Here is a 922,746-nt window from a genome sequence, read left to right as displayed (position 1 = left end):
TCCCTGTCTGGCCACGACGTCCATACCCATACGGCCGTCCGCTGTTAATCCAGCTTTCGTTATCGCTCAGCAAAATCGCACCGGCGAACTGCCGATGAGGCAGCCACTCGTTGGCCGCTTCCAGCGGCTTGGAACAATCGGTTCCGCCACCTCCGTAACGGGCAAGTCGATCTGACAAGCTCAAAATCGAATCGTCCGGATCGATCTTGGCTTCATATGCAGTCGTGTCGAAAGGAATGACAACGCTGTCAGGATTACGCCGCAAAATAGCCGCTGCGAAAAGTGCTGCAACGTCCACACACTTCATAGCCGAGGTTGCCCCTTGGCCACGATATCCTGTCACTGGACTATGCATCGAACCGGAAACGTCGAGACCAATCACCACTGGGCCAGGCAACTTTGGAATGTTACCGCACGCAATTTCTGCGGCGCGGTGCAGCGCCGACTTGATCGCCTGTGGCACATCCTTCGAGGCGTGCTTGTAGGCCGCAAGGAATTGGTAGGGGAACTGCTTGGACCGCTTGATTTCGTTCTCATCAGCCAATCGCTTGGCGACGATAGAAACCATGTGGGCATCAGGCTTACCTGATTCGGTACGCAGAACTCCATGACGCAGGAGCGTGTTGAGGTTCATGCGCAGAGCTTGTGGCCCCATTTGCTGAGCAATTGCCTTCCAGGCATGTCCATCTTGAGCTGCATCTGCCAGCAGATCCCAGCGAACTGGAAGCTCGCGGACAATCCGCGCTTGCTCGGCGCCCTTCTTCGCTTCACGATATGCCAGAAGCATGCGGATTTCTGCCGGTAGATCAGCGATTGTTGCTGGCGCCCACTGGGCCACCGACTTTCCCGTCAACCAACCATACAGCGCACGACGTTCGTTATTTTCAGGCTTAGGACGAGCCATACGCAGGATATCGCGCAACGAAGGGTCATTGCCAATCGAAGCGGAAAGCAGCTTTCGAGTTGAGGCTTCGTTGAGCCAACGTTGGAAGGCTCGCTTCAAACTTGAAGACAGACCGTTTCGCCCGAATTGTCCGCTACGTACCATCTGGAACACATTGCGTAGCATACGGCCGTTATCAACGACGCGATCGAACACACGATGGGTTAGATCGGTATCGCGAACCGACAACAGCACCAAAAGGGCAGCTGGCATATCCTTCATCATTCCGCGCTGCCGCGCGTAGATGGCAAGCTTTGCCAGGAAGTTGTCGTCATTGATCTTATCGACCAACTTAACGATTTGGTCCAACTGTTGTTGACCCGACGCGTAGAACGTTCCGTTCAAGCAGCCGGTTGTTGCCAGCTGGGCCAACGCATGCTTCGGCGAAAGTGCATAGGCAGGACCGCCTGCTTCATTGCGTGCGTTCGCGCGAGGCTGCTTGGACTTACCTGACTGAAATAGCTGCTTGTTGGCCATGGAATGTTCTCCTTGGCAAAGTTTAGGAAATGAAAATGCACACTCGACGAAGGGATGGCGAGAGCTTCGGCCCGTGAAAAATGCAAGTCGGGCCGTCAAGAATCGAACTTGAAAACCATGGACTCCCAACCGGCAGTCGAGAGTGTGCTTGAGATGTTTGAAATAAAGGAAAGATCGACGAGGAATTGATCAGAGGCACTACGTTGCTCTGCCATTGAGCTACACCCCCGGAGAAAAAAGTAGGGGTGACAGGACTCGAACCTGTAACCTACGGATCGTAATTCATGTACTCCAATCGGCAGTCGGTCTTTCCTTTCGCGGCATCCGCTAGGGAAGCGGCGAGGCTGCGGGAGTTGGAATTGAACCAACGACGCTTCGGTTCAAAGCCGAAGATCGCATGCCAGCAGCGAATATCCCGCAACGCAATAAAAAAAGGCTCCTCATCACATTTGACGAGGAGCCTTCTATCAAGAGACAGAGAGGTCGACGCATCAAATGCGAGGCCGTACAAGACGGGGACCCGACGGCTTGCTCACCTTCGGTTGACCAAGCGTGGTCGATGGTTGCTTCGGTTGTCGTTTAAGCAAGGATGACACGTGTTCTCTCCACAGGGAAATGCCAGAGGGCGAAGGCCTGCGTGGCATGGATTAATCGTTCTGGAAAGATAGACGGCATCTTTTGTGGCAGGTTCGCGGCGCAAAAAGAAAATTGCTACTACGGGAGCAGTTCGTGTCCCAGCAAGCCAAGAGCGAAACCAAGCACCGCGCCCAGTGCTGGAGCCCAGGTGTTTTCAAGTCGGGCTTGAGGAGCAATGTCTTGAAAGACGAGAAACAGAATGCCTCCGCCGGCGACAAGTTTGATGGCCGCAACAACCGCAGGAAACTTCGCGAGAAAGAAAAATCCGCCCAAACCAGCTACGGGGCCCAAGAGGGCAAGCAAGCCAAACACCATCACGATTCGAAAGCCAGAAATGCCAGGCCCTTCATTCATTTCTCGGTAGGCATTGAATCCCTCAGGTAAGTTTTGCAGCGCGATCAACAGGGCCAACAACAATCCTGTGTTGCCCTCTACGGCGAACGCAGCTCCAAGAGCCATCGCTTCGGGGATAAAGTCGGAGAGCATCGCAACCAACTGAGTCGTAGGACTGTGGTAGCGTGCCAACAAGACATCGAGCCCGCAAAAGATTAAGCCGCCGAGGACAAACCAAAAAACCGAATAGTGGGCCGGCAGTTCTTTGATGCCTTCGGGAACTAAGACCAACGCCACCGCCGAGAATAAGGCCCCTCCCCCGAATGCCATCACCGCATGACGGAACTCTTTTTCGAGCCAATCAGGATGGATATGTTCCAAGCGGGCCAGCAACGCACCAATTGGCATGGATAAGCCTGCCATCAACGTTAAAAGCGTTACGGTGATCCAAGTAGGCATGCGATGTTTTCTTAGAAGGAGGATGGACTCAGCAGACGACTTTTCTGCCGCTCGGCGCAAACTTTGCACTTTCAGCGTTACATCGTCCCAATGACCATTGATACAAGACTTTAGGAGCAAATCGCGATACCTGCGGAGGCCTCGCGATCAGTTTGGCTTTTTGCCAACCACATCAATGCTTCGAGTCGGATGCAGGAGATAATTTGCCATGGAACCCCAACTAATTCAAACGTTGTTAGAAGAGCCAAGCGAAATTTGTGTGTCAATTTATATGCCCATGTTTCGTTGGGGACGCGAAGTACGGCAGAATGAAATCCGCTACAAGAATTTGATCAAAGATGCATCCTCACTTTTGAGTAGCGACGAAGTTTGCAGCGAAGAGCAACGCTCAGCGATACTGCAGAAGTTGGAAGACCTGGGAAGCGACGAGAACCACGATGTTTGGAAGCATCCTACGGCAGGACTTGCGTTGTTTGTCACGCCTGATTCGATCGAGATTCAGCAGATGCATACAACGTTGATGGAACAAGTTCACGTTGGCGAACGATTTTACCTCCGCCCTCTGCTGCCGGCATTGCATGGCGACGGCCAGTTTGTACTGATCGCGGTGAGTCAGAAGCATGTTCGCTTGTTTGAAGGTAATTCGGAAGAGTTGCATGAGCGTGTGCCGGATGACATGCCGGAGAACCTGAAAGATGCATTGAACATCGATGACTACATCACATCGATTCAACACTTCAGTTATTCCACTGGCTCCGACGTCGACACGATGTATCACGGACAGGGGGCTGGGGAAGACGACCATAAAGCAAACATTCTGCAGTTCTTCCATCGCATCGACAAACCGCTGAGCGAGTTCATGGAAGGACGGACCGATCCGCTCGTCTTCGCGGGCGTCGAATATCTCTATCCAATCTTTAAAGAGGCGATCGACTATCCTCATTTGTTGCCAGACAGCGTCAATGGCAACTGGGACAACGCCACGCCAGAGCAGCTGCACGAAAAGGCTTGGGAGGTGGTTCAGCCTCACTTCGAGAAGGCCTCAGAAGATGCGATCTCGAATTACAATGATGCCTACGGACAGAATCGAGCAACGCACGACTTGGAGACGATCCTTCGGGCCTCCGAGATGGGGGCGATTGAAACGCTTCTCATCCGTGAGAACGCATCGCTATGGGGACATGTCGACGGAGACGGGCATGTACAAGACGACGGCGAGCCATGCGAGATCAGCCATGACTTGCTTGACGACGCGGCCGTGCAGACTCTAAAGAACGGTGGCGATGTGTTTGTGGTTCGAGAGAACGATTTCCCAGAAAAGAAGTGCCCTGCTGCTGCTCGTCTGCGATTTGAAATTGGCGCTGCCACTCAGTAATCGCTACTCCAGTAAAGATTTACCCTTACTTGCCAACAGGCTTTGGATGTGTTCGACCGCTTTGGTCGTGACCATCCGGCCTCGCGGCGTACGTACCAATAATTCTGTCCGCAACAGGTACGGCTCAACTTCATCCGCCAGTGTTTCTGGCGCCGCATTCATTGTGTGTGCGATTGCTTCAAGCCCAGCTGGTCCACCGGCGAATACGCGCACGATCGTGCTTAGATATTTTCGATCTTGATTATCGAGCCCCAGCTTATCGATCTCTTGCATACCCATCGCATCTAACGCTAATTGATGCGTGATATGTCCGTCTGCTTTGCTGGTAACGTAGTCACGAATCCACCGCAGTCGATTATTGGCCACGCGCGGCGTGCCACGGCTTCGCCGTGAAATCTCCATGGCGGCGTCATCGTCAATGGTTACGTCTAACTTGCGAGCATTGCGACGAATGATCTCGGCTAGTTCGTCGTACGTGTAGAAGTCGAGATGTTCGCGTAGCGGAAAACGGTCGCGCAGGGGAGCGGTTAGCATTCCGCTGCGAGTGGTTGCACCAATGAGTGTAAATGGCTTGACTTGCAGATTGATCGTTCTGGCGTTGGTTCCTTCCCCGAGGACGATATCGATTCGGAAATCTTCCATCGCCGTGTAAAGATACTCCTCGACCGCTTTGGGAAGGCGATGGATTTCGTCGATAAATAGAATCGATTTCTCGTCGGCGTTGGTGAGATAAGGAACGAGATCCTTCGGGGCCTGCAATGCTGGACCAGAGGTTAGCTGGAAGTTGACTCCCAGGTCTTTGGGAATACAAGTTGCAAACGTTGTTTTTCCCAGGCCAGGTGGACCATCGAAAAGGATGTGCCCTAGCGGTTCGTCCCGTTTGACGGCCGCATCGACGACCACTTTCAAGCGTTCACGAACCTCCAGTTGGCCGACCATTTCCGAGATGGACTGGGGACGAAGGCTCTTGTCTTCTTCATGAGGGCCCTCTTCGCCTTGTAAAATTGCTTCCCTGCCCATCCTGAAAACCTTTGTCCCTGAAAACGGCGCCGCTCGACACACGCGACGTTTGTTCGAAGTGGTAACTGAACAAGTGTTGACTATTGGCCTCCACTATAACAAATAGGAGAGGAGGTCGAAAAGTTCGGAATCAAGCCCCCTGGAGTCTCATCATGCAGACCGATTCAATGCCTAGTACCCCACTTTGGAAGCAGATTGCCGGTTTCCTCGGGTGGTTTGTCCTGTGCTTCGCTGCCGCGGGAATTGGTTCGGCATTTACCACACCACAAATCGCATCTTGGTATGCCGAACTGAATAAGCCATCGTTTAATCCACCGAATTGGATCTTTGGGCCAGTCTGGTCGACGCTTTACTTGATGATGGCAATTTCGGCGTGGCTAGTCTGGCGAACCGCTACTTGGAAACATGCCCCGATTGCTCTTGGCCTATTTTGCGTTCAGTTGGCACTTAATACGGCTTGGTCGATCCTGTTCTTCGGGCTGGAGAACCCCGAAGCGGCGGCCGTGGATATCGTTTTGTTGTGGGGGGCTATTGTGGCGACGATAGTTCTCTTCTGGAAGTACAGCCGCTGGGCAGCGATATTGCTGGTGCCGTATCTCGCTTGGGTGTCGTTCGCTTCCCTTTTGAATTTCACAATTGCAGCCATGAATTAGAAGCGATCTTGGCCGCGCTAAAATCGAATTGCCTGTCGTCAGACCACCATTGAACACGAAAAAGGAAATTTTGTTGGGTGTGGGACCATTGGCACCCTCTTTGCAATTGGATGGATCACCTTAACCCCATCCTCCTTCAATGCAAAGGAACCCTGACAATGACTGAAATCGTGATTCATGACATGGTTAATGATGTATCGGACCAACTTCACATGGATAAATGCGAAGCGGAAGTTGTGCTCGAAGGCATGCTGTACGACGAAGTGGTCGACGAGTACGAGTAGCAAATCCGAAGTCAGCGTCCGAGCACGGTGCCAAGTCCGCCACATAAAACGGCAATGATGGCGATACCCAATCCGACCGCTAGAACCGTTCCCATCACCATGTAGAGTCGGTGATAGGACGTGGGACCGTGCCCGGTCGATCGACCATTCTGACCATTGACGAGAAAACGATAGACTTCGTCTTTGTACTGATACGCCATGATCCAGATCGGCAGAAGCATGGGATCGCTTGCCATATTCTGAATCCGAAGATTGACCTGAACGTTGCGGCTTCGGGGCGGTACGAACTTCATATCGACGGCGTTTCTCTCTAGCGATTCTAAACCTGACTTAGCCATCGGACGTGCATATTTTCGCGCGACGTTGAATTGTTCGACCGTGTAGTCCTCAAGCTCGTCGTGGTCGGGCGGCACTGCTTGGCTCATGTCGAATGGACAAAGCTTGGAAGTTTCATTGGGCGTTAACGCCCCACTGGCGCCGACGAGCACCCCTTCATACCGAGCGCGATGCTCTCCCGAAAGCGGATACCAGTCTCCACTAGCACCAGATGGAGTTTGACTTGTATCTGCCGTCCAGAAAGTCACGACGTCAGCAGAAAAGACCCAGTACGGAACGTAAACAGGCACCATATTCTTGATGACTGCCTTTTGCGAAAGATCCGGCGGCCGCCAGAAGCCCTGTCCAATCGCTTCCCGCATTTCTTTCTTAGCTTCTTCTTCAGTAATGCGAAAAGGGATCACCTTGGTAGGGGCGATTACTTTGTGATCTTTCCCCTTTTCCAAATTGGTCGAGCCGCAGAATGGACAACGAAGTGCTTCGGCCTCTGCGGAATAACTCATTGCTGCACCACAGCCACTGCAGCTGAAGCTGTGTTTCGCCAACGTCGAGCTTGGAAGGTGTGCGTCTTCGCGATGTGGAGCTTCCGTACCGCAGTTGCCGCAGAAGAGATCTTCCTCGTCTATCAGGCCACCACAGACGGTGCATTTTTCCAGGAGGTCGCTCATCGAAGGTTCACTAGTTCAAGACTGCGGACAAGAGAAGCACGATCAGAATGAAAAGAATCAACAGACCGACACCACCACCGACGGCCGCCCAAATCCTTTTCCAAGATACAGGTTTATCGCCGTTGATCAGTCCGGTTTGGCCGTTCACGAGAAAACGGAAGACTTGATCTTTGTACCGATAGGTAAGGACATAAATTGGAAGCAGATACAAGTCAGAGTTTTCGTAGGAAAACTCGGTTTGGACCACTAAGCTACGACTTGTGTCGCCTGGCAAAAATTGTCGGATGTTTGATTGCTCGCGGCGGTAGAATTCCTCGTAGCAAACTTTCTGAGCGTCTGCGATTTCCATCTGATATTCTTCAGCCGCCCAGCCGGCGAGGAAATAAGGTTCGTACCGTTTGGCGGCGAGAGGAGAGAATGGCTTGATACGATCAGCATCGGCTTGCGTGAGACCTTTGCTGGCCGAAATCATGTAGCCGCTGTAGTACTTATGATGTCGACCGCTGAGGGGCCACCATTCGGTTTTTTGAACACGGCGCGTCTTACGAACCATCTTGCCATTTTCCATGGTGGTGTAAGACTCGGTCTTGTACCAATACTCGCCGATGGAGGCACGCCAATGGCTTTCGGCCAACATCGAGAAGCTCCAAAACGGCAAGTAAACACCGCGTAGCTTGTCTTCGATCTCTGCCAAGTGCAAGTCGCCGGGGCGATACCAGTCGTTGCCTTTGATCCACGCGCGAAACTTCTTCATTGCCATCTCAGGCGTCACGCGAAACGGAATCACGAACTCAGGGAGTTGTCTTCCGCTGACTTCGGGCGAGTATTCGACGACATAGGTCGAATCGCAAAATGGACAAACGTAGCTCAGCTCTTGTGGATCGATAGAAACATTGGCACCACAAGTTTCGCAGTGAAAGTACTTCTTGATGGTAGCCGCTGTGCCGGTCGAGCTTTTGGCAGGAACTTGTACCTCGTGAGGCGTTCCGCATGCAGGGCAAAACTTGTCGTTCGGTTCGACTGGACAACCGCAAGCGGGACAAGGCTCGCCATGCGGTTGAGGAATCTCCGCAGCTACTAACCCATCGTCCGCGACCGATTCGGCGGCAACCAAAGGTTCTTCGTTTTCGACGATGTCCTGCATGGTAGGCGGAGTGATGAGGAGTTAATGGCGAAGGACAGGCCAATTATCCTTCTTGATGAGCAATTTTGTACACTGCTTGGACCAAGGAATCCACGTCCTTGTAGTTCTTTTTCTCGGCAACGGCCGCATCCAGCAATTTTCGAGCTTGGGTTTCAGAGTGGCCCAACTGCAACAGTACTTCGAATGTTTCGGTGACAACATCTCGCGAAACGTCCGGGCTTTCGCCATCAGCGCCTGAGATCAGCAGGGCAAACTTTGGAACCTTGCGGCGCAGTTTCGCCACAATCCGATCTGCCGTCGCTGGTCCAATACCTGGAAGCGCGGACAAACCTTTGGCGTCCTGTTGTTCGATCTGATTGGCAACTTCTTGGACCGGGCGGACCATTGCTCGCAAAGCTTTTTTAACACCGACCCCATCGACGGAGCAAAAGAGCTCGAAAAACTCCCTTTCGATATGATTCGAGAACCCCACCAAACGAGGGCTCATGCGACCGCGAGAAGGGTCGCCGTCGAGATAGTTAATCGTATGGAAAGAAACTTTCTGGCCGATCTGCGACTGGACCTGGCGACGAACAAATTCTGGGACTAATACTTCGTACTCAAACGGCTCAGCGGCGATCGTAACGCTGGTAACGTCGACGGACACAAGCTTGCCGGTAATTTTGGTAATCAAAGGTGAATTCCGTTTCGAGGTAAGTCGCTAAATAGTCGTCGCGATCTTGCTGAGGTAATAATGACAAAGCGCTACGGCTAATGCGTCCGCTACGTCGGCAGGCTCAGGGACTTCCGCAAGGCCAAGCTCGCGGCGAATGGACTCTTGCATTTGGTTCTTGGGAGCTCGTCCGCTGCCGGTGAGAATTTTCTTAATCTGCGTCGCTGCATAGCTGTAGAACGTCAAATTATTCTGAGCGGCAGCCAGGCACAGCACACCACGAGCATGTCCCATGATGATGGCCGTCTTGGGACGCTCGTAGTGAGAGTACAACTCTTCCATTGCCATCACCGTTGGTTTGAGCGAAGTGATGACATCGGTAATTCCTTCATGGATCTCACGCACACGCGCCGGGACTTCTCCACGAGTTTTGCCTCGGACGACTCCTGCCTCGACAATAGAAATCCCAGATGGTCCCACGTCGATGACACCATATCCGGTGATGTTGAGGCCGGGATCGATTCCAAGAATGCGTTTCTTCATGTTAGTCCGGAGGCACAAAAAGTCTGACCCCCTCTCTCAATGCATGAGAGAGGGGGCAGGAATGGTTTAGCCTTTGCGCCAAAGAGTTCCGTCCTTACGGTCCTCCAGCGTGATACCGCATTCGGTTAGGCGATCGCGGATCAGATCGCTTGTCTCGAAGTCTTTCCTCTTGCGAGAGTTGGCGCGAATCTCGATGACCAGACTCATCAGCGAATCAACGAGCCCGGCATCTTCGCTCGAATCGGCTTCTGGTTTCTGAGCGAACAGACCCAAAATTGACGTCAGTTCACGAAGTGTTGCCATCGCTTGATCTAAGGAGGCGGTATCGGCTCCCTTCGTTTCTTCGAGCTTGTTTTGGTCGATAAACTTATTCACACCACGAACGATCTCGAACAACTCGCTGACACCACCGCCGGTGTTGAAGTCGTCGTCCATCTTTTCGAGATAGGCATCGCGATGCTTCTTGAGGAGTGCCAGAAGTTCGTCCCCCTCGGCGTTAAATTCACCTGCTTTACGCGTTTTGGCAGGTTCGATGTCGTAAAAGCTCTTGCCGGTGATACGTTCGTAACGCTCGAACAAGCGGGAGAACGTTTCCAGTCCTGTGCCAGCTTCTTCGATCGCCGGTTCGCTGAATAAAATCGTGCTACGGTAATGAGTTCGCAGCAGGAAGAATCGAATGCGTTCGCCGCCTTGACGATCGATCAGCGAGTGCAAGCCGCCGGCACCACCGCTTCGGCTCATTTTGCCGCCAGCTTCACCGGCGGACGCGTCTTTGTCGCGTTCCGCTTTGCCGCCGATCTTGCCGGCACTTGGATCGCTTCGCAGCAGTCCATTGTGCATCCAGTAATTCACCATCGGCTTGCCATGGCAGCATTCGCTTTGGGCGATTTCGTTTTCGTGGTGTGGGAATGTCAGATCGAGACCACCACCGTGGATGTCGAACGTTTCGCCGAGGATGCTTTTGCTCATTGCCGAGCATTCAATATGCCAGCCTGGTCGTCCATTGCCCCAGGGACTTTCCCAGGATGGTTCGCCAGGTTTGGCCTTCTTCCACAAAGCAAAGTCCCCTGGCGAGCGTTTGCTGGCAGCGGCGCCGCCCCCTTCTCCTTGCATCGCATCGACGCTGCGATTGGTGAGCTTGCCGTATTGTGCATCTTTGCTGACCTCGAAGAAGACATCGCCATCGACATCGTAGGCAAAGCCTTTGTCGACGAGGTCCTTGATGAACTGAATGATGTCGTCCATCGAAGAGGTCGCGCGTGGCATATCATCGATTGTCGTGACGTTGAGCGCTGCCAGGTTGTCGAGATAATCTTTGATATTTTCTTCGGCGACTTCGAGCATCGTCATTTTGCGCTCGTTCGCTTTATTGATTAGCTTATCGTCCACGTCGGTAATGTTGACCACCAGGCGAACGTCGTAGCCGCTGTGTTCCAGATAGCGTTTTACCGTATCGAAGATCACGGGGCCGACCATGTGACCAATGTGGGCTTCGGCATAAACGGTCGGACCGCAGAGGTAGATACCGACTTTGCCAGACTGGACGGTCTTAAACTCTTCCTTGGTACGGCTCAGTGTGTTGTAGACCCGGAGATTACTCATGATCTTCCTTTAGACCGCAATAGGTGCGGGTGGTTCGGCTAAGTTGGAGGGGGATTAGGCTCTTTTCAGCAGGCAAACGCATTGAACTTCGATCGCTTCTTCACGACCGACACTTCCAACGCCTTCACCGGTTTTGGCTTTGATACCGATATCTTCTGGCGAGACATGTAAGATTTCGGCGATACGAATTTGCATCAGCGACTTCAAATCGGCCAGCTTGGGACGCTGCGAGTGAATGACGCAATCGAGGTTGATGAGTGTCCAACCTTCGTCAAGGACTTTTTGATAGGCAAGCTGAAGAAATTCGCTCGACGCTCGGTCCTTGTTGAGGTCGTCCGTATTGGGAAAAAGCTGCCCAATATCTGGAAGATTCGCCGCACCGAGTAACGCGTCCGTGATGGCGTGCATCAAAGCATCGGCGTCGCTGTGTCCGACCAAGTGTTTATCGTGCGGAATTTCGAGGCCACCAAGAATCAATGGCCCCCCGTCGGCTAGACGATGGGTGTCGTGTCCGAGCCCAATACGTATCATCCCTAATATTTCCCGAAGCGATCGTTCCTCGCTGGGTCACGTTCCGATCTCCCTGACCGGAAAACACGCCCGAAAGCGCGGCGATTATAGCGAATACCCCATATTGCCACAACGCGAGGGGCCCCGGACAACTGTCCGGATTTACCCCCCTGGTCTATAATCTGCACATGGCACCGATCATCCAAATAGAAAAGCTGACTAAGACTTATCAGGTCTATCAGAAGCAAGAAGGCCTGCTTTCCTCGATTCGCGGGCTGTTTCACCGGCAATACAAGACGGTCGAGGCGGTCAAAGGAATCGACTTGACGGTCGACCAGGGGGAATTCGTCGCCTTCCTGGGCCCCAATGGGGCAGGAAAAACGACCACGCTGAAGCTGCTTTCAGGCGTCATTAATCCGACTTCTGGTTCCGCCGAGGTCATGGGGCACGTTCCGTGGCATCGAGATAACGCCTACCGACGCCGATTTGCGTTGGTGATGGGCCAAAAAAACCAACTCTGGTGGGATTTGCCAGCCCAAGATAGTTTCCGGCTTCATCAGAAAATATATCGGATCGATGCTGATCAATTCCAGCGAACGCAGGACGAGTTGGTTGATTTGCTAGGTGTTCAGGAATTACTTGCCCAGCCGGTTCGAGCGTTGTCTCTCGGCGAGCGAATGAAGATGGAGCTGATCGCCGCCCTGCTCCACTCGCCCGATGTTTTGTTCCTTGATGAACCGACGATTGGGCTGGACGTGGTCGCCCAGCACAATATTCAGCAATTTCTGAAGCACTATCAGCAGGAACGTAAAATCACTGTTCTGCTGACAAGCCACTACATGAAAGACATCGCCGCCCTTTGCCAGCGTGTGGTGGTCATCGCGCATGGGCTGATCATCTATGACGGCTCGCTAAGCGGCATTATCGATCGCTTTGGCGGTTATAAAATTCTGACGCTGACATTCAACGAAGATGCTGCTTCAAGCAATCTATCTCGATTCGGCGATCTGATTTCCGAGGACTTCCCGAAAGTCAAACTACGCGTCGATCGGGCTAAAGTCGGCGAGGTTTTGGCTTCCATCCTCGATCAGTACGAGCTTGCCGACGTTGGCGTGGAAGATCCGCCGTTGGAAGAAGTCATTGCCGATGTGTTCTCGTTGGCCCATCCCGGCGACACCTCGGACAACGAAAAGAAGATGGCCGAAGCGTCGAGCTAAGCACAGGAGAGGAACATGGCGGATCTCGCCGCAAGGGCCTCCACCTGGTGGGCCATTTTTCAGATCAATTTCTATGAGAAGCTCGTCTATCGTGGCGACTTCATGCTGGGAACGTTGATGCGATTCCTGCCGATTGTTACGCAGATCTTTCTGTGGTCGGCCATCTTTTCGGCTCGTGGCGAAGGAAGCACGGCCGGCGAAGAGATTGTTGGGTATACGTACTACAACATTGTTGCGTATTACTTGCTTTCGACGGTTTCGCGAGCTTTTTCGAGTATGCCTGGTTTGGCATCTGGAATCGCGCTGCAGATACGCGAAGGAGAAATCAAAAAGTACCTGATCCAGCCGTTGGACTTGATCTCGTTCTTTTTGTTAAATCGTATTGCCCACAAACTGACCTACTACATTGTCGCACTGATTCCATTCGCGATTGTGTTCTTTCTGTGCCGTGGCTATTTCGTCGATGGCTGGCCGCCAGCGAATGTTTTAGCGGCATATTTTTTCTCCCTCATCTTGGCATTCATGCTGGGCTTCTTTATGGAAGCCACGATCGGCATGATTGGGTTTTGGTTTCTCGAAGTTCGTTCATTGTTGTTCGTCTACATGCTGTTCACTTTTTTCCTGTCGGGGCATATGTTCCCGCTGGATATGTTGAACGAACTGGGTGGACCGTGGTCGATGATTGTTAAATCGTTGCCGCTGATGTACCTCGCCTATTTCCCCGCCGCAGTGTTTCTGGAGAAAATCACCGGAGCCGAGTTGATGTGGGGGCTGATCGTCCAAGTGGGCTGGGTCGTCTTTTTCATTGTCGCTTCACGGTTCGCGTTTCATTATGGCGTGAAGCAATATAGCGCGTACGGAGGTTAAGCCAGATGAACGAACGGCCTTCGTACGGCAGCGTTTTTTACATGTTCCTGCGGAACAGTTTGGTTCGAGACTTGAGCTTTCGCTCGAACTTTTGGATCGAATGTGTTTCGAGTCTGTCCTGGGTGATCATGAACTTGGGCTTCTATTTGCTCATATTCAGTTACACCAGTTCCATAGGAAACAACACCGGTTGGGGAAAGTGGGAGTTCTTTGTTTTCCTGGCGACCACATTGTTAGTGAATAGTCTGGTGCAGATGTTCTTCATGCCGAACATTCAAGAATTCTCCGAACTGATCCGAACTGGAAAGCTTGATTTTGCCCTGCTGAAGCCGATCGATACTCAGTTTTTAATCAGCTTCGAGAAAGTAAATTGGCCATCGACTGCTAACTTTCTGTTCGGCATTTTGCTGATGTCGATTAGTTTGTTTCAGCTGACGCATCGCGTGAACGAACCGATCGAGCTTACCGTCGGCATGATTGCTTTGTACTTGGTTTTCCTGGCATGCGGTGTCGCCATTCTATATAGCCTGATGATTGTGCTCGCCGCTTCCAGTATCTGGCTCGGCAGAAATACTTCGCTCTATGACTTCTGGTTTTACATCACCAGCTTTTCTCGATACCCGATGGAGATCTACAACGCCGGTACACTTGGCTTGACGTTGAAAATGATTTTCACGTTTGCCGTTCCGATTTTAATCGTCGTGAATGTGCCGGCACGAATATTGGCTCAGCCCATGGGCGTCGATCCCTACGACAAGTGGCTGCTGTCTGGCTACATGGTGATTGCCACAGCGATGAGCCTGTTGTTCTCTCGCTGGGTCTTTAAGATGTCGCTAAAGAGCTACCGAAGCGCTAGTAGCTAGACTTCGTCTTCGGGGTCGACATCCATTTCGCCATATTGAACGTGGTGTCCAGGCTCGTGACGCGGTTCGACGAGTGACCATGTCATAAGCCAGCCCCCAAACAAAATAACTGCGATTCCGCAGAAGACGACTTCAAAGCTTGTCAGGTCGATCAGTAAGCCAACCAGTGGTGAAAGCACCATGGGAACGGCAATGCACAGGCTTTGCGTGGCCAGGTAACGCGGATGCAATTCGGCGGGAACAAGTTCCAGCGTATAGTTGGTGAAAGCGCGAAACGTGATAGGCGTCACGCCGACAAACAGAAACAGCCAGTCGAACAAGTGTAAGCCGACTTCGCCGGAATGAACCAAGAGCACCGAGCCGAGCGGCAGGATCATCACGCCGAAAAGCATCGTTCTCAAGACCAGGCGATTCCCTTTCCAGTCTGCCAATGGACCGCCCAGTAGGCTAAAGACGGCTGTCCCCGCGTTCTGGATGATGACCCAGAAGATCATCCGCGATAAGTCGACATCTAAACGCTCGCGTGCGAGGGCTTGATAGTGCGGGAAAAGCATCAACGAAAAACCAAATGCACCTGCAATTAAGCAGACCCAACGGAAACGATGGTCATTTCGAACGACGAGAAACGATTCCCAAAACAATTTCTTCGGTGAGAAAGCTTTTTTTTCGGTGCGATCACGTTTCTCTTGTAGGCCAATAACCGTCATCGCGCTGAGTACAAACGACAATGCGGCGAAACCGAAAATCCAATTTACCTGAATCGCGTTTCCTTGCAGCCATCGCGGAAGTAATGTGGCAGCAAGTGATATGGCGATAATTGCACCGATAACATTCGACGCCAACATCAAGCGACCGCGCAGATGAGGCGGGATCAGTTTGCCCTGCGAGGTTCCAAAGCCAAGTTGATTGAGCCCCGTCGCACAGAAAAAAAGAAAGTAGAACCCCAGGAATCCAACAACCATAGCCGATTCGCCAATCGCCGAATCAACTCCAGGAATGAATAGCGAGGCTAGTCCCCCAAAGGCGACCGCCATGGCGAGCGACGTTCCGAAGAGAGACCACTTCTTCAGCGGCAAATTACGAAGGCGGTCTGCATATAACAGTGGTGGGCAGCTCTGACCAATTCGTCCGAGGATGGGCAGAAAGCCACGAATCCAACCTGAACCGGCGATCAAATCCAGCACGGCCGGAATAATGATGCTCTCGGTTTTAAAAATCCAGCCGCAACGTAGGACGACTTGATAGAGCGTCAAAAGCATAAAGTTACGAGAGACACCTTCATTCATCGGAAGGCCATGCTGGTGGTTGTCAGCATTCGAGATATTGCTCGGAGAATCCGCGATCGATTTAGCCGCCGGAGTAGAATTTGGGTGAATACTCATTAGGCCCCATTATAAAACGGACGTCATAAGGCGACGACGGGGGCCAAAATGGGCTAAAAGCAAGAAAAAGAGGAAGCCCCAGGCCGAGTGCGCGGTAACTTAACGACCCAGGGCTTCCTCAAACAATCGCTGCGTGAAAAGAGGTCCTTCACACAGAAAATTGTCGCGGTGAGAGGTAAAACCCCGGGGCTCGGGCAAGGTTTTGCCCGAAATGGAAATTTTCCCAGAAAGATCACAGGGAAAATTCGGCCCTAATCAGAGCCTAAGATCAGTTCCAGATAACTTCGGCGTTCACTTCCGGACAGCCCGAGTTGCTCCGCCAGTTTCGACAAAACTTCTTTTGCGGCTTCCATCTCTTCTTCGCCAGAAGTGATTTCTAGTTCCACAAACTTGCCTAGATTCTTTACTTCGTCCATGGCAACCAGTACGTCGAAACCTTCATACTGGATATGGGATTTGCGGCGATCTTTCGTGACTTCGGCAACCGGTGTGAAGCCGAGTGACTCGAACATGTCGACGATATTGGCCGCCCCAGTAGCCCCAGAAATGAGCGGAACCTCAATTTCTCGGCGAGTTTTTGTCGAATCGTCGACTTTGGGACCTTTGTAGGTAATAAAATTCTGGTCGCCAACTCGGCGAATTCGCAGGGCCTCGTCTGTTTCGGCGAAGTTTCGCGATGGATGGCTGTAATACCTGTCCGCCTGACGCTTGGGAACTTCAATGATTCCGCCCAGATCCTCCAATTGCGATTCAATGGGGGCTAAATCGTCGACGGGAAATTTTAGTTCGACCTCGAAATTCATCGTGAAAGTGAATCCTTCAAGCAGCGTTAAGCTTCTAAAACACAGAAGCAGTCCGCCGCTGTTTTACAACAGCCTGACGGGAACACAATATTCTATTATTTCCTTACGGGGGAATCGATACCAGAGTGATCTCGTCAGATGGCGATTTGGTCGCGGAAACTCGCTTTGGAATATGCCTGAGCAAGTTGCCACGAGCAGTCGGTGTGTCTCTAAAATAGAATCAAATGGCACGGTTCTGCCGCAACTTCATGCAACCTTAATTCGAGTCTGAAATGCCCCACTTCTCCATTCATTGCCCGGTTCGCGGTACACGTCGTCGGGGCAAGACAGTCCTTTTCGTTCTACTCTGTATTCTGGCCGGATTGGCCGTCATGTTGTTGGCTTGGCTGCTGGGGCCTGGCAGCGATGGCCCTTCTGCGTCTCATGCTTGGGTAGGAATGCCGGTGCCTGCTGCGGAATTAGAGGCCATGATCAACGCCGAGCAAGCCATTGATACGAGCGACCTGTCGGGCAAAGTGTCGCTGATCAACATCTGGGGACCGTGGTGTGGTCCGTGCCTGATGGAGTTTCCTGAACTGCTGGAAATTCGTCAGCGCTTTGCAGATGATCCTGATTTCCAGCTAATTGCCATCGCAGCTGATGGACGTTGGATGCCAGGGCAGATACAACCGTTCGAGGAAGGTGTCGAGGGGCTTAAGCATGACTCACAGATGGTGCTTGCCCAGTACAATTCTGACTTGCCCGTCTATTTAGATCGCACGGCAAAGCTGCGAAGTGAACTGGTCAAGTCTTCCCCTCAGTTTGGATACCCAACCAACTTTCTCGTGGGACGCGATGGCCAAATCAAGGCGGTTTGGATTGGATACAGCGGCGATCTCAGTGAGATGTCGAAGAAGATCCGAGAAGAGCTCGAGTCTACAGAAGGAAGCGATAATTAAATCGCTTCCGGGCCACGTTCGCCGGTGCGGATACGGATACAGTCATCCATTGGTACGACAAAGATCTTGCCATCGCCGATTTCGCCTTTGTCGCTGGACCGAGCCCCTTTAACGATCGCGTCGATCGTCGGCTCAACAAAGTCTTCGTTAACTGCGATTTGAAGCTGGACTTTGCGAAGTAGGTTTACTGTGAACTCGTGCCCGCGGTAGACCTCAGTTTGTCCTTTTTGGCGACCAAAACCTTGGCAATCCATCACCGTCAAGCGGAAGACTTCCACTTCGGTCAAAGCTTCTTTGACTGCTTCTAATCGGCTCGGCTGAATGATGGCAATCACAAGTTTCATGGGGGCGTCCAGAGAGAACGATCGATGGGGTTCCAAACAGTCGAATGTAAACCGAGTGCCGTTAACGGGCAAGTGCCAGCCAGATGGGCCGCTGGAGACTTACAGAAATTGACTAGGCCGTAGAGAAGTTTAGGCGTTCCGAATACAGCAAGAAGCTGAACAGCAGAATCCAAGTGCCACTTCCATTCCATCCGGCTAAGTACTTTTGGCTAAAGCATAGCGCATAAAAAAAACCCCGACTTGGAAGAGCGAGGCGGAACACCCTTCCAAGTCATTGGGGTAGAACTTCTGGCCCAGGCAAAGGCCGAAGTGTCTTCTTGAACTTCGCAGGCCATGCCAAAAGCACAGCCTGCGAGGTTGACTTTCAAACATGCAGCCTTAGGAGGCGACGTGGCCTGCTTGGCTGGTGCCTTCCGTGACCAAGTGTGCCGGGTAGGCGTACATGCCGTGCTCGGTGATATCGAGACCGGCCATTTCCTCTTCAGCACTAACTCGCAAGCCCATCGTGAACTTGATCAGATTGAAGATCACAAAGCTGACGCCGAAGGCCCAGACGAAGCCCGCAGCAATACCAATCAGTTGGATCACGAACTGCTTGGTGCCGCCGCCAAGTAGAAGACCGTTGTCCATGTGGAACAAACCAATAGCAAGCGTACCCCAGGCACCACACACACCATGGACCGAGACGGCACCGACAGGATCGTCAATTTTTAGTTTGTCAAACATGACGCAGGAAAGGACCACGAGAACGCCACCGATTAGACCAGACAGAGCAGCAAAGTGCGGAGCCATTCCGTCACAGCCAGCGGTAATGGAAACGAGGCCAGCAAGAGCTCCGTTCAAGCTGAACGAGGTGTCCGGCTTGCTGAACATGATCCAGGAGGTGATCATCGCACCGACAACGCCAGCCGCAGCGGCCAGGTTGGTAGTTACAGCGATGTAAGCGAACGAGCCGCCACCGACAGCGGTGGTCGAACCTGGGTTAAATCCGAACCAACCCAACCACAGGATGAAAACACCCAGGGCACCCAGTGGGATGCTATGACCAGGAATTGGCTTCACTTTGCCGTCAGCAGTGTACTTACCGATACGAGGACCGATGGTGATGGCACCAGCGAGAGCGGCCCAGCCACCAATCGAGTGGACAACAGTCGAACCAGCAAAGTCGTAGAAGAACCAGTTGTCGTCAGTCCCTTCGACTTTGCCGAAGGAGTTTTCAAGCCAACCTTCACCGGCGAACAATCCACCCCATGCCCAGCTACCAAAGATTGGATAGACAATGACAGTGATCAGGACGGTGTAAACCAAGTATGCGGAAAACTTGGTTCGTTCAGCCATGGCTCCAGAAACAATTGTTGCAGCAGTCGCACAGAAGACCGTTTGGAAGATTAGGAATGCCCAGTTAAATGCGGCGTTACCATTAACTGCAAGTGCTTCTTCACTGCCACCATCAAAAAGGAACATGTCGTGGCCGTAATAGCCATTCGATGCGCCAAACATGAGGCCGAAACCGACTAGCCAAAATGTCAACGAGCCGATGGAGAAGTCCATCAGGTTTTTCATCACGATGTTACACGCGTTCTTCGCACGCGTGAAACCAGCTTCGACAAGGGCGAAACCAGCCTGCATGAAGAACACGAGGAATGCTGCCAAGCAAGTCCACAACGCGTCGACGTCGCCCATGAGTTCTTCCGCAGTGAGCGGTTCTTCAGCTTCTTCGACAGCTTCGGTGTCGCCTTCTTCGGCGGCGGCTTCTTCAGCTCGTTCTTCGCCAGCTTCGGCCATCGGAGCTTCTTCCGATGCCGGGGTTCCAGCGTCTTGCGCTGAAAGCGGGTAAGAGATCATGAGGCCGAGGGCGATTGCGATCATCGCAAACCACACTCGGTTGGGGAGGGAGAGGGAACTTACCATGTGATTCGTACCTTTTTCAGAAGATGAAACAAACATCAGCCAGCTATATGCCAGGGCCAGGGATCGATCCGACGTGGGATATCTGTGAGTGCGCCTTCCCACGCAGGGTCGTGTGCACGGGAGCCCCTGTTTGCAAGCGTTGTGCCATTGATGATGACTATGCAGGCGAAAACCCCTGAAGACAAAACAACGACGATTTATGTCATGGCCAGGAAACGACTTAAGAGAAAGTGCGAATTTAGGTATTTCCTTAGAGGTTTTTGGCCGAGACGTGGCATGCAAAGAATGCGCGCATGACGCTTGCCACGATTCTCAGCACTTTTGCTTGGCGCACATCGCCACGCTTGAGACGCCCTTGGCAGGCTCTATCATGTACCTAAAGGCTTGCGAAACGGCGCAATGCAATTTGCTAGCAAGACGTCGTGGACGACGTTTTCATAAAAAAATGCGCATAGAAAAAGGGACCTGAGAGGTCCCTGGGAAGCTTGTTCGGACTTAACGAACAGGTGTCTACTTCGGTAACTCGCCCTTAACGATCTCGTCTTCCCACTCATCCATTAGCGGCCAATCAACAGCACAGGTGCCGAAGTCGGCCATGTGAAGATAGCTATTCAAGCGAGCGATAGTCTTGTCGAGAAGCTCGTCGTCTTTTCGGAAAATTGGTCCGTGACTCGGAAGGAGCCATTTCACATCACTCTTGCGGATGCGTTCAAGCGAACTGATGAATGACGGAATATCGCTCCCGTGGTGGGCATCAATGGCACCAACGCATCCGTCACGATAGATATTGTCGCCTGAGAAGAGCAAGTCGCCCATGCGAAAGCTCAGCTGACTGTTGGTATGGCCTGGCGTGTGCCAGACTTCGAGTTCCAGCTTGCCGACGGTAAGTTTATCGCCGTCGTTGACTTGATGCTCAATTTTAACAGGGGGCATGTCGAGGTGGATGTCTTGCAAGGCGATTTCAGCAAATGTCTGCAGCTTGTCGCCTGATTCAAGAGCTTTGACCGCCAATGGGTGGGAGGTAACCGTCGTGCCGAGAATCTGCTTTGCTTTCGCAAGTCCCTGGATGTGATCGACATCAGCATGGGTCGCAACAAGCGTTTTACAGTTGGCCAATGGAAAGTCGATGTTGCGGATCACATCGATATAGTCTTCCACGGTTTCATCAAAACCAATGTCAATGAGAATCCACTCGTTTCCGTCATAAACGAGGTAGACGTTGCAGCCGAGCAATTCACCGGCCTGGAAATTGAGTTCGATGACGTTGGGAAAGATTTCTTTTCGAGCCAGCATGACAGGCAGATTACCTTCGGCAAAATGGGGACTTGAAGACGCCCTCATTTTAACCGCCCCCCCAGGGCAGTCACAACCGGAGGTTGCCATCGGAAAAGCAGCCTGCACTCAGCCGGAATTGAGAAGCGGAGTGCGTTAGAACCGGGGAGCATTAACGTCGAGGACTTCGCGAAAGGTATGAGCCCATTTCGCGGATATCAACGCGATCAGGTGCATCTCCCATTCGTTGCCAGATGATGTTGGCATCGTCCCATGTCAGATTCGATTCGTCACAATTTGCGGTCTGGCAAATTGCTTCCAACGCACGCTCTTCATCCCCTTCTCGGAATGCCCAAACGTACGTCTGACCATCTTTCTCGTAAACCACTGCGTTCATCGTTACCATAGGTCGCCCTCCTTCGCGTCCTGCCTCTCTGTGCCTCTGTTCCAGCAAGTCGCGATGTTTAAGTGATTGTTGAACGAAACCTCGGTGAACCACTCCGACGCGATCAATCGAGTCGAAGTTCCGTCAGACCTTGTGAAAGAATACTCACTTCCATCCTGGGAACCAATCGCAAAAACCGTGTGGATGTCCGTAGCGAACTCTTTCAAGAGAAATCAGATGGTGCTATTCACATGCTTAGGTTAGATGAACCGCAACAAACTTTGTGTGAACAACCATCGTCTCGCCGAGGGAACATTTATTCTGATTGGTGACCACATCGTGCTTCGTAGTTGCACCATGCATCCTCGATGAAGTCGAGCAAATCCGATGCCGTCAGGCCGGGTTGCGAAGTCGACTCAACGGCGATATCGGCAGCCAAACCATGCATAAACACCGCCAAAACGGTTGCCTCGTAAGCGTTAAGAGATTGGGCTAAAAATGTCGCGATCATTCCGGTAAGGACATCGCCGGTTCCTCCCGTAGCAAGCCCCGGATTACCGGTGGTGTTTATCCACTCACGTTCGCCATCGGTAACAAGTGTTTGTGGTCCTTTCAAAACAACCACGACTTGCTGGTCTCCCGCAATTTCAACGGCTTGCTTTCGCGCGTCTTCCATGGTGAGCTGCGGATTGCCGACAAGCCGACGGAACTCACCCAAATGTGGTGTAATGACACGTGGTCCCGCACTATGAGAAAGAGGGTTGCTGCGTTGTGATAAAAGATTCAATGCATCGGCATCCGCGACCATCGGATTGCCGTATGACTGAAACAACTCTTCGACCAAGAGAAATAGCCCCCGCGACTTTCCTAGGCCAGGACCGATACCAATCGAGTCCGCTTCTCTTAGTTTTCCTTGAAGTCTCGCTTTGGCATGAAATGGAATTCGTCCCTCTCTGTCGGTTGGCAAGCTCCATGTCATGTAGGCCGCTTCAAAGTTTGCGACCGTGTTGATGATGGCGTCGGGGACAGCCACAGTAACAAGTCCACCTCCAGCTTTCAGCGCAGCTCGACCCGACAAACTGATCGAACCAGGCATGCCTTGCGATCCACCAACAAGCAGGACACGACCAAAAGAACCTTTATGCGATTGTTGATCACGCGGAGGCAGGATCGGAAGTCCGGCAGGAAGGCTTTGGTTAGGCATAATCGTTGAAGGGCCTTTAATGGCTTGCGGAAGATTGGGCCTGCAGGACTCTCAGTGAAATCAAACCTGCTAAGTAAGCGCCTTTGAATCCCGCATCGATGTTGACGACGGTAACGTTGGACGCACAACTATTGAGCATCCCTAGCAGCGCGGCAACTCCTTGAAAACTTGCGCCGTAGCCCACGCTCGTTGGCACCGCGATGACGGGACACGATAAGTGGCCGCCGACAACGCTCGGCAGTGCGCCTTCCATCCCAGCCACGACAATCACCACGTCGCAATCGGCTAACTTGTCTGCTTGTTCGACAAAACGATGCGGACCAGCGACGCCAACGTCTTGGATGAATACCGGTTCAATGCCCATCCAGCGAAGTGTTTCGCGTGCTTCTTCCGCGACCGGTAAATCACTGGTTCCGGCGGTTACCAGCCCTACGTTGCCCCAGGTCGATTCCTCAGAGGCAACGCGAAACGTTCGTGCTTTTTCGTTGTAGATGCCTTCCGGTAATGCTTGTTGAAGGGCATCGCCTTTCTCTGAGCTCACACGCGTAGCGAGTGATTTATCGCCGCGTTTTTGTTGAGCTTGGATGATCTGAAGAATCGTTTCGGCTGATTTCCCCTCACCATAAACGACTTCCGGAAATCCACAGCGCCGCGCGCGATCAATATCGAGTGTCGTGTCGGACAGTTCTTCAGACTTGGGCTGCAAAACTTGAGCGCAAAAGTCGGATAGGGTGACTTTGCCTGCACGGTAGTGTTTGGCTAGGCGTTCCAGTTCGTGGCGTTTCATGGACATGCAGAGACTAAATAGGATGACGGAAAGGAATTGGAGAACTTCGCATTATACGAAATAGACTTCACTTGGGACCGGCCTGAATTTCTTTTTGGACATCCCCTGTTCTTTCATGGTTAAATTGAGGGCTGACCTCTCTCGATTCATCCCCCACCCTGCCCTGTGTTGAATGTAAGGATCATGCTCGTGAATCACTCTCCACATGCATCTCGGCGAACGTTTCTTAAAACAGCTGGTACCGCGGCGGCAATTGCTGGGGTTGCCAGCTATGTTCCGCGGCATGTGCTCGGTGCCGAAGGTGTACCGTCCGCGAACGAGCGAGTTAACTTAGGCGTGATCGGTTTTGGAAATCGATGCAAGTACGTGATGGGAGGAACGCTACCCCACGCAGATGTTCAGTGTATTGCAATTGCTGACGTCTGGAACAAACGCCGCACCGATGGTAAGGCAATCGTTGACAAGCACTACGGCAACAACGACTGCGAAACCATGCGAGACTTTCGCGAACTTCTTGAACGAGACGATATCGACGCTGTGCTAATTGCCACCGGTGATCGCTGGCATGCCGCCGCGTCCATTTTGGCAGCTAAAGCCGGCAAAGATGTCTATAGCGAAAAACCTTGCGGCATCACGATTGAAGACTGTCAGCAACTAGCCGATACGATTACAGGCGAGCAAAAGGTTTTTCAGGCAGGTACACAGCGTCGGAGCGTGCCGAACTTTATAAAAGCGGTCGAACTGGCTCATTCCGGCAAGCTCGGGGAACTGCAAACGTTACATGCTTCCGTGTATCGGCCGGTCCTCGATAACAGTTGGCTTCCCGCTCAGGCTCAGCCCCCGCAAGATGAAATCGATTGGAATCTCTGGCTCGGCCCTGCCACATGGCGGCCGTTTAATTTGGCTTATGTTCAAGGGAAGTGGCGAGGCCAATGGGATTTCGATTCCGGCGCTCGACTTCTCGACTGGGGTGCCCATACGGTCGATCTCTGCCAATGGGCGAACAAAGCGGACGATACTATGCCGATTGAATTCGAACCGCGAGAGGATGGCATTAGCGGTCGTTACGAAAACGGAGTTAAGCTTGAAATCGATTTCTTAGACGATCCGTTTGGGGATCGCTCGCCACATTACATAACCCGTCTGGGAACTTGTCCTGTTCGATTCGTTGGAAGTGATGGCTGGGTCGAAACAGGAGACAGTGGAGAGATCGTTTGCTCATCCCCTTCTCTACAAAAAGAGATAACGGAAGATACAACGCGGGTTCGTGGTCTGGACGTTGCCAGCCACTCCCGAAACTTCCTCGATTGCATCCGTTCCCGTAAGCTAACCGCTGCCAACCAAAACGTGATGCGGAAGTCGCACATTGCCTGCCATGCGGCCGCTACGGCGTGGATCTTCAACCGCAAATTGACAATCAATCCGCGAAAGGAATCGTTTGTCGACGATCCTGCTGCCAACGGGTTGAGCAGGCGGCCAGATCGTGTCTGGAACGTCTAACACGTGCAATGCAACTTGGGGAAATCGCGTTTAGTCCGCTTCTTCCCCGAGTTCTCTTGAATTGATGACGGCAATTTCCCAGCTAATTCGACCTAGCCATAATGCATAGATAAAACTACCGCCAACGACGAGGACTCCGCCAGGCAAGGCTATATACGCCAAGCGTTCAATCCCAGCGAAAAAGTAGATTCCGTAACCCACTATCAGGATGACGGTGAAGAGGAGGAACGTCGCCAAGTAGAAGAGCGTCCATTTTCCAGCGATCCGAAAAAGTGAGCCAACAATCGGCGAACTCCACGGAACAAAGATCGAGCCTTGATCGAGAAGCGACAGGTAGAAAACAGGAAACGAAAAGAAGGCGAACGCTAACAAAGGTATCGCCATGGTGAAGTCGATTGTCACGACGATTCCAAATGGGATCATGCTGAACATGAGGGCAGCGACAAGGAAAAGGGCTTCCATCAAGCGATCGAAAATGCCGAGTTCCGGCCAGTCCCATTCATCGATGCCGCTGGAAATTGACATAATGAGAAACAGAAAGTTACTTCCCAGAAACACCAAGGTCGCCGAGCCGATAATAACAGCGGCGGCAGTACCAAGAAGACTGGCCACATAAGTAACAAGATTCTGCGTCGGCTGCATGCCGTAATACACCGCATTTGCGACGGCGTATATGGTGATGGCAGTAAAAATCGAAAGAAACACCCAACGCATCAACAAGCCAACATCCGAAAACAGGATTGCATCCCGCTTTAATTCGTGCGGAGTGAACGCCACGGGGAAATCAACGAGTTCTGCACGCGGATCGTAATCGATAGGCGTAAGCTGTTCTCGCGGCTTCTTCTCTTCGTCATCGGAATCTTGGTAGTTGCGAGGTTTTCGCTCCTCGAAGGCACCTTGGGTTCTTTTGTTCAGGTCTTTACGTTCTGCCTGCTCTTTGAGTTCTTTGTGGGCCTGTGACATGATGCTTTGGCCCATTTTTCGGCGCGCTTCATCATCGTCTGCGGAAACGTCTTTCAGGCCATACTCATCTTCCGGGATGATCGGATCTGGAATGTCGAGCTTGATCTCGGACTTCTCGATCGTGAACCGGTGACCACAATCGGGACATTCGGTTTTGCGGCCAACATCAACGGTACGCACCGACATCCGTGTGGAGCATATGGGGCATTTGACGATGTGTGTTTTGAAATTTGAGGAAGAGTGCTCAGTCACGAGTCGGACTTTCTAGCAATTGGCGGCATGGGCGTTCTTATCACTATTCTATCGTGATTCGAGCCGAACGTTGTTTTCAATCGGCATCTCCGGCATTTCGCACCATACACGCCAATCTTGTGGTTTTCGCCCCTGCTGGCCTCGGAAGAAACGCCGATTTATACCGATTGTCTCGATTTAACATCAATCTGCTAAGGAAGTTAGCTAGAATTCGGATGAAGCTTTGGTTGTCATTCGATAAGGAACGAAGCAAAATACGAGTTTTCCTTTGATCGGCCAAGCCATTTAGGCAGAACTTGTCGCCCTATCACAAAGACGAGCAGTGCAACTTTATCGGGACCTTGATTCGCTTTCCACTGAAATCCGCAATGGTGCGCTTACGATCGGCAATTTCGACGGCGTTCATTTAGGACACGCGAAGATTGCGCAACAAGTGCGCCAACGTGCTGATGAAGTTGGCGGTCCTGCGGTTGTTTTTACCTTCGATCCCCATCCGGTGCGACTTCTTCGCCCGGAGCTGGCACCGCCTCCGCTCACATGGACGCGACGAAAAGTTGAGCTCTTGGGACAACTTGGTATCGATGCTGTGATCGCTTATCCAACCACGTTGGATTTGCTGGAGTTGAGCCCAGAGCAGTTCTTCGAGCAGATCATCGTGGACAAGATGGCAGCCAAGGCAATGGTCGAGGGACCAAACTTCAACTTTGGAAAAGATCGTGCTGGCGACACGTCCACGCTTACCAGGCTTTGCGAGCAGCACGGCATTCGCTTAGATATTGTCAAACCATTTACCCGAACTGGCGAAAGCGAATACGTTTCGAGCAGTCGTATTCGTAAGTTGATTGCTGCCGGCGATGTTCAGACTGCCCGGCAGATGTTGACTCAGCCCTATCGAATTCGTGGCATGGTAACCCATGGCGCTGGCCGAGGGGCTTCGCTGGGATTTGCAACCGCAAACTTGGAAGCCGTAGATACGCTGGTTCCAGAGATCGGTGTCTATGCCGGCATTAGTTATCGTGGGCAAGATACGTTCGCCGCGGCGATCAACATTGGACCTAATCCAACGTTCGGCGAGAAAGCTCGTAAAATAGAAGTTCACTTGATTGATTATCGTGGTTCGCTTTACGGAGAACCACTCGAAGTCTCTTTCCTGTCCCGGCTAAGAGACGTCGTTACTTTTCCGGATGTCGATGCGTTAAAGCAACAGTTGGAACGCGACATCCAAGCTACCGTAAAAGCTTTTCAAGACTATCAGTCGCACGCTCCTCATTAGAGTGCACGACGCACAACGAGATTTCCCATGAGTATTGACTGGGCCGCATTGAAAGCGGCGATCGACGCCCCCCAACGTTTCGTTCTCACGAGTCACGTTCGACCCGATTGCGATGCGTTGGGCAGCGAACTGGGGATGGCCGCGATGCTTCGCCAGATGGGAAAAGAAGTCACGATTGTCAACGACTCAGAAACGCCACAGCATCTCGAATTCATCGATCCTGCTGGAGAGATCAAACAACTTGGTAAAGATATTTCGGCTGAAGAAATCGTTTCAGGCTTCGACGCCTTTATGGTGCTCGATACGAGTGCTTGGATTCAGCTCGGCGAAATGGCCGACGTGATGAAACAGTTCGACGGCGTAAAGCTCATTTTGGATCATCACGTCAGCCAAGACGATCTTGGCGGCGAGATGTTTAAGGATCCGAAATGCGAAGCCACCGGGCGTTTGGTGTACGAAGCAGCCAAGGCCTGGAATGTTCCTTTGACTCAAGAGATGGCAAGCGTATTGTTTACCGCGATTGCTACCGATACCGGCTGGTTTCGCTTTCCGTCGGTCAGTGGCGCTACCTATCGTGCGATTGGCGATCTGATCGATGTTGGCGCCAATCCGAGTGAGATCTACGGCAAGCTCTTCGAACAGGAACGGCTTCAGCGAGTTAATCTTCGAGGAAGGATTTTGTCCAGTGCCAAGATCATCGAAGAGGGCAAGTTAGCCTACAGTCTGGCGACGAAAGAAGACTTCGAAGCGACTGGAGCGACGCCTAGCGATACAGAAGATGCCATCAATAAAACAATGGCCGTGGCTGGTGTTGAGGTGGCGATACTTTTCATCGAACTACCCAACGGCGAAGGCGTCAAAGCAAGTTTTCGAAGCCGATCTGACGTGGATGTCGCTAAGCTTGCCCAGCAGTTTGGTGGTGGCGGTCACGTTGCCGCCGCGGGGGCATTGGTCCAAAAGCCATTGGACGAAGTCGTCCCGATGCTACTCGAAGCAACTCAAAAAGCGATGAATTAGTATCACAAAGCGAGTTTGCTGGCGGAATCTTTTTCCCATTTCGCCAGATCGTTTCAATCTGTATCCCCTTCGTATCCGATAACGAGAGAGACTGAACCCGTTATCGTTTACGAGTTGCTAGCAGATGTGGTGCCCCCAGTGTCAAACTCAAGTTGCCGGAATTGCCTCGTCTCGAGAGCAATCAGGCCTCGTTTGCGCCAAGTGCCAAACACGTCTGGAGGCAGGTGCTGAGAGCAAGCCATCCCGAAAAGCTGCTCACGGGTCTTCCCAAAGCGTCGTGTTGCCTGGACTGCGGTTTGATTCGTCGCGGATGCAAGCGACGCTTAGTCGCGTTGATAACTTGGTTCAGCGGCTCGGCGAGCCAGCTAACTTTGAAGAGGTTGGTTCGCAATCTTCTGGCAATCGAACATCGGCCAAACCGGCATCACTCAAGATGCTCTCAGATGCGAAAGCCGAAAACCGATTTCCCTGGTTGGCAGCGATTAGTTTAGCTGGCGGCGTGACGCTGCTGGTTTGCGGTTGCCTGCTGATTGTTTGGAGCGTCGTGGCAAAGCGTCCCGAGCTTTTTAATCTCGGCTTTCCTATTTCAGTCATTTCATTGGCCTGCATGGCCCTGGCCGCCTGTTTATTCTTCCAGGATGCCTCCGGTAAACAGGCAGAAACCCAGAAATGGATTGCCGATGTTCAAAGCCAACTTGGCGGCATCCGAGATATCGCTGAGAACAGCCGGCACTCACTCGGATCGATTCCAGAGTTGCCATCTTCGCTGGCTTCATCGACGAATGATCGACTCAGCAAGTCGGAAGAAAGACTCAATGCTCTTCGTCGCCGACTAAAAGACACCCGGTCTCACTAACGCGATTTCTCTCGAGTTGCGCTGGTGGAAGACACTGCAACTGAATTGAAGGTTCCCCGCAATGGAAGCGACGAACCTCGCCTGTTTTGAACTCATAATCGTTCTTGAGGCTACGTCGAGGGAAGATGACTTCCTTAACTACCGACGCAACTCATTTGGCGACTTTTGTCCGCATCGCAAGCGGAAATGCAGTGGAGTTTCGTTGCCAGTTTGGCGTTGAGTGTCTCTTGAGGCGGGAGCTGCACGAAAACCTGGCTTTCTTCGACTTTAACTTTAAATGTTTCCAACTTGAAGTCTTCGCCAGAGAGACATTCGCCCGATTCCAACGAGAAAGTCTTCTTGTGAAGTGGGCAGGCAACTTTGGGAATTCCGCCGGCATCACCGACAATTCCGCGCGACAAGACGAACGCGTTTTTGTGTGGGCACATGTTTTGGCAGGCATACCAATCACTGTGCGTTGTCGCTCGGAAAACGGCAATTTGAACGTCCCCGTATTTGATCGCGGCACCGCCGTTGGTCGGGAAATCGCCCTCGGATCCGACCGGTACCCAAGTCAAATCGGTTTCGGCTGAGAGGTCGTGCGAAATAGTTTCGCCATCCAGGCCTTTAAGCTCGACCAGCGATACCGCACCGTCTGGCCAATCGGCAGGGCGTTGCTGGTCACGCTCGGTGATGATTTCAATACCAAGTTCGCTCTCATCGGTATTTACAAACTGTTTGAAGAAGGCTCGCTTCTCAGGGTCGTCGACGACCGACTTCCATTCACATTGATAGGTGTCGACAAGCATCTGCATCCGTGCTTCTAGTTCGTCGCAAAGATTCAGCGAGTCATTCAAGACGACATCGCGGACGTGGTCGAGTCCTCCTTCTAATTTTTCCAACCAGACGCTGGTACGTGTCAGTTTGTCAGCCGTCATGATGTAATACATCAGTAGTCGGTCGATATACTTAATCGCCGTTTCTTCATCGATGTCGGCTACGAGTAGATCGGCATGCCTTGGCGTGGCGCCCCCGTTTCCGCAGACGTAGAGGTTGTAACCATTTTCGGTTGCAATTAAGCCAACGTCTTTGCTTTGAGCTTCAGCACATTCGCGAACGCATCCACTAACGGCAAACTTCAGTTTGTGAGGAGCTCGGATGCCGCGGTATCGGTTTTCGATCCGAATGGCAAACCCAACCGAGTCGCCGACACCGTAACGGCACCATGTGCTGCCGACGCAGCTTTTCACGGTTCGGACCGCTTTTCCATAGGCATGTCCACTTTCGAAACCGGCGTCGATCAATTCGGACCAGATATCTGGCAAGTCTTGTACTTTGGCACCGAAGAGATCGACACGCTGTCCGCCGGTAATCTTCGTATAGAGGTTATACTTCTTCGCGACTTCTCCCAGCACAATCAATTTGTCGGGCGTGATTTCTCCACCAGGAACTCTTGGGACAACACTGTAAGTTGCATCACGTTGGATATTGGCAAGAAATCGATCGTTGGTGTCTTGCAGTGTTTTGTGCGAGGTTTCCAGAATATGATCATTCCAGAGCGATGCGAGAATCGAAGCGACGGCCGGTTTGCAGATTTCGCATCCATCTCCTTTTCCATGAGAAGCAATCAAGTCATCGAACGACTTGATCTCTTTGATTTTGACGATCTCGAACAATTCTTGCCGAGAGTAGGCGAAGTGTTCGCAAAGATCTTTGCTAAGCGATTTGCCGGCCGCAGCCAGTTCTGCCGTCAGGATGTCGGTCACCATCGGCATGCAGCCTCCGCAACCACCTCCTGCGGAAGTACACTTTTTGACTTCACCTGGCGTCATTAGGTCGTTATCGCGAATGGCGGCACAGATCTGACCTTTGGTCACGTTGTTGCACGAACAGATCTGGGCGCTGTCCGGCATGCTTTCGGCACCACCTAACGCTGCTGCGCCTCCATCGCCGCTTGTTCCCATCAATTCGCTTGGGGAACAAGGTAACGCATCACCGCTTTTTGCGAAGACAGAAAGCGTTCCGTACTCTGACGCGTCTCCCACAAGGATGCCCCCGAGGAGTTTCTGGCCATCTTTACTGAACAGCAGCTTTTTGTAGGTGCCTTGAAAAGGATCTTCGACAACCAACGACGTGCTTACATCGTCACTCGACTCGTAGTTTCCAAAGCTGGCAACATCGACGCCCATCAATTTGAGCTTCGTGGAAAGGTCGGTGCCACTGAACTTCAGTTCTTGACCGCAAAGGTTACCTGCGACAATCTCGGCCATCTCGTATCCAGGGGCGACTAAGCCATAGATCATCCCCGAATGAAGAGCCACTTCCCCGATCGCGAAAATCTTGGCATCGGAAGTTCTGAGGTGATCGTCTACCGAAATACCACCGCGAGGCCCAATATCGAGTCCAGCGTCTTTTGCTACGTCATCACGAGGTCGAATCCCAGCCGAGACAATGATCATGTCGACGTCGAGACTGGTGTCATCGGTGAAGACCATGCGTTCGACTTTGCCATCCCCCTGGACCTCTTTGGTCCCTTTATTGAGATGAACGTCAACGCCTAGCTCTTCGATCTTACTGACGAGGACTTTGGAGCCTCGGTCATCTACCTGGCGAGGCATCAGGCGTGGTGCGAATTCAATAACGTGAGTTTTCATGCCGAGATCGAACGCAGCTTTGGCTGCTTCCAGGCCCAGCAGACCGCCGCCGATCACTGCACACGTTTTCGCCGTCTTCCCATGCTCGATGATCTTTTCCAGATCTTCGATTGTTCGATAAACATAAACGCCATGCTTGTTGATCCCTTCGACTGGCGGGACGAAAGGATACGATCCAGTGGCGAGGACCACGTAGTCGTAGGGAATCGCCTCACCTTTTTCAGAGTAGACGACTTGCTTTTCGCGGTCGATTTTGTGAGCACGGTCTCCTAGATGGAGTTCGACGCCCTGCTCTTGATACCACTCCATGCGAGCGATCATTAGCTTCTCGGCATCGCGGTGGGCGAAGAACGAGGTGAGCCCGACTCGGTCGTATGCCGCACGCGGTTCTTCGCAAAAGGTGACAATCTTGTACTGGCGGGCCTGGTCAAATTCGACAAGCTTCTCAACGAAGCGATGCCCAACCATGCCGTTGCCAATCACTACGATGGTTTGTGGATCGTCTGTCACCATGAGCTTGAGATTCCTCGTTTCGAATACACTTGCGCAGTTTGCCGAGATCGATAACGCAAGCGGTGTGCCCGGCGGAGATGAGGAATCTTTTGTCGATCAGCGATCCGTGTAACTACTTGCCAGGACACGGTTTAAGAGAGGGCGGTCAAAAAGTGGGCCAAATGAAGCCACATTTGGCAATGAAATGACCGAGGGTTCAGCCAAAGAATGCTGCGTCGATGCGCATGGCTTTGTAGATGTCGTCTGCACGATCGGGAAATTCCCAGACCGCGCAGTAGCCACGCGCGGTCTGACGTAATATTGATGAGGATACGAGGAATCGGCTTTAGTGTTTGATCTTTTCCCAGTATTCCTCGAATGCCCCTTTTGCGTGGAAGTCGGGGCTGTTGTCGAGATCGTGGCATTGAAGACACGTTTCCCGAGCACGTTCGAGCGGCAGACGCATTTTCTCGACGAACGAAGCCGTTTGCTCCTCAGTGAAGTCCCCTTCACCCATTTGCGAAGCCACATGGTGAGAGCCAGGGCCGTGGCAGTTTTCACAGCCCACACTCTTCATCTCAGGTGTCTTGTCGAGGCTGAGATAACCTGATTGAAATGGCATGTATAGACTTGGATTCCAACCAGTAACGTGGCAAGCCAAACATTCCGGATCGAAGTGGCGAGGCACTTCGTAGCGTTCCGGTGGATGAACCAAGGTTTCGGTAGCGTGACTATGCTTGGAGTTCTCCCAAACTTCGTATGCTTCCGAGTGACAGTCGGCACACGTTTCCGAACCCACATACGAGAAGCCGCTGGAGTGCGGTTGAGGGCGAATTCCTAGACCATCGAGACCCAGTGTTTCAAGTTGTTTCTGGTAGCTTGCCATCACGCGGAGCATTTCTTCCGAATCGGCAAACCTGGCATCCAACGCAACGCGTTCGTAGCGGAAAGGATTATCCGCGTCGTCGTAAATTCCCACGACTCCGACGTACATCCCTTTGGTACCGACCTGAATCATCTGGTTGTTCGAGCCTTCGATTATCTCCGGCTTTAGCGTTGGCTCCCCTGCTCCGCCGGCAGTGACAACAATTTGAAAGCCAGGAAATGCTTTCGCAAATTCTCGGCTCTCGTCCAGCGATGCATGGGCCAAAAGAACATACAGATCACAATCTTCTGCTTTCAAGGCATTCCAACTGGCTGCCAGCTCTTGCATCGGGTCGCCCATCTCTACTTCTGCGTTCGAGATGCGTTGTTGTTCTTTCGCTCCGAGAACCCCAGTAATCCCAATCTTCTTGCCACCAGCTTCGACAATGCGATGCTTCGGAGTAAAGCCAAGTAGGCTTGCGTTGCTGGAGATGTATTTGATGTCGTCAGGATCTTCGGAGGCAACGGCTGCGAAGACTTCGTCGACCGAAAGTCGCAGATCATCAGGGCCAAAGCTGATGGCCTGATAATCCATCTTTTTCAGGCCTTCTGCGGTCGTTTGGAATTTGATTTCCGCTTGGCGGCCAAAGCGACGTACCTGATTGCCGACGTCGAGTGCGACAACATCCCAGCCACGGTCGTTCTTCAGCTGATCGAGAAAAGTCTGCCGACGCATCAGGCCACCCTTTTGATTGGTCAGCCCTGTACAGCCACACGGTTCGATGTAGCCATGCTGTTGACCGGTCAAAAAGAGAGCGGCAACGGGCTTTTCCCAGCCTTCGAAGAGTTCCCGGCGTGGCAGTTTGGGTTTTGCCGAATCCTGCTCGGCACTTGAATCGGAAGTCGTGGGAGGGGGCTGCAGTTCCGCAGGCGAAGAAACCGGACGCAACTCCGACTGAGGCGAAGTGACGTTCCCTTGAACAGGGCCTTCCGCTCCGGCCTGGGTAACAACTGTTTGATCACGAACGAACGCACCATCGCTGGAAGAGTGTTCCACCGATTGAGGAATTGGCATGGGGTCGCTCTGCTGAGCAGTCTCAGGCGTTTGCTGGCTGGAATTGCAGCCGGAATGGACTGCTAAAGTGAAAGCCGCGATCGCGATAACGGAAGCGATGTAACCGAGTTCGTGACGCATACGTTTGAGGGGGTTGCTGGTTCGGCGAATGGCTGCCAGTCTCTCTAGGTCTGGAAAGATAGTCAGCTCGAGGTGAAAGATTCATGGGTGAATCTACTCGACTGAGAAATAAACACCAATATTGACCTCTTGGATCTCGGGATGTCCTTTCACAGATAACGCAATTTTTCCAAGATCCTTCCGTTCTGGACCCAGAAAATTACCTTCAGGCGATCCGGCAGGGATTTCGATAGAAAGCGGAATTTTTCGCACATTTCCCTGATTGATCGACTCTGCCTCGCCAACTTCCACATTCATGTAGCTAGGGCGAGTTTCGGCAAGTTCGATCTCGACGTTGTCTCGATGCGGCCCTTTGACAATCAAAAAGAGCTTGGTCGACGTGCCCTCCGATTTCTTCAGTTTATTGAGATAAAGGACTGACTTTTCCCGTTCGTACTTTTTCACAGCGATAACCGAAATGTCGCCGACGATGTAGCTTGTTACCGGGATTTCAAGTTCGGGGGCAAATTCGCTCGTCGTTTTAGCAATCACCTTGTGACGATTGGTACCCAGTGGCAAGCCTGGTTTGACTTCCACTTCAACCAAATAGCCGGCTAACGCTCCATTGGACTGTTCCAACTCTTCTTCATTAAGTGGACGCTGAGTCGCGGAGAGAAACTTGGAATCGTCTCCATCTACTTTTAGGTCTTCAATTTCAAATGAGGCCTCTTTGAAGCTCAGCACTTTGGTAGCAGCTTTTCTTGTTTCGCCGGCAGCCAAGTTGGTGAAACGGACTTCGGTCGGATCGAGGACAATGGCCTGAACGACACTTCCCGTGATACGAAGTTCCAGCATTGACAACCGAGGATCGTTAGTCGCGATGCGAGCGGTTTGAGCGAAATCTTCCTGATAAGCCTTGGGACGCCATTCGAGTTTGATTTCGGTCGATTCACCGGGAGCGACACTCAGCGTATCCCCTTCTTTTAAGTCGGCCATAGTGCACTTACACGTGGTGCCTTCCATGGTCAGCTCAAGTGTCCCCTGCCCAACATTTTTGACAATAAAGGTATGTTTCCCGACTGAGTTCAGTTCCATGCGACCAAACGCGTAGACGGTTCCCCCTTCCACTTCGACTTTGGGAGCGTCCTCGGAAATTTGAACTTCTTTCCAGGACTGATCGGGATCGGTCACAGGCCCAAAATGATTGGGAAGCGAAGCGTCACGATAAGCGAATCCAAAGCCCGCAGCGGATCCGATTAGTAGACAGACCAAGAGAAGTGCAATCGGTTTCATGAAGCGTCTATGGGAAAAGTAGTCAGTTGAGGGGAGGAAGTTGCATGATAGCTATCCTCCCATTGTACGCAAATTCTCAACAACTTGTTTGGCAGAAAGTTCCTGCGAAGGCCCTGCTTTTGCTTGATCATTAGGATTGAATGGCCCTGGATCATGAATTTTCAGCTTTTCAAGGCTTCGTTCGACATGGGGATTCAGGGCATCCAAGCGTAACGCCTCTTCTGCCTCCGCGGAACTTTCTTCATCGAGACCCGCCAGATGGAGGGCCCAGGCAAGCTGAGCATGGTGAATCGCTCGGTTAGGAAAAAGCTTAGCCGCTTGCCGGTAATGATCGGTTGCCTGCAAAAGATGCTGCGGATTGTTGGACTGCCGATAGATATCGAGATACCAGTTCCCAGCCGAAAAGTGCAAAGGAAAGGAACGGCCGGCTCTGCGAAACGTCATCGCCAGACTTTCGTCGAAGCTATCGAGCAGCGGCTTTCGTGCTTTCAACGGAGCATCCGAATTGTTCGTCCAGCCTTGGTAGTAAATGTTTGCCAGAGCCGATGGCCCTTCTTTGCTCCATGGGTCGGCCTGAGTTGCGAGCAAAGCATGTTGCTCCATCGCCTTCCAATTTCCTTGTCGAGCGGCGAGCGTCGACTGACCCATTTGAGTTCTACGCGCCTGAGATGGTTGGATTCCCCACAATGTGACAACGAGAAGCCCAACGGCACCAATGGCCAGCGGTAGCCCTTTTCCTCGCCAGTCGTCAAGCACCACGGTTGGTTTCGCCGGAGATGCGACTGCCGCCAAAAGGTATAGTGAACCTGCGACACTGGGAAAGCTAATACCGCCGGCAGCTAAAAGGTCGACAACCAGTGCCGATATCGCGACGATTAGATACAGCCGCAAGTTGCGAGCTTGTGATGTTCCCTGGCTCAGTGCGAACGCAACGGCAAGCGTCGGAATCAGGCCAACGATTTGTGGCATGAAGTCAGGTGAGACTTCCTGCATGATCATTTGCAGCATCGGTGCGAACGGAAATGCGAGAGCGGCACCAAGAGCAATCGGCGTGGAAGAATTCGGGACGTCTTCACTCTCTCGTTGCGGTGCAACTTCTTCCGGCGGATGGTCGTGAGATTTCGCAAGTCGAATCACCCAAAATGTCATAGCTGCTAGAAAGAGCAGCAATGCGGGGGTGCCAGCCGTCGCCCAGATTTCAAATACAAAGTTATGAGGATCGGCGACCGTTTCACTCGCCATCGGCAACATGAACTCTGGATAGTAGCCTTGGAAGTTCGCCAGTCCGCATCCAAAAACGGGATTGCTGGCAACAATCGCCGCAGCTCCTTGCCAGTATTGAAGTCGGTAGAGAACAGATTTGGGGGCTTCGCTGAGAACCTCTACATCTAAGACGCCGGTAGCAAACCCGAGCATGAAAATTCCGAGAATTGCCGTGAGGCCAGCTGCGGGAATGACCCACGATACCCGTCTGCCAATCCCACTCGCGTAGAAACCTAAGACAGTAAGACCGAACAAACTTGCCAGCCAAGCGGTTCGGCTCTTAGTCAACAGCAAACAGATACAGACAACCGTCACCGCCAGCGTGAGTCCACCGACACGCTTCCAATTTGGGCCATCACTGAAAGCGTTTTTCAGCCATCCGATCGAGAGCAAGAGCCACGGGACGAGAAATCCGGCCAGCGAATTCGTCAACGTAAATGTCGCCGTCGGTTCGGTACTGTCGAGACGGCTTTCAAACAAAGCTCGAACTGGATTATTCGGATCAGGATCGATTCCGTTCTCGATAAGCACTTGCTCGGGATTGGCATCGTAGGCCGCACGCTGTGCTGGAAGCTCGACTCGATATTGATAGATGGCGAACGTTGAGACAAACACTGCCAGGCAAATCATCGCTGACAGAATCGCACTTCGCTGTTTCTCGGTGACAATGCATTGCCGTATCAAAAAATAGGCGATCAATAAATGGGCATGATCCCAAAACCCATTGAATGCCGAGCGTAGATTTCCTTCACCAGCTACGAACCAGGTCGACAACGCGAGCCATAGCACAAATCCGAGAAGGCAAGTCTCTGGCCAACTCCAGCGAAGTTCGAGTTTTGGTTTCATGATAGCTGTGGCACCCCACAGCGTAAGTAAGAGAGACCAGCCTACGGCTAGCCAAAGTTCGGCACCGCGTTCGGGCGAACCTTCGCTCGAAACGAGCGGCGTGACAACGACAAGAAACGCGACTCCCCCTAAGACCAAGTGAGGTAACAGCGAGGATTGGGATTCGCCGTTGGAGGAATGTTTCTCGCGTTTAGTTTTCGCTGCCATCGATTCGATTTCGTTCTTTTCGTCGCGCGGCTTTTTCAATCAACGCAATCAAACAAAGCACGCAAAAAACCAGGAGCAGCACTAAAATAGCACCAACCAAGTCGACTTGATGTAATAGTAACGCTCCCAAGCCGCATGTCGCGGTAAGCAGATAAATTACCAAGACGGCGCTGGTCTTGCTGAATCCCATCTCGACCAGGCGGTGCGAAAAATGGCATTTGTCGGCTTGAAACGGGCTGCGACCTTCACGCAGGCGGATATAAAGCACCGTCACTAAGTCGTAGAGCGGGACCGCTAAGATACAAAGGGGGGCCAAAATCGCGTGTTGGCGATTCTCTTCATAGCTGCCAAACGTTGCCAGGATTGTCATCACGGCCATACAAAACCCAATGAGATAGCTACCGGCGTCGCCCATGAAGATTTTGGCGGGCGGACGATTGTGATACAAAAATCCAATGATCGAGCCGGTTAACACCAGCAGAAATCCTCCGACGAACAGTTGTGGTCCTGCTGTTGTGGGATCTGGGGCAAGCAACAATACCGAAGCCAACATGAAGGATCCGATTCCGGCAATTCCCGCGGAAAGCCCGTCCATGTTGTCGAGCATGTTAAACGAATTGATCAACGCCACAATCCAAAACAGCGTGACGACATCGGGCAGCCAGGGAATGTCAATGAAGAAGCTCAGTTTCCAGTCGAGAACCCAGACAACAACCGCCGCCACTGCAAACTGAACCGCCAACCGAATTTTCCAGCCAAGTCCGGTCAGGTCATCCAGCAAGCCAACCGTGGCCAAAACGGTTGCGAGCGTCAATAAAGTCCACAGCGAAAGAGCTTTGTCTTGATAGCCTGCCAAATGAGGCTGTGCGAATTCCCAGCCCCGCTGCAATAGGCCAGAACTGAACGTCATGTCGGGGTGATTCACCGCATGCCACACTACGCCTTGGGCAATGGCAAACGGCACAACAAGTCCCACCCAAATCCCAATTCCGCCACCAAGCGGGGTTGGAGTGACATGAACTTTTCGCTCGTTGGGGAGATCAACCAGGCCAAGCTTTGGGGCCCAGCGGCGAACTAAAGCTGTCGTAAGAAGCGATAAGAGCATCCCCGGCAGCATTGCCGCAACGACAAACGCAAAAGCAATGCTCGGGCTCCAGGTCACGATGTTTCCTACACTGGTGGTCGATCAAAGAAAAAAGGGAAGACTCCATTCTATTTAAAGTGGAGCCGATTCGTAGACCGTCTTCAGGCTTTCTAGGTATTGAGCTTTTGTCGAAGGTAGCTACGGCACTTGTCAAAAAAGGCGTGGTACTCACTTCGCTGATAGTCGGGATAGGTCCATTCCCATGAAGTCCAAGCCTTGCGGCGGTAATGCAGCGTTACTTCCGCATAGATCCCGTCGCGAAGAAAAAGCCGATGGTCACGGTCTTTGGTGGTCGCGAGAACTAACTTCGCTTCCGAGATATATCCTGGATCTAGATTCAGGGGCCGCTGCTCTGGCCATTCGCTTTCCTGGGCGTAGGTTTCCTCGAATTTGTTGGATTGAATTTTCCAATCCGGCAGCGTTCCAGGAGACAGCAATTCTGAAAAAGCCCAGAACTGTTTGTATTGTCCCGGTCCCATTTCTTTGTCGTAGTACGTCGTTTCAGTGAGCAGAAATGGTTCGCTTGTCAGGGCAATTTCACCCCATTCGGCTTCCGCTTTTTGCTTTCCCCATGCCAATGCTTCGGGGTAGCGGCTGAATGCGGCAATGATCGGCAGCACCAGGCGGGGATCTTGGATGGCTCCCAACGGGAAATACCTTTCAGAGAGAAAACGAACGACACGTTAGAATACGGACTATCTTACAAGAAATAAAAATGCCGCGGATGTTGCCACCCGCGGCATTTTTTATGTCGTCTTTCGACTGTCTACACCTTAGAAGGTGAAGATAGCGTCGAAACCGTACAGGACGATGTCGTCGTGGGTGCCTTCAGCGTAAGGCGTGCCACCGGCACCATCGAGGTCGTCGAACTTCTCGAAGCGAACTTCCGGACGAACGGTGATGTTCGCGGTAGGCTTCCAGTTCAGACCAACGGTCGTGGCGTAGTAGTTACCTGGGCCGAAGCCAACACGGCTACCATCTTCGTCACAGAACCATTCAGCACGGATACCAGCCGACCAGCAGTCGTTGATTTCCTTGAACAGGTACTGGTTAACACCGTACCAGTAGTTGGCTTCTGCAGCACCGAGGTTGGACTGAATGCCCAAGTCGTGCTGGAAGACGTAGCTGTAGCCACATCCGATGTCATGAGTCAGCACGAAGCTGTTCATGTAGATGTTACCACCGTTGGTCTTACCCCAGTCGCCGGCGTTGACAGCCCAAGTGACGGTCGTACGATCCGACAGGTCGCGGCTGATACCACCGAGGAAGGTCGCTTGAGCTTCCCAGTTGTCGAAAGCCGTGTCCCAACCTTGAACGTAACCGCCCCACAGGGTCGTGTCTTGGATACCGCTGTACGTAGCGAGCACACCACCGTGGGTGAATGGTTCGCCGTAGTTCATCGTGTAGGCGTACGAGGTGAAGAAGTTGTCAGGAGCCTGAACCACTTCGTAACCAATGATGGTGTAGAAGTGACCGACTTTGACTTCCCAATCGCCCCAAGCAGCCGTCACGTAAGCCTGTGGAATGGCCGAACCGTAAAGGTCTTCGCCATCAGCCGTGGTGGCCGAGTTCCAGCCGTTGTCCCAGCGATATCGATCGCCGTAACCGAAGGCTTGCGTGTCTGGACCGTCAGCACCGAAGACTGCGTCAACTCGGTAACCGAGATCGAAGCAGTAAGTTTCGGCGTCAGCAGCCTTTTCAGCGTAAATCCAAGCTTGGTTCAGCGTGGCAGCGTTCGAGATCTGACGGAAAGCGACAGGAGCGTTGCCGTTGTTGGTGTTAACGCCACGGAAGTTACCGTAGTAACCACCGGAGATCCAACCACCAATGGTCAGCCCGCAATCGTTTTCGCCGAACAGCGTCCAGGGATCGCCATGTTCGCAGCAACCAAACCAATCCATGCCACCACAGCAGCAATCGCTGTAGCAACCACAATCCGAAGCACAGGTCGGAGCTGCATCGCAGCCACAAGCTACGTCCGTCGCACAACCACAATCGGAAGCGATTGCGTTGTAGCTCACTTGACTGGCGTCGTAGTAGCCAGCTTCCTGAGCCGAAGCGACGGTCGAACCGCCGACCATCATTGCGGCTGCCAACATGGCGGCCTTCCAATCCATTTTCATCGTAAAACTCCCTCCAATTCCCAGGAATTCGTGAGCGTCCATAACGCGAATTACCCAACCCGCCGCTCGGAATGCTTAAACGCCCGTGTCCATCGGGGCGGGTAATAAAACTTACGCGTCCCATCGAACCTCTTTATTGATCTTCTGAATGACTTGCCTGTCAGGGCAAAACCAGAAGATCCATCGCCGCCAAGGGGCACGACAGGAGGTGCGTAGCTTCTCGCAGCTAGTCCAGGTTTAGTTGGTTTATCGAGACAGACGCCGAGGAAATTCACTCCGCTATTCTTCGCCCGGTATCTTTGCGATATCCGCAAAAGGTGCCTAAGTGCCCCTTTTTGACATTTGGACGAGAACTAAACCCTTATGTGGCGGTGGGTTTGGTCTAATGGTGGGGGTATTGGCCATGATTTAGTGTACAGATGTGCGTGCAAGTTGGCCTAAGTCGACAAATCACTTGAGTTATGTCGATGATTCGGTAACAATCAAATTGAAATACAAAGCAGCCAGCTTTCTTAGCCAACAACTCATCTGTGCCGGCTCTCGACTCGCCCGGAAGGTCTATTCGTATGAACAGTTATGTTTCTCGCGCGACGAGCGCACGTCGCGGTTTCACACTTGTGGAACTCTTGGTCGTTATTGCGATCATCGGAATTCTCGTCGGTTTGACGCTCCCAGCCGTTCAGATGGCTCGCGAAGCGGCTCGACGTGCTCAGTGTCAGAATAATCTGAAGCAACTGGGGATTGCTCTCAATCTCTACCTGTCAGAAAAAGGGAAACTTCCACCTGCTGTTGATGCGGCTAGATTTACTTGGCTCTCAAAGATTTTGCCAGAACTTGAACAAAGTGCGCTGTACGAAAGCCTGAACTTCGATGCGTATGCTGACGATCAAGCTTTTTTGAATCAACAGTTAGAAATCCTGCAGTGTCCATCTGATCCAGAAATGGGGGACTTTGCCTCGGTTCAGGAAGTTGGCATTACGAACTACGCAGGTGCCGAGGGCTGGCGTTCGCTTGTTGCTGGACAGCAATTTAATGCAAGTGACAACGATGCTGCCTCTGGTAGTTTCACGCGCCCTGCATTCGTCAATTCGTCCACTACGTATTTCACACGGCCGGTAGATCTTAGCGGCATGTTCCGTCCAGGTCCGACGCGTCAAACGTCCACGGCTAACGTGAAGGACGGTATGTCGAACACCGTGATGGTCGCCGAAGTTGCCGCTGCTGGATTTACGACTCCGTCTGGTGGAGATACAACGCAAACCAATGAAGGTTCACCGGCGTTTATCACTGCTGGTAGCGCTCGCTCTTCATTCATTGGTTACTACCCAGGAGCGACTTCAGCACCGACTGATTTGATTGACTCCGCTGGCTATGTGCCAACCTCTGGTACTCCAGCGTCTACGTTGTTTGCTCCACTGTTTATTTCGGTGGACGCCATCAATACGACGGCCCGATCGGCAAGCACGCGTCATGCTACGCTTCAGTGTGTGAACGGGGACGGTTCGGTCGCTTCCATTCCATTGACGATCGACAACACCGTTTGGATTCAGCGTACCGCCATGGCTGACGGTACCGTGATCAACTAAGTTGGCGCCGCTGGCAGCTAAGAACAAACAAAAAAACGGGTGCGATAAATCGCACCCGTTTTTATTTCTTGAGATGTCCGAACAACAATGCCTAATAGGCTTTGGCGATCACCATTCGCTTGGCAACGTCCTGTCCTGTGAAAAGGCATTTTCCTGGCTCTTCCTCGCCATCTACAGGAATACATCGCGCGGTGAGCTTAAGCTTTTTCAGCTCTTCTTCCACTTCTGGAACATCCGCGCAGTGGACGAACGCGAAGCCGCCATGGATTTCAGGTTTGTTGTCGCTTTTCGGCGTGAACCATTTCTTAAGTTCATCGACGCTATCGACTTTGCGCGAGTTGTCGTCGCGGAGCTTCTTTGCCTTTTCAAACAGGCCGTTTTGAATTTCAGCCAGCGTATCAGCAATTTCAGCAACAAACTGATCGACGGGGATTCCCTGCTTGTCCTTCGGGCTCTGATCGCGGCGACCTACGAAAACGCTGCCTGAGGCAACGTCGCGGGGGCCAACTTCTACTCGAATCGGCACACCCCGTTTAATGTGGTGCCAGGTTTTTTCGCCACCACGCAAATCGCGGTCGTCCATCATCACACGAACCGGCGAGCCATCGTAAGTCTGACCCTTAAGCTTCGATTCCAAATCGTCGCAGAACTGGAGCACGGCAGCTTTTTCTTCATCGCTACGGTAGATCGGCAAGATCACAACATGCTTTGGAGCCAATCGCGGTGGGACAACGAGCCCGTCGTCGTCACTGTGCGTCATGATCAGCCCGCCGACCAGACGCGTGGAAACACCCCAGGAAGTGGTCCAGGCGAACTCTTCGGTTCCTTCGGCTGATTGGAATTTGATTTCCTGGGCCTTCGAGAAATTTTGCCCCAGAAAATGGGAAGTACCAGCTTGTAGGGCTTTGCGATCTTGCATCATTGCTTCGATGCTGACCGTCATGTTGGCCCCTGGAAAGCGTTCCCAGGAAGGCTTTTCCCCTTTGATAACCGGCATGGCCATGTAGTTTTCGGCAAAGTCCGCGTAGACTTCGAGCATTTGTCGTGTCTCTGCGAGGGCTTCTTCTTCCGTCGCATGGGCCGTATGGCCTTCCTGCCAAAGGAACTCGGCCGTCCGCAGGAACATTCGCGTGCGAAGTTCCCAGCGCACTACATTGGCCCACTGATTAATCAGGATCGGCAGATCACGGTACGATTGAACCCATTTCGCGTACATAGCCCCAATGATCGTTTCGCTTGTGGGGCGAACGATTAGCGGCTCGTCCAGTTTGCCGGCAGGGACCAAGCCGCCATCGGGACCAGGCTCGAGTCGGTGGTGCGTAACAACGGCGCATTCTTTTGCAAAACCTTCCACATGTTCTGCTTCCTTTTCGAGAAAACTCATCGGAATGAAGAGTGGAAAGTAAGCATTCTCGTGGCCGGTGTCTTTAAACATGCCGTCGAGAACTTTTTGCATGTTTTCCCAAATGCCCCATCCCCATGGCTTAATCACCATGCACCCTCGCACGGGGGAGATCTCTGCCAGGTCGGCCGCTTTGATGACCTGTTGGTACCACTCGGGATAATCGACTTCTCGGGTCGGGCTAATTGCGTTCTTGGGCGCCTTGGCCATCGGGATGCCTATGCTTCTAGACGTTAATAAAGGCAGACTTTGACATTACGGAGGAACGGCATTCTAAAAAAATCTGCGATATGGGGACAGCCGAGGTGTCGGTGTGGATCCATGCAACCTGAAAGGCGGGTCCTTGTTGAGAATCTGGGGCGTCTCTAGAATCGCCAGCGTCTTACCTTTCGGGGGGACCGCAAAAAATTGAGCCGGGATGGCCAAACCAATATTAGATAGACAGGACTGAGGATGTCGCGACGAAGCGTTACGCAGCTGGGCGAGAACGAAAACATCAACGAAGTTTACGTGGCATCAGGCAAGCAATTGCGCCCCAACCGTCAAGGGAATCTTTACCTTCAGATGCAATTGTCCGACAAGTCAGGTTCGGTCAATGCAATGATGTGGAACGCCAGTGATGCGATCTACAAGCGTTTCGAGGATGGCGACTACGTCCGCATCCAAGGAACGTCGCAGTTCTACAACGGAGCGATGCAAGTGATCGTTTCGCACGTTGAACGTATTGAGGCCAAGGATGTCGACGAGTCTGACTTCATGCAGGTCAGCCCGCAGCGTATGGATGAAATGCTGAAGGAGCTGGGCGATCAATTGCGGGCAATCCGCAATATCCACCTGCGGAATCTGGCAGAATGCTTCCTGATTGACGAAGATTTGATCTCGCGATTTCGTAAGTCGCCAGCCGCGATCAAAAACCACCACGCCTATGAAGGTGGTTTGCTTGAGCATGTCGTCAGCCTAATCAAAGTCGCCAAAGCGATTGTCCCGTTTTATCCGCAGGTCGATGAAGACTTGTTGGTAATGGGTGTCTTGTTTCACGACATCGGCAAAGTCGATGAACTGAGCAGCGATAAGGGCCTGGCCTACAGTGACGAGGGGCAATTGATCGGGCATTTGGTCAGTGGTGTCAGCATTGTCGACCGTTTGACCGCCGAAGCGGAGAAGCTCTCTGGCGAGAAATTCCCCGAGGAATTGGCTTTGCGAATCAAGCACATGGTCGTCAGCCATCATGGCAAGCTGGAATTCGGTAGCCCTAAAGTTCCGATGACGGCCGAAGCTCTCGCACTTCATTACATCGACAGCCTCGACGCTCATATGCATGGCTTCGATAAGCTGCTCGCCGACGACATGAACAGCGATAGTAACTGGACGTCGTACAGTCCGCAGTTCGGTCGCAAGCTGTTCAAAGGAAGTGGCTCTTAACCGCTAATTGCGAGCAGTTTAGCGTTCGCGGATTTTCAGCGACATTTTATCCACGTGAGGCAATTGTCGATTCATTGTCGATAATTGCTGCGCTAATCGATATGAATTTCCGAATTCATTTAATCGGTTTTGTCACCGCCGAAATCGAGTTGTTGTTGCGCAAGTCATTTATGGGAAATGCCTTACGGCGATCACGTGGGTGGCAGTCTGCTGTCGTGGGGCGCCGCACAGTGGGCGAGTGAGGGTGTTTCAGATTTATGAGACCTTTATCACCGATTCACTACTTCTCAACGATCTCGTGCCATAACAGCTAATGTTCCGAAAGGTTTCCTTAAGCTATCGCTGAAACTTTTGCAGGATTGCAGCAAGTTTCGGCGGCCCGACGGCTGATTCCTTTCGAGTCCTCAGACCTTCGATCAGGATGGAGCCTGTCAAATTATGGGTGCCATGTCGCGAAATCGAGATCGGGTACGAACATTATTCTTCAGCGATCTGCATTTGGGTTGTCCCTATACTCGGGTCGAACCTTTTTTGGATCTGCTGAACGAACACGAACCACAGTACATCTATATTGTGGGGGACTTCATCGATGGCTGGCGGTTACGCAAGCGTTGGCACTGGGAGCCGGTGTATAACGCGATCCTCAGCCGGCTATTCGAGATGTCGCAGTCAGGAACCAAGATCTTCTATACGCCTGGGAATCACGACGATTTCCTCCGCAGCTTCCGATTCAAGTTCGACTTTGTCGACATCGCGGATCAGTTTATCCACCACTGTCCCAACGGTCGGCGCATTCTGGTAACGCACGGCGATAAGTTTGATCAAGTCGAGAAGAAAGCGAAGTGGATTTCCGTGCTCGGGTCGTTCCTCTATGACTCGATCTGCTGGGCAGACGAACGGATCAATCGCTGGCGACGTCATTACAACCTAAGCCGACTGCCGATTGCCGCTTCGATTAAAAAGAACGTCAAGTCAGCCGTTCAGTTCGTCAGCGATTTTGAAGATACGCTGATGCTGCATGCCAAATCGCTGCAGTGCCAGGGCGTCATTTGTGGCCATATTCATACGCCGATTGTAGTCGAAAAGCATGGCGTCACTTATTACAACACCGGCGATTGGATTGAAAACAGCACCGCCCTGCTAGAGTATGCCGACGGGCGATATGAGATAATCGAAGCACCCCATGAAACCAACCGGGATGCGGCCCAGGTAATCCCATTGGATCCGGCGGAAGTCGAGCGTCGCCGGCAGGAATTGATGGCTGCAGCACTGGGAGTCGATTTGCGGGGATCGGACGAGGCCCCCGTTTTAGCAGTTCCTTTTTCTGCGGATCAACCTGTCTGAGGACAGTTTTCGCGTATCAAGGATGAACCACCGAAACAAAGAAATTGTCTTGTTTCACAAGATATTCGCGGCTTATACATTACATTCACGGCGTCAGCGGTGATCGTTCCGCGAAATGGACTTGATAGGCATGAGGAGCATGCTCAAGTCGTTTCGCCTAAAGGATTCTTCCCAACTACCATGGCGAAAATCTTTTACAGCATGTCGGGTGAAGGGCGCGGACACGCAGCCCGAGTTCGTACGATGACGGAGCATCTTCGTCACGAGCACGAGTTGGTTTTGTTCGCTCCGAATGAAGCATACGACTTCCTCGCCCCGATTTATAACACTTCAGACTTTCCTGGAGTGGAAGTTCGCCGTTTGCCGGGCTTGAAGTTTTATTACACCAAACGTCGCTTGGATTTATCCAAGTCGATCTATCAAGGGCTCAAGTTCCTGGGGCAATTGCGACGGAATGTTCGCGAAACGTCGGAGATCCTCAAAGCAGAAAAGCCTGACTTGATCGTCTCCGACTTCGAGCCGATCTTGCCCAAAGCAGGCAAAGCGTGCGAGATTCCGGTCGTCAGCTTGAACCATCAAGACTTTCTGTTGGCGTACGACTTATCGTCGCTTCCGGCCAGTTTGCAGTGGTATGCGTGGGCGATGGGGTTTGTCGTCAAGGCGCATCATGTCGAGAAGCAGTCGACGGTCGTATCGTCGTTCTTCACCCCTGAGCTTCGGCCGGGTTACAAGGATGTGGTTCAGGTCGGCCCCCTGCTCCGCCCCGACGTGTGCAACGCCACGCCGTCGGAAGAAGGTTACATCCTCTCGTACGTGCGAAAGGCAACCACCGACGATACGCTGCAACTTCTCAAGTCGTGCGATCGACCAGTCAAGGTGTATGGTCTCGGAAAACGCCCCAGCGATGGTCCGCTGACGTTCCATGAAATTGATGAGCAGAAGTTCACCGAAGATTTTATCCACTGCGACGCGTTGATCGGCGCCGCAGGCAATCAATCGCTCGGCGAGGCGATCTACTTGGGCAAGCCAGTGTTGGCATTGCCAGAGTCGTCGCACCACGAGCAGATGATCAATTCCCACTTCCTGAAAGAGATGGGTGTGGGAAGCTGGACCGCGATCGAATCGTTCGCGAAGTCCAATCTCGTTTCGTTTCTCGACGGAATCTCAAAATTTCGCGAGAATCTGGCCGCATACCGTGGCCAAACCAACGGAAATCCGCCTGCTTTGGCGGCCATTCGTAGGCATTTGCCATCCGCGACGTTGGTCTAATCAATTCTCTCTAAATCGCCAGCAGGGCGGTTCTTATGATTGCTCGCTTCTTATGCGAGCCGTAAACTTGGAATATGGAAATAGAAGAAATCGAAGCAAAGATCCTTAGTCACGTTAATCAGCCGAATTATCAGCCGGTCAAGCCGAAAGTTATCGCCAAAAAGCTAGGCGTCACCGAGGATGACCGAAAACCGTTCAAGCGAGCCCTCAAGCGGCTCATTCGCAAAGGATTGGTCCGCTACGGCGCTAATCATCTAGTTAAAAAGCCATCGGTCGAAGATGGCGAGAAACGGATTACCGGACGCTTTCAGCGCAACGCCAAAGGGTTTGGGTTCGTACGGCCGCAGAACATTGCCCCCTCTAAGGGACGCGAGGCTGACGTCTTTATTCCTCCCCGGAGAGGAATGGATGCTGCCACAGGCGACTTGGTGTTAATCCGCACGTACCTCGGCCGTGGGCCAGGAGGCGATCAGCGTCTATGTGGCGAAGTGGTCGAGATCGTCGAACGCGAGACGCACCGTTTCGTGGGGACCTATTACGAAACGCACGGCATGGCGTTGGTTCAGGTCGACGGCAAGATCTTTGCCCAGCCGATCCCCGTCGGCGATCCCGGCGCAAAGAATGCCCAGCGGGAAGATAAAGTCGTCATCGAGATGGTCCGGTTCCCTTCGCATGCGCATGATGGCGAAGCGGTCATTGTCGAAGTGCTCGGCAAACGGGGCGAACCTGGCGTCGACTTGTTGTCGATTATCGTCGAATACGATTTGCCTCGCGAGTTTCCGGAAGATGCCCTCGAAGTCGCACGTCAGCAGGCCGATTTGTTTGACGAATCGATTCCGGAAGGTCGCCGAGACTTTACCGCCGACACGGTCATTACCATCGACCCGATCGATGCACGCGACTTCGACGATGCGATTAGCCTCGAGAGGCTCGACAACGGACATTGGGTTCTCGGTGTACATATCGCCGACGTCTCGCACTTTGTTCCCGAAGGTAGTGCGCTGGATGCCGAAGCGCGAAATCGCGCGACGAGCGTTTACCTGCCAGACAAAGTCATTCCGATGTTGCCCGAGACGATTAGTAACAACTTGGCCAGCTTGCAGCCTGACAAAGTTCGTTTCACGCGAACGGCCATAATCGAGTTCACGCCGGAAGGTGCGCGTGTCGGCACTCAGGTATGCAAGGGAGCCATTCGCAGTAAACGCCGCTTCGCCTACGAAGAAGTCGACGAATATCTGGCCGACCGCGAGCCCTGGAAAGAAAAACTGACGCCGAAAGTGTTCGACCTATTGGGACGCATGTACGAGCTTTCCATGATGCTTCGCAAACGACGGTTTGCTCGCGGCAGCATGGAGTTGAGCATGCCGGAAGTGAAGCTCGACATCAATAAAGATGGCGAAGTGACAGGTGCCCATACGGTCGAAAATACCGAAAGCCATCAGATCATCGAAGAGTTCATGCTCGCCGCGAACGAAGCAGTCGCGGAAGCACTTGCCGATCGCGAACTGTTTTTCCTACGCCGAGCTCATGCTTCTCCAGACCCGAAGAAGCTGGCTGACCTGACCGAATTCGTCCGTGACTTGGGAATCGAGTGCGAGAACCTCGAAAACCGTTTCGAGATCATCCGCGTGCTCGACCAAGTTAAAGGTAAGCCAGAGCAAGCGGCCGTCAATTATGCCGTACTCCGCAGCATGCAGAAGGCGGTCTACAGTCCGGAAGAGATCGGTCATTACGCGTTGGCGAGTGAGAACTACTGCCATTTCACCTCTCCGATTCGTCGATATCCAGACCTCACGATCCACCGGATGTTCGATCAGATCGAGCATGACGTCCGTCCGCCGCAAGATTTCGGGCAGATGCAAGTCGAAGGCGAGCACTGCAGCGACCGTGAACAACGAGCCGCCGATGCCGAACGCGAACTGATCAAGATCAAATTGCTCACCTACATGAGCACGCGAATTGGGGAGGAAGTCGACGCGGTCGTGACCGGGGTCGAGTCGTTTGGGTTGTTTGTTCAATCCTTGGAAGTCCCTGCGGATGGCCTGGTGAGAATTGATTCGCTGAACGACGACTACTACCGCTACGACGCAACGACCCACAGCCTGGTCGGGAATCACGAAGGGAATTCGTTCCGGCTCGGCGACGTGCTGACGGTACGGATTGCCCGAGTCGATCTCGATCGGCGGGAACTCGACTACCAGTTCATCGAGAAGACCGGCGAGCAAAGCACTAAGCAGCCTGCCAAATCGCTTGGTGGAAAGTCTGGCGGCGGCAAATATAAGCCGAAAGTTCAAAGCTCGAGCATGAAGTTCTCGACGCAGTCGAGCCGGCCTAAGAAGGGGGCTCGTGGGGGAAGCAAGTCTGGCAAAGGGACTTCTCCCTCGCGTCCAAAGAAGGATAAGCGATCTAAACGCCGCGGCCGATAAGCTTTGTCGATCGCGGTTCTTGTGGGTTTTTGCTGTGTCGGTAATACTTGCGGGTCGGTACTCGCACGTTTTCCCCATGCATAACGACCCATCCCATGACGCATCCTTGGATCGCCGAACGCACCGCATCTTTCGACTCAAGTGGCATTCGCAAGGTTTTTGATCTTGCGGCGAACATGACTGACCCGATCAATCTTTCGATCGGTCAGCCAGACTTCGATGTCCCACAGGAAGTCAAGGATGCCGCTGTCGATGCGATTCAGGGCGGAAAAAATGGCTATGCTTTGACCCAAGGGATGCCGATTCTGCGGGACAAGCTGCAAAGCCAGATTGACGACGAATATGGTCACGCTGACCGCAAAGTGTTCGTCTCGTCGGGGACGAGTGGTGGTTTGGTGCTAACGATGTTGGCGATGGTGAACCCCGGCGATGAAGTGATCATCTTCGATCCGTACTTCGTCATGTATTCTTCGTTGGTGAAGCTGGTTGGCGGCGTTCCTGTCGTGCTGAGCACCTATCCCGATTTTCAGATCGACGTCCAGAAAGTTGCCGACGCGGTCACCGATAAGACCAAGCTGATTCTTTTGAATACGCCCGCGAATCCAACAGGAGTCGTGGCTCAAAAGGAAGAAGTGCAAGCGCTTGCGAAGTTAGCCGAAGAGAAGAACATTGCGATTATCTCGGACGAGATCTACCGCGTGTTTACCTACGACGACAGTTTCTGTTCGCCGGCATCGTTCAACGAGAACACAATCGTCATCGATGGCTTCTCGAAAAGCTACGGTATGACAGGGTGGCGTTTGGGCTTTGTGCATGGTCCCGCGGCCGTCATCGATACGATGATCAAGCTGCAGCAATACACGTTTGTTTGTGCTCCGCAGCCAGTCCAATGGGCCGGTGCCGCGGCCATGGAAGTCGATATGTCTTCCCACGTCGATGCGTACAAAGCGAAACGTGATCGGTTGATCGATGGGCTTTCCGACTTGTACGAAATCGCCAAACCAGGCGGCGCGTTCTATGTCTTCCCGAAGGCACCTTGGGGAACAGGAACCGAGTTTGTTACCAAGGCAATCGAAAACAATTTGCTGATTATCCCTGGGAACATTTTCAGCGGTCAGAACACGCACTTCCGGATCTCGTACGCGGCGTCCGATGCAACGATCGATCGTGGGATCGAAGTCTTGCGAAAGCTGGCTCAAGCGGGCCGCTGAGATTAATGCTGTAGCGAGAACGGCTGCGATGGCTTTTCGGTTTCGATGCCATTCAGTCGGGCTAAGATGTCTTGCAGGATTCGTTGCTCCAAAAGCACATCACGGCAAAGCGGAATCCAGCCGTCGGTGCGTGGACCCAGCTCTGGTGTGCTTTCACCGCTTCGCAACGTTCCATCAAACCGGACGCCGTCCAGGGCCATCTGAGCATTCGATGGCCCAGTGACGTCTTCCATTTCTTTGTGGACTTCCACCCCAATGAAATAGCCGTCTTGTTCCGGCATCACGCGAACGATGCAGCGTCGGCGAATCGTTTGCAGCGTGCTTTCCAATTTCTCATAGCCACGCGTCGAATCGGTGTGCCATGGCTCGAGCATCGTGCTGCCGATGCGGGGGTAGGTTTCGAGATAGCCTTCGGTCAATTGTCCAGCGACGACACGAACACGTTGTTCCCGTTGAATTTTAAAATGGGTATCGACCGAGTCGACGATCTGTTCCCACATCAGTTCGTGGTCGCGGATCGGAACGAAGTGAGGATTCTGGACCGGCTCGCGAGGCGCACTTCCAGCGTGATGCAAAAGCGGCACGAAGCTGCTGCACCCGAGACTGCTGACGAGCAGGACACAAACTAGAGGAAACCACCTCACCAAGTCGAAACTCCCTTTCCGACGGAACTTTGGGAGCGGGAGTTTGACGAATCGCCCGCATGGTAGCAAGGTCAAATCGTTTTCGTGCTAGCACGCACCTTCGAAATGAAAAAGGCCGTGAGCATGCTCACGGCCAGATTCGCGTTTTCTGGTGGTATAGTTGGGAAACGCTTACCCGTAGTTCTCGTCCATGCCCAGTCGCATGCGCAGTTCCTCGAACTGTTGCTGATATCGCTGTGAGGAGGAATGAACATGTTCCGCTTCGGTGATGAATTTCATGTTCGGCGTCGGATAGACGTCGCGGTCGATGAAAGCACTCTCGAATGGCTTCAAGTCGTTGCCGTAGACGATCAACAGCTTGTGCTCGTCGAACTGGACCTCCAGGGGCGAATGAGGATTCAGAACCGCAATGCCAGTGCATCCGTCGTTGAGCAGTAGGTCTTCGTAGTCCCACAAAATGCTCTTCAGGACCGGCAAGTCGATATGTTCGCGATACATATCGCTGTTCTGAGCCATATCGTGGTGGTGGCTTGATTCCAAGACCACGTCCACTTCTGTACCCAGCGGGTCGAGCAAGTCCATGAAGGTTTCAAACAGGTTCGACCGCGTGGCGGAACCCATCAACACGGGAACCGTGCTGCCGGTTTGATCGTCGCGATACGTTTCGCGGCGAAAGCCTTGCGTGGGGACGACCTTCAGATCGAACGAAGGGCGAACCGCTTCGGTCAGCTCGAAACCGTTGTAACTCCCGACATCCAAGTGTGCTTCTAGTTGCTCTTCCGAGAGATGTTCGAAACTGTTTGCCATATGACCCAGCTCGTTCTCGTGAAAAACGCTCTTGAAAAACTGCTTCAAGAAGCCCATGAGTGACCTCTGCTCCGGTGTTCTTGCTCGTTTGGGAAGCCTCAGTGTCCCGCCCAAGCTGTTCTCTTTGTCTTTTGAAATCCTAGGTTGGATTTTTGGTGCGTGACGCCTTTTCTTGCGGATGCCTTCTCGACAAGTTGTGGCCGTCTTTGTCTTAGCCGTTGGCGGCGAAGTGCGAGACGTCTCACGCGAATCTAACGAGAGCATAGCACCGTAAAACGTGCCGTTTTTAGGTCTTAGGTGACAATCTTCGAAAACAACAAAGACAAAACTCTTGGCGCTCACGACACCGATTCGCAACCTATGCAGCGCTGCGGCATTAGTCTTTGATCGCTACGATCGTCGCAACATGTCTTCAGAAGGGGCGAATGGTGTGGGTAGCCGATTCTCGATGAATCGTTGGAGAAACATTGGTGGCGTTTGGTATACTTCCCGCTAGGAATGATGTCGCTTTTCCGCAGCCTTTTCCCCCCACCCCACCGATGCCTCTCCCTGATCAACGCATTGCATGGATGATTTCGTTTGGTCTGATCGTTGCCGCTTGTGCCGGTTGTAACACCGGCAAGCCATCTCAGCCCGACACCCAAACTGTGGAGAAACCAGTTTCCACGGAGGAAAAATGGGGAGCGATTGTCCTTCAGGGGGAAAAAATTGGCCACATGCGCGAGAAAATCGAGCATCTGACGCACGATGGCAACGCGTACGTTCGCACCACCCAAGTCAAAAACATGACAATTCAGCGAGCCGGGCAGCCATTAGAGTTGAAGGTCGAAGATGTCTTTCTCGAAACGCCCAGCGGCTTCCTGAAGCAGTTCATTACTAAGATGGGACAGGGTGGAGCCGTCACACGCTTCACCGGACAAGTCTCCGAAGATGGTCAAACTCTGCAATTGACGACGCAAAGCGGAACAAGCCCACGTATTTCGGAATCAATTGATTGGAAGCCGGAATATGGGGGAGTTCATGCCGTGCAGCGAATGCTCGAGGCCTCGCCGCTTGAAGTGGGAGAGACCCGCACGGTGATGGCATTGATGCCGACTGTCAATCGCGTGGCAAAGCAAACGGTGACGGGGCTGGGTAACGAAGAAGTCACAATGATTGACGGATCTCAGGTCAGTCTTCTCAAAGCCCGTCAGGTGATGGAAGCAGAGGGACAATCTCCGTTTGAATCGCTCGTATGGCTCAACGCAGATGGCGAAATCGTGAAAACGAAGTCAGTCGGGCAAGAGTTCGAGATCTATAAGTGCCCCAAGCAGTATGCGTTGAGCCCAAATAAGGCGGTCTCTTTCGATTTGGCCCTCGATACGATCGTCCCCGTAGAAGGAATGCCGAAGGAGAACTTCGATCAGCTTGAATCGATGGCGTACGAGGTATTCCTTAAAAACAGCGATCCGTCGCAGTTGTTTGTGAGTGGAGCGAATCAGGACGTCACCAAAATTGACGATCGTCACGCGAAGCTTCATGTCTGGCGCATTGCACCTAATGGAAAACTGCCGATGGCGTTGGCAAACGCTTCTAAGCCAACCGAGGCAGATCGCGCTGCGAGCCCTCTGGTGCAAGTGAATGATCCCGTAATTCAGCGATTAGCGTCCCAGGCAGCCATACCTAGTGGCGACACCGCAAGCCGGGCGATGGCGTTGGAAAAGTTCGTGCACCAGACGATCGAAGAAAAAAACTTCTCCCAAGGCTTTCTTTCGGCTGCAGAAGTCGCGCAAGTGAAGACCGGAGACTGCACGGAACATGCGGTGCTGTTGATGGCATTGCTCCGTGCGAAAGGGATTCCCTCGCGTGGGGCATTGGGACTTGTTTACGTCGATTACGGCGAGAAAAAAGGCTTCGCGTACCATATGTGGACGGAAGCCTGGATCGGTGATCGGTGGTTGCCGCTGGATGCTACTCGCGGCCAAGGAGGAATTGGCGTTAACTACATCAAAGTAACGCAGTCCGACTTAAGCGGTTCCGGAGCGTTTGCAGCATTCTTGCCGGTATCACAGGTCATCGGCCAGCTAGAGATTCGTGTGGCCGATTAACTTCTAGGCCGGCTTTTCTGCAACATATTGGGCAACGGCGGCCAGCAGTGGATTGATCGTTTGCTCCTGGATCTCATGCGGAGGGTCCCAGGCAAACCACTTTGCGTCTCCATGCTCGGTCAGGTTTAACTCGACATCTTTCTCGAGGCGAGCCAGGAAGTAGACCACCGTCTTCAGGGCATCCGAGCCACCGAACTTCTTCTTATAATTCACCACGTACTGAAGCTGGTAGCGAAAGCCAGGATCGACAGTGATGTCGTCGGCGTGAATCCCTGTTTCTTCTTCCAGTTCACGCAGGGCACATTCCATTTCCGATTCTCCTTTGTCGACGTGCCCCTTGGGCAGATCCCAACGTTTGGGATGCTTCATCAACAAAAAGGACTCGATCGGGTCACCCTTCACTATCAAAAAGCCGCACGCTTTGGTCTGCGGCAAAGAAAGATCCGTCATGGGATTAGCTACTTTACTTCCTTGGGTTCGTCGGTCGGAAAGATGAAATCGGCGATAAAGAGTTGGCTGCTGTGGTCGTCACTTCGCGTGCTGGTCCACATCAACTTTTTACCATCAGGAGAAAACACGGGTAGCACGTCCGCGGCCGGACTGTCGGTGATTCGCCAGATGGGGCCAGGCTTGATGGCGTCGTCGGTTTCTTCGTACTTCATCAACCACAAGTCATAATTCGGTCGGCCAGGCTTCGAGTGGTCTGCACCTGCCCAGATGATATAAGGCTTCGTCGGGTGCCAATAGGGTGCCCAGTTCACGCCAACGTTATCGGTTAGCTGAAATTCCTTTTCGCCATCGACCGAGATCACGTAGATCTGCAGGAAACCTTCTTCCTTGCGATCACTGCGGAAAACAATCCATTTTCCGTTGGGCGAAATGAATGGTCCGCCGTCGTAGCCTTTAGCGTCGGTCAATTGTTTCAAGTTGGAGCCATCGGCATCCATGATGTACAAATCAGGGTCGCCGTCACGATCGCTACAGAACGCGATTTTCTGGCCATCGTGCGAGTAAGCCCCTTCGGCGTCGTACCCTTGGGCAGTGGTGAGTCGTGTCATTTCGTTGGACTTCATGTCCTTTACGTAGATGTCGGTGTAAGGATCGAAGTCCCACGAGTATCGTCGACGCTTTCCGGTGCGGCGTTCCTCTTCCTGCTTGGCGATCTCCTCGTCTTCGGTCTGCTTCATATTCGGGTCGCGATGGCTACTCGCGAATAGAATTTTTTCGCCATCTGGGGTGAAGTAAGCACAAGTCGTACGTCCGCGACCGGTGCTGATAAGTTCCGGTTCGCCGCCAGACAGTGGCTGCGTATAGATCTGATAGAAAGGATACTGTTGCGGCACGGCCTGATAGACGATCTGCTGGCCATCAGGCGAAAAGTACCCTTCCCCGGCTTTTACCATGCCTGAGGTCACTTGTCGCACGTCGGTCAGGTATTTCGACTCCACCGAGGGTGTTTCGGCGGGCTCTTGGGCTTGAACAAGGTTTGTGGCAGCAAAAAGAATAGCGATCGCAGGCAGGAAAACGTGGTGCGAATGCGTCAGCATCGAGGCGGCTCCCTGAGAAATAGTCGGTGGGGTTTCGAACCGGTTGGTACGCACCATTATAGGCAGAAGGCAACCGGGCGTCCGAGTTTTACGGCGATACGCCAACTGAAAAAAGTTACCAGAACGGGACTTATCTACTTTACGTAGAGCTTGGCTCCCCCTATTTTTTGTACTGGCTCAATGCATATTCCGCATCAGGCAAAACGCTGGGGGCACCCTCTCCTGCTCTCAGCGGCGGATGGCGAGCTGATACGAGCGCGATGATTCAGGCAAATCATCAGGCGGCGCGCGTTGGATTCACAATCTGGTCATTCTTTGTACGAGGTGGAGATTCATGCGCACGTTTTTCCTTCGTGGGCGATTGTCCTGCGCGCTGATTGGTATGTTAGTCGGCTTTGTTCTGACCCAATCGGCGACAGCTCAACTTATTCCTGAAACCGACGACGATCCCGTAGCGGCTCCTGTCGAAGGGGGCAATGCGTCTGGCGTCGAAGTTCCTGAAGAGGAAACGCCAGGGCTTGATAGCGGTGATAACGCCTGGATGCTGACTTCCAGCGCGTTGGTTCTATTCATGACCGCACCAGGTTTGGCCATGTTCTATAGCGGTTTAGTCCGCAAGAAGAACGTGCTGGGCGTGATGATGCAGTGCTTGTTCCTGATGGGATTGATGACCGTCGTCTGGAGTCTTTGGGGCTACACGCTTTGTTTCGGTGGCTCCAATCCTTATTTTGGCGATCTTGAATACCTGTTTATGAACAACGTTCAGCCGACATGGGATGCCGAGTTGGGGGAACCAGTCACCCCAATGCACGACGGTAGTACGATTCCCGAGTACACGTTCATGCTTTTCCAGGGGATGTTCTTCATTATTACCCCGGCGCTGATCTGTGGTGCATTCGCCGAACGCATGAAGTTTTCCGCGATGGCGGTCTTTTCCGTTCTGTGGGGAACGCTCGTTTATTGTCCGCTTTGCCACTGGGTCTGGGATGAAGGTATTTTGGCCTATGATGCCCCGGAAGCGATCGCTGGCGGTGCTCTCGACTTTGCTGGCGGCACGGTCGTGCATATTAGCTCGGGTATCTCAGCCCTTGTTTGTGCGTTTTTTGTCGGCAAACGTTTGGGGTTTGGGCACGACGACATGCGTCCCCACAATCTTACGTACACGACACTGGGCGCGGCGATGTTGTGGGTTGGTTGGTTTGGTTTCAATGCCGGCAGCGCCGGGGCAGCGGATGGTGTGGCTTCCAACGCTTTTGCGGTGACTCACTTCTCGGCGGCAGCTGGAGCGGTTGCGTGGGCCATGATGGAATGGATACTACGTGGTAAGCCAAGCGTACTCGGATGTGCTTCGGGCGCAGTCGCAGGTTTGGTTTGTATTACGCCTGCGGCTGGTTTTGTCCTGCCGATGCCGGCGCTGGCAATGGGAGCCGCGGCTGGCATTTTGTGCTATTACACGTGTGCCGTCCTGAAACAGCAAATGGGTTACGACGACTCCTTGGACGCGTTTGGCGTGCATGGTGTCGGCGGAACGTTAGGTGCGGTGTTGACCGGCGTTTTTGCGTCGCGTCACGTCTGCGGCGATCTCTCGGGAGGCGAGCCAATGGGTCTCTATGAAGGGGGCGGTGTCTCGCTGTTGATCGGTCAAGTTGTGGCCGTTCTCGTGACGATCGTCTTCTCGGTGTTCGCAACGGTCATTTTGCTGAAACTGATCGACCTGGTGATCGGATTGCGAGTGACGCAAGAGAGCGAAATCCGCGGCCTCGATATCTCTGAGCATGGAGAAGAGGGCTACATTTTTAGCTAATGTCGCACGCCTGGAGCGATGCGTTTGTATATTCGCGGCCGAGCCTGGCAAGATGGGCTCGGCCCTGTGAGCAGAATTAGGGCGTACTAGGAGATAAGCCGATGAAAAAAGTTGAAGCGGTTATCCGCCATTTCAAACTAGACGACGTCAAGAATGCGTTGAGCGAACAAGGGGTGTTCGGTATGACGGTAACCGAGGTTGCCGGTTATGGACGCCAGAAGGGACATACCGAAACCTACCGCGGCACGGAATACTCGGTCGACTTTGTACCCAAGAAGAAGATCGAAGTGGTTTGCAGCGACGAGAATCTGCAAAAGGTGATCGATACCATTCTGCGGACCGCTCAAACCGGCCAAATTGGGGACGGTAAGATCTTTGTCACGAATTTGGAAGATAGTATCCGCATTCGTACCGGAGAAACCGGCCAAGATGCCATCTGAATCCCTTCGGTGGATTCTGACATGAAGTAAACTGGAAACGGCGCTGCGAAGACATGTCGGCGCCGTTTTTTGTATACCCCACGATAAGATTGAAGCGTTTCCATGGCAGCACTCCGTCTTCGTGAATCGGTCATCGAGGCAAAGCAAAAGCTGGCCAACGGCCGAGAGAAACTCAAACGGCAGCACGAAGCGGGAACTCCCGGCGTGCAACTGTGCGCCCAAATTACGGATTGCTTCGATGGGATTATTCTCGATCTGGTCAACGCCGCCGCGGACGACGTCCCTGGTTTTACGCCGGAGCGTGTGTTGTCCAACATCGCTGTCGTTCCGCATGGTGGATATGGACGTCGTGATACGGCCCCCTACTCCGACATCGACTTGATGGTGCTGCACGCACCGACGTTTCGTGAACCCGCCATTCAGTTTACCAAGCGGCTTCAGCAAGACGTCTTTGATGTTGGGCTAATCCTAGGGCACAGCCTGCGTACGCCATCCCAGGCAATCTCGGCGGCGCTTTCCGATGCGACTATTTTCACGTCGCTCGCCGAAAACCGTTACTTGGCAGGTAGTGTCGGGCTGTTCCGTGATTTTGCCGAGCCATTTCGCCGCAAAGCGAGACGTAGCTACCGTGGATTGTTTCACGCGATCATGAAGGCTCGCGACGAGGAACGTCAGCAGTATGGCGAAATCGTGCACTTGCTGGAGCCGAACATTAAACGTTCCAGCGGAGCCTTGCGTGGCATTCAGATGGTGCGCTGGCTCGGCTTTGCCAAGTTTGGTGAAAACGAACTCGACTCATTAAACCGCCTCGGGGCGATTTCTGACCGAGATCGCAAGATCCTGCGTGATGCTCGGGAGTACCTGTTGCGGTTGCGTAACGAGCTCCATTTTCATGCTGGCAAGTCCTCCGATCTACTCGATCGGGCCGAGCAGATCCGCATCGCGGAAATGTACGGCTTTGAAGGAACCGATGGTTTGCTGCCCGTCGAGCAGTTCATGCAAACCTACTTTCACCATACCAGCGGCGTGCGTGATGCAGCGAGACACTTTATCGCTTCGATTCGCCCTCAGTCGGTCGTAACGACCCTGTTGGGGCCGATCATGACGCGACGCGTTGATCGTGATTTTCACGTTGGGCCGTACCGCATCAGCACTTCGCGCCGCTGGAAACAGCATCGTGCTGGACAGCTCGATCAAGTGCTGGAACTGATGATCGCTGCCAGCCGCTTCGAGCGCCAAATCGATCATCCAACGTGGGAGGTCATTCGCGCTCGGTTCCAAGGCCAAGGCGAAATCGAGATGACCGAGGCAACCCGCAAGGCGTTCTTAACGCTCCTTTCCGAGCCTGGTCGACTAGGGCAATTGCTACGCCGCCTGCACGAGTTGCGACTGCTAGAGAAGATCGTCCCTGGCATGGCGCATGCTCGTTGCTTGCTGCAATTCAATCAGTATCACAAGTACACCGTCGATGCCCACTGCATTAAAACGGTTGAATGTGCGACCGAATTTTTGGAGCGAGAAGATACGCTGGGGGCTGTCTGTCGATCAATCAAGAAGCGTTGGCTGCTGCATCTTGCATTGCTCATTCATGATCTTGGCAAAGGCTTCCCGGAAGATCACAGTATCGTCGGGGCGGAAATTGCCGGCGAAGTGGCCGATCGTTTTTGGCTTTCGCCGCAAGACAAAGAAACGCTTGTGCACCTGGTACGTTATCACCTTTCGATGTCGCATCTGGCGTTCCGACGCGATACATCGGACGAACAACTGGTCCTGCGGTTTGCCATGGAAAATGGTCCTGCCGAGCGGATGAAGATGTTGTTCGTGCTGACGTGTGCAGACTTTGCCGGCGTCGGTCCTGGTACGTTAAATGACTGGAAGGTCCGCGTATTGACCGATCTTTATCGCCGGTCGATGCAAAATCTGGGCGGAGACGATACCGTCGATACGGTGGCGCTACGACGAAAGAAGCTGGATCGATTGGCCAGTCTGGTCCGTGGACACGAACACGAATCTTGGTTCCGCCGCGTGATCGATTCGTTGCCGGAAGGCTTCCTTCAGGAAACGCCAGCCTCGCAAATTATTGTTGATCTCGAGCAGCTTCATGCCATGCGTGACGATCTGCCGATGGTGAATTGCCAGTACCGCGAAGACCGTGGCGTGCTGGAGATTACCATTGGGACGCGGGAAGAACTCATGCAAGGCGTCTTCCATCGCTTAACAGGCGCCGTCACGAGCCAGCGGATGACGATTCTCGCAGCTGAGATCAACACGTTGGCCGACGGCTTGGTGCTTGATCGTTATTTCGTCCAGGACCAGGACCACGACGGCCAGACGCCAGAACAGCGGATGGAAGACATTTGTGGGCGAATTCGCAAGTACTTGACCGATCCTGACGACAACGTGCCGAAGTTTACTTCGACATGGACTTCCCGGAATCAGCGGATGGCAGAAGAAGCCATTCCAATTCCGACCGAAATCAAAATCGACAACGAGACCGCCGACAACTACACCATCGTCGAGGTCTTCACGCAAGATCGCCAAGGGCTTTTGTACAATATTTCCCGCCTGCTGTACGAAATCGGATTAAGTGTGCACGTGGCTCGCATCACGACGCATCTGGATCAAGTGGTCGACGTCTTCTACGTGACCGATTCGGATGGCAATAAGATCGTCGATGAAGATCGCCTGGCGACCATCAAGCAGACCCTCGGCGAGTCGCTGATCGAACAGAACTCGTAGCTCGCCTACGAGCCGAGTTGCCGGATGAACGTGACCCAATCGGCTTGCAATCGAGAAATCGATTCGCCGAATGTCTCTTCGACCGGCGGCGGCGACTCGTCCCGCAGAATGACGTAGCGATCCAGGCCATCCTCCGCGAAAAGATTCTTCTGGAATACTAGATACCAAGAGAGTCCCCACGCGACGTCGTAATCAAGACGCGCTCGATGCAGATTCTCGAACAGCAGGAAGCTGCCCGCTTCGGTTTGCAGCATTCGTTGCAAGCTCATGCCGTTGTCTCGTTCGACTCGTGCTTGAAGCTGCGACAAAAGTTCTTTCGGCGGCAGGTCGATTCGGAACGTGCCATTCTCGAACTGGGCGTGCTCGAACAGTTGGGCCAGGCCTTCATTCAACCAAACCGGCACTTCATACTCATCTTGAGGGTAAAGGTAATTCTCGACATACGCGTGAAAGGCTTCATGGCAAAGGTGCTGAGTGGCCTGATCCATTAAGCTGTCCAGCGTGGCTTGGTTGCGGCGATCGGTGACTTTGATCTGGCTCAATCGCTGCTTATAGTCGCGTTGCCAGGCTTCCCGTCTTGCTTGAACTTCGGGAGCAATTTCGTTAGGCGACCACCCTGCTTCTTTCAAGCGTTTTGCCAACTGATTTAAGTCGCCCGGCAATTGCTTTTCGATCTCGGTCCACTGCTGCAGAATTCTTTCATGTTGTTTCTGAACGACCGAAAGCCGATCTTGAAACGAACCTACGTCCGAGCCAATTAGTACCTGGTTGGTATGGGGAACATAGATCGCCGGATTATCGATTTGCAGGCCAATCTTCTTGAGGTAGGCCGAGTAGCTTCCCAACGAATGAAACACGACGATTTGAATATCGTGAGTCGGCTTGCGTTTCGGCGGCAGCCAATGTTCAAACGCTTGAAAGATCTGATCGACACGCACAGCTAAGCTGCGTGTCATGTCTTCACTCAGTGAAGTCGTTAAGACGAATCGATCGCTCTGATACTTCCATGCCTCGTCCGTTTCCAGTATCTCTGATGAAGTTTTTACTAGCTGTAACGAATCTTTTGCCGCGGCGCGAATCTGCGTGTGGTTGCGGAGTCCTTCGACCAGGTCTTCCAACCGCTGCCGATCTGTACCGGTTACTTTTTCGAGACGTCCTTTTTGGTTGGCGGATATCGTATGGATGACGGCGAACATCGGCTTGCCAGGCGGGCGGTTGATCTCTAAGAACTCGAGCCCGCGTGGCGATTCTTCCAGCAATAGTCCGGTCAGCTCCGTACCATCTTTCAGTCGCAACTTATCGGTTGGCACGTCGGCCAAAGGGCCGTCTGCGCATGCCACAAGCGGCCATGCAAATGTAAGCAGAGCCGCGAGCGTCAAAATAAATTGCCGTGATATCCGCGTCACGATCTGAAGCCTGTTCCTTAGCCGGCGTTGAAGGGTACGGTGTGCGAATCGGCGACGTTCACCCAGCAGTGGACGTGAGGATCGCCACGGAAGTACCAAACGAAGCTGGGACCTTCCAGTCGCCAATTTTCCCAGACGTTGTCTTCGCCAATGTCCGCATCGGCATAAAACGCCAGGTGACACGCATCGAGCCCGCCATACTTGTTCAAGCAAGCGACCACTTCGTCGCGGTCACTTTGGCGGTAGGGTTCAATCAATACTCGCAGCACTTCTTGCACCGCTTCCTTCTGGTCGTCTGAAAGATCGCCGACTTTGATGCCACTGAATTTTCCTTCAGGGCCTTGGAAGCTGTTTTCCTGCTCGATCGGGCTATCTTCGACCAAAGCAATCTTTTGCTGCTTGCCATCCAGAATTTGGTAAACGTTGTTGGCCGCTTTGGCTTGATGCCAGAAGACGTTACCGGGGTGGTCCGCTTTCTCGTTGAAGCCTTTCGCTGCGTGTCCGTAGAAGATAGGGCCACCGAATGCGACGTGCTCAGCCGAGTTGCCATCGCAGCGCATCGTCATGTGACGGCCGGTCATGACCAGTTCAAACTTTCCTTCCCCGGGCTTGCCAAAGATGGCGATGTTTTGCTGCTTGCCAAATCCGCCGGCGTCGTCTTTCAGTTGCCGATCAAAGCGTTCGACCCAGTCTGGGTTGACCATTCCCACGAAAATCTGACGAATCAGGTGCTGCTGCTCTTTGGTGAAGTAGTTGCCGTGGATCGTCTGATCGACAATGTGCCAGTTGTTTTCGACATGCGTCCGTAGTTTTCCGAGATGTGGATCTTCATGGTCCCAGTCGAAAGTGATCTCTTTCTTTTGTTTGTCACTGAGGGAATCGTACAGGACTTTTACCAACGATTCCGACGTGTCTTGCGGCTTGGTTTCATCCGCGGAAAGTATGGCAGGACCGCTCATCGCTAAACCGGCAGTTGTCGCCGCGGCCGTTTGCAGAAACTCACGACGGCTCGCGTTGGCCAGAGACAATCGACTAGGCATGGAAGGACCTCCGAAAGGGAGAAAACGTGAGGAGTGTGTCCCCCTATTTTTACCAGAGGAAACCCGCCCAGAACAATCGAAATGTTCAGCGGCGCAGCTTTTGGCAACGTGGACAAAAAAACGTGGCTCGTTGTGCTTGAACCGTCCGAACGATAACTCCTTTGCCACACGATCGGCAAACGTCTCCTTCTTTCGCATACACGCGGTGATGGTTCTGGTAACCGCCGTCCTGGTTTAACGCATTGCGATAGGTTCCATCGTTGAGCGTCGATCCTTCGTATTTGATGGCTAATTGCAATACTTCAAGCATACAAGCATGGATTCGCTTCCATGCCTGGGTGGAAATCTCGTGACATGGTTTTGCGGGGTGAACTTTCGCGAGGTGTAAGATCTCCGAGGCGTATAAGTTGCCGATGCCTGCGATCCGCCGCTGATCGAGCAAAGCGACTTTGACCGGCTGTTTCGTGGTCGCGAATTTGTTCTTCAGCGTGTTCCAGTCAACATCCAAAGCATCAGGCCCCAGTCGACCTTCATGAAATTCCTGCTCGAACTGCTTCTCAGAAAACCACCGAACCGATCCCAGTCCGCGGCGGTCCCAGTACAAGAGCTCCCGGTGGCTTGCCCCAGAGATCGCCAGGCGGACGCGTAAGTGTTCCAATGTGGGGGGATCGGAAATGAGAACGAGTCCCGTCATTCGCGGTTCAAACATCAAACGCGATTGGTCCTCCATCACCAGGAGAACTCGTTTGCCGAGGCGGTCGATTCGCTCAATGGTCAGCCCTGCGAGGCGTTTGTTCAGCGTGTCAGCAGGGGGCGTGATACCGATGGGGCGACGTTCACAGGCCAGTTTTTCGAACGATTCAATCCGACCGCCCACTAGGCCCAAAACCCCGCGACGCATGGTTTCAACTTCAGGAAGCTCCGGCAATTGGCTGTTCTCCGTTGTACGTTGGGCAGGCTCGCGGTTATCGCGTCCACTTGACCCCCTTTAAGGTTGCCCGGATACTCAAAGGTTTATCACGCAGGCACCTGCGTCGCATATTGGGAGCGATCCCGCTGCGACGTCATTCCCAAAATCGTGACACATGGATCCGCCGATGGAAAGTCTAGGTACCGCCAGTCGTAACGTGCCCGATCCCGCTGGCCGCTTTGGTCCGTTCGGGGGGCGATACGTCCCTGAAACGCTGACGCAGGCACTCGATCAGTTGGCGGCGGAATACGAAAAGGCCGTGCAAGATCCGACGTTCTTTGAGGAACTGAAGGGTTTGCTGCGTGATTTCGTGGGCCGCCCTTCCCCGTTCTATCATGCCAAGCGGCTGAGCGAACAAGTGGGTGGAGCTCAAATCTGGCTCAAGCGAGAAGATACCAATCACACCGGCGCTCACAAAATCAACAACACTCTCGGCCAGGCTTTGCTGACGCTTCGCATGGGCAAGAAGCGTGTGATTGCTGAAACCGGAGCTGGGCAGCATGGTGTCGCCACGGCAACCGCATGTGCTCACTTCGGCATTCCATGCGTCGTTTACATGGGCGAAGAAGACATCCGACGCCAGGCTCCGAACGTCTTCAGCATGAAATTGCTCGGCGCGGAAGTACGGCCGGTGACGACCGGGTCGCGAACGCTGCGTGATGCCATTAACGAAGCGATGCGTGATTGGATGTCCTCGGTCGAGGACACGCACTACATTCTCGGCAGCGTTGTTGGTCCCCATCCGTTTCCACGCATCGTCCGCGATTTCCAGGCAGTGATTGGTGACGAAGCCCGCGAGCAAAGCCTCGAGCGTCTCGGCAAGCTACCGAACAAAGTTGTCGCGTGCGTCGGCGGTGGCAGCAATGCGGCTGGTATGTTCTATCCGTTTGTGGAAGACAAAGAAGTCGAACTGATCGGCGTCGAGGCAGGCGGTCGCGGTCCCAACGCCGGCGATCATGCTTCGCCTCTTACCTACGGCGAGCCTGGCGTGCTGCATGGTAGCTACAGCTTTGTGATGCAGGACGAAGATGGTCAGACGTGCGACGTCCATTCGATGTCGGCCGGTCTCGATTATCCTGGCGTCGGTCCCGAGCACAGCTACTGGAAGGCAACCGGGCGTGTCGAGTACACCTGCTGCGAAGATGACGACGCGATGAAAGGTTTCGACGCGTTGGCCGCATCGGAAGGTATTCTGCCGGCCCTCGAGTCTTCGCATGCGGTCGCCAAAGCGATGGAAGTCGCCGCCAAGATGCCGAAGGACGAAGTCGTTCTTGTCTGTCTTTCTGGCCGGGGCGATAAAGACGCCGCCGAAATCGCTCGCTTGAAGGGCGTGAAATACTAAAAGCTATTGGCACACCAACGTAATTTTCAACCAACCACTTGAAGGCTGATAACCTGATGTCCGCAGTCGATCGAGCTTTTGAAAACCTGCGTCAGCAAAACAAGAAGGCCCTTGTGCCGTTTGTCACCGCTGGCGATCCATCGTTGGAAATTACCGCCGCGGCTCTAACCGAACTGGGCAAGCGTGGTGCTGCCGTTTGCGAAGTGGGTATTCCCTACAGCGATCCCATCGCCGATGGTCCAGTCATTCAGGCTTCCTATACGCGGGCTCTGGACAAGAAGATCAAACTCAAGTCCATTCTCGACACCATCGGCAGCGTCACGCCGACCCTCCCCTGCCCTGTCGTAACGATGATCAGTTATGCGATCATTCACCGTCACGGCCCCGAGCAGTTCCTCGATGCTGCTCAAGCTGCCGGAGTCAGTGGGGCGATTGTTCCAGACTTGTTGGTCGAAGAATCAGACGCGTTCGCCAAGCTTTGCAAGCAGCGAGATTTCAGCCTGATTCAATTGGTCACGCCAACCACCTCCAAAGAACGTGCCAAGAAGATCGTTGAAACGTCGACGGGGTTCATCTATTACGTTTCCGTCGCAGGCATCACCGGCGAACGCACCGAGTTGCCGCCTGATATCGTCGACAACGTCAAGTGGCTCAAAAGCCAAACCGATCTGCCGATTTGCATTGGTTTCGGAATCAACAAACCGGAACATGTCCATATGCTGAAGGAAGCATGCGACGGCGTCATCGTCGGTTCGGCCATCGTCCGCCGTCTCTGCGAAGCGGACAGCAAGCCCAAGGATGAAGTCATTCAGGAAGTAGGCGACTACGCAGACTCACTTCTCGATGCCCTCAATGGCTAGGCCATTCCGCGTTTCGGTACCATGCCGTGGTCCGCTTCGGCATGCTTACCTGGGAGTATTCTCGCCATTCAGCGATTTGGCTTCTGAAATCAAAAGCTACCTTCTGGCAGTTTCCGAGCTACAATTGTATTAGGCAAATTACTGAACTTGACTCAGACTATTAGCCGAAATTAATGTAGCTTTAGTGCGTTTGCGAGCCGACGGCCATCCGGCACGACGCTTGCAATCTTGCCCCATCATGCGTGTGGAAACGACTTCACCCTTCGGGCAACGACGATACCACCAATGCGGCATCGCTTGGCGTACGAGCCAAAAGCCTGACGGGTTTTGCTGACCGACATCAAACGTACGGGAGGGGAACCATCTATGCATGCCGACCATGACAGCACACCGATGCACCGCTTCTTTGCAGGCATCACCGAGCAAACGTTCCAAGCCAAGCTGGGCGTTCCGGATACCGATTTGATCGACTACCTGACCGGATTGTTGATGCGATTCGTACGCAGCGACATGGTTTTCAAAGTCCGCAGCCTGACCGGTCGTCCATTGACCGAAGTGGCCGATATGCTGATCGAAGCCGAGGCGCGAATCGGCGAGGCAAAACGATCTGTCCACCATCACGTGGGGGACTTCCTTTTGTTCTGGAGCGGTGTTTACCCGGAAAGTCTCGCCAGAATGCAGAAGGCGGATCGAAAAGATCACCTGCTCAATTACTGGGTCGTCGGCAAGCAGGCCTACTCGAAAGCGAGCGAACTGTCTGCCGAGGAGCACTCCGAGAGCGAAGCGGAACTGCTCAGCAAACTAAGCCACGAGTTCGAGTTGTGTGCTTACGGACTGGGCGAAGTTCGCCGCGAATGGGAACGCCGCGATCAGCAAGGCGATTCCCCGCAGATCATCGTCATGTAAGCCGACGACGACGGCCTAATCGCGGCGTTCGTCGTGAAGTATCTGATCGATGACGATGCACGCGCAAAGAATCGTGACATCGTCTTCCTCAGAAATGGTTTCGACGCCATAGGTGTCGTTCCATGTCCAAAACGGCTTAGAGACATCGGCGACCATCTGTCCTTTTCTCTTGAACTGATAATCGTGCAGCCAGAAACTGCCGTCGATGGTGTAGTCGTTCGGGCCAGGCACATCGAGCGTAAACTTCTGGTTCAGCCAGGTAAACTCTTTGTGCATCTCGGCGAACAGTTTACCGCCGTGATATATCTCGTAGCACGGCATGAACGACAATAGCCGCTGTTTGATGTAGGCAAGTTCTCGCCCTTGCATGTCGCAAAAAGCGAGCTGATCCCCCCACGAAAAGACTTTCCCTTTGATCTCGTAGATCGGATCCTGGTGTTCGTTGTAGACGTAAAATTCGTCGCCCCACGACGAGAATCGCTCACGGATAACGTATCGCATCCTACTTCCGTTGTCGGTTGAAGTGATCTTTTATGCAGCCATGGCCCCACACGAATCGGTAGTGGCCATCGCACGACAAAAGGTTGTTCGTTTTAAGTCACCAAACCTTTGGTCACCATCATAAAGACATCTTCCAGCGTCGGATCTTTTTCAGCGAACGTGCGAACGTTGATCTTGTTGTCGACCAGTTTCTTTAAGAGAGCCGCGACCCCTTGGTCGTCCGTTTGCAGTTCGCAAGTTACCTGGCCGCGATCGACATCGACATCCACGCATTCGGGCATGCTACGAATGATCGAAAGGCCCGCGTCCATACCATCGACGAACTTGATGCTGATAATGCGGTTCTTGCGAATACGGCGATAGACATCCTCGATGCTGCCACTCATCAGTAGCTCGCCTCGTTCGATGATCCCGATCGAGGTACAGCAGTCGGCCAGTTCGGTCAGAATGTGGCTCGAGATGAGAATCGTCTTGCCCATCTTGCGAAGTTCTTTGAGCAGCGCCTTCACTTCCAAACGTGCTCGAGGATCCAAACCACTCGCAGGTTCGTCCAGAATCAGCACCGGTGGGTCATGCACCAAAGTTTTGGCCAGGCACAACCGCTGCTTCATCCCGCGGGAAAGTCCGTTAACGAAATCGTTTCGCTTGTGGGTCAAGTCGAGCAGTTCCAGCACGTCGGTAATGACTGCTTTGCGCCGGCTGCGAGGAATCTTGTAGGCCACCGCGAAGAAGTCGAGGAACTCCCACACTTTCATGCCGTCGTACACACCGAAGTTGTCCGGCATGTATCCGACACTATGTCGCACGTCCATCGGTTGATCGGCGACGTTAAAGCCGTTGACGAAACCTTGCCCGCGCGAGGCACGCAAAAGGGTCGCGAGAAAACGGATGCTGGTACTCTTGCCGGCGCCGTTCGGACCGATAAAGCCAAACATTTCGCCGGCGTCGATCTTCAGGTTCAGGCATTTGACTGCGGTGAAGTCGCCATAGTCTTTGCCGAAATCGACTAGTTCAATCATCGAGGTTCGTCCTGAAGGTGCGTAAGCAATAGTTACAAATTGTCGATCGCGTCAAGTTCGATGGACTGCAATTGAGTTGGTTCCATCCCCAGGAAACGCCGCGTGTTGGCATCGCGACGTGGCGCCGGAAGGTTGGCATGTTGAAGGTGCCCCACGACCATCGTACGAATGGTTCGCTGATTGGCTGCCGGCGAAATGGAAAGGCCCGGCATGTCTTCCTCTGTCCAGCCAATCAAGCGTGTCTCGCCTTGTTTCAGTTGGCGAACATCTTTGACCGCATTCAACAAGTGACGCAGATTGACTTCGCCTGTGGTCGGCGTGACCGACAGAACCGGCGACTCGGACCACTGCTCGAACAGCTTCCATTCATCTTCTACTGACGTGAACCGAATGGCCTCTTCCGCTTCCGGTAAAAGATCACCAACCCAAGCCGCTTCCAGCTGATTCGTTTCCGGATTCCGCCGCAGAATCCCGACATCGTGCAGCGTTTGTTCCGAGTTGTAGCTCAACGTTCCATTCAGGTTTTCGTCAACCGACCAGGTAAACATCGGTTGGATCGACGCCGACAGGAAGTACTCGCTATGGATCATCGTCGACGAGTTCGACGCGACACGCACACCGCTCAGTTGAACATCGCCACCTTCCTGGTGGTACCGTACTTCGCTGAAGCCATCGCCAAAGCGGCGCGACTGATTGCTAAAAGCATCGGACCCGCGACCAAACGGCAACGCGACCGCCGACGATTCTGTGAACGTCATGTCGTACGTCGTGCTGAGCGAGGTGTAAAGCGACGTGAATCGCGTTAGATGTGCCCGGTGATAGCCGGCGTGTGCTTCGAGAAACGCAATCTCGGTACGGCTGCGCGCGAAGCCGATATCGAGTTCGGCCAGCTTGATCACGCAAACGGCCCCGACGATGGCAATGATCGGCGCTGCGATCCAAGCCCATTCGACACGTCCCATTATCCAGAAGACGAGCCAGTTGAGCGGCACAAGCACAAGCAAGTAGCCGGCGGTGACGCGGAGGACGAAGTTGCCGCTGGGAATGCTAATGCCAGCCGCTTCCCGGAGGCACTCTCGGGCGGCAGTCGAGATGCCACTTGCGTCGCTCCAGCCTGCGACGCCTGACTGATTGTCGTAAGTGTAGCCAGAGAAGTTTTGAATGTTCAGTTCACGTTCGCTCAGCTTCATTTCTGCTTCGACATCGGCAAGCCTCTGGGCTTCATCCTCATCAATGGCAATGTCGTTGGTCGTTTCCGGAGCGACTTCTTCTACCTCAGTTTCCGCGGGATCGAGACTACCCACTAAGTTGGCATCACGCTGCTGATAGACCGGCATCAAGTTGGCCAGATCGCGGCTCATAAATCGAAGCGAGGTCACCAGACGTGGATCGTTGACCGCATAAGAATCGGCCCAAGCGTTGACGGCCGTTTCGTCGTCGGTCTTGCGAAACTTGCGGGGAGGACGGCGTAGAAGCACATTGTTCAGAAACGAATCGAAGTTCTTCCAATTCCGCGAGATGTCGGGCGAACGAATTTGAAACGCCGTGACGGCAATGCGGCCCCGTCCCACGCGGCGTTCGGCTACCAAGTCGCCAGTCTTGGGAATAAAGCTTCCCTCGGGGCGGAGCTTCAACTCTGAACCCCGTAGTGCGCCAGCGCGGAGGTCAATTTCGTAGCGAAGGTTTTGCCACGTGTTACTTTCGTAAATGCGTTCGGTCGTGACGAACTCTTTGTTCCAGACGTCGAACCGATCTTGTCCCAGTTCTACGCTGCCGGCATCGTCTGCTGGAAGATAATCGCCCAGGAAGCTGAGCTTCAGGCGATCGAGTGAATCAGGGCCACTGATGATCAGTTGACCACCAAAGTGCAGCCAGTCGAGCATCGATTGTTGCTGGTCGAGCGACAACAATTCTGGATCGATACCATCCCAAAAGACATACGCGATCGATGTCCACGCCATGGGGTTTTCGGGAATCGAAACACGATCGACCGTTTTCGGAAGGACCAGGCGATAGTGCGGAGCCGTTTCCTGTTGTAGCAGTGGTGGATGCAGCGGGCGAACGACGTCGGTCACTTCCAGGAATTGGTACTCATCGGAGGCGCTCGCGAGCACCACCATGTAATATTCCTGGGGATACATTCGCGTTGTCGCCAAGCGATCGACTAGCACCGGACGGCCACCTCCGGTCGGGCGAAGATCGCATGCGAACATTCTCGACTGCGAACTGTTACGGGCAATCAGCGGCGGATAAAAGAGCAAGTCAGACCAGCGCTCTTGTCCTTTGGGGAGAGCTAACGGTCGCGTGGCCGTGAAGAAATAGTCGGTGTCGGTAATGGGGACCGGGGTGTTGTTCGAGTCAACCGTCCAAGCGTAAAGCTCGCCGCGGAAGTCGAAATTGTTGGCCTTCATCAGCGTGCTGACGTTGGTCCAGTGCCCTGGCTTTACGCGGTTAAGCTGTGTTCGCCGATCATCCGACGGTAAGACGTTCAGCTGGGGGGGCTCGAAGTCTTCTTTGGTTTCTTCTTTTTTCAAACGCTCTTGGCGTTCTTCCAACGTTTCGGCAGGCTCAAAACAACCAGAGCAACCGGTTGTCATCAACATGCCGAAAAGAAGAAACGCAGTAAGCCACCGGCGGCGCGAGGGAGTCGCCAACAGCGGAGTGAATTCGTTTCGCGCCGAGTCGATTGTTGATGCCATACTGGGAGAAGTCTTCAGAGCGTTGTCCGTGAAAGCTAAAGCGTAGCCAACGTCGGCCAGGCAAACCAGCCAACGCTGACATGTGCCGCCGCAGTCGGTCGAAACGCGACAGGTTAAACGAAACTGCTCAAGCCGCCGTTTCAGGAATCCATTTCGCCGAGCTAAATTCTGCTCGCGTCAGGCGTTATTTCTTTCTCGTAGCGTAGGAAAGTTAACGCCACGAAGCAAGCAGAAGGACAACTTTGGGGGGCAACTTGCCTGTCTCGATCAGAAATCGCCATGTCAAAGGGCCAACCGCCGAGGAGACGCTTCGCCTGCCCTCGGTAACCAGATCCTGAGAGAAGGCTTGATGATTGAGCCAAGCAAAAATTCGGAAGAATTACAGTCGACGCAGCGACTTCGCTTGAAACGGCTCGGTCAATCTCGCACCGATTCGGTAGCACTGATCGTTAACGCGGGTGCAGCGAACGACATGAAATCGGACGTTCTCTGGACCGCTGATCCAAAGGTTTCGCTCCGGCCCAGGCGCAAGCGGTTCGCTGTGCAGCAGACCGATTCCCAGTCGCGAGATGTCGGTGATCAGCACCAAGTGCCAAGCTGGCGCATCTTCTTCGCTGGGACGCTGCTCGTCACGCTTAAGCAGTCCGCGGCTCAACTTGTTGAACCGGGCAAACTGACGTTGATCGGCATAGCACGAAGCGGTGATCTCGTCCGGCGTTAGCAGCCCCTGAAGCGACCGAGGCACGCGGACGTTGATCGGTAGGCGACTGAGCACCTGCTGAAACGTTTGTTCGTCCATCTCGGGATGTTCTGGAGCCATGATGCCATCCAGCGAGTTCATATCGTCGGCCAAGCAGCAAGTGAAAGAAAGGTTTTCAGCGTTTCTCTAACGCGATATGAAAAAACTAGCTCGCGAATTGGTGTTGCTCTCCGCGTGGCTCGTAAATTGCCACACAAGCATCGGGTTGTGACGAACGTAACGATTGCTCAGGCTTGGCACTTGAGTACCACCTCGACCGCGAGAAGGCATTGCTGCAGATGCGGAGCGAAGATACGTACCAATTTCCCATCGGTACTGACTTGGGCCTGATGCTCGCGTAGAAGACTCCCCAGTACGTCGGCCAGTTTAGAAGAGTCCAGTGGCAATACGTCAAACGTCGCCAGCCAACCAGGGTTGTCGGTCGTTTCGATCCGAACCCCAAGTTTATGTTCCCATTGCCCGTCGCAGCGATCGGCATACCATCGTTCAATCTCTTCAGCTGCTCGGTCCAGGCTCATCGTTTCGACTTCCAGAAAGAAGGCTCCCAGAAAGCTGACTGGACACGCGAGCAAATGGCGTGGTTCGCAGCGGTGGACTAAAGCCCGATCAGTGTTTTCACGTCCAGCGGACGATCTCCTACGGCACCAATTTCGTAGCAGCGCGGGCCCAGCTTCTGGCATCGTGCCACGGTCAGTCGCAACAGTCCATATCCTTCAACGCGTAAATGAAAACGCTCTTTGGGATAAAGCTGTTCTTCGTGCAGCAGTCCGATTCCTTCCTTCGAGACATTGATGATCAACGCCTGAAACAGGTCGGCATGTCGAGGCACTTTGGGGTATGTTGCTTCGTAGCGAAGCAAACAACGTTTCAGCTGACGGAAACGAATGTGACGCCGCTGATCGGTCACCATCGGCGTCGAAGGGCCTGACTTGCCTAATGCTTCCAGCTTCGAGCGGGGAATCTGCACATTGAACGGCACGTTGCGAATCGCACGTTCAAAGGCACTGTCGCCCTGTCTCGGCAGGCCGCTTGCTATGGCATCATCAATGCTTTCCAGCATCGGACCATCTCCCCGTTAAGTTTTAGTGGAACCATCTGCTCCAAGATCTCGAACGCCTCTTTGCGGGTGTTCGGATTGCGATAAGGGCGATTGCTTGTCAGGGCCTCGAAAATATCGACGACCGTACAAATCTGGGCATAGAAATGGATCTCGTCGCCATCGATACCGACCGGATACCCAGATCCATCAAGCTTTTCATGGTGCTGATAAACCATCATCAACTGTTCGTACGAAAGCTCGGAACGCTCAGCCAAAGCGACAAAGCCATCAGTCGGGTGCCGCTGAATCAGCTTCCACTCGGCATCGGTCAATCGCTCTTTCTTCGTCAGCACGTGGTTGGGGATTCGCAGTTTTCCCAAGTCGTGCAGAAGTCCGCCGACAGAGATCGCCTTCAGTTCGGTTTCGTCCGCGATGCCCATTCCCTGAGCTAACAGCATGACGTAACTTGCGACGTTGTAAGTATGTGTGTAGGTGTGATAGTCATGCCGCAGCACGTCGAACATCTCGCTGGCGATGACCGAATCTTGCGAGATCAACGTGGTCATATGCTCGCTGAGGACCCCAACACTTTCGACCGTCTTGTCGAGGTTGTCGGCCCGAAACAACTCTTGCAGCATCGTGCGGCCGGTGTTGTTTAAGAAGTCGAGTCGCCGCTCGACCGGGATCTCTTCGTTGCTGATGATGTTGCGAACGTTGTCTTGCAGATACTTCTGAAAGATGTCGGCTTGATCGCGAGGAATGTAGACCGTCTCGACACCACTCTCCAGCAGTCTGGGAAACTCGTCGTCTGCCACTTCGACGTTACGCCGCCGCAGAAGAATTGGCTCGGAGCCTTGATGAAGACAACCAAATACATCCACCGGTAAATCTGCCGTCAGACACAATGTCGCTAACGGTACCGGAAGAAAGCTTTGTCGTGTTTTAGTCTCGACGGAAATCGCCATTGAACCCTGCCCGGAGCGATTGAATTCCATATCGATGGTAAATGCCGTTGAACATCTTCGGCATGACAAAGTTAGATCGCATACACTCATGTGCAAGAAAAATGGTTTTTAGAAGGAAACAGATAGACATGCGGATTCCCGCAGTGGTGCCTGTGTAAAGGCTTTCAATTAAAATGGGTTTGTTAGTAGTTACTATGCCACTGTAACGATTCGCCTACTAATGACATATAAACCCACCGTTATGAGGTGGTTGGGTTTATGCCGTAGATCTTTGACGTGCCGCGAACGATCGGATCGCAGCAAGTGATTGACCTTCTCTGGCGTCCCGCTTAGATTGCGAAAGACCTCTTTGACCGTTCCTGAATCTCTTGCGTGGAAAGTTATTTCGATGCGTTCTGTGGCACTTGCCTGTTGGGCTTTACTCTTGCTTTCTTCGGTTGCCGCATACGCTCAGGAAGTGGCCGCGCCTGAAAGTGTGAAGCCTGGGATCAACGAGAGATTCCTCGACCCCGAACTAGACGTCGAGGCTTGGGTGAATCGATTTGAAGTCGAAAGCCGCGAGGTGTTTCAGGCCAAGCAGGAGATTGTCGAACGGATGAAGCTTTCGCCGGGGGATCGGATCGCCGACATCGGCACAGGGACAGGGCTGTTCGTCGAACCCTTTTCGGCAGCAGTCGGCAACGAAGGCTGGGTCTACGCTCTCGATATTGCCCCGAAGTTTGTCGAGCGAGTCGAGAAGTTGGCCGAGATTCGCGGCCTTAACAATGTAACCCCGGTCCTATGCAGTGAAGACGACATCCGCTTGGCACCTGGCAGCATTAATGCGGCTTTCATCTGCGACGTCTACCATCACTTTGAATACCCTGAGCAGTCGCTCGCATCGATTCATAAAGCGATGAAGCCAGGCGGGAAGCTGGTCGTTATCGACTTCAAACGCATCCCCGGAGAATCGCGCGAATGGACGTTAGATCATGTCCGCGCCGGGCAAGAAGTCTTCCGCGCAGAAATTGAAAAAGCAGGCTTCCGTTTCGTCAACGAAGTCGAAGTGCCATCGTTTAAAGAGAACTACTTCCTGCAATTTGAACGGAAGTAGTAGGTTCTCGATGGCAGCTTCGAGAGTGGCCTGGCGCAGGGTCCGCGATTCATTCAGGCCGACCCTACGTTCGCCGTTTGTCTTAGGCTGGGGCTAAGACTTGAACTTTCATGTCGGTGACCATGTCTTTGACTTGGTCGCGGTAGTCGTTCATATGAGGCGCAACCAGGTGAGCTTGCAGGTGCTCGACCGATTCCCAGGCCTCGACGACGGTCACGACATGATCGCGGGGGCCGGTTTGAACGTCGCCCAAGTTGGCGTCGACGTCGATCGTCGGGCCGTAGGTGATGCAGCCATCTTCTTCCAGAACTTTGGGTACCAGTTCGTGGAAGAGCGCCAGGAAGGCATCGCGGGTATCAGGCTTCAGTTCGATGGTGGCGATGACGTGGATCATGGTGCGCATAATTTTCTCGGTTAGAGTGTTTCAGTTGTTTTAGCGTTGGCTTTTCGCGGCGGCCGAACGTTTTTCGGTAATCTCGATCGCTTTCAAGATGCCGCGCGCTTTGTTAAGCGTTTCCTGGTATTCCATCTGCGGATCGCTGTCCGCAACGATCCCCGCGCCGGCTTGAACGTACGCGGTGCCATCTTGGATGACAATTGTTCGCAGGGCGATACATGTATCCATGTTACCGCCGTAGTCGATATAGCCAACCGCGCCAGCGTAAGGGCCGCGTCGATGTGGTTCGATCTCGTCGATGATTTCCATCGCACGAACCTTGGGTGCGCCAGAGACCGTCCCGGCCGGCAAACAGGCCGCCATCGCGTCGAAAGCGTCCTTCCCTTCCGGCAACTCTCCGGTCACGTTCGAGGTGATGTGCATCACATGGCTATAACGTTCAATCGCCATCACGTCCGACAATTGAACGCTGCGGTACTTCGCGACACGGCCGACGTCGTTACGGCCGAGATCGACCAGCATGACATGCTCGGCACGTTCTTTGGGATCGGCCAGAAGTTCTTCGGCCAGGCGAGCATCTTCCGCTTCGGTTAAGCCTCTTGGACGTGTGCCGGCTAGGGGACGAACGGTTACCGTGCCATCCATCACGCGAACCATGATCTCTGGAGAACTTCCGACGAGTGTTGTCTCAGGCGATCGCAGGAAGAACATGAACGGGCTCGGATTCACGATCCGCAGCGTCCGATAGATCTCGAACGGATCGCTTTGAATGTCGACCGCCAGTCGCTGACTGAAGACGACCTGAAAGATATCGCCGGCTTCGATGTACTCGACACATTTGCGGACGGCCGCCTCGAAGTCTTCCTGCGTGAAGTTCGAGCGGTAGGGAATCGTTGGGTACCCTGCCAGGTCGATATCGGTGGGGGTTAGTGTCGGATCGTGCTTGGTCAGTTGGGCGACAATTTCTTCGGCTTGCTGGCAAGCGGCGTCGTAGATGGCCTGGCGGTCGGCCGATTCCCCCTGGGGGCATTTCGCCATCACGATCACGTAGGCAGTTTTCGTGACGTTATCGAACACGACCAAATTGTTATAGAACCCAAACGAAAGATCTGGCAGCTTGCGGTCGTCTTCCGGAGCGTTGGGCAGGTTTTCGACGTAGCGGACGACGTCGTACCCCGCGTAGCCAATCGCACCACCGTTGAACGGGGGGAGCCCTTCGATATGGGCGACGCTGCCGGTATCGAGTCGCTTACGAAGCTCTTCCAGCGGGTTCGCACTCGTGAAGGTCTCGGTGCTGCCATCTTTTCGGCTGATGGTGACCTGATCGCGCGTTGCGCTGATGTGGTATTCGGGATGGATGCCGATAAAGCTGTATCGGCCGACTTTCTCTCCGCCGACGACACTTTCAAACAAGCAAGCAGGCTCGCCAGTGTCCAGTTTGTGGAATGCCGAGACAGGGGTCATCGAATCGCTGATCAATCGCCGATAAACGGGAATAATCTCGAACTTGTCCGCGAGCTGATCAAACTCGGAAAACTCTGGGAGATACGGCATAAGTCAGTTGTCTGCCAAAGGGTAGTGCGTGGCCAATCCGTTGGAGGAGACCCCGCAGGCATCTGAAAAGTTCACGCCCGACAATTTTCGGTCTCTGGTAACATTGAACGGCATGGCGTCTAATCTTGACACCCCCCTTGGCGTCGATAGAATCCAGAATAATCCTCTCGCGGTATCTCTAATTGCGAATTGGATTTACGTTGATCGGCTTGCTGTCAGTGGGGCAAGCGATTCGGAAGCCGGCAAACCGGCCGTTTCCCACCTTGCGTGGAAGGAGGCGATTTTTCGTCATGAAGTGTCAACAATGCGAAAAGCCAGCCACGTTCCACATTACGGAACTTACCGGCGATAAACCGCACGAACTCCATTTGTGCGAGCAGTGCGCGCAGTCCTACTTAACGCAGAACCCCAGCGGTGGCTCTCCGATTCAGCCTTCGTTGGCCGGCATGCTGCATCATCAGCTGAAAGTGGCCGACACCGCCAAGGAACTCGCCAAGCTCGACGAACAGGTCTGTCCGATCTGTGGCATCAGCTTCTACGAGTTCCGCAACCAAGGCCGCCTCGGCTGTCCGCACGACTATACCTGCTTCGCCAGCGAACTCGATCCGCTGATCGTCAACATCCACGGCGATACCGAGCACAGCGGCAAACACCCCAAGCATCATCAGCAAACCTCGCAAGAGCAGACACGCTTGATCCAGCTTCATAACGACATGAAGGTGGCCGTCGAAAAGGAAGATTACGAGCGTGCCTCCCAAATCCGCGACGAAATCCGTAAGATTGAGGGAGGAGAAGCCTGATCGGCATCTCAGCCTGATAAGATAAGCAGGGCTCAAATGACTCCCGTAGGGCCCGCGTGTCGCGGGTCGAGCATAATGTCGGCTTCCTAACCCGCGACACGCGGGCCCTACGCGATGCCCATTGGATAGATTTACAGACACAAGCTGCGACCCCAAGTGGATGGCATTTACGGGTAGGCAAGCTACTGGAGAGTGAAGGTAAGACTTACGTGGAACTAAAAGAATTGGCATGTCGATCTGGCGAATGGATGCGTGGTAGCGGACCAGAGTCCGATATCGTGATCAGCAGTCGTATTCGCCTGGCTCGCAATCTGGCCGAGTTCCCCTTCATTCGCCGCTGCACTCCACAAGATCGCCAGTCGATCGAAAAGATGGTGCACGATCGTCTGCAAGCGATCCCCGGATTCAACACGCTCTACTACCTTCGCGTCGACGAACTCGCCCACGTCGATCGCCAGTTCCTCACCGAACGCCAACTGATCAGCCGCGAGCATGCGGAAGCGGAAGGGGCGCGCAGCGTCGCGATCGATAACGACGAACGCCTCAGCGTGATGATCAACGAAGAAGACCATCTCCGCATCCAAGTGATGAAGAGCGGCCTCGATCTCGACAGTGCCTGGCAGCAGATCAACGAAGTCGACGATCAGCTTGAAAGCAAACTGAGCTACGCGTTCCACGAACGCCTTGGCTATTTGACCGCGTGTCCGACCAACGTTGGCACCGGAATGCGTGTGAGCGTGATGCTGCACCTCCCTGCCCTGGTGATTACCAACCAGATCGAAAAAGTCTTCCGCAGCCTGCAAAAGATCAACCTGGCCGTGCGTGGTTTATACGGCGAAGGCTCTCAGGCCATGGGCGACTTCTACCAGATCAGCAATCAAATCACGCTCGGCAAGTCGGAAGAAGAACTCATCGGCCAGGTCAGCGGCGTCGTCCCGATGATCATCGAGTACGAACGGAAAGCACGCGACTTCCTGATCACCCAGAACCGCGAAGACCTGCACGACAAGATCAGCCGTGCTTACGGTATTCTGTGCACCGCGCAGACGATCAGCAGCGAAGAAACGATGCACCTTCTTTCTAGCGTCCGCATGGGGGTGAACCTGGGGCTGATCGACGATCTGGCCATTGCCGACATCAACAAACTGTTTGTCGAAACCCAGCCGGCTCACTTGCAGAAGCTCCGCGGTAACGAACTCGACACGGCCGGTCGTAACATCGAGCGAGCCCTCTATCTTCGTCGTTACCTGCAAGATCGCGGTAAAGAACATCGCGACGAACGAAACTAGCGATTTCGGTCGATTTTCGGGCAATATTTCTTTAAACTCGTCGAATACCTTTTCGAATCGACGACAGGTATTGCTCGTAGGGCCAGCATGTTGCGGCTCAGATGCGGCTACGCCAGTGCGAATAAAAGCCGCCGTCACGATTCGGCATCGGCAGTGCTAATTTTGCCTGGTATTCAACGACGGCTGGCACCTCTTCCTGCTCCTCTTCCCAAAGGGAAACCATGATCCCCCTGCTTGCAGATAGCTTCTTCTTATTTGGCGTTGGCGTCGAGGGAATTAGCTATTTGGTGGTCGTCATCTTCGTCCTAGGTGGCTTAGCGACCGAGCACTGGCATGGTGGACTTCGCAGCATCTCAACGATTCGATTGGGAGATAAAAAATCGAAACTCGGTCAGATGGAAGCCGCGCTGCAATCGATTCAAGAAGCCGATCCGAACTTCGATCTAAAAAACTTCAGCGTTGCCGCAGCCAAAGCATTTGTCGCGATGGAGCGTGCTCACGATACCGGCGATCTCAGCGACATCCGCGCGTTTGTTTCCGATGGGATCTTCCAGCGTTTGCAGTTTCGACTCGACGAAGAGGCGAGTCTCGGCCGGACTCGTAAGACGATCAAAATCGAACTGCATAAACTTTCGCCTGTCGAAATCACGTCGTCCAAGAACAATAAGAACGCATTTGAAGTGATCTCGATGCGTGTCACCGGGGCGGCCGTTCGCGAGTATCGCATCCAGCAGTCTGGAGCCGATGTTGTGATTAAAGAGACCGAGCCGATCGCGGAAGTCTGGACGTTCCTGCGTCGCCGCGGGGCGAAGACGACCTCCAAAGATTTCGGTTCGATCCATGGCAACTGCCCCAACTGTGGTGCCGACGTTTCGGTGAATCAGTTTGAAAAATGTCCTGCGTGCGAAAGTACCGTTCGCTCAGGCGAGCATGACTGGGTACTTTCCGAGATCTCCGATCAGTCGTCCTGGAAGGTGACCAAGCCGTTCAAGATGAGCAGTGCTACGCGGTACTGGATCAAGCAAGACCCTGGCTTCAGTTCGCATTACTTGGAAGACCGAGCCAGCGTGATCTTCTTCCGGAAGTTTCTGGCCGATCGTTTGGGCGTGATCGATCCACTGGGCAAAGTTGCCACCGACCGCTTCTGCGAAGGTTACGAAAAGAAGCTGAAGCCAGACGACTTTGGCAAACGCAACGTTTACATGCAGCCACGCATTCTGGCCGCCGATGTCTCTGGCGTGATTGCCGAAGAACCGTTCGATAAAACATTGATGCACATTCGCTGGTCGGCTCGCCGTGGAACGATCCGCCGCGGCGGCGAAATTGAAATCGAAAAAGATCCTGTGCAAGTCAGCACTATGATGGTCCTTGTCCGCAAGCATGGCTGCAAGACACGTATCGAACGGACGATCACCAGTTCGCATTGCCCCAAGTGTGGTGCCCCTGAGTCGAATAACGCTTCGCATGCGTGCGACTTCTGCCATACGGTTCTTAACGATGGCGAGCTGGAATGGACGCTTGCCGATGTGCTCCCCTTCACTTCCACGCCCGCGATGGCGCTGCGGAAGCGAGCCTACGAAGGGATCGAGACGAACGTTTCGGTCGTGAAAGTGAACACCATGGAGGACGAGCCGCTGGAACGTGTCGTGATGATGGAGCAGAAGCTGCCCGAGTTCACCAAGAGCGAGATGGATGGGGTGCAGATCGACGGTGCCGCCCCGAACGTGATCGTGCGCGAAGACGACGTCACGCTTTGCCGGCTTCTCGGCGAAGTCGCAGGCACGCTCCATATCTCGAAGGGAAGTGCCAAAGATTTCATTCGTGAAGTGGCCAAAAAATGCAACGTCCCGGACGAGACGCTGGTCAAAGCGATGCGCTCGAAAGAAAAGCTCGATCGAAATCGGATTCGTAATATGAATTCGCAAGTCATCAAGCGATGGCTGATCGCCCTGGTCGACGTGAGCTTGATCGATAGTCGAATCGAAGCGTGGGAAAAAGTTTTCATTCACGCCGCCGCCAAGGAATTGGGCCTGAGCAAATACGATGTCGAAGCTGCGTTTCGCAATCGAAAATTGCAGCTGGAAGAATGGACGGAAGGAATGCGTTCGGTCGATATGTTCTCGTGGGTTGTCTACATGGCAGCCGCCGATGGACGATTCGACCCAAAAGAGATCGAGCAGCTCAAGCAACTTGCCGCCGACTACGGAATCTCGCACAAGCAGCTGAAGCAGATGTGTGTTGCGGCAAAGAACAAGACACTGGAAGTCAGCGTGCCAAGCGATCCCACCATCGGGCAGTACTGGCTCGTGAAGATGATCGACATGGCATTCGCCGATGGAAACGTTTGCTCGAAGGAGCAAAAAGTGTTGGCCCACATCGGCAGTCAGATCGGCCTGACGCCGTACGATCTTCGCCAGCTGATTCGCCGTCGTCGAGCGGTGCTCTACAAACAGGCGCAAGAGGCGCTGCGTGGGAAACCTCCCAAAGATGACGGCGAGCTTCACTTGAAGTCAGACTGGAACGACTAAATAGCGATGCATTCGGCACCGCTATTTTGACAACCGCCGGCTGAGTGCCCCTCACGCGTTATTCTAACGAAGTATTGTCCAAGTGTACAAAAAGTTTGCGCGAAATGGCGTGAAGTGTGCGCCTGGACGAGGCGAGTTGTACCTCGAAATAAGGCTTCCGATCGCCAAAATAAGGGAAGCTATTTTCACACGATCCTGTTCCGCACGGTTCGCTTGGACAGCGTGATACAATGGATGATGCGTCTACTTGGTGGCTAGTTTGGCCCGCAAATCGGGGATGATCGAGCTCGGCACGAACTTCTCGAGCTGTTCGTCGTTGGCCAGCGGAGTGATCTGTTTCAGCAGCGAACTAGAGACGTGCCCGTACTGTTCATCAGCCATTAGAAAGATCGTTTCGATCTCGCTATCGAGCTTGCGGTTGGCCATCATCATCGTGAATTCGCCGGCGATGTCGGTCAGCGGACGAATACCACGAATCATCACCGTTGCCCCGCAGCTGCGGACGAATTCAACCGCGAGCCCGTCGAACGTTTTCGTCTCGACATTCGGCATGTCGGCCGTCACGCGTTGAACCAGCTCAATGCGTTCCTCTGGACTAAACAGGCCAGACTTTTCCGCATTGATACCGATACCCACAACCAGGTGATCGACCAGCGTGCTACTGCGTTCGATCAAGTTCAGGTGACCTAAAGTGATGGGATCGAACGATCCAACGTAAACGGCGATTCGTTTGCCATCCGCCATTAAATTGTTACCTAGGAGGAAAGTTGTCCGAGAGGAAAATCAGGTAGCCGTACGCGTCTTCAGGTAATGGCTGAGGATCCAATTCGCAATGCCGAAGTAAGCGAGCTTCAGCAGTTGGAACATGATCCCCATCACGACGCCTAGAAGCATGGAATAATACATGACGGTCTGAAAGACTTGGGCTTGTCGGGGGTTGCTGCCGGAAAAGTTCTCGGCACTAAACGCCGCATCGATCGCCTTCATGTTGGCCATTTGCAGTAGCGTGGTGAAGATCGTATTGGCAATGACCAACGCAAGACAGAACGTCGTCGTGTTGCGAAACAAGCGGTAGTCGCCGAGTTCATCGCGTCGCAAAACTTGAATAGAGGAATAAAGAAGCAGCACGCCGGCGACAAGCGAAGTGATCGAAAGCAGGAACATCGGCAAGATGTACTTTCGCGTGACTTCCCCCATTTTCTCCTGCATTTCGATCTGCATCTTCGCGCTGGGGTCGTCTCCTGGTGGTGCGAAGTTAAACGCATCTGGGGCGACCAACTGAATGACAAGACCGGGAATACTGCCGAGAAAACCGAGTACGTAGAGCCCACCAAAGATGATCGCAATCACCGCGATAACTGTGATCTTCTTGGGACGCATAGGGCGGTCGGCAACGACTTCGACGTAGTCGTCATCGCGGTCGGTGAAGTCAACCATCGTTGGTTTCGCTTTCAGCCAGGTTTACGAAGCGGGAAGCATCTACGGCCAGGCTTCCCGCACCAGGTTCGTCAGCTGAAAGCTTACTCGACCGAAGCGAGCGTTTCTAGCAAGCGATCGATATCGGCTTCGTTGTTGTAAGCATGCGGGCTCAGTCGAGCGAAGTCGCCGCGAACGCTGAAATTGACGCCCGACTTTTGTCCAGCGGCACGAAGCGCGGAGGGCTGCTTCCCAGGAATTTGAAACGAAACGATCCCCGAGCGTTCATCCCCTTGGCGGCTGGCCAAGATCTTCGCTCCGACAGCAGAGAGCTTTTCGCAAGCCATGTCGGTCACCGCGAGAACACGCTCGCCAACGGCAGAAGACTTGGACCCGGCCCCATATTCGAGAAGCAGATCGAGGCTTGCTCCGAGACCGATCAAGCCTGGCATGTTTTGCGAGCCCCCTTCGTAGCGAGCGGCGCTGTCGCGGAACGTGAGATCGATGTTGTCGAAGTTTTTCCGCCCGGCGACGCTGTTCCAGCCGATACCGATCGGGTGAAGCTGATCCAAAAGTTCGTGCTTCACAAAGAACAGCCCTGCCCCTTCCGGGCCAAGCATCCACTTGTGACCGTCGGCGGCAAGGAAGTCGACATCGGCGTCGTGAACGTCCAGCGGAAAGACGCCCATCCCTTGGATCGCGTCGAGAAAGAACAACGCTCCGGCATCGTGAGCGATTTTGGCGAGCGTCTTCGGATCGATTCGCCAGCCTGTTTTGTAACTGACCCAACTGATTGATAAGAGACGCGTTCGACTGTCGCACGCTTCGGCGATTCGGTTTAAATCAGGCTCGACGCCCTCGACCGGAATGACGCGGACTTCGACTCCTTTCGATTGCTGATGTAGCCAGGGATAAAGATTGGATGGGAACTCGTTGCCCAGCACGACCAGGTTGTCGCCAGGCTTCCAGTCGAGTCCCTCGGCGACAATATTGATGCCCTGCGTGGTGTTGTTGATCAGAGCGATCTCATCGGTTTTTGCCCCGATCAGCCTGGCTCCGGACTGCCGAGTGTTTTCCAAGGCTTGTTCCCATTCGAGCCAAACCGTATCCCCCTCGTGGGCTGCTTGTTCGCACCAAGCCTGGATTGCCTTGGATGTCGGCAGGGGCAACGGAGCAACGGCGGCATGGTCGAAATAAGCCCATTTTTGGGCAACGGGCATCGCTTCGCGAAACGACTGCCACCGAGAATCGTCAGAAAACGTCATGAAAAGCTTCTTTTAAGATCGACTGAAAGACTTGTTGGAAATATAGTTACGTCGTAAATTAGGACGTTTTTCACCGGGCCGGTATCGTACCAATTTAAAGACTTTTCCAATCGCCCAACACCGTCCAGGCGGCCAGCAAGGCTTGGCTGGATGCCCTTGAAACGGCAGAATTTGCACTCTAGGTGACATTGCCGAAGCTTGAGGTATACTGGATGGACTGGATAAATTGGTCAAAATTTGTCTTTTCACACACCGTAGCGTATCGCTGATTTGCTCCAGGAGTTGCCAATGTCGAAAGCGCTGACGATTGTGGGAATGGGTGTTTCCGTTCTCCTACTTCTGATATTCGCGCTCGACATGTTAGCAGGCGTCCCATTCGGCGGCGTCAGCATGACGATGGATATTGCCTTTGTCATCTGTGCTGCTGTCTTAGGATTCCTCTCGTATACGACGTTCGCCGAGCAGAAGTAGCCGCACGTGTAGCCCACAGGTGTGGAAAATGCCCGATTAATCGTGCGCATTCCCGCTTCTCGCCCCCTTCTATCGAGAAAGTTTGCTTTACGTGGTTCGCTTTGCCTGGAAAAATAGGAGTAAGCCACAGCAAATCAAGGGAGATAGCGAGTGCTGAACATGAATCGTCGACGGATGTTGGGAATGCTAGGCGGACTTTCCGCAGGAGCGATGGCTCCCCCTTTGTTGGCCGCCCCCCCGTCTGATTCACAGCGTCGCACGTGGGAGGCCTGCGTCGAGAAGGGCCTCGGTTGGGTTCAGCGAACCCAATCCCGTCTCGGTCACTGGACAGCTGCCAACTATCCCACGGCAATGACCGCGTTGGCGGGAACAGCCCTGTGTGCTTCCGGCTCGACCACCATGCAGGGCCCATATTCCGAGAATCTTCGCCGCGCGGTGGAATTTTTGGTTTCTAAAGCACGCCCCAATGGTTTGATCGGCGATCCTGTGACCGACAACCGCTACACGTATGGGCACGGCTTCTCGATGCTTTTTCTTTCGCAAGTGCTGGGAGAAGAAGAAGACTCGCTGCGACGTGAAGAGCTCATTAAGATCTTGGCCAATGCGGTGAAATTTAGTGTCTTCGCTCAAACCAAATCTGGCGGTTGGGGTTACGTCAGCGCCAAAGACGGAAACGACTTCGACGAAGGCTCGACCACGATCACTCAAGTCCAGGGCCTACGAGGCTGCCGGAACGCTGGTATTCCGGTTCCGAATGAGGTGATCGAGAACGCGAAGAAGTATATCTACGATTGCCAAAACCCGGACGGCGGCATCTCGTACAGCTCTAAGAATCGCGGCACTTCCCGTCCGGCAATCACGGCCGCTTCGATCTGCTGCCTGCAAAACGCCGGGGAAGCGAAGTCTGATGTCGTGCAGCAAATGCTCGACTACTGCAAAAAGAATCTCTACCAGATTCAAACTCAGGCCCAAAGCTTCAGCCACTGGCACTATTCGTACTTGTATTACTCGCAAGTCGTGTATCGCGAAGGGACCGACGACAAGACATTCTGGGAGGCTTTCCGGAATCGTCTCTACGATCGGATTACGACCGAGCAAAACAACGAAGGCTATTGGGACGAAACCAGCATCGGGCCGATTTATGTGACGGCTTGTAATCTGATTATGATGCAGCTCGATCTCGGCTACCTGCCGATTTATCAGCGTTAAGCGATGCCGCTAAACGGCGTTGTCTTGAGCATATTTGAGAATCGCTTCAACGATGCCATCCATGGTGAAAACTTCGGCTTCCACGGCCGGTTCGTAGCCAAGTTCGCGAATCGTGTCGGACGTAATCGGACTGATCGTGACGATCTTGCTGTTTGCTAAAGCGTCTGGAACCAGCGCCGCGGTTGCCCGGGCGATCGCGCTGCTGGTGACGATCACCCAGTCGAAGCCCTCCCCTTCCAGCCGTTTGATAACTTCGCTTGAAACTTCTGTGACGTCGGTACTTTCGTAGGTGGTTACTTCGGTCACGTTTGCCCCGAGCTCCGACAGTCCGACCGGAAGAACATCTCTACCGCGAGATGCCCGGGGTAAGAGCACGTTCTTTCCGGCGACACTTTCGCCCATCGCTTCGACTAGCGATTCGGCACGGTATTCTTCGGGTAAGATGTCGGCTTTGAAGCCATATTGCTCAAGTTGCTCTGCTGTGCCGGGACCGATGGCTCCAATTTTTAAGTGTCCAATCGCTCGGTAATCCCAATCAGACTGCAGCAGCCGATCCATGAAAAACGTTACGCCGTTTCGACTGGAAAATGCGATCCAGTCGAACGATTTCAGGTCTGAAATCGCTTTGTCCAGCGGAGCAGGATCGTCGGCGGAGCGGATGTCGATCGCCGGTTGTAGGTACACTTCCGCCCCAAGATCTTCCAGTGGCCGACGAAGCTCAGCCGCTTGATGTTCTGGGCGTGTGATCAAGAAAGATTGACCGAAAAGCGGACGCTGCTCGAACCAGTTCGGAATGCTGCGATCGGCCGCAACATCTCCCACGACGGTAATCACCGGCGGACGAATTTTGGAGCCTGAGTGCAGCAGGTTAGGGATTTCACCCAGCGTGCAACGAAACGTTTCTTGATCAGGCCAACTGCACCGGCGGATAATCGCACATGGCGTGTCAGCAGACTTACCATGTTGAATCAGTTGTGCTGACCACTGTGGAGCCGTGGTGACGCCCATGTAAAAGACCAGCGTTCCGGGGAAGCTGGCGAGTGCTCCGAAGTCGATCGCTGAGCCATCTTTGCCGGGCTTCTCGTGCCCTGTGACAAACGCAACGGCCGAAGCATGCTCGGAATGGGTCAAGGGAATGCCAGCGTAGGCGCTCGCGGCGAGTGCGGTTGTGATACCAGGGACGATTTGAAAAGGAACGTCTGCTGCTCGTAAGGCTTCGATCTCCTCCGCGGCTCTGGCAAAGACGGTTGGGTCGCCACTTTTCAGTCGCACAATAGTCTTACCCTGCTTCGCTTGAGCGACCATTTCCTCGTTGATGCGGTCTTGGGACCAAAGCTTGCGCTGAGCGTGGCTGCCGAGGCAATGCATTTCCTGTGCTGCGGTGGCATACTCCAGCAACTGTGGATTGGAAAGATAGTCGTACAAAACGACGTCGGCCTGTCGCAGGCACTGAATTCCCTTTTCGGTGACAAGACCAGGGTCGCCGGGACCGCTGCCGACCAGGTATACGGTTCCGGTTGGCTTGGCGGTTGTATCTTGAACATTGGGTGTCACGGCGGCCCCTCATCAGGAGGTTTAAGTCGCGGAAATGGTACTCTTCCGTGAATTTAAAACGAATCCGCCCCTTAACGGAAGCGGTTGATACAATAGGAGTAACGGATTATTGTGCTGGGCAAGCCCTGTAAATTCATCATGCAAGTCCGATAGATTTGGCACAGCTTATGTCTGACGGTGGAAGTTTCTCGGTTTCGGAAGATGCCGACTACGAAGTCTCGCCTGCGATGCGAAAACAGCTTCAGCGGTTGTTCGACCATGCAACGCAGATGATGAGTAAGCAGAAATACGACTATGACTACGCGCATAGTTTGCTCGGAGACTGCTGCAAGCGAGACCCTGCCAATCTCGTCTATGTCGAGAAAATGCTTGAAAATCTCGACCTCAAATTCAAAGGGAAAAAGAAGGGTTCGCTCTTTTCCGGTTTTGGTGGAAAGGGTGGTTTGAAGAAGGCCCTGTCTGCGAAAAAGTGGCAAGACGTCATCAAAGAAGGGGTCGATCTGCTGAAGAGCAACCCTTACGACAGCGTCGTGCTCAGGGCGATGGTCGATGCTTGTGAAGCGATGCGCTACAACGAAGTTGGCTTGCGCTACATGAAAAACGCGATGGACGGCTCGCCAGGCGATATGGAAGTGATGCGGCATTGTGCCCGTTACTTAGGTCGCGTTGGGCAGTTCGATCAGGCCATCTCGCTGTGGCATTTTATCGAGGACAAAAACCGCGGCGACAAAGAAGCGAATCAGATGATTTCGCAGCTGACGATCGATCGCGAACGTCGCGCGAAAGGCTTAGCGACGGTCACCAATCGAATCGACCCGGCCGATGCGGCGAAAGTTCGTCGGCGACAAGCGACGCAGCAAGGGAACGAATCGACCGAGGTCCAAGAGCGCCCTGCGACGAAGAAGATTGAGCTGAACGAGAAGCAAAAGCTCAAAGCCAAGATCGAAGACAATCCCGATCAAGTCGACAACTACATGAAGTTGATCGATTTGTGGGTCGAAGAAGGGAAATTCTTTGAGGCGGAATCGGTCTGGAAAGAGGCTCAGGCCCATTTCGGCGACTCGATGGAATTGACCGAAAAGCGGGAAGATCTGCTGATTCAGAAGGGTCGACACCGCTACCAGATGGCCCAGAATCAGGCCTCTTCGCAGTCGAGCCCGCAATTGCTGGAGTTGGTCGAGACGGCGAAGAATGATCTTAACCGACTCGAATTAGAGATCTATACGCGACGCAGCGAACGCCATCCGGACGATCTGAGCATCAAATACGAGCTTGGATTGCGGCTCAAGCGGATGGGAAATTATGAGGAAGCGGAAGCAATCTTCGATGAAATCGCGTTGGCAGACGAGAAACTTTTAGCAATTTGCTACCTCGGCAAAGGTGAGTGCCTCCAGGCTCGTAAGAAATTCATGACTGCCATGGAGATGTACGAAGAAGCGCTAAACTATGCTGACAACTTGAGTTCCGAGCGATTAAAGCTGCTTTTGTACCGAGCCGGCGTGCTCGCTCAGGGGCTCAAAGAGTGGTCTTCGGCCACTTCTTACCTCAAAAGACTGGAGAAAATGGATCCAGCGTACAAAGATGTCAAGCGACGGCTAGACAAACTCAAGTAAATGCGGCATGATGATTAGCTTCTATTAAGAGTCTGACAAAGGACTGTTCGTTTCCGATTACCCGGTTCAATCATGCCTAATACCAAGAGCGCCAAAAAACGTCTTCGCCAGAATGTGGTTCGCCGTACTCACAATCGTGCGGTTAAGTCCTCGATTCGTTCGTACATTCGCAAGGTTCGAGAAGCCGTTGCTGCGAACGAATTCGACAAGGCAGACGAATTGTTCGTTACCACGGTCAAGAAGCTGGACAAGGCTGGTGCCAAGCATGTTCTGCATCCCAAGACCACTTCGCGTCTGAAGTCGCGCCTGAATTACCACATCAAGAGCGCCAAAGACAAAGCTGCCGCCTAGTTCGCGGAAGCTGTTTGAATTCGCCTGATCGTTTTACGAAGCATCGCTAATCGATCAGGCATGCTCCCAAGCAATGTCACATGCGTTGAAGATTGGTCCTTCGACGCATGTTCGTTTATAGTCCCAGGTGCCGTCCTCTTGATGGACTGGGGCGACACACGTGAAGCAGATACCAATACCGCATGCCATGGGCGTTTCGAGCGAAACCTGGCACGGAATGTCTCGCTCGGTCGTCAGTTCGCTGACCGCTTCCATCATCTTCTCAGGGCCACAGCACAGCACGTGAGCTTGGCCGATGTCTTCTGCGAGAGCTTGATCTAAAAGCGAAGTCACCAAGCCATGATGTCCGGCACTTCCGTCGTCGGTGCAGATCTTTAGATCCATTCCGGTCGCTTTGAAGTCTTCCAGTCCGGCTAAATCGGAAACCGATCGGGCTCCGTAGCAGAGTGTGACCTTCTTAGGCTTTTTGGTCGTCGACTCCCCTGCCCCGTACGACTGTTGCCCTAGAACTTGTTTCGCAACGGCCAGGAATGGCGTCTGGCCGATTCCCCCGGCTACCAGGATCAAATGCTCGGTTTCCGGAAGGGTGAAACCGTTGCCCAGTGGGCCCCAGACTTCCAGATTCTGGCCTGGCTCAAGCTGTTTCAGTCGTGACGTCAGCTTGCCGTGGACTTGGTAAACGACGTCGACATACTTCGGTTGGCCGTTCTCGTCGGCAATGACGTCATACAATGCGAACGCTCGACCGAGCAGAGGGTCTAAGCAATCGGCAATGCGGACCATCACGAACTGCCCAGGACGAATCTTCGCCGCAATCTCGGGGGCTTCAAAGCGAACTCGGAAAATGCGAGCAGCCAACGGGACGTTCTCGACGATCGACGTCGCTTGAAATTGGAACTGGGACATCGGCTTCCAATCCTTTTCTCTTAGCTCTTCTTGCGGCGGCTCTGCTGTTTCTTACGCGATTCGGCCCGCTGTTTAACAACGCGTCCTTGGCCGCGACGAGATTCCGTAGCGAGCGGCTTCTTGGCGGTTTTCTTCTTGGTCTTCTTCTTGCCGCCGCGATAGGTGGGGCTCTTCTTGGTTGTTTTTTTGCCGGTGCGGAAAGTCGGACTCGTGCCGGCATCGCGTCGCCCTGCGGTTTTTCGTTTGGGACCGCCAGATGACGGTGCTTTGCCGGAGCTGTCGCGAAGCGATTTGACTTCCGCAGGCGTTAGTTCGCGAAATGCCCCTGCAGGGACTTCACCGAGCTTCAACGGACCAATGGCAACGCGCCGTAGGCGAAGGACTTTGTGGCCGATTTTCGCCAATAGCCGGCGGATTTCGCGGTTTTTACCTTCTCGCAGAATGATCTCGAGGATCGAGCTTTTGGGCAGCTTGCGTTTCAGTCGGCAGCTTTCCGCTTTGATGAAGCCTTCGGCAATATAGACGCCGCTTTGCACCATCTTGATTGCATCGACAGAAACAGCCCCGGCCACTTCCACGTGGTAGGTTTTCGCCACGCCATAACGAGGATGGGCCAATTGGTTGGCCAGTTCGCCGTCGTTGGTGACGATGATCAGCCCTTCGCTCTGGCGATCGAGTCGGCCAATCGTGAACAGCCGCTCTTCCTGAGGCAGCAGGTCGATCACCCTGGTTCGCCCATCCTGATCAAAGTTGGTGCTGATCACACCGACGGGCTTGTTCAGAATGAAGTACTGTTTGCGGCGAACGCGAATTCGCTGTCCATCGACGGTGATTTTCTGTTTCGCTGGATCGACGGTCGTCCCTAGTTCGGTGACGAACTCACCGTCAACTTCAACACGGCCTTCCTCGATGATCTCTTCGCACTTACGGCGCGAACCAATGCCGGCTTCCGCCAAAACTTTGTGAAGGCGGACCAAGGAAGACGATGACGATGAACCAGGCATAGGGCCAATAGACTGCGAAAAAAGGACTCAGGCGAATAGCACTATGATACGCCTTGAGATCGCAATCGCCCATGGGGAGCCGAGGCAAACCTGCTAAAACGCGGGGTTTCCGTAGGGGTCGAGAAAGCTGTACGGCTGGTTCTTAACCGCTTCCGGCAGCGAGGAGTTGTATTCCCGTGGACGAACGCCCACCATTTCCGGGCCTGCTTCGGTATCGGGATATGGGTCGCTATGCAGTGCCCGTAGTCGCTGCTGTTCGACCGTCCCGGGGTTGAACCAATTGGGCCTCGCCAACGACGCGCAGCCTGCTGAAGGTAGTAGCAGTAGGCCGAGAATGCATAGACGAAGCAACATAGGAAAACTCCAGGCAGGTCCGAACGCGTCCGAAAACGCTTCTTTTCGCGAACCTTACCGGTTTCCGTAAATTGCCGCAATGGAGAACTAATTTCCCCTTTTTTAGGGCAAATACATGTCCAGTAGCACGGTTGGTTCCAGCGCCCTTAGCGGCAGCGGGCCACATCCAGCGGGGACCAGGAATGTCGATCCCTTTCCAAGTGCCTGGTCTAAATGGGCGTGCGACGAGCGGACTTTGCCTTCGAGGACCGCCACGATATGGAAGCTGCGGTCGCTCCCGATCGACTTTCGGTCGTCAAACTCCCAGCGATCGAGGATGAATTTGTCGCAGGTGACAAGTCGTTCAATGTCCGGATCTGACGTTGGCTGAGGCTCTTGTGGCTGGACAGGGCCCTTTTCAAAGTCGATTGTGTCGAGCGACTCCTGGATATGAAGCTGCCGCGGCTTTCCATCGGCTCCTACGCGGTTCCAGTCGAAAAGGCGAAACGTAGTGTTGCTGGCCTGTTGGATTTCGGCAACCAAAAGACCTTTTCCCAGTGCATGAACGGTTGTCGCGGGAATGAACAAGCAGTCACCCTTTTGGGGTTCCAGCACGTGCATTGCGTCGATGACTTTGTCTTCGACAACCGCTTTAGCCAGGTCTTCTTGGGTGAGCCCTTCTTTCAGCCCGACGTAAACTTTCGCCCCTGGCTCGGCATCGAGGATGTACCAGGCTTCGGTTTTGCCTAAATCTGGTGGATCGAGCTTCGCGCCTTGGGTGTCATCTGGATGGACTTGGATCGACAAGTCGCGGTTGGCGTCCAGGAATTTGAACAGCAGCGGAAATGTCGCGGACGGTGTTTTGCTGCCGAAGAGATCTTCCGGGAACTCATTAACCAGTTGGCCAAGCGTTTTCCCGGCTTCTGGTCCATTGGCCACAATACTTTGGTCTTCGCCGTGATCGACCACTTCCCAGCTTTCCGCGTAGTCCCCTTCGTCTGGAATCGGTTTATTCAGTACCGTCCCCAGGCGTCGGCCTCCCCAGATATAGTCACGGAATGTTGGCTTGAAAATCAACGGGTAGTTCAACGGCACGGTGCGTCCTCTCAATTCCGGTCGTATCGAATTTGCTGAATGCGGAAGACTGAAAACGGTAAACTCGCCTGACGGGGCGCCGCCTCATTGTAACGAATCGAAGTCGTTGGTAGGATAAAACCAATGTTTGGTGGCAGGACCGGCCTTTTTCTAAGCCCCATTGCTGTCGCGCGAAGTGCTCTTTCGGGGTGCCGGGCAGGATCCACCAACATGGTAAGACAACCTGATCGCTTCGATAGGCGTGAAGCGGTTGCCTGACGAAGGCTTCCGTCGGTCACCCAGATCCGTTCAGGACTAAGCTTACCGCGACCTTCTGTCCCCCCGCAAACCCATGGCGATGCGCTTCCTGCACTGAGGTTCTAGGAATGAACAGCAAAATCAACGATGACTTCTTCGAAGGTTCCTCGATGTCCTTCGGCGATCACCTGGAGGAACTGCGTGTTTGTCTGTTTCGCGCCGTGATTTGGCTGATCGTCGGAGTTACCATCGGTTTGTACTTCGGTAGCGACGTGGTGAAGTTCATTGAAGAACCGATTCAGTCGGCGCTGATGCGATATTATCAGAAGAAATCGATCGCCAAGCTGGAAGAAAATCTCGGCATCAAGCTGACCGGCGAGCAAGAGACCGCGGTCGCCAAGCACTTACGCGACAAAGACTGGGTCGCCGTCGACATGTGGATCGAACCGGCTGAAGTGCGTCGTCTTGCGGAAAACTCCGCCGAAACGCCCGCCGAGGAGGAAGCCGATGCTGAAAAAGCGGAAGAAGATGCTGCGGCGCAGAAGGAAGAGGACAAAGCGACCTTAGAGGAAGAAGCCGAACTGCCAACCGATGAGTCGCTTGACGATGAAGACATCTTGAAGGCGCTGCGGGATGCCAAAGTTTTGCCGCAGGAAGAACCTGTTCGGATGCGAACCTGGCAGCGAATCGAGCCTTCGACTGAAGCACTTCGCGTGGAAGAAGTGTTTATGATTTGGCTGAAAGCTGGCATCGTGTTTGGCTTCATCATTGCCAGCCCAGGGATCTTCTGGCACTTGTGGCAGTTTGTTGCCGCAGGGCTTTATCCGCATGAAAAGAAATACGTTTGGATCTTCATGCCGTTCAGCTTGACGCTGTTCTTTGGCGGTGCGGCGGTTGCTTATTTCCTGGCCTTCGAGCCGGTGTTGGACTTCCTGTTCAGCTTCAACCTGATGACCGGGATCGATCCACGACCACGAATTAGCGAGTGGATGGGATTTGTGATCATGTTGCCGTTGGGCTTTGGGATTAGTTTCCAACTGCCGCTGGTGATGTTGCTGCTCAACCGCATCGGGCTGTTCAGTATTGAAGCGTACACCAACAACTGGCGAATCTCGGTGATGGTGATCTTCTTCCTGTCGATGATTCTCACGCCATCTGACCCGATCAGTATGCTGCTGCTGGCCGTTCCGCTGAGCTTGCTGTACGCCCTGGGGATTGGTCTGTGTAAATGGATGCCTGGAATCCGCAAGCCCTTCCCTGCGGCCAATTAGCCTCACCGCGTGAAACGTTGTAGGATGGCATCCGGCGCTTTCAGTGGATTCGCCATCCTACGACAATTTTCGTTGCTGCTCGGAAGGATCGACGCTTGGGATATCTCGTCCTTGAAAACGGAACCGTTCACGATCCGGCTAACGGTGTCGATGGCGAGACACGTTCGATCTGGATGAAGGATGGCAAGATTGTCCCCGCCCCGGCGGAAGAGAGTCGGGTTGTCGATCGGCGAATTGATTGCCGTGGCTACGTAGTCATGCCCGGCGGGGTTGATATGCATTGCCATATTGCCGGACCGAAGGTCAACATTGGTCGTCAGATGACGCCAGAGTATCGCCGCGACGAAGGCATCCCACGCAGCGAAGGTCGCCGAAGCGCGAGTGGCGGCCTGCTACCGAGTTGTGTCGGTACGGGGTACATGTTTGCCGGGCTGGGTTACACGACAGCGATGGATGCCGCCATTCCTGGTCTGCACGCGCGGCATGCCCACGAAGACTTTCTCGATACACCGCTGCTGGACAAAGGCTTTTATTTGCTGTTCGGCAACAACCAGTTCGTGATGGATCGGATTCGCGAAGAACGTAGCGACTGCCTCGATGCCTATCTGGCTTGGGCGTTGGGTTCGACGCACGCGTACGGCGTGAAAGTCGTGAACCCTGGCGGCGTCGAAAACTGGAAACAAATCAGTCGCAAAACGGTTCAGCAATTGGACGAACCAGTCCCTGGGTTCGGCGTCTCGCCCAGGGCGATCGTGCGAAACCTGGCCGCTTCGGTCGATCGCTTGAATCTTCCGCATGCGGTTCACATTCATTGCAACAATCTTGGTGTGCCAGGCAATAGCGAGACCACACTGCGAACGATGCAGGCCCTCGATGGGCATCGGGGGCACTTTGCTCATACGCAGTTTCACAGCTACGCGGGCGACGAAAACGATCCGAGCAGCTTTCGCTCGGCGGCGCCGATGCTCGCGGAATTCGTCAACGAGAATCCGAACATTACCATCGACGTGGGGCACGTGAATCCAGGCAAAACCTTAGGGGTAACCGGCGATGCGCCATTCGGCTACTTTCTTTCCAAGCTAAGCGGAAATCGGTGGTACGCCGCTGATAGCGAACTGGAAGCAAGCTGTGGCGTGATTCCGATGGAGTTTCAGCCACAGAAAGTGCTGGTACACGCCATTCAATGGGCGGCAGCGCTCGAGTGGTATTTGCTGGTGAAAGATCCGTGGCAGATCGCGATGAGTAGCGATCATCCTAATGGCGGCGCTATTTTCAGGTACCCCGAAGTGATTCACCTGTTGATGGATTCGGCATTTCGCCGCGAAGCGATTGCGAAGATGCATCAGCAGTTGGGGGATCGTACCACGCTGGCGGAACTTGATCGTGAGTATTCGCTGAATGAGATCGCCATTATTACCAGGGCCGGTCCTGCGAAGATGCTGGGTTTGAAGCAGAAAGGCCATCTCGGCCAAGGTGCCGACGCCGACGTTACCATTTACACGCCAAGTACCAATCGCACGGAAATGTTCCAGCGTCCGCGCTACGTCGTGCAAGCTGGACGTGTGATCGTCGAAGATGGAGAACTGGGTGGTGAAGTGTTCGGCAAGCTGTTCTCGGTTTCACCGAGCATGGACGACGGGCAACTGCCGGTAATCCAAAAATGGTTCGACGATGCCCACACGATCCGCTTCCGAAACTTTGCCATCGAAAAGCATCACCTCGGCGACGTGGAAACGGTGGCCAGTTCTTAGGGTGCGTCTTGACGCACCAGGGCAATCCATCGCAATTCGAAGCGAAAACGCGTGGCAATGCACTATGCACTGCCACGCGTTTTGTGTTTAGTCGAGTATTCCGTTCGTGGTGCGTCAAGACGCACCCTACTTGCTAACCGCCGGTAGCTTCCAGCAGTTTCTCTTGGCCTAGGCGGTCACAGAAGTCGCCTAAGGTTTCCCCTTCGGTGCGTTGTTCCTTGAATACGGTGAAGACTTTCACCAATTCCGGAACAACTTCATCGGCGGGAACCATGTCTTTGTAGATATAGTTCAAGCGATTACCGAGTCGGCGGCCGCCGAGGAACATCGTGTACTTTTCCTTGGCGCGTCCGACCAGGCCGATGTCACTGTTGTACGGGCGAGCACAACCGTTCGGGCAGCCAGTCATGCGGAGGGTGAACTTTTCGTCTTCCAGACCCAGCTTGGCGACTTCCTTTTCCAGATCGTCTACCATGCCTGGCAAAGCTCGTTCGCTTTCGGTAATCGAAAGTCCACAAGTTGGCCATGCTACGCAAGCCATCGACCACCGCAGCGTGTTGCTGATTTCGGAAGTCAGCACGACGCCATGCTTTTTGAGAATCTCTTCCAGCTTGGCTTTGTCGCCTTCTTCGATGCCACTGAAGATAATGTCCTGGTGGCCGGTGAAGTGAATGCCGGGATTCAGGGTCGTGCAGATTTCGCGAATGGCGGTCTTCAGCTTGCAGTCTTCAAAGTCGGCGATACGGCCGTTCTCGACATTAAGCCCATAGAACCATTTTCCGTCGCCCTGCTCGGACCAACCTTTATGGTCGTCGAATTCTGTGACGTCGGTTGGGTGTGGTTCTGGAAGATCACGGCCGAAGTATTCTTCGACTTTCTTCTTGAACTCTTCCAGGCCCATGTCGCGAACGGTGTACTTCAGGCGAGCCACTTTGCGGTCTTCGCGGTTACCGAAGTCGCGTTGAACTTTAACAACTGCTTCGCAAACCCCGATCAAGTCTTCCGGAGAGACGTAGGTCAGCTTCAGACCTAACGCTGGGTAGGTTTTATCTGCCGAAGGTGTACGACCCATGCCGCCACCGACAAGGATGTTGTAACCGACGATCTTGCCACCTTCGTGGACGGCGATCATGCCGAGGTCTTGGGTGTAGACGTCGATGCAGTTGTCTTCCGGCAGGCAGATGCCCATCTTGAATTTACGTGGCAAGTAATGCTTGCCGTAGATCGGCTCGACGACTTCGTTGCCGTTCTCGTCGACTTGGATCTTCTCGCCGGTTTCAGGATCTTGCAGGAAGATCTCGCGGTACGCTCCGGTGCGTGGAGCGAAGTGGTCGGCGATCTCGAAAGCCGTTTTTTGGATTTGGTCGTGCAGTTCGTTGTTTTTAAACGGAGCTGGGCAGCACATCACGTTACGGTTCACGTCGCCGCAAGCACCCAGGGTCGTCAGGCCAACCCCCTTCATTCGCTGCATCAATTGGCGAACGTCGTCCTTGCTGACCCCGTGAAACTGGGTCGATTGACGGCTGGTGATGCGAAGCGTGCCGTTGCCGATGTCGTCGCACAGATCCAGTTCTTCCATCAGCTGCTTCCCGGTCAGCAAACCGGCCGGCAGACGGGCCCGGATCATCATGATGTACTCTTTGCCGGCACCTTTGGCTCGGTTGGCGGCTCGTGCATCACGATCGTCCTGCTGATACATACCGAAATGCTTGATCAGCTGGATGCTTTCCTTACTGAAGTGGTCCGTTCCATCGGAAAACTCTTCAGCCAGGGTGCCACGAAGGTAGTTGCTTTCGTCTTTGATGCCCTCGACAGGGCTCAGCTTTTTCTCAGTAGAAGCCATGGAGCAAAGTTATTCGGGGAAAGTGGGTGGCAGGATGGAAAGGCCTGCGAAAATCGGTTTTCGGCATGCAACTGTCGGATTCCAAGCATGGCAATCCGGCCATTTCGTGGAATCACGCGCCTAATATACACATTCGGGCAATTCTGCGTAATGCGTCAATTTGACGCGGGTTACCTAGGCGATATTACCCATCTTTACATCCCGCAGCCGAATGTCTCGGTTTTCGTAGAGCAACGTCAGCGAGTGCGGCATGGGGTGGCCAGCAATCGCTTTTGATGTCGAAAACTGAAAACTACCCGGTGGTTACTAGTTGGGTTAGGGATATAAAATGGTCTCGTTTCCCATCATTCCCGCACGATTTGCCCGAGGCTCCCTGTGACTGCGACCATTCTGGACGGAAAAACGGTCTCTGCCGCTTTGCAAGAAGACATTGCCGATCGCGTGAAGCAGTTTCAAGCGAAGACGGACGTAACTCCTTGTTTGGCAGCCGTTTTGGTCGGCGAGGACCCCGCCAGCCAGGTGTACGTTCGCAATAAGGAACGAGCCTGTGAAAAGGTGGGAATGACCAGCGAGTTGTTTCGCATGCCGGAGGATATCTCGCAGCACGATCTGCTGGCTCTTGTCCAGCAGCTTAATCAGGACGACAAAGTCAGCGGCATTCTGGTTCAGCTACCTCTTCCGAAGCATCTGGATGCCTCGGAAGTGCTGGATGCGATCGATCCGCGAAAGGACGTCGACTGTTTTCATCCGAGCAATGTTGGATTGCTTTCGCAAGGACGACCAAATTTTCTTCCCTGTACGCCACATGGCGTCGTTCAGATTCTGAAGCACTTCGATCTGCCGACTGCGGGAAAGAATGTTGTTATTCTTGGGCGCAGCGACATCGTCGGCAAGCCCTTGGCGCTGATGTTAATGCAGCGGACGAGCGAAACGTGCGGTGCCGACTATGCCAATGCCACCGTTACCGTGGCTCATAGTCGCACGCCAAACTTGAAAGAGTTGACCCGGCAAGCTGACATTCTGGTCGCTGCTATCGGGGTTCCGAAGTTCGTCACCGCCGACATGGTCAAGCCTGGGGCGGTGGTTGTGGATGTCGGAATCAATCGAACCGACGACGGCTTGTGCGGCGATGTCGAATACGATCCGTTATTGGAAGTTGCCGGAGCCGTTACCCCAGTCCCTGGCGGCGTCGGCCGATTGACGGTTACGATGCTGTTGGAAAATACGCTGAAAGCGGCAATGATTCAGCAGGATACATAGCCTACATTTGAAGTAGGCTGACGCTGAGCGAAACGGAAGCTCTACCGTGTTCAGTACGACAGCACAGAGGGGACAGAGCCATCTGAAGCGATGCCCCTACCATTTTCTAGTTTCGACGGGTTACGTTCGTTGACGGAGTGCTTCGTACAAAAGCACCGCAGCGGTGGTCGAGACATTCAGGCTATCGGCAATCCCGTTCATCGGCAGATGAATATTGGTAATGCCCTCTTGGTGCCACTTTTCGCTCAGCCCATGTGCTTCGCTGCCAAGGACAATCGCGGTCGGCGTTTTCATGTCGATCGAGAGATACGGTACCGAACCATCAACACGAGCGGCGAGGATTTGTATCTTTCGGTCACGCAGGAACTGAATCGTTTCTTCCGAAGTTGCATCGACCAGGGGAACGGTGAAAATTGTTCCGGAACTTGCTCGAATCGAATTCGGGTTGAAGAGATCGGTTCCGCCGTCGGCAGAAATCAGTAGGTCCGCTCCTACGGCATCAATTGTTCTTAATATTGCTCCGACGTTGCCTGGCTTCTCGACTTTTTCCATGACAACGATCAGGGGATTCTCCGGCAATTGAACGTCCTGCAGAGATCGTCGTGGAATTTCGGCAATCGCCACGGCCCCTTCAATTCGTTCGCCGAACGCCAGCTTGGTCATCACATTCCGAGCGACATGGATAAATGGAAGGTCCCCATGCTTGGCAACAACGTCGTCAAACTCGTCCGCTTCAGGACCAGAGAACGCTTCCGGCAACACGAAGATCGATTCGACTGGGAATCCTGATTCCAGGGCCCGGCGAATCTCGCGGAGGCCATCAATAATGGTTCGTCCCTTTTGCATTCGCCCCCGTCGATCGCGCAGGCGGACTGCGGACTTGATCTGAGCATTCTGAAGTGAGCGAATGATTTCTGGCATCGATGTTTACGTCACGTTCTCGAAACTAGCGTAGTAACCGCTGGGAAGTTGACGCCCCTTCGTATCGGAAATAGTCAGCGGACCGGATCGGATCTGCCGGGTCGAAATGCTAGGGAATGCGTCGTCCAGCATCTGCTTCAGCGGGCCATCTTCGTAGCCTGGCGAATGGCAAGTCAGCAAAACCAGCTTGGGGCGTTCGTTTAACAGTTCGTTGAGATAGCCCATCAGCAGTGGCAGGTGCTTGCCGATTCGCCAAACTTCCCCTTTCGAGCCATGTCCGTACGTGGGAGGGTCGAGGATTACGCCGTCGTACGTATTGCCCCGTTTAATTTCACGTTTGACGAACTTTCGCGCGTCCTCGGCGATCCAGCGTATGGGGGCTTCGTTCATGCCGGAAAGTTCGGCGTTGGAGCGTGCCCATTTCACGACATTCGCTGCCGCATCGACATGGGCGACTTCTGCTCCGCCGAGGGCACATGCCAAGCTTGATCCGCCGGTGTAGGCAAACAGATTCAAGATCTTCAGTGGCTGCGGGCTTTTCCGGCAAGTCTCTTGCAGCCATTTCCAATTGGCGTACTGCTCGGGGAAAAGTCCTAAGTGGCCAAACTTGGTGGTCTTCAGGCGAAATTTCAGCGGGCCTGCCGCGACTTCCCAGTTTTGCGGGAGACGATCGGCATCGAGCCAGTCTCCTTGGGTTTCGGTTCGGCGAACATACTTGGCAGCCGCTTTCGACCAGTTTTGAGGCTGAGAGGCCTTAAATCCTTCCGCCGATGGAGAATACCGATCGAGCACTACCGATCCGAATTGCTCCAGCTTTCGACCAGAGCCGAAGTCGAGCAAGCTATACTGGAAGGAAGCCAGATCGGCGTCGGTCATATGGGTTGGCAGTGGTACGGCTAGGGGCGAGATTTTGGTTTTGCCCTGGAATAATTGGCAGTATCTTTCCACAATAACAGAACATGGCTCGCCTGTCGTCGTCCCCTGTTTCGAGATCGCTTGTGACACCTCGCCCAATTCTAAGTCTGTTCGCTTGCCTGATTTGGGTCGGCCACGTGTGGTGCTCGTTGGCTGCTGCCGCCGAGCCAGTCGCTGCTCCGGCTGCCGACGCTGCGGAAGCGCCAACGAAGGCTCAAATCGCGCAGTGGATCGATCAACTCGACAGCGACAAGTTTCTATTGCGCGAAAATGCCACCCAGAAATTGATTTCTGCCAAGCGTGAAGCGATCCAGCCGTTGGCCGATGCCGTGCGGACAGGAAGTCTTGAGAAAGCCTTTCGCTGCATTCACGTGCTACGGGCTTTTGCCATTGGGGATGACATCGAAACCGAAGTCGAAGCTAGTGCCAAACTGGCCCTCATTGCCGCGACCGAGCATGATCGGGTGGCAGCCTATGCTGGGGATGTGCTGAAGAAGATTCAGCCTGTTCAGCAGGAACGTGCGATTCGCATCCTAAGCAGTCTCGGTGTGAAGTTCACTAGTTTCGGCCCGATCCAAGGGTTTCAAACGGTCGACGAAGGCCCTGGCGTTTGGATTACGGACGCGTACACCGGAGATGCGAAACATCTGCATTACCTGCAGCACTTGTCGTTCATTGAAGATGTCCAGATCGAGAACGACAAAGTCACCGCCGACTGGTTTGCCGAGATCGCCAAGATGCCCAACGTTCGGCTTCTGACGGTGAAGGATGGCCCAGTCGATATCGAAATGCTTCGCGAGCTAGAACCGATCTTGCCAAAGCTGAACTGGATTCGACTTTATTACTTGAATCTGAAGGGGAGCCCTGCCCCGCTGTTTTCCAAGATGAATAGCCTCGGTAGTGCCGAACTTTACGGAATGGTGATCGACGGCGAAGAGCTTTTCCAGGATGAGAACGAGCAGCAAAGCATTATGGCTGCGTTGCCTGGACGCTTGCCAGAGAACATCAAGTTTCGCAGCGGTGGCTTTCTAGGAGTTCGCGGTTCCAATGATGCTACGCGTGGCCCGTGTGTCGTGCAAAGTGTCGATCAAGATACTGGGGCGTACAAAGCGGGGCTTCGTGGCGGCGATACCGTTACCGAGGTGAATGGAACGGAAGTCGAAAGTTTCATGCACTTGATCGAACTGCTGAAGGACAAAAAAGCTGGCGATCGGGTCGAAATGACGACCATTCGCGGCACTCAGACACGCAAGCTCGACGTGTTGTTGGGGAAGTGGCAGCTTCGCGAACTGTATTAGCGGGTGAACCTCTATTGCCCTCGCAAGGCGATTGCCCCTACGATACGGCTCGCCTTCGTGCCGCCAGAAGTGGCACGCGACAAAAGGAGTTGTCGGCCACATGCTATCACCTGCCCCTAGAATTCTTATTACGCGATTGAGTGCTCTGGGAGATACCGTCCTGACTCTGCCGGTGCTATGCGCACTGCGAAAGGAATTCCCCGCGGCACAAATTGGTTGGGTTGCCGAGCCGATGGCTGCCAAAGTGTTGGCCGATCGAACTGATCTCAACTTCCTTTTCACCGTTGAAAAAGGTTGGCTCACCAAGCCGGCCGAGATCAATCGCTTGCGTCGTGCCTTGTCGCGGCACAAGTTCGAGATCGTGTTGGACGTACAAGGCCTTACCAAAAGCGCCGCCGCTGGCTGGCTTTCCGGGCGAAAGCACCAAATCACCTTCACACGCGGGCAAGCGCGGGAACTCGCGCCGAATCTAGCCGGTAGGCACATCACGCCGAAATCAACCTACATCGCCGAGAAGTACCTCGAGCTTCTCCAACCGCTGGGAATCGAGAACCCAGGGCTTGAGTTTCAGATGCCGTACGATGCGGTGGCACACGAAACGATGGCCAGACGGATGCCGGTAATTGCCTCGGGACGTTATGCCGTGCTGAATGTTGGTGCTGGATGGTTCTCGAAGACCTGGGTTCCGGCTCGCTTTGGAGAAGTCGCCGCCGATCTGAGCATGCGGTACGAGATTCCCAGTGTCTTGCTGTGGGGAAACGACGACGAATACAAGTACGCCGAAGAAGCCGCCGAAACGGCTCGAGCCATCGCGCCGAATTCGGTCAGCATCCTACCGAAAATGTCGATCGCCGAAATGAAAGAAACGATTCGGCATGCGAACCTGTTAATCAGCGGCGATACGGGGCCGCTACACTTCGGAGTAGCCCTCGAAACGCCGACGATTTCCTTGTTCGGAGTGACCAAGTCAGAGTACTATAGTCCTTGTCGCGGCATTCACCGAACGGTTCAAAACGTGCACGATCCTCTTTCCTGCCGCAAGCGTCGCCGTGCTGGAAACGAGGCGATGCAAGCCATTGCCACGGTGGACGTCCTGAGCCAGGTAGACATCCTGCTCAATATGCGGCATCCTAAAGCTGCGTAACTTTTGGACTGTAACTGTGTCTTTACCGAGCTTGGCTTTGCCTTCCGATCCGCAAGAACAACCGATCCCTCGCTGGAGCAAAATGGTCGCCGGGTTTATTGGCGTGATCGCGATTGTCGTGATGATGGCATTAAACCGGGGCAATGAGGAGCAGCAGCCTCCAGCAGCGAATGTAAACGGCCCGGAAGATCTTTCACGCTTTCTCCCTTTCGACGGCGAAAAAGCTTATCAGCATTTGAAAGATATCTGTGATCTCGGTCCCCGCATCAGCGGTAGCCCGGCCATGCAAAAGCAGCAGCAGATGATTGAAGATCATCTGACCAAGCATGGGGCAACGGTCGTTAAGCAGTCGTGGGAAGTGCGCCACCCTGAAACAGGCCAACCGGTCACGCTAACCAATCTGTTTGGGCGGTTTCATCCGGAACGAACCGAACGGATCTTGTTGTGCTGCCATTACGACACTCGCCCTTATGCCGACGAAGATCCCGAGAATCCCAAAGCTCCTTTCCTGGGGGCCAACGACGGCGCGAGCGGAGCTGCCGCACTGATGGAGCTTTCTCGGCATCTGGCCGACTTGGATACCAAATACGGCATCGATGTTGTCTTCCTGGATGCCGAAGAGTTCATCTTCGATAAAGAACGCGATCCGTTTTTCCTGGGGTCAACTTATCTGGCTCAGAGATATCGCAGTGCCGACATCGACTTCCGCTATAAGTGGGGCATCCTGCTCGACATGGTTGGCGATAAGGACTTGCAGATTTACCAGGAACGCAACAGCCTGTCCTGGAAAGATACGCGGCCGCTGGTAATTGATGTCTGGCGAGTTGCGAATCGATTGAATATTCCCGAATTCGTTCGCAGGCCACGACATACGGTTAACGACGACCATGTCCCCTTGCACGATATCGGCGGCATTCCGATCATCGATATTATCGATTTCGACTACCCAAGTCCTGGCTATGGACCAAAATATTGGCATACGCAGCAGGACGTGCCTGAAAACTGCTCGGCCGATTCGTTGGCCAAAGTAGGCAAAGTGGTGCTGACATGGCTGCAGGAAGTCGAATAACTGCAAGTTGAATCCAATGCCATCTTAGTTTGGGGTGGAACTGACCAATGCTTTTCGCCACCGCGCTGATCGCTTTCATTTTGATCGTGGTTGCTTGGATGATGCACACACAGCATCTGCACACAATCAAGATGATCGAAAAGCACACCGAATGGGATGCTCAGAAGCGAGAGTATCTGCTCTCGCAAGTCAAGCGTCGCAAGAAAGTGACGAGCACCATCGTGATGATCGCCGTCGCGTTTTTGGTAAGCAACGCCATTCCGCACAACGTCTTCTTTGTTCTCTACTGGGCCTGCGTCACGTTGTTGCTGTTGCGGATTGTTGTGCTGGCCGGGATCGATGGTTTCGCGACGAAAACCTACATTCTTTCACTTCGTGACCAACGCATTGCCAGCCGTCGTGCATTGGAAGAAGAAGTCAAACGCCTGCGAGAAGAAAAAGCTCAAGCGAGCTCGAGCGGCGACGAATAACCGAGCGTAATTTCTTTCCGATTCGCGGGTGACATCGGCTACTTGGCTTGGGAGAATAAGGGACTCGACTCGTCTCTTGCTTACCCCGCCTCGGAGTTCCTGATATGTCACCCCGCATTTTGCTACTCTGCCCTGCCCTGCTTCTGTTGGTTGGTCCACTGAGGGCGGAAGTCCCCAAGGCACCAAGCTTCGCGAAGATTCAGCTCACCGAAGAATACTTCGCCGAAGGAGCGTCGGTCGGGGACTTCAATCAAGATGACAAGACCGACATCGTTTGCGGACCCTATTGGTTTGCCGGGCCTGACTTTCAAGACAAGCACAAGTTCTACGATGGCAAAGCATTTCCGAACGACCGAGGCTATTCCGACAATTTCTTCTCGTACGTCGCCGACTTTAACAGCGATGGGTTAGACGACGTGCTTGTTGTTGGCTTGCCAGGCACTCCTGCCCATTGGTACGAAAACAACACCTCCGGCGAACCTTGGAAGAAGCACTTTGCGTTTCCTGCCGTCGACAACGAGGCGCCTGCATTTCTCGACATCACCGGCGACGGTAAGAAAGAGTTGATCTGTCACTTTGAAGGTCAGCTTGGTTACGCACGTCCTAGTCAAGACGATCCAACTCAGCGCTGGCAATGGACGCCTATCTCCGAAAAGCAAGGCTGGGGGCGTTATCAGCACGGGCTAGGTATCGGCGACATCAACGGCGACGGGCGACAAGATTTCCTAATGCCGGAAGGTTGGTGGGAGCAGCCAGAGAATTGGGACGGTAATACACCATGGACGAAACATGCTTACCGCTTCGCACCTGGCGGCGCCGGCATGCACGCGGTAGACCTCGACGGAGATGGCGATAACGACGTTGTGACCAGCCTGCATGGACATGGCTACGGACTTGTTTGGCATGAACAAACGCAAGGCGAAAACGGCGAAATCCAGTTCAAGCAGCACGAGATCATGGGAACGCCAGACAAGTCGGCAAGCAAGTTGGTTTTCAGCCAACTGCACGCCGTCGAATTGGCCGACATGAATGGCGATGGCGTCGAAGATATCGTCACCGGCAAATGCTACTGGGCCCATAACGGCAAAGACCCTGGCGCCAAAGACCCTGCAGTGCTCGCCGTTTTTCTGGCCAATCGAAATGCTTCCAGTGAACTGACGTTTGTTCCAGTCGAGATCGACGACAATAGCGGCACCGGCCGGCAGATTACGCTTCACGATGTAAACGGGGATGGCAAAACCGATATCATCGCCGGCAACAAGAAGGGAACGTTCTTGTTTCTCGCGAAGTAAGTGGTTTTGCAAAAGAAGCGGCTCAAAGAATCGATAGCGGCCCAGATCGGCATTGACTCCCCCATTTCTACGTACCTAGACTTGGTTGTATCCCATCGCTGTAGCAATTCGCAACTTCGGGACAGGGGCACGACAACATGGGACGTCATACAACTGGGGTACACACCGTCGCGGGGCGGCTTTCGTTCTTCTTGGACGATTTGGATCTGACTCGTAAAGAGCTAGCCGACGCTGTCGGTGTCGACGTGCGGACGATTCACAACATCGAGCATGCTCGAAAACGAGTCAATCGTCGGACGATCGCAGCGTTAGCAGAAGTTCTCAATCGCTTTTCAGCTTATCGTTATCCTGCCGCGCCGCCGCTGCTGCTTAACGAGCATCACTTCATCGATCATCCCAACTCAATCGTCGATGTCGCGATGCAATCGATCACTTCGAATCGGCCTGACTTTTTGGTGAACGAAAACCCGCTGATCGATCCTTCGCTTCGCTGGTGGATCAACGGCGATCCAGAGCGACTCGGTTGGACTGGGTTGTTCGATTTGAGTTCGCTCGGCGGGCAGATCGAAGAGTTCTACCGCTGTTTTGAATACCTCGGCGTGGAAGGTTTGCGGAAGTTCTTCGCTCCGCGCGAAGATCTCATCGTGATGCGAACCGACAGCAATATCCGCCATCCCGATACCGGGGTAACGCTAAAGTACACCTCGTTCATCGAGTTCAAAATGAACCGCGGCCTCCTTCAGTCAATGGATGCCACGTTCAACAGCGAACTGGTCACCACGTTCCTGGAATCAGGACACCTACCACGACGCATCGCAGCGTAACTAAACAGTGTGACCAACGTTGCTAAATCTCTTTGGCTTAAGGATTTAATGTGGCAAGGGCAAAATCGCAGTAAAGCGGTATGAATTGACGATCCACCTTTTTGGGGTTATGGTTTAACAAATAAGCATGGGTTAATTGTTCATGCTTTACCCCCCCAAATATTTGCGACTTGCTCCACCGTCGCTTTCATTCTGCTTTCCTTACCCTACCCCATTTTCTGGATCGCCTGTCATGCCTGCCTCAAAACGTCCCGGCTTTACGCTGGTTGAGCTGTTGGTGGTGATTGCCATCATCGGTGTCTTAATCGCCCTCCTTTTGCCTGCTGTTCAGCAAGCTCGTGAAGCAGCACGGCGCATGCAATGCACCAACAACCTAAAGCAGTTGGGCCTCGCATTTCATAACTATCACGATACGTACAATACGCTTCCTGCGATGAACTACCGTCCTGGAGATCCAAACATCAGCATTTACCAAGGCTACAGTGCCCTGGTGCGTATCCTACCGTTTATCGAACAAGGTAATCTGTACGATCAACTTCAGGTTTCCTCGAACAATTTCTACGTTAGTTGGGCTGCTGGCAGCAACAACGCAGTCCGCGAAACCCGCATCGATGCGTTCCGCTGCCCTTCGGATAAAGACTATCCGACCAATCCTGCTGCATCGTGGGAAGATGGTGCCGGCTGTAATTATGCAGTCAGCTATGGCTCGTCCAACTCCTGGTCAAATCCCGACAATCAAAACGGAATGTTCCGTGGTCCAGTCAGGATTTTGAGCGGCGTTGAGCAAGGGGCTCCTGAGCTTGGTTTCAATGCCATTACCGACGGATTGAGCAACACGCTGATGATGTCGGAACATCTGACCGGCGATAACAACGACGATCAGTTGGCCAACGGAAACACTTCGGAACCACGCATTGGATCCGACGTCCCAACGTGGCAATACCCGAGTCAGGCCGACATCGATTCGTTCGGTTCCGCTTGTGCCGCAGAGACAGCCCACAACGGTGAAAATGGCCAGCACTGGATGATGCCTCTGCCGACCCAAACGGCCCTTAACACCATCGCCCCACCGAATTGGCGTTACCCTAATTGCCAGGAAAGCAGCAGCGGTATCGCATCCGACCGCGATGGTGTTTACACGGCAAGAAGTCAGCATCCTGGCGGCGTGATTGTCGTCAAGGGAGACGCTTCCTCTAGTTTCGTCGGCGAAACGATTGATCTCAAAATCTGGCAATACTTTGGTGGCCGCGACGACGGCCAAGTGATCCAGCTTCCTTAAGAAACTCATTCGCGAAAACGGTGCGTTTGATTTCTGAGTTCAGATCTCAAACGCCACGCGAAGGCTCACGTCATTGCATCGCCCACCATCTTTCATTTAGGTAACTCGCCATGTCTGCGTGGACTCATATTTCGTGGATTGTTCTTTTTTCCGCAGTTGTCGGATGCGGTGCCGGTAGCACTCCGGTTCCTCCCGATACCCGGCCGGTGACGGAGTTGATTCGTCAAGACTTGGAAGGCATCCTTAGCTCGAATCAGCTAGGTAGCGAGATGGTATCGATCGAGAATCGGATTACGAAACTGGCCGAGACAGAGCCTGAGAAAGCGGAAGAGCTGCGAGCTGAATATGAGAAGCTTCAGAAGTCAGCCAGCAGCCCTGCCCGTCAGGCGAAAAAGATGATGGAGAAGCTGTAAGTGATTCCGCACGGAGCTGCCTGCGGGTAAGTGTTTTTCGGCCTAAAAAGAAATAAATCTTATCTGGTTTTAGAAACTTGTCGGTCTTAGAGGTGTTAGATACTATGCAATAGGTGGTAGTTTTCTGCTGCCGCATGCCGATCGAATTGAGGCATTCGATCGGTGGGCTGTGTCCACCTCCTGTTGATTTGCCCGCCGAATTCTCGGCTTGGTATTTTCCTGCATTTCTCCTCTATCTTAACACCCCCGAGGAACAGAGTATGTCTACCATTGCGCTTCGCAAGCGTGGTTTTACGCTTGTCGAACTGTTGGTTGTGATTGCCATTATTGGTGTCTTGGTCGCCCTTTTGCTGCCGGCTGTGCAGCAAGCTCGTGAAGCGGCTCGTCGTAGCCAATGTACAAATCAGCTGAAGCAACTTGGCTTGGCTTTGCACAATCATCACGACACATTCCAGCAGTTCCCGCGATTGGCTTTCCTAGAAGGTCCTTATCACGAACGTGTAGGTGGGATGGTGATGCTGTTGCCGTTTCTGGAGCAGAACGCCCTCGCCGATCAGATTAAGAACTACGATACGTCGGTGTACACATCGCAGCCGCCGGAACCATGGGATCCGAACTTCGCCCCGTGGCAGCAGCGACTCGAAGCCCTTCTCTGTCCATCCGATACCGGGGCTACCAAGACCTATCGAACCGATCGTCCCATTGCTCCGAGTAGCTACCGATTTTCGATCGGCGACTCGTACGTCGATACGTACAATCCGCAGGACAACAACACCGAGTTCCGCGGGATTTTCAGTTCTGAACTCGATAAGAAGTTCCGTGATATTACTGACGGAACGAGCAACACCGTCATGATGGGGGAACGCTTGACCGACTTTCAGACGCCGTTCATCAATCAGACGCATGCCAACAGCGTCTCGCTTTCTGATCCGAGTACCTGCTGGGATGCCGTTTCGCCAACCGATCGAAAACGCTTTACCAGCGGCTCGAATCCTGCTGCAAGTCAGCGCTGGAACGACGGCTTGAGCACGTTTACTGGCTTCACCACGGTGATTGGACCGAATGGTCCTTCTTGCTGGAACGACACCAACGAAAACGCTGATCGAGCGTTAACGACGTTGTCCAGCAATCATCCTGGCGGCGTGAACGTGGCGTTGGCCGATGCTTCGGTTCGTTTCATTCCGGAAACCATCGACACCGGCGACCTGACGCAAGCTCAAGTCACTTCGGGACAAAGTCCCTACGGCGTTTGGGGTGCCATGGGAAGTAAGAGTGGCGGCGAAGTTGCCCAGCTGCCTTAGTACGCTTGGGCTGTCCAATCACGTTTTGTTCTTACCTTCCTGACTCGGCGGAAGCGTACCTGGTGCGTTTCCGTTCGGAGTTTCCCTAAGGAGTTCATCATGCGTTCGTTTACGCATTCTCTCTATAGCAGTGCCGTTTTGCTGTGTGCGTTGGTGGTTTCAGGCTGTTCCGAGTCGACCGTCAGCCGCAACCCTGGCGTCGATGTCTATCCGACTCAAGTCAAAGTGACCCAAAAGGGTTCTCCTGTCGAAGGGGCCAAAGTCTCGTTCAGCTCGAAAGGAGACCCACGCGGTGCGTCCGGGGTGACGAATGCTGAAGGGATTGCCGAGCTCACCACGTTTGATCTGAACGATGGTGCCGTGCCTGGCGAACACCGCGTCAAAATCACTAAGGAAGAAGTTCAAATCTTGAAAGAAGCCGACCCCGACGATCCTCTCTCGGTCGGCCAATCGAAAGTGATTCAGCATTTGCCTCAGCAATACAGTCGGTACCAGACGTCCGGCTTGACTGCGAATGTCGAGCCGAACGAAGAAGGTAACACGTTCGAGTTTGAACTGAAGTAACGCCGCTCGCGTTACTCGTAGAACCACTCGATTGGCAAGCGTTGTGTATTGGTGACCGCCAAACCGTTGTTCTCTTGGCGGTCGCCGGCACAGTAGGCCATCACAGCATGATCATCAACGAAGTCGATCGCCAGGTAGCAGTACCAGCCGGTCGGCTTATCTTCCAACGTCTTCACGTGCGTCCAAGTCTTGCCGTCGTCTTTTGAGATCGCGGAACGAAGCGGCGTTCGCTTGCCTCTCAGCTCGGTGGGAATGTCAGAGTGATCGTTCCACAGCAGCAGCAAATCGCCGGTCGAGGGAATCCGCTCGATCGTCGCCGGCGAAAGGGGGGACTTGATCTCCGAGGGTTCCAGCTGCGACCAGTTTTCGCCGCCATCATTGCTATACGAAACGAATTGGCTGCCGGCGTTGGTACGGCAGAACATCATCACACGGCCATCGGAAAGCTGAACGACGCCAGGCTCTTGGGTGACGATGTTCCGGTCGTTTTGCTTGGGGGGACGCGGGGCGACGGCACTTCGCTTCCATGTCTTGCCGGCGTCGTCTGAATAGTAGGCCAGCATCTGTGAAGCGATGTCCCACTTCGGCATCCCGGGGCCAATATGCTGTGCCAGCGGTGCGACCAGGCGACCATTTTCAAGCTGAATAACGCGATCGTTATTCAGCACGTAATAACCATTTTCGGCGTCCGGAATAATCGTCGTCGCTTCACTCCAAGTCTCTCCTTCGTCGGTGCTGATTCGCATCAGGGGACAGCAGTCGTTCGTCGAGTTTTTCCGCAGATAGAACATCGCCAGCCGCCCATCCTGCAGTCGCAGGAGCGACACTGACATGATGTTCATGCCTCCTTCGTTGGGAACTTCGATCTTGTCCTTCTTCGACCAAGTCTTGCCGCCATCGTGTGAAACGCGACTCGCGAGATGGGCCTTGGCGTGATCGCCGGCGCCGCCAACGAAGTGAGTGTAAACCAACAAAACGTCGCCGTTTTTCAGTTGCACGACGTCCCCTTCGCTATTGCGAGGGTTGCCAGGGCCAGGCGGCAACACAACTTGAGACGGTGGAGCATCCGCTTCCGCTCCGGCAACGATCAGGGAGTTAAGAAGCAGCCCCACAAACAGCAGCAGCAAACAGTTTTTCATCGAAGGTTCTCAGGCAGGAGGAATTTTCTTAGGCAGGCAAGCGAGACTTATCTTAACGCTTTTCGTCGGTTACGCAAATTCGTACAGCCAGCGGAGGGGCGAAAGAATTTTTTCCGCGTGATGTCACATCCCCAAGACGCTTCTCGTCTGGTTAATAGAAGCGGGCCACATGGCTTGCCCAGTGATCGACCCATATCGTTCCAAGGGGATAAACATGGACATGCTCGAAGCGAAAGAGACTCTTACCCAGTTCGGTCAGCACTACCACTACGACACCGGATATATCATTCAACTGTTAGAAGACTCGCCGGGCGCCTATGCCACGTTCGCAGCGGCTCAAGCGATGCCTAACTATCATCAAAAGCTGCCTGACGATGCTTACTTCGTCGCGAAAGTGGCCGTGATGAAAACCGAAGACTGCGGTCCCTGTATGAATCTAAGCTTGAAAATGGGAGTCGAAGCCGGCATCGACAAAGAGCTCCTTAAATCGATTGTGACTCAGCCGGAATCGCTTCCCCAGCCACTCCGCGATATCCACGACCACGCCGTCGCGGTGATTCGGAATGAAAACGACGACGCCGATCGCATGGAACGGATTCGCAACCATTATGGAATCGAAGCGTTCGCCGAATTGGCCGTTGTCATTGTTGGCTGCCGGATTTACCCTACGTTGAAGCGAGCCATGGGAATGGCGGCCCACTGCGAATTGGCGAAGCTCGATTTCTGAGCGATCGAAAGCAGTCCCACTGTTCTCGTCTGGCGTTTCTTTCCGCGGAGTTCACACATGGTTTCCGGCGACGAGTTTGAATCGTTACGCAAAGAGTTGATCGGTTTCTGTTATCGCATGCTTGGTAGCTTGCCGGATGCGGAAGATGTTGCCCAGGACGCATATCTCCGCTGGGAGCAAGCCGGGCGGCCGCAACTCGATTCGCCTCGCAGTTGGTACCTTCGTGTGTGTGCTCGCCTTTGTTTAGATCGGATCAAGTCGGTGCAGTACCAGCGCGAAAAGTACATCGGGCCATGGCTTCCCGAGCCGATCCTGGAAGATCATGCCGGCAAGACCGAGTTGGACGAAACGATTTCGATTGCGTTGATGCTGACGATCGAACGATTGAAACCAGCCGAACGGGGCGCGTTCATTCTGCATGACCTGTTCGGCTACGAGTTTGCGGAAGTCGCCGATATCTTGGGCCTGCAACCGGCCCATTGTCGTCAGCTGGCCAAGAGAGCTCGAGATCATTTGAAAGGAAACAAGCCGCGTTCGGCCGTCGATGTGCCAGGCATGCAGCGAATTTCCGACGCGTTCTTCCAAGCCGTCAACGCCGGCGACTTGGATCAACTGCGGACAGTTCTTTCCGAAGACGTCGTCATGCATACCGATGGTGGCGGCAAGATCAGTGCGGCGAAGGACTTGGTAGTTGGCTTCGACGCGGTGACAACGTTCCTTGTGCGTGTTGTCCGCAACGTGCAGCGTTTCGGCGAGCTGCGTTTCGAGCCGACATGGTTCAATGGTTCGCCGGGGATGATCTCTTGCCAGGGAGATCAAATCATCGCGGCGTACCAACTTTATGTCGTCGATGGAAAAGTTGCCGCCGTGTTTGTCTATCGAAACCCTGACAAGCTGGCCCTGTTCGACCGCACGCCGAGCGTCTAGCTCGACTTCACCTCGAATGAAAATTGATTTTCGTCGGACTTCTCGACGGTCGCGGTTAGCTCGGTGTTCTCGTTGTACTTTTTGGGAATGATGTTCACGTACGAAGGCTCGGCGTCAGGGCCGTACATCTTCGTGTTCCCTTCTTTGGCAATGTACGAACGGATTTCAACTTTGCGTTCGCCCGGCAATACTTCGCCGGTGAACTTGCCGTTCTCGACTTTGACCGTATCGCGAATTCCATCCGCGACCGATACGAAGATCACTTCGCCGGACGGCATCGGTTTGCCATCGAGGGTGACTTCACCCTGGACGGGATACGACTTGGGGATCGCTGGCCCGGAGTTACAACCGATCAGAATCGAGGCGCCCAGTAAAATGGCGGCACCCACAGAAAACATCGTGCGGTTCATGATTTGCTGCATACAAGAGAAGAAGAAAGAAGCCGAGCGGCATTTCGCTCCTAGGAAATGCCGCGGTAAGAACGGATTGGCAACAGGCTACGGCAGTTCGTTGACTTGACCGTCGTCGCGTGTGACCAAGCGAGCAAGCATGTCGAGCGTCATCGTTTCTGGCAGGAAGCGAACCGAACCGTCGGCCAGCAGTGTCATCACGCCGCCGGGATGAGCTGAGATCAGCGGCATGTTCGTGCTTGCGTTGTCGCATATACCATCGGAACCGCAATTACCAGGAGCATCGGGCCAGCCGGTGCCGGGGCGTCGCTTTTGGTTGATCGGGTACCGAATCGTTACCTGGTTGAACGTTCGCAGGTCGCCCCCGTTGCCAACTTTGGGAGGAGACAACGTCGAACGCCAGCCAATCATCCAACCGTGACGGTAGCCGTTGCGGTAGTCATGCTTCGAGCCGTTTGCGGTGATCAACGCGTCGCTGATTTCACCAATGATCGCGGTGTTGGACGTGCCATCAGTAATTGAAGCCAACCCTTGCTCGCCACTGGGAATCAGTACACCACCGCCGCTGGCAATGCCTCCGGAACAGCAACCGGTGGCGGATGAAGGTGTGTTGACACGCGACTCGGTGTAGCCAGGGATCAAGCCATCGACCGCTCCGGAAATGGCGGCATAGCTAGGAGCCATGATCGGTCCGTTGGAATTCGGATTGGCGGCCCATTTTTCGAGCGGTGACGATGGGCAAAGGTACGCATCGATGGTGACGTTTTGAGAGGCAGCCGTATTGGTTGCAGCATTGGTACCCCAGCCTGATCCTCCTCCCAAATTCATTCGATCAAACAAGGCATTCTGTTCGATGAACGGCAGCATAAAAACCATCCACGAGCTGCCCCAAGCGGCCCCGGACGCATGTGTTCCAAAGGGAGCTTGATCCGCCGCTCCACCGGCCGGCACAAGTCCAAACGTATCGTGGAAGTTATGGACGCCGAGCCCTAGCTGCTTCATGTTGTTGCTGCATTGCATGCGTCGCGCAGCTTCGCGGGCCTGTTGCACGGCCGGCAACAAAAGGGCGATCAAAACACCAATAATCGCGATAACCACCAGGAGTTCAACGAGGGTGAAACCTCGCTTTTGTCCCGATTCGCAAATTCGGGTAGCCATCAGAGAGCCTCGATTCAAGAAAAGAGCGGGGAAAATAAATGACTATTGCATAGCTGTTGTGGTGTTTTATCGCCCCTGGATGGGGTGGTCAATCAATGTTTCTGAATGGACTGAAAAGTTATCGTGTCGCTATTGCAACAATCTGCGCCGCAATCGCCCTATTTGCCATATCTAAGCGGTGATCGATTTGCGTAAAACGCGTAGCAATTCTTGCGTATATTTCTTGCCCTTTTGATCGAGAAACGCTCGAAGATCCCGTCGACGATCTTCGAGCGGAAAGTTTCCCCAATGACTACGGATCAATCGGTAGCGTATAGCTCATCGCACCGATCGCGCTGCCAGGCTTGGCGTCGTTGTAATGTTCGTGGCACATCGTGCATTTCTGCATGACGACGGGGACTGGGGTGGCGGAGCGAAGAAAGCGCTTGCCGTCTCGTTCCACTACTTCCTCGTAGCCAGGCTTGCCGGCCAAAAGGGCTTTGATGGCGGCTTTCTCGAACGAATCGGACGGGGCGTTCTCGAAGTTGTACGGTTCCCCGGTCGCGTCGAGCAGGCGGACTTCGTGCCATCCTTTCTTTGCGGCTGCTTCAAACAGTTTTTTGAAGGCGATGCCTGCCGGCAGATCGTCTTCGTCGTGCACGTAGTTTTCAGTGATCAGCACGATGCCACCTTTGTAGATGTCGTCGAGCATTTGCACCGTCTTGCGGGCCTGATCAACCGCGGCATCGGACGGAGGATCTGCTCCCCTGCTTCGCGACGACGCCAGACTAACCACCAATCCAAGAAGTAGCACGATCGGAAAGAACTTCGACTTACGCACGATGGGACTCCTGTTCGTTGTTGGGGCAAACATAGCCGAGCAAGGCCCGACCGGGTTAAAGTGGATGTGTTTATCCTGTTTGTGCGTTCAGTGTAGGCAGGTTTAAATTGGATGTCAATGTCCAGAAATGGGCGATCTGTCCTCAGGAAGTTGAAATTGACCCTTTCGCTGAAGATGGGCTAGAACAATGCTTCCCCGCATTTACCTCGCAAAGGACTCGTGCTGATGGATCGATTTCCTGCATTTTGGATTGGTTTAAGCCTCTTGTTCGGCATCGCAACGGCCGGACAACTCGATGCCCAATCGGCTGCTAAACCGATGGTGACGGTCTCGATCGGGGTCGTCGAAAAGGCGCCCCATTCAGGGCCTTCCCTGTTGATGCGACCGAGCATTATGTCGATTGTCGGTCAGCCATTTCGTTCGGACGTGAGCAAGCGTGAAACGTTCCGCCGCAGCGATACGGAAGTGCTTGTCGGGATGACTTGGAATGGAACGACCAAACCACTGACCGATGGCAAGTACCAACTGACGATGCAGATCGAGAGCGGCGCGATGACCGTCGAAGACTCCAAGACTGGAGATCAGGCCCATGCTGCTCAGGTCTTCACGATCGAAGGTGAGTTCACTCCAGGAGAGATCAAACGCTTTGATCTGGGCGCCCACCGCTGGTGCGAAGTCCGCTTCGACGATCAAGTCACCTTCAGCAACGCCGACGTCAAGAAATTTCAAGATCGCATACGAGACCAGGCTGGGCTGTAGAATATGCCTCGCGATCGTTCCTCATTCGCTCATGCTCTCGAATTTAGGGAAAGAGAAATGAAGGTTTATTCGTATCTCTGCATTTTGCTGAGTTTGGTTTTCGGGGTGATTATTGCCAATCAGCTCGATGCCGAGATGCACATCGACCCGACTTCCCTGCTGAAAGTGCGGATCTACGAGCAGGCTGACGCGGATGCTAAGCCAGAAGTTCATATCGACAGGTCGGTCGTTTGTCAGATCGACCATCCCATTCACTTCATAGAAGCGAGGGCTCGCCGTTCTCAAATCGATGGAGATCGCTGGGACGTCGGAACGAAGATCAGCGGCTATTGCTCAGGCGTGCTGCGTTCGCCGACAGAGATCGATTTGAAGATCGAACTTGGTGAACTGATTCGTCAAGAAGATCGGGAAACGACCGAGGTTTTTGCGAATCGTGTTTTCCATCTCCATACCGAACTGAAGCGAGATGAGGCTAAGCGAATTCCGCTCGGTAAAGGCGTTTGGTGCGAACTGACAATTCAGGGCAATCATACTACCCGCTTCTAATGTCGTCACAAAGCAGTCCGGCGACCAGTACCTGCTTCTGGTAGCCATCTTTCATATGCGATGCTGAGTTGAGACAAAACGAATCGGGCTTCCGACGCGTTGGTCTCTGTGGCAATAAAAAAAGAGACCGCACTGGGCGGTCTCTCTTCGTAATTCGCTTCGGTTCGACTACGTGAAGTTTTAGTCGTTCACGTAGGTTTCCAAGAAGCGGGCCAGCTTCTGGAAGTCGCAGCCAGGTTCGATGTGGCGAACGACGGTGACCAGGTTTTCCTGATCGACCAGTTCGGTGAAGTCGACGTATTGCAGCTCGAACTGACCCTTGGCGGAAACCATCACGCCGTTCAGTTTCTTTTCGACCAACGCTCGGTAAGCACCCACGCCCAGTTGGCTGCCGAGGATGACGTCGTAAGCCAGTGGCTTGGTGCAGCGAGCTTCGTAGCCGAGCTGGATGCCGGTCACTTTGCGGCTGCGGCCGGTCTTTTCTTCGTAGGCCTTGGCGACCCACTTGCTGAACGTTCGGCCGAGCTGAATGTCGGTGATGGCGATGTGCCCGTGATCGTCTCGGGCGACCCCTTCCAGGTACGATTCCGGCAGCATCTCGGCGAGGCCTTCGGCGAGAACGATCACGCCGAACTCTTTACCTTCCGCTTCGCGTGCCAGCATCGTTTTGACGATCCGATCGACCACTTTCGGGACGTTCATCGTCTTACGCTGCTTGCCGTTCTCGTCGGTGAATTCCTTCTCGACGTAGTCGCCGGTGATGTCTTCGACGCTGATCACCAAGGAAGCTTCGCCAGCGATCGCGGCACCGTAAGCCAACCAGCCGGCGCTGCGGCCCATTGCTTCACACAGGAAGTAAGCCTTGGAGGCTTCGCCATCGTACAGCAGCGTACGGATTTCGGTCGAAAGGAAGTCGACCGCGGTGAAGAAACCGAAAGTGAAGTCGATGCCGTTGTAGTCGTTGTCGATCGTCTTAGGCAAGTGAACGACCGGCATCTTCTTGCTACCTTCCGGTAGCGTGTCTTGGAACATCTTGAACTTGTTGGCGGTCTTCAGCGTGTCGTCGCCGCCGATCGAGATCAGTGCGTCGACGCCCAGCGAGTTCAACGCGTCGTAAGTGGTCTGAAACGCGGAGCAGCGTTCCTTGTCCTTCAAGTGATCAGGGTGCGAGATCGCTTTGCCAGGGTTGGCTCGTGCGGTACCGATCATAATCCCTTGCTTGGCACGGCTGCGGCTGAGGGCTTTGTGATCGAGGACGATGTAGTCGCGATCTTCTTCCATCGGACGGTCGTCGCCAAACTGCATCAAGTTCGAGTAGCCGTTCATGACGCCCAGCACTTCGATTCCCGCACGCAGAAACGAAACGGCCGCGGTCGAGATCACCGCATTCGCGGCTGGTGCAGGACCGCCGGAAAACAGAATTGCGACGCGCTTGAAGTTGTGGGCAGGCTGTTCAGGACGAGAGAGGCTATTGGCCATGGTCAAAATCCAATGGGTAATCTGATGCGGTAACTTGTCTGAACCGCTGATTTTATGCGTTACGGGGCGGTTTTCAACCTAACCAAACGGTCCACCCCCGGGGCAACTTGCCCATCGAAATGCAGTGGGGAGATAGAAAGCAGTACCCCTGTGGTAACGGATCAATCCTTGGCGTTGCCGTGAGAATCGTCGGGCTTTTGGGCAATTCCGTAACCAGGAAATCATCAAAACGCGAAAGCGATTCCCGCCCTTCCAAGGGGCAGCGAGTGGTTCAAATTACGCATCTCGATTTGTTGCTGCTTCCACCCCGTTTGCCGTCGTTATGCCAAGCTTTTTGGGGGCATGATAGATCACGATATCCGCTTGATATCTCGGCATTGTTGCTTGCATGCTGGGCACGTGAAATGTGCAAAATCCCACGTCTAGGGAGAAGGCAAAATAGTGATTTTTAAGCACCAAAAAAACTAGTTATTCGAGTTGGCGTCGAGAACGTACGGGTTTTTGTTCAATTCCTGAATGACTCCGCGGAGAGGCATACCAGCGAATGGCACATCCGCTGCTTTAAGTGGGGGTGTCTTAATTCTTCGTTGGATCGGTGGGCACGAAGTGTTCACGTCATTATCGCATTTCTCAGGAGTCCATGAATGCAGTTTTCGAGTTCTCAGAAACGTGGCTTCACGCTTGTCGAACTGTTGGTGGTGATTGCCATCATCGGCGTGTTGATTGCCTTGTTATTGCCGGCGGTGCAACAAGCACGTGAAGCGGCGCGACGTTCAGAGTGTTCCAATAACTTGAAGCAGTTCGGCTTGGCACTGCACAACTTTGAAAGCACGCATCAGCAGATTCCTGGCGGCGAATACACCGACGCCCAATACTTTTCGCCCCACGCAATGCTGCTTGATTTCATGGAGCAAACAGCGATCGCCGATCGGATCGATCTCGATATCGGCGTCTTCAGCGAACCAAACTTGACGCTCAGCTACGAACAGCCGCCAGGCTTCGCATGCCCAAGCGATCCGTTTCCTGCTGAAGGAATCGCCCAGGGATCGACCAGTTATCACGGCAACTGGGGAAGCTGGGTTCATTTCAATGGCTGGGATGGCATCTTCGGTCCCCAGGCCGACGGCCAAGGTGGATCGAGTGTTAAGAAGTTGCCGCCACTTCGCTTCGGCAAGATTGTCGATGGCCTAAGCAACACCGCTGCATTCGCAGAAGTGGTGATCGGAGCCGGCGATTCGGGCGGCGCTCCGACGCAGTTCGATGCCTTTGAAGTCAGCATGCCATCGGCGACCGACTTCGCCGGGGCTCGCGACGAATTCATGCAGCATGATTGGGAAGCTCTGAGCATTCCGTGGAGTGGCGATTGGCGTTATCGCGGTTTGCCCTGGATGGAAGGCTCTGTCTGGCGAACCGGGTACAACCACATTCTGCCACCCAATCGGCCGGCGTTCGTGCCTGGCGATTTCAATCTGATTGTTTCGCCGGCCAGCAGTTACCATCCCGGCGGTGCGATGGCCGTGCTGTGTGACGGCAGCGTGCAGTTCTTCCCAGAGACGATTGATGGTGAAACGTGGAAAGCGTACGGCACGCGACACGGAAACGACATCGTCACGACCAACTAATTGACTTACACGACTACCCTGCCCTTTCGTCCTGGAGATACCACGGCATGCCCACCATTTCGCGATTCGTTCGCCCATCGCATTTCATGCTCGGCCTATTGATGACGGTCGGCTTTCTCGGTTCTGTCGGCTGCAGTAAGCCAGTCGCCGAGCAAAAGGTGACGCCTGAGAACAAAGAGGAAATCCAAGCCAAGCTAAAAGAGATCGCCGAACGCGAACAGCAAGGCCTATAGTAAACAGCTCACTCTCAGCCAGGTAAACACACGAAACCTGCTCACGAAAAAAGCCCAGCCGAAAATTGGCTGGGCTTTTTGTTTTTTGTCCTTCTTGAAGTCGCGAGAATATCGCTCAGAGTACTACTAAGAGTACTCGACTTGGAGTCCATTCAGGAACGCTTGGAAATCAGCTTCGGGAGGTGCTCCTCCAGCGAAATAAATCTTCACGGACATCGTGTGCCCATCGTTGCTCACCAAGTGGATGGTTGCACAAATCTTTTCGTCAAGAGTTGCCATGTCGTCGGTAAACTTGGCTTTTTCCTTTCGCCCTTCACCTTGTCCCTGATATTCGAAGGTGGTTTGACTTGCGTCGAACCCAACGAACATCAGTTTCTCCATCTTCACGTCAGCATCCTGAGAGCCCGATCCGTCAATTTGGTCGGCGTCATAGACGAAGTCGAGAATGTAATCGACATCGCTATTATCTTCTGACATTTGGTCAGCATCGAAGACGAAAGTGTCAATGCTACCGTCACCCTTCAGGATGTCACTTCCTCTGCCGCCGGAAAGGACGTCGGCACCATGGCCGCCGCGGATCTTGTCGTCGCCCCAGCCACCGTCCAACTCGTCACGGCCGGAACCGCCGGAAAGCAGGTCCATTCCAGATCCGCCGAACATGTCGTCGCCGCCGGCACCGCCGATCAGTTCGTCATGGCCGTTGCCGCCGTGTAGATAGTCGGCGCCATATTCGCCAAACAACTGGTCGTTGGCTGCTCCACCGAACAGTTTGTCTTCACCGTCACCACCGTTGATGATGTCGTTGCCTTGTTCACCGTAGATGGTGTCGTCGCCAGTTTGTCCTTCCAGGATGTCTTCGCCGTCGCCACCATGGATGGTGTCATCGCCGCCGCTTCCCTGGATGAAGTCGTTACCGTCGTCGCCATACAGTTCGTCGTCGCCTTGGTTGCCGATCAGGAAGTCATCGCCGTCGCCACCAAACATGACGTCGTCACCGTCGTTCCCGGCGAGGCTATCGTTCCCCTTGTCGCCGTGAATTTCGTCATCGCCGCTGCCACCACGAACGACGTCGTCATCGCTGCCGGCTCGGATCAAGTCGTCGCCGTCACCGCCGTTGAGATTGTCTTCGCCGCCGTTGCCCAGGATTTCGTCATCCCCTGCACCACCAAAGACGGTATCGTCCCCATCGCCAGCGACGATGAAGTCGTCTCCTTCGCCCCCGTCAATGGTGTCGTCTCCGGTGCCGCCAACAAGCTTGTCGTCGCCGTCACCGCCAACGATGTCATCGTTACCGGCGCCGCCTAGGACTTCGTCATCGCCAAAGCTACCATCGAGCGTGTCGTCGTCATCGCCACCGTTGATGATGTCGTTGCCACTACCACCATGAATGAAGTCTTCGCCGGCGCCGCCGTTGATGGTGTCTTCGTTACCATCGCCGTAGAGCTGGTCGTTTCCTTCGCCGCCGTCGATCGTGTCGTTACCCACACCACCACGGATTAAGTCGTCGCCGTCACCGCCGTTGAGTTCGTCCCAGCCCTGATCGCCGAAGATTCGGTCATCACCGAAGCTGCCGTCAACGGTATCGTTGCCGTCACCGCCATGAATTTCATCGTCACCGCCGCCGCCATACAGGGTGTCGTCCCCTTCGCCGCCGTCGATCGTATCGGCTTGGCCATCACCATGAATGATGTCGTTTCCGCGTTCGCCGTAAAGATCATCCGGTCCTTGGCCACCGCGGATGACGTCGTTTCCGCCACCACCATGAATCTCGTCACCGCCGCCGCCGCCGCTCAGCAGGTCAACGCCGTTGTTGCCCAGCAGGAAGTCACCGCCACCACCGCCATAGATCTCGTCGTTACCAGCGTTACCGGCGATGGTGTCAGGTCCGCCGAGGCCTTCAATCTCGTCGTTTTCCGACGTACCAGAGAGATTGTCGGCGCCTTCGGTTCCAGTAATGATCGCGAACATCGCTCGTTCTTCCAGCAGCTGCCCCGAGTAGTCAGGGCGAAGCCGGTTGGATCGGCGTTCACGTGATATCGCTTGGTCGACGATGTAGTTCCAGAAAGTTCGCTTGCTCTTGCTCATCGGTCTCTTCTCTGTGGGGAGGATTGGTAAGCTGTTCCGCTGCCGGCGCGAGGTAGGTCAAACGCGTAGCAGGTTGTCTTGCGGACCACTCGTAGTGAGGGAAATCATTCGGTGTCACCTATGGTTCCCAAGACCCAGGCAATTAAAGCAGAACTTATAACGGTTACAATCGTTAGACAGCGAATAAACCGTTAAAACGCGCAAAAAATAGTGCGCATGGAGGGTGTGGTGATGGCCACAGGTTAGGCAGTATTCCCTAGATCAGGGTGAAAGAGGAAATAGGGAAGAATTTGCTACCGTTATTTTAGCGGCAGTGAGGCGATAAACAGCCATGGCCAAGGTGATGTATTAGCTGTTCTAATTATCGCCTGCGAGTGGTGGTTGAGCGAAAATGCATGCTTTGCGCAGGATACTGGCTTGGCGTGATTTACTTGTCCGCCAGCGTCACTTCATGCATTTTGGCCAGCTCGTCGGCGGAAAGAGCCCGTTTGAAAACTGCCAGCCCGGCCAGCTTGCCGCCGAAGCCTTGGCGAAGCATCGGCTTCTCTGCGTTGGGATAGTGCGGCCAGTTCGGCAGGCACTGACGCGCGACGGTGAAATCGGCCCCGTCTTTGCCACCCTCGAAGATCGGCTTGTCCCACGCAAACGGATTGAAGCCAGGTTTCTCGTCCAGCTCTCCATCAACATAGACGCGCAGAAACTCGTGATCGTAGGTGTAAGCGATCATCGTCCACTTTCCCTTGGGCAGTTTCGTTTCGCCAGAGGCATACGAGAAACAGAACGGCTTGCCAGGCGTTGCTCCGCCGACGTCCGACGCATAGCCATGCGTTTGATGCTTGGCTGGAATGCGGTCCATCGTCTCGAAGTTTGTCTGCCGGGCCGCACACGTGAACAATGCATACTGCCGCTTCGCGTCTCGTTCGTTCCACATGCCGGCAATGTACTGCCAGTCGGCGTCGCTCTTGCGTTGAATCCACGCGACGATCGTCACTTCATCTTGGCCATGCAAATTGAGCCCGGGACATTCGGCCCTGGGGATCATCAGCCATTGCCCTTGGCGAACTTGAAGGCTGCCACCAAAGACACCTTCTTCCGACGTAGTGATCGGACCATTCTTCGGCTGAAGTTTGTACGCGTAGGCACCACGGCTGACGTAGCCATCGTCTGCTTTCTGCTGAAAGTCCCAGAAGCAAAGCAGGCCAGGCAAATCGACCGCGGCGTTCGGTTTCTCTTGAGCGTCAACCGCTGCGGTCCACGAGACAACAAGGGCAAACGTGACAAGCGACAAACAGCAAGCGAATAGTCGGGGCATGATCTTCGGTGGGCAAACAGGCAGGAAGTAAGGAGGCGTTCGTTTGATCACCCATTGTAGTTGCTTGGGAAGGCCCAAGATACCTATCGCCAGATCGTATGCGAAGTTCGTTGACTTTGCATTTCGTGGCCACTAATCTGTTCGCAGCCAGTGGTGCTCGCAGGGCTGGCTGGCAGACCATCACCCTCCCCTTTTCTTTCATGCAGGAAGCTAAAAACGATCATGCAGCGCAGCTATATTTTGGTGGGACTCGCCTTCGCGATCATCGTCATGCTGGCTCTTTTAGCTTACGACTTGATGGAAGGCCCGAACTGGTATCGAACGTTCTTCGGCATGTCCATCGCGGCATTTGGTGTTTCCGTTGCCGTGGCCGTCTACGGACGTAGAGAGATCCGCCCCGGCGCCCTGGGAGCTTCCATTTTTGGCGGTATCTACATGTTGAATCTCTTGTTTTTTCGGTGGAATCTTGGTTACCCGACGCGTTCCAGGAACGATTTAAACAACCTCTTCTCTGAAATGAAGTTTGCCTTTCTGATGTGGCTCATCGCGGCGCTGGCAGCTCAGTTGGTCGTCATGATTTGCCAACCACCTCCGCCGCGCCAACCCGAAGACGAGGCAACGCGACCCCCTAAGCCACCAGAGAAACTTGGCCCGCTGGACGACTAGCAACAAAGCGGATTGAATTTGGCGGATTGAAATTGTCGGAAGGTTTGCCATTTCCTCCGGTCCCCTCGCCACATTGAGGGAGAGGACAAGGGGCGAACAAACGTAAACGCTTTCCAGCACAGCCAAGACATCACGCCGCTTAATGAAAGACGCGACGTTTGCTTACTTACCGACTTCGTCGCGCAGGCCATCCATTTTGCTGGCTTCGGCTCCTTGCGGTGCTTTCGGCCAAGGGGTTTCGCCTGGGGCCCATTCCTTGGGCTGCGTCGCACGAACCGCGTCTACTTTGTCGATCAGCCATTGAGGCGTTTCGGCTTGTTCGTCGGCTCCATAAACATACGGCAGCGGCGGATCCATCAACAGCGGTTTCTCGCCTAGCGGTGGACGTTCGAGTCCTACTTTAGCGACACGCTCGCGAAGCTTGGCGACCAGACGTGGGTGTTTCAGAGCAACGTCTGTTTGCTCGGCTGGATCGTTCTTGATGTCGAACAGCATGTCTCCCATCAACTTGAAGTCGCCTTGGCGAATGGTTGGCAACCGCACGCTGCCGGAGACGTCGAAGATGATCTCGTCGCGCGGGCTCGGCTCGCCAGCGAACAGAGCCTCTGTCATGTCGAGGCCATCGATCGGTCGAGGCTGCTCATGCTTGCCGCCGGCCAGCGTGATGAACGTTGGGAAGAAGTCCGCGATAAATACCAGGCCATCCTTGGTACTGCCTGGCGAAACGTGCCCTGGCCAGCGGATCACGCAAGGCTGCCGCACGCCACCTTCGAAGGTAGTGTTCTTCGTGCCACGGAACGGCTTGCTCATTTCTTCCAGCACTGGGCCGTTATCGTTGGCGAAGACAAATAGCGTATTGTCCTTAAAGCCGTTGTCTTCGATCGCCTTTTCAATCCGGCCGATCGCTTGATCGAGATGGGCGAGCATGGCGTCACGAATCGCCAGCGGATCGTTCGGATCGCCTTCAAAACCTGGCGGCGGATTTAAAGGGCCATGCACGGCATTGAATGCGACATACATGAAGAACGGCTTGTCACTTCCTCGGCGAGACTCGATCAGGCGAACCGTTTCGTCCGCGATCAGATCGGTCGCATAGCCATCTTCGTCGACTGGCTTTTGGTTGCGGTGCCAATCATAAACGGCGTAACGAGCGGGCGCATTGTGGACGATCGTTTTTGTGTAATAGTCGATTCCCCAGGCGTAATGGCCATATTGATAGTCGAAGCCTTGTCCCATCGGCAGATGCTCTGGCAGCCATTCCCCCAGATGCCATTTGCCAAGTAGCGCCGTGAAATAGCCAGCCTCTCGCAATGCTTCGGCGATTGTCCGCTCGTTGGTGTCGAGGGCATGAATCCGCCGCGTCGGTTCGCCACTTGGCGTGTGGGCTAATTCGAGACCCAGCTTGGCGAGATAGCTTGGTTTGCCGAAGTCTTCCGTTCGCCAATCGCTCCATGTACGAAACGCGTAACGCCCCGTCAGGAAAGCGGCCCTGGTCGGAGCACAGACGCTGTGAGTATAGAACTCGTTGAGTCGCATCCCTTCTTTGGCCAGCTGATCCATATTCGGCGTCAGCGACTTCTCTTCCGGGCGATTAAAACCAGGCTGATTCCAACCCATGTCATCGGCCAGAATGAACACAATATTGGGACGACTTCCCTGCTCTTTCGCCGAGGCAGATTCAACAGCGATCAACAGCAACGCAGGAGCGAACAGCGCGAGAAGGAAACGGTTCATGGGGCACCACCGATAAGGATGTCGAGTCGATGAGGAGGGGAACTAGATTGTCGCAGCTGAGTCGCCGCACGGCAGGCAAAAAATGGGACGTTACTTGATATTTACCAGGAACGTGGCGTTTGGTTACCCAGAAATTTGCTTTTGGTAGAAATGCGACATCGCTTGGCAAGATTCGCGGGAAAAGTGAGCGATCAACGTGACGGCGGCAGAGAATTTAAGGAGAAATCGATTCCCTAATTTGCGTCGCAGGGTGCCTCTTCTGTGTTGAACCTAAATTGTAACGAAGTATTGACCAAGTGTACAACAAAAACACGAGAATCGTTGTGGGGTCATGCGCCGGAAGATGCCCTGCTCTACCGGCGATTCGACAGAGCCGAGGCCTTGAAATAACGGTGCCTATTTCTGCACGTTGAAAGAGCGCAAAAAAGAAGTGCGTAACTTTCGGGAGTTACGCACTTCTTAAATATTCTTAGACAATGTACACGCTGTTATGGCATAATAGATCAAGACTATGCCGTAACGTGTTGCTGCCGTAGCTATTACGAGAACCAGGTTCGTTCGACAAACGTGGTGTCGATCTTCCCTTCGGCAAATGCTGAGTGGTTCAGCACTTTCTTGTGGAAGCTGGCGGTTGTCGTGACGCCGTCGGTGCGGATCTCGTCGAGGGCACGTAGCATGCAGCGGATCGCTTCCTCACGCGTATTACGATGCACCAGCAACTTGCCGATCATCGAGTCGTAGTGCGGAGGCACCGTGTAGCCGCTGTAGACGTGCGAGTCGAACCGAACGCCGGGGCCGCCGGGGACGATCAGTTGGTTGATCTTGCCGGGGCATGGCATGAAGTTCTTGTCGGCATCTTCCGCGTTGATGCGGCACTCGATGGCGGCGCCTTGCAGCTTGATGTCTTCCTGCTTCCACGGAAGTGGTTCGCCGGAAGCGACGCGGATTTGAGCTTGGATCAAGTCGACCCCAGTCACCATTTCGGTGACGCAATGTTCCACTTGGATACGAGCGTTCACTTCGATGAAGTAGAAGTTTTCGTCCTTGTCGACGATGAACTCGACCGTGCCGGCATTTTGATAGTCGGCCGCTTTGATCATTCGCACAGCAGCGGCACAGATTTCGTCACGTGTCTTCTGCGAAAGATTCGGAGCTGGGCTCTCTTCGATCAGCTTTTGGTGACGACGCTGCGTGCTGCATTCACGCTCGAACAAGTGGACCGCGTTGCCATGGTGGTCGGCGATGACTTGCACTTCGACGTGGCGTGGATGTTCGACGTACTTTTCGATGTAAACGCCAGCGTTGCCGAACGCGGCGCCTGCTTCGGTTTGGGCCTGATTCAACGCGTTCTTCAGAACCAAATCATTGGCGGCGACACGCATCCCACGGCCACCACCACCGGCGGTCGCTTTGATCAGCACAGGGAAGCCGATTTCGTGAGCGATCTTGAGCGCTTCGTCTTCGTCTTCAATCAAGCCGGCCGAGCCAGGCACGACAGGAACATTCGCTTCGCGAGCCATGCTGCGAGCGGTGTTCTTATCGCCCAGCTTTGCCATCGCTTCTGGCGTGGGGCCAATAAAGTCGATGTTACAGCTGCGGCAGATGTCGTTGAACTCGGCATTTTCGGCGAGGAAGCCGTAGCCGGGGTGAATCGCTTCAACATTGCCAACTTCGGCGGCGCTGATGACGCGATCGATTTTCAAGTAGCTTTGAGCACTTTTGGCAGGCCCAACGCAGTAAGCTTCGTCGGCCAGCTTCAAGTAAGCAGCGTCTCGGTCGGCTTCGCTGAAGATGGCGACCGTTTCGATGCCCAGCTCTTTACAGGCACGAATGATACGAAGAGCGATCTCGCCTCGGTTGGCGATCAAAATACGGTTGTACATGACGTCTCGTTCCTCGCCGCACAAGTGCGAGGCCGGTAGAGTGGGGAATTAACCTTGGGGATCGACCATGAACAGCGGTTGACCAAATTCGACCGCTTCTTCGTCTTTGACCAGAACTTTGACGATCTTGCCAGAAAGTTCCGCTTTGATTTCGTTGAAGACCTTCATCGCTTCGATGATGCAGACGACTGAATCGTCCGACACGTGGTCGCCAATTCGAGCGAATGAGTCGGCATCTGGCTTTGGTCGCGAATAGAACGTGCCGACCATCGGGCTTTTGATCGCCACCAGGTGCGAGTCGGCGGCAGGAGCAGCTTCGCCACCACCGGAACCGGCAGGAGCGGGAGCTGCGGCAGGTGCCGGAGCGGCCTGCATTGGGGCAGCCATCGGAGCCGGAGCGGCATAAATGGGGGCCTGGCTACCACGCTTGAGCGAGATTTTCTGGTCCCCTTCGCGAAGATCAAGTTCGCTCAGGTCGTGCTGCTTCATCAGTTCAACAAGCGAGCGAACCGTCTCGACGTTGAAAACATTGCTGGAAGTCGACTTGGAATCGGACATTCGTGCTCTCCCACGGGATCATCCGCTAGGGGAATATATGGTCGAATTGTATTTTGGCAAAGCTTTACAGCGTAAGGGATAACGGTAGGTCTCGTCCAGATGGGTAAACCGGCAGGAAATTTGACACGCCGACGAACGTTGGGGAAACTGATTAGCTCGTTAGCGGGGCGACAACTCAAGCTCAAGAGGGGTTTGCGATGCGAATGGACCAAATTGCCTTAGCAGTGCTGCCATTTCTGATGATCTGCGGCATCTGTGTGGCAGAAACGCCGGTTTTGGACGCTCAAGCAGCAATAGAAAAGTTGTTTGAAACGCGTGACAAGCTGGTCAGTGGGCGATGTTCGATTGCTGGAGTCACCGACGCCAAAAAAGGTACCCGTCGACATATGGCGGGAGAAGAGCGATTAGAGCTTGTATTCGATGACCGGATTCCGGCGTATTGGATTGAAGAGGGGCTCGAACGTGCTTTCCTGATTACTCCGGAGTTTCAATACCACGCGACGCATAGCCGATCCGACGTCTCACGATTTCCTTTGGGCTTCAACCTTAGCGGCCGAGGAGGACTCTTGCCCTTTCGCCCGCAATCTCTGGGCTTCTATGCCAATCCTGGTCGGCGACAAGATGTTTCTGATCCGACATATGACGAGTTGAAGGAGTGGTTCCAGAAGGCGGAGATTTTGGAATCGGAAATGCAGGAAGATTTGCATCGAATCAAAGTCAAACTGCCCCGTCGACATGAGTGGGATCGCGATATCACCATGCAGTTGTGGCTAAACCCCAAGCAGGATTACACAACGGTTCGTACTGAAGAGCTTTACCCTGATCGGGCCGGTTACGAATTTCGCTCAGACATGCTATGGGAGAAAGTGAATGACGTTTGGGTAATTGCCTATTTTCGGCAGTTTCAGGGATTCCGGGAGAAGTTTACCTGGAAGTTAAGCTGGACCGACGTGAATCAGCCGATCGACGAGAGTGAGTTCGTTGTGGAGAGAATCCCCAATCCTGGACGTGAAGCAAGCTTATTTGCCGAGCGATCGCTGGAAGGGGGCGAGTCGGGTTCTCTCCGGCCAATCATAAGCAATCTCCCCCAACCGGAAGGCGAGCCAGATTGGGATAGCGTATTGCCCCAAGAATAATCCTTTGCCGTACCCTTTGCTCGTCGGTGGCGGGACGCAGGAGATACAGTACTCAGATCTTGAATGGGGGCTCAGAGTGAAATCGTTGCCTCTTCGAACGACTTCGGCACGTTGGTAAGGACCTCGTGTCCATCTTTGGTGACGAGGATGTCGTCTTCGATGCGGACGCCGCCGAAGCCGGTCAGATAGATACCAGGTTCGACGGTGACAACCATGCCTGGTTCCAACGGACGATTGCTGAGTGATCCGAGTCGGGGCGATTCGTGAATATCGAGCCCGATTCCATGGCCCAACGAGTGCCGAAAATACTTACCCCAGCCAGCTTTGCTGATAATCGAGCGAGCTGCTTTGTCGACGTCGGCCATGATTGCCCCAGGTTTAATAGCATCGATGGCAGCCAGTTGAGCTTTTAGACAAGTCTCGTACATCTTCTTCATCTTGGCTGGAACTTTGCCATAGAAGAGGACACGCGTTAGATCGCTCTTATAGAACTGGTAGTCGGCACCCCAGTCGATCAGAACGAAGTCATCCTCTTCGATTCTGGTCATGTTCGGTTTGCAGTGAGGCAACGCCGCGCGGGGACCAACGCCGACAATTGGCGGAAAGCTCGGACCGCTCCCGCCGTTTCGTTGGATTTCGTAGGTGAGAATCGCCTCGATCTCTTTTTCACTTTGATCACCACGAAGCCCAGCTTTGGCGACCGCAAATGCCTTTTCGGCAATGGCCACCGATTCGCGGATTTGAGCGATTTCAGTTTTGTCTTTAATCTCGCGAAGGTCTTCGACCAAGCCGTTTACTGGTTTGATTTCGACTTTCGGTAGTTTGCCGCTGAGCTGACCGAGCATGTGAACGGTCATCGAGGTACCTTCGATTGCGAGTCGCTGAAGCTTCGCTTTAGTAGCGGCTTTGGCGACTGCCCCAAGAAGTGAAGTCCCAGGCTGACGAATGTCGATTTGAAAATCGGGACATTCCGATTCAAGCTGCTCCGCAAAACGAGGATCGCTGAACACGATCACTTCGCGTGAGGTCACCAACAGATAACTGTCCTCGCCAGTGAAGCCTGACAGGTAGGTTACGTTCTTAAAGTTCGTTACCAGAAGTGCATCGGCCCCACTTTGCTTGATGGCTCGACGAAGCTTCGAAATGCGAGGATTGGACTTGCTACGTGCTGGGGCCATGGCGTTCGTCGTATCGCGTGAAGAAGTTTCGAGGTTGGGAACGTCGACTAGGCGTCGCCGAAAACAAACCGGGTAATCGCGTCGGTGTCGGATAGGTTTGACAGCAACAGGTCTGGCTGGGTTGCCTCCAACTGTTCGATGGTGAACACGCCTGTCGCGACGGCGACCGCTTTGGCGCCAATGGCTCGAGCACATTTCACGTCGTTAGGCGTATCGCCGATGACATAGATGTCTTCAGGCGGAATCGCTTGCCCATGGAATGCCTCGGCTGCTTCCAAAGCAGCACGAGCCACATCGTCTCGATTCGGGTGATGATCGCCGAAGCCACCAAACGCGAAATAGTCGTGAATCCCGTAGTGCCCCAGCTTCAGGGCTGCCCCTTTTTCGACATTTCCGGTCAGCAACCCCAGCAAGACGTCGTCACGCTGCGAAAGTTTCGCCAGCAACGCGGTCACCCCTTCCAGCACAAGGCCCTGCCGTTGCGGCAAATTGGTAGCGAGTCCATGAAGGTAAAGATCGAGGAATTTATGCCAGGCTTCTTCGTTAAGAGACTTACCATGCAGTTCGTACAGTTCCGCAAAGATGCCGCGATCGGTCTTGCCGCTTACCTGAAAAATGTGCTCCAGTTCGGTTAACTCAGCCACCTTCAGGAAAGCCTCGATCATGGCATCCTTTCCTGCCATGCCGGTGGAGACCAGGGTACCGTCGATGTCGAAAAGACAAACTTTCATGGAGTTCCTTTAAATAGCTTATGGAGGCGTCAGGTCGATTCTTGTAACTCGATCGTAAGTTCGACTTCCCGCTGTTTTTCGGTGAATAGTCCGCGGACGACGGTCACTGTTACCTTATCTCCGACGTCGTGGTCGAATAGCTTCTGGACGATGTCGCCGAAGTTTTTGACTTTCTTGTCGTCGATTGCCACGATCAAATCACCCAACACAACTTGTTGTTGATCGGAAATAATGGTGGGCTGAAAACCGGCCGATTCGGCAGGACTTCCGGAAACGACTTCCGCTACGAGTGCCCCTTCGATTCCAAGGCGAGCGTTAATAGTGGGGGGCGCGATCCGGACGCCTAAATAGGGACGTTTGATCTGCCCGTGACGGATGAGTTCGGTCACCACGGAATTAACCGTATCGACGGGAATGGCAAAACCGATTCCGGCGTACGCACCGCTAGGGCTGTAAATGGCAGAGTTCACACCGATCAGCCGACCACTGCTATCCAGCAATGGACCACCGCTGTTGCCAGGGTTAATGGCGGCGTCGGTTTGGATCAGATCGTCGATCTGTCGGCCATCTTCCGCTTCGATCGAACGGCCAAGGCCACTGATCACCCCGGTCGTCAGAGTGTGATCGAAGCCGAACGGATTTCCGATGGCGAAGACCTTTTGTCCCACTTGAAGGTCAGACGATTGACCGATCAGGATCGGTTGAAAGGCATCCCCTTGAAAGTCGTTGACTTGAAGGACGGCTAGATCATGTTCTGGGGACGAGCCAACAATTGAAGCAACGTACGTCGATGCGTCGGCGAACGTGACCCGAGCGGTCCCTGAGCCATTCGCGATCGATTTGACAACGTGGTAGTTGGTGACGATGTGTCCCTGTTCGTCCCAGACGAACCCACTCCCCTGCCCTGTCGCCATTTCCGAGATCTTGGCACTGCCATACATCCGGACTTGCTGCGAGGTAGTAATGAAAATGACCGAAGGAGCCGAGTTCTCGAACAACTCGATGGTCGATTTCTCGTCTTCGGCCAAGTCGCCACGCGGGGTAATGGTGCGCGGCTCGGCGTCGGGGTTCAGGACCGGACGTTTGTCGGACGTGGTCCAATAGCTGATCACCCAAGCCCCGAAAAAGGCTGCCACTAAGCAGTAGAGAAACAGCCTAAGGAAAGCGACCGGGTTGGGCTGCGACGAACGTGGATTTGCGGCCTCTGGGGGGCCGCTGGAAGATGTTGGCTCCATGGAAGCACGCGGGGGCTTAGAGGTTCGGCGGGTTCGGAATTCAATTCCGCGCGAAAAAATGGCTCGCCAATCTTGCGAGCCAAACGGAAGCTGGGGAACTAGGATTTGAACCTAGACTAACAGAGTCAGAATCTGTCGTGCTACCGTTACACTATTCCCCACTAATTTTGCAGCGATTAAGGTTATTGCCTAAGTCGTCTGGCGTCAAGGGATTCAGACATCGAACTATAGTAGACGCCTGCCGAAATTGGTAGACTACCCCCTGCAGCCCCTGCGCGAGTTTTTTGCCAGCAGGGTCATTTTGCCTCGACTTTTCTGAGAAGGCGTCCTCAAGACGAGGACGCAGCACCACTGACGGGAGATCATCGCAAGGCATGTCCAGCTACCTCGTCGCACTGAATGGCCCAGATTCCGGCAAGAAATTTGTTTTGACCGGAGAAGAATACACGCTCGGACGCCACCCCGATTGCGATATCGTCGTTGAAGTGGGCGCGGTAAGTCGGTACCACGCTAAAGTAAGTAAATCGGACGCCGGTTATCGTGTTGCAGACCTAGGCAGTCGCAACGGAACATTTGTTAACGACGAGCAAATCGCCAAACCGCATCTCCTTCAGCCAGGCGATACCATCCGAATTTGTGATATCTCATTCGGATTCAAGCGTGAAGAAGAAAAACCATCGCCCAACGAGACGGTAGGGCTTCGTGCCGACGGTCCCGGCGCATTTGGCACCGTGATGGTCGACGACGACGGCGCGACTTCCACAATTATGTCGAAGTTCGAGGTTTCATCGCATTCCGGTTCCGTGCATCTAACAGCTAGTCCCGAGGTTAAGCTGAACGCGTTGTTAGAGATTACGCGGGGACTAACCGGCACGCTTTCCATGGATGAAGTGTTGCCACAAGTTTTGGACGGACTTTTCCGCATCTTCCTTCAGGCTGACCGCGGATTCATCATTTTGATGGACGATTCCGGCAAGATGGTTCCCCGCTGGACAAAGGCTCGGCGTGAGGGTGACGAGGAAGAAATTCGCATTAGCCGGACGATCGTCAAGCACGTAATGCAAACGCGTGAAGCGGTCCTTTCGGCGGACGCTGCTGCTGACTCGCGGTTTGAGATGAGTCAGAGTATTACCGACTTCAAGATTCGTTCGATCATGTGTGCTCCGCTGGTGAATGCGGATGATGAAGTGATCGGCGTGATCCAGATTGATACCCTCGATCAGCGCAAGCGATTCCAAAAAGAAGACCTGGAAGTTGCCGTCAGCGTCGGAATGCAAGCCGCAGCGGCGATTGAACGGGCCCAGTTGCACGATGCGGCGATTCGCCAGATCTCTTTTCAGCGAGATCTTCACGCGGCGAATCAGGTTCAGATTGGCTTTTTGCCCTCGGAAGAACCTAAGCTCGAGGGATACCGCTTCTATCACTATTATCTAGCAGCGAATTCGGTCGGCGGTGACTATTACGACTACATTCCGCTTCCGGATGGCGGCACGGCGATCTTGGTTGGTGACGTGGTCGGGCACGGGATTGCGGCTTCATTGATGATGGCCAAGCTGTCGGCCGAAGCCCGGTATTGCCTGGCATCCATGCCTGATCCGCAGCAGGCAGCATTTCACTTGAACAACAATTTTGCCGCCGCAACACCGGCAGATAAGTTCGTCACGTTAGCGATTGCCATCCTGCATCCGCAGTCGAACGAAATCACGCTGATCAATGCTGGGCATAATCCGCCGATCTTGCGAAAGCCCAATGGCGAATGCCAGATGATTGCGGAAGAAGAAATTGGGCTGCCGTTAGGCATCATGGAAGACATGGAGTACGAAATCGCCCGATTCACGCTTCAACCCGGCGAGATGCTCTTCATTTACACCGATGGGATCAACGAAGCGATGAATTCGCAAGGCGATCAGTTCGGTATGGATCGTATGCTTGAGTGTGTTTCTCGCCCTACCGATGACGTCGAGGTTTGCAGCAAAGCGATCATCGATGGCTGCCGCGAATTCATGGGCGACAGCCCGCAGTACGACGACATGTGCATGGTCACCATCCAGCGCCAAGCATAGGCGGATGATGTTCTGCCTCGGACGATCGAGGCAGAACGTATTCTTCACAGACCGTTATCGCTTGGCTGGAGTCGGAAGATTCTCGCTGGCGGAAGCGTCTTCCGATGTCACGGTATCGCCACCTAGGTATTCGATCCAAATGTTGCGAAACACCACAGGGTTTCCGTGGTCTTGCAACTTGATCGGTCGTGGCTCGGGAGTTTCCTGTTTGCCGGCGCCGGTCTTATTAGGGATCAGGAAATTGTCTTGAACTAGGATCCCATTGTGCTGAACGGTGATTCGAGCCGGAGCAATCTTTTTGCCTGCGTCATCAAAGCGAGCAGCGGTGAAGTAGACATCGTACGTTTGCCACGAGAGTGGAGGAAAGCACATGTTGACGTCAGGGCTTTTCGTGCGATAGAGCGATCCGCATTCATTGAATTCGCCAGGAAGCCCGAACGAATCGAGGATCTGAACTTCATAACTCTCTTGGATGTAGAGCCCGCTATTGGAACGTGCCTGCCCGGTCGCGTACGGCATGTAGGGAAGGCGAAACTCTAAATGCATGCGGAAGTCTTGGACAGGGTCCTTTGTGATCGTTCCGATCTGCAGTTCCCCTTTATCGTTGATCTTGGCGTTCAGGAAGCCTGTTTCAGGCTTGCCATCGAAGAGTACCGTGGCCCCTGAGGTCGGTTTGAGGCCAAGCAATTCGCTGCGTCGCTGAACTTTGTTGAGGACGCCCAACGTCTTTCCAGCGGCGTTGGTCACGACCGCTTTATCGTTAACGATCGTGACTTCGTAGCCGCCTTGGCTGAGCACGAGGATGTTACCGTCTCGCTTCCCGTTTAGGTCAATCTTCGCGTCGTTTCGCCAGCCGTTGCCTGGCAGCCCACCGCGTAGCTGACGAGCAACAAAATTCCCGCCACCCCGTGCGATCACCTGAATACCGGTTTTCTCGACGATACCGCCAGGCAGAATTAGCTTGCCGTAGTATTCCCCTTGGAACGCGAAATCTTCGTCCACTTCGCTCGGGTCGGTATAAGCCAACTTTTTGGGATCGGGCTTCGGTTGCGGTTTGGGCTGCGGCTTAGGTTCTGGTTTCGGGGCCGGTTTCGATTCTTCCTTGGGTTCTGGTTTAGCTTCTTCCTTCCGGTCCATTTGCGGAGGAATTCTCGGCTCTGGCTTATCAGCCGATTCCACTTCCTTTTTGTCTTCTTTAGGTTGCGGTTTCTTCGCCGGAGTTGGTTCGTTTTTCTTGGGGGCTTCCTTCTTGGGCTCCGACTTCATTTCCTTTTTCGGAGCAGCCTCTTGGGAGTCGTCTTTAGCGGCCGACTTTTTCTCTGCCGATTCTTTCTTTTGATCGCCTTTCTTCTCGGTGCGTTTCTTATCAACGTCCTTCTTTTCGGCAGGTTTGTCCGAGGGCGACATCCCTTCTTTGGCTTGTTTTTTTGGTGGCTTTGCAGGCTTGGCTTCTTTTGGGGAAGACTTTTGCGCAGACGGTTTATCCTTGTCTTTTTCTTTACGAGATGGCTTTGATGCTTCTTTGCTTTTGGCGTCTTTCTTTTCTTCTTTAGCAGCCGGCTTCTCATCCTTTTTAGGGGAAGAATCGAGTGCCCAAGCAGGTCCGACGACTAGTGAGGAAATGAGAAGGAAAGCAAGAAACGCACGATGCAAAGTCATGATGGCGGCTCCGGTGGTTAGCAGCAAACAACGTTGAGGGTAATGGGGCGAAACGACTGCTAGACCACGACGTCTTTGAGGTAAGGGAAAATTGGCTATGGAATTCTAGTTTGTCTCGAAGGGAAACAGGAATCAAGTTTGGAGAGAATCATTCTGAAATTCCTGTATGCGCACAAAAAAGCACCCAGCGGCAACTGGGTGCTTTTTGGCTCATGTCTCGGTTTTGAACCGATCGAACGGCAAAAGCGAGCTTATTCAGCTGGCTTTTCTTCTTCTTCGGCAGGTTTTTCTTCGGCATCGCCTTCTGCTGGGGCGCTGTCGCCTTCGGCCGGCATGGTGATATCTGGTTCGGACGTTTCTTCAACTGGTGGTTCGGCGGTCTTCGAGTCGCAACCGATGGAAAATACCATCAAACCCATTACCAAACAGGCCGAACACATCCACTTCAACATCGACATGGCAAAAATACTCCTAGGCATCAAAGGCAAACTATCGTGGCAGGAAAGCCATAACACGTATTGTAGGGGTTGTGGAAACCCGAAAAAACGAGTGACTTAACGTTTTCTAAATATTTTCGGGGAAGTAGGTGCGGATCAGATCAGTCATCTTGGTCACAGCGGATTTAGGACGTCCGCGCGGGTCAAGAAGGCCAGCATGCGGGAAGCGATGTGGCTGCGAATCGGAAACCTGGCTCCAAAAAACGCCCTGCACTTGCGGATGCGTGAGCAGCGCCGGCAGCACATGTTCGACAATTTCTCGTTGGGTACGGCGGCTAATACGTTCGAGGGGCTCTTCTTTTCGATTGGCGTTATAGAGTGCGTCGTCGTCGGGACGCCACGAGCTAGGCGCTGATAACGTCACAAACAGCGGCACGCCGAGAAGGCTCCAATAGTCGAGCATATCGACCACCTCGAAAAAGCCTCGGTAGTACGTTGCCGGAGACAATTCGCCAAAATTGAGTTCCAGCCCTATTCCCGTGACACCGACACGGGCGCGAACGAGTTCTTCCGCGAAATGAATAGGTGCCATTTCCCGATCGCGACTCGCCGTGTATTCGCCCCAAGGATTGGCGAAACTTACCAACAATGGCGCACGCAGCCCGCTTCCTCGAATCGTTTGAATGATATGCAGCAAGATTTGAAGTCGCTGCTCTTCTTTCAGGCTTAACGTCGTGTGATCGTTCAGGCCTGACGCGCAGTACCAAAGATCGACTCGATTTCGATAGTGCTGTAAGAGTGCCTCGGTATATTTCCCCACGGCACTTAAGATCTCGTCGAAGTCGTTTTCCCAAAGGTAAAGCCAATCGGGCGTTGAAAAACGATCCAAGCAAAACATGGGGCCAAGTACGGTCGCATGTCCTTGCTCACGAATGGCGTCCAATGTCGTGTCGACTTCCGACCAATTGAAATGCCCAACCTCTGGTTCGCAGTGCTTCCAATTTGGTTCGATCACCACCGTATTAAGGGTGTTGGTCAGCAGAGGCGTGATCTCCGCGGTCAATGGTTCCGTTAACGAAATCCCTCGGAGGAATGCCCGCTCGCCCGGTTGTTGATCGATGGCATGGTACGATGCGGTCGCGTAAACCAGCTCCAGTTGCGAAAGTCCGAGCAGTGATTGGCTCAGGCTTCGGTTGGCCATCGCATCTGCTTTCTCCGGATCATCTTTCGTTGTGGCCGCTCGCGCAAAATAACTGGTCGCGTCTTGAAGGAGTTTTTTCGTCGCATCGAGCAAATCAAGCTCGGCGTCGAGACAGGCATTCGTCAGCGTGCGGAAACGAAACAGAGTGCCGCGAGCAATCTCCAGAAGCAGATTGTAGGGTGTCTTGTTGTCGACTCGCAGAGAGCATGTCGAAAGAATCTGCGCAGAACGTCGCTCGTTGCGATACGGTATTTTTACTTTGACGCCGTCGGTTTCCAGCAATTCAAGAACGAGACGATCTTCCGAGTGTTTGATCGACGCGGTGCGTACCAATCGGTCGCTGCCTACCGCGTGAATCACGCGACAGTCATCGTCCGAGAGAGGCAAGTTGCTGGGAATTCGAAACGTTAGCTTAGGCAAAACCGCGGCTCACTTTGAAAGCTGGGGCTAATCGGGGTTGAAAATCATGGAGCTGTCCCCGCGTGATAGCACGCGCCTATCAATTCTAATCGTCGAAGATGCTCGGATGAACCACGAAAATCGACATCCAGCGGGGTATGTCGCTTGAAGCAACTGTGCCGGTAATCGAGCTCGCCGGGCTGTTTCCCGCGAAAGTCGTATGGCAAAATGCTCTGAGCGATCCGCTGCCGACGCCCAGGTTCGGGGGAGCGGAGATTTCTTTTTTGCCAAACATCTATCGAAAAACGCCTAGATTATGGGTCTTAATTATCCAGTCCGTCAGGGAAAAGTTCGCGACGTCTACGATCTGGGGGATCGCGTCTTATTGGTTGCGTCGGATCGAATTAGTGCCTTCGACTACATTCTGCCGACCCAGATTCCTGACAAAGGCCGCGTTCTGACGCAGATGAGCCAATATTGGTTCGAGACGCTGGGCATTGCCAATCATCTGATTTCAACCGATGTCCAGCAGATGGACTTGGAGGGTGATGCGGATCTTGCCGCGCTGGCTGGTCGTTCGACTTTGGCCCGCAAAACGGAAGTCGTGCCGATCGAATGTGTTGTTCGCGGATATTTGGCTGGCTCTGGCTGGAAAGAATATCAGCAGTCCCAAACGGTTTGTGGAATTAGCCTTCCGGAAGGATTGAATCAGGCTTCGAAGCTTCCAGAGCCCATATTTACGCCAGCCACCAAAGCAGAGTCGGGGCACGACGAGAACATCCCCTTCGAGCGGATGGTAGAAATTGTTGGAGCCGAGACGGCGAACTTGTTACGCGAAAAAAGCTTGGCCGTTTACGAGGCCGGAGCACAACGCGCCTTAGAGCATGGAATTATCATTGCCGACACGAAGTTTGAATGGGGCGTCGTCGATGGCGAGGTGATTTTGATCGACGAAGTACTGACGCCGGACAGCTCACGCTTCTGGCCGCAAGATCAGTATGCCGAAGGAATGAGTCCCCCATCGTTCGACAAACAGTTTGTACGCGATTGGCTGGAACAAAGCGGTTGGGACAAGAACAGTGACCCGCCGCAGTTGCCGGATGAAATCGTGCAGAAAACTCGCTCGAAGTACATAGAAGCCTTCGAGCGAATTACTGAGCAAAAGTTTCCCTGGTAGGAAGCGGAACGCGTCGCTATTTTTCGTCAGACTCTTCCGATTCGGTTTTCGCTTCGGAAGTCTCTGCTAGTGTGTCGGAAGGATTCTCCTGTTCGTTGCCGGCCGTTTCCGAGGCCGGATCTGCTTCCGCTGGCTCGGCAGGTTTGGATTTCTTTTCCAATAGCGGAAGACGTTCTGCAAGCAGTGCGTTACCACGACGGTATGGCGAGAGGACATCATCGTCATCGGTGTAGAAGTCGTATGCTTTCTGAGCCATTTCGGCGTCCTCATCATCTCGGGCCAAAGCCTCGGCGCTGCGGCCGATGCCATAGCTTGCCGCATATTTGAAGCGTGTGTCGGGGAACTCAGCCAGCGTTCGATTCTCGAAATAGTCGATGGCAGATTCATATTCATTGTCGCTGAGCGCGATCACGCCAAGATTAAAGCTGGCCAGTTCTCGCCAGAGGAGTACATTCTTACGGACGCGATCTAGAAAGAACTGCTGGACTTTCGGGTCGTCCGGAAGATCCATTCCAGCCGCTTTCAGCATTCCGAGTTGTTCGTTGGGAAGTGCGACGCGGAATTGCCGTTCCATGATGCGCGCATCCATCAGCATCGACCGAGCCCCTTTGCTTTGCGCCTCGTCTCGGAAACGACAGAGGAGCTGCAAATTGCGAGCAGTCGAAAATGGCGTCATGGTGTCGTAGATGAATCGTTCGACTTGATAGAGCGGCCCAAGCGTTGTGTCGGAAAGACGTTTGGCGATAGCCTGTTCCGCTTCGAACGGAACGGTCCACAATTGAACGTCGCTTACCCCCTTAAAGCTCGCTAGTCGATCTTTGATCGAAGACGGTTGAACGTGAACCTTTAAAGTCGAGTCACCAGACAGAACACCTTCCAGCAAGTCGGTTGCCTGGGTCAGAGACGTCGAAGGTGCTTCGATCAACAGCGTGACGTTCTTCAGGTCTTCCACAGTGACCGGATATTTGTAGTTCTCGGAAGCCATTGCCTGAAGGGCTTCCGGGTTATCAACAAGTTGCGAAAGCCTTTGAATACCGCTCCCATCGGCGAGTGAGATGGGAAGTGCGTATGCCATATCAAACAAAAACAGTTCTGATCCAATGGCAACACCAACAACTTGCGGATCCTTGTCGCCGAACTGAACCATCACTGCGTCGAGTCCTTGCTGGCGACAAAGGTGGATAAAAACCCGGGCTCGTTCCTGGGCGTCTCCTTCGTTCAGCTGAATGGCATTCCAAACATCGCGACTTGTGCCGCGCGCGAACTTGCCTTCCTCAAATTCCAAGGGACGAACCGGGTGAATGTGTCGGACTGTCCAGTCAAACAATAAGTAGGCCAACCCAAGATCGTTCGTTTGCCCCTCGTCGAGCGTCTGATTTTTTTGTGCATTTAGAAATGCCTGAATGTCGGCGGGAGGAATCTTCGTATCCCGAATCCAATCCGAGATCGTTTTCGCCCAGTAGGTACCTACGAGGAAATCGAACTCGCTTCCACGAAAAATCGCTTCGGGAAATTGCGCTGGCTGATCCAAGAAGTAGCGACTCTCTAAGTCTTGCATCCGCGGCAGGCTGCGGATCTCATCCGGGAGTTGCTCGACCATGGGATCAGGTTTCCAGGTCGGATCTAACTTTTGCGACATCAACCAGCGATTCATTCGCTGAAGCACTTCAACTTTGACGCGACCTGCGGGGTAACGATCGAGATCGCTCAGGTAGTTCAGTGCCTGATCGACGAACTGTTTCGAGCTTCCGGCATCGGTCGAGATATTCGCTTGAGTATTGTCGACTTGAGGGCGAATAACTTTGCGACTATCACAGCCAGCCATCACCATGATGGTCAGCAAAGCGATGACAGCGATTCGATGAGTGCAAGTCATGGGAGGATATTTAACCTTGGGCCGCGTCGCGAACCGCCAATACACGTTTGATTAAGGATTCCATTTCCGCCAGCGGCACCATGTTCGGGCCGTCGCTCGGAGATTGATCCGGATTGGGATGCGTTTCCAGGAACAAGCCATCAATGCCCATTGCCGCGGCAGCCATCGCAAGTGGCTTTACCATTTCTCGGTTACCGCCGGTTTGACTGCCAAGCCCGCCAGGCTCTTGGACGCTGTGCGTCGCGTCGAATACCACCGGAACGCCAAGCGATCGCATCTGCGGAAGACTTCGCATGTCGTTGACAAGCCGGCCGTAACCGAAGAATGTCCCTCGCTCGGTCAGCAATGTTTCGTGGGCACCAGCCTCACGAAGCTTTTCGACGACATGTTTCATGTCCCAAGGGGCCATGAATTGCCCCTTCTTCACGTTAACCGTTTTGCCGGTCTGAGCTGCGGCAACGAGGAGATCGGTTTGCCGAGCAAGGAACGCGGGCACTTGAAGGATGTCACACACTTCACCGACGGCCGCCGCTTGTTGCGACTCATGAAAGTCGGTCGTGACAGGGACATTGAATTCGTTACGAACGGCTTCGAGAAGTTTCAGGCCATCTTGCAGGCCTAAACCTCTATACGAATGAATGCTAGTACGGTTCGCTTTATCGAATGACGCTTTGAAAACGTATTGAACAGGATACCGCTGGGCGATTTCACAGATTTGTTCCGCGATTTGAAATGCCAAGTCGCGCGACTCAAGGACGCACGGTCCAGCAATAAGAAGCAGTTTCCCTTCGGTATTAAGGGAAAACGTCGAGGTTGTGGTGGCCGATGGGTTCAAGTGCGATCTCGTTCAAAGAGGGGAAGTATCCATCCTATTTTCCCGCCAAGCTTTCTCCCAGGGTGCCTCTGGTTAATTCTTCGCAAAGAGGAGGCCCGGTCAGCTCAGTCACTCTATTCTGACACGAGACGAGCAAAATTCCCATCACTAAGAAGGGAAGTGCTTGGGGATACGCCGGCCGGGGTGCCTATCGCGATTTCTGTTGCGGCACAATCAACGGCAAGTAGCTAGGCTGAACGGAAATGGTCGTATCGGTAAATCCGGCAGGATCGCCGTCGGTTTGCAGCGGAATAGGAATCGTTGGTGATGTAAGGATGGCGGACCGTGCCCGAAACGTCTTCACATCGCTCCGACGGCCGAGGGTTCCGGATAGAAGCGACGTGATATACGACCCTGTCGACCAAAATCCCTTTTGCGTTAAAACGCAGATATCGAGAATGCCATCGTCCGGCTTGGCGTTCGGAGCCATTTCCAGGCCGAGCGCGTAACGAGGCACATTGAACGCGAAGGCCCAGTATCCTTCGGTTTGCGTCCGCGTTCCATCTTCCAACTCGATATCGAGTTCTAACTGCGGATATTCATATTGTGCCAACATCTGAAACGTGGGGCGGACGTAGTGCAGTTTCGTGAGGTGTCCGTTTCGTTGACGATGAACTCGATGGACAACTTCGGCCTCGAATCCTGCCGAAAGCATCAACATAAACGTCCGGTCGCCGCACTTTCCGGCATCGATTCGCTGGACTTTTCGTTTGGAAAGCATCTTGGCAAACGCCCCGATGTCAGTCGGAATCTGCAGATACTTCGCCAGAACGTTTTCCGTGCCCGCGGGGTAGATTGCGATTGGGACTTTTCCCTCGGTTTGTCCCGCGATCATTGCGGCGGTCCCATCACCTCCGACCGAAACAATGAAATCTGGCCGTGGCTGGGAATCGTCGTTCCAGCAGTCGGTCAATCGCTGGGGAGAGTTCATCTCGACCGATTGAAGCCCCATGTCGCTGAGCAATGCGCGCAAACGAGCATGACGCTGAGGTTTGTCAAAGCCTCCGGCAATGCGATTAATAAACAGCCATGCCGTACCTGTCGAAGTTGCAGGAGGGCTTTCGGTAAATGTCACAGGAGCGACGTCCTTGGTGATTAACAACGCTATTCAACATTAAGAAGCGACACTCCATCCTATCGAGCCGCCCTTGAAAAACGAAGATTGAAGTTAAAACGTGTCATATTGAGACATTTTAGGGGCATCGTTTGACTGCGTATGGCGATATCTCAAAATGAAAATCTACGGTGATGACGTAAGTCTTTTGATAGATATGAGATAAGGGAAGCTGTCTCGATCCTGGACGAAAAGTAAGTAAATTTCGCGAGAAAAATGGTCCTGTGCGGGGGTGTGTATTATTTCTTTGTGGGATCTTGCTGCAGCTCTGCAAAATACCCATCGGTGTGGATTTATGTACGTTGCCGGTACTGATTTTTAAAGTGTTTGTATGCAATGACTTGGGGTAAATATGAAGATTTTCTCGTGGTTTGGTTCGCCAATTGCATCTAATGCGGGCATCGGCTCCTCGGAGGAGTCGGTAAGCTGGCCCGTGGGGCCGCTGTCGAACTTAAGCTGGATGGTTTGCCTTGCCCCTGACGATTCAGCTTCTCCAACGCGGGTTGGTACGACAGCGGTCCCTCGATTTTTTTTCTTGCCCAGACTTCCCTGCTTCACGACTCAGCGGAGCGTCTGAAGGAAGTCGCCCAATACCTGAGATCAATGTCCTGGCGCTCCTTTGGCAGGAAAGTCGGTAAATCCTTCAGATGATTCTAAAATCAATGGGTAGGGTAAGTTGACGCACCCCAAGAGCTTCTGTATCTTGGAGCGTTTTGATTCGCAGCCTGCGAATAAGCCAGCGTAGCTTCAATTGGCAGAGCACAGCATTCGTAATGCTGGGGTTACGAGTTCGACTCTCGTCGCTGGCTCTTCTTATTTCCCAAATGCGAACGGGTAATCGACTCGCTTCACGGCATTCAGATTGTATCAAGCGAGCTCTGAATCAGCCGAGGATTCGATTACCCTGGCCATCTCCCCCGAGTTTTCGCACTTGGGCGTCGAAAGAAAACGTTTGGAGCCCCGTTGATGATTCAAGGAATCGATTTCGATCTCAAGAGCGTTGTTCTCACGAATTCGTCCTTCGGTCCGGAGGAAATTCGTCAGATCCTGCGAACGGTGGGACGCGACTACAACGCTTATTCAACGCTTCGCGACAGCGTTTCCGAATTGGAAGGCCAATCGGAAGAACGTTCGCCGGCCACCAACGTCCGTTTGGGCGTTTGCCAGTTCATCATGGGGAATTACCCAGGTGCCGTTCAAACGCTCGCAGCCGCGGACGGAGGTGCATTGGCGCACTTCTATCTCGGTCGCAGCTACTTCTGCATGCAGGAATTCGATAAGGCAATCGAAGCCTTTCAGTCGGCTCAAACCGCTGGCTACAACAAGGATGATTGCCAGCTGGGCATTGTGGAATCGCTGCGAAGTAAGGGCGATTCGGAGCAAGCTCTGCAGATTCTGGACAACATGTTTGGTCCAATCGAATCGACCGCAAATTACCTGTATCAGCGTGGTGCCACGATTGCTTCGTTGGGTGGAAATCCTGATGAAGTCGTCGCGTTGTACGAACGTGCTGTCGAATCCGATCCTGGTCACGCAGGTGCATTGTTCGGCCTGGCATTGGAAAACGACCGCCGTGGCAACGATGTTCAGGCACTTCAGCTTTATCAAAACGCGGCTGCGGTGTTCCCAACGCACGTCGGAGCTTTGCTGAATCTCGGGCTTCTGCATGAAGACCGTGGTGAATACGACCGAGCGACCCACTGCTATCAGCGTGTGCTCGACTCGTACCCGACCGAAAAGCGGGCTCGCATGTACCTGAAAGATGCCCAGGCATCGGGGGACATGTACTACGACGAAGAAGAGCAAAAGAAACGCGATCGCATGTCGCAGGTGCTCAGCATCCCTGTGACCGACTTCGAGCTCTCCGTTCGCAGCCGAAATTGCCTGCAGAAGATGGGCATTATGACGCTTGGCGATCTGTGCCGCTGCTCGGAGCAGGAACTGCTCGCAAGTAAGAACTTCGGCGAAACGTCGTTGATCGAGATTCGTGACATGCTGCGTTCCAAGGGGTTGGAACTCGGTCAGATGTCGAACGAAAAGCCCTCTACTCCAGAAGTGGCTTACGACACTTCCGGGCTGTCGCCGGACGAGCAGGCTTTGCTCGATCGCCCGATTGCCGAACTCAGCCTGTCGGTTCGTGCTCGCAAGTGCATGGTTCGCTTGGGTATTTCGACCATTGGCGAACTGGTTCGTCGCACCGGTGATGAATTGCTGGAGTGCAAGAACTTCGGTGTTACTAGCTTGAACGAAGTTCGCGAAAAGCTGACTTCCTACAATCTGAAGCTTCGCGGCGACTAATTTTCGCTGCCTGGCAGAGACTGCACACTCAATGAACCCATGCGGTAAGCCGTGTGGGTTTTTTTCATGGAGCGTCGAGACACTTTGGAACAAACGACCCCCAATCGACCAGCGGAAAGCGACTGGTTCAAGTATCAGCTGAAGCATCAGGACGGAACCTCGAAGGCGCGCCGCGGTGAGTTTGTAACGCCCCATGGTGCCGTGCAAACGCCTGCGTTCATGCCGGTTGGTACTCAGGGGACGGTGAAAGGACTCGAGATCGGAATGGTTCGTGAGACCGGGGCCGAGATGATCCTGGGCAATACTTACCATCTGTCTTTGCGGCCGGGAGATGATGTTGTTGCCGACCTGGGCGGGCTCCACAAGTTCATGAATTGGCAGGGACCGATCCTGACCGACAGTGGTGGATTTCAAATATTCAGTCTCGCTCAAATGCGAAAGATCACCGAGAAAGAGGCGGTCTTTCAGTCTCATATCGACGGTCGAAAGATTCATCTTTCGCCAGAGCGAAGCATCGAGATTCAAGAAAACCTTGGTAGCGACATCGCCATGGTGCTTGATCACGTGGTGGAGTTGCCGAACGAAACCAAAGTCATTCGCGAGGCGATGGACCGCTCGATTCGCTGGGCCCAACGCTGCCAGGATGCCGCAACGCGAAAAGATCAGGCACAATTCGCCATCGTTCAGGGAGGTCTGGATGAAGGGCTACGTGTTGAATGTGCCGAGCGACTAGGTGAGCTCGAATTTCCTGGCTATGCCATCGGTGGGTTGAGTGTCGGTGAGCCACCCCCGGAAATGTACCGAATATTGGACGCGACTTGCCCTGCCCTGCCAGCGGAAAAGCCACGTTACTTGATGGGCGTGGGCCGACCGGAAGATTTGCTGGAGGGGATTCGTCGCGGGGTCGATCTGTTCGACTGCGTGATGCCCACGCGAAACGGTCGCAATGCGTTAGCGTTCACCGACCAGGGAACCGTTCGCCTGCGAAATGCTAAGTACCAGCGCGATTCGACGCCGCTCGATCCGAAGAGCGTGCCTCAAGTGGCTGGCTTGAGCAGAGCCTATTTTCGGCATCTCTTTATGGCAAAAGAGATGCTAGGGCCGATCCTGTTGTCGCTGCATAACGTGGCGTACTATCAGCGGTTGATGCGTGAGGCTCGTGCTGCGATTGAAGAAGATCGGTTCGAGTCTTATTACGAAGAGAAGATGCGAGGCTGGGCTTCCGGCGGCTAATTCTCTTCGATTCTTCATCAAGTTTGTGAATCCTTCGCGGTTATGCGGACTCTAAGAGAATGTACGCTGATTCTGCGCGCCCACCACGAAGGAGTTTCTTATGAGTGTCGCCTCGCTTGCTGCCCGTTGTTATGGGGCTGTTGTCGGGCTTTTGTTTCTGGTTGGACCGTTTGTTCTTAACGCTTTGGCAGATGACTGGCCGCAGTGGATGGGGCCCCAGCGAGACGACGTTTACCGCGAATCTGGCGTGATTGATTCTATCCCCGAAGAGGGGCTGAAGGTGAAGTGGCGAGTGCCGATTGCCGGAGGCTATGCTGGTCCAGCGGTCGCCGATGGCCGAGTGTTTGTGACCGATTACGTTGCCCAGACGAACGAAATTTCTAATAACCCTGGGGCTCGCCAAGATCGTCAGGGGAAAGAACGTGTTCTGGCATTCGATGAAGAGACCGGCGATAAGCTGTGGGAGTATTCCTACGATCGGCCCTACTCGATCAGTTATGCGGTAGGGCCTCGCTGCACTCCCACTGTGGATGGAGACCATCTGTATTGGATTGGTGCCGAGGGAGACTTGGTATGCCTGGAAGTTGAAACTGGAAAGCCGGTTTGGAAGCGAAGCCTTGTCGCGGATTTCGGGGCCGAGATTCCCATCTGGGGGGTGGCAGGTCATCCGCTTGTGAACGGTGAGATGCTTTACGTCATGGTCGGCGGAAAAGGCCAAGGGGTTGTCGCTCTGGATAAGCGGACCGGAAAAGTTCTTTGGAAGTCGCTTGATTCCAAGATGGGTTATGCCCCGCCAGTGATCGTTGAAGCAGGTGAAACGCGTCAATTGATCATCTATCACCCTGAAGGCGTGGCTTCGCTGAATCCCAAGTCGGGTGAAAAATATTGGGAGATTCCACTCACTCCTTCGTTTGAAATGTCGATTGCTCGACCAATGGTGGATGGTAATCGAATGTATGCCAGCGGCATTCAGGCGGAGTCGGTCATGATCGAGCTGGCCGATGATCAGCCTGCTGCGAAGGCTCTGTGGCGTGGCGAACGGAAAGAGGCCGTTTACAGTGGAACGTCCACGCCAATCTTTGTGGATGGTGTTCTGTATGGCAGCGACTGTAACGTTGGCAGTTTTATCGCGGTTAATGGCGAAAATGGTGAGCGATACTGGGAAACATTCGAGGCGACTCGGCCTGATGTGACCCGGTTTATTAAGCATGGAACCGCATTTGTTACTCGTTTGGGCGAGTCGAATCGCTATCTGATCTTTAGCGAAGTAGGAGATCTGCTAGTCGCGGAACTCTCCAAGGAAGGCTTCAGGTCTTTGGGGCGATTCCATGTGCTGGAACCGACAAGCGAAGCATTTGGGCGATCGGTGGTCTGGACTCACCCTGCCTATGCGAATCAAACAGGTTATTTCCGAAACGATAAAGAACTGGTCGCCGTCGATCTCGGCAGCAAATAAGTGTATCGGGGTGGTTTGGGCAAGCCCTGCCGCGATGAACCAAGAGGCGGAAGGCGAAAGGTGGTCGATGTGGCCACCTTTCGCTGTTTTTGGGGGGATTGGCCGCTATTGCCGGTATAGAACGAAACTCTTATCATGAGCGGTTTCCATGTGCTGTCACTTTGTGGACGGTACAAAACGAGTCCATTCTCGAGGTGGTTCTGACCTTCTTCAGGCATCGCTGTGGTGGCTATTAAGCCAATCAGGTGTTGTCTAAGCAGCGGAATGCTATCAGGGAACCAGGCAAGCGGTAGAAAGCGTCGGCGGAAATGTTTGATTTGACGGCATGGCCGGTTCACATCTTGGCACAAGACGGCGGTTTCGCGAATCCTCTTACTTGGCTGCCGATTATTGCGATTCTGGTGCTGGGTTATTTCATGCTGGTCCGACCCGAGCAGAAAAAAGCTTCGGATGTCCGGAAAATGCTGGACGGGATCAAGAAGAATGACCGCGTGGAAACGATCGGTGGGATCATTGCCACGGTGGTTAGCGTGAAGAAAGACCAGCAAGAGGTCGTACTTCGCCTGGACGATAAGTCGGGGACGGAGATGCGGGTTCGCATGCGAGCGATCGCCGGAGTTCTCTCGAAAGAGGGAAAGCCGAGCGATAACGCCGAATCCTGATTTCCCATGTCACCGACTTGAATGGATGATTCACGGACGAATTCCCCTTTCCATATTCAACCATACGACTTGCCTGGGAATAGCGAAAGTTCCAAGGCTTGGAGACACGCAATGCAGAAGAGTTGCACGATTTTTGCTGTCATGCTCGTGCTGACGCTGACGGTCACTATGTTGCCGGGCGTCGATTTCGGGCTGGATGCCGGCGGAAGTTCGTGGCTGGGCTCAACGGCAATGGCACAAGAAACGCCAGCCACCGAGGTCCCTACCCCGAGCACCCAAGTTGCTCCAGCGGAAACGCCGAGTTCTGGTACTTCTCAAACCTTAAACGTGCTGGGAATTATCTTCCTGACGTTGGTTGTTCCTTACGTCCTCGGCGTATGGTTGGCCAGCGCCATTCGGCTTCCCGACATGGGGAGAAAGCTGGGGGTGATTCTCGCCAGCTTGGTTTGTAGTGTCACTGTCTGCTTCCTGCTGTGGCCTCCGAAATTTGGTATCGACCTGCAGGGTGGTGTCATTCTCGTTTACGAAGTGGACGAGCAAGCCAGCTTGGATTTGTTGGCGGCTGACAGTTCGCCCGGCGAAACACCGTTCGACTTAACGCCGCAAAAGCAACTGGAACAAGGGACCGCTCAGCTGATCACTCAGCTGCAGAAGCGAATTAACCCATCCGGTGTTTCCGAAGTGGTTATTCGTCCTTACGGCGAAAACCAGGTCGAAGTGATCGTGCCGCAAGCCGAATCGTCCGACTTGGAATCGATCAAGCGACTGATCACCAAAGCGGGTGTTCTCGACTTTATGATCGTGGCCAACAAGCAAGACCACGACTATCTAATCACGCGTGCTCAAGACGAAGCTCAGATCGGCGTCACGTACGTGACCGACCGCGAAGGTAAGCGTATCGGTCGTTGGGTTCGCGTCGATGACGATGCTCGCGGATCGGTCGGCGAAAGCAACTTCTCCGATCCAAGCCTGACGCCCTACCTCAACAGCCAACGGCACCTCGTTCGTGGCGGTGGGCCTGGCATTCCGTTTGAGGTCCTCATGCGAGTCGAGCGACCTGAGTTCCGCCTCGGTGGTAAGCACCTTTCTTCGGCGGCAATCGCTCGTGATGAGTACAACAAGCCAGCCGTTGGTTTCGAGTTCGGCGTTGACGGTGCAAACCGTATGGGACGGCTTTCTCAGGAAAACCTGAGCGAACAAAACATTCCGCGAAAGCTTGGGATCGTGATGGATAACTATCTGATCTCGGCGCCGCGAATTAATGCGATGATCACCGACAGCGGTATCATCACCGGCGATTTCACGCAGCAGGAAGTTTCTGACCTGGTTCAGGTGCTTCGCAGTGGTAAGCTGCCGGTTGTCTTGCGAAAAGAACCGATCAGCGAACAGAAAATCAGCGCCACACTTGGTGACGACACGATCCGCAAAGGGACCGTCGCGATTACGGTTTCGTTGATCGCCGTGTTGGTCTTCATGGCTATCTATTACCGCGTCGCCGGTTTGGTGGCCTGCTTCGCGCTGCTGTTCAACTTGGTGCTGATCCTGGCCATCATGATCGCCATTAAAGCTGACTTGACGCTGCCCGGTATCGCCGGTTTGGTGCTGACGGTCGGTATGGCAGTCGACGCGAACGTGCTGATCTACGAGCGTATCCGCGAAGAAATCAATGGCGGAGCTTCTCTGCGAGTTGCGTTGTCCAACGGTTTCGGCAAAGCGATGTCGACCATTGTCGACGCAAATATCACCACGCTGATTACCGCCGCTGTGTTGTACCGAATCGGTACCGACCAGGTTCGTGGTTTTGCCGTGACGTTGTTCGTCGGTATTTTGATGAGTATGTTCACCGCGATTTACGTTTCGCGAGGCATCTTTGACATTCTGGAAAAGAAGCGAATTCTTACCACGCTGAGGTTCATGCCTTCTGCTTCCAGCATTGGCTTCGACTTCATCGGTAAGAAGCGTATCGCTGCGATGATCTCGTTGGTTGTCATCCTGGTCGGCATGATTGGGGTGAGTGTCCGCGGTAAGGATATCTTCGACATCGACTTCAACGGTGGTTCGTCGGTTCAGGTCTACCTGAAAGAAGCGATGCCAATTTCTGAAGTTCGTAGCAAGCTGACCGATGTTCTGCCTGACCTGTCGGTGAGTGCGGTGACGTTGGAAGGCCACGAAGATCGAATCTATAAAGTCGACACCTCGATGTCGGAATACGGTCAGTTGGGCAAAGTCCAATTGACTGACCGGACTGGGGCAACTGCCGAAGTTGATCTTGCAGGCGTCGAATCGCTGACCGAGATCATTAAGAAGTTGGCTGCGGCTGAAGTCGGCATCGCGGTTCTGCCAAATCCGGATGGCGATGGCGTCGAATTCCAGGACGAAACAGGAGCCGATTCTGGTTCCATGTCGGTCAAGAATGTCGACGACGACACCCAGACGGCCGATCATCTGCGAATGAACTTCAGTACCGATGCACTGCGTTACAACACCGGCCAAATTCCGGCGGGCGTGCAAGTGGTGCAGGATCGGATCGCCCAAGTCTTTACCGGACCAAACGGCGAGAGCCTGCTGATGATGCATAACATGGACTTTGCTCAGCCTGCTGCCGCTCCTGGGGCTTCGGCTTCGACGCCGGCTACTAGTGAAGAAGCACCGGCAACCGAAGAGCCCATGACATCTTCCGAGCCAGAGCCGATGACGGAAGAGGAACCAGCCTCGGATGAATCGGAAGAAAAGCCAGAAGGTGACATGCAATCGTTCATGGCTCCTGTTTCCAGCCGCTTGTTTGCCTTGTTGCCGTGGCAGGTGACTTTGGATGTCCTGCTGCAGGAAGATGGGGGCGAAGAAGAGCCTGCTTCGGAAGGTGAAGCTTCAGGGGAATCTCCTGCTGAGGAGAAACCTGCAGAAGAAACGCCAAGCGAGGAAAAGCCAGCGGAAGAGGCTCCAGCCGAAGATAAGCCTGCTGAGGAATCGCCGATGCAGGAACCTTCGGAAGAAGCCAAGCCTATGGAAGAATCGCCGGCACCTATGGAGGAAGCTCCCGCGGAAGAAACTCCTGCCGAAGAGTCTCCGATGACGCCGACTCCGATGGGAGAGGCTCCCCAGGCTTCCCCGGAAAATCCATTGGCGACGCCAGAAGCGGAGGCGGAAGCACCACGCTTCCAGACCGAAACGGAACTGACTTTTGACGAAAAGATCAGTGCTGATACGGTGCGAACGCTGATCAAGGATGCAGCCAATGCTCTTTCGGTTGTTCCGCCGGAGGTTTCACTCCTCGATGGCGAAGGGCAAACGCTGCCAGTTGATAGCCGCGTAAGCCAGGCGACTTGGACAGTTAAGCTTTCGACACAACCTGCGGAATCGGCCAAGATCTTGGAGCAAGCCAGCAAGAAGCTCGACTCGACGCCAGTCTGGCCCTCGTCCAGCAAGATCGGTAGCAAAGTGGCTGGCGACATGCAGACGATGGCAATCTTGGCGATTGCTTTCTGTTTGATCGGGATCGTGGGCTACATCTGGTTCCGCTTCCAAAGCGTTGCCTTCGGTGTTGCCGCTGTCGTGGCATTGGTTCACGACGTGTTAGTCACGCTCGGGTTTATTGCACTGAGTGTCTGGCTCGCTCCTGTCTTCGGTTTCCTTCAGGTGACCGAATTCAAGATCAGCCTGCCGGTGGTGGCTGCGTTCCTGACGATCATTGGTTACTCGCTCAACGATACGATCGTGATCTTCGACCGTATCCGCGAAGTCCGCGGTAAGAGCCCTGACTTGACCAGTGAGATGATCAACCTCAGCATCAACCAAACGCTCGGTCGTACGTTGTTGACCTCGATCACGACGTTGATCGTGGTGTTGATCCTGTACTTCATCGGCGGTGAAGGCATCCATAGCTTCTCGTTCTCGCTGGTGATCGGCGTCATCGCTGGTACGTACAGCACGGTGTTTATCGCATGCCCGGTTCTGCTGTGGCTGATGAATCGTGATAAGAGCGAAAAGAAAGCAGAAGCTTAATCGCGGCGAAAGCCCTCAGCTTTGCTAACCGTTAAACTTTACGAAGGCGGCATCTTGTGATGCCGCCTTCTTTTTTTGCGCCGGATTCGTCGACGGTCACTCGAACTGCGCCGCGCAAGCATCGCGTACTGGGATGTAGTGAGCATTGTTCCTTCTAGTTGAATCAGGTGCCGCTGCCGGCATGTGCTTGGCCCTTTGGTTTCCGTCGAGTCGGGCGACTGGTCTTCGCTCGTCTCTTGTGGCGGCGGCACCTTGTTTCAACTGGTATGTTCGCTCGGTTTTTCGCAGGCGTTAAAGCTTTCCAACGCAAAGTTTACCTGATGCGTGCGTCGATTATGTTCGTACCTTCGTCCTGCGAAAAACGTGAATGGGACCTCTAAAAACTAAGGAGCCCGACGCTAGCATGCGTCGATGAAGCGAAGTATCAGGATGGTCTTCGATAAGTAATGCAATGGAATGCGTACACGTGACTCCCCAAGACGACGGTACGCAAGATGAACGGCGATTCCAAGTTTCTTACCATGGCCGCACTAGGAGTGATTGGCCTTGGTTCCGCCATGCCCTATTGGTCGGCATGGAGTACTCCGCCTCAGGCACCGCCCGAGGCTAACACTGCTCAAGAGTCAACGGCTCAGCCATCGGTTGAAGCTCAGTTCAACTCGCAGCAGTATTGGGAGCAGCAAGTCTCCCGCCCTGACGTCGTGACGCTCACACCGCGCGGCGATCGCAGCATGGGTCTCGATAATCCGGCGAAGATTCCTTCTCTGTCGATGGACATGGAAGTAGCTCGGCCGATCGCGGCTCAACCAATTCTGGCCGATGTTCCGATCAACCAGGTCGGCAACGTCTCGTTGGCTTCTCGTGTAGAAGCCCCAGGAACTCCGCGCACGGCTAGCCATGCCGTGGTGCCAATCGAAATTCCTGGATCGGCCAAACCCTTGCCGCCAACGGTGACATCCCCGGTAATCGCCACGCGGCAAGTAATGAAACCTGAACTGCCGGCGACGCAAGTCCAGCAGCAGTTCACTCCCCTGCCCCGCATTGCTCCGCCGAATCATGGCACAAGCAACAGCGGTTCCAACATAACGCGGGAGCACCGCGTACGCGATGGTGACAGCTTGGAGTCGATCGCCGAGAAGTACCTCGGCGATCCGCTTCTCGCGGATACGATCTATCGTGCGAATCGAGGGCAACTCGATTCTCCTGACCTGTTGCCGATTGGAGTCACACTGACGATTCCAAGCACGCAAACAGCCGATCAGGCGCCGCAGCTAACCGAGAAAGTCCAGCCAATGACGCGGCTTCGTCCCGTTTCCACCGCCAGTGAGAATCGCGGTGGAAGCAATCCATGGACGACACTTTCGCCGCCGGGGACCTAAGCAGTCCCGGCGGCCATTGGCCGAAAAGAGATAGCGTCCGCTAGTTAAGCGGAGTCGTGCGATCGGTCCAAGGATCGCTCGATTGCAGCTCGGCGAGGTGGACCTTCGTGAAAAACAGGATGTCCTTCAGGCAGTTCGAGCGAGGATCGACAAGTAGGTCGGTCCCTTCCAGGCCTGTCGGTTTCGCGGCGAAAAAGACAGTACGATCTTTCGAGTCGGTAACCGTCTTCTGGCGAATCTTATCGATCGAGCTGAAAACACGCTTCGCATCGCTGAAGCTCGTGCGATCTTGCTGACCGGCAATGATCATGATCGACAGTTCGTTCTTCACCGCTGGCACTTGCAGGGCACGGTTTGCGTTGAAACCCTTGAAGGTTTTCGGTGGCGAAACCAGGATCAAGCCTTTCACGTCTTGCCCTTGCTTCATGGCCGGCAGGATGGGCCAGCTCCAGTCTTGAGCGGCAAAATTCAAAGCAGCCGTCGCACTGAAATCGCAGCCGACAATCGTCAGCATCTCGATGTTCAAATTGCCCTTGTTGTTCTCTTGCATCAGGAAGCCTTTCACGGCCTCCAGGTCTTGGGCGACGAACGCTTCAAAGTCGCTGGCGCGAATTCGGTCCAAGTCGATTTCCACGATCTGACCGCCGGGACCTTGGATCGACTTGCTGTTGCCGTGGCCGCGAAGATCGACCGTCAAAACGGCGAGGCCTTCTTTCTGCATTGCCAGCGCTAACCCGGTGAGATCTTTCTGGCTGCGTTCCCAGCCTGGAAGCATGATCACGGGGATCGCTTTCTTGCCGAGGTTGCTCCCGAAGTACGTACCGTGGATGATCATGCCATCCTTAGTCGAAACGGTGATCGCTTCCGGAGGTGGAATTTCCTTCTTGCTCTTGCCCTGAGCATGGACAAGGGAAGGTTCCAAAGCGAAAAACGCGCACAGGGCGACTGTCAGCGGGATTAATAGCAAACGCATCTTGGCCGGATGGGTTGAGAGGTTCTGTTGGAAAAGGGCGTCAAAGCGACGCAACGTAAGTCTGCAATTGACTTTACTAAATGGTAGACGCTGTTTTCGAACCGGTCAACTTTTCCGAACCTTCTGTTTGTGCCCTTAGTTGGACACAAACGACTGGTCCAGCATCAAGTCTTCGCGGACATTGTACTTGTAGAAATTGCGTGAAATGCGGTGCGAAAGCAGGCGGAGGAACGAGTTACGGAACTGACGTTCGCTGCTAACTTCCGAGGCCAACCCATTGAGCGGGAATTCGACAGGGCTCGGGGTGTCCTGGAAAACCAGTTTGCCGTCATGATTGATGTCGTAAACCGAGACCACGAATTCGGCGGTCCCTTTATAGACGCCTGGGTTGGGCTGGATCTCGAAGCGGGCCAGGTCGATGGCAATCACCATGTCCGCTTTCAGTGACTTACCGGCTTCACGGTAGTCCATGTTGTCCCAACCAGAAACGTCTTTCCAGTCGTCGATTTTCTGCTGTGGGATGATTTTGATTTCGTCGACGTGCATGACCAGTTGCGATTCGACCTGTTCAGCGAGCTGTCGCGAAGTGGAGTTCTCGGAATAGAACGACGGTCCCGCGACACAAAGCACGGCAACTTTCTTTTCTTCCAAGCCTTTGAACTTAGCCGGAGCGTACTCGGTATCTCGCAGTATGGCTGCCAGAAGTCCGACGCAGCCACTGTTGCTCAGCAGCAGCAGGCAAATCAAACCGAGGGGCAAAATGCCGGAAAACAGTTGCGGCGAAAGTCGATACCGTCCTTGGTTCATGACTTGATTCATCCGTGGTGATATGTCGTCTGGCTTGCGTCCTGCAAACCGTCGGTTGGTTACATGTTGATTCGTATCAGCCAGTCTCCCAGCGTCACGGCGACGACCAGCACAGTAATGCTGATCAACAGTCCGTCACTCGGAGCTGGAAGGGTGAGCCTGCCGATCACGGCCGAGCTCAACATCCAGGGGGCCAGGAATAGGGAAATCAGCCCTAGCAAGCAGCCTGCTGTATTCGCTTTAAGCGAACCCCAGACGTTTCCCTTCATCAAGTGCGACCAACTTGTTGTCATGCCGCATGAAGGGCAACGCGTTCCGGTCAACTGCACCAGCGTGCATGGGGGAAGCCCCAGTTGCTGATGCGTGCCGAGCCCCGCAGAGCTTGGCGTGAGCCAGGCAGCTGTCGCCAGTAAAATGGCCAAAACCAAGCCTCCCAACCCCATGAGGATTCGCTGATACCAGCGAAGCGGGGAAATTGGCGGGGACTCAGCCATGACAAAATTACTCTTCCATCGGGCGCGAACGATACTGGAATCCTGGAAACCAGACAAGACAGAATTCCTAACTCTCGATGCTATCACGGTTTTCTCCCTCGAGAAAGGTGCGTCAGATGCCGCTGCGGTCGCCATAATTAGACTCGTTAACAATTATACAAGAGTGTACAGGCGACCTTCACAAGAGTATCAGGCTGCCGACGCCGGTTCTCAGCAAGTCCAGGCATCGTTACCGGCGCCACCGTAATGGAGCCAGCCAAAGCATCCTCTGCCACGCGTGAAGTTGGTGAGTCGACGCGCAGACTTTTCAAGAAAAGGCGCAGACTTCGCGCAAACTTTGGCAGATTTCCAAAACCGAAAACTGCTCGTTCCGCGCAATTGATAAGTGAGGTAGTCTGATGCGAGACAGGCCGCTTTAGGCAAGCTGGCGACCACCTGGCCTGATCTCTGCCGGGTTGAGAGTCGTTGCGTCGGCTTCGATCATGGCTGGCTTTGGAGGTACGCGAACAGGTCGCGAATTTGATCTGCCGTTAAGTCTTCCAAAAGTCGATCCGGCATCAACGACTTGTCCAGCGCGAGCGGTCCCGCTTCAATCTCGTCGCGCGGGATCACCAAAGCTGCGTTGTCGGCATTTTGCAGCGTGATTGTTTTGTCGTCCTGGTTCTTCAGAAAACCAGACAGCACGCGACCGTCGACAGTCAGTACGCGATAGTTCGTGTACTCTTCACGAATCGCCGCGCTAGGGTCGACGATTGAAAGCAGCATGAAGTCGAGGTTTGTCCGCTCGTAGCCGGTCAGCTCCGGAGCGATGCTCGAGCCTTCGCCGAACAGCTTGTGGCACGTCCCGCACCGCTTGGTGAACAACAGCTTCCCTTCCTCGGCGGTCCCCTTGCCTGTCTTCAAAATGGTCGCGGTCTGTTCCAGTTGGGCGGCCAGTTCGTCTGGCGTGGCCCTGGTCGAGCCCCAGAGCTTTGCTAGTTTCGCGTTCAGTGACTGGTCGCCGTGCAGCTTGAGGTTTTCGACCAGGTCGACCGAGACCGCCGATCGAGGAATGCGTTGCGCTTCAATCGCGTCGAGCAGCGGCTTGGCGGGCGCTGGGCTGGTCGTGGCATAGTCGATGATCGCCGATTGAATCGCCTCTGGCTCGTTGGGATATCGTTTCACGAACTGTTCCGCCAATGTACTACTGGGGAACGAACTGAGCGCACCAATTGCAGCGATGCGGATTTCGTGCCGAGCGTTCGACTGGGCCAACGCTGCCAAAGCGTCGCGAGCCTGCTCGGAACCGACTTGGCCGAGAAGCTGAATCAGTTTCAATCGTTCGGCGCGAGGCGTTTTGTCGGTGGCCATTTTGGCGATGGCAGTCTGCTCAGCATCGTGTTGCCCGGCTCGTACCAAGAGGGCCAACTGGGCCGGCGAATTGCCTGCGGCCGAGGCGACGATTGCTTCGCGAAGTTCGCTCGGTAGATTGTCGATCTTGCGTCCACTGAATGCTTCATCGATCGACTGCAGCATGCGGCCACGTAACTTCGGCTTGGGTGTGCTTTCCAGGAGCAACGCCAACTGTTTGAGGCTTCGCGGGTCGTCTTCCGCGGCGAGACGTTGGGCTAATCTTGGCAGGACGATCTGCTCGCCAGTTTGGCTATTGGTAAGCGATGTAGCGAACTCGGTGACGTTGAAAGAGGAATCGTTTGCATGCGCTTCGACCGCCCACCATGTGAGCAGCGGCAAGTGAGGATCGTCGGCCAGATCGTCCCGCGTGGCCAACGTTTGAGCCATCGCCAGGCCTAGCGGCCCCGGAATTCGTTTCGCGGAGGAAGCTAGTTGGCTGCAAACTTCGGCGTGTGGTTCTTTGGCCGTTAGTGCCAATAGTTTGCTGCTTAGGGCGTTGGCTTGCGATTCGCTGAGAAGTCGTACGCCCCATAGCCGCACATAAGGATCGTCGTGAGCGAGAGCGACTTGGGCGACATCGCTAGTGTAACGATCGAGAGCATCGATGGCCCAAAGTGTTTCCAGGGCCAGTTGGCCGTTCGCGTCTGGCAGACTTTCGACAAGCGAGTCGGCGACGGAAGTGTCTTTACGTTCGCGGAGCATTCGCTGCACTAATTGCCGCTGCAGCTTGTTCTTGCTGGCCAGCATGTCGACGAGCTGCTGCGTTGAAAGCTGGCGAAGATCGATTGGCTGTCGCGCCGGAAAATCTGTTGGCTGCAATCGCCAGACGCGGCCCCGGGCACGGTCCCATGTATCTCGCGGATCGACATGCGTGAGCCGGGTGTCGCACCAGTCGGCGATGTAAATGCACCCGTCAGGCCCCACTTTGATATCGACAGGACGGAACCAAACGTCGTCGGTTTCGATGGCATGGAACTCATCTTCGGTCTGCCAGGTCGAACCATGGGGCGACATCTTCGAGACTGCCACGTAGTTATGCAGCGGCACCGGGGCGACGATGCGATCGTGGTAACGGCTCGGCAACGCGTCGCTTTCATACCTCACCAGCGTATGGCTGAAACGCTCGGCGGGGGCATGCTTCATGGCTGGGAAAAAACCATACGCGTGCGGATTGGTCAGTGCCCCATGTTTGCCCCAGCTCTTCTGATAGTAGCCGCCGGGAACGTAATGAAAGCCGCGGGTGTTGCCGCCGTTGTGGCCGGAGAAAAGACGCCCCTTGGCATCGAACTCGACGGCAAACGTGTTGCCGCCCCCTTCGGCGAAGATCTCGAACTGGTGTGTCTCGGGATGATAACGCCAGATCGCTTGCCCTTTGAAATGAACGGGATCGTGCGAAGGGTTCTTCGTCACTTGGACCGTTGCCCAACAGGTACTGCCCTGGGCACCATACAGCCAACCGTCGGGGCCCCATGTCAAGCTGTTGGCGACCGCGTGCGTATCTTCCAAACCGAAGCCAGATAGGTGAACCTCGGGATCGGCATCGGGAATGTCATCCTGGTTCTCGTCTGGATAAAACAACAAGTAGGGTGGGTTCATTACCCAGACGCCCCCGCGGCCAGGCAGTGCGCTGGTGGTGATGTTCAAGCCGTCGACAAACGTCTTGTGCGTATCGAAGATGCCGTCGCCGTTGGTGTCTTCGTGAATGGTGATCTTGTCCGCGCCACGATCATGGTTCGGCGGAGCCGGGGGGACTTTGTCGAACACGGCTCGAAGATGCTCATCGTACTTCACCACCTTCAGTCCAGCGGGAAATGGATATTGCAGATACTGCACGACCCACATGCGTCCCCGCTCGTCGAAGTTGACGCAAACGGGCTGTCGGACGTCGGGCTCGGCCAATGCGACTTGCATACGGACATCGTCAGGAGTGACAAACTTGGCTTCCGCTTCTTTGGGGGAGAGTGCCGGAATCGAGAAGTCGGCCGTTTGTCCACGCCCTTCGAAGTTGCGGATATGTTCGCGAACCGCTTCGTTGCTGGCCGAATTGAGCGACTTCGTTTTGTTGTCGTCAGCAGTCGCGTGCGAAGCAATTACAGCAGCGGCAATCAGAAGACCGGTCGCCGCGGCGGAAGATCGACGAAGATATGTCATGGCAGGAGTCAGGCAGGCAGGAGGATGAAAGCAGGCAATGCTGTTAGTTCTAGCGTGAGACCTGAGGTAAGTCTAGTTTTTCCTAGATAATTCGAGATATCATTTTGCCGCGGGATGACCCACTCGATTGTGCCACTGGGCAAAACTTACTCATACCGTTGAAACCATGTTCGGCGGCGGGGAAGATAGGAGCACCCTATTCTTTCAAGGAGCCCCCATGAAGACGATTCTTTGCTTGTTGATGGCGTTCGCCCCTGCCCTGTTGCTGGCCGACGAGCCAAACATTGGCGCGTTTGAGAAGATCAACGCGAAAGTTCAAATCCGCAATGGCGCCGTGCATTCCCTTTCGGCCAACTGCGACGGCTATACCGACAAAGAGTATCGCTTGATCGGCAATCTAAAGACGCTCCAGTCGCTGTCATTAAGTGGGAAGGACTTGAATGACGCACAGCTGAAAATGCTTGGCGGACTGAAGAACCTGGAAGCGATCATGATCAACGGTAGCGTCCTGACCGACGACGGTTACCGGCACTTCGCGGCGTTTCCGCAGCTGAAGAAGCTGTCGATTTTTCACCCGTCACGGAAGCTGGAAGCATTCAATGGTTCGGGGCTGGCTCACCTGAAAGATCTGCCATCGCTTGAAGCATTGACGTTCGCAGGGGCAACGGCCGGAGACGAGGCGCTGGCAGCGGTCGGCCAATTGACGCAGCTGAAAAGCTTCCGCGAGTGGCACAACACCGAAACCAGCGAAGGGCTGAAACATTTGGCGAAGCTACAGAACTTGGAATCGATCCGCTTAGGCCAGCGACTGCCAAGTTGGGGAAAAGATACGCCGGCCAGCTTCGATAACGAGTCGCTCGTTGTGCTGACAAAGATGCCGGCGCTAGAAACGGTGGAACTGACCGAGGCCCGGCTGAACTACGACGCGGTGTCGCAGCTGAAAGACCTGCCGAACTTGAAGACGCTGAAGATCAGCCAGGTCGACATCTCGGAAGCAGACGTCGCGAAACTGAAAGAAGCGATGCCGAGCGTCAATATCCAGTGGCAACCGCTGACTGAAGATCAAGCCGCGATGTTGGAAAAGAAGCTGCGGCTTTAACTGATGACTTTTATACTACATGGAGATGCCAATGATAAAATTTTCCTGCCCGTCGTGCGGTAAGAACTACACCATAGGTGAAGAGCTATTCGGGAAAAGGGTTCAGTGCAAGAAGTGTGGGGACAAGATCCGTCTACCGTCCAAACCGGAAGGAGACGACGAGACGCTTCCTGCATCGGCCACATTGGCTCCGCCGGTTAGCGATGGGATGGGCAAAAATGAGGGAGCTTATCGGCACCAGTCTTGCCAGGGAATAACGAGCGTTATGGGAGAAGACTTTTATTACGTAGCCAATATCTTCAGCCCTCCCCATACGACATTCTGCCAGAAATGTAACGATCATCTTCCCCTCGCTGAATTCGAGTGGGTTCACTCAGGAGAACCCATTCTCCACTTTCACGCTCGTCACCGGGCAAAGTTTCAAGGAATAGATCGCTGGCTAGGATGGGATAAATTTATCTTTGCCGGGATCGCACTAGGTGGGGGCGTTGGACTCATTTTAGGCGGCGCCATTGGAACCATTTGGGGAGGCACAGCCGTGACGGTTTGTGCGATTGGCCTGGCTGTTGTTGGCGCCGGCATTGGTTTTGCCGTTACCGGGACGATCGCGGTTCGCACGCTTGATCGCGTGCTGGGAACAAGTGATTTCACGAAGCTCACGTAGCGTTGTTGTGCAACGCGCCAAGATGCACTACTTGGACATGCCGGCTTTCAGCTGCTTCGCTTCTTCTTCAGTGACTTGCAGTCGTTCGATGGCAGTCGCTTTGCCGGTTTGAGAGTCGACGTCGACGATGGCTCCGTTCAAGCGAACATCATCTTTGGCGACGTCGAACATCGTCGGGCGGAACGTGACGGTGGTTTCCAGCACGCGGTCGATGCGGCGGCCGATGATGCTTTCGTGCGGGCCGGTCATACCGACATCGCACATGAACGCTGTCCCTTTCGGGAAGATCTGCTCGTCGGCGGTCGCTACGTGAGTGTGAGTGCCGAGGCAGTAGCTGGCGCGGCCATCGAGATGACGCCCCATCAACTGTTTATCGCTAGTCGCTTCGGCGTGGAAGTCGACGCAGCGGATTTTGATATCGGAAGGAATCTGCGAGAGGACACGGTCGATGGCAGTCCAAGGGCAATCGACCGGACGCATGAAGACACGCCCCATCACGCTGATCACCGCCACACGCAGGCCTTCTTTCGACTGCACAATGGCAAAGTCTTTGCCAGGCGCGGCCGAGGGATAGTTGGCCGGTTTGACAATGTTGGGCTGCGATTCGAGCGTCTTGTTGAGCTCTTTACGGCGATAGATATGATCACCCATGGTGATGCAATCGACGTGGGCATCGATCAATTCGCGATGGGCGGCCGGAGTGAGCCCGGAGCCGCCGCACGCGTTTTCCGCATTGGCCACGACCAGGGAGAGATTGTACTTCTCGCGGAGCGCCGGCACGACGTTGCGAACGATGTCGCGTCCGACTTTGCCGACGATATCTCCGATGTGCAGAATCCTCAAGGAAGTAGCCTTTCCGTGATAAGTAGTTACCGAGCGAATTCCGTGAAGCGGGACTCGCGGACCATGGTCACTTTGATTTCACCTGGGTAGGTGAGTTGCTCTTCAAATGCCTTGGCGATGTCACGGCAGATCTTCGCGGCCATCTCGTCGTTCACTTCTTTGGCGGAAGCGATCACGCGAAGTTCGCGACCAGCTTGAATGGCAAACGCTTGTTCGACGCCATGGAAGCCTGTGGCAATCGACTCGAGTTCTTCCATGCGCTTGATGTACCGTTCGAGCGTTTCTCGACGAGCCCCAGGGCGCGAAGCACTACAGGCATCGGCCGTGGCAACGAGCATCGTGTAGGGATACTCGGTGATGATCTCGTCGTGATGACCAAACGCGGCGTGAACCACCTCGGGCGATTCACCGTGACGTTTGAGAAGGTCGGCACCGATCTTCGGGTGACCCCCTTCCAGTTCGTGGTCGGCCGCTTTACCGATGTCGTGCATCAAGCCGGCACGGCGGGCGATTTGCGGATCCAAGCCCACCATTTCGGCAAGCAGTCCGGCAATGAAACCGACTTCAATGCTGTGTCGCAACACGTTCTGGCTGTAACTGGTCCGGAAATGAAGTCGACCGAGCATTTCGACCAGCCGCGGATGCAGGCCCATCACGTTGATTTCCGTGGTGGCTTCTTCACCCTTTTTGCGGATGGTGGTTTCGATGTCGGTGTGCGTTTCCTTGACCACTTCTTCGATCCGCGAAGGATGAATGCGGCCGTCAGCGATCAGCTTGTTGAGCGACTGCCGGGCGATCTCGCGGCGAACCGGATCGAAACCGCTGACAATCACCACGCCGGGCGTGTCGTCGATGATGACGTCGACGCCGGTTTCTTTCTCGAAGCTGCGAATGTTACGCCCTTCGCGGCCGATGATACGCCCCTTCATTTCGTCGCTGGGGATATCGACGGTACTGGTGGTCGACTCGGCCGTATGCGCTGCGGCAAAACGTTGCATCGCGGTAAGCAGCATGTCCTGCACGATCGGCCGGACTTCTTCTTCCATTCGTCGCTGATGCTTCAGGACGATGGCGCCGGTTTCCGACTGTAGCTGCTGATCGAGCAGTTTAAGCAGTTCGCTTTTGGCTTCTTCAGCGTTCATGCCGCTCATGCGGTGCAGGCGTTCCTGCTGATCGCGGATGATGCTTTCGAGATTGGTCGAACGCTTTTCGTTTTCTTCGATTTTCTCAGACAAGCGACGCTGGGTCGTTTCGACCATGTTCTCTTGCTTGCGAAGATGCGTTGCTTGTTGTTCGATGGATTCTTCGCGACGATCGAGCGACTTTTCACGCTCGCGAATTTCGTCACGTTGTTTGGAAAGTTCTTTCTCGGCTTCCGTCTTTTGACGCAGCGCTTCCTCTTTGGCTTCGAGCAAGGCTTCTTTCTTGAGGTTCTCAGATTCCTGTTTGGCTTTGTCCAGAATCTGTTGGGCCTCGGTCTCCACGTCCTTTTTGCGGAGCCGATCAATGAACTTGACGAGCAGAGCAGCTCCAATTGCTGCAACGGACGCCGTCAATGCGTAATACAACCCAGACACGTTCCACTACTCCTGTAGCTGGATGGAATAGCGTTTAACGATGCAAGGAATTTGGCAGACGAGATCAATTCGCGCACGAATGGGGTGTGAGCGAACGTTCAGAAAGCGATCGAATAGCCGTTTTTCGCGTATCGTTCCCCCGAACGACAAGACCAAGGACGTGTGTACGTTGGGCGCACAGCACTCCCTCAAGGGTCAACAGTCGTGTCGATTACCGGAAGAATTTCCGGAGCTTGGGCCTGCTCGTTTGGAAGAGCCTTGTCGGGCTCGTTGGCAGGCGTCGTGGGGAAGAAGACGGGCGTCAATTTCTAGCCAACCTAGCAGTGGCAGATAAACCGCTGCGGTTTCTCTTTGAGAAGATGCGTGTCGCTGATCCGTTCTCGCGCGAACGCGAGCCGGGCTCAAGATTTCTACCTTCCATGGACAGACCGCCAGTAGGAGCCGTATCAGGAAAAGAAGTAGTTGCACGCTATACTGCCCTCCGAAAAGCCAAAAGGGGCTAGAGGATTTACCAATCCGGCACATCGACTGAGCTTCCGGAACGTTTCGTCTGGCAATCAAGTTGCCGGGAATCGTTAAACGTTTGGTCAACACAATCGTCGGGCCAGGCGCACATTGGTAGTGTGCCTAGTCCGTTCACGCTATATTAACAGAGTTCCCCGTCAGAGGGAAGCATTCTATTTTTTCTTGCGGGAATCGGTCTTAACAATCGACGTTTGATCCTTAGTTTTTGCCTGATCCGCAGGATATGACGCATTTTTCGCAACAATTTCTCGAGCATTGGCCACAGGACGCTTGGGCGGGCAGGCCGATGTTGGTCGCCGTTTCCGGGGGTGCTGATAGCATCGCCCTGTTGCGACTGTTGGCCGATGCCCTCTCGGCTGAACAGCGCAAGCGACTGTTTGTTGTCCATCTGAACCATGGCCTGCGGGGCGACGAATCGGACGCCGACCAGCATTTTGTTCGCGAGACGGCCGAGCGGTTGGGCGTGAACGTAAGAACGAAGAAGCTTGCCGCCGGCACACTGGCAAACAGCGGTGACGGAGATGGTATCGAGGCGGCCGCGCGATCGGCACGGTATGCGTTCTTTCGGGAGATTGCCCAGGAGGTCGAGGCGCGATACCTGGTAACGGCCCATCACCGAAACGACCAGGTCGAGACCGTTTTGCACCGCGTGTTTCGAGGAACAGGGGTGGCCGGTTTAGCCGGAATTGCCGAAGCCAGGGAGTGGCTGCCAGGCGTTGGGCTGGTGCGTCCGCTGCTACCGTTTGCCCGGGAAGAAATCGTTGCGTATCTGAATGAGATCGATCAGCCTTGGCGCGAAGACGCCACCAACGCGGTTAACGACTTCACGCGAAACCAAATTCGGAACGAACTGCTTCCTTATTTACGCGAGATGTTTGGCGATTCAATCGACGCTTCGCTCTGGCGACTTTCGCAGCAAGCGGCCGATTGCCAGGAAGTGATTGACGAATGGGTATGTAACCAAATGGACAATGCGGTCATGTTTCCAGAGACCGCGGTGGTTCATGTCGACCTGCGAAAGCTGGCCGGAGAGCGTCCTTACCTGGTTAGGGAACTTCTGGTGGCGATCTGGCGAAAACAACAGTGGCCACGCCAAGAGATGACCCAGCAGCATTGGCAAAAGCTAAGCGATTTGGTCACCGCCGATGCCGATGGTGTGGCCGATGTGCTGCCAGGCACGATTCGCGCGGTTCGCGAAAACGATCGATTGATTCTAAGCCGTTAATACTTTTCTATGAGACTCATCATGCGGGCCTGTCTTCTTGCGATTGTCGCTTTTTTGTTTCCCTGGGACGCTTTGCTTTCGGCCGCCGAGCCGCTCCCTCCCCTGCCCTCGCAGGCGAAGTTGGTGCTCGAAGAAGATTGGTCGAGCGGCTCGATCGACGAAAAGAAGTGGTACGTCTATCGCAAGCGATGGGGCAACGGCAACCATGGCGTGGTGCCGGAGAATGTGACGGTTAAAACCGACGTGGTGAACGGCCAAAAAAAGAACGTGCTCGTTTGTACTGCCCATGGCGACCAATACGACGGCGATATAATTGGCTGGTGGGGCAACAAGACACGCGTCGGAGGTGTGATTGTTAGCCATCAACACTTCGCGTCCGGTCGATTCGAGATGGTCCTGAAAGTGGGTGATCAGACGCCGCACGAAGGTGGCCCAAAAGATCCTACGCAGCCGAAAGGATGTATTCCGGCGCTGTGGACTTATAGCTACCGCTGGGTCGAGGGAGATAAGAACCGCAAGGACGAGTTTCAAGCCGAGACGCCGATGTACAACCCCCACATTCCAGCTTATGGCCTGGCCGCGAATGAGTATTGGTCGGAGTTAGACTTCCCGGAGTTCGGCAAGCAAGGAAACTTCACCGATGCGATGTACAACACGTTTCTCCAAAACCGACATGACAATCGCTTCTTCAAGGTTCCCCAGGCCGTCGATGGCGAGTACCACACGTTCGTCACGGAATGGCGAACCCATCTGCAACCGATGCCTGGCATTAAGGACGACCAGGTGATCGAATCGGAAGGGTTCTACTGGATTCAAGACAAGTCGGTGCCGTTTGAAACGTATCTGGGCAACCCGCTGAAGAAGCTGGGCGAAAACGAATATGCGTTGTACGCAGGCAAGATCGCTACGCACTACATCGACGGCGAGAAAGTCGCGGAAAACGACAAGTGGGTGCCGGCTTTGTCGGCCCAATTGAGCATGGGGGTTTGGCTACCAGACTGGGCCGGCCCTGCCGATTGGAAGACCGCAAGTGTGAATATTGCCAGCGTTAAAGTGTGGCAGTATGGCGACGAAGGAGACGCGTTCGGCATCATGAAAGGACGTACGCCAGATAGCTTCGCGAAAGATGGCACTCCGTTCGATTAGTGATCTGAATCCATAAAAAAAGGCGAGCCTGAATGAGGCTCGCCTTTTTTTGTTTTTCAAACCGATGCGAAGGGCGTCGGTTGATCGACCGAGTCTTCTGTTCGGCAGTATCGACTACTCGACTGGGCCTTCGACGCCGCCGGTGTACTTCTCGGTTTCCGACTCTTCCCCATGCAGCACAACTTGCTTGTAACCACCCTGGGTCCAGAAGTAGATCACCAGCAACAGGTAACAAAGTCCCATCGTCGCGGGAACGATCGCCGTCCATTTCAGGGCCATACGACCACCGTAAATGTTCGCTTCTTCGACCGTTTCGAGTTCGTGCTTGTACTCTTCTTCGTTGGTAGGCTTGTTGGCTTCCCACCAGGCGTTCAAGGCCTGGGTTTCTTCCGACACGCCCCCTTCTTCCGATTCAATCTCGGTACGGCGAGCCAGTTCGGCACCGTCGTCCTTCAGCACGCCGACTTTGGCACCATCCAAAGCGTAAACTTCGGGGAAGAAGAGGAACGACTTCTTCTCTTTCGAGCGATACTCTTCAAACAGAGCGTCGTCGAGTTGTTCCATCTTCTGCGTCGCGAAGTAGTCTTGCTTGTAACCGATGCCAGGACCGCCCAGCAAACCAGCCGAAAGCATCCCGATACCACCCATCACACCCATGGTGATGGCGCCACCACGTGGGAAGCGTTCGCCAACGACGCCCAGCATGGTCGGCCAGAAGAACGTCTTACCCAAACCGTAAACGGTGGCAGCGGCGATGATGGCCCAACCAGTTGCCGCCGAACCAAGCCAGTACAAACCGGTGCAGCCAAAGATGGCACACACAAACAGCAGACCGAGCGGGTTGATCTTGTGCACGATCGGACCGGCGAAGAATCGCAGGACGAACATGATCGCCGAGGTGTAAATGAACAGGAGGAATGCCTGACCGGAGATGACGTTCTCCATGATGTTGGTGATCCAACTGTCGGTACCCAGTTCGACGTAACCAACCATTGCGTGAATCACGAACAGGAACAACAGCAGCGGCGAAAGGAATTGCAGCAGCATTTCCTTCGTCGTCACACCTGCCGCGGCCGCTTCCGAAGGCGGGAAAGCTTCCTTCAAAACCATGAAGCCGTAAATCAGCGTCGGCACCATGTAAAGTGCCAGTGGAATTTCCCATGGCAAGTGATTCACTTGGGCGTTCACGCCGCAGAACATGTAACCGATGATCCCACCGATGATCAGACCAGCCGGCCAGCCAGCGTGGAGGATGTTGAGGTAATGCGTTTTCTCTTTCGGGAAGAGGGTCGCCACAAGCGGGTTAATAACCGCTTCGCAGACACCGTTGGCCAGCGCGAAGATGAACACGCCGATGTACAAACACCAGTAGGTCGCATCTTTCCCGGCCAGGCCGTAAACTGGCGTCGCTGCCAACGTGATCACCACCGACAGCACGTGCAGCACGAAGGCGAGAACCAACAGCTTCTTATAGCCGAGAAGGTTATCGGCGAGGAAGCTGAAGAAGATGATCGTCACACCGAAACCGACTAGACCACCGCCGGTAATCGTACCGAGTTCGACTTTGGTGAAGCCGTAGCGAATGGCCCAGTCGTTCAAGATACCAGCTCGGACACCAAAACCGACGCCGGCGGCGATCAGGGTCATAAAGCTGGCAATCAAAAGCGCCATCCGGTGATACGTCGGACTGGCAGCGGAAGTATCATTCGACATGAGTAGAAAGTCTCCTACACGAAGCTGTGCATTTTGGGGGGCAGTATTGACGACTGCTCGTGGGTGAGCAGTGGTTGATCAGGTTTGGCCAGTCCCAGGGGGTGGAACGGGATAAGATAAGAATTCACTAAATTTGTTCCTCGCGCATGACGAGGCAGTCCGAGTATACCGACTCCAACTTGGAAGTAAACTATTGTCCTGGGGCGATTTCGGGCAAGATTTCCCCTAAGACCCTAATATTGCACAAGCACGCACAGCTTACCTGGCTTGCCAGTTTTCCCTTTTGCGAAATCGCATTGGGAATCGGAGGCAATGCCCACATGGCAACCTAAATGTCTAGTAACCAACAAGTTGCGGAGCATCAAAAGCGAGAATTTGGCTGGCTATTGCTGGCCATCCTGGTGATCGGCTTGTTGATTCGGCTGGCGGCTGCCGTTTGGTGGGAAACGCGAATCGCCGAGGGCGAGCGTTTTTTCTTTGGCGATAGTCTGAGTTATGAAGTCCTTGCCCGGCAGATCGCTCATGGCAAAGACTTCGTTTACGGCGATACCTACATCGCGCGCACGCCTGGCTATCCGCTGCTGTTGGCTCCCTTTTATTGGCTGTCGGACGAGCCGCCGACATTGCTGCTACGGTTGGTCGGTATTTTGTGCGGCACGCTCACGATCGGCCTCGCGGCTTGGCTTGGGCGGATGTTGTACGGACCGACTGCCGGAGTGATCGCAGCCGGGTTAGTCGCGTTCTACCCTGGCGCGATTGCCATGAGTGTGTTCGTGCTGAGCGAAGCCCCGTTCGTCCCGCTGATGTTGTTGAACTTAGGGTGGCTGATCGTGGCGCTGCGAAGCGATAGGACTGGTAGAACGTTACAGTTCGCGGCACTCTCAGGCATGGCGTTTGGGCTTGCGATTCTCATGCGGCCGAGCTGGTTGATGTTCCCCTTTTTCGCGGCTCCGATTGGGCTGATCTTCTACGCTGATCGCCAGCGACAACTGCTTAGCTACGCGGTCGCCGCCGTTGTTGCGGTAGCCGTCCTGATGCCATGGTGGGTGCGCAACTACGTCGTCGCTGGCAAGTTCGTGCCGACGACGCTTCAAGTCGGAGCGAGTCTGTACGATGGCATCAGCCCAATGGCGACTGGCGCCAGCGACATGCGTTACGTTCCCCAGTTCCGGGAAGATCTTCTCGCGGAAGAGGCAGAAACTGAGGCCGCACTGCCGGGGATATTTGAGTCGCGGCTGGACGACAAGATGAAACAAGCCGCCATCGATTGGGCCAGGCAAAACCCTGCCAAAGTGCTGTCGCTTGCCATGGTAAAGTTCTGGCGATACTGGACCCCGTTAGGAAACAACGCGAAAGTAAGTGGCAAGATGGGTGTCGTAACTGCTTTGGGCTATCTGCCAATCGTGCTTACAGGGTTATTGGCGGTCGTGCTGAGCGCGCGTCGAGTGTGGGTCACCATGTTACTCGCGTTGCCTATCTTCTATTTCTGCTGTTTGCACATGGTGTTTGTAAGTTCGATTCGCTATCGCCAACCGCCGATGCTAGCCCTGGCGGTCTTGAGTGCGGGGCTGTTGGCGGCGATTTGGCAGAAGTACGCCAACCGGGACGTAAGAAATCGTTCTGCTGAAAACTAGAAACTGACGGCGGAAAACGGCGCCACGCACCCAAACCGGCGTTTACCGAAAAGCGTGATTCTGCCAAGATTTAGCGACATATCTCCCTTTTGGAAAGGATTCCATCCCGGGTGAGTCGGTTTTTCTCTGTATCGTGTCGCTTCATCAAATGGTCCGCGTTAACCGTGGCCGTGCTTGCGTGCGCGCTGGGGTTGTATCTCTATCACAACCTGAACAACGAGATTCGTTCGTACGTCGAGAAGAAGTTCGCCAGCCATTATGACAACATGCTGGTGTCGGTCCGTTCGGCTCGTTTCATTGAAGGCAAGGGAATCGAGATCCGCGGCTTAACGCTTGCCCAGCGGTCGAGCGTTTATCAATCTCAGGAGGTCGTCACCGTCGACGAGATCATGGTCTACTGCACCACCGATCCACGTTCGTTGGCGTCAGGCGATTTTATGGTCGATAAGATCGTCGCGCGGCGGCCGAAGCTGACCGCGACGCTCGATGCCGATGGCAACACAAATTTGCAGCAGCTATTCCCACTGCCGAAATGGGGTGACGACAACCCGTCCGTCGAAGTCTACGACGGTTCGCTGTTGTTGGCCGATCGACGTGGCGGCAACGTTCGACGTTTGATTGAAGATGTCGACTTCCAAGTTAAAACGGAAGCTGCGCCTGGCATGGGTGCCTATGCCGGCCAGTCGCGCGAGCAGAAACGAATCAAAGCGACGCTGCAATGTCAGAACTGGGAATCGGCGACGATTACCGGATTGATCGATGAAGCGGCCCAAACATTTGCAGCCCAGGGAAACATCACCAATCTGCGGATCGACGACCATCTGTGGGAGCAATGCCCCGAAGATTGGAAGAAGCACATTCAGGACTTGATGCATTTAGAAGCGATTGCGGATGCATCGTTTCAGCTTTCCGGCAACGCCAAGGGGCTGAGCAATTACGTCGCCACGGTCGATCTACGCGAAGGGACTTGGAGCGATCCCCGCATCCCAGGTTCGGTCCAGCGAATTCAAGGACGCATTGTCGCTTCGCCGCCGGGGATTCAGGTCGAGAAGCTGGTCGCCTACTACGAAGATGGTTCCGTAAGTGCGTCGATGTCGCGAACCGGCTGGCGACGCGACAGTCCGATGCACGTATCGGCGACGCTCAAAAACATTACGCTGCACAAAGGCCTCGCTGGCATGTTGCCGTACAGCATGCAGGAAAGCTGGAAGCGTTATCAACCGTCCGGCAGGCTCGATGCTTCGGTGAAGCTCAATTTCGACGGTCACAAATGGACGCCTGAGATTCACGCGAATTGTCGCGGGATGAATTTCGTGTTCGAGAAGTTCCCTTACCCAGTGAACGATGCGCGGGGAAAAGTGAACTTCAAGAATCGCCTGCTCGAGATCGACTTGATGGCCCATGCCGGTAAGTCACGCATCGCGATTGTCGGTAGTGTGATGGATCCTGGTCCTAACAGCAGCGGTCCGATTCGTGTTCGCTCGCTCGACCCTGTCCACTGGGACGCGACGTTCGAGCATGCGTTGAAAGTCGCACAGGAAGACGTTTATAACGTCGCACGCGACTTCAACTTGCAAGGGGCGGCGAATGTCGACTTCACGATCGTTACCCACAGTCGGCCTGATGTGAAGCCTGATAAGTCGCTGCGGATGGAGGTGATCGATGCTTCGGTGCGGTACGAGAAGTTCCGCTATCCCATCTCAAAGATCAACGGGCACATCGTCTGGAAAGATGGCGTGGTCACGATCGAACAACTGACAGGATACAACGACAGCGGACACATCACGTGTCGAGGAAGCTGGCAAGAGGTGCCAGGCAACAAGCAAGGCAACTTGAACTTGTCGTTCACGTGTAAGGACATCCCGCTAGATGACGAATTGAAGATCGCCATCCCGCCGTCGGCCCAGGAAGGTTGGGATCAGCTTCGCCCGCGCGGATCGATCGATCACATGGATGTCCAGCTGCATTGGCCGAATCAAAATGGCGGCTGCGACTTGTGGGTGAACGCCCAGAAGTGGGAACGTAGCCGCAACTTATCGGGGCGAGCGATCTCCGTCGAACCGGTCGGTTTCCCTTACGTGCTGGATGAAGTGGTCGGCAGCGTCGAGTTTCGCAACGGGCAGATTTCGTTGAGTCAAGTCACCGCGCGGCATGGCGACGTTCGTGTCTCGACGAACGGCAGTTGCCATTTTCCGGAAGATCGTCGTTGGCAGATTCGCTTTGAAGACTTGCGAATCGAGAACGTGGTAATCGATCGCGACTTGCTTCTGGCCGTGCCGGAAAAGCTGGAGCGTTCGCTGCAGCAGCTGCAGATCGGACCGCTGTTTCATGCGGATGGTACCGTCGTGCTGTCTAATCCGAACCCAGGTCGGCAAATGCAAATGAACTGGGACATGACGGTGCATATGGCTGGCGGCAAGATCCGTCGCGGAACGCATATCGACAACATCTATGGCGCGATCCGCTTCGAAGGTCAGGCCGACGAGGCCGGCGCGCGTTCGTTTGGTGAGTATCACCTCGACAGCGTTACGTCGCGTGGTATACCTATCTCGAACGTACGAGGGCCGTTCTGGATTGATGAAAAGCAGTTCCTGATGGGACGCCATGTTCCTCGATCCGATGGACAGCCGCCGCGGCATGTGACCGGCAATTCGTTTGGTGGTGTGGTCTCGCTCGATAGCCGCATGGAACTGGCCGGAGCACAGCCGTTTCAAGCCGATGTGACTCTGTCCAATGGAACGGTCGGTCAGATGATGATCGACTTGGGGCAGCAAAATCGGACGCAGACTTCCGGCAGAATCTTCGGCCAGCTGAGCATGACCGGAACGCTGGAAACGACACAGTCGTACGATGGTACCGGGTCGCTTCAGCTGCGCGATGCCAATCTTTATCAGCTGCCACTTGCGGTGGCGATGCTCAAAGTGCTCAACGCGAGATTCCCTGACACCAGTGCGTTCAATACGGCCGACATCAACTACCGCGTCGCCGGCAACTATATCTATCTCGACGACATGCGACTCTCTGGCGATGCGTTGGCATTAAAGGGGAACGGCGAAGCCAATCTGGATGGTCAGATCAGCATGCGTTTCTATACCGAGTTCGGCAATCAAACGTTTGATATGCCCGTAGTGCGGCAGATGCTGGGGGAAGCGAGCCGCAGTTTGATGGTGATTCATGTGGGAGGTTCGATCGACAATCCAACGACCGAACAAGAAATTTTTCCCATGGTTAATGAAACCCTCGAACAACTTTTTCCCGCGAGATCCGTACGACTTCCTATCGGCGCGCCTCCTGTTCCGGAAGCACCTGCTGGCGTGCGGCGTGGGAACTCGATTCCTCGCTAGCAGCCAATGGTTCGCATGCGAACTCTCCTTAAGATGGGGGGAGGACGTGACGATGATATCAATTGGAAGCATTATTCCAGCGGAAAACACCTCGATGTGCCTGCATGGTTCCGTAGCCGTTTGACTTCAGCCATCGCTGACCCACGGTTCACGTTAGAGCACTCTCTTCATTGGGAAGACGAGTGTGCATGGGAAACGTCTTCCCAGAGCCTGGGGCACTACGAGGATCAACGTTATGAGCGTAGGACCGATGGGAGCATCCCTTGCCAGTTCGATCGCTGCGTCGAACCTGGCACAGCGTAACTCTTCCGACGTAGCCAACAATCAGCAGGCAACGGCGAATCAGGCCCGCGTGGTAGACTCGACCGAGAAGGCCGAAAAGGCGGCCGGTGTCGGCGACCCTGAAGAAAGCGAAAAGACATCCGACCGAGACGCCGACGGTCGCCGTGCCTGGGAACGCCTGGGGCACGATTCCGACGAGCCGGAACAAGAGCTCGAAGGGGACGCCACCTACGACGCCCCGCAACAAAAAGATCCCGCGACTGTGAAGGGACGCGAGATCGATCTAAGCGGCTAAGAGCTTTCTGGCTCGTTACTTCTTCAGCTCAAAGACAAATTCATTCGGGCCTTCTTCGGTGACCGATACGGCGATGCCTTTGTCGATGCGGCCGTACTTGTCTGGCACCAAGTCGATCGAGCCTGACTCGATGTCGTCGTCATAGATCGTTACTTTGTGGTCTCCGACGATAACCCCTTGCTTCTGGCCGTTGGTCCATAGTTCGACCACTTCTCCGTCGCGGACATGGCCGTTGGAGCTGGGGCCTGATTCTACGGGGCTGAACGCGATCAATGCTTTGGGGAGCGGCTTGCCATTGAGAGTGACCTTGGCCGAGATCGGTACCGTCGGCGGCAGCTTCGGGCTGGAATCACTACAGCCGACGCCAAGAGCCAGGCCGCCGAGCAATAGCAGTAATTTTGAATTCGAGAAGATCGTTAGTGGCATGGAGATACTCGCTTTGACATGGGCAAATTGGAAAGGCTTTACGCAAGTATCTGCCGACTACAGTTGACCTGGCGTTTCACCCCCGTTGCGAGTTCCGAAGGCCTGAAAGACCGCACGATCGACCGTTTCCGGGACGAAGCGAACCGAGCCGTCGCCGAGTGTCACATTCGCACCGCCGGGGTGCAGACTGCGAGCATGCATAATCATGTTGTCGGTCCCCTGCCCGTTGCATGGAGTGCGGGGCAAATTACGGCAACTGCTAAGCCGATCGCCGACAATCGTATTTGGACCTTCGCGGGCACTAAAGCAGCCAGCGGCGCGGCGACCGAAGTAGTACGACCCACGCAGGTCCTGATTGGTCGAGTTACGCGGAGCGATGTCGGGAACGACAAGGATTTCGCCCATCATCAACGTGTTGGTCGTGCCGTCGGTGACATCGGCGAAGTCGGTCTTTGACTTGGCGTAGAACATCCCGTTGCTGTTTTGCATGTAGGGATCGGCTGTTGTCGTGAAATAGCCAGACCCGCTGCAGGCGACGTAGTTCCCCGCGAAGCCGAAGTTGCCAGACCAGACGGCAGGCTCGATGTCGGTAATTTTTGGGGCGTTGGCATCACTAGGACATGTCAGGCCATCGATCACTGTGAAACGACCAGGGGCGGTCGCGGCTCGAAGGCCTTGATCGAAGTGAGACTGCATTTGTTCGTAAAGATTGCCCTGCTCGATGAACGGCAGCAGCATTTGCATCCATGTGGGTGGTGTGTTCTGGAAGTTCAGAGGATCGGTTGCGTCGTAATTGACCAATCCAACCACGCCGGGCGGAAAATGGCTGAACGTGTCGTGATAGTTGTGCATCGCAATGCCCAACTGCTTTTGGTTGTTCGTGCACTGCATGCGTCGAGCCGCTTCGCGTGCCTGCTGAACGGCCGGCAGTAGCAAAGCAATCAACACCCCAATGATGGCAATTACAACGAGAAGCTCGACGAGCGTGAAGCCGGAGCGCGGCCCAGGACGATATGGTTTCATGGGAGGCAATGTCCTTAGACAAGCAAGAAAAGCGTAGGCAAGACGAAGAGTGGATAATCCACCTGAATGAAGTAGATTAAGGATGCCATTTCGCCGGTCTGCTTGCAATAGAAATTTGGTTTATTGAGAAAAGTTTTTCTTGTTCAAAAGGACAAGCAAAATGTACTACGAGAAGATCGCGGCCGATTTCGACGATTCCTGGCCACCACGCGAACGGGCTTAACCAGTTGGCCCTCTTCACGGTAGGATAAAGGCTTCTTTGGTCTGACTTTGCGAGAATGGCAACCTGGTAATCTGATGTCGCAATTGCGTTTTACGAAAATGCACGGAGCCGGAAACGACTACGTGTACGTCAATTTGTTTGAAGAGCAGCTCCCCACCGCACCGGAGAAGCTGGCCCCGTTGGTTTCCGATCGCCATTTCGGCATCGGTGGCGATGGGCTGATTTTGATTACTCCGTCCGAAGTGGCCGACGCTCGGATGCGAATGTTCAATGCCGACGGTTCTGAAGCTGAAATGTGCGGCAATGGACTCCGCTGTGTTGCCAAATACGTCTACGACCATGGAATCGCGAAGAAAGAAAAACTCGATCTCGAAACGGGCGCCGGGGTTCTTTCGGTTGAGTTAGAAACCGATGGCAACCTCGCCAAGCGTGTGACGGTGAATATGGGCGAGCCGATCCTCGACGCCGCGAAGATTCCGACCACCTTTGGCCAGTCGCCGGTAGTCAATCAGAAGCTGGAAGCTGGCGGACGCGAGTTTGACGTAACTTGTGTTTCGATGGGCAATCCGCACTGCGTGATCTTCGTCGACAAAGCAGACGACGATTTGGTGCTGAAGATTGGACCGCAAATTGAAAAAGCGGCTCAGTTCCCTGCCCGGGTCAATGTCGAGTTCATCGAGATCATCAGCCCGACAGAAGTTCGTCAGCGAACATGGGAACGAGGCAGCGGTGAAACGTTGGCCTGCGGTACCGGGGCGAGCGCCGTTTGTGTCGCTGGTGTGCTGACAGGAAAGCTCGAGCGTAAGATTTTGAATCACCTCTTGGGTGGCGATCTCGAACTGCACTGGAACGAAGCGGACAATCATGTCTATATGACAGGACCTGCCGAAGAAGTCTTCCAAGGCGTTTGGACCGTTCCCCAAGGCGTTCCTTTGTATTCGGAACTGGCCTAACCGTTTAGGTTCGTCGAGGCACGGAAGCCATGCGAAAAACTCATCATCCTTGGATCGCACGCACCGGTGGTATGGCCATCGTGTCATCTTTGCGAACGTTGATGAGCACCCTCGACGTTCGAGCGATGTACGTCCAAGCGGAGAATGACCCCGCCAATCCGTTTTGCCAACGGCGCGGCATCTATATCTTCTGGCATGAATACATCTCGATTCCGTTTTGCTTGCGTGGGCACTGTAACATCTCGATGCTGCTAAGCCGGCATCGCGACGCAGAATGGTTGGCCCACGCGGCCAATCTGATGGGCTTTGGAACCGTGCGTGGTTCGTCGAACTGGGGAAGCATTGCCGCGCTGAAAGAGTTGATCCGTGTTTCGCGCCGGCAGCATTTGGCCATCACCCCCGACGGCCCTCGAGGTCCACGTCGTGAGATGGCACAAGGTCCGATTTACCTCGCCTCGAAGCTACAGATGCCGATCATTCCGATGGGCTTCGGCATGGATCGACCGATCCGCTTCGGAACGTGGGACAAGTTTGCCCTGCCCCGCCCCTTCACGCGGGCCCGGATGATCATGGGGGAAGCGATTCACATTCCCAAGAAGGTCACGAAGGAAGATGTCGAGTTTCATCGCTTGGATGTGCAACGCGTGCTGAATCACTTGACGGTGGCCGCCGAGAAATGGGCCGAGTCGGGCCTGCTCGGAGAGAACGAAGTCAGCTTCTCGGCAATGGCGACACCACTAAAATCGCAGAGCGAAACATCACTTCAGACGCACTTTTGGCGACAATCGGCTCAGCGGAATTTTAAGCCGGTTATCCAGCAGGACGAAGCAGCGCAAGAAGAAGCCGAGCCAACCATCTTGCGGTTTCGCTCGGCTTCCTAGTAGTTCGTTGCTTCTCGTAGATGCGAGTTAGCGGGAAACTTTTGGCGATCCCCAAACCGACCAGCAACTTCGGTTGTCTGATTCGCCGGTGTCGGCAATCAGCTCCAGTTCTTTCACGCCGCTAATATCGATCGAGACCGTTTCCGTGTTCGAGTCCTGTATCTTCGACGAGCGGTATAGCTCTTTGCCGTCTCCTTTAACGGTGAAGATCGCAGATACGTTGCCTCGAATGCCGGTTTGTAGGCCGACCACGGCTTCGAATCGTTTCCATTTGCCATCCAAGTCGAACGTATATCGCGACGGGGCGTGGGCATAAAAACCCTTGGCATGGAACTGCCCGCCAGGCTGGAGGAAGAAGCCGCTATCGTATCGGCTGACAGGCGTGATATAAGCGTTGCGTGACGGACGGCCGTAGCCAACTTTCGCCGAAGCAGGCTCGACATCGGAAAGAAAGACTTCCGGCTCGTTGACTTCCGCAAGCTTCGCCGGCTTGCTGTTGGCTTCGTAGGTCTGAACGAATTGAAGCATCGGCGCGATCTCGGTCTGCGGATTCTCTTGCAGGTACTTCGCAGCGAACTGTCGCGCTTCGCTGGTCTGGCCAGAGAGCATCTCTTTTTCGAGCGTGGCAACCGCCATGCCATCCTTCAATGCTTGAACGTTGGGTTCTCCCTTTTCGTTCGCTGTAAACGCATAGCTGACATCGCTCGTCGCCCCGTTGGCGTGACAAAAGCTGAGTCGCAAGACGTTGTTGCCCGGCTTATGGATATCGAGAGTCGCCTCGAAAGAACCATCGGGTTTAACTTCGTTGGTCCATTGGTAGGCGTCGTAGTTATTGCCCCCTTCGGCATCGCTGTATGCAATAACGGCAAAGGGTTCGACGTTCGATTCGACTTTACCACGAATGGTGACCGCTTTGCCGTTTCCGCTGAACTGGACGTCCGAGACTTTCAACTCGGTGCGATCGAAACGCTGCTTATTGCTTTGCGTGAGAAGCGGATGGCACATCATGCGCGTCGCGCTGGCGAGCGTCATGAAGCTTCCCTTCTTGCCGACAAGTTCCGCGCGGTAGGTATAGTTGCCAGATCCCATCAGCGCGGTTCCCTTGGAACGCTCTGACGGAAGTTCACGGTTATGCGGCAAGCTCAAGCCATGTCCCAGCTCGTGGGCCATGCCACCAATGAAGACCGTGTTGAAGTCGGCCAGTGAACGGCGTTGATTGCGGTTGTGTTCGTTGTAACGAAAGACTTCATCGGTCTTTGTCAGGTTCAGCGTGTCGAGCATTTCGCAGTCGGCCGCGAAGCAGATGCCACGAACCTGATTCGCGCCGCCCAGGCCATAGTACGGCGAATAAATCTTGTAGACGCCATCTTCCTGCTTGTCGCACAACGCACACAGGATCAGCAGGAACTCTCGTTCCGGGTCGACTTTGCCACGCAGCTGTTGACCGATCTCGCGCAAGATCTTGCGGCCATAGCGTGAGTCATATCCGTAACTGTCGTGGTTTTCGGCTCCCTGGACCATGTGGATCATGACCTGATCGCCATCCATCTCGACCGGTAGCGGCGAGTTTTCCAGTCCGATTCGAGCAAATTCGGTGTCGTAGAAGTCCTTGATATCGAGGACCATTCGGTTGACACGTTCCTTGTAATTGGCCTGAGGTTCGCGGTCGGCTGGATAGAAGTAAACCACGCGAAGTTGGTGTCCTTCGTTCGGGGCGCCTTCATGAAACGCTCGGACGCGGGCCTGAAGGGTTTTCGCGAGGGTTGCTGCGTCCGCCATCGCAGGCACAGCGGCACCGAGAAGCAGCAGCAACGTTACGGCAAGCTTGGTCATGGGGAGGGATTTCCAGGAAGGTGGGAAAGTGACTGCGCACATTTGTATGTTAGCATATTGCGCGGGATATGTCGCCCTGTTGGATGGGGCGTCCCTTTCGATTTCCTGAAATCTGTTCTATCATCGAGGCCTGCTAAATGGCGGGATGAATTGAAGTTTTTTCGAGAATTTAGGATCGACATGGACGGCGAGCACGCAGAGTGGGATGGACCAGGTGAGCAGCCCCCAGTCCTGTCTGTTTCGCAGCTGACCGCATTGATCCAAGGCACCCTGGAGATGGCAATTCCTGCCGTTTGGGTCTCTGGGGAAATCTCGAACCTCTCGCAGCCACGTTCAGGGCACGTCTATCTCACGCTGAAAGATGACGATGCTCAGATCCGAGGCGTAATCTGGCGAAACACGGCCGCCAAGCTTCCGTTCGACTTGGAAGATGGCCAGGAAGTGCTTTGCCATGGGCAGATTGATGTCTATCCGCCGCGTGGCAGTTATCAACTCGTGATCCGTGAGATCGAACCGCGCGGTGTCGGAGCCCTCCAACTCAAGCTGCGGCAATTGCAGCAGAAGTTGGCTGCCGAGGGCTTATTCGAAACCGATCGCAAGCGGCAAATCCCCAAATTCCCGAAGCGAATTGCCTTTGTGACGAGCCCGACTGGGGCGGCGGTACGCGACTTTCTGGAAGTGATGAACCGCCGTTGGCGAAACGTCGAAGTATTGATCATTCCGGCTCGCGTTCAGGGGGACGGAGCGGCGGCCGAGATTGCCTCAGGCATCAAAAAAGCGAATCAATTGGCCGAGCGGCCAGATGTGTTGGTCGTCGGTCGCGGCGGCGGCAGCATGGAAGATCTATGGTGTTTCAACGAGGAAGTCGTCGTCAGGGCGATTGCCGAGTCGAAGATTCCGACCATTTCCGCCGTGGGGCACGAGATTGATGTGACGCTGTCAGACTTCGCAGCGGATGTTCGTGCATTGACCCCCAGCGAAGCGGCTGAACTTGCGGTCCCTTCTCTGCCGGAAATTCAGGAACGGCTGACCGGCTTGCAAAATCGTTTGGCGACCGGCTTGCGGTCCACCTACGATCGAGCCGCTTCCAAGCTGGAGTTGTTGTCGCGCAGCCGAGTTTTTACCCATCCGTTCGAGATGGTTCACGATCATCAGCGACGATTGGATGAATTAGATGTCGCCGCGACAAGAGCCATGCGGCGACGGCTCGATCAGGCTCAAGAGGCGTTGGCTCGAAGAGCGGCACAGCTCGAAGCAATGTCACCGCTGGCCGTTTTGTCGCGGGGATATTCGGTCACGCTAAACGACCAGCAAGAGGTCGTTCGCGATCCGGCCCAACTGAATTCAGGGGACGAGATCGAAACCATTTTGGAAAAAGGACGTATTAAAAGCCGCGTCGAGTGAGCTTTGACGAAGAGGAATCCCAAGTTGGCGAAAAAGAAAACAAGTGAAGAAAAGCAGCCTCCCAAGTTCGAGGAAGGCCTGGAAGAGCTTCAGCAAATTGTCCAGCAACTGGAAACAGGGCAATTGGGGCTCGATGCGGCCTTGGAAAAGTACCAACGCGGGATCGAGGTCCTCAAGCAGTGCCATGGGGTGCTGAAAACGACCGAACGCAAGATCGAACTGCTTTCGGGCGTCGATGCCGAAGGAAATCCGGTGACTCAGCCGTTCGAGGACGAAGAGATGTCGCTCGACGAGAAGGCCCAATCCAGGGCCAAACGGCGGGGTTCTACCAAGAAATCGAGTCCGAAATCAGACCCGGATATCGTGGACGACGATCGCAAGTTGTTCTAAAATCGGACGTTGCAGCGGGATGCGGCTTGGAGGCCGCCATGATTCATGCCGCTTTCCCCTTAGATTCCCCCACGACGACCCAGGATTGAGCATGGCCGAAGTGTCGACTGAGACCTTTCGGGAAGTTTCCGAGCGATTACGACCCGAGATCGACGCTGCATTGACCCGACTAACGGAGTTCGATCAAGACTGCCCTGACCGACTGCGCGAAGCGATTCGTTACAGTCTTTTGGCGCCCGGCAAGCGTCTGCGGCCGGTGCTTGCGTTGCTCGCCGCCGAGGCATGCGGTTCGGATTGGAAGAAGGCGATCGCTCCGGCATGTGCCGTCGAGATGGTCCATGCCTATTCGTTGATCCATGACGATCTTCCGGCGATGGATGACGACGATCTTCGTCGTGGACGCCCGACTTGTCACCGCAAGTTCGACGAAGCGACCGCTATTTTGGCCGGAGATGCCCTGCTGACGCGTGCGTTTGAGATTTTGGCAACTGAAATCGTCGATGCTGAGCAATCTCGGCGTTGCCTTCGCGAATTAACCCATGCGGCAGGCGCCAGTCAACTTGTCGGTGGACAAGTCGACGATCTTCGCTTCGAGAAGCTGGATGGCACCGCTGAAGATTTGGCTGCTATTCACCGCCGAAAAACGGGAGCGATGATCACCGTTTCACTTCGCCTGGGGGGTATCGCCTCAGGTGCGGATGAATCGCTGCTTGGCTTGCTGACGAAGTATGGCGATTGCCTTGGGCTGGCGTTCCAGATTACCGACGATCTGTTGGACGTTCAGGGAGACGAGAAGTCGATGGGCAAACGCGTCGGGAAAGACGCCGACAAAGGCAAAATGACATTCCCTGGCGTATGGGGGATTGAAGAAAGCCGGCGCAAGGCGGAACAATTAATTCATCAGGCGTGTGAAGCCGCTACGAAACTGCCCAGTGGAGGCGACTCCCTCATTTCTCTGGCTCACTACGTGCTGGAAAGGAATCACTGATCGCCATGGCGGAACTACTCCCCAAAATCAAATCGCCGGAAGACCTGCAAGGTTTCAGCACTGCCCAGCTTAATCAGTTGGCGGACGAGATCCGGGAAGTGCTATGCAATTTGGTGGCGACACGAACGGCCCACTTCGCCTCCAACTTAGGCGTGGTCGAGCTTTGCATCGCGCTGCATCGCACGTTCGACTTCAAGAAGGATCGCCTGATCTGGGATACCGGACACCAAGTTTATCCGCACAAACTTGTCACCGGGCGATACGATCAGTTCAACACCATGCGAACCAAGGGAGGCCTGATGGGCTATCCTAATCCGCATGAGAGCGAATACGACTTGTTCATGACGGGGCATGCCGGCGCGAGTGTCTCGACGGTGATGGGGCTCGCCAGTGGCGACTTCCTGAACAACGATGACGACCGTCACTCGGTCGCGGTGATTGGCGACGGCGCGTTCCCCAGCGGGATGGTCTTTGAAGCCCTGAACAACGCCAAGACGCTCAAAGGCAATCTGATCATCATCTTGAACGACAATAAGATGTCGATCTGTCCGCGCGTGGGTGGCATGGCCGATTACTTCGACCGCCTCCGAATGAATCCGTTTTATACCGGGTTCAAAACCGAAGTGGTCAAAGCGCTGAACATGGTGCCGGTCTTTGGCGATCCGACCGAACGCTTCCTCGCTCAATTGAAAGAAGGCGTCAAAGCAGGCCTGCATGGTGGGATGCTGTTTGAAGAGCTCGGCATTAACTACATCGGCCCGATCGATGGTCACAACATTCCGCTGCTGCGGAAATACTTGGAGATGGTGAAGAGCCAGAAGGGCCCAACGCTGTTGCACGTGGTGACCGAAAAAGGACATGGCTACGATCCCGCCGCGGAAGATCCCGTCTACTACCACACCCCGCCGGCGATCTGCAAAAACGACGACGCGACCGAAGCACCGAAGCCAAGTGGTGGGGCGAAAGCGTTCACCAATTACGCTCGCGATGCCATCGCCGAGGTGATGCGAAAGAACGAAAAAGTCACCGTCATGACCGCGGCCATGTGCCAAGGCACCAAGATGGAGCCGCTGCGAGAAGAGTTCGGCGACCGCTTCTTTGATACCGGTATCTGCGAGTCGCATACGGTCGCGTTTGCGGCCGGTCAGGCCAAAGCAGGCCTCCGCCCGATCGTCAACATTTACAGCACGTTCCTGCAGCGCAGCTTCGATCAGGTCTTCCAGGAAGTCGCCCTGCAAGACTTGCCGGTCGTGTTCACGATGGACCGGGCAGGTATCACCGCCGCCGATGGTCCGACCCATCACGGGATGTACGACATCGGTTACATGCGAATGTTCCCGAACATGATCGTCATGGCCCCCGGCGATGCGGATGAATTAACCGAGATGATGAATTTCGCGGTGACCGCCGATCACCCGACGGCGATTCGTTATCCGAAGACCAACGCCGATAACATCCACCGAGATCGTACTCCGCTGGAGCTTGGCAAAGCGGAAGTCCTCAAGCGAGGTAGCGACGGCGCAATCATCTGCTACGGAGCCCAGCTTCCCGAAGCGAAAAAAGCGGCCGAATTGCTGGCCAAAGATGGTATCGATGTAACCGTTGTGAATGCCCGATTCGTGAAGCCTCTCGATACAGAAACGATGTTACCGATCGTGAACGACGCACCGTTTGTGGTGACTGTCGAGGAAGGGGCGTTGATGACCGGTTTCGGCAGTGCCCTGCTCGAAGCGGCAAATGAAGCCGGAATTAATGCCAGTCACGTAAAACGCCTTGGAATTCCCGATCTCTTTGTGCAACATGGAGATAGAGCGGAAATCCTGGCCGAGCTGCAACTCGACGCCCTGGGCATCGCGACTGTCTGCCGAGAGCTCTCCGCGGCACACGATCAGGTTTCTTCTCAGCATTAACGTCCCCGCCGGTTTCCTTGCCCTCTGCGGGCCGAGGACTTAGGTTAGGAGCAAAGCGTCGACGCGATTTCTACAAAGGCCTTGTAGAAGCATCCCTGTACGTTTGCTCCGACCCTGACGCCGAACACCAGAAACCCTCACCCTAACCCTCTCCCTTCAAGGGCGAGGGGACGCCAACGATGACCACCGTCGATCCTGCTTCGCCGAAGAAACCGCTTTGGGCTGGGAAAGAAAAGCCGCGTGTCATGCTGCTGGGGGCTGGCAATCGTCCGCACGTGGAAGAAGAAGCGGAACGTCTCAAACATATCTTGCCGCAGTATGCCGAAATTGTGCATACCGACTTAGAGTGGGAATCAGATCTCTCAAAGGTCGAAGCCGACTTTGCGATTGTCTTGGGGGGCGATGGATCGATTCTCGGCGCGGCACGCAGCATGGGATACAACCAAACGCCGATTATCGGCGTGAATATGGGCAAGCTCGGCTTTCTGGCGGCTTTCACGCCTGAGCATGTTGTCGATCAGTTGGCTTCGCTTTGTAGTGGCGAATGTCAGATCATCGAGCATATGATGCTGCGATGTCGGGTCTTTAAGGATGGCGAAGTGATTGCCGAGCGGATCGGGCTCAACGAAATGGCAATTCTCGGCGGTCCACCCTTCCAAATCCGCACGATTGATCTTTACGTAGATGATCAATTGGCGACATCATATAGCTGCGACGGCTTAATCATCAGTACGCCGGTCGGATCGACGGCTCATAACTTGTCGGCAGGTGGTCCCATTGTCCGGGCCGATTTGCGGGCATTCATCCTCAGCCCGATCAATCCGCATACGCTGACGATGCGAAGCGTTGTCGATACCGGCGATCGCTGTTTCGAGATGCACCTGCGTGGTGCCGACCGAAAGATGTCGGTCGTGGTCGATGGCCGCGTGCTGAGCCCGATCACCAGCGAACATCGCGTTCGCGTCGATCAAGCCGAACCCAGATTCAAGCTCGTCGCGACCCACGATTACAACTATTACCGCACCCTCCGCGAAAAGCTAGGCTGGGGCGGTCAAATCGATCACGGACGATAGGTCCGACTAGACACTCGACCCCCGAATGACCCAAGTGCAAGGATGCCAATCATGAAGACGCTCGCGACTCTCGCGCTGCTGGCCGCTACCGCAACGGTGGCGATGGCCGAAGATGCTAAGATCAAACTTGAATACAAATTCGCCGATGGCGACGTGATTCGCTCGAAGGTGGTCCACCTGTCGACCGTCGAAACGAAGATCAAAGGCTCGACGCAGACCGCTCAGTCTCGCAGCATCTCGACGAAGAACTGGAAAGTCGAAGGAGTCAACGCCGACGGCGAAGCGACGTTCATCCACTCGGTCGAAAACATCGACATGTGGCAGAAGGTTACCGATCGGCCCGAGCAGCGATACAACAGTGCTACCGATCAGATCCCACCGGCTATCTATTCGGAAGCGGCCAAGAGCGTCGGGATTCCGCTGGCCAAAATCACCGTCGACGCCCAAGGTCGATTGGTCAAACGCGAGCAGTTGGGCGGCGCACCGAGTGGCGAATCGCAGATCTTGCCGATTCTGCCTGCCGAACCAATTGCCGTGGGTGCCGCATGGTACTCGCCTGACGACATCACCGTTCGATCAGGTAACGGCAAACAAAAGCACATCAAGACGCGTCAGGTCTTTCGTCTGCAAAGCGTCAGTGGTGGAATCGCTACAATCACCACCGAAACGCAAATCTTGACGCCAATCGACGACCCGATGTTGAAGGTCGAACTGATTCAGAAGCTGACCAAGGGGACGGTCAAGTTCGACGTCGAAGCAGGTCAACTTGTTTCTCAGCAGTTGGATCTCGATGAAACGATTATTGGTTTCCAGGGTGAAACAAGCGTGATGAATTACCTCGGCCGCATGACCGAAGAGTTGATTCAAGAGAAGCAGCCGGCCAAAGTCGCGTCGGTGCCTGCGAAGCCCAAGAAGATGGAAGAGGCTCCAACTCCGGCCGATCCTGCAACAAAGCCAGAAGAAGAGGAAGCCACCAAGAGCCCCACGGAAACGGAAACCGTTTCAGACGAAGACACCAAGCCAGCGGCCAAGTTGGCGGAAGTACCAACGCTGGCCGACCCTTCGACGAAGCCAGAAGACAAACCGGCTGAGAAGAAGTAGCTTACGTCCTGCGGCATAGCAGGGCTCGATTGCCGTCCACGGTGGGAGTGAAAACGATCGTTCCCTCCCCTGCTCCACGCGGCTTCAACTGTTTACGCATGGCCTCGAGTTTCAGCTCGAGGCCTCTTTGTTTGAGCTCCAGCGTTCCCCAGTTCGCTTCGGCGACGGCTCGCTTCAATCGTTTTGTGTCGATCTTCTCGTCGCTCAAAACCTCAAATCGCTGAAGCAATGGGTGGTCTATTGCCCGGTCACTTGTCAGATAATGCGATTGTGGAGACACGCGGCAAAGCTCCAGTTCTTCCGCCAACGCGTCCACGAGGCCAGAAGCCCCCAGTGTCGGATCAGGGTCGAAAAGAAATTTCTGCACGGAGCCAACGGAGGCGTTAATGTCAGGCCTGCCGACAAAGCTATGGGCTTCGCCTGTGGAATCAATCTTCGTGGCACGACGCTGGCCTGGTGAATGGGCCAAGTCACCGAACCATACCATCAGCTGTTTGCATTCACGATGATGCGAGATCCATTCGCACTCACCTTCCTGCTCCCACGCTTCCGGAAGAGAACTTGCAGGGGCCAGCTTCATCGCCGCATTGCGGTTGCGCCGCAGCATGGCTTCCAAGTGCTGTAAGCTGGGGCTGAAACTGTCTAAGCGAATTGTACGGCGATTATCGTGCCGTCGATCTGGATCGATATGCCATGCCGCGAAGTCTTCGAGCTGTGTCTCTTCGGCCAATCCGCACTGAGTATCGTTAAGCTTTGCCCCGTGAGCATAAACGTTTGCCTCGGCGTAACAGAGATGTTCCGCCGAGGCATCCACCGCGGTGGCAGGACCTCGCTGAGCAAGTGCGATCAAGTCGCCACCGATACCACAACAAAGGTCGGCCAGCGGTTGACGTTCTGGAAAGCGAGACGACTTGTAGGCCGCAATCTCTTGGTCCGTCGATTGCTGGAGGCCGATCTCGGTGAAAAACATATCCGCCGCTGCTTTGAACTTTCGTTGTCCCCGCTGGCGCTGTTCTCGTTGATTGAGAAGCGCCTTGGTGCGTGCGGGATCCAATTCGTTGCGTAGTTTTGTCAGCGTACTGATTGCGGCGGTATCAACCGTATCGAGCCACGCAAACCATGTTTGGGCTTCCGGCGAGACAATCCACTGGGCAATGGCAAGTGGTTCCGATTGGTCAGGTTGTTCCATTTCTTCGATCTGCGAAAAGCATGGCAAACGCTCGGGTCCTAGCACGTGCTGGCATGTCTTTCACGCGGCGGCCGGGCTTGGTTCGATGATGTTGATGGATGAATCATTAAGGTAAGGAGTCCATCGTGTTTCGTCGAACGGTCATGTTCTGGGTAGCCGCAGCCGCCAGCTTTGGCGTGCCTTATAGCTATTACGATCCTTCCGTGCGCGAAACGGCCAATTCCTATTGGAACAAAGCAACCGATCTCTGGCCATCGGGTGAAGCAGCTCCTGCCGCATCGATTGATGGAGAAGGAAAGCCGCAAACGGCGAATTCTGGTCTTTCGGCACCGACAAACGTGGCTGCGAAGGGAAACAGCGGACCAACTTCTGCACCAGTCTTTCAGCAACTGGATCATGTGATTAACTTCCATGCCAATCCTCGCTGGGTCATGGATACCTGGCCGCGCGTCAGTACCACGTTGTCGGATACTCAATTGGAAGGGATGCGTGTCCCGTTGGTCAGTGGCTCGCGAATCGATGACATTGCCGGTTCATTGACGTATTATTTTGACAAAGACAAAGTACTGCAGCGGATCACATTTCACGGCAGCACCGGCGACGAACGCCGACTGGTGGCAATGCTGACGCAGCATTATAAGTTCGAGTCAGAACCAACGGTCGCTGGATCGCTTTACATGGTGAAGTGGAACGGCGACCCCGTGAGTGTGCTGCGAGTTGAGCCTGCTCCGGTCATCAATCAAAATCTGCCACACGCTCGGCTGAAGATCGATCTCGAGATCAATCGCCCCTCGCGCTACTACTCGCTGAGCCCCGAAATGGCTCAATTGGTCGAGCGAGACAAACACGCCGGCCGCTGGGGCTTCAAGTAAGTTTCTAAGGTCGCTTGCGAGCCATGTCGTTCTCTTCGTAGGCATGCACTTAGATCGCCTTCAATAAGCGAGCGACCGCAAGAATGGTCGCCTGAAGCGGCAAATAAAAGAATCTACCGGCTGGAACGCAATTCGGCTTCGGCCAACTCTATGGCCTCTTTGGCCTTCAACGATCGATCTGCGATCTGAACCACGCAGTCTTCCGACAGCCACTTGTTGACCTTCTTCTCAGCCGAGATGACGGTGCTATGGCTGCGTCGTTGGAAATGCAGGCAAATGTCTGAAAGAGCAGCCCCGGTATGCTTACGAGCCAACCACATGGCCAACATTCGAGGATTACTGGCACGACGCGATTTGGATTGCGACCGAAGCAATTTCGTGTCGACGCCAAACACGCGACAGACCGCGTTTTCGACATCATCCAAACGCATCATGCTGCTGCGCTGAGGGATCAAATCCGAAAGCAGGTTTTCGAGCACAGCAATCGAAAGTTCGTTGCCCTCGACGGCACAGTAAGCCCACAAGCGGTTGATTGCACCGGAAACGAGACGTCCTTCTCCTGGCAACTGACGCATCAGCCAATGGATTAGTGACTCGTTGAGTACGACACCACGCTTCTCGGCGAGGCGTTCGATCATGGCTTGCTTGCAAGTTTCGTCCAGAGGATCGACTTTGCAGATCAGACCGCTGGAGAAGCGTGCGACAAGCTCAGTACCGAGGGCTGAAAGTTCCGTCGGACGTTGGCTGCCTGCGAGGACGACCTGGCCACCGCGACGCGTGATCGCATCGAGCGTGTGGAGTAGTTCGGTTTTCGTGGCGCGTTTGCCCGCGAAGAACTGTACGTCGTCGATAATCAGCACACCGACATCACGATACTTTCGGCGGAAACTGGCCACCCCGGAAGACTGTAACGCTTCCAGGAAATAGGTCGTGAATTGCTCGGCCGATAGATAGACGACGCGCCCGAGCTCTTTTTTCTGCTGGGCAAGTCCATAGATACCTTCCAACAGGTGCGTTTTACCACTGCCGGAGGGACCATGGATATAAAGCGGTGAGATCTGTCCCGGCTGCTGCAGCACCATCGTGGCGGCAGTCTTTGCCATCGAATTGCAATCGCTGACGACAAAGTCTTTCAGCGAGGAAAAACGACGCCGCTGAATGATCGTCGAACTACTGGACGACGCATTGGAGCGAGCCGGTTTTGCTGGAGTGGGAGGAGGTGTCATCTTCTTTTCCGCGGCCTTGGTCGAAGCGGACGCCGCTTTAGGTGCGGATGCCGAACCTTCGCGGTAGATGACTTGATGTCCCGAGAGTTGCACGTCGGAAAGAGCCTGGCGAACTGCCTCGTGGAAGTTCTTACGGAGGAAGTCGAGATTCACTCGGCTCGTTGATTCGATCAACAGACACCCTTCGCTCAAGCGAAATTGAGTGTTGTTGGTACCGAACCAAAGATCGAAGCGATCTTGTCCTACCCTTTCGATCATTGCAAGACGCAATGCGGGCAGAATTTCGATGTCTTCCGTGACCACAGGCTGACTCTTTCAGCGAGTTGAATTCGCGATTTCCACTCCGAAAATCGTCCTTCAACCCCAGACGGGAGAGAGGCAAAAACAGGCGGCATCAACAGCCGCGTGGAGGATGATTGTAGGCACGCTAGCACTCCTGTCAAACCTCTCCGATGGACCGTGGTAGAAAAAAAGCGAAGGGGGAAATGGCCACCTGCGGAATGCCCGCGATTTCCCGGAGAATTGCGACGAGTAGCGGCTTTCCATTTTCTAACACGATCTGAACATGCCCGTGGATAATTTGTCGAATCCTGGCAATTCCGATTCAAGCTGCGAGCAATCTCGTGTCGTATCGCCTTGAAAAATAGCAGTTTACGAACATTTTTGCGTCGAGAATACCGTCTGACACGGTTGGTCACGCTTCGTGAAGAAAATAGGAAGAGCCGGTAAACCGGATGTCGAAACCGTTTTACGCAACGGCGATCGAGCTCGATTTTAAGGGCAGCAGAAACAACTCTTTCGCTTCCGCCTGCTGGAAACCGAAGCGGCGGTAGAGTGCCACCGCTGGGGAGTTCCGCTGATCGACCCCTGTAAGGATCGATTCGCAGCCAAGGAACGCCGCCACATTGATTGTGAACCGTAAGATCTCTGCCCCTAATCCCAAGCGGCGATACTTCGGCAGCAAACCAAAATAGATGAGTTCCACCTGATTGGTGACTTCGTGATGCGCCAGGATAACCATCCCCAGTGTTTCTTCGTCGGAATGGATTGTGTACCAGTTCTGCGTCGACTGGCTACTTGTCGCGTAGTAGCCATCTAAAACGTCGGAAGTTTGTCGAATACTGTCCAGTTCCGGGCAGTCGAGGCTATCTTGATACGTCGCGGTAACTAAGTCGCGGAACGCTTCAGCGCGATAGTCCTCGCAGCGAACGAAGCGAAGTTCTGGTCGAGGAGCCTCGGCGCTGATTTCGTCGATGTTCGCCTGCAGGTGACTAAGTTGAGTGATAGATCGAAATCCACTTTGGGCAAGTAAATTGCCAGCGGCCGGGTTTTCGAGACCGACAAGGCTTTGAATCAAGTGACTGCCGGCCTGACGAGCAAACTGAACGGATCGTTCCACCAATGCTTGCGCGGTGGTGTCTGGTTCGTTTGGCAAAAGTCCCGGTCCCCAGACTGTCGCAATCCGTCCCGGCTGCTGTAAACACCACAGTGCTGCGACGACGCGATTGCCTCTTGTGGCGGTTAAGAGTCCTTCGAAGCTGACGCGGCCCTGCTTTTCGGCGGCTAAAAGCGCGGTGACCCGGCCTCGGTTCGCATGCCGAGTGCGTCCACCGGTAGCTAGCCACAACGCAGCACCATAATGGCTAGGCGAAGCGGTGCCGATCTCAAGATTGTCGAGGTGCTCTGATTCCATACGTTCTAGCCTACCAACGCAGTAGATTTGTGTCTTTACGGATTTTGCCGACGTTGACTGCTGGAATTGCTTTTCTTCTTGCAGCGAATGCGGGACAATAGACCATGCAAGGCAACCTGCTTGGGGTACTGTCCCCTGAGTGTAATCAGAGAAGGAGGATCGGATGCAGTCACGAACACGATATGGAATCGCCCTGGTTCTGGGAGGAGTTCTGCTGCTCTCTCCCCAAGCAGCCATGGCACAAGGGGCATTGGAACGACTAGGAAACCTGCTAGATCAGGTTCAAGAAAACCGACCTGACCGTCCCAATCGCCCTCCTCCAACAGACACGATTGAACGTCCTTATCTAGGGGCGATGCTCGATTCGGCCGTGGCGGATGCTGATCCACAGCAAAACCAAGGACTTCTCGTCACCAACGTCAATCCAGGGGGACCTGCCGCGCAAGCAGGGCTGCAGCAAGGTGACCGCATCATGTCGATCGATGGCAAGATGTTCGGCTCGCTCGACGAACTTGCCGCTTGGATGGACGAAAAGAAGCCTGGCGATCGAATCGTCGTGAAAGCGATTCGAGACAACAGCAAGACTGTGGGAATGACGCTGGTGCTCGGTAGCCAAGAGGTTGAAGTGCCTGTACGACCAACTCGCCCTGATCGTCCGGTTCCGTACGATCCGTTAGGCGTGGAAGAAGAAATGCCTCTGCCTGCCGACCCGCTTCCACCGCCGGTTGATAACGCGCCGCGCGTTCTGGGAGTGCGCGTGGTACCGTTGACCGATCAAATTCGTGCTCAGACAGGCGTATCGGTACGCCGCGGCGCTTATGTCGAAAGCGTTAGCCGCGGAAGTGTCGCTGACCGAGCCAACATTCCTGTAGGTGCTGTGATTGTTTCATACGATGGCCGCCGCGTGGATGATGCTGTGGGATTGATCCAGATGGTCCGCTCTTCCCCGGCTGATCGGACGATTCCCGTAAATTACTATTACGGCAATCGAATGGAATCGACCCAACTCTATTATGGCAACCCACGCGACTTGCCACCGCCGAACGACCGAGATCTCGGCCCCGGTACTCCAGGAGCCAACGGTGATCGCCCTGCTCTGCGAATGTTGCAGAACGCATTGGAGGCGGTCGAAGGTGGTGAGATGCCGGCCGGAATGGTTTCGCAGGAACAAGTCGATTCGCTCAGCCGACGCGTACGCGACTTGGAACAAGAGGTCCGCGAACTCCGCGAAGAGCTCCGCGCAATGCGGAATGGCCGCGATCTTTAAATCGCCGCTCGCAACCATCTACAAAGGGCTTCCCACGGGAGGCCCTTTTTCATGCGCGAATCGCTGCATTTTAGATTGTGAAGATTTGATGAGCGTTCGGCATGTCTTGTGCTGCAAAACAAGTAGCTATTCATCCCTGAGGGACGCCACTTGCGAGGAAGCACGATGAATGACATTTCCCTGATTGCGATCGCATCGACATGGAGTGCCGAGTCGTTCGTACGGCTGTTGTTGGCAACGCTGTGCGGCGCGGCACTCGGCTGGGAACGGGAAAAGAAAGCCAAGCCGGCCGGGCTGCGGACGCACATGATGGTTTCGCTCGGTGCTGCCACGTTCGTACTTGCGGGACTGCACTACACCGAATCGCTCGGGCAAAACGAGCCTTCCTGGTTAGAGGTCGATTTGTTCCGGATTGTATCTGGGATCATCGGCGGTGTTGGATTTCTGGGCGCCGGATCGATCATTGAATCACGCGGTGATGTCCGCGGTTTGACAACCGCTGCTTCCATTTGGGTTGCCGCCGCAACAGGACTCGCGTGTGGCATGGGGTTTTACGGACTCGGCGTGATGGCGATTGGTTTGGCAATGATCACGCTGGTTTGCGTCGGGGCATTCGAGCGTATCTTCTTCGACGGAAAGTCTGACCCTGGCCCTTAGTCAGCCAACGCGTTGTAAGACTTTGAGAATTGCCGCACATGTTCCTTGAAGCGATCGATCAATTTGCATTGGAACCGATACGGATTCCAGATCATCGCAATTTTCCGCATCGGTTTCGTTCCATGCAACGATCGGTAAACGCGGCGAGGGCTGGAGTCGAGCTTCTTGGCCATCGTGGGAATCATCGACACGCCATGGTTCATCGAAACCAACTCTTGCACGGTCGCCAGTTGGCTTGTTCGTTCGACCGAAATCGGGTTGAACGAGCGATGGCGACAAAACGTGACGATGTTGTCCGAAAGGCAATGAGCTTCATCCAGCAAAATAAATGGATATGGTTCGATGTCGGCCAGCTTGATCTGCTTCTTTGCCCCCAGGGGATGATTGACGGGAAGCACTAACAGCAACTCTTCATCGAACAACGCCTCCACTTCCAAATGCTTGGCCGAAATCGGTAAGGCAAGTATCGCCAAGTCGATTTCTCCTTGTTGGCATCGCCGCAGAAGATTGTCGGTGGTGTCTTCCTGAACGGTCAGATGGGCCTTGGGAAAGGTTTCGGAAAACGGGCTCAGCATCTCCGGAAGTAAAAACGGAGCGATCGTCGGAATGGCACCCAGGCGAATCCGTCCACTCTCGCCGTCGTCAGAGATTTCGGCTTTGGTGTCTTCCACAAGAGAGACAATCCGATGCGCTCGCGGCAATAGAATCTGCCCTGCATCGGTGAGCGTGACTTTTCGGCTCTGACGTTCAAACAGCGGCTGGCCGAGCGTTTCTTCCAGCCGAGCAATCGAACGACTTAACGCCGGCTGAGACATGGCCAGACTCTCGGCGGCTCTGGTGAAGTTGCCAAGCTCGGCGAGCTTTAAGAACTGTTGGAGTTGTTCGATTTCCATGCTGCCGCAAACCGCGAAGATCCCAGGATGTTATGCATAGTCGTGTTCGCCATTATGCACACAACGCATGGTTCATGCGAGAGCATCCGCTACGGCTGGATCACCTCCGGCAGTGTCTCGCCTTCCGGAATAAAACGCATGGAGATCGAGTTGACGCAGTGCCGCGTGTTCTTTGAGGTAAAGCCTTCTCCTTCAAATACGTGGCCCAAGTGCCCGCCGCAGTTGGCGCAGACGATCTCGGTGCGGCGACCATCGGCATCCGGGACACGTTTCACCGAGTCTGGCAGGTCGTCATCGAAACTAGGCCATCCACAATGGCTCTCGAACTTGTCGTCCGAGCGATAGAGCGGCATGTTGCATTGCCGGCAAATGAACGTTCCTTTCGCTTTCAAATCGGTATATTCGCCGGTGAAAGGACGTTCGGTTCCTTTCCGCAGAATGACATGTTGCTCGGCATCGTTGAGGGAATTGAAGTTCGACGACATGGTGTTCTTCCTGACAAGCTCGAAGTTGATCGACTGGGGGTTTCTTCATTTTAAGAGGCATGCGGCGGGAACCAAGCGGTCGGTTCTTGGAAGGATAGGCAATGTGGCTATATCGGTGTTGTTTGATCTCTTTCTCGTTTTACGAACGTTTCCGAAAAAGATGGACAGAATGTTTGCAGCGTCGGAAAACATTGCTTAGATAGGGGGTGTTGGCCCCACTCGTGCGGCTACATAGAGCGCTTCGTGGAAGAAAGGGAATCAGATGAATCGTGTCGTGTTATGTCTCGTCGTCGGAATGCTGGCCACATTTTTTGCTTCACCGGCATGGGCCCAGTTCGATACGACTCCTGAAAAAATTGCCAAGGGCCGCGACCTCTTTGTCCATCAATGGCAGCCCAATGACAAACTCAGTCCGAACGGCGACGGACTTGGTCCACTTTACAATGCGAAAAGCTGCGCGGAATGCCATTCTCAAGGAGGCGTGGGAGGCAGCGGCACCAACGAGCATAACGCGCAGATGTTGGCGTTCCTTCCCGAACCAGGCAAATTTACGCAGCGTAACGCCGACGCAATCCGCAATCGGCTTAAGCTGATGCATCCGTTGTTTGTCGACGATCAAGGGCGTATTTCGACGGGCGTTCTACTGCACCGATACAGTACGAACCAAGACTATGATGAAGTCCATCAACGCATTACGACGCCACTGGAAGATAGCTTTGAATCTCGAGGTCGACTGCGTCGAATGCTGCGAGAGCGAAACTTGGCCGCGGCATCGAGTATGCCACTTCAGCTTGTCGCCTACATGAGGGAAATTCAATTTGCGACTGCGGATCGAAATCCTCCTCAACTATTCGGTGCCAATTTGATTGCGGATGGAATCAACGAGTCAGATATCGTTGCTATTGCCGATACGCAAAACAAATCGAGTTACCAGACTGGTATCTCAGGCAGAAAGTCAGGACGGTTCGGATGGCGAGGCCAACTGGACGATCTTGATCTGTTTGTCAAAGGTGCTTGTGCTGCCGAAGTTGGATTACAAGTTCAAGAGATGTTACAAGCCGAGGATCCCACGCAGCCTGATTATCGTTTGACCGGCGTCGATCTGGAGCCTTCACAAACAGACGAACTAGTTGCCTTTGTGCGATCCCTTCCGCGACCGCAGCAAGTCTTGCCGGAAGATCCGAATATGCGAAGTCACGTAAGTCAGGGCCAGATGCTTTTTAATTCGATCGGGTGTGCTCAGTGCCATGTCGAAGATGTTGGAGCGGTTAGCGGTGTTTATTCTGACTTTTTGCTGCATAACATGGGGGCTGAGTTCGAAGATCCCGTTCCTGCCGCTAGAATTCCTGTGACGGTGGTTACCGCCCGGAAATTGATTTCTATGCCAATGTACTACGGCGGCGAATATCATCGAGTCGAAACGTTTACGACTATCGAGCGGCGCGACGAATATCAGGAATATCGCACACCTCCACTATGGGGCGTAGCAGACTCAGCGCCTTATCTGCACGACGGCAGGGCCGAAACGTTGCGAGAAGCCATTGAATGGCATGGTGGCGAAGCAACGATATCGGCGGCAAGATTCATGCAACTGGATGAAGAGCAGCAGTTCAGTGTTCTCCAGTTTCTCAAGTCGCTGAAAGCCCCGGAAATTCCAAAGGAAGAAGCCCGGCAATTCACGGGCAATGAAGAGCATTTGAACGACAATAGGATTTCCAGTCTGGTACCAGGTACAATGAATTCGGTCGCGTCGCGGGAATAGTCGCGACTTTGATCGATTCCTTTTGCCTGGGTAGGCGTTCTGATGCCGATACTTTTTCAGCGACGTTTTTTGGGAGTGCCGTGGGTCTTGTTGACTGCCGCACTTTGCTTTGGGGCGAGCGGTTTTCTGGCAGCCCAACCGCCGAATCAAGTCGACGCAACGACCCTCGATGGCAAAGTGCTTTGCGGCTATCAAGCCTGGTTTCGCTGTCCTACCGATGGGACAAACTCAGGTTGGATGCATTGGAGCCGTCGCGAAACCATCTCGCCCACTTCGCTAACGTTCGAGATGTGGCCCGATCTGTCGGAGTTCTCTCAGAACGAAAAAGTTGCCGTGCCTGGTTTCACACATGCCAACGGTTCACCGGCGTACTTGTATAGCAGCGCAAACAAAGCTGTCATCGAGCGGCATTTTCAATGGATGCAGCAGTACGGAATTGATGGCGTCTTTGTGCAGCGATTTTTGGTGAACCTGCGACAACCATCCTTCGACGAGATTTTGGAGCATGTTCGCACCGCATCGAAGGATACTGGGCGAACGTTTGCCATCTGTTACGACTTGTCAGGCTATCCAACCGAACGGATTTATCGCCGATTGACCGACGATTGGCGGCAGCTTTGCGATCAACGCAAAGTCACCCGCGACGAACGCTACCTCGATCACGACGGACTGCCGGTCGTTTTCCTATGGGGGCTTTATCCTGATCGCTTCGATGGCGAGCTTGCGAGTCGACTCATCGAATTCTTCCACGAAGAAGGGCCGTATCGCGCGACGGTCATCGGAGGTGTGCCACCGACGTGGCGACAAGTGACCGACGAGAAATGGGCGGCCGCGTACCGTCAGTTAGATGTGATCAGTCCCTGGAATGTAGGCAACGTGCTCACGTCTGCTCAGGGCGAGAAAGTTGCCAACACGCGATCATGGCCGGAAGATCTCGCGGCCGCTCAATCGGTCGATGCCCGATTGATGCCGGTCGCGTTCCCTGGTTTCGGCTGGACGAATTTGAAGGGACCGTTAGCACAGCGAGATACCATTGCTCGCCGCGACGGCAAGTTCCTCTGGGAGCAGTTTGTCGCCGCCGCGAAACTTAAAACGGGAATGGTCTATGTTGCGATGTTCGACGAAGTGGACGAAGCAACGGCAATCTTTAAAGTCACCAACAATCCGCCTATCCAAGGCAACTTTCAGACCTACGACGGAATGCCGAGCGACTGGTACCTTCGCGTGACGGGAGAAGGCACCAAGATGATCCGTGGCCAAACACCGATTCAAGAGACGATTCCGATTTCGCCCTGACGTCAGCCACTAATTCGCTGGCTGCTTGATCCACCCCAACGAGGTGAGAAACTTGTCCATCTCTTTCACCGTTTCGTTATACCAGCGGTTTTTGTCTTTGCCATGGTTGAAGAAGCCATGCCCCTGCCCTTCATAAACGCGAAGCTCGCTGGTCACACCTTCGTCTTGCATTTTCTTCTGAAAATTCTCAGCAGTCGCAACGGGAATTAGCTTGTCGTTGGACCCCAGAAACACAATGCTCGGGGGATCATCGGCACTGATGTTATGGGCCGGCGAAAACTCTTGATAACGGTCTTTCACTCGCTGCGTTCCCCAGCCTTTCGGGCCGTTGTCGTAAACCGGATTGAACAAGACCATCGCGTTCGGTTTCGTTGAGATCTCTTGTTTCCCTTGATCAACGGTTCCGAGGTAAGCAGCCAAGTGACCGCCGGCCGAGCCGCCACTGGTGGCGATACGCTGCGGATCGATGCCTAGTTCCGTTGCGTGCATACGAACCCAACGCATCGCGTCCAAAGCATCTTCTGTACAAGTGACCGGCGGATCGTTGCTTTTTCGATCGAGCAAACGGTACTCGACTTGTACGGTCACCATGCCATGCTTGGCAAGATGCTTGCTATGTTCGGTAAATTGCCCTGGAGCCCCGCCGACCCAGCCGCCGCCATGAAAGAAGACAATCGCCGGACGTGTGTCCGACTTTTTCCAGTCGTCTGGCTTGGTGACATAGAGCTTCAGCTTGCGACCGTCGACTTCCTTGTACACCGATGGTTCTCCGACCGGAGGAGCCGCGAAGACGGACGAGGCGAAAAGTCCCAGGACGATCAGCGGCAGGAAACGAAAAGCAGTATGCATGGTGGTTCTCGGTGATAGGGAACGGTGGGAATCGAGTCTGCTTATCGTAATCGATTCCACGGCAACTCGCGAATAATCTTGTGTCACGGTGCGTCTTCGTTCACGCCGGCATGTTTCTCTCCAGGAAACGATGACCCCTTCGGCGAATTCGGTTACACTACCTCACGTAACCGTCACTCTTCCACTCATTGCTAAAGGGAAAGCACCATGAAGTTGACCGATTTCTACAACGAAGTTTCGCGCAACGTTGATACGGACAAGACAGAGATCTCGGTTTCGGAAACCAAGCGAGTCCTCAGCGAAGCGTTTCTGCTGCTGGCGAAGATGGACGCCGCTGATGCGGTCGACACGATCTCGAAGGGACTCAATACGGCTAAGAAGAAACTCGCGAAATAGATTTGCGATAATTGCCAATGCTCCTTCGCCGCGTGCTAGGGCGAAGAAGCATTGGTTTATTCCAGGAGCGAGCTTATTCGTTCTCGCCGCGATTTTTCACGTACGCATTCATCCAATCGAGAATGCGGTCGCCAGACTTCATCGAGAGCGAATGCCCTTCCCCGTGGTTATAAAGCCCCATGCGGACTGGGCCGGGATAGTTCGCCTGCCAGGCCTTTTGCCCCTCGTGCAGCGCCTTCCAGCTACGCTCGCCATCGGCACACCCGCGTCCTTCTTCCCCGCCGAGCACGAGAAATGGTCGCCCGGCAATCAAACGTACCAAATCGCTGTGCTTCAACTGGAAGTCTTTTGCGTTGACTTCGTCGCTGAGATACCAGATGGCGTCCCAGTTCGAGAAGCCAATCTCGATGCCCCCTTCGCTCGCCACCGCGGCACAAACGCGATCGTCCATCGCGGCCAGGTAAAACGCTTCCTTCGCCCCCAATGAATGCCCATACGCACCGATACGTTGGGGGTCGACATCTTCCATTGTCAGCAGCACATCGACCGCTCGCATGCAGTCGGCCAGCATCACCGCCATCCCTTTACTTTGGGGATGAGGTTTCAGGGCCGCTTCGGTCGACTTCTGATAAGAGCTTTGTTCCCACAGGAAGTTCTCAGGGCACAGCACGATGAACCCTTGTTCGACCAGTCGCAATGCCATGTGCCGAGCCGGTTCTGCAGCAAGTCCGACCAGCTTGTCGAACGTGTTGGTGCTCGTCCCATGGAAAGCGGCAATCGCAGGTCGTTTCGTGGGGGCATCGCCGTGAGGAATCAGCAAGTAGGCTCGAACGATTCGGCCTGGCTCCGCTTGATACCGAATCAAACGACGCGTGCAATGCTCCAGCTTTTCTTCCTGGACCGTTTCCATTTTCAAGGGAAGATCGGGATAGCTGTACGCACCGAGGAACTGCTTCCACTCGTCACGAATCGCTTCCCGCTGTTCAGGCCATGGCTTATCGATGGCCTGGCTACCGTTCGCTTTTAAAGCAAATTCTTCCGGAGGCGTGGCGACTTCCGCCAACCAGGTAACATCTTCCGCGGAAACAAACGATACCAACAGCGCGCATAGTGCGAGCGAAGCAAAACAACGAAGCATCGAAATCTTTCTGGCAGGATTCAAGAGGAAAGTTGGCGGGGCTACTTCTTCATTCTCGTCTTTTTTTTGCCAGAGTCCAGCGGCCAGAATTGATTTGGCTCGTGCGACTGCTGCATGATCGTAGCCATTTGCTGGACGACATCCGGATGGGCGTGGGCGACATTGCTCTTTTCGGCAGGGTCACTCGTCAGATCAAACAGCTCGATGGCACCCTCCGTGCCTTCGCGATACCCTTTCCATTTCCCCATCCGAACCGCTTGCTGCGAACGGACAGGAAACTCCCAATAAAGGTGCGAGTGCCCCGGCTGCGATTCGCCACGAAGCGTCGGCAAAACGGAAATTCCATCTAGATGCGAAGGTACCTCGATGCCGGCAATATCGCACGAAGTTGGGAACACGTCCCGCATGTCCCAAACGAAATCGCTCGTCTTTCCCGCCGGAACATGGCCAGGCCAGCGAACCGCCATAGCTGCCCGGATGCCTCCTTCCTTCAAGCTTCGTTTGCCGCCGCTGAAAGGAGCATTCGAGTTTAGGTGCTTCATAAATGGAGCGTTGGGACCGTTGTCGGACGTATAGAAAACAATTGTGTTCTCATCCAGGTCCAGTTCTTTCAGCAGATCCAAAATCTTGCCAACCGTCATATCGGCCCTGCTGATCATCGCGGCATAGTTCTTTACCTGTTGCGGCCAATCCTTGTCTGCGTAGAGCTTTGTCGCGGGATCGTCAGCAGGGATTTCGTATTTGCCATGCGGAAGCGTATACGGCAGATAAAGAAAGAATGGTTTCTTCTGGTTCTCGCGAATGAAGCGGAGCGTGTCTTCTTCGAAGAAATAGTGCGAGTATCGTTTGCCGGTTTCCATCCGCTCGCCATCGTTCCACAACCAATCGGTGTAATACGAATGCGCATGGACCTGATCCAGGTATCCCAGAAAATGATCGAAGCCTTGCTTGTCAGGCGAACCGTCAAAGCCGGGGTTGCCCAGGCCCCACTTGCCGATGCCGCCGGTCACGTAGCCTGCCTGCTTCATCACTTCCGCGACGGTGACATCTTCGTCCTTCAGAAAGACGAGTCCGTTCTGATCGGTCTGGTCACGATTGGCTTTGGCCTGATTGTCTCGGCGTCGGCAATGACCTGTGTGTAGCCCGGTCATCAGCACGCAACGTGTCGGAGCACAAACGGCCGAACCGCTGTAATGATCGGTGAATCGCATTCCTTCGGCACACATTCGGTCGAATACCGGCGTTTGCACGTGGGGCGAACCCATCGCACCGAAATCGTTGTAGCCCGCATCATCCAGCATGACGTAAATGATGTTCGGCCGCTTGGCGTCGGCAGCGAGCAGTGACGAAGCAAACAGCAGCAGAACGGAAACGGCAAACAGTGTCGATCGAATCATGGCAATCAGGCAAGTAAGTAGGCAATACAAAGAAAAAGCTCTCGAGGCTCAGCTTAACTCCCCTACTTTCAGCATGCCACTCGCTTTTCTGACGGAGGTTTCCGTGAGACATGCCGTTATCGATCCGACAACGATCGGCACCTTCCCAAACCTCTGGTCGACGCGAGGAAAATGAGCGTTCTGGTTAAGCCTCGATCATTGAACGACTTAGCGGCTGCAGCGCGGCATTGGAGCTTATCGTTGGCATCCGTGATGCATTGTTCATTAAACGAAGAAGCAACTCAGCGGCGTACGCAATTAATGGGAACGTCGCGAGCTAATAGTCGATGGGGATCGACATGGAAGAGCGTGCGGGACTGTCTCGCACGCTTTTTCTCTTTCTTGCTTTGGCGTTACGAGATCTTGCGAATCGTATCGCCGACGCGTGCGATGCCTGGTTTCACGATTTTGGCGTAGATACCGCGAAGATGCAGTTGCTTGCCAACCGGCGAGTTCACGAACTTAACGGCATCTTTCCCGAAGCGATCGGCGAACTTCTTGCAGCCGTTGTGAGGGATCTCGGTGATTTCCAGCACGACGTCACCAAGAGCAAGCTGCTGGCCGACTGGGAGGTTCTCGATGCTCAGGTTCATATCGACAAACAAGTTGTCGCCCGCCAATGCCCACCGGCCGGAGTCGCCGGCAATGAGATCGATGGCCCGAGAGTTCATGATGGTGACTTGCACGTCGGGATGAGGCGACCCATCCGGTAGAGACATCCAACAACCTAATGCCCAGTTGTCGCCGTGAACGCCTCCTTCAGGGCTGAGTTCACAAAACGCCAGACTATTTCGCTCGTCGGTTTTCGGGCGAATGACGATCGCCTTCAATTCACCTTCGTCGTGGGGCGACTTTTCGATCAGAGGAAGGCCCTCTTCGAGCTGCTCGAGTGACAAATGTTCCGGCATGGTTTCGCCTTGAATAATGGGCAAAGGGTGATTGTCAGGCGGGACAAACTGCTGCTTGGCCTGCCACGTCATGATACGCGATCGAGAGTAATACCGCCGCAGCACTCGCTTGTCGAGCAGTTCGGGATGCGCGTCGAGAAACAGTTGTGAAGACGCATGAGGTCCTGTCTTCTGATTCGCGCTGAAAATGAGCCTGAGAAATGCGGCTGTCATGGTTTCGTGATAGCCGCGATCAAGGGCTTCTGGTGTCGCGGTGGTCGCGTTGTAAGCTTGAATTCGCTGACGAATTTCGCGAAGAGAAGCGACCCAATCGCCGCGCGAAGCAATCAAAAATGCCACACGCACATGGGCTTCGTGTGTCCAGAGGTGGCGTTCGAGCGTGCCATCCTCAAAGGCGGCAAGCAACTGATGGTCGGTCATCCTTGGCTCTCGTTCTCAAGTGGTGTGAGACCGCCTCGGAAGACACCTCAGGCGTGAGAAGGTTCACGCCTGGAATAGGACAGAAGACTGACTCGTCTTGCTACTTCTTTTTCTTCTTGGCGACAAACTCGATCTCGCCGCTAGGCTTCAGCACGATGTGCTTGCTTTCCTTTTTGGCTTCTTTGAGCAGCTCGATGGTTTCGTTCGTAATCTTATAGGTTTGAGGGCCGCCGATGACTTTGCTGGGGACGGCTTCCAACTTCAACTGCTCTAGCACAGGGGCAACCATCGCCTGGTTTTCCGTAATGGCCCAAGCGGTGCCAGCGGTAATCAAAGCGAAAACTACGGCGAGTCCAAGAAACTTCTTCATCGTTCTTCCTTCATGCGATGGGGGAATTCTAGCGAGTGTGTCGACACACCCACAGTAAGGGTAGTGTGCTGAGGCGAAAGGGCAAGAGAAGTTGGACAACTTTCGCGACTAAGTCGCATTCAGCTTGCCCATGCCGCGAAACGTGGTCATCCCAGGCACCGAAAGCTGTTTGCCGTTGTCGCTCGGTTCGATCCCCAACACATACGGCACCGCCACTTTGGCCCACTCTTGCGGAGTCGGGTAAAGGCTCGCCGATTCACCGAAGGACGCCGTCAAAGTATCGGTTTGAATGATTCCAGGATGCAGCGTGACGACACCCATCGTTGGCGGCAGTTCTTCGGCGATGGCCTGGGTCATTCCTTCGACGGCCCACTTCGACGCGCAGTACGGAGAAACCTTCGCCGCGGCGGTGCGTCCCCAACCGGAACTGAAGTTGACGATGATTCCCTTCTTCTGCCGAATCATTGCCGGCAGCAAATAACGCAGCACGTAAAACGACCCCAGGACGTTGACCTGCATCACTTTTTGAAACTCGTCTGGTTCGATCCGCCAGACCTGTTTCAGCTCGTTCACCACGGCTGCGTTGTTCAAGATCAAGTCTGGCACCAATCCGGAAGCGGTGACATCGTCGGCCCAGGCTTTGACTTGTTCGCTGTTGGAAACATCGAGACTGTCGAAACGGTGTGTTCCTGGGAATTCGTTTCGCAAAGCCTCAATCGCCTCTTGGCTTCGCGCGACACCTACCACGGTGTGCCCAGCGTCGATCATGTGGAGGCATAGCTCGCGACCTAGCCCGCGACTGACGCCGGTAATCAGTACACAACGTTTCGGACCGGAAGGCAGTTCGGCGCGAAGTTGCTCGAGGACCGATTCATCCGGCCGATCGTTCGTGGCATTACGAATCCCGCTGTCGAAGCTACCCACCCCGGCACGCGTCGCTCGATCGACAATCGCATTGCCAAAAGGATGGCTGCCGCTGTAAAGGTTTTGTCCTTCGGCCGTATAACCGCCGTCAAGCACCATGACCGAGCCCGACATGAACTGCGAGTCATCGCTTGCCAGGAATGCAAACGCCGGAGCGATATGATCCGGGACGCCAGCGAAGCCAAGCGGCTGCGTCGCGGCGGCCGCTTCCATCATGCCGTCAGGGTCGATATTGCGATGCGTCAGCGACGACACAATTGCCCCGGGGCAAACGGCATTCACGCGGATGTTATGTTTGCCAAGCTGCGTAGCGGCGACTCGCGTCAACGAATCGATACCTGCTTTCGATGCCGAGTAGGCTGCCCCTCCTGCTCCTCCTTGATGGGCGGCAACCGAAGTGACGTTGATGATCGAACCCCCAGTCGCTTGCTCGATCATCATCTTCGCGGCATGTTTGGTCCCGAGAAACGCACTGCGGAGATTGATGGCTTGCGTGTTGTCCCAGTCGACCGCCGAGGTCTCCAGCAGCGATCCGAACGCCCCGCCGGTGCCGGCGTTGTTGATCATGCAGTGAACGGCACCGAACTTCGCTTGGGCATACTTCAACAGGTGAACAATATCAGACTCTTCGCGAACGTCGCACACCTCGAAGCCGAATCGATCGAGCCCCCAACGGTCGCGGACTTCGGTCGTCAATCGCGCCGCGGCCGCTTTGTCGATGTCCCCGACCACCACGTTCGCCCCGCGCTGTAGCATCAACCGAACCACCGCCGCCCCAATGCCATTGGCCCCGCCGGTGATAACGACGACACGATCAATCAGATTCGAGACGCGAGATTCGCTAGGCATCCGAACAAACTTCATCCCAAAACAGAGCTGGCAATCACAAGACGATCAGACTCTATTCTAATTCGCCCAATCCTGTAAAACACATCTCGTTGGCGAATATTCATCTGAATGCACAATCGTCCAGCGAGATGCACATGAAGTCTGGTCTTGTGGCCGAGCTTTACTTGGCGGCACCTTCTGCGTCTTGGCTCATCTCGTCGAACATTTTCATGGCCATCAGTCCGTTGCCGACCGCTCCTCCGGCGCGGAGCGCGGCGGCGATGAAAACCGCTTCGCCGATCTCCTCTTTGCTTGCGCCGGCATCGATCGCGTTTTTGATGTGGGCTTCGATGCAGTAAGCACATTGAGTCGTCATCGCGACAGCGACCGACATCAGTTCCCGGTACTTTACCGGAATCGCGCCATCGGAGCGTTCGGCGGTATGCTTCAGGTTTAAAAAAGCCTCGGCTTCCGGCCGCGCCGAGTCAATCAAGTCTTGCGTGTACGCGCGATCTTTCGGGGTTTGATATTCCTGCATGATGGCTCCTGAGGATGGAAAGGAACGGGGCGATGAATGCAGGCCTTACTTTTTAATGACCCGCATGTTGGGAAGACTGTAATACTGCAATGTTGTTTTTAGAATGTGCGTGTCATCGCCCACTTTGATCTTCGCGGTCAGGGGAAGATCGCCCGGAAAGTTATGCTTCCCCTTCAAACCGCTGTAGCTGACATGGTACGAGTCGAGCATCGGTGGCGGCGGATCAGAAATAGTCTTAGGACGTAAGTTGACGACCTTCGGTGCAAAGATCTCAATCACCTTCTTGTCGAACGCCTCGTCATGATTTTTCATGGCGTCTCTTACCGTCTTTTTTACAACGTACGAGAACTCAGCTCGGTACGCATTCATCTTCCGTTTTGCCTTTTCCGGGACAGGCAAGCCGAAGCGTAAATAAAAGACAAGATCCTCCGCCGAATCAATTAGGTATAAATACCCGTTGTCTGCACGTACGAAGGTGATGCGTTTGTTGCGGCCAGGAGGGAAGACGTAGAGTCTTTGAACACGAGAAAAAAGGTTGGTTTGTTTCTCGATGGCTGCCAGAATTTCGTCGTCGCTCAGTTCCTGAGAAACGCCCACAACCGGAACGCACAGCATCCCGAGCATGCCGACAAACGCCAACATCATACGACGGCGCACGGAAGAATAATTTCGCAGCATGGCTCCCTCGTTGCCCTGTCTCTATAGAGACTTCACCGAATCAATCGACAAATTAAAGATCAAGAATCAGCGACAGATTGTACCATCTTGCCGAGGGGGTGTTAAACAGCACTGCGAGAGGTGCGTGCTGAAGGCCTTTGCTGTCGTCGGCTTGCGCACTGCGGCAGTTGAATTGATAGCATTTGTGCGGACCGGGCTGTTGATGCTCTTTTTCTAGTTCACATGCCGACGAAGACGACGGCATGGCACCCGGGCCTAGGGGATCGCCGTTTGTGTTGTGTGGGCCTTCTTGCGGTTGAACTGTTGAATGCCTGTTTCGGTGATGTTGGTCTGATTGACAAAAACTATTTCGAGTGCGGGGTGCTTGTTCAGATGGCCAAGTCCTGCGTCACCGATCGAAGTGTGTTTGATGCTGAGATGCCTTAAGAGGGCAAGCTTGTTGATTGGGACCATCGCTTCGTCCGTGATCCCCGTTCCGTCGAGATGTAACATCCACAGAGGTGCGATTTTGGCAATGGTTTCGACGGCGCTGTCATCGATCGGACAGCGTTCAAGCGTCAGTACCTCCAGCGTTGGCAACTGGGCAATATGTGTGATTCCGGTCCGTGTGACCGACGTGTCGTCCAGTTCCAGTTGAACCAGGCTCGGCAGCGATACCAGCGACTGCATACCGTCATCGGTGACGGCCGTTCGATTGAGATACAGATGGGTCAGCCCCGTGAGCTTACCAATTTCGATCAAGTCGTCGTCGGTGACTTGGGTTCCGCTAAGATCGATCACTCCGATATACGACTGCCCTGCCTGGCCGCGACCTTCCAGTGACCCGCCCAAGGTAACTTGACCCCCAAGTTCGCGAACTCGCTGGGCAAGTTTCATTTCCTGCTGCGTTCGCAGCAATGGCGCACGCAGCAAACCAGTCGTCACGGCCACGACGGTGACCATGATCAGCAGTGCGAGCAGTCCGAATTGAAAGCGGCGACGTTGGTTGGGTTGGGAACTTTCCATGGCACCCGAAGCGGATTTTGACCAAAGCTGCCGTGAAGTGGCGATCGCTTAATAGTTATCGGTCCCCAGCAGTTTCTCTTCGACTTTGTCGGCTTGCCAGGCGATGGCGGTGATGGTTTTGGTGATTTCCAGTTGGTCGACAGCGTCGGCGAGTTGGTTGGCGCGGACGGTGATGACTTCGCCGGAGTCTCCTTTTTCGACCGCAAACGCTCCATGAATCATCTTGGTGTTGTACCGCAAGAGAGCCATCGCGTTGCGTTCGTTCGCCGGGCCGCAGAGGCTGTGGTAAACAACCAATTCGTTGCCGTCGTCATCTTTCTGGCCAAACGTGATATGCACGTTTTGCTTGCGGAGCGAACTGACAGGAACGTTGACGGTCCACTCCATTTCGCTCGTTTCGGTGAGGGGCCAGTTGCTGGTTTGGGCGACCGTTTTCACGATGTCTTTGGCGGTTAGCTTTGGCGAAGGAGCGGCGGCGGAGCCTTGCAGGTCGTCGAAGCTCATCGCGCCACCCATTGCCGCGGCGGCAGGAGCCGGGCCAGGGTTCGGCCCTGTCGGGGCACCCATCGGCTGCGTTCCGGGACCACCTTGCGGTGGCGCGCCAGGCTGCTGATAGCCTTGCATGGCGGCGTGCATCATGCCGGGCATCATCATCCCGAAGCCAGCCCCCATGCCCATCTGCATGGCGCCAGGTCCGGCACCTCCCCCTTCGCCCCCTTGCTCGGCCATCTTGCTCATGCTGTTGGCGGCCTGATACATGGTGAACGCACGCAGATCGCCAATGGCACCCATGCTGCTGCGAGCATCGATCGCTTTCTGCACTTCTTCCGGCGGCGTGATTGCGTTGATGAAGAAGTCGACAAGTTCCAAGCCATACTTAGCAAAATCGTCGGCAACTTTGATCCGCGTGCCAGCGGCGATCTCGTCGAACTTGCTCGGCAAATCCAACATGCTGATCTGCGACGTTCCGAGCAGGTCGGTCAGTCGGGCCACGATCAAATCTTTCAAGTAGCCGCTCACTTCATCGGTGGTGTATTTGCCTTGGCTGCCGACGATGGTGTTCAGCATCAGGGGGGCATCGACGACACGGAACGAGAACTTGCCGAAGCTGCGAAGGCGAATCATGCCGAAGTCGCGATCGCGGATGGTGATCGGCTGACGCGTGCCCCATTTCTGATCGAGGAACGTCTGTTTGCCGAAGTAATAGACCGATGCCTGAAACGGGGACTTCTCCCACGGCATCGTCAGTATGCTGGTGATCAGCGGAATGTTTTGCGTTTGCAGCGTGTAGCGACCGGGCCCGAACGAGTCCATCGCTTTGCCGTCCATGAAGAAGACGGCTTCCTGATTTTGCTGCACGATGAGCTGAGCCCCGTACTTGATCGCGGCCGAGCCTTCCGGCGGCATGCGATGCACGATGGAGCGATTCGAGTTATCGAAAAACTGAATGACTTCCAGTTGCAGGCTCATCAGGGTTTCTCTCTTTCTAGTTTAAATCTGGCGATGAGATGGTTGTTTTGTGTCGTCGATTGAGTCCGGGGCAGGTGCCATGCTCACGTCGGCGTGGGCATGTCTCTTTTCCTGGCCCTTCTCTTGATTCGTTGCATAACGGCTACCGATTATCTGTGACGGATAGCCCTTCTGTGAATTTATCTCGGTAAACTTGGCACGTTCCGCTTGGTTTCGCATGCCCACGCGGACGAGGGCATGGCACCCGAGATGGTAAACGCTGGTGTGGTTTACTCCGGCGCGTCCGGCCCGGCAGCAACCCCTTTGAGCATGTTCTCGCGGTGGTCGATCTTTCCGAGCAGACCGTCGATCTTGGCAGTAATCTCCGGAACCACTTGGGCTGGCGTCAGCTGCGACGTGCCTAGGTTCTGAATGTCGTTAGCCAACGTGTCGACTTGCTGGACGAGAGCCAAATCGTGTTCGTAAATGTCGGTCAGCAGTTCTTCATCGACTTGGACGAAATCGAAGAACCCGCTGTAGCCAGGCATCTGAGATTTCATGCGATTGATGGCCAAGTCCAACCGGCTGCGGAGTCGTTCCAGCATCGGGAGCTGGTCGATCGCTCCAAGGCTGACCAGCGTGTGGCCATATTCGTCGAGCCCCTTTTTCGACTTCTGCAATTTGTCGGCCAGGAAGTTTCGCGTCAGGCTATCGCTCTCGCGACGGTACTCTCGAGAAAGGTATCCGGAAAAGCCAGGAATGTACTGGAGGATCGACTCGACGAGTCCGCGATTCTTGGCATGTTGTTGAGGATCGATCACCGGAGGAACTCCCTTTGGGTGAAGAGCAGTAAACGTCGAACAAGTGGACGGCGAATGGGCAAAAGTATGCCCCAAGTCTGCGCGAAGTTTGCGCGTTGTGTTGATCAGGCATGCGTGCCGGTCCGCCAGTGTTTCGCTGAAACGCGCCCGATCTTGAAACAAATGGACCGGCAGCGAAGCCTAACGGAGGCAATCGGATGACGCTAAGCCGTTACGATATCAGTTTTTCGGACGAATGGAAAACATTCCCGAGAACTTTTTTAAGGGAGGATCGTAGGCACTAAAATCGGATCAAAATCCGCCTGGAACTGTGGCGGGAATTTTGGTAGCGTCTGCCCGCTTGAGTCGCAAGAAGTCTTTATTTTTAGGCCAGTTGGACAAATTTCATGGACCAGCAGTCCACGCTCTGCGGATTCTTGTTAGCCCTTATTTTAGGGCTCACCGGATGTGCCTCGAATGGTGCGATCGTCGACCCTATTATCTGGTGGGACAAAGAAGACCCAGCAGACTTAGCCAAGTACGGCCCCACCCCGGTCCAGCGGATCGAGTCGCTGGAGGGCTTGGCCAATAGCGCCCGAAGTCTTTCAGCAGAAAGACGTTCCGTCGAGGCAAACAAAATCGCGCAAGCTCTTCCCGAAGAAGAAAACGCCGTGATTCGTGTGCACATGTTACGCACTTTAGCCAAGTTGAACACGCCAGAAGCGTTCGCCGGGATGAAATCGTCTCTGTACGATTCCGACGCCGACGTCCGACGCGAGGCCGTAATTGCCCTAGGCGAAGCCGCAAACCCTGAAGCCGTAAGCCTTTTGGGCGATGTGCTGATCCGCGATCGCAACTACGACGTCCGTCTGGCTGCCGCAACAGCACTGGGTGAATTCCGTTCGGCCGGGGCCAAAGAAGCCCTCGTCCCAGCCCTGGACGCTCGCGACCCTGCCATGCGATTCGCCGCCATCGAATCGCTCCGCAAGACAAGCAACGTCGATTACCAAGGCGACACGGCCAAGTGGCGAGAGTTCGCCATGGGTGGCAATCCCGAGCCGCCATCGGCGTCGATTGCTGAGCAGTTAGTGCCAAGCTTTCTGCGATAGTCTGCTGCTTGTTCCGGTTGTCCTAAGCAGGACGACCATGCGTGAAATTCATGCCGTTACGGATTCCCATTTTGCGCCAATTGCCAAGCCGCAACTGGTTGCGCAAAAACTTGGAAGGACAACGGTTTCATTACAGTTGAACAGCCTTGGATGCCGTTTGCTATATGCGTGGCGGGCCGTATAACTGAAGTCAGAAACGGAATGACATGACCCTCGCAGCTACATCGCGGTACGTTTTCTACCTAATTGATCCGCGCGAGGTCGATAGCCACACCATGTTGTTCGCCCCACGTTTCTGCCGCAATTGCTTGATGACTCTCTCGCAGCCCACTGACCCATCCCACAGGCTGCCAAAGAACTAAAGATTTAGACGCATGCACAGACGGACTTCAATCCTCCTCAGCGCGGTGGCGTTCTGGAGTACCACAACTCTGACGGCTGGTTTCGCGGTTGCCCAGGAAGTAGTCGTAGCACCCATTTTGAATCCAGCAGACGGCTCGGAAGTGGCAGATGCCAGCGACGCTCCGATGGTTCGTGTCGCTGTGGTTCCTGCTGAAAAAAAGGACCTCTTCAAGCCAGAGCCTCCGATCGAAGAGCAAGCTGCTGACGAAACGATTGAAGTAGAAATGGACCTAGAGCCTGCCAATGGCACGAAGTCTGACGAAGCTTCTCCGAAAGAAAATCCAGCCAAAGAAGAAGCCGACCCTCAGCCAGCGCCTTCGCTCGACATTCCTGCTGGTACGCTAGAGCCAGCGTCTGAAAAGGAAGAGCCGAAGACAGATGAGGAACCTGCGACGGAAGAACAGCCGGCACCGTTAATGCAGGATGAAGACGCCAAGCCTATTAAGGAAGATGGCAAGTCTGAAAAGCCTGAAGACACCGCCGAAGAATCGCCTGCAGAGGAGCCTGAGGTAAAAGAGCCCCTGCCGCCACACGTTCAAGCTTTGCAGCCGCGAATTGCAAAAGTTTTGAACTACTATTACCGCACGCAGCCTTCCGATGCGACAAAGAACGACGTTTGGGAAACGATGCACGGTTTCTTGCCGTGGGGTGTCGATGCTCAGATCCGAACGTCGCAGTACCGCCAGCCTGTGAACACGATCGGTTGGATCTGTTGGAACAAGCCTTGTCGTGGGCATCGTCTTTTCCAAGTTAACAACGGTAAACTGGAAGCCAAGCAAGGCCCACGCGTCCAAGGGCATCATGGCCAGTTTTTGGCGATGCTTGCTCAAAGCTATGTTGCACCATCGTTCGAGATTCAAGTCGACGGTAAGACGTTCACCGTTCAAGATCTGATTGAATTCGAGAAAGAAACCTGCGTTCCTAAGTCAGAGCTCACGTTTAAGTTGATCTCGCTGTCTTATTATTTGCCGGCCGACGAAACTTGGACTGCACGTGATGGGCAGCAATGGGATATCGAACGTCTTCTAAAGGAAGAGATCACTCAAAAAGTGGTTGGTGCCGCTTGCGGTGGAACGCATCGTTTGACTGGGATCGCTTTCGCCGTGGCTAGCCGAAAGAAGGCAGGCTTGCCTATGGATGGCGTTTGGGCCAAAGCAGAAGAATACCTCAACGCGTATCATCGCCATTCGTTCCAGATCCAAAACCGGGACGGCAGCTTCAGCACCAATTGGTTTGAAGGGCGTGGCATGGATCGCGATATTGATCGCCGCCTGCAAACCTCCGGCCACATTTTGGAGTTCCTGATCTACTCGCTTCCACAAGAGAAGTTAACGTCGCCAGAGATCGTTCGTGCGGTGGATTACATTACGACCATTTTGGAACGCAATCCTCGACACGAGTGGAGCATCGGTCCCAAGGGTCACGCTCTGCACGCGTTGGTGCTGTACGACCAACTGGTGTTTGGAACGAAGCCAGGGAGCCGCGCGGAAGAGATTCTGCAGACTTCGCACGACTAACGTCACGAATCTCTAAAATTTGCGTCGCCTCCGGCTCGAAAAGCGGTCGCGGCGCTTGTCAGTGGGGCTTATCTAGCCTACGATTGTCGGCACATGCGCGTTATCGGTCGGCTTTCACATTTGGGAATGAAACTCCGCTGGGGATGAAGTATCAAAAGCTCTCGAATCAGTTCACCGAGTTCTTCAAGCTCGCGATTCGAATGCTCGAAATCGCGGAAGCGGATGCGGTCCTTATCTTTGTGGACGGCATGCCCGAGTGGGATAAGCTCAAAGCGATCGCAGAGAACCGCAAGGTAATCGTTGCAGCGGATCGTGAAGAATTCCTGCAAGGGATCGAAGAGACCGATCTGCATGGGGTGGTTGTTGAACTCGAAGAAAGCCCCATTCTCGAAAAGTTAATGCATGCTCTCGTCGAGGCGGTCGCCAACGACCAGCTTTCTACCGGCGCAAAAGTGGTTGCTCTTTACAGTGGTTTCGATGAAGAGCGTATCGACACGATCAGCTTCATTCGTCTTGATGAACGCTTGGGCCGACTGACGTCACGCGATCTGCGAAAGCTGGAGACAAGTGTCCCTCTGGAGACGCTTAAGATTGTCGTCGATCTGGCAGTGGAAATTGGTCGCGAAGGTCGCGAAGGCAAACCGGTCGGGACCTGTTTCGTGGTTGGTGATCATCGCAAAGTGCTCCTTAACAGCGCTCCGAGTGGCTTTGATCCACTCAAGGGCTATGCGAAGAAAGACCGCCATATCGCCGATCGAAGTGTCCGCGAAAACCTGAAAGAAATTGCTCAGCTCGACGGCGCCTTCGTGGTCAACGCCGATGGCACCGTTGAAGCGGCTGGGCGAATGCTCGATGTTGCCTCGGCTAGTGTCACGCTGAGCAAGGGATTGGGGGCACGTCACTGGGCCGCGGCCGCGATCAGTAAGAAGACAAAAGCTATTTCCATCGCGGTAAGCGAATCGAATGGAACGGTGCGGCTGTTCCAAGGTGGCGAAGTCGTTCTCCGCATCGAGCCATCGCGACGTGCGATGAAGTGGAAAGATCTCGACTTCGACAACATCCAAGGTGGTTCTGACTAGCCTCGCTCCGGCGAACTCTTTCAGAGGAGGCATGCGTGATGTCTACATTTAACGGCACGGTTTGCCGCCTCGATTTGAATAATCCCGCGCACGCCGACGCCCTGATCGCGATCTTGGATGACTACTCCCATGATCCGATGGGGAACAACGGGCCGCTGCCGGACGAGGTGCGTAAGAATCTCGTGCCACGATTGAAGCAGATCGATACGTTCCGTGGATTACTAGCCGTTAGTGATGGACAGTTCGTTGGACTAGCCAACTGTTTTGTCGGCTTCTCCAGCTTCAAGGCGCGTCCAGTGATCAACATCCACGACTTGGCCGTTTTACCATCTGCTCGCGGGCAAGGGGTCGGACAAGCCTTGTTGGATGCCGTTGACCGGCTGGCACTGGAAGAAGATTGTGCCTTTGTAACTCTTGAGGTCCGAGCCGACAATCGAGCCAGAAGTCTTTATCTTCGGCACGGTTTTCAGGCAGGCGATCCTGAATCGGATGCGATGAGTTTCTGGAAGAAGCCCATCGCACCCACCACTTAACGAAGCACTTCTCGCAGGAGCGTTTGCGGCGTGCCGATATCGACAATGTGGACTTCCCCGAGTGCTTGCTTGGCGGTGTCTTGAAGGTAGCCTTGCTTGGTCGTAACGAACGTTGCGGTCACATTGGCGATGATCGTGGGATCGTTGGGAACTCCTGTATCGCAATCGAGCCCGCTAGGAATGTCGATGGCAAAAACATTTGCCGGCGACGCATTGATGGCACAAATCGCCGAGGCAATAGGCTCTCGCGGGGCTGAGGTAACTCCTGTACCGAGCATGGCATCGACGACCCAGTCCACCTGCGACAGCGCTTCGCTGAAGGACCGGCAAAGAGGCTCATCTGCACAGTCTAAAATCTCAATGTCACTCGCCTCGATTATCTTAAAATTGACCAAAGCATCGCCCTGAATGCGCTCTCGCGAGCAGAAGAGGGCAACTGTTACTTGAATGCCGCTTAGGTCCAGATGCCGAGCAATGACATGCCCATCGCCTCCGTTGTTGCCTGGTCCGCAGCAAATGAGGACGTGCGATGGTCGTTTCGCGGCGATAAGCTCTGCGCTGCCGCGGCCGGCATTTTCCATCAAGATCACGCCGGGAATGTGGTATTTGTCGGCGGCAATCACGTCCACCGCGCGAGACTGTTCTCGGGTCAGAGGGGGGCGTGGAATCATGTATTCAGTTTCCTGGGGTATGATTTACAATACAAACTTCCTATTTCGACTCTATCCGATTTTCGACTCAGGTGAAGTAATGCCTCTGTTTGAATACACTTGCGACGCTTGTCAAAGCCAGTTCGAGCTGTTGGTCCGAGGCAGCGAAAAGCCTGCTTGCCCGACGTGCAGCAGCACCAAGTTAGAAAAAGCTTGGAGCGTTCCCGCGGCCCACACCGGCGGCAAATCGACCGAATTGCCTGTGTGTGGTCCGATGCCTAGCAGCGGTGGATGCGGCTTGCCCCAGTGCGGTACCGGCGGGTGCCAATTCGGTTAGTTCCTTCCCTTGTTTGTCCCACCTTTGCCTCCCTCCTTCTCACCTAAGGTTTCAGTCGATGTCCACTCCGCGTTCGGTTGCTTGTTGGCTTGTCGTTGGATTTCTAGTTGCGCCGGCCTTCGCAGAAACCTGGCCACAGTTTCGCGGACCTAATGGCGACGGAATCACGACCGCCAAGGATGTGCCGTTGAGTTGGAGTGCCGACGAGAACATCACCTGGAAGACGCCCATTCCTGGAAAAGGATGGTCTTCGCCAGTAATGGTGGGGGACAAAATTTGGCTGACGACGGCGATTGTCCAGCTGCTTTCCGAAGAGGAAAAGCTGGAGAAGATGAAGGACGCGAAACCGTTTCAGCGGAATCAAACCAACTTGGCCTCGAACGTTCTGCTGAAAGCGATCGAGATCGATTACGAAACAGGTGAAGTCCTGCGAACGGTCGACTTGTTTGACGTGACCGATCCTTCTCCGGTTCACTTGACGAACTCTTACGCGTCTCCGAGCCCTGTCGTGGAAGGCAAGTTCGTTTACTGCTACTTCGGAACGTATGGGGCATGTTGTATCGACACCGAGTCTGCATCGGTCGTTTGGCGGAATAACGAAAATGAATTGGAGTACAACGTCGGGCCTGGAAGTTCTCCGGTAGTCGTAGGAGACAAAGTGATCCTGACGTGCGACGGTGTCAACGATCAGTACATTACCGCTGTCGATAAGAAAACCGGGAAGACTGCCTGGAAGACACCGCGGCCCCCCTTTCGCACCGATGATGGCGATCGCAAGAAGGCGTACGCAACGCCGTTAGTGGTCGAAATCGATGGAGCAAAGCAAGTGATTATTCCAGGCGCTCAGTGGGTTTGTGCCTACGATCCAGAAACGGGAAAAGAGTTATGGCGTGCTGATCACGGCAGCGGCTTTTCCAACGTCCCGCGTCCCGTCTACGACAACGGAACGGTATACATTTGCTCCGGATTCATGCGTCCACAATTGGTTGCCATTCGTACCGATGGCGAAGGAGATGTGACCAATTCGCATATCGAATGGACGTTCAGTCGCCAGGTTCCTACGACTCCTTCCCCAATCGTTGTCGATGGCAAGATCTACATGGTCAGCGATCGCGGTGTGGCAACATGCGTCGATGCCGCTACGGGTGAAGAAGTTTGGACAAGCCGCATGGGTGGCAACTACAGTGCGTCGCCCACGTTTGCCGACGGGAATATCTACTTCTGCAGCGAGTCGGGCATGACGATCGTCATCAAGCCTGGCGAAGAGTATGACGTAGTCGCCGAAAACGATCTCGGCGAGCGAATCATGGCGAATCCTATTTTCCTTGACGGAAACCTGGTCATTCGAACAGCCGACAATTTGTATCGCATTCGCGAAAAGAAGTAACGGCTACGGCCGCATGCCCAGCATCATTTGGCGGACCTCGTTTTCCAGTTCTAACAGGTCCGCTCCGAAGTGCTTTTGGAACATGCGAACACGATCGGCCTGAGACGGATCGTGCAGCGGCTTGATCTGCGAAAGCTCGTTCAGGTATGCGTCATACTTTTCGGGCATGCGCTTCTGCAGGAAGTAAGTCAGTGCCCAGGCCTGAGCGTAGCGATCCATCCGAGTCGCTGCTTTGCGAAGCGAATCATCATTCGTCAGCAGATCTGGCAAAAATGGCTGGCTGCTTTCTTTTGCTGCTTGCTGAAACTGCTGAAGCCGTGGGGCACTTACCTGGCCGATACCGCGCCATCCGCGACTACTCGACACGTCGGGTGTTTCAAAGTAAATCGCAAGACCTTCCGAGAACCAGAGGGGAACATCGGCCCATCGTTTTTGCAGGCCTGAGTTAAACGCAAGTTGGTGGGTCGCTTCGTGAACGATCGTCGCGAGACTCCACTGGAAGTCAGGGCGATTCATCAAGCGTTGAATATCGCGAATGCCCAGCGTACGACGAGCGTTTCCGGCGCCCCCCGTCAGATCAAACATCACCACGTAGTTGGTGTGCATGCTGTAGAAGCCAATGACACTTTTCGCTGCGGCTCCTAGTTCCGCTTCGCCATAGGCCGCAAATTGATCTTGGTTGTCAAACACCAAAGCGACCAGCGGTTGTTTGGGTTCGTGAAGTTGTACTCCTCGTTGCGACCAGTAGCTGGTAAACCCGCGATGAAGTCGCTCAAGCATGCCGCCAACCCATTGCGCGTAGGCACGCGACGTGTTGTACGCGACGATGTAGTGTGTGGTCTCGAAGACTTTTGAGCCTGGGGGCATCTCGGACAAAACGGTTTCGATCAACTGCTGCTTGGTCTGAAGTTCCAGCGGATCGCTCGTCTTCTTGCGTTCGACAATTTCATCCTGCTGAATCGGCCACATCTTGCCATCCGCGGTATGCAGGACAATTCCCGCCTCGTGAGTCGCAATCACGTCGCCCTTAAGATCGACTCGCTGGCCATCTCGTTCGAACGAGATTTCGTCTGCCGTCGCAAGTGTGGCGAATAGCAGCAGGAAAAGCAGGCTCAGCGAAATCTGGCGAGGCATAAGGGCTCCTTTTAGGGGAAGTCCAAGGCTTAAGAACACCAGCAGTATAGTGCGCTGTTACCAATCACGGCAGTGAATCGTGAAAATCGTTACGACTGCGCCAGTCGGCAAGCTTCTGAATCGTCAACGACAGGACGGCGACGACACCTAAATTCATCAGCAGAATGCCGGCCACGTTGTCTTCGCCGCCGAAGTGAAGGAGGCCGAAGATGCGTCGTGAAATGGTATCGATCCCTGCCGGTAGGACCATCACCGAGCGAGCGACATCGTTGGCGGCAAGGACAAACGCGATCAGTCCGCCGGACAAGATGAGGGGAAGATTGCCTGGGATGACAATCCGTATCCATGTTCGCCACCATGAACTGCCGTCGAGTTTGGCCATCTCGTACAGTTGCGGAGAAACGTTCATGGCATGCCAGTAGAAGAACGTAACCAACGGAATAGTGACGGTCAGAATTGCCAACGTGGGTGCGAAAATTGTGCGATCTATTAACGGAGCCAGCGATACCAGCCATGGGCGATTCACACCCCATGCAATTCCAATTCCAACCAAAGGACCGGGGATGGCAAACAATGCGGCGCAAAGCATCGCCACGCAAAAACCTCCGAGGCGACTTCGTCTCGCGATGTCGCTAAGTAGCAACGCAACCACAAGCGTTGCGATCGCCACCGTCGAGCTTAGGGCGAGAGTCCACAGTAGCTCTTCGCGATAGACCACCAAACTTCCCAGCGATAACTGAAAAACCTTGGGCAGCGACCACCCGCGTACAAACTGGCCGTCGACTTGATCTATGGTGATGCCGACTTTGTAAATAAGGCCAGCCATCGGAGGAAGAAATGCCATCCCGAAGAGTCCCCAGACCAACAGTGTCGCCGTGCCTCGCAGCGACCCAAGCGGCAGTCGTTGAAGACGTTGCGATTCGATCTCTGACGAGCGAGGACGAATGAACGTGGCAATCCATGCGGCGAGAAGAATCAAGCCGATCACCAGCAAGACGCCGGGGACGAAGGAAAGGGCTGTTTCCGAAGTTGATTGCCCCAAGGGGATGCCTGTGAATACGACCTCGGCGTAGGTACGCACATTGCAAACGCTGGCAATGCTCATTTCACCGAAGACGCTCACGACTATCCATGCTGCCGCGACGAGGACAATGTCCCAGTTGCCACGAAGTGTCACTTTGGCCAAGACCCATAGCGACGAAACATCGAGGCGGGCATCTTCTTCCAGCACAGAGGAGCTTCGTATGAATGCGAGACCGGTCAGCAGCGTTACCCAAGGAAATACGGCGAGACTATGCAGCCATAGCAAGCCAGTCCAGCCGTCGATCAGATTGGAAGAAGGATCGATAACGCTTGCGATTTCCCACCAGCCTTGTGGCCCGAATAGGTCTCGCCAGCCGGCAATATGGACGTAAATCGGGATGAACAGCCAGACAACCAGAAGAGAAGTCAGCCAGCGGTACCCAATGATATTCGTTCGAAAAAGTAGCAGCGCCGTAAGAACAGCCGGAGGTATGGTCAACAGCACGACAGCGGCGGCGTATAGAAGTGTGTCGCGCGTTAATTGAATGGAAAGCGGATCGCCCCAATAAATCATCGAGAACACGAGCCCGAGGGCTGTGAGGGCAGCGACGACTAGTGTCCAGCGTGAAAGACGGGGCGAGGTTTCTGGCGAAATCACAACTACCATAAAAAAAGAGACCAGGAAAATTCCTGGCCTCTAGTGTAGTTCGTTTGAATCGCGGAAACGATCCGTGGTTTAAACCAACTTGGTCTTACCAGGGACGGCGATCGGCGTAGGAATGGTGACTTCACCCCATTCGTAAGTCTTAGGAGTCAGGTCTTCCTTGCTGTTCCAAGCTTCGTCCCAGCTGATCTTCTTGCCGGTGTAAGTCGCCATGCGGCCCATGATGGCACACATGGTGCTCTTGGTCATGTAGTCGCCATTGTTGATGATGTTGCCGGAACGCATGCCGTCGTAAAGGGCTTTGTGTTCCAAGTCGTACATGTTGCCGCCAGGGCCGTCGTACTTCCAGTTGTTTTGACCTTCGATCGTGTGAGCGAGGATCTTTGCGTTCCCATTGGTGCCCATGATGAAGTCTTCGGTCTGGTTGAAACAGCCAGCCATTTGACGGGTGTAGTGGAACATCTTTTGGCCGCCAGCGTACTCGAACATCACTGCATGATGGTCGAAGATGTTGCCGTATTCTTCGTCAGTACGAACTTCGCGACCGCCCAGGCCATAGCAGCTAACAGGCGTTTGGTCGTCCATCACCCACTGGCCTTTGTCGATGCTGTGGATGGCTTGTTCCGCGATGTGATCGCCGGAGAGCCAAGTGAAGTAAAGCCAGTTGCGGATCTGGTATTCCATTTCCGACCAATCAGGCTTGTTGCCACGATGCCAGAGCGTTCCAGCAAGGTAATTTTCCTGCATCGAAACGACGTCGCCGATCATGCCTTCTTTGATCTTCTCGACCGTTGCGATCACGGCAGGATGATATCGCCAGCACAAACCGCTCACTATGCTGAGGTTCTTCTGCTTGGCCTTTTCGACCGTTTCCATCACTTTGCGACAGCCAGGTGCGTCGATGGCGACAGGCTTTTCGCAGAAGACGTGCTTGCCAGCGGCGATGGCGGCTTCCAAGTGAGCTGGACGGAAGTGAGGCGTTGTGCACAACAGCACGACGTCGACATCGGTTTCCATCACTTGCTTGTATGCGTCGAAACCGCTGAAGCAGTTTTCGTCGGTCACTGCGAAGCGGTCGCCTAGTTGGCGTCCCAAGATTCGCTTCGACGCTTCGACTTTGTCCGGGAAGATGTCGGCCAGGACGGTGATCTTGAGGTTTTCGTCCCCCTTGGTCGCATTCACGGCGGCACCGTTACCACGGCCACCACAACCGATCAAAGCTACTTTCAGCTCATCATTGCCAGCGGCATGAGCGGAACGAGCCATGGTCAAACTGCCAACAGCAGCGGCAGTACTCAGGGCAGCGGTACCCTTCAGGAAGGTGCGTCGCTCGACATTTTTCTGCGACGAAGGTTTGGTCGACTTCTCAGACATGGCTGATCCTTAACTAGCTAGTAGGTGGGATATAGCGGGATATGTGTTCATGCACATAGAGGAGGTGTGTGGCTCGATTGTAGCCAGAAGGGAACACCAATGCAACAAAACTTAACCACCTAGTGGGTAAGAAGAGTTTTGCATTTTCGCGGAGAAATTATCGCAACCAGCGAATTTCAAATAACTTGCGTCTAGCAATCAACTTACTGCTTAACGCATATCTTCCCGCTTGTGAATGCGGTCTCGTAATTTGGCAGCTTGTTCGTAGCGTTCGTTGGCCACCGCGTCTGCCAATTGCTCGTTGAGCGTCTGTCCAACGTCGAATTGTTCGCGAAGCGTTTCCCGCAATTCGATCAAACGGACGTGCAATTCGTCTGCCTCGAAGTCCTCGGTATCGACTTCCCCTTCGGCTTCATAGATAGCGCGAAGTTCTTCTACACCTTCGGTCAATTGCTCGATCGCATGTTCCGGGGTGTGCTTTTCCAGTTCGATCAGCGCTTTGGCTTGGATCCGATGGAACATCACAAACGGGCGAAAATGCTCGTGGCTATCGATCCATTCTTCATCGTCAGAATGATCGCGACAGACGTCCATCAGCTTCAGAGTGTGATCGGCGTCTCGGACCGCTTTGTCATATTCACGAAGAGCCAACCAGCAGATGCGGCGATGATAAAGTTGCACGAATTCCCGGTCGATCTCCACGCAATCATCTTCGGTAAGCTGGGCCGTGGGATCGGTCAGATATTGGTCCTGAAGGTATTCTAGGTAGGAATCGAAGTCGTAAGGCTTTTCCCCATCTGGTCTTCCGCTGATTTCCATCTGCAGCAGCCCCATCTCGATCCGCATCTGCAGAACGTCGCGACCGTCGGAAGCTTCGGTGATTCGGGCCGTAAGTTTCCCGGGCTCGAAGTTCCACGAGTTGAGGATGTGGTCGATGTTTTCGGAGTGATCAGAGGGTTCCATAGTTTCCTTGTCAGGAAAGGGCCAATTCAGGTTCCATACAGATTATAGACCTTCCCGGAATTCGGGAAAGGATGCGGTAATCTACGCGGAAACTGCCGAGAATTGCTCGATGGTCGGAAACGCTCTAATCGTTGCGGTAAGAAATGTTCTTTGATTTCCGGCGCTGGCTCTTGCGGTCGCTGTGCTGGCGTTTCTTCTCTTGCCCTTTGATCACGGAGCTACGCGACGGTTTCGTCGGAACGCGAACCTTCGGACGCTTTGCAGAAAGCGTGATCATGTGCTTCAGTTTGTCGAGACAGGCCTCTTGATTGCTTCGCTGCTCGCGGCTTTCCTCGCTGGTGATGACGAGCAGGCCTTCCTTGTTAATGCGAGCTCCCCAGTGCTTCTCGAAGCGGCTTTTAATTGCCGGCGAGATTGCTTCGGTTTGGCGGACGTCCCACTTGAGCGTCGCTTTCGTGTTGGTCTTGTTGACATGCTGTCCCCCCGGGCCGCTCGATCGCGAATAGGAAAACTGCAATTCGCTCCACGGAATTTGAATGGAAGGACTAATTACAAACGTCGACATGCGACTCACACGAATTGAAGGATACGAAGCCTGGTTTGGGCCGAACGACGGCGTTGGCTATACTGCCAGGATATGACGATTCTCCCCTGAGAACTACCCTCGTTCGCGTAAGGACCACCGCATGCTGGTTTGGGTTCGCTCCCTTCTTGCTACGTACCTCTTCCTTGTTGGAATGAATGCCCCTGCCCTGCTCTTCGCCGAAGAGTGGCCGACGTTCCTGGGGCCTCGCCATAACAGTACTTCCAGCGAAACCGGTCTGCAGGTTCCATGGCCCAAGGATGGTCCCAAAATACTCTGGCAGCGAAAACTGGGAACCGGCTACGGTATCGGCAGCATCGCGGATGGAAAGTTCTATCAATTCGACCGGCATGGCGATCAGAACCGGCTTGAGGTCCTGGCCGTCACCACCGGCGACAAAATCTGGCAGTACGAGTATCCCACGCAGTACGAAGACGCATTGGGCTACAACAATGGGCCACGCTGTAGCCCGGTGATCGATGACGATCGCGTCTATATCTATGGTGCCGAAGGGGAACTCCATTGCCTTAGCACCAAGGAGCGAAAACTGCTGTGGAAACGAAATCTATCTGCAGATTTCAATGTGGTGCCGAACTTCTTTGGTGTCGGAAGTACTCCGGTCATCTTCAAGGACAAACTGTTGGTCATGGTCGGTGGTAGTCCTGAGGAATTCAAAGGACTGGGACCGTACGACATTGGTCGCGTCGACGGAAACGGCAGTGGGATCGTGGCGCTCGACAAAAAAAGTGGCAAAACGATCTATCAAATCTCGGACGAACTGGCCAGTTACGCAAGCTTAACTCTCGCTGAAATCGACGGTCGACCATGGTGCTTCGCTTTTCTGCGTGGTGGACTGTTAGCTTTCGATCCACGCGACGGCAAAATCGATTTCCATTATCCGTGGCGAGCGAAAAAGCTGGAAAGCGTGAATGCCAGCACCCCGGTAGTGGTCGGCGACGAGGTCTTTATCTCCGAATGTTATTCCCTCGGCAGCACCTTGTTGAAGGTCAAGCCAGGCGGTTACGAAGTCGTTTGGAAAGACGAAGAACGCAGTCGCGACCACGCCATGGAAACGCACTGGAACACGGCCGTCTACGCGGATGGATTCCTTTACGGCAGCAGTGGCCGACACACGCATCAGGCCGAGCTGCGCTGCATCGATTGGAAGACCGGCGAAATCCAATGGGCCGAGTCTGGGCTCACGCGAAGCTCGTTACTGCTCGTCGAAGACTACCTGCTGTGCCTTAGCGAATACGGCATGCTGCGGTTGCTGAAGGCGAACCCGAAAGCCTATGAAGTGATCTCCGAAGTCGAATTGACCGACGACCGAGGCAATAAGCTGCTGAAGCCGCCGGCGTGGGCCGCCCCCATCCTCTCCGATGGACGGCTCTTCGTTCGAGGAGACGATCGACTGGTTTGTTTAGAGGTCATTCCCCCTGGCAATCAGTAAATCGCGTCGCACTAAACGGACTCGCTGTGCATTGTACCAGGGTGTCCAAGCGACATTTGTGAAACGCGATGAATGGCTATTTTTCCCGAGAGTTACGCCTCTGTGCGTTTGCGCGAATAGAGCGTGCGATTTGATCTGCCCTTATTTTCGAGCATTTCAGCGCGCAAACTTTCGAGGGAAACCGCTTTCAATGCTCTCGAAACCGTAAGAGTTCGCGCAAAAATGTTGTACGGTTGTACAATACTTCGTTAAAATTACGCTTGTCGGCCACGAAACGGTGCGAAGCGGAAATTAAGGGGGATAGTTTCGGCGTTCGCGGGGGAAGTCGCGCGGCTTTCTTTTTCAGATCGTACGGCTCAGGTCGCCGACTTCATCGCTTGCAGATAGTCCATGCTTCGCTGCAGCATCTCTTCGTACTCCAGCGGCTGCACGTCGCGTCCCATCAGCTCGATATCGAAGGGACCGTCGTAACCAAGTTGAGACAGCTTGGCGATCGTTGTGTCGAGCGACAGTTGGCCTTCGCCGAGCAAGCAGCGGTTCGGTTCTTCCTGCGGTTCGCAGCCACGATCGCCGACTTGCACCAATGCCAGGTATGGGACCAGCAAGTGCAGATTGTCGAGCACTTCGGCCTGATCGCCGAACTCGTACAGATCGAGCACCAATTTGAAGCAGGGAGAGTCGACCACGTCGATCAACTGCAGCGCGTCGGTCATGCGGCGAACGAGTGTCCAGTCGCTACCATACTTGTGACGAATGGGTTTGATGGCCAGTGTCACGCCGTGAGCTTCCGCGTAGGGAATCAGTTCATCGAGCGCGCCGGAGAAGAGCCGCTGAGCATGCTTGCTGATGTGTCCTCCGCGTGAACCGCTGTAGACAATCAAACAGCCTGCTTTGAGTTCCTGAGCGAGATCGACCGCATGCTTGGCATCGTTCAAGGCATCTTGGAAGTTGCGGCCGTCGCTGCCGGTGAATCCGCCGGCCCAACTGAGTGCGGATACTTCCAATCCCAATTCTTCCAGCAGGATGGCACCTTTCGCTTCGCCGTAGTCGTGAAGCTTATCACGCCAGACGTGAATGGCGGAAAGGCCCGCCTCGCGGTATCGGAAGCAATCTTGTTCAAACGACCAGCGAAGTGTGGTCATTTGGTTCATCGAGAACTTGGCCATCCGTGCGACACTCGTAAGAAAAGAAATCTGCCCAGGCAGGCCGCCCAGTTTCCGTCAGGGGCGGTGCCGAAGTGAAGCCAAGTATAGAAGTCGAAGATGTTTTGTAAACGGCTTGACGAACGAGTTTTCAATGTTCAGTTTTCAATGACAGCCATAGAAAAAACCGTTGCTTCGGTTTGCCGTGATAGCATCTGCTTCCCCAGAGGGATGGAGATAGCGGAACCAAAGAAACTGGGTAGGAATTAGATTCGTAGCGAGTTAGAACTCACAGGGACTTCCACCTTCTTTGCCAGCATGTTTCGCTCTATTAAACCGGCGCCATGCTCTCGTCTTCGTGAGCATGTCGAAGCAAAAAAAGACATGCCTACGCGGACGAAGGCATGGCACCCGGGCCCTGTTTTCATGTACCTAGGTGGACACACGAAGGCATGGCACCGGGGGAAGGTGGAGGAGGCGTGTCCGTGTTGAAGAGTTGGCCAAAATCCAACTCTTCACTGAAAACTGAACACCGAAAACTGAAAACTAAGCTACTCCAACTTCCAGGCATCGAGGTATTCGACCGATTTCAATTCCATGTTGAAATCTTTCTTCAGTCGATCGTGCATGTCTTCGAGGTGGCCGGCGCCATAGAAGACGGCGATGTTCTTTTTGCCATCTTTGATGCTCTTGCCCATCACGTCGAACGCTTTGGCGTTTCGCTGCGAAATGATTGTCGAGCCATTCTTCCCTTCGATCGCTCGCATTTGGTTGTCCATATCGGAAATTTGCGAGGCGAACACGCGGCGTAGTTTAATGGCCCGGTTGGCGGAGAAAAGTGCCATCATGATGGCAGCATCGCTCGAGCCACCTTTGGATTGCTGAACGAGTCCCTGCCCCATTGCTCGGGCAAACATGTGCAGTAAACCGTCGCCCCGTTCCTCCATGTCTTTGGCAAATTCTTCCGGCGACATGTCCGCATGCACGAAGTTTTCAGGCGAGTAGTCGACTTTCTCCAGTTGGAATTCCAGTTCGAGCATGTCCTTCATGCCGTTTTGGATACCACTGACAGCACTGCCGGAGCCTTTGTGTCCCTTGGGAATCCGGGTACCTTCCGGGGCGACCAATTCGTACATGACGGCGTCGTACGTTTTGAAACGCTTGTTGAGCTCTTGATAGTAAGAGTCTTCGCCAATGTGTACGGCACCGACTAAGTCGATTTTCAGATCGCCATCTTTCGACTCGTAGTGAGCAATGGCCGTTTGCAGAGCAACCGGTCGATCGTCGGCGTTGTTTTTAACGCGGACAAACTCTGGGGCGTCGCTCTCTGGCTTGGTTTCCGCTTGGGCGCCCGATGCTAGCAAGATCGAGAGGACAAGAGTCCAGAAACTGCGATCGAGCAGTGGACGAACGGTGTTGAGGAGGGGAAATCGTGACATAGGAATTCCTTCGGGATCGCTAGCAAGACTATCTCTTTATTCTACCCGCAATATACGCGGATCGTTTCCGGAAGGGAAAAAGAAATCGGCGAGGCAAGAAATCGGGGGTTAACAAGGCCAATTCGTGGGGAGTTTTACGGATTAGCCCGAATTTTCGGCAGAGTTTACCAAACTGGTTCAATTCCCACTCCAAGACGTACCGATACAAACGGCAACGCAGGAACTTTCGTCACCGTGAATGGTGGCGTCGTCCATACCATTACCGTGGAAGTCACAAGGTAGAAGTGGACCATGTTGAGCTATCGTAAAGCACTGTGGGGCCTGGTAATTGCAGCCAATTTGGCTGTCGCATCCAGCGTGCAAGCACAGTATGAAACTGAATTCCCAGGGGCTCTTCAGCCCTTTAGCGACGTCAATCTGGATAACTACGATTTCCAGTGGTTCGCTCCCCCGATTACCGAACAGTACGGCCAAGACACGATTGATCCGAACACCGGGATCTTCTTCGAGTATCACCGGTTGTTCATGAACGTTTCGCGTTCGGACGTCGCTCCTGGCCCGTGGGATGGCGATGCCACCTACGGTAACCGACTCGACTTCGGTTACATGACCGACGAAAACTACGGCTGGTTGATGAGCGGCTGGCGTCTGGATGGTCCGTCGTACGACGACGTGAACCGTGCCGACTTCAACAGCTTTGAAGTGAACCGCACCTGGCGTCTGCCCCAGTTCCACAAGGGATTCTGGATCGAGCCGATGGTCGGTCTGCGATTCGGCCAGTTCAACGACAAGACCGAAGAACTGATCTTCGTGCAGAATAACATGCTGCTCGGTCAGTTGGGCGGTCGCATCTTCTCGCAGCGTGGCCAGTGGACGCTGTACTCGACGGTGCGAGCCTTCGGCGGTCAGAACTGGATCTTCCGCGGCGACATCAGCGACTACACCAACGGCGTCGCTGGGGGTGAATTCAGCCTGGGTGCCGCTTACCACATCACCCGAGAAATCACCATCGACGTGGCTTGGCAGCACATGTACTTCGGTACCGGTATCGGCCGCGACCCATTCTTCGATGGCGACAACGACGACATGACGTTCTCTGGCGTGGCCTTCGGCTTCACCCTAAACCGTTAACCGTCAACGACTTCCACGAAACAAATGAAAGCCTCGCGAGTGATCGCGAGGCTTTTTTTGTGCGCTAAAAGCCTGGTAGAAATCGGTTGGAAATCGATTCCAAGGAAAAATCAGAAAAATAGATGGCGCGAATGTCAGGATGTGGGAATTGAAACGTTAAGAGTTCATAGCCCGGCCGAGGGCTTTGGTTCCACCATACCGCTGCGCAACGCGGCTGAGACCAAGTTGGTCGGCTGGATTTATTCTCTTGTCCTCAGTTTCATCCCCCTTCCTGCCGTAAGGTGACTCTATGAAGCCCCGCTCTAAGACTGGGTTCACCCTGGTCGAACTTCTGGTTGTGATTGCCATTATTGGTGTGTTGATTGCTTTGCTGCTGCCGGCCGTTCAACAGGCGCGCGAAGCGGCTCGTCGGATGCAGTGTAAGAACCATTTGAAGCAGTTTGGCATTGCCCTGCACAATTATCACGACGTCCATGGCTCGATGCCGTCCGGCGCGATGGCTCATGCCCGTGGTGGCTGGTCCTGGTCGACATTACTTTTGCCCTTCATCGAGCAAGGGAATATTCACGATCAGATCAATTTCAATCAGTCGCCAGACGACAGTAGTAATGCGAATGCGATTCGAAGCACGATTCCAATTGCATTGTGTCCCAGCGACTTGGCGCCAGAGATTAACGACGATCCATCCCTGGCCAATCAGGCCACGACGAGCTATCTCGCCACTGCTGGCTGCAATGTCTATATCCCCAGTGGATGTAACGGTGCTGACGAGGGAGCGTTCTTCCACAACAGCGAACGCAAGTTTCGCGACTTTACAGACGGTCTATCGAACTCTGCTGTCGTTGGGGAAGTTTTCTGGCGAATCGGAAGCTACTCAAGCGGTAACACGATTCGTAATACCCAGCATTACTACGGTGGTTTGATTACCGGTAAATGGTTTACGTTCGGCGATACATGCGGTACCGGCACAGGCACGGCCGACTCGGACTATCGACGTACGTATGCCGTGATGCGATCGGGAGCCGTACCGATCAACAATTACGATCCTTCCGGCGACACATGGTGGGACACTTCGCATCATGGCTTTGGAAGTCATCACCCAGGCGGTGCTCACTTTATGTTCGGTGATGGATCGACTCACTTCATCAGCGAGCATATCGAATTTTATTGGCCATCCCCGTACTACAATGCTCATCTTCCATCGGTCACTGATGGCATGAACCCTGGCACTTACACAGCGACTTACCACAAGCTTCTTAGCATCAACGATGGTAACGTCGTCAATCTTCCGTAGCTCTCTTGCTGCGAACGTTGTCACACTGAAGACCGCGCCGTAAACGTCGCGGTCTTGGTTGGTTGAATGAAGTGTTCATTCATGATTACGAGTGCTAAATCCTCGAGGATATTCAATATGGCTAGTGGTAACTGGAAGATAGAAATCGGGCTGATTCTGATGCTTGGCTTGTTGGTCGGCTGCTCGCAAGACGGACCACCGATTGCAGATGTGGAAGGCCAAGTATTATTAGATGGTGCCCCGCTATCAGATGCAGAGGTGACGTTTTCACCTCAATCGGCAGGTCGACATTCAGTCGGCAAAACTGATCAAGATGGTCGCTTTGAACTGCGTTACTCGGGCACACGTACCGGAGCGCTTGTTGGCGATCACACTGTGAAGATATCTACGTTCCAAGCCCCACACCCTGCAGGGCCGAATGGGGAGATGTCGCCGCTTAAGAAGGAACGCGTTCCTAAGCGGTACAACGTCAATTCCGAGCTGACGCGTACCGTCGATAAATGGGGCAGCGAGTTTACCTTCGAGCTCGAATCGAAATAGAAGCCCAGCACGCGAGCGTCTTAGCTGGCGCTCGCGTGGTTTTCTCGTTGGAGCTTCGACCAGAGTGCAGCCAGTTTGTTGATGGTCTGGCGGATTTGGTCTTTGGTGTGATGGGCGTTGACGAATAGTCGCAGCCGGGCCGCCGATTCTTCGACCGCGGGGTAGGTCAACGGACGAGCGTTCACGCCGTCAGCCAACAGCTTCTGAGCGAGGATCATCGTCATCATCGAATCGCCGACGATGATTGGCACGATCGGCGACTTCTCGCTGCTGCCGGTGTTCAGGCCGGCCTTCTTTGCCAACTCTCGAACCAGATCGGCGTTTTGCTGAAGCTTATCGATCCAGCCAGGGTTTTGCTCTAACTGTCGCAGTGCTGCCAAAGCCGCGGCGGTTGCCGGAGGGGAAAGACCGGCGCTGTAGACAAAGCCGGAAGCGGTATGCTTCAGGTAATCGATCAACTCGCGGCTGCCGGCCACATAACCACCGGCGGAACCGAGGGCTTTGCTGAGTGTGCCGATCCAAATGTCGACCTGACTTGGATCGATGCCGAAGTGTTCCTGAACGCCTCGGCCGGTCTTGCCGACGGTTCCCAGTGAATGGGCTTCGTTGACCATCAGCCAGGTCTTGTGGCGGTTGCGGATCTCGACCAACTGCGGCAACGGGCAGAGGTCTCCTTCCATGCCGTAGATACCTTCGGCAACGATCAACACGCGGCGGTAATCTTTGCGGATGTCGTGCAGAATTTCGTCCAGCTCGCGCCAGTCGTTGTGCGGATAAGGACGCCGGCGAGCTCCACTAAGATTGGCCCCAGTGATGATGCTGCTGTGGGCCATCGAATCGTGCAGGATCAAGTCGCCGGTCCGCAGCAAGTGGCCGATCGTGGTTTCGTTAGCCGCGTGACCGCCAGACATCAGCATGGAACTTTGCACGCCGATAAACTTGGCCAACTCGCCTTCCAATTCGCGGTGCAGTTCGCGTTCGCCGGAAATCAAACGGCTGCCGCTTGTCGAAACGCCAAGCGTTTCAATCGCGTCGATGGCGGCTTGCTTCACGTCGGCGTTTTCAGCCAGGCCGAGGTAGTTGTACCCAGCAAAGTTGATGACCTCTTTGCCGTCGACAATCGCCGTAGCGGACGTCGGTCCATCGAGCACTTGGAAGTAAGGATTCGGCAGGCCAAGATCGCTTAGCTGATCCGAGATTTGACGTACCTGGCGATACTCAGGCAATGCCGAGAAGCCGAACATCTCTTGCGGAATTTCGCCGGCGGGGGCAGGCAGCATTTCATCGGTCGCGAGATAAATCTCGATGCAGTCGGCGACCTGAGCGACGGTTCGCATGGACGGCAGAATGTCGTCAGGGAAGCGAGCCCCGTAATGATCTTCGATCGACGCAATGATCTCCATTCGTTCGAGCGAATCGAGATCCAACTCCAGGATGTCGGTTTCAGGCTCGATCGTGCGACCGCGATCCTTGGCGATTTCGCGAATCTTGTCGATCACCATCTGCACGGTGCGTTGGCGAACCAGGGGATCGGAAACGGCCAAACCTTCGGCATCGGCTCGGGCCGCTTCAAGTTGGGCACGACGCAGTTTGACGCGTTGGATTTCTTCAGAGACTTGCACTTCGTCCCACGCCACCCAGCGTTCGAGGACCGGCAGCGTGTGCGTCAGGAAGTGTTCGCGGCAGGCATGTCGCTGGATTTTGCCGCTGGAAGTTTTGGGGATCGAACCGCGACGAATCAACGCGACGCCATCGACAGAAACTTCATGCTCGATGGCGACTTCGCGGCGGATCGCGGCGATGATGTCGGTCAGTTCTTTGCGTTTGGCCCGAGGGGCTTCTGCAACGACGATCAGGCGTTCTTTGTCGGCCACTTCGGCCATCACCGCAGCGGCGGTCATCCCTTCCATCAAGTCGTGGCACTGGTTGACGGTGTTCTCGATATCTTGCGGATAACGATTGACGCCACGGACAATGATCATGTCCTTCAGGCGGCCGGTGATGAACAACTCGCCATTGGCCTGCATGAAACCGAGGTCGCCGGTTCGCAGGAAAGGACCTTCGTTGGTGTCGGACGTGTAGGCGTTGAAGATGTTTTCGGTCGCCTCTTCGTTGCGCCAATACCCTTTGGCGATGCTTGGCCCTTGGACCCAAACTTCGCCTACTTCATCCGCTTGTCGCTTGGTGAACGTTTCAGGTTCGACGATCAAAATTCGCTGGTCGGGCAGCGTATTGCCGCAACCGACAATCAGCCGCGCACCGTCGTCATCGGGATCGGCGTCGACCACTTGGTGTTGATCGAGGGAATAGCCATCGACGGCCTGAATGACCGGTGGGCTTTTCTTCATACCGCCAGAGATAATCAGCGTCGCTTCTGCCATGCCGTAGCAAGGATAGAACGCTTCGCGGCGGAAACCGCATGGCTCGAATGTTTTCGCGAACCGGTCGAGCGTTTCCGGTTTGACCGGTTCGGCCCCGTTGAAGGCGAGTTCCCAGCTGCTTAAGTCGAGTTTCTCACGTTGTTCCGGCGTGATCTTCTGCACACACAGTTCATAAGCGAAGTTTGGACCACCGCTGATATTGCACTGATACTTCGAGATCGCGCGGAGCCAGCGATAGGGCTGCTGCAGGAACGCCATGGGCGACATCAGTACGTTCGGCTGGCCGATCTGCATCGGCTGAAGGACACCGCCGATCAGCCCCATGTCGTGATACATTGGCAGCCAGAAACAGGCCCGGACGCTGCGCGTGTGCTCGAACGCGTACGAAATGAGGGCCGAGTTGTGCATCATGTTGCCGTGCGAGAGCATCACCCCCTTCGGCGTTCCGGTTGAACCGGAGGTGTATTGGAGAAACGCGAGCGTTTCGGCGGTGATGCCAGGCTGTTTCCAGTCTTGCGATTGGGTGTCTTCAACGCGATCGGTACGGATCCATTCGATCGTTTTCAGGCCAGGCGTTTCCTCGAACATCGGGACCATGCGGTCGTAGACGTCCGAGATGGTCAACGCAACTTTGGCTTGGGCGTCGTCGGCGATGGCCTGAATACGAACCATGTTACGGTTACGCCGTGGCGGATAGGCCGGCACGGCAACTACGCCGGCATAGAGGCAACCAAAGAACGCTGCGATGAAATCCAATCCCGGAGGAAATAGCAGCAGCGCGCGTTCCCCTTCCATGCCGCGGGCTTGAAGCTCGGCGGCAATAGCCTGACAGCGCATGTCGAGATGCTCGTAGGTGAGCTTGATCTCTTCATCTTCCCCATCGACAAGGAAGGTGAATGCGACCTGAGACCCCAGATGCTCGGCGCGATGTCGCAATCGGTCGACAATACTGGTGGAAGGCGGAGTAAACGAGTTGAGCATCTCAGGAGTCACGAGCTTTTCAGTCTCCAGTGGGACAATTCACAATAGGCCGGCATCGTTTCGAGGGGGCCTTGGGCCGTCACACACGAAAGGGCCGCCGACGCGTTGGCGTCACGCTTGCAGGAATTGGACGAGATTGAATTTCGGTTAGGTGCATGCCATGGATCGAGCGGAAAGCTGCGATTTCACTTAAGCCCAAGTACGGCCGCTACTTTTCATGATGCGGCCTTCGTATTCGCCGATCAGTCCACCCACGACATCCCACCCTTCGGGACGGCGGACTTCGATGTCTCCTTGGCGATTGATACGGACAATGGAAGTCTCGGTGATATGGGACTTCTCTAAGTCATCGGCGGTCAATTCGTCATCGTGCAAGGCATCCATCAACTCTTTGCCTGTCATTTCGATGAACTGCATGGCTTGCAAACTTTCGGCTATGAACGAGCTTAAGACATTTTCAGGCCAGATTCCGGCCAAGTTCTCATGATAACGTAAACCGAGCTTAGGGGGAGTATCGCGCCAGCAGTTTTGCCAGCGAAAACCCTTTCTAATGGGTGGGTGGTTGTATCGGTTGGGTTAGTTTTAATGGGGGAAAAGCACCTGGAAGAAGGGGCGCACATTGTGAAGATCGTGTTGAGATGGCTTGCGGGATCGGTCATCCTGGTTGCTTGCTAGCGCGATCGCGATAGGTTACAGCATCCCCTTTCCCTAGCAACAAATTTGCCTTGGAGTCCCCCCCAGTGACGCTTCGTTCGTTTCAGTCTGCCGCGGATACCTTCCTCGCCGATCGCCGCCAGTTCGTTTTAGGGGCTGGTTCGCTGGCTCTTTTGCCTTGGTTGGGCCAATGCGTTCAAGGAGCCGCGAAGGCCAACGCTTCGTTCTCCAAAGATCCATTCACGTTGGGTGTCGCTTCGGGCGATCCTCAGCCAGATGGTTTCGTCCTGTGGACGCGATTGGCACCGGAACCGCTGGGGGGCGGCGGAATGCCGAGCGAAACCTTCGAGGTGACGTGGGAACTGGCCGAAGACGAATCGTTCAACAAGATCGCCCACAGCGGCAAAACGCTTGCCACGCCGCAGCTGGGGCATAGCGTTCATGTGGAAGTGACCGGCCTGCCGGCCGATCGATGGTACTTCTACCGCTTCCAATGTGGCGACGCGATCAGCCCTGTCGGCCGAGCCCGAACGACGCCACCACTCGATACGATGGCCGAAAAGCTGCGTTTCGCTTTCGCTTCGTGTCAGCATTACGAGCATGGGTTGTTCACCGCGTATGAGCACATGGCCCAGGAAGACTTGGACATGGTGCTGCACTTGGGGGACTATATCTACGAATATCGCGGCAAGAAGGAAGCTCTGCGTCAGCATATCGGCGAAGAGATCGAGTCGCTGAACGACTATCGCAATCGGCACGCGTTGTACCGCAGCGACGAGCACCTGCAGGCGGCGCATGCGATGTGTCCTTGGCTGGTCGTGTGGGACGATCACGAGTTCGACAATAACTGCGCCAACGACATTTCCGAACAGAAGAACGTCAACCGAGAAGACTTTCTGTTGCGACGTGCCAACGCGTATCAGGCCTATTACGAAATGATGCCGCTGCGTCGCCGCAGCATGCCTCGCGGGCCACACATGCAGCTTTATCGCCGCATTCCGTTTGGACGTTTGGCCAACTTCGAGATGCTCGACACGCGGCAATACCGCACCGATCAGCCTAACGGCGACGGTTTGAAGCCACTTAACGACGACGCACGCAGCAGCAAGAACACGCTGTTGGGCGACAAGCAGGAACATTGGTTGATGCGTGACTTAATTGCTTCGCAGAGCAATTGGAACGTGCTCGGCCAACAAGTGATGATGGCTCCGGCCGACCGTGCCGAAGGGGACGAAGCGAAGTTCAGCATGGATCAGTGGCCTGGGTATACCCATTCACGCGATCGTTTGTTGCGATTCATGCGAGACCGCAAAGTGCCTAACCCAGTGGTTTTGACCGGCGATATCCATAAAAATTGGGTGAACGACTTGAAGGTCAATTTCGAGGACGAAAAGGACCCGACCATGGGTACCGAGTTTGTCTGCACGTCGATTTCCTCTGGCGGCAACGGAAGTCAGGCTGAAGATCTGGCCAAGGTGCTCACCAGCGAGAACCCTTACGTGAAGTTCTTCAACGCCGAACGTGGTTACGTCAGCTGCACCGTCACGCCGACCGAATGGCGAAGCGATTACCAGGTCGTCGAATACGTCGATAAGCCAGGAACGCCGAAAGTGACGCGGGCCTCGTTCGTCGTTGAATCGGGCGACCCCGGAGCGAAGCCAGCGTAGCGTGTTTCGTTAATTTCTCCCCCCCTGAGATTTACTTCCAACAACAATAAACCATGCGAACTTTCCTACTTTGTGCTGTGGCCTTGATGGCTGGAATGACGGTTTCGACTTTGTTTGGTGCGGAAACCAAGCAGCCGACGGAGGATGCCGTGCAGGTGATGTCGTTCAACATTCGGTATGGCAGTGCGAAAGATGGTGAGAACCATTGGGACAAGCGGAAAGAGTTCCTCGCGGATACGGTCGTCGAGGTAAATCCTGATTTGCTTGGTACGCAGGAATGTCTTGGTTTTCAGCGTGATTTTCTGGCCGAGCATCTGCCCGGCTACGGGGTGCATGCGGCGTCGCGGGAAGATGGTAGGGAAAAGGGAGAAATGTGTGCGATCTTTTATCGGAAAGATCGTTTTGAAAAACTGGATGCAGGGCACTTCTGGCTGAGCGAAACGCCTGAGGTGCCTGGCAGCAAAAGCTGGGACAGCAGCCTGCCGCGGATGGCCAGCTGGGTGAAATTGAAGGATAAGAAGACAGCCGATGCGAAGCCGATTGTATTTATCAACACGCACTTCGATCATCGAGGCCCCGAGGCCCGGTTCCAAGCCGCAAAGATGATTCGCAATAAAGTCGGTCAGTTCGCGGATACCGATGTCATCGTCACCGGCGACTTCAACGCCGGCGAAGGCTCGAAGCCGTACGTAGCATTGTTCGGCGACGATTCCCCAGTCGTCGACACGTATCGAACGTTCGTTCCCGAAGCGAAAGAGGGAGAAGGAACATTCTCAGGCTTCGACGTGAAGAACACCAATGGCAATCGAATCGACTGGATCGGCGCGACCAAGGGTTGGAAAATCGTTAATGCCAACATCCTGCCCATCCACCGAGATGGCCGTACACCATCGGACCATTTGCCGATCACGGCGACGCTGGATCGATAAACGGTTTTTTGCCGCAGAGCGGACCGAGGCAGAAGGAAAACAGGCACAGATAACGGTAGCAAACTTCGTTTTCCGTGCTTGGATGCGTCGACTCGCTGAGGCTAGTTCTTCTCTTTCAGCTTCACACGAAACAGTTCGGACATCGCGAGAATTTCGTCGACGGTAAAGTTCTCGGCTCGAGCACTTGGGTTGAGTCCCCCCTGCTCGATTACCTGGTCTACTTCCGCTTTGTCGAGTCTTCCTTTGAACGCACTTTGCAGCACGCTGCGAAGGAACTTGCGGCGGTGGAAGAAAAGAGCTCGGTTGAACTCGTGGAAGAATTCCAAGTCTGGAATCGCCGCGCGGCGTTCGGGTTGAACTTCAATGTGCAAAATGGCGGAGTGAACTTTTGGGGCCGGCCAAAAGACACTCGGCGGTAAGATGCGGACCAATTCGCAGCGGCACTGGGCTTGGATCCAGACCGACAACGCGCTGTAATCTTTCGTGCCTGGCGGAGCGATGATCCGTTCGGCGAGTTCCTTTTGGATAGTTACTGTCATACTTTGCGGCGTGATTTCGGTTCGCAGCAAGTTCGAGATGATCGGGGTCGCCACGTTGTACGGCAAGTTCGCCGCGAGCTTGAAATGATCGGTGCCGATCTCGGCCATCTTTTCTTGGATGGTCTCGAGCATCTCAGGCCGGAAGTTGTTTTTGTTCCGAAGCGCGTCGTAGTGAAGTAGGGTAACGTTCTCGAATTCGTCCAACTCTTCGGTTGCGAATGTCGCCATGTGGGGGTCGATTTCCACGGTGACAAGATGCCCCGCTTGGGCAGCCATGCGTGTTGAAAGCGTTCCGGTTCCTGTCCCGATTTCTAGAATGACGTCATCTTTTTGAATGTCGGCGGCACGAACAAGCAAGTCGAGCAAGTTCATGTCGATCAGGAAGTTCTGCCCATGCTTCGAGACCGGGCGGATCCCGATTTCGCGGAATTTGCTCGTCAGGTACGAGATGGTTTGATTGCGAAATTCAGGCATGCGGGAATTCGATTTTTTAGGAATGAAAGTACGGAAAGTAAATCAAGCGAAGTGCCGCCGACGATATCACGGCGATTAACGACCGGTTCATGGCCACGTGTATTGGCAAAGCCAGTGGCGTTTGGTGATGGATCGTCTCACTTCGTTTCGAGTTGGCGCTGAACGTATTTGGCCAGCAAGTCGGTTTCTATATTAACGGTGTCGCCCTGTTTTCGACCGCCGAGCGTCGTTGCGTCGAGGGTATGAGGAATCAATGCCACGCTGAACTGGGTATCGGTCACATCGACAAGCGTCAGACTGATACCGTCAATGGCGACGCTCCCTTTGCTGGCCATCTGCCGAGCATACTCTTTAGGGACTTCAAACCACATAGTACACCACTCGCCGTCGTCGTTTCGCTCGGCAAGCGTTGCGGTCGTATCGATGTGCCCGGTGACGAGATGGCCGCCGAGTCGGTCGCCCAGTTGGAGCGAACGTTCCAGGTTCACAACGCTGCCATTTTCAAGTTGGCCAAGATTGGTTCTCTTTAACGTTTCTTCGCCCGCCTCAAAATCGACAACATTTTCAGCGATGGAAACAACCGTCAAGCAGCACCCGTTCACGGCAATGCTGTCTCCGATGGAAGCTCCGTTAGCGATCAATTCGTTCTCTAATGAAAGTCGAACCCCCGGTCCCTCGGGTTTAAGGGCGACGACTTTACCTTGCGTTTCTACGAGACCGGTAAACATGGTTTCCTCAGGCCGCCCTGAAGTGGGCATCTGGAAGCGTGTTGATGACTACTCACGAATTTAACGGTAGGGAAATTTCCCCACAACGACCCGTCCCATCCTTGGCAAGTGGCCCTAAGATGGGTCAAAATAACGGCGAATTTTAATTATCCGCTTGAACTACCAAGGTGAAACGATCACCGGAGCCGAATGTTTTCGGCGCTCAAGTTTCGGAAATACGCACTCCCCATTTTTAACTTAGCAAGAAGACGAGCCAAAACCATGAGCATGATTGTCGACGTTCGCGGACTTCAAATTCTGGACAGCCGCGGTAATCCGACGGTGGAAGTTGAAGTGATTCTGGACAATGGCGTCGTTGGCCGCGCTGCGGTTCCTAGTGGTGCCTCGACTGGTGTTCACGAAGCTTTGGAACTTCGCGATGGCGACAAAGACGTTTACCTGGGCAAAGGTGTCACCAAGGCAGTTGAAAACATCAACGACGTCATCGCCGACGCTTTGATCGGTGAAGACGCGACCAGCCAGACGCACATCGACGAGTTGATGATCGAACTGGACGGTACGCCAAACAAAGCCAAGTTGGGCGCCAACGCGATCCTCGGTGTTTCGCTGGCTGTTGCTAAAGCTGCCGCCGCTGCTTCCGGTTTGCCGCTGTACCGTTACCTGGGTGGTGTCGGTGCTCGTACGCTGCCGGCTCCGATGATGAACATCGTCAACGGTGGTTCGCACGCCGACAACAACGTCGACGTTCAGGAATTCATGGTCTTCCCACTTGGTTTCGACAAGTTCGGCGATGCCCTTCGCTGCGGCGTGGAAGTGTTTCATAGCTTGAAGAAGGTCCTCAAAGGCAAAGGCCTCAACACGGCTGTTGGTGACGAAGGTGGTTTCGCTCCGGATCTGGGTAGCAACATCGAAGCGTTGGACCTGATCATGGAATCGATCGAAGCTGCTGGTTACAAAGCCGGCGAACAGGTCTTCATCGCTTTGGACGTCGCTTCCAGCGAACTGTACAACAAGGAAAAGAAGACCTACACCATCGACGGCAAGGAAATTGATTCCGCCGGCATGGTCGACTTCCTCGCTGCTTGGGCCGACAAATACCCGATCGTTTCGATCGAAGATGGCTGCGATGAAGACGACTGGGAAGGCTGGAAGATGCTGACCGACAAGATCGGCGACAAAGTCCAGCTGGTCGGCGACGACTTATTCGTCACTAACACCGAGCGTCTGCAGCGCGGTATCGACGAAGACATCGCCAACAGCATCTTGATCAAAGTCAACCAGATTGGCTCGCTGACTGAAACGATCAACGCAATCCAATTGGCTCACGCCAACGATTACACCAGCATCGCCAGCCACCGTAGCGGTGAAACGGAAGACTCGTTCATCGCGGATCTCGCCGTTGCTTTGGGTACCGGCCAGATCAAGACCGGTTCCGCTTCGCGTAGCGATCGTATGGCAAAGTACAACCAGCTTCTGCGAATCGAAGCAGAACTGGGCGACTTGGCCCTGTACGGTGGCCCAGCTTTGCTGAAGCGTCGCGGTTAATCACCTCGTCGTCGATGCAATTCCGAACCAGCGCAAGGGGCCCATCGTGGCCCCTTGTTTTTCTTTCGCCCAAATTGTTCGGGTAAGTTAGACTTAGGGCATGAGCAACCCTGCAATTGGACAGCGCGAGCCGATCTCTGACTCTCCGTGGTTTTGGCTTTACCTGTTTGCCACGGTAGCTTTGATTTTATTGGTTGTGTTTCGTGGAAAGCTTGACATTCGTCAGGCCAACATCGAACGGCAGCACCAAGCTCGTCAAATCTCCCAGCAGCCGGGCGAAGCAATCGATATCGATGCCGAATCGCTCGATGTTTCAACTCCCGGAGATACCCTGATCGGCTGGAATTACCTGATTGCCGTGCTGGGCAGCTTAGTAGCCATTGGTTGGATACGTTTGTGGTACGTGCGATTCCGTGCGACCGACAACCCTCCGGCCGAGACGTCAACATCTGAGTGACATACGTATGTGGATCTTCGAACAGTCGTTACCTATTATCATCATCGCCGTGATCGGCGGTGCCATTCTTGCCGGCACGATGCTACAGACCGGCAAGCAGCTCTTTCTGTACTTATTGATGGGCTGGATCGCCCTTTGTGGGCTGATGCTGGCTTTGGAATACGTTATTGTGACCGACGGCGAGCGGATCGAAGGAGTGATCTACGAAATCGCCGAAGCCCTGGAGGCGAACGACGCCGAGGGGGTGAAAGAGCACATTTCCGACGACGCACCGCAACTGAAAGCGGAAGCCCAGCGGCAAATGGGATACGTTCAGATCGAAAGCGTCAAATTGAAGCGCAATCTGGAGGTGTCGATCATGCCTGGCAGTACACCGATCATTGGGGTCGCCAAGCTGAATGTGAAGATGACAGGGCATATCCGCGACAACGACGCGTTCAATGGCGACTTCGCGACATTCATGGTGTTGACATTCCAGCAAGATCCTGACGGGCAGTGGCGGGTCATTTCTTACCAGTTCTTCGATCCTCGCGGAGAACAAGCTGGGGAGATAACGCCCCCAATATCCGCAGTATTGGCCCCAGGATTTTGAAGATTTTTTCGCTGAGGGCCTGTTAAGGTTATTCTCGTAGCTGCAAACAGGGTAGAATTCGGATTGCAATTGGGGGGCGGTTCCCGACACTAATAAGTGTCCTACGAATAAGAACGCTCAATACCAAGCCCCAGCCCGGCCATATGACCTGAGTCGCTTTTCGAGCGGCACGCTGCCCTTGGTCATGTGGCTGGGCATTTTTTTGCCCCGGCTTCTCTCTTTGGTCGGGCTGCATCCAACGGAGTTATCTCAGGCGTCCGTTGTGGTTCCGTTCCATCCACGGTTTCTGTTTCGATAACGCTGACTTTGGCGATTCTTTCCCTGTCAAATTGTCATTTCGACAATTATGCTTGCCATTCCATTGGAAATTTGTACACTACTTGGCAGCCGGGGAAGTGGACAAGATTACACTAAAACCAGCCAAATGAAGCATTTAAGTCGTTTTGGCAAGTTTTATTTGTGGTTTGGCATCCTCTTTGCAAATGCTCTGAGGCACTGAAACAACCACTTAAGGATTTCCCCCTTTTTTGCAACGGAGTGTAAAGCCATGTTAGTTCTGACTCGTAAGCAGCAGCAGCAAATCCAAATCGGCGAAGGCGTGACTGTCACCATCTTGAAGGTGAAGGGAAACACGGTTCGCATCGGTATCGAAGCCCCGAACGACGTCAAGATTGTTCGTGCGGAACTGGAACCTGAAGAAGAGCCTGCTCCTGCCGAAGAACCTGAGCCTAAAGCAACGACTGCTCGAATCGATCAAATTGAGTCGGCAACGGTTGGTTCTTCCGCTCAAGCCAAAGAAGACTATCGCGTCCTCTCGTTTCGCGTGAAGCCAGAAGCCTCTGAAGGGCACCGCAACGAGTCGCCACGTGCCGCCAGCATGCGAGATTTCCTAGCTGCCCGGGCTGCAAACTCGGTGGGTTAGTTGGAAGAGACGACTCCCCTGCTTACGCTCAGTTTGGCGACGGGGGAGTCGTATAGATGCTTGGCCTTAAGGAGTTGGATGGCTGCGAAGGCATCCGCTCGACTGGGGCCAGATGACTGGCCGGCATGATTTGAGAACTGGTAAACGGTTCAATGTCCGGCTGTTGAAGAGAGCTGTAATATTCCTGCCGCAACTGCTGAACGTGCTCCCTCAAGATGCGTCGCACTTCTAATACGCTTTGCGGATTGCGATGCACGGTATTGTGATCCGCGGTGACGATCTTTTCGGAAACCGCTTCGTCTAACCGAGCACTTTCGTACTTCACGATCCCGTCGCTACGCCCTGAGAAATAGCCTAGCCACGTCTCTTGATCGACCACCCCGATCACCGTGTGATACTTCACCCATGGTGCCTTCGGTGCGTCTAAAATCTCAGGCAACACCGGAGAGTCTGGCGCGAGCGAGTCGACGCTGGTACTGATCTCTAGCAGCTCTCGATTGCGGAAGAAGCCCGGGTTTGCTTTCACCAGGCGATTGCTGCTGCCGGTCACAAAGCTGGGAAGCACGATCAAATTCTTGCCGAGCCAGCGTGTTGTCGAGTTTGCAAAGTCACTTCCGCGATGTGGTGTCCCCATCGTAATGACGCGACGAACCGATGTATTGGGCTCGAAGAAAAGTAACTCTTTCAATGCTTGCGTGTCTTCCGGGCTACCTTGTAGCTCGCTCGGCGACCGATCCGATACCAAGTGCCAGAAATCGTTTTGGCTTTCAATGGTTTGCATCCGAGAAACGAGACCGCCCATGCTGTGACCGACAAGCACCATTTGATCGAGTGCTAGTGCCGTATGATGCGGATCGAGTTCTGCTCGCATGGCATTCAAGTCAGAGCGGAACTGTGCGGAGGAAATCCAGAATGGCTGACCGGTCGGATAGAGATAGAACCAAAACTGGTAGTTGTCGCGGATCTCGGGCTGGGCTCGCAGATCGTTGAACATTTCCAGCCATGTCATCGGACTGGACCACAAGCCGTGAACCATCATCACAGGAATCTTCTTCGGATCGTATGGCTCGAGCATGTAAATGCCGCGTTTCTCTTGTTGCTCGCCTGGCGTAAGCATCCCCAGCGTCGCCAGGTAAGTTTGCGAGACGGTACTCGAGTCGAGCAAATAGGCCAGCGGCGTGCTGATGTCGGCTTCGAAAGGAATCTTCTTGCCGTGGATTTCAATCTCAGGCTGTTCCAACGGATCGTAGAGCAGGATCTTACAGTAGTGAATGCTCTTCTTCGTTTCCGGATCGATTTGCGGCGTATGCTCGACCTGCAAAAATGCAGTAAGCGCGAACGTAAGATTCGGCGGGAAGTAGTTCGCCCCTGGAGCCTTCGGCGGATTGTCCTTGCACTCGGCAATCAGCGGAACGCCTAAACCATATTGGCGATGCTGATTCTTGAGCCCTTCCACTTCATAGTCGGACGTAAACTTGAAGTCTTGGAACTGCGTGTCTTTCCAGCGGCCCACGGTATCGAGCGAGACATGGAACACATGGTTGGGGGTTTTGATGCGATAGGTTTCGCCTTGTTTCAGGCGACCTTGTGCTTTGACCAGCCGCAGCGAACCCTCAAGCGACTTGTTGTAGATATCACATGCCTGGCGAAAACGTGGATCGTAGCCGTCGGCGCTGACTCCATCCTTGCATTCAAACAAGAAGTAGTAGGCGTGCGAAACACTGCCGGCGTATAGTTCGAGTGCGGTTGCCTTCTTTCCCAGGTTCTCGGCGCGTTCGGCCGCAATGTAGGAAAGCTCGGCAAACGTATACAAGTTGTCCGCCGTCGGTTCACTTTCGATCACTTTGGCCAGCTCGGCCAGGCCTTCTTCATAGCTGCCGTCGGCATACTTCTCGAGGTCGAGAACTCGCAGCGATTGGCGGGTGCGATCGGTAACTTGAGGGCCACCGTACGACATCAATTTCAGTGGACCTTCCAGCGGATTGGAAGATGTCTTGCGGACGTTTGCCCACTTTTGCGTGGCACACCCGGTGGAAACAAGAAGCACGATAAGAAGTACGCTCGAGCAACATCGTTTTGCGCGCACAAGTGCCGCAACGCGAGCTGGCATGATGCAGTTTTGGGAACGGATCATGGAACGCGAACTCGATTCGTGTGGTTGAAAACTCCAGGGGCGATCGCGCCAAGAAGCCATATCCCACGCTGGACATGGCAAGAGGCCGGAAGACAATACAAAGATCGACAAAAGTACGTCAATGTGAGATAGCTGGAAAAACCACCCGCTGGAGCGGAATGGCCTGGGAGAAAACCATTATGGATCTAAGCGAATTACCCCCCTTTGATCCGCAATGGAATGTGTGGCCTCCCGCCGAAGACGAGGCGATTCGCGAAGCATTGCTGAAGGCATACCAAGACGGTAGCTGGGGACGCTATCACGGGCCGAATGTCGAACAGCTTGAATCTGATCTCGCCACGTTTCACGACGTTCGATCCGTTTTGACGTGTGCATCAGGAACGATCGCGGTGCAAATCGCCCTGCGAGGTTTGAACTTGCCGCCAGATTCCGAGGTGATTCTGGCCGCCTACGACTTCCCCGGCAATTTCCGAGCGATCCAAGATTCAGGACAATTTCCCGTTTTGGTCGACATCAATCCGCGTACATGGTGCTTGGAAGCGGAAGCAATTGAAGATGCTATCACAGAGAAGACGTCGGCCGTGGTCGTTTCGCACCTACATGGAGGCATCGCCAATATGCCGTCCATTTGCGAAATGGCTCATCGACGTGGAATCGCCGTGGTAGAAGATGCTTGTCAGGCAACTGGAGGGAGCTTTAAGGGTAAGAAGCTGGGAACATTTGGCGATGTGGGAGTGCTCAGCTTCGGGGGGAGCAAACTGCTAACAGCGGGGCGCGGAGGAGCGATCCTCACCAATCGGGCCGATGTGTGTCAGCGCGCAAAGATATTCTGCGAACGTGGCAATCACGCATTTCCACTTAGCGAGTTGCAAGCGGCCGTGTTGATACCACAGCTAAAGCAGTTGCCTGAGACAACAAAGATACGATGGGAAAACGTACGCCGGCTACGCGAACGCATGAGCCATTTGAATGACGTTCTTACCCCGGTAGAGATACCGACGGAAGCCGAACCAGCATTTTACAAGCATGGATGGCTTGCGTCTGATTTTCACACGGCCCAGTGGCTGACCGGGCATAGCGAACATCAACAACTTCCGCTGGCGAGCGGATTTCATGGTTTTACTAAACGGCCAACGTCCCAAGCCCGAAAAAACGGCAAGCTAACTCATGCTGACGACGCCAGACTGAGAACCGTAATTCTGCATCACCCTATTTTACAGAATCACGACGCTACCGATTGGATCAGAAATTGGATATCAAGAGGCCTCGAGCGGCTTCATCGTAATGAAAGCAAGCCCGACAAAAGTTGACATGGTCCCCCAACGCCGCAGTTACTGTTGGCAACAGTGTGGTTGTGTGGCGGCGTGGGGAATTAGGCTTAGCTTGCCGAGTGGCTGTAATCAACTTGAGTGGAGCCCATCAGGCTACTCAGAGCGAGCACGGCATCGTCATCGAGTTCGAGTTCCACCTCGCCACGCAAAATGCGGACGTCTTTCGGTGCATCGACACCAATCGTGACGCGGTTACCGGAGATACGATTGACCACGATCTCGATGTTGTCACCGATCTTGATGGAATCACCAACTTTACGACTCAGAACTAACATGACCTCACTCCTCCTTGGCGGATTGATTTGGATCGTCTTGACCGATTTGGGCCTTGGTGAGGTCTCGTCGCCCCGTGCGTCGAGTGCCCTCTCCTGCTCGCCCTTAGTGCAACTCAAGGGCCGAATGCCAACAAAAGTGTCGGGTGTATTGCACACTTTTTCGTAAGTCACTAATCATCAATAACTTGCGACCCTGAAAATATTCTCAGTTTCGCTAAAGAAAAAGAGGTGCTTGGCCGACACGCTGTCTTAATTTGAGAAGCTACGGTCAAAGTGAGATCAAAATCGCTCGATTTCACCCGCTGCTAGCACCGGCGTTGAGTCGTCGCCCCTCTGCCTAATAGGCGAAATCCGGATCGGAATTGGTCAATTCCGTGGCATCAAGCCGATAAAGGCGTACAAACAGGGGGCGTGCGACTCTTTGTGTGAACTATTTCACCCTTTGGCTATTGTTTCGATGGGGCATTCTCGCACAGTTTGGGAGGTTTGAACGCTTGCCATCCAGATCGGTTGCTGGCCCACCAATAAAATCTGACAGATGCGGGACATTTAGTCGCAAAGTGATATCGCTGCTATCGCTGGGGTTGGCCTACGAGATTCTCCCTCCGTGAGGTGGGTGTTTTAAAGAAAAATCTTGATTGCCGATCTAAATCGTTGCCGATATCAGAAAGGTTCAGTACCATTTTAGGGGGTCCCTCTGTGGGACTGTGTGAAATGGCTTTGCTCCGTTGGACTTTTCGCGTAATCGACCTCGAATGCCCCAAGGAAAATGGATCTGCGCTGTGGTCGTTCGAAGAACGCCCCTCGGAATCGAATTCTGGTTGAAATCGGACCAACAGTCAGCACGCTGGGGGTTTCCAGAGTTCCTGGTTTCGGCGCGCGAGGAAGCGATTCCGATCCCTGATGTGATTCAAGCGCGTTGGCACATGAAGGTTTCTCCGCTAGCATCGCAGCATGTCGCAACGCTTCGCCGATCTCGAAATGAAGAGCCTGGTGTCATTCGGGCCCACGTCTTTCAATATGTTGGCAAGCATCCTGAAGCGACGGAACCTGTCGATTTCCGGTACCGCTGGTGTCTCTTAGAGGAAGCCCAGCGACGAATCCGGAGAAAACCGCTGCAAAGGATCGTCCAAGATGTACACCGAGAGTTTGGCGAACTTGTTCCGCTGTTTGGCAATTCTTAGTCTGGCTTTTGGCTTTTCACGTGTGGGAGTCGCGCAAGATCAAAGCGACACCGACGGATTACAACAGCTAACCGCGGAACTTCGCGAAGCCCTTTCTCAGGACGACAGCCCCCAAGCGGTTCAAGTACTCGACCAATTGATTAAGCTCCAGCCACAGCAGCCTCAGCTTTATTACCTGCGCGCCTGCGAGAACTATAAAGCAGAGAACTTTCGTCGATCGGTGGACGATTTCGATCAGTTAATCAAGCTGCAGCCAGATCGAAAGGACAGCCTGTGGGAACGTGGCATTTCCTGCTACTACGCAGGCGACTATGCCGACGGAGCTCAGCAGTTTCTCGACTATCAGAATTACCACGATCAGGACGTCGAGAACTCGGTTTGGCGGTATCTTTGCCTCGCGAAGTCCGAGAGCCTGGCCAAAGCTCGGGAAACATTGATTCCGATCGAGCGTGATCCGCGACCTGGGCTCCAGGAAGTGCTGGAGCTTTATCGGGGCAACGCCACGCCAGAAAAACTACTCGAGCAAATGGAGCAGTCCGAGCTGACGGGGCAAGCTCAAGCTGGGTACCGTTTTTATACGCTTCTTTATGTCGGTCTGTATTATGTGGCCGAGGGACAAGACAAGCTGGCATCCAAATACCTTGCGATGGCGGCGGACCGAAAGCTACTGGAAGCAGGGCCTTCGCGTATCAGCGAGTACATGTGGCTGACGGCAGGAATCGCTCAGCGAGACGTTGAAAAGCGGCTTGCGAAAGATGCCGAGAAGCAAAAGTAGCAATCAGGCGGCGGGCGCGATATGTTGGAATTCTCGTTTATGTTCCCATGCGCTCCCCTACCCCATCTGAATCTTCCTGATGAACACTCGACTCTTTTGCGTAGTGCTGGCTGCGTTCTTGACTGTGCCGACGTTGGTCTCCGCACAGCAGCGTCCCAACTTCCTAGTAATTCAGTGCGATGATCTCGGCTACGGCGACTTAGAGTGCTATGGGCACCCAAGTATCAAGACGCCTCATCTGAATCAGCTGGCAAGCGAAGGCGTGCGTTTAACTTCCTGTTATGCGGCAGCCCCGGTTTGTTCGCCATCGCGAGCCGGATTGATCACCGGGCAAACACCCACGCAGGTTGGCATTTATGATTGGATCCCTGGCGGTTCGCCGATGCATGTGCAAGCAAATGAAATCACGGTGGCCAAATTGCTGCGTGACGCCGGTTATCAAACAGGGCTCTTTGGTAAGTGGCACTGCAACGGCCAATTCAATTCGCCGAAGCAGCCGCAGCCGAACGATCTTGGTTTTGATTATTGGTTCGCGACGCAGAACAACGCGGCGCCTACGCATAAGAACCCCAAGAACTTCGTTCGCAATGGGAAGCCTGTTGGTCCTACGGATGACTTCTCGTGCCAGGTCGTCGCCAATGAAGCGGATCAGTGGCTGGCGAATATTCGTGACAAGTCGAAACCATTTTTCGCATTGGTGACTTTTCATGAACCGCACGAGCCCATTGATTCGCCGGAAGCATTGGTCGAGTCCTACCCCAACGCGAAGAAAAAAGGGGAAGCGTTGTACTATGCCAATGTCACGAACATGGATCGTGCCGTCGGGCAGTTGATGAAAACGCTGGACGATCTCAATTTGCGTGAAAACACGTTGGTTTTCTTCACCAGCGATAACGGCCCCGAGACACTCAATCGCTATGGAAGAGCATGGCGATCGCATGGTTCGCCGGGGGAACTGCGGGGAATGAAGCTGCACATTTATGAAGGTGGCATTCGCGTGCCAGGCATCGTTCGGTTGCCTGGAAAGCTCTCGCCAGGTAGCGAGTCAGACATTCCTGTTTGTTCGCTCGACTTGTTGCCGACGTTCTGTGAGATGGCTGGCGTTGATGTCCCGGCCAATTCTAAACTCGACGGCACAAGTTTAGTGCCCATGCTCAGTGGTCAAACGGTTCAGCGTACCAAGCCACTCTTCTGGCATTACTATCGGGCCTACGGCGACGCCAAAGTGGCGGTCCGCGACGGCGATTGGAAGCTGGTCGCTTTGTGGGACGATGGCGAAGTCAAACCAGGGGCAGCCTATCAAAAGGGAGACTACCCGCTGATCAAGAACGCAAAGTTCAAAGCCTTCGAGCTTTACAATCTGACAGAGGATAAGAAAGAGCAGAACAACGTCGCGGACGAGCATCCGAAGGTGGTCGCGGAGCTGAAGAAAGCGCTGCTCGACAAGTATCAAGAGGCAATCGCCAACGCACCGAATTGGTTCGCCGAAACGAACTAGAAGCCAAGCGACGAAGCCGGCAGAACGTTTTCCGCCGGCTTGCACGTTAGCTAAATGGAATGATTTCCGCCGTGGCCGCCATTGTGTCCTGGGCCACCGTGACCGCCTCCTTGTCCTGGAGGTCCATAGCCTGGACCGCCTTGCCCTGGGTAAGGGGCAGGATATGGATAAGGGTAGTTCTGGTAGATCGGTCCTAAGCCGCCGTAGGGTGGTCCCCAAAGTTGGTACGGTACCGAGTAAGGACGGAATGGACGTTCCCATTCACCGTACGGACGTACTGGACGGCCCCATTCTTCAACAACGTGGAACTGATCCAAGCTGCCGTCGCCGTTTCGGATCGTGGAGCGGCGATGGTGATAGCCAGACTTCATGTACGAAGGGTTTTCGTACACGTACGCAGGGTCCGGCTGCGAATACTGAACGGCTCGCTGACCGGTTTCCGGATTGTGGCTGTAGAAGCTAGGCGCAAGCAGCCAATCGTTCGCCGAGACAATGTCGGCCGAGACAACGACAGTTAAAAGGGACAGAAGTCCGCGCAGAATCACTTTTCGAGCAAACATGACAGTGTCGATCTTTAACGCGCAGCGACGTGGCTTCCGTCCACGCACAAGTGCGCACTTCGACGCCGGCCTCAATTGCCGGTAGTAAATTGAAAAGTGAATCGGGGTACTTCTACCCTAATCAAGAACGCGGAGATTCCAAGGCTTCATTTCATCGATTTGTGCCCGTTCGGTCATATCGAAGTGAAGCGGCGTGAGGGTCAGATACCCTTTTTCGAGCGCCGAAAGATCGGTTTCTTCTTCGCCATGTTCCGGCGGCGGATTGCCGGTAGCCCAGTAATAGTCACGGTTTCGGGGATCTTTGCGCTTGATGAAGTGCTCGCCATAGCGAACCACACCCATTGGCACGACTTTCAGTTCCGCTTCGCCAGGAGGTAGCTTCGTAGCGGGGGTGGGAATGTTCAGGTTATACAGCCTGGACGAAGAAGATTTGTTCTCCAGTATCTGGACAATTATTTGCCGGGCCATCTCTGCGGCGCGATCGAACTGGGCATGTTCATCCCATTCCAGCGAAACGGCAATGCTGGTGATACCAAAGAAGGCTCCTTCGATTGCCGCCCCAACAGTCCCGGAATAAAGAACGTTAATCCCGGCGTTCAGTCCGCCATTGATCCCGCTGACAATCAAGTCAGGCCGCTCGTCGAGCAGTTCCACGACGCCCAGTTTCACGCAGTCGGCGGGGCTTCCTTCTACGGCGTAACCGCGGAGGCGATCACCATCGTAAACCTCTTTACATACTAAAGGGCTCAGGAAGGTAATCGAGTGCCCTACTCCGCTTTGCTCGGTCGCAGGGGCAATTACCGTCACGTCGCCAATAGTGCGGAGGGCCTTTTCCATGGCCGCCAAGCCAGGTGCGTAGATGCCATCGTCGTTCGCCAGCAAGATTTTCATCGTGGTTCCACCTCGGGTTTTTCCTTCATCTTACGGCAATTCAGCGGCGGGTAAACGAGGCTCACAAAGGCTTAACGGTTCTCGGTAACTCCGCATTAACCGTACGTATTGTCGATCGATTACCACGCGAAACGGACTTTTTCGCGATTTAGCCTCCGGTGATAGCAATCAGCTTTCCAGGAAATGGCACCCTTTCACCCACTTCCCTAGCAGAGCCGAAACGATGGACGCAGTTTTTAGTTCTCAACCGAAACGCTCGTCTAACGTCTAATCCGCTTGAGCCAATTGAAGAAGATCATCTTGCCCGTTTTTGTGTTTTTTCGGCACGTTTGATGTCGATTTAGCTATGAATTGATTCTGGTGTAATTCGATTCCGGGCACCGAGAAGCGACGGGCAGCTTGTTGGGGAAATGTGCCGTATTAAACCCGCTTGCGGGTAGCCGTACTCTTAAACTCGCATGTCATAGTTATTTCGAGATTTAGGGCGAATTCTTAACAAGTGAAAGAGTGTGGTGTCCTTGTGCAATCTTTCATGGTCCCTATCTGTTACGAAAAGTAAACTGAATTAATCGCTTGACGCAATTGGCGAGGATTAACTGCCAGATCGACAGTCTTGTTGGTCATCTAATCCCGCCCAGTTCTCCCCAAAGCGATTTGACGGCGTAAAGTCGCGGAAAAATTCTGACTGACACCTGTCGGGGCTCATAAGAAGTCCTCATGGATCGAGTTTGTCCTGATTCGGCATGCTCTATTCACAACATCCCTAATCCAGAAGGTTCCTGCCAATGTCTAACTTTCGTTTCAGCAATTCAAATCGTACGCAGCGAGGTTTCACCCTTGTTGAGTTGTTGGTCGTGATCGCCATCATCGGTGTGTTGATCGCTTTACTGTTGCCGGCCGTGCAGCAAGCTCGCGAAGCTGCTCGTCGCATGCAGTGCACTGCCAACATGAAACAGCTCGGTTTGGCCGTTCATAACTTCCATGATACGTACGACAAGATGGTGCCTCTGGCGGTCGGCAAAGAAGGCCATTCCGCTTTCTCGCTGTTGCTTCCTTACTTGGAGCAAGACAATCTGTACAACCAGATGGACATGCTGACCCAGCCTGACCGTGGCGTGAATCTAACCGCGTTGACGTCGGAAGGTGCCAAGGGGCTAAGCATTTTCATGTGCCCTTCCCGATCGGCTCGTGAAATGAATGGCAACGGTGGCAATCACTACGATGGCTCTGGCTTTGCTGCCTATGACTACGGAATTGTGACTTACCACGGCGGAAACACCGGATGGGACGAGTGGAATTTGCACAACGATGCCAGCCAGTCGAATCAGCGTCAAGCTTTGCGAATGGCGAAGACCAATCACAGTGGCATCCCGAATCTTGACTCGGTAACTGTCACCACTTGGAGTGGACGCGATTCGTTTGCCCGCGTGACTGATGGTTTGAGCAACACGGCTCTATTCGCCGAAAAGCATGTTCCATCGGAAAAGCTCGGGGCTTGCTGCACGCCAGAAAACGGCGAACGTGACGGGGTGATCTTCAACTTCGGCAGTTGGGGACGTGCTCATGGCTTGCTGCTGCCGGTTCGCGGTCGCGGGTTTGCAAAGGGGCCGCAAGATGTGATTTACAACCTGCATAATGCTGGCGAACCACAATTGGGTAGCTGGCACTCCGGCAATGTTGTCAACATGCTGTTGGCTGACGGTGCCGTGCAGACGATTTCCCCGACTATGAGCCAGATCGTTCTGGAACGAATGGTGATGTGCAACGACGGCGAAGTGAACTCGATTCAGTAACTTCGCCCCGTATTGTTACGCATTTTCATCATTCACTCCTACTCGAGGAAAGTCCTATGCAACGTCTCAGTTGGGTAACACTCTGTCTTGTCGCGACGGCACCTCTGTTTGGGTGCAATTCGTCAGGCAATTCGGAAGTCACCGGCAAAATAACGCGAACCGATGGCCAAGCTGTTACTGGGGGCCGGATCACGTTTACTTCGCAAAATCCTCCGGTCAGTGCGTCTTCGCGAATCGCTCCGGATGGATCGTACGAATTGTCATCGGTCGAGCCAGGTGATGGGGCTCCGGCCGGGCGCTATCAGGTGACGATTGTCTCGAAAGTCAGCTCGGCCGGGGGCGACGATCGAAGTGGTCGCTCGATCGCAACGTCGAAGTCGCTCGTTCACGAGAAGTATGCGGACCTTCGAACGTCGGAACTGACTGCCGAAGTCAATCCAGGGGCGAACTCGATCGACTTCGAGGTCGATCCGCCTAAGTAAACCAATTTCGTACGATCCCCACCCACGCGTACGACAGGTGGCGGGCTCGAGCTAGTTCCCGTTTGGCAGAACGGAAGCATCAAAGCTCAGCCCGCTTTCTGCTTTCGAACGAGGCTGCCACTGGGATAGGAGGGGCCTCAGTAATTCTGATTCGCGGCGTTTCACCCATATGGGTGGTCCTGCGGCGGCTTGCTTGAAGTGTTCCGCGGGAACTATTGGAAGGTTTCCCGCGACTTCACCCCAAACGGACTAGCAGACGGTTGGACGCTTGCAAAAGTCGCGATATAATCGCCCGTTTCCATGTCCCGCCCCATAGTTCGGCGGGATTTTTCATTTCCTGGTCCGGCTTTCTCGGCCCAACGATCACGGACGGAAACCATGCCTGATACCGCCTCCGTCAATTCCCCTGGTGCCACCGATATCTATTCGGAACGCGTGCTCGTTCTCGACTTTGGTTCGCAGTATGCCCAGTTGATTGCTCGCCGCGTGCGTGAACAGCACGTTTACTGCGAGATCGTTCGGCATGACATCACCGCCGAGCGTATTCGCGAGTTGGCACCGCAAGGCATCATTCTCTCTGGCGGGCCTTCGAGTGTGTACGAACAAGATGCACCGAAGTGTGATCCTGGCATCTTCGATCTGGACATTCCGATCCTGGGCATCTGTTACGGCATGCAACTGATGTGTGATCGTTTCGGTGGCAACGTGCGAAATGCGTCGGCCCGGGAATATGGTCACGCTCATATCAAAATCAACGACGCCAACGATCTGCTGGCCGGCTTGCCTGACGAAACCGACGTTTGGATGAGTCACGGCGATCAGGTCGAGCAGATCAGCGGTTTGTTCCGTCCTTTGGCATCGACGCGAACTTGCCCAGTGGCTGCGATGCGTCACGTCGAGCACAAGCAGTTCGGCATTCAGTTCCATCCCGAAGTAACTCATACGCCGCTTGGCAGTCAGATTCTGCGAAATTTCGTGATCACCATTTGCGGGTGCGAAGGAACCTGGAAACTGGGCGATTTCGCACGCGAGACGATTGCTCGAATTCGCGAAGAAGTGGGCGATGCTCGCGTAATCTGTGGGCTTTCCGGCGGTGTCGATTCGTCGGTAGTTGCCGCTCTGCTATATAGAGCCATTGGCGATCAGCTTTCCTGCATCCTGGTCGACAACGGTCTGCTGAGAAAAGATGAAGAAGCGGCTGTTATTGCCGAATTCTCGTCCCATTTCAAAACCGACTTGCATGTCGTGAATGCCCGGGAACGCTTCTTGAAGAAGCTGGAAGGCATCTCTGATCCACAGGAAAAGCGACGCCGGATCGGTTACGAGTTCATCGAGTGCTTCAAAGAAGAAGCAACGAAGATCAAGGATGCCAAGTACTTGGCCCAAGGGACGCTTTACCCCGACGTGATCGAAAGTGGTGCCGCCCAAGACGGACCTGCCGCCGTGATCAAATTGCACCATAACGTGGGTGGTTTGCCCGAGGAACTTGGTTTCGATTTAGTCGAGCCGCTACGTGACTTGTTTAAAGACGAAGTCCGGCGTTTGGGCATCGAACTGGGCCTGCCGGAAGATATTGTTTGGCGTCATCCTTTCCCTGGGCCTGGTCTCGCGGTTCGCTGCTTGGGCGAAGTAACCGAAGAAAAGTTGGCTGTTCTGCGAGAAGCGGACGCGATTGTCGTGAACGAAATCAAGTCGGCCAACCTCTATCGTCAAACCTCACAGTGCTTCGCGGTGTTGCTGCCTGTGCAAAGCGTTGGCGTGATGGGAGATGCCCGAACGTATGACAATGCGGTTTGTGTTCGTTGCGTCGATACGGATGACTTCATGACGGCAACGTGGAGCGACCTTCCGTATGACGTCTTGGCACGCATCTCGACACGAATCATCAACGAAGTCAAAGGCGTCAATCGTGTCTGTTACGATATCAGTACGAAGCCGCCGGCCACGATCGAGTGGGAATAAGCGAACAAGCGGATCCTCATGTCCTGAGCGACCGCTGTGAAGAAGATAAGAAACGAAAAAAGCGTGGCTAGGGGGACTAGCCACGCTGTTGATCGGGAAGGTGCGAGACAAACTCAGTTTTTGGCGGGGCGAGGAATGGGGATGGTAATCCTCGAAACTGAATTCACTTCGTACCGACAAGATATGAGATTAGTGAGCGTTGGAGTGTGCTTCCAACACGGTCGATCGTATCAGAGAAATGCGTGCTTGCAAGCATTAAATTTGTAGTGACGGCAGATAATTTCCCGAAGGAAATGGCTCTGCGGTAGCTATTTTTACATTGCGGCACATGATAGCTTAACAGTATAGATAAGCGCAACGACTAGAAGTTTTCCACTAATAGGCGATTTAGCGATTCCAATGAGCAAGAACTTTATCTTCCAAATGGAACGGATGACCAAGAAGATTGGTCCACGTGAAGTCTTAAAGGAGGTTTGGTTATCTTTCTATCCAGGCGCAAAAATTGGCGTTTTAGGAAGAAATGGTGCCGGGAAGAGTACCCTCCTCAAGATCATGGCAGGAATCGATAAGGAGTTTGACGGACAAGCTCGCCTTATGCCGGGCTTTACGGCAGGATATTTGCCGCAGGAGCCACAGCTTAACCCGGAAAAGAATGTCCTCGAAAATGTGGAAGAAGCAGTCGCGGAACGTCGCGGTTTGCTGACCCGTTTTAACGAGATCACCGGTAAGCTGGGGGAAGATCTTCCCGAAGACGAGATGAACGCCCTCTACGAAGAGATGGCTACGTTGCAAGATAAGATTGAAGCGACCAACAGTTGGGAGCTCGATCGCGAAATCGAAATCGCGATGAACGCGATGAATCTGCCCGATGCAGATGCAGACGTGACGAAGCTTTCTGGCGGTGAACGCCGCCGCGTCGCGCTTTGTAAGCTGCTGCTACAGAAGCCTGACTTGTTGCTGCTGGACGAACCGACGAACCACTTGGACGCCGAATCGATTCTGTGGCTCGAGCATCACCTGGACGCTTATCACGGGACGATTGTGGCGGTGACCCACGATCGTTACTTCCTGGATAACGTTGCCGGTTGGATTTTGGAACTCGACCGCGGCAAAGGCATTCCGTTCGAGGGCAATTACTCTTCCTGGCTGGAGCAAAAGCAAAAGCGTCTCGCTGTGGAAGAGAAGCAAAGCGAAGCTCGTCAGAAGACTTTGGAGAAGGAGTTGGAATGGATTCGCTCTTCCGCCAAAGCGAAGCAGTCCAAGGGTAAAGCTCGTGTGAACGCCTATGAAAAGATGGCCGCCGAGCAGTTTGAGGATCACCCAGAAGAATTTGAGATCCAGATCCCCCCAGGAAAGCACCTCGGCAATAAAGTCATCGAGGTCAAAAACGTCAACAAAGCGTTTGACGACAACGTCCTGGTCGAGAACCTCAATTTCAATCTTCCGCCAGGCGGTATCGTCGGCATCATTGGGCCGAACGGGGCTGGTAAGACGACCCTGTTCCGGATGCTCACTGGGCAAGACCAGCCTGATTCAGGCGAAATCAGCATCGGCGATACGGTTGAACTGGGGTATGTCGATCAGTCGCGCGATGCGTTGGATCCGGAGAAAACCGTGTTCCAAGAGATCAGCGGCGGGCACGATACCATCGAGCTCGGCAAACGCAAGATTAACGCTCGTTCGTACGTCTCGCGCTTTAATTTCAAAGGCCCCGATCAAGAGAAGAAAGTCGGCGTCCTTTCCGGGGGTGAACGAAACCGCGTTCACCTGGCGACATTGCTCCGTCGTGGCTCGAACGTGCTGCTTCTTGACGAACCGACGAACGACTTGGACGTCGATACGCTGCGAGCACTAGAAGAAGCCATTTTGAACTATGCCGGCTGCGTCGTCGTAACAAGCCACGATCGCTGGTTCCTCGACCGAATTGCGACCCACATCCTTGCCTTTGAAGGGGATGGTTACGTGCATTGGTGCGAAGGGAACTTCGATACCTACGAGCGTCAGCGTAAAGAGCGTCTCGGCGTGAACGCGGACGAACCGCACCGGTTTAAGTACAAGAAGCTTAAGCGATAGCATGTTGGTCCTTGACCTCATCGCAAAAAACGTTTTTAACTAACACACAGATCACGTGCCTGAGCGTTGTTCAGGAATTAGCTGTTTCTAGGAGGTTTTTACCGTGTCTATCATTCGTGTGGGCTCCACCGAAAAGTACGCTTCCGGATGGGAATCTGCCTTCGGCAAGAGCCCTGCCAAAAAGAAGTCCACCAGCAAGAAGTCGTCGAGCAAGGCGGCAACGAAGAAAAGTGCCAAAAAGGCCAGCGCCGCTGCTCCGAAGAAAAAGACTGCCAAGAAGAAGTCAGCCAAAAAATAGGCTTCCTAATTCGCGGTAGCAAAGATTCGGGAAAACTCCAAAGCGAAAAAGTAAGGACCTGGTCGAAAACGACCAGGTCCTTTTTGTATGGCGTGATAGATGGATGGCGATGGTAGGTTTAGGACCAGTTTTCAAAGTCAGGGCCACCAGCGTCCAGGTCGTCCCCGGTATGCCACTTTTCCAAGGCTTTGATGATTTCATCGCGTTCTTCGCGATTGGTCCACAGCGATTCGCCTTGTTCCAGGCGAACCTCGTAGCGACCTTCGCACTGGCAATCGTCCTCACCACAAAAATGCGGTACGTCCGAGATCCATAAAATGCGGTAGATCGGTACGTGTTTGTCGTCGATGATGCAAAAGAGCGAACTCATGGGCGACTCCTTTTCATGCAGGCAGTCTCTTTAACCATTCTATTATATTACTGGCATCGGCGGTTTGCGTTGTCAATCCTGCCCTAATTCTCGAGAACGCTCGGTCGCAGCCGAAATTGCGTCGATAACTGCCGCACGAAAGCCCTTTTTCTCGAGTTCGTGCACACCAGCAATGGTCGTCCCGCCGGGACTGGTCACGTTGTCTTTCAAAGCCGCAGGATGCTCTCCGGTGCTCATCACCATCTCGGCAGCCCCTTTGACCGTTTGAGCAGCAAGCTGCAGCGCAACGTGCCGTGGAAGGCCCTGACGAACGCCGGCATCGCTCATCGCTTCGATCATCATGTAGACGAATGCCGGACCACTTCCGGACAGCCCGGTCACCGCATCCAGTTGCTTCTCCGGAACTTGCAGCGCCACTCCGGTGGCTTCGAGCAGCTTCTGGGTAAGCTCGATATCAGTTGGCTGGCAATCTTCTGCTGCGGAGAATGCGCACGCTGCCAAGCCAACCAAGCAGGGCGTGTTAGGCATCACTCGTATGATGCGTTTCGTACTAAAAAGTTCACTTAGTCGAGAAATCGGGACGCCAGCGGCAATCGAAACCAGCAAGCAGTTTTCAGGGACTTTCGTCAAAGACTTCGCTGCGTCGGCCATCATTTGCGGCTTCACCGCAATAAAGACGACATCGCTCTGGTCGATCACTTTCTGGTTCGAGTCGGTTGTCTTCGCCCCGGAAATCGTTTGCTCGAAACGACTTCGAGCTGCTTCGAACGGATCGGCAGCCAGGATCTTAGCAGCTTTTACGCCACCGCGGGTGACGAAACCTTGGGCCATTGCCAGGGCCATTTGCCCGGCGCCAAGGAAACCGACTGGAGGCGAATCGTTGGTCATCGGTGCATCCTCTTTGCAGTTATGGGAACGCAGTCACTCTACGGAATATCGCTCTGGGGGACAATCGGCGTGGATGCTATCGCACCATCAGAAAATCATCAAATTGGTCTAGACGTGGCTTTCTGAAATTGACACTATCCGCCCCTGCAAAATTTCTACTGAGGGAGTCGGAGAAATGAATCGTTTCAAACAACTAACCATCTGGACACTCGTTGGTGTTCTCGCTTTGTCGGTTCCGGCCGTCGCATCGGCCGAATGGTACAACCCTATGAGCTGGATGAGCTCGTCTTCGTCGAAGAAGTCGAAAAGCCCCAGCACGCTGCAAAAGCTGAACAAGGGAACGAAAGACTTCTTCTCGACGACCGCGGACTACATGAATCCTTTCAACGACGCGGACGACCACAAAAAGAAGCAGCGATACAGCTATAACGGCGGCTATCGTTCGTCCAAGAAGAAGGAAGAATCGTCCTGGTTCGGCGGCTGGTTCTCGAGCGAACCGGAACCGGGCCCGCCAGAGACAATTAGCGACTTCATGGATTTGGAACGCCCCAAGTTCTAGTTCTCGCTTGCCGAGATCAAAACCATTCCCAGGAAAGCCGCTCTGAATCTCTCCACAGAGCGGCTTTTTCGTGCGCGCTCGCCGGTCAGAAATCGTCGCGTCCCCGTGTCAGCTGTACACTTCCCAGGCATAATAGAGGGCTGAAGTTCCTGCTGAAAGAAAGGTTGCCCCATGTCTGATTCGCCTGTGAACCGTATTCCGTCGATCTCGCAACTGATGGAATTGCGCCCGCTGAAAGAACTGGCTCACAAGGTTTCCAGCAGCACGGTTGCCGCCGGTGTGAAGGCCTATCTGCAGCCGTATCAAAAGCTGGCCATGGAAGCAGCCCCTGCCCTGCCCTATACGTCGCTGCAAAGCCTAGCCAGCGAGATATCGGATTGGATTCTCGGCGAACAAGGACTCGGCCGGCCTGAGGTGATCAACGCCAGCGGCCAGGTGCTGTCGACCGAGTTCCCAGTGGGACCACTTTCTGACGAGATTGTCGTTCAAGCCCATGCTCGCCGTCACGATTACCTGCAAGCATCGTCGCAGAAAAGCTACCGCCAGGCGATCGAACAACTGCTATGCGACATGACCGGAGCGGAATCGGCACTGGTGCTGAAAGATCGAAAAGCGGCGGCGTTTCTGCTCGCTCAAGCTTCGCACAGAGTCAGCACCGTCGTGCCACGTTCGCAGATGTCGGCAACGTTCGACGGAATTGCCCTTCCCAAGTTGCTGGAAGAAGCCGGCGTCAAAGAAATAGGCTCGAGCAACGAAACAGATTTGAGCCAACTTTCGACAGAGATCAACGGACAGGCAGAGCGGCTTTTTTGGTTCGACCGCACGAACTTCTGGAGCGAAGGCGCTAAAGCGATTCCACCCACCGCCGACGCGCTGGAGAAGCTCAAATCGGCAGGAGCATCCATGTGGGTTACTGTGGGTGTCGCTGGGCTGGAAACGGATTCGCTGCATGAAGAACTGGGGCTTTGCGGAGCGAAGCAAGCCATCCAGGCCGGTGCGAATGTGGTGATGCTTGGTGCCGGTTTTCTGTTAGGCGGGCCTGGCTGTGGAATCGTTTTAGGCAACTCGGCGAGTCTCGAACAGATCGCCAAGTTGCCGATCGTGGAGTACCTTCGGGCCGATTCGGTTTCGCTGGCAGAATTGGAAGCTTGTCTGCGAATTCATCAATCTGGCGAACGGATTGACGACCGCATTCCTGTTCGTTCGTTGCTTTCGACGATGCCGGAAAATCTTGACTTGAGGGCGACGCGGCTGGCCGAGCAATTGGTCAGTTCGCCATGGATTGCGGAGGCCCAAACCGAGTCGGCGGAAGTCTGCGTGCTGCCTGGCGGGCTCAAATTGCCCACGCGCCATATCGTGATTCAAGCAGCTGCCGAAGGGCAGGAACCGCTGCTGGCTCACCTTCAAGCGTTCCCTTCCGTGGCAAGTTTCGCGGCGGAAAAGGGGCGGATTGTGCTGGATATGCGGACCGTCTTCCCTCGGAACGATGCTCAGATAGTGAGCAAATTGGTCCCGGAAAATGGCTCGCACGAGGGGTGTGAAACAGGAAATCCCGAAAAAACATAAGCAACGAAGGGCTAAATCCACCCTCTTCGGTGTACGTTGAGCCAAGATAAGGTAGCTTAGGCAAGATAAAGCTGACTCGAATGCTCTTGTTAACAGGGTCAACTCGATCAGCAACTACGTCTTCAACCATATCGACCGGATTTGCATCGATGCTGCGAGCAGTTGCCATTTTGTTCATGCTGATTTTGCCCACGCTGGGGCAAGCGCAGGAACTGCTCGTCCCGCACGAACATCACGAGTGGGCCAGCTTTCCAGAAGGCTCGTGGAAGCAGATCAAACAGGTCACCGAGACGTTCAAAGAAGGCGAACTCGTTTCGTCGATGACCACGACGCTGACCATTCGCTTAAAAGAAGTCGGCAAAGACTACATCGTGCTCGAACGCGAAGCGAAGTCGGAAGTCAGCGGTCAGGTCTTTGAAAAGCCGATTCGGGAATTTCGCAGCGGGATCAACGGACAGAGCGGTACGCAGCACGTACGGATCACGCCTGGTGGCGAGCAAAACCTTTCGATCCTGGGGAAGTCTTATCCCTGCGAAATTCGCGAAATGCAAGTTCTGAACGAGCCGACGAAGATTACCGGGAAGATCTTCTACAACCCTAAGACACCACCGTTCATTTTGCGTCGCGAGCATCGTTTTACACCCGAAGGTGCCGACGCGCCGCAGAAGCAGATGGTGTCGGAAGTGATCGCAGTCAATAAGCCGTACCCGGTGCTGACCGAGATCAAGACGGTCGCATTCATCGTGCAGAAGACCACTTCGCCGGACGAAACGACCGAGACCGTCGAAGCGCAATGTGCGGATGTTCCTGGGTTTGTGGTCGGCACTTGGATGACCGCTTACGATGCCAACGGGAAGCTGAAATCGAAGACCACCGTTCAGCTGCTCAACTACGAAGTTGCCACCGAGGCGATGCAACCAACGACGACTAAAACCGGGTTGTTCCGCAACAAGCGGACGCAGCGGCGGTTGTTCGATGAAGTCGAGTAACGGCTGCGGCAACGCTCGGTGCGCAGGCAACCGGCAGCAGACCTGATTTGTGTCCGCGCGGCAAGCATTTTCTTTTTGCCTGCTGAAAACCAACCCTGAAAACGCCCTTAGTTCGCGCAAGGGTGAACGCTATTTGTTGAAAACTTCTTGTAGACTGTGCGCAAACTCGCATATAATGGAAGAAACAAGCGAAAAGGTCGGCCCCTCATCTCCGATTCGCTTCCTGGGGCCGCTTGCCGGCTGAAATCTCACCCCCCCTGGCCTGCCGATTCTCTTGGCTAATTGCTCGCGATGATGTCACCTGCCGGGCTAGAATGTGGCGAAGGAGAAACGAGCTATGGTCGCCAACGCTCTTCGATTCGCATTCTTGAAACTTTGCTGCGGGATTCTGTGTCTGTGTGTTTCGGGAATGGACTCGTTCGCTTCAGCGGAAGAGCCGGAAGTGATCGATCCGGCGAAGCATCCCACGGCTCGCGTGGTCGCGGTGAACGATCACTGGGCATTGTGGGTCGTCTCAAAAAATCTCACTCCGACCCCTCGACCGAGATGGTCGTTATTCGAGCATCGCTACTATCGTCAAAAACTAGGCGAACCGATAGCACGGTTTGCTCTTGTGGAAAGGAACTCTTCCTACCCTGGGCCGGCGCTGCTGATGCAAGAGGATGGTGTTCTTCTGACGATTGTCAACAATCACGATCGCTTCGCGTGGTGCGAATTGGACGGTACGATCGATGTCGGCGACAAGTATGTCAGCAATATCGTGAAACGCTACGTCGATGGTTTGATCGTCCAGGAAGATTTGCCTGGCTTTGGGCCAGACGTTCCAGCCGGTCGGGCAACTTGGATTCCCTGCAAAGACCGCAAGTTGGACTTCGATAATCAAGTTGAAATTGTCCCGCGCGGGGAAAAGGTTTTCGGCCACAGCGAGCCGGCTCGCAGTGGCGACTTTTTGGTGTGGCTCGACGAGGAGAAGATTCACCGGTTCCATCTTAAAACCAAAGAGCGAACGATCACGCCGATTGAAAAACGACACAAAGGTTTCGGACTTAAGAATTCAGAAGCCACAGGCTTTGATGGCACGTATGTCATCGTTGGCAGTGTGCTGGTCGTGAATGCGAAAACCGGAGAGCGAGTCGTTTCGGCGTGGGGTGGCAACGACATTCGAGGAATTTTTGTCACCAAGGGGCCGTTTGCGTATCAGTGGTACGAAGGAATCGTTTCGGTGATCGACCTCCGCGAGGAAGACCCGAAGCCAAAGAAATTGGCCGAAGTCGGTACCGACAAACAGTTTTCGAGCTGGATGACGGTCTTCCCGAATCACGATGGAATCTTGTACTGGGACAACGATCAGTGGCAAACGATCGACTGGGTCAGCGATAAGCCCTAATGCAGATCAGCGGCAACGCGAATGATATTCCCGTGAAGAATGCCGAGCATTGCTGGTGCTTGGGGGCAGATTCCGATAGATACTTGTGCGTGCCCTTTCGCCAGGTGATCCACTGCCCTGAAAGCCGATCATGGACGATTCGTTTGCCAGCTATTTGCAAAACGTGCCGGATGCTCCGATTTGGATGCTGCTGTTTGTCTTCGCGCTGATCTTGTTTCAAGAGGCGATCAACGGCTTTCACGATACGGCCAATGCGATTGCAACAGTCGTTTACTCGCGGTCGCTCCACCCGATGATTGCCGTGGCGATTGCGGCGTTCTTCAACTTCGTGGGGGTGCTGATCGGGGGAACGGCGGTTGCGTTTTCGTTGGTTTACATGCTTCCCAAAGAGATGGTCGCAGGCATCAATACAGAATACGAGGCATCGCTGCTGTTGGCGCTGATTGTGACTGCGGTGACTTGGAACTTCGGCACGTGGTGGCTGGGCATTCCGAACTCGACAACGCATGCCTATGTTGGGTCGATCATGGGCGTGGCGATGGCCCACGCGTTTCTGATCGGCGATCCAATTGCTCAGCAGATCAATTGGCACGAAGCTCAAGGGATTCTATTGACGCTGCTGATCTCGCCGATCGTTGGTTTTGTGCTGGCCTATTTGATCTTCAAACTTTTGAAGTTGCTGGTCAAGAACGATGCCCTGTTTCGTCCGGCCGAAGAACATACGCGCCCGCCAGGCTGGGTGCGGTCGATCTTAATCGCCAGTTCTGCCGGGGTGTCGCTGTTGCATGGAACCAACGACGGACAGAAGAGTATCGGTCTGATGATGTTGGTGATGTTCGGTATCGCTCCCAGCCTATACGGCTTGAATCCGAACCGGCTGGACGACAATTCGTTGAAGCGTGGTGCTGAGGCGATCGGCGACATTAAACAGGTCGCAGCGACCGTCCAGGACGATCCAAAGATCGGGGCACGCAGTCAACAGCTAATGCAGGAATGCGACCTGGTCGAGAAACTGGTCCAGAAACAACGGACCGAAAAACTGAGCGAACAGGAAGGGATCGAGATGCGAGCTGCTATTCTCGATCTGCGTCAGGCCATTTCCAACACGATCCGTGATGCGAAACTGATGGACAGGCTGACCAGCGATGAACGCAAGAAGCTGCATGCTGCCAATCGGAAGCTCGACCGATTCATCGAGTATGTCCCAATGTGGATTATCGTACTGTCGGCGTTGGCTCTCGGCGGCGGCACAGCGATTGGCTACAAGAACATCGTGACGACGCTGGGGGAAAAGATGGGTAGTTCGCACATGAATCCTGCCCAGGGAACGGCCGCTCAGCTTTCGGCGATGATCGGGATTTTTATGGCCGACATCGGTGGCATGCCGGTCAGCACAACCCACGTCCTTTCTTCCGGCGTCGCTGGCACCGTGGTCGCATCGCCTGACGAGCATCTCAACACGTCCACACTGAAAAGCATCGTCCTGACTTGGGTCACCACGCTGCCTGGCTGTATGATGCTCGGCATGTTCACCGGCGTCATGCTGAATCGAATTCTAGCGTAAGCCATGCCGACGAAGACGACGGCATGGCACCGGTTGTTGAGGGATTAGAACCGTACTGAGGGAATCGTTAGCTAAAAATCGGCGGCTGGTTCTTCTGACTCTTCCAGTTCTTTCAGCTTTCGGTCTTGCCATTTCTTATGATTGTAAGCGGTGATCAAGTCGTTGGCAGTCTTTGGCGATAGCTTCGCGATATTGTCGAGTCGGAATGGCATCTTGGTGGTGGTCAATTTGCTGTGATAGGTGACACCCTTCTCGACTGGCACTTGGAACGCTTCGTCCGAAACCGGCGTGGCGAAGTCGGCTTGATCGATCAGGGCGGCGTGGTACGAGATCTCTTCGGTTCGTGACGGTCGTAGACGAAGCGAAAGTCGCGGGACCCAGATGCCATCCGGGTCTTTGGGAGGCTGTGGATCGAGGAAGAACGCACATCGGTTCACACGCCCGCGAATGATGCCATAGGCCGCATCGATGCGGTCCTGGCCAGGACGAGAGACATAAACTATCTTCGACTTCGGCCCTGTCCATGTCCAGAATTCTCGTTCGCCATCGACGCGGCGGGTAAAGAGAGTATCGTCCCGGAAGGTTTTTCGCAGGAAAAGATTGTCCATGGTTCCTGTGTCGAGGCGTTTCGATGTTGTCGGCTCGAAGTGCGAGACTTGGTGAAAGTCTTTATGCTTTCGGACGTTTACGGTTGCCTTGGGGGTTGTCGCGGCTAGGAACGTGTGACCACCGGTTACTTTGTGCTGGATGAATCGTTTGGGATCGAAGTCGACGGTCGTCTTCGCCCAGTCAGGCAGACGCTCGAATTTCACATCGGGGCCAGGCGGAATCTTGGGGGGCGGTCGCTCGATTTTGGTGAGCCCGACTTGCTTGAAGAACTCCCACGATTGAATCTTCGCGTCGTCGAAAGGAAGAGCCGAAAGCTCTTCCAGCAGTTGCAGGACGTCGGCTTCGGTTTGGATGGAACGTCCCGACATGTCACCAACCCACGCCTGGCGAAACTCGAGATGCCCCTGCTCCGGGATCGCAAAACGCTGCTCGATCTTCATTGTGACCGCATCTTCCTGGGCCAGAAGCGTCGAGCCGACCATCAGCCAGGCGATGGTGGTGAGGAGGCAAGCAAGATAGACCATCCCGTACTTCATAGCTCGGCTCCTTCTTCCTCCGCATCGACAGCTTCCAATTGCTTTCGACGTTCTTCGGCTTGCCGTCGCTGTTCAGATTGGATCAGTTTTTGTGCCAGCATGGGGGTGAGTGCGGAGACGTCTTCGATGTCGAATGGCAATCGCGTACTGAAGCGATGGAAGCTGTTGCCATCGACGTAGAGGTCTCCCTTTTTACCAGGCACTTGAAGCTGCTTCTCTTCGACCGGCGTGTTGAAGTCGACTTCCGTCAGAACGTAACTTGAAGTCCGGCATGTGGCGCCGCCAGTGCCACGGAACTCGATGGAGTAGCTCGGAATGGAAATGTCGTGCTTTTCGTTGGGGAGTTGCGGCTGGAAGTGAAGCGTGAAGTTGCCGACGCGGTTGCTGTTGCCGGCCAAGATTCTCGCGAGGATCGAGTCGCTGTTGGGGTCGACGAGGAAAAGGGTCTCGAATCGTTCGTTGATCGGTACGGTGATCAACTCCCGCTGGCCAAGCTTCTTGGTCGTGTAGGTGCGATCGAGAAGGTCTTTTTCTCGGGAGAGAAGGACGCGTTGATTGCGGTAGTAGAAACGCTGCCCGCCGGGCTCGTCGTGGCGGATCTGGCGAGTTCGCGGAGTGATCGACATATCGAGCGAAGACTGCGGCGTTTCGGCGTAGATTCCTTGGTATTCGTCATCCATGAAGTCGCGCTGAACGATGTGATTCGGGCGAAAGACTACTTCAGCCGCTCGCCATTCGGGAAACGTGATGACATTCTCCGCTTTCGAGCCTGGTGGTAGTGGCGGTGGTGGCGGAAGTTTGCGAGGAATCTTCTCGATCCCCAGTAGCCGATACCACTGGCCATCTTCAAACTGCTGCGGCGTGAGGTTCAGCGCATCGATCTTTTCGTGCAGCTGAATGACGTCATCGACCGTTTCGACCTTCAGCCCGGCGAACTCCTGCGTCAGCGTATGGCGAAACCGCATGACGCCTTGCTCGGGGGTGGGGAAACGTTCCGACAAAAGAGGCTCTTGAGCCACTTCCTGGGCAGTCAGCGACAACGGTAGAAACGCCAACCCAGCGGCAACGATCATCCAACGAGCAAGCATCGAGCATCTCCTTAAGCTTGGGGGATATCGCTTACCCTAACGGATAAGGAAGACCGAAGCACGCATTTTTGTTGGCACGAATGCTCGAAACGCGTGTCGTCGAAAGCGACATCAACGTCGCGCGATTGAGCACATGGAGGTGGGCGAAGTGCCTAGGAGAATGTTTTCCAAATAAATTGAGCGGGAAATCCTCGGCGGAGGCGAAGGGAAAACCGGCACTGCTTCGGCCAACGACCTGACGCATTGGGCGGTGACGTGCGGTGTTGGCTGCTGTGAACCGAAATTGCAGAAAGTTTTCGCTTCACACTCGGAAGTGCGTCGCCGCTTGACCGGCATTGGCTTTGCATTAACAGCGACCGATACATTGCGCGCTTCCCAAGTTGAACCCAGGCATCCATGGACCAGACTGAAACTGATTCGCCACCGTCGACCGACTCGCAGCCACCACGCGGGCTTCTCGCTCGCGTCTTGCCGATGCTGACAAGTGCCGTCGTGCACATGTTGCTTTTGCTGTTGCTGGCCTTGCTGACGTTTGGCATCGAGAAGAAGCCGGAAATGATCGTCATCGACGCGACTTCCGATAGCGAAGAGGCGCTCGAGATGGAAAGCTTCGAGGACTTCGAGTTCACCGAACTGGAAGCGGAAAGTTCGCTGAGCGAGATGGCTGCCGAAATGCCGATTGCCGAGAGCCTGGAAACGCCGCTGGTGGAAGTCGAAGCGGTCGAGATTTCGACCAACGCGTTGACACCGGTCGCAAGTCTCGAATCGATGCTGACCGGCGATTCGCTCATGCAAGAGATCGGCGGCAGCGAAGGTTCCGCGTTTGGTTCGGCCGGAAGTGGTTCCAGTGGATCGGGCGGCGGGATGTACGGAACAGGTCTCGTAGGAAGGTTCTTCGATTTGAAGCAGAATCGTAGTCGCCAGCCGCTGCCCTACTCGGGCCAGTTTCCGGACTACATTCAAACGATGAACCAGATTGTCGGCAGTGGTGTGTCGGATTCGGTGACGCAGAATTTCTATGAGGCCCAGACGCAGTTGTATCTTTCGCAGCTGCTCATTCCGCCGGCGACCGACGCCCAGGATGCTCCGCGGGCATTCAACGTGGAAGGGGAAGTCGAGCCGCGTGGCTGGTTTGTGCATTACACCGGAGTGGTCGAGCCGCCTGACGATGGCGAATGGCGGTTTGTCGGATTCTTCGACGACATGCTGATGGTATACGTCAACAACCAGCCGGTGCTGGATGGATCGTGGGTACCGATGGTCAATGTCGGGCAAGGAACGTACGACGACTCGCTCCGCCAGGAATTCGGCGGCCCTGGCGTTTCCGGAACACGAACCGCCTACGCCGGCAAATGGATCAAGCTGAAAGGACCAGCGAAGATCGACATCTTAATCGGAGAAACGCCTGGCGGAAAAATGGGCGGCCTGCTGATGTGCCAAAAGAAAGGCGAAACCTACGAGACGCGAGCCGACGGCACGCCGATCTTGCCTCTGTTTGCCGTCACGCACGCGGAAACACGACGCGTCCGCCAAGAACCGTTCGCTCAGGCCTACCAACTCGAACGCACGCCGCCGCTATGGAAGACGGTCAAACGCAAGCGATAAACCGTATCCGCGTCTAACGCTGTTTCACGAAGCCTCGTTCTGTAGCGACTGGATCAGCGTCGTCCCAGCGCGAAAGCCATGCGTTCAACGCTTCCTTGAGTTCTTCCACTTTCGCGGCATGCTGGGGGTCGTCGATCAGGTTGTTCAGTTCTTCCGCGTCGGCTTGGCGGTCGTACAATGCCCACTCTGGTCGATTGTGCAGGCGATGCATCAGCTCGATTGCTTCGGGCGATTCGGTGCGTAATGCTTTGCGAACCCAAGACGCGGCCGGGTTCGCTTTGCCGTTCATGTCTGGGGTCTGAATCCACTGCAGTGCCTGCGTCAGCGTCGTGTTTGAGGTGATCGTCTTTTCTGCCCGAGGCGACCAGAGAAGCGTGTACTGCGTGTCGCGGATGGAGCGGATCGGAAAGACCCGATCGCGGTTGTCGATGATGTTGCAATTGGTGAACGCTCCGTACGCGTAGTCGTGCACCGGCTGATCGGCACCGGTCCAATTTTGCCATTGGCTTTTGCCGTCGAAGTCTTCAGCGGACGCTTCGCCCCCGGCCGCTTCAAGCAACGTCGGAGCGATATCTGCGATCCAGGTAAGCTGCTTGCTGGATGACCCGGCAGGTATTTTGCTGGGCATTGCGACCACAACGCCACTGGCTAGACCGTCGTTAAAGCAGGTCCACTTGGCGAACGGAAAAGCGTTTCCTTGTTCCGAGCAGAAAATAACGAGCGTGTTGTCGGCCAACTCTTCCTGTTTCAAAACCGCACGCAAGTCGCCAAGCAGCGCGTCCAAGTTGGTCACTTCGGCGAGGTGCTGCTGAAACTCTCGGCGATACGCAGGTGTGTCGATCTTATCCTTTTCCAGCGGCAACGTGGCGGCGTCGTACTGCGAGGGATCGCCGGTCGTGTAAGGGCCATGGCCATCGTGGGACGCGACGACCAGGCAAAATGGCTTGCCGGCGTCGCGTGCCTGGGTGATATACTTGGTGGCACGCTTGACCAACTGCGGGTTGCCATCCTCCTTCTTGCTGACATCGCCCAGGTAATCGAAGGGATAAGCATCCTTCGGGCCGATATGCGTTTTGCCTAGCAGTCCCACGCGGTAGCCAAGCGGTTCTAAATAATGCGGCAAGCTCTTGGTTCCTTCGACCGATTTGCTGTGGTTGGGCATCGCACGTGTTCGCCAGGCGGCGCGGCCGCTGTACAGCTCTTGCCGAAATGGAGCACACATGGCGACATTTGCATACACCGCATCTAACCGCATGCCCTCTTTCGCGAGTCGATCCAAATGCGGCGTCCGAGCAGCCCCACCCCAAGGGCCAAGCGTATCGCGATCGATATCATCGCCGATCAGGATCAAAATGTTGGGGTGCTCGTTCTGAGCGAAAAGTCCGGAAGTGGCAAGCAAGAGCAGTAAGCAGCTGAGAAGTCGTGTTCGCATGATGATGGTGGGGCTTAGCAAGGAGGTCAGGTCGGAGGAAAGCGAAGTGGGGCGAAGGAAGTTATTCGGGAAGGCCGCCATCGGAGCGACCATATAGGCTGACCAAAGCATCGAAGGTGGTCGTTTCAGGCAGGAAGCGGACTGATCCATCCGCCAAACCGACGTGGGCTCCGGCAGGGTGAAAGGAGAACATGCCGCGGACATTTGACGCGTTGACGCCAATTGAATCTCCATGAAAAGACCAGGCGAATGTGTTGCTCGCGGACCAGCCAACTTGACCTGGATATTCGGCCAGCGGATTGTCGGAGGTGATGTCTGGCTTGCCGTTACGTAGTTGCGTTGGCTTCCCTGCTCGTTCGACGATAGCGATTGTATGGGAGAGCCCGTCGGTGACATCGCGGAACTTTCCGCGACGGTAACTAAGCAGCCGAGAACCGCTGGTGGTTTTCGTGTCGAAGACGGCCCAGCCCCAAATTCCCCAACGGACGTAATCGACCGAATGAGGGTTCGCTCCTGTTGGGAACGGATTCGGCAGCACTTCAATGCCGGCCATCGCGTCGTAATCGCTGCGCGTAACCTGATAACGGTCTTCGGGCATAGCAACCCCTGATTGCGTATCGAGCGTGGCATCGTGATGTAGCCCCCACCCTTTCCTGGCAGGATTATCACCTGATGGACAAATGAACGTCGGCACGATGGTTTGGGCCACGGTAGCGTTCGCGTTGTCGGTGGCCAAGGCTTTCCACTGGATCGATTCGTGGAGGGCACTTTGTTCGAGCTCCGGCAGGAGCATCGTTCGCCACGAATGCATGTGAAACAGATCCCATTCCTTCAGTGGATAGGGAAGCGACGTGCCGTTGTAGAAAGAAGGGAGCGATTGATGGGCCGCATGGTGCGATTGAACGGCCAGCATTGTCTGGCGGATATTGTTTTTGCAATGGACTTGCCGGGCTGACTCGCGTGCTGACTGCACTGCGGGTAGCAAGATTGCAATGAGGATCGCCAAAATCGCCAGGCAGACGAACAGCTGAACGAGCGTAAACCCACCACGAAACGGCATGAAACTTCCTGGTTCGGTCAGATGCCAAGCGAAGAAAAGAGACACCCCTGAATATAAAGCGGTCGGTCAGATCTTCCAAGTTTTCTGTCAAATCAAACTTGAACAACGGCCGAAGGTATCGCTCTTAAAACGGAAGATGGGCGAAAGCTGACTTTGGCTACATTTCAAAAATCAACCGCGAATCGCCAGCGTTTGTTTTCGGATTGAAGCTGGGTGAGGTCGTCTTGCATTGCTTTTAGATCGAGCAGGATCGCTTCGGGGTTGTCGACTTGCGAAGGGTCGTTTTCAATCAGTTCGATCAAACGGGCAGCAAAGGTGATGCCTTCGGCGGGATCGAACCAGATGTCGGCGGCTCCTTGCCGAGCGGCGGCGATTTCTTCGTCGGATAGTTCTTCGACTTCGACCCCCATGATATCTGCCATCGACGCAATCGCTTCGTCCGGCGACTGCGAGAAGTAATCGTCCGGAGTTTTCAAGCCATGCTTGTTCGCCAGACGCTCGATGGCATCAAAGTCGGTTGCCAACGCTTTGCCATCCAACATGGTCTGCCGCGTCGTGTCCCCTTCGACAACAAGGAAGTAGGCAGCGCCCATAGGAAGCCTCTCTGATGGATTGGACCGATGTCAGTTTTGTACGTTCGCAGTTGACCGAGCCAGTGTACGAAGGTGCGAAGTCACAATCAAACATGTTTGATCAAAACTGCGGATCGATTTCTACCAAGCGAAGTTCCAGCCAGCGGTCGTGGGCGAGCCGGATTTTGAGGGGGCTTTTCGGTTTAAGGATGGTGCGTAGTTTCCAGGTTTCGCTATGCGAGACTTCGGTTTCTTTTTGATCGAACTCGCGCGGAGCATCGCCGAGGGTGTATTTCAGTTTCAGTTCGTAGCGGCCACCTGGTTGGGCAGTCAATTTGCCAGAGAAGATGAGCCCGAACGTTTCGTACTGCTGGGGATCGTCCGAAAACTTAAGCTTCGCCTCGCCGCCGGAGAGGTAATCGAACTTCTGGCCGGCAATACAGTGCATGCTCGGTTCGTTCAACGTGACCGGACGATCTCGCCCTTCGCGCTGCTCGAGCATTTTGATGGTCAAGAGGAGATGCTGCGGGGATGGCGCCGCTTCTTCCGCAACAGCGTTCTTCGCCAAGACGACCGCAATGAGAACGCAGAGCAAGTGACAGCGGATCATGGTTGCTTCTCAATGTAGTAGATTGGGTTGTTGAGATAAGTCTTTGGATTTTCTTCGTAGTGGAATTTCGGATTAGATTTGGTTTGCTTGGTCGAAGAGGGCTTAGTTGGTGACTGCGAGTTTAGTCCATTGCCTAACTCGAAGTGCATGAGCTTAGAGTTGCCGATTGTGACTTCATACCAACGACCAGGCGAAACTTGAATTCGTTTCGTGGTGCCAGATTCGATCACGGTACGAAGCATCAGCTTTTGTTCGATGAAGCATTCGGTATCGGGATCTTGCTCGGGCACTTTCACATTGCCGAGGGTCGCTTTCAGTTTCAGTTCATACTTGTTGTTGCCTTGGGAATTGATAGCGGCAGTGAACTGCGTACCAATATCGTGCGGGCTGGCATCGAACTTGGATTTCACCTGGCCGGCACTTTGGAAGGTGACTTCCCGTCCGGTAACGGTCATGATTGTTGGCGAGGCGAGCACTTTGGGGTTTGGACCGTCGGTCTTTTCGTAGGCGGTGAGTTTGAATGTCACCATCTCGGCAGGTAGCGGCATCGGTTCAGCGGCAAGTGCCTGAACGGAAAGCGTTAACAGGGCTAGAACGGCCCCGATGGCGATTGGATTCCGAAGCATGATCGCATCCTTATCTTGCCCTGAATGTGGATTGGATGAACTATTCGGGCACCATACAACTAGTGGGGGAATCGGTCGATGTCGATTTTTGGACGCGAAATCCTCTGGATTGCGAATTTTCTCTAAAGTTCCATGCGTTGCCTTGAGTGCATGCTTTGGTGCATAATACAGGGTTTCTCTACCCTGACTTGCCTGGTTCCATTGCCGACTGGAGTTTGAATGTCTATGGAAGATCGCTTTGCCAAAGTCGCGATTACGTTTGATGACGTGCTGCTTGCCCCGCGCTACAGCGACTTTGTGCCGGCGGACGTGACCACCAAGACACAATTGACGTCGAACATCTCGCTGAACATTCCGCTGCTCAGTTCGCCGATGGATACCGTCACCGAATCGGAGATGGCAATCGCGCTGGCCAAAGAGGGTGGCCTGGGGATCATCCACAAGAACCTTTCCACCGAGGTTCAGACGGAAGAAGTCACAAAGGTGAAGCGATCGGCCAACGGGATTATTGTCGACCCCGTCACGCTACCACCGACAGCACCGGTGAACGAAGCGAAGCGTGTGATGGATCAGCATCACGTTTCTGGCGTTCCGATCATCGGAGATGATGGCAAGCTAGCTGGCATCATCACCCGCCGCGATTTACGCTTCCTCGAGTCGAATGACCTTTCTATTTCAGAGGTTATGACAAAAGGCAACCTCGTGACAGCAACGGGGACCGTAACGCTTACGGAAGCTGAGCAAATTTTAACGGCTAAAAAGGTGGAGAAACTTTTACTGGTTGACGAAGATTACAAACTGACGGGTCTCATCACGATCAAAGACATTGACATGATGAACCGGTTCCCCCAAGCGTCCAAAGACTCGATGGGACGTTTGAGGGCTGGAGCCGCCGTCGGTGTGATGGACTTCGACCGAGTTCAAAGCCTGATCAACGCCGACGTCGACGTTTTGGTAGTGGATAGTGCTCATGGGCACTCCAAGAATGTCATCGAGACCGTTCGCGAGATCAAAAAGAACTGGAACATCGACGTGATCGCCGGCAACGTGGCGACCGCGGAAGGATGTGAAGACTTGATCAAAGCGGGCGCGGACGCAGTGAAAGTCGGGATCGGACCTGGTTCGATTTGTACGACTCGAGTTGTTTCCGGGGTGGGTGTTCCCCAGATCACAGCGATTCACGACACAAGTCAGGTCGCTCTGAAGCACGGAATACCAATCATCGCGGACGGCGGCGTTCGGTTCTCAGGAGACATTACCAAGGCGATCGCTGCAGGGGCTAGCGTGGTCATGGTCGGCGGATTGTTCGCCGGCGTGGCAGAGAGCCCCGGCGAGGTGATCCTGTACCAAGGACGAACCTTCAAGGTTTACCGCGGGATGGGCAGCCTCGGAGCGATGGTGAAAGGCTCCAAAGAGCGGTACCGACAAGGCAGCGTCACCGATGGTGGCAAGCTGGTCCCCGAAGGGGTCGAAGGTCGTGTGCCGTTCAAAGGGAATTTGAACGCATTTGTGTATCAACTTGTCGGCGGTTTACGAGCCGGCATGGGATACTGCGGGACGAAAACCATCGAGGAATTGCGCAAGGACGCCACCTTTATCCGAGTTACCTCGGCTAGTGTTAGGGAAAGCCATCCTCATGACATCGCCATCACTCAAGAGTCTCCTAACTACAGCCCGGAGACACACGACAACGAATAGCTTTAAGCTGGTCGCCACCTTGGTGGTACAAGGTGGCGTGGTCCTGGGCGGACTGTTGCCGGCCGCGGAAGCACAAACGCCGCGCACCCTGCCCTCCTCTGCAGGCCATGCGGCACCGATCGAAAAGACGGCCACCCCGCAAAGCCACCTTAAGTGGCGTCCTTCTTCCAAGGTTTCGACGCCTGCGAAGCCTGTCGCGAGCGAAGTGAAGCCTGTTTCGCATGTCCAGTTGGCTGCTGCCGATGGGCATTCGGTCATCCAGCAGGTTTCGGCTCCTGCCGATCCATTTAACGATCCGTTTGGGGATCAGGCTGCGAAGTACACCGCACAACAAACGTCGCCACCGAGCCGTTTCTCGGCCCCTGCGACGCCACAGAATACGCCTCCGACGACACCTCCAGCTGCTGAGCCCATGATGGAACAGCCAATGCTGGAAGTCCCATCGACGCCGCGTCCAATGCAGCCGACGCCGATGCAACCGGTTCCAATGGAGCCGACCCCGATGGAAGAAGCTCCCATGGACATCACCCCCATGGAAGAGCCGATGCCGGAAGTGAAGCCAATGACTCCGAAGACGCCGAGCACGCCTCCACGTTCTTCGAACGATTTGCCGCCACCGCTGTTCCGCACACAGCCAGAAATCCCGAACAATTCCGATCCAGATTGCGAGCAGATCTACAAAGACCGTAACTGCTGCGAAGAGTCGGGCAATTGCAAAGAGATTCGTCAGGAACTAGGACGTTTCAACATCCGCAACATTTCGGTCGACATCTCGTCGCCATTTGCTCCGGACGAAGACGACGATTCCGTTGCTGAATCGATGCAAGCACAAGCGATGCAGGAAGCCCCTTCACGTGAATGGCGAAACATCCATGGCGAATTGGTCGCTGACGGTCGCATGCTCGACATTCGTGACCGCCGCGTGTTGATCGATAACGGCAGCGAAATCAAGCGAATCCGTATTCAAGACTTGGGCAGCGACGAGAAGTGCTTCCTGACTGCCCATTGGAACTTGCCATACGAATGTGGTTGGACCGATCAGCCTTTCATGGGCCGCAATTGGTCGCCACTGGAAGTCAACTGGACTGCTTCGGCACTGTGTCACAAGCCACTTTACTTTGAAGACCGAGCCCTGGAACGATACGGTCACACGACCGGCCCAATCTCGCAGGTTGTCCTGTCGGGGGCTCACTTCTTCGGCAGTGCCGCACTGCTGCCATACCAGATGGGCATGTACCCGCCAACCGAATGCCGCTACGCATTGGGTTACTACCGACCGGGTAACTGTGCTCCACACCTGATTCCGCCGGTACCGCTGAGTGGCCGAGGAGCCGCGTTCCAAGCTGGTGCTGTGCTAGGGGCCGTTTACTGGATCCCCTAAACAACTTCCTTACTGGGAGCGATTGGACCGGAAGGGCAGCCTGCACGCCAGGCTCGCCCTTCCAACGTTTCTTGGAAGAGCTATTCAGATTCGAGCTTAAAGTCGAAGTGGTTGTTCGCCCCGTCTTGGATTTCGGCAATCAACTCCGATCGATTGTTGTACTTGGGCGGGACTTTCTCCGGCGTGTTCACGTCACGTCCGTTTTCGCCCGTTTCGGTACGGGAAGTTCTGATACGCACGATGTAAGAGCCTGCCGGAGCTCCTTTCTCGTGAATCGTGTAGACCAACTCGAAGTTGCCCGAAGCGTCGGTCGTGCCCATTGCGGGGCGACCGCCCTCTTGCGGAGTGAAAACGACATCCGCGTCCGGCAGCGGCTGGCCATCCAGAGTGATGGTGCCGGTCACGCCTTCGTTGGCAGAAGAATTACAGCCAGAGAGCAATATTGTCGCCAGGAGTAGCGACCAGGGTACGATTCGGTTCATGAGCATGCCAAGAGAATAGAAGGGTCGTCTCGGCGTGGTCGAGCAATCCATCGCCGTCGCAGAGATCAAATCAAGGTGGAGGCCGAACAGTTACGCACTGTTCGACCTCCAGCCTGCCAGGTACCGATTAGGATTTGCCGATTGGCTGGCCATCGTTCCGCGTGCCGAGACGCTGATAGATGCCCAATTCTGCGGGATCAAACGTGGGTGGAGCATCATTGTTGCTCTGGTTGTTCCCGTTCACGCCAGCGTTGTTGTAGTTGATGGTGTCGGCGATGAAGTGAACCGAACCATCGGCGTAAGCGAAGAGACCGCCGCCGGGGTGCTCGCTAGCAAACCCTTCTGTGCAGCGGTGCGAAGCATTGCTTGGATCGTTGAGAACGAGTGTCACGCGACCCAAAGTGTAGTCACACCCTTGAGGACCACCGCCGGTGACGTTTCGATTACCAACCCAAGCCCCTTGAGCACAGCGGCGGTTGCGTTCGCCCAGCAGGAAAGTGTTCGAGGTACCATCGGTCAGGTCTGCCATTCGGGTTTCGCTGCCACGGAACATGACGCCGTTATTGCGACGATGATCGACATCGAACATGCCGCAAACGGCGACGTAGTTCGACTTGGCAACACGGAAGTTGTTGTCGACGCTGGAAAGCCCGTTGAAGTGACGCCCTCGACCGCCATTCATCTGGCCGCCATCCATGAGATGCCCGCCGGGATCGGAAGGACAGATAAAGATATCGAGCTTGGTCTGAGTCAACGTCCGAAGCGTGGTGTCGTCCAGCGTCACTTTGAGGAACTGGTCAGGCACACGCAATTGGTCATAAAGGCTTGTTTGCTCGATAAAAGGCAAGATTCGAGCACCCCAGCCCCACATTTCACGGTCACCAGTTCCCGTGTGATCCGCCCCAGCAGGGAATGCCCCGTAGACATCGTGGTGGTTGTGAAGACCCAAGACCAGGTTCTTCAAGTTGTTGTTGCAGCTCATCCTTCGTGCTGCTTCGCGTGCCTGCTGAACGGCAGGGAGTAACAGGGCGATTAATACCCCGATGATGGCGATGACCACCAATAACTCGACGAGCGTAAACCCTCGTTTTCCGCGCATGATTAGACTCCAGCGAATTGAGAATAGAAAGAAAAGTGAAGAGGCTGGTGTTGTAGCACTATTTTTCATCTAAATCAAATAATTTACATCGACCCGTTTTGTGCTGAGAGGGCGTTAGATGGTCCGAAAGTGCCATTAAGGTACGCTAGTGCGCCTTAAGTGCATCTTCTTAGGGGGTATGCGGCGAATAGATAAGCAATTTTAGCGAGATGGCAGCGGATACCCGCAGCCTATAAGAGTGGTGTTTTCTGGCGAAAAATCACTTTTGTGTCAGAAAAAAATGCTCGGAATGAAGCCTCTGCCGGGGAATTAGGAGACTCCTAACTAGATATTCCCCATTCAAGAGGGGGCGTTTCACGAAATCTATCTCGTAATGGAGCTCGTCTTACTGGCATCTCTGTGCCAGTTTCGAGCCCATTTTCCCCCCCAGGCCGTGCGATGCTGATCTTCTTAGACTACTTCCTGCTTCTCTTTCACTTGGCGCTGACAGCTTTTAATGCGTTGGGCTGGGCGTTTGAGCGGACCCGCAAAGCCCATTTGATCCTGATTCTTTTGACGCTTGCCTCTTGGACAGTGCTGAGTCCTTATTACGGCTGGGGCTACTGCCCATTCACGGACTGGCATTGGCAGGTAAAGCGAGCCCTTGGCGAAAGCCCCCTGCCCGGCTCGTTTATTAAGTACTGTATTGATGGCGTCACCGGGTGGGATTCCGATCCGACGGTGGTTACCTACGCAACCGCAGCCGTAGGAGTTCTAGCTTTTTTGATGTCGATCGTCACAAACGTCTATTCGTGGCGCAAGCATCGCGTAGCTCTTTCTACGGAAAGCGTGTGAAGATAGGAGGTCTTTGTAAAAGGCAAGGCCGATTTGGCCCGCTAGCGACAGCGCCGGCGTGTTAATTTGCAAAATATCTGCGGCTCGTGCTGAAAGTGTTGGTTCTTCCTGCGTTTCCTTGCCGATTGGTTGTGTTGAAGGTATCGAAGATTCACCTTGAGTCGCGCTAAAGGTTCGCCTGAGGGCGACCTGCAGATAGCTAATTCACCAACCGTTGTCGACCACTGGGCCATCCAGTTGCCTTTCGATTGCGAAAGAGGAACCCATGAGAGCCACTACCTTGTGGACCGCCTTAACGTTGTCCACAGTGTTTTTTGCCGCTACGGCGAACGCTGAAAAGACAACCTATGCAAAGCACACCGGTCAGAAGACGATCGGCCAAGAATCGTCCGCCGTTGAGCAATTCACGAGCGGCGATTGGCGTGTCGAACGCCAGCCGGAAGGGCAGCCAGGGCAGCACATGCCGCCTGGGATGAACCCTTACGTCGCGATGGACCCTTACGGCCAGATGATGATGCCAGGCATGGCCGCCGGGTATGCTCCTCAGGGAGTGATGCCGGCTGGTTATGGAATGCCAATGGCACCTGGCTACGGTCCCGGAGCACCCGGTCAACCGATGATGGATCCGAACGTGATGCCAGCCGGTCACTGGGGTGGCCATGGCTGCCAATCATGCGGCGGAGCCGGATGCCAACACTGCATGGGTGGCCATCACGGTCACCTCGGCAAGCACCGTGGAAACGGCTGCTGCGATGCTTGTGGTGGAGCCGGATGCGGTAGCTGCTGCGGCTTGTGTGGCGGTGGCGTTTACTGTGGCTTCAGCCGCGGTATCGGCAACGCTTGGGACCTCAGCGAATATGGCGGACGAAGTGCTCCACGCTACGCCGACGTCGTTGTGGACGCAACGCTTTTCATCTATGAAGCAGGCAACAACCCGCTTGTTCTCACTTCGCAGAACGCCGCGAATAACCCGGTTTTGTCGACGGACGACGCAGACTTCACCAACCAAGGTGGCATTCGCTTGGGACTCAATCGTACGTTCACGCCAGGCACTTACTTGGAATTCAGCTACCTCGGTATTGGTAACTGGGCTTCGACGCAAAGCGTGACCGGTAGCGGTAACTTGTTCTCTGCATTCTCCGGCTTCGGTGTCGATCCCGTTGGCGGCTATGCCGAAACCGACAACAGCGACTTGCAGATGTTCTCGACGTCGAATCGCTTTGATTCGTTCGAGTTGAACATGCGACGCTTCTTCACTTCGCCAGGTGGCTGGTGGCACAGCGGCTGGTGGGTTGGTTTCCGCTACGTCCGAGTTGACGACGACGCGGTTTACAACACGGTCGGTTCCGGCGGTAGCTTGGAATACACCGTCGACGCTGACAACGACATGTTCGGTGTTCAGTTCGGTATGGACTCGGCTCTTCGCCTGACCAACCGTTGGACGCTGTCGATGTTCGGCGAAATTGGTGTCTACGGTAACCGTGCCAACCAAGACTCGACGATCGTCCTGAATGGTGGAGCGAACACCTTTGAAGAATCGGCCGCTTCCCGACGAGCCTCGATGGTGGTCGAAGGTGGTTTCATGAGCACCTTCAAAGTGATTCCAAGAGGAACGCTGCGAGCCGGTTACCAGGTTGTCTACATTGACGGCATCGCCCTGGGTAGCGACTCGTTCAACTTCGAGACCGGTGGGGCTTCCACACTGGGAACCGCGTTGGCTGGACGCTCGGCGTTCGTCAACGACAACGGCAACGCCGTCTATCACGGTCCAACGGTCGGTTTCGAGTACATGTGGTAAACCATCCCTGCGAGGGGATTCTGAGCAACTCAAAAAGGGCTGACAAAAATTGTCAGCCCTTTTTTATGCGCTGAATGACGGGTAATTACGATTTCCCGGGTAAGGAACACCCTGCCGGGGGGAATCGTTTTTGTCAATTTCTGGGTAAATGGGTAGAAAAACGGAACATTCGCAACTATCGTCAGTCTAAGTATATTCCGTCGAACTACCTAAATGGCGGGGCGAGGCCAGATTACGGAGTTTGCGCAAGGTGCCTGAAGGGACCTCAGTGGCGACCTCTCTCCTCGGACCAGAGTGCGTGATTTTCATTGGAGACACCTGGTTTGTGTGACCTTTCCTCTACCCTGCCGTTAGTCCATATCAACCCTGAGAAGTCATCTCTGCGTGAGGAGCAATCCCATGAAGCGTGGTATTAAGCGCCAAAAACGGTCCAAACTTAAGCAAATGGAGGCATTAGAAGTACGCTGCCTCCTCGCTGGAAATACTTTTGGCGATGCCCCGGGACCGGTAACTTTTGCTCCTGGCGTGGAACAGCGCAGCAGCGAATCCCAGTGGGATAAGTTCAGCAGCAACTTGGCCTCGATCGCCCGCCAATACGATGCCCAAGTCACCGATCCTGCTTACGACGGTGGCAACGTTGCGATCAATGCTCCCTTTGCCACGATCAACAACGATTCGGTTTTGATCCGTGCGATTGCGATGAACGACGCCGATGCGGTGATCAACGATCTGGCCGGACTCGGTGCGACCGAAACGCAGTCGTTCGGCGTGATTGTTTCTGCTCGCATTCCTCTGAGCCAACTGAATGCGTTGAATGGCTTGGACAGCATCCGCTCGGTTGCCGCGGCGGTTACTCCGGTTCGTAATGTCGGTGATACGACCAGCCAAGCCGATCCGGCCATGCAGTCCGATCTGGCTCGTATTGATTTCGGATTTGATGGAACCGGAATCACTGTTGGCGTTCTCTCCGACAGCTTCGATGCTTTGGGGGGCTATGCCGATGACGTTGCCTCGGGCGACTTGCCAGATGACGTGACGGTTCTTTCGGACGTAACGTTGGCGTTCGATCCTGGTCTGAGCGACGAAGGTCGCGCGATGGCTCAGCTAATCCACGACGTCGCTCCAGGTGCGGACATCATGTTCTACACCGCCTGGATTTCGGATGTCGACTTTGCCAACGGTATTCTCGCGTTGGCTGCCGCGGGCGCTGACGTGATTGTCGACGACATCGGTTACGCTAACGAACCATGGTTCCAGGATGGTATCATCGCTCAAGCGATCGATATCGTGGTTGCCCAGGGTGTTTCCTACTTCGCTGCCGCTGGGAACAGCGGACGTGACAGCTACCAGGGCGCTTACCAAGACAGCGGCATCGATGACGTGGTCGATGGTACCCTGCACGACTTCGATCCCGGTAGCGGTGTCGACGTGCGTCAGAGTGTGACGATTCCGGCAGGCGGCGTTTTCAGCGTGGTGCTGCAGTGGGATCAGCCGTACGCTTCGGCGGGCGGCCTCGGGGCACAAAGCGACTACGACATTTACTTGCTGGATGATGACGACGAAGTGGTCGCAAGCTCGGTCGACGTGAACGTCGTTACCGGCGATCCGTTTGAGTTCCTCGGTTACGTCAACCTGAGTACTGAAACTAGCTACCACATCGTTATCTCGAAGTTCTCGGGCGACGATGCCGGCTTGTTGAAGTACGTCGACTGGATTGTCAGTCCCGGCGTGACCGTCAACGAATGGTACACCAACGACGGTACAGCTGTTGGTCACGTGACGGCGGCGGGTACTGCGGCTGTGGGTGCTGCGGCGTTCTATGACACGCCTGTCTTCGGCACCAACCCACCAGTTAAGGAATCGTTCTCGTCGGTTGGTGGCGTGCCAACGTTCTTCGATCTCGACGGCAATCGTTTGAACGTTCCTGAGTATCGTCAGACGCCTGACTTTGTTGCTCCCGACGGAACGAACACCACGTTCTTCGGTCAAGATATTCCGGAAGATAGCGACTTCTTCCCGAACTTCTTCGGTACTTCGGCTGCTGCCCCTCACGCGGCTGCTGTGGCTGCGTTGATGCTGCAGAAGAATCCTAACCTGACTCCTGAGCAGCTCTACGGCATTCTGGAAGATACCGCCATCGACATGGCCACGAGCGGGCCTGATATCGAAACCGGACATGGTCTGATCAATGCTTACGCTGCCATTGCGGCAACGCCTGCTGTTTCGGGCGGTGGTGGAGGCGGCGGCGGTTCGACGGTTGTCGACGCTTGTGGTGTCGCGCTGCCGGACGGAACGGTTTCGTTCGCGGGGGCGATCGGTGGTAACTTCTTTGCGACCAACCACGCGATTCTCGACGGCACGAATCCTGGTCAGCTCGGATACGACGACATCATCCTCGACTTCCTGCGTGGTAAGGGTACCGCAACCGAAATTCCGAAGGCGGAATACTCGATTGCCGTGGTCGGAAATGGTGCCGTTGCCTGGTCGTTCTCGAACGGCACGCAATCGGCGACCGGATACGAGCGAACCGACTACTACAATATCAACTTCATCGATCCAGCTGTCTTCAATGAACTGATCAATCACGATCTGATCATTATGCTTTCGGGTGAAGATGCTGTGACGGACGGCCTTTCCTCTTCGGAAATGGCTCTGTGGGCAACCGTGGAAGATAACCTGGCCAATGCCGTGAACGATCGCGGTTTGGACCTCTGGGTTGGTGCTTCCGGTGGAGACAACGATTACTACGAATTCCTGCCGACAGGGGCACTTTCGGCGGTAACGCAAACGGGCCTCGATCCACTGGATGGCTTTGAAGTCACCGCTGAAGGTCAGCTGATCGGCGTGACGGAAGCCATGGTCGACGCAGCCGATGCGGAAGAGTACTTCGATGTCATCGATAACGATTTCTTCTCGCTGGAACAACGCTTCCTGGGCGAACCAATTTCGATCGCTGCTTCGGGAATTGCCTTCTACAACGATGAAGTCATTGCCGCTTCAGACGTGCCTGGTGGTACGACCCAGGGAATGATTGGTCTGGCGTTTCAAGACCTAGACATGGATGGCTTCCGTGATCCAATCGAGTCGGGTGTCGCAGGGGCGAAGTTCTTCATCGACTATAACGGTGACGGTCTGATTGGTCTGTGCGAACCAACGGCGACCTCGAACGCGTTGGGGCAGTTCCACTTGCGATCGGCCTACTCCGGTACGTTCCAGATCATGCCGGTTCCAACGGCTGGGTCGGTGATCACGACCACGAATCCGGTTTACGTCACGATCAACACGGACGGTTCCGCTTCGCTGAGTGCACCACTCGAGTTCGGTGTGATCTCGGGTTCCGACTCGGGCGATAGCGGCCTGGGCGGTTCGGTGCCGGTCGCTCCTGGTGCCTACCTCGGCAATAGCCCAATTGAAGATGACGGTGTTTTCTTCAATAACGGTATTAAGAAGGGAACCAACACGGTAACGATCACTTCCAGCGTGACTCACAACAATGTCGTGATGAACGCTTGGCTCGATCTAAACAAAGATGGTGACTTCAACGACGCCAACGAACGCATCTTCACCAACGTGAAGTTGATTCCTGGCCAGAACGAGTACACGTTCACGATTCCAACGAACGTGTTTGACGATTCGGTTCTGCCGGAACTGGCTCGTTTGGCTGCGAACATGCGATTCCGCGTCGGTCCGACGTTGAACATCGGTGCTACCGACAACGATGCGTTTGGTGAAATTGAAGACTACAAAGTCTTCATCACTCAGCCTGCCGACAGTGGCTTGACCGCTCGAGACGATGTCTTCTCGTACGAAGATGACACCGCCGATCAGGTCTTCCATGTCTTGGCGAACGACAGCAGCTTCTTCAATCGATCGCTGCGAATCGTTGCCGGCAGTGTGACGAACATCAGCCCTGTCGAAACCCCACCGCTGGACATCACTGTTTCGGACGATGGAACACGTATTATCTTCGACGCTTCTGGGGTCGTTGATCTGACCGAAGACATCACGTTCGAGTACACCGTGATCGATTCGGCAGGCGTTACTGCAACCGCAACGGTCACGTTGGTTTCGCCGGTAGATCCAGTCGTGCCTCCAACGGCATCGGGCACACTGGCGTTTAACAACACCAACATGGTTACCGACGTGAATAACGACGGAAACCTGAGCGGTTTGGACTATGTAACGATCTTGAAGGAACTGCGAACCGTTGGTGCTCGTAACCTGCCTAACCTAGGCAGCGGATCGTCGAACTTCACCAAGTTCATCGACGTAAACGGTGACGGTCGATTCTCGAATCTCGACTTGCTGGCAATCATCAACATGATGAACTCGCCATTGGCTGGAGAATCGTTGGAGCAAGAACCGGCTGCCAGCGATCCGGTTGAAACGCTTTCCAGCACGCCTGCTGTCGAAGTGATTGCTGCCGTCAAGCAAGAGGAAACGGTCGCTCCTGTCGCAACGACGCCAGAAGTCGCTGCAGCGACTCAGCCGCGTACTGCCACGGTGTTCCAGCCAATCTTCGCCAGCATGATGTCGACGCCGACTTCGAGCGAAGGCAATGCCGTCGAGACGGAAATCGTCAGCGAAGAAGATCTCGCAGATGCGACGTTCAGCTCGCTCGGAACGACGCAAAGCGATCTGCTTTGGGGTAGTGACGACGAACTTGATTTCGCTGCGGAATCAGGCGACTCGGAAGATGACATCTTCGCTGACGCCGATTGGGAAGAAGAGCTGCTGACTTTCTAGATTTCGGCCCATTTTAAGACGCAAAAAAGCCTCCCTCTCTCGGGGAGGCTTTTTTCATGGATTGCGCGAAACGCACCAGGCAGCCTTGACGAAGGCCGATTGCGCCGGGTCGGCATTTTACCGATTCGAGATTTAATCGGATTGGCAAGATTCTAGGGGAAATGCGGGAACTAGCAGGCAAGTCAGGGCGTCAAAACGTCGACAAACCCTGTTTTCTAGCTACCCAAGTGGCTAGAGATCACACGGATTTTGGATTCCTAAGTGTTGATATAGCAACAAGATAACGGAAATTCGAGCTGCCCCTTTTGAGATGCTGCACGACGAGTCAGACGCGACGGGGCAATCATCACGAGTTAAATGGGTTAAATGGAGCTTAACCCCCCGTAAGAATTTGCTGTGTTAATCTGGGTAATTATAATCCGACTTGGATCGACTAAATGTCGAGCATTTTGCCCCATCGGAACTTGCCTACCTTGTTTTTGTGATCCTCAGGTCTTGTCTCCCGATCCGCGACAGGAAGTTGCTGTCCGCAATTCACTACTCGAGCCCAGCTTTAACGAAGATAAAAGGTTCGCCAAATGACCATTCGTCATGCGAGTAAGCTTACCCGAGCCCAGCGCCGTGATCTCAATAAGAAGAACCGTCTTCTTCGCCAAACGAAACAGCGTTCCATGCAGCACGAGCCGCTGGAAAAACGGGAAATGCTTACTACCGGCATCGTCCCTCAGCTTGTTGGGATTCAGCCGAACAGTGGCGAACTTCTGCAAGAGAACGACGTTCGCGGCATCTCGCCACGCTCGCTGACGTTCAACTTCGCTGAAGTCACCGACCAGTTGGATCTGCTCAATCCAGCAACGCTCAGCGATGGGATTGTGATCACACGTGCCGGTTTGGACGGAAAGCTGGGAACCGTCGACGACGTCCAGATCACCGGTAAGGGGGCGAACTTCGAGGGCTTCATTGGTATCGGCGATCAGCCTAACCAAGTGGTCGTGCGATTCGGCGAAGCTCTGCCGGACGATATTTACCGCATTCAGATCACCAGCGACTTGAGGGACATGGAAGGCGAATCGGCGACCGCCTTCACACGTAACTTCGAGTTGAACCTGGCTCCACAGGTGATGTCGGTCGTTCCGCAGCCGGTAACACGCGACACCGATGGTTCGCTCGAAATCGCTCGCGATACGATCCATGTTTACTTCAACGATGACGATCTCGATCCGGCACTGGCCTCGAATCCTGACTACTACCAGCTGACGTTCCAGAAGGCGGAAAGCAGCGACGGTAGCCCAGACAACAGCGATCTTGGTTTGGGTAACGATTCGCAGGCGTTCTATCCTGTGGAAGTGGTCTACGATGCCGAACTCGATTTGGCCGTTCTGCGATTTGACGGTCCGATTGAAGACCTGATCAACGCAGCCGATTCCAACGCAAACTACGCCACCGTCTTCCGTCTACAAATCGGTGTTCGTGGTATCGCCAGCAAGGCTTCGCAGATTCTCGATCTAACGACGCTGCCGGACGTTCAAAACTCGAGCTTCGATACGGCAACGGACCTATCGAACTACTCCGGTCAGTTGCAGAACGAAGGTGGCTTCGAAGATTACACCAATGCGAACCTTTTCGGTGGGAATCACGAATTCCGCGTGACTCGTGGCGCCGATGTCGACGTCAACAATGACAGCGTCGCGGACGTTAACCACACGACGTTCACCATCGACGATGGTCGCGGAAATCTTCGTACGTTCGAGCTGACCTCTGATGGTACTGTTACCGCTGGTAACATTGCGATCGACATCAGTGGTTTGGGAAGCACGACGTTTGACCTCGCCGCGGCGATTCGCACGGCGATTAACAACGAAGCCTCCGGAACATTCCTCGTCGAAGCTTCGACGGTAACGGGCTTCAGCACCGATCGTTCCCAACTGCGAGGTACCGACGGCAACCGCGTAAGCATGGTCTTGGGAACGAAGTCGACCGGCTTGATTGTCGACCGAACACAAGCCCTTGTCATTCGTGGCGAAATTCAGAACGTCACTTCCTACGATATCGCATTGCCTGGTGGGAACGATGAACCAGGGCACCGCGACGTGGAACTGGATGGTGAAAACCATTTGGGCGGTGGTGATCAAAATGGTCTCGGCGTCACGGTCGTCACTTACAACTTCCCGAATGTTTACGGTGTCGATCCTGCAAGTCCGACCAACGAACCTTTCCAGAACCAGATTACGGAAGAGCAAAAGAAGCGTGCTCGCGAGATCTTCGAGATCTATGGTTTCTATGCCGGTCTTGAATTCGTCGAAGTGCCTAACGATGTCGCTGCCAGCGTTGGTGTGGTTACGGGCGACCTTCGCGGCTTGAGCCCAGATATTGCCACAGGGCCAGGTGGCGTTGCTGGTTTGGCCGGCAACGGTTTGGCCATTATGGAAACGGCCGACCACGATAATCCAGGCGACGATGAAGTGGGGGCTGTTTGGCAACAGACCGCGTTCCACGAAATCGGTCACTTGCTGGGCTTGGACCACACCTACGATCTGCCACCAGGCACGATCATGGGCGATGATGGTAATCTGTCATTTGGTTTGACGCCAGAATCGCTGCTGCCGGGCGACTTCGATATTACGCACTTGCAGCACTTGTATCGTCCAGACGTGATCGATATCGACATGTACCGTTTCGAGGTTACCGAAACGGGACGATTGTCGGCTGAGATTGTCGCGGAACGTCTTTCCGATTCGAGCCGTCTCGATTCGGCTCTGACGCTCTATCGTCTCAATGGCGATGGTTCTTACTCGGCAATTGCTCGTAACAACGATTACTTCAGCGAAGATTCCTTCCTGGAAATCACGCTTGAGCCAGGGACCTATTTCATTGGTGTCTCGGCAAGTGGCAACGAAGTTTACGATCCGAACATCGAAGACTCGGGCTTCGGCGGCACGTCGGAAGGTGAATACCACCTGCAGTTGCGATTCACTCCAACGGTCAACGACTCGATTCGTGATACCGGTGCTACCGTTTCGCAATTGAATTCGATGGTCGTACGTACCGATGGTGGCGGCTTCCAAGATGGTCAGACCATTACGCTGAAAGATGACAGCGGAATGACTCGCATCTTCGAGATCGACTACGACAACAACCTCAACAACAGTAATGCCGAAGCGGTTGTCGTGAATTCGAATACGCTTCAGAGTGAGGTCGTTGCCGCCCTGGTCACTGCGATTAACGATGCCGATTTCAACGTGGTGGCATCTTCCACGGGGAACCGCATCGAACTGCGAAATCTGGCCAGCAACAGCCCGATCACTCTGTCGCCTAGCATCATTCAAACGCAGGCGATTGTCGTGACGAGCGGTGCGGCTGCAGGGGCATCGTTGGATGGCGACTTGGACGGCACAGCCGGCGGGGCATTCAACTTCTGGTTCCGTGCTGAACCATCGACTTATGGTTCGATTACTTCGGCAACACCTCGCACGTTGTTTGTCGATGCGACCTATACAGGAACGGCCCAGACGGGTTCGATCGATCAGCCATTTTCCACCATTGGTGCTGCGATTAGCGCGGCTAGAACAGCCGGTCGCGGCGACGTGATCCGCGTCATCGGTCTCGGAGGAGTCGGCGACGATCAATCGACGCTCAGCGACAACATTGCTTACCTGATCGGGCGAGATCCGATCACCAATGCTCCACTGAAGGATGGCACCGAAATCATCTTGCCTAAGGGCGTTACGATGATGATCGATGAAGGAGCCATTCTGAAATTCAGCAACTCCAGCATTCAAGTTGGTAGCACATCGGTTATCGATGACTACAGCTTCGCTTCGTTGCAAATTCTAGGTATTCCGGAACGTTACCAGCCGAATACCCAATCGAACGGAACCGTTACCCTTGACGAAGAACGTCAGAATCGTCGTGTGACGCTGACGTCTTACAACGAAACGACGCTTCTAAACGATCCAGACCAAGACGCCGAACGCGTCGGACATGCGAGCAATATCCAAGCCGATGCATCGGCTGGCAACTGGGGCGGTATCCTCTTCAATCAAGAGGTTGACCGCGAACAGCTGCGAGGGACGTATGAAGATGCTGGTATCTTCATGAACTCGATCATCGGTGCCGAGTTCCGCTACGCAGGTGGTATCGCCGAAGTAGATGGTGCGGACGTTTCGCTCACGCCGATCTACATGGAAGAAGCCCGTCCGACGATCAATTACAACGTGATTCGTCTGAGCTCCGGGGCCGCTCTTTCGGCAGATCCGAACAGCTTCGAGGAATCGAACTACACGGTTTACAACGGTGCTCCTGCTTCGTTTACTCCAGACGTCAGCCGTGTCGGTCCTGATATCTTTGGAAACCGAATCGTTCAAAACTCGACCAACGGTATGTTGGTGCGAATTCTTTCTTCCCCAGGTAGCCCTCTGGAAGAAATGACCGTTGCTGGTCGCTTCGACGATACTGACATCGTCTATGTGATTCAGGAAGCCCTGCACATCGATTCGACGCCAGGCGGGGCATACTCGGAAAACGTCGATGTTGTCAAAGTACAGCATCTGTCCGGCATCACCGCAGGTTCCCGTCTGCGAGTTCGTGCTCTTTCCGATACCAATCAGCTTCGGGAATTGATCATCGAGTTCGTGGACTCGAACAATCCATCGACGGCGACAAGTGACGTGGTTTACACCATCAACTTGGACACGATGGTGCCTAGCGAAACGCCTGGCGTGGGTGAAGAAGTTCCTATCGGTGTCTTTACTGAAGAAGCACTTGCCGAACAAATTGCCTTCCTGATCAATCGTTTCCGCGATTCGCAATCGTTTGGCTTCCCAGGGATCTTCCTGAATATCGACGCGGTTGCAGAGAACGGTAACGTCCGACTCACCGGCGATTACAGTGCAGCCTACTTGGGTGGAAATGCTGGCATCGTTGTCGATCGCCTCTACCAGGCTCGCTACGATTCGAGTTTGGTGGTCGATCCGAATGTCGTTGTGAAGTTCAACGCCGGTCGTATCGAAGTCGAGATGGGGGCAAACTTCATCGCGGAAGGTGCCCCTGGTCGGCCGGTTGTGTTCACCTCGCTGCGTGACGATCGTTATGGCTTTGGTGGAACATTCGATACCAATAACGACGGTGCTGCTTCGGTGGCTGACGAAGGTGATTGGAGCGGTATCTACTTCGCCCATACCTCGTCAGGTAGCCTCGACAATGTGCTGCTTGCCTTTGGTGGTGGTGAGTCGAACATCAGTGGTGGGCAAGCTCACTTCAACGTGATCGAAATCCATCAGGCCAAAGTGCGTGTGACCAATTCGACCTTCGAGTACAACGACGACGGTCAAGGCGCCGGTGTCGGTGGTCCGACTCGAAACGGCCACATGAGCAACGATAACGCGGTGATCTTCGTCCGCGATTCGCAGCCGATCATCGTTGGCAATAACTTCCGATTCAACGAAGCCAACGTGTTGAACGTCGACACGAGCTCGCTCAGCCATGACTTGGTTGTTGACTGGGGACGTTCGACAGGCAATCTCGATCGTCAACGTGGTTTGGGGGACAACCAAGGTGCGTTGATCCGTCGTAACCTGCTGACCGACAACGATCTGAATGCAATGGTTGTCCGTGGCGGCGTGCTGACGACCCAAAGCGTTTGGGACGATACCGATATCGTTCACGCTTTGTACAGCACTATTTACTCGACCAACTTCCACACCTACGGCGGTATCCGCCTGGAAAGCTCGGCGACTGAAAGCCTTGTTGTGAAGCTGTTCGGCAACAACGCCGGCTTTGTTGCGACAGGGGCTCAGTCTGATATCGACGATCGAATCGGCGGTATGCTGCACGTCGTCGGGCAAGCGGGCTTCCCTGTTGTCTTCACGGATATGCGAGACGACACGGTGGGGGCCGGGTTCACGCAGTATGGAACTCCGCAAACCGATACCAATAACGACGGTATCTTCGGTGAAGATCCTGCGGCCGCTCAGCCGATGCCAGGCTCGTGGCAAGGTTTGACCATCGAACAGTTCGCCAACGATCGCAACGTTCAGGTGATCGTGGAAGCGGAAGCAAATAACCTCACCGGACAAGGCGTGAATGGCTCGCCGGTCAGTGCTCAAGCTCTCGGCCGTCTCGCTCCCGATGAGTATGGCGGCGATGACAACCGTCGTCTTGGGTTCGAGGTCAACGGTTACTTGAGCAATCGTGCAGACGTCGACGTCTATAGCTTCGTCGCCGAGCCAGGTACGGAAGTTTGGTTCGACATCGACAAGTCGAGCTACTACTTGGACGTCGTCGTCGAACTGATCGACGGTAACGGTAACGTTCTCGCCGCTTCGACGAATTCTTACGATCAATCGGGCGACAGCTTCTACGGCCAAGGCTCGATGCTGAAGGTGACCAACCCGCTGCAGAAGTCGGGCTTCTACAATGAAGATCTGTGGTCGAACAATCCTCGCGACGCCGGCATGCGAGTCGTGCTGCCAGGTCAACCTGGTACGGCTCGAACGTATCACGTTCGCGTGCGTAGCAACACGAGCGATCTGACTTCGCCAAATGGCAATGTCGTCGCTGGCGAAACGAATGGAGTTTACCAGTTGAATCTGCGTCTGCGTGAAGTGGACGAACTTGCTGGTACTTCGATTCAGTTCGCTGACATTCGATATGCTGAAAACGGTATCTCGATCTACGGTCAGCCAGGGCATTCGCCAGTCTTGGGCGAATCGTCCGAAGATAGTTCCAACAACGACACGATCGGCAACGCTCATAAGCTCGGCAACGTGCTGCAGTCCGATCGAGCGGCCATCAGCGTGGCAGGCAACCTCGACACGTCACAATCAGACGTCGATTGGTATGAAATCTCCTTCGACTTCGCAGGTATCCAGTCGATTCCTGGCACCAGTGCTGCTGGCGAATGGGGTTCGCTGGTCATCGACTTGGATTACGCGGCTGGTTTCGATAATGCCAACTCGATTGTTTCGGTCTTCGACTCGGCCGGACGCTTGGTGTTTATCAGCGATCGCGGTTCGGTGAACGATGACCTGACCCATCCGCAAACGACCGGTAACGCCGGCTTGGCTGATCTGACGCGAGGATCAAGCAACAGCAGCGATCCTTACCTCGGTACAGTCATGCTGCCAGCAGGTACGCCTGAGAACCCAGCGGTTTACTATGTCTCGGTGAGTTCGCAGGAACAGACTCCGATTCAGATGAACCAGTTCTTCCAGTCGAACGCTACCAACACCCAGGTTCGTCTCGAACCGATCAACTCGGTGCATCGCATCGTGGAAGATCACATCGGTAGCGGTACGTTCACTTCCGCTTCGACGCCGACGCATACCAGCATCGTTGATAACTCGAACGTCAATCCTTACGTGCTGGGTGACTTTGTTGTGTTCCTGAGCCAGAACCAGGGCACGAGCACCGATCTGTACGCCGTCGATCCGTTCACCGGGGCGGTTGAAGCACGCGTTGGTCGTTCCGGGGCTGCCTTCCGCGACTTGGCGATGGCTCCCGATGGAACGCTGTACGCATACAACGTCGACGTGACGGGTCGTCTGGAAGACGCCAACTCTGGTAACTTCCTCGAGATCGACACCGGAAATGCATCGGCCACTTTCATTCGTGACGACGGTATCGTTACGTACGAAATCAACAACAAGGGCGACAACGTCCGCGTTGGTAACCTGGCCAATGGTGCCGACGAAAACAGCGGTACCGGTTGGGGGTATCAGTTCCAGGCCACGACGTTCCACAACAACTTCGGTGCCGATGGCCTGCAATTGTATGCCGTCGGTAGCCGTGGCGATGTGAATAACTTCGCCGATGAGTATGCCAACATCCTGTTCTTTATGGATGCCAGCGATTCCGATGGTGACGGTAACCCAATTGGTGCCCCAGACGATACTCGCACGATCAACTTGGGCGTGCTGGGTGATATCGCCGATACCAATATTCAGGGCAACCTGACCGCTCGTATCAATACCGAGGTGGATCGTGGTGTCTCGGCTGCATCCAACGCGTTGGTAGCTGTGGGTGCGACAGGTGCCGGAACGACTGCTGTCCTTCGAGATGGCATGTTGTTTGAAGTCGATCCAGACGGTGCCGGTCCTCTTGGGACGACTGTCTTTGAACTCGACATGGGGAACGACTTCAATCTTGATCTGAGCCCCGGTGCCGGAAGATTCATCAGTGATGGCATGGAATTCCAGGTGGAAGGTTCGGCGATCAACACGATCCGCTTCCAAACTGGAGCTGTGATCGACACGAACTTGTTCAATCCAGCGGTCGTCGACAACACGTTGGATAACACCCAGCGAAGTTCGATTACCATTACTAGCGGTGGTACTTCGCGAACCTATGTGTTCGACAACGAAGACAACGGCACCGTTGGAATTACGGGAACTCAAGTTCGCGTGCCATTCAACTCTGGTTCGTCGCCAAACGAGATCATGTCCGCTCTGGTGACAGCGATTAATGTCAATTCGACTAATTTCGGAGTTACGGCAACAGCAACTGCCAATGGACGTATTACGCTGACAGGCGATACTGGAATTTCGACCACAGGTAATATTGGCGGAATCACTGTGGCGGGGTCTTACAACCAGGTTTCGTCAGGTAATGTGATTATCGTTGACGTCGAAGAAACGATGTCGAGCACTGAGGTCGTCAACGCTATCCGAAATGCTACCAATGCGACGACCGGCACGACTGGCTTGTCGGTCAGTTCCTCCGGTAGCCGATTCAACTTCCTGGAAGCAGGAACTTCTGTGGGCTACTTGCAGCAGGCAAATGCATTTGATGCATTGCTTGACCCAGCGTTCTCGGCGACCCAGGGCGTTGCAATGGGCAACGAGGCCGTCTACATCGGTGCTGGTTTCTCCGGAGCTGATGTTGGTGACGCGATTGTCGATGCGGCGACCAATGCGATGATAACGGCGTCGAATACCGGAAGTGGTGCCAGCAGCAGTGTCGTTACCTTCGATACGAATACCGAAATCGAAGTTGACACCGCGTTTGATACTCCATTCACCGTTGGTGGCGACGCCAGTGGTGGTTTCGTGACCGGTATTGCTTGGGTTGGAAGCAATGTCTACGCGGTTACGAATACCGGTGGTTTGTTCAATCTGGCACCAAACGGTTCGATCCAGGTCGTAAATGATGAAATCCAAGCTGACTTCATCGCGACGCTGACCGACGATCTTGGTAACCCTCTGACGTTCTCCAGTTTGTCAGCCGGGCCTTCGCGTGCCGGCGGCAATACCGGTTACTCGGATGTTCTGTTCGGCGTGACATCCGGCGGCGATATCTACGCGTTCGATGGAAACGGTGCCGATCAGTTTGTCTTCCATGGCAACCGATCGAATATCTCCACTGGTATCAGTGGGGTCAGCGGCCTCCAGTTCGGTACGTTGAACGAGAACCTCTGGAACATCAACGATATCGGCGAGAACGAAGCTGGGCATGGTATCAACGTGCCGATCGACAACTCGCGTACCGCTTCCAACGGTGGCCTGAGCTTGTACTTCGGTAACACGGAGGACACGTTTGCCCAGGACAACGCAACGGGTAACAAGACCACCAACAACTATGACTTCCCTGGCGATGCTCATGGTACGGTTATTACCGATGCGTTTAGCCTCTACGGTTACAACGCTGGTGACCTGCCTACTCTGTACTTCAACTACGAATTGCAGACCGACGGGAACGACTATAACTACGGGCCTATCCCAGATACTCCAGCGACCGATGCTCTGCGTGTCTTTATTGCTGGGGACGATGGTGAATGGCACCTGCTGGCCACCAACAATACGCTGCGTCAATCCGACACGGGCCCGAACCCAGATGATGAATTCGACTTGATTGGTGATCTTGGAAAGTTCAGCAACGCCGCGATCGACGAATCGCTTCGTGCCGACGGGGTCGCTGGTACTGAAGGGGTTCAGCCGCTGTTCGACAATACCGGATGGCGTCAGGCTCGCGTCGACTTGTCGGCATTCGCTGGCCAGGAAAACCTGCGTCTGCGATTTGACTTCTCGACTGGTGGTTCGGTTAACCTCGGCGGACGTCATCTCAGCAGCAATACCGACCTGAACACTGAGGAACTTCGCTTCCTGCGTGGTTCTCAGATGGCTGACGGCGGTACGTTCATCGTGACCGATCCGATTAACGGTGGCTCGACGACCTTTGAATTCAACAAAGGACAGTCGTTCACCTTCGACAGCGGTGCTCGTATCGCGGACGGCTTGAATCCACTTGCCGGTGCCGGTGCGAACACGTTCACGCTGACTCGCCTGGCCGGTGGTAATGAAACCGCGACCTTCGAATACGTTCTCGACGCTGCCGATGTGACGCCTGGTAACGTACCGATAGTCTTCTCGATTACCGACTCACCAAGTGAAATCGCTACGCTGACGCGTCAAGCAATCAATGTTGAGTTCAATTTCATTGACGTGAACTTGTACTCGGAATCGGCTGACTCGTTCAATATTCAGGGCTTTGAAGATCTGATTCAGAACACGACTCAGAACGATGCCGCCCTGGGTATGACCGTTACTGGTAGTCGCCAGCTGACCGATCCAACGAACACGGTGATCTCTTACAACAGTTCGACGACAGCCAACGAGTTGGCAATCATTGCTCAGGACGTGATGAACTTGGAAATGGCTCCTCAGGCGTATGCCCAGGGCTACTTTATGTTCAATCGTTTCGAGGAGTTCATCTACGGTAACGGTTACCTGTTCGATATCAACGATAGCGGCCTGGGTTACGACGGTTTCCTGCAAGGCGACGACTTCGGCTATGCCGATAACAAAGTCGGTGCTCCACAGGCGACCAATACCAACGCCAACATGCGTGGTCAGGACAACCAGAACCGTGGTGTGCTGATCGACGACCTGATCATTGGCTTCGCCGAACGTGGTGAAATGGTGACTGGGGCAACGACCAATGCCGGTTACACGCACAATCAACAGCTGCGTGGTAACGAAATCTTGACCGGTGAATACCAGCTCGAGATTCGACGTGGCACGGACTACGGTGCACCGGATCCGTTTGCACCAGGGCTTCTGGCTTTGGATCCTGGTTTCACGTTCGATACCAACGATCGTTTGAACAGCAGCTATACGGTTAAAACTTCGTCTGGCGAACTGCTCGGTAATCGTGACCGGATTCGTGTCGGTGATGGTGTGGATTGGGTAACGTTCGAGTTCTTCGATCTCGATTCGGTTGCCGAACGTCAGGCTCGTGGCTTGGCTGGCACAGCGACTCGTACGGCCTATGACTCGACCAACAATGTCTACAGCATCGGTTTCTACAACACTGACTCCGAAGCCGATATTGCGTTGAAGTTGATGCAGGCCATCAATGATCATTCCGGTCAGATCTCGCGAGGCTTGATCAGCACCACCAGTGGCGGACTGGGCGTCTACGCTCAGGTCAATGCCCGCAACGGTGTGACGACCAGCAATCGCGTTGATCTTTCGGCGAAGACCTACTCGGACAAAGTTCGTTTGGAACTAGACGTTCAGTCGGACGATGCCTTCCGTGAAGCAGTCGACTTGAATGTCGGCGGCGACACCCTGGGGGCGACCCATCGCATCGACGTCGAGATTCAAGGAATCTTGGGCGACAACGATCCTGTCGAACATGCTGACAGCATCGCTGATATCGATGTGTATCAGTTCGAGATGAACGCTGGCCAAGAAGTCCAGATGCTGCTCAGCACGGACTTCAGTGATGCAAGCGGCATGAATGCGGTTCTGCGACTGTTCCTGCGAAATGCAAACGGGACATTCACGGAAGTGCTGCCGACCATCATCCCTGGTGCGGCATCCGACGAATACAACTTCGAGGCTGCTACTGACGGTACTTACTTTGTTGTCGTCGCTGGCAACCCAATTCCGCTGCCAGCCAATGGTGGAGCAGCTACGGGCACGCTTGGTTTCGATGCTACGAAGGTTGGTAAGAACGATGCCGGTCGTCAGGTCCGAACCTACGAAGGTGGCTACGATCTGACAGTTTCGTTGGCGGAAGATCTGGGTAATACAACGACTCAGCAAACGATCCCGATCAACCGTGCAACGGGTTCTTCGTCTGAATCGTCACCACGTCTGACCTCGCTCGAGATCGTGCGTCATGATCAGCTGGCTGGATACGATTTGATTGGCGACTCCAATCGCCATCGCGATCAGGGTCAGATCATCATCAGCTCGAACATGATCTCGTACTCGAATAACTACGGCGTACTGATCGACGCTGGGGATCGTCTGACGATCGAAGATCAGCTTTCTGGAAACAATCGTCCGCACCAAGGTGCTCCGATTAACTTCCCGAACGCTTCCAACGCACAGCGGTTTGCTACCGGCGTTACCGTTGAGAATAACGTCATCTTCGAGAGCGATACCGGGGCGATCTTGTACAGCGGTGATCCGCTTTCGGGAGCGAACCCAGAAGGTGCGGTGCCGTTTGGACGCATTATCAACAACACGCTCTATGGCAAAGACGGCACAGGCGTTGGCGTGACGATTGAAGAATCGGCTGGGCCAACGTTGATGAATAACATCATCGCTAACTTCGCGACGGGTATTCAAGTCGACGGTTCGTCGGCAGGATCGACTGTTGTTTCGCGAACCCTTTATCAAGGGAACGGAACCAACACGACGGGGATTGCCGGAAACGGTAACTTGGCCATCGTGCTCGCCGACGGCGATCCACTCTTCGTTGATGCTGAAAATGGCAACTTCTACCTAGAAGAAGGAAGCCAGGCAATCGACGCGGCTGTGGATGCGATCCAGGAACGTGCTGAGGTGAGCCAGGTCGTTAACCCACTGGGTATCGACAGCACACCACTGTTGGCTCCAGAGCGAGACATCACTGGTCAGCTTCGTGTTGACGATCCAAACGTGGTTTCCAGCGGCGGTGTCGGTGGTGTGACGTTCCGAGATATCGGTGCGTTTGATCGAGCCGACTTCACCGGCCCCACCGGCTACCTGATTGATCCTCAGGATAATGATGCCGCCGACCGCGATCTGGATGAAACGCCAGACGTCGTTCAGTGGATCGATGGCCCTCTGACGAACATCTCGATCCAGCTTTTGGATCAAGGTGACATCTCCGATCAGGTCCAAGGTACCGGGATCGATGATTCGACGGTCGTGGCCGATTCGGTCAAAGTCGAAATTATCTCGGGAGCTCCTTACTACGAGTTAGTGCTCGGCGTCGACTACACGTTCGACTACGACGCAACGAACAACATCATTCGACTGGTTCCGATTTCGGGCGTGTTCCAGGAAGGCGTGCTGTACAAGGTCACCTTGGACAGCAATCCTGCAACGGACGACGCGGTCATTCGGGACATCGCCGACAACCCACTTGCGTTCAATAATCAAGTGGAGGACGAAGAGGGCAAGCTGGTCGGAGAGACTCGCTTCCTGATTCAAGTAGGCGGTCTGGTCGACTTCGGTGATGCTCCAGACTCGTACGGAACCACGTTGGAGGAAGATGGTGCTCGCCATAACCTGGTCGAGAACTTCTATCTGGGTGATGGCGTCGATGCCGAAATCGACGGTCAGCCTACGGCCGATGCTTCCGGCGACGGTTCGACTGACGATGGTATTTACATCCGTACTGATGCTCCAAGCGGTGGTGGCTTCCTCGAATTCACCCTGCGGGATGGTATCAACAACGAGATCTACGTCACCTCTCGGGCACCTTCCGGGAGCACCTCGTTCGGCTTCCTCGATGCCTGGATCGACTTCAACGGCGACGGCAAGTTTGATGGGAAAGGCGAGCACATCATCTCCAGCATTGCGTTGACCCAAGACGCAATCGACCCAACGGGCTCGCTGTCAGGCCTGGGGCAGTTGATCACAATTGCCGACATCCCAGATGACGCGATTACGGGAACGACAATGGCTCGCTTCCGTTTGAGCAGCACCGGCGGCCTAACGCCAAATGGACTTGCCGAAGATGGTGAAGTGGAAGACTACCAAGTCACCATCGGTACCCCTGGTGTCAATCCGTGGCATAACAGTTCCAATAATGGTGCTATCTCGATCGGTGACAACAATGTCTCCGGTTTGGACTACGCACTGTTGCTGGAAGAAATTCGGAATCGTGTCTATACCTACGGTACGGCAGACCCAGCCAATGGCATCGCTGTTGGTGACTTCCGACCAGGGTTTGAACCAGACGTGATCGATCCGAGCTCGGTTCCGGCCAAGCTGGACGTCGACAACGATCGTCGCATCACGAACTTCGACTTGACGGCTCTGCAGAACATCCTTAACGGGCTTGTGAATCCAGAACCAATTTCGATGCTCGACGGAGAATCTCTAAACAGCGAGATTGCCGATCCTGTCGTGGTGGAATCGACCGAGTTTGCCGTCGCAACACCTTCGTCGACTCCATCTGCTTCTGCTCCGGTAAGCACTCCAACGGCATCGATTCAAACCGAATCGTTGGTTGCTACTTCGAGCTTCGACGCAATCGCTCCGAGCTACTCGGAACTGGAAATGCGATCCGCTCTGGAACTGATGGGCTTCACCCGCAGCGAACAGGTTGAATCGAGCGTCATTGATGCCTCGTTCCTGGACGAAGCGGTCAGTGTCGACGCTGTTAACTTCGGCGATCAGTTCGACCAACTGCTGGGCGAGATGGCGGACGACCTGAGTTCCAACTGGGATGGCAAGCAACTCGGCGACGAGTCAGAGGACGAGATGGACTCTGACGAAATCGATGAGCTGCTCGCACTGATCAGCGATCAGGGTGACGAAGGCTAAACCTGCTCGAGAAGCACATCGAGCCTCTAAATCAAATCGCCCGTTGGGTTTCCCGACGGGCGATTTTTTTATGGCCATGTTCAACCGCTAAAGACTTGCCAGCTTGATTGAACGAAACGCCCAACTATGGCGTGAGATCCCGCGAGACCTAAGAGAGATTGCCTGGCGAAAGAGGCGTTAGAGTAGGTCGTCTTCGATCAATTCCGCTAGGGCTTCGTCGACCATTGCCTCGTCGAGCTCTTTTGCACCCACGCTGTTAGAGAGCGTTGTCGCGGCGGAGCTGATGATCGCTGCTTGCTGCGTAGGAAGAAAGCTAATTGCAGCAAAAGAATCCAGTTGCACAAAAGCCGATTCGATCTCTTGATCGATTGCTGGTACCTTGGAGGAAACGCTTGGCGTTAGTAGAACGAGTGGCTCGCCTTCTAAGCTTGGCGAATCGACAGTCTCCGTATTAACACCGGAAGCTTTTTCAGGCTGGCTGGCCGCGGAAACAGTAGGTCCAGCAAGCAAAGTTAGTGGGGCATAGACCGTGGGTGCGTAAACGGAAGCAGGTTCAGGGCTCACCTGGTTGCCGACATCCTGCAGATCGAGAAACGCGAGCAAGTCGAGCTTGCTGAAACGCCCATCTGCGTTGACATCGAGGCGTGGATCGAATTCGGTATGCGTGAACTCGGTAAGATCAACACTCTTCGTCGAGGCACCGGCAGTGATTTGAGGATTGACCAGCTCCGCAAGAAGGATCTCTCGATCGGCTGAGTCGGTAACGCCATCGAAGTTGACGTCGGTCAACTGAAGTGGGTTGTGCCAGGAGTCGTCCGCCACGGCCAGCGACCATGCGATACGCTGCACGCTGGACTGCGGCGTCAGGCTGACGCTCGCGTTGGTTTGTGGTGTGAAAAAGACTTCTTTGCCATTGGGACCCGTCAGTTTTAATTGATAACTGCTGGTCAGATCGAATGGCAGGGAGAAGGCTCCCCATTCGTTGGTGACCACCGAATGAGGACGGCCCACTTTGAGGTTATCTAGCGCGACATAGCGTGAGTCGCGGTTGGTGGTAACGGTATCATTCAAGTGCCCACGAGCGATTGCATAGGCAGCATTCGGCTCGCTCAGCTCGATGAACATCGTCTCCGAGGTACCTGCTGCCAGCGGACTCGTCGTATAGCGGGCCAGCAATGTTCCTTCGAAGTCATAGACTTCTAAAATCCCAACATCGCCATCGACTTCGGCAATGGCGTCGATCGAGACATGGCTTACCGGCGACGCAAAGTCCATACGCAGTTGACGTCGGTCGTACCAAACGTTGTTCCACGAATTGGAGTTCGCCGAATAGTTGAAAAAGCCGCGTCCCCCCGTACTGGTCAACGAACTGTTTCGTGAAGATGCATCCGCGAAACCAGTCGTGATCTCTGTGCCAACGGCCGACAGCGAGACGCCGCCGATCGGATCGTAGAAAATGTGATTGTGCGAAAAATCGTCCGGCTCGATGCTGACCTCGGTGACGACAGGATTGCCTTGGGCGTCGATAACTTCGACAGTCCAGCCAGCCAAGCCTGCTTCGCCGGGATTATAAACGCCATCTTTGTTTTCGTCGTAGGTAACGTAACCGGTGAAGCCTTGCACGGCGGTTGAGTCGACATGTTCGGTCGACGCGTTCAGTACATCGGAAAAGATGTAGCCGGTTGCATCGACCACACGGACTTCAACAGCATGCTCGATGGCGTTCGGTAATTGAATGGCAAAATGGAAGTTCGCGGAATAGTCGTCCAGCGTGGGACCGGTCTGCCATGCTCCACCATCATTGCGATATTCAATATGGCTCAGGCGGTTGGTCGTTACCGAGTTTTGCAGCCCCCAGGAATTCAGATTCGGCAAAATGCCAATCGAAGCTTCGCCCTGGACTTGTAGCTGATTCGTATCAGGATCAAAAAAAGAGCTTGCCGAGAACGAAATGGGGACATCGAAGACATCGAAAATGCCATCGCCGTCTGAGTCCTTCCAACCGATCGACTCAAACGAAGCTGTGCTGCTGGTATGTGCGGCATAAGCGGCTGCCAACGAGTCTTGATTCCCTAGCAAGCTCGTTTCGATCGGATTGGGATTCTCGTTACTGTCGAAGTTGCTGTTCTGGGTGTCGTAATAACCGCGTGTGCTTTCATAGGACGCGCCAGAACCGGCGTATTCGTCCATGGCCCAGAACTGATGTGCAACTTCATGTGCGACGGTGCTCGCAGGACGTCGCGAAGGCAACGCCATGAATGCTCCGCCAGCGATCGAAAACGCACCTTGTACGCTGCCATCGGCAAAGAATCCGTTGGTGTCGTTCTGGGCATTGATCACGAAAATGGTGAAAGCCCAATTGGCTCCGTGAGCTACACGCTGGCTATGATTGAACAGGCGGACATCGTTGTCTATTTCGCCAGTTCGTTCCGCCCCTACAGAATCCAGGAACGCTCCGACCCAGATTTCAAAGTCTGTTGCAACGCGGGTAATCGGCTCGATCCCAATCGAGATGGGAGCATCCGCGTAGGTGTAGTCGATCTGAAAATCGAGATCGTGCACGTCGGTTTGCAGCGCCAGGGTATCTTCCCACCACTGCAGACCTTCTTCAATGTTCTGTTTGACCTGGTTGGCGTGGGCCGTGTTCCAGTTTTCGGTATTGGCGTCGACTGTGCCGTTGGACTCGAAAAAGACAACCGACACCAAGACATCCCCCAGCATGAATTCGCCGGTGTCGAGCGGCTGAGCATTGAGGGGAACGGCCGATAGGGCAAGACGTGACTCGAGACGCTCGATATTCCTCGTTCGACGCGCGGGACAACGTCTCCGCTTGGTAGCTCCACGTTGTGTGGAGCGTCGAAATGAGGAAGATCGGAACATGTTTGAGTCCAGCGACCGAAATGCTGGGAAAAGGAAGAGAAGAATGCCAGCTATCGCTGACCGGTTACGAATGCGTTACAGCTGTTCGTCTTCTTTCCATAGGGCCAAAACTTCGTCGGCATGATCTGCGAACGTCGGTCCTTCGGTGGAATCTTCCTCCGTTTCTTCCGACTGCGATGCCGTCAGGACGATCAGATCGGCTTGTTCATCGAAACTGGCAATCGCGGCATCGGTTGATTCTTCCGGATCGTTTGCCGGCGTTTCGTCGGACGTGTCATTCGTCGAAACGTAGGACGATGCACTTGCCATCAGCGGCAGCGTGGTTGAAAAACTTTCGCTCGAAAGTGGACCGGAATCGAATTGTTTGGGGGCCACCTCTGGCGTCGTCGCTTTCGTGCTTGTCGGCTGCGTGCTGCGAGTATCAACAGGTTCCCCTTCCAGCAGGAACGAGCTGCCCATCAACGGTACTCCCCCTAAGTCGCCAGGGTAACCAGCTGGATAAACTCGCGAAGATTGGGCCGAGGCAGATTGGCCGAAGTTCTGGACGAAGAGACCATAGTCGGCCAGGTCGACTTTGCCGCTGTTATTAAAGTCAAACTTTCGGATCAAGGGGTTTCCGTTGACGAATTTACCGAACTGCTCTACGAAACTACCAAAGTCGGATAGTCCAACGCGGCGGTCTTCTCCGGCGTTCGCAACATCGTAAATGACCGGCCATACTTCAAAATGATAGCCGGGCGTTGTCGAGCCCACGATCACCGAGCTCTCGAACGTCGTTTGGTCGTAGACCGTCGCGTTCGATTCGGTGAGTGAAATGTCCGACGACTCGGTGTAGGTCAGTTCCCCATCGGTATAGTCGACCGTCAGTTCCATTTCAGAACGAAGCTGAATTCGGCCGATCAATGCGTAGCGATCGTCACCAAGATCGGTCGAAAGTGAGCTGTAGCCGATACGTACGGTACCATTCTCAGCGTCGACATCGGTCAAAGTAACCGAATAGCGAAGGCTACTCGGATCTTCCACACGGCCGAAAGCTTTGACGAAACTGAAGTCGTCTGGGTTGTAGCTCAGCTCGACGACGCCTGCTTGAACGGAACTTCCCGCAGGAGCTTTGGCATAGACTTCCACGTAGAAGTAATTCCACTCGTCGATCGTATCGACGTTCGACGGAAGCGTGTTGACTTCACCCCCGGAAGTGAGTGTTGGATTGGTTACGTAGCGAAGCTGATAATCGGCTGGCGTGCTCGCCGCGATCACCTCTAAGTCCACCCCTTCAAAGTAGACATCTTCATCGTCCGTCAGGATGTATTGCCCGAGACGGTGCAGCGAAAAATACTCGTCCTGGCCGATTGTCGCGTTGTTAAAGTCTTGTCCGGTCAAGCGTTCCAGTTGAGGAACCCCGTTGGTATAAATCGGGGCGCCTTCGCCGTTTGGTGCATTGGGATCGTACTGACGGTCGATGACGTCGAAGTGAAAGTGAGGATTGAACCCTTCTTCCACGTCGTAAACCCCCGGAGCTTGGGCGATCATCCGCATGGAGAGTGCTTCAATCTCCCCGGTGAACCCTTGCGTCTGATTTTGGACGCTAATCATCCCCACGTACCCATCGAATTCGGTTTGGGGCGCGTTGGGAATGGTATCGATGGCGTTGATGTTCGGCCCAAACTTGATGCCGTTAACGCCATAGGTCGGATCGAATTCGAATCCGGCCGAGTCGAAGGTGATGTTGAACGCAGCCGTGTAAAAGCCAAACGGGTCGGAGTCGACAACGAACAGTCCGCCCCCTTCTTCTTCGACGACCACGCCTGGTTCGCCACGTCGGTCGTCGATGTAGGCTTTGATCAGGAAGCTTTCACCCTGGGTGATCTGGGTGATGGCGTTTCCATGCAGATCGGTCGCGGCCAGGCGAAGCGAGAGCAACTCGTTGGTCGCGTTGAGCATTTCGCGCCCTTCGAGCTGTTCGAGACGAGCGACATGATTCCATTGGCGGCGAACAGAGTTTCGTTGGGCCGAGCGGGAATTTGCTTTTTTCATGGCGTTACGCGATCGGATGGTGCCACCCAAGAGATGGGTAATCTTTTGACAATGGGATGAAAAGCGACGAATACGACAGCCGCGAGCGAAATGGCCTAGATCTCAGAGTAATTGCGAGTTTGGCGAACGCAATCTTCCAAAACCATTGGTAGTTCTGACTTTAGGGGTTGTATCGATTATCCGCCTAAGATCGTCGCGACATGTCTCTAATTTGGACGGATTGCGGCCCCGTTAGTTCCGGCCGAGAACGCAAAACCAAGATTTTCGGAATCTTTTCTTCAAGTCGAGAGGAACTTCTCTGCCTCGGACTGCGACCAAGTGGCTAGGTAACTGGGAAATTATGCGGATAACGCGGATTTTCCTCCCGGTGAGGGATCTACCGAGGGTAAGAAAAAGTTTGCAAACGCAAATTTGCCCAATTAGTCTGAACGACGCTGAATAAATCACCCTAATTTCCCAAGTTGCTCAATTCGCCACTTGCCTAATCGAAAACATAGGTTGCCGTAGGTCGCCATGAAAAAGAACAAGAGCCGCCAGCACCGCGCCCCTGCCAAATCGAAGAAACGCGCCAAACGGCAGCAAGGCTTTCGCCGAATGGAACCCCTGGAAACACGGTCCATGCTGGCGGGGGACCTCCTGTCGGCGGTCCACAACGATTTCCAACCACTGGACGTCAACGCAGACGGTCAGTTCAACCAGATGGACGTCGATACGTTGTTGTCCAATCTGCGTTCCAAGAAGGCAGCCCAGCGCAGCTTGATCGAAGGTGAGCAAACGCTTTACCTTGACGTCGACAACGACGGTATTTTGACAAACCGTGACTTGTTGGCCGCCATCGACGCGTTGTCGATCGAAGGGGAGGCCGCTTCCACCGATTTCTCGGTCGACGTCGATCTACGAATTGTTCCTGATTCGGGGTCGCCAGCCGCCGAAGGTGGTTCGACTTCGATCGGCGTGAACGAATACTTCACGCTTGAGATCTACATCACCGATACTTCGTCGACCCCTTCCGGTATCGACCAAGCCTACGTCGACGTGCTGTTCGATTCGACGCTGTTTGCGATGGATCAGCCTATCTCCAGCGCCATCACACTTGGCCCAGGCTTTAGCGGACCAGCTGGTGGTACGGTTCCCAATAATGTGACTCCTTACGGCGCGTTTCATGGAAACACCGATGCCAGCTTTGTCGAGCCAGGCGTCTTAAAGTACATCGGTGGCTTCTCCGCTCAGAATCCGACGGCAACGCGACTGTTGGCTTCGATTCGGTTGCGATCGATTGCCGAAACCGACATGAGCGGTACCGATTTCTCGGTTTTGATCCAGGACTACACGCTTCCTGGCAACGACATGAACGATACGGTCAGTTCGTTCAACCAAGAGAATCGTGACGGTGACATCGATACCGACGAAAACCTGAATGCGACGTACCTCAACGGTTCCGGCACCGCGGAAATCGTCCGCTTTGTTGGCGGTAGTGTCAATTTGGTTGTCCAGGCTCAGCAGGAAAATGGCGCCAACTTCGATGCATACGATGTAAACGAAGACTTCTTCGGCGACGACGAAAGCAGCACGCCACCGAAAGTCACCATTAACGATGTCGAGTATTACGTGCTCGACGTTTTGGCCAACGACCGTGATGGCAATGGCAACTTGGTGATGGGGGATCGCTCGCGATTCAACATCGACTCGGTAACCCAGCCGGCCGAAGGTAACGTGATCATCCAAGAGAACGCCCAAAGCGTTCCAGAAATCGCTGCACTGATGGGCGTCGATTCCCATGAAGTCTTGCTTTACCAGGTTCCCGATGGACTGGGTGGCTTGGCCGAAAACTTCCAGTACACGATGACCGACAGCGGAATGACCGATAATGCCGGGACAACCACGGCAGGCGTCTATGTCTTCATCAATGAAGTCAATCAGCCGGTAGAGCTTATCGAAGATCCTTTTGAAGTCGAAGTGGAATCGGGCATCGAATCCGACGTCATCGACATCATGGATAACGTGTTGCCAGGCGAAGATTCCGACACGCCAACTTTCGTTGGGTTCTTCGACATCAATGGCGACGTTCTGGATGCTTCCGATCTACAAGGAACGTTCACTCCAGTTCTGGACGACATGGATCAGCCAACCGGCGAGTTCACCTACATCTCGAACACACCTGGCCTGGTCGAATCGATTATTTATCGTGTCGACGACGGTAGCGGTCAGATCACCGAAGGTACGATCACCTTCACTACGCAGTTCAACAGCTTGCTCTCTGGCGTCGTTTTCTTCGACGTCGACCGAGATGGCAACGTCGACGATAACGCCGGCACCAACGCAAGTCCGGAAGCTCGTATCGGTGGTGTCACAGTTCAACTGCTCGACGGAAGCACGGTCATCGAAACGACGACCACCGATTCGCAAGGAGCTTACAGCTTCTCCGGATTCGATGAAGGCACTTATTCGGTGCGAGTCATTGATCCTCGCTTCCTGATCAAGGGCTACACGACCACCGGTGGATTTACCGTCACAGGTAACACCATCAGCGGTATTACCGTTGGTAATGGGCAAGGTGGTCAGTACACCGGACTGAACTTCGGTTACTTCGGACGTCAGGCCCAGTACATCGGGTTTGGTGATTCGATCGGATCGAACACGGAAAACAGCATTGTTCTGGCCTTCTCCAAGAGTGGCGGCACGACCAATCTGGAATGGTTCGCAGTCGACATGGGTTGGGATCGCCTGGTTCGTATTCGACCAGAATACGCTTACCTCGATCCAGCCACTGGCTCGGCTCAGATTGCCTTTGAAGTAAGTGTCGACGGGGTCGAAGAGCCACAATTCGTGGTTCAAGCCTTCTCGCCGTCGACGCCTGGCTATCGCATCGTGGCCAACACGAGCGAAGGGATGATCATCCGCATTAATGGCTCGGCTTCGCAGGTCATGACGAACCTGGCCGCCGTTGATGCCGCCTTCGCGAACATGTAATCGCGACGGCAAGAAACAAAAAAAGAGCCGGACTCGTTTGAGCCCGGCTCTTTTTGTTTCTTGATCTCGAAGGCGTGCTTCGGCTTAGTAGTGGTATTCCATACCGAGCGTCATGCCGAGAACCCAGAAGTCCTGTTCGATGAAGTTGAACTGAGGAGCGGTTGGGTTGAATGCACTTGGGTCGACCGTCGTGTTGACCATCGTTGCCCCGGTCACAACATCGCTAAAGTAAACGAAGTTGGCACCGATCTTGAAGTCGAGATTGCAGTTGTAAGCGTAGATCATGTCGACAGTCGCTTCTGGAATGTAAGCGAACTGATCGCGAGTGTAGGTGCCGATGTTGGCATCGTTGGTGAAGACACCACCGTTGCGAGCAAATGCACCGTCGATCGTCGTGGCACCGGAAACGGTAGCTTCCTGCTTCATACCACCCACGCTGATCTTACCCATGGCTCGCCAGCTGAATGGTCCGTCTTGGAATTCAGCGATCAAGCCGAACTGACCACCATGGAACTCGTTGGTTGCGTCGAAGTTATCTTGGACGTTGACCACCGAACCAAGTGGAAAGCTTGTCGAACCAGCATCTTGAGCGGTGAACGTCGTGTTGTTGTTGAAGCTGTCTTCGATCTTGGCATAGCTATAACCGGTGACGAAGTCCCAGCGATTGCCATGGTTGGTATAGATGTGCTTGGTGACAAACAAGTCGCCCATGTACACTGAGTTGTCGTTGGTCAGGTTGACCGTCGTATTGTCGGCAGCGTTGGTACCGTTACCAGGCAGAGCGACAACAAACGAATCGTTCATGCCAGAGACAGGATCGAAGAATGGGAAAGCGAGCGTCGAAAATTCGTTCGACGTGGTCGAGTAGTCCGCACCTTCGTCAACGAGACCCATGAAGCGACCACCGATGCTCCAGTTTTGGTAGTCATCGAGCCACAAACCGATCGTGATGCGACCGCCGATGTTGGCATCGCCCGATTCGTATTCGTCACCGAACAAGATCTGAGTCGTTGGGGCACCCAGAACACCTTCGTCGGCAGGATCACTTGTCGTCAGGATCGCTGGGAAGTTCCCGCCATGTCGCCAGACGATCAGCGTATCGAAGCTGCCGTAAGCTCGTGGTGGCAAAGCACAGCCGTTTCCACAAGCGTCGCCTGGGAAGTTTTCGTATTGAACGTAATCGCCGGCTGGCTCGTACAGAGAACCATCAACAGGTCCGCCGTATTCCATGCCAGGGTTCATTTGGCCGTGAGCGTTTGCCGCAGCCATCTGAGCGTAAGGTGCCGGGCCGCCCATCATAGGTCCCGGAGCTCCCATGGGGCCCATCATTGCCTGAGGGGCATAACCAGGATGCATGCCTGGTGGCTGCATTCCGGCTGGGTCGTAGGGAGCAGGAGCACCGGCAGGATATGGGGATCCCATCGGAGCATAACCCTCTTGGGCAAAGGATCGTCCGGTCCCGCAGACCAACGCGACGATCGAGAAAGCTAGGGTGGAGTAGTTAAGCTTCATGTTGTGTGCTCGCAAACTAATGCTGTCGCTCCCAAGGCCCTGCCTCGTTCCGACCAGCGGAAGGAGTTACAAGAGCTACCGCTTGCGTCTTATGGACATCCAAAATCGAATAGCCATGAATAAACCCGGCGGTTCAAAAACCAGGGGCCTATCAGGCGGAATGTTTTCTTTTGTCAGGACGCTAGCCCTGGCACTCGAACGGTCCGCGTACGATTATTCCGGACGTATTAGGAATGTCGGCCGTTCAGCATGTGCCGGTTAAACAAAAAGCAATGTGCAACCCGTATAAACGGAATTCTCCGCAGGAAAGTTATTTGGCACCATCAAACACACAGAAAAGGCAAAGTGGGGTGATTGCGTCAAGTTTGCGGGTTGGTTGGGCCAGCCGACCAATCAACTTCCATGAATCTGTCGAAAGAGTTGGCTGAAAGTTGGGAACAAAGAGGGTTGTCTTTCATACTAAAATCTGATGACGTCTATCATTAGATCGACACCCCCAGCCGAAGTGGCTATGCACCTCTAGGGAAGAAGACCTGTTGGATACCGAGCAACAAACGTTGGAACCGCCCCAAGCGGAAGAAACCAAGAAGCCAGAGCCGCCCAAGAAAGGGGCGCCTCGACAGTTCCGTTCGAACCCTGTGTCGGCCGTCTGTTCCCAGGTGACTCGATCGGGGCTCGCTCGTTATATCTCGAAGCTACCGCTGATCGATCGTTTCGAGGCCGAATTAAAGGACCTTTCCGATCGCGATCTACGAAAACACAGTTTAGGCCTGCGTCACCGGGCCAAAAGTGGCGAACCGCTGCATCGGCTTCTGCCGGAAGCATTCGCATTGGTACGCATCGCAGGTGCTCGGACGATGAACATGCGGCACTACGAAGTGCAGCTGATCGGCGGCATGATCATGTTCGACGGTTCGATCGCCGAGATGGAGACCGGTGAAGGGAAGACATTAACGGCAACTTTGCCGACCTATTTATATGCACTGCCTGGCAAAGGGGTGCATGTCGCGACGGTGAACGATTACCTCGCCGCACGTGACGCCGAGCTGATGATGCCGGTCTATAAAATGCTTGGCATGTCGGTCGGGATCATCGAATCCCAAATGTCCTCGGACGATCGCCGAAAAGCTTACGCGTGTGACATTACTTATGGGACGTCGAAAGAATTCGGTTTCGACTTCCTCCGCGATCGTCTTCTAATTCGCCAAACACGCGAACAAGGGCTCGGCGTGCTGGGGCCGCTGCTAGCAGGCAAGTCCGAGAAAAGCGAAGAGCCAGTTCAGCGAGAACACTTCTTTGCGTTGGTCGACGAAGCGGACAGTGTATTGATCGACGATGCCCGAACTCCCTTGGTGATCAGTTCGATTCCGGGCGAAGCAGAAAAAGTCGCTGTGGCATGTCACCAATGGGCTGCGAAGAGTGAGCCAGAGTTCGAGGAAGATAAGCACTTCGAATACGACCACGATAAAAAATCGGTCGAACTGACGGTGTCGGGGCGGTTGCTCGTACGTCAGGTCCCTAAGCCGAAACTGCTTGATACGGTCGGATTGGTCGATCTGTACGACTACATAGAGCGTGCCATTAAAGTGAAACGCGACTTCCATAGTGGTCAACACTATGTGATTCGCGACGGCGAAGTGGTCATCGTCGATGAGTCGACGGGACGTATCGCCGAAGGTCGAAAGTGGAGCTACGGCATCCATCAGGCGATCGAGGCGAAAGAAGGCGTCGAAGTGACGGTAGCCACTGGGCAAGCGGCTCGAATCACTGTTCAAGACTTATTTCTTCGTTACCGTCATCTCGGCGGTATGACAGGAACGGCATCGAGTTCCAAGGGCGAATTCAAAAAGATCTATAAGCTGAACGTGATCAAATGCCCTACCAACCGCATCCCACAGCGAAAGCTATGGCCTGATCGCGTTTTTGGTAACGAGGAGGCCAAATGGACCGCGATTGTGGATGAGATTCAAGAGATCCACACTCAAGGCCGTCCAGTACTCGTCGGCACACGAACCATCGAGAAAAGCGAACATCTTTCCAAACTATTGGAAGAGGCCGGTATCGAACATGAAGTCCTGAATGCCCACCAGGTTTCCGTCGAAGCCGAGATCGTTTCCCGCGCCGGACAACCTGGCAAAGTGACCGTCGCAACCAACATGGCCGGCCGTGGTACCGACATCAAGCTCGGCGAAGGTGTCCATGACTTGGGCGGTTTGCATGTGATCTGCACCGAATTGCACGATTCGGCCCGAATCGACCGTCAGCTGGTCGGACGTTGCGGTCGACAAGGCGACCCCGGCAGTACGCGGCAGTTCATGGCACTGGACGACGACTGTTTGCTAGTCGGACTAGGCCCGCATCGATACAAGAAGCTAGTCGCTTACGGCGAAAACCGCACCGGCGAGCTGCCAAGTTATGCCAAACTATTCAAAAAGGCTCAGCGAAAGATTGAGAAGAAGCACTTTAGCGACCGCAAAGTGTTGCTCTATCACGAGAAGCAGCGGAAGAAAATGCACCGCGAAATGGGCCAAGATCCTTATCTGGATTCGCCAGATTAACCAGAGTGATGCTCTTTGGCATCTTGTTGGAACGAAGTAATCGGCAAGTCCGTCGAATGTTGCGTTTTGGCACCTTATTGCCAGCATCCGGAAACAGGAAACTCTCCCTAACTTCTTACCACGCAGCGAACAAACAAGCTTTGAACAGAGTAGAGTTCTTCGGCGTTACGACCCTTCCAACCCTTACATCCTTGCGCCGAGCATCGCTGGTTGGTTCCTTTTCGGCTTTCAAGATTTTCGATTCTCACCTCCCTTGTTATGGTGAGACGTAGGATTCTACGATCGCAAATCGATCGGCCTCTAACCTTAAATTCCCATTATGAATAGTCCCGGCATGTCCACCGAGCCCTCGTCCGTGAATCCCGAGACCCTCGAAAGCACCAAGAAGCAGATTCGAGGCCTGATTCAGGAGATTGCCCAGCTTTCCAAACGGGATGTCCCTCCAGAGGATTATTTCAAGGAAGTGCTGCCCAAAGTCGTTTCCGCTTTGGCCGCCGTCGGTGGTGCTGCGTGGATTTACGACGAACAGCGCCGCCCGCAACTGATTTATCAAATCAATTTGGCCCGAGGTCTTGTCGATCCGAAGAGCGACGAAGGTATTCGTCACCTTCGTTTGATCGAGAGCATGTTCAAAGGGTCCGAGGCCCAGCTCCTCGCTCCGCAGTCTGGCGGTGCCGAAGAAAATTCCGCTGGCAATCCAACAAATCAACTGCTGGTCGTTTCCCCGATTCGTGTCGAAGACAAAGTCGAAGGGGTTATCGAAATCTTCCAGCGTCCCAACTCGGCTCCAAACAGTCAGCGTGGGTATCTTCGCTTCCTGGAACAGATGTGCGGTTTGGCTACCGATTGGTTCAAGAACCGCAAACTGCGCGACTTCTCTGACCGTCAATCGTTGTGGTCGAAGATCGAGCAGTTCAGCCGTGCCGTGCACGAGAACCTCGACTTGCGTCAAACGGCCTACACCATCGCTAACGAGGGCCGACGCTTGATCGGTTGCGACCGCGTTTCGGTCGTGTTGCGTCGTGGTCGCTGGAAGGTCGAAGCGGTTAGCGGCCAAGATGTTTTCGATGCCCGTTCAAGCCAGGTTCAACTTCTCGGAAAGCTGGCGTCACGCGTCATCGAAACCGGCGAGCCGTTCTGGTTCAACGGCCAGACCGAAGATCTTTCGCCACAGCTTGAAACGGCCGTTCACGATTACGTTGACGAGTCGCACACCAAAACGATTGCGGTGATTCCACTGCGTCGTCCGGAACATGCGACCGACAACATGAAGCGGGAAGAGGGTGAAGAGGAGCGTCAATTCCAAGGCGAGATTCTCGGTGCGTTGGTCGTCGAGCAAATCGAAGACAGTTCGCAGCAGGAAGAGTTCTCGAAGGGGGTTGAGCTGATCTCCGAGCACAGCAGTCGCGCCCTGGCTAACGCGATCGATTACAACTCGATTCCGTTAACGCCTGTTTGGCGGTTGCTGGGCAAATCGAAGGTTCTCGTTACCGCGCGTAACTTGCCCAAAACGGTTCTCGCCGTGGCTGGTGTCGCGGCTATTATCGCGGCGTTGTTTTTGATTCCCGCTCCGTTCAAAGTCTCTGGTTCCGCCACGTTGACTCCTGTTGTCCAGCGAGAAGTGTTTGTCGCGGTGGAAGGGGAAGTCATCGAAGTGCCGGTCGATCATGGCGATCAAGTCCAGCAAGGCCAGCTCGTCGCGAAGTTGCGAAATACCGAGCTCGAACGTCAATACAAACAGTTCACCGGCGATCGTGAAAAAACGTTGACGACGCTTCAGGCACTCGAGTTTCGTAAGCGTCGACCAGAGACGATGCGGAATCCATCCGAAGCGACACAGCTGACGATCGATCTCGGTCAGGCTCGTCAGAAGTACGAACATCTCAACGAACAAGTCGCGTTGATCGAAGAAAAGATGGCCCGCTTGGAAGTTGCCAGTCCCATCAGCGGCGAGATTGTCACGTGGGACGTGCGAGACAATTTGATGCAACGTCCCGTCACGCCTGGCCAGGTTTTGATGACGGTGATCGATCCTTCCCAAGAGTGGATTTTGGAAATCCGTATGCCAGAAAAACGGATTCAACACATTCAGTATGCCTTGGAGCATCAGCAAGATTCGGAAGCGTTGGACGTGACTTACATCATGGCCAGCGATCCAGGGCGTCAGCTGACTGGTAAAGTTACCGAGATTCAGCGACTTGCTCAGCCAGACTCCACGGAGGGGCAGATCGTCAAGCTGAAAGTCGCAATCGACAAGCAAGACATCGAACACCTTCGAGCCGGTGCCACCGCTACCGCCAAGGTACACTGCGGAACGGCTCCGCTGGGATATACCTGGTTCCATGAAGTGTTCGAATTTATCGAATCGCGGATCTTGTTCTAACGGCAATCCACTTTCGCAATCCCTTTGAAACACCTTTTATTGGCCTGCACCGAGCAAGCAGGCAACATCATCGCACGAGGTAAGAGACCTATGTCCAAGTCTGTCATTCTTTCGGCTGCCACATTGCTACTGATTGCCGGACAAGTTTCCGCTCAAACGCCCACCGATGCGACTGCTTCGCAAGTGGTAGTCGAGCGTTGCCTCGTTTCGTTGATTGACGAAGTGAATGTTCCTGCCCAGGAAACCGGGGTGCTCGTTTCCATTCCTGTCGAACGTGGAGACTACGTGACGAAAGGAACCGAGATTGCCCAGATCGACGATTCACTGCCGGTGAAGCAGCGTGAGATCGCCAAGTTGAAATGGGACAAAGCAACCGAACAAGCGACCAACCAAGTCGATATTAAGTACGCTGCCAAAGCGGCCGAAGTCTCGAAGGCTGAGTTCGAGCAGTTGGAAGCAGCCAACAAAGGCGTGAAAGGAGCGATTGCTGAAATCACCATTCGCAAAGCCAAGCTTCAATGGGAGAAAGCACTCCTCCAAGCCGAACAAGCCGACATGAACTTCAAAGTCGCCGGCATGACCGCTGGGGAAGCTCAGGCTGAAATGGAAGCTGCCGAGATGGTGATCGATAAGTGCAAAGTGACTACGCCTATCGACGGAGTCGTTGTTCAGAAGTATCGCCAAGAAGGAGAATGGGTTCGACCTGGCGACCCTTTGATGCGTGTTGTGGGCCTCAAGCGATTGAAGGTCGATGGATCGCTGAATGCTGACAAGTTCGTGCCTGGCATGGTGATCGGCAAGCCGGTCACTGTCGAAGCCGAAACACCTGGCGGCATGATCAAGTTTGAAGGGACCGTGGTTTTCGCTAGTCCCGAGATCGACGCGACCGGCCATTTCGACTTCACCGCCGAAGTGCAGAACCAACCTTCGACCAATTCATGGATGTTGTTCCCTGGGGATGTGGCCAACGTGACGGTTCACCTCGATCGTCCGTCGACCCTCAGTGCTCAATTCAGTGGACGTCGTCAATAACTCCACTGCATTCGCGTCGCTCTACTCCCCTCCCCCACCCCGAGATTTGAGCTTTGGTCAGTCTTCAAGACAGTTTGGTTGCCAGTAGCAGTCGTCCGCTGCCGCTACGTGCTCGACCTGATATTTCGGCACGTAAGCATACCTATCAGGGACGTGGCTACTGGGTCGTGAAAGAGCCGCTAGGCCTCAACTACTTCCGCTTTCAGGAAGAAGAGTATGCCATCCTGAACATGCTGGATGGTAAGACTTCGCTGCAGGACATCAAAGACAAATTCGAGAAAGAGTTCGCTCCGCAGAAGATCAGCTTTTCCGATCTTCAGCAGTTCATTGGTACGCTGCATCGCAGTGGGTTGGTGATCACGACCGCCATGGATCAAGGCCGGCAACTCAAGTCGCGCCGAGACGAACGGAAGTGGAAAGAAAAAGTCCAGTTGATGTCGAACGTTCTAGCCGTTCGTTTCAAGGGCTTTGACCCTGACCGATTGCTGAACGCACTGAACCCATACACACGATGGTTCTTTACTGGGCCGGCGTTTATTTTAGTGCTTCTGCTGTGTGCTGCGGCGGTTACGTTGGTAACGGTGCAGAACGATGTCTTTCGGAGTCGCTTGCCATCGTTCCAAGAGTTCTTCGGCCCATCGAACTGGCTGCTATTGGGATGCGTCTTGGCGTTTACCAAAGTGCTGCACGAATTTGGTCACGGACTTTCCTGTAAACGCTATGGCGGCGAATGTCACGAAATGGGCGTGATGTTCCTGGTGATGACTCCCTGTCTTTACTGCAACGTTTCCGACTCGTGGATGCTGCCCAACAAATGGCATCGAGCGATGATCGGTGCGGCAGGGATGTATGTGGAAGTCTTCCTGGCTTCGATTGCCACATTCATATGGTGGTTCAGCGAGCCTGGTTTATTGAATCACCTTGCCTTGCAAGTCATGTTTGTCAGTTCGGTGAGCACGGTGATCTTCAATGGTAACCCCCTGCTCCGTTACGACGGTTACTACATTCTGTCGGACATCATGGAAGTGCCGAACATGCGGCAAAAAGCGAGCAGCGTGCTGCACCGCTTTATGTCGAAGTATTGCCTCGGGATGGAACTGCCGGACGATCCTTTCCTGCCGGAACGGAATCAGTTTTTCTTCGGTTTGTATACCGTTGCCTCGAATATTTACCGCCTGGTCGTGACCGCCTCGATCATGCTCTTTTTGAATCAGGTCTTCGAACCGTACGGATTGAAGGTCATCGGGCAAATGATTGCCTTGGCGGGCGTTTATGGTTTGGTGGTGATGCCCATCTACCAGTTGTGTAAGTTCCTGTATGTCCCTGGGAGAATGTCACAGGTGAAGCGGAAGAATGTCTTGATCACCGCCTCGGCCGTGGCGGCAGTGATCGCGGGAATCGTTTACATTCCTGTGCCCCAGTGGGTAAAGTGCCCGGTAGAAGTCCAGCCTAGCAATGCCGAGAGCGTTTTCGTTGTCGTGCCAGGCGAACTCGACGGAATGCTTGTTAAGCCAGGACAGTATGTCGAACAAGGAACGAGATTGGCCCGCGTGACCAATCTCGACTTGTTGCTCGAACTATCCGAGATCGAGAACGAACTGGAGCGGTTGCAAGTTCTCCACGAGGCCCTCAACAACCAACGACTGCGAGCCGAACAAAGTTCGGAAATCGAACAGACCTACGTTGAAGTTCAGCAGCAAATCAACTCGCTGGAGCAGCAGCTTGAAAAGAAGCGACAGCAAGTGGCTTTGATCGACGTACCGGCCCCAATCAACGGAACGGTGTTTCCCGTGCCAGACAAGAAGGCCCATACCGGAGACGATGGCCGTTTGCCGGAGTGGTCGGGTTCCATCTTCGACGTGAAGAATCAAGGGGCCCATCTCTCGACGAGCGATGTCGTTTGCCAGATTGGCGACGCCAACGACATGGAGGCTGTTCTTTACATCGATCAAGATCAGATCGAATTGGTTATTCCAGAGCAGGAAGTTGAGATCAAGCTTGACGCTTACCCCGGCCGGACTTTCAAAGGCCGGATCGCAGTGATGGGTAGCAAAGAGGTTGCGTTCATTCCGCCTTCGCTCAGCACACAGCAAGGGGGCGACTTGCCTTCGGTCACCGATCCAGAAACCGGGCGGATGCGGCCACAGAACGCAACGTTCCCCGCTCAAGTTCCCTTGGTTGCCGCCGAGGACGAACTGAAGCTCGGCATGCGTGGTCGCGCGAAAGTCTGGGTTCAGTGGGAACCGCTGGGCAGCCGGATGTGGCGTTACATTTCCCGCACGTTCCATTTCTACCTGTAGTCGCCAGCTTACGCAGTGTCGCGGAGATTCGACCAGTTGTTCCGGTTGTACCGGTTAGGTCTGGTTGAAGCCCAAGAAGGATGTGCCAAACTAGGCGTTGGCCATCTTAAAGGACGGGGGCCCCTGACTACACTAGCCCAATACCGTCACGGTAACGTTTAAATCCCAAGGAGACAAAATACATGTCGGACGCCCCTGAAAACAAAGGTCAACCTGCCGCCGCAGCTCCTAAGCAAGTCGAACTGGACGAATCTGGTGCACTCGCTGGTTACGCGAACTTCTGCCGCGTGACAGGTACTCCAGAAGAGTTGATCATTGACTTCGGTCTGAACACCCAGCCGATGGTGCAAAGTCAGGACAAAATCAAAGTCAATCAGCGAATCATCCTGAACTACTACACTGCCAAGCGAATGCTGGGTGCATTGCACATGGCGGTTCAGCGTCACGAAGCTGCGTTCGGCCCACTGGAAACCGACATCCAGAAGCGCGTGATTCCTTCGGCCCAGCGCCCGGCGAACGACTAACGTTCCTCGCACGAATCAAACTCCAAACGCGGTCTCGAGTTAGCTCGAGCCGCGTTTTTTTATGCGCCGGTCGGAACGAATCGGCCACACACTGCGTCTAAGCCACCTGGGGAGTTGTATGCGCGGGAATATCGCCCCGTTTCGTTGGCAAATGATAGGCTCCTAACTACCATAGAATTTCTGGAATGTGGTTTGCCAGAACGAGTAAATCGTTCCGGATTTTCCTTTCCAGCTTGGATTTGTTTCCACCCCGCTCGCTTTTAACGTGACTCACGCCCTATGTCCGATATCTTCCCTGCTGCTTTGCTTGCCGCCGCCGTTGTGATGGGATTGCTGCTGATCCTTTCTGCTCTGGCTGTTTTCGCTGCAAAGCTAAAACGATTACGGTTGGCGCCGGTATCTACGGCCAAGCGGCGACAGGGAGAGTGGAAGTACCAGGGCCAGCAGTTGGAATCTCGTGAACTGCTTGACGCGGGAATGGGAAACGAGTCGCTAACTCTCGAAGGCGAATCGATCACCGTCGGTGGCGTTACCTATGACAACGTCGACATGAAAGCGCTCGCTAAAGCAATTGCGGCCAGCGGTGCTAAGTTCTTCGGCGCGGATTGGTGTCCCTTTTGTACCGAGCAAAAAGAGAAGTTCGGCGAAGGAGCTTTCGATCTTCCCTTTATCGAAGTGAGCAATCCGGATCATACGCTCAACGAAGTAGGTGTGGCCAACAACATTTCGCAGTTGCCTACTTGGGTGTTTGCCGACGGTACTCGAGTAACCGGCGTGCTTGAAATCGAAGAACTGCTCGCATACACCGGGGTGACGATCCCGCAGGGCGAGCCGCTCTATTTTGAAGAGATTCCTGATCAAACGAACTTGATCTCGGGGCAGTCGTACCATATTCCACTCGATGGTTACTCACCGACAGGGCAGCCGCTGACTTATACGGTGACCTCTTCTTCTGGCGAGGTGATCGCTTCCGTCATGCAAGGCAACAAAAGCCTTCGCATTTATACCAGCCGATACGGCACGATGGAGTTCTACCTGTTCGAGGAAGAAGCCGGTCGGGCCACGTCGCGGATCATCACGCTGGCCGAGAGCGGCTTCTACGACGGGTTGATCTTCCATCGAGTTTTCAGCGACTTCGTGCTTCAAGGGGGCGACCCCAACGGCAACGGAACGGGTGGTTCCAGCTTGCCAGACTTCGAGGATCAATACGACCCTGATCTACGTCACAACAGTACCGGCATCCTGTCGTTCGCCAAGTCACTGGACGACACCAACAATTCGCAGTTCTTCATTATGGAAGGACTCGCTCCGCATCTTGATTTTCAGCACACCGTTTTCGGCCATCTAACCGAAGGCGAAAAAGTTCGCGAGTCAATCAGTACTTCCCGGACTGACAGCAACGACAAGCCGTACTGGTCGGTCGTGATGGACGAGGTGTCGACGTTTGTCGATTTAGAGAACGGCATCTTGCGGTTGAAGATTCCTGAAGGAGCCTCGGGCACTGAAACCATCACGGTGACCGTTTCCGACGGACAAGGAAACTCGCTGAGCCAATCGTTCAACGCCACTTACGCGCCCAACGGTAGCACGAGTCGGCCATTTCTGTCGTATGTTCCAGACGTGACGCTCACGCCTGGCAGCAGTTTCACGTTCCAACTGAGTGCGATCAACTTGGATGGAGACGAACTGTTCTTCTACGACGAAACCGACATCTATCTCGCCGGCGGTCAGCTCTCGGTGTTGGCGCCTACTGGTCTTGTTTATTCAGTGAACAACTCGACCGGGCTGATGCAGATCAATACAAGCTCCGGACTCGCTCCCGGTGTCTACAGCATTGTGGTCGCGGTCTCGAATGAACTGAGCGACGACTTCACAACGACAAGTCAGCTGGATTACGAAACGATTCGCGTCACCGTCGCGAATCGCCCAACGCTCAATAACGATATCATCAATGTCGACGAAGACAATTTGGTCAGCTTCAATCCACTGACGAACGATACCGAGTCGGCAACAACCATCATTCCGTCGACGCTGCGGATGGTAACGCAGCCAGCCGTTGGTGAAATCTCTATCAACAAATCAACGGGAGAGATGACCTACACGCCGCCAGCGGATTATTACGGAACGGTTTCGTTTCAGTATGTTGCCGACAACGAAAACGGCATCAGTGGAGCGGCGGCAACGGTTTCGATTATCGTCGCCCCAGTGAATGATGAACCTGAAGCGTACGACGACATTTTCATTGCCGATCGCGATACGGCAACGATGCTGCAGGTTTTGAAGAACGATAACAAAGGACACGTCAACGAATTCAACGACACAGTAACGATCGAGTTGGCGTCGGGAACTACATCCGCCGGTGGATCGGTTATCGTTGTCGGAGATCAAGTTCTTTATTCGCCAGCGACTGGATTCTCTGGCTCCGACACATTTACTTACACGATCAACGACGAGGGTATGGAGTCGACCGCTACGGTAAGCGTCGATGTCCGTGATTCGTCGAACTTCACGCTGACAGTAACCAAGGGCCTGACCGACACGGACTTTCTCGGATACCCTGGCGACCGTCCGCAAAGCGATTTGCTGATCGGTGAATGGGATTCATTCTGGGTCGAAGTCTGGGTTTCGCCGACCGGAACCGGTGGCAGCGACATCACCGCCGCGGGGCTCACGCTTAACTTCGATACAAGCATCTATCGCGCTAATTCGATGATCATCGGTCCAAAGTTTACTGTGGCCGGTGGTTCTGGTGTGAACAACGGCTTAGGGACGGCGACGCTTAACGTCACCTCTTCGGCCGGAGGACTCGCCGCTGGCGAAATGGTCTTGCTGGGACGCGTGCGATTTATTCCGGTAGCGAACGGCCTTGATGCTCCGAAGGTGGGTGAAACGCTGACCACCGGATTCGATCAGTTCCTGACTTCGGTGTCGAATGTCTCGTTGACGGTAGATGGCGTGGGAAGCGTTTCCGATCCATCGATAGATTCCGACGTGCCAACGCAGTTGCTGCCGATGATCTATGACTTAAACGATGACGGCCGCGTTGGGCTTTCGGACTACGCGATGCTTCTCAACTCGAAGGGTGGCAATACCTCGAACTTCGTTGACTTTGACTTGTCCGGCGATCTCTTGGGAAGTGGGCTCGGTTATTTCCGAGCCGCGTTCGGCGATACTTTCGACGCCGGAACGCATGCTTACAGCTACGCTTTTGACCTGCTTGCTTCCGCCAGTGCGAATTTCATTGTGGCCCCTCTGGAAAACACGTCGCTCGGCGCTGCTTCGCTGACGCAAGAGGATGTCGATGCAATCAAGGTGGCACTGCCTCCTGTGGTTGTTGCCGAAGAAGCATCGCCCACAGCGAACTTTGTCTCCATTCAGATTGTCGATCTCGCCGGCAGCCAGCTTGCGTCGACGGTGGGCAATGTGGTTTATCTCGATCACAACGCAGCCGGATGGGGCTGGTTCGTCGATCCGACCCCGCAAGATGCAGCCGAATTCCGCATCGATACTTCTAGTGGCACAACGCGACTGATTGCCGCGGAAGGTTCGGAAGCCGACGGGCGGATCGATTTGATTTCGGTTTTGCTTCACGAACTAGGCCACGTCGCAGGTCTTTCACATGCCGAAGAGGGCTTGCTGCAATCCGAGATTTTGCCTGGTCAGCGTTTCCTGGAATGGGATCAGCATGACTGGGACGAGACGTTCGTCGTCGCCGCGGTGGACGCTTTCTTCGACGAAGACAACAGCTAAATTCGATTCGCATACGCTGCTAGGTCTCTTAAACTGGCAGCGTGTTTCTGCATTGCGATTTGCTGTTTAGAAGATCGTGATCAGGTCGAAGCCGATCGTGAACTGATCTTTCGAGGTGCCGTTGTTGAACGCACCGTTGATGCCTGGGGCGGTCAAGTCGCTGTAGTCCCAGCGAGCTTCCGGACGCAGGATGAACCACGAGTTGGGGTGATAGTTCGCTCCCAGCGTTAATGCGTAGTAGCTTCCCCCTTGGGCGACATTGTCGTTCGATACGCCGAAGACACGAGCGTTGTCGCGATCGTCGAACCACTCGAAACGAACACCCAAGTCCAAGCATGGATCGACGGTGTAATACAAGTAGTTCGTCAGACCGTACCAAGTCGCAGGCCCCAGCGTGTTGGACGTGGTCAGACGGGCGTTTTCTTCCGTGCCCAGATTGTGCTCCAGGACATAAGTCCAGCATTGGTTGATACGTTGCTGGAAGACCAGGCTATAAGTCGTGCGGTTGTTTTCGCCGGTAGGATCTTCGCTGCCGGTATGCAGTGTGAACGCCAGCTTCGTCGCTTCGTGCGGGCTCACCCAGCGGAAACCACCCAGGAAGCCGACTTGACCGTTCGGTTGATCGAACGTGTTCCAACCACGAGTGATACCGCCGTACCAAGTCAGGCAAGACGAAGTGGGATAGCTACCGAGGATACCGGTATGCGTGAACGGTTCGCCATACTGCATCATGTAGGAATGCGAGTAGAAGAAGTTCTCAGGGGCCATCACCGATTCGTAACCCATGATGGTGTAGAAATGGCCAGCTTTGACATTCAAGCCATTCCCCCAGGGAACGTTCGCTTCGACGTAGAACTGCGGTAGAGCCAAGCCGTAGAGGCCTGCATTGCCGCCGTTACGTGGACCGTTTCCGCTGTTCCATTTCTGCGAGTTGTCGTCGTACGTTTCCAATCCGGTCGACTGAATGAAGTAATAGTCGGTACCGTAAAGCACATCGACACGACCACCCAGATCCCATTCGCACGCATCCTGACGGACTTCGCGGCCGAAGGTGAAGTACAACTGGTTGAGCATGTATTCATTGGCTTGATCGTTGAAGATCAGCGGGCCGTTGGTGCCTGCCGGACCGATCAGTCCACCGTCGGAATCTGGATTGCCGGTGAAGCCTTGTTCGAGCCATCCGTCGACAAACCACTGGTCACAAAAGTTCCAGCAAGGGGAACTGCAGACACTCTCGCAGCCCATGCAGCTAGCGTCGCCGCAGCAGGCGGTACCACTTTCGACGGCGGTATAGTCATGCTCCAGCGCGATGGAAGACGCTGGGATCAATGCGGACGTGGGCTGAACGACGGATCCCGCACGAGGAGCCACACTCGGAGGTGGTGACTGGGCAAACGTCGATGCCGTCATGAGACTTGCCACGACGACGGACCAACAGGCGCTCTTCAGAATTCGGATATGTTTCATCGGTTGCTACTACCGGTTGCGGTTCCGCGCAAACCTTAGGGGGGCGATCCTACAAATCGTATGATTCGTATCGGTCTTTCCGCCCCTACCGGTTGATCCGATTTATTCCGATTTGCACGATTCCGATGACAGCGACGATAGCAGTCGCTGTCGGTCCCCTACGTAGCAAGCACTCGCTTTCCAGCTCTTAGAAGAACAAGATCACGTCCACCGCGAAGGTGTACATGTCGTCCTTGGTGAAGTCGTTGAACACGCCTGTGGTGCCGATCGGATTGAGATCCGACCAGTCATAGCGAGCTTCAGGACGAACGAGCACGTGTTCGCATGGTTTCCAGTTGGCACCCAGCGTCACGTTGTAGTAGTTACGACCGGAGAACAGCAGGCCAACAGGAACTTGCTGGATTCGCGAGTTGTCTTCGTCGCAGAACCATTCAAATCGACCACCGAAAGAGAGTTCGTTGCTCCAGTCGTAGTACAGATAGTTCGTGAAGCTATAGTACTTCGCGTCTTCGGTCATGAACGAGTCGTTCAAGAAGCCATCTTGCTCGATGCCGTAGTCGTGGACTAAAGCGTAGTTCCAGCGGTAGCCCAGCTTGCGGGTGTACACAATCGTGTGAGCATAGACATCGCCTTCTCCAGCTTCTTCGCCGGCACCATTGTGCATGGCATAAGAAAGCCCTGTGACACCGTTGCTCCAGCTGGCACCAAACAGGAAGCCATACTTGTCGTCGATTGTCTCGAAGTTATCCCACCCGTTGGTCATACCTGCTTGGATTTCAAAGCAGTCGGTCGGGCTGTAGGAAGTGACAAAGCCGGTATGCGTCTTGGGGTTACCGTAAACGTAGCTGTAGCTGTGCGAATAGAAGAAGTTCTCTGGAGCTGGTACGGTTTCGTAGCCCAGCAGCGAGTAAAAGTGACCCACTTTGGTTTTCAGTCCCGCGCCGACCGGCAGGAATGCTTCGGCATAAAACTGCGGCAAAGCCAGGCCATTGAGGGCTCGGTCACCGTTTTGTCGAGGGCCTTGGCCGTTCCATTTTCGGGAATTGTCGCGTTCGCGTTCCAGCCCGCGCGATTCCACCCAGAAATAGTCGGTACCGTATAAGACGTCAACGCGGCCGCCGATGTCGAACTGACAAGCGTCTTCGTCGATATGCTTACCAAACGTCAGGTAAAGCTGATTCAACTGGTAATCGTCGGCTCGGTCGTTGAAGCCAAGTGGGCCGTTGAAATTGCTGTTGGGATGATCGGGATTAGCGGTATATCCCTGTTCGAGCCACCCGTCGGCAAACCAATTGTTCGAACAACATTGGTCCCAGTACGAACCGCAACTATCGGTTTCGCATACACCGCAGTTCGAAAGCTGCATCTCAACGGCTTCCGAGGCGGCCATTTCGTTGGCAGTTGTTTCGGCATAGTGGGTCGGCTCGACATTCCACACCGGTTGCGATGCCTCGGGGGAAGCAAGTTCCTGGGCTGAAAGTGGTGCCGTATTGAGGCCTGAAATCAGGCCGCCGATTGCCAAGGTGGCAGTCGCGATTCGACGGAGCATGTTTCCCATTCCTTGTACTTAGTACCCCCGGCGGGTCGTTCCGCGGGCGAAGTACAACGTTGTGTGAGTTCCGTATGCAACGCTCGATGGTGATCTGTGCAATTTGCACGCTAGACCGGACGAACGCGTTTTCCGTATTGGATTCGGTTTCGCGGCCATCAAAAGTTTGACGGAAGTGCCGGATATCACTTGCTTTACTGCTATACCGCACGCAAAGTCAGCGTAGGTTCTCTATTTTGTTATCAGCCCTTCTGGGGTGCTGGCAGCGACCTTGACGGTTGGAAAAACTAGTCCAGATATGGCTCATTTCGAGCCCATTCAGAATGACCTCCCCTTCTAGGTGGTCACGTTAAAACCAGAAGCTCATTTTGCGCAAGAGGGGGCCTCGGAACTCCTAAAATCGCTATAGACGCTAGCTTCGCATCATGGCCGGTCCGAGTGTCCAGGCAACGAAGGAACGCATGGAAATAGTCGTAACCATTACTAGGTAAACAGGTTACGGAAAAAGTGTGATAGATCGATTAAGTCCATCCAGAGGGCATCTCTACCCTATAGCCCCAATTTTTTACGCTGCGAAGGCAAAATGGGAAGAATGGGCAATGGATCGGCTAGTAATTCATTGAATTTGATACAACCGCTGATTTTAATGGAACTACCTGATCCGAGCATTCCTCTCTAACCCAGGTGGACTGTCTGTTCAGAATACGGAGTCTCAAGACTAGGCTCATCCCCTCTTACCTGGTCTTCGTAAAACCCACTCTCCACTCACACACTGCAAACCGACCATTCCCCGGGAACTTTGATTGGCCGTTGGTGCAAAGCATGAAGAACACTACTCTCGTTCGTAATAATTCCGTCGCTACCAAGAAGCCGCGTAAATCCGTCCGCGGTTCCCGCTCGATGCGATTGGAAAGCCTTGAGATTCGCGACTTGTTGGCCGCGAACACGCTCGACTTTGTCGACAACCTGGAAATCGCTTCCCCCGGCGATACCCGCGACATGCAGCTGGAAGTGGCTGGCAATTCGGGAACCGGGATCGTGGCGCTGCGAATCAAGGGAACCAGCGGTAATCTGGATCCTGCGATTCCACTCGTCTTTATCCAGGACACCGATCGCAACAATCCAGCCAACCATGTCCCGCTGATGCAGGCCTACGCCAACTCGAGCGGTACGCTCGATAGCTTGGTGTTGTTCCAAGTCTCGGCTGGCCAGAACTTCACCATTCAAGTTGGTGGCACGTCAGGCGCCGGTGGGTTCCTCGCCGAGGTCATGCACTTCGGTTCGATCGATAACAACGGAACCGTTTCCGAAAACGAATACATGCGAGCCGTCGCCGCCGAACTGCAAGCACGCGGTGCCGGCAACCATAACACGGCCATGTACTTCCAAACCGTGTACGGCATCAACTTCAACGAGTCGCAGTACAATCCTGCATTCGATGCCAACATGAATGGTCGCGTCGACGGCTGGGAAGTTGGTTATGTCGAAGCAAACAAGGGTCGTGCTCCGCTGATCGTCGATCTGATCGGCGATAACGAAGCACCAGCCGTGCAAGCGTCGGTTGCCGTCGACACCGGCGTATCGGCGAGCGACAACCTGACCAACGACCTGACCGGCATCACCGGCGTCGTGACCGACTTCAGCACGATTGTCTCGGCCCAGGTTTCGATCCAAGGTGGAAGCGGCGGTAGCATTGACCTGGTCAACAACCCATCCATTTCGAGCCTCGTCGTTACCAACAACCAAATCAACTTCACGCTGGGGATGTCTGACCTGGACGCCCTGCTGGGAAGCACTGTCGAAAACAGTGGTCCTCAAACGTTGCTCATCACGACGATGGACGAACTGGGCAACACGAGCATCACGCCATTCTCGCTCGACTTCGAGTTCGACACCGCCGCTCCTGTCGCTCCGACCGGACTGGATCTAGACGCGGCCAGCGATTCCGGTGAAAGCGACGCCGACGATCTGACCAACGACACCACGCCAACCCTTTCGGTCACTGCTGAAGCGGGCTCGTCGGTAACGTTCGTATCGAGCATTGATGGTGTATTGGGAACCGTGGTCGCCAATGCTTCCGGCATTGCAGTCTTCACGCCTTCGACCGGCTTGACCGAAGGTTCGCACGACATCACCACCACTGCGACCGATGACGCCGGCAACACCGGTACCGCATCGGCTGCTTTGTCGATCGTGATCGATACGGTCGCTCCCGCCGACGTCAGCGGCATTGTTCTGGATAACCAAACCGGCAACGCCAACCTGACCGACGCCGACGAAGCCGCCTTCAGTGCGACCACCGAAGCGAACGCTCTGGTTGAAATTCGCGACAGCAACTCGATCGTCGTCGCCTCGAAGAAAGCCGATGGCTCCGGTAACGTCAGCTTCAGCGTGGCCGACTTCGACATCGACTTGGCCCTCGGCGAAAACAACTTCACGTTCGTCGCAACCGATGCGGCCGGCAATGTTTCGGGACAAGCCGCGTTCACCGTTTTCCGCAACACCCCGCCAACGATCACGCCTGGTCAATTCTTCAACGTTGACGAAAACGCACCGAACACGACTTCGGTAGGTGGTGTTGTCGCCGATGGTAACGACACCGGCGACACGCTGTCGTACGCAATCACCGGCATCGATGTCGGTTACGAAGGCGCGTTTGCAATTGACGCCGCCACCGGTCAAATTACCGTCGCGGACGTCACGAAGCTGAACTTCGAAGATAAGACTTCGTTCACCGTCGAAATTCAAGTGACCGACAGCTTCGGCGATGGTCTCGGCGGCGCTGGCCTGGTGGCAACGCAGACGGTGACTATTAACGTCAACGACGTCAACGAAGCTCCGACGTTCGATCAAGAAAACTACACCTTCGAAGTCGAAGAAAATTCGGCCGCGATGACCGTTGTCGACTCGGTCAGTGCAAGCGACGTCGATGCCGATGATACGAGCCTGACATATGGTATCAGCGGCGGAACCGGAGCCGGGCTGTTCGATATCGACACAGCCACCGGCGAAATCAGCGTTGCCAGCGGTGCAATGCTCGACTTCGAGACCGAAACGTCCTACACCCTGGACGTGACCGTTACCGACACGAAGAGTGCTTCGGAAGTTGGTATTGAAAACACGGTCACCAAGACGATTACGATCAATCTGATCGACGTCAACGAAGCCCCTGTTATCACGAGCGATGCTACCGTCGACCTGGCAGAAAACAGTGCCAATGGAACGTTGGTCGCCACCGTCACCGCTTCCGACGTGGACGCCGACGATCCTCCGTTCCTCTTCGAGATCACCGGCGGTACCGGCGAAAACTTCTTCTCCATCGATCCGGCATCGGGCGAAGTCCGCGTGACCGACGAATCGGTTCTCAACTTCGAGAACCCAACCAATTCGTTCACGCTGGAAATTCGCGTGACGGATAACCTCGATGGCGACGGTGCCGGCGAAGTTGGTTCCCAGCTGAGCGATAACTACACGCTGACGATCAATCTGACCGACGAAAACGACGCACCGACCGCTGTCCCAGGCACGGTGACGCTGGAGATCGACGAAAACTCCGATGCCAGCACCGAAGTCACGACCGATGGATCTACGGCCGCGGTTCTTACGGACTACTTCGACGATGAAGATGGCGATAACCTGACGTTCTCGATCGTTGGTGGCGATCCTAATGGTGCCTTCACGATCAGCGGCAACAATATTGTTGTTGACGACGCGAGCCTGCTCGACTTTGAAGCAACGCAAAGCTTCACACTCACCGTTCGAGCTACCGATGACGGCACCGGCATGCTGACCGCCGAAAAAGAGATCACCGTCAACGTGATCAACTTGAACGAACTGCCACCAATTCCAGGCGGTACGGTAACGCTTCCCAACGTATCGCTGCTGGACGTCGATGACGCTGGCGACGTCGGAAGCTTCTCGTTGCCAATCGGCCTGGTCGATCCAGAAGGCGATTTGCTGACCTATTCGGACGGTATGTCGGGCCAGCCAACAGACGTCGACGGCTACTTCCAGTTGAATGCAGACGGAACGATTACCCTGCTGCAGGTGCTTTCGCCGGGCGATCTCGATATGAACGGCGAACGAACGTTCACCATCGATTTCTATGTTGACGACGACAACAGCACACTGACTGACGATCCAGACCTGAGCACCGGTCCTTATACGCTTACGTTCAAAGTGACCGACAACGAAGCGCCTGTCTTCACTCTGCCGAACGGCACCGACTTTGACATTGCCGAAAACGTTGACGGCAGCGTCATGGTCAACGACAGCCTGACTCCGGCCGCTGTCTTTGAAGCGAGCGATCCGGAAGGAGACGCGTTCACGTTCTCGCTGGCTCCTAGTGCCACGAATTCGAGTGCGGCACTGGCTGGCTTGTTCCAGTTGGTCCTCGTCGACGACAAGGGCAACATGGACGCAAGCGACGACCGCTACGAGGTAGTCGTTGCCAACGCAACCGATCTGACCTTCGATTTCGTGAATGCCAATGGCGGCACGAACGGCGAGTTCACGATCGACCTGGTCGTGGAAGATACGAACAACCGAATCACGACCCAGACCATCACTATCACGGTCTCTGACGAGAACAACACGCCGACGTTCATCGCTCCTGCGGGTGTGAACGTCGACGAATTCGTCGAAACGAAGACCGGCTCGCTCGGTGCCAACAGTGGTGACGAAGTTTACACCCTGAGTAATGCCTTCGCCGATATCGATGCGGCTTCTAACCTGAGCTACACGATTGATTCGGCAGTGGTCACTGGCACGTCGACCGATATCTCAGGTGCCTTCAAGATTGAGAACGGCAAGATCGTTGTCGATAACGCCGCTTTGCTGGACGTGGAAGGAATCGATCCTGACAGCATCACGCTGACGATCACCGCCAACGACGGCCAAGGCGAAGCCAACAGCACCGTGACCGGCGACATCACCATTGCGGTGAACCCACGGAACGAATTGCCGATCTTCACTACCCCGACCGCTAACTTCGACGTTGCCTTCAAGTTCGTCGACGGTCAGGACATGGACGATCTGACGAACCTGGGCAACATCTCCAGCGTTCTCAACGCGATGGATCCTGAAGGTAACGGCATCGAGTTCGCTCAGCGGGCCATGGCTGGAACCGGGGCAGACTACTTCGCACTCGGTACCGATGGAACCATCTCGCTGATTCAAGCGGTTCCAGATGCTGGTTTCACTAACCAGGAACGCATCTTCACGCTGGTCTTCGATTACAGCGACGACCCAACGATGGGTAGCCTCGATTCGGAAGATGATCTTGGTTTCTCTGACGGTTTCACGCTGACGATTCGCGTCTTCCAGAATCCGCCAGCGACGTTCGACGCGATGAACTACGACTTCACGCTGGACGAAAACACGGCAGCCGGTAGCACAGTGGTTCAAACCGTATCGGCGACCGACCCTGAAGGGGAAACGGTCACCTACACGATCAACGACCCGAGCGGTACGTTCGTCATCGACGAAAACACCGGCGAAATCACGATCGACGACAACGCTGCCCTCGACTTCGAGACGAACACTTCGATCACGTTCACCGTGAACGCAGTTGATGCGGTCAATAACATCACGCCGATGTCGATCACGGTAACGATCAACGACATCAACGAAGCTCCTGAAATCAGCAACGTGGTGACGGAGTTCGGTATCTCGGAAGACGCCTCCAATAACGATGCCGTCGGCACCGTCACTGTTGATGATCCAGACGCAGGGGATTCGTTCACTTACGAAATCGTCAGCGGTAACGACGATGGCGTGTTCCAGATCGATGGTAGCGGCAACATCACAATTGCCGACAACTCGTCGATCGACTTCGAGTCCACCCCATCGTACAGCCTCGAAATCAAAGTCACCGACAACGGCGGCCCAACGGCCGGGACGAACAAGCTGTTCGATACCCAGACGTTCACCGTCACCGTGGGCGACATCAACGAAGCTCCCGTTTTGACTGGTAGTGTCGATCTGCCGATCGTGGACGAAAGCGATCTGGATGCGACCGAAATTGGTACCGAAAACGATGCTTTCTACACCAAGTTCTACTCGAACGCGGAATACGATTTCCATGGTCAGTTTACCGACCCTGAAGGGGACGAACTGACGCTTTCGATCGCCAACATCGCCGCGATTGAAGCTCTCGACTACGTTCAGTCGATCAGCTACGACAACGATCCGACCACTGGCGGTTTGACGATCACGTTCGTGCATTACGCTACGACTCAAGATCGTTCGCCGTTCCAGGTTCAGTTCGACGCGGTCGAAACTTCGACCTCCGATATGTTCTCGGCCAATGCACCATTGATGGTCGACGTGGAAGCCACGAACCAGAAAGCGGTCGACTTCCGACTCATTCCTGTCGCTTCGCCAACGAACCCTGATCTGCAGTTCTCCGGGATTTCCGAAGGTCAGTTGCCAACTGGCATTACCCGTATCGCGGACAATCAGACGTTCACCGTCGAAGTCTGGGGTACCACGCTGATCGGTCAAGACGACGTCACTCCAGGCTACGCTTGGGCAGAAGGTTTCCAGAACGTCCTGCTCTCGTTCGACTACGACACGAGCCTCGTCTCGACGAGCGTTTCTCAGGTCTTCACGCCGCTGCAGATCCTGGGTACGCCGATTGTCGAGAATGGAGAGGTTTACGAAACGCAAGCCTCGTTCGGCCAGGACGAAACGCTGCCAGCTGGCGTCACGTCGCGTGGTTACAAAGGCGAATATGTTCGCCTGATGTACATCAACTTTACCGTGAATGACGGTATCGATCTCGATGGCCTCACGCTGGAAGATCTCGTTTCCATTGACTTGGCTGATCTTGCTAACACGCAGATCAACCTGAATGGTTCCGAAGTTGGTGACGATCCATCCAATCCAAACTTCGCTGGGACGACTCCGGATGTTCGCCGCGACGACGCTTTCTCGGCGAATGTCATCGCGGAACAAACCGACGTTATTTACCCGAACGTCGAGATTGTTGACGCGGTAACGTTTACGGTTTCCGTGGGCGAAAGCAATGCGATCGTGGCCGTCGGACCAAACGGTAGCAAGATTGGTGGTGCCGAGGTAACCGGCCAATTCGGAGTTGGGCAAGGAAACGGTAACCTTACCGGACTAACCGGCGAAGTGTATGTCGTATTCGACAATCCAAGTGATCCGACTTCGCTTGAAATCATTGGTGGCGAACTGACGCTAACCGACATCAGTGGTAAGAATTTCCGACCTGGCGAACCCACCACTTCCGGTGGCGATCCGCTAACGGGTAGCAGTGATGGCACCCCAGCAAACTTCGGTCTTCTCACCGATGTTCCCAACGGAGATGGTAACGTCACAACCGTTCAGACGGCGGTTCGCGAAACAACCATCCGAATTGCAGGCTCGCCTTCGATCAGCCTGACCGGGGATTCTTCCGCTGGTGGTGGAGCAACGTTCGATTCCAGCTCGGTTGGTCTTGGGATCGCTTCCGGTTTCGCCGATATCATGACCCTGAACAAGTCAACGTTCGACCTCGGTTCGGAACGTAATACCTTGGAAGGAGACGTCCTGGCTTCGACGGGAGTTGAGTCCTCGACACTGGTTTCCAATGCTTCTGGAACGGCCCACACGTTGACGTTGAACCTGGCTCGACTCCTGGATCGTGCGTTCTCCGTGGACGGCAATTCGATTGACGCCGAGATCTTCTACAATTCGGTGGTTACATTGGACGCCGGCGGCGGTGTACCGCTGCAAGGTACGGCCTTCGTCAAGGATGGTCAGCCTCTGGAAGATGGCTCCGGCGTCTTCGTGACGGTTAACAAAGAACGTAGCCAAACGAACGCCAACGGCGAAGTCAGTATTCTTCCTGATAGTGCCGAGTGGGCTTCCGAATGGGATTCGTTGTGGATCGAAGTTTGGGGTAACACGGCCGATGCGGCAGGCGTTTACGGTGGTACGGTCGACCTCGGCTACAACACCTCTCTCTACACCGCGACGCAGATCGAGTACGCCAGTTCCATGTCGACCAACCGTACCGGCATCATCGATGACGCCACGGGAACGATCACCGGACTCGGCAGCCAAACTTCGCAGACCGATCTGGGCAACGGTTCGTTCGTCCTGCTTGGCCGCGTGAAGCTGGAAGCTCTGCCTTCGGACGCCGGTATCAATATCAATATCGACGAAGACTTCGAGGCGGAATCGCTGGGACTGACGGTGGACAACGCCAAAGTGATGCTTACCTCGATTGGTACAGTCGATGCCGACATCACCTCGACCGCAGACGTCGACATCTGGGGTGTAGCCTACGATGTTAACGACGACGGCAAGATCAGCCTGGCTGACTACGGTCAGTTTGTGACTGCCTACGGCCGTTCGTCGCTTGAAAACAACGACGGCTTGGTCGCGGCTCTCGACTTCGACAACAACGGTAAAGTTGGACTTTCCGACTTCGGCTTCTTCGTCCAGAACTACGGCAAGAACAAAGCCGATGGTTCTTCGCTGATCTATCCAGAACAGTTCACGCGTACCTGGCTCGGTTCCAATATCGAACTGGACGGACCTGATACGCTTCAGCAAGTGTTCGACAAAGCGGTCAGCGACTGGCAGGACGCTTTGGGTTGGGAAGAACCGATTGACGTCAAACTGGTTGTCAAAGACTTCGGCGACGCTCAATTGGGTGAAGCAGAACTGCTGCAACTGGACGAAAACGGTTTGCCTCAGTTCGGTATCTTGACGCTTGACGACGACGGTGCCGGCCTGGGCTGGAGTTCCGATCTGGATGGTGGTCCTGCCGAAGGTCAGTACGACCTTTACACGGTCATCCTTCACGAACTGGGCCACTTGTACGGCTTCATGTCGCACTACGTTGGCTTCTCGGATAACGTCGTGACCGATCACGAAGGCAACAAGATCTTCGTCGGTGCAGACTTTGTCGCGATGCTGGACGACTACGCTCACCACCTGGATTCGGCCGAACATGCTGGCGACGTCATGAACGCCACGCTCGATCCAGGCCAACGTAAGTTGATCTCGGCTCTCGACGTTCAGATTCTGGAAACGGCTTACGCTTCCGCCTCCGCGGATCACACGCTCGTCACCGGCGGAACGGCTGCTCTCCACGCAGCGACCACTTCGCAGACGATCGTCGAAGAGCTGCCTAGCGTGGCTCAGACGCCTGTGGTTACCGAGAGCACCAATCCTGTTTCGTTCGTCTTCGACAATGTTGTCGACGTCGAAACGGTCAGCGGTCGCCACGGTTTGGAAGCTCCTTTGGCTCCGGCCGTATACAACGAGCTGATCCGCAACGGTGTTCGTGTAACGACTTCCTCGTCCGCCGAAGTTCAACAGCAGATGGACGACATCGACTCGGCTGTCGCTACGTTGGCGGTCGATGGATCGGAACTGCTCCTGGCCGACTCGGTTCAAGAGGCTGATTACTTCGCCACCGAAGACGATTCGACCAACGTCGACGACCTGTTCGCCGACTGGGACTTTGACTCGGATCTGGACGGTTAATCGCTTGACGGAAGCGTAAAACCTTCAAGATCGCAAGGAAGAGCCGCGCCTTCCCGGGGGCGGCTCTTCTTTTGCGCGCATTGGAAGATGTTGTGCCACTTGAAGATGGGGCGAATTGCGCTTTGGCCGTACTTTTCAGCCCGCCGGTAGGCTGTTAGGTTGACCTCCGCAATCCATCACCATCCTACCGACATCATCGTTGCGGAGAATTCATCATGCTGGGTATCGAGGTCGACGCCTGCCGTAGTCGCCAGAAGCGTTTGTTAGCTGCTTTACAAGACAAATCGCTCGACGCGATTGTCGTCACGCAAAACGAACATGTGCAGTGGCTCGCCGGCCCTCGTTACGATTTCAAGTTCTCTCCTGCGGCCGTTCTGTTTGCCGATGGCCGTCTCGCATTAGTCGCCCCTAACGAAGTGCCAGAAACGGCGGCTGCGGACGAAGTGCGAACCTACGAAGCACAGTGGCTTTCAACGCTACGAAACGATCAGCGTGCTGCCTCCAGCCAAGCCGTGCTGAACATCCTACGCGAAGCAGGCAGCATCAAACGCCTTGGTGTCGAATACTCGAGCTATCCCGTTCACGTCTCCAGCGAGTTCTCTGCCGAACTTGTTGACGTCGAGCCAGAGATCTACCGTCAGCGTCGTAAGAAAGATGCCGACGAGCTCGCCAAGATTCGCATGGCGATCAGCGGGACCGAAAAGATGTACGAAAAGGCCCGCGAGATCATTTGCCCCGGCATTAACGAACTGGAAGTCTTCAACCAACTGCAAGCGGTCGCGGTAATGCAGTATGGCGAAGCCCTGACCGGTACCGGCAACGACTACGCCAGCGGTGAAATGGGTGGTCCGGCTCGTGATCGCCGTGTGGAAGATGGCGAGCTTTACATCCTTGACTTGGGGCCAGCTTTCCGCGGTTACTTTGCCGACAACAGCCGCGCGATCGCCGTCAACGGCAAGCCAACCGACGAGCAGCAAGAGGCTTGGACGCACGTGATGAAAGTGTTCACGCACTTGGAATCGGTCGTCAAACCAGGTAAGAGCTGCAAAGAGCTATTCCTGGAAGTGCAGGACATTTTGAAGCAGGCCCCTATCGGCGAATTCCCACATCACCTGGGGCATGGCATCGGCTTATACCCGCACGAAGCTCCGCACTTGAACTCGTCGTGGGACGATACGTTTGAAGTGGGGGATGTCTTTACCTGCGAGCCAGGTCTATATGACCAGCGTCTCAAGTTCGGCATGCGACTAGAGAACGATTACCTGGTCACCGAGAACGGTATCGAAAATCTTTCGCCGTTCAAAATGGAACTGGCGTAACTCGGCTCGGCGAAAATTCGGCGCCGAAAACCGCCCTTGTTTTCGGCGCTGAGACTTCTGACGGTCAACTCCATAAATTGTAATGAAGTATTGACCAAGTGTACACAAAGAGTTCGCAAGATCTCGGTCCTCTGTGCGCGAGCTGTGTACCGAATCAGGGTTGCATTTCGCCTCATTTAAGGGCAATACACGCCGAAAGCATTTCGTCGCAAATAATCGAAGCCGCATGGACAGACTTTGGCGATAATGGAAGCAAGTCTGCCTCGGGTGGTGGACGAGCTCGTTGGCAACGTGGTGAAAAGAAGACTTACGGCACCGAGTTGGTCGTCGTAAGTTAGTTCACATTCGGATCTTGCGGCATACGTTTGATGTTCAGCGAATCGCGCATGATATTCGAGCCAACTTCCCCGGTAACGCTTTTCCAAAGAACGTCGTTGTCGGTCTCGAAGACTTGCTCCTTCTTCGCCGGAAGCGTGAGCCACCCGCCGACGTCCATCTCGTCTTCCAACTGCTGGGCACCCCAGCCAGAGTAGCCGAGAAAAAGCCGGAACGTGTTTCGGGCACCACGAATAAGCGGCTCGATGTTTTCTCGCTGGCTCGAGAAGTAGACGCCGGGGATGACCTCGAGCTCGCCAAGGTCTTCCTCTTGATGAATCGCCATCAACGGGCCTTCGACGGGGCCGCCTTGCAGGACTGCTTCGGGGGCGTCGATTGCTTCGCCAGATACGTTCTTCCAGACCTCTTCAACGGTCAATTGAATCGGCCGAGTCAGCACCAGACCGAGGGCTCCCTCTTCGTCGTGCTGGACCATAAGAACGACGGTGCGGAGAAAGTTGGGATCGGGGAGATAGGGAGACGCAATCAAAAACTGGCCGGCCAAAGATTGCACGCTGGCAAACTCCTCAGTTTCGAGTCGAAACGTTAGTCCTCGCTGCCGTACTGATCGTGCCAGATGCAGCCACCCCAAGACCATCCGACGCCGAAACCGACGAGGAGATGCTTGGCCCCTTTCTTCAATCGCTTCTGCTGACGCAGATCGTGAATCAGCAAGGGAATGGTAGCGGAAACCGTATTGCCGACGTTTTCCAGCGCGATCGGCATCCGGTCGCTATCGACTTCCAGGGCTTCCTGCAACTGCTCCAGCATTTTACGGGTCGCCTGGTGAAATAGATAGAGATCGACGTCGGAATTCGGAATGCCGGCCGCCGAGAAGATGTTCTGCACCAGCTGCGGAATGGCACCAACGGTGAAGTTAATCAGAGCGGGACCATCCATGTACAAACGACTGTCCCAGCGTTTGCGATGTCGCGGCGTGTGAGCGTCTTCCGGGGGGCGAGCGCCACCATCGGTCACCATTAGCGTGTCTGCACCACTGCCATCGGTCCCGAACTGAAAACCATCGAGCGTCGGTTCGCTGGAAGCTTCGATCAGCGTCGCCGCGGCACCATCGCCAAAGATCGTCCGCAAACTTCGGTCGTCGGCATCGATGTACTTCGAGTAGGTTTCGGCCGTGATAAATAAGACTCGGCGGGCAATTCCAGCACGAATGAGCCCTTCGGCAAGTGACAACCCATAAATGAATCCGGAACAGCCAAGATTGAAGTCCAACGCTCCGCACGAGATGCGCAGCCCGAGCCGCTCTTGCATTAAGCAAGCGGTTGTCGGCAATGGGTAGTCAGGCGTTTGCGTGCAGAAGAGGAGGAAGTCGATTGACTGCGGATCGATGTTGTGTTCGGCAAAGAGTTGCTCGGCTGCTTTCACACCCAAGTCGGAAGCGCACTGGTCCGGCTCGGCGATGTGCCGCGAGGCAATGCCGGTTTTTGTGTAAATGAGCTCCATGTCCCAACCGGGGAACTCGTCTTGCAGCTGTTGGTTGGTCTCAATCCTTTGTGGAAGGTAGGTGGAGATAGGACCGATGGATGCGTATTTCACAAACGATACTCTTCACTTCTGATTGACAGCTGGAGTCGACCGGAAACCCGCGTCCCGTGGGACCGGCCTCCCCGAAGCGACGAATCGCAACAATTGGGGTCCTCGAAGCTTATCAATTCCTCGAAACGGGCGATACCCTGGCGTAGGAATTCCCTAGTTTGGCGGGGAAGTAAGGGAAGCCACATTCGCGTAAGAGAATCGCCATCCCTTGGGGGTTCAGCGGTGCCAGCATTCGGCAGCACAGGTCCGATTAGGTAATTTGCCGAAGCTTTGCCGGAAGGGAGGCAACCATTTGCCGCTCTGGGGGGAAAAACTGAGGTTCGACCGATCCTTTTGCCGAAACAACATCCGTGTCTTTCTAAATATCAAGTGGGCGTCGTTTTGAAGGGAATCAAAATTGGCTGCCGGGCGTGTTCTGCGTTATTTGCTGAAGTCGTGGTTTTCGAAGCCGGTTCACCAGCGCGAGATCTATTCGTGGATCCGTGAACAGGCTCCCGTTGTCAAGATTGCCGAGATCGGGCTGGGAAACCTGCAGCGGGCGAAAGAGGTCATCGACTTCGCCCAGCTTTACGCAGATGAACAACAGATTCAGTTTCTCGGAATCGATATGTTCGAGGGGCGACCAGGCAACGATGGCGTGCCTCTGAAGTCGGCTCATAAGTCGCTCAATGCCATGGGGGCCAAAGTTCAATTGGTCCCTGGCGATGCTGCAATGGCATTGCCTCGCGTAGCGAATGCATTCCGCGATGTGCAGCTATTGATCATCTCGGCCGACCAAGATGCCGAGAGCATCCGCCAGGCGATTTCATGGGTCCCACGCATGTTGAACGAGAAAAGTCTCGTTCTGTGGGAAGTGAAAGATGCCAAGGGCGAGCTCAGCTTCGGTCGCTACAGCATGAGCCAGATCGAAGCGATGACGACGAGCCCCGTACGTCGGGCCGCCTAAGTAGCGAAACTACGGCGAAGCGTTACGTTCGATGGCGATTTCGTAGGTCACGTCCCGTTCAGGGTTCGCGGCGAAGTCGCCATCGGTATCGTTGATCTGCAATATCACCTTCGAGTACTTCTGATCGGCGGTCCAAGTGTAAGCGTTGTCCTGCGTTTGTCCAGGAACAATCGTGAGCGTCTGCGGCATCTCGTTTCCCTTAGCAGAACAGATTGCCAGGCGGCATTTGTCACCTCCAGCAGGCGAGACCGCGTCGGGAGATTCAGTTGCCAAGCCGCCCCACGATTTCCATTTGCCGGAAACGTAGCGAAGCTTAAGGACATCGCCGGTATTCATAGGCCCGACCACATACCCGATCGGGGCTTTGGCGGTGATTTTGACAGGTTTGAAATCGTACGATACCAGTGGGCTGGAAACAGGACGATTCGCCTCGCCCATCGTTTCAGAAGTCATCGGCTCGGCTTCGCCTTGCGAACGGAGCTCAACGGCAGGAACCCATGATCGACGAGCGACACCGTTGACCGTGAACGAAACGAAGTAGGCGTTGTCAGCCGGGCGTCGGACGAAAACTTTTCCGGCATGCCACTGCCCGTCGACGAGGACTTCGATGGCAGCCCCAGGGTGATAGATCTTGTCAGCATCGCCTGGCATTGGATCCGCTGGTTTGGCTTCCATCTCTGGATTGTCGGTAGTGCTTGGACTGCTTTCGGCCGGATCGTTCCCGCCAAACTGAGAAGAGCTTGGCGAGGTGGGAGTGTCGTTGCCGCTGGGGTTGGATGCCAAATCACTTTCAGAGCTACTCAAGCCGGCCGGGGCAGGACCATCGCCGCTGAGATATTTCAAATAAGCGGCATCGGCTTCGCTGAGGTACTTTGTCGGCAGCCAGATTTCGGTTCCGTTGGAAGTCCGAAACGAAACATACTCCCCTTCCCGCTTGATCGCCTTCCCCGTGAACTCGAAGTTGCCATGCTTGCTACGAAACGTATGCGTCGACTGACTCCGGTTGTAGGTGATTGACGATGATTGCGCAGCGACATGTTGGCCGGTGAAAAGGAGGGCCAGCACACCCAGCAAAGCGAGCTTTTGGTATCTTTGGAAAGACATTGCGTGCTTCCGTGTTTATTCTTTAAGTGCGTCAGTTTAAGCATTGTTTACTATACATGCTCACGGCTCAATGTGCTTTTACAGATCTTGATTTGCCGCTGATTTGTAGCGTTGCCGATGCTTGAATGGAAGCTTGTCGTGCTTACGACGTGCTATTTCTGGAGTGCGGTGATCGAGTAATCCAGATCATCATGCCGTTAGAGTCTGCGTCTCCATCTAGAACACGCAATTTAAGCAGTTTGATTTCACGGGCACTCGAAGAAATTTGATTAAATTGATCGTTCCAATCGATCGTGAATACCCCGGCACCAGTAACATCGTATTGGACGGTTTGGGGATTTTGTGAGTCGTTTCCTGCAAGGCTGTATTGGTCTTCACCCACGTATTCGGGGTCGAGCCAAGCAAGGTCTGTTGTCTTAGGGACAAGTTCATAAAGCGAAATTTGTGAAAAGAATGCTGCAAGACCCCAGCCATCACTTGGTGAATGTCGCCAACCCACAGCAATCCTTGAACTGCCTGGCCGAAGTTCTTTTACAAAATAGTCTCCGGTTTGAACTCCTCGTAAAGCTGAAATATCGACAGGAGTAAGAGGTCCTTCGGGGCGCATTGTTTCATCACGAGGAATATGATTGAACAAAATGTGGAGCTGATACTCGGAATCCTCGGGCAGAAGTACGCTCCATTCCCACTGAAATGGAAGATTAGGACTCGTGTTCTTGATGTGGATCTGAGTTGGACTACCTTCGACGATCGCGTCTGAATGATATTGCAGGTGATTGAGCCTGAGTTCGCGATCGTGAAGCCGTGCTGAGAGCTCGAAGTACGCCGATACTAAGCACACGAATGTAACTAACACTGCCAGATTTAGAACGCTAAATTGCAATCTCGACTTTTGCATTATCCCTCGTCTTCCTCAGGCCTTGCGAATATTCTTTCGCTCGGTCACGTCGCTCATTGCGTTGCGGGTATCGATAATCAGGCGAGCATGCTGGGCGATGAAATCCCAGTCGTAGTCTTTGTGGTTGGTGACAATCAGGACGGCGTCTGCTTCGGCGAGGGATTCAGGAGTGAGTTCAATACTCTCCTTTTGCGAGAACTCGAAGCTTCGCATGGAGGGTAGTCGGGGGATGTAGGGGTCGTGATAGCGGATATCAGCCCCAAGCGGTTCGAGTAGTTCCATTATGGCGAACGCAGGGCTTTCGCGAGGATCGTCGACGTTCGGCTTGTAAGCAACACCAAGCATCAAGATCTTACTGCCGCGAATCGCTTTTTCCTGCTCGTTCAACGCCAGCATTACCTTTTGGACAACAAACTGAGGCATGCTGGTGTTAATTTCGCCGGCAAGTTCGATGAAGCGAGTCGGCATCCCTTCCTTGCGGGCCAGCCAACTGAGATAGAACGGATCGATCGGGATGCAGTGCCCCCCGAGGCCAGGTCCCGGATAGAAGGCTTGAAACCCAAAGGGCTTGGTTTTCGCAGCTTCAATCACTTCCCAAAGATCGATATTCATCCGGTCGAAAAGCACTTTCAACTCGTTGACCATCGCAATGTTAACGGCTCGATAGGTGTTTTCGAGGATTTTGCAGGCCTCGGCCACTTCCAAGCTGCTGACAGGGACGATCTCGACGATTGCCTTTTCGTAAAGCTGACAAGCCAGTTCTAAGCTGTGCTGCTCGAGTCCGCCGATCACTTTGGGGATATTGGCAGCGGTGAACTGAGGATTGCCAGGGTCTTCGCGTTCGGGGCTGTAAGCGACGAAGAAGTCGACTCCTGGCGTAAGACCACTCTTCTCAAGAATCGGGAGAACAACATCTCTCGTCGTGCTGGGATAGGTGGTGCTTTCCAGCACGATCAACTGACCAGGCCGCAGAGATTGGCTGATCGCTTCGGCGGTCTTTTCGACGTAAGTCAGATCGGGATCGCGAGAACTGTCCAGCGGCGTGGGAACGCAAATCAAAAGAACGTCCGCTTCTGCCATCCTGGTCGAGTCAGTCGTAGCAGCGAAACGCCCCATTTTAACATTGGTGGCAATCCACTCGCCGGAAATATGTTTTATGTAGCTTTCCCCACGGTGAAGTTTTTCGACTTTGCTAGGATCGGTGTCAAAGCCGACGCAGCGATAACCACAGTCTGCGAACGTTTTAACGAGAGGTAGCCCAACATAACCCATCCCAATGACACCGACCGTTGCGGTCTGATCTGCCAATTTTTGGCGAAGAGATTCGCAAGAAGCAGGAACATTTTGAACCATGGGCGTGTCTTTTCGAGTATGTAGTACTAAAAGGAATTAGAAAAACGAATGCGGCCTATAGCCGTTTTCCTCGGAAGGGGTTACATCTTCCGGTAAACGTGCTTCAATGGTGCTTGGGACGACTTAGCTGAAATTGTGAACCAGCAGGTCCATTCGCCGGTATCAATTTAAGATACTTCAGCGAGATTAAGATTCGCCTATTGATGACGAACACGTTAATATAAATCGACGGACGGATGCTCCGCTAGAAATGCGAGAGGCTTTCTTAAGACTGTATGACTGATACCACTCCACCAAATTCGATGGATCGGCATTTTGAGGAGACCGTTGTTGCGCCAAGCAACTCGGCGGTTCAAAAGACGGCGTCGTCGTCGCCTCACATTGCGTTGGTAGAAGGGTCTTCGAGTCCGCATTTTTCTCGTGTTACTCAATCGCTACTCCGCTTTCGCCTGCGGGTCGCCACGTTTGTGATGTTCGGAATTTTTTCCGTCTATTTCATGTGGCATATCTACGAGTTCTTCTGGGGCAACAATATCGCCGAGAAGAGCCCAATCCTCCTGAGCGTTCACGCTGGGCTGCTTTTGCTTTTGGGCACGACAGGCTTTTTGCTTTGCCCTCGATGTGATTTCCGTAAGGGGCTTTTGCGATCGCAGGAGATTGTCACTTTCGGTTTGCCGAGTGCGTTCCTACTGATGACCCAGCACCATTCGATGCAGCTTTGTGCTCGCGATCATGGGGTGCTCCTCAGTCCGACATCGGGCTGGATCTTGCTGATATTCATCTACGCGTTGTTCATCCCGAATACCTGGCGTCGGGCCGCCGTCGTGATTTCGGCAATGGTGATCGCGCCGATTGCGTTGTTGTGCTACGCGTGGATGACCGACCAGATGTGCTACACCATCATTTACGGCAACCCCGAGCAATTGGCGGAAATTGGGTTGAAGATGGTCATCTGCGGTGCGGTGGCGATCTTCGGTGTTTACACGATCAATATCTTGCGGACCGAAGCGTTTCATGCCAAACAGCTGGGGCAATATCGACTTAGTCGTAGTCTTGGTGCCGGTGGCATGGGCGAGGTCTACTTGGCCCATCACTACCTGATGAAACGCCCGTGTGCCATCAAGATTATTCGACCTGAAAAAGCTGGCGATTCCAATGTGCTCGCGCGTTTCGAGCGGGAAGTCCATGCTTCATCGAAGCTTTCTCATTGGAACAATATCGATATTTACGACTACGGTCGTACCGATGATGGCACGTTTTACTACGTGATGGAGTATCTGCCGGGGCTTAATGTTTCGGATCTTGTAAACCGATTCGGGCCGTTGCCGGCGGGGCGTACCATTCACTTGTTGCGTCAAATTTGCGACGCGCTGAACGAAGCGCACTCGCAGGGAATGATCCACCGAGACATTAAGCCTGCGAATGTATTCGCCGCAAAGCGAGGTGGGTTCTTCGATGTGGCGAAACTGCTGGACTTCGGTTTGGCGAAGCCTATTGCTTCGACGGAAGATTCCAATCTGACTCAGGAAGGGATGATCACCGGTTCGCCGCTGTTTATGTCTCCGGAACAAGCAAGTGGCGAGAGTGAACCTGATTCGCGCAGCGATATCTACTCGATGGGGGTGCTGGCTTACTTCATGCTGACAGGGCACGCTCCGTTTGAGTACGACCGCCCCATCAAAGTGATCATTGCCCACGCTCACGAGGCCGTCGTTCCGCCATCGGAACACGTCCCGTCGATTCCGCATGACCTCGAAGCAATCGTCATGCGTTGTCTGGCCAAAGACCCTGACGACCGCTACCAGACGGTCCAAGAGATGGCCGAAGCATTGGATCAGTGCGAATCGGTGGGGACTTGGAAGCAGCAAGATGCGGTCAATTGGTGGACCGAGAACGAATCGATCGCGGAATGCCCTCGCCCTGAGGAAGAGGTTCATCCGACCGACGTGACTCGAATTGCCGAAGTCCGCGGCTAGTAAGCCGTTGCGAGGCCTTCCCCCTCTTTGGGAAACCGTGCCCTGCCCCTCCCCGGTTTTTATTTTTCCAGATATAATGCTGGACTACCCTTATGCCATATCCCTCCGATAGCTGGTAGGGAAAGTGGCGATCCGAGCGATGCCTCCCTTCGCTCTTGTATCTCTTGTGGTCCTAGCCAACGCCGTTAGGGGAAAGTCGAATGATCGCGGAAAACGCCCCCCGTACCATGTTCCAGAAAATCTGGGACAACCATGTCGTCGATGCCGAGCCAGGTAAGCAAGCTCTGCTTTACATCGATTTGCACCTAGTGCACGAAGTTACCAGCCCACAGGCCTTTGAAGGCCTTCGTCTGGCAGGACGCAAGGTACGTCGTCCCGAGCTAACCAAGGCCACGCCAGACCATAACGTTCCGACCACGGATCGATCGCTGCCGATTGTCGATCAGATCTCGAAGCAACAGATCGATACGCTTCGTCAGAACTGCCAAGACTTTGGTGTGCAGCTATTTGACTTGCACGATGTCAAGCAAGGGGTTGTCCACGTGATCGGTCCCGAGCTTGGTCTGACGCAGCCAGGCATGACGATCGTTTGTGGTGACAGCCATACCGCAACACATGGCGCCTTCGGGGCTTTGGCATTCGGTATCGGGACGAGCGAAGTCGAGCATGTTCTCGCGACGCAAACACTGCTTCAATCGGCTCCCAAAACCATGGAGCTTCGTGTCAACGGAACGTTGGCTCGTGGTGTTACCGCGAAAGATCTCGTGCTCTTCCTGATCGGTCATCTTACGACCGCCGGTGGGACGGGATACGTGCTGGAATATACCGGCGAAGCGGTCCGCAACTTGACCATGGAACAGCGCATGACGGTCTGCAATATGTCGATCGAAGCAGGTGCTCGAGCCGGCATGATTGCTCCGGATGAAACCACGTTTGAGTATATTCGCGGCCGTGAATTCGCTCCGAAGGATATCGAAGCTGCGATCGAGCGTTGGAAGAATCTCCCTTCCGATCCTGGCGCGAAGTACGACAAAGTGCTGGAATTCGAAGCGAAGGACATTGCTCCTCAAGTCACGTGGGGAACCAACCCAGGCCAGGTTTGTGCCGTCGATTCGCCTGTTCCATCTCCGGGCGATTTCGCCGACGCGACCGAGCGTCGCTCGACGGAATTGGCACTGGAATACATGGACTTGAAGGCCGGAGCTCCAATGACCGACGTGGACATCAATCGTGTCTTCATCGGTTCGTGTACCAATGGTCGAATCGAAGACTTGCGGGCTGCTGCAAGCGTTGTGAAGGGACATAAGAAGTCCGATCACGTGCATGCCATGGTCGTTCCTGGTAGCGGTCAAGTTCGTGTACAAGCTCAAGAAGAAGGTCTCGACAAGATCTTTATCGAAGCCGGCTTTGAATGGCGTGAAGCAGGCTGCAGCATGTGTTTGGCTATGAACCCCGACAAGCTTGAGCCAGGCGAACGTTGTGCTTCGACGAGCAATCGAAACTTCGAAGGGCGACAAGGACGCGGTGGACGTACGCACCTCGTTAGTCCTGAAATGGCCGCCGCGGCAGGTATCGCCGGTCACTTCGTCGACGTCCGTCAGTGGGACTTCAAATAAGTTTCCGATCCTTACACCAACCGACCTCTTTTTGAACAAACGATCATGCAACCATTCGTTAAAGAGAACGGCCTTGTTGCCACTATGGATCGGGCCAACGTTGATACCGATCAAATCATTCCGAAGCAGTTTTTGAAGCGTATCGAACGTACTGGCTTTGGCCAGTTTCTGTTCTTCGATTGGCGTTTCCTCGAAGATGGAAGCCCCAATCCAGAGTTTGAATTGAACAAGCCGGAAGTCAGCGGCGCTTCCATTCTCGTCGCGCGTCGAAACTTCGGTAGCGGTTCGAGTCGCGAGCATGCTGTCTGGGCGATCGACGACTTTGGCATTCGTGCCGTGCTTGCTCCGAGCTTCGCCGATATTTTCTACAACAATTGCTTCAAAAACGGTGTCCTGCCGATTCCGCTTACGGAAGAGCAAATTGAAGACATCTTCCAGCGAGCCGAGAAGACCGAAGGCTATCGTCTGACAGTTGACTTGGAAGCAAAGAAGATCACGGATGATGCCGGGCTGGAGATTCCGTTTGAAATCGACGAATTTCGCCGTCACAAGCTGCTCAACGGTTTGGACGACATCGCGATGACGCTGCAAAGCGAAGAGAAAATCTCCGCCTACGAGCAGGCCAACGGGATTGGGGCGTAGCCCAACGTGTAAGGGAAAAGGCGAACGATGGTTCGCCTTTTTTTATGCGCCTATGGTTGGAATGCCGTCTTCGGTTCGCCAAACTAAACGGCTTAGTCGCTTCCCCAGAAAAAGAACGAGGACCCACATGATAAGTCGATTCGCTTTGCCATTAATGTTGATGCTGCTCGGAACAGTAACTGCCCAGGCTCAAATTAAACCGGAAGTCATTCTCGATGGTCTGAAATGTCCCAGCGGTGTCGCCATTCAACCAGAAACGGGAACCGTGTTCGTCGCTGAGACGGCTGCGTCTCAGGTAATCCGAGTTGTGGATGGCAACGCCGAAGTGGTCATCAAAGATTTTCCAAAAGATGAATACGGCAAAGGCCCTGTCTATCAGATCGGTCCACTCGGCTTGGCATTTCTCGATAAGAATCGCATTGTCGTTGGTGATGGAAGCCAAAAGGATGGTGAAGAGGTCATTCGTGTTTACGAAGTTTCCGAGCCAGGCAAGCCGGCAATCGCTGCAGCTGATGGTAAGAAATCCAATCCACTCGCTCCGGAAGGCGATATCCCTGGCGAAGGGAACTTCTATGCTGTGGCTGTCGATGCCAATGGAATTTATGCCACTGCGAATGGCGACGACAAGAAGGGATGGATTGCTCGAACGACCATCGAAAAGGATGGCCTCGGCGAGCTGGTTCGTTACATCGCGACGAAGGAAAGCGTAGACGTCGATGCCCCTGCCGCGATCACAATCAGCCCACGCCGCGAAGTTGTTGTCGGGCAAATGGGTGAGATCAACAATCAGAAAGATAGCCTTCTGACGTTTTATGATCAGGAGTCGAAGAGCCTGCTGTTGAGCCTGCCTACGGAACTATTCGATCTCGTTGGTTTGGCTTACAGCCCGAAAACCGGACGGCTGTACGCTGTCGATTACAGCTGGGCAGATCCGAAGCAAGGTGGTTTGTATCGGCTCGACGCCGTTCGCCGCGATGGGAAGCAGGTCATTAAGACGACCAAGCTGATCGACTTAGACCAGCCAACGGCTTTGGCTTTTAACGACGAGGGTGAGCTATTCATTACCGTGTTTGGAAATGGCGACGGTAAGGACGAAAGCAAGACGCCAGCAACTGGTAAGCTTTTGAAGATCGGCGAAGGGCTTTAATTTAAGTCTTTTGGCAATTACGCCACCGTAGCGAGAAAGAAAAACCAGGGACATTCATCCCTGGTTTTTTATTTGCGTACGATCGATTCGTTGAGGGCCTTTGAAGCTTAAGCCGAGCCGACCGATACTTCTTCCGTCTTGGTGACGGTGAAACCTAAGTCTTCCAGCATCTTGTAGTCGTCTTCAGCCGTTTGCCCTGGCGTGGTGAGGTAGTCGCCCAGGAACAGCGAGTTGGCAGCATACATACCGAGTGGTTGCAAGCTACGCAAATGAATTTCGCGGCCGCCGGCGATTCGAAGTTCGCTGCTAGGGTTCGCGAAACGGTAGAGTGCCAAAATTCGTAGGCACTGGCGTGGACTCAAGTCTTTGCCGAGGCCTTGCAGCGGAGTGCCATCGATGGGATTGAGGAAGTTGAGCGGAATAGAGTGGACACCCAAGTCGCGCAGTTCGAGGGCCATTTTCACGACGTCTTCTTCTGACTCGCCCATACCGACGATGCCGCCGCTGCACATTTCAAGTCCCGCATTCTTTACCGCATTGAGCGTGTCGATGCGGTCTTCATAGGTGTGCGTCGAACAGATTGTCTTGTAGTAATCTGCACTTGTGTTGACGTTGTGATTCACACGGTCGACGCCACAGGCCTTCAGTCGATCTGCTTGTTCCGGGGAAAGCAGCCCCAAGCAAGCGCAAATCTTGAGATCGTACTTTTCTTTGATCTCAGGAACGATCGTTTCAACCGCCTTCATTTCCCGTTCATTCGGACCACGAGCCGAAATGACGATGCAATAGGTCTTCACGTCCCGTTCGGCGGCAACTTTGGCCCCTTCCATCAGCTTGTCACGGCTTAGGAAGTTGTACTTGGGAATCTCGGCATCGGAAACTTTCGACTGCGAACAGTAACCACAGTCTTCAGGGCAGAGACCGCTCTTGGCATTCATCAACTGGTAAAGTTGGACTGTCTTGCCAAAGTGTTGGCGGCGGATCTTGAACGCAGCGGACATCACGTCCAGCAGTTCTTCATCCGACGAGTGAAGAATGGAAAGACCTTCTTCTACGGTCAGTTGATGACCACGCAAGACTTCTTCGGCCAAGGCGGACCACGATAGCGTCGACATTGACATCGGCGGCGTTCTCTTCTTTAACTGTCGAGTAGGGCAATGAATTTTGGCGTTTGGGCCAACGAAATATTCTAAAACGCCAGACAGAGATTTGTAAGGTCAGTGCCCATCGACACTTGGCAACGCCTGATCATTCGGCGAAAATGAGGGTAAGGAGACCATTTTGGTACAAGAAACCGCCATTGGGCGACATCATTTCGTTCGTATCAGCGTCCTCGGCCATGTCGGTCGATTTACGTCGGTGGACGCTATTGCTTATTCCCGAGGCATGCGTGTCATCTGTCGTACCTCGCGTGGGTTGGAAGTTGGCGAAGTCCTAGGGCCTGCCAGCGATGCGGAATCCGCCGACTCGGATGGCTCGATTGTCCGTGGTATTACCGTGGAAGACGACCTGCTTCTTGCTCGTCTGGAACGAAATCGCCAAGAAGCTTTTGCCGCCTGTGAAAAGGAATTGGCAATCCTGGGGGTCGCAATTCCCTTGATCGAAGTCGAGCAACTGTTCGACGGAAGCTCTTTGTATTTCTATTTTCTTGGGGATGTTCCGTCTGAAGTCACCGATATGACGAGCCGCCTGGCCGAGACCTACAACGCCGTGGCAGGCATCAGCCAATTCTCCGATCTCTTAGAAAGCGGCTGTGGACCAGGCTGCGGAACCTCGGAAAAGGCGGGCGGCTGCGGCGATTCCTGCGCAAGTTGCGCAATCGCTGGGGCATGCAAGAAGTAGTGTTGGCTCTCTAACGTCGAAGAAGTTTCATTGGACCGTCACAGAGTACGGGGACTAGAATTCCAGAACTTTCCAATATTTCTCGACGCATGGAGATTCTCATGGGGACGGCAGCACGGCACTTCGCTTTGTTTCTCGCTGGCGCGTTGTTTGTATCGATCGTCATGAACACGGCATCAGCTCAGCAGCCGGATCGGTGGCGGGCATGGGCTGTCATCGAAGGGGAAGATGCTCGGTTGGTCGTCGAGGGGATTTTGGCCGAAGGTGCACCAGGATCCGTTGCCGTGCTTGAGCCAGCTCGGCCTCAGGGCATCAACCCTAAGATGTTGATGCTAAAGCTGCGTATGGTTTCGTTGCCCGGCGTTTGGCCAGCGGTAATTCAACCCATTCCGGCACACTTCACGCTTCCGCGCTATCGAGAAGGTCAGTTTTCCTCGGTACAAATTCTTTACCCCAATGGCGAGAGTCAAGTTGTCGGCAAGATCACCGAAGTGACCAGCTTAGATGCCGGTTCGGAGAAGCCAATGCCGCAAGACCCTGGTGTCCTCGTACCCATGATTGTCGATGTGAAGTACCGTGTTCAGACGAGCGACCCTCCCAATCTAGTCGTTGTCGCAACTGGGGAAGTGAATACCGGTGGCTATGGTCCGACGAAACTGATTCGTCGCAAGTACGTCAAACCACCTCAGGATGGCATTCAAGATTACTACTTACGTAGCGTTCCTCCTGAAGGGATCGTTACCCAGGTCATCTCGAAAGTGTCCGCAACGAATCAGTGGAAAGACTTTCGCAGCGACGCGCCATGGATTAAAGGTATCCGCGTACATGGCAAAGGAGACAGTGTCGTCGAAAAGGTGTTCGGCGAATAAAGTCGTTCAGGCTAAGGGAACCCAGATCGCCTGATTTTCACTGCTGTTCATCCGCAGTGTGATGCGAAAGACTTCGTCGTGGCGAACGCACGATTGTAGCCTGTATCGTAGAATCCGACGGTCGAAATAGCGGTCTCGGGATTCTTCAGAGCATGTTTCTCCACCGCATTTCTCAGGAATTGGTGTAGACGTTCGTAGTATGGCCGGAGATCAATTTTGGTCGCCATATGCTTGTTCAGTACGCCTGAAATACATGAATGCAACGTCACGTCAATGTCAAGTTGTACGTGACGTGCTCCGCGATTTCTAGTTCTTTAAGCAGTGGCTAAATTCATGGTCGACATGAAACGCAACTTATCGACAACAGGTTTGGTGAAGATCTCTGGCACCAGATCGAGCAAGCCAATGTCGCGGTTGAATTCATTGGCCATGACACCAATCTCACGATAAGCCTTCAACCATGCATCGAAGTCGTTGGGCGGCACGTCTGCATGCAAACGTGGAAATGACTGAGCAGTGGAAACAATCGAATGCATGTCCAGCCAGGCCGCGAAGCTTTCGGCGAAATCTTCCCACGGGTGCATCGTTGCGTAGGCCGAAATGTACTCTTGCTGCCAGTCAGGCTGAGGACCGTTCTGATAGTAGGCCTGTTGGGCCTCGGCGTAAGTTGGGTTTTCTTCATTGCCAAATAGTTCGCGGAAATCTTCTAGCCGCTCTGACTTGATAAGTAGGTCCCAGTAATAGTGACCTAGCTCGTGGCGAAAGTGGCCAATAAGTGTCCGCTGCGGCTCGCCGAATTCAACTCGGGTTTGTTCTCGTTTAACGCTGTCGGCTTCATCCATGTTGATCGTGATGACGCCATTTGCATGGCCGGTGCTGACCGGTTGAACGCCATCAGCTTTAAATTCAAAGCGAAGCGGCAAGTAGTCGTTCATCGTTGGATCACCGATCGGCAATTCCACTTCTTGAACACCGTAAAGAACTCTGCGTTTGGCCGCTTCCAGTTTTCGCCATTTGCCTAGATTTCCGTCCACGGTGAGGTCTGGAATTACCTGATTCAGTCGGCAGTACATGCAGAGCGACTGCCCTTCTTCGGCAAGATGAACTGCCACGTTACAGGCTTCATAATCAAGACGGTTCTGGCATAGTTTCAACTGTTTGCCGCAGTCAGGGTTCGTGCACTTCCAACTTCCCGCGACTTGTGGTTTAAGAGCGACAACGTCACGACACCCTGGACAGAGCGCGACGGTGGCCTGGCATTCGACACAAGTTGTGCTGCCGAAGAACAGTTTGTGATTGCACTGGCAACGAAACGTTTGCATTGGAATCGATCTCCGAAACGAAAATGCATTTTGGCTGGTAGCGAGCGACGCACCGTAATGTGCAACTCCTGGTCCAATTACACCGATTCCTTTGGGAAGCGAGGTTTGGACTACGGTTGAATTATATTTTCAGGTGGTCGTTTTGTGGCCGGTGCCGCTTTTGGCGATGCCATTTCATAGTCCGATTCCGTCAAGTCGAGCCGGCCAGCGGCTTTCAAGCGAGGAACTAATTGCAGTGCATGGGCGGCAATCTGCTCGTGGTCTGCAGTCGTTCTGGAGAATTGTCTGGCAAGATAGATAGCTTTGAAATGCCATTGTGCCACTTAGGATCGAGCCGAATTTGGTATCGCTTCTCCATGCATCTGCCCTGGGAAGCAACTGGGTAAGCAGAGATCGAGTTCTAAAACGGGAGTTGCGCGTCTTCTGCGAATTAGTATATGTGGGGTGTCAGTAGACGTAAGGTTCAGCGACAGAGTTTAGGAAGAGTCCCCCGAGAGTTGCCGGAATTATGCCCAGAGTAGGCAATCTTCACGTGTTCTAAATGGAGTGTTGATGAAGACAGGACGTGCCCATCGTAGCGATAGGACATGACGACGGTAGAGTTGGGATCAAGTACCGTGGAAGTGGATCACACCGGCAGGCTTCTCCGTCGAAAGACCGCTGTTTGTGGCCATTCCTTAGTCGGTCAAAAGGAGGAAGTCGCTTTCTTTTGCCCCGTTCTTTGTGGTTTTGCGAATCTAAGGGCGGGTCCCCTACCCCAAAATCCAGTGAATCTGATAGGATTTTCGGTTCGTGAACGGGAAGTTTAGGCCTGCTTTATAAGCACAAACCAGTATGCGACGCGACGATCTTCGGAACATTGTTATTATTGCCCACGTTGACCATGGCAAAACTACGTTGGTCGACTGTCTGCTTCACCAAAGTGGTCAGTTTCGGGCAAGTCAGCTTTCCAGCGAGCGAATTCTCGACTCGAACGACCTGGAAAAGGAACGCGGGATTACCATTCTCGCGAAGAACATTGCGCTCCCGTACGAAGGCGTCAAGATTAACATCGTCGATACGCCTGGGCACGCTGACTTCGGTGGCGAAGTGGAACGCGTCCTGAGTATGGCCGACGGTGCTGTGGTGTTGGTCGACGCCGCGGAAGGTCCAATGCCACAGACTCGGTTTGTGTTGTCCAAGGCGCTCGAAGTTGGTTTAAAGCCGATCGTGCTGATAAACAAGATCGACAAGCCAGACGCGCGGCCGCACGAAGTTGTCGACGAAGTGCTCGACTTGTTCCTTTCGTTGGGTGCTGATGACGAAATCGCTGAATTTCCATATCTGTTCGCGAGTGCAAAAGCAGGTTTTGCTTCGGAAGATCCCAACGTTCGCGAAGGAGACATGCGACCGCTGCTGGACTTGGTCCTTAAGCACATTCCCGGTCCTGACGTGAATCCGGACGATCCGCTTCAAATGCGAGTCACCACGCTTGACTGGTCTGAATACACTGGGCGTATCGCGATCGGCCGTATCAAGTCTGGCAAGATTAAGAAGGGCCAGTCGGTGATGATCTCGAAGGCGGGCGACAAGTTCGAACGAGGTCGTATCGTGGCGTTGCATGCCTTCGAGAATCTCGGCCGCGTCGAAGTGGACGAAGCTGGCGCCGGCGATATTATCGCGGTGACAGGTTTGGACGACATCGATATTGGCGACACGATCTGTGCCGTCGATAATCCCAATCCGCTACCGCGTGTGGCAGTGGATGCTCCAACGCTTGAAATGATGTTCACCATCAATACTTCACCGCTGCTGGGGAAGGATGGTAAGTATGTCACTTCGCGAAACCTACGTGATCGTTTGGAAAAGGAACTTGAACGCAATGTTGCGTTGCGTGTTCGACCGGGCGAGTCTGGCGATAGCTTCCTGGTAAGTGGTCGTGGTGTGCTTCACCTGGCCGTTCTTATTGAAACCATGCGTCGCGAAGGCTACGAGCTTGCCGTGGGTAAGCCTCAAGTGATCATGCGTGACAACAATGGTGTGAAAGAAGAACCGTACGAACAACTCGTGATTGAAGTTCCATCAGAGAAGATGGGCCCGGTCATGGAATTGGTCGGAGAACGCCGTGGCGAACTGGTCGAAATGCAGCCTCGCGGCGATTACAGCCAGGTCATCTTTACGATCCCATCTCGTGGTTTGATCGGACTGCGAACCAAACTGCTCAACTCGACCCAGGGCGAAGCGATCGTTAACCATCGCTTTGAATCATATCGTCCTCTTTCCGGTGAAGTGCCGCGACGAGCAAACGGTGCAATGATCTCGATGGTCTCTGGCAAAGCAGTTGGTTTCGCGCTGTTTGCTTTGCAGGAACGCTCCGATATGTTCGTTCGCCACGGTGACGAAGTCTACGAAGGAATGATCGTGGGCGAAAACTCCCGTTCTGACGACTTGACGGTGAACCCGACCAAAGAAAAGAAGCTCACTAATATGCGAGCTTCTGGGTCGGACGAAAATATCGTTTTGCGTCCACCAAGAGATATGAGCCTGGAAGTGGCGCTCGAATACATCGAAGACGATGAACTGGTTGAGGTGACTCCCAACCACATTCGTCTGCGAAAGATCCTGCTAAAGGAAACGGATCGTCGCCGGCAAAGCCGAAAGTAATCGTCGATCTACAAAAAACGCCATGCTTGCGAAAACAAGCATGGCGTTTTTTTATTGCCGATGGTTATTTAACGCGGCCGGGCGGGCGATTGTTCTTTCCTTTGATCTTCCGATGAGAATCGCCTAATTCTTCACGAATACCGTCCGCCAGCTTTTCGAGCCGCTGGACCACCTCTGGATGTTGATCGACAAGATTCTTCGATTCTCCAGGATCGTTTTCCAGATTGAATAATGCCAGCTTGGTCTTGCCTTGTGAGTAGGCGGCTGGAATACCATCTTTGCCGCCAGGTTTGCCGGCCATAGTGCGGTATTCGTGGGGGAATACAAGCTTCCACTTGCCGCTACGTACGGCTTTCAGGCCTGAACCGTAATAGAAGTAATATGCTTCGTGCGGAGACGTGGCCCCTTCTTGGCCTGAAAGCAATGGCCAGATGTCTTTGCCATCGATCTTCTTTTCGGGTAGATCGGCGCCGATCAGTTTGGCAACCGTTGGGAAGATATCGATCGTCATTGCCGGTGTATCACAGGTGGTGCCAGCAGGGATATGGCCTGGCCACTGCATGATGGTTGGCTCTCGGCAACCGCCTTCCCACATCGTCCCCTTCCCTTCTCGCAGTGGACCGGCGCTGCCGGCATGTTCTCCGTAAGAAAGCCAAGGACCATTGTCTGAGGTAAAGATGACAAGCGTATTGTCATCGATCTTATTTCGTTTCAACGCGTCAAGGATTTGACCGACCGACCAGTCAACTTCCATAACGACGTCGCCGTAAAGTCCGGCACCAGATTTCCCTTTGAACTTTTCGGATACATAGAGTGGCACGTGCACCATGCTATGGGGAACATAGAGGAAAAAAGGTTCGTCCTTATTTTCATCGATGAATGCAACTGCTTTTTCAGTGTACTGAGTCGTCAGCTGTTCTTGGGCTTTTCCATCGACTCGAGGGTTGATCACTTCGTTGCCATCGTACAAGGGAAGATGCGGCCAACGTTTCAGGCGATCCTCTTCGGACAGTTGACGCACACCAGGATGGTACGGCCACATATCGTTTGAGTAAGGCAATCCAAAGTAGTCATCGAATCCGTTTTGCATCGGCAGGAAAGGCTCGCGGTCTCCCAGGTGCCATTTGCCATAGCAAGCGGTCTTGTAGCCCTTTTGCTTACACAGCTCAGCCAACGTCATTTCTTCGGGGTTGATGCCAATTTTGGCATTCGGACCGAGGGCACCTTGAATCCCAACGCGAACGTTGTAGCAACCGGTTAGAAGCCCCGCTCGTGACGCCGAACATACGGCCTGGGTCACATAAAAGTCAGTAAACGTGCGACCGTCTGCTGCCATCTTGTCCAGATTCGGCGTCTCGTAATCCTTAGCACCAAACGGGCCAATATCGGCGTAGCCCATGTCGTCGATGAAGATGAGTACGATATTAGGTACACGGTCTTTTTCGGCTGAATGTACCTGATTAAATGGGTATAATGCAGCTGATGAAAGAGTCACGATAAAGATAAGTGTAGCAAATCTGTGTAGTAAATTAGGGCTCGGGTTTTCCCTGGTCGGTTTGATCAAGCCATGCATAGTCTTAGCGGCTCCATAAGATTTCGTGTTCGGTGGGATGGGTGATAGGCAGCAATAGTATCGTCGGCGGCGAGGACAGGGTCAACGATTGTGGGGATACACCGTCGTGTAGAGGAATATGAGTTATGGCTAGAAAAACGAAGCAGCGACGTCAGTCTCACGGATCGGCCTGGCACTGGAAGCAAACGGATTGCTGGTATTACACGCTTCCAGGGACGAAGAAGCGTGTCGCCCTGTTTGATGAACAAGGAGAGAGGATTCGGGGAAAGGATAACAAGGAGGCAGCTGAGATCTCGTTGGCACGGGAGAAGCTGGCCTGGGATAGTGAATCGAATGAAGGCCCTGTCCTGGGACAGCCTTGGTTAGTTGCTCGCGTTTGTTCGAACTACTTGGTGTATACGGAACGAAGCCAGAACGATGGTTCCGTCAGTGAGGGATATCATCGGAATGCGACTCAGTGGCTCAACGATCTTTGCAGCTACTGCGGTGCACTGCCTGTTAGCCAACTCAAACGGGGCCATATTCTGGAATGGGTTGATCAGCACGAGACATGGAAGAGTCCCGCAACGCGTCGCTGTATCATTGCTGTCGTCATGGCTGCCTTCAATCGTGTTGAAGAGACGCACGGTATCGTTAACCCGATTAAGGGAATCAAGCTTCCCAAGGCAGAACCTCGGCTTACGTCATTCTCTCCGGAAGATGAGAAGGCAATTTACAAGGCCACGGAACCTTGCTTTGGCAATTTCCTCTTTGCCGCGATTCACACAGGGCTTCGTCCCTTTAGTGAGCTCGCGCAACTCAAAGCGGAAGACGTCGAAGAGACTCCACGAGGAATGATGTGGCGCGTCTACGCGAGCAAAACCAAAAAGACTCGCAAGATTCCCGTACGACCCGAAGTGGCTGAACTAACTCGCCAACTGATGAAGTCAGCTCCACGAGGATCTGGCTTGCCTGTCTATCGAAATACATTGGGAAAGCCTTGGAAGGGTGCGACGGGAGTCGTTCGTTTTATCGACTTGAGAGAGAAGCTCGGCTGGAATGACGATCCGCTCAGGAAGAAGTATTCGTGTTATACGTCGCGCCATACTTTTGCTCATCGGATGTTATCGGGCTTTTGGAATAACGGAGCCGGATGCACGATTGAAACCTTAGCGGAGTTGATGGGAGACACGCCCAAGGTGGCTTACGATCATTACGGCAAGGAGTGGGGAAAGCATTATCAGGATCCTCTTTGGAAGGCCATCGGAGAATCGACGCCAGCAGCCGGTAAACAGGCAAAGTCTCCTCCTGCGAAGCGAAAGAAGAGCACCGCGTCGTCCGCAATAGAGACAAAACCGAAACGAACCAAGGCATCTTCCAGCAGGAACAAGCGTCATGGCTAAGGCAAACAAAGGACGTAAGCGTCGTTCTCGCGGGCGTGCCTGGTACTGGCGTCAGACCGATTCTTGGTACTTTACGCCACCGGGAACGAAGCGACGGGTCCGGCTCGTGGATGAGAGGGGCAATCCGGTCCGCGGCCAGAGTAGCATTGATCAGGCGGAACTGGCCTTGGCACGTGTTAAGGCTGCGGGAGATTGGCGTCCTGAAGTGAAGTCGGCCGAGGAAAGCGACTGGATCGTAGCAAAAGTGTGTTCCATCTACATTGAGAACTGTGAGAAGCGATCGAGAGCCGGAGAGATTAGCGTCGAGTATGAGAAGGAAGTGCGACGTTTCTTGCAGGACCTCTGTACGTATTGCGGTGCAATGCCACTTCGTGACCTACGCAAGGCACATGTTCTGCATTGGGTGGAAACGCATTCCACGTGGAAGTCTTCGGCAACTCGTCGTTTCGCCATCGAAGCAGTTATGGCCGCGTTCAACCACGCTCAAAATTTTTATTCAGTTCCCAATCCGCTTCGCGGCTTAACCAAGCCTGCACAGTGTCCTCGGCTACATTCCTTTAGTGCCGAGGATGAACTGGCACTTTACGACGCGACTGACGAACCTTTTCGCGAGTTTCTGTTCGCGGCAATCCATACTGGCCTGCGGCCATTCTCGGAACTAGCTCTGATGACGGGTAACGATGTCATCGAGAGCGACCGCGGCATGATGTGGAGGGTTTATGCTTCTAAAACCAAGAAGACACGCGTGATTCCGATCCGAAAGGAGGTTGCCGAGTTAACACGAAGCATCCTTTCCAGGGACAATTCTGGGACGGACGGTGTGATTTTCCGGAACTCACAAGGTGATCCGTGGAAGAAGGTCACTGGGGGCACTCGATTTCGGAATCTCCGCCAGAAGCTCGGATGGATTGAGGATTCGAAACGGGAAAACTACTCGTGTTACACGTGCAGGCACACATTCGCTCACCGAATGCTGGCTGGCTATTGGACGGACGGCGTCGGCTGTTCGATCGAGGTGCTTGCAGAATTGATGGGAGATACACCCAAAGTTGCCTTCGACCACTACGGAAAGGAGTGGGGACAGCATTTTCAGGATCCACTCTGGGCGGCGATTGGAGTGGATTAATCGATCGCGGGTAGAGCGTTAACCAAGTAGCTCCAGTAGAATGAGCAGATTGCGCAATTTTGTGGGTTGCGACTGTTTGGCTCGAAATCAAACGCTCACTTAGCAGTCCAAACAATCCGCATCTCGGGGAATACATGGCTCAAGAGCCACAAAATAGAACGCTCAAGCGTTATCAGGTTTTCCCAAGGGAACCGTGATGCCGGGAAAATGCATGGGTTGAATGGTCTGTCGACGTTTCGGGGTCGCTTTGGGCCGGACTCGCATAGCCTCTTTAATACGTTCGATTTCGGAAGCTTCGATCTGGATTCGACCCTGGCCGCGTGATCCCCCCTGGAAGTAGTTGATGGTAAAAGGGGTTCCCCGTAGGATAAATTCTCCGCTGTCCGAACGCGCCAGCCATTCATAGAGGCTGGCTACAGACAGTCCCAGTCTTTTAGCGGCTTCGTGGCTTGTTAGCAGTTCGTCGGACATCGAGGATGCGGTAGTGCTCGTATTTTCGAGGTGTCCGCTTCAACATATCGAGCCACTGTCGCACAATTGTCGCATGAGGCGACAAATGAATTGACCCCGGAAGACTCTTCATAAGATCCGATCATGAATCGACTTAGATTGGCACTCCAAGGATTCGAGAGACTATCCATGCCGCTCCATGCGACGCTTAACAAGGCGGTTTCGCATGACGCCGAGGCGTGGTTGCGAGACGAAGTGTGTCCTGTCGTAGAGGAGCTTTGCCGTAACCGCAGTTTTCAATTGATGACGCGGTGGTCGCTGGATCACTTTTGCACTGAGGAGGTCATTACACCAGAGCATCGAAAGTTAGAGGATGCCGATCAGGCGATCGTTCAATATGCTCAGACGCTTGCAAACGGCCTGGAATTCATAGACCAGTCCATGTCGAATCCGTCAGAGTTTCAAATATCGGAAGAGGATCGAGTGGCCCTTAACGGGATTGCGTCTCGACCTTGGGTTCAACTCGCCTATGCGTTGGACTTCTTTCACCCTGAGGATCAGCTTTTGCTTAGAGATCCTAACCGTGCCCTTACGTCGGATTTCCGGGCGGAGGAACGAAGAATTCCTTTGGGTGATTATATTTCTCGTTACTTACTCGCCAGAGTCGAGTTCTGGAAGAATTTGGTAGTGCGTTTGGGCGAGCGAATTAGTCATTACATTCCTGGCCGCGACGACGAGGGACGCAAAATCTCCTCCCGAATCTTCGATACGAGAATTCAGTTGAATCAAGCTGTCGAGGCGTTAGCTCAGGCTTGCCATGGTGAGAATTTTCGTAGACGCAATGCCTGCAATGCTCTAGTCCAGGTCTACGCGGCCTATGCCCGTAACCCCGACTTAGAATGTCTGGGCTTCTCACGAGACGCATGGCACACTGCCAGCCCTCAAATTCGGATGTGTGTACGAAGGCGTAGCGATGTCCCAGTCGTTGAAAGACTTCCCGAAGGAGCTTATCAAACCTTAGGGACAGAAAGACTCTCGCTCTGCGATCCGGCTATCCTGCGTCAGATCGCGGCATCTCTACAAGAAGTGGCCACGTTCTATGAGATCCCGGAAGACCCTGACGAACTGATCGCGTGGGCTGCTGACCAAGCACGCCTTGTCCTGGTTGATAGATCGCCTCGGCAAGTCTTTTGGGAAGGTCAATTGATTGGGGGAGGCGAATGGGACAATCAGCCCGTAGCCTGGGACTTTTTATGGAACCTTGGAAAGTCTTCAACTCAAGTCGTCGACAAAGAGGCTCTGGGAGGTAAGTCCTCTCGTTCAAGAAGACACCGACTATCGGACGTTTTACTGGAATGCCAAGAGCTCGATAAGCGAATCGAGTCCGTACGACGTCTGGGGTATCGGCTTGATCTACCGCTAGAGGACGTAACGCTACTACAGGACGATGGTTTCGGGCGTCTTCGATTCGTTGATGCGCGGAAGAATCCATTGATTTAACTTCCGAATGCCCGAGCGAGTTCTTGCCTAGCTAAATTGAAGGTGATTTCGCGTCAAGTATTCATGAGAGGTTTGTTATCTCTTATCGACGGCTATTGCGGCCGTGGTTCTTTGCGAATTGGCGATCGAATAGACATCAGTTTTGTTGGATGTTCGATGCTCTTCAGTCGGCCGAAGACGATTGAGACGTCGATGAACGGGCAAGTGAGGGCCTACGAACCGTGGTTTACCTAAATTTCAGGCGTTTTCGCGTCATAATATGTAGGGGGATCACTTAGCATTTAGATCCGTTGACAGCGCAGGGCTATCGTCCGAAGTCGTCAAACGCAATGGTCAACAGGACCTAAATTCTGGCCGTTTTCGTGTCATAAAACTTGTGAATAGCAGAACCGCTTTTTAGCCAAGCTGCTGAGGCGCCGCCAATTTGGTCTAGGACATAAAATATTGGCCGGAAAATCGGATAGCTCCGAGCTCACTTCACTCGCTGAAGGCTAAGAATCGCTGCCATATTACCAAACTGCAGGTGACACTGCCTAACACTCACGCAATTGGGTAATAAGGGTGATTCAAGACCCGCGACAGGCAACGGCAGTCTAAATTTTCAGCGAAAACGTGTCATAAACTATGAGGGAAATCCTAGCTCTTAGGCTCACACCTCAGTGAAAACTATGCTTCTTCGCTCCGTATCTGCGGAGCGCTTTCTTTTGGCGTATCTCCTTTCGATACACATTCTGTTGAGTTCTACAGGCCCGAACTACGCAAGAAGTAATCTCTTGCAAATAACAGTCATTCAACGGGCTATCACAAACACTTGAGCAACAAGCCCGAGTTATTCTAAATCATCAGTTTCAATAGAGGCACGACAATGAATCAGGAAATCTCTAGTGTGGGTGCCGCAACCGACAAACTCACCTCCGAAGTTGTCAAATGGTGGTCCGAGATGTCCGCTTTTTGCAACTTTGTCCTTACCGGATTCGATCCGGAAGCGTCCCTAGAAAAGCGACTCGATTGGGCGATTGCTCGTGGCTATGAAATTGGGACCATCTATTCCCGATTTAGCACCAAACTCCAGCATTCGACCGATGACCAGGTCCGCGAATGTATTCAGTGGGCGGCTAAGAATCGCATCTACGTTCCACCGGAATTCATCTCGGTGGATGAAGGCGTCAAGGGAAAACGGACCCAGCGAGCCGGTCTCGATCGTGCGAAAGCTATCCTTCGCAGACGACATGCCAAGGTCCTCTTGGTCTACAAAGCAAGCCGATTGTTTCGCCAGGCCGGTAAAGGATTCCAATTCATTAATGAAGAGGTCGTGGAAGAAGGTCTCCGCGCGGTCAGTGTCTCACAGGGGATCGATACGAATGATCGCAAGACTTGGAAACTTCAACTCCAGGTTCATGGCCTCATGGATGATATGCTACTCGATACGATCGCCGATCATGTTCGCTCGGGTCTCACGGGCTTGTTTCTCAACGGTTGGACGACGGGGGCCATCGGAATCGGCTATCGCCGCAAGGAGATCCCAAACGCCCCACCAACCAATCGCGGTCTCCCTCGCACCATGCCTGAGATCGATTCAGACGCCGCGAAACTGATTCAAGAGCATGCGCAGCTCTTGCTGGATGGAATGTCCGTTCGGGAGGGCGTGAGACGTTGGAACGCGTTCAATGGTCCCGTCGATCCCCGGGCGTCCACGGGCAAGCTGCGATACGAGTGTTATCGGCGATTGTTCACCAATACGCGTCTCACCGGAAGGTGGGAATTCGGTCGACGCCGCAATCAGTTCTCGACCAAGTTGGACAATGTTAAACAAGTTGAACAGCCTGATGATGAAGTCACAGTCGTCCAGTGCGAAGAACTGAGGATTCTCGATGACACCACGTTCGAGGCATTGCAGACAATGTTTGCTGCCCGCAAGACAGGTCCCCGTGGCCCTCGACGGGCCCAATCGCTGAAACTATGGGCTTTGACCACAGAATACTTCTTCTGTGAACGCTGTAGCACCACTAAAAGACCCGTTCGGTTCTACCAGACTGGCGCACAAGGCAAGGCAATGCAGTGTAAGAATGGCGACCAGTGTCCGTGCAAGTCGGCCGTTCGCCGCCAAGAGGCGGTCGAGGCGATCTGTAATAGGATCAGTCAGCTGATCCTGCGCGATGCGGAGCTGATCGAGTCGATTGTGCTGCAAAGCCAGCAGTTGGATGCCCAGGCGGACCAAGGCTTGGAACAACAACTGATCCAGGCTCGTAAGCAGTTGGCTTTGCTCAACAACCGCGTTAACGATCTATTCGAGATGTCGGGCGAAGGTACCGAGGACGATCGCAAGGAGATCAAGGCCCGACTGCGGGCTGCACAGTTGCAGCGCAACACCGCCCAGAGCGAAGTGAATCGCTTGCAGCGGGCGGTCGACGGGACGACCAACACGATGACGGTCGAACAGATTCGCGAGCGTCTGGCCGAGATGTCCGATCTGCTGAGCACCGCGGCGAATGGCGCCCTCGGTGAGGACGCCGTTTACAAGACGCTCGCCGTATTCCGTGCTTTGACAGGCGGGCAGATCTGGGTGCAGGTCGAACAGCGTGCCAATCGCAAACGCACGAACGTCCGGGGTACCTTTCGTCCTCAACTGTTGAAGGCGTTTTCCGAACCGCTCCCAGGGGCCAATGCCCCTACCACGGGACTGGTCACGGTCTGGCTACGCAAGCCGCCTCGCCTGGACCTGATCGCCGAACGCGTGCATCAACTGATCGACGTCGAGGGCATGAGTCATCGCGAGACAGCGAAGCAACTGCAGCGCGAAGGCCACAACGTCAATTCGGGAAACGTTTGGTACAGCTACCGTCGCTGGTACGAGATGCAAGGCCTTGAGCCGCCAAACGTCCCCTACAACAACGGCAAGAAACGGCGTCCTCGCTAATCTGACCGTGAATGATTGTTAATCAATACCTCGTCCTCGTGACGAGGCGTTTTTCATGCGCTAAGCGATTTTGGAGTATCACGCTAATGAAAGGAGGATGAATGCCACCCATTTCCGATTCGAATCATGCTCAAGATTCAGAGACCGATTCGCAGCGAGCACAACTGGCGGCTAACCTCGCCTACCTCGTCGTGCAAGCCCATCGACGCGATCAACAAGACGTCGACCCTTCATCGAATAACGCCGAGGCTCTCGAAAACTAAATTTCCGCCCAAAACGGGGCATAAATAGATGAGGGACGTCTTAACCCTTCACTGGTCATCGCCTTCGAGACCTGCGTGTTAACCACATTCAATTCATTCTACCCAGGAGGTTCTATGTCACACGTCGTCACCATTGAAACAGAAGTGCGTGATGTTACGGCGATCCGCCAGGCAACACGGCGACTTCAACTTCCCGAGCCTACGTACGGTGAGGTTCGCTTGTTCAACGATCGCAAGCGGGGCTGGGCGATCCAACTTCGAGATTGGCGTTACCCGGTCGTCGCCGACGTGACGACCGGTCGGCTCGATTACGACAACTACAACGGCCATTGGGGCAGCCAGAAAGAACTCGATCAGTTTCTGCAGCGGTATGCCGTCGAACGGGCGACGATCGAGGCCCGCAAGCAAGGTCACACCGCCGTTGAACAGTCGCTTCCGGACGGAAGCATTAAGCTCGTCATTCAAGTTGGAGGGTAGGTTCTTGAAAATCATTGAGATCACCGTCAGCCCCACAGGCAGGACACGCCTCGAAACGCGGGGCTTTCAGAGCTCAGAGTGTCGCGAGGCAAGTCGCTTCCTGGAAGCTGCCTTGGGACAACAAACGTCCGAGACGCTTACAGCCGAGTTCCACGCCTCGGAAATCACGCAACAAAATCAAATCGAACAGAAGGAATAACTGCCTATGGATCCCATACCTGAAACTCCTACTCACGGAATGATCGACCTGGCACGCGTTCTGGTGATTGTCGAGGGAACCAACGACATTGAGTTCCTTCGCCGGATTTCGTTGACGCTGCATGCGCACGATCCGGACCTGCCGAATCTGGCAGAAATGGAACAGCAAGGGCAAGTGGTATTTATTCCCTTCGGGGGCAGCAACTTGCCCAGCTGGATCTATCGATTCGCTTCGCTGGGCAAGCCGGAGTTCTTCTTGCTCGACCATGAAGTGCCGCCGGAAACGGAACAGCGTCAGGAATTGGCCGAGGTGATCAACCAGCGGCCAAACTGTCGAGCGGTGCTTACGCGGAAGCGTAGCCTGGAAAACTATCTTCATCCAGCAGCGATCCGAGAGGTTGCTCCGATCGAGCTTACGTTCGGCGATTTTGACCCGGTGGCCATCCTCGTCGCCAAGCAACTCTATGAGAACGGCCTCCACGACAGGCCTTGGGAACTCTTGTCGCGTCGCTCTCAGAATCGCCTGTCCAGCCGCGCCAAACGTTGGCTCAACACGCAGTGCGCAGGCCACATGACGGTAGACCACCTTCGGGACCGAGATCCTGAAGGCGAAATCGCCAGTTGGCTGACCACGATCGGGCGTCTAGCCCACTCTGCCTAAAGCTCGCTCTCGCGAGCTTATTCGTTTCTAGACTTCATTTACAAGGAATCAATATGCGCTTAGCAGAAGAAATTCAGGAACTGGTGCGGGCTGGCTTCAGCGGACTCTGGATTCGCAGCTGCGAACAGGATGATGCGATCGCCGAACTGGCTCAGCTTTGCCGGGACGAAGACTGGCGGATGAATACCTGGGATATCGACGTCGGTCTCAGAGGTGCCCCGATGGCCCAAGAGGAATCGCCAGCGGGATCGGTCACCGATCCCTTAGGGGCCGTGCGATATCTCGAATCGCTTCCCAGCAACGGACAGCCCTCGCTCCTGGTGCTGTCCAATCTCCATCGCTTCCTCGGTTCGGCGGAAGTGGTGCAGGCGATCTTTCACCAGGTTTCGCAGGGGAAAGGTCATCAGCGTTTTCTGGTGATTTTGGCACCCGTGGTTCAGCTACCAGTTGAACTCGAACGCGTGTTCACCGTGATAGAGCATGAGCTGCCCTCTCGGGTACAGCTCACGGAGATTGCAACGGACATCGCGACCGAAGGGGATGAGTTCCCCACAGGTGTTGAACGAGAACGGATTCTCGATGCGGCCTGTGGCTTGAGCCGCTATGAAGCGGAGAACGCGTTTGCGTTGTCCCTGGTGAGACATGGCCGACTGGAGCCGTCGGCCATATGGCAGCTCAAGTCGCAGACGCTCATCAAGAGCGGCCTGCTATCGCTCCATCTTGGCGGCGAGTCCTTTGCCGAACTGGGAGGGTTGGATTCGCTCAAGCAGTTTTGCTGTCAGGCACTGCGATCGCGAGAATCCCGCTCGGTCCAAGCGAAGGGCGTTTTACTGCTGGGTGTGCCTGGTACTGGCAAGTCGGCCTTCGCCAAAGCGCTTGGCCGCGAGATTGGCAGGCCGACTCTAACGCTCGATGTCGGGGCACTCATGGGCGGCATCGTCGGTCAAACCGAGGAGCGAACTCGCAGGGCGTTGAAAATCATCGATGCGATGCAGCCTGCGGTACTCTTCATCGACGAACTGGAAAAGGCCCTCGGCGGCACATCCGGTTCGAGTCAGACCGATAGCGGTGTCGGCTCAAGAATGCTCGGGACGCTACTAACCTGGCTGGCCGATCACCAGTCGGATGTCTTTGTGATCGCCACCAGCAACGATGTCTCCAAGCTGCCGCCGGAACTCACCCGAGCAGAACGCTTTGATGCAATTTTCTTTCTCGACTTACCTGGGAAGTCACAGAAGCAAGCCATCTGGCAGATGTACCTGGACCGCTTTGGTTTGAATCCCTCGCAGGAACTGCCCGACGACGGATCGTGGACGGGCGCCGAGATCCGTGCTTGTTGCCGGTTATCTGCTCTCTTGAATGTTCCCCTGGTGCAGGCGGCGCAGAACGTGGTTCCGGTCGCCGTCACATCCGCCGAATCGGTTGAGCGGCTCCGGAACTGGGCGAGCGGTCGCTGTCTGTCTGCCGAGTCCGGGGGCGTGTTCACCACAGCGACTCAGGCGACGCGAAAGTCGCGGCGACGACTAACGCAGAATCCTGAATCCAATTAGCCCAAAACTAACCCATCTTCAAGTGAGGTATTTATGACGGCAACAACTTTAGAACAGCCGACCGATCGCAGCAGCCCCTCCGGGAGGCTGCGATCCACCATGTGCGCCACCCGCGTCAACTTTACTTGGCTGGGTACGCAGAAGACGTTGACTCGTGCTCAAAGGGCTCAGGCAGCCTTGTCCTTCGATGCCCAGGGTGAATTCTTGAGTGCGGGCAAGAAGCTGCTGGACACGAAGAATCCACGTTTCAAAGCCGTGACTTCGGAGCGGAATCGCATCCGCTCGTTTTGGACGTCCATCAGTCTGCCGTATCCAGAGCCAGCCGTACGACTGATTCGGCAGGATAGGGTCGATACGTTTCAAGACTGGATGAGCGAGCATCGCCAGGACCTGATCAAGGCAGTCGAAGAACTCGACGAAGATTATTTCTCGCTGAAAGAGGCGGCACGCCAGCGACTCGGTCGCCTCTACAACGAGGCCGATTACCCAATGTCGTTGATCGGGCTATTCGACGTTACCTGGGACTTCCCGAATGTGGAAGCTCCGTCCTATCTGCGGCAACTCGATCCTCGACTGTACCAGGAAGAGTGTCGTCGTGTGCAGGCTCGTTTTGACGAGGCAGTTCAGCTTGCCGAGTCCGCCTTCGTTGAAGAGCTTTCGGGCTTGGTAACACATCTGACAGAACGACTCTCGGGCCAGCAGGATGGTCGCGCCAAAGTCTTTCGGGACTCGGCGGTTGGCAATTTGAATGCATTCTTTGAACGATTTCGTTCCTTGAATGTTCGATCGAACGACCAACTCGACTCGCTCGTTTCGCAGTGCCAGGATATTGTCCAGGGCGTTCAGCCTCAGACGCTACGAGACGACGCTCAGGTACGACAGACAGTTAGCCGTGAACTATCGAGCGTTCAGGCCACGCTGGACGATCTATTGGTCGATCGCCCTCGTCGGCGAATTATCCGCTCCCCGAAGTGAGGTGCCCCATGCAACTTGTCATCTCATCCACGGGGGCAATTCGCTGTCTCTATGACGAGACACTCGACCTCCATACGCTCGGCAAACCGTCGATCTCGCGAGGTTCGCATGTCGAACCGAACGAACACGGCCAGTGGTTCGCGGATCTTTCGCCCGTCGGCGGGCCGAAGCTCGGTCCTTTCAGTAGTCGAAGTGCCGCGCTGACCGCCGAAGTCCGTTGGCTGGAAGAGCATTGGCTCTCTCCAGGCGACGACTAACGCAACCTGTTTATCACAACCTTTCCAAGCCCTTGCTGGATTGCGATCCGGCAAGGGCTATTTCTGTTTCTTGACCTAAGGAGAAATGAACTTATGCAAACTTCAGATTTCTACCGAGCCGTTGCCGAGGCTACCGGCGAGACCGTTGCCACGGTCCGCCAACTTGGATTTTCGCTCGTGGAGGAACCTTCTGACGACCTGGACGACGAAGTCGGTTTCGGCCCGAACGTCATCGACTGGGACGAAGTCGATTTATTGAGAGCATGGGAGCCTTCGGGGAGCGGGTCTTATGAACCGAAAGCAGCCTAACTCCCGCATTTCGGAAACAGCAGTCTTGTCACGAACGACGCATCCTCGGAATGCAGCGGATCAAGTCGATCTGCGTTTGATCCGAGGTGGTCAGCAGCGCGGGCGGCGTCAGCACCGATATCATCCTCGTTGTGTGAATTTTCGACGCTCGGACAGGTAGTGTTTGTTACTTCGAGAAGTGGGAGGATTTATGGAAACCATCGTGCAGGCTGCATTCTGGGCCGTCGTTGCCTGGGCTTGCTACAAAACCGGAAAGCAATTGGGAAGCCGGAAGGGATTTCACGCCGGTCGTTGCCGCGGTCGTTCTTCACGACGGTAGAATTTCGATCCGCAGATAAGTCTCGCAGGGCCGCCCAGTTGGGCGGCCCTGCCCTTTTTTCTTTTTAGCTATCCGGCGGTAAGCTTTGTCACACCGACGGTCCTTATCCAAAAAAATATACAACCTCAAAGGAATGGATTGCCGCTGACATGAGCGCCGTAGACTTCTATTCAGTTGGGGCTGCGGAGCAATACAATTGGAAACCCAACACTCGGCGTTTCCCCTCCTGCAATATGCTGAGGACAACGCTTCAGGCCATCAAGCAGGCGGTTTGGGAATATGCGGATGAGCGAAGCGCCTTGTTGTTGCTTTGGGATGTCGCTCCCTTCGTTCGCCCATGCCCAGAGCCAAGTGCCGCTCTCTTCGGATTCGGTGCCGAGGACTTCGGCTTGCCAGGCGAAGCGATCGCCAAAGGAGAGGATACCGGTGTGCAGATCGTAGGCCCAGGGGAGGTCAGCGACTAACTCAGCGAAGAGCAATTGCCGGTCGAAGGCGAAGGGCGCACAATTCTGCACATGAGAATACAGGGACTTATTAGCCACCATAGTCTCGGTCCTTTCGGACTTTCTGCTGAAACTCCACTTCATCGGGATTCCAAACGTCACCTTCCTTGAGACGATCCAGAACGACGTTCCGTGTGAGCACGTTGTAGAAATACTCAGAAAACCCCATCTCCAAGATTTGGTAGAAACCTTGTTCGTACTGATAGAGATCGACAACCTTCCAGTCGTTCGGCTCTCCCTTCGTGATCCAGCAGACCCAATCACCATCGGAGCTAGTAGCGAAAGGGAGAATCCCTCCAACGTCGGGAAAGATCGCAAATGGGACGTCGTCAATCTCCATCGATTCCTTGAACATGTTGAAAATGCAACTGGACTCTAGGACGATCAATGGAAACGTTTGTCGGGACGGACTCCACACTTCCCAAGTATAAGCACACTTGAACCTCCCACTCCCGAACACCTTGGCAAACTCTACAGCGTCCGCAGGGAACTCGATTCTGAGAATGCCCTGGTTTCTTTGCAAAACGGTTTCGTCAAAGTCCAAGGGGGCATCGGGAGGAGAAACCAATGCCGCCAATTCTGATGTCTTGTCAGTAAACATGAATCACCGAGGTATTATTGCCTGCACGGGAGACTCCTCGCACGACACGGATCTTGCGTGTTGATTTGAGGGTCATTCTGGATGACGAACGTACCGCTTGGACCGTTCTGCTCATCGAGCACTCGCCATGCCATTGTAACGCTCGTCGGCATCACGGGCTTTGCGGAAGCAGGGGCGTGCTGATTGGTGGACGCATTATGCACCAGCACTCCGCTCTCGCCCACCCGATAAACATGCTCGCCATCCACTTCGATGTTGAAGACCGGCTCCGGTTCATCGCGGTGGGTGATCGATTGGACGGTGGTGGTGCCTTCTAGAGTAATTAGCACTTCACCCACGGTCAGGTCAGCGTGCTTACCCAATCGTTTCGATCGACCCAAACGGGTGGCTGCCGGTAACGCCCAGCGGGGCTGTCTCGCTGGTCAGCTTCAGGTCGTAGAGGTCACCAGCAGTGTGCGAGAACCGCCCGGTGATCCTTTGGCCTTCTCCCTCTTGCAAAGGCGGACAAGGGGCGATCGAAAGAGCCGTTGCTGGCCCTTCGATGAAGGGCGGGGGAGGAATTAACTAAGGAGCAGATCTAACTTGGTTCAAAGTTGAGTTCCTCTGGCTGAAATGGTTCATCCCAGATCGCAACATCGATTTGATTCTGAAACGCTTTGCAGAGAAATTCTGAAAACGACATCTCCCAAACCTCAACTCCATTGCCTTGTTCTCGGATTGCTACCACCCACTGATCGGGACTACCGCGCGTCAGCCAACCAAGAATATTTCCATTCTCGTCATCGCCCCAGGGTAGCAAGCCATCAGTCGTTGGAAATACTGGATATCTGTCTAACTCGCCTCGCTCTGCAGAGGACCGTAGGGCCGACAAACGACCATTCACCAAATCGATGTATTCAGGAGAAAACGGATTGAAGACGCGTATGAACTCATTGCAGAACCTACCCGATCCAAACGCATGACCGAAGGCTAAGTAGTCATCTGGCAATGGCGTACCGAGCGATGCCGCGACCGCATTCTCATCTTGTACATCGCCCTGAAATTCCGGAGTGTTAGGCGGAGAAATCAGCCCGATAAGTTGGCTCAACGACATTGCTCAGTCCTCAAAATCAATTCATCACAAAAGCGTACGTACTAAGTATTACACTGTGGACGGGATGGCGGGTTGCTGAAGCGTGACCAAGTATGCTGCAGAAATTGGGAAACCGGAAATGCGGGAGGGAAAGCAGGGGCAATGATAGACGATGCACACAATGCAATCAGTCCTCTTTGTACTTGTTCCAATCGAAGATTATGCCAGACTCAGCCAAGAGGGATCGCACCGATTCGACCTGTTCACTGCCGACCTGCCAAACCATCATCTGGTCACCAATCTTGTGCAATGTCCCACGGGAATCATCTGATGATATCCATGACTCCAGCGTTTTGCCGTGGACCTGCATCTTCAAGTGTGGATCAGTCAGATAATTGTACGGATACACATCTCGAATGACACCATCCCGATAGACCTCGCTATTCAGGCCGACGTATCCCCACTTTGATACGGCCTCAAGTTCTTCTGGATCGTCCCCAATCACATTGTCCGGTGTGACATAATTCAATCCAATTGCGTAAAACCCTGGCCCCCTGCTGTGATCCCGATAGTAAGCGATTCCGTAAACGGGAGTTAGGGCAGCAACACACTTCTCGACAAAATTGCTCACGCTCGGCTCTTCAAGGCTTGCCAAGGATCGGCGAGCTTGTACAAAGAATGATGGCTTGTAATCCAAAGATAGAGACGCCGTCGCCCACCAATCGACGGTTGGCGTCGTTCCTTTTGGCAGCATTGCATATACATCAAATGAATCGACACCGGAAAATCCCTTCTTCCGCAGTCTTTTGTCTGCATTCCCAAACGGCACGGGTTTTCCACCGAAACCAGAACCATCCACTGAAAGCTTATCAGGTGGACAACCAGCGGCGTTGAACCAGTCGATCAACACAGCGTAAAAGGCCCCAAGCGTTTCAGCATCTGCTTGAACGCCGTAGAAGGCGATCGCCATGCAATCTTCTGCGACTTCTCGATTCATGTCTCTGTAATCCTAACAGAACTTGTCGATCACGAACGTGTTTCCCCGATTCGCTTTCGGTAATGTTGCCATCCCCTCGTCAACCCGTTTTTGCAAGTCCTTGGGTTTGTCGTTTTCGGAGATGATCTCCCAGGCATCGACCTTCCCATCACAACGCACGCCGATGACATCAGGACGATCCGTGTGAGTCGAAACACCTCCGGTGGTCGTACTCCACTGCCTGTTCATGGTGAGGTAATCATATTTTCCGGTCATTGCGGCCTTTCGTGCCGTCTTGACAGATGCTTGCCTATGCTTATTGACACCTCCAGGACATTTGTCGTCTCCTGTCTTTTGGCCCTTGCCGTAGATTGAAACTTCCCGACCGTTTACTTTCACGATTTCGACAAGAGTTACAGAGCCGCCGTGTGTGAATCCGCTGCAGCAAGGAAGCGGTGCCGACGCATTTTCGTCATCCAGCAAGTTTATGCATATATTCTCACACTCCTCAATCTTGCCATCAAGTTTCTTCTGAATTGCTTTAAATTCGGAACTCTCCTTCTCCACCTTCTGACGTTTAGCCTTAGTATTGCCTTTTGATTTCTTCGGTGCTGATTGTCGATCCTTTTTCTGAATCTTTTTAACTTGCGGAGGATCGGTAGCGGCGGCCTGAAGGATCGCAGTATCCACTCGGAGCCGATGCATTATGCACCAGCACTCCGCTCACGCCCACCCTGTAGACATGATCCCCTTCCACTTCGATTTTGAAGACCGGCTCAGGTTCTTCGCGGTGGGTGAGGAAGACTCCATGATCAATTGACCTCTAAAATGCCATCTACTTGGTGAGCGGGTCCAGGACATACCGGACACGGGTTGGGCACTTGTTGTCTGCCAGCTCAAATGCCCCATCGTTCAACACGAACTTCGTCTGGAAGGCAGTAGACCCGGCAAAGCTTTGGGCCCGGTGCTCGGTGAGAAGCTGGCTGGCACCATCGTAGGTCCAGGTCGTGCGGTTGCCATCTTCATCGACCACCGACGTGCGTTGTCCGGCCGCGTCATACTGGTAGTTAAACAGCGTGATCGTGGTCGCATTGAAGACCAAGACGCGAGTATTTTATATAACCTGGATTAGGGAGGCGACTGGCGTGAGATGGGCTGGCCCTGCTGGCAGCGTTCCAGGCATCGCCACTGAAATTCGATCTCTTGAGCAATCTCTGGCGAGTTAGCCCTTACTTCCGATTCGTCTGAACTGTACCAGCGCTTTCCCTGTTCTCGCATGAAACGATCTTCCGCCCGGTGATAAAAGGCGTTGACGGCGTTTTCAGCCGATTCTAGGGCCCAAAATGACGGCTTCTGCCCGAGCAGGCATCGTAGCGTGCTGTAGACGCTGGTTAAGAAAAACACCCACCCTCCGACAGCCTCCGTGGCGGCACGCTCGCAGTCAGAAACATCAACGGGAACAAGTGATTCAATTTGGTCCACTGCGTCTGAAAGAATTTTGTCATCAACATGTTCCGAATGTGCTTGCCAAAGCAAATCTAAAGCATATTGAACAAGTTGCATGCCGGCGTATCAATATCTGCCCGGAGTAAGTTGTTCTTCGTGGCGTATAACAAGTAATTCTCTCGGCATGTATCAGTCCCCCTGTCATCTGCTGACCACTCCTGACTTTTATTACGCTATTTTCGCCGAAGAAAGTCGCGACCCTTTCGTCGTTCTTTCGCACTGGCGTTTGCTTGGCGTCGGCGATGCCAGGCGGCCGTGCTGGGGCGGTCGCCAGCGCTGATGCGGTCGCCAGATGCCTGATGCCAAAGCGGATGGTGGGCGGCCAACGCAAGAGCAAGCGTCGAAGCGGATGATGGCCCGCTCATGCGAAAGCAGACGCTGGGGCGGACGTTCGGTGCAGATGCAGACGGCTCATGCAGGAGCCAAGGCACGGGGCGAATAGCCGGGCACATGCGAAAGCAAACGCACCGGCCATGCTTTGGCGGGTGAATTTGCAAGAGCAAAGGCAAACGCAGTTGCAAAATGCTTTTCGTGGGAATGGGCGTCAAAAAAAGGTGGGGGCGAGGGTGGTTGCGTGAAATCTTGATGGAGCATGTTGACTTCTTGACTTTGGGATACTCAGCCCTTGGTCCCACGCACGTTTCTAATCGCTCTTTTCGTTTGCGTGATTCGATCCAAAGCATCAGGGAAGTGATCTTCTGGTTGTGACATGAATCGAATGTGTTCGAGATCGCCCTCCAGTTTGTTGAGTGCCGTGCCAATCTGATTTCCCAAGCCGCCCTCGAACGCTGAAGCAATGCCCACTATTCCATTTTGCAATTCCTCTAGCGTGATAACACGGCTGCGAAACTGCTGAAACAGTTGCTCTGTCTTGTCGAGCAGAATTTGCGTGTGTTCATCCACAAATGCACCATATCATAGAATTCAATGTCTGATGATCGTGACTACTATGCCTTCTTCAAGAACTACTTCAACGTTACAAAGGGTCTTGCTGACTCGGATCGTTGATCCAGACACTGGCATGCCACTAATCGTGCCATTCTGGATCATGTCTTCGACAACAGAAGGCGGCACACCACGACCGGCAATACCACCGGGTGCGTTGCCCAATGCTCTTGGCGACATCCTCTGGAACTGCATGTTCTGAGTAAAGTCTACCGTTTATGTTCGCATGAATCCGTCCTCTCCGGTTGACTTTTGGCAGCAAATCCCACGAAGCCCAACTTGGTCCGCCCAACACCGTCTGTGGGGCCTTAAGTGCCTCATCCAGATCATCATAAACTCGACAAGGGTCACTACACTTTCCAATTTTTCCATTTTTAAGCTCATAGTATTTATGCCCGTCACCAAAATCGTCAAGCTCTCTGCCCCCTGTTTCCCAGAGGTGCTTCTCCGTGGTGGCATCAACGCCTGTCTCCAGGGCCTCATCTCCGACGAGTGCAGGTATTCCGGTAATGGCTTCTTCGGCTTGTTCAACCGTCACTTTGCCGATACGAAGTCCCTTTCTTACGGTATCGACCGCTTCATTAACGTTTTCGGCATTTTTAAGATTTTTCAGAATCCCTTCGGTTGTGTTGATCAGTCCTTTGATCCCGTCAGAAATCTTCGCCAGGCCACTAGCGATACCGAAGAATACCACCATCGCTGAGATTGAGAGTAAGGCCTCGGCCATTCGTCCTCGGGCAATTGAAATTGCCGCACTCAATCCATCAATCGAAGGCGAAAAAGTTGGTGGGAAAGTTGGTGGGAAAGTTGGTGGGAAAGTTGGTCGCTCTGGCCCCTGCATCGGCTTCGCCCGGTTCTTTTTCCTTATGCCGAAGCGAACGCTCACGCACGCAAGGGAAAGGGCCACCCTAACCGTAGATACTTGCAGGAAGACGTTTCGCGGATGGCTGGCAGAGCGACACCGACGGTAATGCGAAGGCTTGGGGCTCAACGACAAGAACGCTGTCATCGGGCTGTCGAAGATGAACCCATTGCCGAGAGATTCAGCGGTGAACAAGAGCTTGAGCAAAAAGCCCAAGCCGCCGCCAGCAGGCGTGCCGGTGTTCAAGCCGTGGAAGCCGGCTCAACCGGCAAAGCTGCAACCGTTCAAATCGGCACAGCCTGCGAAGATCGTGATGCAGAAGCTGAATTAACATCTATTCTGCTGTATCATTTTCGAAGAAAAACTTGCCGACATTCAACTTGTCACTGATTGCGATTCCATCGGCCGCCATTGAATCCCATTCAGATTCGCTCTTAATCCAGAAGACGCAAGTTGCTGCTTTCAGGTCGACTTTCCAAAGATCCAATTCGCCTGTCTCAAATGGAAAACACTCTTTGATCTCTGATACTGAAAACCCTCCTTGCATGTCTTCATCACCGTAGACTTCAAAGTCGCCCGGCCTGACGTAACCACAGCCAAACAGCCTTTCAATGACAGATGTGCCTTCTGGGTGACTCGGATCGATGTCAAGGCATTCCGTCATCTGATCAGCCGTCATTACCAGCGAGTATCCAACGTACACTTGCACCACTCTATCACCTTGTAATTAACGGAGGCAAGTTGGTAATTGACCTGCGTTGCGCAAGTTGCGTCAATGCCACTTTCAATTCCTCAAGCGAATTTGCCTGATCGATTTTTTCTCCAAGTTCATCATGAAACGCTGGCGAACCATGACCACCGTGCCTACCGGGACGCCCCTGGTGGTAACATCACAAAAGAGGCAATTTATCAACTAGCGCTTGTCAGTCCTCACAATTCGCTCTCGAAGACCAACGTTGAGGTCAGCGTCCGATATCGCACCGTCCCACCCAAGGTGAAGAATTTGAATGTCACCAATGGATATGCCAAAAGACGAAATCAGTAACTCCCTGACCAAATGATTCGCCATGTTGGACTCTGATTGGATCGCTAGGAGGCATTTAGCCAAATCGTCATCGTTCTCGTAGGCCCGAAGCCGCAGGATGTGCCCTCTCTCGACACCCAAGCTTTCTCCCAGCCTAAGCAGTTTAGCGGCTTCTTCTGGATCCATATTTACGTTTCAAACAAACGGTGACAATTTCGTGTTGGGGCTCCCTTGCTTCCCTTGCACTTGCGGGCCCTGCCTACATTTGTGTCCAAGTGGAAATGGTCAACTCGTCCAGGGAAGCGAAAGAATCTCTTCTGAAGCGTAAATGCCAACTTCAACATTGTGGACCAACGAGTCCTTGACTACGACGAGCCCGGAGGTCAGTTGTGCTATTGCAATTGCCATAGCCATCGCGGTCTTGAGTTCTCCTTTTGGCCTTCCGCCGCCACTTTCAATGGATATCAGTCGCGCAGCTGACATCCATTTCTCAAAAACTGTGTCGCGTTCTTCAGGGGAGAGGCGATGTCCGACATCAGAGAGGTAACAACGGTCTTCTTCACCTCCGACGGTCGGTTCGATGATGAGCGAAAGGGTAGAGCCTATTTCCGAGGTACAGTAGTAATATCCGGGGCACTTCAACGGCTCGAAACCTTCGATCAATGCTTTCGATTTCAAATCATGTAGTTGCAAGTCATTTGGAAACGAATCGCCGTCTGCGGCCAGGGCTCTTGCCGATAAAACAATTTCGTGCCAGCAAATGTCTTGAGTCGTATTGGGAATTATATCGAGTTCTATGGACATGACTTCAAAACGCCCCTCACTCCGATTGTTCGTGGAGTTGTAGGTGTACTTGTACCGGTAAGAAGTTAGCCCGGCAATGCTTCCGGGCCCGGTGCTCGGTTAGTTACCGGTTGCCCCGATCGCAGATCCAGGTGGCTCGGTTGCCGTGTTAAAGGTTGTACAACTCGCCGCTATGCTTAGGCTACTGCGAGATGCCAAAATGAACGGCGTTTCGCTTAATCAAACTTTGAAAAATCGACGTCCTCGTCACTTCCGAATTGCCCCAATAATTCCTGGGAGATCCGCTGCTCATTACCTTTGAAAAACGCCTCCAAAAGCTTCAGGAAATAAAGTACGTCAAAATCAGCATCGGCCCGAAAGTCACCCATGTGCCATAAGACTGTCCGATAGCCTCTCTCCAGCATTGCTGCGATAACGGGATCGCTGATACTTTCCTGGTACTCCAGTGCTTCGTTTTGATTGATAAATTTGGCCATAACTAAACCACACTCACTTATGAAGATGTATTGAGCGTATTCTTCGAATCCGGGGCTCGGTCAAAAAGCTGGTTCCATCGTGGGACCAGGTCTTGCGGTTGCCATCTTGCCGACTACAGATTTGCGCTACCTGACCGCATCTTGACCGTTCGTTTCGAGGATTTCGCTCGACTAAGTCATTCAGCGAGAAAAGCATCGCTAAGCTGATTTATTAGCGGGGTATTTCGCTTTGATGGATTAAGAACACTTGGAATCTTGGTGCTGAGGGCATTTGTGACATGCTCGACAACCATCATGTACCTTGGGGGTCGCCATTGTTGTTCTTATGGCCGACTAATCGGAAAATAAATCTCCACAAAGACAATGCGAGATGAAGCAGCACTACCGTAACTACGTAACCCCCGGCAAAGTAAAGGACGGCGTGGTGTACGACAAACACGTTTGCTAGGAGATGAAATACAGTAAAGGCGATTGCTAAACAAACTGATAGAACGAGGATCCACCATTTCTCTGGAAAAATGGCTATCAAAACCACAAAAGAAAGAAACAAGATTAGGTCGGCGATAATCCACCCAATTATTGCACCGAAAATTGCGGCTACGATCGAAAACGCTATGGCAACCGTTAGGTCAGACACCAAAAACGTTATTCCTAGAGCAATGGAAGCACAGATGATTCCCAATGCTGCAGCGGAAATAGCTTCTACTAGATACGGATAAGAACGTAAAAAGCGTTCTAGTTTAGCTCGGATTTGGCGAGGCCCTTTTGTCGTCATCTGAATGCTATCTAACTGGTGTTGTAAATATACCTCACTCGACGGCACCCCTAGCCACGTTAAACTCGTTTCAAGAGAAACATGACAATTACATTGTCATTGCTATCTTCGCAGGCTAACGGACTTCAGTATCGACCACTGCAGGTTTGATTCGCAGGACAAAAGTACTCTGCAGCTTTCCCTGAAAGTAGTTTCTACTTGAAAATGCCCGTCGGTCGACAATCTAACCTAGCAACTCTCCATGTACGTCGCGAGTGAACCGCGACAGGAAAATGGGGTATGAGCAGGGTTAGGGAACGATGTCGTCCTTACGTCTTTCCATCTGGATGACATGGTCCACTTAGTAAATTACCAGCTTACCACTTGGAAAGTCTCCATCCCAGTCGCATGGCCAGTGCCCCAGGGCAAACCATTCCCATTGCGTCCTCAACTCCGGAGGAGTCGGATGCCCTAGGTAGAGGCAAAGGCCCATCAAACCAGCAGTCCATGCTGCTTGCCACACTGCCGCATTCGGCGGATGCCAAGAGTCTCGATCGGCGTCATACGGCACTCGGGAAGATGCGACACGAATTACAATGGCGTGAATTCGATCCCACAACTCCTTCAGTTGCTCTGAGTGTTCGCCTGTCATGAGTTCATCGTAGAGCGATTGTTGTCGATAGGCGATTTCTGAAACCGATGGATCCTCGGGGCCAGGCCACTCGCTCCAGTCCTGAATCTGTCGGCAATGAGAGTCCCATGGCGGATCCTGCCCAAGATTGTGGAACCAAGGAAGGGATTCAACCCGGTTCAAAAAGTCTGCCATGATCTCGCTATTGGCTGGAGGCATGCTTCCGTTTTTCAGCACTTGTAAATTTCAACTATTGTACCACGAGGTCAAATATTCTGAGACGATCGAAGATCGGGAAACCGCGGGAAGGCCGTCTGCATCTGGCGGTACTGTCCTACGAGGTGTTCGACATGGAAGCAACTGGTTGACTCAATCTCTGCTGCGTTAGCTCCAGGGAGGCGTCTCACTGGATTCCCATTCGCCATAGTCATCCTTGCTCCATTGCGAGATTTCCCATTCCCCGCTTTGCGTATCTCCAGGCCTATATTGCAAATGCAGAACGCTCTGTCCTGCGTGTCCTTGAAGACCAATTCGCTTGCCATCTATGAATGCTAGGAGTGTCGCAAAAACCTGTGTTCGCTGTTCCTCGAAATCTTCAGGCAAGCGTACGACGATTGTACAGTACCAATCGATTGTAAGTGGCGAACAACGGTTGCGCTTGGCGTAAACCGAGCAGCTTCCGCTATCTCCGGCGTCAATATTGATTTCACGTACGTCCACCTCCCTGCCTAGGTACTCCCCAAGCTTTTTGGCAAGATACAGAACCGACTCGCGTATCGTAGTGTCGCTCTGCGACGTCAACGATTCGCTCCAAATACGCGTTTCAATTTCCCGCTCATTCATTTCGCCTGTTCTTTCAACCCATACTTATCGCGGCCATGATTTGTCGCTTCGGATGATTTCAGATTGCCGAATGCCAGTCCACGACAATCGCTGGGGCTGGTGTTCGCTTGGTAATTGGTTCAGCAATTCTCAGAAAGTGCTCACAGATGTTTTACTTGCTCTGCTCGTTGCATTGCTCTTCGCAGGTAATCATCACAAGTTCCAGTCTTCAAAAACTTTGCAAAGAACTCTTCCGTTTCCAGGAGCTCTCCCTCAACATAGCCCCAAAAAGTGTTGTCATAGTCGTCGAACTTGCGATGATCTTCTTCATAAGCGATTATCGAATTCGACAACTTTTCACTCGTCCTAAAGAATAAAAAGTTCTCCCTGCGGTCCATGAACACAAACGCGTCAGCCGGAAGCCGAAGACGATTGCCTTCAAACGCTATTAGCATCCGCTTAGCTTCGGCGGTCATCTGCAGCAACTCGGGATAATAAAAGCTGCAGTCATCCATGAACGCTCCCGCGCACTTTCCAGCAGCGAGCAAGAATTGTTTGTAGTAATCGGGTAGATGCAAGCCAACCGCATCCTCAATGCGTGCAATGTCTGCATCGCTGCAAGGCACGATGGTTTCTTGTGTCGCAATGCCTGCCCGGATTAGACGTTGAATGAACTCGTCGCCAGTTAGCATGCTGCCTCCAAAGCCAACTCAAATACTCTTCGCAATGTGTGTCATCCAGATCTTTGTGGTGAGAGGATCGGCGCCGCCAGCTTTTCCCAGAGTGTCAATGAATTGTCGCATCTTCTAGAATCGTGCTACAAGTAAAAGATTAGTCGCTCGGGCGAGTTTCTGAATAGTCAACTTCCTGGGGGATCGTGCAGCAGGGATACTTCATGTCAATTGAGCAACTGACAGCCATCGTTCCATCACCGGCGTCGCCGACGGAAGTTCCTGCGGAACCGGATTGGAAAGAGATTGAGAAAGAGCTAGGTATCGCTTTACCTCTGGATTACAGGGATTTCGTTTCCACGTACGGTAGCGGGCTACTTGGCAATTTCATTCGGGTCTTCAATCCGTTCGCCTCGTCTGAGTATCTCGCACTTATCCCGAGTGTGGAACGTATTTGCAAAGTTCGAAGAGAATTAAAAGCAACCGAGGGAGATGAGGAGGTGCCGTATGGCATCTACCCCGATTCTCCAGGTATTCTCCCATGGGGCAATGACGAAAACGGTAATACACTTTATTGGTTGACAACAGGCCATCCAGAAACGTGGCCTGTGATTGTTGGTGAAGGGCGTGGACGCGTATGGCAACAGTTCGATATGCCCATGACGTCCTTTCTTGCAGCAGCGTTGTCGGGCGATATTGAGTGTACGATTTGGCCAGCCGAGTTTCCGAACCCACCTGAGGATTTTATCTTTGAAGTGGCCTGAGATTACCCCGCTACCTTACTTAAACTGCGCGTGAAATCGGAGTTCGAATTGGAATTCCTAGGCCCCGACTCGATCTTGGCAATAGAAGTGTTAACGAGAGACTAAGAGCATGTTGGAGAACGTCAAGAGGATCACTGAAATCATTTCCCCGCCTGACACGGCAACAGGCCCTTCGGGCTCTTGGGAGGATGTTGAAAAGGAACTGGGCTTAGAGTTGCCAGAGGACTACAAGCAGTTCGTTTCCCTCTACGGAAGTGGGACCATCTCAGGCATGATTAGCATTGGAAATCCTTTTATTCAACCGGTTTCAGCGCAGACGTTCTGGCTGAACTGGGTCGATATTTATCGAGACATCGAGAACTATGGTACGGAGGTCCCCTTCGACCTATACCCGGCGCGCCCTGCCCTCCTTCCATGTGGCAACTATGCGGATGTCAACATCCTCAACTGGCTGACAAATGAGTCTCAGGCAGAGTGGCGTATCATTTACTACAGTCACTCCAAAGGCTTCTTTGACCTGGGCAAGACCACGCTGACAAGTGTCCTTCTCAGCTTGCTAACCGACGTGAGCGACCTACCTGACGGCATGGTTGACCAAGATCCACTATATGGTAAGCAGCCGGAGTTTATCCCAGGGTTTAGGATGAGCTAGCAGTATTGGCTGATTCGCAACGCAGCGAATATTACACGTCACCGGCTGTATTCAGGTGTTGTCGGATGTCTTCATCGCTCAATGAAATTGAAAAACTCGTCAAACCACCTGCCAAGCCAGTGGGATTAGATCGCCGATGGGATGCCGTCGAACAAGAGTTGGGCAGCTTTCTTCCCGCGGACTACAAAGCTTTTATCGATCACTATGGTTCCGGCCTCGTATGTGGGATGATCGCCGTTTGGAACTTGTGTGATAAGACTTGTTTTCCCGCACCCGTCAAAGACTATCTGCTTGGTGAAAGCAGCGTCATCGCGTCTTTCAAGCAGTCAACCGTTACTCCTGCGGAGTCGTGGTTCCCAGAGCCTGATGGACTTCTGCCGTTTTGTACCGTGATAGATGTTCACCACGTAATGTGGCGGACCAAGGGCAAGTCCGACGAATGACGCTGCGTCTTCTGGTTTTCCGACGGAAATGAGATTATTGATCTTGAAGAGGACTCGTTTTCTGACTTTCTGTTGAAGGTCTTGACGAAACATTATGAGATAAAACAAATCCCAACGCTCGAGGCGCCTTACACGTTTACAGACTTCTCCAACTGGTAATCCGTGGTGAGTCATATCTCGATCATGAACTGTTGCAGTTACTCGATTCAATCATTCCGTCAATCGAATCCTATCCGGCTCGTATTCGTTGATGTCTCCCCAGATCTTGACCATGTGGGGTTTTCGCATTAGCCAGTCGTCGATCAACATCGCAATGGTCAGCTTCTCCAGAATGGTGATTGGCCCTGTGTTCCAGAAAACGACCGGCCATTTGTCAGGGCTATTTTGATCCGTTTGCCAACAAAAGAGGTTCCCGCTGTAATCGATCAAGAATGGGAAAAGCCCATTGTCCGCTGGGTAAAGCGGAATCTCGATGGCATTGAAACACTCGTCAAAAGTGTTTCCTTGGAGCGGTGCGAGTTTCTTCTTCACTGATTGCACGAAGTCCTTCGCTTCCTTCTCCGTTCTTGCCTCTGAAAAGAAGGGACAAACATTGTCGAACCAGACGCTGCCGCCATACACATCGATAAAGTCTTTGAAACTCGATGGATATGTGAGGCCAAGAGCCTTTTCCAGCCGATCCCAGTCAACATTTGAGAACCGGGGCTTTTTAGGCGGTGGCATTCTCTCGACCAGTTTTTTGAGGGCTGCTTCCATAAGTGATGACTTACAATGCGAAAGTTGATATTACAGGACCGGGCACTGGGGCAGTGCGGATAGTTGGAGAATGTCAGTGGCTGGTATGAATTTAGTCGAACCGGAGGCCTGCGTTCTTTAGCAGTTCTTTTTGGTGCATCACTTCTGAAAAGTCATCATGAGAACGGCCAGGAAGACTGAAAACCCCTTCATCGGCATTGTTGTATGCCAGTTTTCGGACAAAGATTTTCCAGTAGCTTGAACCACCAATGCCCATTCCCTTCCAGTCCACTTCATCTCGCCATTTGGCCTGAATGGTTACGTGACGACTGGGATCCTTTCGTACCATGTTGCCACGTAGCCCCTCGATGTCTACCGTCCCAGAAAAGTTTGTGATGTCGAGTTGGAAATCGGTGTCAGGCACCTCAGGCATCTTAAAGGTTTCCCGATCTTGTGGCTTAATGAATAATGACTTTGGTTTCTTGCCCTCAATGACAACGCGATTCAAACAGACCTCCGAGCTGACATGTATCGCATCTCCACAATCTAAGTTGGAAAAAACGACAGAATCGAGAGTAGTACCACGGCGGATAAGACACGTTCCCAGTGAAGTGGAGCAATTTAGAAAACGGCAGTCCTCAATGCGAATGGGACTACCCATTCGTGGTGCAATTTCCAAATCGGAAAACTGAACGTTTTCAAACAAGCGTCCACTTAGAAATCGATTACCGGAATCGTCTACATCGTATTCAAGTTGCATGATTACTACCTTATCTTTACTGGGTATCCAGCCATCTGATGAACTGATAGCCAAGGTCATTGGGGATTGATTCATAGGTAACAAGCCCATTATTGACCACTGCACACCCAGCCAAATGAGTGCTTTCAGCCGGTCAACCTTGTAGACTAATCTTCCGGCAAGGCGTTTTGCAAACGGAGTTTAGCGATGCGACCTCATGGATTGGCGGCGGAGCTTGACGCTCGGCGGATGAAGGCGTTGGACTTGATTCGCCAAGGGTGGTTAAACAGGGGCATGACCCAGATCGTTCACCAGTAGTTCGACATCGAGTATAACCCGGACCATCTCGGCCGCATCCTGCACGACATGGGATTCAGTTGTCAGAAGCCAACACGTCAGGCCAAAGAACAAGATCCTCAGGCCATCGTCGAGTGGCAAGCCAAGGAGTGCCACGAATAAGAAAGGGGCGAAAAGCAGAGATCTAGCATGGTGATGGTCGACGAAATCGGGTTGGCTCCCCCAAAAGCGACCAGAGTTTATCCCTGGGTTTAAAATGAGCTAGACTGATGTGCGATTCGCAGGATATGTACAAAGTGTGCGACACATTGTCCCTGGTTGCTTTGCAGTAGTCATAAATGGTTACGAAATGATTAATGACCATCCTTGGTGCGGTGTCGATGGCTCTAAGCCAGAAACAGAGCGGTCAGAAGAGGATCGAGTTACCATCACGTCTGAATCGCAGTTGCGTAGATGGCTAAATTCACTCCTGCATATGGATCCACGAGTAGTCTTCTTAGAATCGCCTTCGGGATCACTGACTTCTATTGCCCTCGCGAGCGATCTTTCGAGCATAACTTACTATCGTGACAAACGTGTCACGCATTCGCTGACCGCTTTAGCTGACAAGAAGTACACAGACCTACCACGTTACTTCGTAGCTGAACGAGATCTGAATACCGTGTTGCCGCAGTTTCTCATGCCTTCCGAGATAGTCATAGACGTAGCCTGCGAGTTGTTTCGTACTGGGGAACTTGCCAGTTCGCTTAATTGGGGAAACTAATGCCAAGGGATCTCTTCGGAACGGCATTCCCTACCATAGGGACTACTCGCTAATGCCGAAACTTTCAAGTATCTCAATCGCTTTTTGGTTTTCGGCGGATTGAGCCATTTGGTAGGCTGTCGCGGGAGCCACCGTTCGGCGCATGGTTGGATCGGCACCATGCTCGAGGAGCATACGAATCAAGTCGCCTGGCGAGTAAGGATTGGAACACGCAATCATCAAGGCATTTTGCTTCATATGGCCCATGCCATTGACATTCACCCCATGCTGCAACAGCAAAGCGGCCATGGAGACCACCTCGTCATATCTAGACGTCCACTCAACAAGATCGACGAGAAGTTCTTCAGGGAATAGCGAATTACTGGTGAAAGTTCCCCCACGTTCAAGTGTCTCTCGCACATACTCGAACTTATCAAGACGTAAGGCGGAATTCAGGTCCAATCGAGCGCCATGATCCAGTAAGACTTTCCAGATGTTTGTGCCCATGGAATTGCCCGCTGTCGAAGCGTATATCGGAGTCCACCCGGTATGATCGGGTATTTCGACACTGGCACCGTGAGCCAGCAGAACCTTGACCACCTCTTCGTAGCCCTGTTGCTCCGCCTCGTGAAGTGGTGTGCAACCATTGATGTCGCGCGCGTCCACATTCGCACCGTGCATCAGTAACAGCTTGCAGATGTGAGCTTGTCCATCAAACGAAGCTATATGAAGAGGCGTAGAATGGCGGTCTTCATCACCCACATCAAGTTGTGAGGTATCGCGTTCTAAGATCGTTCTCACTTCGTCAATATCGCGATTGATCACGGCGCGATAAAGTTCAGTTTCCTCTTCAAACATATTATTAAATACCTTTTAGCCGCTAATTAGGAAACTGCTTTGTGTCCTTCTTTTTTCCACCAACCCACCATTCGACGGTAAATCCCGTTGGACGATAGGGGCACGGCCGGGCTTCGGGAAACTGGCTCACTCCGACCGGAAAAGAGAACGTGATGAAATGCTTCCTACTCTTTCTCCGAACCGTTAGCTTTATTTTCAGGCGGCCAATTGTCTACCGGACGATACCCGTAGCAATCATCGATTGCTCGGTTGACTCCTGCTGATCCGATCGAAACACACTTTTCTAGTTCCTTTTCGATCAAATAGCGTTTATAGAATCCCTTTCCATCAACGGGAACCAAATAGAGAATCCAGCCCCCTTCCCATTCTTCGGTAAGATCATCTCGAAATTCATGTTCTACACCAAACGCAATTTTCGCGATCGGAATCTTGTGCTCAATGACATATTTCACGGCATCATCTTTAGTCCACATGGCAATATAAACCTCGACGAAACCCCCTAACGAACTCCCGCACCTGCGGATCGGAAGGAACTAACGAAAGAACGTGACGTATCCTGCGATTTTAGCATCTTGTTCTAGCCGACCGACTCCTCAACGTCAGGATACTTACCCCAATTCTCTTTCCAAATGCGCGAGAAGGCTTGCGTAATCCTTGCCAATCGCAACCATCGCTTGAGGATGCTCAGAGCCCCACCTTCTAGCTCGCGTGATCGATGGCCTACCATGTTCGCATGCTTCCAAGATCGTAATCGTCCAGTTTTTGTCGCCTTCATTACTGATCGTCCAATTAAAAGCTCCGTGGTAGGATGACAATGCAGTACGGATGGCGTGATGCTGATTCGAATTCGTTTCAGAAAAACGAAACGTAATCACTGGCACACCGCTTGGTGGAGCATGTGAATTAGAAACCTCTGCTCGACGAATGCCGTACCACTCTAATTCACCAAGACGTGCGAGTATGTCGAGCATGTTGCACATTGGGTCACATCTATTTCGGGCGACTGATCTGAGGGAGACGTGGAGTCAGAACAAGGGCATTATAAGCGACCGAGTTGTTGAGTTGCCCTCGGCAGTGCGAGATCTGAAAAGATCGCGTCTTTACCTGCTTGTCCTGTAATACTTCTTGTTCTCTCCAGCCTAGCGTCGAAGGCTCCACGGAAAGTGTCGTGCGCCAATATCCGACGCCGGACTCTTCATCGAATTTGAACGCAGCTCCTGTGTTGCCAAGTCCCACTGTCGAAGTTTGGAAGGGACACACGTGCGACAATAATTCTTCAAACCTATATTTAGGAGACCAGATCGCTCCAAAACGGAATATGACGATGAATGGCTTGGTATTCTGCGCGAGTGAAAGTCGCGTATCTTTCGCCCGCGTACCAATCTTCAGGATGATCTCCGAATTCCTGGTCGAAGTAGTCCCACAGATTTTGTCCGTAGTAGATGATGTCGGTTTGATGAATTGAAAACACAGGATTACCGGATTGGCGCGGGACAGCGGCCAGATACCGGTGACCGTACACAGGGATGAGTCTGGGTAGACGTTCAAATTCGCACCGAGCAATCTGCAGTGCGTCAACGACGTCAGTCGGCTTTGTCCCCCATTCGTCGCACCAAAAGACGTTGTTTTCGATATCGAAAGCGATTCCTTCCCACAGCCAATCGATGGATTGTTGGACTGTTTGGGAGTCAGGCAATCGCCAATTCAGAAATTCCCCGCTCCTAACTCCGGGAAAACCGCCGATTGGCAAAGCGATCTCCAAAAGAATACGCAAATCAGGAGGGAATTGAAATTGGAAACGCGCCTCGACAGTCTCAAATTCCTTGTTGGATAGTCCGGGGGACAATTGAACGCCAACTCGGCTTAACATTGCGAGAGCGTTTTGGGCGTATTCAAGATCAGGAGTTAATGGAGGCATCCGAAGTCTAATTGAATAATGTGGCAAGGCCCAGAAAAGCTATTTCTAGACGAGCCAGGGGAAATCGGACTGAGCGGCAAATGCGCGAGAATGCTTCACGACGTTCTGGAACTGCCGCTATGGCAGCTGGGACGCGGCCCTCAGCATTTCGATCATTAAGTCTATCGTCTCAAAACGCATTTCGTCATTGACTCCTTCGATGTCTACGAAGTAGCAACGCCTATAATCGTCGGTGTCGGATGGATAAACCGATGCGACAATTGACTGCTGATTGGTCACCTCAAAGTACACGGTGCAATCGTCTAATACGATCAGCTCACATGAGTAATCGGGAAAGTGAGAGAGAATTGCGATGGCAGCCGATTCGAGCATCCTAATGTCGACATCGATGTCTCCATCGTACCAACTTGGATCAAAAGGCTTCTCCTCGAAAGCGGGGTGCTCCGCGATGTTTCGCCACGTTTTGGGGTCATTGGGAGATAATGTCATCGTAACTTGATCCCGAGTGTCTTGCTCAAGTACGGAACGTTCGATCTAGATCCCTGGAGCCAATGGATCCCAATCCTCAGCTTCATCGAGTTCAAGATCGGGCTCCTCGTAGTAAATCTTGACCGAAGGGATATCGACGCGTAGCTGTTCAATTTCCGAAGCGGTTAGATTCGTACCCGATAGAACCACTTCATGAATTCCACCAGAGTTCAACAGTCTTTTTAGTGACGGCAGATCTACGTTAGACTCCTTCAGACTCAGAATCTGTACCCGCAGTAATTGCATGGCGTCAAGGTGCTCCGGGCTGAGATTCAAGCGGCCCGCTTGCAAGTGCTCTAGCGATGGCAAGACGGCCAATTGCTGAATCCCTGCCACCGACAACGGACATCCGCTGACGCGGACAAGCTTCAAACTCTGGTGGTTCGCTAGTTCAGAAAACCCCGTGCCTGTCACAGCAGTATTCTCCAGGAGGAGCAGTTCAAGCCTGTTGTTCTCCCTCAAGTACTGAAAGTCTTGGTCTCGGAAGCCAGAATCATGCGCAGAGAAGTACCACATGTTGGGCAACTCGCGCAACAGGGGTAGTGCTTTGGATAGTTCAGTATCGCGTCGCAGGCCTACATTAGATTTCTCACCGTGGTAGTCCGTTACAACGGCTCCCATTGCCTTCAGTTGTTCTATGGCCAGCTGCCGTTGAGAAGGGGGACGCAATAGGTACCATGCCCCTACCGCAAACGCGACGACAAGTATGACAAGTGGTATTGCCAGGAAGATCCACTGACGGTTGACATTATCAGTTGGCATTTTTACACGATTGGGGGCACACATCCGAACATCGATTCAAGACTTATTAGAATCAAACGGCTGTCGGCGTTTCCATGGGCAGAAGGTAAGTTGATCCGGTGACGAGATTTAACCTCGCGTTATGCGAACGCGGGCGAACTGCTTGCTGGCGTCTTACCAATTTTAATGGAAAATATCGAGAGCTGCAGTATTGCTTGCGCGACGCGATCGCTGGACATGCCACAATAGTCAAACGTCCCTGATGGCTCGCCGGTAAATGCTCCCAATGCAAGCAATACTCCGGGTAGCTCTTATTTCGAGTTCATTGTCTTTACAAAGACAAGTGCTTGAATGCCAATTACTGTTAAATCGTTCATGCGAGTCGAGTGATGAGGCGACTATTGCAAGGCAAAGAATAGCGAACCGCGATTTATCAGCGGTCTTGAATACGTCCGGCTGAATTAAGCTGACTAATTTGCACAAGAGCAGGAATACAATGACCGACGCACTCCTCACTCGACTTTGCGAGCTTGTTTCGCCGCCCACATCACCGCTGCACAGCTATGGGAATTGGGAAGACGTGCAGCGGTCTTTGGGCGTTACTTTGCCTACGGACTACAAACGAATGATTGATCTCTTTGGACAAGGGGTGTTCAGGGGGTGTGAGCACTACTCTGGTTTGCTGATTACCAGCTTTTTTAGATCTGCGCCAGCTGCAAAATTGGCCGATGCTGCGGGAGCTTATCTTCGAACTCTGGACAATTTGACATATCCTGTTTATCCAGATGTCCCAGGCCTTCTAGGGTTGGGAGCATATGCCGATGAGGACACAATCTCTTGGTACACCGAAGGTCCGCCCGATGAATGGATCATTGTTTATCATGACGTAGAAACAGGGCTTCATGAAATCAAGCAGGTTGGCATTTTGCAATTGACCATATCTGTTTTGGAAGAGACAAGCGTCTTGCATCAAATGGGAGTGATCAAAAAGGGGGAAATGCAGGGACCACATTCTTTCGCGCCAGAAGACTAAAGTACCTGAAGTTTCTGAATTGTTTGCTCATTCGCTTGCGCTTTGCCTCACCGAAGATCTCTCAAGAAGACTGAGGCTACGATTCGTCGCAGAGACAGAGAACATTTATGGCAACACCACTTTCTCGACTGCACGCCTTGGTGCCCCCGCCTGCTAACCCTTTTTACAGCTCCGGAGATTGGAGTCTCGTCGAACAGGAACTTGGGCTCAGGCTGCCTGATGACTATAAGCAGCTGATCGAGTCGTATGGCCAGGGGATGTTTCAAGGTCGAAGAAAATACTCTGGATTAAATATCACTAGTTTTCTGTGTCCTGTATCGCCAGTTATGCTGGCAGAGGCCACAACCGCTGCCCTGAGATCCCTTGAACTAGAATATCGCGTCTATCCCCAAATGCCAGGATTGCTTGGTTTCGGTGTTTACAAGGACGTTGACTTCTTAGCATGGCATGTAGACGGTCCAGCTATTCATTGGAACATTATCTTTCAGGATGTTGAGACGGGAACTAACGAGATCCCCAACATGGGATTAATCGACTTGGTCATCTCTATCCTTGAAGGAACGAGCCCGCTTCATACGAGGGGGATAATTGGTGCAGAGGAAATGGAAGGCCCACATTCGTTTACGCCAGAAGACGCATAACGTGTGGCCGAGTAAAATGGATAGCTGCAGCAGTCCGTCATAAAACTTCTCGGCTCCAATCCAGGGCGTGCTGTTCCATCATAATTGCCTTGCTAAAGGAACGTATCGTGATCGAGAGAGTCCGATCAATTTTGCCCATTCCTGACGCTCCGATCGATATCGATGAATCATCTTTGGTCGATGTCCAAAAGCGTTTGAGGCTCGAATTCCCCGCCGACTTTCTAAAGTTTGCTCGCACCTACGGATCAGGCACTATCGTAATTGACGATACCTATGATTTTGAGGTCTATAGCCCGGCGAGGCCGTCCTTTGAACAGTTCATTGATACCTTCATAGGTCGACAAGACCGATACCGAAAGGCGGCCGGTAGTGGTAACGTCCCGCTTGGATTGTTTCCCGAAGAGGGAGGTCTCGTGCCGTTCGGTCACCGAGACGATGTGTACTTTGCATGGAAAACAACCGGGCACCCCAACGACTGGACGACCGTCGTCATTTGGCAATTCGAATCAGGTGGATACCAAGAGTTTCCGTTAGTGTTCTGCGATTTCCTGAAGAAATTTCTGTTGGGAAGGCTTCAGGTAGAGCCATTCAAAACGAAGTGGGACGCTGAGGCCGAGATTGCATTCGAGGCTGAAGTCTACGGTGGATAAAGAAAAACGGCTGTCTAGAGGACGCCTGGGTTTATGTTTTAGCGGTCACGATCTAACAAGAGACGAGACGATTGGAAGTTTACTGATTGCACGGTAATTGGGTGGGATGTAAATACGTTCGCACTGCGATGAATCGGAGCGGCAGTTTTACGCGTTTAGAAGTGTGGTTTCAAACGGATTTGTAAGCCGGTCTTATACAGAGAAACTCTGTCTAACAAAAAGTTATGTGACTAATGCACAAGTTCACTTTCGAGAACAATACTGGAAGCGAGACGTTCACTGATGAGACACTCCCACTGACACAGCCTCTCGTGACGGATAGCGCTGTTGTCACGAACGACGCAAAGATGCTCGCTCCCAATGCCGGTTTTGATGCGGAACTTGCATTCCTGAAAGAGTTGAAGTTCGGAGACTGCGCATATGGTGCAGCGAGATGCCCAATCTATCCATTCATTTGTCGAGTCCGTGGTGACGCCGCACGTGCAAATGCACAGATGGTTCTCGACTCACTCGGTTGTCGATGGTTCCGTTCCAAAAATATCGACCCTCTCGCGTCTGCAACGATTCCCTATCCTGGATACAGTCCTGGAGACCTGAACGATGAAATTCACAACGATTATCATGGGCAAGTGATGTTTTCCAAGCGACACGAAGATGAAGGGAGCGTTCCCGGTCTCACCGGTCCGATTCCGCCAGATGATGGACCTCACGGCCAACTGTATCGATTCGTCCGAGACTTCAAGCTCTGGTATGTTTTGCTACACTCGTGGAGTTTACGTGACTCCCTAACCAAGCAACCGTGGGTCGTGGTATTCACCATCGGGCTTTCACGGGACAACGACGCATTGATAGGAGGCGTCTCGCATCAATTATGTCACAATCTGTGCGATTGACCGTCGTCACATAATAAGCTGTTCCACGCGGAGGCACGGGCCGCGCGGCTTTTGAAATCGAAGTTGTTCGCCGGAGTCCGGTGGACTCTACGGCGCACCGGCTCTGTTCCGCTGGAACGAGCACCCGACGTCCTGGGAAATGCGTTTGGAACTAGCCGCCCACGCAGGAAATACCTTTGACCATGAAATGCTCGCCTGTACGTCGCAGAACAACTTCCGGGCGCGATGAAAACATCTTAGTGAGTTGCTCGGCATGAGTATCATTTAGATAAGCAAATCGAGAATTTACGCGAACTCGGTTGTCGCCTTAACTTCAAGGCACGCAAACTCTTCGTATTATGAGACGAGGAAAATAATCCTCTGCGCGACCTCTCGCATTCAGTTTGATCATTAAGGAAGTTCTCGTATTGGAGAATTGTCGCATCAGGTGACCGTCACGCGACAATTCGTTTCTAGACTTCGGCTACGGCTTGCGAAGCCGCGGCCTGGTGGTCGCCTGTTAGCATTCTGTGGCAAGCCGTGCGTCTCAATGATTCACGGGAAGTTAGACATGCAGCCCAATTTGGTGGCGGCCAAGCTTGAGAAACTGCTCCATGATTTCAGCGAAAAGGCCATTGCATCTACGGTCAAGGGGAAGACGGCTCCGGCAAAGCGGAAGAAAGTGAAACGCACGAAGGAGGAGATTCGTCGTCAACAGGAGCAATTCCATGCAAAGACGGTCAAAGAGATCGACTCCCTGCTGGAGGACTATTACACGAGAATCTCGCAAGAAGGTGCCGATAGTATCGGCGCAGCCTACGCTCGCTTCTCGACGAGATTTCAAGATTCAATCGCAGATCAACTCCGATCGATCCTCCAGGATGCCGTACGGTTGGACATCTATATTCCGCGCGAGTACGTTTTCTTCGACCTTGCAGTTCGCGGCTTTCAAGATCGGCGACCTGGCCTCATGGCTCTCAGGAAGATGTTAGAAGCGGGAAACATCCAAACGCTCATGGTCTTCACCACGTCCCGACTCTACCGACGAGCCTACAAGTGCTTGCAGTTTGTTGAAGAGGATTTGGTTGAGCAAGGCATTCGTGGAATCTTCGTCAAGTCGCACATTGACACCGCCGACGGGGATAATTGGCGAACGACCTTACAGGCGTTGGCCAACCTTGATGAGGCGCAAGTCCGCGTATATGGGGCGCATATTAATGCATCGCACGAAGGGCTGTTCGACAGGCAGATGGTCCATACGACCCTTTCCCTAGGCTACACCGGTGAAATCGTGGAAGGTGAGTTGACGCGGCGGCAGCGTCCTCGGCGAAGGATCATCATTGATCCTGAATCCGCTCAATGGATAGTTCGGATCTTTTACTGGTATGTGGTCGATCGGATCTGCATTGCGGAGATTGCAAGGAAGCTCAACGCAGACGATGACGCTCCTGCCCCGGAGAATTCAATTACCGGCCTTTGGACGCATGCTTTGGTGCGAAAACACCTATCCAATCCACAATATCGCGGCTGGTGCGCTTATGGGGCGACGGAGACCAAGTGGAAGAGCAAGAAGGATTATGCTGCTCAGGTTCCCCGGAAAGCCCCATTGAGGGAAGCCCACTTTGACGATCTACAAATCATACCGGACGAGTGCTGGTATGCCGCTCAAACGCTGCTTGCCGCGGAACCACGCAATTCGGGGCGAAAATCGACGACAGAAGACCCTGATAAAGGACCTCGTCTCTTGCAAGGTCTGTTCGTCTGTCCAGAGCACGGTCGCCGACTTGCAGCCGGGGGGGCAAAGGGGCGCGTGTTGCTGTGTCCGTGCTGCCGCTGCATCGAAGAAAGTAGTCGACCGATCTTTACTCACTTGAATCGGAAACTGGCTCTGCAACGGACGTGCGATCACCTTATCGATTGGATCCGACCGTCGGAAGAACTTATTGATTCGGTAATCGAGGAATGCGTACGTCGTTCCGCAGAATTGCAAAAAGAGGACCCCCATATTCTGCAGGCCCTAAAAGGACAGGCGGCCAAGCTCAAGGCCACCATCGACTTCAATCGTCGCAACCCTGGGGTTTCCGAGGATGAACAGCGTCAGACCATGCTGATCCTCAAGGATCTTCGCCGACAACAAAATGACGTGCTCGCCCGTCTCCGTTCTATCGAGGCCGCACAGCAGTCACCACCTCCGACACCGAGCCGTGAACAGGTTGCGGAGTTCCTGGACGCAACAAGAGAATTGATTCAACAGGGGCTAACATCCAAGGACGCATCCTTGCTTCGTAAGATTCGCCTATCGATGGAAGACATTATTCAGGGCAAAATCGAAGTGCATCAGATGGGGGAACGTAGTAAATCGAAGGGTTGGCTGCAGGGCCGATTGCGGATTGATGTGACCGGTTTCGTTGTCAAGGAATTGACCGGGGTTGGTTGTGGGGACTCGAACACCGTTCAGGAAGTGACGATCGACTTCAAAAAGGTTGACCCGATCGACGAGGAATCGGAAACGGCTAAACGACTATGGGATGATGGCCTTCTTAATAAGGCGATCGCCCAGCAAATGGACTGCTCTCCAGCGTACGTTACCAAGCTAATCCAACATTGGCACGACAAACGTGGTTTGATGCGTCCTAACAATAAGCGGCGCCGAAAACAGCTGGAATCCAAGCAAATTAAAGTCCCCTCGTACATGGAAATTGCCAACCAGGTGCATGAACTCATGATCGCAGGGCATTCCAATTTGGAAATTGGCAGGGTTTTAGGAGTTTCGGACGCCACCGTTGCCAGAGCGATTAAATGGTGGCATGAAAAGCGAGGCTTGCCGGTACCAACCGCCTCGGATCGACGACAATTGAAACTCTTGCGAGCCAAAAAAATGCTCGCCGAAGGTATGTTGGTTACAGATGTCGCGGCAAAACTCGACTACACGCCTCGCGGTCTAAAGATGGCACTCGCCAAGTTCGCTGCCGATAATGGCGAAGCAGCACCGGACTTCCGTTCGCGCCGTGGGAACGCTAAAGCTGGTTCGTCGGCCAATGGCAAAAAACTAGACTCTGACGCGTTGGCTGCCTGAGGAAAACAAGTCTCGCAGCGTGTCGCGAAATGCGGCCTGTCCTTGTGGCATCGGTAAGAAGTACAAGGATTGTTGTCTGAAGCATGACGCCACCGCCTCCCTATTCGGCCAGGTGCTTCGCGTCGTCAAGTTCCGTGACCGTCAAGGCGACGATCTGGGCCTACGACTTCTGGACCAATGGAACCCGCCTCGCGAGTTTATCCAGCAGTGACGCGACAAGCGGCGCGTTCTGACGCTCAATCCGCAACTTCTTCCCGCAGTCAGTGTCGTCTCAAAATGGTTATGATGACGTCTGGGGACATGCTGGAAAGCTCACTCAAAGTAATGGCGAGCGCAAAATATTTGCACGGGGCCAATCCGGTTGCGATGTTTGTGTGAGGATAATCCTGACATATCCAAAGTGTATCTGTCAGTTCCCATTCATGGTGGGTGGTGACCGGCCATATCGACCGACTCAGATCCACGTCCGAATCTTGGTGGGTGGTACACAAGAAATAGGACGCCGATTCAATAATCCCAAGTGATGAGGCACAATGTGATGTCAAAATCGAAGATACCGTTCGATTCCAATGGGAATGTCGACATCGATGTTCTTCGTGAGAAAGTGGATTGGCAGGAGTTGTCGGAAGTGGAAAAAATCATTCTTACTGGTCAAGAGTTGGATTGGCAGCTTCTAAATCGAGAAGTGCAGCTAAATGCAGATTTGGCTAGAATCAAATGGGGGAACGGCAACACGCTCTTGTGCCTGGCTGCACACGATGGTCAGTTGGCTTTGGTTGAATTGCTTATTGACGCCGGTGCGAACATCAACGCAAATTCCGAACTTGGGACACCCCTATACTGCGGCGTTTGGAGTTCGCAAGGTGAAATCGTCGACAGGCTTATCCAAGAAGGTGCTAACCTAAATTCACATTGCGATAACGGATGGACTCCTTTGCATTTGGCGTGTCGAAACGGCTACGAAAAGATTGCTGAGTCGTTGATTCGAGCCGGGGCTAAGATCAATGCAAAGGATTCTAGCGGCAGAACACCGCTCGACGAGGCGGCACAGCAAGAATATGCCGAGGTGGCTCGATTGGTCGTGGCTCATGGAGGTGCTGGCACAGCCGAAACGACCTCCAAGTACGTGACATCGCTTGGTGGCGGCTAGCCCCATGTATGATAAATATCAGCTACTCGTCCACCGCCACTTCGCCTTCGACCAGTAATTGCTCCAAGCTGACCTCATCGGTGATCTCGCCTGGGCCTACGACCTGCGAACCGGCAATCTCTCCTTTGGCGATCGCTTCGCATGGCACGCCGAAATCCTTGGCACGGAACCCACCTGTGCAATCCTGCCGCTCCCGCCTGAATGCTTCCGGTGCCCATATCTGCTAAAGTGGAGTGATGATGCCTGTGAATGCCCCATCTTCAATACTTGCTGATGCCCTGAAATCGCCGGACGATGATGCGCCTCGAATGGCCTTGGCCAACACGTCTGAGATTGCAACATGGCATAGCCACCTGATCCAGGTGCAGTGCGACCTTGCGCAACGTGTTGCAAATGATCCATTTCGACACGAATGGCAGGCCGTTGATCATGTTGAGCAACGTCTGCTCGGAGGCCTCTCTTCGTTTGAGAGAGGCTTTCTTCAATTACGTCCAAATCTCGCCGTGTTTTTTCGACGAGGCTTTCTAGAAGTGGTCACTGCCGAACTTGCTACCATCCTTGACCACGGTGAGGAGTGTCTTGCATTTGCTCTGTTTCCATTCGTCAATCGCCTTCATTTGACCGGAGATACGGCTCGCATCCCTGATCTATGCAGTTCTCCTCTATTGCAACGGATCGATCACCTGTGGTTTGCCGAAGCGTTATGTGATGACGGGAAAGTAAAGGCGTTGTCATCATCGTCGAACATAGGACATCTGAAGTCACTGAGCTTCCGATTCTGGGGTGAATGTGACGAAAAAGGTCGTCTTGCTGACTATGGTGGTGTCATATCACCCGATGGCGCCAAAGCGTTAGCATCATCGTCCAGTTTGAGAAACGTGCAATCGCTCGACCTAACATTTCACGATCTTGGATTGCACGGAACGCAGCACTTGACACGTTCAGCCACACTTCAAAATCTTGAAACTCTGTGTCTGGACCTGAATGACATAGGAGATGATGGAGTCAAAGAGTTGGCCGTCGCAGAAAATTTCACATCGCTGGCTTCCCTAAGCGTCAGAGACAACGGGATTTCCCTTGAGGGAATCCACGCATTAATCTCTGGGCCACGGGCGCAAGGGCTTCGCAGCCTTCGCCTGACCGACAATGATCTCGGCCCAGATGCTGGGACTGTGTTCGCCAAAACAACCTGCTTCGGACGACTTGAGTACTTGTATCTCGCAAACTGCTCACTTGGTGAGAAGGGATTCTCTGACCTCCTGGAGTTCAACAGGTTGCCGCAACTTCGTTCACTGAATGTGGACAGAAACTCGATCGGGCCTTCCTTCTTCGATATCTTCCGAGCGGCCCCTGCGATTGCACACATCTCAGCGATGAGCAATGGGATTTCTGATGACAACGCGCACCACATGCTGGGGGGCACTGGGAATCGCAGCAGCGAATTGCGCTCACTGAATTTGAGTGACAACAATCTTGGCAATGGATTCGCACAAGCGATTAGTGAAAGTTCGGCATTTGGCAATCTCGAAACGTTGCATTTGGCCGGAAACAGTGTGGACGACATAGGAGCATCGTACATTCGGCAATCTGAAAGTCTCAAGAATCTGCAGCTAGTCAGCTTCGATGCATCAAGAGTATCCGACCAGGAACAGCGGCTTCTGGTGGATAGGTTTGGTGACGGCGTCGTATTCAAATAGGATGACTGTAATTCGGACAAGTTTTGCGTGCCGAGTTTGATGCGCATGGGCGACTGCGAGAGCTAAAGGGAAGGCTGGGAAAAGAGAAACTAGGTGCATTGTCATAGCCAGACGGTTGCTGAATGGTCCTCGCCCCTCCTTTCCCTCCCGCATTTCCCAATTCTGCATCACCCTTGCTCACGCGTCTGCTTTCGCCCCAGCAACCGGCATCCGCTATGCCCCCTGCCTGTCCTGATCCAGTAGTTCTTCGATGCGAGAGCAAAGCGATGTATCCCGCTCCGCATTTCCCACGCTGCCTGCTTAATGGCCTGAAGCGTTGTCCTCAGCTTGTTGCGAGTGGGACGCCCAGGGCCTGGTGGAAGTCTTGTCCATTGAACCCGCTCGCGAGATCGAACCGCTAGGACCAACCTCCCTGTGCAGGCTTTGCCCTGTGCGATAAACGGGAGATCGAGTTTTTCGTATACAGGCCAAAAATCGTCGCCACACACGGCTCAATGCATTGTTCTGCGGCGATCCCTATATTTCCGTACCGGAATTGATGCGCGTAAACCCAGAAATAGAAAAGAGTTGCAGAATTTACTTTGGAAGTGGAATCCAACATGGTTGTGTCCACGACTACGTTTGTTTCAACTTTGTCTTGTTGAAATCGATCCTTCGTTTTCGATAACCGGACGCTAAATTGTCAGGCATGAGCACGAAGAAAATCAGCCTGATGCCCTGGCCTGGCTCCGCACGAAACTGGCGGTCAAGTTCATACGTCCCTATTCGCATGAGCAGGCGAACTCGCTTGGGTGCCTGATCAATCAGCCCTTGGATCTCGTCGACATCAGTACGTGGCCCCTTGCCAACGCGGTACGCGAGAATGAAGTGCGTACGAACGTCGCTCACTAGGCTGAGCTTGGGGGACCGCCGGTAAACGAGCTTTTTCCACAGGCTTTCCTGGGTGTTTCGTCGCCGCACGAAGAAGGCACTGGCACACGTTGCTTCGAGCCCGGTCGAATCGATCGCCGCATCCGGCACGCGTTTGCGACGCCCCATCTGCATCGCCACCGTCTCGTCCAACAGCGACTGCGCCGCCTCACATGTGAGCAATCGCTGGGCTGCCTTTTGCAGCGTCGTGTAGTGGGGAATGTAGTCCAGCTCGATCGCTTCAGATAGCGACGAACAGTCGAGAAGTTGCTCGGTGATACCGCGGTAATCGAGCCGCTGAAGTTCTTCAGCACCAGGCAGGCAAACAGTTGATGCTGCGTGAACTTATTCGGACTTTTCACATGGCGATACGCTGGCAACGCTCGCTTAGCGACGGCCCAGGCGGTGACCAAAACATCCAACGGAGATTTACTCGTAACGCTTATTAAGAGCTGTTACGTTAGAAAAAGTCCGCTAGCGGGTTGAACTATTTCTGTAGTTTTCTACAGAGCCGGTCGAAAGAGGGTTATCTACATTACCGATCCGGGAGTGATGCAAATCGTTCGTCGTCAGATCGAACGGTATCAGACCGGCCATCTATTTCGTATTACGCGTGGCAATCCGTGGACAATGGAAGGCCTGCGTTGCGCCTTCGATCAAGTTCGGACGAAGCTTCGAAAGAAAGGGATCGAACTCGATGGGGATGCCTGTGTCTATTCGTGCAGGCACACATATGCAAAGCGTAGCTTGGATGGCTACTGGACCAAGAAGCTGATTAGTGTTGAGACGTTGTCGAAACTAATGGGCAATTCGGTCGAGATTTGCCGGCAGCACTATCTCGCATGGGATCAGAGATATACGGAGCAGCTCTGGGCAGCGTGCTAGAGACCACAAACTAGTCGAACGACGATTGAGGCTACCAAATTGGACGCCCCTCTCGCTGACTGCTGAATATACTCCAAAGCTACTACACACCTTCCTAATTCGCTGCTAAAATCGCCGCCACAACAATCACAATTGGGGGCGGTTTGAATGAAACTCTTACGTGCGCGTGTTAATGGTTTTCGGCGACTTGAAAATGTGCTCATTGACTTCGATGAACAAGAGACGGTATTCGTTGGCCCGAACAACAGCGGAAAAACCTCGGCAGCCGAAGTTTTCCGTCTCTTTCTGAAGACTGGCGAATTCTCGGTTCACGATTTCTCCGTTTCTAAAGTCCCTGAATTAGATAGATTTGGGAGAGGAGAAATCGAAGAGAAGGCCCTTCCCTGCATAACGCTTGACCTTTGGTTCAAACTTGATCCTGAAACCGAATTTGGCCGCGCCGGTGAATTACTCCCTGACGCGGATCAGGATTATGACGAAGTGGGCATTCGAATTCGGTATATGGCACTAGATGGAACCAAGCTTAGAGAAGATTTTCTCTCCCGTATGACTCCAGCCGAAGGTGTGCAACCTAGAAAACCACTCTCGTATTATTTGTCGATGCCAGGCACGCTGAAGCAGCACTATTCTTTGACATATTACGCCTTGGATGCGACGACTGGCGTAGAAACTGAACGTCCTCTAAAGACCGAAGACGGAAAGAGGATTCTGCGATCATTGATAAGGGTCGAATTTGTAGATGCTCAACGTAAGATCGACGACCATGAAAGCCCAGGCAGTACACGGCTATCTAAGGTATTTACACGGTTTTACAAACGCAATCTCGCCCAGGTGCAAACCGCGGAAGATGCGAACGACCTTATAGACAAGCACAACGATGACCTGACGGGACATTACTCAACGGTATTTGCCGATCTGCTTGGAGTCATTCAAGGCTTGGGAGTGCCTTCTGTTAATGATCGAAGACTTCGTGTAACCTCCGCTCTCGTTCCTGAGAAGGTACTCGAAAGCAATGCAAATCTGACATATTTCGACGAGCATCGCCAACATGAATTGCCTGAGAGTTACAATGGATTAGGCATTAAAAATTTGATCTATCTGGCGGTTCAGATTTGCGAATTTCATCTCAATTGGATGAGTACGGAAGAATCCAGGCCTCTAGCTCTCGTTATTTTCATTGAGGAACCTGAAGCACATCTTCACGCGCAGGCACAGCAGACCTTTATTACTAACGCATGGAAAATTATTAACGAGGCATCGGTTCGCGTTGGTGAAGACGGCATGACGCCACAGGTTGTTGTTACCACCCACTCTTCTCATATTTTGGATACGGTCGAATTTGGAAAGGTTAGGTATTTCCGTAGATGCCATTGTGACGGTGAAGACCCAGCGACCACGACCACACTGAATGCATCGGTTGCCATGAATTTGCAAGCTTTTAGTCCCGCAATGCAACCGCCTTCCGAGGAAGAGGTAGAAACGGAAGCTGAGAAAGAGACTCCTGTATCGATGAGACAGGAAGAGGTAGCGGCCACGCTAACCTTTCTGAAACGATACATGAAACTAACGCACTGCGATCTGTTCTTTTCTGATGCCGTGATTCTTGTTGAAGGCACTGTCGAAAAGCTTCTGCTGCCAGAAATGATCGAGCGGGTTGCTCCGGGACTGAAACACCGCTACTTGACGGTGCTCGAAGTTGGTGGCGCCTACGCTCACCTTTTCGCTTCACTTCTTGAGTTTATCGCTGTTCCGTATCTCATCATCACCGATATAGATTCAGTTTCCCCTGAAGTTAATCGGAGTGCGTGCCGAGCCGATACAGAAGGGGCCGTGTCATCAAACGCTGCCCTGAGTTTCTTCTTGGGCAAATCCGCGATCAAGGATTTATGCGATCTTAAGCCAGAAGACCAAATATTTTCCATTCGCCGTTGTTACTTGGCCTACCAGAGGCCATCGCCAGTCAATGGGTATGCTGATGGTTCGACGATGCATGGCCGAACTTTAGAAGAAACGTTTACCTATGAGAATCTAGAGCTGTTTCGTGCTGAGAATTTAAGTGTCGGGGTTGATCTAACCGGCGATCCTGAACATGAAACGGACTACCAAGCGATTTACGAAGCGATTAGGGCTTCCAAATTCAAGAAGACAGAATTCGCGTTGTCGGTTATCTCGTCAGATGCCGACTGGGTAACTCCCAAATATATCACTGATGGATTGAAGTGGTTAGAAGCTGAATTGAACGCTACTGTCACCACAGACGCAGAAGAGGAGCCTGTTGCATGACAAGTTTTGTTCCGACACAGGCTGATGAAGACGTCCTCAAATGCCTTCGTGAGAAGCAGTCATTTGCCATGGTTGCTGGCGCGGGGTCTGGAAAGACTACATCGCTCGTCGAAGCCTTAAAAGCATTAGATCGGCTTGAGGGCCGTCGTATGCTGCGCGACGGACAGAAGGTGGTCTGCATCACCTACACAAATCGTGCAACCGAAGTGATCCGTGACCGGCTTCGGCAGAACCCTCTCTTCATTGTTTCGACGCTACATAGCTTCCTATGGAAGGAGATAGGGCACTTTCCCAAAAGCATTAGGGAAGCTCTTCGGAGAAGCATCATTCCTGCACAAATTGCGAAACAGCAGGAAAAGGATAATGGAGGAAACAGCATCGCAGCTCGCTCCGCTCGCGCCAAAGCGGAAGTGCTTGTGAACGCACTGGAACAAATTGATACAGTCGAAACCTTTTACTACGGAGACGACTTACTTTTTAGCGACTTTCTTCAGGGTGAGATTGGACATGACGACTTGCTTTCCATTGCCTCTGATCTAATCAGGAACAGCAAGCCCTTTCGTCGTATCATCGCACAGAGATATCCCTATTGGTTTGTTGACGAGGCACAGGATACATCACCGGAAATAGTTGCCGCACTCAATGAACTCTGCAACGAGAATAATTTGCCAATTGTCGGTTATTTTGGCGATCCAATGCAGCAGATTTACGACACTGGCATGGGGGACTTTACCGGCCCTGAAAACTTCAAGCTAATCACTAAGGAAGAGAACTTTCGTTGTTCGCCTCAGGTTATCGAATTGCTCAACGCATTTCGCGATGACGTGCAACAAATCCCTGCGGGTGACAATGCGTCACTCGAAGGCAGTGTCGCCATCATGCTGGTTAAGATGGAAAAGCCAGAATTGCCACGAAATCGCTATGGCGACGATCAGTTGGAGAGGGCACAACAAAAGCTTGTTGCTGCAATCGAGAAATGGGAATGGACGGACAATTCGAAAGCAAAGCGTTTGTTTCTCGCTAGACGAATGATTGCAAGAAGGATGGGATTTTTAAAGTTGCATGACTTGTTTGACGGCCCCTATGCGTCCAGTCGTGCAAATAGTGCCTTTGAAAAAGGCGAGCATATTCTTCTCAAGCCTTTTGTGAACGTCATCGTGCCACTCGTGAAGGCACATAGAGAAGGCAATTCGAATGCGATAATGCGGATACTTACGTCTCGAACGCATGCGTTCGATTCCAGCGGCGAACATAGCGGAAAGACAATTCGTGAAGTTCGTAAACTGGCAATCGATGTAACTGCCACGTTATCTAGGAAATTTGAATCTGAGAATCTCGGTGACGTACTCCGATATTGCTGCGAGAAAGGTCTGATTCAGGCGTCAGAAAGCTTGCAATCTCATCTTGAAAGACCGAAACGAGAAGAAGAATACGACGAGAGCCAGCATGGGGCGGAAAGATCTGATTGGCTCGCGGATGCATTCCTGGCAATGAATGGAACCGAGGTAGAGAAGTATTGCGGTTTTCTGGATGACAACACTCCTTACAGCACACAGCACGGAGTGAAAGGTGAAGAATACGATGACGTAATCGTTGTATTTGACGATACTGAGGCAGCTTGGACTCACTATACTTTTGCGAAGCTGCTCGCACCCAGCTCCGCTGGTTCACCGAGCGACAATCAACTAGCACGCAGTCGAAAACTTGCCTATGTCTGTTTCTCGCGAGCCATCAAGAATCTTCGAATCGCATTGTTTACTCTTGACCCAAATGCTGCAGCCGCTGAACTAGAGGCACAAGGATTCTTTCAAAAGGCACAGATCAGCATCCTTGAGTAAATCTGCCTTCCCAAAGGTTAGGCCTTCGTTCTTTGAAAAAGAAGGCGAGCCTGCTTGGTTGCATGGCCGGTTCTGGTAAGAAATCTATTTCTTGGCTTTGCCAATCAGATACGCCAAGCCACCCGCGATTGCGATGAGGGCAGGTCGACGCCTGGCGTAATCGGCCCCTGGAGGGCGCACGCGGCAAAAAAATCCAGAGTCAGGCTGGAAAACAGGTGTGCGCATATTGACGGATGCTACCTTTCTTTAGAAGACTTCAGTGCTTCGTTGACGATCTCAGTTTGATCGTTGGTCAAGGTGAAGTTCATTTGACTATGCGTGTTTTCCTTATCACCAATTTGTGGGAATTCAACTTCTCCGACATCGAACGAGCCTGCACGTTCCTCGATCTCACAGAACATTGCCTCGACGGCTTCCGTTTGTTCTTCGGGAGATGCGATTAGTTCGGAGAACTATCGCTGTTGGCATCAATCATTGCTGCCAATGGATCGAGGGAAGCCAGAATCAAGGGTTCCTGTTCTTTGCTCCATGAACCGATGAGGACAGGAACCCTTTCATCCTTGGCGATTTTCTTTCTGGCGTGACCATCGATAAGGCGACCGGTTGCTTCGTTGTATAGCAAGGCACCAGCCCAGCCAACTCGGCAAGGCTATTGGTCTGGGATGTGGGATGTTCCCGCCAGTGCTTTTGATTGTCGCTGAGGTCCGCGGGGCTTAGATATTCGAGACGTAAATTATTCATGCCCGTATGTAGGGCAGGTACGATTAATTATCTTATGTCGGGGTGGAGTGGTACTCGTATCTCGTTATTCTTTACGTTGTCGTAAGCCTAAAATTTTTGTTCTCTGGAACAACCACATGAGCGATTCGCAAGACCCAAATGACGAGATACCACCGGAGCTTCAACGGGCAGCCGAAAGAATACGGCAGTTCTCAAAGATGTATAACGAAATTTGTGCGCCCATCCTGAGGGCCCATAGCCAAAGCCAAGCGGCTATGTTCGAGGCATTCGGAAGCATTGCGGCAATGACACGCAGTATTGAAGCGTCTCACTTTCGAGCATTTGGGACGGTCCTAGAGTCAGTCTCATCGATGCAAAAGCTTCAGGCATCATTGATCGCTGAGGTATTCGACAACTCGGGCATTGTCGAAGTCATGCGACAGCGGGATGAACTTCTGTCCTTGTTCTCGTCGATTTCAAGCGGGCCATTCGCGAACAACAAAGCATTGGCTACTTACAGTTCCACGCAATCTTGGACATGTGGAGCCATCGCAAACACCATCTTCGGTTACTTCATTGTTGAGGCTTCGTCGGGAACCTTGGTCTCGCCTTTCTCTAATTCGCGCAACGCCTCGACACTCTCATTGACGAGCCAGCGTCGAAATCCATATGGCGGTTGTCCTCCAGTAGAATAGCCATCCTTAGCCAGACGGATGTGGACGTAAAAGATTTTTGTGCAAGCTCCCTTCGATCCTCCTCGCCCTGACCTGCAATCCAAAACCTGAGCCATTCAAAATGAGACAATCGAGGTAGAATTTGGCCATCCTTTTTCGAGGAGAGGATGACCATGTAGAAGTCTCGATTTACGCATGAACAGATTGCCTTCGCCCACAAGCAGGCCGAGTCGAGGGTACCAGGGGAGGAGGTTTGCCGGAAGCTGGGGATCAGCCAGCAGACGTTCTATCGATGGAAGAAGAAGTTGACGTTGATTAACACAAGCGTTGCCAAGTTTTATCCGATGAGGATCATTGATGAACCAAGCTGAGGAACTTAGCATAGTTGCAAAGGAAAGTTTAAAGATCATGTCTAGAACACTGAGAGTCTACTGGTGGAACCAAGGTCCGCGTGCCGGAAACTTTGGCGACGAGCTAGGGCCTGCTCTCATCCGGATATTAGCTCGTTCGCGAGTTGAATGGGCTCCACCGGAAATGGCGGACATCATTTCTATTGGAAGCGTACTTGAGCCTTGGTTCTGGAAGAATACTCGTTCATTTTCGGGAATAGTTTGGGGTTCTGGCCGGATGTATGGCTCAGAATCGTTTTCACTTGCTTCCTCGCAAATTTCACTTCTGCGAGGACCGCTGACACTAAAGAGTTTCGGGGGGGACAATTCGATCCCTCTTGGTGATCCGGGATTGCTAGCAGATATCTTCTTGAAAAAGCGTGATCCTAAATATGCTTTGGGCCTCGTGCCGCATTGGTCCCAGTTCGAGCATCTGGCTTGGACGAGGCTTGCGGCCCACAACACCCATCTGATCGATGTGTGCAGCGGATATGAGCAAGTCATCTCGCAAATCGCCCAATGCGAAGCGATCGTATCCTCCTCGCTTCACGGATTGATAGTGGCCGACTCTCTGGGAATTCCTAATGTGTGGGTCACATTAGGAGATGATCCGACTTACCCGAATCAGGACTTCCGTTTTAAATTCGCCGACTACTATGCATCGCTTGGCATAACCGAGATGGATGTGGTGGATATATCCAAGCCGACAACGGTAAGGAAACTTCAAGATAGGGCGATGAGGCAGAAATCCAAAGAATTGCGAAAAGTTAAGGAACGAATCTGGAACTCCTTTCCACTATAGCCTAGCGCAGATGTAACTTGTAGGAGTGAAAGCGTTCTAGCTCCCCACCAGCATCCTCCCAAGAATAACCGTAACTGCCAATGTGATTCAGGCGAATCGTCGTATCGGCGTAGATTTTTAGGCCAGCACGCAAGGCACGCTCGCAAAACGAGAAATCTTCTGCTAGATACCATTGCCCTTCGGGCGGATCATCGACGATCATGGGCTGGAAGAATGGAATCATTGGGGCATCGAAACGCTGGTTACAGAGAGGGAGGGATAATTTTTCCTGGATCGTTTCGTACGCTTCCCGTCTGACGTGGAGAAATCCGGTCGCGGCATACTGAATCTCAATTAGACCGCCTTGTTTGCCGAAGGAGATTTGCTTTGTTCCGGGCAAGACGCTGCTTGCGATGCTCCTTTGGCCTTTCTTCGGATAAATTGCCGAGGAAATCGGAAGGTTATGACTACGCAGTTTCTCGACGTCTTCAACGTTGAAACTGATGTCGGAATCGATCCACATTGTCTCCTCGAACCCATGCCGTAAGGCATCCGTGGCCATCTGGTTCCGCCCCTGGTCGATGGCTGCGTAACCCCGGATTCGCCAGACGGAATATCCCCGCTTTTCCAAATCTTGAAGGCCCTTTTCACATTGATGCTCGATCCAGCTTTGAACCGGCACTAGGATCACACATTTCTCGGGAGACATTGTTAGTCAGTTCTCTAGTGGGATTTGAACACTCGTCGATAGCTTCCCAACGCTAAACGGAATCTGTTGCATTTCCGTATCGACCAGCTAAGCCCTAAAATAGCCAAACGATTTAACTCTACCCAGGAAACCAGAATGGGACTAAGCTACCCGGAGAATCACGGTAACTCTTGAACAGCGAATTTTGTCTGTGTGTCATTCTGCTAGGCTCTGTCAGAAAACGGTAATTTGACTTTCAATCCGTGGTCTCCAACCGTTGAAGAACACTTTCTCATTTCAACGCACGGAGGTCCGTCATGGCACGCCATCGTCTTACCGATGATCAATGGGAATTGATTGCTGGCTTCTTTCCGCCGCCTGCTCGCACAGGCCGGCCACGAGTCGATCGACGGATGGTGGTTGATGGCATTCTGTGGGTCATGAGGACCGGGGCTCCTTGGCGTGACTTGCCGGAGAAATTCGGTTAATGGGGTACGGTCTACGACATGTTCACAACGTGGAATCAGGACGGAACGCTTGATGAAATCCTGGATCTGCTGCGTTCTGTTCACGTGGATGCAGGAGCGATCGACAACGAGTTGTGGTGTGTTGATGGCACGACCGTTCGAGCCGCGAGATGTGCTGTTGGAGCCGTGAAAACGGGCCGATGAGGAGGCTAGCTGTGAAGCCTTAGGCCGCAGTCGTGGTGGTTTTAGTACCAAAATCCATCTGCTGTGTGACTCGCACGGCCACCCGCTGCACGCCGTGCTTTCACCTGGCCAAGCCCATGAGTCCAGTTGCTTGCACGAGCTTCTTGAGACGTGCGAAGTGCGAGGCGATGAATCGGATGAAATCATCACGCCCATCTTTCTCGCTGGCGACAAAGGGTAGCGAGCCGAGTGGATCGACGAGTACCTGGTCGAGACTGGCGTCGTGCCCATCATCCCCAGCAAAACAAACGAAGACGGAGACGCCCGCTTCGTTGAGTTTGACCGGCAAACATACCGGCGACGCAACATCGTCAAACGCTTGATCGGCTGGCTAAAAGAATGCCGCCGCATCCTAACTCGCTTCGAGAAGCGAGCGAGAAACTTCCTCGAGATGCTGAAATGGGCATTCATTCAACGGTACTTGAAAACGATGGGCTGATAGGGTTTTCTGATAGGGCCTAAAATTCGATCGCAAAACGTAGTACCACTTTCAATCCGTTCGTCCGCTCAGGTGGGACTGCCGATCTCAGTGCACACTGAAAGGCCAGCCGCGGAGGGGGATTATTATTCATGTAATGTCCATCGTAAGGTGAGCACTATTTAGCCATTAAGCAATTGCCTTTCCAGCGATCGAGGGAAAGCAGTGATAGTGGATAAGCCAAGCAATTAGATGCGTTTCAACTATTGCTCGAAAACCTAGACCGCTTTCCAGAAAGTCAATTAACGATGACGAATACCAAGATAAGCTTGGGGATCGCTGCTATTAGCAGAAATGAATGACTTTGCGATGCGTCCATCCAGTGGAATTCGCCATTAGAATAACAAGTACGAACAGCATCGTTGAAACCTCTCATTCGATCTATCCCTATTTCGCCTCCGTGCTGAGATCATTTACTGTATACTTTGGAACTTATCACCTCTTCTATATACTGAATTTCCTCTTTTGAAATAAAGTCATACCGTTCGGTGCGTTTTACGGCCTCTATCAGTTGTCCAAGAACAGTTGTAATTTCTACTTCATCGTCCGTACGCGGCTGACTCTTATGAAGACGTTTCATCAAGAATCTTCTGCCACTTGGTACTAACGATAACAGTGAACGCTGATTCCGAATCTCTGTCAGACTTGCGGAGTTCGAATTTCTTCGACTATACCACTCGTCGATAAATTCTTGAGGAATGATTTCGACAAGGTTAAGCCTCACTAACGTTTCAACTGCCAACAGTGCGCTTTCAGAGGTTTTCTTGTGGATTCGAAAGTTATCCTTAACATCGTTGATAAGTGAATCATCACACGGCATCCCCCAATTGGCTCGAAGAAACGCAACTGCCACTGGATCATCTGCAAATAATTCGACGGCGACATTGCCGTTTAAGTCGAACGGAGGTCGTCCTGAATTTGCTAGAAATCGCAATAGCTCACTTCTTGATTTAATCAAGATTCGTTCATCGCTCACGAGCTTTGTTGCAGCAAAATACGCCTGGAGCCATACTGCTGGACTGAATCTCTGTTCTTGATTAAACCATCGGATCACTGGATCGTGCTCATCAACGGCTGTTTCATTTTGATAGGATAACCGAAGCAATTGAGATGCTATTTCAGTGATCTGGCCTTGCGTCAGAAGATTGCCTTGAGACATAAGTACCAAGGCGGTAAGTTTCTGACGGTCGCTTAATTTTTGGTAGGATTGATCGTCAAGGACGAGGCCACGCAAATTAGGCTCTTGAATTCCACTAGCTATCTCCCAGAACTTCACACAAGCGCGAATTTCAGTTGGACTACTAGCCGTCGAATAATTAAGGTCGTCACTAAATTCTTCCCGAGTTTTTGCCACGGGCCCCACGAAGGACCGTAAGTCTTCCCAATTCAATCTTGATAGAAAAGAGGAATGGCGACTCATCCCCACAACACGTAGCGCACTCTTTAGATCTCGATCATACAACGTGACTTCGGCTAACTCGCACCCATGTCTCGATTGCCCGAGAGGTGAGCGAAACCGAATTTCACATTTTGCGCCACTACTCTTACTAGCCGTTAGCGTTAAACGATCTCGATCCCAATGTATACTCACAACTTGATCGGAGTAGAGTTTTCTAAGAATTGATCCAAAATCCAAGACAGTACAAAACTGCTTGTTCGGAGGCTTTATTCGCACAAAACTGGGGAAGTTTGCCCCATCAACGTCGATGAAGAAATCCAATTCGCGAAGACTCCATTTCCCACCTTCGTTTACGGTATAAAATTCTCCAGTTCTTCCAAGTGCTAACGGAAATGAACCATCGTCGCGAACAAGCAAATAATTACCACTTTCATTTGACTCCACAAAGAACCGCTTCAACTGCCGCTCTTTGCTCGACGAAATACTCAAATGTTGAATCTCGAACGAGCCATAAACGCCTCGTCGACTATCCACCGTGGCAGGAACATTTAAAACGGCCTGCCAGATGGCCTCCGGCTGTTCATTATCTATAACTGTGCCGAGCGACTTTTCACCTTCGTTCTCATCAGCTAGAGCCTCTCGTGTCATATGAAGTGCATCAACTAATAGGCAGCCAAAGAGAATAAATGGCACCACAACCACCAACTGAAAATCTGCAAAACATCGCAATTTCAGATGTAGTCCTTGCGAAACTTCGATTAAACGAACTTGCGAATCGTCCATGACTTTTCTTCGTCCCTATTTTGATAAATGCGCCAGCATTCCACTGTGAATTCCATAGACCTTCCAGAAGTTGACCGGCGAGTTTACAATCGAAAACGTCTATTATCCCTCGATTATGTCAGTTAAAATTACCGTTCATCATAAAGGCCCCGGTAATAGTCTCGTTCGACGTCCCACTGCTAAACGTCTTCTCGTAAGTTATTCCGGCGTCGAATGTAAACGGGCCTGCCTTGAATGCTTCTACTGTGCTTAAAGTAGTATCAAACCCAAACTTCCAAGCCGGATTCGCAAAGCTAACATCATACACTGAGGCATTGAACGCTCCCTCGACCTTGCCTCCAAAATAGTTCATCTCTACTGGTTCGAGTCCTATGGACAACTTTTCGAATACCTTCACATCCGTCCAGTGCAGCGATGGAAACTCTCCTCCTCCATTAAACAGTTCATCGACCAAAGCGTTATAAAGCTGTGCTGGCGTTGCCCCTCCTGTCATATCGTTAACACTATTTAGTTCCGCATCTAACTTGATTGGCAAAGCGTTTAATATGCTTCCAATCGACTCTTCCAATACATCGAGTCGATGAATCGCATCAGCCACATGCGTAGCATGAGTGGTTCCAATCAGCGTCCCCAGCGAAGACGAATCGGATGGGACGAGTTCGTTTGCATTATTGTGAGCGCCAAGGCGGAACTTTTGGCTCGGAATAGCCTCAAGTGCATCTGCCAAATAGTCAAATCCAATGTCAAGCTGACTCTCCAGGGCAGGCATAATCGTTTGGTCCCAATAGGCATCAATTGTCGATTGAACGAACGCCTCTGATTCACCGATTTGCGTTGCAGTGGCCGACACTCTATCTGTGGTAACTAAATCATCCTTGAGTGAGTTGAACGCACCGGTTATTCCGTTAGATGACTGTTCTTTTAACAAACGGAACACTTGCCCTTTTGTTAAGGTTGTCTGAGCGACGATTCCATGGGTGAAATTAATATCGATATCAAGAATCGCTTCGTCTAGCTCAAATTCAATGCGATTTTCTCCCAAAAACGGATCGACGGTTTCAATCTCTATGCGGACATTCGAGGCCAATCCCGCCCGCACTGCTACTGTATCCTCATATTGATCGCCCGGAGCTACGGTGCGTGTTTCTTCGTGCAAAGTTTGCCCCAAATCATTTACAATTCGAATCTCGAACTCCTCAGAGGTAAGACCTGTGGGCTCGACCCATAAAGTAAACTTAAAAGGTACATAGGAGTCGTATTGCGGTTCGCCATTTGATGTGTCTTGAAGTCTTAAAGACTCTCCAGTGTTTTCTGGGAAATCATAGTCTAGTTCAGCTGTTGCATGAGCGGCTGAATCTACAACATGCACCGAAATCGTATCCACGATAAATGACTGAAGTCCCTTTTTCTTGTAGGAATCTTCGGGCTGTTCGGTTTGACCTGGAGGCAATTCCTGCCAATGCCCTTCATTCCAGTGAAGCTGAATCGAACCGGTAGATAAGGAGGTCCCTTCGACATAGAGTGTTACCTCAGAACCTTCGTCAAATTCAGTTATTCCCGGCTCGATAGATTGAGTGCCCTCTTTATCTTGCCAAACACTGATGGACTGATCATCGAATTCAAGTGTGTAGTAACCGTATTGAGTCGTGGGGCTTGTGTCACTCGAAAGAGTAAGTTTCCGAATGTAACGTGCTCCATCTTCGGTTTTCGTTAAGAATGCCCCTTGCAATTCTTCGTCTTCCTCTGGCACAAACTCGCCTGTAATGGGGCTTCCTTCAACCTTAAGGTCTCCACTTACAACGGTAATATTTGCGGTGCCGTCAAGTGTAGAGCCAGAGGAGTCAATATATTGGTAGGTAAAACTATCGGTTCCCACGTAATCTTCATCGGGGGTATAGGTAAAGGTGCCCCCGGAATTCAACGTTAGCGTTCCATTTGTCGGGCCGTTGACAACCTCAACTTGGTAGCTGGAGTGTGTTCCCTTGTCGTTCTCTCGCACGGAATCCTGAGAAAGGCTCACCTGAAGTAACTGGTTCTTTGAAGTCACGTACTCGTCGTCCGTAGCGTCGTTTTCGTACAGTGAAACTGTCAACTCATTATTTTCGCCGGGATACCATTCATTTGGCTTAGGATCTTCCACCTCGAACACGATGTTCTCTAACTCTTCGTCAAGCATGTCGTCAATCGGCACAATGCGGATGAGTTTCGATTTTGACTGACCTGGCTCAAATTCAAACTTCCCTGAGACAGGGCTACCATCCATTTCAAGTGTATAATCAACTCCAAGAGTCGCTGAGCCGGAAAGCGTGAATGGCACAGTAGTTGCCGAATTGCAGAAATTATCCTTCTCAAGTTGAACGTAGAATTCTCGATCCTGATTGCTTTCACTAGGTCCGCTAATGCCGCTGCCGGATGAGGATACAAGTGAAAGGCCTAAAAACGAACCAACGCCACAGTAAGAACCGCTTCCCGAACCTCCTCCCGAACTAGAGCCACCACCTGAACCAGAGCCTCCTCCCGATCCGGACAGAGCACTGAATCCAAACCCGCTTCCTTTAGTGAATCCACTTCCCACTTCGTTATCTTGAATGAGTCCAGTGGCCGATTCCTCCTCTAGCGAATTTCCGATTGCAGCATAAAGGTCAAGGCTGACGATTTCGTCCTCTTCCACAGAAGAGTCCTGAACCGTGTTAATCCGAATCTCTTTGAAAACTTCGTCAGGCTGGAAAACGACCGTCCCACTCACAGTCTCAAAATCCGAACTTTCCGCGGATTTTCCAGTAGATTGATACGTGATTGAAACAGGCTCAGTTGTACAAGCATTGAGACTTACAACAAACACTAGTTCATCCCCCTCAGTGGCTACAGCATCTGAAACACTGATTAATCCCTGGCCATCTAGAAGGGTTTTCTTTTCCAGCAACTCGGAACGAAGCGGCCGAATCTGACTCCGTCGTTTGGTTCCTCGACTCTTGCGAAATACCTTAGCAAGCGATTCAAACCACATATTTCGAGGAAATTCCACAGTTCTCGCCTTTTCATTAATAAGGGGATTAGAGGCGAAATCCGGAGTGACATCCCTGTAGAGGGGATTGAATCCCGCCACGTGGGCTTTGTTTTAAACAATCGCAAGGGAAATAAGCAAGTTGATTTCTTGTTTTTTTGAAGCTTCATTAAAGCTGGAAATATTTAACCAGACTTCGAACGAAAATTGGTTCTCGTCACTCACCGACGCGAAGGAAGAGAATAGAATCCTGGCGTCGCGACTACAACGAACATCGACCACACAGCGCTCTGGGCTGCCTGGCCAGACGAAGATCCTGGATTTTCTCACTTAAGCTGGTACAGAAAAGGGGAGCGGTTCATCATTGAAGAAAACAACTTAAGGACTGGCTTCATTCGTGGGGGCAGGTCAGCTCTGGAGGTTGACCTCCAGATCTTGTTCGTATTCCGCAGCTGTCATTCCGTCCACACCAACCGCGCCATCCTTGCGTGTGCGTCGATACGCTTCTTTCAACCAATCCAAGTCCATCAGGTAGGCCAGCGAAGTGAATGCCATTTCCGGCGATTGTTTCGCCAACGCTGCAATCCGTTCCTGTTTCGTGGACACGTTTATCGAATTTCGAGGCATTCGTCGTGTTTCTCAGTCACGGTTCGTAATTCGACGTCTCGCTTCCTTCCACTGGATCCAGTCGGGTTTGTTCTCCAGTTTCATCGGTACTATCAAGACGCTATGACTTCCTGACATCCATCTCGCCGCACTTCGTTGCCTTCGTTTGGCGATACCTCAACTTTCACTCGTTCTGTTCGCTCCCTGATGGACGAGTACACCATCATGGCCTGGAGTTGTTAACCGGTTCTCCGGCCGGGATCTTATTGAGGAGACATCAGGATCTCCCAAGTTCCTGGGGAATCTCAATGATCCGTTTGCCTATGTTCCTCGACGCCGGAGGGATTGTCGACATCAGACCGATAAGATGTCACAACTCGGCCCTTGGTACGTGTAACGCAAAGGCTCCCACCATTGGACTTTCGACTTTCAATAGCATGGCTTTCGGACTCGCTGTCTACGCTTTGCCGGACGGGTTACCCACGTACGACACAAGACTCGCTTCCGGCTGCTGGTCAGGCTCTACCGGACGGGCTTCCCACCCGCAAGATTCCACGGAAAGGTTTCCAAGTTGTTTCCTACATCTCTTCCCCCTTTCCCAAGCTTCTTGGCACAAACACGCCCTCCTTGTGCATTTTGAAAGGCGGGCCTCACTACGATCCGCCAATTCCTTGGCAAGACGATAACGTCTCCCCAAACAGTTGCGAGCCGCCTACGGGAAGAGACGGACGGGTCGATGGGTTCATTCAATCACGGGCGTCGCTAGTCGACTGCAGCCGTTGGTTAGGGGCCGAACTTAGAAGTCCATCTGCGCTCCTAGCCAAAGGCCCAGAAACACATTGATTGCTGCCAGAGTGATCAGGAATGATGTCCAAAGCCAGCGAAAATCAGGCTTGTAGTAGTCGGCTGCCGTCAAGCCAATCCCGAAGAAGAGAGAAGGAAGAGCTAACATCGGTATCGCAACAACCAGAGCAATCGGAATGTCTTGGAAGACCGACTGGAGCCCGTGATCCGACCAGAAATCCACACATGAGGCCAGCGGACCAATTGGCGGAAGTAGAAACGCTGATGCCCGAGGTATCGCGACGATCTCTAAGATTCCTTAACGTCCAGCATCACCGGGCCGCCGCGGTTGGTGCTCCGTGTGATTTTGCCCGGATCGGCGGCTCCAGTGCATGCGGTCGTTAGTGGGCTTTTTCTGTCAGTCAAAAACGGCCTTGTCAAAATCTGCTTGCGTGAGCGCATGCCCCCGTTCGATCGTCAACATTAATAAATCAGCCAACAAACGGAATGAACCATTTACAGCCTCTGCCATTTTGTCGGCGGACAGCTTCGATCCATGAACCGCTTTGCTTCTCAAACCATACAAGTTTCTAACTTCTTGGAACTTCTCTCTGCGTTGCACACCTCTTGGCGCTAACAAAGATGCTGAAAGTAAAGATATGCGGTAAACCAATTCGGAGCTAATTCCAAATATCGCCTCGATGCCACTCCAAAGTCGTGCAATTGCAGATCGCCCATCCTTCGTGAATCGCCAGTCAAAGCTTGATTCAAGGGCAAAACGGAATGAGTCGCTGTTGGCCGCCATGTTATTGAACGTATCGAACCGGCTAGATATCCATTGGATGTCGGCGGGTGAAATAGGGTCAGTCCGAGCATCACTGTTCACGACGGTGTTTAGATGAAAGTCCAAAACGTTGCCCACGAATCGTGGGAGCTTGCCATTGGCAGTATTTGCGGTTCGTCGTTGATGTCCCGCAATCTGATTCCACGAATAGTTGGAGCATGCGAGGGACAGATGCTTTGTAAATCCTCGAAGGACGAGTAGCGACGAGGCAAGCCATGCACGATTGAGAGTGTCGTAGCCAGGACGAGACGATTGAAATTGAGAAGTTGCGATTTCGCAGGTACAGGCGAGTGCAACGGGTTCGAGTAATGCCCAGTTGCGGAAACCAACGGCACCAGCAGCAGCAAGGTCAAACACCGAAAGTGGTTCGCTTAGCGGTTGTAATGTAACGCCAGATGCCAAAGTTACGGCGTTTGGAACGCAGGGGAAGCCCGCAACTAAGATGTGCCAATTCGAGTTACCGACGTCGGGATCAGGGTTCATTGCTCAGTTGAAATTTTTGCTGTCCGCTAACTTGTTTATGGGAAGTTTCTGCCCAACGCGCAGGCAGTTGATTTTCGTAAGTCGGATTGTAGCTGTAGGTTGCTCAACTGTCACATCTTTTTGTGCGTGATAGGCGGCCCCTGACTAACGCTCGTCGGGACGAATCGCCCGTTCGTTGACGTCGGTTCCAAGATTACCCGATGAGCATTAGACTCACGCGATGATTCAGATTCAATCCTCTTCGACCACGAGTTCTTGCTCACACATGTCGAACCGTCATGTTCTGCCATAACAAGTGACCAATGTCACGCCCTCCTTACGCATTTTGAAAGGCGGGCCTCACAACGATTAGCCAAGAACCTCGCAAGAACGCATGAGTTAGGCCGCTGGCAGGAAGCGTGATTTCCCCAGGAATGAGGCTCCGCTGCCATGGATGCGAGCAGCGTCTTCGACGGTGACCTCAGCTGCGGATCTCTAGGCGTGCCTTACGACCACCCGCAGTCGCCGTTGCTAACCCAATATTATCTTACCGCCTAACACCTTGCTCAAAGTTGGCCGTCGGCCTGCAGCGCATTGTTAGGAGGATTCATGCTTACCATTTTTGTTTACTTCATATCGTAGCTCCGCCATCCCTACCCCCATTTGCACAACGGATACTAGACTAAGAGTAGGGCTTAACACACGGCGCGGAAAAAGTGGCTTACCTTTTGCAAGCGTGGCAGAACCAACTTGAATAATTAGTTCGTCCAGCAAGCCTGCGTCATAGAACTGCCCTGCTAAGTCACCACCGCCAACGATCCAAATGTTTTTATCTTTAGCGGCAACCTTCATTTCTTCGTGCGCTTGACGTACATCTCCATTTGAAAAATGGAGATCTGCGCCGGCAATCACCGGTAGCTTACGACTTGAGAACACCCAAGCAGGTTTGTCGTAAGGCCATGGAGCACCTGTCTCTTTAGCGACCTGGTCTGAATTACGTATCATCCATTCATAAGTCGATGATCCCATAGCCAAGGCTCCAACTTCGGATATGAACCCTGGATAGCTAGAACTATTAATGTCTCCAAGAGGAAAAAGCCAATCAAGAGAATCTTCTTCGGTCGCGAGGAATCCATCAAGACTCGTGGCTGTGTAATACTGTGTTTTCACTATTTTCCACCTATTCGTTTTTTCGCCCAAGGCTTGAGTTACGACGCCGCCCGCTGGCGTAGTCAGTGGGCGGTCGGTTTGAATAAATTATCAAGCGTCAATGATTGCACGCAAAGCATCCTCTGCATAAGCGTGACCAGCCTTGAGTTCCGCACGCACAAACTCCTCAAGAGGGCTTGCGATTCTGCCAAGCATGCAAATAGTGACGAGCGAGCAATCTACTGGCATGCCCAAACGACGGTAGGCGACTCCGAACTCATTTTTTGCCTCTCCGTTTAGAATCGAACGGAGGATAGGAACCGCGTTCTGACCATGTGCCGCCAGTTCATGGGTTGCAGCCGCGCGGTCCCGTGGACAGAGAAAGGCCTTACAGAACTGGCTAGCTACGACTCGATCTGATTCGGACATGAGGTTGGGCCAGCTTGGTGCCTAACTAGATTTTAGGAAGCTTCTGCCAATCACCTGTAGGCCGCAATTGTGCGGCCTAACAAGCAGGCAGTTAATTGTCGCAAGTCGAATTGTAGCTGTAGGTTTCTCAATTGTCACGTTTGTCTGTGCGTGATAGGCGGCCCCTGATTTACGCTCATCGGGCTAATGCGTCAGTCTGTTCCCATCCGTTCTAGGATTTCCCGACGAGCATTAGGTCCGCGCGATGATGCAGATTCGATCCTCTTTGAGCACGAGTTTTTGCACGCCAAGGACGAACCGTCCTTTGCTAGAAGCACCCTATTCCTGTTATTGGCATTCATCCTCGGTGCCCAACTGCCCGAAGCCATTGGGTAAGTGGATGACTCGAACTAGCGAAGACGCATTTAGCTACAAACAGCTCAATGGTCTAGAAGTGCAGTCAGATTAATTGCCTGTGTAGCAAAATGTAGTTAATCGCCCAAATTAGACCTGAATTTGTCGATATTTATCACAATTTATGAATCCCTTATCTCGGCCTGAATAAAGCTAATTTTCTCGCACTTATTCAGCAAGTCCACCCTCGGGCTTCTACTTATCGTCGATGAAGATGAGGACGATGTTCGGAGAACGATCAGCGCCGTATGCTGAATTGACAACTCCGCACAACGAGAGAATGGCAAGCAGAATAGCGATAGGGATTCGGGGCATGGCAGGTTGATCCAGTGGAAGAAGCACGACGTAGGTAGGTACTGGAATAATAACCTGAGTGGCTGTGACCTTCAATTCATTAGGACGAGTGAGAAACGGTTTCTAGGTTGTCGTCGTAGGTTGCTGCGAGAAGGGGCCATTGAAGGCCCTTCAGCTTTTGTTGAACCATTTCGCATTCCTCAACAGCACGTGTTTGAAACGACTTGTCCTGGGTAAGCTTCTTCAAATGCTCGACCAGACCGGGGATGGTGCCGTCGTAAAGCAAGTGGGGCTGATTGTCGACCAATTCAGGATAGGCCAGGCGACTAGGAAGCACGGGAATGTTGCCTGACAGAATGGCTTCTGCTGCCGAAATACCAAAAAACTCATGAACTGCCGTCGAGACGAATAGATCTGACGAGGCCAATAAGTTTCTATATTCCGAGTGTTGGGGAAGAAATCCCCATTGAACTATTCGATCGGAAAATGCTTGGGCCGCTTCTTCAAAAACTGCAGGCGTGTCACGAAATGATTCTCCGACGACACTAAGACGGAACGGAATCTGCATCGCTTTTAACTGTCGAAGTGCGTCAAAGAATGCGTCTGGATTCTTGTCCTTCTCCCACCGAGCCGCCCAGACTATGTGGGGCACTTGGAAATTGATGTCTCGTCTCGTAATTTTCATTGATGGCAAACCGGGCGATGCAACCCGTGTTCGCTCACGTATGGCAACTAGTGCTGTTTCTAAAGTGAAGTCAGGGAACTTCGAGAGAAACTTGTAACACTCGGCCAAGAACTCCTCGCGGTGATAGTTCGAGTTGAACCAAATCGCATTAGCGGCCAGCATGGACTGGAAGTTGTCGAAAGCGAAGTGGAAGTCACGCTGCGTGCGAAATAGGTCAGGATAAGTCAGCTGGTTTTCATGGAAATAGATGACTGCTGGAAGCCTTCCGATTGCAGCGGGAGCGAGCCCTCGGAACGCTGCAAGATTCAGCATGTCGCTACAAAAGATAAGATCATAAGGCTCGTCGACATGGCTTTTCAGTTGTTCAGCAAATGTAATCGCTGAGTGCCGCATCCTCCATTTCCAGTGATGCGGAGGCAACGATAAGACAGTCCAATCGTGACGGCTCTTGGCAATCCAGCCATCAAGAAACGCTTTGTGACTGCCTCCGTAATAAGGTTCTAGGGCAAGCACACGCATGACGAACGAACCGATGAACCACTGCGATTACTTTGACACATGGATTGTAGCTTAGAGCATCAACGCATGGTCGTACCAGATGAAGGGTCACGAATTTGGCTGAGTTGGATCAAGGAGTTGTCTGGCGAAAGATCCGCGGCTCGTTGAAAGGCCAGCATTGCCCCAGCCGAATCGCCAGAGAATTCTAAGGCCATCGCATGAAGGTGATGTAGGTGAGCATCACTTGGTGAAGTCTCTAGCATGTTTTCATATAGATTGGCCGCTTCAGCGAATTTGTTTTGCGCCATAAAAACCTCGGCACGCAAGAGATGCATCGCACGACAATTCGGATCGATTTTCTCGATCTCTTTCAAAACGGCCACCGTGTCATCGTATTTTCCGGCCGCCAGCATGGCTGACGCTGCTTGAATACGCGACTCAACGTGACGTTGATCGACCAGCCGGTGGATCTCTTCCTTGCGCTCCCGATGTTCTTTGCCGGGATCAAGAATCGCTTGCTTCATGCTTTGAGGCATTGCACAGCCGAGCGAATTCCCAAGCAAGAGCATGGTGACGAGCCAAATAAATCGAACGCTGGTCATAGTTGAAGTCTATTGATGGGGAGCGATTCGAGGATTCACAATCGGTTGCGGCACAGGATAGACCGGCGTGCCAGGCGGTAGTGGTTCGATTTGATCTAAATGCCAAGGAGAGACTTCAACGCCGTGTGGGTGATTCCAAGGTGCGAGCCCCTCTTTCAAGTGAGAATGAACCGTACGATCTCCTAGGCCAGTCTTCGTCGTAATTTCTTCTCGCAGTGCCACCGCTTCCAGTAGTTGGTCGTCGTAGTGGATTGCCAGATTACAGTAACGAAGTGCCGAATAGGCATCGCCGGTTGCCCAAGCTGACGTTGCCAGGCGATAGTAATTTCGTCCAATGTGCCGCTTGCTTAACGGGCTCATCTTGTCCGCGCTGTATTCGTGTTGAACTTCGAACAGGTCACGAGCCTTCTCGCCGTCGTCAGAAATTCGACTCGGATCAACAATGCGCGGGGTGATCAGTACGATCAACTCTTGGCGTTCGAGTTCTTCACGTTTCTGCCGGAACAACACCCCTGCACCTGGGAGGCTGCCAAGGAATGGAATCTGTCCGGTTGCTTTCGATTGACTGCTTTTAATCAGACCGCCAATGACGACCGTACGACCGTCTGGGCACATGATGTTGGTCGTGACCTGCGTGACTTCTTTATCTGGAATGGTCAGTCCAGACTCGACACGTACATCGCCCGTCGAAATTTCAGGGTGAACATCAAGTCGTACCATTCCGTCGTCGGTAATGAATGGGCGAATCCGCAACTGTGTACCGACTTCCAGGAACTCGACCGACTGGGTCGAAGCGGTTTCCGTCACCGTTGTGCTGATGTAGCCCTTCTGTTCACCGATGAGGATTTCAGCTCGCTGCTTGTTCAAAACTAAAAGCTGCGGTGCCGCGATCACATTCGTTTCGCCGACGGTTTCTAACGCTTCCACGAAAAGCGAAAGGTTCGCATCGAGATAACCCAGCTTGAGGCCCCCTTCATCGAGATCGAGTGAAGCTAAGTTTTGTGGCGGAAATCCGGAAAGCAGGCGAATATGATTGTTCTGACGAAGCGCCTCGAAGCTGACACCCATGTCAAGCGAGTCGTCCAGTTGAACGCTCAAGATCATTGCTTCAATAGCAACTTGAAGTGGTCGACAATCAATCTCGAGAACTGCTTTATCGATCTTCTTTAGGTTCTGTTCGTAATCTCGCACGAAAACCGTTTCCGCCCCTGCATAGTCATCGGATCCAGGGTTAGACGAGTCTGGCGCGATTCCAATTTTCGATTCTGTGGAAATGCTGATCGTGCCAACACCTTCGGAAAGCATCGGCGTAATCAGCGTTTGAACCTCGGCAGCGCGAATGTATTTCAAGCGGTAAATTCGCGTGCCGACCTGATCGTGTAGGCGTTCCATGCTTTGCATATCATCCGGCGTACCGACAAAGATGAAATCACCTTCCTGCTGCATGACGTAGCCTGTCGACCGTAAGATTGCCGCCAGCGCGGTTCGCACGTCCACTTTGGTCAGCGAAGCCGATACCGTTCCTTGAACGTTCTGGCTTGGAAGAATATTCAGTTGTCCCTGCTCACTCAGTAGTTCTAAGACTTCGCGAATGTCGCTGTCTTGGATGACAATGGTAAGCTTGTCATCCCCCTCGTCAGGGATGATCCGGGGTTGCGAAGGACTCGGCAGCGTATTAGGCAATGGCTGCGTCGGAGCGACCGGTTCAGCTACCGGAGGCGCGGCTTGTGTTGTAGTTGTTTGCGTCACGGGTGCGACAACCGGCGGTGTTGTCTGGCCTTCCACTTTGGAGGTTGCAACTTCACGCATCGAGTCAATCGCTTTGTTGACGACATCCCACGAGCGGTTTGTTTGCTCGGCCATTTGTTGTTGGGAAGCACGCGACTGTTCGAGAGACTTTTTGATCTCATCGATTTCAAATTGCTGTGTAATGCGTGGTTCAAGTTCCAGCTGAGATACTGGCTGAACTGCTGGATCGTAGTGCGTGCGTGAAGTTTGAGCCGCAACCTCGGGAATGGTTTCTCTAGGAGGTGAGTCTTGGTGACTCTCAGCAACGAGAAATGTTGGCAATTCCCATTGAGTCAGATCACACGACTCGAGAAAGATTGCCAGGGCAATCCCGCCGGCCGTGCTGATGAGCAGCAGCGATAGAATTAAGAGTTTCTTCATTCGACTTCCATGTCGATTGCGGTGCTCAGTTGTCTTGGGAAACCAGGTTGCCGTTTCGAAGGATGAAACGTCGGTTGTTCTTCTGAGGTGTCTCGTCCAGGTGGAGTTCGTAAACCTGTTGCTTGGTTTTCAACTGTACTCCCCATGGATGCACGTCCAGCAGGGTGTACTCGATTTGAACGTCTGCGACTCGAATAGTGTCGCCAACGTGGTAGTTCTGATTGTTGATTCGAGCCAGTGGCTTCCGCCCTCCAACAATCACCGATGTCACCGCAAGGCCAACCGAGTCGGGGGCGACATCAACCTCAGTCGTTGGTGTCGGTTCCGATTCTGTGGAAGTGAGGACCGTAGCTTGTGCCTGTTCGGGATAAAAAGGATCGAAGCTACTGCTTTGCAGCGTGCCTGACTTCATCCACGGATCGTCACTTATTTTTTGTGCAATGGTTCGCCAGTCGACGGCAGTCTTGGATACCGAAGCAGGAGCAGCGGTTGGCAAGACGATGTCGTTTGGGTTGGACGAAGGAATAACAGGCGTCACGGTCGACTGCTGCTTTGCTACCGATTTAGAAGAGCCCCCGGTCCATTTCTGGATCAATGGGTACCAAAACCAAATGGCGACGACGAGCAGACCTCCTAAAACCGCAGCTTTAGCTGGGTTTCGCTTGATTTCCTTGGTCAGCTGACTGGTTATCTTTTGTGTATTCACCGTTGGAACGAGATACCAGGGCATCTCTTCTTTCGTGTTATCGGATTACGGAATAGTCTTCCTAATGCGAATTCTTTGCCGAGACGATAAAAGCCTCAAATTCTATCTCACAGTTAAGAAGCTTCTGGAGATCGTCTTTGGGTGCTAGCTCAATCTGCTGCACCCAGATCTGATGGGGAAGCTCTTCGATGCGGCTTACCAAGTCATGAATTTCCTGGAATGTACCAGTGCAGCCGAGTCGAACGGGAATTCGTTGCATGGTTTCCATCATTGTCAATTGCCCAGGTTCCAAGCGAAGGGCATCCGCGCCTGATAGCTTTGCTTGCTGCGAGATTTCACCGAGCATTTGACTGAGGTGAAAGTTCGGATTGGGAACTTCCTGCCATCTCTGTGTGTACTGCTGCACGTCTGCTAGCTCGTTTTCGTAACGCTCGATCTGTGCTACCAGTGATGCTTCTTGAAGAACGAGCGAGCGTTTCAATTCCAAGCTGTCCTGGGCGGAGGCAATACTGCGGCTCAGAGGCAGATAGACAAACAACGCGTAGGCGACCACCATGCCGAGTGCAAGTAGCAAGATCGGAGTAGAGCTTTTGGGAAGTTTCAACTTCATCGAACTTCCTCCGTGTCATTCAAGGTAGAGATCGCTTGACTGACGATCGTTTCAAAGTGAGCGAGGTGACCACGCTTGATTTTGATGTGAGCAGTAAAATTCGAGAACTCTCGACCGTCAGCTTTGACTTGAGGGTCAATCGATTCGATTTTGGCAGACTCAACGATATCGGCCTGATGAAGTTCTGCCAGGAAGGTATACAAGCACGACGTGTCGTCGGTGGTGCCTTCTAGTTCAATAACGCAACGGCGCTGGCTCGTTTCCCCCAGCAGTTGCTTCAGGTCCAATTCCATTGGATGTCCCTGGGGGGCCGCCTTCCCTTTCTCCGTCGCTGGACGAGAATTCTTCACTTGCGAGATTGGCGTGGCCAATTGAATTCGAGTAATCGTAATCTCGACGGGAAGTGGATTCGCAATCGTTGCAATGACTTGAGACTTCGGAAACGGATGATCGAGGAACGTCAGTAAGTTGGCGTGATGACGTTTTTGTGCTACTTCAATCCGCTTGAGCTCGACTTCCTGCATCAGTTTGGAGACACGCTCGTGGTGCTCTTCGACTTCGGCAAGTTGATGATTGACCGAGTGAAGTGAAGCCAATTGGTAAAGCAGCATCACGGACATGCCCGCGGCGACAACTACGAGCAGTAGTAGTCGCGAGATGTGTGACGTATCACGCTTTCGCTTTTCACGGTACTTTTTTGGCAGAAACTCGATTTCGTGCGATGTCATTTCGCACCTCCTAGCCGACGCGCGGCCAGTCCGACGGCGACATCCCATTGGGAATGACGACCAAAGTTTTGAGAGCAGTCGTAAATTCTTAGGGGATCGCCCAGTTCGGTTGTTAGTCCGGCCACACGCTCCAGTTCACCACGCAGCGATTCGGTTGCTTCGCCCCCAGATAAAACTAAGCGAACCAGTGGTTTGCCTCGAAAAGTAACACTGTGGTACCGAATGCACATTGACAGTTCCGTTTGCAGACGTTCAAGCTCGTCACGCATCGCGTTGATAACGCTTCGCTCGACTTCCGGTGTCTGCTGGGAACGCCGCCGGTCCGAGTTATGCTTTCGCAGATTGATGGCATCGGAAAGACTCATATCGAGTTGGCGAGATACCGCTTCATCGAAGTGCCTGCCGCCTACGTCGATGTATTTTACGAATAAGATTTGATTGCCTTGTGCGATGATGACAACCGTGTTTGTGTACCCAACGTGGACGTATAGAACGCGATCTTCTTCGTCCGCTTCGCGGCGGTATTGCGAGGTAAACGACCGCAGCACGGCCATCGGTTCGACATCGACCGAGGCTGGCCGGAAGCCGCTTTTTTCGATGGTTTCCAGCAAGGCTTCCAGTCGCGGTCGAAAGCATGCCATGATGATCACTTCTCTAAGAAGTTGATCTCCCTGGCGAATGTCTTCGGATTCAATGAACCGGATCTCAGCATCCAGCATCGAGTACGGTATTCGGTCGGCGGCCTCTTGGTGAACGATATTTGAGAGTGCCTTAGGATCGCTTTTGCCGACGCGGATGTTGTGAAGGAATAGATCACGCTGATGAACGCAGACAATGGCGTCGTTGCCGCGGAAGTGGCGGCCAACGCGCGAACGCTGCAATGTTTGACCAAGGCCATGTAGGTAGCCTTCAAAGTCACTTTCAGGAGAAAGTTCCGGAGGAAGATCGACGATAGCGGCTTCCTGGATGGCATCGTAGTTCTTGGTGAACTGAACCATCTTGATCGATTTAGAACCGATGTCGATGCCAATCGGGTTGTAACGAACGAAAGGAAGCCGAATCATGAAGCTCGTGCCGATATCGGATGAAAACATCGTCTCGTCGGCCGAACCATCTCGGACGACGTGGGCTACGAAGAGCCGCTACTGCCGGAACTTGCTGGAGCCGTTGTGGTGAAATCGCCGATCGTTGCCAGGCCGGTAATTGGATTGACGGTGATCGGCAAATAGATATCCTCCGCCCCTGCTTGGGAGGAAAGCCAGATAATTGTAGGTTGCTCCCGCGTGGTCTGACCGAGCCTGTCAAATTCAATCGAACTGACAGACTCAGGTGATGATTCGTCTGTAAGGACTGCAACGATCGAAACGGATGTACCGACTTGAGGAAACTCGTCGAGAGCGACAATTAACGATGAGGTGTCATCCGAAGGCTTGCGAAATGCGTTATCTGGTAGATCATCTAATTGCGTATTCGTTCCGCTGTGTTCCAGTACGTACGCATTTCGCGATGGCTGAAAGGTGATTTCGTACTGAGAGTTGTTCGAGATGGCAAGAGATCGTGCGTAGTCGAGATCTGACGCAATGATTTGTGCTGCCCCTCGGACCTGGTCCGGCGCAGCAGCCCCGAATTGAGGAATGATTGTCGCCGCAAGGATCCCCAAGATGGCTACGGTGATCAAGATCTCGATCAGCGTAAGCCCTTGCCGAGCGTTTCGGATACGATCGAAGTGTTTACGACGCCGCACAATCATGGTCGACCTACCGCGATTCCGAAATCTGGACTTTTAGCTTGCCTGATTTCAGCAATTGGTTCTGCTCGCGGAGAAGCTGGTTCGATTCCCGCAACAGACTAATCATTGCTTCTCGCTGCTGAACGGAATTAGCAAACGGTTGTTTCGGTTCTGGCGGGGCCGCATCGCTTTGCGAATACCACCAGCCGGCGGCCAGGCACAAAACATTTAAAATAATCAGCGTTTGCCAGCGTTTGTTCGATTCAGTCATGTGGTAATTCCTTTATGGTTTAAAGCCCGCCGTCATCTTTCCAACGTACTAATTCCCAGACGAGACCTTCGTCACCATCCCCTTTTTGATAGATCGGCTGTCCAAGGTCGAGCCAGCGATACGAAGGAGGCGTTTCCGGAGCTTCAATCTTAACGTTGTTTTCGAATTTCGCGGAGCTCGTTTCATCGAGCCAACTGGCGAAATTGGTCGTGGTGTTGGTATGCCCGACAGCGTTATGGAAATTCGATAGATAGTAGTGGGAATAGGTCGCCACCGATGACCATTCAGCTTTGGCTTGAAGATCAAACTCGTCAACGAATACCTGGCCGGTAAGCTGAAACTTCGAGTTGGAATAAAGCGAGTTGATCTCTAGATCTCCGAACGCGGCAATCGCACCGTTGATCGTAGCACCGACGTTGTAGCTGGCTTCAATGTCATCTAATGCGATAAGAGCTGGAAACTGATAAACGGTCGAATCACCGTCGAGGCTTGGAAGGTTCGCGCCGGTAATTTCGATCTCGCTACCGCGCAAGCGGATGTCACTTCCAGAAACCTGCGAGATCAATGTGCCGCGAATGGTCGTCTGTTCATTCAACGTGATGTTGCCGTTGGACCGGAAAATTCCTAGCGGGTTCGTATCGACATCTGGTTCGAACGACTGGTATTGAATCGAAGAATTCAATAGCGGAATACTGTAAGTCTCGCCGCCTGGATAAAGTTGGTAGTTCGACCCTGAGATGGTCGAACTGCCTGGATTGCCGGCCGAGGTTTGCTGATAGCTTGGCGTGCAGCCAAGTTGCCGCAGTAACGTCAATGCGGTGCTGACTTCATTTCGATCGCTCGAAAGAGTGACTTCTCCAGCTAAAGGGCGATAATCGCCTTGGTCCGCCTCAGCAAGGCTTTTGGTCGCTTCGAGGTAACGAGACCGTGCCGAGCCTGGTGGATTGTCGCCGATCCATGTCATGACATCGGTGGATGGTTGGGCATCGCCGTAAACCGTCCACGAATCTTTTTGACTTCCATTGACGTACATCCGCATCTCGTTGCGATCGGAGTCGAAAGTCAACGTCAAAAGCGTCCATGTGTTCGTATGGAGTTTGGCGTTGTTCGTGATTTTTTCGTAGAACCCGCTCGTCGTTTTCAAGCGAACGCGAGGGTAATAGTTCCCACCATGTTTGGTCGTGCTGAGCATCCACCAATGATCGTAAGCGTTGGTATGGGTCGCTTTCGAGATAATTCGCCCATCTTCGTTGGCTCCATCGAAAGAGTAAGGGGCAATCCACGCTACGATCGTAAAACTCTCGTCATCAGGCAGATCAAAATTGCCGAGTTCGACGCGACCTGAGAGGCCATCCAGATAGACCGCTTTGTTGCCACCCCCAACATCAATCGCCGGAAGCACACCTCCCATGTAGGTACCGTGTCGGCCACCAGATGAATCGGTTGCCACGGTGGCTGTTGAGCTACTTTCATTAAATCGCCACCAATGGCGAATTCCTGAAGAAGACAAAACGCTGGCAAGGGAAGAGTTTGTCAGGTTGCCGATCAGGTTCACCGTAAAGATTTCAAACGATCCCATCGTACGGTTATAAACGACGATCTCGTCGATCAGCCCATGGAACGGACGATTGGTTTTCTGCCAATCCTCGCACAGATCGAGTTCGCCGTTGATGAACGTCTTGCCATGAATTTGATTCGGTGCTTCGAGCGTATTCGTTCCCGTGCCGTAGCTGTATAGGGAATGGCCTGCGGCAGCGGCATACGAACTTGGGTTGTCTTGCAGCTTTCGACGTACCAATTGGACGACGGCTCGGATCGTATACTCGGATCGAACCGAAGGGGAAGCAGGATCGAACGCGTAGCCGGTGGAAACGACTGTTACCCGGAATGGCTTTTCTGTGTAGTCAGGATCGCCCGGTTGAAGCCACGCATCACCGGTTGTGTACTGTACCTGGTACGAGAGGTTATCTCCAAGGTTCATCGACAGCGTCGACTCGATACCACCCCAATCGCTTTCGTACATTTTTCGAATGCCGGCCGAAACGCCAGAGATGGCTGCTTGCCGAGCATCGGCCTGACGGCTCATGTTACGTTGGATTTGGCTGGCCGTCGTCTGGACACGCATCATCGAGTATGACAATGCCAGCGTTACGGAAAGCAACGCCAGCACAATCACCACGGCAAACCCTTCGCGACGCGGGCGAATCGTTCGGATGTTCATCGCTATTTCGTCACCTGGTAGTAGATTGCCGAGGAACCAAAGAACGGAACGGACTCTTCCTGTAGATTGCCGTGATTGTTGAAATTGGTATCAGGTACAAGTTGCCACTCGAACTGGCACCAGACTTGGCGAAGCCCTGCTTTGGATGAGTAAATGCTTGTGGCCCAGTTCAGATCTTCCCAATCGATGGAACCTGCTCGGGCAGCGGCGATATCGGCATCAGTGGGAAGGATGCGTGTTTGAAACCGAAGCGTACTGCGAAAGTTCGATCCAATCTTCCCTGCTCGAACCAAGTTGCTGACCTCCACGATATCGCTACTAGATGCATCCACTAAATTAGCAACTAGCGATCGCCATGCGGCTTCATCCGTTAAGTCAGGAGCGGAACTGGAATCGGAACTCGAGCGGACTTCGAGCAGGCGATTGGGACTGTCAGGGTCGATCGTGAAAATGACTAACTCGTCCACTTGGGGGTAATTAGTTGCCGCAGTGGTTTCTGGGTTCCAGATCGCAACCGCTTGGGGAAAATCGTATGACGATTCGTAGTAGGCAATTGGTAGGATGCCAGGGAACTGCTCGGTCGTGTGTGCGTTCTGCATGGCACGTTCAATTCGCTGCTGGATAACGCGAGCATGTTGACCAATGAGGTTTTTCTCTTGCGAATACTCGTTGGCCATCTGGACCGACATGGCAAGCGAGCCAAACGACAAACAGATGATCCCCATCACCGCGCTGGCCACCAGCAACTCGGCAAGGGAAAGCCCAAGCTTCGGATTGTCGGAGTGTTTAGCCATGCGCAGGGATATAGGAAATGATTCGTTTGCGTTCGAGTACTTCTCGCCAGGAATTATCAAGGTTTTGGCGAAAGACCCGGCAGATCAATGCCCGATAACTTGTCGGCGAATAGTCGGCGACTTGTTGCGAATGATCTGATTCACTGACGTAGGCCACTTCGACGGTAACTCGCCAGCCTGAGAGAAAACTGCCTCGCGGACGAAACGCGTCCGGCAACGTATCGCCACTCGTATCGCAGGATGTCATCATCTTGCCGTCGATGCGTACCGGTGGTGAGACAATGTAGTTGTTGTAGTCGTCCGTATCGTCGAAGCGTGAACGGCCTGGCCCAATTAACTCGTCGACCGAGGGGGTCAGCGATGTTTGGTAGGGAAAGCCGCGCAGTGCAGGGTCGACCCAGTTTTGTCCTTGGATCTCATCCAGGAGTTGCCGCGCGATTCCATCGGCGATGGTGACCTCTTGTTGTTCTTCGACCGATTCCAACGTCGCTTCCACGCCTAACAAAAGCACACTGCTGGCAAATGCCACAATCGACATGGCCACAACAGCTTCCATTAACGAGAAGCCTGCGCGTGAACGAATTGGCGTTGAGATAGATGTCATCGGGCAGATTTACAGACGAATCAATCAATGCGTAAGTGCGTCCGACTGGACAAGACGCTTCGTCTGAAACTTAGGTTTGCCCTACGATTCGTCAATTTCCGCCAAGTTTTGGACCAAAGATAATGCCCAAAAGAGGGACTGATTAGGGGGTGTGTTGCAAAAAAACAACATCCACATTGGAGCTTAGCCCCAGTCGTAGCCTAGATCGACATTCACCGCAGAGTGGGTCAGCGCTCCGACGCTGATCCGCTCGACTCCCGTTTCCGCAATGCCGCGAATCGTTTCAAGGGTCACGCCTCCGGATGCTTCCAGCTGAACGTCAGGGGCCAGATCGTTACGAAGCTTTACTGCGGCACGCAGCGTATCGCAGTTCATGTTGTCGAGCAAAACGATGTCAGGTCGGCTGGGCAGAACGGCTTCCAACTGATCCAGGCGATCTACTTCGATCTCGATGATCCGCTGATTGCCACTCGCTTCGCCGAGTTGATCGATCAGAAATTGGCGAACGACGGGGACCAGATCACCAAGTTGAGCTGACTTGCCGGTCGATTCGGTATACCATGCCAAATGGTTATCTTTCAGCATCACCGCTTCGTACAAGCCAGTTCGATGGTTAGTGGCGCCGCCGCACTGGACGGCATACTTCTCCAATCGCCGCCAGCCTGGGGTTGTCTTACGGGTGTCGTAAACTTTCGCCGTGGTGCCTTCGATCGCTTGCACGTAGGTTCGCGTGAGTGTGGCAACACCTACCAAGCGGCCCAGGAAATTCAGGACGATTCGCTCCGTTGTCAAAAGATCACGGACGCTGCCGGTTAGGGTGATCAACTTGTCGCCGGGAACAATTGCCGAGCGGTCTTCGCGGTGGTAGGCGACTTCGACGTCTAATTCCAATTCGTCGATCATCAAATCGATGATGCGACTGCCGGCAAGCACGCCCTCTTGTCGACCGACAATGCTAACAGATCCCGTTGCTTGTTCAGGAATCAAGCTGAGGGTTGACCAATCATGTTCGCGTCCTAGATCTTCTCGGATGGCCAAATCGAGAACCTGGCGGCAATCGTCTTGCAGCAGATCGTCCCACGTGACTTGGTGAAATTCCTTGGCCATGGCAGTTTCTTCGATTCAGGAGCACGAACGGAGGCGAGAAAAAGAGGCTCGCCAACAAAGGGTCCATTGTCGATAATGAACGCTTCTCAACCAAGGGGTGACATGGGTAAGCGGAAGCAGAACAGCGAAGAGCGTTTCGTCATGCGGTGTTTTCTCCGCCGTGGCGATCAGCTTTTGATTGCTTCTATCTTGCTTTTAGCGGTGGTGTGCGGCGGGGCCTATTTCGGCCTGCAACGGATGCGATCGGTCCAATACATCGACATCGACGAAGCTCCTGCGGTGGAGTATCAATTCCTGGTCGACGTCAATCAAGCTGACTGGCCAGAGTTGGCCCAGCTGCCTGGCATCGGAGAAACGCTTGCCAAGCGGATCGTAGAATCACGCAGCGACCAAGGCCCGTTCCTTGATCACTCTGACTTACAGCGTGTTCGCGGAATCGGTCCGCGAACCGTGGAGTCGCTGCGAGGATATCTTTTGCCGATGCCAGAAGCGGAGGCGATCGCGTCGGACGCCCCTGCTCTTCCGGCGAGTTGATTTTATTTAACGTCGACCAACGTAGAAGCCAGGATCGTCGACAACCCAAGGGGTCGACCAGCTCTTGCCGTTGTCGAAGTTGAAGACGTTGAAAAACATCCCGCTGACCGTTTCAATCTTGTAGTTGTACGGCAGATAGGAAGCGACAAGGTCTTTCCCCGTCAAGTCTTCGGCACCTTGCGAGATGAAGTAATGGCAACGTCCATCCGGAGTAAAGGACATGCCAATCGTCCACCAGCCAAGTTGATCGACACTGACTTTCGGGCCGCGAACGTCGCCATGAGGAGCACCACGGATGATCCACTGAGCGGCTGGTTCTTTGTCCGAGCCTGGCTTGGCAGGTTGGAATTCAAGGAAGATGCCAGGCCAATTCTCTTCCGTTTCACTCGAATTATAACTAAACAGCCCGGCCCCTTTTTTCTTTGAACGGCTTCCGATACACGTGGTACGAAAACCGAACGAAGCGGCACCGGCGTACTGTTCCCACTTCTCAAACGGTGGCAAGTAAACGCGTGTCAGCGCACTTGGGTACTGACGAACAGAGTAACGACCAGGAACGCGGCAAATGAAATCGTCCTGACCGAGCTCGTTGCTGGCTCGGAAAGGAATGTTCGACTGCAGCGTCATCATTAGCAAAGCGCCTTCGCTGCCTGGGATGCCACCCTCAGGCGTTTCGACGCGTTTGATATAGTCTGGATGACCGCGTTTGCTACTTTCACCCCACAACTTGTTATTCGAGATGCCGCCGGGCAGGCGGATGTTGTTGTCTTGCTCGTGACTCGACTTGGGGTGGTTGGCGACGTATTCCCACTCTTCGTCTTCCAGGTCATCAAACCAAATCCTCTGCCCTTGGCCAGGCACGACAGGGTTCTGGCCAAACACAACGGTTGGAATTCCGAGTGAAACAATCAGCAGGAAAGCGAAGCAAATACGCATGGCACTATCGGTTTTGCTAGCTGGTGGCAATGATGGTCATCCCTACGAATCGGGCTACCTCTTAGGGCTCTTATCGGCGCTACGGTAACGATTGTTCAGGAAATACCGATTGTCCGCCTAACTGACGGTGCCAGCACTCGGGCCATTACTTATCGCCAATGGCCCATAGGCTATCGAACGTTCGCAGGTAAATCTTACCGTTACTAAGCACCGGCGAGGCTGCAATCGCTTCTCCGATTTCGTTCTGAGCGAGGATCTTGAATTCGGGGCCTGCTTGCACAACGGTCACCATGCCATCGCGACCAGTCAGATAAATCTTTCCGTCAGCATAGACCGGTGAAGCGCGGTGACGAATTCGATTGGTTCGCTCTTCGTACAACTGCTTGCCGGTTTCCTTCTCTAATGCAATCAGATTGCCGTTTTCGCGACAGAGGTAAACCAAATCGCCCACGATCAGCGGCGACGGAACATCGGGAGTTACCTCGAAAGTCCAGTAGTACGAGTCTTTCTTATCAGTGATGTTGCCTTTGCCGGTCGTTTTCACGGCAGCTGTGATTCCACGCTTAGCGGAGGGGACAATCACCATGCCATCTTTCGCCACTGGGGACGAAACAAACCGCAACGTCACGTCGTAACGACCAGGAGGGTGCAAGCCACCGACTCGCCACAGTTCTTCCCCGGTTTCCAGGTCGTAAGCAATTGAATAGTCCGCTCCATGGGTTAGCAGGAATGCTGCTTCGGGGCCGTCGTAAACAATTGGCGAAGCGTAACTATGTTCGCATTCCTGCCGAGCGTCGCTCTTTCGTGCTACGGCCCAAACTTCTTTGCCGGTCGCTTTATCTAACGCGACCACTTTGGCACCCCCACTATGAATCAATTGCAGGTAGATCTTGTCGCCATGCAGAACCGGGGTGCTAGTCAGACCGAACTGAATGTCGAACTTGCCGTATTGTTTCTGGACGTCGATTTGCCAAACTTCATTGCCTTCAAAATCGAAACAGCCCAAAGAACCATTGGAAAAGAATGCCCAAACATGCTTTCCATCGGTCGATGGCGACGGAGCTGCCGAGTTTCCTTCGTCTCCTCGTACGTCACGGTTGCCGCTGCCTAGCTTGCGGCGCCATTTTTCCTCGCCATCGGTACCAATACAAAGGAGAAGCAAGTCATCCTCCGAGACTGATGTCAGGAAGATGTGGTCGTCCCAAACGACAGGTGTCGAACCGGCTGCCCCTGGAAGTGGTAGTTTCCAGGCGATATTCTCATCGGCGCTCCACTCGACCGGCAAGTTCTTTTCGGAACTGATGCCTTGGTTTTGAGGACCACGCCAGGAAGGCCAATTTTCAGCGGCGACCGACGAAGCTAATACAGAGACAAGAAGCAGGATGGCGGGAGATACGTTCTTCATGGATGGGTTTCCGTCGGAGGACAACGGGTTAGTATTCGAGGTTTCCCGCATTGTAAGGGCAAATCGTACGAAAAATCGGACGAATCGGCCCTCTCAGGCCCAAGACTCGTAGAATTTGGCCCAGGAAGTGCGGACATGGAAAGTTTGCGGCATTATGCTGAGGCGGTCAAGACTTTCTGCTCCGCCACGCCGCAGAGACGGAAATTAAAATGAAAGGGATGAGAAACCTCCTTTGAGAAGATTCATGAGACTTACCAACATCCCGCAGCTCTATCGCAATATGAATCGCTGGACAGAGATCCTGTCGGTTCTCAGTCGGTATGGCTTGGCCGATTGGATTCAGAAGTTCCAATTTGATTTCGCGAAAGGTTTTTTGAAGGACAAAGATGGTGAAGTCCTCGCGAAATACACGCGCGAAGCTCGGATCCGCATGGCCCTGGAAGACTTGGGACCAACGTTCATCAAGCTTGGGCAAATTCTCAGTACGCGTCCCGACATTGTCGGAGTCGATTTAGCTGACGAGCTGAAGCGTCTGCAAGCCAACGTACCTGCCGATCCCCCGGAAAAAGTTCGCACGCTGATCGAAGAAGAACTCGGACAGCCGATTGATCAGTTGTTTTCAACCTTCGAAGACAAAGCCCTCGCTTCGGCTTCGATCGGTCAAGTGCATTTGGCGCGACTATTCACCGGCGAAAAAGTCGTCGTCAAAGTGCAGCATCATGGCATCGAGAAGAAGGTCTCCGAAGATCTCGATATCTTGACTGGGCTGGCGGCATTAGCTGAAAACGTGCCGGAGTTTCGCGACTATCACCCCAAAGCCACGGTCGCTGAATTTCAGCGAGCCTTACGACGCGAGCTCGACTTCGGGCGTGAAGAACGAAACATACTTCAGTTTGAAGCGACTTTCGAGCACAACGAAACGGTTCGTATTCCCAGCGTCTATCCCGATCTGTGTACGCCGCGTGTATTGACGATGGAGTACATCGAAGGGATCAAGCTGAACGAGCAAGAGCGGTTAATTGCCGAGGGGATCGATCTAAGTGAAGTGGCACGTCGCGGTGCTGAGCTTTACATGCACATGATCTTCGATACTGGCTTTTATCACGCAGATCCTCACCCAGGAAACTTGGTGCTGTTGCCAGGCGACGTGATCGGCCTGCTTGATTACGGTATGGTCGGGCGCATCGATGATCGCTTACGAGAAGATATTGAAGACCTATTGATGGGAATCACCAGTCGCGACGCCGACTTGCTGACAGCGACCATCATGCGAATAGGATCGACCCCACCTGACTTGGATGAACGCTCGCTCCGTCGTGACGCCAACGACTTCGTTTCCGACTTCGCCAATCAGCAGCTTGACGGGCTGAACTTTGCCGACGCCGTGAACGAAATGTTCAAGATCGTGCGGAATTATCGCATCCAATTGCCTCCGCAGGTCACTATGCTTCTCAAGACGATGATGATGTTGGATGGCACCGGGCGAATGCTGAACCCGCAGTTCAGTCTCGGTGAGTTGTTCCATAAACATCGCCGTCGCATCATGATGAAACGGTTCTCGCCGTCTCGTCGACTGCGGAAGTTATGGCGGATGTACAACGAACTGGAACGCTTGGCCGAAGTGATGCCCCGGCGAATCAGCGAGATCTTAGAACTCGTCCGTGTCGGCAAGTTTGACATCCACTTGGATCACCGCCGACTCGAGCCCTCGGTCAACCGTATGGTGATGGGCATTATGACGGCGGCGCTCTTTATTGGCTCGTCGCAGATGCTCAGCTCAGATGTCCCTCCCCTGCTCTTCAAAGAGGAAGCCTGGCTGCAAATGCAAGACATTTCGATCCCCGGGGCAATCGGCCTGGTGATCAGTTTTGCACTCGGTTTTCGCTTGGTGATGGCGATCAATCGATCTGGAAAGCTGGATCGAGAGTAGTTGCTAGGCCGCTTTTCGGTCGGCTTGAACGGTAACGGGTACAGGAACCGGTTCCGGTTTTGGGGCAAGCGACTTGAGAACTTGTTCGATTTGCTGATCGAGCGTATCCAGTTCCTTCAGCACCTGATCTTGGCGGCGGCAAAGCTCGTCAACAATATTCGAAATACGAACCGATGTGCTCATGAAGGAATCCTGGCCGAGGAAAGAGAATCGACCGTAGAAGAATCGGACACCATCCCGGCGATCTGTACGACGAAATGGACTTCCCCATGCTGGCATCGCGACGCGAATGTTAAGTTGTAACGGTCAAGCGATCTCTCCGCCTGCGTGCCAGCAGAATTCCCCCTCGACCGGAGTGGTGGCATGCACGATGCTGCTGCCACGTGCTTGCGCGTTACACGTTGCGGCTGAGCGAGAAGATCGGCATCAGCAGAGCGAGGGCAATCCCACCGACGACAATCCCCATCACTGCAATCATGATTGGTTCGATCAAGCTGGTCGTCGTCTTGATGGAAAGATCGACGTCGTGTTCGTAGTGGCTACTCACTTTTTCCAGCACATCGTCCAGTCGCCCGGTCTCTTCCCCGGCAGCAATCATTTGAATGATCGTCGCTGGGACAAGATTGCTCTTTCGCAGACATTCGTGAATTTGACTGCCGGAGGTAACCGAATCGATCACGTTCATCCACATCTGCGAGTACTTCGCGTTGTTGCAGACTTGGGAAGTGAGCTCTAAAGATTGCAACATCGGCACGTCGCTACGGACCAATGTTCCCAGTGTGTTAAGACTTCGTGCGATGGTCACCTTGCGAATCATAGGGCCGATGATCGGGATGTTCAGCTTGACCGTATCAATGGTTCTTCGCCCTGTTTCGCTACGGCGGAAAAGGAAGAACGCGATGCCGACCGCAATTAATGCCGGCACCCAATACATCCAGTAGTTCAGCAGAAAGTCGGAGGCGGTCATCATGAAGATCGTAGGGCCAGGCAGTTTGACTCCCTTCCGGTTGAAGAGCGGTTCAAACTTTGGCAGCACAAACGTCAACAGAAAGATCGTCACGCTACACGCCAGTAAGATCATCACCGCGGGATAGGCGAGCGCCGCACGGATCTTACCTTTGGTCTCTGCTTCTTTGCGAAGATACAGGGCAATCTTTTCGAGCATCTCGCCCATCATACCGGTTTGTTCACTGGCACGAATCAATGCGATATAGGTTTGGTCGAAGTACTTCGGATAGCGCGAAAGCACCGACGAAAAATCTTCGCCACCTTCCACTTCACGCTTGAGGTCGAGAATCCGCTTCTTTAATGCTTCATTCTTTTCCTGCGAAGCAATGCCGTCCAATGCCGTTGAAAGGTTGATGCCGGTTTCGATCATCACCGACAGCTGACTGGTCATATAGATGATGTCGGCTTTGGTAATTCGGCTACCACTGAGCGAGAAGCCAAAGCCCCCTTCCTCTTCGATCGAAATTAGCTGCAAACCATCGCTGGCCAACACCGCGCGTGCTTCTTCGACGCTATCGGCATCGATAGAGCTATCGTGAAGATTTCCGAGCTTGTCTTTGGCTTGATAGGCGAACGTTTGCATGGCTTATGACGTCGAGGTTTTAGTAGACGATATCTCCCGTCGCGTGAATCACTTCTTCGACGGTAGTGATCCCTTCCTTGACTTTTCGGTAGCCGTCCAGCTGCATTCCGATCAGCGAGTTATTGTTCTGGGCGATCTTACGCATCTCGGCCAGCGATGCGCCGTTGACGATGGCATCTCGTAGTTCGTCCGAGATCGTGAGCAATTCATGCACACCGATACGTCCGCTGTACCCGGTATTGCGGCAAGCACGACATCCCACGCCACGGCGGAACGAATCGATTTCGTAGCCCATCCGTTCCAGGGCACGCTTGAGATTGCGATCTGGTTCGTACGATTCGCTGCACTTCGGACAAATACGACGAACGAGCCGCTGGGCGAGCACCATATTCAGGGCCGCACCAATTAAGTAAGGTTCGACGCCCATGTTCACCAATCGTGTGACCGCTGAAAGAGCGTTGTTCGTGTGAAGCGTACTAAGCACCAAGTGCCCTGTGAGAGCGGCTTGAATGGCTGTACGGCCGGTCTCTTCGTCACGAATTTCACCCACCATGATCACGTCGGGGTCTTGCCGCAACAGTGTTCGCAGCGCCACCGAGAACGTCAGGCCGACACGTTCCTGGACTTGGAACTGGTTGATCAGCGGCAGGTGGTATTCGATTGGGTCTTCGACCGTACAGATGTTGTTTTCCATCGTGGCAATTTCATTGAGCGCTGCGTACAGCGTCGTCGATTTACCACTACCTGTTGGCCCTGTCACCAGGACGATACCGTTAGGGGCATGCACATTGGCCGAAAGACGCGTCAGGATATCTTCCGCGAAGCCCAGGTTCTTCAGAACGAGCGTAACCTTCTTGGTATCGAGAACACGAATCACCGTCTTCTCGCCCCGGTTTCCTGGGAACGTACTCACACGAAGGTCGATCTTGCGTGAGTCGAGCATCACGTTCACACGACCATCTTGCGGCAAGCGGCGTTCACTGATGTCGAGGCCGGCCATAATCTTAATACGGCTGCTGACCGCGTTGAGCAAGTGAATCGGCACTTCCAGCGACTTGTGCAGCTTACCGTCGATACGGTATCGCACTCGCATGCAGCGTTCGGCAGGCTCGATGTGAATATCGCTCGCCCCTTCCTTCACCGCGTTGTACACGACGTAGTTCACCAGGCGAATGACCGGCGACTGTCCCGCGATTTCTTCGACGTCGCCGATATCTTCAATCGCGTCTTCGATCAGCGTGACTTCGGTCTCGTTGTTGTCTTCGATGATGTCGTCGATGACAAAGACTCGCGAGTCTGGCAGCTGCGAGATCATGCGGCGGATATCTTTAGTCGACGCCGCGACAATCTGGACTTGTAGACCGGTTTGATTCTTGATTTCGTCGATTAAGAAGAGGTTCGAGAGCTCCGAAAGAGCCACACTCAGCACGCCGCGAATCTTGAACAGCGGGAAGATGCCATGCTTTTCGATGTACTCACGTGGCAATAAGTCGACCACTTTCGGATCGTACAGCCGAGCTTCCAGTCGGGCATGCGGTACACCATACTCGGTGGCGAGACACTCGATGACGTGATCTTCCGAGCAGAAATCGAGCTCGACTAAAATCTCGCCGAGCAGCTTGCCACGGCCGCGGGCCTTTTGATAGGCAAGTGCCTCTTCTAACTGTTCGACGGTTACATAACCACGGCGAATGAGCAAGTTACCCAATCGGGGTGGAGCACTCGTCGTCGGATTCATCATCGATTCCATGGCATGCATCCTTTCCTGCTTAGGCGAAACTCTTGACGGCGTCGATCACGCTGTCGAAGACTTCCAGCATTGAATCAAGACGCGTAATTTCCAGAATCTTGCGATTGGCGTGATTGGCTGTAGCAATGCGAAGATCTCCGCCACGTTCACGCAACGTATCTTGCACGTCGAGCAACGTTTCCAGACCGACACTGTCAATCGTTTCCGTGCCGTCCAGATCGACGATCAGTTTTTGGCGTTCACGCGATTCGAGGAACGCGCGGACGTTGTCTGCCTGATCCTCTCCCAGTTCTTCGGGAGTATGGACCACCATGACGGCGCCAAAGATTTCAGTCGACAGATTCATTCGCTATTTCAATTCACTAAAAAGTCGCGACGCTGGGAACATACTTGCCTGTTTCCAGCACTTCCTGGATGCACTGCACCAAGCCACGCGGGCTAAACGGTTTCGCGAGCACAGCCGCGATTCCAAGTTCCGATGTGCCGTCGTCGCCTGAAAGATCGAAGCCTTTTGCGGTCAGCATGATGATCGGCAGGTCAGCTGTCTCGCTATGCTCGCGAACGTTTCGGCTAAGCATCAGCCCATCCATTCGCGGCATGTGGAAGTCGGTAATCAAGATGTCTGGCCGATTCGCTTGGATTGCTTCCCAGGCTTCCTGGCCATCTTCCACGCACGTCACGTCGAAGCCACTTCGTTTCAGCTTGAATTCGGCGGCACGCAGGATGTGCATCTCATCGTCGGCGATTAGTACTTTGACAGACATCGTTATGTCTCCTCGATACGTCTTTATGGGGTCGCGATTCACGTCGCGTGTTCGATCACTTGTACGGTTGGCAGGGCAATCATGAACGTACTTCCCTTGCAGAGCTCGCTTTTGACGGTCAAGTTACCGCCATGGACGTCTTCAACAATATGCTTCGCGAGTGGCAGACCGAGGCCTGTCCCTGAGGCCATCTTCTGGTCCTTCTTCACGCGATAGAACTTCTCGAAGACCATTTCACAGTCTTCCGGGCTCAGGCCGACGCCGGTGTCTTCCACCTCGAAATGGACTTCACGGTCTGACATTCGACTGCGAAGCGTCACGTTGCCACCGTCTGGGGTGTACTTAATGGCGTTCGAGAGCAAGTTGATTGCCGACTGCAAGATCATGTCGCGATCGGCCAGTACGCCGAGGTACATCGGACTGAGTTCGACTTTCAGCGTGATCTGCTTTTGCTCGGCGGTGGGCTGAACGATGGCGGCTGCTTCTTCCAGAAGGTCGTTCAACGATCGTGGCTTCTTGCTGACACTCACCACGCCAGCTTCGATACGTGCCAGGTTCAGCAGGTTGTCGATCAGACGTTGCAGGCGATCGGCCTGACCGCTGATGACACCCAGGAATTCGTCCCGCGTCTCTTCGTCTTCCGCTTCGCCATCGGCAAGTAGCTCGGTGTAGGCTTTAATTCCGGCCAGTGGCGTCTTCATTTCATGGCTGACCGCCGAAACGAATTCAGCGTTGCGACGTTGAATCGCTTTGTATCCACTAATGTCGCGCATGACGGCAACCGCACCAAACGCGGTATCGGCAGCCCCTTCATGTTCCCCTTCGGCGACCGTATTCACGGTGACGCGATACCAGTGCTTTTCTCCGTCGGGATCCGCTAATTCAATCTCTGCCAGCCGGGTCGATTTCAACTTGCGGCGACGTGTTTCATTTAACAGCTGCACTAGTGAATCGCAGTTCAGCCCTTTCTCAACAGAGACTCCCTTGGGAACCTCGTGCAGGCCAAACAAGTTGACCGCGGCTGGGTTCATCAGCGTGATCTCGCCATATTGATTGACCATCACGACCGGTTCGGTGAGGCCTTCGATGACCCAATAAATTTGCGATGCTCGCGATTCAGCCAGGTGGGCTTTGACTTCGCTGCTGGCCGACTTTTGCTGGAACTCGAAAATCTTTTCACGATCGCGATCGATGCACTGATAGATCTCGCTGAGGATGGCACGTGCTCGATCCGATAAGTTGGCTTTCAAAAGCTGCTGTTGAAAGCGTTCCGGATCGAGATCGTCCGAAGACATGGCGGCCAGTTGTTCGAGCTGATCGTAAAGCTTGTGCGAGAGCTTGCGGTACGAAGTTCGCTGGATCAGGCTCAGGGCTAGCGCAAGAGAGATACCCCCCAATGCAATCATCAGCGGCAGCGATGCTGCGGCCGGTTGCATGGCGATAGCTACGGAAGCGGCTACCAAGGTTACACCCATAACAATCGGGCTTAACCAGGCAAAGAGGGCGAATACCCCTGGTCGATTCGCGGTCATTTTCATGTCAATCTGAAAGGTTGCGGCTTGAATCCATCACGTCTCAAGCAGGACTGTTGCGCAAGTCGAACGGTCCCCAGACGCGGGAAAGCTAAGAAAACCTAGGTCAGATCAACACGAAGTCCATTCCGCCGTGCCAGCTTCGAGGCATGCTCGTGGCCTTCACGACCGGAATAATCGTTACGAGAGGACGTTGGGCCTAAGCAGACAGGCGTTTGACCAACGTTTGTGGGGCCTTCTGTTGGGAAACCCCATTCCACAAGTCATTCAGTTCCGTGCAAAATTGATAGCGAATTTGCACATCGACGCGATCTCCCGTTTCGACTTCGATCGGTTCGTCGAGTGGCATGACCAGGTACTGATTGTGCCAGCAGATCTCGGACTGTTCTTCGACAAGGACCGATAGCACGTTCTTCGTTACCAGTCGCCAGCCATTGAGCGTGCCACCACGCTGCATTGTCAGTGTTCCTTTCCAGTCGACCTCATGCGCGTACGCTTCGTCGTAGATCACGGTCTCGTACACCGCTGGCATACCGAGTTCGGTCGTCCCTTGCACTTCCGCGACCGGCGGCTGAAACAATGGGACCGGGGCATGAAAGCCAGCAAACTCGTACGCTTGCATGACCGGTTGAACGGCCAGAAGCGTCGCCTCGGGAATAAAGCGTGGCAGCTTCGAGCCATGCTTGGCCATGTATTGTCGCTTGAACGTCTCGATTACTTCGGTCTGTTTTTCTCGGACTAAACCGACATGCAGCATCTCGCAGGTTACCACGTCGACCGGTTCAGGCGGAACGAACTGAGTGGCATCCTGGTGAACAATTGTCACGCGGTCTTCGACTTTGTTCATGCGAAGAAAGCGCCGAGCCACCTCGACAAGTTCTGGATTCCGCTCGACGTAATAGACTTTGGCCCCTTCCATCGCGGCAAAGTAAGAGAGAACGCCGGTTCCTCCGCCTAAGTCGACCACCGTCATCCCGGGCTTAACCGTCGCAGCAATCGCCTGCTGAAACGAAGTCATCCGGTAATTGTCGCGGAGCATGTCATAGTGGTAGTGCAGCGGAATAAACTGGCCGAGGACTTCGGGAGAGCTCACTTCGATCGAATCCTTTCAGAACGGAGAGATGATTGCGGCGGCAATAGTAGTGCTGTTGCCGGCCTGCCGCAAGGCAGAAATGGTACGGTTAGAATGGTTAATCCTTTGTTGCCGACAACGCCATAATCGCGGCGCAGATCGAATACAAGGGGTCTGGATCGCCCGAACGCAATCGCAGCGTGCTATCAGGAAGCACAGGTTTTACCGGTCAGTCCGATAAGTAGTTATCATCCCCCGAGAATATGTTCATTCAGAGGCGAACAAAGCAACGCGGTCCTAACACCAAGCCTGTTTCGTTCCGATACATCTCGATAGTTGCTGCTTAGGATTTGGACACGGATCGGATACTTCCATGCTTTCAAGAGTCGAGATTGAACACCTGCCTGCCCACGAACTCGAGATCCTGCTGGAGTACGGGCAAGACCTGCTTTCACCCAATGAACTTTTGGGAGTTCAGCTGTTCATTCAGCGAATTGGTGGCTTGCAAAACGCTCGACAAGCAATTGAGATGCTGAAGAAGCTCGAGCAGTAAGAGAAGAGTGGTCCGGGAAAACGCCTATCTGACGGTGCCAATTCTCATGGCACAGAAGGACGTTTAAGCTCCCGGAGCGCTGCTACTGCCTGCGGCCGCCATTTCGCAATTCTCCGAGCGAAGCAGACGCAGCCAATCCAAATAGTCTTCGATTTCCTCCATCGACATGCCCAAATGCAGGGCCGATTGTACGGCGGAGATTCGCTCGAAGTAATCGTTGCAGTTTTCTAACAGCAGTTTGGCTTTTTCGTTGGCCATGGTTCGACTCGCGTGGTTTGGTGATTTGCAGAACCTACCATGAAAGGGCTCGGCAAGAAATACGAACCTGCTTACCCGTTATGCTTATTATTATCGTCACAGAGTCAAGCGTAGCTCATAAGACACCACATGTTGGTTGCTAGCGCGAAGATTCCCGTGGGATGTTGTTATAAGGAACAGAAACGACAGGGCGCTAGCTGCCGTGGCAAAATTTTCCAAATAGTGAAAATTGCCCGAAAAAAGCCGTTTTGAGCGGCAATTACCGTGCTCGGGACCTAAGCTTTTTCAGTGCTATGCGCCTAAGCGGTCTTCTCTCTTTACCTAAACAAGCCTCGCGGAATTCATACTATGTCCGGAACGGAACTGAAAACAGGTCTTCTTGCCGCCCTGCTAGCAGATGATGGTTTTCGTCCTGAAGAACCCAAGACTTTAGAGGACACTCAGTTATCGCAGACGCTGGTCGAGTCGATCATCTTGAAGCTGTACCTGAACATTGGCTCGTTGAGTGGTCGAAAGACGGCCGAGCATATTTGCCTGCCGTTTGGCGTCGTAGAAGGCATTCTTACGTCGCTGCGAACGCGACAGTTGATCACCCACTGCGGTTCGGCTCCGCTGAATGACTACACCTATACACTGACCGATCAGGGCCGTTCGCGAGCTCAAACGTACATGCAGTCGTGTGCCTACTTCGGGCCGGCTCCGGTATCGCTGGACGACTATATCACGTCGGTCGAAGCCCAATCGGTGCGTAACGAAACCCCGAAAGAGGAAGACCTCCGCCGAGCGTTCGACGGACTTTCGGTTGAGCCCGGCATGTTCGATCGACTCGGACCGGCTGTGAATTCGGGAGCTGGGCTCTTTCTTTACGGTGCCCCAGGTAACGGCAAAACGACACTCGCCAAGCGAATTACGGCCTGTTACGGCCAGGAAATCTGGATTCCACGTACTGTTGTTGAAGATGGCCAGTTCATCAAGCTGTTCGACGCAGCTTTCCACGAAGCGGTCGATCAAGACGAAAACAGCATCATCAAGTCCGACAACTTCGACAAACGCTGGATTAAAGTTCGCCGGCCCACGGTGGTTGTTGGTGGCGAGCTGACGATGGACAGTCTCGAAATCCGTTTCGATCCAATCAACAACATTTGCGAAGCCCCACTGCAGATGAAGAGCAACTGTGGGAGCCTCCTGATCGATGACTTCGGCCGTCAGCGAATGGAGCCGCAAGAACTACTCAACCGCTGGATCGTTCCGCTGGAAAACCGTGTCGACTACCTGGCACTTCCTAACGGTAAGAAGATTCAGGTTCCCTTCGAGCAGTTGATTATATTCTCGACCAACCTCGAGCCATCGGACTTGACCGACGACGCATTTCTGCGGCGAATACCTTATAAGATCGAAGTGGAAGATGCTTCGCAGGAAGAGTTCCACAAGCTCTTTCAAATCTTCTCGAAGCAGTTCGGTTGCCGCTACGACGAAGAATCGATCACGCATTTGATCGACAATCACTACGCTCCAGTAAATCGTCCGATGCGACGCTGCCAGCCGCGCGACCTTTTGACGCAGATCCGCAATTACTGTGTCTACAAAGGCTTCCCGATGGAAATGCGACCGGAGTATTTCGACCTGGTCGTGGGGAGTTACTTCACCGTCGTCGCAGGCAACGATTAGTGTGCAAACCGATTCAAATGCCATGCCGTCGCTAAGGTCGGCATGGTGTTATTTCGGTTAAACACTCCGGCTTACAGGGAGGCATCGCCACGGGTAAATGTTCGCGGCCAAGTACGAAAGCTGCATACCGATTTGGTATTACGGCCGTTAGGACGAAAGCTTGTTGGTGGATGCAAATTGCGTGCGTAAAGCTTTACGGCAGCGAAACCATCACCGGGGTGTTCATCGACGTCAGATCGTCGCAGTGGATGACACCGACAGGATCGTTGTTGCGAAGGACCTGGAGCCAGGCAGAATCGTTCGACGAGAACAACGCCACGAACTCGTCGAATGTGGAGTCGCATCGTACGCGAGGTACATTCGGCAGGCAGTAACGGCCGATGGCTTGTTGTTTATCTTCCAGCTCAGTCAGGTCTTCGGTACGTATCAAACCGCACGATGTTTCATCGCTGCTGAATACCGGAGCGATGTCCGCGTTCCATAGCTTCATCGTTTCCAAGGCATTCTGGGCCGTATCGGTATCGCGGAGGCGAACCGTCGTTGGCCGCATAATATCCTGGGCAGTCATGCCGTCGAAGATGCTTCCTGTCGGTTGATGCGGCAGCCATTGGCTTTCCAGCGCATCGTCGACGAGAAGCCCTTCCCCAAGACTCATCGCCAAGTTGAGCCGATCGGACAACACAAGCGATATTTGTTGGCTACTAGCTGAATCGTTTCGCGTGCTAACGAAACTGCCAGAGACGCTAAGCGGAGGCACGTTCGATTGCGAAGTATCTCGAACCGATGCCTGGGCCATCTGATCGGCGGCCCAGTGGGTTACTTGATCAGGCGTTGTCGCTGGAGTGATGACAGCAACGCGATCGCCAGAAAGCTCGAAGATGCGTGAATCGGGCAAAGCGGTCGCTTCCAACTCCGACAACCACTGGCTGTAACGTTCCGAGCGGCTGTTCGATACGGAAAACAGGGTTGCACAGACGCAATGGCCATGGACCGAAATTTGTTCGATCGTGTTCTGGAGTGTGCCTAGGAATGCCCCTTCGCCCGGGTATCGTTTGCGCGGATCGCGCCCAAATTGCTGGGATACGGCAACGCGGGCCTCCAGGATGGCGGCTGCCGCGCGGATACGGACAAGCAGTTTGGCAGGCGTCACCGGTCGCAAAACGACATCGTCCGCCGACTCGGAAATCGCTTTCTGAACGAGCTCTGGTTTATCGGCCGGCACGACAGCGATGCGGAACAAGTTGTCATGCCCGACGCTCGACTGATGGCCGTTGTAGTCGTAGATCAAAAGATCGTTTTTCTGGGCAGAATCGTTCTCTCGATAGACCGAATCGCAGCGAGTTTCTACTTCATATCCACACGCTACGAAGAAGTCGAAGCAGTCGCGAAGGTGTTGACGGTCCTCAGAGACAACGACGATTCGTAGTGCACGTGAAACCATGAAACTACCTGCTTCCCAGAAGAGATGATGAAAAGTCGACCGCGCAAACGATCGATCCGCGCTTAAAGGAAACATAGTTCATGACGGCCCAGGAAGTGCGAGATTTCAAATCGCGGAAAACGAAAATATTTCGGGAACATAGAGAGCCAAACCGTGCGTCCCCCCTGCTCCGGCAAAAAATTCACAGTCACGCCGGATGTTTATGACCTATGTTTGATTTGGGTGTGACTTAACCGCCACTCACCGCGACGTGGAACAAACAGCGCAACGCGGCAGCTTATCCGACGACTTTTCCGATCGACTTGGCAATGGTTTGCCTTGTTTCGATGAACGAGTAGACGCCAGCATCAGGGTAGGAAGAATGCAGACGCAGCTGCTACCGACTATTGGAAACGACTCGATTTACCTCGAGTACCTCGATCAAGCCACTGGCCGTTCGACCAAATCGGTGATCGATGACTTTCCATTCATCATCGGGCGCAACGCCACGTGCAATCTGACCGTCGAATCAGGACGCGTCTCACGAGAGCACGCTGAAGTCGTCCGCCACGGAAGTGGCTACCTGATACGTGATTTGCGCAGTACGAATGGCGTTTACATCAACGGCGAGAAGCTCGACGAGCATGTTCTTGTCGATGGCGATACCGTATCGATTGCTGACTTTGAATTCGATTTCCATTGCCCTGCGGCCGAGACGGCTCGTCAAACGGTAACGCTGACGATGGAAGATCGCGTTCAGGCTTCCGCTCCTGCGCAAGATCCTCATTTACTGATTCAAGCCCTCCGCACCGTCAATCAGTGGTCTGGCTTGAAGCGAATTGATCCAGGCCTGCTCTCCATCGAGAGCGTCGCCACGCAACAAATCGCTGGGCAGTGGTGCCCCCTTTTCCGCAAAGCATATCAGAATCACGAAGAAACGAAGCTGCTGAAAAACTCGTTGGTCCTGGAGAACCCACTCCGTTTGCTTCAGCACAGTTCGGCATTGCTGGCGCTGCAGGAACGCCAGAACGTCGGCGGTTTATTGATGCTGGAGATCGACGAGTCAGACCTCAATCGAGCCGACTTGCTCGAAACGGTTGGTTGGATTCGGACCAAGCTTGGCTCTGCCGTCAAAGTGGTTTTGGGCGGCTCGGTCGACTTATGGGAAGCCAATTATTGGGACAACACCGCTGTCGAAGACCTTCGAGCGATGGGGGTCGAGATCGCGGTGATCGGAATCGAACAATTCAAGCCGCCGATTGTCTCTGACGTGCTTCAGCACGCCAAGATGATCGGCGTATCGGCTAGTGCCTTGTCGGCGGCTTCACGAAGTCCGGCCGTTGCCACTAGCATTCAAGAATACATTCAGGAAGTAAAGTCCGCCGGCAGTCAGGCCATTGCCCAAGCTGCTTCCAGTGGACCAGATAACCAGGTATTGCAGCAGATGGGATTCGACGTAGTCGTACGTTTTCCCACCTAACGCAATACCCAACGGTTGTTCGGACAGGATGTCCTTTTTGAGACCTCGCTTGATTTCAAGCGAGGTTCCTTGCGAAAGCTCAACGCATTTTTTGCGTGCCAATATACAACTGGGTATTCCCTTGCGATGATCGCATTCGCAGACCCGAAATAAGGTCCTTAATCGTGTCGATCGAGACAAGTGCGACAGTACGAGAGGTAGACGGATATCGCCTCGTACAACGAATCGGAGCCGGTGGCTACGGCGAAGTCTGGCGAGCAGACGCACCTGGTGGTCTTTCCAAGGCCGTCAAGTTGGTGTTTGGTTTCCACGACGAGGCTCGCGCCTCGCGCGAACTGAAGGCGCTCAACCGGATCAAAGATCTGCGCCACCCGTTCCTCCTTTCCTTAGAGCGTATCGAAGTGATCGATGCGCAATTGGTGGTCGTCACCGAGCTGGCCGACTGCTGTCTGAAAGACCGCTTCGATGTTTGCCGACAGGAAGGTTTGCCGGGCATTCCCCGCGACGAACTGCTACGGTACATGGCCGACTCGGCCGAAGCGTTGGACTATATGACCGAAGTCCATTCGCTTCAGCATCTCGACGTGAAGCCAGAGAACCTTCTTGTTGTCGGCAATCACGCGAAAGTGGCCGACTTTGGCTTAGTCAAATCCATCCAAGACGTGACCGCCTCGATGATGGCAGGGCTCACGCCGTTGTATGCTTCGCCGGAAGTCTTCAACGATCAGCCATCGCGTCAAAGCGATCAATACAGTCTCGCGATTGTGTACCAGGAGATGCTGACGGGAACGCTTCCCTTCCCTGGCCGAAACCTGGCTCAGTTGACTGCGCAACATCTGAACAGTCCACCTCGGCTGAACACATTGCCGCCCCGCGATCGGGATATCCTTTCCAAGGCACTCGCCAAGAAGCCAAACGAACGCTACCGCAGCTGTGCCGAAATGGTGAAAGCCCTGATCGAGGCCGACAGTCTCGCTCACATTCCCCAGGTTCGTTCCGGCTCACTCGGGCAAGATGAATCGTCGAAGACCGATACTAAGACGATCAATTGCAACGACACCAAATCGAGCGACTCCAATTGCCAGGGCCGCGATTCCGATCCTGAAACGATCCGCATGGATCGAGACAGCCGAGCCTGGCAGCCTCGTTCCAGTAGCGTTTGGGAAGACATCAAGCCACGCAAGCAAGAGGTTCTGCCTACGATTGCGGACGATCGCACCCAACGAGAGCTTCGACCGAGCGTCGTGCTCGGCATTGGTGGTCTCGGCAATCGGGTCTTGCGCCAGTTTGTCGATCGACGACTGGAACTTGTCGGTACACAGCAAGAGCAACATTGGTGTCAGTGCGTCGCGATCGACACCGACATGACCGACTTGGTTCAAAGCACGGGGCAACTAGGCGCTGCGGCTGGGACCCCTTCCCTTTCGACCGTCGAGATGCCGCTGCGGCGTCCCCAGGCCTACCGCAATCTTTCACGGCAGTTGACCAAGTCGATGAGTCGTCGTTGGTTGTACAACATTCCGCTTTCGCTCAAGACCGAAGGGATGCGTCCGCTGGGACGGCTTGCCTTTGCCGATCATGCCAGTCGACTGCGTGATAAAATCCGCGACGCCGTTGCCGACGCCGTGGATAGTGCCCAGGATCATATCGATCCGAATAACGAGAACTTTGCCTGGAAGCCAAAACCGCGCGTCGTGCTGGTCATGAGCAGCAGCGGCGGAACCGGCAGCGGCATGGTTTGGGATGCGTTTGCGTTGGCTCAAGAAGTCGTGCAAGACTTTGGCGGCAGCGGAGCGGACGTTTCGCTCTGGCTCATTCATGCCACTCCGAACGGCGTCGAACAACAAGATCTGGCTCGCTGCAACACCTACGCTTGCCTGCGAGAACTGTACCATTTTCAAGTCACCGGAGAGTACCCAGGCGACGCGGTCACCAAGATTCCGCCGCAGCGCTGGACCGAGAGCATTTCTCAGCAGATCACGATGTTCGAGACCGGAACTTCGCCGGAAACTCGTAACGCGCCGGTCGATATGAATGACATCGCTGACCTGCTGTACATGAACGTTTACGAAGGGCGTGAAGTCGCTCAGCGGGCACGCAGTTCGTCCGATGCCCCGGCAAGCGAAGGCCCGACCGTTTCGGCTTGGGCGTTTGCCGGCAAGCCGCTATGTTCGAGCGGTCATCTCGATCTGGCCGCGGCACGCTATACCATGGAACTGCTAAAACGTTGGCATGGGACTAGCAACGGCGAGAAAGAACAGCGTAAGCTGGCTCATTTAAACGATACCGATCAGCAAGCTTCTGCCCGGGCCGAGCACTATAAGAAGATCCTCGATCTCCGGTCGGAAAAGATCTTCCAGGATGCCGAGTTCCGCTTGGAAACGATCATCGATATGGTCACCCAGGTAGTCGAAGATGAAATCGGCGGCAGTGCCGAAGACTACTTCAGCGAAACGATCGGCCGCTTTGCCAATGAAATCAGCGGATTGCGCATTCAGCCAACGTCGGCCGAAATGACGATTCAGATGCTCGATTCGCTTGATCAGCTGATCGGTTCATCCAACATGGAAGCCGAGCCTGGTAAGCTGATCGCCGTTTCGTTGCATACGGAAATCGCCCCGCACATTCGACAGATCGCAGGGCATTACAAAAAGAAGGTTCTCGAGCAAATTCATTCGATTCTGAACGAGTCAAACTTCCGAGTCCGCGGCGTCAAGCAGCTTTCGTCCGTTGTCGATCAGCGGCTGCACGAGCTGGAAGAAAAAGCCCGGGCCATGGGGGAACGGACCGATCAAGAGATCGAAAAGCTCCGTACGTCCCTCTTCCCTGTCATTCATCAATCCACGAAACGTAAGAGCCGCGGAAACGATGGCGGAATGAGCCTGCCCGAGTTGCGCTCGATCTGGCTGAACTATGCTCTGCTGCGAACGCACGGGGTAATCGTCCTTGCGACTTGCCAGGTATTCCAGCATTTGCGTGCCGCCATCATGAGCGACAACATGTGGATCAAGAGCACGATCACCAGCCTGGAAATGGCCGAGATGAAAGCTCGCGAGCGAATGGCTTTGGATGACCGTTCGGTGGTCGAAGATCCTAAGTTCCTGGAAAAGCTGATGCTGTTGGAACGGAACATCGACGACATCTTGAATGCCGATCATGGCGGTCTGTGCAATTTGCTGCACGAAGAACGCAACGGTGTCGACAAGCTGATCGACGTGATGATGGAGTGTGGCAAAGACCTGGCTCGCCGCAACGCTTCGGAAGAAGGCAGCGAAAACCAGTTCCTCAGCTCGCTTCAAGACGGGCCCGATTGGAAGCAACGCGTTGCTTCTTCTGACTGCCGACTCACGCAGTTAGGTGCTACCGTTTCGCGTTTGATGTTCCTGCCGGAATCAGTGGCGGATAACTCGACAGTGACCACGTCGGCGCCTCACCTGGCCGGCAGCTCTCCCCTAGGAACGAAGCTGCCCAAGGTGATCTGGATGGAGTCGGCCGGCAACATTCCGCTGCGTGAAGCAGCTCGGCTTTTGATCGAAAACCGTCCTGATTATGTCCCAGTCGCCGACCGCTTGTTGACTCGAGCAGACGTCCACTGGGCCGAGCTTTAAAGACAAGCTTTGCCCAGTCGATTGCTTTGGAGGCATCGCCGGACTAGTTGACGATGTACGTCTTGGATCCGCGTGGTGCCGAAGGTTGATTGCTTTCGCTCGCACGTACCACTGGCGGCAATTGTGGAATCTTCTTGATTGGCGTTGCCGAAGCGTTTTGCCAGTTGCCGTTCTGATTTTCGATCACCAACGGAGCCGGCTCAGCCGCACGGACGACCGCGGCTCGCGTTGGGGCTCGTGCTGGCTCGGAAATGATGAATGGCTTAATCGGATCGGACGCTGCTTCCGGCTCAGTTTGAGCGACCGAAGGGTTGATGGTTGTCTTCGGTTCCACTGCCGGTTCGCTAATCGATGAAGGTGGTTCCATCGCGGCCACTTCTTGTGGGACTGGCTCGCTTTTCGGCGACTCGACAATCTGTGGAATGTCGCTCTTCACTTCTGCCGGCGCGGCGGCGACTTCTTGTCGTGCTGGGGCTTCCAGCGTTGGGACATCGAAGTCCCAGTTCGCTTGGCTGTTGGCCGCTTGCAACTTACCCAGAACCGAAGTCTGGAAGTGAATTTCGTCGGTCGTCGTGGGCTTGCCACTCTCGGTAGTCGGGGACGCCGAGGCCACCTGCGATTCAGGTTTGCTCGCGTAAGGGTTCTCGGTGATTTGCGGTTCAACCGGTGGTTCCGGCTTGGCGGCAACTTGCGGTGCGGCCGATGTCGGATCGGTCCACTGCGAGCCTGCTTCCGGCGTTTGGGCGGTCATGTTGTTGGTAATCGTTTGCGGAGCCGCGACTGGGGTTTTGCGGCCAGACCAATCGGTTTTACCACCGACCGAGCGAAGTGGATTGGAAGCCATCTTGGCGGTGGGAGTTTCCGCCTGCGTTGGTGGTTCGAGCGAAGTCGCCGGCATCGAGCGTGCCGCCGTTGCTTCCTTGGCCAAAGCGGTGCTGGAAGCAGCCGGCTGTGGCTCAGGGATTTGCTGTTCAAGACGTTCTCGGCGAACCGAGTCTAACGCAAGTTCCAGCGAATGCTCGAGCGTCGTGGTCTTTTCCGAGTTGTTGGCAATCGCTTTGTTCAGCAGCGATCGTTCCGCCCATGGTGTTTTTGCATGTTCGTCGAGACGGTCACCAGCAACGTTGGTGGGAAGCTGCGAGGCGACTTCGGCCTGGGAGACCGCTTCTTGTTTTGGTTCTGGCTGAGGCTCTGGTTTCGGTTGCGATTGAACGATTTCGGTCGTCGGTTTTTCAAGCATCTGCGACGCTTTTTGCGAGAATCGCGATACGACATCCGGTTTGTTTTCGATCGTGTTCGTTTCTGGAGTCACGACCACCGGCATGTCGTTGGATGGTGCCTGGCTTGGCGCGGTGACCACTTGTGGCGGAGCTTGGGCAGGCGACTGCATCAGCTCGGCCGCCGATTTGATTTCCGCGGATGTCGTCGGAGCGGCTGGCCGTGGGTTTTGCTGAGCCATTCGAGCGGCTGGCATTTCTACTTCGGTGGCAGGGACGTCGGCGGAAGCAGCCGAGTCTTCTTTACCGCCAAACATGCCACCCAGGAAGCGAGCGAACGGAGGCAATTGCTTTTCGCCGGTCGGCTTAGGATTCGCTGCGACTTCCGCGGAAGCAGGAGCCGAGGCTGGCGAAGGAGCGGCAACCACTTCTTCCAACTGCCGATCGTTGGAACGCGTGAACGGAAAGATACATCCGGTCAGGCTAACGGCGCCGGCAAGGGTTACCGTCGCAAAGAGGTTGGGGCGAAGCGATGCTGGCATGATTTCCGTCCGCTTTAGTCTGCGTGGCAAAGCCACAAGGTTCGATCACGGCGCACCATCTTCTTCCGATCAGACAATGCGTCCTTCTCGTTTTCGGCCGTTCGACGCAGTCCGGTTAAGTAAACTTTATCGATCTTGCGGTTAATGACGCCGCTAGCAGACTACTGCACCGGCGACAGCAAACGAGACGCACTGACGGCCAGTCGGAACCAGAAAGAGCGGCCTTGGATCTCGTTCGGATCAACTTCCCGGCAATGTTTCAAGTCTTCTTCCAGCATCGCCTCGACCGAGCGAGCGAACTCGTTGCCGACAACGGGAACCATGATCTCGAAGTTCAGCCGGAACGAGCGATTGTCGAGATTTGCCGTTCCAACCGCGGCCAGGTCGTCATCGACCAGCAGTACCTTCTGATGAAGAAAACCAGGCTGGTAGCGATAGAAAGAGATCCGATCCGCGATCGCGGTTTCAAAGATGAAATGAAAGCTCGAAAGATACACCAACAGGTGGTCTGGACGTTCCGGCAAAATGATCCGTACGTCACACCCCCGCAGTGCTGCTAGCTGTAGTGCGCAGATGACCTGCTTATCTGGTACAAAATATGGAGACGCAATCCAGATTCGTTTTTTGGCGGAGTTGATGGCGTGCACAAAGAACAGTCCGCACGTTTCGATCGTGTCGGCGGGACCCATCGGAATGACCAGCGCGATCTCGTTGCCCTCTTCGGCGGGTGTTTCTTCCCAGTTCACGCTGACGGTATCGCCGGAGGCCCAGTACCAGTCTTCCAGAAACGACCACTGAACCGCTTGAACTGCAGGGCCATTAATCTTGATATGTGTATCGCGCCAAGGACCGAAGCGTTCGGACAAGCCTAAATATTCGTCGCCAAAGTTATGCCCGCCGACCGCCGCAAACGTACCATCGACCACCACGATCTTGCGATGATTTCGAAAGTTAAGCTGAAACCGATTGCCTTTCCCACGCGTGGTATGAAACGCGCGGACATGAATGTCGGCTTCGCGTAGTTCGCTGATAAACTTTCGCGTCAGTTGGTAGCTGCCGATTTCGTCGTACAGAAAATAGATCGCCACCCCTTCCTTCGCCTTCTGTGAAAGCAAATGGGCGAATCGTTTGCCGACGCCATCTTCGCGAAAGATGTACGTTTGAAACAGAACGTATTCTTTGGCATTGAGGATCGCTTCGTAGATGGCATCGAACGTCGCTTCGCCATCGACGAGGAGCTCGATTGAATTTGAGTGTGTATAGGGAAAGTCGGCCAAACGCTCGAAGACAAGCTGTTTCGGGTTATCGTGAAAGTCGGCGACGACGGACGGATCGACTGCTCGAAACGTCTGCGTATGCTCTTTGATGTCTTTGGCCCGAATTCGCCGCGTGTTGACGTAGCCTTGGAACTTGCTGCGGCCGAAGATCCAATAAAACGGCAACGCCAGGTACGGCACCAGGATCAGAAGCATCATCCATGCAATCGCCCCTTGTGACGTTCGCGACTTCATGATCGCATCGATCGCGGCGAATAGCCCCAGAATATGGACAATCGTCAGCAGAACGCTGGCGGTCGTAAGTGATTGAAGGTCCAGCAAACGTAAGAGCCCTCCGCGGCTGCCATTTTCCAGGGCCACCGCTTGTGCGATGATGGGGATTGGGGACCGATAAGTTTTAACCCTGGAGCATCTTCATGTCGATTCACATCCATCGAATCTATACGCGAACTGGTGACAAAGGATCCACCGCCTTAGCGGGTGGCGTGAAAGTGTCCAAGTCGTCGCTGGAAGTCGAATCGTATGGTGAGTCGGACGAATTGATTAGCTACCTTGGCGTTGTCAGAGCCTACGCTACGACCTCAAGCACGCGCCCCAGTCAAAAGATTGCTGCAGAAACGGACGAAACTTTTCTGAAGATTCAGAACACATTGTATGAAGCCGGTGCTGTTCTCGCTTCCGCTTCCTCACCGGCGGAAGATGCCGACTCGTACGATCCAACGAGCGATTCACGAGTCGCGTTTCTGGAACAGCGGATCGATGAATACCGCAAGTTGTTCGATGCGATCGACGGTTTTACGATTCCGGGCGAATCGATGCTGGAGGCGCACGCCCACGTCGCTCGGACAATCTGCCGCCGCTGGGAACGTGTCCTGGTACGACGGCACGAAAACGCACCGATCCATCCGTGGGTGCTGGCTTATGCCAATCGCCTGAGCGACTATCTGTTCGCCTATACCCGCTGGATAACGGCGCAGTTGTCTACCGCAGAGCCCCTTTGGAAGGGCTCACCGCCTGAAGATCGCGCGTAGTCGATTTCCCGCAAGGGTTGCATCCAACGGCAAATCGTCCCAAGATGAAGCGTGGCTTGCCTTTGGATGGAAGTAAAGCGGCAACCCGCGCAGCTGCGCATCTTGATTCACGGTCTTGGGAGAAAAACGGCATGGCGTTTCGAAGTTGGATATGGGGATTGATGTTACTGGCCATGGTCGTTTCGCCTGCGTTTGCCCAGGACGAAAAGCCGGCTGAGAAGGAATACGTCCCGATCACGACGATCGATCCGAAGGTCCCCATCGACCAACTGCGGATCATGGTCAAACCGCTCACCAAGCAAGAGCTGGAAGGGGAAGCGAAAGCCTGGTTCAAACTGCTGACGACAAAATCGCGGCAGATTGCCGCGGTTCAACTAGGCGTGAAAAAGACCAACGAAGCAATGGTCGCCGGTGACGAAGAAGCAGCCAAATCCTCGCTTCAACAAGCCCAACAGGTCAAAGAAAAGGCCGAAGAAAAAGCGAAACAAGCCGAAAAGGAGATTACCAACGCCGCTCAAGACGAACTTGGTCTCGATGCGAAAACGCCTCCTGAAGAAAATCCCGCAGAAGAACCCGACGCCGAAGCTCCGCCGGAAGAAGAAGCAGCTCCGGAAGATCCCGCTGCGGAACAGCCGGCCGCACCAAAAGCGGTTGAAGAAGCTGTCACTAAAAAGGGAGAACTGCTGCAAGATGTTAGCCTTTTGCAAGACGAACGAACCGCACTGAGCGACCGCTTGGAAGTGGTATTGGTCTCGTTGGAACGCAAAGGGGGTGAGGTCGAGGAGTATCGCAAATACATCATCGCCGTCTCTGGTTTCGACGTCGACACCACCGACGCGACGGCTACATGGGCGGCTGTCGTTGGCTGGATTGTTTCTAAAGAAGGTGGTCAGCGATTGGCTTGGAATATCGCTAAGTTTCTCGCCATCTTGCTGGTCAGTTGGATTATTGCCAAGTTCATCCAGAATATCGTCAACTGGCTTTTGGAACGGAAGCTTCGCCTGAGTCGTCTGGCCGAGAATCTGATCTCTCGCACCATCAAGAACATTGTTTTGGTCATCGGTTTCGCTATTTCGCTAACCGCTTTGGAAATTGACATCACGCCGATTATCGCCGCGATTGGTGCTACCGGTTTGGTGGTCGGTTTGGCGTTGCAGGGAACGCTCAGCAACTTCGCCAGTGGGTTGATGATTCTGGTGAACCGTCCCTTCGATGTCGGCGACGTGGTGACCGCGGGGGGCATTACCGGGGTGATCGATCAGATGAATCTGGTTTCGACCCGCTTTAAAACGTTTGATAACCAGACGATTCATGTTCCGAATAACGAAATCTGGAACAACGTCATCACCAACATCACTGCCAACCACACACGCCGCGTCGACTTGGAATTCGGCATCAGCTACGACGACGATTTCTACAAGGCCGAAGAGATCATCATGAGCGTCGTCAACGATCACGAACTGGTCCTCAAAAAGCCAGAGCCGCAAGTCGTGACGCACGATCTCGGCGAGTCGTCGGTCAACATTGTTTGCCGGCCGTGGGCACGCACGGAAAATTGGTGGCAGGTCAAAACCGACATTACCCGGGAAGTCAAACGCCGTTTCGACGAAGCGGGTATCTCGATTCCTTATCCACAACAAGACGTCCACTTCTATACCAACACCAACGGCGCCCCTCCGATGCAGCAAGAGGGTTAGCGTCTCGGTTGTTGGCCGGAATCGTTCCTATCAACTATCGGTACATAGCGGCGGCACGGGGGATTCGCGATGCCATGGGACTTGGCGGTCGTACTGGGACTGCTGTTGGTTTGTATCGTGTTGTTCATGATCGATTGGCCGCGGATGGATGTCGTGGCGTTGTCGGCAATGGTGGCGTTGCCGGTCTTCGGCATCATTACCGTTCAGGAAGCCTTCGCTGGTTTCTCCGATCCCAATGTCGTGCTGATTGCCGCGTTGTTTGTCATCGGGGAAGGAATCACCAGGGCCGGCATCGCGTTGCAAGTTGGACAGTGGCTTGCGAAGAAAGCTGGTAGCAGCGAACTGAAATTGGTCGTTCTGCTGATGGTCAGCGTCGGTCTCCTCGGCAGCGTGATGAGCTCGACTGGGATCGTGGCGATCTTCATTCCGGTGGTGCTGAATGTCACGTCGCGGCTGAACATTCACCCTGGCCGCATGATGATGCCGTTAAGCGTGGCCGGTTTGATCAGCGGGATGATGACCCTGGTCGCCACGCCGCCGAACATGATCGTCGACAGTGCCCTGGAAAGTGAAGGGATGGAAGGCTTCGGGTTCTTCTCCTTCACGCCCATGGGGCTGACCATTCTGGTGCTAAGCGTCGGCTACATGATGATCGCACGGAACTGGCTGACATTTCCCGAACCGGCCTCCAACTCGGTTTCCAAGCGGCGGACTTTGCGAAAGTTCATTGAAGAGTACCAGCTGCAAAATCGAGCCTTTCGGCTTCAGGTCCCCTACTCTTCCGATCTCGTCGGACACACACTCGGCGAACTGGAACTGCGGCAACGCAGTGGCGTGAACTTGATCGGCATTGAACGGAAAGGACGTGGCGCAACCCATCTGCTCAATCCAATCGCTCAAACCGAAATTCGCCCTGCCGATGTTTTGCTCGTCGACTTGGTCCACCCTGAAAACGATTTGCAGCGATTCGTCGACGAACTAGGTCTAGAGCTGTTGCCGATCGACGAAGTTTATTTTCAGCAGCAGTCCAGAAACGTCGGCATGGCCGAAGTCGCCGTTGTGCCAGAGTCGACCCTGATCGGGAAGACGATCGTCGAAAAGCAGTTTCGCACCGAGCATGGCCTCAGCGTCATCGGGCTACGTCGCGGAGGCGAAGCGGTTCAAGGAGTTCTCGCGGAAGAAAAGCTTCGGCCTGGGGATATCTTGCTGGTGATCGGTCCCTGGAAGCAGATTCATCATTTGCGAACCCACAAACGAGACTTCCTCGTATTGTCGCTGCCGGCCGAAGTGGACGACGTTGCCCCTGCCATTTCACAGGCACCATGGGCGTTAGTCAGCGTGGCGACCATGATTGTGCTGATGGTCTCCGGGCTGGTTCCCAACGCCATTGCGGCATTGATTGCCTGTTTGATGATGGGGTTGTTTCGCTGCATCGATGTCGAAGCGGCTTACAAATCGATCCGCTGGCAAAGCGTGTTTCTGATTGTCGGGATGATGCCGTTTGCTGTCGCGCTCGAGAAAACGCATGGCATTGAAATGGCCGTCGAGTTTCTGATGGACGTACTCGACGGAGCCGGAACGCATGTGCTGTTGGCAGTGCTGTTCATTCTGACCACCGGTTTCAGCCTGGTCATCTCGAACACGGCGACCGCAATTCTGATGGCTCCGATCGCGATGAGCATTGCCAAGCAGTTGGATGTTTCTCCCTACCCCTTCGTTATGACGGTGGCGATCGCCGCTTCGGCCGCTTTCATGACGCCTGTCGCGTCGCCAGTGAATACGTTGGTCATGGGACCAGGCGAGTACAAGTTCAGCGACTACCTCAAAATCGGCACCCCGTTCACTTGTTTGGTGCTTGTGGTCTGCGTGATCGTGATCCCTTGGTGGTACGGCTAAAACCGTTGGCCTGTGGCGGCTGGTGACTTGCCGACATCGGCGACTTCTGACATACGTCCAATGCCTCCATTTCACTTCGTATCGCCCGATTAGACGCTGTGGAATGTCTACGAGTCTCAGTAATTTGGATAATAGTTTCGGGGGCGTTCTGGCCCCTTGATGGCTACTATTTGTCCCATTGGAAGAGCCAGTGCTCCCGTATTTTTTGCAGCACAATAGAAGGGGGCGTGTTTGGCTCAGAGTGACTTGACGGCAGTCAGGTCTCTTCTACATTTATCTCTGCGCGGTTGTCATTCATTTTTTGTAATCTTGGGAATTCGTGAGGAGTTTCAGCAATGCGTGCCTTTACGCGCAGAGGTTTCACATTAGTCGAGTTATTGGTGGTCATTGCCATCATTGGCGTTCTTATTGCTTTGCTTTTGCCGGCCGTTCAACAAGCTCGAGAAGCCGCTCGGCGAATGCAGTGCAGCAACAATCTGAAGCAGATTGGTCTATCTCTGCACAACTATCATGACGTCCATTTGGTGTTCCCTCCCGGCTGGGTCGGCAATGGCACCAATTGGTCCAGCAACACTGGTAGTAATAAGTACTGCAACTCCAACGGCGCCAATCACGGAGCCCCTTGGACCGTTTTGATTTTGCCGTTCCTGGAATTGGCGAACCTGCACGACACGTTCGACTTTACTGCAACGTTCTCTAGCAATTCGAACGATACCCCGGCGCCCAACGGCCCGAAGCAAGTTCGCGTGGACGCCTATCAATGCCCCACCGATCCGGCCGGTAGTTTCTTCCCGCTGCACCTCGATTACCGCGGCATCTCCGGCGGCGGCACCGATACGAACGACGGGTATTGCATTTCGAGCAATCTCCGAACGTTCCATCGCAACGGGATGTTCTCTGGCAATACGGCCGTTAAATTTCGTGACGTGATCGACGGCACCACCCAGACGATGATGATCGGCGAATCGCGTTATTTTCAATCGCAGACCGAACTTCCCAACCGAGGCTGGGCCACAAGTCCTAAGATGGCCGGCGGACTGCCGCTGTCTTGCGTGACCATTGTCGAACCGATGAATTCCTTGCCGCCGATGCCGATGCCCCTTTCCGGCAGCAACGTGACGACCACCATCGTGAACTCGTCCACGCGTCAGCTGGGCAGCTTTCATCCTGGGGGATGCCAGATTGCGTTGGCCGACGCGTCGGTGCGTTTCCTAAGCGAGACAATCGACCACACGGTAAGCCAGTACCTGGCGACGCGAAACGACGGTCAGGTCATCGGGGGTGAGTTCTAATGCGTGTGGCGTCTAATGTTTCGAGATACGCGCTCGCGGTTCTCCTCCTTTCGATCGTTGCATTGACCGGCTGCTATTCGAGCAACAACGGACCAGATCGTTTTCAGCTTTCTGGGAAAGTAACGTTTGATGGCAAGCCGATTCCGCTGGGCAACATGCTCTTCACGCCAGATCGCGCGAAGGGCAATACCGGACCAGGGGCCATGGCCGAGATTAAGGATGGCGAATATCGAACGCCAGACGGAAGCGGGACCATCGGCGGTCCGATGAAAGTCGAGATCGTTGGCTGGGATGGCGTTCCCTACACGATGCATGGCGAGACGATCGAATCAGGTCGAGAGCTGTTCAAATCGTATAAAGCGGAAGTCGACGTCCCGAAGCAAGATGCGGAACTTGACTTCGATATTCCGAAGTCGTCGAAGTAACTTGCCCACTTACAGATAGACCTACGAAAAATGCCCGATCGGTGGATCGGGCATTTTTTCTTTAACTGGGATCGTGCGGCTGTGTGCTTAGCCAATCTGCGTGCCGATCCACCAACTGATTCCGTTAGGATCTTTCACGCCCCCTCGTTTATCGTCGTCCGGCGATTTTTGCATCGGCTCCATGATTGACTCCCCGCCGGCAGCGAGCATCTTCTGGTAGGTCTCGTCTACGTTGGGAACGTAGAGATGGATATGGGCCGTCTGAGCAGGCCACCCCTCCATCGCTTCTCCCAGCATGATCACCGAGTCGTCCACGCGAACTTCGGCATGCATCACGCTTCCATCTTCACGCGGGATTCGTCGCAGCGGTTCCGCCGAGAAGACCTCCTTCAGAAAGTCGATCGTGGCATCTGCCTTGGCGACGATCAAATAAGGCGAAGCAGAATTGTAGCCGGCCGGCTTGAACGGAGTGGTCATGAGCGTTTCCTAAGTTCACAAGAAGGGGCAAGGGAAGCAATTCTCAGCGCTGCCTGAGATTTCTTTCCACCATCCAGAAGCATCTCGCGTAGTGTTGCTTTATTGTAAACAAGTGTGCGTAAACTATGAAAGAAGTTTTATTGAAAACTTTCTGAGGTGTGCTTGTGCGTTGCGCGTTTTGGGCGTAAAGGATCTCAGTGAGCAAGCCAATCTGGTAGCGGTCGGAAGCGAAATCGAACAATCTGAAAATTGGATGTCGATGGATAGCAGATGAGAACGACCAGAGAGTAAAGTAAGCGTTTCTACCCTTAGATCAATCCCCAATATCGAAGGATCCATCCTATGAAAGTCATGGTCATCGTCAAAGCAAATAACGACTCAGAAGCGGGCGTGATGCCGAGCACAGAACTGCTGGAGGCGATGGGTAAATTTAACGAAGAGCTTGTCGAAGCAGGAGTTATGTTGGCCGGCGAAGGCCTGAAGCCGAGCTCACAAGGAGCACGCGTCCACTTTTCAGGTGACAATCGGGATGTGATCGATGGCCCTTTCACGGAAACGAAAGAACTGATCGCTGGCTTCTGGATCTGGAAGGTCGATTCCCTGCAGCACGCCATCGATTGGGTGAAGCGTTGCCCACCACCGATGGAAGGCGAATCGGTGATCGAGATTCGACCAGTGTTCGAGACGGAGGACTTCGCCGAGCAAGACCCGACCGGCGAAATCCGAGCGTCGGAACATAAGCTACGGGCAGAACTTGAGAAGAATTCGTAACGTCTACGAATCCTTGTTTTCACGCAAACAGGCAGCCCCCGCGGCCGTATCGAAGCAGTCGTCCAGCAGGACGATTTTACCTTGCCGAAACATGAGCAGATTGGAAACGCGGATGGGCGTTTTCATCGGCCGACCGATCGGATGAATCCATGATTCACCCCAGATAATGGCATTCGGTCCTTGGCAGATGTACTGATAGTGTTTGGTATAATCGAGGTTTTGTGGGACTTCCAACACGCTGAAGAAGATATCGAACGCACGGCGAATGGCGTCGATTCCCACATGTTCGCCAGCAAACGGAATTTGCGCGGGGTCGCCAGCAATGCGAACCACTGCATTGACGTCGAGGAACTCCTCGATCTCGTCGATCACCCCTTTCTGGTGAACATGCAACGCGTGAATGTACCGCTGCGCAAGCTGAACCGGATCGCACGCTAAGTCTTCCCAGAAAATACGGTCTTCGTCGACTTCGCTGAACGCATCTGCCAGGTCCACAATGGTATCCAAGGCAATGGGAACGCCTGCTTCCGCTTTACTGATCAGCCGTTCGCTGTAGCCGGCGCGCTTGGCGAGATCGGCTTGAGTAAGTCCATTGCGCAGACGAAGCTGCCGCAAGAAATCGCGATTGCACGCGTAGGCTCGGTTCATGCTGTTCCTGTTCCAACGATGACGTGTCTGTCAGGTTCTACGAAGCGAGTTCCCCGATGCAGACTCGTTCACCGCGATTAACCCACTGTATTCGCCCTTCCAAAAACCGGCAACGGGCGCGTTTGCAGCGTCGAATTCATACCGGTTCAATGGGAAATTCAGATGGGCGAAGTTGTGTCCATGTTCGTTTCGACATTGATCTTCTTGTCCGATCAATCACGATCTCATAGCAGTTTAAGGGTTGTTGCCATTGGCACATGGTAATGGCAAACAAAACCACCAAAGGCCAAAGTTAGGCCAACTGCCTCAAAGCAAATGGGAAAAGTGCGGTTTATGTAAGTTGCTTGCTGCCCATGCTGCGAGGTCATGAACATCGCGAGATTGGCAGCGATTTCGGTTAGAACACCGTCGCGATTTTTTGCAGAATTCTTCCCAGGACTTCAGGTGAGAGCAGCCCAATTTGCAGCACGTATGTGTCCTGCGTGCGAGTTACGTTCCTGTTTGCCGCCCGAAACGTTACTACGCTAGAAGCAGGGGTGTATGACGTCAGGGGGGATGATCGTCATCTTGGCCAACGAACCACGGGCCAACTCCAAGGACATCTCCAGCACATGAGAAATCGTGTGCTGGAGATGATTTTTACGACGACACCAGTTCGGAAAGCAATTTCGAACAGTCGTCTCGCATGTTTCCAAGAAGTGCCCCCGGGAGGAATCGAACCTCCGACCTGCGGTTTAGGAAACCGTCGCTCTATCCCCTGAGCTACGAGGGCAAACTGTTTATCTGTCTTGTTTTACGTCATTTGTCTCTCGGGCGGAAGAGGCTTCGCTGGCTGGTATCTTGGTCGAGGAAAGCCATCGGTACGGGGTTCGCCTCTGCTTCGTGGTTCCTTAACGAAAAAGCCTCGACGGTTTGTCGAGGCTTTCAGGTCTGTTTTTGTGAAATGAGTTATTTCCGTTTGGGAATTTCGATATCGTGCGTCGCATCTTCACGTGGCAGATCGGCTTTCAATTCATACGCCTCGAACATCATCTTTCCCATGCGGTCCATACCCCCTTCTCCGCTGGCAATCGGTACGCCGTCGTAGCCGTTGATGGTCAGCACGTAAGGACCACCGCTGATTCCCTTACCGTCCGGGGTTTCGTACTTTCCATCAGTAATTTCAGCCGTCACACCTGGCCCTTGGTTGTTTTTTGAGGCATCAGGGGCAAAGGAGATATTGCCTTTGGGAAGTGGCTTCCCGTCGTATGAAATGGTTCCAGATATGGAGTAAATATCGGAAGCTTTTTGCGACGTGCAGCCACTTAGCAGCACTAGGACAGCGAACGCCAAACCGGCGTTCGCGATTAACATTGCATTGGTCTTCATGCTTCTTCCTTCGCGGGGACCAGGGCCGGGTTAGTTCTTTACGGAAACAACGTTACCGTCGTCGCGAATGGCAAGGTTTCGATACGTCGTCAGGTCCATCGTTTCACTAAGAAAATGGGCCGAACCGTCACCAAGCAGGAACAAGCATCCGCCGGGGTGATAGCTGCCAAAAGTACGCTGATGCAGGCCTTGGCCGAGTCCATTGGGAACCGAGTAGGAGCCGCCGGCGCTATCAAATGTGGTGTCGTACTTGTCGCCGTTGCAATTTCCATCGCAGCTATTGATTTGAATCTGGGCAGCTGCCAGGTTGCCGGTCACCGCAGAACCGCCACCACGGCTTGTGGATGCCCAGCCGAGCCAGTGCGAGTCGCCACGGCCTCCATCAAGCAATTGATAACGTGATTCACCGATTAAAAAGGTGTTGGACGAACCATCGGTGATGCTTGCAAAGTTTGTTCGCGAGTTCTGATACAGAATTCCGTTGATGTAGAAACGTCGACCAACGTTACTCGACTGGCAATTGCCAAGGCTGCTATCGCCGCCTCCCATCACGCCGTAATAGTTCGTGTGATTTTTGTCGACCGCTTCTCCCGGGAACGAAGGGCACTGAAACGCTTCGACTGATGTACGCCAAACGTTTCGGTTGGCACCGCTGGTAGGTGACTCTGCGTTGGAGCAAACAAATTCAGCCGACATATCGACTTGATCGTAAAGGTTGTTCAGTTCCAGAAACGGCAAAATGGCCACTGTCCAGGGAATACCGCGACCGCTCGTGGTGCAGCTGTTGGTTTTTCCATCGCCCATCTGGGCCCCGGCAGGGAATTTGCCGTAGGTATCGTGGTAATTGTGAAGTGCCAGGCCGAGCTGCTTGAGCTTGTTATTGCACTCCATACGGCGCGCCGCTTCACGAGCCTGTTGAACGGCGGGAAGCAGCAGCGCAATTAAAACGCCGATAATGGCGATCACGACCAGCAGCTCCACAAGCGTGAAACCGAGTCTTCGACGATGAGGCATGCAAAAAGACAACATGACCAACCTCGCATCAAAATAGGTGAATAGGACGAGAGATAGATAAGGATGCTCGAATGCGATCTTTCGCAATACGAGTTAGTGCATTAAGTAGTGGATAAGAAAAGAGTTAGATGCCGTCCGTGACCGCAGCTAGTCGAGGAGTTTTCAAGCTACGGGCGTAATAATTCATCGGCACAATGTGAATTCTATCCACCAGCGCAAGAAATAAAAAGAGAAATATGGCAATAAATCTCTTCTGGGTGGCAGATATCCATCCACTAGAGGGCCGTAGTGGATGCCAAATCGGCAAAGAAAAAGGCCGTCAACGCAATACGTTGACGGCCTTAGCTCGAAGCGGAGGGCACGAGACTCGAACTCGCAACCCCACAAGGGGGCATCACATTTCCAATGTGACCGCTAACCATTCGCTTACCCTCCAGTAAGATGCACCGCGAAGGTTCCCTAAGGGAGTCCTGACGGGGGCTCTAGGTTCGCCGTGCATCTTAACTGATTGTGCGGTTCTAGAGAATAGCGGCGAAGGAAATTGACCGCAATGGGGCTCGTTATCGCGTATGATAGTCGGAGCGTCGGCGACGATGCTGCTCTTCGCAACGTCTGGCTCAGGATCACTTCTCGATGAACGATACGCCAAGTGAGCCAAATCCGTTTGAATCTCCTGAAGCGGATCCAGCATTATTGCCGGATGAAACCGATCGACCATTGCCGGGGGATGCTTACATTGCGTTTCTGCGGGCGGCTGGGCTTTCTATCTTGTTGATCGTCGGGCTCTATTTTGTCTCGCCTGGGGTATCACTGATTGCCCTGTTTATTCTTGTACCCGCGAACTTGCGATCGGCACTGAGGCTGCGCCGGGAGTTTCGAGCGACAGGTCAGTGGCCAAAAGGTGGAGCGCAAGCGACTGCGTTTTTCATTTCGACACTCATTATGGTTCCGCTGCTAATCGCAGCTGGTATCGCTTTTTTTGCTGTCTGTTGGGCCGGAGCGATGATTGCTGTGAATGCTTTTCCTAAGGCAGACGATTATGGTTTTACGAACATGTTGCTGGGTGGAGTGCCGGCCGGCCTCATTGCCGCATTGGTAGCATTTGTTTTAGTGTTTCGGTTAACTTTGCCAACAGCGACGCGGCGAGATACTCCCGTAGAAAATGTGGCCGATCGACCGCAATCAATGGATTAACCGTTTTAGCTTCGAGCGTGATCGATTGTCCGTTTCCAGGAAGGGAAGCATCGGTTCATGATAGAACAAGTCGACACCCAGAAGGCGATCGAAAGCCGGCAATGGTTTATCGTTCGACGATGGCAAACCTATTCGAGCGAGCTGCGGACATTGCTTTTGCGTGTTGCGGCAGTGGTGGTTTTGTATGCCTGTCAGTTGGGGCATCATCTATCGTTGGCGTCTGAAGCAAGGCAAGCTAATCTCGCTTTTCATCAAGTCGCAACCATCGCAGCAGTTTTGCTGGTGGTTGTTTCGCTGCTTGATCTGCTGCTCGTTCTGAAACGCATTCTACCGGTTTGGCTTCCCTTTTTGATGACGGTTATCGACTTAGTCGCGATTGCGTTAGTCGTAGCCAAAGCTGGAGGACCCATGGCGACTTCGCTGACTGGGGCGTTTTATCTAGTCGTTGCCATGGCTGGTCTCCGCTTCGATTTACGTCTCGTTTGGTTGGCCACGTTGGGGGCTATGGCTGCCTATATGGGAACCGTCGGAGCGGTTGACGATTCATGGTTTGATTCGCAACATGCGGTTCCAGTCGTCCAACAAGCAGTGGCATTGGCTTGCCTTGGTGGGACTGGGCTTGTCGTCGGACAGGTCGTTCGCCTGGCAAGATCGCTCGCCGAGCAATACCGTCAACGTATGGATATGGTTCAAGCGGAGGAGACGAAATGACGCGTTCCGACTTGCCTCATGTCCTTTGTCCGGAATGCGGGGCAGAAAACAATACGTTTGCCAACGTCTGTTGGATTTGCCGGCGACCGCTATACGACGGCGAAGATATTATCGAAGCGGAAGCTGCTGTTCCTCAGAGTAAGCCATCGCAGGATCGGTTGGGGCGAATCTTTGGAATTTGGTCCTTCATCATTCTTGCATTCGCGGTGGTGCTTGTTGGAATGGGAGTTTACGTCGAGCAGCCTGGGGCACTATTGCTGTACATGATCGTTGTCGCACCGCTCTCAATTGGCGTGGGTGTCTTGATCTTCAAAGGGAATCAAAGCAGCCATCCTGTTCTACGAGGTATCACGATGAGTTTGTCGGCGGTAATCGTAACGGCAGGAACCATGGTGATGCTGGCCATCGCAGGCGTCATTGCTCTGATCGTCTTTTGTCTCATGATGTTCGCCGCTTCAGGAGGCTTTTGATCATGGAGCCGTACGAAGGTGGCCCTGGCGAACAACGAGAAGAATCGGAACATCGACCTGCTCCAGATCGATCAAAACAGGCTTCCATGAAGTCGTGTCAACCGCTCCTGGCGTTCGCGATACTGGCGGTCGTGGGAATGCTGCCGATTGTTTTCATCGGTGGCGTGGCGGTCTGGGAAGAAGGGCAACGCAGCTTTTTAGGTTGGGCCATCGCGACACTTCCGTTCGTGTGTGCCAGCTTTGCGTGTCTTTGGAAGTTCGCTAGATCGGTACGAACGAACGCAACTCGCGTGATTTCTTACGGCGCTGTTAATGGCCTCGGGTGTTCCGTACTTGTTTTAAGTGCCTTAGCGGTTGTCATTTCCTTTTCTATCTGTGCATCCGCCGTTTTGCCAATCCAATATCACTAGAGAGAAAGAGTTGTCGTATGAAACCGGTTTTCCGAGATTATACGGTGCTAGGCACAACGCAAAGTCTTTGCCCCGAATGCCTGGCGGTGGTGCCAGCGAAGATTATCACGCGCGGAAACCGTGTCTACTTTCGGAAACGATGTGAACTGCACGGAACGCGGGAAGACTTTGTGTGCTCGGATGTGGCCTGGTACGACCAAGCACAATTTAATGTTCCGGGAAAAATCCCTCACGATTTTGCTGTCGAGCCCAATAAGGGTTGCCCGCTCGATTGCGGGCTTTGCACAGAGCACGAACAGCATACATGTATTGGCCTGTTAGAGATCACTTCAAGCTGCAATCTTGCATGTCCGATGTGTTATGCCTCGAGCGGCCCTGGCGGAAAGCACTTAACGCTTGAACAATGTCAACAGACGATCGATCGCTACGTTGAAATGGAGGGGAATCCGGAAGTACTTCAGCTTTCCGGGGGCGAGCCGACGATTCATCCTCAGTTTCGCGAGATCCTGACGTACGCGTTATCACGGCCAATTGACTACGTGATGATCAACACGAACGGGATTCGTTTGGCCCATGACCCTGCTTTGTTGGAGTACTTGGCAAACCGCAAGGATCGCGTTGAGATCTATCTTCAATTCGACGGATTTCGAGAATTGACCTCGCTCCAACTTCGCGGTGAAGAGTTGGTCGAAACGAAGCTGAAAGCCGTCGAAAAGTGCGGCGAGGTTGGCTTGCATGTCAATCTTGTCGCAACTCTTCAGCCAGGTGTAAACGATGACGAACTTGGGAAGCTGGTAGATTATTGTGCCAGACGACCCTGGATCACCGGTCTTAGCTTACAGCCGGCAACTTATTCGGGGCGGCATGTCTTGCCGGAGGAATTGGAGAACCGAATTACGTTTCCGGATGTAATTCGTGGGATCGCCGAGCAGACCAACGGCCGTTACACGGAAGCCGACTTTATGCCACTTCCGTGCGCTCATCCCAACTGCCACCAGATGTCGTACGCATATCGCCGCGACGGTGAGCTTGTGCCCTTGATGCGATTCATCAAAGCGGCCGAGCATTTGGATCTTCTGTCAGGCGGAATTTCCTTTCAGCGTGGAGCTGTTAAAGAACTTCTCGAACGTTATCTCGTTCGAGAAGCATGTTGCCCAGGAGGAAGTTGTGCTCCCCCGCCCTCTTCGGACGGACTTACCTTGCCGGTGCTTAGTAGCCAGAGCCCGTTGGAGGACTTGCTTGGGGCTCTGAACAATGCAGACCCTAAGTATGCATCCGCTGCAGTCGAGTTCTTTACCAAAGCAATGCAGGAACAATTGGGGGCGGAAGATGTGTTTCGCATCATGATCACCTCCTTTTTGGACGCCTACAACTTTGACGTTCGACGCGTGATGAAGTGTTGCGTGCATCATCTTTTGCCGAGTGGGCATTTTGTGCCGTTCTGTGCGTACAACGTGCTTTACCGCGAAGGGCATGTCGAGCTTCCCCCGCTAAAGTCAGCCGTGGGAGTATCTGAATGACGCAATTGGCGTACATGGCCATTATGATGGCGGCGATAGTCGTCGGCTTTGTGCTTCTGCGATTGTTTCAAGAAGAGCTGCGACTGGCCTGGTGGGAGAAGCTCGGCATCGCGCTAGGAGGATTTTGTGGAGCCATGATTGGAGCGAAGTTGCCATTTGCTCTTTATGACTGGCAGGGACTACTCGATGGGACGACCTGGTTTGCTCATGGCAAGACAATAATTGCAGGGCTTTTGGGAGGATACTTCGGCGTTGAGCTCGCGAAGTGGATTCTCGACATTCGTACCAAGACAGGCGATAGTTTTGTAGTTCCTGTTGCGGTGTCGATCGGTATCGGGCGGTGGGCATGCTTCGTAGCTGGCTGTTGCTTTGGACAGGCCTGTCATGTGCCGTGGGGCGTCGCGTTTCCCACGGCTCCCGATGGTGGCGAGCTGCTACGTCATCCAACTCAGATCTACGAGTCACTATTTCATTTAACGTGCGCCGGAGTGTTCTTCCTCTTATGGCAGAAAAAGCTGTTTCCGGGGCAGCTGTTCAAGATTTACTTGGTCGCCTATATGACGTACCGTTTTTTTACGGAATGGCTGCGACCAGAGCCGATCTTTGCGCTTGGATTGACGGCGTATCAATGGGCGACACTGGCAGCCATTCCGCTGTTTGTCTTTCTCATTTGGCGAGATAGCCAAACGGCAGGCGCAATAAAAACGGAGCCGACCATAGCGGGCGGCTCCGAATAATTTTCTTATTTGAACAGCTTTGATTACTGATAGCGATCGCGGCTGTTGGCAATCAGGCTGACGAATTGATCGTTGTTTTCGTACTTGCCCAACTGTCTTGTGAGTTGCTCCATGGCATCGATGTGATGCATCGAAGTCAGCGTGCGTCGTAAAGCGACGACTGCGTTAAGGGCCTCTTCGGTGAGAAGCAGCTCTTCGCGACGTGTGCCAGACTGCGAAATATCGATCGCCGGCCAAACACGACGGTCGGCCAACTTTCGATCGAGCACCAGCTCCATGTTGCCGGTACCTTTGAACTCTTGGAAGATGACTTCGTCCATCTTGCTGCCGGTGTCGACGAGTGCCGTACCGACAATGGTCAGCGAGCCACCTTCTTCAAAGGAACGAGCCGTTGCAAACAGCTTTTTGGGAATGTCCATCGCTTTGACGTTGATACCGCCCGACATGATGGCATTGTTACCACGGTTGTCGCCAACCCATTTGTTGAATGCACGAGCCAGACGAGTGATCGAGTCTAGCAGCAGGAAGACATCCTGGCCTGCTTCCGCCAAGCGTTTGCAGCGTTCGATCACCAGTTGCGAAAGGCGAACATGGCTTTCGATGTCGCGATCGAGACTACTCGCGATCACTTCACCCTTCACGCTACGTTGCATTTCCGTGACTTCTTCTGGACGTTCGTCAATCAGAAGCACAACCAGTTTGACGTCTGGATGATTGGCCGAAATGCCGCGGCTGACGTTCTGCAAAAGCATCGTCTTGCCGGTACGAGGCGGAGCCACGATCAAAGCACGTTGCCCTTTGCCCAGCGGAGTGAGCAGGTCGACAACACGGTTCGTCAGAGGGCCACCGTCGTATTCCAGCTTCAAATGTTCGGAAGGATTGACGGGAGTCAAATCATCGAACGACTTCACGTTCAAATAGTCTTCCGGGACCATGCCGTCGACGTCAAAGACATCGCGGAGACGTGGTCCTTGGCCACGACGGAATCGCTGGATCATACCACGGATCATCACTCCTTCACGAAGACCGTATCGTTCGATCATCGTGCCGGGAACGAAGGGGTCGGTACGTTCGCGAGCAAAGTTGTTTGCCGGGCTACGCAAGAAGCCATAGCCATTGGGGTGCATTTCGAGCAACCCATAACCAGGTTCCAGTGGAATGGGTTCCCCTGGTTCAAATTCTTCGTTGTCGAGATTGTTGCGTGGCACATTAGAGCTTGGAGGAGAAGATCGGCGTCGGCCTCCCCCGGAACGTCCTCGGCCCTTGGGGCCTGGTCCATTTTGGGAACCGCCGCTGTTACCACGTCGCCGCCCGCCCGATTTGGAGCGGGTCTGCCGTTTGTTTGACATTGAAAACTACCTAATCACAGAAGTCAGGTTCGATCCGAGTCTTCAGAAAGAACGCGAGATCGCTTTACAGATTCCTGAGGCTGTTCTCCCTTCAAGGGAGTTCGACCTGAACGGGTTTAAAAGATTCCTTTTGCCTTGGGAGCGGGCATGATTCGAGCATTCAGTCTCTGACGAGTCAGAGACGTCTTTCCCGAATCAGTCCAACCTCACACACATCATGAACAAAGCACTCGTACGAAGAATGCTTGAATGTGAGAGGTATCCGTGTTGCCATCCATCCAGAGCGAGGAGGCCCCGATCGAGGCAACGTTGGGGAGCCAAAAAGCCTATCGAAAGACAAGCTTGTTAGCCGTGTGTATGAATGTCGAAAGGTAATTCCGTTACCAATCGAGTCATATATGAAAATGGGTGGCTACGTAAAACCCTTGTCATGTCACCGGCAGGTATCCAGACAAGTCTAGCAACCCTAGCAAGGTTTAACGGTAACCGAAACAGTTCCCTAAAGAACTGAAAGCTTCCTTGATTCTCAAATGACCACGCTACTTGAATGTGGCACGCTAAAGAGAATCGTGTACTGCCCGAAGAACTTGACGTTTGCTGAAGATCTCAGTCCGACGCCTTTGAGCAGAAAGGATGGCCACCGCGTGAGGAAAACACAAGATTTTGCCCACAGAGTGGTGGCGATCAAACTACTGGCATCATAAGGATTTACCGGGGTGTGTCAAGCTATCATTCCTGTTCAATCGACAGAGATTCTCATTTTCTCCACGAGATCTTGCGTAGCAGTGCCAAGGTGTTGGTATTAGTGGACTTATTGCCCATCAACTTTGACTTATCGGAACACGTTCCGCGACTCGCGCGGCACTTTAATCCAGGAAATTCCGCAAATTCGTTACTTTTGATGCATTTCCGTCAGAGGGCGTCCCGATACGAACCAATGGAAAACCGAACCAAGCCAAATTTTGGAACTCGTTTACCGGGGCTCGTTGATTCATGTCGTCCATAATTCGTATTTCTACCCTCGTCTTGCTTTTTGCGATTCAGACGACGGTTCTCGCTGAGGACGCCGTTCGCTGGGCACCCAATCTTGATACTGCCAAGCGAGTTGCTGCATCCAAAAATCAGTTAGTTCTGATTCACTTTTACGCGGACAATTGCCCGCCTTGCCGTCGGCTGGAAGCGAATGTCTTCTCGCAGCCAAGCTTTGCCAACGATGTTGAGCAGAACTATGTCCCGGTGAAGATCAATGCGAGCTCCGAGCCACACGTCGCTAAAGAATTCGGCGTTGATCGTTGGCCTCAAGACGTGGTGATCGCACCCAGCGGCCAAGTGCTGTATCGCATGATCAGCCCCCAAGATCAGAATCGTTACGTTGGTATTCTTGCTCAGGTTTCGTCCAAGATGAATCCGAATGCGAATCCTGCTACTCCGGGGGGAAGCATGGTTGCTCAGGCTGCGAATACAACTCCTGTTGCACCGCAGGCCCCTCAGCAAGTGGCCCCCGGGCCACCACAGGGTTCCCGTTATTCGAGCTTCACCTCGAATGCCGCTCCATCGGCAGCGCCACCGGCACAACCGCAAACGCAGCAACCAACTGCACCACAGGCTCCGGCTTCGCGATTTGCGACCTATGGTCCATCGTCGGATCAGACGGCACCTAGTCAAGCACCTGCTCAGAGCCGTTTCGGTTCTGCGGCGCCTCAGCAGAACACTGCCCCTGCCCAGCCATCGATTCAACAGTTTGCTGGTCAACCGCAACCGCCACAAAACAATGTTGCCCCTCAACAATCGACGCAGCCTCAGTCTGAGGCATCGCAGCCAGAGCAACCTCAGTTTGCGATGGATGGTTATTGCCCTGTCACGCTTGTCGAGCAAATGAAATGGCAGAAGGGCGATCCACGTTGGGGAGCACGCCATCAGGGACAAGTTTACTTGTTCTCGTCGCAAGCCGAACAACAGAAGTTTCTAGCGAATCCAAATCAATTCAGCCCGGTGATGTCGGGTATTGATCCGGTCGCTTTTCTGGGCAAAGGGCAAGTCGTTCCGGGCGATCGTCGCTTCGGACTAACCTATCGAGGTACGCTCTATCTGTTTAGCAGCGAAGAAAGCTTGCAGACGTTCTGGAACGAGCCGCAGCGATATTCATCGATGGTGCAGCAAGCCATGGCTTCGCAGAATATGCGTCGCTAGGTCAAGATTCAAAATTGAATTCTCCGAAAGGCGATCGTCATTTTGACGGTTGCCTTTTTTCATGCACGCTTACCAATCGTCCGGTGATAAAGGCGTATCGGCAGGAATCTTCGAGGCTTTCACGCGAGCAGCGATTTGATCATAGACTTGCTGTTCGCGTGTGCTAAGCATGTCGTAATTTACTTTGTGAAGAACATCGCGAGCCGGATTGGGTTGCTGCATCGGGCCAGCGAGATGTTCAGCTAATTTAAGTCGGACCTGGGCATGCCGCGAACGGTTGGAGTTTAGATATTCTTCCATGGCTTGTGCGGCTTCATTGTCGTGCTTTTGCAGGCAGAGCTGTTTGATGATGAGTAGAAACTCACGATCGGGTAGATGCCAGGTTGCGTATCTCTGAGTCATTGTCTTGTGAGCTTGATAAGCAAGTTTCGCGTCATGTCCTTCCGAAAGAAGGCTGCGGATCTGCTTCAGTCCTTGGCTCGTTTGTGGGTACTCTTTTTCCTGGGTTGCTTCTGGCTCAAGCTCTGCCCGAGATTGGTGATGCCGACCGGCTACGACAGAGAACAAGTCAAAGTGTTCGCAGTCGACCAGTCGAAGCTTGAGCATGCCAATGCCGACGGCCGCGCCCAGCAAAGCTCCGAAGGAGTGTAGCACCGGGGTATAAGGAACCAGTCCGCCGGCACGATGCATTACCGAAAATGCCAAGAGCACATCGAAGACTAAGAAGCAACCTGCCATTACATAGATAGGGACATCGATTTCTTCAACGTCGTAATAGTTAACATGCTTACGGCCGCCGACGGTTACGTGAATCGTATTGAGCGGGGCCCAAACGAATGCGATACCGATCAATGCGTAAATGATCCCCGAGGCTCCCAACGCAGCCCCTTGAAAGCCAGGGTTGAAAAGCATGACCAGTAGTTGGAGTAGCAGTCCGCGTGCGAAAGCGGTTCCAAAGTAGATGCCGATAAACTTCCACCATCCGACTTTGCCTTCAACAATCAAGCCAAACAATAGAAGGAAGCCCATGTTGACCAACAGGTGGACAACATTCGCATGCAAAAACGCTGCGGTGACTCCTTGCCATGGTTTGATGCCGTGGCCGAATTGAAGCGTGTATTCCTCTGGCCCGTCGTAGCCACCATGAATAAACCACTTGAGGACCGTCGTGCGATGGTGCCCGCTACTTGGTTCCGGGTGAACGATATTCTCGTAAACAGGCTCGGCAAAGAAGATGCCGACGTTCAGAAGTAGAATCGTAACTGTGACAACTGGGGCATGGTAGATAGGGGCATCGGTGCCATGGGGAATGAACATATTTGTCCAGGGAAAGAGAACGCAAGCGGCTAATTCGAAACGTTATTCGCTGGGCGCCTCCAAATATTACCTTTATTTCCTAGAAACTTACCAATCTTCCAACGTATCGATGACGCCTTCATCTTTCATTTGATTGGCTTTCACTTTGAGTTTACGAAGGATGGCTTGCTCTCGATCATTGAGCTGCGCAGGGACCACTTTAGAAAGCACGGAAAGAGCTTGGCTGGGCCGCCCCAATTGATCAAGCATAATGGAGGCCAGCTTCAGCCGGACTTGATCCTGCTTGCTACGCGGTGATTGTAGGTACTCACCGATTGCTAGAGTCGCGTCTTCCCATAGCTTCTGTTCGCAAAGCTGCTTAACAATCATCAGGAACTCTGCATCGGGTAATGTCCATTGCTCGTACCGCTGTTTCATGCTCAGGTGAGCACGAAAGGCAAGTTTAGGTGATTGTCCTTCACGAAGGATTTGGCGGATTTGTGTCAGGCCGCTAGAGATTTGCCGTTGTTGCTTCTCGGAGTACTCTGCTTGGTTGATGTTAAGTTCCTGCAGTTCTTCTCGTGACATACGGTTTCGTCCATGCCAGACCGAGAACACATCCCAATTTTCACAGTCCACCATGTTCATGCGTAGCATGCCGATCCCTACGGCCAGACCCACGACACCACCCAACGCATGAAGCAGTTCACTTGTCGGAGTAATGATCTCTCCGTTGAAGGTAAAGAAGGTGGCGATAGCAATACTGTACAGCATGTAAAATCCAGCTAGTCCCGCGACGGGAATGCTAAATTGAAACGCACGGAATACCATCATCATGAAAAAGAAAAACGTGCAATGAATATCATTCGCAGGCGCCCAAATAATTGCGATTGCCATGATTCCAAAGATGATGGATGACGCTCCGACCGAACAGTTCCAGGGGAGCGGTTCCATGCCGAGCATGAGCGTTTGCTCCATGAAGCCTTCGACTACGCCGATACCGAGGTAGACCACAAGGAATTTCCACCACCCGATCTTCCCTTCGACGATTAACCCAAACGTCCACAGCCAGAACATATTGCCGAGTAAATGCATGAAGTCGGCATGTAAGAAATGGCCCGTGATCCATTGCCAAGGCCTCAAGCCGCGACCGTATTGGAGCGTTAGCAGATCACCATCGGCAGGCGCTGACTCGACTTCTACTTCGCTGGACGTGGCCCCGTTCAGGTCCGCCATCGCCTCTTCGTATTCTTCTTCGCTGATGACACCTTCATCATGCAGTTGCTCGACAATCGCCGTGAGTTGGTCGGTGTCGATATCGGTTATTTCGAATTCCGATTGGAGCGGATACGTGAAGAAAACAAGAGTGTTGATGACGATCATCGTCACCGTAACGATCGGAAGATGATAAAGAGGAGCGTCTGTGCTGTAGGGGATAAACATAGAGTGCCCAGGCAATCCTGACCTGAGGAAACGTGGCGACAAAATCGAATGCCCCTCAGCGTAGTCCACGGGAGGGGGCGGTTCAAACGGGAATCGTCAACTTTGCCAAACGTTTGTTTATCCTGGAGGGAATAAAACAAAACTAGCGGCCAACGCGATCAGCGCGATGCCTCCCAGTCCGACAAGCAACCGGGCCGAGCCACGGCCGATCCTTTGTTCCAGAAAGCCAATCTTCCGTGATTGAAATACCGATGAGACGTCAAAGATGGCTGCCCAGATTCCTGCCACGCCAAGAATTGCCGTAAAGATGGTCATGATCCAGACGCCGAGTTCCATTACTCCCCTGCACTCTCCCAATTGCGGCTTCGATTGACGGCCTCTTGCCAGCATGCATAGCGTTGATTCATTTTGCTTTGGTCTTTGCCGGGCTTGAATTCTTGATCAAGCTTCCAGAGACCACGTAGCTCATCTTGCGAATGCCAAAATCCGACCGCCAGACCAGCTAGAAAAGCGGCCCCCAATGCGGTCGTTTCGCTGATCTTCGGGCGCCGAACAGTTGTTCCCAGTAAATCGGTTTGAAACTGCATCAGGGCATTGTTGACGCTCGCACCGCCATCTACCTGAAGAACTTGCAGAGGAACACCTGCATCGCGCTGCATTGCCTCGATCATGTCCCGCGTTTGATAGGCCATCGATTCGAGTGCGGCCCTGGCGATGTGACCACCGGTGGTGCCTCTCGTCAGTCCAATAATAGTTCCACGAGCATTCGGATCCCAGTAAGGTGCTCCCAGTCCAACGAATGCTGGAACGAAATAGACTCCTCCGTTATCCTCCACCGTCTCCGCAAGAGGTTCGACCTCTGACGAGCACTCAATGATGCCCAAGCCATCTCGCAGCCACTGAACAACGGCACCAGCAATGAAGATCGAACCCTCCAACGCGTAGCTAACCTGGTCGCCGATCTTCCAGCCAACCGTTGTTAATAGGTTGTTTTTCGACAAAACCGGTTTGTCGCCGATATTCATTAACGCGAATGCACCGGTGCCGTAGGTGTTTTTAACCATGCCTTCGTCAAAACATGTTTGCCCAAAAGAAGCAGCTTGCTGATCGCCTGCCATACCAGCGATTGGAATGGTGTGGCCTAGTACGGATGTATCCGTTTCCGCAAATACGCCACTGCAATCAACAATTTCTGGGAGCATGCTGCGAGGGATCTTGTAAGTCGCTAGTAATTCATCGTCCCAGTCCAGTGTTTCGATATTCAGCATCATCGTGCGAGATGCATTGCTGAAATCAGTAACGTGACTTTTGCCAGACGTCAATTTCCAAACCAAGTAGCAGTCGACGGTACCAAACAGAAGGTGTCCCTCTTCAGCTGCCTGGCGGGCACCGTCATCATTTTCCAACAGGTGCATTAGCTTGGTTGCGGAGAAATAAGCGTCGAGTACCAGGCCGGTCTTGTTGCGAATCGTTTCCGTCAGTCCATCATCGCGAAGTCGATCGCAAATGGGACTGGAAACTCGGCTTTGCCAAACAATGGCATTCGCAATCGGTTCCCCCGTTCGTTTGTCCCAAACGACTGTTGTCTCGCGCTGGTTGGTGATGCCGATTGCGGCGACTTCTTCCAAAGCAACTTTACCCAAGGCACCCTTGATGGTGTTGAGTTGGCTTGTCCAAATATCTTCCGGTGAGTGTTCGACATGCCCAGGCTTCGGAAGGATTTGGCGGAATTCTTCCTGAGCGGACGACACAATGTTGGCATCACGATCAAAAAGGATTGAGCGGCTGGAGGTGGTGCCTTGATCGACGGCAAGAATATATCGGGGCATCGTGTTGTCCTTCGAGTGGGGCTAGGCGGGAAGAACTTGCTTTCCAAATCGCGATTTTAACCGCTCGACGTAGTTGTCGATGGTCTCTTGCTTGTCGTCTGCTGCAAGTTTCCCAGCAGAAATCAACGCTTCCGTTACCGCATCGAGATGTGCATGCGAAAGTTTCGGGTCAAAAACAAGCATCAAACGGCGTTCGATGACATCCGCTATTGTTTTAGCGTGCAGTTTCTGAATGGCGGCTGCCGCCATTTCGTCGACTGAAGCTTCGATAGGCGTTCCGGTCAGATGATGCATAAGAAAACGTGCACGCTGGCCAGATTCAATCGTGGGAAGTTGTCCGTCAAACGTCTTGCGATTTTGCGAATTAGCAACGACTTCTTGGCCGAGTTGCTTCAAAATTGTTTTCGCGGAATGTTCGGCCAGCGAGCGGCACGTAGTCAGCTTTCCGCCTACAACTGTATAACATGGCCATGGGGCCGAATCATGTTCATGTAGCCAGTGTCCCCGCGGTATCGAAGCGGTCGAACCTTCCGGTACGTAGGGCAGCGGACGAACACCACTGTAGTGCTGGGTAATGTCCGCATGATTCAGATCGACTCCCGGCAACACGGAATTTACGCACCGAAGCAGGTAATCGATCTCCTCTTCACTTGCGGTGGCAACTTCTGGATCGCCTTGATGCCGGATGTCGGTCGTCCCGATCAATGTGCCTCCATTCCAGGGCAGAATAAAGACGGGACGGCCATCAAAAGCCTCGGCATAGATGCCGCGTGGTCCCAACGCCTCTTTAAGAGCCGGCTTGTGCGAAATTAGGTGCGAGCCTCGTGTACCACCGAATAGCTGCTTCGAGGGAATCCCTAACTGCTGAAGCGTTTCGTCCCCGGCGGGGCCAGATGCATTCACTACCGCTGAGGGGCGTACTGGTGAAGATAAATCGCCCTCGTTTATCAGTGACTCAAATTCAAAGACGTCTTGATTCAGCCTAGGACGGCAATAGGTGTGAAGTCGAAACGAGACGTCCTGCTGGTCAGCAATCCTTTCGCAGTCTTGGATTAATGTGGCAACGTAGAGCTCGGGGAACTCGATCTGGCCATCGAAGTAACTGAAGACATCCATGAACTCTGAATCGAATCCAATAGCTTGCCATTGTTGCTTCGGCATTCGCTTATGAGAGCCCAGCTTTTGGCTACCCGCGAGGAAGTCGTACATTGTCAAGCCACTGCGAATCGCCCACGAACCGCGAGAAGGATTCTTCGACTGCAGAAATGGCAGGTTAAAGAAGCCTGCGGCAGAAGAAAACAATCCGGCGAATTGTGACTTTACCGGAATCATTAATTCGAGTGGCGAAACGTGCTCCGGCGAGTTTGCCAAAAAACGTTCGCGCTCAGCGAGCGATTCATAAACGAGCGAGGCTTCGCCATGTTCCAGATAGCGGAGCCCGCCATGAATAAGCCGCGAAGACCAACTCGTCGTTCCGGACGCGATGTCCGCATGATCGACTAAGACGACTGGGACTCGATTGAGGAGCAATTCTCGAGCGAGAGCGGCACCATTGATTCCAGCACCGACGATTAAGACCGACTTCTCGTTGTCATTCATAGGATCCGAGCGATGAGAGGGTGGCGTTGTTGGTTGTCTTATTATGGAGACTCGCCGGGTCAACTTCTACCGCTGGCAAAAAACGTCAAGTAATACGATCCCCAAAGAAAGGCTGGGAACGCGAGAATTTCAAAGAAAAGAAATTGATGACTCGGCGCCAGTTGTTTCCGGCAAATTGTCCGTGACTGGACACTTACCGTTGCAATTGACACGGCCAAGGAAAGAAGCATTTGGCCGAATTGCTTTACATCTCTTCGAGTTGACGCTCGAGATAGCTGATTTGAGTACGGATCGATTCCAAGTTGGGATTAAGTCGCAACGCCCTTCGGAAACTGTCCAGGGCCATGACGTTTTCACCTTGTCGCAAGTAGCATTGCCCCATGGCGATAGCCGCTGGAAAGTGATACGGATTGATCTCCAACGCTTGATGGTTGTCGCGGAGTGAACGCTCGAAGTTGTGTTGCTTGTAGTAAACCTGGCCACGCTGGCTGTAAGCTTCGGAATACCACGGTGCATCGATAATCAACGAGTCCGCTTCTCGGAGAGCAGAATCCAGCGAATTTCCTTGAATTTGGGTCATCACTTTGCGCAAACGATGTCGTTGGCTTTGCGTTCCTGCCCGTATCCAAAGAGAACGAATACCGTTTTCGGCAATAAGTCGTACGCCGCGGTCCGCGTCGTTCAGGGCCATTCCAACGGTATGGTTGGATGAATAGTCGCTGACGAAACACAAAGCCATCACAGCCGAACGTCGGACCTCAGGCGATCCATGAAGGCAGAGGCGTTCGAGCGTACCGCACGTATAAACCGCCGCAACACGATGAATAAACGCGGCAGTATTCTCTTCCGAAAGATACTTTTGGAAGATCGAAAGCAAAACGGGATGGCGCTCTGGGGAGTCGCTCACGAGTCGGCCCTACGGCATTCGAGAAACATTCCACTCGTCCTGAGTTCTAAAATCCTTTATGGTCAATCCATTGAACAAAGTCCGAGTGTAATCACGGGGTAACCCGGGAGCAAATAATCGATGCGAGCCTATTCTTCCGTTTTTCTGAACCTGCTATTGGGAGTATTGACAGCCGCATTTTCGCAATTAAATAGCCCCCTTCTTGCACAAGCTCCCACAGATTGGCGAACTGAAGCCGATCTCGACAAGCAGCTGGAATCGACGTTCGACCTGACGTGGGAGGATGTGCCCTTGCGGGAAGGACTCATGCGGTTGGGCAAGACGCAACGAGTCGCGATCTTTTTAGATCGACGCATCAATCCTGATCGGCCAATTAGCATGACGTTCACGAACGAGCGGCTGGAACTTGCACTGCAGCGAATAGCGGCAGAGCTTAGACTGGGGATGTCTCGCGTAGGAGACGTGATCTACTTTGGCCCAGAAGAGACGGCGAGGCGTTTGCCAACTGTGGCACAGCTACAGTCGCAGTTCGCCAAATCGAGCGGTATTCCAGAAGCGTTGAAGTTTCTCGACCAGAAAAAATATTCTTGGCCTAAGTTGGCAACGCCGCACGAGATTTTGATGAGCGTTGCCGAGGACCATGGCATGACGTGGAATAACTTGGACGAAGTCATCAAGCATGATCTTTGGCCAGCGGCTGATTTTCCCGCCATGCGAACGACTGAATATCTCTCCCTCGTGCTTGCCGGATACCATGCTTCTTATCGATTTGATAAGCAGGCAGACGGAATCAAGCTTCAGCTTGTCCCAATTCCAGAAGACCTGTCGCTGACGCGTATCTATCCTTACAGCGGGAGTCACGATGAGGCGATCAAGAAGATTCAGGAACTATTCCCGGAAGCCAAAGTTCAATCGGACGGAAAGCGTCAATTGGCCGTGACTGGATCGCAGCAGATCCAAGACCAAGTAGCCAAGCTGCTTCGTGGTGGCACCGCAAGGAATACGGTCGTCATGCCGGGCGAGAAACGGTACACGCTCAAAGTCGAACAGTTGCCGCTCGGCCCTGTGCTTGATGCATTAGAAAAACAGTTGGGAAAAGAATTTGACGTTCCAGAGGGAATGGAAGAAGAGCTAAAGCAGCGAATCTCTTTTGACGTCAATGCGGTCGACCTGGCTGCATTGCTGGAGGCAATCTTTCAAGAGACAGAATTTGCCTATCAAGTGGAAGAAAGCAAAATCGTGATCCGCAAAAAGTAGCCCTTGGTATTTACGTTCATTCGAAATGATTAAAGGCGACATGCCCATGGGGACGTGTCGCCTTCGTTGTTTTGTATTGCTATGTTCCGGCAAAGCAGCACTTAGCAGCCGTGCTTTTCCAGCTTTTCGCGGAGTGTGTCAGCGGTGAATGGTTTCACGAGGTAGTCGGAAACACCTGCTTGAATGGCTTCCATGACGCGCGACTTTTCTGCTTCGGTCGTCACCATCATGATTTTGACATCCGCATCGATCTTGCGGATCTCTTGAATCACTTCCAAGCCGCTTTTGCCTGGCATGTTCCAATCGGTCAGTACGAGATCGAACTCGCCTGGCTTGAACATCTTGACCGCTTCTTCACCGTCAGCTGCTTCAACAGCGTTTGGCACGCCGACAGCTTGAAGGGAACGGAGAATGATCTTTCGCATTGTGCTGGAGTCGTCGGCGACAAGTACGCGTACAGCCATGATTCGTTTAGCTCCTGTTAGTGCCTGCCCTCTCGGCCTGAAGAGGCCGGTGGAGAATGGTCCATGGGAAATGAAATTTCTACCGAACGATAGGGCACGCTCTGCAGGCGTCAAATGAACGTTGATAAGTTTTCATAAATTGGTCAAGCGTATTAGGAAAGCTCAGCTCTTAGAAATTGCCCGCTTCTGAACTGACTTTTATTCGTTTGGCAACTAAGAGTTTCTCTCGATTTGCTCGTCACGCGGCTATTTCGTTCCGGCTGTACCGTTTGTTCCGCCTACGGTAGACAGGCAGTCCGAAATGACTGGGGAAAATTCACGGCTTGACCAAACTTTTCTCTTTCACTAACCGACCTTTATACGAGAAACGTGTCAGGAACGTAGGGGCTGGCTACATCTGACTCGAAGCGTTTTATCCGAACGTGAAGGAAAACAAATAACGGACATGGTTGTCCCGCCCGAGAATCTCGGGGCAGCGGATCTCGAGAACATTGGTTCCAGCGATGATCGGGAGACAGAGCTTTGTCCGTTACTACTGAAGACTTGAAGTTAGAAGAGCGTTCCGGCCATGAAGCGCAGCGGCGCGAAGGCTTGAACTCGATGCAGCTGGTCAGTTTCCAGCTTGCCAAGGAAGAGTACGGGATCGAGATCACCCGCGTTCAGGAAATCATCCTGATGGGCGAGATCACTCGTGTTCCTCAAACGCCTGGATACATCAAAGGTTTGATCAACCTTCGCAACACGGTTATTCCAATCGTCGATTTGCGACTCCGATTCGGCCTGCAAGAACAACAGCCCACCGACGAAACACGGATCATGGTTATGAACGTGGGTGGTAAGACGGTCGGCATCATTGTCGACGCAGTCAGTGAAGTCTTGCGTATCTCGAAAGATCAAATTTCCTCTCCGCCGCCGACCGTTGCTGGTCTGGGCCGCGAGTATCTCACCGGCCTGGTGAAGCTCGACAAGCGTCTGCTGATTTTGCTCGATATCGACAAAATTCTCGGCAAGACCGATACCGAGCAACTTACGCACGCTTAAGCGTCGTGCTGACCGGGCACCTGCTCGGACCATGACAACCGTCAATCGGGCTTCTATGTGAAGCAGATTGCGACACGCAGGAGCACAAGCAAATCAAGGGATGGGGCAATTTCCTTCATGCATCGAGAATTACGAGTTTTAGAAAATGACCGCAAATAAAACTGCTCAGAATAACGAAAACGTCCAAGATCTCCGAAGTGAACTGTCGATCGCCAAAGCGATGAGTGAAAACTCGCCCATCAACATCATGATGGCAGACAAAGATCTCAACATCACTTACGTCAATCCAGCCAGTGTCAATACACTTCGCACACTCGCCGCTTACCTTCCCTGCAAGCCGGAAGAAGTGATTGGCCAAAGCATCGACATCTTCCACAAAGACCCCGCCTATCAACGTCGCGTCCTGAGCAACCCTGAAAACCTTCCGGTACGAACGAACATTGAGATCGGCGATCAAACAGCCGACTTGCTGGTTTCCGCTACGTACGATGAAGCTGGTTCCTATCTGGGCCCAATGGTGACGTGGGAAGTCATTACTGAGAAGCGACGTTTGGAAGCTTCCGCTGCCGAAAAGACGGCGATCGTTGAAAACGCTCCGATCAATATCTTGCTGGCCGACTTGAACGGAACCATTACCTACATGAACCCTGCTTCGGAAAAGACGCTGCGAAGCATCGAGCATATTCTGCCGGTGCCTGTGGCCAAGATTGTCGGCGCTTCGTACGACATCTTCCATAAGAATCCAGCTCACCAACGACGTTTGCTGGGCGATCCGAGCAACCTGCCTATCGAAACTCAAATCGAGATCGAAGGTGAATACCTCGATCTTCAGGCCAGTGCCATTTTCGATAAAGATGGCAATTACACCGGGCCTATGGTGGCTTGGTCGCTGGTCACCGAGCAAGTCAAAGCTCAACAAGCTGAAGAAGCTCGTGCAGAACGTGATCGTGAAGAGCAAGTCGAACTGCGACGCAACGTCGATCAAATTCTGGCCGTCGTCCAGGCCGCTGCCGAAGGCGACTTGACTAAGCGAACCGGATTGGAATCTCAAGACGCGATCGGTCAGCTTGCTGGAGGTATCGATCGCATGATCGCCGATCTGCGTGACATCATCAGCCAGGTTGTCGACAGCGGCATGCAGTTCGCTGAAGGTGCTTCGGTGATCGCAGAAAACTCGCAGCATCTGGCTCAAGGGGCTCAAACCCAAAGTGCCTCGGTCGAAGAAATGAGTGCTTCGATTGAAGAATTGACCCGCAGCATTGACTCTGTGAAAGACAACGCCAGTGAAGCCAATCGTATGGCTGGCGACACCAGCACCATGGCTGAAGAAGGCGGTACGGCCGTTCAGAAGTCGATTGAAGCGATGGAGCTGATCAAGACTTCTTCGGAACAGATCAGTGAAATCATTCAAGTCATTTCCGAGATCGCCAGCCAAACGAACTTGCTCGCGTTGAACGCCGCAATCGAAGCGGCTCGGGCCGGTGAACATGGTCTTGGTTTTGCTGTCGTTGCTGACGAAGTCCGTAAGCTGGCCGAACGATCGAGCGAAGCTGCTAAGGAAATTTCTTCGCTGATTAAAGAGTCGACTCAACGCGTCCAAGATGGTTCCAAGCTCAGTGCTCAAACGGGTGCCGCTCTGGAGAAGATCATCAGCGGAGTCAGCTCGACGGCCGATAAGATCTCCGAAATTGCAACGGCAACCGTTGAACAGGCTCAAAACGCCAATGAAGTCGCTGGAGCAATTCAGCAGGTTTCCGGTGTCACCGAGCAATCGGCAGCAGCCTCGGAAGAAATGGCTTCGAGCAGCGAAGAACTGGGGGCCCAGGCCACCATGCTTCGCGAACTGGTCAGCCGGTTCCAAATCTGAGCGAACTAGGAATGCAGTTGCATCGTCTCGCGAGTTGTATGCGAGGCGATGCGACTTTCGTTTGGGCAGAAACGATTACTCAAAAAGGAATTTAGGATGACGGGGCTTCTTACCACGGCGCAAGTTACTGACGATCAAATGCGTCGTTATGCAAAGATGATTTATGACGTAGCTGGTATCGAGATTTCACCAGCGAAGAAGCAGTTGCTTTCCAATCGCATTCGTCGACGCCTGAAAGAAACTGGCATCGCTGATTTCGAGGCTTACTTTAACTTTCTCAAAAAGCTGCCGACAACCCATGCCGAATGGGATGGCTTTTTGCAGGAAGTAACCACGCACGAAACCTACCTGTTTCGGGACGAATCGAACTGGAACTGGCTTCGCAACACTTACTTGCCCGAGCTTCAAAAAGAGGCCCGCGGCACGCTTCGTGTTTGGTCGGCCGCCTGTAGTACCGGTGACGAGGCATACACGATCGCTACATGCATTGCGGATGGACTTCGCAATCCGGCTGCTTGGCGAGTTCAGATTCTCGGGACGGATATCGGTGTTGGAGCGGTTCAAGAAGCGAACGAAGCAAAATTCAATCAACGAGCCATGCGGCTTGTGCCCGATGATTTAAAGCGACGTTATTTCACGCAAGTGGGTGGAGCTTCCCTTTGGGAGCCGAACACGAAGCTTCGTGCGATGACGAAGTTCCGTCAGCACAATCTTTTGGATCGTTTAAAGGAAGCACCCTTCAATCTGGTGTTTCTGAAAAACGTCTTGATCTACTTCAACACCGACTCCAAAAAGCGAGTGATGAAGAACGTCGAGCAAGCGATGAAGCCTGGTAGCTACCTCGTTGCAGGGGCGGCAGAAGGTATCAGTGAGCTGATGGATGGCTTCGATCGCCTTCATCCGTGGCTTTATCGTCGCAAGTAAGCACGCGTAACAACTTCGTAAGATGCAGTGAATTGATTGGCAAACTCGGGGCACAGTCATGACAGATGACACGGCACTTCGCGACGATTGTTCGGACGATCTCCTGGCAGATTTTCTCGACGAATCTACCCAGCTGATTGAACGAATCAACGAGCGTTTGATGGACCTGGAAAGTTGGGTTCAAGACGAAGCGACCGCAAATGTCGCTGTAGACGAAACATTGCTGAACGACATGTTTCGTTCCGCTCACAGCATCAAGGGCTTGTCCGCGATGCTGGGCCTCCCGCGAATCAACGGGCTGACACATAACATTGAAAATGTCTTTGATGCAGCTCGCCGCGGCCAGTTGCATATTGATCATCACGTCGTCCATGTTGTCTACGCTTCTGTAGACCGCTTGAGCGAGCTGATCGATTGTTTGCGTGAAACGCAGTCGGAAGATCTGGACTGCGAACAACAGCTTCAGGCCATCACGCAGGTACTTGAAACCGGCGGAGCACTCAAGCAGCAAGGCGAACAAGGCGACGTCGACGGTGCCTTCGACGATCTCGCGGCAATCGCTGAGAGCACACCAGATCCAACCTCGGTACGGGATATGAACGACATGGAAACTCAGCAAGATATCGCTACCGAAGAGATCGCGAAGCAACCAGTGGACTGCACTGAAATGTTCGCGGAAGTTTATGACGAGGCGGAAGTTCCGACGAAGTATCTTGCGATCTTTCTCGATGAAACCGAGATGTCGCTCGACGAAATGGTCGATGTACTTCTCGACTCCGACAGCTCGCAAAAACAAGAAGCCGTTCGCACATTGATGTGCACGGCCCATCGTATTAAGGGTTCGGCCGCATCGATTGGACTTAATCGCCCTGCCAAGCTGGCTCATATCATGGAAGATATTTTGCAGCGACAACGAGACGCCGGCAAAGTCCTCGATCCGTTTCTCACCGATGCCGTTCTCAGTGGAGCCGATACGCTTCGCGCATACCTGAAAGGATTACGTTCCGGAGAGGTCGTGGAAGTCGACTTTGCCGCATGTGCCAGCGAGCTGATGACCGCCGAGATGGAATGTCAAAGCCTGGAAGAGAATGCGTCGGAAGCGGTCGAGGAGACCAAGACCGAATCGGTTCCGCTTGCGATCGATGAACAGGAACTGCAGCGTCTTGCGGCGGATCACTGGAAAGATGAGAAGACTCGCCTGGTCGTTGCCCATATTCGCTTGACCGCGAACGTTCCTTTAGTGGGCTTGAAAGCTCAACTGCTGTGCGAAAAGATCGCCCGGCAAGGCACCGTCCTGCTGACGTTGCCAGAACGCGGTCGGTTAGAGTCGATGACCGAAATCTCCGGAATGGTCATCGGTATGATCACGCAAATCGAAGATCATCAAATCCGAAGTTTACTAAACGTCTCAGGCGTCGAGGAAGTTCAGCTCAAGGAACTGTCGCGTGTTGATATCGAGCTGGAGCCGGAATTGCCACAAGTTGCCCCTCAGCAGGCGCTGCCTGTCGAAGAGACCGTGGCGAAAGCAGAAAAGCTGGTAGAAGGACTTGTTCAGCAAGAGACAGTACCGGCTGTTGTCGCGGCGTCTCCTGCCCCGGTCGCTTCTGTCCCGGCCAATAAACCAGTTGCCGCCGCGGCACCTAATGGCAAACCAGCGGAAACATCTCATGCGAAACCTGCTGAAACGCTGCGGGTCGATATCGAACGTCTCGATCAATTGATGAATCTCGCAGGTCAGTTGGTAATCAGCAAGGCTCGCTTCAATCAGCTAGGCGAAAACTTGCGTGACGCGGTTCCGCATAAGCAGTGTCAACAATGGATGGACTCGACCGATTTGCTTTGCCAAAAGCTGCTAAGCGATGCCGGCGAAGGTAGCAAAAAGGATTTCAAAGAGCTTAGCAGTGTTCATGCTCAAGTTCGCAAGATTCAACAAAACCTTGCCGCGATCGGTAAAGAAATGCGACGCATGGATGCCATCCGCACCGGAATGACCAGTTTCTTTGATGCAGTTCATCAGTTGGATCGCGTCACGGACGGCATTCAAAAGACGATCATGGATACGCGAATGGTTCCGATCGGTCCACTTTTCGGTCGTTTCCGCCGAGTGGTTCGTGATATTTCCCGAACCAATGGCAAAGAGATCGCACTGGAAATTAACGGCGAGAAAACTGAACTCGACAAGCGAATGATCGACGAGCTTGGCGATCCGCTCATTCATATGGTCCGTAACTCGGCCGATCACGGCATTGAGTCGCCAGAAGATCGTGTCACGGCTGGGAAGCCGAAATGCGGTTCGATCACGCTCAATGCATTCCATCGCGGAAACAGCATTGTTATTCAAGTTAATGACGACGGCCGCGGACTTAGCCGAGAGAAGATCTCTAAAAAGGCAGTCGAAAAAGGGCTTGTTACCGCGATCGATGCAGAACGTATGACCGATCAGCAGATTTATCAATTGATCTGGGAGCCTGGCTTTAGCACGGCAGAAGCGATCACGGAAATCTCTGGCCGCGGCATGGGTATGGATATCGTGCGAGCCAAGATCGAAGCCATCAACGGTGTTGTCGAAGTGGACAGCAAGCATGGCGAAGGGACCGTCTTCACGATCAAGCTTCCTCTCACGATGGCCATCTTGCCAAGCTTGATGGCACGGATCGACGGAGATCTGTTCTCGATTCCGGTCGAATCGATCGTCGAGATTGTTTGCTTCCGCCGCGACGAACTACGGACAGTTCATGGCAAGCAGACCGCAATGGTTCGAGGTCGACCGGTCTCTGTCGTGGAACTGCGGGACACGTTCGATTGGAGCGAGAACCACGATGCCGCGAATTCGCCTGGCGATGTGACGATGATCATCATTCGTAACGACAGTCGTGAAGTTGGCCTAGTTGTCGACGGGATTCTCGGCGAAGAAGACGTTGTCGTGAAATCGCTCGCAGAAAATTACCATAATGTCGAGGGAATCGCCGGCGCTTGCGTGCTTGGAAATGGCCGTGTTGCGTTGATCCTCGATCCTGCCGCCGTGATCGACTTGGCAGTTCGCAGCCAGGCCGAACTCGCAACTCATTAAGGACCGCCCCCTATGGAAATCACCAGCAACGAACATTCGATTCAATTGAATTTGCTGCAAAACGTATTTCAAGCGGCAACCGATGAAGCTTCGCAAGCGATGAGCGTATGGACCGGGGGAAAGGTTTCGCTTTCGCTCGATTGCGTTCGCGAAATCCCTTTGGAAATGGTTTCGCAGGAATTCGATCTCGGCATGGAACTTCTCACGATGGTCGTGTTAACCATCGAAGGAGACGCCGGCGGGACGATGATCTTGACGTTTGACGAAGAAAACGGTCGAGGGCTTGCCGCATCGCTATTCAAACAAGAAGTTTCGACCGACCCGGAATGGTCCGATCTCGAAAAATCGGCTCTGAACGAAACGGGCAATATTCTGGGGTGTGCTTATTTCAACGCCATTGCCCGATTGGTGAACTGCGAATTTGTGCCCTCGCCACCTATCTTCCTGCAAGACTACGGCGTTTGCGTATTGCAGCAAGCCTTGATGGATCAGATCCAGGACGCGGGTGATGTATTGATTTGCCAAACAACTTTCCTGCAAGGTAGTGAGGAGTTGAACTGGCAGATTCTGTTCATTCCAGATCCAGCCATGCGTGAAACATTGCGGTCAGTTCCCAAGTAGGTCGTTTTTTCCCTACAACCGGAAACGTCACGCCAGGAGTTGGGGCGGACAAGACTGATCGTCGATAAAGATTAGCGGAGTGAGATCAATGGATCGCTCCGCTTTTTCTTTAGGCGAACAGGTAACACGAAGCCATGCCGACTCAATCGATTCGACGGACTTGGGACTACGCTCAGCTTGCAAAAGAAACCGTCAAGCTGCGTTTTTCGCGAGAAGGAAAAGCAAAGCATGCCGCTCAATGTTTGGTGGCACAGCGCCTCGGCAAACTGCGAGGGTTGCCTCAGAAGATGGGGCAGATGATTGCGTTTCGTAGCAGCGACACCGACAGCAATGCGTTTGATTCGCTCTACGAATCTTCGGAGCCACTTCCTTGGTCGACGATGCGATCGGTCTTGGAAGCAGCCTGGGAGACCGACCCCGAATCGTTGTTTCAGCAGATTAATCCCGCCGGCAAAGCAGCTTCCCTGGGACAAGTGCATCATGCGACGCTCTCAACAGGTCACGAAGTTGCCATCAAGATCCAATATCCAGGCATTCGTCAGGCAGTGTTGGCAGATCTCCATTCGCTAGGTTGGTTGGCAAAACCATTTGGTAATCTATCCCAAGGCTTCGATCTCGACGGATACCGAACGACGATTTTGCAAGGGCTCGAGGAGGAACTCGATTACAAACTGGAAGCAAAAGCGCAGAAAGCATTTGCCGTAGGGCCAGGCCAAAACCCGTGGGTGATCGTTCCTCACGTTGACGAAGAATTAAGCTGCGAGAACGTTCTCGTTTCGCAGTGGATCGACGGAGAGACATGGCAGCAAGTCACAGCAACGTGGCCAAGTGATCAGCGTCGGGAATTGGGACGCCGGTTGTTGGTTTGGTTCTTGGAAAGCGTCTTTTGCTTTGGTCAGTTGCACGCCGATTTGCATCCAGGTAACGTCCGATTTCAGCGGACGGAAGATGGACCTAAGATCGTACTCTACGACTTTGGTTCGGTCTATCGAATGGATGACTCTGAACGCTTGGCTCTCTTGCGATTAATCCGCGCAACACGCCAGCAGGATGAATCGCCTCTACCGCTGCTCACGATGTTAGGATTTGAGCCTGATTTGTTGCAGCCTATGTCTGCAAGGCTGCCGGCGCTTTGTCGCGTGTTGCTCGAGCCGTTCTGCGTTGATCATCCATACGACACACGGCGCTGGTCACTTAGCGAACGCTTAAACGACGTGCTGGGCGAGGACCGAATGAATTTCCGGATTGCAGGGCCGCCTCGTTTAATCTATGTTCTGCGAGCTTTTCAGGGCATCGTCAACTATTTGAAGGGCCTAGATACGAAGGTCTTGTGGGGCCAAGCAATCGAGCGGTATTTGCAAGAGTATCAAAAGGAATTGAATGCACTCGTCCTTCCAAAAATCGCAGGCGAAGATTTCGCCACGATTGCTCAGCGATTGAAGGTTCAAGTCTCACGCAACGGCCGATTGAAAGCCAATGTCACATTGGCTGCCTCAGCGATTGATCGCTTGGAGCAATTCCTGGATGAAGAAACGCTGAGCCGAATCCAGGAGGAAAAAATTGACTTACAGCAGATCACAGCCGATGTTCGTCGACGCGGTTACGCGCCGGGGAGCGTCTTCGAGTTGAGCGATCCGCGGCGCGAAGTCAAAGTGTGGCTTGAGTAATTACGATCCGCTAAGGCACTTCTCGAGCTCTTCCTTAATCGAGCTTTCGATCCGCCCCTTAAACAGCATTGCTGCAAACGGAAGATCGCCATGCACGACGACAGAGCTGGGCTGAACGTCCATTTCGCCTTTGATGACCAGTCCGGCGGTCTTGAATGAGAATTGCATCACGTCGTCGTCGGTCCAAGTCTGTTGCATATCTTTGACTTGGCCTTCGAAGCGACCGCGAAGGTGTTCCAGCAAGCTTTTAACGCGGCTGGCGGCTTCTTCTTGGCCGAGCGGATGAGGCACTTCAACTCTGAATCCAGGCATGATGTTTCTCTTCGTGAAAGAAATTCGAGTGCATGTTAACTAGGCCAATCTTCGCCGATTGGCTTTGAAATGCAACCCAAGGCCTGGAACAGTTTGCACGCTACTCTTCGGCGCGAACGGTGTCGTCGTAAGAGCGACGATCTTCAGGGTGCCATAAAGGAAGGCCGGTCGCTAAACGGCGTGCTAAGATGTCCAGTTTTTCGTCCGATCCAGGCAGGGCTCCGGTAGGGTCAAATCGATTGGAATCAACTTTCTCCGGTTCGTAATCCCAAATACCTAAGCGAATCGCATCGAGTACGGAACTTGGCACGGTCGTTATCTCCTTCGAAGCAAGCGAGGCGTGAAAGGCGTTCCTGGCTGTCTGCTACTGACCTACCGGCCAATGCAAACGATTCGCCAGTATCGAAGCCCAATTTGCAAAAGTCAAGCAACTTGTCGCACGTTTTCCAGGATCTGCTCCCACGAAGTGCGTTGGCAAAATTCTATCCTGGCGAGACAACGCGTCGCTGCTTGCAAGTTGAAACACGTTTCCAACGATCGTGAAAATCATTCAGCGCTTCCGCACTAATTTCACCTCGGCGATCGTGATGACAGACGGCGCCCCTTACCGCTACGATGTCGGGGCAAATCTCCCCCACTGCCGATAAGTGGCTTGTTCGAAGCGAACCTGCGAGCGCGAAATGAAGGCCAGCCAAATTGAGTTGGTTGCGCCATTCTTTTAATTGCGTTATGGACAGATGGTCGAACAGATGCCCTGCCGACTTGTCGAAGGTATCGATCAAAAATGTTTGGCAGTTCAAGCGACACGCCGCGTGCAGAACTTCGTTGAAGCTTGGTGAGCAAGCCAAGTGGCGGTCGGCATAGTAAACGGCCACGCGGCCGACATTGTCAGGAAGCTGTTGGAAAAACTGGTTTAAACGTTCCGGCCAATCGGCCAACGATCCGCAATTGGCCAGCCCTATCTTTACGCTGTCGGTATGGTGAGGAATATCACACAACGCGTCTAACTCGACGAGTTCTCCCAGGGCAATGCTGACGGGTACTTGCCGATGCCAACGTTCGACCGTTTCTTTCCAGTCTTCCGGAGAAGCCGCTCCAAGAGACCCCTTAGTTGGTTCTTTCAGATCGAGCCGATCGACGCCGTATGGCATGACAAGATCGGCCTCTTGGCGATTTCTTACGCTTACCAACCACTGCATAGGTCGTAATTCTTTTTCCGGTTTAGAACGAAGCTGAAAAGCTGTTTTTAAGGGGCGGATTTCAGAGGCTGCGTCTGGCCCGGATGAGTGGCAAAACCGCGACAATCCACACCGGGTTCCCGCGACGCGGCCACCTTGGCATGAAAACTACACTCTGATAGCCTAAACCGCTTCAGCATAACCTAACGTTTGGCACACGTACCATTCCCAGCTTTTCAAGGTTTTGGGGCAACTAAACCTTGACGCGAAGCGGGAAGTCTAGGACCCACCTTAACAGGGCATACAGGGTGACCAAACATGGGCCAAGCTGGAATCACATCCACGGAAGTTAACGGGATTATCGGAGGACACCAAACGGTGGACGATCATCACTCAGGCGGATCAGGTTCGGACAAACCATTACTGATCGGCATCGTTGTGATTCTAGTGGCTTACGCTGTGGCATCGGTCGCCGGATGGACCGTTTCCCCCAAGGCGGCAGCTGATAGCAATGCGGTTGCCGAAGCCCATGTTGAACCAGCCCATGCCGACGAGCATCACGAAGGCCACGACGAAGCACATGCTGAAGCTGGCCATGGTGGCGGCCACGGCAGTCACCCGCTGCCCCATGTTTGGGCGGTTGCTCCCTTTGTGTTTCTGCTCGGAGCGATTGCGGTCCTTCCGCTGCTCAAATTTACGGAGCATTGGTGGGAAAGTAATACCAACCGCTTCATCGTTGCGGCCGGTCTCGCGTTTGTGACGCTGCTTTACTATTTGACCATTTACGATGCCGCTGGCGTCGAGGCAGCCTGGCACCGGATCGATCACGCAATTCTGGGCGAGTATATCCCGTTCATCGTGCTTTTGTTTTCGCTATATGTGATCTCCGGTGGAATTCGCATCTCAGGCGACTTGAAAGCACGTCCGACCACAAATGCCGCGTTTATGTTGGTGGGTGGTTTGCTGGCGAGTTTCATCGGGACGACCGGCGCAGCGATGCTGCTGATTCGTCCCCTGTTAGAAACCAACAAAGAACGACGTTACCGTCAGCACACGGTGGTCTTCTTTATCTTTGTGGTCTGTAACTGCGGTGGCTGTTTGCTGCCGATTGGTGATCCGCCGTTGTTCCTCGGTTACCTGCAGGGGGTTAACTTCCTGTGGACGATGACCGCCCTGTGGAAACCATGGTTATTGACTAATACGCTGCTGTTGATCCTCTACGTGGTGATGGACAAGTTCTATTACTACCCAAAAGAAGATCCAGAAAACGTCCTCCGCGACGAAGTCCGTACGACGCCTCTGACCATTCGTGGGCTTTGGCCGAACGCTTTGCTGCTTTTGGGCGTGATCTTCTCGGTCGCTTTGCTCGACCCGACGAAACCATTGCCGGGGATCGGCTGGTATCCGTTTGTTTACCTCCGTGAAATTGTCCAATTGGCTCTCGTCGGTATGAGCCTCTGGTTGGGAAGCAAGCAAATCCGGGAAGACAACCGCTTCAATTACCACGCGATTGTGGAAGTTGCCGCGCTGTTTGTCGGGATCTTTATCTGCATGCAACCAGCTCTTGAGATTTTGAACGAGCAAGGACCTAGCCTGGGCATCGATTCGCCAATGAAGTTCTACTGGATCACTGGGGGACTCTCGTCGGTGTTGGATAACGCCCCAACGTATTTGGTCTTCTTCAAGACGGCATTCCCGCAGATGGATGCTGCCGCTGTGAACGCAGCCATCGATAGTTCGACGAGTGCTCAGTATGTGAACCTGGTCGCGATCAGTTTAGGGGCCGTGTTCATGGGGGCGATGACCTATATCGGCAACGGGCCGAACTTTATGGTTCGTGCGATTGCGGAAGAAGGTGGCGTCAAGATGCCTAGCTTCTTCGGTTACGTGCTGTTCTTCAGCATCCCGATTTTGCTGCCGATCTTGGGGATCGTGTCCCTCGTCTTCCTGCTGTAGGTGATAATCCTCGGTAGTTTTCGCCGCATCGGGCAACTTCACCCTTTGCGGCTGAGGAAAGTTTGCCCCATACTAATTGGCGGTAACTGCGGGGATCGGACCGCGTATTCTTGAACTTTCCACGGATGAGAAGCGATACCACGGTGGAGTACACCTACGTCCGTCACGACCGTGACCTGCAAGCTCTTTGTCAGCAATTGGCTGCCGACGAGTACATTTTCTTCGATACCGAATTCATTTCGGAGGACGTGTATCTCCCGGAACTCTGCCTGATTCAGGTCGCCAGCAAGTCAGGGCTTGCCGTGATCGATCCCAAGGGCATGGTCGATCTCAGCCCCTTTTGGGACTTGATCACCAGCGACAACGTCACGGTGGTCGCTCATGCTGCCCGCGAAGAGTTTCTCTTTTGCTTCCGTGCGACAGGAAAGTGGCCGACGCGTTTGTTCGACACGCAAGTCGCTGCCGGGCTGATTGGGATGGAATTCCCTATCTCGCTTGGCAACTTGGTCATTCGGCTGCTTGGCGAACGATTGCCCAAGGGAGAGACACGCACCAATTGGCGGAGCCGTCCCCTCTCGAAGCAGCAGATCGAGTACGCTCTGAACGATGTGATCTATCTCGACCAGATCTATCAGCAACTCAACGACGAGATGAAAAGCCTCGGCCGACTGGACTGGATGGAAGCTGAGATGTCTCGCTTCCAAACGGCATGGCAAGAGTACTCGACTCGACCTGGCTGGCGAAGTGTTTCGGGGATCGGCAACTTGAATCGTCGTTCGTTGGCGATCGTACGAGAAATTTGGACGTGGCGAGATCATCACGCCAAAGCCCAGAATGTTCCCCCTCGAAGAGTCCTGCGAGACGACTTAATGGTCGAGCTTTCCAAGCGAAAGTCTGCCAAAGTTTCGCAAATCAAAGCACTTCGGGGGATGAATCGTCGCGACTTGGACCCATACATCGACGATCTAGCCGACTGCGTGCGACGAGCCCTCGATTTGCCCGATGGAGAGTGCCCGACGAATCACCGGGGCACAGCGAATTCTCAGTACACGGTCCTGGGGCAATTCCTTAGTTCGGCACTGGGGAGTATCTGTCGCGAGGCGAAGATTGCCCCCAGTTTGGCGTGTACGATGCAGGATGTGCGCGATTTGGTGGCCTATCATTTAGACGGAGCCGGAGAACGTCCTTCTCTGGCCAAAGGGTGGCGTGCCGAGGTCATTGGGCGGACGATTGAAGACCTCTTAGATGGTTCTCTGGTCGTCAAAATTGGTGACCCACGGGCCGACGAGCCTCTGGCATTTCAGAAGTACACGGATCAAGCTGAATAGATACTGCCACTGGAAAGTTGGAGTGTAAGCGACAAGGATCGTCTGGCTGATTTCTCCGCAACCTGACGAAGACCATGTTGTATCACCACTCATTGTTGTCCCCTGCCCTTTGTTCGCTGGTCGTTGGCCTACTGCTTAGTGGTTTTGTAAACGCCCAGGACGACGTGCCAACGGCGTCGTCATCTCTGCGGCTTTTCGCGACCGGCTTTGCCGGGCATTCGGCGATGTGCTGCGATGGCGAGGGGACTGTGCTTGCGACGAACTATCGGCATTTAGGTTCGGTCGGCCGAGTCGATACGCTGCAAGGGGCTTCGATTGTTTTTGATGCGCCTGCGATGATGGCGGATGATGAACTCCTTTTCCCTTTGGTAGGAATCTCCCTCGATAGCGATCAGCGTATTCTGGCCCTCGACTCCGATCATGGCCGCATCTTGCGTTTCAGTCCGAAGTCGGATTCGGTCAACGTCTTGGCTGATCGTTTTCAGGGACGGCGATTTGATTCGTTGTTTGCCATCAAAGTCGGACCCAATGGCAACATCTATTTCACAGAACCGGAACGAGCCTCCGGTGAGTCTGGTACCGGGTCGGTTTACCGATTCGATGTCGCCACAAATCGTCCGACGGTGTTGGAAGAGAACCTCGACCAGCCTACCGGTATTTGCCTGAGCTCCAACGGTAAGAAGCTGTTTGTCGCGGAATCAGGTAAGTCACGTGTGCCGGTCTATTCGTTGACCGACGAAGGGCAAGAAGGGAAGGTGGCGACTTACTTTCTGACGCAGATGCTGGATATTGACGACCCAAAAGAAATTGGCCGTCTTGGGCATATGGTTCTCGATCGCCGGGCATGGCTTTACATTGCCCTATGGGATCGAGGAGAAATTGCCATCATCGATACCAACACGGGGAAGCTGTTGGAAGTTCTACCCAGCGGCAGCGATCGTGTCTTTGGTCTGGCACTTTGGCAAGATGCATTGCTGATGTCGGTGCCAGGCAAGGAAGCGATCTTTCGATACGATCTTCGCCCCCTCATTGGTCGACATGCCCCATAAAACCGCTTACTGATAGCGGCTGAATGGAGTTGGGCTCAGCGGGGCTGGGGTGTTGTTCGCCGGAGCCTGATTCGCTGGCTGCTGAAATTGACGAGGTGGCATCTGCGGTGAAGCGGTCTGAATTGCGGCACCGTAGAAGTGCGTCGATTCTTCAATGGCCAGGCGCGTCGTCGGGTCTTCGCAGCGAACTTCGGCACGGAAGGTATGGTTGCCTTCGCTGCGTCCGCGAGCCTTCACTTTGACGGTGATTTCCTGGCCAGCGTTGACGGCTGGAATCGCGTTCAGTTGAACGACGTCCCCTTGGATGGCACCCTTGCCCCCTTCAACCGAGATCGGTTCGATCCCGCTGCCGAAGCTAACGGTCACTTGAACGCCCCGGGCCTCTTTCGTGCCGCGGTTGTTCAGCGTGAATTCATATTCGACTTCCTGACCGACTGGGATTGGGCCTGTCGGATCGTTGACCAGCAGCTTCAAGTCGGCGACCGACTCGACGCGGGTGATCATTTCATGACGGCTCGAGAGCCCCTGGTCAGCAGCGGCATCGACTTGCAGGATATTGTTGCCTTCGACCATCAGTGTGCTGACAACTTGCAGTGGCTGTTGAGTACCAGCCTCCAACTTTGGCAGGTTCCAGGTAACTCTTCCGGTCGATTCGTTCACCTTACCGCCATGCGAAGCGGAGACGAACTTCGATCCTGTTGGAAGTTGAGCTTCGACTTTGATACCGCTTGCGGGAGCGTTACCAGCGTTGGCGACCATCAGCGAGTAGTTTGCCGTCGTCGCAGCATACTTGATCGCAGGGCCTTGGGCGGTGACGGCCAGTTCAGCACGACGAACGAGAACGTCATGAGCTGCGGCAGCTCGCAAGCCGTTGTCGGCAGAAGTTTCGGCTCGCAGTGCCAATGTACCGGCTTGCTTAGCGGTCAGTTCCAGTTCAATCACTTTCTGATCGCCAGGAGCGATCGTTCCGATCGAGTCGATTACCGTGGGGTTTTGGCCCTTCTTGATCGGCATGATCGTGATCGAAACGTTTTCAGCAGGTCCGGTACCGGTATTCTTCGCAATCACTTTGAAGATCTGCGAATCGCCAAACAGGATGTCCTGCGGCCCATCGATGGCCATGTCCAGCTTCGGTTCGAGTACCGAGATAGGTGTTTTGGCCGTCAGCGGTGCGTAGGCGACTTCCATGACTAGTTCAAACGGACGCGTTTGCGTCGCGACGAGGCTTAAGTCGAGCGATCCTTCGCTTTGTGCCGGAAGGACGGGGATTTCCCATTGGATGGCCATCATGCCACTTGGGGTCGTGACCTGACGCGGAGTTCCAAGCGAGCCGCGGAGATCTTGAAGCTGAACTCCTTGGGGCATCAAAACATGAATGGTGACTTGGCGAGCACTCGTTTCGCCACTGTTGCGAGCATGCACCCGGTAAGTCGCCGGCTTGCCGATCACGAGCGACTTGGGGCCGGTTGTGTCGACAGAAACCAAGGGACTGCTCACTGCGAACAGGCTGCCCGACGGAGTCGAGACGGCAGTTGGGGTTGGCTCTGGTGTCTCGATAGTGGTCAACGTTTGACGTGGGATGCTAGTCGCTTGCGGTTCAACCGTGGCCGTTGGTTCAGGCTTGGTTTGTGGTGCTTCCTGTGGGGCTGAACCGATCGAAGCAGCACCATTTGCGGCGGGGGCTTCGGTGCTGGGTTGGTAGCGGTAAGGATTCGCTTTGGCAGGAGCGGCTGGCTTGGCTTCCGGCGGTGCTTCCTGCTTCGGAGCGGCCATCGGAGCAGGTGCTTCCAGTTCAGGTTCTGGCTTTTCTTCACTACCGACCGATACGGGGTTGTCGCGGAAACGGCTTAACGCTTCATCCAGCGAAGAAGGCAAGCCTGCCGGAGCAGCTGCCGAAGGCGTCGGTTCCAATGCTGGTTCTTCTGCGGCGGGACGTGTCGTGCGACGTCGGCTCGAAGGCCGAGTTGCTTCTTCGCCTGAGGTGAGTCGCGTACCACTGTTGGACCAGGAAGATGGCTGGGCATTCATCCGGGCCGGCATCGGTTGCAAGGGTACGGAGCTTTCCGGTACCGCAAAACGGCTCGGTGTCGACGCGGAATGTCCTGCTGAGGAAGGATTCTCGGCCGAGACTTCCTGCTGTGGCATGAGACCTGAAATGACAACGTGGCCAAGGGCAGCGAGTACGATTAGTCCCGCGGTTCCCAGTAGTGCGCTACGATGCATCATTGAATTTCCTGTCGCCCGTCAAAACAATATTTGGATTCCTATCTCGGTATCGGTCATTCCTAGATTAGTGGTTTAAAGAATTGTTCGGATTTCGGAGAATGTACGGATTGGGTACCCTATAGGGAATGTTTCAATTGATGATAACCCCTTAGAGAGCAACGACTTCGTGACGAATTCTCGTAAAGAACAGATTCTCAGCTTGCTGGAAAGCGACCCTAACGACACGTTTCTGCGGTATGGCTTGGCCATGGAGCTGCGGAAGGAAGGGAGCCACGCCGAAGCGCGAGCGGAGTTCGAGAAGCTCATGCGCGGTACTCCCCCCTACGTAGCGGCATGGTTCATGTGTGGGCAGATGCTGGCCGAGATGGGTGAAATCGAGGATTCTCGCACGGTTCTTCGCGAAGGAATCGAAATTGCCCGCGAGCAAGGAGATGCCCATGCCGCCGGCGAAATGGGAGAATTGCTGGCATCGCTAGGAAGTTTGGGCGAGTAACGTCCTGCAAGCAGTGCAGGAACCGCTAAAATAAATCGATTCAGCTTGTGGCGATTCAGCCGGCAAGCTGACAATGCCAGCCGCCTAGGGCCCTGTGGGGTCACCGAACAGAGATGAGGGAATCGGAGTGGAATTCCAGCTAGCGTCCGCGTTCAAGCCTGCCGGAGATCAGCCAGCCGCTATCGATGCGCTGACCGAAGGTATTCAGTCCGGCAAAAAAAGTCAGTGCTTGCTCGGCGTCACGGGCTCTGGGAAGACGTTCACCATGGCGAACGTGATCCAGAACTTGCAGCGCCCCACGCTGGTCATTTCGCACAACAAAACGCTTGCCGCCCAGCTTTACTCTGAGTTCAAAGACTTCTTTCCCAATAACGCCGTCCACTACTTCGTCAGCTATTACGACTATTACCAGCCAGAGGCTTACATTCCGCAGCGAGACATCTACATCGAAAAGGATGCCTCGATCAATGATGAAATCGACCGTCTGCGGCTTGCCTCGACAAGTGCTTTGGTCAGCCGCCGCGATGTGATCATCGTGGCGAGTGTATCCAGCATTTACGGCTTAGGTTCTCCGGACGATTACAAGAAGATGATGGTCAGCATCCGCCAGGGGCAGATTGTCGATCGTGACGAGATCCTCTCGAAGCTGGTCGACATCTTGTACGAGCGGAACGACATTGCCTTCGAACGGTCCAAGTTTCGTGTCCGCGGCGATTGTCTGGAAATCTGGCCTTCCTATGAGGAGTTTGCCTACCGGATTGAGCTGTGGGGAGACGAAGTCGAACAGTTGGCAATCATCAATCCGACGACCGGAGAGATTATCAGCCAGCAAGAGCAACTGTTCATTTATCCGGCCAAGCACTTTGTAATGCCGGAAGAGCGGATCGAGCGGGCCGTGAAGAACATCCGCGCCGAGCTCAATGGCCGACTTGAAGAGCTCAAGCAAGCCGGCAAACTGCTCGAAGCGCAGCGGTTGAATGCCCGGACTCGATTCGACTTAGAAATGATGCAGGAAGTCGGTTTTTGCCCGGGGATCGAAAACTACAGCCAACCTCTTTCTGGCCGACCGCGTGGAGCACCACCCAGCACGCTGTATGACTTCTTTCCGGATGACTTCCTGTTGTTCGTGGACGAATCGCATGTGACCGTTTCGCAGATCTCGGCCATGTATCACGGTGATCGAAGCCGCAAGATGAACCTGGTCGAGCATGGTTTTCGATTGCCGAGTGCGCTCGATAATCGCCCGCTGAAGTTCGAGGAATGGGAGAACATCCTCAATCAAACGGTCTTCGTTTCAGCGACTCCGTCCAACTACGAATTAGAGAAAACGGCCGGCGAAGTGGTCGAGCAAATTATTCGACCGACTGGGCTGTTAGATCCTGTCGTTGAAGTTTGTCCTGCTCGTGGACAGGTTCCGCACTTGCTGGAAGAAATCCGGGCTCGTGTGGCTGCGGGTGATCGTACGTTGGTCACGACGTTGACAAAACGCTTGGCGGAAGATCTTTCGCATTACTTCTCCGAGCAGGGTATCGCTTGCAAATGGCTACATAGCGAGCTTGATGCCTTCGAGCGGGTAGAACTGCTGCGTGATCTGCGAGAAGGCAAATTCGACTGCCTGGTCGGTGTGAACTTGCTTCGTGAAGGTCTCGACCTTCCGGAAGTTTCGTTGGTCGCCATTCTGGATGCGGACAAAGAAGGCTTTTTGCGTAGCGAAACGTCCCTCATTCAAACGATTGGGCGATCGGCACGTAACGTGAATGCCAAAGTGATTATGTATGCCGACAAGATGACGCCGGCCATGCAAAGTGCCATCGACGAGACCGCGCGACGTCGTGAGATTCAACAGGCGTACAACAAGAAGCACAACATCACGCCAGAGACGATCAAGAAGAACATTCGTCGCGGTATCGAATCGGAAGCGGACGCACACCGCAAGGCGAACGAAGCGGTCGGACGCAACGACGACTCCGAGATCATTACGCAGGAATACATCAACGAGCTGCAGACCGAAATGCTCGAGGCTGCAGAAAACCTCGAGTTCGAGCGAGCCGCCGCTATCCGCGATCGGATTTCCAAGATGGAAGATTCGATCGGCAAGAAGAAGAGCGAAGTCGACTCCAAGGAAGGTGGCTCGAGTCGCAAGCGAGGCCGACGCACCCGAGGCGGCGGAAAAATCCCTCGACCGAAAAAGGGTGCGTCTTAGTTTCAAGACATGCACCCTTGAATTCCCTGGGATGTTACTATTTCGTCGGGAATTTGTCTTTCACGACCACATCTTCCAGCGACAGTTGCCCTGGTTTGCCCCAAGCTTGCTGAGTTGCTTTGCCAACAACGATCATCATGCCCAGCACGTGATCGTCCGGCAGGTTGATGATTTCAGCAACTTTGTTGGGATCGTAGCCGACCAGGGCTCCGGTGTCGTACCCCATGCTCTTGGCGGCCAGCATGATGGTTTGAGCGGCGATCCCCATCGAGCGCATCGCTTCGTCCCGCTGCAGTATTGGTTGATTGTCGTACAAGCCGACGAGCATTCCGACTAGCTTCGAGCCTACTTCCGGAGGAGAGTTTCGCCAGTAGCGTTCCGGCTCTTTCTTATAGGCATGCATGTCCGCGGTGAGAACGATCAGCAGCGATGCGTCAGACACTTGAGCCTGATTGTAAGCTGCCCCTTTCAACTGTTCGCGGGTCTCTTTGTCCTGCACGAGGACGAAGCGCCAATGTTGGATATTGAAAGAGGTGGGCGACTGAATGGCCGCTTCCATCAGCTTGGTGATTTCCTCGTCGGTCAGTTCATGATCGGGGTGATAGTGCTTGATCGAACGACGACCATAAATTGCGTCGAAGGTATCCATGCCAAACTTTCCGGTAATTCTAGTCGCTAAATAAGTGGTTGCATTTGCTTTCATTTTGGCAGCAGTTGCTTTATTCGACTACCCGGGCCTGAAATCGTGGATGGGAGAAATGGATGTGATCTGCTAGAACCGTTCGCATGGAAACATCACCAGATCACAACCCCTTCGAGTCCCCTACCACCGCTGCCGATCCTAGCGTCCCGGTGGAAACTGTCTTGCAGCGAGTCAAGTTGGCCTGGGAGTTGCCGGCAATCGGTGGAGCCCTTTACGCGGTGATGTTTCTTGTCGAGCTCTTGCTGTTTTCAACGTCGCTCAACATGCTGCTTTTCGTTGGAGTACTCGGTTCGCTGCTCGGCGGCATTCTTTTTACACTGTATGGCATACTTTGCATTCAGTCGTACCCAGCGGTGGTCCGGCATGTGTTGGCAGGGATTACCGCGAACCTGTTGTTGATCGTTATCGGCTGCGCGGGCGTTGCCCTGTTGGCTGGCGAATTCATTCCCGACCAAGACTAATTGCCCCTGGGAAAAGGCTTCATGTCCAGCGATGCCCCGGAAAATCCGTTTCAATCTCCTGCGGATTCAGAAGGCAGCGACCCGAAGTTTGCTTCGACTATTCGATTTGCGAAGCTGGGCTGGAAGATATCGATTTGCGGCGTGGGACTCGTACTGTGTGTGGCGCTTGCACTCGTACTGGGTCTACCGATGTGGATCTTTTTCGCTTGCGTCGCAGGCGTTGTCGCATGTTCTGTCGGCGGACTGTTCGTGACGGTTATCTCGACGTTTCTTATCACACGATGCCCAGCCATCGTTCAGCATGTCCAAGTCGGCATTATTATCAACATGCTGATCTGGGGAGCCTTCTATCTGGCGGCCATGTTCGGTCTTGGATCGGCGATCTAGTTGGTACCGAAAAGACAGGCAGGCTTTGGCTACTGCTTAGGCTGGTCTTCTTTGCCGTATCTTCCACGAAACTCATCCGCAGGATACTTGGCCACATTCTTCTTCATCTTTTCACGCATCAGTGTGGCAACGTCGAAGCCCATTTCGTTGCACAATGCCATCGCGTAGCAAATAACGTCGGCAATTTCTTCGCCGATCGCGGCTCGCTTGTCCGCTTCCATTTCAGCCCGCGATGCTTCGACGGTCAGCCACTGGAAGTGCTCCATCAACTCGGCCGCTTCCACTGCGAGGGCCATGCTGATGTTTTTGGGGGCATGAAATTGTTGCCAATCTCGTTGGGCAACAAAGTGGGAAACCATGTCGCGAAGCTGGGCGACTGGGGTGGCGGCGTCGTCAGAGACGGCGTCGATACGCTCGCGAAGCGAGTCTGGCTGGTCGGTCACTGGCGAAATCCTTGGCAAACCATCGTTTCGGCCAAAGAAAACGCACCTTAGCCGCGAATGCCATGATTCAGCAATTCGCGATTCGTTTCAACCGGGCAACATTTTGCCGTGATTGCTGTTACCGCTGAGCCGACTCTTCGCCCTGAGTTTTCGGCAAACCAAGCAGGCGGCAAGCGAAGATCGGTGACAAGTCGCCACCCGTTTCCGCCAGTTCCGGCTGGCTGATCTCTGGCTGATCTATTGCAGGATCCTCTTGAACCGGCGATTCGATCTCTTCATCGAAGACGCGTGCAAAGACGGCCGCCGAAGGCTTTTCTGTTTCCGCGGCTGCCGGACTTGGCGTTTCGACAGGCGCTGTTTGCGAGAATCGCGATCCATTGGAAGCGGTCGCGGGGGCAGCGTCTGGCTGAGGGGCACTCGAGTAGCGCGATTTCCGTGGCTTTGGAGCGGCAACGATTTCTTCGTGGCTGACCGGACGGTTGGTCATTTCTGGGCCGATGACGACGCTTGGGTTCGACCAGTCGACTGGATCGGCAAGCGGCTTGGTGACCGATGGCGTTGGCTTGGCAGCGGCCGCCACATTGGATTCAGCAGACGCAACCGATTTCGGCGGCTGTGCTGCTGGGGTGGTCCCTTCTTCCTCGATCGGGGGCAACCGACGAAGTTCTCCATCGTTTGATTGCGATTGAGTTTCAATCATCGCTGGCGTGGGTGGGTTGTTGGTCGACCAACGCGAACCAGACGTATCTTGCCCCCACGCCGCTTGAATTCCGCCGATGGCAACGCAACCGGCCGCCAAATGCGTGAGAATTTGCTGAACGCTATTCTTGGAAGTGCTTCGGTGGAATTGTTCGAGCGCCATGGTCGCCCCTCGCTTCATAGGCATCACGTCATCAAAGCGCGCGGCATAGCAATACCGCGTCGTTCCCTTCATCGTCCGTTCTGCCTCAAGGAGTTTAACGATTGTAGGAATCGTGCGAAGTGATAGCTGATTTCGCTTGACTGGGGGAACCCCTTGCCACCATAATTGCTTAGGGAGCCTAACTAAATACTGCCACAAAGCTTATGACGTACGACTTCAATGCCAGCACCGGTTACTGGATCACGCTGGCATCCCACCATTACGAGCAACGTATCGACGCTGAGCTGCGCCCGTTCGGGATCACCTTCCGACAGTTCCAAGTCATCGGCTGGCTGAAGTATGAAGGCCCCCTCACGCAAAGCGACCTGGCTCGGCGGATGACCATCGAGCCGCCCACGTTGGCTGGCATTATGGCTCGCATGGAAACGATGAACTGGATCGTGCGTGCGAATTGCGATCAGGATCGCCGCAAAAAGTATCTCGACGTAGGTCCCGATGCCGAGCCGGTTTGGGAACAGATTACCGCCGTGCTGAAAAAGGTGCGCGAGAAAGCAACCGCCGGCATGGCACCTGAGGAAGTCGAGAAACTGCACGAACTGCTGGAACGCGTGCTAATTAATCTCGATGGCCAACCCCACTCATCCCGCAACGATAACTCTCCCACGATTTCGTCATGAAAACCAATCGAAGTATTACGGCCCTACTCGGCAGCGTTTGCTGCGTTGCCCTGCTCTCTCCTGCGTTCGCCCAAGCTCCTGTGAAAACGGTTCCCGTGCAGCAGCGAGATATCGCTTCCTACAAAACGTTCGTCGGAACGGTTCGTCCCACGCGGCATGCCATTTTGGGGAGTGCCGTCGATGGACGCGTGATCGAGTTCAACTTTGAAGAAGGGGATCGCGTAGAAGATGGCGATGCCATCGCTCAACTGCTGACCAACACCATCGGTCTGCAACGCGATGCGGCCGCTGCCGAGCTGTCGGTTCGCGAAGCGGAGTTGGCCGAGCTGAAAAACGGAACTCGGATCGAAGAAGTCGAACAGATGAAAGCCCGCATGCTTGCCGCGGAGGCTCGTCAGCGATACCTCGATCTTCGCCGAGAACGTGCCGTCGAGTTGTACGAGAAACGGGGAGTTACCTCCAAGGAAGTGCATGACGAAGCTGTCTCCGCCGCGGATGCTGCCGCTCAGGAATTCATGGACGCCAAGAAGGCGTACGAGCTTTCCGTTGCGGGGCCTCGTCCGGAGCAGATCGCTCAAGCGGAAGCTCGCGTTGCCATGCAAAAAGCGATCGTGCAAGAACTGGAAGATCGCATCAATAAATACACCATTCGCACGCGATTCACCGGTTACATCGTTAAGAAGTCGACGGAAGTCGGGGCCTGGGCCAACAGTGGCGGTGCGGTTGCCGAAGTCGCTCAGCTGGACCAAGTCGACGTGGTCGCAAACGTTCCGGAACAAGACATTCCGTACGTTCAAATTGGACGCGAAGTGGAAGTCGAAGTGTTCGCCTATCCTGGTCGCAAGTTTCCCGGCAAAGTTCTTTCGGTCATCCCTCAAGCCGACATTCGGGCCCGAACTTTTCCGGTGAAAGTTCGAGTCGCCAACGAATTCGATCAGGATCAACCGGTGTTAAAAGGAGGCATGATGGGCAACGTCATGCTGCAAACCAGTAAAACGAAAACTGCCCTGCTGGTACCAAAAGACTCGGTCGTTTTGAACGGTGCTTCGAAAGTTGTTTACGTGGTTTCCCCTTCGGAAAATGGTCAGATCGCACGCCCTGTTCCTGTCACTTTGGGTGTATCCGATGGAAGTGATATCGAAGTGACCGGTGAGTTGAAGCCTGGCATGCAAGTGGTCACCCACGGCAACGAACGCCTGCGGCCTGGTCAGCCGGTCACCATTTTGCCGTCGGCTCAAACCGCCGGTCGGTAGCTCCCCTTCCCTCCCTTCCCGCCGCACAAGCTAGTCCCATGATCGATTTTTTCCTGAACAACCCTGTGAAAGTTTCCGTGGGGGTGCTCCTTGTGGCCCTCTTCGGAACGGTTGCTTTACTCCGCATGCCGATGGCGTTGACGCCGGAAGTGGAGACTCCCACCATTTCGATTGAAACGAATTGGCCCGGGGCGAGCCCGCAGGAAATCGAGCAAGAGATTGTCATCGAGCAGGAGGAGCAGCTCAAAAGCGTCGAAGGCATCAGCAAGATGACCTCCGAAAGCAGCGACTCGCAGGCCAAGATCACCCTCGAGTTCCTCGTCGGCACGAACATGGACGAAGCCCTGCTCAAAGTTAACAGCCGGCTCGCTCAAGTGCCCGACTATCCCGAAGACGCCGATCAACCGGTGATCAGTACGGCCAATTCTTCCGATCGACCGATCGCGTGGTTTGTGCTCAGCGCTCGTCGCCCGGAAGATCAACAATACGCCGACTTTCGCCAGAAATATCCAGAACTGAAAGAGGCAATCGACGAAGTCGAGTTCGCACCGAATATCGGTGTGCAGATGCTCAAGTTGCGTCGTGCGGCAGCCAAGCATCCGGAGTTCCAAGAGTTGATGCCACCGGAATCGCTCGATATTCAAACCCTGAAACGCTTCGCCGAGGACGAAATCGAGGCCCGTTTTGAACGCGTCAAAGGCGTCTCGCAGTCGAATGTTATCGGCGGCTTGGAAGACGAGATCCAAGTGGTCGTCCATCCAGAGCGACTCGCCGCGCGAAGTCTGACCATCTCGGACGTACGTCGCGTGTTATCAGGCCAGAATGAAGACACCTCGGCAGGTGATTTCTGGGAAGGTAAACGCCGCTGGGTCGTGCGTACGTTGGGGCAATTCCGCACGCCGCAACAAGTTGAGAATCAGCTGCTGGCCGTTCGCGATGGCGTTCCCGTTTATGTGCGAGACATCGGCGAAGTGCGTCACGGGTACAAGAAGCCGACCGGCATCATGCGGCGTTTCGGGGAATCGGCCATCGGTATCAACTGCGTGCGAGAAACCAACGCTAACGTGTTGGACGTGATGGATGGCTTGCGACAAGTTCGCGAAGAACTGGACGAAGGGCTGCTGAAATCGCGCGGTCTGCAGTTGGTGCAAGTCTATGACGAAACCGACTACATCTATTCGTCGGTTGATCTTGTACAGCAAAATATCTTCATCGGTGGTGCACTGACGATTTGTGTGTTGATGCTGTTTTTACATCTCGGCGCACGCACGTTGATGCTCATTCCGCTGGCGATGGCATTGGCGGTCGGTTCAGCGACGATCAGCGGGTGGCTGTTCGTACCATGTCTGGTCTTGCTAATCACCGCAGGCTTTTGGTTTGCCCGTGGGGCATTGGTCGTTGCGCTGGCCATTCCGACAAGTATCATCGGAACGTTTTTGATTCTGGGAGCGTTGGGGCGATCGCTCAACGTGATCAGTCTTGCCGGTCTCGCGTTCGCGGTCGGGATGTTGGTCGATAACGCCGTCGTCGTGCTGGAGAACATTTACCGTCATTACCAAATGGGCGAGCCGCCGCTGAAAGCCGCCTCGAAAGGAACGCAGGAAGTGTGGGGGGCCGTCTTCGCTTCGACGGCAACGACTGTGGCTGTGTTCCTCCCGATCGTTTTCGTACAGGAAGAAGCGGGGCAGTTGTTCCGAGACATTGCCTTGGCTATCAGTGCGGCCGTCGCGCTATCGTTGGTCGTATCCATGTCGGTGATCCCGACAGCTGCCTCGCGTCTCTTCCATCGCTCGCCTGGTCATAAGCATGCCAAGCATGGTTCCAATGGCCATAGCAACGGCAAAACAAACCACGGCGCGGCCAAAGCGGCATCACGCGTCGAATCAGGCATCGGAAACTTGGGTGGTGCGGTAGTCGAATGGGTCGTTAGTCTCAATCGATGGCTTATGGGAAGTGTGACGCGTCGTGTCGCGATCATCGCATTGATTTTGGTCGCCACCGTGGGACTGAGCTGGGCGTTATGGCCGAAGGTCGAGTACCTGCCCACCGGCAATCGCAACTTGGTGTTTGGTATCTTGCTGCCGCCGCCGGGCTACAACATTGATCAGCTGATGGCGTTGGGCGAAACGGTCGAAGAAGAGCTGCGTCCCTATTGGGATGTTGATCCGACCGATCCCGCCGTCCACGAACAAGACTACCCGCCGATCAGCGACTTCTTCTTCGTCGCTCGGGGACGTCAGGTCTTCATGGGACTGCGAACTTACGACGATCAACGCTGCGGCGAACTGGTCCCCTTGGTTTCCAGCGTCGGAGCGAAATTGCCTGGTACGTTTGCGGTCGCCAAGCAGTCGAGTCTGTTTGAGAGAGGGCTCACGGCCGGGCGTACCATTGAAGTTGAAATCACAGGACCAGAACTCGACAAGCTCGTCGGGCTTGGCACCGAGATGCTCATGCGTGTAAAAGGAGCCGGACCATTCATGGGAAAAGGACTTATTCCAGAAGCTCAAGTCCGACCGGTTCCCAGCTTGGATCTTTCCAGCCCGGAATTGCACATCGAACCAAAGTTAGTGCAAGCCGCCGAAATGGGCGTCAGCAGCGCCGATCTTGGTTACACCGCCAACGCGTTGATCGACGGTGCTTACGCTGGCGACTATTTCCTTGAAGGGAAAAAGATTGACCTCACGATCGTAGGCGAAACACACTTCGCCGATACGACACAAAAGATTGGTGCACTGCCGATTGCGACGCCTGGGGGCGAACTGGTGCCGCTGGCCGCGCTTGCAGATGTGAATATCAGTAGCGGCCCCGAGCAGATCAATCATCGCGAACGCCTTCGCTCGATCACCATTGAAGTTTCGCCACCCGAAACGATGCCGTTGGAAGACGCAATGCATAAGATCTCGACCGAGCTGGTCGATCCGATGATCGCCGATGGCAAGATTCCCGATGGCTACCGTGTCGGGCTTTCCGGGACCGCCGATAAGCTGTCCGATACATGGATTTCGCTTCGCTTTAACGTGATCTTGGCTTTGCTGATCACCTATCTGTTAATGGCGGCATTGTTTGAGTCGTGGATCTATCCGTTCGTGATCATCCTGAGCGTGCCTCTGGGGGCGGTCGGTGGTGTGATGGCGTTGGCCCTTTTGAATGTTTTCTATCTGCAACCGCTCGACGTGCTGACGATGCTTGGTTTCGTGATCTTGATTGGAACGGTGGTGAACAACCCGATTCTGATTGTGCACCAGGCGCTCAACCATATGCGAGAAGATGGCATGGGGCTGCGCGAGGCTGTTTTGGAAAGTGTGCGTTCGCGTATTCGACCGATCTTCATGACTACCATGACGACCGTCTTGGGGCTGCTGCCGTTGGTTCTGTTCCCAGGCTCCGGTAGCGAACTTTATCGCGGGCTGGGAAGTGTTGTGCTGGGCGGCCTACTCGTTTCGACGTTCCTGACGCTCGTGCTTGTGCCGAGCCTATTCAGCTTGACTGTCGAAACGTACGAAGGCATGGTTGCCCCTTGGCGTCGCGACGAAGATGACGACCCACCCTTGGGGGAAGTGCCAGAAGAGGAAGACGAGCCCCTTCCGCGCCCCGAATACGCGACGGCCCCCAGCAACCATTAAGGGCCTGGGAAAGTTCGGCTTCGCTACTCAAAAGAAGTGGAGCCATGGTTTTGCGTCGACGGTAGTTCAGGTTAAACTAGAGAACTTGTTACTTGTCGATCTTGCTTGCAGGAATTCTCCATGCCGAAGCTTCGCAAATTCTTGATGCTGCTTGCTCTGTTGTTTTCCATCGTTGTGGCAACGCCTGCGTTTGCGCAAGGGGATGAAGAGGAAGAAGAAGGCAAAAGCTGGGTGTTGGCCTACATCACCATCGTGCTGAGCGTCACGCTTGGCATCACCGTGGTCGGTTATCCAACCAATCGCGAAACGGAAGAAGAACGCAAGAAGGAACGCCAGGAAGCGAAGGAAAAAGAAGAGCGTCTCAAGAAGCTCGAACAAAGCTAGGCTTCGCCCCTGCTTGGAAACGAAGCCATTTTCTTTTCTGCCGTGCGTTTACGTGGCCATCGTAACGCCGGCATCTTCCGAGGTGCGGCCGAACGCACCGATCAGGCGAACCACTTTGCGACCAACTTCTTCGGTCGATTCACAAGCAGCGGCCGCTTCGCAAACTTCGCCAGCTTTCTGGGCAAGTTCTTCGTAGCCATACACGTCGCAGCAGCGATAGATGAAATGGCTCGTACGTCCCACTTCCGCCATGTTGCCATCGCGTGCCGCTTGCAGCAGGCTATCCAGCCGCGGCGTGAGTCCATCCAGAAACTCCTGGATACGCACGCTGTTGAGGGCCAGGCGTTGGTTGAGCTTTCGCAGATCCGGCAACGAATTTTGAGCGGAGTTCATGGGGTGCCTCGTTCGCATAAAGTCGCATGATTTCGAGGGACATGCCCTCAGGAAGACATGAAGCGACATCGGACGAGGAAGGCCCGCCAGATTGCTCCGATGCTAGCGGCTGGGTAAAAAACGTCCGATCAGCGTCGACACTGTCGATTATGCGGCTTGTCGGGGCGTTTCGACACGCTCGTAATGGGTCGTCGGAGCGATCAGGTCCTGCTGAACGAGTCGATCAAGAATCGAGTTGAGCAGCTGCTGGCGTTCTCTGGCCGAAACGGCTTGCGGCCCTGTTTGAAGCGTGTCGAGGTATTCTCGCACCGTTTGCCGCAGTCGCGCACGTTGGTACCCTTCCCGCTGAGAAAGCGATAGCGTGCAAGCATTCGAATTCGCTCTTTGTTGGGCTATTTTGGCCAACTGGTGAACCGCTTGGTTGACGATCTGCTCTCTCCTGGTGAAACTGGTCACCCAAGCTAAAAGCTGCTGCACGGGAAGACTCCTTCTTCAGATGCTTTCCGGGAATGGTTGATTCTCTATCAATTAGATTAGGAATCGATCGCCAAGGGGTCGGCTCCACAGCCCCTTGCCAAGGAATTGGTTCCTGCCAGCTGGCGAAAGCTTGCCAGATATTAAGAAAATCGGTTAAGTAACGCCCTCACACTAACCGATACCATTGTCAAAGTCAGCGAATTTGGAATAATCAACTTCTTCGCTGAGCATCTTTCAGATGCACTTAGAAAGGCGCCGTGGCCAAGTGGCTAAGGCAGCGGATTGCAAATCCGCCATCGCCGGTTCGAATCCGGCCGGCGCCTCTTCTTTTTCTCTTCGACGTTCATGTCGCTCTCGGCCACGAACGTTTTCTGCTTTCGGTAAGCCCGCTCGTGCCTGCTATGGGTTTACCGGTAATTCTTAAATTGCCCACCTTTCAGTTCTGATTTTCAAATCGACGATTGTGGATATTTATTTCTGAGTTTTTTTCTTTGCGCGTGTTTGCGGCATTTACGCAGACGCCGATAACATTCTCAAGAATTCAATTTGCTTGGCTCGCTATTTGCCGAGAGAATTACTGCGGTCGATACGCAAGCGGGTTGCCGTAAGTGGTTTAATCTTCCCGGTTTTTTAACTTTAGCTGCGGGAAAGCTACACAGGTTGCGGTAGGCCGCCCTAGCAATTTTCACGGGTTAGGTTAACTTAATCTCTAGTGGGTGGTGTGGTGCTTTAAGCACGGCACCAGTGGGGTGTTAGGGAGACCTGCAAGAAATTTTTCGGCAAACCCTCCTCGACATACCACCCAATTTAGGGCAAAACGAGAAACACCGTATCGCATGGTACCTCGGCCAGACGGGTACCCAAGGCACAAAGAGAACCATTGGGCAGGGTTTTCGAGGCGAGTGCTGCGAATCGATTCTTCGGCAGAATCTTATGATGCGGCTTACCAAGAGTTAGATGTGGAGTAATCGATGGCAATTCGACTCTTAGTCGCGGACGACCACGAAGTGGTACGTTTCGGACTGAAAACGCTGGTGGCTGACACTGAAATTGAAATTGTTGGCGAAGCTGCCACAGGAGATGCGGCGATCGCATTGGTCGATCAGGTCAAACCTGACGTCGTCCTCCTGGATATTCGTATGCCAGAAGGAGACGGTCTGACGACGCTGGGGCGTCTTAAGCTCGATCATCCGAACCTCGCAATCCTGATTCTCTCGACCTACGACAACCCGACATACGTCGCACGTGCTGTCGCATTGGGGGCTAGTGGGTACGTTCTTAAGGGGGATACGAAAGACCGCCTGCTAGATTCCATTCGCACCGCCAGCCGTGGTGAAAACGCTTGGACGCGTGACGAACTTCGCCGCGTGACGGGCGCTTTGGCGACGCCACGTCTGAACGCAGACGTGGAAGTGCCGCTGACTCAGCGCGAAAGCGAAGTGCTGCGACAGCTCGCTTTGGGGCTGACCAACAAGGAAATCGCTCAGGCCCTGCACATCAGCTACGAAACGGTGAAAGAACACGTCCAGCATATCTTGCGAAAAGTGGGCGTTTCGGACCGTACCCAAGCCGCAGTGTGGGCCGTCCGCAAAGGTCTTGTCTAACACGGACAAGACTTTTCATCGGGAAATATCTCGAAACATCAACTGCTAAGCGGTAATCGCGGCGTGTCTAGTTGCACGCCGCTTTCTAGTGCGTACCATGGGTGGCTCCTCCTTCCTTCTGCCAGGACCGAGCCACCATGAGCAAGCCTACCGATATCGTCGTTCGCGACGTTTCTCCTTCGACTGAAACCCAGCAGTACCGCAGCGCCATGAAGTTTGGCGGCCGCGTGGTTACCGATGTCACCTTGTTTAACGTCGAAGTCACCGTGGAAACGCGTGACGGGAAAGTTGGCAAAGGTTTCGGATCGATGCCGATGGGCAACGTCTGGGGTTGGCCGTCCAGCCAGGTCGACGGAACGCAGACGCTTGCTGCCATGGTGGAAGTTGCCAATCGATTCTCAGCGGAAGCTGCAAAGCTGAATGAAGCGGCCCATCCGCTCCAGCATTCGCGAACACTCCATCAGCCGCTGATGAGTATCGGCAAGCAGTTGGAGTCAGAGCTGTCCCTGCCAGAAGCCATTCCGCCTCTTGCGCTGCTTGTCGCTGGAAGTCCAATCGATGCGGCACTGCACGATGCTTATGGCAAAGCCCTGGGATTGAACAGCTACAACACGCTCGGCAAAGAGTTTATCGAAGAAGATCTCTCCGGCTTTTTGAACGAAGACTTCGCCGGGGAATTCCTCGATCAATACACCTCACGCGAGCCGCAGCCGACGATGCCCCTTTATCACCTCGTCGGGGCCCTCGATCCGTTGGATCATGACGAACTGGAGCAACCGGTCGGGGACGGCCTGCCAGAGACGTTGGCTCAGTGGATTGTGGAAGACGGCCTGACCCATTTGAAGATCAAGCTGAACGGCGACGACATCGACTGGGACGTGGCTCGTGTCGCGAAGATCGACGCGGTTTCTTCCGCCGTGCAAGAGAAGCGTGGCGTCGAGTCTTGGTTCTATTCGCTCGACTTCAACGAGAAGTGCGCCAGCGTTCAGTACGTGCTTGATTTCCTGGCCAAGCTGCAAGAGGTTAGCCCTTCGGCCATGCAGCGCGTGCAGTACATCGAACAGCCAACTCATCGCGACCTTCGCAAGCATCCCGAAAACAAGATGCATGCGGCCGCGAAGATCAAACCGGTGGTGATCGACGAATCGCTGATCGACTTGGAAACGCTGTTTCTCTCGCGAGAACAAGGCTACAGCGGCGTCGCTTTGAAGGCATGCAAAGGGCACTCCGAAGCGCTGCTGATGGGAGCTGCGGCCCAGAAGTATAAGCTGTTCCTGTGTGTCCAAGACCTGACGTGCCCTGGGGCATCGTTCCTGCATTCGGCCAGCATCGCGGCTCGCTTGCCGACGATTGCCGCCATCGAAGGGAACGGCCGGCAATACTGCCCTGCAGGAAACGACGGCTGGCGCGATCGATTCCCCTCGATGTTCAACATCACCGATGGAACCGTCGGCACCGGAGTGCTTACCGGGCCAGGCCTCGGCTTCTAAGCCCAGAAACGTTCGAAACAAAAAACGGGACCAGCATGCATGCCGATCCCGTTTTCGTTTGTCTGGTAAAGCTTGTCTCGCTTAGAACTGGCGAGGACCGCCTGAGGTTGGCGTGGCGGACGTGCGGTAATAGGTGTGCTGCTTGACGTCCCACGAGACGTTCGATTCGTGAGCCGAGTAGCGGTACATCATTGGAACGGCGTTGGCGGTCGGTCGCGAGTTGCTGATACCGTACCACTGCTGCGAGAACAAGCGAGCGCGGCGAGCCGAAGCGGTCAGTTCCGCACGACGACGGCGAGCAGCGGCAGGGTCTTCATAACGACGCAGCTCTTGCAGGTAGAACCACATCTCTGGGGTCGCGTTGCCCAGCGAAGGGACATCTTCGACCGCGAGCGGCTTTTGAGTTTGCGTTGTCGCAGGGTTGCTCGTTTCGCCGTTGACGACCTTCATCTCTTGAGCGTGAACTTGCGAGGTCAGGGCGACGATGGCCAATACAAACGTGAAAGGGATCAGCTTGGTCATTCTGTATCTACTCCAGGATATGGTTGTCGTCGCTAGGTCTCGCCATGGCTGGGCCACGCGGGGTCGGCAACCGAACACACGTACGTCTCTAAGAGTCGGCACGCTTTGCCTGGAATCATCGGCAAAATCGAGATTTCCCACACCTCTTCCGGATGGTCGCCGTCAAGCGTTGGCTAACTTGCCCGCTTTGACACGTGCGTGCTGGCAGTGCTTTCGCTTAATGGGCAATGTCACGCGGCACGGCGGATATGGGTGTTTGGTGCGAACAGAAAGACTCGGGTAGCACTAATGAGAAAATGGCCGACACCCTAGCCTATTCAATCCAACCGCCGCCGAGCACCATGTCGCCGTCATAGCAGACGACGGCCTGGCCCGGCGCGATGCCGTTTCGGGGATCGTCGAAGGTTACCTGAATTCGTCCTTCGTCGAGCAGCTTCACCGTCGCCGGCAGCGCAGGGCTGTTATAGCGAATCATCGCTTCGCAGCGAAATTCAGCCGTGGTTGGTTCAACCAGCCAATTGCATCGATCGGCGGTCAGTTCGCTGCGGCCCAGTTCTTCGATCTTGCCCAGTACGACGCGGTTTGCGATTGGGTCGATCTTCACCACGTAATGTGGTTCACCCAGCGCGATGCCGAGCCCCTTCCGCTGACCGATCGTAAATCGCTCGATCCCGTTGTGCTGGCCGACCACGCTACCGTCGGTCAGCACGAAGTCGCCGGCCGTTTGGGCATCGGGGCGGCGCTGCTTGACGAACTGGTCATGCTTGCCGCTGGTCACAAAACAGATTTCCTGGCTGTCCTTCTTATCGGCAACGCGTAGTCCCGTTTCGCCAGCCATCGAGCGGATCTCGTCCTTGTGGAAGTCGCCCACCGGCAAGATCATACGCTTGAGGTAGTCGCGTTGAATGCCAAACAGAACGTACGTCTGGTCCTTCCCAGGATCGACGCCGCGTACCATGCGCGGCACGCCATCCGGATCGTCCGAGGGAACCAGCTTCGCATAATGCCCTGTCGCGACGTATTCGGCACCGACACTGTCGGCATACTCGAACAGCTTGCCGAACTTGATCCAGTTGTTGCACATCACGCAAGGGTTCGGGGTACGGCCGCGGACATATTCGTCGGCGAAGTACTCCATGATCTGCCCAAACTCTTGCTGCAGATTCAGTGCGTAGAACGGAATATCCATCCGATCCGCCACGCGGCGCGCGTCGGCCGCATCGGAAGCACTGCAGCACCCCTGCTTATGATCGGCTCGCTCGTTGAGCACTTGCAGAGCCGTTCCTCCGCCAGGGGCATCCAAGCGGCACTCGGCCACCGGCGACTCTTCGCCATGGCGCATGAACACCGCAATGACGTCGTGACCGTCACGCTTCAACAACTGGGCAGCGACACTACTGTCGACACCCCCAGACATCGCTAACACAACTCTCGCCAAAAGTCCGCCGTTCTTCCTGTCAGCCCTAAAGGGGCGATTGTTAATTGGTTTCAGTTGATATGGAGAAAGACACTTTTAGCCACAGAGGGCACAGAGAACACCGAGGTAAGAATTATGGGACCATGGACGCAATAGACAGACACGCATAAACAGGTCGTCGACATTGTCGACTTGGAAACGATCCGTGCTTGTCTGTTTCGTCAATGGATACCCTACTTTTTCTTCCTCTCGGTGATCTCTGTGCCCTCTGTGGCTAATCCCTCTTCCTCCCCCCATTCTAAAAAGCCTCCCCTTCTTCGAGACACCCCCAGCGGCGACGGGGATCCGCGAAATGGGTAAAATTCGGCCAATTCTCCCAGGTTGTCACAGGGGTGTCCGCACGCGTACGATAGAACGCAATACTCTGCAACTAGGATGCCCCACGGAACATGGAGCAAATTGATGCGTACGGTCCCCCTGCTTCTCGTTGGATTGATCTCGTTTCTCGTACCTCACGGAGGAAACTTCGCCATGGCTCAAGATGCCGCGGACACCTCGTCGGATGACCCGAACCTTTGGCTGGAAGATGTCACCGGCGAAAAAGCCCTCGATTGGGTCAAAGCCCAAAACAAAGAAAGTGTCGCCGAACTGACCGAGTCGGAAGGCTTTCAGCAGTTGGAAGACAAAATTCTGAAGATCCTCAACTCGAACGAACGCATCCCGTTCGTCGTGAAGCGAGGGCCTTACTACTACAACTTCTGGCAAGATGGCGAGCACCCTCGCGGCTTGTGGCGTCGAACGACTCCCGACGAATACAAAAAGGATAATCCGAAGTGGGACGTCATTATCGACGTCGATGCGCTGGCCAAAGAAGAAGGCGAGAACTGGGTCTGGCATGGCGTTTCGATGCTGCGACCAGAATACAAACATGCCATGGTCAAGCTCTCGCGCGGCGGTGCCGATGCCGACATCAAGCGTGAATTCGACATGGAGACCCGTGAGTTCGTTGAAGGTGGTTTCTATCTGCCGGAAGCGAAGAGCCGCGTTTCGTGGAAAGACAAAGACACCCTGATCGTCGGTACCAACTTCGGTGAAGGTTCGCTCACCGACTCTGGCTATCCGCGGATTGTCAAGCAGTGGAAACGCGGAACCGAGCTTTCCGAAGCCACGACTATCTTCGAAGGGGAAAAGACCGACGTTAGCGTCACTGGTATTTACGACCAAACGCCTGGCTTTGAACGCGAGTTCGTCAGCCGTGCGATGACCTTCTGGACGAGCAAGCTGTGGGAAGTGATCGATGGCGACTTAGTCGAGATCGAAAAGCCAGACGACGCTGAAGTCAACGTCCACCGCGACTGGATCTTCGTGCAGCCTCGCAGCACTTGGGAAGTGGGCGGCAAGACTTATGAGCCTGGGGCGTTGTTGGTCGGCAACTACGACGACTACATGGCCGGCAAGCGGGAGTTTACGCTGCTGTTCGAGCCAACCGATCGGAAGTCGCTCGCTGGCTACAGCCCAACGAAGAACCACATCTTGCTGAACGAACTCGATAACGTTCGCAATAAAATCTACCTTTGGACCCCCGGCGAAGATGGCAAGTGGAAGAGCGAGTCGCTCCCTGGCGTGCCAGAGTTCGGTTCCATCTCGGTAGGTGCGGTCGACGAAGAAGAGTCGGACGAGTTCTTCCTGACGGTCACCGACTATACGCTTCCCACAACGCTCTACCTCGGCACAGCCGGCGATCCGAAGCTGGAAAAGCTGAAGTCGCTCCCGGCGTTCTACGATGCGACCGGAATTGTCGTGCAGCAGTACGAAGCCACCTCGAAGGATGGGACCAAGATTCCTTACTTCCAAGTCTCGCACAAAGACTTGAAGCTGGACGGCTCGAATGCGACGCTGCTCTACGGCTACGGCGGATTCGAAGTGCCCCTCACGCCGAACTATTCCGCCACGACTGGAACCGCCTGGTTGACTGAAGGAGGCGTCTTTGTTGTCGCCAACATTCGCGGCGGCGGTGAGTTCGGGCCGAAGTGGCACCAAGCAGCCCTCAAAGAAAACCGCCACAAAGCGTACGAAGACTTTATCGCGGTGGCCGAAGATTTGATTGCTCGGAAGGTGACCACGCCGGAACATCTCGGCGTCATGGGAGGCAGCAACGGCGGTCTTCTAACCGGCAACATGCTGGTGCTGCGTCCTGACTTGTGGGGTGCTGTCGTCAGCCAGGTGCCGCTGCTGGACATGAAGCGGTTCCACTTGCTTCTTGCCGGGGCCAGTTGGATGGGCGAATATGGCGATCCGGAAGATCCCGAGCAATGGGAATTCATCCAGACGTTTTCGCCGTATCACTTGGTGAAAGAGGATGTCGACTATCCGAAGACTCTCTTCACCACCAGCACCCGAGACGACCGCGTCCACCCCGGTCACGCCCGGAAGATGGTCGCGCGGATGAAGAAGATGGGTCACCCGGTGTTGTACTACGAAAACATCGAAGGAGGCCACGCCGGCGCCGCCGACAACAAACAACGCGCCTTCATGACCGCATTGACCTACGAGTTCCTGAAGCAACAGCTGATGGGCAAGTAGGATCATCGCAACGTCAATAAACCACGGATAATCTCATCCGTGGTTTCGATCCAAGGGTAGCCCTCGGTTGCTTGCAAACCGGGCTACCCTTTTTTTCTTATTGCGAGAGCTCAATCAAAACGGAGCAGTCCGATGAATTCTCCCAACTTGTCCGACAATCGTCGTGGATTTTTAGTCAAGTTTGCAGGCACGTTCCTTGGGCAATTTTTCCTGCCTGGTTTCTCAACGATTACTCCCCAGGCAGCCGAAGATACGCCTGACGAAGTTGGGCCAAGTGGGTTGCCGGCACGTTTCGTCTTGCTCGTGCAACCGGTGTGGCTTGATCGAGAACTAGGGAAACCACCGGCGATGATGCTGCATTTAGTTGAGCATGGCATCTATGTGATGTCCGCTGAAAGCACAGATCGATCTTGCCAGACTTTTCAAGAGATGTTGCGTCTCTATGAATCATGCTTGGCTCCGTTCTCAATCGAAAAGAAGTCGGAGGACGTTTTTCCCATTCATCGCACGCCAGAAGAACTTGCTTTGTTTCGGGCTATCGTCAGTCGACCAGAAGACACCGATCCATACCTGAAATATGCCCGGTTGCTCAAGTCGCAAGGAAAACGCGTAGGGGACTACATCGAAGCCGATATTTTCACTGATTTGAATTCGTCTGATCATCCCGACTTTGATCGGATGGAAGCCATCTACGACAAACATGTCGAAGGTTCGATTGAGGAAATATCAGAGCCGTTATCGACGCTCGGGCTTTGGTCGATGATCGGAACAGATTGGTACCCGCAACTCTGGATGAAATGGGGAGTGATTGACAAAGTCGAAGTCAAACGTCGCGAAATCCTCCCCGAAAAAGTTGATTGGTTATTTCAGGCAGCGCCAGCGTTGACCAAGCTCCACCTGCAATTTGAGTTCTGGGATATTCCGACGATCGTTTCATTGCCACAGATGTGTCAGATTATGGAATTGGCATTTCGCTCTGGCTTGGATACGTTTGTCGAACCAGACGATGTCGAAGCGATTGCCAGATCGAAGATGCTTCCTCGATTGTCACGACTCGACCTCAGTTCAGGACATCTCGGGGCATCGCTAGAATCATTGGTGACTTCACCGATACTGCCGCGGCTTGAAAGTTTGAATGTCCTGGGTAGTGAATTAGAGGAGGAATCGGTTAAAGCGTTACTTGCGTCTCGCCGAACGGGCAACTTGCAGGAACTGCAGATGAGTGCCAATTCCTTGTCCGCAGACGTACTGCATGTTTTTGCCAAAGGAGATTGGTCGCAGTTGCAAAGCTTCTTCTACGCTAGTAGCGATGTCGACGGAACCGGTCTGGCAATCTTATTGCAGACCGATATGCCAAAACTTCGGCAACTAGATCTTGGGCACACGCGGCTAGATGCCGATTCCGGTCGGCAACTAGCAAAGTGGTCTGGATTACAACAATTGGAGCGTCTCGATGTCGGCGGAAATGATCTAGGAGATGAAGGAGTAATCCCTATCGTCTCTTCATCGCGCCTTTCGCGGCTAAAGGAACTCGACATCGGATACACCCAGTGTACCGCCGCAACAATAGACGCGATTGTTCAAAATCAAGATCTCGCCGAGCTAGAGAAATTAGATCTAGGCGAGATTCCGCTCACCGCTCGAGAGGCCCGAAAGTTAGCGAACGCGGGCCACTTGCACGGACTTCAGCGGCTCAGTGTCAGCAATTGCGACGAAGAAACCGAAACAATTCTGAACGAGGCATTTGATAATGTTTATTTTTAATCATGACGAGCACGACTGACTTTTGCTGGGGCGTTTGGTGTTAGATATTGTTAACCAAAAGCGGAGCGAACCGAGGTTCCACGGCGATTCAACCGTTCGCAAAGACCTCCACTCGGCTTCGCCTCCCCCAGTTTCAAAAAGAGGGACGCTTAACGATCCCTGGCCAATAGTGACTAAGGGCGAGGTGCCGATGTTGCGTCGGGGACTACTTTCAGGCCAACGGTTTTCGGGCTAGAAGCTTGCTTCGATTTCACGAGAGCCTGTTGGTAGGTTTCTGATTCTTTCACGCCATGGAAGAGGACGTTGCCGAATTCGTCTTCGATCCGGATTTCGGCCCAGATGGTTGCCTCCGTTAGTTCCGCTTCAGGGATGTAGCTTCGCTCGAGAAAGAATCCGTTAGAGCCGATCGTTGGCCGTGGCGTCGCTGTCAAACCGTCGCTGCCAGGTGCCCCTGCCATGCCGATCACTTTGCCCTGCTGGGAATGAATCGACATGATCAGGATGTAACGATGCTTTGGGTCGGGCGGATAATTGATTTCGCAGCGTGCTCCCAAATCGGGAGGGCCGGCGGCGCTGAAATCCCAAGTGACCTCGGTCGCTTCCATCATGTCGATTGCGTAGTCTGGCGCTGAGTGGCGACTGTACTCGCGAGGTTGAAGATAGACCACAGCGGCAGCTAAAACGGCAACGAGAGCGATCCCCAGGGTCAGCGTGAGAAGAGAAAATTTCAGTTCGCGGGCCATACGCTACTCGCTTGTTTCGCGACGGCGGAACGATGCCAAACCGGTAGCGACCAAATCGTCGCATACTCGGTCGCCCCTGGTTGAAAGTAACGGAAGTTGGAACGCCGTTATTTTTTTGGCTGAGACTTTTGCTGGGCTCTGGCATAAATTGTACGTAAGTATTGTACAACTGTACAACAAAACTTCGTCAATTGTGCGTGGTGAGTGCGCCGGCCATACACCGAATTGGGCATTGTTCCGGCCGTGGCTGGAGCAAAAATAAGGGTAACGGCGGTTTGGCTGTACACCCCGTTATACTAGGTGTTGAGTCTGTTTTCCGTGACGATTAGCCAGCGGATTCAGCTGCGAGGCGTTGCTCGCGGCGGGGCTCGGGACGGGAAACGTTCCAGGCCAAGCCGACCATTTCAAGCAAGCAGATGACGCGGTAGGAAAGATCGACTTCCCACCATTTCCGTCCATGAGCGGCGGCGGTCGGGAGCGCGTGATGGTTGTTGTGCCAGCCTTCGCCGTGGGCCAAAAGACCGACGAGCCAGTTGTTACGGCTGTTGTCGCTGGTGCTGTAACTTTGATAGCCCCACAAGTGCGTCAGCGAATTGACGGCCCATGTCACGTGCCAAACAAATACAGTTCGCACGGCGACGCCCCAGACCAGAAGACTGAACCCCATGCGGACCGCTTCATTCCAGCCTCCGGTCAGCCCACCGATGGCTGCTCCGATGCCGAAGATCAACACCGCATGGATCGCGAATACGAGCAGGCCGTGATGGCTCCGTTCGAGCCACATGTAGAACCGATCACGCATCAGGTCTTTGGCATAACGTTCCAAATGAGAAAGACGCATCACGTCGCGGTTGGTGACCATCAACCAGCCGAACTGTCCCCACATGAAGTTGACTAACGGACTGTGCGGGTCGTGCTCTTGATCGGAATGCTGATGATGCAGCCGATGCGTTGCCACCCAGCGAGCCGGCGTGTCTTGCAAACAGCAGACGCCTAGGATGGCGAGTGTGTATTCAAGCCAGCGAGGACATTGAAAGCTGCGATGTGTGAGCAGGCGATGGTACCCGACAGTCATGCCGAGCATGCCGAACAGGTGGTGCCCAATTAGTACCGAAGCGACCCCCGTCCAACTGAACAGCCAAGGCCAAAACGCCAGCAGCGCGATCAGGTGCATGCCGCCGATGCCAACGACATAGGGCCACCAAATTCGCAAAGGAAGTGCACCGGGCGGTTTTTCCTGGCGGGGTTTTCGACGCGATGCAGTGGCGACGGGCATTTCCTATGCCTCCGAAAAAGGGGATCCTCCCCCGCAAGGATCGCCCTGATGAGTAGAGCGGTTTGCGACGGCCGGGAAATTGCGGCGGTTTAGAGCAAAGTATCGAGAAGAGTCACTCCGTTGCCTGACTACGATTCAGTGTAACGCTGTGAGAGACGAAATGACAAGCGAGAATCGCCTCATTCCCGGCAGATAACCGCGAGCCACCTGGGGGGCGGGGGCATTGGTGTTCGACGGCTTTGCTAGTACGAAAAAAGGCTTCGACGATACGATCTCGCCGAAGCCTTCTCGATGGTTTTATCGGTACGTGTTCGTACTTAGTCGAGCTCGACCGCTTGGCCTGGCACGGGGAACTGCTCGCACAGCGAAGCAACTTCGCCGCGGATGCGAGCATGAACGGCGGCATCTTCCGGAGCTTTAAGGGCTTCGAGGATCCAGCCGCCAACCGACTTCATTTCGTCGGTCTTCATGCCGCGCGTGGTGAGCGCCGGGGTGCCGATTCGGACGCCACTGGGGTCCATTGGCTTGCGTTGGTCGAACGGAATCATGTTTTTGTTGACGGTGATTCCGCTGGCATCCAAAGCGTTTTCGGCCGCGGTGCCCGTGGTGCCAACGGCGGTGACGTCGACCAACATCAAGTGGTTTTCGGTGCCGCCGGAAACGAGTTTGAGACCACCAGCCATGAGCGTGTCGGCCAGCGTTTTAGCGTTGTCGACCACTTGCTGAGCGTACTGTTTGAATTCTGGCTGCAGCGCTTCCTGGAAGCACAAAGCTTTACCGGCGATGACGTGCATCAACGGGCCACCTTGCGTGCCGGGGAAGACATTGCGGTTGATCATTTTCTGGTGCTCTTCCTTGCACAGGATGAGCCCGGAGCGTGGACCACGCAGCGTTTTGTGGCAAGTGGTCGTCACGAAGTCGGCGTAAGGAACCGGGCTGTTGTGAACGCCGCCAGCAACGAGACCGGCATAGTGAGCCATGTCGACAAACAGCTTCGCACCGACGTCGTTGGCGATCTCGGCGAACTTTTCGTGCGGGATCTCACGCGGGTAAGCGGAAGCCCCAGCCACGATCAGCTTCGGTTTGTGTTCCTTCGCCAGCTTGGCAATGGCGTCGAAGTCCAATCGATGCGTTTCGCGGTCGACACCGTAGCTGATGAAGTTGTACAGAATGCCGCTGACGTTCAGCTTCATGCCGTGTGTCAAGTGGCCACCATGGGCCAGATCCAAACCAAGGACGGTGTCGCCTGGCTGAATGGCTGTCAGGTAGACGGCAAAGTTGGCCTGGCTGCCGGCGTGCGGCTGAACGTTGGCATGCTCGGCACCGAAAAGCTGCTTGGCTCGGTCGATGGCCAACTGTTCGATCACGTCGACATGTTCGCAACCACCGTAGTAACGACGCCCTGGGTAGCCTTCGGCATATTTGTTGGTCAACACGCTGCCGACGGCCTGTTGGATGGCGGCACTGGTGTAGTTTTCCGAGGCAATCATTTCGAGGCCATCGGCCTGGCGGACTTGTTCGGCCTGGATAGCTGCCCAAACTGCGGGATCGTTTTGCTTGATTAAGTTCATGCCAACGTCGTGGTTGAGACCTGGTGAAACCCCCAGAGCATTCCAAAGCCCCGGAAAGAATATTGAATTGTCCGAAAGCGGCTAGCATTCGTCAACGGGCACAGATGCCCCCAATGAGAACCGATACAGATCTCGCTTTCGTCACACGTATGGATCAAAATAAGTCCGCCACGGCCCCTTGAGCGGCCGAACGACCCACTGGCAAAAGAAAAGGGCCACGCATGAACGAATCCAATCCCTTCAATTCCCCGCATTCAGGGCTCGAAGCTTCGACCGGAGTCAAACCGCTCGACACCTCCGGCGATGCGACTGGCGGACTGATTCCTTACAAAAACCCGTACGCGTTGGCGGCATACTATCTTGGGATCATCGGGCTGTTCCCTGTGATCGGTATTTTTGCCTCGATACCGGCATTCGTGCTGGGAATTTTAGGGCTGCGAAATCGCGCGAAAAATCCCGCGATTAAAGGCTCCGTTCATGCATGGATCGGGATCATCCTGGGCGGTCTGGCCACGCTGATGAATTTGTCGTGCATCGGCTTAATGGTGTTCGGCATCATGAGCGAGGCCGCACGCTAGTTACCATTGCTGCCGTGGCATGCCGTCCCAGTAGATTTCACAGTCAGGCAGTTCGGCTTGAAGTTTTTCGACACCCTCGGCGGTGACCTGAGTACCCCATAGTCCCAGGATGCGAAGCGATTTGACCGACGCCAGGTGTTGTATTCCCTCGTCGGTGACGTCCAGATTCGAGGAAAGTTCTAAATTCAAGAGATTCGGCGCCGTGGCGAGCTCTTGGAGATCTCGATCGTTGATGTCGCAATCGTAAAGATTTATTCCCTGTAAGTCGGGGAGTTGGGAGAACATTCGTAGCAGCGGCCAAATTGCCGGTTCGCCATCCTCGTTGAGATGCTGTGTACCGCTGTGGGCTCCCAAGCAAATGTCGATGGCTTTCAAGTTCTCGAATTCATGGAGAATGTCCATGTCGTCGTAGTGGGTGTGATCCAACCAAATGGCTTCGATCGACGATTTCCCTGGCAGGTTTCTCAATTGATTGGAATGGTTGACGATCACGTAAATCAATTCATCGGCCCAATCCCATGGACGGGGGCCGGTTAGCCATCGCAGACGGAGTGGATCGAACGGACGCCAATCCCCGAAGAGCGGATAATCGCCTGCGGAAGCGAGGAATCGGTGCTGCTGCTGATTGGTTCGATAACGGTGCGTTGCGAAAGCGGCTATGCAGCACAGGATTACCATGGCGAGGATCATCTGGTGAAGTCCAAAGCCCCAGCCATATTTTTGAATATGACGGTGGGCCAACCAACCAGATGTACCCGTGATGAGGAGTAGAAACAGAACGTTCAGAGCGAGAAAGCCCGGCCGGAAATGGAGGACTTCGCCAATCTTCCAAGCGGAAATATTGACAGTACCTTTTGCAAACATGCCCTCGTGAGTCAGGAAAACTAACGGCCAGCCATGACGCACTTCATGCCAATAGGCTTCAAAGTGGGGACCGTACTTTCCATTTCCTAAAATGTCTGGTGCCATGTGTGGCTGCCCGGGTAGGTTCAAATAGATCCCAATCACCGCGACAAGCCCCATCAATACATACGCGCCTGCATACCAGCGGCGTCGCGGTGGTTTCGCGTCAGATTTTGGCTCGGGAGAATCGGCGGTCACGGCAGTGATTAAGTGAGGTGGGCAGCAAACCAGCTTTTCGCTGATCGCAGTGTAGCGGCGGAATCGCTACAGGTCACTTGTTTTTCAGGTTCGCTTGGGTGACTGCAGGCGAGCCAATCAAGAATTGCGGAAGTCGTCGAATGCGTCTTGGGCTTCTTCCGGAGTGGGACGAACCAATTGACCGACGATCTCGCCATCGTTTAGAAAAACGAGTGTCGGCCACAGTTTGACCTGAAACGATCGGCCTAGCCGTTTTCCTTTCCCATCCGCGACGCGGACATGTTGGATGTCGTCGACATCGGTCAGCAAGGACTCGACCGTCGGCGATAATCCTTGGCAGTGCCCACACCAGTTGGCACCGAATTCCAACACCAGTTTGCCTGACATCTGGTCGACGTCTTCGCGAGAGGGGGACTCTTCGTGATATTCCGGATCGAATGGCATCAAGATACTCCGTTCCAAGCGGGCAGGTTCCAATCAAACAGTGAGATACTCAATTGGGAAATCACTGCCCGCAATTAGGATGCCGCGATTTAGGTATATTCCTGCTTCGTCGGCTTAATGATCAGTTCCGCGACATGTGCTCGCGGCGGAAGATGGCAGATCGAAAGGACCACTTCGCTGAAGTCTTCCGGCTGAAGCATCCGAGCTCGATGCTCGTCGGTCGGAGCGCTGGGGCGTTGCTCGAGGATCGGCGTTTCGACTTCGCCGGGGTAAATGTTGGTGATGCGAACTCCATCGGCGGCGACTTCGTTGCCTGCAGCTGTTCCCAGGGCAGTCATCGCGAACTTCGACGCACAGTAAGCAATGCCACCGAGGGCGTAGGCCCGTTTGCCTGAGATCGACGAGATATTGATGATCAATCCGTCCTGGCGTTTTCGCATGGGAGGAAGTGCTTCGTACAGAAGGTTATAGCCCCCTGTGGCATTGATTTGCATGACTTGATCCCACTGCTCAGGCGTCATTTCGGCCATGCTTCGCGTCTTGATATTAATCCCGGCCGCGTTGACCAGGATATCGAGTTCGCCGAGCGTTTTGCCTACGAACTCGAACAAGCCCTTCACGCTGGTTCGATCGGATACGTCGACACTGTGGCAATGGATTTCCGCGTCGCTTTCCGCGGCGACTTGCTCGAGGACTTCAAAACGGCGGCCGGCGATGGCAACTTTGGCCCCGTCAGCAGCAAGAGCCAATGCAATGGCTTTGCCGATTCCGGAACCACCACCAACGACCAGGGCAACTTTACCTTCGAGCGACATGAGCAACCGCCTTCCTTATCAATATGTTGAGTTTGCATTCTTGGGGAATTCGACCCGATACCGACTTTGGCAGGCAATCCGTGCCAATTGGGTCGCCTTTTGCGGCAGGCCGAATGTCGTTATCCTAAACGCTGCGCGATTTTGAGAAAATCGGTCGCGTGACATTCATCAATTCCGCGAAGACATGTTTCCCCAGGGTAGAGAACGATGGGACTATTCACCGGTAAAAAAGGCCTGATCGTTGGCGTAGCGAACGGAAATTCGATTGCCTGGGGCATTGCCCAGAAGATCATGGAAGAAGGTGGCGAGTGTGGTTTCACCCACCTGCCAGACCGCGAAGATGACGCACGAAAGAAGAATCGTCGCCGTGTTTCGCAGTTGACCGATAACTATGAACAAGCCAAGTTCCTCGTTCCGCTCGACGTTCAGTCGGACGAAAACATCGCGGAAGTGATCAAAACCACCGAAAGCGAGCTGGGCAAGATCGACTTTTTGTTGCACTCGGTCGCGTTTGCATCGCTGGACGATCTGCGTGTTCCAACCGTTGAGTGCAGCCGCGAAGGCTTCAAGATGGCCATGGACATCAGTGCCTACAGCCTGATCGCGCTGACCAATGCGGCCCGACCGATTCTTAACGAGGGGGCGTCGGTTTGTGCGATGACCTACTTCGGCGGTGAAAAAGCGGTTCCTGGCTACAACATGATGGGTGTTTGCAAAGCTGCTTTGGACAGCATTGTGAAGTACCTTTCGTTCGACATGGGCGAGTACAACGTCCGCGTGAATGCCATCAGCGCCGGCCCGTTGAAGACGTTGGCCAGCAGTGCGGTGGGAGCCAAGGAAATGTTGGATCTTTATGCGGCCGTTTCGCCACTGAACCGCAACATCACGATGGAAGAAGTCTCGAACGCCGGAGCTTTCCTGCTCTCGAACCTGGCCGGCGGAATCACCGGCGAGATTATGCATGTCGACGCTGGCTACAACATCATGGGCAGCCCTGGCCGCATGGCGACCGAATACAAGAAGATGCAGGACCAGATCGAAGGCAAATAGTCGTTCGATCCTTCCAATCAAACAACGAAAAAACGCCGCGTGAATTCACGCGGCGTTTTTTTATGGTATCTGACTGGGAATCGCTGGCGTTTAGGCTGGCGTGGGGAAACGGTTTCGCATGAATAGCTTTTCCCACCAATTGGCGGCACGCAATCGAGGATCGTCGAGAGCAATCTGGTGGCTCTTTCCTCGTCGGGTACGGCAAGTGATGCTGTCTGAATCGACTTGCTCGACAATCCAGTATTTGTCTACTGCGTAGGTGTAGTATTCCCCCCGAGATTCCGGTTCGATGTCGTGAGCCCGAGGTCCAGGGCTCGTCGTGTGTTTGGTCTTCGTATAAACGACCACATCGCCGGGGCGAAACATCGAAAACTCTCCGAATTAAGGTCTGAAATGGGCGTTTTCCTCCAGAAAACTCCCTATTTTCAGAGTATCGTGCTCTTTAGTTTTCGTCAATCTGAACGACATGTCACGAGACATTTCTACAAAAGGCATGGCAGTTGCATCCTATCGATTAGCGCGTTTTTGTCGTGCGAAAGAAAAAAAGATGGAAATCTTGCATTTCTGTCCGGTAAAATAAGGTTCTCGTCTCACAAAAACTGCGTGGTTTTAACTCCACTACTCGCAGGAGGATTTTGCATGTCGATCCCTACTTCTACGACTGCGCCTACCGCACCGACGCTTACGGCGCGTGACTTTATGGCTACCAAATTGGTAACCCTCAGCCCGGATGAGGATGCCTTGGCAGCCGTACGAAAATTGCTGCACTACCGAATTTCCGGGGCACCGGTGGTGGACAGTGAAGGAAACTTCTTGGGGATCTTTTCGGAAAAGACTTCGATGCGTTTCCTGCTGGACGCTGCCTATTCCCAGCTCCCCTCGAATCGAGTCGGAGCGTTTATGAACACGGACATCGCTCGGCTGATTACGGTCGATACCGACTGGCTTAGCTGCGCTCAGATCTTTTTGTCGACGCCGTACCGACGATTGCCGGTATTGGACGGGACAAAATTGATCGGTCAGGTCAGTCGTCGTGACCTGTTAAATGCCGCGATTCAAATGATTGACAAACCAGACCGTCGCAGCGGCAAGTTTGTTATGTACTTCAGTGCGTTGGTCGACTTGAACGACTCTCCTGTCGACTAGCGTCTAACGACAAATCGGTAGATTGCTGCGTTTCTCCGCAAGCCGTCGAATGCCTACTATTCGACGGCCTGGGAGACTTCGCATAATGAACGGCTCCTTCTGCTTCTTACATAGAAAGAGCCTTATGCTTGTTGCGGCTGGTCTGATTTTAGTTGGCCTGGTTGCTTTGGTTCTCGGTGGCGAACTTCTCGTTCGTGGTGCATCAGCGCTTGCCGCGTTGATCGGCATTTCTCCCCTGGTAATCGGCTTAACCGTCGTTGCATTCGGCACAAGTGCCCCGGAGCTTGCCGTGTCGCTGAAGGCTGGTTGGGCTGGCGAAGCAGATATTGCCGTCGGGAATGTGATCGGCAGTAACATCTTCAATGTGCTATTTATTCTGGGTGTTTCCGCGCTGGTCTCTCCCTTGGTCGTCAACAGTCAGTTGATTCGATTGGAACTGCCGCTGCTCATGGTTGTTTCGGTGCTCACATGGGGCTTAGCCTACAACGGCACAATCAGTCAGGCCGAGGGTATCGTTCTTTTTCTAGGGCTTGCCGGTTACGTTGCCTGGTCGGTTTGGCAAAGCCGTAAGGAGTCGAAAGCGGTTCAAGCCGAATACGCCGAAGCCACTCCGCAACCGCCTCATTCCAATTGGGGCACTGCACTTCAAGTCGGATGGATTGTGCTGGGGTTGATCGCCCTGGCGTTTGGATCGAAATGGCTCGTCGACGGAGCGGTGATGATTGCCCGACAGCTTGGCATGAGCGAGCTACTCATTGGTCTAACAATCGTTGCCGCTGGCACATCGCTTCCAGAAGTGGTCGCTTCCGTGATGGCATCGATCAAAGGAGAACGCGACATTGCTGTTGGCAACGTGGTCGGCAGCAATCTGTTTAACTTGATGTGCGTGCTGGGGCTCACCGCGGTGATTGTTCCTGGCGGAGTTCCCGTAGCTCCATCTGCGATATGGCAAGAGATGCCGGCGATGATTGGGGCAAGCCTGATCTGCTTGCCGATCTTTTTCACCGGCAGTCGTATCGATCGCTGGGAAGGTGTTCTGTTTTTGGCATGGTACGTTGTTTATACGACCTATCTCGTTCTGATGGCTATGGAATCTCCCGTAGGTCCGCTTGTAGGGCAGATAGCCCTTTACGGGGGCGTTCCATTAACGCTTCTTATACTGCTTGGCTCGTTGTTCTTTTCTCGCAGTCTAGGCCCTGAAATGCCACATTCGAGTGAGTCGCCCGGGTAGTCAACACGTGCTGGCACCTCATTGCCGGTGGACGCTATGTCTAGTAAAATTCGCGGCTTACCCTATCTTGCCTTCGCGATCTGGAAGTAAGAAGGCACTACGGTCCCCAAGCTGGTATCGGTGGAAAGCATGAGCACCAAGAAGAACCTGATTGTTGCCCAAAGTGGTGGTCCAAGCCCGGTCATTAACAACACGCTTCGCGGCTTGGTGGAAGCTGCTTTGCAGACCGACAACATCGGAACGGTCTACGGTGCCCATCACGGTATCGAAGGGGTGCTGAAGGAAGAACTGATTAATCTGACCGATCAGCCAGCCGAAGAAATCTCGCTGCTGCGTTACACGCCTGCTGCAGGTTCGATTGGTACTTGCCGCTACAAGCTGAAAGACTGGCAGAACGAAGACTTCGATCGCTGCATCGAGGTATTCAAAGCCCACAATATCGGCTACTTCGTCTACATCGGCGGCAACGACTCGATGGACACCGCCAACAAGATCGCCAAGCTGGCCCAGGAACGCGGCCTCGATATGGTCGGAATCGGTGGCCCCAAGACCATCGACAACGACGTCGGCGACAGCGAGTTCAAGCTGATCGACCATACCCCAGGTTACGCTTCGACTGCCAAGTACTGGATGCACATGATCCAGTATGCCAACGAAGAAAACCGCGGTAGCTGCCCAGCCGACCCTGTGTTGGTGATGCAAGCGATGGGCCGCAAGATCGGTTACATTCCTGCCGCGGCTCGTTTGGCCGATCCGAAGCGAGAAATGCCGCTGCAGATCTACATGGCCGAATCCCCTTGTACGCTCGAGCAACTGCACGAAAACGTCAACAAGCAACTGAAGCAAGACGGCCGCTGTATCGTTGTGCTCAGCGAAGGCTTTGACGTCGGTGACATTGGTGCCCGAAAGGATTCGTTCGGGCACACTAGCTTCAGTGCGAGTAATATCACCGTCGCTCAGATTGTGACGAACTACCTCAACGATAACGGCTTGGCTGTTAAGGGGGCGGCTCGGTGCAATGTGAGCGGAACCGACCAGCGTCATGCGATGGCTTACGCCTCGTCGGTCGACTTGGACGAAGCTTACCACGCCGGCGAAATGGCCGCTGTTTTGGCCTCGACGGGGCAGTCTGGCTACATGTCGACGATCCTTCGAAACGAAGGAGATGTCTACAGCGTTCGCTACGACAAAGCACCTTTGGCGGAAGTCGCCAACAGCGAACGAACGTTCCCTAAAGAGTGGATCGATGCCAACGGTTACGATGTGACCGACGAGTTCGTGAAGTATGCCAAGCCACTCTTGGGCGAAGGCATGGTCAGCCTGCCGATGATCGATGGTCGCCAACGCATGACTCGCCTGCAGCCGATGTTTGCCGATCAAAAGCTGGCCGCCTACGTGCCTCAGGCCGACCGTCAAGAAGCTCCGAAGTAGTCTGACGCATCCGTTTCGTTCACACCATCCATCAAATTCCCATAGCGAGAACCAGCGATCATGGTTTATCAGATTGAACCGAAGAACGAATTCCTTGTAGGCATCGACTCGGATGGTTGCGTCTTCGATACGATGGAACTGAAGCACAAGGAATGCTTCATTCCCAACATTATCAACTACTACGAACTGCAAGGCGTCAGCAAGTATGCTCGCGAAGCCGCCGAGTTCGTGAATCTCTACTCCAAGAGCCGCGGCATCAACCGTTTTCCTGCTTTGGTGGAAGCATTGGAATGGTTGCAAAAGCGTCCGGAAGTGATCGAACGTGGCGCGAAGATCAACATTCCTCAGTCGCTGCAAACATGGATCAAAGAAGAGACCAAGCTTGGCAATCCAGCTCTCGAAGCCAAAGTCGCTGAGTCGAACGATCCTGACTTGGCCCATTGCTTGAAGTGGTCCAAAGCCGTCAACGAAACGGTCGCTGGCATGGTTCGTGGCGTGGCCCCCTTCCCTTCGGTTCGCAAATGTTTGGAAAAGCTGAGCGGCAAAGCAGACATGCTGGTCGTTTCCGCAACGCCGAATGACGCATTGAACGACGAATGGACCGAACATGACCTTCGTCAGTACGTCGCGGAAATTTGCGGTCAGGAAGCTGGCAACAAGAAGGAAACGCTGACCAACGCCAGCAAGTACAAGCCAAATCAAACGCTGATGATTGGCGACGCCCCCGGCGATTATAAGGCAGCCGTGGCGAACGATTGCTTGTTCTACCCAATCAATCCTGGCGACGAAGAAAACAGCTGGAAGCGATTCTACGATGAAGGAATCGACAAGTTCCTGAAGCTCGAATTCGCTGGCGATTACCAGAAAATGCTGCTCGAAGAATTCGATCGCTACTTGCCAGAAAAGCCAAGCTGGCCAGTGGTCGACTAAGAAAACACAACAGCGGGTACCTGTGGCAACTTCACGAATCCTGTTTCCTTTCCCTTTCCAAGGGATAGAGCCAGGGTGAGGGTTGAGGAAGCAGGCACCCCGTTCGCCCCTCACCCTAACCCTCTTCCCTGAGGGGCGAGGGGATCAGAAGTAACAAGAAACACTGACCCGTTAATTCTCAGAGGAAAGAAACATCATGTCCGATGCTTCCTGCGATTTTGGTTTGATTGGTCTCGCCGTGATGGGTGAGAACTTGGCCCTGAACGTCGAAAGCCGCGGCTACAAGGTTGCCGTCTACAATCGAACCACCGAGAAAACGGATGAATTCATTCAAGGACGTGCTGCCGGTAAGCAGTTTGTGGGTTGCCACGACCTGAAGACGATGGTCGCTTCGCTCAAGCGTCCGCGCAAGATCATGCTGCTCATCAAAGCAGGCCCAGCGGTCGACGCGGTGATCGAAGAACTGCTTCCGCTCATGGAGCCAGGCGACATCATCATCGACGGTGGTAACACCCACTATGCCGACACCGAACGTCGTACCAAGTACGTCGAAGAAAAGGGGCTGCTGTTCGTCGGTTCCGGTGTTTCCGGTGGTGAAGAAGGCGCGTTGAAGGGCCCAAGCTTGATGCCTGGTGGTAGCGAAGCCGCTTGGCCGCACATCAAGGAAATCTTCCAGGCCATCTCCGCCAAAGTTGGACCGAACAACGACATTCCTTGCTGCGAATGGGTTGGTCCTCGCGGTGCCGGTCACTACGTCAAGATGGTCCATAACGGCATCGAATATGGCGACATGCAGCTGATCTGCGAAGCCTACTTCCTGCTGAAACATGGCCTGGGGCTGACCAACGACGAACTTTACGACGTCTTCGATCAATGGAACAGCGGTGACCTGCAAAGCTACTTGATCGAAATCACCCGCGACATCTTCAGCGTGAAAGATGACGACGGCGAAGGCTACCTCGTCGACAAGATCCTCGACGTTGCTGGTGCCAAGGGTACCGGTAAATGGATGAGCCAGTTGGCATTGGATCTCGGCGTGCCGAGCACGCTGGTCACCACGGCCGTTTATGCCCGTGGCTTGTCGGCTGCCAAGGAAGCTCGCGTTCGTGCCAGCAAAGTGCTTACCGGTCCAAGCGGCAAGACTTCGGAAGATCGCACGAAGTTCATCGAACAGGTTCGCGAAGCGTTGTACGCGTCGAAGCTGTGCAGCTACGCACAAGGTTTCGTTCAGCTGCAAGCTGCTTCCGCCGAACATGATTGGGGCCTTAACTACGGCGACTGTGCCCTCTTGTGGCGAGGTGGCTGTATCATTCGTGCCCAATTCCTCGATCGCATCAAGGAAGCATTCGACAAGGATGCCAACCTCGAAAACCTTCTGTTGGATCCATACTTCACCGAAGCGGTTACCAAGGGACAAGACGGTTGGCGTTCGGTCGTGAAGACCGCCGTCGAACTGGGCGTTCCAACTCCAGCTTTCGCCGGGGCTTTGGCCTACTACGACGGCTACCGTAACGATCGCCTACCGGCCAACTTGCTTCAGGCTCAACGCGATTACTTCGGTGCTCACACGTTCCAGCGTACCGACAAGGAAGGCACCTTCCACGCCGAATGGATTCAGCGTCGTCGCGAGCCAAAGTCGTAACGCACGCTCCTGTTTCGGATCTCTATTACCTGCCACTGACTCCCAGACCATCTCTGGTCTGGGGGTTCTAGAATAAGATCGAAAGCCGGATGGCCGCTGACTACTTAACGAAACTGTTTGGAATGGATGGCCAAGTTGCCATCGTGATTGGTGCTTCCGGCGTCTTGGGTGGTGCCATTGCAGAAGGTCTTGCTTCGGCAGGTGCCACTGTCATCGTAAGCGGCTTGAACCCTGAACGTGGTCAGGCCCGAGCCGATCGCATTCTTTCTTCCGGAGGCAAAGCAGAGTTCATTGCGGCCGATACGCTCTCGCGCGACTCGCTCGCCGAGATGCGTGACAAGTGCATCGAAAAATTCGGCCGCGTCGATATGCTGGTCAACTGCGCCGGCGTGAATTCTTCGGTTCCTTACGAAGAAATCACCGACGAAGACTGGCAACGCGTCATGGACACCAATCTGACAGGAACGCATCTCGCGTGTCAGGTTTTTGCCCCGACGATGGCCAGTCAGGAAAAAGGAGGCGCCATCCTGAACATCGGTAGCGTCACCGCCCATCTCCCCCTCTCACGCGTGTTTGCTTACTCGGCATCCAAGGCAGCCGTCTTGAATCTGACGAAGAACCTGGCTCGTGAATATGCGACCAAGAACGTCCGGTTCAATGTGCTTTGCCCTGGATTTTTCCCCGCCGAACAGAATCGAAAGATTCTCGACAAAGAACGTGTCGACAATATCATCGGCCAAACGCCGATGGCTCGATTTGGTGAACCGGAAGAGCTTGTCGGAGCATCCATACTGTTGCTCTCACAAGTCGCCGGCAGCTTCATCACCGGTGCCACGGTTTATGTCGACGGTGGCTTTACCGCGATGCGGTTCTAGAGCTCAGCGATTCGCCGGAATAATCTTCCGAGAAAATCGCGGGGCGTAATTGGCCATCGTGCCAATTGCCGTTAGTTTGGCTAGTGGGAAGTGTAGACGCTCGCTCAACCGTGCCGTCGGTGGTCCATGTGCGATAACATGGCCGGTCTGCGGCACTCGCAACAGGAAAAGCCATGTCTCATACCATTGTCATCTTCGGTGCCTCAGGCGACTTGACGAGTCGCAAGCTGATCCCCGCTCTCTTTTTACTCTCGAAAAAGGGACGGCTGCCCAAGAATACGCGGATCGTCGGCATGTCGCGGACCGAGTTTTCGCACGATGCCTGGCGCAAGGAGCTCAAAAGCAGCACGGAAGAGTTCACCGGCAAGAAGTTCGACGAAGGAGCGTGGAGCGAGTTCGCGGCCAACGTCTATTACCACCCCGGCGACTTGACGAAGCTGGAAGACCTGCAAGGGCTGAAGGCATTCCTGGAAGAAGTCGAAGGGGGAGCCGCCGAACGCGTCTATTACCTTTCAACTGCCCCCAAGTTGTACGCTTCGGCGATCGACAAGCTGGGTGAATCGGGGCTCGCAAATCAGGACGAAGGAGATCGTCGAATTGTCCTGGAGAAACCGTTTGGCTACGACTTGGGAACGGCCAAACAGCTGAACGATGACGTCAACCGCGTCTTTCCAGAAAAGCAGGTCTATCGTATCGACCATTATCTGGGCAAAGAGACCGTCCAGAACTTGTTGGTCATGCGATTCGCCAACTCGATTTTCGAGCCGCTTTGGAATCGTAACTATATTGACCACGTGCAAATCACCGTGGCTGAAGAAGTTGTCGTCGGTCGTCGCGGCGGATACTACGATCAAGCAGGCGTGCTTCGCGACATGTTCCAGAACCATCTGCTGCAGCTGCTGATGGTGACAGCGATGGAATCGCCGGTCCGTTTCGATGCCGATATGGTGCGTGACGAAAAAGTCAAAGTGCTACAAGCCATTCGTCCAATGTCGTCGGAAGAGATCGCCAAGGAAACGCTTCGTGGGCAGTATGCTGGCTATCGTCAGGAAGAAGGCGTTCCAGAAAACAGCCAGACCGAAACGTTCGCCGCGTTACGATTGTGGGTCGACAACTGGCGCTGGAATGGTGTTCCTTTCTATCTGCGCAGCGGTAAAGGGATGTCGTGCCGCACGACGCAGATTGTCATTCAATACAATCAACCCCCCCACACGCTGTTTGACAAACAGAAGTGTCATCTCGATGCCTGCCGTCTGGTGATGCAGATTCAGCCGGCCGAGGGCCTGCAGCTGCAGATTCAAACCAAAGTTCCTGACGAAGGCATGATGACGCGGACGACCCCGCTCGACTTCCGCTTCTGCAAGGAATTCCAAGGCGAGATGCCGGATGCCTACCAGCGTTTGCTGTTGGATGCCCTGCAAGGCGACGCCAGCCTGTTCGCGCGTAGCGACGAAGTGGAACTGGCTTGGGGCATTATCGACCCAATCATTCAAACCTGGCGATCAGCGGAAGCGCCTTCGCTGCACATGTACGAAACCGGCTTCTGGGGACCGACCGAATCCAACGACTGGATGGCCGAGCATGGCCGACAGTGGTTCGACGTCTGCCCGGTGCTGCACTAAGAAGTCCCAAGAAAAAAACGGGGTCGACCGGTTGGGGCAGGTAACCGATCGACCCCTGAACATCGCTGGTGATCTCAGAAACCAGCGACGTATGCTCTTGAGTTGGATATATGCGTTTACTGTGAAAGCCGTGGCTAAAGCAGTTCCATGTGAGCATATATCGACCACCCATATTGTGGACTTTATCTTAGTTGCGAAAAATTTCGGTCGTCAGCACGCTCCTCTTGATGCAAAAGTGGAGAGTGGCGGAAACTCGCACTTTTCGTGCAGCTTTTTACTGATATCCTGGGTGAATCATTTCCGAATGTCTCGATTTTCAAGGTAATAACGGCCCCATGGCCTTACGTCTCGGCAACTTAGAACTCGATTTTCCCCTCGTTCAAGCCGCCCTTTCCGGCTACAGCGACATGTCGATGCGTGTGATCGCGCGTCGCATGGGGGCTCCGTATACGATTTGTGAAGTGATGCTCGATAAGTTTCTTGTCGAGTTGAACGATCGCAAAAAGAACCGCCACTTCCTGGCCATCGCTGACGAAGAGCATCCGGTGGGCGGTCAATTGATGGGGGCAGAACCGGAGCAGTTTTCTGCCGGCGCGAAGCGTTTGGTCGAAGCAGGCTTCGACGTCATCGACATCAACTTCGGCTGTCCGGTCAAGAAGGTGTTGGGGCGCTGCCGAGGTGGCTTTCATCTCAGTCAGCCAGAGGTGGCGTTAGAGATCGTTCGCCGCACACGCGACGTTGTACCGAGTGACATGCCACTGACGGTGAAGATGCGTCGTGGGATTGATGATACCGAGGAAAGCCGAGATAAGTTCTTCGAGATCCTCGATGGAGCCTTCGAGATCGGTGTCGATGCGATCACGGTTCACGGACGTACCGTCGAGCAGCGATACATTGGCCCCAGCCGCTGGGAGTTCCTTGCCGAAGTGAAGCGACATGTCGGCGACCGAACCATTCTTGGCAGCGGCGACCTTTTCTCCGCGCAAGATTGCTTTGACATGATGCGCGAGACCGGGGTCAACGGCGTAACCGTGGCCCGTGGCGCGATCGGGAATCCTTGGATCTTTCAGCAGGCAAGAGCCTTAGCCGCAGGAGAACCATTGCCGCCACCTCCGACAACGTTCGAGCAGTTGGAGATCATCGAAGAACATCTTCGCCTGGTGGTCGAGCTTTACGGCGAAGCGAAAGCGATGACCAACTTCCGAAAGTTCGGCGTGAAGTATTCGTTCCTGCACCCGCAGATCGAAGAGGTGCGTGCCAAGTTCGTTCGCATCAAGGAAATGGCCGACTGGGAAGCGATTCGAGACGAGTTTTACTCGACCGATCAGCCTGGCAACTATCTCTCGTCCGACATCCACAACAAGCAGGTCAACTGCTCGGCCGGCTAGTCAGCGCGTTTTCGATTTCGGCTCGCACGTGTTCATTTTCTTCCACGGCCAGCCGATCGCGAAGAAGCGGAGCACACTGCTGCTCGGCATGTTGACCGATCGCCCAGGCAGCTGCGCCTCGGATGAGCCATTCTTCGTCGTTCAATCCCTGGGATAACGCCGCCAGATTTTCCGGGTGTGGACGATTGCCAAGCGCGATCGCGGCGTTCCGCAGTACGCCGCGACGTTTCGTTCGCCAAAGAGGCGTCTTCCGAAAGCGGGCTCGAAAGTCGTCATCGGTCATCGTGAACAGCGATCGCAACTGGAGTGGGGCTCGATCAGACGCCGGGAAAAATGCGTCGTGAGATGTGACAGGTGGTTTTCCATTCCAGGGGCAAACGTCCTGGCAAACATCGCATCCAAAGACCCAATCTTGCATCCCGGGGCGTAGCTGCGCGGGAATCTCGTCGCGGAGTTCAATCGTAAGATACGAAATACACTTGGTCGCGTTCAGCACGCCAGGGCCTTCGAACGCGTCAGTTGGACAGGCATCCAGACATGCGGTGCATGTGCCGCAGTGGCTGGCGTTGTGCGGATCGTCGTAAACGAGTTCTCGGTCGATCAAGATGGCGGCCAGGAAAAACAGGCTGCCCAGCTGCTTATTAAGCAGCATCGAGTTCTTGCCGATCCAGCCTAGTCCGGCCAACTGTGCGAACTCTCGTTCCAGCAGTGGGGCCGTATCGACGACGCCCCGCACGCTCGCCTCGGCATCCCACTGGGCGATCGACTTTTTGAACTGCTTGAGTCGTGCGTGGATCCAGTCGTGGTAATCGAGTTCGCCGAATGCGTAGCGGGAGACCCTGCCCTGCCCCGGCCCCAGCGGTGGAATGGACTCGCTTTTGTAATTCAGCGCCAACATGACAATGCTTTGCACGCCATCGAGCACATGCTTGGGGTGGGCATACGCTTCGCGGCGGTCCTCTAGATATTGCATTTGCCCGGCAAATCCAGCGTCGAGCCATTCATGAAATCGATGCAGTCCCGTTGGGGTGACCGCCGGGCAAATTCCCACCGCAGAGAAGCCCAGTCGCAAGGCTTCCTCTCGGATCAACGAAGTCAGATCATCGGTGGAAATCGACACGTGTACAAAACCGGCAAATGAATTTGCGTTCGCTCAGGGGCGTAATTAGGGTGAGGTTATAAGGATTGAATTACCACGGAGGGGTTCGTCAGCATGATCACGCAAGGTGCTCTGAGATGCGCAAGGTATGTCTGTTGTTGTTGGCTGCGGCGATCACCGCAGGTTGTTTTTCGGTTCGCGAAGCTAAGGCGGATGGCAATATCATTGTCCATCGTACCTCATCGGTCGGTTTCGGGAACAACTTCGGCTACGGCAATAACAATTGGTCATGGGGGCCATACTCCTTGAATCGGTCGCTCGGTTACATTCCGACGCCCCCTTACTATGCATTGCATCCGCCGGTTTACTACTCGCACAATGTGGCGGTACCGTACGGGATGAGTCCTTATCCGATCTCGTCTTATTCGCCGGGCGCTTCCTATGCCGTCGAGCGGTCGATTCCCGAGCCGCAAGTTGTGATCAATCCGTATGTTCAAGCGGAGGAAGCGGCTGTCGAAGCCCCCGTCGAGCCTTCGGCGAATGATCAAGCCGCGATGAAAATTGTGGATGCCGATGGCGAAGTAGTTGTCGCTCAAACGCCTGCGATCATCGATAACTCGCTTTAATCGCTCGGAAATGCCCTGCGGAAACTTGAGAGAATTCTCTCAGGTTTCCGCAATTCGTATTGCTGCTGGCTAGCAGTCTTTGGTAACCTCCCCCCGCTGTCAGCCGAAGTGTGTGGGCTGATGCGATGATTGAATTTCGGGAGGAAGGCAGTTTTCCCTGCAGGAAGCTGGGAAGTGGGTGCCGAGTCCGGAAAAGGATTTCCTATGAGAAGCCTCGTTTCCGCTAGCTTGTTTTTGCTTCTGATGGCCGGCTGCCAGAATCAGCAGTCGCAGGTCAATCCATTTGCCGTCTATGGCCCTCAGAGGCTTCCTCCGCCTGGAACGCAGACGTACGGTCAGCAGTCGCAAACGGCTCCGTATTACCAGGGACCAGCGGCCAATCAGGCTCCGACGATTCAGGGTGGCATGCAAACCAACCCGCCGGCTCAATTCACACCGCCTGCCAATACGGCCCCAACCTCTGGAGCTCCTTCTAGTTACGGCCAAGGAGGATGGCAGAAAGTGGGGCAATCTTCTTCCAGCAGCACCAGCGGCGTCGTTCAAGCGAGCCATACTCAGGAAATAAGCACAACTACCCCTCCCGCGAACACCACTCCATCTGGTTCAACCGCAGCTTCATCTGCTTCAGCGACCACGTCCAGTGGTAGCTCGAATCCGTATTTACGAGGCATGCACGTCAACGAGGTATCGGATTCGACCCAGTCGGCAAACACCGCGACGACTCCGCTCGCCCCTCCAGCGACGTCCGCCGTGCCGAGCACCAGCTGGTCGAACAATCCAGCCGTTTCGAGCGGCTCCAGCAGCGCGCCGATTCAGCCTAGCCGAATTCCCTAAGTCGTTTGCGGCTTTCCAGTTTGCCACTTGACGTTTCTCGCCGAAGTGGAAACGATAAAGCCCATGGATACTCCGCACCAATTCGACCTGACTGGGATCGAACCGACAACGACCGACCTGAAAGTTCCACCGTTGAAAATCGGTGAAATGGTCATCGATCCCCCGATTCTTCAAGCTCCCATGGCTGGCTTCACGAATTATGCCTTTCGGCAGATCGTGCGCGGTTATGGTGGAGCCGGACTGCTGGCGACCGAAATGGTCAATGCCCGTGGTTTTCAGTGGCTCGACGAGAACGAAGCCGAATTCCCCGATCGGTTGTGGGGTGTCGAAGATGAGGCTCGTCCTTTGGCCGTTCAGATCTGGGACAACCAGCCTGATGTGATGGCGAAAGTCGGCAGCCGCCTGGTCGAAGAGTTCCAGGTAAGCGTCGTCGACATTAACTTCGGTTGCCCCGTCAAACAGGTCACCGAGAAAGCCCACAGCGGCTCCTACCTGCTACGCGTTCCAGAGCGGATGGGGCAGATCATCTCTCGATTGGTCGAAGCATGTGCCCCGACCCCTGTGACCGCCAAGATTCGTCTGGGCTGTTCGATGGATGCGATCAACGCCAACGAGATCGCCCAGGTCGTCGAAGAGAGCGGCGCCGCGGCACTGACGGTTCACGGCCGCGTCGCCTCGCAGTACTTCAAGGGAGAAGCGGATTGGGAGCGGATCTCCGAGATCAAATCGCATCTGAAAAAGATTCCGCTGATCGGCAACGGTGACCTCGATTCGGCGGAGAAAGTCTATCGTGCATTCCGTGACTACGATGTCGATGGCGTGATGATTGCCAGAGCCTGCTTAGGGCGGCCATGGCTGTTCGCTCAAGCGGCGGCGGCGATTCAAGGGAAGCCGATTCCACCTGAGCCGACGCTAATCGAGCAGCGAGACTGCATGCTCAATCATTACGATTTAGTCGTCCAGCGTTTCGGCGAAAGCAAGGGGACGCTGCTCATGCGAAAGTTCGCTTGCTGCTATGCCCAGGCCAAGCCTGGGGCACGCCATTTCCGTAAGCATGTTGCGAATGTTTCGACACCGCAGGAATTCTACGAGGTGGTCGAAAAGCACTTCCCGATCGAAGTTCCTGCGCCTGCGTAAGTGCCACTACCAGCCGCGACAGTGGTTATGCTGATGCCAGTGGTGATCCCAGCCGTTGTGCCGATACCCACGGTAATGAGTCGAATGGACAGCGATATCCGTATTTAGACTTCGTTCGGAATTGAGCATCCGCTGATCGTCGTTCGTATCGAACGTGCCATCCGGCCCGGCACTGCGAATGGCAAATTTGCCATCTTCTTCTGGTTCGTACCGAACGGCATTGCCGTAAGCGTCTTCGTACTTGAGGACCAGCTTGTTCCCTTCAATGCCTTCAGGCAGCTTGTTGTTCTCTTGGCGGAACGATTCGACCTCGACGCAAGCCGTATCGAGGACTTCCCGCGTCTGCTCCATCTTGGGGACTTCGACGCTGTAGTGATGCATCGCCGAGGCAGCCATCGCGATCGAACCCACACCAACGCCGACAATCGCCGTGCCGATACCGCCGATAATTACCCCGGCAATCGCGATGCCCGGCTTTCTCGAGAACAAGCCGAAAAAGCTAAGCAAAAGTCCCAAGGGGCACAAAAGCCCAAAGGTAACCAGCAGGCCAAAAAGCGATATCCCAAAGCCCCACGCTCCGAGGGTATTCGAGCGGGAGGGCTTCGATTGATGGCGACATTGGTTCGATTCGTGACACGGACGCGAACACATCGGACAACTTCCTTTTTCCGGGGGGGAATCGTGGGAGAAAGCAGCAGATCTCCCACTCAGGAAGTCATTCGCCGGCTATTTGAATTTCTTGAATTCGCCGGCCTTATATTTTTTCCAGTACTCGCCCAAGGCCTTCTTAACCTTCGGTGCTAAGAGCACTGTTCCCAAGATGTTAGGGAACGCCATCGAGAGAATCATGAAGTCAGAAAAATCGAGAACGCTTCCTAATTGGAAGATCGATCCGATGAAAACCGCGAACACAAAGATCACTTTGTAGACGTAAATACTGCGTGCTCCGAACAGACGTTCCCAGCAGCGCTCTCCGTAGTAGCTCCACGAAACGATCGTCGAGAAAGCAAACAGCACCACCGCCACCATCAGCAGGTAGGGGAACCAGGAGATCTCTGCCTCGAAGGCTTCGGCGGTCAGCTGCACCCCTTCCAGGCCTTGGTCCAAAATCCACGTTCGGTTGTCCCAGGCGCCCGTGATCAAAATGACCAAGGCCGTCATCGAGCAAACGACGATCGTATCGATGAAGGGACCCAGCAGAGCAACAAAACCTTCGCGGACCGGCTCGTCCGTCTTCGCGGCACTGTGGGCAATGGCGGCACTACCGACGCCGGCTTCGTTGCTGAACGCGGCTCGTTGAACGCCGATCACGATCACGCCCAAGATCCCACCTCGCACTGCTTCAGGATTGAATGCCTCCACAAAGATCTGATAGATCATGTCTGGCACCTGGGTTATGTGGGCCCCAATAATCCACAGACAGGCCAAGATGTACATCAAGCACATCGCTGGCACCACTTTACTGGCCGTAGCTCCGATCCGCTTAATTCCACCGATGATCACCAGCCCAACAAAGAAGGCCAGCACGATACCGAAAATCGGGTTGAACGTGCTCTTAAACGAGTCGACTTTGGCCTGAAGTTCCGTGGCTTGTTTTTCGAGCTCACGAACTTTCTCGAGTTCCCCGGCACTTGCCGCGACGCTTAGCTCTCGTTTGACTTGGCTAAGCTGATCGAGTTCGTCGTTCTGTACGACCGACAGCACCATCGAGGCGGCTTGGTTCGCTTGGAACATGTTCCCGCCCCCGAAGCTCGCCATGATGCACATAATCGCAAAAACAATCGCCAGACATTGGCCGATCGGCTTCAAGCCGAATTGGCTGAACGCATACGTGAGGTACTGCATCGGCCCACCAAGGATCGTGCCGTCAGGCTTCACTTCGCGGTACATCTGTCCGAGCGTGCACTCGACAAACTTGCTTGTCATACCGAAAAAACCGCACAGTATCATCCAGAAGAACGCCCCCGGACCGCCTGCCGACATGGCGATTGTCACCCCGGCAATGTTCCCCAAGCCGACTGTCGCAGACAGCGCGGAAGCCAATGCCTGAAAGTGGGTCACTTCGCCAGGCTCGTCCGGATTGTCGTACGTCCCGCGAACGATACTGACTGCGTGACCGAAGCCCCAGAAGTTCACGAACGCAAAGAAGATGGTAAAGAAGATCGCCCCGCCAGAGAGCCACAGCACCACGACAGGGGCACCACCGACATATTCGGTGAACAGATAGGGTGGCTCGCCACGGCCGAGTTCCAGTTGCCCAGCTTGGGCTCGCTGTTCGATTTGTTCTGGCGTAAGCCAAGTGTCGGGATCTTCGTTCAGCGAGTTCCGCAGTTTCGTCACCGGTTGGAAGGTGAACTTGTCGCCCTCTTTGATCCGAACATACTTCGTCGAGTTGTTGATGATGTATTTGACGTAGTCGACCGGCTGTTTTTTGGCTTTACCTTCGGCGTCGGTTCGGTTCATCACGCCAAGGCGATAAACGCGATCCGGATTAGGCGAAGTCTCGATCTTTCCCAGGTCGGCCCATTCGTCGATCTTTTGTTCGTCGACTTCATCCGGAAGATTCTCTGGCTTTCGGACTTTGCTGTTCTCAGCAATCATGAACGGGCCATCCGTTCCGCGGTCGCGGACGTAATAGACCACGTCATCCATCTGGGCATACTGCCGTTCGGTCGAAAAGACGCGATAGAACAATGTTTGGTCCATCTTGCCGACCATCCACTCGAACGGCTTGTCAAAATATTGAAAAGCAGTCCATGGTTCAGCGTCGCTCAGATCGACCGCCGGGGGGTAGGACTCGGCAGAAGACTCTTGCGGTGAAGCCTCTGATTCAAGTTGAGGCTCTGCCGATGCTTCCGTGGCAAGTTCCTCAGCAGGCGTATCCTGGCCGAAGGTCGTCGTCGGTAGGAAGGTAAAAGCAACTATCGAGAGCACCACAAAGTGCCACGGCGCGGACAGTCGACTTGCGATCATGCAAATTTCCCAAACTGCCAACTTCCAGGATCGGCGGTGGGGCTGGCCGAGCGGGAAGTGGTTTCTAAAAATCGTTCCGAAATGGAGGAGCTGGGGCGATTAGGGGGCAGTTGCCGCCGTAATCTGTAACCATTTGTCAGGTAAAGAGTTACGAAAGGCAACGGTAGGGAATCGCGGTTTAACGAATATATACTTGTCAAAAATGCGATAATCCCTAACATTAGGGTACCGACACAACTTAGCGATACGGCTAGCAGATTGCCAGTCGTTCGACCCCGATTTTACGCCAATGACCAGCAATTCCGCGCAAAATGACACACGATGGGCTAACGAGGTCTTCCCGACCGACTTGGTCGTGCTCGATTTATTGCGGAAGACTCCTTCTTTAACCACTGCCGAGATGGCGGAGGCGATGGAGGTGACGGCTACGGCCGTTCGTCAGCGTTTAAATCGTTTGATGGGGCAAGGTTACGTCGAACGTGTGGCCGCCAAGGCGGGCCGCGGTCGTCCCACGCACAAGTATCGCTTGACCCATAAGGGCGAACGAAAAGCCGGTGCAAATTATGCCGACTTGGCCATGGCGTTATGGGACGAGATTCGTTCGATTGAAGACCCCGACGTCAAATTGGGACTCATTTCGCGGATTGCTAAGCGTCTGGTAGAGATGTATGCCAGCGAAGTTCGCGGTGAAGATGCCCACGAGCGGATTCATGACTTGATGGCGTTGTTCCTCGGTCGTCAGATTCCGCTGGAGTATGAAGAAGACACAGAGGGTAAGCCGGTGCTTAATGTGCTGGCTTGTCCTTACCCGGATTTGGCGGAACAAGATCGAGCCGTTTGTGCGCTCGAGAAAGCAATGTTCGCCGAATTGGTCGGACAAAACATGACCTTGAGCCATTGTCGGCTCGACGGCGAAAGTTGTTGCACCTACGAGTTGACTGAAATTAACTCCGATACGGAAAGCGTGTGACATGACCAAGCCGTGGATTGAAGGCCGCTTCGAGGAAAACGTCATCACGACGACCATCGAGCAAGCCATCAACTGGGGGCAGCAAGCAAGTATCTGGCCGATGACATTCGGCCTGGCCTGTTGTGCCATCGAAATGATGGCCGTAGGAGCGAGTCGATACGACATCGACCGCTTCGGCGCAGGGGCCTTTCGGGCCTCGCCGCGTCAGGCAGACTTGATGATCGTGGCGGGGACCGTCACGTACAAAATGGCCAGCCGAGTTCGGCGGCTATACAACATGATGCCCGATCCGAAGTATGTCATCGCCATGGGCGCTTGCACCGTCGGTGGTGGCCCTTACTTCAAGTATGGTTATCACGTTGTGAAAGGAGTCGACCTGGTCGTGCCTGTTGATGTGTACGTTCCAGGATGTCCTCCACGGCCGGAGGCACTGTTGGAAGGGCTGATGCGGATTCAAGACAAAATCCGCGGGCACCGAATCAATCGTCGCGATGGCGTTCGCGTCGACGACGAGTTGCCGGTGCCGCATCATTCCGGTTACGTCGAAGCGACGGGAGCCGAAAAGCCACTGACCCAACATCAGAAACAAACCGGCAAATAACATTCATGATGCCCCACTGCTGGGCGTCGTATCCGTTGAGACTCGAGAAGAGCGAATAGTCACGAATGACCGACGTACTGAAGATTGAGAATTTACACGTTTCAGTTGAAGAAAAGCCCATCCTCAATGGCGTGAATCTGGAACTTCGCCGCGGTGAAACGCACGCCCTGATGGGGCCGAACGGTTCCGGTAAAAGTACCCTCGGCTTCGCCATCATGGGGCATCCCAAGTATGAAGTCACCGAAGGCCGTATCCTGGTCAACGACGTCGACGTGACCGAACTGGAAGCGGACGAACGTTCCCGACTTGGCTTGTTCATGGCCTTTCAGCGTCCGATCGCCATCCCTGGCGTTCGCCTGGCCGACTTCCTGCGTCACGCGACCACGAACGTGCGAAACCCCGACCGGAAAGAAGGCGAAGACCTCATTCCAATGCGTGAGTTCCGCCGCGAAATCAAAGAGAAGATGAACCAGCTGCAGATGGACACCGAGTTCGCTCGGCGTTACGTCAACGATGGTTTCTCTGGGGGCGAAATGAAGCGGGCTGAAATTCTTCAGCTGGCCATGCTTCAGCCAAAGTTTGCCATCCTGGACGAAACCGACAGTGGTTTGGATGCCGACGCTGTTCGCCTGGCGAGCCAAAGTATCGCTCAGATCGGCGGCGAAGAAATGGGCCTGTTGATCATCACGCACCACGACAAGTTGTTGGAACACAATCCACCATCGCACGCTCACGTAATGTTGGGCGGACGCATTGTCGAAAGCGGCGGCGTCGAACTGGCTCACGAACTGCATTCCAGTGGTTACCAACGCATCCGCGAAGCGTATCCGGAAGCGGCCGCCATGGAACGCCAGATGCAAGACGAAGAACAAACCGTTTAGTCACTACGCGATTCGTTTTCGCGGCCTGAACTGCGACCAGGTACCAACGCGAAACACCCCATTTAATCGCCATCGACGATATTCAATAGTTTGGAGAGATAATGGCCACCGATATTACCGACACCGGCGTGCAAAGCCCAATTGGCGAAATCAACAAGTACGATTTCCGCACGACCAGCAAAGGTGTCTTCAAGGCCAAGAAGGGATTGAGCGCCGAGATCGTCAACCAGATCTCGGACATCAAGGAAGAGCCAGACTGGATGCGTAAGTTCCGTCTGGACTCGCTTGACATCTTCAATTCCAAGCCAATGCCCAAATGGGGCGGCGACATCGAACTCGATTTCCAAGACATCTACTACTATCTCAAGCCGACCGAGAAGCAAGGGAAGACTTGGGACGATGTGCCTGCGGAAATCAAGGAAACGTTCGAGAAGCTCGGCATTCCTGAAGCCGAACGGCAATACCTGGCCGGCGTGAAGGCACAATTCGAGAGCGAAGTGGTTTACGGTTCGCTGCAGGAAGACCTCGAAAAGAAAGGGGTCATCTTCACCGATACCGACACCGCGTTGCGGGAACATCCGAAGCTGCTGAAGGAATACTTCGGCACCGTCATCCCGCCGCACGACAACAAGTTCGCGGCGCTCAACTCGGCCGTATGGTCAGGCGGTTCGTTCATCTACGTTCCTCCCGGCGTCGAAATCGAATTCCCACTGCAAACTTACTTCCGTATCAACGAAGAAAGCATGGGGCAGTTCGAGCGTACGCTGATCATCGTCGATGAAGGGGCGAAGATTCACTACGTCGAAGGTTGCACCGCTCCGATGTACTCGTCGGAAAGCCTGCACTCGGCGGTGGTCGAAGTGATCTGCAAGAAGGGATCGCGTTGCCGCTACAGCACCATCCAGAACTGGGCCAACAATATCTACAACCTGGTCACCAAGCGTGCGTTGGCTTACGCCGATGCCACCATGGAATGGGTCGACGGTAACTTGGGTAGCCATCTGACGATGAAGTACCCTGCCGTTTATCTGATGGAGCCAGGGGCTCGTGGCGAGATCCTTTCGATCGCGTTTGCCGGCAAGCATCAGCATCAGGACACCGGTGCTAAGCTGGTTCACTGTGCTCCAGATACTTCCGGTCAGATTATCTCGAAGAGTATCTCGAAGGATGGCGGTCGCGGTAGCTACCGTGGTTTGGTCCGTGTCGAAGAAGGCGCGACGAACACCAAGTGTAGTGTCGTCTGCGACGCGTTGATCCTCGATCCAGAAAGCCAGACCGATACCTATCCGTACATCGAAATCATGGAACCCGATGTCGCCATCGGTCACGAAGCGAGCGTTTCGCGAATCGGCGAAGAGCAGCTCTTCTACCTGATGAGCCGCGGTCTGACCGAAGCGGAAGCGAGCACGATGATCGTCAATGGTTTCATCGAGCCGCTGGTGAAGGAACTGCCGATGGAATACGCGGTGGAACTGAACCGCTTGATCGAGCTGCAAATGGAAGGTTCGGTCGGTTAGTCCGCCAACCTTTACCATCCAAATTTGGGCCAAGCAGCGTCGATCAAGCTGGCGTGCTTGGCCATTTTTCTTTGACAGATTGAACCGAACCTAAGCGAAATCATGAGTGTGGCAGCCGCAACCACCGTCGAAAATTGGAATGCCGAAGCATTCAACGAATACGTCAAGCAGCTGAACGAGCCCCAGTGGCTGGTCGACCTTCGCCAGAACGCCTTCGAAGCATTTGAAGGAATGGAATGGCCGACGCGAAAAGAAGAAGAGTGGATGCGTACCGACATCCGCGGCTTCAACCTGAAGAAGTTCGACCCGCCTAGTTTCGCTGGCGAACTCGATCCAGCATCGCTCCCAACGGGGCTTCTCGCCGAAGGGGTCGATATCGGCGGCCAGGTCATTTCGCTCAACGGCAAGACGGCCGTTAGCAACATCAGCGACGAACTCAAAGCCAAGGGAGTGATCTTTGGTGACTTCCGCACCGTGCTTGCCGACCATGGCGATCTGGTGAAGAAGTACCTCTTCCAAGGCGAGTTCGATCCGAATTTCGACAAGTTCAGTGCACTGCACGCCGCTTATTTCAGTGGCGGTGCGTTCCTGTACGTTCCACGAAACGTTTCGGTCGAACAGCCGCTGCACGTGTTGAACCTGATCGGCGACAATGGTGTCGACTTGGCGCACACGTTGATCGTTCTGGAAGAAGGGGCTCAGGCCACCGTCATCACCGAATCGGCCAGCATGGACGACGATCAGCCTGGCTTCCACTGTGGTGCTATCGAAGTGATCGTGGGCGATCGAGCCAACCTCCGCTTCGTCAACCTGCAGAACTGGGGCGAAAAGGTTTGGCACTTCGCTCAGCAAAAAGGCTGTGTCGGCCAAGATGCCAACTTGTTCTGGACGCTGGGTGCCCTGGGTAGCCGCCTCTCGAAGGTTAACCAGCACGTCGCCCTCGACAAGCCAGGCGCCCACTGCGAAGTGAACGGCGTGCTCTTCACCGAAGGCAAGCAGCATCTTTCCTACCACACGCAGCAGTACCACCGAGCTCCGAGCTGCACGAGTAACTTCCTGTACAAAGCCGCTTTGCAGGATCATTCCCGCACCGTTTGGCGTGGTATGATCAAAGTTGCTCCTGGTGCTCAGAAGACCGACGGTTACCAGCGAATTGACAACCTTCTGCTGACCGAACATAGCCGGGCGGACTCGATCCCCGGTCTGGAAATTGAAGCAGACGACGTTCGCTGCACCCACGGGGCAACGACCGGGAAAGTGGACGAAGAGCAAATCTTCTACGCCATGGCCCGCGGTTATACCCGGAAAGAAGCGATGCGAATGATCGTGACTGGCTTCTTCCAACAGGTGTTCGACCGCATCACGCTCGAATCGGTCCGCGATGCCCTGGGGCATGCTATCGCTCGACGTGTTCGCGAATATGATTAGTGGGTAGGTCTTGGCCCGCACCCCGGAGGTTCATTTCGAACAGCGGGGTGCCATGTTCTCGTCATTGTGAGCATGCGTTCGCCAAGTAAGCCAGCAAATAGCCAGCACTAACAACCACCACCCTGCCCTGCGAGTTAAACAAGCGAATGTCCGACTTTGTCCGTGTCGCGGCCCTCAGCGAAATTCCTGATCCTGGAAAAGAAGTCTTTGAAGTGGACGATCGGTTTGTGATCGTCATTCATGCCGGCGGTCAGGTATACTGTTTAGACGACGTCTGCACGCACGACGATGGTCCCCTGGGGGAAGGCGATCTTGAAGGTTTCGAGATCGAATGCCCACGGCATGGGGCCAAGTTCGATATCCGCACCGGCAAAGCAACGCTGATGCCAGCCACGCAGCCGACGCAAGTTCACGAAGCGAAGATTGAAGGCGATGCGATTTTCGTTCGCCTCGTTGATTAAGAAGGAGCCACATCCATGGCACTATCTGAAGACGCAGTCCGCGAACAACTTAAGAACGTGATCGACCCTGAATTGTTCGTCAATATCGTCGATCTCGGCTTGATTTATAACGTCAACTTTGAAGACATCGAAGAGTCGGAGGACAAGAAGGTCCTGATCGACATGACGATGACCAGCCCCGCCTGCCCTGCCGGACCACAGTTGATCGGCGGTGCGAAGCAGTTCGTTTCGCAGATGGAAGGGGTCGGCGATGTCGACGTGAAGATCGTCATGGATCCTCCTTGGTCGCCTGATCGTATGACCGAAGATGCTCGCGATCAGCTAGGCATTTTCTAAAAGGCCGAAGCGCGAAAGCTCACGCGATAGAAACAGTTCGAGGGGAGATGGTTTGTTGGGAATTTCCTTGCCAAACAGCTATCCCCGAAGTGTCTTCATCTACGAATTGATCACCGGCGGCGGTCTCTATGCCGTCGATGGTTCACCCTCTCCTAGCGGTTCCCTGCTCAAAGAAGGAACCGCCATGTTGGCCGCTCTCGCGTCTGACTTCGCCGCGATCGATGGTGTCTCGGTCACCGTGCTAAAGGACTCGCGGCTTGACGTTCTCGAGGTCGAAGCGGCACATCAAATCACCGTTCGCTCGGCTGACGAAGAGCGTGAAGCATTCCGTCAGGCGGTCCGTTCGACCGACGCGACGCTGATCATCGCCCCTGAATTCGATGGGCTGCATCTCCGGCGAACGCTCTGGGCCGAGGAAGATGGCGCGTTTCTGCTGAGTCCCGGAAGCGACTTCGTCGGAATCGCCGGCTGCAAATGGGAATGCTTTCATCGATGGCGTCTCAGCAATGTTCCGACCATCGACACCTATCGGGCCTCGGATACGCAGGCTTGGGAACACCTGTTAAGCGTCCCGGTGGTGACAAAACCGTCGGACGGAGCCGGGTCGGAAGGCGTTCTTTGTTGGAATGCTGGATTTGATGTGGAAGAATCTCAAATCGCTATCGAAAAGAATCTCATACAGCCAAAGATATTTGGCGATTCGGTAAGTTGCTCGGTACTGGGCAATGGCGACGATTTCGTGCTGTTGCCGGCCGGATTTCAGGGGGTTGATAAAGATTTAAAATACCATGGAGGTAGCTTACCCGTTCCTCCGGAGTATAACGAGCGAGCGCATCGCCTTGTGGCGCAAGCAATTAGGACGATGCCCCCTTTTCGGGGTTACGCGGGCCTTGATATGATTTTGGGGCCCTGTCCCGAGGGGAAAGATGATGTCGCGGTTGATTTGAATCCACGCATGACGAGCTCTTACGTCGGTTTGCGCCTGCTGTTGAAGAACAATTTAGCGCAGGCCATGCTCGACGTAATCGCGGGAAAAGAGTTCCTGCCTCAGCCTGGCTGTGGGAACGTGGAGTTTGAAATTCTTTGGTAGAGGTAACGGGTAACTATGACGGTCCTGGGGGTCGACGTTGGCGGAGCCAACATAAAAATTGCCACGGGCGACGGATTCGCTCACTCGTTCCCTTTCCCAATCTGGAAGAAAAAGCACGAACTGGTCGTTAACCTGAAGCATGTGCTCGGTATGACGCCGGTGTTCGACCGTGTCGCGGTCACAATGACCGCCGAGCTGGCCGACTGCTTCGGCTCGAAAGCGGAAGGTGTCCGCTTTGTTCTCGCGGCCATTCGCGAAGTCTTCGCCGACTATCCCGTCAAAGTTTATACCGTCTCCGGCAAGATGGTTTCTTTGGAAGATGGGATCCTCGATCCCCTGTCGGTCGCCGCCGCCAACTGGCATGCCCTGGGCAGCTTCGGCGGACAATGGTTCCAAGGCAAAAGCGGACTTGTCGTCGACGTCGGCTCCACGACGACCGATATCATCCCGCTGGTCGACGGCAAAGTGGTCAGCCAGTCCAAGTCCGATTTGGAACGCCTGTTGGCCGGCGAGCTTATCTATCTGGGCGTCGAACGAACACCGATCTGTGGCATCACGGACACCGTGAACTTCCGTGGCAAACGCTGCCCGATCGCCAATGAATGGTTCGCGACGTCGATTGATATCTTGCTCGCGCTGGGGCTTTTCGATGAAGAGCCAGAGAACCACGGAACCGCCGACGGTCGCCCTGCTACGCGAGAGTTCGCAAAGACGCGCCTTGCTCGAATGATCTGTGCCGACGGTGACGAGGTGACTTGGACCGAGATCAACGAAGTGGCTCGCGAGCTGAATTCGATCATGGTCCGGAAGATCGCGGCCGGGATTCGCCAGGTCGTCGAGTCGCTCGAGTTAAGCGTCGATCTGACGGTGATCAGCGGTCACGGCGATTTCCTGGCCGAAGCGGCCCTCGATAACGCCGGAGTAGTGACGCATCGCGAGTACCTGACCGACTTGATCGGCGCGAACGCGGCCCGCTGTGCTCCGGCCTACGCGTTGGCTCTCCTCGCTCAGGAATCGTGGGACTAGATTGCATTCCGCACGTAGACAGTCTGCGGCAAGTGCCTGACAATACGCTTTCCGGTCTCCTCATCGAATCGAGGGACTTGGGGACCTGAGTTTTCTGCAAGCGTTACTTGGGGACATCGAACCGATGGCATTTGCCGTTTGGAAAGTTGGCGGAAGCCTTTTCGATCTGCCTGACTTGGCCGATCGACTCTTTCGGCTGCATGCCAACTACGAGCCTCGGTTGCCGACCGTCATCATTCCCGGCGGCGGACTGTTTGCTGACGCCGTGCGGCAGATCGATCAGGTGCATCGTCTTGATCCGCGGCACAGTCATCATCTCGCCCTCGATGCGATGCGGCTTTCAGCGAGCCTGGTCGCCGGCATGTTCCAGCTTCAGCCGGTGAAGGATGTAAGTCAGCAGCTGGCAGACATAGAGGCATTTCAACGCGGCAGCGAGCCTCCTTCGATTCAGGTGTGGGACGTCATCGACAGCTGGAACACGCTTTTGCCGCAGGTCGAAACGATATGCGGTTCTATCCCCAGCGATTGGCGTTTGACGAGTGATGCAATTGCTGGCGGTCTGGCTGCTTTGTGGGGAGCCGAGCGGTTTGTGCTCGTGAAATCGATCGACCGCCCTGCCCTGCGTGACTGGCAAGCTTGTGCCGAAGAGGGAGCGGTTGACGAAGTCTTTCCGGACATCGCTCCGCATCTGCCGAACATCAAATGGGTTAACCTGAGGGCGCAATAAAAAAACGGCCTTCGCAAGGGAAGGCCGTTCTTTGTCTTTCGTTGAAGCGATCGCTCGGAACTTAGTTCCACCACCACATGTCGTTGGTGTTAGCGGCCAGCTGTTCGGTTCGCAGCTTGTCCATTCCAGCGACGTTTTCGGTGTGGCTGGCAACTTCCCACGAGTTGATGTCGACGCCACCCGAGGCAGTGATCACCCATTGGCGACCCTTCTTCATGGCACTGAAGAACGTCGGCACGGTGTCCGGCGTTGGGTACTCGTTCAGTCGCACAGGGCTGGTGCTGCTCTTGATCATGTCCAAGTCGAGGTTGGCCTTCGTGAGCAGTTGTTCCTTTTCCAGCAGAGCGGCGATCACGCACATGTCCATGCAGTTTCGCAGGTCACCGAAGACTTTGTCTTCTGTGGAAAGCTCTTCGTAGTTCTTCGTCATCGCGTCGGCCCACTTTTGTGGAATGGCGCTCGTCTTGCCGGTTTGCGAGACGGTACCATCTTCGGCGATGATTTCATCTTCGGTCATGGCTTTGACGCCAGGACCACGCAACTGCCAGGCCAGGCCATCTTCGCTTTGAGCCAGTGGCTGGTAGTTGCAAGCCAACCACCAACGTGGCATTGCGTTCTGAACGGAACGAGCCGAAGGAAGCATGTCCAAGTAGCTTGGCAAGCCGCGAACTGGGCTTGGGTCCAAGTGCATGGCGATACGCTTCATGCGGAAGTCAGCGGCAACCAACACGCGAGCGAAGTGGCTTTCCTTGGGCACGCCGGTGATGGTGATCACTTGGGCACCCATCGCACGTTCGACGCCCGCTTTCACGCTGGCGTCCATACGAGTCAGGCTGGCCAGGTAATTGTCCAGGTTCTGACGACCTTCGGCGGTTGGATCGATTGAACAGGTGATGCCACCGCGACGAGCTTCTTCGGTGCTTCGCATGGCAACAATGAAGTCTTCCAGCAACAGAACCGGACGACCGGTCGTCACGCCGACAACGTTGCCCGACTGATCGACAGTCCAACCTTCAGCAGGACCGGCCAAGATCACGTCGTTGTTGGCTTCGTCGACGAAGACGTATTCGATACGCTGCAGACCGGCCATGTACTTGACCGCGTCAGGCAGTTTGCCTGCTTTGTTCTCGAAAGCGGCTTTCATCGCGTTGTTCAAACCGCGAAGCGAAACCTTTCGCATCTTGACCGGAGTGGCCAAGTCGCCGGGGACTTTCTCCAGGGCGTTCATCATTTCCTGACGCAGCTCGCGCTTCACTTCCGGCGGAGCGGATGTCAGCTGGCCGCTGGCATCAATCGACACACCACCCACAGCTCTTTGGTTGAAGTTATTGCCGATCAAGCCAGCCTGAAGCGATGGAGTCGCCAAGGCCATGCTCAGAAGCGTCAGCAGGGCAAAACGAACGCGCGGGAGCACAAAGGCTTTCATTCGAAAGTTCTCCGGTTTTATCGCGATAGGCCAGGACGCGCTTCACACGCTCGTGAAGTGCCCAGCGGCCTAAATGGAGCCGTTCAAAAGCTCGGTTAGGGAAAGGAGTCAGTTCAGGCGAAACTTACCTGAATCAGCTAGTCCGACAAGTAAAGAAAATCCGCGTAAGTTGGGATTTCCATTCAATCTACAATAGTTCGCCCCAGATTACCTTGCAAGGATTAGGTCCAAATCAGGTTTTCCAAATCTTCCCGGGCAGACTGTGCTGGTTTTGTCGATCGAAACGATCTGGCCAACTCTTTCTATCTTACCTAGTTTCTTCACCCGCGAGGACACGGCGAAGTGGCGTAATCTACGGAAAACTGGCGCAAAATTGACCACCCACCATTTTGCATCGAACCTTAATGCGCGTATAAGTGTATTGTTACGATACACGTGTGGAAGAGTGATTTCCCAGTCAGGGGCGGCGCGATTTTGGAAAGTCAGGTCAGCAAAAAAACAGGATGATCGCATATCTGATTATTCGCGAGGGGTCCAAATGGACGGACGTTTTCCGCCTGGTCGAGGGGCAAAACGTTACGATCGGCCGCGCGCCCACCAACCAAATTGTGATTAAGGATGATCGCTGCAGCCGGTATCATGCCGAAATCTTCCTTTCCCAAGGCGTCTGGACCATTCGCGATCTCGACTCCCGCAACGGGACCACCGTGGAAGATTCCCCAATTCGTGGGGATCAGGCCCTCACGCCGGGCAACATCATTCGCGTGGCCAACACGCAGTTGGCGTTCGTCAACGATCTGTCGACCGCCTTCCCAGATGGTTCCTCCAGCAGCAATCATTTGTTCGACTCGAAGCTGGAAGTCGACCAGACCAGTGTCGGCTACGACAGCGAGCATGTTCTCGACATCGCTGAACCGACCAATATTACCCATCGCCGGCAACAAACGCGATTCCTCAAGCCGGAAAGTGAAGACCCCAAAGAGAGCTCAGTCGTTCCTCGCGTAGGTCGCGCGGCTGCTCGGCTCTGCCAGTTGGCATTCGAGTTAGCTCAGCAATCCGACATCATCTCGGTCTCGAACTTGGCGTTGGAAGGTTTGTTTGAAAGCACCCAAGTCGACTCCGGCGCCGTGCTGCTTTTACCCCGCGGATACAAAGGGCCAGCGGCGGAGAAAGACTTGGAACTGATCAGCTCGCGAACCGACAAGCTGCCGGTCTATCACCGGATCTCGCGGTTCTTGGCCAACACGGTGCTTCGCGAAGGGGAAGCAGTTCTCGCGCGAAACGTCAGCGACGACAGTCGCTTTGGCAGCCGCGATAGTAAGGGCGACATCCACGCAACAAGCGTCTTGGCGGCACCCATTCGGCAAAATGGCAAAGTGATCGGTCTGATCCATCTGTATTCGACCGACATGGGCCGGATTCCTGATCCGGAAGACCTCGAGTTCACGCTGGCCGTGGCTGAAAACGTCGCGCTGGCGCTCAAGAACCTCGAACGTCAGAAAGAGTTGACCGAAACCATTTCGCAGTCGATGGTCGAAATCGACGAGCTGCGTCAACGCCTAGGGGCGGAAAGCAATATCGTCGGTAGTAGTCCGCTGATCTTGGACGTGCAGAAACAGATTGCTCGAGTCGCCCCCAGCCGCGCAACCATTCTGATCACCGGCGAAAGTGGTGTCGGTAAAGAGCTCGTCGCACGAGCCGTTCACTTTGCCAGCACGCGAAAGAAAGGGCCGTTCGTTTGCTTGAACTGTGCGGCGCTTAGCGAATCGTTGCTTGAAAGCGAACTGTTCGGTCACGAAAAAGGTGCCTTCACCGGAGCGACCGATCGTAAAGTCGGCAAGTTCGAGGCCGCCCATAGCGGCACGCTGATGCTCGACGAAATCGGCGAGATGAGCGAAGCAATTCAAGCGAAGTTTCTCCGCGTGTTGGAAGGACATCCGTTCGAGCGTGTCGGCGGGAACGAAGCGGTGCAAGTCGATGTGCGCGTGATCGCGGCGACCAACCGAGACTTGGAAAAAGAGGTCGAACGGGGCCGCTTCCGTCGCGATCTTTTCTTCCGGCTCCGCGTGGTGGAAGTCAACGTTCCGCCGCTGCGTAAACGCCCGGAAGACATTCTCGAGCTGGCCTCCTATTTCGTGCAGAAGTACAACGCCGAAACCGGCCGCAAGATCTTAGGCTTCACGCAATCGGCCATCGACGACCTGCAAAAGTATCGCTGGCCAGGCAATGTTCGGGAACTGAAGAACGTGATTGAACGAGCCGTCGTCCTGGCTCAGTCGGAACGGATCAGTTCGGAAGACCTGGCTCTTTCTAACTTGACGGCCAGTGGTGATACGGCCGAACTGAGTGCGACGAAAAGTGGTTACGAACCGCTCTCGCTGGCCGATCTCGAGAAACGTCACATCGGTGCGACACTGCGTGCGACCGGGTGGAACAAAAGCCGCACTGCGGGAATATTGGGAATCGAACGATCGACGCTCGACCGGAAGATTCGCCGCTACCACATCAAGCCACCAGCGGAAACCTAGACGTGGGAGTTTCGCTCCACTGGTACCGCTGGTAACGATTATGCCGCGCAGGAAAGGTTTTCCTGCGTCCCCTTCTCGATTCTGCTTGCCGCTTACCCGCAAAGCTGACCCATAATTTTGTGGCCATGTCAGCCTAAAGAAAAAATATTGTGGACCCTGGGGTAGGTGGAAACATGTCGACCGTTGTTGATAACAATGCCGGGCTTGCCGGAACAAACTCGGTTCTCGCGGAAGCTGTCGTTCATTCGGTCGAGAATGCACTGACGATGTGCGGAACGTCCGCACGCTGCGTGGGTGTGGCTCGTGTTCCCCTTCGCGAAAACGGCCTCGTGACCGGCATCATCGGTGTGCACGGCCGCGTCTCTGGGTTCATCACTGTCAACATGTCCGAGATGATGGCGATCGGCGTCGTCGAAGGTCTCTTGCAGGAAGAGTTCGGCAAGCTGACCAGCCAAGTGGTCGACGGTGCCGGCGAAGTCACCAACATGATCTGCGGCGGCATCAAGTCGCAACTGTCGAAGACCAGCTTCTCGTTCCAGGGGATCACCGTGCCGTCGATCATCGTCGGCGAAGGTTACCAAATGGCATTCGCACGCGGATTGGAATTTGTCAGTGCCACGTTCGAGCACGACAACCCCGAAGCAGTCATGCTCGACGACCGCCTTCTCGCGGTCAGCATGTGCTTCCTGAAGCTGTAAATCTCCGCACAATTTATTATCAACCGGTGCCATGCCGTCGTCCGCGTCGGCATGACTTCTCACGCACCGGACACACTTCTGAGCCGTCTTGCCTGCAGCGCAAAACCGACCGTCACGGCAACGACAATCTTCCCAGCAATGAAATGCAAAGCCATGCCCACGCAGACGACGGCATGGCACCCTCTTCGGCACACGTCGTTTGTTCCGCTGGGCGTCACTTACGGAAAACGTTCGTAACTTCGCAGGCAACCTTTTATATTCGAACGAATGTCTAGCATGGCTGCCGCGACTGGCTGGCAGTTACGGAATTCTCAGGGGCAATGCAGTTGAGGAAGAATGGTATGTGGCGGAATATGATTGGGTTGTGGATCGCGGCGGTATTACTTGCTGGCTGCAATGGCTCGCGTGAGGAAGTCGATCCCGACGCGATGCTGCCGCCGGACATCGATGTGGTCGACGAGACCGAAACGCAAGACACTTCTCTGCCGGACGACGCTCCTTCGCTTCAGTTCACCGTCAAGCAGTTGCATGAACGGCTCAGCGGAGAAGGCGATTCCAATCAGATTCGCGCCGACTTCAATGCCGACGCTCAGGGGCACTGGATCGATCTGACCGGCGTGGTGCATGCGTTCAAGCAGGAAGGTGGCACCGGAGCTCCGGGGGCCTATGTCACGTTGCGTGAGGCCGACCCGTCGGAAGAAACACGCATTCCGAAACAAGTCGACGTCATCATGGCGACGCTTGACGCGGCGTGGGGAAAGTTGACCCCCGGCGACGAAGTCACGCTGCGTTCGCAGTGGAGCGAATGGAGCGGGTTTCACAACGGCAAAGTGATTGCCGGCGGAGGCGAACCCATTCCGCAAACGACCGCCGCAGAATTGGTCGCCGCGATCAAAGCCGACAAACAAGCCGCCATCGAAAAATATCACGACAAGTACTGGATCGTGACGGGACCGATGGCAGACAAACAGCCATACAAAGATGGGTTCAGCTTCGGCTTCGACGACGTTTACTTCTCGGCGGTGATGAAGGGGGACGACGATACCAACATCGCGTTGGAGCTACCCCACGTGCTCGTCATCCATCGCTTGGAACCGCAGGAAGAAGTCGAAATCCTCGGCAAGCTCAAGATCCTCGACGAAGAAGAAGTCACCGAGCAAAAGCCCTACTACATCGGCATCGTCGATGGCTCTCGTATCGACGTCGATAGTCGCTAGATTCGCAAAGGCATACGGCAATCGAAGGAGCTGCATCATGCGGACGTTCACCATGGCGAGTCTCTTGCTTGGGATGGCATGGATGTGCACCCCGGCATCGGCTACCGAGTTGGAAGACGCCCAGGCCGATTTCGAGCGGCTTGCCGGCGAGTTGAATGTTCTGCAACTGTCAGATGTGCTTTACGATCGCTTCGAGAACAGTCATGGGTTGCCACCCGAAACGAAAGAGTTGCATCATCGCGTGCTGGAAAAAGTGACCAATGGCAGCTATTCGCAAGAGACGCTCCAGACGCTTTTGAAAGATCCGAATGCCAAAGTTCGCACGTTGGCGGCGGTCGCCCTGTTCGACATGGAAGATCCCGCGGTGCTGCCAACATTGGTCGAGCTCGTCGACGACGATGCCGCGACGTTCGAGTACGTTCAGCCGTGGGCCTCGGCTGCATTCGAACCACAGAATTTCAACCCACCGACCAACCAGCAGACGGTCGGGGATGTCGTCAACAAGATGGTTCGTTTTTACATGTCGCCCTCTGGTTTTCACTATGGGGTGGTTCACAAAACCGAGCCTGGGTTTGCTGAGTATTGGGAGGCTCGTCGTAGTCGCGAGTCTTGTGCCGCATGGTTTGGTGTGCAGCTCGCGCGTGCCAGTCAAAGTCGGTTCCCGATGCGTCCGGATCGGATTCCCCATGTTCGCGAGATTCGACAACGGATAGAACAGCTTCCGCCTGACGAACAGGCCTGGGTTTTCTTATGGCTCAGCGAGCAGCCGGGAAGGAAGTGGCTGGTCTCCGACGAGGAATTGCTCGACGCATGTCGGTCGCTGGGGCCTGACAAAATGCTGCGGATGTTGCAGCACGAGATACCTTCGGACGACCCCGACCTACAGTCACGCAAGCGAAACAATTCGTCGTACCATCACATGCAAATCTATGTGCTCAAGCACGCCGAACAACTGCTGCGCCCCACCGATGCCGACGCGTTGTTGCAGTGCGAACAATGGGAACGCGACTACCAGAAGCACAACGTTTCCGACCCGCTGTTGAGCCCATGGTGGGCTATCGCCGCAGCCCAGTTGCAGCCTGATAAAGCAGCGGAGATTCTCCACGCGGCCATGGCACGTTTTCAGAGGAAGTACGATACGCCTCATCAGGCCCTGCTTGGAATTGCCCTGTGGCAGCTTTGCGGCGACTCCGAAAAGGATTACTTCGTCCAGTGGTTCTATAACGTCAAGCCGGAGCGAGCGAACCTTTGGCATACCCGCGGTCGCTTCATCGAAGAGGTGGGCAAACGACGCAACGGCCGCGAGATTCTCGCGCCAATTATCCAGGACAAACGGTTCGACCAACTCAGCTGGCAGTCGCTCAAAAGTTTGATCGGCGCGGTGAATGCCTCGTCGGAGACGCCGTTGGTTTCCTATGAAGAGTTACGGAAAGCGTACCATCCGCTCGGCAAAGACCATTACTACTGGGAAAAAGAGAGAGCCCGCAAAGAGTACCCGGAAGAAACGGCAACCTTCGAGGGGCACCTGAAGGATTGGCGAGAGAGACTACGAAATTGGGCCGAGTAATCGTTTGCTTGGGGTAATCCAGATGAGTCGTGGACATGGGCATTAAGCCATGCCGACGCAGATGACGGCATGGCACTCGGCTGCCTACTTTGGTGCTGGCCGTTACGAAACATGCGGTAGAATATCGTTAGAAAGACTTCGCGCTAACCCTTTCCCTTTGCGGGAGAAAGAACTGGATTGGGGCGCATAGAAAAAGCCGGGAGGCGGGACTCTCGGCTTTCTTTGGGAGTTGGCTTGCCAGCGCATCACCTGGTTCGGTCATGCGCTGCGTTTGGCTGGGGGAACTACTGCGAGATCGGCAGGACTTCCAGTTTGCCTTCCGACTCTTGAGCGGAGACAGCGCGATCGACCAGGGTGGTGATCGTCGTTTCCGACTGCACACCAATCAAGATCTGACGCTTCCAGCCATCTTTCGTCTTGCGGTAAAGGGCCAATTGCGGGTAGCCTCCACCAGACATGATGCGACGAGCGATTCGCGGTTGGGCATCTGCGTCGACTTCCGTGTAGACGACGCCGCTCAGACGGCCAGCACGTTGCAGGCGTGGGATGATCGATTGCTTCATCGTCACGCAGGCCGGGCACCAATCCGTACCAACGAGTACGAGCATGGGCTTGCCGTTTTCCGAAGCCGCTTTGAACGCCGTGTTGTAATCGGTCGTCGTTTCACCAGCGACGGAAGCTTGCAACAAAATGGCCAGGGTAATGCCGAGCATACTAATTCGTTCCTTACTAAATTCTGCCCGTTAGTTCGATTTGGGCCTGTCCCTTGGGTCACAGGGTACTAACAGACCACAGAGTCCAGAAAACCAGGTGGGTGTGGTTGCTGTAGGTAGGACGTCGGTCAGGCGTATCGTTCTGCGAGTCTCTCCTGCGAGTCTCACAGTGCGGGAAAGCCGCAATTCAAAGCGACCAACTGGGAAAGATACGAACTCGTTTCTTTGGTTCCCAAACGCCGGCACATCGGGGTTGTGCGATGACCTAGTCCTGAGGTTTGGGCCAAGTTTAACGATTCGAGGATCGATAGCAAGTGTCCAACTTGAGAAGTTTCCGGAGACTTTTCGGGTTTTCGTACCAAGTTGGTTGGGGACCGTAGTTTGGAGCTTGCCAAAAGAATTCCCAAATCCGACTGGAGTTGTGCTAGCAAAAGTGCTTCAATAGCCAATAGTTACGACAAACCTGCTGCCGGAACAAAGCGGCAGCTGCTCAAGGATGTATCCCTGTATGGTGCTACACGTTGGCGTGGTCGGGTTGGGCTGCGATTGGGAATCGCGACACCGCCCTGCCCTTCACTCTTTACAAGATCGCTTTAAGGTCGAATTCATCTGCGATGAAGTTGCCTTACGGGCCAAAAGTGCCGCTTCGCAGTTCAATGCGCTGTCGCCTAATGGCTTCCGCCGCGCAATATCCGCAGATCATATCGATGCGGTTTTCTTGCTCGATCAGCAGTGGTCAGGCCTTCTGCCGCTGCAATCGGCCTGCTCGGCTGGCAAAGCGGTTTATTTAAATACCGCATTGGAACTGGACGCGGATGCTCAGGACGAAGTGGTGCGGCTGATCCAGTCGACCAAAGTTCCGTTCATGATCGAGTTTCCGCGGCGATTTGCGCCAGCGACGATCCGCTTAAAAGAACTGATCGCCACGCATTTAGGCCGTCCAAAGCTGATTTTCTGCCATCACCGAATTAACCCGGCCCAGGGATCGAGCACGCCTCGCTCGCTGGTCATTCAACGATATTTGGCCGAAATCTTCGATTGGTGCCGCTACATTGTCGATGGCAAGCCTGAGTCGCTGTTCAGCGTTAGCTACCCTCGAGCCGACAATCCTGCCGACATGGAATATCAGATGCTGAGCGTCGATTTCCAGTCGAAGGAAGATCCCAGCCAGCGCGTGGTCGCTCAGATTAGTGCGGGAACTTACCTGCGAAACGATTGGCCAGAAGCGGTTTCGTTTCGGCCTCCGGCAGCCATGCAGGTTTGCTGCGAGAACGGGATCGCGTTCATCGATTTGCCCAACACGCTGATCTGGTTCAACGGTGCCGGCCGGCACATGGAGTCTTTAGAAGGAGAACGCCCCGTCGGCGAGCGGCTGTTTGCGGCGTTCCACCGATTGCTTGAAAACGGCAATCACCACTTCGACTGCCTGACCGAGTTCCGGGAATCGACGCGAGTCATCCAAGCGGCGCGGCAAAGCATCGCCGAGAATCGCCGGGTGATTTTCTAAGAAATGGTCGCTCGTAGTGCAGGATTTCGCCGCACTAAATTGAGAGCTTTACACCATCGGGCATGAGTGAGCGCATTTTAAATAAGTCTGCGCACTCTTTGCAACAAATATTATCCAAGTGTGCGTCAGTTGTTGGCGATGTAGGCCTGTTTTCAGGCCTTGGGCAGCCGCTAATCGCCCCGAAAATAAGGGGGCGAATTTTCTACGCCGAGTGAGCGCGTACAGTGTGTTAGAATGCCAGTAAGGTCTGTTTTTACCGACAAAAAACGTTAACCCAGCTCTTCTTCAGTCTGCTGAAGCTCTTCGATCCAGAGGCGGATTTCGTTGTCGTATTCGACCGCGAGATCCCCTTTGACGAGTTGTCGATGGAACGAAGCGGCCCCGCCGGAACGAAGGTCGGCATCTTCGGCCGAAGGAAAGCGACGCGACGGATCCGGAGCGATCAGACGCCGACAGAAGTTCATCAGAAGTTCGTTGCAGGTAACCTCTTCCGGCAAGATCTCAAGCATTCGCTGAGCGAGAAAACGCTTGGTTTCCAGCAGTTCGCGATAGTTTTTGATGTGCCCGAAGAGGGATCGTCCCGAGAGCATTTCGATCAGCACATAGCCCAGGCTGGCCAAGTCGCTACGGGGCGTCGCTTCGGCCCCTTCCAGGACTTCCGGAGCGGCATACGCCGGGGTGCATGTCCGCGAATCGGGAGCATTATCGATCTCGAACGCGGAACCGATGTCGATCAGCTTCGCCGCACCGGTTCGCTTGAGCATGATATTGGAAGGCTTCACGTCGGCATGGACGACCCCTTCACGATGCAAAGCGGCCAACGCCGCGAGACAGTCGCGAGCGATCGCGACGGCAACGCCAGGCTTAAAACGAGGCTGCTGCGGCCCTTTGGTGACGACGACCTGATTGATGTATTCCCAGCGTTCGGTGGTCACACGATGCCGAATGTGTTCGACCATGCCGGGGGTGGAAAGCTGCTGCAAGTCGTAGCCGTCGACCCATTCCATGACCATCACACGAATGGTGCTGGAGTCGAGGAAGTTGTGGATCTCTAGCAGGTTATGCTGCTGGATCTGAGCCACACGCGAAGCGACGCGGGCAATGCGGGCCATCGCTTCGTTGTAGTGCGTCGCACTCTCGAACCGTTCCGGCGAGAAGATTTTGATAGCCAAGGGAAGCGTGAACCCGTTCGCTCCCCGGCGTTCGGTGAGAAACACGAGCCCCTGCCCGCCGGAGCCTAGTAGGCGGCGAAGCGCGTAGTGCTCGGTCCAACTCGATCGCTTGGCATGGATCAGAGACTCGTAACGCTGCATCAATTCGGCCGGGCACTTTCGGTCGGCGGCATCGCCATCGAGAGAAAGTGTAGGCTGAAGATTTTGTTGCGTTGTGGTCAGCATGAGTGGCGACTTCCTGTCGGCGTCATCGGGATTCAAAACGCAGGTTGTCCTTGTGCATGATAGGGAGGACGGAATCGATGGGTAAAGATTCTTTCCTCTAAATAATTGAAAATCTGGAGTAGGTAAATGCTTTCCAGATAAAAACGGGGTAATGGTGTGGTTTACCGCTTTGGGTTTAGGTGTCGGAAGGCTTTCGGATGGGGAATCCGAGTTGTTTGTCGACCAGGTTAATGGGAGGCTCTCCTTGCAGATATCGCTGCAAGTTGGTGCAGAACAGCCGCGTCGCATCCGCGTTTCGGCTCGCCGACTGGGCTCCGACGTGCGGCGTGATGATGACGTTCTTCATATTCCATAGTGGGCTGTCGGCCGGCAGGGGTTCGATCTCGGCGACATCGATCCCCGCACCCAGCAGTTTGCCTGACTGCAATGCGTCGATCAAAGCAGCCTCTTTGACGACCTGACCTCGGGCAACGTTGATGAACCAGGCATCCTGTTTCATCGCGGCAAATCGTCCGTCGTCGATGATATGGTAGGTGCTCGCGTTGAGGGGCAACGTGAGGATGACCACATCCGATTCAGCTAAAAGATCGTCCAGGCGATCGGCTGGCCACAGGGCGTCGACATGGGGTGGGCAATCGTAGGGGAACAAGTCGGTGGCGATAATTCGCGTTTGAAATGCAGAAAGGATTTCCGCAATCCGGCGTCCGTTCCCCCCAAGTCCAACGATGCCGACCGTTTTGCCGTGCAAATCGTGGGTAGGTCGTCTGGTATAATCTTTTACTGTTTGTGCGCGAAAGAAAACCGGTAAACTGCGTATCAGGCCCAATAAGAGGGAAAAAGTTTGCTCTGCGACCTGGTTGGCGAACAGGCCCGAGGCGCTGGAAACGACAATGTCGGAGGAAATTACTTCCGGCACTAAGCAGTGGTCCATCCCAGCCGCGGAAGACTGAATCCACTTCAGTTTTCCTTGCTCGACAACCTGGGCCCATGGCATCGGCACTTTGGCATGTCCGCAGAAGATATCGGCTTCCAAGATGGCGTCGGCAATGCCTTCCTGGCCGGCGTCGATCACTTCGGCGTCAGGAGCGACTTGTTGGATCGCCTCGACGAATTCAGGCTGAGTCTGGTAACAAAGGGCGATTTTCATATTGGTCCGATCTCGGTGACGCAGATTACAAACGGTGCGGGGCTTATGGTAATCCAACCGCGGAAAACAGACTATTGGGTTAATTTGCCAGTCATTTGGACGAACCTCCCGCATTTGCGATTGTCCGGGAGATGCCCTTGCGAATAATTGGCATTCGCTTCGTTCCCCTGCCCCTGTTATGCGATTTCCATGGCGGATACATCAGAGATTGTTGGTTTATCGGATGATGAGTCCGCGAGTGGAAGTTGGTGGAGCCGTCCTTGCGGAATCCGCGAACTGCTGTTCATCGCGTTGCCGCTGATCGCGTCGACAGCTTCCTGGTCGATGACGAACTTTGTCGATCGCATGTTCCTGTTCTGGTACTCGCCGGAAGCGATGGCTGCCGCTTTACCGGCAGGCATGCTGCATTTTACGCTGCTTTGCTTCCCGATTGGATTGGCTTCGTATCTCAATACGTTCGTCGCCCAATACGATGGTGCCGGTCGGCATAACCAAATTGGTGCCGTCATCCGGAAGGGGGTTAAGTTTGGGGCGTTCATGATCCCCACCTACTTTCTATCCATTCCCGTGGCGGCATGGGCGTTTTCGTTGGTGGGGCATTCGGCCGAGATCCAGCTGCTGGAGGTTCGCTATTTCCAGATTTTGACGTTCGGTGCGGGAGCCTCGGTCGTTTCCGCGGCCATGTCGACGTTCTTTACCGGACGTGGCAAAACGACCCTTGTGATGTTCGTCGAAATTGGCTCCTGTTTGCTGAACGTTGTTTTGGACGGGCTGTTTATCTTCGGTTTCTGCGGCGAATGGCTGGAAGGCATCACCGGGGCGGCCATTGCGACATCGCTCAGCCAGTGGTTCAAAGTCGTTGCGTACGTCATCTTGCTGTGGCGTCCGGCCATTTCAGGTGAGTTTGGTTTTCTCGACTGGTCGAATGACGAGCCAGATCTGCTCAAGCGGATTTTCCGCTATGGTTCGGCAAGTGGCTTTCAGGTTTTGCTGGAAGTCGGCACGTTCACCGGATTCACCTTTTTGATGGGGCGAATGGGTCTGACGGCGATGACCGCGTCGACGTTGGCCATTGATATCAATGCTCTGACGTTCGTGCCCCTCATTGGTTTGGGAATTGGAATCAGCACGCTTGTGGGACGAGAAATCGGTCACGCTAGACCGGAACGAGCCGCGATGGCGACCTGGTCCGGTTTGATGGTTGCGATGGTCTACGCGGGGGGGATGGGACTGACCTATTTCATGTTGCCCGACTTTTTTCTCACGGCCCATGCCATGGGAATGGAACCGACCGAGTTTGAAGAGATCCGCGCGTTAACGATCATACTTCTCCGATTTGTCGCGTTCTTCTGCGTGTTTGATGCGATGAATTTAGTGGTCGTTAGCGCTCTGAAAGGGGCCGGCGATGTCCGGTTCATCCTGATCGTGGGAATGATCTTTTCGGCCGTTTTGTTGGCGTTGGGCGGAACGTGTCTGTGGATGGACTGGATTCATGTGCAAGGGCTGTGGGTGGCAATGACTGGCTGGGTGATTCTGTTGGCACTTACGCATTGGGTGCGATTTTTCAGCGGACAGTGGCGCGAGAAACGGGTCATCGATACCGCCTAAAATGGCGTATTGGGGCGTACTTTCGGGGAATTCTGGTCGGCACTTCTTGGCGAAATGGCCGTTTCTGGCAATAATTAACACTGGATGCATATCCATATACCCCCGGCACATAGCTATTCTGTTTGTGCCATCCCTCCCTTGATCCGCACACCCTGAAATGAATCTTTTGAGGAGCTAGTTCCCTGTCTACCTCGAAATACCAACTTGGCTGGATTGCCATCGTGATTTTAATTGTCCTCCGGTGCGTCACCGGATGGCACTTTTTTATGGAAGGATCGAAGAAGGTCCAATCAGGCGATTTTTCTTCGGCTGGATTCCTGCGAAATGCCAAAGGCCCTCTCGCGGAGAACTTCCGTGGCATGGCGTTCGACTTGTACGGGACGCAGCGTCTCGACAAAAAGAACATCGCCGTTCGAGCGGCTGGTTATCGCGATTTGGCGATCAATACGTTTGGCGCTGACGTAACAACTCAAGCCCAAAAGGCTCTTGATCGATACCTAAAGCGAATCGAATACTACTTCGAGGACAACGCCGAGGACATCGACGAGTACTTCAACGAGCTGCAGGTTTACGTCAAGAAGCGTGAAAACGAAAGCTATCGCGGCGTTCCGCACTACGAAGATCGCTTGGCCGAGAAGGACCAGGAGCTCTACAAAGATTTGAGCAAGTGGACCGGCGATATCGCCAAATTCGAGGCCGACTACATTGACGACCTCAATACAATTGGACAGTCGGCTACCCAATCGTCTGCCCGTGTTTCGCAGGTGAACCCTAACCAGGGACCGATCGATCAGATTGTGACCTGGGTGCTTTTCATTTCCGGTATTTTGTTGATTTTAGGACTCTTTACACGGTTAGCTGCGTTGGCAGTGGCCGGGTTCCTGCTGCAGGTCATGCTCGCCCAGTGGCCATTCGCCCATGGTGCTGATCTGACTTACGTTTACTACCAGTCGGTGGAATTCGTTTCGCTACTGCTTATCGCGGCGATTGGTGCAGGCCGATTTGCCGGGCTCGATTTCATCCTCTGGAACTCATTTAGCAAGTGCTGCAGCCGCGGTGCATCGAATAAGGGAGAGTAAATCATGAATTTAACGCCAGAACAGATCGCCGTCGGTAAGGAAAACTTCAACGATGCACTCGGCGTCAATCGTCGTGACTTCTTGAAGGGTGTCGTCGCCGCAGGTGCCGTTTCCGGTGCCGGTCTTGGTGCGATGTACTTCGGTTACTCCAAAGTTAAAGATCCCGTCCGCGTTGGTGTCATCGGCACCGGCGACGAAGGAAGCGTGCTGATTGGTGCGCTCAATCCCGAATATGTCGACGTCGTCGCGATTTCGGACATTCGTCCTTACAACGTTCACCGTGCTTTTCATGGTGACCATTCCAGCCCTGCCGCGCTGGATGCTCGTAAGGGGCTGATGTCGGTTTACGACTGGAAGACCGAAGACGAAGCCAAAAAGCACGTCAAAGTTTACACCGACTACAAAGAATTGCTGGCCGATCCTAACGTCGAAGCCGTGATTTGTGCTTTGCCGCTGTTCCTGCACAAGCAAGTCGCGATGGACGCGATGGAAGCTGGCAAACACGTGCTGACCGAAAAGCTGATGGCCCATACGGTCATGCAGTGTAAGGAAATGGCACGAGTCGCTGAGGAGCAAAACCTCTACCTTGCTACCGGTCACCAACGACATTACAGCGTGCTGTACGACAACGCCGTGAACCTGATGCGTTGGGGTGTGTTGGGTGAAATTCACCACATCCGAGCTCAATGGCACCGTGGCAACTTGCCTGGCGGTGACAGCTGGCAGCAGCCGATTCCTGGCGGCGAAAAGCTGGCCAACGGCAAGATGTACGACGAGATCAAAGAAAAGCTGGGTGCGTTCAAGAAGCGTGCCGAGACCGAATCCGATCCTACGCGTCGTGCTCACTACAAAGCGATGTTCGCTCAATATGATGCTTGGAATCAGGATCAGAATGTTGATCCTACCAAGTATGGCTACGAAGATTTCACGATCACCAACCGCCAGGGTGGAACTCGTGAAATTTCGGCCATGGAAGAACTGTGCCGATGGCGTCTCTGGGACCGCACCGGAGGTGGTTTGATGGCCGAGCTGGGCAGCCACCAGTTGGATGCCGCTTCGATCTTCATCAGCGCTCTGCGTAAGGATGGTAAGAAGGCTCATCCATTGGCCGTGCATGCGACCGGTGGTCGTCATATCTTCGGTTACGACCGCGACGCGGACGATCACGTCTACTGCATGTTCGAGTTCCCCGGCAGTGGCTACGATCCGAGCTTTGACGTCGGTTACTACGATAACGTCACCAACTGGCCGCCGAAGGATAAGGGCGTTCCTGCTTACCAGGACGATCCGCACAAGAAGGTTGTCGTCACTTACTCTTCGATCAACGGTAACGGTTTCGGCGGTTACGGCGAAGTGGTGATGGGAACCAAGGGCTCGCTGGTTCTGCAAAACGAACGTGACGTTGCTCTGTACAAGAACGGCGTTTCGGCTGATACCAAGCTGAACGTCAAAAAGGACGCCGACGGCCCAACGATGGACACCCAAGCCAGCGGCGGACAAACCAAAGCGGCTTCGTTGGCCAATGCCGCCACGCAGGGCCCCGTCAGCCGTGGTTACACCGAAGAGATCGAACACTGGGCATACTGCATCCGCAATCAGGATCCAGAAAACAAGCCGAAGTGTCATCCAGAAGTTGCCATGGCCGACGCCGTGATCGCGTTGACGGCTCGCTTGGCGATCCAGCGATCCAATCAAGGCAAAGGCGGCTACGTTCAGTTCAAAGAAGAATGGTTCGACGTCCATAGCGACGCCACGCCAGAGAATGACTTGGCATAAAGCTGCTTAGCATTCCGCTGAAAAATAAGAGAAAAGGCCCAGTGAATTACTAACTGGGCCTTTTTTCGTACGTATACCAAAGCGCATGGTTGCGGACCAATCGGTAGTCCCTTAAATTCCGCTACAGCGCTTCCTATTTAAAACCTGCCTTGAAGGAGATGACTGTGGAAAAGTGGGCGATTGGCGTATTTGCCAGTATCGATGCCGGACTTGGAGTGAACCTGGACGTAGCCAAAGAACTGGGCATCAAGACCATTCAGCTTCATGCTCCCCAGCAGTCGTCGCGTACGAAAGAAAACGCAGACAAGTTCCTGGAAACCTTGAAAGAGCTCGGCATTGAAGTAACGTGCGTCTTCGGCGGCTTCGAAGATGAAAGCTACGCTGACATTCCTACGACGCAAAAGACGGTCGGTCTGGTACCTCCCGAAACACGTGCGGCACGTACTGCCGAGATGAAAGAAATCGCCGACTTTGCAAATCTGCTTGGCTGCAAATGCATTGGTTTGCACATCGGTTTCATCCCGCACGACACCAGCGATCCTCAGTATGCTCAAGTTGTTGCCGTGGCGCAAGAACTTTGCGACCACTGCAAAACGATGGGACAGAGTGTCCACCTGGAAACTGGCCAGGAATCGGCCGACGGTTTGCTGCAGTTTATCAGCGATGTTGCTCGCGACAATCTGAAGGTCAACTTCGACCCTGCCAACATGATTCTGTACGGGACCGGCGAACCAATCGAAGCGGTTAAGAAGGTTGGCCATCATCTCGGCAGCGTTCACTGCAAAGATGCCAAGTGGGCCGCAAACCCAGGCCAGGAATGGGGCCAGGAAGTACCGCTCGGCGAAGGAGATGTCGACATCGAAGCCTATCTTCGCACGCTGAAAGAAGTGGGTTACGAAGGTCCTCTGACCATCGAACGAGAAATCCCGCAAGAGCCGGAACGTCAGAAGTCAGAAGTGGGCCACGCGGTGACGCTGCTCAACGGCTTGAAGTCGAAGATTCTCGGCTAGAAGCACTTGGCTTCTTTTTCGGCCGAGGCCTTAAAAAATAGATCAAAATCAAAAGCGGGATCACAATGATCGCCGCTTTTTTAAATAGTAGAACCGCCAGGAGCGAGCCGACGCCAATTGTCGCCAGCCATAGCGGAAGCTTCGAGAGTTGAGGGAAAGCCAGCCAAACGGCGCCCAAGACCAATCCGACTCGCAAGAGAGCTGCTTGGAGCAGCAGATAGGATGACTTCTCGCCCGGGACTAGCCACAGGATAGCGGCAAGTCCCAGCGTAACGAGCGAGAGGATTCCAAATTGCGATCGTTTCGAGAGCATCGGCCCCGGGAGGGAGTGGCAAGGAAGGCGGTGGAAGGTGGCAAACGCGAGTTTGCTAGATACTGTCGAGCGTATTCACCCAGTTCGACAGCTTTTCAATGTCGCTATCGGAAAGACTCAATTGGTCGCCGTTCCGAGAAACTTCGTCCGTGATGACGGTGAATTTCATCTTTTGCAGAGCCTCAATCTGTGGCTGCAGTTGAGCGGCTCCTTCAGATGATTCACGACTAAGAAAGACGATTTCAAGCCGTTCAAGAGGTTCATTGTCAGGGATGTTGGCTCCCCGAGGAATACCTGCCTCGATAGAAACCGCACCATTTTGCACGTCTCGGTTATCAAAGCCATGGATCAGCGCCATCGCTCCGCCTGACTTGCCGCCGATGGCAACCGTTCGTGCCGCATCGATGGTGTAATTGTCGCGGACGCGATCGATCATCTTGCGAACCACCGAAGTCTCAGGCTTCGTCCAACGCGTTCCACTAGCGGGCGAAATCTCTAGCACAGCAAAACCAAACTGCTCGGCATATTTCTGCCAGGCTTCACGGGCCGGTTCAAGCTTGAATTCGGCATCGCCTAAGAGAACCACAAGCCCCAGCGATGGCAGCTTCTTGGCAACCTCAGGAACAAACAGCTTGGCATTGTTCTGTTCTTCGGCGAGCTGGAAATCACTTTCTCCGGTGGTAATTCCAGCAATCACTTCCGCGTCTTCCGAGGCATCTTGCGGGGAAACCTCTGGGAGGAACGTATTGGATCGACTGCCAGGATTGACTTCAAGCGTCTTTTCTTCTCCTTCGCGAAGAAGCGTAATGTTATGAGGTACGTCTGGTTCAGCAGTCGCCACGGCCAAGCGTAGGGATTGTGGGGACTCTATCTCGGTATCGTCATACTTAACGATCTGATCGCCTGGCTGAATCTCGGCTTTTTGGGCTGCGGTTTCTTCCAGCGTCTGACGAACGACCGCGCTGTCTGGCGTATTTCGATCGAGCAAGATGCCTAGGTAGGGTCGTTCATAGGGAATCAACTCGGCGGCGAGAGTGACGCTGATGTCGAGTTCTTCTTCGCCACGTTTAACACGAAAGGCAATGGTGTCGCCAGCGTACGCTTCCCCTAGAATGTGTTTCAGCTGGGCTTGCCGCTCGATAGGACGTCCGTTGGCACCAATAAGAATGTCTTTCTCTTGAATACCGGCAACTTGGGCGGGGCTGTTATACCGAACGGCTGCAATCTCGGCCGCATCTGCGACGATATCTTTCCCTTTTAGATTGATTCCCAGCAAACCAGGTTGAAGATCCTGGCCTTCTTGCATGGTTTCGAGACGCGACTCGATTTCAGCGAGCGGAACCGCGAAACCGATTCCGGAGTCGTACCACTCGAAGCCGTCGGTGGCTCCTGCTCCTTGCGGAGAAAGCGGAGTCAATATTCCGATAACTCGCCCTTGAATATCGACCAACGGCCCACCGTAATTGTTGGGCGAGATCTTGGCATCGGTTTGAACCGCTTTTCCCCAAACGCGATGAGTTGCGCTGACAATGCCGACAGAGACCGAAGGAACTTCCTTGGAGAAAGTCTTGCCGAGAGCGATTGCCCACTGTCCGGGACGTAACTCACTTCGATCGACCGACTCTGGTACGGCAAGCTCTTTATTCGCTTCGACTTTCAGTAACGCCAAATTGCGACTGGTATCTTTGGAAACCAACTTTCCGGCAACACGTTTACCATCCGGCAGTATGACCAGAATTCCAGAGGGCTCCTGGATAAAGCCAAACAAGCTCGATACGATCCAGCCATCCGGCGAAACGATGGTCCCTGTGGTCCGACTGGCACCTTCCAGGGGGCCACCTCCTTCCTGCAGGCCACCTACCGTTTCAATCTGCACGACACTCGCCGCTACGCGATTAACGGCAGATTGAATGGCATCCTGTTCGGCAACGTTCACGTCTTGAGCGGAAAGAGGAGCTGCAAGCGTACCGACGATTAATGCGAGAGTGATTAGCAGGATTGGGAACGGTTTGAACATTTATTGCAGTTCGTTGAGAGTAAGTTCGACCAGTTGTCCGTCACGCAAGACCGTCAAGGAAACGACGTCGTCCCGATCCATGTAGCTGAATTTTTCTACGAGTGCCTTTTGCGACGATATGAGGGTCCCGTCGGCATAAAGGATCAAGTCATCCGGTTGAAGCTTGGCAGCCTCGGCCAATGAGTCACGCTCGACACGTTCCACGTAGGGTGGCGTCTTATCCAGCACGTCAGGCACGAGAACGACCCCAATGTGCGTGAGTGTCAGTGGTGAAAGAGGCTTCTCCTTCTCAGGATCGACGATCGGGCGCGAGCGACCTGCGAGTAAGTCCTCAATGGGTTCGCGGAGCTGAGCGATAGGTATCGCGTAGTTCAACCAGATATCGTTTCGAGAGCTGCGTAGTTCTTTTCCGATGAGACCAGCGAAGTGGCCATGTTGATCGGTTAATGCTCCCCCAGCTGCACCAGGGTTGTTGACGATGGCATCGACAATCAGGACCGGTCCTTGATAGGCGGAAGGGAATGTGCTTCGACGAGCTTCCAGCGGCGTTACCGCGGAGACATACCCGCTTAAAACACTTGCAGGCTCATCACCGGCTGCAATTCCGAAGAGATTGCTAAAGGAAAGGATCCGATCACCCGCTTGGGGCGAAACGCCTTTGTCGAGATTGAAAAACGGAACGCCTTCGACATCGATCTTCAGCAGGGCAATTCCAAAGCGAGGATCGGCCGCAGCAAGCTCGGCGACAAAACGTCGACCATCATCCAAGACGACCGTGATGACGCTCGAGTCGAGCACATAGCTCCACGCGGTGAGGATATGCCCCTTGTCTGAAATGAGGCTGCCTGATTGATACGATTCGAGCCCGCGTAGTCCACCGGCTCCGTAGATTTTGACGATCTTCCGCTGGACTTCGTCAGCAATTTCTCGCAGGGAAGACTCCGCACGTAGTGGCGAAGTCGCAAAGGTGGAAGCGACAGCCAGCAGGAAAGTGGCGAATAACGAGATGCAATGCTTTCGCGTCATGTTAGGCACCCTCCCCTGTCGGATGAACGTTCCACTTCTTCACCGTCAGAATGTCGAACGGATCGTCGCCATAGCGGATCACCATTCGGTGAGGCAGCGTATATCCGTCGGTTTCTCGATACTCGCTGAATTCAATTTCGCATGGATCGGTGTCCGATTCCGGGAACATTTCCAGGACCATGAGTTGTCCTGTTTCCTGGTCGAAGTAAGCTCGGATTTCCAACGCGTCGTAGAGTCCCACCAGCACGTCGTACTGAACATTGAAGTCGCGACGAGGAGCGGTGCCGAGATGGTACACCTCACCAAAGGTGTCGAACTTCTCGCGAAGTAGTCGCTTCCATGTGTAAAGCGTCAGGAAGAGACCGCCACTGCCTGAAGGAGCCAATTTTTCGGTCAAGTCTCCAGCGACTTCGACGTTGTGGTTCACGCCGGCCATTTTTCCCTCGACGGTCAACGGGCCAATGTGGATGACGCCGCTGTCGTTGTCGACCAACGAATATTCCAGTTCCCAAGTCTCGCCAGTGTCAGCCCAATTACCTAACGCGTCTAACGCTTTTCGTAGGCGTTTTTGATGGGCGTGATTGAATTGGTAATTTGCGTAGCCAGTCTTTTCTTCGTAAAGGTGTTTCCATTCCTCTGGCGGCTTGGCTTCTTCTTTTTGACCATGTCCAGGCACCGGAATCGGCAGCTTCGGTTTCTCTCCGTCAGGTTGGGGGGCCTCTTCTCCTTCCTTCGGCTCCGGAGTTTCCTCTGGGCTTGGCGGGATCGGAGCATTGCCAGTTTTTTCTAGCAGCTCGCGACGAGAGTGTACCCCGGCAAGACGCACGACAGTGTCGTAACGTTTCCCTTCGCGGCGATAGGAAAGCGGAATGCTCCAGCCACGTGGGTAAATGCCCAGTATGTTCTTGAAACCGTTGACGGTTGTCACTTCTCGATTACCAAAGCTGACGATCTCGTCGCCGTAACGCAAACCTCTTCGGTAGGCATCCGAAGAGGACAAAATATTGGTCACGACAACACGCCCTTCGGTGTCAGTCGTGACGGTGGCCCCCAGCGTGGCATGATCGATAATGCGACCACTTTTCAGGTAACCAAGAAAGTTCATGACCTGGTTGATAGAGATCGCATAGCCGACTCCGACATTCACGCGGCCCCGTTTTTCGAATGAACCACGACCGTTAATACCGATCAGCTGTCCTTGGTCGTTGAACAATGGACCGCCAGAGTTGCCGGGGTTAATGGCCGCATTGGTTTGGATGCAATCGGTGTATTCCAAAAGCGTGCCGGCCGGATATTGATAACGATGAACACCTGAGACGATTCCCCAGGTCACCGTCGGTTGAAGATCGGTCGCCAGCAGAAACGGATTGCCAACCGCAAAGCACCAATCACCAGCTTGGACGGAATTGCTGTCCACAATTTCCGCAGCAGGGAAATCATCTCGGCCCAGCAGTTTGATGACTGCCACGTCGCCGACAGGATCGGCCCCGACGATCACCGCGTCGTAAACTTTGCCGCCATCTTCCGGCATGCTGCACTTCATGAAGTTGCCAGCAGGATCGGCAACATGAAAGTTCGTCACCGCGTATCCATCGGGACTGATGATTACCCCGCTTCCCCCACCGGCGGCACCTGCGAAGACTGAAATCGTCGACGCGGATGCCTTGGCAACGGCGTCGATTCGCTGCTGCTCGGCTTTGAGGACAGCATCGAGCTCTGACGCTGAAATACTGCTGACGACAAAAGTCGCAAGCAGAATGGCGAAGGATGTGGGGATGACGCGAAGCATGGAGGGACTCGTGAATCTACTTAAGCAGTCTTGCCTGGCAGAGGTGAAGGACGTCGCCGAAGTCTTCGCCATCACTGGCATCGACCACAATTTTAAGACGTCGAACTCCGGCAATGTTCAGTGCGATGTCCTCAGGCGGCATGCGATCGGTGAAGTCTTTCTCAAAGAGAATCTTCTGATCGCCGATGACCTGAAGTGTCGCCGTGCAAGTGCCTAGGCTGTGAGGAGCGATTCCGACACGCATTTGCAGCTGCCGAAAAACGAGTGGAAGTTCGTAAAGTATCTCGGACGTTGCATGTATCGCGATTCCGCGAGTATACGTCTCTGGCTGCTCGTCCTCTTCAAGTTGTAGAGGCTCTCCGTGGAACGAGGAATTCATGCGTGGAGCATACACTAACGACAAGTCATCCGCGGAAATCGCCGATTTCAGCACAGGAGTCCACGTGATTCTGGAGGGCTTGAGTTCGTCCAGAAATTGAATGTTGCCGGCAGCGAAGTCGAGCTTGGAAACCGCATTAAATGGGACAGGAAGCTCTGCCCCAGTCAACGTCGTAATTCGGCTGCTGCCATTGCTCATTGTCAACGTTTTAGCGGCGATCGATGAACCATCCTGAAGCTGAGCCACACAAAGGGGCGCGGGGAACTCCCGCGTACCACGTTGGAAAAAGAGCAAGCCATATAACTTGCTGGCGTTGACCGTCGTGGTGATATCATCCAGTTGGATTTTGATTCCTTCTTCGTTCATTTCATGAATCACCACTTCCTGAACGGTAAGCATTCCTTCGCGGTTCAATACAATCGCGTCGCCGCCGGAGTGTTTCTCAGCGAGGTCATTCCACTTTTCGCGAAGCGGATCATCGTCTGGGAGATTCGCATCTTCGCCATTGTTAGCCGTGGGAAGGAAGCGTACGCCTTTAAGAGCACTGCGGCCAAGTTCTACCTTTTCACCGGAGGTGAGCGTCAGACTAGCATTGCGAGACGTCACAGTCATGTCAGACAGATAAAGCTTCGTTCCATCGGCAAAGAACAACTCCTGATGGGCTGATTCCGATTGCGCCGACAAGCTGTCCGCAGCAGGCGTCAGGCTAATGATGTTTTTCGTGGAAATCATTTCCGTCTGACCAGCCGCAGACTCCAATTCCACCGCATCGGCAGACATCTTGATGAGATTGCCTGAAGCAGACGAACCATCCAGTTTCTGGACTTCAACCGCTTCTGGTGCGGCTAATAGCAGAATTGTCAGTAAGCAAAGCGTCTTCATGAGGCGTCATGTCTCAAGGCGACAAGAAGGTAAAACTTAGTTGTTGGCCGATGATGGATCGCGGGCGATTTTACGAAAGTACTCTTCAATGGCTCGGCGATAGTGCGAAGGGTATTCGTTGGAGATCTGCTGCAGTGCCTCTTGGCGTTCTTTCGGAGGCAAGTTGCCCCATTCGCCCTTGGTGTCGATCTCTTTGGGGTCGACGTTCCCAGGTCCGCTTTCGCTGCCTGGCATGCTGTCCTGCTGTGGCTGCGAGCCTTGTCCACTTCCCTGCGATTGCTGTTGTTGCTGCTGCTGTTGTTGACGCTGCTTTTCGAGCTCTTCGATCATTTTGTCGAGCTTTGCAACGACGTCTTCTTCCGTCTTGCGGACCTTCTTGCCGGCGCGACCTAAGTCGAGACGGCGTTCGATGTCACGCATCAATCGAGCCACTTCGTCCAGCGAATCGGTTTCCAGGGGTTCAATATCCTTGAGCATCATTTGCGAAAGTGCCAGATAGCGTGCCGGCAGTCCTTCGGAGCGAGCGAGTAGCTGCTTAAGCGTCGAAACGCACTCTTCTTTTTGAAGCAAGTAATGCTGACAGCTGGCCTCGAAAAACAGCAAAGCTGCGGGGTCGATAACTTGATCCGGCGTGGGTTCGCTGAGTTCCTGTAGCGCTTCGTCGTAGAAGCCTTTTTCGGCTAGCCATTTGCCGTAAACGAACTTGCCATGGTGTACCAAAAACGCGGGAGGCCACGCGTCCGGTTTGCTTGGATCGAGTTCGATGGGGCCTTGGTACAGGCCTGTCAGTTCCAGCTTTTGCAGTTGGTTCCAAATATCTTCGGCTCCAATCTGCAGCGACTGATCGAGAAGTTCTCGCAGAGTCAGGCTTGCACCAACATCTTCCGCCCATAGCGTGAGAAGCTTCTGCTTTGTTTCCGAAGGCGCGTGGGTCGTGCGACTCCATGCCGAAAGTTCTTCGGCAAGTTGTTCTTTAGTAGGAGGTGCCCAGCGATTCTGAACGGCGAGACCTGAATCCGCGTGCGCGAGCGAATCGGAACTTAGCAACCCTGCTAAAACCATGAAGCCTGACAGGCAGCTGGTAAGTCGGCGAAAACTCATTGGTTCTTCCCCTGAACATTGTCCCGCGTGATGTCATAAATGCGACTCTGGCGTTCCGCCAAATCTCGCAACAGATTTTTCAAGTCGTCGCTCGTGGCCTGACCGACTTCGTCTTCGGCATCATCCAGCATTTGAGCGTATCGATTGGTACGTTGATTGACACGAACTTGCATCGACTTGATGAGCCGTAACTCAGCGATTTTGTCGACCAGCGGTTCTTCACCTTGTTGCTGCTGCTGTTGTTGCTGTTGCTGCTGTTGTTGTTTTCGTTCTTCCTGTTCCTTCTGGGCCTGTTTTAGGGCTTCCAAAAGTTCTTCCAAGCCGGTGACGATGTCTTCTTCGATCGTGATGGTAAGACTGTCGAGTTTGGTCTGACCGAGACGATTGGCAACCTCTTGCATGTCTTCGCGAACCATCATCAACGACTCAGGAAATGCAATGGACGAGCCTTCTTCTTTCAGCAGTTCCAAACACTTGTCAGCTTCAACAATGATTTGCTTCTCGGCAAAGCTTAGCTTGCCTGCTTCCGCATCTTCGGCAGAGCCGCGTTGATCGACTGGAATCTGTGATAAACGCTCGGTGTCGTCATTAACGCGAAGCTGCATTTCGAGCATCTTGGTGAAGCGTGCCTCAAGGCGAGCCAAAACACGTTCGATTTCTTCCTCGCGAAGCTGTCGAAGGATCTCTTCGAGTTCGGCAATGGCTTGAGCTAGTTCATCACGGGCAGCCTGTTGTTCTTCAACGGCTCCTTCTTGGTCCGCTTCGTCCAGCTTCTTTTGGGCTTGCTCCATGCGTCGCTGGGCTTCTTCGATTCGCTTTCGAGGCGAAAACTCTTGCTGCTGCTGTTGTTGGTTTTGCTGCGACTGCTGACCCTGTTGACCTTCTTGTCCTGGTTGCCCCTGCTGTCCTTGCTGACCGTTTTGGCCTTGTTGGCTTTGGTCGCTTGGCTTTCCTGACTCGCCATTTTGCTTGTCTTGCGATTGCTCTGATTGGCTATCTTTCGGAGGATCACCTGACTTTGATTCGCTATCTTTAGTCTCGCCGTCTTTCGGCTCTCCCATCTCGCCAGGCTCGCCATCTTTCATCGATTCGTCAGAAGGATCTTTCTCGTTCCCCTCTGAATCTGATGGTGCTCCCTCTTGCGATTCTCCGTCCTTTGATTCACCTGACTGGCCATCGCTCGATTTGTTTTCGCCAGATTGCCCCTCATTCATATCGCCGGAGGCGGAATCCGAGCCTTCTGATTTCTCTTCCCCAGACTGCTCGTCGTTCGGTTTACCACTTTCTTTTTCCGAAGAATCGCCCCCTTCCGATTTTGGATCGTTGGTTGAATCTTCGCCGTTGGCTTGCTGTTCACTGGGACGGCCACCCTCTTCCTGTTCGGCGATCTCGTCAGAGAGTGATTTCGCGTCGTCCGCGAGGCGCCCCTGTTCGTCAGAAAGAGGTTTCTGGGATGCTCCGCCCTCAGTACGGCCCTGGATACTACGTTGACGATTGAGAAGCTTCTTCGTCGATTTAATGTAAGCTTTGATGCGTGCTTCTTCGTCTTTGATTTGTTCGTCGCGATTCTCGCTCTGCAGAAGCTTTAGCAGCGTACGCAAATCGTTCTCGATCAAAGACTGCTGATCGCTGGCTCGTTTAAGCTGTCCACCACTAAGAGACTCGGTCGTTTCCTCCATTCGGGAGCGGACTCGCAGGTTTCGACTGTTGCGGACTGCCTCGCGAAGCAGGTCGGCTCGCTGTGGGTTATTCGCTTCGTCGATATCAGCCATCTTCAGCATCAACTTTTCGAGAACGTCGAAGTTCGCACTGAGTTGTTGCTGGCGATCCGCTAGTCCGTTGTTGGACGTGTCGTCCTGGGCGTAAAGTGGTTGCCCCATAAGAGCGATGCCGAGAAGGAGAATCAGCCCGCGCAGTCCAAACAGCGTTCTTCGAATCGAAGGACATTCAGGCATCGAATTCTCCTTGAGGCGAGAAAAGAGTGGCCACTGGGTAGCCACCTTGGTGTCTTACTTTAGCAGATCCAGGATCTGCTTCTTCCGCAAATCTTCCGTTTCTTCGCGAAGTTCGGTCTGAGCGTCAATCAGTTGACGCATCTTTTCCATAAGTTCGTTGAAGTTCTCCAAATCAAACATCTTCTCTAGGATACGTTCCATTTCGAGAATGATTGCGTCCGTTTGTTCCAGGGCAACCTCTACAACCGGCAGAAACGCTTCCGGCTGATCGTAGGTTGCTTCCAATTCTTGCGTTGTGCTCTGTAATTGGGCATGCATAGGGTCGGAAAGTTGAGCAATCGGCTCGATAATCATCTTCTCAAGACGTTCCTTCCGGGCCGTCGTATCCATGCGGTTAGACGTCAATTCGACCCGAATTTCTTCGAATCCGACACGAATTCCGACAAGTTCTCCATCTGCCTTCTTGCTGGCCTGCATCGCACGTTGGATACGCAACCGTTGCAGATCGAGTGCCTTTCGGAACAATTCTTGAGCGTTTACAGGCTCTTCTCCCTCCCCAGGGGTGGTTTCTGAGGCCGCAAACTTCTCCGCTCCGAGAGCAAATCGCTTCGCGTCAATTTGAATTCGTGTGTACTCTTCCCTCAGACGAATGGTTTCTTCGCGAATCTGCTCGAATCGGCGACGGAGGTCCAACTCCCTGCCTTCAAGCAGTGAAAGCAGTTTGTCGGCCGTGACAACATCGAGTTGGAGTCGATCGGCGGTACCGATGTTGCCCTCGCCGTCGAGATCGCATTTGTCCTGGGCAAACACGGAAATCGTCAACTTATCGTCCGGAATGACTCTTAGGATGCCGTCCGGCGTCTGCTGATCTTTCAGGTCGATCACCGTCGAGAATGCACCGTCGCTATCTGTCGTGATCGGGATTTCGAGTTTGGCTCCGCCGATTACTTGGACCTCGATCCATGATCGAGCAACGCCGAAGTCGTCTTGAATTCGTCCATCCAAACGGATCTGCGCGTTTTGAGTAATCGCCGAACCAATTCCGACGGGACGCATTTCCACCGCTGGAGGTGCATCTGGAACAGCAGCAATCTTCAGGCGATATGGAATTTCGTTGCTCACACCATCGACATCTCGAAGGGAAACTTCCAGTGGAAGGTCTCGCGAAAGACTGGCATACTCTTCTCGAATGGTTGTCACCGGAGGATCGAACGTCAGCTCTTTTAACTCTTGTGTCGAAAGGTCAAATAGCGTCGCTGCGACGATAGGTTTACTGGTCGTCATGCTCAGAGCGACTTGCGAACCGACAGGTAATTGCGTCGCTCCAGAAACCACTTCCTTACGCGGCAAAAGCTCGGTGTATTCGGGAAGGACCGCATCGACTTCGCTGCTGGTGATGAACGGACGATCTACCACTTCAATCCGATAGTTTGATAGCTTGTGGTCGTAGCCAATGACATCGAAATCAAGCGAAGTCGTCATGCCTGTCAGTGGTTTACGGTCGTAAACGAACGGCAACTTGCCATCGTCGTCGGCGTTGCCGAGTCGCTGCATTCGAGCCGAGTCCGAAATGCCGTCGGCAGTGCGGTAGACTAACGAGCAATATCGAGGCGTGAACGAAGCATTGGTATCAGCGGCAACAAGTAAGCGAATCGAACTGCCGCGAGCAATTTTTACGGTCTTATCGGTGAACGGAAGAATCACCGTTGTCGAGCCTTCTTCCCCTGCTGCCTCGTTGCGTTGGAGCAGTTCGATGCCGACCAGTTCGATCCGAGCCAAACGTGGCCAGGTGGTGTCGCTCAATGACAAACGGCTAAGCCAGATTTGAAACGATGGAAAAGCGATCAACGCGAACAAACCGATCGTCACCATCGCGCCGACTGCGGCGGTCCCTTTTCGCCATAATGGCGTAGGATCGAACAGTTCCGTCAGATTGACTTCCGGGAGTGTGGCGAGCGCATCACGTCTCGTCTCCGACAGCATTTCTTGTTCGTAAGCGTCCGTAGCGGATTCGCTTTCCGAAGCTTCAACGGTCGTCAGCAGGCTCTCGCCAAACTGCGGATAGCGTCGCTCGATCAACAATGCCAAGCTGCGGTTGGGCATCTCTACCCAGATGCGACGAAAGATAAACTGATATGCGATCCAAAGCGTTCCGATGCCACCAATTGCCAGCAGTACACTGCGAGCTTCGACAGGCATTTCGCTGGCGCCAAAGGTAACTGGCAAATAATCGATTCCGAGTCCGACCCAGAAGATGACGCCGAGCCATATCAAAATGGCTGCAATACCTTCGATGATGACGTAACGACGGATACGGCCACGGAGGGCATCCAGCAGTGAAAGAATCGAATCTGGAAGTGGTTCTCGAGGCGTGCTCATGCTAGTTTCGCAAACCTCCGTTGAATCCATTCAATGCTTAACGCCAGGACAATAAATGCCATGAGCCAACCACGGAGTTGCTCTTGAAAAGTCCGGTCGGTCAAATCTGGCAAAGCGGTGTACATGTCGCGAGGCGGAAGAATCTCGGGGCCTACATACCCAGGCAGGTTTTCGCTCTTCATGAGGTCATCGATTCCAACAATTGACTTGCCACCGGTTTCGCTGCTGAGTGCCGTCAGGACGGCATCATCGCGACGAGGGTTGGCAATTTCGCGATCTGGAATTCGAGCCCTCACTTCTCGAGTCAATAATCCGTCTTCGCCGCCGCCTGGAAGACGGACTTCAATGCGATACTCGCCGTCTTGCAGAGGCGTGAACTGACCTGCGTATTGCCCTTCCTCGAATTCCGGAAGCTGTCGCAGGATCAGCGGTTGCTCCGTTCCATCGGGAAGGATCAGGCTCGCTTCGATCTGTGGATCGCTCAAAGGATTGTGCTGCGAGTCGGTGAGAAACGCACGCACATCGACGGTTTCACCAAGCGAGACTCTTTCCGCACTAACGAGCAGCAGTCCGCGGCTCGAATCGCGGGCAAGTCTGCCTTGTGAAGCATAGCGAATCAGCTTGGTGTAAAACGCCTCGAAGTAGCCGACATCCATCGACCGAATCCGCCAGAACTCGCCACTACCGATAAAGACGACTCGTCCAGCACCATAAAAATGAGAGGCCATATAAACCGGCGACTGGCTCGAACCGAGTCCGCCTTCGGCATCCACTTCGGCCCAAACCGCTGCCCCAGGTTTTACACCGCTGACGGTGAAGTAGCCGTACACGCCTGGGAATTGTTGCCAGATTCGACTGCTGACTTCGCCGGAAGCATCCAGTCGGAGTGACTCCGCTTTTTGTCCTTCAGGTGTCAAAACCACTTTGCGAGCCGTCTCGGAGCCGAAGCGGCCGAGGCCAATTGATGTTCCGCGGCTGAAGAAGGTCACCGGGTGCAGGTCTTTAACAATGTCAATTGCATCATTGCCTCGGCGAAGACTGGCCCATTCCGGCGTATAAATTGGCCCGGCAATCACGATCAAGCCGCCAGCCTTTTCACCGACCCAGCGTTCGAGCAGTTGGATCTGATCCAGCGAAAGTTTCGACCAGTCAGGGTCGAACGCGACGATACAGTCATATTCTTCAAAGAGCACCGTTGGGTCGTCCGGAAACTCGAAGAGCAACTCATCCGACTCCTGCGAGATTCCTTGTTCTCCCGTTTGCAGCAAAACGTGAAGATCGACGTCTTTGTCGCGGTAAAGCTGGTTTCGCAGGAATCGATATTCACGAGTCGGTCCCCCAGCCAACAGAAGGACGCGATTCCGCTGCTGAACAATTTGAACTTTGACCGTCTTTTGATTGTCAGACTTGTCGATGTCGGTTTCGGACGTTGAAACGATCCGCAGTTGATAAGCACGCGTGCCGATGTTCTCTGGCGTAATCTGAAAATCAACGGGGATGACCTGGCCATCATTTCCAAGCTGGACCGGCTGCGAGACCATGTCGATGGCCTCTTCTTTGAAGCCTCCATTTTCGTCGATTACGCCGGAAGCGACTTGCAACGTGACCGACTTGTTCGGCATTCCAAAGCCTTGGATATAGCCACGAAGTTGAAACTCATCGCCAGGATATGCTTTCGCTGGCGCTTCGAGATCGACGATTCGTACGCTTTCCGGTTGCTGGTCCGAGCCCAGGCCAACGGTGATAATTCGTGCTCCAATCTCTCGAGCCATTCGAGCTGCTTCGACAGGCTGAGTGCCTTCGTTGTTGGCCCCGTCGGTAATCATCAGAATACCGGCGAATGGACCTCCACGCTCTTGATTGACCAACTGAACGACTGCATCACCAATACGCGTTTCCAGTCCGGTTGGCTGCAGTTCCTTAGGCCAGTCGACATCGGCGATTCGGAGCGAATCGGGCGACTCGGATTCGATGCTTTCCGTGGATTGTGGGGCGTCGGGTTCGTTGGTCGATTCGCCAAACACGATTTCCCATGGCCGGACTTCGTCGTTGCGGAGGTCACCGAAACCGACCAAGACGACGGCTGCCAGCAAGCAGGCGGCGCTCACCAAATTTAAGGGGGCGGCGGCCTGGGAAGTGGCGAAAATGCCTGCCGACAGCAAGCAGAGTAAACCGAAGATCGTCAGGCCGATGCCAGTCCAGGTGATCCATGTCATCTGCGCCCATTGCTGATCAAACGTCGCAGAGTGCTGTTGCTCGACTTCTGTTTGGTTTTCCTGAGACCGCCCAAAGAAGGCGATACTTCTTGGCGGGGACGAATCGTCGAATGACATCAATGTAACGTCATGGTCTTGCCGAAGCTGCTCTAATAGTTCGCTCTGAGAAAGAAGCGTGATCGCTTGATCGGCACGCGATGTCGTATCGGTAACGGTGCCAGGCGTTCCATCGGTCAGACCCATGCTTTGGCTGGTATCCACTAACACTGCAACACGCGAGTTTTCACGAACTTCGCGCTGCGTTTTCTTTTCCAAGTTGAAAAAGAAAAACAGGAGACCCAGCAGTGCGGCAGTTCGGAGTCCGAATAGGACAAAGCGACTCAGTGTTGGCAGTGCATGCGAATCGCGCCGCGACCACCACCAAACAAACGTCATAATGGCAGCGACGACCGCGACGAGCATTGCCCATTGAGACCAATAGGGCAAGTCAGACAGACGGCTGAATTGATAGGCGGTTACCGTGTTGGTTGCGGCTTCATTCATGCGGCGGATGCTCCTGGAGCCGCAGGATGGTAGCTCGCGTAGTAGGCCAAAATCTGTTCCAAAAGTAATGCGCCGACAGCCAAAGCAAGCAAGATGGTTTGCCAGTTGGTGCCTTGCCGTGCAGCGCTGTCAAGTTGCCAGGCGTCGGCCGCGAAGTAGTTGAACGACACCGACGGATAAAGCTGACGGAGATTGGTTTCGTTCATTCCCATCAAATCACTTTCGGTGATTTCAGGAGCAAGCGAATAACGGCGAACCTCGTTGGAACCGTCGATCTTCGTCAGCCAAGCCTCGTAAACACCAGACTGCCCTGTGAGGAATCGACCAGTCACCGAGTCGACGCCGGCGAGTTCGGCCTGGCCTTCTAAGGTGCCTGGCACTGGCTGAAGCTGGAGTCGTTCGCTCCGATCGGTCGGTAGACTCGTGGTGCCGGGACTATAGAACTGTACGTCAGGGCGATAATCGGCGGTCGCGGCACTAACTGCAATAGGCGAGCCAACAGGAAACGTCGTTTCGCCACGGCTTGAGTTGCCGGCATAGTTTCGTAGTTCCAGGATCGTCACAATGAAGCTAGGGTTTGTTGCCCAGCTATTCCATTGTGGCCCTAGCGATGTGAGGAACGTGACGATCTTGCCCTGCCCTTGCCCATGCTCAAGCACCAGGGGATCTCCATTGCGTAACCGACCGAGAACACGGACCGAGTCAGGCTTATTGGCTTCAAACTCTGGCGTCACGGGAAAATAGTTGCCCACGACAAGTCGCCGTAAGAAAGGATTCTTCTCACCGGCGAAGACTTTAAAGATTTGATTGTCTCCAGGATCGAAGTCTGGCGGGCCATCGGGAGTGTTCTGATCAAGTTCTGCCGGAGCTTGTAAGCTCGTCGGTAAAAGGTTCGCTTTCGCCAAATCATTCAGCCCCAGTTCGTTGGTGCCAGGACCGAGATACCAAACGATGCCTCCTCCCGATTCGACGTACTGCTTAAGCGTCGTGACGATGCGTTCGTCCAGCTGTGGTGGATCGATTATGAATATCGTTTCAAACTTCTTCAGGTCACCGAGTTCAGCGGTCGTCAGAAAGCTGCTGCTGGTTGTTGTCGGCGTAACCCCCGTCGACACGTTAGGCCCAGGATTGAAGACCGACTGTAGGTAAAAAGCACTCGTCAATTTGGGATCGCCATCGACGATTAAAACGGGGGCCGTAGGCTGTACGTCGGCTGTTGCAAACCGAAGGTTATCGAGCGGCAACGGATCTTCCGGTAATCGGAATGAAAGTACGTGAGAGCCTTCTGCTGGGAAGATGATTTGCGTCTGTCGTGTGACCTGATCCCCCGCAGGAATTTCATCGAACGTGATCGGTAGCTGATCGTAAAGTCGTTCAAGAGCATTGCCCGCTTTGGCAATGTCGGCGTCGCCAGACTCGGAACCGAACAACTCGATCGTTACCGGAACATCTACGGCGGTCTGTTCCCCAAAGTTCCGAACAGAGACTTTCACAATCGTAGGAATCCCTGCAACGACTGTCCCGTTCCCGATAGAGATGTCGGTGATGGCCAGATTGTCTTGAGGTAAGCGAGCACAGTTGATCCAGTTCAGCTCGGTCGAGCGTTCCTCGATGCGAGAAATTGGATCGAGCAAAGCCGCCTCGGAACCCCAGTCTTTCTCACGAAAGTCAGAAATCACGTAGACCTGAGCAACCTCTGACTGATCGAACTCGCCAACCACTTCACTGGCACGCTGCAACACTTCCGCGAGCGGGACAGTTTGCTCGGTTGGGCTCGTATTGGCGAGCAATTCTTGGAGCTTTGTGATACTGGTCGAATCCATGTCCGTTCGCATTCGAGCCGCAAGATTCGGTGCCTTGGCATCGACTTCACCACGCAGGATATCAGAGTACAGCAAGACCGAGATACGCTGCGGTCGATCATCGGTGGCCAGGTTTTCGATAATGCGATTGGCTGTTTGACGAGCCGACTCGAATGCCGTGTCACCCCCTAGCCGTTCGCGCATCGAGAACGTGTCGTCCAGCAAAATGAGATGATGGACAACGCGGTCGCCAAGCATGTTCGACCAGCTTTGCGTGGTGATCAGCCCGGCAAGCATGGCGACAATCAGGGCAATCGCAGCCATTCGCGTTAGCAAAAGCAAGAGCTGACGAAGCATCACCCAATGCTTCATTCGGCGATGGCTTTGCAGCAGGAAGTCCATCGCTGCCCATTTGACACGCCGGTGCCGCATCATGTTGATTAAATGAATCAACACGGGAAGCGATATGAGGGCGAAAGCCCAAGCCAGTGCTGGATAAACGAAAAGCATTACGCCTCAAACGATCTTAATTGCGATGATGCATGCCGAGTCGATTGGAAAGGTAAGTCGTCAGGACGGTTGCCAGTGAGTCACGAGTACGCACTAACGCATAATCGATGGTGTTTTTGGTGCACTCTCGACGCATCGACGAAGTGAACTCGTTGACCGCTTGCAGGTAACCTTCCCGCAAAGCGCGAGGGTTACACGTCAGGTGGTCAGGTAATTCGAGGCCTTCAAATCGCGTTGATCCAGTGAATGGGAAGTCCAATTCGTCGTCGTCCATTACGTGGAACACCATGACGTCATGACCGCGTTGACGCAGGATGCGAAGCCCCTTGGCGGTAGCCGCAACATCGCCAAACAGATCGGAAATGACGATCACCAATCCGCGGCTGGTGTAGCTCTCGGCGAACTGTTTGCAGATTGTCTGCATGTCCGTCTTGTCACGCGGCGACTGATTCGCAAGAGCTTCGACGATGGTGTTCAAATGAGTCCGTTTGCTCAGGACAGGAACACGATAACGCATGGTGTCGTCGAAGACGGCACAGCCGACAGCATCTTGTTGTTTGAGAATCAGGTAAGCGAGCGACGCTGCGATGGTACAACCGTAGTCGTATTTGGTCATGGGACCGTTGCCGTAGCTCATACTGGCGGAAGCGTCGACCATCAGCATGCAGCGAAGATTTGTGTACTCTTCATACTGCTTGATGAAGTACTTGTCGTGCTTGCCTAGGACTTTCCAGTCGATATGGCGCAGATCGTCCCCCGTCGCGTATTCGCGATGTTGGAGGAACTCGATCGATTGCCCGAAGTAGGGGCTGCGGTGGGTTCCGGAAAGAAATCCTTCTACGACGTGCCGGGCTCGAAGTTCCAGTTTGGAAATCCGCCCCAGAGTCTCAGGATGCAAATATTTTTTGGAATCGGGCATCGCTGGTTAGCTGATCCTCTTTGGCGGGCGTTTCCTGCACAATCCGATCGATCACGTCGTCGGCCGATACTCCTTCACTTTCCGCACCGTAGTTCAGCACAATGCGGTGACGCAGCACCGGTTTGGCCAAGGCTTGGATATCCTCGGTCGTGACATGCGTGCGTCCATTGAGCAGCGCTCTTGCTTTGCCACCCAGGATGAGGAACTGAACACTACGTGGCCCGGCACCCCAGGAAAGCATGTCGGAAACGAACGAAGGAATACCTGGCTCGCCGACACGCGTTTGACGCACAAGCGTAATCGCATACCGAATGACATGATCGGAAGCGGGAACATCTCGAACGAGACTTTGCAGCTCGATCAGTTCTTCGGCAGTTAGAACGGGTTCAAGCTTCACCGTCTGCTTGGCTGTCGTGCGACGAGCGATCTCGAACTCGTCGTCGAACGTTGGATACTTCACGAACACTTTGAACATGAAGCGGTCTTGCTGGGCTTCGGGAAGTGGATATGTCCCTTCCTGTTCAATCGGGTTCTGAGTCGCGAGCACGAAGAATGGATCGGCCAGTTCGTGACGAACGCGACCGACAGTAACGGTGCGTTCCTGCATTGCTTCCAAGAGAGCGGCTTGCGTCTTGGGAGGCGTTCGGTTGATTTCGTCGGCCAAGATCACGTGAGAAAACAGAGGCCCTTGCAGGAAGCGAAACTCACGAGCGCCGGTCGATTTGTTTTCTTCAATGATTTCGGTGCCGGTGATGTCCGCCGGCATCAAGTCAGGCGTGAACTGAATTCGGCTAAAGCTCAACTCCAGCACTTTCGAGAGCGTGCTGATCATCAAGGTTTTGGCCAGCCCTGGCGCCCCTTCCAGAAGGCAGTGCCCTCGGCTCATCAGACAGATGAGAAGCTCTTCGATCACGTCCGATTGGCCAACAATAACTTGGCCAAGCTGATCGAGGATTCGCGTGCGCGCGACAGATATTTTCTCGATCGCCGATTCGGCGAACTCTGATTCGGACATCCAGGCTCTTTCTGTTCAAATAGAGATCTTGGAGGAGGAGCAGGTAAAGTTTTTCACGGCAGAAACGGTTACCCGATCCGCTAAACTTTACCATGCTCATCGTAACTTGTGCTGCGCAATTTCACAACTTGAATGGTATGCCGTCGTAGGTCTCACAAAACGTTCAAGGGGACTCTTCTTCCAATGATGGGGGGTAAGAGAAATCGATCTCCGTAGCGGCTGGTGGTGCAGGAACGGCAGGTTCGTCCGGATCGAATGTCAGCTTAATTTCAAGCTCTGTGAGTTGAAGCCGAAGGCTCTTTTCGCTCGGGTCGCCGGTCAACGAGAAAGTCCCGCTTAATTCGCCAAATTCCTGACGAAACAGCGTTCGTCCGTCTCGTTTATCAAGCAGCAGCACCTCCAACGCGGAATTCATTTGCGGTGTTCGTGCATCGGGACGATGGAGTCGGGCTACCAAGGCAATCGCGGGCAGTCCACTCGACTGGAAGGTTTCCAGCAAGTAGTTGTCGTGAACCAACGCTGGCGTCTCCCATGTCATTTCGCCCGTATTCATATCGAACGCGTAGATCTCGCCACGAAGGAGTGTTTCACTTTGGTCGTACGGGATGCTGCGGAATTGTGGACGTGATGTTATTTCACGGTAAACCGCGAGCAGGAACTGGTCATCCGATTCGACAATCTTCAACTGAACGGCTGGCTCTTTCCGAGCCAGTTTACGTTGGTGTACTGTCTTGCCGTCGGGAATGTTGATCATCTCTAAATTGCCAAGCTTGTCGAGCATTGCAATCCAAGGCTGTCGATCAAGTAGCACGCCCTTGGCGGACATGCCGGCTTCGTAGGTCTTGGTCCACAGCTTTTTCCCGGTTACAGCATCGTACGCATCGAGACCTTGTGCTGCTTCCTCTTTCGCTTTTTGCCACGCGACGACAGTACCATCGCGAACCGTCCAAATCCGATCGGCACTTGGCAGTTCAACCGTTTGAAGCAGTTCGCCGTTGTCAGCCGAAAGAACAAGAGCTTCCACCGTATCACCGACTTCACCGCGATCGTGGTTGTCGTCTTGTGGAATTGCGATCACATGCTTATCCGTCACGACAAGTTCGCAGCCCAGTTCGGCTCCATCACGTTCCCAGTAAACGGAGCCCGTAGCTGGATCGCGACAGATCAGTCGGGATCCGATCTGGTAGCAAATCAATTGTTGATTGCCAGCAAACTGGCCGATCGTTTTACGTGTGGTGACATCGCGAGCAATGCGGTCCATCAGGGAAAAAGGATTAGCCTTCGAATGGACATCGAACTCACGAGTCCGGCGAGTCGAACCGGCAATTCCGTTTTGTAAGTCGGCGTTCCAAATCATGCGCGACGAGTCTTCGCTAGGAAGGCTTGGCATCATGTTAAACGCTTGAAGTTCGCTTCCGAGCGACAAGACAAGCAGGTGCCCAAACTGTCGTGCGTGAAGCGCGCTGATTTGAGGGTGGTATAGCTTGCGACCGCTTTGCGTCGTGAATGGAATTCGGACGATTGGCTCGCCAAATTCGTCCTGCACGATGATCAAATTGGCTTCGCTATCTAACAGAAGCGAGTAATTGCTGCGGGCTTCCATGCCGACTTCATCCAGGCGAATCGGATGATCGACGCGGCTAAACCCTTGATTACGTCGTTTGGTGATATCGACCCTGGTCGCGGAGTAGGGCCAAATGGTTCGTTCCCGGACGATGGCCGCGGCAACAGGATCCCATTGCTGCAGAGCGGCTACCTGACGACCGGTTCGATTGCCATCGACGGGAATGTTGCTGTATTCACTGGAAAGCAACGTGAACCATGCCGCAGCTTCGTTCGCAAGTCCTGCTTTCTTCAGGCCTGTGCCCAGTTTAAATACGAGCGGTCCGGACTGCTCGGGCGAAAGGTCTTGAGCAAGGAGTGTCCGCAGAACACCTTCCCCTTGCAGAAGAAGTCCTTTATCGAGCAGCATTCCAGCGAGTTGAATTCGGGCCGATTGGGTCGCTGGGAAACGTGGGAAGCGATTGATGAAACGTGTCAGTTGTTTCTGGTGATTCCCATCTGATGAAAGGAGCTTGTCGAGTCGAGCTTGGACTGCTTGATCAGCTCGCTCACGTTCTTCTTCGGTCATCAGGTCACGCAGCTGGCTGATCTTGCCGCGAGCCCAACGATCGGCACTCACTTCCACTTGAGGATCGAAGTCGTGAATTAAAAGTTCGTTGGGAACGACCTGCGTATTGAGATACTCATCGGTTAAATCGAGGAACTCAAAATAACGCTTTAGTGCTTCATCATGCTTGCCTTCGGCATGCAAACCACGGGCAGTCAATCGGGCCAACGTTATCCGTTCGTCCAAAGAATCGACGAGACCTTCGAGTTCGTCAACGACATCTCGAAATCGAGAGAAATCCTGGCCTAATGCTGCCAAGCCAGTGATGACAAGTTGAGTGCGAGTTTCATCGTTGGACTCGATATCGATCGAACGTTGAAGCGATACCAACGCGTCGCCCAAGTTGCCGTCATGTTTTTGGAGCTTACCTTGCATCCGCAACGCCTCGGCATCGTTGGGGTTTTGAGCAAGACGCTGAGCCACTTCCCGTCGTAGTGCATCGATTTGCTTGTAAGCGGTAACGAATTCCGGGCTGACCGAGATTACGTAGTCTTTGTAACAAACCAAGTTGCCGAGCTCGCCGACTGCTTCGATGGGCGTGCCTAGTTTTCCATCGGCAAGCTCAATGGGAACGATTTGGTTTTTAGTCGTCGGAAGATAGTACTTGTCGTCGAGGCGGAACCCGTAACCACTAGGAAGTGACAGTTCCGGCAGAACGATCTCTTTGTTTTTCCATGCCGGCTCGCCGCTCTCGATGTTCACACCCATGACTTCCGTTTTGCCGATCACCAACGCGACTTCTCCGGCCACGGTTGCCAGGGCCACATTATCCCGACGTGGGAGCTCCCAAAGCTTTTCGCCGGTCAGCAAATCGAGACAGTACAGATAGTCAGCGTCGGTCGGGGTGATGAGTACTTTGCCCTGATGAATCATGGGCGTGCCATCGTTCCAGCGATCGGCGAGTGCTAAAAAATCGGTCCCCTGTTCTCGCCCAGAAATACGACGACCAGGTCGGTTACGATCTGGTTCTTTGTACTGAAACCCCCAAAGCAGCGTTTGATTGGAAAGGTCCACTGCAACGACCGATCCAGAGTTGGTCGGGCAGACCAGGATGCCACCTTTGTGCGATGGCGTCGCGGCTTGCAAAAACGATTCGATGAGATCAGCAGAACTTCCTGTCGTTTGGCGAGCGAGTTGTTGCGACCATTGGATTTGCCCTGTTTCTGCATCCAGACTAAGCAGGCGGATTTCGTCGATTATGCCTGCCAATACGAGCAAATCATCGCCTAGTGGAAGTGGTGGTCCCAGGAATCGAGCTTCCGAGAGTTGTTGGCCCGCTTGGTTACCTTCGGAACCGACGCCTCCGAGTTGCCAAAGGATGGCACCCTCGCGGGCGATATCGAAGCAATAGAGGTGATTCTGTTGGCCGGTAAACATGCCGCCGGCATTTCGAAGACCACTGTTGGCCAGGATCGAACCGAGATTGTCACCGGCGGGTTGGTCGTCGTGGACGTAAAAAAGACGCGTTCCATCGGAGGAAAGATGGCCTGATCGAGCGTCCGCCCAGATAGCTCTCTCGAAGTCGCGTCCTAGTCCAGGGAAGATGTTGTTCAGGAGATCTGGTTCTTTTTCAGATAGATCCAAGTCGAGGTTATCCCACGGATACTTCCAAAGCACTTTTCCACTTTGAATGTCCGTTGCCAATAAGCCGGATGGCGTGCGGAAGACGACTTGATTTTGCACAACAACTGGGTGAATCGCCGGAAAGATAGGAATCCGGTTGTCGAGAAATTGACGCATCGACGCACGAATCTCGTCTTGCTGCTGCTGGCTTTGAGCCATCCGTGCATTCCACTGGATCTCTTGCAGCGGTTCACTGCCGCGAGATGGGGCCGTTCGCGAAACGGAACCTTGGAACATGGTCCATGCATAGGGAGGAAGCTCTTGGCCAGACTTGGCTTGCGTAAGCCGATCGAGGATTTGTTCTGGAGAAGTGCTGCCGACGATTTTGAAGCCTGGAAGGAGTTTTGCGAGCGACTGGTCATCTTTTAAACGAGAAATGATCGCCTTGGCTTGCTCCGTTTGGCCCACTTCGCGGAGACAAATCGCACGCATCAAATCAGATTCGTCGACAAACGTACGTGTGCGGTTGGGCTTGTAGTCGAGACGATTGAGGGCCAGAAGTGCTCCTTCCCACTGTCGGGCATCCATCGCTTTTCGGGCCAGGATGATCGCGGCTTTTTCACCAGCTGGCGTAAAGAGGAAGCGTCGTGAAACATCGGCCAGCTTACGCTCGTCGTTTTCGGCAATCGCTTCCTGAAGGAGGACATCGGGCTCGGTTCCTACCAGCAGGTCGTACGCTTTTAGAACGTTCGGTGGGAGGTTTTGGACCAACTCAAGGGTCGTGGATTTAACGCTTTGCGACGTCGTTTGCTTGCCGGAGTCGAGCGGCGAAAGAAAGTCTTCGGCATTTTCGCCTGCCAGAAGCAGCATGATGTCTTGGGCCGCATCGGTCCATTTCTCTTCGTCGGCCGCTTTCTCGATGCGTTCCAGCCGAAGCCGAGCTTCACGTGGAATTGGCAGGAAAAAGGAAGACTCCAGGTCGGACTGCTCGTTTTGCCCAAACGCGACTGCCGGGGCTAGAAACGCGGCTAGGAGAAAACCGGAAATCCAAGATCGAAATGGAAATTGGCGGCAATGTGGTCCAAACGAGGGAAGAAGCTGACCATTCCGATTCATGAACATGCCCTGCATTTCCGTTGAGGGGAAGCTTTGCGATGGCAAACGGCAATCCTGCCAAGCCCGATACTGCCATCGGTAAATGTACTCTATTCCAAAATCTCCGGGGAAAACAAGTTTTGTCCTCCTGGGATCCGGCAAAATGCGAGTTTCGCACGAGAGTTTTGACTAAACAGTACATTTTACCACGTAATTAGAGACGAAATGAGCATCAAAAGCGTTCGATAATTCAGGGGAATTCTAGGGGCAATGGCGTCTGAAGACTGCCTCGGGGCGGCCAAAATCGCTGAAATCGGAGGCTCTCAGACCACTTTTCCGGCAATTTTCTTGCTATTTCCCGGGAAAAAGGGGGTTTTCTGGTTTGGCTGTCTTGAAAAACCGTGGCAAACTTCTTTAATCGACGCGTTCCGGAAAACGGACATTTGTGACCCATTTTTACATTGGATAGCCTTTCTCGTAGGGAAACCCCATGGCAAAGAAAGCTGCAGCTGCAACCGTCAAGAAACCCCTCACCAAGACCCAATTGCTGGCCAACATCGCAGAGTCGACAGGCATTGCGAAGAAGGACGTCAGTGCGGTCATGGACGCGCTGTCCTCCGAAATTGGCAAGGCTCTCGGTCGTAGTGGTGCCGGTGCGATCGCCATACCTGGCATCGTGAAGATCGAAAAGAAGAAGGTTCCTGCTCGTCCTGCTAAGAAGGGCGTGCCGAATCCATTCAAGCCAGGCGAATTGATGGACGTTCCGGCCAAGCCGGCTTCGACCAAAGTCAAAGTTCGTCCTCTCAAGAACCTGAAGGAAATGGTCTAAGCCATTTGCCTGTAAGGTCTTGCGGATATCGCAAGAAACACAAAAGGCTCTCGAAATCGTCGATTTCGAGAGCCTTTTTTTATTCCCAAAGCCATCGTTTTGAGGGCCTTTGCGAAGTGGTCAGAGCCGGAATCGAACCGGCGACACATGGATTTTCAGTCCATTGCTCTACCAACTGAGCTATCTGACCTCGTTGGGAAAGAGCTAAGTCTAGATATCCACATGGGGGTTGTCAACTGGGGCACTCCACAAAGACTTCGCGCACTCTACGCCGACATTTGGACGAGATTTCGCGCAGAATGCCTGTACACTCCGGTATAATAATTTCCTAAGAGGTTTGTTAAAAGTTTCATGCATCGCGCAAACCCTTATTTCTCTCGAACCGCTGGACATCTGGGCGTATCTGAGTTGCGCGGATCTCTACAACTTGCTTGACAAGCCGTGCCAACAATTCTAGTTTTAACGCCTATGCAAATTGAGATGTCGATCCGAGGCACTAACGACTCTCATGAGGGGCGATTATCCCCCACGTAGTTAATTCTTCTTGGAATTTTGGTTTGCCAAACTCACTGCAATTGCGGTAGCTTCGGCAGATTGTTCCGAGCGGTAACTACGGGCAACTCATCTTAGGAACAGAGTAAAATTCGATGCTACAGCGAACGAAACCATCGGTGTTCGTATGCTGCTTCATGTCCATAGGGCTTGCTCTCTGGGGATTGGTCTCGCCTGCGATGGCGCTGACCCCGGAGTCGCCGGAAGTCCAGAAGGTAGTGAAAGCGGCCAATGCGTACCTCGCGTCATCGGGCGATCATGCTCGAGTAGGCGGGAAGTCTCTTATCGCCATGGCTCTCTACAAGTCCGGCACTCCCAAAGACCATCCACGCATCAAGCAAGCCGTCGACGCGTGTAAGAAGTTCGCCAACAAAGTCCCTGAATACAAGCACGACGTCGTCTACGATGCCGGGCTCGCGTTGATCTTCCTTTGCGAACTCGATCCGCATGCTTACCCGAAAGAGATCCAAAATCTCGTTACGTTCTTCGTCAAGAATCAGCGTCCCCATGGTGGTTTCGGTTACTCCGAGCAACCCAGCGGTGACAACTCCATGACACAGTATGCCGCGCTCGGCATGTGGTTGGCTTACCAAAACCAATACGAAGTTCCGCCGCAAAATATCGCCGGCATCACTAACTTCATCATGTCGGTGCAAGATCCTTCCGGGGCCTTCGGTTACCAGGGCAAGATCTCCCCTCGCGGAAAGCCTCGCGTGCAGCAATCCGACATTCGCCCGAGCCTGACAACGGCTGGGCTTTGTTCGCTCTATGTTTCTGCCGACGCGCTCGATCTGAGCAACCGCCGAGCGAAAGTCGACGACGGACTTCCCTCGGAACTCGTCGACGTTACAAAAGACCCTGCCCGCGAAGAAATGCGAAAGGGTCGCGCATTGGTCGACAAAGATGCCCTCAAGTCTGTTAAAGACTTGGGCAACCAATGGATGGAAAAGAACGTCAAGATCGAGGGCAATCGTTGGCAGTTTTATTTCCTGTATGCATTGGAACGTTTTAAGGCATTCCACGAGCTCGATCTCGGTCGGCCGGACCCAAATCCCAAGTGGTATTCCGAAGGCTACGAGTTCATCAAAAAGAAACAGGGCAAAGATGGGGCGATCAATGCTTCCGAAGAAGGGAACGCCGTTGGAACTGCCTTCGCGGTGCTCTTCCTCGTGCGTGGGACGGCCGAATCGATCAAGAAGCATGTGCGGACGTTCGACAATGGCTTGCTGGCCGGCGGCCGTGGACTGCCAGACGATCTGGCCGGTGCCGAGCTTCGCGACGGAAAAGTGATCAATGTCAAAGAGATGCCAGAAACGGAACAGTTCTTGGAGCTGCTTCAATCGGACGATGGATCGCTCGATAGTTTGGTCGACACCGATGTGACATTCGACATCAATCTGACAGGGCCAGAGCGAGAGATCGCGCTGCAAGCCATCCGGCGGAAGCTGCGACAAGGCACTTACAGTGCTCGCCGTCTGGCCGTGCGGGCGATTCGCGACGCGAAAGATTTTGATAGCGTACCGTCATTGATCTTTGCTCTTTCCGATCCCGATCCACGAATCGCCGTCGAGTCGCGCGATGCGTTGCGATTTATCAGCCGCAAGATCGATGGCTTCGGCATGCCTGCCGACCCGACGCCGCCAGAGCGTGAGCTGGCCATCAGCAAATGGAAAGAATGGTATCGTTCCCTTCGGCCGAATGCTCGCTTCCTTGACTAAGACACCCAAGTAACGATTGCCCGCGCTTCATGGCTTCGACCACTCATCTCAAGAACAAACAGAAACCTGCCCACGCCAACCTGGCGAAGGTATCGGCCTACGATCAAGTCTCTGGCTTGCTTGTCGCGTTGCTCATTATGGTGGGCGCCGGGGTGACGGTGCTGTTCGTGATCTATCTGACCACGCGAAACTGGGAAACGAATGTTTCGATTCCGGTGATCATTGAACCAACCCCAGGCCGCGGCGATCATGCGATGGGTGTGGCTCAAGACTTGGAGGCTCCTGGGCTGGAAGAGCTCGAGGAAGTGCTCGACCCACAGATCGAAGCGAACTACGAAGCGGTCACCGATGCGGTCACTTCGCAGCAAGCTGCGATGGAAAATGTGGATGGAGCCGCCGTCACCACAGATGGAGGCAACGGCCAAGGCGACAATCGCCCTGTCGGTCCGGAAGGAAACGGCCCTGACATTATTCCTCGTTGGGAACGCTGGCAAATCGAGTTTGCCGGTGCCGACTTGAACACCTATGCACGTCAGCTCGACCACTTCGGGATCGAACTGGGAACCGCCGGCGGTGGCGTGCAAACCATCGATTATGCATCGAAGCTTTCGACCGGCAATCCAAAGCGGCGTACCGCTTCCGGCAAAGAAGAGGACCGACTCTACTTCACCTGGAAGACAGGCTCGCTCCGCGATGCCGACATGGAACTGCTTAAAAAGGCCGGCGTGAACACGCGGGGACGTATTCCGATGCAGTTTTACCCGCCTGATACAGAGAACCTTCTAGCGTTTATCGAGCAGCAATACATGGGGGAACGTCCCCTGCCGACGATCCGGAAGACGGTCTTCGGCATTCGTGAAAAGTCAGGCGAATACGAATTTTACGTGATCCGTCAGTTGTATCGTCAACCGAGATAGCCCAAAGCGAATTCAGCGGTAACAAACATGGACATTTCTGGACTTACTCAAATCTTTGCGACGTCGATGTACGGCGCTCTCGCCCTTGTAGCCTTATGGGGCGCTTACTGCGTGACCATGGTCTGGGCACGTGTGTCGCAAAAGCGATTTCGTAACGAAGCCCAGCAGGATGCTTTTCTCGATGCCGTCGAAGAACCGCTCGAACAGGGCGACTTCGAGGAAGCCAGCGAACTGTGCGAGTCCGACCCTCGGGCATTGCCTCAGTTGGCATACCTAGCCATTGAAAACCGCGAGATTGGGTATTCGCAGGTTAAGCAGCTAGTCGTCGAACGTTTTCAGCGAGACGTGCTGGCCGATTTGGACCACCGCATCAGCTGGATCAACACCGTCATCAAAGGCGCCCCAATGGTCGGCCTGCTTGGTACGGTGACGGGGATGATGGGGGCGTTCGCCAAACTGGCAACGGCCGACAAAGTGGATGCCGGGGCAATGGCCAACGACATTAGCCTGGCACTGATCACAACTGCTTTGGGCTTGGTGATTGCCATTCCGCTGACGTTTTGTTTGAACAGCGTGAACATCCGCATCCGCAAGATGGAAGACCTGGTTGCCGTTGGCCTGACGCGTTTCATGGGTAGCCTTCGCGAAGCGATTGCAACCGAAACGATGCATGAACTGGAAGAGATTCAGCCAGTCAGTGCATCGAAGTAACGCGTGGGGGAAGCGATCATGTCGAACGAACTCGTAGAACTAGACGAAGGCGAGATCATGCCGGCCCGCAAACGGCCGGAAGAAGGCGATCTGGACATTACGCCGATGATCGATATTACCTTCTTGCTGTTGATCTTCTTTATCGTGACGTCGAACTTGCAGCAGCAGACGGCGGCACAAATGCCGGAAGCAAAGCATGGAACGACCGTATCGTCCCTCGACTCGGCCGTCATCACGTTGACTGCCGAAGGAACCGAAGGACGTGCGACGGTTTACCTGGGAGATGGCATTTCGGCCGAATCGCGAGCGGAAGACAACGACTTGAATCAGCAGGAAGACGAGATCACCGATTTCGTCGAACGAAGTTTCGCTGGACGCATTGAAAGTGGCGTTCCGAAGCGGCATTTGCTGATTAAAGCGGACGGCAAAGTACCGTACGGCGAAGTCGAACGCGTCGCATTGGCCGCGACACGCAGCGGTGTTGTCGATACGGTCGAGCGGCTTTACTTGGGGGTTCAAGAAAAACAGTGAGTAACGGTGTTTTTCGATTTCGATGCCCCGCGTGTAGCGACCTTTTGTCGGCCAGTGTCGACATGGTGGGCGGGACCACGTTTTGCTCGAACTGCGATACCCGGTTGGAAGTTCCCAAGCCGGCTCGTTTGAGCGACGAGCATGACCAGGAAGAGTTGCTGGAGCTGACCGCCGAAGATGTGGTCGTTCCGCAGCCGAAGCCGCGCGAGGCGGAAAACGTGGTCGCCCAGGAACAGCCGGTCAGCTTTCAGACAAAGCGAGACGGCGACGATGGCGAGTTAGACTTGACGCCGATGGTCGACGTGACGTTCCTGCTGCTGATCTTCTTTATGGTCACCGCGTCGTTCCAGATTCAAAAGTCGATGGAAGTTCCCGCTCCGAAAGACAACGCCCCCAGCGCTGTGGCCCAAGAGCAAGAGGAACCGGAAGACGACCCGGACAACATTTTGGTACGGATCGACTCGTTCAATACCTATTTTGTTGGCTGTGCGGCGTGGGATCAGGAACGGGAAGCTCCGAGCGAGCAGGAACTGTACCGCCAGATTCGTGAAGCGCGAGCTTCGAATCCCGCTCAGCCGCCGCGGACACTCTTGGTGATCGCCCATGTGGAAGCCCTTCACGAAAAAGTAGTCACCGCATTAGATGCCGGCGCCGATGCTGGCGTCGACTCGATCCGGTTGATGTCGACCGAGGAAGACTTATGACGGTCTCGTAACCTAACTCGGTCCACAACAGATTCGTTCACTAGCAGAGAAACTTAGCCACGATGAACATTTCGGAATTTATCGACCTGATCGAAGCCCACGACTATATGGCGGACAACCAGCTTGCCGCTATTCGTCGTCAGTTGAGCACCGGCTCGCTCGACATGTCGATTGAAGACCTGGTGACGTTTCTGCTGGAACGGCAGCGGCTGACAAAGTACCAGGCCAAAAAGCTGCTCTCCGAAGCAAAGTCAGGCATCAAAGCAGATTCGATTCCTGTCAGCGAAGGTCGTAAACGGGCCCAGCAAAAATGGATGCAGGCCGATCCCGTCGAAGACGAAATCGTCGAAACCGGCGCGGACGATCTTATCGCCCTGGATGACATGCCGACGTCGGAAGACGATCTCGGAGGCGATCCGCTGGGGCTTGGCGGCGTGGAAGGCTTCGGCGAAGAAGGCGAAGAGACCGATCCCTTTGCCAACGAAAGTGGCGGCGGTGGAAAGAAGAAGACGCACAAGAAGAAGACCAGTCGCGCCAACCCCTGGGACTCGCCGCTGCTGCTGTTCGGTGGTGGTGGTTTGATTCTGCTGCTACTCGTCGGCGGTCTGCTGTACTTCTGGCTCGCGTTTGATAGCGGCGATGAGATGTTCCAAGTTGCCGAAAAAAGTTATCGCAGTGGTTCGTACGTTCAAGCTGGCGCTGAGTACGACAAGTTCATCCGCCGCTTTCCTGATCATCCCAGCACACCGCTGGCAGAAGTCCGCTTGGGAATGGCTTCCCTTTGGAACATGGTCGAAGGTGGTTCCGACTGGGAACTCGCACTGAAGACGACGCAGGAAGTCTTACCCGAAATCGACGAGTCGCCTGCGTTCGAGGAAGCACGTCCTGAGCTGGCGACCATTCTGCCCGAAATCGCTTCAGGCTTGACCGAACGGGCTCAGCAATCCCCGGACGTCGACGAGAAACAACGTCAGTCTGAACTCGCCGACGCTGCCATGGCGTTAGTCAACGATCCCGCCTACCTGCCGACGTCGCTACGAGAAGCCCAGCAGTCGCGGATCGAAACGATCGAGATGAGTTTGGTCCGTGTTCGCCGCGAGATCGATCGTGACCGAGCCAAGAATGAAGCACTCGCCAAGATTGAATCGCACACCGCGGATGGGAAGTTTCAAGAGGTTTACCAGGTTCGTCGTGAATTGGTCGACTCGTACCCTGCCCTGCGAACCGACGAGGCAGTCGTCGATGCAGTCTCGAAAGCGGCGATGAAACTGGTCGATCAAGTCATGCCGCTCGACAATTTTCCGGCACCCGTTACGGACGATCCCAACGCCATGGAGCTGCTTTCGCAGGTCACCTTCGTGCAGCGAGAACCGTTGTTGCCGGCTGCGGAAAACTCGGAGGTCGCCGTCTTTCGACTGGACGGAACGGCGTACGCCATCGAGTTAGAGTCAGGCCGCCTGTTGTGGCGACGTTACGTTGGTATCGATGACGATGCCCAAGCGGTGTCATGGAATGGCGACGGAGGCAAATCAATGGTCGCTTTGATCGATGCACAGCGAAAGCAATTACTCGCACTCGATCAACGTTCCGGGGAAGTTGTCTGGCGTCAACAATTTGAAACCCAATTGTTCCGTCCCAAAGTGTTCGAGAACTCGCTCCTGGTTTGCGAACTGGACGGCAAAGTCTGGAAGCTCTCACGCGAGACCGGAGAAGTCCTGGCCGGCGTTCAACTTCCGCAAAAAGTTTCCGCACCGCTTGGCATCCTGGCCGATGTCTCTGCTGTGTATGCAGTGGCCGAGCATTCTAACGTCTTCGTTCTTTCTCCGGATGATTTGATCTGCAGCGAAGTGATTCCTGTCGGTCATGAAGTCGGAACGATTGCCGTCGAGCCGACCGGCACACTGCGGCAGATGTTCCTCTTTGAGAACGCTGGTTTGGAATATAGCTTCCTGCATCTGTACGGAGTCGATGCCGGCGGAGGAAATGCGAAGCTGACACAAGATGTCGTCCGGCAGGCAGGCCAGGTGTTGGTGCCTCCGGTCATTTCTGATTCGCGAGTGGTTGCCACCAACGACCGCGGCGAGGTCCTTGTTTACGAAGTCAACACGGCCGCCAAGGACGTTCCTGTCCGCCTTGTTGCTGCAACGAAGGCAGACAGTTCGGAGCCAATTTTGGGTTTCGCCGCGATCAGTCGAGGGGATCTCTGGGTTTGTGATCGCCGCATGACGCGTTATGTCATGCAGCTGTCTCGAGGTTCGGTTGTGCGAAAGATGGTCGATCACGACGGCGACGTGTTTGTCGTGCCACCGATCATTCGCGGAGACCAAATCTATCACGCTCGCCGGCATGCCGATGCAGCTGGATTCGTGGTCGAAGCTCAAAGGATCGGAGCCAACAAGCTGGATGACTTGTGGCAAATTACGCTGGGGACTCCCACGGCTGGAAAAGCGTTTCAATTGGAAGGAGCGGATTCCCCCTTGGTCGTGAATACCCGAGGAAGCGTGTTTCCGCTTCCCAAGATGGGCATGGGAGGCAACGACATCGAAGATAAGCCTCAGTCGAAGCTGGATGTGATGACGAAGCATTATCACTTCCCCAGCGGCGCCAAAGTTGACGAAAAGAGTCATGTCTTCTTTCCACCAGACGGAGAAAACCGATCGCTGGTCATTGCGATGAGCGGCGGCAACGTAGTCTCTCGAATGGTGAGCTGGGAGATTCCCGTAACACCGCGAGCTGGTACGCCGATCTGTTGGAACGAGAAAGTACTGATACCCACGAAAATGGGGCAAGTCATGGTCGTCGATCCGAAGTCAGGCGCTGCCGATGTTCATCCTTACCAGCCAGAATTGGCTTTTGGCGAGACAATCGATTGGTCTTCGCCGGCGGTCGTCGGTGGCTCGACACCTTCGGTCGTGCTTAGCGATAAGAAGCTGCGTCTTTTCCGCCTGGGCATTGAAACGAGTCCTGAGCCCTACCTGACCGCACTTGACCAAGTCACGTTGATGGAAGAATTGCCTGGCTCGTTGGCAGTTGCCGGGCTGATGCTTGTGGGCGTCGGACGCCAAGATGGGCAAGACGTATTGCGGTTGTTCCAGCTTCCGGAACTGGCCGAACAAGACCCGATTGTGATCGAAAGCGAAGTCGTTTCACCACCACAAGAGGTTGGGGGACGTATCTATTGTGCCACCGAAAAAGAAGGCCTGATGGCCATTCGAGACGACTTTTCGGTCGCATGGAAATGCCCTTTGGAGGGCCGGCGAATCACCGGAGCTCCGGTTGTCGTCGACGGCAAGTTGGCTGTTTCGTTTTCGCTTGGCGAAGTTTGGCTGATCGACATCGAGTCGGGGGAAGTGGTCGCCCAGTTCGATGTTGAAGAGCCGCTAGACCAAGGACTGTCGTTCTTCGACGGACAGTTGTGGGCTCACGGACATGACGGAACGTTGCACGGAATTCCGCTGGAGGGGATCGCTCAATGATTCGTAGCGAACGAACTCTTGCAATTTGTTTCCATTACACGCTGCTGGGGATGTTCCTGTGGGCGATGCCTGCGATCGTTTCAGGTCAGCAGCAAGATGGCGACCAGGAAGAAAAAATTCCGGTCGAGATGACCAAACCGCTGATCGAACGCGAACCGTACGACTTAGTGACGGTTGCTTCCGCGAAGGACAAGAAGCCGCTGCGGGTCAAACCGGTCATTTTGCCTGGCGGAGGTCCACCGACGGCTGATCGAACTGGTCCGCAACTCAAAGTAGAACTCATGGATGTCCCAGGCCGCGAATTCGCGATTTCGTGGCGGAACATCGAGCGGTATCAACAGTTTCCGCAACTGCTGATGGAAGATGCGCGAAAACGGTTAGAGACGAAAAACTTCGACCTCGCGTTTCGTTATTTGCAAAGATTGCGTGCGGAGTATCCCAACTATCCCGGCACCAACCGAATCTTGGAAGAACTGTTGGTCCAGAACGCCCTGGAACGCTTTCAAGCCGGTGCACTTGATGAAGCCCTGGGGATGCTGGAAGAAGCCCATCGCAAATTTCCGCAACGCAAGAGCATCGACAAGTCGATCGAAAGTGTCGGCTTGCGATTAGTTCAAGCGGAGATTGATGCCCAGCAGTGGCAATCGGCCCGAATGCTGATTGAGCGATTCGAGAAAGTCTATGGCGATCAATTCGCAGCGAGCATCAACCAATGGCGGCAGGACTTGGCTCGTCGGGCTCAAACAAACATGGACAAAGCGAAGCAACTGATCGAACAAAAGAATTTTCGTGATGCTCTTGAGTCGACCGAGCTGGCTCTTTCGATCGATCCAACCATTGATGGGGGCAACGAGCAGCTGGCCGATCTGATTCGACGATACCCTCAAGTGCGAATTGCCACGCTTGCGTTAGGCGAATCAAGTCCGCCGCACGATACGATGACATGGACCGGTCGCCGCAACAAACGCCTGTTTTATCGCGATCTCTGCGAGATTGTCGGATATGGGCCAGAAGGGGGCGAGTATGTTTCGCCGTTTGGAACGGTGCTGCGTCCCGTCGATCGCTTCGAGCTTTCGGTGGTGCTGCGAGATCGTCAGACACCGGTGACTGGTTTCGACTTGTCGCGTCAGATGCAGGACCCCGCTTCGAAGCAAGATGCGAGCCTGTCCGAGCTGACTCCGCTGATCGAAAACCTTACCATTCGTGAAATTCGCCAGGTCGATCTTCGCTTGCGATTGCCACACGTTCGTCCTGAAGCGTTGTTGGGCTTTGTTCCACGAAAGGGTAATACTTCGCAGTTCCCTGTTCCGCCGAACGGACCGTACCGTGCGGTCAAATTAAAGGAGCCAGGGCATGCGTATGTACCGGAGAAAAAGTCAGAGTCCGCGGCCGCAAGATCCCCAAGCGAGATTCAATTGTTGCCGTTTGATTCGACGGCCGATGCGATGGAAGCGTTACGTTCGGGCGAAGTGCATATGGTTGATCGGTTAGATCCTGCCACGGCAACACGATTGTTGGCGGAGTCTTCCGAAGAGCTTGTTGTCGATCATTATCGTGCCCCGACAATGCACGTGCTGGTCCCTAACTTGGAAAACCCTTACCTGAAGAATCGTGACTTCCGACGCGGCTTGCTTTATGGCATCAATCGACAAGAGATTCTGAACGAGCGCCTGTTAGCGGGCAAGGAATTGGATGGCTGTCGCATGATCAGTGCTCCGATTCCGATTGGTGTGAGCCCCGACGATCCTGTTTCGTACGGCTACGATCTTTCGATCGCCGCACGTAGCTATGAACCGCAAATGAGTATCGCTTTGCGAAAGCTGGCAGAAATCAAGTTGCGGGAAGAAGCCGAGGAAAAGAAGGAAGCATTGATCCCGCTTTCCAAGCTGGTGATTGGGCACCCTGATACGGAGATGTCGCGGCAGACCTGTTTGGCGATTGTGCAGTATTTGAAACGGATGGGCCTGCCGTGTGAGTTGAAGGCGGTCAGTGCCGAAGCGACCGATCCGGCGAAAGAAGGCGTCGACTTGTTGTATGTCGAAGTGCAAGTCGCCGAGCCGCTGATCGACATTCCGCGAATGTTCGCCACGTATGTGCCCAACCGACACCAAACGCAGTACTTTCAGTTGGCACTGCGACAATTGGGCGAGTCACGCAACTGGCAGGAAGTCCGCGAACGTTTTTGGTCGCTGCATCGCCTTTGCCATGACGACTTGTTGATTATTCCCTTGTTTCAATTGCAAGATCATTTTGTGTATCGACGTTCACTGGGCGGCATCGGGTATCAACCGATGACGTTGTTCCAACAAGTCGAACGATGGGACCTCGCCCCTGTTTTGGACGTAGCAAAGAATTGAATTTTCCACCTATGAATATGCGGCAGAAAATTCGTCGAACCGTTGTCTGGGCATGCCTGACGCTGGTGCTGAGTCAAACCTCGATCGCACTTGCGGAACGTCTGCCATGGGAAATCGATCCGTATCGAACGTTGATTTCGGTCGATGTCGATCCGTCGTGCTATGCGGACCAGGCGTTTTTGAATGGACTGCTGGAAGAGATCCAACGCCAGCGATATGCCACCAGTGGCGCTATTCAGACTACCGAAGCACGTGCGGCTGCCGTTCCCCTGACGCGATGGTATGCCAACGACGCCACCGCGGACGACTTTATTGCGAAGCTCGACCGCTTAGGAATTGGCCCGGAAGAGTTTGATCGAATTCAAATGGTTTCCCTCCGCCGCGATGGCGATTGGGAGGTTACTTTTCGCGAGTTCGACACGCTGACACGTTCGTGGGGAGGAACCCACCAGGTGCGTGTTTTACAGCGAAAGCTTTTGCCGGCTGCGATCTTACGACTGAGCTATGAGAAGTTCATGCCGGTCGCCAAAATAACCGACGTGCAGAAGCCGGCGGTGGCACTGACCATCAAAGCCACAACGTTGATCGAGGAAGAAACTCAGTTCCGCCAGAAGCGAATCAACGAAAGCCTGGTGTTTGGCCCTCCACCGGAAGAAATCGACTGGAAGCAAATGCCCTCGACGGTTTCGGCCGACAGCCTTTCGCCGGGGGTGGTGCCAGGGACGGTAAATGTCGGCGAAGCCATGCAGCCGGTCTTGCGGCGAAATGACCGACAAGGAAACCTGATTCCGGCCAATGGTATCGCATTCATGCCGTGGACATACATCAGCTGCGAAGCCAACGACGGATTGCAGATCAAAGGAACAATGGTGTCTGGCTATGGACAACCACTTCCAGGGCGACGAAATGTAAGAACTCAGCGACTCGCCATTGGCATTCGTCCCGTCCATGAGTCGACGGAACTGAAGCTGGTCGATAAAGCGACGGAAGCCGTTCCGCTGGCAGGGTACGAAATATATTCCAAAGATCCTGATGGTCCGACGTTGGTGGGGGCATCGGACGCCAACGGAAATGTCGCGATTCCACAAGATCCACGTAGCGCCGTTCGGTTGCTCTACGTACGAAGCGGTGGCAACTTGTTGGCTCGTTTGCCAGTCGTGCCTGGGCACGAAGCAGCCACGACGGCACGAATTACTAACGACAGCCCTCGGCTGTTAGCGGAAGGTTTTGTCGAAGGGTGGCGCGATCAACTGGTCGACGTCATGGCGCGTCGTCAAATTCTGGCCCAACGAGTTTCCCGAAAGATCGAACAAGGGGAATTCGAAGACGCCGAGAAATGGCTCGACCAGCTGCGAGCCGGACGGACCGTCAACGAATTGGCTTTCGAATTGCGTTCCGCCAAGGGCCAGTTTTTGAAGGACAATAAGCTCGATCCGACAATTAAACGTCGAATCGACGATCTCTTTGAAAAAGGACAGCGGCTCGTTGCCCAAGATAAAAGCTTGCTCGTCGAAGGCAAGTTGGCCAAAGAGCTGGAAGAGGCCAAGAAAGCCAAGCCATAGCGGAAAGCAGAAACGCTATTGGCTGATGACAGTCGCAACGTATGCGACGATTGCCCCAAACACGGCCGATGCTGGCAAGCCAAAGACCAGCGCCATGATCAGCTGCTTCTCACGACGCGTGTAACGCGTGACAACTGGAATTGGTGGCGGAGTAGCCGAAGAACGACGCGACTCGCGAATCGTCTTGGTATCTTGATCGGTCATCAACGCTTGAACGGTCGACTGAGAGTACTGACTCCCCTGCTCCGAGCCTGATTCGGAAAGCTCGTAGACGTTCGAACCGGCTTCGGTATCGTTCAATCGAGCCGATTCGGCCCCGGTATAAACTGGCGGTGGCGGCTGCCAGGCCGACTTGATTGGTTGACCGGTGAAATCGGATGCACGATGATCCGAAGCCCAAGGCTCTAATCGAGCGACCACTTCACTGGCTGAGGTGATCCGGCGAAGTGGATCTTTTTCCATCATTTCCGCGATGATTTCTACCAATTCGCGGTCGATATTCGGATTGAATCGGTGCGGATGCAGCGGCGGCTCTTCGCAATGTCGACGCGCTTTGTCTTTGACGTTGCCGCCAGGAAATGGAACTTTGCCGGTCAGGGCATAGTAAAACGTACAGCCGAGCGAGTAGATGTCCCACTTCGCCGAGACATCGTGGGGATCGCGAATCTGTTCCGGAGCGAGGTAGTCGATCGTGCCGACAATCTTTCCGAGCTTCGATTCCTCGGAGTTGTCGTTCATGAAGTCGGCCAGACCTAGGTCCGAAACCTTCGACGTACCGTCTCGCGTCACTAAAATATTGCCTGGTTTCACGTCGCGGTGAATGAGTTTCTTTTCGTGAGCGTAGGCCAAACCGCGAGCGGCCTGAGAAATAATGCTCGCCCCTTGGTGCTGATTCAGATGCCCTTTGGCGCGGACCAGTCGACGCAGATCGGTGCCGGGAACATATTCCGTCACCAAAAAGTGAACGTTGCCATCTTGGCCGGCGTCGTAGGCTCGGACGAGATTCGCATGGTCCAATTGGGCCTGCATCCGAATTTCGCGAAGGAATCGGCCAATCGATTCCGGGGTAGACCGTTGTTGCGGCAACACTTTGATCGCGACTTCACGACCCATGAAGTTGTGCTCGGCCTTGAATACCTGGCCCATCCCCCCCTGTCCAATCCAGTCGGTGATGACATAGGGGCCAAGGGTAAGCTTTGTCAGACCTTTAGAGAGTTGATCGGCCTGATACTGGGTCAGCAAATCGGCGTTGATCAGGTACTCTGACAGCTCTTCGTCCGAAAACTCATGCTTTAGCGAGCCTTCGCGCAGCGTCTTCATCGCGTCCTCGAGCTGCTTGGCAGTCACGAGCCCACTTGCGAGCGCGGAATCTCGAAATTTCTTCGTTTGAGAGCTGGGCACCGTAAGAATCAATTGAAGAGGCTTGAGGCTACGTTATTTTAACTTTCGACGCAGGTTTGTGGGGAGGCTTTCCGATTCATTATTGGACAAAAAACGGAATATCGTTTGAGTATCTTTACCTGTCGGATGCTCGTAAGGTTTTATATCACAGGAAGTTGTGCCAGTTTGTAGGAATCGGTGCCGTTAAGGTCAGGTTTTGCCGAGTTACGGGGTGTTGAATGATCAGTTGGGCAGCATGAAGTGCAATTCCCGCGGGAAACGGCACCGAGCTGCCATACTTGCGGTCTCCCACAATAGGGACGCGCCGGCTCGATAATTGAACTCGAATTTGGTGCTTTCGTCCCGTCATTAGTTTGATTTTGAGTCGATATCCAGCGGAAACCGTTTCGACCGACTCCACCATCAATTCCGCTTTTTGGCCGCCGGCTGTCTGATTCCTGGAAGCGATCATCCGGTGATTTTTTTCATCTTTGCGAACCCAGTCGGTGAGTTTGCCCGTTTCAACAATCCCATTTCCCGACACGATCGCCTCGTAAGACTTTTCGGTCGAACGTTCTCGAAATTGCTCGTTCAGTCGTTTGGCTGCTTTCGACGTCCGTGCGAACAAGAGAACACCAGTAACCATTCGGTCCAAGCGGCTAACGACGCCTAGATAAACGTTCCCAGGCTTGTCGTACTTCTTTTTCAGATATGCTTTGACCAGCGTGACGGCACTCTTCTCCCCTTCACTGACCCCCATCGTTGGCAGGCCTGGCGGTTTCGCAATGGCAATCAGGTGGTTATCTTCGTACAAAACTTCCAAGGGAGCCAACGTAGCACTTTCTGGTAAATCAAAGATGGCGAACTTCTCCGTACCTCTCATTTTGGCCAGTCAGTCTCCTCGGCGACAACTCCTGTTAAAGGAGGCGGGCTACGATGTTACGGTAATTACGCCAAGTCCCGAGGCGGAAACGCCTCCACGTCTAGACGAAACTCCGCGCGAATCTGTTCTGAGAATCGCGCGAGAAAAAGCAGAAGATGTCGCGACTCGCGTTGAAAGCGGGCTGATTCTCGCCGGAGATACGTTGGCGGAGCTCGATGGCAAGCCGCTTGGAAAACCACGGGATCGTGAACATGCTCGGGAAATATTGCAGAGACTTCGCGGTAGAGATCACTTCGTTTGGTCGGCGGTCTGCTTATGGAAGAAACCGGGCAACGAAATCTTGGTCGATGCTGATCAAACAACGGTAAAGATGGCCGCGCTTTCAGATGACCAAATTGAAGAGTATCTCGATTCGGGGCTCTGGGAGGGCAAAGCAGGCGCGTTTGGAATTCAAGATCGCACCGGCTGGGTCGAAATCGATGAAGGTAGTCTCACCAACGTGGTTGGCTTGCCCATGGAACTGCTGGAAAACATGCTGCGAAAGATGGGGGCTTCCATTTGATTCCAGGAGAAGTCCCAGGAAAATAGAGATGGCGGTTGATTTCCCAAAAGACGCGATTGTTAGCCAGAAACAAAACCGATGTCGGATGCCACCAAATCTTCGGCTTCCTGGAAAGGATGGACGATCGCTATCTTTTTGGTGCCGATTGTGTATGTGCTGAGCAGTGGACCGATGATTGGACTTGCATGCTGGCTACGCGAGACAACCGGCCACGACGAGTTTTATTATGTCATTTGGTTCTATGCACCGCTCTTTCTCGGCGGCCACAATGGGTCGCTGGGGCTGTACATCGAATGGTGGGTCGTCGACGTCTTTCGGACGGTAGGGCCTGGTTAAAAACCACCTTGATAGTCAGAAAGTAATTCACGGTCGGAAAGAATGCTCGGGCTCTTTCGACCGAGGAAGAAAAATGCTGAGGCGGCATCCATCGCCTGCTTCTTCTTGGCGAGATAGTAATCGAAATATTTGAGCCAGAAGAAGGATATCCGTGAGGCAAAACTAACGATGCCACGCATTCGGTTGGATGAGAAGAAACTCAATAGGAAGTAACGCAGCGACCAAGCCAATGCGACGCCAGGTCCGCAGCTGATACCACTATCGATTTCCTCAAAGTGGCGAAAAAGTCGTCGATGCCCTAAACGAGTGAAGCGTGTGAAATCATATTGCCGGCCGTGTACTTGTTGGATGAACGGGGTGTCGGCATACACGACACCGTCGTCATTCAGGACACGATAAATTTCTTCGACGCATCGCAGCGGATCGACGACATGTTCGAGAACGGCCTGAACGATTACGGCATCGAAAGAACCATCGCGAAATGGCAAGTCATGGGCATCACAAATGATTTTGGTTTGCGGTCCCCAAGCGACGTCGGTTTCGACCCATTCAATATCGAGATCGTTCAAAGCATGACCGAGGCCAGCTCCGACAATCCCACCTCCGACGACTAAAACTCGAGATTTGCCAGGGCGAGTTTTGAGTAGCTGGAGCAGTTTATTCGCGGTCCGATCCGCGTTGACGTTCAACGACACATCTGGAATTCGGTGGCTGATCCACTCCCGCCATTTGGGGATAGAGCGGAAAAACGTGTCTTCCTTCTTCAAGAACTGATCCGTATCGAAGATGCTGTTGTCTTCGCGAACCAGGATCGGAACGCCTTCGGTGGAAGGAAAAGTGGCACGGCACTGTTCCGCCTGGCAGACGGCGATATCATCACGCAACTCTAGGGTGCCATGGCACTTAGGGCACTGAATGATTTGCCAGTCGAGGGAGGCGACCATACGTCGATAGTCCTTGAAAGAGGGCGAAACACCATAAGAGGTCGCCTCAAGGATAGGTCGCGAAATAGCATGTGAGTTGAGGAACAGCGCATAAAAAAGCCCCGCTTTTTGATCAGCGGGGCTTTTGAAATGTAAATGAATCCGGCGATACCTACTTTCGCACTGGTGGGCACTATCATCGGCTGGTTGTGCTTAACTGCTGTGTTCGGAATGGGAACAGGTGTTTCCACAACCATATGGTCACCGGAAGGAACTTCGTGAGACGTGAGGGCCTCACGAAGCTCAATTTGGTTTGGTAGAGGTGTTTGCGTTTGCGAACACGTTCGATGGTTTGTTGAGAACCTTGTGAATCGTCACTTGGTATTCAAGTTTGCTCAAACGAGTGAGCGTTGAATATAAGTGGTCAAGCATTCGTCCGTTAGTACCAGTTAGCTGAACTCATTACTGAGCTTACACATCTGGCCTATCAACCTGGTCGTCTTCCAGGGGACTCTCGTACAAAGTACTTACGAAACCTAATCTTGGAGCGGGCTTCACGCTTAGATGCTTTCAGCGTTTATCCTTTCCGTTCATAGCTATCCAGCCGTGCCACGGGCATGACAACTGGGACACCAGAGGAACGTCCTTCCAAATCCTCTCGTACTAAAGAAGAATCTCCTCAAGTTTCGTACGCCCACAGCAGATAGGGACCGACCTGTCTCACGACGGTCTGAACCCAGCTCACGTACCACTTTAATCGGCGAACAGCCGAACCCTTGGGAGCTTCTTCACCCCCAGGATGTGATGAGCCGACATCGAGGTGCCAAACCGCATCGCCGCTATGGACGCTCGGATGCGATAAGCCTGTTATCCCCGGAGTACCTTTTATCTGATGAGCGATAGCCCTTCCATACGGGACTACCGGATCACTATGACCTACTTTCGTATCTGTTCGACCTATGGGTCTCACAGTTAAGCACCCTTCTACCATTGCGCTCTATGCCTGATGACCAACCAGGCTGAGGGTACCTTTGCACTCCTCCGTTACTCTTTGGGAGGAGACCGCCCCAGTCAAACTGCCCAACTGACACTGTTCCTAGTCTGGATTCACAGAAATTCTAGGTTAGAGCTAAAACATATTCAGGGTGGTATTTCAAGGATGGCTCCATCTACACTGGCGTGCAAACTTCAAAGCCTCCCACCTATCCTACACAAAACATATCTCAGACCAATATCAGCCTACAGTAAAGGTTCACGGGGTCTTTCCGTCTAACTGCGGGAACGTGGCATCTTCACCACGACTACAATTTCACCGGGTCGGTGGTTGAGACAGTGCTCCAGTCATTACGCCTTTCATGCAGGTCGGAACTTACCCGACAAGGAACTTCGCTACCTTAGGACCGTCATAGTTACGGCCGCCGTTTACCGGGGCTTCGGTCGAGAGCTTGCACCCGCTTCCTTAACCTACCGGCACCGGGCAGGCGTCAGACCCTATACATCCTCTTGCGAGTTGGCAGGGTCCTGTGTTTTTGATAAACAGTTGCCAGAGCCGATTTACTGTGACCCCCAGCAGCGTGAACCGCCAGGGGCACCCCTTATCGCGAACTTACGGGGCCATTTTGCAGAGTTCCTTAACCACCGTTCTCCCGAGCGCCTTGGTCTTCTCGACCCGCCTACCTGTGTCAGTTTTAGTACGGTTACAGTTGCTTCAACCTTTAGAAGCTTTTCTTGGACGTCCCGCTGATGATTACCTCCGAAGAGTCAGCACTCTAACTTGGCTTACGAGGACGGATTTACCTATTCCTCACCTTGCTAGAGCCCACGGACTGTTCCACCAGTCCGATCACCTTTGAAACGCCGTCCCTCCATCAGTCCACAACCGTAGCGCAGGAATATTGACCTGCTGTCCATCGTCTACGCTTTTCAGCCTCGACTAAGGGACCGGCTAACCCTGGGCGGAATTGCCTTCCCCAGGAAACCTTAGGCTTTCGGCGAACAGGATTCTCACCTGTTTTATCGTTACTCATTCCGGCATAATCACCCGATCGCCCCAACACCGCTCCTTACGGTACGGCTCGTATCTGACGATCGGCGCTCTCCTACCATTCTTTCGAATCCGCTGCTTCGGTGAAATGCTTACTCCCGTTCATTATCGGCGCAGAATTGCTCGACCAGTAAGCTGTTACGCACTTTTTAAATGGTGGCTGCTTCTAAGCCAACATCCTGGTTGTCTCGGCAATTCAACTTCCTTAGTGACTGAGCATCTCTTGGGGACCTTAGCAGACGGTCTGGGTTGTTTCCCTCTCGACCGCGAAGCTTATCCCTCGCGGACTGACTCCTGAGATAGTCATACCGGTATTCGGAGTTTGGTCCAGCAGGGTACCCCGGGAAGGGCCCCAAACCGATTCAGTCTCTCTACCCCCGGTATGTAGTGGCTCAAGGCTAGCCCAAAAGCTATTTCGGAGAGAACGAGATATCTCCAGGTTTGATTAGACTTTCACTCCTCCCCACAAGTCATCCCCTCAGTTTTCAACCTAAGTGGGTTCGGTCCTCCACGCGGTATAACCCGCGCTTCAACCTGCTCATGGGTAGATCACCTGGTTTCGCGTCTACCACCTACGACTAACGCCCTATTAAGACTCGGTTTCCCTCTGGCTACAGCCCGTAAGGCCTTAACCTGCCGCAGACGGTAACTCGCCGGATCATTATGCAAAAGGCACGCCGTCACCCATAAATCGGGCTCCGACCGCTTGTAGGCACATGGTTTCAGGTTCACATACCTCCCCTTGTCGGGGTTCTTCTCATCTTTCACTCGCGCTACTGAGTTCACTATCGGTCATCAGAGAGTATTTAGCCTTACGGGATGGGCCCCGCAGATTCAATCCAGGTTTCACGTGACTGGACCTACTCAGGTACCTCTCGGAAGATCACTCGTCTTTCGCCTACGGGACTGTCACCCTCTATGGTTGACCTTTCCATGTCATATCGGCTAGTCGGTGATTTTGTAACTTCCATATGAGAGGCCCTACAACCCCCTGAGGAAAATCCTCAAGGTTTGGGCTATTCCGCGTTCGCTCGCCGCTACTGACGGAATCGATTTTTCTTTCTTCTCCTCTAGGTACTTAGATGTTTCAGTTCCCTAGGTTGAACAGGAATCCCGGGATCAACGTTCGTTTGACAACTTCCCCAGGCTTATCGCAGTCTTCCACGCCATGTCTTCTGATGCCAAGACATCCCCCATGTGCCCTTAATAGCTTGACCACAAATATTCAAAGCTCGCTTAGGGTTAGCACACCCATACAAACTTGAACAACCAAACTATTTCGGACTACCTAATGTGATTGACTTGTCTAAGAGCCAATCACTGAGATCCGATCTTGTAACGATTCACAATGCTGCGTGACGTTTTCACTTGCCAACCCTCTCAGGTTGAACTTGGAAAGACGCCCGACAGACATCGAGATTCTCTTTAAGAACGGCTACCACTCAAAATCGGCACTGCCCTGATTTAGCCAAAGCTGAATCAAGAGCAACACTTTTTGGTAATAACCATAACTCTATGAAATTGCATCGTTTATGTCGCAACGAAGTTTTTGCAGAGCTCAGGCAAAACCCAAGCTCGACATTCGCTTCGTCACGCAAATGCCATCTACCAACCAAATTGTCAAAGATCATTTTCGACGTGGCTGAAAGCCTTGTCGTCTTCCGCTGAGCGGAATGAAAAAGAGTTCAATGAACTCCGTTTCATTGCGATCAGTTAGAAGTGTTTCCCAACTGGGAAGCGTCAAAGTTTACTCAGCAAATTTGCTTTGTAAAGGGCCCCTCGAAAAAGTTTCGAGAGATTTTTTCCGAGGCCGTTAATCGCAATGGTTATTGGCCTCGAAAGTGGAGCTGACAGGGATCGAACCTGCGACCCTCTGCTTGCAAAGCAGATGCTCTCCCAACTGAGCTACAGCCCCTTAACTGGGATCGACTACTTTAGGAGACTTTCCTGAAGTCGTCTAGTGGGCGTACCAAGATTCGAACTTGGGACCTCGTCGTTATCAGCGACGCGCTCTAACCAACTGAGCTATACGCCCTATTGAGGCAACTGCCTCGAACGGGAAGTAGCAAATTCTATCGGCCGTTTAAGATCTGTCAAACGGGGGCGGGCCAAAATCTGCGGGAACCGTCCAAATATCATCTACGTATAGGATGTTCTTCATGGAAATAGACCCGAAACAGCTTGGAATGTTCGGGGAGAAGACCCGCCTCAGCCGCAAAAAACTGGTGGTGATTTCAATGAGCATATTGTGGATAATCACCCGCAGCTATCGCAAGCAATGAAGAATTGCTGTCACAAGCATTTGCGGCATTTTTAAAGACAAGGATGTATGGAATGAAGAGTCACAAGGCTCGATGGGCGATGGCCCTGGGCTTAGGCATGGTTTGCGGTTCCGCAGCTTGGGCTGCTGGGCCTACCGCAGAGCAGGCTTTGCAGTTGCAGCCCATTCAAGACAACGTTGACTATCAGACGCCTGATGCAAGCCAGATTCCCAAGTGCCAGATCGGTGCGGAAAAGGTCGGTAATGCGACCGGTTGGGTCGTTACGGGGCCTAACGGCGAGCGTCTGCGTGTCTTTCTGGATACCAACAACGACAAGAAGGTCGATCTTTGGTCCTATTATCGGGATGGTGTCGAGGTTTACCGAGACATCGATACCGACTTCAACGGCAAAGCAGATCAATACCGATGGCTCGGTATGGGTGGAACGCGTTGGGGTTTAGATGAAGATGAGGATGGCCTGGTCGATCAGTGGAAGATGATCTCAGCGGAAGAAGTTTCCGCTGAACTGGTCGAAGCCACTAAAACAGGCGACGCAGGACGTTTTGAAGTCCTTCTGCCGACAGGCAAAGAATTGGCTTCCTTGGGGCTGACCGGACAGCGTGCGAAAGACATTGCTGAAAAAGTCGAGAAAGGCGCCGATCAATTTGCTGCCTGGGCTCGGCAACAAAAAGCGATCGATGGAACAACGAAGTGGGTTCACTTTGGTGCGACTCGTCCTGGCGTGGTTCCTGCTGGAACTGATGGTGTCTCGCAAGATCTCGTCGTTTATGAAAATGCCATCGCAGTGCTGGAAACCGGTGGCGAACATGGCCAGATCGAACTGGGAACCATTGTCCGTATCGGTGACGCATGGCGATTAATTGGTGCTCCCGTGGGTGCCCCTGGTGCTGCGGACGTCGCTGCGAATCCGCAGGGCTATTTCTTCTCGGTCAGCTATTCCGGGAACCCTGCAGCTGCCCAGGGAGGCATGGCCGCTGGTGGCGAAATTCAAGAGATCTTGAACTCGCTGGAAGTCTTGGACCAGAAAATGGGTCAGGCAACGACGCCAGAGCAGCGTGAAAAGTTGGCAATGGACCGTGTCGGCGTCATCAAGAAGGTGATTGCTGCGGCCAACGACGATGAAATGCGAGAGAACTGGATTAAGCAGCTGGCCGACGCGTTGAGCGGCGGAATTCAGACGGGAGAACTAAGCCAAGGCTTGGATCAACTTCAATCGCTCGCCGATCAGGTTGAAAAGTCGGCACCGAAGAGCGATTTGGCTGCTTATGTTCGGTTCCGCGAAATGTCGGCGGCTTACACCCAGCAGTTCCAGGATCCGAAAGCCGACTATGCCAAGATCCAGGAAGCCTGGTTGGCAAAGCTCGAGACGTTCATCGATACCTATCCGAAGAGCCCAGATGCGGCCGAAGCGATGATGCAGTTGGCTATCGCTCATGAGTTCGCAGGCGAAGAAGAGGACGCCAAAAAGTGGTACACGCGAATTCGTGCCGACTTCTCTGGGTCGGTCTTGGGCGATAAAGCCAATGGGGCAATTCGCCGTTTGGATGCTGTCGGTCAACCGTTTGTCATTCGTGGTACAACTGTTGACGGCAAGAAGCTTGATTCGGCCGCCTTTAAGAGGAAAGCCCTGCTCGTTCATTATTGGGCGACATGGTGCGAGCCTTGCAAGGATGACATGGCCGTGATGCGTCAGATGCAAGCCAAGTATGGTGCTCGTGGTTTTCAGTTGGTCGGGGTTAGCCTCGATTCCAGCGAAGACGAACTGAAGCAGTTCCTGGGTGCCAATCGTCTTTCCTGGCCGCAACTGTACGAAGATGGTGGCCTGGATAGTCGTTATGCCCTGGAAATGGGCGTGCTGACTTTGCCGACGATGATTCTGGTTGGCCCAGACGGTAAAGTCATCAGCCGTAGCCTGCATATCTCGCAACTCGACACCGAGCTAGGCAAGTTGATCAAATAGTTTTCGTCGATGGATGACGATAACAAGCACAGGGCACGTCTCGTGGTTCGGGACGTGCTTTTTTTTGTTGCTAAGAATTGCGAATTCGTATTTGGAAAGCGGCTCGGCTTTAGTAAAACTTGGCCTGCTCGAAATGAATTCGAAGAATATTCCCAAGGATTGGACCGCGGATGTTTCCCTTTCATATTCCGCTGCAGGTGTGGTGGTTTGCTGCCCTGCTCTACGTATGTGCTGGCTTAAGTGTTGTCTGGGTGCGATTTGCTCAGGATGCGTACAATCGACAGCTGGCCCAGATTGCTTCGGTAACGTGCTTTTTGGTGCTGACTGTTCATTTGGTGCACGAGATCACTAGTGGCTCTGGTTTCTGGCTCGCTGGAAGCATCTTGTATGTCATCTTGGCCGTCATTTGCGTCTTTGAGCCAAGTGCGACAAAGCCAACTCGGCAGATTTGAACCTTGGAGTTCATGACTGTCACAATTGATTCTGCCTGAATTTGTGTTGCAACTGGCAGAATTGGAAAATTTTCTACTTCTGGCACCTCTCATGTGCCGAAATACCCTCTAGGTCAATTTATGTCTATGACCCGAGCGGTGGTGTTTAGCTGGCCGAGATATGGCAAGCATGTGCTCCGGAACGCTCGGTAACGTGGTGAAATCGCCGCGCACTATCGGGAGAATGCAATGCGTTTGTCGGTCCTACATTTGGCGTTGATGCTGGGCGCCCTGGCTTTGCCTGCAACGGCGATGTCGCAAGAAGCGATGCCACAGCAAGATGGCTCGCACACGGTTTTGGTCAATCATAATGCGGCGATGCCTGCAGCTGCTTACGGCGGTCAGGCATATTGTCCGCCTGGATATGGGCATCACCCGCACCTGTTCGGCCATCATGGCCATGGTCCTAATTTGCCAGCGTATCAGGGGCCTGCTTACGGTGGTCATCCTCATTTCGGAGCGATGAACTATCCGAAAACCAATGCCCCAGCCGTTTGGCCGTACACAGGCTCGTACTATCCGTATCCGCAGATTCCACCAGGTTGGAAGAAAGTTGCCCTGGAATGGGACGACGGTTACTGGTACCTCGACTTCAAGTCGCACAAGAAGCCAAAGCATCACTAAGCTCGGCTGCTCAATCGACAAAAGCCTCTGCGGATTCGCGGAGGCTTTTTTAGTGCGCCGGTAGTAACGATTAGGTAAACCTTCGAGCCGTATTTCGGTCCTTTTAACTGGCAAAATCGAAAAAACACTGCCTTTAGGACCAATCGTTAGCCGAATGAAGGGAAGGCAGTACCGCTGTGAACGGTATCTGCGTTATTGCAAGCAAATCCTGTGGATTGAAAACAGACTCCAGCTTCGGCCGCTTCCCGTAGCGGGACCATTCGCTGGATCGCAGTAATCATCGCGTGAAGAAGAATTTCCTAGGAGGGGGGACGATGTCACGTCTAATTCGTTTGGCGATCATTGCGGCTTTCATGGCCGTCCCTGCGATCGCAATGGGTGGCGATACCGAAATTGCCCAGTCCATTGTGAAGCAGTTGCAAGCCAAAAAGTCGGAAGGAAGCCTGAAGGGCTTCAATATTGGTTTGCGAGTCGAAGAAGGGGTCGTCTGGCTGGAAGGCCACGTCTCGAACCCTCAGCAGCATGACCTGGCCGTTGACGTCGCACGTCGCGTCTCCGGTGTTCAGCGTGTTGTCGATGCGATTCGTATCGAAGGCAACGCTGTTGTCATGCCAGAAGCTGCTGAAGCTCCTCGCGATCTGGCCGCTGCCGACCTGACTAAGCCTGCTCCGCAGCCAGAAGTCAAGCCAGCCGCTCAGCCACGGATGGAACAAGTTGCTCAGCAACTGCCAGAAGTTCCACAAATGATCGAAGAGCCAATGCTGGAACCACAAGGCGACTTCAGCTTCTCGCCTGTTCAGCCGGTCAGTGCTGAAAAGCCAAGTGCCGATGAAAGCGTTATGGCGAATCAGCCAACGCCTGCGGCACCAATTCGTCAGCTGAAGCCAGTTCCTGCTGGTCAGCCACGACCAATGCCAGCTCAGGCTCCAGCCTACCAGGTCGCTGCGAACAACAACGCTGCCGCTGCTAATGCCCATGCACGCATGGCTCAACAGCCAATGGCCGCCGTTGCTCCACCAGCTTACTACCCAGCTCAGTACGGCTACGGTTACTACCGCCCAGCTCGTTACGATCACCCACACATGCCTGGTTACGCTTGGCCTGCTTACGCAGCTCACCCGAACTACGCTGCGGTGACCTATCCTAAGCAGTACTCGCCACAAGCTTGGCCGTACATCGGTCCATTCTACCCTTACCCACAAGTCCCACTGGGATGGCGTAAAGTCGAAATGGAATGGAAAGACGGTTGGTGGACGCTGGACTTCAAAGCCCGTCGTCACAACTCGTTCTAAACCGAATTAGAAAGAGTGCCGCCTCGCCTGACGGATCGTTCAGGCGGGGTGCCCCCTCAAAGCCTTCGCACCATTCGCGAAGGCTTTTTTGCTGCCTGGATAGGCCGGGAACTAGGTGTGCTAGCGGCTGCTGGTGGTGTCATTGCTGGAATTTTCGGGCCAGGCGGAAAAAGCCGCAAGTTTGTTACAGCTTCACACGATAACTACTTACAGATAAGCAGCCACTTCATGGTGGAAGTGGAAATCCGGTGGGTCGGATTCATAAGGGCCATGCCCTAAATCGCCCTGGAAGGCATTGAGGAAAACGATGAAACGAAGCATTCTTAAGCTCAGCTTGATCTTGGGTGTGGGGTTGTCCGCATTGAGCAGCACCGGCTGTACAACTCAGGGTCCTTACTTGGGGCCACTGTTGTTCCCGATCCCTGTTTCGCCCTACCACATGAAGAACAAAGAAGACGAGTTCCACGAACACGAACGATACGATCGTGCTCCGATTCTGCCTCCGATTCCTCCTGGGGCTCCACACGTTGCATTGGATCCACCAAGCGACGACGAGGTGATGCGTGCCCTGGAACGTGCTCGCCCAGTTGAAGGCGGTTTGCCGTTTCTGCACGAAGTTCAGCGTAACAACGTGCGAATCGTGAAGGAAAAGATCGCAGACTACGTCGATCCACCGCGAGTCATGCCATTGGTCGGCCCTGTCCAGTTGCACCACGCTCACTACAAGTGCACCGTCTATTACACCGAAGTGAAGCGAATTGGATGGCCGTTCCCGCACACCCTGCGAGACGAAGACACCCGCGAGGTGATCTACATCGACCACAACCACTTGCACCGTGTGGGTAACATCCAGGAAGACCTGCCAGGCCCAGTCGGTCCTACCCAGCACGCGGCCCTGTAAGCTGACTCCAGGCACTTTAGAAGCTACACTTAAGCGTCGGATCCTAAGCGGATTCGACGCTTTTTTCGTGGAACTGAGGGATTTATCTTGATGAAAACGGTTTCACGATGTTTCACCTATTGCCAAATCTGGGTTATAGTAAGGCCGATTTGAAATAGGTTAGGGAGCGTTTCTCCCCTTCAAGCCACCATGGGCCCATGTTGAATTTGACGCCTTCACTCACAAATCGCGCCTTGGAAGAGACCCTGCCGCCGTGGGGTGTCTTGATTCTCGAAAGTCATCATGGGCCGGACTTCGAGATGGAGTTCCGCGTTCACGATTTCGTGAAGGTGCTTTACGTGATTTCGGGAAGTGGGCGAGTCCACGTCGCTGAGGAGTGCTATGACGTAGCTCCTCGTGATATGGTGGTCGTGCTTCCTGGGCGTAAGAATCGAATCGAAGACTCTCCGAATTCGCCTATTTCCTGCTATGTGCTGTGTGTGCATCGCTCGCTTCTGACGTTTGATCCGCACGCACTTTCGGCACTGCCACTGGGACTGTTGCCTCGCCAGGCTCATTTCGCCCAGCGAATTGAGCGACGGCTACGACGGCTTCTGTATCAGCAGCTGCAGAACAGTCCGCTAACGCCGCTGGCAATGGTTTCCAACGGTTTGGAAATCCTTTCCCTGATTGCCAATCATCGTGTCGACAAGGCGGAGGGGCTGACAGACCTCTCTCAAGAGCCAGGCGTCGACGAGATGGTCGCATACATTCGTCACCTCGATACACACTTTTTCGAGGCGACGACCATCGACGAGGCATCCAGCAGCATCGGTATCCCGCGTCGTCGTTTCACCCAGCTGTTCCGAGGCGTCACCGGTCAAACTTGGTTGAACTATGTCCAGGAACTCAGGGTCGAGCATGCCTGTAAGCTGCTGGAAACAACCGATCGCCCGATTACATCGATCGCGTTTGAGTGCGGTTTCGCAGAGCTTTCGACGTTCTACCGCGCGTTTCGCAAGATGCGCGATGTGACGCCAAGTGCCTGGCGACGGACACGCGCAGAATAAGCGATTCCTGATGTCAGGTAAAACCATCGGGGAATGCCCAGAAAAATAACTGGGGAACTCTTTGACGCCATGTGATATCTCGCGCAGAATATTTCTTAATTGAACCCCGCCAAATTTCCCTCACCACATTACGAGAATCACACCATGCGTATTCTGTTGGCTTCCTTGGTCCTGGGCCTCATCGTGACAGGCTCGGCTGTTTCTGCTTCCGCTGCTGAGACCGAAGATGGTTTTGTTTCAATTTTCAACGGCAAGAACTTCGATGGCTGGGTGGGTAACACCAAGGGCTACAAAGTAGAAGACAACAGCATCGTCTGCGACCCAACCGCTGGTGGCGGAAACATCTACACCGAAAAAGAATACGCCAACTTCGTTCTTCGTTTTGAATTCAAACTTCCGCCAGGTGCCAACAACGGTCTCGGCATTCGTGCTCCACTTTCGGGCAACGCTGCCTACATGGGATACGAACTACAGATCTTGGATAACACGGCCAAGAAGTACGAAAAGCTCCAGCCATACCAGTACCACGGTTCGCTCTATGGACTAGCTGCTGCTAAGCGAGGTTTCCAGAAGCCAATCGGCGAATGGAACGAACAGGAAGTGACCGTCGATGGCGACACGGTCAAAGTCGTTCTCAACGGCACCGAGATTCTGAATGCCGATCTCGAAGAGATTCGCAGTAAACCAACGCTCGATGGTCAAGAACATCCTGGCCTGAAGACCACCAAGGGGCACATTGGTTTCCTCGGTCACGGCGACAAAGTCGAATTCCGCAATCTGCGTATCAAGACGCTTCCCGAAACGAAGTAATTGTTCGCCTGAAAATCTGATTTCAATGAGAACCTCGCCACAGAACTGGGGCGAGGTTTTCTTTTGCGCCAACATCGAAACACATGTGGCAATGCCTCAGATTGCCGGGGCTTGCTTGCTAGCCATGACATCGCTTTCGTGTCGGTTCTGTGAAATCGATTGCCCTGGGGTGAATTCAGGTAAACTCCGCGCTTCAGGCAGGACGATTTCCTAAGAAGAGTCAGAGTGGTCCCGTTCTTTACGCGGAACGCTCTTCACCTGAAGCGATGCTTGCGGATATGATCCGCCGCGAAACGCTCACAGTTCTCAAGGATCGAGACTGCCGCACGGGTTCAAGGAATGAAACCCCCTTTTCAAACGCATTGGTTAATTGTTGTTCTCGCCCTCGTTGCGACGGGGAGCGGTATGGTCCGAGCCGAAACGGCGACGGAGCAGTATCGAATCGCTTCGTTTCACTACTCGCGTGGTGACTGGAAGCAGGCCCTCAGCGCCTTCGATACGTTCCTGCAGGATCACCCCGACCATTCCCAGGTAGGTGTCATCCACTTCTACCGTGGCGAATCGCTTGTACAGCTTTCACGACACGAGGAAGCACTGCGAGCCTATACGCTGTTTCTCAGCAAGCTGCCGGAACATCGTTTCGCCGAACACTCAGAGTTTCGCGTTGCCGAATGCTACGCGCTTTCTGGACAGGACGAAGCGGCCAAGAATGCCTTTGACATCTTCCAAGGCAAACACAAGAACAGCCACCTCATCCCCCACACATATCCGTACCTCGCTGAAATTGCTGCGAATCGAAAGCAGTGGGGCGACGCTATCCTGATGTACAACAAGGCTGTGAAAGCGGCCGTTTCTACGGAAACCACCTTGGAGGCACGCTTGGGGCTGGCCAGGGCGTATGGTGCATCGAATCAATGGAAAGAAGCGAGCCTGACTTACGAGCAGGTCCTCATCGATTTGAAGCAGCATCCTGGGAAGTACTCTCCGGGTATGGTACCACTGGAAGCTGGGATCGCGGAATTCAAAGCCGGTAACTACCGTCGTGCCGTTAACCGCTTCGATCTCGCTGCCACTGAAAAACCAGAGTTGGCCGATCAGACCAGCTTCTGGATCGCGAAAACCTACTATCAAGTACGCGATTGGCCAAACGCACTACAGCGCCTTGAGCAACTTCAGACAAGCGAGGGCCTGCCGGAATTCCAGGACGAAGTCCATTACCTCACCGCGAAGATTTCGCTGGCTCAGGGCAATTCGGAAAAGGCCATTCAGCTGCTAAGCAAGCAGGTCGCTACTTGGCCGAACTCGACTTGGGCGGACGAAGCCTACTATCAACTGATCGATATTCATCTAGGTCAAAGCGATCTTGCCGCTGCACAAGAGGCATGGAATCAATTGGCGCAGATGGAGAAACCGACCAGGCTGACCGTCCGTGGGCAGCTTAAACTCGCCACCGAGCTGCAACGGCACGATTCACATGCCGAAGCGTTGAAGGTACTCGAAGTTGAGTTTCCAGCGGTCGATGCCAAGTATCTCCAGCCCGATCGTCACGCCTATTTAAAAGCCGTTTCGCAGTTTGCTCTTTCCCAGAAAGACGAAGCTAAGCAAATTCTGGAAGAATCGGTGGAAGCGAAGTCTGGTTCCTTCCGTGGCATGTCACTGATGCTGCTGGGTTTGATTCATAGCCAGAACGAAGATTGGACCGCTGCCGTCTCGACGTTGGACGAGTCATTGAAGGAGCTTACGGCAACCGAACATCGAAATCTTGCCCAGCTTCGGCGAACGACTGCCCTGCTCCACTGCGATCGGATTGAAGATGCGAAAGCGGCATGGAGCCAGGTCGATCGTCGTCATATCGCGACAGGAGCCTATCTAAGCGAAGTCGCTCAAATCGCTGGGGCGGCCTACCGCAGTGGCGAAATTGCCTGGGCAAAGTCGCTTTATCAAGAGATGACCGCCAAAGACAATCCAGAAAAGATGGTGGAGCAAGGACTTGCCGGATTGGCTTGGTGCCAGTTGGCCAGTTCCGATGCGACCGCGGCAACGAAAACACTGGATGAATTGCTGGAAAAGAATCCTTCCAGCCCGCTCGCTGTTGGAGCCATGTATCAACAGGCCCAACAGTTGGAAGAAGCCGACTTGGAGCTCGCGCTACAGCGATACAAGCGTTTAATCGAGCATCATGCTGCCGATCCGCTGGCCGCTCATGCTCAACTTCGCTGTGCAACGATCTTAGATCAATTGCAGCGTGATGAAGAAGCAGAAGCAATTCTGGTGAAGCTGACTCAAGACCCACCATCTGTCTTGCCAGCTGAAGACCTTTGGTATCGATTGGCCTGGGTCCGCATGGATCAAAAGAAAGAGCAAGACGCTCTCGATGCGTTCGAGCAGATCTTTCAGAAATTCAAAGACAGCGACTTGTGGGAAGACTCGACTTATCGTCTTGCCGAGGCCGCACTCCGAGCCGGCGACACCGAGAAAGCCCGTGTCTATTTACAGCAGTTGCTCGAGAAAAAAGCCAACAGCAAAGTGGCTCAGTTTGGGCAATACATGCTCGGTCAGGTCGAAGTCCAGGACGGAAATTGGTCGCTTGCCATTGAGCACATGGATGCCGTAGCCAATTCGGTCGCAGAAGAACCGTTGCATAGCATGGCAATGTTCTGGAGCGGAGAGGCTCGCTTCCGTTCGGAAAAGTTCGCCGAAGCTCAAACGAAGTTCCAGCAGTTACTGACCGACAATTTAGGCCGCACGCTGGAAAGCTTGCCGGTCGCCGAAATGCGTTTGGCTCAGATTCATGCCCATCAAAACGATTGGGACAAAGCGTACGAGAAAGCGATTGCAATTGGGGACAAATACCCTGATTTCGCCCAGGCTCACGAGCTTGATTATCTCATCGGGCGTTGCTTGGCCCGCCAAGGTGAATTTCAACAGGCCCGTGCCGCCTACACCAAAGTGGTGAATTCAACGGTTGCCGGAAAGAGCGAAACGGCTGCGATGGCTCAGTGGATGATCGGTGAAACATTCTTCCATCAGAAGAACTACGATGCGGCGATCCGAGCCTATGCTCAAGTCGCGACTTCATTCGATCGTTTTCCGAAATGGAAAGCCGCTTCCTTATTGCAGATCGGTAAGTGCCACGAAATTCAAGAGAACTGGGAAAAGGCAAATCAGTACTACACGGAAGTACGCACTGATTTCGAGTCAACGCCTTTTGCTCCGGAGGCGGAAACACGCCTGAGCGTAGTGCGACAACGAACGCAACAAGCTCAACTCGAAGCAGCGAGGACCAAGTAAATGATTCGTCCTGGGGTAGAATGGATTCGTGCCTCACGTTTCGCGAAAGTCATCGGTTGGAATTTGTTGCTCGCGATGGTTGTCGTAGGCTTGCCTGCGATCGCATCGGCACAAGGGCCTGTCGAACCGGCACCGCTACCGCAAGGATTGCCGGCGCTTACCGAAGGCGATCCGATTCCCACAAAGAACTTGCTGCAGGTCTTTCGGGATGGCGGACTTCTGATGTACCCCATCGGGCTTTGCTCGATCATCTTGTTGGTTTTCGTTTTTGAACGTGCCATCAGTTTGCGTCGCGGACGTGTGATTCCTCGTCCATTCGTGAAACGCTTCATTGAACAAGTCAAAGAAGGTCGCATCGATCAAGATCAAGCTCTTGCTTTGTGTGAAGAGAATCAAAGCCCTGTCGCGGAAGTCTTTGCTGCGGCGGTTAAAAAGTGGGGACGCAGTTGTGTGGAAGTCGAGCAGGCAATTCTCGACGCCGGCGAACGAGCGACTTCGCGATTGCGGCAATACTTGCGACTGTTCAACGGCATTAGCACCATCAGTCCTCTGCTCGGTTTGCTGGGGACGGTGCTTGGAATGATCAGCGCTTTCAACGCAATTGCCGCCAATGGAGAAGCTGCCGGACAGCGAGAATTGTTGGCCAGCGGGATTAGCCAGGCCTTGTTGACCACCGCGGCAGGTATGACGGTCGCGTTGCCGGCGCTAATTGCTTATCTATTCTTTTCTGGACGGGTCGATCGCCTGATCATGGAAATCGACGCTCACGGCCAGGAAGTGGTCAATGCAATTGCATCCGACGGCTGGAAAGAAAAGAAGAAGTCTCCTTCGCGCCGTGCGTCTCGTTCCACCGCGAAAGCGGCCTAGCCACACCCAATCCGGGAGACGGTCATGCCGCTTAAAACGCACAACGACGAAGCTCCGGCGCTTAACTTGACGCCGATGATCGACATCTTATTTCTTTTGATCATCTTCTTCATGGTTGGCTCGAAATTCACAGAGATGGAACGTTCAGTCGATCTCGATGTGCCGCAAGTGAGCGACATGGGGGCATTGACCGCGGCACCGGAAAAGAAGGTCATCAATATTTTTCGCGATGGCCGTGTGATGCTCGGAACTCAAGAGGTTAATCTGGAGGATCTTCGAACGCATCTGGCCGCTTCCCAGGCAGAATATCAAGACTTAGGCGTTTTGGTACGTGGCGACAGCGACGTTCCGTTTCAGCAAGTGGCGACCGTACTTACGACCGTCCGCCAGGCAGGCATTGCAGAAATGGCTATCTCGGTCCGGCTTTCGGCTGAACGGAGGTAACGCGTGTTTCCGTCGACGTTCTGCTTGATCGCTGAGCTGAGTCAAACGACCTCGCAGATTGTCTGGGGCGTGTTGTGGGGAGGCTTGGCGTTTATCACGTTGTCGCTCCTGATCCTGATGCAGACACGCTGGGGACAAGCTCGACCGGTCTCGAAGTGCGTCGTCCTGTCGATCTTCGCTCATTTGCTGCTGATGACCTATGCTCAGGTCACCAGCTTGTTTGCTCCTACGGGGCCTGGCGAATCTGCTCCGGTGAACATTAGATTGAGCCAGATCGATTTTCAGCAAACCGAAGAGGCGGACGCTCGCAAAGAAGTGAAGCCATGGGACCAACTTGCCATGTCCCCTGCCCCTGTCGAAGGTATGATGACACCGCTAGAGCGGATGGAAATGCCGACGCCCGAACTACCGATGCCATCGCTGCCCCAGCCTCCGATACCTCAGGCACCGCAGCGCGTCTGGGATGTTCCCATGCCGGAGCCTGCGTTGGATCAAATCGTTGAAAACGAACTTCCACCGACCGGACCGCTACCGGAACTGGAAACGCCGTCAACTCCGGTTTCTGCCAAAGAGATGGCTCCCTCTGATCCTGCGAAATCGACAGCTCAAGTCGAAAAGCAAATAAGCCCAATGCCGATGCCACAGCTTGATCGCATCGACCGAGCCATGCCGCAAGTGCGAAGGGCTCCGCTGCCAACGCCGGTGGCAAGCGATCCATCCAACGATGTGCAAATGCTTCGCGAATCGTTGCCATCCACGGAAGAAGCGGATGCTTTGGCAGGCGAACGTGACCAATTGCTGGCCTCGACTAATCAGCTCGAGGCGATGGCGCGCGGCAATGCATCGAGTTCCGGTTCGACGGCATTGGATGCCACGTTGGCTTCGCTGAAAGGGAATCAGATGCAAGATTTGTGGGCCAGTCGGATGGCCGCTCGCAACTTGCCACTACCCCGAGCAACGCGAACACGCATGGATGCTCAACCGCTTCCCTTGATTATGCAGGCACGCGTTGTCGAGGATTCGGAGTCATGGATTGAAATGATGGGAGGCTCGAAGGATATCGAGCCGGCGGTCAATTCAGCGCTCGACTGGCTGGCTGCCAACCAGGAAGACGATGGTCGCTGGGATGCCGTGCATCATGGAGCCGGGCAAGAAACAAAAGTTGCGGGGCATGATCGCCTCGGTGCGGGAAATAATGCCGATATGGGCATCACTGGGCTCGCGACCCTCGCGTTTCTAGGCAAAGGCTACACTCACCTGGAGGGCAAGCACCGAGTCACGGTGCAAAAGGCGCTCGAATATCTAGTCAATCATCAGCATCGCGACGGCTGTCTCGGAGGACAGGCCGGAACTTACGCCAAGATGTATTGCCACGCGATGGCGCTGTTGGCGATCAGCGAAGCCTACGCGATGACCAAGGACGAACGCATTCGGCCGTTTCTCGATCGGGGACTCGCCTACACGATTACGGCTCAGCATCCTCGAATGGGTGGCTGGCGATACCATCCCGGCGATCGTGGCGACATGAGCCAGTTTGGTTGGCAGGTTCTCGCGCTGCATAGTGCGGCTTTATCGGGAATCGAGATCGATAAGACGACACGCGACTTGATGACTCGGTTTTTAGATGAAGCCTCGGTGGGAACATCGAAGGGGCTTGCGGCCTATCGTCCTGGCGAGAAAGCCAGCCCCACGATGACGGCCGAAGCACTGACATGCCGATTTTTTCTCGGAATCGAGAATTCGCCAGAGCAAATCGACGAGGCGACGCAGTTTGTCATGCTGAACGAACCGAATCGGGACGACATCGATCTCTATTATTGGTACTACGGCACGTTGGCGATGTACCAGATGCAGGATGAGTCGTGGAAGCGTTGGGCCGATAAATTGCAACCAAAGCTGCTTGGATCTCAGATTAAGGGAGGCGAAAACTCCGGAAGCTGGGATCCAAATTGCCGCTGGGGTGGCTACGGCGGTCGGGTTTATTCGACGGCAATGGCCGCGTTATCACTGGAAGTTTACTTTCGCTACTTACCTATCTACCGCGATTTAGAGGCAGAACAGCCCCGAGTCGCCGAAAAACCGGCACCATCGGTCGCTATTCCTCGGTAGATCGGCCTAAGTGCCAAATTGAGACCCTTTGACAGCGTCGCGTCCGTGCATAGAATAGAGTGTCGGAATTCAATCTAACACGTTCCGCTTTTTTATCTTGGGAACCGCACGAGTTTGGTTCTGGTTAGACCCACCTGGGTGCTGACCCGCTTTCGCCGACTTGTTTGCGTGTATTTTCAATACTCTTACTTTGAGTGTGAGGATATAGCATGATCGGTATGAATGGTTTAGCACTTTTCGGTTTTATGGGCATCGGTCCTCAGGAAATGATTATTATCCTGGTGATCTTCTTGCTGCTGTTTGGTTCGACAAAACTGCCAGGCTTGATGCGTAGCATGGGCCAAAGCGTGAACGAATTCAAACGCGGAATGGACGACACGTCGGACGATTCGGCCGATCGCGAAAACAGCGAAGCGCCGAAGGCGTAACTTGCGGTAATTCGTAAGCGTTCATTTTTCAGCAGAAACACCGGCAGTACCCTCTGAAAGTACTGCCCTGGGGAGTGAAGCATTCCATGTTGCATGAATTAGGAACATCGTCGACTTTACTCGGCTTTTTTGGTGGGATGGGCATGCAGGAAATGGCAATCATCGGAGTGATTGCCATCTTGCTGTTCGGCAAAAACCTGCCAGGGGTCGCTAAGACATTCGGCAAACACTACGGCGACTTCAAGCGAGGCCTCTCAGACATCCAGTCGGAGTTTAATAACGCGACAAGGGAGGTTGAGGATTCGGTGAATGCCGGGTATAGTTCCAAGAGTTCGCCGGCACAGTTCGACGACTACGACGATTTTGAAGAAGCAAGTGCTCCCAAGTTCGAGCCGCCTCCCCAATCGTCGACGTCGGAGAAATCAGAACTTGCCTGATTCCAGCGAACCTTTCTGCCTGAGCGTCCGACTTTAATACAGTGGTTATCCAATACTGTGGTATCCCTGCTGAAACTCGGAGGCAGGCAATCCCCAGGGCGATTAGCTCAGTTGGTTAGAGCACTGTCTTCACACGGCAGGGGTCGTTGGTTCGAATCCAATATCGCCCACTCCAATCAAAACCTCTTTCCAGTTGTTGGCGAGAGGTTTTTTCATGCGCCGTCGGCGGCTTCTTCGCGAAATCTTCTGCATAATCGCTACAACCCATGTATTGACCCGCGCTTTGCTGGGTTTTAACATCGCACATGCCGCTCTCTCAGGGGATGACTGACATCTCCCTTTGGGAGGTCCTTGTCGCGGTGCCAATTTTGGGAATGCCGTCCATTGCTTCTCGCCAAGGCTTTCGCCCAATGGACGGGTTGGTTTCGAGATTCATCGCGAAATCATCGTTCCTGCCAGTGCCTAAGAATTTCCAAGAGAATACGCCATGATGAGCCGTTTCCCTGGTCGCAAGAAGCGAACGAAACGTTCGGTCCGTTTGTCATCGAATCGAATCCACACGGTACAAATGCAGCAGCTCGAAGCACGGCAGATGCTCGCCGGCGACATGATGGTGGAGAACAGCCCGCCGGTCGTCGAATTTGCATTAAGTGACGTCACCGCCAAGCAAGGAACTCCGGCCCGGCTGCTTGATGTCAGTTATGTGTTTTCCGATGCGGACGTCGGCGACTCGCTTTCTATCTCGGTGGAGTCGAACTCGAACGCGGCCATCGTCACGCCGTCGATGGGCGAGGAATCTTTGCTGCTGGTGTTTTCGGAACAGACTCTCGGCACATCAACGATCACGCTCAAAGCAACCGACACCGCCGGCGAGTCGGTTATGTATTCGTTCGATGTCAACTTAATCAGTAGTGATAGTGGAGAGCTCTCGGCACGAATCGCTTCCGCCGATTCTGCCACCTCGGTCGGTACAACGCATAACGCTCCTCTTCAGCCAGAGACTCTACACGAATGGGAATCCGCTCAGCTCGAACTTTGGTACACGATCGGCTCCGATACACCCACTGGCCCGTTCAATTTCGCGACCGAGATTCTCGCGAGTCCGGAGCTCTATGCCCAACCAACGGAAGGAGAAACGCTCGGTGATAGTTTCGTCGTCAGCACGCACACGATCTTTGGATCGCACCGAACGGTCGTTACCGTCAACGGATTGGATCTTAGCAGCTTCCAATCAGGCGATCGTGTTCTTGTCGCCACGCTTCAATATGCACCCAGCGTCGAGAATGGCGTTGGCGTGGTGATGGATGGAGTGACTGATTTCCCCGAATATTTCCAAGACACGATCTTCACGCTCGAATCCGCGTTTTTCGCGAACGGATCAGGCCTTGCCGTTCAATCGAACATTGACAGTCGAATTGCTCCGGTTGTGTTCGATGCCACCGACGACGGCAAAGTCAGCTTGGCCGACTTTGGGAAGTTCGTCGAAAATTTTGGGCGATCCAGCGACCCTAGTCAGCCCAACTATTCCAGCACGGCCGGCCAGTTCGACTACAATCGCGACGGCCGCGTTAGCCTGGCCGATTACGGGATGTTTGTGATTAGCTTCGGCTCTCAGCGTGGAAGCAGACTGTTCGCCGAAATGCCCGGCCTGACAACTCCCTGGACCGAAGCGGAGTCCACCCTGCCCGCAGGCATGGATATCGCCATTGCGGATGCCGTCGATCATGTTTTCGACGAAGCAAATCAAATCTTGTACGTCACCACCGAGGATGGTCATCTAGAACGCTGGGATTACGAAAACCAAGTATTGCTCGCCCGTTACGAAGACATCGCCCAGCAGCCAAGTGGGTTGGATATCACCGTTGATGGCGCTTATGCGTACGTAGGCGATGCCGTTGCGGTGGTAACCCATGGTACCGTCTGGAAAGTTGATTTAACCGACGGTAGCAAGACGGCGCTAACCTATGCACGCAGTGGTAACGAACAAGGGGTTTACGACCTGGCAATCGCTGCCAATGGTAAAGCCTACTTTACGACCGACTTTGCCGGTTCAGGATGGACGCCACTCCGCGAAATTGATTTAGCCACGGGCCTCATGACAAATCTAAGAGGCGTCCGGCAGAATACAGGGATTACCCGCGGCGAGAACCGTTCGCTGTTGTACTTCCAGGAAAGCAATATTTCGTCGGGACCCACGTTCACTTACAACGCCAATACCGATACCTTCTCCGATTATCTCGACACGCATCGCTTCGTCGGCAATTTGCCCGCAGCGGTCAGCCCCAATGGTGAGAAAGTCGCCGTCAATAATTCGCTGCTCAACGCCCAGTTGAGTGATGAATTTATCGGGGGAACTTTGGGGTACGCGTTGACGTTCGATGGAGATCGCCCGCTGCTATATGGCGTCGATATCGAAAGTAACGAGGTGCTTGTGCACGACGCCAGAACGTTGCAATTGCTGCGGCGAATTTCCATCGGCGCGGATGTGTCGGCGAGCGTCGAGATGTCGATTAGTAGCGATTCGAAGCACTTATTCATCACGACAGTGACCGGCATCCGTCAGATAGCCACGGCATTTCCAGGGGGCAATCCGCATGATCTTCAAGCCCCAGAAGGTCGTGTCTTGCGATTTCAAAACGATGCGATCGACGAAGCCCTTCCCTGGATCACGTTACATTTCAGCGAGCCCATTACTGGCCTGACGCTTGACGAAATTCGTTTCAGCCGCGATGGCGGTGAAAATCTGCTGACTGGTAACGAGCTGTTGTTCTCGCTCAACGGTGGCCGAACTTGGATTTTGTTTGGTGCAGAAACGCTGATGACCACGCCTGGCGTGTATACCATGCACATCGATTCGGACGGCACCAGTATTCAGGATTTTGCTGGGAATCGACTCGGTAACGATATTATCGAAATATGGACTCGATCCATTTCCGAATCCGATGACGTCCTGCTTCCGATAGAAGGAATTCGAGATCAGGTCTACGACGAAGTCAACGGAATCCTTTATATCACCACCGAAGATGGCGACTTACAGCGGTGGGACGTCGCTGCACAGCGTCTGTTGGCGAGTATCAATGATGTTGTCGCCCTGCCTGGTGGATTAGACGTCACCGCCGATGGACGGTATGCCTTTGTGGGAGAAGCCGCCACCGGCATGGGGCAAGGACTCGTCTGGAAGATTGACTTGGTTACCGGTCAGAGGACAGTTACCCGTTATGACTATGAAAGCGCAGAGCGGGGTGTTTTCGACATCGAAATCGGTGCGGACGAGCAAGCTTACTTCACAACAAGTTTTGCTGGGTCAAGCTCGATTCCACTACGCTCGATTGATGTGGTGACCGACGAGCTTTTTACGCATCGTAACGTCCGCCAAAATACAAGCATCACACGAGGAGAGGATCGTTCGATTCTCTTCTTCCAAGAGTCGAATAGTTCGAACGGGCCAGTCTTTACCTACGACGTCCATAGCCAAACGTTTCCTGCTGCTGCAAATACGGGCATGTTCGTCGGCTCTTTGCCGGATGCGGTGAGTCGCGACGGAAACCTAATCGCATTTCTTAACTCGGTCGTCGATTCGAGCGACTTTTCGACGTACACCGTCGGGTTTCCCGATGCGATAGCCTACGTTTTTGATCCAACACGCGACGTCCTGTATGTGGCCGACGCGGAACGTGATGAAATTGTCGCCTATGATCCGCTGACAGGCTCAGAAATTACCAGCTTCCCGATCGGCGAAGACATTTCAGGTATCGAGCGAATGACCATCAACGAGGATGCGAGCCTCGTTTTCCTGACCACCGACTCAGGCCTGCGGCAAATTCCTCTGGCAGTCGCCGATGGTGATGTGGTTCCGCCACTTGCAGCATTCGCTACCCCAATGCCTTCGGTCCGATACAACGCGGTCGGCTCGTTGACGCTTCATTTCAATGAGCCAGTAACAGGCGTCACTCTGGATGACTTCGTCCTGACGGTGAATGGCGATGGAAATCTTCTTACCGGTAGCGAGACAGTTGTCTCGACCGATGGAGGCCGGACTTGGGTGATTTCAGGGCTTGCCAATGTGAACGATACCGTTGGCAACTACCAGCTGACGCTTATTGCCAGCGGTTCGGGCATTGAAGACTTTGCTGGCAACACGTTTGCGGTCGATGCGTCGATTCCGTGGAATATCATTACCGAAAGTTCCGGCGGCGAGCTGCTTGCGTTCGGGAACGTACACAATCATGTTTTCGATCCGGTCTCAGGCATCCTTTATGTCACGACCCAAGATGGATCGCTGCATCGCTGGGATGTCAATTCTCAGACGCTGCTGGATAGTTTCTCGGAAATCGCCAACAATCCGAGTGGTTTGGATATTACGCCTGACGGCGAGTTTGCCTATATCGGAGACCGAGTGACCGGGCCGACAGGTGGAATCGTTTGGAAGGTTAATCTAAGCACTGGAGAAAAAACGGCTTTGATTTATGAGTTGGAATTTGCCGAACAAGGAGTTCGCGAGCTCGTCATCGCTGGCAACGGAAAAGCCTTTTTCACGACCAGCTACGGTGGTTCTGGCTGGACACCGATCCATCAGATCGACCTCGCAACGGATGTGATTACTAATCTGCAGGACGTGACCGGCAACACGGAAATGTTTCGCAGTGCGGACCGAAATGTCGTGTTCTTCCGAGAGGGGAACATTTCGTCAGGCCCCATCTTCACATATAACGCAACGACGGACAGTTTCTCGAGCACTACGAATCTGAACAGTTCCATTACCCGTCGGCCGGCGGCAGTAAACAGCGATGGAAGTCTCATTGTGCTGATCGACCAAATCTTCGATGGCACGGACCTTTCATCAAGGACCAGCATGGGACTGGGGGTCAGCAGTGGCTATGTTTTTCATCCCACCGAAGACTTGCTGTTTGTTGTCGACTCTGATCAGGATGTCGTGATTGCCTACGATCCGATCAACTTTACCACGCTCGATACCTTTCCGATCGGTGAAGGGCTTTCCAGTTTCTTTCTGACTGGCACCATCGAGATGTCGATCACTGCGGATGGTTCGACTATCTTTGTGACAACGCCGCAGGGGATTCGGGCCATTCCTGTTTCGCTTTCCCTTCCCTCGCAGCAAGCGGCTAGTTTCCTGCTCGAAGGAGAATCCACTTCCGGAACGCCCGTTGAATCGGCTGCATTGACAATACCACTGGGCACTCCGCTGTTGCTGGACTATAGATTCCAAGAGGAAAGTTCGGAGCCCGCGCCAGAGCCAGATCTGTTCCCATCGCAATACGATTTCCAAGAATTGTGGGCGGCAATTCCGTGGGAAGGGATGCCGAACGAACCGAGTCCTTCCGAAGACTACGAAGATTCCGTTGACGAAGTCTTCGAGGAAGAGGGAGAAGCCTGGTGCGAAATTGGTGTCTAATATCCCAGCTCACGACTAGGTGAATTCAGCGCGTCCAAAGCTGGACATGCCCGGTTTAGGGGGGTAGCCTGAGGTGGTATTCAGAACGCACTTCCTGGATATTTTCACAACGGGGCAGCTCCATGTGTGTCGATGTCGATGCGAAAACACGGTTGAGCGTTACCTACTCTTTTCATCCTGCCAACGGAGAAGAAAGCCGACATGTCGTGGTGATTCATCACGGCATTTTGCACTCCTGCGAGCATTTCCAAAAGTTGATCGCTGCATTTAACGACCGCCATATTTCAGTCGTCATGGTCGATCAGCAATCGGAAAATTCCCAGGACAAAAATTGGATTACGATCGGAGAATATGTCCTGGGATTGAAGGCCGCGATTGAGCAGTTTCAACGAGACAATCCAACGTATTCCATCGGTATCTACGTCTTTCATTCGATGGGAGCCAACATTGGCGAAGTCATGCAGCGAGAGTTTCCGGAGCTGCGAGAACCCACCGTACTGATCGCGCCAATTCCGAAGATCCTCGGAGCATTGCCGATCTTCGTTCGGTTTCTTTTTACCCGGCCAATCAGTTTGGCAAAGGCCATTTTAAATGCCGACTTGAAGTCGATGGCGTCTCCCCCGGAACAGACTCGCAAAGTCTTTTTTGATGACGACACCGATGACGACATCGTTAACCAAGCCCACTCTCAGTTGAAGCAGTCCTCGTTCGTGTCGTACCTGCAAGTGACGTTTCGGTGGATCCTGACGGGCTGCATCGCTCGCAGAACACTGCCGCATCTTTTATTGATCCGCAGCAAGACGGACTATATCTTCAAGCCTTGGGAGTTCTGGTGGACGCGGTGGTGGTTTCGCAAACAACTCCGAGGCGACGTTTTAATACCGGGCGGGCACGATTGCTTTATTGAGAATGCCGAGCCAACCGCGGACTGCATTGCCGAGTTTTTCAAGCATCACAAAGAGTTGAAAATACATAGCGCTCATCAGGGCATAAAGGGATCTTCCAGAGCGTCAGCCTCATCTCAAGCAAGCAACAAAGCGGATTAGAACCGTACGCCCAAACCGACGTTGCTGAAGAAATTGGGCGACTGATCGTTCAAACCCCAGCCAACACGAACGCCCACTTCCAAGTCGGGGCAAATCAGATAATGCACGCCGGGGCTGAAGAAGTGCTGCGTGCTCGCTTCCTCGCGACCATCGGTAAAGACACCAAAGTACTCGACGTGTCCTTTCCAGCGTTCGCAAAAGGGGACCTTCAGAACGGTTGATGGTGCCCAAACGTTGAAGTGGTCTTCTTCTTCACTGCTGGTACTATACCGCAGTGCGGAATCCCAGATCCAACCATTGTCGAATTCCCAACCGCTAACATAGGTAGCCGACAAGCTCGTGTCATTGGCTTCGCCGCTTGTGGGCGTGAAGCCTTGCACGATCAGCGAGCTTTCTGGGATCCAGTCGCACTGTTCGGTCAAAAAGAACTTGGCTCCATACAGTATTCGGCTCTCTCGTTCGATTTCTGATTCTTCTTCAAACGAGTCGGGAACGTTTCCTGAGATGGGACTTCCGGCCCCACCCACTTCATAGTTCCAACCGACACGCAGTTCAATATTTTCCGAGATGCCATATCGCGTAATGATCTCGGGAAAGCTATGCGTTTCCGGTACGCCGCGATTATCGATGAAAGAGTGAGCTGCCTCGAATACAAATCGGCCATGCCCGACAACGCTGGTGGAAGGGGTGAACGAATCACGATCGGTTTCGATTTCGTCTTCTTCGAACGACTCGAACGCGTTTTCGGCGACGCTTTCCATCGGAAACTGCGCGTAGCAAATTGCAGGAACAATCAGCAACAGCGTCAGCGGCACGGCAGCAAAAAGAATGGAGCGTGGCATAGTCGACGTACTCGACAAAAACGGCCGAACTATCAGGCAAAAGAACTATCAACGTGATAGCATCCCATGTCTGTCATCGGCCATTTTGCAGGCCAAGTTTGTTCATCCCCTAGAAGGTGGCAAACTCAGCCTGAGCCGTTTTCGCGGAGCTTACGTGCTAGCCCTACGTTGCGATGGTCCTTGAGATCCGCCATCGCGGGGGTCGCAATATTCGTCAAATCCCAACCAAAGGCTCCGTGCCCAGGGAAAGAACAACAGCGGAAACAACAGCGCGAACGCGACTCCAGATCCAATCAAGATGGGGCCGCTGGCGATCTGTTGAAAAAGCAAGATCGGAATGACAATCGCAACCATCAGCGACGTCAGACCGTAGTTGAAGTAGATCGATCCGAGAAAGAAGCCAGGCTCGCGTTCGTAAACGATCCCGCAGTTTTCGCACTTTGGCTTCATCGTAAACCACCCCCGCTGCACGCCGCATTCGCCGCAAGCAGGACAGCGAAGTGCCATGCTTCGCCCTACCAGTAAGAAGAATCGTTTCACTAGCTCCATCCTTCCAGGTGGCCGGTGCTGTCGCCGAATCGTTCTGCTTCGACACCCATGTGACGTAACAGAGAAACATACATATTACACAACGGCGTCTTCTTCGGGGCCGTGATTCGGCGGTTGGTGCGGAAAGTACCACCCCCCTGCCCCGCGATCAGTAGCGGCAAATCCTCTTCCTGGTGGGTGTTTCCATCTTTGATGCTCGAACCGTACATCACTAGGCTGTTATCCAGCAGCGATCGGCCCCCTTCGTCAAGTTTTCGCATCTTGTCGATCAAGTAGGCATACTGCGAAAGATGCCACAATACGATCTTTTCGTACTGCTCTCGTTCCTTCTCTTGATTGCGGTGATGCGACAGTCCGTGGAACGATCCCCGCACGCCGTCGATGAAACTAAAGTTACGACCAGTTTGTGCGTTGCCGAGCATGAACGTCGAGATACGCGTGGTGTCGGTCCAAAAAGCGAGCACCATAATATCGAGCATCAGACGCACGTGCTCTTCGTGACTGTCAGGTATCCCCGGACCTGGCCGCGGCAGATCGAAACGCCCATCATTGATCCATCGCTTCTGCGGCTTCAAAGCTGTCTCGATTCGTTTCTCGACACTACGAACCGACTCGAGGTACTCGTCGAGCTTCGCGCGATCTCCTTCACCTACTTTTCCACGTAGCGACTTCGCATCTTCCAGCACCAAGTCGAGTACGCTGGCATCGTCTCGAGCGAGCGAATCGGCGACCGCTTTTTGATTGGGATTGAACCCAGAAACAACCGGGCCGGCCGTGGTTGTGCGGAACAAGCGATCGAACGCCAGGCGAGGAACGATTTCCTTAGGGACTGGTGTGTGTGGATCTCGCCAGGCAATGTGCGAACCATATATTCGCGTGAATCCCCCGCCGACGTTATCGACGCCGGTATACGCCGCATCGACACCCAGTTCTAATGATGGAAGTGGGGTTCGGTCGCCGATCTTGCTGGCCAGGACCTGATCGACCGAAATGCCGCCGGTGTTGATGTCACGACCAGATGTTCGTTCAACGAAACCGCCGGAAAGCCATGCGGGCACTTTGGGCCAGTGCCCATTGCGGCCGACCGTTTGCTTGTGCCAGAGGTTTTCCAGCAGCGTAATCTCTTCTTTGACATCCTTGAGCGGCTGGAGCATCGGAGTTAGTTCGAAGTTGCCATCTTCGCTTTTCGCAGGGTTCCATTGGTCGGAACGCACTCCATTGGGCACAAATAAAAACGCCGCACGTTTCGGTGGCTCGTTAAGCGTTTCCGAGCCCCAGCTACGGTGGCTCATCGATTCCAGCCACGGCAAAGCGAGCGCTGCTCCGGTGCCTTTGAGAAGCGTCCGTCTAGAGATCGGTTGAGGCATGCGTGTTCTCCTTATTAGTCGCCGGCAGGTCAGTGCGTTAGTGGGTGGGTGTCGATGCGGAGGAGGTCTGTTGACGATTGCGGAATGGCGTGCTGAGGACGATCTGTTCGATCAGCGTTTGCATTTGATAGCCGTTATCTTCCAGCGAAGTAACGAGCGACTCGATGGTGCAACTGTCAGGATCTTCCAGGCTGCGTCCTAAGGCATAACCTAAGACTTTTCGGCTTAAATGACGAGCAAATTCCTGCTTTCTTTCCAGCAGAATCTTCTTTAGCTCGGCGGGACCTCGAAACTTCTCTCCGGAAGGAAGCACGCCTGTCGCATCGACCGCTTTTCCATTTTCTGTTTTGTCTCGCCAGCGGCCCAGCAAGTCGTAGTTGTCCAAGCCGAAACCAATCGGATCGATCAAATCGTGGCACGCCGCGCACGATTTGTTATCGCGGTGTTTTTCCAACTGTTCACGAAACGTCTTGGCACTCTTCGAACTGACTTTCTTGGGGAGTGCGGGGATATCATCCGGTGGACTAGGAACAGGCGTCCCGAGCAACGTTTCCAAAACCCAGGCCCCGCGAAGCACCGGGCTGGATCGCTGTGGATAAGAGGTCACCATGTGAACTCCGCCCAGGCCCAGCAGTCCGCCTCGCTGCCCGTTGGTGACATCGACTTTGCGAAGCGACCGGCCCTTCACTTGTGGCAAGCCATAATGCTTGGCCAAACGGTCGTTCAGAAAGCTATAGTCGGCATCAAGGAACTCCAGGATGGAGCGGTTTTCGCGAACGATGTACGTCGTCAGTTGGATCGCTTCGGCACGAAAATCGGCCGCCAATTCGCTCGAGTAAATATCGCGGTACTCGCCGTTGATGGGGGAGACGCTTCCACCGACTTCCTTGGTGCCGAGCCACTGCCCGGTGAATGTCTCGAAGAAGATCTCTGCTTTGTCGTCTTGCAGCATGCGCCGCACTTCGGCTTGAAGCACTGGCGTCTCCCGAAGTTTGCGTTGCTTCGCAAGGTTGAACAAACGCTCGTCCGGCATGCTTGACCAAAGGAAGTAAGAGAGTCGCGAGGCGAGTTCAAAATCGTCGATTGGTTCCAAGTCTGTCGATTGCGGAGTGTCTTCAATGCGGAAGAGGAAGTGAGGCGATACTAAGATTCCTTTTAACGCCAGCTTGACGCACTCTTCGTACGGATCGTTACGCTGCTCAGCACGGTCGTACAGTGCCAGAAATAGTTCGATATCCGCATCATCGATGGGGCGTCGAAAGGCTCTTTGTGCGAAGTCATGAATCAGTCGTTTCGCAGCGTCACGTGACTTCTCGTACTTGCCATCCTTCGCTTGAAAGATGCGTGCATGAAATACTTCGGCTTCGTGAGGCCGCTTGATGCCGAGTTCTTTGATCTTGAGACGTAAGAGCCCAACGTCTGATTGATCCTTCAGGTTTCGCAGGCCAATCGCATGGAATCCACGACTTAAACGAACCGTGGTGCTAAACGATTGTTCTTCGTATTTAGAATTCAACGTAAAGCGATCCGCAGGAAGTCCATCGAGTTTGAGAACTAACTTCCCATCCTTTTTCAACGAATTCCGTACGTCCACCGTTAGCTCGTAGTCGCCAGCGACGTAGATGACCGTGCCAGCGAAAAGCTCTCCCGGCGAGGCAAGAACTCGGGCCCCCTTGGCCATGGGACCATCGGCCGGCAATAAATCGTTTTCGCTGAATTGTTGCCGGAGCGGCGGGGTGATGATTGCCGCGTCGAGGATCTCTTGGGCCGCTTCGACATAGCGTTCCATCAGCATCGGCGGCAGGAACAGCGTTTCGCCATTGTTGTTGAAGCCTTCGCCGCCACCGCCATCGGTCGGAAACGTTTCGTGGTAGCCAAGCTGCGGACCAACGAGATCGCGAATCGTGTTTTCATACTCCAGACGATTCAATCGTCGAGTTGTCACGTTGCCGGCGTACGGACCAAGCTCGCACGCGGTGGCGCGAAGATGATCGTCAATCCACTGTGCGACTTCCAACCGCTGCTTTTCGCTCGGTTGATCTTCGTCGGGCGGCGGCATCGTCCGATTGCGCAATTGGGCGGCCACGCTTCCCCAGATGCCACGCAGATGTTGGAGCTGAGCGGCGGTGTTCGCTTGGAGAAAGGGAATGTGGTTGTCAGGATCTTCCGGATCGTGGCACGCCGCGCAGTATTGGTCCAATACCGGGCGAATCGTCTTTTCAAAATGGTCCGGAGCTTCCGGATCAGCGGCAAGCGTGCATGTGACGAAGCTTGCCCATAAAACCATGGAAGCTGCTGTCATCGGCCAGCGCGCATGAATAGATAGGAATGGCATCGATAAGGAAAGGCGGGATGAAGGAAGGAGCTGTAGGGAAGGTACTACGTGCCATCATAACGGTGACGAGGAATTGTTAGTAGCGCGAAATGGGCGTGACCAAAGGTGTCACCAAGCCCCATATCTTGTGCAGGCAGGATGAAGGCTGAGTAAGAGATCGATAAAGTCCAAAAATTTTTGGAAGTCGTCCGCTGTGAATGACGGCGTGGCCACTAGATCTGGTGCTGGCAGAGTGCGTGTGACGCTAAGTGTCGTACTTTCAAGAACTTGTGGTGAGAAAGTCGTCCCTAACTTTGGCCCCTGAAAACCGGCGATAGCACTTTCGTGCTAGCGACTGGTGTGTGGATAGATATGTCGGATGTTGGCCTTACTCGTTGGCTAGCAACGGCTTACAGCATGTGAAGATAATGTGGTTGACGCGTTCTGCTGCCACGATATATTGGGCTCCCGTCGTTCGGAATGATTCAATTCGCCCCCAACATCTGGCGATAAATCATTTTTAGCGACCCAGGATATTGTGCCTCGGTTTTCCAGCGATACAATATCTTGTAGTGGTGCCCACGAGGTAGCGCGGCGTTATGCGGCCAGGCTGAGCGGGTGGCAATCCCCCTGATGTCAGGGGCGTGGAAGATTAGGAGTCTCAAGTTCTCGTCTGAACTTTGTCATGGACGACCAAGCGATCCCCGCGTGGCTTGCTTGCGCTTGATGCTGCTGAATTTCGAAGCGTTGTCACCCACAGGTGTGTGGTTCATACAAGGTTTGTTCCCAAGCTGAATTAAGGCGACGGCAATGGAATCGAAAAAGAGCTCGGCCGGCATGAAACCGGCAGACAATCAGCAACCTGTAGGAGACGATGTCATGACGACAGTGACGACCCAGGTATCTTTGGACGTTCGCAAACGCGACGGCCGCATCACCTCTTTCGAGTCGACCCGCGTTGAACATGCGATCGAGAAGGCTTTCCGAGCGGAAATCGGAATTGCCGACGAACAACCGATCGAGCCGGCTCTGCGTCAGCAGATTTCTGAGATCACCACCAACGTGGTCAATCAGATCGAAAACCGTCCTTTCAGCCGCGATGGCGTGGACGTCGAAACGATCCAGGACGCCGTAGAAATTCAGCTGATGCGTCACGGTCACTTCTCCGTGGCTCGCCGCTACATCCTTTATCGTGAACAGCATGCCAAGTTGCGTGCTCTGCGTGCCGCCGAAGCGGATGGCTCGTTGCAAGCCCCACGCATCCACGTCAAGCAGGAAAATGGCGAGAAGCAGCCATTCGACGCGACTCGCATGCGTCGTCGTATCTACTCGGCCGTTCGTGGCTTAGAGCAAAACTGCTCGGCCGAAGAACTAGTCGAAGAAACCTACCGTACGCTGTACGACGGCATCACGCCGCAAGAGATCTACCGAGCCATGATCCTGGCTTCGCGTAGCCGCATCGAACGTGACCCCGACTACGACACCGTCGCGGCTCGCTTGATGTTGATGGTGATCTACAACGAAGCGTTGGGTCACATTCATCCGAACGAAGACTTGGCCGAAGTTTGCCAGCGTCAGTTCGAGGACTACATTAACGTTGGTATCGAATCGAAGCGTCTCTCGGAAAAGCTGCGTGAGTACGATCTGACGAAGATCGCTGCCGCACTTCGTCCAGAACGTGACGCGGCATTCCCTTACCTCGGTCTGCAGACGATTTACGACCGTTACTTGCTGCACGTCGAAGGCCGTCGCATCGAAACGCCTCAGTACTTCTGGATGCGTGTCGCGATGGGACTGGCTTGGAATGAAGACGACAAAGAAGCTCGGGCAATCGAGTTCTACAACATCTTGTCGAGCTTCCGTTTCACCTCGGCCACGCCAACGCTGTTCAATGCCGGCACGCTGCATCCACAGCTCAGCTCGTGCTACTTGAGCACCGTCATGGACGACTTGGAGCACATCTTCAAGGTCGTCGGCGACAACGCCATGCTCAGCAAGTGGGCCGGCGGTTTGGGCAACGACTGGTCGAACATTCGTGCCACCAACGCCCACATCAAGGGAACCAACGGCCAAAGCCAAGGCGTCATCCCGTTCCTCAAAGTGGTCAACGATACCGCGATTGCCGTCAACCAAGGTGGCAAGCGAAAAGGTGCTGTCTGTTCGTACCTCGAATCGTGGCACTTGGACATCGAGGAATTCCTCGATCTGCGTAAGAACACCGGTGACGATCGTCGTCGTACGCACGATATGCACACCGCCAACTGGATTCCCGACTTGTTCATGAAACGAGTTCGTGAAAACGGTCAGTGGACGCTGTTCAGCCCAGACGAAGTGCCTGATCTGCACGATCTGTACGGCAAAGCATTTCAGGAACGTTACGAGCACTACGAAAAGCTCGCCGACGAAGGCAAAATCCGCATGTCCCGCCGCATCAATGCGTTGGAACTGTGGCGTAAGATGCTGACTCGCTTGTTCGAGACCGGCCACCCTTGGATCACCTGGAAAGATCCATCGAACGTTCGTTCGCCTCAAGATCACGTCGGCGTGGTGCACAGCAGCAACCTCTGTACAGAGATCTTGCTGAACACCTCGAAGCAGGAAACGGCTGTTTGTAACCTGGGCAGCATCAACATGGTTGCCCACGTGAAGGATGGCAAGCTCGACCACGAGAAGCTGCGTGAAACGGTAACGACTGCCGTTCGCATGCTCGATAACGTGATCGACATCAACTACTACCCAACCGACGAAGCCGGCAACTCCAACCGCAAGCATCGTCCTGTGGGGATGGGCCTGATGGGCTTCCAAGATGCCCTTTACGCTCTGGGTGTCGGTTACGCCAGCGAAGAAGCGGTCGAGTTCGCCGACGAAAGTATGGAAGCCATTTCGTACTATGCGTTGTTGGCATCCAGCAACCTGGCCGAAGAACGTGGGACCTACGAGACCTACCAGGGCTCGAAGTGGGATCGCGGAATTTTGCCGATCGATTCGCTGGAAATGCTCGAGCAGGAACGTGGCGTTGAAATCGACGTCGATCGCAGCTCGAAGCTCGATTGGCAAGTCGTTCGCGACGCGATCGCCAAGAACGGTATGCGTAACAGCAACGTCATGGCCATCGCTCCGACCGCCACGATTTCCACCATCATCGGTGTCGCCCAGTCGATCGAACCGACCTACAAGAACCTGTTCGTGAAGAGCAACTTGTCTGGCGAATTCCCACAGATCAACCGCCGCATGGTGCAAGATCTGAAGGAACTCGGCTTGTGGGATTCCGACATGATCGAATCGCTGAAGTACTACGACGGCGGTTTGCTCGAAATCGATCGCATTCCGGACGACATCAAACGCAAGTATCTGACCGCCTTCGAAGTCGCTCCGCAGTGGCTCATCGAATGTGCCGCTCGCCGCCAGAAGTGGCTGGACATGGGGCAGTCGCTCAACTTGTACATGTCGGAACCAAGCGGCAAGAAGCTGCACGAGATGTACTTCCTGGCTTGGAACAAGGGCCTCAAGACGACTTACTACCTGCGAACGCTCAGTGCGACCCAGGTCGAAAAGTCGACGGTCGACGTCAACAAGTTCGGTATTCAGCCACGCTGGATGAAGAACCAAAGTGCTTCGGCCAACATCAAGGTCGATCGCGAAAAGGCTGCCGAAAGTCACGATCTGGATCAACTTCCAGAACAGCAGCCAGAAGCGAAACAGTGCAACTTGGACGGCGACTGCGAATCGTGCCAATAAGCACGCGTTGTCTCTGCCCTATGTGGCACGGTTAGACCACCGTTGAAATTGCGTCGGCCGAACGACCCAGACGGCCGACGCCAACGCAAGAAGCAATTTTCTAGTACAAATCCCTTCGGAGAAACACGATGTCCACTCCAAGCCTCGGCTTCGATACCGAAATGACTGGAACGCAGCGGGTTAACGCCAGCGAAAAGCGTTTGATCAATGCTCACCAAGTCGACGTCAATCAGCTGATGCCATTGAAGTATCACTGGGCGTGGGAACATTACGTCAACGGTTGCGCCAATCACTGGATGCCAACCGAAGTTCCGATGACCAAGGACATTGAAACCTGGCGTAGCGACAAGCTGACCGAAGACGAACGCAAAGTCATCATGCGTAATCTCGGTTTCTTCTCGACCGCCGAAAGCCTTGTTGGTAACAACCTGGTCTTGGCGATCTTTAAGCATGTGACCAATGCCGAAGCACGCCAATACCTGCTGCGTCAGGCGTTTGAAGAAGCGATCCACTCGCACACGTTCCTGTACGTGGTGGAAAGCCTCGGTTTGAACGAAGGCGAAGTCTTCAACATGTACCATGAAGTCCCTGCGATCACTAAGAAGGACGAGTTCGAGATGAACTTGACCCGCGAAGTGCTCGACCCTGACTTCAAGACCGATTCGTACGAAGGCATTCAAACCTTCCTGAAAAACCTGATCGGTTACTACATCATCATGGAAGGGATCTTCTTCTACACTGGTTTCGTGATGGTGCTTTCGTTCCATCGTCGTAACCTGATGACGGGGATCGGCGAGCAGTTCCAGTACATCCTGCGTGATGAAACGGTTCACTTGAACTTCGGCATCGACCTGATCAACGGCATCAAGGAAGAAAACCCTGACGTCTGGACCGAAGAGTTCCAGCAGTCGATCATCGACTTGATCCACGAAGCGGTTGAACTTGAAATCGCTTACGCTTCCGACTGCCTCCCGAACGGTATTCTCGGACTCAACCGCGATCTGTTCCGCGACTACGTCCATCACATCGCGGATCGCCGCTTGGAACGCATCGGCCTGCCCAAGCAGTTCAACCAGGCCAACAATCCATTCCCATGGATGAGCGAAACGATGGACCTCGCGAAGGAAAAGAACTTCTTCGAAACGCGAGTGACCGAATACCAAAGCTCCAGCGGTCTCAACTGGGACTAACATGATTCAAGCTGACTGCGGTTGCCAACGTTAGCCAACCGCGGTGAGCACTTCTGCTTGGCTCTTGCCCTCTCGAAGTCGAAGGAAAAGAGTTCCAGCCAGGAGCGAACGAGCCAAGGATTGTGTCTTGTAAAGGACTACGAAGGTAGGCCATCGGAAACGGTGGCCTGCCTTTTTTTATCTTCGAAGTGCGGCGATCTTGGCCATCCGTACGTCGCGCCCCATCGGCATGCCACAAGAGTCGACTCGGCACTGCCTCCGATCAAGGCAATCTCTCAACTTCTCTGCGAACCTTCTCGCGATTCTGAATTTCCAAGTTACCGGTAAAAGAAAAATAAAAAGCTTGCTCCGGAGGTGTGGTTCGCTATGATGTCACGATCTACCTAGCTTAAAAACGGGTAGTGGCGTCCAAAACAACCTTGCTTCGTTGGGCATCTCAGCCACACGAAATCGCCTGGTCTTGTCTCCCCTCGGCTCGTGCGATTGGCATGAAGTTTGTTTGTTTTCGCTTGCCCCTCTCCTTGTGCCTTCCTCATTACCCACCTTATTTCCACTTCCCGATGGAGTATGCCATGCGTCGTAGTACGTCCCTGCGCGGTTTTACGCTCGTTGAATTGTTGGTGGTGATTGCCATCATTGGTGTCTTAATTGCATTGTTGCTTCCGGCGGTACAGATGGCCCGAGAAGCGGCTCGGCGAATGTCGTGCACGAACAACCAGAAGCAGTTGGGTCTTGCGCTGCACAACTATCACGACACTTATCTCACGTTCCCTCGCTATAACCAGGCAGCGTTGGCTTCCGACGCATCGTCGAGCTATGCCTGTGGTCCGCACGTGAAACTGCTTCCTTACATCGAACAGTCGGCCGTTTACGAACAGATCAAAACGGCAACGTTGAACTTCTATCGAAACGTGACCAGTTCTGAGTCAGTGGTGCAGAACAACCGCATCTCCGGCTTCGTTTGCCCTTCCGATTCGGTCTTTCCCGATTCCAATCGCGAAGGGAATTGCAATTATCCTCTCAGCGCTGGGTCGAATCTGGCCTGGGACGTCGCCGAGTCGCGTCAGAATGGTGCGTTCAGTTTTCGCAACGAAGTTAAATTCGCCGACATTACCGATGGAACGACCAATACGATCCTTGTTGGCGAGCACCTTACCGGCGACGGGGACGACACGCTTTATCGCATCAACTCCGACGTTGTTCGCGGGCTGTCCTGGTCGGCCAACGAATCAACTTCACAAGGACCGATCACCCAAGCCACGCTCGATACGGCCGGGGTTGCGTGTGACAACAACAAGTCGAATCACAGCAGTTTCGCCGCGCTGCGTTGGACACGCGGTACATTGGAATACGCCATCTTCAACACGCTGGCTCCACCCAACTGGAAATATCCCAGCTGCATGACTTCAACCAGCACCGGCAATCATGGAAGCTCGAAAGGGATTTACGTTGCCCGCAGTCGTCACCCCGGCGGTGTGAACTTTACGCTTGCCGATGGTTCGGTCCGATTCATTACGGAAACCGTCGACTCGCAAACCTACCACGCAATGGGCAGCCGCAACGGTGGCGAAGTCGTTCAGCTACCGTAAGCGACGACATTTCCCACTCTCGTCAGTTGGTTTATCTCTCTCTACGTTTTGGAAGAACTCCATGTTGAAGATCCGTAAATACTCTCCCTTGGTCGTTGCTGCGCTGCTTGCAGGGTGCGGAACGTCTGGCGAAGCGCCTGTTCGTGTCGTTCCCCCTGCCCCAGAGGCAAAAGAAACGTTGTTGCAAATTGTCTCGACCGGCGACGTCAAAGGGGTCAAAAAGCAATTGCATCAGGAAATCGAAGGAATGCGTGAGGCCAAGCCTGAGCAAACCGACAAGCTGTTGGCCGAATTCCAAAAGCTTGTCGACGAAAAAGACCCTGCCCAGCGAAAAGCCATCGCCCAGCAAATGGCCGACACCCTTTAACGTCGCCCATTAGAGCAATTCGTCCGTCAGCGTTACACTAGAAGTGTGCTAAGTAACGACTGACGGACAGGAAAGCAATGAAAACCGCCATCATCGGTTGGGGCTCCCTGCTGTGGGACGACCGACCTGATTACGATCAACACCATGGCCCGTGGTATTTCGACGGGCCGATGCTGCGTCTGGAATTCACTCGAATTTCAGTCAGCCGAAAGCGTGCGTTAACGCTTGTGCTGGAAGAAGAGCTCGGTGCCGAATGCCGCGTCGCCTACTGCGTGAGTCATCGAGAGAGCCCTGCCGAAGCGATACAAGATCTGCAAATTCGGGAAAAGGCAACCGAAAAGGAAGTGGGCGTCTACCTGCCTCATTCTCATCCGCCCGGGCTATCGCAAGCGAACATTCCACCAACGATTACCAAGTGGGCCGATCAAACCGACTTCGATGCGGTTATCTGGACAGGGCTGCCGAACAACTTCCGTGAACTCAGCGATCAGGGCGACCACTTCTCGCACGCCGCGGCGATCGCTCATGTCGAGTCGCTTTGTGACGAAGGAAAATGGAAATCGGTCGAGTATATCTTCCGCGCTCCAGAGTTCATCCAGACACCGTTGCGAGAAGAACTGGAAAACCTCGATTGGTTTGCCAAGCTGTGGCACCAGCAACGAGAGTTCCGACGCGACTAAACTCCGGTCACGGAAAACGGAAGCACATGCCCAGCCAGACGTAAGCATGGCACGACCAAATGGACGGCGTTGCGCTAAAAGTTTTGCACCACGCGAAACGATCTGCTAGGTTCGACGAAGTTGCTTTGCCTTCGCCCCCCTGCTTCGCGGGCCGCACGCTATGCCTCGCTTTCTACGCCAGTTCGGTCTACGCACCCTGCTGATCTTTTGTACGGTTGCCGCCGGATGCTTCGGCATGTGGCGTTGGCATATGACTTGGGTTGACGGACAACACCAGCTTGCCGGGCAAATTGCCGAAGCTAAGGGAGACGTCCGCTGGGCCACATGGGGGCCGCAGTGGGTGCATCAACTTTTTGGTAGTTACTATTTCTCGAACATCGTCGCCATCGACTGGCATCACAAGCGACTCAAAGAGGAACAACTGGAACTAGTCCGGCAGATTCCGACATTGGAAGAACTATATATTCCAGGAAACCGGATCAAGGACGAACAACTGGCCGTGCTGGAAAGTGTGCCGCGACTTCGCAAGCTGGCCATCTGGAGCAATCCACTTTCCAACGCCGCGCTCGAGCATGTCGGCAAGCTTAAGCAGTTGGAAGTGCTCGATGTCCATCGAACGAAAATGGATGAAGATGGCTTGATCTACCTTCGCGATCATCCTCGCCTGGAGATCTTACGGCACGACTTCAAAATGAGTGACGTCGGCATTAGCCACCTCGCTTCCATGCCGATGGTTTCGGTCGACTACCTGATTACCGAAGGACTCGATTTCCATAGCTTTCGTCATCTTCGCGATCAGATACATGTTAAACGTCTCTATGTTTCGCGTCCGGAGTATGCCGAGTGGGCTACCTGCCTGACAGGGCATCCAACCCTTGAATCGCTGGAGGTAACCAACGCGCCGATGACCGACGCGGAACTCCAAGCGATGATTGCCGCTAATACATTGACGAACTTGGAACTTACCAACGTTCCGGTCGGAAATCTCGGCATTCATAATGCGCCGCACGCTTCGCGACTGAAATCGCTACGGCTATCGCACACCCATGTGACAACGCAGGGGCTGCTGCTGACATTCGGGCAATATCCGAAAAACATCGTCGTGTTGCGGGACTGGATTCGCCTAGTCAACGGCAGCAACGGTCAGAACGTCGATTGGACGGGGCGTCTGAAGGCCGAGAAACTCGAAGACCTGAAATATTGCCGCAACGCCACTTCGGTCTATCTTCAAACCAATCAGTTAGACGGCATGAACTATGCTTGGCTCCAGCGGCTCGAAAAGCTCAACTTCTTGAAAGTCGACTACTACGGAGGCGATGAGTTGCTAGAGCATGTGACTTCGTTAAAAGAGCTTCAGCAATTGGAAGTCCATGGAGCGAAAAAGATTACCCCGGCAGGCTTTCAGACAATCGTCCCGCTCGAGAAACTCACCACGTTAAGCCTTCGCGGCGCCGAGATCAGCGACGAATCGCTCGAAGTCATCGGGCAGATGAAGCAGCTGGAGACCTTGGACATCTCCGGCGCCAAAGTCACTGACGAGGGGATACAGCATTTGACTGGCTTGGAGAATTTGGTCGTCCTCAATATTTCTACGTGCAATCTGCTGACCGACGAAGCGCTCAAGTCGGTCAGCGAGTTAGACAAGTTGCAGTACCTGCATGCCCAATCGACGCGGTTTACCGACGAGGGTTTGCAGCACTTGCATTCGATGCCTCGACTCTCGAACGTCAGCTTACTTGGCTCGAAACATACCAGCGCCGGCATCCGCGCCCTACGAAATGCTTTGCCCATCAAGGGTGGCAACATCTATTAATTCGCTTGCCGCAATCCAAAGAAAAGGGCCTGTCGCGAAACAGACCTTTTCTGATGAACCTACTCTGAGATTTGTCGACTAACTTTGGCCAGAATTCCCACGGTTACCACGTTCCGGTCTACCTCCCCGATTACCTCGCTCGCCATTAGACCCACGCTGAGGATCTCGCGGCCCAGCGTCCCCCTGCCCTGCCCCTCGCGGAGCATCAGGCTTGGGAGCTTCCGGTTTTGGAGCTTCCGGTTTTGGAGCTTCCGGTTTTGGAGCTTCCGGTTTTGGAGACTCAGGTTTGGGAGACTCAGGTTTGGGAGACTCAGGTTTGGGAGACTCAGGTTTGGGAGACTCAGGTTTGGGAGACTCAGGTTTGGGAGACTCAGGTTTGGGAGACTCAGGTTTGGGAGACTCAGGTTTGGGAGACTCAGGTTTGGGAGACTCAGGTTTGGGAGACTCAGGTTTGGGAGTCTCAGGTTTGGGAGTCTCAGGTTTGGGAGTCTCAGGTTTGGGAGTCTCAGGTTTGGGAGTCTCAGGTTTGGGAGTCTCAGGTTTGGGAGTCTCAGGTTTGGGAGTCTCAGGTTTGGGAGTCTCAGGACGTGGCATCTCTGGCTGCGGAGACGCAGGGTCGGTCACGTTGGGTTGATCCGGTTTTTGTGGTTGACGATCGGGCGAGTTGCCAGGGCGATCTGTTCCACGGTCTTTTTGCCCTTCCGGTTTCGGGGCATCGGACTGCTTGGCTTGCGGCTGATTTTCCGGATCAACATTCACGCTCAGTGGACCGAAGTTCAGCGAGCGGTTGCCTGGCGTATTCGCGGAAGCGTCGGCCGAAGCATTCGTATTGCTGCCATCTTTGAACGCTTCGCGGCGTTGCTTTTCGATCTGCTGATATCGTTGCCGACGGTCAGAAAACTGTTGCCAACGTGAGTCATCTTCGCGGAACTGCATCTTCACGCTCGTGTCGACGTCGTTGACCAACTGGGTGACTGAAGCGGCCAACAGAGGCTGCACATCGGCGTTGCTGTTGCGCGGTCGGCGATCGTTCCACACCACCGCGGGCCGAGCATTCGCGTTTTGAATGAAGTAATCGTGACGTGTTCGATAATATTCAAAGCGATCGCGCTGCACCGTCGAATAAAATACGAAAAGCGGATCGTAGTAATTGCGCTGTAGCCCGACCCAAGCGGTCAACTGGCCGCGTTTCGGACGCACGTCGTAGTAGTTGCCGAAGTGATAATGGCCGTAGTCGTTATACACGAACAGGTGCGTCGGCAATGTACGGACCGAGACAACTACGCTTGGCGTGTAGCGAACTTGACGCTGTGCCGTTTCAATTCGGACTGGGCTGAACAAGATCCCGCGTTGTTCGAGCGGATAATCCCAGTAGCCGTTCACCAGCAAGTAACCGCGCGGCACCCAGACGTAGCGCTGCGGAATCCAAACCTGGTTCGGTTCTCCTTCGGCCCAGAAGCCAGGTTCCCAGCGATAGTCGTTCGATTGATAAACCCAACTTCCCGGCACCCAGAAGTGTCGATCGGAAGGGGCCTGACCGGCTTCTTCGTGACGAGGCTCGGGCGGCGTTTTGGTGATCAGCGTCAAGTTGCCTTCTTCCACCCACGCACCGCTGATCCAAGCATAGCCACCGTCGTGCGAAACCCAATCGCCAGGAAGCCAAACCATGTCTTGCGGTGGACGACGCCAGACGCCGCTCACCCAAACGAATTCATATTCGGCCGGATCCCAACCCCAATAGCCAGGAATCCATTGGATCTCTTCCATCTGTGGCACCTGCCGTGGTGGCAGTTCGTCGATCGGTGCCGGCGGTTGTTGGTCGACCACAATGGCAGCGCTGCGACTCGTGCGATTTGGCTGGGCGAACGCTTCATGAACCGGACCGCGGCTCAGCGCGATAAAGTTTTGACCACTGCTGCGTTCGGCCGACGGCTGAGGAGGCGGCGTCGGTCTGGGCGGTGGCGGTTGTTGGCCATACAAAAAGGATGGCAATCCCACGCTTAAAAGCGTAAGCGATACGAGTATTTGCGTCTTGAAGAACGAGTTCATCGGGATTCACTCCTGGGGGAATTCGCCGGCAACGTAACTGCGATCACGCGATCGTCTTGCTGGCTCGCAGCGAAATCTTTGCAAGTTGCGTTCCACCTTTTCGTGGCAGGCAAGTAAAAGTTGTTTGATGTCACGTTCTACCTTGGTACATTGGCAGAGCCTCTTACTTCCTGCCTGGTGACTCCCGCCCCTTCCCTGGAGTTAGACAACGTCATGTCGCATCTTCGTTTGTGGATCTTGCCGTTCTGTTTGTGTTGGTTCGTTAGCTCAGCGTTGGCCGCGGAAAACGTCTTTCAAGCCGGCGCTGCGACCAGCAACATTACGCCGCCGCTGGGGCAAATGATTGTCGGTGGATGGAAGCCAATCCCCGCACGCCACATCCACGACGAACTTCACGCTCGCTGTTTGGTTCTGGACGATGGCGATACCCGGTTGGCGATCGTGTTGTGCGACAACGTCGGCATCCCTGTCGAGGTGTTCGATCAAGCCAAACGCAAGATCGAAACGGCGACCGGCATTCCCGCATCGCATCAGCTGCTTGCCGCCACGCATACCCATTCCGCGACAACCGCCCGCGGTGCATCGAAGGTGATACAAGAGACCCAGCTAACCGACTATCAGGCGTTTCTCGTGCAGCGGATTGCCGATGGTGTTCAGCGTGCCATCAATCAGCTTCAGCCAGCGAAGATCGGTTGGGGGACGACCGAGGAGCCGAGCGAGGTTTTCAATCGTCGCTGGTTTATGAACGACGCGGCGCACCTGACCAATCCGTTTGGTGGCGTCGATCGCGTGCGGATGAATCCTCCACGCGGAAGTGCCACGCTCGATCGTCCAGCCGGTCCGGTCGATCCGGAGGTTTGCTTTCTTTCAGTACAAACAACCGACGGCCAGCCGATTGCGCTGCTCGCGAATTACTCGTTGCACTATGTCGGCGGGGTTCGCAGTGGTGATGTTTCGGCAGACTACTTTGGATACTTTGCAAAGTTCATCGCCGAGAAGTTGAACGCTACCGATCAGCAACCTGCGTTCGTCGGCATTCTTTCCAATGGAACCAGCGGCGACGTGAATAACATCGACTTCACCGCGAAGAACCCTCGCCGCTACGCACCCTACGAAAAGATGCAGGAAGTGGCCGAAAAAGTTGCCAGCAAAGTGGCGGCCGCGCACCAGAAGATCACCTTCCACGACGATATCACTCTCGGTGCGAAACTGACGATACTGCCGCTGCAAGCACGTAAGCCAACGCCAGAGATGCAGAAGCATTTTCAAGAAATCGAAGCGAAGTCGGCCGACGATTCTTCGGGACATCGGCGCGAAAAGATCTACGCCGACCGCATTGGCCGCCTGAAAGATGCCCCCGATGTCGTCGAAGTTCCGCTTCAAGTACTCAAGATCGGCGATCTTGGAATCACGGCCATTCCTTTTGAAACGTTTGCCGAGACCGGACTCGAAATCAAAGACCGCAGTCCTTTTCAGGAGGCGTTCACGATTGAACTGGCCAATGGCTCGTTTGGATACTTGCCGACGCCGCCGCAGCATCGGCTCGGTGGTTACGAAACCTGGCTCGGGACCAACTATGTCGAAGAAAAGGCTAGCGAAAAGATTGTCGATTCCCTCATGAAGATGTCTAATTCACTTTCGGAACAGTCGAAGCAAAAACCATGAGGCGGTAACAAGGCAATCGCAGTGCGTGAATTCTCTATCGTATTGCATCGGAAAATATCAGGCGAACAGCCTGCGTCGGCGAACGCGATCGCCAAGTCGGAGGTCGCACTGGGACGCTTGGCCCGCAAGCTAGGCGTCGTCCCGTTGACCGAATTCAAAAGCCAGTCGCCTGACAGCGCGCTAGAACTGCTCGCCTCTGAGGGGCTCGACACGAGCGAACTCGACCTGCCCGGCGAGTCTTGGTTCAATCCCCTGCAAGGCCTGCAAACCGTCGTTGCCCTGCGCGACTATCTGCAAGATCACCCGGCCACGATTCCCGATTCCGATAAGATACTTTCGGAATTGGAACGTTGGAAAGAAACACTCGTTCAAGCTTCCCAGGCAGGCATCGCCTGGCATCTTAGCGTGAAGTTCTAAGGGAAGCGGCCAGGTTGGTTTGAGGTTTTCGCGATCAAGTTCACAGCGAAACTTCCGATTCGGCTGCGCCTCCCCATCGGGTAGCCCGGTTTGCTTGCAAACTGGGGAGCGAAGCGAATCGAGGTCTTTCGATCAGGTCAACCGTAAACTAATACCTCCATTCGGCTGCGCCTCCCCAGGTTGCAAGCAACCATGGGCTACCCAAGTTAATTGGGAAAGCTGGCCAGCGTTACTCTTCCTTGATGGTTTCGGTGCTGTCGCTGGCAATTGGATCTTTCAACAATTGCCGCGGCGAAACCATCCGGTGCCACAGCCAGAAGCCTGTCGGGGTGGTGATGAAACCGAAGAGCCACAACGTCCAAACTGGAGATCCGGTTCGCAGCATCTCGCGGCAATCGCCGATTTGTTCGAAGGAGCCCAGCCCGATGTACGCTCCGTTGGCAATCAAGCAGAACCCCGCAAAGAACTGCGCAATGCCTCGCGGCCAGGTCCAAGATCGTGGAACGAGACTCCACGCGGCCAGCGGTAAGACGCATCCCAACAGTGGCCCGAGCCAGACGACGAAGCCTGGATAAGGGTTTGGCGAAACATCTGTTCGCGAAATGGCAAGAGGGCTGAGAACCACCTTAGTCACCGTTCCGCCACTGAGAACCGCCCCAACGACATGCCCCAGTTCATGCACCGCCATCATTCCCAGCCAGCACATCGCCAGGGTCGCTATGCAGAACAAAATGACAGCAAACTTTCGCATACGTTTTCCGACGATGGGTGGTCCGGGTTTGTAAACCCGGATCGGCGCAGCCGACAAGAGGCTGATCGTTTGAGTTTTAGTAAATAGAGGCCTCCATCAGCTTCGTGCCGCGATTTATCTGCCTCTTGTGGCCTTCGGCCATCCGGGTTTACAAACCCGGACCACCCGTGCCAACGTGAGTCAAATTGATCATGTTCCTCTTCTCTCCGTGCCCTCTGTGATCTCTGTGGCTATTCCCTCTCCTCGACTTACCGAGGTTAAGCTCTCTTTATCGTAAAACGAAGGACCGATTTTCGCATCAACCGGGTAAGCCTGGCCGAACATTGATTTACTCGTGTTGGCGGTGTGCCAGGATGATCTCGGCTCTGGCAGTTTTCGCGTTATAATGGCAGGCGTCCTGAACGAGGTTTTGCTCCGCGAGTTCGCTACGAAATATGTCCAGCCGTCGCCGCTTAGGCCTGCCGATTACTATCGCCGTGATCATGATCGTGCTTTTGGTGGCACTGATCGTCGGTTGGGTGATGATCAATGTCTGGGGCGCGACCGAAAACGAACAAGCGGCCCCACTCTATTACACGTTTCTGCCAATTGGGGCGACTTTTCTGGCAGTGATTCTGGCAGGCGTCATTTTCTATATGGTGCTGTCGATTAAAGCGATCAATTTAAGCCAGCGTCAGGCAAACTTCATCGATAGCGTCACGCATGAACTCAAGAGCCCGATCGCTTCATTGAAGCTTTACTTGCAAACGCTCAATCGGCGTTCGATTCCGCCTGAGAAAGTCGGGGCGTTTTATGAAACGATGCTGGAAGATATCGAACGCCTCGATCACCTGATCAACCACTTGCTGGAAGCGGGCCGGATCGATCGACGTCGTGACGATGCCGAAGAAGGGGACGTGCGGCTCGATAAAGTATTGGCCGGATGTGCCCAGTCGGTGGCGCTGTTGTATCGTTTGCCGCCTGATACGATCAAACTGAAAACGGTCCCTTGCACGGTGCATGCACTGCATGGCGATATCGAAATCATTTTTCGAAATTTAATCGATAACGCCGTAAAATATTCGGGCAAAGATCCCGAAGTGAAAGTACAGCTTCGCGTAAAATACAACGACGAAGCGGTCATTGAAGTGACCGACAATGGACCGGGGATTCCTTTCTCGCAGCGGCGAAAGATCTTTGGACGGTTCGTTCGTCTGGGGCTGGAATTGCAACGCGAAAAGCCTGGCACAGGGCTAGGGTTGTACCTCGTGCGTACGCTGGTGCGACGTATGAAGGGAGACGTTCGCGTGAAGGATCCGCCCAAGGGGACCGGCACCGTGTTCGTGGTGACGCTTCCCAATGCGAAGACGTTGGAAGAGTCCCGAGCGACCGAACCTGTCACTGCGTGATGTACTCTTTGATTTGTCGTCCTTGCCATTTCCTTCGCCTAGATCACTGCCATGACTATGAAGCCAAATGCCGACACCCACATCTTGGTCGTTGAAGACGAAGAGCATCTGGCCGTCGGGATTCGCTATAACTTGGAAGCGGACGGCTACCAGGTTTCGGTCGCCGAAGATGGCCGCATCGCGCTGCGAATTGTGGAAGACAATCCCGGCAAGATCGACCTGGTAATCCTCGATTTGATGCTGCCAGGCATGAGCGGTTATGCCGTTTGCGAGACGCTGCGAAGTAACGGCGAAGACATGCCGATCTTGATTCTGAGTGCTCGCACGCTGTCGGAAGATCGCACGCGTGGTTTCGACGTCGGTGCCGATCAATACATGATGAAGCCGTTCGACTTGGACGAGTTTCTCAGCCGCGTGAAGAACTTGCTTTCGATGCGTCGTCGTCGTCAGCCGGCGAAAAGTCCCGAAGAAGATCTCGTGCATCAATACAGCTTTGGAGATGTCGAGATCGACTTCGACAGCTTTCAAGCGTTCGTCAGTGGCAAGCCAATTCGATTGACGCAGCTGGAATCGAAACTACTGCATTACTTTGTCAGTCATCCCAGCCGCATTATTCCCAAAGGGGAACTGCTTCGCGAAGTTTGGGAGATGCCCTCGAATGTTTCGACCCGAGCGCCGGACCAGTTCATCGCGCGGCTGCGAAAGATGTTCGAGAAAGACAAATCGAAGCCAAAGCATTTCATCACCATTCGAGACGCCGGCTATCAATTTCTGCCGACCGGCGAAGAGCCATCCAAAGAGTCGGCCAAGGATCGTTTGCCGGCGGAAGATCACGACGAGGAGTCGTCGGAGTAACGCCCAAATTAGGCGTGAAGAAAGCCCCTTATTTCTAAGAAGCAGCGTGGGGCATGCTGGCGCTTCATATTCTACGTAAGTATGCGCACAGTCTGCAAGAAATATTTGGCAAGTATTGCGAAGGTGTGCTTGTGGTCTGTCGCTTTTGAGGGCTGAGAATGGTCGCAAATCGCGGAAAATAAAGGAGCCGATTCCGGCACGCCTTCCGCGAGAACTTTCCGTGGACGCTCGTTCATATGCTGTGCGATAATGATACCAGCGCAGCAAAAAGGCCACGCAACAGAGCGTGGCCTTTGGTTGGATTCAAGTGCGAATCGGTCGTTTAGACTTTGATCGCGCCATCTTTGGTTTTTTGCTTGTAATCGACCACGTTCCAGACGAGTCCACAGGCTCGCATGACACGAATGACGTTCCACGTCAGGTCGAATTCCCACCACTTGTGGCCATGGACAGCCATGCGTGGATAAGCGTGGTGATTGTTGTGCCAGCCTTCGCCGAAAGCGAGTAGGCCAACCCACCAGAGATTGGTGCTTTTGTCGGTCGTTTCGTAGTTGCGATAACCCCACATGTGCGTTGCGGAGTTAACGAACCAGGTAACGTGCAGCAGGACGGTCAAGCGAAGGAACATGCCCCAAACGACCATTGAGACGCCGGTGTACCAGCCACCGATGAGATAGCCCAAACCGAGCAGACCGAGGCCCAGAACCAAGTGCCAGACGATGAACGTCTTGTGCAGGAACCACATGACTTTGTCTTTACGCAGGTCAGGTGCCCAACGCATGTGAAGTTCGTCTTTTTCTGGCCCGGTGTGATGCGGGAAGAGCCAGATGATGTGGGCCCAAACGCCGCCATCCAGTGGCGAGTGAGGGTCGTCTTCCTGATCGCTGTGAGCATGATGCTTACGGTGCGTGGCGACCCAGTCCAAAGCAGAGCCTTCGCCGGCCAACTGACCGATGAACGCCAAAATGTAACGAACCGGCTTGGTGGTCTTAAAGCCAGCATGCGTCAGATAGCGATGGAAACAAAGCGTGATTCCGACGCAGCCAGACAAGTAGTAAAGCACCACGGCGGCGACCAAACCGGACCAGGTAAAGCAGAACGGTGCCGCGAGGGCTCCGAGGTGGATCAGGCCAATCCAACCGATGATCGGCCAGGCACCACCGTTGCGAAATCGCTGGCTATATGGCTTCGACTGTCGGGGACGGTCAGGGGATGGTTTCTTCGATTTCGCAGGACGCTTTTTAGCAAGATTGCTCTCGCCGAGAAGCGAGGTATTTTCGTTTTCAGTTACGATCGACATGGGATGTCCTTAAATGCGATCTGAATACGGGGGAGAGTTCAAAGTTGCGATCTCTGGCAGTGGCTGAAGCATCGCTGTTGAGAAGAATTGTAAGAGGAATCGTCTCGACGAGGGTAAATGACGTGTCGCAGCTGTGTAATAGTTATGTAAATGCGGGCCGTGACACAGGTTACAGCCTCTGATAGCATCGAAAACTGCCCCCGAAAGGTGGTGTCCAAGTCGCCAGAGGAAAGGTCGGCACCGCTTTTAGATTGCCAAGAAACCAAACAAGGATGACCGATCGGTCACCCTTGAGATGGCGTTTGATTGGAAAAGAGTGGCTGGAACTATTCCGGCTTGTCTTCCTTTTTGGAGTCGTCCTTCGGCTTCTCGGCTGGTTTCTCGTCCGACTTCGCTTCGGTTTCGGGCGATTTGTCGGCTTGTTTTTCCGCCTTTTTGGACTGCTTTTTCTCCTTCTTGGGAGCTTCCTTTTCTTCCGTTTCACTTTCCTGAGGAGGTGCGGCAGTCATTTTTTCCGTCGACCAATCGGCTCGATAACGAACCATTTCGGTGTCTTCCGGAACGAAGGTTGGCTCGATCGGTTCGATTTTACGAACCCACATGTTGCGGAATTTCACGGGGTTGCCGTGGAACTGAAGGCTGATGCTGCCTTCGTCTCCGTGGCGATCGTAGGCTGGCGGCTTGTGCCAATTGGTGCTTCCGCGGACCGGATAACTGTTTTGCACGACGACGCCGTTATGGATCACGGTGATACGAGCCGGAGCAACGACATCCCCTTTTTCGTTACGGACCGGTTTGTTGAAGACGATGTCGTACGTGTTCCATTGGCCTGGCTTTTTCATCGCGTTGACCATTGGTGGAGACTGCTTGTAAACGGCACCTGCTTGGCCATCGAAATAGGTCGTATTTTCGTACGAATCAAGGATTTGAACCTCGTAATGCCCCATAAAAAAGACACCACTGTTACCGCGACCTTGGCCGCTGCTTTTGACTTCTTCCGGAGCGGCCCATTCCATGTGCAGTTGGATATCGCCGAACTTTTCTTTGGTGTTGATACCACCCTTGGCAGCAGTCGCGACACCATCATCCCATTTCCACTTTTCGCCGCCATTCCAGGCAGACATGCCATCTTCACCGATCAGCACAATGGCGTCTGAAGGGGGATCACTTGGCTTTTCGCCTGGGGTAACGACACGTGGCTCTGGCCACTCGATACCACTTTTGAATTCCTGGCCGCAAGCAATCGAGGCCAATCCGAAACAACAGGCAAGGGAAAGAAAAATACGCATCGACATTAGCGGTGCTCTCCGGGGTGGGGGATTTTTGCAACAATGACAGATGGGTTAGGGTTGCAGACGTGGCCCTCTATTTTAGCTTGCCGATTAGCGAAAAACGATAGGTTAGCCAAAACCTAGTGCGACTTCGTCCTAGATTACGATCATGTTAAAAGAAATTAGCTGCCCCGATTGTCATTGGCATCGTCTCGTCGGAACGGTCGAAAAACTCCGTCTTTTGCTGGGACTGGGAATGCTCCGCCGCGATGAGAACCCCGATCCGGCGATCATCGAGGAATTGTTCGAGCGAAACGCGTCTCAGTTGACATGTGGCGAATGTGGCCGCTTGGGGCTGCGGATCGACTTGCCCCGCGACGACGAAGAAGATTGGGGAGATGCCCCTATTTGTGAGCAGTGCCGGAAGACGATCCCAGCGGAGCGGCTGGAGATCTTCCCTGACACAAAAATATGTGTGCAGTGCCAGCAAAAAGATGATGACGGCGAAGACGATACATCGCCCGAATTTTGCCCGAAGTGCGGAGAGATTATGATGTCAGGCACTTCCCGTGGTGGCGGTTTAACACGTTATCAACTGCGATGCCCTCGTTGCGGGTAGATGTTTTTGGCCTTTTTCAAAACTGGAATGATACGCATGATCCGAGTTGCCGTACTGCTTTTGCTGGCTTTGTTTTTCACGGGATGTGTCGATGCCCCTAAGCCTCCGGCACCCCCTGAGGAAGTGACGTTCGAGCGGCAGTTGCTCGATGTTTCATCCGCCGCGACCGACAGCATTCAGGTTAAACAGTCTGCCGTGCCGCTTCAGCAGCTTCAGCATTTGAATCAGGCAACGGGGCTTCGAGAGCTTCGACTCGATCAAACGCCAGTCACCGATGCCGAGGCGGAAGTCATCGGTTCTCTAGAGTCGCTCGAAATCGTCAACTTGCCGGCCAGTGAACTTACCGACGATGGCATTGCGAAGATTGCTGCCCTGCCGAATTTGGAACTGCTGCGAATTGGCTCTCCCAATGTCACCGACGCGGCCATCGCCAAAATTGCGGAAAACAAGTCGATCCTTTACCTGCATCTGCTGCATACGCCGGTCACCGACGCGGCGGTCGACGCGATCGCCCAAATGGAACAGCTGCAGTCGTTCTACGCGGATGACACGAAGTTGACCGATGAAGGCATGTCGAAGCTGACCAAAGCTCGTCCGAAATTACATATTCATTTCAACGACCTTCATCCGCCGGGCAGTCACGCTGGACATTCGCACGATCATGACCATGATCATGGGCACGCAGGTCACGGACACAGTCACGATCACGATCATGATCACGACCATTAAGTTGGAAGGATGCTTGAATTCTGCGTTTCAGATTGCGATAACCAGTCAATCTAGTCCTGCCTGATTCTCCCCTACCCCTCATCCCAAAGAATTGAATTGCCATGGCTCGCGATTGGTCGGAACTTCACGAACTCGCTACGGACATGTTTGCTTGGCCAACCGACGCCGCTGGTTGGGAGCAGTATCGTTTGACCCAAGAGCAAGTCGACTCGTTTCACGAGAATGGTTATTTGGCTGGGGTTAAGATTTTGAATGATGATCAGATCGAAGCACTACGAGCCGAGTTGGCCGAGTTCTTCGAGTCGGAACATGCCGGCAAAGAGCTCTGGTACGAGTATCACACCAACGAATCGACGACGCCTGAGACGGTGCTGTTTCATGCCCTTGGTGCCTGGCGATTGCGCCAAGGTTTTCATGATGTGCTTTGGGCTCCTGGCTTTGTGATGGCGGCGAGTCAGTTACTGGACGGACCTGTTCGGTTTTGGCACGACCAACTGTTCTGCAAGCCAGCCAAGCATGGTAGTGTCGTTGCGTGGCACCAGGACTATTCCTATTGGACACGGACCAAACCGATTGCCCATCTGACGTGCTGGATCGGATTGGACGACGCAACGAACGAGAACGGCTGCGTACAGTACATCCCAGGCAGTCATCGCTGGGATTTGCTGCCGATCACCGGCTTGGCGGGCAATATGGAAGCAATCCACGAAGTCTTAAACGACGAGCAGTGGGAGCAATTTCAGCATCCTGTCGGAGCGGAATTGAAAGCAGGCGAAGCGACGTTTCATCATCCTTTGATGGTGCATGGTTCGTTCGAGAACCGCATCGATCGCCCGCGGCGTGCGACGGTGATCAATGCATTTCGCGATGGCGTGGTCAGCGATAAGAACGAAGAGCTGCTCAACGGAGTCCCCCCCATTCCACAGGGAGCGAAGATGGAGGGGCAATTCTTCCCGCTGCTGTTCGACCCCGCGACGGTTTCCTAATTGGCGATCGTCCGCTTCCTAGGAAAAGTTTCTTGTCAGAAATTCCGAACCCTCCTACGATACGAGTGGCTATTCTTAATTACAGATCGGCCGAACTTGTCTTGTCGTGAGAACTCTCGGGAGTACTGGAATGGGGCTTTTCTCCCATAAATTAATGCCGTCATTGCTTGCCTTGGGCATGATTCTGGGGCTGATGGTCTCGGCTTCATCGGCGGAGACATCACAGGGAATCATCGACGAACTGCTTCGTGACGGCTGGCAAGTTGGCCCTGACGGCATGGCCACCGTTCGCAGCGCGACGGCCAAAGCCCGTAGTCTGGCAGATGCCGATGCGTTGTATGCGGCGGGCATTGCGCTGCTTAGGCATCATCAATACGACGACGCGGCAGCAACGTTTCAAGCTGCGATTGATGTCGACCCTAAGCATTTTCGCAGTTGGCGTGCGTTGATTTGGGTCCGAACGCTGCAAGAGAAATTCGATGCCGCGTTGATTCAAATTCAGCGACTTGCCAAACAGTTGCCACCAAGCGAATTGGTCGGCGACGAAGAAGTCAAAGTGCAAGAGACCGTTCGGCTGCTCGGTCGACTATTCGGATTTTATGAGGGGCCACGATCGGGCGATGTTTCTGCAGCACTAGTGCAGCGTTCGCGGGATGCGATCAAGCCAGCATTGATTGGCCAGCGTCAGACCGATTTCGACAACAATTATCAGGACGTGACAACACTGTTCACGACTTCCACCACCGAGCAGCAAGATGCTCGCGATGACGCGAAACAAAAGGAGCAGATGGAAAAGCTGCAGACTCAGCAAGATATCGAAACGAAGAAGAAGCAACTGGAAGTCGACCAACAACAGGCAATCAACCGAATCGATCAGCTACGTAGTGAATGGAACCAGGAAGAGCAGCGTTTCGAGCAGATGGAAGCACCGCTCAACGCGTCGATTGCCCAACTGGAAGCTCAGCAGCGGGTAATTCGTCGTGAGTTGTCGATCTTGTTTGACGATGTCTTTCGATTGACGGAGGAAAAACGGCAAACGAACGATCCTGTTCGACGAGATCGACTCGAACGAGAGATTTTCCGACTAGAGCGACTAATCAACGACTACGAACGGGACTTGGCATTGGTGCAAGCCGAGGGCCGTCGATTGGTTTCCAGCCGAGATGTCTTACGAACACGGCGTTTGCAAACACAGCAACGCTTCGAAGCAGAAATCAAGCAGCATGTGGATCGGAAGCAAGATTTAGAGCGAGCTGAGAAACGCGTTGCGTTGGATTCACGTCGAAATAGCCGACCAGCGACGGGGAACTCACCACGCGTTCGGGTCCTTTCTGCCAAGGCTTCCAGCATTCGGACTTACGCTGACTTTCCCCTGGAAGTCGAACGATTGACGCTACTTGGCCGTTAGACTGCAACACTCGACTCAAGCTGATGCAGGTGCTTCAGAACTTGTTCTTGAGTGATCACGCCACAAAAGCTGTCACCTTTGGGAAGAACCATCACCGCGCTGATCTGTTGCTCGAACATCATCGAGGCTGTTTCACCAAGCGTAGCGTCTGGCGAAAGCCGGCTGGTGGTTTTGATCAAATCAATAGCTTTGGCGGTTTCGGCAGGCTTGCCTTCAAACAACGAGCGAGCCATCAGGCGGCAGCGAAATTGACGAAGATCTTTGGCCGTGATCACACCCAACGGGCAGTCTTCCTGCGAAGCGATCACATAGCAAAGATTGTTTGCCTCCATCGTTTGCTGAACATCTTCAATCGACGCACAGATATCGACGAAGTGCGGTGACGCATCGGTCAGCGATTCAATCGATGCGCTACGTGCGGCATGCGTGCTGTAGGCGAATTCGCGAATGTAGTCGGTGGTCGTAACCATTCCCCACAATGCCCCGGACTGAGTGACCGGCAACGAGTGGAATTCGTTGGCAAGCATGATATCGAGACCTTCGAGCGAACTACCGCCTGAAGCCAATGTCTTGACGGTGGTTTGCATGACCTGAGACGTTGGCAGGCAATATTCATCGCGCACTGTCGGCAGCGAACGTCGCGTATCGCGATACTTTATGGCTCCGCGAACGATATCGATATCGGAGACGATACCTACAACATTTCGGTGATCGTCCACGACTGGCCAATGATGAAACCCGGTGCAATAGAGTCGCTCGAGTAACTCGTAAAGCGGCGTATTGGCATGGATACAAATCGGATTGAACGTGACCAGTGAATCGATACCCTGACGTAGGAACGATTGGTTCAAGATCATGGAATAGATGCCGCTACGGGTTTACACGGAGTTTGTTGGGGCCTGCTGAAACTTACGGTTTATCGCAATCAATGCTTTGGTTTTGCGCACAGTGGATGCACAAATCGGGGGGAAGCGATTTGCTTATGTCGGCTGTAGCGGTTATCTGGCCCGACATCGGGGGGAGGAAGCAAAGCCCATGAGAACAGGTGGGAAAATGGTAGAAATCAACCGCCGCTGAGCGGATGTAGAGTCCGCAGCGGCAGATGACGTTTTCCTCTTGATACAACCGCGGCAACGTGCGGTTGGCAACGTTGGGGACCTACTTCTCAGCAGATACCATGCCGCGATTTTGCAGCCACTTGTGGCAAAGCGACGACCATTGAGCTGTCCCTGGGATCGACTTGGCCAGGCCAACGCCGTGACGACCCTTTTCAAATACGTGCATTTCGGCTGGAACTTTGTTTTGGATCAATGCCATGTAGAAGACAACCGCATTTTGAGGAGGAACTCCGGTATCTTCCGTCGTGTGGAAGATAAACGTTGGGGGCGTTTCTGGAGTGACTTGAAGTTCACTCGACATCGATTGCACGAGTTCTTTGTCGGCGTCTTTGCCAAGCAAGTTGTTTTGCGATCCGCGGTGGGTAAACGGCTGATCAAACGCGATCACGGGATAACACAGAATCAGGAAGTCAGGACGACAGCTCACCCGATCGATTGGATCCTTTGCGTCAGGATTGCCACCATCGAAATGCGTGCCAGCCGACGAAGCGAGATGACCCCCGGCGGAAAAGCCCATCACTCCGATGCGGTTCGGATCGACGTCATACTCTTCGGCTCGAGCCCGGACAGTCCGAATAGCTCGTTGGGCATCTTGCAGCGGAATCGGATGCTTATAGCCACGGCCTGAATGGCGATACTCTAAAACGAAAGCTGCGATGCCGAGATCGTTCCAGAAATTTGCGATGTCGACTCCTTCGTGTCCAGTCGCTAGATGTCCGTAGCCACCGCCGGGACATACCACCACGGCGCATCCAGTGTTGATCTCGGAGGCTGGCAGGTAGGTCGTCAGTGTAGGGATATCTTTCTCTTCGGTTCCTTTGGCACCTGGGGCACCGTTTTCCCAAAGCGGGGCTTTTTTGCCTTCTGCGGCGAGGCCTGTCGAAACAGAAAGCAGTAGAACTAAGCAGCCCAGCAAGAGCGATTTCAACATGATGTTCTCCAAAGATGCTTGAAGCAGGTGGGGGCGAAAATGGCCAGAATGGTGTGCGGCGGGATGCATTCCGCCAGGGCTCATGGTAATTTATATTTTTGGCGAAACCAAAATTTCGCTGAATGCCCTTTCTTTCATCCTACCCGTTTGCCCTTCCCCGCCAAAGGACTTGCCGTGCGAAAAAGCTTTCTCGCGATTACTTCTGTCTTCGTTGCGTTGTTGTCCGTGACGACTGCCTACACGTTTTATCGCCTCGCAGGAACTGGCGAGAAGATGACCTCTGCGGCTGACGCGTTGGTAAGCTCGCTGGATGCCGAGCAAAAGAAAGCGATGCTTTACCCCTACGACAGTCCACAGCGACTTGGCTGGCATTTCATTCCGAAAGACCAGCGTAAGGGGCTGCAGATGAAGGACATGACGGAAGATCAACGAAAAAAGACACATGCATTGCTGCAAGTCGCATTAAGCGAAGTTGGCTACGACAAGACAACCAAGATCATTTCGTTGGAAGCATTGCTGAAGCACATCCAGAAGTCAGGGCCCATCCGCGACACGGAACGATACTACGTGACGATCTTCGGCGAACCTAACGCAGACAGTCGCTGGGGCTTGAGCTTCGAGGGGCACCATCTTTCACTGAACTTCGTTGTCGAAGGGGATCAAGTGGTGTCGTCGACACCGCAGTTCTTTGCGACCAATCCGGCCGAGGTGAAAGAGGCTGTTCTGGATGGCTATCCCAAGGGAATGGAGATTTTGAAGGCCGAAGAAGAAATTGCGTTTGCTTTGGTCAATGGACTCTCCAAGCAGCAGCGTGAAACGGCCGTGATTGCTGAGAAGTGTCCTGCCGAAATCCGAAACGCCGGCGATCCTCACCCTCCCCAAACCGCTCCAGAAGGAATTGCTTGGACCGAATTGAAAGCAGAACAACAGGCCACGCTAAAGAAACTGATCGATACCTATGTATCGACGATGCCTAAGGACGTTGCCGCGAAACGTTTTGCCGACTTGGAAGCTGCCGGCTGGGATGGAATTCATTTCGCTTGGGCTGGTGGATTTAAAGATGGGGTGCCCCATTACTATCGCGTGCAGGGCAAAACGTTTCTAATTGAATTCGTGAATGCTCAGCCGGACGTTTCCGGCAACCCTGCCAATCATATTCATTGCGTCTGGCGTGATATGCGAGGAGACTTCGCGTTGTCTGCGAAATAACTCGCGTGAAGCATGCCATTCAAGTGGCATTACTCATGAAAAGTTTGTGCGTATTTTGCGGGTCGGCTTCTGGTAGCCGGCCCGTTTATGTTGAAGCCGCCACCAAACTCGGACAATTGATGGCCGAGCGAAAGCTTCAGCTGGTATATGGTGGCGGAAAAGTTGGCATGATGGGAGCATTGGCCGACGCCGTTCTTGATGCTGGTGGCGAAGTAATCGGCGTGATCCCAGGGGCCTTGGTCGACCGAGAACTCGCCCATCACGGCGTGACCGACTTGATCATCGTCGACTCGATGCATCAACGCAAAGCCAAGATGGCGGAGTCGTCCGATGGATTTCTGGCGTTGCCCGGGGGCTATGGAACACTGGAAGAGTTGTTCGAGGTGATTACCTGGGCACAGCTTGGTTTTCACTCGAAGCCATGTGGTCTGCTGAACGTCGAGAACTTCTTCAATCCGCTGTTACATATGCTCGACCAGGCAGCCCAGCAGCAGTTTATGTCGACCGACAATCGAGATCTCTTGCTGACATCCAACGACGCAGGGGAAATCCTCAATCTGCTAACCGAGACCCATCCACACGAAAACCCACGTTGGATTGACCGGTCGGAGACGTAACGTGCACTAACGCACGAGCGTCAGTCCGGTTGGCAGGCTTTCGCCGAAGATCTGGGACTGTTCTTCGTCATCGAGCTGACCTCCTTCGCGGACAATGCGGATCCAATGCTTGGATGCGTTGTTGACCTCTAGCCAACTTGCCGCTTTTTCTCGGGGCGCTTCTGGAAGGTCTCGGTAGCGGTCATCCGTGCGGCGGGCCAACTGCATCACTGCAAGCATGTCGGCGCGATCGGTTGTTTTCTGGGAGTACAACGCATCAAGCCACTGGGTCGCAATTTCTTTGGGAATCAGCGTGTTCAATGGTCCGTAGACAGGGACGCGTGTTCCTAGTCTTCCGAGCGTCCAAGCCATCGCGCCACGAGCTGGCTCGAGCTTCTTTTTGCCGAGAAGGTCGACCAACATGCGACCGATTTCAGTTTTCTCCTGGGCACCGAGAAGTTCCAGGCTGCCAAGAAGCCGCCATGCTTCGATTGCCTGCTGAGGAGTCAGCGTTGCAGCAGCACTTCCGCCGCCTCCGCTGGTCATGCGTTTGTGCATCGCACGCGTGGCGACAAGCAGAGGTTCGGCGATGGCCAATTGTTGTCCTCGATTGAGTCCACCTGCGATACGTCGCCAGAGGATCATCGATTGATTGCGGCAGTTGTCGTCGTTATGAAGGACTTTACCTTGCAACAGTTTCCACGTTTCGGAAACACGCCAGTCGTCCAGTGCCAAGCCATATCCCGGCCGCAAACAGTAACCTGTCAAGTTGAGCCAGCGGGACTCGTGGGTCGCACTCTTGCTGCGACCCGACTCGAGGTCCATCGAATGTTCCCACATTCGTCGCAATAAAGATGTTGGCCAGCTGTCGCGCCGCATTTCCAAAGCCGCGTCCAGATCCTTGATCAATGGTTGCGGTTTACGGGACGCATCTTGGGCGAACGTTTCGTTCAAGACCTTGGCCGCCTCCTGCCAAAGCGATTCGTCCAACATCCCTTCTGATTCACGTGCCGATTGATGCGCGGCCACGTCGGTTTGTGTCGCGCTACGAATATCAAACTGCAATCGCCAGGTTCGCTCGGAATCGACTTCGGCACACCAAAGTTCGATCGTGCCGATCTCTGTTAGTTTGGCATGTAGATGAACGGGTATGGTCTCTGCATCGGCGCGTCGCCGTGCACGCAAGACGGTTCGAATTGGCGGAAGTGCTTTGATCTGTTGTGGATCGATCGTGACTAATTGGCCAGGCTCGTCGATCAGTCGCGTGCTGGAAACAAACAACGGAAACTCGACCGGCTCGGAGACTCGTAGCTGAAACGTCAGGTCGAGATCGATCTCTTGCCCTGGCTCGGTCGTAGCAGGAAGCAAACACATCGCTTCGGTCGAGTCGCCGGAACCGATCCCAATGTAATAGGTCCGCGCCAAGTTGGCAGTGATTTTGACTCCGGTGCCGCGGCGGACTTGACCGTAGTAACTCGCACCGCGTGCGACCGCCAGATCCAAATGCTCGTTTTCTAGCAAGATCGGCTGCCAATCGCCGTTGGGCGAAAACCACTCGGTAAAGATATCGAGCAGACGTTGTTTCAATACCGGTGACTCAAAAAAACCACCGTTGAGAAGGATCAAGTCGGGGCGAACGGCTCCGCTCGGGTGACGGTCGGTTTCTTCGATCACGTCGAGGTGGGTACGCAGGAAATGTGCCAGCCAGCGTGTGATCGCCGCGTCTGGTGCGTAGGGCAATCCAAACTCTTGAAAGCCAGAGCTTCGCGTGTCAGGGCTATCGGCAAGTTGGCAGTTCGGCAGGAAACCTTCGGCAAGAACCTGATGAACTTCTGACTGCGTCACTTCGCACTGCAGAGCACCGCCGATTAGTTTCGATCCTACGGCCGGCAAACTGATCGTCTGCGACTGGGGAGCCTCTTCGCCAAGAAATGTTTCTTTGATTTGTCGGCAACGGCGGACAAGGATCGACCAGCGATCGGCGGGAAGACGTTCCTTGGGGGATAGCTTTCCTTCCAAGTAGTGCGCCAACGCGAGATCAAGATTGTCACCTCCGAGAATCAGATGTTCTCCCACCGCTACGCGATGAAACTGGACGAGTTCTTCGTCCCCTGCCCTGGCCCGGATTAACGTGAAGTCGCTTGTTCCGCCACCGATATCGCAAACCAATATGGTCTGCCCAGGGGAGACAAGGTCCTGCCAGTTATCGGCATGCTTGGCAAGCCAGTCGTAGAATGCGGCTTGCGGTTCTTCGATAAGAACCACACGGTTGAGCCCGGCCTTCTTCGCCGCCTCGACGGTCAGTTCGCGAGCGATTTCGTCGAACGAAGCCGGCAGTGTCAGCACAATGTCTTGATCTTCGAGCTTCTCCGACTTGAACTGATGGTTCCAAGCCGCGCGGACATGGTGCAAATAGCGGCTGCTGACTTCGACGGGAGAAAGCTTCTCGACGTCGGAACTGCCATGCCAGGGAAGGAGTGCTGCGGTGCGATCGACACCGGAGTGGGAAAGCCAGCTTTTGGCGGAATTGACCATTCGGCCGGGGACGCTGGTGCCATGGTCGCGGGCGAACGTTCCGACGATGTTCGATTGATCCGAACCACTCCAAGGCAGCTTTAGTGCCTCGGAGGGAAACTCGCCATTTGCCGCTTGATAATGAAACGAAGGAAGCGTGGGACGCTTCTCCACTTGCCCAGGGGCAACCACTTGAGGGACAAGCAGCGTTTCGATTGTGGCCTTGTCGGTGTGGGTATCGATGTAGGTTACGGCCGAGTTGGTCGTGCCGAGATCGATGCCAACGAGGTAGCGGCTGGGTAGGTCATCTTCTTCGCCAGGGCGGTCTGGGGCGGCGGTTGCTTTGACGATAGACATGGGAGACGCGAACTTAATCCTCTTCGCGGACGTTGAATTCCAGTTTCCAGCGACCAGATGTTTTCGTGCTGACGCACCAAAGTTCGAGCATTCCGAGCTCCGTAACTTTGGAGTGGAACGTCACAGGGACATAGGGCTCATTGATCTTGTCGTCGCGCGGCAAGGAAGCTTCCAGGCTATCGGTCTCAGAAATCTCCGCTTCGTCCCAGCGCTGAATCATTTGGCCTGGCTGGTCATCTTTGCGAATAGGAGACGAAAAGAAACGGAACTTCGTCGTCTCGCCAACAACCAGGCCGACTTCCGCACTAGGGACATCGGTCTCGGTTCCTTCCTCCATCCCAATCGGGACAACATTCAGCAAATGCAGCGGTCGAGGAGCTCCGGGAATTGCCAAGCCGGAAGTCTGGATACCAACGTAATAGGCCTGAGCCGTACCACCTCGGATACGGATGCCCCCCTTCTCTTTCGCCCAGCCATAGAAAGCAGCGCCTCGGGCCACGGCATAATCAAGATCGTGAGGACCTTCCAGACGTTGAGGAGGTTGATCGGTTTGCCATGAACCGAGCGTTTCCATCAGACGTGACTGGAACGCTTCGCTTTTGAACACACCGCCGTTGAATAGCACGTGGGTCGGATGGATGGCACTGCCTGCCTTTTCAGCATGCAGCGATAGAAACTCGGCCAAGTGACGCGTTACTGCCGGATCCGATTCAAACGGAAGTCCCAGTTCCTGAAAGCCGGAAACGAACCCTCGTTCCGGTTTATCAGTACCAGAGCAACTGGGGAAGAAGCCCTCCAACAGCATCTGCTTGATCGGTTCTCGCTCGACATCGACCGAAACGGTTTTGGCGATCAGCTTGCTGCCGCGTCCCAGGATACTGACGGGATGCGTGTCGGGGCCTTCGTCTCGAAGCAAAGCTTCCTTGGCGGCACGACACGAATGCCATAGCGAAACCGACTGCCATGGATCGAGGGTGACATTCTTCTCTTTGAACAGTTCAGCCACATGGAATGCCAAAGCCAAGTCCATGTTGTCGCCGCCGACCAGAAGGTGGTTGCCAACGGCCATGCGTTTTAAAACGAGTTCGCCCTGCTCCTCTTCCACGGTGATCAGCGTCAGGTCGGTCGTGCCACCGCCGACGTCGCATACAAGCAATTTATCGCCGACTTTTAAAGCTTTCCGCCAGTTGTCTCCCATGTGACCGAGCCAGGAATAGACAGCCGCTTGCGGTTCTTCGAGCAACGTGAAGTCGCCTGGAAAGCCTGCGCCAATGGCGGCTTCATGCGTCAGTTCACGCGCACTGGCATCGAACGAAGCCGGGACAGTCAGAACGACAGCCTGGTCTTGAAACGGATGCTCTGGATGAGCTTCGTTCCATGCAGCGACTAAGTGCTGGAGGTAACGTTGGGACGCTTCGACCGGCGAGACTTTGCCAACTTCGTCCGGAGCATTCCAGGGAAGGATGTTGCCTTGCCGATCAACTTTATGATGGGATAGCCAGCTCTTGGCCCCACCGACGGTGCGATCTGGCGTATCGGCTGATTGTCGCCTGGCCCATTCACCGGTCGCGTACGTTTGCTGATTGTCCCACGGCAAGTCGAGTTTGCTGCCTTCCTGATCTGCTTCGGTTGCCAGATAAAGGAACGATGGCAGCGACTTGCGATTCTCGATCGTGCTTGCGGCGACGAGTTGGGGAATGTCCAGCAATTCGACAACGGGAGATTCCGCTTCCAGATCGGAATAAGCGATCACGTTGTTGGTGGTGCCGAGGTCGACGCCGATAACAAACTTGGCCATCGAGTTAAACCTCCACTTCGGCGGGGTTCAAGACTTGAGCCTGGGCGAGGGTTCCGGTGAACTTCGGAACGTCGCATTTCGTGGCTTTCCAGCCTCGATGAACCAATGTACCGCCGGAAGGCTTCTCGCTTTGCACATTTCCGACTAAGCGGATCTCGGTCGCATCGAACGATTCAGGAAGATCGATTCGACCACCCTCTTCTTCCTCGCGGACCGGCGCGATGCTGAACATGCGATTAAGGGTCGCTTTTGTGTCGCGCTGAACGTCGCGGACGGCTGCTCCGATTTGAGCATCTTCGTATTCCGACAAGTCCTCTTGGAACAAGTCGAGAAAGCGAGCTTCGCGCTGAAGTGTCGCCAGCAAAACAAGTGCATCAACACCATCAGGTTTGGCAGGCTTCGCGGGTTTGGGCTTCGGCGGAGGCGTATCCGGCTTTTTCTCTTCCGCTTTAGGGGCAGGCAGCGAAAGCGTTTCGGCACGCTGAGCGACGTCAGAATTAAACAGAATTTGAAAAAAGAGCTTGAAAGCTAAACCAACTCGGCCCATTCAGTTCACGCTTTGGTTGGGAATGTATGTGGATGTTGATCTGAGGTATTCGCCCGAATCAACCGGTTATCGTCGATAGTTTCACACCCAGACGGGTGTCTTGAACGTTCCAACGTATCGGCAATGCGTTTCCCTTGCAATTGGACCGACATGGGCGGCGTGAATGTCGTTGCTAGAAGGCTCTACGGGCGGAGTATCAGGTGCTAGAAAATACGGCGAACCGAACGTCCATTAGACGTTTCCTAGCTGGAGGCCCATTGCTAGTATATGAGTCCGCGCAGACCTTTTTCTGCGACGCTTTGTTGGAACTGATTCAGGCAACCCTCTACTATGGCGACCGACGCCGCCTCGCTTGAGGCAGCATCTTTACGACGCGACCCGATCGTTCGGGCAACGCCCTTCTTTTATGGCTGGGTGATGTTAGGCGTGGCGATGCTCGCGCAGTACTGTACCAGCCCAGGTCAGACTTACGGTGTGGCTTTGTTCAATAAGCACATCGCGACGACACTGGCCACCGAAACGTTTCAGAAAAATCATCCCGGCCAAGAGGTCGTACTGACCAAAGAACTGGTCAACAACGAGATCGTCACCGTCACGACCGCGTACTTGTGGGGAACCATCCTGGCCGCGTTTCCTGTGCCTTGGATCGGGGCGCTGGCCGATCGCTGGGGATTGCGGAAAACGATTACGCTGGTGATCGTTTTGTTCGGCTTAGCGTGTATGTTCATGACCCAAGTTCAAGGCTTTTACACGCTGTTCATCGCTTTTTTGGCAATACGAACATTAGGGCAGGGTTCGCTGACACTGCTTGCGACGAATACGGCTGACATGTGGTTTCAGCGAAAGCTGGGATTTGCCAACGGTATCCGCAACCTATCCGCGCCCATTGCTTTCGGAACGTTTCCAGTTATCACGATCGCATTGATCAATTGGCTCGGCTGGCAGAAGGCTTACTTCGCGCTGGGATTGGGAGTGTGGATTGTCATGTTCCCAGTATTGATTTTCGTATTTCGCAACCATCCCGAAGAAATCGGGCAATTGCCAGACGGCGACAAGCGTGTTCCACGGAAGGATGGCGAAGCCGACACTGGCGGATCACTGTTCCTGATGCCGCAGCTTTCCCTCGGCGAAGCGTTTGAGCAACGCTCGTTCTGGATTACGGTTTCGTTCATGACTATGTGGGGCATGATCGGTACGGCGCTGATGTTCATGGTGGTGCCCTACCTGGAAAGCCGCGGTCTGCGGGAGGAAGATGCTCAAGTCGTTTTTTGGACGATGGCGGTCAGCATGGCCTGTTGTCAGTTCTTTGGCGGAATCCTGGCCGATTATTTCAAACTGAACTACCTGCTTTCGGCAGGCTCGGTTTTATTGGGTTGCGGCGTGCTTGTTTATCTGTCGATTGATTCCGTGTGGATGGCAGGCGCCTATGGCTTGACGTTCGGAGTCGCGCAAGGAGTTTCGGCTGCCGGATCGAATTCGCTTCTGGCTCGCTATTTCGGTCGGGCTCACCTCGGCAAGATCAAAGGTTTTCAGATGATGTCGGTCGTCGCTGGCAGTGCCGCGGGACCATTTCTGATGAGCCAAGGAAAAGAACTGCTCGGTGGCTACGATGCAGTGCTCTGGTTGTTTGCTACGATGTTGATGCTCCAGGCGGTCGCGTGTTTCTTCGCGACCCCGCCCGCCTCTCGCAGCGAAGTGGCGGACCCCAACAAGCATTCCAACCAGCAAAACGGCACGCATGGCACGGCTTCATTTACGGGGGCTTCCTCCGGGGACCAACCGCAACCAGCTATTCAAACTGCTGATTGAACAAGCAGATCTACCCGGCAAAGAAATCGGCGCGATCGATCTGATCCGCCGTCAGGCCACCGTTGAGGTTGCCGAAGATCGCGCCAAGCGAGCGGTCAAAACGCTTCGCGAGACCATGCCGGAAGTGGATGTCTTCTTCGAGCCAGATCAAATCGAGTGGCCTCCGCTGTTTGAAAAGTTTCGCCACTGGATGCAGCTGGAAGCGAAAGAAGAAGCGACGCGTCTCGCCGAAGGTCGACAGAAAGAAGGGATGCTCAAAGGGCTGAAACTCCACGAACAGTGGTCTGCTCTTGCCGGACGAGTGATCTGCCAGTTTCGACCGAAAACCCAAGGCGCGTCGTTGCCTCCGCATCGCTTCCGATCTGGTTCCCCGGTAGTGCTGCAAGATATCGAACAGAACCAGGTTCGCGGTCTTGTCGCCTCCGTTCGCGACGGTTCGATTGAAGTCGTAACGCAGGACTTCCTCGAGAACGATGATGATCCGTTTCAGTTGATCCCCAGCGACGATGAAGTGACGCGTCGGCGTATGGAATACGCTCTGAAACGTGCGGCGAGCGCCAACGATAATCGGCTTGCCGAACTGCGAGATGTTTTGCTGGGAGAAGCCAAGCCGACGTTTGATTCGACGTCTGACGTACCAACGCCGCCTCGAACGTTAAACGATTCGCAGTGGGGCGCGGTCGAAAATGCCCTGCGTGCCAACGACGTCGCGATCATTCACGGCCCACCAGGCACCGGCAAAACGGTCACACTCGCACATCTGATTAAATCGCTCGTCGATCGCGGGGAGAAGGTTCTCGCATGTGCACCCAGTAATCTGGCCGTCGACAATCTGATGCTGCGTGCGATGGCTCAAGGAGTGAAAGCGGTTCGCTTGGGGCATCCGGCGCGTGTTTCGGAAACGCTGCACGATGCGACGCTTGATTACCTGGCGCGATCCCATCCCGATGCCAAACTAGCAGAAAAACTGATCAAAGAAGGACAAGCCAAATTACGAAGTGCCGGTAGATATACGCGAGCGAAGCCTGCTCCCGGCGAGAAAGCTGCGATTCGCGATGAAGCGCGTGGGCTGTTCGACGATGCTCAGCGAATGCAGCGACAGACGCTCGACCAGATCTTGTCGGAGGCTTCGTTGCTTTGTGCGACGTTGACGGGTGTGGACGACGATCTTTTGGCCGGGCGAATGTTTGATACGGTTGTTATCGACGAAGCCTGTCAGGCCGTCGAACCAGCTTGCTGGATCCCCTTGGCTCGTGCGAAACGAGTCATCTTGGCCGGCGATCATTGCCAGCTCCCTCCCACCATTCTTTCGCAAGTCGCTGCATCGGAAGGATATGCCGAGAGCCTGCAGGAGCGTATCGTGCGGCAACATCCGAACGTCGCCAAATTGCTTGATCGACAATATCGAATGCACGATCTGATCATGACGTTCAGCAGCGAAGAGTTTTACGAGGGTAAGCTGTCCGCAGATGAATCTGTTGTCGCACACGACCTTCAGCCGCTACTCAATGAAGCAGTGTACGTCGATCCGAAGCCTTGGCAGTATTACGACACCGCAGGAGCGGACTTTGTTGAAGAGGAGGATGACGCGACGTCGAGTCGTTTCAACGATGCCGAGGCACGGTTCGTGGCGAAGAAAGTTCAACAGTTCATTGACGCAGGAGTTGCTCCTCAAGCGATCTCAGTCATCTCGCCGTACGCGGCCCAAGTGCAGCGGCTGCGCAATCTACTGCCGCAAAACGTGGAAGCGGACACCATCGACGGGTTCCAGGGACGGGAAAACGAGGTCGTTCTCATATCGCTGGTTCGCTCGAATAATTCTGGCGAAATTGGCTTTTTACTCGATACACGCCGAATGAACGTGGCCCTGACGCGGGCACGTCGCAAGCTCATCTTGATTGGCGACAGCTCGACCATCGGCGGTAACTCCTTTTATGAGCGGCTGTTGCAGTACGCCGAGACCGCCGATGGATACCATAGTGTATGGGAAGAAATGGACTAAACCGGTAACCCTGGCTTAGGGGGAGGAATTGCGACTTTGCGCCGCAACGGATTTCATCTATCATAAGATGCTTACCTTGTCTGCTAAGAAACACGCATAAGATCGATAGATTCCCAGCCCTCGCTTAATCAGGAAGAGGTAGTTCATGAGTTCACGCAATCGCGTTTCGCGACGTTCGTTTTTGAAGGCATCCACCGCTGCGGCCGGTTTGGCAGCCGCTCCTCTGTTCATTCCTTCGTCAGCATTTGGCGCCAACGATCGAATTCTGACAGGGCACATCGGTGTCGGTGGAATGGGCCGTGGCAACCTCGGCAAGTTTCTCGACAACGCCGTAGCCGTTTGTGACGTCGACTCAAAGCACGCGGCCAACGCGGCGAAGATCGTGCTTGATAAGAAGGGACGCGAAGTTGCCGTCTTCGAAGACTATCGCAAGTTGCTCGATCGCAAAGATATCGACGCGGTTGTCGTGAGTACCCCAGACCACTGGCATGCAATCACGACCATTCATGCTTGTGAAGCGGGTAAGGACGTTTACTGCGAAAAGCCGCTTTCGTTGACGATCAACGAAGGCCGCAAGATGGTGGAAGCGGCTCGGGACAATAAGCGAATCGTGCAAACGGGTTCGATGCAGCGTTCTTCGTCGAACTTCCGTCGCGCATGCGAATTGGTTCGCAATGGCTACATCGGCAAAGTTCACACGGTGCATGTCGGTCTCGCGAATGCCAACGACCCCGGCAAGCTTCCGCCAGATAGCAAAGCCCCGGAAAACCTGAACTACGACTTCTGGCTCGGCCCAGCACCTGTTCGTCCTTACAACGAGAAGCGAGTTCATTACAACTTCCGCTTCTGGTGGGATTATTCAGGCGGTCAGATGACCAACTGGGGTGCTCACCATATCGACATTGCTCATTGGGGCCTCGGCAAAGATGATAGCGGTCCGATCTCGGTCCATGCCGAACAAGTCAAGTATCACCCGGAAGGTGCCCACGAAGTGCCGGAAGCTTGTCGCATTACGTACGACTACGGCGACGGTGTGAAGATGATCGTTGGCCAAGGCCAGAAAGACATCAAGATGGGAACTCGTTTCATCGGCGACAAGGGCGAGATCTACGTGAATCGTGGTGTCTTCCAGCCTTCGTCGGATGAGATTGGTGCGATCAAGTTGAAGGATTCCGATATCCATTTGATCGACAGCAGCAACCATCACAAGAACTTCCTGTCTTGCATGGAAACTCGTGAACTGCCGATCTGTGACGTCGAAATTGGTCACCGCACCGCGACGGCTTGCCACCTTGGCAACATCTCTTGCCGCTTGGAACGCAAGATCGAATGGGACCCTGTTGCCGAGAAAATCAACGGCGACGACGAAGCGGCCGAATTGACGCACCGTGCTCATCGAGCCCCATACGTGCTTGGCTAAGCCGCACGAAAAACATCACCTAGGAAAGACGGGCTCGATTCGATCCCGTCTTTCTTTTTAGGTATAATCACGTTCCTGCTAACTGATATCCTGCCCCTAGGAAATGCCCACCATGAAACACTCTGTACTAAGTTTGCTCCTGATAGTCGCGTTTGCTTCGATGTCGTTTGCTGCGGAAAACGAAGTGCCCAAGAGCATTGCTCGGTGGCAAAAAGATATGGACAAGTTCGCCGCTGCGGACGAGAAGAAGCCTGTCAAACCAGGCGGCGTCGTCTTCGTCGGAAGCAGCAGCATTCGGATGTGGGACCTGCCGAAGTTCTATCCTGATATGAACGCGGTGAATCGAGGCTTTGGTGGTTCGCGTCTGGAGGATTCGGTTTACTACGCTGACAAAATCATACTGCCATACAAGCCGAAGACCGTGGTCGTTTACGCTGGTGACAACGATATTGCTGCCGATTACACGCCGGAGCAAATCTTGGAGGACTTTCAAGAGTTCGTTAAGACGATCCGTGCCGAGCTTCCCAAAACGAAGATCTTGTACATCGCAGTAAAGCCCAGTATCAAACGCTGGAGCATGATTAAAGAGGTTCGCGAGACGAATAAGCTAATCGCTGCGGAATGTGAAAAGACGAAGAACTGCGAGTTCATCGACATCGATACGCCGATGCTCGGCGAAGATGGCAAGCCACGTCCAGAGTTGTTCTTGAAGGACGGCTTGCACATGACCGACGAAGGCTATGCCGTTTGGGTAGAGGCCCTTCAGCCTCACTTGCAGGATTAGTCGCGGGTAGATCGAGAGCGACAAGAAACAAAAAACGCCTTGCTGGTTAGCAAGGCGTTTTTCTTATGCACAGAAGCTTTAGGCAGGCGACTAGTCCTGAACCAAGAGGCGTTCTTTCATCGCGCGACGTTCAGCACGCAGGCGGGCTCGACGCTTCAGGTCGCTCGGCTTTTCGTAATACTTGCGACGACGCATCTCTTTCTTGAGACCGCTACGCATGACCAACTTACCAAACCGACGAACTGCTTCTTGAATCGATTCCCTGTCGCGAACGAGTACCTTAACCATTGGTTACCTAAAGATTTCCTTTTGATTTCTGTGACCCGGCAAGCAGCCCGAGCTGCCGGAAAAAATTCGGATTATGGGGAACGCCTTCCGATACCGGTGGCGCTGACCTCAAAGGCAAACAAGTAATATACCGCCGGAGCAAGCGGTGCATCTAGTCCATTTAGGAAAAATCGCCCCGCAACAACCCGATTCTTGGGGAAACTTTGGTCAAAATGGGCGAATTGCGGCGAATGCGGCCCGGTTTTACCAATTCCAGCGGTGCCTCAGCCGTCGTTTGCTTCGGCCGCGTAACGCTTTAGGTAGCCCTTCAGGTTCAGCTTTCGCAGGGCGCTGTCGCTTGTCATGTAGCGGATTTTACCAAAGATCTCACGCTCAGGTCCCCATGCGCGATCGTACCGACCGAAGCACCAGAAGATCCCGCTGTAGCTGTTTGGGTTACGACCATCGAGGGCGTACTTGTTGTTCAAATGGATTAAAATCTTCGACGCATACTCCGGCGTGTTGGTCCAGTGCAGGACCTTTTTGCCCCACAGCATCCGCAGGTAATTGTGGATCCGACCTTCGCGGACGAGTTGTCGCTGGGCGGCGTTCCACAGCTCGTCATGCGTCTCGGCGTTCTCGAACTGCTCCATCGTGTAGACATGCTCGCGATTATCGTCCTTGTGCTCTCCCAGCGTTTCCTGGGCCCAGTCAGGAAGCGAACTGAACTTGTCGTAGTCGTCGCGAAGGTGGCACATGTTGTAGCCGAGCTCGCGCCACGTGACGATCTCGTCCAGGAATGCTTCTGCTCCGGCTGACATGTTCCACCAGCCTTCGCGGCTGCCGGTCACTTTCTGGCTTAGCTTCGATGGTTCCCAGTCCTCTTGCCTGGTCAACTCGTGGAAGACCTCGTGGACCGACAGATGACCGAAATGCAAATAGGGCGAAAGCTGACTCACGCATTCGCTTTCGACATCGTTCCGCTGCTCGGCATAGCGCGGCAAACCTTCCTTCAAAAACCATTTCAGCTGCTTCCGCGCGGCGACGCTACCACCCTTGGTATCGACCGCATAAACGTCATGATCGATCGGTAATTCCCCGATGAAATCGCCAGGGGCCTCGAGCGTGTTTTGCTCGATCGCAGGCCACTTTTTCTGGATGTCAGAAATCAATTTCGAGTCGCCGGCAGGGAACGACTTTTTGGCCAAAGGGTTCTTGTTCGGAACTACTTCCAAGTGGGGTGAAAGCTCTTTCTGCAGGAAGCGGCGAAGGCTGTACGCTCGGGGAAAATCGCGATCAGCGGCTCGCAGCGGAAGCAATCCGTTGGAGTCGATCGACTCAAGCTTCACGTCCAGCTTCTTGCCGACGGCGGCAACCATGCGGGGTAAAAAGAAGCAAGGAAAGTCGTCCGTCACGACAACGCACGCATCGCCAGCGAGTGCTTTTAGCAGCCCTTTGGCGGCGTCTTTCTTGGGCTCGACGTAGGGATAGTAAACGACGGGAGCATCCGACAACGCGGCCAGATTGTCGTGCATGCCTTGAAGGACAAAGGTGTGCAAGCGGTCACTGGCCCACTCGTAGCCGACACGAAGGGCCTCGAATACAACCAGCGGTTTGCCAAGCTGGTCGGCCCACCAGGCGGCACGCTGGAACGAGAAGTTCCATTCGGTGCGGCGATTGGCGATCATCCAGTAAAGCACGTACTTGCCGTCGTCGTTCACCTCGGCTTCGTTGACGGCGTGAATGCGAAGGTTCCAAAGGTCGCTCGACAAGGGTTCGCCTTTCCGAAATAGGGGCGCTTGCAACGAATAGTGTTCAAGCGAACGTTGAGATTCTTGAGATGGGGAAAACTTTTTCAGGGTGCGAAAACGTTGAGTTCTGTTGCGCCGAAAACAGGTAAACTTCGCGACGATATCGACAATAAGTAGCGCAAAAATGTTGAACAGTGTGCGCAGATTCCGTTACAATTCAAAATCGCCCTCGGCAATGGCAACAAAACTCAGTCGCTACTGAGATCAGGCGTGTCATCGACACACAGCCAACGGCAACCGAAATCGCCGGTGCCTGTTAACTACTCTTTTACCAAAATAATCCTGGAACCCTGTACAGCTAATTGGTAATTTGCCTAACCATCTGATCAGCGGATCATTGGCATCAATCATCGACACAGGGGGTGGGCAATGTGGTTGTTCCTGCAAATCGTCGCCGGCGTTTTCGTGGCATTCATGCTGACGATCTTCTGCGCCTACCTATTTATCCGCTGGAAGCTGCGAGGGCTGGCTAAGTCATTGATGGAAGCAATTTCGGCCGGGCTGCATGGCGGCGTGCCACCCTTCCGCGTGAAGCTGATGAAGCGGAGCGACATGGACGGCGATCCGGACGCGGCGGATGAGGTCGATTGGATATCAGACGATGAAAGGCCTGCCTTCGAGCAGCTCACACAAGAGCTTCAGGCAGTGGGCTTTCGGATGGTAGAAGACTACTATATTCCCGAATTGGCAACGGCGATGCGGGTGCTTCGGGACGACGATCAAGTCACGCGAGGGATCGTCTATTTCCATCCGATCATTGGCGTCTGGTGTGAAGTAGGACGGAAGTACGAAGACGATACCGGGTGGAGTTACAGCCGCGTCCGTGCGCCGGGTATGGATACGCCGCCGTTTACGGTGCAAAAGTACTTTCCTGATCTGACCGTCGAAGAGTTGGTTTCCAAGTTTCGCGAAGAAGCACCTCGGGAAGGTGCCGTGGTGATCCATGAAGAGAATTTCCCAGCCATCTTCGAGAAGGCATATGCCAAAGAAATGGATTGGCATGCCGAGCGTGGCGGGCTGTCGGTGAAGGAAATTCGCCGCATCGCTGAGATCAACGAAGATGACTGTACCGAGGAGGGGATTCGCCAGGTTCAGCTGCAGTGGCGAACCGCCATCACGCAGTTTTACTCCGAGCGAGCATTGAAGCGTTACCGCAAACAGGCCGAGCTTAACTCGTTTCAGTGGGAACATCTGCAAGGGTATGGTGTCGTCATTCACGAACGGATGGGGGCGGAAGAGTTGCTGCAGATTTACGACGAAGAGTACTACCCCGACGTGTTGGGTGATCCGACCGACGACGAAGAAGCGAAGGAAATCCGGGCCCAGCGAAGCGAATGGAATCAGCGAATTTCCGATCTGGAAGATGCCCTGACGCGAGGGAAGCCGCAGCAAGTATTCCGCGACATGGTGCAGTTGGGCAACGGGTCGACTGGGCAAATCTGGGAGTTTCAAACGTCCGTTGCCGAACCGGTCGAAGCGGACATCTGGACGCGTACCTATCGCGATGAAGAGGAGGCGTGGGACGATGAGGATTCCTAGGCGTTTCGGGTAGAGTGTTGATGGTTTCTTACGGGTGATGCGTTTACCAGGGGATCTCTTGTCGGCTGCGTCTCCCCATAGGATGAGCCGATCCGAACCGTGGGTGGTCCCGGTTTTCAAACCGGGATGGCCGCAGGCCACAAGAAGCCATTGAATGCGGATCGATTTCATGTGGAAGCATGGCCGATGGGGGCAGGCTTCTTGCAATGGCGTCTTATCGGCTATGCCGATACCGATTTGAAAATCGGTACTACTCAAAAGGTACCTACCAAGAGGTTTTGTGGCGGTTTGGGTGGGTGTTTAAAGACATGCCCACGCGGACGAGGGCATGGCACCAGGATGTGAGTTGTGGTCTGCGGGGGCGCGTGTAAACTAGCGAATATAAACAGTCGCGTGTCGATTATTGTCGGCCGAGCAGTCTTCGCAGGCAGCGTTCCAGGTGGGGGTCGCGGAATGGGTACTTCGTGTCCTCCAAAACCTTTGGCTCCATGCGGCAGCTGGAAAGGAGCATTTCGTCCGCCATTTCTCCCAGGGCCATTTTGGCGGCGAACGTCGGGACCGGAATCACCGTTGGCCGCGAAAGGACTTTGCCGAGTGTTTCAGTGAACTCGGCGTTGGTGGCTGGCTTGGGGGTCGATAGATTGACGGGGCCTTGGATCTGATCGTTCATGACCACGTGATGCAGTGCTCCAACGACATCATCGAGCGAGATCCAACTCCACCACTGCTTGCCGGAACCAATTTTCCCGCCAACACCGAACTTGAACGGCGTGAGCATCTGGGCGAGTGCCCCGCCTTTGGGACTGAGGACTATCCCGAGCCGGGCATGGGCTACGCGAATACCAGCATCGCGGGCCGGCTGGGCAGCCGCTTCCCACTCGCGGCAAACATCGGCCAGAAAGCCTTTGCCGGGGGGCGAAGCTTCCGTCAAAATCTCGTCGCCGCGATCGCCATAGAAACCCATCGCCGAAGCACACACGAGCACTTTGGGCGGGTTCTTTAGTTTCGCGAGCGACTCGCTCAGCAGCTTGGTGCCGTCGACGCGGGATCGACGGATCGCTTCCTTCTTCTTTTCCGTCCAGCGTCCGACGATACTTTCGCCGGCCAGATGGATGACGGCGTCGAGCCCTTCGAGTGCATCGAGGTCGATCTCGTTATTTTTAATATCCCACTGAATCGTGTTTTCGCCTGGCGAGCGGGAAATGGAAAGAACGTGGTGGCCGCCGGTTGTCAGGAAAGGAGCAAGCTGCGAACCGACCAGGCCGCTGGCCCCAGAGATGGCTATCTTCATGGTGGATCGTTCCTGGTAACGGGCATGGGCAATGAGGTCGTGCGTTGTGGTATCGTGCCGATAGCGGAACATCTGCAGCAGCATCTTCTCGACGTGCGATCGCCCGAAGCGAGCCCCCAGGCTGCCGCCGGGGATGCGGTAGTCTACTTCGTCTTCCAGCACGCAGTGACCGTCGTCGCTGGTGCTGAATCGGTGCGTGTGCTCCCAACGTGCAAAGGGACCGGAGACCTGACGATCTTGAAAAAAGTCGTTCGGCTGCAGCGCGGTATGCTCGGCGACCCAGCGGATCGGGAAACCGCCAACGTGCATCTTGAGCACGACCTGACTGCCAGGCTCGATCGAATTGCTTCGCTTCTCGATCTGGACATCTTCCCATGGGGGAATCAACCGATCGAGTGCCCCTGGCTGTTCGTGCCAGTGGAACGCGGTAGCGACGGAAACGGGAAGTTTGCTGCGAAATGTAAACATGGCCTTTCCTCCGGGAAGAGACGATCTCCATCGGACTGACCGCTTCGGGGAGGGTTCGATAACAGTTCCCCGATTTTACTGCAAATCGCACGCCGAGATGGCGTTTACCGCACAAGCAACAGTTGTTTAGACGACGTTGAGAATATTGGTGAAGGAAGCACCGCGCGGGTGATCTCGGTTTGCAAACCCTGACCACCCTACGACGGAACTTTGTTCAGCAAGAGCATGCCCACGTGGGCGTTAGCATGGCACCGATCGATTGGCTTATACGGCAACGGTGTCGAGCTTGGCGATGATGGCTTCGCCGAACTGGGTTGTCGTGGCGGTTCCCTTGAGGTCGCCGGTGAGGGATTTGCCTTCTTCCAGAACGGCAAACAGCGACGCTTCGATCTTCTTGGCCGCGTCGGTTTCGTTCATGTGCTTGAGCATCATCGTGGCGCTTAGCAACAGAGCGGTCGGGTTGGCGAGGTTCTTGCCGGCGATGTCTGGGGCGGTTCCGTGAACGGCTTCGAAGACAGCCGCATCGGTGCCGAGGTTACCACTTGGGGTCACGCCGAGGCCACCGACCAAACCGCTGGCCAAGTCCGACAAGATATCGCCAAAGAGGTTTTCCATCACCAAGACATCGAACTGGTGCGGATTCATAACCATCTTCATGGCAGCCGCGTCGACGATGCAGTCGTCGTACTCGATGTCGGGGTAATCTTTGGCGACTTTGTTGCACGTGTCGAGGAACAATCCATCGCTGAGCTTCAGAATGTTCGCTTTGTGGATGCAAGTGACCCGTTTGCGGCCGAGGCTGCGAGCCGTTTCAAAAGCGAACGTGGCAATGCGGCGGGAACCTTCCTCGGTGATGACGCGGAGGCTTTCGACAACGCCGGGAACGACGGTGTGTTCCAGACCACTGTAAAGGCCTTCCGTGTTCTCGCGAACGACGATCAAGTCGACATCTTGAAACGGAGCAGGAACCCCTTTCAGTGTCTTCGCGGGACGATAGTTGGCGTACAACTGCAGTTCTTTTCGCAGCGAAACGTTCACGCTGCGGAAGCCGGTTCCGCTGGCGGTTGCCAAGGGGCCTTTCAGCGCGACTTTGGTTTGGCGAATGTTATCGAGCGTTTCTTGCGGGAGCGGATTGCCATTCTTTTCGAAGGAGCTGAGCCCGGCCTGGCAAGGAATCCAGTCGATCTTCACGCCTGCGGCGGCGATAATCTCTTGCACGACCGCGGTAATTTCTGGGCCGATGCCATCGCCGGAAAGGATACAGACTTGATGCGACATGAAAACGCTCCTCGTGGATTCAGCAATACGTCATTAGGGTGGTCGGTGCGGAAGCGCCGCGGCCACCAAGCGGGTTCTAACCGCTAATTTAGGCATTGCCTGATGCGTGTCGAGTCGCGGCACAGCGGCCGTCGGCGACGTGGGAGGGGCGTGTATGGCCAATGGAGCGGGAACGCTCCGCAAGGGCAACGCTTGGGGTAAAGCGAATGCCCTTCCTACGCTGGGAAGAATTCCGCTGCCGCGAGAAAATTCTTTGTGGTTCCCCGCGGTTGCCACTTCTGAGGGTGGCATAATGTCAGTCGTCTAGCTCTTTGGGGCGTAAAACCTCGACGAATCGGAATTGCGTGAAGTCGGCAAACGCCGAATTCCAGTCGTCGACAGCAATCTCGAATAACGCGGCGTTGGCGGTTGTCATACGCACGTTTTGATTCGACAATTGACTTACCGCTAATTCCCACCCTGGGTTGTGCCCGATGATTAATGAGGTACCACAATCTGAGGGGAGCGTTTCCGCGGCCGCTTGGATATCGGCAGGCGATCCGTGGTACAACGATTTCGACGAAACCACTTGTTGGACGTCAGGAAAATGGTTTGCCATCAATTCCCAAGTCTGAGTGGTTCTCAAGGCGGCCGAGTGGACGACCACATCGGGGCACCAGCCTCGGCTTGACAGTTCCGCGGCCATTCGAGGCGCGTCTCGGATGCCGCGACGATTCAAAGGGCGATCAAAATCGGCAACATCATCTTCCCAAGAACTCTTGGCGTGCCGCATCAGGATCATTCGTTTCATGCGTGGTTTCTTTCAGCCAGACCGTGGCAGGAAGTTCGACGTGTGAGCGTGGCCTTCGCCGGCCGCTGCCCAGCCGTGCGAAGGTGGTTTCCTATTGTGCCGATTGTTGCCGCTGTGTGGTATGCAGCTAGCCGAACTTTTGACGTGAGGAAAGCAAAAGTATGAGTCAGCAGTCTTCGGAAATTCGACTCACCGGACTGAATTTTGAAAACGACGGCAAAAGTTCTCCGCAGGAAAACAGCACGCCGACCACCAACGGCGACGAAGCAGTTCGCTGTGCGGCGATCGATATCGGCTCGAACAGCATGCGTTTGGTCGTCTCCCAGGTTCTCTCTGGTTTCGACTACCGCGTGCTCGACGAAGAACGCGAGTCGACTCGCTTGGCTCACAGTTTATCAGTGAACGGTAATCTCGATCCGCAAGCGATTGAAGACTCGCTCGCGGCACTGCGGCGTTTCAAAAAGATCGCTGAAGGCTTCGGCGTGTACGACATTCGGACGATTGCCACATGCGCGGTACGCGAAGCGGGCAACGGAGCCGAGTTCTGCCGGCGTGCCCAGGAAGAAGCGGGGATCGAGATCGAAGTGATCTCGGCCGACATGGAAGGGCAGCTCGCGTTTCGTAGCGTGGCCCAGGCCTTCGACGTTCGTGACATGAACGTCGCGATTGCCGACATCGGCGGCGGCAGTACCGAGATTGTCTTTGCCTGCGGCGGCCACATTGAAGAGATCTTCCCGACCAAGCTGGGCTGCGTCCGTGTGACCGAGCAGTTTGGCATCAACGACGAGCTGTTCACCACGCCCGACAGTTTGAAGCGGCTGATCGCGGGTATCGATAAAGAACTGAAGCCGCTGATCAAAAAGCGTCCGTTCGTGCCACAAGTGCTCTTCGGCACCGGCGGCACATTTACCACGCTGGCCAGCATTCTAATGATGCAGCGGGGCGAAGTGGGCCAGATGGAATGGGGATACCGCATTCATCGCGCCGACGTCAGCCACACGCTCGACCTGCTTAGCAAGATGACGCTCAAACAGCGGAAGTCGCTGCCTGGGTTAAGCACCGATCGGGCCGACATTATCGTGGCCGGTATCGCGATCATCGACCGCCTGATGCACCGCATGGATGTCAACACGCTGCGGATCCATGACCGTGGTATCCGTGACGGCTTGATGCTGACGATGATCGAAGATCTGCAGCCTGGCTCCGACAATAAGGAAGCGGAAGACCAGCGACGGCAGGAGGCGATGGATACGTTTGCGCGGAGCTGCGGTGTCGACATGATTCATACGCAGCATGTCGCCAATTTGGCCGTCAGCTTATTTCAGCAGATGACGCCCATGTTTGACCTGCGAGAATCAGACCACGAAACGATCTACGCGGCGGCCATGCTGCAAGATGTGGGCTATCTGATCAATTACGAAAAGCACCACAAGCATAGTTACAGCTTGATTTTAAACAGCCAGTTGCCAGGCTTCTCGCGGCATGCTTTAGAGATTGTGGCCAACGTCGCGCGGTATCATCGTGGCGCAAATCCGAAGAAAAAGCATGGAAACTTCACTCGTTTGAGCGAGAATGATCAGTTGCGGGTCAAGCAAATGGCCGCCATCTTGCGTGTTGCGGGGGCTCTGGACCGGAGCCATCGCCAGCAGGTTTCCAAAGTGGAAGTGACTCGGCAGCCAGATCATGTTTATGTGACGGTGGAAGCGACCGGCGATCCGGAAGTCGATTTGTGGGCTGCCCGATCCCGGACCGAATTGTTTTGCAAAGCGTTCGATACCGACATCCGGTTTGGACTCCGCCGCCCTGCCCCGGACGGCGTCTCTCCTCCTTCGAGTTAGCATCATGGCGAAGAACAAAAAGTGGCTCGGCGATGTCGAGCCGGGGCATTCCATTTCAGACGTTGCCAAAGAAGCCATCGCGACACGTTCCAGCCGCATGCTGGAGTACCTTCCGCTGGCCGCTAAGCAGTGGAAGGAAGATACCGAATACGTCCATCAGCTGCGTACCTGGTCGCGCCGGACGCAAGCCGCTTTGCAGTTGTTCGCCACGCTGTTGCCCTTGAAGCGTTCGACCGCGGTCCGCAAAGCAACGCAGAAACTGCGAAAAGCAGGCGGAAGTGCCCGCGACTTAGATGTCTTCATGAAGCGGATTCGCAAAGCGAAGTTCACCATTGGTGACGACGATAAAGCGGAAGTGCTCACGTTCCTGAAATCGCTACGCAAGAAGGCTCAGCCACAGTTGGTCAAAGCGTGGCAGTGGGCCAAGTCGGAAGATCTGCAGTCCCGTTTTCAAGGGATCATCAAACGAACTCGCTGGCGGGAAGTCTCGGAAGAAGAATCGCTCGAACAAATGGCCCCGACGCTGCTGGAACCGCTGGTGGTACGGTTCTTCCATTTCTCGCAGCAGCTAAGCCAATCGCCCGAGGCGCTACATCAAATGCGAATCGAGGCGAAGAAAACGCGGTATGCGATGGAATTAGTCGAAAGCGGTTTCCCCGACAGCTTTCGCGACGAGTTGTACCCCGCGTTTGAAGAAGTGCAGTCGAAGCTGGGGGTGATCAACGACCATCATACGGTGGTCGAAAAAATCCGAGGCTGGGAAGCGGAATCGACCGCCAAAAAGTTTCCTGGCTTTCTCAAGCAGCTAAGCGGTCACGAGCAAGTTCAGTTCGACGAGAAAGCGGAAGCGTTTCGCATCTGGTGGACCGATCAGCGTTCGCAGGAATTGAAGGAGCACTTCGATCACTACTTGGGTGGATTAGGGCTTTCCCCTTCCGTGTAAGGGGGCGATTCTCGCACGAGTTGGCTGATCTGTTTGAACTGCGGTGTGCCTGCGACGCGGCACCATTCAAACAATGCGGCTTCCGTGGTGGTAAGCGTAACGCCGCTCGATTCCATTCTTCGCAGTGCGAACTTGCGATCGGCAGCAAACCGCGATCCGATAGCGTCAACCGCCAGGTAAACTTCGTAGCCGAGCGAAAGCAAGTCGAGCGCTGTTTGCTGCACGCAGACGTGAGCTTCGATCCCTGCAATCAAGACTTTCGGCCGGCCCAGTTCGGCCAGCTTTTTGGAAACGGCATCGTAGCTGCTGAAGTGCAGTTTGTCGGGCATCTCGCCCAGCTTGGCCGCCAACGGCTCGATCGTCGGGCCGAGGCCCTGGCGATATTGCTCGGTTCCGAGAAATGGCAGACCGACGATCTCGGCCCCATCTAAAAGCCGCCGCGTATTCCAAGCCACTTTGTCGCCAAAGCGAATCCACGGAAGTAACTTGGCCTGCATATCAATGACTAGCAAAACCGTATTGTCAGGCGTCATCAAAAGCGGATTAGCAAGCGGCTGAGACATGGGCAATTATGGGAACAAAATATGCGGGGTAATGGGAATTCAATGTAGGTAGGTCGCCGCCAACTTCCAGCGAAAGCCTCTCGCGTCCGGTCCCCTCGCCCCTTTGGGGAGAGGGTTAGGGTGAGGGGGCGAACCGGGTACACGCTTCACCAACCCTCACCCTAGCCCTCTCCCTTGGGAAGGGAGAGGGGACCGGACAGGATGGATGCTAAGAGGCGGGAGGGGTGGCAACTCCTAGCCGTAGGAGCGATTTTGCGACACAATACACGCCTACGACATTCAGCCTAGCAATCGACAAGGAAGCTCGCGAGGACTCCTGCATGAGAATTCGCTCGACAACCATTCTGGCCGTGCGACATAACGGCGAAGTCGCCATTGGCGGCGATGGCCAAGTTACCATGAACACCAGCGTGATGAAATCGGATGCGTCCAAGATCCGTCCGCTGTTGGGAGGCAAAGTGTGGTGTGGGTTTGCCGGATCGACGGCCGACGCATTCGCTTTGTTGGAACGTTTTGAATCGATGTTGAAAGACTATCCCGGCAACGTTCCCAAAGCAGCCACCGAACTGGCCAAGCAGTGGCGAACCGACCGCGCGATGCGTCGCTTGGAAGCGTTGATGGTGGTCGTCGACGCCCAGCAAACGCTGCTGCTTTCCGGTACTGGGGACGTGATTCAGCCGACCGATGGTGTGCTGGGGATTGGCTCCGGCGGCAATTTCGCGACCGCCGCGGCCAAGGCTTTGGTCAAGCATAGCGATCTGTCGGCCGAAGAGATCGTTCGCGAAAGTTTGAAGATCGCCGCCGACATCGACATTTACACCAACGACAACATCAAGATTCACCGCGTGGAGATGGACTAATGCCGCAAGCACATCAAGACCTGACGCCGCGTGAGATTGTGAAAATGCTCGACGCCGATATCGTCGGGCAGAACGAAGCGAAGCGGGCCGTAGCGATTGCCGTGCGAAACCGTTGGCGTCGCAAGCATCTGCCGCAAGAGCTGCAGCAGGAAGTCTCGCCGAAGAACATCCTGATGATTGGCCCGACCGGCGTCGGTAAGACCGAGATTGCTCGTCGTTTGGCCAAGCTGACGGGGGCTCCGTTCATTAAAGTGGAAGCGACCAAGTTCACCGAGGTGGGCTATTACGGCCGCGACGTCGAGAGCATGGTCCGCGAACTAGTCGACAATGCGATCGGCATCGTTCGCGAAACCGAAAAGGAAGCGGTTCAGGAAGAAGCGAAAAAGCGCGCCGAGAAACGCCTGCTCGATCAGTTGATCTCGCCCCGTCCTCCGCATACGGCCACCGAACCGGAAGAGCAGGAAAAGCATGAACGCTCGCGGCAGCGGATGAAAGAGATGCTGGAAGCGGGCAAGCTGGAAGACCGAACGGTCGAGCTGACGGTCGAACAAAAAGGAACGCCGGTCATGATCGGCGGGATGGGCATGGAGCAGATGGACATGGATCTGCAAGGAATGCTCGAAAAGATCATGCCCAAAAACAGCACGCGTCGCGAACTGACGGTGGCGGAAGCTCGGAAAGTTCTTGTCGAGCAAGAAACCGAGGCCCTGCTGGACAAAGAGCGGATCTACGAAGCGGCGATCGAATTGGCCGAAAACCTGGGCATGATCTTCCTGGACGAGATCGACAAGATTGTCGCCGGCGAAGGCAAAGGAGGCACCGACGTGTCTCGCCAAGGGGTACAGCGCGACTTGCTGCCGATCGTCGAAGGAACGACCGTGCAGACGAAGTATGGCTACGTGAATACCGACCACGTGATGTTCGTCGCCGCAGGGGCATTTCATAAAGTGAGCCCCAGCGATTTAATGCCGGAACTGCAAGGACGTTTTCCGATTCGCGTAGAACTTTCGGACCTGACGAAGGAAGACTTCGTACGAATCTTAACCGAGCCGAAATCGTCTCTCACCCGGCAATATGTCGAGCTGATGAAGACGGAAGAAGTCGCCGTCCGCTTTACCGAAGATGCGCTCGAAGAGATCGCTTCGTACGCGTTTCAGATCAATCAAACGACGCAAAACATCGGTGCTCGGCGGTTGTACACGATCATGGAACGTCTGCTGGAAGAATTGAGCTTTGAGGCGCCCGAGATGAAGTACGGCACCGTCGAAGTCAACGCCGCCTACGTCAAACAACGACTGGACGACGTCAGCAAAGACGAAGACTTAAGCCGCTTCATTTTGTAAGACCGGCCGTAGGGCCCGCGTGCCGCGGGTCAGGAGTCAGCCAGAGCCAGTGTCACCCGGTTCGAGGCGATGCTCTCGTGTAGCGATCGTCGAACCGCGACACGCGGGCCCTACGAAGGGGTGCCGTGGTTCTCTACAGCGCGTCTTTGACCTGGAGCGGTACGTTTTCCAGGTCGGTACCGACGGACGAGATCGTGAACTGGCGGCACGTTTCGCCGAGGACTTCGATGTCGATTCGAAGGTAATCGTGCGGCAGGCAGTTTTCGACCCGGTCGGCCCATTCCAGCAGCGTGATGCCATCGGAATCGAAGTACTCTTCCGGGCCAAGCTCGAGGAATTCGTCGTCATCTTTGATGCGATAGACGTCGAAGTGATAGAGCGTCTTGCCGCCGAAGTATCGCTGCATGATGACAAACGTCGGGCTGATGACATCTTCCGCGGGAATACCGAGCGCGTCGGCCATCGCTTTGACCAGGCGCGTCTTGCCGGCCCCCAGCGTGCCGTTCAGGGCCACCACAGTGCCAGGCGGAATGGCGTCGGCCAGGATGGTGCCCAGCTTCTTGGTATCGTCTTCGGAAGTCGCTTCCCAGGTAATCGTGCTCATGATGGTCTGCTGGTTACTGATGTGAAAATCCTTCGGGGCGAAGCGGTTGCCGCTGACCTGACTCGTCGAGCATGGTCAGCTGCGGCTCGGCCCTTATGGTCCCTATTCTTGTCACCGGAACCGTTTCGGTCCATTGGGCTTCCAAACGATCTGCTTCCGCGGCGGGAACAGTGAACAAAAGCTCGAAGTCTTCGCCGTCGTTCAGGGCATGCCACCACGGCGGTTTGCCGGTGGTTTGGCTCATTCGCCGGGCATCGTCCGAAATCGGTAGCCAGCGAACATCGATTTCCGCCCCGGTCTGACTGCGCTCGCACAGCCGTGGCAGATCGATCGAGATCCCGTCGCTGATGTCCATCCCTGCGGTCAGTCCGCAAATCTCGCGGAGACGAATTGCTTCGCGGATGCGCGGTTGAAACGCGATGTGCTGCCCCAGGATGCTACCACCGAGCGTGCCGGTAACGAAGATCGCGTCGCCAGGCTGGGCTCCTTCGCGAAGCAGCGGGCGACCAAGCGGGCAGCGGCCGAGAACCGTGACGCTTACCGCTACTTTGCCAGGCCAACTGTTCGTGTCGCCGCCGATGATCGGGCAACCATATTGCTGGCCGAGCTGAGCGGCTCCCTCGTAGATGCCCTGGGCCAAAGGAAGTGAATCCTCACCCTTGGGCAGAAGCAGCGTTAGCAGAGCGCCTGTGGGCTCACAGGCCATCGCAGCGATATCGCTTAAGTTGATGGCCAACGCCTTTCGACCGATCTGCTGCGGGGTAACGTCGGCGAGGTGAAAGTCGGTTTCGTCCGAGATCAAATCGGTACAGACGACCAGCTTCTGATCTGCTGTCCATGACAGCACGGCCGCATCATCGCCGATTCCGATGCCATCGGTCGGGAGCGATTGCTTTTGCGAAGCGAGGTATTGCAGGAACGCTTGTTCCACGGGGCAGGACTTTCACAGGAAGTTAGGTTTCGACCTGTGAATTATAGAGAAGTTGCCGGAGGGCGAAGACCCCCGGCATGTTCTGCTGCGGACGTGAGCATGGCACCCAGGTGGTTTTCCCGGGGCTGAACGATTGGCAGCGAGCCAGTCTTATCGCTGCGTCAGTTGTTGGGTGGCGGCCAGGCTGATGTCGCCGTACAGAGTGTCACGTTCGCGAAGGATGTAGAAGCGAACGGCTCCGCGTTGCGTTACCGACTTGTTCTTCAGAATGTAGTCGAGGTTCTCGTACGAGATCGTTTCCCAGTCGTGCATGCCGACCAGGATGTCACCGACTTGAATGCCTTCGACCTCAGCAGGGCTGCCAGCACGCACGGCGGTCACTTGCAGGCCACCACGGTATCGGCTGGAAAGCTGAGCGAATTCCTGCTCAGGCATCGACTTCACTCGCACGCCCATTGCTCGCCAGGCAAGATCTGAAACGTTGGTCGCACCACTCAGACTCTTCGTGACGATGGCCAATTGTTTGCCAGCGTCCCCTGCTCGATCGACTTCCAAGGCGATCTCTTCGCCAAGCGTGCGATTGAGCAAAGCGAGTTCAACGTCGAGTTGGCGTTCGATCTTTTGCTCGCCGATTTTCGTGAGCGTGTCGCCGATTCGCAGGCCAGCCGCATCGGCGGGGCTATCCTTTTCGATGCCGGTGATCTTGAACGAAGCGGTGTCGCCGTCCCAGAGGGTCTTGCCACGGATGCCGTGGTACTGATCGCTCATGCGTTCGGTCGACATCATGCGGGAAGCGATTTCCATGACGGTATCGACAGGAATCGCAAAGCCAATGCCCTGGGCACCAACGCGAACGGCAACATTGATACCGATCATCTGGCCATCGATGTTCAGCAGTGGGCCGCCGGAGTTGCCGGGGTTGATGCTGGCATCGGTTTGAATCAGATCGTCGTACTTTTGATTCTCGGTGACTTGAACGCTGCGGTGCAAAGCACTGATGATGCCGCGAGTGACCGAGTTTTCGTATCCATAAGCGTTGCCGACGGCGATGACCGTTTCGCCTGGCATCAAGTCGCTCGACTTGCCAATGTTGACGACGGGCAGTTCGTCGGACGAATCGACTTTAATGACGGCCAAGTCGGTTGTCAGATCGTGTGCGATCAGGCGAGCAATCAACGTTTCGCCACTGTTGAACGTGACTTGAATGCGTCGGACGCCGTCGACCACGTGATGGTTGGTGACAATGAATCCGCGGCGGTCGATGATGACCCCGGTTCCCATGCCGTTCACCTGGCGGGGCGTATCGCCTCCAACGGCACTGACGGTCGAGACTGTCTTATGGCCATGGATGTTTACGATCGAAGCTTTCGCTGACTGCACCGCTTTCACGATGGGGGTCATGCGAAGCTCGGACCCGCGGGCCGAATTGCCGGAGATAACCGGTGAATAACACACCGCTGTCGCAAGCAATAGCCAGCAAAGACGAACGGCGAGGATATTCAAGGAGGGTGAACGCATAGATCTCTCGTCTTTCGGCAACCCGGAGCGTCGTCGATACCTGTTTTGATAGCACCGCAGCTCCGATCGTTGCTTGTGACTGGCGGAGAGATGGATCAGCGGGCCGAAAGGTGTCATCGGAACAGATGGCTCGGTCGCTTCATCCCTCCCGGGTTGGGCCGCAGAGTCAACCTAAATTGCCACCGAGAGGGTGCTTCATGCGCTAACTATGCGGTTTACGCGAAGATGCACAGCAAGCACGGCGTTGCTTGAATCAGCGTGTTCCGTTGAATGCAGGGCGAATGGGGAGTGTCGTTCGTGGTGGCCAGGGAAGATCGGCTTGAGAAACTGAGCGCGAGCATTGTCCCGTAGGCTGAAGACGATTGAGTTACGGGCAGGATCGAAGCGCCTGCTATCTGATTGGTCGACTCAGGGAGACGCTTGGAGAATGTGTTCGCCAAGTTTAAGCGTATCGTGCGGCGAGCTTGAGGAGCTGATTAGGCAGCAGCTTATTCGTGCTCGGTCGCTTTCCAGCCATTCGCGATGGGGCGAACGGGTCCGTTCAAAGAAATAGGGCTGGCGATCCGGAGTTCGTCTTCCAGCGGCATCGGCGCGTTGACTTCGTGGTCGTTCGACTCTGGAGTGATATCGGCCGGCGGCGGAACCGGCATCGGCTTGGCCATTTTGGTGGGCAGCGGACGCGGGACGTCGTCGTAAAAGATGACCGGAGCGGCGAACACAGGGCGTGTTGGCACCGGGTGAAACTTCGAGTGAGGCGGAATCACAGGGGCAACCGCAGGCTGATGCTTAGGGCGATGCAGCCAGCTCTTCAGCTTGTGATGGAAATTGAACGCGAACTGATGCTGCGGTTGGCAGTCGTCGGTCGTGCAGTCGGAAGCAATTGCCGGTTGTGGCAACGGCTGTGGGGCTACCGCTTGCGGCGGCGTCCATTCGACTTCGCTACTGCATGTGGCCGGTGCTGGGACAAGGGCAGGCGTCGGTTCGATGGGGAGCGGCTTGTCATCATAGCGAACCGAAACGCAGCCACTTTTCAGCAGAAGCGAAACCGTTAACAGTCCGACAGCTTTCCAATCCAACCGCATCGTGAGCCATCCCTGGGCACGAATCGAGTAAGGCACCATCCCCTGCCATGCAGAGGCACATTCTCATGTATCGGTGCCAGCGAGTGGAATCTTTTGCGTAACCGGCAAAGTTTGCCAGATGCTCGTTGGTTGGATGCTGAGCGAGCTGATGGCGGTAATACGTATCTGCTTTTCAGTAAGTGGCCGGCAGTGCTAGCGGCTTAGAGCCGACGAAGGTGAAAGCCGCCGTCGACGTTGATTCGCTGCCCTGTGCTGAAGGGGAAGTAATCGGCGCAGATCGCAGAGACCGCTTTGGCGACATCGTCTGGCTGTCCCCAGCGGTGGATCGGCGTGATCCCTTCTTCGATCAGCTTGTCGTACTTTTCGGTCACCGGACCGGTCATATCGGTGGCGATAATTCCAGGGCAGACCTCGAAGACCTGAATGTTTTCGGTACCGAGTCGATCAGCAAACAGCTGCGTCATCATCGCGAGACCTGCTTTGGCGATGCAGTAGTCGGCTCGATTGGGCGAGCTGGCATAGGCCGACAGCGAAGAAAGATTGATGATTTTCCCCGAAGGAATCGCCTCGGCTTCGATCTGCGAAAGCATCGCATTGGCGGCCGACTGGGAGAGGAAGAATGGCCCCTTCAAATTGGTATCGAGCACCAAGTCCCAGTTTTCGGAGGTCGCTTCCAAGAGATCGAGTCGGCCTGGCGAAGTGATCCCAGCGTTGTTGACCAGGACATCCAGGCGATGCCATTTGGCCAAGGTTGCTTCCAGCAGCTGCGTGCGGCCCTGTTCCGATCCAACGTTGGCCTGAACGGCGATTGCTTCGCCCCCCTGCTCTTCAATGCCGGCAACGACTTCGTTAGCCGCATCTGGGCTGGAGTTGTAATTCACGGTGACACAGTACCCGTCGGCGGCGAGTCGTTCGGCAATCGCACGACCAATTCCGCGGGAACTTCCAGTCACAATGGCAACAGGTTTCGACATGGGGCGAACTCTCAGAAGAAAACGAGATCAAAGCGTCGGTTCAAGCTAGAAGCCGCTGGGAAAGCTGTCAACGTGACCAGGGGCAACGTGATCTTTCGCTTTCGGCTTGCGCATAAAAAAAACGCGGCGAGGATTCATCGTAGAATCTCTCGCCGCGTTGGTGGAGGCGACCTCTGGAGCAAATGACCCAAGCTCCAGAGGTCTGACCGGAAGCCCTCTGTGAAGCACTTGCCAAGACGGCCGACCCAGTAGCCGTATGACCTTGACAAGTATGAGCTTCAGCCCAGGAGGGGGGCTGGCAGTTCCCGCAAACTACCGTCGTACAAAGGACTTCCGATGTCCGTTACCTGTGACCTCGTCACCGGTGTTCACCAGCGACGGGGGAGTAAATACGAAATCCCAAGATCCGTGTCACGACCGATTTGGGAAAAATTTTTCGGAAGCTAACCTTTGGCGAATTGGTCGAAGCAGGCCTGAATTGGGAAACGTATCGAATTGCCATGAGAAAGCCAGCGTCTGACGCATGCTGAGAATGGAATAAGCGCCGGAAGCTGCTTCGAGTTGAAACAAAGAAAAAACAGCCAACGCGTTATTACGGTGAAGAAGAGAATCGATGCTGCACCTGTGACCGAGTGCGTGACGAGTGCTGGTTCGCTTGTCGCGTCTTCTTCGATACTCGGAGAGGAATTGTGAAGCCGGCGCAAACCAACTTCTTACCGTTCGATTCGCTCGTCGATCGTTTGAGCACGACCCCGACTTTAACACTCCTCACTGCTAATCCAACGAAGACAATTTTTGAAAAAGCCTCTACCTTTGGCGCCCATCTTGCCCACCTTTACGTTGGTCTGTGAGGATTGGGAAGTTTTTTGTGAATCGGAAAAATAGATAGTTGAACGACGTTAGGGGATGCGATTTAATCGTGGCGACTTTGGAGGGCTTGGCCGGCGAATAGCCCGAACGAACCAGATCAGCCCACGAGATGGCTTCTACCGATTCCTGACGTCGCGATGCTGAGTGGAGGCGAAGCGCGTTGCTCGGATGGTTTCGAGTTGGCCGCCGCTATCTGGTTCAACCTACTTCCGTTGTAGAGCAGTTTCTCTTCCCGGACCGCTATGTACTAAGGAATGGCAACCAGATGGGTACCTCGCACGATCTTCGCTGTCGCACTTCCAACAAACGCCGCAAACGTCATCGCGTTAATCGCATCGAGCAGATGGAAGATCGCCGGTTGCTGGCGGTCAACACCGTAGGGCTTTTCGCCAATTCGCCGCAAGCCAACGACGGTTACACGCTGATTGCCCCGTCGACTTCTCGGATCACCTACTTGATCGATCAAGAGGGACACGAGGTCAACCGTTGGGTTAGCCAATACAATCCGATGGCTTCGTACCTGATCGGTTCCGAATTGGCCGCCTCCGACGAGACAGGCGTTTACGAGCCAGGCGATATGATCCGTGCGGCTCAAACGCCCAACGTTGCCGGCGAAATGACGGCTCCGGGGGCTTCCGGTCGACTGGAGCTGTTCAGCTGGTACGGCGATTTGAAGTGGCAGTTCGATTTGAACGAAGTCAACAATGGTCTGCCGAATCGCGATCTTCGATTGCATCACGATTTCGAGGTGATGCCGAACGGCAATATCCTGGCGATCGCCTGGCAGCGTGTTCGCTACGATGAAGCTGTCGCACAAGGACGGGATCCAAGCACGCTGCAAGCCAGCACGCGATACGAACTGTGGCCCGACGCGATCATCGAAATCGATCCAAGCATCAGCACTATGCAAAACGGTGTGCTGACCAGCTCGCGAGACGCCATTGTTTGGCAGTGGTCCTTGATTGATCATGTTGTGCAAGACAAGTATCCCAACCGTCAAAACTATGGCAGCGTTTCGGCCAATCCTCAGCGCGTCGACATCAACTACATTCCTGAAGTGTTCGGGGCCGGGTCTATCTTGGCTGACTGGACCCACTTCAATGGTCTCGACTACAACGCCGAACTCGATCAGATCGTCGTTTCTTCGCGTGAGTTCAGCGAATTCTGGGTAATCGATCACAGCACGACCACCGCGGAAGCAAGAACCGAATCTGGTGGACGCAGCGGCATGGGTGGCGGAATTCTTTATCGCTGGGGTAGCCCGCACGTTTACGATCGCGGTAGTCTCGCGGCTCAGCAGATGCGATATCAGCACGATGCAACTTGGATCGATCGCGACATCGACCCTGGGCAGAACTTCCTGGTCTTCGACAACGGTTGGGGACGACGTGGAAACGAAAACTGGTCGCAAGTGCTTGAAATTGATTCGCCTGACGATCAGCAGTTCTACTTCAACAACCGCAACGAAACGTCCGACGTAGACATGATCGTGTTCGGCACGCGAAAGTTAAACTACGTCGAAGACTTTGCGAATCTCGACAATCCTTGGTCGGCGTCTTGGCTTCCAGTGACTGGCAATTGGGATGGTGTTGGCGGCGATTCGGCTGGGATGTACGATCCCGAAAACAACGTGGTTTTACTGACCAATCTGACTGCGTCCGCTACCGTTTGGACCGACCTGCAAACGTTTAGTGGCCCTGACGGTGCTGGAGCCGGCTGGAAGCCGATCAGTGGCGACTGGAACAACGATGGTGCCGATACCGTCGGCTTCTACAATCCTGCCACGAACACGTTCTATTTGCATGCCGGCGGCAGCAACTGGACCACGTTCGTCGGCCCTGGCAACGGCGGTGTCGGTTGGTTGCCGATTGCAGGCAATTGGGATGGTGCCGGAGGCGATAGCGTTGCCCTTTATCATCAGCCCAGTGGGCAGTGGTCGTATACCAACAACAATGCCACGTTCATTGCTCAAGCCGCTCATGGCCCTGTCGGAAACGATTGGCGTCCGATCGCAGGCGACTGGAACAACAACGGGTTCGATACCTTCGGCGTTTACAATCCCAATGCCGACTATTGGTACCTCAATAACCGCTTCGATGGTTCAACGACTGCCCAGTTTAGTTTTCGTGTGCCTGTGAATGTGCCGTACGACTGGATCCCGATGGCGGGCGACTGGAATAACGACGGCTTCGACACCGTCGGGTTGTACGATCCACATTTCTACACGTTGGTTCCCAACTATGCCTATGCACCCTATGCGGCGGAATGGACATACTCGGCACCAGTGAAGTCGAACTTCTTTGCCCGGATTATTTCTGGGGCTCAGCGACTGCCTAACGGCAACACACTGATCAATGAAGGAACCGAAGGACGTTTCTTTGAGGTCACCCCGCAAGGCAACATCGTCTGGGAATATCGCAATCCACTTTCCTTGCAATACGATGGACCTCCAGGTGCATTGGATTACAACGAAGCGATTCCTCCGGTCAACATCCAGGGCATCGATGGCGTGCAGGGGAATTTGACGTTCCGTATTTATCGTTACCAGAAAGACTACACGCCGCAGTTCATGAATGGCGATCTGGATACGACGATATCGGTCGAAAAACTGCCTGACGTGACCTACTACGACACGCAAGGCTTGTACGATCCGGTCACCAACAATTGGTTCCTCAGCAACCGCTCGGACGGAACCATTGCCGATATGATCACGTTCAACGCCAATCAAAACGATCCATCCTACTTTCTGCCGCTGGCCGGCGACTGGGACGGAGACGGCAAGGACTCGGTTGGCGTGTTCGATCCTGTCTTGGGCGAAGCCTACATCAGCAATCAGCTTGATGGCTCGATTACCGGATATCAAACGATTCGTATCCCACGCAACCTGCTGGGCTGGAAGCCGGTTGTAGGCGACTGGGACAACGACGGCATTGATGAACTAGGTTTGTACGACCCTGTCAGCAATGACTGGCGATTGAATACCGAGCTGACGCTTGCGGCGGCGGCTCATCCTTCCGGAACGCCTGGCCCGGTGTTTGATTGGAGTGGTGATATCTTTATCGATCGCCCCGGAGGCTTGCCAACCACATGGCTGCCGATCGCTGGCAACTGGGACGGGCTCGGCGGAGATACGTTTGGCTTGTACGACCCCGCGACGAACAACTGGTATCTCAATAACCAGCTCAACGGAGGCTGGTCGACGGCGATCGATTCAAGCACCGGCGCACCGTATGGTGTGATCGTCGACCTGCCGAATCCATTGCCTTCGACTTGGATTCCTTACGCCGGAGACTGGAACGGCAACGGCCAAGATACGATCGGCTTGTACGATCCAAGTAACGGCACGTGGTATATGAACAACAAGATCGATGGAAGCATTTCCAATTTAATCGTTGTTCCACCACGCAATGATCCGCCGAATTGGATTCCCGTGATCGGCGACTGGGACGGAACAGGCGCAACGATGGCCGTACAAAGCCAGTCGCTGTTGATCGGAGGCGAGCCTACCGTTCAGTTGGAAGGAGAGGAAGTCGTTGTGGCTGAAACTGCCAGCACGCCGGGGCTGATTTTGGAAGGTGAGCCATTTGTGTTGCCGCTTTCCGAATCGAATTCCAGCGCGACAAACCATGTCGAGATTCAGGAAGCTTCCTCGTTCTGTGGACTGGCGGAATCAAGCGAATCGTTCACGCCGCTGGATGAAAGCTTGTCGCAGATCGATTACTGGATGCCCTCCCCAGCCGATTACTTCGTTGGACCAGACGAGGACACCTCTGAGGAAACATTTGCGGACGAAGAGCTGATCACGGATATTGCCGTTGCCTGGCGAGACTAAGCGTCGCGTTCGGTTTGATGCCAATAAAAAAGAGTCCCGCGGGTTGTCGTGGGACTCTTTTCGCTTCTTGTTGGCTGGGAAGGCGTTTTATTGGATCATCATTTCTTCTTCGTCGCTTGCGGTCAGCTGGATTTCTCCGGCATCTTCCAAGCGGCGAACGATGTCGACGATCTGCTGTTGAACGGCTTCCACTTCCGAAAGTTTGACCGAACCGAGGAAGTCCATTTCTTCGAGCAGCATTTCGCCGGCTCGCTTGGACATATTCCCGACGATCTTGTCTCGCAGATCTTGGCTGGCACCTTTGAGGGCCATTGCCCACTGCGATGTCTCGACGTTTTTGAGCACCGCTTGAATGTCTTTGTCCATCAGCTTCTGGATGTCGTCGAAGACGAACATCAAGCGGCGGATTTCTTCGACCAGGTCAGGGTCTTCCTGCGACAGATTTTCCAGCAGCGCTTTTCCAGTGGTGCGGTCGGTCACGTTGAGGATCTCGGCGACGCTCGGAATACCTCCGGCATTCTCAAACGATTGGCTCATCACGCTGGCCATTCGATCTTCGAGGCCTCGTTCGACTTCGCGGATCACCTCGGGGTTGGTTTGCCCCATGTTCGCGATGCGGCGAATCACTGATAGCTGGCGTTCCGCGGGTAGCCCCGAGATGAGCTCGGCCCCGTACGATGCCGGCAGGTGCGACAGAATCAGCGCGATCGTTTGCGGGTGTTCGTCGACGATAAACGTCAACAAGTTCTGGCTGTCGACTTTGCGCAGAAAACCGAACGGTACCGACTCGACCGATTGCCGTACGTTGTCGAGCGTTTCGGTGGCGTTTTTGCCCAGCGCTTTGGTCACAAGTGACTTCGCAAGACTGATGCCTCCTCCACCACCTCCCAACTGATTGGGGTTTTGCTCGGCAAACGAAAGGATGGCCGCCTCTTGTTCCGGCCCACTCAAATTGTCGAGCTGAGCGATCTCGATACAGACCAACTCGACCTGTTTCGGGGTTAGCTTACCCATCAGCTGAGCGGCTGCGTCCTCGGGAAGCGACATCAAAATGATGGCGGCCTTGCGAAGCGCAGGGTTCGAGAAGTGCTGACTGGGATCGCGTTTACCGGACATATTTGGGCTAGGCGGTGAGACGTTTCGGACAAAATCGACCGTGTATCGCTATTCATCGACAAGTTTGACTTTGACGATTAGCGAAAATTGCACGAGTGCTGCGTGCTAGCGTTGGTGCATCCAAGAAACGCGAACAGCGACGAGAACTTTGTACTCGCCGCCTGATGGTCCCCGAGTTTGCTCGGGGAGATCGAATGGTTTCGTCGTCGGTTAGACCGCGGCGTGCAGCGGCGTGAAGCCAACTTTCAGTGCCATCGGGCCCCATGGGCAATCAAATGTCACAGCGATTGGCTTGATTTCCGAAGGGAAGCGAATGTCAGGAGGGTGTCCGAGCACGACGTTCGGCAAGCTGATCGACAGATTGAATTCTTCCAGCTCCGCTTTGGCGGAACCAGCAACCATGTTGGCGATTTCGCCGACGGCATCGATTACGTCGTCGCACAGACCATCGAAATCGTTCGGGTCCATCATCAGCATCGCGGCGGCACCTTGGATGGCCACTTCTCGAGAAAGGCTAACGACCACCGAGCCTTGGGCTCTGCCCGAAAGACCGATCACACCGCTGATTTCGTATTCATCGCTGACCTGATCGGCCATGCACAGTTTGTCGCGTTTGATGGTGCAGCCCAACATCGTGTCAAAAGTGACAGTGGTAGAGCGGATGAACGGATTGATGTATTCGACCTGCATGGTGGGCACCGAATTTTATTGTGACGACTGTGAAGCGACGATAGGTCTTCGTTCGCTGCGGCTTCAATGCTGTGCGTGAAGCGTTCTCCTGCTCGGAAGACTTCCAAAAATAGAACGCTGCTTCGCGCCGTCAAACCAAATTCCGTAGGCAACGAATGAATGGGATGTTTCTTTAGCGCAAAACGGTAGATTGCCGGCGATTACGTCGTTGTGTGCGGCGTTATAGAGGTACGCCTGAAGCAGATATTCCGGTCGTTTGGTCGGCCGTGACTATGAAAATTCGCAATAACCCCACTGACCGTAATTTTCGTCAACACCAACGCGGAGGACTTCGGGTTTCCACCGTAGCTTCTGCTCAAGTGCCCTCAACAGCTGTTCGCCAATCCACTGAGCCAGCAGTTCGGTCGTGGTGTTGGGAATGTCGAGCAGGATGCATTCTTCCTTAGGAAACACCCAGCGGCGGTCCTCGAATGTCGCGGTGATTTCCTTTTCGTCACTCGTCACAGCAATGGCCGGATGCTGAGTCGGAAGTAGCATCCGGTGATCCAATCCGTTGACGATCTCTTGCAGCGAATCACGAAGCGCAATGAAATCAACGACATAATGATTCTCGTCCAACGGACCATGCAGTTCGACTTCTACACGGTAATTGTGGCCATGAATTCGTTCGCAGACGTCACCGCCGAATGTAATGAAGTGCCCTGCACTAAAGACCAGGTGATCTTTGGTCAGCTTGACCCAATTACGAACCGGCATGCGTGGAACTCCTGTGGGAAAACGTTAAACGAACGGGGAAACAATCCGCTGTTGCCGCAGGCATACGAATAGCCCTGCCGCAATCATATCGGCCGTGGTGCCGGGGTTTCGCTTGTGCCCATCGCACCGCAGCCAGAAGTCGAGATTGGAAAGCTGCTGTAGATAGTCGTCTTCAAACGGTGGACCAGCATCCAGAACCCGTCGCGCCATCACGGCACTTTGCTCAGCCATTTCCTGTCCATTCTTCCGAGCAATCAACGTATCGGGATGGCTGGCCATCAGCGAAACATGAGCATGAACAATGCGATGACTTAGCGGAAGTGACGCATGGCTCGAATCAGTCAGCAGCGGAACGGCAGCATCAAACAGTTCGGCAAAACCGTTTGTATACTGCTTCGCGATCATGTCGCGGTCGGCCGCGAGCTGCATCGCATCAACGATATGCGAGGGTGCGTCTCCCGAGACGTCATGCTTGGAGGATTTCGCCATCCCGCCTGGTTTCGCGAGACGAATTGCCTCGTAAATCGCGGCCGCATCCTGGGTATCAGATTGTTCGATCACCACTGTCGCGTTTGCTTGCAATGGGCCCGCGGGACTAGCTTTCGCCAAGGGGCCAAGCAGCAAAACCATTCCCAAATTGGTGTTGGTCTTGGTGACACGGGAAGTCGCGAGGATGCTTTCGCGAACGATTTCACCGAGCGAAAGATCGTTGGCGCGATCGAAGACCGGTCCGAGAGCAATCGCACTCGCCAAGAAGTCTTGCAGCGTGACGTCGTCGAAGTCGGCACTGCGGTGGACGTTGCCTGGCTTGGGGGCACAAACCTCCAGCGTGCAGGCCAACGTGGCAAATTGACCGAGCGAAAGGGCTTCCGACTGGCTCATTGCGGAGCCTCAGCCGCGGCCGGAGTCGGCTCTTGTTTCAGGAAATCACGCAAGATTGGCTCGATCCGTTCGCTTGCGTCTTCCACGACATAGTGCCCTGCATCGTTGAAAATGGTGGCCCTGGCGGTGGGCCAAATCAGCTGGAAGCGTTCGAGACATTCCAGCCGAAAACACCAGTCTTTCGCGCCCCAAATTAGTTGAATCGGCAGATGCGATAGCGTGGGCAGCTCCTGCTCGATCGTTTCCAACACCGCATAGGTTGGGTGGCTCTTGGAAAGGGGGATGTCCTGAACGAAGCGAGCCGTCGCAATACGATTGGCATAGTTATCGTAAGGAGCGAGGTATCCCGCACAAACGTCCGGCGTGAACCGCTCTGGCTTTTCGGTTGCCATCGTTAATGCCGGACGAGCAAATGCATTGAACGTTCGTACCATCCAGGGACCGAAGCCAGGGATTCGGCAGGCCCGGATTCGTGTGGGGCAATAAGGAGGCGGAAACGCTGCGGTATTGAACAGTACCAGCCGAGCGAAACGATCTGGCCGAGCCAATGCGGCTCCAAGCCCAATTGCCCCACCCCAGTCGTGGACCAGCAGATTAATGTCGCGGAGATCTAACTGGTCGATCAACGCGACCAAGTTATTGATGTGCTGCTGCAGGCAATAGTTGTACTTCTGCGGCTTATCGCTGAGCCCGCAGCCGACGTGATCGATGGCTACCATGCGGTGCGAGTCGCGGAACTGGGTAATGATGTTCCGCCAGTAAAACGACCATGTAGGGTTGCCGTGGACCATCAGCATCGGTTCGCCGGAACCTTCGTCGACGTAGTTCACATTCGCTTCAGGAAGCGTCAAAGTGTGCGACGAAAAGGGATACAGCTTGCGCCAATCGGCCGACGGTGACATGGTATGCGGAGGTCTCGAGTAAGGATCGAAACCCCTAGTTTACCGGTTCGCGGCAACATCACTAGTGGTTTAGGAAAAGTGGGAAGCATGGCACCAGAACGTGGCGACATTCTACGGGGCGTTGGCGGCTTTGGCCCGTTTTTGCCAGAAATCGCGAGCATCTCGCTGTAAATCAATGATTTCGTTCCGTTGCGGACCGTCGGCAAGCTGGATGTTCATGGCCCGGCGAAAGACCCAATCGCGGAAGAATTCAGACGCCGATTTGCTGATTCGCGGCTGTCCATTGGCTTCAACGTAAAACGGAGCGGTCATCGCATATTGGTAGTAGCCAGACTCCTCGGTGACGACGCGAACGAGGAACCATCCAGAGTCGCTGAACTCGACCGGCGGCAATATGCCCTGGCGATCCTTGTATTCGTCGAGCGAGATTTCGAGGTCCTTTTCTCCATTCTTGATCACCTCTAAGTAGGCAATTTTCTGCCGCGTCGCGAGACTGAGAGCGATCTGGAATTCGTGCTTTTCACCGATATTTATCGGGAAAACGTGCCCTGGAAGCTGGCCATCGACGGTCGCTCGCAAGAGTGGTCCGTTGGTGACAAAAACGTTTCCAGACTCGACGGCATCCCACCAGGCTTCCGGGGTGTAATCGCCGTCGACTTTGGCGTAAACACGATCGAGCCGCGAGGACTGCTCGTCAGAATCGGTCCCATTCGCGGCAACTGGTGTCATGCGGATGCCGGTTTCGAGCAGCTTGTAGTAGATATCAAGGGCCAGGTGTCCTTTCCCTGTCACGTCTCCTTTACGGATTTCGGCTGCTTTTTCGGCCAACGGATGCTTGTCGGTGAAGTCGTAGGCTTCGACTTCGGGGCTTAGGATGCAGACGGAGTCGATAAATTCGCGGGAGACCCAAAGTGGAAGATCAGGCTCGAATGGACTGCCAGCGATAGCATGCCCCGAACCGAGATCGGCCTGAAAAAAAGTGGCTGCGGGGTATTCTGGCTGAAGACGCTGCACAGGAAGTGGTTCGTTCATTTGGGCGAACCAAACTTTGCCGCCAGCTCGATTATCCTCGCCCCCCATGTCCCACATCGAGCGAAATGCCCCGAATTCGTCTCGGAGGTTGGTTATCGGCTTGCCGGCCCAGGGATTGGCTTGATTGTTCCAGGTAATGCGATTTCCAAGGACGAGATCGTCCGCCAGCATAATCGTTTCCAGGTCTTTCACGCGGCCGGTCAGGGCAACATTGCCGGGGTACCAACCTTCTTGCTTCATATCGATGAAGCGTTTCAGTTCGATCGTGCGGTTGTCTTGGTCGCCTGAATTGAGGATGAAATGCCCTTCCATAAACGGATATTCCGGTCCTGCGTCGAGCCGGAAGCCATACTGTCCCGGTCGCAGCTTCATTTTTATGCCGCCGGTGAAGTAAGCGGTGCCATCGATCATTAAAGCCCCGTCGATTCGCTGGGCTTTGTCGCGAGAATTGGTAATTCGGATCTTCGCCGAACACGGCATTTGCGTCTGGGCGTCGATCACACGTAGTTCGTATTCTGCGTAGGCAGCATCGGCTTCGGTCGGCGAAAGAACGATGCCAACAAGCAGCAAGAGAAGCGTCAGCGGGGCGAATATCTTGGGATGAATCATGGCAGCAAAGCAATTTCCGGAAACGAGTGCGTGTGTTTGCCGGGCAAATTTGGGATAATTGGCCGCTCTCCCCAGAGCGGTCTCTAAGTATAGAATAGCTTGCAGGCACTGCCCTTCACGCAATCAATTCAGGGCGGATGCTATATTTGTGTTCGTTGGAAGTTGTTTTCAGGAAACCAGTTAGGCGAAATCTTAGAAGTTCATGGCTGACGACTACTATCAAATTCTGGGAGTTAAACGTTCCGCAACGCAGGACGAGATCCGCAAGGCCTACAAAAAGATGGCCCAGAAGTATCACCCCGATTTGAACCCGGACGACAAAGCGGCCCAAGCGAAGTTCAAGGAAATCCAGAACGCCTACGACGTGATCGGCGATCCCGAAAAACGGAAGAAGTACGATCAGTTCGGTAGCAACTACGAGAATATGGGCGCCGGTCCCGGAGGAGGTGGCGGTCCTGGTGGGTTTCATCAGTGGCGATCCGCTGGGGGTGGCCCGGGAGGCGGCTCGCAGTTTGAATTCGACTTGGGCGACATCTTCGGTGGTGGAGGTGGCGCTGGCCCCGATCTTTCCGATATCTTTGGCGGTCTCGGTGGCGGTGGTGGCCGACGTCGGCATGCCCAGCCAGTACGCGGTAACGACCTGCAGCACGACGTGACGGTTCCCTTCAAGCAAGCGATGGAAGGGGGCGAGATCAACTTGAACGTGCGTCGCCCTAGCGGCGAAATGGAGCGGCTGACCGCGAAAATCCCGCCTGGCATTGAAGATGGAAAGAAAATTCGGCTCCGAGGGCAAGGCGACCCCAGCCCCAACGGTGGCCCTGCTGGCGATCTCTTGATCCGGATTCATGTCCAGTCGCACAAGTATTTCAAGCGGATCGGCAAAGACCTGGAAGTGACCGTTCCTGTGACATTGGCCGAAGCACTTTTAGGTGGTTCGGTCGATGTACCGACGCCTGGAGGAACCGTTACGATGAAGATCCCCGCAGGAAGTAACGGTGGTCGCCGTTTGCGGGTCCGCGGCCAAGGCGTGGCAGACAGCAAAGGAGATGCCGGCGATCTGTACGTGGTGCTGCAAGTGGCGATGCCCGAACAGCCGACCGACGAGCTGAAAGCAGCCGTCGAAGCGTTCGCCGAAGCCCATCCGGAAGATCCTCGCAAAGACCTTCGCTGGTAGCCAGAAAGGTTTCTTGTGACGGAGAAGTCTCACCGATTTCCGCCTGATTTGCGGCTGAAGACGCCGGCTGAGTTCGACGCAGTTTTTACACGCCGAGCCTCGGCCGGCAACGGTTGGCTGGTCGTATATGCTGCGCGAAACGATTCGGACATCTGCCGAATGGGTCTGGTCGTTTCGAAGAAAAAAATCGGCAATGCTGTGCAACGCAATCGCTGGAAGCGTCGTCTGCGGGAGGCGTTTCGGCTCAATCGAGAGAAACTGCCGAGCGGGTTCGATCTGGTAGTTCTGCCGCAATCAAAAGCGCATCCCTCGTTTGGCGAACTCGAAAAGGGACTCGTCCAACTGGCTCACCGCTCGGTCAGGAAGTGGAAGCGAAACCATGGCGACGGCGGCCAGTCTTCGCGAGTTCAGTCGTCCGAGAGAAAGCCGCGGCGATGATCTATTTGCGATTTTTGTGGGATGCCGGCCAAGCTTTGTTGGCCGAGACGATGATCTTCGCGGTGCGGTGCTATCAGTACACTTTGAGCCCTTGGATCGGTCAGGCATGTCGCTTTCAGCCGACGTGCAGCCACTATTTTATTGGAGCGGTTCGGAAGTATGGCCCTGTTTCCGGCGCAATCCGTGGGGCCTGGCGTATCTTGCGCTGTAACCCTTTTTGTCGAAGTGGTTTCGATCCGCCGTAGGCCATTGGTCTCTAAGAAATTGGTCTTGATCGTGCTATCAGTTTTTCCTACTGTTTGTGCCAACTGAATCTGAAGAAAGGAATTCTTCGGATCGAACCGTAGGTTTTTCGACGGACCAGCAACCCAATGCCACGGCACGGACGCTTTCATACGGCTGCCTGTTTTCTCGTTTGTCTGCTTGTGGGCGGACAAATTTGTTCCCTTGGGTGCATCGCCCCTTGGACTAGCAAAGATGTCGACGAAGAAGTTCCTTCGCACGACTGGGAGAAGATACGCACTGTCGGCGATCTCACCGTCCCTGGCGGTTTGAATGTCGCCAAAGTCGAAGGGATTACGCTTGTTACCCAACTGCGTGGCACCGGTAGCGATCCTCCCCCCTCCCCTGGTCGCGACTTGTTGCTGAATGAAATGCGTGTTTTGCAAGTCGATCAGCCGCAGCAGTGGCTGGCTTCGCCGAACACCGCTTTGGTCATGGTCGAAGCGAACATTCCTGCTGGAGCACGCAAAGGAGATTCGATCGATGTCCGCGTGATTGCCCCGGCGGAAACCGACACGTCAAGCTTGGAGCATGGCTATGCTCCTCGGACTCGTTTGTCAGAAATGGCATTCCTGGGTGGTCGTGCTCGTCGTGGTAACGATGTCGCGTGGGCCTCCGGGCCGATCGTGCTCGACAGCGTGGTGAATGGAAACAACAGCGAATCGAATAAGAAACGAGGCCACATCCTTGGTGGTGCCGTTATGTTGGAAGAGCGTCCGCTGGGCCTCGGTTTGATCGAAGGAGAAGTTTCGATTGCCGCAAGTGCCAACGTGGGTGCAGCGATCAACCGACGCTTCTACATGTATCGTCAAGGCTCCAAGCAAGGCGTCGCAACGCCTAAGACCGACAAGTTTATCTCGCTCGATGTCCATCCACGCTACAAAGACAACATCTCGCGCTACATCCGCGTGATCCGTTTCATTCCGCTATCGCAGTCGTCCTCGTTCCGTCAAAGCCATTTGGCAGAATGCGAAGCAATGTTGCTCGAAGAGTCGACCGCGCAAGCAGGCTCGCTGAAGCTGGAAGCAATCGGTAAAGAAGCGATTCCTTCGCTACAGAAGGGCCTTCAGTCGCAAAACGAACTAGTCCGTTTTTGTTCGGCGGAAGCACTCGCGTATTTGAACGTTTCCGACTGTATCGAGCCATTGACCGAAGCGGCGCGCACAAACAATGGTTTCCGCTATCGTGCGATGCTGGCTCTGGGCTCGTTCGACGACTTGGACGTGATCGACAGTCTGGAAGGTCTGCTGCATGAAGAAAGTGCCGAGGCTCGCTACGGTGCATTCGATCAGCTGAAAAAACGCTCGAATCAACTTCCTTCGGTGGCTGGAGAATTGCTGGACAATCATGTTCAGCTACACCATGTCCGCTCGACGTCGTCACCAATGGTCCACTTCCGCTTGAAGGATCGACCTGAAATTGTCATTTTCGGCAACGATGTTCGCTTGATGGGAGAAGTTGGCTTCGTGGGGGAAGAGGGCGTTACGATCCGCTCTTCCGGGCATCGCAAAGTGAAAGTGGTGCGGTTCCAGCCGGGCGGTGGCGAATTGACGCAGGAATGCTCGACCGATTTGAAGGACGTCATCAAGGCGTTGACCACTATCGACTGTGGCTACGGAGAGATTGTCCGGACTGTCTTCGCGCTACGAAACGAAGGATTCCTGTCTGCTCGCGTCGAAGTGAACTCGATGCCACGCCCCGATCGAAGCTACATCCGTTCGGAAGAACTCGATGCCGAGGCCTCAGAATCGGGCGAAACGATCACGGAGAACTTCACCCAGTCGGAAGAATCTGCCAAAACCGAAGAGTCTTCCGAAGTTACTACCTACGCAGACGGGGATGACGCCTTGATCCCGACGTTCGATTAGAGGACTCTGGAAGGTTTATCGTCCGTGTCCATTTAATCCGTCCCCCCGTCGGAGCCGACCATGCTCAAGGCCTTAGAGCTTCAAGGCTTTAAGAGTTTTGCCGACAAGACTCGCCTGGAATTCCCTGAGGGAATTACGGTGGTTGTCGGTCCCAACGGATCCGGTAAGTCGAATATCGTCGACGCGATCAAGTGGGTTCTGGGCGAACAAAGCGCTAAAAGCCTTCGTGGGAAGGAAATGGCGGACGTTATTTTCAAGGGTTCGTCCGCCCACGGCCGTAAGCCGATGAACGCCGCCGAGGCGACCATCATCTTCGACAACGCCGAAGGCACACTGCCGATCGACGCCCCGGAAGTCCATGTGACGCGTCGTGTGTTTCGAAGCGGCGAAGGCGAATATCTGATCAATCGGCATCCTTGCCGTCTGCGTGACGTGAAAGATCTTTGTCGCGGGACAGGGATCGGAACCGATGCTTACAGCATCATCGAGCAAGGTAAAGTGGATACCTTGCTGCAAGCGTCCCCCAGGGACCGCCGGGCGGTCTTTGAAGAGGCAGCGGGGATCAGCCGTTTCAAAGCCAAGAAGCTGGAAACCCAGCGACGGCTCGATCGCGTCGAGCAAAACCTCGTTCGTCTGTCCGACATTGTCGAGGAAGTCGGTTCCCGCTATCGCAGCATTAAATCGCAAGCCGGAAAAGCACAGCGGTATCGCGAATACACCGAACGGCTTCAGTTGCTGCGTACGGTTGTCGGCATGGAGGACTGGAACAGTCTTTCGGTCCGCGTCGAGCAGTACTCCAGCGAGTTAGAGCAACTCCGGAAGGATCAATCCGGCGCCCAGGAAGTGATTGCCACCGCTGAAGCGGGACTCGAAGGCGCGGAAGCGAAGCTGTTCGATCTGCAGTCGGTGCTCTCGCAGAAAGAAGAGCAGCACGCAAAGTTGGCTCAGCGATTGGCGACTATTCATTCTTCGTCCGGCATGCAGTACCGCTTGCTGCAAGACTTGGAGCAAGAGTCAGGCACTCTGTCGGTTAACTTGGTCCGCAACTTCGCCTCGCTGCGAACGTTGACGACAGAGCTTGCCGATTCTCGTCAGCAGCTTTCCAAAGCGACAACCCAGCGCGACGTGGTTTCGGCCGACTTGGAAAGCGTGGAAGCTGCGACGCAGGAAGTTCAAGCCGAGATCGAAGCGAAGCGGGAAGAAGGCGAAGCAAACCGCCAGAAACATTTAGAGCTGTTGCGGCACGTATCGACACTGGATAACGCGCTCGGTGCGGTGAAAGCGCGGATCGAGAGCGATCGTAATCAGCTAGAAGCGATCGAAAAGAACATTGAGCGTGACGAGACACGGCTCGAAGAGCATCGTAGCGAACTGGAGCAGTTGGCCGAAGATGAGGGTGGACTCGTCGAGCATCTTTCGACCGCCCAGGCCGACGTCACCGACGCGAAAGGCTCGTTACGAAGCAAAGAACAAGAAGCGGCTGACATTCAAGCGGATCTCGACGCTTTGTCTCGCCGCCGTGCTGTCGCTGCCGAAAGGGCTTCGGTGCTCGACGAATTGGAACGGACCAGCGAAGGGGTCAACTCTGGCGTTAAGGAAATCCTTTCGCGGGCACGTGTCGAACGGTTGCCCCTGTTTCAATCGGTGATTGGCTTGGTCGCTGACATCGTGCGCGTCGATGTTGAGTATGCCCGACTGATTGAAATTGCTTTGGGAGAATCGGCACAGCTGGTGATTTTGGAAAGTGGCGAACTGCTGCAGCAAGTGCTCGAGCGCGAGGTGATCTTCCCTGGCCGTGTCGGTTTGCTCGACATGCAGTCGCTTTCGGGGACACAGTACGAAGAGCCTGCTGGGCTTCGCGACGAGACAGGCGTTTTGGGCAACGCTCTCGACTTTGTCGAAGCGGAAGACGAATTTCAACCGGTTGCTTCGTTTCTGCTAGGTGGAATTTGGTTCGTCGATAATGCCCGAACGGCGGTCGAGCTGAAGAAGCGTTATTCCGAACCGATTCGCTTCGTGACGCGTGATGGCGAGATGCTGGAAGCGGATGGACGCGTCTATGCAGGGCCCACAACGAACGTCGGCGGCATCATCTCGCGTCGCAGTGAGCTTCGAGCACTGCGAAACGAAGTTGAAAAGCTGGAACAAGCTCTGGAAAAGAAGCAGGAGACATTGGCAGAGGTTCAGTCCTCGGTTGCTGAACAGAAGCAGTCGCTCGAGACGTTGGTCGGCCAGCAGCAGGAGGCTTCGTCGGTGCTGACCGAGCATCGCCTGGTCAAGCAGCGGTTGGAATCGCGAATCGCCGATGCCGACACGGAACTTTCCAAGCGCCTGGAGCAGCGCGAGACGATTGAAGCTCGGATTCAAACCGACCAGCAGCAGTTAGAGGAAAAAGAGCAGGAGCTGACTTCAACGCGCGAAACGATTCAGCAGTTGGAAGAAAGTAGCGATGGTCTGACGCAGATTCTCGGTGAGCTGGAGGCCAGTCTCAGTGATAGTCGCAGCCAGATCACCGGCCTAAAAGTGGAGCTCGCTCGCGCTGAGCAACAAGTCGAAGCGTTAGAGGTTAGCAGCCAGCGGTTGCAAGCGAATCTGAACGAGCGAAATACGGCGATCGAGGAAATCCACGCAGCCATTGCTCAAAATCGCCACAAAGTCGAAAGCCAGCAGTTAGAAATCCTTCGCGCCACGAGCGAATATGCGGCGGCGATGCTTCAGCTGACCGAGTCGCAGGAGCTTCTTGCTGCGGAGCGAGCTTCCCGCAAGAACTTAGAGAAAACGAAAGCGGAACATACGGCCAAGCTTGTCGAGGCACGTCAAAAGCAGCGAACCGCGGACGATCAACTACACCGAAAGGAACTCGCGTTCACCGATCTTCGGCATGAACGAGGCACGCTCGAACGACGCCTGCGAGATGACTACGGAATCGAAATCTCTGAAGTAGAAATGAACGTCGAAGAAGTCGAGCTGCCGGGGGATCGAGCCGCCATCGACGAAGAGATCGCCGACTTACGCCGGAAGATCAGTAACATCGGTTCGGTCAATATGCAGGCCCTGCAAGAGCTCGACGAATTCCAGGCGCGCTTCGAGCAATTGGATGGTCAATTAAAAGATTTGACCGAGGCGAAGGAGTCGCTTGAGAAGATTATCAATAAGATCAATGTCGACAGCCGACGGTTATTCGAGGAAACGCTCGAGACCGTTCGTAGTAATTTTCAGGTTATGTTCCGACGCGTGTTCGGCGGCGGCTCTGCGGATATTATCGTGGAAGAAGGAGTCGACATTCTGGAAGCGGGGATCGATGTCATCGCTACGCCGCCAGGCAAAAGCTCGCTCAATATCTCGCTGCTTTCTGGGGGCGAACGAGCCTTGACCGCGGTGACTTTGCTGCTGGCCATTTTCCAATTTCGCCCCAGTCCGTTCTGTATTCTGGACGAAGTGGATGGTCCCTTGGATGAAGCCAATATTGGCCGCTTTGTCGACGTATTGAACGGGTTTCTCGATTGGACCCGCTTCGTCATTGTGAGCCACAGTAAAGCCACGATGGCCGCTGCAACGACGCTACATGGCGTCACGATGCAAGAGTCTGGCATCTCGAAACGCGTCAGCGTCCGCTTCGACGACGTGAACGAAACAGGTGACGGCGATATCTCGGTCGCTTAGACTGAATGGCGGTATCTCGCCGAATATTTCAAGTAGCCGATACCGCGGCAGCTGTCGATCAAACGGAAGAACTAATCGAAAGCTGCCACTTCGGTTTGACTTCCCAGGTACTGCCAGCAGGGTAATATGTTTGGCGTTCGGACAGGGAGCTTCAGGAAGACTTCGTCTGATCGAAGGTCGTAAAGCACGTTCGGTTTGGCTAGTTCTAATTCGCCGTTTTCGCCGAGACGGATTGATTCGTAGTCAAGTGTTTCCGGAAAACCATCCTTTGGTATCGACTCAATTCCCTTAGTTGTGATAGCAACATTGGGTAGCCATTGGTAACGGCCGTTGGTTTTTAGTTGCTGCCCGATCCGCGCAGCGATCTTATCGGTCAGCAAATCAAGACATCGCAGGTAGTTTTCAATGAACTCCGTGTTCCCGCCGCAATTATATCGCAGCGGCTTTTTGCCCGTTTCTGGATAGGGCGTGTAGATCAATTCAATTGACGTGGGAAGATGGGAATGGCGAGGGGGCGGCGGTTTGAGCGTGCAGCGAAACGATTCAATCTCGTCGAATGTCATGCTTTGCTTGCCCCATTTCACTCCATCGGAGTAGAAGTGATAACTGTTTCGTGTTTGCGACAGGAACGCTCCCCCGAGAAATGCGATCAAGACGGCCAGGCCACCCAGTACGATCCGAACCGTGATCGAGTACGAAGCAAACGGGCCGAAGCCTCCTAACAGAAAAACTGAACCGGCGATTCCAATGAGAAGAAGTTTCAAGCCAAAGAAGGCTTCCAGCGCGGTTGCCTTTTTGGTGAATAATTCTTCACCCAAGGAAGTGGATTCATCACGATCAGTCGGAGCCATCGAGCTAGTCTACCTTGTTGAATTGCTAAGGAAGCAAAGCGTACACGGCAGCAATATAGTTAACCGGTCCCACGAACGCGAGAACTTTCTAGCGACTGTTCGCATCATAAAAAAGTCGTTGTTCGTCGCGGTCGTAGGTGATCGTCTCAGCTTGATCCCCTTCCCTCCAAGCATAGCGCCAACCGTTTTTCAGAACGCGTGATTCAAACCTTTGCGTCCTAAAGTTGTATCGACTGACCTCGCCGGATAGGGGCTTTAGGTCGGACTCGGGGTAGTTGGCCTCAAACCATTGCAGAAAGTGTTCTTCGTCGACGGTACACTCATACCGCGTGAAGTACGACGCGTACTCATAGGTGACGCTACTAGAAGCTTCAGGCAGAGAGAGTGGCGTCGCGTCGGGGGCGACGTTATGTCCTTCGAGAGGTTTTGTGAGAGGAATTCCTACCGCCAGGATCACGGCAACAATTGCGGTGCCAAGCAGCAGTTCCCGCACGGAAAACTGCGCGTTGTTGGGCGGTATCAGACCTGCGGCGGCTGTGCGACTTAGTATTCGCCACCAAAGCCAATTCGATAGCTGCACCGTCGTGATTCCGATCATCAACGTCGCAAAGATAAGCACCGTCTTCCAGTTCGGATCTTGGAACAGAATCCCGGCCGCCGCGAGCGCCACGATTGAAAGTGGAAAACTCGTCAAGACCGTTGCCCAAGCAGCTGCGGAAGCATTGTTTCGGAATGTTCCACGATATTGCTGGATGACCAGGATCGTTGGCCAGGGAATCATAATCAGTGACGAGAACGTAAAGCAGGCTTCCCAATAAATCAGGCCAGGCAGACAAGTTCCGATGAGCGCCGACGAACCTAATATTGAAAGCACGGCGCATGCTTGATGAAAGAAAGATGGTTTCGGAAATCGAACCGCTTCGTTCATAAGATCAATACGAGAACGCCGTTTTAAAAATCTTGGAAACTAAAACCACAGTACATGATGCCAGCCTTGTCGAACGCCATACGAAGTAATGCCAAAGATCCAGCCTATGGCCAAGAGCAGTAAGAAGACCTCTTTGATGGTCAGGTTCTTGGTGACAGGAGGCAGCGTATGTGATTGCTGGGCGGCATAAAGCTGTTCGCTCCAGACTAAGTGATGGTAGGCGTTCACGAGAAAAACACCAAAGAGTACGAGGTAAGTCAGGAGCATTGCCACCGGGGCAAAGAATAGAGAGTTGGCAAACATGCGGAGCGCCGCAGGCAACGCGGGGAGGTAGACTAGGAATAGAACCAGCCCGAGAACTCCATTTAACCAAGTCGCCAAGACGGCGGCCTGACGGTCGTAGCGAAACGTGCTGAGGTACTGCAAAAGTGCGACAAAGATCGGCGCACACGTCAGTCCGGAAGCGATCACTTTCTCTTGCCATTCACGGCGGAAAAACCACGTCGTCGTAAATCCGGCAAACGAAAGCCAGATGACGATCATTAGCGTCGACCAAGCGTAGTGTCGCGTGGTTGGCCTCAGGGGATTCACAGGTTCCGTCGACACTTACTCTTCCTTGGGGACAGCAATTTCTTCGTAGTAAGCAATGCCCGCTGCACGATCGTACGTGATGCAGTGAATAAGGGCTTCGGTCCGCAGGTAAACTTGAAAGCCATGCATCACACGATGAGTTTTGTATGGCACGAGAAACGGAGTTTGGGTCGGATCAGGAGGAGAAACCTCGACGGGGCCGACAATTATTTCCTGCTCGCTAGGCCGATCGGATGCCATGTCCCAATCTTGCTGAGAATGCCATTTGCGGAGTTCTTCTTCGGTGATTTCATAACTACCGAGGATCAATCCATTGCGGTCACGCTGGAACTGAATCGCTTCTGCCGTATCAGGGACCGGAAAAGGGGCTTCTGAGGCAGTCACGTTGGCGCGATACATCGACTGATTGGCTTGTGCCTGGAAACTGGCTGGCAAGATGATGAGTCCCAGCAGGAAGCTAAACCCGAGTACTTCACGTAATGAAATCGATAGTCGGATAGGTCTTTCGATTTGCTCGTTTCGTTTCTTCAGTTTCACTGCCCGCGAACCATTGAGCCAAATCGAGACCAGTGAGACGACCACAATCGTTGGCCAAGCAAACGATTGATATTCCATGGGGCCATTATTGGAAAATGGCTGTGCGTAATCGGTCGATATGACTTGGCGGATGATAATGGCGAGGTAGGTCATCGAATAGCATGCGCTACTAGCGGCGGCGGCAAGGTAGGCACCGTGGTAGCTTTCTCGAAACGTGCCGGCGTACTGCCCTATCATGGCCGAAAAGCCAAGAAGAAGAACCAACAGCAGACTGTAGCTAATGGGATTCGGCCAAAGCAGTTCGAGCCCCATGAGTGCGACGCTGGCCGTCACCGCGCCGGCGAACATGTTGATCAGCGAAAATAGAATCAACACCCCCGACGACTTCAACTCTGCTGTCTGAGATGGTCTCTTGGATTCGCTGGCATTCGATTCCATCGATAAGCTATCCATGTAGCGAGCTTCAGTTTAGGTAGCTTGAGATGTATAAGGCGGCATCGAGGACGGTGTTACCAACCTCTTGGCCAATGTTCGTCATAGATTGCTCTCTTCTGGGATGGGCTGTAGATCAGTGAGTGTTGCCAGTTGTCTTCGTCCCAACGGACATAGACCGCGTCGTCAAACGTGAACCATTCGTAGTGAATTTTTCCGTCTGGATATCCAACGGGGCCCTTTTCGCGGTAGCCCTGCGGCATCGGGCGAGGTCTCCAGAAGAAATTAGACTTGTCCTGTCTTAACCCCGCGAGCCATTTCTTCAGGTCTTTCTCTTCAACGAGAAATGTCGATTCGACAAGACCATTTTCATGGCGATAAAACTTCAGTTCTTTTGCCTCGGCAGGCAGCGACACAGGGGCTTGGCTTGCCGGCACGTTTTCGAGGTAAACGAGTGGATCGGTATACCTGGCGATGTTTGCTGGAGCCATGACGAGTCCGAGGACGACCGTCGCACCGAGCATCTCGCGAAGGGAGATCGATCGGATGCCAAATCGCGCGTCACTGCTTTTCTCTGCATCCTTGAGCATGTTGTACCAGCGAACCGTTTGCCACAGACTCGCCAGTCCAGCACCGAAGAATGCGGCATGCGTACCAATCGGAAGAAGGAACCAGGTAAACAGTTCAGGCAGTTCCAAGGAATCAGCAAGCAGTCGGTAGACGCCAGCACCCAGGCACATCGAAGCCGGTACGATTAATAAAGCAGCCGCAAAGAGGCATTTGGAGTTTCGATGAAACAGACCCCAGTAATACGTCGCCGTTAGGCTTAGCCCTAACAGCATGCCCACCAGCCCACCAGCAATCGCACGGCCTCCGTCATTCAGCAGAATACCGGCGATGCCAGCACATGCGACTCCGATCGCCGCAGCGAATGCGAAGTTCAAGATTGCTTCGATTGGTGGAAGTTGTGAGGTGTTCTGGGGCATGGGGCATCATGAACAACGGCGAGGAAAGTGTTATCAGCATAGCCAACACTGCTAGCGTCTTCACGCAGAAAGTCCGCTTTCCGGAGATGAACTGGCACGAATGAGAACCCGTAAGCTACGTCAGTTGTCTTTCGATAAGACGTCCGCACGGAAGGCACTCCAAAAAGCAGAAGGTTGATCTCGCATGTGGCGATCCGCGTCGTGAAACGGACGACCGAGACTGGCCTTTTCATCAGCAACGACGAATAATTCCCTAACACAGGGAAGAACCGCTAGCGACTCATCGCACCGTTAAAACCGGAACAGGACGCACAATCTGTTGGTGCCGCTAGTGGCGATTTTGAAGATCGCACCAAACAGACCGGAAAGATGCTAAAGAAACGACCCCCAAAATCTCGAAATTAACCTTCGGAAGGCTTGTTACGCACTTCCCAATTGCAGCACTTGTTGCAGTTGGCGTGAGTAAGCAGCCGGCCAAGGGGGGAATCTTTAACAAGCTGAAGCTACGTAGTGGCGTGACCTCGCTGCTGCGTTAGTTGTTCTGTTTGGGATTCTCCCATTGGTCACCGCATCGCCGAACCGCTGCGAGAACGGTGAGCGAGATTGGTTCTTCGGAATCAGACTCGGGAACCAAGTCGTGAGTAGTGGATCCGGTTTCCGCTTGAACGGCGCGGTTCAGAAGGATCTGAGTACGAGCCACGAGAGAAGCAGCGTTTGTAGCGCCCTGACCCAGACATGGAAGAAATCAACTTTCCCATAGCCGTGTGCGAGGGATCGCCAGAGGAGTTGGTTTTCGGAAGTGAGGGGCGATTTTCGTGTTTCCGTCAGAACCGGAAGCACAGTGGAGGTCAACTCAACGAAAGAGTAATGGAGAGCCTGTGATGAAGGTCTTCACAACAGGACAGGTCGCAAAGATCTGCAAAGTGGCCCCCCGCACGGTGAGTAAGTGGTTCGATTCGGGCCGCCTTAAGGGATATCGTATTCCTGGTTCCCAGGACCGACGTATTCCGCGGGAATATTTGATCAAGTTCCTGAAAGAACACGGCATGCCCCTTGGCGACTTGGAAGACGAAGCCATGGCCAAGGTGCTGATCGTTGCTCAGGACCAAGTGTTGGTGGAAAATCTGCGTCGCGAACTTCCGCTCGAGAAAGCATTCAAGGTCTGCGTGGCCGCGAGTGGTTTTGAGGCGGGAATTCAAGCCGAAGGTTTTCACCCGGACTGCATTATCGTGGATTTCTCGATCGGTCGTATCGAGGCATTGCAGATTTGCCAGAATCTGCGTCGGAATCCGGACTTCGCGGAAACGATTCTGATCGCCTTGCTGCCCGACGATGGAAGCTCGATGAGCTTCGATCGATCCACGATCAATGAGACGTTCAAGAAGCCGTTTGATGCGGCTCTGCTGGCCGAACGTCTGCGAACTTTGATCGGTGCTAAGAAGGAATTGGTCTAAGACCAAGATCTTCGGGGTTACCACAATCCGAGCTTAAAAAAGGACGTCACGATGAAAATCGCGGCGTCCTTTTTTTGCGCGCTATGGCCACGCGTTGCTTAGCGAACATTGCCCGAGTGTCACTCCCGTAGGCTAGTGGCCGATTAAAGCTGGCCGAGGACGTTGCCGTCGTCTCGGTTGCTTAGGTTTTGCCAGGTCGACAGCGCGATAGTCTCGGCAACAAAGCGAACCGAGCCATCTCCCATGGTGACTTGCACGCCGCCAGGGTGAAAACTGCGTGCGGCCACATTGAACCAAACACCGTTGTGCTGGCAGTCAGGGCTTGGGGGATTGGGAGTGTACTGCGTATTGAAGCACCAATCTTGGAAACGGCCGACAAGCCAAGAGTCGCCATTCGGCACCGTGCTTTGGGAGCCTAAGTCCGAGATGCATGTCGGACGCGTGCTACTGCTGGCATAGAAATCGCCATGGGTAATTTCCGAGAGGGCCATCGTGTTCGACAATCCATCGGTCACATCAGCAAAACGAACCGTTCCATTGGCTGCGAAGATCCCTTTACTCTTCCCATGCACGATCACTGCCGTCCAGCCGGTGTTGTTGATGTCGTTGCCGCCCAGGTTCCAAGCTTTGCCAACGCACGCCGCATAGTCGGTTGGAGCTGTGCTGACCGATGCGGTCGTGCGAGGATCTTCCGCATTACTAGGGCAGCGAAATGCTTCGATCTCGACTTGCGCTGGCGAATCGTTCGAGGTGTGTGCATGGCTGACGTAGTTGATCTGTTCATGCAACGCAACTTGTTCAATCTGCGGCAGAATACGAGCCATCCACGTCGTCAAGTTATTATTCCAGGGGCTTGCTTTATCGACATATAGGCAGCCAATCGGGAATTGCTTGTGGACATCGTGATAGACGTGAGTCGCAAGACCGAGCTGTTTCAAATTGTTGCTGCAGGTCATTCGACGTGCCGCTTCCCGGGCCTGCTGCACGGCAGGTAGAAGAAGCGCGATCAATACGCCAATGATGGCGATGACAACAAGGAGTTCGACAAGCGTGAAGCCTGCTTTTCGGGGAGATGGGGTGAGCATCGAGAGCTTCCTTACACAGATAGAAATGAGAAATATATTTCGGATGTGAATGGGGACAGCGGGACGCGGCCGCTATCGAGCTACTTCTCGAGACTGAAGTCGATTGTCTGTTCGCCTGATTCAATGTCTGCGGTCAGTTGTGTTCGCTCGTTGTATTTCGCGGGGATGAACTGTTTGGTTTCCTCCATCTTGTCGCCGGTCATGACATCGACATAGCTCTTGCCAGTGGGGCGGTTGGCAAAGATCTGAACGGAACAATGCCCAATGATAGCCCCTCGCCGATCGTTGACATCGGAATCGGAGTCGTATTGGCCGTCCGTAATTTTCAGGGCGACAGGCGCGACCGTATCGGGAATAAACATGATGACGCCAGACTCGACCGGTTCGCCCTCGTAAGTGACGGTGCCGTGGACGGAGGCACGCGGAATTCCGTCGCCACCGCAGCCGACCGTAAGTCCGCATAGAAGAGTGAGGAGCACAACTAGCGCAAAGTACTTCATAGATCAAAGGTCCCTTATGTGGGTTGGCGGGAAGCCAAAGTGGCTAAGTTAGGTGGGAATAATGGCTCTTGCGGTATTGATAATGATGCTCATGTTCTTGTCGTATTGGCAATAGAGAAACACTAAAAACAACAAGAAAAACATTCCACTCCTTGCCGTCGTGGTTGATGTCCCGCGAAAGGAGGAGAGCAGAGTGAGGAGCTTCCCTGCGGTTGTGCGGGAATACCGCAAATCAGCGACGTTCGATATCGGCTCAAACGGCAAACATCAGCGGGGTTAAGTAGGGTGCGATACGTGCGGTTTAAGAGGCATCGAAGGAAAGTCTCGTTCACCTGACCAGCATGTTCTGGGAACGTTGGCGTATTCCGTAGGCAAATCCACGGAATCGCCCCTACTGAAAATCATCGAATCGCCTTAACATGTAGTGATTCGTGATTTTACGTATTGGTGTTCCTATGGCAGACTTCACGCACATCGACAGCTCCGGCGCGGCCAGAATGGTTGATGTTGGGCCAAAACAAGCGACATTGCGAGAAGCAATCGCTGAGGCGTGCGTGAAAATGCAGGCTGATACGGGAGAGGCCATCCGCGAAAGCCGAAATAAGAAAGGGGAAGTGCTCCAAGTTGCCCGTCTGGCAGGAATTATGGCTGCCAAGCGAACGGACGAGTTAATCCCTTTATGCCATGGCCTGCCGCTGGAGAGTGTGGAAGTCGGATTTGAGTTTACTGATCCGACAACGCTCATTATTACAGCGGCAGCCAAAGTAACGGCAAAAACTGGTGTGGAAATGGAAGCGATGACGGCTGCGTCCGTTGCCGCACTGACCGTTTACGACATGTGCAAAGCCATTGATCGAGGCATGGAGATTCTTCACGTTCGGCTGATCAAGAAAACCGGCGGCAAGTCGGGGACGTATCAGCGAGCGAAAGAATCGTAAGGCTAAGTAGAAAGCGAATCGAGACGAACGTGAATCCTGCGAATCAGACTCCAGCTGCTCCGAGTGCAGAAGCATTGATGCGTTGCTACGGCGGGATCGGCAGCGACCTGGCCGAGGTCGAAGCGATCCTCAAGCGGGAGATGTCTTCCAAGTTTCCCAAAGTCAGCGATATCGTTTCGTATGGCTACTTGCTGGGTGGAAAACGTCTCCGCCCTGCTCTGCTTTTGCTTTGCGGTCAGGCATTTGGTGAAGTCACCGCTGATCATCACAAGCTGGGCGCTGTGATGGAGATGGTACACACAGCGACGTTAATTCATGACGACGTACTCGACGGAGCAGAAACACGTCGACATCTGGAAACCATCCATCAACGCTGGGGAACAGAATCGAGCGTTCTCGTCGGCGACTTTCTATTCACGCATGCGTTTTACCTGGCGAGCACATTGCCTACGACCATGGCAGCACGCAAGATCGGTCAGGCCACCAACGTGGTTTGCGAGGGCGAACTCCGTCAGATCACGACCAAAGGACGCTTCGACCTGAAGGAAGAAGAATACCTTTCAATCATCGAAGCAAAGACCGCAGTACTTTGTCAGTGTGCGTGCGAGCTAGGGGCGATTTACGCGAACGCTTCGGAAGAAGCGAGCCAACAAGCGGCTGAGTATGGTCGTTGTCTAGGAATCGCTTTTCAGATTGTCGACGACCTGCTGGACATCGAAGGCGATTCTGATCGAACCGGCAAGACGCTCGGTACCGATTTGGCTCAGCGCAAACCAACGCTCCCGATCATCCATGCTTTGAAAGTCGCCTCTGAAGAAACAAAAGCTGAAATGCTGTCCGCACTCGAAGCGGAAGAGCCTGACGTGGCTCAGGTCATGGGGTGGATCGAAGAGTTCGACAGCGCCGCTTATGCCCGCGAGACGGCAATTCGATACGTCGAAACGGCTTTGGCTGCCATTTCTCAGTGGCCCGAAGGAGACGCGACGACAGCATTGCGACAATTAGCAGAGTTCGTACTCAAACGTTGCTATTAGTTGTCTTCCTGCTTTCACGCGGCTTCCAGTCCAAATATGCTAGGGGAAACACTCTGCCCGTTTTCCCTTCCGCTTTCCGACTGGTCTGTCATGCATTCGTTTCGTATCGCTGCTTCCTTGTTGTTTGTTGGCCTGATTTCTTGCGTGGCATTCGCCGAGCCCACTCAACGCAACGGCGATTTTGTCGTGGGGCCTGATTACCAAATCGATCCTGATTTGACTGATCAAGGCAACCCGAAGGGCAAATACTTCGAGTTCTCGATGCCGTTGGCGGACAGCAAAATCTTCGACGGCAAAGATTCGACGTTGAACCCAAAGAAGGATGTTCGCAAAGAGCGAAAGATCTTTGTGTACGTTCCTGCCGCGTACAACGATGGAACTAAGGCTCCCATTCTCGTGATGTTCGATGGACCGAGTCGATTGAACCTAGTTCGGAACGCGTTGGATAATCTAACGATCTCTAAAGACCCCAAACGCAAATTGCCTCCAATGATCGCCATTGCCGTTCAGAATGGGGGCAACGATGGTAAAGGAAGCCAGCGAGGTTTAGAGTACGACACGATGTCGGATCGTCATGCACGATTCATCAACGACGAAGTCTTACTCGCCGTATTGAACAACGCCGAAATCAAAGCGGCCTATCCGAACTTGGCTTTTACTGCAGATCCATGGGGCAAAGCGGTCATGGGTTGCAGTTCCGGAGGGGCAGCGGCGTTGACGATTGGTTGGTTTCGTCCCGACTTGTTTCGTCGTCTGATTACCTACTCGGGTACATTTGTCGATCAGCAAGACGACGATGCACCAGAAGAAAAAGACTTCCCGCTGGGTGCCTGGGAATATCACAGCAGCATGAAGCTGATAGAGAATAGCGAAAAGAAACCATTGCGTATTTTTACGCATGTTTCCGAATTCGATAATCGAGCAAACGACCCTGAAGAGACCTATCACAATTGGGTGATGGCCAATCGCCGAACGGCCGCCGCATTGAAGGCCAAGGGGTACGACTATCGCTTTATTTTCAGCAAAGCGACTCGCCACTGCGATAAGAAGGTCTACGAGCAAACACTTGCGGACACCCTAGTTTGGATGTGGGACGGTTACGAACCAGAAGCCGCTTCGTCCAACTGAGCCAACGAAGTTAGTTGGCCGTTAGCGAGTCGTAGACGGCAACGTGCAGCGCACAGATGGTGATAAACACTTGGGTGGTGTCGAGCTCTTTGACTTTGCCCTCAAGCTGAATGCACCAGATCGCTTTGATTGCTTGAAGTCGCGTGCCCTGCTGAAGCTCTTTGTGAAGCGACTCTGTCCACGATGCATACTTGCCCATTTCGCCTCGGTCGATCAAGACTTTGACCGAGCCGCCGGCGATCTTTCCGCCCAGTGCTGCCACGTTGGTCGGTGGTAAGTAATCCAGCAAGCCGACCGAGCCTGATTCCAAAGCGTAGTATGCCGTTTTGAACTTTTCGTACTGATCGTCAGTCCAAGACGTAGGCTTGCCGCCAAAGAAGATATCTAAGAGTCCCATCTTTCGTGCTGCCCGGTTTCATGGTGCGAGATGTTCCTTGCCCAGCGGTGGCAAGTATTCATCAAACTATATTGATTCGATCAAGGAATCAATCATTGGATCAGCGCAGGGCAACAACTTTAACTTGAGGGACAGTTGTGCGAACCAAGAGTCGAAGTTACGAGGAGGGCTTCGGCACACTGGGGGCATACTTTTTCAGCATGGGCTGAAGCTCGTCGACGAAATCGCGGACATCTTTGAATTCGCGATAGACGCTGGCAAAGCGGACGTAAGCGACTTGATCGATCGCGTGCAGATGCCGCATGACCATCTCGCCAATTTGGCGGCTTTCAACTTCCCCTTCGTACTGCGAATAAATCTCGCTTTCGACGGCCGCGACGATCGCTTCAATCTGAGCTTCGCTAATGGGCCGTTTCCAACAAGCAAGTGACAAGCCGCGTTTGATCTTTTCGGGATGAAACGGTTCTCGGACGTTGTCCTTCTTGACAATCTTGATGTCAAGTTCTTCGACGCGCTCGTACGTGGTATAACGCCGCTTGCAGCCGAGACATTCGCGTCGGCGCCGAATCGAGAAACTGTCCTGGCTAGCGCGTGAATCAATCACACGGTCGTTGTCGGCTCGACAGAACGGGCATCGCATAGGGCATACTCGAATTCACGGGGACGCGAATAAAATTTCCGCGTGGTCACCGCCGGGGAAACTGCTTCAATCTTCATAGTTTGGCCTGAACTGCCGAAATGAGCAAGCTAAGTCTGCGGTAGCAAACAAGATAACGGTCATTTCCAGGCGACAATTTGAGAACCGTCGATCGCCGATTCCTTTTGGGCAGACGCTTTTTTGCCCCTTCAGAACCTCTATAATGGGCGAGGAAAGGGCCAAGATTGGTCTCGAATTTGCGAATATTCGCCAGAGACCTGTCTCTGTAAACAAAAACACCTAAGGTTAAGCCCCTACAAAAAAAGAAAACTGGAAGGAAGTGAGCGATGGACGCCAGCAACCCCAACGATGCTGCCATGGATCCCGCCGATCATGACCCTAAAGACAAATTCTCCGCTGGACGCCGTCGGCCAGAACGCGGACCGGACGAAACGATTTGGTCTGGCGGCTATTCGGCGGTCGACCAAAGTGGCAGTTTCATGATCCTTGGTCTGATTACGGCCGGACTGATTGCCGGGGGGATTTTCTTTCCGCTAATCCTTGTCGCTATCCCAATCTTATGGATTGCTCAGCTCATCCGCGTATGGTGGGTCAAAATGGGGGTTTCGTACGAACTGACAACACGCCGCTTCATCCACGAACATGGCGTAATTAAGCGAACCACCGACCGAATTGAAGTGATCGATGTCGACGACGTCACCGTCGAGCAAGGCATCCTCGATCGGATGTTCAATGTCGGGACGATTCGTATTACATCCAGCGATCGTACGCATCCGGAGCTTCGCATTCCTGGTATCAAGGATGTGAAAAAAGTCGCTCTGATGATTGACGATGCGCGTCAGGCCGAACGAGATCGCCGCGGGGTTTACATCGAATCCGTATAGGCCAACTATGCCACGCCGGTCGCAATCGGGTCTCTGGAGTCAGCTTGCCCATGTGCTTTCCAGCGAGGGCATCTGGAAGTCGGCTGACCAGTTGATTGCGGTCGGCGGCTTGATGGCGGTCATCTCAGCTGCCCATGTCTATGTTCTGGTTGTGGGCACGTTCGTCGGAGAAGTCTCTGGCTATTTTCTTTACTTGGTAGCCGCAGCCATTTTCTTTGGGCTGTTCGCGCTGGGGACGTTCGCCCGCGTTTCGGTCTTGCTCGGTAGAAAGCAGCAAGATAAGAAACGGAAACAGGAGCGGACCCATCAATACACGCGTAAACTCGAACAGGGCCTGCACGACGACTAGGGTCAGCCCTTACTGGATCAACGAGCGGAGCGTGGCCAGGTTCTTGGCGTCATGCAGCACGCCATCTTCCTCCCCCTTGGGAGTCTCGAGATACATCGGGATCTTTTTGAATCGCCGGTCGTTGAGCATATGCCGAAAGGCTTCAACGCCGATCTTCCCTTCGCCGATATGATCGTGCCGATCGACACGCGATCCAAGCTCCTTCTTGCTGTCGTTCAAGTGAATCGCTCTCAGCTTGTCGAAACCAATCAGCTTGTTGAAGTCTTTAAACGTTGCTTTGAAGTCCTTCTCTTCCGAAATCGGATAGCCAGCCGCGAAGATGTGGCACGTATCGAGGCAAACGGCAACACGCTCCCCTTCTTTCACTCCTACGAGAATCGATTGAAGGTGCTCGAACTTGTGCCCGATGCAGCTTCCCTGCCCGGCGGTCGTTTCCAGTAGCAGTGTGACAGGGCAATCCGGCAGATCGGCGTAAACACGATCGATTGCCTGGACGATCCGGTCGATACCTTCTTCCAGCGAAGAGTCGACGTACGCGCCAGGATGAAACACAAGGTTCGGAATGCCCAGCGTCTCACAACGCTCAAGCTCGACTTTCAAAGCTTCAATCGACTTCTCCCACAATTCATCTTTCGGCGAGGCGATGTTGATCAGGTACGAAGCATGGCAAAGCGGCGCTCCGACGTTGTGCTTCGCCAAAGCATCCTGAAACAGAGAAACGTCCTTATCGGTAATCGTCTTGGCTCGCCACTGATTGTTGTTCTTACAGAAAAGCTGAACGACATTCATATCGACGGCAGCGGCGGCATCGACGGCCTTGTAATAGCCGCCGGCGATCGACATGTGGGCACCAATAAGGGGCATGGGATTAGTCTTTCCTGGAATCGTCAAAGATGTGCTTTTGAGGCACTCAATCTAAAGCAAAATGCGCAGAAGCGAAACCATCAGGAAGCCGAGGAACAACACGCCGTAACCGAGTGTCCCAGCCATGCCCAGATAATTGGCCCACAAGAGCATTGCTCGTCCAGAGCGAGACATTCGCTCCGCGTCGATTTCTTCAAGGTCGGCGTGGGCCATGCTCCATGCGGCGATGCTGAAGATGGGGCAAACGCCGATCAGTCCGATCAACGCGAAAATCAGCGTCGGAACGCCGCGGTGAGGTATCTGGTAAGCGGCCCCAGTATGAGCGAGCCGTGCCTGATGAAACGGCGTTCCGGCACCAACTTGTTCTGGCAGCCCGAGGATCGGATATTTTTGATCTGATTTTTCCCAGACCTTGGAATCGATCGGTCGCAGTTCGCATTTCTGGTCAATGCGCCCTTCCAGCACCCAACGATCTACTTCCGCCAACGTAACAGGCCCGAAAATCTGCCCTTCGGGAATTCTGACGAAGTATAAGGGAGTATCCTCAGGCAGTGCAGTTTTTAGATGGTCTTCGTCAGTTCGCATAGGCGACACAATTCAACGAATCTTGATAAGACAGCGAAGTGGCGATCATCGTACCTTGTTTAGATGTGGGGTGCCAGCATCGCGGTGATTGCGGGAAAACTCGTTGGATTAAATTTCGCAGCGTCTCTAAAATGGAGTGGATGTAACCTGGACTGATTCGGCAACTCCCCATCGTTGCTTTTCTGGAAAACGCCGAATCGACGAATGGCTGAGGATGACAAGCATGTGGACGATTTGGATCTCGGTGACGGTCCTCGTCGTTATAGCAGGTGCGTGGGCAGTTGCGGTCTGGATAGGACGCCGACGAGTCCGGCAGAATCTTTTGAACCAGGAACAAGCGAAACGGCAATTCCAATTGCGCCGTGAATGGCTTGAAACTGAGTTCATGAAAGCCGCAGCCGCCAGCGGAAAGCCCCGTGGACTGCGTTGGGTCGACTGCGAATTTGGCAACGATGTCCAATATGCCTGCGACGAAGAAAATGGGTTGCTTCGCGCCTTCATCTCGGTCACCGTCCGCTTCGAGGCAATCGAAGGGGGAGACATGGAGGATGTCGCAGCGGTCGGCAATTTGCGAGCCGCCACGGGTGTATTCGAGTACACCGGCAATCGCTGGGTTGCCAATCCGAGAGCGATCTTCAATCTCTCACCCAACCAGGCCATTCTGCACTTCAAGCACCGATCGGTTTCAATCGACTAACGTGGGAACGGCACTCGGTAAAAGAGCACTTTTACCGCGATGCGTCTACGGTAGACGCTTTAGACGAATGGACCGGAAGTAGAAAGTGCTTTCAGGGTCGTGAGCTTGAAGTGCGATCGCCCCTCCCTCGGGATCAATCAGACGCTTTTCACGGCCAGGCTCGCGGACTGGATTCTCAGGTTCGGTGTAGTCTTGAGTTTGCGTATCATTCAGCCAAACCTGAATCCGCTTTCCTTCCACGCGAAGCCGAACGGTAAACCAACTGGTTTCGTCGACAGGCGATTCCGCCAGATCTTTCACTGCATAAAGACTGCCTGTCTTGCGTTTCTCGCGATCGCTGGAATTGAGCTGCAACTCGTATCCTTCGTTCAGGTATCTTCCCTTCCGCAGTTCATGACTTGTATGAAAGAAGATACCTGAGTTGGAATTTTTCTCTCCTCGACAAACGACTTCAAGCTCGAAATTTTTCAGCGGAACAAACGAATCGGTATCGCCAGCATAGAAAAGATGTGACATTCCATCCGTGCCGCATGCTCGAAGCGTCCCGTCAACAACAGTGAAGTTCGCTGGGTGACGATCTGCTTGCCAGCCTGAGAGATCCTTGCCGTTGAATAGCGATTGCCATTCGGGCGTTTCGCCTCGAAGTAGCTGGGGTGCCTGTGATACCGCATAAAACGATACACAGAACACGACCCAGCTGCGAACGAAAAAGCTAACGCTATGCACGACGTAGTTTTCCTTCGGAAGAAACGTCAGTTACTTCGAGTCCTTCAACAATTTCAGCAAGACCGTTTGCAGGATACCACCGTTGCGGTAGTAGTCGAGTTCGACCGGCGTATCGATTCGCACGGTTGCGTCGAACGTCGTCACTTCGCCGTCAGCAGCTTTGGCCGAGACGGTGACTTTCTGCAATGGCTTGAGATCATCCGGCAAGTAGATGTCGTAGGTTTCTTCGCCGGTCAGGCTGAGCGATTCCCAGGACGATCCGTTGGGGAATTCCAGAGGAAGCACGCCCATGCCGATCAAGTTACTGCGGTGAATACGTTCGAAGCTGGAAGCAATCACAGCTTTGACACCCAGCATGAATGTCCCCTTGGCGGCCCAGTCGCGGGAGCTTCCGGTTCCATATTCCTTGCCGGCGATCACGACCAGCGGAGTGTCGTTTTGCTTATAGATCTCGGCGGCATCGAAGATGCTCATCGTTTCGCCGGTCGCGAAGCACTTTGTCCAACCCCCTTCTTTTTCAGGAGTCAGGCGGTTGCGAATGCGGATGTTGGCGAACGTTCCGCGATGCATCACACGGTCGTTACCGCGACGCGAACCGTAGCTGTTGAAGTCGACCGGATCGACGCCATGCTCGATCAAGTACTTCCCAGCCGGGCTATCCTTAGCGATGGCACCTGCCGGCGAGATGTGGTCGGTTGTAACCGAGTCGCCCAAGAGAGCCAAGACGCGAGCCCCGGTGATCGATTCGATCGGCTCGACGTTTTCTTTCACGTCGTCCAGGAATGGTGGTTCCTGAATGTAGGTGCTGTCTTTGTCCCACGTGTAAAGTTCCGAGTCGGCAACGTCGATGGCGTTCCAGTTCGGGTTCGATTCGTAGGCACTGTTGTAGCGTTCCTGGAACATCTCAGGCGTGATCGCCTTTTCAACCGTTTCGAGGATTTCCTCGTTGGATGGCCAGATGTCCTTGAGATAAACCGATTCGCCGTCGGCGGATGTGCCGATCGGATCGTTGTCGAGGTCGATATCGACGGTACCCGCCAAAGCGTAGGCAACCACCAGCGGTGGGCTGGCCAAGTAGTTGGCTTTGACGTGCTGGTTCACGCGGCCTTCGAAGTTGCGGTTACCACTGAGAACCGCCGAAGCCACCAAAGAGCCTTTCGTCACGGCGTTAGCGACTGGTTCCGGCAGCGGACCACTGTTACCGATGCATGTCGTGCAGCCGTAGCCGACCAGGTTGAAGCCAAGCTTCTTGAGGTCTTCCATCACGTCTGCTTTGACCAGGTAATCGGTCACGACGCGAGATCCAGGGGCCAAGCTGGTTTTGACGTAGGGCTTAACGGTCAGGCCTTTTTCGGCGGCCTTTTTCGCCAGCAAACCAGCAGCCAGCATCACGCTTGGGTTGCTGGTGTTCGTGCAGCTGGTGATCGCCGCGATGACAACGCTACCGTGGCCGATTTCACTCGACTTGCCGTTATCTTCGACGGTGGCCGTGCGACCGAGGTCCCCTTCGCTCAACCCGAAGCCGCGTTCGTTGGGCGAAGTCACCAAGGACTTTTTGAACTCGCTTTGCATGCTTTTGAGGGCGACGCGGTCCTGCGGGCGTTTAGGACCAGCAAGCGATGGTTCGACAGTCGAAAGATCCAAGCGAACTAGCGTGGTGTAGCTAGGCTTCATTTCGTCGGTGCGGAAGAGCCCTTGCTCTTTGGTGTAACGTTCCACGCGATCGACTTCGCCAGCCGTTCGGCCGGTGCGTCGCATGTAGTTCAGTGTTTCCGCGTCGACAGGGAAGAAGCCCATCGTGGCACCATATTCTGGAGCCATGTTGGCGATCGTCGCTCGGTCGGCGAGGCTCATTTGCGAGACGCCGGGGCCGAAGAACTCGACGAATTTACCGACGACTCCCTGCTTTCGCAGAATTTGAGTGATCGTGAGCACCATGTCGGTTGCGGTAACGCCGGCGCCCAGTTTGCCGGTCAGCTCGAACCCGACCACTTGTGGCGTCAGCATGTAGATCGGCTGGCCGAGCATGACCGCTTCGGCTTCGATCCCGCCGACACCCCAGCCCACAACACCGAGGCCGTTAATCATCGTGGTGTGACTATCGGTACCAACCAGCGAGTCAGGCAGAGCAACTTTGCCTTTTTCGTCTTCACGAACGAAGACGCCCTTGGCCAGGTATTCCAGGTTCACCTGGTGGACGATACCGACGTTTGGCGGAATGGCTTGGAAGTTCTTCAGCGACTTCTGACCCCAACGCAGGAACTCATATCGTTCCTTATTACGATGGAATTCGAGAGCCACGTTTTCTTCGAGGGCTTGTTCGGTACCGAACTTATCGACTTGCACCGAGTGGTCGATGACGAGGTCGACTGGGATCAGTGGGTTGATTTTGGCAGGATCGCCACCAAGACGTTCCATGGCACTTCGCATCGCAGCGAGATCCACCACGCACGGAACACCGGTGAAGTCTTGCAGCACAACGCGAGCCGGCATGAATGGGATCTCGCTCGAGACCGGATTCTCGGCTTTCCAGCCTGCGAGCGCCTTCACATCGTCTTCCGAGACGATGTAGCCGTCACAGTTCCGCAGCACGGATTCCAAGAGGACGCGGATCGAAAATGGGAGCTTATCGATATCACCCAGGCCAGCGTCCTGCAGCTTATTAATGCGGTAGATTCCCAGGTCCCCTTCCGAGGTGGAAAACACGTCGCGTGCGCCGAACGGATCGAACTTTGCGGTCATCGTACTCGTTCTTTCTAAATCGAATCTATTGAGGCAGATCGGTAGATGCCCACGATTTTAACCAAACCCATTCGAGTTGTCTTCCGGGGAATATTACTGGCAATTTGGGGGGCGTTGGGCGCCGATCTGCGGCAAAAGAGAAGCCACAGGTAGGATTAGACAGTCTATGCGGACTTTGCCGCGTAAGGAAGTTGATTCTTTCCGTCTGTGACCTAGGCTTTCGACGAAACTCCTTTTCTCTCCGCACAACGCCGGCTTTCGCGACGAAGAATCAACCTATGTCCGACCCGCTCAAAGATTTGTTGTCTCAACTTTCTGGCCAATCCTCGACCGAGAACGGCGATATTGATCCTTGGCAACTTGTCGAGGCGATCTCGCCGGAAGAGGAACCGCAGTCGCAGGAAGACAAGTCGCTGGAAGCGATGATCTCTCGGATCAACAGCATGACCAGCAAAGGTTCCGACGACGAAGGCGCGTTTGCCGAGCCAGAGCAAGTCCCGGAAGAGACTGCCACTTACGAGGATGATTTCCAGGAAGACAACGATACCCCGTTTTATCCTCGCGAGCCGGGAACGCTGCGAGAGGCTAGTTTGACGTCGTCTGACGTTGAAGCACTGTGCATCAAGTACTTGCTGACCGCCGGCGAGGCATCGGGGCGTGAGATTGCCAATCAGATTTGCATTCCGTTCCTGTTGATGGACGAATGTCTGCGAAAGATGAAGTACGACCAACTGGTGGTCTATAAAGATACCGCTCAGGCTGGCGACTACGTCTATTATTTGACCGATTTGGGACGCGAGCGGGCCCGGCGTTATAACGAGCACTGCACTTATTACGGGGCTGCCCCAGTTTCGCTGAAGGATTACATCGCCAGCGTGCGTGCCCAATCGTTAGAGGGTCAATCGCCCAGCATCGAAGCCTTGGAGACCGCGTTCGAAGACTTGCTGATCAACAAGTCGATGTTCCGTCGGCTCGGACCGGCTATTAACAGTGGTCGCGGGTTGTTTCTGTATGGAGCACCTGGTAACGGTAAAACCAGCATCGCTGAACGGGTAACTCGCTCTTTCGGGAAGCATATTTGGGTTCCCCGGGCGATCGGGATTGATGGCGAAATACTGCGGGTATTCGACCCCGCAGTTCACGACGAGGTGCCCATCGAAGAAGGCCCTGGCATCATGCAAGAGCATCGCATCGATCGCCGCTGGGTTCGCATCAAACGTCCGACAATTGTTGTCGGTGGTGAATTGACGATGGATAACCTGGAAATCAGTACTATTCAATCGACCGGGGTTAGCGAAGCCCCGCTTCAGCTAAAAAGCAACTGCGGAACGTTGGTGATCGACGACTTTGGGCGTCAGCGAATGAGCACCGACGAGTTGCTCAACCGATGGATTGTGCCGCTGGAAAAACGGTACGACTTCTTGAACATGCGAGGCGGTAAGAAGATTCAGGTTCCGTTCGACCAGTTGATTGTCTTTTCGACGAACTTAGAGCCTCGAGACTTATGCGACGATGCGTTTCTGCGTCGTATCCCGTACAAGATCGAAGTGGTCGACCCTACCGAACAAGAATTTCGACAGCTGTTTGACATCATGTGTCCCATGATGGGATTCACCGTAAATGAAACGGCGATCGACTATTTGATCGAGAATCACTACAAGAAAGTGAACCGTCCGTTCCGCTGCTGCCAGCCACGCGACCTTTTGATGCAGGTTCGTAATATGTGTTTGTACGAGAACGCTCCACTCGAACTGACGAACGAATACTTCGATGACGCCGTCGATAATTACTTTGCGGTGATGTAGGTGAGAGATTGAAGGGGGTTTGCGAGTGTCTTTCAGAAAAGGAAGCATCGCGGGATCCCTGATTCGCATGCACGATGACTTCACCCGGCGAAATTTGCCGGGTGAACTGCTTCCTGTCGACCGTCCGTCCCGCTTGCCCTGAGTGGGTTGGTGGCTAGATGAGATTCACATCGTCCCACGGGAAGCGGCTTCCGAGCCACCGTTGCGAACGTGCTCACCCTCAACTTTTGCCTTGCGCTGTCGTAAAACAGAGCAAGACCTGACCGGCAAGTAGAACGCTTGCGACTTCAACCATCGCAAACGTAGGTCGTTTCGGTTCAACGCCGGTGAGTTTACGGCGGAAATGTCCACGCGTCCAAAGTTTTTCCGGGCAAACGGAAGTCGCTGCGGAACAGTCGGTCTCGATCCGTTATGATAGGCATTCGCTCAAGCCGCTTGCCGCAATTCTCTGGAAGAGATCAACGTGAATCTGACACGCCTCCCGATTCGAGTTCTCGCTCCCCTGCTCTTCGGTATCCCGGTATTGATCGTCGGTGTCTGGCTGTCGATGACGTGGAATCGTCAGTCGCAGAAAGCGGTCACCCAGCTGGCCGATCAAAATATCGATCAGATTCATCGCACGACCGCAACGAAGATTGCCGATGTACTTTCGGTGCCGGTTCAAGTTTGTGAAATCAACAAGCAGCTTGTCACTTCACGGAAGCTTCCTCCAGACGACTTAGCGGCGTGGCGGCCAACATTCGTTCGAGAGTCGAAGGCGTTCGATGTGCTGAGTGCCATTTCCTGGGGCAGTGCCGATGGTCGCACCGTTTGGGTGAGCCGATACGCCGACGGAAGCACCTATTGGGCCATCAAAAGCGATCCCTCTTCCGAAATGATGGAAGAGTGGAAACTCAATAGCGCCGGTGAATCGATTGAATCGACTCGCAACGCGTTTGAGTTTCGCCTTGAAACTCGCCCATGGTTTCAAACACCTCGCGAAGCGAAGGGCCCGACTTGGAGCGATCCGTACGTTTGGGTCGGAGGTGGAGAGGGCCAGGAAACGACATTGGGGATATCGTACGGAATTCCGCTCTATTACCCCGATCGCGATTTAATGGGGGTCATCGATGCGGATTTTTCGCTGAACGATCTCTCGAGTTACCTTGGCCAACTGACAATCGGTAAGACGGGTATGGCCATTTTGATGTCTGCTGACGGAAAGTTGTTAGCGACTTCAAACGATACGAAAATCATCTCTGAGGCGGGAAGCCAGCTTTTGGCGACGTCGTCAGACAATCCCTTGGTAGTCGCTGCTGGCAATTACGTGAACAGCGATAGCTATGTGGATGAATCGAACACGCATATCGACTTGAGCGGCGAAACGTATTATCTGCACGCTTCCGATGTGGGCACCGAAGTTGGGTTGAAGTGGAAGCTGCTGACGATTGTTCCCGAAAAGGACTTTGTTGGTGACATTCAAGCCGAGTTCACACGCAGTTGGCTCATCAGCTTCCTGGCCGTTCTCTTTGCCGTAGGGCTCGGTTTTTTAGCAGCCCGGTGGCTTGTCGATCCCCTGACCCGAATTGTCGATTCGGTTCGTCGCATCGGTCAAGGTGATCTCGAAACTCGCCTGCATATCCAGCACGCGCCGGAATACACGCATCTTGCCTCCGAGATCAATACGATGGCGGAAGGCTTACAGGACCGCTTGCGAATGCAGAAGTCTCTTTCGCTGGCGATGGAAGTGCAACGGAATCTGTTGCCGTCCGATTCGCCAAGCATCAAAGGGCTCGACATCGCAGGTCACAGCACCTATTGCGACGAGACCGGCGGCGATTACTACGACTTTCTCGACGTCACCGGCACCGACGAAGATACGGCGGTTCTCGTAATTGGCGATGTCATGGGGCATGGAGTGGCAGCAGCACTGCTGATGGCCACGGCTCGAGGGATTCTAAGGAGTCGATGTGCCGTGCCGGGTTCGCTGGCGGACTTCTTGAATCATTTGAACGATATGCTTGTCGTCGATACCAACGGCGAGCGATTCATGACCATGTTGATGGTGACCGTTTCCGCTCAGAAAGATAATCTACGTTGGGCTTCCGCAGGTCACGGGGCACCGATCATCTACGACCCCGTCGAAGACAAATTCCCTGAAATGGATGGCGGCGGACTGCCACTGGGATTGGTCGAAGGGGAAAGTTATTCGGAATATTGGCAGCCTGGTATCCGAACCGGAACCGTTATCTTGGCCACCACCGATGGTTTGGAAGAGACGATGAACGAGGCCGGCGATCAGTTTGGCAAAGAACGCCTTCAGGAACTGATTCGGGAGAACGCTTCCAAGAGTTCGGAAGAGATCAGCCAGGCCATCCGTCAGGCCCTTGTCGGCTATCGTGGGGCCAATTCGCAAGACGATGATCTTACTTTCGTCGTAGCAAAAGTGAATTAAGCATTCCCATTCCAGATCGTGTGATTAGGATGGGTTGATCGGAACAATTTAGTTCCGGGAAAACGACTCGGCACGTGCTCTCTTCAGCCCGTCGAGTATCTCTGAATCCCTGGCAAAGCTTCGCATGTATGCGTAAGTGTTTATTTTGTCTGGGCTTATGGTTTGTCTTGCGTGGATTTCTCGCTTCCACGTATGGCTGAAAATGCCGTAGAGATGATGGGGTATCTAACCCCTAAAATCTGAGTAATTCGTACATTTTTATCCATCGATATATCCAGCACCGTAATTACAATCGGGACTGATGCAGTATTTTTCAGTCACTCAGGGGGGATCTCAACTGGTGAGGTCGTGCCTGAAACTGCCCGGTCAGTTCGTGTTGGAGAATTTCAATGAAAACGTTTGCATGTCTGTTCGCAGTTGCTTTGGCTTCCTTCGCTTTGGTATCGGAATCGCGAGCCGCTGAGCCCGCTGGAAACATCGACCAAGCGACGCTCGCTTCGATCGGTCTGGGTGGACTCGATTCGATGAGTGACGAAGAAGGCAAGAAGGTTCGTGGTACGTTCGCGATCGCTTTTGGCTATGGCCAATCGAACTTCCTGCGTTCGACGCAGACCACCGGATACGCCGCTGGCGATTTCGGTCGTGGTCGTGACTTCGCTGCCGGTGGCAATAGCAGCCAAACCGGTTTCACGATCACCAACACTGTCTTTGGTCGTAATGGCCGCGTCCTTGGTGGCAACTCGATCGACTTTGGTACCTACGCTGTGGGTAGCTCGTGGTCGTTCGCTGGACGCTAAGCGACTGATTCACTCAGGCAATAAAAAAGCCGCATCGCAATTCGCGACGCGGCTTTTTTTATTTCTGAAATGATGGAACGACCGTTAAGGGAAGCCTGGGGTCGGCATGCGGAACGTTTTTTCAGGAAACGTTCGGATGATCTGATCGTCGACCCAGCCACGAGACATTTCTTCGTTGGTGACGCCAAGCCGAGAGACATCGGACGTCGCTTTTCCTTTTTGGACAACCGCAAGTACGGCGTTTTCGATCCAGATCCGCTCGAATTCAAATTGTGGAATTCTCAGATTGCCTCGGGCAGGATCGGCCAGAAATACCCAGCCGTTCGCGAGACCACGAACGACGACAAAGTGATTCGTTTCTTCCAGGCGAATGGCGACAATGATGGGGATTTTGACTTTTTGAAGTTCCTCCATGCTTAGCCTCCCAATCGTGGAAAGGTAACCAAGCTTAACGGCAGCCAAACGAAGGTCAGAAATCGCCAGACCGTTTTCGAATCGTTCTTTCAGTTCATCCCGTTTCAAGTTCTTCTGTACGACGTTGAGAACCTGGTTTTCCGTGACGGGGTCGCCCCAGTAATAGCGGCAGATTGTTGCCAGAGCAGCCGCTCCGCAAGAGTAGTCACGCTGCTGCTTAACGATGTTTTGATCGCGTATGGCTTTCCAAGATCGTGCGTGCGCTTGGATCGTTCTTTCGGCGTTACGAACCGGAGGACCCAATTGAGCCCACGCCGTACTGGTCAGCAATGCTGGCCCGAGTAGGGTGATTGCCAGAACGATCGATTTGGAGAGCGTGAGCTGGTTCAAGGAATTGGCTCCCAGTTCTCTTTAAAGCGTCCACACGATGCCAACGACGGCGTCAGCAGCATCATCGGTCATGCCAATTTCTGCAAATGGTTCGATAATGCGTTCGCAGCGGTAAGTGGTCGCTGCAAAGCGAAGACGCATCAATTCTCGCATCGAACCAGGCACGCCCAACCCATCGACTTCGGTTTCGGTTTGATAAAGCCCCAGGAATGCAGTGCTTAGCGTAATCCGATCATTCACCGCGAAGCCGACACCAAAGTTGTAAGTGAACTGATGCCCGTATCGCACATCGATGTCACCAAACTGCCGCTTGGCCTGATAGCGATAACCGACCCCATAAAAGTAAATAATGGGATCGTACCGCTGAATGAAAAGGAGCTGTGCGGAAGGAGCCCAAACACCGTTGGAAAGCGTCGCTTGCGAGATGCCGTCGACCAAGTATTCGGCGTCGCCAGTTGGCGCGGTCAGACCGAAACTGAGGATGACGTCGGGAGAGTAACCGTAACAGCCTTCTCGACAGAGAAGGTTTACGCCAAGCTCCAAGTCACCGATACCGCCGCTTGAGTTGGTTTCATCGAAGAGTCCCAGCGAAGAGACTTCCTGATGTGACCAGCCAATGGGGAGGCTCCCGGAAAGTTGAATCCTGTCGGTTAACCCATACCGTAGGGCGAAAGGAACGAAGAGCGATCGACGACGAATGTCAGCACGTGCTACGCCGGATGGATTCAGTGTAATTGGGAAGTCGTAATCGTCTTTGGCATAAACCAGACCGAGGTCCATTTGCCATTGGCCGGGCTGCAACAGCACGCTTGCTGTGCGGAGGAACTGGATGTTGAAGTCTTCCAGTTCTTCACCATATTCCTGATCGTCGCGGACCGGAGGATCGACCAGTTCGACTTTGCCGGTCCTTGGGATTTCGGGCAGTGGCGGAGGTAATGGGCCAGGCTCTTGCAAAGCCGATACCGGCATGATCGTTTCTGAACCATACTGCCAAGTAAGGGAAGGATCTTCGAAGTGCGACGCGACGAACAACGGTTCGTCTGCTTGCCATACCGGCGACGGTTGATCTGGCCACTGCGCCTGTGCGGTTTGACTTGGGATTGCCAAGATTGCCAGACCAGCAAGCATCGCGGTAACTGTTCCGCGTACGAACCAGCGTAGGCATTCGCATGTAATTTGTTGTCGCGTCATCCTATCGATCCTTCAGGAAGCGATCTTGGCGTGGGACTGAGACTTCTGAGAACGGGAACTACCAAACGATACCGGTCGAAATTGCAAAACCAACCAGATCCAGCGAATCGGATGGAGCGAGCGAATTCACCGTCAATTCGCCAACGTTCAATTCGCCAACGGTTGCCGTGGCACCTGCGGCACCTCCCATTTCACCCCAGTGCTGATACTCGAAGGCGCCTCGAGCGAAGAAGCGACCAGGAATGCACTTCAGCTGAGTGCTCCACTGAGCACCCACTTGGAACTCGGCGATCCAAAGTGAATCGGATGCCCCGGCAAGGCCCCCGGTCGTTTCCGTTGCATCTCCGGCAGGGCTTAACAGCTGTGCGTGTGCCAATGCACCTGCGTAGGTGTCGCCAAACAGTACCGAGGTACGTGCATTCCAGAACCACTGCAATCCGTAGCAGCAATTCGAGCAGCGATAGCCAGATAGCGAAAACGTCAGGCCGTCTCCTTCGAAGACAGCGATACCTGACGTGGCTCCCGTAAAGAAAGCAGTTCCACCACCAGATCCAGCTGGTCGCTGAACGAGGCTTTGGAAACTGATCGCCTCGTTGGTATCGCGTAGTGCATGGCGATAGCCAAACGTTCCGACCATGTTCCAGTCGTAGAAGCAAAACTCTTTGACGAGCTCTAAATCGAGAGCGTACATCTCCAAGTTCGTTCCTGAAGTAAAACCGAACGTGTCACCGCTGAAAACCGACGGAGCTGAAAATGGAATGAACGGGTTGTTGTAGTTCGAGCTGGTGTTGAGCTCCCAGTAGCGGAACTGAACTCCCCAGCCGTTGTCACAGACGTAACTCATCCACAAACGAGGCGCTGGAACAAGTCCATCGATCCCATTTGCGTCGGTTGAGAAACTCTCAGTCGTACCGTTCGGAACATCGACAAAGCTGTAGCTGAGTTGATTGCCACCCATCGGCGCGAGAAACGTCGCTTCCACCCCGACCCGCCAACCCGATCGACAAGTGGCATAACTATAGCCGGGCGCTGCGGCTGGATATTCGGTCGAAGCATTCGAGAGTGATGTGTCGCTTAAGTTGTCGAGATTCTCAAACGAGATAGGCTGAACGCCACTCGCCTGAGCCATGTACAGAGGACGGAAGACTTCGTCCGCCTGAGCTGTAATGCTCCACGTCGCACAAATCCATGTAACCCCCGCGACAAGGATGTGGCGCAATTTCATGTCTGATTCCTTTCGGCAACCGCAACCAAATGGCGTGCTTGGACGCGCTCTATGAGCGACGTGGAAAACGAATCGAGCTCGCGATTGCTTCCGTAGCGGCAGCCATCGCAACAGGAAAAACCGCGACGACTCGTGCTAGCGGGATTGCCGTGCTAGCGAGTACAACGCGAATTGTCGTTGTTCATGGCATCGTACTCTTGAGGGGGATCAGATAAGTGCTTTGTCGGGATGTCGAACAACCGTTTCGAGCGATGCAATCGGACCGCTAAGCATAGGCCCTACAATCGGATCGACCCGGTATCTGTAGCGCATGAAAAACCCTCGCGTTGAAACGCGAGGGCAAGTTGGATCGACGGATGTCGGCTAGAGCAAAAACCTATTTCTTCGACCAGTCACGGCGCTGGCGAGAACTTGGAATGCCCATCTTTTTGCGATACTTCGTCACCGTACGACGGGCCACGTTCAAGCCATTGTCTTTCAGCTTCTTGACCAGATCGTCGTCGGAAAGTGGCTTTGCTTTGTCTTCGTTATCGATCACTTCCTGTAGACGTAATCGAATCTGATCCCACGTCACTTCCTCGCCAGCTTCGTTGACGGTACCGCCAGCGAAAAACGCTTTAAGGGGGAAGATACCACGCGGGGTCTGAATGTACTTGTCGTCCACGGCACGACTGACCGTTGTGACGTGCACACCCACTTGGTCGGCAATCTGTTGCATCTTCAAAGGCGTGATGTACTCAGGGCCGTTGTCGATAAATTCTTTCTGATAGTCGACAATGGCTTGAGCAACACGGCTAAGCGTGTTTTGACGCTGGACAATAGCATCGATCAGCCACTGAGCTGCGTTAAGTTTACGCTTGATGAACTCCTTTTCTTCCCGAGTAGCCGTCGGGCTGGAAAGGCGTTCGCGGTAGTAGTTGCTGATTCGCAACTGCGGAATGTCTCGGTCTTCGGCTTGAACGATGTACTTCCCATCTTCGTCGATATCCAGCATCAAGTCAGGAATGACATTGGCGACATGAGCATCGTTGTAGATCGAACCTGGTTTAGGATCGAGGCGGCGCATCTCGCTCCACGCCGCTTGAATCCGCTCGATCGAAAAGCCGGTCGCTTTCTGAATCTGTGGAAGTCGATTGTCACGAAGGTCTTCCAGGTGATTCATGATCAACGTACGGAGTTCGTCAAAGAACATACGCGATGGATCGATTTGTAACAGCAGGCATTCACGCAGATCCCGCGCACCAACGCCGGCAGGTTCCAACGATTGAACGACATGAAGTGCTTCTTGGGCGATGTCTTTCAATTCGTCGTCGGCGTCGGCCGGCAATAAGTCTTCGAGGCTTGTCGTGAGATAGCCATTGGAGTCGAGTGCCGAGATGATCCGCTCGGCCCATTCACGAACGATCGGTTCGATCGACAGTTCAGCCAACTGGTGTTCCAGGTGGTCTTGCAAAGTTTCAGGGCGCGATTGGACGTTCGCCAAAGCATCCATACGGCGCTCGGCGTCTTCTTCCATTTGGCCCGACGATCGCTGGGGCCGTTCATCGAAGGTGTCGGGATACTGCTGATCCATTTCCAACAAGCGTTCGAAGTCGTCGGCGTTATCTTTGCCATCTTCAACGACGAACTCTTGCTCTGAATCGGCAGGAGCATCTGGCTCTTCTCGTGGAGAATCTTCGGTATCGCTACCATCCTGCTCTTGGACTTCGAGCATCGGATTCTCGTTCATCTCCTGCTCGATCTTCTCTTGAAGGGCCAGAACTGGCAGTTGCAGGATCTCCATGGATTGAATCATCCGTGGAGCCAGAACCTGCTTCTGGACCATTTTCTGTTCAAGACCGAAGGACATTCTCATGGGAATGATTCCGATAGCTGTTGGGAAGTGGTTTGCCGGTGTTGGGTGGACCCGACGGATCCGGTTTTAAAGTGCCTGGCGGCCGGTCATGGCATCGGCAAGCACTTCTTTGTTGGCGAATTCGAGGACGCTTCCGGCGGTCACGCCTCGAGCCAATCGTGTCAACTTAACTGGGAACTCGGACAGCAAGCTTGAAATGTGCAGTGCCGTTCCGTCTCCTTCGGTGGTTGGATTTGTCGCCATGACCACCTCACGTATCTCACCTTTAGTAACGCGCGATACAAGTGCGTCGATCGTTAGCTGGTCGGGGCCGACACCTTCCAGAGGTGCAATCCGGCCGAGCAAAACGTGGTACACGCCAGGGAAAACGCCTGACTGTTCCAAGGCAATCAAATCGCGGGGCTGTTCCACAACGCACAGCAGCGAAGCATCGCGTTGCGGGTCTTGGCAGATCGTGCAGAGTTCCCCTTCCGACAAATTGAAACACTGGCTGCAATAGCGAACGTTTTGTTTGACGTCCCGAATTGCATCCGAAAGTCCCATCGCTTCGTCGGTAGGAACGCGGAGGATATGATAGGCAACACGCTCGGCACTTTTACGGCCGATGCCTGGCAGCTTGGATAACTGGTCGATCAAACGAACTACAGATTCAGTCAGCTGCGCCATTCACTTCGCTCCTTCCGCTTTGTATTTCCTGTGGGCAAATCCTGCCCTGAATTATCTACTGGCCAAACTGGCTTAGTGCCTGGTCGAGCCCTGGTACGTTCAACCCGCTAGTAACCGACTGCATCATTTCCTGATGAAGCTGCTTACCTTTGGCTTGAGCATCGTTGACCGCTTGAGGGATCAACTCTTCGATCAGGTCTTTATCGCCATCGGTGATCAACTGGGGATCAATGGTGATGCTGACCAGCTCGCCATGTCCGGTGCAAACCGCTTTTACTAAGCCGGCGCCTGCAGTTCCTTCCACACGTTTGTTGCGGAGTTCTTCCTGCATCGCTTTCATCTCTTGCCCGACTTGTTGAGCTTGCTGCATCATGCCGGCAATGTTGCCAAGATTTTTGAACACGGACATCTCTCCTTCTTTGTTCGACAAACACGAGTTACCAAGTGCCTGACCCCCAATCAGCGACTGCTAACCTGAGGAAACTCGCAAGGCATCGCCACAAATGGCAATACGGCACCTAACCATGGCAAAGTGTAGGTCAGGATGAACCCTCCCTTACATGCGAAATTCGTGCCAACGCGAAAATTATTAGCCCGCGTCTTGGTCGCGAACGCCAGTTACTTCGGCGTCGAACATGTCCATCGCCTTCTGAACGAATGGGTCTTGTTCGGCAAGTTGTCGAGCTCGTAGACGCCCTTCTTGGGCCGAACGCTCGGGAGACATATGAGCATCTGCATTTCGGCTGCCACTAGGGGCATCGAGAACGCGAAACTCGATTGTATAGCTGTCTCCGCAGAGGTCCTGGAAAGCCTTCTCTAGGATTTCCTGACTCCGAGGACGTCGTAAAGCTTCGACAGCCGAATTATACGTCGAGAAAAAATCAACGACTAGTCGTTTTGGCCCAGAAATTGCTATGCCGTGGCCTTGCCGGGCATAATCGCCAATAAGCCCTGGCAGCTCTTCGACGATTTTTTTCCATACTGATTGAACATTTTTCTCAGTTATTGCCAGTTTGGGGGGAGAGAGCGACGTAGTCGTTGGTCGATTTTCAGCCGCCGTTGGCGGTTCTGGAACCGTTTGTGCAGGCGGCTTTTCCGCAGGGCGAATCGGAATCGTCGGAGGTGCCGTAGGAGCTTCTACGGTTGGTTCAGGCGTTTTTTTTTGAGGCGGTGCTGGCCGAGGCGTGGCCGAAGGCGTTTTGGCGGGAACGCCCCCTTCCTTCAGCGTAGCAATCAACGAGCCGAGGCTTTCCAAGTCGTCCAACTGACACAAGCGAACGACCGCGGCTTCGGCGAGAACTTGGCCGTACGTGCTACGGTGAAGTCGAACGAGTGTTTCGTCCAAGCATTGAACGGCTGCTAACAGTTTCGATAAGCCTGCTTGAGAGGCGAGCCCCTTGGCTTCATCGATGGAGCCGGGCGAAATTGTCTGCAGCAGATCAACAGAGCCGCCTGAGCCTAGGACCATGAGATCGCGGAAAAGTCGCAAGAGTTGTTCCAGCAACTGGCCAGGATCAACCCCTTCGGTAAACACCGAATGAACCGTCGCGAGCGCATTGGCGGCATCCGACGAAAGAACTTGGGCAGCCAAGTCGACAATCTTTTGATTGTCTGCCGTCCCAAGGAGGCGATGGACCGATTCAACTGTGATCTCGGAATCGCCGAACGCGAGGATCTGTTCTAAAAGGGATTGGCTGTCACGCATCGAACCGTTGGCACGACGTGCGATCAGCTTTAGCGCTTCCTCGTCGGCAGGGACGTTTTCCGTGTCAACGATGTGTCGAAGCCGACCAACGATATCCTCAGGTAGAATCCCACCAAAATCAAAACGTTGGCAGCGCGAAAGGACAGTGATCGGAATGCGTTCCGGGTCCGTCGTGCAGAAGATAAACTTCGCATGATCGGGCGGTTCTTCCAAGGTTTTCAGCAGCGCATTGAACGCTTCCTTGGTGAACATGTGCACTTCGTCAATGATGTAGATCTTGAAGCGAGCGCGACTCGGCCGAACATTGATGTTCGCACGGAGTTGGCGAATTTCTTCGATACCGCGGTTCGATGCACCATCGATTTCCAGTACGTCGACATCCTCGCCAGCGGTCACGCTTAGGCAGATCTCGCACTCGTTACATGGACTCGATGTTGGCCCTTTAACACAGTTAAGTGCCTTGGCAAAGATTCGTGCCGAGGAAGTCTTGCCGACACCCCGAGCCCCTGTAAACAGGTACGCATGCCCGACGCGGTTCCGAGAAATCGCATTACCTAATGCCGTGGCAACACGTTGTTGGCCGACAAGTTCTTCGAACGACTGCGGCCGATATCGACGCGCGACGACCAGATAATCGGGAGGAGTATTTTGCTCAGCCACGATCCCTCTAAACCGGCAAAGGAAATGAGGCGAGAATCCGACAGAAAGAAGTGCGGTCTCGCAAGTGCCAGGGCATCTTAAAACGAATCATTCGATGCAGTTTGACGCACCTTTCGGCGGGAATCAACCGTGGCAGTGGTTGATTCGGTCGGCCCTGTCGCGTCGAGCAACTGCCTTCAAGCAACCCACGCACAAGCGTTGCAAAGTTTTGGCTGCTCCAATTAAGGCCTTGACCAGGTAACCAAACTTCGCCTCGCGAGGGTTGCTCGAAAGCAGTTTCCTCATCGCTTTTCCCGACTGCCTTGGAGTGACCCTCGCACAAAAGTCCTCCAGGTATGGCTGCTCCAATTAAGGCCTGACCAGGTTGCTGAATTTCCCCTTGCGAGGGTCGCTCTAAGGCAGTTTGGGAAAACGCGTAAGCCTACACCCCGAATACAAATTTGTCAAAGGGGCCCTGCTCTTCCTGCGGTATTTCCCGAATGAAACGGCGTTAGCAAGCCGTTTCAGCATCGGCAGATTTTCCAAGCGATTGGTAATAATTGAGTCCCAGGCGAATCAGCAGTGGAATCACACCCATCGCGGCTATCCCAACCATCAACTGCCAGGAAAGAACGGACGAGATCCCCTCGTCGACGACCTTCTGCAAATTAGGCAGCGATTGGCCAATCCAAACAAAGATAATCAGTGCCGGCAGCATGCTGAGTTGGCTGACCCACCAAAACGTTTTCAGGCTGATCGGTGATAATCCCATCACCAAGTTGACCAGGATAAAGGGAATCTGCGGGATCAACCGGGAGATGAAAAGGTAAAACGCGGCGTTCTGCCGAAGTTCCGCATCAAACTTTTTAAGCGTGCCACTAAGCCACGACTTCATCCGGGATCGCAGGAAGTAGCGGCTGTTTAGGAATGCCAAAGCCCCACCGGCTGTTGAGCCAAAGCTGGCTAGTACCAAAGCCGGCACGAAATCAAAACACCAGCCGACAATGATTGTCATTGCGGCACCGAGTGGAATCCCGATCGCGAATGCCAGGGTGTAAATGATGAAAACAATACTGTAGACCACGTAGGGATGATCTGACTGAAACGAGCGCAGATTGGCTTCCTGACTGGCGAGATATTCCAACGAGACATATTCACCTAGCTGCCAATACGCGATCAGCAAAAGTGACGCGATTCCAAGGACCCACGCGGCCCGAAAGCCCCAGGCCTTCAAGCGAGGTGAGCTTTCGATTTGGTCCGGCGATTGAAGCCGGTCGCGCATTTCAGCGTCGATCTGCGTTTTGGCGGTTTCCATGCTGTTTTGTCTCTTTTGACGAGGCGATTGCCTGGGGAGTCATTCAGAGTACAGCAATTCGCATGCCGCTATTAGACGCATGCCGGAACATAAGGAATTACGCTTTCAGCTTTCCAGCAGTGGTCTCGGCTTGCAGATCAGCAATCATCTCGAGCGTCGCATCTTCGACGGCGCGTTGCCACTGCGATGGTTCGTACTTCGATGCAAACGGCTCACGCGAATAAGCGAAGATGATACCGCGAGAATTATTTACGATCGAACCTAGGCCGGCGTCGTTAAACCCTCCTGCGACATCCTTCGCCCCACCCCCTTGGCTGCCATAGCCAGGAACGAGGAACCAGGTGCTCGGCATCGCTTGGCGAAGTTCGGCCAACTGTTCTGGATAGGTCGCACCTACGACCGCGCCGACTGCTCCGAGCCCACATTCGCCGATCGTTTGCTTCGCCAATCCTTCTACGTAGGCGCCGACGTGACGATAAATTGGTTGATCGTCGACGACTAAGTCTTGCAGCATCTTGCCGCCAGGATTGGAGGTTTTCACCAGGCAAAACAGACCGGCATCGTTTTGCGTAGCAGTATCAACAAAGGGAGTCAGGCTGTCGTCTCCCAAGTAAGGACTGATCGTCAAGCAATCGGCTTGCCAAGGACTGTTAGCCCCCAGCATCCCTTTCGCGTAAGCGGTTGCGGTCGATCCAATATCGTTTCGCTTCGCGTCGAGAATAACTAAGAGGCCTTTTTCGCGGGCATATTGAATGACCTCGGCCAATACAATCATGCCAGCAGGCCCAAGTTCCTCGAAAAACGCGGACTGAGGCTTCACTGCCGGCACATGTTCGCAAACGGCATCGATGATTTCACGACAGAAGACCAAGTACAGGCCAGCTTTGACCTTAGGATCATGTGTTCCACGATGATCGCCCAGTAATGCCTGGGGAAGCGATTCGAATCGCGGATCCAAACCTACAACAACTGGAGCAGCAGTCCGAACAATCCCGTCACGAAGCCGATCCGAAAAATTGGCCATTTCCCATCACCTTTCCGAAAGCAAACCTGTCTAGCTCTAAGAGGTTAAACCGTAAGCCAGAAGTGTGAAAGGTACCCATCCCCCGGACTAGAAGGAAGCGGCAGGTGAAGATACACTAAAAACTCGCGTGTCAAAGCACGTAAGGGCCAGTAGCTCAGTTGGTTAGAGCAGGGGACTCATAATCCCTTGGTCGCGGGTTCAAGTCCTGCCTGGCCTACTCATAACCCCTTATTTGGAAACGTTTTCCGGTGTCTCGCTGTCGCCGGAATTCGTTCCATCTGGGCTAGCGTTCATAGAATCGTTCATTCTTGCCGCTTCCCATACAGCGTCGGCTACACTCTCGGCTTCCTGCCCAACATAGAACATCATCGTGGTGTTAATGCTCTCGTGACGCATCAGGGCTTGGAGCACGGCTGGCATGACTTTACGGGACCATCGATGTCCAAATGATCGACGTAGGTCATGAGCGCTGGCGTACTTTACGATAGGTTCTTCGGTTCCATCTTCCAGCGTGCGGACCTTTCCGGTGTCCTTCACCTTCACCCCTGCCGCCTCGCCAATCTCGCTGATCCGTTTTCCGATTCCAAAGACGCATGTCATAGGAACGTTGTCACGTCGACGAAGCGGAAACACGCGACCACGCCGTTGGCTTTCTGGCGTCTTCTGTAGAAACTCCACGAAATCGGGCGTGATGGGCAATAGGCGGTCCTTGTAGCCCTTCTCTGCTTCGGCGGGGATCATCAGCATGGGGCGTTTTAGGTCTAGGAGAACGACAATCCCTTTATCGCCTTCCCAGTAAAGATTGAGGGCTTCACTGATTCGCAGACCAGATAGCCATAGACCGCGAAGTAGATTTTCCCAATCGGTCGCAACATCTACCCCGCAAACCTTCGGCACCTTGGCAACCATCCGGTCGAACTCTTCGCCGCTGATCGGTCGGCCCTTCATGATGCTGGCGCCCTTCACTCGCTTGGGCATTTTGATTTTCGGCTGCTGGTGAATCATGCCCATGCCGACGCCCCATCGCAGAGCCGACTTTAAATGTCGAAGGTAGCAAGCCAGTGTCGCCTCGCTGGTGCCGCTCTCACGCACTTTCGTCTGGAATTCGCTTATCAACTCAGTCGTAGCATCGCGTAGACTGACAATGCCTGTGATGGTTTGAAAGCGATTGAATGCGCCTTGGTACTTTGTGGACGTGGCTGGTGCCAAGCCGGCGCAGTGCTCGAGCAAAAAGCGGTCGGTGAATTCTTCCCACGTGATCTTCGAAGGAGCCTTATAGCGACCACTGCGAAGCTCATCCTCCCACTTGCCGGCGAACTTGTCAGCATCTCTTTTGCTGGTGGTCTTAGTCGATCGGAACTTCTGTTTTCCTGTGATGGGATCCACGTAGTAGGCCATCCAGAATGGTCGGCCTTCACGCTTAGTGATCAGTACCTTGATGTCTTCCACGTTCGCGGTCCCTTTCCTGATTTTATGTGGCTTTAATAAATCAGCTTGGTCGAAACTTCGAATAGGTTAGAAATCATTCCCCTGCAACCGGAGTCATCAAGGATGATTAGAGACGAAATTGGTAAAACACTTACTATCATGACACGATTGCTTGCGAGGGAAACCGTAATGCTATGGAGCATACTGCCTCGCAGAATCCAAGAAACTATACAGCTAGTAGCCATGCTGGCATTGCTGGTGGTCTCTTTGGTGATTTGGTGGAACTCCTAATTGCCTGCCATGCTCGCGTGAAAAGCCCAAGCGTTATGCGAGGGCTGTTGTGGTTAGTGATTCACTCCTTTATTTCAGCGGTTGAATCAATGGCGTCGCGTTCCTGTTCGTGCAGTCGATCAATCCATTTCTGAACTTGCTTGGGGCTGTATCGAACACTTGATCCAATCCGAACAGTTGGTAACCCGAAATCACGCTCCCACTCTTGAATAGTGCGTGCGGAAATCCCAAGTGATTTTGCCAGTTCTTCTTTGCGAAGTAGCAGGCGTTCAATTGGCGCGATACGTTTTGATTCGTCTTCCACTTTGTAGCCCTTCTCACGAGTTTTAGCATTCAGTTGTTTTTGCTCTTGGATTGCTCGTCTCCGAGTCGTCCTAGAAACGCATGAAATGAATCGCCAGTGACCCAGCCAACACGGCCAACATAAATGACCGTGAGCCCCTTCTCTTTTGCTTCTCTTAGGGCCTTTTGCCCCATGTTTGCGATGCGCATGAACTCTGTAAGACGGTAACACTTCCCGCACTCAATGACGCCTTCGACTTTGATTTGAGTTGGCATGGCTGGGTTCCCCCGATTGATTCTAAAAAGCTCCCAGTATCGCTTGGGAGCTTGTTGAGTTCAAAAAACAGGGCCTCATGCCCCAGCATCATGCTGCCATCGTGGCTATCTAAACTCGGCCCTCACGTGCGGGACGAGGTTGGTTGTAGCTTTGCCGCTTCGACTTCAGCCAGCTTCGATTCAAGAGCTTGAATCATGCCGCGAAGGTGATTGGCGGTCTGGTCCTCCATTGATCCATTCCGATCGTCGAAAGACGCACGATAGTAGTGCATGTCGACCTCGGGAATCGTCATGGTTACTTCGTGGACATGACCACGCGTGTCATCGATTGGACTACCAGCCTTGTCGACAGCGTAATCCTTTGGTCGCTCCGACGTGCTGATTCCCTCGCAGATATAGCGAAAGTTTCGACAGGTGCCAGAGGTTGCTTCGTGCCAAGCTTCCATGTTCTTGGCAATCGCATCATTGTCCCATCCCTTGGGCGGATAGGGGTAATTTTCGGCAGGCAAGTTGATTAGCTGCTCGATCATTTCGTTCAGTTCTGAAACGATCCTCTGGAACGCGGAAACGGCCTCAGTAAGTGGTGGGCCATCTAGGTCACATATCCAGACGTGAAGATAGCCGTGCTCATCGTTCTTGAACTCATAGTGGAACGAATGAACATGTCCCTGGGTGTTGGGAATGATCTCGTCGTCCTCGTCATCGATGTCGCTTCCAGATAGCCAGCTGCGGGCATCTAGATAGCCTTCCAGCCCTGGCACCAGCTGAACCCTGGGAAACTCTTCCTCCCACTTGTCAGAGGTTGTGGCAAGCTTGTGTAGCTTCGTGGAATCCTTCGTAGCTCGAATCATCTTGATTGCTCCATTCAGCACTTCGAAAAAGAAAAGGCAACACTAGCTTATTGCCAGAGTTGCCCTAGACTTTTTTGGTGCTGATACGGCAACAGCCCGAACCCCCGGGTAAGAACCCTTGATCTCACTCAAGGGCGCGTCGCCTTCTCTCCCCACCCAATGATGGATCACAGATAATGAACGGACGCACGAAGGCTCGGGCTGTTGCCCTTTGTAGTTTCCTACAAACATAGTTTTTCCCGAAATGTGAGATAATGGTTGGTTCCGGTGAGTTCTTACGCTCAATCGGGCCAAATCAGGAACATTCATAATCGCTTTCCAGGTCGTTCGCGTCAATAGGTTTAGGGTGTTTCTATCTGTGTGAATCACACAGATGCTATCTGCGGATTTTCCGCAGATAGGTCTATCTGTAAACATTTACAGTACGATTCTGCGTATCTGTCCAAATGAACAGATGGCCATCTTGCCTGTCTGTATGTTGCATCTTGCTCGTAGACGGTGCCGTTGCGTTCGACGAGACGTTTTGGCTTTTCCATCTGGAAGTTTCTTCCAGATAGCCCTCCATCGATCGCCCATACCCACGCCCATCACCAGCAATTACCACCTTGGGAAACTCTTCAATCCGTTCACCTCGCGTCATCGCGCAATACATGCACGGCGCCAACACCTTCGCCCCACACGATGGACACCGCTGATACTTGCTGGCGGATTCAGTCTTCTTCTCGTGGTACGGCGACAACGGGTGCCGGCCATCCAAGATTGAGTTAACCGCTGTTTGGCTGATACCGAATTGGCCAGCTACCTCGGTCTTCGTCTGGCCTTCATCCAGCAGCTTTAAAATCCGATCGACTTCGGTCTTCGTTAGTTTCGGGTGTTTCGTCATCTTTTTTTGCTCGCTTCATCCCCCTCGGTTGGCTATCATCTTTCCTTGCCGGGGGCGCCTGCGTCGAAACGTAATTGACGTAAGCACACCAGAATTGCCCCCGGCATTTTTTCCAAAGGGGAAGGCATGGCACCATTTGTTTATGCGGGTCACGTCCAGACGATTCCAATCAAGGGTCCCGACGAAGGCGGCAAGCCATTCATCGATTACCTTCCAGAAGAAACGGACGATATCGACGAACTCAAAAAGACTTGTGAGTTCATCGCGAGGTATTATGGCATCGCTATCGCGACCGTTCGTTACGTTGAGTACACGTACAACGATGGCAAAGACTGGCTTGAATGGGGCCAGTTCCAAGTGCTTAGAAATGGCGAGTGGGAAAACCACGGTATGCCCGACGAGGTGTACTTTTGATCTTCGACCAAGCCAAACTGTTGAAATACCATGCGTCCGCCACCACGTAACACTTCGCCAGCCATTCTTTGGATCGTAGCTATCTCTCTTATTGCCGTAGCAGCCATCGGCATTGGTACGCTTTTGATTCTCGGCAGTGCAGCAGACGATAATCCTCCACTCGATAAATTTGGCCATATGCCGGATCAAATGACAGGAGGTCCATGGATTGGCGTGGTATTTGAGGTATCTAGTCGTCTTCGCAACGACATTGAATCCATTGCAAAAGCCAGTAACCCAGAGTTGCAGGACATGCTGATGGACGACATTAAGCATCATCGAAGCCATCACGATCGAGTCGTAGGTGTGACATGTCGTGTCACCGAATTCGATGGGGGTGAAATGCCTGAAAAGAATGTGGACATACGATACATTCGCACTCCTTCCTTTGATGGCGAGAAGATGTTTTATCGGCCTATTTACGCTGAATATGGAAATCAATTGATCCTCGATCTTCGAAGTGAACCAGAGGTTGCTACTGTCTTGGCTGAATGGAAATAAGTAATGGTTCTCGACCAAGTAAAAGCCCTGGAAGCCCGCTGGCGTGACGTGAATAAGCGTCTTGAACTGTTACGCGTTGATCGATGGTGGCATGTTGGCAGCAAGGAAGACTGCAAAGGTCGAATGCTGCTTGAGCTTGACGAGATTGAATACGAGCTTGGTTGCATTCAGAACGGTTGTGGCATAGATGGATCCGAATACTGAATTTAACATTGCCTGCCTGCGGATTTTCCTTCAGCTCGTCACTGTTGCTATCACAGTGTTCGGTGCTTGGTGGGCACTGGTCACATGGGAGCATTCCAATATTCTTAAGCAGGCCGAACTTGGCAGGCAACTTATCGACAGTCTTCGCAGCAATCAACGCTGCGAAAATGCCTTGGCAATACTGCAGGGCGATTACTTCGAAGTCGAATTCTATGGGGACACGAAATTTATTTGCCACAAGCCGGTAGATAGCTTTCAGTGGATGATTACCACGAGATGCGCTTTCCATCGGTGGGATGACAAAGAAGCCCAGAAGGACATGGAAATATTTATTCTTCGCCAGTTGTCCGAGTTCCATCGATATATGTCTCTGATACAAAGGGCGATTGATGCAAAGCAGACGACACTGCAGGCGGTAGAAATTCCTCTTCGCAATAGCTTGGAGGTACTGATGTCGTATGACGAAGAGCATTCCATTGCTGATGAATATCTTGAGTATTTGGTTTCAACAGCAGATCGCGATGCGATCGTCTTGATTGAAGATCTTTTTCCCGATGACGCAAAGACATCGCATTGGTTCCACGACTACCACTTCTATGGTCGTGAGACACGCGCGGAGCGAGCAGTGAGAGACACTTATTCCCAGAAGAAATAAACCCTCCTTTCCGAAAGTACCACATCGCTGAGCGTTCAACTTCCGCGTTTCGCGAATGCCGCACAAGCACTAATCAATCCTTCTTGTCGAACTCTGACAGTTCATAAAACTTGCTTGCATCAATCGGCATTCGCCGTAGTACCTTAACCGTATTTGTGCCTCGCGGGGTGTTGTACGTCTCAGTACCATCCACCAGGAACACGCCACTCATTTCAACTGTGGCACCATCGGCTACATTGTCGAATGGAACTCCGGCCAACCAAAAGAACACTTCCCCGCCGCTCGGTGTCACTTTCTTAGCAAGAGCGTTTTGGCGGTCGACCACCTGAGTAATAATCACAACTTCCTTGCCATGGAAAACGCTTTTATCTGGAAGCACGGCCCACGATAACGGGAGGTTTGGCAGTTTCTTTCGTCCCATTATTTCGAGCACGTTGCTTGCGGTATCAACGGCTTCTTGTTCACCTCGCTGAAGTGCTTGGGACTTCTCTTGTGGGCTTGGGAAGTAAAACTGATCGTCTCGCTTTTCCCCTTTGGCGGGCGCAGCCGGATCGATCTTAGCTTTGTGATACTCCTTTACGCGTTGGTTTACTTCCGTCGCGACCCTAACTGCCTGATTGATAAGGTGCTCTCTGAACGCCCATGAGATCCGAACGTATTCTTCTTGAGGTGGGCTATCCTTTTTGAACTCTTTGGATTTCCAAAAGTCTTCCACGAGTTTCATGTGCGGCCCTTCTAGCTCTGCAATTGCTTTTCTCGTGCGAATAGCTTTCTGTTCAGCCTGAAATCCCCGAACGGTCCCACGCTCCACGGCTGGCGATTGAGCGAGGATAGAAGACGGAACTATCACGGCAAGAATTCCAGCAACCAGGCAAAGCTTTTGAGGTTTCACGTACATGCCCCTTTTTTGAATCGTGAATAGAGTTTTTGGCTAACACGTGATCCTATCAACTTGCAATTCTACATGCACTGAAATCACGATTTAATCTTTGTCGTCCAGCTCTTCATTCCGTTGAATCAACGATGCAAGTGACATGCGTGCACCTCTCATCGCGAGTTCGTTGCATTCCAACGGGTCAACCTCTTCACCATCCCGTAGTCGCTGATTCATCTCGCGAATTTCTTCCAGTAGAGCGGTCGCCTGTTCAAACCTCTGTCGCTCCCGCAGCAAAGACGACTGAGCTAATTCATTCAAATTGTCGTAAGTGAGCTCAACCCCTTGCCGTTTGGCCTCCACGTACGAACCCAGGGCCATACGTAGCACGTGGATCGGACTTTTTTCGGGGAACTGTTGTTCGTAACCGTAGACGTATTCGCTTGCTTTCAACACTAAACTCTCCTTCGTGTAACCTGAGGGGCGCTTTCCTTGGTTGCCTGTATCTGTTGGTCCATCTTTTCAAGTATCCGCTTACCTAGCTCGATGATCCGTCGATCTCTGTCATTGACTTCTCGCTGGGCCGCTAGGGCTGCCGAAAAGCCCTCTGTCGTTCTCCGCTCAAACGCTCCAGCAGGACCACCGAATCTCATCCCGCTTACATCGCGTGCAATCGATGCTATATCAATGAAATCTTTCTTTAGTTCTTTGCCGCTTTGCTTAAGGCTTTCCCCCATTTCGTCAAGCATCATTGCCGGAGCCTTGAATGCTTCTGTCGCCAAGTCGACTCGCTGGAAGTTGTCCGCTACCCCTAGAAGTTCCCTCATGTTGCGGGCAGCGTCAGAAAGGTGTTTAACCAACGGAATTGCCCATCGGAGCATTTCCTTTAGTAACTCGTTCAAGATTCCCCAGTTCTCTTTCGCAATCAATGCGAGTTCATCCGTAAATGTCGACCACAAGCCATGAAGCGTCTGGGACTGCTTCTCCATCATTCCGCCGAATTGCGAGCCCTCAGAGGTTAAATGTTGGAAAGCTGCTTGCAATTGGGTGAATCCGACTTTCCCATCCTTCACCATTTCTCGAATGTTGTCGGTTGACGTTTTAAGGGTATCCGCCAGCGCCTGAACAATCGGAATACCTCTCCCTTGGAACTGATTAATGTCTTCAGCGAACAATCGCCCCTGTACCTTCGCTTTGCCAAAGATCTCTGCAATCTCATTGAGGGGAGCTCCGATTCCTGAAGAAAGATCGCCGAGCATCTTCATGGTCGACATGATGTCACCAGCTTGGACGCCAAACGCGGTCAACTGCCGTGTCGACTGTACAAGTTCTTCAGTTCCAAATGGCGTAGCCGCGGCGAATTTCTCCAGGTCGCTCAGTAGTGTTTTCGCTGCATCCATGCTTCCCAACATGGTTGACAGTGCTACTTCAGCTTGCTCAGCGTCGGAGGCAAGTTGGACGCCCCATTTTGCACCACCTACCATTAGGCCCAACGCACCAAGTGAAGCTGTGAGCGCAAGCACTTTTGGGTTTATCAAGGTGAGACTCTTGGAAATACTGCTGCTCATGGTGGATACATTTCCACTAAAGCCCTTAACGGTCTTCCCCGCCTTATTGAAGTCGCTCTTCAGCTTATTCCATGAAGCCGAAAGCATGATTTTCAGATTGGCGATGACGTTGCTTGCTGCCATTATTCGCTGCCTCTTTTAAACGTGTTAGCCGTTCTCATGGCGACACACCGCGAGTACGACTAACACGCCCATCGGTGTGTCCTTAATCAAATTCAACGGCTGCCATTGCCATTGTGTAAACCTGCCGTGAGTTGTTTGATTCGGTCTACCTTTTCGCGATCTCTTCTCTGTAGTACGAGCTGATCGCGTCTCGCGTCACTCATGTGCTCAAATTGGCTCGCATACCCGTTGTGCCAAGCCTCTTGCAACTTTTCGGTGAACCTAGCATCGTTGGTCATAGATCGCACTGAACGCTGGCCTTTTTCGTTCGATGATTGAGCTATTAGGTTTGGAAGCGTGCGAATGCCGTCGAATAAACCCGCTGCAACTGCCTGCCTGGCGACCATCGTTCGACCCTGGCCAAAGTTCTCTTCGACGTAAGAAACAGACACACCACGATTGCGGGCCACGGTACGCACGAAATCGCTATTAAGCTCGTTTATCTGGCTTTGAATGTACTTTTCCGATTCTGGGGTTAGGGGCTGAAAGCTATTTCCCTCTGCCTTGAATTTGCCAGCCTTTATGATCTTTATCTTGATACCCATTTTTTTCAGCATCTCGGATTCATCCACGTGCATTGTGTATGTTCCAATGCTGCCTCCATCGCCTGAAGGAGTGACATAGAATCGATTCGCAGCACTTCCAAAATAGTATGCTGCCGATGCTGCTAACGGGTTGGCGATTGCTACGACTGGGGTTTTCATGCTCGCTACCAAGATGCGGTCGGCTAGTTCAATGTTACCTGCCGCCGTTCCACCTGGACTGTCGATATCGAGGATAATGCGAGAGATGCCCTTAGTGTTTGCTGCTGCTTCTATGGCATCGCCAATGCGAACCGTATTCACACCAAAATGAGAATCGAAATAGACCGTCGTTCCATGAATTGGGATGATTGCCACGCCACCACGTGCCTTAGGTTCTGGGTGTTGCCGACTGGCTCGACCTCCTGCCATCTCGGTAAGAAGATGGCGATATCCCTCTTCTGTGATAGCGAGAACTTCATTGTTCCTAAACGGACTGACGATACGGTTTTCCATGGTTAGCTTTAATTCGTTTCTATCTTGAGTCGCTGGAAGTATTCCATCAGGGTGGAACGAATAGCCTCGATGCATCGAGAGTCATCCTGGCATTCGATAACTTTGTTAACGGCAACTTCCGGGCTGGATTCATCGATCCAGAAGTGCCCCCAGTTCGCGTTCTCTCGATTCAACTCGTGCCCCTCCAACCACAGCAATCGTGCTCTGCTCACGACTGCTGCGGCTGGGGGATTTGAGGCATTGCCAAGGATGTTCATACTTTGATCCCGTGCTGTTCAAGTGTTTCCTGGTATTCCTTGCCGGCATCGGTCCCAGCCTTCACTTCGGCTACCATCTCGTCCCATAGCTGCTGCTCTTCGTCGTTGAACAATCTGAGACGGTACAAGTAGCAAAACTCGAGCTCGTATGCGTAGTTCTCAGCGTGGAAGTTACCTTCCTTGTCTCGAAATCCACCGATCACTGCTGGCTTACCCATGTAGAGCGAGTTTGGATTCTTGAGTGGTCCGGATCCACCTTCCGCCCATGGCAAGTCACCAATGCTTTCCAGGTAGGCGGTACGCTCTGGATTGTCGAACGGATGAACATCGGAAATACAACGCCGACGTTCAGGTGCGTCCCACTCCCACCAAGCCCACGGACGTTTCCAAGCCACTTCGAAGGTCAGGACATCGCGGTATTCCTCCCACAATTTCCTGGCGGCTTCGTCGTCGACTTGGTCCCACTGACCAAATGGAACAAGCAGATCCGAGCAAGCAAAAGCGAAGTGAGACCGCAGGTATTCGATGTCCGCTTCGGTCGCTTCGCTAACCCGTCTTCGCTTCGCTTTTCGTCGAACTCGTGGCATGTCCTACCGTCTCCGTGATGCATTAGGGGTGATCGCCGGTGGCCGTGATTCCCCACCGCTTGGTGCGTCTACGTCCAAGGCCAAGTCGCGAAGCAGCCGAGCGAATGCAATTCGAGCATCCCTTTCGATAGCCACTTCAGGGCGTGCCTTGGGGCTGCCAAAACGATCGATATAAGTGATGCCATGTTGCTGAATTGCCTCCCTTGCTTCCTCTGCACGGTCCCAGGCTTCGCTCGCAAGCGTCAGCAGTTTGACGTGGTATGATTCCAGTTCGAAGTCGTCTAAAACGGCTAAGAACCACTGCTGGGTGGCCTCTCGAAGGTGTGACGGTGCTTTGCTCTTTCGCTTTGCCATTTTTTTATTGATCCGGGTACGTCCGAAAGCGTGTTTGGTGTAAGCATCGGTCTAGCTGGTCAGTTGCCAGAAATGCCGATGCCCCTACCAGGGGGCGCCTGCAGCCGTGGCACCAGCCGCTGAAAGTGAAAAAACGACTGGCACCATGGACTGCGAGCAACAATCATTTCGCCTTGTCTTGGCTATAAGTCTCAAGGATCTCATCCACGACTGTTGGCTGCCGGTTCTGCTCTGTGACCTCGCCGCCCTCGCACAAGTCATCAAGTGAAGCAAACAGCGTTGGATTATCCTTAATGCGATCGCGAAGGTTGTACTCGAGTCGTGCGTAATCCTCCCAACGCCTTCGCATTGCCAGATACTTCCGCTGCATGCCTCGCATCTGTTCTCGCATTTCATCCCGTTGGCGCTTCAGGTCCTCGGCATCCTTCGCCACTTCCTGGGCTTCCTCTGGTGAAATGCAGTTGCCCATCTGCTCGCGATAGACTTTGACCCTCTTCATGACTTTCAAGTCCCACTTGACCATGTGCCATGGGCGATTGATTCGCTCGTACGCTTGCTCCAATTCCTTGAAGTCAACTTCGCCATCGCCATCGGTGATCTTGTCTATAGCCGAACGGATGAACTCGTAAGCCTGTTTGCGTTTATTGGCGCCAACGAAATAACGCCGTGGTTCTTTTTCTTTGATATCAGACATTAGCGAGCCTCTAAGGTTACAAAAGGTGAAAGGGTGTTAGCGCCGTACTTGGGCGTCAGTGTTGATAGCCACCAGGGCGTTGAGTCGATCTCAATCCAGAACCGAAAAGCTGTTTGGCTTTCCACGAATCGCACGTGGATACTTGCTTCGCCACGGAAACCGCCGTTTATCGCAACAAGATATTCACGCCAGTTGCCCAGCACGATGTCGCCGCGATTACCCAGCGTTTGGCAGAACTCGGTTAGAATCAACGGACGTCCATGTAGCAGTCCCACGGCTCGCACGCCTTGCGCTGGCTTAAACAAGAACTCGTCGCTGTTGGTCCCAACAATATGGGCCTGGGAAATCTGCGGCAGACAATCATGATTCGCCAACCAAATCGCGTCCTGATAATTCCAACAGCGACTGGCCATATCGATGATGTTATTTCCGGTGATTGTATCTGCCGGTTGCATCGACTCCTTTTCAACCTCGATCGTGCAAGGCGAATCGACTACGCCAGTTGGCTGTCCTGCACCAGTGCCGTTTAAACGGTCATCCAGGGTAGCCCAGCCGATCTCCTCTTGAATTGCCGTTGCCAACAACTGCTGGAAGTCCGGGGTCGACGAAGAGACGAGACGATCGGAAGCAAATGACAATGCACCTAGATAGGATGGCTCAAGCTCAATAGAGAAAAACTGACCGCGAGTTGGTTCATCTGGTTGTGTCTCCGCACGTCGGCCAACAGTGATACCGCCTGTGCTGCTTGTATCTCGCCCGCTCATTTCAAAGCGGGCAGGAACTCGCACGCGATAGGCATCGGTCTGAATCACGCGAACGAATGGTGAGGTTGGATCGTCGAAATCAAGCGACTGGATCGATGGGCTCCATTCTGTTGGCATCGTGAAGCCGCCGCGGGGATCGCTGTAGACTCCGTGCTCGTCGGATCCTGCTGCTTGAACGCCCACTTTCTCGAATCCGTTCAGCCTCGCGTCCTTGCTCTTGGGATTTAGAGTTGCCTTGCGAACTGAATCCAGGAACTCGCCTGGATTCTTGAAATGGTTTTTGGGCTGCTGGGCGATAATCTCGCCTTTGTTGTGGAACCCCATCTTTCAGAATCTCCGTATGTGACGTGATGGTTTCTAAGCATTTTGAGAAACTCGCGTCGCACCTTCGTCGCACTTGCGTCGCACCTTCGTCGCACCCTTCAAAAAAGTCGAAAGTTTTTTCGGTGGCGATCCAAGCTCGATATTGCCCTGTCCGTCGAAGACAACCATCCCGTTAGCGACTGCCGGGTGCTTCTTTTTCCGATAGCGAAATACATCCACGAGTCGCACGCTGTCGCCCTCAAACTCGATGCACATGTCTGCTGCTTCTGCTAAAACGCTTCGCTGGTTCATTACTGGCCAACCTGAATCCCACGCACGCCACAAGATGCGAACAATGACTGCTTGCTTGTACGTGAATCGATACTGCTGGCCATACCAGACAACGCAGGTGAAATCGGGATTGTGTTTGCAGTCGCTCACTAGCCAAGCTCCTTCAAAATCCGTTTTGCTTCCGAATCGCCACGTTCGGCCCTGGTCTTCAAGTAGGCCACTAGCCGCGGTACGGCTCGAATCTCTTTTGCGAACCTTTCAGCCGGTTGAAGCACCTCGAAAAGCTCTTCGCGGGGGACGATCGCAACGGTTCGACTGGTACCGCTTTCACGAACGACGAAGCCTTGCTCGGTTTGGATAATGCGTCGATGCATTAATCGTGATCTCCGTATCCGCCTTGGTTGTTGAATTCATCGATCCAAGACATATCCCGTTGATTGAGTGGCACGAAATCCTCTTCCATGTACGCTGGCGCTTCCTCGGCGAACTTGAAATACTGTCCCCAGAATAGAAGCTTGATATCTCGACCGACTGGGCCATTGCGGTTCTTCAGAACGCTAAGAGTTACCTTGTCGGGCTCCCCATCCTCTTTGGTCGCTGGCTCAATTTGCTTGCCTTTCAACCGCTGCATGCGTGACGACTTGGTGCCGCTACCCTCTTCTGTATCTTCTCGCCATAGACCCAGCACGATATCGCAGTCCTGTTCAATTGCTCCGGACTCGCGAAGGTTTCGTAGGCTGGGCCTGCCTTCCCCAGAGCGGTTGAGCTGGCTCAAAATGATCACCGGTATTTTGAGCTCCAGGCTGACGAGCTTTAACTGGCGGGTCATTACAGCGATTTCCCGGGCTCGTGTTTCGCCTGCGGAGTCTGGGTTGAGAAGTTGCAGATAGTCGATTGCGACCAAACCGCAGTTGTACCGCCGTTTCCATCGCCGGATTTTAGAAACGATGTCGCTAACCTTCAGGTTGCCACGGTCTTCAATAATTACCTTGCCTGACTTGAGCTTGTCGGCCGCAGACATAACCTTTCGTTTACTGGGCTCATCGAGTCGACCCCATTCATCTTGGTCAACTTCCGATTGTCGAGCCAATGCACGTCGGGCAACTTCGCTTCCGTCCATTTCCATCGTGACAAGTCCGGGCACTGCCGAACCCTTACCAGATGCGTTAAGCACGAACTCGAGTGCGGAAACAGATTTCCCATCCCCAGGTCGGCCAGCAATGCAGATAAGCCCTGGCGGCAGACCTCCGGTGATTTTATTGAGGGTCGGAAACGGTGTCGGGATGCCATCACGTGGCTTAAACTCGCCAGCTTCGATCAGATCGGCCAGTTCGGAAACGTGATCGGCCAACCATCTTTCGCCACTGGTGTCGACGCCATCTTCTAAGTCAGTGAATAGCTTTGAAAGTAAAGCTCGTTTTTCATCTGATCCAAGTGAGGCATCGCTAGTTATCGTTTGCACCCGGAAGCCAAAGTCGATGATCGAACGCTCAATAGATTTCCGACGAACGATCTCGGCGCAACTGGCAATGTAAGTGTCTGAGCCAACTCTCGCTGTCCTGGCTAGGTCTGAGATGTAACGCAGTCCCCCCACCAACTCAAGCTCGCCAGACTTTTCAAGCCAGTCTTTCAACGTGATGTAATTGAATTCCTGGCCCTCGGAGACAAGTTCCTTGGCCGCTCGAAAAATCTTCTGGTGGGATACGTGATAAAAGTCAGTCGGCTTTAACTGGACTTCATCGAGAAACTCAGGAGACATGATCAGCCGCCCAAGAACTATCTCCTCGTCGTAATCGGAATGTGGGTACTCTTCGATGTTGGTGGATCTACGCGTCATGCTGAACCTCCAACTCTGTGGCCTGAATGACCTCTAGGCCCTTCCGGTACTTGGACAGGAATAGCCCTGTCTTTCCACGACCGTTCCCGGATTTCTCAAGCTCGTCCAGGATGTCGACAACCATTCCCAGTACGCGATCATTCTGTTCAGCTTCCTGGGCTGCCTTCAGGAACTCCGGATCCAATCCGAAACCAAGAACCGATTCCATCTCGCGATAGATCTTCTTGGCTTCTTTACTGGCTGGTGTGTATCCCTGGCGATCACCCCCGGACCGTCTGTTGTTGGTTCTTGAGGTTGGTTCGTAGGCAACTGGTTGCCGGTTAAAGTGCTCCAAATTGCCGGTTAAAGCATCATCCGGCAACGTGGTGCCGCTTAAACCACCTCTTAACTGGCAATCAGTTGCCGGATAAAGCATCTCGTAGAGACTGGAATTTCTCCCTCGGTTCTTCATTTTGATCAACTTTGCCACCGTCAATTCTGTGAGTGCATACCGGACTGAACGCTCGGACATACTTGTAGCCTTGGCAATCGTCTTGTGGCTTGGCCAGCATTGACCGGTTTCGCCGTTGGCCATCTTGGCAAGGAATAAATAAACCTTCGCCGCAGACCCCGTCAGGCTTTTCAGGCGGTCGCTGGCCATATTCGCGCACGTGAAATATGTTCCTGGCTCTGGCTTCATGCCTGGTGCCCTCCTAAATCCGCAACTCTTTAGTCAGCGCCGAGATACATAGCTCGTAGCAACGCGATGATCGCAATCGCTCATCCTCTGCGTGCCAGCCGACGTAGATGGTCAGCTTCGCCTTGAATGCTTCATAGTGCCGCCAGTGAGGCCTACGGTACCGTCGGAGATTCCGAGCTCGGTTCAAGATTCGACGTACTGCTGGACAAGCCTGCTTGATATCGTCGAGACTGTTGATTTCCGCAGTTGGCGGAATCCATGGATCGATTTTGTCTACCCAAAGGGCAGCATCCGTGATACGATTGTGCATTGTAACCTTCCTTGTGCTTTTGGTTGCGATTCAGAAACGAAAGACGAGCCCGGTGGATTGGTCCCTGCCGGGCCTCGTCGCTTCTTGTGGGGTTAATTGCTCTCAGCCTCCCAGCTTTCGCCGGTGGTTAGATTGACGACATACGCCGCCCAGATGACTAGCGGGCGGGATACCAGAACAAGAGTCCGACCGTTAGGCCCCGTGCTTTCCGTTCGTGTTTCCTGCTGCTTACCTGGTCCGTAATTGGCCAGCGATGTGTCAGCTGTTTCCTTGGCGTCTTCAAAGCTGAGCCCCGCACAACGCACAATTCCCTTCTCGCCGATCATCTGAATGACAGCAAAGGGGCCATCCTCGAACACGTCGTCCTCATCCGGCGGAAGAACTGGATAGGCTTCTGTATTGTGGTGGCGAAGCGATCGTGCCCTCTCGAAAGCCGTCATGCCATCGATTCCAACTCGGTCGAATCTCATAGCATCATCTTCGATCGTGATCGTGTACCAGCTGCCAGTGCACTCTTTGGTCTGCTTGGTCATGGTCAAACCTTTCAAAAAACAGAAAACGAAATACGCCCAGCACGATGCCGGGCGCGGGTTTACGAACGGGCTGCAGAAGGACGCTTCTTGCCGAGCTCCCGCATCTTGGTTGCTAAGTCGGCGCCGTGGGCATAGCCATCGCGCCCGATGTAGAAAACGATTTCATCCAGGCCGCTCTTACGGGCTGCGATCCACGCTCGCTTACCTGGGAACCAATTCTGTCGAATGAGAGGCAATGGATAGACTTTGTTAGTCTCGATTGCCGGTGGTGCTTCCTTCGTTGCCATTTCAGAACTCCTAACGAAACCGTGTTGGCGATGTCGTTAGGATATTGGCGAATCAGAAAAGGAAAACAGTTAAACGCCTACTTGCGGGAGCATCGGGAGTTAACGGGAGGAACGGGAGATTCGGGAGTAAAAAATTAGCCCTTGATTCCAGCAATTGCCCGTTGAAGTGCGGACATCCGCATGACCGGAAGCCGGATATCATGTCGACCTTTTAAGTCCTCATCGCTCAAAGAGTCCAAAAGCTTTCCATCGATCAGTGCTTCCGGGAATTGCTCGCGAAGGTTTTGATTGACCTCATTTTTCCCGCAGTTCAATATCTGGCGAAGTGCGTCTTTAGTGAGTTTCTTTGTGTACTTCGACAGGTCTATCGCAACCGGGTCTGCAGCATCGGGATGATTGTCAATGATTGGGGCATCAATCTGGCCTCTTGCATCCCCTGGCAACTCACGTATTGCTTTGTCTGTTTCCAAGTCCATTTGAGCCGCTAACAGCTCAACATCGGCATTATGGAATTGGCAAGTAACGATGTCATCTACAACCACGTGAATCGATTGTTCTAATGCCGGAAGCGGTATGTAGAACGTCCACGGGGGAGCGGGAAAGTTCTGCACTTGATCAGTTGCAACAAGTCGCTCATTTGCTGGTATCTCAAACATCTCATAGGTGAGATAGACAATCTTCAAGGCAAGTGCGAACGCTGACGGTGCAGAAGTTCCACCTTGTTGAACTGGTTGAAGTGATACGCGACGAAAATCACTGGATAGTTCGTCATTGAAGAACAGCCAAGAATGCTCATTCATCAAGCAGATCAGGTTGGAAGCCATCTCAGGGAGATTGTGTTGGCCAAACCCGGACTTACAAACCGTCCAAATTGTATGGCAGTCGAAAAGCATCTGCTTCGCCGCTTCGTTGGCAGCACGAAGCTTGCAGGCCGTAAGTGGCTCCATCGTTCACAGTCCTTTCGAGCCTGCCAACCGTCACGCACGCCGGACTGTGATGACGCGGTGACGATCGACTCGCGGTAGCTACTCCGCTGGGCTCTGATTCAAGTGTTCATAGGAACGTTCAGAAATCGCGGTTCCTATGGGTAGTTGTAGTGTATTCGGTGCTTTCGTAAACCTCGGTTTCTACCGTGTTAGCTACTTTGTCCGATACCGTGATGAGACCTAATCGAATGACTCATAATCCCTTGGTCGCGGGTTCAAGTCCTGCCTGGCCTACTAAACAGGGTTTTGCGTCCGTCAGGACGACCACAATTCCCGACCGTCACCGATACCCCGAGGTTAAAATCTCGGGGTTTTTTATTGGTGGTATGAATTGGTTTTATTTGTTGAGAATTACCGATCGATCAGATCGGTATGTGTACGAAGTAGTGTGCCAGGTCGCAGTTCGGCGTTGTCGAATTTTGATTGGGTGCTCTTATGTTGACTTGCTGTGAGAAGCGGAGGGCGTTTCCAAATCAATCTTCAACTTCGGCAGGCGATGGTTTTTACCTGCATATGCGACTTGAGCCTGGCTGCATCTAGCGTCGTAGGTTCGTTGGGGCTGGCTGGCTGGCGATGCCCAGGCGACGGTGGTTGCGGGGTAAGATCCAAGAGTTGTGCTGGAAGTTTCGAAGTGGGACGGACGTCAGATCGACTTCGGGATTGAGCAGCATCTGTGGAACGGTGTAGTTCATCATTACGTAGCTCTCCACGCGTATCTCGCCATGTCGGCCGGTTTCTGCTTGCCAGCTTTGTCCGACTTTCTGGGCGTACTGATGGATCATCCAGGGACGCACGGCCGCTTTTTCCATTTGATACGGCTCGATCTCGAGAAAGTGGTTCCACACCATGTGCAGTTGACGGTCCTCGAACGTGACGAAGTTTCGTGGCAATCGGCGATAGTCATCGGGACGCATACGTGAAAAGTCGGTCCAAACTATATACGGATCGCCTCCAGAAAGCTGGAGTAATTCGGCTTCTGCATCATCAGGCGAAGCAGTCATTAGAGGCGAATCGAGTATCACTAACAACGTTTGTCCCGAAGCCGGTGCGCCTTGCAGAACGAACGGTTCGATACGCTGAAGCACTGGCCGGACCATATCGGCCAGCGGTGATTGGTATAGTCGGTGCAGTGAGTTGACCAGTTTCACGCGTCGCGGTTCGCGACCAGGCATATCTTGCGATTGACTTTCGTCTTCCTGCTCAAGCTCGTTCAGCTGCTGCAGGAATTCCTCTTGAACAGCGATCGAAAGTTTCAACTGCTTGGCTCGCTCTTGAAATTTCTCGCGAATGAGCGTTACTGCTTCCGAGAGTGAAATGGCAGGTTCGATGCTCGGTTGGCGAGTAAACGTTTTCTCCCATTGCTCGACAATCTTTTGCCGACCGACATCAATGGCTTCCTGCTTATCGGTATGAATAGTGCCAGGGTTATAGATCAGCCGACGACCGAAGATCGGCTCGTGAGTGATTGTCAGGCCAGGATGATGTGTCCACTTGAACTGATGCGAGTCGATGGCGATGTGGATGGCCTGGGGCGTGCCGTCTGGACATGCATTCCAGGCAATGGCTGGGCGTCCCTCGGCGTTTGTGATGTGAATTGCGGGGTCTACAATGCGGCAGGTCAGGTGCCCGGCTGCTTTCGCGCGGAGCATCATTCGCCAGCTGAAGTCCTGCCCTTCTTCGGTCCAGTTAGCGTCCCCTTCAATCAGGAAATGCCTAAGTGGCCATGTCGTTTGCCAACCAATAAACATCGCGATGGCGACCGTTAGGCCCAACGCCAGACGGGGCTGGGGCTTGGTTTTTCGCGGCTTATCGCTGGAGGCTTGGGTCGTGAAGTTCCACCGAGGCCGACGAATCCATGCCCAAAATTGCCGCGGCCAGTCGGGGGCAAAGAAAATGAGCGTCGACGATAGGGCCATCGCGGGAAAAATCCCGATCGGAAAGATGAAGTGGTTGTGTACATGGAACAACGCCGTCGCTGCCAAAGCCAGCCAGCGCGTCCTTCCCCAGAGCAGCAAGAAGCCAATGCTAAGATCGTAGAACAAGCCGCTCCAAGCCAAAAACAGGCAAAGGTGGATCGGCTTAAGGCTATCCGGCAAACCGATCGTGCTGTCGAAGAAATCGTAGAGGACGTTGCCAGGTGCGTAGAGAGGTTCGCCGGTGAGCCAGTCAGCGTTCAGCTTGGCAATCCCGCCGTAAAAGTAGACAAGAAACAATTGAAAACGTAGCAAGAAGATCGGCCAAAAAGGGATCGCCGAGGTATTCTCCGTTGGGCGTGACGTTTGCTTGCGAAACTTACTGGCGATCAGCTGATCGAGCGACCAACATTTTGCCGCTGGCATAAAGATCAGCATGAAGCTCAGCAGGCAGATCAAATAGTAATGGTTGTTATACAGGGTCGCTTCAAGCAGGAAGATATAGGTGTAACCGAGAAACAGCGTCACGCAGGCCGCGCGGTAGAACAGCCCAAGGGCGACCAGCAGTGCGGCGACGGTCACCACTGCGAAGTGGACGGTGAGCCAGGGTTCGCTCCACGGCTGAACCCAGTGGAAGCCAGGATAGGTAAAGTGCAGTGCGGGCGACGCGAAGACGCGGTCGATCTCGGTTATCCCGGCATTGCTCTGGAAATATTTGAGCATGTGCCAGACCATGACCAGGCCGAAGCAGATCCGAAACATGGCCAATGAAGAACCGTCGACTAACTGAGCCCATTGAATGCGGAGGGATTCGGCCGTGTTGGCAAAAGTTTTGGCCGATCGATCGGCGGCTTTCATGGCGTCATTCTTTCAAGATGATTCAATCGGTGCGAGAGCCAGCGCATGCATGAACAATTGGGGCGGCCACTTTTAGGGGATCCGCCCCTGCCACGTCAAGAGATATTGGAAAAGCAAAAACGCCTTCGCACGAAGTTGTGCGAAGGCGTTTTCTTGGCTTTTAAGCTATTTAGGCGGTCAATATGACTTAGTACTGGAAACCGCCGCCGACTGTGAAACCGACAAAGCCGAGATTTTCGTTCAGCACATCGTCGGTGGCCGCTTCGTCCGAATCATCGGCATAGGTGGCTGCTGGATTTGGGCTGCCAACGTTCGCCCAGTATTGGGCTTCCAGAGCACTCTTGAAGAAGAACCGTTCGTTGCGGGAGGTCCATCGCAAACCGAGCTGCATCTCCATGGCACCGGCCAAGGTTCCCGTGTTTTCGATGTCCATGATTTCGTCGCCGTCATCATCGGTGGCCATGAACTGCTGCTGGCCGAAGAGCATCGACCCACGACCGTTGGCAAACATATCCCATCGGCAGAGCAGCGGTCGGCTATATTCACCGGCCAGCGTCGGACCATAACCGCGGAATTTAATATCCCCAATGGCCGTCCCAGAGTCGGTGACCGCGAGATAACTTTGATCGATCTCGGCGTAGCGGAAACCACCACTTAAAAGGAAGTTCTTAGTCGCTTGCGATTGCAGTTCCAAGTCGAGTACATGCAGGTCAATACTGTGAGTCATGACTGCCGAATCGACGTCGACCAGACCGATAATCGAGTCGCCATCGTTGGTTGACGACCAAATGATGGCGCCCTCGTCCTGGATAAGACCGACATTGCTGTCGACGGTGAACGAAGTGCTTTGGTCAAACTGCCAGTAGCGAGCACGCCACCCCATGGCACCCTTGGCACCGAGGTAGCCCAGTTCGATTCGGTTGCTAGGCTTCAGATTCCAATCGAAGCCAAGATGTTCGATAACCGGGTCGTTCTGAGCGATGATGCCGGTGTTGTTCGTCTGGTAAGGGGTCACGAAGACGGCTTCGTAGCCCGCGTAGTAGCGTCCACAGGCATTGTCGCAAGCACACGGATCACAGGTATTGCAAGCTGGCACGCTGTACATTTGAGCCGACTGGGCGTTGATTTGTTGTTCCAGATTTTCCATCCGGACCAACAGGTCGTCGTAAGAGGTGAGCGACACCTCTTCGGCTTGGATGCTTCCTGCCATTGTGAGTACTAATGTAGACAGGAGAGCTGTCCAAATTCCGCGATCCATCGCGATACCTCCGTGTAAAGTAACCAAAGATCAATATTCACGAAAACCGCGAGACCGCGCTGCGGCCAGTGCGTCAATCCTTTTATCTGCCCATAAAACGTTGCAACTTATCGCGCTCCGTTGCTCGGAGTATCGGCTTGCAGCAATGCACAGTTTAGCCGTGTGCGATTCTTTTCCCCCATTTTCGGCGGGGGAAAACGTAGTCTTGTAAAACGTGACGAATAAATGGGATTTGATTTCTAAATTGACCCAAAATTTCAGGTGACTGGCGAATGCACTGCTATCGCTTTCGTGGCGTTTTTCCGTCACTTCATTGAAGGTTCAAAGTCGTGTCGGACCTACGCGTTTCATGTTGTTTGAAACCGATTGTGTTTGGTTTCTGCCGTCTCGACTTCGTCGCTGCTTACGAGTCGATTGGGGTTAGTCGGGTTGCTGAGAGATCGGCTTCGCTGGGAAGAGGCGGGAGTCCTTCTTCTTCCGGATTCGGGATTTCGCCGGCCTCTTCTGGAATGGGGGCGTCGATGGTTTCGCCAGGTAGGTATGGCGTAGGCAAGCAGCGGATGTCTTTGTACGTCAGGCCAGCTGTTGTCAGCAGGTAACCACCGCCGAGTGCCTGGTAGGCGTTGACGATAGCCGAAAGTTGCTGCTGCTTGGTTTCGATCATGTCGACTCTCGCTTCCAAGAGATCTCGTTGAGAGAACAGCACGTCGACATATTCCGAGCGAGCGTTCTGGAAGAGATTCGTCGCGACGTCAACCGATTGTTCCAACGCAACGACTTGATGCTGCTTAAGCTCGACGCTCTTGCGGTAGTTCTCGACTTTAGCCATCCGATTGACGACTTCGGTGTAAGCGTTCAGGACGGTACGTTGATAGTCGTAAACGGCTTGCAACTGGCGTGCATTGGCACTTTGGTATTCGGCTCGAATCGCTGCTTTATTGATCAGCGGGGCTACAAGTTCCCCGGCTGTGCTGGCGATGAACGCTCCTGGATCGAAGAGGTACCGAGGATTGAACGCTTCATAACCGACGCTTGCTCGAATGTCGAAGCGAGGGAAGAACTGTGCCCTGGCAACAAGGACATCGAGACCTGAGGCGGCGAGTTCCCGTTCGGCGGCGCGGATGTCGCGTCGGTTCTGAAGTAGTTGTGCGGGAACGCCGACTCCCAGCATGCGTGAGTCGAGGTCGATGAACTCCCACGATGCTCGCTGAACGGGTTGCGGATAGCGGCCGACAAGGAAGTTGATCTTGTTCTCGATCTCGATCATGTCTTGCTGAACGATCAGACGCTGGCTTTCGTTCTTACGAACTTCGGCCAGAAATCGCTGGACGGCCAACTCGGTGCCACGAGCGGCTTCCTTCTGAGCCTTCGCCACTTCAAGGCTTTGCTTTTGGATCTCAATGGTTTGATTGAGATAAATCATGCGCTGGTCGAGGGCCGTCAGTTCGTAGTAATTGTCCGCAATTTCAGCGACGAGACGTGTCACGTAGTAATCGCGGATTTCGACGGCTTCAGCGTATCGCTGTTCGGCCGCATCGCGAGCGTTGCGTAGTTCACGCCAGATGTCGACACGCCACAATAAGTTGGCTCGAAGTCCGACGTTGGGAAGTGGATCCGGAAACTCGCCACCTCCGGGATAAGTCAACTGATCTTCGGCTGCGCCAAGCGGGGTGAACTTGCTGGTGCGTTCAAAGCCACCGTCGGCACCGACGCTGACGAATGGCAGGTAAGAACCGCGACGGGCGATGATCTCGTTTCGTGCGACTTGAACCTCTTGGTTGCGGATCTTCAATTCCTGGTTCGAAGCCAGCCCTTCCGCAATGAGTTGAGCCAAGGCCTGGTCGTTGAAGAAATTGTAGACGCCAACTTGAGCGGCGTTATCGCCGCTGGTTTCCCCAGCGAATTCAGGGGGAAGATAAGGATTCGGGTCGACGCAGCACAGCTTAGGAATACCACACCCTGGAAGCAGCGCCAAAGTTAGGCAAGCAACGAGAATCGAAAATGCAACCGGTTTATGTCCCGTCGAAAAGATGTGCGTGCGGAGGTCGAATCGTCTCATCGTAGAGCCTTTGTGGCATCATGCCATTTCGCATCATCTAAATGGAAAGCGTGGGGTTCGTGCCGCGTTGCCTGCGTGGAGACAATTGCTCTTCTACATCCGTCACGGCCGAGACATCGTTGTATCCGGGTGATCTTTCGCAGATGGTAAGCCTGCCAAAGACCATCGAACCGTGGTCGTAGAATAAGTCGACATGATTCCTATCGACAGAAAATTAGGAACAGAAGAAAGAACCTGTGCCAGCCTGACGTGACCGGCAGCAAATTGCCCAGTTTGACACGCTTTCGTCGGTCTCATGCATCAAAAAACCTCGCTATCCAAGAGCTTGAATAGCGAGGTAATCGATAGAGAACATTGCTTATCTGTCAGCGAGTTTAAAAGCCTTTGTGCTCGTTGGTTTCGTCACGCTCGAAGATCTCTGACAGTGGGTCATCATGTTCGTCTCGAATGAGTTTGCGGCCATCAGAAAGCTTCGCGAACAAGTAATACAGACCTGGGATGACGAACACGCCAATAAGCGTACCTAGCAGCATACCGCCGACCGCAGTGGTGCCGATCGTTCGGTTGCCGATGGCCCCTGGCCCAGTCGCACGAACCAACGGAATTAGACCGGCAATAAACGCAAACGACGTCATCATAATCGGTCGGAAGCGAAGTTTGCTCCCTTCAATGGCAGCGTCCTTGATGCTCAATCCATCGTGGCGGCGTTGCACCGCGAATTCAATAATCAGAATTGCGTTCTTGCCTAACAATCCGACAAGCATCACAAGCCCAATCTGGGCATAGACGTCGTTGGCGAGTCCCATTGATTTCAGAAAGAGGAACGAGCCGAAAATCCCGATCGGCAACGACACAATCACCGCCAACGGCAACAGGAAGCTTTCGTATTGTCCGACTAACACCATGTAAACAAAGACCACTACGATCAAAAAGATATACACGGCCGTGTTACCGGCTTTCGCTTCATCGTACGCCAGGCCGCGCCAGTCGATATCAAACCCGTGCGGCAGTGTTTCAGCCGCCACTTCTTTAATCGCGGCAATTGCTTCACCACTGCTATATCCTGCCGCTGGGGCGCCTTGGATAGGAGCAGTCGGATAAAGATTGTAGCGGCTAATTTCGTTGAGGCCTTGCTTCTTCTCGATTCGCATGAACGCGGAATAGGGAACCATCTCTCCTTCCTCATTCTTAACGAACATGTTGTCGAGATCTTCCGGATAACGGCGGAACTCAGGCGCCGCTTGCACATAGACTTTATAGAACTGCCCAAAGCGGACAAATCCTTGTTCCCAAGTGCTACCTACGACAATCGAAAGGTTATCCAGTGCGTCGCGAATCGAGACTCCTTTCTGCATCGCAACGTCGTTATCGATCACGATTTCGTACTGGGGGTAGTTGGCCGCAAAGAACGTGAACAAGCCTTTCAGTTCCTTCCGTTTTTCGAGCGCGGCCATGAACTTTTCGGTTTCTTCGCCGAGGGCCTGGTAGTCTCCGCTGTTCGTTTTGTCGAGTAAGTTCACCGAGAAACCACCTGCCGCACCGAAGCCGGGAACTGCTGGCGGCTCGAAGAACTCCAGTTTAACGTTTGCGATATCGGTACCACGTTTTTCAAGCTCTTCAATGATCTGCTTGGACGTCAGTTCTCGATCGGCCCATGGTTTCAAGTTGATGATACATGTGCCGGCGTTCGAGCCACGCCCTTCTGTCAAAACCTCATAGCCGGCAATGGAAGAGACCGAAGTGATCTCGTCCATCTCGGCACAAATGGCTTGCAATTCGTGACACTTGGCATTGGTATACTCGAGCGTCGATCCTGGCGGTGTCTGCACGATCCCGTACAGCATCCCCTGGTCTTCCAGCGGAATAAACCCGGTCGGAAGTACTTTGTTGACGACAAGAATCCCATAGCAGAAAGCACCAATAACCAAGATTGTCAGTACACGCCGCGTAACAACGAGACCAACGACACCGACGTAGGCACTCGTTACTTTTTCAACCGCTCGATCAAAGATATGCACGAAGATGCCGATAGGCCCCCGTACTTTCTTTTCTTCTGGTTCGCTGCCTGACAATGCGGATCGGAACGAGAAAATGAACAGTACCGCGGCGATGCCGCCGATGATCATCATTCGTAGTGGGGTTAATTCAAACTGCTCGGAGATCACTTCATGAACGATCTCGATATGCATCGCTTCATAAATCCCATACCCGGCCGCTAAGCCGAGGGTGATCGAAAGCAACGCTCGCAGAATGAACGCGTATTTGCCGGCGACTTTCTTCAGGCCACGATTCGTAAAGCCAACCAAGCCACGTTGTCGGCCTGGCTGAAGCGGCTTCAAAATCATTGCACAAAGAACCGGCGTCAACGTCAAAGCGACCACGCCAGAAAGGACGATCGACATGGCCATCGTCAACGCGAACTGGCGATAAAAGACACCCACTGGTCCAGTCATGAACGTGACGGGAATAAACACAGCGGTCATCACCAAGGTAATCGCAATGATCGCCCCGCTGATTTCATGGACCACTTCCATGGTTGCTTTATACGGACTGAGATGCTTCGAGTGCATCTTTTCGTGCACGGCTTCCACCACCACGATCGCGTCGTCCACCACCACGCCGATGGCCAACACCAACGCGAACAGCGTGATCAAATTGACCGACATGCCGAACATTAGCATGAAGAAGAACGTCCCGATCAGCGACACCGGCACCGCCAGCGTTGGAATCAGCGTGCTGCGGAAGTCGCCGAGGAAAAGAAACACCACCAACGAAACGAGAATAAAAGCCTCGAACAGCGTGTGCAGCACCTTTTCAATCGACGCATCCAAGAAGTGAGAAACGTCGTACGTCACCGCGTAGTCCATGCCGGGCGGGAACGAGGCTTGCTTGATCTCTTCAATCTTCTCCTTCACTTTCTCAATGACTTGCGCGGCGTTCGATCCCGGCGTTTGTTTCAACACGATCGCCGCCGAAGGCAAGCCATCGATGTCGGAGTACAAGTCGTAGAACGACGATCCGAGCCAGACGTGGGCCACGTCACCGAGTCGTAAAATCTCCCCTTCTTCCGTCGAACGAAGAATGATCTTTTCGTACTCTTCCGGGGTTTTATATCGTCCCACCCAGGTGAGAACATACTCAAGCGTTTGAGACGTTTGCCCGGTCGCTTGGCCCAATCTTCCCGGCGAACCAATCATGCTTTGTTCGTCGAGCGCTTTCATCACGTCTTCCGCGTCAACTTTGTAGGCCCGCATACGATCGAGATCTAGCTCAATACGCATCGCGTAGGAGCGGTTACCGAGAATCGTTGCTCGGCCCACCCCGGGGATACGTTTGATTTCGTTCAGCACGTTGACGGTGGCGTAGTTGTACAGGAAGTTCTGATCGACGTTGGGGTCTTCGCTGTAAACGTTGACGTACATCAACATGCTCGTCATGTTCTGCATGACGATGATCCCTTCACGCTGCACGATCGGGGGAAGTTGGTTTTTCACCATGTTCACGCGGTTGTTGACATTCATCACCGCCACGTTCGGGTCGGTGCCAGGTTCAAAAACCACTTGAATGGTTCCTTCCCCAGCGCTAGTTGCGTCGCCCATCATGTAACGCATGTTAGGAACGCCATTGATCGCTTGTTCCAGAATCACCATGGTCGAGTCGATCAAGATCTTTGCACTCGCGCCTGGGTAAGAAACCGAAACACGAACACTTGGTGGTGCGACCGAAGGGAACTGCGAAATTGGCAGTGCCGAGATTGCCAGGCCACCCATGAATAAAATGAGCAGCGAGATCACGATGGCCAAGGCTGGCCGATGTAAGAACTTAGTAAACATAAGTCAGGCCTTCCTATTCCGCGTGGTATTTCAAATTGCCGAGAACATCTTCGGGAGACTCGAATTCGAATTCGATTTTGTCTCCGTCCCGAACCTGCCGAATCCCTTCGAGGATGATCTTATCTCCCTCTTGAAGGCCCTCTTTAATGACGAAGATATCGTCCTGCTCACTTTGAATGGTGATATCGCGCTGGCGAACAACATTGTCTTCGTCGACAACGAATGCATAGCGCTTGGCGAGAATCTCGAACGTGGCTCGCTGCGGAATCACCAGAACACCCTTCAGTGTTCGATGGATGAGGATCGTTCCTGTCTGACCATTTCGCAAAAGACCTGTCGGATTGGCGAAGTCGGCTCGAAATGCAATGTTGCCGGTTGTGTTGTTGAAGTCCGCCTCAATCGCGCCGATCTTCCCAGGCTGGGGAAAGATCTCGCTGTTGGCCAGCTTTAATTCGACCTGTAAATGCTCTTCGTTGTTGCCGGATGCTTTATCGCGATCGAGTTGCCGCTTGTATTCGAGATAACGCGCCTCTGGCACGTTAAAGTAGACCCACATCGTGCTGTTGTCCGAGAACGTTGTCAGCACCTCCCCTTCCTCGACCAAGCTACCTAACTGCACGAGTTGTCGATCGACGATTCCTTCGAAGGGGGCCCTGACGTTGGTGAAGTTCAGCTCCGCTTCCGCGAGTGCGACTTTGGCGTTGACTTTCGCGAGTTCCGCCTTTTTGATCGCCAGTTCCTGGGGCGAAACGATGTTCTTGTCGAGCAGGTTTTGAGCATTCTTCAGCTCGATTTCAATTCGGTTGGCTTCGGCGATTTCCGAATCGAGCTTGGCCTGGTAAAGCGTCGGGACGATCTTGAACATCAAGTCTCCCTTTTGCACTTGTTGGCCTTCGTTGATGCGGACCTCTTCGAGGTAACCTCCTTCGAGGGCGCGGATTTCGATATGTTTGCAGGAATGGATCTGGCAGACGTACTGCTGTGTACTGATTACGTCCTTCTTCAATGGACTTGTCACGATAATTTTATGGGGAGCATGATGTCCCCCTTCACTATGTGACTCAGCGTGCGAATCGCTATGCGACTCGGCATGTTCTGCGTCGTGATGTTCTTCGTGTGATTCAGCCATCGACTCACAGCCAGTAATCACGAGCGCGAACAATGCCAGCACGAGCGCGGCTGTCGTTGTAGCTTTCATAGGTTTGTCTGATACCTCTCAATTAAGAGAAATGACCCGGACCATGTTGGCGGGATGTGGGGATTCAAAAAGAAGGTCGCAGGGAATTTGTCTCAATCGCTACCCAACGAGCCCACGGTGGCACGACAAACGCAAGACCAGCCTTCGACACAGTGTCGAGACAGGACCACACGCGTTGGTCACGAGTGTTTCAAAACGGGGGCAATGATGGGGCACGGAAAGAGACCGAGTCTCTCCGCGCGTTGAACGAATTCAGCAGGGAGAGAGACTTCAGTTAGTTCACTGGCGCACTAGGCGACAGGAGGCCCACGAAGCAGAAAACTAGTCGTCGGAAGAAACGAGTAATGCGGTGTAGGAACGATATCGAATCGTGCCGACGGCACTTCGATATACGGCATTACCAAGTCAGGAGATGTCGCCAAAAAGGCAATTTCGGCTTTAACTTCGCTCGCACTTTCGCACTCGGAAAGCTCGGCACATTCCGAGTCGGTCGAGTGAGGGTGGCTCGGCTTGCCGTTAGGCAAGTGGTGGACTTGAGAAAGGCCACCAATCATCAAAACCGCGTAAAGAACGACCAGCAAGACATGCCACGAACGTCGTTGGCAGAGCACGTGATGCTCGGCGGTTTGGGAAATTGACGCAGCAACCCTTCCGGCGGCAGTTGCCGGCCGTGAGGAGGCGTCAATCTGAGAACCAAAACCGATCACGATAGACTCGCATTGATGGCAAAGAACAATGTTTCCATCGTCGCTTTAAATACGAAAACACTACAAAAATCGTAGTTTGCGTTCCTATTTTACGCAAGTCTGGACCAATCTGTTCTTATTGTTGCCAGCTGCCCCCTTAAAGGCCATGTGCCTGCCCGCAATCGTACGGGAAAGTTCATGAAATGGCCGCAGCACGCTTTGAGAAGCCCTAAAACGGACACGACCACGTCGAAAATGATTGAAAACATCGGCCACTTATTGCAGCGGCTATTGGCGGCGTGCACCACTATCGCGACTTGGAAAGCACCGATTTTTGTGGCAGACGCACCTCGGCCAGATAGATATTCGTTTTCCCTTCGTGGGACGAATAGTAGCTAACCCATAGCTTGCCATCATGTTCGACAAGCCCTGGGTAACTGGTGTCGCCCCCAGACGGCAGCACCGCGAGCGGATGCAGCTTTGCTTCGTCAGGGTCAAGCTCCCAGATCATCGTCTTGGCCCCCGAGGACGTACGCGAACGCCCGGCGACCAGGTAACGTCCGTCCTTTGATTTCATGAGCTCTGGTCCGCCGACATATTCGCCTAGGTCTTGCCATTTCCAGTCGGTGTAAGGAGGCAGGGCACGACCCAACATCGCCGAATTCGGTTGACGGTCGCGCCGGAGCACACACATGGCTGAATCGTCTTCTAAGAAGATCAGGCCTGTCTCGTTGGCATATCCTTTCACGGCAAGTTCGCTTCCAATTTGGCGAAACGCCTTGCCGTCGTCACTTTGATAAAGGCGAACCTCGTCGTTTGTGGCAGTGCTGTATCCGAAGCCGTAAGCCGAGTTTTTGTGCCAAACGATCCGCCAGATCCAGAAGTTGGGATCTCCAATTTCAATCGGTTCGCTCCAATTCGCACCGTCGGAAGAGTACCAGATGTACGACTGATGCTTGGCATCGGCCGGTTGATGGAGAGCCCCCGCACCAGCCAGGCAAAGTTTGCCATCGGGCGTAACCGAAATCTTCGCATCGCGTAGATCTGCTTCGTCCGAACTGACCAGCGCGATCGACTCCCAGTTCGAGCCATCATTCGAGCGAAGAATCCGCAGAGAACCGTTCGGTGAGACGTGCCCTGCCCCTTCGCGAAAGACGCAGTAGAAGTTGTCTCGAAAGCGAATTAGATCGGTGAATGCATTGTGAGGTGCTTGATCCCATATCTTTTTCACCGCAAGAACTTCAGCCTTCGAGGCTTCCTCGGCAAGGGTGGTCGCAGAAACAACGAGCAAAACGAAAAGACTCAGGCACAGTTTCATGGGCTTGCTTTCGACACGTACAAAGGAGGGCAAACGCGTATCGCGGTAGGTAGGCCCGTCATCTTAAGCCACCCTGGCCGGCGATCTCTCCCCAAATCTCAGGTAAATGCCCATGAATTGAAAAACGCATGGAGCTATGAATATTCATGAAAGTCGCAAGCTAAGTTTCGTTTCTTGGTTGACTGATCAAGCCTTTCACGTGTTAGGGATCCGGCTCTGTGAAGCACGTAAGTTCTTTTTAGAGAATATTTTAGTAAATGTTTTGCGTGTTTTCGTAGGTTATGGTAAATCAAAATAAATTTGAAAAAAATGTGAATAGACTCTCGAGTTACATTGAATATTCAATCGTTGTCGCTAGACTCTAGGTGGCTTCAGAGGTTCTGTTGCCACAGATACCCACCCCAGAAAATCCCTTCTCCTTTCTTAATTCCTTGTTCTAGGAGCTGCCTCTATGGATTGTCGATCAAAGGCTACGCGTCGCGGCAAACGATTTGGCGACGATGGTTTTACACTCGTCGAATTGCTGGTCGTGATTGCGATCATCGGTGTGCTCATCGCGTTGCTATTGCCGGCGGTGCAACAGGCTCGAGAAGCGGCTCGACGTATGAGCTGTACGAACAATCTCAAGCAGTTGGGACTTGCGCTGCATAACTACCACGACACTCATGGCTCGTTTCCTCCCTCCGGAATCGATGGTGGTAAGTCGCATGGCATGTGGATTCGCACGTCCCCCTTCTTCGAGGCAGGCAATCTTTACGATCAATACAACTTCAACGGATCGTGGCGCGACAACTTGACGCTTTGTGCCGAGTCCGACATGGCAACGCTTCATTGCCCCAGCAGCTCGCAAACGATCACCACGCTTGCTTCCGAACAGCCTTGTCCGACGACACACTACTACGGCAACGCCGGACCGATCGGTTTGAACGCGACGACCAACGAAGACTACGCCCGCGATACCTCGCGCGAGAATGTATCGATGTTTGGCGAAGTAGGTGACGAAGGGCTCTTCAAGCTCCGCAGCGAACTTGGTCTGCGAGACGCAACCGATGGTTCGTCGAACACGATTCTGTTAGGCGAGTTGTCCTGGAACGACTACCCCTTCTATCGCGCCTGGAACCGAGGCCTGCACTGGACATCCAGCGGCTTGTACCAGGCGACCACCAAGAACCATCGTTACCCAATCAACATCGGTGTGAAGAATCCTAGCTTTACGATGGTGGCCAACAACGGCGGATACGGCAGTCAGCACCCGGGCGGAGCGAACTTCACCATGGCCGATGGAGCGGTCAAGTTTCTGCCGGAGACAATTCAAATCGAAACGTATTTAGCCCTCGCCAGCCGTGGTGGTGGCGAAGTCGTGGCACTACCGTAATGCGATGGGTCAACAGGAGAACAGCCATGGGTAAGTGGATTGCCGGCGCCATGTCGCTGCTGGTCATCGTCGGCGCGACCGGGGGATGCAGTCAGTCGGACGGAGTCGAAAAGTACCACATCGAAGGTGTCGTTACTTTTCAAGGTAATGCCGTTCCTGTCGGATCGATTGTCTTTCAGCCAGATCCTTCGCAAGGAAACAGTGGCCCATACGGCGTCGCTCAGATCAAGGATGGCAAGTTCAGTACGAAGCTGGAAGGCGAGGCAATCGTTGGTGGCCCGCATCTGGTCATCATCGAAGCGTTTGACGGCAAGAACGTGAATCCAGATTACGCCCCGTATGGCGCGTCGATCGGTTCGACCTATCAGGAACGGTTCGATCTGCCGAAACAAGATTCAACTCTCGAAATCGAGTTGACCGACCGCAAGAAGCGTAAGTAGTCAAGGAAAGAGAAGTCATGGCCAGTACAGTCGAAATTGCGGAAGCTGCCGGTGTTTCCCAGGCCACCGTCTCGCGCGTGATCAACAATCAAGCCGGCGTTGCTCCCGAGACCGTTCAGATTGTTCGCGACATGATCAAGCGACTCGGTTACCAACCGAGACCTCGGAAAGCACGTAAGTCGTCCGTTCCTGCCGAGGCATCCAAGAATGTCGCGGTGGTGATGCTTGACGAAAGTTGCCAGCGACATCCAACGCTTGCGATGGCCAAGTTAAGAGGAGTGCAGCAGGCACTCGCGGCCGCTGGAATGAATATGATCCTAGCCGACGTCAGCAGCGGCGAAGTCAACGTTCCCGCGATTGATCAAAAGCAGCTCGATGGAGTTCTGCTGTGGGGGCATCGTGGCTCGAAACAGCTTCTCGATAAACTGAAAGGCATTCCCAGCGTCTGGCTTTCTTCGCATGTCAGCAGCACTGATAGTGTCGTTTCGCAAGGGAACGCCGCGATCGGACAGTTGGCGGGCGAGCACCTATTAAAGCGGAACCATACGAATCTTTGCTTCCTGACGGTTCACAGCGATCACCCAGGTTTCGCAGCACGCGGCGATGGCTTTGGCTATGCGGCGCATCTCGCCGGTCACGAAATCAAGCGGTTTCAAAGCGAGCAGCCGTTGCCATTCGAGAAGATGTCGCCGAAGCAGTTGGAAGAAGCACTTGTTCCATTGGTCGACACGATGTTGGCCGACATGCCGCGGCCGATCGGTCTTTTCCTGCCTGACGATCAAATCACCGCTACCGTATACCGGCTGCTTCAGCGAGCCAATATCGAAGTCGGCCGAGAAATCGAACTCGTGTCGTGCAATAACGAAGAACCTTACCTCGCGGGTCTGCATCCACGACCTGCAACGATCGATCTTGGCCCCGAACTTACCGGGCGAAGAGCTGTCGAACAATTGCTGTGGAGTATCCAACAGCCTCAGCAAAGTGGTCGTCGCGTCGAACTAATCGTCGAACCCATCTTGATCGATGGAGAAACGCTAGACGACTTTGCCTAATAAGTCCCCAATTTCTATTCACAAACACCCTCCCCTTCCCCCTTCCTGACGTGGAGTTACTTTCCATCATGTTTCGCATCGCAGTGCTCGCATCTCTGCTTGTCTCAGGGCTAACGGTCCAAGCGACTCTAGCTGCAGAGCCAACGACTAAAGAATATTCCCCCGTGATGCTTGCCGGCGATTGGGTTCCGGAAAGTCCGCATCAGATCGATTTTGACCGGCTCCCAAAGATCCCATCGCAGCATGTCATCGTTAGTGACGTTCGCAAGTCGAAAGGGGTGAATCAGCATAACTACCTCACGTTCTACGACGGCAAATATTGGGCTATGTGGAGCGATGGGCCTGCGGTGGAAGATCGTGTTGGTCAGCGGATTTCGTACGCGACGAGTCCTGATGGGCTCGATTGGACGGAACCGAAGTACCTCACACCCGAGCCACCGGGATCAGGCAAAGGCTCCCAGTATTACAACACCCGCAGCAGTAAAGGCTTTCGCTGGATCTCACGCGGGTTCTGGCAACGCGATGGTCAGCTGCTGGCATTATGTTCGCTGGACGAAGGGGCTGGGTTCTTCGGCAAAAGCCTTGAGCTACGGGCATTTCGCTGGGGCAAAAAGAGCAACACCTGGATCGATCACGCGTTGGTGCATAAGAACGCCATCAACAACTTTCCGCCCAAGAAAATTCCGAGCGGCGAATGGATGATGTCGCGCCGGACGCACGATTACTCGAAACATGGCGTTGAATTTTTGACGGGAGGCATCGAAGCAATTGACGATTGGGATTCCTTTCCCGTGCTCGGTTCAAGCCAAGAACTTGCCGCGGAAGAACCGTACTGGTGGGTTTTGCCTGATGGGCGTTTGACGGCCCTGTTCCGCGACAATCGTCAGAGCGGATATCTGTATCGATCTTTCTCAGAAGACAACGGACGCACGTGGAGCCTGCCCCATCGCACCGACTTCCCGGATGCCCGATCGAAGTTTAGTGGAGTCCAGTTGGCCGACGGGCGCTACGTGTTGGTGAACAATCCCCATCCGAAACAGCGTGATCCATTGGCATTGTCGATCAGCGACGATGGAGTCGTTTTCACGAAGATGGGTTACCTCGCTGGGGGTCGGCATGTCGACTACCCGCACGTGATCGAGCATGACGGTCATGTGTTGGTTGCCTTCGCGACGCAAAAGCAAACCGTCGAAGTGCTGAAGATCAAGCTGGAAGATCTCGACGCGTTGACCATGCCAGAAATGCCATTGGTCAAGCCGCCACCCTACCAGCCGAAAGAGAGCGACACGATTATCGACGCTGGACAAAGCAACCAAGTCACCATCACTGGGCCATGGAAGTCGAGCGATAAAGACTCTCAGCGCCACGGCGACGATTATCTGTTTCTCAATCCGACGGAAAGCGGAACGATCCGCTTTGATGTCGACGTTCCTGCGGCCGGCGATTACGAGATCTTCACGCTCTGGAATGCTCGCGGCCACCGAGCCCACGAGGTGCCTTTCCGCGTGACGCATGCCGAAGGTACCAAGACAGTGAACGTTAATCAAAACCGAGACAGCGGCAGTTGGAACAGTTTGGGAACCTATCGGCTGACCCCAGGAACGGCTGCCGTAGAAGTGGCGATCGATCAAGCGAAAGCGTTCGTGATTGTCGATGCCATCTTGGTGGCACCCCGGCCGTAACGTTTGCTGAGACTCGTATCGCTTGATGGAAATTCGATGGATTTGACGCTACGCCCGCTCGATATCGCCGCCATCTTGGCCTACCTGGCCGCGATGATTGGGATCGGCATTTACTTTTCACGGCGGAATAACACGACCGAAGAATACTTTGTCGGCAACCGATCGTTTTCGGGTTGGGTTATCGGCTTGTCGATGCTCGGAACGATCGTCAGCTCGGCGACGTTCCTGGCACTTCCGGCCGCTGCCTATGTGCTCGATTGGCGACAATTGGCAGTCAACTTGGTGTTGCCGTTCATTGCCGTCTTGGCGGTGCTAATCTTCATTCCGTTCTTTCGTCGCGGCAAATTGACGTCGGCGTTTGAATACCTTGGCATGCGATACGGTACCCTGCCGCGTGTTTACGGAACGGTCAGCTTCATCCTTTTGCAGCTGATTCGCATGGCCCAGATTTTGTTTCTCGTTTCGATCCCTGTGCAGTTCTTGACTGGGCTTCCGATCGAAATTGTGGTGATCGTCGCGGGGGTCTTCATCGCGTTTTATACCATCGCCGGCGGGATCGAAGCGGTCGTCTGGACCGACGTCGTTCAGGCGTTGGTCCTTATGGCAGGCTGCTTGCTTTGTTTCACGTACATCGTGATTGATTTGCCCGGCGGTGTAACACAGATCGTCGAAACCGGTGCCGCTGAGAACAAGTTCAGTCTCGGCAGTTTCCAGTGGAATTTAAACGAGCGGACATTCTGGACGGTCGCCATTTTGGGCATCATCAATTGGTTGGCGATTTACTCCGGCGATCAAAACATGGTGCAGCGATACCTGGCTGCTCGCTCGACGCGCGAGGCCCGTAAAGCAACCATCATCTATTCCGCCATTGCCCTGCCGATGTGGACGATGTTTTTCTTCATCGGGACGGCGCTGTTTGTTTATTACCAGGCATTTCCTGACTCGGCGATCGCTTCGCTGGAAACCGATCAGGTCCTCCCCTACTTCATTCTGACTCGCATACCCGCCGGCTTGGCAGGGCTGATCATTGCCGCGGTGATGGCCGCCGCGATGAGTTCGCTTGACTCCGGCATTAACTCCATTTCAACGGTCACCGTTGTCGACTTACTGCGTCCCTATTTAGGCGACAGATATTCTGACAAGTTCTATCTGCGCGTGGCTCGATCGGTGGCGGCGGTTGTTAGCGTATTGGTCGTTTCCGGCGGTATCTTGTTCAGCCGAATCGAAAAAGAAAGTATGAACGATATCAGTCTGATCGTTACCAGCTTGTTTGGCGGGTGCTTGATGGGGCTGTTCATGATGGGGTTCTTTACTCGCAGGGTGAACGGAACCGCCGCGTCGGTTGCGATGCTGTTGGCAATTGGTTTCAACGCGTACCTGGGGTTCGGTCTGTTAGGATGGATTCCCGAGGCATGGACGTTGGGCGTGCATAGTTATTGGATTGGCGCACTGGTGAATTTGCTGTTCGCCGTGAGTGCCTATTTGTTGAGTTTTGTTATCGGAACCTCCACACGCGACCTGACTGGGCTGACGGTGTGGACGTTAGAAAAATCGAGCGGCCGCCACGAAAAGCCGGTCGCTCTGACTCCCTCGGTAAGCACCCAGGAATAACGGAAGAGAGAGAAGCGGAATGGTCGAAAGCAATCAGGCATACGATGTCGTCGTGATCGGGGGAACGCCCGGAGGCATCGCGGCGGCCATTGCAGCGGCACGGCATGGACGATCGGTCGCGTTGGTGGAACGCAATGGGCATTTGGGAGGCATGTCGACCAGCGGCTTGGGCAAGAGCGACATCGAGCATCGCGAAGTAATCGGCGGATTGTTCCTGGAGTTCATCGGCCGCATTCGCGAACACTACATTCAACAGTTGGGCGAAGATTCTGAAGCGTATGCCCTGTGCCGCGAAGGCTATTACTTCGAGCCATGCCTGGCCGAGAAAGTCTTCCTGGAGATCCTGGAAGAACTGCCAGGCATTACTGTGCTCACGCAGCACCAATTTCAAGCAGCGAACGTGGAAAACCAACGCCTGCAAAGCGTTCGTTTGTTGAACCGAACGACAGGGGAAGAATGGCAGCTTTCGGCCGGCTCGTTCGTTGATGCCACTTACGAGGGAGACCTGCTCGCGGCAGCCGGTGCCGAATACCGACTCGGACGCGAAGGACGCAGCGAATTCGATGAGCCTCATGCGGGGGCTATCTACTTCGATTATCAAAACGGAACGATCCTGCCCCGCAGCACCGGCGACGCGGATAATCGCTTGCCGGCTTACACCTATCGTTTATGTCTATCCAGTGATCCCGACAACGGCGTCCCGCTGAACGAGCCACCGCCAGAGTACGACCGCGAAGTATACCTCGGTTACCTGGCTGACTTAGAAGAAGGTCGCTTGAGCGCCCCGAAGGTCTTCAAGGATGGCTGGGGCTACTACCCCGAACACTTCGATACGCTTGTTAGGGCTCTTTCGGTGACCGATCTGCCTAACGGCAAAGTCGATGCCAACATCAACCCCCGCCCTCTCGCGTTTCCCTTCGCGGAAGAAAATACTGACTACATCGAAGCTGATTGGCAGCGCCGAGACGAGATCGCTCTGCGGCATCGTCACTTGACGTTAGGGCTGCTGTGGTTCCTGCAAAACGATGAAGCGGTCCCGGCCGAGCACCGCGAAATGGCCCGGCAATACCAGCTTCCTGCCGACGAGTTCGCCGACAACGATCATTTTCCGTGGCAACTATATGTTCGCGAAGGGCGTCGGCTGATCGGCGAAGCAACACTTACCGAGCATGATGTAACGGTGACGGAAGAGTCGCCGACCACGCCGGAATTCGAAGATACGATCGCCGTGGGGGAATTTCCGATCGACAGTTTCCCGGTTCGTAAAAAGCAACCTGGCGACAGCGTGGTGCTTGAAGGTTACCTGGGCATGCTTGCCCATATCACGCGACCGTATCAAATCCCCTATCGTGTGATGATCCCCCAAAAGGTCGAAGGTCTCATCGTTCCCGTCGCCGTTTCGGCAACGCATGTGGCTTTCTCATCCATGCGCATGGAGCCAACATGGATGGCACTGGGGCATGCCGCGGGACTTGCGGCCCATTTGAGTCTGGAGGAAGAAACCAATCTTCGCGATGTTTCTGTTGACCAGCTACGCGAAATTTTGCAGGCAGAAGGGCAAGTATTAAGTTACCGTGAGGCTGCTTCTCGCTGAAAACGATTGCGGCGCGAAAGAATCTTCGTACAATCGCTACGGTCAGCATGGAATTAGCTTTGGACCTGCACCGTAGAGACAGCGCGCGATGGAGTCGACATTTCCCGTATTCGATCCGGCATCACCTCAGGCGGAATCGATACGCGATCTCTTCGTGCAAGTGCTGATCATCAGCGCCGGCATCTTTGCCATCGTCGCCGGTTTGATCTGTTTGGCTCTTTACCGATTTCGCGTAACCGAAAAAGTCCCTGTTCAAGACTTCGGCAGCCACCGCCGCGAAATTTTCTGGATGGTGGGACCGGTGATCATCGTCGTTTGGATCGCGGTGATCAGCATCAAGCTGATACTGACGCTCAATGCCCTGCCGACGCAGTATGTACGCGGGGCTGAGAATGGGAACGACGGCGTCGATATTGTTGTCACCGGACATCAGTGGTGGTGGGAGATCGAATACGCCGATTCCGGGATCGTTTCAGCCAACGAAATACATATTCCGACCGGGAAAAAGCTGCGTGTGGCACTTCGCTCGGAAGATGTCATTCATTGCTTTTGGGTGGCTCAGCTGACCAGGAAGATGGATGCCATTCCCGGTCACGAGAACTTCGTTTGGCTCGAAGCCAACACGCCGGGCACCTATCAAGGACGCTGTGCCGAGTATTGCGGTACGCAGCACGCGTGGATGAACTTCTTAGTTATCGCCCACGAGCCAGACGATTTTGAGGCGTGGAAACAGCGCGAGCTGAAATCTTCGGAGGCTCCTGATTCAGAACTGGCCTCGCAAGGCTCGGACTTGTTTATGAAGTTGACGTGTTCGCAGTGCCATGCCATTTCCGGCACCGACGCCAAGCAAGACTTCGCCCCTGATCTGACTCACGTCGCCAGCCGGAAACAAATCGGAGCCGGAGTGATCGAGAACTCACCGGAGAACTTGCGAACGTGGCTGGCCAATCCACAAGCATTGAAGCCAGGGTGCAAGATGCCGAACTTCAAGCTGAATGACGAACAACTCGACCAACTGGTTGCGTATCTGGAGACATTGCGTTGAGTTTGCCGCTAGTCGAAACCAGCGAGTCGCCGGCGATGGATTCGCCCGCCCCAGGTCGACTTTTGTCGTGGGTCAGCTCGGTCGATCACAAACAGATTGGCATCCTGTACATCCTGACCGCTACCATCTTTTTGGGGATCGGCGGTTTGGAAGCGTTGTTGATCCGCTTTCAATTGCTGCTGCCGCGAAACGACTTTCTTTCGCCTGACTTCTTCAACCAGATGTTCACCATGCATGGCACGACCATGGTGTTTTTGGTTGGCATGCCGGTGTTGGTCGGCTTCTCGAATTACTTTGTCCCGCTGATGATCGGGGCCCGCGACGTCGCTTTCCCGCGGCTAAACGCGATGAGCTATTGGCTGCTGCCGATGGGCGGGATACTGCTTTACTTCAGCTTCTTTACCGGCAAAGCGCCCGATGCAGGCTGGTTCAGCTACGCTCCGCTGTCGACGAAGCCCTATAACCTGATGGTCGCGCAAGACTACTGGATCATCGGCTTACTTTGCCTCGGCGTTGGTTCGGTTGCCGCAGCGATCAACATTGCAGTGACGGTGATCACACTTCGCGCTCCAGGAATGAGCCTGCAACGCGTGCCACTGTTCGTCTGGATGAGTTTCATGACGGCCATCCTGACGATTCTCGCCCTGCCGGCGCTCAATGCGGCGCTTGCCATGTTGCTGATCGATCGTTGGTTGGGAGCGGCGTTTTTTCAGCCTGATCGGGGTGGCTCGGCCGTGCTCTGGCAACACTTCTTTTGGGTGTTCGGCCATCCGGAAGTTTACATCTTGATCTTGCCGGCGTTCGGAATGATTTCCGAAGTCATTCCGACGTTCTCGCGGAAACCGATCTACGGCTATGCTTTCGTGGCTGGATCGAGTGCCGTGATTGTGCTACTTAGCTACGGCGTTTGGGCCCACCATATGTTCGCGGTAGGCTTGGGCATGGGAGCCGACATCTTCTTTGCCGTCGGAACGCTGCTGATCGCGTTGCCGACGGGGGTGAAGATATTCAACTGGACCGCCACGATGTGGGGCGGAGCCATTCACCTGACCGTTGCAATGCAGTTTGCCGTGGCGTTCCTGTTAGAGTTCGTCATTGGCGGGCTGACCGGGGTGATGTTCGCGGCCGTGCCGATCGACTGGCAGTTGACCGATACCTACTTCGTCGTGGGGCATTTTCATTACGTATTGATTGGTGGAACGGTCTTTGGGCTGTTCTCGGCGACGTTTTATTGGTTCCCGAAAATGACCGGGCGAATGCTCAGCGAAACGCTCGGCAAATGGCAACTGTGGCTTTGGATCTTTGGACTCAACGCAACATTCATGTCGCACCATTTCCTCGGTGTGATGGGCATGCCTCGGCGAACGTACACCTACGCCGACAACCCTGGCTGGATGCTGCTGAACATGACCGCGACCCTGGGGGCCGTTGCCATGGCGGTGGGGACGCTCGTCCTGCTGTGGAACATTGCGACCAGCTTGCGAAATGGGGCCATCGCCGGCAACAATCCTTGGAATGGCTTTACGCTGGAATGGGCCACCACGTCGCCGCCGCCTGCAGAAAACTTCGAGACCATTCCCCAAGTCAAAAGTCGTCGTCCGCTCTGGGATGAGGCTGAGCCTGATCTGGCCGACTGGAAGTCGTCGCAAACGCCCGAAGATAGTGGCCGTCGTCCCAATAAAGCCACGACGCTGGCTTGGGCTTTTATCGCATCCGAAGCGGTCTTTTTCGTGCTGCTGTTGGTTTCGTACGTTGTGTTCAATTCCCGCAGCGGCGAAGGCCCGAACGCCGATTCGGCTCTCGACGCCACGCGAACGGGCGCATTCACCGTTTGCCTGCTGCTGAGTAGCGTCACGTTCTGGTTCGCCGAGCAAGCACTCAGAGCACGCAAGCAAATCCACTTCCGCCGCTGGCTGACGCTTACCATCTTGTTGGGAGCGACGTTCATGCTTGGGCAGATGTGGGAATACTATGGACTGATCACCACCAATATTACCGTCGACTTGAATCTGTTTGCCGCGACGTTCTTCACGGTGACCGGCTTTCACGGGCTGCACGTGACGGCGGGACTCGTCGCTTTAGGAATCGTCTTGGCGTTGGCTTACAGCGATTCGTTTTCGTCGAAGCGGCAAAGCGTGCTGAGTGCGGTGGGCATTTACTGGCACTTTGTCGATGTCGTTTGGATTATTGTTTTCGCCATCGTTTACCTGGGGTATCTACAGTGATGTCGTTTCTGCTGGACGCTTCGCTCTGGAACTGGGGCTCACCGGTGTGGCTTGTGCTGCTGCCGGCCGCAGTCTCGGCTTGGGTGTGGCGTACGCAACTTGCCGAATGGAAACTGCCGTGGCTGATCGCTTCGCTTAGCGTGCTGATCTTGGCTTTCGTTTCGCCGATCGGTGTGCTGGCCGATGGCTACCTCTTCAGCGCCCATATGGTGCAGCATCTTTTGCTGCTGTTGGTGGTGCCGCTGTTTTTCGTGTTAAGTCTTCCACGACCGCAAGTTGAACAAGTGGTAAATCATTCGAAACTGGCAGGACTGCGAAGCTACGTAGCGCACCCAATGCTGGGCTGGGTCGCAGGACTCGGAATGATGTGGCTTTGGCATGTTCCGTCACTTTGTAGTGCCGCAACACAGAGCAGTCCTTTGGGTTGGCTTCGCACGATCACGTTTTTGGCCGCAGGACTCGCGTTTTGGTGGCCCATTTACACACCGGTGCGTCGCTTCCGTTTGGAACCGCTACTGGGTGTCATCTACTTGTTTTCCGCTTGCGTCGGCTGCACGTTGCTGGGCATTTACATCACGTTCACAACCATCTCGGTCTGTCCAGCATTTGCTAACCCGGTTCATCGCGTCGGTATACTGACGGCCCTTTATCAGGCCGGATTCACCCCGATGGTCGATCAACAGCTTGGCGGTCTATTGATGTGGGTTCCCCCCTGCTCGCTTTACGTTTGTGCGATCATCGGCGTGATGTGCCGCTGGTATGCGATGGAAGAAGGCCAATACGATTCCGCTTCGAACGCAACGTTGCCGAACGAACGCCCGGAGGCATCTGTATGAGCGAAGCACACGAAACCGAAACGAAAACCGAGATTACGCCTCGACCTACGTTTGCCCCTGCCGCCATGGCCCTTGGCATCATGATGCTGCTGTGGGGAATCACGACGATGTGGATCATGTCGTTGGGCGGCTTCGGGGTGATGGCGTGGGCGTTGTGGATGTGGATTAACGAGATACGCCAAGAGTGGCTAGAGGAAACGGCAAGTGAGTGAAGTGCAACCGTCGCCGCCAACCGCGGAAGATGACGATCGCCGCGGCTTTTTGACGAAGCTTAGCATGGGCCTTTCCGCGCTGATCGGCTTGGGGATCACGCTGCCAGGCATTGGTTTTGTGCTGGCTCCCGTCTTTCGTCGTGAAAAACACGTTTGGCGTCGGCTCGATAAACTCGACGCCTATGAAGTCGGCAAGACCGTCAGTGTCGAATTTACCGATTCCATTACGCAGCCATGGGCCGGCGTCACCGCGCTGACAGGCGCCTGGCTGCGTCGCGTTTCTGACGAAGAGTTCATTGCTTTTTCGATCAACTGCCGGCACCTCGGTTGCCCTGTGAATTGGGTCGAAGATGCTTCGCTGTTCATGTGCCCTTGCCACGGCGGGGTCTATTACGAAGATGGCGAAGTCGCTGCCGGGCCGCCACCGGAGCCGTTGGCTCGCTATCAAGTCCGCGTACGTGATGGCTTCGTCGAGATCGAAACGTCTTCTGTCCCTTTGACCACAAACGACCAGGTGTAAGGATGCTCGCGAAGATCTGGAACTGGATCGACGATCGGAGCGGCTTCTCCGATGTGGTCATGCCGATGCTGGAACATGTTGTCCCCCGCGATGCGCGGTGGTGGTACGTCTTCGGCAGTGCGACGCTTTGCGCCTTCATCGTGCAAGTGTTGACCGGGGTGGCATTGGCAATGGTATACGTCCCTGGGGGCGATGCGGCCTACAAAAGCCTGATCTACATCACCGAAGATGCCACGCTGGGGTATATGGTCCGCGGCATGCATTACTATGGTGCGACCGCCATGGTGATGCTGGCCGTCATTCACATGACTCAGGTCTTTCTGCACGCTTCGTACAAATACCCTCGCGAAATGAATTGGATGAGCGGCGTGGTGCTGCTGTTCGTCGTTCTCGGAATGGCGTTCACCGGACAACTGCTACGCTGGGATGCCAACGGCGTCTGGTCGGTGATGGTCGCCGCTGAAATGGCCGGCCGTGTGCCGTTTATCGGGGCGTACATATCGCATTTTATTCTTGGCGGTCCAACGGTCGGTGGCTCGACGCTGAGTCGGTTCTTCGCGATTCATGTGTTCATCTTGCCGGGGCTGATCTTTGCCGGCGTGGGACTGCACTTGTGGTTGATCTTGCGGCATGGCATTTCCGAAATGCCGAAGAAGGATCAGCCGGTCGAGCCTGAAACCTACAAAGAAGAATACGAAGCGCGGCTCGAAAAGACCGGCGTTCCTTTCTGGCCGATCGCCGCGTGGCGTGACGTGGTGTTTTCGACGATCATGGTCGCCGTCATCTTGGGGTGTGCGATCTTCATTGGGCCACCCGAGTTGGGCACCGCCCCGAATCCGTCTGACATTCATACCAACCCAATGCCGGACTGGTATTTCTGGTGGTACTTCGCCATCTTGTCGATGCTTCCGCCGGAATTGGAAACGTATGTCATTCTCGGCATGCCGATCTTGGGCATGATCGGGCTGTTTATCGTGCCGATGCTTTCCAACCGCGGTCATCGCGCTCCTTCGCGGCGTCCTTGGGCGATTGGTACCGTCGTTTTCGGAGCGACCGCGTTTTTAGTGCTAACGATTTATGGCTATCGCAAACCATGGTCGCCCGACTTCGACGTGAAGCCCCTTCCACCAGAAATCGTTCGTTCGGAAGATCCACGCGTGCAGCATGGGGCTTTGCTGTTACAGCAGAAAGGCTGTCTCTATTGCCACGACGTCGACGGGCACGGGGGCCATCGCGGGCCAGAGCTTTCGGTCATTGGCAATCGTCTCAATCGCGGCAAACTCGTCATTCGTATTAACAACGGCGGGGATAATATGCCGTCGTTCGCGTCGACGCTGACCGCCGACGAGTTGGACCAGATGGTGGAATTTCTCCTCACTCGAACCGACCATCCCGGCGAAGAATCGACGCCGACAGAGGATTAGGACCTACTTGAATCCCCCACTTCGGGCTGTGCCGCTGAAGGCGAACCAAAGTGTCCAACTAGCTGGACACTTAGGTTGCTAACCATTGATGTGACATTTTTCTAAGATTTTTTTCCGTCCGAGCGTAGTCTGCTTCACAAAAGCTCGGGCCGGTTTGTCGCCACGAATTCCCCGCGCAGGGATGGTCTAAAACCATTAGGCCACCAACTTAGTGGGGATCTAGGAAACGGTATCGTTTCCATAATACCGGGAATAGCGGGCTCAGCGCCCACTTAACCCAGTTGGGGGAAGCGAATCGACGCGGTTGGTTGCCATGGGCGTGTGATAAACCCTCGCGTGGCCAGGAGAAATCGTCGCGGCAAACCGACCGCCGATGACGACCTAAGTCCACTCGACCCCTCCGATAGGATCCCTAGAATTGGCAATCCCAATGAAAAAGATATCGCTGGACCACCTTCAAACTCACTCCCGAAACTTGCCAAGCTTTATGGAAATCTTTCAACGACGCACACTGCTTTCTCTGGCAGTTCTTTTGTGTGGAATCTGGGCAATCTCGTTGGCTGGATGCTCCGCCGCAGCGCCGCCTCCCGGCGATCGGCCACCACCAACGGTCAATGTCTCGCAGCCGGTCACCAAACAAATCGTCGAATGGGACGCCTACACCGGCCGGCTCGAACCGATCGAATTCGTCGAAATTCGTGCTCGCGTGAGCGGTTACCTTCAGGCAATTCACTTCGACGAAGGCCAGATCGTCAACCAAGGCGAATTGCTTTTCGAGATCGACCCGCGTCCGTTCATTGCGACGCTCAACGGCGCGAAAGCCAGCATGGCTCAAGCCCAGTCGCAGTTGGCTCAGTCGAAGGCTCAACTCGATGAAGCTCGAGCCCAGAAAGAACAAGCCGACGCGCAGTTGAATCTGGCCGATGCACGAGTCAAACGAACGCGAACTCTGCGAACTTCCAACGCCGTCGCGCAGGACGAACTCGATCAGCGCGAAGCCGAATTCCGCCAGGCTCAAGCCGACGTGGTGGCTGCCGAAGCGAATATTGGTCTCGCAGAAGCGGGAATCGGCACGGCTCAAGCCGCCGTTCAATCGGCCGAGGCAAGCATCGAAGCCGCCGAGTTGGACCTAAGTTACAGTAAAGTATACGCCCCTGTCACGGGACGAATCAGCCGCGAGTACGTCACCGAAGGCAACTTGGTCAGCGGCGGCACGGCGACTTCGACACTGCTGACGACGATCACTTCGGTCAGCCCGATCTACTGCACGTTCGACGTCAACGAACAGCAGGCTCTTAAGTACATTCGTCTCGCGTTGTCCGGAAAGCGAGAGAGCTCGCGTTCAGCGAAGAACCCGGTTTACCTGGGGCTCGCGGACGAAAAAGAGTTCCCGCACAAAGGGCATATGGAGTTCGTCGATAACCGCTTCGACTCGAACACGGCCAGCATTCGCGTGCGTTGCATCTTCCGCAACGAAGACGAAGTCCTCGTGCCTGGCATGTTCGGCAAAGTGCGTCTGCCAGGTAGTGCGTCGTATCAAGCAGTGCTCATTCCTGACTCGGCAATCGGTACCGATCAATCTTCGCAGTACGTCTATATCGTCGTCGATGGCAAGATCGAACGTCGCAACGTCGAAGTCGGACCGCTGGTAGATGGGCTTCGCGTGGTACGCGATGGCTTGGATGGCAGCGAATCGCTCGTCATCAAAGGTCTCTTGCTATGCCGACCTGAAATGGTCGTCAACGCCGAGCCGGCCGAGATCGAAGTCGTCGAAGATGGCCTGCCCGATACCTACACGCCGCTGCCGCAGGACGAATGGATTTCGCCAGGTCTGAGCTCCATTCAAATGACCGGCAACGGCGGACAGAACGTGCAAACGGCCGTGGAAGCCAACGAGGAGGCCGTTCGATGAAATTCCCTCACTTCTTCATCGAGCGACCGATCTTCGCGTCGGTTCTCTCGTTCATTATTGTCCTAATTGGTGGCATCACCTACTACACGCTTCCCGTCTCGCAGTATCCTAACGTCGCCCCGCCGACGATCGTTGTTCGCGCGAGTTATCCCGGGGCAACGCCTCAGGTCATTGCCGACACGGTTGCTACGCCGATCGAACAGGAAATGAACGGCGTCGACGACATGCTTTACATGGAGTCGTCTTCGAGTGCCGACGGAACGATGCAACTGACGGTGACGTTCAAGCTGGGAACCGACTTGGACGACGCCCAGGTGCTCGTCCAAAACCGTGTTGCCATCGCCGAGCCTCGCCTACCGGAAGCGGTTCGCCAAATTGGTGTCACCACCAGCAAGCAGATTCCGGACATGTTGATGGTGGTTCACTTGGAATCGCCTGACCAAAGCCGCGATCAGCTTTACATTAGTAACTACGCGTTTCTCCGAGTTCGCGACGCGTTGATGCGACTCGACGGCGTCGGCGATATTCGTATCGCCGGGGGTAACGAATACGCCATGCGTGTCTGGCTCGATATCGAGCGGATGACGCACTTGGATCTCACGCCAGGCGACGTGTTGGGGGCCATTCGTGGTCAAAACGTGCAAGTCGCGGCCGGTGTGATCGGTCAGCCGCCCAACGATGGAACCGGGGCGTTTCAGCTGAACGTCACCACGCAGGGGCGATTGAGAGATACCGACGAGTTCGGCGACATCATCATCAAGCGTGGCGAAGATGGACGTGTCACGCGGCTGAAAGATGTCGCCCGTTTAGAACTGGGTGCCCAGGACTATTCCCGCTTGAGTTATCTCGACGGCAATCCGGCCGTGGCGGTGCTCATCTATCAGCGGCCTGGTACCAACGCGGTCGATACGGCGAAAGAAGTCAAAGACCGGATGAACGAGTTGAGCAAAGACTTTCCTCAAGGGATTGGCTATCAGATCGCTTACAACCCGACTGACTTTGTCGAAGAATCGATCGCGGAAGTGTTCGATACGCTGCTGATCACCACGGTTTTGGTGGTGTTCACCGTGTTCATCTTTTTGCATGGCTGGCGTCCGACCATCATTCCGGTTATCGCCATTCCCATTTCGTTGATCGGGACGTTTGCCGTCATGCAGACGATGGGGGTCACGCTCAATACCCTGTCGCTGTTCGGTTTGGTGTTGGCCATTGGGATCGTCGTTGACGACGCGATTGTGGTGGTCGAAAACGTCGAGCGTCTGATCGCCGAAGGGCTATCCCCACGCGAAGCGACCCACAAAGCAATGGACGAAGTCGGTTCCGCGCTCATCGCGACGACGCTGGTACTGATCGCCGTGTTCGTACCGACCGTCTTCATCCCGAGCATCAGCGGTCGGTTCTATCAGCAGTTTGCTATTACCATTGCCATTTCGACGGCGTTTTCGACGTTCGTCTCGTTGACTCTCAGCCCTGCCCTGTGTGCGTTGCTGCTGCGTCCAAAAGACGCCGAGAAGAACCGCATCGGTAAGATGGTCGACTTCTGTTTCGGGTGGTTCTTCCGCCTGTTCAATCGTACGTTCGACTTTACCAGTAACATCTACGCAGGCTTCATTTCGCGAATCGTTCGCGTGTCGGTGTTGGTGCTGCTGCTGTACGGCGGCTTGCTGGTGGCGACCTACTACAGCTTCGGCATGGTCCCCAACGGGTTCATTCCGCAGCAGGACCAAGGGTACGTGATCGTGGCAATTCAGTTGCCCGACGGTGCCGCTCTTTCGCGAACCGATATCGTGACCAAAGAAGTCGCGCGGCTTGGTGGCGAGATCGACGGTGTCGCTCACTCGGTCGGTATCGCCGGGCTGTCAGGCTCGACGTTTTCGATCAGCCCGAGTGCTGCGGTGACGTTCCTGCCACTGGAAGATGCCAAAGAGCGAAGCGCTCGGAACCGAGGTGTCGACGTGATCGTCGGCGAACTTCGCCAGAAGCTGGCCGCAATCAACGAAGCCCAGATCTTTGTGATTCCTCCTCCGCCGGTCCGCGGGATTGGTCGTGGTGGCGGTTACAAGATGTACATCCAAGATCAAAGTGGTGCGGGGCTCGAGGCGTTAAGCCAAGTCACGCAGCAGATCGCTGGGCAAGCGAATCAGCAGCCAGGGTTGGTTCAGGTGTTCTCCAACTACCGTTTGTCGGTGCCGCAGATTCGTGCGGATGTCGATCGAACGAAAGCCGAGATGCTCGACATCCCTGTCAACGATGTCTTCGCCGCATTGCAGGTTTACTTGGGGTCTGTCTATGTGAACGACTTCAACATGCTCGGCCGAACCTATCGTGTCACCGCTCAGGCCGAGCCTGAGTTCCGCGACGAACCGAGCGATATTCTGCAGCTTCGCACGCGAAGTACACGTGGCGCCAGTGTACCGCTTGCTTCGATCGTCGATATTGAACGAACCGTTGGGCCGGACCGACTGGTACGATTCAACTTGTACCCTGCCGCGGACATCAACGGCGACACGGTCCCGGGCTTCAGTACCGGGCAATCGCTTAACACGATGGAGCAGCTATGCGATGCGAACTTGCCTCCGGGGTTTGGGTACGCTTGGACCGATATCGCTTTCCAGGAACGTCAGGCCGGTAACACGATTGTGTTCTTGTTCCCGTTGGCCGTTTTGTTCGTCTTTTTGACGCTTGCCGCCCAATATGAAAGCTGGCTTTTGCCGCTGGCGATCATCTTGATCGTGCCGCTCTGTTTGCTGTTTGCCATTGTCGGAATTTGGTTCCGCGGAATGGACAACAACATCTTGACGCAGATCGGATTCATCGTGCTGGTCGGTCTCGCTTGTAAGAACGCGATTTTGATTGTCGAGTTCGCCAAAGCAGAGGAAGACGCCGGTCGGAACCGATTCGAGGCCGCTGTGGAAGCATGTCGACTTCGTTTGCGACCCATCTTGATGACCGCGTTCTCCTTCATTTTGGGCGTGATTCCGCTGTTGATCGCCACAGGAGCCGGGTTCGAGATGCGTCGCGTGCTGGGAACGGCCGTGTTCGCAGGGATGGTCGGCGTGACGTTCTTTGGCTTGTTCCTGACGCCAGTCTTCTACGTGGTGCTTCGAAAGTTCGCCAAAGAAATCAAGCCATCCACAGAATCCCCCAGCACTTAACAGCTGCGGGGCGAATTTAGAAACACGAAAAAGTGAGGGCGATGCCAACGACGGTTGGCATCGCCTTTTTTTGTTGGGCGATCCGCCATCAAATGGGGAGATATGCCCGATTTGCAGCGCCCTCCCCAAAGTGCCTATCGAAAAAAGAAATTATTAGGTAAATATATTTGGATGACTCCCTGGAATGGGTGTTTTGTTTGCCTGCCAGACGAGCCAATCTTCTTTTCTCCTACCTATCTATCTTCTTTTTTCATTTGTGAGGTGGCGATGAATTCTTCTCATCGGAATCAGGCTGGATTTACCCTAGTCGAATTATTGGTGGTGATTGCCATCATTGGCGTGTTAATCGCGCTTCTATTGCCGGCCGTGCAACAGGCCCGGGAGGCGGCTCGCCGGATGCAGTGCACCAACCACGAAAAGCAGATCGCTCTGGCGCTGCATAACTTCCACGATACCTACGGGAAGTTTCCCGCAGGGCATACCGGCGGCACCAGTTCGGCTGGCTGGTCATGGAACGCGATGATCTTGCCACAGATGGAACAGACGAACATCTACGACGTGCTGGATCCTACCAACCGCACAGCCACCCAGGCCGCTGCCGATTCTACCGGCTCTTCACCAAACGTGCTGCTTCGCGACACGCTTCAGGCGCCGCTCGATCCGTACCAATGTCCTTCCGATACGGCTCCTGATATTCAATCAGGGCGAACGATCGGGCATCGACTCGTGGACGGCTTCGCCCCTGCGGTCGGGAACTATGTCGGTGGTCAGCACAGCGGCAATGGAACCAATTTCAAGACCGCCAAGAACTCGACAGGTATTTTTTACGAGGCAAACAAGGGAAGCTCGTTTTCGGAAATCACCGATGGAACGTCGAACACAATCTTGCTCGGCGAACGTTGCTGGGGCTGGACGCGTGGTCCGGAGATTTACCATCACAATGCAGCGAATCAATACTTGAACCGCAATCACTCGAGCAACGCTGACGACTTCCATCAGAACCGTGGTTCCGGCGATACAACAGCGTGCTCCGAGCCTGGAATCAATCCATTCAGCACGCGAACGAATACCACTTCGCAATCAAACGGCGACTTTGCTTGGAATGTCCGTGCGGCATTCTCGTCGCTTCATCCCGGCGGCGCAAATCTTTGCCGCGCGGATGGTTCAGTTGTTTTCGTGAGCGAAACGGTCAATCAAACCATCTTAAACCGGCTCGTTAATCGGCAAGATGGCCAAGTGATTGGCGAGTACTAATTCATACCACGGAGGAGAACCATCATGCAAAGAAGTCAACATTCACGCGTTTGCTATGCCGCCGAGCTTGGTGTTTTGATCATGGTCATCGCTTTGATTGGCTGCGAGGCAAATGCCACGAACGTCACAAGCGGCCAAGTGATCGATTCGGGTCAGCCAGTGAAGATTGGCGCCATTCGATTTACGCCAGATGTCGATCAAGGAAACCAAGGACCGACCGTTACCGTGGCGGTTTCTAACGGCGAATTTACGACGTCAGGTACGAAGGCATCGATCTCGCCAGGCCCGAATATTGCGAGAATTGAAGTGGTACCAGAAGCGGCCGGGGAACAAGACTCGACCTACTACGAGATGACCGTCAACATCCCCGAAGGTGGAAAGACCGACTTGGTCTTGGATACTGCTCAGGCCAAAAAGGCCCGCTAGAAAATGGAGGAAGCCATGTTCCCTTTTGGAGCATGGCTTCCCTTTTTTGCTGCATTGTCGATGTTCGCGTTATGGCGACGACATATGTTTGGCGATGTACGATGGCTCGCCCATGCGTTCGATCAAGTCGAGTTGCAGTTCAAGCCAGGCCATGTGTTCTTCTTCGTCCAGGACGATCTTTTCAAACAGTTGCCGTGTGCCGATATCGGAGTCGGCGGCCGCTTGCTGAGAGGCTTTCGTGTAGAACTCGATCGCTTCCTTTTCGTCGTCCATGTCGGTCTTGAACAGTTCTTGCAGCGAGTTTGCGCGAACTGGTTTTTTATCGAAGACCAGGCTCGGTTCCCCTTTCAGGAACAAGATTCGGTTGAGATATTCGTCGGAGTGGCCGAGCTCTTCCTGCATCTCTTCGCGCATCCGCTTGGCAAGCAGATCCAGGCCCCAGTCTTCCAGCACCGCGGCATGCAGTTGGTACTGATGGCTGGCCGTCAGTTCCATGGCCAACGCCTTCTGTAAGTTCTCGATCGATTTTTCTTTCGACATCGTTCACTCCCCGATTTCGCAATTTGGTTGTTGGTGTGTTCAGCTCGGCTTGCGGCCTGACTGATACCTTCATTATACCGATTTCAAATCAGAAGATGCTCCCCGGCAGCGACGCACCAGGGTTAGAATCGACGTTGGTCGAGCAAGAGAAGTCGAACCGGTTGGGAACTGCGCATATTGTAAAGAAGTATTGTCCAAGTGTACACAAAAACATGTGTAATCATTGGCGGAAAACGCGTGCGATTCACGCGACCAGTGCGCCTGAATTTGGTGAGAGATAGCGATGGTCTGCGCGACTTCAGGGGTGAAATGCGGACACCAAGAAACGACGAACGTGCGTAACTGTAGGCAGCCACGCACGTTCGGGAAATGATCAAAGTCGCTTGGACACGCTGCTATAATCGGCAACAAGTCTGCCCGGCGAAAAGCCTAAATCCAAGCAGGTTCCCAGCCGGAAGCGTATTTCTTCGTCAGCCAAGATTCAGCTTCGGATAGGTTCGGGATCTTCATTTCGGCCGCGTTCCATTCCAGTTTTTGGCCGGGATAGCGGATACCCACAGTGCCCAGCAGGACAGTTTCGGTAAGCGGACCCGAGTAGTCGAACGCGGAGGTTGTTTCACCGACGCCACGAGCCGCATCGGCCCATTGGACGTAGTGATCGACGCTCGGAACGGCTTCAATCGCGACTGCTTCGTCGGCTCCTGCTGGGAACCACTGAGGTATTGCGACGTGCGGAATCACGAGCGTTCCCTTTTCGCCGATCAGCACAGATCCAGCGTTAGGAAGCTGGTAACCGCTTGGCAGGTGTGCGGTCGCTTCGGCCGGTGGTCGGACGCCAACGCCGTCGTACCAGGTAACCGGCAGGGTTTCGCCAGAAGTGTACTTGGTGCCGGGGAAGATGTACTGCACCGTGGCACTTTCGGTCCATGTTTCGTCGTTGATCGGCGGGGCCTCGGCGGTTAGCTGAAGCGGTGCCGTCAGTTCCAGCGACTTGAAGACGGGGTCGAGGATATGGCATCCGAAGTCACCGAGTTGTCCGGTGCCGTAGTCTTGCCAGCCGCGCCAATTGAAGGGGTGGTACATGCCAGACTTGTATGGTCGACGGGGAGCAACGCCCTGCCAAAGATCCCAGGCCACGGTTTTCGGAATGGGGTCGGCACCGGAAGGACGTTCGATGTTGCGAGGCCAGCTCGGTTTACCTGCTTGCCAGGAGTGGACTTCCTTCACTTTGCCGAGCTTGCCGGAGTGCACCAGCGCGACAGCGGTGCGATAGGCGGTGTGCGATTGGATTTGATTGCCCATCTGCGTGACGACTTTTTCTCGTTGGGCAGCTTTTTGCATCTGACGCGATTCAAATACGGTATGCGTCAGAGGCTTTTGACAGAAGACATGTTTGCCCAACTGCATCGCCGCCAAAGCGACAGGGGCGTGCATGAAGTCAGGCGTCGAAACAATCACGCCGTCGATCGCGGCTGAATTGTCGAGCAGTTTTCGCCAGTCAGCATATGTTTTGGCAGATGTGTATTTAGCGGCAGCACGACCGAGGTACTTGTCGGAACTGTCGATATCGCAGAGAGCGACGACTTCGACGGAAGGACTCGCGGCAACGCCGTTCAAGTCGCTCCAGCCTTTGCCTCCGGTACCAACACTGGCAACACGCAAGCGTTCGTTGGCACCGAGGACGTTCGAGTAATTGATCGCAGGCAAAGATAGAGCGGCACCGGCAACACCAAGACTTTTAATCGCCTGACGACGATTCAGCTTCCGAATCATAGAAGACCTCACAAAGCGCAAACAGGAAGGAGATGGGTTGGTAGGAGCACCAAGTTTGACCCATTCTCAGGCCTGCGTCAACGCAGAAATAGCACGTTATATCAAGAGTGCTATGCTAGTGAGGATTTTACCGAAGCAATAGCGGAGCGGCGGCATTTGTGGACTGAAGTCAGTTCACTCCGGAAGCTGCCAAGCGGATCGCAGTGAGTTAGTCTTCCGGCACGAGTGCAGGATCGATGGTCAACTGCTGACCGTCCGGCAAGTTAACGACTCGCTTTTCCTGCCAGGCCGGAAGCTGTTCTTCGACGTAACGCATCGCGGCAACGAGGGCTTTTTCGTCCTGTTTGTTGAACGAGTCGTCCACACCGTTGAGCAGCGTCAAGACTTGTACGCTTCCAGTATCCGCACCATAAGCACGTACCGCACTGACCATTACCTGGACGCACAAGATACCCATACGGTCGTAAAGATAATGAAACGCTTCTTTGTTATTGCTGAACACGATGCAATCTCCGACGAGATAGTTGCCTGGTTAAACTGCCACCGAACAGGCCATGAGTCGCACATAAGAATACGACTTGGATTCAAGATTAAATCTATGTCGAAAATAGATAAGTGACGGAACGAACCGTTTTCATTTGATTAGTCGCACTGCCACGGGGTTGGCATCGTTCGGATTGTACCGATTGTCTCGGAAATAGGGCTTTGGGCTAAGCCTCAGACCAAACCGACGCAAGACGTTTGTTGACGCTCTTCAAGTGCTCGGCAGAGTAACGCAACTGAGCCTGCTCTTCCTCGTTGAGCGAGATGCTTAAGACTTGGGCGATTCCCTCTTTGCCGATAACCGCCGGGAGCGATAAGCAGACGTCGTCGATTCCGTAATAACCATCGACCAATGTCGAGACTGGCATGGTGTGATGCGAATTATGTCGAATCGCATGAAGGATCATCGCAGCGGCACTCGCGACGGCAAAATTGGTATACCCTTTGGCCAGAAAGACCTCGGGGGCAACGCTTAGTGTTTTTTCAAAGGCCCGTTTGACTTCCGGATCCTTACCCATGTGCCAACCGCCAGCGTAGACAGCGCTGAGTGCGGGAAACTGCGATTCGCCATGCTCGCCGAGCACGTACGCGCGAATATCGTCTGAATTGATTTCGTAATGGGCAGATAATAACGAGCGAAATCTGGCACTGTCGATCAATGTGCCGGTTCCCAAAACGCGATGCCGATCGAGACCGGTAAGTTTCAGCGTCGCATAGGTAAGTACGTCTACGGGATTCGAGACGACAAGAAAAATGGCGTTCCGGTTTTGCCGAGCGAGCTGAGGGACCGTTTGTTGAAACAGTCGTGCATTGGGTTCGGCCGAAGCGATTCGATCCAAAGCGTGCCCCCCCTGCTCTGCCGGTTGAGCGAGGGCAAGAACAACGACATCTGCGTCACAAGCGGCGTCGATGTCGCCGCTTCGGACCGTTACGCGGCTGGGGCCCAATGCGGCGGCGTGTTGCAGATCGAGTGCTTCGCCCCTGACGCGTTCCTTGTTACGGCCGATGAGAACGAGTTCAGTAGCGAGACCCTTTAGAACGATCGAGTACGCCAGTGTGACACCAACTCGACCAACACCCACGATCGAAACCTTCATCGGAACCCTTTCCCTACAAGAAGCAAAGCTTCAATCTGCCGGACGATCGCGAAAAGCTCAAGTAGTGCAACGTAAAAATTAGCGCAAGATCGAAAGACGGTCGATGGAAGCAGGAAATTGTCGGGATAAATTGAACCTGGCGGCGAATCACCAGTTTGCAAGTGCATTGCAAGTACGGTACAATTTGGAGGTCCCATCCTCTCAGCATGCGAGTAATATCACCATGGCACGTAAACGAAAATCTGGCTTTTCGATGGAAGCCGCTAAAACGCTACTTCGTGGAGCTGGACTGCGTTGTACCGCCGCCCGAATTGCCGTCGTGCAGACGTTGGGTGACCATCAAACTCCCTTGAGTCCGAACGAAGTGGCGGACGAGTTGGCAGAGTTCGGTTTCGATAAGTCGACGATCTATCGCTCGTTGACCGAATTGGACGAATCGGGGATCGTTACGCGACTCGATTTAGGAGATGCCATTCGACGTTTCGAGTTGCTCCCTTCCGGTGCGGAAGGTCGTTCAGAGCATCCGCACTTCATGTGCGTCGACTGTGGCAAAGTGATGTGCCTGTCTGGGTTTCAAGTCGAACTGGTTCCGGAAAACCCAAAACAAAAGCCGCCAGGAGAGTTTGCGGAAGTATTGCTCAAGGGACACTGCAACGCTTGTTTGTAGTCGAACTTCGAATCGCAAAAAGGCCGCCACTTAGATCTCGTCGAAGTAGCGGCCTGGCGGATTGTTGGTTTTCTTAGCGATCCAGTTCGATGTTTAAATCGTGAGATTCAGGGGTGATCTCGAATTGGAGCCCCGACGAATCAACGTCGCCATAGCGATTGGGAATGGACACAGGCTGCGGACGAGCACCCCGCTCGCGATCGCTTTCCTGATTTGCGACACGACGACGCTTCGGAACGTTTACCGCTACGCGAAATTCGCCGGGAACGACCTGGCCGACGACGAAGCTACCGTCCGAATGGATTTCGCCATAAGCTCTTTTGCCCTTTGCATCGGTGAATATGATGGCTCCCTGATTGAGCGGTTTGCCGTCGATCGAGATGTTGCCGGAAACATCCACGGGCGAAGGACCCGCCGAGCCACATCCGATCGAGCAGATAGCGAGTGTGATCAGGATTAGCGACATCGAATGATTGGTCAGCATGGACTTATTCAAAGCTGCTTACCTCCCCTTGATCGGGTGTGCAAAGTGCCCACCAAACGTCCTCGTCGATAGTCGCGTTGAGATGTCGAGTACTTCCGTCGCCGAGGGTGATCAAGATGCCACTAGACCGCGGACTTTGAGCAAGCTGAGGATTGCAAGTCGCACTTGCATTGCCGGAGGTTGGATTGACTTGGAACTTGGATGCTGGGCCTGTAATGTAGGCGGCAAAGACGGGGTTCCATTCATACCAGCCCGCGTCACCGTACGCCCAAATGTTGTAGTACAGCGTCGACGTTTCGCACTTGGTGAACTTCTCGGCATAGAAGATCGTGTTGGACGTACCGTCGGTGATACTTCCCAAGTCGTTTGATTGATCATCGCCTGAGTCGATATGCCCCATGGCCGTGTAATTAGCGGCGAAGCCGGTGACGCCATAGTCTCCCCAGCCGGCATCGGTCAGCGTTGGGTTACCACCGTTGGTCCAGTCGGTTGGGTTGGTGTAAAGCGGAACCGGTTCGCGATACGCAGCATAGAAGTCGCCGGAATCAAATGCTTGACGTCCCAGAGCGCTTTGTTCGACGTATGGCAAAATGAGAAGAAGCGCCGATCCGCGATTGTATTTCTCACCGGTTGCGGTGACGACAGAGGGAGGCAAGTCGCCGAATACATCGTGAAAGTTATGGGTGGCGAGGCCAATCTGCTTGAACTTATTCATCGTTTCCATACGCCGAGCGGCATCGCGTGCTTGTTGCACGGCCGGCAGCAGTAAGGCAATCAGGACACCAATAATGGCGATCACCACAAGAAGTTCGACTAGGGTGAATGCCTTTTGCATTCGGTAACGAGACATGCTGAGTTCCCCAAATATGAACGAAATGAATGTGTGAATTCGTCCCCCACGAATTCCTTCGATGCCAGGCAGTCGGCAACTGCATAAGTGCAACAGAGGCATTGCCACGGTAGCGACGACTGCTCGCAACGGTTGCCATTTTGCGAATCTATGTTGGAGACTCCACGGCCATTTGCGCAATGTTCGAGACGATTCGCGCAATAAGGCTTAAATTCACATTTTTCTCCTTGAATGTGTTAACGTATCGTTAAGGGCCGCTTAATTTCGAGCGCAGACATGGCCAAAGCATGCGTATTGCACGATACTGCGTAGCTCACCACCCATCCATGCGAAAGATATAATGACGAAATGCGCAGCCCGAGTACTGCCTGAGAAGATCGATAGGTAACGAAGTATTTCGCATGAAAAACGTGATCGTCCTGATAGAAACGTCAACTGGATGGGGCTCTGGGATGGTGCGCGGAGTGGGAACCTATCTCGATGAATGTGGCGAACCTTGGAATGTCTTTCTAGAACCACGCGGTAAGTTCGAGCCTCTGCGACTTCCGAAAGGTTGGGATGCCGATGGCGTGATCGGGCGTGTCAACAATGCGCAGCTTGCCAACGAAATCTTGGCGGCAGAAATTCCGTGCGTGAATGTGTCTTGGTACGACTACGGTCCAGGTTCGATCGCGCGATGTACATTGGATGAAGAAGAGAGCGGAAGGCTGGCCGCGAAATACTACTTAGAGAAAAAGTACACCCATTTCGCCTACTGTGGTTCGCATTGGCGTCCAAATTACGACGACTTGTTCGGCCGCGCTTATTCGCAGTTTCTGGCCAAAGCGGGATACCAGTGCCATACCTACCCCGCGACAGGGATCGATCGCGATGAGCCATGGATTGACCAGATTCGAACTTTGGGAAAATGGTTGATAACGTTACCGACTCCCTGTGCGATCTTGGCCATCGATACCCAGACATCTCGTCAGTTGATCGAGGCCGCGAAGTACGTTGGACTTGGTGTCCCGGAGTCGATTGCTGTACTGGCAGCTGAGTATGACGAGATCGCTAGTAGCATCACGCGTCCCAAGCTTTCAATGCTGGACAACGCGGCAGAAAGCGTCGGCTACCAAGCCGCTTCCCTGCTCGATCGTATTATGCAGGGAGAAGAAGATGGAAGTGCCGTGGTGACGATATCTCCAACCAACGTTATTTCCGAGCAGTCAACTGATTGGACAGTCCTTCCCGATGATCGGCTGGTTAGTGCTTTGCGTTTTGTTCGGGACAATTATCATCGGCCGATTCAGGTTGCCGATCTCGCCGAACAAGCAGGCACATCGCGGCGATTGTTAGAGCAGCTGTTCGACCGGTATCTAGATGTATCGCCAAGTAAACAGATCATGTCGGTTCGGCTCGATATGGCCAAACAACTGTTGGATCGATCGGTACTGTCGATTGCCGATATTGCAGCGCGATGTGGTTTTGACTCGCCGGAAGTGATGTGCCGCGCATTCCGTCGCGAACTCGACGTCTCGCCGAGCCAGTACCGCAGAAGCAGACGAATCTCATGAATTGGACACGCGGAAATCAAGGACTTCACGATTTCCTGGAGCGTTCCAGCGCTTGGACCACTATCCTGTTTGCCTCGGTGACATCCTTCACAGTTTACTTCTGCATGTATGCGTTTCGTAAACCGTTGGCAGTCGCTACGTATGCTGGATATGAATTTGCTGACACAGGCGTCGAGTTGAAGACCGCCCTCGTGCTTAGCCAGTTGTTTGGCTACGTGATTTCCAAATACGTTGGAATCAAGTTTTGTTCGCAGTTGAAACGAGAGCAACTATTCGTCGCAACAATCAGCCTGGTTGTTTTCGCAGAGCTGGCATTGCTCGGTTTCGCGATCTTACCGATGAACTGGAAAGTCGTCGCCATCTTCGGTAACGGGCTGCCGCTGGGCATGGTCTGGGGATTGGCGATGCGGTACCTCGAAGGTCGTCGTGCGACAGAATTGCTCGTCGCAACGCTAAGCTGCTCGTATATTGTCGCGACGGGAATCGTCAAAGATGCCGGACGCTGGATGTTGGATTACGTTGCCGTCGATCCGTTTTGGATGCCATTCTGCGTTGGCCTCCTGTTTCTGCCTCCGTTGATTTTGTCTGCCTGGCTGTTGGATGCTTTGCCGAAGCCTTCGAAACAAGATCAGCTTGAGCGTTCGGAGCGGAAGGCAATGTCGACCCGCGAGCAATGGAATTTCTTAGCTCACTTCTCGACCGGACTCGTGATGCTTAGTTTTGTTTATGTTCTATTGACGGCATTTCGTGACTTTCGTGACAACTACGCGATTGAAATTCTTAAAGAGCTTGATCTGGCAAAGATCCCTGGGATCTTCACTCAGATAGAGTTTGTCAGTGCGGTAGTTATCACGATCACGCTCGGAATGCTCAGCCTGTTTCGTCATAACCGGCATGCTTTGCTGGCGACTTTCGCCATCATGCTGGTCGGTTCGCTACTGATGGGTGCAAGCACGTTGGCACTTCAGTCGGGATGGCTCGGCGGTCTGAGCTGGATGATGCTTGTCGGGCTGGGGGCCTATTTGGCATACGTCCCTTACACGGTTCTCTTCGATCGAATTTTTGCCGCGACAAAGGCAACCGGCACATCTGTCTTCGCGATTTACCTGATCGATTCACTTGGCTACACCGGATCGGCAGGTATTCAAATTTACAAAGACCTTTGGGAATCTGAGCAGTCTCGTCTCAGTTTCTTTATCAACTTCTCGTTGGTGATGTCGTGCGTTGGATTTGTCTCGCTCCTTATTAGTGGATGGTATTTTATTCGCGAAGAGAGAATCGCCAGAGAGCGTGCGGATGACGCGAGCCAGGAATGCACGACGGAAAGCTTGGAAGCTGCTGAACACGAGCCTTCTAAAATTGGCTAGGGAAAATGGCCGAAAGCCGCTAAAACACAGGAAGCAAACCGCATTGTTTTAGCCCGCAAGGTCCACCATGAATTTCTACGAGCAGTTTCGTGTACAGCCCAATAGCAAGCTGAATTTGGATAAAGTCGATCCATCCGCCAAAGAGCTTTACGACAATCGCGAAGAGGCCGAGGCAGAATTGCTGCGGATGCGCGATCGCATTCGAGAATTGCAGTATCAACTGTATGCCGAGCGGAAACGTTCGCTATTGATTTGTTTGCAAGGGCGCGACGCCGCGGGAAAAGATGGCACGATCCGACACGTGCTGCGTGCGATGAATCCGCAAGGATGCGCCGTCACGAGTTTCAAAGTACCATCAACGGAAGAGTCGGAACATGACTTTCTTTGGAGATGTCACAAGGCCACACCTCGCTTTGGCCATGTCGCGGTGTTTAATCGTTCGCACTACGAAGAAGTATTGATCCAGCGTGTTCATAACATGGTGCCTAAGAAAGTTTGGCAGCGTCGATACGAGCAGATCAACAACTTTGAAAAAATGCTTTGGGAAAACGGCACGCACATTTTGAAGTTCTATCTGCATATCGACGAGGAAGAACAACTCGAGCGTTTCAAGAAGCGGTTAGACAAGCCTGCGAAGCATTGGAAAATTAGCGATGCTGACTACTCGGAACGTCCTTTCTGGAACGAATACAGTCGAGCCTTTGAGGATGCTTTGACCAAGTGCAGTCCAGAGCATGCCCCTTGGTTCATCATTCCTGCGAATCGAAAATGGTTCCGAAACTTTGTGGTTGCCAAGATTTTGATTACCGCGCTTGAATCGTTTGATATGTCGTTTCCGGAACCGACAGTCGATCTTCAGGAAATTCGTCAGCATTATCACGATGAATTAGAGAAACTGCGGCGGGGTGAAAAGCGGTAAGGGAAAAATCGACTTCTCGTGACAAATTTCTTTCTTCTCTCTATACTGAAGGACAACTTCCTACCTAACCACATTGCGCTCCATTCCTGGTAAGCCCCATGCGAACGGTCTTCTTCTCGGCCCTAGCTCGGCATCTTGTTCCTATATGCCTATTGGCTTTTGTTGCGCCGGTGTCGGCAGACGAATACGAAGCCGAGACGCTTTTCGTACGTCGCGTTGCGCCCTTGTTGGCCGATAAGTGTCTGGCCTGCCATGGTCGAAATGAAGATGAAATCGAGGGCGGGCTCGATCTGCGTTCGCTCGAAGCGTTGCTGGCGGGGGGCGATAGTGGCGAGCCTGCAATCAGTGCAGGAAGTCCTGAGTTTAGCCCTTTACTATTGGCATTGCGCCGTGACGACTCAGGATGGTCCGCAATGCCTCCGAAAGAAGCAGAGAAGCTAACGTCTGAACAAATTGGTTGGGTCGAAAAGTGGATCGAGCTTGGGGCGCCATGGCCTGATAAAGCTCGGAGCGATGAGATCAGCGCGAAGTTTGCCGATAAATGGTCGGCCGAAGATGGCATCACGGTGAAAACCGTGGGCGCGTTGTCCGAAGCGTGGGCGAATCGCAAGTATAAACCGGAAGCCCTCTGGGCCTATCAAAAAGTAGAGAAGCCAAAAGTTCCCAGCGTTGATGCTGCTTCGCCGATCGATGCGTTCGTTGTGGCGAGATTGCCGGAATGGCTTTCCGTGGCGCCTGCTGCTGACCGAGTGACGTTGATTCGTCGGGCCACGTTCGACTTGACTGGACTCCCTCCGACTCCTCAGGAGATCCAACGGTTTGTTGACGATCCCGCGCCGGATGTGCTCGCTTTCGAGAAGGTAGTGGATCGGTTGTTGGCATCGCCTCACTACGGCGAACGCATGGCCCAGCATTGGCTGGACGTCGCGCGCTATGCAGACTCGTCAGGATTCGCGAACGATTTTGAACGGGGCAACGCGTGGCGTTATCGCGATTACGTCATACGCAGTTTCAATAGCGACAAACCCTACGATCAATTTGTACGTGAACAGATCGCCGGTGATGAAATAGATCCAGACAATTCAGAAGCGATTGTTGCAACCGGATTTCTACGTATGGGGCCGTGGGAATTGACTGGGATGGAAGTTGAGAAAATCGCCCGACAGCGTTTTCTGGATGACGTCACCAACAGCGTCGGTGAAACATTCCTGGCGCATTCACTTCAGTGTGCGCGATGCCATGATCATAAGTTTGATCCTGTCCCTACGCACGACTACTACTCGATCCAGGCCGTTTTCGCGACGACTCAGTTAGCCGAACGGAAAGCCGAGTTCCTCGACGTTGAAAACACTTCTGGTTTTGAAGAAGCAAAGTATCTTCAACAGCGGCGAGAAGAACATAATGCAATGCTTGCCCAGCTTGACGAAAAACAATTGGCTGCGGTGGAAGCATGGTTGGCCGAAAGAGAGATTGATCCAACGAAATGGCGTGATGCCTTAGGAAAGCAGAAAGGAAAACTCCGCTTCGGTGCGACACGTCAGACGCTAATGCGACAGAAAGTTCCTGAATCGGAGATTCCTCCGAAGCATCTTGCATTTGAACCGGAAGACTTTGGAAACGAACGCGTCGCGCGAAAGGGCCTTCAACGGCTCAAGTGGGAAGAGGATCGGTATAAGCCGTTTGCCCTCGCGGTGTACGATGGTAAAACGCCGACACTGCGTTCGGTTGGCGCTCCACTACGAGTGCCCGACGATCGTCTCAAAAAGGGCGAATTAGAACAAACATCTATCCTGACGGGAGGAGATCCCTTCAGCCAGGGAACGAAGGTTCAGCCTGGCGTGCTGAGCGTGCTCGGAGAGATTGAACATCCTGAAATTCCACAACGCATCGAGGGACGACGTAAAGCGTTTGCCCAGTGGATTACGAACCCTGACAATCCGTTAACGACGCGAACGATCGTCAACCGGATTTGGCTTTGGCACATGGGGCAACCGATTGCCGGGAACCCCAATAATTTCGGCTCTACCGGCAAGCGACCTACGCATCCACTTCTATTGGATTGGTTAGCGGCCGCGTTTGTGGAATCTGGCTGGTCGATCAAGCAGTTGCATCGCACGATTATGCTTAGTGAAGCCTATCGTCGAAGCTGTCTGCATCCAGACCGTGAAGTGCTTGTCGAAAAAGATCCTCTGGGAACGAGTTACGCGACATTTCAACCAAGGCGTTTAACGGCAGGAGAGATGCGTGATGCGATGCTGTTTGCGACGGGGGAACTAAACCCTGAGCTAGGTGGCATTCCTTGTCGGCCAGAGATGAATTTGGAGGCAGCACTGCAACCGCGTCAGGTGATGGGAACATTTGCTTCTGCTTGGACTCCCAATCCTCTTCCTGAACAACGCCATCGTCGTTCGATCTATGCCCTTAAAATTCGTGGCTTGCCAGATCCTTTTCGTGAAGTGTTCAATGCGCCAGGGCCTGATTTCTCTTGTGAGATGCGGACGGAGTCGACGGTGACGCCTCAGGTGTTTGCACTTTTCAATGGCCACGTTTCGTACGATCGCGCACTCGCACTTTCCAATCGGGTTCTTCAGGAAGGTCATCAAGGAAAGCAGGCTATCGATCGGGTATTCCAATTGGCCTATGGACGCAATCCAACCCACGAAGAGTCCGCCGCTTGCCTGCAGCATTGGACCGAGATGGTGGCACTGCAACGGGACCGAGAACTTATACCGCAAGAAGCACCCCTCGTTGTCCGCCGCGATGCGGTTGAAGAAAACACTGGAGAGAAGTTTTCTTTCAACGAGACATTGTATGCGTATGAAGATTTCGTTCCCGATCTTCAACCATCTCAAGTGGATGCCAATACACGGGCACTAGCCGATGTTTGTCTCGCGATCTTTAACTCCAACGAGTTCGTTTATGTTTACTAATCGAGTGCCCGGTCGACGCGAGTTTTTGTACGGACTAGGGGCAACGCTAGGTAGCGTGGCGTTTAGTTCGCTCCTAGCCGCGGAAGAAAGCAACTCTGACGCTCTAAGTCAGAAAGCTCATTTCCTTGCCAAGGCGAAGAACTGCATCTTTCTGACGATGGAAGGCGGCCCGTCGCATATCGATACGTTCGATCCCAAACCGCAACTCGAAAAGCTGCACTTAAAAGAGTTCACGCGAAGTGGCGAACAAAAGTCGGCGATGGAAAGCGGCAAGCGTTATTACGTACAAAGCCCATTCAAATTTCGTAAAGTGGGACAGTCTGGCGCTGATATGGCGGAGAACTGGAGTCACTTGGCCCACGTTGCTGACGAAATTTGCTTTTATCGAGGATGCCAAGTCGATAGCGTCAATCATCCGACGGCCATGTATCAACTCAACTGCGGCAATCGTTTCGGTGGCGATCCTGGAGTCGGGGCTTGGGTGAATTATGGTTTGGGATCCGAGAATGACAATTTGCCAGGTTTCATTGTGCTACCGGAGGTGAGTTATCCCCAAGGTGGCGCAGCGAACTGGAGTAACGGCTATTTGCCGGCCCAATTTCAGGGAACGCCACTTCGTCCCAAAGGTTCCCCGATTCTCGATCTTTTCCCTCCGGAAGGGATATCGGCCAAGCATCAACGAAAGAACCTGGACCTGATTGCAAAACTCAACCAATCGCACCTTGAGCGACATCCTTTTCACGACGAACTTAGTGCACGGATGGAAAGTTACGAGTTGGCTTTCCGTATGCAAATGCAAGTACCCGATGTGCTCGACTTAAAACGGGAGCCTCAAGAAACGCTTGATTTATACGGAGTAGGAAAAGAACCGACCGATTCATTTGGCCGGAAATGTCTTTTAGCTCGTAAGTTGGTACAGCAAGGCGTGCGGTTCGTTCAGCTCTATCATGGCTCGTGGGATAGTCACGACTACATCGAAAGAGCACACGGCAATCTTGTAGAAGCGGTCGATCAGCCGATTGCTGCGTTGATTCAAGATTTGAAACGATCAGGGTTACTCGACGAAACGCTGATTGTTTGGTGCGGTGAATTCGGCAGAACGCCTGACAATGGTGTGCGCGGTGGAACGGCCTATGGAAGAGATCACAATCCACACGCGATGACGTACTGGCTTGCCGGTGGCGGCGTAAACGCCGGGCATACGATCGGGGCCACCGATGAGACAGGAATGGAAGCGATCGAAAATGTCGCCCATATTCGCGACTTCCATGTTACGCTGCTGAGGCTTCTGGGGCTGGATGACAACAAGCTGACGTTCTATCACGCCGGTCGCTTCAAACAGCTAAGCCAGTTTGGCGGCAAAGTCATTCCAGAATTAATTGCTTAGTCTTATAGAAGGTGCACTCGTGCTTCGCTGCTCAACTTTTCTGGTCATGCTTCTGCTGTTTTTCGGATCGGAAGTCTGTGGTGGCGAGCCTGAGGTGCTGAAGCAAGATAACCTGGTCGCGTGGTGCATCGTTCCTTTCGATGCCGCGAAACGTACGCCGGAAGAGCGTGCGGAGATGCTTCAGCAGCTTGGCTTAAAGCGTTGTGCTTATGATTGGCGTGCTGAGCATGTTCCTGCTTTCGAGGCCGAAATTCAGGCGTATCGAAAACATGGAATCGAATTCTTTGCGTTTTGGCGGTATCACCCTGAAGCGTTTCGCTTGTTCGAGAAGTATGACCTTCACCCACAGATCTGGGAGATGATTCCCCGGACCGATCGTGAAAACGAAGAGCAAAAAGTGGAGCAAGCGGCTCGGCAGTTAAAAGAAATTGCCCAGCGGACTCAGAAGCAAAACCTACCACTCGGTTTGTATAACCACGGCGGCTGGGAAGGCGAACCGAAAAACTTAGTCGCTGTTTGTAAACGGCTACGAGCAATGGGTTTTGATCACGTTGGGATTGTTTACAACTTCCATCATGGGCACGATCACATCGCCGATTGGCCGGAAGCCTTCGCAATGCTGAAGCCCTATCTGTTGTGTCTCAACTTGAATGGCATGAACGACAACGCCGAACCGAAGATTCTGGGGATCGGCAGGGGCATGCATGAGCAAGAGATGATCCAAGTCGTTATCGAAGCTGGCTACGATGGTCCGATTGGAATTTTGGACCATCGCAACCACTTGGATGCGAAAGATTCGCTTCAAGAGAACTTAGATGGTCTGACTGCAATCCGCACGAAAGCAACTGCTGGGGCCAACTAAGAACTTCGAGAACTATTTGCCTGGCGACCAGTCGCTGAGGTCAGGGTCTTTTTCCAATGGGAAGTCGACACGCTGTCCGGTTGCTGCAGCCTGATAAATGCCAAGGATGACTTCGACGGAACGTCGCCCTTCAGGACCGTTGACCGCTGGTTCACGATCCTCTTTGACGGCAGCGAGAAGATCTTCGAACTGAGCTCGGTGTCCGTGATGTCCGATCGCTTTCGGGTCGGCCGCTCCACCACCTGTTTCGGTTTTACCTGCTAGACGCTGCCGAATGGCTTCATCCTCCTCGGTTGGCTCGGCAAAATCCCAACTCTTGATGTCTTCTTCTTCCATCACCGCGGTACCCTTAGTGCCGTGGATTTCAATCCGTTTCAGATAGCCAGGGTACACGGCCGTGCTTGCTTCGATAGTACCGAGGGCGCCGTTCTTAAATTTGAGAGAAGCTACGGCAACGTCTTCAACTTCAATGCGTTCATGTCCGATCAAACTGCAATTCGCGGTGATGGACTCGACATCGCCCATCAGCCAGCACAACAAGTCGACGCTGTGAATCGCCTGATTCATCAGAGCACCGCCACCATCCAGTTGCCAGGTTCCTCGCCAAGCACCACTGTCGTAGTATTCCTGCGTACGGAACCACTTCACATAAGCATCGCCCAGGGAAAGTGTTCCGAAGCGACCGTCGACGATGGCCTTTTTCATTTCCGTCGACGGGCCATGGAAACGGCTTGGGAAGATAGTGGCTAGTTTTACGTTGTTTTCGCGACAGGCGTTGATAATGGCATCGCAACGCGCGAGTGTGACGTCCAGCGGCTTTTCGACAATGACATGTTTGCCAGCTTTTGCCGCAGCAACGCCTGGTTCCATATGGGCACCACTTGCCGTGCAGATGGTCACGACATGGATATCTGGGTTGGCGAGCATCGCGTCGAGGTCGTCGTAGGCCGTAATGCCATGCGATTCGGCGAACTTCTTGGCTTTCTCCGCGGTGCGATTGTAGCAACCCACAAGCTTCGCATCAGGAATGTCGGCAATCGCCTTTGCATGAAAGTCCGCGATCATTCCGGTACCAATAATGCCAAAACCGAACGCCATTCGATTCAACTCCGCTACGATGCTGATGGTGGGCTGTGATAAAGGAAGAATCAGATAACCGACTGTGTTCCAGGCGGAACAAATGACAGCGACACTGATTCTCTTTGCATGGCAAGCATTATAAAGGGCAGCAGGCGGTTGTTAAACCGGCGGACTGGTAAGCTCGTCGCCAAAGAAGATCTGCAGCAGAAGTAGTCCCATCGATTGCCCATTGAGAAGCATATGAACAACCAGGCTGGGGGTTAGAGTTCGCCTTTTTTGGTAGATGTAACCAAGCCCCAACGCCAGGAAAAAAAGCGGGATCCAGGCCGCTCCTTGCCCCCAGTGAAGCAAGGCAAAAATGATTGAGCTAACGATAATCGGCAACACCATCAGTGAAGGCCGCTGCGGGTAGAGAACGTTGGATTCTGAGTCAGCGACGACAGCCGATTGATCATTCAGCGGAGCGGAATCCCAAGAGGATACCGAGTGCTGTAAGTCATTTTCGGGAAAGCCAAAGCGACCAAAAAGGATTTCGCCGGCAGATAGGAACCGACCTGAGAAGACGTCCTCTAGCCAGCCTTGCAGGATTAAACGAAACGCAAATTCCTCGGAGATCGGTGCGATCAACACCGCGGAAACAACCACGGGGACTAGGATCTCAGGGCTAGGAGACTCTTGCAGCATCCGAATTAACGGATGGTCGTATTCGACGAACTGGGCGACGATCACCTGGATGATGATTACTGGGACACACAGAGTACAAAAAGCACCGAGACCGAGGACCACATCTTGGAAGAACTCTCTTGCGGAACTTCCCAGAATGAGTGTCACTCCTCCACGCAGAACAATTAAGAACAGCAAGCCAACGCAAACAATCGACTGAGCAGCCATTTGTCCCCACATGGCCGTGGACTTCTGCTCGATGGTCATTTCCTCGAGTCCAATTGGCCGACCAGGCGATCCGATTGAGAAGAAATAGCTGATCAGCACTATGACCGCGATTGTTCCACCGGCGACGTCGAATAGTCCCCAGCGAGCCACCGGAGCCGGCCGAGTTTCCAGGATTGGCCGATTCTTTGAAAGACAATGGAAGATGCCAATCCACAGACTAACACTGACCAGCAAAATCAGTGCGGCATATCCCAACAGGCCCATGCCAACAAGCAATTGAATCACGGCGTTAGCGACTTACTTCGAAGAGAGTTTTCCAGACTGGATCATACGTATTGCGTCAACAATATAAATCCAGCCGGAGGCGAGTGTTAGCGTTATCGTGCCCCATAACACCAAATTAAACAAATAGACGAGCCAAGCCGGAGAAACATTCGCCAAGCCATACCAGGTGGTTTGTGCAGTTCCTTCGTCCATGCCCAGTACTATCATCGAAAGGATCGCCGAGGCACATTGGAACACCATCTTCCATTTGCCAGGCCAGTTCGCGGAAAAATCTCCACCATGTTGTTCGACGAAGCTTCGGATAACGGTGACCAGCATTTCGCGTCCCATCACGACAACAGCCACCCATGCGGCAATTCCAGATCCTGGCAACGCAACAAGAAACACAAAAGTACCACAGATAATGATCTTATCGACAAACGGATCGAAGATTCGGCCGAACTGTGTGACTTGGTTGTACTTTCGCGCCCAATAGCCGTCGATCCAGTCGGTAGAAACGGCGATGATAAAAATTGCCAGCGCCGCCCAAATAAAATGCAGCGGCAACAGCACAAACGCCACGATGGACAGCAGAAAGCGAATACCCGTCAACGTGTTGGGAACATTGACGATGACGCTGGAAGGGATGGGCTTATCAGACATGAACAATCCGCCGAGCCGCCCTTCATGTGCGGCAGTCGAAGTCTATCGCTATTTGGCGGGACCACTTGCCACGCCGACCAGATCATAGTCTTTGTACATCACAATCTCGGTCGGTACGATATCCCCCGGCTTTAATCCGCGGCCGGTGACGTAGGTCACGCAGTCGACGTCGGGGGCATCTGCTTTGGTACGACCGATGAAAGCGGTCTTTTCGCCAGGGACCGGTTGGTCGATGATCACGTCCATCGTTTGCCCGACTTTTGCCTCGTTATGATCGAACACCACTTCCTGCTGGATCGCCATCAGGTGTTCGCGTCGCTGTTCCATCAGCTCTTCGGGCAAATGATCGTCTAGTTTGACTGCCGGGGTTCCTTCTTCCTTGGAATAAGTGAACACGCCGACGCGTTCAAATCGCTGTTTCTCAATAAAGTCAGCGAGTTCCAGGAATTGCTCGTCCGTTTCGCCTGGGAAGCCGGTGATGAATGTCGTACGAATGTTCAAGCCGGGAATGATCTCTCGCATCTCACCGACCAGAACTTCGGTCTGCTCCCGTGTCACACGGCGAGCCATCCGGCGAAGCATAGTGTTATTGATATGCTGTAGCGGGATGTCGACGTAAGGAACAATCTTGTCGCAAGCCGCAATCGTTTCCAGCAGCGGACGTGTGACGTACATCGGGTAGAAGTACATCAAGCGAATCCAATCGATCCCCTGCACTTCATTCAGTTTCGACAGAAGCTCTGCCAAACGCGATTCGCCATACAAATCCATTCCGTAATAGGTCGTGTCCTGTGCGACGATGATCAGCTCGCGAACGCCATCGGCGGCAAGTTCCTCTGCTTCGGCAATCACTTCTTCCATCGGTTTGGTGGCATGCTTGCCGCGCATCTTGGGGATTGCGCAGAACGTACAGAGCCGATCACAACCTTCGGAGATCTTCAGGTAGGAAAAGTGAGGCGGCGTGATACGCAAACGCTCGCGGTCGTTGAGGGCTCGAACTGGGGCTGGTTTGAACACCGTTCGCTGCTCTTCCAGCTTACCTACCAGTCGATCCGCGACACGGGTAATTTCTTCGCGTCCGAACACCCCGACGACTTGATCGATCTCAGGGCAAGTTTCCAGCAGCGAGTCTTTTTGGCGTTCCGCCAAACAACCGGAAACAATAACCCCTTTGATTTTGCCTTGCCGCTTGAGTTCCAGCATTTCTTCAATCGCGGCGAACGACTCGTCGCGAGCACGCTCAATGAAACCGCAGGTATTGATCACGACAAAGTCGGACCCTTCGGTGTCTTGGGTCAGCTGATAGCCATCTTTGTTCAGCAGCCCCAGCATGCGTTCGCTGTCGACCAGGTTCTTAGGGCAGCCCAAGCTGATGAACGAATACTTACCGCGGGCCTCTCCCGAAGCATTTGCTTCCGTGGCAGATGTGGGATTGGGGGTATTCGGATCAATAATTGGCAGACTGGTCATGTCGCTAAGAATTTGGGTTCGCGGAAGGCGGTGCCCCTAAAAAGGACCAAAACCGCTGGTCGAACTCCTCATCCTACCGATTGGCAGAAGGATTGACGAGGGGCAAAATGCCGCAATCTGCCGCTGGTTTCAGCAATTGAGCAACATCGGAAAGCTGAAACGGTTGCCCCAGAATGGCCGAAATCCCGCAAGATTTAGCTCTGTCCCAGTCTTCCCATGTCGGCGTCCCGAGGCAGAGGATCTTGGGAATGCCATCAACTCGCTTGAAAACGTCAGAGATCGGTGTGAAATCAGCCGATTCGGTTCCCGCCGCAATTCCAAGCAAAGCAGTCGGCTTTTCAGGGGGATCATTCAGCGGCGACGTTACCCAATTTGTCGTAAAGCCAAGCGATTCGCAGGCTGATCGAAGATAGTCGTAATCGTCGAATGTCTTGGCAACGATACCAACCGTTCCACGCTTCGGCGTTGTTTCGATCGATGCCAAGAAAGCAAAGACTTCTTCCTGCGGAGCGAATGTCGGGGACAAGTTGGCGTCTGATTCCAACAGCCACGGCAGACGGTAAGCCCATTGGTACCACGCCATCCGCACGATACCTTCTGGAGTTGGGCCAGTGCGAGCTTCGCCGACGCACCATGGACCAAATATTTGAACGATCCACGCCAGCGGATTCTTCCGGCGAAAGTCTTCAAGAGACGACCCGAATGTCTGTTGTGGGCGGGACACGCATAGAAAGACAGCGTCGACGTTCTCGATGTCGGCGAAATCGTCCGTAAGAATTTCGCAGTCGTCACGGTCATTCAGCCACGATAAGAGTCCATCGAACTCGTCTGCTGAAATCGAACCGAGAACTGCAACGCGTTTTCTTGCCCAAGCCACTTACAAGTCGTCCTCGCGCTGGCGAATGAGATCGAGAACTTCGTCCGCATGATCCGCGCCTCGAATGCCCTGGATGACAGTGCTATCGTTGATAATTCGGCTTAAACGGGCCAGTGTCCGTAAGTGGGAAGGATCGTCGATCGAGCCGATCAGAAAAAACACGTCGGTCAAAATTCCACGGCTGCCGCCGAAAGGAATTCCCTGAAATGTGCGACCAACGGCCAAAAATCCTTCCGACATGATCGAAGGCAGCGGCCGACGAGGGTGCAGCAACGCCACACCGTTGTCGAGTGCGGTCGAGTGCATACTTTCACGCTGCAGCACGGCGTCGATCATCTTGGGGGCATCCCAGAGGTAGCCTGCTTGCGTTGCCACCTCGCAAATCTCTGTAATCACTTTTCTAGGCGAGCGACTTTTCAGCGGAATCTTGATCGTGCTTTCATGCAGCATATCCGAGATGCGAACCGGTTCCTCGTGCCGTCCATGCCGATCGAGTACCCCTTCGACACGTTCCAATTCTTGATCGTCGAATACACCGATTCGGTGTTCCAGCCAATGATGGATATCAGCTTTAGAGAACTTCCACTTACCAGCCACTTTGCGGCCAGGGATATCGTCACGATTGGCGAGCTTTTCGACTTGTTGTGGAGTCAAGTGAAGGTAGGAGGCCAATTCGTCGAGGTCGAAGTCTTGCGAAGGCATGCGGTCAGAATTTCGTAAAAATGTGCTAGCTGGCAAGGGCTGGGCAGATTACGGCTGGAACGTGTTTCTTGCATCACCGAAGCGATAAAACTTCTGCGGCGTGTCGGCAAAGTCGGGTTGACTCTTTAGCGGAAATGGAAAACATTAGCTCCAGCGTCGAGCGACAAGCCCATTTTAGGCATCTCCTCGGTCAGGAAGAACCAGGACGAGTCGCTTACGTAAAAACTTCGGATGGATTCGAGGTTTTTTCTCCCTTTGGTTCGCGCCCAAAAATTGGCAAGGAGGCCAACGATGTCGCAGACAATCACTTCCCGCGTGGGAGTCTCGCTCCGAAATCTCTTGCCCGAAGCAAACTTCTTCGGCGGTAGCGACATCTTGGCGAAAGCTTGCTGTGCTCGTCCTGAACATGTCCTCCCTGGCGAAGTATTCGTTGCCATTTGCGAAGACCATCAAGATGGTCATGACCACGTTGACGAAGCGATCGAACGTGGTGCCGCAGCGGTTATCTCCGAGAAACCACTCCCCGTTAGCGTGCCGGTGTGTGTGGTCTCGGATAGCCGCGAAGCTTATGGCCAGCTTTGCCATGCTCTTGCCGACCAGCCGACCGATCGAATCAAAGTGATCGGCGTGACAGGTACCAACGGCAAAACGACGACGTGCTTGCTTATCAAAGCCATTCTGCAAAAAGCAGGCGCGAAAGTCGGTAGTCTGACGAGCTTGGGCTTCGACAACGGCTACGACGAGCAGTCATGGAGTCATCCTACTCCTAATCCGGCCATCATGGCCGACATGCTTTCCCGTATGCAGTACAACGGCTGTACTCACGCGGTCATCGAGGCTTCTAGCGAAGGCTTGGTCAAGCAGCATTTGGCAGGCATCCAGCTGGATGTCGCCGCATTTACGAACATTCGCCAGAATCACATCGAGCTTCATGGCTCGGCTCGCAATTACTACCGAGCAAAAAAGAAACTTCTGAAATATCTCCGCGACACGGGCGTTGCCATTTTCAACGGCGACGACTCAAACTGTTCGCGACTTCTCAATCAGGCCGAGGTGCCCTCCCTTTCCATTGCAATGCATGGAGTGGGTGAGATTACGGCATCCGTTGTCGAACGCCATAAGAGCGAGCAAACCTTTTTGCTCACCGCCGGCAGTCAGACGATGCCCGTATGTACGCGCATGATTGGGGATCATCACGTCTACAACTGTCTGGTCGCAGCGGCTGTCTGTCTGGTTTACGGAGTCGATATGAAAACGGTCGTTCGTGGTTTGGAATCGGTCGAGATGCTGCCAGGCCGAATGCAACGCATCGAATGTGGCCAGTCCTATGGGGTATTCGTCGATCAGGCACATACCCATGATGGACTTGCCGTTGCATTGAAAACCCTCCGCCGGGTGACCCATGGACGATTGATCTGCGTTTTAGGTGCCCACGAATCGAGCGATCGCATTAACCGTCCCCTTTTGGGCCGCGTCGCTGAACGAGGTAGCGATGTTTCGCTGATCACCATGAGTGGCACCTCAGGTGCAACGTCGAACGAAGTGGTTCACGACATCATCGATGGCTTTGCTCGCCCCGCCAAAGCCCATGTGGTGCCGAATCGAAAAGAAGCGATCCGATACGCATTTAGCCAAGCCGAAATCGGCGATACCGTGTTAATCACGGGACAGACGACCGAACGGCTTGTCAGCGATTCCGTCGAGCAAAGCGAGCCGCGCGACTGCGATGTTGCCCGAGAATTGCTGTACGAAATGGTCACGGAAGAAGAAACAGCAATGCCAGAAGCGAAAGTAATCGCGTTCCCACGATAAGATCAAAACTTGCCTACCTTTCCGCTGGAAAGCATTTGGGATACGCTTAGCTGTAAGTACTCTGTCATCCCAAAACTGCAGCCATTGTTTTTCTCTTGATCGTCGTTCGGCAATTTTTCAACAGCGATCCTCCTAAGCTGGTCGAGCTTTGGAATCACCAGCCTGTGAATCGGGGACTTGCCCAACCGATGGCGGTCGCTTTGTTGGAAGCCCAGGTTTTTGCGAAGCCTTACTTCCAGCCGAAGAATCTTTTGGTGGCTGAAATCGACGGGAAGATTGCCGGCATGGCTCATTTAGTGCCGGACGGTCCGCTTCTTCCGGATGAAGTTCGTCCCGAAATGGCCAATTTGCCGATCGTCTTGGCTGCCAACATCGACGCCGCTGCCGAAGTGGAAGATGCACTGATTCAAGCGGCCGAGTCACGCCTGCAAGATACTTCGGCTAATTCGCTTTTGTTGGGCGGCACCAGCGAACCGGGGCCTTTCTACTTCGGATTGGCCAAGGGAAGTTGCAATCGCGGTGCCTTAGTGTCCGATACGCGGATGCTTGAATTGGCATCGCGGCATGGCTTTACGCAAGGCGCTGGATGGAAGGTCTGCGATCTCGCATTACGTGGATTTCGTCCTCCAGTAGATCGCAATCAGATCGCCGCTCGCCGTTCGTTGAATGTCGTGCGGGAGGATGATCCGCCCTATGCTTCGTATCGAGAAGCATGCATCTATATGCATCAGCACCGTACGCAGTTTTCGCTGGTGCAGAAGCAAGGGGGACCGCAACTGGCACATTTGACAGTGGTCCAGATGGAAGCCTTCAGCCATTTTCGCGGCGTACGAATGAGTGGGATTGTCGACCTTCAGCCGTTGGAATCTTGCTCCGACATTCAGGCGCAATTCTTCCTGGCCGAGACACTACGCCAATTGGCCGAAGAAGGAACGGCCGTCGTCGAAGTTCAAGTTGAGACCGCAAACCAGATGCTTAATCAGGTGATCGAGAAGCTTGGTTTTGAGGTTCGTGACGAGCTTCGCCTGCTGAGCAAGTCATTCGGCTAACGTCATTCAGGCTTTTTCGGTTCGTCGGTTGAAGCTTCGGAAAATCGAGCTTCGCGAGGATCGAGTTCGTGCCCTCGTCGGGTGGTCAAAATTTCGTACAGTTCCGGTCTTCGTCCGCGGATCCAGCGTCGCCCAGTGCACTTGTCGAGAAGTTCAAGATCTAAGTCAGCCATCACCAGCTGATCCTCTGGGGCGGTAACTTCGGAAATAATCCGACCGTAGCAGTCGAGGATCATCGCGTTGCCGGTGCGAACTTCGTCGTCGTCGAGTCCTATCCCGTTGCTGAATAAGACGAACATTCCATTGTCGTGTGCCCGAGCAGGCAGCCAGCGAAGAAGCCATTCACGTCCCTTCGGGCCATTTACCTCTTCGGCCAGTCGCTCAGGGGCTTCCCGTCTCTGGTTCCAGACGCTCGGATCGATTCGTCCCATCGCGTGTGGACTACGCGATGCCGTGCCACCAGTTTGATGAGGAGCCAGCAAGATATCGGCACCCATCAATGCGGTGGCTCTGGCATTCTCTACCAGGTTGTTGTCCCAACAGATCAGCACGCCCAACTTGCAGCCCAGGGGCGACGAGAAAACCGTAAAGCGATCGCCACTGCTCATGTGAGGACTGATGAAACAGTGAAGCTTTCGGTGAAAGTGAACCCCGCCATCCGGCATGGCAACGACATAGGTATTGTAGAGTCGCCCATCGTTGGCTTCCTCGATTAGGCCTGCTCCGATAATCAGGTTGAATCGCTCCGCAAAGGAAACGAGCATTGCGGTCGACTTTCCACTCGGCACGGCTTCTGCAAGTGCTTGAACCGATTCACGGCTTAAGTTACGAACATGCCAATACCCAGTGATGCACATCTCTGGAAAAGCAATCAGCTGCACATCGGAAGAGGCAGCCGCCTGGCAAAACTCTTCGATCTTGCCGAGATTGTAAGTTTGATTTCCCGGTTGATGCTGAAACTGAACCGAAGCGGCGCGAATGATCATTCGAGACGGGGCTTATCGAGAGGATAGGACGTGTTGATATGCTCGGCGAGCTTGATTTCAGCGTTGGGGATTGAGTTGCGAATGGCGAGGGGAATTGGGTCGACGATGGTTTTCTCGCGCCGAGCAACTAAGTAGTCGCGGACGATCGCGGACTGTTGATTCTGCATTAGGTAATGTACCCAAAGCCAAGCCTCGGCGTAGTCCGTCCCAGTCATCTGTTCCGGTTTTGAAATCGACGCCAAGCGTTCGAGATCGGGTTGCCAGGTACCTCTTTGGTTGCCGTCGGAAAGCCATGGAATGTGCTCTCGATTGAGCCGGCCTGGAACCCCAGCAACTTCGTAATACTCTGCCAAACCTTCGTCGAGCCACAGCGGCAACGTACCGACCGACGAGTTCAAATAGGCATGCGTCAGTTCATGGCGAAGGTCAGACAGGACATTCTCCGACCAAATCGCGTAGACGTAATATTCACCTCGTTCGACAACAAACAAAGCTCGGCGTCCATTTAGCTGTGGGAAATGGCGGCTAGTGAAGTCGGAGAAGGTCCCCGCATCCCGGAAAATGCGAACGTGAATCTTATCGTTAGAAAAGGGAATGCCGAGATCGTCGCGAAGTTCCATCTTCAGGTTGCGGACTTCCTGTAAGACTTGGCTGTCGTCTTGCAGATCGAAGTCTGCTTCAATTTTCAGCGGGACATCGTCGACAAACGTAGTTGGCGGTTGCTGGACGCGATTCGACCACATCATGCAGCCCTGCGCAAACACGACCGCAATACAGAGCATCAGCCCCGTTAGTTTTTTGGCGTGTTTGGAAAGAAAGGCCATCCGTGGTCCTTGCCGTGTTTGCAGATCAGCTTGCGGTTTGAGCCGAAATCAGCTGATCCAACTCTTCCTTAAGTCGGTCTAAGACTTCATCGTATCCAAAGGCCCCGACCGGTTCGCTGCCTCGTTTGAGATTCACGAATTTGGGGCCACACCATAGACCGAGATCCGCATCATCTGTCTCGCCAGGGCCATTCACTCGACAGCCCATGACGGCGATCGTAATTTTATGGTCCTTCGCATACTCCGTCAGTTCTTTAACTTTAGCAGCGAGATCGACGAAAGCTTCGTTTTCAACGCGTGAGCAACTCGGGCAGCTAATAATGTTGAGCGTTTGGAGGCCGTAATCGACGACGGTTCGCACGCGGCCTGCTTTAATGTCGTCGAGAATTTTGCGGCCCGCTTCGATTTCCTCACCCTTTCGAGAGTTGGGAACCGTCAGGGAAACACGGATCGTATCGCCAATTCCAGAGCCGATCAGTTGTTCAAACGCGATCCTGGTTTTGATGATTCCTTCCGGGGGCATACCTGCTTCCGTAACACCTAGATGCAGCGGAACGTCGGGGCGTTTTTCAGCAAAACGGCGATTCACTTCGATCACCTTCTGCGGGTCGCTATCTTTCAGCGAAACGCAGAAGCGGTGAAAACCGAGGCTATCGACTAGTTCGCAATGTTCCCATGCACTTTCCAGCATCGGCGTGATGGAATCGTCTTTCTCGTACAACGCCAGCTTCGCGGGATCGACGCTGCCGCAGTTTACCCCGATACGCACGGCACAGTCATTGTCTTTAGCGACGCCGATAATGTACTCCACCTTCTCTTGCCACGGCTTTTCGCGTTCGTGGTGGTAAAGGTGTCCAGGGTTATAGCGAATCTTGTTGACATGTGGCGCAACAAGTTCGGCAAGACGGTAGTTTTCCTGCAGATCTACCGAAAGGTTACCAGTCGTTTGCCGGCGAATTTCCGCGAGTGCTTCGGCGTCTTTCTTGCTGTCAACAGCAATACGAATAACGTCCGCGCCAGCGTTTTCGAGATCGGTCACCTGGGCGACCGTGGCGTCGATATCCTGCGTTTTCGTGGCCGTCATGCTTTGAACGGCGATCGGATGGCCCGAGCCGATTGTCACGCTGCCGACAGCCACGCTGCGTGTTGGATTGCGAACGATATCCAAGTTGTAAACTCCCGCGGTTGAAAGACTTTTGCTGTATTGTCTCCAACCGCGGTGAATTTGACAACATCACGATTTGGCTACGACTTGTTTAGTTCGTAGTCGATCGGGTAAACGTCTAGTACGACTTTGGTTAGGGCTTCGACGAAGAAGTATTCGCCAAACATTACCGACTCGTCCACGCCCAGATCCTTCTCGGTGTGGTAGACGCCGTGCTTTAAGATCCCTTCCCAGCCCTCGTCGTTGATCGCAAGGTATTCAGGCTGAACCAGTACGTCTAACATCGCCAGGGCAGTTTCTTTGTACTGAGCGGCCTTGGCTGGATCTTGAGTTTGCTTGCTTAGATCCAGCAGACCGGATGCGGCGATTGCTCCGGCCGAGGTCTCTTTCTGAGCTCCCCAAGGTGCCGGTTGGCTCAAGTCGGCATCGAAGTCCCAGAATGGCACGTTATCTTCCGGAAGATTAGCGATCCAGAAGTCCGCGTTTCTCATCGCCACGTCAAGATACTGCTGGTCCTTCGTCAGTTCGTAGCACTTCGAGTAACCATAAAGCGACCAAGCCAAACCGCGGGCCCAGCTGCTGTCGCCGCGTAAACCCTGATGGGTAGTTTGTTTAAGGAATTCACCGCTCTCCAGGTCGAACATTCCTTCATGGGCCGTCGAGCCGTTTTCGCGTACGATCGTGTCGCGGGTCGTTTGGCAATGGTTCACAGCACGACGCATCAGCTCTTCGTCGCCCGTCTCCAGAGCGGCGTAAAAGATGATGGGAACGTTCATCATAATGTCGATGAAAAGTGAGTCATCAGACACAAAGCTTCTGAGGTACTGTCCGTTCTCTTTAAATCGCATCGCCAGCGTTTGGCCGGCTTGGACGAGTACGTCGTTTAAGTGCTTATTCTTAGTCAACTTATACCAAGGCAAATAGGTGCTTAGGAAGATAAACCCAAGGTCGTGAACATCGCGATCGTGTTGGCGATGTTCCAATAGTTTTGAGTAATGTTCTGCACGCTCTCGCCAGGTCGGGTCGTCGGTGCGGAGGTAGAATTGCCACATCATGCCGGCGAAGAAACCGGCACACCAATCCGTCCATAACTCCTTGTCATGACGCCACTTACCACCCTCGGTGTAGATCGGAAAATAGTCCGGATGTTGGTTAACCGTGGCGGCTACCTGCTTTTCGGCGAACTGGAGGGCCTTGGTATACTGCTCGATACGTGCGTCACTCATGATCGTGCGAAACTCTTACAGGGAAAAGGGATAGGGCTAGGCGTCGAGACGTAAGTCGCGTACAAAAATCGGTTATAATGCACCGGTTCGGCTTATCCTAGCCGTAAGCGTGTTGCCCGAAAAGCGATTTGGCGAAGCTACCCGGAAAAATTCGATGTACGATCCTGTCTTTCATATCGTTCTATTTGCGCCCGAGATCCCTCCGAACACCGGCAACATTGGTCGCACGTGTGTCGCAACAGGCATCAAACTATGGCTTGTCGAGCCGCTCGGCTTTCAGGTCGATGACGCCACCCTACGTCGGGCCGGAATGGACTATTGGCAACATCTCAACTGGGAGGTCGTCCCCAACTGGCAAGCCGTTGAAGAGCGACTTAAGTCCAATCGAAAATGGTATTTAACGAAAACCGCCAAGCGTAGCTACAGCACCGTAACGTTCGAAAAAGGAGACGTTATGGTCTTCGGCTGCGAGTCGAAAGGGCTTCCCCGCGAACTCGTTGAGGCGAACGAAAAGAATGCCATATCTGTTCCAATGCGGACCGACGTTCGGAGCCTGAATCTTGCGTCGACGGCGGCTGTGATCGCCTACGAAGGGGTTCGCCAGCTCGAGGTCCGCGGCGAATATTCTCTGCCAATTGGCGAGTCCCCAATTGGGTAGAAAACGCCCAAAATGCGAGTTGGGCAAATTGAGCCTGTTTACCCCGATTCGCCGCATAGCCCGTCAATGGTTCGCGAATAAATGTTGTACACTTGTACAATAAGTGTTTAAAATATGACGTACAAGCGGAAATGAGCTGCTGTTCTGGGTGGTTCTTCTTGTGCAAGTTGCCAGGTTGCTCTCTTTTGGCACGGGAAGTTGGGGTGATTGCTCTTCCCTGAGTTCGGGCTTTTTTTCACAATAGCGACCGACCCTTTGACCCATCGGCCACGCATCGCAGGGAGGCGAAATGAGGCCCAAGCTTGTTGTTGATTATCTGGTCTATGTGACCGTTCGTCTATTTATCTGTGCGGTGCAAGCCACGCCTCTCTCGGTCTGTGCTCAGATCTCGAAATTCCTGGCCTGGCTCGCCAACGACATTTTCAAGATCCGCGGCAAGCTGCTCGACTCGAACTTGAAGCATGCGTTTCCTGAACTCTCGCCGCAAGAACGCCACAAGCTGGCTCGCCGAAGTTGGTATCACCTTTGTCTGATGGTGTGCGAAATCGCCCACGCGCCGCGAAAGCTGCACGACACCAACTGGCACAAGTTCATCACAATGAAGAACATTCACATCCAGATCGAGCAGGCCCTCGGCCGCCGTCCGGTGGTGGTGCTGCTCGGACACTTCGGCAACTTTGAAGTGATGGGCTATTGCACGGGGATGCTCGGCTTCCCGACGTACACGGTGGCCCGGCCGCTGGACAATCCTTTTCTGCATAAGTATCTGGAAGAGTTCCGCAGCGCTACCGGGCAGATCATTCTGCCGAAGCAAGGAAGTGCTCCGTACATTGAAGAGGTGCTGAAACAGAACGGCACGTTGGCGCTGCTGTGCGATCAAAATGCCGGACCGAAAGGGTGCTGGGTCGAGTTTCTCAATCGGCCTGCTTCGTACCACAAAGCAATCAGCGTGTTCTCGATGACCAGCGGCGCGCCGTTGGTGTTCCTCTATATGCGTCGCACCGGCGGCCCTCTGCAGTTCGAGTTCGGCGTCGAAGGAATCTACGACCCTGCCGAGTGTGACGAACCCAAAGGGGTGAAAGAGGTAACGCAGTGGTATAACGAAATGCTCGAGCGCGTCGTTCGCCGCGACCCGGAACAATACTGGTGGGTCCACAACCGCTGGAAAGACGACCGCCCCGCAAAGCGCCGAGAAAAAGAAGCCAAACGAAAAGAAGCCGCCAAACTAGCCCAAGCGGCGTAGCGATTGGTTATTAGGAAATGCTTGGCTCAGGAGAACTCAATCTCTTGTTTCGATTTGGGTGAGTAAGTGATCGCGTTCTCGCACTTCGCACTGGCGAGAGGCCAGTGGCACATCCATGTGATTTGATTGCTAGATAAGCACTGTTCCTACGAATTTGGCCAGCGAGGTTGTCGCTGGCCAAATTCCTTTGGATTTCTATGTCTACGGTATCTAAATACCATTGCAATCTACTCAAGCTAACGCTTCGTCGATTCAAGGTCGAAATTAAACTGATTCTCGCCTTTCTGGACGCTTGCACTTAGAGTTGTGCCGCGATTGTAGCGTGGAGGGATCTTCTCTGGTGGCTGTTCGACGGGAGGAGCAGTAACAGGCGGAGCTTTATGCTCGGTCGTGATAGAGACTGTATGTTGTCCAGCTTCAGCGCCCATGATGTCACGAATATAACGTAGCTCGTAGTGGCCACTATCATCTGTTATGCCATAGGATGGTCGGCCATCTTTCGGTGTAAACGTGACCCGAGCATTGGGCAAGGGACTGCCATCCATGGTCACAACTCCTTCGACAAAGTTCATGTCATATTGATTGGAGCTACAACCCAGCAACGAAAGCGAGAAAAATAGTAAGAACAAAATCCGCGATAATTGGTACATGAGTTCCTCGTGTAAGAAACAAGCCTTCCTAAGTAAGTGAAAGCAAGCCAATTGGGTATTGTGAGGATGTCCATTGGGCCACAACATCTGCTGCCCACTGATCGGTCATGCAGTTAGCACGACTCTAGTATTCACCGACAACAGCCCCATCTTCGCGGTCGCATAACGCAGTAAGCGTGGCAAAGTTAATTGTTTCAGAAATGAAACGCACCGAGCCATCTGCCAAGCCTCCCATCACGCCTCCAGGGTGTGCAGAAGTTAAGGCAACATTGGAGTGGTAGGCCGCACTGTTTCCATTCCCTTTGTAAGCGCCGATTGGGTAACGAAGAACAGTCACATTATGGCTCCAGCTGTTCGAGCCACCGGCAGCCCATGCACCACCCCAATACCCAGATGAGGTGCAGTCAAATTTATCAATTCCGTCATACTGATAGTCTGACTGTTCACTTACGAACATTGTGTTGCTCGTCCCATCGATGATCGAAGCAAACCTAATGGTTGTAGCGCTATTATCTGGGTCGATGTCGGTGATTACTCCGTTATAGTAGGCTTGTCCGTACATGTTACGATTAGGAGCTGTTGACGCTACACTAGTTGTTCCGCCTTGAATGCTTGAACCTTTAATCCCGACGTAACTAGCGCGTTGCGCAACATAGGCAATGCCATGCTTATCCCATGTTGCTGTTTCAGGTAAAGGGCTTGAGGGACAGTGGAGGCCGTCCACGACTAGTCCACTTAATACATCCGTGTTTGGATTGGGGATGTCCTGGTGTGTCCAGTCATTCGAGAATTCCAGCTGGTTGTAAGCGGCCGACTGCTCGATAAATGGGAACAAGCGAACGAACCATGAAGCGCCTCGGTATATCGTGGTGCCAGTGGCAGGAATTTTGGGAGAAGCGTTATACGGAAGCTTGCCAAAAGTGTCGTGGTAATTGTGGACGGCGAGTCCTAGCTGTTTTATGTGGTTGGTGCATTGCATCCGTCGAGCCGCTTCACGGGCTTGTTGTACAGCAGGCAAAAGTAGGGCGATAAGCACCCCAATAATGGCAATAACGACGAGCAACTCGACGAGCGTAAACCCGAAATTGTCTCGCGTTTTAGGCCTTGCAGAATTCAGAAGCGACTTCATAGTTAGCAACCTTTGACCCTATGGAAAGCAAATGGATGGAGACAAACTCGTTCGTAGGCATGTAAATATTCGCTGCCTAAATGGCAATAATCTCAACAAAACACATTTTCTTAGTTTTCCTTCAAAGGAAAATGAGACACAGCGTATAAATATTGAGAACTGTTGCGGAGTCGCTTGCAGTTGTTGAAATGAGGACGCAACGAGAATTAAATCGCCTACCCCCCCCAGCAAGTAACGTCGGGTCCGCTGTGCGACTACGGGACCTGGTTGGAAGTGGATTGCAATTTTGCCGGAATGGTTCAGGGCTGAATCCTTGATGAGAAGCGTTTGGGGTGGTGACGACCTAGGCGGCGTCCGCACATCTGAGCCTACAGGACTTAACCGATACGCCTGCCCATTCTCTTTTGACACATCCTGTCCGTTGAATGCGGCCCTGCGGCAACATCGGCAATCAACGCATATATTTGTAGATGTTTCCACGTTTCACGGTAGGCGAGAATAGAGTCATGATGCTTGGGTTTATTTTAGCTGACCAGGAAATTGAAATGTTATTGAAAACCGTTGAAGAATGTGGAATGGAGTCGCGATGGCGCTCGCAGATTTCGCCGGTCGATAAGGCCGCAAAGATAAGAATTCCTGGTTTGGATTTAGCCTCCAAAAATAGTAATGAAAGAACTTTAGATTGTTGGATTCAAGGCAGCGAAGGGAAAATTCACGTATATCTAGTAAAGCGTGAGGGCGGTTCTAGATTACATGAATTTTTGGCTAGTGTTAGCCTGGACATTAACGCGTCAAAGGAGCTTGTAAGCACTGCTCAAAAATTTGAAACACTTGTCAAAGAACGATTTAGACCTCCGGTGTAACGTAGGGTCCGCTGTGCGGACGCGGGACCTGGTTGGAAGTGGATTGCAATTTTGCCGGAATGGTTCAGGGCCGAATCCTTGATGGGAAGCGTTTGGGGTGGTGACGACGTAGGCGGCGTCCGCACAGCGGACCCTACGGGACTCGATTCACTCATGAATTCGTTGTTAGACCTAGTCATGCTTACGGTGCAATGACGAAGCCCAATCGGCATTCTATCACCGGGTGCAAACAACCATGGGGATAATCTGATGGCATCCATTTCGGAGTCGGATTACAAGTACTTTTGCAATGATCTGATTCAGCGAGCAATCGAAAAGCCGAGCATGTATTTTAAGTCGCTGAAGGATCTTGAATGCATTCTCTATGGGCACCAAGAAGCTTTTGAGCAACTAGGAGCCATCCCGCACATGAATGGTTTTCATTTTCGGTTTGCGGAGTGGTTGCATGCAGCAACGGGTGAATCAACCGCGGCTGGATGGGCGTTTGCGATTGAAAAGTTGGCCAAAAGCAAAAAGGAAAAATCCTTGGTTGTTTTTGAATCGTTTGCACGGCAGTTTATTGCGGAATGGCAATAGGTATATGGACAGCGACGAAGGCTGTCGGCAGGGAGCACGCTGTAGATTTGCTGGCATGGCAAAGTCGCCCACTCGAAACGTCCCATCAGGCTTCTCCTAAAGGCGTTGAGATGCGTTACCTATGCTTCTGCGCCGTGATTGCGATGGCTCTTGTTGGGTGCGAGGTAGAGACAAGAGTATCACCACGAGACCTAACGATAACGAATATCACCGCGTGCAAACATCGGATTCATTTGTTTGCCAAAGCAGAAAATCGATTGCCTGATTCCCTCGAGGAGTTGCCGACGCGGCACGGGTATTTGGATTCTACTGATGATGGTTGGGGAAAGCCGCTTCTGTATCAGGTTTTTTCAGATGGGACGCTGTCTATTCGAAGTCTCGGTGCGGACTTTCAAGAAGGTGGAAAAGGAAGCAATCAGGATCTGGAGATTGTCATGAGATGGAGAGACGAGGATGGAAATTTCATCGTTAAAGATCCCAATTGGCAAGTAGTGAGTCAATTGACCAACTATTGAAACAAAGAATGTGCGGCTGGCGAGTCTTTTGTAGATCTCACCTCGGCGACTTCTGCTCGATCGGCTTTGGTGGCGAAGGAAGCTACGACCTGGCGGAGGGTGGCGAAACGATGGGGTGTGGTTCGTTTACTCGGACTGCTGCGCTGGTGGCCCGTTAGGTGTCAGCGATCCGGAGGCGGCGTTTAGGGTTCGGCGGATGACTCGTTTGCATTCGCGAGCGATTCGCACAGGGACGGATCGCTTGGGCTTGGGAACCGGAACCGTTGGGCTTTCTGGTTCTTCCGAAGATTGTGGTTCCTCGGGAGGGGCGCTTGGGAGTGGAACTGGGGCTTGTTCGGGAGGAGTGATTTGGTGAACGACGTTGGCGCGAAGCGATGCCCATTGGAGGAGCTGCGAGACGGCAACGGAGGAATCGAACGTTGGTTGGGCGGATTCGGAAAACCTGGATTTCTCTCGGTCGTACAAGTCGGTTAGCTGCTGCACGATGTTTTCGAGAGAATTCTCACGGCGGTGCCGCGAGGTGACCTCGCTTATGGCGGCGGCGTCGTAACGCTCGATTTCTTGGCGGATATTCTCGACAGTAAACGCCTTGGTCAGGATGCGTCGCCCGAAGTTGTTTCTTTGCTGAAAATCGTAGTTGTCCGGCGTTACCAATGCGGCAATTCCGTGAACGCTCGTAGCAATCGTCGCGGCACCGCAGGCGATCGCTTCGCGAGCACATCTTCCGCGGGCAAGTACGATGTCGAAGTGAGGCAGAATGCGTCCGGGATCGGAAGTGAAGCGGTTTAAACTGACGCCAAGTCCTTCGACATGCATGTTCGGCGCGGCGTTACGGACGATATCGAGATGATGCTGGTTGAAGCCGTTTCCAAAGCATAAAACGGACCGCGGTGTCTCGGCAAAGTGTGTCTTAACGGGGAACTTTTCCAGTTTTACTCCGTTGACGATCAGCGAGACTTTATCTGGTGAAATGCCACCCTCGATCACAATCCGATCGTAGCAAGCTTGATCGACGCCGACGTAATGAACAACGTTCGGAAGCGTGAGGGTTGTATCGTGCCAGGCCTCAGCATCATGGCAAAAGAATATTGTTGGAACGTGGGGGAAACGCGCAGCCGCCGCAGCTGTTTCAAGCCAGTGATGGCCATGGATAACGTCAGGTACGACCGGCAGCTTAGACAGGTCATCGATGACCGGAATGCCATCATAGATCATGCTTCGGCCGAATTTGCCGAGACGAGGCGTATACACGATAGGAAGTCGATCAAGCTCTATCAAGCTGATGGCTAAGTCGCGAATGTATGCTTCAGTACCTGAGCCTTGATCAAGAATATAGTTTGTGATCAAGACCCTTTGTGCTAGGGGCGGCTTGCAATTTGACATTCGGACTCCAGAGCTTGCAGCAACGGATAGACATGTTGGTTAAAGGACATCGCGACTTGATATCGGCCTTGCTGAACGTGACGCTGTGCGAGCTTTTCGTACCGGGGCGGTTTGTCTTGGCGGACGAGCCATTGGCTGGCCGAGGATGACGAACGCACGACCTCTTGGCGAATTAAATTGGACCCGAAGCGATCAAGGAGACGGTCTACTTCCGGTTGAATCTCGATGTAGCTGCCAATCGCATTTTCTTTTTGCACGATGCGTTCGTTGTTTAGGCTGAGCACCATATCACGCGAATCACGCACGTTGCTGGGCATCGTTTCGATGGCGAATTCAAGGTTTTGCAATGTGTGATGGTAGTAGCCGGAAGCGAGTCGGACTGCATTGTCGATGATGGCACGCCACACATCGTGAACGAGTATTTCCCCTTCCGCGGCATCACCTACGACGGTTTCCACTTTGGTTTCAACCAACGTATCGGCAAGTTCCCAAGTGAGATCGATCAGGGGAGCCGTTTTGTTTTCCAGGAGCAAAGCGTAGAGGGCCTGATCGTTGTAGCGACCGAAGATTTTGCCGAGGGAAGATTGAGTTTGCTCGATAACTTTTTCGGTGCGTTGGATTCTAGCCGCTTTGCCGTAGGCAGCGCCCGTAGTCAAGCAGTAAACGGTTGGCTTGGCCTCCGCCATCCATCCATACAGCAGCAATTCATGGGCTGGATGGGCAATAAGGAGTGCCGATTTGCCAAAATCCATCTCACAACCGATTCTCTTGCCAAGTCAATGTGCATACCACGGCATGCATTGTCGAAGTCGCCCCGGGCGACTGTAGCAAAAAAATACAGCCAGTGACAAGAGATGTTCGTACCAGCCTCCTCGGGGGCAATCATGGGCCTTCCGTTCAAATGCTGATATGTCTCAAGTGGGACGAGAGCGTGGAGGAGAAGCGACTTCGTAAGACCGGGCTAAAGCGAGAGTATTGTGACCGGCCGTCTAGTGATGCGTCGGATGTGCTGGGAATCTACCTTCGGTGGCACAAGATTGGAGATAATAGGTGGCCACGATCTTTAGCGTTATCGGCCTTCCTGTCAGAACTCAAGCAGCGTTCGCCAAGCCGCATGGAATCAGCTTGGCGCGATAGAGAAGTTCGCGGAGGCCGCGAGACGCCGGTGGCGGGTTGCTTGCGAGATGCTTGCCACAGGCGTCGATGGGGAGGGCGTACTTAGTCTACGACGTTAGTTCAAAGTCGAAAGTGTTTTCGCCTGGCTTCACGTCGGCTTCCAGTTCGCTCTTACGGTTGTAGCGAGCGGGAATTTTTGGCTTGCCCGACTTGCGTTGACGTTTGGGTTTGACGGTGTCGGGGTCGACAAGCTCTTCGGCTGGATCGTCGTCTTCTTCGCTTGGGGCGATTTCGACGCGGTTGTGGCCGATTTTTGTCCCGCGCGTGGTACGAATGTAAGTCAGGTCGTACTTGCCTTCGGAGTCTGTACGGCCGTGGGCAGGTCGTCCGACGTCTGGTTGAAAGACAACGACAACGCCGCTGAGTGGTTTTCCGTCGAATGTGACGGTTCCTTGCACTTGGCCTAAGTCAGGTTGATCGCTGGGACCACCACAGCCGGACAAGCACAGAAAAATCACCGACAAGGCCATCGCTAAGCGACCAGCTTGGATCGATTTCATGGTTCAACTCGCAATGTAGCGTGAAAAATATGGAGATTACCGTTGGTGAACCGAGCCGCTTCGTCATGGACGAAGCGGCTAGTCCGTGGTGAATCATTCGGCTTAGAACTCGCCGAGGACTTCGCCACCGCGACGCGTGCTCAGCCCTTGGTAGGTTGCCATGTCCATGTTTTCCGACAGGAAGCGGACTGCACCGTCACCCATCAGGAAGTGAGCTCCGCCGGTGTGCCAGCTACCAGCTGCTTCTTCGGCACCACCGTTGATTGGATCGTTGCCTTCAGCGGCGATCAGGTATTCGGTCATTTCCGTCGGTGGATTGCTGTCGGCACCCCCAGCGAACATAGCGTGTCGGTCGCAGCCGCCGCTAAAATGGCCCATTGCTTCGCCGCCGGTGTCGACCACTTCGCTAACGAAGATCGTGTTCGAGAGACCGTCACGCACGTCGCCGAAACGCGTCTTGCTGGCCGGGTAGAAGATACCGTTGCCGTTCATACAGCCCCAATCGCTGTTCTGCATTTCGGCGAGAGTCGATGCTCCATCGGTGCAGTTGTCGCCGCCGTTGCCGATTCGGGTACCCATGTTGCCGTTGTAGTTCGATGGCTGTTCTTTATCGCCATACTTCTGTGGGCCTGGGCTGACTTCTTCCTGGGAAGGACACCAGAACACGTTGACGACGGTTTCTTGGACGATCAGTGGCTTGCCGGAAGAGGTGCCGCCCGATTCGTTGCCATATCCGTCTGGACCCTGAATGGCGTCGTAAAGCGCTCGTTGTTCCAGGTACGGCAGAATCGCTGCGTGCCATGTCCAGCCCCAGCCATAGTATCGATCGCCAGCGGCATTGATCGTTCCTTGGTTGCCGGAGCAGAGGCTGTTGAATGTGTCGTGATAGTTGTGCAGCGACAGCCCGATCTGTTTCAGGTTGTTCTGACACTGCATTCGACGAGCCGCTTCACGAGCTTGCTGAACAGCAGGCAGAAGCAGGCTAATAAGGACACCGATGATCGCAATAACGACCAGTAATTCGACGAGCGTAAAACCGCTGTGACGTGTCCGTGGATTCGATGAATTTTGGAGGACCATCCGACTCTTCTCTGTTAGGTAATTGCGAAACGACTGGCAAACAAAATCAATTCCGCGCTGTGCATCGACCAGCTGCCGTAGACGATGCGGCACAATAGAGAGGGATGAAAACGAATGCACAATTGCTTTTTTCGTGAGCTAAAAGCAATTCATCAAATCTACACAGAGAGGGTGCTCAGTCCCTCTTCTTTTGGGGGTTGGAAATAACGTGTATGCGAGAGTGTTTTGCGCAATACGGAGATTAGCGAAATCTAAATGCGTTGTGTTAAATCTGCGAGAACAAAATGAGGTCGCCGCACGCGGGGCGAGATCTTCACGTTCTCGCCGTAAACTCCAAGCTTAAGGGGGTGTTCCATCGCATGTTTCAGCGAAGCGATTTTCAGAGCGACTGCCGTAAATCTCCTCTGGCAATGCCAGCATTGGTTATTGTTGAATTTTGTATCGTGGAGGCATTTTCAGCGAGATTATGTTGTCCTAGAGATATTGGACTATTGGAAAGATCCACCTTCGGAAGAAGAACGCGCGATGTGGCTGGGAAATTGACAAAAAGCATTTGAGGCTTGGAAGGGATACCAAGAACCCGACCTGGTGCCCTTCCCTTTTGTAGATCCCATGTTGGAGCGGGCGCGATGGTGGCGTTTGGTTCTCGATAAAAGGAGTTCAGCGTGAATCGAAACGAGGTCATTGCATGGTTGTCGCAGATGAACGACAAGCAGTTTGTCGATTTCTTCTATGAAGCGGTCGCGGATCGTGACACGTCCGAGCTTCCTGGCGAGAAGGGGCACTTTGTTTTAGCGGACACGAGCAAGTTTCCTGGCGAACCACGTGATACGGCATTTCTGGCCCTGCCCGATCCTGCTGAAAATTCTAAGTGGGCTGACGACGTTCCAATCTGTCAAACCGGTCGCTGTCCGGAATGCGAGTCGTGGGTGCGTAGTATCGCGAAACATGCGATCTGCCCGCTGTGTGGAACGAAGGTTTACTGCACCTAGCGAGATCTGGCGGAGACCGTTTTCGCCACATTCGTGTAGCCAATCCTCCGTCGCCCAGGTAACTTCATGGCATATTCCCCGCTGGTAGCTAAGGATGGTGAAGCATATGGGTAGCTTGGCAGTTCGATCTCACAGGCCACAGAATCGGATGGTTCGACTCGCTTCGGCGGTCATACTGCTTTCTTTCGCGTCGGATAGTTTTGCTCAGTCGGCGGAAGAGATTCGCGGACAGGAAATATTGCAAGCAGCGGTCGACTCTTGGCGGACGCTGCAAAATCGATCCGCGACGGTAGCGTTGGATTGGGAAGGCGAAAGCACTGTCCTGAAACATTCGCGCCGCGACTTAGAGGGAAATCCAATTCCGGCGGCCGATCATTTGTTTGCCCATTCGGTAAAGTATGAGATCGACTTCAAGGGGAGGCGGCTTCGACGAGAAACTAGTCGCGAACTGTTTGACTTGTCGGAGAAAACGTTTCGCCGAGAGTGGCTCATTGATCTATACGATGGCAACACGTTTCAGCAATTTCTTCCACCCCTGAACGAATCGTCGTCTGTCAGCAATTCGCGGAATGGACCGACAGGAAAACTAATCCAGCGGGGCAAAACACGCACCGCGGCATTTATTCGTGCGATCGACACTCCGCTGTTTTGGTCTCACGGATTGCTACCAATCGAAGACGTTGAGCCAGAAACGCTCACCACGAAGCCAACGCCTAAACAGTTCGTTTATGAAGGAGAACAGTTACTCGACGGGGAACGTGTACATGTCGTTCGGTATGCGAATTCGGATCAGGTCGGCCGATATGAAAAGTATTGGCTAAGTGAGGAAAACGCCTGGCTTCCGGTTCGACGCTCGAGATATTGGCAAGGAAACGAGACGTCACGGTTAACCGTCGAATATGCAACCGATAAGCAAGGCCATCCCTTACCCAAGCAGTGGAAGTTGGTCACCTTCGACACCGGCCGACCCAACGAGCAGCGTGTGACCGGCATCGACTCGTGTCGTATAAAAACGTACGAGACTGATGTCGAATGGAACGACCGAATGTTTCACGTGGAGCCGTTGCCTGGGATGGTGGTCAAAGATTTGGGCAAGGAGTCGAAGTGAATCAAGCTACACCGACCAGGGAAAAAGATACGCTTGAAGATCGAGGATGGATCACGCGGGGAAGGATTGTCTTGCTGGCCGTTGTGTGCGTCGCCGTTGGGAGTAACGCACGTCCGAGAGAGGCGAAGCTCGGCTATTATTATGGGGGTGCCCAGCACTGGAACGAGGCCCGAGAGATTGGTTGGCCCTGCACCGTTTGTCGATTCAATGTGGAATTCTTCACCTACGATCCTGACTTCGAGTTCTCACTAACAAATGTCAAGAGTCACCTCGGGCAGCCACAGCCTTATGGTCGGTATTGGAAAGCTTCATTTCCAGCACATGTTGAATGGGACGACCCTCAGGGATTTGGCGAGGGTGTGTTTCTAAGCAATGTGATGATATCAATCGCCTGGTGGAGTGCCGTGGGCGTGTTTGCGTATCGATTGACGTGCAAGAAACGCCTTCAATTCGGCATTAAGCAACTGCTTTTCCTGCCGCTGCTTGTTGGAAGCGGTCTGATGTTGGCCAGGCTGTTTTAACGAAAGGATGGCGATGCCGTCTGATTCAACGCATAACACCTCTGTGCCGCGAACTGGCCGCCGATTTCAGTTTGGGTTGTTATCGCTGCTGGCGCTTACGGCACTTTGTGGCGTCGTGTTCGCGCTGATGCGGGAAGACCCGGCCGAGAGAGACCAGCAGGTAATGGAAAACTTGATTTCAACGGGCCTGTATTACTGGGATTGGACGACCGACGAGCGTGGGAGAATTGTTCATCTCGAATACGTTGGAGGTAGCTACGACGACGTCTGGTCGTTGGAGATCAAGAAGCTGGACGCGCTGCAAACACTTGAAGTTTGCGCGAACATCGGTATCAGTGAGTACTCGCTAAAGAATTTTGCCGAGCTGAAAAGCCTGCGACGCTTGATTGTTAAAGATACGCCGTTGACCGACGAAGAACTTCGGGCTTTCCGGCAGCAATGTCCTGAGTGCGTCGTCGAACACAGCTTCCGAGACTTCGCGTCCTATGCTGACTATGCTTGGTGGCGATGTGAATACAATCTACGGCAGCTAAGTTTAGAGAGCCCTCTGGAGGCTTCCGATGACCAACCCTTACCAGTCGCCCAAGGAGAAGGGCTCGGAACCGATTGAAACGGATTCGTTGCCGATTGGCCGGGCCGTCCTGGGTGGTACCATCTGGGCTCTGGGATCTGCGTTTCCGATCGCCGCATTGATGGTCACGTTTTTTCGATTCCCGATTCCCTTGGGTGGGATTGTGACGGGACCGCAGTTCATTCCGCATGCGATGGGGGCGGTGATGTTTTATGGCATCATCTTGGGAGGCTTCTTCGTTTTGGTTGTCTTGGGAGTCGTCGCAGGACTAATGGGAAGGATGTTGGGCTCAAAGAAACGGAATCAGTCTTATTTAGGTAGGGGCTTGGCCGTCGCTGCGACATTTACTGCGCTAATGATTTTGGCCACGCTCGACTGGGTAATCGGTCCCTGGTGACCATGACCAATGTGTTTTCGGGCCATCAATTAACGTGATACTCTTCCCCGGTGAGCCCGGTTTCATCCCGTTAATGGTAGGGTGGCGCACTTTTTGTGTGGAATTGTCGGATTTCTATAGTAGATGGGAATTTGTCCGTACGAAACAGTAATAGGAAACACCCCGTTTCCATGGCGAACTGCCGATCCATCCTACCTTAAACCCCCTCCGAATCGGCTCGCCAGCCCGAAAGCCAGTCATTCCACTGGCGTTCTTATCCATCCTTTTTTCGTACTGGATACCCCACAATGACGTCCTCTATTTCTTGTCGTAGCCACCGCGGTTTTACCCTGGTGGAACTGTTGGTTGTGATCGCGATTATTGGTGTGCTGATCGCGCTTCTACTGCCGGCCGTACAACAGGCTCGCGAAGCAGCTCGGCGCATGCAATGCTCGAACAACTTGAAGCAGCTTGGCCTCGCGATGCACAACTATCACGATACGTTTCAGTCGTTTCCTTCAGGCTACATTCATATTTCGACGTCCGACAACAAGGGGCACTGGACCTGGTCGGCGTTGATTTTGCCATACGTCGAATTGGGGAACGTTTCGGACGTGCTGCAGGTTGGACGCGTGAATGCTTCCGATGCGTTGACCGCCAACCAGGCCGTTATGCAAGGAAGTTACGATGCATTTCGGTGCCCTTCCGATACCGGTCCTGATGTTAGCAACACCTCCAAATGTGCCGGGTGCGCGATTGAGAATGCCGGGGGCACGAACTTGGGGCTTTCGAAAACGAACTACGTGGCGGTGAATAACTCGGCGTACGTGCGAGCCAATCAGGCCACCAATTTTGCGAACGGAACGACAGGCGCGACAGGCATCTTCTATCGCGACAGCGATACTCGTATGCGAGACATCACCGATGGTACAAGCAATACGCTGATGGTTGCCGAACGCTGTTATGTGCTTAATGGCGAATGGTTCGGCGCGAGTGAAATGTTCGCCACGCGTGACAAAAACGGAAGCGGCCCCGATCATCAGTTGCATCCAGACGCGGCAAACTACGATCAAGGGTTGTTCCGTACGCTTTGCACGTCGATCTTTTCGCCAAACATCGTCATTGGTTCGACCACGTCGACCAACGTGAATCGTAACCACGGTATTTCCAGTCTGCATCCTGGCGGGGCTCAAGCGGTGCTCGCCGATGGATCGGTTCGCTTTCTAACGGAGACTATTCCGAGCGACACCGATGGGCAGACCGACACCATCATGGAGTACCTCGGCAATATGCAAGATGGTCAGGTGATCGGCGAATTTTAAGCCCCCTGCCCTACCAACTTTCCTGCCTATCTTTGAAGAGAATTTCTCATGCCATCCAAATATGCGTTATCCGTTCCGTTTCGTTCCTTGGCCGTATTGCTGACGATCGCGTTATGCGGACTCGTCGGTTGTTCCAAGGGGGCTGGTCCTGACTTAGGTTATGTCGAAGGAGTTGTTACGCTCGACGGCAAGCCGCTGGACGGAGCTGAAGTTTCGTTCGAGCCGAAGGATGGTCGTCCTTCGATTGCCATCGCTGACCCAAGCGGCCACTACGTCTTGAAGTTCACCGGCTCGCGCAACGGTGCTGCCATTGGCGCACATGTGGTGCGAATCACGTCGGCTCGCGGTTCAAGTGGTGGTGAAGGAGACGGCCCATTGGTGAAGGCCCGACCGGAACTGTTGCCGGCGAAATACCATGCGAAGTCGACGTTAACGGCCGAGGTCGCTGCCGGCAACAACGAGATTGATTTCGATTTGACGTCGAAATAAACGACGTTGTTCAGCATTCCAAACAGAAAGCCACGCTCAAGTGATTGAGCGTGGCTTTTTTTGTGGTGATAGCTGATTGGCCTGCCGCCTACTTGCTCGTCAGCACGGTCGAATTGGTCGGCGTAAACCCTGCCAGATGCAAACCTCGTGTGGCGGCGGGATGCTGCATAAACATTTCCCACACACTGCCGGTGAGCATATTTTCGGCCATCAGCAGCGAGATCCCGGTATCGATACCGATCACGTCTGAACCGACCCAACCGGTGGCTGGATTGAATGCATTGACGAAACCGTAGCGTCCGTAAACCTTCGAGCCGAAGTGCTGCTTCTGATACTCCAACGTATGCAGCGCTTGCTCTGGAACGGCGGCCAAGGCACCTGCTGCGGCGCTTGGGACAAGCGTTCCGTCGATCCCGCGATCAGGTTCGATACGATCCTTTTTGTAAGGGCCACCCCAATCGCGATAGCCGGTCGAGCTATCGCTGCTGGTGATCCCCCACAAGTCGGCACCGTAATGTCCCAGCTTTTGCGGATAACGTTCGGCCAGGCTGGTCAAAAAGGCGATGTGTGCCTTATGAGCCGTTACGGCGTTCTGCCAATAGTTACGACCCCCAGGCGAACGGAAGTTCTGGAAGTTGAAGAACGCCATTGGATACTGATGCACGAACAACGGTGGGTAGCTTAGGAAGTCGCTGCCGTTGAGCGAAAGCATCGGTTCACGTCGCCATGCATTCCACGACGATGGTGGAATTGGGTTGGATGGCGCACCGATGGCAAGAAGCTGCAGAATCAGATGTTCGCTGAAGTGATCCCACTGCTGAGGCAACCTGCCGATTTCCGGCATGTAACCCATGTGCAGACAGCCATTGTCGCCGAGCATCCAAGTCCAATCGACACGCTGGTAAAGCTCGTTGGCCAGCCTGCCGATCTCGGAGTCATCGCGAAATGCCACTGACGCAGTCAACGCTCCGGCAAGCATCAGCGCTGTGTCGACGGTCGATGCTTCCGAACGCAGGGCGCGTTCACCCGACTGCGTATCGAAAAAGTGGTAGACGAATCCGTTCTCGTGAGCGGCACGCGTAGCCAGGCTATGGAGCATGGTTCGCACGCGTTGTTTGATTTCGTCTCGCGGAATCCAATCGTACTGCGCGGCGACAGAGTGGGCCGCGAGCCCGAAACCACACGCGGCGCTACTTGCGTGTCGACTATAAGAGCTTCCGTCAGTCGCCGCGCGATCGGCGACGAGTTGCGTTTCAGGATCGACCGCTTCCAAGAAGTATTGGTAGCAACGTCGCTGCATATCGCGAACGAAGGCTTCACCGGACAAGTCCAGGGGAGACTGTTCGGAAAGGTACTCGGAGTAGGCTGTTCGCGGCGCGAGGCCGCTCCATGCCAAAGGGAGCGTAAGCCCGGCCGCGAGGAAAGTTCGACGCTTCACGCGTGACCCCCTCTCGTTGTTTTAGGAAGGAAATGATGCGGAGAGAATGGATAGATACTTGCCCATGGATCCCCTCGTCAGTACAGCGTTCATAACGGGTATTGCGAGAGGATATGCTTTGAATGCATAGGAATAATATACAAAAAGGCTTCATTTTTAAAGGCCAAGTGTGCATTGTAGAACGGGTTTTATGGTGTGCTTTGCCGCAGGCTACGCTTCTATGGGGGGTGCGGTACTGCTTTTGCTTTTTGGGGGTATGGGCAAAATGGGTTGTAGCAATCCGCGTTGATTTGACAGCTTAGGACTGCTACTCTCCCCCTTTCCACTAAGTGGCAGGGATGTAGCATCTTTTAAGGGGAAAATAGGCATGATTGCCGACCCAGTGATTTCTGTGGTGATTCCGCTTCCCGACGATCGGGGGCATTTGCTCGATTGCTTAACGGGGTTCACACAACAAGAGATTGATGTGCCGTTTGAGGTGATTGTTGCCACGGCCGAAGAAGACTCTTACAGCTTGGGAGAGTTGCCACATCAATTTCCAACGGTTCGTTGGGTTCACCAGTCTGGGCTGAATGTGAACGCGCTGTACAACCTGGCCGCGTCGGCCGCGTACGGCACTTATTTGTATGTCACCGAATCGCACTGCGTTCCGCGGCGTGATTGTCTACGCCAGATTTATGAAGTCGTCCAGCGCGAAAATATTCCGGCCGCATGTAGTGCGAGCGACGGGATCAATCAGAATCGGATCGCCGAGGGAGAGCAGCGTATCTTTGAAGAGGACTTCCTGAGTTGGATTGGCGATATGAAGTGCAAGATCGCCATTCGCGGCACGCTAATCTTACGATCGATATGGAACGACATTGGTGGGTTTCAGTCGGAATTCGGGCACTTCTCTGAGATGATGATCGGTGCAAAGCTGGAAGCGATGGGAATTCGTTTTGGCTATGCCGAGAAGTCGATCGTTTCGCACGTAAACCAGGTCTGTTTTCAGGAACTTGGTGCCGAGCTAATAGAGTATGGTGCAGACGAATGCCGTGCGAATCACCTGGGACCGGCCGACCACCAGGTTGCGTACAGCAGCGAATGGCTCCAGCGAGAATCGTTGATTTGCGATCGATCGCGTTTAGAACGGAAACGCCAACGGGAGGTTCTCCGTCAACGCATGCGAGCATGGGCGTTTCAGTGGTTGCCAATGTCTGGCAAACGGAGGTATCAACTCTTCGTCCAATTTTGGCAAGGCAGCATTCGCCTTGGTAGACTGCGATACTTGGCGTCAATGAAAGCTGAGGACATAAATTACGATCAGCATACCGAGAAAAACGAACCACTTCGCCGAGCTGCCTAGCGATGTATTGCATGGGGTGAACCAACAAGCCGCATCAGCGTCTTCCAAGCAGTAGCTTGTTAAGCACCTCTTGAGAGGCAAATTCAATGGACTTATTCCCAGACGAGTGGGAACTGATCGGGTTGTTTGAATGCGAGCCGAAGCTAAGTGACGACGATATTCCGTGGGCGTATAACACTTTGCTGTTTGAAACGACTCGTGGTCGCGACCGACTTCGCTGTCTTATCGAAGCAGGTTACGGCGACTTTCGTTTTCATTGGTGGGAAGGAGATAAGCTCCGAACCCAGTTAGAGCTCCGTTTCGTCCTTGGGCTTTCCGTTTCTCTTGGAGGTGGCCGCGACTCCATGACGTTAACGTTCCGCGACGATGCGGTAGGTCCGCTTACCATTCAATTTAAGCCACATGTCTCGTTCCAGTGGCAAATGAATTTCTTACGGTAACGGCTGATAACCCTTGCCAGATATTGTTTCCGGAGCAGTTGGCGATCCAACACCATCCCATTCTGGGACTGGGCGTGTGGCCGGCTTGGCATCGTTAGAAGGAGAGCTGTCTGCCTCTTCCACGAGAGTGTCGTCCAGGATTACTCCGCCACCACTGGCCGTCTTCTTGTAGGTCTTTGTGCAATCGGCGATCACGCAATTCGACAGCGTAATTTTCTGTTTCGCTTTGTCGTCGGTCATCGCAGCAACGCCAAGCTTGTAGAAAGTACACTGATTGACCGACAAAGGGCCGCCGTTGTTCCAGAGGCCGGTGCCACCGTAGCCGAAGTAGCAATTTTCAAGGGTCCCGGTCGTCCAGATGCGAACCTGGCGGCCGTTGCCAATTCCGATGCAATCCTTCAGCGAAATGTCATCGACCTTCAAATCGTATCCGCCATCCTGATTGCGAATCGCTTTACAACGTACGAGCGAGACATCTTGTGTGTTGCCTTCCATGACGAAGCCATCGCCATTTTTGTACCGCTTCTTTTGCAGGGGCATCATGTTGTTCGCCGCGGTGCAGTCTTCCAGATGAAACTGCGTGTTGGGCGTGCCACCATTGTTAATATTGAAGCCGAAGGGAAACAGCTCGGTCTTCTTTTCCCACTCGGCATCCGCTTCGGAGCAATCAGCGACGCAGTTCTTTAACTGGACACGATCGCATCCCTGTTCAAAGCGAAATCCGTGCTTGCTGTAGCGAACTAAGCGACACGCTTCGAGCGATAGGTCATCGCAGTCGCTAAGATAAAATCCATGCCGACAATTCCGGATATCGATCTCACGAAAGAAAATGTGGTTGCGTGATTCGACCGTCTTACAGGGATGGGCAACGATACCCATTTTGTAACCATCAATTTGGACTTGGCTGATTGAAAGATGGGACACCTTTTCGCCAAGCTGAATCGCTGTTGCTCCCTTCGTGGGATCGTCAATCGTCCAGCTACTCTTCAAAACAGGTAGCCCTGCCCCAGAGTTGTGACCCCGAATTATAATCGGGTTTTGTGGTTCACCTTGGCAAGAGATTTTCAACGAGACGCCTTCGTAGGTACCACTACCAATCAGCAGCAGATCCCCTGGTTTAAGCGTATCGACCGTCGATTGTAGTTGCGATGGTCCGTACGCATTTTCCCAGCTTGTACCATCGTTGGTTCCAGTAGCCTCCGGCAATACATGATAGGTCGCGGCATGGGAAAGAGAAAACAGCGTCAGTGACAAACAAACAGCAAGCGAGAACTTCAGCATGGGAGCAGGCTCTTAGGGTCGTGGGCAGAGTTTAGCTTAAGGAAAAACTATAACGCAAACGAGCCAAACTTTCACGCTTTTGGCAATCCGAATTTTGTGAGATGACTACCACATAATTCGATTTGACAACTCACGCAACCGTTGGCCTCGCTGTGGATTGATCGATTCGACCCAGGAAACCTGTCCTTCCAGGTGGTGGCGATAATGTTCGTGGGCATCGACATTCTGCGAATCGGGACCTAGCCGAATACAGTTGGTAAGCACGGCCTTCAATCGGTCGTATGTACGCCGATCGACATTCAGGTGCTCATTGACGATAACGCCGGCAATCCGCTGACGAACGCCTTGGGGCATGATGCGTGTCTTGCGGTGATGAACGAAGAAACCTTCTTCCATCACCGTAGCTGCAACATGATCGGCAAACCGCCGGACAACTCTCTCGAAGGGGGTATTCCCGGAAAACGCTAAGTCGTCGGCATACCTGGTATAGTTGGCACCAGCCGACTTGGCGAGTCCACCAAGACGGGCGTCCAGTCGATAGGCAGCCAGGTTTGCGAGGGCCGGAGAGGTAGGCGCCCCTTGAGGAAGATGAGGTCGTTCATACATTGGGAAGTCTAACGCTAGGGGCAACCGCTCTTCCCAGATTTCCGATGGAGTCGTGTTGGTACAGAGCCCGGTCAGCAGGCTGGCAACGGCATCGGGGTAGCCGATAGAGCGAAAGATGGCGTGAATCTGAGCGGCACGGATCGATGGAAAGAAATTGCGAAGGTCGAGCTTCAGCACCACACGCTTTCCAACGTGAGGTTCGGCAAAGGATCGGACCGAATGGCCAGCTCGAAATCCATGGGCTGCTTCATGCGGCCGAACGTGATTCAGGATGTCGGTGTTAATTCGACGTTGTATGCCTTTCAGTCTGGATTTGGGAGCTTCTACTAAACGTGTCTCTCCCGAAGGCTTGGCGAACGTTAGATAGCGATAATGTTGTAGCTTTGCGTTCGCATGTTTTGCTTCCCAGCCGCGACGATCGGCAAACCAATCGAGCTCTCGAATTGGCAGGTCCAGCCATCGCGCTAACTCCGCCGGCGTGATAAGGGAAATGCGATCCGAAGAGGTTATGCTCTCGATTGTTGAGGACATAACCGGCGAGGGGGCTAATGCTCCGGATAGGCGTATGTGATTCTTGTGGTATGCCTTGAGGAAGCCATAGTCTGCCAGAAGAAATGCTTCGACTTGAGGTTGGCGCGGACGTGGTCCGACGGAAGATGCTTGGACGAAACGTTTGACCAATGGCTTGAGCCATCGCTGTTTGCGTTTGTCGAGAAGCAAAACGCGAACGTGCTCGACAAGCGCGTCAGTTTCAACTGGGCCACCGACAAAGGCAGATGCTAAAGTAGCGGCAAGCAGCTTTCGAGAATGCATACAAAGTGGGCGACGGGCTGGCTAACGAATCCGGTCTGGCGTGAGTCGTTCTGCGTGAAACGCAGGTCAACTCACGCGGCGAAATGGACAACCACTGAAGATCCCCTGGGGTAACCCCAGAGAGGCCTGGTCGACGCGATGGTCTTCAAGCCCAGCTTAACGCATCCCGTCGCCCGGGCGCTATGATAGCGAAGTCGATGTGGCAAAGGAAAGGAATCTCGAAGATTTCCCTTCGCCTCCTTTATCCTCGGTGACTACAGGAGGCAGGCTGAGGATCAGAATCACTCGAGATCTGCTGCGAGCGATGTTTAATTCGCTGTGCCGCGAAACTGGCAAGTGCAATGAAAAGAAACGTCGAGGCACTAAAGCAGACACCGGTCCAGCCCCAACGAGTCCATGCCCAAACTCCGATGGCCGATCCGACCGAGCCGCCTAGGAAGTAGGTCACCACGTACACCGCACCAAGACGATTACGAGCTTCGGGAATCAGGCTGTAAATGCGAGACTGATTGCAAACGTGAACGGCCTGCATCCCCAAGTCCATTAAGATGACACCAATGGCGAGCACCCATAGCGATGTTCCCCATAGGCCCATACCTACGAAGGACACGAAGGTAAGCAAAAGAGATGGCCCTTGGATATAAACAGCGCCAACTTTGTCTGCTAGTTTCCCAACTGGCCCTGCCGCAATCGCGCCGACGATCGCTAAGAGTCCCAGCATGCCGGCGACATCGCTGCCATATTCCATCGGTGGTTGTTCGAGGTGAAACGCAAGTGTCACCCAAAATGCACCGAACCCAGCAAACGAAGCACTTCCATAAACGCACGCGGCGCGTAGGACCGGTTCGTTTCGCAAAAGCGTTCCCATCGATTGCAGTAGCTGCGGATAGGTCAGTCGAGATTGGGGGGCAGACTTGGGAAGTTTCACCCACAGCAATAAGAACAAGACGGAAAGCATTCCGGCGGCAAGATAGTAAACAGGACGCCAGCCCCATATCGAACCGAGCAGCCCGCTTAAAGCTCGCGACATGAGGAGGCCTGTCAGGAGTCCGCCGAAAACAGTACCAACGACAAACCCTCGCTGACGCTCATGAGCAAGGCTTGCTGCCAGCGATATCGTCATGTGGGTACCGATAGTCGAAAGCCCTAGTACGAAGCAAGCCACCGAAAACCAAACGATGCCGTTAGACGTCGAAACAGCCAGCAGAGAAAGAATGGAAGAGCCTACTGAAGCCAGGATAAACGGCCGTCGATCATAGATATCGCCTAACGGCAAAAGAAATAACATGCCGCCAGCTTGTGCCAACATGCCTAATGTTGCCGCGCCTCCCACTTGAGCTTCCGTCAAGCCAAGTTCGCTGGCAATCAATGGCAACAGTGGTTGGGCGTAATAAAGATTCCCGACAACTAAGCCGACCGTGGCAGCGAGAAGTACTGTCAGCGACAGGTGAACGCCGGGTTCCTCTGCGCTGTGGGAATGGCTCTCGGAAGAGTCTTCTACGGAATCCGTGACCGTTTGCTCCGTCATCTGCGGTTAACCTACTTCTCTTTCCGGGGCGTTGTTCCAAGCTAGGACAAGATAGCCGAGCTTTCTGCGTCAACAGAACAGATCTACATGACACGACAACCACCCCCACGGTTCGTCTGTGGAAATCCGAGAGGTTTAGCCCTGAAATAGAAGCCACCGACCATCGCGATCCCCGACGTTGGAGGGTAAGTGAAAAACCTGGCGATGATCCCAATTACGCAGCGGATTAATGGGAAGACAGGGTTCGCGGCGTTAGGCAGGAAGTGGGGCAACTACTTTTGTGAGGTGAACTCGAGGAGATCTTTTCTAGCCTGCTCGCGAAGCGGGTGGTTGGTCTTTTCGTAAATTCTTGCACGCGCCAATAGTAGAGACTCTCGCCAAGGAACGTGAGGCTCCAAAGCTTGCATCGCTTCTAAGGCTGTCTTTTCGGTCAGGTTTTCCGCGATCAAATACCGAACTAGTAAACGTTCGTCTGCCATCCGGTGCATGGCGAAGGGAGAGCTAAGACCCTCGAAGAATTGTGCACCTGCATTCCGATCACGCTCTGCGATTTCAACCATTGGAACGAACGATGCCCTTAAGATCTGCGAAAGAGCCCATGGATCGGTTTGTAGTTCGCTTAACATCTCATTGATATGCTGCGCCGCTTCGGCGTATTGCTTGTTGCGATTTTTAGCTATTGCTTGGATCGCGTGAAATTCGGTGAGACTATGCTGCTTTACCGTTTCAAGTATTTGTGGATCGATTGGTTTTTTCGACTCCGCACAAGTATGGGCGTAAAGGACCGCCTCGACGGGGCATAACTCGTCGACACCTGCAGAATCGAAAAGAGCATTCGCGTGGACGAAATTTTTTTGGAGATAAGCATTCAGCGCGTGAGCCCGTTGTTGCTCGTTCTTTGAGAGCGAATTATCGACCGGCACAATACCGCCCAGGTAGGCATGCATCGACATTCTTCGGCGAATGATTTTATCTCTTTCTTCCTGCGAAACTGATAATGGTAAGTCGTCGTTTAAGGAAATTGCTTTCGCTTGCAGGTCCGTGATAGAAAATGGTGTCGTCTTGCCGACGCTTTTTGCGAACGCGTATTCGAGAAGGTTTCGATCGTCTGTGTTAGGTCGAAAGTGCGAATCGGCGACGATCGAGTCAAGCGTTTGAGAACCGCAAACGTAGCGGGCGAGAAATCCAGCCGAATCATTCACTCGCCACCCAAGACGCAGGGCCTCGCGCATCATTGGTTCACGGATCTTGCTCTCAATCGCAGCAAGATAGTTATCTGAAGATGTCGGCACGCGACCACAAACGAACACCATATCGCGCGACTTCGTTTGCCACACTTGAACGTCGGGGAATACTGATCGCAAAGTAACGATCACGACTTCTACTGTTCGAGAGTCGATTTCATAGCCTTGTAGCCATTGCAAGAAACGTCCATTGTCAGTCAGGCAATTGTCAACGGACTGATAGAACTCCTTGGTATACAGATTCGCGATTCCGGCCCGATAAGGGTTCGAAGGCTCGGAAATGATGACGTCGTATTTTCGCTGGGTCGTAAAGAGAAATTCTCGGGCATCGTTAAAGTGCAAATGAAGTTTAGGGTTGTCTAGCGCGTCTTGGCTTACCGACGCACATAGTTCGGCCATCTTGACGACCGATGGTTCTAGTTCGACAACATCAACGTGCTTAACCGGGCGTTGGGCAGCGAACCACCCCGCCGATTCTCCAGTACCAAGCCCAATGACGAGACCCGACTCACTATTCGGGTGAAGGATCGGTCCTAAGATTCCAAGCCCAATCTGCGTCCCCGCGTCTGAGTAAGCATTTCCATCGTTCTTACCATCAACGATGAATGAAAGACCATCGTTGGCAGTGATCGCAATGCTCGACTCTAACCCCTCCGATTCCCAGACAACCTTGCGGCGTGCTCCCTGGGTGAAATCTCGAATTGAATTGGGGAGGTTGTCCGCAAGATGTGCTCGACCGGCACCAATTCCCGAATGCCGCCAAACAGCCGAGGGACCTCCTGTCGCGATAGCGAGGATAGCGACAAGCGAGATCGCCGAAATTGAGATACTGGAAAGTGTTTGCCGACCAGCGTCGAAACAGAAGAGACCGACAGAAAGAATGGCAAGGATGACAACACAAGCCTGCCAAAGCCCAGGAGCGCTAAGCATGGGGAGTAGAAAGAAACCTCCGATTAACGAACCGGTGATTGCTCCTACGGTATTGGAGGCAAACGTCCAGCCAACATGTTTCCCAATGTCGTGATTTCCCTTGCCTGCAATTGCAACGATTAATGGAAACTGAAATCCAGCAACGACCGCCGTCGGAAGAATCACAAACGACGCTATTTGCATCCAATGCCAAATCTGTTGCTGGAATGAAGTAATCGACGCTTCCTGCAGGCGAAGCGCCCACAGGGCGATATCGTCGCCCCACCAAAATGGAATCGCCAACAATAAAGCCTCACACGAACAAGTCAGTGCGAGCCAGGAAAGGGTCGGCTTAATCCATTTGCCGACAAAACTGTAGATCGCCCCGCCCAATCCAATTCCTAGTAGAGCCGTGCAGAGAATTAGACCAAACGTATACGTCGTGCCGCCAAGCAGTGGACCAAGCATGCGGTACCAGACGATTTCCATCAAAAAGAAAACGCATCCGACCGCCGCAGATGCCACACAGACAATCCAAATTGAATCGTTGTTTTGTCGTTCCTCGGCAGGGATTGCAGATGTTTTCGATGGGCTTTGGGCAACCGCTTCTGAACTTTGAAGACGACTCGCGTAGTACCATGCCACGCATCCAAGAAGGCCGTTAACTAGGCAGGTTTGCCAAAGCAGTCCTTGGTTACCTAATAGTTCGAGCAGGACAAAATTGCTTATCCACGCTCCTGAAACGGCTCCAAGTGTATTTATCCCGTATAGCAGCGCCATCGCCTGGCGGTGTTCGTCTGTGTCGTCCGAGACCGCTTTGGCTACCGCTGGCATAGTACCGCCCATCAATATAGTGGGCAGTGAAAGAACGGTCGCGGATGCTAACAGTCGCAGTAGGGTGGCCCAATGAAGGCCGAGTGTCTGCTGGCCTCCCAGGTAAAAATAGAAGCTTCGTACCCATTCAATCAGAAATGGGCTAAGGGCTGCGGATGCTGCGATGCCTAGTTCCAAAAATGCGTAAAAGCGAAGTGGCCTTCGCGAGCGATCAATTCGAGAGCCAAAGATTAAATTGCCAACGCCCAGGCCACCCATAAAGATCGCGAGAACTGCCGCTGACGCGCTGGTTGTCGCTCCAAAAATCGAGCGGAACTCGCGGATCCAGATTACCTGAAACGTTAGTGCACAGGCGCCAGAGATTTGAAGCATGACCGCAAGCAACCATTTATTTGCGGTTTGATCTCTATGAGATGTCATGGCACCAACTAAGCAGACACAAAGCGTTAAAGCAACGTTGCAAGGCCAGTCAGTTTACCTTAGCAAGACGAGGCGCCGGGGGTACTTGCAGCATAAATTCATCGAAGGTTAATCAGTCCTTCGCAGGCATAAAATGGGCTATTCCTGCTCCCTTACGTCAATAAATGGTCGACCGGTGTGATTGGTGCTGGCAGGTCTTCTTCTGGTTGACCTGACAGTTGGCGAATGTTGCGTTCGATCATGGTGGTCAGTTGCAACAGTGGAAGATCGTTGTCGTCGGTCATGAATGGCTGCTCGATTTCGTCGCCGACCGCATCGAGACCGAGAAAAAAGTAGGCGACCAGGCCGACCACTAGAGGTGTCATAAGATGAACGGTGTCGTGTAGGCCGCAGGGAAGTGCCATGCAGTAAATAAACACAGAACGGTGCGTCAGCACGCTGTAAGTAAAAGGAATTGGCGTGCTCTTGATCCGCTCGCAACCTCCTTGAATGGCCAGCATCTCCGTTAGGCATTCATGCAAGAGCGGCACATGGTACGTATCTAACTTACCTTCCCGCCAGGCCGCGTTGATGTTCCGTGAAATGCGATCAGCAATGGCGGCCGGTAGGTTATCCTGTTTCAAATCATGGGCAAGTTGGTCATCGTTGGGAAGAAACTTGCTTATTTCCTCACCGGCATCGGATTCGCGTAATCGATGCCTAAGTGCATGGATATAGGCGATCATCTCGATCGCCATGACCTGTCGACGCTCTTTCACGTCTGGCGAATCCGAGGCATTGGGATCGTCGATCAACGTATTAATCTGCATAGTGAAACTGCGACAGACATTGACCATCCGGCCCCAGAGCTTTCGTCCTTCCCAGTACCGGTCGTAAGCCGCCGTGTTTCGAAAGCCAAGAAAAATGGCCAACGCCAGACCAACGACCGTGAACGGAGCCATCGTCAGCGAATAGGCGTGGTCCGGAAAAACATAAGCAACGAATGTGATCAAGATCGACCACACGAACACAATCGCAATGCGTGGCCAGATGTGTTCCATCGTCGTTCCATGAACGGCGAAGATCATACCGAACCAGCTGTCTTTTTCTGTGACGATCATGCTTGCTATTGCCCAGTGCCGAGAATGTTATGGTGGCGATTGGGACACAACGTACCCGAATCCGCCTATCCAGAGCAACCAAGCTTAGGCGAGAACGTCACTTCGCAGGTGTTCCTTCCTTCTTAAGTAGAGGAGGTTTTTTACCAGAAACCGGTTTGGTCTGCTTTTCCGGCAAGTGATCGATTTCGGATGCCGTTTTATGCCACAACTGTGATAACTCTTCGACGAGTGCCGGATTTTCTGCGGCGAGATCGTTCAGTTCGGTGCCATCCTTTTCAATGTCGTAGAGCTCCCAGCGAGAGGCACGGTGGGTTACGACTTTCCATTTCCCCAGCCTGATCGCGCGGTTCGTTGCGAAGTGGAAATACAGAAATTCGTGCGGCTCACGTGTCTGGTCTTGTAAGATCGGCACGAGTGATTTGCCTTGCAGGGGTTCTAATTTTCGGCCGGGCCAGTCACTCGGGTACTTCGAATTTCCAACGTCAACGCATGTGGCCATAAAATCGATCAGATGACCTGGCTGCGACGAAATTGTGCCAGGTTTGGTTTTCAAACCGTCCGGCCAATGCACGATAAGAGGAGACGAAATGCCTCCCTCGTGCTGATTTTGTTTATGTAGCCGAAACGGGGTATTGCCGACGTGTGACCAGCCAGTGTCGTAGCACCAGTAAGAGCGAGGATCCCATGGTTCGTATTGCTTGCCGCGCGTTCGATCAAAGGGGCACGCACCATTGTCGGAACAAATCAATATCAGCGTGTTGTCGAAGACCTGTTTCTCCTTCAAGAACTCGACAAGCTTTCCTGTCGTCTGATCGATTCGGTCGACCATGCCAGCAAATGCTGCCATGCGACGGCGCTCCCAGTCTCGCTGTTCCTCCGTCAAAGCGTCCCATTCCGGGACGAGTTCGGGACGAGGCGAAAGAGCCCAATCTTTAGGTATCAGCCCCATCTCCAACTGACGCTGATAACGTTCCGATCGAAGCTGGTCCCACCCTTCACGGTAGCGGTTTTCATATTTGCGATAGTCTTCTTCCCGAACATGCAACGGATAATGGGGTGCGTTCTGGGCGATATAAAGGAAAAACGGTTTGTCTGGCGATTCGGTTAGGGACTCGTTGAGGAACGTCTTCGCCCACTTAAGATTGGCATCGGTTGTGTAAAAATCGTCGCCGAAGTCATCCCACTTCTCACCATTAAGGCGAAACGTTTCATCGCCGGTGAAGAAGTTCGTAGCCCCGGAAAGGTGGCCAAAGTAGCGCTGAAAGCCAAAGTCGGTTGGCTGCTTGCTAAGATGCCATTTGCCAACCATTGCCGTGGTATAGCCCGATTGGCCGAGGACTTCGGCGATTGTGACGCCACGCTTAAGCGACTCGCTGCCTGCTTGATCGCAATAAAGTCCGGTCAGCAATGAAACACGTGAAGAGTGGCACTTTCCGGTGTTATAGAAGTTGCGAAAACGAAGTCCATTTTGGGCGAGTGCATCGATGTTGGGAGTTTCGATTTCGCTGCCGTAGCAACCGAAATCAGAAAAACCCAGATCGTCGACCATCATGATAATGATATTGGGGCGCTGCTCCGCTTCGACCGCGGAACTTGAAACTAACAATAGGGCCAGACAAAGAAGTAACTTCGAGGAGAGAATACGATTCATATCATGCGATTCCGTTGAGGATGCTTGCGACGCCAAAAAACGAGTATAGCGGGGTGTGCTACCGATCTTCAACGAAATTAGATCCTAAAGTGGATGTTGACGTCCAGTTAAGGGGGAGGTACCTTGGACTTCACACGACAACACCTTCCTAGCAAATTCAGGCGTCATTAGCGGATTGCCTGAACTCTCGCGAATCGATCGAGGTGGCTTCATGAGCTGGCCAAGGTTCTCATTAGTTTGGATCGCATTCATTACTGCCCCGGTTTGGGCGCAAGAGACCTACGACCAGGAACCGATCAACTATAGCCAGCCCTCGGTCGATAATCCGATCGCACAACTTCAAGACCGAATAGACGAAGGTGTCGAACAACTTACGTCCGATGAAGACCATGGCTACTTGGCTTCGGTTCTTAAAGCATTGGAGATCTCGCCGGAATCCCAGGTGTTGGTTTACTCGAAGACAAGTTTTCAGCTGCAGAACATTTCACCGCGTCGCCCGCGAGCGCTTTATTTTAACGACGATTCGTACGTTGGCTGGGTTCAGCGCGGCGATGTCGTCGAAATCATGACGACAGATCCAGTCCGCGGGGAAGTGTTTTATACGCTTGGACAAGAGTCGACTGAGTCCCCTAAGTTCGTCCGAGATAAAGGGCAATGCACCGTCTGCCATTCATCATCGCGAACGCAGCGTGTGCCTGGGGGGCTAGTGCGATCGATGTATGTTAACGCCGGTGGCATGCCGCATTATGGAGCAGGGACATTTAACACCGATCAAACAAGTCCTTTGGAGGAACGCTGGGGAGGTTGGTACGTAACCGGCTCCCACGGACAAATGCGGCACATGGGAAATGTGATTTCCAAAGATCGGAATGCCCCCGAGAAAATTGACCGTGATGCCGGAGCAAACGTTACCGATCTGAGTGAGTACTTTGCGGTAGAAAAGTATCTGACGCCGCACAGCGATATTGTGGCGTTGATGGTACTTGAGCATCAGTTGCAAATGCAGAACTATTTGACGCTTGCAAGCCACGAAGCACGACGATCGGCGCATCATGATCAGGTGATGAATAAAGCCCTTGAACGTCCAAGCGATTATGTCAGCGAGTCAACGTTACGCAGGATTTCCACCGCTGGAGACAAAGTCGTTGAACACATGCTTTTCGTTGATGAAGCAAGACTGACCGATGCTATAGAAGGTACGTCAAAATTCGCGACGGAGTTTCAACACAAAGGGCCAACCGACTCGCAGGGTAGATCACTTCGGCAACTGGATCTGCGAACACGACTGTTTAAGTATCCGTGTAGCTACATGATTTACTCGAAAACATTCGACGCCCTGCCCCTTGAAATGCAGGCTTACATCGCCGTCAAGCTGCGTGTTATCTTGGAAGGCAACGATAAGGATGAAAAGTTCGATCATCTGAGTCGCGAAGACCGCCAGGCGATTGCAGAGATCTTACGCGAGACCAAGCCTGAATTCTGGAAACTAGCCGACAAGCCGTAGCAAGCCATGCCGCAACCAATGGAAAAGCAACGCTGCCGCTGGGCCGGGGCCGATGGGCAGATGCAGGCCTACCATGATGAGGAATGGGGTGTACCCGAATTCGATTCGCGCCGTCTCTGGGAAATGCTGATGCTGGAAGGATTTCAGGCAGGACTTTCCTGGATAACCGTGCTTAGAAAACGAGAGGCATTTCGAGAAGCGTTTGCAGGGTTTGATCCAGTAAAAGTGGCACGTTTTCGAGAGACCCGCGTGGAGAAGCTCTTAGATAACGCCGCAATTGTTCGCTCACGTGCCAAAATTGAAGCGACTATTCAAGGTGCGAAGATCTTTTGTGCGATGTCGAAGCAGGGAGAAGACTTCAGCGATTACTGCTGGGCGTTTTCTGGTCGTAAGACGATTCAGGGCAATGGGAAGTCTGTGCCTGTATCGACTCCTTTGTCCGAAACGATCTCAAAGGACTTGAAACTCCGCGGTTTCAAGTTTGTAGGGCCGACGATTGTGTATGCCTGGATGCAAGCGATCGGTATGGTCAACGACCATTCTCAGACTTGCTTTCGCCGCAATGAGGTTTCGTAGATTATTGCTAAGTGCCATCGCGGCTTCGTCTACGATACTCGCCAGGTGGGCAACCTTCTTCAGAGATCATTAAACGGCGCAAGCGTTCCTGGCTGCTAAACCCTGCCAAGTAGGCAATCGATTTGATCGGTAGACCGGTCTCGGTTAGCAGACGTTTAGCACGAAAAAGTCGGCAATGATTGATTTCGTCCAAAACAGTATGGCCGAGGTGGGCCATCATCTTTCGCTCTAGTGTTCGCCTGGTTGTGGGAAGCGTACTAACCAATTGATTGACTGAAAGTGGACGATCGCTCCGTGTCCAAATGATATCTAACGCACGATTAACAATCGGATCGGCCACAGGGCTAGTTCTTCCTTTGGGAGCTATGGACGCCGTCGGATCAGGCTTCGGTAGACGCTCCAGGGCAAGCGTTAAGAGTTCCATCGCATTGGCACACACGGCTGGAGTATGCCGAAGTGGATCGCCGTGAATCCGATCGAGAAGGCGATCGAACGTTTCAAGAAATGGAGCGACTTGCCCAGGATGAAGTTTGGCAAAAGCCCGCGACGGAGAAATCAGACCGTTTTCGTACAGCCGATGCATGAACTCGCCATGAATAGAGATCCAGCGTTCGTGCCAGCCGATGCGGCGAATTGGCCGATAGCGATGCCACACGCCTGGGAAAAGTAAGAAGAGCGTTGGCGGTTCGATATCGATATGCCCAGTAACCTTTGAGTCGTACTCTCCGCGGCCGTCACTAATGAATTGAATCTGAAACTCTGGCAACTCGCGACCACGCTCCCAAGAGAATTGGTAGACACCGGGGTGTTGGTTTGGTGGATAGTCTGAGTCTGGCGGGACCGTTCCACAGCCACCTCCCGTGACATAGAAACCGAATTCCATGTCTTGGTCCGTGATCGGCAAATAGTGGAAAAAACTACGATGGTCAGTCACGCGATTGTCTCAAAAAATGGTTGGTCTAAATAAAGACATAGATGAAGTCGTCATTTTTCCGTTGAGAAAAAAGATCTTTGTGTGTCGCAAAACGAGGTCGACCTCCGTGCGGGTGACCGTATCCGTGGGCTTTGTTTTGATCATCTAAAGAGCAACAGCCCGCTTTCTGAGCAGAAAATACGCTAAAATTAGCGAATCGGGTCCTGATCTGAGAACGAACCATCCCGTCTAATTGTCGCAAAATGCGTGACGTTGGTTCAAGGGAAATTCAAGGGAAATGATACAATTGGGGACAACAATGGCCGCCTCATAATCGCCATTGCTTTTCGCATCTTCTTTTTCCAAATTTCCGGAGCCCCTTCAATGAACTGCGACGTCATTGCCTCACGACGGTCGTTTGCCTCGCGACGTGGATTTACTCTTGTCGAACTATTGGTCGTTATTGCCATTATTGGCGTTCTTATCGCATTGCTGTTGCCTGCGGTTCAACAAGCTCGAGAAGCTGCTCGCCGTATGCAGTGCTCGAATAACCTAAAGCAGATCGGTCTTGGCCTGCACAACTTTCACGATACCTACGGTAACTTGCCTCCAGGCGGCAGCCGCTCTGGTCATGGTGGTTACACATGGGGAACGTTCATTCTGCCGTTTATTGAGCAAACGGCCGTCTGGGACGAAATTCTCGACGAAGCCGGTAACTACCCTCCCGATCCAACGGGAAAGTCGGGTTCGATCTATTGTGGCTGTCACGAATATGGTGTCTGGACAACTCCAGGTCCCGAAGCCAACGTCTTGGATATGTTTGTCTGTCCGTCGGATACGTTGCCGGAAGTTCGTCCAGGCACCGACATGGGACACCAGTGTGGTAAGTCGAACTACGCCGGCAGCTTGGGCTGGGGACATGGCTCGAACAATGGCATGTTCAATCGTTTCATTTCTTCGGTCCGTGGATTTCGCGATGTGACGGATGGCTTGTCTAACACGATTGCCATTGGCGAAGTGGGTGGCGGACGAACGGCAGGAGCTCCTAACGGAGAAAACCCAACCTATCCCGTTTGGGCTGGAAGCCCTAAGGGGGGCAGCGGTACCTCGTTGACTCACTGGGGACCGCTACGCGAAGCCTGGCACGGAGTCCCTATCAATCTAGGCAATGGTGGCGGGCCAGCGGCTGATCCCGATTCGTGGGACAAAGGTTTTGGAAGCCTTCACCCAGGTGGAGCGATGTTCCTATATGGCGATGGCTCGGTACACTTCCTTGCTGAAACGATCAACCTGGACGCGTACGACAACTTGGGTCAAATGAACGATGGCAACGTGATCACCAACTAAGTTCGACGAATGATATCGTGGAACAGGTACCGCAGCGGACGCGTACTAGCTTCTCCCTGCGGTACTCAGTTGCCTTAGAACATCCGAACATTTCACGTAATGGTAGCGAACATGAAATCACTCGCTTTAAATTTGTTGGGCGTCTTCTCACTAGTCGTGTTCGTAGGGTGCGGCGCCAATGCATCGGTGAACGGGATGGTCACTGCCGATGGCGAAACGGTAGATGGGGGCAGTGTCGTCTTTCGTCCTGTCAAAGACGGCATCAAACCGGCGATCGGAAAGATTAGTGCTGACGGTGGATACGAGTTGGTCACCGCCGGAAACGACGGTGTCACGCCTGGCGAATATCAGGTTCTGTATATGCCGCCAGATCAGAAAGAGGACGAAGCTGGTCGCCCGATCGGAAAGCCGATCAAATGGCGAAAGTATCGAGCTTCGTCAGAGCGTGTTAGCGTCGCATCAGGCGAGAACGATATTCCGATCTCACTTGAAAAGAATTAACTTCGATCTCTGAACCATCGGCCAAGAGGCCATTTCCTGCTGGCAGCGACCTGCGTTATTGAACCGATTTCTCGGCTCACTAAACGCAGGTCGCTGTTTTTCTTGATAAACCGTCCCATGCTGAAAAATGAGACAACTCGATTCGCCGGAATAGAGATCGGCAATAGGATTTCCTATTGGCACTTAGTGCGGTAGGTTGGTCCGTTCTCATAGAACAGCAGAACTTTGCCGAAACGGTCTCGATGGTAACCAACGATAATAAGTCAGTTTCCCGCGGCGAGAATACAATTGATTTGGATGCCTACCTGCACCGAATTGGATATGACGGTAGCCGCGACACAAGTCTTGAAGTATTGAACGGCATCGTGCATGCCCATGTTCTGACAATTCCGTTTGAAAATCTCGACGTTTTGATGGGACGCCCGATCCGGCTGGATGCGGCGTCGCTGCAAAAGAAGCTGGTGAAAGATCGTCGCGGTGGGTACTGCTTCGAGCAAAATGGCTTATTGCTGCACGTTCTCGAGTCTATGGGATTTCAGGTCAGAACTCTCAGTGCCAGGGTAATGTTCGGTTATCCCCGAGGAACCATTACCCCTCGGACCCATCTCGTAGTACGCGTGGATTTGAACGGCAACAGCTATCTGGCCGATGTTGGCGTTGGTGGTTTAAGTCCAACGGCAGTACTTCGTTTGGAACTGGATACAGAGTTGCCCACGCCACACGAGACACGGCGAATTATCAGGGAAGGTGCACTCTATTTTCATCAGGCCCAGCTAGGTGGTAACTGGGAGGATATCTATCAGCTGACGCTAGAAGAGATGCCGCTGATCGATCGCCAGGTTGCCAACTGGTACACATCGACTCATCCAGATTCTCGCTTCAGAAACATCTTGATGGTTGCGAAAGCAGCCCCTGATGGTGTGCGATTGACGATGCTCAACGACGAATTTTCCATTCGTGATGCTCAAGGCTACGCAACGAAATATCCTATAGGTTCGAAAAAGGAAATGCTCGACATCTTAGCCGAGCATTTCGATATGCACTTACCAATAGATTCGGCAATTAAAGTGCCTGCGATCTCGTTGCTTCGTCACGATTAGTTCGAGCTCAGGGCTTTCTCAAGGACAGGCTTGAAGATCTCGGCCTGACGCATGAATCCTAAATCACTCGCGTGCGAAGCGTCGGTCGCACCTTCTGTGTCATCGCCGTATAAGTTGTCTCCTTCGATGTAATACAAGTTGGTTACACCGGCATCCGTTAGTTGTTTGTAGGCTGCTTTGAGGGCCGCATGATTTGCGGTGTGATGTTTGCTTCGAGCCAGTAAAATCCAGTCATTCGTGTTGCGTCGATCTTCAACCAGAATAATCGGCGTGTCTGGTTTTGCTGCCCGGATTTGTTGCACAAGCGGAACGCAGCGAGTTTCAACGTCGGAGGGTCCCATATTGGGCAAACAGTCGACCACGTAAACCGCGGCGTCGACTTGCACGAGGTAGTCAGCGACTTCTTCATGCATCTTTCCGTTACCCGAAAACCCGAGATTGACCACTGGGCGATCGAACCATCGGCCGAGAATTGCCGTGTGGACCATTCCTGGACGACTGGCACAGGCGCCATGTGTGATGCTGGTACCGTAAAACACGATTGGCTTCTTACGAGGAGCAAGACCTTCCAATTTCACTTCCGGCTTTACGCCAATTTTCAGGTAATCGATACCGTTATAGAGAGGCAGAAAAGCGGCGTATTCTCGCTCGCCGGGAGCGAGGCCGCCGATCCACTTCGTCTTCACAACTTGAGCCGTTGGTTTGGTTACCGCTACCCACTTCCATTTGCCGGCATCGTCTTTAGCGTAGAGATCAACTCCACTAACGCCGGTGGCTGGCATATGGGGCATCGCGATGCCACCATCTTTGAGCTTATAGTCGATCCAGAAATCGGTTGCATCAGATTTAAAGCGTACCACCATACCGGCACTGTCTCGGCTGAGGCTCCAAACGGCTGGAGTCACTTTGCCTTCTGCTGAGGCTGGTAATCGATCGAACCAGCGAGCACGCTCTTGATCCGGCAGAATTCTCCCTTCTACACCCCATGTTGTGACATCGTGCCAGGTAACATCGTCTTGGGCCAAAAGCAGGTTTGTTTGAGATAAGAGAAGCAGAATCGCACCGGCAAGCGACCAGTGGGCAATTTTCATGATGTGACTCCTAAGGTGGGAAACTCGGCATGTAAATGACCGTAGTTTGTGTCGAGTAGAAGGACAAGTAGGGCGTGTCAAGGAACTTATAATTCCGAGGAATTGGCAAACCAATGCGTGAAGGGAAATCGTGCGGTATGATTCAGAAAACGGATGAATATTCTTTCGCAGGAATCAAGAGATGAATACGCGAAGTTTGGATTTTTCCGAAGTCGAGCAGCTTGTCCGTTGGGCAGCGGACGAAGGATGGAATCCGGGAATTCAAGACGCCAAAAATCTCTGGGCAGCTGATGAAGCTGGTTTCATGGCGATCGACGTCGAAGGAGAAATGGCTGGAGCAGGTGCCGCCTTTTATCATGGCCCTGCCTACGGCTTCATGGGTTTGTTTATTATGCGTCCAGAGTTTCGTGGCCAAGGGCTGGGTAGAAAGCTTTGGTTTGCACGGAGGGATCGATTGCAAGAGCGGCTTAGCGCTGGCGGCACGATTGGGATGGATGCTGTGACTCATATGATCCCCTTTTATGCCAAAGGGGGCTTCGAGCCTTTTACTCGGCATTGCCGGTTCATGTTGGATCCAACGCAGGTATCGATCGAAGCGAACGAGGACGTGTTCGAATTGACGAATGCTGATTGGACGGAGGTCGAATCGTTGGACCGAAACGGTTTTCCATGTCAGCGGACTAAGTATTTGTCGACTTGGATAGCGCAAGCTGGCGCGTTTGCACTCGGAATCAGAGGCGTTAATGGTCTGTCCGGATATGCGGTGATACGACCATGTCAAAGTGGTTGGAAGATTGGTCCACTGATATCCGAGGACGCACGTCAAGCACGTAAGTTATTACATGCTTGTGTGCAGCGTGCCCAGGATGGTCCAGTTTATTTGGATGTGCCAGAGAACAATCCTAACGCGTGGACGTTATGCAAAGACTTGGGAATGCAGCAAGTCTTTGAGTGCACGCGTATGTACCTAGGTGCGGTGCCAGAGATGGAGCACCAAATGATTTACGGTGTAACGAGTCTTGAGGCAGGCTAACTACGAAGCCGAGTCAATTGCTTTTTGAGCTTCCTGACCGTAATGCGTTTCCGCATAGCGACTGATAACGCGGCCCATCATGCGTCGGAGCGTCACAGGGGAATTCGCTTTCTGCATTCCTTGGTCGTATAGCTTTTTGGCCGTCAGCTCGTTTTGAAATGTCTCGTCTTCATCGAGCTTATTCACCAAATCACGACAGGCCCGGCCTTGGGGAGTCGACTTGAAGTCGGTCGCAACTTTGTCGGCAAGTTCATAGCCTTCGATCTGTTCTGGAATGGTCCCCTGACGAGACTGCTTGATCTTCTCTATTTGGCGATCTAAGTAACCTCCGACGGCCGTATTGAATTCGCTGGCCAAAGGCTCTTGCATTTTTTTACGCATTGAAATGAGCGAACGCTCGTCTAGTCGGCTGCCAATCTCTGCCGGCCATAGTAGCTCTTTCAATGGCTGCGACATGTCAGCGGTTAAGATTGAGAAGCTGCCGTCGAGTCCGGTACTTACTTGGCGGACAATCGCAAATTCTTTGGTACCGTTGTCCATGGGAAAATAGCTACCGGCACTCTCGCGACTCGCTTGAACGCCATCTTTAAAGACAGAGTATCGAAACAATTCGGTTTGAAGTCCCAACCGCTGGACAATAGATGGATCGTCGCCGTGAAAAATGTTGGGGCCGACCAGGTTTCGTTCCAAAGCATAGCTGACGCCTCGAGTCGTTTCGTCTGCGTTGATAGCGAACAACACGACCGGTTTGTCTGCGACAGCTTCTTTCAGGTCGGCAAACAGTTCTGGCGACCAGACGTTGCACTTTGGGCACCAAGTAGCATAAACGAGTACGATCGGCGTTTTGTCACCAATCGATTCGGGCGAAGGAACACGTCCTTGCCATCTGACGCTTGACAATGCTTCGTCGAGCGTTGCATTTCGTACCGAGTACATCTGAGCGCCCGGCGATAGCCCACCCTGTGCGAGTGCCATCGCAGGACTTAGAAGCAGCAGCAGGACGAAAAGCGAAAAACGAAGCATAATAGAAACTCCTCGATAATTGCGAGCGATATCCCTCCGATTGGAGTTGTTTCGATGTCGTAAGTCAAGGTGATATCGCATCCCCCAAGAGGGGTTTGCGGAAATCGCGCATATTTCTGGCGGGATCCCCTCATCAACCGAGTTTTGGTACAAGAAAGCTCACTGAGCAGAGAATCTCCGATTGCGACTCAGTTGCTTTGCTCGACAAAACGTACTTAAAGAAATGATGCGACTTCTAGGTGATGACGATGGAAGCAAGTTCGACCCGGTCGAAGTAATCTTGATTCATGGTCTTGGGGGCAATCGGTGGGTGATGCACCCCTTGTTTCGACATTTATTGGCGAATGGTTTTGCCCCTTCCAAGTGGAACTATTGGAGTACCGGAAACAGTGTGCAGCGACACGCTGAACGCTTAAGTCGGTATTTGCTCGAAAAACGTCAGGGCGATCGACCGTTGCATTTTGTCACCCACAGCATGGGAGGAATCATTCTTCGCGCGGCACTTTCGAAGATGAAGTGGAAGCGTCCAGGCCGATTGGTGATGCTTGCCCCGCCGAATCATGGGGCGGAAGTCGCGAGAATCGCCGCACGGTACCTTCACTATGTATGCCCTGCCCTCACGGACATTTCAACGGAACAGACGAGTATGGTCCATTTTCTGCCGCCACCGGGTTGTCAGGAATTTGGTGTGATCACCGCTTTGCACGATGCTCTAGTGCATTCCCGTAGTACTTACCTCAAGCAACAGAACGATCAGATTCAGATAGCTTGCGGCCATAATCGTATTTTGTTTCATCGTGTCGCGCTAACTGAAACGACCCACTTTCTGGATCATGGCCGTTTTTCTGAAGAGGCGATGCGTCCGCATGCAGAAGCGTCATGCGACGATACTGTGGTATGATAGTTGGCCTACCGATTTCCTTCTGCTTGAGACAATGTTTATGCAGTTTGTTCCATGTACGTTTGAAGAGCACGCCGAGGCGATTCTCGATATCTTTAACGATGCGATTGAAAATACAACTGCGCTCTACGATTATCATCCTCGACCAGCCGAAAGCATGGTCGCTTGGTTTGAAGCGAAGAAGGTTGGCCAGTTTCCCGTCATCGGCGCGGTTAATGAAAGTCACGAATTGATGGGGTTCGCGAGTTACGGAACCTTCCGGCCTTGGGCGGCTTACAAATACACGGTTGAGCACTCGGTGTATGTCCATAAAGAGCATCGAGGCAAAGGGCTGGGGCTGGCGCTGATGCGAAAGTTAATCGAACATGCCAGACAGCAAAATTTGCACGTGCTTGTCGGCGGTATCGACCTCAGTAACGAGGGAAGTGTTCGGTTGCACGAAAAACTGGGCTTCGATCACACTGGGACCATTAAGCAAGCCGCTTTCAAGTTTGGACGATGGCTGGATCTCGGGTTTTTTCAGTTGATTTTGGAAACGCCTGATGAGCCGGTGGATGGTTGATTAGTGCAAATGGTTGTCGACGTTACTTGCCCGCCCGAGGATAGAAATTAGATGCCAAATTGGGTCGATGTTGCCGCAGAATCCGATTGCCCTATCGGACAAGCTCTGGAGGTGGTCGCCGCAAAAAAGATGATCGCCATTTATCATACCGAAGAAGGTTTTTTCGCGACGGATGGTATGTGCGCTCACCAGGGAGGGCCGATCGGTCAGGGAGAGTTATGTGGCAATATCGTTACTTGTCCTTGGCATGGGTGGCAGTACGACGTGACGACCGGCAAGCACGAACTGAGTCCTATTCGTTTAGATCGGTACGCAATTAAAACGGAGGCAGGAAGAATCTTCGTCGACGTCACGGAAGACGAAGCGTAGATTTGGCTGACGTCAATCGCGCCCAAGATTAGTAGTCGTGCCAGGTGCCGTTGCGAAGCGAAGACCGACCGGCACGCTGATTGAATCCTTGTTTTAGGATTTTCGTCGGTAACTGTGTATTGGCAATTTTCTCTGGATCGGGCGTACGAAACTTCTCATCTATTGGGGCGTCTTTGTTGGCTGGATTCGAGGCTCCACCGATACTTTCGGCAGAGCGACTCCAGATTAAATCGCTGTCGTGCTTAAGTTTCATGCCCAAGAGACATGGGGTTATCGACTGAGGTGATGGATTTCGTTCAGATCTTGGATTGAATACCGGAATAGGAAGTTTGATCGGTGAACCGTACGAGATGGTGGCCGTCAGGACGGTGCGGGAAAACGGGTTGATTTTCCACCCGGCGCGAACTGCAGCAATGCTGAGACTTTCGCGGATTTCTTCACGATCGAATTCGCTGCCTGCTTCAATCAACAGGGCGACTTCGCTGCCGGGCCCGATGGCAAGCGAATCTTCCGAAGCATCTTCTAACTGATCGCGAATCTGTACGACAGGCGGGTGAGGAACCGGGAGGGCGAAGAATGTCTTGGATTGCGTTGCATAATCATTGCTCACTAACATTATGCCGCCAGGCATGGTCAGCATACCTTCGGAGCTCGGAAGGCTGTATCGCCAAAGTACGGCGTTGTTTTTTACATCGACAATTCCTTGAAGTTGTGTGAGAACCAAGTCAGATGCGACCCAACCGTACAACTTCCCTGGTACCCCTTCGAAGCTTCCTTGTTGGGCGAATTCTCCGCTGGGAAGATCCCAAACGACAAACTGCTTGCCAGAGACGAGGACAAGCTGTTTTCCATCTGGAGAAAACTTGCCTTCCGGTTTCAAGTTGGCGGCGATCGGGATCTCACCAAGAGATTTGCCGGTAGTTAGATCGATAAGTGACGCAGAACTGGGGCCAGGTAGAATCAACAATCTGCGATCCGGGCTGATCTCGGGAACGGTCGAAGTTAAGTCACTGAAAAGAAATTCACACTTGCCGTTACCCAAGTTCCAGACGTACATGTCGCGATTGAGTTGGACAATCGCGCGGTCCTTATCCAGCAGTCGGGCGAACTCTACTTTGGGTTTAAAACCACGTTGATTCCATCCCGGCAGGTGCCATTTCGAAACACCTTTCGGGGGGCTCTCTGCGACCCCTTCAAGCAGCACCAAATCGCCGCCACGTAAGGTGGAACCTTCGACGTTGACGATCGCCAAAGTTCTTCCTGATTCGATGTGGTGATCTAATAAAATGAGTGTTCCTGGTAGATCGACTGCCAGTTCAGTTTTTGTCGATTTCGGATCCACCAGGTAAATTCGTCCGAACTGGTCAGGCGCGACCGCATTCCCTTCACGACATTCCGAGACGGCATATCTTGGTGGAGAGCTATCGATCAGTATGGGAGCCGAGCACTTTGCGTAGGCATCTTGTTTAGAAATCTTTTGAGCGAATACCTCGAACGTTGGACGTTGGAGGCTCTCTTTGATTTCCATCGGATCTGGCAATTGCGTTTCGGCTAGCAAGACTCGCTTACCGACCGTTGGTAATTCGGCGATTTCGTAGTTTTTTGCAAAAAGCCCGGTTGGCTCATCGGAAACTTTTTCGCCGCCTGAAAAAGGGTTGTCGGCCATGTTTTCCAAATAGGCCTGATCCGTGTTGCTCAGAACATCAGCCTGTAGCGTAAGCTTCCGCCCATCGTTGGTTAGTAGGATGGCTTCTCCGTTCTTAAATTCGAGCAGCTTTGCTTCGACCGAGAACTTTCCGGATGCATCGGTCCAAGTTCGACTCTCTTCCGCTGCGACGCATAGTGTGGAGAGAAAAACGATAGAAACAGCACAAAGGAGGTGCCGAGAAGAGCAAGTCCAGTTCATTATCTGCCTCGACGCATCACGATAATCAGATGGGATAATTGGCGATGCTAACCTGTTCATGCGAGCGAAGCCAGTAGAAACCGGGGTGATCCTGCAGCGTCTCAAACTGCTTCGTCAAAGACGTTACACGGAATACAATCGCTTAAGAGAGTCGGCACAACTTGTTTTTGAGACAGGGATTAGGGACGATGTTATCCATTTCGAGCAACTATTCGTGGACGAATTACTAGATCTACCACTACAATATGGATGTTAGCCTGCCTGTCTCATTCCACCCAAAAGGCTGGGAGCCTATCACTTTGCCCGATAAATCGTTGCTGCCACCGCTCGGCCACCGCTTTCGGCTTGGGGTATCCCTTGCCGCTTGTTTGTTGATGGGGGGATTTGTTTGCGCGGATGAAGCGCAAACAGGTGGCAACTCGGAATCTGAAGCACGCTCGAATGAATTGCTTGTCAGCGACTTAGGGGCACAAGAGTACGCGGTTCGTGAAGAAGCGGAAGCCGAGATCCTGCAACGTGGTGCAGATATTCTCCCTCTTCTAAACGATGCTCGTCGATCGCCTGATTTGGAGGTCCGCCTCAGAGCAGCCACGCTGTATCAACAGCTCAGCCGAAGCATTCGAAGAGAGAATTTTGAACGCTTTCTCGCGATGGACGAGAATGTTCAACTGATGGGGTGGGAACAGTTTAAAAAGCGTCACGGCGATGGGCTGCCGACGCGAAAGCTTTACGTAGAGATGCTGAAAAGTGAGTGGGATACGATCGCGACACTCGAAACACAGCCGCAATTGATCGACTATCTTTTGTTTCAACGTGCCAATAAGCTGCGCGAAGAAATGTACGGTCCACGGCAGTCGCAAGTAACGGAGGGTAGTGCTGCGGCGATCATGCATGCGACATCGTTCGAAGAAATTCGAATTACACCGACGACGATGGAGCAGATGAAGTTGCTTGTAGCGACGCCGCAACTGACGGAATCGCTGCAAGACCCAGAAAGGAGCGCCCCGCTCTTAAGTGTTTTCGACCGATGGTTGGAGACGAATTTAGAAGCTGGGCGTTTCACCGATGAGATGCGGTTTATCGTTTTGTCGACTTGTTTGCGGGAAGGTATTTCCAGTGGAAAGATCGTGGCTAAGCAAATGCTGGAGCAACGAGCGAGTCCTGCTTACCAAAACGGTTTCGGACAGTTTGGTGCGATCAATGCCAATCAGCAAATGATGTATGCAATCTTGGCGATTGCGAAGCTGGGAGGCAAAGAAGATATCGATCAACTGAAGGAATATTTGGACGATAAAACCGAGGTCTCTCTTCACTCGGTCCAAGGCGATCAATTCAAGACCCAACTCCGTGATGTCGCGTTGGTTGGTGTGCTGCATCTATCTGGGGAAGACCCGAAGGATTATGGTTTTCCGAGAATTACGAACGATCCCAATTTTCTCTATAGCATTCGCTCCATTGGTTTCACTGCCGAAGAGCAGCGAGACAATGCATTTCGGAAATGGGCACAATACGAAGCCGAAAAGTCTTCTTAATGGCGAGTGCTAGCGTGCTGGCAATCTGGATTGACCCGATTGATTGAAGTTGGCATGATTCCGCGACGTGTTTTTGAGTAGCGCCTGGCGATTGCCTTGGACGATACGTAATAAACACGCTGTCGTTCAAGGAGGAAGTCATGCGCATCGTTGCGCCATTCATTTTATCTGTATTGATCTTATCGGCGGCTTCGCTGGGCTGTCGTTCACCGTATCACCAAGACCAGCTAGGCCTGGTGGGTGCTGGAACAGGCGCGTTAGCCGGGGCTGCCATTGGAAGTGCTTCCGGTCACACGGCTGGGGGAGCAATTATTGGCGGTCTGGTCGGTGCCACCGCTGGTTCAGCTGTCGGTGCTAATATGGATGAAGTTGAGGCGCGGAACCAAGCCCTTTTCCAGCAACGACTTGGCCGCCGATTGGAAGGGCAGACGACGTTTGACGACGTCATCGCGATGAGTAAAGCAGGACTAAGCGACGATGTCATTACGACGCATATTCGTCGCCATGGGGTGGCACAAGTTCCAGCCGCTCCCGATCTGATTTACCTTAAAAACAATGGCGTTAGCGATCGGGTAATCAATGCACTGCAGAATCCGCCCATCGAAGTGGCTCAGGCCCCGCCGGTTCGTGAGCGTGTGATCGTCGAAGAGCATCACTATGGACCGTATCCCTATTGTGGTCCACATTGGCATCATCGTCGCCATTACCACCATCGCCCGGGAGTGCACTGGGGAATCACAGTTGGACATTAGTTGGCGCATATTACGCGCAAACTTGGCGAATGGGAAAGCAAACTGCTTTCCCATTTTTATGCGCTTTAACGATGGTTGCGGAGAATTGCTTTCAGACCGGCAGTTCGCATTTGCTGAGAACCGCTATACTAAATCTTGACCGTAGGCGGACTTCTTGTTTCAGTGAGACGATGATGACAAACGATCGATCCCAGGACTCTTCAGCACCCGATAAAGAAGCTGCTCAAACGACATCCGTGCATTATTTCCCACCTCCGCGGACATGGATGTTGGCTGGTGTATTTTTGCTGATTGGTGTCGTCGGATTCTTTGGGAGAATCTTGGGTGATGGGCCACTAGCCGCTGCCTACGATACGATTTGGTTTCTCCGTGACCCTGCAATATGCAACTTGATGGCGTTAATCGGCGGGTTCTTTTTCTGCTTCATTCCCTTGATGTGGTTCACCTTCCGTAGCAGTTGGTCTGGCCGCGTGCGTTTCGTTCCTTTGACCATTATCGTGATCGCTGTCGGAGCATTCTTCGCCGTTTTTAAAATCCAGGGTGTCTCAGGCGAAATGATTCCACGCTTTGGATATCGATTTGGTAAGGCGCCCGATCAAAAGTTGGATGCATTTTCAGCAACTGAGACATCAGATAACGACGTCGCCGGACTGACCGTTGAAGAAGATCCCAAGGCGTTTCCTCAATTTCTGGGGCCGGACCGAAATAATCGATTGCCGGGGCCAACCATTCAAACAGACTGGACAAAGTTTCCGCTTGAGGAACTCTGGCGGATTCCAATCGGTGCTGGATGGTCAGGCTTCGCTGCGCTCGATGGTCGTATCTACACAATGGAGCAGCGTGACAGTGAAGAGCTGGTGACGTGCTACGACATGAAGACCGGAGAACCGATTTGGGGATCCGGCGTCGATGCACGGCACTACACCGTCATGGGATATGTCGGGCCCCGGTGTACTCCCCTGCTCTTCGACGGGAAGGTTTATGCTTCCGGTGCGACAGGCATCTTCCGCTGCCTCAATCGACAAACAGGCGAAGTCATTTGGCAGCATGATCTCAAGGAAATGTTTGGCGTTTCACCTGAGGTTGAATCGGCCAACATCGCTTGGGGACGAGCGAACAGTCCTCTTGGGTATGAGCTGGAAGATCGAAAAATTGTGATCATTCCGGCCGGGGGAGCTGATGTAAACGATCGTGAGGCTATGGCTTCGCTTGTCGCATTCGATGCCGCAACTGGCGAAAAAGTCTGGCTTGGCGGTCACGAGCAAATCAGCTACGCCTCGCCAAGCGTTGTTCAAGTTGACGGAAAAGATCAGATCGTCAGCATCAACGAAGCCAACATCACCGGGCACGATCCGTCAACGGGAGACGAGCTTTGGGCGCTGGAATGGCCTGGAAGCTCGCATGGCAACGCGACATGTTCCCAAGTGCATTCACTTGGAAACAACCGTTTCTTTGTTTCCAAAGGATACGGACAAGGCGCGCGGATGTTTCAAGTAACTGCGAATGGAGATGGCTTCGAAACCGCTGTCCTGTGGGATAATTCACGTGTGTTGAAGACCAAGTTCACGAATGTGGCGATCGCCGGCGATGATATCTTCGGGCTGAATGATGGAATCCTGGAAAAAGTAAAGCTAGAGGCAAAGCGACCTGAATGGCGCGAACGAGGGTTCGGACATGGGCAAGTGCTGCTCGTCGGTAATACTTTGTTGGTGATGGGGGAAGAGGGTGAGTTGGCCGCCGTCGATACGGAGTCAGATGAGTATCAGGAATTCTCGAGAATCAAAGCTCTATCCGGCATCGCGCCGACGTGGAATCCACTGTGCATGTACGGTGACTTGCTTCTCGTGCGTAATGCGGAAGAAGCGGTTTGTTACCGAGTGCCTACTAAGGATTAGGTACATTCGTCGAGAAGCCAGTCTTCCAGGTTCATCTGCTTGATGGTGGGGGCTCTTAAGAGATAGGCTCGCTCGCCGATCAATGCTTGTAGCCAGGGGCGATAGACCAGTGTCGAAAGTGCTCTCGTGCTTATGCTTCCTTTGACTTGAGCTTCCACATTTTCTGCGAGCCTACTGTAGGTAGCTGGGATGATGTTAGGCTCTGGTCCTAAATGCACAATATTCTCTGTCCCGCTGCTAAGCGTATGGTAAACGGCTTGCCAAAGGTTTTGCGGTTTATCAACCCACTGGCAAATGATTTCTCGAACGTTGGAGTCGGTGTAGCTACACGCTCCGGTGACTAAAGAAAGGACTGGCGGCTTAGGGGGCGTGAAGCCGCTTTTCATCTCGCTCATCAATAGCGATGCTCGCGAATTAATGTGTTCTCGCCAAACGATCGGTGTATGCATTGGCGGCCATTTGTGAGGGTTCTTTTTCAAATGAACGCGATCCGAGATGATCTCTTCCAGTCGTTGATGAAGCCGCGACGGTGTGTTGCCTTCGCCGATCACGATCACGGAGTTCGGAGAAAGTACAGCCGAAATCCCGATCAACCCATTTCCCTCGGCATTAATTTGCTGACAAATGCGATGCACGGTGGAAGCACTGAGCGTCGACTTCCGACAAAAGACGACTGCCAACGTACAATCTGGTGCGAGTTTGGCAATATCGCTCGACAACGCTAGAGGGATCGTCAGTGCGTCTTCGAGCGACAAGCATCGAGCCGCAACAAGCGCGGTGAGTTCACCCAAGCTATACCCCATAAGGTACTGTGCGCTGGCTAGATGAACATCAAATTCCTTCTCCAGAATATCGACGTGAGCCATTTCTACGGCCATGATCAAAGCAATGGCGTCGGCATAGCTGGAAAGACCGGTCTCTTGGGATCGAACTACGCGGTTTAGTAAATCAACAGGACGATCTAAAACCTCCGAAGCAATTTGTCCACACTCTCTCAAGCGATGAGTAACATATCCTCCAAATCTTGGATGGTTAAGAAGCTCGGAACTGCGTCCTAAGTTCGTCACGTTGTATCCACGAAAGACGAACGCAGTCGTACTGATTTGTCGAAATGTGTTGTCCGCCATGATGGTTGTTGTTGCCTGTTGGGGAGCGTTCAGAGAGGTAATTCCGCAAAACGCAGACTGGAATCTGCTGACTGATGTTCAGCCGGCATCCCGCATTGTCTATCGACAATATACAATGCAGAGAGTTAGCGAGGTCAAATTCGGGAATGATTGAGTATGCCAACCGCCCCCCAGAAAGCCACGAACGATTTTAAGCTGCACGGTAAAGTGGCTGCAGTCACTGGGGCTGCCAGTGGAATTGGCCGAGCCGTCGCACTCCAATTGGCAAGCCAGGGAGCCTCGTTGGTCCTTCACACCCGAAGTAATGATCACGGGCTGCGGGAAACTGCCAATATGGCTCAGGGAATTAATCCTGAGGTTTCTGTAGAGCTGTTCATCGAAGATTTCATTGATCCTGCCCAGCAAGATCGGTTTTGCCAGCAAGCATGGGATTGGAATAAGTCGCTGGACATTTTGGTGAATAATGCTGGCGTCGATGTCCTGACTGGTGCGAACTCACAGCTATCATTCGAGGAAAAGCTGGAGCTCGTTTACCGAGTCGACGTCGTCTCGACGATGCGTATCTCCCGAAACCTTGGCAACATGATGCGTAGTGTGCCAGGAAGCAATATCATCAATATCGGCTGGGATCAGGCCGAACATGGAATGGAAGGCGACAGCGGAGAAATGTTTGCCGTTTCGAAGGGTGCCATCATGGCATTCTCGAAAAGTCTTGCAAAGTCGCTCGCACCGCAAGTCCGCGTGAACTGTGTGGCACCAGGTTGGATCCAAACGGCGTGGGGAGAAAATACGTCGGAGTATTGGCAGACGCGAGCGAAGAGTGAAGCACTCCTTCGAACCTGGGGTAATCCTCAAGATATCGCTGCAACGATCGGATTCCTCGCATCTCCTGCAGCTCGTTTTATCAATGGTCAAATCATTCCGGTAAACGGTGGCTTTAACCACGGTGGCCAAGCTCCCCGTACTTCTCAGGAGTCTTGAGAAAAGAATGGCACATCGCCATATTCATTTCGTCACCGGGAAATTGGCTGAGTCGTCTCTAAGAAACGTCTTAGCAGAACTTGCGCCACGCGCAGACTTCCGATACTCTGTCCAAGTACTCAATATCACTGTCGCCGCTTTGATGACTGCAGAGTGGATTGCCAGGCGACTAGAAGTTCCCCCGGAAGCAACGGAGGTAATGGTTACCGGTTATTGTCGTGGGGATCTTTCTTTAATTGAAGAAGTTGCCAATGTGCCAGTGCATTTGGGCCCCAAAGATCTGAGGCAATTGCCAGATTGGTTCGATCAGCCGACGCTGGCGGATGACTATGGAGAGTACGATGTCGAAATCATTGCCGAGATCAATCATGCTCCAAGCTTTTCTTTACAAGAGATTCTCGCGGAAGCCAGGCTTCTGCAAGCGGCCGGAGCGGATCGAATCGATGTAGGGTGCGATCCAGGCAACGTTTGGTCAGGCGTTGCAGATTGTGTCAAAGCCCTTGTCGATGAGGGGTTTCAGGTTTCAGTCGACAGTCTGGAACCTAAAGAGATCGCCCCCGCGGTGAAAGCAGGAGCGACGTTGGTACTTTCCGTCAATTCCAGCAATCGTGAGCACGCGGCCGATTGGGGAAGCGAAGTGGTCGTCATTCCGGACGATCCCAAAACGCTGGAAGGCTTTGACGAAACCATTAATTACTTGGTGCAAAGAAATGTCCCGTTCCGACTTGATCCGATCTTGGAGCCGATCTCCTTTGGGTTCACGGAAAGCGTCGTTCGATATTTCGAGACCCGACGTCGGTACCCCGATGCTGAAATAATGATGGGGATCGGAAATCTAACCGAATTGACGGATGCTGATTCTGCCGGCATAAACGTCATGTTGTTGGGAATTTGCCAAGAGCTGGGAATCCGTAGTGTCTTAACGACGCAGGTGATCAATTGGGCAAGATCGAGCGTCCGAGAATGTGACTTGGCTCGACGGCTCATGCACTACGCGCTTGAACATCGAACGTTGCCAAAACGAATTGAACCCAAATTGGTCACACTGAGAGATCCGAAAGTTGCGGAACCGCGCGAGGAAGAACTGCTCCGGTTATCTGATGAGTTGAAAGATCAGAACTACCGCATGTTTGTGGCTCAGGAAATGCTTCACTTGATCAGCAGCGGTTTGCATTTGAAGGATACCGACCCTTTCTCGCTATTTGAAAAATTGGATGCGACGAATCCCTCAAACTTAAGTCCGTCGCACGCGTTTTACCTTGGGTTCGAGCTCTGCAAAGCGATGACGGCGATGCACTTGGGAAAGCAGTATCGCCAGGACGAAGCACTCGACTGGGGGTATCTCACTCATCAGGAGCAATCTCACCGAATCAAGCTGCATAAAGATCGTCCTTCGCGCGAGCGCCGAAAGGAATCAGACAATGACTCCTAGGCGATCGGTATTGGGAAAGCCCTACGTCTTGTCGCTCGACTCGTCGCTTAGGCCGGAAAATGTATTTCCGAAGCTGGCATCCCTGCCGCATGTGTTGTGGCTTGATAGTGCTCGGCCTGACGAAACTGTGGGACGGTACAGTTTCTTAATGGCAGATCCGGTCGACACCGTTCAAGCCGGGCCTACTCAAGTCGAAGCGGCGCTATCTCAATTGGCTGCGCTCGAAGATTCTTATCGTCTTGGCAAGATTGATGATTTGCCTCCTTTTCAAGGCGGTATGGCGGGTTATTTTTCGTACGACTTGAATCGAACGTTTGAGGTCGTGCCTGAGACAGATTTCAACGAATTCAACCTGCCGTTGTTATCCTTTGGGATCTATGACTGCGTACTGGCGTGGGACCACCTCCTGAACAAAGCTTGGCTAATCTCTACCGGTTATCCTGACGTAGAGCCGGAGAAGCGAAACGTTCGAGCAAAGCAGCGTGCAGAGGAATTCGTTGCTCTTCTGAAACGATCCGAAGCGTCTCCTGTTCAAGAACAGTCAGGAGCGGGACGCGTAATCCCTCCAACTGATTTAGCGCCCTGCTTTGCTTGCCCCGAGTGCCCTGGCGTCATGAGTAACTTCGCCAAAGAAGACTACTTGGCCGCGGTTAAGAAGTCGGTGGACTACATTCATGCCGGCGACATCTTTCAGGTAAATCTGTCTCAGCGGTTAATTGTCGAGGAAAAGTCGTCATCGATCGCGTTGTATATGAAGTTAAGAGAGAAGAACCCTGCTCCATTTGCGGGGTACTACGATTTTGGGATGGGGCAAATCGTTTCGGCGTCGCCGGAGCGATTCATTTCAGTCCGTGATCGTCAGATTGAAACGCGTCCTATTAAAGGAACCAGGCAACGCAGTGGACGGCCAGAACTAGACATGTTTTGGGCGGACGAATTGGTTCGCAGTCAAAAAGATCGCGCCGAAAATGTCATGATTGTTGATTTACTGCGGAATGATCTTTCCAGAATCTGCGATCCAGAGAGTGTGGAAGTCACCAGTCTTTGCGGATTAGAAACGTACCAAACCGTTCAGCATCTGGTTTCTATCATCATCGGTAAGCTCTCAGACAACGTAGGCATTAAGGAGATTCTCGCGGCCATCTTTCCTGGTGGATCGATCACGGGAGCACCAAAGATTCGTGCTATGGAGATCATTTCCGAGCTAGAGCCAACGGCTCGGGGGCCTTATTGCGGTTCGCTCGGATACATGGGATTCAATGGCTCGATCGACTGGAATATTTTAATTCGCACGATCGTAGCATCAGGCGGCTGGTGGCAGTTTCCTGTCGGTGGTGGAATTGTCGCGGATTCTGACCCCTTGCGAGAATATGAAGAGACGTGGCATAAAGCACTTGGACTTTTACACGCGGTGCTTGGTGAATGATTTTAGTCATCGACAACTACGATAGCTTTGTGCACAACCTGGCGAGGTATTTTCGCCAATTGGGACAGGAGACGATCGTACGCCGGAATGACTCGTTGGGAATTGATGACATTCGCCAGCTTCGTCCTTCGGCGATTGTTCTATCTCCGGGACCATGCACCCCTGCCGAGTCTGGCGTCTGCCGCGAAGTCGTCCGAGAGTTAGGCGATTCGTTTCCTATATTGGGAGTTTGTCTAGGACATCAGGCAATTGTCGATGTCTTAGGAGGCAAGATCATTCGTGCCACTACTCCGATGCACGGAAGAGCCTCATCGATTACGCATAATGGAAGCGGAGTGTTTCAAGCGCTTCCTTCACCAATGGAAGTTGGGCGGTACCACTCCTTGGTTGCCGAGCGAGAATCGCTTCCAGCTCAGCTACAAGTCGCTGCCGAATCCGAAGATGGTACGGTGATGGCCGTCAGCCACAAAACGCTTCCCATCATCGGGGTCCAGTTTCATCCCGAGTCGGTACTGACAGAACATGGTTATGCCATGTTGAGGAACTTTTTGCTGCTCGCCGGCATCTCTTCCTTTTTAGATACCAACGTAGCAATGCCCAAGATTGGCCGCCCAGCAAGCGACGTATCGTTGGAAGACCATTATTGGAGTCAGGAACTATGAGTCAGCCACGCTGGCCCATCATCGAAGGAATTCTGACGACCGAAAATGTAGACGGATCCGTCAACGTTGCTCCGATGGGGCCGAAAGTCGAAGGCGAGTTTGCTTCACTTCTCTTGCGGCCGTTCCCTGGTTCTAAAACCTATGAGAACCTACTACGTACCAGGCGAGGCACATTTCATGTCACGGACGATGTCGAAATGATCGCGCAGGCTGCCGTTGGAGATTTGAAGCACGCTCCTGAATTTCTCGTAACCGGCGACAGGGGATTTCACGCGCTTCAAAATTGTTGTCGATGGTATCAACTGGAAGCAGTTCAAATTCAGACAGAAGGCGATCGGGCTTCGCTGTCTTGCCGTGTCCAAAAGTCGGGCAAAGTGCGCGAATTTTCGGGACTTAATCGTGCTAAAAATGCGATTCTAGAGTTGGCAATCATTGCCACCAGGATTCACTTGCTTTCTTCGCAAGAGATCGATCAAGCTATTGAAACAATGCAATCATGGGTTGAGAAGACCGGTGCGGAAGCGGAACTTCGGGCCTGGAAATTCCTAAAAGCGACAATTGCCGAGCGGAGAAACGGCCACGGGGAATCGTCGGGAAGGTAGGACATCGCTAAACTTAAGTGATGTCTCTTTTCAAACCTTCACCTCAGCCTGCCCTTGATGCGCCTTTGTTGGCGAAAGTAGCGGTCGGTGCGCGGCTGCATTTTGGTCTGCTGGCGTTTCACGCCGAAGACTCATCTTTCGGTGGTGTCGGCGTGATGATTGATCGGCCCGGTTTAGAGGTTTTTGCCAATCGGGCAGATAGCTTTTGCGTTATCGGACCGCTGACGGATCGGGTCGATTCATTTGCGCGACAATGGCAGGCATACTCGGGACTGAAGCTACCTGCGGTTCGACTCGCTACGAGAGGGCAACTTCGAGACCACGTGGGGCTAGGATGTGGAACGCAGCTAGGTCTAGCCGTTGCCACATTGTTGTCGAAACTTGCGGACTTTCCACTGCCTGATTTGTCCACGTTGGCAAGCAGTGTCGATCGTGCCAAGCGTTCGGCCATTGGCTGCTATGGATTTCTGGAGGGTGGTTTCCTATTCGAGACAGGACATCGCGACGATAGCTTTCCACGTTTGGCGTTTCGTGGTTCACTGCCAGAAGAATGGCGATTCGTGCTGGCGACGCAGCATGCGATTCAGGGACGCCACGGCGAGGATGAGGAAGAAGGTTTTCGCCAACTCGAAAGTGTTCCGGAGCCAACGACGGAACGTTTACGAGAAATGGTCGAAGGCGAAATGATTCCAGCGCTTCAAACAAGCGACTGCGACCGATTCGGAGAAGCGGTCTACGAATACGGTTGCCTGGCCGGTGACTGTTATTCGGAGCTACAAGGAGGCCGCTACGCGAACCTGACTTGCACCGATATTGTCCAGCGAATGCGAAGCTTTGGAATCACCGGTGTCGGACAGAGTTCTTGGGGACCGACCATTTTTGGAATATGTGAAGATGCCAGGCAGGCCGAAGCACTTTGCGCTCTCCTGCGAGAGCGGTATTCTGAGAATGAATTGCAATTGGAAATAGCGGAACCGAACAATCATGGTGCCCAGTTGGAGTGGGCATAACATAACGGTTGATTCGTAATTGAAAGGATCTTTCATCCATGCCTCATCTGGGTGTGAACATCGATCACGTTGCCACGATTCGGCAAGCTCGTAAGACCAACGAACCTGACCCTGTTTGGGCCGCCGCACTCGCCGAACTAGGGGGAGCGGATTGTATTACGTTGCACTTGCGTGAAGACCGTCGGCATATCCAAGACCGTGATTTGGAAGTGATGCGGCAGACCGTAAAAGTTAAGTTGAACCTCGAACTCGCGGCCGAGGCCGATGTCGTTTCAATTGCTTGTAAGGTTAAGCCTGACCAGGTGACTCTAGTGCCTGAGAAACGTGAAGAAGTTACCACGGAAGGGGGTTTGGATGTTGTCACTCACGAAGCTTCGATCTCGAAGGCAATCGAGCAGTTTCGCGAGGCAGGCATTTCCGTAAGCCTTTTCCTGGATCCAGAGCCTTCCCAGATCGACATGGCAGCTAAGTTGAAAGTGGATGCGGTCGAATTGCACACCGGACAATATGCGCTGACTTGTGGCAAAGATCAGCAGAAGGAACTGGCCCGGTTATCACTGGCTGGCGAACAGATTCATAAAGCCGGGATGCAGCTTCTAGCTGGTCATGGGCTTACTTATACGAATGTTCAGCCGATTGCCCAGATTCCCGAAATGGCCGAGCTGAATATTGGCCACAGCATTGTTTCTCGGGCCGTTTTTGTAGGTTTCCGAGATGCCGTCGCCGAAATGAAACGGCTGATCTGCCCTTAGGCGGCACTGGCAAAAACAACAGGCGTATCGTATTATAGGCCGGTCTGTACTAGACATTCGGTCGTTCGTTGAGAAGTTCTTAATCATTTGGTGTTCGGCATGGCACGCAAAGGCAGTGATTTCGCAGGTGTTTCGGTAGCAATCACGACTCCTTTTAAGGGAGACTTGGTGGACTACGACTTGCTGAAACAACAAGTCGAATTCCAGATTGAAGCTGGGGTGAATTGCCTTTGTCCGGTGGGTACAACCGGGGAATCACCGACCCTATCGCATGACGAACACGAACGCGTTATTAGTGCGGTTATCGAGACAGTCGGCGGACGTGCAAAGGTTATGCCTGGCACGGGATCGAATAGCACTCACGAAGCACTTAAGCTGACTCGCTGGGCAGCCGCCGAAGGTGCAGATGCGGCGTTAGTAGTTGCTCCTTACTACAACAAGCCTACCCAAGAAGGGTTCTATCAACACTTCAAGGCTTTAGCGGAAGATTCCAGCATTCCAATCTGTGTGTACAACATTCCTGGACGCACAGGCAAGAATATCGAGCCGGAAACAATCGCTCGTTTAAGTGAGTTGGAAAAGATCCAGTTGGTCAAGGAAGCGACCGGATCTATGGATCAAGCATCGCAAGTTCTCGAACTCACAGATCTGACGCTGTTGAGCGGTGACGATAGCATGACGCTTCCGTTGATGTCGATCGGCGGCGAAGGTGTCATTTCCGTGGTCGGTAATATTGTTCCTGGCGACATGTTGAATCTGGTTAAAGCAGCCGCGGAAGGTGACTTCGCGGAAGCTCAGAAGATGCACTTCAAGCTCTTTACGCTGTGCCGTGAGATGCTTGGATTGTCAACTAATCCGATTCCGATCAAAGCTGCCATGAAGATGCTTGGCCGCGATTCGGGAGAATTGCGTCTACCGATGACACCATTGTGCGAGAATGGCGAAAAGCGTCTTTCGCAAGTGTTGACCGACTACGGATTGCTATAAGCGTTCTCTTCATTTCGGTTTGCTCACGACAATGCCTAGGATCGTCTATCTCTGCGAATACGGGACGATCTATGGCGGTGAAAACTCCATGCTCAGCGGGCTCTGTGCTATCCAGAGCCGTGGTTTTGACGTGGCTGTCGTCTGCCCGCCTCATACGGCTCTTTCTGCTCAGTTGAGTCAGCTTGGTATTAAGCAGATTCCGTTTACTTGGGTAGACAGCACCGGAAAACGAAAACCGCTTGAATTGCTTCGGAATGAGCTCGCGAAGACTATTCCAGCTTGGCAAGCGGATATAGTCCACGCGAATAGCTTGTCCGTTTCCAGAATTCTGGGGCCTGTCCAGCGAGCTGTTGATGTGAAGTTTGTTGGTCATCTGCGAGATATCATTAAGCTGAACAAGCGCGTCATTGCCGACATTTCGATGTTGGACGAGATTTACTGCGTTTCGACAGCAACGCGTGACTTTCATGTGGCGCAAGGGATGGCGATTGGAAAATCTTGCGTGCTGCACAATGGAGTAGATCTGAAAGAGTTTGCGCCTTCAAAGGAACGCGGTGAATCAGACGTTCTCCGGCTCGTCTACATTGGACAACTCGTCATGCGCAAAGGGATCGACGTCCTGCTCGACGGCGTGCGATTAGCCATTGAGCATGGAGCAAATGTTTCGCTCGATCTGTACGGCGAACGTCACTCTACCAAAGAAGAAGCCCATGAGTACGAGGCTGATCTCTATCGATTCGTTGAGGCGAATCGTCTGGAGCCGCACATTCATTTTCGTGGGCGGACTAATAACACGCCGGAAATACTTCGCCAATCGGATGTCTTGGTGCATGCCGCTCGGCAGGAGCCATGGGGAAGAGTGTTGCTCGAAGCGGCGGCGACGGGCTTGCCCATAATCGCCACGCAAGTGGGTGGAACGAACGAGATGTTTCCTAGGGACGAAGCGATTCTTGTCCCTGTAGACAATCCTTTCGCGATAGCAAAGTCGATCGGAGAACTTTACCGATCGCCAGAACTTCGGCAATTATTGGGGCGGAACGCAAGGCAACGAATCGAACGATTCGGCATTGACGATTATGCCGATAAGTTGACCGACCGATATCGAAAAGTGCTGGGAAGAACCCCGAAATAGCTCAAGACCAACGAGTGGCGTCGAAAGTGAGCTACGATTGTTTGGCTGAATGTCGATTCGAATGGCGGATCCTGCTCAGCTCACAATCCTCTTCTCAGTCGTCTTGTCGTAACGCAATGTAGGTCTGTCATGAGCATGTCTTGCCAGGAACTTGCCAGCCGCATCGAACGCATGCAACCTAACGCAGAGCCGCGTGATGTTGCACGTCTATGTCTGCTATTGTCCAACTGTGTCGAAAACCTCGCAGAACTCGACGATGATAAGATCCTGACAACAGCGTGGCAGGAAATGGGGCTTAGGCTCCAGGCGGCGACCGACCAGCACGCTGCTATGACAGATGAATTGGACGAATTAGCCCATTCCGATCCCCGCAAGTTCTCGCCGGATCAAATCTGGGTCTTAATTCGTGCGATCAAAGTACAAAGTCAGATTCTCCAGATGTATGTTGGCCAGCCTCTGATTGACGTTTAATTTTAGGCTATTCCAGTAACAGCAATGCGACCTTTAGATAAATCACAATCCCCAGCAGGTCGATAAGTCCAGCCACAAATGGGTTACTCATCAAAGCGGGATCGAGCCCAATCTTCTTAAACATTAACGGCAGCATCGATCCAATCAGCGTCCCGGCCATGACCACCAACACAAGTGTTGCCGGTACAACTAACGCTGAATAGGCTGACGGCGATTTGAAAAGCGCAAGCAGCAAACCCATAAAGGCCATGATCAGGCCCAGAATGAGGCCCATCGCAAGTTCTCGACGCATGATCGTCCACCAATCTCCAATGCTTGCTTCCCCCTTGTTAAGGGCGGTGATCACGAGCGTGGCAGATTGATTACCAGAGTTTCCACCGGTTGAAATAACCAAGGGAATAAAGATGACCAGCCAAGGTATTCTGGCCAGGTCAGCCTCGAATTGCTCTAAGGCAAACGTGGTCATGAAGGCCCCCACGAACAGCACAGCCAACCATACCCCGCGCTTTCGGCTGAGTGTTAAGACGGACGTTCGCAGATAGGTTTCCTCCAGCGGTTCGACAGCTGCAGCACGATAAGCATCTTCGGCGGCTTCTTCGACAACAACGTCGAGAATATCGTCGTGGGTAATAATGCCGACAAGACGAAGTTCTTCATCCACGACAGGAATGGCGAGCAAATCGTAGTCCGCCATCTTGCGAAGAACTTCCTCTTGATCGTCCAGGACATTAGCGTGGATGACCTCTGTTTCCATGATCTCGCTCAGCTTCTTCTGAGGCTTGCTCAGCGCAGAGACAATATCACGAGTAGAAACGACGCCATGGAGGCTTCCGAAGTCATCGACGACATATAGGTAATAAATCGTTTCGAGGTGTTCCGCTTGGTTGGTTAATTCTGCGAGAGCTTCCTTGGCGGTCAGCGTCTCGCTAAGACGTGCCATCTCCGTTGTCATGATGGCGCCCGCGGTTCCCTCGGCGTAATTCGAGAGCCTCAGAACATCACGACGATCGTCGGCCGAGAAGCAGGCCAGAATCTGTTCGGCGGTTTCTTCTTCTACTTCCCCCAGAAGGTCGACCTGATCGTCGGCAGACATGGTCGCCACGACTGGCGCAACCGACTGAGGCGGACGTGCTTCGAGCATTTCCGCTTGGCGATGGTAGTCGAAGTATGAGAGAATCTCGCCTTGAAGACTTAAGTCAGCATGGTCCAGAACTCCCCAGGCCTCTTCCGGGGTGAGCCCTTCCATGAATTCTGCGGTTCGAGCCGGATGCAGCGCGGTGCAAAACTCTCGCAGACCATCCGAGTCGTGCTCTGACAGCATTTCGCGAAGTTCCGGCAGGTACAAGGTGTTAATCATGGGCGTCCTTCGGAGCTTTATTCCTAATTTGCCACTTTTTCGCGTCGATTAGGTAATATCTTAGCGTTCTAAGCCAACCATGGGAGGGACGGCGAAAATGACCTGGCAGGCTAAAATCACAGATTGAAGCGAATTCCTGCTCCTACTTCGTGAGGAATTGAACAAGGCGATTGACTTTCCTGCCCCCTGAAAGTAGTTTTTACGTATCAAACATTACCAATAGTTGGGTATTTCCTTCGTTTTGCTGGTGTTCTTTTTGAAGCCAACGAAACGAAGAAAATATCGAACGTACAAAACGGATCCGTTCGATATGCTACGAGGTCAAGACTCGCCGGCAACCGGCGCAGATCAACTCTCCGAGTGTGAACAGAAGCTCGGTTACAACTTCAAAAATCGCGAACTCTTGGAGTCTGCACTAACCCATGCCTCTGGGGCGAGCCATCGCCTTGGAAGTAATGAACGGTTAGAGTTTTTGGGAGATGCCATTCTTGGCAAGTTTGTCTGCGAGACACTCTTCCGACGCTTTCCGAACTATCTGGAAGGCGATCTCACACGCATCAAATCGATTGTTGTCAGTCGCAGTACGTGTGCGCGACTCAGCGATGCAATGGGTCTCGAGCCATTTCTAATACTTGGCAAAGGAATGGCCTCGACACAGTCTATTCCTAAATCGCTGATGGCAGACGTTTTTGAAGCGATCATTGCTGCCATCTATCTGGATGGTGGGGACAGCGCCGTAAACGCCTTCCTGGCAATTGTTCTGGAAGAAGAAATTGAACAGGCCTCAGCTGGTGAAGTTGGCAGCAATTACAAGTCGATGCTCCAGCAGTATGCCCAGCGCGAGTTTGGCACCACGCCTAATTATGAACTTGTGGCAGAAAAAGGCCCTGACCATAGCAAGTTCTTCAATGTAGCCGTTCACCTGCAAGGCAATACATACACATCTGCGTGGGGAGCCAACAAGAAAGAAGCGGAACAACGAGCGGCTCAAAACGCCCTTCATGAAATCCAGGGCGAGAATCCACCCTACACAGAAGAAGTTGAATCAGAATAACGCAACGATTGGCAGCAAAACTTAACAGTTCTTCTCAGGATGATATTGCCAATTCATCTGACCGAATCAACCGGAACTTTTTAGGTTGGCAATTGCGGTTTTCCCTCTCATTCGTTTCGTCCAATGTGTTTGGGAATAGCCTATCTTGCTCAGAGTATCGTCGATTGATTTTATCAAATCGACGTAAGGTTTCTCCTCTGGTTTAGCTAAGTCAGTAATTGGGATATGGATCGCCCGCTTCAAGCAGCCGCTTTGCCTCCCCTGCTCTGCTTGCCGAGCCTCGAATCGGTTCGCGTACTGGCAACAGAGGACCAAGTATTCCATCAAGAGATTTTGAAGCGCGCCTTGATCAGGCATGGCGCGATTATCGAGATGGAATCAGATGGAGCTTCCACGTTGGCACGTGACGATCTTCGAGATTTCGACGTGATGCTGCTTGATTTGATGCTACCAGATACGGATGGCATCGAATTAGCCGCATCAATACGATCTGCCGGAGTCGAAACTCCTTTAATTGCCGTTACCGCCGGAACGATGACATATACCCGCGAAATGTGTATAGATGCCGGATTCGCAGGGTTTTTGGAAAAGCCGTTCTCGCCTATTGGCTTAGCAGAAATTATCCGCTCGGTTTGTCGTAAGACGATAAAAGACTAGCGAATGGTGATTGCCTGTTTAAGCGGTTCCAGGATGTTTCCAATAACATGCTGTTCCAGTAAACCGACCGCTTGATCATGCAAACGCTGAAATGCCGAAACGTAAGTTTCGTTTTCGTCCAAACTGCCAAACCGACGAACGGTTAGGTAAACACTTAGCTGTTCTTCGGGGAACTCTCCGGTACGCACATGGTATGCTGACGTACGTGTTTCGATACTCAGACGAAACTGAGTGCGACAGTCGTCATCGAGACTGCACTGAATTGCTGGTTCGAAGCCAATGATGCGGTTCTCATTGCCTTGGACCATTCGATCCAATGCGGGAGGCAGGCCTAGTGCTTCGGCTACCAACTGGTTGTGATTCCCACCGTAGGTAAAGTCAAAGCCATACATCGCGTTCAGCGACTCGCAATCCAGCGGGCTGATCGATAAGGCATATGGAATTTGATCGAGCACGAAGTTGTGTTGCTCGACCGCCTCGTCAAAAGTGGCCGGATTTACATGGCCGGAAAGAATCCGTTTCGGCTCGACCGACGTCCAGCGATAGCTGCCGCCATCTTTGTCTTCCTCCAGAACAAATTCGTTGCGATCCCGAGCGTAGAAATTTCGCATCTTGGGATAGCGTTTACGAACCTGTTCAAAAAAGTGAAGAACCGTGTCTCGCCCGCTTGGTAAGTCCATCTCCGTGTTGAGATTCATGTTGATGTAGAAGTCGTCTGTCAGCGAGCGGATATCCACCATTCAAACCTCCTAAAGCTGATTGGCGTGGCGAAACACGCGGCCGGCAGGAGTGGCACAGCCTAGCAGCAAGTATAGAATGACCTTCACAAAAGTGTCAAAGGTGCCAAGTTAGGCGAAAGTCGCTCCCCATGCCTGCGAAAAAGCGATCTCTCATTTCCGAAGACAGCCATCAAGAGACTACGGTTCAGTTTAAAACCGCATTAGGACGCGGCGAAATCACCTGGCGTCAGGACCGTGTTGCCCATTTTCGTTGGCTGCGAAATCGTGAGAATGCCGAAATCCACACCCTACGCCCCAATCTGACTCGCGCACAACGCGAGTTGATTCAAGACATGCAAGATTACGCGGAAGGCATGTTTATCGACTTTTCGCAGGTTCCCCTCGACATCACTGGCGGAACGCCATTTCAGCAAAAAATATGGACCGCTTGCCAAAAGATTCCCTATGGTGAAGTGGTCACTTACGGGCAATTGGCCGAATTGGCAGGCAGCCCTAGGGCAGCTAGAGCCGTCGGAACTGCCATGGCGTCGAATAGGGTCCCGATTATCATTCCCTGCCACCGCGTTATTGCGGCTGGTAATCAAATAGGCGGATTTACCAGTCCGGACGGGATCCGGAGAAAAAAGAAATTACTCGATATGGAGTCAGATGGCTCCCGCAGTGTAAAGATGCCCCAGACACGGTCTGTGTAGGCTAGATGCGAAGTCGCGTCTGGGCAAAATTGAGACGCTTTGCCGAAAATATGGCCTATAAATGCATATTTTTTCACTCGCGAACCTAAGATGCCTGCCCGCGTCTTTACGGGAAGCTAACGCATCACTATAATCCAGGATCTCGCGTCAAAGGAACTACTGCTTAAGAGCATTCGTTCCCGCGAATAAGTGGGTGTAGCTCAATTGGATAGAGCATCGGTCTACGAAACCGAAGGTTGAAGGTTCGAGCCCTTCCACCCACGCTGAAAAAAAGCCGTCATGTCTTAAAGGCATGTCGGCTTTTTTTATGCGCGATCTTTCGCGTCAAATTGTACTTACTGAATTCCCCTCGCCTCGAATTTGATCTGCCTTCGAGCATAAAACCAAGGAGTCGCACGAAAGACAGCACTGAGATAAGTATTCCGAGTGTGGGCTGTTGGTACTCGCAGTACTTTGACGTGTTTTGATAACTAATGGTTTGAAATCTATTCAGGCAGAGTCTTCCGATGGTGAATCTTCCAACACTTCATACAACTGCCGTAAGACGTCGGGTGGACTGAAGCCATGCTGGTTGCAAAGGTAGCGTAATGATTTTCCCGCACAGTTGCTGTCTATACCTAGACGCATGAAAACGGCACTGGTTTCCGGATGTTCGATCAGCCATTCAGGAATTGTTGAGTCGAGGTCGCATTCCATTCAAAGACTATAGCCCTTGGCTTTTTCCCGAGTGAGGATAAAACTCCAACTTACGGTTGCGTAAGACAAGTTCCAATACCTCGGTCGTGTTAATTGAAAGTGAGACTCCAATCCCATTCCTCGAAGGAGTAATACTCCGAGGGCTGGGAATAAGATGAGCCCTGAGGCCTCTATAAAATTGCCTCAGGGCGTTTGCCTGGGGCAAATACGTCTTCGATTTCTACTTTCACATTTCCGCTAGGCACCGGCCAGGTCACCACGTCTCCGATTCGCTGCCCCAGAATAGCTGTGCCGATGGGGGCAAGTACCGACAGCTTGCCTTCGATAATGTTCGCTTCATTGGGAAATACCAATGTGAACAAATCTAACTCGCGAGAGCTGACGTCACGAAGCTGGACGGTCGTGTACATCGCAACGACATCTGGGGGAATTTTGTCAGAGTCGACAATTTCGGCGATGTCCAATTCCCCGCGTAGATCTTTCAGGTATGGCTTGTGAGCCAGCGCTAACGCGAAACTGTCATTAAGTAAAGCCAAGAGACGACGATAGTCCTTATCTGTCAGGATAAGCTGCTTCGGCGACTTCTTCTCTGTCACAATTGTGTTCCTCAATAGAACAATGCTTCGTGGTTAAAAAAAGGGAAAGACACGACTACGCATCAAAACCGGGTGGGAAGAAAAGATGCGTGAGTCGTGCCTCTGCCCCTTTTGAAAGCAATTGCAATCGTCAGACCAATCGGAATTCATTTTGAGGAAACTTTAAAGGCCGGAAATCTCCGTGGCTCTCATCGATAACACGATGTTGAATGAGATAAACCATCCAGTTTAGTGCCAACAGCCGTTGTCACCAGCAAGGTAAGGTGACAGTGCTCATTCTCGAAAATCGGCTGCCGAGATACCGTGCTTCTTCAGTAATTTATGAATGCCCTGACGAGAGACTCCAGCTTGTTCGGCCGCGTGAGAAACATTGCCGTTGTGTTTCGTCAGAAGCAGTGTCAGGTATTTATAATCTGCGTTGTCCAAAGCGGTCTCTCGCGAGACTTCACCCATCTCGTTCTCGACAACCGATCCGGATCTATGTTCCCTAAGGATGTTAGGCAGATCACTCATATCGATTTGACTGCTTTGCGACAAGGCAATCGTTCGCTCGATCACGTTACGCAATTCTCGAATATTGCCTGGCCAGTGATATTGTTGAAAACAGTCGAGGACGTCTGTTGCGATCTGCTTTGGATCATCTTCACTATTTCGTAGTGTCTCAAGAAAATGGTGGGCAAGCAGGACTACGTCACTTCCTCGGTCTCTAAGCGGAGGTAGCTCGACGTGGATTACTCCTAACCGATAGTAGAGATCTCGCCGAAATCTTCCGGCAAGTACTTCTGATTCTAAGTCGCGATTCGTGGCGCAAATGAACCGGGCATCGAACCCATATGGCGTGGTCGAGCCCACCGGAGTAAAGGCCCGTTCCTGAACGGCACGCAGTAATTTAGCCTGTGACGGAAGCGGCAGTTCGCCGAGCTCATCAAAGAATACCGTCCCTTGCTGACTGCGTGCCAGTAAGCCCTCCTGATCGGCAATGGCACCGGTGAACGATCCTTTCCGGTGGCCAAATACGATCGATTCAAATAGGTTTTCTGGAATCGCGGTACAGTCAATGATCTGGAATGGGTGCTCCCGCCGTGAACTTCGTTCGTGAATGGCTCGTGCTATTACTTCTTTACCGGTACCACTCTCGCCCGAAATAAGTACGTTCGTGTTCGTCGGGGCAACACGATCAACGATCTCTAGAATGTCGAGCATCGGCTCACTCTGAGCAATAACTGCCGGGAATGACTCAAGGAGCTGCTGCTGATTCCTACTCACAGTTTGTGTTTGTGATGTTTCAGGGCATTGCTGCAAGATTCGTTGGATGCTTGATATCAAGTCATCGTACTTCACCGGCTTCAGAAGATAGTCTGCGATGCCCAAACGCACACTTTCAATCGCTGTTGGAAGAGACGGAACGCCGGTGACGACGATCAACGGTATATCGGGCCATTGCTCTCGACCTTCTTTCAAGAGTTCAAGCTTGAAGTTGCCAGGCATGTTTAAGTCAGAGAGAATTAAGTCAAAAGGTTCTTCGGCAAGGTATTTCAATGCAGTGCTTGCGTCCGATACGCAACGACATTCGTAACCGGCCTTCTTCAACAGTTCTCCGGTGGTGATCAAGAAGAGAGGCTCGTCATCGGCAACGAGGATTTTCTTCGTAGCTTTTTCGGTTTGCATCTCTAAACCTTTAAGGCTTCACGAAACTAGAGAACGGATCATCTCGCGGGATTCGTTTATCCATTGCCCGCGGCAAGACAACTTCAAACTCGCTTCCCATGCGATGTTCGCTCTTGACGTGGATTTTGCCTCCCATCGCTTCTACGAGACTTCGTGAAACGGAAAGGCCTAGCCCCATTCCTTCACGACTTGTACTGGTCTTGGTACTAAAAAAGGGATCAAAGATGTGTGGCATGACATCAGGGGCGATTCCATCGCCTTGATCCAGGACGGTGATAACCACAGTCTCGAGCGTCGTGGCATAGAGAATCGTTACCGTATCTCCGAAGTCAGAGGCCTGAATCGCATTGCGAACCAAGTTGAAAAGTATCTGCTTTAGCTCTCCCTCACGTAAAGATACCTGTGTTGGCTCCAAACTTCCTGCGGCGATCCCAGAATTCATACGTTGGTCAATCCAAACGTTGGCCTTACGTGAAACAGGCTCTAGTAACGCAAGTACTTCATCGATCACTCGAGAAATATCGAATGCTCGGATCGCTTGTTGGCTTGGTCGGTAGAGTTGGTACATCTGGTGCGTAATGCCACTGATACGATCGATTTCGTTGTCAATTAAATCGAGCAAGCCGACATGCTCGTGGTCTTCGGGGACTCCAGAGCGAAAGAGGGCGAATGCGTTTCGTATACCTGCCAAGGGATTATTTACTTCATGAGCAACCCCTGCAGCCAACTGTCCCAGTGCAGCCAGCTTCTCCATCTGCAGTCGCTGTTTTTCCAGTTCTGCGACCTGTGCGGTCCTTTCCTGAACAAGCTGTTCAAGATGGCGATTGTGCAGGCGTAGTTCTTCGCGAAGTTGGTGCCGCTCGGTAACGTCTCGAATACTCGTGCGAAAACCGAGGTGCACTCCTTTATCGTCAAACATCGGTTGCCACGAAATCGCCATCCAGCGCTGCGTTCCCTCCTGTTGTATTGCCAGGAACTCGACGTCGTTTCCACTTCCACCCTCAATCGCTTCGCGCATAACGCGTGCCATCCGTGGACGATAGCTTGAATCGACGAGTGACAATGGATAGTCCTCCATTTTCAGGCAGTCTTCAGGCGAGTGGCCTGTCATCCGCTGGACTGCGGCATTCACCCATTGCAACTTTCCATTGGGCGCATGCCAGCTTTCCCAGTCGTAGGTGCAGTCTGCGATTGCTCGGAAAATGGGACTTCTATTGAAGTCACCCTCGTGCTTTGACAAATGAGGTATTTCCATATCCTTGTTATACCGTTTGACTCCTGTTCGCAGCCAATGGTTCAAAATGATTTACAACGGCTGACGGACAGGTGGCCATTGCCTACCCGAAAATACGAAAGCTGATTGCCAGCCACAGCACTAGTAACAATCCCCCATGCACCCATAGGGACTCCTTTAAGCCGAGGGGTTTCGTGGCCTTATGATGTCGTAGAGGTTGGGGACGACGGTGGATAATTTTTGGATAACCCATCGAGTAGTCTCCGGCAGGTGGAATGCGAGGAAACCGGCTGACACTCTCAATGAGGTTCATGCAATCGTAGTGCCATTGGTAGTAAAACAGTTTGGAAGATCATTGCAGCCTCATTCACACTCGGCGAAATACGGAACTCTGCCGCTCAATGCAGACTTCTTCGACAACTTAAGACGACCTCTGATGGATTGCCCAATTCAACCACTGCTGATGTCCAAATTTGAACGAGTCTCCTTGGAGCGTCGCCGTGCGTTGACACTGTCATCAGGGCATGACGGATTCGGCGGACAAAATGTGCTTCAACCGCATGATTCTATCATCGGCATGCTGATTGCATCTCCAAGCTGAGATGACAACACGGATGTTCCCATTCCTAGAACTGGAGAGCACAGCCATGTCGCCCATTCGTCCTGTGAGCGAGATATACAATCCAATTGCCCAGAAGCAGATTGCTGGGGCGCGAGCGCCGAGCAATCGGACGGGAACAAATAGATTAGGCCAAGATCATAGAAAACAAGACTGGCCGTTAAGCAAAGACATGGAGGCAAGCTGTATCACGATCGGTACCATTTCGATGGTCATGCTCGCGCTGATACCCATCGTCCTGTTATTTCTTCTTGCGTTCTTAAATCCCGATGTCCTCATGATTCCGATCACACCCAACTAAAGAGAAGAAGTTAGTTGGCGAGTGTAGAAATTCGGAGCTTGTACTAATCGGTTGATAATGTCCTCGAGAATATCGCGGGGTGAGGACGTAGGACTAGAACGCAATACTAAGCAGATTCACGGACAATCAGGCGCGGCTTAATCAGAACTTGGCGATTATCTTCCGCAAGTTGCTCTCCATTAATCATTCTCTCAAGCATCGAGACCATTTCTGTCGCAGCTGTTCTATGGTTTAGGTCGATCGTCGTCAGAGGCGGATCGGTGAAATCGGCCAGGTAGTGATTTAAGTAGCCGACAATCGCAACGTCATCTGGCACTCGGATGCCACGAAAACGCAATCGCTTGATCAGCGTTGAAGCCCAGTAATCATCGTGAGCGATTATGGCGTCCGCACGTTCGCCAATCACAACTTGATCGATCAATGCGTCGATCACGGCCTCAGGAAAATCCCATTTCAATGTTTCCACATCGTGCGTGGCATGGGCTTCCTTATGCTTTGGTGAGGCATAAAACAGGAGATCGGAAGTAAATTTTCGACCGCTATGTTTCAGAGCTTCTTTAAAGCCTCGTAATCGATCCTTTTCACTCTTCTTTGACTTTGCGGTGAGAGCTAAACCAATTCTTTCTCTGCCTTGCTCAATGAGATAGTCAGTAGCTTGACGTGCCGCATCCGCTCGGTCCACCGTAACGAAAAAGGCATCGGGAATCCCTGGATCTTCGTAAAAAACGGTACAAGGATGCTGCTTTAAAAGAGCTGTTCGATCGCCTGGCAGCCAGCTATGAACCGCACACAAGACGCCGTCGACGCCACTGTTGGTAAACAGTTGTACGTTCTTGTCGAAACGGTCGGGGGCAATGACCGTATTCCCGATCAGTGTACGGTTTCCATGTGCAACAGCTTCCTCATCCAGATGCTGAATAAGGAATGACCGCAAGGGGTCACCAGCCGATGCCACCAACAATCCGAATGTGTGCGATCTCTTGCCAACCAGTTGGCGAGCTGCGAGGTTGGGCTGGTATCCCATTTCCTGCGCGATCCGTTTGATCTCTTTGGCCTTTTCTTCTCCGACGGTAACACGATTGCCGCCTGTTCCCAGCAGGACGGCCGATACTGCCCGGCGGGACACCCCGACTTTTTCGGCGATATCCACCAAGCGGACGCGTTTCGGACGGTCGAATTCAACAGCCATGTCGTTTGTTCAAATGAGTACCGAGAAAAGAAACAGCAGCCCTCGTCTCTGCTTTCCCAAAATTATGCTACCAGTTTAAGCATTTTCAACGAACTGGGGTTCCACGCCTTCGGAGGTCGAAGTTAACGGCGGATTACTTTTCGATTCAAGTGAACGTTGAGACGGAATTAGCTTGCGGAATCCGAAGTAGAACAGGGTGCCGGAAATTAGCATCACCGTTGCCGAGATTCCCGATCCACTCCAACGTCCCAAATAAGCCAGTGAAAGTGTCAAAATCCCGGTCGCAACCATGATCGTACCAAACGGCGCCACGGCAAAACCAATGGCAATGCGGCCTTTGGGAGGAAGCGGTTCGCCTGCGGCTTCTGCGACGGGTCTCCATAGGCCGTATGGACGAGCTCGTCGGTAAAAGTCAACCAAGTGCGACATTGGCTCTGGTGGAGTTAGCCAAGCAACGGTTACCCATGCGACGAGCGTCATCCCCATCGATACGAAGATTACCATGTAATCGTTGTGAGGACCGAAATCGAGTAGATTTGGAAATTCAAACCACGGATTGGGAAACACAAATAGCTTATTGAGCAAAAAGATCACTGGTCCACCAAGCGACGCTGTTAGCCGAGCCCAGCCATTAAATCGCCACCACCACCATTGGGCCCAGTTCGCGGTCAGTTCTGCTGATGACAATCCTAGCATGAAGATCGAGATCTGAATGACATTGGTCGCGGCGATCGCTACCAGAATCCCCAACATCAATATGCCGGCGGAAAACAGTTTTCCCATCAGCAGGTAATGTTGAAGTGGGGCTTTCTTTACGAGCGATCGTTGATAAACGTCGTTGACAAGGACTTGGGCACCGAAGTTCATATTGGAACTAACGGTACTCATAATCGAGGCCAAGACGGCACTTAAAGCGAGCCCGAGCAGCCCTGGCGGTAGATATCTTGCCATCAGCATTCCGTACGCGAGTTCCTTTTGCTCGGCCGTTCTTACCTCGGGCCAATGCACCATGGCCGCCAACGCTGGTAACGTGAGCGTGGCCAGTAGTAAAAAGAGTATGACCGCGGTCCAAACGTACATTTTGGCCGCTTCTCGTTCATTGCGACATGACAGAATGCGTTGTCCTTCCATGGCACCAGCCATCGGAGCTGCATCGCCTCCATAGCCAATCGCAGTTCCCATGGTCCATGCGGCGATCGCAATCAAGCCAAGAACTTCATGCCCTATCGGTGGAAACACACTTGCTGCTTCGGGGCCTGCGGACTGCTCCAGCGCAGCATACAGCTGCGTTGGTCCGCCAAAGTCAACGAGCACGATAATCATGAGCAGAATAGAGCTACCGATGATAATCAGCGTCTGAAAGAAATCAGAAGTCACGACGCCGACATACCCGGATGCCAGCACATAGAACAGGATTACCGGAATGACGACGGCAAGTGTCGTAAACATCGACCACTCGAGCAGCGGCGACGAAATTTTGTGTAACCCCAGAAGACCTGCCCCTGTCCAGGCTGGTAGCGCGATCAATGCACTTCGCAAAGCCACCCAGCTTCGCATCGTTAATGCGGGCGATCCACTAAAACGGAGTTCGTAAAACTCGGGCGACGTCCGCAGATTTAGTCTGCGCCAGAGTCCTGCAAACAAAAGTGCTGCGATCATGAGGGCCAACCCAAACCGCGCAAAATAGAACCAGCAAATGAAAGCCCCCGTTACTACGGTCATGCCGCAGTAAGCGGGAGCAACGTCCGCGTTCATGCATGTCGCGGCGTATGAGAAACCATTCAGCCAGCCAGGTAATTTCCGACCTGCTAAAAAGTAGCCTTCCAGATCGTCTCCACTTTGCTTGCGGAGCAGAAAGCCAAGAAAAAGTAAGCCACCGAAATAAAGCCCCAGCACACTCCAGTCGAGCCAGCTAAGCTGTGTCGAATCAAACAGGCTGGGCATGAATTACTTCCTCAAGCAGTTGCCAGCAATAGTATTGCATCCGCGGTAAATGAAATGGTCCTTTCCACTGGTTACCTTTTATCGTGCTCGATAGCGTTCCGTCACGATGCAAATATCCGAACCATTCTCCGAACTCGGGATCGGCAAAATGTTGATAAGACCAACTATTGATCTTCTGATGCCAATCCCAGTAACGCTCTTCTCCTGTCAAGCTCCAAGCGAGAAGAGTCGCGATAATCGCCTCGGCATGCGGCCACCAGAATTTCATGTCATGCCAATATTCGGCACATGGTAACCCATGACAATCGCGGAAGTAATACAAGCCTCCATACTGCTTGTCCCACCCCAACTCAAGGGACCAATCAAGGATCTGTTTTCCCAAGGTGATCAGGTCAGGCAAATCTCTCTGACGAGCCTCTTCCATCAGAAACCAGGCAAGCTCGGTCGAGTGACCAGGGTTAATTAGTCGGCCATCGAACGTATCGATCACCTCACCATTAACCCCAACATTCTCCAAGACACAGGCGAGATCCTGTTTGACGAAGTCGCTTCGAATTTCATCGATACACTGGTCAATGACCTCTGTGCATTCAGGCAACCCTGTGGCTTTACGAATTTCTTGAGCGACGCCAATAAGAATCATCGGGCTGGCCAACGATTTCATGGGTCGTACGTCCAAGTTAACCTTGGGCTCAAGTAATGAGTCGGGACCTAAATGGCGACGGATTTTCTTAAAGAGTTCGATTGCCAACTGACAATGCTCTTCGCTGTGAGCCGAACGTCCGTACGCCGCATATGCCATCGCCGCAAAGCATTCGGAGAAAACATATCGGCGCTTTCGCAGTGGTTGTCCATCGTGGGTTACGAGAAAGAAATACCTTCCATCTTGACCGATGCAATGACGCTGCAAAAAGTCTATGCCATACTTGGCCTGCTTGAGCCAGTACTCACGTGGCTCAACTGTATCGGCAATGGTTGAGAGCATCCACGCGAATCGCCCTTGAAACCAGACCGATTTGTCGGTTTCAAGTCTTCTGCCGTCGCGATCGAAGGATGTGAAGTATCCTCCATGTTGTTCATCAATGCTGCGGTTAAGCCAAAAAGGCAGAGTATCATTGAGCAAGTCATCACGAAACCGCGACATGGCGGCTCGAATTTCTTCTAAGGTCATTTGACCTCCTTGCCGCCGAGAGCGTTCAGATTGACAGCGATTTCATCCACGAATAACCAAGCCGCATGGCCTGCTGCTTGTTTACCGTCGGGGATGATCCCACGGCCATCGATGGCTATCCGCAGGTATCTCGCAGACACCGAATCGCCTGTAATGGTAAACCAGTCTTGCACTTGGACAGCGTCATCTTGGGTTTCCCATTTAGCCTTATGCCATTCGGTGAATGTATTGCCGTGCTGAGAAACCGATACACTCGCATTCACAGGAAAGTAGATTCCCACAGGTTGATTTTGAAGGGCATGGACGGCGACCTCACGCAGAGAAACATCTCGGCCAAGGTCAATCGTAGCAATCAATGCCTCGCCTTCGATTCCAGTCCACTGGACATCCTGGTATGAAGTACTTCCGAGCAAGCCATCCGTCAGGGAATCAGTTCCAAAGAAGGAATAGTTTTCTGCAGGGGGCGTTTGCCATTCCAGCTTGGCGTATCGTGCGTCGTGCGGCAGTGGTTCTTGCTTCATCGAGGCGATGTCTTCACCTGGAAGCATTACTGGACGTTGTTTCTGATAGTCGCCAGAGAGGTCAACGTTTTGGATTGATTCCCATAGCGAGGTCTTTTGAATTCGAAGGCCCAGAACGGTGACAATCCAGCCCTGAGTCCAGCCTGATTCGATCGACCAGGCTCCCCAGCCAGCGTCGCCGTTCGACCCCCAATATTCCCAGCGATCAAAGTCAAAGGCCCGCATCCAAGCCCCATCGAGCTCTGGGTGAATCTGACTGGTAGTTTGAATGCGACACAAAAACTTGGCCAGTCGGTCTTCTGCATCTTGATAAAATGGGTCGCCTGTCGCGGCAGCAGCTTCGTGAAGTCCCAGGAAAGCAAAATTCGTGGTGTAAAGAAGGTCTGCTACCGGCTCTCCATTCTCATGGATTAAAGGTGCCTCATGAGCCCCGAACGATTCGTTATTCCGGTGAGGAGGGTAACCACCGTGGTCAAGTTCGCCAAGCTCTTCGCGAATCGCTCCTGATTGATCCTGACAAGCAATTACATCTTCAGCCATAAGACGCAACCATTGTCGATGTTCGGGCGTATCTTCCACACGAACCAGCCAAGCTAACGGAAGCAACATGCGAGCGCGCTCTTGTTGAAGGCCGTTGGTCCATCGCCAATGGTCAGGGTATTTTGACATCATTACTCGGATGCCTGTTTTGGCGCGTTGTAAAAGAAGCTCGTCTCCCGTCTGCTGATAGGCTGCTAAGTAGCATGCCCAGATATAGGATTGAAAGTGTGGAGCTAATCGCACTGTCGAGGACTTGAAAAAATACTTCCAACCATGGTTGCTCAAGTCGCTCTGAGTAATATTCCCTGGCTTGAAACCATAAGGGCCAGACGTCCTGAGATTGGAAATAATAGCCCTCGATACATACGGACTCCAACGATGGTCATCCGTAGTCGACTCGGTGGACAACGTCGCCAAAATCACCCGAGCGATGTCATCGCCGTAGTTAGATCGCATCCATGCTGCGTTGGTCACACCCCATGCAATCATGCCATAAGATGGATGATCAGGAACGCCTCGGTCTCCATGAACTGCTCCAGAGCGTTCGTAGAGATATTCCTGCAGATTCTTAGCAATCGAAGCCATCTTGTCATCACTTAAAATTTCACCAGCAATGCCCAACGCCATTGCGGATTCGCTGATGCAATCACTGCGTAAGATCACACGAACTTTTTGGCTGCCATTTGGCAAAATTCCAGAATCGAAACCCTCCAGCATCCCGAGACTACCGTCTCCGACTTGATCATCATACGGACGGTGATTGGTAACTTCTGACTTGGCTGCGGCCAAGCGTGTTACCTCCTCCGTTTTCGGGTTGAGTAGCAAACCTGATTTTAAATACCACTGAGCACCACGTCGAAATGCCTGAAGCTCCGCATCGGCAGGAAGTTCTGCATGCTTTGCGAACGAAGGGCGAACCGTGGAGGTCCATGTTAGCTGAACGACTTTCTCGTCAGGCATCAGCTTTGCAAGCAATGCTTGCCAAACTTTTTGCCATTCACCAGCAGGGGCATATCGCGCTGTAATAAATGCGCTCATCTTACTCGATGCAACGAACAGCTCGGGACGTTCGTCCGTTGCTGGTAAATGCACTAACAGAGGAGACGCCGATTCCGGAATCCCATAAACTGCTTTTTCAAACCCTGCCACTCGAGCAAGAACCATCAAGGGATTCTCTGCTTCCATGGGAACGAATCGGCAACGGTTCATTGACAGAATGCATAACTCTTGCAGATTCGAGCCCATTTCAGAGGAGGCGACGACCACACGTTCCCATCGGCTATCTTTAGGAGATCCAATCGAAACGCCTGGTAGGTAGCCCGGAAACTCGATGTAAACCCTGACATCTTTTTCAGCGGCTTGCCGGAAGAAGTCTTCAGGTAATTCAGTCGTAGACTTTGGATAGCCATCTGCCAAAACGGCGATCGCACCCTTCGTTTTCACTGTGGCGATTGCCGCTTGCCAAGATTGGCCAGCTTGAAAACGAACACCTTGCTGCTGAAGGGCCTGGCATAAATCGGAGTCTGAAGAGCCGACGACATATAATGGTATTTTTTCTTCTGCGGACAATGAATCGAGCGATGCCACAGAGAAAAAGATTAGGCAGGTAGTAAAAAAGCAAAGACGATGCATGGGCACAGAATCTCCAAGCCCTGAAATAGGCCAGGGCTAGATTAAATTTATAGAGGGATATCGGAGAGACCAACGATTACTTGGAATCGACGTTAAAGTCCAAGTCATTCTCGCCTGGAGTTAACTCCGCCTCTAATCCACTTGTTGCTGGCTGGGTCAAATGGCGTGGCAGTTTGACGTTGGTCCGCTTAGAAGCATCTTCATGAGGTGCCGGGGGTGGTGGAGGCTGCAAAGCAACCGTGTACTTCCCTACCGGCATAGGAGTCGAAATTGCGAAAATACCATTCTCGACGATGGCGCTGCCACCGGTACCGCTGACGCTATCCTCGAACAGGATAATACCAGAGGATAGTGGGCTTCCATCCAAGGTGACCAGTCCTCGGACTTTCGCGCCCTCACTCGATTCTGAACAACCTGAAAGTAAAACGGCGATTGCGAGAAATACAGTACTCGAAGCAATACGGAACAAGGGAGACTTCATCATTGGGACTCCTGGTTTAAAGGTCCACTATTGATTTAGAAAGAAACCGTTTGGCCATCGTCGCTCGCACTGAGACGACGTAAGACTTCCATATCAATTGTCTCGGGCACAAAGCGTGTCGAGCCATCTCCCAAAGCCCCTAGGACTCCGCCTGGGTGGAAGGAATTGAGCATGGTGTTGTTTTCGTACGGTTGACTACTGGAAGAAGCCGTGGCTGTGTCGTAGTTAATTTGCCACCGAACCGTGGTCAGCCCTGTGTAGTAATAGTTCTCTGACGTACCAGAGATTCCGGAGACTGGGTGACTTTCTGGTTGGCCAGACCATCCACCCCCGTAGTTTGCCGCAAGGACCGTATCGTCAACCATTCCGGATTGCTCTGAGACCATTAGGCTGTTGGATGTCCCATCGGTTGCATCACGAAATCGTGTAATCTGACCAGGACGTAACAGCCCCGTTCCCGCAGCATAACCACGTTGTGTTTGCTTGACGACATTTGTTCGACCACCTGGGTCAGGGTATGCGCCCGCGATGCCTACGTATTGGTGCATAAGACTACCCTGATTTCCATTCAATGCAGATGGAGCAGCGACCTTAGGATCCACAGGGCTCGAAGGACAGATGTAAGCTTCAATGACCAGGTTATTCAGCACCTCATTGCCAGAAAACGGCTCGTTGAAGCTCCCTGTTTCAAAATTGAGCTGGTCATAGACGTTCTTCTGCTCCAGAAAGGCAAGAATCGAAGTGCGCCAATTGACGCCTGATAAATTCGGATAGCTCACCGTGCCTGCTCGGGACCCGTAAGGAAATGAACCGAATGTGTCATGATAGTTGTGAAGGGCGAGTCCCAATTGCTTGAAATTGTTCGAGCACTGCATCCGACGAGCTGCCTCTCGTGCTTGTTGAACGGCTGGCAATAGGAGCGCAATGAGGACACCAATAATCGCGATCACCACCAGGAGTTCAACCAGAGTGAAAGCTGCGCGACTGTTTTTCATAACAGTGAACCTGAAAAATTAAGTGCAGAGTGTTGAATAACGGGTGGGAAAAAGCATTCTAGGGCACAAGGCATCCCACGTGGGATATTCCGAGTATATTCTTATTTCAGGCTGCGTCAATGTATTTTTCTATTTCTTACCTTCCCACTGTCGTCGCTGGCGACACGTTAGCCTGCCGATCAAAACCATAGAAACCAAACGGTCAGCTGTATTCCAGCGATTTATGTATAGAAAGGCTCGCTTCGGCAGAAAGGACGATGGGGCGAACCGATAGAACTTAGATCGTTCTGCGAGCCACTCCGCTGAAGAGCGTTGCTAGGCAAGTACAGAGCCTTTACAAGGGATCGCCGATGTCATTCGGCTAGGCATTCCCTGTCAGGCGGACGATGTAAAAAAGTCCGATGGCAAGAATTGCAAAAGCTCGAATATGACCCCAAGGAAGGCTTCTCGCTCGACTAGAGAAGTTAGTTATTCGTTCCCCGAATAGCTGTAGGCAAATTCCGACGCCAGATAGTGACGTGGCGATGCCTGCGGCGAATAACGCGATAATTCCGTAAGCAACCCACGGTTGGCCGGTGGAAAGTCCCGTAAAGTATGCCACCAGCGCGGAAGGACACGGAAGCAGGCCAACCGCGATTCCGAGAAGTGCTGTTGTAGAGTAACTGCTCGCAGGAGTGGATTTACTCGAAGAGTTGCTTTGAGAGCCATCGTCGGACGCAGGTGAAATACTTACCAATGGTTCATGTCCGCAGCACGAGTCATGACCGTGGCTGTGCTCATGATCACCGTGGTGATGGTGGCAGCAACTCGCCTTCTTTCCAGAAACGGCCTGCCATAACATCCAGCAACCGACGCAAAGTACCAGGCCTGCACTTATCCATTGCAACAATTCAGAAACAAAGTGCTCGTGGTGATGGTCATGGGCTACGACGTGATGCGTAAGATGGACGACAAACGCAATAGCGAATAGAGAACAGGAGTGTGACACGGCTGTGCTTAGTCCCATAACGATTGGATGCCACAGACTTTTTTTTCCGCCCGACAAATAGACAAGCATGGCCGTCTTGCCATGGCCAGGTTCAAGAGCATGAATGGCCCCTAGAAGAAACGCAAACCCGAGGGTGAGTTCGTGGGCATGATTATGCATCGAATGATCCTGGTTACGGGGAAATATGAGACGAGAGAGAGACGTGAAATTGAGTTTCAGATCGGTCAAGATTGAATCGTGGGTTGCCATTTCCATCGCAGAATGGCAGCACTATTAATAATGACAAAGGCCTCACCAATGTTTTGCAATGTGGCTCCAGCGATTGGTGTAATCGCACCAGCAGAAGCCATCCCAAGCATCAGGAGGGTCAAGCCGGCCCCGATCAATACGTTTCGGTGAATTGTCGATTTAGTCTTAGCAGCGAGCACCATAGCCATTGGAATTCGATCGAGTTGATCCGTCATCAAAACGATATCTGCACTTCTCATCGTGATGTCAGCGCCGCCAACACCCATGGCAACACCCACGTTGCCTGCCGCAAGTGCTGGGGCATCGTTGATTCCATCGCCAACCACCATGACGTTGTACCCTGCTTGTTTCTCAAGTTCGACGACGAGAAGCTTTTCCGATGGCAAAACCTCGGAAACTACCTCATCAACACCTACCTCTTGGCCAATATGTTGGGCAACAGCAGATCGGTCACCCGTCAGTAGAACCGCGCGTTCTACGCTGAGACTACGAAGCTGCTGAATCACGCTTGAGGAATCCGACCGAGCATGATCAGATAGGCAGATGCACCCGAGCGTACGTTTGCAGTCTCCCTGGATCTCAGCAACCCAAACCATCGGTCCGGCATGGTCTACAAACTCTCGTGAGATTCCTTCGTTTTCAAGCCAACTTTCACGACCTAATAGAACAATACGTTGGTCCGGATAATGGAGTTTGATTCCAAGACCTGGAACTTCTTCAACCTCATCCGCCTCCGTAGGACTTAGCTGTTGTTGCTTGGCATAACGAGCTATTGCTTTGGAGACAGGATGTTGATTGACCGTAACCCCCGCAAGAATCGCCCGAAGAACTTCTTCTTCGGTGCATTCGACAGAAACGACGCGTCGGACATCTAATTGACCGGTCGTTACGGTGCCCGTTTTATCGAAAACGACGCTATTCACTTCGCTCAACGCTTCCAGGAAACGTGCGTTCTTTACCAGGATTCCATGTCGTGAGGCGACGGCTAACGATGCAACCATCGCGGCAGGACCTGCAATAAGAAACGGTCCGGGGCATCCAACAACTAGTACGGTGATTGCACGCGTCACGTCGTGTGTAAGAAACAAAGTTATTCCGGCAATCATTAAGACAGCGAGAACAAAATACTTCGCATACTGTTCTACCAGTCGAAGAACGCGCGTTTTCGATCGTTCGGCTTCTTGGAATAAGTCCAATACTTTTGCAAGCGTTGTGTCATCACCCGCAGAAGTAACTCGAGCTTTGATTACACCATTCAAGTTCATCGATCCAGCAAAGATCTGTGAACCGGGACTAACTTCCTCTGGAGTAGATTCACCAGTGATCGAGGACTGATCAATTGCCGCATGCCCATGCACAACGACGGCGTCCGCTGGAATGCTCTCGCCTGGTGCAACGACAATGACATCGTCAATGATGAGTTCCGAAGCTATGACTGATTGTTCCGAGCCGTCCTCCGAAATTCGTCGAGCCAAATTCGACTGTAATGCTTGAAGCCCGGCGATGGCGGAGTTGGCACCAAGAATGCTTCTTTCTTCGAGGAAGAAAGCGACGCTCAAAATCACCGGAACGATTACTGCCGTGGCGAAATCTCCAACCGCGAAGGCAGCTAGCGCGGCGATACTGACAAGCTGCGCGCTGTAGTACTCAGATGACTCTCGGAACAATCCGTATAAGGCTTCCCACAGGATTGGGGCAATAACTAACAGTGCAGCGATGGCTTGAAACGATGCACCTAACGATAACTGCTCAGCTGGCATCGTACGTTCGATTAGAACACCAACTACAAAAAGCGAAGCAGCAATCAACGCGGTGCTAAACCGGATGCTCATTCGCCATTTTTCGTAGGTCGAAAGTCCAGCGTCGAGATCCGTTTGGATTCTCTTAGCGACTGAAACCGAGCTCATGAGCCTTGCTCCTTTGTCGGGACGACGCTGGAAGTGTTTGCCTGGGGTGAAGAGTTCCGCGGCGAAATTACGATGCGGGTGCCTGGGGCAACAAACTTGAGCTTTCCAACCGATTGCATAACTTGTTCGATTGATTCCAGATATAGACGCGACCAGACGATTTCGGGATTGGCCTGATACTGAGCGTAGACTTTATCGAACAACGTTACTTCTTCATCAGCTTTAGTGGTTATATCCGTTTGAAATCGTGTTGCTTCGTTGACCAGCGTGTAACGATCCGCTTCGGCTTTAGGGATAGTTCGGGCAGCAAACCCCTCAGCCTCACGCTTTTTGGTCTCGATATGGATTTGCTCACTTTGAACATTTTCAAATGCTTCAGCAAGTTGCGGTGTTGGGATGATCTCCCGAAATTCGACCGCGCTGATATCGATACCAAGTTCCAAGAGATCGAGCCTTGCCTGTAGCTTTTCACGAACGACAATCGGTAGTCGCTCTACCGACTCCTGCGCTCCGCCTCTTTGCAATCGAAGAGTATCCATTGCATTCCATCCGGCAATCGATTGAACAATGGTCGCCGCCGCCGCTTCTTTCAGAACACGCTCTGGATTATCTGCCTCAAAGTGAAATGCGATGGGATCAGAAATCCGGTACTTAACCCGAACGTTTGTCTGCAAGATATGCTGGTCGCCACACAGTACGTATCCGTCGTTGATTGGATCGAGGTTTGAGCTGTCGTTGCTAGTAGGGCTCAGTTGCAGTCGGTCGATTGCGACTTCCCGTTCTTCCTTGATTGGAACTCGAATGACTTTGTCGATCGGGAACGGTAAAGCCCACAAGATGCCAGGCTGATGAACTTGTTCAGCAGGGGTTGATCCAACAAGTTTGCCGAGTCGAGTTACCAAGGCGACTTCATTGGGTTGCACCATGGTAAAGCCGGAGCACCAAAATAAGATCACAAGAATCAGGGCAAGTAGACCAATAATCCTCATCCCTGCCCCGACGCCGGCACCGATCTGTTCTGATCGCTTGGAGCGATTTTGCTTTGGAGGGGGCGGAGGCGGAAATGTTCTTTGCTGACTCATCGCTGGGCCCCTCCAATTTCATTCGGATCGTCCCGCAGGCGTTGGGCGGAACGATTATCGGATGCCGTAGGCAGGGAAGATGGGCCGGTATTCTGAGGAGTCGAAGGAGGATTGGTCAGTAGATCCATGAATCCTTCGTTGGTTCGCAGGATGACTGTCGACTCGCTACCAAGGCTGCGTTTTAAAGCCTCCAGGGAACGCCAATAGCGGTAAAATTCAGGATCTCTTAGGTGTGCCTGAGCGTAGATTTCCGATACCTTTTGTTCGGCATCCGCGCGAATTTGTCCTGCTTCAAGTCGACCGTCTCGCAAGATTTCCTCGCTCCGCACAACGGCATCGTCACGAATCGCATTGGCATCTTTTTCTCCGATAGCGCGAAGCTGTTTGGCGGCTGCTTCGCGTTCAGCTTTCATTTGTGCCAATACCGCCGAAACGTTGGATGATTCATAGGCGATTCGATTGATCCCTATTTGACGAATTTGAATACCAAATTTCTCCAGCGCGTCTTGCTGTACATCTGCGAGTAGCTGCTGTTCGATTCGTTCTGTCTGCAGTTGGGCTGGGTCGGTTGAAACTAATGCGAAAAGATCGTATCCACCCATTCGTGTGTTTTTAGCAGCCGTTACCATGCCATCGATCTTTGCCGACACGGCCTCAACGGTTCCGGCCGATTGCAGGAACAGCAGCGGATCGGAGACTTCCCAAACCACAAATGTCGACAATACTACGTTGCGACGGTCGTGGGTCAATGTCGCGGTATAGGGAGTATTGAAGACATGCTGGCGTAAGTCGACGATGCGAGCATCTTCTATCGGCCAGGGGAATTTGAAATAGGCACCTGGCTCGACTAACTGCCTTGTTGGCTTTCCAAAGCGAGTGACAACCACTGCAGTTCCTTCGGAAACTTGGACGTAGCATGGGTATACCACTAATAACGTGAATACGGAGATACCCAAGCCAATTCGAACTAGTTTCGTCCAGAGCGGCTGCGACGGTTGCTGGTGGTTTTCGATTGCGTTTTCCATAAGTAATGTGCAGCAGTCGGGCTATTCGGGTTGTGTCGCGATAGGAGGAATGACGGTTGGAGTTAGCGTTGCATTGGGCTCGGTGACGAGGACATCTTCAAGTTCAGAGTCAATGACGTAAACTTGCCGTCCCGGGAGAGCTTTTTCGTAGGTATCGAACCAAAGACGCGTGCGGTAAGTGTCTGGGGCAGCACGATATGCTTTGCTCGCTTCTGCAAAGTGAGACGCTTCTTGACCAGCGAGGCCTATTCTGATTGCAGCATCTTTTTGAGCGGCTGCAATCAACGCGGCAGATTCCATTTCCGCGGATAACAGCTTAGCTTTGGCATTTCCTTGAGCTTCGATGACGAGTCTTTGAGCATCACTTTCCGCATTGCTAACGTCCAGATAAGCTTCGGCTGCTTCGACAGGAGGATGCAAACTCAAAAGGCTTACGTCGACGATCTCGATGCCAAGTTGCATTTCTTTAGAGCGTTCGGAGACTTTGGACGCAATTCGTTGCGCAAATGCTTGGCGATTTTCTGTAAGGACTTGGTCAAGTGTGGCATTTTCTGTTTCTTCTCGAAGTACTTGGTAAGCTATGGCTTCAAGTGCCTGTGTTGGATCGGCGTACCGAACCAGGTAATTGGTCAGTTGCTCCACCCCTTGGCCTACTTGAAAGTAGATCTGAGCATTGATGGCGACTAGCTCCGATTGCGTACCAAGTACTAGCGCGAACTCGTTCGCGTGGGGCTCCGTCCATAGCATGGAGCGCGCCGTATCCGAAACGACCGCCTTTTCGTCAACCGGTTGAGAGAAGCCTATCTGAAGTGTACGCACTTCGCCTACGGAAACTCGACGTACGTTGCCCAATGGCCATGGGTACTTCATATGCAGACCCGGCGGTAACGGTTCTGGCTGAATTCGGCCAAAGACTTCTGAAAGCGCTAACTGGTCGGGCTGGACGATGACAAAGCAAGTCGACAGCCAAAACAGCAATGTAGAAAGGAGAATTGCAACAGGAGTCGCTCGACGAAAAAAGCGGATAGACCATGAGGAACGGAGGCTCAACCCAAATCGCTTTTCTGCAATTTGAAATAGCGAGTCGAGTGGATTGAGCGATGAGAAAAGAAGTTCACGCGACAACGAGTCGAGTGGATTAGGAATATCTTCTGCGAAAGAATCTCGCATTCGTTCCAACTGGAACCATGCGATAAGAATTCGCAACAGACTCTCACCGATCACCAACGCCAAATAAATGTGAATCGCGAGCGCGAGCCATTGTGGTGCGCTAGAGAAAACAGAAGAGGCGAGTTGAGCGATCGCTGCGAGAAACCAAGTGATTCGACTTTCGTGAAGCGTCAGTTGGATTGCCTGGAAATCAGTTGTAGAAACGGATTCCATTCCCTGCGTCATTTTCCCCAATGCGGTCCATAAGCTTGCGGCTAAGACTGCGAGAATTGCAGACGTGGCAATTTCTTGGGGTGATAATGGGCGAGCCACTTCAACACGGCCGATGAGAAGTGACATTACTACGCCGATGAGTAGCACAACACATGGCCCAGCGAGGAAAATGAAATGCAGCGACCAGGTTTCTATATTGGGTCGCTCTGCGGATGAAGTAATCGCTTTCAATTCGATTGATCGTTTCGTTGACCAAAGTAAAACGACGGTCAAAAGCAGTTGAAGTCCTAATCCGCGAAACAGTGACGATTCGCTGTAGAATGCGTAACCAAACGTCAGCGCTGCACAAACAGCAACGATCCACAATAACTGGCCAAGCCAAGCCTTGGCTTCCGAAGGTGATGAAGCGTTGGAGTGTGGGGTAGTGGACTCGCTCATGCGTTGTCTCCTAAGCAAGCAACGCGACAAGTCTGCAATTGATCGATCAATTCGGCTCCTCGTTGTCTAACCTCAGATTCACTCAATTCGGCTCCCGCAATTTGCTTTCGTGTTTTCCAAAGCAACTCGCGAAGTGCTCGGATCTCAGTTGTCTGCTGATTATTTGGAACTCCTAGTCGAATTATCCAGCCGACAGGAAGCCTCGCGGCAACGGTGTCCCATTCGCCGAGTTTTTGCTGGGCAACCATCGATTTGTTGGTTTTCACAGCGATAACCGCATCGGCTGAAATTTTTTGCATCTGTGCGAATGATTCGTCAACACTTGGAAAGAGAGAGTAGGTCAGCATGATCATTCCGAGGGCGATCATTCCTACAAATGCGAACCCAATCTGCCCGGGAGTAAGTTCCACATTCCATCGACTAGTTTCTTCCGTAGTTTTTTGTGCCGGTGCGATATCTTCCTGGTAACGAAGAGCTCGTAAACGGACGATGACTCCCCACAGACTCAACAGAATCAGGAAGACGGTACCTGCCTGCATGATGACATCGGTGTGGTTGAGTTGTTGCGACAAAGCCACAGAAAATTGGCTAAACGTGGCGTGGTAAGGGCGAGCCAGCGTATCGAGACCGTGCGTCTCTTCTTGATCACCTGCCGCGGGAGGAAATGCCGAGAAGGCGGCATAACTTACTGACGTTGCGAAAATGAGGGTTACCAATAACAAGCCAACCGTGCGTTGGGTTCCCCAAACGGAACGCATGGCCAGAAATGTACCTCCGCACCATGCGACACCAAGAAGTTGAAGCACTAAAGCGCAAGCAAAGGAAAGTCGCGTATTAAAGATCGCCGAGACCGCCATGGTGAACGTAATCGGTGTCACCATTTGTGGTCCCGTCAGGGCAACGGTTTCTAGGGGGCCTAACTTGTTTTGAAAGGAGAAAACGCGTTCAAATTCTCCTGATGGAATCATTCCAACAATGAGTCCAGAGATAACGATCCCTGCGGCAATGTAAACGACGGACCAACTCGTCACGATGCGTCCTGCGGCAACTGCCGTATTCCAAAGCCTAGTCGTTCCGTTGGCGACTTTAGGCACGGATTCGTACTCGCCACTGTCTCGATCGTCCGAGAATCGGCTGGCAACTTCTGCGATAACTAAGGCAAACAGGAAACCGATGATCAGGAAGGCACCGCACTGCCAGATTGGTAGCACGCTAACGGCATAGAGGAGTGACAGTGGATTCAGCAGCGGAGCAATCAACCAAAGAACAGCCAAATCACGTCGAGGCATGCCACTATCAGAAAGCTCTTTGGCGACGGGAATGACGCCCAATGCACACAACGGAACGCAAAGGCAAATTGCTAAGATTCGGAAAGTTCGTTCGATGCTTCCTTCCGGTCCGAGCCACGGCCGCAAAGCTGAGTAGCCACCGGCGACACGGATCGCTGCAGCGCAGAGAACGCCGATCAGGATCGTGGCCGATGTTTCCACCAGAAGACGGACGATCGTTATTAACTGTGTAACGATCGCTTCTTCCAGGGAAAATGCGTGCAGCAAATTGGCAAAGTTCATGTTCAGTCTCGAGTGACAGGAACAGGGACGGTTTGAAGCATTTCGTCAATAAGTTCCGATGCGTCGTCGAACTCTCCGGCCAAGCGGACGTTCAATACAGGAAAAGCCATCTCTTGAATATCATCGGGGGTGACAAAATCGCGACCGTTCAGGTGAGCCCAGGCCTGGGAAACACGCTGCAGCGTGAGAAGGCCACGCGGACTGACGCCAAGTGTGACTTCCGAACGTTCACGAGTGAATTCGGCTAACTCAACCATGTATCGCAACAGGTTTGTTTCTACGTGAACTTGGGAGACATGGTTTTGAAGCTTTTGAAGTTCTCGCGGTGTAAGGATGGTTTCGATTTCAGATCGGCTGTTGTCATCGCGTCCGATACTTGAGGCCAGCATTTCAATTTCGTTTTCTTTCCCTGGATACCCAATGCTGAGCCTCATCGCGAAACGGTCGAGTTGCGCTTCTGGTAACGGATACGCACCATGGCTGTCGACCGGGTTTTGTGTCGCAATGACGAAGAAGGACTCCGACAAACGATGGCAATGCTTGTCGATCGTGACTTGGCGTTCTGCCATCGCTTCAAATAGAGATGACTGAGTTCTAGGGGTAGCGCGGTTGATTTCGTCAGCCAATAACACGTCGGAAAAGACTGGGCCAGGAACGAACTCGAACTCGCGCGTTTTCTGGTTGAACATGTTAAAGCCGGTAACGTCGCTCGGCATTAAGTCAGGGGTACATTGCACGCGGGCAAAGTCGCCTCCTATTGCAGTCGAGAGTGCTTTCGCGAGTGTCGTTTTTCCCAGACCTGGAAGATCTTCCAGCAAGATATGACCGCGGGCGAGAACGCAGGCGATGACCTTTTCTACGACATCTTGCTTGCCTTTCAGGGTTTGATTCAATGTCTTGCGAATGCCGTCGATTACCGGCTGAAATTCGCACTTCCCTTCCGGTGCAAGAACTTGCAGGTCAGTTTCGGTCGCACTATTCACGATAACTCCTTGGAGGAATACTCGGAGGTCTTAGATGATTGGGAACGTAGGAAGGCGGTAAAGGCGTCGTCACACAAACGATTAATTTCTATGGGCGAAATGGGACAAGGGATTTTGGCCGAATAAAGGGCCCAATTGATTGCCGTACCGAAGTCTTTGGAAACAGACGGGCTACTCGAAGAGTGGCATCTTTCCTGCACCCACTTGGCAACCGTTTGTCCATTGCGACGTTTGCGACCCTGAATCGTTGATCGCCATTGCATCAAATTGGCGGTTTGAAGAATGCGATTGCGTTCTCCTCCGAAGCGAGCAAATCGATGGAGCAAATAAAATACGATGTCTGCTAGTCCGGAAAAAAAGATATAAGCCAGGAACAACAGCGACGCAGAGATGGCAAGAGGCATCCAGTTTCGTATCGTCCATCGGAAAACGGAAAGACAAACAGCTTGAGCTTGTTGCCAAAGCGTAAGTTTCGGCGCAAGTAACTCGTACCCAGGCGTCGATTCAATGGGATGCCAAACTTGACCATCCCAAGACATTTCCACCCAGAAATGCACATCTTCTTTAAAGACAGGCGTCTGCCAGGTACCTGCATCGAAATGTTGAGGATCCGCGTAAAAGCCACTCACGACGCGTGTTGTAAATCCCAACTCACGGAGCAACAGCGATGTTGCGGTGGCAAACAGATAGTCTGGTCCCTCTTTCGTTTCAAAAAGAAACGCCTCGACAGGGAATTCGGTATCTTGATCGAATGAGCCTTGGGTCGTATGCGTAAAGTTCAGTTTTAAGTGATCACGAATCGCTGCAATCTGTTCCCAGCCAGGCTTCCGTCCCGCCGTCCACTTCAAGGCGAGTTCACGAATCTTAGGAAGCGACACTTCCTGTTCCGGGTAGGAAATACTTTTTTCCAACTTGCTTGTTGCTTCTTCGCTCTGAAGTGTCGTATCACTTACGAGCAACGACTGCACACGCATGACGGTCAGTTGAGGAATAAACTCGACCGTAATTCGAGGATGTCCGTCTGCCGCTAAGCCAAACATGTCTTCGCGGTCGACATCTTTGATCTGAAAGCGGGCCAAGCGCGGTGGTGAAGGAATTCGATCGGTTTTCAAATTAATGAACTTGAGCAGGTGCTCTTCCGTCGAATGAATTTGCGACTCGGGGAGTGGGCAAGATACGTTGTACCAGGGAATACCGTCCTCTTTGATTAGGCGGATGTCTGGAACATCGTGGCTGTCGGCGGCTTGCAGATTGATTCCGTCGAATTGGTCGTAAATCGTTGTTCGCAGGTGAAGTGGAACACGGCCTTTAACGTAAAATAGAGCCGGTGACTTTTTGTCGTCTAACGATTTCTGTCGACGAGCTTCGTTCTTTCGTAGCAGACTGAAGTCGTTGCCCTTCGATTTGCTCGTCGCGACGCGCGAGTGACGATGTTCTAGTTCGGATGGAGGAAGCGTAACGGCTTTTTGAAGAGTCTTCTTCTTCACGACTGGTGCGTCGTAAGTATCATCAAAGACATCAAATAGGCTCGGCATCTTTGATTCGAGGAAGACTTCACTTTCCGTCGGGCCAAAGCTCATAGCATCTTTGGTGCCTTGCACAAGGTCATCGCCGTCGCCGACTCCACCTTGCGATCGACTATCGGAGACGCGATTTCCTCCGGAACTGGGCATGAACCCAGCCAATGCTCGCGTTGCATGATCTGTGCCGGCAATGCCGATGGCTGTGGCCGCTAATAGGATGGAAAGCACAAATGCCAGACCGACTGCCCCGCGAGGAATCTCTGTAGTGGTTCCCTCGGGGAATCGGCCTGAAATGCGGTCCCAATAAGACGTCACTAGCCAGCCGACTCCGAGAACGGCATAGATGATTCCACAAATTGTCACCGACCAATAGACGCTCATAAAGATACTGAACGCCATCAATGCCAGGCTCGAAAGCGTGGCTACATTCGTAATTCGTTTGTCTGATCGAAACGGCAGGCAAGCGATCATTACGTTTCGCAGGGCATAAGAAAATTGCCCTTCAAGCAATTGCCCTGCTCTGGGAAGTGTCTGGTAGTAGACTTGTTCCAGTAGTAAGTGCCCTGCCGCGACGGCCAGCAGCAAGCCGATGACGCGGTAATCTCGAAGGGGTTGCGATGGTTTTAAGCAGTGGGCAACCATCCATGCGATCGCTCCCACAGCAATGACCTCGATCCATTGCCACCAATAGCCAAGTTCACCATGGCTGAGTGCGATTTGAACAGCAAATGCTGCCACCAAGGCCATCGCAAGATGGATTCTTTGTGTAAATTTATCAGCTACCACACCATACCTCCCTGCTCTTCAAACTCCACTGCGAAAGCAATTGGCGTGCGGCCGTATCGTGGCTTTCGACACTAATCCAGGGCCGAATGTTGGGCGTAGGTAATGTCGTGATTCGATTCGTGACAAGAGACGTCGATTCAAATCCAGCACTTCGCAGAACAATCGCGCGGCTGGTGGGCATCTCGAGAGAGCTCCGATCGGTCGTTATCAAAACGGACCAGTCACATCCAGCATTTGCTTTTCGGGCGAATGAGTCTTGGCTGGTAGGAGTTAGGCGAGCCAGACGATCCATGGCTCGGTGAATGCTGGCCTGAGAACCAGTCATCTGTTCTTCATGCGTTCCAAAATCGAAAACGACAACGTTGTGCTGTTGCACGAGTTCCATGGCGATACTGGCAGCAACACGAATCGTCCATTCAAACGTGCCGTCGGGGCCCATGCCATCATGAGAATTCTGAGCTAGGTCAACAAAAATTCGTGCACGCGTCTGGGCGGAACCTTGGCGTTCGGAGACGATAAATCTGCAATGACGTGCGGTGAGTGACCAATGAATCGAACGAAGAGAATCGCCCTGACGAAAAGCGCGAACGCTGGTACGCTCTCCTTCATGCCCAATTCGATGATCACTGGGGGAAGTTACCGAATGATGGTTTCCTTGAGGTAGCGGAAAATTGGACAGACGATAGCTTTTAGGCCAGACGGTTAGTTCCTTCTCGACAGAAACGAGGCGATGAGCTTTCCATAGACCGAAGGGAAACTCGGTGACAATCAATGGAGGAGCTTGTGGATAAACGCCACGCTGAAGTGGCTGAAACTGCCATACGAATTGGCAACGTGACCATCCTGGTATACGAGCCAACGCAACGGCCGCGGTTGGACCATCTTCGGAGTGATTTTCAATAAAGAAACCGTTTTCAATCGCAAGTCCCCAGACGGGAAGTGGCCAGCGGTTGACAATTTCGACGACAACGTCGGTCTTCTCCCCTTCACGACAGCGCCGCGTGCGGAAACAGAGCTTGCAGGAAATTCCTCGCAGACCCACCCAGGGCCAAACAATACCGAGTCCAACGACGGCTAGGATGGTAAGTAAGAGAACGTAGCCTTGTGGCGTTACGAAAAGCCCCATCAACAAGGCGATTACTGCAAGCGCCAACAAGATCCCGATTGGCGTCTTCAACCAATAGACATATCGATTTGCCCACGGCGTATAGTCGGTCGTCAGCCAGGACCAGCGGCTGTTCGAGGATTCAGAGTCGCTCATATTGCATATATTCCAGGCCAATGCGCATCGGCTTAAAAAGTACCGAAGTGCTTGTGATGCGATCCATGTTTACACAAACGAACAATCTCACCTTCGCGGCGTGTGCGCGAGAGGTACCGATAGCGTTAATGCGAATGCTGTGAGAAATCTTGCCTAAAGAATGTCTCCACTGCAGGAAGTTGTCCCTGACGAGGAATGACAAATCTTGTTGGCAATTGCGGTGGAAGAAATCAGCTCGATTAGAAACAACACATCAGCCGGAAAAGCCAACGGTGTTCGTCGCCAATCAATCTGAGACAGATATTAAGAAATGGGTGGACCACGCGGCGCAGGTATTCCAGAAACCTGACCAGGACTGTGTATCGCGGTGCAATAGCAAAATGGAGTCGCAACGTGCGACGAGGTGACGGGAGGCTGTTCAACAACAAGCGTACCCTGGTGAAGTACAGCAATGATCTCACAAAGAACGCAGTCGTGTTCGACAGTCCACTGCGTGCCGCCCTGCTCTGCTAAAGAAACAAAACGATCTCTTGTTCCGTGGGAATGGCCATGGTCGTGCCCGCAACTGGAATGCTGATGTGCGTGACCATGATCAAGCTGGGTCGAATGACCGTGAGCGTGGCAGCAGCTATGGTCGTGATGCCCTAGGCCCGGTATCGCGTGCAAGACATGGGCCCCCCCAGATCCAAAAAGGATCAAGGCCAGGCAAAGCCATGCAGCTAGATTTCGGGATGCAAATACGGGCTTCAAAGACTGTTTCCAGGCCTACAGGTTCAGGAACTTCTGTAGTGACTATTGTGCTTCAGCAATTTTGAAATCGTCAATCGTTATCGGTACGAGAAGCTCAATATTCATACACTTCTCATATCGCCAAAGATCGTGTTTCGCCAAAAACAGACAACGGCAACCAACTGAAGTATAGTTCTGATTCGTTCAAAGTACAACACAAATGCAATTGCATGACAGTCGTAACTGCTTTGTACACCAGGAGATAGTTTACGTGAGACAACCCATGCTGGTTCATCCCAATTCGTTCGTAATGTCCGAATTTCAAGTCACTGCAGGGTATGTGGCTTGGCTTTTTCACATGGCGTAAGTCTTTGTGAGGAAAGTGATTACAACGGTATTGCATTCGCGTTTTGGGGCAAATGCGTTTGGAGCGATTCCCCTCCGGAATCACTGACTACGACCTGGTGGTGGCTGTTTTTAGGCCGTTTCGCATGAGTGCGAGTTGCCCGAGTGCCATCCAAGTCATGAGAAGAACAACGGCGCTCGTGACAAAAAAAACGATCCAGCGGAACCTACTTTGGAGCTCGGTTACGACATCGTTTGCGGTGTTCGCAACTTGATTGATTTCATCGACGAGGATTCCGGCCGGTAAGAGAGCTCTTTCTAACGCGACGAGGGTTCGCTGTTTGGTTTCGTCGACGATTGCCTCTCGAATAGTTCCGTCAGTTTGAAATCGCATGGCAAGCGTTTTGAGCTGAGCAGAGAGCTTATCGAGGCGGCCTTCTAGGTCCCCAGTTTTCTCGAGCAGGTTGTCGATTCGGTGGCCATCCATGCTCAGGCCAGTCGTATTGAGAACTTCCGTTAATGCAGCGGTTTTCTCGAGGGCAACGGTTACTTGAGCAATTCTTCGCTTCACTTCGTTGGTTGTTGTTTCAAACTTGCGAAGTGCTTCAATTCCTGAGGGATCTAGCTGCTCGGCTTCCTTTTTCATCGCGTTGGCGAGAAGCGAATTTAAGGCATTTAGCTGCTGCTTAACGTCAGTTATGTGCTCTCGGGCCGCTTCGATTGATTGGGACGCTTGATCTCCGATCGAGCGTATCGTCCTATCCAATTGGATCGAAATGTAGCCGCAAACGACGATGACGAGCACACACAGCGATAGCCCAACACCTCCACAGATGCGAAGACATAAGTGCATAGCGGATTTCCCTAAATTACCCAGCCGGCGGAACGGGAGCTAAGCGCATGGAAAGTCCCTGCAATGGTTGCGGGATTTGTCGAGCATTTCACGCGCAAAGGAGGCGCAAACTTCATGCATACTTTGGCAATCAATTTAGTAGAAAAGTGTACAAGCCGCCAATCAAAATTACATTTCCGGGCACCATGCCGCAGCTGCGGAAAAAAGTCCGACAGATCGCTCCATTGAGGGATGCATCTGAAGAATTTTGTATCCAATTTGTTTGGGCTCAGCTAAATTGAGGTGCGCAATTTCTCATGTGTGATTTTTAAAATATCGTGAAAAGACACCGCAGTATGGACATCAAGTATTCGATGGAATCGACTGGGAATTCAGGAAGTGCATTGACTCGTCACTCCGTAAATCGCCGAAGCTGGTTTCCTGTAATCGCAATTGGCGTGAGCGTTTTCTTTTTTAGCTCCCAAGACGCAGATGCCCAACTGGTGTGGCCGCAATTTCGTGGGCCCACCGGGCAAGGTATCGCCGAGAGTCATTCGCTTCCGGTTGAGTGGGCGCCTGATCGAAACATTGTTTGGCGAACGGAAGTTCCTGGCGTTGGATGGTCCTCTCCCGCGATTGCCAACGATCACGTTTTCATCACGACAGCCGTTCCGTCAGGGGAAGGTAGATCAGTGGATCATTCGCTTCGCGCGGTTTGTCTGGCAGCAAACTCTGGAGAAGTCGTTTGGGACGTCGAGGTATTCCTGGAGAATGGAAAGATGTCTCCGCGTATCCATGGAAAAAACAGCCATGCGAGCCCTACTCCGGTGGTCGACGAAGAGTTTGTTTACGTTCATTTTGGGCACATGGGAACAGCATGTCTGCGTCAAGATAATGGCAAAGTCCTTTGGAGTACGCAGCAGCATTCTTACAAGCCGACGCATGGCAATGGTGGGTCGCCAGTTTTGTGGAACGATTTGCT

760 protein-coding genes, 12 tRNA genes, 2 rRNA genes, 1 other RNA gene and 2 pseudogenes (2 of these 777 only partly in view) are annotated in these 922,746 nt (G+C 53.7%); 383 read left to right on the top strand and 394 right to left on the bottom strand.

The features are described 5' to 3' along the window. The 3 genes from LA756_RS08820 to LA756_RS08810 all read right to left on the bottom strand — a co-directional run. A protein-coding gene (locus LA756_RS08820; RefSeq protein WP_224439504.1) for a TROVE domain-containing protein crosses the window boundary here: on the bottom strand, positions 1 to 1,420 show its 5' portion. 242 nt of this gene lie to the left of the window's left edge; only the first 1,420 of its 1,662 coding nucleotides appear in the window; it begins with the start codon at positions 1,418 to 1,420; its stop codon lies beyond the left edge, outside the window. Between the two features lie 344 nt (positions 1,421 to 1,764). After that, positions 1,765 to 1,840, bottom strand: a tRNA-Gln gene (locus LA756_RS08815). 294 nt (positions 1,841 to 2,134) lie between these two features. Beyond that, complete coding sequence (locus LA756_RS08810; protein WP_224439503.1) at positions 2,135 to 2,848, bottom strand: ZIP family metal transporter; 714 nt, start codon at positions 2,846 to 2,848, stop codon at positions 2,135 to 2,137. Positions 2,849 to 3,056: 208 nt separating this feature from the next. Here LA756_RS08810 and LA756_RS08805 point away from each other — a divergent pair, with 208 nt between their 5' ends. Next, complete coding sequence (locus LA756_RS08805; protein ID WP_224439502.1) at positions 3,057 to 4,223, top strand: hypothetical protein; 1,167 nt, start codon at positions 3,057 to 3,059, stop codon at positions 4,221 to 4,223. Positions 4,224 to 4,226: 3 nt separating this feature from the next. Here LA756_RS08805 and ruvB read toward each other — a convergent pair whose 3' ends face one another. Further along, positions 4,227 to 5,243 carry a Holliday junction branch migration DNA helicase RuvB gene (ruvB, locus tag LA756_RS08800; RefSeq protein ID WP_224439501.1) on the bottom strand — a complete coding sequence of 339 codons (1,017 nt, stop codon included), beginning with the start codon at positions 5,241 to 5,243 and terminating at the stop codon, positions 4,227 to 4,229. A 152-nt stretch (positions 5,244 to 5,395) separates the two neighbouring features. On the opposite strand from ruvB, the gene LA756_RS08795 reads away from it, so the two are divergent. Together LA756_RS08795 and LA756_RS27145 are read left to right on the top strand one after the other, a co-directional pair. Next, positions 5,396 to 5,896, top strand: a complete 501-nt coding sequence (locus LA756_RS08795) for a TspO/MBR family protein (protein ID WP_224439500.1) — start codon at positions 5,396 to 5,398, stop codon at positions 5,894 to 5,896. Between the two features lie 158 nt (positions 5,897 to 6,054). Beyond that, on the top strand, positions 6,055 to 6,180 hold the full coding sequence (locus LA756_RS27145) for a hypothetical protein (protein ID WP_261362096.1): 126 nt from the start codon (positions 6,055 to 6,057) through the stop codon (positions 6,178 to 6,180). A gap of 11 nt (positions 6,181 to 6,191) precedes the next feature. Here LA756_RS27145 and LA756_RS08790 read toward each other — a convergent pair whose 3' ends face one another. From LA756_RS08790 to ispF, 6 genes are all read right to left on the bottom strand, one after another. Further along, positions 6,192 to 7,184: a zinc ribbon domain-containing protein gene (locus LA756_RS08790; protein ID WP_224439499.1), complete on the bottom strand. Its 993-nt coding sequence runs from the start codon at positions 7,182 to 7,184 to the stop codon at positions 6,192 to 6,194. A 10-nt stretch (positions 7,185 to 7,194) separates the two neighbouring features. Beyond that, on the bottom strand, positions 7,195 to 8,328 hold the full coding sequence (locus tag LA756_RS08785; protein ID WP_224439498.1) for a zinc ribbon domain-containing protein: 1,134 nt from the start codon (positions 8,326 to 8,328) through the stop codon (positions 7,195 to 7,197). A 43-nt stretch (positions 8,329 to 8,371) separates the two neighbouring features. Next, positions 8,372 to 9,001: a Holliday junction branch migration protein RuvA gene (gene ruvA / locus LA756_RS08780; RefSeq protein WP_224439497.1), complete on the bottom strand. Its 630-nt coding sequence runs from the start codon at positions 8,999 to 9,001 to the stop codon at positions 8,372 to 8,374. A gap of 27 nt (positions 9,002 to 9,028) precedes the next feature. Continuing rightward, positions 9,029 to 9,523 carry a crossover junction endodeoxyribonuclease RuvC gene (ruvC, locus tag LA756_RS08775; RefSeq protein ID WP_224439496.1) on the bottom strand — a complete coding sequence of 165 codons (495 nt, stop codon included), beginning with the start codon at positions 9,521 to 9,523 and terminating at the stop codon, positions 9,029 to 9,031. 66 nt (positions 9,524 to 9,589) lie between these two features. Next, complete coding sequence (gene cysS / locus LA756_RS08770; RefSeq protein WP_224439495.1) at positions 9,590 to 11,125, bottom strand: cysteine--tRNA ligase; 1,536 nt, start codon at positions 11,123 to 11,125, stop codon at positions 9,590 to 9,592. Between the two features lie 54 nt (positions 11,126 to 11,179). Then, the gene (gene ispF / locus LA756_RS08765; protein ID WP_224439494.1) at positions 11,180 to 11,656 is read right to left on the bottom strand and encodes a 2-C-methyl-D-erythritol 2,4-cyclodiphosphate synthase; all 477 of its coding nucleotides are present in this window, start codon (positions 11,654 to 11,656) and stop codon (positions 11,180 to 11,182) included. A gap of 167 nt (positions 11,657 to 11,823) precedes the next feature. Between ispF and LA756_RS08760 the strand changes: the two genes are divergently transcribed. From LA756_RS08760 to LA756_RS08750, 3 genes are read left to right on the top strand one after another with little or no spacing between them, the layout of a single operon-like run. Further along, positions 11,824 to 12,852 (top strand): ATP-binding cassette domain-containing protein, encoded by a 1,029-nt coding sequence (locus tag LA756_RS08760; RefSeq protein ID WP_224439493.1) that lies wholly within the window; start codon positions 11,824 to 11,826, stop codon positions 12,850 to 12,852. Between the two features lie 15 nt (positions 12,853 to 12,867). Next, complete coding sequence (locus LA756_RS08755; RefSeq protein ID WP_224439492.1) at positions 12,868 to 13,719, top strand: ABC-2 family transporter protein; 852 nt, start codon at positions 12,868 to 12,870, stop codon at positions 13,717 to 13,719. A gap of 5 nt (positions 13,720 to 13,724) precedes the next feature. Continuing rightward, on the top strand, positions 13,725 to 14,582 hold the full coding sequence (locus tag LA756_RS08750) for an ABC transporter permease (protein ID WP_224439491.1): 858 nt from the start codon (positions 13,725 to 13,727) through the stop codon (positions 14,580 to 14,582). Here the strand turns inward: LA756_RS08750 and LA756_RS08745 are convergent. Together LA756_RS08745 and cyaB are read right to left on the bottom strand one after the other, a co-directional pair. Continuing rightward, on the bottom strand, positions 14,579 to 15,964 hold the full coding sequence (locus LA756_RS08745; protein ID WP_224439490.1) for an MFS transporter: 1,386 nt from the start codon (positions 15,962 to 15,964) through the stop codon (positions 14,579 to 14,581). The two genes, LA756_RS08750 and LA756_RS08745, sit on opposite strands and share 4 nt — an antisense overlap. Positions 15,965 to 16,215: 251 nt before the next feature. Then, positions 16,216 to 16,767, bottom strand: coding sequence for a class IV adenylate cyclase (gene cyaB / locus LA756_RS08740; RefSeq protein ID WP_224439489.1), 552 nt, complete (start codon positions 16,765 to 16,767; stop codon positions 16,216 to 16,218). 272 nt (positions 16,768 to 17,039) lie between these two features. Between cyaB and LA756_RS08735 the strand changes: the two genes are divergently transcribed. Then, positions 17,040 to 17,705: a TlpA family protein disulfide reductase gene (locus LA756_RS08735; protein ID WP_224439488.1), complete on the top strand. Its 666-nt coding sequence runs from the start codon at positions 17,040 to 17,042 to the stop codon at positions 17,703 to 17,705. Here the strand turns inward: LA756_RS08735 and LA756_RS08730 are convergent. The 6 genes from LA756_RS08730 to larB form a co-directional block, all read right to left on the bottom strand. Continuing rightward, on the bottom strand, positions 17,702 to 18,049 hold the full coding sequence (locus LA756_RS08730) for a P-II family nitrogen regulator (protein WP_105356734.1): 348 nt from the start codon (positions 18,047 to 18,049) through the stop codon (positions 17,702 to 17,704). The two genes, LA756_RS08735 and LA756_RS08730, sit on opposite strands and share 4 nt — an antisense overlap. A gap of 378 nt (positions 18,050 to 18,427) precedes the next feature. Beyond that, the gene (locus LA756_RS08725) at positions 18,428 to 19,960 is read right to left on the bottom strand and encodes an ammonium transporter (RefSeq protein ID WP_224439487.1); all 1,533 of its coding nucleotides are present in this window, start codon (positions 19,958 to 19,960) and stop codon (positions 18,428 to 18,430) included. A 510-nt stretch (positions 19,961 to 20,470) separates the two neighbouring features. Beyond that, entirely contained in the window at positions 20,471 to 21,253 is a 783-nt protein-coding gene (locus tag LA756_RS08720) for an MBL fold metallo-hydrolase (RefSeq protein WP_224439486.1), read from the bottom strand. 151 nt (positions 21,254 to 21,404) lie between these two features. After that, positions 21,405 to 21,638, bottom strand: coding sequence for a hypothetical protein (locus LA756_RS08715; protein ID WP_224439485.1), 234 nt, complete (start codon positions 21,636 to 21,638; stop codon positions 21,405 to 21,407). Positions 21,639 to 21,933: 295 nt separating this feature from the next. Beyond that, the gene (locus LA756_RS08710) at positions 21,934 to 22,821 is read right to left on the bottom strand and encodes an NAD(P)H-hydrate dehydratase (protein WP_224439484.1); all 888 of its coding nucleotides are present in this window, start codon (positions 22,819 to 22,821) and stop codon (positions 21,934 to 21,936) included. 16 nt (positions 22,822 to 22,837) lie between these two features. Further along, entirely contained in the window at positions 22,838 to 23,614 is a 777-nt protein-coding gene (gene larB, locus LA756_RS08705) for a nickel pincer cofactor biosynthesis protein LarB (RefSeq protein WP_224439483.1), read from the bottom strand. 183 nt (positions 23,615 to 23,797) lie between these two features. On the opposite strand from larB, the gene LA756_RS08700 reads away from it, so the two are divergent. Next, the gene (locus LA756_RS08700; RefSeq protein WP_224439482.1) at positions 23,798 to 25,108 is read left to right on the top strand and encodes a Gfo/Idh/MocA family protein; all 1,311 of its coding nucleotides are present in this window, start codon (positions 23,798 to 23,800) and stop codon (positions 25,106 to 25,108) included. Positions 25,109 to 25,138: 30 nt separating this feature from the next. Here the strand turns inward: LA756_RS08700 and LA756_RS08695 are convergent, their stop codons facing one another. Continuing rightward, the gene (locus LA756_RS08695; protein WP_224439481.1) at positions 25,139 to 26,251 is read right to left on the bottom strand and encodes an ABC transporter permease; all 1,113 of its coding nucleotides are present in this window, start codon (positions 26,249 to 26,251) and stop codon (positions 25,139 to 25,141) included. 394 nt (positions 26,252 to 26,645) lie between these two features. Between LA756_RS08695 and LA756_RS08690 the strand changes: the two genes are divergently transcribed. The 3 genes from LA756_RS08690 (at position 26,646) to LA756_RS08680 (ending at position 29,469) form a co-directional block, all read left to right on the top strand. After that, the gene (locus tag LA756_RS08690) at positions 26,646 to 27,596 is read left to right on the top strand and encodes a bifunctional riboflavin kinase/FAD synthetase (RefSeq protein WP_224439480.1); all 951 of its coding nucleotides are present in this window, start codon (positions 26,646 to 26,648) and stop codon (positions 27,594 to 27,596) included. Positions 27,597 to 27,623: 27 nt separating this feature from the next. After that, a complete protein-coding gene (locus LA756_RS08685) occupies positions 27,624 to 28,613 on the top strand; it encodes a bifunctional oligoribonuclease/PAP phosphatase NrnA (protein ID WP_224439479.1) in 990 nt (329 codons plus the stop codon). A gap of 277 nt (positions 28,614 to 28,890) precedes the next feature. After that, positions 28,891 to 29,469: a hypothetical protein gene (locus LA756_RS08680; RefSeq protein ID WP_224439478.1), complete on the top strand. Its 579-nt coding sequence runs from the start codon at positions 28,891 to 28,893 to the stop codon at positions 29,467 to 29,469. A gap of 134 nt (positions 29,470 to 29,603) precedes the next feature. On the opposite strand, the gene nirB is transcribed toward LA756_RS08680, so the two are convergent. The 7 genes from nirB to LA756_RS08645 form a co-directional block, all read right to left on the bottom strand. Next, the gene (nirB, locus tag LA756_RS08675; protein ID WP_224439477.1) at positions 29,604 to 32,615 is read right to left on the bottom strand and encodes a nitrite reductase large subunit NirB; all 3,012 of its coding nucleotides are present in this window, start codon (positions 32,613 to 32,615) and stop codon (positions 29,604 to 29,606) included. Positions 32,616 to 32,940: 325 nt separating this feature from the next. Then, positions 32,941 to 34,653 (bottom strand): multiheme c-type cytochrome, encoded by a 1,713-nt coding sequence (locus tag LA756_RS08670; protein ID WP_224439476.1) that lies wholly within the window; start codon positions 34,651 to 34,653, stop codon positions 32,941 to 32,943. 93 nt (positions 34,654 to 34,746) lie between these two features. Further along, entirely contained in the window at positions 34,747 to 35,925 is a 1,179-nt protein-coding gene (locus LA756_RS08665; RefSeq protein WP_224439475.1) for a DUF1573 domain-containing protein, read from the bottom strand. 51 nt (positions 35,926 to 35,976) lie between these two features. Beyond that, entirely contained in the window at positions 35,977 to 38,241 is a 2,265-nt protein-coding gene (locus tag LA756_RS08660) for an O-antigen ligase (protein ID WP_224439474.1), read from the bottom strand. Continuing rightward, a complete protein-coding gene (locus tag LA756_RS08655) occupies positions 38,225 to 39,403 on the bottom strand; it encodes a glycosyltransferase family 4 protein (RefSeq protein WP_224439473.1) in 1,179 nt (392 codons plus the stop codon). Before LA756_RS08655 ends, LA756_RS08660 begins: the two co-directional genes overlap by 17 nt. 92 nt (positions 39,404 to 39,495) lie before the next feature. Beyond that, positions 39,496 to 40,032: a DUF4416 family protein gene (locus tag LA756_RS08650; RefSeq protein ID WP_224439472.1), complete on the bottom strand. Its 537-nt coding sequence runs from the start codon at positions 40,030 to 40,032 to the stop codon at positions 39,496 to 39,498. Positions 40,033 to 40,158: 126 nt separating this feature from the next. Beyond that, positions 40,159 to 41,508 (bottom strand): porin, encoded by a 1,350-nt coding sequence (locus tag LA756_RS08645; RefSeq protein ID WP_224439471.1) that lies wholly within the window; start codon positions 41,506 to 41,508, stop codon positions 40,159 to 40,161. A 566-nt stretch (positions 41,509 to 42,074) separates the two neighbouring features. Between LA756_RS08645 and LA756_RS08640 the strand changes: the two genes are divergently transcribed. Beyond that, the gene (locus LA756_RS08640) at positions 42,075 to 43,094 is read left to right on the top strand and encodes a DUF1559 domain-containing protein (protein ID WP_224439470.1); all 1,020 of its coding nucleotides are present in this window, start codon (positions 42,075 to 42,077) and stop codon (positions 43,092 to 43,094) included. Between the two features lie 91 nt (positions 43,095 to 43,185). Here LA756_RS08640 and proS read toward each other — a convergent pair whose 3' ends face one another. Further along, entirely contained in the window at positions 43,186 to 44,706 is a 1,521-nt protein-coding gene (gene proS / locus LA756_RS08635; RefSeq protein WP_224439469.1) for a proline--tRNA ligase, read from the bottom strand. Between the two features lie 243 nt (positions 44,707 to 44,949). Here proS and LA756_RS08630 point away from each other — a divergent pair, with 243 nt between their 5' ends. The 5 genes from LA756_RS08630 to LA756_RS08610 all read left to right on the top strand — a co-directional run bounded on the left by LA756_RS08630 (position 44,950) and on the right by LA756_RS08610 (position 52,168). Next, entirely contained in the window at positions 44,950 to 45,918 is a 969-nt protein-coding gene (locus LA756_RS08630; protein ID WP_224439468.1) for a 3'-5' exoribonuclease YhaM family protein, read from the top strand. A gap of 447 nt (positions 45,919 to 46,365) precedes the next feature. Beyond that, positions 46,366 to 47,262 (top strand): UDP-2,3-diacylglucosamine diphosphatase, encoded by an 897-nt coding sequence (locus tag LA756_RS08625; RefSeq protein WP_224439467.1) that lies wholly within the window; start codon positions 46,366 to 46,368, stop codon positions 47,260 to 47,262. A gap of 180 nt (positions 47,263 to 47,442) precedes the next feature. Then, complete coding sequence (locus LA756_RS08620) at positions 47,443 to 48,531, top strand: glycosyltransferase family protein (protein WP_224439466.1); 1,089 nt, start codon at positions 47,443 to 47,445, stop codon at positions 48,529 to 48,531. 74 nt (positions 48,532 to 48,605) lie between these two features. Then, on the top strand, positions 48,606 to 50,957 hold the full coding sequence (gene rnr / locus LA756_RS08615) for a ribonuclease R (RefSeq protein ID WP_224439465.1): 2,352 nt from the start codon (positions 48,606 to 48,608) through the stop codon (positions 50,955 to 50,957). 95 nt (positions 50,958 to 51,052) lie between these two features. Then, the gene (locus tag LA756_RS08610) at positions 51,053 to 52,168 is read left to right on the top strand and encodes a pyridoxal phosphate-dependent aminotransferase (protein ID WP_224439464.1); all 1,116 of its coding nucleotides are present in this window, start codon (positions 51,053 to 51,055) and stop codon (positions 52,166 to 52,168) included. A gap of 2 nt (positions 52,169 to 52,170) precedes the next feature. On the opposite strand, the gene LA756_RS08605 is transcribed toward LA756_RS08610, so the two are convergent. Beyond that, positions 52,171 to 52,812, bottom strand: coding sequence for a hypothetical protein (locus LA756_RS08605; protein ID WP_224439463.1), 642 nt, complete (start codon positions 52,810 to 52,812; stop codon positions 52,171 to 52,173). A gap of 171 nt (positions 52,813 to 52,983) precedes the next feature. Further along, positions 52,984 to 53,619, bottom strand: a complete 636-nt coding sequence (locus LA756_RS08600) for a hypothetical protein (protein ID WP_224439462.1) — start codon at positions 53,617 to 53,619, stop codon at positions 52,984 to 52,986. A gap of 569 nt (positions 53,620 to 54,188) precedes the next feature. On the opposite strand from LA756_RS08600, the gene LA756_RS08595 reads away from it, so the two are divergent. Beyond that, a complete protein-coding gene (locus LA756_RS08595) occupies positions 54,189 to 55,706 on the top strand; it encodes a transglutaminase family protein (protein ID WP_224439461.1) in 1,518 nt (505 codons plus the stop codon). Positions 55,707 to 55,709: 3 nt separating this feature from the next. On the opposite strand, the gene LA756_RS08590 is transcribed toward LA756_RS08595, so the two are convergent. Further along, on the bottom strand, positions 55,710 to 56,156 hold the full coding sequence (locus LA756_RS08590) for a bis(5'-nucleosyl)-tetraphosphatase (RefSeq protein WP_224439460.1): 447 nt from the start codon (positions 56,154 to 56,156) through the stop codon (positions 55,710 to 55,712). A gap of 8 nt (positions 56,157 to 56,164) precedes the next feature. Further along, on the bottom strand, positions 56,165 to 57,253 hold the full coding sequence (locus LA756_RS08585) for a TolB family protein (protein WP_224439459.1): 1,089 nt from the start codon (positions 57,251 to 57,253) through the stop codon (positions 56,165 to 56,167). A 334-nt stretch (positions 57,254 to 57,587) separates the two neighbouring features. Between LA756_RS08585 and LA756_RS08580 the strand changes: the two genes are divergently transcribed. From LA756_RS08580 to glnD, 3 genes are all read left to right on the top strand, one after another. Continuing rightward, positions 57,588 to 59,057: an ammonium transporter gene (locus LA756_RS08580; RefSeq protein WP_224439458.1), complete on the top strand. Its 1,470-nt coding sequence runs from the start codon at positions 57,588 to 57,590 to the stop codon at positions 59,055 to 59,057. Between the two features lie 101 nt (positions 59,058 to 59,158). Beyond that, positions 59,159 to 59,497 (top strand): P-II family nitrogen regulator, encoded by a 339-nt coding sequence (locus LA756_RS08575; RefSeq protein ID WP_224439457.1) that lies wholly within the window; start codon positions 59,159 to 59,161, stop codon positions 59,495 to 59,497. 102 nt (positions 59,498 to 59,599) lie between these two features. Continuing rightward, entirely contained in the window at positions 59,600 to 62,236 is a 2,637-nt protein-coding gene (gene glnD, locus LA756_RS08570; protein ID WP_224439456.1) for a [protein-PII] uridylyltransferase, read from the top strand. A gap of 5 nt (positions 62,237 to 62,241) precedes the next feature. Here glnD and LA756_RS08565 read toward each other — a convergent pair whose 3' ends face one another. From LA756_RS08565 to mutM, 3 genes are all read right to left on the bottom strand, one after another. Continuing rightward, positions 62,242 to 63,642, bottom strand: a complete 1,401-nt coding sequence (locus LA756_RS08565; RefSeq protein WP_224439455.1) for a DUF1570 domain-containing protein — start codon at positions 63,640 to 63,642, stop codon at positions 62,242 to 62,244. A gap of 17 nt (positions 63,643 to 63,659) precedes the next feature. Beyond that, complete coding sequence (locus LA756_RS08560; RefSeq protein WP_224439454.1) at positions 63,660 to 64,682, bottom strand: DUF3500 domain-containing protein; 1,023 nt, start codon at positions 64,680 to 64,682, stop codon at positions 63,660 to 63,662. Between the two features lie 85 nt (positions 64,683 to 64,767). Further along, positions 64,768 to 65,610 carry a bifunctional DNA-formamidopyrimidine glycosylase/DNA-(apurinic or apyrimidinic site) lyase gene (mutM, locus tag LA756_RS08555; RefSeq protein WP_224439453.1) on the bottom strand — a complete coding sequence of 281 codons (843 nt, stop codon included), beginning with the start codon at positions 65,608 to 65,610 and terminating at the stop codon, positions 64,768 to 64,770. A 169-nt stretch (positions 65,611 to 65,779) separates the two neighbouring features. Between mutM and trpB the strand changes: the two genes are divergently transcribed. The 3 genes from trpB to LA756_RS08540 all read left to right on the top strand — a co-directional run bounded on the left by trpB (position 65,780) and on the right by LA756_RS08540 (position 68,760). Beyond that, on the top strand, positions 65,780 to 66,994 hold the full coding sequence (trpB, locus tag LA756_RS08550) for a tryptophan synthase subunit beta (protein WP_224439452.1): 1,215 nt from the start codon (positions 65,780 to 65,782) through the stop codon (positions 66,992 to 66,994). 56 nt (positions 66,995 to 67,050) lie between these two features. Beyond that, complete coding sequence (gene trpA / locus LA756_RS08545; RefSeq protein ID WP_224439451.1) at positions 67,051 to 67,854, top strand: tryptophan synthase subunit alpha; 804 nt, start codon at positions 67,051 to 67,053, stop codon at positions 67,852 to 67,854. A 366-nt stretch (positions 67,855 to 68,220) separates the two neighbouring features. Further along, positions 68,221 to 68,760 (top strand): hypothetical protein, encoded by a 540-nt coding sequence (locus LA756_RS08540; protein ID WP_224439450.1) that lies wholly within the window; start codon positions 68,221 to 68,223, stop codon positions 68,758 to 68,760. A 15-nt stretch (positions 68,761 to 68,775) separates the two neighbouring features. Here the strand turns inward: LA756_RS08540 and LA756_RS08535 are convergent, their stop codons facing one another. The 7 genes from LA756_RS08535 to LA756_RS08505 all read right to left on the bottom strand — a co-directional run bounded on the left by LA756_RS08535 (position 68,776) and on the right by LA756_RS08505 (position 75,743). Continuing rightward, positions 68,776 to 69,261 (bottom strand): LURP-one-related/scramblase family protein, encoded by a 486-nt coding sequence (locus LA756_RS08535; protein ID WP_224439449.1) that lies wholly within the window; start codon positions 69,259 to 69,261, stop codon positions 68,776 to 68,778. A gap of 92 nt (positions 69,262 to 69,353) precedes the next feature. After that, the gene (locus LA756_RS08530) at positions 69,354 to 70,280 is read right to left on the bottom strand and encodes an ABC transporter ATP-binding protein (RefSeq protein WP_224439448.1); all 927 of its coding nucleotides are present in this window, start codon (positions 70,278 to 70,280) and stop codon (positions 69,354 to 69,356) included. Positions 70,281 to 70,312: 32 nt separating this feature from the next. Then, positions 70,313 to 72,979 (bottom strand): hypothetical protein, encoded by a 2,667-nt coding sequence (locus tag LA756_RS08525; RefSeq protein WP_224439447.1) that lies wholly within the window; start codon positions 72,977 to 72,979, stop codon positions 70,313 to 70,315. A gap of 379 nt (positions 72,980 to 73,358) precedes the next feature. After that, complete coding sequence (locus LA756_RS08520; protein ID WP_224439446.1) at positions 73,359 to 73,799, bottom strand: hypothetical protein; 441 nt, start codon at positions 73,797 to 73,799, stop codon at positions 73,359 to 73,361. Between the two features lie 167 nt (positions 73,800 to 73,966). Further along, positions 73,967 to 74,257, bottom strand: coding sequence for an Imm53 family immunity protein (locus tag LA756_RS08515; RefSeq protein WP_224439445.1), 291 nt, complete (start codon positions 74,255 to 74,257; stop codon positions 73,967 to 73,969). A gap of 77 nt (positions 74,258 to 74,334) precedes the next feature. Further along, entirely contained in the window at positions 74,335 to 74,799 is a 465-nt protein-coding gene (locus LA756_RS08510) for a hypothetical protein (protein ID WP_224439444.1), read from the bottom strand. Then, complete coding sequence (locus LA756_RS08505; protein WP_224439443.1) at positions 74,772 to 75,743, bottom strand: HD-GYP domain-containing protein; 972 nt, start codon at positions 75,741 to 75,743, stop codon at positions 74,772 to 74,774. Before LA756_RS08505 ends, LA756_RS08510 begins: the two co-directional genes overlap by 28 nt. Positions 75,744 to 76,131: 388 nt before the next feature. Here LA756_RS08505 and LA756_RS08500 point away from each other — a divergent pair, with 388 nt between their 5' ends. Beyond that, positions 76,132 to 76,836 (top strand): class I SAM-dependent methyltransferase, encoded by a 705-nt coding sequence (locus LA756_RS08500; protein WP_224439442.1) that lies wholly within the window; start codon positions 76,132 to 76,134, stop codon positions 76,834 to 76,836. An 82-nt stretch (positions 76,837 to 76,918) separates the two neighbouring features. Here the strand turns inward: LA756_RS08500 and LA756_RS08495 are convergent, their stop codons facing one another. Together LA756_RS08495 and trpE are read right to left on the bottom strand one after the other, a co-directional pair. Further along, positions 76,919 to 77,239 (bottom strand): putative quinol monooxygenase, encoded by a 321-nt coding sequence (locus LA756_RS08495; RefSeq protein WP_224439441.1) that lies wholly within the window; start codon positions 77,237 to 77,239, stop codon positions 76,919 to 76,921. 30 nt (positions 77,240 to 77,269) lie between these two features. Then, positions 77,270 to 78,787, bottom strand: coding sequence for an anthranilate synthase component I (trpE, locus tag LA756_RS08490; RefSeq protein ID WP_224439440.1), 1,518 nt, complete (start codon positions 78,785 to 78,787; stop codon positions 77,270 to 77,272). A 290-nt stretch (positions 78,788 to 79,077) separates the two neighbouring features. On the opposite strand from trpE, the gene LA756_RS08485 reads away from it, so the two are divergent. Both LA756_RS08485 and LA756_RS08480 read left to right on the top strand, forming a co-directional pair. Further along, positions 79,078 to 79,587, top strand: a complete 510-nt coding sequence (locus LA756_RS08485) for a UvrB/UvrC motif-containing protein (RefSeq protein ID WP_224439439.1) — start codon at positions 79,078 to 79,080, stop codon at positions 79,585 to 79,587. 248 nt (positions 79,588 to 79,835) lie between these two features. After that, complete coding sequence (locus LA756_RS08480; protein ID WP_224440369.1) at positions 79,836 to 80,876, top strand: protein arginine kinase; 1,041 nt, start codon at positions 79,836 to 79,838, stop codon at positions 80,874 to 80,876. A gap of 97 nt (positions 80,877 to 80,973) precedes the next feature. On the opposite strand, the gene LA756_RS27140 is transcribed toward LA756_RS08480, so the two are convergent. Further along, complete coding sequence (locus LA756_RS27140) at positions 80,974 to 81,099, bottom strand: hypothetical protein (RefSeq protein WP_261362095.1); 126 nt, start codon at positions 81,097 to 81,099, stop codon at positions 80,974 to 80,976. On the opposite strand from LA756_RS27140, the gene LA756_RS08475 reads away from it, so the two are divergent. Beyond that, the gene (locus LA756_RS08475) at positions 81,098 to 83,404 is read left to right on the top strand and encodes a TIM44-like domain-containing protein (protein ID WP_224439438.1); all 2,307 of its coding nucleotides are present in this window, start codon (positions 81,098 to 81,100) and stop codon (positions 83,402 to 83,404) included. The genes LA756_RS27140 and LA756_RS08475 overlap by 2 nt on opposite strands. Before the next feature lie 243 nt (positions 83,405 to 83,647). Here the strand turns inward: LA756_RS08475 and coaD are convergent, their stop codons facing one another. From coaD to LA756_RS08460, 3 genes are all read right to left on the bottom strand, one after another. After that, positions 83,648 to 84,148 carry a pantetheine-phosphate adenylyltransferase gene (gene coaD, locus LA756_RS08470; protein ID WP_224439437.1) on the bottom strand — a complete coding sequence of 167 codons (501 nt, stop codon included), beginning with the start codon at positions 84,146 to 84,148 and terminating at the stop codon, positions 83,648 to 83,650. Positions 84,149 to 84,187: 39 nt separating this feature from the next. Next, a complete protein-coding gene (locus LA756_RS08465) occupies positions 84,188 to 84,841 on the bottom strand; it encodes a hypothetical protein (RefSeq protein WP_224439436.1) in 654 nt (217 codons plus the stop codon). An 83-nt stretch (positions 84,842 to 84,924) separates the two neighbouring features. Further along, on the bottom strand, positions 84,925 to 86,085 hold the full coding sequence (locus LA756_RS08460; protein ID WP_224439435.1) for an aminotransferase class V-fold PLP-dependent enzyme: 1,161 nt from the start codon (positions 86,083 to 86,085) through the stop codon (positions 84,925 to 84,927). Between the two features lie 288 nt (positions 86,086 to 86,373). On the opposite strand from LA756_RS08460, the gene LA756_RS08455 reads away from it, so the two are divergent. Both LA756_RS08455 and LA756_RS08450 read left to right on the top strand, forming a co-directional pair. Next, positions 86,374 to 86,556, top strand: a complete 183-nt coding sequence (locus LA756_RS08455; RefSeq protein WP_224439434.1) for a hypothetical protein — start codon at positions 86,374 to 86,376, stop codon at positions 86,554 to 86,556. Positions 86,557 to 86,715: 159 nt separating this feature from the next. Beyond that, positions 86,716 to 87,765, top strand: a complete 1,050-nt coding sequence (locus LA756_RS08450; protein WP_224439433.1) for a prenyltransferase/squalene oxidase repeat-containing protein — start codon at positions 86,716 to 86,718, stop codon at positions 87,763 to 87,765. A gap of 9 nt (positions 87,766 to 87,774) precedes the next feature. Here LA756_RS08450 and cobA read toward each other — a convergent pair whose 3' ends face one another. Beyond that, entirely contained in the window at positions 87,775 to 89,319 is a 1,545-nt protein-coding gene (cobA, locus tag LA756_RS08445) for a uroporphyrinogen-III C-methyltransferase (protein WP_224439432.1), read from the bottom strand. A 167-nt stretch (positions 89,320 to 89,486) separates the two neighbouring features. Between cobA and LA756_RS08440 the strand changes: the two genes are divergently transcribed. Together LA756_RS08440 and rpsT are read left to right on the top strand one after the other, a co-directional pair. Beyond that, the gene (locus LA756_RS08440; protein WP_224439431.1) at positions 89,487 to 90,932 is read left to right on the top strand and encodes a hypothetical protein; all 1,446 of its coding nucleotides are present in this window, start codon (positions 89,487 to 89,489) and stop codon (positions 90,930 to 90,932) included. Positions 90,933 to 91,004: 72 nt separating this feature from the next. Further along, positions 91,005 to 91,283, top strand: a complete 279-nt coding sequence (gene rpsT / locus LA756_RS08435) for a 30S ribosomal protein S20 (protein ID WP_224439430.1) — start codon at positions 91,005 to 91,007, stop codon at positions 91,281 to 91,283. Positions 91,284 to 91,337: 54 nt separating this feature from the next. On the opposite strand, the gene LA756_RS08430 is transcribed toward rpsT, so the two are convergent. The 4 genes from LA756_RS08430 to LA756_RS08415 form a co-directional block, all read right to left on the bottom strand. Beyond that, complete coding sequence (locus LA756_RS08430) at positions 91,338 to 92,189, bottom strand: dihydroorotate dehydrogenase electron transfer subunit (protein WP_224439429.1); 852 nt, start codon at positions 92,187 to 92,189, stop codon at positions 91,338 to 91,340. A 20-nt stretch (positions 92,190 to 92,209) separates the two neighbouring features. Next, a complete protein-coding gene (locus tag LA756_RS08425) occupies positions 92,210 to 93,193 on the bottom strand; it encodes a pseudouridine synthase (protein ID WP_224439428.1) in 984 nt (327 codons plus the stop codon). A 93-nt stretch (positions 93,194 to 93,286) separates the two neighbouring features. Then, a complete protein-coding gene (locus LA756_RS08420; protein WP_224439427.1) occupies positions 93,287 to 93,547 on the bottom strand; it encodes a membrane or secreted protein in 261 nt (86 codons plus the stop codon). A 102-nt stretch (positions 93,548 to 93,649) separates the two neighbouring features. Beyond that, entirely contained in the window at positions 93,650 to 94,621 is a 972-nt protein-coding gene (locus LA756_RS08415; RefSeq protein ID WP_224439426.1) for a type I phosphomannose isomerase catalytic subunit, read from the bottom strand. 365 nt (positions 94,622 to 94,986) lie between these two features. On the opposite strand from LA756_RS08415, the gene tatC reads away from it, so the two are divergent. Then, the gene (gene tatC, locus LA756_RS08410) at positions 94,987 to 96,129 is read left to right on the top strand and encodes a twin-arginine translocase subunit TatC (RefSeq protein ID WP_224439425.1); all 1,143 of its coding nucleotides are present in this window, start codon (positions 94,987 to 94,989) and stop codon (positions 96,127 to 96,129) included. Between the two features lie 95 nt (positions 96,130 to 96,224). Further along, complete coding sequence (locus tag LA756_RS08405; protein WP_224439424.1) at positions 96,225 to 97,880, top strand: formylmethanofuran dehydrogenase subunit A; 1,656 nt, start codon at positions 96,225 to 96,227, stop codon at positions 97,878 to 97,880. A 133-nt stretch (positions 97,881 to 98,013) separates the two neighbouring features. Here LA756_RS08405 and LA756_RS08400 read toward each other — a convergent pair whose 3' ends face one another. Next, the gene (locus tag LA756_RS08400; protein WP_224439423.1) at positions 98,014 to 99,723 is read right to left on the bottom strand and encodes an NADPH-dependent assimilatory sulfite reductase hemoprotein subunit; all 1,710 of its coding nucleotides are present in this window, start codon (positions 99,721 to 99,723) and stop codon (positions 98,014 to 98,016) included. Positions 99,724 to 100,098: 375 nt separating this feature from the next. Between LA756_RS08400 and folD the strand changes: the two genes are divergently transcribed. Then, a complete protein-coding gene (gene folD / locus LA756_RS08395; RefSeq protein ID WP_224439422.1) occupies positions 100,099 to 100,983 on the top strand; it encodes a bifunctional methylenetetrahydrofolate dehydrogenase/methenyltetrahydrofolate cyclohydrolase FolD in 885 nt (294 codons plus the stop codon). Between the two features lie 120 nt (positions 100,984 to 101,103). Here the strand turns inward: folD and LA756_RS08390 are convergent, their stop codons facing one another. Together LA756_RS08390 and LA756_RS08385 are read right to left on the bottom strand one after the other, a co-directional pair. Next, positions 101,104 to 101,904 (bottom strand): RNA methyltransferase, encoded by an 801-nt coding sequence (locus tag LA756_RS08390; protein WP_224439421.1) that lies wholly within the window; start codon positions 101,902 to 101,904, stop codon positions 101,104 to 101,106. Positions 101,905 to 101,910: 6 nt separating this feature from the next. Beyond that, positions 101,911 to 102,780, bottom strand: coding sequence for a class I SAM-dependent methyltransferase (locus LA756_RS08385; protein WP_224439420.1), 870 nt, complete (start codon positions 102,778 to 102,780; stop codon positions 101,911 to 101,913). A 122-nt stretch (positions 102,781 to 102,902) separates the two neighbouring features. On the opposite strand from LA756_RS08385, the gene LA756_RS08380 reads away from it, so the two are divergent. The 10 genes from LA756_RS08380 to LA756_RS08335 all read left to right on the top strand — a co-directional run bounded on the left by LA756_RS08380 (position 102,903) and on the right by LA756_RS08335 (position 112,473). Beyond that, on the top strand, positions 102,903 to 104,117 hold the full coding sequence (locus LA756_RS08380; protein WP_224439419.1) for a PDZ domain-containing protein: 1,215 nt from the start codon (positions 102,903 to 102,905) through the stop codon (positions 104,115 to 104,117). A gap of 100 nt (positions 104,118 to 104,217) precedes the next feature. Then, positions 104,218 to 105,261, top strand: coding sequence for a glycosyltransferase family 9 protein (locus tag LA756_RS08375; protein WP_224439418.1), 1,044 nt, complete (start codon positions 104,218 to 104,220; stop codon positions 105,259 to 105,261). Between the two features lie 16 nt (positions 105,262 to 105,277). Beyond that, positions 105,278 to 106,330 carry a M28 family peptidase gene (locus LA756_RS08370; protein ID WP_224439417.1) on the top strand — a complete coding sequence of 351 codons (1,053 nt, stop codon included), beginning with the start codon at positions 105,278 to 105,280 and terminating at the stop codon, positions 106,328 to 106,330. 47 nt (positions 106,331 to 106,377) lie between these two features. After that, the gene (locus LA756_RS08365) at positions 106,378 to 106,800 is read left to right on the top strand and encodes a hypothetical protein (RefSeq protein WP_224439416.1); all 423 of its coding nucleotides are present in this window, start codon (positions 106,378 to 106,380) and stop codon (positions 106,798 to 106,800) included. A gap of 104 nt (positions 106,801 to 106,904) precedes the next feature. Then, positions 106,905 to 108,092, top strand: a complete 1,188-nt coding sequence (locus LA756_RS08360; RefSeq protein ID WP_224439415.1) for a VCBS repeat-containing protein — start codon at positions 106,905 to 106,907, stop codon at positions 108,090 to 108,092. A 137-nt stretch (positions 108,093 to 108,229) separates the two neighbouring features. Next, positions 108,230 to 108,916, top strand: a complete 687-nt coding sequence (locus tag LA756_RS08355) for a helix-turn-helix transcriptional regulator (protein ID WP_224439414.1) — start codon at positions 108,230 to 108,232, stop codon at positions 108,914 to 108,916. Between the two features lie 232 nt (positions 108,917 to 109,148). Beyond that, complete coding sequence (locus LA756_RS08350) at positions 109,149 to 110,195, top strand: DUF1559 domain-containing protein (protein WP_224439413.1); 1,047 nt, start codon at positions 109,149 to 109,151, stop codon at positions 110,193 to 110,195. A gap of 110 nt (positions 110,196 to 110,305) precedes the next feature. After that, a complete protein-coding gene (locus LA756_RS08345; protein ID WP_224439412.1) occupies positions 110,306 to 110,608 on the top strand; it encodes a hypothetical protein in 303 nt (100 codons plus the stop codon). Between the two features lie 260 nt (positions 110,609 to 110,868). Next, positions 110,869 to 111,909 (top strand): DUF1559 domain-containing protein, encoded by a 1,041-nt coding sequence (locus LA756_RS08340; protein ID WP_224439411.1) that lies wholly within the window; start codon positions 110,869 to 110,871, stop codon positions 111,907 to 111,909. 99 nt (positions 111,910 to 112,008) lie between these two features. Further along, the gene (locus LA756_RS08335) at positions 112,009 to 112,473 is read left to right on the top strand and encodes an Ig-like domain-containing protein (RefSeq protein ID WP_224439410.1); all 465 of its coding nucleotides are present in this window, start codon (positions 112,009 to 112,011) and stop codon (positions 112,471 to 112,473) included. A gap of 11 nt (positions 112,474 to 112,484) precedes the next feature. On the opposite strand, the gene LA756_RS08330 is transcribed toward LA756_RS08335, so the two are convergent. Beyond that, a complete protein-coding gene (locus tag LA756_RS08330) occupies positions 112,485 to 113,612 on the bottom strand; it encodes a sialidase family protein (RefSeq protein WP_224439409.1) in 1,128 nt (375 codons plus the stop codon). A gap of 214 nt (positions 113,613 to 113,826) precedes the next feature. On the opposite strand from LA756_RS08330, the gene LA756_RS08325 reads away from it, so the two are divergent. Both LA756_RS08325 and sigJ read left to right on the top strand, forming a co-directional pair. Beyond that, positions 113,827 to 114,339, top strand: coding sequence for a hypothetical protein (locus LA756_RS08325; protein ID WP_224439408.1), 513 nt, complete (start codon positions 113,827 to 113,829; stop codon positions 114,337 to 114,339). Positions 114,340 to 114,396: 57 nt separating this feature from the next. Next, entirely contained in the window at positions 114,397 to 115,266 is an 870-nt protein-coding gene (sigJ, locus tag LA756_RS08320; protein WP_224439407.1) for an RNA polymerase sigma factor SigJ, read from the top strand. On the opposite strand, the gene LA756_RS08315 is transcribed toward sigJ, so the two are convergent. From LA756_RS08315 to LA756_RS08305, 3 genes are all read right to left on the bottom strand, one after another. Then, positions 115,263 to 115,676: a hypothetical protein gene (locus LA756_RS08315; protein ID WP_224439406.1), complete on the bottom strand. Its 414-nt coding sequence runs from the start codon at positions 115,674 to 115,676 to the stop codon at positions 115,263 to 115,265. The two genes, sigJ and LA756_RS08315, sit on opposite strands and share 4 nt — an antisense overlap. An 87-nt stretch (positions 115,677 to 115,763) precedes the next feature. Beyond that, positions 115,764 to 116,834, bottom strand: coding sequence for a DUF1559 domain-containing protein (locus LA756_RS08310; RefSeq protein WP_224439405.1), 1,071 nt, complete (start codon positions 116,832 to 116,834; stop codon positions 115,764 to 115,766). A gap of 292 nt (positions 116,835 to 117,126) precedes the next feature. Continuing rightward, positions 117,127 to 117,654 carry a DUF3365 domain-containing protein gene (locus LA756_RS08305; protein WP_224439404.1) on the bottom strand — a complete coding sequence of 176 codons (528 nt, stop codon included), beginning with the start codon at positions 117,652 to 117,654 and terminating at the stop codon, positions 117,127 to 117,129. A gap of 225 nt (positions 117,655 to 117,879) precedes the next feature. Here LA756_RS08305 and LA756_RS08300 point away from each other — a divergent pair, with 225 nt between their 5' ends. Together LA756_RS08300 and LA756_RS08295 are read left to right on the top strand one after the other, a co-directional pair. Beyond that, positions 117,880 to 118,413 (top strand): hypothetical protein, encoded by a 534-nt coding sequence (locus LA756_RS08300; protein ID WP_224439403.1) that lies wholly within the window; start codon positions 117,880 to 117,882, stop codon positions 118,411 to 118,413. Positions 118,414 to 118,470: 57 nt separating this feature from the next. After that, the gene (locus LA756_RS08295) at positions 118,471 to 118,959 is read left to right on the top strand and encodes a hypothetical protein (RefSeq protein WP_224439402.1); all 489 of its coding nucleotides are present in this window, start codon (positions 118,471 to 118,473) and stop codon (positions 118,957 to 118,959) included. Between the two features lie 180 nt (positions 118,960 to 119,139). Here LA756_RS08295 and LA756_RS08290 read toward each other — a convergent pair whose 3' ends face one another. Beyond that, a complete protein-coding gene (locus LA756_RS08290; protein ID WP_224439401.1) occupies positions 119,140 to 120,438 on the bottom strand; it encodes a 6-phosphofructokinase in 1,299 nt (432 codons plus the stop codon). A gap of 644 nt (positions 120,439 to 121,082) precedes the next feature. On the opposite strand from LA756_RS08290, the gene LA756_RS08285 reads away from it, so the two are divergent. Together LA756_RS08285 and LA756_RS08280 are read left to right on the top strand one after the other, a co-directional pair. Beyond that, positions 121,083 to 122,060: a DUF1559 domain-containing protein gene (locus LA756_RS08285; protein ID WP_224439400.1), complete on the top strand. Its 978-nt coding sequence runs from the start codon at positions 121,083 to 121,085 to the stop codon at positions 122,058 to 122,060. Between the two features lie 47 nt (positions 122,061 to 122,107). Beyond that, the gene (locus LA756_RS08280; protein ID WP_224439399.1) at positions 122,108 to 122,293 is read left to right on the top strand and encodes a hypothetical protein; all 186 of its coding nucleotides are present in this window, start codon (positions 122,108 to 122,110) and stop codon (positions 122,291 to 122,293) included. A 126-nt stretch (positions 122,294 to 122,419) separates the two neighbouring features. On the opposite strand, the gene LA756_RS27135 is transcribed toward LA756_RS08280, so the two are convergent. Continuing rightward, positions 122,420 to 124,378 carry a calcium-binding protein gene (locus tag LA756_RS27135; protein WP_261362094.1) on the bottom strand — a complete coding sequence of 653 codons (1,959 nt, stop codon included), beginning with the start codon at positions 124,376 to 124,378 and terminating at the stop codon, positions 122,420 to 122,422. A gap of 427 nt (positions 124,379 to 124,805) precedes the next feature. Beyond that, positions 124,806 to 125,741, bottom strand: coding sequence for a LamG domain-containing protein (locus tag LA756_RS08265; protein ID WP_224439398.1), 936 nt, complete (start codon positions 125,739 to 125,741; stop codon positions 124,806 to 124,808). Positions 125,742 to 125,912: 171 nt separating this feature from the next. Here LA756_RS08265 and LA756_RS08260 point away from each other — a divergent pair, with 171 nt between their 5' ends. Then, positions 125,913 to 126,356, top strand: coding sequence for a hypothetical protein (locus tag LA756_RS08260; protein ID WP_224439397.1), 444 nt, complete (start codon positions 125,913 to 125,915; stop codon positions 126,354 to 126,356). Positions 126,357 to 126,518: 162 nt separating this feature from the next. Here the strand turns inward: LA756_RS08260 and LA756_RS08255 are convergent, their stop codons facing one another. The 3 genes from LA756_RS08255 to accB all read right to left on the bottom strand — a co-directional run bounded on the left by LA756_RS08255 (position 126,519) and on the right by accB (position 130,531). Then, positions 126,519 to 128,090 carry an arylsulfatase gene (locus tag LA756_RS08255; protein ID WP_224439396.1) on the bottom strand — a complete coding sequence of 524 codons (1,572 nt, stop codon included), beginning with the start codon at positions 128,088 to 128,090 and terminating at the stop codon, positions 126,519 to 126,521. 539 nt (positions 128,091 to 128,629) lie between these two features. Further along, positions 128,630 to 129,973, bottom strand: a complete 1,344-nt coding sequence (accC, locus tag LA756_RS08250) for an acetyl-CoA carboxylase biotin carboxylase subunit (protein WP_224439395.1) — start codon at positions 129,971 to 129,973, stop codon at positions 128,630 to 128,632. Between the two features lie 48 nt (positions 129,974 to 130,021). After that, complete coding sequence (gene accB / locus LA756_RS08245) at positions 130,022 to 130,531, bottom strand: acetyl-CoA carboxylase biotin carboxyl carrier protein (RefSeq protein ID WP_224439394.1); 510 nt, start codon at positions 130,529 to 130,531, stop codon at positions 130,022 to 130,024. Positions 130,532 to 130,728: 197 nt separating this feature from the next. Here accB and LA756_RS08240 point away from each other — a divergent pair, with 197 nt between their 5' ends. Further along, positions 130,729 to 131,667 carry a hypothetical protein gene (locus LA756_RS08240; RefSeq protein WP_224439393.1) on the top strand — a complete coding sequence of 313 codons (939 nt, stop codon included), beginning with the start codon at positions 130,729 to 130,731 and terminating at the stop codon, positions 131,665 to 131,667. Between the two features lie 71 nt (positions 131,668 to 131,738). On the opposite strand, the gene LA756_RS08235 is transcribed toward LA756_RS08240, so the two are convergent. The 4 genes from LA756_RS08235 to LA756_RS08220 form a co-directional block, all read right to left on the bottom strand. After that, the gene (locus tag LA756_RS08235) at positions 131,739 to 132,845 is read right to left on the bottom strand and encodes a Xaa-Pro peptidase family protein (RefSeq protein ID WP_224439392.1); all 1,107 of its coding nucleotides are present in this window, start codon (positions 132,843 to 132,845) and stop codon (positions 131,739 to 131,741) included. A gap of 47 nt (positions 132,846 to 132,892) precedes the next feature. Next, positions 132,893 to 133,576, bottom strand: coding sequence for an HAD family hydrolase (locus LA756_RS08230; protein WP_224439391.1), 684 nt, complete (start codon positions 133,574 to 133,576; stop codon positions 132,893 to 132,895). A gap of 29 nt (positions 133,577 to 133,605) precedes the next feature. Next, positions 133,606 to 134,811 (bottom strand): S1C family serine protease, encoded by a 1,206-nt coding sequence (locus LA756_RS08225; protein ID WP_369123650.1) that lies wholly within the window; start codon positions 134,809 to 134,811, stop codon positions 133,606 to 133,608. 90 nt (positions 134,812 to 134,901) lie between these two features. Beyond that, positions 134,902 to 134,972 (bottom strand) — tRNA-Gln (locus LA756_RS08220). A 213-nt stretch (positions 134,973 to 135,185) separates the two neighbouring features. On the opposite strand from LA756_RS08220, the gene LA756_RS08215 reads away from it, so the two are divergent. Then, the gene (locus LA756_RS08215) at positions 135,186 to 136,874 is read left to right on the top strand and encodes a SpoIIE family protein phosphatase (RefSeq protein ID WP_224439389.1); all 1,689 of its coding nucleotides are present in this window, start codon (positions 135,186 to 135,188) and stop codon (positions 136,872 to 136,874) included. Between the two features lie 54 nt (positions 136,875 to 136,928). On the opposite strand, the gene LA756_RS08210 is transcribed toward LA756_RS08215, so the two are convergent. The 3 genes from LA756_RS08210 to LA756_RS08200 form a co-directional block, all read right to left on the bottom strand. Beyond that, entirely contained in the window at positions 136,929 to 138,533 is a 1,605-nt protein-coding gene (locus tag LA756_RS08210) for a DUF1080 domain-containing protein (RefSeq protein ID WP_224439388.1), read from the bottom strand. Positions 138,534 to 138,784: 251 nt separating this feature from the next. Beyond that, the gene (locus LA756_RS08205) at positions 138,785 to 138,991 is read right to left on the bottom strand and encodes a hypothetical protein (protein WP_224439387.1); all 207 of its coding nucleotides are present in this window, start codon (positions 138,989 to 138,991) and stop codon (positions 138,785 to 138,787) included. A 106-nt stretch (positions 138,992 to 139,097) separates the two neighbouring features. Then, positions 139,098 to 140,531 carry a hypothetical protein gene (locus LA756_RS08200; protein WP_224439386.1) on the bottom strand — a complete coding sequence of 478 codons (1,434 nt, stop codon included), beginning with the start codon at positions 140,529 to 140,531 and terminating at the stop codon, positions 139,098 to 139,100. 355 nt (positions 140,532 to 140,886) lie between these two features. Here LA756_RS08200 and LA756_RS08195 point away from each other — a divergent pair, with 355 nt between their 5' ends. After that, complete coding sequence (locus tag LA756_RS08195) at positions 140,887 to 141,747, top strand: phosphoribosylaminoimidazolesuccinocarboxamide synthase (RefSeq protein ID WP_224439385.1); 861 nt, start codon at positions 140,887 to 140,889, stop codon at positions 141,745 to 141,747. Between the two features lie 16 nt (positions 141,748 to 141,763). On the opposite strand, the gene LA756_RS08190 is transcribed toward LA756_RS08195, so the two are convergent. The 3 genes from LA756_RS08190 to LA756_RS08180 all read right to left on the bottom strand — a co-directional run bounded on the left by LA756_RS08190 (position 141,764) and on the right by LA756_RS08180 (position 145,572). Continuing rightward, positions 141,764 to 143,623 carry a tol-pal system YbgF family protein gene (locus tag LA756_RS08190; protein ID WP_224439384.1) on the bottom strand — a complete coding sequence of 620 codons (1,860 nt, stop codon included), beginning with the start codon at positions 143,621 to 143,623 and terminating at the stop codon, positions 141,764 to 141,766. A gap of 10 nt (positions 143,624 to 143,633) precedes the next feature. Then, on the bottom strand, positions 143,634 to 144,458 hold the full coding sequence (gene kdsA / locus LA756_RS08185) for a 3-deoxy-8-phosphooctulonate synthase (RefSeq protein WP_224439383.1): 825 nt from the start codon (positions 144,456 to 144,458) through the stop codon (positions 143,634 to 143,636). 187 nt (positions 144,459 to 144,645) lie between these two features. Next, a complete protein-coding gene (locus tag LA756_RS08180; RefSeq protein ID WP_224439382.1) occupies positions 144,646 to 145,572 on the bottom strand; it encodes a diacylglycerol kinase family protein in 927 nt (308 codons plus the stop codon). 774 nt (positions 145,573 to 146,346) lie between these two features. On the opposite strand from LA756_RS08180, the gene LA756_RS08175 reads away from it, so the two are divergent. The 7 genes from LA756_RS08175 (at position 146,347) to LA756_RS08145 (ending at position 156,641) form a co-directional block, all read left to right on the top strand. Further along, positions 146,347 to 146,420: transfer RNA gene (locus tag LA756_RS08175), tRNA-Thr, on the top strand. A gap of 157 nt (positions 146,421 to 146,577) precedes the next feature. After that, positions 146,578 to 147,909: a DNA-directed RNA polymerase subunit alpha C-terminal domain-containing protein gene (locus tag LA756_RS08170; RefSeq protein ID WP_224439381.1), complete on the top strand. Its 1,332-nt coding sequence runs from the start codon at positions 146,578 to 146,580 to the stop codon at positions 147,907 to 147,909. A 66-nt stretch (positions 147,910 to 147,975) separates the two neighbouring features. Next, a complete protein-coding gene (tgt, locus tag LA756_RS08165) occupies positions 147,976 to 149,142 on the top strand; it encodes a tRNA guanosine(34) transglycosylase Tgt (protein ID WP_224439380.1) in 1,167 nt (388 codons plus the stop codon). 100 nt (positions 149,143 to 149,242) lie between these two features. Continuing rightward, positions 149,243 to 150,598 (top strand): PQQ-binding-like beta-propeller repeat protein, encoded by a 1,356-nt coding sequence (locus LA756_RS08160; protein ID WP_224439379.1) that lies wholly within the window; start codon positions 149,243 to 149,245, stop codon positions 150,596 to 150,598. Between the two features lie 308 nt (positions 150,599 to 150,906). Next, positions 150,907 to 151,260 (top strand): preprotein translocase subunit YajC, encoded by a 354-nt coding sequence (gene yajC / locus LA756_RS08155; protein ID WP_224439378.1) that lies wholly within the window; start codon positions 150,907 to 150,909, stop codon positions 151,258 to 151,260. A 111-nt stretch (positions 151,261 to 151,371) separates the two neighbouring features. Next, a complete protein-coding gene (secD, locus tag LA756_RS08150; protein WP_224439377.1) occupies positions 151,372 to 155,262 on the top strand; it encodes a protein translocase subunit SecD in 3,891 nt (1,296 codons plus the stop codon). A 494-nt stretch (positions 155,263 to 155,756) separates the two neighbouring features. After that, the gene (locus LA756_RS08145; RefSeq protein WP_224439376.1) at positions 155,757 to 156,641 is read left to right on the top strand and encodes a LysM peptidoglycan-binding domain-containing protein; all 885 of its coding nucleotides are present in this window, start codon (positions 155,757 to 155,759) and stop codon (positions 156,639 to 156,641) included. 40 nt (positions 156,642 to 156,681) lie between these two features. Here the strand turns inward: LA756_RS08145 and LA756_RS08140 are convergent, their stop codons facing one another. The 4 genes from LA756_RS08140 to LA756_RS08125 form a co-directional block, all read right to left on the bottom strand. After that, the gene (locus LA756_RS08140; protein WP_224439375.1) at positions 156,682 to 157,614 is read right to left on the bottom strand and encodes an alpha/beta hydrolase; all 933 of its coding nucleotides are present in this window, start codon (positions 157,612 to 157,614) and stop codon (positions 156,682 to 156,684) included. Positions 157,615 to 157,749: 135 nt separating this feature from the next. Continuing rightward, positions 157,750 to 158,421, bottom strand: coding sequence for a hypothetical protein (locus tag LA756_RS08135; RefSeq protein ID WP_224439374.1), 672 nt, complete (start codon positions 158,419 to 158,421; stop codon positions 157,750 to 157,752). A gap of 59 nt (positions 158,422 to 158,480) precedes the next feature. Further along, positions 158,481 to 158,915, bottom strand: a complete 435-nt coding sequence (locus LA756_RS08130) for a DUF2752 domain-containing protein (protein ID WP_224439373.1) — start codon at positions 158,913 to 158,915, stop codon at positions 158,481 to 158,483. A 480-nt stretch (positions 158,916 to 159,395) separates the two neighbouring features. Beyond that, entirely contained in the window at positions 159,396 to 162,458 is a 3,063-nt protein-coding gene (locus tag LA756_RS08125; RefSeq protein WP_224439372.1) for a PVC-type heme-binding CxxCH protein, read from the bottom strand. A 217-nt stretch (positions 162,459 to 162,675) separates the two neighbouring features. Between LA756_RS08125 and LA756_RS08120 the strand changes: the two genes are divergently transcribed. Together LA756_RS08120 and LA756_RS08115 are read left to right on the top strand one after the other, a co-directional pair. Next, positions 162,676 to 163,557 carry a hypothetical protein gene (locus tag LA756_RS08120; RefSeq protein WP_224439371.1) on the top strand — a complete coding sequence of 294 codons (882 nt, stop codon included), beginning with the start codon at positions 162,676 to 162,678 and terminating at the stop codon, positions 163,555 to 163,557. 31 nt (positions 163,558 to 163,588) lie between these two features. Next, positions 163,589 to 164,221: a hypothetical protein gene (locus tag LA756_RS08115; protein WP_224439370.1), complete on the top strand. Its 633-nt coding sequence runs from the start codon at positions 163,589 to 163,591 to the stop codon at positions 164,219 to 164,221. Positions 164,222 to 164,248: 27 nt separating this feature from the next. Here LA756_RS08115 and LA756_RS08110 read toward each other — a convergent pair whose 3' ends face one another. Then, positions 164,249 to 165,064: a TIGR00282 family metallophosphoesterase gene (locus LA756_RS08110; protein WP_224439369.1), complete on the bottom strand. Its 816-nt coding sequence runs from the start codon at positions 165,062 to 165,064 to the stop codon at positions 164,249 to 164,251. A 26-nt stretch (positions 165,065 to 165,090) separates the two neighbouring features. Continuing rightward, on the bottom strand, positions 165,091 to 166,641 hold the full coding sequence (rny, locus tag LA756_RS08105) for a ribonuclease Y (protein ID WP_224439368.1): 1,551 nt from the start codon (positions 166,639 to 166,641) through the stop codon (positions 165,091 to 165,093). An 811-nt stretch (positions 166,642 to 167,452) separates the two neighbouring features. On the opposite strand from rny, the gene tilS reads away from it, so the two are divergent. Further along, the gene (tilS, locus tag LA756_RS08100; protein ID WP_224439367.1) at positions 167,453 to 168,391 is read left to right on the top strand and encodes a tRNA lysidine(34) synthetase TilS; all 939 of its coding nucleotides are present in this window, start codon (positions 167,453 to 167,455) and stop codon (positions 168,389 to 168,391) included. Positions 168,392 to 168,412: 21 nt separating this feature from the next. Next, positions 168,413 to 169,537 carry a glycoside hydrolase family 16 protein gene (locus LA756_RS08095; RefSeq protein WP_224439366.1) on the top strand — a complete coding sequence of 375 codons (1,125 nt, stop codon included), beginning with the start codon at positions 168,413 to 168,415 and terminating at the stop codon, positions 169,535 to 169,537. Between the two features lie 114 nt (positions 169,538 to 169,651). Here the strand turns inward: LA756_RS08095 and LA756_RS08090 are convergent, their stop codons facing one another. Then, entirely contained in the window at positions 169,652 to 171,250 is a 1,599-nt protein-coding gene (locus LA756_RS08090; protein ID WP_224439365.1) for a sugar MFS transporter, read from the bottom strand. Positions 171,251 to 171,582: 332 nt separating this feature from the next. On the opposite strand from LA756_RS08090, the gene LA756_RS08085 reads away from it, so the two are divergent. The 3 genes from LA756_RS08085 to LA756_RS08075 all read left to right on the top strand — a co-directional run bounded on the left by LA756_RS08085 (position 171,583) and on the right by LA756_RS08075 (position 176,805). Continuing rightward, the gene (locus LA756_RS08085; protein WP_224439364.1) at positions 171,583 to 172,884 is read left to right on the top strand and encodes a glycosyltransferase family 39 protein; all 1,302 of its coding nucleotides are present in this window, start codon (positions 171,583 to 171,585) and stop codon (positions 172,882 to 172,884) included. A gap of 110 nt (positions 172,885 to 172,994) precedes the next feature. After that, entirely contained in the window at positions 172,995 to 176,228 is a 3,234-nt protein-coding gene (locus LA756_RS08080; RefSeq protein ID WP_224439363.1) for an AsmA-like C-terminal region-containing protein, read from the top strand. A 235-nt stretch (positions 176,229 to 176,463) separates the two neighbouring features. Continuing rightward, positions 176,464 to 176,805, top strand: coding sequence for a hypothetical protein (locus tag LA756_RS08075; protein ID WP_224439362.1), 342 nt, complete (start codon positions 176,464 to 176,466; stop codon positions 176,803 to 176,805). A gap of 15 nt (positions 176,806 to 176,820) precedes the next feature. Here LA756_RS08075 and LA756_RS08070 read toward each other — a convergent pair whose 3' ends face one another. After that, entirely contained in the window at positions 176,821 to 177,231 is a 411-nt protein-coding gene (locus LA756_RS08070; RefSeq protein ID WP_224439361.1) for a hypothetical protein, read from the bottom strand. 57 nt (positions 177,232 to 177,288) lie between these two features. Next, a complete protein-coding gene (locus LA756_RS08065; protein WP_224439360.1) occupies positions 177,289 to 178,254 on the bottom strand; it encodes a DUF1559 domain-containing protein in 966 nt (321 codons plus the stop codon). Positions 178,255 to 178,551: 297 nt separating this feature from the next. Between LA756_RS08065 and dapF the strand changes: the two genes are divergently transcribed. Together dapF and LA756_RS08055 are read left to right on the top strand one after the other, a co-directional pair. Next, positions 178,552 to 179,430 (top strand): diaminopimelate epimerase, encoded by an 879-nt coding sequence (gene dapF, locus LA756_RS08060; RefSeq protein ID WP_224439359.1) that lies wholly within the window; start codon positions 178,552 to 178,554, stop codon positions 179,428 to 179,430. A gap of 29 nt (positions 179,431 to 179,459) precedes the next feature. Then, positions 179,460 to 180,311 carry a lysophospholipid acyltransferase family protein gene (locus tag LA756_RS08055; RefSeq protein ID WP_224439358.1) on the top strand — a complete coding sequence of 284 codons (852 nt, stop codon included), beginning with the start codon at positions 179,460 to 179,462 and terminating at the stop codon, positions 180,309 to 180,311. Positions 180,312 to 180,338: 27 nt separating this feature from the next. Here the strand turns inward: LA756_RS08055 and LA756_RS08050 are convergent, their stop codons facing one another. Beyond that, entirely contained in the window at positions 180,339 to 182,144 is a 1,806-nt protein-coding gene (locus tag LA756_RS08050; RefSeq protein ID WP_224439357.1) for an NPCBM/NEW2 domain-containing protein, read from the bottom strand. Positions 182,145 to 182,324: 180 nt separating this feature from the next. Here LA756_RS08050 and xseA point away from each other — a divergent pair, with 180 nt between their 5' ends. From xseA to LA756_RS08020, 6 genes are all read left to right on the top strand, one after another. Continuing rightward, positions 182,325 to 183,548 carry an exodeoxyribonuclease VII large subunit gene (gene xseA, locus LA756_RS08045; RefSeq protein WP_224439356.1) on the top strand — a complete coding sequence of 408 codons (1,224 nt, stop codon included), beginning with the start codon at positions 182,325 to 182,327 and terminating at the stop codon, positions 183,546 to 183,548. 24 nt (positions 183,549 to 183,572) lie between these two features. Then, positions 183,573 to 183,938: an exodeoxyribonuclease VII small subunit gene (gene xseB / locus LA756_RS08040; RefSeq protein WP_224439355.1), complete on the top strand. Its 366-nt coding sequence runs from the start codon at positions 183,573 to 183,575 to the stop codon at positions 183,936 to 183,938. 91 nt (positions 183,939 to 184,029) lie between these two features. Next, entirely contained in the window at positions 184,030 to 184,926 is an 897-nt protein-coding gene (locus LA756_RS08035; protein WP_224439354.1) for a polyprenyl synthetase family protein, read from the top strand. Positions 184,927 to 184,931: 5 nt separating this feature from the next. Next, the gene (gene dxs, locus LA756_RS08030; protein WP_224439353.1) at positions 184,932 to 186,836 is read left to right on the top strand and encodes a 1-deoxy-D-xylulose-5-phosphate synthase; all 1,905 of its coding nucleotides are present in this window, start codon (positions 184,932 to 184,934) and stop codon (positions 186,834 to 186,836) included. A 179-nt stretch (positions 186,837 to 187,015) separates the two neighbouring features. Continuing rightward, positions 187,016 to 187,909 (top strand): NAD(+)/NADH kinase, encoded by an 894-nt coding sequence (locus tag LA756_RS08025; protein ID WP_224439352.1) that lies wholly within the window; start codon positions 187,016 to 187,018, stop codon positions 187,907 to 187,909. Positions 187,910 to 187,960: 51 nt separating this feature from the next. Beyond that, on the top strand, positions 187,961 to 189,010 hold the full coding sequence (locus LA756_RS08020) for a hypothetical protein (RefSeq protein ID WP_224439351.1): 1,050 nt from the start codon (positions 187,961 to 187,963) through the stop codon (positions 189,008 to 189,010). 1 nt (position 189,011) lies between these two features. On the opposite strand, the gene LA756_RS08015 is transcribed toward LA756_RS08020, so the two are convergent. Further along, positions 189,012 to 190,199, bottom strand: a complete 1,188-nt coding sequence (locus LA756_RS08015; RefSeq protein ID WP_224439350.1) for a class I SAM-dependent methyltransferase — start codon at positions 190,197 to 190,199, stop codon at positions 189,012 to 189,014. A gap of 125 nt (positions 190,200 to 190,324) precedes the next feature. Here LA756_RS08015 and LA756_RS08010 point away from each other — a divergent pair, with 125 nt between their 5' ends. Then, positions 190,325 to 191,071 (top strand): DUF6690 family protein, encoded by a 747-nt coding sequence (locus LA756_RS08010; RefSeq protein ID WP_224439349.1) that lies wholly within the window; start codon positions 190,325 to 190,327, stop codon positions 191,069 to 191,071. 113 nt (positions 191,072 to 191,184) lie between these two features. On the opposite strand, the gene LA756_RS08005 is transcribed toward LA756_RS08010, so the two are convergent. After that, positions 191,185 to 192,600: a DnaA/Hda family protein gene (locus LA756_RS08005; protein WP_224439348.1), complete on the bottom strand. Its 1,416-nt coding sequence runs from the start codon at positions 192,598 to 192,600 to the stop codon at positions 191,185 to 191,187. A gap of 445 nt (positions 192,601 to 193,045) precedes the next feature. Next, positions 193,046 to 193,990 carry an N-acetyltransferase gene (locus LA756_RS08000; RefSeq protein ID WP_224439347.1) on the bottom strand — a complete coding sequence of 315 codons (945 nt, stop codon included), beginning with the start codon at positions 193,988 to 193,990 and terminating at the stop codon, positions 193,046 to 193,048. Positions 193,991 to 194,153: 163 nt separating this feature from the next. On the opposite strand from LA756_RS08000, the gene LA756_RS07995 reads away from it, so the two are divergent. After that, positions 194,154 to 195,257 (top strand): PDZ domain-containing protein, encoded by a 1,104-nt coding sequence (locus tag LA756_RS07995; RefSeq protein WP_224439346.1) that lies wholly within the window; start codon positions 194,154 to 194,156, stop codon positions 195,255 to 195,257. A 165-nt stretch (positions 195,258 to 195,422) separates the two neighbouring features. Beyond that, positions 195,423 to 195,914, top strand: coding sequence for an MgtC/SapB family protein (locus LA756_RS07990; protein ID WP_224439345.1), 492 nt, complete (start codon positions 195,423 to 195,425; stop codon positions 195,912 to 195,914). Here the strand turns inward: LA756_RS07990 and LA756_RS07985 are convergent. Together LA756_RS07985 and LA756_RS07980 are read right to left on the bottom strand one after the other, a co-directional pair. Beyond that, complete coding sequence (locus LA756_RS07985) at positions 195,911 to 196,807, bottom strand: LysR family transcriptional regulator (protein ID WP_224439344.1); 897 nt, start codon at positions 196,805 to 196,807, stop codon at positions 195,911 to 195,913. The two genes, LA756_RS07990 and LA756_RS07985, sit on opposite strands and share 4 nt — an antisense overlap. A gap of 89 nt (positions 196,808 to 196,896) precedes the next feature. Further along, entirely contained in the window at positions 196,897 to 197,292 is a 396-nt protein-coding gene (locus tag LA756_RS07980; RefSeq protein ID WP_224439343.1) for a methionine-R-sulfoxide reductase, read from the bottom strand. A 262-nt stretch (positions 197,293 to 197,554) separates the two neighbouring features. Between LA756_RS07980 and LA756_RS07975 the strand changes: the two genes are divergently transcribed. Both LA756_RS07975 and LA756_RS07970 read left to right on the top strand, forming a co-directional pair. Continuing rightward, positions 197,555 to 199,054: a di-heme oxidoredictase family protein gene (locus LA756_RS07975; protein ID WP_224439342.1), complete on the top strand. Its 1,500-nt coding sequence runs from the start codon at positions 197,555 to 197,557 to the stop codon at positions 199,052 to 199,054. A gap of 42 nt (positions 199,055 to 199,096) precedes the next feature. Next, a complete protein-coding gene (locus tag LA756_RS07970; RefSeq protein WP_224439341.1) occupies positions 199,097 to 200,350 on the top strand; it encodes a glycoside hydrolase family 71/99-like protein in 1,254 nt (417 codons plus the stop codon). Between the two features lie 9 nt (positions 200,351 to 200,359). On the opposite strand, the gene LA756_RS07965 is transcribed toward LA756_RS07970, so the two are convergent. Continuing rightward, a complete protein-coding gene (locus LA756_RS07965) occupies positions 200,360 to 201,199 on the bottom strand; it encodes an alpha/beta hydrolase (RefSeq protein ID WP_224439340.1) in 840 nt (279 codons plus the stop codon). Between the two features lie 207 nt (positions 201,200 to 201,406). Between LA756_RS07965 and LA756_RS07960 the strand changes: the two genes are divergently transcribed. Further along, positions 201,407 to 201,595 (top strand): hypothetical protein, encoded by a 189-nt coding sequence (locus tag LA756_RS07960; protein ID WP_224439339.1) that lies wholly within the window; start codon positions 201,407 to 201,409, stop codon positions 201,593 to 201,595. A gap of 73 nt (positions 201,596 to 201,668) precedes the next feature. Here LA756_RS07960 and LA756_RS07955 read toward each other — a convergent pair whose 3' ends face one another. From LA756_RS07955 to LA756_RS07910, 10 genes are all read right to left on the bottom strand, one after another. Continuing rightward, the gene (locus LA756_RS07955; protein WP_224439338.1) at positions 201,669 to 202,733 is read right to left on the bottom strand and encodes a S9 family peptidase; all 1,065 of its coding nucleotides are present in this window, start codon (positions 202,731 to 202,733) and stop codon (positions 201,669 to 201,671) included. A 41-nt stretch (positions 202,734 to 202,774) separates the two neighbouring features. Beyond that, positions 202,775 to 204,130 (bottom strand): arylsulfatase, encoded by a 1,356-nt coding sequence (locus LA756_RS07950; RefSeq protein WP_224439337.1) that lies wholly within the window; start codon positions 204,128 to 204,130, stop codon positions 202,775 to 202,777. Between the two features lie 392 nt (positions 204,131 to 204,522). Further along, the gene (locus LA756_RS07945; protein ID WP_224439336.1) at positions 204,523 to 205,497 is read right to left on the bottom strand and encodes an MOSC domain-containing protein; all 975 of its coding nucleotides are present in this window, start codon (positions 205,495 to 205,497) and stop codon (positions 204,523 to 204,525) included. Positions 205,498 to 205,597: 100 nt separating this feature from the next. Continuing rightward, complete coding sequence (locus tag LA756_RS07940; protein WP_224439335.1) at positions 205,598 to 205,867, bottom strand: hypothetical protein; 270 nt, start codon at positions 205,865 to 205,867, stop codon at positions 205,598 to 205,600. 108 nt (positions 205,868 to 205,975) lie between these two features. Further along, entirely contained in the window at positions 205,976 to 207,640 is a 1,665-nt protein-coding gene (locus LA756_RS07935; protein WP_224439334.1) for an SDR family NAD(P)-dependent oxidoreductase, read from the bottom strand. 160 nt (positions 207,641 to 207,800) lie between these two features. Next, the gene (locus LA756_RS07930; RefSeq protein ID WP_224439333.1) at positions 207,801 to 208,157 is read right to left on the bottom strand and encodes a carboxymuconolactone decarboxylase family protein; all 357 of its coding nucleotides are present in this window, start codon (positions 208,155 to 208,157) and stop codon (positions 207,801 to 207,803) included. 45 nt (positions 208,158 to 208,202) lie between these two features. Then, positions 208,203 to 208,835: a hypothetical protein gene (locus LA756_RS07925; RefSeq protein WP_224439332.1), complete on the bottom strand. Its 633-nt coding sequence runs from the start codon at positions 208,833 to 208,835 to the stop codon at positions 208,203 to 208,205. A 255-nt stretch (positions 208,836 to 209,090) separates the two neighbouring features. After that, positions 209,091 to 209,840, bottom strand: a complete 750-nt coding sequence (locus LA756_RS07920; protein ID WP_224439331.1) for a leucine-rich repeat domain-containing protein — start codon at positions 209,838 to 209,840, stop codon at positions 209,091 to 209,093. Positions 209,841 to 209,888: 48 nt separating this feature from the next. Further along, a complete protein-coding gene (locus LA756_RS07915; RefSeq protein WP_224439330.1) occupies positions 209,889 to 211,310 on the bottom strand; it encodes an SPFH domain-containing protein in 1,422 nt (473 codons plus the stop codon). Between the two features lie 269 nt (positions 211,311 to 211,579). Then, entirely contained in the window at positions 211,580 to 212,110 is a 531-nt protein-coding gene (locus LA756_RS07910; RefSeq protein WP_224439329.1) for a hypothetical protein, read from the bottom strand. A gap of 386 nt (positions 212,111 to 212,496) precedes the next feature. On the opposite strand from LA756_RS07910, the gene LA756_RS07905 reads away from it, so the two are divergent. The 4 genes from LA756_RS07905 to LA756_RS07890 all read left to right on the top strand — a co-directional run bounded on the left by LA756_RS07905 (position 212,497) and on the right by LA756_RS07890 (position 216,729). Further along, complete coding sequence (locus LA756_RS07905; protein WP_224439328.1) at positions 212,497 to 213,198, top strand: HEAT repeat domain-containing protein; 702 nt, start codon at positions 212,497 to 212,499, stop codon at positions 213,196 to 213,198. Between the two features lie 374 nt (positions 213,199 to 213,572). After that, complete coding sequence (locus LA756_RS07900; protein WP_224439327.1) at positions 213,573 to 215,117, top strand: hypothetical protein; 1,545 nt, start codon at positions 213,573 to 213,575, stop codon at positions 215,115 to 215,117. A gap of 143 nt (positions 215,118 to 215,260) precedes the next feature. Then, complete coding sequence (locus tag LA756_RS07895) at positions 215,261 to 216,196, top strand: diadenylate cyclase (RefSeq protein ID WP_224439326.1); 936 nt, start codon at positions 215,261 to 215,263, stop codon at positions 216,194 to 216,196. A 38-nt stretch (positions 216,197 to 216,234) separates the two neighbouring features. Next, a complete protein-coding gene (locus LA756_RS07890) occupies positions 216,235 to 216,729 on the top strand; it encodes a GNAT family N-acetyltransferase (protein WP_224439325.1) in 495 nt (164 codons plus the stop codon). Here LA756_RS07890 and LA756_RS07885 read toward each other — a convergent pair. Then, positions 216,726 to 217,400: an NAD(P)H-hydrate epimerase gene (locus LA756_RS07885; RefSeq protein WP_224439324.1), complete on the bottom strand. Its 675-nt coding sequence runs from the start codon at positions 217,398 to 217,400 to the stop codon at positions 216,726 to 216,728. The two genes, LA756_RS07890 and LA756_RS07885, sit on opposite strands and share 4 nt — an antisense overlap. 79 nt (positions 217,401 to 217,479) lie before the next feature. Between LA756_RS07885 and LA756_RS07880 the strand changes: the two genes are divergently transcribed. Both LA756_RS07880 and LA756_RS07875 read left to right on the top strand, forming a co-directional pair. Continuing rightward, positions 217,480 to 217,716, top strand: coding sequence for a zinc ribbon domain-containing protein (locus LA756_RS07880; RefSeq protein ID WP_224439323.1), 237 nt, complete (start codon positions 217,480 to 217,482; stop codon positions 217,714 to 217,716). Between the two features lie 58 nt (positions 217,717 to 217,774). Then, on the top strand, positions 217,775 to 219,103 hold the full coding sequence (locus LA756_RS07875; RefSeq protein ID WP_224439322.1) for a PQQ-like beta-propeller repeat protein: 1,329 nt from the start codon (positions 217,775 to 217,777) through the stop codon (positions 219,101 to 219,103). 3 nt (positions 219,104 to 219,106) lie between these two features. Here the strand turns inward: LA756_RS07875 and LA756_RS07870 are convergent, their stop codons facing one another. From LA756_RS07870 to arfB, 5 genes are all read right to left on the bottom strand, one after another. Continuing rightward, a complete protein-coding gene (locus LA756_RS07870) occupies positions 219,107 to 220,237 on the bottom strand; it encodes a DUF1570 domain-containing protein (protein ID WP_224439321.1) in 1,131 nt (376 codons plus the stop codon). Between the two features lie 64 nt (positions 220,238 to 220,301). Further along, positions 220,302 to 221,927, bottom strand: a complete 1,626-nt coding sequence (locus tag LA756_RS07865) for an iron ABC transporter permease (RefSeq protein ID WP_224439320.1) — start codon at positions 221,925 to 221,927, stop codon at positions 220,302 to 220,304. Positions 221,928 to 221,996: 69 nt separating this feature from the next. Further along, the gene (locus LA756_RS07860; RefSeq protein WP_224439319.1) at positions 221,997 to 223,298 is read right to left on the bottom strand and encodes a Gfo/Idh/MocA family oxidoreductase; all 1,302 of its coding nucleotides are present in this window, start codon (positions 223,296 to 223,298) and stop codon (positions 221,997 to 221,999) included. 210 nt (positions 223,299 to 223,508) lie between these two features. Next, a complete protein-coding gene (locus LA756_RS07855; protein ID WP_224439318.1) occupies positions 223,509 to 224,261 on the bottom strand; it encodes a UvrB/UvrC motif-containing protein in 753 nt (250 codons plus the stop codon). Positions 224,262 to 224,385: 124 nt separating this feature from the next. Next, a complete protein-coding gene (arfB, locus tag LA756_RS07850) occupies positions 224,386 to 224,826 on the bottom strand; it encodes an alternative ribosome rescue aminoacyl-tRNA hydrolase ArfB (protein ID WP_224439317.1) in 441 nt (146 codons plus the stop codon). 121 nt (positions 224,827 to 224,947) lie between these two features. Here arfB and LA756_RS07845 point away from each other — a divergent pair, with 121 nt between their 5' ends. Next, positions 224,948 to 226,294, top strand: a complete 1,347-nt coding sequence (locus tag LA756_RS07845; RefSeq protein WP_224439316.1) for a PQQ-binding-like beta-propeller repeat protein — start codon at positions 224,948 to 224,950, stop codon at positions 226,292 to 226,294. A 356-nt stretch (positions 226,295 to 226,650) separates the two neighbouring features. Here LA756_RS07845 and LA756_RS07840 read toward each other — a convergent pair whose 3' ends face one another. Beyond that, positions 226,651 to 227,460 (bottom strand): sugar phosphate isomerase/epimerase, encoded by an 810-nt coding sequence (locus LA756_RS07840; RefSeq protein ID WP_224439315.1) that lies wholly within the window; start codon positions 227,458 to 227,460, stop codon positions 226,651 to 226,653. Positions 227,461 to 227,987: 527 nt separating this feature from the next. After that, positions 227,988 to 228,875: a hypothetical protein gene (locus LA756_RS07835; RefSeq protein WP_224439314.1), complete on the bottom strand. Its 888-nt coding sequence runs from the start codon at positions 228,873 to 228,875 to the stop codon at positions 227,988 to 227,990. 291 nt (positions 228,876 to 229,166) lie between these two features. Between LA756_RS07835 and LA756_RS07830 the strand changes: the two genes are divergently transcribed. The 3 genes from LA756_RS07830 (at position 229,167) to LA756_RS07820 (ending at position 231,840) form a co-directional block, all read left to right on the top strand. Further along, positions 229,167 to 230,006, top strand: coding sequence for a hypothetical protein (locus LA756_RS07830; protein ID WP_224439313.1), 840 nt, complete (start codon positions 229,167 to 229,169; stop codon positions 230,004 to 230,006). Between the two features lie 289 nt (positions 230,007 to 230,295). Then, complete coding sequence (locus LA756_RS07825) at positions 230,296 to 231,300, top strand: DUF1559 domain-containing protein (protein WP_224439312.1); 1,005 nt, start codon at positions 230,296 to 230,298, stop codon at positions 231,298 to 231,300. A gap of 117 nt (positions 231,301 to 231,417) precedes the next feature. Continuing rightward, complete coding sequence (locus LA756_RS07820; RefSeq protein ID WP_224439311.1) at positions 231,418 to 231,840, top strand: DUF4198 domain-containing protein; 423 nt, start codon at positions 231,418 to 231,420, stop codon at positions 231,838 to 231,840. Positions 231,841 to 231,860: 20 nt separating this feature from the next. On the opposite strand, the gene LA756_RS07815 is transcribed toward LA756_RS07820, so the two are convergent. Both LA756_RS07815 and LA756_RS07810 read right to left on the bottom strand, forming a co-directional pair. Next, complete coding sequence (locus LA756_RS07815) at positions 231,861 to 235,214, bottom strand: aminotransferase class I/II-fold pyridoxal phosphate-dependent enzyme (protein WP_224439310.1); 3,354 nt, start codon at positions 235,212 to 235,214, stop codon at positions 231,861 to 231,863. Positions 235,215 to 235,391: 177 nt separating this feature from the next. Beyond that, the gene (locus LA756_RS07810; protein WP_224439309.1) at positions 235,392 to 235,619 is read right to left on the bottom strand and encodes a hypothetical protein; all 228 of its coding nucleotides are present in this window, start codon (positions 235,617 to 235,619) and stop codon (positions 235,392 to 235,394) included. 323 nt (positions 235,620 to 235,942) lie between these two features. Here LA756_RS07810 and LA756_RS07805 point away from each other — a divergent pair, with 323 nt between their 5' ends. Beyond that, positions 235,943 to 237,523: an alkaline phosphatase gene (locus LA756_RS07805; protein ID WP_224439308.1), complete on the top strand. Its 1,581-nt coding sequence runs from the start codon at positions 235,943 to 235,945 to the stop codon at positions 237,521 to 237,523. A gap of 53 nt (positions 237,524 to 237,576) precedes the next feature. Further along, positions 237,577 to 238,452 (top strand): endonuclease/exonuclease/phosphatase family protein, encoded by an 876-nt coding sequence (locus LA756_RS07800; protein WP_224439307.1) that lies wholly within the window; start codon positions 237,577 to 237,579, stop codon positions 238,450 to 238,452. A gap of 101 nt (positions 238,453 to 238,553) precedes the next feature. Here the strand turns inward: LA756_RS07800 and rsmA are convergent, their stop codons facing one another. After that, positions 238,554 to 239,465, bottom strand: coding sequence for a 16S rRNA (adenine(1518)-N(6)/adenine(1519)-N(6))-dimethyltransferase RsmA (gene rsmA / locus LA756_RS07795; protein WP_224439306.1), 912 nt, complete (start codon positions 239,463 to 239,465; stop codon positions 238,554 to 238,556). A gap of 137 nt (positions 239,466 to 239,602) precedes the next feature. Further along, a complete protein-coding gene (locus LA756_RS07790) occupies positions 239,603 to 240,193 on the bottom strand; it encodes a riboflavin synthase (protein ID WP_224439305.1) in 591 nt (196 codons plus the stop codon). Positions 240,194 to 240,454: 261 nt separating this feature from the next. On the opposite strand from LA756_RS07790, the gene eno reads away from it, so the two are divergent. From eno to LA756_RS27235, 4 genes are all read left to right on the top strand, one after another. Beyond that, complete coding sequence (gene eno / locus LA756_RS07785) at positions 240,455 to 241,738, top strand: phosphopyruvate hydratase (protein ID WP_224439304.1); 1,284 nt, start codon at positions 240,455 to 240,457, stop codon at positions 241,736 to 241,738. Between the two features lie 100 nt (positions 241,739 to 241,838). Further along, the gene (locus LA756_RS07780; RefSeq protein ID WP_224439303.1) at positions 241,839 to 242,195 is read left to right on the top strand and encodes a hypothetical protein; all 357 of its coding nucleotides are present in this window, start codon (positions 241,839 to 241,841) and stop codon (positions 242,193 to 242,195) included. A gap of 7 nt (positions 242,196 to 242,202) precedes the next feature. Then, positions 242,203 to 242,787 (top strand): hypothetical protein, encoded by a 585-nt coding sequence (locus LA756_RS07775; RefSeq protein ID WP_224439302.1) that lies wholly within the window; start codon positions 242,203 to 242,205, stop codon positions 242,785 to 242,787. A 547-nt stretch (positions 242,788 to 243,334) separates the two neighbouring features. Continuing rightward, the gene (locus LA756_RS27235; protein ID WP_315858346.1) at positions 243,335 to 243,709 is read left to right on the top strand and encodes a carbon storage regulator; all 375 of its coding nucleotides are present in this window, start codon (positions 243,335 to 243,337) and stop codon (positions 243,707 to 243,709) included. 28 nt (positions 243,710 to 243,737) lie between these two features. Here LA756_RS27235 and LA756_RS07765 read toward each other — a convergent pair whose 3' ends face one another. Further along, positions 243,738 to 245,843, bottom strand: a complete 2,106-nt coding sequence (locus LA756_RS07765; RefSeq protein WP_224439301.1) for a triacylglycerol lipase — start codon at positions 245,841 to 245,843, stop codon at positions 243,738 to 243,740. A gap of 158 nt (positions 245,844 to 246,001) precedes the next feature. Between LA756_RS07765 and LA756_RS07760 the strand changes: the two genes are divergently transcribed. Further along, positions 246,002 to 247,153 carry a DegT/DnrJ/EryC1/StrS aminotransferase family protein gene (locus tag LA756_RS07760; RefSeq protein ID WP_224439300.1) on the top strand — a complete coding sequence of 384 codons (1,152 nt, stop codon included), beginning with the start codon at positions 246,002 to 246,004 and terminating at the stop codon, positions 247,151 to 247,153. Between the two features lie 68 nt (positions 247,154 to 247,221). On the opposite strand, the gene LA756_RS07755 is transcribed toward LA756_RS07760, so the two are convergent. Next, on the bottom strand, positions 247,222 to 247,449 hold the full coding sequence (locus tag LA756_RS07755) for a carbon storage regulator (RefSeq protein WP_224439299.1): 228 nt from the start codon (positions 247,447 to 247,449) through the stop codon (positions 247,222 to 247,224). A gap of 821 nt (positions 247,450 to 248,270) precedes the next feature. Between LA756_RS07755 and LA756_RS07750 the strand changes: the two genes are divergently transcribed. From LA756_RS07750 to LA756_RS07740, 3 genes are all read left to right on the top strand, one after another. Then, the gene (locus tag LA756_RS07750) at positions 248,271 to 248,633 is read left to right on the top strand and encodes a hypothetical protein (RefSeq protein WP_224439298.1); all 363 of its coding nucleotides are present in this window, start codon (positions 248,271 to 248,273) and stop codon (positions 248,631 to 248,633) included. After that, entirely contained in the window at positions 248,584 to 249,408 is an 825-nt protein-coding gene (locus LA756_RS07745; protein ID WP_224439297.1) for a tetratricopeptide repeat protein, read from the top strand. The genes LA756_RS07750 and LA756_RS07745 overlap by 50 nt, the downstream gene beginning before the upstream one ends. 79 nt (positions 249,409 to 249,487) lie before the next feature. Continuing rightward, positions 249,488 to 250,906, top strand: coding sequence for a sulfatase-like hydrolase/transferase (locus tag LA756_RS07740; protein WP_224439296.1), 1,419 nt, complete (start codon positions 249,488 to 249,490; stop codon positions 250,904 to 250,906). Between the two features lie 50 nt (positions 250,907 to 250,956). Here the strand turns inward: LA756_RS07740 and LA756_RS07735 are convergent, their stop codons facing one another. Both LA756_RS07735 and surE read right to left on the bottom strand, forming a co-directional pair. Further along, entirely contained in the window at positions 250,957 to 251,466 is a 510-nt protein-coding gene (locus LA756_RS07735) for a hypothetical protein (protein WP_224439295.1), read from the bottom strand. A 117-nt stretch (positions 251,467 to 251,583) separates the two neighbouring features. After that, positions 251,584 to 252,357, bottom strand: coding sequence for a 5'/3'-nucleotidase SurE (gene surE, locus LA756_RS07730; RefSeq protein WP_224439294.1), 774 nt, complete (start codon positions 252,355 to 252,357; stop codon positions 251,584 to 251,586). 785 nt (positions 252,358 to 253,142) lie between these two features. On the opposite strand from surE, the gene LA756_RS07725 reads away from it, so the two are divergent. The 4 genes from LA756_RS07725 (at position 253,143) to ettA (ending at position 258,667) form a co-directional block, all read left to right on the top strand. Further along, positions 253,143 to 254,150, top strand: a complete 1,008-nt coding sequence (locus tag LA756_RS07725) for a DUF1559 domain-containing protein (RefSeq protein WP_224439293.1) — start codon at positions 253,143 to 253,145, stop codon at positions 254,148 to 254,150. A 56-nt stretch (positions 254,151 to 254,206) separates the two neighbouring features. After that, positions 254,207 to 254,632, top strand: coding sequence for a carboxypeptidase-like regulatory domain-containing protein (locus LA756_RS07720; protein ID WP_224439292.1), 426 nt, complete (start codon positions 254,207 to 254,209; stop codon positions 254,630 to 254,632). Positions 254,633 to 255,010: 378 nt separating this feature from the next. After that, complete coding sequence (guaA, locus tag LA756_RS07715; protein ID WP_224439291.1) at positions 255,011 to 256,594, top strand: glutamine-hydrolyzing GMP synthase; 1,584 nt, start codon at positions 255,011 to 255,013, stop codon at positions 256,592 to 256,594. A 399-nt stretch (positions 256,595 to 256,993) separates the two neighbouring features. Beyond that, on the top strand, positions 256,994 to 258,667 hold the full coding sequence (gene ettA / locus LA756_RS07710; protein ID WP_224439290.1) for an energy-dependent translational throttle protein EttA: 1,674 nt from the start codon (positions 256,994 to 256,996) through the stop codon (positions 258,665 to 258,667). A gap of 87 nt (positions 258,668 to 258,754) precedes the next feature. On the opposite strand, the gene LA756_RS07705 is transcribed toward ettA, so the two are convergent. The 3 genes from LA756_RS07705 to proC form a co-directional block, all read right to left on the bottom strand. Continuing rightward, entirely contained in the window at positions 258,755 to 258,958 is a 204-nt protein-coding gene (locus tag LA756_RS07705; RefSeq protein ID WP_224439289.1) for a hypothetical protein, read from the bottom strand. Positions 258,959 to 259,083: 125 nt separating this feature from the next. Further along, a complete protein-coding gene (locus tag LA756_RS07700; protein ID WP_224439288.1) occupies positions 259,084 to 259,335 on the bottom strand; it encodes a hypothetical protein in 252 nt (83 codons plus the stop codon). 72 nt (positions 259,336 to 259,407) lie between these two features. Continuing rightward, positions 259,408 to 260,223: a pyrroline-5-carboxylate reductase gene (gene proC, locus LA756_RS07695; protein WP_224439287.1), complete on the bottom strand. Its 816-nt coding sequence runs from the start codon at positions 260,221 to 260,223 to the stop codon at positions 259,408 to 259,410. Positions 260,224 to 260,398: 175 nt separating this feature from the next. Here proC and LA756_RS07690 point away from each other — a divergent pair, with 175 nt between their 5' ends. From LA756_RS07690 to LA756_RS07670, 5 genes are all read left to right on the top strand, one after another. Continuing rightward, positions 260,399 to 260,782, top strand: coding sequence for a hypothetical protein (locus tag LA756_RS07690; RefSeq protein ID WP_224439286.1), 384 nt, complete (start codon positions 260,399 to 260,401; stop codon positions 260,780 to 260,782). Positions 260,783 to 260,953: 171 nt separating this feature from the next. After that, positions 260,954 to 262,348, top strand: coding sequence for a hypothetical protein (locus LA756_RS07685; RefSeq protein ID WP_224439285.1), 1,395 nt, complete (start codon positions 260,954 to 260,956; stop codon positions 262,346 to 262,348). Positions 262,349 to 262,497: 149 nt separating this feature from the next. After that, the gene (locus LA756_RS07680) at positions 262,498 to 263,337 is read left to right on the top strand and encodes a hypothetical protein (RefSeq protein WP_224439284.1); all 840 of its coding nucleotides are present in this window, start codon (positions 262,498 to 262,500) and stop codon (positions 263,335 to 263,337) included. A gap of 337 nt (positions 263,338 to 263,674) precedes the next feature. Beyond that, positions 263,675 to 264,724: a hypothetical protein gene (locus LA756_RS07675; protein ID WP_224439283.1), complete on the top strand. Its 1,050-nt coding sequence runs from the start codon at positions 263,675 to 263,677 to the stop codon at positions 264,722 to 264,724. 130 nt (positions 264,725 to 264,854) lie between these two features. Further along, positions 264,855 to 266,288 (top strand): inorganic phosphate transporter, encoded by a 1,434-nt coding sequence (locus tag LA756_RS07670; protein ID WP_224439282.1) that lies wholly within the window; start codon positions 264,855 to 264,857, stop codon positions 266,286 to 266,288. A 71-nt stretch (positions 266,289 to 266,359) separates the two neighbouring features. Here LA756_RS07670 and LA756_RS07665 read toward each other — a convergent pair whose 3' ends face one another. Both LA756_RS07665 and LA756_RS07660 read right to left on the bottom strand, forming a co-directional pair. Beyond that, positions 266,360 to 267,433, bottom strand: a complete 1,074-nt coding sequence (locus LA756_RS07665) for a hypothetical protein (protein ID WP_224439281.1) — start codon at positions 267,431 to 267,433, stop codon at positions 266,360 to 266,362. Further along, positions 267,430 to 268,521: a hypothetical protein gene (locus LA756_RS07660; protein ID WP_224439280.1), complete on the bottom strand. Its 1,092-nt coding sequence runs from the start codon at positions 268,519 to 268,521 to the stop codon at positions 267,430 to 267,432. Before LA756_RS07660 ends, LA756_RS07665 begins: the two co-directional genes overlap by 4 nt. A 396-nt stretch (positions 268,522 to 268,917) precedes the next feature. Between LA756_RS07660 and LA756_RS07655 the strand changes: the two genes are divergently transcribed. Next, complete coding sequence (locus LA756_RS07655) at positions 268,918 to 270,126, top strand: hypothetical protein (RefSeq protein ID WP_224439279.1); 1,209 nt, start codon at positions 268,918 to 268,920, stop codon at positions 270,124 to 270,126. 13 nt (positions 270,127 to 270,139) lie between these two features. On the opposite strand, the gene LA756_RS07650 is transcribed toward LA756_RS07655, so the two are convergent. The 5 genes from LA756_RS07650 to LA756_RS07630 all read right to left on the bottom strand — a co-directional run bounded on the left by LA756_RS07650 (position 270,140) and on the right by LA756_RS07630 (position 274,426). Then, complete coding sequence (locus LA756_RS07650) at positions 270,140 to 271,669, bottom strand: sulfatase (RefSeq protein WP_224439278.1); 1,530 nt, start codon at positions 271,667 to 271,669, stop codon at positions 270,140 to 270,142. Continuing rightward, positions 271,620 to 272,618, bottom strand: a complete 999-nt coding sequence (locus LA756_RS07645; protein ID WP_224439277.1) for a DUF1559 domain-containing protein — start codon at positions 272,616 to 272,618, stop codon at positions 271,620 to 271,622. The genes LA756_RS07650 and LA756_RS07645 overlap by 50 nt, the downstream gene beginning before the upstream one ends. Before the next feature lie 164 nt (positions 272,619 to 272,782). Further along, positions 272,783 to 273,211, bottom strand: a complete 429-nt coding sequence (locus LA756_RS07640) for a hypothetical protein (protein ID WP_224439276.1) — start codon at positions 273,209 to 273,211, stop codon at positions 272,783 to 272,785. Positions 273,212 to 273,311: 100 nt separating this feature from the next. Next, the gene (locus LA756_RS07635; protein ID WP_224439275.1) at positions 273,312 to 273,800 is read right to left on the bottom strand and encodes a hypothetical protein; all 489 of its coding nucleotides are present in this window, start codon (positions 273,798 to 273,800) and stop codon (positions 273,312 to 273,314) included. Continuing rightward, positions 273,797 to 274,426 (bottom strand): hypothetical protein, encoded by a 630-nt coding sequence (locus LA756_RS07630; RefSeq protein WP_224439274.1) that lies wholly within the window; start codon positions 274,424 to 274,426, stop codon positions 273,797 to 273,799. The genes LA756_RS07635 and LA756_RS07630 overlap by 4 nt, the downstream gene beginning before the upstream one ends. Before the next feature lie 225 nt (positions 274,427 to 274,651). Between LA756_RS07630 and guaB the strand changes: the two genes are divergently transcribed. Both guaB and LA756_RS07620 read left to right on the top strand, forming a co-directional pair. Beyond that, positions 274,652 to 276,124, top strand: coding sequence for an IMP dehydrogenase (guaB, locus tag LA756_RS07625; RefSeq protein WP_224440367.1), 1,473 nt, complete (start codon positions 274,652 to 274,654; stop codon positions 276,122 to 276,124). Next, positions 276,063 to 277,505, top strand: a complete 1,443-nt coding sequence (locus tag LA756_RS07620; protein WP_224439273.1) for a hypothetical protein — start codon at positions 276,063 to 276,065, stop codon at positions 277,503 to 277,505. The genes guaB and LA756_RS07620 overlap by 62 nt, the downstream gene beginning before the upstream one ends. An 80-nt stretch (positions 277,506 to 277,585) precedes the next feature. On the opposite strand, the gene LA756_RS07615 is transcribed toward LA756_RS07620, so the two are convergent. Both LA756_RS07615 and LA756_RS07610 read right to left on the bottom strand, forming a co-directional pair. After that, entirely contained in the window at positions 277,586 to 277,987 is a 402-nt protein-coding gene (locus LA756_RS07615) for a carboxypeptidase-like regulatory domain-containing protein (RefSeq protein ID WP_224439272.1), read from the bottom strand. Positions 277,988 to 278,114: 127 nt separating this feature from the next. After that, positions 278,115 to 279,086 (bottom strand): DUF1559 domain-containing protein, encoded by a 972-nt coding sequence (locus LA756_RS07610; protein ID WP_224439271.1) that lies wholly within the window; start codon positions 279,084 to 279,086, stop codon positions 278,115 to 278,117. Between the two features lie 438 nt (positions 279,087 to 279,524). Between LA756_RS07610 and LA756_RS07605 the strand changes: the two genes are divergently transcribed. The 4 genes from LA756_RS07605 (at position 279,525) to LA756_RS07590 (ending at position 301,229) form a co-directional block, all read left to right on the top strand. Further along, complete coding sequence (locus LA756_RS07605) at positions 279,525 to 279,920, top strand: DUF2784 domain-containing protein (protein WP_224439270.1); 396 nt, start codon at positions 279,525 to 279,527, stop codon at positions 279,918 to 279,920. Positions 279,921 to 280,185: 265 nt separating this feature from the next. After that, positions 280,186 to 281,718 (top strand): hypothetical protein, encoded by a 1,533-nt coding sequence (locus LA756_RS07600; RefSeq protein ID WP_224439269.1) that lies wholly within the window; start codon positions 280,186 to 280,188, stop codon positions 281,716 to 281,718. Between the two features lie 399 nt (positions 281,719 to 282,117). Then, positions 282,118 to 286,464 (top strand): GEVED domain-containing protein, encoded by a 4,347-nt coding sequence (locus LA756_RS07595; RefSeq protein WP_224439268.1) that lies wholly within the window; start codon positions 282,118 to 282,120, stop codon positions 286,462 to 286,464. 578 nt (positions 286,465 to 287,042) lie between these two features. Continuing rightward, a complete protein-coding gene (locus tag LA756_RS07590; protein ID WP_224439267.1) occupies positions 287,043 to 301,229 on the top strand; it encodes a GEVED domain-containing protein in 14,187 nt (4,728 codons plus the stop codon). Positions 301,230 to 301,406: 177 nt separating this feature from the next. Here LA756_RS07590 and LA756_RS07585 read toward each other — a convergent pair whose 3' ends face one another. Further along, positions 301,407 to 304,109 (bottom strand): hypothetical protein, encoded by a 2,703-nt coding sequence (locus LA756_RS07585; RefSeq protein WP_224439266.1) that lies wholly within the window; start codon positions 304,107 to 304,109, stop codon positions 301,407 to 301,409. A 75-nt stretch (positions 304,110 to 304,184) separates the two neighbouring features. Continuing rightward, positions 304,185 to 306,143 carry a hypothetical protein gene (locus LA756_RS07580; protein ID WP_224439265.1) on the bottom strand — a complete coding sequence of 653 codons (1,959 nt, stop codon included), beginning with the start codon at positions 306,141 to 306,143 and terminating at the stop codon, positions 304,185 to 304,187. Between the two features lie 513 nt (positions 306,144 to 306,656). Here LA756_RS07580 and LA756_RS07575 point away from each other — a divergent pair. Continuing rightward, positions 306,657 to 309,113, top strand: coding sequence for an SdrD B-like domain-containing protein (locus LA756_RS07575; protein WP_224439264.1), 2,457 nt, complete (start codon positions 306,657 to 306,659; stop codon positions 309,111 to 309,113). An 84-nt stretch (positions 309,114 to 309,197) separates the two neighbouring features. Here the strand turns inward: LA756_RS07575 and LA756_RS07570 are convergent, their stop codons facing one another. Then, positions 309,198 to 310,535: a BBP7 family outer membrane beta-barrel protein gene (locus tag LA756_RS07570; protein WP_224439263.1), complete on the bottom strand. Its 1,338-nt coding sequence runs from the start codon at positions 310,533 to 310,535 to the stop codon at positions 309,198 to 309,200. Between the two features lie 626 nt (positions 310,536 to 311,161). Between LA756_RS07570 and LA756_RS07565 the strand changes: the two genes are divergently transcribed. The 6 genes from LA756_RS07565 (at position 311,162) to LA756_RS07540 (ending at position 323,172) form a co-directional block, all read left to right on the top strand. Next, positions 311,162 to 313,183 (top strand): preprotein translocase subunit SecA, encoded by a 2,022-nt coding sequence (locus LA756_RS07565; protein WP_224439262.1) that lies wholly within the window; start codon positions 311,162 to 311,164, stop codon positions 313,181 to 313,183. Positions 313,184 to 313,517: 334 nt separating this feature from the next. Next, a complete protein-coding gene (locus LA756_RS07560; protein WP_224439261.1) occupies positions 313,518 to 315,566 on the top strand; it encodes an HlyD family efflux transporter periplasmic adaptor subunit in 2,049 nt (682 codons plus the stop codon). A 90-nt stretch (positions 315,567 to 315,656) separates the two neighbouring features. Beyond that, positions 315,657 to 316,598 carry an efflux RND transporter periplasmic adaptor subunit gene (locus LA756_RS07555; RefSeq protein WP_224439260.1) on the top strand — a complete coding sequence of 314 codons (942 nt, stop codon included), beginning with the start codon at positions 315,657 to 315,659 and terminating at the stop codon, positions 316,596 to 316,598. Positions 316,599 to 316,651: 53 nt separating this feature from the next. Continuing rightward, positions 316,652 to 318,898: an HlyD family efflux transporter periplasmic adaptor subunit gene (locus tag LA756_RS07550; RefSeq protein WP_224439259.1), complete on the top strand. Its 2,247-nt coding sequence runs from the start codon at positions 316,652 to 316,654 to the stop codon at positions 318,896 to 318,898. Between the two features lie 182 nt (positions 318,899 to 319,080). Then, the gene (locus LA756_RS07545) at positions 319,081 to 319,422 is read left to right on the top strand and encodes a DUF3467 domain-containing protein (RefSeq protein WP_224439258.1); all 342 of its coding nucleotides are present in this window, start codon (positions 319,081 to 319,083) and stop codon (positions 319,420 to 319,422) included. 279 nt (positions 319,423 to 319,701) lie between these two features. Continuing rightward, positions 319,702 to 323,172, top strand: coding sequence for a peptidylprolyl isomerase (locus tag LA756_RS07540; RefSeq protein WP_224439257.1), 3,471 nt, complete (start codon positions 319,702 to 319,704; stop codon positions 323,170 to 323,172). A 66-nt stretch (positions 323,173 to 323,238) separates the two neighbouring features. Here the strand turns inward: LA756_RS07540 and LA756_RS07535 are convergent, their stop codons facing one another. Together LA756_RS07535 and LA756_RS07530 are read right to left on the bottom strand one after the other, a co-directional pair. Then, positions 323,239 to 324,582, bottom strand: coding sequence for a porin (locus LA756_RS07535; RefSeq protein WP_224439256.1), 1,344 nt, complete (start codon positions 324,580 to 324,582; stop codon positions 323,239 to 323,241). Between the two features lie 244 nt (positions 324,583 to 324,826). Beyond that, entirely contained in the window at positions 324,827 to 326,188 is a 1,362-nt protein-coding gene (locus tag LA756_RS07530) for an outer membrane beta-barrel protein (RefSeq protein WP_224439255.1), read from the bottom strand. A gap of 822 nt (positions 326,189 to 327,010) precedes the next feature. Between LA756_RS07530 and LA756_RS07525 the strand changes: the two genes are divergently transcribed. Both LA756_RS07525 and LA756_RS07520 read left to right on the top strand, forming a co-directional pair. After that, positions 327,011 to 335,692: a cadherin domain-containing protein gene (locus LA756_RS07525; RefSeq protein ID WP_224439254.1), complete on the top strand. Its 8,682-nt coding sequence runs from the start codon at positions 327,011 to 327,013 to the stop codon at positions 335,690 to 335,692. Positions 335,693 to 335,907: 215 nt separating this feature from the next. Continuing rightward, positions 335,908 to 337,011 (top strand): Xaa-Pro peptidase family protein, encoded by a 1,104-nt coding sequence (locus LA756_RS07520; protein WP_224439253.1) that lies wholly within the window; start codon positions 335,908 to 335,910, stop codon positions 337,009 to 337,011. Positions 337,012 to 337,345: 334 nt separating this feature from the next. Here LA756_RS07520 and LA756_RS07515 read toward each other — a convergent pair whose 3' ends face one another. Together LA756_RS07515 and LA756_RS07510 are read right to left on the bottom strand one after the other, a co-directional pair. Then, on the bottom strand, positions 337,346 to 337,900 hold the full coding sequence (locus tag LA756_RS07515) for a YqgE/AlgH family protein (RefSeq protein ID WP_224439252.1): 555 nt from the start codon (positions 337,898 to 337,900) through the stop codon (positions 337,346 to 337,348). A 32-nt stretch (positions 337,901 to 337,932) separates the two neighbouring features. After that, the gene (locus LA756_RS07510) at positions 337,933 to 338,943 is read right to left on the bottom strand and encodes a ketoacyl-ACP synthase III (RefSeq protein ID WP_224439251.1); all 1,011 of its coding nucleotides are present in this window, start codon (positions 338,941 to 338,943) and stop codon (positions 337,933 to 337,935) included. A 397-nt stretch (positions 338,944 to 339,340) separates the two neighbouring features. Here LA756_RS07510 and LA756_RS07505 point away from each other — a divergent pair, with 397 nt between their 5' ends. Then, positions 339,341 to 339,889, top strand: coding sequence for a hypothetical protein (locus LA756_RS07505; RefSeq protein WP_224439250.1), 549 nt, complete (start codon positions 339,341 to 339,343; stop codon positions 339,887 to 339,889). A gap of 9 nt (positions 339,890 to 339,898) precedes the next feature. Here LA756_RS07505 and LA756_RS07500 read toward each other — a convergent pair whose 3' ends face one another. From LA756_RS07500 to LA756_RS07490, 3 genes are all read right to left on the bottom strand, one after another. Continuing rightward, positions 339,899 to 340,993 (bottom strand): hypothetical protein, encoded by a 1,095-nt coding sequence (locus LA756_RS07500; protein WP_224439249.1) that lies wholly within the window; start codon positions 340,991 to 340,993, stop codon positions 339,899 to 339,901. Between the two features lie 142 nt (positions 340,994 to 341,135). Then, a complete protein-coding gene (locus tag LA756_RS07495; protein WP_224439248.1) occupies positions 341,136 to 341,891 on the bottom strand; it encodes a hypothetical protein in 756 nt (251 codons plus the stop codon). A gap of 15 nt (positions 341,892 to 341,906) precedes the next feature. After that, complete coding sequence (locus LA756_RS07490; RefSeq protein WP_224439247.1) at positions 341,907 to 343,244, bottom strand: nucleotide sugar dehydrogenase; 1,338 nt, start codon at positions 343,242 to 343,244, stop codon at positions 341,907 to 341,909. Between the two features lie 275 nt (positions 343,245 to 343,519). Between LA756_RS07490 and LA756_RS07485 the strand changes: the two genes are divergently transcribed. From LA756_RS07485 to LA756_RS07470, 4 genes are all read left to right on the top strand, one after another. After that, positions 343,520 to 345,220 carry a serine/threonine-protein kinase gene (locus tag LA756_RS07485; protein WP_224439246.1) on the top strand — a complete coding sequence of 567 codons (1,701 nt, stop codon included), beginning with the start codon at positions 343,520 to 343,522 and terminating at the stop codon, positions 345,218 to 345,220. Between the two features lie 200 nt (positions 345,221 to 345,420). Next, positions 345,421 to 346,836, top strand: coding sequence for a 3-isopropylmalate dehydratase large subunit (gene leuC / locus LA756_RS07480; protein ID WP_224439245.1), 1,416 nt, complete (start codon positions 345,421 to 345,423; stop codon positions 346,834 to 346,836). 45 nt (positions 346,837 to 346,881) lie between these two features. Next, the gene (leuD, locus tag LA756_RS07475) at positions 346,882 to 347,478 is read left to right on the top strand and encodes a 3-isopropylmalate dehydratase small subunit (RefSeq protein WP_224439244.1); all 597 of its coding nucleotides are present in this window, start codon (positions 346,882 to 346,884) and stop codon (positions 347,476 to 347,478) included. A 127-nt stretch (positions 347,479 to 347,605) separates the two neighbouring features. Continuing rightward, positions 347,606 to 348,625 carry a hypothetical protein gene (locus tag LA756_RS07470; RefSeq protein WP_224439243.1) on the top strand — a complete coding sequence of 340 codons (1,020 nt, stop codon included), beginning with the start codon at positions 347,606 to 347,608 and terminating at the stop codon, positions 348,623 to 348,625. 107 nt (positions 348,626 to 348,732) lie between these two features. Here the strand turns inward: LA756_RS07470 and bioB are convergent, their stop codons facing one another. After that, on the bottom strand, positions 348,733 to 349,746 hold the full coding sequence (gene bioB / locus LA756_RS07465; RefSeq protein ID WP_224439242.1) for a biotin synthase BioB: 1,014 nt from the start codon (positions 349,744 to 349,746) through the stop codon (positions 348,733 to 348,735). Positions 349,747 to 349,906: 160 nt separating this feature from the next. On the opposite strand from bioB, the gene LA756_RS07460 reads away from it, so the two are divergent. Together LA756_RS07460 and LA756_RS07455 are read left to right on the top strand one after the other, a co-directional pair. Then, complete coding sequence (locus LA756_RS07460; protein WP_224439241.1) at positions 349,907 to 350,467, top strand: PSP1 domain-containing protein; 561 nt, start codon at positions 349,907 to 349,909, stop codon at positions 350,465 to 350,467. A gap of 101 nt (positions 350,468 to 350,568) precedes the next feature. Beyond that, a complete protein-coding gene (locus tag LA756_RS07455; protein ID WP_224439240.1) occupies positions 350,569 to 351,336 on the top strand; it encodes a hypothetical protein in 768 nt (255 codons plus the stop codon). A 314-nt stretch (positions 351,337 to 351,650) separates the two neighbouring features. Here the strand turns inward: LA756_RS07455 and LA756_RS07450 are convergent, their stop codons facing one another. Further along, the gene (locus tag LA756_RS07450; RefSeq protein ID WP_224439239.1) at positions 351,651 to 352,658 is read right to left on the bottom strand and encodes a putative zinc-binding metallopeptidase; all 1,008 of its coding nucleotides are present in this window, start codon (positions 352,656 to 352,658) and stop codon (positions 351,651 to 351,653) included. 834 nt (positions 352,659 to 353,492) lie between these two features. On the opposite strand from LA756_RS07450, the gene typA reads away from it, so the two are divergent. After that, positions 353,493 to 355,301 carry a translational GTPase TypA gene (gene typA, locus LA756_RS07445; protein WP_224439238.1) on the top strand — a complete coding sequence of 603 codons (1,809 nt, stop codon included), beginning with the start codon at positions 353,493 to 353,495 and terminating at the stop codon, positions 355,299 to 355,301. A 64-nt stretch (positions 355,302 to 355,365) separates the two neighbouring features. Here typA and LA756_RS07440 read toward each other — a convergent pair whose 3' ends face one another. Continuing rightward, positions 355,366 to 356,796: a sulfatase gene (locus tag LA756_RS07440; protein ID WP_224439237.1), complete on the bottom strand. Its 1,431-nt coding sequence runs from the start codon at positions 356,794 to 356,796 to the stop codon at positions 355,366 to 355,368. A gap of 203 nt (positions 356,797 to 356,999) precedes the next feature. Between LA756_RS07440 and LA756_RS07435 the strand changes: the two genes are divergently transcribed. Then, on the top strand, positions 357,000 to 358,256 hold the full coding sequence (locus LA756_RS07435; RefSeq protein WP_224439236.1) for a site-specific integrase: 1,257 nt from the start codon (positions 357,000 to 357,002) through the stop codon (positions 358,254 to 358,256). Beyond that, positions 358,249 to 359,382 carry a tyrosine-type recombinase/integrase gene (locus tag LA756_RS07430; RefSeq protein WP_224439235.1) on the top strand — a complete coding sequence of 378 codons (1,134 nt, stop codon included), beginning with the start codon at positions 358,249 to 358,251 and terminating at the stop codon, positions 359,380 to 359,382. Before LA756_RS07435 ends, LA756_RS07430 begins: the two co-directional genes overlap by 8 nt. 162 nt (positions 359,383 to 359,544) lie before the next feature. On the opposite strand, the gene LA756_RS07425 is transcribed toward LA756_RS07430, so the two are convergent. After that, the gene (locus LA756_RS07425) at positions 359,545 to 359,853 is read right to left on the bottom strand and encodes a helix-turn-helix domain-containing protein (RefSeq protein ID WP_224439234.1); all 309 of its coding nucleotides are present in this window, start codon (positions 359,851 to 359,853) and stop codon (positions 359,545 to 359,547) included. A 123-nt stretch (positions 359,854 to 359,976) separates the two neighbouring features. Here LA756_RS07425 and LA756_RS07420 point away from each other — a divergent pair, with 123 nt between their 5' ends. From LA756_RS07420 to LA756_RS07375, 10 genes are all read left to right on the top strand, one after another. Further along, positions 359,977 to 361,332, top strand: coding sequence for a hypothetical protein (locus LA756_RS07420; protein WP_224439233.1), 1,356 nt, complete (start codon positions 359,977 to 359,979; stop codon positions 361,330 to 361,332). Positions 361,333 to 362,197: 865 nt separating this feature from the next. After that, positions 362,198 to 364,249, top strand: a complete 2,052-nt coding sequence (locus LA756_RS07415) for a recombinase family protein (protein WP_224438215.1) — start codon at positions 362,198 to 362,200, stop codon at positions 364,247 to 364,249. A gap of 101 nt (positions 364,250 to 364,350) precedes the next feature. Next, on the top strand, positions 364,351 to 364,512 hold the full coding sequence (locus LA756_RS07410; protein ID WP_224438216.1) for a hypothetical protein: 162 nt from the start codon (positions 364,351 to 364,353) through the stop codon (positions 364,510 to 364,512). Between the two features lie 114 nt (positions 364,513 to 364,626). Next, entirely contained in the window at positions 364,627 to 364,989 is a 363-nt protein-coding gene (locus LA756_RS07405; RefSeq protein ID WP_224438217.1) for a DUF1257 domain-containing protein, read from the top strand. A gap of 4 nt (positions 364,990 to 364,993) precedes the next feature. After that, positions 364,994 to 365,188, top strand: a complete 195-nt coding sequence (locus LA756_RS07400; protein ID WP_224438218.1) for a DUF2997 domain-containing protein — start codon at positions 364,994 to 364,996, stop codon at positions 365,186 to 365,188. A 6-nt stretch (positions 365,189 to 365,194) separates the two neighbouring features. Further along, positions 365,195 to 365,848, top strand: coding sequence for an ATP-dependent endonuclease (locus LA756_RS07395; protein ID WP_224439232.1), 654 nt, complete (start codon positions 365,195 to 365,197; stop codon positions 365,846 to 365,848). A 53-nt stretch (positions 365,849 to 365,901) separates the two neighbouring features. Continuing rightward, positions 365,902 to 367,398 carry an AAA family ATPase gene (locus tag LA756_RS07390; protein ID WP_224439231.1) on the top strand — a complete coding sequence of 499 codons (1,497 nt, stop codon included), beginning with the start codon at positions 365,902 to 365,904 and terminating at the stop codon, positions 367,396 to 367,398. A 99-nt stretch (positions 367,399 to 367,497) separates the two neighbouring features. Then, positions 367,498 to 368,373, top strand: a complete 876-nt coding sequence (locus LA756_RS07385; protein WP_224439230.1) for a hypothetical protein — start codon at positions 367,498 to 367,500, stop codon at positions 368,371 to 368,373. An 8-nt stretch (positions 368,374 to 368,381) separates the two neighbouring features. Further along, entirely contained in the window at positions 368,382 to 368,630 is a 249-nt protein-coding gene (locus LA756_RS07380; RefSeq protein ID WP_224439229.1) for a hypothetical protein, read from the top strand. 93 nt (positions 368,631 to 368,723) lie between these two features. Then, complete coding sequence (locus tag LA756_RS07375; protein WP_224439228.1) at positions 368,724 to 368,939, top strand: hypothetical protein; 216 nt, start codon at positions 368,724 to 368,726, stop codon at positions 368,937 to 368,939. Between the two features lie 489 nt (positions 368,940 to 369,428). On the opposite strand, the gene LA756_RS27335 is transcribed toward LA756_RS07375, so the two are convergent. The 12 genes from LA756_RS27335 to LA756_RS07300 form a co-directional block, all read right to left on the bottom strand. Then, positions 369,429 to 369,803, bottom strand: a complete 375-nt coding sequence (locus LA756_RS27335; protein ID WP_369123649.1) for a DUF6882 domain-containing protein — start codon at positions 369,801 to 369,803, stop codon at positions 369,429 to 369,431. Further along, positions 369,793 to 370,101 carry a hypothetical protein gene (locus LA756_RS07365; protein ID WP_224439226.1) on the bottom strand — a complete coding sequence of 103 codons (309 nt, stop codon included), beginning with the start codon at positions 370,099 to 370,101 and terminating at the stop codon, positions 369,793 to 369,795. The genes LA756_RS27335 and LA756_RS07365 overlap by 11 nt, the downstream gene beginning before the upstream one ends. 838 nt (positions 370,102 to 370,939) lie before the next feature. Continuing rightward, on the bottom strand, positions 370,940 to 371,455 hold the full coding sequence (locus LA756_RS07360; RefSeq protein ID WP_224439225.1) for an SMI1/KNR4 family protein: 516 nt from the start codon (positions 371,453 to 371,455) through the stop codon (positions 370,940 to 370,942). A gap of 166 nt (positions 371,456 to 371,621) precedes the next feature. Continuing rightward, positions 371,622 to 372,431, bottom strand: a complete 810-nt coding sequence (locus LA756_RS07355; protein WP_224439224.1) for a hypothetical protein — start codon at positions 372,429 to 372,431, stop codon at positions 371,622 to 371,624. A gap of 12 nt (positions 372,432 to 372,443) precedes the next feature. Then, the gene (locus tag LA756_RS07350; protein WP_224439223.1) at positions 372,444 to 373,100 is read right to left on the bottom strand and encodes a hypothetical protein; all 657 of its coding nucleotides are present in this window, start codon (positions 373,098 to 373,100) and stop codon (positions 372,444 to 372,446) included. A gap of 145 nt (positions 373,101 to 373,245) precedes the next feature. Further along, on the bottom strand, positions 373,246 to 373,512 hold the full coding sequence (locus LA756_RS07345; RefSeq protein WP_224439222.1) for an RHS repeat domain-containing protein: 267 nt from the start codon (positions 373,510 to 373,512) through the stop codon (positions 373,246 to 373,248). A 26-nt stretch (positions 373,513 to 373,538) separates the two neighbouring features. Continuing rightward, positions 373,539 to 373,973 (bottom strand): hypothetical protein, encoded by a 435-nt coding sequence (locus tag LA756_RS07340; RefSeq protein ID WP_224439221.1) that lies wholly within the window; start codon positions 373,971 to 373,973, stop codon positions 373,539 to 373,541. A gap of 3,059 nt (positions 373,974 to 377,032) precedes the next feature. After that, positions 377,033 to 377,551 carry a hypothetical protein gene (locus tag LA756_RS07320; protein WP_224439217.1) on the bottom strand — a complete coding sequence of 173 codons (519 nt, stop codon included), beginning with the start codon at positions 377,549 to 377,551 and terminating at the stop codon, positions 377,033 to 377,035. Between the two features lie 215 nt (positions 377,552 to 377,766). Beyond that, entirely contained in the window at positions 377,767 to 378,027 is a 261-nt protein-coding gene (locus LA756_RS07315) for a hypothetical protein (protein WP_224439216.1), read from the bottom strand. A gap of 1,115 nt (positions 378,028 to 379,142) precedes the next feature. Continuing rightward, positions 379,143 to 379,631, bottom strand: a complete 489-nt coding sequence (locus tag LA756_RS07310) for a hypothetical protein (protein ID WP_224439215.1) — start codon at positions 379,629 to 379,631, stop codon at positions 379,143 to 379,145. Between the two features lie 165 nt (positions 379,632 to 379,796). Continuing rightward, the gene (locus LA756_RS07305; protein ID WP_224439214.1) at positions 379,797 to 380,255 is read right to left on the bottom strand and encodes a hypothetical protein; all 459 of its coding nucleotides are present in this window, start codon (positions 380,253 to 380,255) and stop codon (positions 379,797 to 379,799) included. A 140-nt stretch (positions 380,256 to 380,395) separates the two neighbouring features. Continuing rightward, a complete protein-coding gene (locus tag LA756_RS07300) occupies positions 380,396 to 380,926 on the bottom strand; it encodes an SMI1/KNR4 family protein (protein ID WP_224439213.1) in 531 nt (176 codons plus the stop codon). Between the two features lie 203 nt (positions 380,927 to 381,129). Here LA756_RS07300 and LA756_RS07295 point away from each other — a divergent pair, with 203 nt between their 5' ends. The 3 genes from LA756_RS07295 to LA756_RS07285 all read left to right on the top strand — a co-directional run bounded on the left by LA756_RS07295 (position 381,130) and on the right by LA756_RS07285 (position 382,764). Beyond that, positions 381,130 to 381,669 (top strand): SMI1/KNR4 family protein, encoded by a 540-nt coding sequence (locus tag LA756_RS07295; protein ID WP_224439212.1) that lies wholly within the window; start codon positions 381,130 to 381,132, stop codon positions 381,667 to 381,669. Between the two features lie 109 nt (positions 381,670 to 381,778). Next, positions 381,779 to 382,321 carry an SMI1/KNR4 family protein gene (locus LA756_RS07290; protein ID WP_224439211.1) on the top strand — a complete coding sequence of 181 codons (543 nt, stop codon included), beginning with the start codon at positions 381,779 to 381,781 and terminating at the stop codon, positions 382,319 to 382,321. A gap of 65 nt (positions 382,322 to 382,386) precedes the next feature. Continuing rightward, the gene (locus LA756_RS07285) at positions 382,387 to 382,764 is read left to right on the top strand and encodes an SMI1/KNR4 family protein (protein ID WP_224439210.1); all 378 of its coding nucleotides are present in this window, start codon (positions 382,387 to 382,389) and stop codon (positions 382,762 to 382,764) included. Between the two features lie 210 nt (positions 382,765 to 382,974). Here the strand turns inward: LA756_RS07285 and LA756_RS07280 are convergent, their stop codons facing one another. Then, complete coding sequence (locus LA756_RS07280) at positions 382,975 to 383,487, bottom strand: SMI1/KNR4 family protein (RefSeq protein WP_224439209.1); 513 nt, start codon at positions 383,485 to 383,487, stop codon at positions 382,975 to 382,977. Positions 383,488 to 383,611: 124 nt separating this feature from the next. Beyond that, positions 383,612 to 384,334 carry a hypothetical protein gene (locus LA756_RS07275; protein WP_224439208.1) on the bottom strand — a complete coding sequence of 241 codons (723 nt, stop codon included), beginning with the start codon at positions 384,332 to 384,334 and terminating at the stop codon, positions 383,612 to 383,614. Between the two features lie 270 nt (positions 384,335 to 384,604). On the opposite strand from LA756_RS07275, the gene LA756_RS27330 reads away from it, so the two are divergent. Continuing rightward, positions 384,605 to 384,697 (top strand): winged helix-turn-helix domain-containing protein, encoded by a 93-nt coding sequence (locus LA756_RS27330; protein ID WP_369123648.1) that lies wholly within the window; start codon positions 384,605 to 384,607, stop codon positions 384,695 to 384,697. 643 nt (positions 384,698 to 385,340) lie between these two features. Here LA756_RS27330 and LA756_RS07265 read toward each other — a convergent pair. The 5 genes from LA756_RS07265 to LA756_RS07245 form a co-directional block, all read right to left on the bottom strand. After that, positions 385,341 to 386,135 carry an ankyrin repeat domain-containing protein gene (locus LA756_RS07265; RefSeq protein ID WP_224439207.1) on the bottom strand — a complete coding sequence of 265 codons (795 nt, stop codon included), beginning with the start codon at positions 386,133 to 386,135 and terminating at the stop codon, positions 385,341 to 385,343. 164 nt (positions 386,136 to 386,299) lie between these two features. Continuing rightward, positions 386,300 to 386,608: a hypothetical protein gene (locus LA756_RS07260; protein ID WP_224439206.1), complete on the bottom strand. Its 309-nt coding sequence runs from the start codon at positions 386,606 to 386,608 to the stop codon at positions 386,300 to 386,302. 815 nt (positions 386,609 to 387,423) lie between these two features. Next, the gene (locus tag LA756_RS07255; RefSeq protein WP_224439205.1) at positions 387,424 to 387,831 is read right to left on the bottom strand and encodes a hypothetical protein; all 408 of its coding nucleotides are present in this window, start codon (positions 387,829 to 387,831) and stop codon (positions 387,424 to 387,426) included. Between the two features lie 339 nt (positions 387,832 to 388,170). Next, positions 388,171 to 388,542 carry a hypothetical protein gene (locus LA756_RS07250; protein WP_224439204.1) on the bottom strand — a complete coding sequence of 124 codons (372 nt, stop codon included), beginning with the start codon at positions 388,540 to 388,542 and terminating at the stop codon, positions 388,171 to 388,173. A 45-nt stretch (positions 388,543 to 388,587) separates the two neighbouring features. Continuing rightward, positions 388,588 to 389,343 (bottom strand): hypothetical protein, encoded by a 756-nt coding sequence (locus LA756_RS07245; protein WP_224439203.1) that lies wholly within the window; start codon positions 389,341 to 389,343, stop codon positions 388,588 to 388,590. A 475-nt stretch (positions 389,344 to 389,818) separates the two neighbouring features. Between LA756_RS07245 and LA756_RS07240 the strand changes: the two genes are divergently transcribed. The 7 genes from LA756_RS07240 to LA756_RS07210 all read left to right on the top strand — a co-directional run bounded on the left by LA756_RS07240 (position 389,819) and on the right by LA756_RS07210 (position 396,744). Further along, positions 389,819 to 390,355, top strand: coding sequence for a hypothetical protein (locus LA756_RS07240; RefSeq protein WP_224439202.1), 537 nt, complete (start codon positions 389,819 to 389,821; stop codon positions 390,353 to 390,355). 107 nt (positions 390,356 to 390,462) lie between these two features. Then, positions 390,463 to 390,996, top strand: coding sequence for an SMI1/KNR4 family protein (locus LA756_RS07235; RefSeq protein WP_224439201.1), 534 nt, complete (start codon positions 390,463 to 390,465; stop codon positions 390,994 to 390,996). 107 nt (positions 390,997 to 391,103) lie between these two features. Further along, positions 391,104 to 391,646, top strand: a complete 543-nt coding sequence (locus tag LA756_RS07230) for an SMI1/KNR4 family protein (protein ID WP_224439200.1) — start codon at positions 391,104 to 391,106, stop codon at positions 391,644 to 391,646. 233 nt (positions 391,647 to 391,879) lie between these two features. Beyond that, positions 391,880 to 392,539, top strand: a complete 660-nt coding sequence (locus LA756_RS07225; RefSeq protein ID WP_224439199.1) for a hypothetical protein — start codon at positions 391,880 to 391,882, stop codon at positions 392,537 to 392,539. Between the two features lie 550 nt (positions 392,540 to 393,089). After that, positions 393,090 to 395,594 (top strand): recombinase family protein, encoded by a 2,505-nt coding sequence (locus LA756_RS07220; RefSeq protein WP_224439198.1) that lies wholly within the window; start codon positions 393,090 to 393,092, stop codon positions 395,592 to 395,594. Between the two features lie 19 nt (positions 395,595 to 395,613). Beyond that, positions 395,614 to 395,805, top strand: a complete 192-nt coding sequence (locus LA756_RS07215; RefSeq protein WP_224439197.1) for an SEC-C metal-binding domain-containing protein — start codon at positions 395,614 to 395,616, stop codon at positions 395,803 to 395,805. Positions 395,806 to 396,132: 327 nt separating this feature from the next. Further along, entirely contained in the window at positions 396,133 to 396,744 is a 612-nt protein-coding gene (locus LA756_RS07210) for an ankyrin repeat domain-containing protein (protein WP_224439196.1), read from the top strand. 22 nt (positions 396,745 to 396,766) lie between these two features. Here the strand turns inward: LA756_RS07210 and LA756_RS27130 are convergent, their stop codons facing one another. Next, entirely contained in the window at positions 396,767 to 396,892 is a 126-nt protein-coding gene (locus LA756_RS27130; protein ID WP_261362093.1) for a hypothetical protein, read from the bottom strand. 88 nt (positions 396,893 to 396,980) lie between these two features. On the opposite strand from LA756_RS27130, the gene LA756_RS07205 reads away from it, so the two are divergent. Continuing rightward, positions 396,981 to 398,441 carry a hypothetical protein gene (locus LA756_RS07205; RefSeq protein ID WP_224439195.1) on the top strand — a complete coding sequence of 487 codons (1,461 nt, stop codon included), beginning with the start codon at positions 396,981 to 396,983 and terminating at the stop codon, positions 398,439 to 398,441. 615 nt (positions 398,442 to 399,056) lie between these two features. Here the strand turns inward: LA756_RS07205 and LA756_RS07200 are convergent. Beyond that, positions 399,057 to 399,533, bottom strand: a complete 477-nt coding sequence (locus tag LA756_RS07200) for a hypothetical protein (protein WP_224439194.1) — start codon at positions 399,531 to 399,533, stop codon at positions 399,057 to 399,059. 849 nt (positions 399,534 to 400,382) lie between these two features. On the opposite strand from LA756_RS07200, the gene LA756_RS07195 reads away from it, so the two are divergent. After that, entirely contained in the window at positions 400,383 to 402,518 is a 2,136-nt protein-coding gene (locus tag LA756_RS07195; RefSeq protein ID WP_224439193.1) for an ATP-dependent endonuclease, read from the top strand. Next, positions 402,515 to 404,356, top strand: a complete 1,842-nt coding sequence (locus tag LA756_RS07190; protein WP_224439192.1) for a UvrD-helicase domain-containing protein — start codon at positions 402,515 to 402,517, stop codon at positions 404,354 to 404,356. Before LA756_RS07195 ends, LA756_RS07190 begins: the two co-directional genes overlap by 4 nt. A gap of 439 nt (positions 404,357 to 404,795) precedes the next feature. Here the strand turns inward: LA756_RS07190 and LA756_RS07185 are convergent, their stop codons facing one another. After that, a complete protein-coding gene (locus LA756_RS07185) occupies positions 404,796 to 404,978 on the bottom strand; it encodes a hypothetical protein (protein ID WP_224439191.1) in 183 nt (60 codons plus the stop codon). 975 nt (positions 404,979 to 405,953) lie between these two features. On the opposite strand from LA756_RS07185, the pseudogene LA756_RS07180 reads away from it, so the two are divergent. Together LA756_RS07180 and LA756_RS07175 are read left to right on the top strand one after the other, a co-directional pair. Beyond that, positions 405,954 to 406,055: pseudogene (locus tag LA756_RS07180) on the top strand (transposase); the annotation flags it as partial. Between the two features lie 52 nt (positions 406,056 to 406,107). Further along, positions 406,108 to 406,941 carry a polysaccharide pyruvyl transferase family protein gene (locus LA756_RS07175; RefSeq protein ID WP_224439190.1) on the top strand — a complete coding sequence of 278 codons (834 nt, stop codon included), beginning with the start codon at positions 406,108 to 406,110 and terminating at the stop codon, positions 406,939 to 406,941. Between the two features lies 1 nt (position 406,942). Here LA756_RS07175 and LA756_RS07170 read toward each other — a convergent pair whose 3' ends face one another. Next, on the bottom strand, positions 406,943 to 407,629 hold the full coding sequence (locus LA756_RS07170; protein ID WP_224439189.1) for a hypothetical protein: 687 nt from the start codon (positions 407,627 to 407,629) through the stop codon (positions 406,943 to 406,945). 296 nt (positions 407,630 to 407,925) lie between these two features. Here LA756_RS07170 and LA756_RS07165 point away from each other — a divergent pair, with 296 nt between their 5' ends. The 3 genes from LA756_RS07165 to LA756_RS27320 all read left to right on the top strand — a co-directional run bounded on the left by LA756_RS07165 (position 407,926) and on the right by LA756_RS27320 (position 408,757). Next, positions 407,926 to 408,096: a transposase gene (locus LA756_RS07165; protein WP_224439188.1), complete on the top strand. Its 171-nt coding sequence runs from the start codon at positions 407,926 to 407,928 to the stop codon at positions 408,094 to 408,096. 235 nt (positions 408,097 to 408,331) lie between these two features. Then, positions 408,332 to 408,499, top strand: a complete 168-nt coding sequence (locus LA756_RS27325) for a transposase (protein WP_224440365.1) — start codon at positions 408,332 to 408,334, stop codon at positions 408,497 to 408,499. 42 nt (positions 408,500 to 408,541) lie between these two features. Next, positions 408,542 to 408,757: a transposase gene (locus LA756_RS27320; RefSeq protein WP_224439187.1), complete on the top strand. Its 216-nt coding sequence runs from the start codon at positions 408,542 to 408,544 to the stop codon at positions 408,755 to 408,757. A gap of 448 nt (positions 408,758 to 409,205) precedes the next feature. Here the strand turns inward: LA756_RS27320 and LA756_RS07150 are convergent, their stop codons facing one another. Next, the gene (locus LA756_RS07150; protein WP_224439186.1) at positions 409,206 to 410,978 is read right to left on the bottom strand and encodes a hypothetical protein; all 1,773 of its coding nucleotides are present in this window, start codon (positions 410,976 to 410,978) and stop codon (positions 409,206 to 409,208) included. Between the two features lie 118 nt (positions 410,979 to 411,096). After that, complete coding sequence (locus tag LA756_RS07145) at positions 411,097 to 414,084, bottom strand: Ig-like domain-containing protein (RefSeq protein ID WP_224439185.1); 2,988 nt, start codon at positions 414,082 to 414,084, stop codon at positions 411,097 to 411,099. Positions 414,085 to 414,169: 85 nt separating this feature from the next. Here LA756_RS07145 and LA756_RS07140 point away from each other — a divergent pair. Next, positions 414,170 to 414,350 (top strand): annotated as a pseudogene (locus tag LA756_RS07140) (integrase core domain-containing protein); the annotation flags it as partial. A gap of 40 nt (positions 414,351 to 414,390) precedes the next feature. Here the strand turns inward: LA756_RS07140 and LA756_RS07135 are convergent. The 17 genes from LA756_RS07135 to nadC form a co-directional block, all read right to left on the bottom strand. Continuing rightward, entirely contained in the window at positions 414,391 to 414,588 is a 198-nt protein-coding gene (locus tag LA756_RS07135) for a hypothetical protein (RefSeq protein WP_224439184.1), read from the bottom strand. Positions 414,589 to 415,384: 796 nt separating this feature from the next. Next, complete coding sequence (locus tag LA756_RS07130) at positions 415,385 to 415,615, bottom strand: hypothetical protein (protein ID WP_224439183.1); 231 nt, start codon at positions 415,613 to 415,615, stop codon at positions 415,385 to 415,387. Positions 415,616 to 415,789: 174 nt separating this feature from the next. Next, complete coding sequence (locus tag LA756_RS07125; RefSeq protein WP_224439182.1) at positions 415,790 to 416,572, bottom strand: HEPN domain-containing protein; 783 nt, start codon at positions 416,570 to 416,572, stop codon at positions 415,790 to 415,792. Between the two features lie 702 nt (positions 416,573 to 417,274). After that, complete coding sequence (locus LA756_RS07120; protein WP_224439181.1) at positions 417,275 to 417,847, bottom strand: dihydrofolate reductase family protein; 573 nt, start codon at positions 417,845 to 417,847, stop codon at positions 417,275 to 417,277. Positions 417,848 to 419,042: 1,195 nt separating this feature from the next. Further along, on the bottom strand, positions 419,043 to 420,146 hold the full coding sequence (locus LA756_RS07115) for a DUF3524 domain-containing protein (protein WP_224439180.1): 1,104 nt from the start codon (positions 420,144 to 420,146) through the stop codon (positions 419,043 to 419,045). Between the two features lie 59 nt (positions 420,147 to 420,205). Further along, positions 420,206 to 420,727, bottom strand: a complete 522-nt coding sequence (locus tag LA756_RS07110) for a tetratricopeptide repeat protein (RefSeq protein WP_224439179.1) — start codon at positions 420,725 to 420,727, stop codon at positions 420,206 to 420,208. Between the two features lie 9 nt (positions 420,728 to 420,736). Beyond that, the gene (locus LA756_RS07105) at positions 420,737 to 422,896 is read right to left on the bottom strand and encodes a hypothetical protein (protein ID WP_224439178.1); all 2,160 of its coding nucleotides are present in this window, start codon (positions 422,894 to 422,896) and stop codon (positions 420,737 to 420,739) included. Positions 422,897 to 422,921: 25 nt separating this feature from the next. After that, positions 422,922 to 423,626 (bottom strand): hypothetical protein, encoded by a 705-nt coding sequence (locus LA756_RS07100; RefSeq protein ID WP_224439177.1) that lies wholly within the window; start codon positions 423,624 to 423,626, stop codon positions 422,922 to 422,924. A 37-nt stretch (positions 423,627 to 423,663) separates the two neighbouring features. Continuing rightward, positions 423,664 to 424,212, bottom strand: coding sequence for a type 4a pilus biogenesis protein PilO (locus LA756_RS07095; protein ID WP_224439176.1), 549 nt, complete (start codon positions 424,210 to 424,212; stop codon positions 423,664 to 423,666). Beyond that, on the bottom strand, positions 424,209 to 424,940 hold the full coding sequence (locus tag LA756_RS07090) for a hypothetical protein (protein WP_224439175.1): 732 nt from the start codon (positions 424,938 to 424,940) through the stop codon (positions 424,209 to 424,211). Before LA756_RS07090 ends, LA756_RS07095 begins: the two co-directional genes overlap by 4 nt. Beyond that, positions 424,937 to 426,004: a pilus assembly protein PilM gene (gene pilM / locus LA756_RS07085; RefSeq protein WP_224439174.1), complete on the bottom strand. Its 1,068-nt coding sequence runs from the start codon at positions 426,002 to 426,004 to the stop codon at positions 424,937 to 424,939. The genes LA756_RS07090 and pilM overlap by 4 nt, the downstream gene beginning before the upstream one ends. Before the next feature lie 65 nt (positions 426,005 to 426,069). Beyond that, complete coding sequence (locus LA756_RS07080; protein ID WP_224439173.1) at positions 426,070 to 426,690, bottom strand: Tfp pilus assembly protein FimT/FimU; 621 nt, start codon at positions 426,688 to 426,690, stop codon at positions 426,070 to 426,072. Positions 426,691 to 426,697: 7 nt separating this feature from the next. Beyond that, entirely contained in the window at positions 426,698 to 426,940 is a 243-nt protein-coding gene (locus LA756_RS07075; RefSeq protein WP_224439172.1) for a hypothetical protein, read from the bottom strand. Between the two features lie 19 nt (positions 426,941 to 426,959). Next, complete coding sequence (locus tag LA756_RS07070; RefSeq protein WP_224439171.1) at positions 426,960 to 429,161, bottom strand: LamG-like jellyroll fold domain-containing protein; 2,202 nt, start codon at positions 429,159 to 429,161, stop codon at positions 426,960 to 426,962. 2 nt (positions 429,162 to 429,163) lie between these two features. Next, complete coding sequence (locus tag LA756_RS07065; RefSeq protein ID WP_224439170.1) at positions 429,164 to 429,955, bottom strand: hypothetical protein; 792 nt, start codon at positions 429,953 to 429,955, stop codon at positions 429,164 to 429,166. Next, on the bottom strand, positions 429,948 to 430,511 hold the full coding sequence (locus tag LA756_RS07060; protein ID WP_224439169.1) for a hypothetical protein: 564 nt from the start codon (positions 430,509 to 430,511) through the stop codon (positions 429,948 to 429,950). Before LA756_RS07060 ends, LA756_RS07065 begins: the two co-directional genes overlap by 8 nt. 231 nt (positions 430,512 to 430,742) lie before the next feature. Further along, complete coding sequence (nadC, locus tag LA756_RS07055) at positions 430,743 to 431,666, bottom strand: carboxylating nicotinate-nucleotide diphosphorylase (protein ID WP_224439168.1); 924 nt, start codon at positions 431,664 to 431,666, stop codon at positions 430,743 to 430,745. Positions 431,667 to 431,768: 102 nt separating this feature from the next. Between nadC and LA756_RS07050 the strand changes: the two genes are divergently transcribed. Beyond that, entirely contained in the window at positions 431,769 to 432,200 is a 432-nt protein-coding gene (locus LA756_RS07050) for a helix-hairpin-helix domain-containing protein (RefSeq protein WP_224439167.1), read from the top strand. Positions 432,201 to 432,206: 6 nt separating this feature from the next. Here LA756_RS07050 and LA756_RS07045 read toward each other — a convergent pair whose 3' ends face one another. Both LA756_RS07045 and LA756_RS07040 read right to left on the bottom strand, forming a co-directional pair. Next, entirely contained in the window at positions 432,207 to 433,136 is a 930-nt protein-coding gene (locus tag LA756_RS07045; protein WP_224439166.1) for a hypothetical protein, read from the bottom strand. 145 nt (positions 433,137 to 433,281) lie between these two features. Beyond that, the gene (locus LA756_RS07040) at positions 433,282 to 434,541 is read right to left on the bottom strand and encodes a PQQ-binding-like beta-propeller repeat protein (protein WP_224439165.1); all 1,260 of its coding nucleotides are present in this window, start codon (positions 434,539 to 434,541) and stop codon (positions 433,282 to 433,284) included. 244 nt (positions 434,542 to 434,785) lie between these two features. Here LA756_RS07040 and LA756_RS07035 point away from each other — a divergent pair, with 244 nt between their 5' ends. Further along, a complete protein-coding gene (locus tag LA756_RS07035; RefSeq protein WP_224439164.1) occupies positions 434,786 to 436,471 on the top strand; it encodes an AarF/ABC1/UbiB kinase family protein in 1,686 nt (561 codons plus the stop codon). A gap of 3 nt (positions 436,472 to 436,474) precedes the next feature. Here the strand turns inward: LA756_RS07035 and LA756_RS07030 are convergent, their stop codons facing one another. The 7 genes from LA756_RS07030 to LA756_RS07000 all read right to left on the bottom strand — a co-directional run bounded on the left by LA756_RS07030 (position 436,475) and on the right by LA756_RS07000 (position 443,201). Then, positions 436,475 to 436,654, bottom strand: coding sequence for a hypothetical protein (locus LA756_RS07030; RefSeq protein WP_224439163.1), 180 nt, complete (start codon positions 436,652 to 436,654; stop codon positions 436,475 to 436,477). 211 nt (positions 436,655 to 436,865) lie between these two features. Beyond that, the gene (locus LA756_RS07025) at positions 436,866 to 438,062 is read right to left on the bottom strand and encodes a type II secretion system F family protein (RefSeq protein ID WP_224439162.1); all 1,197 of its coding nucleotides are present in this window, start codon (positions 438,060 to 438,062) and stop codon (positions 436,866 to 436,868) included. A 19-nt stretch (positions 438,063 to 438,081) separates the two neighbouring features. Then, positions 438,082 to 439,812: a GspE/PulE family protein gene (locus LA756_RS07020; protein WP_224439161.1), complete on the bottom strand. Its 1,731-nt coding sequence runs from the start codon at positions 439,810 to 439,812 to the stop codon at positions 438,082 to 438,084. Positions 439,813 to 439,831: 19 nt separating this feature from the next. Continuing rightward, entirely contained in the window at positions 439,832 to 440,158 is a 327-nt protein-coding gene (locus LA756_RS07015; protein WP_224439160.1) for an STAS domain-containing protein, read from the bottom strand. A gap of 16 nt (positions 440,159 to 440,174) precedes the next feature. Further along, positions 440,175 to 440,576: a response regulator gene (locus LA756_RS07010; protein WP_224439159.1), complete on the bottom strand. Its 402-nt coding sequence runs from the start codon at positions 440,574 to 440,576 to the stop codon at positions 440,175 to 440,177. Positions 440,577 to 440,614: 38 nt separating this feature from the next. Continuing rightward, positions 440,615 to 442,114 (bottom strand): cell wall metabolism sensor histidine kinase WalK, encoded by a 1,500-nt coding sequence (locus tag LA756_RS07005; protein WP_224439158.1) that lies wholly within the window; start codon positions 442,112 to 442,114, stop codon positions 440,615 to 440,617. Positions 442,115 to 442,307: 193 nt separating this feature from the next. Then, positions 442,308 to 443,201, bottom strand: a complete 894-nt coding sequence (locus tag LA756_RS07000) for a methyltransferase domain-containing protein (RefSeq protein WP_224439157.1) — start codon at positions 443,199 to 443,201, stop codon at positions 442,308 to 442,310. A 352-nt stretch (positions 443,202 to 443,553) separates the two neighbouring features. Between LA756_RS07000 and LA756_RS06995 the strand changes: the two genes are divergently transcribed. Further along, complete coding sequence (locus tag LA756_RS06995; protein ID WP_224439156.1) at positions 443,554 to 443,733, top strand: hypothetical protein; 180 nt, start codon at positions 443,554 to 443,556, stop codon at positions 443,731 to 443,733. Positions 443,734 to 443,796: 63 nt separating this feature from the next. Here LA756_RS06995 and LA756_RS06990 read toward each other — a convergent pair whose 3' ends face one another. Then, positions 443,797 to 443,991 carry a hypothetical protein gene (locus tag LA756_RS06990; protein ID WP_224439155.1) on the bottom strand — a complete coding sequence of 65 codons (195 nt, stop codon included), beginning with the start codon at positions 443,989 to 443,991 and terminating at the stop codon, positions 443,797 to 443,799. Between the two features lie 348 nt (positions 443,992 to 444,339). Between LA756_RS06990 and LA756_RS06985 the strand changes: the two genes are divergently transcribed. Further along, complete coding sequence (locus LA756_RS06985; protein ID WP_224439154.1) at positions 444,340 to 445,659, top strand: AAA family ATPase; 1,320 nt, start codon at positions 444,340 to 444,342, stop codon at positions 445,657 to 445,659. A 193-nt stretch (positions 445,660 to 445,852) separates the two neighbouring features. On the opposite strand, the gene LA756_RS06980 is transcribed toward LA756_RS06985, so the two are convergent. Continuing rightward, positions 445,853 to 447,100 (bottom strand): hypothetical protein, encoded by a 1,248-nt coding sequence (locus LA756_RS06980; protein ID WP_224439153.1) that lies wholly within the window; start codon positions 447,098 to 447,100, stop codon positions 445,853 to 445,855. Positions 447,101 to 447,461: 361 nt separating this feature from the next. On the opposite strand from LA756_RS06980, the gene LA756_RS06975 reads away from it, so the two are divergent. Both LA756_RS06975 and LA756_RS06970 read left to right on the top strand, forming a co-directional pair. Next, the gene (locus LA756_RS06975; RefSeq protein WP_224439152.1) at positions 447,462 to 448,559 is read left to right on the top strand and encodes an FHA domain-containing protein; all 1,098 of its coding nucleotides are present in this window, start codon (positions 447,462 to 447,464) and stop codon (positions 448,557 to 448,559) included. A 164-nt stretch (positions 448,560 to 448,723) separates the two neighbouring features. Continuing rightward, positions 448,724 to 452,167, top strand: a complete 3,444-nt coding sequence (locus tag LA756_RS06970) for a tubulin-like doman-containing protein (protein WP_224439151.1) — start codon at positions 448,724 to 448,726, stop codon at positions 452,165 to 452,167. Positions 452,168 to 452,210: 43 nt separating this feature from the next. On the opposite strand, the gene LA756_RS06965 is transcribed toward LA756_RS06970, so the two are convergent. Continuing rightward, positions 452,211 to 453,926, bottom strand: a complete 1,716-nt coding sequence (locus LA756_RS06965; protein ID WP_224439150.1) for a hypothetical protein — start codon at positions 453,924 to 453,926, stop codon at positions 452,211 to 452,213. A 161-nt stretch (positions 453,927 to 454,087) separates the two neighbouring features. Next, a complete protein-coding gene (cls, locus tag LA756_RS06960; RefSeq protein ID WP_224439149.1) occupies positions 454,088 to 455,563 on the bottom strand; it encodes a cardiolipin synthase in 1,476 nt (491 codons plus the stop codon). Positions 455,564 to 455,619: 56 nt separating this feature from the next. Here cls and LA756_RS06955 point away from each other — a divergent pair, with 56 nt between their 5' ends. From LA756_RS06955 to LA756_RS06935, 5 genes are all read left to right on the top strand, one after another. After that, positions 455,620 to 456,234 carry a cob(I)yrinic acid a,c-diamide adenosyltransferase gene (locus tag LA756_RS06955; RefSeq protein ID WP_224439148.1) on the top strand — a complete coding sequence of 205 codons (615 nt, stop codon included), beginning with the start codon at positions 455,620 to 455,622 and terminating at the stop codon, positions 456,232 to 456,234. Positions 456,235 to 456,365: 131 nt separating this feature from the next. Beyond that, positions 456,366 to 457,931, top strand: coding sequence for a mechanosensitive ion channel domain-containing protein (locus tag LA756_RS06950; RefSeq protein ID WP_224439147.1), 1,566 nt, complete (start codon positions 456,366 to 456,368; stop codon positions 457,929 to 457,931). Positions 457,932 to 458,000: 69 nt separating this feature from the next. Continuing rightward, complete coding sequence (locus tag LA756_RS06945; RefSeq protein WP_224439146.1) at positions 458,001 to 459,827, top strand: SLC13 family permease; 1,827 nt, start codon at positions 458,001 to 458,003, stop codon at positions 459,825 to 459,827. A 335-nt stretch (positions 459,828 to 460,162) separates the two neighbouring features. Then, on the top strand, positions 460,163 to 461,119 hold the full coding sequence (locus LA756_RS06940) for a DUF1559 domain-containing protein (protein ID WP_224439145.1): 957 nt from the start codon (positions 460,163 to 460,165) through the stop codon (positions 461,117 to 461,119). Continuing rightward, positions 461,119 to 461,544, top strand: coding sequence for a hypothetical protein (locus LA756_RS06935; protein WP_224439144.1), 426 nt, complete (start codon positions 461,119 to 461,121; stop codon positions 461,542 to 461,544). The genes LA756_RS06940 and LA756_RS06935 overlap by 1 nt, the downstream gene beginning before the upstream one ends. Before the next feature lie 87 nt (positions 461,545 to 461,631). Here LA756_RS06935 and LA756_RS06930 read toward each other — a convergent pair whose 3' ends face one another. After that, positions 461,632 to 462,021, bottom strand: coding sequence for a glyoxalase/bleomycin resistance/extradiol dioxygenase family protein (locus LA756_RS06930; RefSeq protein WP_224439143.1), 390 nt, complete (start codon positions 462,019 to 462,021; stop codon positions 461,632 to 461,634). 342 nt (positions 462,022 to 462,363) lie between these two features. On the opposite strand from LA756_RS06930, the gene LA756_RS06925 reads away from it, so the two are divergent. Further along, positions 462,364 to 462,792 (top strand): YciI family protein, encoded by a 429-nt coding sequence (locus tag LA756_RS06925; RefSeq protein ID WP_224439142.1) that lies wholly within the window; start codon positions 462,364 to 462,366, stop codon positions 462,790 to 462,792. A gap of 3 nt (positions 462,793 to 462,795) precedes the next feature. On the opposite strand, the gene LA756_RS06920 is transcribed toward LA756_RS06925, so the two are convergent. From LA756_RS06920 to LA756_RS06900, 5 genes are all read right to left on the bottom strand, one after another. Next, positions 462,796 to 463,440 (bottom strand): helix-turn-helix domain-containing protein, encoded by a 645-nt coding sequence (locus tag LA756_RS06920; RefSeq protein WP_224439141.1) that lies wholly within the window; start codon positions 463,438 to 463,440, stop codon positions 462,796 to 462,798. Positions 463,441 to 464,139: 699 nt separating this feature from the next. Further along, positions 464,140 to 464,212, bottom strand: a tRNA-Arg gene (locus tag LA756_RS06915). Positions 464,213 to 464,388: 176 nt separating this feature from the next. Next, entirely contained in the window at positions 464,389 to 464,808 is a 420-nt protein-coding gene (locus LA756_RS06910; protein WP_224439140.1) for a hypothetical protein, read from the bottom strand. Positions 464,809 to 464,838: 30 nt separating this feature from the next. After that, on the bottom strand, positions 464,839 to 465,837 hold the full coding sequence (locus LA756_RS06905) for a DUF1559 domain-containing protein (RefSeq protein WP_224439139.1): 999 nt from the start codon (positions 465,835 to 465,837) through the stop codon (positions 464,839 to 464,841). Between the two features lie 337 nt (positions 465,838 to 466,174). Beyond that, a tRNA-Ser gene (locus LA756_RS06900) sits at positions 466,175 to 466,257 on the bottom strand. A 198-nt stretch (positions 466,258 to 466,455) separates the two neighbouring features. Here LA756_RS06900 and LA756_RS06895 point away from each other — a divergent pair. From LA756_RS06895 to LA756_RS06870, 6 genes are read left to right on the top strand one after another with little or no spacing between them, the layout of a single operon-like run. Next, positions 466,456 to 467,016, top strand: coding sequence for a hypothetical protein (locus LA756_RS06895; protein WP_224439138.1), 561 nt, complete (start codon positions 466,456 to 466,458; stop codon positions 467,014 to 467,016). Between the two features lie 57 nt (positions 467,017 to 467,073). After that, on the top strand, positions 467,074 to 467,727 hold the full coding sequence (locus tag LA756_RS06890) for a hypothetical protein (protein WP_224439137.1): 654 nt from the start codon (positions 467,074 to 467,076) through the stop codon (positions 467,725 to 467,727). Next, a complete protein-coding gene (locus LA756_RS06885) occupies positions 467,724 to 468,197 on the top strand; it encodes a hypothetical protein (protein WP_224439136.1) in 474 nt (157 codons plus the stop codon). Before LA756_RS06890 ends, LA756_RS06885 begins: the two co-directional genes overlap by 4 nt. Before the next feature lie 2 nt (positions 468,198 to 468,199). Continuing rightward, the gene (locus tag LA756_RS06880) at positions 468,200 to 468,607 is read left to right on the top strand and encodes a hypothetical protein (RefSeq protein WP_224439135.1); all 408 of its coding nucleotides are present in this window, start codon (positions 468,200 to 468,202) and stop codon (positions 468,605 to 468,607) included. Between the two features lie 17 nt (positions 468,608 to 468,624). After that, entirely contained in the window at positions 468,625 to 470,127 is a 1,503-nt protein-coding gene (locus tag LA756_RS06875) for a radical SAM protein (protein WP_224439134.1), read from the top strand. Continuing rightward, positions 470,124 to 470,864 carry a prolipoprotein diacylglyceryl transferase gene (locus tag LA756_RS06870; protein WP_224439133.1) on the top strand — a complete coding sequence of 247 codons (741 nt, stop codon included), beginning with the start codon at positions 470,124 to 470,126 and terminating at the stop codon, positions 470,862 to 470,864. The genes LA756_RS06875 and LA756_RS06870 overlap by 4 nt, the downstream gene beginning before the upstream one ends. Before the next feature lie 23 nt (positions 470,865 to 470,887). On the opposite strand, the gene rho is transcribed toward LA756_RS06870, so the two are convergent. After that, positions 470,888 to 472,072, bottom strand: a complete 1,185-nt coding sequence (gene rho, locus LA756_RS06865; protein ID WP_315858345.1) for a transcription termination factor Rho — start codon at positions 472,070 to 472,072, stop codon at positions 470,888 to 470,890. A gap of 1,134 nt (positions 472,073 to 473,206) precedes the next feature. Here rho and LA756_RS06860 point away from each other — a divergent pair. Beyond that, positions 473,207 to 474,403, top strand: coding sequence for a thioredoxin family protein (locus LA756_RS06860; RefSeq protein WP_224439131.1), 1,197 nt, complete (start codon positions 473,207 to 473,209; stop codon positions 474,401 to 474,403). A 69-nt stretch (positions 474,404 to 474,472) separates the two neighbouring features. On the opposite strand, the gene LA756_RS06855 is transcribed toward LA756_RS06860, so the two are convergent. From LA756_RS06855 to LA756_RS06830, 6 genes are all read right to left on the bottom strand, one after another. Beyond that, complete coding sequence (locus LA756_RS06855) at positions 474,473 to 475,720, bottom strand: rhomboid family intramembrane serine protease (protein WP_224439130.1); 1,248 nt, start codon at positions 475,718 to 475,720, stop codon at positions 474,473 to 474,475. A gap of 87 nt (positions 475,721 to 475,807) precedes the next feature. After that, on the bottom strand, positions 475,808 to 477,142 hold the full coding sequence (locus tag LA756_RS06850) for a rhomboid family intramembrane serine protease (protein WP_224439129.1): 1,335 nt from the start codon (positions 477,140 to 477,142) through the stop codon (positions 475,808 to 475,810). 117 nt (positions 477,143 to 477,259) lie between these two features. Then, positions 477,260 to 477,457 carry a hypothetical protein gene (locus tag LA756_RS06845; protein ID WP_224439128.1) on the bottom strand — a complete coding sequence of 66 codons (198 nt, stop codon included), beginning with the start codon at positions 477,455 to 477,457 and terminating at the stop codon, positions 477,260 to 477,262. A 20-nt stretch (positions 477,458 to 477,477) separates the two neighbouring features. Then, the gene (gene glpK / locus LA756_RS06840) at positions 477,478 to 478,971 is read right to left on the bottom strand and encodes a glycerol kinase GlpK (protein ID WP_224439127.1); all 1,494 of its coding nucleotides are present in this window, start codon (positions 478,969 to 478,971) and stop codon (positions 477,478 to 477,480) included. A gap of 21 nt (positions 478,972 to 478,992) precedes the next feature. Next, complete coding sequence (locus tag LA756_RS06835; protein WP_224439126.1) at positions 478,993 to 480,570, bottom strand: glycerol-3-phosphate dehydrogenase/oxidase; 1,578 nt, start codon at positions 480,568 to 480,570, stop codon at positions 478,993 to 478,995. A 244-nt stretch (positions 480,571 to 480,814) separates the two neighbouring features. After that, the gene (locus LA756_RS06830; protein ID WP_224439125.1) at positions 480,815 to 481,477 is read right to left on the bottom strand and encodes a tetratricopeptide repeat protein; all 663 of its coding nucleotides are present in this window, start codon (positions 481,475 to 481,477) and stop codon (positions 480,815 to 480,817) included. A gap of 120 nt (positions 481,478 to 481,597) precedes the next feature. On the opposite strand from LA756_RS06830, the gene LA756_RS06825 reads away from it, so the two are divergent. Then, positions 481,598 to 482,734: an STN domain-containing protein gene (locus tag LA756_RS06825; protein ID WP_224439124.1), complete on the top strand. Its 1,137-nt coding sequence runs from the start codon at positions 481,598 to 481,600 to the stop codon at positions 482,732 to 482,734. A gap of 101 nt (positions 482,735 to 482,835) precedes the next feature. Here the strand turns inward: LA756_RS06825 and LA756_RS06820 are convergent, their stop codons facing one another. Then, the gene (locus LA756_RS06820) at positions 482,836 to 483,198 is read right to left on the bottom strand and encodes a response regulator (RefSeq protein ID WP_224439123.1); all 363 of its coding nucleotides are present in this window, start codon (positions 483,196 to 483,198) and stop codon (positions 482,836 to 482,838) included. Between the two features lie 522 nt (positions 483,199 to 483,720). On the opposite strand from LA756_RS06820, the gene LA756_RS06815 reads away from it, so the two are divergent. The 6 genes from LA756_RS06815 (at position 483,721) to LA756_RS06790 (ending at position 492,388) form a co-directional block, all read left to right on the top strand. After that, positions 483,721 to 484,239 carry a chemotaxis protein CheW gene (locus LA756_RS06815; protein WP_224439122.1) on the top strand — a complete coding sequence of 173 codons (519 nt, stop codon included), beginning with the start codon at positions 483,721 to 483,723 and terminating at the stop codon, positions 484,237 to 484,239. 145 nt (positions 484,240 to 484,384) lie between these two features. Continuing rightward, on the top strand, positions 484,385 to 486,106 hold the full coding sequence (locus LA756_RS06810; protein ID WP_224439121.1) for a methyl-accepting chemotaxis protein: 1,722 nt from the start codon (positions 484,385 to 484,387) through the stop codon (positions 486,104 to 486,106). 96 nt (positions 486,107 to 486,202) lie between these two features. Continuing rightward, the gene (locus tag LA756_RS06805) at positions 486,203 to 487,030 is read left to right on the top strand and encodes a protein-glutamate O-methyltransferase CheR (RefSeq protein WP_224439120.1); all 828 of its coding nucleotides are present in this window, start codon (positions 486,203 to 486,205) and stop codon (positions 487,028 to 487,030) included. 58 nt (positions 487,031 to 487,088) lie between these two features. Then, the gene (locus LA756_RS06800) at positions 487,089 to 490,100 is read left to right on the top strand and encodes a chemotaxis protein CheA (RefSeq protein WP_224439119.1); all 3,012 of its coding nucleotides are present in this window, start codon (positions 487,089 to 487,091) and stop codon (positions 490,098 to 490,100) included. A gap of 12 nt (positions 490,101 to 490,112) precedes the next feature. Continuing rightward, entirely contained in the window at positions 490,113 to 490,721 is a 609-nt protein-coding gene (locus LA756_RS06795; RefSeq protein WP_224439118.1) for a chemotaxis protein, read from the top strand. Between the two features lie 134 nt (positions 490,722 to 490,855). Further along, complete coding sequence (locus LA756_RS06790; RefSeq protein ID WP_224439117.1) at positions 490,856 to 492,388, top strand: AarF/ABC1/UbiB kinase family protein; 1,533 nt, start codon at positions 490,856 to 490,858, stop codon at positions 492,386 to 492,388. Here the strand turns inward: LA756_RS06790 and LA756_RS06785 are convergent, their stop codons facing one another. The 3 genes from LA756_RS06785 to LA756_RS06775 all read right to left on the bottom strand — a co-directional run bounded on the left by LA756_RS06785 (position 492,389) and on the right by LA756_RS06775 (position 493,899). Further along, positions 492,389 to 492,700 (bottom strand): polyhydroxyalkanoic acid system family protein, encoded by a 312-nt coding sequence (locus tag LA756_RS06785; RefSeq protein WP_224439116.1) that lies wholly within the window; start codon positions 492,698 to 492,700, stop codon positions 492,389 to 492,391. Positions 492,701 to 492,800: 100 nt separating this feature from the next. Beyond that, a complete protein-coding gene (locus LA756_RS06780) occupies positions 492,801 to 493,010 on the bottom strand; it encodes a hypothetical protein (protein ID WP_224439115.1) in 210 nt (69 codons plus the stop codon). 172 nt (positions 493,011 to 493,182) lie between these two features. Beyond that, on the bottom strand, positions 493,183 to 493,899 hold the full coding sequence (locus LA756_RS06775) for a (5-formylfuran-3-yl)methyl phosphate synthase (RefSeq protein WP_224439114.1): 717 nt from the start codon (positions 493,897 to 493,899) through the stop codon (positions 493,183 to 493,185). 297 nt (positions 493,900 to 494,196) lie between these two features. On the opposite strand from LA756_RS06775, the gene LA756_RS06770 reads away from it, so the two are divergent. The 3 genes from LA756_RS06770 (at position 494,197) to LA756_RS06760 (ending at position 498,211) form a co-directional block, all read left to right on the top strand. Beyond that, positions 494,197 to 495,834: a sodium:proton antiporter gene (locus LA756_RS06770; protein ID WP_224439113.1), complete on the top strand. Its 1,638-nt coding sequence runs from the start codon at positions 494,197 to 494,199 to the stop codon at positions 495,832 to 495,834. 125 nt (positions 495,835 to 495,959) lie between these two features. Beyond that, the gene (locus LA756_RS06765; RefSeq protein ID WP_224439112.1) at positions 495,960 to 497,162 is read left to right on the top strand and encodes an HRDC domain-containing protein; all 1,203 of its coding nucleotides are present in this window, start codon (positions 495,960 to 495,962) and stop codon (positions 497,160 to 497,162) included. A 74-nt stretch (positions 497,163 to 497,236) separates the two neighbouring features. Then, positions 497,237 to 498,211, top strand: coding sequence for an SMP-30/gluconolactonase/LRE family protein (locus LA756_RS06760; RefSeq protein WP_224439111.1), 975 nt, complete (start codon positions 497,237 to 497,239; stop codon positions 498,209 to 498,211). Positions 498,212 to 498,217: 6 nt separating this feature from the next. Here LA756_RS06760 and LA756_RS06755 read toward each other — a convergent pair whose 3' ends face one another. Beyond that, complete coding sequence (locus LA756_RS06755) at positions 498,218 to 500,437, bottom strand: DUF11 domain-containing protein (protein ID WP_224439110.1); 2,220 nt, start codon at positions 500,435 to 500,437, stop codon at positions 498,218 to 498,220. Between the two features lie 166 nt (positions 500,438 to 500,603). Here LA756_RS06755 and LA756_RS06750 point away from each other — a divergent pair, with 166 nt between their 5' ends. Beyond that, entirely contained in the window at positions 500,604 to 500,930 is a 327-nt protein-coding gene (locus tag LA756_RS06750) for a tetratricopeptide repeat protein (protein ID WP_224439109.1), read from the top strand. Positions 500,931 to 501,057: 127 nt separating this feature from the next. Continuing rightward, the gene (gene uvrB / locus LA756_RS06745; RefSeq protein ID WP_315858344.1) at positions 501,058 to 503,133 is read left to right on the top strand and encodes an excinuclease ABC subunit UvrB; all 2,076 of its coding nucleotides are present in this window, start codon (positions 501,058 to 501,060) and stop codon (positions 503,131 to 503,133) included. Positions 503,134 to 503,170: 37 nt separating this feature from the next. Here uvrB and LA756_RS06740 read toward each other — a convergent pair whose 3' ends face one another. Then, entirely contained in the window at positions 503,171 to 503,782 is a 612-nt protein-coding gene (locus tag LA756_RS06740) for a nitroreductase family protein (RefSeq protein ID WP_224439108.1), read from the bottom strand. A 137-nt stretch (positions 503,783 to 503,919) separates the two neighbouring features. On the opposite strand from LA756_RS06740, the gene LA756_RS06735 reads away from it, so the two are divergent. Then, positions 503,920 to 504,297 (top strand): hypothetical protein, encoded by a 378-nt coding sequence (locus LA756_RS06735; protein WP_224439107.1) that lies wholly within the window; start codon positions 503,920 to 503,922, stop codon positions 504,295 to 504,297. 21 nt (positions 504,298 to 504,318) lie between these two features. Continuing rightward, entirely contained in the window at positions 504,319 to 504,684 is a 366-nt protein-coding gene (locus tag LA756_RS06730) for a hypothetical protein (RefSeq protein ID WP_224439106.1), read from the top strand. 29 nt (positions 504,685 to 504,713) lie between these two features. Here LA756_RS06730 and LA756_RS06725 read toward each other — a convergent pair whose 3' ends face one another. Together LA756_RS06725 and LA756_RS06720 are read right to left on the bottom strand one after the other, a co-directional pair. After that, positions 504,714 to 505,127, bottom strand: a complete 414-nt coding sequence (locus LA756_RS06725) for a nucleotide pyrophosphohydrolase (RefSeq protein WP_224439105.1) — start codon at positions 505,125 to 505,127, stop codon at positions 504,714 to 504,716. Between the two features lie 118 nt (positions 505,128 to 505,245). Continuing rightward, positions 505,246 to 505,989, bottom strand: coding sequence for a hypothetical protein (locus LA756_RS06720; RefSeq protein ID WP_224439104.1), 744 nt, complete (start codon positions 505,987 to 505,989; stop codon positions 505,246 to 505,248). A 203-nt stretch (positions 505,990 to 506,192) separates the two neighbouring features. Between LA756_RS06720 and LA756_RS06715 the strand changes: the two genes are divergently transcribed. From LA756_RS06715 to LA756_RS06700, 4 genes are all read left to right on the top strand, one after another. After that, complete coding sequence (locus tag LA756_RS06715; RefSeq protein WP_224439103.1) at positions 506,193 to 506,666, top strand: MarR family winged helix-turn-helix transcriptional regulator; 474 nt, start codon at positions 506,193 to 506,195, stop codon at positions 506,664 to 506,666. After that, a complete protein-coding gene (locus LA756_RS06710; protein WP_224439102.1) occupies positions 506,663 to 507,919 on the top strand; it encodes an efflux RND transporter periplasmic adaptor subunit in 1,257 nt (418 codons plus the stop codon). The genes LA756_RS06715 and LA756_RS06710 overlap by 4 nt, the downstream gene beginning before the upstream one ends. Before the next feature lie 38 nt (positions 507,920 to 507,957). Then, a complete protein-coding gene (locus LA756_RS06705; protein WP_224439101.1) occupies positions 507,958 to 511,542 on the top strand; it encodes an efflux RND transporter permease subunit in 3,585 nt (1,194 codons plus the stop codon). 120 nt (positions 511,543 to 511,662) lie between these two features. Beyond that, positions 511,663 to 511,926, top strand: a complete 264-nt coding sequence (locus LA756_RS06700) for a hypothetical protein (RefSeq protein WP_224439100.1) — start codon at positions 511,663 to 511,665, stop codon at positions 511,924 to 511,926. Between the two features lie 48 nt (positions 511,927 to 511,974). Here the strand turns inward: LA756_RS06700 and LA756_RS06695 are convergent, their stop codons facing one another. Both LA756_RS06695 and LA756_RS06690 read right to left on the bottom strand, forming a co-directional pair. Beyond that, entirely contained in the window at positions 511,975 to 512,319 is a 345-nt protein-coding gene (locus LA756_RS06695; RefSeq protein ID WP_224439099.1) for a hypothetical protein, read from the bottom strand. Positions 512,320 to 512,466: 147 nt separating this feature from the next. Further along, positions 512,467 to 512,796 carry a hypothetical protein gene (locus LA756_RS06690; RefSeq protein ID WP_224439098.1) on the bottom strand — a complete coding sequence of 110 codons (330 nt, stop codon included), beginning with the start codon at positions 512,794 to 512,796 and terminating at the stop codon, positions 512,467 to 512,469. A gap of 251 nt (positions 512,797 to 513,047) precedes the next feature. On the opposite strand from LA756_RS06690, the gene LA756_RS06685 reads away from it, so the two are divergent. The 3 genes from LA756_RS06685 (at position 513,048) to LA756_RS06675 (ending at position 515,890) form a co-directional block, all read left to right on the top strand. Beyond that, positions 513,048 to 513,119: transfer RNA gene (locus tag LA756_RS06685), tRNA-Cys, on the top strand. Between the two features lie 648 nt (positions 513,120 to 513,767). Beyond that, positions 513,768 to 514,400: a response regulator transcription factor gene (locus LA756_RS06680; protein WP_224439097.1), complete on the top strand. Its 633-nt coding sequence runs from the start codon at positions 513,768 to 513,770 to the stop codon at positions 514,398 to 514,400. 137 nt (positions 514,401 to 514,537) lie between these two features. After that, a complete protein-coding gene (locus LA756_RS06675) occupies positions 514,538 to 515,890 on the top strand; it encodes a mandelate racemase/muconate lactonizing enzyme family protein (RefSeq protein WP_224439096.1) in 1,353 nt (450 codons plus the stop codon). An 81-nt stretch (positions 515,891 to 515,971) separates the two neighbouring features. Here LA756_RS06675 and LA756_RS06670 read toward each other — a convergent pair whose 3' ends face one another. After that, positions 515,972 to 516,412, bottom strand: coding sequence for a hypothetical protein (locus LA756_RS06670; protein WP_224439095.1), 441 nt, complete (start codon positions 516,410 to 516,412; stop codon positions 515,972 to 515,974). 313 nt (positions 516,413 to 516,725) lie between these two features. Continuing rightward, on the bottom strand, positions 516,726 to 517,850 hold the full coding sequence (gene mnmA, locus LA756_RS06665; protein ID WP_224439094.1) for a tRNA 2-thiouridine(34) synthase MnmA: 1,125 nt from the start codon (positions 517,848 to 517,850) through the stop codon (positions 516,726 to 516,728). A 441-nt stretch (positions 517,851 to 518,291) separates the two neighbouring features. Here mnmA and LA756_RS06660 point away from each other — a divergent pair, with 441 nt between their 5' ends. Then, entirely contained in the window at positions 518,292 to 520,412 is a 2,121-nt protein-coding gene (locus tag LA756_RS06660) for a prolyl oligopeptidase family protein (protein ID WP_224439093.1), read from the top strand. A 132-nt stretch (positions 520,413 to 520,544) separates the two neighbouring features. Further along, positions 520,545 to 522,176 carry a hypothetical protein gene (locus tag LA756_RS06655; RefSeq protein WP_224439092.1) on the top strand — a complete coding sequence of 544 codons (1,632 nt, stop codon included), beginning with the start codon at positions 520,545 to 520,547 and terminating at the stop codon, positions 522,174 to 522,176. A 173-nt stretch (positions 522,177 to 522,349) separates the two neighbouring features. Here the strand turns inward: LA756_RS06655 and LA756_RS06650 are convergent, their stop codons facing one another. The 3 genes from LA756_RS06650 to glyA form a co-directional block, all read right to left on the bottom strand. After that, on the bottom strand, positions 522,350 to 522,919 hold the full coding sequence (locus LA756_RS06650; protein WP_224439091.1) for a hypothetical protein: 570 nt from the start codon (positions 522,917 to 522,919) through the stop codon (positions 522,350 to 522,352). A gap of 325 nt (positions 522,920 to 523,244) precedes the next feature. After that, positions 523,245 to 524,195, bottom strand: coding sequence for a fatty acid desaturase (locus LA756_RS06645; RefSeq protein ID WP_224439090.1), 951 nt, complete (start codon positions 524,193 to 524,195; stop codon positions 523,245 to 523,247). A 317-nt stretch (positions 524,196 to 524,512) separates the two neighbouring features. Next, a complete protein-coding gene (gene glyA / locus LA756_RS06640; protein ID WP_224439089.1) occupies positions 524,513 to 525,766 on the bottom strand; it encodes a serine hydroxymethyltransferase in 1,254 nt (417 codons plus the stop codon). 221 nt (positions 525,767 to 525,987) lie between these two features. Between glyA and LA756_RS06635 the strand changes: the two genes are divergently transcribed. Beyond that, positions 525,988 to 526,344 (top strand): DUF4190 domain-containing protein, encoded by a 357-nt coding sequence (locus LA756_RS06635; protein WP_224439088.1) that lies wholly within the window; start codon positions 525,988 to 525,990, stop codon positions 526,342 to 526,344. On the opposite strand, the gene LA756_RS06630 is transcribed toward LA756_RS06635, so the two are convergent. From LA756_RS06630 to LA756_RS06620, 3 genes are all read right to left on the bottom strand, one after another. Next, positions 526,345 to 527,445, bottom strand: a complete 1,101-nt coding sequence (locus tag LA756_RS06630; protein WP_224439087.1) for a hypothetical protein — start codon at positions 527,443 to 527,445, stop codon at positions 526,345 to 526,347. Positions 527,446 to 527,562: 117 nt separating this feature from the next. Then, a complete protein-coding gene (locus LA756_RS06625; protein ID WP_224439086.1) occupies positions 527,563 to 527,889 on the bottom strand; it encodes a thioredoxin family protein in 327 nt (108 codons plus the stop codon). A gap of 89 nt (positions 527,890 to 527,978) precedes the next feature. After that, entirely contained in the window at positions 527,979 to 528,704 is a 726-nt protein-coding gene (locus tag LA756_RS06620; protein WP_224439085.1) for an SDR family oxidoreductase, read from the bottom strand. A gap of 207 nt (positions 528,705 to 528,911) precedes the next feature. On the opposite strand from LA756_RS06620, the gene LA756_RS06615 reads away from it, so the two are divergent. Continuing rightward, on the top strand, positions 528,912 to 529,754 hold the full coding sequence (locus LA756_RS06615) for an enoyl-ACP reductase (RefSeq protein ID WP_224439084.1): 843 nt from the start codon (positions 528,912 to 528,914) through the stop codon (positions 529,752 to 529,754). Between the two features lie 90 nt (positions 529,755 to 529,844). Here LA756_RS06615 and LA756_RS06610 read toward each other — a convergent pair whose 3' ends face one another. Then, entirely contained in the window at positions 529,845 to 530,120 is a 276-nt protein-coding gene (locus tag LA756_RS06610) for a hypothetical protein (RefSeq protein ID WP_224439083.1), read from the bottom strand. A gap of 273 nt (positions 530,121 to 530,393) precedes the next feature. Between LA756_RS06610 and LA756_RS06605 the strand changes: the two genes are divergently transcribed. From LA756_RS06605 to LA756_RS06570, 8 genes are all read left to right on the top strand, one after another. Next, positions 530,394 to 530,900, top strand: a complete 507-nt coding sequence (locus tag LA756_RS06605) for a CBS domain-containing protein (protein ID WP_224439082.1) — start codon at positions 530,394 to 530,396, stop codon at positions 530,898 to 530,900. Between the two features lie 124 nt (positions 530,901 to 531,024). Further along, complete coding sequence (locus LA756_RS06600) at positions 531,025 to 532,131, top strand: calcium/sodium antiporter (RefSeq protein WP_224439081.1); 1,107 nt, start codon at positions 531,025 to 531,027, stop codon at positions 532,129 to 532,131. Positions 532,132 to 532,260: 129 nt separating this feature from the next. Then, complete coding sequence (locus tag LA756_RS06595) at positions 532,261 to 533,562, top strand: diphosphate--fructose-6-phosphate 1-phosphotransferase (RefSeq protein ID WP_224439080.1); 1,302 nt, start codon at positions 532,261 to 532,263, stop codon at positions 533,560 to 533,562. A gap of 60 nt (positions 533,563 to 533,622) precedes the next feature. Beyond that, complete coding sequence (locus tag LA756_RS06590; RefSeq protein WP_224439079.1) at positions 533,623 to 534,492, top strand: HAD family hydrolase; 870 nt, start codon at positions 533,623 to 533,625, stop codon at positions 534,490 to 534,492. 196 nt (positions 534,493 to 534,688) lie between these two features. Then, on the top strand, positions 534,689 to 536,134 hold the full coding sequence (gene gnd, locus LA756_RS06585; RefSeq protein ID WP_224439078.1) for a decarboxylating NADP(+)-dependent phosphogluconate dehydrogenase: 1,446 nt from the start codon (positions 534,689 to 534,691) through the stop codon (positions 536,132 to 536,134). Positions 536,135 to 536,223: 89 nt separating this feature from the next. Next, positions 536,224 to 537,009: an SDR family oxidoreductase gene (locus LA756_RS06580; protein WP_224439077.1), complete on the top strand. Its 786-nt coding sequence runs from the start codon at positions 536,224 to 536,226 to the stop codon at positions 537,007 to 537,009. A 173-nt stretch (positions 537,010 to 537,182) separates the two neighbouring features. Next, positions 537,183 to 538,631 (top strand): glucose-6-phosphate dehydrogenase, encoded by a 1,449-nt coding sequence (gene zwf / locus LA756_RS06575; protein ID WP_224439076.1) that lies wholly within the window; start codon positions 537,183 to 537,185, stop codon positions 538,629 to 538,631. Between the two features lie 335 nt (positions 538,632 to 538,966). Continuing rightward, positions 538,967 to 540,019, top strand: coding sequence for a tRNA-dihydrouridine synthase (locus LA756_RS06570; RefSeq protein WP_224439075.1), 1,053 nt, complete (start codon positions 538,967 to 538,969; stop codon positions 540,017 to 540,019). Here the strand turns inward: LA756_RS06570 and queG are convergent. Then, a complete protein-coding gene (gene queG / locus LA756_RS06565) occupies positions 540,000 to 541,139 on the bottom strand; it encodes a tRNA epoxyqueuosine(34) reductase QueG (RefSeq protein ID WP_224439074.1) in 1,140 nt (379 codons plus the stop codon). The two genes, LA756_RS06570 and queG, sit on opposite strands and share 20 nt — an antisense overlap. 116 nt (positions 541,140 to 541,255) lie before the next feature. Between queG and LA756_RS06560 the strand changes: the two genes are divergently transcribed. The 3 genes from LA756_RS06560 to dusB all read left to right on the top strand — a co-directional run bounded on the left by LA756_RS06560 (position 541,256) and on the right by dusB (position 543,715). Then, positions 541,256 to 541,744, top strand: a complete 489-nt coding sequence (locus tag LA756_RS06560) for a hypothetical protein (RefSeq protein ID WP_224439073.1) — start codon at positions 541,256 to 541,258, stop codon at positions 541,742 to 541,744. A gap of 204 nt (positions 541,745 to 541,948) precedes the next feature. Beyond that, entirely contained in the window at positions 541,949 to 542,578 is a 630-nt protein-coding gene (locus LA756_RS06555; protein WP_224439072.1) for a hypothetical protein, read from the top strand. Between the two features lie 147 nt (positions 542,579 to 542,725). Further along, the gene (gene dusB / locus LA756_RS06550) at positions 542,726 to 543,715 is read left to right on the top strand and encodes a tRNA dihydrouridine synthase DusB (protein WP_224440363.1); all 990 of its coding nucleotides are present in this window, start codon (positions 542,726 to 542,728) and stop codon (positions 543,713 to 543,715) included. Positions 543,716 to 543,721: 6 nt separating this feature from the next. Here dusB and LA756_RS06545 read toward each other — a convergent pair whose 3' ends face one another. Then, entirely contained in the window at positions 543,722 to 544,366 is a 645-nt protein-coding gene (locus LA756_RS06545) for a type II secretion system protein GspG (RefSeq protein ID WP_224439071.1), read from the bottom strand. A 75-nt stretch (positions 544,367 to 544,441) separates the two neighbouring features. Next, positions 544,442 to 546,688, bottom strand: coding sequence for a sodium:alanine symporter family protein (locus LA756_RS06540; RefSeq protein WP_224439070.1), 2,247 nt, complete (start codon positions 546,686 to 546,688; stop codon positions 544,442 to 544,444). 289 nt (positions 546,689 to 546,977) lie between these two features. Between LA756_RS06540 and LA756_RS06535 the strand changes: the two genes are divergently transcribed. From LA756_RS06535 to LA756_RS06490, 10 genes are all read left to right on the top strand, one after another. Further along, positions 546,978 to 547,658, top strand: a complete 681-nt coding sequence (locus LA756_RS06535) for a metalloregulator ArsR/SmtB family transcription factor (protein ID WP_224439069.1) — start codon at positions 546,978 to 546,980, stop codon at positions 547,656 to 547,658. Position 547,659: 1 nt separating this feature from the next. Next, on the top strand, positions 547,660 to 548,259 hold the full coding sequence (locus LA756_RS06530) for an NADH-quinone oxidoreductase subunit B (protein WP_224439068.1): 600 nt from the start codon (positions 547,660 to 547,662) through the stop codon (positions 548,257 to 548,259). A 65-nt stretch (positions 548,260 to 548,324) separates the two neighbouring features. After that, a complete protein-coding gene (sufC, locus tag LA756_RS06525; RefSeq protein ID WP_224439067.1) occupies positions 548,325 to 549,140 on the top strand; it encodes a Fe-S cluster assembly ATPase SufC in 816 nt (271 codons plus the stop codon). A 101-nt stretch (positions 549,141 to 549,241) separates the two neighbouring features. Next, positions 549,242 to 550,657 carry a Fe-S cluster assembly protein SufB gene (gene sufB / locus LA756_RS06520; protein WP_224439066.1) on the top strand — a complete coding sequence of 472 codons (1,416 nt, stop codon included), beginning with the start codon at positions 549,242 to 549,244 and terminating at the stop codon, positions 550,655 to 550,657. Positions 550,658 to 550,765: 108 nt separating this feature from the next. Continuing rightward, entirely contained in the window at positions 550,766 to 552,085 is a 1,320-nt protein-coding gene (gene sufD, locus LA756_RS06515; protein ID WP_224439065.1) for a Fe-S cluster assembly protein SufD, read from the top strand. A gap of 146 nt (positions 552,086 to 552,231) precedes the next feature. Further along, the gene (locus LA756_RS06510) at positions 552,232 to 552,546 is read left to right on the top strand and encodes a non-heme iron oxygenase ferredoxin subunit (protein ID WP_224439064.1); all 315 of its coding nucleotides are present in this window, start codon (positions 552,232 to 552,234) and stop codon (positions 552,544 to 552,546) included. Between the two features lie 15 nt (positions 552,547 to 552,561). Then, positions 552,562 to 552,882: a metal-sulfur cluster assembly factor gene (locus LA756_RS06505; RefSeq protein ID WP_224439063.1), complete on the top strand. Its 321-nt coding sequence runs from the start codon at positions 552,562 to 552,564 to the stop codon at positions 552,880 to 552,882. A 55-nt stretch (positions 552,883 to 552,937) separates the two neighbouring features. After that, a complete protein-coding gene (locus tag LA756_RS06500) occupies positions 552,938 to 553,972 on the top strand; it encodes an ATP-grasp domain-containing protein (protein ID WP_224439062.1) in 1,035 nt (344 codons plus the stop codon). A 15-nt stretch (positions 553,973 to 553,987) separates the two neighbouring features. Then, positions 553,988 to 554,998 (top strand): hydantoinase/oxoprolinase family protein, encoded by a 1,011-nt coding sequence (locus LA756_RS06495; RefSeq protein ID WP_224439061.1) that lies wholly within the window; start codon positions 553,988 to 553,990, stop codon positions 554,996 to 554,998. 124 nt (positions 554,999 to 555,122) lie between these two features. Beyond that, entirely contained in the window at positions 555,123 to 555,725 is a 603-nt protein-coding gene (locus tag LA756_RS06490) for a hypothetical protein (RefSeq protein ID WP_224439060.1), read from the top strand. 61 nt (positions 555,726 to 555,786) lie between these two features. On the opposite strand, the gene LA756_RS06485 is transcribed toward LA756_RS06490, so the two are convergent. Then, positions 555,787 to 557,151 carry a DUF1598 domain-containing protein gene (locus LA756_RS06485; protein ID WP_224439059.1) on the bottom strand — a complete coding sequence of 455 codons (1,365 nt, stop codon included), beginning with the start codon at positions 557,149 to 557,151 and terminating at the stop codon, positions 555,787 to 555,789. Positions 557,152 to 557,654: 503 nt separating this feature from the next. Between LA756_RS06485 and LA756_RS06480 the strand changes: the two genes are divergently transcribed. The 4 genes from LA756_RS06480 (at position 557,655) to LA756_RS06465 (ending at position 563,161) form a co-directional block, all read left to right on the top strand. Then, the gene (locus tag LA756_RS06480) at positions 557,655 to 559,679 is read left to right on the top strand and encodes a sigma 54-interacting transcriptional regulator (RefSeq protein WP_224439058.1); all 2,025 of its coding nucleotides are present in this window, start codon (positions 557,655 to 557,657) and stop codon (positions 559,677 to 559,679) included. 173 nt (positions 559,680 to 559,852) lie between these two features. Beyond that, positions 559,853 to 560,377 carry a chemotaxis protein CheX gene (locus LA756_RS06475; RefSeq protein WP_224439057.1) on the top strand — a complete coding sequence of 175 codons (525 nt, stop codon included), beginning with the start codon at positions 559,853 to 559,855 and terminating at the stop codon, positions 560,375 to 560,377. A gap of 341 nt (positions 560,378 to 560,718) precedes the next feature. Next, the gene (locus LA756_RS06470; protein WP_224439056.1) at positions 560,719 to 561,594 is read left to right on the top strand and encodes a hypothetical protein; all 876 of its coding nucleotides are present in this window, start codon (positions 560,719 to 560,721) and stop codon (positions 561,592 to 561,594) included. Between the two features lie 37 nt (positions 561,595 to 561,631). Continuing rightward, positions 561,632 to 563,161: a HEAT repeat domain-containing protein gene (locus tag LA756_RS06465; protein ID WP_224439055.1), complete on the top strand. Its 1,530-nt coding sequence runs from the start codon at positions 561,632 to 561,634 to the stop codon at positions 563,159 to 563,161. 284 nt (positions 563,162 to 563,445) lie between these two features. Here the strand turns inward: LA756_RS06465 and LA756_RS06460 are convergent, their stop codons facing one another. Beyond that, a complete protein-coding gene (locus LA756_RS06460; protein ID WP_224439054.1) occupies positions 563,446 to 563,874 on the bottom strand; it encodes a thioredoxin family protein in 429 nt (142 codons plus the stop codon). A gap of 508 nt (positions 563,875 to 564,382) precedes the next feature. Between LA756_RS06460 and LA756_RS06455 the strand changes: the two genes are divergently transcribed. Further along, positions 564,383 to 565,381 carry a Gfo/Idh/MocA family protein gene (locus LA756_RS06455; RefSeq protein ID WP_224439053.1) on the top strand — a complete coding sequence of 333 codons (999 nt, stop codon included), beginning with the start codon at positions 564,383 to 564,385 and terminating at the stop codon, positions 565,379 to 565,381. A gap of 269 nt (positions 565,382 to 565,650) precedes the next feature. Here the strand turns inward: LA756_RS06455 and LA756_RS06450 are convergent, their stop codons facing one another. Continuing rightward, entirely contained in the window at positions 565,651 to 566,778 is a 1,128-nt protein-coding gene (locus LA756_RS06450) for a serine/threonine-protein kinase (protein WP_224439052.1), read from the bottom strand. A gap of 175 nt (positions 566,779 to 566,953) precedes the next feature. Beyond that, entirely contained in the window at positions 566,954 to 567,925 is a 972-nt protein-coding gene (locus tag LA756_RS06445) for a D-2-hydroxyacid dehydrogenase (protein ID WP_224439051.1), read from the bottom strand. A gap of 189 nt (positions 567,926 to 568,114) precedes the next feature. Between LA756_RS06445 and LA756_RS06440 the strand changes: the two genes are divergently transcribed. From LA756_RS06440 to LA756_RS06425, 4 genes are all read left to right on the top strand, one after another. Continuing rightward, on the top strand, positions 568,115 to 569,533 hold the full coding sequence (locus tag LA756_RS06440) for an MATE family efflux transporter (protein WP_224439050.1): 1,419 nt from the start codon (positions 568,115 to 568,117) through the stop codon (positions 569,531 to 569,533). A gap of 221 nt (positions 569,534 to 569,754) precedes the next feature. Beyond that, a complete protein-coding gene (locus LA756_RS06435) occupies positions 569,755 to 570,612 on the top strand; it encodes a DoxX family protein (protein ID WP_224439049.1) in 858 nt (285 codons plus the stop codon). Positions 570,613 to 570,615: 3 nt separating this feature from the next. Continuing rightward, entirely contained in the window at positions 570,616 to 572,388 is a 1,773-nt protein-coding gene (locus LA756_RS06430) for a Gfo/Idh/MocA family oxidoreductase (protein WP_224439048.1), read from the top strand. A gap of 164 nt (positions 572,389 to 572,552) precedes the next feature. Then, entirely contained in the window at positions 572,553 to 573,398 is an 846-nt protein-coding gene (locus LA756_RS06425) for a sugar phosphate isomerase/epimerase (protein ID WP_224439047.1), read from the top strand. Between the two features lie 368 nt (positions 573,399 to 573,766). Here LA756_RS06425 and LA756_RS06420 read toward each other — a convergent pair whose 3' ends face one another. From LA756_RS06420 to LA756_RS06365, 12 genes are all read right to left on the bottom strand, one after another. Continuing rightward, positions 573,767 to 575,728: a PDZ domain-containing protein gene (locus LA756_RS06420; protein ID WP_224439046.1), complete on the bottom strand. Its 1,962-nt coding sequence runs from the start codon at positions 575,726 to 575,728 to the stop codon at positions 573,767 to 573,769. After that, on the bottom strand, positions 575,729 to 576,754 hold the full coding sequence (locus LA756_RS06415; protein ID WP_224439045.1) for a S1C family serine protease: 1,026 nt from the start codon (positions 576,752 to 576,754) through the stop codon (positions 575,729 to 575,731). Position 576,755: 1 nt separating this feature from the next. Then, complete coding sequence (locus tag LA756_RS06410) at positions 576,756 to 578,543, bottom strand: S1C family serine protease (protein ID WP_224439044.1); 1,788 nt, start codon at positions 578,541 to 578,543, stop codon at positions 576,756 to 576,758. Positions 578,544 to 578,559: 16 nt separating this feature from the next. Further along, complete coding sequence (locus tag LA756_RS06405) at positions 578,560 to 579,804, bottom strand: NPCBM/NEW2 domain-containing protein (protein WP_224439043.1); 1,245 nt, start codon at positions 579,802 to 579,804, stop codon at positions 578,560 to 578,562. 36 nt (positions 579,805 to 579,840) lie between these two features. After that, positions 579,841 to 580,905, bottom strand: coding sequence for a hypothetical protein (locus tag LA756_RS06400; protein WP_224439042.1), 1,065 nt, complete (start codon positions 580,903 to 580,905; stop codon positions 579,841 to 579,843). Then, positions 580,902 to 582,860 carry a hypothetical protein gene (locus LA756_RS06395; protein ID WP_224439041.1) on the bottom strand — a complete coding sequence of 653 codons (1,959 nt, stop codon included), beginning with the start codon at positions 582,858 to 582,860 and terminating at the stop codon, positions 580,902 to 580,904. The genes LA756_RS06400 and LA756_RS06395 overlap by 4 nt, the downstream gene beginning before the upstream one ends. Before the next feature lie 54 nt (positions 582,861 to 582,914). Further along, entirely contained in the window at positions 582,915 to 585,239 is a 2,325-nt protein-coding gene (locus tag LA756_RS06390; RefSeq protein ID WP_224439040.1) for a hypothetical protein, read from the bottom strand. Continuing rightward, positions 585,236 to 587,998, bottom strand: a complete 2,763-nt coding sequence (locus LA756_RS06385; RefSeq protein WP_224439039.1) for a hypothetical protein — start codon at positions 587,996 to 587,998, stop codon at positions 585,236 to 585,238. The genes LA756_RS06390 and LA756_RS06385 overlap by 4 nt, the downstream gene beginning before the upstream one ends. Further along, a complete protein-coding gene (locus LA756_RS06380) occupies positions 587,995 to 590,310 on the bottom strand; it encodes a BatA and WFA domain-containing protein (protein WP_224439038.1) in 2,316 nt (771 codons plus the stop codon). Before LA756_RS06380 ends, LA756_RS06385 begins: the two co-directional genes overlap by 4 nt. A 16-nt stretch (positions 590,311 to 590,326) precedes the next feature. Beyond that, positions 590,327 to 591,229, bottom strand: a complete 903-nt coding sequence (locus LA756_RS06375; RefSeq protein ID WP_224439037.1) for a DUF58 domain-containing protein — start codon at positions 591,227 to 591,229, stop codon at positions 590,327 to 590,329. Beyond that, positions 591,198 to 592,244: a MoxR family ATPase gene (locus tag LA756_RS06370; protein WP_224439036.1), complete on the bottom strand. Its 1,047-nt coding sequence runs from the start codon at positions 592,242 to 592,244 to the stop codon at positions 591,198 to 591,200. The genes LA756_RS06375 and LA756_RS06370 overlap by 32 nt, the downstream gene beginning before the upstream one ends. Positions 592,245 to 592,407: 163 nt before the next feature. Continuing rightward, positions 592,408 to 597,099: a PQQ-like beta-propeller repeat protein gene (locus LA756_RS06365; RefSeq protein WP_224439035.1), complete on the bottom strand. Its 4,692-nt coding sequence runs from the start codon at positions 597,097 to 597,099 to the stop codon at positions 592,408 to 592,410. A 463-nt stretch (positions 597,100 to 597,562) separates the two neighbouring features. On the opposite strand from LA756_RS06365, the gene LA756_RS06360 reads away from it, so the two are divergent. Then, complete coding sequence (locus LA756_RS06360) at positions 597,563 to 597,901, top strand: HU family DNA-binding protein (protein WP_224439034.1); 339 nt, start codon at positions 597,563 to 597,565, stop codon at positions 597,899 to 597,901. A 117-nt stretch (positions 597,902 to 598,018) separates the two neighbouring features. Here LA756_RS06360 and LA756_RS06355 read toward each other — a convergent pair. Beyond that, positions 598,019 to 598,091 (bottom strand) — tRNA-Phe (locus LA756_RS06355). 457 nt (positions 598,092 to 598,548) lie between these two features. Between LA756_RS06355 and LA756_RS06350 the strand changes: the two genes are divergently transcribed. From LA756_RS06350 to LA756_RS06315, 8 genes are all read left to right on the top strand, one after another. Continuing rightward, the gene (locus tag LA756_RS06350) at positions 598,549 to 600,171 is read left to right on the top strand and encodes a prenyltransferase/squalene oxidase repeat-containing protein (protein WP_224439033.1); all 1,623 of its coding nucleotides are present in this window, start codon (positions 598,549 to 598,551) and stop codon (positions 600,169 to 600,171) included. 29 nt (positions 600,172 to 600,200) lie between these two features. Next, on the top strand, positions 600,201 to 601,088 hold the full coding sequence (locus LA756_RS06345) for a hypothetical protein (protein ID WP_224439032.1): 888 nt from the start codon (positions 600,201 to 600,203) through the stop codon (positions 601,086 to 601,088). A 27-nt stretch (positions 601,089 to 601,115) separates the two neighbouring features. Further along, positions 601,116 to 601,799, top strand: a complete 684-nt coding sequence (locus LA756_RS06340) for a MotA/TolQ/ExbB proton channel family protein (RefSeq protein ID WP_224439031.1) — start codon at positions 601,116 to 601,118, stop codon at positions 601,797 to 601,799. A gap of 18 nt (positions 601,800 to 601,817) precedes the next feature. Continuing rightward, positions 601,818 to 602,330 carry a biopolymer transporter ExbD gene (locus tag LA756_RS06335; protein WP_224439030.1) on the top strand — a complete coding sequence of 171 codons (513 nt, stop codon included), beginning with the start codon at positions 601,818 to 601,820 and terminating at the stop codon, positions 602,328 to 602,330. After that, positions 602,327 to 603,034 (top strand): biopolymer transporter ExbD, encoded by a 708-nt coding sequence (locus tag LA756_RS06330; protein ID WP_224439029.1) that lies wholly within the window; start codon positions 602,327 to 602,329, stop codon positions 603,032 to 603,034. Before LA756_RS06335 ends, LA756_RS06330 begins: the two co-directional genes overlap by 4 nt. Before the next feature lie 62 nt (positions 603,035 to 603,096). After that, on the top strand, positions 603,097 to 606,510 hold the full coding sequence (locus LA756_RS06325; RefSeq protein WP_224439028.1) for a PQQ-binding-like beta-propeller repeat protein: 3,414 nt from the start codon (positions 603,097 to 603,099) through the stop codon (positions 606,508 to 606,510). Continuing rightward, positions 606,507 to 608,867 (top strand): ABC transporter substrate-binding protein, encoded by a 2,361-nt coding sequence (locus tag LA756_RS06320; RefSeq protein ID WP_224439027.1) that lies wholly within the window; start codon positions 606,507 to 606,509, stop codon positions 608,865 to 608,867. Before LA756_RS06325 ends, LA756_RS06320 begins: the two co-directional genes overlap by 4 nt. Before the next feature lie 11 nt (positions 608,868 to 608,878). Beyond that, complete coding sequence (locus LA756_RS06315) at positions 608,879 to 610,429, top strand: hypothetical protein (protein WP_224439026.1); 1,551 nt, start codon at positions 608,879 to 608,881, stop codon at positions 610,427 to 610,429. A 15-nt stretch (positions 610,430 to 610,444) separates the two neighbouring features. Here LA756_RS06315 and LA756_RS06310 read toward each other — a convergent pair whose 3' ends face one another. Both LA756_RS06310 and LA756_RS06305 read right to left on the bottom strand, forming a co-directional pair. Beyond that, entirely contained in the window at positions 610,445 to 611,776 is a 1,332-nt protein-coding gene (locus tag LA756_RS06310; RefSeq protein ID WP_224439025.1) for a serine/threonine-protein kinase, read from the bottom strand. 199 nt (positions 611,777 to 611,975) lie between these two features. After that, on the bottom strand, positions 611,976 to 612,692 hold the full coding sequence (locus tag LA756_RS06305) for an RluA family pseudouridine synthase (protein ID WP_224439024.1): 717 nt from the start codon (positions 612,690 to 612,692) through the stop codon (positions 611,976 to 611,978). On the opposite strand from LA756_RS06305, the gene LA756_RS06300 reads away from it, so the two are divergent. Further along, positions 612,667 to 613,254: a nucleoside triphosphate pyrophosphatase gene (locus LA756_RS06300; RefSeq protein ID WP_224439023.1), complete on the top strand. Its 588-nt coding sequence runs from the start codon at positions 612,667 to 612,669 to the stop codon at positions 613,252 to 613,254. The two genes, LA756_RS06305 and LA756_RS06300, sit on opposite strands and share 26 nt — an antisense overlap. A gap of 78 nt (positions 613,255 to 613,332) precedes the next feature. Then, positions 613,333 to 613,590 carry a hypothetical protein gene (locus LA756_RS06295; RefSeq protein ID WP_224439022.1) on the top strand — a complete coding sequence of 86 codons (258 nt, stop codon included), beginning with the start codon at positions 613,333 to 613,335 and terminating at the stop codon, positions 613,588 to 613,590. On the opposite strand, the gene LA756_RS06290 is transcribed toward LA756_RS06295, so the two are convergent. From LA756_RS06290 to LA756_RS06270, 5 genes are all read right to left on the bottom strand, one after another. Further along, complete coding sequence (locus LA756_RS06290; RefSeq protein ID WP_224439021.1) at positions 613,587 to 614,534, bottom strand: methyltransferase domain-containing protein; 948 nt, start codon at positions 614,532 to 614,534, stop codon at positions 613,587 to 613,589. The genes LA756_RS06295 and LA756_RS06290 overlap by 4 nt on opposite strands. 139 nt (positions 614,535 to 614,673) lie before the next feature. Beyond that, a 5S ribosomal RNA gene (gene rrf / locus LA756_RS06285) occupies positions 614,674 to 614,782 on the bottom strand. Positions 614,783 to 614,933: 151 nt separating this feature from the next. Then, a 23S ribosomal RNA gene (locus LA756_RS06280) occupies positions 614,934 to 617,774 on the bottom strand. A gap of 625 nt (positions 617,775 to 618,399) precedes the next feature. Next, positions 618,400 to 618,472: transfer RNA gene (locus tag LA756_RS06275), tRNA-Ala, on the bottom strand. A 46-nt stretch (positions 618,473 to 618,518) separates the two neighbouring features. Beyond that, a tRNA-Ile gene (locus tag LA756_RS06270) sits at positions 618,519 to 618,592 on the bottom strand. A gap of 124 nt (positions 618,593 to 618,716) precedes the next feature. On the opposite strand from LA756_RS06270, the gene LA756_RS27120 reads away from it, so the two are divergent. From LA756_RS27120 to LA756_RS06190, 17 genes are all read left to right on the top strand, one after another. Next, positions 618,717 to 618,839 (top strand): hypothetical protein, encoded by a 123-nt coding sequence (locus LA756_RS27120; RefSeq protein ID WP_261362091.1) that lies wholly within the window; start codon positions 618,717 to 618,719, stop codon positions 618,837 to 618,839. Positions 618,840 to 618,891: 52 nt separating this feature from the next. Beyond that, positions 618,892 to 620,799, top strand: coding sequence for a redoxin domain-containing protein (locus LA756_RS06265; protein ID WP_224439020.1), 1,908 nt, complete (start codon positions 618,892 to 618,894; stop codon positions 620,797 to 620,799). Positions 620,800 to 620,969: 170 nt separating this feature from the next. Next, positions 620,970 to 621,251, top strand: a complete 282-nt coding sequence (locus LA756_RS06260) for a hypothetical protein (protein ID WP_224439019.1) — start codon at positions 620,970 to 620,972, stop codon at positions 621,249 to 621,251. 228 nt (positions 621,252 to 621,479) lie between these two features. After that, positions 621,480 to 621,914 carry a hypothetical protein gene (locus LA756_RS06255; RefSeq protein ID WP_224439018.1) on the top strand — a complete coding sequence of 145 codons (435 nt, stop codon included), beginning with the start codon at positions 621,480 to 621,482 and terminating at the stop codon, positions 621,912 to 621,914. A gap of 314 nt (positions 621,915 to 622,228) precedes the next feature. Then, positions 622,229 to 623,206, top strand: coding sequence for a BON domain-containing protein (locus LA756_RS06250; protein ID WP_224439017.1), 978 nt, complete (start codon positions 622,229 to 622,231; stop codon positions 623,204 to 623,206). A 307-nt stretch (positions 623,207 to 623,513) separates the two neighbouring features. Next, positions 623,514 to 624,107: a hypothetical protein gene (locus LA756_RS06245; protein WP_224439016.1), complete on the top strand. Its 594-nt coding sequence runs from the start codon at positions 623,514 to 623,516 to the stop codon at positions 624,105 to 624,107. 197 nt (positions 624,108 to 624,304) lie between these two features. Beyond that, the gene (locus LA756_RS06240) at positions 624,305 to 625,156 is read left to right on the top strand and encodes an AraC family transcriptional regulator (protein ID WP_224439015.1); all 852 of its coding nucleotides are present in this window, start codon (positions 624,305 to 624,307) and stop codon (positions 625,154 to 625,156) included. A 144-nt stretch (positions 625,157 to 625,300) separates the two neighbouring features. Then, a complete protein-coding gene (locus tag LA756_RS06235; RefSeq protein WP_224439014.1) occupies positions 625,301 to 625,966 on the top strand; it encodes a DUF1080 domain-containing protein in 666 nt (221 codons plus the stop codon). A gap of 339 nt (positions 625,967 to 626,305) precedes the next feature. Beyond that, positions 626,306 to 629,257 (top strand): tetratricopeptide repeat protein, encoded by a 2,952-nt coding sequence (locus LA756_RS06230; RefSeq protein ID WP_224439013.1) that lies wholly within the window; start codon positions 626,306 to 626,308, stop codon positions 629,255 to 629,257. Beyond that, on the top strand, positions 629,258 to 630,124 hold the full coding sequence (locus LA756_RS06225) for a MotA/TolQ/ExbB proton channel family protein (RefSeq protein ID WP_224439012.1): 867 nt from the start codon (positions 629,258 to 629,260) through the stop codon (positions 630,122 to 630,124). A 24-nt stretch (positions 630,125 to 630,148) separates the two neighbouring features. Continuing rightward, positions 630,149 to 630,568, top strand: a complete 420-nt coding sequence (locus tag LA756_RS06220) for a biopolymer transporter ExbD (RefSeq protein ID WP_224439011.1) — start codon at positions 630,149 to 630,151, stop codon at positions 630,566 to 630,568. A gap of 3 nt (positions 630,569 to 630,571) precedes the next feature. Continuing rightward, on the top strand, positions 630,572 to 632,677 hold the full coding sequence (locus tag LA756_RS06215) for a hypothetical protein (RefSeq protein WP_224439010.1): 2,106 nt from the start codon (positions 630,572 to 630,574) through the stop codon (positions 632,675 to 632,677). A gap of 209 nt (positions 632,678 to 632,886) precedes the next feature. Beyond that, complete coding sequence (gene tatA / locus LA756_RS06210; protein ID WP_224439009.1) at positions 632,887 to 633,105, top strand: twin-arginine translocase TatA/TatE family subunit; 219 nt, start codon at positions 632,887 to 632,889, stop codon at positions 633,103 to 633,105. An 86-nt stretch (positions 633,106 to 633,191) separates the two neighbouring features. Continuing rightward, positions 633,192 to 633,542 (top strand): twin-arginine translocase TatA/TatE family subunit, encoded by a 351-nt coding sequence (locus tag LA756_RS06205; RefSeq protein WP_224439008.1) that lies wholly within the window; start codon positions 633,192 to 633,194, stop codon positions 633,540 to 633,542. Between the two features lie 96 nt (positions 633,543 to 633,638). Further along, a tRNA-Val gene (locus LA756_RS06200) sits at positions 633,639 to 633,712 on the top strand. Positions 633,713 to 634,029: 317 nt separating this feature from the next. Then, positions 634,030 to 638,955, top strand: a complete 4,926-nt coding sequence (locus tag LA756_RS06195) for an EF-hand domain-containing protein (RefSeq protein ID WP_224439007.1) — start codon at positions 634,030 to 634,032, stop codon at positions 638,953 to 638,955. A gap of 122 nt (positions 638,956 to 639,077) precedes the next feature. After that, positions 639,078 to 640,001, top strand: a complete 924-nt coding sequence (locus tag LA756_RS06190; RefSeq protein ID WP_224439006.1) for an alpha/beta fold hydrolase — start codon at positions 639,078 to 639,080, stop codon at positions 639,999 to 640,001. Here LA756_RS06190 and LA756_RS06185 read toward each other — a convergent pair. The 4 genes from LA756_RS06185 to LA756_RS06170 all read right to left on the bottom strand — a co-directional run bounded on the left by LA756_RS06185 (position 639,998) and on the right by LA756_RS06170 (position 645,061). Continuing rightward, positions 639,998 to 640,843: a transporter gene (locus LA756_RS06185; RefSeq protein WP_224439005.1), complete on the bottom strand. Its 846-nt coding sequence runs from the start codon at positions 640,841 to 640,843 to the stop codon at positions 639,998 to 640,000. The genes LA756_RS06190 and LA756_RS06185 overlap by 4 nt on opposite strands. Positions 640,844 to 640,993: 150 nt before the next feature. After that, positions 640,994 to 641,383, bottom strand: a complete 390-nt coding sequence (locus tag LA756_RS06180) for a DUF983 domain-containing protein (RefSeq protein ID WP_224439004.1) — start codon at positions 641,381 to 641,383, stop codon at positions 640,994 to 640,996. Further along, positions 641,383 to 642,759 carry a DUF1552 domain-containing protein gene (locus LA756_RS06175; protein WP_224439003.1) on the bottom strand — a complete coding sequence of 459 codons (1,377 nt, stop codon included), beginning with the start codon at positions 642,757 to 642,759 and terminating at the stop codon, positions 641,383 to 641,385. The genes LA756_RS06180 and LA756_RS06175 overlap by 1 nt, the downstream gene beginning before the upstream one ends. A 37-nt stretch (positions 642,760 to 642,796) precedes the next feature. Then, positions 642,797 to 645,061 (bottom strand): DUF1592 domain-containing protein, encoded by a 2,265-nt coding sequence (locus tag LA756_RS06170; protein ID WP_224439002.1) that lies wholly within the window; start codon positions 645,059 to 645,061, stop codon positions 642,797 to 642,799. Between the two features lie 822 nt (positions 645,062 to 645,883). Here LA756_RS06170 and LA756_RS06165 point away from each other — a divergent pair. From LA756_RS06165 to LA756_RS06140, 6 genes are all read left to right on the top strand, one after another. Next, positions 645,884 to 648,811 (top strand): ribonucleoside-diphosphate reductase subunit alpha, encoded by a 2,928-nt coding sequence (locus tag LA756_RS06165; protein WP_224439001.1) that lies wholly within the window; start codon positions 645,884 to 645,886, stop codon positions 648,809 to 648,811. Positions 648,812 to 648,939: 128 nt separating this feature from the next. After that, a complete protein-coding gene (locus LA756_RS06160) occupies positions 648,940 to 650,001 on the top strand; it encodes a ribonucleotide-diphosphate reductase subunit beta (RefSeq protein ID WP_224439000.1) in 1,062 nt (353 codons plus the stop codon). A 572-nt stretch (positions 650,002 to 650,573) separates the two neighbouring features. Next, the gene (locus tag LA756_RS06155; RefSeq protein WP_224438999.1) at positions 650,574 to 651,590 is read left to right on the top strand and encodes a DUF1559 domain-containing protein; all 1,017 of its coding nucleotides are present in this window, start codon (positions 650,574 to 650,576) and stop codon (positions 651,588 to 651,590) included. Positions 651,591 to 651,651: 61 nt separating this feature from the next. Next, positions 651,652 to 651,957, top strand: a complete 306-nt coding sequence (locus LA756_RS06150; RefSeq protein WP_224438998.1) for a hypothetical protein — start codon at positions 651,652 to 651,654, stop codon at positions 651,955 to 651,957. A 77-nt stretch (positions 651,958 to 652,034) separates the two neighbouring features. Next, positions 652,035 to 652,637, top strand: a complete 603-nt coding sequence (locus LA756_RS06145; RefSeq protein ID WP_224438997.1) for a hypothetical protein — start codon at positions 652,035 to 652,037, stop codon at positions 652,635 to 652,637. 160 nt (positions 652,638 to 652,797) lie between these two features. Next, positions 652,798 to 654,450 carry a hypothetical protein gene (locus LA756_RS06140; RefSeq protein ID WP_224438996.1) on the top strand — a complete coding sequence of 551 codons (1,653 nt, stop codon included), beginning with the start codon at positions 652,798 to 652,800 and terminating at the stop codon, positions 654,448 to 654,450. A 78-nt stretch (positions 654,451 to 654,528) separates the two neighbouring features. Here LA756_RS06140 and LA756_RS06135 read toward each other — a convergent pair whose 3' ends face one another. Continuing rightward, positions 654,529 to 656,499: a hypothetical protein gene (locus LA756_RS06135; RefSeq protein ID WP_224438995.1), complete on the bottom strand. Its 1,971-nt coding sequence runs from the start codon at positions 656,497 to 656,499 to the stop codon at positions 654,529 to 654,531. A gap of 213 nt (positions 656,500 to 656,712) precedes the next feature. Here LA756_RS06135 and LA756_RS06130 point away from each other — a divergent pair, with 213 nt between their 5' ends. Further along, on the top strand, positions 656,713 to 658,164 hold the full coding sequence (locus LA756_RS06130) for a neutral/alkaline non-lysosomal ceramidase N-terminal domain-containing protein (protein ID WP_224438994.1): 1,452 nt from the start codon (positions 656,713 to 656,715) through the stop codon (positions 658,162 to 658,164). A 21-nt stretch (positions 658,165 to 658,185) separates the two neighbouring features. After that, on the top strand, positions 658,186 to 658,581 hold the full coding sequence (locus LA756_RS06125) for a hypothetical protein (RefSeq protein ID WP_224438993.1): 396 nt from the start codon (positions 658,186 to 658,188) through the stop codon (positions 658,579 to 658,581). Positions 658,582 to 658,810: 229 nt separating this feature from the next. Here LA756_RS06125 and LA756_RS06120 read toward each other — a convergent pair whose 3' ends face one another. Continuing rightward, complete coding sequence (locus LA756_RS06120; RefSeq protein ID WP_224438992.1) at positions 658,811 to 659,332, bottom strand: hypothetical protein; 522 nt, start codon at positions 659,330 to 659,332, stop codon at positions 658,811 to 658,813. 434 nt (positions 659,333 to 659,766) lie between these two features. On the opposite strand from LA756_RS06120, the gene LA756_RS06115 reads away from it, so the two are divergent. Further along, positions 659,767 to 660,720: a sensor histidine kinase KdpD gene (locus LA756_RS06115; RefSeq protein WP_224438991.1), complete on the top strand. Its 954-nt coding sequence runs from the start codon at positions 659,767 to 659,769 to the stop codon at positions 660,718 to 660,720. Between the two features lie 51 nt (positions 660,721 to 660,771). Next, on the top strand, positions 660,772 to 661,575 hold the full coding sequence (locus tag LA756_RS06110) for a response regulator transcription factor (RefSeq protein WP_224438990.1): 804 nt from the start codon (positions 660,772 to 660,774) through the stop codon (positions 661,573 to 661,575). A 322-nt stretch (positions 661,576 to 661,897) separates the two neighbouring features. Here LA756_RS06110 and LA756_RS06105 read toward each other — a convergent pair whose 3' ends face one another. Next, positions 661,898 to 662,875 carry an acyl-CoA desaturase gene (locus LA756_RS06105; protein WP_224438989.1) on the bottom strand — a complete coding sequence of 326 codons (978 nt, stop codon included), beginning with the start codon at positions 662,873 to 662,875 and terminating at the stop codon, positions 661,898 to 661,900. A 326-nt stretch (positions 662,876 to 663,201) separates the two neighbouring features. Next, positions 663,202 to 664,170 carry a DUF1080 domain-containing protein gene (locus LA756_RS06100; RefSeq protein ID WP_224438988.1) on the bottom strand — a complete coding sequence of 323 codons (969 nt, stop codon included), beginning with the start codon at positions 664,168 to 664,170 and terminating at the stop codon, positions 663,202 to 663,204. Between the two features lie 145 nt (positions 664,171 to 664,315). Here LA756_RS06100 and LA756_RS06095 point away from each other — a divergent pair, with 145 nt between their 5' ends. From LA756_RS06095 to LA756_RS06080, 4 genes are all read left to right on the top strand, one after another. After that, the gene (locus LA756_RS06095) at positions 664,316 to 664,765 is read left to right on the top strand and encodes a TraR/DksA C4-type zinc finger protein (protein ID WP_224438987.1); all 450 of its coding nucleotides are present in this window, start codon (positions 664,316 to 664,318) and stop codon (positions 664,763 to 664,765) included. 36 nt (positions 664,766 to 664,801) lie between these two features. Continuing rightward, on the top strand, positions 664,802 to 665,494 hold the full coding sequence (locus tag LA756_RS06090) for a hypothetical protein (RefSeq protein ID WP_224438986.1): 693 nt from the start codon (positions 664,802 to 664,804) through the stop codon (positions 665,492 to 665,494). Positions 665,495 to 665,595: 101 nt separating this feature from the next. Further along, positions 665,596 to 666,480: a phytanoyl-CoA dioxygenase family protein gene (locus tag LA756_RS06085; RefSeq protein ID WP_224438985.1), complete on the top strand. Its 885-nt coding sequence runs from the start codon at positions 665,596 to 665,598 to the stop codon at positions 666,478 to 666,480. A gap of 130 nt (positions 666,481 to 666,610) precedes the next feature. Continuing rightward, on the top strand, positions 666,611 to 667,888 hold the full coding sequence (locus LA756_RS06080) for a tetratricopeptide repeat protein (RefSeq protein WP_224438984.1): 1,278 nt from the start codon (positions 666,611 to 666,613) through the stop codon (positions 667,886 to 667,888). Here LA756_RS06080 and LA756_RS06075 read toward each other — a convergent pair. Both LA756_RS06075 and LA756_RS06070 read right to left on the bottom strand, forming a co-directional pair. After that, positions 667,885 to 668,745 (bottom strand): CBS domain-containing protein, encoded by an 861-nt coding sequence (locus tag LA756_RS06075; RefSeq protein ID WP_224438983.1) that lies wholly within the window; start codon positions 668,743 to 668,745, stop codon positions 667,885 to 667,887. The genes LA756_RS06080 and LA756_RS06075 overlap by 4 nt on opposite strands. A 301-nt stretch (positions 668,746 to 669,046) precedes the next feature. Then, a complete protein-coding gene (locus LA756_RS06070) occupies positions 669,047 to 669,937 on the bottom strand; it encodes an alpha/beta hydrolase (protein ID WP_224438982.1) in 891 nt (296 codons plus the stop codon). 174 nt (positions 669,938 to 670,111) lie between these two features. Between LA756_RS06070 and LA756_RS06065 the strand changes: the two genes are divergently transcribed. Both LA756_RS06065 and LA756_RS06060 read left to right on the top strand, forming a co-directional pair. Next, entirely contained in the window at positions 670,112 to 671,146 is a 1,035-nt protein-coding gene (locus tag LA756_RS06065) for a DUF3500 domain-containing protein (protein ID WP_224438981.1), read from the top strand. A gap of 35 nt (positions 671,147 to 671,181) precedes the next feature. Continuing rightward, the gene (locus tag LA756_RS06060; protein ID WP_224438980.1) at positions 671,182 to 671,763 is read left to right on the top strand and encodes a TIGR00730 family Rossman fold protein; all 582 of its coding nucleotides are present in this window, start codon (positions 671,182 to 671,184) and stop codon (positions 671,761 to 671,763) included. A 6-nt stretch (positions 671,764 to 671,769) separates the two neighbouring features. On the opposite strand, the gene LA756_RS06055 is transcribed toward LA756_RS06060, so the two are convergent. Genes LA756_RS06055 through LA756_RS06045 form a run of 3 tightly spaced genes read right to left on the bottom strand, consistent with a single transcriptional unit; the run spans position 671,770 to position 676,958 of the window. After that, entirely contained in the window at positions 671,770 to 674,613 is a 2,844-nt protein-coding gene (locus LA756_RS06055) for an Hsp70 family protein (protein ID WP_224438979.1), read from the bottom strand. 13 nt (positions 674,614 to 674,626) lie between these two features. Then, a complete protein-coding gene (locus tag LA756_RS06050) occupies positions 674,627 to 676,411 on the bottom strand; it encodes an Hsp70 family protein (RefSeq protein ID WP_224438978.1) in 1,785 nt (594 codons plus the stop codon). 4 nt (positions 676,412 to 676,415) lie between these two features. After that, complete coding sequence (locus LA756_RS06045; protein ID WP_224438977.1) at positions 676,416 to 676,958, bottom strand: DUF2760 domain-containing protein; 543 nt, start codon at positions 676,956 to 676,958, stop codon at positions 676,416 to 676,418. Positions 676,959 to 677,288: 330 nt separating this feature from the next. Between LA756_RS06045 and LA756_RS06040 the strand changes: the two genes are divergently transcribed. The 4 genes from LA756_RS06040 to LA756_RS06025 all read left to right on the top strand — a co-directional run bounded on the left by LA756_RS06040 (position 677,289) and on the right by LA756_RS06025 (position 682,973). Then, the gene (locus LA756_RS06040) at positions 677,289 to 678,767 is read left to right on the top strand and encodes an MFS transporter (RefSeq protein ID WP_224438976.1); all 1,479 of its coding nucleotides are present in this window, start codon (positions 677,289 to 677,291) and stop codon (positions 678,765 to 678,767) included. Further along, positions 678,697 to 680,769 carry an AAA domain-containing protein gene (locus LA756_RS06035; protein ID WP_224438975.1) on the top strand — a complete coding sequence of 691 codons (2,073 nt, stop codon included), beginning with the start codon at positions 678,697 to 678,699 and terminating at the stop codon, positions 680,767 to 680,769. Before LA756_RS06040 ends, LA756_RS06035 begins: the two co-directional genes overlap by 71 nt. Positions 680,770 to 680,914: 145 nt before the next feature. Then, positions 680,915 to 682,189: a Gfo/Idh/MocA family protein gene (locus LA756_RS06030; RefSeq protein ID WP_224438974.1), complete on the top strand. Its 1,275-nt coding sequence runs from the start codon at positions 680,915 to 680,917 to the stop codon at positions 682,187 to 682,189. A gap of 112 nt (positions 682,190 to 682,301) precedes the next feature. After that, positions 682,302 to 682,973 (top strand): SGNH/GDSL hydrolase family protein, encoded by a 672-nt coding sequence (locus LA756_RS06025; RefSeq protein WP_224438973.1) that lies wholly within the window; start codon positions 682,302 to 682,304, stop codon positions 682,971 to 682,973. 90 nt (positions 682,974 to 683,063) lie between these two features. On the opposite strand, the gene rpsU is transcribed toward LA756_RS06025, so the two are convergent. Together rpsU and LA756_RS06015 are read right to left on the bottom strand one after the other, a co-directional pair. After that, positions 683,064 to 683,261: a 30S ribosomal protein S21 gene (gene rpsU / locus LA756_RS06020; RefSeq protein ID WP_105336245.1), complete on the bottom strand. Its 198-nt coding sequence runs from the start codon at positions 683,259 to 683,261 to the stop codon at positions 683,064 to 683,066. A gap of 263 nt (positions 683,262 to 683,524) precedes the next feature. Further along, positions 683,525 to 685,012 carry a deoxyribodipyrimidine photolyase gene (locus LA756_RS06015; protein WP_315858343.1) on the bottom strand — a complete coding sequence of 496 codons (1,488 nt, stop codon included), beginning with the start codon at positions 685,010 to 685,012 and terminating at the stop codon, positions 683,525 to 683,527. 408 nt (positions 685,013 to 685,420) lie between these two features. On the opposite strand from LA756_RS06015, the gene LA756_RS06010 reads away from it, so the two are divergent. After that, positions 685,421 to 686,590, top strand: coding sequence for a hypothetical protein (locus LA756_RS06010; RefSeq protein WP_224438972.1), 1,170 nt, complete (start codon positions 685,421 to 685,423; stop codon positions 686,588 to 686,590). A 400-nt stretch (positions 686,591 to 686,990) separates the two neighbouring features. On the opposite strand, the gene LA756_RS06005 is transcribed toward LA756_RS06010, so the two are convergent. The 3 genes from LA756_RS06005 to LA756_RS05995 all read right to left on the bottom strand — a co-directional run bounded on the left by LA756_RS06005 (position 686,991) and on the right by LA756_RS05995 (position 690,417). Next, entirely contained in the window at positions 686,991 to 688,349 is a 1,359-nt protein-coding gene (locus tag LA756_RS06005; RefSeq protein ID WP_224438971.1) for a TIGR01777 family oxidoreductase, read from the bottom strand. A 264-nt stretch (positions 688,350 to 688,613) separates the two neighbouring features. Then, positions 688,614 to 689,627: an isocitrate/isopropylmalate dehydrogenase family protein gene (locus LA756_RS06000; protein WP_224438970.1), complete on the bottom strand. Its 1,014-nt coding sequence runs from the start codon at positions 689,625 to 689,627 to the stop codon at positions 688,614 to 688,616. A 295-nt stretch (positions 689,628 to 689,922) separates the two neighbouring features. Next, positions 689,923 to 690,417, bottom strand: coding sequence for a histidine phosphatase family protein (locus LA756_RS05995; RefSeq protein ID WP_224438969.1), 495 nt, complete (start codon positions 690,415 to 690,417; stop codon positions 689,923 to 689,925). Between the two features lie 161 nt (positions 690,418 to 690,578). Here LA756_RS05995 and LA756_RS05990 point away from each other — a divergent pair, with 161 nt between their 5' ends. Both LA756_RS05990 and LA756_RS05985 read left to right on the top strand, forming a co-directional pair. After that, the gene (locus LA756_RS05990) at positions 690,579 to 692,255 is read left to right on the top strand and encodes a Ppx/GppA phosphatase family protein (RefSeq protein WP_224438968.1); all 1,677 of its coding nucleotides are present in this window, start codon (positions 690,579 to 690,581) and stop codon (positions 692,253 to 692,255) included. A gap of 4 nt (positions 692,256 to 692,259) precedes the next feature. Continuing rightward, complete coding sequence (locus LA756_RS05985; RefSeq protein WP_224438967.1) at positions 692,260 to 693,198, top strand: CHAD domain-containing protein; 939 nt, start codon at positions 692,260 to 692,262, stop codon at positions 693,196 to 693,198. Here LA756_RS05985 and LA756_RS05980 read toward each other — a convergent pair. Beyond that, entirely contained in the window at positions 693,162 to 693,761 is a 600-nt protein-coding gene (locus LA756_RS05980; RefSeq protein WP_224438966.1) for a hydrolase, read from the bottom strand. The genes LA756_RS05985 and LA756_RS05980 overlap by 37 nt on opposite strands. A gap of 320 nt (positions 693,762 to 694,081) precedes the next feature. Between LA756_RS05980 and hslV the strand changes: the two genes are divergently transcribed. Together hslV and hslU are read left to right on the top strand one after the other, a co-directional pair. After that, positions 694,082 to 694,621 carry an ATP-dependent protease subunit HslV gene (gene hslV / locus LA756_RS05975; protein ID WP_224438965.1) on the top strand — a complete coding sequence of 180 codons (540 nt, stop codon included), beginning with the start codon at positions 694,082 to 694,084 and terminating at the stop codon, positions 694,619 to 694,621. Next, the gene (gene hslU, locus LA756_RS05970; RefSeq protein WP_224438964.1) at positions 694,621 to 695,964 is read left to right on the top strand and encodes an ATP-dependent protease ATPase subunit HslU; all 1,344 of its coding nucleotides are present in this window, start codon (positions 694,621 to 694,623) and stop codon (positions 695,962 to 695,964) included. The genes hslV and hslU overlap by 1 nt, the downstream gene beginning before the upstream one ends. A gap of 133 nt (positions 695,965 to 696,097) precedes the next feature. Here the strand turns inward: hslU and tsaE are convergent, their stop codons facing one another. From tsaE to LA756_RS05945, 5 genes are all read right to left on the bottom strand, one after another. Further along, positions 696,098 to 696,568 carry a tRNA (adenosine(37)-N6)-threonylcarbamoyltransferase complex ATPase subunit type 1 TsaE gene (gene tsaE, locus LA756_RS05965; RefSeq protein ID WP_224438963.1) on the bottom strand — a complete coding sequence of 157 codons (471 nt, stop codon included), beginning with the start codon at positions 696,566 to 696,568 and terminating at the stop codon, positions 696,098 to 696,100. 13 nt (positions 696,569 to 696,581) lie between these two features. Further along, positions 696,582 to 697,499 (bottom strand): thiamine-monophosphate kinase, encoded by a 918-nt coding sequence (locus tag LA756_RS05960; RefSeq protein WP_224438962.1) that lies wholly within the window; start codon positions 697,497 to 697,499, stop codon positions 696,582 to 696,584. A 150-nt stretch (positions 697,500 to 697,649) separates the two neighbouring features. Further along, positions 697,650 to 699,017 carry a S1C family serine protease gene (locus tag LA756_RS05955; RefSeq protein WP_224438961.1) on the bottom strand — a complete coding sequence of 456 codons (1,368 nt, stop codon included), beginning with the start codon at positions 699,015 to 699,017 and terminating at the stop codon, positions 697,650 to 697,652. 488 nt (positions 699,018 to 699,505) lie between these two features. Beyond that, positions 699,506 to 700,099, bottom strand: coding sequence for a hypothetical protein (locus LA756_RS05950; protein WP_224438960.1), 594 nt, complete (start codon positions 700,097 to 700,099; stop codon positions 699,506 to 699,508). 200 nt (positions 700,100 to 700,299) lie between these two features. Then, positions 700,300 to 701,073, bottom strand: coding sequence for a 3-ketoacyl-ACP reductase (locus LA756_RS05945; protein ID WP_224438959.1), 774 nt, complete (start codon positions 701,071 to 701,073; stop codon positions 700,300 to 700,302). A gap of 1,135 nt (positions 701,074 to 702,208) precedes the next feature. Between LA756_RS05945 and LA756_RS05940 the strand changes: the two genes are divergently transcribed. Beyond that, positions 702,209 to 705,775 (top strand): aryl-sulfate sulfotransferase, encoded by a 3,567-nt coding sequence (locus tag LA756_RS05940; protein ID WP_224438958.1) that lies wholly within the window; start codon positions 702,209 to 702,211, stop codon positions 705,773 to 705,775. Between the two features lie 87 nt (positions 705,776 to 705,862). Here LA756_RS05940 and fliG read toward each other — a convergent pair whose 3' ends face one another. The 6 genes from fliG to LA756_RS05910 form a co-directional block, all read right to left on the bottom strand. Beyond that, entirely contained in the window at positions 705,863 to 706,891 is a 1,029-nt protein-coding gene (gene fliG, locus LA756_RS05935; RefSeq protein WP_224438957.1) for a flagellar motor switch protein FliG, read from the bottom strand. 210 nt (positions 706,892 to 707,101) lie between these two features. Beyond that, a complete protein-coding gene (locus LA756_RS05930; RefSeq protein WP_224440361.1) occupies positions 707,102 to 707,581 on the bottom strand; it encodes a chemotaxis protein CheX in 480 nt (159 codons plus the stop codon). 270 nt (positions 707,582 to 707,851) lie between these two features. After that, complete coding sequence (locus LA756_RS05925) at positions 707,852 to 708,337, bottom strand: 6-pyruvoyl tetrahydropterin synthase family protein (protein ID WP_224438956.1); 486 nt, start codon at positions 708,335 to 708,337, stop codon at positions 707,852 to 707,854. A gap of 24 nt (positions 708,338 to 708,361) precedes the next feature. Then, positions 708,362 to 709,219 carry a triphosphoribosyl-dephospho-CoA synthase gene (locus tag LA756_RS05920; protein ID WP_224438955.1) on the bottom strand — a complete coding sequence of 286 codons (858 nt, stop codon included), beginning with the start codon at positions 709,217 to 709,219 and terminating at the stop codon, positions 708,362 to 708,364. Further along, on the bottom strand, positions 709,216 to 710,121 hold the full coding sequence (locus LA756_RS05915; protein ID WP_224438954.1) for an alpha/beta fold hydrolase: 906 nt from the start codon (positions 710,119 to 710,121) through the stop codon (positions 709,216 to 709,218). The genes LA756_RS05920 and LA756_RS05915 overlap by 4 nt, the downstream gene beginning before the upstream one ends. Positions 710,122 to 710,232: 111 nt before the next feature. Then, positions 710,233 to 711,762, bottom strand: a complete 1,530-nt coding sequence (locus LA756_RS05910) for a hypothetical protein (protein WP_224438953.1) — start codon at positions 711,760 to 711,762, stop codon at positions 710,233 to 710,235. A gap of 202 nt (positions 711,763 to 711,964) precedes the next feature. Here LA756_RS05910 and LA756_RS05905 point away from each other — a divergent pair, with 202 nt between their 5' ends. The 5 genes from LA756_RS05905 to smc all read left to right on the top strand — a co-directional run bounded on the left by LA756_RS05905 (position 711,965) and on the right by smc (position 719,187). Next, positions 711,965 to 712,936 carry a DnaJ C-terminal domain-containing protein gene (locus LA756_RS05905; RefSeq protein WP_224438952.1) on the top strand — a complete coding sequence of 324 codons (972 nt, stop codon included), beginning with the start codon at positions 711,965 to 711,967 and terminating at the stop codon, positions 712,934 to 712,936. Between the two features lie 15 nt (positions 712,937 to 712,951). Beyond that, positions 712,952 to 713,374, top strand: coding sequence for a ribonuclease P protein component (gene rnpA / locus LA756_RS05900; RefSeq protein ID WP_224438951.1), 423 nt, complete (start codon positions 712,952 to 712,954; stop codon positions 713,372 to 713,374). Next, positions 713,371 to 713,619 carry a membrane protein insertion efficiency factor YidD gene (gene yidD / locus LA756_RS05895; RefSeq protein WP_224438950.1) on the top strand — a complete coding sequence of 83 codons (249 nt, stop codon included), beginning with the start codon at positions 713,371 to 713,373 and terminating at the stop codon, positions 713,617 to 713,619. Before rnpA ends, yidD begins: the two co-directional genes overlap by 4 nt. Positions 713,620 to 713,745: 126 nt before the next feature. Further along, on the top strand, positions 713,746 to 715,524 hold the full coding sequence (locus LA756_RS05890; protein WP_224438949.1) for a flagellar basal body P-ring protein FlgI: 1,779 nt from the start codon (positions 713,746 to 713,748) through the stop codon (positions 715,522 to 715,524). A gap of 60 nt (positions 715,525 to 715,584) precedes the next feature. Continuing rightward, positions 715,585 to 719,187, top strand: a complete 3,603-nt coding sequence (gene smc / locus LA756_RS05885; RefSeq protein ID WP_224438948.1) for a chromosome segregation protein SMC — start codon at positions 715,585 to 715,587, stop codon at positions 719,185 to 719,187. A 71-nt stretch (positions 719,188 to 719,258) separates the two neighbouring features. Here smc and LA756_RS05880 read toward each other — a convergent pair whose 3' ends face one another. From LA756_RS05880 to LA756_RS05855, 6 genes are all read right to left on the bottom strand, one after another. Further along, positions 719,259 to 720,038, bottom strand: coding sequence for a hypothetical protein (locus LA756_RS05880; protein WP_224438947.1), 780 nt, complete (start codon positions 720,036 to 720,038; stop codon positions 719,259 to 719,261). 88 nt (positions 720,039 to 720,126) lie between these two features. Further along, complete coding sequence (locus LA756_RS05875) at positions 720,127 to 720,912, bottom strand: hypothetical protein (RefSeq protein WP_224438946.1); 786 nt, start codon at positions 720,910 to 720,912, stop codon at positions 720,127 to 720,129. A gap of 93 nt (positions 720,913 to 721,005) precedes the next feature. Continuing rightward, positions 721,006 to 721,572: a hypothetical protein gene (locus LA756_RS05870; protein ID WP_224438945.1), complete on the bottom strand. Its 567-nt coding sequence runs from the start codon at positions 721,570 to 721,572 to the stop codon at positions 721,006 to 721,008. Beyond that, positions 721,573 to 722,547: a hypothetical protein gene (locus LA756_RS05865; RefSeq protein ID WP_224438944.1), complete on the bottom strand. Its 975-nt coding sequence runs from the start codon at positions 722,545 to 722,547 to the stop codon at positions 721,573 to 721,575. Positions 722,548 to 722,603: 56 nt separating this feature from the next. Further along, the gene (locus tag LA756_RS05860; RefSeq protein ID WP_224438943.1) at positions 722,604 to 723,512 is read right to left on the bottom strand and encodes a hypothetical protein; all 909 of its coding nucleotides are present in this window, start codon (positions 723,510 to 723,512) and stop codon (positions 722,604 to 722,606) included. A gap of 532 nt (positions 723,513 to 724,044) precedes the next feature. After that, positions 724,045 to 724,212 carry a hypothetical protein gene (locus LA756_RS05855; protein WP_224438942.1) on the bottom strand — a complete coding sequence of 56 codons (168 nt, stop codon included), beginning with the start codon at positions 724,210 to 724,212 and terminating at the stop codon, positions 724,045 to 724,047. A gap of 181 nt (positions 724,213 to 724,393) precedes the next feature. Between LA756_RS05855 and LA756_RS05850 the strand changes: the two genes are divergently transcribed. Beyond that, positions 724,394 to 724,966 carry a helix-turn-helix domain-containing protein gene (locus tag LA756_RS05850; protein ID WP_105353146.1) on the top strand — a complete coding sequence of 191 codons (573 nt, stop codon included), beginning with the start codon at positions 724,394 to 724,396 and terminating at the stop codon, positions 724,964 to 724,966. Positions 724,967 to 725,109: 143 nt separating this feature from the next. Here the strand turns inward: LA756_RS05850 and LA756_RS05845 are convergent, their stop codons facing one another. Then, a complete protein-coding gene (locus LA756_RS05845; protein ID WP_224438941.1) occupies positions 725,110 to 726,051 on the bottom strand; it encodes a DUF1559 domain-containing protein in 942 nt (313 codons plus the stop codon). An 80-nt stretch (positions 726,052 to 726,131) separates the two neighbouring features. Next, positions 726,132 to 726,551: a hypothetical protein gene (locus tag LA756_RS05840; RefSeq protein WP_224438940.1), complete on the bottom strand. Its 420-nt coding sequence runs from the start codon at positions 726,549 to 726,551 to the stop codon at positions 726,132 to 726,134. A 455-nt stretch (positions 726,552 to 727,006) separates the two neighbouring features. Here LA756_RS05840 and moaC point away from each other — a divergent pair, with 455 nt between their 5' ends. The 3 genes from moaC (at position 727,007) to LA756_RS05825 (ending at position 729,651) form a co-directional block, all read left to right on the top strand. Then, a complete protein-coding gene (moaC, locus tag LA756_RS05835) occupies positions 727,007 to 727,489 on the top strand; it encodes a cyclic pyranopterin monophosphate synthase MoaC (protein ID WP_224440360.1) in 483 nt (160 codons plus the stop codon). Positions 727,490 to 727,518: 29 nt separating this feature from the next. Next, positions 727,519 to 728,523 carry a polyprenyl synthetase family protein gene (locus tag LA756_RS05830; protein WP_224438939.1) on the top strand — a complete coding sequence of 335 codons (1,005 nt, stop codon included), beginning with the start codon at positions 727,519 to 727,521 and terminating at the stop codon, positions 728,521 to 728,523. A gap of 90 nt (positions 728,524 to 728,613) precedes the next feature. Continuing rightward, on the top strand, positions 728,614 to 729,651 hold the full coding sequence (locus tag LA756_RS05825; protein ID WP_224438938.1) for an esterase family protein: 1,038 nt from the start codon (positions 728,614 to 728,616) through the stop codon (positions 729,649 to 729,651). A gap of 10 nt (positions 729,652 to 729,661) precedes the next feature. Here LA756_RS05825 and LA756_RS05820 read toward each other — a convergent pair whose 3' ends face one another. Together LA756_RS05820 and nrdR are read right to left on the bottom strand one after the other, a co-directional pair. Beyond that, positions 729,662 to 730,048: a hypothetical protein gene (locus LA756_RS05820; RefSeq protein WP_224438937.1), complete on the bottom strand. Its 387-nt coding sequence runs from the start codon at positions 730,046 to 730,048 to the stop codon at positions 729,662 to 729,664. A 157-nt stretch (positions 730,049 to 730,205) separates the two neighbouring features. Continuing rightward, positions 730,206 to 730,688 carry a transcriptional regulator NrdR gene (nrdR, locus tag LA756_RS05815; RefSeq protein WP_224438936.1) on the bottom strand — a complete coding sequence of 161 codons (483 nt, stop codon included), beginning with the start codon at positions 730,686 to 730,688 and terminating at the stop codon, positions 730,206 to 730,208. A 344-nt stretch (positions 730,689 to 731,032) separates the two neighbouring features. Between nrdR and LA756_RS05810 the strand changes: the two genes are divergently transcribed. Together LA756_RS05810 and LA756_RS05805 are read left to right on the top strand one after the other, a co-directional pair. Further along, positions 731,033 to 731,590: a PH domain-containing protein gene (locus tag LA756_RS05810; protein ID WP_224438935.1), complete on the top strand. Its 558-nt coding sequence runs from the start codon at positions 731,033 to 731,035 to the stop codon at positions 731,588 to 731,590. A 7-nt stretch (positions 731,591 to 731,597) separates the two neighbouring features. Further along, on the top strand, positions 731,598 to 731,939 hold the full coding sequence (locus LA756_RS05805; RefSeq protein WP_224438934.1) for a hypothetical protein: 342 nt from the start codon (positions 731,598 to 731,600) through the stop codon (positions 731,937 to 731,939). A 9-nt stretch (positions 731,940 to 731,948) separates the two neighbouring features. Here LA756_RS05805 and LA756_RS05800 read toward each other — a convergent pair whose 3' ends face one another. Both LA756_RS05800 and LA756_RS05795 read right to left on the bottom strand, forming a co-directional pair. Further along, entirely contained in the window at positions 731,949 to 732,803 is an 855-nt protein-coding gene (locus LA756_RS05800) for a deoxyribonuclease IV (protein ID WP_224438933.1), read from the bottom strand. A gap of 51 nt (positions 732,804 to 732,854) precedes the next feature. After that, positions 732,855 to 733,388 carry a hypothetical protein gene (locus tag LA756_RS05795; protein WP_224438932.1) on the bottom strand — a complete coding sequence of 178 codons (534 nt, stop codon included), beginning with the start codon at positions 733,386 to 733,388 and terminating at the stop codon, positions 732,855 to 732,857. Positions 733,389 to 733,611: 223 nt separating this feature from the next. On the opposite strand from LA756_RS05795, the gene LA756_RS05790 reads away from it, so the two are divergent. Beyond that, complete coding sequence (locus LA756_RS05790; RefSeq protein ID WP_224438931.1) at positions 733,612 to 734,085, top strand: hypothetical protein; 474 nt, start codon at positions 733,612 to 733,614, stop codon at positions 734,083 to 734,085. Positions 734,086 to 734,130: 45 nt separating this feature from the next. On the opposite strand, the gene LA756_RS05785 is transcribed toward LA756_RS05790, so the two are convergent. Then, positions 734,131 to 734,811, bottom strand: coding sequence for a DUF1080 domain-containing protein (locus LA756_RS05785; protein WP_224438930.1), 681 nt, complete (start codon positions 734,809 to 734,811; stop codon positions 734,131 to 734,133). Positions 734,812 to 734,841: 30 nt separating this feature from the next. Next, positions 734,842 to 737,553 carry an aconitate hydratase AcnA gene (gene acnA, locus LA756_RS05780; RefSeq protein WP_224438929.1) on the bottom strand — a complete coding sequence of 904 codons (2,712 nt, stop codon included), beginning with the start codon at positions 737,551 to 737,553 and terminating at the stop codon, positions 734,842 to 734,844. A 278-nt stretch (positions 737,554 to 737,831) separates the two neighbouring features. Between acnA and LA756_RS05775 the strand changes: the two genes are divergently transcribed. The 3 genes from LA756_RS05775 to LA756_RS05765 all read left to right on the top strand — a co-directional run bounded on the left by LA756_RS05775 (position 737,832) and on the right by LA756_RS05765 (position 742,589). Next, positions 737,832 to 739,358, top strand: a complete 1,527-nt coding sequence (locus LA756_RS05775) for an AAA family ATPase (RefSeq protein ID WP_224438928.1) — start codon at positions 737,832 to 737,834, stop codon at positions 739,356 to 739,358. 463 nt (positions 739,359 to 739,821) lie between these two features. Continuing rightward, a complete protein-coding gene (locus tag LA756_RS05770; RefSeq protein ID WP_224438927.1) occupies positions 739,822 to 741,792 on the top strand; it encodes a SpoIIE family protein phosphatase in 1,971 nt (656 codons plus the stop codon). Positions 741,793 to 742,181: 389 nt separating this feature from the next. Continuing rightward, positions 742,182 to 742,589 carry a hypothetical protein gene (locus tag LA756_RS05765; RefSeq protein ID WP_224438926.1) on the top strand — a complete coding sequence of 136 codons (408 nt, stop codon included), beginning with the start codon at positions 742,182 to 742,184 and terminating at the stop codon, positions 742,587 to 742,589. Positions 742,590 to 742,673: 84 nt separating this feature from the next. On the opposite strand, the gene LA756_RS05760 is transcribed toward LA756_RS05765, so the two are convergent. From LA756_RS05760 to pyrF, 10 genes are all read right to left on the bottom strand, one after another. Further along, entirely contained in the window at positions 742,674 to 743,393 is a 720-nt protein-coding gene (locus LA756_RS05760; RefSeq protein WP_224438925.1) for a C39 family peptidase, read from the bottom strand. A gap of 21 nt (positions 743,394 to 743,414) precedes the next feature. Next, a complete protein-coding gene (locus LA756_RS05755; protein ID WP_224438924.1) occupies positions 743,415 to 744,584 on the bottom strand; it encodes a transporter in 1,170 nt (389 codons plus the stop codon). A 58-nt stretch (positions 744,585 to 744,642) separates the two neighbouring features. Continuing rightward, positions 744,643 to 745,809, bottom strand: coding sequence for a hypothetical protein (locus tag LA756_RS05750; protein ID WP_224438923.1), 1,167 nt, complete (start codon positions 745,807 to 745,809; stop codon positions 744,643 to 744,645). 376 nt (positions 745,810 to 746,185) lie between these two features. After that, complete coding sequence (rpoN, locus tag LA756_RS05745) at positions 746,186 to 747,664, bottom strand: RNA polymerase factor sigma-54 (protein WP_224438922.1); 1,479 nt, start codon at positions 747,662 to 747,664, stop codon at positions 746,186 to 746,188. Positions 747,665 to 747,730: 66 nt separating this feature from the next. Next, on the bottom strand, positions 747,731 to 748,330 hold the full coding sequence (gene recR, locus LA756_RS05740; protein ID WP_224438921.1) for a recombination mediator RecR: 600 nt from the start codon (positions 748,328 to 748,330) through the stop codon (positions 747,731 to 747,733). A gap of 55 nt (positions 748,331 to 748,385) precedes the next feature. Further along, positions 748,386 to 748,733 (bottom strand): YbaB/EbfC family nucleoid-associated protein, encoded by a 348-nt coding sequence (locus tag LA756_RS05735; RefSeq protein ID WP_224438920.1) that lies wholly within the window; start codon positions 748,731 to 748,733, stop codon positions 748,386 to 748,388. Positions 748,734 to 748,919: 186 nt separating this feature from the next. Beyond that, positions 748,920 to 750,695, bottom strand: coding sequence for a DNA polymerase III subunit gamma/tau (gene dnaX, locus LA756_RS05730; RefSeq protein WP_224438919.1), 1,776 nt, complete (start codon positions 750,693 to 750,695; stop codon positions 748,920 to 748,922). 303 nt (positions 750,696 to 750,998) lie between these two features. Then, positions 750,999 to 751,088: signal recognition particle sRNA small type (ffs, locus tag LA756_RS05725), an RNA gene on the bottom strand. A gap of 97 nt (positions 751,089 to 751,185) precedes the next feature. Further along, complete coding sequence (locus LA756_RS05720) at positions 751,186 to 751,989, bottom strand: TVP38/TMEM64 family protein (RefSeq protein WP_224438918.1); 804 nt, start codon at positions 751,987 to 751,989, stop codon at positions 751,186 to 751,188. 97 nt (positions 751,990 to 752,086) lie between these two features. After that, entirely contained in the window at positions 752,087 to 753,013 is a 927-nt protein-coding gene (gene pyrF / locus LA756_RS05715; RefSeq protein ID WP_224438917.1) for an orotidine-5'-phosphate decarboxylase, read from the bottom strand. A gap of 143 nt (positions 753,014 to 753,156) precedes the next feature. Here pyrF and LA756_RS05710 point away from each other — a divergent pair. Further along, positions 753,157 to 753,230: transfer RNA gene (locus LA756_RS05710), tRNA-Ile, on the top strand. An 11-nt stretch (positions 753,231 to 753,241) separates the two neighbouring features. Here LA756_RS05710 and LA756_RS05705 read toward each other — a convergent pair. The 5 genes from LA756_RS05705 to LA756_RS27315 form a co-directional block, all read right to left on the bottom strand. After that, the gene (locus LA756_RS05705; RefSeq protein ID WP_224438916.1) at positions 753,242 to 754,462 is read right to left on the bottom strand and encodes a site-specific integrase; all 1,221 of its coding nucleotides are present in this window, start codon (positions 754,460 to 754,462) and stop codon (positions 753,242 to 753,244) included. Between the two features lie 331 nt (positions 754,463 to 754,793). Then, positions 754,794 to 755,036: a helix-turn-helix domain-containing protein gene (locus LA756_RS05700; RefSeq protein ID WP_224438915.1), complete on the bottom strand. Its 243-nt coding sequence runs from the start codon at positions 755,034 to 755,036 to the stop codon at positions 754,794 to 754,796. Positions 755,037 to 755,065: 29 nt separating this feature from the next. Beyond that, a complete protein-coding gene (locus LA756_RS05695) occupies positions 755,066 to 755,290 on the bottom strand; it encodes a hypothetical protein (protein WP_224438914.1) in 225 nt (74 codons plus the stop codon). Positions 755,291 to 755,412: 122 nt separating this feature from the next. Then, entirely contained in the window at positions 755,413 to 756,141 is a 729-nt protein-coding gene (locus LA756_RS05690) for a hypothetical protein (RefSeq protein WP_224438913.1), read from the bottom strand. A gap of 403 nt (positions 756,142 to 756,544) precedes the next feature. After that, a complete protein-coding gene (locus LA756_RS27315; RefSeq protein ID WP_224438912.1) occupies positions 756,545 to 757,024 on the bottom strand; it encodes a helix-turn-helix domain-containing protein in 480 nt (159 codons plus the stop codon). A gap of 126 nt (positions 757,025 to 757,150) precedes the next feature. Between LA756_RS27315 and LA756_RS05680 the strand changes: the two genes are divergently transcribed. From LA756_RS05680 to LA756_RS05665, 4 genes are read left to right on the top strand one after another with little or no spacing between them, the layout of a single operon-like run. Beyond that, positions 757,151 to 757,438, top strand: coding sequence for a hypothetical protein (locus LA756_RS05680; RefSeq protein ID WP_224438911.1), 288 nt, complete (start codon positions 757,151 to 757,153; stop codon positions 757,436 to 757,438). A 30-nt stretch (positions 757,439 to 757,468) separates the two neighbouring features. After that, on the top strand, positions 757,469 to 757,978 hold the full coding sequence (locus LA756_RS05675) for a hypothetical protein (protein ID WP_224438910.1): 510 nt from the start codon (positions 757,469 to 757,471) through the stop codon (positions 757,976 to 757,978). Between the two features lie 3 nt (positions 757,979 to 757,981). Next, a complete protein-coding gene (locus LA756_RS05670; RefSeq protein WP_224438909.1) occupies positions 757,982 to 758,182 on the top strand; it encodes a hypothetical protein in 201 nt (66 codons plus the stop codon). Beyond that, positions 758,166 to 758,837: a hypothetical protein gene (locus LA756_RS05665; protein ID WP_224438908.1), complete on the top strand. Its 672-nt coding sequence runs from the start codon at positions 758,166 to 758,168 to the stop codon at positions 758,835 to 758,837. The genes LA756_RS05670 and LA756_RS05665 overlap by 17 nt, the downstream gene beginning before the upstream one ends. Positions 758,838 to 758,910: 73 nt before the next feature. On the opposite strand, the gene LA756_RS05660 is transcribed toward LA756_RS05665, so the two are convergent. From LA756_RS05660 to LA756_RS05550, 23 genes are all read right to left on the bottom strand, one after another. Beyond that, complete coding sequence (locus LA756_RS05660) at positions 758,911 to 759,561, bottom strand: hypothetical protein (protein WP_224438907.1); 651 nt, start codon at positions 759,559 to 759,561, stop codon at positions 758,911 to 758,913. A 258-nt stretch (positions 759,562 to 759,819) separates the two neighbouring features. Further along, positions 759,820 to 760,167 (bottom strand): hypothetical protein, encoded by a 348-nt coding sequence (locus LA756_RS05655; protein WP_224438906.1) that lies wholly within the window; start codon positions 760,165 to 760,167, stop codon positions 759,820 to 759,822. Beyond that, on the bottom strand, positions 760,167 to 761,402 hold the full coding sequence (locus LA756_RS05650; protein WP_224438905.1) for a tape measure protein: 1,236 nt from the start codon (positions 761,400 to 761,402) through the stop codon (positions 760,167 to 760,169). Before LA756_RS05650 ends, LA756_RS05655 begins: the two co-directional genes overlap by 1 nt. A gap of 92 nt (positions 761,403 to 761,494) precedes the next feature. Continuing rightward, positions 761,495 to 762,553 (bottom strand): S49 family peptidase, encoded by a 1,059-nt coding sequence (locus LA756_RS05645; protein ID WP_224438904.1) that lies wholly within the window; start codon positions 762,551 to 762,553, stop codon positions 761,495 to 761,497. 178 nt (positions 762,554 to 762,731) lie between these two features. Then, positions 762,732 to 763,322, bottom strand: a complete 591-nt coding sequence (locus LA756_RS05640; protein WP_224438903.1) for a hypothetical protein — start codon at positions 763,320 to 763,322, stop codon at positions 762,732 to 762,734. A gap of 3 nt (positions 763,323 to 763,325) precedes the next feature. Continuing rightward, positions 763,326 to 763,676: a P27 family phage terminase small subunit gene (locus LA756_RS05635; protein WP_224438902.1), complete on the bottom strand. Its 351-nt coding sequence runs from the start codon at positions 763,674 to 763,676 to the stop codon at positions 763,326 to 763,328. Positions 763,677 to 763,839: 163 nt separating this feature from the next. Continuing rightward, positions 763,840 to 764,370, bottom strand: a complete 531-nt coding sequence (locus LA756_RS05630) for a hypothetical protein (RefSeq protein ID WP_224438901.1) — start codon at positions 764,368 to 764,370, stop codon at positions 763,840 to 763,842. After that, positions 764,370 to 765,458 carry a phage major capsid protein gene (locus tag LA756_RS05625; RefSeq protein WP_224438900.1) on the bottom strand — a complete coding sequence of 363 codons (1,089 nt, stop codon included), beginning with the start codon at positions 765,456 to 765,458 and terminating at the stop codon, positions 764,370 to 764,372. Before LA756_RS05625 ends, LA756_RS05630 begins: the two co-directional genes overlap by 1 nt. Positions 765,459 to 765,491: 33 nt before the next feature. Then, positions 765,492 to 765,878 (bottom strand): hypothetical protein, encoded by a 387-nt coding sequence (locus LA756_RS05620; protein ID WP_224438899.1) that lies wholly within the window; start codon positions 765,876 to 765,878, stop codon positions 765,492 to 765,494. Beyond that, on the bottom strand, positions 765,878 to 766,102 hold the full coding sequence (locus tag LA756_RS05615; protein ID WP_224438898.1) for a hypothetical protein: 225 nt from the start codon (positions 766,100 to 766,102) through the stop codon (positions 765,878 to 765,880). Before LA756_RS05615 ends, LA756_RS05620 begins: the two co-directional genes overlap by 1 nt. Beyond that, positions 766,102 to 767,565, bottom strand: coding sequence for a DnaB-like helicase C-terminal domain-containing protein (locus LA756_RS05610; protein WP_224438897.1), 1,464 nt, complete (start codon positions 767,563 to 767,565; stop codon positions 766,102 to 766,104). Before LA756_RS05610 ends, LA756_RS05615 begins: the two co-directional genes overlap by 1 nt. Then, the gene (locus LA756_RS05605) at positions 767,555 to 768,205 is read right to left on the bottom strand and encodes a helix-turn-helix domain-containing protein (protein ID WP_224438896.1); all 651 of its coding nucleotides are present in this window, start codon (positions 768,203 to 768,205) and stop codon (positions 767,555 to 767,557) included. The genes LA756_RS05610 and LA756_RS05605 overlap by 11 nt, the downstream gene beginning before the upstream one ends. A gap of 52 nt (positions 768,206 to 768,257) precedes the next feature. Continuing rightward, positions 768,258 to 768,554 (bottom strand): hypothetical protein, encoded by a 297-nt coding sequence (locus LA756_RS05600; RefSeq protein ID WP_224438895.1) that lies wholly within the window; start codon positions 768,552 to 768,554, stop codon positions 768,258 to 768,260. Positions 768,555 to 768,646: 92 nt separating this feature from the next. Then, positions 768,647 to 769,087, bottom strand: a complete 441-nt coding sequence (locus LA756_RS05595; RefSeq protein WP_224438894.1) for a hypothetical protein — start codon at positions 769,085 to 769,087, stop codon at positions 768,647 to 768,649. 59 nt (positions 769,088 to 769,146) lie between these two features. Next, positions 769,147 to 769,374: a hypothetical protein gene (locus tag LA756_RS05590; protein ID WP_224438893.1), complete on the bottom strand. Its 228-nt coding sequence runs from the start codon at positions 769,372 to 769,374 to the stop codon at positions 769,147 to 769,149. A 134-nt stretch (positions 769,375 to 769,508) separates the two neighbouring features. Then, a complete protein-coding gene (locus LA756_RS05585) occupies positions 769,509 to 770,321 on the bottom strand; it encodes a hypothetical protein (protein WP_224438892.1) in 813 nt (270 codons plus the stop codon). Between the two features lie 575 nt (positions 770,322 to 770,896). Next, positions 770,897 to 773,131, bottom strand: a complete 2,235-nt coding sequence (locus LA756_RS05580; protein WP_224438891.1) for an HTTM domain-containing protein — start codon at positions 773,129 to 773,131, stop codon at positions 770,897 to 770,899. 187 nt (positions 773,132 to 773,318) lie between these two features. After that, complete coding sequence (locus LA756_RS05575) at positions 773,319 to 774,341, bottom strand: Lpg1974 family pore-forming outer membrane protein (protein ID WP_224438890.1); 1,023 nt, start codon at positions 774,339 to 774,341, stop codon at positions 773,319 to 773,321. Positions 774,342 to 774,792: 451 nt separating this feature from the next. After that, positions 774,793 to 776,448 carry a TolC family protein gene (locus tag LA756_RS05570; protein ID WP_224438889.1) on the bottom strand — a complete coding sequence of 552 codons (1,656 nt, stop codon included), beginning with the start codon at positions 776,446 to 776,448 and terminating at the stop codon, positions 774,793 to 774,795. Between the two features lie 374 nt (positions 776,449 to 776,822). Next, complete coding sequence (locus LA756_RS05565; protein ID WP_224438888.1) at positions 776,823 to 780,281, bottom strand: efflux RND transporter permease subunit; 3,459 nt, start codon at positions 780,279 to 780,281, stop codon at positions 776,823 to 776,825. Positions 780,282 to 780,294: 13 nt separating this feature from the next. Continuing rightward, entirely contained in the window at positions 780,295 to 781,479 is a 1,185-nt protein-coding gene (locus tag LA756_RS05560) for an efflux RND transporter periplasmic adaptor subunit (protein ID WP_224438887.1), read from the bottom strand. Between the two features lie 290 nt (positions 781,480 to 781,769). Continuing rightward, positions 781,770 to 782,090, bottom strand: a complete 321-nt coding sequence (locus tag LA756_RS05555) for a hypothetical protein (RefSeq protein WP_224438886.1) — start codon at positions 782,088 to 782,090, stop codon at positions 781,770 to 781,772. A gap of 382 nt (positions 782,091 to 782,472) precedes the next feature. Then, positions 782,473 to 783,483 carry a sialidase family protein gene (locus LA756_RS05550; protein ID WP_224438885.1) on the bottom strand — a complete coding sequence of 337 codons (1,011 nt, stop codon included), beginning with the start codon at positions 783,481 to 783,483 and terminating at the stop codon, positions 782,473 to 782,475. A 451-nt stretch (positions 783,484 to 783,934) separates the two neighbouring features. Here LA756_RS05550 and LA756_RS05545 point away from each other — a divergent pair, with 451 nt between their 5' ends. The 16 genes from LA756_RS05545 (at position 783,935) to LA756_RS05470 (ending at position 804,246) form a co-directional block, all read left to right on the top strand. Beyond that, a complete protein-coding gene (locus LA756_RS05545; protein ID WP_224438884.1) occupies positions 783,935 to 784,858 on the top strand; it encodes a DUF1559 domain-containing protein in 924 nt (307 codons plus the stop codon). Between the two features lie 26 nt (positions 784,859 to 784,884). Then, the gene (locus LA756_RS05540) at positions 784,885 to 785,298 is read left to right on the top strand and encodes a hypothetical protein (protein WP_224438883.1); all 414 of its coding nucleotides are present in this window, start codon (positions 784,885 to 784,887) and stop codon (positions 785,296 to 785,298) included. A 17-nt stretch (positions 785,299 to 785,315) separates the two neighbouring features. Next, positions 785,316 to 786,350 carry a LacI family DNA-binding transcriptional regulator gene (locus LA756_RS05535; protein ID WP_224438882.1) on the top strand — a complete coding sequence of 345 codons (1,035 nt, stop codon included), beginning with the start codon at positions 785,316 to 785,318 and terminating at the stop codon, positions 786,348 to 786,350. Positions 786,351 to 786,418: 68 nt separating this feature from the next. Next, positions 786,419 to 788,032, top strand: a complete 1,614-nt coding sequence (locus LA756_RS05530; RefSeq protein ID WP_224438881.1) for an exo-alpha-sialidase — start codon at positions 786,419 to 786,421, stop codon at positions 788,030 to 788,032. A gap of 36 nt (positions 788,033 to 788,068) precedes the next feature. After that, a complete protein-coding gene (locus tag LA756_RS05525) occupies positions 788,069 to 789,643 on the top strand; it encodes a sodium/solute symporter (protein WP_224438880.1) in 1,575 nt (524 codons plus the stop codon). A gap of 19 nt (positions 789,644 to 789,662) precedes the next feature. Then, positions 789,663 to 791,237 (top strand): FAD-dependent oxidoreductase, encoded by a 1,575-nt coding sequence (locus LA756_RS05520; RefSeq protein ID WP_224438879.1) that lies wholly within the window; start codon positions 789,663 to 789,665, stop codon positions 791,235 to 791,237. An 88-nt stretch (positions 791,238 to 791,325) separates the two neighbouring features. Continuing rightward, positions 791,326 to 792,282, top strand: coding sequence for a cytochrome c oxidase subunit II (coxB, locus tag LA756_RS05515; RefSeq protein ID WP_224438878.1), 957 nt, complete (start codon positions 791,326 to 791,328; stop codon positions 792,280 to 792,282). Next, positions 792,279 to 794,507: a cytochrome c oxidase subunit I gene (gene ctaD, locus LA756_RS05510; protein WP_224438877.1), complete on the top strand. Its 2,229-nt coding sequence runs from the start codon at positions 792,279 to 792,281 to the stop codon at positions 794,505 to 794,507. The genes coxB and ctaD overlap by 4 nt, the downstream gene beginning before the upstream one ends. Further along, positions 794,507 to 795,343 (top strand): cytochrome c oxidase assembly protein, encoded by an 837-nt coding sequence (locus tag LA756_RS05505; RefSeq protein ID WP_224438876.1) that lies wholly within the window; start codon positions 794,507 to 794,509, stop codon positions 795,341 to 795,343. The genes ctaD and LA756_RS05505 overlap by 1 nt, the downstream gene beginning before the upstream one ends. Further along, positions 795,340 to 795,555: a hypothetical protein gene (locus LA756_RS05500; protein ID WP_224438875.1), complete on the top strand. Its 216-nt coding sequence runs from the start codon at positions 795,340 to 795,342 to the stop codon at positions 795,553 to 795,555. Before LA756_RS05505 ends, LA756_RS05500 begins: the two co-directional genes overlap by 4 nt. Further along, positions 795,548 to 796,075, top strand: coding sequence for a ubiquinol-cytochrome c reductase iron-sulfur subunit (locus LA756_RS05495; protein ID WP_224438874.1), 528 nt, complete (start codon positions 795,548 to 795,550; stop codon positions 796,073 to 796,075). The genes LA756_RS05500 and LA756_RS05495 overlap by 8 nt, the downstream gene beginning before the upstream one ends. A 2-nt stretch (positions 796,076 to 796,077) precedes the next feature. Further along, positions 796,078 to 797,499 carry a cytochrome b N-terminal domain-containing protein gene (locus LA756_RS05490; RefSeq protein WP_224438873.1) on the top strand — a complete coding sequence of 474 codons (1,422 nt, stop codon included), beginning with the start codon at positions 796,078 to 796,080 and terminating at the stop codon, positions 797,497 to 797,499. Positions 797,500 to 797,929: 430 nt separating this feature from the next. Then, positions 797,930 to 799,411 (top strand): efflux RND transporter periplasmic adaptor subunit, encoded by a 1,482-nt coding sequence (locus LA756_RS05485; protein WP_224438872.1) that lies wholly within the window; start codon positions 797,930 to 797,932, stop codon positions 799,409 to 799,411. After that, positions 799,408 to 802,566, top strand: coding sequence for an efflux RND transporter permease subunit (locus tag LA756_RS05480; RefSeq protein WP_224438871.1), 3,159 nt, complete (start codon positions 799,408 to 799,410; stop codon positions 802,564 to 802,566). Before LA756_RS05485 ends, LA756_RS05480 begins: the two co-directional genes overlap by 4 nt. Before the next feature lie 267 nt (positions 802,567 to 802,833). Further along, complete coding sequence (locus LA756_RS05475) at positions 802,834 to 803,820, top strand: DUF1559 domain-containing protein (RefSeq protein ID WP_224438870.1); 987 nt, start codon at positions 802,834 to 802,836, stop codon at positions 803,818 to 803,820. Between the two features lie 24 nt (positions 803,821 to 803,844). After that, positions 803,845 to 804,246 (top strand): hypothetical protein, encoded by a 402-nt coding sequence (locus LA756_RS05470; protein WP_224438869.1) that lies wholly within the window; start codon positions 803,845 to 803,847, stop codon positions 804,244 to 804,246. Between the two features lie 69 nt (positions 804,247 to 804,315). Here the strand turns inward: LA756_RS05470 and LA756_RS05465 are convergent, their stop codons facing one another. The 4 genes from LA756_RS05465 to LA756_RS05450 all read right to left on the bottom strand — a co-directional run bounded on the left by LA756_RS05465 (position 804,316) and on the right by LA756_RS05450 (position 808,199). Continuing rightward, a complete protein-coding gene (locus tag LA756_RS05465) occupies positions 804,316 to 804,786 on the bottom strand; it encodes a bacterioferritin (RefSeq protein WP_224438868.1) in 471 nt (156 codons plus the stop codon). A gap of 429 nt (positions 804,787 to 805,215) precedes the next feature. Further along, positions 805,216 to 806,559, bottom strand: coding sequence for a Gfo/Idh/MocA family protein (locus LA756_RS05460; RefSeq protein WP_224438867.1), 1,344 nt, complete (start codon positions 806,557 to 806,559; stop codon positions 805,216 to 805,218). 208 nt (positions 806,560 to 806,767) lie between these two features. Then, positions 806,768 to 807,061 carry a hypothetical protein gene (locus LA756_RS05455; protein WP_224438866.1) on the bottom strand — a complete coding sequence of 98 codons (294 nt, stop codon included), beginning with the start codon at positions 807,059 to 807,061 and terminating at the stop codon, positions 806,768 to 806,770. Between the two features lie 208 nt (positions 807,062 to 807,269). Next, positions 807,270 to 808,199 (bottom strand): malate dehydrogenase, encoded by a 930-nt coding sequence (locus LA756_RS05450; RefSeq protein ID WP_224438865.1) that lies wholly within the window; start codon positions 808,197 to 808,199, stop codon positions 807,270 to 807,272. A 223-nt stretch (positions 808,200 to 808,422) separates the two neighbouring features. Between LA756_RS05450 and LA756_RS05445 the strand changes: the two genes are divergently transcribed. Further along, positions 808,423 to 808,866 (top strand): Fur family transcriptional regulator, encoded by a 444-nt coding sequence (locus LA756_RS05445; protein WP_224438864.1) that lies wholly within the window; start codon positions 808,423 to 808,425, stop codon positions 808,864 to 808,866. A 73-nt stretch (positions 808,867 to 808,939) separates the two neighbouring features. Here LA756_RS05445 and LA756_RS05440 read toward each other — a convergent pair whose 3' ends face one another. Beyond that, positions 808,940 to 809,350 carry a hypothetical protein gene (locus tag LA756_RS05440; protein ID WP_224438863.1) on the bottom strand — a complete coding sequence of 137 codons (411 nt, stop codon included), beginning with the start codon at positions 809,348 to 809,350 and terminating at the stop codon, positions 808,940 to 808,942. A gap of 4 nt (positions 809,351 to 809,354) precedes the next feature. After that, positions 809,355 to 810,200: a DUF1559 domain-containing protein gene (locus LA756_RS05435; RefSeq protein WP_224438862.1), complete on the bottom strand. Its 846-nt coding sequence runs from the start codon at positions 810,198 to 810,200 to the stop codon at positions 809,355 to 809,357. Positions 810,201 to 810,601: 401 nt separating this feature from the next. Between LA756_RS05435 and LA756_RS05430 the strand changes: the two genes are divergently transcribed. The 6 genes from LA756_RS05430 (at position 810,602) to LA756_RS05405 (ending at position 819,218) form a co-directional block, all read left to right on the top strand. Continuing rightward, positions 810,602 to 811,753 carry a DNA-binding transcriptional regulator gene (locus LA756_RS05430; protein WP_224438861.1) on the top strand — a complete coding sequence of 384 codons (1,152 nt, stop codon included), beginning with the start codon at positions 810,602 to 810,604 and terminating at the stop codon, positions 811,751 to 811,753. Continuing rightward, positions 811,750 to 813,120: a DUF5690 family protein gene (locus LA756_RS05425; RefSeq protein ID WP_224438860.1), complete on the top strand. Its 1,371-nt coding sequence runs from the start codon at positions 811,750 to 811,752 to the stop codon at positions 813,118 to 813,120. The genes LA756_RS05430 and LA756_RS05425 overlap by 4 nt, the downstream gene beginning before the upstream one ends. 67 nt (positions 813,121 to 813,187) lie before the next feature. Further along, positions 813,188 to 814,039 carry a polyphosphate kinase 2 family protein gene (locus LA756_RS05420; RefSeq protein ID WP_224438859.1) on the top strand — a complete coding sequence of 284 codons (852 nt, stop codon included), beginning with the start codon at positions 813,188 to 813,190 and terminating at the stop codon, positions 814,037 to 814,039. A 98-nt stretch (positions 814,040 to 814,137) separates the two neighbouring features. Next, positions 814,138 to 816,969 (top strand): PSD1 and planctomycete cytochrome C domain-containing protein, encoded by a 2,832-nt coding sequence (locus LA756_RS05415; protein WP_224438858.1) that lies wholly within the window; start codon positions 814,138 to 814,140, stop codon positions 816,967 to 816,969. Continuing rightward, on the top strand, positions 816,959 to 818,356 hold the full coding sequence (locus LA756_RS05410; protein ID WP_224438857.1) for a DUF1501 domain-containing protein: 1,398 nt from the start codon (positions 816,959 to 816,961) through the stop codon (positions 818,354 to 818,356). Before LA756_RS05415 ends, LA756_RS05410 begins: the two co-directional genes overlap by 11 nt. Positions 818,357 to 818,375: 19 nt before the next feature. After that, positions 818,376 to 819,218 carry a sugar phosphate isomerase/epimerase gene (locus LA756_RS05405; RefSeq protein ID WP_224438856.1) on the top strand — a complete coding sequence of 281 codons (843 nt, stop codon included), beginning with the start codon at positions 818,376 to 818,378 and terminating at the stop codon, positions 819,216 to 819,218. Positions 819,219 to 819,230: 12 nt separating this feature from the next. Here the strand turns inward: LA756_RS05405 and LA756_RS05400 are convergent, their stop codons facing one another. The 6 genes from LA756_RS05400 to LA756_RS05375 form a co-directional block, all read right to left on the bottom strand. Then, on the bottom strand, positions 819,231 to 820,316 hold the full coding sequence (locus LA756_RS05400; protein ID WP_224438855.1) for a Gfo/Idh/MocA family protein: 1,086 nt from the start codon (positions 820,314 to 820,316) through the stop codon (positions 819,231 to 819,233). 141 nt (positions 820,317 to 820,457) lie between these two features. After that, positions 820,458 to 821,474, bottom strand: coding sequence for a CPBP family intramembrane glutamic endopeptidase (locus LA756_RS05395; RefSeq protein ID WP_224438854.1), 1,017 nt, complete (start codon positions 821,472 to 821,474; stop codon positions 820,458 to 820,460). Between the two features lie 12 nt (positions 821,475 to 821,486). After that, positions 821,487 to 822,116: a CDP-diacylglycerol--glycerol-3-phosphate 3-phosphatidyltransferase gene (pgsA, locus tag LA756_RS05390; RefSeq protein WP_224438853.1), complete on the bottom strand. Its 630-nt coding sequence runs from the start codon at positions 822,114 to 822,116 to the stop codon at positions 821,487 to 821,489. A gap of 48 nt (positions 822,117 to 822,164) precedes the next feature. Then, entirely contained in the window at positions 822,165 to 823,586 is a 1,422-nt protein-coding gene (gene rimO, locus LA756_RS05385) for a 30S ribosomal protein S12 methylthiotransferase RimO (protein ID WP_224438852.1), read from the bottom strand. A gap of 73 nt (positions 823,587 to 823,659) precedes the next feature. Continuing rightward, entirely contained in the window at positions 823,660 to 824,463 is an 804-nt protein-coding gene (locus tag LA756_RS05380; RefSeq protein ID WP_224438851.1) for a hypothetical protein, read from the bottom strand. Further along, positions 824,464 to 825,165 carry a PTS sugar transporter subunit IIA gene (locus tag LA756_RS05375; protein WP_224438850.1) on the bottom strand — a complete coding sequence of 234 codons (702 nt, stop codon included), beginning with the start codon at positions 825,163 to 825,165 and terminating at the stop codon, positions 824,464 to 824,466. It abuts the gene before it with no gap. Positions 825,166 to 825,456: 291 nt separating this feature from the next. Between LA756_RS05375 and LA756_RS05370 the strand changes: the two genes are divergently transcribed. Continuing rightward, on the top strand, positions 825,457 to 826,977 hold the full coding sequence (locus LA756_RS05370; RefSeq protein ID WP_224438849.1) for a Mur ligase family protein: 1,521 nt from the start codon (positions 825,457 to 825,459) through the stop codon (positions 826,975 to 826,977). Positions 826,978 to 827,141: 164 nt separating this feature from the next. After that, on the top strand, positions 827,142 to 828,026 hold the full coding sequence (locus LA756_RS05365; RefSeq protein ID WP_224438848.1) for a hypothetical protein: 885 nt from the start codon (positions 827,142 to 827,144) through the stop codon (positions 828,024 to 828,026). A 2-nt stretch (positions 828,027 to 828,028) separates the two neighbouring features. Here LA756_RS05365 and LA756_RS05360 read toward each other — a convergent pair whose 3' ends face one another. From LA756_RS05360 to LA756_RS05345, 4 genes are all read right to left on the bottom strand, one after another. After that, on the bottom strand, positions 828,029 to 829,012 hold the full coding sequence (locus LA756_RS05360; protein WP_224438847.1) for a nitrilase family protein: 984 nt from the start codon (positions 829,010 to 829,012) through the stop codon (positions 828,029 to 828,031). Beyond that, the gene (locus tag LA756_RS05355; RefSeq protein WP_224438846.1) at positions 829,009 to 829,836 is read right to left on the bottom strand and encodes a DUF1570 domain-containing protein; all 828 of its coding nucleotides are present in this window, start codon (positions 829,834 to 829,836) and stop codon (positions 829,009 to 829,011) included. The genes LA756_RS05360 and LA756_RS05355 overlap by 4 nt, the downstream gene beginning before the upstream one ends. 25 nt (positions 829,837 to 829,861) lie before the next feature. After that, a complete protein-coding gene (ispG, locus tag LA756_RS05350) occupies positions 829,862 to 831,004 on the bottom strand; it encodes a (E)-4-hydroxy-3-methylbut-2-enyl-diphosphate synthase (RefSeq protein ID WP_224438845.1) in 1,143 nt (380 codons plus the stop codon). Between the two features lie 77 nt (positions 831,005 to 831,081). Further along, on the bottom strand, positions 831,082 to 832,227 hold the full coding sequence (locus LA756_RS05345) for a glycoside hydrolase family 88 protein (protein WP_224438844.1): 1,146 nt from the start codon (positions 832,225 to 832,227) through the stop codon (positions 831,082 to 831,084). Positions 832,228 to 832,381: 154 nt separating this feature from the next. Here LA756_RS05345 and LA756_RS05340 point away from each other — a divergent pair, with 154 nt between their 5' ends. Together LA756_RS05340 and LA756_RS05335 are read left to right on the top strand one after the other, a co-directional pair. Further along, positions 832,382 to 832,885 carry a tRNA (cytidine(34)-2'-O)-methyltransferase gene (locus LA756_RS05340; RefSeq protein WP_224438843.1) on the top strand — a complete coding sequence of 168 codons (504 nt, stop codon included), beginning with the start codon at positions 832,382 to 832,384 and terminating at the stop codon, positions 832,883 to 832,885. A 289-nt stretch (positions 832,886 to 833,174) separates the two neighbouring features. Then, the gene (locus LA756_RS05335; protein ID WP_224438842.1) at positions 833,175 to 834,128 is read left to right on the top strand and encodes a lysophospholipid acyltransferase family protein; all 954 of its coding nucleotides are present in this window, start codon (positions 833,175 to 833,177) and stop codon (positions 834,126 to 834,128) included. A gap of 236 nt (positions 834,129 to 834,364) precedes the next feature. Here the strand turns inward: LA756_RS05335 and LA756_RS05330 are convergent, their stop codons facing one another. Together LA756_RS05330 and LA756_RS05325 are read right to left on the bottom strand one after the other, a co-directional pair. Further along, the gene (locus tag LA756_RS05330) at positions 834,365 to 834,778 is read right to left on the bottom strand and encodes a carboxypeptidase-like regulatory domain-containing protein (RefSeq protein WP_224438841.1); all 414 of its coding nucleotides are present in this window, start codon (positions 834,776 to 834,778) and stop codon (positions 834,365 to 834,367) included. Between the two features lie 124 nt (positions 834,779 to 834,902). Beyond that, entirely contained in the window at positions 834,903 to 835,907 is a 1,005-nt protein-coding gene (locus LA756_RS05325; protein ID WP_224438840.1) for a DUF1559 domain-containing protein, read from the bottom strand. A gap of 506 nt (positions 835,908 to 836,413) precedes the next feature. Here LA756_RS05325 and LA756_RS05320 point away from each other — a divergent pair. The 3 genes from LA756_RS05320 (at position 836,414) to LA756_RS27310 (ending at position 837,861) form a co-directional block, all read left to right on the top strand. Beyond that, positions 836,414 to 836,770, top strand: a complete 357-nt coding sequence (locus LA756_RS05320) for a hypothetical protein (RefSeq protein ID WP_224438839.1) — start codon at positions 836,414 to 836,416, stop codon at positions 836,768 to 836,770. 249 nt (positions 836,771 to 837,019) lie between these two features. Continuing rightward, positions 837,020 to 837,346 (top strand): hypothetical protein, encoded by a 327-nt coding sequence (locus LA756_RS05315; protein WP_224438838.1) that lies wholly within the window; start codon positions 837,020 to 837,022, stop codon positions 837,344 to 837,346. Next, on the top strand, positions 837,337 to 837,861 hold the full coding sequence (locus tag LA756_RS27310; protein ID WP_369123640.1) for a type II secretion system protein GspG: 525 nt from the start codon (positions 837,337 to 837,339) through the stop codon (positions 837,859 to 837,861). The genes LA756_RS05315 and LA756_RS27310 overlap by 10 nt, the downstream gene beginning before the upstream one ends. Before the next feature lie 126 nt (positions 837,862 to 837,987). Here the strand turns inward: LA756_RS27310 and LA756_RS05305 are convergent, their stop codons facing one another. The 4 genes from LA756_RS05305 to LA756_RS05290 form a co-directional block, all read right to left on the bottom strand. Further along, positions 837,988 to 839,208 carry a glycosyltransferase gene (locus LA756_RS05305; protein WP_224438837.1) on the bottom strand — a complete coding sequence of 407 codons (1,221 nt, stop codon included), beginning with the start codon at positions 839,206 to 839,208 and terminating at the stop codon, positions 837,988 to 837,990. Between the two features lie 11 nt (positions 839,209 to 839,219). Further along, the gene (locus LA756_RS05300) at positions 839,220 to 839,996 is read right to left on the bottom strand and encodes a hypothetical protein (protein ID WP_224438836.1); all 777 of its coding nucleotides are present in this window, start codon (positions 839,994 to 839,996) and stop codon (positions 839,220 to 839,222) included. Positions 839,997 to 840,467: 471 nt separating this feature from the next. Further along, a complete protein-coding gene (locus LA756_RS05295; RefSeq protein WP_224438835.1) occupies positions 840,468 to 840,920 on the bottom strand; it encodes an Ig-like domain-containing protein in 453 nt (150 codons plus the stop codon). Positions 840,921 to 841,022: 102 nt separating this feature from the next. Beyond that, entirely contained in the window at positions 841,023 to 842,000 is a 978-nt protein-coding gene (locus tag LA756_RS05290) for a DUF1559 domain-containing protein (RefSeq protein ID WP_224438834.1), read from the bottom strand. Positions 842,001 to 842,665: 665 nt separating this feature from the next. Here LA756_RS05290 and LA756_RS05285 point away from each other — a divergent pair. The 7 genes from LA756_RS05285 (at position 842,666) to LA756_RS05255 (ending at position 847,379) form a co-directional block, all read left to right on the top strand. Next, on the top strand, positions 842,666 to 842,992 hold the full coding sequence (locus LA756_RS05285) for a hypothetical protein (protein WP_224438833.1): 327 nt from the start codon (positions 842,666 to 842,668) through the stop codon (positions 842,990 to 842,992). A 148-nt stretch (positions 842,993 to 843,140) separates the two neighbouring features. Then, on the top strand, positions 843,141 to 844,100 hold the full coding sequence (locus LA756_RS05280; protein ID WP_224438832.1) for a hypothetical protein: 960 nt from the start codon (positions 843,141 to 843,143) through the stop codon (positions 844,098 to 844,100). Continuing rightward, entirely contained in the window at positions 844,097 to 844,621 is a 525-nt protein-coding gene (locus LA756_RS05275; protein WP_224438831.1) for a hypothetical protein, read from the top strand. Before LA756_RS05280 ends, LA756_RS05275 begins: the two co-directional genes overlap by 4 nt. Positions 844,622 to 844,634: 13 nt before the next feature. Then, entirely contained in the window at positions 844,635 to 845,231 is a 597-nt protein-coding gene (locus LA756_RS05270; protein ID WP_224438830.1) for a hypothetical protein, read from the top strand. Next, on the top strand, positions 845,182 to 845,589 hold the full coding sequence (locus tag LA756_RS05265; RefSeq protein WP_224438829.1) for a hypothetical protein: 408 nt from the start codon (positions 845,182 to 845,184) through the stop codon (positions 845,587 to 845,589). The genes LA756_RS05270 and LA756_RS05265 overlap by 50 nt, the downstream gene beginning before the upstream one ends. 287 nt (positions 845,590 to 845,876) lie before the next feature. Continuing rightward, positions 845,877 to 846,890, top strand: a complete 1,014-nt coding sequence (locus tag LA756_RS05260; protein WP_224438828.1) for a DUF1559 domain-containing protein — start codon at positions 845,877 to 845,879, stop codon at positions 846,888 to 846,890. A gap of 48 nt (positions 846,891 to 846,938) precedes the next feature. Then, positions 846,939 to 847,379: a carboxypeptidase regulatory-like domain-containing protein gene (locus LA756_RS05255; RefSeq protein ID WP_224438827.1), complete on the top strand. Its 441-nt coding sequence runs from the start codon at positions 846,939 to 846,941 to the stop codon at positions 847,377 to 847,379. Between the two features lie 88 nt (positions 847,380 to 847,467). Here the strand turns inward: LA756_RS05255 and LA756_RS05250 are convergent, their stop codons facing one another. Further along, positions 847,468 to 848,679 (bottom strand): glucoamylase family protein, encoded by a 1,212-nt coding sequence (locus LA756_RS05250; protein ID WP_224440358.1) that lies wholly within the window; start codon positions 848,677 to 848,679, stop codon positions 847,468 to 847,470. 505 nt (positions 848,680 to 849,184) lie between these two features. Between LA756_RS05250 and LA756_RS05245 the strand changes: the two genes are divergently transcribed. Together LA756_RS05245 and LA756_RS05240 are read left to right on the top strand one after the other, a co-directional pair. Next, positions 849,185 to 850,162: a glycosyltransferase family 2 protein gene (locus LA756_RS05245; protein WP_224438826.1), complete on the top strand. Its 978-nt coding sequence runs from the start codon at positions 849,185 to 849,187 to the stop codon at positions 850,160 to 850,162. A gap of 86 nt (positions 850,163 to 850,248) precedes the next feature. After that, a complete protein-coding gene (locus LA756_RS05240) occupies positions 850,249 to 850,602 on the top strand; it encodes a hypothetical protein (protein ID WP_224438825.1) in 354 nt (117 codons plus the stop codon). Here LA756_RS05240 and LA756_RS05235 read toward each other — a convergent pair. The 6 genes from LA756_RS05235 to LA756_RS05210 all read right to left on the bottom strand — a co-directional run bounded on the left by LA756_RS05235 (position 850,594) and on the right by LA756_RS05210 (position 860,988). Beyond that, positions 850,594 to 851,883 (bottom strand): right-handed parallel beta-helix repeat-containing protein, encoded by a 1,290-nt coding sequence (locus tag LA756_RS05235; protein WP_224438824.1) that lies wholly within the window; start codon positions 851,881 to 851,883, stop codon positions 850,594 to 850,596. The genes LA756_RS05240 and LA756_RS05235 overlap by 9 nt on opposite strands. A 105-nt stretch (positions 851,884 to 851,988) precedes the next feature. Further along, on the bottom strand, positions 851,989 to 853,302 hold the full coding sequence (locus tag LA756_RS05230) for a reverse transcriptase family protein (RefSeq protein ID WP_224438823.1): 1,314 nt from the start codon (positions 853,300 to 853,302) through the stop codon (positions 851,989 to 851,991). Positions 853,303 to 853,543: 241 nt separating this feature from the next. Further along, positions 853,544 to 854,830: an MFS transporter gene (locus LA756_RS05225; protein WP_224438822.1), complete on the bottom strand. Its 1,287-nt coding sequence runs from the start codon at positions 854,828 to 854,830 to the stop codon at positions 853,544 to 853,546. A gap of 272 nt (positions 854,831 to 855,102) precedes the next feature. After that, a complete protein-coding gene (locus LA756_RS05220; RefSeq protein WP_224438821.1) occupies positions 855,103 to 858,189 on the bottom strand; it encodes a fused MFS/spermidine synthase in 3,087 nt (1,028 codons plus the stop codon). 200 nt (positions 858,190 to 858,389) lie between these two features. Next, positions 858,390 to 859,337: a bestrophin family protein gene (locus tag LA756_RS05215; RefSeq protein ID WP_224438820.1), complete on the bottom strand. Its 948-nt coding sequence runs from the start codon at positions 859,335 to 859,337 to the stop codon at positions 858,390 to 858,392. A 97-nt stretch (positions 859,338 to 859,434) separates the two neighbouring features. Then, on the bottom strand, positions 859,435 to 860,988 hold the full coding sequence (locus LA756_RS05210) for an arylsulfatase (RefSeq protein WP_224438819.1): 1,554 nt from the start codon (positions 860,986 to 860,988) through the stop codon (positions 859,435 to 859,437). 211 nt (positions 860,989 to 861,199) lie between these two features. On the opposite strand from LA756_RS05210, the gene LA756_RS05205 reads away from it, so the two are divergent. Together LA756_RS05205 and LA756_RS05200 are read left to right on the top strand one after the other, a co-directional pair. Then, positions 861,200 to 862,492 carry a hypothetical protein gene (locus LA756_RS05205; RefSeq protein WP_224438818.1) on the top strand — a complete coding sequence of 431 codons (1,293 nt, stop codon included), beginning with the start codon at positions 861,200 to 861,202 and terminating at the stop codon, positions 862,490 to 862,492. A gap of 6 nt (positions 862,493 to 862,498) precedes the next feature. After that, positions 862,499 to 863,068 carry a DNA-3-methyladenine glycosylase I gene (locus LA756_RS05200; protein WP_224438817.1) on the top strand — a complete coding sequence of 190 codons (570 nt, stop codon included), beginning with the start codon at positions 862,499 to 862,501 and terminating at the stop codon, positions 863,066 to 863,068. 7 nt (positions 863,069 to 863,075) lie between these two features. Here LA756_RS05200 and LA756_RS05195 read toward each other — a convergent pair whose 3' ends face one another. Beyond that, a complete protein-coding gene (locus LA756_RS05195; protein ID WP_224438816.1) occupies positions 863,076 to 864,002 on the bottom strand; it encodes an AraC family transcriptional regulator in 927 nt (308 codons plus the stop codon). A 363-nt stretch (positions 864,003 to 864,365) separates the two neighbouring features. On the opposite strand from LA756_RS05195, the gene LA756_RS05190 reads away from it, so the two are divergent. The 3 genes from LA756_RS05190 (at position 864,366) to LA756_RS05180 (ending at position 866,929) form a co-directional block, all read left to right on the top strand. Further along, on the top strand, positions 864,366 to 865,328 hold the full coding sequence (locus LA756_RS05190) for a DUF1559 domain-containing protein (RefSeq protein ID WP_224438815.1): 963 nt from the start codon (positions 864,366 to 864,368) through the stop codon (positions 865,326 to 865,328). A gap of 111 nt (positions 865,329 to 865,439) precedes the next feature. Next, positions 865,440 to 865,829, top strand: a complete 390-nt coding sequence (locus LA756_RS05185) for a hypothetical protein (RefSeq protein ID WP_224438814.1) — start codon at positions 865,440 to 865,442, stop codon at positions 865,827 to 865,829. A 176-nt stretch (positions 865,830 to 866,005) separates the two neighbouring features. Next, positions 866,006 to 866,929, top strand: coding sequence for an arylamine N-acetyltransferase (locus tag LA756_RS05180; RefSeq protein WP_224438813.1), 924 nt, complete (start codon positions 866,006 to 866,008; stop codon positions 866,927 to 866,929). Here LA756_RS05180 and LA756_RS05175 read toward each other — a convergent pair. Next, entirely contained in the window at positions 866,926 to 868,020 is a 1,095-nt protein-coding gene (locus tag LA756_RS05175) for an SGNH/GDSL hydrolase family protein (RefSeq protein ID WP_224438812.1), read from the bottom strand. The genes LA756_RS05180 and LA756_RS05175 overlap by 4 nt on opposite strands. A gap of 181 nt (positions 868,021 to 868,201) precedes the next feature. Here LA756_RS05175 and LA756_RS05170 point away from each other — a divergent pair, with 181 nt between their 5' ends. Next, the gene (locus tag LA756_RS05170) at positions 868,202 to 869,053 is read left to right on the top strand and encodes a GNAT family N-acetyltransferase (RefSeq protein WP_224438811.1); all 852 of its coding nucleotides are present in this window, start codon (positions 868,202 to 868,204) and stop codon (positions 869,051 to 869,053) included. Here the strand turns inward: LA756_RS05170 and LA756_RS05165 are convergent, their stop codons facing one another. After that, positions 869,054 to 870,076 carry a hypothetical protein gene (locus tag LA756_RS05165; protein WP_224438810.1) on the bottom strand — a complete coding sequence of 341 codons (1,023 nt, stop codon included), beginning with the start codon at positions 870,074 to 870,076 and terminating at the stop codon, positions 869,054 to 869,056. Between the two features lie 223 nt (positions 870,077 to 870,299). Here LA756_RS05165 and LA756_RS05160 point away from each other — a divergent pair, with 223 nt between their 5' ends. From LA756_RS05160 to LA756_RS05150, 3 genes are read left to right on the top strand one after another with little or no spacing between them, the layout of a single operon-like run. After that, positions 870,300 to 870,977, top strand: coding sequence for a triacylglycerol lipase (locus LA756_RS05160; protein ID WP_224438809.1), 678 nt, complete (start codon positions 870,300 to 870,302; stop codon positions 870,975 to 870,977). A gap of 40 nt (positions 870,978 to 871,017) precedes the next feature. After that, positions 871,018 to 871,539 (top strand): GNAT family N-acetyltransferase, encoded by a 522-nt coding sequence (locus LA756_RS05155; RefSeq protein WP_224438808.1) that lies wholly within the window; start codon positions 871,018 to 871,020, stop codon positions 871,537 to 871,539. A gap of 51 nt (positions 871,540 to 871,590) precedes the next feature. Further along, positions 871,591 to 871,908 carry a Rieske 2Fe-2S domain-containing protein gene (locus tag LA756_RS05150; RefSeq protein ID WP_224438807.1) on the top strand — a complete coding sequence of 106 codons (318 nt, stop codon included), beginning with the start codon at positions 871,591 to 871,593 and terminating at the stop codon, positions 871,906 to 871,908. A gap of 28 nt (positions 871,909 to 871,936) precedes the next feature. On the opposite strand, the gene LA756_RS05145 is transcribed toward LA756_RS05150, so the two are convergent. Continuing rightward, the gene (locus LA756_RS05145) at positions 871,937 to 873,814 is read right to left on the bottom strand and encodes an SHD1 domain-containing protein (RefSeq protein WP_224438806.1); all 1,878 of its coding nucleotides are present in this window, start codon (positions 873,812 to 873,814) and stop codon (positions 871,937 to 871,939) included. Positions 873,815 to 874,113: 299 nt separating this feature from the next. Between LA756_RS05145 and LA756_RS05140 the strand changes: the two genes are divergently transcribed. From LA756_RS05140 to LA756_RS05130, 3 genes are all read left to right on the top strand, one after another. Then, on the top strand, positions 874,114 to 875,346 hold the full coding sequence (locus LA756_RS05140) for a hypothetical protein (protein WP_224438805.1): 1,233 nt from the start codon (positions 874,114 to 874,116) through the stop codon (positions 875,344 to 875,346). A 140-nt stretch (positions 875,347 to 875,486) separates the two neighbouring features. Beyond that, positions 875,487 to 876,098 (top strand): glycine zipper domain-containing protein, encoded by a 612-nt coding sequence (locus LA756_RS05135; RefSeq protein WP_224438804.1) that lies wholly within the window; start codon positions 875,487 to 875,489, stop codon positions 876,096 to 876,098. A gap of 170 nt (positions 876,099 to 876,268) precedes the next feature. Then, complete coding sequence (locus tag LA756_RS05130) at positions 876,269 to 877,993, top strand: PQQ-binding-like beta-propeller repeat protein (RefSeq protein WP_224438803.1); 1,725 nt, start codon at positions 876,269 to 876,271, stop codon at positions 877,991 to 877,993. Here the strand turns inward: LA756_RS05130 and LA756_RS05125 are convergent. After that, entirely contained in the window at positions 877,990 to 879,120 is a 1,131-nt protein-coding gene (locus LA756_RS05125; RefSeq protein ID WP_224438802.1) for a hypothetical protein, read from the bottom strand. The genes LA756_RS05130 and LA756_RS05125 overlap by 4 nt on opposite strands. A gap of 156 nt (positions 879,121 to 879,276) precedes the next feature. On the opposite strand from LA756_RS05125, the gene LA756_RS05120 reads away from it, so the two are divergent. From LA756_RS05120 to LA756_RS05075, 10 genes are all read left to right on the top strand, one after another. Continuing rightward, entirely contained in the window at positions 879,277 to 880,101 is an 825-nt protein-coding gene (locus tag LA756_RS05120; protein ID WP_224438801.1) for an SDR family NAD(P)-dependent oxidoreductase, read from the top strand. 7 nt (positions 880,102 to 880,108) lie between these two features. After that, positions 880,109 to 881,533: a DUF6513 domain-containing protein gene (locus LA756_RS05115; RefSeq protein ID WP_224438800.1), complete on the top strand. Its 1,425-nt coding sequence runs from the start codon at positions 880,109 to 880,111 to the stop codon at positions 881,531 to 881,533. Beyond that, positions 881,523 to 882,959, top strand: coding sequence for an aminodeoxychorismate synthase component I (pabB, locus tag LA756_RS05110; RefSeq protein ID WP_224438799.1), 1,437 nt, complete (start codon positions 881,523 to 881,525; stop codon positions 882,957 to 882,959). The genes LA756_RS05115 and pabB overlap by 11 nt, the downstream gene beginning before the upstream one ends. Then, on the top strand, positions 882,956 to 883,621 hold the full coding sequence (locus LA756_RS05105) for an aminodeoxychorismate/anthranilate synthase component II (protein WP_224438798.1): 666 nt from the start codon (positions 882,956 to 882,958) through the stop codon (positions 883,619 to 883,621). Before pabB ends, LA756_RS05105 begins: the two co-directional genes overlap by 4 nt. 74 nt (positions 883,622 to 883,695) lie before the next feature. Continuing rightward, positions 883,696 to 884,223 (top strand): DUF447 domain-containing protein, encoded by a 528-nt coding sequence (locus LA756_RS05100; RefSeq protein ID WP_261362090.1) that lies wholly within the window; start codon positions 883,696 to 883,698, stop codon positions 884,221 to 884,223. Between the two features lie 20 nt (positions 884,224 to 884,243). Then, positions 884,244 to 885,233 carry a hypothetical protein gene (locus LA756_RS05095; RefSeq protein ID WP_224438796.1) on the top strand — a complete coding sequence of 330 codons (990 nt, stop codon included), beginning with the start codon at positions 884,244 to 884,246 and terminating at the stop codon, positions 885,231 to 885,233. Between the two features lie 38 nt (positions 885,234 to 885,271). Further along, on the top strand, positions 885,272 to 885,985 hold the full coding sequence (locus LA756_RS05090) for a pyridoxine 5'-phosphate synthase (protein ID WP_224438795.1): 714 nt from the start codon (positions 885,272 to 885,274) through the stop codon (positions 885,983 to 885,985). Between the two features lie 99 nt (positions 885,986 to 886,084). Beyond that, positions 886,085 to 886,972: a 4-hydroxy-tetrahydrodipicolinate synthase gene (gene dapA, locus LA756_RS05085; protein ID WP_224438794.1), complete on the top strand. Its 888-nt coding sequence runs from the start codon at positions 886,085 to 886,087 to the stop codon at positions 886,970 to 886,972. Positions 886,973 to 887,003: 31 nt separating this feature from the next. Then, entirely contained in the window at positions 887,004 to 888,104 is a 1,101-nt protein-coding gene (locus LA756_RS05080; protein ID WP_224438793.1) for a glycosyltransferase family 4 protein, read from the top strand. Positions 888,105 to 888,233: 129 nt separating this feature from the next. Further along, positions 888,234 to 888,575, top strand: a complete 342-nt coding sequence (locus LA756_RS05075; protein ID WP_224438792.1) for a hypothetical protein — start codon at positions 888,234 to 888,236, stop codon at positions 888,573 to 888,575. 7 nt (positions 888,576 to 888,582) lie between these two features. Here the strand turns inward: LA756_RS05075 and mgtE are convergent, their stop codons facing one another. After that, complete coding sequence (mgtE, locus tag LA756_RS05070) at positions 888,583 to 889,932, bottom strand: magnesium transporter (protein WP_224438791.1); 1,350 nt, start codon at positions 889,930 to 889,932, stop codon at positions 888,583 to 888,585. Positions 889,933 to 890,242: 310 nt separating this feature from the next. Here mgtE and rnc point away from each other — a divergent pair, with 310 nt between their 5' ends. Together rnc and LA756_RS05060 are read left to right on the top strand one after the other, a co-directional pair. Beyond that, positions 890,243 to 890,986: a ribonuclease III gene (rnc, locus tag LA756_RS05065; protein WP_224438790.1), complete on the top strand. Its 744-nt coding sequence runs from the start codon at positions 890,243 to 890,245 to the stop codon at positions 890,984 to 890,986. A 225-nt stretch (positions 890,987 to 891,211) separates the two neighbouring features. Further along, a complete protein-coding gene (locus tag LA756_RS05060; RefSeq protein ID WP_224438789.1) occupies positions 891,212 to 891,643 on the top strand; it encodes a response regulator in 432 nt (143 codons plus the stop codon). Here LA756_RS05060 and LA756_RS05055 read toward each other — a convergent pair. Beyond that, positions 891,640 to 892,383 (bottom strand): hypothetical protein, encoded by a 744-nt coding sequence (locus tag LA756_RS05055; RefSeq protein ID WP_224438788.1) that lies wholly within the window; start codon positions 892,381 to 892,383, stop codon positions 891,640 to 891,642. The two genes, LA756_RS05060 and LA756_RS05055, sit on opposite strands and share 4 nt — an antisense overlap. A gap of 128 nt (positions 892,384 to 892,511) precedes the next feature. Between LA756_RS05055 and LA756_RS05050 the strand changes: the two genes are divergently transcribed. Further along, a complete protein-coding gene (locus tag LA756_RS05050; protein ID WP_224438787.1) occupies positions 892,512 to 893,075 on the top strand; it encodes a methylated-DNA--[protein]-cysteine S-methyltransferase in 564 nt (187 codons plus the stop codon). Positions 893,076 to 893,264: 189 nt separating this feature from the next. Next, positions 893,265 to 893,338, top strand: a tRNA-Arg gene (locus tag LA756_RS05045). Positions 893,339 to 893,941: 603 nt separating this feature from the next. On the opposite strand, the gene LA756_RS05040 is transcribed toward LA756_RS05045, so the two are convergent. The 3 genes from LA756_RS05040 to LA756_RS05030 all read right to left on the bottom strand — a co-directional run bounded on the left by LA756_RS05040 (position 893,942) and on the right by LA756_RS05030 (position 897,275). Beyond that, on the bottom strand, positions 893,942 to 894,367 hold the full coding sequence (locus LA756_RS05040; RefSeq protein WP_224438786.1) for a GreA/GreB family elongation factor: 426 nt from the start codon (positions 894,365 to 894,367) through the stop codon (positions 893,942 to 893,944). 273 nt (positions 894,368 to 894,640) lie between these two features. Continuing rightward, complete coding sequence (locus LA756_RS05035) at positions 894,641 to 896,035, bottom strand: sigma-54 dependent transcriptional regulator (protein ID WP_224438785.1); 1,395 nt, start codon at positions 896,033 to 896,035, stop codon at positions 894,641 to 894,643. Positions 896,036 to 896,045: 10 nt separating this feature from the next. Then, entirely contained in the window at positions 896,046 to 897,275 is a 1,230-nt protein-coding gene (locus LA756_RS05030; RefSeq protein ID WP_224438784.1) for a sensor histidine kinase, read from the bottom strand. A gap of 641 nt (positions 897,276 to 897,916) precedes the next feature. Between LA756_RS05030 and LA756_RS05025 the strand changes: the two genes are divergently transcribed. Next, complete coding sequence (locus LA756_RS05025) at positions 897,917 to 898,189, top strand: hypothetical protein (RefSeq protein ID WP_224438783.1); 273 nt, start codon at positions 897,917 to 897,919, stop codon at positions 898,187 to 898,189. Positions 898,190 to 898,295: 106 nt separating this feature from the next. Here the strand turns inward: LA756_RS05025 and LA756_RS05020 are convergent, their stop codons facing one another. From LA756_RS05020 to LA756_RS04945, 16 genes are all read right to left on the bottom strand, one after another. Next, on the bottom strand, positions 898,296 to 899,378 hold the full coding sequence (locus LA756_RS05020; RefSeq protein WP_224438782.1) for a LacI family DNA-binding transcriptional regulator: 1,083 nt from the start codon (positions 899,376 to 899,378) through the stop codon (positions 898,296 to 898,298). Between the two features lie 75 nt (positions 899,379 to 899,453). Continuing rightward, a complete protein-coding gene (locus tag LA756_RS05015) occupies positions 899,454 to 901,322 on the bottom strand; it encodes a hypothetical protein (protein WP_224438781.1) in 1,869 nt (622 codons plus the stop codon). Further along, a complete protein-coding gene (locus LA756_RS05010; protein ID WP_224438780.1) occupies positions 901,306 to 902,493 on the bottom strand; it encodes an AGE family epimerase/isomerase in 1,188 nt (395 codons plus the stop codon). The genes LA756_RS05015 and LA756_RS05010 overlap by 17 nt, the downstream gene beginning before the upstream one ends. Next, entirely contained in the window at positions 902,490 to 904,343 is a 1,854-nt protein-coding gene (locus tag LA756_RS05005) for a hypothetical protein (RefSeq protein ID WP_224438779.1), read from the bottom strand. Before LA756_RS05005 ends, LA756_RS05010 begins: the two co-directional genes overlap by 4 nt. 919 nt (positions 904,344 to 905,262) lie before the next feature. Continuing rightward, a complete protein-coding gene (locus tag LA756_RS05000) occupies positions 905,263 to 905,670 on the bottom strand; it encodes a hypothetical protein (protein WP_224438778.1) in 408 nt (135 codons plus the stop codon). Between the two features lie 32 nt (positions 905,671 to 905,702). Continuing rightward, complete coding sequence (locus LA756_RS04995) at positions 905,703 to 906,662, bottom strand: DUF1559 domain-containing protein (protein WP_224438777.1); 960 nt, start codon at positions 906,660 to 906,662, stop codon at positions 905,703 to 905,705. Between the two features lie 361 nt (positions 906,663 to 907,023). Then, the gene (locus LA756_RS04990; protein WP_224438776.1) at positions 907,024 to 907,878 is read right to left on the bottom strand and encodes a sulfite exporter TauE/SafE family protein; all 855 of its coding nucleotides are present in this window, start codon (positions 907,876 to 907,878) and stop codon (positions 907,024 to 907,026) included. Beyond that, positions 907,875 to 909,731, bottom strand: coding sequence for a cation-translocating P-type ATPase (locus LA756_RS04985; RefSeq protein ID WP_224438775.1), 1,857 nt, complete (start codon positions 909,729 to 909,731; stop codon positions 907,875 to 907,877). The genes LA756_RS04990 and LA756_RS04985 overlap by 4 nt, the downstream gene beginning before the upstream one ends. 71 nt (positions 909,732 to 909,802) lie before the next feature. Then, positions 909,803 to 910,732: a protease modulator HflK gene (gene hflK, locus LA756_RS04980; protein WP_224438774.1), complete on the bottom strand. Its 930-nt coding sequence runs from the start codon at positions 910,730 to 910,732 to the stop codon at positions 909,803 to 909,805. Positions 910,733 to 910,884: 152 nt separating this feature from the next. Further along, positions 910,885 to 911,775 carry a protease modulator HflC gene (gene hflC / locus LA756_RS04975; protein WP_261362089.1) on the bottom strand — a complete coding sequence of 297 codons (891 nt, stop codon included), beginning with the start codon at positions 911,773 to 911,775 and terminating at the stop codon, positions 910,885 to 910,887. Between the two features lie 159 nt (positions 911,776 to 911,934). Beyond that, positions 911,935 to 913,734: a protease modulator HflK gene (hflK, locus tag LA756_RS04970; RefSeq protein ID WP_224438772.1), complete on the bottom strand. Its 1,800-nt coding sequence runs from the start codon at positions 913,732 to 913,734 to the stop codon at positions 911,935 to 911,937. Further along, positions 913,731 to 915,305, bottom strand: a complete 1,575-nt coding sequence (locus LA756_RS04965) for a permease (protein ID WP_224438771.1) — start codon at positions 915,303 to 915,305, stop codon at positions 913,731 to 913,733. The genes hflK (LA756_RS04970) and LA756_RS04965 overlap by 4 nt, the downstream gene beginning before the upstream one ends. Before the next feature lie 2 nt (positions 915,306 to 915,307). Next, the gene (locus LA756_RS04960) at positions 915,308 to 916,288 is read right to left on the bottom strand and encodes a MoxR family ATPase (RefSeq protein ID WP_224438770.1); all 981 of its coding nucleotides are present in this window, start codon (positions 916,286 to 916,288) and stop codon (positions 915,308 to 915,310) included. Beyond that, entirely contained in the window at positions 916,285 to 918,558 is a 2,274-nt protein-coding gene (locus LA756_RS04955) for a transglutaminase family protein (RefSeq protein ID WP_224438769.1), read from the bottom strand. The genes LA756_RS04960 and LA756_RS04955 overlap by 4 nt, the downstream gene beginning before the upstream one ends. 28 nt (positions 918,559 to 918,586) lie before the next feature. Then, positions 918,587 to 919,858, bottom strand: coding sequence for a DUF58 domain-containing protein (locus tag LA756_RS04950; RefSeq protein WP_224438768.1), 1,272 nt, complete (start codon positions 919,856 to 919,858; stop codon positions 918,587 to 918,589). Between the two features lie 1,183 nt (positions 919,859 to 921,041). Next, on the bottom strand, positions 921,042 to 921,785 hold the full coding sequence (locus LA756_RS04945) for a hypothetical protein (protein ID WP_224438767.1): 744 nt from the start codon (positions 921,783 to 921,785) through the stop codon (positions 921,042 to 921,044). A gap of 335 nt (positions 921,786 to 922,120) precedes the next feature. On the opposite strand from LA756_RS04945, the gene LA756_RS04940 reads away from it, so the two are divergent. Then, positions 922,121 to 922,746: the 5' portion of a PQQ-binding-like beta-propeller repeat protein gene (locus LA756_RS04940; RefSeq protein ID WP_224438766.1), read on the top strand. The gene runs 718 nt beyond the window's last position; only the first 626 of its 1,344 coding nucleotides appear in the window; its start codon is at positions 922,121 to 922,123; its stop codon lies beyond the right edge, outside the window.

Source organism: Bremerella sp. TYQ1, assembly GCF_020150455.1.
GTDB classification, from domain to species: Bacteria; Planctomycetota; Planctomycetia; order Pirellulales; family Pirellulaceae; genus Bremerella; species Bremerella volcania_A.
Note: the sequence above shows the minus strand (reverse complement) of the source record. Positions and strands in the feature narration are given on the sequence as shown.

Coding starts and splice junctions, on each gene's coding strand:
- LA756_RS08225 (WP_369123650.1), bottom strand. CDS start 134,811: ATGGAGCCAACATCTTCCAGCGGCCCCCCAGAGGCCGCAAATCCACGT.
- LA756_RS08750 (WP_224439491.1), top strand. CDS start 13,725: ATGAACGAACGGCCTTCGTACGGCAGCGTTTTTTACATGTTCCTGCGG.
- LA756_RS05795 (WP_224438932.1), bottom strand. CDS start 733,388: ATGCGAACTGACGAAGACCATCTAAAAACTGCACTGCCTGAGGATACT.
- LA756_RS07830 (WP_224439313.1), top strand. CDS start 229,167: ATGTTGAGCTATCGTAAAGCACTGTGGGGCCTGGTAATTGCAGCCAAT.
- LA756_RS08530 (WP_224439448.1), bottom strand. CDS start 70,280: ATGATTGAACTAGTCGATTTCGGCAAAGACTATGGCGACTTCACCGCA.
- LA756_RS08015 (WP_224439350.1), bottom strand. CDS start 190,199: ATGGAACAACCTGACCAATCGGAACCACTTGCCATTGCCCAGTGGATT.
- LA756_RS05450 (WP_224438865.1), bottom strand. CDS start 808,199: ATGAAGGTTTCGATCGTGGGTGTTGGTCGAGTTGGTGTCACACTGGCG.
- LA756_RS06705 (WP_224439101.1), top strand. CDS start 507,958: ATGATCGATTTTTTCCTGAACAACCCTGTGAAAGTTTCCGTGGGGGTG.
- LA756_RS05340 (WP_224438843.1), top strand. CDS start 832,382: ATGTACGATCCTGTCTTTCATATCGTTCTATTTGCGCCCGAGATCCCT.
- LA756_RS05090 (WP_224438795.1), top strand. CDS start 885,272: ATGCCTCATCTGGGTGTGAACATCGATCACGTTGCCACGATTCGGCAA.
- LA756_RS07990 (WP_224439345.1), top strand. CDS start 195,423: ATGAATGACATTTCCCTGATTGCGATCGCATCGACATGGAGTGCCGAG.
- LA756_RS08665 (WP_224439475.1), bottom strand. CDS start 35,925: ATGAAACCGATTGCACTTCTCTTGGTCTGTCTACTAATCGGATCCGCT.
- LA756_RS07355 (WP_224439224.1), bottom strand. CDS start 372,431: ATGAATCGAGAAGTCGCAGAAGATTGCATGGCGATCGCCTTCTACGGC.
- LA756_RS07590 (WP_224439267.1), top strand. CDS start 287,043: ATGACCATTCGTCATGCGAGTAAGCTTACCCGAGCCCAGCGCCGTGAT.
- LA756_RS06485 (WP_224439059.1), bottom strand. CDS start 557,151: ATGAAAGCCTTTGTGCTCCCGCGCGTTCGTTTTGCCCTGCTGACGCTT.
- LA756_RS06195 (WP_224439007.1), top strand. CDS start 634,030: ATGATGAGCCGTTTCCCTGGTCGCAAGAAGCGAACGAAACGTTCGGTC.
- LA756_RS06540 (WP_224439070.1), bottom strand. CDS start 546,688: ATGATCGCAAGTCGACTGTCCGCGCCGTGGCACTTTGTGGTGCTCTCG.
- LA756_RS06225 (WP_224439012.1), top strand. CDS start 629,258: ATGATTCGTCCTGGGGTAGAATGGATTCGTGCCTCACGTTTCGCGAAA.
- LA756_RS06785 (WP_224439116.1), bottom strand. CDS start 492,700: ATGCCTGGATTCAGAGTTGAAGTGCCTCATCCGCTCGGCCAAGAAGAA.
- LA756_RS06580 (WP_224439077.1), top strand. CDS start 536,224: ATGGCCGCTGACTACTTAACGAAACTGTTTGGAATGGATGGCCAAGTT.
- LA756_RS06220 (WP_224439011.1), top strand. CDS start 630,149: ATGCCGCTTAAAACGCACAACGACGAAGCTCCGGCGCTTAACTTGACG.
- LA756_RS07225 (WP_224439199.1), top strand. CDS start 391,880: ATGCACAAGTTCACTTTCGAGAACAATACTGGAAGCGAGACGTTCACT.
- LA756_RS07425 (WP_224439234.1), bottom strand. CDS start 359,853: ATGTCCGACGAACTGCTAACAAGCCACGAAGCCGCTAAAAGACTGGGA.
- LA756_RS06030 (WP_224438974.1), top strand. CDS start 680,915: ATGAGTTCACGCAATCGCGTTTCGCGACGTTCGTTTTTGAAGGCATCC.
- LA756_RS06005 (WP_224438971.1), bottom strand. CDS start 688,349: ATGTTTACATTTCGCAGCAAACTTCCCGTTTCCGTCGCTACCGCGTTC.
- LA756_RS06055 (WP_224438979.1), bottom strand. CDS start 674,613: ATGTCTATCGTCAAAGCAACCGCCGCCCCAGACCGCCCTGGCGAAGAA.
- sigJ (WP_224439407.1), top strand. CDS start 114,397: ATGGTTTCCGGCGACGAGTTTGAATCGTTACGCAAAGAGTTGATCGGT.
- LA756_RS06955 (WP_224439148.1), top strand. CDS start 455,620: ATGTCGATTCACATCCATCGAATCTATACGCGAACTGGTGACAAAGGA.
- LA756_RS08485 (WP_224439439.1), top strand. CDS start 79,078: ATGAAGTGTCAACAATGCGAAAAGCCAGCCACGTTCCACATTACGGAA.
- LA756_RS07305 (WP_224439214.1), bottom strand. CDS start 380,255: ATGAATGAGCGGGAAATTGAAACGCGTATTTGGAGCGAATCGTTGACG.
- LA756_RS06965 (WP_224439150.1), bottom strand. CDS start 453,926: ATGCCAGCATCGCTTCGCCCCAACCTCTTTGCGACGGTAACCCTTGCC.
- LA756_RS07890 (WP_224439325.1), top strand. CDS start 216,235: ATGTCTACATTTAACGGCACGGTTTGCCGCCTCGATTTGAATAATCCC.
- LA756_RS08510 (WP_224439444.1), bottom strand. CDS start 74,799: ATGCTGGAAAGCATTGATGATGCCATAGCAAGCGGCCTGCCGAGACAG.
- LA756_RS08730 (WP_105356734.1), bottom strand. CDS start 18,049: ATGAAACTTGTGATTGCCATCATTCAGCCGAGCCGATTAGAAGCAGTC.
- LA756_RS05635 (WP_224438902.1), bottom strand. CDS start 763,676: ATGGCAAAGCGAAAGAGCAAAGCACCGTCACACCTTCGAGAGGCCACC.
- LA756_RS06440 (WP_224439050.1), top strand. CDS start 568,115: ATGGCGGATACATCAGAGATTGTTGGTTTATCGGATGATGAGTCCGCG.
- LA756_RS05020 (WP_224438782.1), bottom strand. CDS start 899,378: ATGGCTGTTGAATTCGACCGTCCGAAACGCGTCCGCTTGGTGGATATC.
- LA756_RS05550 (WP_224438885.1), bottom strand. CDS start 783,483: ATGAAACTGTGCCTGAGTCTTTTCGTTTTGCTCGTTGTTTCTGCGACC.
- LA756_RS05890 (WP_224438949.1), top strand. CDS start 713,746: ATGCCACGGCACGGACGCTTTCATACGGCTGCCTGTTTTCTCGTTTGT.
- LA756_RS07010 (WP_224439159.1), bottom strand. CDS start 440,576: ATGTCTGTCAAAGTACTAATCGCCGACGATGAGATGCACATCCTGCGT.
- LA756_RS07580 (WP_224439265.1), bottom strand. CDS start 306,143: ATGAAAAAAGCAAATTCCCGCTCGGCCCAACGAAACTCTGTTCGCCGC.
- sufB (WP_224439066.1), top strand. CDS start 549,242: ATGGCCACCGATATTACCGACACCGGCGTGCAAAGCCCAATTGGCGAA.
- LA756_RS05135 (WP_224438804.1), top strand. CDS start 875,487: ATGCGCATCGTTGCGCCATTCATTTTATCTGTATTGATCTTATCGGCG.
- LA756_RS08255 (WP_224439396.1), bottom strand. CDS start 128,090: ATGAACCGTTTCCTTCTCGCGCTGTTCGCTCCTGCGTTGCTGTTGATC.
- LA756_RS05490 (WP_224438873.1), top strand. CDS start 796,078: ATGCTCGCGAAGATCTGGAACTGGATCGACGATCGGAGCGGCTTCTCC.
- LA756_RS05525 (WP_224438880.1), top strand. CDS start 788,069: ATGGATTTGACGCTACGCCCGCTCGATATCGCCGCCATCTTGGCCTAC.
- LA756_RS06385 (WP_224439039.1), bottom strand. CDS start 587,998: ATGAATGAAGCCGCAACCAACACGGTAACCGCCTATCAATTCAGCCGT.
- LA756_RS08090 (WP_224439365.1), bottom strand. CDS start 171,250: ATGTCGAATGATACTTCCGCTGCCAGTCCGACGTATCACCGGATGGCG.
- LA756_RS04945 (WP_224438767.1), bottom strand. CDS start 921,785: ATGCACTTATGTCTTCGCATCTGTGGAGGTGTTGGGCTATCGCTGTGT.
- LA756_RS08640 (WP_224439470.1), top strand. CDS start 42,075: ATGAACAGTTATGTTTCTCGCGCGACGAGCGCACGTCGCGGTTTCACA.
- LA756_RS06105 (WP_224438989.1), bottom strand. CDS start 662,875: ATGTCGATCGTAACTGAAAACGAAAATACCTCGCTTCTCGGCGAGAGC.
- LA756_RS08535 (WP_224439449.1), bottom strand. CDS start 69,261: ATGCGATACGTTATCCGTGAGCGATTCTCGTCGTGGGGCGACGAATTT.
- LA756_RS27140 (WP_261362095.1), bottom strand. CDS start 81,099: ATGGTTTCCCTTTGGGAAGAGGAGCAGGAAGAGGTGCCAGCCGTCGTT.
- LA756_RS05430 (WP_224438861.1), top strand. CDS start 810,602: ATGAAAAACGTGATCGTCCTGATAGAAACGTCAACTGGATGGGGCTCT.
- LA756_RS07690 (WP_224439286.1), top strand. CDS start 260,399: ATGAATCGTTTCAAACAACTAACCATCTGGACACTCGTTGGTGTTCTC.
- LA756_RS06025 (WP_224438973.1), top strand. CDS start 682,302: ATGAAACACTCTGTACTAAGTTTGCTCCTGATAGTCGCGTTTGCTTCG.
- LA756_RS08480 (WP_224440369.1), top strand. CDS start 79,836: ATGCGTGGTAGCGGACCAGAGTCCGATATCGTGATCAGCAGTCGTATT.
- LA756_RS05425 (WP_224438860.1), top strand. CDS start 811,750: ATGAATTGGACACGCGGAAATCAAGGACTTCACGATTTCCTGGAGCGT.
- LA756_RS05800 (WP_224438933.1), bottom strand. CDS start 732,803: ATGCCCCTTATTGGTGCCCACATGTCGATCGCCGGCGGCTATTACAAG.
- LA756_RS08725 (WP_224439487.1), bottom strand. CDS start 19,960: ATGGTAAGTTCCCTCTCCCTCCCCAACCGAGTGTGGTTTGCGATGATC.
- LA756_RS06090 (WP_224438986.1), top strand. CDS start 664,802: ATGATCCGAGTTGCCGTACTGCTTTTGCTGGCTTTGTTTTTCACGGGA.
- LA756_RS06895 (WP_224439138.1), top strand. CDS start 466,456: ATGAACGATACGCCAAGTGAGCCAAATCCGTTTGAATCTCCTGAAGCG.
- LA756_RS05955 (WP_224438961.1), bottom strand. CDS start 699,017: ATGCGTTCACCCTCCTTGAATATCCTCGCCGTTCGTCTTTGCTGGCTA.
- LA756_RS06325 (WP_224439028.1), top strand. CDS start 603,097: ATGAACATTTCGGAATTTATCGACCTGATCGAAGCCCACGACTATATG.
- LA756_RS06510 (WP_224439064.1), top strand. CDS start 552,232: ATGTCCGACTTTGTCCGTGTCGCGGCCCTCAGCGAAATTCCTGATCCT.
- LA756_RS08400 (WP_224439423.1), bottom strand. CDS start 99,723: ATGGCTTCTACTGAGAAAAAGCTGAGCCCTGTCGAGGGCATCAAAGAC.
- LA756_RS06340 (WP_224439031.1), top strand. CDS start 601,116: ATGGACATTTCTGGACTTACTCAAATCTTTGCGACGTCGATGTACGGC.
- LA756_RS06990 (WP_224439155.1), bottom strand. CDS start 443,991: ATGGCCAACGAAAAAGCCAAACTGCTGTTAGAAAACTGCAACGATTAC.
- LA756_RS08140 (WP_224439375.1), bottom strand. CDS start 157,614: ATGCGTTTGCTATTAATCCCGCTGACAGTCGCCCTGTGCGCGTTTTTC.
- LA756_RS06560 (WP_224439073.1), top strand. CDS start 541,256: ATGCGCAAGGTATGTCTGTTGTTGTTGGCTGCGGCGATCACCGCAGGT.
- hslU (WP_224438964.1), top strand. CDS start 694,621: ATGCCGCAAGCACATCAAGACCTGACGCCGCGTGAGATTGTGAAAATG.
- LA756_RS07245 (WP_224439203.1), bottom strand. CDS start 389,343: ATGCCAACTGATAATGTCAACCGTCAGTGGATCTTCCTGGCAATACCA.
- LA756_RS27330 (WP_369123648.1), top strand. CDS start 384,605: ATGGGATTCAGTTGTCAGAAGCCAACACGTCAGGCCAAAGAACAAGAT.
- LA756_RS07915 (WP_224439330.1), bottom strand. CDS start 211,310: ATGAGCCTGCAACTGGAAGTCATTCAGTTTTTCGATAACTCGAATCGC.
- LA756_RS05225 (WP_224438822.1), bottom strand. CDS start 854,830: ATGACGGAGCAAACGGTCACGGATTCCGTAGAAGACTCTTCCGAGAGC.
- LA756_RS07930 (WP_224439333.1), bottom strand. CDS start 208,157: ATGCAGGAATATCAAACCCCGAAAGATCGCGCGTACACGCAAGACTTG.
- LA756_RS07570 (WP_224439263.1), bottom strand. CDS start 310,535: ATGGGATCCCCATATCCTGCCGGTGCTCCTGCTCCCTACGACCCAGCC.
- LA756_RS07860 (WP_224439319.1), bottom strand. CDS start 223,298: ATGTCTGAGAAGTCGACCAAACCTTCGTCGCAGAAAAATGTCGAGCGA.
- LA756_RS08300 (WP_224439403.1), top strand. CDS start 117,880: ATGGATCGATTTCCTGCATTTTGGATTGGTTTAAGCCTCTTGTTCGGC.
- coxB (WP_224438878.1), top strand. CDS start 791,326: ATGGAGTCGACATTTCCCGTATTCGATCCGGCATCACCTCAGGCGGAA.
- LA756_RS06695 (WP_224439099.1), bottom strand. CDS start 512,319: ATGAACTCCGCTCAAAATTCGTTGCCGGATCTGCGAAAGCTCAACCAA.
- LA756_RS07825 (WP_224439312.1), top strand. CDS start 230,296: ATGAAGCCCCGCTCTAAGACTGGGTTCACCCTGGTCGAACTTCTGGTT.
- LA756_RS05630 (WP_224438901.1), bottom strand. CDS start 764,370: ATGTCTGATATCAAAGAAAAAGAACCACGGCGTTATTTCGTTGGCGCC.
- tatC (WP_224439425.1), top strand. CDS start 94,987: ATGAACAGCAAAATCAACGATGACTTCTTCGAAGGTTCCTCGATGTCC.
- LA756_RS06140 (WP_224438996.1), top strand. CDS start 652,798: ATGCCTCGCTTTCTACGCCAGTTCGGTCTACGCACCCTGCTGATCTTT.
- LA756_RS07955 (WP_224439338.1), bottom strand. CDS start 202,733: ATGCTTCGTTGTTTTGCTTCGCTCGCACTATGCGCGCTGTTGGTATCG.
- LA756_RS05925 (WP_224438956.1), bottom strand. CDS start 708,337: ATGCCGGTTCGTAATTGGGTCAAGCTGACCAAAGATCACCTGGTCTTT.
- LA756_RS05325 (WP_224438840.1), bottom strand. CDS start 835,907: ATGAAGTCGCTTCTGAATTCTGCAAGGCCTAAAACGCGAGACAATTTC.
- sufC (WP_224439067.1), top strand. CDS start 548,325: ATGACCGACGTACTGAAGATTGAGAATTTACACGTTTCAGTTGAAGAA.
- LA756_RS05150 (WP_224438807.1), top strand. CDS start 871,591: ATGCCAAATTGGGTCGATGTTGCCGCAGAATCCGATTGCCCTATCGGA.
- dapF (WP_224439359.1), top strand. CDS start 178,552: ATGTCGCAATTGCGTTTTACGAAAATGCACGGAGCCGGAAACGACTAC.
- LA756_RS06390 (WP_224439040.1), bottom strand. CDS start 585,239: ATGAGCACGCCTCGAGAACCACTTCCAGATTCGATTCTTTCACTGCTG.
- larB (WP_224439483.1), bottom strand. CDS start 23,614: ATGTCCATGAAACGCCACGAACTGGAACGCCTAGCCAAACACTACCGT.
- LA756_RS07900 (WP_224439327.1), top strand. CDS start 213,573: ATGCACAGACGGACTTCAATCCTCCTCAGCGCGGTGGCGTTCTGGAGT.
- LA756_RS08160 (WP_224439379.1), top strand. CDS start 149,243: ATGAGTGTCGCCTCGCTTGCTGCCCGTTGTTATGGGGCTGTTGTCGGG.
- LA756_RS06490 (WP_224439060.1), top strand. CDS start 555,123: ATGGCATTTGCCGTTTGGAAAGTTGGCGGAAGCCTTTTCGATCTGCCT.
- LA756_RS07165 (WP_224439188.1), top strand. CDS start 407,926: ATGGCACGCCATCGTCTTACCGATGATCAATGGGAATTGATTGCTGGC.
- LA756_RS07835 (WP_224439314.1), bottom strand. CDS start 228,875: ATGTCACGATTTCCCCTCCTCAACACCGTTCGTCCACTGCTCGATCGC.
- LA756_RS05215 (WP_224438820.1), bottom strand. CDS start 859,337: ATGATCGTCACAGAAAAAGACAGCTGGTTCGGTATGATCTTCGCCGTT.
- LA756_RS05015 (WP_224438781.1), bottom strand. CDS start 901,322: ATGCCCAGCCTGTTTGATTCGACACAGCTTAGCTGGCTCGACTGGAGT.
- LA756_RS06530 (WP_224439068.1), top strand. CDS start 547,660: ATGACCAAGCCGTGGATTGAAGGCCGCTTCGAGGAAAACGTCATCACG.
- LA756_RS07655 (WP_224439279.1), top strand. CDS start 268,918: ATGGACCAGACTGAAACTGATTCGCCACCGTCGACCGACTCGCAGCCA.
- LA756_RS05720 (WP_224438918.1), bottom strand. CDS start 751,989: ATGGAAACCGCCAAAACGCAGATCGACGCTGAAATGCGCGACCGGCTT.
- LA756_RS07765 (WP_224439301.1), bottom strand. CDS start 245,843: ATGATCCGTTCCCAAAACTGCATCATGCCAGCTCGCGTTGCGGCACTT.
- LA756_RS05370 (WP_224438849.1), top strand. CDS start 825,457: ATGTCGCAGACAATCACTTCCCGCGTGGGAGTCTCGCTCCGAAATCTC.
- LA756_RS05245 (WP_224438826.1), top strand. CDS start 849,185: ATGATTGCCGACCCAGTGATTTCTGTGGTGATTCCGCTTCCCGACGAT.
- LA756_RS08135 (WP_224439374.1), bottom strand. CDS start 158,421: ATGAACCAAGGACGGTATCGACTTTCGCCGCAACTGTTTTCCGGCATT.
- pabB (WP_224438799.1), top strand. CDS start 881,523: ATGACTCCTAGGCGATCGGTATTGGGAAAGCCCTACGTCTTGTCGCTC.
- LA756_RS05035 (WP_224438785.1), bottom strand. CDS start 896,035: ATGCAAACCGAAAAAGCTACGAAGAAAATCCTCGTTGCCGATGACGAG.
- LA756_RS07075 (WP_224439172.1), bottom strand. CDS start 426,940: ATGACTGAATCGAACAAACGCTGGCAAACGCTGATTATTTTAAATGTT.
- LA756_RS06625 (WP_224439086.1), bottom strand. CDS start 527,889: ATGCCATTCGATCCGGAATATCACGAAGAGTCCCCCTCTCGCGAAGAC.
- LA756_RS07610 (WP_224439271.1), bottom strand. CDS start 279,086: ATGCGCGGAAAACGAGGGTTTACGCTCGTCGAGTTATTGGTGGTCATC.
- LA756_RS08460 (WP_224439435.1), bottom strand. CDS start 86,085: ATGACGTTTTCTGACGATTCTCGGTGGCAGTCGTTTCGCGAAGCGATG.
- LA756_RS05665 (WP_224438908.1), top strand. CDS start 758,166: ATGGATCCGAATACTGAATTTAACATTGCCTGCCTGCGGATTTTCCTT.
- LA756_RS05860 (WP_224438943.1), bottom strand. CDS start 723,512: ATGCCCCAGAACACCTCACAACTTCCACCAATCGAAGCAATCTTGAAC.
- LA756_RS06760 (WP_224439111.1), top strand. CDS start 497,237: ATGTTGTATCACCACTCATTGTTGTCCCCTGCCCTTTGTTCGCTGGTC.
- LA756_RS06115 (WP_224438991.1), top strand. CDS start 659,767: ATGTCCAGCCGTCGCCGCTTAGGCCTGCCGATTACTATCGCCGTGATC.
- LA756_RS08290 (WP_224439401.1), bottom strand. CDS start 120,438: ATGGCCAATAGCCTCTCTCGTCCTGAACAGCCTGCCCACAACTTCAAG.
- LA756_RS06835 (WP_224439126.1), bottom strand. CDS start 480,570: ATGAATGACAACGAGAAGTCGGTCTTAATCGTCGGTGCTGGAATCAAT.
- LA756_RS05315 (WP_224438838.1), top strand. CDS start 837,020: ATGGCATCCATTTCGGAGTCGGATTACAAGTACTTTTGCAATGATCTG.
- LA756_RS06265 (WP_224439020.1), top strand. CDS start 618,892: ATGAAGAGTCACAAGGCTCGATGGGCGATGGCCCTGGGCTTAGGCATG.
- LA756_RS06445 (WP_224439051.1), bottom strand. CDS start 567,925: ATGAAAATCGCCCTTTGTTACCAGACTCAGCCTGAATTCGTCGAGGCG.
- LA756_RS07235 (WP_224439201.1), top strand. CDS start 390,463: ATGGCAACACCACTTTCTCGACTGCACGCCTTGGTGCCCCCGCCTGCT.
- LA756_RS06800 (WP_224439119.1), top strand. CDS start 487,089: ATGACAGATGACACGGCACTTCGCGACGATTGTTCGGACGATCTCCTG.
- LA756_RS08685 (WP_224439479.1), top strand. CDS start 27,624: ATGAGTATTGACTGGGCCGCATTGAAAGCGGCGATCGACGCCCCCCAA.
- cysS (WP_224439495.1), bottom strand. CDS start 11,125: ATGAGTAATCTCCGGGTCTACAACACACTGAGCCGTACCAAGGAAGAG.
- LA756_RS06405 (WP_224439043.1), bottom strand. CDS start 579,804: ATGAAGACGCTTTGCTTACTGACAATTCTGCTATTAGCCGCACCAGAA.
- LA756_RS05610 (WP_224438897.1), bottom strand. CDS start 767,565: ATGACGCGTAGATCCACCAACATCGAAGAGTACCCACATTCCGATTAC.
- LA756_RS08645 (WP_224439471.1), bottom strand. CDS start 41,508: ATGAAAATGGATTGGAAGGCCGCCATGTTGGCAGCCGCAATGATGGTC.
- LA756_RS08595 (WP_224439461.1), top strand. CDS start 54,189: ATGATTTCGTTTGGTCTGATCGTTGCCGCTTGTGCCGGTTGTAACACC.
- LA756_RS07870 (WP_224439321.1), bottom strand. CDS start 220,237: ATGCCTCGCCAGATTTCGCTGAGCCTGCTTTTCCTGCTGCTATTCGCC.
- LA756_RS08630 (WP_224439468.1), top strand. CDS start 44,950: ATGTCGCGACGAAGCGTTACGCAGCTGGGCGAGAACGAAAACATCAAC.
- LA756_RS07410 (WP_224438216.1), top strand. CDS start 364,351: ATGCCACCCATTTCCGATTCGAATCATGCTCAAGATTCAGAGACCGAT.
- LA756_RS06925 (WP_224439142.1), top strand. CDS start 462,364: ATGAAAGTCATGGTCATCGTCAAAGCAAATAACGACTCAGAAGCGGGC.
- LA756_RS05095 (WP_224438796.1), top strand. CDS start 884,244: ATGTCTCTTTTCAAACCTTCACCTCAGCCTGCCCTTGATGCGCCTTTG.
- LA756_RS07285 (WP_224439210.1), top strand. CDS start 382,387: ATGTCTTCATCGCTCAATGAAATTGAAAAACTCGTCAAACCACCTGCC.
- LA756_RS07110 (WP_224439179.1), bottom strand. CDS start 420,727: ATGACCAGCGTTCGATTTATTTGGCTCGTCACCATGCTCTTGCTTGGG.
- LA756_RS06810 (WP_224439121.1), top strand. CDS start 484,385: ATGACCGCAAATAAAACTGCTCAGAATAACGAAAACGTCCAAGATCTC.
- pyrF (WP_224438917.1), bottom strand. CDS start 753,013: ATGGCCAATTTTTCGGATCGGCTTCGTGACGGGATTGTTCGGACTGCT.
- LA756_RS08025 (WP_224439352.1), top strand. CDS start 187,016: ATGACCACCGTCGATCCTGCTTCGCCGAAGAAACCGCTTTGGGCTGGG.
- LA756_RS05820 (WP_224438937.1), bottom strand. CDS start 730,048: ATGGGACTCTTAGATATCTTCTTTGGCGGCAAGCCTACGTCTTGGACT.
- LA756_RS05130 (WP_224438803.1), top strand. CDS start 876,269: ATGATGACAAACGATCGATCCCAGGACTCTTCAGCACCCGATAAAGAA.
- LA756_RS07315 (WP_224439216.1), bottom strand. CDS start 378,027: ATGGCCAAATTTATCAATCAAAACGAAGCACTGGAGTACCAGGAAAGT.
- LA756_RS05520 (WP_224438879.1), top strand. CDS start 789,663: ATGGTCGAAAGCAATCAGGCATACGATGTCGTCGTGATCGGGGGAACG.
- LA756_RS06645 (WP_224439090.1), bottom strand. CDS start 524,195: ATGCCCGTCGCCACTGCATCGCGTCGAAAACCCCGCCAGGAAAAACCG.
- arfB (WP_224439317.1), bottom strand. CDS start 224,826: ATGTCGACGTTTGTAATTAGTCCTTCCATTCAAATTCCGTGGAGCGAA.
- LA756_RS08575 (WP_224439457.1), top strand. CDS start 59,159: ATGAAAAAAGTTGAAGCGGTTATCCGCCATTTCAAACTAGACGACGTC.
- LA756_RS05265 (WP_224438829.1), top strand. CDS start 845,182: ATGACCAACCCTTACCAGTCGCCCAAGGAGAAGGGCTCGGAACCGATT.
- LA756_RS06850 (WP_224439129.1), bottom strand. CDS start 477,142: ATGTTTATCCCCTACAGCACAGACGCTCCTCTTTATCATCTTCCGATC.
- LA756_RS07620 (WP_224439273.1), top strand. CDS start 276,063: ATGACATCGCCATCACTCAAGAGTCTCCTAACTACAGCCCGGAGACAC.
- LA756_RS08525 (WP_224439447.1), bottom strand. CDS start 72,979: ATGGCATCAACAATCGACTCGGCGCGAAACGAATTCACTCCGCTGTTG.
- LA756_RS08600 (WP_224439462.1), bottom strand. CDS start 53,619: ATGGCAAACAGTTTCGAACATCTCTCGGAAGAGCAACTAGAAGCACAC.
- LA756_RS07450 (WP_224439239.1), bottom strand. CDS start 352,658: ATGCAAACGTTTCGTTGCCAGTGCAATCACAAACTGTTCTTCGGCAGC.
- LA756_RS06730 (WP_224439106.1), top strand. CDS start 504,319: ATGTCCAGCGATGCCCCGGAAAATCCGTTTCAATCTCCTGCGGATTCA.
- LA756_RS08475 (WP_224439438.1), top strand. CDS start 81,098: ATGATCCCCCTGCTTGCAGATAGCTTCTTCTTATTTGGCGTTGGCGTC.
- LA756_RS07670 (WP_224439282.1), top strand. CDS start 264,855: ATGGACGATTCGTTTGCCAGCTATTTGCAAAACGTGCCGGATGCTCCG.
- LA756_RS07280 (WP_224439209.1), bottom strand. CDS start 383,487: ATGCCACCGCCTAAAAAGCCCCGGTTCTCAAATGTTGACTGGGATCGG.
- LA756_RS08260 (WP_224439397.1), top strand. CDS start 125,913: ATGCAGCGCAGCTATATTTTGGTGGGACTCGCCTTCGCGATCATCGTC.
- LA756_RS08000 (WP_224439347.1), bottom strand. CDS start 193,990: ATGGAATCAGAGCACCTCGACAATCTTGAGATCGGCACCGCTTCGCCT.
- LA756_RS07295 (WP_224439212.1), top strand. CDS start 381,130: ATGTCAATTGAGCAACTGACAGCCATCGTTCCATCACCGGCGTCGCCG.
- LA756_RS05750 (WP_224438923.1), bottom strand. CDS start 745,809: ATGAAATTGCGCCACATCCTTGTCGCGGGGGTTACATGGATTTGTGCG.
- LA756_RS07965 (WP_224439340.1), bottom strand. CDS start 201,199: ATGCATACTGCTTTTCGTTTCCTGCCGCTGATCGTCCTGGGACTTTTC.
- LA756_RS06100 (WP_224438988.1), bottom strand. CDS start 664,170: ATGTCGATGCGTATTTTTCTTTCCCTTGCCTGTTGTTTCGGATTGGCC.
- LA756_RS07575 (WP_224439264.1), top strand. CDS start 306,657: ATGAAAAAGAACAAGAGCCGCCAGCACCGCGCCCCTGCCAAATCGAAG.
- LA756_RS07985 (WP_224439344.1), bottom strand. CDS start 196,807: ATGGAAATCGAACAACTCCAACAGTTCTTAAAGCTCGCCGAGCTTGGC.
- LA756_RS06235 (WP_224439014.1), top strand. CDS start 625,301: ATGCGTATTCTGTTGGCTTCCTTGGTCCTGGGCCTCATCGTGACAGGC.
- LA756_RS06995 (WP_224439156.1), top strand. CDS start 443,554: ATGCTTTCAAGAGTCGAGATTGAACACCTGCCTGCCCACGAACTCGAG.
- LA756_RS06910 (WP_224439140.1), bottom strand. CDS start 464,808: ATGAAGACCAATGCAATGTTAATCGCGAACGCCGGTTTGGCGTTCGCT.
- LA756_RS08710 (WP_224439484.1), bottom strand. CDS start 22,821: ATGCCTAACCAAAGCCTTCCTGCCGGACTTCCGATCCTGCCTCCGCGT.
- LA756_RS08625 (WP_224439467.1), top strand. CDS start 46,366: ATGTCGCGAAATCGAGATCGGGTACGAACATTATTCTTCAGCGATCTG.
- LA756_RS05880 (WP_224438947.1), bottom strand. CDS start 720,038: ATGGCTCCGACTGATCGTGATGAATCCACTTCCTTGGGTGAAGAATTA.
- LA756_RS08735 (WP_224439488.1), top strand. CDS start 17,040: ATGCCCCACTTCTCCATTCATTGCCCGGTTCGCGGTACACGTCGTCGG.
- LA756_RS08035 (WP_224439354.1), top strand. CDS start 184,030: ATGGCCGAAGTGTCGACTGAGACCTTTCGGGAAGTTTCCGAGCGATTA.
- LA756_RS06070 (WP_224438982.1), bottom strand. CDS start 669,937: ATGTTGAAATCGCTCTTGCTGGGCTGCTTAGTTCTACTGCTTTCTGTT.
- LA756_RS06400 (WP_224439042.1), bottom strand. CDS start 580,905: ATGAGTTTTCGCCGACTTACCAGCTGCCTGTCAGGCTTCATGGTTTTA.
- LA756_RS07995 (WP_224439346.1), top strand. CDS start 194,154: ATGCAGTCACGAACACGATATGGAATCGCCCTGGTTCTGGGAGGAGTT.
- LA756_RS06655 (WP_224439092.1), top strand. CDS start 520,545: ATGAATTCTCCCAACTTGTCCGACAATCGTCGTGGATTTTTAGTCAAG.
- LA756_RS08330 (WP_224439409.1), bottom strand. CDS start 113,612: ATGAAAAACTGTTTGCTGCTGCTGTTTGTGGGGCTGCTTCTTAACTCC.
- LA756_RS06250 (WP_224439017.1), top strand. CDS start 622,229: ATGTCACGTCTAATTCGTTTGGCGATCATTGCGGCTTTCATGGCCGTC.
- tilS (WP_224439367.1), top strand. CDS start 167,453: ATGTTGGTCGCCGTTTCCGGGGGTGCTGATAGCATCGCCCTGTTGCGA.
- LA756_RS05915 (WP_224438954.1), bottom strand. CDS start 710,121: ATGTCACCGTCGGCCGATTGGCGCAAGCTGTATCCCTTTTCGTCGCAC.
- LA756_RS07875 (WP_224439322.1), top strand. CDS start 217,775: ATGTCCACTCCGCGTTCGGTTGCTTGTTGGCTTGTCGTTGGATTTCTA.
- LA756_RS07925 (WP_224439332.1), bottom strand. CDS start 208,835: ATGCTGCGAAATTATTCTTCCGTGCGCCGTCGTATGATGTTGGCGTTT.
- LA756_RS07535 (WP_224439256.1), bottom strand. CDS start 324,582: ATGACGGCATCGACGTTTGCCCAGTCACCACCTCCGAGTGTGGCTCCT.
- LA756_RS05575 (WP_224438890.1), bottom strand. CDS start 774,341: ATGGCAGGAAGCATCCAAGCCGAAGAGGTGTCGCTCACCTCTTACGAC.
- LA756_RS05625 (WP_224438900.1), bottom strand. CDS start 765,458: ATGGGGTTCCACAACAAAGGCGAGATTATCGCCCAGCAGCCCAAAAAC.
- LA756_RS05410 (WP_224438857.1), top strand. CDS start 816,959: ATGTTTACTAATCGAGTGCCCGGTCGACGCGAGTTTTTGTACGGACTA.
- LA756_RS05840 (WP_224438940.1), bottom strand. CDS start 726,551: ATGAAGTACTTTGCGCTAGTTGTGCTCCTCACTCTTCTATGCGGACTT.
- LA756_RS06430 (WP_224439048.1), top strand. CDS start 570,616: ATGAATTTAACGCCAGAACAGATCGCCGTCGGTAAGGAAAACTTCAAC.
- LA756_RS07600 (WP_224439269.1), top strand. CDS start 280,186: ATGAGAGCCACTACCTTGTGGACCGCCTTAACGTTGTCCACAGTGTTT.
- LA756_RS05290 (WP_224438834.1), bottom strand. CDS start 842,000: ATGGTCCTCCAAAATTCATCGAATCCACGGACACGTCACAGCGGTTTT.
- proS (WP_224439469.1), bottom strand. CDS start 44,706: ATGGCCAAGGCGCCCAAGAACGCAATTAGCCCGACCCGAGAAGTCGAT.
- LA756_RS07595 (WP_224439268.1), top strand. CDS start 282,118: ATGAAGCGTGGTATTAAGCGCCAAAAACGGTCCAAACTTAAGCAAATG.
- LA756_RS08190 (WP_224439384.1), bottom strand. CDS start 143,623: ATGACTTGCACTCATCGAATCGCTGTCATCGCTTTGCTGACCATCATG.
- LA756_RS05335 (WP_224438842.1), top strand. CDS start 833,175: ATGAGGCCCAAGCTTGTTGTTGATTATCTGGTCTATGTGACCGTTCGT.
- LA756_RS06060 (WP_224438980.1), top strand. CDS start 671,182: ATGAAAAGTTTGTGCGTATTTTGCGGGTCGGCTTCTGGTAGCCGGCCC.
- LA756_RS07020 (WP_224439161.1), bottom strand. CDS start 439,812: ATGGAATCGATGATGAATCCGACGACGAGTGCTCCACCCCGATTGGGT.
- LA756_RS06775 (WP_224439114.1), bottom strand. CDS start 493,899: ATGCAGTGGTTGGTAAGCGTAAGAAATCGCCAAGAGGCCGATCTTGTC.
- LA756_RS08590 (WP_224439460.1), bottom strand. CDS start 56,156: ATGACGGATCTTTCTTTGCCGCAGACCAAAGCGTGCGGCTTTTTGATA.
- hflK (WP_224438774.1), bottom strand. CDS start 910,732: ATGGTGCAACCCAATGAAGTCGCCTTGGTAACTCGACTCGGCAAACTT.
- LA756_RS05910 (WP_224438953.1), bottom strand. CDS start 711,762: ATGATTCATCCCAAGATATTCGCCCCGCTGACGCTTCTCTTGCTGCTT.
- LA756_RS07105 (WP_224439178.1), bottom strand. CDS start 422,896: ATGAAGAAACTCTTAATTCTATCGCTGCTGCTCATCAGCACGGCCGGC.
- LA756_RS05650 (WP_224438905.1), bottom strand. CDS start 761,402: ATGGCAGCAAGCAACGTCATCGCCAATCTGAAAATCATGCTTTCGGCT.
- LA756_RS05210 (WP_224438819.1), bottom strand. CDS start 860,988: ATGAATCGTATTCTCTCCTCGAAGTTACTTCTTTGTCTGGCCCTATTG.
- LA756_RS05615 (WP_224438898.1), bottom strand. CDS start 766,102: ATGCATCGACGCATTATCCAAACCGAGCAAGGCTTCGTCGTTCGTGAA.
- LA756_RS08745 (WP_224439490.1), bottom strand. CDS start 15,964: ATGAGTATTCACCCAAATTCTACTCCGGCGGCTAAATCGATCGCGGAT.
- LA756_RS05940 (WP_224438958.1), top strand. CDS start 702,209: ATGGGTACCTCGCACGATCTTCGCTGTCGCACTTCCAACAAACGCCGC.
- rsmA (WP_224439306.1), bottom strand. CDS start 239,465: ATGCCTGAATTTCGCAATCAAACCATCTCGTACCTGACGAGCAAATTC.
- LA756_RS06590 (WP_224439079.1), top strand. CDS start 533,623: ATGGTTTATCAGATTGAACCGAAGAACGAATTCCTTGTAGGCATCGAC.
- LA756_RS06165 (WP_224439001.1), top strand. CDS start 645,884: ATGGAATCGAAAAAGAGCTCGGCCGGCATGAAACCGGCAGACAATCAG.
- LA756_RS06455 (WP_224439053.1), top strand. CDS start 564,383: ATGGTGCTACACGTTGGCGTGGTCGGGTTGGGCTGCGATTGGGAATCG.
- LA756_RS07640 (WP_224439276.1), bottom strand. CDS start 273,211: ATGGGCGCTGCCTACTTCCTTGTTGTCGAAGGGGACACGACGCGGCAG.
- LA756_RS06375 (WP_224439037.1), bottom strand. CDS start 591,229: ATGCCCGATTCCAAAAAATATTTGCATCCTGAGACTCTGGGGCGGATT.
- LA756_RS08315 (WP_224439406.1), bottom strand. CDS start 115,676: ATGAACCGCACGATGTTTTCTGTGGGTGCCGCCATTTTACTGGGCGCC.
- LA756_RS06875 (WP_224439134.1), top strand. CDS start 468,625: ATGAAACCGGTTTTCCGAGATTATACGGTGCTAGGCACAACGCAAAGT.
- LA756_RS06450 (WP_224439052.1), bottom strand. CDS start 566,778: ATGCTGACCACAACGCAACAAAATCTTCAGCCTACACTTTCTCTCGAT.
- LA756_RS07360 (WP_224439225.1), bottom strand. CDS start 371,455: ATGTCGTTGAGCCAACTTATCGGGCTGATTTCTCCGCCTAACACTCCG.
- LA756_RS06905 (WP_224439139.1), bottom strand. CDS start 465,837: ATGTTGTCTTTTTGCATGCCTCATCGTCGAAGACTCGGTTTCACGCTT.
- hflK (WP_224438772.1), bottom strand. CDS start 913,734: ATGAGCGAGTCCACTACCCCACACTCCAACGCTTCATCACCTTCGGAA.
- trpB (WP_224439452.1), top strand. CDS start 65,780: ATGGAAAGTCTAGGTACCGCCAGTCGTAACGTGCCCGATCCCGCTGGC.
- LA756_RS05645 (WP_224438904.1), bottom strand. CDS start 762,553: ATGCATCGAGGCTATTCGTTCCACCCTGATGGAATACTTCCAGCGACT.
- LA756_RS05185 (WP_224438814.1), top strand. CDS start 865,440: ATGAAATCACTCGCTTTAAATTTGTTGGGCGTCTTCTCACTAGTCGTG.
- LA756_RS06410 (WP_224439044.1), bottom strand. CDS start 578,543: ATGCTTCGCGTCATCCCCACATCCTTCGCCATTCTGCTTGCGACTTTT.
- LA756_RS06190 (WP_224439006.1), top strand. CDS start 639,078: ATGTGTGTCGATGTCGATGCGAAAACACGGTTGAGCGTTACCTACTCT.
- LA756_RS05080 (WP_224438793.1), top strand. CDS start 887,004: ATGCCTAGGATCGTCTATCTCTGCGAATACGGGACGATCTATGGCGGT.
- LA756_RS06075 (WP_224438983.1), bottom strand. CDS start 668,745: ATGATCTTGAACCAATCGTTCCTACGTCAGGGTATCGATTCACTGGTC.
- LA756_RS08055 (WP_224439358.1), top strand. CDS start 179,460: ATGCGAAAAACTCATCATCCTTGGATCGCACGCACCGGTGGTATGGCC.
- glnD (WP_224439456.1), top strand. CDS start 59,600: ATGGCAGCACTCCGTCTTCGTGAATCGGTCATCGAGGCAAAGCAAAAG.
- zwf (WP_224439076.1), top strand. CDS start 537,183: ATGTCTCATACCATTGTCATCTTCGGTGCCTCAGGCGACTTGACGAGT.
- LA756_RS07025 (WP_224439162.1), bottom strand. CDS start 438,062: ATGCAAACGTTCGCCTATCAAGCCAAAGACAAGCTCGGAAATCTTCAC.
- LA756_RS08230 (WP_224439391.1), bottom strand. CDS start 133,576: ATGAAAGTTTGTCTTTTCGACATCGACGGTACCCTGGTCTCCACCGGC.
- LA756_RS08070 (WP_224439361.1), bottom strand. CDS start 177,231: ATGCCACTAACGATCTTCTCGAATTCAAAATTACTGCTATTGCTCGGC.
- nirB (WP_224439477.1), bottom strand. CDS start 32,615: ATGGTGACAGACGATCCACAAACCATCGTAGTGATTGGCAACGGCATG.
- pilM (WP_224439174.1), bottom strand. CDS start 426,004: ATGATTCGGCTTCCTTTCGTTCGTTACAACCCGATTGGCATCGACATC.
- LA756_RS08085 (WP_224439364.1), top strand. CDS start 171,583: ATGTCTAGTAACCAACAAGTTGCGGAGCATCAAAAGCGAGAATTTGGC.
- LA756_RS06765 (WP_224439112.1), top strand. CDS start 495,960: ATGAGAAGCGATACCACGGTGGAGTACACCTACGTCCGTCACGACCGT.
- LA756_RS07970 (WP_224439341.1), top strand. CDS start 199,097: ATGCCGATACTTTTTCAGCGACGTTTTTTGGGAGTGCCGTGGGTCTTG.
- LA756_RS08440 (WP_224439431.1), top strand. CDS start 89,487: ATGTCTGACGGTGGAAGTTTCTCGGTTTCGGAAGATGCCGACTACGAA.
- LA756_RS07525 (WP_224439254.1), top strand. CDS start 327,011: ATGAAGAACACTACTCTCGTTCGTAATAATTCCGTCGCTACCAAGAAG.
- LA756_RS05535 (WP_224438882.1), top strand. CDS start 785,316: ATGGCCAGTACAGTCGAAATTGCGGAAGCTGCCGGTGTTTCCCAGGCC.
- LA756_RS06570 (WP_224439075.1), top strand. CDS start 538,967: ATGGCCTTACGTCTCGGCAACTTAGAACTCGATTTTCCCCTCGTTCAA.
- LA756_RS07960 (WP_224439339.1), top strand. CDS start 201,407: ATGAAGTTGACCGATTTCTACAACGAAGTTTCGCGCAACGTTGATACG.
- LA756_RS05190 (WP_224438815.1), top strand. CDS start 864,366: ATGAACTGCGACGTCATTGCCTCACGACGGTCGTTTGCCTCGCGACGT.
- LA756_RS05570 (WP_224438889.1), bottom strand. CDS start 776,448: ATGAGACGATTCGACCTCCGCACGCACATCTTTTCGACGGGACATAAA.
- dapA (WP_224438794.1), top strand. CDS start 886,085: ATGGCACGCAAAGGCAGTGATTTCGCAGGTGTTTCGGTAGCAATCACG.
- LA756_RS08425 (WP_224439428.1), bottom strand. CDS start 93,193: ATGCCTGGTTCATCGTCATCGTCTTCCTTGGTCCGCCTTCACAAAGTT.
- LA756_RS06855 (WP_224439130.1), bottom strand. CDS start 475,720: ATGTTCATTCCCCATGGCACCGATGCCCCTATCTACCATGCCCCAGTT.
- LA756_RS05105 (WP_224438798.1), top strand. CDS start 882,956: ATGATTTTAGTCATCGACAACTACGATAGCTTTGTGCACAACCTGGCG.
- LA756_RS08805 (WP_224439502.1), top strand. CDS start 3,057: ATGGAACCCCAACTAATTCAAACGTTGTTAGAAGAGCCAAGCGAAATT.
- LA756_RS06290 (WP_224439021.1), bottom strand. CDS start 614,534: ATGGTCGCCTCCCTCGACTGGCAAATCATTCAGTGCCCTAAGTGCCAT.
- LA756_RS05545 (WP_224438884.1), top strand. CDS start 783,935: ATGGATTGTCGATCAAAGGCTACGCGTCGCGGCAAACGATTTGGCGAC.
- LA756_RS08115 (WP_224439370.1), top strand. CDS start 163,589: ATGATAAAATTTTCCTGCCCGTCGTGCGGTAAGAACTACACCATAGGT.
- LA756_RS05145 (WP_224438806.1), bottom strand. CDS start 873,814: ATGAACTGGACTTGCTCTTCTCGGCACCTCCTTTGTGCTGTTTCTATC.
- LA756_RS06035 (WP_224438975.1), top strand. CDS start 678,697: ATGGCACGGCTTCATTTACGGGGGCTTCCTCCGGGGACCAACCGCAAC.
- LA756_RS05050 (WP_224438787.1), top strand. CDS start 892,512: ATGCCTGCGAAAAAGCGATCTCTCATTTCCGAAGACAGCCATCAAGAG.
- LA756_RS06935 (WP_224439144.1), top strand. CDS start 461,119: ATGCGTGTGGCGTCTAATGTTTCGAGATACGCGCTCGCGGTTCTCCTC.
- LA756_RS06345 (WP_224439032.1), top strand. CDS start 600,201: ATGGCTTCGACCACTCATCTCAAGAACAAACAGAAACCTGCCCACGCC.
- LA756_RS05660 (WP_224438907.1), bottom strand. CDS start 759,561: ATGAAACTCGTGGAAGACTTTTGGAAATCCAAAGAGTTCAAAAAGGAT.
- LA756_RS06545 (WP_224439071.1), bottom strand. CDS start 544,366: ATGTGTTCGCGTCCGTGTCACGAATCGAACCAATGTCGCCATCAATCG.
- LA756_RS07100 (WP_224439177.1), bottom strand. CDS start 423,626: ATGCCCTGGTATCTCGTTCCAACGGTGAATACACAAAAGATAACCAGT.
- LA756_RS05470 (WP_224438869.1), top strand. CDS start 803,845: ATGCAAAGAAGTCAACATTCACGCGTTTGCTATGCCGCCGAGCTTGGT.
- LA756_RS06825 (WP_224439124.1), top strand. CDS start 481,598: ATGCGAGCCTATTCTTCCGTTTTTCTGAACCTGCTATTGGGAGTATTG.
- LA756_RS08580 (WP_224439458.1), top strand. CDS start 57,588: ATGCGCACGTTTTTCCTTCGTGGGCGATTGTCCTGCGCGCTGATTGGT.
- LA756_RS07435 (WP_224439236.1), top strand. CDS start 357,000: ATGGCTAGAAAAACGAAGCAGCGACGTCAGTCTCACGGATCGGCCTGG.
- LA756_RS05460 (WP_224438867.1), bottom strand. CDS start 806,559: ATGATTCGGAAGCTGAATCGTCGTCAGGCGATTAAAAGTCTTGGTGTT.
- LA756_RS06805 (WP_224439120.1), top strand. CDS start 486,203: ATGACGGGGCTTCTTACCACGGCGCAAGTTACTGACGATCAAATGCGT.
- LA756_RS07070 (WP_224439171.1), bottom strand. CDS start 429,161: ATGAACATCCGAACGATTCGCCCGCGTCGCGAAGGGTTTGCCGTGGTG.
- acnA (WP_224438929.1), bottom strand. CDS start 737,553: ATGACCGCAAAGTTCGATCCGTTCGGCGCACGCGACGTGTTTTCCACC.
- LA756_RS06315 (WP_224439026.1), top strand. CDS start 608,879: ATGAATATGCGGCAGAAAATTCGTCGAACCGTTGTCTGGGCATGCCTG.
- LA756_RS06395 (WP_224439041.1), bottom strand. CDS start 582,860: ATGCCTGAATGTCCTTCGATTCGAAGAACGCTGTTTGGACTGCGCGGG.
- LA756_RS08455 (WP_224439434.1), top strand. CDS start 86,374: ATGTCGAAAGCGCTGACGATTGTGGGAATGGGTGTTTCCGTTCTCCTA.
- LA756_RS06845 (WP_224439128.1), bottom strand. CDS start 477,457: ATGACCATCTTTACGGCAATTCTTGGCGTGGCAGGAATCTGGGCAGCC.
- LA756_RS06365 (WP_224439035.1), bottom strand. CDS start 597,099: ATGTTCATGAATCGGAATGGTCAGCTTCTTCCCTCGTTTGGACCACAT.
- LA756_RS05670 (WP_224438909.1), top strand. CDS start 757,982: ATGGTTCTCGACCAAGTAAAAGCCCTGGAAGCCCGCTGGCGTGACGTG.
- LA756_RS07035 (WP_224439164.1), top strand. CDS start 434,786: ATGAGACTTACCAACATCCCGCAGCTCTATCGCAATATGAATCGCTGG.
- LA756_RS08420 (WP_224439427.1), bottom strand. CDS start 93,547: ATGTTGCTTCGTCTATGCATTCTCGGCCTACTGCTACTACCTTCAGCA.
- LA756_RS07935 (WP_224439334.1), bottom strand. CDS start 207,640: ATGCCTAGCGAATCTCGCGTCTCGAATCTGATTGATCGTGTCGTCGTT.
- LA756_RS07065 (WP_224439170.1), bottom strand. CDS start 429,955: ATGGCTAAACACTCCGACAATCCGAAGCTTGGGCTTTCCCTTGCCGAG.
- LA756_RS05260 (WP_224438828.1), top strand. CDS start 845,877: ATGACGTCCTCTATTTCTTGTCGTAGCCACCGCGGTTTTACCCTGGTG.
- cyaB (WP_224439489.1), bottom strand. CDS start 16,767: ATGAATTTCGAGGTCGAACTAAAATTTCCCGTCGACGATTTAGCCCCC.
- LA756_RS05850 (WP_105353146.1), top strand. CDS start 724,394: ATGAAGGTCTTCACAACAGGACAGGTCGCAAAGATCTGCAAAGTGGCC.
- LA756_RS07015 (WP_224439160.1), bottom strand. CDS start 440,158: ATGAATCTGTCGACTGAAATCTTTGGCGCCGTCATGGTGGTCCATACT.
- LA756_RS07365 (WP_224439226.1), bottom strand. CDS start 370,101: ATGGAGATTGACGACGTCCCATTTGCGATCTTTCCCGACGTTGGAGGG.
- LA756_RS05530 (WP_224438881.1), top strand. CDS start 786,419: ATGTTTCGCATCGCAGTGCTCGCATCTCTGCTTGTCTCAGGGCTAACG.
- LA756_RS06950 (WP_224439147.1), top strand. CDS start 456,366: ATGGCGTTTCGAAGTTGGATATGGGGATTGATGTTACTGGCCATGGTC.
- LA756_RS08020 (WP_224439351.1), top strand. CDS start 187,961: ATGAAGACGCTCGCGACTCTCGCGCTGCTGGCCGCTACCGCAACGGTG.
- LA756_RS06755 (WP_224439110.1), bottom strand. CDS start 500,437: ATGATGCATCGTAGCGCACTACTGGGAACCGCGGGACTAATCGTACTC.
- LA756_RS07195 (WP_224439193.1), top strand. CDS start 400,383: ATGAAACTCTTACGTGCGCGTGTTAATGGTTTTCGGCGACTTGAAAAT.
- LA756_RS08285 (WP_224439400.1), top strand. CDS start 121,083: ATGCAGTTTTCGAGTTCTCAGAAACGTGGCTTCACGCTTGTCGAACTG.
- LA756_RS08375 (WP_224439418.1), top strand. CDS start 104,218: ATGCTATCACCTGCCCCTAGAATTCTTATTACGCGATTGAGTGCTCTG.
- leuC (WP_224439245.1), top strand. CDS start 345,421: ATGATCGCGGAAAACGCCCCCCGTACCATGTTCCAGAAAATCTGGGAC.
- LA756_RS05595 (WP_224438894.1), bottom strand. CDS start 769,087: ATGACCAAGCAGACCAAAGAGTGCACTGGCAGCTGGTACACGATCACG.
- LA756_RS07975 (WP_224439342.1), top strand. CDS start 197,555: ATGAATCGTGTCGTGTTATGTCTCGTCGTCGGAATGCTGGCCACATTT.
- LA756_RS07675 (WP_224439283.1), top strand. CDS start 263,675: ATGGTCGCCAACGCTCTTCGATTCGCATTCTTGAAACTTTGCTGCGGG.
- LA756_RS05000 (WP_224438778.1), bottom strand. CDS start 905,670: ATGATGAAGTCTCCCTTGTTCCGTATTGCTTCGAGTACTGTATTTCTC.
- LA756_RS07380 (WP_224439229.1), top strand. CDS start 368,382: ATGCAACTTGTCATCTCATCCACGGGGGCAATTCGCTGTCTCTATGAC.
- LA756_RS06790 (WP_224439117.1), top strand. CDS start 490,856: ATGCCGACTCAATCGATTCGACGGACTTGGGACTACGCTCAGCTTGCA.
- LA756_RS08715 (WP_224439485.1), bottom strand. CDS start 21,638: ATGGTAACGATGAACGCAGTGGTTTACGAGAAAGATGGTCAGACGTAC.
- LA756_RS27310 (WP_369123640.1), top strand. CDS start 837,337: ATGGCAATAGGTATATGGACAGCGACGAAGGCTGTCGGCAGGGAGCAC.
- LA756_RS08620 (WP_224439466.1), top strand. CDS start 47,443: ATGGCGAAAATCTTTTACAGCATGTCGGGTGAAGGGCGCGGACACGCA.
- LA756_RS08670 (WP_224439476.1), bottom strand. CDS start 34,653: ATGCGTCACGAACTCGGTTACATCGCTTCCGTTATCGCGATCGCGGCT.
- LA756_RS05765 (WP_224438926.1), top strand. CDS start 742,182: ATGAAAACGTTTGCATGTCTGTTCGCAGTTGCTTTGGCTTCCTTCGCT.
- LA756_RS06080 (WP_224438984.1), top strand. CDS start 666,611: ATGGGGCTTTTCTCCCATAAATTAATGCCGTCATTGCTTGCCTTGGGC.
- smc (WP_224438948.1), top strand. CDS start 715,585: ATGCTCAAGGCCTTAGAGCTTCAAGGCTTTAAGAGTTTTGCCGACAAG.
- LA756_RS05205 (WP_224438818.1), top strand. CDS start 861,200: ATGAGCTGGCCAAGGTTCTCATTAGTTTGGATCGCATTCATTACTGCC.
- LA756_RS07310 (WP_224439215.1), bottom strand. CDS start 379,631: ATGCCTCCAGCCAATAGCGAGATCATGGCAGACTTTTTGAACCGGGTT.
- LA756_RS05400 (WP_224438855.1), bottom strand. CDS start 820,316: ATGGCGTTCGGTTTTGGCATTATTGGTACCGGAATGATCGCGGACTTT.
- LA756_RS06605 (WP_224439082.1), top strand. CDS start 530,394: ATGTCGATCCCTACTTCTACGACTGCGCCTACCGCACCGACGCTTACG.
- LA756_RS06710 (WP_224439102.1), top strand. CDS start 506,663: ATGAAAACCAATCGAAGTATTACGGCCCTACTCGGCAGCGTTTGCTGC.
- LA756_RS07845 (WP_224439316.1), top strand. CDS start 224,948: ATGCTGGTTTGGGTTCGCTCCCTTCTTGCTACGTACCTCTTCCTTGTT.
- LA756_RS06820 (WP_224439123.1), bottom strand. CDS start 483,198: ATGGCTGTACGCGTACTTGTCGCCGACGACTCCAGCACAATGCGAAAG.
- LA756_RS05200 (WP_224438817.1), top strand. CDS start 862,499: ATGCCGCAACCAATGGAAAAGCAACGCTGCCGCTGGGCCGGGGCCGAT.
- LA756_RS08195 (WP_224439385.1), top strand. CDS start 140,887: ATGGGTCTTAATTATCCAGTCCGTCAGGGAAAAGTTCGCGACGTCTAC.
- LA756_RS06155 (WP_224438999.1), top strand. CDS start 650,574: ATGCGTCGTAGTACGTCCCTGCGCGGTTTTACGCTCGTTGAATTGTTG.
- LA756_RS06160 (WP_224439000.1), top strand. CDS start 648,940: ATGTCCACTCCAAGCCTCGGCTTCGATACCGAAATGACTGGAACGCAG.
- LA756_RS07645 (WP_224439277.1), bottom strand. CDS start 272,618: ATGCCGTTTCGTGGTGGGTTTACGCTCGTTCAGCTGTTCGTCTGCCTG.
- LA756_RS08790 (WP_224439499.1), bottom strand. CDS start 7,184: ATGAGCGACCTCCTGGAAAAATGCACCGTCTGTGGTGGCCTGATAGAC.
- mgtE (WP_224438791.1), bottom strand. CDS start 889,932: ATGATTAACACCTTGTACCTGCCGGAACTTCGCGAAATGCTGTCAGAG.
- LA756_RS07500 (WP_224439249.1), bottom strand. CDS start 340,993: ATGTCTTTCCAAAGATACCAAAAGCTCGCTTTGCTGGGTGTGCTGGCC.
- LA756_RS05775 (WP_224438928.1), top strand. CDS start 737,832: ATGTCCGACCCGCTCAAAGATTTGTTGTCTCAACTTTCTGGCCAATCC.
- LA756_RS07300 (WP_224439213.1), bottom strand. CDS start 380,926: ATGCTAACTGGCGACGAGTTCATTCAACGTCTAATCCGGGCAGGCATT.
- LA756_RS06675 (WP_224439096.1), top strand. CDS start 514,538: ATGAGCAAGCCTACCGATATCGTCGTTCGCGACGTTTCTCCTTCGACT.
- gnd (WP_224439078.1), top strand. CDS start 534,689: ATGTCCGATGCTTCCTGCGATTTTGGTTTGATTGGTCTCGCCGTGATG.
- LA756_RS05415 (WP_224438858.1), top strand. CDS start 814,138: ATGCGAACGGTCTTCTTCTCGGCCCTAGCTCGGCATCTTGTTCCTATA.
- LA756_RS07895 (WP_224439326.1), top strand. CDS start 215,261: ATGAAGTATCAAAAGCTCTCGAATCAGTTCACCGAGTTCTTCAAGCTC.
- LA756_RS07950 (WP_224439337.1), bottom strand. CDS start 204,130: ATGATTCGATCGACACTGTTTGCCGTTTCCGTTCTGCTGCTGTTTGCT.
- LA756_RS05270 (WP_224438830.1), top strand. CDS start 844,635: ATGCCGTCTGATTCAACGCATAACACCTCTGTGCCGCGAACTGGCCGC.
- LA756_RS06175 (WP_224439003.1), bottom strand. CDS start 642,759: ATGCCTCAACCGATCTCTAGACGGACGCTTCTCAAAGGCACCGGAGCA.
- LA756_RS05540 (WP_224438883.1), top strand. CDS start 784,885: ATGGGTAAGTGGATTGCCGGCGCCATGTCGCTGCTGGTCATCGTCGGC.
- LA756_RS05435 (WP_224438862.1), bottom strand. CDS start 810,200: ATGTCTCGTTACCGAATGCAAAAGGCATTCACCCTAGTCGAACTTCTT.
- glpK (WP_224439127.1), bottom strand. CDS start 478,971: ATGCCCCGATATATTCTTGCCGTCGATCAAGGCACCACCTCCAGCCGC.
- LA756_RS27315 (WP_224438912.1), bottom strand. CDS start 757,024: ATGACGAAACACCCGAAACTAACGAAGACCGAAGTCGATCGGATTTTA.
- ispF (WP_224439494.1), bottom strand. CDS start 11,656: ATGATACGTATTGGGCTCGGACACGACACCCATCGTCTAGCCGACGGG.
- LA756_RS07650 (WP_224439278.1), bottom strand. CDS start 271,669: ATGCTTTGGTCAGCCTATATGGTCGCTCCGATGGCGGCCTTCCCGAAT.
- glyA (WP_224439089.1), bottom strand. CDS start 525,766: ATGAACTTAATCAAGCAAAACGATCCCGCAGTTTGGGCAGCTATCCAG.
- LA756_RS05165 (WP_224438810.1), bottom strand. CDS start 870,076: ATGCTTCGTTTTTCGCTTTTCGTCCTGCTGCTGCTTCTAAGTCCTGCG.
- LA756_RS06860 (WP_224439131.1), top strand. CDS start 473,207: ATGTCGTCCATAATTCGTATTTCTACCCTCGTCTTGCTTTTTGCGATT.
- LA756_RS06940 (WP_224439145.1), top strand. CDS start 460,163: ATGCGTGCCTTTACGCGCAGAGGTTTCACATTAGTCGAGTTATTGGTG.
- coaD (WP_224439437.1), bottom strand. CDS start 84,148: ATGGCGGATGGCAAACGAATCGCCGTTTACGTTGGATCGTTCGATCCC.
- LA756_RS06475 (WP_224439057.1), top strand. CDS start 559,853: ATGTCGACCGTTGTTGATAACAATGCCGGGCTTGCCGGAACAAACTCG.
- LA756_RS07455 (WP_224439240.1), top strand. CDS start 350,569: ATGGGGACGGCAGCACGGCACTTCGCTTTGTTTCTCGCTGGCGCGTTG.
- rpoN (WP_224438922.1), bottom strand. CDS start 747,664: ATGAGAATGTCCTTCGGTCTTGAACAGAAAATGGTCCAGAAGCAGGTT.
- LA756_RS05075 (WP_224438792.1), top strand. CDS start 888,234: ATGAGCATGTCTTGCCAGGAACTTGCCAGCCGCATCGAACGCATGCAA.
- LA756_RS06415 (WP_224439045.1), bottom strand. CDS start 576,754: ATGACGCGAAAGCATTGCATCTCGTTATTCGCCACTTTCCTGCTGGCT.
- LA756_RS08335 (WP_224439410.1), top strand. CDS start 112,009: ATGCGTTCGTTTACGCATTCTCTCTATAGCAGTGCCGTTTTGCTGTGT.
- LA756_RS05930 (WP_224440361.1), bottom strand. CDS start 707,581: ATGCAGGTCGAATACATCAATCCGTTCATCCGCTCTACCACTGTCACT.
- LA756_RS07790 (WP_224439305.1), bottom strand. CDS start 240,193: ATGTTTACCGGTCTCGTAGAAACGCAAGGTAAAGTCGTCGCCCTTAAA.
- LA756_RS07545 (WP_224439258.1), top strand. CDS start 319,081: ATGTCGGACGCCCCTGAAAACAAAGGTCAACCTGCCGCCGCAGCTCCT.
- LA756_RS05060 (WP_224438789.1), top strand. CDS start 891,212: ATGGATCGCCCGCTTCAAGCAGCCGCTTTGCCTCCCCTGCTCTGCTTG.
- LA756_RS05320 (WP_224438839.1), top strand. CDS start 836,414: ATGATGCTTGGGTTTATTTTAGCTGACCAGGAAATTGAAATGTTATTG.
- LA756_RS08210 (WP_224439388.1), bottom strand. CDS start 138,533: ATGACTTTGCATCGTGCGTTTCTTGCTTTCCTTCTCATTTCCTCACTA.
- recR (WP_224438921.1), bottom strand. CDS start 748,330: ATGGCGCAGCTGACTGAATCTGTAGTTCGTTTGATCGACCAGTTATCC.
- LA756_RS07680 (WP_224439284.1), top strand. CDS start 262,498: ATGCTGCGAGCAGTTGCCATTTTGTTCATGCTGATTTTGCCCACGCTG.
- LA756_RS06975 (WP_224439152.1), top strand. CDS start 447,462: ATGCAGACGCAGCTGCTACCGACTATTGGAAACGACTCGATTTACCTC.
- fliG (WP_224438957.1), bottom strand. CDS start 706,891: ATGTCCGGTAAACGCGATCCCAGTCAGCACTTCTCGAACCCTGCGCTT.
- LA756_RS07585 (WP_224439266.1), bottom strand. CDS start 304,109: ATGTTCCGATCTTCCTCATTTCGACGCTCCACACAACGTGGAGCTACC.
- LA756_RS05695 (WP_224438914.1), bottom strand. CDS start 755,290: ATGCCAACTCAAATCAAAGTCGAAGGCGTCATTGAGTGCGGGAAGTGT.
- LA756_RS07740 (WP_224439296.1), top strand. CDS start 249,488: ATGAACACTCGACTCTTTTGCGTAGTGCTGGCTGCGTTCTTGACTGTG.
- LA756_RS07205 (WP_224439195.1), top strand. CDS start 396,981: ATGATGCCTGTGAATGCCCCATCTTCAATACTTGCTGATGCCCTGAAA.
- LA756_RS06470 (WP_224439056.1), top strand. CDS start 560,719: ATGTGGCGGAATATGATTGGGTTGTGGATCGCGGCGGTATTACTTGCT.
- LA756_RS06045 (WP_224438977.1), bottom strand. CDS start 676,958: ATGGGCCGAGTTGGTTTAGCTTTCAAGCTCTTTTTTCAAATTCTGTTT.
- LA756_RS07700 (WP_224439288.1), bottom strand. CDS start 259,335: ATGAGTTCGCTCTTTTGCATCATCGACGACAAACACGTACCGATCTAC.
- LA756_RS06320 (WP_224439027.1), top strand. CDS start 606,507: ATGATTCGTAGCGAACGAACTCTTGCAATTTGTTTCCATTACACGCTG.
- LA756_RS07340 (WP_224439221.1), bottom strand. CDS start 373,973: ATGCAACTTGTTCAATATGCTTTAGATTTGCTTTGGCAAGCACATTCG.
- LA756_RS05945 (WP_224438959.1), bottom strand. CDS start 701,073: ATGTCGAAACCTGTTGCCATTGTGACTGGAAGTTCCCGCGGAATTGGT.
- LA756_RS05170 (WP_224438811.1), top strand. CDS start 868,202: ATGAATACGCGAAGTTTGGATTTTTCCGAAGTCGAGCAGCTTGTCCGT.
- LA756_RS07520 (WP_224439253.1), top strand. CDS start 335,908: ATGCTGGGTATCGAGGTCGACGCCTGCCGTAGTCGCCAGAAGCGTTTG.
- LA756_RS05485 (WP_224438872.1), top strand. CDS start 797,930: ATGAAAAAGATATCGCTGGACCACCTTCAAACTCACTCCCGAAACTTG.
- LA756_RS08785 (WP_224439498.1), bottom strand. CDS start 8,328: ATGCAGGACATCGTCGAAAACGAAGAACCTTTGGTTGCCGCCGAATCG.
- LA756_RS07170 (WP_224439189.1), bottom strand. CDS start 407,629: ATGTCTCCCGAGAAATGTGTGATCCTAGTGCCGGTTCAAAGCTGGATC.
- LA756_RS27135 (WP_261362094.1), bottom strand. CDS start 124,378: ATGAGCAAGAGCAAGCGAACTTTCTGGAACTACATCGTCGACCAAGCG.
- LA756_RS05990 (WP_224438968.1), top strand. CDS start 690,579: ATGAGTCAGCAGTCTTCGGAAATTCGACTCACCGGACTGAATTTTGAA.
- LA756_RS07540 (WP_224439257.1), top strand. CDS start 319,702: ATGTCCGATATCTTCCCTGCTGCTTTGCTTGCCGCCGCCGTTGTGATG.
- LA756_RS08050 (WP_224439357.1), bottom strand. CDS start 182,144: ATGACCAAGCTTGCCGTAACGTTGCTGCTGCTTCTCGGTGCCGCTGTG.
- LA756_RS06350 (WP_224439033.1), top strand. CDS start 598,549: ATGCTACAGCGAACGAAACCATCGGTGTTCGTATGCTGCTTCATGTCC.
- eno (WP_224439304.1), top strand. CDS start 240,455: ATGAGCATGATTGTCGACGTTCGCGGACTTCAAATTCTGGACAGCCGC.
- LA756_RS08125 (WP_224439372.1), bottom strand. CDS start 162,458: ATGACATATCTTCGTCGATCTTCCGCCGCGGCGACCGGTCTTCTGATT.
- LA756_RS08465 (WP_224439436.1), bottom strand. CDS start 84,841: ATGGTTGACTTCACCGACCGCGATGACGACTACGTCGAAGTCGTTGCC.
- LA756_RS06535 (WP_224439069.1), top strand. CDS start 546,978: ATGACCAGCAATTCCGCGCAAAATGACACACGATGGGCTAACGAGGTC.
- LA756_RS07865 (WP_224439320.1), bottom strand. CDS start 221,927: ATGGTAGTTGTGATTTCGCCAGAAACCTCGCCCCGTCTTTCACGCTGG.
- LA756_RS04965 (WP_224438771.1), bottom strand. CDS start 915,305: ATGAACTTTGCCAATTTGCTGCACGCATTTTCCCTGGAAGAAGCGATC.
- LA756_RS06185 (WP_224439005.1), bottom strand. CDS start 640,843: ATGCCACGCTCCATTCTTTTTGCTGCCGTGCCGCTGACGCTGTTGCTG.
- LA756_RS06000 (WP_224438970.1), bottom strand. CDS start 689,627: ATGTCGCATCAAGTCTGTATCCTTTCCGGCGATGGCATCGGCCCAGAA.
- pgsA (WP_224438853.1), bottom strand. CDS start 822,116: ATGTCTGATAAGCCCATCCCTTCCAGCGTCATCGTCAATGTTCCCAAC.
- LA756_RS06700 (WP_224439100.1), top strand. CDS start 511,663: ATGCCGAAGCTTCGCAAATTCTTGATGCTGCTTGCTCTGTTGTTTTCC.
- LA756_RS07030 (WP_224439163.1), bottom strand. CDS start 436,654: ATGAGCACATCGGTTCGTATTTCGAATATTGTTGACGAGCTTTGCCGC.
- LA756_RS06740 (WP_224439108.1), bottom strand. CDS start 503,782: ATGGATACCTTCGACGCAATTTATGGTCGTCGTTCGATCAAGCACTAT.
- trpA (WP_224439451.1), top strand. CDS start 67,051: ATGTCCGCAGTCGATCGAGCTTTTGAAAACCTGCGTCAGCAAAACAAG.
- LA756_RS07240 (WP_224439202.1), top strand. CDS start 389,819: ATGACCGACGCACTCCTCACTCGACTTTGCGAGCTTGTTTCGCCGCCC.
- LA756_RS07150 (WP_224439186.1), bottom strand. CDS start 410,978: ATGGACGATTCGCAAGTTCGTTTAATCGAAGTTTCGCAAGGACTACAT.
- LA756_RS07735 (WP_224439295.1), bottom strand. CDS start 251,466: ATGTTTGCTCGAAAAGTGATTCTGCGCGGACTTCTGTCCCTTTTAACT.
- LA756_RS08325 (WP_224439408.1), top strand. CDS start 113,827: ATGGACATGCTCGAAGCGAAAGAGACTCTTACCCAGTTCGGTCAGCAC.
- LA756_RS06985 (WP_224439154.1), top strand. CDS start 444,340: ATGTCCGGAACGGAACTGAAAACAGGTCTTCTTGCCGCCCTGCTAGCA.
- LA756_RS08065 (WP_224439360.1), bottom strand. CDS start 178,254: ATGAAACCATATCGTCCTGGGCCGCGCTCCGGCTTCACGCTCGTCGAG.
- LA756_RS07725 (WP_224439293.1), top strand. CDS start 253,143: ATGTCTAACTTTCGTTTCAGCAATTCAAATCGTACGCAGCGAGGTTTC.
- LA756_RS08075 (WP_224439362.1), top strand. CDS start 176,464: ATGAGCGTAGGACCGATGGGAGCATCCCTTGCCAGTTCGATCGCTGCG.
- LA756_RS07760 (WP_224439300.1), top strand. CDS start 246,002: ATGGCCTGGGAGAAAACCATTATGGATCTAAGCGAATTACCCCCCTTT.
- LA756_RS07635 (WP_224439275.1), bottom strand. CDS start 273,800: ATGATCCGCTGTCACTTGCTCTGCGTTCTCATTGCGGTCGTCTTGGCG.
- LA756_RS07840 (WP_224439315.1), bottom strand. CDS start 227,460: ATGGCCAAGTTCTCGATGAACCAAATGACCACACTTCGCTGGTCGTTT.
- LA756_RS08515 (WP_224439445.1), bottom strand. CDS start 74,257: ATGAGCCTGGACCGAGCAGCTGAAGAGATTGAACGATGGTATGCCGAT.
- LA756_RS06370 (WP_224439036.1), bottom strand. CDS start 592,244: ATGTCCGAATCAGAGTTCGCCGAATCGGCGATCGAGAAAATATCTGTC.
- LA756_RS06480 (WP_224439058.1), top strand. CDS start 557,655: ATGATCGCATATCTGATTATTCGCGAGGGGTCCAAATGGACGGACGTT.
- secD (WP_224439377.1), top strand. CDS start 151,372: ATGCAGAAGAGTTGCACGATTTTTGCTGTCATGCTCGTGCTGACGCTG.
- LA756_RS06205 (WP_224439008.1), top strand. CDS start 633,192: ATGTTGCATGAATTAGGAACATCGTCGACTTTACTCGGCTTTTTTGGT.
- LA756_RS08430 (WP_224439429.1), bottom strand. CDS start 92,189: ATGTCCCAGTTCCAATTTCAAGCGACGTCGATCGTCGAGAACGTCCCG.
- LA756_RS07630 (WP_224439274.1), bottom strand. CDS start 274,426: ATGCTTCGGAATCCAATCGCCATCGGGGCCGTTCTAGCCCTGTTAACG.
- LA756_RS06240 (WP_224439015.1), top strand. CDS start 624,305: ATGTTGAATTTGACGCCTTCACTCACAAATCGCGCCTTGGAAGAGACC.
- LA756_RS08610 (WP_224439464.1), top strand. CDS start 51,053: ATGACGCATCCTTGGATCGCCGAACGCACCGCATCTTTCGACTCAAGT.
- guaA (WP_224439291.1), top strand. CDS start 255,011: ATGCCTGATACCGCCTCCGTCAATTCCCCTGGTGCCACCGATATCTAT.
- LA756_RS05565 (WP_224438888.1), bottom strand. CDS start 780,281: ATGTTTACTAAGTTCTTACATCGGCCAGCCTTGGCCATCGTGATCTCG.
- LA756_RS06085 (WP_224438985.1), top strand. CDS start 665,596: ATGGCTCGCGATTGGTCGGAACTTCACGAACTCGCTACGGACATGTTT.
- LA756_RS06610 (WP_224439083.1), bottom strand. CDS start 530,120: ATGTTTCGCCCCGGCGATGTGGTCGTTTATACGAAGACCAAACACACG.
- LA756_RS07920 (WP_224439331.1), bottom strand. CDS start 209,840: ATGGAAAGTTCCCAACCCAACCAACGTCGCCGCTTTCAATTCGGACTG.
- LA756_RS07115 (WP_224439180.1), bottom strand. CDS start 420,146: ATGCGTGTGCTTGCCCTAGAACCTTATTACGGAGGCAGTCACAAAGCG.
- LA756_RS08385 (WP_224439420.1), bottom strand. CDS start 102,780: ATGACCGACGCCGATCTGGCTTCCTTCCAGTATAGCTTGCTCGACTTC.
- LA756_RS05560 (WP_224438887.1), bottom strand. CDS start 781,479: ATGAAAGCTACAACGACAGCCGCGCTCGTGCTGGCATTGTTCGCGCTC.
- LA756_RS06260 (WP_224439019.1), top strand. CDS start 620,970: ATGTTTCCCTTTCATATTCCGCTGCAGGTGTGGTGGTTTGCTGCCCTG.
- LA756_RS06620 (WP_224439085.1), bottom strand. CDS start 528,704: ATGTCGCTCGAAGGTAAAGTTGCCCTGGTCGTTGGTGGTGGTTCCGGA.
- LA756_RS07405 (WP_224438217.1), top strand. CDS start 364,627: ATGTCACACGTCGTCACCATTGAAACAGAAGTGCGTGATGTTACGGCG.
- LA756_RS05640 (WP_224438903.1), bottom strand. CDS start 763,322: ATGCCACGAGTTCGACGAAAAGCGAAGCGAAGACGGGTTAGCGAAGCG.
- LA756_RS07560 (WP_224439261.1), top strand. CDS start 313,518: ATGTCCACCGAGCCCTCGTCCGTGAATCCCGAGACCCTCGAAAGCACC.
- LA756_RS27120 (WP_261362091.1), top strand. CDS start 618,717: ATGGAAATAGACCCGAAACAGCTTGGAATGTTCGGGGAGAAGACCCGC.
- LA756_RS05295 (WP_224438835.1), bottom strand. CDS start 840,920: ATGAAATCGATCCAAGCTGGTCGCTTAGCGATGGCCTTGTCGGTGATT.
- LA756_RS07395 (WP_224439232.1), top strand. CDS start 365,195: ATGGATCCCATACCTGAAACTCCTACTCACGGAATGATCGACCTGGCA.
- LA756_RS06130 (WP_224438994.1), top strand. CDS start 656,713: ATGTCGCATCTTCGTTTGTGGATCTTGCCGTTCTGTTTGTGTTGGTTC.
- LA756_RS05920 (WP_224438955.1), bottom strand. CDS start 709,219: ATGAGCCAGTCGGAAGCCCTTTCGCTCGGTCAATTTGCCACGTTGGCC.
- LA756_RS04950 (WP_224438768.1), bottom strand. CDS start 919,858: ATGAGCGACTCTGAATCCTCGAACAGCCGCTGGTCCTGGCTGACGACC.
- LA756_RS08660 (WP_224439474.1), bottom strand. CDS start 38,241: ATGGCAGCGAAAACTAAACGCGAGAAACATTCCTCCAACGGCGAATCC.
- LA756_RS07220 (WP_224439198.1), top strand. CDS start 393,090: ATGCAGCCCAATTTGGTGGCGGCCAAGCTTGAGAAACTGCTCCATGAT.
- LA756_RS08720 (WP_224439486.1), bottom strand. CDS start 21,253: ATGCTGGCTCGAAAAGAAATCTTTCCCAACGTCATCGAACTCAATTTC.
- LA756_RS07275 (WP_224439208.1), bottom strand. CDS start 384,334: ATGAATCAATCCCCAATGACCTTGGCTATCAGTTCATCAGATGGCTGG.
- LA756_RS08505 (WP_224439443.1), bottom strand. CDS start 75,743: ATGGCGATTTCCGTCGAGACTAAAACACGACAAAGCTTTCTTCCGGTA.
- LA756_RS06880 (WP_224439135.1), top strand. CDS start 468,200: ATGGAGCCGTACGAAGGTGGCCCTGGCGAACAACGAGAAGAATCGGAA.
- LA756_RS05905 (WP_224438952.1), top strand. CDS start 711,965: ATGGCTGACGACTACTATCAAATTCTGGGAGTTAAACGTTCCGCAACG.
- guaB (WP_224440367.1), top strand. CDS start 274,652: ATGGAAGATCGCTTTGCCAAAGTCGCGATTACGTTTGATGACGTGCTG.
- LA756_RS05995 (WP_224438969.1), bottom strand. CDS start 690,417: ATGAAACGAATGATCCTGATGCGGCACGCCAAGAGTTCTTGGGAAGAT.
- LA756_RS07490 (WP_224439247.1), bottom strand. CDS start 343,244: ATGGTTCAAAATGTTCCTGCTTCTTGCGAATCTCTTCGCCAAAAATTG.
- xseA (WP_224439356.1), top strand. CDS start 182,325: ATGGACGGCGAGCACGCAGAGTGGGATGGACCAGGTGAGCAGCCCCCA.
- LA756_RS07420 (WP_224439233.1), top strand. CDS start 359,977: ATGAATCGACTTAGATTGGCACTCCAAGGATTCGAGAGACTATCCATG.
- LA756_RS27335 (WP_369123649.1), bottom strand. CDS start 369,803: ATGGTGGCTAATAAGTCCCTGTATTCTCATGTGCAGAATTGTGCGCCC.
- LA756_RS06460 (WP_224439054.1), bottom strand. CDS start 563,874: ATGCTCGGCATTACCCTGGCCATTTTGTTGCAAGCTTCCGTCGCTGGT.
- LA756_RS07685 (WP_224439285.1), top strand. CDS start 260,954: ATGTCTGATTCGCCTGTGAACCGTATTCCGTCGATCTCGCAACTGATG.
- LA756_RS06635 (WP_224439088.1), top strand. CDS start 525,988: ATGAACGAATCCAATCCCTTCAATTCCCCGCATTCAGGGCTCGAAGCT.
- LA756_RS05985 (WP_224438967.1), top strand. CDS start 692,260: ATGGCGAAGAACAAAAAGTGGCTCGGCGATGTCGAGCCGGGGCATTCC.
- bioB (WP_224439242.1), bottom strand. CDS start 349,746: ATGTCAATGTCGACGCTATCGTGGTCCGCCTTGGCCGAAGAAGTCTTG.
- LA756_RS04955 (WP_224438769.1), bottom strand. CDS start 918,558: ATGGCCTTGGTGGCAGCATTTGCTGTTCAAATCGCACTCAGCCATGGT.
- LA756_RS08170 (WP_224439381.1), top strand. CDS start 146,578: ATGATTCAAGGAATCGATTTCGATCTCAAGAGCGTTGTTCTCACGAAT.
- LA756_RS05675 (WP_224438910.1), top strand. CDS start 757,469: ATGCGTCCGCCACCACGTAACACTTCGCCAGCCATTCTTTGGATCGTA.
- LA756_RS05680 (WP_224438911.1), top strand. CDS start 757,151: ATGGCACCATTTGTTTATGCGGGTCACGTCCAGACGATTCCAATCAAG.
- LA756_RS06150 (WP_224438998.1), top strand. CDS start 651,652: ATGTTGAAGATCCGTAAATACTCTCCCTTGGTCGTTGCTGCGCTGCTT.
- LA756_RS07260 (WP_224439206.1), bottom strand. CDS start 386,608: ATGTGGACTAAAGATGATGCCGTGAAATATGTCATTGAGCACAAGATT.
- LA756_RS05220 (WP_224438821.1), bottom strand. CDS start 858,189: ATGCTTCAAATCTCTGGCGCCTGTGCACTAACGTTTCAGGTAATCTGG.
- LA756_RS05865 (WP_224438944.1), bottom strand. CDS start 722,547: ATGGATAGCTTATCGATGGAATCGAATGCCAGCGAATCCAAGAGACCA.
- LA756_RS05505 (WP_224438876.1), top strand. CDS start 794,507: ATGTCGTTTCTGCTGGACGCTTCGCTCTGGAACTGGGGCTCACCGGTG.
- LA756_RS07210 (WP_224439196.1), top strand. CDS start 396,133: ATGTCAAAATCGAAGATACCGTTCGATTCCAATGGGAATGTCGACATC.
- LA756_RS08495 (WP_224439441.1), bottom strand. CDS start 77,239: ATGCGCACCATGATCCACGTCATCGCCACCATCGAACTGAAGCCTGAT.
- LA756_RS08215 (WP_224439389.1), top strand. CDS start 135,186: ATGTCCAGCTACCTCGTCGCACTGAATGGCCCAGATTCCGGCAAGAAA.
- LA756_RS08540 (WP_224439450.1), top strand. CDS start 68,221: ATGCATGCCGACCATGACAGCACACCGATGCACCGCTTCTTTGCAGGC.
- LA756_RS07880 (WP_224439323.1), top strand. CDS start 217,480: ATGCCTCTGTTTGAATACACTTGCGACGCTTGTCAAAGCCAGTTCGAG.
- surE (WP_224439294.1), bottom strand. CDS start 252,357: ATGAAAATCTTGCTGGCGAACGACGATGGCATCTACGCACCTGGCTTG.
- dxs (WP_224439353.1), top strand. CDS start 184,932: ATGGCGGAACTACTCCCCAAAATCAAATCGCCGGAAGACCTGCAAGGT.
- LA756_RS05255 (WP_224438827.1), top strand. CDS start 846,939: ATGCCATCCAAATATGCGTTATCCGTTCCGTTTCGTTCCTTGGCCGTA.
- LA756_RS08585 (WP_224439459.1), bottom strand. CDS start 57,253: ATGCTGACGCATTCGCACCACGTTTTCCTGCCTGCGATCGCTATTCTT.
- leuD (WP_224439244.1), top strand. CDS start 346,882: ATGCAACCATTCGTTAAAGAGAACGGCCTTGTTGCCACTATGGATCGG.
- LA756_RS05100 (WP_261362090.1), top strand. CDS start 883,696: ATGGGGCCGAAAGTCGAAGGCGAGTTTGCTTCACTTCTCTTGCGGCCG.
- rnr (WP_224439465.1), top strand. CDS start 48,606: ATGGAAATAGAAGAAATCGAAGCAAAGATCCTTAGTCACGTTAATCAG.
- LA756_RS06505 (WP_224439063.1), top strand. CDS start 552,562: ATGGCACTATCTGAAGACGCAGTCCGCGAACAACTTAAGAACGTGATC.
- LA756_RS05825 (WP_224438938.1), top strand. CDS start 728,614: ATGCATTCGTTTCGTATCGCTGCTTCCTTGTTGTTTGTTGGCCTGATT.
- LA756_RS07885 (WP_224439324.1), bottom strand. CDS start 217,400: ATGATTCCACGCCCCCCTCTGACCCGAGAACAGTCTCGCGCGGTGGAC.
- hslV (WP_224438965.1), top strand. CDS start 694,082: ATGAGAATTCGCTCGACAACCATTCTGGCCGTGCGACATAACGGCGAA.
- LA756_RS06245 (WP_224439016.1), top strand. CDS start 623,514: ATGAAACGAAGCATTCTTAAGCTCAGCTTGATCTTGGGTGTGGGGTTG.
- LA756_RS06305 (WP_224439024.1), bottom strand. CDS start 612,692: ATGAGAGGTACGGAGAAGTTCGCCATCTTTGATTTACCAGAAAGTGCT.
- LA756_RS05420 (WP_224438859.1), top strand. CDS start 813,188: ATGAATTTCTACGAGCAGTTTCGTGTACAGCCCAATAGCAAGCTGAAT.
- LA756_RS05605 (WP_224438896.1), bottom strand. CDS start 768,205: ATGGCCAGCGACCGCCTGAAAAGCCTGACGGGGTCTGCGGCGAAGGTT.
- LA756_RS06120 (WP_224438992.1), bottom strand. CDS start 659,332: ATGCGAAAGTTTGCTGTCATTTTGTTCTGCATAGCGACCCTGGCGATG.
- LA756_RS07415 (WP_224438215.1), top strand. CDS start 362,198: ATGAATCAGGAAATCTCTAGTGTGGGTGCCGCAACCGACAAACTCACC.
- LA756_RS06615 (WP_224439084.1), top strand. CDS start 528,912: ATGGGACTATTCACCGGTAAAAAAGGCCTGATCGTTGGCGTAGCGAAC.
- LA756_RS05120 (WP_224438801.1), top strand. CDS start 879,277: ATGCCAACCGCCCCCCAGAAAGCCACGAACGATTTTAAGCTGCACGGT.
- LA756_RS05300 (WP_224438836.1), bottom strand. CDS start 839,996: ATGGATTTTGGCAAATCGGCACTCCTTATTGCCCATCCAGCCCATGAA.
- LA756_RS08795 (WP_224439500.1), top strand. CDS start 5,396: ATGCAGACCGATTCAATGCCTAGTACCCCACTTTGGAAGCAGATTGCC.
- LA756_RS05810 (WP_224438935.1), top strand. CDS start 731,033: ATGGACGCCAGCAACCCCAACGATGCTGCCATGGATCCCGCCGATCAT.
- LA756_RS06715 (WP_224439103.1), top strand. CDS start 506,193: ATGACGTACGACTTCAATGCCAGCACCGGTTACTGGATCACGCTGGCA.
- LA756_RS05235 (WP_224438824.1), bottom strand. CDS start 851,883: ATGCTGAAGTTCTCGCTTGCTGTTTGTTTGTCACTGACGCTGTTTTCT.
- LA756_RS07050 (WP_224439167.1), top strand. CDS start 431,769: ATGGGTAAGCGGAAGCAGAACAGCGAAGAGCGTTTCGTCATGCGGTGT.
- LA756_RS06890 (WP_224439137.1), top strand. CDS start 467,074: ATGATAGAACAAGTCGACACCCAGAAGGCGATCGAAAGCCGGCAATGG.
- LA756_RS06660 (WP_224439093.1), top strand. CDS start 518,292: ATGCGTACGGTCCCCCTGCTTCTCGTTGGATTGATCTCGTTTCTCGTA.
- dusB (WP_224440363.1), top strand. CDS start 542,726: ATGGTCATCGATCCCCCGATTCTTCAAGCTCCCATGGCTGGCTTCACG.
- LA756_RS05445 (WP_224438864.1), top strand. CDS start 808,423: ATGGCACGTAAACGAAAATCTGGCTTTTCGATGGAAGCCGCTAAAACG.
- rpsU (WP_105336245.1), bottom strand. CDS start 683,261: ATGGTTAAGGTACTCGTTCGCGACAGGGAATCGATTCAAGAAGCAGTT.
- accC (WP_224439395.1), bottom strand. CDS start 129,973: ATGTACAACCGTATTTTGATCGCCAACCGAGGCGAGATCGCTCTTCGT.
- LA756_RS06135 (WP_224438995.1), bottom strand. CDS start 656,499: ATGAACTCGTTCTTCAAGACGCAAATACTCGTATCGCTTACGCTTTTA.
- LA756_RS07945 (WP_224439336.1), bottom strand. CDS start 205,497: ATGACCGACCATCAGTTGCTTGCCGCCTTTGAGGATGGCACGCTCGAA.
- LA756_RS08145 (WP_224439376.1), top strand. CDS start 155,757: ATGAACGGCGATTCCAAGTTTCTTACCATGGCCGCACTAGGAGTGATT.
- LA756_RS06170 (WP_224439002.1), bottom strand. CDS start 645,061: ATGACAGCAGCTTCCATGGTTTTATGGGCAAGCTTCGTCACATGCACG.
- LA756_RS08365 (WP_224439416.1), top strand. CDS start 106,378: ATGCTTTTCGCCACCGCGCTGATCGCTTTCATTTTGATCGTGGTTGCT.
- nadC (WP_224439168.1), bottom strand. CDS start 431,666: ATGGCCAAGGAATTTCACCAAGTCACGTGGGACGATCTGCTGCAAGAC.
- rnc (WP_224438790.1), top strand. CDS start 890,243: ATGCTACGAGGTCAAGACTCGCCGGCAACCGGCGCAGATCAACTCTCC.
- LA756_RS07530 (WP_224439255.1), bottom strand. CDS start 326,188: ATGCTCCGTCGAATCGCGACTGCCACCTTGGCAATCGGCGGCCTGATT.
- LA756_RS07290 (WP_224439211.1), top strand. CDS start 381,779: ATGTTGGAGAACGTCAAGAGGATCACTGAAATCATTTCCCCGCCTGAC.
- LA756_RS07470 (WP_224439243.1), top strand. CDS start 347,606: ATGATAAGTCGATTCGCTTTGCCATTAATGTTGATGCTGCTCGGAACA.
- LA756_RS07320 (WP_224439217.1), bottom strand. CDS start 377,551: ATGTCCATAGAACTCGATATAATTCCCAATACGACTCAAGACATTTGC.
- LA756_RS06650 (WP_224439091.1), bottom strand. CDS start 522,919: ATGGCCCGCGAACTGAAATTTTCTCTTCTCACGCTGACCCTGGGGATC.
- LA756_RS07800 (WP_224439307.1), top strand. CDS start 237,577: ATGCGAACTTTCCTACTTTGTGCTGTGGCCTTGATGGCTGGAATGACG.
- LA756_RS05845 (WP_224438941.1), bottom strand. CDS start 726,051: ATGCTCACCCCATCTCCCCGAAAAGCAGGCTTCACGCTTGTCGAACTC.
- LA756_RS06945 (WP_224439146.1), top strand. CDS start 458,001: ATGCCATGGGACTTGGCGGTCGTACTGGGACTGCTGTTGGTTTGTATC.
- accB (WP_224439394.1), bottom strand. CDS start 130,531: ATGTCCGATTCCAAGTCGACTTCCAGCAATGTTTTCAACGTCGAGACG.
- LA756_RS06920 (WP_224439141.1), bottom strand. CDS start 463,440: ATGAACCGAGCCTACGCGTGCAATCGCGATTTCTTGCGGCAGCTTCGT.
- tsaE (WP_224438963.1), bottom strand. CDS start 696,568: ATGAGCACGATTACCTGGGAAGCGACTTCCGAAGACGATACCAAGAAG.
- LA756_RS08390 (WP_224439421.1), bottom strand. CDS start 101,904: ATGCCAGAAATCATTCGCTCACTTCAGAATGCTCAGATCAAGTCCGCA.
- rpsT (WP_224439430.1), top strand. CDS start 91,005: ATGCCTAATACCAAGAGCGCCAAAAAACGTCTTCGCCAGAATGTGGTT.
- LA756_RS07375 (WP_224439228.1), top strand. CDS start 368,724: ATGCAAACTTCAGATTTCTACCGAGCCGTTGCCGAGGCTACCGGCGAG.
- LA756_RS06295 (WP_224439022.1), top strand. CDS start 613,333: ATGTCGGATGCCACCAAATCTTCGGCTTCCTGGAAAGGATGGACGATC.
- ettA (WP_224439290.1), top strand. CDS start 256,994: ATGAGCAAGAACTTTATCTTCCAAATGGAACGGATGACCAAGAAGATT.
- LA756_RS06595 (WP_224439080.1), top strand. CDS start 532,261: ATGAGCACCAAGAAGAACCTGATTGTTGCCCAAAGTGGTGGTCCAAGC.
- ruvB (WP_224439501.1), bottom strand. CDS start 5,243: ATGGGCAGGGAAGCAATTTTACAAGGCGAAGAGGGCCCTCATGAAGAA.
- LA756_RS05475 (WP_224438870.1), top strand. CDS start 802,834: ATGAATTCTTCTCATCGGAATCAGGCTGGATTTACCCTAGTCGAATTA.
- LA756_RS07045 (WP_224439166.1), bottom strand. CDS start 433,136: ATGCGTATTTGCTTCGCTTTCCTGCTGATTGTTTCACTCGGAATTCCA.
- LA756_RS05240 (WP_224438825.1), top strand. CDS start 850,249: ATGGACTTATTCCCAGACGAGTGGGAACTGATCGGGTTGTTTGAATGC.
- LA756_RS06735 (WP_224439107.1), top strand. CDS start 503,920: ATGGAAACATCACCAGATCACAACCCCTTCGAGTCCCCTACCACCGCT.
- rimO (WP_224438852.1), bottom strand. CDS start 823,586: ATGACCAGTCTGCCAATTATTGATCCGAATACCCCCAATCCCACATCT.
- LA756_RS06980 (WP_224439153.1), bottom strand. CDS start 447,100: ATGGTTTCACGTGCACTACGAATCGTCGTTGTCTCTGAGGACCGTCAA.
- LA756_RS06230 (WP_224439013.1), top strand. CDS start 626,306: ATGAAACCCCCTTTTCAAACGCATTGGTTAATTGTTGTTCTCGCCCTC.
- LA756_RS07855 (WP_224439318.1), bottom strand. CDS start 224,261: ATGGAACCCTCTGATCACTCCGAAAACATCGACCACATCCTCAACTCG.
- LA756_RS06360 (WP_224439034.1), top strand. CDS start 597,563: ATGGCAAAGAAAGCTGCAGCTGCAACCGTCAAGAAACCCCTCACCAAG.
- LA756_RS07820 (WP_224439311.1), top strand. CDS start 231,418: ATGGCTAGTGGTAACTGGAAGATAGAAATCGGGCTGATTCTGATGCTT.
- LA756_RS06670 (WP_224439095.1), bottom strand. CDS start 516,412: ATGACCAAGCTGATCCCTTTCACGTTTGTATTGGCCATCGTCGCCCTG.
- LA756_RS06930 (WP_224439143.1), bottom strand. CDS start 462,021: ATGACCACTCCGTTCAAGCCGGCCGGCTACAATTCTGCTTCGCCTTAT.
- LA756_RS05980 (WP_224438966.1), bottom strand. CDS start 693,761: ATGTCTCAGCCGCTTGCTAATCCGCTTTTGATGACGCCTGACAATACG.
- typA (WP_224439238.1), top strand. CDS start 353,493: ATGCGACGCGACGATCTTCGGAACATTGTTATTATTGCCCACGTTGAC.
- LA756_RS05600 (WP_224438895.1), bottom strand. CDS start 768,554: ATGCACAATCGTATCACGGATGCTGCCCTTTGGGTAGACAAAATCGAT.
- LA756_RS07190 (WP_224439192.1), top strand. CDS start 402,515: ATGACAAGTTTTGTTCCGACACAGGCTGATGAAGACGTCCTCAAATGC.
- LA756_RS07745 (WP_224439297.1), top strand. CDS start 248,584: ATGTACACCGAGAGTTTGGCGAACTTGTTCCGCTGTTTGGCAATTCTT.
- LA756_RS05465 (WP_224438868.1), bottom strand. CDS start 804,786: ATGTCGAAAGAAAAATCGATCGAGAACTTACAGAAGGCGTTGGCCATG.
- LA756_RS06870 (WP_224439133.1), top strand. CDS start 470,124: ATGACGCAATTGGCGTACATGGCCATTATGATGGCGGCGATAGTCGTC.
- LA756_RS08760 (WP_224439493.1), top strand. CDS start 11,824: ATGGCACCGATCATCCAAATAGAAAAGCTGACTAAGACTTATCAGGTC.
- LA756_RS06300 (WP_224439023.1), top strand. CDS start 612,667: ATGGCGAACTTCTCCGTACCTCTCATTTTGGCCAGTCAGTCTCCTCGG.
- LA756_RS05160 (WP_224438809.1), top strand. CDS start 870,300: ATGATGCGACTTCTAGGTGATGACGATGGAAGCAAGTTCGACCCGGTC.
- LA756_RS06050 (WP_224438978.1), bottom strand. CDS start 676,411: ATGGCCAAGTTTGTTATCGGCGTCGACCTCGGCACCACCAACAACGTG.
- LA756_RS07905 (WP_224439328.1), top strand. CDS start 212,497: ATGGACCAGCAGTCCACGCTCTGCGGATTCTTGTTAGCCCTTATTTTA.
- yajC (WP_224439378.1), top strand. CDS start 150,907: ATGTTTGATTTGACGGCATGGCCGGTTCACATCTTGGCACAAGACGGC.
- LA756_RS07385 (WP_224439230.1), top strand. CDS start 367,498: ATGTGCGCCACCCGCGTCAACTTTACTTGGCTGGGTACGCAGAAGACG.
- LA756_RS06495 (WP_224439061.1), top strand. CDS start 553,988: ATGACGGTCCTGGGGGTCGACGTTGGCGGAGCCAACATAAAAATTGCC.
- LA756_RS05330 (WP_224438841.1), bottom strand. CDS start 834,778: ATGTACCAATTATCGCGGATTTTGTTCTTACTATTTTTCTCGCTTTCG.
- LA756_RS05355 (WP_224438846.1), bottom strand. CDS start 829,836: ATGGCCTTTCTTTCCAAACACGCCAAAAAACTAACGGGGCTGATGCTC.
- proC (WP_224439287.1), bottom strand. CDS start 260,223: ATGACCAACGATTCGCCTCCAGTCGGTTTCCTTGGCGCCGGGCAAATG.
- LA756_RS08500 (WP_224439442.1), top strand. CDS start 76,132: ATGCGTTCTGTGGCACTTGCCTGTTGGGCTTTACTCTTGCTTTCTTCG.
- LA756_RS07090 (WP_224439175.1), bottom strand. CDS start 424,940: ATGACATCGCACGAAATCGAGTTTCTGCCAAAAAAGTACCGTGAAAAG.
- LA756_RS05250 (WP_224440358.1), bottom strand. CDS start 848,679: ATGCAGCGACGTTGCTACCAATACTTCTTGGAAGCGGTCGATCCTGAA.
- LA756_RS08755 (WP_224439492.1), top strand. CDS start 12,868: ATGGCGGATCTCGCCGCAAGGGCCTCCACCTGGTGGGCCATTTTTCAG.
- LA756_RS07555 (WP_224439260.1), top strand. CDS start 315,657: ATGTCCAAGTCTGTCATTCTTTCGGCTGCCACATTGCTACTGATTGCC.
- LA756_RS07810 (WP_224439309.1), bottom strand. CDS start 235,619: ATGCAGTTCATCGAAATGACAGGCAAAGAGTTGATGGATGCCTTGCAC.
- LA756_RS06335 (WP_224439030.1), top strand. CDS start 601,818: ATGTCGAACGAACTCGTAGAACTAGACGAAGGCGAGATCATGCCGGCC.
- LA756_RS06555 (WP_224439072.1), top strand. CDS start 541,949: ATGAGAAGCCTCGTTTCCGCTAGCTTGTTTTTGCTTCTGATGGCCGGC.
- LA756_RS07755 (WP_224439299.1), bottom strand. CDS start 247,449: ATGTTAGTTCTGAGTCGTAAAGTTGGTGATTCCATCAAGATCGGTGAC.
- LA756_RS06600 (WP_224439081.1), top strand. CDS start 531,025: ATGCTTGTTGCGGCTGGTCTGATTTTAGTTGGCCTGGTTGCTTTGGTT.
- LA756_RS07060 (WP_224439169.1), bottom strand. CDS start 430,511: ATGGAAGCTGTTGTGGCCATGTCGATTGTGGCATTTGCCAGCAGTGTG.
- LA756_RS08120 (WP_224439371.1), top strand. CDS start 162,676: ATGAAGACGATTCTTTGCTTGTTGATGGCGTTCGCCCCTGCCCTGTTG.
- LA756_RS05125 (WP_224438802.1), bottom strand. CDS start 879,120: ATGGCGGACAACACATTTCGACAAATCAGTACGACTGCGTTCGTCTTT.
- LA756_RS08450 (WP_224439433.1), top strand. CDS start 86,716: ATGAATCGTCGACGGATGTTGGGAATGCTAGGCGGACTTTCCGCAGGA.
- LA756_RS05950 (WP_224438960.1), bottom strand. CDS start 700,099: ATGCGGTTGGATTGGAAAGCTGTCGGACTGTTAACGGTTTCGCTTCTG.
- LA756_RS05345 (WP_224438844.1), bottom strand. CDS start 832,227: ATGAGTGACGCACGTATCGAGCAGTATACCAAGGCCCTCCAGTTCGCC.
- LA756_RS08095 (WP_224439366.1), top strand. CDS start 168,413: ATGCGGGCCTGTCTTCTTGCGATTGTCGCTTTTTTGTTTCCCTGGGAC.
- moaC (WP_224440360.1), top strand. CDS start 727,007: ATGGCAGACTTCACGCACATCGACAGCTCCGGCGCGGCCAGAATGGTT.
- LA756_RS05580 (WP_224438891.1), bottom strand. CDS start 773,131: ATGAAAGCCGCCGATCGATCGGCCAAAACTTTTGCCAACACGGCCGAA.
- LA756_RS05360 (WP_224438847.1), bottom strand. CDS start 829,012: ATGATCATTCGCGCCGCTTCGGTTCAGTTTCAGCATCAACCGGGAAAT.
- LA756_RS06770 (WP_224439113.1), top strand. CDS start 494,197: ATGGGCCAAGCTGGAATCACATCCACGGAAGTTAACGGGATTATCGGA.
- LA756_RS06110 (WP_224438990.1), top strand. CDS start 660,772: ATGACTATGAAGCCAAATGCCGACACCCACATCTTGGTCGTTGAAGAC.
- LA756_RS08520 (WP_224439446.1), bottom strand. CDS start 73,799: ATGGCTCCAGAACATCCCGAGATGGACGAACAAACGTTTCAGCAGGTG.
- LA756_RS07660 (WP_224439280.1), bottom strand. CDS start 268,521: ATGCTTGCTCGTTGGATGATCGTTGCCGCTGGGTTGGCGTTTCTACCG.
- LA756_RS07980 (WP_224439343.1), bottom strand. CDS start 197,292: ATGTCGTCGAACTTCAATTCCCTCAACGATGCCGAGCAACATGTCATT.
- trpE (WP_224439440.1), bottom strand. CDS start 78,787: ATGCCGTATCTCCCAGAGTTTTCCGAGTTTGATCAGCTCGCGGACAAG.
- LA756_RS07605 (WP_224439270.1), top strand. CDS start 279,525: ATGCTGATCTTCTTAGACTACTTCCTGCTTCTCTTTCACTTGGCGCTG.
- LA756_RS05755 (WP_224438924.1), bottom strand. CDS start 744,584: ATGACGCGACAACAAATTACATGCGAATGCCTACGCTGGTTCGTACGC.
- LA756_RS05010 (WP_224438780.1), bottom strand. CDS start 902,493: ATGACCTTAGAAGAAATTCGAGCCGCCATGTCGCGGTTTCGTGATGAC.
- LA756_RS05375 (WP_224438850.1), bottom strand. CDS start 825,165: ATGCCTTCGCAAGACTTCGACCTCGACGAATTGGCCTCCTACCTTCAC.
- LA756_RS08280 (WP_224439399.1), top strand. CDS start 122,108: ATGCCCACCATTTCGCGATTCGTTCGCCCATCGCATTTCATGCTCGGC.
- LA756_RS07250 (WP_224439204.1), bottom strand. CDS start 388,542: ATGACATTATCTCCCAATGACCCCAAAACGTGGCGAAACATCGCGGAG.
- LA756_RS05025 (WP_224438783.1), top strand. CDS start 897,917: ATGTCGCCCATTCGTCCTGTGAGCGAGATATACAATCCAATTGCCCAG.
- LA756_RS05590 (WP_224438893.1), bottom strand. CDS start 769,374: ATGGCAACGAAGGAAGCACCACCGGCAATCGAGACTAACAAAGTCTAT.
- LA756_RS07390 (WP_224439231.1), top strand. CDS start 365,902: ATGCGCTTAGCAGAAGAAATTCAGGAACTGGTGCGGGCTGGCTTCAGC.
- LA756_RS05690 (WP_224438913.1), bottom strand. CDS start 756,141: ATGATTCGAGCTACGAAGGATTCCACGAAGCTACACAAGCTTGCCACA.
- LA756_RS07775 (WP_224439302.1), top strand. CDS start 242,203: ATGTGGATCTTCGAACAGTCGTTACCTATTATCATCATCGCCGTGATC.
- LA756_RS08240 (WP_224439393.1), top strand. CDS start 130,729: ATGCGAATGGACCAAATTGCCTTAGCAGTGCTGCCATTTCTGATGATC.
- LA756_RS08560 (WP_224439454.1), bottom strand. CDS start 64,682: ATGCCTAGTCGATTGTCTCTGGCCAACGCGAGCCGTCGTGAGTTTCTG.
- LA756_RS05230 (WP_224438823.1), bottom strand. CDS start 853,302: ATGCATTCTCGAAAGCTGCTTGCCGCTACTTTAGCATCTGCCTTTGTC.
- LA756_RS07485 (WP_224439246.1), top strand. CDS start 343,520: ATGACTGATACCACTCCACCAAATTCGATGGATCGGCATTTTGAGGAG.
- LA756_RS08360 (WP_224439415.1), top strand. CDS start 106,905: ATGTCACCCCGCATTTTGCTACTCTGCCCTGCCCTGCTTCTGTTGGTT.
- LA756_RS06420 (WP_224439046.1), bottom strand. CDS start 575,728: ATGTTCAAACCGTTCCCAATCCTGCTAATCACTCTCGCATTAATCGTC.
- LA756_RS06720 (WP_224439104.1), bottom strand. CDS start 505,989: ATGGCGCTCGAACAATTCCACCGAAGCACTTCCAAGAATAGCGTTCAG.
- LA756_RS06010 (WP_224438972.1), top strand. CDS start 685,421: ATGTGGTTGTTCCTGCAAATCGTCGCCGGCGTTTTCGTGGCATTCATG.
- LA756_RS27235 (WP_315858346.1), top strand. CDS start 243,335: ATGTTAGTTCTGACTCGTAAGCAGCAGCAGCAAATCCAAATCGGCGAA.
- LA756_RS08235 (WP_224439392.1), bottom strand. CDS start 132,845: ATGGCCCCAGCACGTAGCAAGTCCAATCCTCGCATTTCGAAGCTTCGT.
- LA756_RS07940 (WP_224439335.1), bottom strand. CDS start 205,867: ATGAAGAAGTTTCTTGGACTCGCCGTAGTTTTCGCTTTGATTACCGCT.
- LA756_RS08295 (WP_224439402.1), top strand. CDS start 118,471: ATGAAGGTTTATTCGTATCTCTGCATTTTGCTGAGTTTGGTTTTCGGG.
- LA756_RS06040 (WP_224438976.1), top strand. CDS start 677,289: ATGGCGACCGACGCCGCCTCGCTTGAGGCAGCATCTTTACGACGCGAC.
- LA756_RS05790 (WP_224438931.1), top strand. CDS start 733,612: ATGTGGACGATTTGGATCTCGGTGACGGTCCTCGTCGTTATAGCAGGT.
- LA756_RS06380 (WP_224439038.1), bottom strand. CDS start 590,310: ATGCTTTTCGTTTATCCAGCACTGGCTTGGGCTTTCGCCCTCATATCG.
- LA756_RS07080 (WP_224439173.1), bottom strand. CDS start 426,690: ATGATTGTGCGGCGTCGTAAACACTTCGATCGTATCCGAAACGCTCGG.
- LA756_RS06255 (WP_224439018.1), top strand. CDS start 621,480: ATGCGTTTGTCGGTCCTACATTTGGCGTTGATGCTGGGCGCCCTGGCT.
- LA756_RS08130 (WP_224439373.1), bottom strand. CDS start 158,915: ATGGCTGAGTCCCCGCCAATTTCCCCGCTTCGCTGGTATCAGCGAATC.
- LA756_RS08345 (WP_224439412.1), top strand. CDS start 110,306: ATGTCTGCGTGGACTCATATTTCGTGGATTGTTCTTTTTTCCGCAGTT.
- LA756_RS05155 (WP_224438808.1), top strand. CDS start 871,018: ATGCAGTTTGTTCCATGTACGTTTGAAGAGCACGCCGAGGCGATTCTC.
- LA756_RS05805 (WP_224438934.1), top strand. CDS start 731,598: ATGCCACGCCGGTCGCAATCGGGTCTCTGGAGTCAGCTTGCCCATGTG.
- LA756_RS06885 (WP_224439136.1), top strand. CDS start 467,724: ATGACGCGTTCCGACTTGCCTCATGTCCTTTGTCCGGAATGCGGGGCA.
- LA756_RS07095 (WP_224439176.1), bottom strand. CDS start 424,212: ATGAAGTTGAAACTTCCCAAAAGCTCTACTCCGATCTTGCTACTTGCA.
- LA756_RS05500 (WP_224438875.1), top strand. CDS start 795,340: ATGAGCGAAGCACACGAAACCGAAACGAAAACCGAGATTACGCCTCGA.
- LA756_RS06680 (WP_224439097.1), top strand. CDS start 513,768: ATGGCAATTCGACTCTTAGTCGCGGACGACCACGAAGTGGTACGTTTC.
- ruvC (WP_224439496.1), bottom strand. CDS start 9,523: ATGAAGAAACGCATTCTTGGAATCGATCCCGGCCTCAACATCACCGGA.
- LA756_RS07495 (WP_224439248.1), bottom strand. CDS start 341,891: ATGCAAAAGTCGAGATTGCAATTTAGCGTTCTAAATCTGGCAGTGTTA.
- LA756_RS05175 (WP_224438812.1), bottom strand. CDS start 868,020: ATGAAAATTGCCCACTGGTCGCTTGCCGGTGCGATTCTGCTTCTCTTA.
- LA756_RS07780 (WP_224439303.1), top strand. CDS start 241,839: ATGAGCAACCCTGCAATTGGACAGCGCGAGCCGATCTCTGACTCTCCG.
- LA756_RS05585 (WP_224438892.1), bottom strand. CDS start 770,321: ATGGAGCCACTTACGGCCTGCAAGCTTCGTGCTGCCAACGAAGCGGCG.
- LA756_RS06795 (WP_224439118.1), top strand. CDS start 490,113: ATGGAAATCACCAGCAACGAACATTCGATTCAATTGAATTTGCTGCAA.
- tatA (WP_224439009.1), top strand. CDS start 632,887: ATGATCGGTATGAATGGTTTAGCACTTTTCGGTTTTATGGGCATCGGT.
- LA756_RS06465 (WP_224439055.1), top strand. CDS start 561,632: ATGCGGACGTTCACCATGGCGAGTCTCTTGCTTGGGATGGCATGGATG.
- LA756_RS08205 (WP_224439387.1), bottom strand. CDS start 138,991: ATGTCGATGTTGAAGTGGATGTGTTCGGCCTGTTTGGTAATGGGTTTG.
- LA756_RS08355 (WP_224439414.1), top strand. CDS start 108,230: ATGGGACGTCATACAACTGGGGTACACACCGTCGCGGGGCGGCTTTCG.
- yidD (WP_224438950.1), top strand. CDS start 713,371: ATGATCTATTTGCGATTTTTGTGGGATGCCGGCCAAGCTTTGTTGGCC.
- LA756_RS05115 (WP_224438800.1), top strand. CDS start 880,109: ATGGCACATCGCCATATTCATTTCGTCACCGGGAAATTGGCTGAGTCG.
- LA756_RS07005 (WP_224439158.1), bottom strand. CDS start 442,114: ATGAAAATGACCGCGAATCGACCAGGGGTATTCGCCCTCTTTGCCTGG.
- LA756_RS07265 (WP_224439207.1), bottom strand. CDS start 386,135: ATGTTTGAAGAGGAAACTGAACTTTATCGCGCCGTGATCAATCGCGAT.
- LA756_RS08810 (WP_224439503.1), bottom strand. CDS start 2,848: ATGCCTACTTGGATCACCGTAACGCTTTTAACGTTGATGGCAGGCTTA.
- LA756_RS07615 (WP_224439272.1), bottom strand. CDS start 277,987: ATGAACCGAATCGTACCCTGGTCGCTACTCCTGGCGACAATATTGCTC.
- LA756_RS05280 (WP_224438832.1), top strand. CDS start 843,141: ATGGTTCGACTCGCTTCGGCGGTCATACTGCTTTCTTTCGCGTCGGAT.
- LA756_RS07175 (WP_224439190.1), top strand. CDS start 406,108: ATGAACCAAGCTGAGGAACTTAGCATAGTTGCAAAGGAAAGTTTAAAG.
- LA756_RS04985 (WP_224438775.1), bottom strand. CDS start 909,731: ATGAGCATCCGGTTTAGCACCGCGTTGATTGCTGCTTCGCTTTTTGTA.
- LA756_RS07665 (WP_224439281.1), bottom strand. CDS start 267,433: ATGAAGTACGGGATGGTCTATCTTGCTTGCCTCCTCACCACCATCGCC.
- LA756_RS04995 (WP_224438777.1), bottom strand. CDS start 906,662: ATGAAAAACAGTCGCGCAGCTTTCACTCTGGTTGAACTCCTGGTGGTG.
- LA756_RS05055 (WP_224438788.1), bottom strand. CDS start 892,383: ATGGTGGATATCCGCTCGCTGACAGACGACTTCTACATCAACATGAAT.
- tgt (WP_224439380.1), top strand. CDS start 147,976: ATGGAGCGTCGAGACACTTTGGAACAAACGACCCCCAATCGACCAGCG.
- LA756_RS05480 (WP_224438871.1), top strand. CDS start 799,408: ATGAAATTCCCTCACTTCTTCATCGAGCGACCGATCTTCGCGTCGGTT.
- LA756_RS07720 (WP_224439292.1), top strand. CDS start 254,207: ATGCAACGTCTCAGTTGGGTAACACTCTGTCTTGTCGCGACGGCACCT.
- LA756_RS08350 (WP_224439413.1), top strand. CDS start 109,149: ATGCCTGCCTCAAAACGTCCCGGCTTTACGCTGGTTGAGCTGTTGGTG.
- LA756_RS07040 (WP_224439165.1), bottom strand. CDS start 434,541: ATGAAGAACGTATCTCCCGCCATCCTGCTTCTTGTCTCTGTATTAGCT.
- nrdR (WP_224438936.1), bottom strand. CDS start 730,688: ATGCGATGCCCGTTCTGTCGAGCCGACAACGACCGTGTGATTGATTCA.
- LA756_RS08340 (WP_224439411.1), top strand. CDS start 110,869: ATGTCTACCATTGCGCTTCGCAAGCGTGGTTTTACGCTTGTCGAACTG.
- LA756_RS06145 (WP_224438997.1), top strand. CDS start 652,035: ATGAAAACCGCCATCATCGGTTGGGGCTCCCTGCTGTGGGACGACCGA.
- LA756_RS27145 (WP_261362096.1), top strand. CDS start 6,055: ATGACTGAAATCGTGATTCATGACATGGTTAATGATGTATCGGACCAA.
- LA756_RS06095 (WP_224438987.1), top strand. CDS start 664,316: ATGTTAAAAGAAATTAGCTGCCCCGATTGTCATTGGCATCGTCTCGTC.
- LA756_RS08310 (WP_224439405.1), bottom strand. CDS start 116,834: ATGGCTACCCGAATTTGCGAATCGGGACAAAAGCGAGGTTTCACCCTC.
- LA756_RS05440 (WP_224438863.1), bottom strand. CDS start 809,350: ATGCTGACCAATCATTCGATGTCGCTAATCCTGATCACACTCGCTATC.
- LA756_RS07430 (WP_224439235.1), top strand. CDS start 358,249: ATGGCTAAGGCAAACAAAGGACGTAAGCGTCGTTCTCGCGGGCGTGCC.